This window comes from Thiovibrio sp. JS02 (genome assembly GCF_053485635.1).
On record NZ_CM130715.1, the window covers coordinates 1 to 908,505 of the forward strand.

Annotated in this window: 838 protein-coding genes, 15 tRNA genes, 2 other RNA genes, 7 pseudogenes and 4 riboswitches (1 of these 866 only partly in view); of the genes and pseudogenes, 524 read left to right on the forward strand and 338 right to left on the reverse strand. The window is 58.6% G+C overall.

Annotated features, from left to right (window positions below; all coding sequences use genetic code 11):
• The first annotated feature begins 100 nt into the window (after positions 1-100).
• A complete protein-coding gene (gene dnaA / locus ACUUL3_RS00005; protein WP_448553380.1) occupies positions 101-1,441 on the forward strand; it encodes a chromosomal replication initiator protein DnaA in 1,341 nt (446 codons plus the stop codon).
• 68 nt (positions 1,442-1,509) lie between these two features.
• Complete coding sequence (locus ACUUL3_RS00010; RefSeq protein ID WP_448553382.1) at positions 1,510-1,695, forward strand: hypothetical protein; 186 nt, start codon at positions 1,510-1,512, stop codon at positions 1,693-1,695.
• Here ACUUL3_RS00010 and hemG read toward each other — a convergent pair.
• Both hemG and ACUUL3_RS00020 read right to left on the reverse strand, forming a co-directional pair.
• The gene (gene hemG / locus ACUUL3_RS00015) at positions 1,682-3,046 is read right to left on the reverse strand and encodes a protoporphyrinogen oxidase (RefSeq protein ID WP_448553384.1); all 1,365 of its coding nucleotides are present in this window, start codon (positions 3,044-3,046) and stop codon (positions 1,682-1,684) included. The genes ACUUL3_RS00010 and hemG overlap by 14 nt on opposite strands.
• Positions 3,025-3,720, reverse strand: a complete 696-nt coding sequence (locus ACUUL3_RS00020) for a metallophosphoesterase family protein (protein WP_448553385.1) — start codon at positions 3,718-3,720, stop codon at positions 3,025-3,027. The genes hemG and ACUUL3_RS00020 overlap by 22 nt, the downstream gene beginning before the upstream one ends.
• Before the next feature lie 284 nt (positions 3,721-4,004).
• Between ACUUL3_RS00020 and ACUUL3_RS00025 the strand changes: the two genes are divergently transcribed.
• Positions 4,005-4,682, forward strand: coding sequence for a hypothetical protein (locus ACUUL3_RS00025; protein WP_448553387.1), 678 nt, complete (start codon positions 4,005-4,007; stop codon positions 4,680-4,682).
• Positions 4,683-4,689: 7 nt separating this feature from the next.
• Here the strand turns inward: ACUUL3_RS00025 and cobO are convergent, their stop codons facing one another.
• The 3 genes from cobO to ACUUL3_RS00040 form a co-directional block, all read right to left on the reverse strand.
• Complete coding sequence (gene cobO / locus ACUUL3_RS00030) at positions 4,690-5,214, reverse strand: cob(I)yrinic acid a,c-diamide adenosyltransferase (protein WP_448553389.1); 525 nt, start codon at positions 5,212-5,214, stop codon at positions 4,690-4,692.
• A gap of 48 nt (positions 5,215-5,262) precedes the next feature.
• On the reverse strand, positions 5,263-7,104 hold the full coding sequence (locus ACUUL3_RS00035; protein WP_448553391.1) for a M48 family metalloprotease: 1,842 nt from the start codon (positions 7,102-7,104) through the stop codon (positions 5,263-5,265).
• Between the two features lie 81 nt (positions 7,105-7,185).
• Positions 7,186-8,067 carry a J domain-containing protein gene (locus ACUUL3_RS00040; RefSeq protein ID WP_448553393.1) on the reverse strand — a complete coding sequence of 294 codons (882 nt, stop codon included), beginning with the start codon at positions 8,065-8,067 and terminating at the stop codon, positions 7,186-7,188.
• A gap of 265 nt (positions 8,068-8,332) precedes the next feature.
• Here ACUUL3_RS00040 and ACUUL3_RS00045 point away from each other — a divergent pair, with 265 nt between their 5' ends.
• The gene (locus ACUUL3_RS00045) at positions 8,333-9,991 is read left to right on the forward strand and encodes a glucose-6-phosphate isomerase (protein WP_448553395.1); all 1,659 of its coding nucleotides are present in this window, start codon (positions 8,333-8,335) and stop codon (positions 9,989-9,991) included.
• 175 nt (positions 9,992-10,166) lie between these two features.
• Positions 10,167-13,430, forward strand: a complete 3,264-nt coding sequence (locus tag ACUUL3_RS00050; protein WP_448553397.1) for an EAL domain-containing protein — start codon at positions 10,167-10,169, stop codon at positions 13,428-13,430.
• A gap of 14 nt (positions 13,431-13,444) precedes the next feature.
• Here ACUUL3_RS00050 and aroA read toward each other — a convergent pair whose 3' ends face one another.
• Genes aroA through aroD form a run of 3 tightly spaced genes read right to left on the reverse strand, consistent with a single transcriptional unit; the run spans position 13,445 to position 16,290 of the window.
• Positions 13,445-14,722, reverse strand: coding sequence for a 3-phosphoshikimate 1-carboxyvinyltransferase (gene aroA, locus ACUUL3_RS00055; RefSeq protein ID WP_448553398.1), 1,278 nt, complete (start codon positions 14,720-14,722; stop codon positions 13,445-13,447).
• 43 nt (positions 14,723-14,765) lie between these two features.
• Positions 14,766-15,590, reverse strand: a complete 825-nt coding sequence (locus ACUUL3_RS00060) for a shikimate dehydrogenase (RefSeq protein ID WP_448553400.1) — start codon at positions 15,588-15,590, stop codon at positions 14,766-14,768.
• A complete protein-coding gene (aroD, locus tag ACUUL3_RS00065) occupies positions 15,580-16,290 on the reverse strand; it encodes a type I 3-dehydroquinate dehydratase (protein ID WP_448553402.1) in 711 nt (236 codons plus the stop codon). The genes ACUUL3_RS00060 and aroD overlap by 11 nt, the downstream gene beginning before the upstream one ends.
• A 245-nt stretch (positions 16,291-16,535) precedes the next feature.
• Here aroD and thpR point away from each other — a divergent pair, with 245 nt between their 5' ends.
• Positions 16,536-17,075 carry an RNA 2',3'-cyclic phosphodiesterase gene (gene thpR / locus ACUUL3_RS00070; protein WP_448553404.1) on the forward strand — a complete coding sequence of 180 codons (540 nt, stop codon included), beginning with the start codon at positions 16,536-16,538 and terminating at the stop codon, positions 17,073-17,075.
• Here the strand turns inward: thpR and ispD are convergent.
• From ispD to ACUUL3_RS00100, 6 genes are all read right to left on the reverse strand, one after another.
• Positions 17,057-18,256, reverse strand: coding sequence for a 2-C-methyl-D-erythritol 4-phosphate cytidylyltransferase (gene ispD / locus ACUUL3_RS00075; RefSeq protein WP_448553406.1), 1,200 nt, complete (start codon positions 18,254-18,256; stop codon positions 17,057-17,059). The genes thpR and ispD overlap by 19 nt on opposite strands.
• A gap of 72 nt (positions 18,257-18,328) precedes the next feature.
• An RNA gene (gene rnpB, locus ACUUL3_RS00080) (RNase P RNA component class A) lies at positions 18,329-18,686 on the reverse strand.
• A 49-nt stretch (positions 18,687-18,735) separates the two neighbouring features.
• Positions 18,736-19,455, reverse strand: coding sequence for a zinc ribbon domain-containing protein (locus ACUUL3_RS00085; RefSeq protein WP_448553407.1), 720 nt, complete (start codon positions 19,453-19,455; stop codon positions 18,736-18,738).
• Between the two features lie 4 nt (positions 19,456-19,459).
• On the reverse strand, positions 19,460-20,332 hold the full coding sequence (locus ACUUL3_RS00090) for a Nif3-like dinuclear metal center hexameric protein (protein ID WP_448553409.1): 873 nt from the start codon (positions 20,330-20,332) through the stop codon (positions 19,460-19,462).
• A gap of 164 nt (positions 20,333-20,496) precedes the next feature.
• Positions 20,497-20,573 (reverse strand) — tRNA-Ile (locus tag ACUUL3_RS00095).
• Positions 20,574-20,748: 175 nt separating this feature from the next.
• Entirely contained in the window at positions 20,749-21,411 is a 663-nt protein-coding gene (locus ACUUL3_RS00100) for an NAD(P)/FAD-dependent oxidoreductase (RefSeq protein WP_448553411.1), read from the reverse strand.
• 286 nt (positions 21,412-21,697) lie between these two features.
• Here ACUUL3_RS00100 and rmuC point away from each other — a divergent pair, with 286 nt between their 5' ends.
• The 13 genes from rmuC to ACUUL3_RS00165 all read left to right on the forward strand — a co-directional run bounded on the left by rmuC (position 21,698) and on the right by ACUUL3_RS00165 (position 33,759).
• A complete protein-coding gene (gene rmuC, locus ACUUL3_RS00105) occupies positions 21,698-23,098 on the forward strand; it encodes a DNA recombination protein RmuC (protein ID WP_448553413.1) in 1,401 nt (466 codons plus the stop codon).
• Positions 23,099-23,245: 147 nt separating this feature from the next.
• Positions 23,246-24,454, forward strand: a complete 1,209-nt coding sequence (locus ACUUL3_RS00110) for a type I glyceraldehyde-3-phosphate dehydrogenase (RefSeq protein WP_448553415.1) — start codon at positions 23,246-23,248, stop codon at positions 24,452-24,454.
• The gene (rimI, locus tag ACUUL3_RS00115) at positions 24,454-24,921 is read left to right on the forward strand and encodes a ribosomal protein S18-alanine N-acetyltransferase (protein ID WP_448553417.1); all 468 of its coding nucleotides are present in this window, start codon (positions 24,454-24,456) and stop codon (positions 24,919-24,921) included. The genes ACUUL3_RS00110 and rimI overlap by 1 nt, the downstream gene beginning before the upstream one ends.
• A complete protein-coding gene (locus tag ACUUL3_RS00120) occupies positions 24,918-26,102 on the forward strand; it encodes a phosphoglycerate kinase (RefSeq protein WP_448553419.1) in 1,185 nt (394 codons plus the stop codon). Before rimI ends, ACUUL3_RS00120 begins: the two co-directional genes overlap by 4 nt.
• A gap of 16 nt (positions 26,103-26,118) precedes the next feature.
• Complete coding sequence (gene tpiA / locus ACUUL3_RS00125) at positions 26,119-26,877, forward strand: triose-phosphate isomerase (protein ID WP_448553421.1); 759 nt, start codon at positions 26,119-26,121, stop codon at positions 26,875-26,877.
• Positions 26,878-26,889: 12 nt separating this feature from the next.
• Entirely contained in the window at positions 26,890-27,258 is a 369-nt protein-coding gene (gene secG / locus ACUUL3_RS00130; RefSeq protein ID WP_448553423.1) for a preprotein translocase subunit SecG, read from the forward strand.
• Positions 27,259-27,296: 38 nt separating this feature from the next.
• Positions 27,297-27,382, forward strand: a tRNA-Leu gene (locus ACUUL3_RS00135).
• A 486-nt stretch (positions 27,383-27,868) separates the two neighbouring features.
• A complete protein-coding gene (locus tag ACUUL3_RS00140) occupies positions 27,869-28,264 on the forward strand; it encodes a hypothetical protein (protein WP_448553425.1) in 396 nt (131 codons plus the stop codon).
• Positions 28,265-28,469: 205 nt separating this feature from the next.
• A complete protein-coding gene (locus tag ACUUL3_RS00145) occupies positions 28,470-28,922 on the forward strand; it encodes a DMT family transporter (protein WP_423123987.1) in 453 nt (150 codons plus the stop codon).
• 144 nt (positions 28,923-29,066) lie between these two features.
• On the forward strand, positions 29,067-31,628 hold the full coding sequence (locus tag ACUUL3_RS00150) for an AAA family ATPase (protein WP_448553428.1): 2,562 nt from the start codon (positions 29,067-29,069) through the stop codon (positions 31,626-31,628).
• A gap of 127 nt (positions 31,629-31,755) precedes the next feature.
• Complete coding sequence (locus tag ACUUL3_RS00155) at positions 31,756-32,535, forward strand: class I SAM-dependent DNA methyltransferase (protein WP_448553430.1); 780 nt, start codon at positions 31,756-31,758, stop codon at positions 32,533-32,535.
• A gap of 119 nt (positions 32,536-32,654) precedes the next feature.
• Positions 32,655-33,164, forward strand: coding sequence for a hypothetical protein (locus tag ACUUL3_RS00160; protein WP_448553432.1), 510 nt, complete (start codon positions 32,655-32,657; stop codon positions 33,162-33,164).
• Positions 33,165-33,234: 70 nt separating this feature from the next.
• A complete protein-coding gene (locus tag ACUUL3_RS00165) occupies positions 33,235-33,759 on the forward strand; it encodes a MerR family transcriptional regulator (RefSeq protein WP_448553434.1) in 525 nt (174 codons plus the stop codon).
• A gap of 309 nt (positions 33,760-34,068) precedes the next feature.
• Here ACUUL3_RS00165 and ACUUL3_RS00170 read toward each other — a convergent pair whose 3' ends face one another.
• From ACUUL3_RS00170 to ACUUL3_RS00185, 4 genes are all read right to left on the reverse strand, one after another.
• Complete coding sequence (locus ACUUL3_RS00170; RefSeq protein WP_448553436.1) at positions 34,069-35,130, reverse strand: transposase; 1,062 nt, start codon at positions 35,128-35,130, stop codon at positions 34,069-34,071.
• A 110-nt stretch (positions 35,131-35,240) separates the two neighbouring features.
• Entirely contained in the window at positions 35,241-36,023 is a 783-nt protein-coding gene (gene istB / locus ACUUL3_RS00175; protein WP_448551597.1) for an IS21-like element helper ATPase IstB, read from the reverse strand.
• A complete protein-coding gene (istA, locus tag ACUUL3_RS00180) occupies positions 36,011-37,258 on the reverse strand; it encodes an IS21 family transposase (protein ID WP_448556398.1) in 1,248 nt (415 codons plus the stop codon). The genes istB (ACUUL3_RS00175) and istA (ACUUL3_RS00180) overlap by 13 nt, the downstream gene beginning before the upstream one ends.
• Positions 37,259-37,318: 60 nt before the next feature.
• Positions 37,319-37,648, reverse strand: a complete 330-nt coding sequence (locus tag ACUUL3_RS00185; RefSeq protein ID WP_448553438.1) for a hypothetical protein — start codon at positions 37,646-37,648, stop codon at positions 37,319-37,321.
• A 185-nt stretch (positions 37,649-37,833) separates the two neighbouring features.
• Between ACUUL3_RS00185 and ACUUL3_RS00190 the strand changes: the two genes are divergently transcribed.
• The 10 genes from ACUUL3_RS00190 to ACUUL3_RS00235 all read left to right on the forward strand — a co-directional run bounded on the left by ACUUL3_RS00190 (position 37,834) and on the right by ACUUL3_RS00235 (position 44,594).
• Entirely contained in the window at positions 37,834-38,532 is a 699-nt protein-coding gene (locus ACUUL3_RS00190; RefSeq protein WP_448553440.1) for a dual OB domain-containing protein, read from the forward strand.
• A 66-nt stretch (positions 38,533-38,598) separates the two neighbouring features.
• Positions 38,599-39,153: a DUF488 domain-containing protein gene (locus ACUUL3_RS00195; protein WP_448553442.1), complete on the forward strand. Its 555-nt coding sequence runs from the start codon at positions 38,599-38,601 to the stop codon at positions 39,151-39,153.
• Entirely contained in the window at positions 39,150-39,596 is a 447-nt protein-coding gene (locus ACUUL3_RS00200) for a DUF488 domain-containing protein (protein WP_448556400.1), read from the forward strand. Before ACUUL3_RS00195 ends, ACUUL3_RS00200 begins: the two co-directional genes overlap by 4 nt.
• Before the next feature lie 121 nt (positions 39,597-39,717).
• Positions 39,718-40,623: a hypothetical protein gene (locus ACUUL3_RS00205; protein ID WP_448553444.1), complete on the forward strand. Its 906-nt coding sequence runs from the start codon at positions 39,718-39,720 to the stop codon at positions 40,621-40,623.
• Between the two features lie 450 nt (positions 40,624-41,073).
• Positions 41,074-41,349 carry a hypothetical protein gene (locus ACUUL3_RS00210; RefSeq protein WP_448553446.1) on the forward strand — a complete coding sequence of 92 codons (276 nt, stop codon included), beginning with the start codon at positions 41,074-41,076 and terminating at the stop codon, positions 41,347-41,349.
• 122 nt (positions 41,350-41,471) lie between these two features.
• Positions 41,472-41,720: a superinfection immunity protein gene (locus tag ACUUL3_RS00215; protein ID WP_448553448.1), complete on the forward strand. Its 249-nt coding sequence runs from the start codon at positions 41,472-41,474 to the stop codon at positions 41,718-41,720.
• A gap of 85 nt (positions 41,721-41,805) precedes the next feature.
• A complete protein-coding gene (locus ACUUL3_RS00220) occupies positions 41,806-43,071 on the forward strand; it encodes a hypothetical protein (RefSeq protein WP_448553450.1) in 1,266 nt (421 codons plus the stop codon).
• 153 nt (positions 43,072-43,224) lie between these two features.
• The gene (locus ACUUL3_RS00225; RefSeq protein ID WP_448553452.1) at positions 43,225-43,776 is read left to right on the forward strand and encodes a hypothetical protein; all 552 of its coding nucleotides are present in this window, start codon (positions 43,225-43,227) and stop codon (positions 43,774-43,776) included.
• Positions 43,777-43,966: 190 nt separating this feature from the next.
• On the forward strand, positions 43,967-44,062 hold the full coding sequence (locus ACUUL3_RS00230; protein WP_448556401.1) for a hypothetical protein: 96 nt from the start codon (positions 43,967-43,969) through the stop codon (positions 44,060-44,062).
• A 220-nt stretch (positions 44,063-44,282) separates the two neighbouring features.
• Positions 44,283-44,594 (forward strand): DUF2845 domain-containing protein, encoded by a 312-nt coding sequence (locus tag ACUUL3_RS00235; RefSeq protein ID WP_448553454.1) that lies wholly within the window; start codon positions 44,283-44,285, stop codon positions 44,592-44,594.
• Positions 44,595-44,693: 99 nt separating this feature from the next.
• On the opposite strand, the gene ltrA is transcribed toward ACUUL3_RS00235, so the two are convergent.
• The gene (ltrA, locus tag ACUUL3_RS00240) at positions 44,694-46,043 is read right to left on the reverse strand and encodes a group II intron reverse transcriptase/maturase (protein WP_448553455.1); all 1,350 of its coding nucleotides are present in this window, start codon (positions 46,041-46,043) and stop codon (positions 44,694-44,696) included.
• 641 nt (positions 46,044-46,684) lie between these two features.
• Here ltrA and ACUUL3_RS00245 point away from each other — a divergent pair.
• A pseudogene (locus ACUUL3_RS00245) lies at positions 46,685-46,801 on the forward strand (transposase); the annotation flags it as partial.
• A 74-nt stretch (positions 46,802-46,875) separates the two neighbouring features.
• Complete coding sequence (locus ACUUL3_RS00250; RefSeq protein WP_448550836.1) at positions 46,876-48,090, forward strand: IS256 family transposase; 1,215 nt, start codon at positions 46,876-46,878, stop codon at positions 48,088-48,090.
• Here ACUUL3_RS00250 and ACUUL3_RS00255 read toward each other — a convergent pair.
• Together ACUUL3_RS00255 and istA (ACUUL3_RS00260) are read right to left on the reverse strand one after the other, a co-directional pair.
• Positions 48,048-48,554 (reverse strand): ATP-binding protein, encoded by a 507-nt coding sequence (locus ACUUL3_RS00255; protein WP_448553457.1) that lies wholly within the window; start codon positions 48,552-48,554, stop codon positions 48,048-48,050. The two genes, ACUUL3_RS00250 and ACUUL3_RS00255, sit on opposite strands and share 43 nt — an antisense overlap.
• Positions 48,542-49,789 carry an IS21 family transposase gene (istA, locus tag ACUUL3_RS00260; protein ID WP_448556398.1) on the reverse strand — a complete coding sequence of 416 codons (1,248 nt, stop codon included), beginning with the start codon at positions 49,787-49,789 and terminating at the stop codon, positions 48,542-48,544. Before istA (ACUUL3_RS00260) ends, ACUUL3_RS00255 begins: the two co-directional genes overlap by 13 nt.
• A 481-nt stretch (positions 49,790-50,270) precedes the next feature.
• On the opposite strand from istA (ACUUL3_RS00260), the gene ACUUL3_RS00265 reads away from it, so the two are divergent.
• From ACUUL3_RS00265 to ACUUL3_RS00315, 11 genes are all read left to right on the forward strand, one after another.
• Complete coding sequence (locus ACUUL3_RS00265; RefSeq protein WP_448553460.1) at positions 50,271-50,525, forward strand: type II toxin-antitoxin system Phd/YefM family antitoxin; 255 nt, start codon at positions 50,271-50,273, stop codon at positions 50,523-50,525.
• Positions 50,522-50,941, forward strand: coding sequence for a PIN domain-containing protein (locus tag ACUUL3_RS00270; RefSeq protein WP_448553462.1), 420 nt, complete (start codon positions 50,522-50,524; stop codon positions 50,939-50,941). The genes ACUUL3_RS00265 and ACUUL3_RS00270 overlap by 4 nt, the downstream gene beginning before the upstream one ends.
• A gap of 475 nt (positions 50,942-51,416) precedes the next feature.
• On the forward strand, positions 51,417-51,761 hold the full coding sequence (locus tag ACUUL3_RS00275; protein ID WP_448553464.1) for a YiiD C-terminal domain-containing protein: 345 nt from the start codon (positions 51,417-51,419) through the stop codon (positions 51,759-51,761).
• A 90-nt stretch (positions 51,762-51,851) separates the two neighbouring features.
• A complete protein-coding gene (locus tag ACUUL3_RS00280; RefSeq protein WP_448553466.1) occupies positions 51,852-52,709 on the forward strand; it encodes a hypothetical protein in 858 nt (285 codons plus the stop codon).
• 29 nt (positions 52,710-52,738) lie between these two features.
• Positions 52,739-53,290, forward strand: coding sequence for a YbhB/YbcL family Raf kinase inhibitor-like protein (locus tag ACUUL3_RS00285; RefSeq protein WP_448553468.1), 552 nt, complete (start codon positions 52,739-52,741; stop codon positions 53,288-53,290).
• 79 nt (positions 53,291-53,369) lie between these two features.
• Positions 53,370-53,843: a hypothetical protein gene (locus tag ACUUL3_RS00290; protein ID WP_448553469.1), complete on the forward strand. Its 474-nt coding sequence runs from the start codon at positions 53,370-53,372 to the stop codon at positions 53,841-53,843.
• A 107-nt stretch (positions 53,844-53,950) separates the two neighbouring features.
• The gene (locus tag ACUUL3_RS00295; protein ID WP_448553471.1) at positions 53,951-56,359 is read left to right on the forward strand and encodes an outer membrane protein assembly factor BamB family protein; all 2,409 of its coding nucleotides are present in this window, start codon (positions 53,951-53,953) and stop codon (positions 56,357-56,359) included.
• 451 nt (positions 56,360-56,810) lie between these two features.
• Entirely contained in the window at positions 56,811-57,299 is a 489-nt protein-coding gene (locus tag ACUUL3_RS00300) for a GNAT family N-acetyltransferase (RefSeq protein WP_448553473.1), read from the forward strand.
• 101 nt (positions 57,300-57,400) lie between these two features.
• Positions 57,401-58,636 carry an aminotransferase-like domain-containing protein gene (locus tag ACUUL3_RS00305; RefSeq protein WP_448553475.1) on the forward strand — a complete coding sequence of 412 codons (1,236 nt, stop codon included), beginning with the start codon at positions 57,401-57,403 and terminating at the stop codon, positions 58,634-58,636.
• 133 nt (positions 58,637-58,769) lie between these two features.
• Entirely contained in the window at positions 58,770-59,573 is an 804-nt protein-coding gene (locus tag ACUUL3_RS00310; protein ID WP_448553477.1) for a class I SAM-dependent methyltransferase, read from the forward strand.
• 55 nt (positions 59,574-59,628) lie between these two features.
• On the forward strand, positions 59,629-60,192 hold the full coding sequence (locus ACUUL3_RS00315; protein WP_448553479.1) for a hypothetical protein: 564 nt from the start codon (positions 59,629-59,631) through the stop codon (positions 60,190-60,192).
• A gap of 158 nt (positions 60,193-60,350) precedes the next feature.
• Here ACUUL3_RS00315 and ACUUL3_RS00320 read toward each other — a convergent pair whose 3' ends face one another.
• Positions 60,351-61,283 carry a LysR family transcriptional regulator gene (locus ACUUL3_RS00320; RefSeq protein ID WP_448553481.1) on the reverse strand — a complete coding sequence of 311 codons (933 nt, stop codon included), beginning with the start codon at positions 61,281-61,283 and terminating at the stop codon, positions 60,351-60,353.
• A gap of 137 nt (positions 61,284-61,420) precedes the next feature.
• On the opposite strand from ACUUL3_RS00320, the gene ACUUL3_RS00325 reads away from it, so the two are divergent.
• Entirely contained in the window at positions 61,421-61,960 is a 540-nt protein-coding gene (locus ACUUL3_RS00325; RefSeq protein ID WP_448553483.1) for a carboxymuconolactone decarboxylase family protein, read from the forward strand.
• Complete coding sequence (locus ACUUL3_RS00330) at positions 61,945-62,343, forward strand: hypothetical protein (RefSeq protein WP_448553485.1); 399 nt, start codon at positions 61,945-61,947, stop codon at positions 62,341-62,343. The genes ACUUL3_RS00325 and ACUUL3_RS00330 overlap by 16 nt, the downstream gene beginning before the upstream one ends.
• Before the next feature lie 84 nt (positions 62,344-62,427).
• Here the strand turns inward: ACUUL3_RS00330 and ACUUL3_RS00335 are convergent, their stop codons facing one another.
• The 5 genes from ACUUL3_RS00335 to purF all read right to left on the reverse strand — a co-directional run bounded on the left by ACUUL3_RS00335 (position 62,428) and on the right by purF (position 66,826).
• Positions 62,428-63,096, reverse strand: coding sequence for a methylenetetrahydrofolate reductase C-terminal domain-containing protein (locus ACUUL3_RS00335; RefSeq protein WP_448553486.1), 669 nt, complete (start codon positions 63,094-63,096; stop codon positions 62,428-62,430).
• Positions 63,093-63,515, reverse strand: coding sequence for a hydrogenase iron-sulfur subunit (locus ACUUL3_RS00340; protein WP_448553488.1), 423 nt, complete (start codon positions 63,513-63,515; stop codon positions 63,093-63,095). The genes ACUUL3_RS00335 and ACUUL3_RS00340 overlap by 4 nt, the downstream gene beginning before the upstream one ends.
• 13 nt (positions 63,516-63,528) lie before the next feature.
• The gene (locus ACUUL3_RS00345) at positions 63,529-64,095 is read right to left on the reverse strand and encodes a 4Fe-4S dicluster domain-containing protein (RefSeq protein ID WP_448553490.1); all 567 of its coding nucleotides are present in this window, start codon (positions 64,093-64,095) and stop codon (positions 63,529-63,531) included.
• 281 nt (positions 64,096-64,376) lie between these two features.
• A complete protein-coding gene (locus ACUUL3_RS00350; protein WP_448553492.1) occupies positions 64,377-65,345 on the reverse strand; it encodes a KpsF/GutQ family sugar-phosphate isomerase in 969 nt (322 codons plus the stop codon).
• 44 nt (positions 65,346-65,389) lie between these two features.
• The gene (gene purF, locus ACUUL3_RS00355; RefSeq protein ID WP_448553494.1) at positions 65,390-66,826 is read right to left on the reverse strand and encodes an amidophosphoribosyltransferase; all 1,437 of its coding nucleotides are present in this window, start codon (positions 66,824-66,826) and stop codon (positions 65,390-65,392) included.
• A gap of 178 nt (positions 66,827-67,004) precedes the next feature.
• Between purF and ACUUL3_RS00360 the strand changes: the two genes are divergently transcribed.
• Positions 67,005-67,586: a hypothetical protein gene (locus ACUUL3_RS00360; protein WP_448553496.1), complete on the forward strand. Its 582-nt coding sequence runs from the start codon at positions 67,005-67,007 to the stop codon at positions 67,584-67,586.
• On the opposite strand, the gene ACUUL3_RS00365 is transcribed toward ACUUL3_RS00360, so the two are convergent.
• Complete coding sequence (locus tag ACUUL3_RS00365) at positions 67,559-69,097, reverse strand: methylenetetrahydrofolate reductase C-terminal domain-containing protein (RefSeq protein WP_448553497.1); 1,539 nt, start codon at positions 69,095-69,097, stop codon at positions 67,559-67,561. The two genes, ACUUL3_RS00360 and ACUUL3_RS00365, sit on opposite strands and share 28 nt — an antisense overlap.
• A gap of 123 nt (positions 69,098-69,220) precedes the next feature.
• Between ACUUL3_RS00365 and ACUUL3_RS00370 the strand changes: the two genes are divergently transcribed.
• A complete protein-coding gene (locus ACUUL3_RS00370; RefSeq protein WP_448553499.1) occupies positions 69,221-70,480 on the forward strand; it encodes a M48 family metallopeptidase in 1,260 nt (419 codons plus the stop codon).
• Positions 70,477-71,172 (forward strand): class I SAM-dependent methyltransferase, encoded by a 696-nt coding sequence (locus ACUUL3_RS00375; protein ID WP_448553501.1) that lies wholly within the window; start codon positions 70,477-70,479, stop codon positions 71,170-71,172. Before ACUUL3_RS00370 ends, ACUUL3_RS00375 begins: the two co-directional genes overlap by 4 nt.
• On the opposite strand, the gene ACUUL3_RS00380 is transcribed toward ACUUL3_RS00375, so the two are convergent.
• A complete protein-coding gene (locus tag ACUUL3_RS00380) occupies positions 71,165-71,380 on the reverse strand; it encodes a hypothetical protein (RefSeq protein WP_448553502.1) in 216 nt (71 codons plus the stop codon). The genes ACUUL3_RS00375 and ACUUL3_RS00380 overlap by 8 nt on opposite strands.
• Before the next feature lie 191 nt (positions 71,381-71,571).
• Here ACUUL3_RS00380 and trxA point away from each other — a divergent pair, with 191 nt between their 5' ends.
• Together trxA and ACUUL3_RS00390 are read left to right on the forward strand one after the other, a co-directional pair.
• Positions 71,572-71,901, forward strand: a complete 330-nt coding sequence (trxA, locus tag ACUUL3_RS00385) for a thioredoxin (protein WP_448553504.1) — start codon at positions 71,572-71,574, stop codon at positions 71,899-71,901.
• Between the two features lie 104 nt (positions 71,902-72,005).
• Positions 72,006-72,830, forward strand: coding sequence for an outer membrane protein assembly factor BamD (locus ACUUL3_RS00390; RefSeq protein WP_448553507.1), 825 nt, complete (start codon positions 72,006-72,008; stop codon positions 72,828-72,830).
• A 21-nt stretch (positions 72,831-72,851) separates the two neighbouring features.
• Here ACUUL3_RS00390 and ACUUL3_RS00395 read toward each other — a convergent pair whose 3' ends face one another.
• The 4 genes from ACUUL3_RS00395 to glgX form a co-directional block, all read right to left on the reverse strand.
• Complete coding sequence (locus ACUUL3_RS00395; protein WP_448553509.1) at positions 72,852-73,433, reverse strand: epoxyqueuosine reductase QueH; 582 nt, start codon at positions 73,431-73,433, stop codon at positions 72,852-72,854.
• Positions 73,434-73,442: 9 nt separating this feature from the next.
• Positions 73,443-74,987: a sigma 54-interacting transcriptional regulator gene (locus ACUUL3_RS00400; protein ID WP_448553511.1), complete on the reverse strand. Its 1,545-nt coding sequence runs from the start codon at positions 74,985-74,987 to the stop codon at positions 73,443-73,445.
• Positions 74,988-75,149: 162 nt separating this feature from the next.
• On the reverse strand, positions 75,150-75,674 hold the full coding sequence (locus ACUUL3_RS00405) for a GDSL-type esterase/lipase family protein (RefSeq protein ID WP_448553513.1): 525 nt from the start codon (positions 75,672-75,674) through the stop codon (positions 75,150-75,152).
• Positions 75,674-77,779 (reverse strand): glycogen debranching protein GlgX, encoded by a 2,106-nt coding sequence (glgX, locus tag ACUUL3_RS00410; protein WP_448553515.1) that lies wholly within the window; start codon positions 77,777-77,779, stop codon positions 75,674-75,676. Before glgX ends, ACUUL3_RS00405 begins: the two co-directional genes overlap by 1 nt.
• Before the next feature lie 129 nt (positions 77,780-77,908).
• Between glgX and ACUUL3_RS00415 the strand changes: the two genes are divergently transcribed.
• A complete protein-coding gene (locus tag ACUUL3_RS00415; protein WP_448553517.1) occupies positions 77,909-78,841 on the forward strand; it encodes an Lcl C-terminal domain-containing protein in 933 nt (310 codons plus the stop codon).
• A gap of 75 nt (positions 78,842-78,916) precedes the next feature.
• Here ACUUL3_RS00415 and nikR read toward each other — a convergent pair whose 3' ends face one another.
• On the reverse strand, positions 78,917-79,333 hold the full coding sequence (nikR, locus tag ACUUL3_RS00420) for a nickel-responsive transcriptional regulator NikR (protein WP_448553518.1): 417 nt from the start codon (positions 79,331-79,333) through the stop codon (positions 78,917-78,919).
• Between the two features lie 213 nt (positions 79,334-79,546).
• Between nikR and ACUUL3_RS00425 the strand changes: the two genes are divergently transcribed.
• The 4 genes from ACUUL3_RS00425 (at position 79,547) to ppnP (ending at position 82,682) form a co-directional block, all read left to right on the forward strand.
• Positions 79,547-80,590 carry an energy-coupling factor ABC transporter permease gene (locus ACUUL3_RS00425; protein WP_448553519.1) on the forward strand — a complete coding sequence of 348 codons (1,044 nt, stop codon included), beginning with the start codon at positions 79,547-79,549 and terminating at the stop codon, positions 80,588-80,590.
• Positions 80,591-80,666: 76 nt separating this feature from the next.
• The gene (gene cbiQ / locus ACUUL3_RS00430) at positions 80,667-81,479 is read left to right on the forward strand and encodes a cobalt ECF transporter T component CbiQ (protein ID WP_448553521.1); all 813 of its coding nucleotides are present in this window, start codon (positions 80,667-80,669) and stop codon (positions 81,477-81,479) included.
• The gene (locus tag ACUUL3_RS00435; RefSeq protein ID WP_448553523.1) at positions 81,476-82,228 is read left to right on the forward strand and encodes an energy-coupling factor ABC transporter ATP-binding protein; all 753 of its coding nucleotides are present in this window, start codon (positions 81,476-81,478) and stop codon (positions 82,226-82,228) included. The genes cbiQ and ACUUL3_RS00435 overlap by 4 nt, the downstream gene beginning before the upstream one ends.
• Before the next feature lie 139 nt (positions 82,229-82,367).
• Positions 82,368-82,682 carry a pyrimidine/purine nucleoside phosphorylase gene (gene ppnP / locus ACUUL3_RS00440; RefSeq protein ID WP_448553525.1) on the forward strand — a complete coding sequence of 105 codons (315 nt, stop codon included), beginning with the start codon at positions 82,368-82,370 and terminating at the stop codon, positions 82,680-82,682.
• Between the two features lie 90 nt (positions 82,683-82,772).
• Here the strand turns inward: ppnP and ACUUL3_RS00445 are convergent, their stop codons facing one another.
• Positions 82,773-84,383, reverse strand: coding sequence for a methyl-accepting chemotaxis protein (locus ACUUL3_RS00445; protein ID WP_448553527.1), 1,611 nt, complete (start codon positions 84,381-84,383; stop codon positions 82,773-82,775).
• Between the two features lie 117 nt (positions 84,384-84,500).
• Positions 84,501-85,355: an HAD-IIB family hydrolase gene (locus ACUUL3_RS00450; protein WP_448553529.1), complete on the reverse strand. Its 855-nt coding sequence runs from the start codon at positions 85,353-85,355 to the stop codon at positions 84,501-84,503.
• 228 nt (positions 85,356-85,583) lie between these two features.
• Here ACUUL3_RS00450 and ACUUL3_RS00455 point away from each other — a divergent pair, with 228 nt between their 5' ends.
• The 8 genes from ACUUL3_RS00455 (at position 85,584) to ACUUL3_RS00490 (ending at position 95,500) form a co-directional block, all read left to right on the forward strand.
• On the forward strand, positions 85,584-86,075 hold the full coding sequence (locus ACUUL3_RS00455) for an SH3 domain-containing protein (protein ID WP_448553531.1): 492 nt from the start codon (positions 85,584-85,586) through the stop codon (positions 86,073-86,075).
• Positions 86,072-86,989 (forward strand): M48 family metalloprotease, encoded by a 918-nt coding sequence (locus ACUUL3_RS00460; RefSeq protein WP_448553533.1) that lies wholly within the window; start codon positions 86,072-86,074, stop codon positions 86,987-86,989. Before ACUUL3_RS00455 ends, ACUUL3_RS00460 begins: the two co-directional genes overlap by 4 nt.
• Entirely contained in the window at positions 86,989-89,007 is a 2,019-nt protein-coding gene (locus ACUUL3_RS00465) for a CHASE2 domain-containing protein (protein WP_448553535.1), read from the forward strand. The genes ACUUL3_RS00460 and ACUUL3_RS00465 overlap by 1 nt, the downstream gene beginning before the upstream one ends.
• Before the next feature lie 21 nt (positions 89,008-89,028).
• Positions 89,029-90,834, forward strand: a complete 1,806-nt coding sequence (locus ACUUL3_RS00470; protein ID WP_448553537.1) for an ABC transporter ATP-binding protein — start codon at positions 89,029-89,031, stop codon at positions 90,832-90,834.
• A complete protein-coding gene (locus ACUUL3_RS00475) occupies positions 90,824-92,614 on the forward strand; it encodes an ABC transporter ATP-binding protein (protein ID WP_448553539.1) in 1,791 nt (596 codons plus the stop codon). Before ACUUL3_RS00470 ends, ACUUL3_RS00475 begins: the two co-directional genes overlap by 11 nt.
• Before the next feature lie 94 nt (positions 92,615-92,708).
• Complete coding sequence (locus tag ACUUL3_RS00480) at positions 92,709-92,990, forward strand: hypothetical protein (protein WP_448553541.1); 282 nt, start codon at positions 92,709-92,711, stop codon at positions 92,988-92,990.
• On the forward strand, positions 92,987-94,936 hold the full coding sequence (locus tag ACUUL3_RS00485; RefSeq protein ID WP_448553543.1) for a hybrid sensor histidine kinase/response regulator: 1,950 nt from the start codon (positions 92,987-92,989) through the stop codon (positions 94,934-94,936). Before ACUUL3_RS00480 ends, ACUUL3_RS00485 begins: the two co-directional genes overlap by 4 nt.
• A gap of 66 nt (positions 94,937-95,002) precedes the next feature.
• The gene (locus tag ACUUL3_RS00490; RefSeq protein ID WP_448553545.1) at positions 95,003-95,500 is read left to right on the forward strand and encodes a YchJ family protein; all 498 of its coding nucleotides are present in this window, start codon (positions 95,003-95,005) and stop codon (positions 95,498-95,500) included.
• Positions 95,501-95,536: 36 nt separating this feature from the next.
• On the opposite strand, the gene ACUUL3_RS00495 is transcribed toward ACUUL3_RS00490, so the two are convergent.
• Entirely contained in the window at positions 95,537-95,716 is a 180-nt protein-coding gene (locus tag ACUUL3_RS00495; RefSeq protein ID WP_448553547.1) for a hypothetical protein, read from the reverse strand.
• A 251-nt stretch (positions 95,717-95,967) separates the two neighbouring features.
• Between ACUUL3_RS00495 and ACUUL3_RS00500 the strand changes: the two genes are divergently transcribed.
• Positions 95,968-97,110: a metallophosphoesterase gene (locus ACUUL3_RS00500; protein WP_448553549.1), complete on the forward strand. Its 1,143-nt coding sequence runs from the start codon at positions 95,968-95,970 to the stop codon at positions 97,108-97,110.
• Positions 97,111-97,152: 42 nt separating this feature from the next.
• On the opposite strand, the gene ACUUL3_RS00505 is transcribed toward ACUUL3_RS00500, so the two are convergent.
• On the reverse strand, positions 97,153-98,646 hold the full coding sequence (locus ACUUL3_RS00505) for a sensor histidine kinase (RefSeq protein ID WP_448553551.1): 1,494 nt from the start codon (positions 98,644-98,646) through the stop codon (positions 97,153-97,155).
• 365 nt (positions 98,647-99,011) lie between these two features.
• On the opposite strand from ACUUL3_RS00505, the gene ACUUL3_RS00510 reads away from it, so the two are divergent.
• Complete coding sequence (locus ACUUL3_RS00510; protein ID WP_448553553.1) at positions 99,012-99,809, forward strand: alpha/beta hydrolase; 798 nt, start codon at positions 99,012-99,014, stop codon at positions 99,807-99,809.
• Between the two features lie 20 nt (positions 99,810-99,829).
• Positions 99,830-101,977, forward strand: a complete 2,148-nt coding sequence (locus ACUUL3_RS00515; RefSeq protein WP_448553555.1) for a diguanylate cyclase — start codon at positions 99,830-99,832, stop codon at positions 101,975-101,977.
• A gap of 24 nt (positions 101,978-102,001) precedes the next feature.
• Here the strand turns inward: ACUUL3_RS00515 and ACUUL3_RS00520 are convergent, their stop codons facing one another.
• Positions 102,002-102,412 carry an EamA family transporter gene (locus tag ACUUL3_RS00520; protein WP_448553557.1) on the reverse strand — a complete coding sequence of 137 codons (411 nt, stop codon included), beginning with the start codon at positions 102,410-102,412 and terminating at the stop codon, positions 102,002-102,004.
• A 105-nt stretch (positions 102,413-102,517) separates the two neighbouring features.
• Between ACUUL3_RS00520 and ACUUL3_RS00525 the strand changes: the two genes are divergently transcribed.
• From ACUUL3_RS00525 to ACUUL3_RS00550, 6 genes are all read left to right on the forward strand, one after another.
• Positions 102,518-103,261 carry a SagB/ThcOx family dehydrogenase gene (locus ACUUL3_RS00525; protein WP_448553559.1) on the forward strand — a complete coding sequence of 248 codons (744 nt, stop codon included), beginning with the start codon at positions 102,518-102,520 and terminating at the stop codon, positions 103,259-103,261.
• A 2-nt stretch (positions 103,262-103,263) separates the two neighbouring features.
• Positions 103,264-104,100: a ribonuclease H-like domain-containing protein gene (locus ACUUL3_RS00530; protein WP_448553561.1), complete on the forward strand. Its 837-nt coding sequence runs from the start codon at positions 103,264-103,266 to the stop codon at positions 104,098-104,100.
• A 267-nt stretch (positions 104,101-104,367) separates the two neighbouring features.
• A riboswitch (cyclic di-GMP riboswitch) is annotated at positions 104,368-104,446 on the reverse strand.
• Between the two features lie 261 nt (positions 104,447-104,707).
• Positions 104,708-106,315, forward strand: a complete 1,608-nt coding sequence (gene sbtM / locus ACUUL3_RS00535; RefSeq protein ID WP_448553563.1) for a thio(seleno)oxazole modification radical SAM maturase SbtM — start codon at positions 104,708-104,710, stop codon at positions 106,313-106,315.
• Between the two features lie 88 nt (positions 106,316-106,403).
• The gene (locus tag ACUUL3_RS00540; protein ID WP_448553565.1) at positions 106,404-107,144 is read left to right on the forward strand and encodes an endonuclease/exonuclease/phosphatase family protein; all 741 of its coding nucleotides are present in this window, start codon (positions 106,404-106,406) and stop codon (positions 107,142-107,144) included.
• Between the two features lie 139 nt (positions 107,145-107,283).
• Positions 107,284-107,547, forward strand: a complete 264-nt coding sequence (sbtA, locus tag ACUUL3_RS00545) for an SbtA family thio(seleno)oxazole RiPP natural product precursor (RefSeq protein ID WP_448553567.1) — start codon at positions 107,284-107,286, stop codon at positions 107,545-107,547.
• Between the two features lie 138 nt (positions 107,548-107,685).
• The gene (locus tag ACUUL3_RS00550; RefSeq protein WP_448553569.1) at positions 107,686-109,299 is read left to right on the forward strand and encodes an FAD-dependent oxidoreductase; all 1,614 of its coding nucleotides are present in this window, start codon (positions 107,686-107,688) and stop codon (positions 109,297-109,299) included.
• Positions 109,300-109,318: 19 nt separating this feature from the next.
• Here the strand turns inward: ACUUL3_RS00550 and ACUUL3_RS00555 are convergent, their stop codons facing one another.
• Genes ACUUL3_RS00555 through ACUUL3_RS00565 form a run of 3 tightly spaced genes read right to left on the reverse strand, consistent with a single transcriptional unit; the run spans position 109,319 to position 112,640 of the window.
• Entirely contained in the window at positions 109,319-110,503 is a 1,185-nt protein-coding gene (locus ACUUL3_RS00555; RefSeq protein ID WP_448553571.1) for a hypothetical protein, read from the reverse strand.
• A complete protein-coding gene (locus ACUUL3_RS00560) occupies positions 110,500-111,783 on the reverse strand; it encodes a radical SAM protein (protein ID WP_448553573.1) in 1,284 nt (427 codons plus the stop codon). Before ACUUL3_RS00560 ends, ACUUL3_RS00555 begins: the two co-directional genes overlap by 4 nt.
• An 11-nt stretch (positions 111,784-111,794) precedes the next feature.
• The gene (locus tag ACUUL3_RS00565; protein WP_448553575.1) at positions 111,795-112,640 is read right to left on the reverse strand and encodes a rhomboid family intramembrane serine protease; all 846 of its coding nucleotides are present in this window, start codon (positions 112,638-112,640) and stop codon (positions 111,795-111,797) included.
• Between the two features lie 276 nt (positions 112,641-112,916).
• Between ACUUL3_RS00565 and ACUUL3_RS00570 the strand changes: the two genes are divergently transcribed.
• A complete protein-coding gene (locus ACUUL3_RS00570) occupies positions 112,917-113,486 on the forward strand; it encodes a pyruvate kinase alpha/beta domain-containing protein (protein WP_448553577.1) in 570 nt (189 codons plus the stop codon).
• A gap of 135 nt (positions 113,487-113,621) precedes the next feature.
• Positions 113,622-114,149 (forward strand): hypothetical protein, encoded by a 528-nt coding sequence (locus tag ACUUL3_RS00575; protein WP_448553579.1) that lies wholly within the window; start codon positions 113,622-113,624, stop codon positions 114,147-114,149.
• A gap of 85 nt (positions 114,150-114,234) precedes the next feature.
• Here the strand turns inward: ACUUL3_RS00575 and ACUUL3_RS00580 are convergent, their stop codons facing one another.
• The 7 genes from ACUUL3_RS00580 to ACUUL3_RS00610 form a co-directional block, all read right to left on the reverse strand.
• Positions 114,235-114,663, reverse strand: a complete 429-nt coding sequence (locus tag ACUUL3_RS00580) for a cytochrome c3 family protein (protein ID WP_448553581.1) — start codon at positions 114,661-114,663, stop codon at positions 114,235-114,237.
• A gap of 274 nt (positions 114,664-114,937) precedes the next feature.
• Positions 114,938-115,390 carry a 4Fe-4S dicluster domain-containing protein gene (locus ACUUL3_RS00585; protein ID WP_448553583.1) on the reverse strand — a complete coding sequence of 151 codons (453 nt, stop codon included), beginning with the start codon at positions 115,388-115,390 and terminating at the stop codon, positions 114,938-114,940.
• A complete protein-coding gene (locus ACUUL3_RS00590) occupies positions 115,387-117,501 on the reverse strand; it encodes a molybdopterin-containing oxidoreductase family protein (RefSeq protein ID WP_448553585.1) in 2,115 nt (704 codons plus the stop codon). The genes ACUUL3_RS00585 and ACUUL3_RS00590 overlap by 4 nt, the downstream gene beginning before the upstream one ends.
• 36 nt (positions 117,502-117,537) lie before the next feature.
• On the reverse strand, positions 117,538-117,897 hold the full coding sequence (locus tag ACUUL3_RS00595) for a response regulator transcription factor (protein ID WP_448553587.1): 360 nt from the start codon (positions 117,895-117,897) through the stop codon (positions 117,538-117,540).
• A 70-nt stretch (positions 117,898-117,967) separates the two neighbouring features.
• A complete protein-coding gene (locus ACUUL3_RS00600; protein ID WP_448553589.1) occupies positions 117,968-118,357 on the reverse strand; it encodes a sulfite exporter TauE/SafE family protein in 390 nt (129 codons plus the stop codon).
• A gap of 24 nt (positions 118,358-118,381) precedes the next feature.
• Entirely contained in the window at positions 118,382-119,641 is a 1,260-nt protein-coding gene (locus ACUUL3_RS00605; RefSeq protein ID WP_448553591.1) for a sulfite exporter TauE/SafE family protein, read from the reverse strand.
• A gap of 381 nt (positions 119,642-120,022) precedes the next feature.
• Entirely contained in the window at positions 120,023-121,504 is a 1,482-nt protein-coding gene (locus ACUUL3_RS00610) for a sigma-54-dependent transcriptional regulator (protein WP_448553593.1), read from the reverse strand.
• 219 nt (positions 121,505-121,723) lie between these two features.
• On the opposite strand from ACUUL3_RS00610, the gene ACUUL3_RS00615 reads away from it, so the two are divergent.
• From ACUUL3_RS00615 to ACUUL3_RS00630, 4 genes are all read left to right on the forward strand, one after another.
• Positions 121,724-122,095 (forward strand): hypothetical protein, encoded by a 372-nt coding sequence (locus ACUUL3_RS00615; RefSeq protein ID WP_448553595.1) that lies wholly within the window; start codon positions 121,724-121,726, stop codon positions 122,093-122,095.
• A complete protein-coding gene (locus ACUUL3_RS00620; protein ID WP_448553596.1) occupies positions 122,092-123,651 on the forward strand; it encodes a two-component system sensor histidine kinase NtrB in 1,560 nt (519 codons plus the stop codon). The genes ACUUL3_RS00615 and ACUUL3_RS00620 overlap by 4 nt, the downstream gene beginning before the upstream one ends.
• Before the next feature lie 84 nt (positions 123,652-123,735).
• Positions 123,736-124,104, forward strand: a complete 369-nt coding sequence (locus ACUUL3_RS00625; RefSeq protein ID WP_448553598.1) for a YkgJ family cysteine cluster protein — start codon at positions 123,736-123,738, stop codon at positions 124,102-124,104.
• 130 nt (positions 124,105-124,234) lie between these two features.
• Positions 124,235-126,346: a U32 family peptidase gene (locus tag ACUUL3_RS00630; protein WP_448553600.1), complete on the forward strand. Its 2,112-nt coding sequence runs from the start codon at positions 124,235-124,237 to the stop codon at positions 126,344-126,346.
• Between the two features lie 13 nt (positions 126,347-126,359).
• On the opposite strand, the gene ACUUL3_RS00635 is transcribed toward ACUUL3_RS00630, so the two are convergent.
• From ACUUL3_RS00635 to ACUUL3_RS00680, 10 genes are all read right to left on the reverse strand, one after another.
• Positions 126,360-128,336, reverse strand: coding sequence for a proton-conducting transporter transmembrane domain-containing protein (locus tag ACUUL3_RS00635; protein WP_448553602.1), 1,977 nt, complete (start codon positions 128,334-128,336; stop codon positions 126,360-126,362).
• A gap of 158 nt (positions 128,337-128,494) precedes the next feature.
• Positions 128,495-129,247 carry an NADH-quinone oxidoreductase subunit B family protein gene (locus tag ACUUL3_RS00640; protein ID WP_448553604.1) on the reverse strand — a complete coding sequence of 251 codons (753 nt, stop codon included), beginning with the start codon at positions 129,245-129,247 and terminating at the stop codon, positions 128,495-128,497.
• 23 nt (positions 129,248-129,270) lie between these two features.
• Positions 129,271-130,782 (reverse strand): hydrogenase large subunit, encoded by a 1,512-nt coding sequence (locus tag ACUUL3_RS00645; protein WP_448553606.1) that lies wholly within the window; start codon positions 130,780-130,782, stop codon positions 129,271-129,273.
• On the reverse strand, positions 130,779-132,215 hold the full coding sequence (locus ACUUL3_RS00650) for a proton-conducting transporter transmembrane domain-containing protein (RefSeq protein WP_448553608.1): 1,437 nt from the start codon (positions 132,213-132,215) through the stop codon (positions 130,779-130,781). The genes ACUUL3_RS00645 and ACUUL3_RS00650 overlap by 4 nt, the downstream gene beginning before the upstream one ends.
• Positions 132,216-132,271: 56 nt before the next feature.
• Entirely contained in the window at positions 132,272-132,916 is a 645-nt protein-coding gene (locus ACUUL3_RS00655) for a hydrogenase (protein WP_448553610.1), read from the reverse strand.
• A gap of 4 nt (positions 132,917-132,920) precedes the next feature.
• On the reverse strand, positions 132,921-133,832 hold the full coding sequence (locus tag ACUUL3_RS00660; RefSeq protein WP_448553612.1) for a respiratory chain complex I subunit 1 family protein: 912 nt from the start codon (positions 133,830-133,832) through the stop codon (positions 132,921-132,923).
• 23 nt (positions 133,833-133,855) lie between these two features.
• A complete protein-coding gene (locus ACUUL3_RS00665) occupies positions 133,856-135,868 on the reverse strand; it encodes a proton-conducting transporter transmembrane domain-containing protein (protein ID WP_448553614.1) in 2,013 nt (670 codons plus the stop codon).
• Positions 135,869-135,884: 16 nt separating this feature from the next.
• The gene (locus ACUUL3_RS00670) at positions 135,885-136,622 is read right to left on the reverse strand and encodes a helix-turn-helix domain-containing protein (protein ID WP_448553616.1); all 738 of its coding nucleotides are present in this window, start codon (positions 136,620-136,622) and stop codon (positions 135,885-135,887) included.
• A gap of 189 nt (positions 136,623-136,811) precedes the next feature.
• Complete coding sequence (locus ACUUL3_RS00675) at positions 136,812-137,372, reverse strand: glycine zipper 2TM domain-containing protein (RefSeq protein ID WP_448553618.1); 561 nt, start codon at positions 137,370-137,372, stop codon at positions 136,812-136,814.
• Between the two features lie 475 nt (positions 137,373-137,847).
• On the reverse strand, positions 137,848-138,723 hold the full coding sequence (locus ACUUL3_RS00680) for a radical SAM protein (RefSeq protein WP_448553619.1): 876 nt from the start codon (positions 138,721-138,723) through the stop codon (positions 137,848-137,850).
• A gap of 245 nt (positions 138,724-138,968) precedes the next feature.
• On the opposite strand from ACUUL3_RS00680, the gene ACUUL3_RS00685 reads away from it, so the two are divergent.
• Positions 138,969-140,144, forward strand: coding sequence for an MFS transporter (locus tag ACUUL3_RS00685; RefSeq protein ID WP_448553621.1), 1,176 nt, complete (start codon positions 138,969-138,971; stop codon positions 140,142-140,144).
• Here the strand turns inward: ACUUL3_RS00685 and ACUUL3_RS00690 are convergent.
• Positions 140,141-142,543 carry a cache domain-containing protein gene (locus tag ACUUL3_RS00690; RefSeq protein ID WP_448553623.1) on the reverse strand — a complete coding sequence of 801 codons (2,403 nt, stop codon included), beginning with the start codon at positions 142,541-142,543 and terminating at the stop codon, positions 140,141-140,143. The two genes, ACUUL3_RS00685 and ACUUL3_RS00690, sit on opposite strands and share 4 nt — an antisense overlap.
• 188 nt (positions 142,544-142,731) lie before the next feature.
• Between ACUUL3_RS00690 and truA the strand changes: the two genes are divergently transcribed.
• A complete protein-coding gene (gene truA / locus ACUUL3_RS00695) occupies positions 142,732-143,529 on the forward strand; it encodes a tRNA pseudouridine(38-40) synthase TruA (protein WP_448553625.1) in 798 nt (265 codons plus the stop codon).
• A 382-nt stretch (positions 143,530-143,911) separates the two neighbouring features.
• Entirely contained in the window at positions 143,912-144,154 is a 243-nt protein-coding gene (locus tag ACUUL3_RS00700; RefSeq protein ID WP_448553627.1) for a sulfurtransferase TusA family protein, read from the forward strand.
• A gap of 94 nt (positions 144,155-144,248) precedes the next feature.
• On the opposite strand, the gene ACUUL3_RS00705 is transcribed toward ACUUL3_RS00700, so the two are convergent.
• The 3 genes from ACUUL3_RS00705 to ACUUL3_RS00715 all read right to left on the reverse strand — a co-directional run bounded on the left by ACUUL3_RS00705 (position 144,249) and on the right by ACUUL3_RS00715 (position 148,585).
• Complete coding sequence (locus tag ACUUL3_RS00705) at positions 144,249-146,084, reverse strand: ATP-binding protein (RefSeq protein WP_448553629.1); 1,836 nt, start codon at positions 146,082-146,084, stop codon at positions 144,249-144,251.
• Positions 146,085-146,088: 4 nt separating this feature from the next.
• The gene (locus ACUUL3_RS00710; protein ID WP_448553631.1) at positions 146,089-147,306 is read right to left on the reverse strand and encodes an FIST signal transduction protein; all 1,218 of its coding nucleotides are present in this window, start codon (positions 147,304-147,306) and stop codon (positions 146,089-146,091) included.
• Between the two features lie 109 nt (positions 147,307-147,415).
• Positions 147,416-148,585 carry a PAS domain S-box protein gene (locus ACUUL3_RS00715; RefSeq protein ID WP_448553633.1) on the reverse strand — a complete coding sequence of 390 codons (1,170 nt, stop codon included), beginning with the start codon at positions 148,583-148,585 and terminating at the stop codon, positions 147,416-147,418.
• Positions 148,586-148,776: 191 nt separating this feature from the next.
• On the opposite strand from ACUUL3_RS00715, the gene msrB reads away from it, so the two are divergent.
• The gene (gene msrB / locus ACUUL3_RS00720; protein WP_448553635.1) at positions 148,777-149,838 is read left to right on the forward strand and encodes a peptide-methionine (R)-S-oxide reductase MsrB; all 1,062 of its coding nucleotides are present in this window, start codon (positions 148,777-148,779) and stop codon (positions 149,836-149,838) included.
• Positions 149,839-149,892: 54 nt separating this feature from the next.
• Here the strand turns inward: msrB and ACUUL3_RS00725 are convergent, their stop codons facing one another.
• The 3 genes from ACUUL3_RS00725 to ACUUL3_RS00735 form a co-directional block, all read right to left on the reverse strand.
• The gene (locus ACUUL3_RS00725) at positions 149,893-150,102 is read right to left on the reverse strand and encodes a hypothetical protein (RefSeq protein ID WP_448553637.1); all 210 of its coding nucleotides are present in this window, start codon (positions 150,100-150,102) and stop codon (positions 149,893-149,895) included.
• Positions 150,103-150,209: 107 nt separating this feature from the next.
• Positions 150,210-150,500: a Smr/MutS family protein gene (locus ACUUL3_RS00730; protein ID WP_448553639.1), complete on the reverse strand. Its 291-nt coding sequence runs from the start codon at positions 150,498-150,500 to the stop codon at positions 150,210-150,212.
• On the reverse strand, positions 150,497-150,730 hold the full coding sequence (locus ACUUL3_RS00735) for a hypothetical protein (protein ID WP_448553641.1): 234 nt from the start codon (positions 150,728-150,730) through the stop codon (positions 150,497-150,499). The genes ACUUL3_RS00730 and ACUUL3_RS00735 overlap by 4 nt, the downstream gene beginning before the upstream one ends.
• Positions 150,731-151,131: 401 nt before the next feature.
• Here ACUUL3_RS00735 and ACUUL3_RS00740 point away from each other — a divergent pair, with 401 nt between their 5' ends.
• From ACUUL3_RS00740 to ACUUL3_RS00760, 5 genes are all read left to right on the forward strand, one after another.
• The gene (locus ACUUL3_RS00740) at positions 151,132-153,183 is read left to right on the forward strand and encodes a diguanylate cyclase (protein WP_448553643.1); all 2,052 of its coding nucleotides are present in this window, start codon (positions 151,132-151,134) and stop codon (positions 153,181-153,183) included.
• A gap of 108 nt (positions 153,184-153,291) precedes the next feature.
• Positions 153,292-153,762, forward strand: a complete 471-nt coding sequence (locus ACUUL3_RS00745; RefSeq protein WP_448553645.1) for a TspO/MBR family protein — start codon at positions 153,292-153,294, stop codon at positions 153,760-153,762.
• Positions 153,763-153,823: 61 nt separating this feature from the next.
• On the forward strand, positions 153,824-154,963 hold the full coding sequence (locus ACUUL3_RS00750; protein WP_448553647.1) for a THUMP domain-containing class I SAM-dependent RNA methyltransferase: 1,140 nt from the start codon (positions 153,824-153,826) through the stop codon (positions 154,961-154,963).
• A 416-nt stretch (positions 154,964-155,379) separates the two neighbouring features.
• Positions 155,380-158,292, forward strand: a complete 2,913-nt coding sequence (locus tag ACUUL3_RS00755; protein ID WP_448553649.1) for a PAS domain S-box protein — start codon at positions 155,380-155,382, stop codon at positions 158,290-158,292.
• 180 nt (positions 158,293-158,472) lie between these two features.
• Positions 158,473-158,868 (forward strand): DVU0772 family protein, encoded by a 396-nt coding sequence (locus ACUUL3_RS00760; RefSeq protein WP_448553651.1) that lies wholly within the window; start codon positions 158,473-158,475, stop codon positions 158,866-158,868.
• Between the two features lie 62 nt (positions 158,869-158,930).
• Here the strand turns inward: ACUUL3_RS00760 and ACUUL3_RS00765 are convergent, their stop codons facing one another.
• From ACUUL3_RS00765 to ACUUL3_RS00775, 3 genes are read right to left on the reverse strand one after another with little or no spacing between them, the layout of a single operon-like run.
• Positions 158,931-159,458, reverse strand: coding sequence for a DOMON-like domain-containing protein (locus ACUUL3_RS00765; RefSeq protein WP_448553653.1), 528 nt, complete (start codon positions 159,456-159,458; stop codon positions 158,931-158,933).
• On the reverse strand, positions 159,451-160,563 hold the full coding sequence (locus tag ACUUL3_RS00770; protein ID WP_448553654.1) for a phosphotransferase enzyme family protein: 1,113 nt from the start codon (positions 160,561-160,563) through the stop codon (positions 159,451-159,453). The genes ACUUL3_RS00765 and ACUUL3_RS00770 overlap by 8 nt, the downstream gene beginning before the upstream one ends.
• Entirely contained in the window at positions 160,560-160,826 is a 267-nt protein-coding gene (locus ACUUL3_RS00775; RefSeq protein ID WP_448553656.1) for a cupin domain-containing protein, read from the reverse strand. The genes ACUUL3_RS00770 and ACUUL3_RS00775 overlap by 4 nt, the downstream gene beginning before the upstream one ends.
• A gap of 186 nt (positions 160,827-161,012) precedes the next feature.
• Between ACUUL3_RS00775 and ACUUL3_RS00780 the strand changes: the two genes are divergently transcribed.
• Positions 161,013-161,417, forward strand: a complete 405-nt coding sequence (locus tag ACUUL3_RS00780) for a PilZ domain-containing protein (RefSeq protein WP_448553658.1) — start codon at positions 161,013-161,015, stop codon at positions 161,415-161,417.
• Between the two features lie 85 nt (positions 161,418-161,502).
• On the opposite strand, the gene ACUUL3_RS00785 is transcribed toward ACUUL3_RS00780, so the two are convergent.
• From ACUUL3_RS00785 to ACUUL3_RS00795, 3 genes are all read right to left on the reverse strand, one after another.
• Positions 161,503-161,736: a hypothetical protein gene (locus tag ACUUL3_RS00785; protein ID WP_448553660.1), complete on the reverse strand. Its 234-nt coding sequence runs from the start codon at positions 161,734-161,736 to the stop codon at positions 161,503-161,505.
• A 141-nt stretch (positions 161,737-161,877) separates the two neighbouring features.
• Complete coding sequence (locus ACUUL3_RS00790) at positions 161,878-163,131, reverse strand: HD-GYP domain-containing protein (RefSeq protein ID WP_448553662.1); 1,254 nt, start codon at positions 163,129-163,131, stop codon at positions 161,878-161,880.
• Between the two features lie 302 nt (positions 163,132-163,433).
• Positions 163,434-163,652 carry a hypothetical protein gene (locus ACUUL3_RS00795; protein ID WP_448553664.1) on the reverse strand — a complete coding sequence of 73 codons (219 nt, stop codon included), beginning with the start codon at positions 163,650-163,652 and terminating at the stop codon, positions 163,434-163,436.
• A 111-nt stretch (positions 163,653-163,763) separates the two neighbouring features.
• Here ACUUL3_RS00795 and ACUUL3_RS00800 point away from each other — a divergent pair, with 111 nt between their 5' ends.
• The 3 genes from ACUUL3_RS00800 (at position 163,764) to ACUUL3_RS00810 (ending at position 166,067) form a co-directional block, all read left to right on the forward strand.
• Complete coding sequence (locus ACUUL3_RS00800; RefSeq protein WP_448553666.1) at positions 163,764-164,762, forward strand: helix-turn-helix transcriptional regulator; 999 nt, start codon at positions 163,764-163,766, stop codon at positions 164,760-164,762.
• 15 nt (positions 164,763-164,777) lie between these two features.
• Positions 164,778-165,587 (forward strand): NlpC/P60 family protein, encoded by an 810-nt coding sequence (locus tag ACUUL3_RS00805; RefSeq protein WP_448553668.1) that lies wholly within the window; start codon positions 164,778-164,780, stop codon positions 165,585-165,587.
• Positions 165,588-165,809: 222 nt separating this feature from the next.
• Positions 165,810-166,067, forward strand: a complete 258-nt coding sequence (locus ACUUL3_RS00810; protein WP_448553670.1) for a hypothetical protein — start codon at positions 165,810-165,812, stop codon at positions 166,065-166,067.
• A gap of 75 nt (positions 166,068-166,142) precedes the next feature.
• Here the strand turns inward: ACUUL3_RS00810 and ACUUL3_RS00815 are convergent, their stop codons facing one another.
• Positions 166,143-166,658 carry a DUF488 domain-containing protein gene (locus tag ACUUL3_RS00815; RefSeq protein WP_448553672.1) on the reverse strand — a complete coding sequence of 172 codons (516 nt, stop codon included), beginning with the start codon at positions 166,656-166,658 and terminating at the stop codon, positions 166,143-166,145.
• Positions 166,659-166,744: 86 nt separating this feature from the next.
• Positions 166,745-167,656: a pentapeptide repeat-containing protein gene (locus tag ACUUL3_RS00820; protein ID WP_448553673.1), complete on the reverse strand. Its 912-nt coding sequence runs from the start codon at positions 167,654-167,656 to the stop codon at positions 166,745-166,747.
• A 344-nt stretch (positions 167,657-168,000) separates the two neighbouring features.
• On the opposite strand from ACUUL3_RS00820, the gene ACUUL3_RS00825 reads away from it, so the two are divergent.
• Positions 168,001-168,465 carry a DoxX family protein gene (locus ACUUL3_RS00825; RefSeq protein WP_448553675.1) on the forward strand — a complete coding sequence of 155 codons (465 nt, stop codon included), beginning with the start codon at positions 168,001-168,003 and terminating at the stop codon, positions 168,463-168,465.
• 24 nt (positions 168,466-168,489) lie between these two features.
• Here the strand turns inward: ACUUL3_RS00825 and ACUUL3_RS00830 are convergent, their stop codons facing one another.
• The 5 genes from ACUUL3_RS00830 to ACUUL3_RS00850 form a co-directional block, all read right to left on the reverse strand.
• Positions 168,490-168,843 (reverse strand): hypothetical protein, encoded by a 354-nt coding sequence (locus tag ACUUL3_RS00830; RefSeq protein WP_448553677.1) that lies wholly within the window; start codon positions 168,841-168,843, stop codon positions 168,490-168,492.
• Positions 168,844-168,971: 128 nt separating this feature from the next.
• Positions 168,972-169,346 (reverse strand): phage protein GemA/Gp16 family protein, encoded by a 375-nt coding sequence (locus ACUUL3_RS00835; protein WP_448553679.1) that lies wholly within the window; start codon positions 169,344-169,346, stop codon positions 168,972-168,974.
• A 143-nt stretch (positions 169,347-169,489) separates the two neighbouring features.
• Positions 169,490-170,104: an HAD family hydrolase gene (locus ACUUL3_RS00840; protein WP_448553681.1), complete on the reverse strand. Its 615-nt coding sequence runs from the start codon at positions 170,102-170,104 to the stop codon at positions 169,490-169,492.
• 153 nt (positions 170,105-170,257) lie between these two features.
• The gene (locus ACUUL3_RS00845) at positions 170,258-170,476 is read right to left on the reverse strand and encodes a hypothetical protein (protein ID WP_448553682.1); all 219 of its coding nucleotides are present in this window, start codon (positions 170,474-170,476) and stop codon (positions 170,258-170,260) included.
• 21 nt (positions 170,477-170,497) lie between these two features.
• Positions 170,498-171,037: a Smr/MutS family protein gene (locus ACUUL3_RS00850; protein ID WP_448553684.1), complete on the reverse strand. Its 540-nt coding sequence runs from the start codon at positions 171,035-171,037 to the stop codon at positions 170,498-170,500.
• A 314-nt stretch (positions 171,038-171,351) separates the two neighbouring features.
• On the opposite strand from ACUUL3_RS00850, the gene ACUUL3_RS00855 reads away from it, so the two are divergent.
• From ACUUL3_RS00855 to ACUUL3_RS00870, 4 genes are all read left to right on the forward strand, one after another.
• A complete protein-coding gene (locus ACUUL3_RS00855; protein ID WP_448553686.1) occupies positions 171,352-172,242 on the forward strand; it encodes a M23 family metallopeptidase in 891 nt (296 codons plus the stop codon).
• Positions 172,243-172,298: 56 nt separating this feature from the next.
• Positions 172,299-172,760 carry a bactofilin family protein gene (locus ACUUL3_RS00860; protein ID WP_448553688.1) on the forward strand — a complete coding sequence of 154 codons (462 nt, stop codon included), beginning with the start codon at positions 172,299-172,301 and terminating at the stop codon, positions 172,758-172,760.
• A 173-nt stretch (positions 172,761-172,933) separates the two neighbouring features.
• Positions 172,934-173,251: a cupin domain-containing protein gene (locus tag ACUUL3_RS00865; protein WP_448556403.1), complete on the forward strand. Its 318-nt coding sequence runs from the start codon at positions 172,934-172,936 to the stop codon at positions 173,249-173,251.
• Between the two features lie 30 nt (positions 173,252-173,281).
• Positions 173,282-173,506, forward strand: a complete 225-nt coding sequence (locus ACUUL3_RS00870) for an RNA-binding S4 domain-containing protein (protein ID WP_448553690.1) — start codon at positions 173,282-173,284, stop codon at positions 173,504-173,506.
• On the opposite strand, the gene ACUUL3_RS00875 is transcribed toward ACUUL3_RS00870, so the two are convergent.
• From ACUUL3_RS00875 to ACUUL3_RS00900, 6 genes are all read right to left on the reverse strand, one after another.
• Entirely contained in the window at positions 173,507-174,016 is a 510-nt protein-coding gene (locus ACUUL3_RS00875; RefSeq protein WP_448553692.1) for an O-acetyl-ADP-ribose deacetylase, read from the reverse strand.
• A gap of 23 nt (positions 174,017-174,039) precedes the next feature.
• Positions 174,040-174,528 (reverse strand): hypothetical protein, encoded by a 489-nt coding sequence (locus ACUUL3_RS00880; protein ID WP_448553694.1) that lies wholly within the window; start codon positions 174,526-174,528, stop codon positions 174,040-174,042.
• A gap of 133 nt (positions 174,529-174,661) precedes the next feature.
• On the reverse strand, positions 174,662-175,612 hold the full coding sequence (locus tag ACUUL3_RS00885; RefSeq protein ID WP_448553696.1) for an aldolase catalytic domain-containing protein: 951 nt from the start codon (positions 175,610-175,612) through the stop codon (positions 174,662-174,664).
• A 146-nt stretch (positions 175,613-175,758) separates the two neighbouring features.
• Positions 175,759-176,388, reverse strand: a complete 630-nt coding sequence (locus ACUUL3_RS00890) for a bifunctional 4-hydroxy-2-oxoglutarate aldolase/2-dehydro-3-deoxy-phosphogluconate aldolase (RefSeq protein ID WP_448553698.1) — start codon at positions 176,386-176,388, stop codon at positions 175,759-175,761.
• Positions 176,389-176,455: 67 nt separating this feature from the next.
• A complete protein-coding gene (hrpB, locus tag ACUUL3_RS00895; protein WP_448553700.1) occupies positions 176,456-178,990 on the reverse strand; it encodes an ATP-dependent helicase HrpB in 2,535 nt (844 codons plus the stop codon).
• A gap of 15 nt (positions 178,991-179,005) precedes the next feature.
• Positions 179,006-179,776, reverse strand: a complete 771-nt coding sequence (locus tag ACUUL3_RS00900) for a Mut7-C RNAse domain-containing protein (protein WP_448553702.1) — start codon at positions 179,774-179,776, stop codon at positions 179,006-179,008.
• 106 nt (positions 179,777-179,882) lie between these two features.
• Here ACUUL3_RS00900 and ACUUL3_RS00905 point away from each other — a divergent pair, with 106 nt between their 5' ends.
• Together ACUUL3_RS00905 and ACUUL3_RS00910 are read left to right on the forward strand one after the other, a co-directional pair.
• Positions 179,883-180,683, forward strand: a complete 801-nt coding sequence (locus ACUUL3_RS00905) for an amidohydrolase family protein (RefSeq protein ID WP_448553704.1) — start codon at positions 179,883-179,885, stop codon at positions 180,681-180,683.
• Between the two features lie 70 nt (positions 180,684-180,753).
• Complete coding sequence (locus tag ACUUL3_RS00910) at positions 180,754-181,893, forward strand: MBL fold metallo-hydrolase (protein ID WP_448553706.1); 1,140 nt, start codon at positions 180,754-180,756, stop codon at positions 181,891-181,893.
• A gap of 9 nt (positions 181,894-181,902) precedes the next feature.
• On the opposite strand, the gene ACUUL3_RS00915 is transcribed toward ACUUL3_RS00910, so the two are convergent.
• Positions 181,903-183,135: an MFS transporter gene (locus ACUUL3_RS00915; protein ID WP_448553707.1), complete on the reverse strand. Its 1,233-nt coding sequence runs from the start codon at positions 183,133-183,135 to the stop codon at positions 181,903-181,905.
• Between the two features lie 15 nt (positions 183,136-183,150).
• Positions 183,151-183,957 carry a 4Fe-4S binding protein gene (locus ACUUL3_RS00920; RefSeq protein WP_448553709.1) on the reverse strand — a complete coding sequence of 269 codons (807 nt, stop codon included), beginning with the start codon at positions 183,955-183,957 and terminating at the stop codon, positions 183,151-183,153.
• A 254-nt stretch (positions 183,958-184,211) separates the two neighbouring features.
• On the opposite strand from ACUUL3_RS00920, the gene ACUUL3_RS00925 reads away from it, so the two are divergent.
• A complete protein-coding gene (locus ACUUL3_RS00925) occupies positions 184,212-186,014 on the forward strand; it encodes an LTA synthase family protein (protein WP_448553711.1) in 1,803 nt (600 codons plus the stop codon).
• Positions 186,015-186,136: 122 nt separating this feature from the next.
• On the opposite strand, the gene ACUUL3_RS00930 is transcribed toward ACUUL3_RS00925, so the two are convergent.
• The 16 genes from ACUUL3_RS00930 to ACUUL3_RS01005 form a co-directional block, all read right to left on the reverse strand.
• Positions 186,137-186,436, reverse strand: coding sequence for a hypothetical protein (locus ACUUL3_RS00930; protein WP_448553713.1), 300 nt, complete (start codon positions 186,434-186,436; stop codon positions 186,137-186,139).
• A 180-nt stretch (positions 186,437-186,616) separates the two neighbouring features.
• Positions 186,617-187,795 (reverse strand): pyridoxal phosphate-dependent aminotransferase, encoded by a 1,179-nt coding sequence (locus tag ACUUL3_RS00935; protein WP_448553714.1) that lies wholly within the window; start codon positions 187,793-187,795, stop codon positions 186,617-186,619.
• Positions 187,796-187,994: 199 nt separating this feature from the next.
• Positions 187,995-189,293 carry a phenylacetate--CoA ligase family protein gene (locus ACUUL3_RS00940; RefSeq protein ID WP_448553716.1) on the reverse strand — a complete coding sequence of 433 codons (1,299 nt, stop codon included), beginning with the start codon at positions 189,291-189,293 and terminating at the stop codon, positions 187,995-187,997.
• 115 nt (positions 189,294-189,408) lie between these two features.
• The gene (locus ACUUL3_RS00945; RefSeq protein ID WP_448553718.1) at positions 189,409-190,128 is read right to left on the reverse strand and encodes an ABC transporter ATP-binding protein; all 720 of its coding nucleotides are present in this window, start codon (positions 190,126-190,128) and stop codon (positions 189,409-189,411) included.
• Positions 190,121-190,888 carry an ABC transporter ATP-binding protein gene (locus tag ACUUL3_RS00950; RefSeq protein WP_448556405.1) on the reverse strand — a complete coding sequence of 256 codons (768 nt, stop codon included), beginning with the start codon at positions 190,886-190,888 and terminating at the stop codon, positions 190,121-190,123. Before ACUUL3_RS00950 ends, ACUUL3_RS00945 begins: the two co-directional genes overlap by 8 nt.
• Positions 190,888-191,943 carry a branched-chain amino acid ABC transporter permease gene (locus ACUUL3_RS00955; protein WP_448553720.1) on the reverse strand — a complete coding sequence of 352 codons (1,056 nt, stop codon included), beginning with the start codon at positions 191,941-191,943 and terminating at the stop codon, positions 190,888-190,890. Before ACUUL3_RS00955 ends, ACUUL3_RS00950 begins: the two co-directional genes overlap by 1 nt.
• Before the next feature lie 3 nt (positions 191,944-191,946).
• Positions 191,947-192,837, reverse strand: coding sequence for a branched-chain amino acid ABC transporter permease (locus ACUUL3_RS00960; RefSeq protein ID WP_448553722.1), 891 nt, complete (start codon positions 192,835-192,837; stop codon positions 191,947-191,949).
• Between the two features lie 154 nt (positions 192,838-192,991).
• On the reverse strand, positions 192,992-194,140 hold the full coding sequence (locus ACUUL3_RS00965; protein WP_448553724.1) for an ABC transporter substrate-binding protein: 1,149 nt from the start codon (positions 194,138-194,140) through the stop codon (positions 192,992-192,994).
• A gap of 97 nt (positions 194,141-194,237) precedes the next feature.
• Positions 194,238-194,669 (reverse strand): ACT domain-containing protein, encoded by a 432-nt coding sequence (locus ACUUL3_RS00970; RefSeq protein ID WP_448553725.1) that lies wholly within the window; start codon positions 194,667-194,669, stop codon positions 194,238-194,240.
• A gap of 72 nt (positions 194,670-194,741) precedes the next feature.
• Positions 194,742-196,043 (reverse strand): phenylacetate--CoA ligase family protein, encoded by a 1,302-nt coding sequence (locus ACUUL3_RS00975; protein ID WP_448553727.1) that lies wholly within the window; start codon positions 196,041-196,043, stop codon positions 194,742-194,744.
• A 109-nt stretch (positions 196,044-196,152) separates the two neighbouring features.
• A complete protein-coding gene (locus tag ACUUL3_RS00980) occupies positions 196,153-196,740 on the reverse strand; it encodes an indolepyruvate oxidoreductase subunit beta (protein WP_448553729.1) in 588 nt (195 codons plus the stop codon).
• Complete coding sequence (iorA, locus tag ACUUL3_RS00985; protein ID WP_448553731.1) at positions 196,737-198,554, reverse strand: indolepyruvate ferredoxin oxidoreductase subunit alpha; 1,818 nt, start codon at positions 198,552-198,554, stop codon at positions 196,737-196,739. Before iorA ends, ACUUL3_RS00980 begins: the two co-directional genes overlap by 4 nt.
• Before the next feature lie 226 nt (positions 198,555-198,780).
• Positions 198,781-200,304: an alginate export family protein gene (locus ACUUL3_RS00990; protein WP_448553733.1), complete on the reverse strand. Its 1,524-nt coding sequence runs from the start codon at positions 200,302-200,304 to the stop codon at positions 198,781-198,783.
• 189 nt (positions 200,305-200,493) lie between these two features.
• The gene (locus ACUUL3_RS00995) at positions 200,494-201,840 is read right to left on the reverse strand and encodes a DEAD/DEAH box helicase (RefSeq protein ID WP_448553735.1); all 1,347 of its coding nucleotides are present in this window, start codon (positions 201,838-201,840) and stop codon (positions 200,494-200,496) included.
• A gap of 23 nt (positions 201,841-201,863) precedes the next feature.
• Positions 201,864-202,040, reverse strand: a complete 177-nt coding sequence (locus tag ACUUL3_RS01000) for a SlyX family protein (protein WP_448553737.1) — start codon at positions 202,038-202,040, stop codon at positions 201,864-201,866.
• Between the two features lie 179 nt (positions 202,041-202,219).
• On the reverse strand, positions 202,220-203,122 hold the full coding sequence (locus tag ACUUL3_RS01005; RefSeq protein WP_448553739.1) for a nitroreductase family protein: 903 nt from the start codon (positions 203,120-203,122) through the stop codon (positions 202,220-202,222).
• Between the two features lie 139 nt (positions 203,123-203,261).
• Here ACUUL3_RS01005 and ACUUL3_RS01010 point away from each other — a divergent pair, with 139 nt between their 5' ends.
• The 7 genes from ACUUL3_RS01010 to ACUUL3_RS01040 all read left to right on the forward strand — a co-directional run bounded on the left by ACUUL3_RS01010 (position 203,262) and on the right by ACUUL3_RS01040 (position 217,399).
• Entirely contained in the window at positions 203,262-204,485 is a 1,224-nt protein-coding gene (locus ACUUL3_RS01010; RefSeq protein WP_448553741.1) for a diguanylate cyclase, read from the forward strand.
• 138 nt (positions 204,486-204,623) lie between these two features.
• Positions 204,624-206,204, forward strand: a complete 1,581-nt coding sequence (locus ACUUL3_RS01015; protein ID WP_448553743.1) for a c-type heme family protein — start codon at positions 204,624-204,626, stop codon at positions 206,202-206,204.
• The gene (locus tag ACUUL3_RS01020; protein ID WP_448553745.1) at positions 206,161-206,610 is read left to right on the forward strand and encodes a response regulator; all 450 of its coding nucleotides are present in this window, start codon (positions 206,161-206,163) and stop codon (positions 206,608-206,610) included. The genes ACUUL3_RS01015 and ACUUL3_RS01020 overlap by 44 nt, the downstream gene beginning before the upstream one ends.
• The gene (locus ACUUL3_RS01025; protein ID WP_448553747.1) at positions 206,607-208,658 is read left to right on the forward strand and encodes a response regulator; all 2,052 of its coding nucleotides are present in this window, start codon (positions 206,607-206,609) and stop codon (positions 208,656-208,658) included. Before ACUUL3_RS01020 ends, ACUUL3_RS01025 begins: the two co-directional genes overlap by 4 nt.
• Positions 208,659-208,782: 124 nt before the next feature.
• Positions 208,783-211,974: a DUF748 domain-containing protein gene (locus ACUUL3_RS01030; RefSeq protein ID WP_448553749.1), complete on the forward strand. Its 3,192-nt coding sequence runs from the start codon at positions 208,783-208,785 to the stop codon at positions 211,972-211,974.
• A 241-nt stretch (positions 211,975-212,215) separates the two neighbouring features.
• The gene (gene ettA / locus ACUUL3_RS01035) at positions 212,216-213,904 is read left to right on the forward strand and encodes an energy-dependent translational throttle protein EttA (RefSeq protein ID WP_448553751.1); all 1,689 of its coding nucleotides are present in this window, start codon (positions 212,216-212,218) and stop codon (positions 213,902-213,904) included.
• 117 nt (positions 213,905-214,021) lie between these two features.
• Complete coding sequence (locus ACUUL3_RS01040; protein WP_448553753.1) at positions 214,022-217,399, forward strand: hybrid sensor histidine kinase/response regulator; 3,378 nt, start codon at positions 214,022-214,024, stop codon at positions 217,397-217,399.
• Positions 217,400-217,490: 91 nt separating this feature from the next.
• Here ACUUL3_RS01040 and ACUUL3_RS01045 read toward each other — a convergent pair whose 3' ends face one another.
• From ACUUL3_RS01045 to ACUUL3_RS01060, 4 genes are all read right to left on the reverse strand, one after another.
• Positions 217,491-217,982, reverse strand: a complete 492-nt coding sequence (locus ACUUL3_RS01045; RefSeq protein ID WP_448553755.1) for a dihydrofolate reductase — start codon at positions 217,980-217,982, stop codon at positions 217,491-217,493.
• Positions 217,983-218,011: 29 nt separating this feature from the next.
• Entirely contained in the window at positions 218,012-219,916 is a 1,905-nt protein-coding gene (locus tag ACUUL3_RS01050; RefSeq protein WP_448553757.1) for an ATP-binding cassette domain-containing protein, read from the reverse strand.
• A gap of 9 nt (positions 219,917-219,925) precedes the next feature.
• Positions 219,926-221,485: an ATP-dependent RNA helicase RhlB gene (gene rhlB, locus ACUUL3_RS01055; protein WP_448553758.1), complete on the reverse strand. Its 1,560-nt coding sequence runs from the start codon at positions 221,483-221,485 to the stop codon at positions 219,926-219,928.
• Between the two features lie 476 nt (positions 221,486-221,961).
• Positions 221,962-222,037 (reverse strand) — tRNA-Lys (locus tag ACUUL3_RS01060).
• 251 nt (positions 222,038-222,288) lie between these two features.
• Here ACUUL3_RS01060 and ACUUL3_RS01065 point away from each other — a divergent pair.
• Both ACUUL3_RS01065 and nspC read left to right on the forward strand, forming a co-directional pair.
• Positions 222,289-223,479, forward strand: a complete 1,191-nt coding sequence (locus ACUUL3_RS01065) for a saccharopine dehydrogenase family protein (protein WP_448553760.1) — start codon at positions 222,289-222,291, stop codon at positions 223,477-223,479.
• A gap of 59 nt (positions 223,480-223,538) precedes the next feature.
• Positions 223,539-224,699, forward strand: coding sequence for a carboxynorspermidine decarboxylase (gene nspC / locus ACUUL3_RS01070; RefSeq protein WP_448553762.1), 1,161 nt, complete (start codon positions 223,539-223,541; stop codon positions 224,697-224,699).
• A 21-nt stretch (positions 224,700-224,720) separates the two neighbouring features.
• Here nspC and ACUUL3_RS01075 read toward each other — a convergent pair whose 3' ends face one another.
• The 3 genes from ACUUL3_RS01075 to ACUUL3_RS01085 form a co-directional block, all read right to left on the reverse strand.
• A complete protein-coding gene (locus ACUUL3_RS01075) occupies positions 224,721-225,908 on the reverse strand; it encodes a trypsin-like peptidase domain-containing protein (RefSeq protein WP_448553764.1) in 1,188 nt (395 codons plus the stop codon).
• Between the two features lie 135 nt (positions 225,909-226,043).
• Positions 226,044-226,490 (reverse strand): Lcl C-terminal domain-containing protein, encoded by a 447-nt coding sequence (locus ACUUL3_RS01080; RefSeq protein ID WP_448553766.1) that lies wholly within the window; start codon positions 226,488-226,490, stop codon positions 226,044-226,046.
• A 169-nt stretch (positions 226,491-226,659) separates the two neighbouring features.
• Complete coding sequence (locus ACUUL3_RS01085) at positions 226,660-227,991, reverse strand: ammonium transporter (RefSeq protein ID WP_448553768.1); 1,332 nt, start codon at positions 227,989-227,991, stop codon at positions 226,660-226,662.
• Positions 227,992-228,465: 474 nt separating this feature from the next.
• On the opposite strand from ACUUL3_RS01085, the gene ACUUL3_RS01090 reads away from it, so the two are divergent.
• Together ACUUL3_RS01090 and ACUUL3_RS01095 are read left to right on the forward strand one after the other, a co-directional pair.
• Complete coding sequence (locus tag ACUUL3_RS01090) at positions 228,466-228,627, forward strand: hypothetical protein (protein ID WP_448553770.1); 162 nt, start codon at positions 228,466-228,468, stop codon at positions 228,625-228,627.
• Between the two features lie 635 nt (positions 228,628-229,262).
• Positions 229,263-231,017, forward strand: a complete 1,755-nt coding sequence (locus tag ACUUL3_RS01095) for a cytochrome c3 family protein (RefSeq protein ID WP_448553772.1) — start codon at positions 229,263-229,265, stop codon at positions 231,015-231,017.
• Positions 231,018-231,132: 115 nt separating this feature from the next.
• Here the strand turns inward: ACUUL3_RS01095 and ACUUL3_RS01100 are convergent, their stop codons facing one another.
• From ACUUL3_RS01100 to ACUUL3_RS01120, 5 genes are all read right to left on the reverse strand, one after another.
• Positions 231,133-231,546, reverse strand: coding sequence for a COG4315 family predicted lipoprotein (locus tag ACUUL3_RS01100; protein ID WP_448553774.1), 414 nt, complete (start codon positions 231,544-231,546; stop codon positions 231,133-231,135).
• Positions 231,531-232,085 carry a YkgJ family cysteine cluster protein gene (locus ACUUL3_RS01105; RefSeq protein WP_448553776.1) on the reverse strand — a complete coding sequence of 185 codons (555 nt, stop codon included), beginning with the start codon at positions 232,083-232,085 and terminating at the stop codon, positions 231,531-231,533. Before ACUUL3_RS01105 ends, ACUUL3_RS01100 begins: the two co-directional genes overlap by 16 nt.
• Positions 232,086-232,447: 362 nt before the next feature.
• A complete protein-coding gene (locus ACUUL3_RS01110) occupies positions 232,448-234,781 on the reverse strand; it encodes an FAD-dependent oxidoreductase (RefSeq protein ID WP_448553777.1) in 2,334 nt (777 codons plus the stop codon).
• Positions 234,782-234,798: 17 nt separating this feature from the next.
• The gene (locus ACUUL3_RS01115; RefSeq protein ID WP_448553779.1) at positions 234,799-236,439 is read right to left on the reverse strand and encodes a glutamate synthase-related protein; all 1,641 of its coding nucleotides are present in this window, start codon (positions 236,437-236,439) and stop codon (positions 234,799-234,801) included.
• Complete coding sequence (locus tag ACUUL3_RS01120; protein ID WP_448553781.1) at positions 236,397-237,539, reverse strand: glutamate synthase; 1,143 nt, start codon at positions 237,537-237,539, stop codon at positions 236,397-236,399. Before ACUUL3_RS01120 ends, ACUUL3_RS01115 begins: the two co-directional genes overlap by 43 nt.
• A gap of 482 nt (positions 237,540-238,021) precedes the next feature.
• On the opposite strand from ACUUL3_RS01120, the gene rsxC reads away from it, so the two are divergent.
• The 9 genes from rsxC (at position 238,022) to ACUUL3_RS01165 (ending at position 247,761) form a co-directional block, all read left to right on the forward strand.
• A complete protein-coding gene (gene rsxC / locus ACUUL3_RS01125; RefSeq protein ID WP_448553782.1) occupies positions 238,022-239,341 on the forward strand; it encodes an electron transport complex subunit RsxC in 1,320 nt (439 codons plus the stop codon).
• 152 nt (positions 239,342-239,493) lie between these two features.
• Positions 239,494-240,501 (forward strand): RnfABCDGE type electron transport complex subunit D, encoded by a 1,008-nt coding sequence (locus ACUUL3_RS01130; protein WP_448553783.1) that lies wholly within the window; start codon positions 239,494-239,496, stop codon positions 240,499-240,501.
• A complete protein-coding gene (locus ACUUL3_RS01135) occupies positions 240,498-241,406 on the forward strand; it encodes an FMN-binding protein (protein WP_448553784.1) in 909 nt (302 codons plus the stop codon). Before ACUUL3_RS01130 ends, ACUUL3_RS01135 begins: the two co-directional genes overlap by 4 nt.
• Positions 241,407-241,447: 41 nt before the next feature.
• Entirely contained in the window at positions 241,448-242,062 is a 615-nt protein-coding gene (rsxE, locus tag ACUUL3_RS01140; RefSeq protein WP_448553785.1) for an electron transport complex subunit RsxE, read from the forward strand.
• Between the two features lie 18 nt (positions 242,063-242,080).
• A complete protein-coding gene (locus ACUUL3_RS01145; protein ID WP_448553787.1) occupies positions 242,081-243,016 on the forward strand; it encodes an electron transport complex protein RnfA in 936 nt (311 codons plus the stop codon).
• Between the two features lie 154 nt (positions 243,017-243,170).
• Complete coding sequence (rnfB, locus tag ACUUL3_RS01150) at positions 243,171-244,043, forward strand: RnfABCDGE type electron transport complex subunit B (RefSeq protein ID WP_448553789.1); 873 nt, start codon at positions 243,171-243,173, stop codon at positions 244,041-244,043.
• A 36-nt stretch (positions 244,044-244,079) separates the two neighbouring features.
• Complete coding sequence (locus ACUUL3_RS01155) at positions 244,080-245,129, forward strand: FAD:protein FMN transferase (protein ID WP_448553791.1); 1,050 nt, start codon at positions 244,080-244,082, stop codon at positions 245,127-245,129.
• 419 nt (positions 245,130-245,548) lie between these two features.
• Positions 245,549-246,646, forward strand: a complete 1,098-nt coding sequence (locus tag ACUUL3_RS01160) for a hypothetical protein (RefSeq protein ID WP_448553793.1) — start codon at positions 245,549-245,551, stop codon at positions 246,644-246,646.
• Positions 246,647-246,825: 179 nt separating this feature from the next.
• Positions 246,826-247,761 (forward strand): glutamate--tRNA ligase family protein, encoded by a 936-nt coding sequence (locus ACUUL3_RS01165; protein WP_448553795.1) that lies wholly within the window; start codon positions 246,826-246,828, stop codon positions 247,759-247,761.
• Here the strand turns inward: ACUUL3_RS01165 and ACUUL3_RS01170 are convergent.
• From ACUUL3_RS01170 to ACUUL3_RS01185, 4 genes are all read right to left on the reverse strand, one after another.
• Positions 247,703-250,351: a hybrid sensor histidine kinase/response regulator gene (locus tag ACUUL3_RS01170; RefSeq protein WP_448553797.1), complete on the reverse strand. Its 2,649-nt coding sequence runs from the start codon at positions 250,349-250,351 to the stop codon at positions 247,703-247,705. The genes ACUUL3_RS01165 and ACUUL3_RS01170 overlap by 59 nt on opposite strands.
• 103 nt (positions 250,352-250,454) lie before the next feature.
• Positions 250,455-251,162 carry a leucyl/phenylalanyl-tRNA--protein transferase gene (aat, locus tag ACUUL3_RS01175; RefSeq protein WP_448553799.1) on the reverse strand — a complete coding sequence of 236 codons (708 nt, stop codon included), beginning with the start codon at positions 251,160-251,162 and terminating at the stop codon, positions 250,455-250,457.
• A gap of 68 nt (positions 251,163-251,230) precedes the next feature.
• Positions 251,231-252,163 (reverse strand): ribose-phosphate diphosphokinase, encoded by a 933-nt coding sequence (locus tag ACUUL3_RS01180; protein WP_448553801.1) that lies wholly within the window; start codon positions 252,161-252,163, stop codon positions 251,231-251,233.
• Between the two features lie 22 nt (positions 252,164-252,185).
• Positions 252,186-253,643, reverse strand: coding sequence for a dihydrolipoyl dehydrogenase family protein (locus ACUUL3_RS01185; protein WP_448553802.1), 1,458 nt, complete (start codon positions 253,641-253,643; stop codon positions 252,186-252,188).
• Between the two features lie 279 nt (positions 253,644-253,922).
• Between ACUUL3_RS01185 and ACUUL3_RS01190 the strand changes: the two genes are divergently transcribed.
• From ACUUL3_RS01190 to ACUUL3_RS01200, 3 genes are all read left to right on the forward strand, one after another.
• Complete coding sequence (locus ACUUL3_RS01190) at positions 253,923-254,261, forward strand: P-II family nitrogen regulator (protein WP_448553804.1); 339 nt, start codon at positions 253,923-253,925, stop codon at positions 254,259-254,261.
• 52 nt (positions 254,262-254,313) lie between these two features.
• Positions 254,314-255,645, forward strand: a complete 1,332-nt coding sequence (locus ACUUL3_RS01195) for an ammonium transporter (RefSeq protein WP_448553807.1) — start codon at positions 254,314-254,316, stop codon at positions 255,643-255,645.
• A 122-nt stretch (positions 255,646-255,767) separates the two neighbouring features.
• Positions 255,768-256,487: a type 1 glutamine amidotransferase gene (locus ACUUL3_RS01200; RefSeq protein ID WP_448553809.1), complete on the forward strand. Its 720-nt coding sequence runs from the start codon at positions 255,768-255,770 to the stop codon at positions 256,485-256,487.
• A gap of 177 nt (positions 256,488-256,664) precedes the next feature.
• Here ACUUL3_RS01200 and nifA read toward each other — a convergent pair whose 3' ends face one another.
• Complete coding sequence (gene nifA, locus ACUUL3_RS01205) at positions 256,665-258,272, reverse strand: nif-specific transcriptional activator NifA (RefSeq protein ID WP_448553811.1); 1,608 nt, start codon at positions 258,270-258,272, stop codon at positions 256,665-256,667.
• Positions 258,273-258,741: 469 nt separating this feature from the next.
• On the opposite strand from nifA, the gene nifH reads away from it, so the two are divergent.
• The 13 genes from nifH to ACUUL3_RS01270 all read left to right on the forward strand — a co-directional run bounded on the left by nifH (position 258,742) and on the right by ACUUL3_RS01270 (position 267,659).
• Entirely contained in the window at positions 258,742-259,566 is an 825-nt protein-coding gene (nifH, locus tag ACUUL3_RS01210) for a nitrogenase iron protein (protein ID WP_448553813.1), read from the forward strand.
• A gap of 83 nt (positions 259,567-259,649) precedes the next feature.
• A complete protein-coding gene (locus ACUUL3_RS01215) occupies positions 259,650-260,006 on the forward strand; it encodes a P-II family nitrogen regulator (RefSeq protein ID WP_448553815.1) in 357 nt (118 codons plus the stop codon).
• Positions 260,003-260,377: a P-II family nitrogen regulator gene (locus ACUUL3_RS01220; RefSeq protein WP_448553817.1), complete on the forward strand. Its 375-nt coding sequence runs from the start codon at positions 260,003-260,005 to the stop codon at positions 260,375-260,377. Before ACUUL3_RS01215 ends, ACUUL3_RS01220 begins: the two co-directional genes overlap by 4 nt.
• 196 nt (positions 260,378-260,573) lie before the next feature.
• Positions 260,574-262,214: a nitrogenase molybdenum-iron protein alpha chain gene (nifD, locus tag ACUUL3_RS01225; RefSeq protein ID WP_448553819.1), complete on the forward strand. Its 1,641-nt coding sequence runs from the start codon at positions 260,574-260,576 to the stop codon at positions 262,212-262,214.
• A gap of 120 nt (positions 262,215-262,334) precedes the next feature.
• A complete protein-coding gene (gene nifK, locus ACUUL3_RS01230) occupies positions 262,335-263,708 on the forward strand; it encodes a nitrogenase molybdenum-iron protein subunit beta (RefSeq protein WP_448553821.1) in 1,374 nt (457 codons plus the stop codon).
• Between the two features lie 119 nt (positions 263,709-263,827).
• Positions 263,828-264,973, forward strand: coding sequence for a NifB/NifX family molybdenum-iron cluster-binding protein (locus ACUUL3_RS01235; protein ID WP_448553823.1), 1,146 nt, complete (start codon positions 263,828-263,830; stop codon positions 264,971-264,973).
• 28 nt (positions 264,974-265,001) lie between these two features.
• The gene (locus ACUUL3_RS01240; protein WP_448553825.1) at positions 265,002-265,307 is read left to right on the forward strand and encodes a (2Fe-2S) ferredoxin domain-containing protein; all 306 of its coding nucleotides are present in this window, start codon (positions 265,002-265,004) and stop codon (positions 265,305-265,307) included.
• A gap of 13 nt (positions 265,308-265,320) precedes the next feature.
• Entirely contained in the window at positions 265,321-265,620 is a 300-nt protein-coding gene (locus ACUUL3_RS01245) for a hypothetical protein (RefSeq protein WP_448553827.1), read from the forward strand.
• A 14-nt stretch (positions 265,621-265,634) separates the two neighbouring features.
• Positions 265,635-266,084, forward strand: coding sequence for an N-acetyltransferase family protein (locus ACUUL3_RS01250; protein WP_448553829.1), 450 nt, complete (start codon positions 265,635-265,637; stop codon positions 266,082-266,084).
• Between the two features lie 16 nt (positions 266,085-266,100).
• Positions 266,101-266,559: a hypothetical protein gene (locus tag ACUUL3_RS01255; RefSeq protein ID WP_448553831.1), complete on the forward strand. Its 459-nt coding sequence runs from the start codon at positions 266,101-266,103 to the stop codon at positions 266,557-266,559.
• Positions 266,560-266,647: 88 nt separating this feature from the next.
• A complete protein-coding gene (locus tag ACUUL3_RS01260; protein ID WP_423125049.1) occupies positions 266,648-266,869 on the forward strand; it encodes a Nif11-like leader peptide family natural product precursor in 222 nt (73 codons plus the stop codon).
• 213 nt (positions 266,870-267,082) lie between these two features.
• On the forward strand, positions 267,083-267,334 hold the full coding sequence (locus tag ACUUL3_RS01265) for a type II toxin-antitoxin system prevent-host-death family antitoxin (RefSeq protein ID WP_423125048.1): 252 nt from the start codon (positions 267,083-267,085) through the stop codon (positions 267,332-267,334).
• Positions 267,321-267,659, forward strand: a complete 339-nt coding sequence (locus tag ACUUL3_RS01270; protein WP_448553833.1) for a type II toxin-antitoxin system RelE family toxin — start codon at positions 267,321-267,323, stop codon at positions 267,657-267,659. Before ACUUL3_RS01265 ends, ACUUL3_RS01270 begins: the two co-directional genes overlap by 14 nt.
• 154 nt (positions 267,660-267,813) lie before the next feature.
• Here ACUUL3_RS01270 and ACUUL3_RS01275 read toward each other — a convergent pair whose 3' ends face one another.
• The 5 genes from ACUUL3_RS01275 to ACUUL3_RS01295 are packed head-to-tail and all read right to left on the reverse strand — an operon-like array spanning position 267,814 to position 270,788.
• Positions 267,814-268,185 (reverse strand): nucleotidyltransferase domain-containing protein, encoded by a 372-nt coding sequence (locus ACUUL3_RS01275; RefSeq protein WP_448553836.1) that lies wholly within the window; start codon positions 268,183-268,185, stop codon positions 267,814-267,816.
• Positions 268,182-268,607 (reverse strand): nucleotidyltransferase substrate binding protein, encoded by a 426-nt coding sequence (locus tag ACUUL3_RS01280; RefSeq protein WP_448553837.1) that lies wholly within the window; start codon positions 268,605-268,607, stop codon positions 268,182-268,184. The genes ACUUL3_RS01275 and ACUUL3_RS01280 overlap by 4 nt, the downstream gene beginning before the upstream one ends.
• A 36-nt stretch (positions 268,608-268,643) precedes the next feature.
• The gene (locus ACUUL3_RS01285; protein ID WP_448553839.1) at positions 268,644-270,152 is read right to left on the reverse strand and encodes a hypothetical protein; all 1,509 of its coding nucleotides are present in this window, start codon (positions 270,150-270,152) and stop codon (positions 268,644-268,646) included.
• A 55-nt stretch (positions 270,153-270,207) separates the two neighbouring features.
• Positions 270,208-270,516, reverse strand: coding sequence for a type II toxin-antitoxin system RelE/ParE family toxin (locus ACUUL3_RS01290; protein WP_448553841.1), 309 nt, complete (start codon positions 270,514-270,516; stop codon positions 270,208-270,210).
• Positions 270,517-270,518: 2 nt separating this feature from the next.
• The gene (locus ACUUL3_RS01295) at positions 270,519-270,788 is read right to left on the reverse strand and encodes a type II toxin-antitoxin system Phd/YefM family antitoxin (RefSeq protein ID WP_448553843.1); all 270 of its coding nucleotides are present in this window, start codon (positions 270,786-270,788) and stop codon (positions 270,519-270,521) included.
• A 427-nt stretch (positions 270,789-271,215) separates the two neighbouring features.
• Between ACUUL3_RS01295 and ACUUL3_RS01300 the strand changes: the two genes are divergently transcribed.
• Together ACUUL3_RS01300 and ACUUL3_RS01305 are read left to right on the forward strand one after the other, a co-directional pair.
• On the forward strand, positions 271,216-271,470 hold the full coding sequence (locus ACUUL3_RS01300) for a DUF504 domain-containing protein (protein ID WP_448553845.1): 255 nt from the start codon (positions 271,216-271,218) through the stop codon (positions 271,468-271,470).
• 91 nt (positions 271,471-271,561) lie between these two features.
• Positions 271,562-272,362 carry a DUF3786 domain-containing protein gene (locus ACUUL3_RS01305; RefSeq protein ID WP_448553847.1) on the forward strand — a complete coding sequence of 267 codons (801 nt, stop codon included), beginning with the start codon at positions 271,562-271,564 and terminating at the stop codon, positions 272,360-272,362.
• An 84-nt stretch (positions 272,363-272,446) separates the two neighbouring features.
• Here the strand turns inward: ACUUL3_RS01305 and ACUUL3_RS01310 are convergent, their stop codons facing one another.
• Complete coding sequence (locus tag ACUUL3_RS01310) at positions 272,447-274,291, reverse strand: LTA synthase family protein (protein ID WP_448553849.1); 1,845 nt, start codon at positions 274,289-274,291, stop codon at positions 272,447-272,449.
• 17 nt (positions 274,292-274,308) lie between these two features.
• The gene (gene can, locus ACUUL3_RS01315) at positions 274,309-274,938 is read right to left on the reverse strand and encodes a carbonate dehydratase (protein WP_448553851.1); all 630 of its coding nucleotides are present in this window, start codon (positions 274,936-274,938) and stop codon (positions 274,309-274,311) included.
• A 274-nt stretch (positions 274,939-275,212) separates the two neighbouring features.
• Between can and ACUUL3_RS01320 the strand changes: the two genes are divergently transcribed.
• Entirely contained in the window at positions 275,213-277,030 is a 1,818-nt protein-coding gene (locus ACUUL3_RS01320) for a cation:proton antiporter (protein WP_448553853.1), read from the forward strand.
• Positions 277,031-277,044: 14 nt separating this feature from the next.
• Here the strand turns inward: ACUUL3_RS01320 and ACUUL3_RS01325 are convergent, their stop codons facing one another.
• The 3 genes from ACUUL3_RS01325 to ACUUL3_RS01335 all read right to left on the reverse strand — a co-directional run bounded on the left by ACUUL3_RS01325 (position 277,045) and on the right by ACUUL3_RS01335 (position 280,486).
• The gene (locus ACUUL3_RS01325) at positions 277,045-277,293 is read right to left on the reverse strand and encodes a hypothetical protein (protein ID WP_448553855.1); all 249 of its coding nucleotides are present in this window, start codon (positions 277,291-277,293) and stop codon (positions 277,045-277,047) included.
• Positions 277,294-277,591: 298 nt separating this feature from the next.
• Positions 277,592-279,802 (reverse strand): catalase/peroxidase HPI, encoded by a 2,211-nt coding sequence (gene katG / locus ACUUL3_RS01330; RefSeq protein WP_448553857.1) that lies wholly within the window; start codon positions 279,800-279,802, stop codon positions 277,592-277,594.
• Positions 279,803-280,042: 240 nt separating this feature from the next.
• Positions 280,043-280,486: a Fur family transcriptional regulator gene (locus ACUUL3_RS01335; RefSeq protein WP_448553859.1), complete on the reverse strand. Its 444-nt coding sequence runs from the start codon at positions 280,484-280,486 to the stop codon at positions 280,043-280,045.
• Between the two features lie 320 nt (positions 280,487-280,806).
• Here ACUUL3_RS01335 and ACUUL3_RS01340 point away from each other — a divergent pair, with 320 nt between their 5' ends.
• From ACUUL3_RS01340 to ACUUL3_RS01390, 11 genes are all read left to right on the forward strand, one after another.
• Positions 280,807-281,613, forward strand: a complete 807-nt coding sequence (locus tag ACUUL3_RS01340) for a TPR end-of-group domain-containing protein (RefSeq protein ID WP_448553861.1) — start codon at positions 280,807-280,809, stop codon at positions 281,611-281,613.
• Between the two features lie 257 nt (positions 281,614-281,870).
• Complete coding sequence (gene nifE / locus ACUUL3_RS01345) at positions 281,871-283,232, forward strand: nitrogenase iron-molybdenum cofactor biosynthesis protein NifE (RefSeq protein ID WP_448553863.1); 1,362 nt, start codon at positions 281,871-281,873, stop codon at positions 283,230-283,232.
• A complete protein-coding gene (locus ACUUL3_RS01350; protein WP_448553865.1) occupies positions 283,229-284,587 on the forward strand; it encodes a nitrogenase component 1 in 1,359 nt (452 codons plus the stop codon). Before nifE ends, ACUUL3_RS01350 begins: the two co-directional genes overlap by 4 nt.
• Before the next feature lie 92 nt (positions 284,588-284,679).
• Complete coding sequence (gene nifB / locus ACUUL3_RS01355) at positions 284,680-285,957, forward strand: nitrogenase cofactor biosynthesis protein NifB (RefSeq protein ID WP_448553867.1); 1,278 nt, start codon at positions 284,680-284,682, stop codon at positions 285,955-285,957.
• A 355-nt stretch (positions 285,958-286,312) separates the two neighbouring features.
• Positions 286,313-287,128: a hypothetical protein gene (locus ACUUL3_RS01360; RefSeq protein WP_448553869.1), complete on the forward strand. Its 816-nt coding sequence runs from the start codon at positions 286,313-286,315 to the stop codon at positions 287,126-287,128.
• Between the two features lie 190 nt (positions 287,129-287,318).
• A complete protein-coding gene (locus tag ACUUL3_RS01365; protein WP_448553871.1) occupies positions 287,319-287,738 on the forward strand; it encodes a winged helix-turn-helix domain-containing protein in 420 nt (139 codons plus the stop codon).
• A complete protein-coding gene (gene modA / locus ACUUL3_RS01370; protein WP_448553872.1) occupies positions 287,735-288,550 on the forward strand; it encodes a molybdate ABC transporter substrate-binding protein in 816 nt (271 codons plus the stop codon). The genes ACUUL3_RS01365 and modA overlap by 4 nt, the downstream gene beginning before the upstream one ends.
• Positions 288,551-288,581: 31 nt before the next feature.
• Positions 288,582-289,271: a molybdate ABC transporter permease subunit gene (modB, locus tag ACUUL3_RS01375; RefSeq protein WP_448553874.1), complete on the forward strand. Its 690-nt coding sequence runs from the start codon at positions 288,582-288,584 to the stop codon at positions 289,269-289,271.
• The gene (modC, locus tag ACUUL3_RS01380) at positions 289,268-290,323 is read left to right on the forward strand and encodes a molybdenum ABC transporter ATP-binding protein (RefSeq protein WP_448553876.1); all 1,056 of its coding nucleotides are present in this window, start codon (positions 289,268-289,270) and stop codon (positions 290,321-290,323) included. The genes modB and modC overlap by 4 nt, the downstream gene beginning before the upstream one ends.
• Before the next feature lie 248 nt (positions 290,324-290,571).
• Positions 290,572-291,723, forward strand: a complete 1,152-nt coding sequence (locus ACUUL3_RS01385) for a LeuA family protein (RefSeq protein ID WP_448553878.1) — start codon at positions 290,572-290,574, stop codon at positions 291,721-291,723.
• A gap of 49 nt (positions 291,724-291,772) precedes the next feature.
• On the forward strand, positions 291,773-293,071 hold the full coding sequence (locus ACUUL3_RS01390) for a hypothetical protein (protein WP_448553880.1): 1,299 nt from the start codon (positions 291,773-291,775) through the stop codon (positions 293,069-293,071).
• A 74-nt stretch (positions 293,072-293,145) separates the two neighbouring features.
• On the opposite strand, the gene ACUUL3_RS01395 is transcribed toward ACUUL3_RS01390, so the two are convergent.
• The 4 genes from ACUUL3_RS01395 to ACUUL3_RS01410 form a co-directional block, all read right to left on the reverse strand.
• Positions 293,146-293,652: a peroxiredoxin family protein gene (locus tag ACUUL3_RS01395; protein ID WP_448553882.1), complete on the reverse strand. Its 507-nt coding sequence runs from the start codon at positions 293,650-293,652 to the stop codon at positions 293,146-293,148.
• A gap of 112 nt (positions 293,653-293,764) precedes the next feature.
• A complete protein-coding gene (locus tag ACUUL3_RS01400) occupies positions 293,765-294,421 on the reverse strand; it encodes a DsbA family protein (RefSeq protein WP_448553883.1) in 657 nt (218 codons plus the stop codon).
• A complete protein-coding gene (locus ACUUL3_RS01405) occupies positions 294,418-294,858 on the reverse strand; it encodes a disulfide bond formation protein B (protein WP_448553885.1) in 441 nt (146 codons plus the stop codon). Before ACUUL3_RS01405 ends, ACUUL3_RS01400 begins: the two co-directional genes overlap by 4 nt.
• A 150-nt stretch (positions 294,859-295,008) precedes the next feature.
• On the reverse strand, positions 295,009-295,332 hold the full coding sequence (locus tag ACUUL3_RS01410; RefSeq protein WP_448553887.1) for a hypothetical protein: 324 nt from the start codon (positions 295,330-295,332) through the stop codon (positions 295,009-295,011).
• 240 nt (positions 295,333-295,572) lie between these two features.
• Here ACUUL3_RS01410 and selA point away from each other — a divergent pair, with 240 nt between their 5' ends.
• From selA to ACUUL3_RS01430, 4 genes are all read left to right on the forward strand, one after another.
• A complete protein-coding gene (selA, locus tag ACUUL3_RS01415) occupies positions 295,573-297,015 on the forward strand; it encodes an L-seryl-tRNA(Sec) selenium transferase (protein ID WP_448553889.1) in 1,443 nt (480 codons plus the stop codon).
• Positions 297,012-299,177 (forward strand): tetratricopeptide repeat protein, encoded by a 2,166-nt coding sequence (locus tag ACUUL3_RS01420; protein WP_448553891.1) that lies wholly within the window; start codon positions 297,012-297,014, stop codon positions 299,175-299,177. The genes selA and ACUUL3_RS01420 overlap by 4 nt, the downstream gene beginning before the upstream one ends.
• Entirely contained in the window at positions 299,168-299,851 is a 684-nt protein-coding gene (locus ACUUL3_RS01425; RefSeq protein ID WP_448553893.1) for an LOG family protein, read from the forward strand. The genes ACUUL3_RS01420 and ACUUL3_RS01425 overlap by 10 nt, the downstream gene beginning before the upstream one ends.
• Before the next feature lie 191 nt (positions 299,852-300,042).
• Positions 300,043-302,577, forward strand: coding sequence for a PAS domain S-box protein (locus tag ACUUL3_RS01430; RefSeq protein WP_448553895.1), 2,535 nt, complete (start codon positions 300,043-300,045; stop codon positions 302,575-302,577).
• A 136-nt stretch (positions 302,578-302,713) separates the two neighbouring features.
• On the opposite strand, the gene typA is transcribed toward ACUUL3_RS01430, so the two are convergent.
• Positions 302,714-304,492 carry a translational GTPase TypA gene (typA, locus tag ACUUL3_RS01435; RefSeq protein ID WP_448553897.1) on the reverse strand — a complete coding sequence of 593 codons (1,779 nt, stop codon included), beginning with the start codon at positions 304,490-304,492 and terminating at the stop codon, positions 302,714-302,716.
• A 118-nt stretch (positions 304,493-304,610) separates the two neighbouring features.
• Between typA and ACUUL3_RS01440 the strand changes: the two genes are divergently transcribed.
• From ACUUL3_RS01440 to ACUUL3_RS01525, 18 genes are all read left to right on the forward strand, one after another.
• Positions 304,611-304,889, forward strand: coding sequence for a hypothetical protein (locus tag ACUUL3_RS01440; protein WP_448553899.1), 279 nt, complete (start codon positions 304,611-304,613; stop codon positions 304,887-304,889).
• Positions 304,890-304,941: 52 nt separating this feature from the next.
• Positions 304,942-305,427 (forward strand): division/cell wall cluster transcriptional repressor MraZ, encoded by a 486-nt coding sequence (gene mraZ / locus ACUUL3_RS01445; RefSeq protein ID WP_448553900.1) that lies wholly within the window; start codon positions 304,942-304,944, stop codon positions 305,425-305,427.
• 6 nt (positions 305,428-305,433) lie between these two features.
• Entirely contained in the window at positions 305,434-306,330 is an 897-nt protein-coding gene (gene rsmH, locus ACUUL3_RS01450) for a 16S rRNA (cytosine(1402)-N(4))-methyltransferase RsmH (protein ID WP_448553902.1), read from the forward strand.
• Positions 306,323-306,667, forward strand: a complete 345-nt coding sequence (locus tag ACUUL3_RS01455; protein WP_448553904.1) for a hypothetical protein — start codon at positions 306,323-306,325, stop codon at positions 306,665-306,667. Before rsmH ends, ACUUL3_RS01455 begins: the two co-directional genes overlap by 8 nt.
• 1 nt (position 306,668) lies before the next feature.
• Entirely contained in the window at positions 306,669-308,699 is a 2,031-nt protein-coding gene (locus ACUUL3_RS01460) for a PASTA domain-containing protein (protein WP_448553905.1), read from the forward strand.
• A gap of 15 nt (positions 308,700-308,714) precedes the next feature.
• Positions 308,715-310,295 carry a UDP-N-acetylmuramoyl-L-alanyl-D-glutamate--2,6-diaminopimelate ligase gene (locus tag ACUUL3_RS01465; protein WP_448553907.1) on the forward strand — a complete coding sequence of 527 codons (1,581 nt, stop codon included), beginning with the start codon at positions 308,715-308,717 and terminating at the stop codon, positions 310,293-310,295.
• A gap of 88 nt (positions 310,296-310,383) precedes the next feature.
• Positions 310,384-311,841: a UDP-N-acetylmuramoyl-tripeptide--D-alanyl-D-alanine ligase gene (locus ACUUL3_RS01470; RefSeq protein WP_448553909.1), complete on the forward strand. Its 1,458-nt coding sequence runs from the start codon at positions 310,384-310,386 to the stop codon at positions 311,839-311,841.
• A gap of 12 nt (positions 311,842-311,853) precedes the next feature.
• Positions 311,854-312,933: a phospho-N-acetylmuramoyl-pentapeptide-transferase gene (gene mraY, locus ACUUL3_RS01475; protein WP_448553911.1), complete on the forward strand. Its 1,080-nt coding sequence runs from the start codon at positions 311,854-311,856 to the stop codon at positions 312,931-312,933.
• 21 nt (positions 312,934-312,954) lie between these two features.
• Entirely contained in the window at positions 312,955-314,376 is a 1,422-nt protein-coding gene (gene murD / locus ACUUL3_RS01480) for a UDP-N-acetylmuramoyl-L-alanine--D-glutamate ligase (RefSeq protein ID WP_448553913.1), read from the forward strand.
• Positions 314,377-314,407: 31 nt separating this feature from the next.
• A complete protein-coding gene (locus tag ACUUL3_RS01485) occupies positions 314,408-314,578 on the forward strand; it encodes a hypothetical protein (RefSeq protein ID WP_448553914.1) in 171 nt (56 codons plus the stop codon).
• 19 nt (positions 314,579-314,597) lie between these two features.
• Positions 314,598-315,674, forward strand: coding sequence for an undecaprenyldiphospho-muramoylpentapeptide beta-N-acetylglucosaminyltransferase (gene murG, locus ACUUL3_RS01490; RefSeq protein ID WP_448553916.1), 1,077 nt, complete (start codon positions 314,598-314,600; stop codon positions 315,672-315,674).
• 26 nt (positions 315,675-315,700) lie between these two features.
• Entirely contained in the window at positions 315,701-317,092 is a 1,392-nt protein-coding gene (murC, locus tag ACUUL3_RS01495) for a UDP-N-acetylmuramate--L-alanine ligase (protein ID WP_448553918.1), read from the forward strand.
• On the forward strand, positions 317,079-318,131 hold the full coding sequence (murB, locus tag ACUUL3_RS01500; RefSeq protein WP_448553920.1) for a UDP-N-acetylmuramate dehydrogenase: 1,053 nt from the start codon (positions 317,079-317,081) through the stop codon (positions 318,129-318,131). Before murC ends, murB begins: the two co-directional genes overlap by 14 nt.
• Before the next feature lie 9 nt (positions 318,132-318,140).
• Positions 318,141-318,965 (forward strand): cell division protein FtsQ/DivIB, encoded by an 825-nt coding sequence (locus ACUUL3_RS01505; RefSeq protein ID WP_448553922.1) that lies wholly within the window; start codon positions 318,141-318,143, stop codon positions 318,963-318,965.
• Between the two features lie 38 nt (positions 318,966-319,003).
• The gene (ftsA, locus tag ACUUL3_RS01510) at positions 319,004-320,236 is read left to right on the forward strand and encodes a cell division protein FtsA (RefSeq protein ID WP_448553924.1); all 1,233 of its coding nucleotides are present in this window, start codon (positions 319,004-319,006) and stop codon (positions 320,234-320,236) included.
• Between the two features lie 66 nt (positions 320,237-320,302).
• Positions 320,303-321,478: a cell division protein FtsZ gene (ftsZ, locus tag ACUUL3_RS01515; RefSeq protein WP_448553926.1), complete on the forward strand. Its 1,176-nt coding sequence runs from the start codon at positions 320,303-320,305 to the stop codon at positions 321,476-321,478.
• Positions 321,479-321,857: 379 nt separating this feature from the next.
• Entirely contained in the window at positions 321,858-323,585 is a 1,728-nt protein-coding gene (locus tag ACUUL3_RS01520) for a radical SAM protein (protein ID WP_448553928.1), read from the forward strand.
• Positions 323,578-325,026, forward strand: a complete 1,449-nt coding sequence (locus ACUUL3_RS01525; protein WP_448553930.1) for a two-component system sensor histidine kinase NtrB — start codon at positions 323,578-323,580, stop codon at positions 325,024-325,026. Before ACUUL3_RS01520 ends, ACUUL3_RS01525 begins: the two co-directional genes overlap by 8 nt.
• On the opposite strand, the gene ACUUL3_RS01530 is transcribed toward ACUUL3_RS01525, so the two are convergent.
• Both ACUUL3_RS01530 and ACUUL3_RS01535 read right to left on the reverse strand, forming a co-directional pair.
• Complete coding sequence (locus ACUUL3_RS01530; protein WP_448553932.1) at positions 325,027-325,995, reverse strand: YkgJ family cysteine cluster protein; 969 nt, start codon at positions 325,993-325,995, stop codon at positions 325,027-325,029.
• A 62-nt stretch (positions 325,996-326,057) separates the two neighbouring features.
• The gene (locus tag ACUUL3_RS01535) at positions 326,058-326,267 is read right to left on the reverse strand and encodes a hypothetical protein (RefSeq protein ID WP_448553934.1); all 210 of its coding nucleotides are present in this window, start codon (positions 326,265-326,267) and stop codon (positions 326,058-326,060) included.
• 322 nt (positions 326,268-326,589) lie between these two features.
• Here ACUUL3_RS01535 and aprB point away from each other — a divergent pair, with 322 nt between their 5' ends.
• From aprB to rplQ, 54 genes are all read left to right on the forward strand, one after another.
• Positions 326,590-327,018 carry an adenylyl-sulfate reductase subunit beta gene (gene aprB / locus ACUUL3_RS01540; RefSeq protein ID WP_448553936.1) on the forward strand — a complete coding sequence of 143 codons (429 nt, stop codon included), beginning with the start codon at positions 326,590-326,592 and terminating at the stop codon, positions 327,016-327,018.
• Positions 327,019-327,066: 48 nt separating this feature from the next.
• Positions 327,067-329,082, forward strand: coding sequence for an adenylyl-sulfate reductase subunit alpha (gene aprA / locus ACUUL3_RS01545; RefSeq protein WP_448553938.1), 2,016 nt, complete (start codon positions 327,067-327,069; stop codon positions 329,080-329,082).
• 191 nt (positions 329,083-329,273) lie between these two features.
• Positions 329,274-330,536, forward strand: coding sequence for a CoB--CoM heterodisulfide reductase iron-sulfur subunit A family protein (locus ACUUL3_RS01550; protein ID WP_448553940.1), 1,263 nt, complete (start codon positions 329,274-329,276; stop codon positions 330,534-330,536).
• A 5-nt stretch (positions 330,537-330,541) separates the two neighbouring features.
• A complete protein-coding gene (locus ACUUL3_RS01555; protein WP_448553942.1) occupies positions 330,542-332,788 on the forward strand; it encodes an FAD-dependent oxidoreductase in 2,247 nt (748 codons plus the stop codon).
• 152 nt (positions 332,789-332,940) lie between these two features.
• Positions 332,941-334,125 carry a quinone-interacting membrane-bound oxidoreductase complex subunit QmoC gene (gene qmoC / locus ACUUL3_RS01560; protein ID WP_448556407.1) on the forward strand — a complete coding sequence of 395 codons (1,185 nt, stop codon included), beginning with the start codon at positions 332,941-332,943 and terminating at the stop codon, positions 334,123-334,125.
• A gap of 140 nt (positions 334,126-334,265) precedes the next feature.
• Positions 334,266-334,341: transfer RNA gene (locus tag ACUUL3_RS01565), tRNA-Thr, on the forward strand.
• A gap of 82 nt (positions 334,342-334,423) precedes the next feature.
• Positions 334,424-334,508, forward strand: a tRNA-Tyr gene (locus tag ACUUL3_RS01570).
• Between the two features lie 81 nt (positions 334,509-334,589).
• Positions 334,590-334,665: transfer RNA gene (locus tag ACUUL3_RS01575), tRNA-Gly, on the forward strand.
• A 73-nt stretch (positions 334,666-334,738) separates the two neighbouring features.
• A tRNA-Thr gene (locus tag ACUUL3_RS01580) sits at positions 334,739-334,814 on the forward strand.
• Between the two features lie 81 nt (positions 334,815-334,895).
• Positions 334,896-336,086: an elongation factor Tu gene (gene tuf, locus ACUUL3_RS01585; protein WP_448553944.1), complete on the forward strand. Its 1,191-nt coding sequence runs from the start codon at positions 334,896-334,898 to the stop codon at positions 336,084-336,086.
• A 39-nt stretch (positions 336,087-336,125) separates the two neighbouring features.
• Positions 336,126-336,275 carry a 50S ribosomal protein L33 gene (gene rpmG, locus ACUUL3_RS01590; protein WP_448553946.1) on the forward strand — a complete coding sequence of 50 codons (150 nt, stop codon included), beginning with the start codon at positions 336,126-336,128 and terminating at the stop codon, positions 336,273-336,275.
• Between the two features lie 5 nt (positions 336,276-336,280).
• Positions 336,281-336,357 (forward strand) — tRNA-Trp (locus ACUUL3_RS01595).
• A gap of 125 nt (positions 336,358-336,482) precedes the next feature.
• The gene (gene secE / locus ACUUL3_RS01600; RefSeq protein ID WP_448553948.1) at positions 336,483-336,743 is read left to right on the forward strand and encodes a preprotein translocase subunit SecE; all 261 of its coding nucleotides are present in this window, start codon (positions 336,483-336,485) and stop codon (positions 336,741-336,743) included.
• 32 nt (positions 336,744-336,775) lie between these two features.
• Positions 336,776-337,306: a transcription termination/antitermination protein NusG gene (gene nusG / locus ACUUL3_RS01605; RefSeq protein ID WP_448553950.1), complete on the forward strand. Its 531-nt coding sequence runs from the start codon at positions 336,776-336,778 to the stop codon at positions 337,304-337,306.
• 149 nt (positions 337,307-337,455) lie between these two features.
• Complete coding sequence (gene rplK / locus ACUUL3_RS01610; RefSeq protein WP_448553951.1) at positions 337,456-337,881, forward strand: 50S ribosomal protein L11; 426 nt, start codon at positions 337,456-337,458, stop codon at positions 337,879-337,881.
• Between the two features lie 89 nt (positions 337,882-337,970).
• The gene (rplA, locus tag ACUUL3_RS01615; protein WP_448553953.1) at positions 337,971-338,681 is read left to right on the forward strand and encodes a 50S ribosomal protein L1; all 711 of its coding nucleotides are present in this window, start codon (positions 337,971-337,973) and stop codon (positions 338,679-338,681) included.
• Between the two features lie 281 nt (positions 338,682-338,962).
• Positions 338,963-339,484, forward strand: coding sequence for a 50S ribosomal protein L10 (gene rplJ / locus ACUUL3_RS01620; RefSeq protein WP_448553955.1), 522 nt, complete (start codon positions 338,963-338,965; stop codon positions 339,482-339,484).
• A 36-nt stretch (positions 339,485-339,520) separates the two neighbouring features.
• Positions 339,521-339,904: a 50S ribosomal protein L7/L12 gene (gene rplL / locus ACUUL3_RS01625; protein WP_448553957.1), complete on the forward strand. Its 384-nt coding sequence runs from the start codon at positions 339,521-339,523 to the stop codon at positions 339,902-339,904.
• A 261-nt stretch (positions 339,905-340,165) separates the two neighbouring features.
• Positions 340,166-344,266, forward strand: coding sequence for a DNA-directed RNA polymerase subunit beta (gene rpoB, locus ACUUL3_RS01630; RefSeq protein WP_448553959.1), 4,101 nt, complete (start codon positions 340,166-340,168; stop codon positions 344,264-344,266).
• Between the two features lie 60 nt (positions 344,267-344,326).
• On the forward strand, positions 344,327-348,388 hold the full coding sequence (gene rpoC, locus ACUUL3_RS01635) for a DNA-directed RNA polymerase subunit beta' (protein WP_448553961.1): 4,062 nt from the start codon (positions 344,327-344,329) through the stop codon (positions 348,386-348,388).
• Positions 348,389-348,512: 124 nt separating this feature from the next.
• On the forward strand, positions 348,513-348,884 hold the full coding sequence (gene rpsL, locus ACUUL3_RS01640) for a 30S ribosomal protein S12 (protein WP_448553963.1): 372 nt from the start codon (positions 348,513-348,515) through the stop codon (positions 348,882-348,884).
• 35 nt (positions 348,885-348,919) lie between these two features.
• Positions 348,920-349,393 carry a 30S ribosomal protein S7 gene (rpsG, locus tag ACUUL3_RS01645; RefSeq protein WP_448553965.1) on the forward strand — a complete coding sequence of 158 codons (474 nt, stop codon included), beginning with the start codon at positions 348,920-348,922 and terminating at the stop codon, positions 349,391-349,393.
• A 118-nt stretch (positions 349,394-349,511) separates the two neighbouring features.
• Positions 349,512-351,596, forward strand: a complete 2,085-nt coding sequence (gene fusA, locus ACUUL3_RS01650) for an elongation factor G (protein WP_448553967.1) — start codon at positions 349,512-349,514, stop codon at positions 351,594-351,596.
• Between the two features lie 36 nt (positions 351,597-351,632).
• Positions 351,633-352,823 carry an elongation factor Tu gene (gene tuf, locus ACUUL3_RS01655; RefSeq protein ID WP_448553944.1) on the forward strand — a complete coding sequence of 397 codons (1,191 nt, stop codon included), beginning with the start codon at positions 351,633-351,635 and terminating at the stop codon, positions 352,821-352,823.
• A 15-nt stretch (positions 352,824-352,838) separates the two neighbouring features.
• Positions 352,839-353,147 carry a 30S ribosomal protein S10 gene (gene rpsJ, locus ACUUL3_RS01660; protein WP_448556409.1) on the forward strand — a complete coding sequence of 103 codons (309 nt, stop codon included), beginning with the start codon at positions 352,839-352,841 and terminating at the stop codon, positions 353,145-353,147.
• Positions 353,148-353,217: 70 nt separating this feature from the next.
• Entirely contained in the window at positions 353,218-353,847 is a 630-nt protein-coding gene (rplC, locus tag ACUUL3_RS01665; protein WP_448553969.1) for a 50S ribosomal protein L3, read from the forward strand.
• 42 nt (positions 353,848-353,889) lie between these two features.
• The gene (gene rplD / locus ACUUL3_RS01670) at positions 353,890-354,513 is read left to right on the forward strand and encodes a 50S ribosomal protein L4 (protein ID WP_448553970.1); all 624 of its coding nucleotides are present in this window, start codon (positions 353,890-353,892) and stop codon (positions 354,511-354,513) included.
• Entirely contained in the window at positions 354,510-354,800 is a 291-nt protein-coding gene (locus tag ACUUL3_RS01675; protein ID WP_448553972.1) for a 50S ribosomal protein L23, read from the forward strand. Before rplD ends, ACUUL3_RS01675 begins: the two co-directional genes overlap by 4 nt.
• Positions 354,801-354,869: 69 nt before the next feature.
• Complete coding sequence (gene rplB / locus ACUUL3_RS01680; protein ID WP_448553974.1) at positions 354,870-355,691, forward strand: 50S ribosomal protein L2; 822 nt, start codon at positions 354,870-354,872, stop codon at positions 355,689-355,691.
• Positions 355,692-355,706: 15 nt separating this feature from the next.
• On the forward strand, positions 355,707-355,982 hold the full coding sequence (rpsS, locus tag ACUUL3_RS01685) for a 30S ribosomal protein S19 (protein ID WP_448553976.1): 276 nt from the start codon (positions 355,707-355,709) through the stop codon (positions 355,980-355,982).
• Positions 355,983-356,033: 51 nt separating this feature from the next.
• Entirely contained in the window at positions 356,034-356,366 is a 333-nt protein-coding gene (rplV, locus tag ACUUL3_RS01690; RefSeq protein ID WP_448553978.1) for a 50S ribosomal protein L22, read from the forward strand.
• A 68-nt stretch (positions 356,367-356,434) separates the two neighbouring features.
• Entirely contained in the window at positions 356,435-357,082 is a 648-nt protein-coding gene (gene rpsC / locus ACUUL3_RS01695; protein WP_448553980.1) for a 30S ribosomal protein S3, read from the forward strand.
• A 50-nt stretch (positions 357,083-357,132) separates the two neighbouring features.
• Positions 357,133-357,549, forward strand: coding sequence for a 50S ribosomal protein L16 (rplP, locus tag ACUUL3_RS01700; RefSeq protein ID WP_448553982.1), 417 nt, complete (start codon positions 357,133-357,135; stop codon positions 357,547-357,549).
• Positions 357,546-357,737: a 50S ribosomal protein L29 gene (rpmC, locus tag ACUUL3_RS01705; protein WP_448553983.1), complete on the forward strand. Its 192-nt coding sequence runs from the start codon at positions 357,546-357,548 to the stop codon at positions 357,735-357,737. The genes rplP and rpmC overlap by 4 nt, the downstream gene beginning before the upstream one ends.
• A 74-nt stretch (positions 357,738-357,811) precedes the next feature.
• The gene (rpsQ, locus tag ACUUL3_RS01710; RefSeq protein ID WP_448553985.1) at positions 357,812-358,075 is read left to right on the forward strand and encodes a 30S ribosomal protein S17; all 264 of its coding nucleotides are present in this window, start codon (positions 357,812-357,814) and stop codon (positions 358,073-358,075) included.
• 80 nt (positions 358,076-358,155) lie between these two features.
• Positions 358,156-358,524: a 50S ribosomal protein L14 gene (gene rplN, locus ACUUL3_RS01715; RefSeq protein WP_448556410.1), complete on the forward strand. Its 369-nt coding sequence runs from the start codon at positions 358,156-358,158 to the stop codon at positions 358,522-358,524.
• An 81-nt stretch (positions 358,525-358,605) separates the two neighbouring features.
• Entirely contained in the window at positions 358,606-358,938 is a 333-nt protein-coding gene (rplX, locus tag ACUUL3_RS01720; protein ID WP_448556412.1) for a 50S ribosomal protein L24, read from the forward strand.
• A 30-nt stretch (positions 358,939-358,968) separates the two neighbouring features.
• Entirely contained in the window at positions 358,969-359,508 is a 540-nt protein-coding gene (gene rplE, locus ACUUL3_RS01725; protein ID WP_448553987.1) for a 50S ribosomal protein L5, read from the forward strand.
• A gap of 20 nt (positions 359,509-359,528) precedes the next feature.
• Positions 359,529-359,714, forward strand: coding sequence for a type Z 30S ribosomal protein S14 (locus ACUUL3_RS01730; RefSeq protein WP_448553988.1), 186 nt, complete (start codon positions 359,529-359,531; stop codon positions 359,712-359,714).
• A gap of 68 nt (positions 359,715-359,782) precedes the next feature.
• Entirely contained in the window at positions 359,783-360,181 is a 399-nt protein-coding gene (gene rpsH, locus ACUUL3_RS01735) for a 30S ribosomal protein S8 (RefSeq protein ID WP_448553990.1), read from the forward strand.
• A 48-nt stretch (positions 360,182-360,229) separates the two neighbouring features.
• Positions 360,230-360,772: a 50S ribosomal protein L6 gene (rplF, locus tag ACUUL3_RS01740; protein WP_448553992.1), complete on the forward strand. Its 543-nt coding sequence runs from the start codon at positions 360,230-360,232 to the stop codon at positions 360,770-360,772.
• Positions 360,773-360,837: 65 nt separating this feature from the next.
• Positions 360,838-361,203 (forward strand): 50S ribosomal protein L18, encoded by a 366-nt coding sequence (gene rplR / locus ACUUL3_RS01745; RefSeq protein WP_448553994.1) that lies wholly within the window; start codon positions 360,838-360,840, stop codon positions 361,201-361,203.
• Between the two features lie 62 nt (positions 361,204-361,265).
• On the forward strand, positions 361,266-361,775 hold the full coding sequence (rpsE, locus tag ACUUL3_RS01750; RefSeq protein WP_448553996.1) for a 30S ribosomal protein S5: 510 nt from the start codon (positions 361,266-361,268) through the stop codon (positions 361,773-361,775).
• Between the two features lie 101 nt (positions 361,776-361,876).
• Complete coding sequence (gene rpmD, locus ACUUL3_RS01755; protein ID WP_448556414.1) at positions 361,877-362,056, forward strand: 50S ribosomal protein L30; 180 nt, start codon at positions 361,877-361,879, stop codon at positions 362,054-362,056.
• A 6-nt stretch (positions 362,057-362,062) separates the two neighbouring features.
• On the forward strand, positions 362,063-362,500 hold the full coding sequence (rplO, locus tag ACUUL3_RS01760; RefSeq protein ID WP_448556415.1) for a 50S ribosomal protein L15: 438 nt from the start codon (positions 362,063-362,065) through the stop codon (positions 362,498-362,500).
• A gap of 4 nt (positions 362,501-362,504) precedes the next feature.
• Positions 362,505-363,818 (forward strand): preprotein translocase subunit SecY, encoded by a 1,314-nt coding sequence (gene secY, locus ACUUL3_RS01765; RefSeq protein ID WP_448553998.1) that lies wholly within the window; start codon positions 362,505-362,507, stop codon positions 363,816-363,818.
• 12 nt (positions 363,819-363,830) lie between these two features.
• On the forward strand, positions 363,831-364,589 hold the full coding sequence (gene map / locus ACUUL3_RS01770; RefSeq protein ID WP_448554000.1) for a type I methionyl aminopeptidase: 759 nt from the start codon (positions 363,831-363,833) through the stop codon (positions 364,587-364,589).
• Positions 364,590-364,731: 142 nt separating this feature from the next.
• Positions 364,732-364,956 carry a translation initiation factor IF-1 gene (gene infA / locus ACUUL3_RS01775; protein WP_448556417.1) on the forward strand — a complete coding sequence of 75 codons (225 nt, stop codon included), beginning with the start codon at positions 364,732-364,734 and terminating at the stop codon, positions 364,954-364,956.
• A gap of 33 nt (positions 364,957-364,989) precedes the next feature.
• A complete protein-coding gene (rpmJ, locus tag ACUUL3_RS01780) occupies positions 364,990-365,103 on the forward strand; it encodes a 50S ribosomal protein L36 (protein ID WP_448554002.1) in 114 nt (37 codons plus the stop codon).
• Positions 365,104-365,138: 35 nt separating this feature from the next.
• Complete coding sequence (rpsM, locus tag ACUUL3_RS01785; protein WP_448554004.1) at positions 365,139-365,507, forward strand: 30S ribosomal protein S13; 369 nt, start codon at positions 365,139-365,141, stop codon at positions 365,505-365,507.
• 28 nt (positions 365,508-365,535) lie between these two features.
• Positions 365,536-365,928, forward strand: coding sequence for a 30S ribosomal protein S11 (rpsK, locus tag ACUUL3_RS01790; RefSeq protein ID WP_448554006.1), 393 nt, complete (start codon positions 365,536-365,538; stop codon positions 365,926-365,928).
• A 59-nt stretch (positions 365,929-365,987) separates the two neighbouring features.
• Positions 365,988-366,617 carry a 30S ribosomal protein S4 gene (gene rpsD, locus ACUUL3_RS01795; RefSeq protein WP_448554009.1) on the forward strand — a complete coding sequence of 210 codons (630 nt, stop codon included), beginning with the start codon at positions 365,988-365,990 and terminating at the stop codon, positions 366,615-366,617.
• Between the two features lie 28 nt (positions 366,618-366,645).
• Complete coding sequence (locus tag ACUUL3_RS01800; RefSeq protein ID WP_448554011.1) at positions 366,646-367,680, forward strand: DNA-directed RNA polymerase subunit alpha; 1,035 nt, start codon at positions 366,646-366,648, stop codon at positions 367,678-367,680.
• A 24-nt stretch (positions 367,681-367,704) separates the two neighbouring features.
• Positions 367,705-368,091 (forward strand): 50S ribosomal protein L17, encoded by a 387-nt coding sequence (gene rplQ, locus ACUUL3_RS01805; RefSeq protein ID WP_448554013.1) that lies wholly within the window; start codon positions 367,705-367,707, stop codon positions 368,089-368,091.
• Positions 368,092-368,191: 100 nt separating this feature from the next.
• Here the strand turns inward: rplQ and ACUUL3_RS01810 are convergent, their stop codons facing one another.
• Positions 368,192-368,623 carry an amino acid-binding protein gene (locus tag ACUUL3_RS01810; protein ID WP_448554014.1) on the reverse strand — a complete coding sequence of 144 codons (432 nt, stop codon included), beginning with the start codon at positions 368,621-368,623 and terminating at the stop codon, positions 368,192-368,194.
• 330 nt (positions 368,624-368,953) lie between these two features.
• On the opposite strand from ACUUL3_RS01810, the gene thiF reads away from it, so the two are divergent.
• The 9 genes from thiF (at position 368,954) to ACUUL3_RS01855 (ending at position 376,758) form a co-directional block, all read left to right on the forward strand.
• Entirely contained in the window at positions 368,954-369,766 is an 813-nt protein-coding gene (gene thiF / locus ACUUL3_RS01815; protein ID WP_448554016.1) for a sulfur carrier protein ThiS adenylyltransferase ThiF, read from the forward strand.
• A 1-nt stretch (position 369,767) separates the two neighbouring features.
• On the forward strand, positions 369,768-369,968 hold the full coding sequence (thiS, locus tag ACUUL3_RS01820; protein ID WP_448554018.1) for a sulfur carrier protein ThiS: 201 nt from the start codon (positions 369,768-369,770) through the stop codon (positions 369,966-369,968).
• 1 nt (position 369,969) lies between these two features.
• Positions 369,970-370,737 (forward strand): thiazole synthase, encoded by a 768-nt coding sequence (locus ACUUL3_RS01825; protein ID WP_448554020.1) that lies wholly within the window; start codon positions 369,970-369,972, stop codon positions 370,735-370,737.
• 8 nt (positions 370,738-370,745) lie between these two features.
• Positions 370,746-371,867: a 2-iminoacetate synthase ThiH gene (gene thiH, locus ACUUL3_RS01830; protein WP_448554021.1), complete on the forward strand. Its 1,122-nt coding sequence runs from the start codon at positions 370,746-370,748 to the stop codon at positions 371,865-371,867.
• Positions 371,868-371,906: 39 nt separating this feature from the next.
• Complete coding sequence (locus ACUUL3_RS01835; RefSeq protein ID WP_448554023.1) at positions 371,907-373,196, forward strand: IMP cyclohydrolase; 1,290 nt, start codon at positions 371,907-371,909, stop codon at positions 373,194-373,196.
• 242 nt (positions 373,197-373,438) lie between these two features.
• Positions 373,439-374,464, forward strand: coding sequence for a mercury methylation corrinoid protein HgcA (hgcA, locus tag ACUUL3_RS01840; protein ID WP_448554025.1), 1,026 nt, complete (start codon positions 373,439-373,441; stop codon positions 374,462-374,464).
• A gap of 10 nt (positions 374,465-374,474) precedes the next feature.
• Entirely contained in the window at positions 374,475-374,747 is a 273-nt protein-coding gene (gene hgcB / locus ACUUL3_RS01845; RefSeq protein WP_448554027.1) for a mercury methylation ferredoxin HgcB, read from the forward strand.
• A gap of 454 nt (positions 374,748-375,201) precedes the next feature.
• The gene (locus ACUUL3_RS01850) at positions 375,202-376,356 is read left to right on the forward strand and encodes a Shedu immune nuclease family protein (RefSeq protein ID WP_448554029.1); all 1,155 of its coding nucleotides are present in this window, start codon (positions 375,202-375,204) and stop codon (positions 376,354-376,356) included.
• 201 nt (positions 376,357-376,557) lie between these two features.
• Positions 376,558-376,758 (forward strand): hypothetical protein, encoded by a 201-nt coding sequence (locus tag ACUUL3_RS01855; protein ID WP_448554031.1) that lies wholly within the window; start codon positions 376,558-376,560, stop codon positions 376,756-376,758.
• A gap of 271 nt (positions 376,759-377,029) precedes the next feature.
• Here the strand turns inward: ACUUL3_RS01855 and ACUUL3_RS01860 are convergent, their stop codons facing one another.
• From ACUUL3_RS01860 to ACUUL3_RS01890, 7 genes are all read right to left on the reverse strand, one after another.
• A complete protein-coding gene (locus ACUUL3_RS01860) occupies positions 377,030-378,304 on the reverse strand; it encodes a Ni/Fe hydrogenase subunit alpha (protein WP_448554033.1) in 1,275 nt (424 codons plus the stop codon).
• Positions 378,301-379,113, reverse strand: coding sequence for an NADH-quinone oxidoreductase subunit B family protein (locus ACUUL3_RS01865; RefSeq protein WP_448554035.1), 813 nt, complete (start codon positions 379,111-379,113; stop codon positions 378,301-378,303). The genes ACUUL3_RS01860 and ACUUL3_RS01865 overlap by 4 nt, the downstream gene beginning before the upstream one ends.
• A gap of 1 nt (position 379,114) precedes the next feature.
• Positions 379,115-380,017: an FAD/NAD(P)-binding protein gene (locus tag ACUUL3_RS01870; protein ID WP_448554037.1), complete on the reverse strand. Its 903-nt coding sequence runs from the start codon at positions 380,015-380,017 to the stop codon at positions 379,115-379,117.
• Between the two features lie 3 nt (positions 380,018-380,020).
• Positions 380,021-381,058, reverse strand: coding sequence for a 4Fe-4S dicluster domain-containing protein (locus ACUUL3_RS01875; protein ID WP_448554038.1), 1,038 nt, complete (start codon positions 381,056-381,058; stop codon positions 380,021-380,023).
• A 245-nt stretch (positions 381,059-381,303) separates the two neighbouring features.
• The gene (locus tag ACUUL3_RS01880; RefSeq protein WP_448554040.1) at positions 381,304-381,645 is read right to left on the reverse strand and encodes a zinc ribbon domain-containing protein YjdM; all 342 of its coding nucleotides are present in this window, start codon (positions 381,643-381,645) and stop codon (positions 381,304-381,306) included.
• Between the two features lie 263 nt (positions 381,646-381,908).
• Positions 381,909-382,724, reverse strand: coding sequence for a septal ring lytic transglycosylase RlpA family protein (locus ACUUL3_RS01885; RefSeq protein WP_448554041.1), 816 nt, complete (start codon positions 382,722-382,724; stop codon positions 381,909-381,911).
• The gene (locus ACUUL3_RS01890) at positions 382,721-384,235 is read right to left on the reverse strand and encodes a hypothetical protein (RefSeq protein ID WP_448554043.1); all 1,515 of its coding nucleotides are present in this window, start codon (positions 384,233-384,235) and stop codon (positions 382,721-382,723) included. Before ACUUL3_RS01890 ends, ACUUL3_RS01885 begins: the two co-directional genes overlap by 4 nt.
• Before the next feature lie 193 nt (positions 384,236-384,428).
• On the opposite strand from ACUUL3_RS01890, the gene ACUUL3_RS01895 reads away from it, so the two are divergent.
• The 6 genes from ACUUL3_RS01895 to rtcA all read left to right on the forward strand — a co-directional run bounded on the left by ACUUL3_RS01895 (position 384,429) and on the right by rtcA (position 390,128).
• Positions 384,429-386,084, forward strand: a complete 1,656-nt coding sequence (locus tag ACUUL3_RS01895; protein WP_448554045.1) for a CTP synthase — start codon at positions 384,429-384,431, stop codon at positions 386,082-386,084.
• A 44-nt stretch (positions 386,085-386,128) separates the two neighbouring features.
• A complete protein-coding gene (gene kdsA / locus ACUUL3_RS01900; RefSeq protein ID WP_448554047.1) occupies positions 386,129-386,968 on the forward strand; it encodes a 3-deoxy-8-phosphooctulonate synthase in 840 nt (279 codons plus the stop codon).
• Complete coding sequence (locus tag ACUUL3_RS01905) at positions 386,968-387,609, forward strand: KdsC family phosphatase (protein WP_448554049.1); 642 nt, start codon at positions 386,968-386,970, stop codon at positions 387,607-387,609. Before kdsA ends, ACUUL3_RS01905 begins: the two co-directional genes overlap by 1 nt.
• Positions 387,606-388,181 carry an LPS export ABC transporter periplasmic protein LptC gene (lptC, locus tag ACUUL3_RS01910; protein WP_448554051.1) on the forward strand — a complete coding sequence of 192 codons (576 nt, stop codon included), beginning with the start codon at positions 387,606-387,608 and terminating at the stop codon, positions 388,179-388,181. The genes ACUUL3_RS01905 and lptC overlap by 4 nt, the downstream gene beginning before the upstream one ends.
• Before the next feature lie 158 nt (positions 388,182-388,339).
• Entirely contained in the window at positions 388,340-389,059 is a 720-nt protein-coding gene (pyrF, locus tag ACUUL3_RS01915; protein ID WP_448554053.1) for an orotidine-5'-phosphate decarboxylase, read from the forward strand.
• Between the two features lie 22 nt (positions 389,060-389,081).
• Positions 389,082-390,128: an RNA 3'-terminal phosphate cyclase gene (gene rtcA, locus ACUUL3_RS01920; RefSeq protein WP_448554055.1), complete on the forward strand. Its 1,047-nt coding sequence runs from the start codon at positions 389,082-389,084 to the stop codon at positions 390,126-390,128.
• Between the two features lie 102 nt (positions 390,129-390,230).
• Here the strand turns inward: rtcA and ACUUL3_RS01925 are convergent, their stop codons facing one another.
• From ACUUL3_RS01925 to galU, 8 genes are all read right to left on the reverse strand, one after another.
• The gene (locus ACUUL3_RS01925; protein ID WP_448554057.1) at positions 390,231-390,878 is read right to left on the reverse strand and encodes a PEP-CTERM sorting domain-containing protein; all 648 of its coding nucleotides are present in this window, start codon (positions 390,876-390,878) and stop codon (positions 390,231-390,233) included.
• A 272-nt stretch (positions 390,879-391,150) separates the two neighbouring features.
• Positions 391,151-391,612: a phosphatidylglycerophosphatase A family protein gene (locus tag ACUUL3_RS01930; RefSeq protein WP_448554058.1), complete on the reverse strand. Its 462-nt coding sequence runs from the start codon at positions 391,610-391,612 to the stop codon at positions 391,151-391,153.
• Position 391,613: 1 nt separating this feature from the next.
• Positions 391,614-392,807, reverse strand: coding sequence for a nickel pincer cofactor biosynthesis protein LarC (gene larC / locus ACUUL3_RS01935; protein WP_448554060.1), 1,194 nt, complete (start codon positions 392,805-392,807; stop codon positions 391,614-391,616).
• On the reverse strand, positions 392,800-393,555 hold the full coding sequence (locus ACUUL3_RS01940; protein ID WP_448554062.1) for a TVP38/TMEM64 family protein: 756 nt from the start codon (positions 393,553-393,555) through the stop codon (positions 392,800-392,802). The genes larC and ACUUL3_RS01940 overlap by 8 nt, the downstream gene beginning before the upstream one ends.
• Positions 393,552-394,502, reverse strand: a complete 951-nt coding sequence (gene fmt / locus ACUUL3_RS01945; RefSeq protein WP_448554064.1) for a methionyl-tRNA formyltransferase — start codon at positions 394,500-394,502, stop codon at positions 393,552-393,554. Before fmt ends, ACUUL3_RS01940 begins: the two co-directional genes overlap by 4 nt.
• A complete protein-coding gene (def, locus tag ACUUL3_RS01950) occupies positions 394,503-395,024 on the reverse strand; it encodes a peptide deformylase (protein WP_448554066.1) in 522 nt (173 codons plus the stop codon). It lies immediately after the preceding gene.
• A 77-nt stretch (positions 395,025-395,101) separates the two neighbouring features.
• Positions 395,102-397,549 carry a replication restart helicase PriA gene (gene priA / locus ACUUL3_RS01955; RefSeq protein WP_448554068.1) on the reverse strand — a complete coding sequence of 816 codons (2,448 nt, stop codon included), beginning with the start codon at positions 397,547-397,549 and terminating at the stop codon, positions 395,102-395,104.
• Between the two features lie 93 nt (positions 397,550-397,642).
• Positions 397,643-398,512 (reverse strand): UTP--glucose-1-phosphate uridylyltransferase GalU, encoded by an 870-nt coding sequence (gene galU / locus ACUUL3_RS01960; protein WP_448554069.1) that lies wholly within the window; start codon positions 398,510-398,512, stop codon positions 397,643-397,645.
• Between the two features lie 279 nt (positions 398,513-398,791).
• On the opposite strand from galU, the gene tilS reads away from it, so the two are divergent.
• From tilS to ACUUL3_RS01985, 5 genes are all read left to right on the forward strand, one after another.
• Positions 398,792-400,216, forward strand: a complete 1,425-nt coding sequence (tilS, locus tag ACUUL3_RS01965) for a tRNA lysidine(34) synthetase TilS (RefSeq protein ID WP_448554071.1) — start codon at positions 398,792-398,794, stop codon at positions 400,214-400,216.
• Positions 400,217-400,286: 70 nt separating this feature from the next.
• Positions 400,287-400,363 (forward strand) — tRNA-Arg (locus tag ACUUL3_RS01970).
• Between the two features lie 211 nt (positions 400,364-400,574).
• The gene (galE, locus tag ACUUL3_RS01975; protein ID WP_448554073.1) at positions 400,575-401,597 is read left to right on the forward strand and encodes a UDP-glucose 4-epimerase GalE; all 1,023 of its coding nucleotides are present in this window, start codon (positions 400,575-400,577) and stop codon (positions 401,595-401,597) included.
• Positions 401,598-401,806: 209 nt separating this feature from the next.
• On the forward strand, positions 401,807-402,019 hold the full coding sequence (locus ACUUL3_RS01980) for a cold-shock protein (RefSeq protein ID WP_448554075.1): 213 nt from the start codon (positions 401,807-401,809) through the stop codon (positions 402,017-402,019).
• Positions 402,020-402,334: 315 nt separating this feature from the next.
• Positions 402,335-402,739 carry a response regulator gene (locus ACUUL3_RS01985; protein WP_448554077.1) on the forward strand — a complete coding sequence of 135 codons (405 nt, stop codon included), beginning with the start codon at positions 402,335-402,337 and terminating at the stop codon, positions 402,737-402,739.
• 46 nt (positions 402,740-402,785) lie between these two features.
• On the opposite strand, the gene ACUUL3_RS01990 is transcribed toward ACUUL3_RS01985, so the two are convergent.
• The 10 genes from ACUUL3_RS01990 to ACUUL3_RS02035 all read right to left on the reverse strand — a co-directional run bounded on the left by ACUUL3_RS01990 (position 402,786) and on the right by ACUUL3_RS02035 (position 410,671).
• On the reverse strand, positions 402,786-403,148 hold the full coding sequence (locus tag ACUUL3_RS01990; protein ID WP_448554079.1) for a hypothetical protein: 363 nt from the start codon (positions 403,146-403,148) through the stop codon (positions 402,786-402,788).
• Between the two features lie 66 nt (positions 403,149-403,214).
• The gene (locus ACUUL3_RS01995; RefSeq protein WP_448554081.1) at positions 403,215-403,511 is read right to left on the reverse strand and encodes a DUF6763 family protein; all 297 of its coding nucleotides are present in this window, start codon (positions 403,509-403,511) and stop codon (positions 403,215-403,217) included.
• Between the two features lie 148 nt (positions 403,512-403,659).
• Positions 403,660-403,839: a Rho termination factor N-terminal domain-containing protein gene (locus ACUUL3_RS02000; RefSeq protein WP_448554083.1), complete on the reverse strand. Its 180-nt coding sequence runs from the start codon at positions 403,837-403,839 to the stop codon at positions 403,660-403,662.
• Positions 403,840-403,875: 36 nt separating this feature from the next.
• Positions 403,876-404,322: a universal stress protein gene (locus ACUUL3_RS02005; RefSeq protein ID WP_448554085.1), complete on the reverse strand. Its 447-nt coding sequence runs from the start codon at positions 404,320-404,322 to the stop codon at positions 403,876-403,878.
• A 174-nt stretch (positions 404,323-404,496) separates the two neighbouring features.
• Positions 404,497-404,835, reverse strand: a complete 339-nt coding sequence (locus tag ACUUL3_RS02010) for an inorganic pyrophosphatase Ppa (RefSeq protein WP_448554087.1) — start codon at positions 404,833-404,835, stop codon at positions 404,497-404,499.
• A gap of 227 nt (positions 404,836-405,062) precedes the next feature.
• Entirely contained in the window at positions 405,063-406,103 is a 1,041-nt protein-coding gene (locus ACUUL3_RS02015; protein WP_448554089.1) for a lipid A deacylase LpxR family protein, read from the reverse strand.
• A gap of 2 nt (positions 406,104-406,105) precedes the next feature.
• Complete coding sequence (locus tag ACUUL3_RS02020; RefSeq protein ID WP_448554091.1) at positions 406,106-406,492, reverse strand: acyl-CoA thioesterase; 387 nt, start codon at positions 406,490-406,492, stop codon at positions 406,106-406,108.
• Positions 406,493-406,664: 172 nt separating this feature from the next.
• Complete coding sequence (locus ACUUL3_RS02025) at positions 406,665-406,790, reverse strand: hypothetical protein (RefSeq protein WP_448554093.1); 126 nt, start codon at positions 406,788-406,790, stop codon at positions 406,665-406,667.
• Between the two features lie 99 nt (positions 406,791-406,889).
• Positions 406,890-407,402, reverse strand: coding sequence for a thioredoxin family protein (locus ACUUL3_RS02030; protein ID WP_448554095.1), 513 nt, complete (start codon positions 407,400-407,402; stop codon positions 406,890-406,892).
• A gap of 8 nt (positions 407,403-407,410) precedes the next feature.
• Entirely contained in the window at positions 407,411-410,671 is a 3,261-nt protein-coding gene (locus tag ACUUL3_RS02035) for a UvrD-helicase domain-containing protein (protein WP_448554097.1), read from the reverse strand.
• Between the two features lie 177 nt (positions 410,672-410,848).
• Between ACUUL3_RS02035 and ACUUL3_RS02040 the strand changes: the two genes are divergently transcribed.
• The 18 genes from ACUUL3_RS02040 to ACUUL3_RS02125 all read left to right on the forward strand — a co-directional run bounded on the left by ACUUL3_RS02040 (position 410,849) and on the right by ACUUL3_RS02125 (position 423,728).
• On the forward strand, positions 410,849-411,775 hold the full coding sequence (locus ACUUL3_RS02040; RefSeq protein ID WP_448554099.1) for an NAD(P)/FAD-dependent oxidoreductase: 927 nt from the start codon (positions 410,849-410,851) through the stop codon (positions 411,773-411,775).
• A gap of 130 nt (positions 411,776-411,905) precedes the next feature.
• The gene (gene tadA / locus ACUUL3_RS02045; RefSeq protein WP_448554101.1) at positions 411,906-412,364 is read left to right on the forward strand and encodes a tRNA adenosine(34) deaminase TadA; all 459 of its coding nucleotides are present in this window, start codon (positions 411,906-411,908) and stop codon (positions 412,362-412,364) included.
• A gap of 45 nt (positions 412,365-412,409) precedes the next feature.
• Positions 412,410-412,501, forward strand: a tRNA-Ser gene (locus tag ACUUL3_RS02050).
• A gap of 75 nt (positions 412,502-412,576) precedes the next feature.
• Positions 412,577-412,662: transfer RNA gene (locus ACUUL3_RS02055), tRNA-Ser, on the forward strand.
• 18 nt (positions 412,663-412,680) lie between these two features.
• Positions 412,681-412,779: signal recognition particle sRNA small type (gene ffs, locus ACUUL3_RS02060), an RNA gene on the forward strand.
• A gap of 98 nt (positions 412,780-412,877) precedes the next feature.
• Positions 412,878-414,611: a DNA polymerase III subunit gamma/tau gene (gene dnaX, locus ACUUL3_RS02065; protein WP_448554103.1), complete on the forward strand. Its 1,734-nt coding sequence runs from the start codon at positions 412,878-412,880 to the stop codon at positions 414,609-414,611.
• A 93-nt stretch (positions 414,612-414,704) separates the two neighbouring features.
• On the forward strand, positions 414,705-415,013 hold the full coding sequence (locus ACUUL3_RS02070) for a YbaB/EbfC family nucleoid-associated protein (protein ID WP_448554105.1): 309 nt from the start codon (positions 414,705-414,707) through the stop codon (positions 415,011-415,013).
• 9 nt (positions 415,014-415,022) lie between these two features.
• A complete protein-coding gene (gene recR, locus ACUUL3_RS02075; RefSeq protein ID WP_448554107.1) occupies positions 415,023-415,631 on the forward strand; it encodes a recombination mediator RecR in 609 nt (202 codons plus the stop codon).
• A 159-nt stretch (positions 415,632-415,790) separates the two neighbouring features.
• A tRNA-Val gene (locus ACUUL3_RS02080) sits at positions 415,791-415,867 on the forward strand.
• Between the two features lie 137 nt (positions 415,868-416,004).
• Positions 416,005-417,945, forward strand: coding sequence for a threonine--tRNA ligase (thrS, locus tag ACUUL3_RS02085; RefSeq protein WP_448554108.1), 1,941 nt, complete (start codon positions 416,005-416,007; stop codon positions 417,943-417,945).
• A gap of 126 nt (positions 417,946-418,071) precedes the next feature.
• Positions 418,072-418,575 (forward strand): translation initiation factor IF-3, encoded by a 504-nt coding sequence (gene infC / locus ACUUL3_RS02090; protein ID WP_448554110.1) that lies wholly within the window; start codon positions 418,072-418,074, stop codon positions 418,573-418,575.
• Between the two features lie 135 nt (positions 418,576-418,710).
• Complete coding sequence (gene rpmI / locus ACUUL3_RS02095; RefSeq protein WP_448554112.1) at positions 418,711-418,908, forward strand: 50S ribosomal protein L35; 198 nt, start codon at positions 418,711-418,713, stop codon at positions 418,906-418,908.
• Between the two features lie 86 nt (positions 418,909-418,994).
• On the forward strand, positions 418,995-419,348 hold the full coding sequence (rplT, locus tag ACUUL3_RS02100; RefSeq protein WP_448554117.1) for a 50S ribosomal protein L20: 354 nt from the start codon (positions 418,995-418,997) through the stop codon (positions 419,346-419,348).
• 19 nt (positions 419,349-419,367) lie between these two features.
• On the forward strand, positions 419,368-420,378 hold the full coding sequence (gene pheS / locus ACUUL3_RS02105) for a phenylalanine--tRNA ligase subunit alpha (RefSeq protein WP_448554119.1): 1,011 nt from the start codon (positions 419,368-419,370) through the stop codon (positions 420,376-420,378).
• 35 nt (positions 420,379-420,413) lie between these two features.
• Complete coding sequence (gene pheT, locus ACUUL3_RS02110) at positions 420,414-422,834, forward strand: phenylalanine--tRNA ligase subunit beta (protein WP_448554121.1); 2,421 nt, start codon at positions 420,414-420,416, stop codon at positions 422,832-422,834.
• Positions 422,835-422,838: 4 nt separating this feature from the next.
• Complete coding sequence (locus ACUUL3_RS02115) at positions 422,839-423,132, forward strand: integration host factor subunit alpha (RefSeq protein WP_448554123.1); 294 nt, start codon at positions 422,839-422,841, stop codon at positions 423,130-423,132.
• 9 nt (positions 423,133-423,141) lie between these two features.
• Positions 423,142-423,567, forward strand: a complete 426-nt coding sequence (locus ACUUL3_RS02120; RefSeq protein WP_448554125.1) for a MerR family transcriptional regulator — start codon at positions 423,142-423,144, stop codon at positions 423,565-423,567.
• A gap of 84 nt (positions 423,568-423,651) precedes the next feature.
• A tRNA-Pro gene (locus ACUUL3_RS02125) sits at positions 423,652-423,728 on the forward strand.
• A 139-nt stretch (positions 423,729-423,867) separates the two neighbouring features.
• Here ACUUL3_RS02125 and ACUUL3_RS02130 read toward each other — a convergent pair.
• Both ACUUL3_RS02130 and ACUUL3_RS02135 read right to left on the reverse strand, forming a co-directional pair.
• Positions 423,868-424,389 carry a GNAT family N-acetyltransferase gene (locus tag ACUUL3_RS02130; protein WP_448554127.1) on the reverse strand — a complete coding sequence of 174 codons (522 nt, stop codon included), beginning with the start codon at positions 424,387-424,389 and terminating at the stop codon, positions 423,868-423,870.
• A complete protein-coding gene (locus tag ACUUL3_RS02135) occupies positions 424,377-424,655 on the reverse strand; it encodes a type II toxin-antitoxin system TacA family antitoxin (RefSeq protein ID WP_448554129.1) in 279 nt (92 codons plus the stop codon). The genes ACUUL3_RS02130 and ACUUL3_RS02135 overlap by 13 nt, the downstream gene beginning before the upstream one ends.
• Before the next feature lie 299 nt (positions 424,656-424,954).
• Here ACUUL3_RS02135 and ACUUL3_RS02140 point away from each other — a divergent pair.
• Positions 424,955-425,480, forward strand: a pseudogene (locus ACUUL3_RS02140) (DDE-type integrase/transposase/recombinase); the annotation flags it as partial.
• 126 nt (positions 425,481-425,606) lie between these two features.
• Here the strand turns inward: ACUUL3_RS02140 and ACUUL3_RS02145 are convergent.
• On the reverse strand, positions 425,607-425,975 hold the full coding sequence (locus ACUUL3_RS02145) for a response regulator (protein WP_448554131.1): 369 nt from the start codon (positions 425,973-425,975) through the stop codon (positions 425,607-425,609).
• 251 nt (positions 425,976-426,226) lie between these two features.
• Between ACUUL3_RS02145 and ACUUL3_RS02150 the strand changes: the two genes are divergently transcribed.
• Entirely contained in the window at positions 426,227-427,759 is a 1,533-nt protein-coding gene (locus tag ACUUL3_RS02150) for an AAA family ATPase (RefSeq protein WP_448554133.1), read from the forward strand.
• Positions 427,760-427,956: 197 nt separating this feature from the next.
• Here the strand turns inward: ACUUL3_RS02150 and ACUUL3_RS02155 are convergent, their stop codons facing one another.
• The 4 genes from ACUUL3_RS02155 to ACUUL3_RS02170 form a co-directional block, all read right to left on the reverse strand.
• On the reverse strand, positions 427,957-428,544 hold the full coding sequence (locus ACUUL3_RS02155; RefSeq protein WP_448554135.1) for a hypothetical protein: 588 nt from the start codon (positions 428,542-428,544) through the stop codon (positions 427,957-427,959).
• 148 nt (positions 428,545-428,692) lie between these two features.
• A complete protein-coding gene (locus ACUUL3_RS02160) occupies positions 428,693-429,535 on the reverse strand; it encodes a metallophosphoesterase (protein WP_448554137.1) in 843 nt (280 codons plus the stop codon).
• A 78-nt stretch (positions 429,536-429,613) separates the two neighbouring features.
• Positions 429,614-430,309 carry a metallophosphoesterase family protein gene (locus tag ACUUL3_RS02165; protein ID WP_448554139.1) on the reverse strand — a complete coding sequence of 232 codons (696 nt, stop codon included), beginning with the start codon at positions 430,307-430,309 and terminating at the stop codon, positions 429,614-429,616.
• 90 nt (positions 430,310-430,399) lie between these two features.
• A complete protein-coding gene (locus tag ACUUL3_RS02170) occupies positions 430,400-432,568 on the reverse strand; it encodes a tetratricopeptide repeat protein (RefSeq protein WP_448554141.1) in 2,169 nt (722 codons plus the stop codon).
• Positions 432,569-432,881: 313 nt separating this feature from the next.
• Here ACUUL3_RS02170 and ACUUL3_RS02175 point away from each other — a divergent pair, with 313 nt between their 5' ends.
• The 28 genes from ACUUL3_RS02175 (at position 432,882) to ACUUL3_RS02310 (ending at position 466,292) form a co-directional block, all read left to right on the forward strand.
• Positions 432,882-433,544 (forward strand): polysaccharide biosynthesis/export family protein, encoded by a 663-nt coding sequence (locus tag ACUUL3_RS02175; protein WP_448554143.1) that lies wholly within the window; start codon positions 432,882-432,884, stop codon positions 433,542-433,544.
• 65 nt (positions 433,545-433,609) lie between these two features.
• Positions 433,610-434,893, forward strand: coding sequence for a hypothetical protein (locus tag ACUUL3_RS02180; RefSeq protein ID WP_448554145.1), 1,284 nt, complete (start codon positions 433,610-433,612; stop codon positions 434,891-434,893).
• Positions 434,894-434,956: 63 nt separating this feature from the next.
• Entirely contained in the window at positions 434,957-436,501 is a 1,545-nt protein-coding gene (locus ACUUL3_RS02185; protein WP_448554147.1) for a GumC family protein, read from the forward strand.
• A gap of 83 nt (positions 436,502-436,584) precedes the next feature.
• The gene (locus ACUUL3_RS02190) at positions 436,585-437,460 is read left to right on the forward strand and encodes a polysaccharide biosynthesis tyrosine autokinase (protein ID WP_448554149.1); all 876 of its coding nucleotides are present in this window, start codon (positions 436,585-436,587) and stop codon (positions 437,458-437,460) included.
• Between the two features lie 113 nt (positions 437,461-437,573).
• A complete protein-coding gene (locus ACUUL3_RS02195; RefSeq protein WP_448554151.1) occupies positions 437,574-438,956 on the forward strand; it encodes a TIGR03013 family XrtA/PEP-CTERM system glycosyltransferase in 1,383 nt (460 codons plus the stop codon).
• A 339-nt stretch (positions 438,957-439,295) separates the two neighbouring features.
• The gene (locus tag ACUUL3_RS02200; protein WP_448554153.1) at positions 439,296-440,618 is read left to right on the forward strand and encodes a nucleotide sugar dehydrogenase; all 1,323 of its coding nucleotides are present in this window, start codon (positions 439,296-439,298) and stop codon (positions 440,616-440,618) included.
• A 103-nt stretch (positions 440,619-440,721) separates the two neighbouring features.
• Entirely contained in the window at positions 440,722-442,236 is a 1,515-nt protein-coding gene (locus ACUUL3_RS02205; protein WP_448554155.1) for a sigma-54 interaction domain-containing protein, read from the forward strand.
• 78 nt (positions 442,237-442,314) lie between these two features.
• Positions 442,315-442,845 carry a hypothetical protein gene (locus ACUUL3_RS02210; protein WP_448554157.1) on the forward strand — a complete coding sequence of 177 codons (531 nt, stop codon included), beginning with the start codon at positions 442,315-442,317 and terminating at the stop codon, positions 442,843-442,845.
• A 250-nt stretch (positions 442,846-443,095) separates the two neighbouring features.
• Entirely contained in the window at positions 443,096-443,452 is a 357-nt protein-coding gene (locus ACUUL3_RS02215; RefSeq protein WP_448554159.1) for a hypothetical protein, read from the forward strand.
• The gene (locus ACUUL3_RS02220; protein ID WP_448554161.1) at positions 443,449-444,147 is read left to right on the forward strand and encodes a PEP-CTERM sorting domain-containing protein; all 699 of its coding nucleotides are present in this window, start codon (positions 443,449-443,451) and stop codon (positions 444,145-444,147) included. The genes ACUUL3_RS02215 and ACUUL3_RS02220 overlap by 4 nt, the downstream gene beginning before the upstream one ends.
• A 327-nt stretch (positions 444,148-444,474) precedes the next feature.
• A complete protein-coding gene (locus tag ACUUL3_RS02225; RefSeq protein WP_448554163.1) occupies positions 444,475-445,503 on the forward strand; it encodes an SDR family oxidoreductase in 1,029 nt (342 codons plus the stop codon).
• Between the two features lie 263 nt (positions 445,504-445,766).
• A complete protein-coding gene (locus tag ACUUL3_RS02230) occupies positions 445,767-446,456 on the forward strand; it encodes an exosortase C-terminal domain/associated protein EpsI (RefSeq protein WP_448554165.1) in 690 nt (229 codons plus the stop codon).
• A gap of 5 nt (positions 446,457-446,461) precedes the next feature.
• Positions 446,462-447,310, forward strand: a complete 849-nt coding sequence (locus ACUUL3_RS02235; RefSeq protein ID WP_448554167.1) for an exosortase/archaeosortase family protein — start codon at positions 446,462-446,464, stop codon at positions 447,308-447,310.
• 51 nt (positions 447,311-447,361) lie between these two features.
• Positions 447,362-448,165, forward strand: coding sequence for an XrtA system polysaccharide deacetylase (locus tag ACUUL3_RS02240; RefSeq protein WP_448554168.1), 804 nt, complete (start codon positions 447,362-447,364; stop codon positions 448,163-448,165).
• A 179-nt stretch (positions 448,166-448,344) separates the two neighbouring features.
• Complete coding sequence (locus tag ACUUL3_RS02245) at positions 448,345-449,388, forward strand: FemAB family XrtA/PEP-CTERM system-associated protein (protein WP_448554170.1); 1,044 nt, start codon at positions 448,345-448,347, stop codon at positions 449,386-449,388.
• Positions 449,385-450,572, forward strand: a complete 1,188-nt coding sequence (locus tag ACUUL3_RS02250; RefSeq protein WP_448554172.1) for an aminotransferase class V-fold PLP-dependent enzyme — start codon at positions 449,385-449,387, stop codon at positions 450,570-450,572. The genes ACUUL3_RS02245 and ACUUL3_RS02250 overlap by 4 nt, the downstream gene beginning before the upstream one ends.
• A 4-nt stretch (positions 450,573-450,576) precedes the next feature.
• Positions 450,577-451,785, forward strand: coding sequence for a carboxylate--amine ligase (locus ACUUL3_RS02255; RefSeq protein WP_448554174.1), 1,209 nt, complete (start codon positions 450,577-450,579; stop codon positions 451,783-451,785).
• 71 nt (positions 451,786-451,856) lie between these two features.
• Positions 451,857-452,984 carry a glycosyltransferase gene (locus ACUUL3_RS02260; protein ID WP_448554176.1) on the forward strand — a complete coding sequence of 376 codons (1,128 nt, stop codon included), beginning with the start codon at positions 451,857-451,859 and terminating at the stop codon, positions 452,982-452,984.
• Positions 452,984-454,129, forward strand: a complete 1,146-nt coding sequence (locus tag ACUUL3_RS02265; protein ID WP_448554178.1) for a glycosyltransferase family 2 protein — start codon at positions 452,984-452,986, stop codon at positions 454,127-454,129. The genes ACUUL3_RS02260 and ACUUL3_RS02265 overlap by 1 nt, the downstream gene beginning before the upstream one ends.
• Before the next feature lie 49 nt (positions 454,130-454,178).
• Entirely contained in the window at positions 454,179-455,174 is a 996-nt protein-coding gene (locus ACUUL3_RS02270; RefSeq protein WP_448554180.1) for a sulfotransferase, read from the forward strand.
• A 62-nt stretch (positions 455,175-455,236) separates the two neighbouring features.
• On the forward strand, positions 455,237-456,568 hold the full coding sequence (locus ACUUL3_RS02275) for an O-antigen ligase family protein (protein ID WP_448554182.1): 1,332 nt from the start codon (positions 455,237-455,239) through the stop codon (positions 456,566-456,568).
• 5 nt (positions 456,569-456,573) lie between these two features.
• A complete protein-coding gene (locus tag ACUUL3_RS02280; protein ID WP_448554184.1) occupies positions 456,574-457,785 on the forward strand; it encodes a glycosyltransferase family 2 protein in 1,212 nt (403 codons plus the stop codon).
• Between the two features lie 67 nt (positions 457,786-457,852).
• The gene (locus ACUUL3_RS02285; RefSeq protein ID WP_448554185.1) at positions 457,853-459,937 is read left to right on the forward strand and encodes an NAD-dependent epimerase/dehydratase family protein; all 2,085 of its coding nucleotides are present in this window, start codon (positions 457,853-457,855) and stop codon (positions 459,935-459,937) included.
• A gap of 50 nt (positions 459,938-459,987) precedes the next feature.
• Positions 459,988-461,463 (forward strand): lipopolysaccharide biosynthesis protein, encoded by a 1,476-nt coding sequence (locus tag ACUUL3_RS02290; protein ID WP_448554187.1) that lies wholly within the window; start codon positions 459,988-459,990, stop codon positions 461,461-461,463.
• Between the two features lie 113 nt (positions 461,464-461,576).
• Positions 461,577-462,701 carry a glycosyltransferase family 4 protein gene (locus ACUUL3_RS02295; RefSeq protein WP_448554189.1) on the forward strand — a complete coding sequence of 375 codons (1,125 nt, stop codon included), beginning with the start codon at positions 461,577-461,579 and terminating at the stop codon, positions 462,699-462,701.
• Positions 462,702-462,770: 69 nt separating this feature from the next.
• Positions 462,771-464,117 carry a phenylacetate--CoA ligase family protein gene (locus ACUUL3_RS02300; protein WP_448554191.1) on the forward strand — a complete coding sequence of 449 codons (1,347 nt, stop codon included), beginning with the start codon at positions 462,771-462,773 and terminating at the stop codon, positions 464,115-464,117.
• On the forward strand, positions 464,104-465,333 hold the full coding sequence (locus tag ACUUL3_RS02305; RefSeq protein WP_448554193.1) for a polysaccharide deacetylase family protein: 1,230 nt from the start codon (positions 464,104-464,106) through the stop codon (positions 465,331-465,333). The genes ACUUL3_RS02300 and ACUUL3_RS02305 overlap by 14 nt, the downstream gene beginning before the upstream one ends.
• Entirely contained in the window at positions 465,321-466,292 is a 972-nt protein-coding gene (locus ACUUL3_RS02310) for a sulfotransferase (RefSeq protein ID WP_448554195.1), read from the forward strand. Before ACUUL3_RS02305 ends, ACUUL3_RS02310 begins: the two co-directional genes overlap by 13 nt.
• 147 nt (positions 466,293-466,439) lie before the next feature.
• Here ACUUL3_RS02310 and ACUUL3_RS02315 read toward each other — a convergent pair whose 3' ends face one another.
• From ACUUL3_RS02315 to ACUUL3_RS02325, 3 genes are all read right to left on the reverse strand, one after another.
• Complete coding sequence (locus ACUUL3_RS02315; RefSeq protein ID WP_448554197.1) at positions 466,440-468,104, reverse strand: hypothetical protein; 1,665 nt, start codon at positions 468,102-468,104, stop codon at positions 466,440-466,442.
• Positions 468,105-468,132: 28 nt separating this feature from the next.
• On the reverse strand, positions 468,133-470,376 hold the full coding sequence (locus ACUUL3_RS02320; RefSeq protein ID WP_448554199.1) for a PKD domain-containing protein: 2,244 nt from the start codon (positions 470,374-470,376) through the stop codon (positions 468,133-468,135).
• A gap of 90 nt (positions 470,377-470,466) precedes the next feature.
• Positions 470,467-470,567, reverse strand: a riboswitch (cyclic di-GMP riboswitch).
• Between the two features lie 70 nt (positions 470,568-470,637).
• Complete coding sequence (locus tag ACUUL3_RS02325; protein ID WP_448554201.1) at positions 470,638-471,450, reverse strand: GspE/PulE/PilB domain-containing protein; 813 nt, start codon at positions 471,448-471,450, stop codon at positions 470,638-470,640.
• Between the two features lie 484 nt (positions 471,451-471,934).
• Here ACUUL3_RS02325 and cysC point away from each other — a divergent pair, with 484 nt between their 5' ends.
• Together cysC and ACUUL3_RS02335 are read left to right on the forward strand one after the other, a co-directional pair.
• Positions 471,935-472,546, forward strand: a complete 612-nt coding sequence (cysC, locus tag ACUUL3_RS02330; protein ID WP_448554203.1) for an adenylyl-sulfate kinase — start codon at positions 471,935-471,937, stop codon at positions 472,544-472,546.
• A 96-nt stretch (positions 472,547-472,642) separates the two neighbouring features.
• A complete protein-coding gene (locus ACUUL3_RS02335; protein WP_448554205.1) occupies positions 472,643-473,986 on the forward strand; it encodes a dynamin family protein in 1,344 nt (447 codons plus the stop codon).
• A gap of 172 nt (positions 473,987-474,158) precedes the next feature.
• Here the strand turns inward: ACUUL3_RS02335 and phoU (ACUUL3_RS02340) are convergent, their stop codons facing one another.
• The 6 genes from phoU (ACUUL3_RS02340) to ACUUL3_RS02365 all read right to left on the reverse strand — a co-directional run bounded on the left by phoU (ACUUL3_RS02340) (position 474,159) and on the right by ACUUL3_RS02365 (position 479,781).
• On the reverse strand, positions 474,159-474,827 hold the full coding sequence (gene phoU, locus ACUUL3_RS02340; protein WP_448554207.1) for a phosphate signaling complex protein PhoU: 669 nt from the start codon (positions 474,825-474,827) through the stop codon (positions 474,159-474,161).
• Between the two features lie 15 nt (positions 474,828-474,842).
• Positions 474,843-475,628 (reverse strand): phosphate ABC transporter ATP-binding protein PstB, encoded by a 786-nt coding sequence (gene pstB, locus ACUUL3_RS02345; protein ID WP_448554208.1) that lies wholly within the window; start codon positions 475,626-475,628, stop codon positions 474,843-474,845.
• Positions 475,622-476,470, reverse strand: a complete 849-nt coding sequence (gene pstA, locus ACUUL3_RS02350; protein ID WP_448554210.1) for a phosphate ABC transporter permease PstA — start codon at positions 476,468-476,470, stop codon at positions 475,622-475,624. The genes pstB (ACUUL3_RS02345) and pstA (ACUUL3_RS02350) overlap by 7 nt, the downstream gene beginning before the upstream one ends.
• A complete protein-coding gene (pstC, locus tag ACUUL3_RS02355) occupies positions 476,467-477,354 on the reverse strand; it encodes a phosphate ABC transporter permease subunit PstC (protein WP_448554212.1) in 888 nt (295 codons plus the stop codon). The genes pstA (ACUUL3_RS02350) and pstC overlap by 4 nt, the downstream gene beginning before the upstream one ends.
• On the reverse strand, positions 477,338-478,210 hold the full coding sequence (locus ACUUL3_RS02360) for a PstS family phosphate ABC transporter substrate-binding protein (RefSeq protein ID WP_448554213.1): 873 nt from the start codon (positions 478,208-478,210) through the stop codon (positions 477,338-477,340). The genes pstC and ACUUL3_RS02360 overlap by 17 nt, the downstream gene beginning before the upstream one ends.
• A gap of 386 nt (positions 478,211-478,596) precedes the next feature.
• On the reverse strand, positions 478,597-479,781 hold the full coding sequence (locus ACUUL3_RS02365; protein ID WP_448554215.1) for a mechanosensitive ion channel: 1,185 nt from the start codon (positions 479,779-479,781) through the stop codon (positions 478,597-478,599).
• A 367-nt stretch (positions 479,782-480,148) separates the two neighbouring features.
• On the opposite strand from ACUUL3_RS02365, the gene ACUUL3_RS02370 reads away from it, so the two are divergent.
• From ACUUL3_RS02370 to ACUUL3_RS02385, 4 genes are all read left to right on the forward strand, one after another.
• Entirely contained in the window at positions 480,149-480,751 is a 603-nt protein-coding gene (locus ACUUL3_RS02370; RefSeq protein WP_448554217.1) for a mechanosensitive ion channel family protein, read from the forward strand.
• 197 nt (positions 480,752-480,948) lie between these two features.
• On the forward strand, positions 480,949-481,935 hold the full coding sequence (locus ACUUL3_RS02375; RefSeq protein WP_448554219.1) for a calcium/sodium antiporter: 987 nt from the start codon (positions 480,949-480,951) through the stop codon (positions 481,933-481,935).
• Between the two features lie 193 nt (positions 481,936-482,128).
• Positions 482,129-482,758 carry a DUF502 domain-containing protein gene (locus ACUUL3_RS02380; protein WP_448554221.1) on the forward strand — a complete coding sequence of 210 codons (630 nt, stop codon included), beginning with the start codon at positions 482,129-482,131 and terminating at the stop codon, positions 482,756-482,758.
• 310 nt (positions 482,759-483,068) lie between these two features.
• Positions 483,069-483,737, forward strand: coding sequence for a response regulator (locus tag ACUUL3_RS02385; RefSeq protein WP_448554223.1), 669 nt, complete (start codon positions 483,069-483,071; stop codon positions 483,735-483,737).
• A gap of 48 nt (positions 483,738-483,785) precedes the next feature.
• Here the strand turns inward: ACUUL3_RS02385 and ACUUL3_RS02390 are convergent, their stop codons facing one another.
• The 7 genes from ACUUL3_RS02390 to corA form a co-directional block, all read right to left on the reverse strand.
• On the reverse strand, positions 483,786-484,556 hold the full coding sequence (locus ACUUL3_RS02390) for an SDR family oxidoreductase (protein ID WP_448554225.1): 771 nt from the start codon (positions 484,554-484,556) through the stop codon (positions 483,786-483,788).
• A 32-nt stretch (positions 484,557-484,588) separates the two neighbouring features.
• Positions 484,589-485,068 carry a GDP-mannose mannosyl hydrolase gene (locus ACUUL3_RS02395; protein ID WP_448554227.1) on the reverse strand — a complete coding sequence of 160 codons (480 nt, stop codon included), beginning with the start codon at positions 485,066-485,068 and terminating at the stop codon, positions 484,589-484,591.
• A 114-nt stretch (positions 485,069-485,182) separates the two neighbouring features.
• Positions 485,183-485,455 (reverse strand): HU family DNA-binding protein, encoded by a 273-nt coding sequence (locus tag ACUUL3_RS02400; RefSeq protein ID WP_448554229.1) that lies wholly within the window; start codon positions 485,453-485,455, stop codon positions 485,183-485,185.
• Positions 485,456-485,578: 123 nt separating this feature from the next.
• Entirely contained in the window at positions 485,579-485,980 is a 402-nt protein-coding gene (locus tag ACUUL3_RS02405) for an SET domain-containing protein (RefSeq protein WP_448554231.1), read from the reverse strand.
• Entirely contained in the window at positions 485,967-486,422 is a 456-nt protein-coding gene (locus ACUUL3_RS02410; RefSeq protein WP_448554233.1) for an SET domain-containing protein-lysine N-methyltransferase, read from the reverse strand. The genes ACUUL3_RS02405 and ACUUL3_RS02410 overlap by 14 nt, the downstream gene beginning before the upstream one ends.
• A gap of 372 nt (positions 486,423-486,794) precedes the next feature.
• On the reverse strand, positions 486,795-487,037 hold the full coding sequence (locus ACUUL3_RS02415; RefSeq protein ID WP_448554235.1) for a lipopolysaccharide assembly protein LapA domain-containing protein: 243 nt from the start codon (positions 487,035-487,037) through the stop codon (positions 486,795-486,797).
• Positions 487,038-487,045: 8 nt separating this feature from the next.
• Positions 487,046-488,128 carry a magnesium/cobalt transporter CorA gene (gene corA, locus ACUUL3_RS02420; RefSeq protein WP_448554237.1) on the reverse strand — a complete coding sequence of 361 codons (1,083 nt, stop codon included), beginning with the start codon at positions 488,126-488,128 and terminating at the stop codon, positions 487,046-487,048.
• Positions 488,129-488,384: 256 nt separating this feature from the next.
• On the opposite strand from corA, the gene ACUUL3_RS02425 reads away from it, so the two are divergent.
• Positions 488,385-488,789: a flagellar export chaperone FliS gene (locus ACUUL3_RS02425; RefSeq protein ID WP_448554239.1), complete on the forward strand. Its 405-nt coding sequence runs from the start codon at positions 488,385-488,387 to the stop codon at positions 488,787-488,789.
• Here the strand turns inward: ACUUL3_RS02425 and ACUUL3_RS02430 are convergent.
• The gene (locus ACUUL3_RS02430; protein WP_448554241.1) at positions 488,773-488,958 is read right to left on the reverse strand and encodes a hypothetical protein; all 186 of its coding nucleotides are present in this window, start codon (positions 488,956-488,958) and stop codon (positions 488,773-488,775) included. The genes ACUUL3_RS02425 and ACUUL3_RS02430 overlap by 17 nt on opposite strands.
• A 592-nt stretch (positions 488,959-489,550) precedes the next feature.
• On the opposite strand from ACUUL3_RS02430, the gene ACUUL3_RS02435 reads away from it, so the two are divergent.
• Complete coding sequence (locus ACUUL3_RS02435; protein WP_448554243.1) at positions 489,551-490,162, forward strand: DUF116 domain-containing protein; 612 nt, start codon at positions 489,551-489,553, stop codon at positions 490,160-490,162.
• A 177-nt stretch (positions 490,163-490,339) separates the two neighbouring features.
• On the opposite strand, the gene ACUUL3_RS02440 is transcribed toward ACUUL3_RS02435, so the two are convergent.
• From ACUUL3_RS02440 to ACUUL3_RS02450, 3 genes are read right to left on the reverse strand one after another with little or no spacing between them, the layout of a single operon-like run.
• Positions 490,340-490,510 carry a YqaE/Pmp3 family membrane protein gene (locus tag ACUUL3_RS02440; RefSeq protein ID WP_448554245.1) on the reverse strand — a complete coding sequence of 57 codons (171 nt, stop codon included), beginning with the start codon at positions 490,508-490,510 and terminating at the stop codon, positions 490,340-490,342.
• A gap of 32 nt (positions 490,511-490,542) precedes the next feature.
• Complete coding sequence (locus ACUUL3_RS02445; protein WP_448554247.1) at positions 490,543-491,178, reverse strand: DUF4126 domain-containing protein; 636 nt, start codon at positions 491,176-491,178, stop codon at positions 490,543-490,545.
• Between the two features lie 18 nt (positions 491,179-491,196).
• A complete protein-coding gene (locus ACUUL3_RS02450; protein WP_448554249.1) occupies positions 491,197-491,724 on the reverse strand; it encodes a mechanosensitive ion channel family protein in 528 nt (175 codons plus the stop codon).
• Between the two features lie 221 nt (positions 491,725-491,945).
• On the opposite strand from ACUUL3_RS02450, the gene ACUUL3_RS02455 reads away from it, so the two are divergent.
• The 16 genes from ACUUL3_RS02455 to ACUUL3_RS02530 all read left to right on the forward strand — a co-directional run bounded on the left by ACUUL3_RS02455 (position 491,946) and on the right by ACUUL3_RS02530 (position 510,541).
• The gene (locus tag ACUUL3_RS02455) at positions 491,946-493,838 is read left to right on the forward strand and encodes a PAS domain S-box protein (RefSeq protein ID WP_448554251.1); all 1,893 of its coding nucleotides are present in this window, start codon (positions 491,946-491,948) and stop codon (positions 493,836-493,838) included.
• Positions 493,839-493,975: 137 nt separating this feature from the next.
• Positions 493,976-494,326: a cytoplasmic protein gene (locus tag ACUUL3_RS02460; RefSeq protein WP_448554253.1), complete on the forward strand. Its 351-nt coding sequence runs from the start codon at positions 493,976-493,978 to the stop codon at positions 494,324-494,326.
• Between the two features lie 25 nt (positions 494,327-494,351).
• Positions 494,352-495,137 (forward strand): sterol desaturase family protein, encoded by a 786-nt coding sequence (locus ACUUL3_RS02465; RefSeq protein WP_448554255.1) that lies wholly within the window; start codon positions 494,352-494,354, stop codon positions 495,135-495,137.
• Positions 495,138-495,250: 113 nt separating this feature from the next.
• Positions 495,251-496,072: a rhodanese-like domain-containing protein gene (locus ACUUL3_RS02470; RefSeq protein WP_448554256.1), complete on the forward strand. Its 822-nt coding sequence runs from the start codon at positions 495,251-495,253 to the stop codon at positions 496,070-496,072.
• Positions 496,073-496,119: 47 nt separating this feature from the next.
• Entirely contained in the window at positions 496,120-498,150 is a 2,031-nt protein-coding gene (locus tag ACUUL3_RS02475) for a PAS domain-containing sensor histidine kinase (RefSeq protein ID WP_448554257.1), read from the forward strand.
• A gap of 38 nt (positions 498,151-498,188) precedes the next feature.
• Entirely contained in the window at positions 498,189-499,979 is a 1,791-nt protein-coding gene (locus ACUUL3_RS02480; RefSeq protein WP_448554259.1) for a sigma-54 dependent transcriptional regulator, read from the forward strand.
• Positions 499,980-500,359: 380 nt separating this feature from the next.
• Entirely contained in the window at positions 500,360-500,575 is a 216-nt protein-coding gene (locus ACUUL3_RS02485; protein WP_448554260.1) for a hypothetical protein, read from the forward strand.
• Between the two features lie 68 nt (positions 500,576-500,643).
• Entirely contained in the window at positions 500,644-500,952 is a 309-nt protein-coding gene (locus tag ACUUL3_RS02490) for a hypothetical protein (protein ID WP_448554262.1), read from the forward strand.
• 809 nt (positions 500,953-501,761) lie between these two features.
• Positions 501,762-501,977 (forward strand): hypothetical protein, encoded by a 216-nt coding sequence (locus ACUUL3_RS02495; RefSeq protein ID WP_448554260.1) that lies wholly within the window; start codon positions 501,762-501,764, stop codon positions 501,975-501,977.
• Between the two features lie 68 nt (positions 501,978-502,045).
• Positions 502,046-502,354 carry a hypothetical protein gene (locus ACUUL3_RS02500; RefSeq protein WP_448554262.1) on the forward strand — a complete coding sequence of 103 codons (309 nt, stop codon included), beginning with the start codon at positions 502,046-502,048 and terminating at the stop codon, positions 502,352-502,354.
• Between the two features lie 196 nt (positions 502,355-502,550).
• Entirely contained in the window at positions 502,551-504,356 is a 1,806-nt protein-coding gene (gene ftsH, locus ACUUL3_RS02505; RefSeq protein ID WP_448554264.1) for an ATP-dependent zinc metalloprotease FtsH, read from the forward strand.
• 599 nt (positions 504,357-504,955) lie between these two features.
• Positions 504,956-505,486, forward strand: a complete 531-nt coding sequence (locus ACUUL3_RS02510) for a cytochrome c3 family protein (protein ID WP_448554266.1) — start codon at positions 504,956-504,958, stop codon at positions 505,484-505,486.
• Between the two features lie 52 nt (positions 505,487-505,538).
• Complete coding sequence (locus ACUUL3_RS02515; RefSeq protein WP_448554267.1) at positions 505,539-506,459, forward strand: 4Fe-4S dicluster domain-containing protein; 921 nt, start codon at positions 505,539-505,541, stop codon at positions 506,457-506,459.
• 90 nt (positions 506,460-506,549) lie between these two features.
• Positions 506,550-507,728 (forward strand): polysulfide reductase, encoded by a 1,179-nt coding sequence (locus tag ACUUL3_RS02520; RefSeq protein WP_448554269.1) that lies wholly within the window; start codon positions 506,550-506,552, stop codon positions 507,726-507,728.
• Positions 507,729-507,830: 102 nt separating this feature from the next.
• Positions 507,831-510,179 carry a GAF domain-containing protein gene (locus ACUUL3_RS02525; protein WP_448554271.1) on the forward strand — a complete coding sequence of 783 codons (2,349 nt, stop codon included), beginning with the start codon at positions 507,831-507,833 and terminating at the stop codon, positions 510,177-510,179.
• A 32-nt stretch (positions 510,180-510,211) separates the two neighbouring features.
• Positions 510,212-510,541, forward strand: coding sequence for a MerR family transcriptional regulator (locus tag ACUUL3_RS02530; protein WP_448554273.1), 330 nt, complete (start codon positions 510,212-510,214; stop codon positions 510,539-510,541).
• 65 nt (positions 510,542-510,606) lie between these two features.
• Here the strand turns inward: ACUUL3_RS02530 and ACUUL3_RS02535 are convergent, their stop codons facing one another.
• From ACUUL3_RS02535 to ACUUL3_RS02545, 3 genes are read right to left on the reverse strand one after another with little or no spacing between them, the layout of a single operon-like run.
• The gene (locus ACUUL3_RS02535) at positions 510,607-511,425 is read right to left on the reverse strand and encodes a 50S ribosomal protein L11 methyltransferase (RefSeq protein WP_448554275.1); all 819 of its coding nucleotides are present in this window, start codon (positions 511,423-511,425) and stop codon (positions 510,607-510,609) included.
• A 10-nt stretch (positions 511,426-511,435) separates the two neighbouring features.
• Positions 511,436-511,990, reverse strand: a complete 555-nt coding sequence (locus tag ACUUL3_RS02540; RefSeq protein ID WP_448554277.1) for a nitroreductase family protein — start codon at positions 511,988-511,990, stop codon at positions 511,436-511,438.
• Positions 511,991-512,020: 30 nt separating this feature from the next.
• Positions 512,021-515,521: a DUF748 domain-containing protein gene (locus ACUUL3_RS02545; protein ID WP_448554279.1), complete on the reverse strand. Its 3,501-nt coding sequence runs from the start codon at positions 515,519-515,521 to the stop codon at positions 512,021-512,023.
• A gap of 223 nt (positions 515,522-515,744) precedes the next feature.
• Between ACUUL3_RS02545 and ACUUL3_RS02550 the strand changes: the two genes are divergently transcribed.
• Both ACUUL3_RS02550 and ACUUL3_RS02555 read left to right on the forward strand, forming a co-directional pair.
• A complete protein-coding gene (locus tag ACUUL3_RS02550) occupies positions 515,745-516,461 on the forward strand; it encodes a lysophospholipid acyltransferase family protein (protein WP_448554280.1) in 717 nt (238 codons plus the stop codon).
• 62 nt (positions 516,462-516,523) lie between these two features.
• Positions 516,524-516,928, forward strand: a complete 405-nt coding sequence (locus ACUUL3_RS02555) for a hypothetical protein (RefSeq protein ID WP_448554282.1) — start codon at positions 516,524-516,526, stop codon at positions 516,926-516,928.
• A gap of 29 nt (positions 516,929-516,957) precedes the next feature.
• On the opposite strand, the gene ACUUL3_RS02560 is transcribed toward ACUUL3_RS02555, so the two are convergent.
• Positions 516,958-517,356 carry a hypothetical protein gene (locus tag ACUUL3_RS02560; RefSeq protein WP_448554283.1) on the reverse strand — a complete coding sequence of 133 codons (399 nt, stop codon included), beginning with the start codon at positions 517,354-517,356 and terminating at the stop codon, positions 516,958-516,960.
• 247 nt (positions 517,357-517,603) lie between these two features.
• Between ACUUL3_RS02560 and ACUUL3_RS02565 the strand changes: the two genes are divergently transcribed.
• Positions 517,604-520,072 (forward strand): sigma 54-interacting transcriptional regulator, encoded by a 2,469-nt coding sequence (locus ACUUL3_RS02565; protein ID WP_448554285.1) that lies wholly within the window; start codon positions 517,604-517,606, stop codon positions 520,070-520,072.
• Between the two features lie 56 nt (positions 520,073-520,128).
• Here the strand turns inward: ACUUL3_RS02565 and ACUUL3_RS02570 are convergent, their stop codons facing one another.
• From ACUUL3_RS02570 to ACUUL3_RS02595, 6 genes are all read right to left on the reverse strand, one after another.
• On the reverse strand, positions 520,129-520,755 hold the full coding sequence (locus ACUUL3_RS02570) for a cytochrome b/b6 domain-containing protein (RefSeq protein ID WP_448554287.1): 627 nt from the start codon (positions 520,753-520,755) through the stop codon (positions 520,129-520,131).
• On the reverse strand, positions 520,752-521,918 hold the full coding sequence (locus tag ACUUL3_RS02575) for a hypothetical protein (RefSeq protein ID WP_448554289.1): 1,167 nt from the start codon (positions 521,916-521,918) through the stop codon (positions 520,752-520,754). Before ACUUL3_RS02575 ends, ACUUL3_RS02570 begins: the two co-directional genes overlap by 4 nt.
• Positions 521,919-522,090: 172 nt before the next feature.
• Positions 522,091-522,324: a hypothetical protein gene (locus ACUUL3_RS02580; RefSeq protein ID WP_448554291.1), complete on the reverse strand. Its 234-nt coding sequence runs from the start codon at positions 522,322-522,324 to the stop codon at positions 522,091-522,093.
• A 44-nt stretch (positions 522,325-522,368) separates the two neighbouring features.
• Positions 522,369-522,797, reverse strand: coding sequence for a hypothetical protein (locus tag ACUUL3_RS02585; protein ID WP_448554293.1), 429 nt, complete (start codon positions 522,795-522,797; stop codon positions 522,369-522,371).
• Positions 522,798-523,143: 346 nt separating this feature from the next.
• A complete protein-coding gene (locus ACUUL3_RS02590) occupies positions 523,144-524,061 on the reverse strand; it encodes a S66 peptidase family protein (RefSeq protein WP_448554295.1) in 918 nt (305 codons plus the stop codon).
• Positions 524,045-524,815, reverse strand: coding sequence for a type III pantothenate kinase (locus tag ACUUL3_RS02595; RefSeq protein ID WP_448554297.1), 771 nt, complete (start codon positions 524,813-524,815; stop codon positions 524,045-524,047). The genes ACUUL3_RS02590 and ACUUL3_RS02595 overlap by 17 nt, the downstream gene beginning before the upstream one ends.
• 188 nt (positions 524,816-525,003) lie before the next feature.
• Between ACUUL3_RS02595 and cutA the strand changes: the two genes are divergently transcribed.
• The 3 genes from cutA (at position 525,004) to ACUUL3_RS02610 (ending at position 525,968) form a co-directional block, all read left to right on the forward strand.
• Positions 525,004-525,330: a divalent-cation tolerance protein CutA gene (gene cutA / locus ACUUL3_RS02600; protein WP_448554299.1), complete on the forward strand. Its 327-nt coding sequence runs from the start codon at positions 525,004-525,006 to the stop codon at positions 525,328-525,330.
• Between the two features lie 2 nt (positions 525,331-525,332).
• Positions 525,333-525,539, forward strand: coding sequence for a hypothetical protein (locus ACUUL3_RS02605; RefSeq protein ID WP_448554300.1), 207 nt, complete (start codon positions 525,333-525,335; stop codon positions 525,537-525,539).
• Between the two features lie 72 nt (positions 525,540-525,611).
• Positions 525,612-525,968, forward strand: a complete 357-nt coding sequence (locus ACUUL3_RS02610; protein ID WP_448554302.1) for a hypothetical protein — start codon at positions 525,612-525,614, stop codon at positions 525,966-525,968.
• Positions 525,969-526,071: 103 nt separating this feature from the next.
• Here ACUUL3_RS02610 and thiD read toward each other — a convergent pair whose 3' ends face one another.
• The 4 genes from thiD to ACUUL3_RS02630 all read right to left on the reverse strand — a co-directional run bounded on the left by thiD (position 526,072) and on the right by ACUUL3_RS02630 (position 529,427).
• On the reverse strand, positions 526,072-526,902 hold the full coding sequence (gene thiD / locus ACUUL3_RS02615; protein ID WP_448554304.1) for a bifunctional hydroxymethylpyrimidine kinase/phosphomethylpyrimidine kinase: 831 nt from the start codon (positions 526,900-526,902) through the stop codon (positions 526,072-526,074).
• A 17-nt stretch (positions 526,903-526,919) separates the two neighbouring features.
• Positions 526,920-527,438 carry an FKBP-type peptidyl-prolyl cis-trans isomerase gene (locus ACUUL3_RS02620; RefSeq protein WP_448554306.1) on the reverse strand — a complete coding sequence of 173 codons (519 nt, stop codon included), beginning with the start codon at positions 527,436-527,438 and terminating at the stop codon, positions 526,920-526,922.
• Between the two features lie 134 nt (positions 527,439-527,572).
• Complete coding sequence (locus tag ACUUL3_RS02625) at positions 527,573-527,794, reverse strand: hypothetical protein (protein ID WP_448554308.1); 222 nt, start codon at positions 527,792-527,794, stop codon at positions 527,573-527,575.
• Between the two features lie 127 nt (positions 527,795-527,921).
• Positions 527,922-529,427, reverse strand: coding sequence for a hypothetical protein (locus ACUUL3_RS02630; RefSeq protein WP_448554310.1), 1,506 nt, complete (start codon positions 529,425-529,427; stop codon positions 527,922-527,924).
• Positions 529,428-529,744: 317 nt separating this feature from the next.
• Between ACUUL3_RS02630 and hisI the strand changes: the two genes are divergently transcribed.
• From hisI to ACUUL3_RS02650, 4 genes are all read left to right on the forward strand, one after another.
• Positions 529,745-530,320 (forward strand): phosphoribosyl-AMP cyclohydrolase, encoded by a 576-nt coding sequence (hisI, locus tag ACUUL3_RS02635; RefSeq protein ID WP_448554311.1) that lies wholly within the window; start codon positions 529,745-529,747, stop codon positions 530,318-530,320.
• The gene (gene hisG, locus ACUUL3_RS02640) at positions 530,317-531,189 is read left to right on the forward strand and encodes an ATP phosphoribosyltransferase (protein ID WP_448554313.1); all 873 of its coding nucleotides are present in this window, start codon (positions 530,317-530,319) and stop codon (positions 531,187-531,189) included. The genes hisI and hisG overlap by 4 nt, the downstream gene beginning before the upstream one ends.
• A gap of 60 nt (positions 531,190-531,249) precedes the next feature.
• Positions 531,250-531,846 carry a ribosome biogenesis GTP-binding protein YihA/YsxC gene (gene yihA / locus ACUUL3_RS02645; protein ID WP_448554315.1) on the forward strand — a complete coding sequence of 199 codons (597 nt, stop codon included), beginning with the start codon at positions 531,250-531,252 and terminating at the stop codon, positions 531,844-531,846.
• 121 nt (positions 531,847-531,967) lie between these two features.
• A complete protein-coding gene (locus ACUUL3_RS02650; RefSeq protein ID WP_448554317.1) occupies positions 531,968-532,240 on the forward strand; it encodes a hypothetical protein in 273 nt (90 codons plus the stop codon).
• Positions 532,241-532,283: 43 nt separating this feature from the next.
• Here ACUUL3_RS02650 and lepA read toward each other — a convergent pair whose 3' ends face one another.
• Complete coding sequence (gene lepA / locus ACUUL3_RS02655; RefSeq protein ID WP_448554318.1) at positions 532,284-534,077, reverse strand: translation elongation factor 4; 1,794 nt, start codon at positions 534,075-534,077, stop codon at positions 532,284-532,286.
• A 301-nt stretch (positions 534,078-534,378) separates the two neighbouring features.
• Here lepA and ACUUL3_RS02660 point away from each other — a divergent pair, with 301 nt between their 5' ends.
• The 4 genes from ACUUL3_RS02660 (at position 534,379) to greA (ending at position 541,747) form a co-directional block, all read left to right on the forward strand.
• Positions 534,379-535,368 carry a sigma-70 family RNA polymerase sigma factor gene (locus ACUUL3_RS02660; RefSeq protein WP_448556419.1) on the forward strand — a complete coding sequence of 330 codons (990 nt, stop codon included), beginning with the start codon at positions 534,379-534,381 and terminating at the stop codon, positions 535,366-535,368.
• A gap of 51 nt (positions 535,369-535,419) precedes the next feature.
• Positions 535,420-536,613 carry a DegT/DnrJ/EryC1/StrS family aminotransferase gene (locus ACUUL3_RS02665; protein WP_448554320.1) on the forward strand — a complete coding sequence of 398 codons (1,194 nt, stop codon included), beginning with the start codon at positions 535,420-535,422 and terminating at the stop codon, positions 536,611-536,613.
• A gap of 74 nt (positions 536,614-536,687) precedes the next feature.
• Complete coding sequence (locus tag ACUUL3_RS02670; RefSeq protein WP_448554322.1) at positions 536,688-540,845, forward strand: tetratricopeptide repeat protein; 4,158 nt, start codon at positions 536,688-536,690, stop codon at positions 540,843-540,845.
• 419 nt (positions 540,846-541,264) lie between these two features.
• On the forward strand, positions 541,265-541,747 hold the full coding sequence (gene greA / locus ACUUL3_RS02675) for a transcription elongation factor GreA (RefSeq protein ID WP_448554324.1): 483 nt from the start codon (positions 541,265-541,267) through the stop codon (positions 541,745-541,747).
• 23 nt (positions 541,748-541,770) lie between these two features.
• On the opposite strand, the gene ACUUL3_RS02680 is transcribed toward greA, so the two are convergent.
• Entirely contained in the window at positions 541,771-542,361 is a 591-nt protein-coding gene (locus tag ACUUL3_RS02680; protein ID WP_448554326.1) for a TetR/AcrR family transcriptional regulator, read from the reverse strand.
• 319 nt (positions 542,362-542,680) lie between these two features.
• Here ACUUL3_RS02680 and purD point away from each other — a divergent pair, with 319 nt between their 5' ends.
• The 6 genes from purD to ACUUL3_RS02710 all read left to right on the forward strand — a co-directional run bounded on the left by purD (position 542,681) and on the right by ACUUL3_RS02710 (position 548,420).
• Positions 542,681-543,961, forward strand: a complete 1,281-nt coding sequence (gene purD, locus ACUUL3_RS02685; RefSeq protein WP_448554328.1) for a phosphoribosylamine--glycine ligase — start codon at positions 542,681-542,683, stop codon at positions 543,959-543,961.
• A 3-nt stretch (positions 543,962-543,964) separates the two neighbouring features.
• Positions 543,965-544,450, forward strand: a complete 486-nt coding sequence (gene purE / locus ACUUL3_RS02690; RefSeq protein WP_448554330.1) for a 5-(carboxyamino)imidazole ribonucleotide mutase — start codon at positions 543,965-543,967, stop codon at positions 544,448-544,450.
• A gap of 45 nt (positions 544,451-544,495) precedes the next feature.
• Positions 544,496-545,134, forward strand: coding sequence for an L-threonylcarbamoyladenylate synthase (locus tag ACUUL3_RS02695; protein WP_448554331.1), 639 nt, complete (start codon positions 544,496-544,498; stop codon positions 545,132-545,134).
• Between the two features lie 199 nt (positions 545,135-545,333).
• Positions 545,334-545,660, forward strand: coding sequence for an Hpt domain-containing protein (locus tag ACUUL3_RS02700; RefSeq protein ID WP_448554333.1), 327 nt, complete (start codon positions 545,334-545,336; stop codon positions 545,658-545,660).
• A gap of 153 nt (positions 545,661-545,813) precedes the next feature.
• Positions 545,814-546,659 (forward strand): HDOD domain-containing protein, encoded by an 846-nt coding sequence (locus ACUUL3_RS02705; protein ID WP_448554335.1) that lies wholly within the window; start codon positions 545,814-545,816, stop codon positions 546,657-546,659.
• Between the two features lie 3 nt (positions 546,660-546,662).
• Complete coding sequence (locus tag ACUUL3_RS02710; RefSeq protein WP_448554337.1) at positions 546,663-548,420, forward strand: ATP-binding protein; 1,758 nt, start codon at positions 546,663-546,665, stop codon at positions 548,418-548,420.
• A gap of 132 nt (positions 548,421-548,552) precedes the next feature.
• Here ACUUL3_RS02710 and tsaE read toward each other — a convergent pair whose 3' ends face one another.
• From tsaE to ACUUL3_RS02725, 3 genes are read right to left on the reverse strand one after another with little or no spacing between them, the layout of a single operon-like run.
• A complete protein-coding gene (tsaE, locus tag ACUUL3_RS02715) occupies positions 548,553-549,029 on the reverse strand; it encodes a tRNA (adenosine(37)-N6)-threonylcarbamoyltransferase complex ATPase subunit type 1 TsaE (protein WP_448554339.1) in 477 nt (158 codons plus the stop codon).
• A gap of 21 nt (positions 549,030-549,050) precedes the next feature.
• Positions 549,051-549,323 carry a hypothetical protein gene (locus ACUUL3_RS02720; RefSeq protein WP_448554341.1) on the reverse strand — a complete coding sequence of 91 codons (273 nt, stop codon included), beginning with the start codon at positions 549,321-549,323 and terminating at the stop codon, positions 549,051-549,053.
• Positions 549,320-550,363, reverse strand: a complete 1,044-nt coding sequence (locus ACUUL3_RS02725; protein ID WP_448554343.1) for an NAD(P)/FAD-dependent oxidoreductase — start codon at positions 550,361-550,363, stop codon at positions 549,320-549,322. The genes ACUUL3_RS02720 and ACUUL3_RS02725 overlap by 4 nt, the downstream gene beginning before the upstream one ends.
• 246 nt (positions 550,364-550,609) lie before the next feature.
• Here ACUUL3_RS02725 and ACUUL3_RS02730 point away from each other — a divergent pair, with 246 nt between their 5' ends.
• The 12 genes from ACUUL3_RS02730 (at position 550,610) to ACUUL3_RS02785 (ending at position 567,178) form a co-directional block, all read left to right on the forward strand.
• Positions 550,610-551,983 (forward strand): M23 family metallopeptidase, encoded by a 1,374-nt coding sequence (locus ACUUL3_RS02730; protein ID WP_448554345.1) that lies wholly within the window; start codon positions 550,610-550,612, stop codon positions 551,981-551,983.
• A 3-nt stretch (positions 551,984-551,986) separates the two neighbouring features.
• On the forward strand, positions 551,987-553,918 hold the full coding sequence (gene mutL / locus ACUUL3_RS02735) for a DNA mismatch repair endonuclease MutL (RefSeq protein ID WP_448554346.1): 1,932 nt from the start codon (positions 551,987-551,989) through the stop codon (positions 553,916-553,918).
• A gap of 118 nt (positions 553,919-554,036) precedes the next feature.
• Positions 554,037-556,214, forward strand: coding sequence for an HAD-IIB family hydrolase (locus ACUUL3_RS02740; RefSeq protein WP_448554348.1), 2,178 nt, complete (start codon positions 554,037-554,039; stop codon positions 556,212-556,214).
• A gap of 10 nt (positions 556,215-556,224) precedes the next feature.
• A complete protein-coding gene (locus ACUUL3_RS02745) occupies positions 556,225-558,618 on the forward strand; it encodes a sucrose synthase (protein ID WP_448554350.1) in 2,394 nt (797 codons plus the stop codon).
• Between the two features lie 41 nt (positions 558,619-558,659).
• The gene (locus tag ACUUL3_RS02750) at positions 558,660-559,511 is read left to right on the forward strand and encodes a carbohydrate kinase family protein (RefSeq protein ID WP_448554352.1); all 852 of its coding nucleotides are present in this window, start codon (positions 558,660-558,662) and stop codon (positions 559,509-559,511) included.
• Positions 559,512-559,569: 58 nt separating this feature from the next.
• Entirely contained in the window at positions 559,570-560,460 is an 891-nt protein-coding gene (locus ACUUL3_RS02755; RefSeq protein ID WP_448554354.1) for a phosphoribosylaminoimidazolesuccinocarboxamide synthase, read from the forward strand.
• A 43-nt stretch (positions 560,461-560,503) separates the two neighbouring features.
• The gene (locus ACUUL3_RS02760) at positions 560,504-561,217 is read left to right on the forward strand and encodes a hypothetical protein (RefSeq protein WP_448554355.1); all 714 of its coding nucleotides are present in this window, start codon (positions 560,504-560,506) and stop codon (positions 561,215-561,217) included.
• Positions 561,218-561,427: 210 nt separating this feature from the next.
• On the forward strand, positions 561,428-562,642 hold the full coding sequence (locus ACUUL3_RS02765) for a PDZ domain-containing protein (protein ID WP_448554357.1): 1,215 nt from the start codon (positions 561,428-561,430) through the stop codon (positions 562,640-562,642).
• A 70-nt stretch (positions 562,643-562,712) separates the two neighbouring features.
• Positions 562,713-563,684, forward strand: coding sequence for a tetratricopeptide repeat protein (locus ACUUL3_RS02770; RefSeq protein WP_448554359.1), 972 nt, complete (start codon positions 562,713-562,715; stop codon positions 563,682-563,684).
• A gap of 57 nt (positions 563,685-563,741) precedes the next feature.
• Complete coding sequence (locus ACUUL3_RS02775; protein WP_448554361.1) at positions 563,742-564,725, forward strand: hypothetical protein; 984 nt, start codon at positions 563,742-563,744, stop codon at positions 564,723-564,725.
• A 57-nt stretch (positions 564,726-564,782) separates the two neighbouring features.
• Positions 564,783-565,706: a tetratricopeptide repeat protein gene (locus ACUUL3_RS02780; RefSeq protein WP_448554363.1), complete on the forward strand. Its 924-nt coding sequence runs from the start codon at positions 564,783-564,785 to the stop codon at positions 565,704-565,706.
• Positions 565,703-567,178, forward strand: a complete 1,476-nt coding sequence (locus ACUUL3_RS02785) for a hypothetical protein (protein ID WP_448554365.1) — start codon at positions 565,703-565,705, stop codon at positions 567,176-567,178. Before ACUUL3_RS02780 ends, ACUUL3_RS02785 begins: the two co-directional genes overlap by 4 nt.
• Before the next feature lie 37 nt (positions 567,179-567,215).
• Here ACUUL3_RS02785 and ACUUL3_RS02790 read toward each other — a convergent pair whose 3' ends face one another.
• The 3 genes from ACUUL3_RS02790 to ACUUL3_RS02800 form a co-directional block, all read right to left on the reverse strand.
• The gene (locus tag ACUUL3_RS02790; RefSeq protein WP_448554367.1) at positions 567,216-568,160 is read right to left on the reverse strand and encodes a DnaJ C-terminal domain-containing protein; all 945 of its coding nucleotides are present in this window, start codon (positions 568,158-568,160) and stop codon (positions 567,216-567,218) included.
• Positions 568,161-568,256: 96 nt separating this feature from the next.
• Positions 568,257-568,664: a single-stranded DNA-binding protein gene (locus ACUUL3_RS02795; RefSeq protein ID WP_448554368.1), complete on the reverse strand. Its 408-nt coding sequence runs from the start codon at positions 568,662-568,664 to the stop codon at positions 568,257-568,259.
• A gap of 292 nt (positions 568,665-568,956) precedes the next feature.
• Entirely contained in the window at positions 568,957-570,096 is a 1,140-nt protein-coding gene (locus tag ACUUL3_RS02800; protein WP_448554370.1) for a spore photoproduct lyase family protein, read from the reverse strand.
• Between the two features lie 253 nt (positions 570,097-570,349).
• Between ACUUL3_RS02800 and ACUUL3_RS02805 the strand changes: the two genes are divergently transcribed.
• The 16 genes from ACUUL3_RS02805 (at position 570,350) to ACUUL3_RS02880 (ending at position 589,022) form a co-directional block, all read left to right on the forward strand.
• Positions 570,350-571,474 (forward strand): hydrogenase small subunit, encoded by a 1,125-nt coding sequence (locus ACUUL3_RS02805; RefSeq protein ID WP_448554372.1) that lies wholly within the window; start codon positions 570,350-570,352, stop codon positions 571,472-571,474.
• Positions 571,475-571,477: 3 nt separating this feature from the next.
• Positions 571,478-572,425 (forward strand): hydrogenase 2 operon protein HybA, encoded by a 948-nt coding sequence (gene hybA / locus ACUUL3_RS02810; RefSeq protein ID WP_448554374.1) that lies wholly within the window; start codon positions 571,478-571,480, stop codon positions 572,423-572,425.
• Positions 572,426-572,463: 38 nt separating this feature from the next.
• Positions 572,464-573,609 (forward strand): Ni/Fe-hydrogenase cytochrome b subunit, encoded by a 1,146-nt coding sequence (hybB, locus tag ACUUL3_RS02815; RefSeq protein ID WP_448554376.1) that lies wholly within the window; start codon positions 572,464-572,466, stop codon positions 573,607-573,609.
• 25 nt (positions 573,610-573,634) lie between these two features.
• Complete coding sequence (locus ACUUL3_RS02820) at positions 573,635-575,338, forward strand: nickel-dependent hydrogenase large subunit (protein WP_448554378.1); 1,704 nt, start codon at positions 573,635-573,637, stop codon at positions 575,336-575,338.
• A gap of 101 nt (positions 575,339-575,439) precedes the next feature.
• On the forward strand, positions 575,440-575,925 hold the full coding sequence (locus tag ACUUL3_RS02825) for a HyaD/HybD family hydrogenase maturation endopeptidase (protein WP_448554380.1): 486 nt from the start codon (positions 575,440-575,442) through the stop codon (positions 575,923-575,925).
• Between the two features lie 458 nt (positions 575,926-576,383).
• A complete protein-coding gene (locus tag ACUUL3_RS02830; protein WP_448554382.1) occupies positions 576,384-577,058 on the forward strand; it encodes a response regulator in 675 nt (224 codons plus the stop codon).
• A gap of 297 nt (positions 577,059-577,355) precedes the next feature.
• On the forward strand, positions 577,356-579,431 hold the full coding sequence (locus ACUUL3_RS02835) for an ATP-binding protein (RefSeq protein ID WP_448554384.1): 2,076 nt from the start codon (positions 577,356-577,358) through the stop codon (positions 579,429-579,431).
• A 99-nt stretch (positions 579,432-579,530) separates the two neighbouring features.
• Positions 579,531-579,866, forward strand: coding sequence for a hydrogenase maturation nickel metallochaperone HypA/HybF (locus ACUUL3_RS02840; protein WP_448554385.1), 336 nt, complete (start codon positions 579,531-579,533; stop codon positions 579,864-579,866).
• A 78-nt stretch (positions 579,867-579,944) separates the two neighbouring features.
• Positions 579,945-580,673: a hydrogenase nickel incorporation protein HypB gene (gene hypB, locus ACUUL3_RS02845; protein ID WP_448554386.1), complete on the forward strand. Its 729-nt coding sequence runs from the start codon at positions 579,945-579,947 to the stop codon at positions 580,671-580,673.
• A 31-nt stretch (positions 580,674-580,704) separates the two neighbouring features.
• A complete protein-coding gene (hypF, locus tag ACUUL3_RS02850; RefSeq protein ID WP_448554388.1) occupies positions 580,705-582,981 on the forward strand; it encodes a carbamoyltransferase HypF in 2,277 nt (758 codons plus the stop codon).
• 4 nt (positions 582,982-582,985) lie between these two features.
• On the forward strand, positions 582,986-583,264 hold the full coding sequence (locus ACUUL3_RS02855) for a HypC/HybG/HupF family hydrogenase formation chaperone (protein WP_448554390.1): 279 nt from the start codon (positions 582,986-582,988) through the stop codon (positions 583,262-583,264).
• A gap of 70 nt (positions 583,265-583,334) precedes the next feature.
• Positions 583,335-584,429, forward strand: a complete 1,095-nt coding sequence (hypD, locus tag ACUUL3_RS02860; protein ID WP_448554392.1) for a hydrogenase formation protein HypD — start codon at positions 583,335-583,337, stop codon at positions 584,427-584,429.
• Entirely contained in the window at positions 584,422-585,477 is a 1,056-nt protein-coding gene (gene hypE, locus ACUUL3_RS02865) for a hydrogenase expression/formation protein HypE (RefSeq protein ID WP_448554394.1), read from the forward strand. The genes hypD and hypE overlap by 8 nt, the downstream gene beginning before the upstream one ends.
• 181 nt (positions 585,478-585,658) lie before the next feature.
• Positions 585,659-585,961 carry a c-type cytochrome gene (locus ACUUL3_RS02870; protein ID WP_448554396.1) on the forward strand — a complete coding sequence of 101 codons (303 nt, stop codon included), beginning with the start codon at positions 585,659-585,661 and terminating at the stop codon, positions 585,959-585,961.
• A 124-nt stretch (positions 585,962-586,085) separates the two neighbouring features.
• On the forward strand, positions 586,086-587,513 hold the full coding sequence (locus tag ACUUL3_RS02875) for a DUF3373 family protein (protein WP_448554398.1): 1,428 nt from the start codon (positions 586,086-586,088) through the stop codon (positions 587,511-587,513).
• Between the two features lie 174 nt (positions 587,514-587,687).
• Positions 587,688-589,022, forward strand: coding sequence for a M48 family metalloprotease (locus ACUUL3_RS02880; protein ID WP_448554400.1), 1,335 nt, complete (start codon positions 587,688-587,690; stop codon positions 589,020-589,022).
• Here the strand turns inward: ACUUL3_RS02880 and ACUUL3_RS02885 are convergent.
• The gene (locus tag ACUUL3_RS02885) at positions 589,019-589,747 is read right to left on the reverse strand and encodes a DUF6901 family protein (protein ID WP_448554401.1); all 729 of its coding nucleotides are present in this window, start codon (positions 589,745-589,747) and stop codon (positions 589,019-589,021) included. The genes ACUUL3_RS02880 and ACUUL3_RS02885 overlap by 4 nt on opposite strands.
• 135 nt (positions 589,748-589,882) lie before the next feature.
• Positions 589,883-590,344 (reverse strand): flavodoxin family protein, encoded by a 462-nt coding sequence (locus ACUUL3_RS02890; RefSeq protein WP_448554403.1) that lies wholly within the window; start codon positions 590,342-590,344, stop codon positions 589,883-589,885.
• A 267-nt stretch (positions 590,345-590,611) separates the two neighbouring features.
• On the opposite strand from ACUUL3_RS02890, the gene ACUUL3_RS02895 reads away from it, so the two are divergent.
• From ACUUL3_RS02895 to tpx, 4 genes are all read left to right on the forward strand, one after another.
• The gene (locus ACUUL3_RS02895; RefSeq protein ID WP_448554405.1) at positions 590,612-592,093 is read left to right on the forward strand and encodes an HD domain-containing phosphohydrolase; all 1,482 of its coding nucleotides are present in this window, start codon (positions 590,612-590,614) and stop codon (positions 592,091-592,093) included.
• Between the two features lie 177 nt (positions 592,094-592,270).
• A complete protein-coding gene (locus tag ACUUL3_RS02900) occupies positions 592,271-593,665 on the forward strand; it encodes a phospholipase D-like domain-containing protein (protein ID WP_448556421.1) in 1,395 nt (464 codons plus the stop codon).
• A 253-nt stretch (positions 593,666-593,918) separates the two neighbouring features.
• A complete protein-coding gene (locus ACUUL3_RS02905; RefSeq protein ID WP_448554407.1) occupies positions 593,919-594,365 on the forward strand; it encodes an Hsp20/alpha crystallin family protein in 447 nt (148 codons plus the stop codon).
• Positions 594,366-594,424: 59 nt separating this feature from the next.
• Positions 594,425-594,925: a thiol peroxidase gene (tpx, locus tag ACUUL3_RS02910; protein WP_448554409.1), complete on the forward strand. Its 501-nt coding sequence runs from the start codon at positions 594,425-594,427 to the stop codon at positions 594,923-594,925.
• Between the two features lie 47 nt (positions 594,926-594,972).
• On the opposite strand, the gene ACUUL3_RS02915 is transcribed toward tpx, so the two are convergent.
• Entirely contained in the window at positions 594,973-596,907 is a 1,935-nt protein-coding gene (locus ACUUL3_RS02915; protein WP_448554411.1) for a pentapeptide repeat-containing protein, read from the reverse strand.
• A gap of 305 nt (positions 596,908-597,212) precedes the next feature.
• Here ACUUL3_RS02915 and metF point away from each other — a divergent pair, with 305 nt between their 5' ends.
• The gene (gene metF, locus ACUUL3_RS02920; RefSeq protein WP_448554413.1) at positions 597,213-598,103 is read left to right on the forward strand and encodes a methylenetetrahydrofolate reductase [NAD(P)H]; all 891 of its coding nucleotides are present in this window, start codon (positions 597,213-597,215) and stop codon (positions 598,101-598,103) included.
• 87 nt (positions 598,104-598,190) lie between these two features.
• On the opposite strand, the gene ACUUL3_RS02925 is transcribed toward metF, so the two are convergent.
• Positions 598,191-599,156, reverse strand: a complete 966-nt coding sequence (locus ACUUL3_RS02925; RefSeq protein WP_448554415.1) for a P-loop NTPase — start codon at positions 599,154-599,156, stop codon at positions 598,191-598,193.
• Between the two features lie 6 nt (positions 599,157-599,162).
• Complete coding sequence (locus ACUUL3_RS02930) at positions 599,163-599,390, reverse strand: nicotinamide mononucleotide transporter (RefSeq protein ID WP_448554417.1); 228 nt, start codon at positions 599,388-599,390, stop codon at positions 599,163-599,165.
• Between the two features lie 238 nt (positions 599,391-599,628).
• Here ACUUL3_RS02930 and ACUUL3_RS02935 point away from each other — a divergent pair, with 238 nt between their 5' ends.
• The 5 genes from ACUUL3_RS02935 to ACUUL3_RS02955 all read left to right on the forward strand — a co-directional run bounded on the left by ACUUL3_RS02935 (position 599,629) and on the right by ACUUL3_RS02955 (position 603,966).
• Positions 599,629-600,057 (forward strand): FKBP-type peptidyl-prolyl cis-trans isomerase, encoded by a 429-nt coding sequence (locus tag ACUUL3_RS02935; protein WP_448554419.1) that lies wholly within the window; start codon positions 599,629-599,631, stop codon positions 600,055-600,057.
• Between the two features lie 149 nt (positions 600,058-600,206).
• The gene (locus ACUUL3_RS02940; protein WP_448554421.1) at positions 600,207-601,118 is read left to right on the forward strand and encodes a TRAP transporter TatT component family protein; all 912 of its coding nucleotides are present in this window, start codon (positions 600,207-600,209) and stop codon (positions 601,116-601,118) included.
• An 8-nt stretch (positions 601,119-601,126) separates the two neighbouring features.
• Positions 601,127-602,161: a TRAP transporter substrate-binding protein gene (locus tag ACUUL3_RS02945; protein ID WP_448554423.1), complete on the forward strand. Its 1,035-nt coding sequence runs from the start codon at positions 601,127-601,129 to the stop codon at positions 602,159-602,161.
• Positions 602,158-602,679: a TRAP transporter small permease gene (locus tag ACUUL3_RS02950; RefSeq protein ID WP_448554425.1), complete on the forward strand. Its 522-nt coding sequence runs from the start codon at positions 602,158-602,160 to the stop codon at positions 602,677-602,679. Before ACUUL3_RS02945 ends, ACUUL3_RS02950 begins: the two co-directional genes overlap by 4 nt.
• An 18-nt stretch (positions 602,680-602,697) precedes the next feature.
• Positions 602,698-603,966, forward strand: a complete 1,269-nt coding sequence (locus ACUUL3_RS02955; RefSeq protein ID WP_448554427.1) for a TRAP transporter large permease — start codon at positions 602,698-602,700, stop codon at positions 603,964-603,966.
• A 2-nt stretch (positions 603,967-603,968) separates the two neighbouring features.
• Here ACUUL3_RS02955 and ACUUL3_RS02960 read toward each other — a convergent pair whose 3' ends face one another.
• Positions 603,969-604,361 (reverse strand): hypothetical protein, encoded by a 393-nt coding sequence (locus tag ACUUL3_RS02960; RefSeq protein ID WP_448554429.1) that lies wholly within the window; start codon positions 604,359-604,361, stop codon positions 603,969-603,971.
• A 173-nt stretch (positions 604,362-604,534) separates the two neighbouring features.
• On the opposite strand from ACUUL3_RS02960, the gene ACUUL3_RS02965 reads away from it, so the two are divergent.
• Positions 604,535-605,152 (forward strand): phosphoribosyltransferase, encoded by a 618-nt coding sequence (locus ACUUL3_RS02965; protein WP_448554431.1) that lies wholly within the window; start codon positions 604,535-604,537, stop codon positions 605,150-605,152.
• Between the two features lie 25 nt (positions 605,153-605,177).
• Positions 605,178-605,711 carry a chemotaxis protein CheD gene (locus tag ACUUL3_RS02970; RefSeq protein WP_448554433.1) on the forward strand — a complete coding sequence of 178 codons (534 nt, stop codon included), beginning with the start codon at positions 605,178-605,180 and terminating at the stop codon, positions 605,709-605,711.
• A gap of 18 nt (positions 605,712-605,729) precedes the next feature.
• Here the strand turns inward: ACUUL3_RS02970 and ACUUL3_RS02975 are convergent, their stop codons facing one another.
• Both ACUUL3_RS02975 and ACUUL3_RS02980 read right to left on the reverse strand, forming a co-directional pair.
• Positions 605,730-605,978 carry a hypothetical protein gene (locus ACUUL3_RS02975; RefSeq protein ID WP_448554434.1) on the reverse strand — a complete coding sequence of 83 codons (249 nt, stop codon included), beginning with the start codon at positions 605,976-605,978 and terminating at the stop codon, positions 605,730-605,732.
• A 13-nt stretch (positions 605,979-605,991) separates the two neighbouring features.
• Positions 605,992-606,675 carry a protein-L-isoaspartate(D-aspartate) O-methyltransferase gene (locus tag ACUUL3_RS02980; protein WP_448554436.1) on the reverse strand — a complete coding sequence of 228 codons (684 nt, stop codon included), beginning with the start codon at positions 606,673-606,675 and terminating at the stop codon, positions 605,992-605,994.
• A gap of 203 nt (positions 606,676-606,878) precedes the next feature.
• Here ACUUL3_RS02980 and ACUUL3_RS02985 point away from each other — a divergent pair, with 203 nt between their 5' ends.
• From ACUUL3_RS02985 to ACUUL3_RS03000, 4 genes are all read left to right on the forward strand, one after another.
• On the forward strand, positions 606,879-607,322 hold the full coding sequence (locus tag ACUUL3_RS02985) for an archease (RefSeq protein WP_448554438.1): 444 nt from the start codon (positions 606,879-606,881) through the stop codon (positions 607,320-607,322).
• Between the two features lie 54 nt (positions 607,323-607,376).
• Positions 607,377-608,807: an RtcB family protein gene (locus ACUUL3_RS02990; protein ID WP_448554440.1), complete on the forward strand. Its 1,431-nt coding sequence runs from the start codon at positions 607,377-607,379 to the stop codon at positions 608,805-608,807.
• A 102-nt stretch (positions 608,808-608,909) separates the two neighbouring features.
• A complete protein-coding gene (locus ACUUL3_RS02995) occupies positions 608,910-609,776 on the forward strand; it encodes a hypothetical protein (protein ID WP_448554442.1) in 867 nt (288 codons plus the stop codon).
• Positions 609,777-609,913: 137 nt separating this feature from the next.
• The gene (locus ACUUL3_RS03000; RefSeq protein ID WP_448554444.1) at positions 609,914-610,573 is read left to right on the forward strand and encodes a response regulator; all 660 of its coding nucleotides are present in this window, start codon (positions 609,914-609,916) and stop codon (positions 610,571-610,573) included.
• Positions 610,574-610,583: 10 nt separating this feature from the next.
• Here the strand turns inward: ACUUL3_RS03000 and nhaR are convergent, their stop codons facing one another.
• On the reverse strand, positions 610,584-611,525 hold the full coding sequence (nhaR, locus tag ACUUL3_RS03005; RefSeq protein ID WP_448554445.1) for a transcriptional activator NhaR: 942 nt from the start codon (positions 611,523-611,525) through the stop codon (positions 610,584-610,586).
• Positions 611,526-611,684: 159 nt separating this feature from the next.
• Here nhaR and ACUUL3_RS03010 point away from each other — a divergent pair, with 159 nt between their 5' ends.
• The 4 genes from ACUUL3_RS03010 (at position 611,685) to ACUUL3_RS03025 (ending at position 616,394) form a co-directional block, all read left to right on the forward strand.
• On the forward strand, positions 611,685-611,930 hold the full coding sequence (locus ACUUL3_RS03010; RefSeq protein ID WP_448554447.1) for a TFIIB-type zinc ribbon-containing protein: 246 nt from the start codon (positions 611,685-611,687) through the stop codon (positions 611,928-611,930).
• Positions 611,931-611,981: 51 nt separating this feature from the next.
• The gene (htpX, locus tag ACUUL3_RS03015) at positions 611,982-612,830 is read left to right on the forward strand and encodes a zinc metalloprotease HtpX (protein ID WP_448556423.1); all 849 of its coding nucleotides are present in this window, start codon (positions 611,982-611,984) and stop codon (positions 612,828-612,830) included.
• A gap of 34 nt (positions 612,831-612,864) precedes the next feature.
• Complete coding sequence (locus ACUUL3_RS03020; protein WP_448554449.1) at positions 612,865-613,614, forward strand: M48 family metalloprotease; 750 nt, start codon at positions 612,865-612,867, stop codon at positions 613,612-613,614.
• A gap of 65 nt (positions 613,615-613,679) precedes the next feature.
• Positions 613,680-616,394 carry a cation-transporting P-type ATPase gene (locus ACUUL3_RS03025; protein ID WP_448554451.1) on the forward strand — a complete coding sequence of 905 codons (2,715 nt, stop codon included), beginning with the start codon at positions 613,680-613,682 and terminating at the stop codon, positions 616,392-616,394.
• A gap of 105 nt (positions 616,395-616,499) precedes the next feature.
• On the opposite strand, the gene ACUUL3_RS03030 is transcribed toward ACUUL3_RS03025, so the two are convergent.
• The 3 genes from ACUUL3_RS03030 to ACUUL3_RS03040 all read right to left on the reverse strand — a co-directional run bounded on the left by ACUUL3_RS03030 (position 616,500) and on the right by ACUUL3_RS03040 (position 618,894).
• The gene (locus ACUUL3_RS03030; RefSeq protein ID WP_448554453.1) at positions 616,500-616,700 is read right to left on the reverse strand and encodes a cold-shock protein; all 201 of its coding nucleotides are present in this window, start codon (positions 616,698-616,700) and stop codon (positions 616,500-616,502) included.
• A 152-nt stretch (positions 616,701-616,852) separates the two neighbouring features.
• A complete protein-coding gene (locus ACUUL3_RS03035; RefSeq protein ID WP_448554455.1) occupies positions 616,853-617,341 on the reverse strand; it encodes a hypothetical protein in 489 nt (162 codons plus the stop codon).
• 341 nt (positions 617,342-617,682) lie between these two features.
• Positions 617,683-618,894: an alkaline phosphatase gene (locus tag ACUUL3_RS03040; RefSeq protein ID WP_448554457.1), complete on the reverse strand. Its 1,212-nt coding sequence runs from the start codon at positions 618,892-618,894 to the stop codon at positions 617,683-617,685.
• A gap of 326 nt (positions 618,895-619,220) precedes the next feature.
• Here ACUUL3_RS03040 and ACUUL3_RS03045 point away from each other — a divergent pair, with 326 nt between their 5' ends.
• The 3 genes from ACUUL3_RS03045 to ACUUL3_RS03055 all read left to right on the forward strand — a co-directional run bounded on the left by ACUUL3_RS03045 (position 619,221) and on the right by ACUUL3_RS03055 (position 623,833).
• A complete protein-coding gene (locus ACUUL3_RS03045) occupies positions 619,221-621,617 on the forward strand; it encodes a hypothetical protein (RefSeq protein ID WP_448554459.1) in 2,397 nt (798 codons plus the stop codon).
• Positions 621,618-621,728: 111 nt separating this feature from the next.
• Entirely contained in the window at positions 621,729-622,724 is a 996-nt protein-coding gene (locus ACUUL3_RS03050; RefSeq protein ID WP_448554461.1) for a phosphatidylserine decarboxylase, read from the forward strand.
• 59 nt (positions 622,725-622,783) lie between these two features.
• Entirely contained in the window at positions 622,784-623,833 is a 1,050-nt protein-coding gene (locus ACUUL3_RS03055) for a prolipoprotein diacylglyceryl transferase family protein (RefSeq protein WP_448554463.1), read from the forward strand.
• An 896-nt stretch (positions 623,834-624,729) separates the two neighbouring features.
• Here ACUUL3_RS03055 and ACUUL3_RS03060 read toward each other — a convergent pair.
• The 7 genes from ACUUL3_RS03060 to ACUUL3_RS03090 all read right to left on the reverse strand — a co-directional run bounded on the left by ACUUL3_RS03060 (position 624,730) and on the right by ACUUL3_RS03090 (position 633,038).
• Complete coding sequence (locus tag ACUUL3_RS03060; protein WP_448554465.1) at positions 624,730-625,359, reverse strand: PEP-CTERM sorting domain-containing protein; 630 nt, start codon at positions 625,357-625,359, stop codon at positions 624,730-624,732.
• A 406-nt stretch (positions 625,360-625,765) separates the two neighbouring features.
• Positions 625,766-626,467, reverse strand: a complete 702-nt coding sequence (locus tag ACUUL3_RS03065; protein WP_448554467.1) for a response regulator — start codon at positions 626,465-626,467, stop codon at positions 625,766-625,768.
• A 20-nt stretch (positions 626,468-626,487) separates the two neighbouring features.
• Positions 626,488-627,171 carry a phosphate signaling complex protein PhoU gene (phoU, locus tag ACUUL3_RS03070; protein WP_448554469.1) on the reverse strand — a complete coding sequence of 228 codons (684 nt, stop codon included), beginning with the start codon at positions 627,169-627,171 and terminating at the stop codon, positions 626,488-626,490.
• Between the two features lie 16 nt (positions 627,172-627,187).
• Complete coding sequence (gene pstB, locus ACUUL3_RS03075) at positions 627,188-627,979, reverse strand: phosphate ABC transporter ATP-binding protein PstB (protein WP_448554471.1); 792 nt, start codon at positions 627,977-627,979, stop codon at positions 627,188-627,190.
• Positions 627,980-628,092: 113 nt separating this feature from the next.
• A complete protein-coding gene (gene pstA / locus ACUUL3_RS03080) occupies positions 628,093-629,688 on the reverse strand; it encodes a phosphate ABC transporter permease PstA (protein WP_448554473.1) in 1,596 nt (531 codons plus the stop codon).
• A 9-nt stretch (positions 629,689-629,697) separates the two neighbouring features.
• On the reverse strand, positions 629,698-631,926 hold the full coding sequence (locus ACUUL3_RS03085) for an ABC transporter permease subunit (RefSeq protein WP_448554475.1): 2,229 nt from the start codon (positions 631,924-631,926) through the stop codon (positions 629,698-629,700).
• A gap of 113 nt (positions 631,927-632,039) precedes the next feature.
• Positions 632,040-633,038 carry a PstS family phosphate ABC transporter substrate-binding protein gene (locus ACUUL3_RS03090; RefSeq protein ID WP_448554477.1) on the reverse strand — a complete coding sequence of 333 codons (999 nt, stop codon included), beginning with the start codon at positions 633,036-633,038 and terminating at the stop codon, positions 632,040-632,042.
• Between the two features lie 438 nt (positions 633,039-633,476).
• Between ACUUL3_RS03090 and ACUUL3_RS03095 the strand changes: the two genes are divergently transcribed.
• From ACUUL3_RS03095 to ACUUL3_RS03115, 5 genes are all read left to right on the forward strand, one after another.
• The gene (locus tag ACUUL3_RS03095; protein WP_448554479.1) at positions 633,477-634,772 is read left to right on the forward strand and encodes a putative porin; all 1,296 of its coding nucleotides are present in this window, start codon (positions 633,477-633,479) and stop codon (positions 634,770-634,772) included.
• A gap of 258 nt (positions 634,773-635,030) precedes the next feature.
• Positions 635,031-635,243 carry a hypothetical protein gene (locus tag ACUUL3_RS03100; RefSeq protein ID WP_448554481.1) on the forward strand — a complete coding sequence of 71 codons (213 nt, stop codon included), beginning with the start codon at positions 635,031-635,033 and terminating at the stop codon, positions 635,241-635,243.
• A gap of 47 nt (positions 635,244-635,290) precedes the next feature.
• The gene (locus ACUUL3_RS03105; RefSeq protein ID WP_448554483.1) at positions 635,291-636,928 is read left to right on the forward strand and encodes a methyl-accepting chemotaxis protein; all 1,638 of its coding nucleotides are present in this window, start codon (positions 635,291-635,293) and stop codon (positions 636,926-636,928) included.
• A 25-nt stretch (positions 636,929-636,953) separates the two neighbouring features.
• A complete protein-coding gene (locus ACUUL3_RS03110; protein WP_448554485.1) occupies positions 636,954-638,789 on the forward strand; it encodes an EAL domain-containing protein in 1,836 nt (611 codons plus the stop codon).
• Positions 638,790-638,934: 145 nt separating this feature from the next.
• Positions 638,935-639,429 (forward strand): response regulator transcription factor, encoded by a 495-nt coding sequence (locus tag ACUUL3_RS03115; RefSeq protein ID WP_448554487.1) that lies wholly within the window; start codon positions 638,935-638,937, stop codon positions 639,427-639,429.
• A 21-nt stretch (positions 639,430-639,450) separates the two neighbouring features.
• Here the strand turns inward: ACUUL3_RS03115 and pnpS are convergent, their stop codons facing one another.
• From pnpS to ACUUL3_RS03265, 30 genes are all read right to left on the reverse strand, one after another.
• Positions 639,451-641,226, reverse strand: coding sequence for a two-component system histidine kinase PnpS (gene pnpS, locus ACUUL3_RS03120; RefSeq protein WP_448554489.1), 1,776 nt, complete (start codon positions 641,224-641,226; stop codon positions 639,451-639,453).
• Positions 641,227-641,339: 113 nt separating this feature from the next.
• Positions 641,340-641,789: a YqaA family protein gene (locus ACUUL3_RS03125; RefSeq protein ID WP_448554491.1), complete on the reverse strand. Its 450-nt coding sequence runs from the start codon at positions 641,787-641,789 to the stop codon at positions 641,340-641,342.
• 103 nt (positions 641,790-641,892) lie between these two features.
• A complete protein-coding gene (locus tag ACUUL3_RS03130) occupies positions 641,893-643,653 on the reverse strand; it encodes a DEAD/DEAH box helicase (RefSeq protein ID WP_448554493.1) in 1,761 nt (586 codons plus the stop codon).
• A 199-nt stretch (positions 643,654-643,852) separates the two neighbouring features.
• Positions 643,853-644,053, reverse strand: a complete 201-nt coding sequence (locus ACUUL3_RS03135; protein ID WP_448554495.1) for a cold-shock protein — start codon at positions 644,051-644,053, stop codon at positions 643,853-643,855.
• Between the two features lie 302 nt (positions 644,054-644,355).
• Positions 644,356-645,285 carry a 4Fe-4S binding protein gene (locus ACUUL3_RS03140; protein ID WP_448554497.1) on the reverse strand — a complete coding sequence of 310 codons (930 nt, stop codon included), beginning with the start codon at positions 645,283-645,285 and terminating at the stop codon, positions 644,356-644,358.
• Positions 645,285-645,935, reverse strand: coding sequence for a TorD/DmsD family molecular chaperone (locus tag ACUUL3_RS03145; protein WP_448554499.1), 651 nt, complete (start codon positions 645,933-645,935; stop codon positions 645,285-645,287). Before ACUUL3_RS03145 ends, ACUUL3_RS03140 begins: the two co-directional genes overlap by 1 nt.
• Positions 645,936-646,024: 89 nt before the next feature.
• On the reverse strand, positions 646,025-646,777 hold the full coding sequence (locus ACUUL3_RS03150; protein WP_448554500.1) for a 4Fe-4S dicluster domain-containing protein: 753 nt from the start codon (positions 646,775-646,777) through the stop codon (positions 646,025-646,027).
• 20 nt (positions 646,778-646,797) lie between these two features.
• Positions 646,798-649,374: a molybdopterin-dependent oxidoreductase gene (locus ACUUL3_RS03155; RefSeq protein WP_448554502.1), complete on the reverse strand. Its 2,577-nt coding sequence runs from the start codon at positions 649,372-649,374 to the stop codon at positions 646,798-646,800.
• Positions 649,375-649,580: 206 nt separating this feature from the next.
• Complete coding sequence (locus tag ACUUL3_RS03160; protein WP_448554504.1) at positions 649,581-650,249, reverse strand: response regulator; 669 nt, start codon at positions 650,247-650,249, stop codon at positions 649,581-649,583.
• A complete protein-coding gene (locus tag ACUUL3_RS03165) occupies positions 650,221-651,759 on the reverse strand; it encodes an ATP-binding protein (RefSeq protein ID WP_448554506.1) in 1,539 nt (512 codons plus the stop codon). The genes ACUUL3_RS03160 and ACUUL3_RS03165 overlap by 29 nt, the downstream gene beginning before the upstream one ends.
• On the reverse strand, positions 651,707-652,504 hold the full coding sequence (locus ACUUL3_RS03170) for a substrate-binding domain-containing protein (RefSeq protein WP_448554508.1): 798 nt from the start codon (positions 652,502-652,504) through the stop codon (positions 651,707-651,709). The genes ACUUL3_RS03165 and ACUUL3_RS03170 overlap by 53 nt, the downstream gene beginning before the upstream one ends.
• A gap of 442 nt (positions 652,505-652,946) precedes the next feature.
• Complete coding sequence (locus ACUUL3_RS03175) at positions 652,947-653,375, reverse strand: arsenate reductase ArsC (protein WP_448554510.1); 429 nt, start codon at positions 653,373-653,375, stop codon at positions 652,947-652,949.
• 31 nt (positions 653,376-653,406) lie between these two features.
• Positions 653,407-653,790 (reverse strand): DUF2703 domain-containing protein, encoded by a 384-nt coding sequence (locus ACUUL3_RS03180; RefSeq protein WP_448554512.1) that lies wholly within the window; start codon positions 653,788-653,790, stop codon positions 653,407-653,409.
• 42 nt (positions 653,791-653,832) lie between these two features.
• A complete protein-coding gene (gene arsB, locus ACUUL3_RS03185; RefSeq protein WP_448554514.1) occupies positions 653,833-654,921 on the reverse strand; it encodes an ACR3 family arsenite efflux transporter in 1,089 nt (362 codons plus the stop codon).
• Positions 654,922-654,983: 62 nt separating this feature from the next.
• A complete protein-coding gene (locus ACUUL3_RS03190) occupies positions 654,984-655,247 on the reverse strand; it encodes a thioredoxin family protein (protein WP_448554516.1) in 264 nt (87 codons plus the stop codon).
• 14 nt (positions 655,248-655,261) lie between these two features.
• The gene (locus ACUUL3_RS03195) at positions 655,262-655,504 is read right to left on the reverse strand and encodes a thioredoxin family protein (RefSeq protein ID WP_448554518.1); all 243 of its coding nucleotides are present in this window, start codon (positions 655,502-655,504) and stop codon (positions 655,262-655,264) included.
• A 19-nt stretch (positions 655,505-655,523) separates the two neighbouring features.
• On the reverse strand, positions 655,524-656,576 hold the full coding sequence (locus ACUUL3_RS03200; protein WP_448554520.1) for a permease: 1,053 nt from the start codon (positions 656,574-656,576) through the stop codon (positions 655,524-655,526).
• Between the two features lie 22 nt (positions 656,577-656,598).
• Positions 656,599-657,297: a cytochrome c biogenesis CcdA family protein gene (locus tag ACUUL3_RS03205; protein WP_448554522.1), complete on the reverse strand. Its 699-nt coding sequence runs from the start codon at positions 657,295-657,297 to the stop codon at positions 656,599-656,601.
• Positions 657,297-657,692 carry a thioredoxin family protein gene (locus ACUUL3_RS03210; protein ID WP_448554524.1) on the reverse strand — a complete coding sequence of 132 codons (396 nt, stop codon included), beginning with the start codon at positions 657,690-657,692 and terminating at the stop codon, positions 657,297-657,299. Before ACUUL3_RS03210 ends, ACUUL3_RS03205 begins: the two co-directional genes overlap by 1 nt.
• Positions 657,693-657,744: 52 nt before the next feature.
• Positions 657,745-658,200: a rhodanese-like domain-containing protein gene (locus ACUUL3_RS03215; protein ID WP_448554526.1), complete on the reverse strand. Its 456-nt coding sequence runs from the start codon at positions 658,198-658,200 to the stop codon at positions 657,745-657,747.
• A 24-nt stretch (positions 658,201-658,224) separates the two neighbouring features.
• A complete protein-coding gene (locus ACUUL3_RS03220; RefSeq protein WP_448554528.1) occupies positions 658,225-658,458 on the reverse strand; it encodes a thioredoxin family protein in 234 nt (77 codons plus the stop codon).
• Positions 658,459-658,472: 14 nt separating this feature from the next.
• Positions 658,473-659,525 carry a permease gene (locus ACUUL3_RS03225; protein ID WP_448554530.1) on the reverse strand — a complete coding sequence of 351 codons (1,053 nt, stop codon included), beginning with the start codon at positions 659,523-659,525 and terminating at the stop codon, positions 658,473-658,475.
• Positions 659,526-659,538: 13 nt separating this feature from the next.
• Positions 659,539-659,886 (reverse strand): ArsR/SmtB family transcription factor, encoded by a 348-nt coding sequence (locus ACUUL3_RS03230; RefSeq protein ID WP_448554532.1) that lies wholly within the window; start codon positions 659,884-659,886, stop codon positions 659,539-659,541.
• Between the two features lie 99 nt (positions 659,887-659,985).
• Positions 659,986-661,215, reverse strand: a complete 1,230-nt coding sequence (locus ACUUL3_RS03235) for an aminotransferase class I/II-fold pyridoxal phosphate-dependent enzyme (protein ID WP_448554534.1) — start codon at positions 661,213-661,215, stop codon at positions 659,986-659,988.
• Complete coding sequence (locus tag ACUUL3_RS03240) at positions 661,205-662,167, reverse strand: L-threonine 3-dehydrogenase (protein ID WP_448554536.1); 963 nt, start codon at positions 662,165-662,167, stop codon at positions 661,205-661,207. The genes ACUUL3_RS03235 and ACUUL3_RS03240 overlap by 11 nt, the downstream gene beginning before the upstream one ends.
• A gap of 3 nt (positions 662,168-662,170) precedes the next feature.
• Positions 662,171-664,663: an AAA family ATPase gene (locus ACUUL3_RS03245; RefSeq protein WP_448554537.1), complete on the reverse strand. Its 2,493-nt coding sequence runs from the start codon at positions 664,661-664,663 to the stop codon at positions 662,171-662,173.
• Positions 664,664-664,899: 236 nt separating this feature from the next.
• Positions 664,900-665,529, reverse strand: coding sequence for a TPM domain-containing protein (locus ACUUL3_RS03250; RefSeq protein ID WP_448554539.1), 630 nt, complete (start codon positions 665,527-665,529; stop codon positions 664,900-664,902).
• A gap of 4 nt (positions 665,530-665,533) precedes the next feature.
• Positions 665,534-666,457, reverse strand: coding sequence for a TPM domain-containing protein (locus tag ACUUL3_RS03255; protein WP_448554541.1), 924 nt, complete (start codon positions 666,455-666,457; stop codon positions 665,534-665,536).
• Positions 666,458-666,459: 2 nt separating this feature from the next.
• Positions 666,460-667,044: a LemA family protein gene (locus ACUUL3_RS03260; RefSeq protein ID WP_448554543.1), complete on the reverse strand. Its 585-nt coding sequence runs from the start codon at positions 667,042-667,044 to the stop codon at positions 666,460-666,462.
• 208 nt (positions 667,045-667,252) lie between these two features.
• Positions 667,253-667,328 (reverse strand) — tRNA-Arg (locus tag ACUUL3_RS03265).
• Positions 667,329-667,812: 484 nt separating this feature from the next.
• Between ACUUL3_RS03265 and ACUUL3_RS03270 the strand changes: the two genes are divergently transcribed.
• The 3 genes from ACUUL3_RS03270 to ACUUL3_RS03280 all read left to right on the forward strand — a co-directional run bounded on the left by ACUUL3_RS03270 (position 667,813) and on the right by ACUUL3_RS03280 (position 673,257).
• Complete coding sequence (locus ACUUL3_RS03270; protein WP_448554545.1) at positions 667,813-671,067, forward strand: ATP-binding protein; 3,255 nt, start codon at positions 667,813-667,815, stop codon at positions 671,065-671,067.
• 43 nt (positions 671,068-671,110) lie between these two features.
• Entirely contained in the window at positions 671,111-672,664 is a 1,554-nt protein-coding gene (locus ACUUL3_RS03275; RefSeq protein ID WP_448554547.1) for an NAD(P)H-hydrate dehydratase, read from the forward strand.
• 140 nt (positions 672,665-672,804) lie between these two features.
• The gene (locus ACUUL3_RS03280) at positions 672,805-673,257 is read left to right on the forward strand and encodes a CBS domain-containing protein (protein WP_448554549.1); all 453 of its coding nucleotides are present in this window, start codon (positions 672,805-672,807) and stop codon (positions 673,255-673,257) included.
• A gap of 21 nt (positions 673,258-673,278) precedes the next feature.
• On the opposite strand, the gene pabB is transcribed toward ACUUL3_RS03280, so the two are convergent.
• Positions 673,279-675,171: an aminodeoxychorismate synthase component I gene (gene pabB, locus ACUUL3_RS03285; RefSeq protein WP_448554551.1), complete on the reverse strand. Its 1,893-nt coding sequence runs from the start codon at positions 675,169-675,171 to the stop codon at positions 673,279-673,281.
• A 265-nt stretch (positions 675,172-675,436) separates the two neighbouring features.
• On the opposite strand from pabB, the gene ACUUL3_RS03290 reads away from it, so the two are divergent.
• Entirely contained in the window at positions 675,437-676,123 is a 687-nt protein-coding gene (locus ACUUL3_RS03290; protein WP_448554553.1) for a CBS and ACT domain-containing protein, read from the forward strand.
• 63 nt (positions 676,124-676,186) lie between these two features.
• On the opposite strand, the gene ACUUL3_RS03295 is transcribed toward ACUUL3_RS03290, so the two are convergent.
• A complete protein-coding gene (locus tag ACUUL3_RS03295) occupies positions 676,187-678,184 on the reverse strand; it encodes a penicillin-binding protein 1A (protein WP_448554555.1) in 1,998 nt (665 codons plus the stop codon).
• 1,281 nt (positions 678,185-679,465) lie between these two features.
• On the opposite strand from ACUUL3_RS03295, the gene nrfD (ACUUL3_RS03300) reads away from it, so the two are divergent.
• Positions 679,466-680,659, forward strand: a complete 1,194-nt coding sequence (gene nrfD, locus ACUUL3_RS03300; protein ID WP_448554557.1) for an NrfD/PsrC family molybdoenzyme membrane anchor subunit — start codon at positions 679,466-679,468, stop codon at positions 680,657-680,659.
• A 25-nt stretch (positions 680,660-680,684) separates the two neighbouring features.
• Positions 680,685-681,131, forward strand: coding sequence for a MerR family transcriptional regulator (locus ACUUL3_RS03305; protein ID WP_448554559.1), 447 nt, complete (start codon positions 680,685-680,687; stop codon positions 681,129-681,131).
• 88 nt (positions 681,132-681,219) lie between these two features.
• Here ACUUL3_RS03305 and ACUUL3_RS03310 read toward each other — a convergent pair whose 3' ends face one another.
• Together ACUUL3_RS03310 and ACUUL3_RS03315 are read right to left on the reverse strand one after the other, a co-directional pair.
• Complete coding sequence (locus ACUUL3_RS03310; RefSeq protein WP_448556425.1) at positions 681,220-682,911, reverse strand: sigma 54-interacting transcriptional regulator; 1,692 nt, start codon at positions 682,909-682,911, stop codon at positions 681,220-681,222.
• Positions 682,912-682,920: 9 nt separating this feature from the next.
• Positions 682,921-683,622, reverse strand: a pseudogene (locus ACUUL3_RS03315) (PAS domain-containing protein); the annotation flags it as partial.
• 368 nt (positions 683,623-683,990) lie between these two features.
• On the opposite strand from ACUUL3_RS03315, the gene ACUUL3_RS03320 reads away from it, so the two are divergent.
• The 5 genes from ACUUL3_RS03320 to ACUUL3_RS03340 all read left to right on the forward strand — a co-directional run bounded on the left by ACUUL3_RS03320 (position 683,991) and on the right by ACUUL3_RS03340 (position 688,148).
• The gene (locus tag ACUUL3_RS03320; protein WP_448554561.1) at positions 683,991-684,746 is read left to right on the forward strand and encodes a 4Fe-4S dicluster domain-containing protein; all 756 of its coding nucleotides are present in this window, start codon (positions 683,991-683,993) and stop codon (positions 684,744-684,746) included.
• A 25-nt stretch (positions 684,747-684,771) separates the two neighbouring features.
• Positions 684,772-685,203 (forward strand): cytochrome c3 family protein, encoded by a 432-nt coding sequence (locus ACUUL3_RS03325; RefSeq protein WP_448554563.1) that lies wholly within the window; start codon positions 684,772-684,774, stop codon positions 685,201-685,203.
• A 1,045-nt stretch (positions 685,204-686,248) separates the two neighbouring features.
• Positions 686,249-687,433 carry an NrfD/PsrC family molybdoenzyme membrane anchor subunit gene (nrfD, locus tag ACUUL3_RS03330; protein WP_448554564.1) on the forward strand — a complete coding sequence of 395 codons (1,185 nt, stop codon included), beginning with the start codon at positions 686,249-686,251 and terminating at the stop codon, positions 687,431-687,433.
• A gap of 79 nt (positions 687,434-687,512) precedes the next feature.
• Positions 687,513-687,866 carry a MerR family transcriptional regulator gene (locus ACUUL3_RS03335; protein ID WP_448554566.1) on the forward strand — a complete coding sequence of 118 codons (354 nt, stop codon included), beginning with the start codon at positions 687,513-687,515 and terminating at the stop codon, positions 687,864-687,866.
• A 42-nt stretch (positions 687,867-687,908) separates the two neighbouring features.
• Entirely contained in the window at positions 687,909-688,148 is a 240-nt protein-coding gene (locus ACUUL3_RS03340) for a hypothetical protein (RefSeq protein ID WP_448554568.1), read from the forward strand.
• 227 nt (positions 688,149-688,375) lie between these two features.
• Here ACUUL3_RS03340 and ACUUL3_RS03345 read toward each other — a convergent pair whose 3' ends face one another.
• From ACUUL3_RS03345 to resB, 3 genes are all read right to left on the reverse strand, one after another.
• A complete protein-coding gene (locus ACUUL3_RS03345; protein ID WP_448554570.1) occupies positions 688,376-688,684 on the reverse strand; it encodes a cytochrome c3 family protein in 309 nt (102 codons plus the stop codon).
• 132 nt (positions 688,685-688,816) lie between these two features.
• Positions 688,817-689,656 (reverse strand): c-type cytochrome biogenesis protein CcsB, encoded by an 840-nt coding sequence (gene ccsB / locus ACUUL3_RS03350; protein ID WP_448554572.1) that lies wholly within the window; start codon positions 689,654-689,656, stop codon positions 688,817-688,819.
• A gap of 9 nt (positions 689,657-689,665) precedes the next feature.
• On the reverse strand, positions 689,666-691,015 hold the full coding sequence (gene resB / locus ACUUL3_RS03355) for a cytochrome c biogenesis protein ResB (RefSeq protein WP_448554574.1): 1,350 nt from the start codon (positions 691,013-691,015) through the stop codon (positions 689,666-689,668).
• A 438-nt stretch (positions 691,016-691,453) separates the two neighbouring features.
• On the opposite strand from resB, the gene rpmB reads away from it, so the two are divergent.
• Positions 691,454-691,648, forward strand: a complete 195-nt coding sequence (gene rpmB / locus ACUUL3_RS03360) for a 50S ribosomal protein L28 (RefSeq protein WP_448554576.1) — start codon at positions 691,454-691,456, stop codon at positions 691,646-691,648.
• A gap of 82 nt (positions 691,649-691,730) precedes the next feature.
• Here the strand turns inward: rpmB and ACUUL3_RS03365 are convergent, their stop codons facing one another.
• Complete coding sequence (locus ACUUL3_RS03365; protein ID WP_448554578.1) at positions 691,731-693,887, reverse strand: RelA/SpoT family protein; 2,157 nt, start codon at positions 693,885-693,887, stop codon at positions 691,731-691,733.
• 43 nt (positions 693,888-693,930) lie between these two features.
• Positions 693,931-695,655 (reverse strand): proline--tRNA ligase, encoded by a 1,725-nt coding sequence (locus ACUUL3_RS03370; protein ID WP_448554580.1) that lies wholly within the window; start codon positions 695,653-695,655, stop codon positions 693,931-693,933.
• Positions 695,656-695,888: 233 nt separating this feature from the next.
• Here ACUUL3_RS03370 and ACUUL3_RS03375 point away from each other — a divergent pair, with 233 nt between their 5' ends.
• The 3 genes from ACUUL3_RS03375 to ACUUL3_RS03385 all read left to right on the forward strand — a co-directional run bounded on the left by ACUUL3_RS03375 (position 695,889) and on the right by ACUUL3_RS03385 (position 698,292).
• Positions 695,889-696,338, forward strand: a complete 450-nt coding sequence (locus ACUUL3_RS03375) for a hypothetical protein (protein WP_448554582.1) — start codon at positions 695,889-695,891, stop codon at positions 696,336-696,338.
• 88 nt (positions 696,339-696,426) lie between these two features.
• A complete protein-coding gene (locus ACUUL3_RS03380; protein WP_448554584.1) occupies positions 696,427-697,548 on the forward strand; it encodes a Fic family protein in 1,122 nt (373 codons plus the stop codon).
• 483 nt (positions 697,549-698,031) lie between these two features.
• The gene (locus ACUUL3_RS03385; protein ID WP_448554586.1) at positions 698,032-698,292 is read left to right on the forward strand and encodes a tyrosine-type recombinase/integrase; all 261 of its coding nucleotides are present in this window, start codon (positions 698,032-698,034) and stop codon (positions 698,290-698,292) included.
• A 45-nt stretch (positions 698,293-698,337) separates the two neighbouring features.
• On the opposite strand, the pseudogene ispG reads toward ACUUL3_RS03385, so the two are convergent.
• Positions 698,338-699,420 (reverse strand): annotated as a pseudogene (ispG, locus tag ACUUL3_RS03390) (flavodoxin-dependent (E)-4-hydroxy-3-methylbut-2-enyl-diphosphate synthase); the annotation flags it as partial.
• A 101-nt stretch (positions 699,421-699,521) separates the two neighbouring features.
• Here ispG and ACUUL3_RS03395 point away from each other — a divergent pair.
• Together ACUUL3_RS03395 and queA are read left to right on the forward strand one after the other, a co-directional pair.
• Positions 699,522-699,722, forward strand: a complete 201-nt coding sequence (locus ACUUL3_RS03395; RefSeq protein WP_448554587.1) for a DUF2065 domain-containing protein — start codon at positions 699,522-699,524, stop codon at positions 699,720-699,722.
• 47 nt (positions 699,723-699,769) lie between these two features.
• A complete protein-coding gene (gene queA, locus ACUUL3_RS03400; protein ID WP_448554589.1) occupies positions 699,770-700,903 on the forward strand; it encodes a tRNA preQ1(34) S-adenosylmethionine ribosyltransferase-isomerase QueA in 1,134 nt (377 codons plus the stop codon).
• Between the two features lie 150 nt (positions 700,904-701,053).
• On the opposite strand, the gene ACUUL3_RS03405 is transcribed toward queA, so the two are convergent.
• Positions 701,054-701,323 (reverse strand): FmdB family zinc ribbon protein, encoded by a 270-nt coding sequence (locus ACUUL3_RS03405; protein ID WP_448554591.1) that lies wholly within the window; start codon positions 701,321-701,323, stop codon positions 701,054-701,056.
• Positions 701,324-701,568: 245 nt separating this feature from the next.
• Here ACUUL3_RS03405 and ACUUL3_RS03410 point away from each other — a divergent pair, with 245 nt between their 5' ends.
• The 12 genes from ACUUL3_RS03410 to ACUUL3_RS03465 all read left to right on the forward strand — a co-directional run bounded on the left by ACUUL3_RS03410 (position 701,569) and on the right by ACUUL3_RS03465 (position 712,722).
• On the forward strand, positions 701,569-701,877 hold the full coding sequence (locus ACUUL3_RS03410) for a hypothetical protein (protein WP_448554593.1): 309 nt from the start codon (positions 701,569-701,571) through the stop codon (positions 701,875-701,877).
• A complete protein-coding gene (locus ACUUL3_RS03415) occupies positions 701,877-702,764 on the forward strand; it encodes an HDOD domain-containing protein (RefSeq protein ID WP_448554595.1) in 888 nt (295 codons plus the stop codon). The genes ACUUL3_RS03410 and ACUUL3_RS03415 overlap by 1 nt, the downstream gene beginning before the upstream one ends.
• Before the next feature lie 21 nt (positions 702,765-702,785).
• Positions 702,786-703,718, forward strand: a complete 933-nt coding sequence (locus tag ACUUL3_RS03420) for a diguanylate cyclase (RefSeq protein ID WP_448554597.1) — start codon at positions 702,786-702,788, stop codon at positions 703,716-703,718.
• 421 nt (positions 703,719-704,139) lie between these two features.
• Positions 704,140-704,634 carry a MucR family transcriptional regulator gene (locus tag ACUUL3_RS03425; protein WP_448554599.1) on the forward strand — a complete coding sequence of 165 codons (495 nt, stop codon included), beginning with the start codon at positions 704,140-704,142 and terminating at the stop codon, positions 704,632-704,634.
• Between the two features lie 553 nt (positions 704,635-705,187).
• Positions 705,188-705,979 (forward strand): glutamate racemase, encoded by a 792-nt coding sequence (murI, locus tag ACUUL3_RS03430; protein ID WP_448554600.1) that lies wholly within the window; start codon positions 705,188-705,190, stop codon positions 705,977-705,979.
• Positions 705,980-706,076: 97 nt separating this feature from the next.
• Positions 706,077-706,754 carry a LolA family protein gene (locus ACUUL3_RS03435; RefSeq protein ID WP_448554602.1) on the forward strand — a complete coding sequence of 226 codons (678 nt, stop codon included), beginning with the start codon at positions 706,077-706,079 and terminating at the stop codon, positions 706,752-706,754.
• Positions 706,755-706,756: 2 nt separating this feature from the next.
• Positions 706,757-708,592: a RiPP maturation radical SAM C-methyltransferase gene (locus ACUUL3_RS03440; RefSeq protein WP_448554604.1), complete on the forward strand. Its 1,836-nt coding sequence runs from the start codon at positions 706,757-706,759 to the stop codon at positions 708,590-708,592.
• Positions 708,589-709,179, forward strand: coding sequence for a bifunctional adenosylcobinamide kinase/adenosylcobinamide-phosphate guanylyltransferase (cobU, locus tag ACUUL3_RS03445; protein ID WP_448554605.1), 591 nt, complete (start codon positions 708,589-708,591; stop codon positions 709,177-709,179). Before ACUUL3_RS03440 ends, cobU begins: the two co-directional genes overlap by 4 nt.
• A 5-nt stretch (positions 709,180-709,184) precedes the next feature.
• Positions 709,185-710,273 carry a pyridoxal phosphate-dependent aminotransferase gene (locus ACUUL3_RS03450; RefSeq protein ID WP_448554607.1) on the forward strand — a complete coding sequence of 363 codons (1,089 nt, stop codon included), beginning with the start codon at positions 709,185-709,187 and terminating at the stop codon, positions 710,271-710,273.
• Positions 710,274-710,369: 96 nt separating this feature from the next.
• Positions 710,370-710,882 carry a YfcE family phosphodiesterase gene (locus tag ACUUL3_RS03455; protein WP_448554609.1) on the forward strand — a complete coding sequence of 171 codons (513 nt, stop codon included), beginning with the start codon at positions 710,370-710,372 and terminating at the stop codon, positions 710,880-710,882.
• 152 nt (positions 710,883-711,034) lie between these two features.
• Positions 711,035-712,267 carry a 30S ribosomal protein S1 gene (gene rpsA, locus ACUUL3_RS03460; RefSeq protein WP_448554611.1) on the forward strand — a complete coding sequence of 411 codons (1,233 nt, stop codon included), beginning with the start codon at positions 711,035-711,037 and terminating at the stop codon, positions 712,265-712,267.
• Positions 712,268-712,284: 17 nt separating this feature from the next.
• Positions 712,285-712,722: a hypothetical protein gene (locus tag ACUUL3_RS03465; protein ID WP_448554613.1), complete on the forward strand. Its 438-nt coding sequence runs from the start codon at positions 712,285-712,287 to the stop codon at positions 712,720-712,722.
• Between the two features lie 153 nt (positions 712,723-712,875).
• On the opposite strand, the gene ACUUL3_RS03470 is transcribed toward ACUUL3_RS03465, so the two are convergent.
• From ACUUL3_RS03470 to ACUUL3_RS03500, 7 genes are all read right to left on the reverse strand, one after another.
• Positions 712,876-715,470, reverse strand: coding sequence for a hybrid sensor histidine kinase/response regulator (locus tag ACUUL3_RS03470; protein WP_448554614.1), 2,595 nt, complete (start codon positions 715,468-715,470; stop codon positions 712,876-712,878).
• Positions 715,471-715,507: 37 nt separating this feature from the next.
• Entirely contained in the window at positions 715,508-715,948 is a 441-nt protein-coding gene (locus tag ACUUL3_RS03475) for a response regulator transcription factor (protein ID WP_448554616.1), read from the reverse strand.
• A gap of 172 nt (positions 715,949-716,120) precedes the next feature.
• Positions 716,121-716,672 (reverse strand): chemotaxis protein CheW, encoded by a 552-nt coding sequence (locus ACUUL3_RS03480; RefSeq protein WP_448554618.1) that lies wholly within the window; start codon positions 716,670-716,672, stop codon positions 716,121-716,123.
• 76 nt (positions 716,673-716,748) lie between these two features.
• A complete protein-coding gene (locus tag ACUUL3_RS03485; RefSeq protein ID WP_448554619.1) occupies positions 716,749-719,205 on the reverse strand; it encodes a HAMP domain-containing methyl-accepting chemotaxis protein in 2,457 nt (818 codons plus the stop codon).
• A gap of 92 nt (positions 719,206-719,297) precedes the next feature.
• Complete coding sequence (locus tag ACUUL3_RS03490; protein ID WP_448554621.1) at positions 719,298-719,942, reverse strand: MBL fold metallo-hydrolase; 645 nt, start codon at positions 719,940-719,942, stop codon at positions 719,298-719,300.
• Positions 719,943-719,946: 4 nt separating this feature from the next.
• Positions 719,947-720,555: a CheR family methyltransferase gene (locus ACUUL3_RS03495; RefSeq protein ID WP_448554623.1), complete on the reverse strand. Its 609-nt coding sequence runs from the start codon at positions 720,553-720,555 to the stop codon at positions 719,947-719,949.
• Between the two features lie 69 nt (positions 720,556-720,624).
• A complete protein-coding gene (locus tag ACUUL3_RS03500) occupies positions 720,625-720,930 on the reverse strand; it encodes a hypothetical protein (protein WP_448554625.1) in 306 nt (101 codons plus the stop codon).
• A 293-nt stretch (positions 720,931-721,223) separates the two neighbouring features.
• Here ACUUL3_RS03500 and ACUUL3_RS03505 point away from each other — a divergent pair, with 293 nt between their 5' ends.
• On the forward strand, positions 721,224-724,103 hold the full coding sequence (locus ACUUL3_RS03505) for a PAS domain-containing protein (protein ID WP_448554627.1): 2,880 nt from the start codon (positions 721,224-721,226) through the stop codon (positions 724,101-724,103).
• A 112-nt stretch (positions 724,104-724,215) separates the two neighbouring features.
• Positions 724,216-724,896, forward strand: coding sequence for a response regulator (locus tag ACUUL3_RS03510; RefSeq protein WP_448554629.1), 681 nt, complete (start codon positions 724,216-724,218; stop codon positions 724,894-724,896).
• Positions 724,897-724,915: 19 nt separating this feature from the next.
• On the opposite strand, the gene ACUUL3_RS03515 is transcribed toward ACUUL3_RS03510, so the two are convergent.
• The 14 genes from ACUUL3_RS03515 to ACUUL3_RS03580 all read right to left on the reverse strand — a co-directional run bounded on the left by ACUUL3_RS03515 (position 724,916) and on the right by ACUUL3_RS03580 (position 739,100).
• The gene (locus ACUUL3_RS03515; RefSeq protein ID WP_448554631.1) at positions 724,916-726,058 is read right to left on the reverse strand and encodes an MFS transporter; all 1,143 of its coding nucleotides are present in this window, start codon (positions 726,056-726,058) and stop codon (positions 724,916-724,918) included.
• A 51-nt stretch (positions 726,059-726,109) separates the two neighbouring features.
• Positions 726,110-726,862: a 23S rRNA (guanosine(2251)-2'-O)-methyltransferase RlmB gene (gene rlmB, locus ACUUL3_RS03520; RefSeq protein ID WP_448554633.1), complete on the reverse strand. Its 753-nt coding sequence runs from the start codon at positions 726,860-726,862 to the stop codon at positions 726,110-726,112.
• Between the two features lie 7 nt (positions 726,863-726,869).
• Positions 726,870-727,493, reverse strand: coding sequence for a guanylate kinase (gmk, locus tag ACUUL3_RS03525; protein ID WP_448554635.1), 624 nt, complete (start codon positions 727,491-727,493; stop codon positions 726,870-726,872).
• On the reverse strand, positions 727,490-727,774 hold the full coding sequence (locus tag ACUUL3_RS03530) for a DUF370 domain-containing protein (RefSeq protein WP_448554637.1): 285 nt from the start codon (positions 727,772-727,774) through the stop codon (positions 727,490-727,492). Before ACUUL3_RS03530 ends, gmk begins: the two co-directional genes overlap by 4 nt.
• A gap of 93 nt (positions 727,775-727,867) precedes the next feature.
• Positions 727,868-728,752: a YicC/YloC family endoribonuclease gene (locus ACUUL3_RS03535; RefSeq protein WP_448554639.1), complete on the reverse strand. Its 885-nt coding sequence runs from the start codon at positions 728,750-728,752 to the stop codon at positions 727,868-727,870.
• A complete protein-coding gene (rfaE1, locus tag ACUUL3_RS03540) occupies positions 728,749-729,738 on the reverse strand; it encodes a D-glycero-beta-D-manno-heptose-7-phosphate kinase (RefSeq protein ID WP_448554641.1) in 990 nt (329 codons plus the stop codon). The genes ACUUL3_RS03535 and rfaE1 overlap by 4 nt, the downstream gene beginning before the upstream one ends.
• A gap of 155 nt (positions 729,739-729,893) precedes the next feature.
• The gene (locus tag ACUUL3_RS03545) at positions 729,894-730,382 is read right to left on the reverse strand and encodes a MauE/DoxX family redox-associated membrane protein (protein ID WP_448554643.1); all 489 of its coding nucleotides are present in this window, start codon (positions 730,380-730,382) and stop codon (positions 729,894-729,896) included.
• A gap of 2 nt (positions 730,383-730,384) precedes the next feature.
• On the reverse strand, positions 730,385-731,860 hold the full coding sequence (locus ACUUL3_RS03550) for a methyl-accepting chemotaxis protein (protein WP_448554645.1): 1,476 nt from the start codon (positions 731,858-731,860) through the stop codon (positions 730,385-730,387).
• Between the two features lie 73 nt (positions 731,861-731,933).
• Positions 731,934-732,662 carry a rhodanese-like domain-containing protein gene (locus tag ACUUL3_RS03555; RefSeq protein WP_448554647.1) on the reverse strand — a complete coding sequence of 243 codons (729 nt, stop codon included), beginning with the start codon at positions 732,660-732,662 and terminating at the stop codon, positions 731,934-731,936.
• 277 nt (positions 732,663-732,939) lie between these two features.
• Positions 732,940-733,674, reverse strand: coding sequence for a rhodanese-like domain-containing protein (locus ACUUL3_RS03560; RefSeq protein ID WP_448554649.1), 735 nt, complete (start codon positions 733,672-733,674; stop codon positions 732,940-732,942).
• A 3-nt stretch (positions 733,675-733,677) separates the two neighbouring features.
• Positions 733,678-734,253, reverse strand: a complete 576-nt coding sequence (locus ACUUL3_RS03565; protein WP_448554651.1) for a rhodanese-like domain-containing protein — start codon at positions 734,251-734,253, stop codon at positions 733,678-733,680.
• Positions 734,254-734,393: 140 nt separating this feature from the next.
• Positions 734,394-734,783, reverse strand: a complete 390-nt coding sequence (locus ACUUL3_RS03570; RefSeq protein WP_448554653.1) for a response regulator — start codon at positions 734,781-734,783, stop codon at positions 734,394-734,396.
• A gap of 298 nt (positions 734,784-735,081) precedes the next feature.
• On the reverse strand, positions 735,082-736,503 hold the full coding sequence (locus tag ACUUL3_RS03575; RefSeq protein ID WP_448554654.1) for a sigma-54-dependent transcriptional regulator: 1,422 nt from the start codon (positions 736,501-736,503) through the stop codon (positions 735,082-735,084).
• Positions 736,504-736,709: 206 nt separating this feature from the next.
• On the reverse strand, positions 736,710-739,100 hold the full coding sequence (locus ACUUL3_RS03580; protein ID WP_448554656.1) for a two-component system sensor histidine kinase NtrB: 2,391 nt from the start codon (positions 739,098-739,100) through the stop codon (positions 736,710-736,712).
• Positions 739,101-739,187: 87 nt separating this feature from the next.
• Here ACUUL3_RS03580 and ACUUL3_RS03585 point away from each other — a divergent pair, with 87 nt between their 5' ends.
• The 4 genes from ACUUL3_RS03585 to ACUUL3_RS03600 all read left to right on the forward strand — a co-directional run bounded on the left by ACUUL3_RS03585 (position 739,188) and on the right by ACUUL3_RS03600 (position 740,423).
• Positions 739,188-739,448 (forward strand): AF1514 family protein, encoded by a 261-nt coding sequence (locus tag ACUUL3_RS03585; RefSeq protein ID WP_448554657.1) that lies wholly within the window; start codon positions 739,188-739,190, stop codon positions 739,446-739,448.
• An 89-nt stretch (positions 739,449-739,537) separates the two neighbouring features.
• Positions 739,538-739,804 (forward strand): hypothetical protein, encoded by a 267-nt coding sequence (locus ACUUL3_RS03590; RefSeq protein ID WP_448554659.1) that lies wholly within the window; start codon positions 739,538-739,540, stop codon positions 739,802-739,804.
• Positions 739,805-739,942: 138 nt separating this feature from the next.
• Entirely contained in the window at positions 739,943-740,170 is a 228-nt protein-coding gene (gene relB, locus ACUUL3_RS03595) for a type II toxin-antitoxin system RelB family antitoxin (RefSeq protein WP_448554661.1), read from the forward strand.
• Positions 740,154-740,423, forward strand: coding sequence for a type II toxin-antitoxin system RelE family toxin (locus ACUUL3_RS03600; RefSeq protein ID WP_448554663.1), 270 nt, complete (start codon positions 740,154-740,156; stop codon positions 740,421-740,423). Before relB ends, ACUUL3_RS03600 begins: the two co-directional genes overlap by 17 nt.
• 37 nt (positions 740,424-740,460) lie before the next feature.
• Here the strand turns inward: ACUUL3_RS03600 and ACUUL3_RS03605 are convergent, their stop codons facing one another.
• The gene (locus ACUUL3_RS03605) at positions 740,461-742,296 is read right to left on the reverse strand and encodes a family 10 glycosylhydrolase (RefSeq protein WP_448554665.1); all 1,836 of its coding nucleotides are present in this window, start codon (positions 742,294-742,296) and stop codon (positions 740,461-740,463) included.
• Between the two features lie 98 nt (positions 742,297-742,394).
• Between ACUUL3_RS03605 and ACUUL3_RS03610 the strand changes: the two genes are divergently transcribed.
• Complete coding sequence (locus ACUUL3_RS03610) at positions 742,395-743,174, forward strand: YkgJ family cysteine cluster protein (RefSeq protein ID WP_448554667.1); 780 nt, start codon at positions 742,395-742,397, stop codon at positions 743,172-743,174.
• Positions 743,175-743,314: 140 nt separating this feature from the next.
• Here the strand turns inward: ACUUL3_RS03610 and ACUUL3_RS03615 are convergent, their stop codons facing one another.
• Positions 743,315-744,502: a sensor domain-containing diguanylate cyclase gene (locus ACUUL3_RS03615; RefSeq protein ID WP_448554669.1), complete on the reverse strand. Its 1,188-nt coding sequence runs from the start codon at positions 744,500-744,502 to the stop codon at positions 743,315-743,317.
• A gap of 307 nt (positions 744,503-744,809) precedes the next feature.
• Between ACUUL3_RS03615 and ACUUL3_RS03620 the strand changes: the two genes are divergently transcribed.
• Positions 744,810-746,129, forward strand: a complete 1,320-nt coding sequence (locus tag ACUUL3_RS03620) for a rhodanese-like domain-containing protein (protein WP_448554671.1) — start codon at positions 744,810-744,812, stop codon at positions 746,127-746,129.
• Positions 746,130-746,497: 368 nt separating this feature from the next.
• On the opposite strand, the gene dnaE is transcribed toward ACUUL3_RS03620, so the two are convergent.
• The 3 genes from dnaE to ACUUL3_RS03635 form a co-directional block, all read right to left on the reverse strand.
• Entirely contained in the window at positions 746,498-750,037 is a 3,540-nt protein-coding gene (dnaE, locus tag ACUUL3_RS03625; protein ID WP_448554673.1) for a DNA polymerase III subunit alpha, read from the reverse strand.
• Between the two features lie 109 nt (positions 750,038-750,146).
• Positions 750,147-750,953, reverse strand: a complete 807-nt coding sequence (locus ACUUL3_RS03630) for a sugar phosphate isomerase/epimerase family protein (protein ID WP_448554675.1) — start codon at positions 750,951-750,953, stop codon at positions 750,147-750,149.
• 12 nt (positions 750,954-750,965) lie between these two features.
• Entirely contained in the window at positions 750,966-751,136 is a 171-nt protein-coding gene (locus ACUUL3_RS03635) for a Trm112 family protein (RefSeq protein ID WP_448554677.1), read from the reverse strand.
• Between the two features lie 248 nt (positions 751,137-751,384).
• Here ACUUL3_RS03635 and rfbA point away from each other — a divergent pair, with 248 nt between their 5' ends.
• The 14 genes and pseudogenes from rfbA (at position 751,385) to ACUUL3_RS03705 (ending at position 765,446) form a co-directional block, all read left to right on the forward strand.
• Complete coding sequence (gene rfbA, locus ACUUL3_RS03640) at positions 751,385-752,260, forward strand: glucose-1-phosphate thymidylyltransferase RfbA (protein WP_448554679.1); 876 nt, start codon at positions 751,385-751,387, stop codon at positions 752,258-752,260.
• Positions 752,261-752,270: 10 nt separating this feature from the next.
• Positions 752,271-753,098, forward strand: a complete 828-nt coding sequence (locus ACUUL3_RS03645; RefSeq protein WP_448554681.1) for an NAD-dependent epimerase/dehydratase family protein — start codon at positions 752,271-752,273, stop codon at positions 753,096-753,098.
• On the forward strand, positions 753,089-754,408 hold the full coding sequence (locus tag ACUUL3_RS03650) for an aminotransferase class V-fold PLP-dependent enzyme (RefSeq protein WP_448554683.1): 1,320 nt from the start codon (positions 753,089-753,091) through the stop codon (positions 754,406-754,408). Before ACUUL3_RS03645 ends, ACUUL3_RS03650 begins: the two co-directional genes overlap by 10 nt.
• Before the next feature lie 11 nt (positions 754,409-754,419).
• A complete protein-coding gene (gene rfbB, locus ACUUL3_RS03655; RefSeq protein ID WP_448554685.1) occupies positions 754,420-755,553 on the forward strand; it encodes a dTDP-glucose 4,6-dehydratase in 1,134 nt (377 codons plus the stop codon).
• On the forward strand, positions 755,546-756,331 hold the full coding sequence (locus tag ACUUL3_RS03660) for a glycosyltransferase family 2 protein (RefSeq protein WP_448554686.1): 786 nt from the start codon (positions 755,546-755,548) through the stop codon (positions 756,329-756,331). The genes rfbB and ACUUL3_RS03660 overlap by 8 nt, the downstream gene beginning before the upstream one ends.
• Positions 756,332-756,347: 16 nt before the next feature.
• Positions 756,348-757,403, forward strand: coding sequence for a lipopolysaccharide heptosyltransferase I (gene waaC, locus ACUUL3_RS03665; RefSeq protein ID WP_448554688.1), 1,056 nt, complete (start codon positions 756,348-756,350; stop codon positions 757,401-757,403).
• Positions 757,400-758,314, forward strand: coding sequence for a glycosyltransferase family 2 protein (locus ACUUL3_RS03670; protein WP_448554690.1), 915 nt, complete (start codon positions 757,400-757,402; stop codon positions 758,312-758,314). Before waaC ends, ACUUL3_RS03670 begins: the two co-directional genes overlap by 4 nt.
• A 1-nt stretch (position 758,315) precedes the next feature.
• The gene (gene rfaQ / locus ACUUL3_RS03675) at positions 758,316-759,413 is read left to right on the forward strand and encodes a putative lipopolysaccharide heptosyltransferase III (RefSeq protein ID WP_448554691.1); all 1,098 of its coding nucleotides are present in this window, start codon (positions 758,316-758,318) and stop codon (positions 759,411-759,413) included.
• Positions 759,414-759,495: 82 nt separating this feature from the next.
• A complete protein-coding gene (locus ACUUL3_RS03680; protein ID WP_448556427.1) occupies positions 759,496-759,864 on the forward strand; it encodes an SxtJ family membrane protein in 369 nt (122 codons plus the stop codon).
• A 15-nt stretch (positions 759,865-759,879) separates the two neighbouring features.
• Positions 759,880-760,029: a DUF5989 family protein gene (locus ACUUL3_RS03685; RefSeq protein ID WP_448554693.1), complete on the forward strand. Its 150-nt coding sequence runs from the start codon at positions 759,880-759,882 to the stop codon at positions 760,027-760,029.
• A gap of 3 nt (positions 760,030-760,032) precedes the next feature.
• A pseudogene (locus tag ACUUL3_RS03690) lies at positions 760,033-761,915 on the forward strand (carbamoyltransferase family protein).
• 158 nt (positions 761,916-762,073) lie between these two features.
• Positions 762,074-763,306 (forward strand): O-antigen ligase family protein, encoded by a 1,233-nt coding sequence (locus ACUUL3_RS03695; protein ID WP_448554695.1) that lies wholly within the window; start codon positions 762,074-762,076, stop codon positions 763,304-763,306.
• 2 nt (positions 763,307-763,308) lie between these two features.
• Positions 763,309-764,226, forward strand: coding sequence for a glycosyltransferase family 2 protein (locus ACUUL3_RS03700; RefSeq protein ID WP_448554697.1), 918 nt, complete (start codon positions 763,309-763,311; stop codon positions 764,224-764,226).
• Between the two features lie 41 nt (positions 764,227-764,267).
• Positions 764,268-765,446, forward strand: coding sequence for a glycosyltransferase family 4 protein (locus tag ACUUL3_RS03705; RefSeq protein ID WP_448554699.1), 1,179 nt, complete (start codon positions 764,268-764,270; stop codon positions 765,444-765,446).
• Between the two features lie 23 nt (positions 765,447-765,469).
• On the opposite strand, the gene ACUUL3_RS03710 is transcribed toward ACUUL3_RS03705, so the two are convergent.
• The 10 genes from ACUUL3_RS03710 to ACUUL3_RS03755 form a co-directional block, all read right to left on the reverse strand.
• Positions 765,470-766,114, reverse strand: coding sequence for a hypothetical protein (locus tag ACUUL3_RS03710; RefSeq protein ID WP_448554700.1), 645 nt, complete (start codon positions 766,112-766,114; stop codon positions 765,470-765,472).
• A 30-nt stretch (positions 766,115-766,144) separates the two neighbouring features.
• Positions 766,145-766,867 (reverse strand): class I SAM-dependent methyltransferase, encoded by a 723-nt coding sequence (locus ACUUL3_RS03715; protein WP_448554702.1) that lies wholly within the window; start codon positions 766,865-766,867, stop codon positions 766,145-766,147.
• Positions 766,868-766,920: 53 nt separating this feature from the next.
• Positions 766,921-767,862 (reverse strand): glycosyltransferase, encoded by a 942-nt coding sequence (locus ACUUL3_RS03720; protein ID WP_448554703.1) that lies wholly within the window; start codon positions 767,860-767,862, stop codon positions 766,921-766,923.
• 6 nt (positions 767,863-767,868) lie between these two features.
• Entirely contained in the window at positions 767,869-768,873 is a 1,005-nt protein-coding gene (locus ACUUL3_RS03725) for a hypothetical protein (protein WP_448554705.1), read from the reverse strand.
• A gap of 5 nt (positions 768,874-768,878) precedes the next feature.
• Positions 768,879-769,748, reverse strand: coding sequence for a glycosyltransferase family 2 protein (locus ACUUL3_RS03730; protein ID WP_448554707.1), 870 nt, complete (start codon positions 769,746-769,748; stop codon positions 768,879-768,881).
• 54 nt (positions 769,749-769,802) lie between these two features.
• Positions 769,803-771,539, reverse strand: coding sequence for a lipid A export permease/ATP-binding protein MsbA (msbA, locus tag ACUUL3_RS03735; protein ID WP_448554709.1), 1,737 nt, complete (start codon positions 771,537-771,539; stop codon positions 769,803-769,805).
• A gap of 294 nt (positions 771,540-771,833) precedes the next feature.
• The gene (gene cysK, locus ACUUL3_RS03740) at positions 771,834-772,763 is read right to left on the reverse strand and encodes a cysteine synthase A (RefSeq protein WP_448554711.1); all 930 of its coding nucleotides are present in this window, start codon (positions 772,761-772,763) and stop codon (positions 771,834-771,836) included.
• 63 nt (positions 772,764-772,826) lie between these two features.
• Positions 772,827-773,204, reverse strand: a complete 378-nt coding sequence (locus ACUUL3_RS03745; RefSeq protein WP_448554712.1) for a helix-turn-helix domain-containing protein — start codon at positions 773,202-773,204, stop codon at positions 772,827-772,829.
• 187 nt (positions 773,205-773,391) lie between these two features.
• Positions 773,392-774,351, reverse strand: a complete 960-nt coding sequence (locus tag ACUUL3_RS03750; RefSeq protein ID WP_448554714.1) for an HDOD domain-containing protein — start codon at positions 774,349-774,351, stop codon at positions 773,392-773,394.
• 149 nt (positions 774,352-774,500) lie between these two features.
• Positions 774,501-775,199: an ATP-binding protein gene (locus ACUUL3_RS03755; RefSeq protein WP_448554716.1), complete on the reverse strand. Its 699-nt coding sequence runs from the start codon at positions 775,197-775,199 to the stop codon at positions 774,501-774,503.
• 232 nt (positions 775,200-775,431) lie between these two features.
• On the opposite strand from ACUUL3_RS03755, the gene ACUUL3_RS03760 reads away from it, so the two are divergent.
• From ACUUL3_RS03760 to ACUUL3_RS03780, 5 genes and pseudogenes are all read left to right on the forward strand, one after another.
• On the forward strand, positions 775,432-776,031 hold the full coding sequence (locus ACUUL3_RS03760) for a TnsA endonuclease N-terminal domain-containing protein (RefSeq protein WP_448554718.1): 600 nt from the start codon (positions 775,432-775,434) through the stop codon (positions 776,029-776,031).
• Complete coding sequence (locus ACUUL3_RS03765; protein WP_448554719.1) at positions 776,018-777,943, forward strand: Mu transposase C-terminal domain-containing protein; 1,926 nt, start codon at positions 776,018-776,020, stop codon at positions 777,941-777,943. Before ACUUL3_RS03760 ends, ACUUL3_RS03765 begins: the two co-directional genes overlap by 14 nt.
• The gene (locus ACUUL3_RS03770) at positions 777,930-778,838 is read left to right on the forward strand and encodes a TniB family NTP-binding protein (RefSeq protein ID WP_448554721.1); all 909 of its coding nucleotides are present in this window, start codon (positions 777,930-777,932) and stop codon (positions 778,836-778,838) included. The genes ACUUL3_RS03765 and ACUUL3_RS03770 overlap by 14 nt, the downstream gene beginning before the upstream one ends.
• Positions 778,839-778,878: 40 nt before the next feature.
• Positions 778,879-779,307: pseudogene (locus ACUUL3_RS03775) on the forward strand (TniQ family protein); the annotation flags it as partial.
• Between the two features lie 153 nt (positions 779,308-779,460).
• Positions 779,461-779,844 carry a hypothetical protein gene (locus ACUUL3_RS03780; protein ID WP_448556517.1) on the forward strand — a complete coding sequence of 128 codons (384 nt, stop codon included), beginning with the start codon at positions 779,461-779,463 and terminating at the stop codon, positions 779,842-779,844.
• On the opposite strand, the gene ACUUL3_RS03785 is transcribed toward ACUUL3_RS03780, so the two are convergent.
• Positions 779,841-780,782 carry a WYL domain-containing protein gene (locus tag ACUUL3_RS03785; RefSeq protein ID WP_448554723.1) on the reverse strand — a complete coding sequence of 314 codons (942 nt, stop codon included), beginning with the start codon at positions 780,780-780,782 and terminating at the stop codon, positions 779,841-779,843. The two genes, ACUUL3_RS03780 and ACUUL3_RS03785, sit on opposite strands and share 4 nt — an antisense overlap.
• 123 nt (positions 780,783-780,905) lie before the next feature.
• Here ACUUL3_RS03785 and ACUUL3_RS03790 point away from each other — a divergent pair, with 123 nt between their 5' ends.
• Both ACUUL3_RS03790 and ACUUL3_RS03795 read left to right on the forward strand, forming a co-directional pair.
• The gene (locus ACUUL3_RS03790) at positions 780,906-783,980 is read left to right on the forward strand and encodes an HsdM family class I SAM-dependent methyltransferase (protein WP_448554725.1); all 3,075 of its coding nucleotides are present in this window, start codon (positions 780,906-780,908) and stop codon (positions 783,978-783,980) included.
• Positions 783,977-784,645 carry a hypothetical protein gene (locus ACUUL3_RS03795; protein WP_448554727.1) on the forward strand — a complete coding sequence of 223 codons (669 nt, stop codon included), beginning with the start codon at positions 783,977-783,979 and terminating at the stop codon, positions 784,643-784,645. Before ACUUL3_RS03790 ends, ACUUL3_RS03795 begins: the two co-directional genes overlap by 4 nt.
• A gap of 2 nt (positions 784,646-784,647) precedes the next feature.
• Here the strand turns inward: ACUUL3_RS03795 and ACUUL3_RS03800 are convergent, their stop codons facing one another.
• The 4 genes from ACUUL3_RS03800 to ACUUL3_RS03815 all read right to left on the reverse strand — a co-directional run bounded on the left by ACUUL3_RS03800 (position 784,648) and on the right by ACUUL3_RS03815 (position 788,784).
• On the reverse strand, positions 784,648-787,170 hold the full coding sequence (locus tag ACUUL3_RS03800; RefSeq protein WP_448554729.1) for a DEAD/DEAH box helicase: 2,523 nt from the start codon (positions 787,168-787,170) through the stop codon (positions 784,648-784,650).
• 147 nt (positions 787,171-787,317) lie between these two features.
• A complete protein-coding gene (locus ACUUL3_RS03805) occupies positions 787,318-787,602 on the reverse strand; it encodes a hypothetical protein (RefSeq protein ID WP_448554731.1) in 285 nt (94 codons plus the stop codon).
• 443 nt (positions 787,603-788,045) lie between these two features.
• A complete protein-coding gene (locus ACUUL3_RS03810; RefSeq protein ID WP_448554733.1) occupies positions 788,046-788,522 on the reverse strand; it encodes a thermonuclease family protein in 477 nt (158 codons plus the stop codon).
• Positions 788,512-788,784, reverse strand: coding sequence for a YHYH domain-containing protein (locus ACUUL3_RS03815; RefSeq protein ID WP_448554735.1), 273 nt, complete (start codon positions 788,782-788,784; stop codon positions 788,512-788,514). The genes ACUUL3_RS03810 and ACUUL3_RS03815 overlap by 11 nt, the downstream gene beginning before the upstream one ends.
• A gap of 101 nt (positions 788,785-788,885) precedes the next feature.
• Here ACUUL3_RS03815 and ACUUL3_RS03820 point away from each other — a divergent pair, with 101 nt between their 5' ends.
• The 13 genes and pseudogenes from ACUUL3_RS03820 to ACUUL3_RS03880 all read left to right on the forward strand — a co-directional run bounded on the left by ACUUL3_RS03820 (position 788,886) and on the right by ACUUL3_RS03880 (position 806,761).
• Positions 788,886-789,113, forward strand: coding sequence for a DUF2188 domain-containing protein (locus ACUUL3_RS03820; RefSeq protein WP_448554736.1), 228 nt, complete (start codon positions 788,886-788,888; stop codon positions 789,111-789,113).
• 314 nt (positions 789,114-789,427) lie between these two features.
• A complete protein-coding gene (locus ACUUL3_RS03825; RefSeq protein WP_448554738.1) occupies positions 789,428-790,147 on the forward strand; it encodes a CerR family C-terminal domain-containing protein in 720 nt (239 codons plus the stop codon).
• A 48-nt stretch (positions 790,148-790,195) separates the two neighbouring features.
• Complete coding sequence (locus ACUUL3_RS03830) at positions 790,196-790,771, forward strand: TetR/AcrR family transcriptional regulator (protein WP_448554740.1); 576 nt, start codon at positions 790,196-790,198, stop codon at positions 790,769-790,771.
• 160 nt (positions 790,772-790,931) lie between these two features.
• Positions 790,932-792,131, forward strand: a complete 1,200-nt coding sequence (locus tag ACUUL3_RS03835; RefSeq protein ID WP_448554742.1) for an efflux RND transporter periplasmic adaptor subunit — start codon at positions 790,932-790,934, stop codon at positions 792,129-792,131.
• A gap of 12 nt (positions 792,132-792,143) precedes the next feature.
• Positions 792,144-795,305: an efflux RND transporter permease subunit gene (locus ACUUL3_RS03840; protein ID WP_448554744.1), complete on the forward strand. Its 3,162-nt coding sequence runs from the start codon at positions 792,144-792,146 to the stop codon at positions 795,303-795,305.
• Position 795,306: 1 nt separating this feature from the next.
• Entirely contained in the window at positions 795,307-796,752 is a 1,446-nt protein-coding gene (gene adeC / locus ACUUL3_RS03845) for an AdeC/AdeK/OprM family multidrug efflux complex outer membrane factor (RefSeq protein WP_448554746.1), read from the forward strand.
• Between the two features lie 418 nt (positions 796,753-797,170).
• Complete coding sequence (locus ACUUL3_RS03850) at positions 797,171-797,761, forward strand: class I SAM-dependent methyltransferase (protein ID WP_448554748.1); 591 nt, start codon at positions 797,171-797,173, stop codon at positions 797,759-797,761.
• Positions 797,762-798,029: 268 nt separating this feature from the next.
• Positions 798,030-798,658 (forward strand): annotated as a pseudogene (gene wrbA / locus ACUUL3_RS03855) (NAD(P)H:quinone oxidoreductase).
• Positions 798,659-798,861: 203 nt separating this feature from the next.
• Positions 798,862-800,028 carry a phospholipase A gene (locus ACUUL3_RS03860; RefSeq protein WP_448554750.1) on the forward strand — a complete coding sequence of 389 codons (1,167 nt, stop codon included), beginning with the start codon at positions 798,862-798,864 and terminating at the stop codon, positions 800,026-800,028.
• Positions 800,029-800,080: 52 nt separating this feature from the next.
• Positions 800,081-801,133 carry an HD-GYP domain-containing protein gene (locus ACUUL3_RS03865; RefSeq protein ID WP_448554752.1) on the forward strand — a complete coding sequence of 351 codons (1,053 nt, stop codon included), beginning with the start codon at positions 800,081-800,083 and terminating at the stop codon, positions 801,131-801,133.
• Between the two features lie 647 nt (positions 801,134-801,780).
• Complete coding sequence (locus ACUUL3_RS03870) at positions 801,781-802,854, forward strand: HlyD family secretion protein (RefSeq protein ID WP_448554753.1); 1,074 nt, start codon at positions 801,781-801,783, stop codon at positions 802,852-802,854.
• On the forward strand, positions 802,851-805,637 hold the full coding sequence (gene rbbA / locus ACUUL3_RS03875) for a ribosome-associated ATPase/putative transporter RbbA (RefSeq protein WP_448554755.1): 2,787 nt from the start codon (positions 802,851-802,853) through the stop codon (positions 805,635-805,637). The genes ACUUL3_RS03870 and rbbA overlap by 4 nt, the downstream gene beginning before the upstream one ends.
• Before the next feature lie 2 nt (positions 805,638-805,639).
• The gene (locus ACUUL3_RS03880; RefSeq protein ID WP_448554757.1) at positions 805,640-806,761 is read left to right on the forward strand and encodes an ABC transporter permease; all 1,122 of its coding nucleotides are present in this window, start codon (positions 805,640-805,642) and stop codon (positions 806,759-806,761) included.
• Positions 806,762-806,807: 46 nt separating this feature from the next.
• Here ACUUL3_RS03880 and ACUUL3_RS03885 read toward each other — a convergent pair whose 3' ends face one another.
• From ACUUL3_RS03885 to ACUUL3_RS03915, 7 genes are all read right to left on the reverse strand, one after another.
• Positions 806,808-808,451 (reverse strand): hypothetical protein, encoded by a 1,644-nt coding sequence (locus ACUUL3_RS03885; RefSeq protein WP_448554759.1) that lies wholly within the window; start codon positions 808,449-808,451, stop codon positions 806,808-806,810.
• A complete protein-coding gene (locus ACUUL3_RS03890; RefSeq protein ID WP_448554761.1) occupies positions 808,448-809,458 on the reverse strand; it encodes a YifB family Mg chelatase-like AAA ATPase in 1,011 nt (336 codons plus the stop codon). The genes ACUUL3_RS03885 and ACUUL3_RS03890 overlap by 4 nt, the downstream gene beginning before the upstream one ends.
• 107 nt (positions 809,459-809,565) lie before the next feature.
• Entirely contained in the window at positions 809,566-811,230 is a 1,665-nt protein-coding gene (locus ACUUL3_RS03895; protein ID WP_448554763.1) for a putative ABC transporter permease subunit, read from the reverse strand.
• Between the two features lie 47 nt (positions 811,231-811,277).
• Positions 811,278-812,054 (reverse strand): ABC transporter ATP-binding protein, encoded by a 777-nt coding sequence (locus ACUUL3_RS03900; protein WP_448554765.1) that lies wholly within the window; start codon positions 812,052-812,054, stop codon positions 811,278-811,280.
• The gene (locus ACUUL3_RS03905) at positions 812,047-813,522 is read right to left on the reverse strand and encodes a transglutaminase-like domain-containing protein (RefSeq protein WP_448554767.1); all 1,476 of its coding nucleotides are present in this window, start codon (positions 813,520-813,522) and stop codon (positions 812,047-812,049) included. The genes ACUUL3_RS03900 and ACUUL3_RS03905 overlap by 8 nt, the downstream gene beginning before the upstream one ends.
• Positions 813,523-813,543: 21 nt before the next feature.
• On the reverse strand, positions 813,544-814,479 hold the full coding sequence (locus ACUUL3_RS03910; RefSeq protein ID WP_448554768.1) for a universal stress protein: 936 nt from the start codon (positions 814,477-814,479) through the stop codon (positions 813,544-813,546).
• Positions 814,480-814,763: 284 nt separating this feature from the next.
• Positions 814,764-815,804, reverse strand: a complete 1,041-nt coding sequence (locus tag ACUUL3_RS03915) for a KamA family radical SAM protein (protein WP_448554770.1) — start codon at positions 815,802-815,804, stop codon at positions 814,764-814,766.
• 341 nt (positions 815,805-816,145) lie between these two features.
• On the opposite strand from ACUUL3_RS03915, the gene ACUUL3_RS03920 reads away from it, so the two are divergent.
• From ACUUL3_RS03920 to ACUUL3_RS03930, 3 genes are read left to right on the forward strand one after another with little or no spacing between them, the layout of a single operon-like run.
• Complete coding sequence (locus ACUUL3_RS03920) at positions 816,146-817,390, forward strand: ABC transporter substrate-binding protein (protein ID WP_448554772.1); 1,245 nt, start codon at positions 816,146-816,148, stop codon at positions 817,388-817,390.
• A 43-nt stretch (positions 817,391-817,433) separates the two neighbouring features.
• The gene (locus ACUUL3_RS03925) at positions 817,434-820,751 is read left to right on the forward strand and encodes a PAS domain S-box protein (RefSeq protein ID WP_448554774.1); all 3,318 of its coding nucleotides are present in this window, start codon (positions 817,434-817,436) and stop codon (positions 820,749-820,751) included.
• Positions 820,752-820,792: 41 nt separating this feature from the next.
• Positions 820,793-822,529 carry an NAD-dependent malic enzyme gene (locus tag ACUUL3_RS03930; RefSeq protein WP_448554776.1) on the forward strand — a complete coding sequence of 579 codons (1,737 nt, stop codon included), beginning with the start codon at positions 820,793-820,795 and terminating at the stop codon, positions 822,527-822,529.
• An 87-nt stretch (positions 822,530-822,616) separates the two neighbouring features.
• On the opposite strand, the gene ACUUL3_RS03935 is transcribed toward ACUUL3_RS03930, so the two are convergent.
• The 4 genes from ACUUL3_RS03935 to recQ all read right to left on the reverse strand — a co-directional run bounded on the left by ACUUL3_RS03935 (position 822,617) and on the right by recQ (position 830,301).
• Complete coding sequence (locus ACUUL3_RS03935; RefSeq protein WP_448554778.1) at positions 822,617-823,591, reverse strand: TAXI family TRAP transporter solute-binding subunit; 975 nt, start codon at positions 823,589-823,591, stop codon at positions 822,617-822,619.
• Between the two features lie 166 nt (positions 823,592-823,757).
• Positions 823,758-827,327, reverse strand: coding sequence for a PAS domain S-box protein (locus ACUUL3_RS03940; protein ID WP_448554780.1), 3,570 nt, complete (start codon positions 827,325-827,327; stop codon positions 823,758-823,760).
• Between the two features lie 13 nt (positions 827,328-827,340).
• Positions 827,341-828,285 (reverse strand): phosphate/phosphite/phosphonate ABC transporter substrate-binding protein, encoded by a 945-nt coding sequence (locus ACUUL3_RS03945; protein WP_448554782.1) that lies wholly within the window; start codon positions 828,283-828,285, stop codon positions 827,341-827,343.
• Positions 828,286-828,483: 198 nt separating this feature from the next.
• Positions 828,484-830,301 carry a DNA helicase RecQ gene (recQ, locus tag ACUUL3_RS03950; protein WP_448554783.1) on the reverse strand — a complete coding sequence of 606 codons (1,818 nt, stop codon included), beginning with the start codon at positions 830,299-830,301 and terminating at the stop codon, positions 828,484-828,486.
• A gap of 442 nt (positions 830,302-830,743) precedes the next feature.
• Between recQ and ACUUL3_RS03955 the strand changes: the two genes are divergently transcribed.
• The 23 genes from ACUUL3_RS03955 (at position 830,744) to ACUUL3_RS04065 (ending at position 851,865) form a co-directional block, all read left to right on the forward strand.
• Positions 830,744-831,028, forward strand: a complete 285-nt coding sequence (locus ACUUL3_RS03955) for a hypothetical protein (protein ID WP_448554785.1) — start codon at positions 830,744-830,746, stop codon at positions 831,026-831,028.
• A gap of 2 nt (positions 831,029-831,030) precedes the next feature.
• Positions 831,031-831,978 carry a radical SAM protein gene (locus tag ACUUL3_RS03960; protein WP_448554787.1) on the forward strand — a complete coding sequence of 316 codons (948 nt, stop codon included), beginning with the start codon at positions 831,031-831,033 and terminating at the stop codon, positions 831,976-831,978.
• A gap of 40 nt (positions 831,979-832,018) precedes the next feature.
• Positions 832,019-832,201, forward strand: a riboswitch (cobalamin riboswitch).
• Positions 832,202-832,294: 93 nt separating this feature from the next.
• A complete protein-coding gene (locus ACUUL3_RS03965; protein ID WP_448554789.1) occupies positions 832,295-833,269 on the forward strand; it encodes a hypothetical protein in 975 nt (324 codons plus the stop codon).
• Positions 833,270-833,305: 36 nt separating this feature from the next.
• Positions 833,306-833,519, forward strand: a riboswitch (cobalamin riboswitch).
• Between the two features lie 121 nt (positions 833,520-833,640).
• Entirely contained in the window at positions 833,641-834,648 is a 1,008-nt protein-coding gene (locus ACUUL3_RS03970) for a sirohydrochlorin cobaltochelatase (protein WP_448554791.1), read from the forward strand.
• Between the two features lie 65 nt (positions 834,649-834,713).
• Positions 834,714-835,253 (forward strand): PepSY-associated TM helix domain-containing protein, encoded by a 540-nt coding sequence (locus tag ACUUL3_RS03975; protein WP_448554793.1) that lies wholly within the window; start codon positions 834,714-834,716, stop codon positions 835,251-835,253.
• 31 nt (positions 835,254-835,284) lie between these two features.
• On the forward strand, positions 835,285-836,325 hold the full coding sequence (locus tag ACUUL3_RS03980; protein WP_448554795.1) for a FecCD family ABC transporter permease: 1,041 nt from the start codon (positions 835,285-835,287) through the stop codon (positions 836,323-836,325).
• Positions 836,318-837,121 (forward strand): ABC transporter ATP-binding protein, encoded by an 804-nt coding sequence (locus ACUUL3_RS03985; protein WP_448554797.1) that lies wholly within the window; start codon positions 836,318-836,320, stop codon positions 837,119-837,121. Before ACUUL3_RS03980 ends, ACUUL3_RS03985 begins: the two co-directional genes overlap by 8 nt.
• Positions 837,118-838,050 carry an ABC transporter substrate-binding protein gene (locus ACUUL3_RS03990; protein ID WP_448554799.1) on the forward strand — a complete coding sequence of 311 codons (933 nt, stop codon included), beginning with the start codon at positions 837,118-837,120 and terminating at the stop codon, positions 838,048-838,050. Before ACUUL3_RS03985 ends, ACUUL3_RS03990 begins: the two co-directional genes overlap by 4 nt.
• 4 nt (positions 838,051-838,054) lie before the next feature.
• Positions 838,055-839,407, forward strand: coding sequence for a cobyrinate a,c-diamide synthase (locus ACUUL3_RS03995; RefSeq protein WP_448554801.1), 1,353 nt, complete (start codon positions 838,055-838,057; stop codon positions 839,405-839,407).
• A gap of 3 nt (positions 839,408-839,410) precedes the next feature.
• The gene (locus tag ACUUL3_RS04000) at positions 839,411-840,043 is read left to right on the forward strand and encodes a precorrin-8X methylmutase (protein ID WP_448554802.1); all 633 of its coding nucleotides are present in this window, start codon (positions 839,411-839,413) and stop codon (positions 840,041-840,043) included.
• 3 nt (positions 840,044-840,046) lie between these two features.
• A complete protein-coding gene (gene cbiD, locus ACUUL3_RS04005) occupies positions 840,047-841,156 on the forward strand; it encodes a cobalt-precorrin-5B (C(1))-methyltransferase CbiD (RefSeq protein WP_448554804.1) in 1,110 nt (369 codons plus the stop codon).
• Positions 841,149-842,363 (forward strand): precorrin-6y C5,15-methyltransferase (decarboxylating) subunit CbiE, encoded by a 1,215-nt coding sequence (gene cbiE, locus ACUUL3_RS04010; RefSeq protein WP_448554805.1) that lies wholly within the window; start codon positions 841,149-841,151, stop codon positions 842,361-842,363. The genes cbiD and cbiE overlap by 8 nt, the downstream gene beginning before the upstream one ends.
• Positions 842,360-843,085: a precorrin-2 C(20)-methyltransferase gene (cobI, locus tag ACUUL3_RS04015; protein ID WP_448554807.1), complete on the forward strand. Its 726-nt coding sequence runs from the start codon at positions 842,360-842,362 to the stop codon at positions 843,083-843,085. The genes cbiE and cobI overlap by 4 nt, the downstream gene beginning before the upstream one ends.
• A complete protein-coding gene (gene cobM / locus ACUUL3_RS04020) occupies positions 843,082-843,861 on the forward strand; it encodes a precorrin-4 C(11)-methyltransferase (RefSeq protein ID WP_448554809.1) in 780 nt (259 codons plus the stop codon). Before cobI ends, cobM begins: the two co-directional genes overlap by 4 nt.
• Positions 843,862-843,873: 12 nt before the next feature.
• The gene (locus ACUUL3_RS04025; RefSeq protein ID WP_448554811.1) at positions 843,874-844,869 is read left to right on the forward strand and encodes a cobalt-precorrin 5A hydrolase; all 996 of its coding nucleotides are present in this window, start codon (positions 843,874-843,876) and stop codon (positions 844,867-844,869) included.
• On the forward strand, positions 844,800-845,573 hold the full coding sequence (cobJ, locus tag ACUUL3_RS04030; protein WP_448554812.1) for a precorrin-3B C(17)-methyltransferase: 774 nt from the start codon (positions 844,800-844,802) through the stop codon (positions 845,571-845,573). The genes ACUUL3_RS04025 and cobJ overlap by 70 nt, the downstream gene beginning before the upstream one ends.
• Before the next feature lie 117 nt (positions 845,574-845,690).
• Positions 845,691-846,473: an ankyrin repeat domain-containing protein gene (locus ACUUL3_RS04035; protein ID WP_448554814.1), complete on the forward strand. Its 783-nt coding sequence runs from the start codon at positions 845,691-845,693 to the stop codon at positions 846,471-846,473.
• Between the two features lie 105 nt (positions 846,474-846,578).
• Positions 846,579-846,851 carry a hypothetical protein gene (locus ACUUL3_RS04040; protein ID WP_448554815.1) on the forward strand — a complete coding sequence of 91 codons (273 nt, stop codon included), beginning with the start codon at positions 846,579-846,581 and terminating at the stop codon, positions 846,849-846,851.
• 328 nt (positions 846,852-847,179) lie between these two features.
• Positions 847,180-847,830: a 4Fe-4S binding protein gene (locus ACUUL3_RS04045; RefSeq protein WP_448554817.1), complete on the forward strand. Its 651-nt coding sequence runs from the start codon at positions 847,180-847,182 to the stop codon at positions 847,828-847,830.
• A 138-nt stretch (positions 847,831-847,968) separates the two neighbouring features.
• Entirely contained in the window at positions 847,969-848,400 is a 432-nt protein-coding gene (locus tag ACUUL3_RS04050; RefSeq protein WP_448554819.1) for a hypothetical protein, read from the forward strand.
• 313 nt (positions 848,401-848,713) lie between these two features.
• The gene (gene istA, locus ACUUL3_RS04055) at positions 848,714-849,961 is read left to right on the forward strand and encodes an IS21 family transposase (protein WP_448556428.1); all 1,248 of its coding nucleotides are present in this window, start codon (positions 848,714-848,716) and stop codon (positions 849,959-849,961) included.
• Entirely contained in the window at positions 849,949-850,731 is a 783-nt protein-coding gene (istB, locus tag ACUUL3_RS04060; protein WP_448551597.1) for an IS21-like element helper ATPase IstB, read from the forward strand. Before istA (ACUUL3_RS04055) ends, istB (ACUUL3_RS04060) begins: the two co-directional genes overlap by 13 nt.
• 324 nt (positions 850,732-851,055) lie before the next feature.
• Positions 851,056-851,865: an IS110 family transposase gene (locus ACUUL3_RS04065; protein ID WP_448554821.1), complete on the forward strand. Its 810-nt coding sequence runs from the start codon at positions 851,056-851,058 to the stop codon at positions 851,863-851,865.
• 365 nt (positions 851,866-852,230) lie between these two features.
• Here the strand turns inward: ACUUL3_RS04065 and vapC are convergent, their stop codons facing one another.
• The 3 genes from vapC to ACUUL3_RS04080 all read right to left on the reverse strand — a co-directional run bounded on the left by vapC (position 852,231) and on the right by ACUUL3_RS04080 (position 853,570).
• Positions 852,231-852,650: a type II toxin-antitoxin system VapC family toxin gene (vapC, locus tag ACUUL3_RS04070; RefSeq protein WP_448554823.1), complete on the reverse strand. Its 420-nt coding sequence runs from the start codon at positions 852,648-852,650 to the stop codon at positions 852,231-852,233.
• Positions 852,647-852,847, reverse strand: a complete 201-nt coding sequence (locus ACUUL3_RS04075; protein WP_448554825.1) for a type II toxin-antitoxin system VapB family antitoxin — start codon at positions 852,845-852,847, stop codon at positions 852,647-852,649. Before ACUUL3_RS04075 ends, vapC begins: the two co-directional genes overlap by 4 nt.
• A 213-nt stretch (positions 852,848-853,060) precedes the next feature.
• Positions 853,061-853,570 carry a hypothetical protein gene (locus ACUUL3_RS04080; protein WP_448554827.1) on the reverse strand — a complete coding sequence of 170 codons (510 nt, stop codon included), beginning with the start codon at positions 853,568-853,570 and terminating at the stop codon, positions 853,061-853,063.
• Positions 853,571-853,909: 339 nt separating this feature from the next.
• On the opposite strand from ACUUL3_RS04080, the gene ACUUL3_RS04085 reads away from it, so the two are divergent.
• The 13 genes from ACUUL3_RS04085 (at position 853,910) to ACUUL3_RS04145 (ending at position 867,265) form a co-directional block, all read left to right on the forward strand.
• The gene (locus ACUUL3_RS04085) at positions 853,910-854,839 is read left to right on the forward strand and encodes a nuclease-related domain-containing protein (protein ID WP_448554829.1); all 930 of its coding nucleotides are present in this window, start codon (positions 853,910-853,912) and stop codon (positions 854,837-854,839) included.
• 109 nt (positions 854,840-854,948) lie between these two features.
• Positions 854,949-856,430, forward strand: coding sequence for a type I restriction-modification system subunit M (locus ACUUL3_RS04090; protein ID WP_448556430.1), 1,482 nt, complete (start codon positions 854,949-854,951; stop codon positions 856,428-856,430).
• Positions 856,427-857,617 (forward strand): restriction endonuclease subunit S, encoded by a 1,191-nt coding sequence (locus tag ACUUL3_RS04095; RefSeq protein ID WP_448554831.1) that lies wholly within the window; start codon positions 856,427-856,429, stop codon positions 857,615-857,617. Before ACUUL3_RS04090 ends, ACUUL3_RS04095 begins: the two co-directional genes overlap by 4 nt.
• Before the next feature lie 94 nt (positions 857,618-857,711).
• Entirely contained in the window at positions 857,712-858,410 is a 699-nt protein-coding gene (locus tag ACUUL3_RS04100) for a DUF3800 domain-containing protein (protein ID WP_448554833.1), read from the forward strand.
• Positions 858,410-858,892 carry a hypothetical protein gene (locus ACUUL3_RS04105; protein ID WP_448554835.1) on the forward strand — a complete coding sequence of 161 codons (483 nt, stop codon included), beginning with the start codon at positions 858,410-858,412 and terminating at the stop codon, positions 858,890-858,892. The genes ACUUL3_RS04100 and ACUUL3_RS04105 overlap by 1 nt, the downstream gene beginning before the upstream one ends.
• Before the next feature lie 163 nt (positions 858,893-859,055).
• Entirely contained in the window at positions 859,056-862,448 is a 3,393-nt protein-coding gene (locus ACUUL3_RS04110; protein ID WP_448554837.1) for a DEAD/DEAH box helicase family protein, read from the forward strand.
• Between the two features lie 58 nt (positions 862,449-862,506).
• Positions 862,507-863,421, forward strand: coding sequence for a DUF5655 domain-containing protein (locus tag ACUUL3_RS04115; RefSeq protein WP_448554838.1), 915 nt, complete (start codon positions 862,507-862,509; stop codon positions 863,419-863,421).
• Positions 863,422-863,492: 71 nt separating this feature from the next.
• Complete coding sequence (locus ACUUL3_RS04120) at positions 863,493-864,194, forward strand: DUF3800 domain-containing protein (protein ID WP_448554840.1); 702 nt, start codon at positions 863,493-863,495, stop codon at positions 864,192-864,194.
• A gap of 2 nt (positions 864,195-864,196) precedes the next feature.
• A complete protein-coding gene (locus tag ACUUL3_RS04125; RefSeq protein WP_448554842.1) occupies positions 864,197-864,622 on the forward strand; it encodes a hypothetical protein in 426 nt (141 codons plus the stop codon).
• Between the two features lie 325 nt (positions 864,623-864,947).
• Positions 864,948-865,229 (forward strand): DUF503 domain-containing protein, encoded by a 282-nt coding sequence (locus tag ACUUL3_RS04130; protein ID WP_448554844.1) that lies wholly within the window; start codon positions 864,948-864,950, stop codon positions 865,227-865,229.
• A gap of 182 nt (positions 865,230-865,411) precedes the next feature.
• Positions 865,412-865,486, forward strand: a tRNA-Val gene (locus ACUUL3_RS04135).
• 354 nt (positions 865,487-865,840) lie between these two features.
• Entirely contained in the window at positions 865,841-866,740 is a 900-nt protein-coding gene (locus ACUUL3_RS04140) for a putative RNA methyltransferase (protein ID WP_448554846.1), read from the forward strand.
• Between the two features lie 99 nt (positions 866,741-866,839).
• Positions 866,840-867,265: a hypothetical protein gene (locus ACUUL3_RS04145; protein WP_448554848.1), complete on the forward strand. Its 426-nt coding sequence runs from the start codon at positions 866,840-866,842 to the stop codon at positions 867,263-867,265.
• Between the two features lie 18 nt (positions 867,266-867,283).
• Here ACUUL3_RS04145 and ACUUL3_RS04150 read toward each other — a convergent pair whose 3' ends face one another.
• Entirely contained in the window at positions 867,284-867,955 is a 672-nt protein-coding gene (locus ACUUL3_RS04150) for a DUF2293 domain-containing protein (protein ID WP_448554850.1), read from the reverse strand.
• 202 nt (positions 867,956-868,157) lie between these two features.
• Here ACUUL3_RS04150 and ACUUL3_RS04155 point away from each other — a divergent pair, with 202 nt between their 5' ends.
• Together ACUUL3_RS04155 and ACUUL3_RS04160 are read left to right on the forward strand one after the other, a co-directional pair.
• Complete coding sequence (locus ACUUL3_RS04155; protein WP_448554852.1) at positions 868,158-868,532, forward strand: cupin domain-containing protein; 375 nt, start codon at positions 868,158-868,160, stop codon at positions 868,530-868,532.
• Positions 868,533-869,137: 605 nt separating this feature from the next.
• On the forward strand, positions 869,138-870,220 hold the full coding sequence (locus tag ACUUL3_RS04160) for a cytochrome-c peroxidase (protein ID WP_448554854.1): 1,083 nt from the start codon (positions 869,138-869,140) through the stop codon (positions 870,218-870,220).
• Positions 870,221-870,576: 356 nt separating this feature from the next.
• Here the strand turns inward: ACUUL3_RS04160 and ACUUL3_RS04165 are convergent, their stop codons facing one another.
• Positions 870,577-872,682: a DNA topoisomerase 3 gene (locus ACUUL3_RS04165; RefSeq protein ID WP_448554856.1), complete on the reverse strand. Its 2,106-nt coding sequence runs from the start codon at positions 872,680-872,682 to the stop codon at positions 870,577-870,579.
• A gap of 193 nt (positions 872,683-872,875) precedes the next feature.
• On the opposite strand from ACUUL3_RS04165, the gene ACUUL3_RS04170 reads away from it, so the two are divergent.
• Positions 872,876-873,538, forward strand: coding sequence for an ion transporter (locus ACUUL3_RS04170; RefSeq protein WP_448554858.1), 663 nt, complete (start codon positions 872,876-872,878; stop codon positions 873,536-873,538).
• Here the strand turns inward: ACUUL3_RS04170 and ACUUL3_RS04175 are convergent.
• The gene (locus tag ACUUL3_RS04175; RefSeq protein WP_448554860.1) at positions 873,535-873,789 is read right to left on the reverse strand and encodes a hypothetical protein; all 255 of its coding nucleotides are present in this window, start codon (positions 873,787-873,789) and stop codon (positions 873,535-873,537) included. The two genes, ACUUL3_RS04170 and ACUUL3_RS04175, sit on opposite strands and share 4 nt — an antisense overlap.
• Before the next feature lie 258 nt (positions 873,790-874,047).
• Between ACUUL3_RS04175 and ACUUL3_RS04180 the strand changes: the two genes are divergently transcribed.
• From ACUUL3_RS04180 to ACUUL3_RS04195, 4 genes are all read left to right on the forward strand, one after another.
• Positions 874,048-874,557, forward strand: a complete 510-nt coding sequence (locus ACUUL3_RS04180; RefSeq protein ID WP_448554862.1) for a hypothetical protein — start codon at positions 874,048-874,050, stop codon at positions 874,555-874,557.
• A gap of 50 nt (positions 874,558-874,607) precedes the next feature.
• Positions 874,608-875,294 carry a triose-phosphate isomerase gene (locus ACUUL3_RS04185; RefSeq protein ID WP_448554864.1) on the forward strand — a complete coding sequence of 229 codons (687 nt, stop codon included), beginning with the start codon at positions 874,608-874,610 and terminating at the stop codon, positions 875,292-875,294.
• 115 nt (positions 875,295-875,409) lie between these two features.
• Complete coding sequence (locus tag ACUUL3_RS04190) at positions 875,410-876,321, forward strand: DUF362 domain-containing protein (protein ID WP_448554866.1); 912 nt, start codon at positions 875,410-875,412, stop codon at positions 876,319-876,321.
• A 15-nt stretch (positions 876,322-876,336) separates the two neighbouring features.
• Entirely contained in the window at positions 876,337-877,920 is a 1,584-nt protein-coding gene (locus ACUUL3_RS04195) for a 4Fe-4S binding protein (RefSeq protein ID WP_448554868.1), read from the forward strand.
• A 19-nt stretch (positions 877,921-877,939) separates the two neighbouring features.
• Here the strand turns inward: ACUUL3_RS04195 and ACUUL3_RS04200 are convergent, their stop codons facing one another.
• Positions 877,940-880,120: an ATP-binding protein gene (locus ACUUL3_RS04200; RefSeq protein ID WP_448554870.1), complete on the reverse strand. Its 2,181-nt coding sequence runs from the start codon at positions 880,118-880,120 to the stop codon at positions 877,940-877,942.
• A 3-nt stretch (positions 880,121-880,123) separates the two neighbouring features.
• Entirely contained in the window at positions 880,124-880,978 is an 855-nt protein-coding gene (gene phnD / locus ACUUL3_RS04205; RefSeq protein ID WP_448554872.1) for a phosphate/phosphite/phosphonate ABC transporter substrate-binding protein, read from the reverse strand.
• Positions 880,979-881,276: 298 nt separating this feature from the next.
• Here phnD and ACUUL3_RS04210 point away from each other — a divergent pair, with 298 nt between their 5' ends.
• Positions 881,277-881,651: a hypothetical protein gene (locus ACUUL3_RS04210; protein ID WP_448554874.1), complete on the forward strand. Its 375-nt coding sequence runs from the start codon at positions 881,277-881,279 to the stop codon at positions 881,649-881,651.
• A gap of 110 nt (positions 881,652-881,761) precedes the next feature.
• Here the strand turns inward: ACUUL3_RS04210 and ACUUL3_RS04215 are convergent, their stop codons facing one another.
• Entirely contained in the window at positions 881,762-882,319 is a 558-nt protein-coding gene (locus tag ACUUL3_RS04215; RefSeq protein WP_448554876.1) for a tetratricopeptide repeat protein, read from the reverse strand.
• A 265-nt stretch (positions 882,320-882,584) separates the two neighbouring features.
• On the opposite strand from ACUUL3_RS04215, the gene ACUUL3_RS04220 reads away from it, so the two are divergent.
• From ACUUL3_RS04220 to ACUUL3_RS04235, 4 genes are all read left to right on the forward strand, one after another.
• Complete coding sequence (locus tag ACUUL3_RS04220; RefSeq protein ID WP_448554878.1) at positions 882,585-883,088, forward strand: hypothetical protein; 504 nt, start codon at positions 882,585-882,587, stop codon at positions 883,086-883,088.
• Between the two features lie 47 nt (positions 883,089-883,135).
• The gene (locus ACUUL3_RS04225; protein WP_448554880.1) at positions 883,136-883,396 is read left to right on the forward strand and encodes a hypothetical protein; all 261 of its coding nucleotides are present in this window, start codon (positions 883,136-883,138) and stop codon (positions 883,394-883,396) included.
• Positions 883,397-883,537: 141 nt separating this feature from the next.
• A complete protein-coding gene (locus tag ACUUL3_RS04230) occupies positions 883,538-884,224 on the forward strand; it encodes an ABC transporter ATP-binding protein (RefSeq protein WP_448554882.1) in 687 nt (228 codons plus the stop codon).
• Positions 884,221-885,465 carry a hypothetical protein gene (locus tag ACUUL3_RS04235; RefSeq protein WP_448554884.1) on the forward strand — a complete coding sequence of 415 codons (1,245 nt, stop codon included), beginning with the start codon at positions 884,221-884,223 and terminating at the stop codon, positions 885,463-885,465. The genes ACUUL3_RS04230 and ACUUL3_RS04235 overlap by 4 nt, the downstream gene beginning before the upstream one ends.
• Before the next feature lie 52 nt (positions 885,466-885,517).
• On the opposite strand, the gene ACUUL3_RS04240 is transcribed toward ACUUL3_RS04235, so the two are convergent.
• The 3 genes from ACUUL3_RS04240 to ACUUL3_RS04250 form a co-directional block, all read right to left on the reverse strand.
• The gene (locus ACUUL3_RS04240; protein WP_448554886.1) at positions 885,518-885,733 is read right to left on the reverse strand and encodes an FmdB family zinc ribbon protein; all 216 of its coding nucleotides are present in this window, start codon (positions 885,731-885,733) and stop codon (positions 885,518-885,520) included.
• 174 nt (positions 885,734-885,907) lie between these two features.
• A complete protein-coding gene (locus ACUUL3_RS04245) occupies positions 885,908-886,420 on the reverse strand; it encodes a YecA family protein (protein WP_448554888.1) in 513 nt (170 codons plus the stop codon).
• Between the two features lie 104 nt (positions 886,421-886,524).
• Entirely contained in the window at positions 886,525-889,368 is a 2,844-nt protein-coding gene (locus ACUUL3_RS04250; protein ID WP_448554890.1) for a transglycosylase domain-containing protein, read from the reverse strand.
• Between the two features lie 261 nt (positions 889,369-889,629).
• On the opposite strand from ACUUL3_RS04250, the gene ACUUL3_RS04255 reads away from it, so the two are divergent.
• Positions 889,630-892,167, forward strand: coding sequence for a pentapeptide repeat-containing protein (locus tag ACUUL3_RS04255; protein ID WP_448554892.1), 2,538 nt, complete (start codon positions 889,630-889,632; stop codon positions 892,165-892,167).
• On the opposite strand, the gene ACUUL3_RS04260 is transcribed toward ACUUL3_RS04255, so the two are convergent.
• Positions 892,164-894,566 carry a PAS domain-containing hybrid sensor histidine kinase/response regulator gene (locus ACUUL3_RS04260; RefSeq protein ID WP_448554894.1) on the reverse strand — a complete coding sequence of 801 codons (2,403 nt, stop codon included), beginning with the start codon at positions 894,564-894,566 and terminating at the stop codon, positions 892,164-892,166. The genes ACUUL3_RS04255 and ACUUL3_RS04260 overlap by 4 nt on opposite strands.
• A gap of 704 nt (positions 894,567-895,270) precedes the next feature.
• On the opposite strand from ACUUL3_RS04260, the gene ACUUL3_RS04265 reads away from it, so the two are divergent.
• The 6 genes from ACUUL3_RS04265 to ACUUL3_RS04290 all read left to right on the forward strand — a co-directional run bounded on the left by ACUUL3_RS04265 (position 895,271) and on the right by ACUUL3_RS04290 (position 901,481).
• Entirely contained in the window at positions 895,271-895,552 is a 282-nt protein-coding gene (locus tag ACUUL3_RS04265) for a ferritin family protein (RefSeq protein ID WP_448554896.1), read from the forward strand.
• Positions 895,553-895,809: 257 nt separating this feature from the next.
• Entirely contained in the window at positions 895,810-896,262 is a 453-nt protein-coding gene (locus tag ACUUL3_RS04270) for a hypothetical protein (protein ID WP_448554898.1), read from the forward strand.
• Between the two features lie 109 nt (positions 896,263-896,371).
• Complete coding sequence (locus tag ACUUL3_RS04275) at positions 896,372-897,265, forward strand: NAD(P)/FAD-dependent oxidoreductase (protein ID WP_448554900.1); 894 nt, start codon at positions 896,372-896,374, stop codon at positions 897,263-897,265.
• Positions 897,266-897,398: 133 nt separating this feature from the next.
• A complete protein-coding gene (locus tag ACUUL3_RS04280; RefSeq protein WP_448554902.1) occupies positions 897,399-898,715 on the forward strand; it encodes an NAD(P)/FAD-dependent oxidoreductase in 1,317 nt (438 codons plus the stop codon).
• Between the two features lie 211 nt (positions 898,716-898,926).
• Positions 898,927-900,633 carry a 2-oxoacid:acceptor oxidoreductase subunit alpha gene (locus tag ACUUL3_RS04285; RefSeq protein WP_448554904.1) on the forward strand — a complete coding sequence of 569 codons (1,707 nt, stop codon included), beginning with the start codon at positions 898,927-898,929 and terminating at the stop codon, positions 900,631-900,633.
• Complete coding sequence (locus tag ACUUL3_RS04290) at positions 900,630-901,481, forward strand: 2-oxoacid:ferredoxin oxidoreductase subunit beta (RefSeq protein ID WP_448554906.1); 852 nt, start codon at positions 900,630-900,632, stop codon at positions 901,479-901,481. The genes ACUUL3_RS04285 and ACUUL3_RS04290 overlap by 4 nt, the downstream gene beginning before the upstream one ends.
• 146 nt (positions 901,482-901,627) lie before the next feature.
• On the opposite strand, the gene ACUUL3_RS04295 is transcribed toward ACUUL3_RS04290, so the two are convergent.
• A complete protein-coding gene (locus ACUUL3_RS04295; RefSeq protein WP_448554908.1) occupies positions 901,628-902,713 on the reverse strand; it encodes a hypothetical protein in 1,086 nt (361 codons plus the stop codon).
• Between the two features lie 40 nt (positions 902,714-902,753).
• Between ACUUL3_RS04295 and ACUUL3_RS04300 the strand changes: the two genes are divergently transcribed.
• The 3 genes from ACUUL3_RS04300 to ACUUL3_RS04310 all read left to right on the forward strand — a co-directional run.
• Entirely contained in the window at positions 902,754-903,107 is a 354-nt protein-coding gene (locus ACUUL3_RS04300) for a hypothetical protein (RefSeq protein WP_448554910.1), read from the forward strand.
• A gap of 19 nt (positions 903,108-903,126) precedes the next feature.
• A complete protein-coding gene (gene hrpA / locus ACUUL3_RS04305) occupies positions 903,127-906,891 on the forward strand; it encodes an ATP-dependent RNA helicase HrpA (RefSeq protein ID WP_448554912.1) in 3,765 nt (1,254 codons plus the stop codon).
• Between the two features lie 186 nt (positions 906,892-907,077).
• A protein-coding gene (locus ACUUL3_RS04310) for a diguanylate cyclase (protein ID WP_448554914.1) crosses the window boundary here: on the forward strand, positions 907,078-908,505 show its 5' portion. 252 nt of this gene lie beyond the right edge of the window; the window shows 1,428 of its 1,680 coding nt (coding positions 1-1,428); the start codon lies at positions 907,078-907,080; its stop codon lies off the right edge, out of view.

The following is a 908,505-nucleotide window of genomic DNA, read 5'->3' on the forward strand; positions in this document are numbered from 1 at the left end:
CCCGCATGGTTTTCATTTAAAAACCCTGCCATACGTTATCTCAGCGTTCTCAGTGAGCTTAAATAGGTAGTTTTTCTTGTCCGCGGTGAGGGGAAAAAAGATGCTTTGGCAGAGAGTTAAGGATGTTTTGTCGCGCAAACTATCAAGCAGCGACATGAGCCTGTGGATCGAGCCGTTGCAGTGCATGCCTGCGGATGATCAGACCGTTGCCCTTGCCGGGCCTGATCGCTATTTCTGTTCCTGGGTGCAAAACAACTATCTTGCGCATATCGAGGAAGCCCTGCTTGCCCTCGGCCTCCAGGGGGTTGCCGTGCGGATCACGGTCGCCGAAAACAAGGCGCTGTTTTCCGGCCAGCCGGAACCGGAGAAAAAGCAGGAGCAGCTCAGGCTCCCCAGCATGCCGGTGGCGAAATCCACGGTGCGCACCCTGCATCCCCGCTACACCTTCGCCGAGTTCATGGTCGGCGACAGCAACGCCCTGGCTCATTCCGCCTGCGAAGCCATTGCCAACGGCGACAATTCCTTGAGCCCCTGTCTCTTCATTGAAGCGGGAACAGGCCTGGGGAAGAGCCATCTCACCCATGCGGTCGCCCACCATATCACCGGTCACTCTCCGGGCACCAGGCTGCATTATGTCACCTCCCAGCAGCTCACCGCCGAGATGGTGCGCAATATCAAGAATAACACCATGGAGCAGTTCAAGGACAAGTACCATCATCAATGTGACGTCCTGCTCATGGAGGACGTGCAGTCCCTGGCCGGCAAGACCAAGACTCAGACCGAACTGGCGGAAGCCCTGGACGTCCTGATGGAGTGCGGCAAACGGGTGATCTTTACCGGAGCGGTATCGCCCCGTAATATTCCGGATATCGACGCCGGCATCCGCTCCCGCCTCTCTTCCGGCCTGATCACCACCATCAACCCGCCTGATCACCGGACCCGCTGTCTGATCATCGAGCGCAAGGCCCGGAACAACAAGCTGCCCCTTTCCGACGAGATCGTCGAGTTTCTGGCCGACAGGATCCAGGGGGATATCCGGCGGGTGGAGAGCGCCATTGTCGGCCTGAAGGCCAAGGCCTCCCTGCTGAAAACCGTTCCCAGCCTTGAGATGGTCAAGGAGATCATCGCCGGCATCGTCGGGTATCGCAACGAACTTTCCGCCGTCATGGTCCGCGATTTCATCGCCGAACAGTACAATATCTCAGTGGATGACCTGCAGTCCAAGTCCCGGAAAAAGACCATTGCCTTTCCCAGGCAGGTTTCCATGTATCTGGCCCGCAAGCTCACCGAGGATGCCCTGTCTGAAATCGGCAAGGCCTTTAACCGCGATCACTCCACGGTGGTGCATTCCATTCGGGTCGTCACCGAGGCCATTGCCAGAAACGGCAGCATTCGGGGCCAGGTGGAACATCTGGCCACCCGGTTGAAAAATCAGGGTTAGGAGGCGGGAAGCGGATTTGTCTTTGCGCCGGCACGGCGCACACACGGCGTTGCACCAAGGGGGGGAGTATGCGCACGATCTGTTGTATGTGTCAGAAGGTGAAACACAAGGGCGACTGGCTCGAAGAGGCGGTCGAGGATCAGGTGAGACTGTCGCACGGATTCTGTCCGGAGTGTTACGAGAAGACCATGGCCAGGGTCTGTCTGGAGTTTGCCAAGCCCAGGGCGAAAAAAATGGCGGCTAGAAATAAATAGGCTTCACCTGCGGGGCCTCCTTCGCACCCACGCCGGTGCTCCGGATCCTCTCCGCGACCTCTCTGGCCGTTTTCATCATGTCGTTCATGCCGATGCCTTCCCAGCCGAATCCGCAGATGTGGAGGCCCTTCGCGCTTGCCTGCAGCCGTTCCTTCCAGGCCAGGAGCTCCAGATAGCCTGTTTCCAGTTGGGGGATGCCGTTTCCGCTCCGCAGGATCCTGAAAAATGAGGGGGGCACCGGCAGGCGGATCAGCTGGCGGACATCGTCGTAAATCCTTCCCACCAGTTCTTCGTCCCCGAGGTTGAGTTTTTCCGGGTGGCGGCGGCCGCCGACCAGGGCCTCGATCAGGACGCGGTCCTTCGGAGCCCGGCCGGGAAACATGTGGGTGGAAAAAAGGGCGCCCAGGGCAAAGCGCTTTTCCCGCTCCGGCGCCAGATAGCCGAAGCCGAACGGCACCTGCGCCTCCCTGTCGAACCCCATGGCCACGGTGGCGATGGTTGCCGTGGGCACGGCGGTGAAGGGCGGACCGTAGGCGGCAAGGAGCCTGAGGCTGGCGTTGACGGGCAGGGCCAGAACCAGGACCTTGCAGCGGAAGGTTTTGCCCGCGCTTTCTATTTCCCAGCCCTCCTCATCCCGGGTGATTCCGGCAACCGGCATCCGGTAGAGGACCTTGGCCCTGGCTGCCAGGGTGGTGATGAGCTGCTCCATGCCCTGCGGAAAGCTGGTCATGGCCGGCAGGATTCCGCCGCCCGCCTTTTTCTTTTTGGCGATCAGACCCCTCAGGACCGAACCCTTCTCTTTTTCCAGACGGCGGACCCCCGGCATCACCGCGTCCATGCTGAGCCGCTCGTAATCGCCGGCAAAGGTGCCGGTGGCCGCGGCATCCACCAGGGGCAGCACCTGGCGGCCGAAGCGGTGGGCGGCCCATTCGGCCACGCTCTGCTCGCCTGATTCGGGTCTTATGAACAGATCCCCCAGCAGGCGCAGCTTGCCCAGGGGGGTAAGCAGCGGGGTGCTGAGCAGGGCCTGTGGTTTCTGGGGAAGTTGCACCAGGCGGCCGGCATGGCAGACATAGCGGACAAAACTGCCCAAGGGCGCTTTTTGCGCGATTTCCGTCAGGCCGGTGTCGCGGAGCAGGTCGCGGCTGGCCGGGTTGTTGTCCAGAAAGCCGTGCGGCCCCCATTCGGCCAGATATCCTTCGGCCTGGAAGGATTTGACCGCGCCGCCGGGCCGGCTTTCCTGCTCAAGGATCAGGATATCCCGTTCCGGCTCCTGGCCGGCGAGAAAATGGGCGACGCTCAAGCCGGAAAGCCCGGCCCCGACAATGATTATTTCATGTGTTTCAGGCATTGGTGTTGAAGTCTCTCCTGAGCCGCGATGTGCAGCTCGGCCGCGAGGTTTTCCCCGGTTACGGTAATCTCGATCCAGCCCCCCTCCTGCAGCATGCCCGGGTTGATGATTCGGGTCCTGCCGATGGTGTCCTTTCCCCGCGCCTCGTGGATGTGGCCGCAGAGGCAGAGGTCCGGCTGTTCCTTTTCGATGAAGGCGCGCACCGCCGTGCTGCCCGCATGGCCGCCGGAGGAGAGGAGATCCGTGCCGTTCTGGTGGGGCGGCGGATGGGAAACCAGGATCCGGAAGCGGCAGTGCCGCACCGCCGCATGTCCTGCCGCCAGCAACCGTTCAAGCTCTTTTTCTGAAAATTCGTTGGGGGTATGAAAGGGGGTGGGGTTCGAGCCGCCAACCCCGAAAAAACCCACCTGTCCCAGGGCCACCCCTCTGCCGTGCAGGCTGTAGCCCTGTTCACGCAGAAGCTCCTCCACCTCCGGGCGGTCCAGATTGCCGGCAACCCCCAGCAGGCGCGGGTTGATTTCCGCGAGCGCGGCGAGAACCCCTCCGGCCTCGGCCCTGCCGCCGAAATTGCTCAGGTCGCCGATGAGGATGAGCCGGTCCGCTTCCGCCAGGCCGGCAATGAGCCTGGAATTTGCGTGTTGCATGTGGATGTCGCCAAAGGCAATGATCCGCATCGCACCCCCATGAAAAGTGTTGCCGCCGCCCCGGCCTTTCCCGGCGGAATGGTTCCAGGGAGGGCCGCCCTTCCGGGCGCGGGCCGCTGGCGGGGATTGACCTGGACAGGCGGCTTGGAAACACGCTGTCCATCCGGCTCGGCGGAGCCGTATCCCTCTGCCTCTGCTACTCTACCCTATCTTTTGGGCGGGCGGATAGAAAAAAAATCTTGAACGGCCGGGCCAATCTGGCAAAATAGGGCATTATGTCGACGGCGGGAGCCGGAACAGGGGTAAGGACGAGTATGGGCCAGCACGCCGCCAAGGTGCTTATCATCTATTATTCATTCAGCGCCCAGACCGCCGGGCTGGTGCACCGCCTGAGCGCCGGCCTTGCCGGGCAGGGGGTGGAAGTGAGCGAGGAGCGCCTGCAGCCCCTTAAACAGCTCAAATTTCCCATCGGCACCGTGCCCGCCACCCTGGCCATGATGCTCACCACCTTCCTGCGGATCCGGATCCCCATCCAACCCCTCGGCAGTGTCTGCCAACAGCCCCATGATCTGATCATTCTCGCCGGGCCGACCTGGTCCTATAACCCGAGCGGGCCTGTCCTTTCCCTTCTCGACCGGGACGGGAAGAGGCTTTTCGCCGGTCGGCAGGTGCTGCCCCTGATCTCCTGCCGGGGGTACTGGCGCATGCACTGGTTGAGCCTTCGCTGGCAGCTTGCCCGTTGCGGGGCGACGGTGGTCAACCGGATGATCTTTGCCCATCCCAGCAAGGAGCCGTGGCGGACCATCGGGGTTTTCCTGAAGCTCGCCGGCAGGGTACCGGAAAAAGGGCGTATTGTCGGCAGGTATTACCCCCGCTACGGGCATTGCAAGGAGCAGCAGGAAGAGGCCTTCCGCTTCGGCGGACAAATCGGCCGGACCCTGCGGGAGGGCGGCTCGATCGCCGAGCTTGCCCTGGTTTCCGATTCCGCCTGATCATTCTTTAAAACTCGATGCCCTTCTGGCCGAGAATCCCCTGCCGGTATGGATGTTTCACCTCGCGCATTTCCGTGACCAGATCCGCGCATTCCACGAGGGCTGGGCTTGCGTTGCGGCCGGTGATCACCACATGCTGCCGCCCGGGCCGCTCCTTGAGGCAGGCGATGATCTCCGCTTCCTCCACCAGGCCGAAGTGGATCAGGTAGGTCAGCTCTTCGAGGATGACCATCTCAAAGGCGTCGCTGCTGATCTTTTCCCTGGCCAGCCGCCAGCCGGCCAAGGCCGCCGCTTTCACCTTCTCTTTCTCCTGCTGCCAGGTAAAGCCGCAACCGGTGATGTGCAGTTCGATCCGGCCGGCAAAGGCCTGCTCCAGGGCGATGGCCTCGCCGGTCTGGGTCCGCCCCTTGATGAACTGGATAATGCAAACCCGCATGCCGTGCCCGGCGGCCCGGATCGCCTGGCCGATGGCCGCGGTGGTTTTGCCTTTGCCGTTGCCGGTATTGACGATGATAAGACCCTGGGGCGCCATTTTCTCTCTCCTGAAGTCTCCCGCGCGGGGCAGGGGGATACCGATTGGTCAGTGTCCTGCCGCCGGCAGCGGAAAGGGGGCCTGCAGCGAATAGGTGGTGGTGCGGAACCGTTCCAGTTGGTCGCGGTAAAATTCCTGATTGTCGGCCGCCCGGGCCAGAGCCTCCTTTTCCACGGCGATGGCCAGCTCGGGCAGGCCGTTGGCCCAGTAGGCGGTGGCCAGGGTGTCGAGGACGTGGGGGCTTTTCAGCAGGATGCTTGCCTGTTTGGCAAGGACAAGGGCCCGGGCCGGGTTGCGCAGTTCGGTTTTTTCCACGGTGAGCAGGAGCCAGGCCATGTTGTTCAGGGCCTCGACGTTGTCGGGGGCGAGCACCAGGGCCCGGTTGTATGCGTCGATGGCCTCTGCGTAGCGCAGCAGACTGTACCGCAGGTCGCCCAGCAGCTGGTGCCAGACGGCATTGTCCGGTTCCTCCCGCATCTTCTGCTCGATCAGCGCCTCGACAAACTTGCTTTTCGGCGTGTCGCCCAGGAAGTCGTCGGGCATTCTCGCAAGGGCGAAGGCGCCGCCGGCCAGGCTGCAAAGATAGAGAAAAAGGGCCAGGTACACCTTGCGGTGATGACGGTCGGCGCAGGGCGGCTCCAGTTCGCACCGCCGCAGGAAGTCGATGCGTTCGCCGATCCCGAAGTGGTGCCAGCTGGGCAGATCCCGGATCTTGCCGCTCAGCCAGGCGATTTTTTCGAAAACCCGGATGAGGGGCGAGGCTTCCCCCATGGCCCGCAGGGCGAAAAGGTCCGCCTGCCTTTCGAAGTTGCGCATGAAAAAGCCGAAGAGGTAGCGGAAGTAGATGAGCATGAGGCCAAGCAGGACAACGGTGCTTGCAAGGGTGAGGATCTTGTCCGGCCCCTTGCCGGTGATGGTGACCAGCCGGTAGAAGAAATCGGAACTCAGGAGGAGCAGGACGAGAGGGGCGCTGCTGAGCTGGGCCAGAATGCCGAAGCCGAGAAAGAGCAGCAGGTAGAGCTGGAGATGAAAGCGTTTGACATGGCCGATTTCGTGGGCCATGACCGCTTCGATTTCCTCGGGGGTCATGGCTTCGAGCAGCGCCGGCGTTACGAGAAGATAGCGGAAGTGGCGGCTGAGGCCCATGACGCCCGCGGTGAGCATCCGTCCTTCAAAAAGGGGCCAGAGCATGATGTCGGCATAGCGCAGGCGCTGGCCGCGGCAGAATTCCTCTATCCGTTCCCTGGTCGGGCCGGGGGGAAGCGGCGTGCAGTTCCAGAGCCGGACCACGGCGGTGGGCAGGAAAAAGGCAAGGGTGAGGAAAAAGAGCAGGAGTAGGAGCGGTTCACCCCAGGGCGAGGCGAGGAATCTTTTCGCCGTCGGCAGGGGGGAAAGCTTGATCAGGTCAAAGAGCAGGGAGATGAGCAGCCAGGGCAGGACAATGGCGAAGTTGATTTTCAGGTTCGCGGAAAGAAAGGAGGAGGTCGAGACCTTCCTGGTGAAGATTTCCTGGTAACTGTGCCGCGCGGCCAGCCAGAGGATGCCCAGGTAGCCCAGGAAAAGCAGGAGACCGGCCAGGTGCGCCAGCACCGGCAGCGCCTGCGCAAAAGGGAGTTTGCTTAGATAGTACTGGCCTTCGAGGAGATAGATGTCGACGCTGAAGAAAACGATGGCGACAATGGAGAGGCGCTGCTCCACGGCAAAATAGTCTGCCGAGCGCGCGATTTTATCGGACCGGAAAAAAAACCTGGCGAGCTGCGCGAAGAAAACCCCCTTGGCCAGAAAGAGGGAGAGGGCCATGGGCCAGGGCAGCTGCGGCTTTTCCGGGATGCTGCCTGTGGTGATGACCAGGATGACGACGAGGAGATAGATAAGGTTGTTATAGATCATGGTTCGAGGAAATCCCGGGTAGAGACGAAAAGGAGGGGGCGGTCCGGCGCCAGCGGCCGGGCCGGCGGGCAGGCAAAGGCATCAGAAGCTGAAGCGCCCCCCCTGCGTCCGGCGGGCGATGTTGGCGTTGTGCTCCTGGTATCTTGTCAGCAGCTCGCGCAGTTCCTCGGGGGCAAGGATCTCCTTTTTCAGGAAAAACTCGCCGAATTTTTTCTGCAGCCGTTTCTGATGGAAGATCAGCATCTGCAACTGCGGCTCGGAGAGCAGGCCCAGGTCCAGGGCGGTTTTGCCGAAAGGCTGCGCGGTGGGCCGGTTGCGCAGGATGTGGAGAACCTCCTCTTCATTGAGCATGCCGAAACGCTGGCCGAGTTCCCCCAGGCGCGGGCGCTCGGTGCGCTGCCAGATCAGGGCCTGGATGATGGTCCGCCAGTTGATCAGGCCGGAGTAGTAGAGGAAATGTCCCAGCAGCAGGCGCCGGTTTGGCAGGGGGCCTTGATAGAGGCTGTCGATGTCCCAGAAAACATTCTGCTGCCGGCTGCCGCTGCTGAAGGTGGTCTTGGTCTTGCAGTCGCTGTCGGCCGGTTCAGGTCTGGGGCTGCGCTGTTTTGCCCGGGCCTGGGGCCGGGCCGGCCGTGGGGACGCTGTCGGCCGGGCCGCGAAAGGCCGCGGTTCGGGCGGCAGCCGGTAGCCCTTCTCCCGGGCGTCCAGAAAGGTGAGCAGATTTTCGTATGCTTCCTGGACGGAGAGGAAAAGGTCGTGTGACTTTTGCTGGTGCTGCGCGGTCTGGCTGGCCACCCGGTCGGGATGCGTTTCCATGGCCCGCTGGCGATAGGCGCTTTTGATGCCCGAGAGTTGGAGGTACTCGAGGAATTCCCGGGAAATCTGGAGGTCGGGCCCGAAGATAATCTCGCAGGCGCGAAAGAGTTCTTTTTCAGCAGCAACCGCTTCCATGGCGCAAGTCATTATCCTGTCCGTTAAAGAAAAAAGGAGAATGAATCATTCATCCCCGCAGGGGAAAAAAGATGTTCCCGCGTATAACTCCGTTGCAACCCCGATGCTCCTGTGTGATATGATACGGTAGTCAACGGCGCCGCCACTGCCGCCGGAGACGGCCGATTGCCCATAGTATATAGCATGTCGTCTCAATTTTTTAACAATTTTATCGGTAATTGCTCATAAATTTTGCTTCCGGTGGGGTTTTTTCATGTCTCAGTCAGGTGTTCAGGAAATGTCGCGGAAAGCGCTTTTGTATTTTTCTCGTGATTTCGACAAATTGCCATCCTTCGCCCGTCTGGTTCAGCTTGCGGCCTCCCCCCATGACCTCACCGGGGCGGCAGGCCTGACCCCGGCGCGGATGCGCAAGTATCGGTGCTCGGCCGCGGGCCTTGACCTCCTCTACGCCACCCAGCGGGTCGACGACACGGTGCTTGCCGCCCTGCAGCAGCTTGCCGATGAGAGCGGAGCCGTGGCGCAGTTTCTCCTCATGAAAGGGGGGGCGGTGCTGAACCGCATCGAGGGACAGGCCAGCGAGGAGCGCCAGGTGCTGCATACGGCCTGTCGCGATATCTTTGCCGAGCCGGCCGCGGCTGCCGAAGCCTCGGCCCAGGCAAAGGGCGAACTGGCGAAGCTGGCCGGTTTTCTTGACGAACTCGCCTCGGGCGCCATGGTCAATGCGGAGGGCGAATCCTTCACCGATCTGGTGCATGTGGGGATCGGCGGCTCCGACCTGGGACCGCGCGCCCTGTATCTGGCCCTGGCCGCCTACCGGCTGCCCGGCCGCCGGGTGCATTTTATCAGCAACGTGGACCCCGACGACGCGGCGGCGGTCCTGGCCGGGCTTGATCTGAAAAGAACCCTGGTCAATGTCGTCTCCAAAAGCGGCACCACCCTGGAGACCCTCACCAACGAGGAGCTGGCGCGCAAGGCCTTCGCCCGGGCCGGGCTTGAGCCGGAACGCCACTTCCTGGCCGTCACCGGCAAGGGTTCGCCCATGGACAATCCCCGGCGCTACCTGCGCTCCTTCCATATGTTCGACTCTATCGGCGGCCGCTACAGCGCCACCTCCATGGTGGGCGCGGTCATGCTCGGCTTTGCCCTGGGCCGCGACAATCTGCTGGAGATCCTTGCCGGCGCCCATGCCATGGACCTGGCCGCCGAAGAGCCGGAGATCCGGAAGAACCCGGCCCTGCTGCTCGCCCTCCTCGGCATCTGGAATCATAATTTCCTGGGCCACGAAACCCTGGCCATCCTGCCTTACAGCCAGGCGCTCATCCGTTTTGCCGCCCATCTCCAGCAGTGCGACATGGAGAGCAACGGCAAATCCGTGACCAGGCAGGGCAGAAAACTTGCCTGGCGGAGCGGCCCCATTGTCTGGGGTGAACCGGGGACCAACGGTCAGCATGCCTTTTACCAGCTCATTCACCAGGGGACCGCCGTCGTCCCTGTCGAGTTCATCGGCTTCCGTGCCAGTCAGTACGGCGAGGATCTCCTCGTCGAAAACACCTCCTCCCAGGAAAAGCTGGTGGCCAATCTCATCGCCCAGGCCATCGCCCTGGCCACCGGACAGGCGGACGCAAACCCCAACCGGAGCTTTGCCGGCAATCGGCCAAGCTCCCTGCTCATCGCGGATCGCCTGACCCCGTACAGCATGGGCGCCCTTCTCGCCCTCTATGAGGCCAAGGTGGTTTTCCAGGGCTTTGTCTGGAACATCAACTCGTTCGACCAGGAAGGCGTGCAGCTGGGCAAGAAGCTGGCCAACCGCCTGCTTGCCCATTTCGCCGGCTTGCGCGGGGATTCCGGCTATTCGGGCCGGGAAGGCGACCCGCTGGGCTGGGCCTTTCTTGAGGCGGCAGGCATGGTCGCGGACGAGAAACGCCGGGAAAAATGACCGGCTCGCGGAAATCGGAAGGCAGACGGGAAGGTGACGCCGTTCCAGGCCTTGCAAGGCGGAAACCGGAGCCATCGCCGCTTGTGCGACGCCGCTGAAAATAGTATATGGATATTTTTTCTTTTTGTTGAAGAATTCTGACCGGTTCCGCCTCTCTTTCAGCGTACAGCAGACGATGCCCACTTTTTCAAAATGGAAGGCGACCTTAACGGTGCTGGCGACAATCCTCTGCCTGGCCGGCGGTTTTTTGTTCTGGGGGATCACCTCCCGTCAGGGGGATCTCCGGCAGCAACTCCGGACCGAGGAGGCGCACACCCGGGAACTTCTTTCCCTGATAACCGATCAGGCCTTCGGTCACTACCGGTTTCGGCTGAAAAATCTTCTCAGCACCAGGCCGGAGCTGGTGGACGCCTTTGCGCGGCGAGACCGGGATGGGCTCCTCGCCCTCGCCCGCCCGCTTTTTGAAAAGGTTTTTTCCGAAGAAAATCCCGCCCTGGTTCAGTTCCAGTTTTACACCCCGGATGACCGGTTGTTTATGCAGGCGCAACAGCCCCGGGCCCCGCTTGCCGAGGTCGGCGCCGCCCGGCCCATGGTGACGGAAGCAAACCGGCGTCGGGTGCCCATGGCCGGTTATGACCTCTGCCGGGACGGCCTTTTTTATCGGATCATCCAGCCGGTCTTTCATGGCGGAGAATATCTGGGCGCCGTGGAGTTCGGTTTGCAGATCGAACGGCTTGTCGAGAAGGTTGGCAAAGGGCATGATCACGCGGTGGAGATGTCCCTGCTTTTTGCGAAAGAGGCATGGAAGGATCGGGTCTTGTCGGTCAACCATCCCATCCGGGAGCTGGATGACCGGGTCCTGTTCCTCTGCTGCCGGAACATTTTTGAACGGTTGCCGGCGGATTTCCATTTCGGCGCGGATATCCTGCCAAAGAAGATAGACGGCAGGTGGTATGTCTTTGACACCACGCTGGTCCTGCGGGATTTTCGGGATGAAGGCGTGGCCCGGGTGGCCCTGGCCCTGGAGGTGAGCAGATTTGTCGAGGAGTTCCGGGAGTTTGTTCTGCTGACGGTTTTTCTGGCCGTGGCCGCGGCCGTGGTCGCCTTTTTGATTCTGCATTTCAGTTTTGCCGCCATGCACAGGGAACTGTATGCCGCCAACCGATCCCTGGAGGCGAACGCGGTCGAATTGAACAAGAATTATGCGGAGCTTTCGCGGTACCGACATCACCTGGAGGAGATCATTGTCGAGCGGACCGTGGATCTGGCCAAGATCAACGAGGATCTGAATCAGGAGATCCTGGAGCGGGTCCGGGTGGAAAACGATCTGCGCCGCAAGGAACACAGCCTGGCCAAGGCGCAGGCCCTTGCCCGCCTGGGCCATTTTGAATGGGATGTGCTCCGCGGCAATCTGGCCTGTTCCGAGGAGGCCTGTCGCATCTTCGGGGTCGGAACCGAGGATCTCGCCTGTGGTTATGACGGCTTCCTGCGGCATGTGCATCCGGAGGATCTGGCCATGGTGCGGGAATGGCTCAAAGCGGCGCTGGCCGGCGAGGCCATGGCGAGCATGGAGTGCCGCATCGCCCGCCCGGACGGGCAGGTGCGGTATGTGCATACCGAGGTGGAGCAGAAACGGGACCAGGGCGGCAGGGTGGTGCAGCTCACCGGTGTTGTTCAGGACGTCAGCGAGGCGAGGTTCGCCAATCAGCAGCTGATTCTTTCCGACAATGTCTTTGAGAACAGCATCGAAGGCATCGTGATCACCGATGCCCAGGGCGCCATCCAGCGGGTGAATCCGGCCTTCACCGCCATTACCGGTTACCAGGCCCGGGAGGCGCTGGGGGAAAATCCGCGCATTCTCAAGTCCGACCGGCATGCGGATGACTTTTTTGCCGGAATGTGGAAAGCCCTCGTCGAGAAGGGGCAATGGCAGGGCGAGATCTGGAACCGGCGCAAGGACGGGGAGGTCTACCCGCAATGGCTGACCATCACCTCCATCCGGGACGGACAGGGGAATGTCGTCAATTATGTCGGAGTGTTCCACGATATGACGGAGGTGAAGCTGCATGAGGAGCAACTCCGTCATCAGGCCCACCACGATGCCCTGACCGGTCTGCCCAACCGGCTGCTCTTCCACGATCGCCTGGGGGTGGCCATGGCCCACGCCCGGCGGGAGGCAAGCAAGGTGGCGGTTCTCTTTCTCGATCTGGACAACTTCAAGCGGATCAACGACAGCCTGGGGCATACGGTGGGCGATCTCCTGCTCAAGGAGGTGGCGGCGCGCCTTGCCCGCTGCGTGCGGGAAGGCGACAGCGTGGCCCGCTACGGCGGCGACGAGTTCATCGTTCTCCTTGAAGGGGTGCCGCAGCATGGGGACGCCATCCTGGCCGCGCAGAGGATCATTGAGGGGCTGGCCCCGGTCATCCGCCTCCAGGACCAGGAGTTCCATCTCACCGTCAGCCTGGGGATCGCCTTTTATCCGGAGGATGGCCAGGATCAGGAGGCGTTGATCAAGAATGCCGACACCGCCATGTACCGCGCCAAGGAGAAGGGGAAAAACACCTATCAGGTCTTCACCCCGGCCATGACCAAGCGGCTCACCGAGTGGCTGGCGGTGGAGAACAGTCTGCGCAAGGCCCTGGCGCGCGGGGAGTTCGTTCTCCATTACCAGCCCAAAGTGGATCTTCTCTCCGGCCAGGTGGTGGGGGTGGAGGCCCTGGTGCGCTGGGCACATCGGAACGGCGATCTGGTCGGGCCCGCCGACTTCATTCCCATGGCCGAAGACACCGGGCTTATCATCGAAATCGGCGACTGGGTCCTCCGGCAGGCCTGTGAGGATCTGCAGAAGATCCGGGCGGCAGGTTACGGGCTCAAGATGTCGGTGAACCTCTCGCCCCGGCAGTTCCGGCAGGAGGATGTCTGCGTCAAGGTCAGGCGGATCATTGCCGGCGTCGGCATAGAGCCCGGGGCCCTCATCTTCGAGATCACCGAAGGCACGGTCATGGAGAACGAGCGGAAGGCCGTGGCCCTGCTCAACGAGCTGAAGGAGATGGGGTGCGGGATTTCCATCGACGACTTCGGCACCGGCTACTCATCCCTTTACTATCTGAAGCAGCTGCCCATCGGCGAGTTGAAGATAGACCGGAAGTTCGTCAAGGATATCATGCAGCACGGTGACGACATGGCCATTGTCACGGCCATCATCTCCATGGCGAAAAGCCTGAAGCTGCTCGTGGTGGCGGAAGGAGTGGAAACCATGGACCAGCTTGTTTTCCTGCGCAGGCTCGGCTGCGACCAGATGCAGGGTTTTCTGGTGAGCAGGCCGTTGCCCAGGGAGGAACTGCTGGCCTTGCTGGCCTCTGACCAGCGGCTGGCCGTTTTCCAGCGGGCAAGTCAGCATCCGTTGCCCTTTGGGGCAAAAGAGGCGACCGCCGGCTGAGGCCGGGCCGCCTCTTACCGGTAGAGAAGCTGGAATCGTTCCCAGAAGTCGGGGAAGGATTTGGCCACGCACTCCTCTCCTTTCACTCTGATCCCGGGCACCACCAGGCCGGCCACGGCAAAACACATGGCGATGCGGTGGTCGTCGTAGGTGTCGATCTCGGCGCCGGTGAGCGGCGCCTCGTTGGCGTCGATCCCCTCGATGATCATGGTGTCGGGCGTTTCCCGCACCTTGGCGCCGAGTTTGGAAAGCTCCCTGACCATGACGGCCAGGCGGTCGCATTCCTTGATGCGCAGGTGGGCGATATTCCTGATCACGGTGCGGCCCCTGGCCTGACTGGCCACCACCGCCAGGGTGGGCACCACGTCCGGGCAGTCGCCCATGTCCACCGTAACCCCGCGCAGCTCCCTGTTGCCGATGACGGTGATGCCTTTTGGCGAGCGTTCCACCGTGCAACCCATCCGGGCCAGGATATCCACCAGGGCGGCATCCCCCTGCAGCGAGGGGGAGGGGACATTGGCCACCGTCACCCTGCCGCCGGTCACCGCGGCCGCGGCCCAGAAATAGGAGGCGCTGGAGGCATCCCCCTCAACCAGATAGTCCTGGGCCCGGTAACAGCCCCGGGGAATGCGGAAATGGTTGAGCTCGGCGTTGGCGGCAACCTCGATGCCGAAGGCCTTCATCACCGCCAGGGTCATGGTCACATAGGGCTTGGAGAGCACCTCGCCGGCCACCCGCAGTTCGGCCGGTTCCGCGGCATAGGGCGCCACCAGGAGGAGCGAGGAGAGGTACTGGCTGCTTTTCCCTTCCGGCAGCAGGGTTTTACCGCCTTTGACGCCCCGGGCCTTGATGGCCACGGGCGGGCAGCCGGTGTCGCGGATGCTCCTGATGTCGACCCCCCAGCCGGCCAGCGCTTCAAGCAGGGGTCTGATCGGCCGTTCCGTCATCCGCCGGTCGCCGTTGATGGTGAAGTCGCCGTGGCCTAACGCCGCCACCGAAGTGAGAAAACGGGTGGCGGTGCCGTTGTTGCCGAGAAAGATCTCCTGGCCGGGCGTGGCGATCTTGCCGGCCTTGCCCAGCACCCGCCATTCCTCAGGGTCTTGCCTTACGGAGATGCCCATGGCGGCCAGGGCCTGCGAGGTGTATTCGGTGTCTTCGCTTTTGAGGGGCCACTTGAGGGTGGACTCGCCGTCGGCCAGGGCCGCCGCGATCAGGGCCCGCTGGGTCAGGCTTTTTGAGCCGGGCACGGTGAGGGTGGCGTCGATGCTGGCCAGGGGTTTGATTTCTTTCATGGAAGAGTCCTTGATCTGAAAAAATGTCGTGATTGGTCGGCCCTTATTCCCGCCGGAAGCCAAGCCCTGCCAGCAGGCTTTGCCGCATCAGCTCCAGGGGCGCGGGGCGGCCGGTCCAGATTTCAAATTGGGCCGCGCCCTGATAGAGCAGCATGGCCAGGCCGTCGATGCACTGGCAGCCGGCCAGCCTGGCGCTCTTGAGCAGTCTGGTTTCAAGGGGGGCGTAGACGATGTCCATGACCACCCGGAAGTTTTCCAGGGCTTCCTCGGCAAGGGGGATGGCCTCCTGCTGCGGAGCCATGCCCACCGAGGTGGCGTTCACCAGGGCATCGGCCCGGTGCCGACCGGCTTCGCCGAGGGGCAGCCAGGGGCAATCGAGGGCCTTGGCCAGGGCCTGCCCCTTTTCCGGGTTGCGACTGGCGATGGTTACGGCGGCGCCCGCTTCGAGGAGGCCGAAGCCGATGGCGCGGGCCGAGCCGCCCGCGCCCAGGAGGAGCAGCGAGCTGCCGGCCAGGGGTATTTTTTCCGCCAGGGCCCGGTTTGCCCCGAGCCAGTCGGTGTTTAGGCCGTGGATATTGCCGGCCTCGATGACCAGGGTGTTCACCGCCCCGATCTTCCCGGCCACCGGATCGATGGAGTCGAGATACGCGAGCACCGCCTGCTTGTGCGGGATGGTGACGCTCGCCCCCCTGACTCCCAGGGCGCGCAGGCCATTCATGGCCTCGGGCACCTGTTCGACGGCAAAGGGGACATAGACCTTGTTGAGGCCCAGGGCGCCGAAGGCGGCATTGTGCATGGCCGGGCTCAGGCTGTGCCGGACCGGATTGCCCATGATGCCGTATAGTTCCGTGCCGCCGTCAATCGGCATGGCCAAGATCCGTGAAGATGCGGCGGATTAGCGAGGCCGGCAGCTGACCCGGCGCCGTCGGGGCGCCCTGGTCCGGAGCGGCATAGGTCATATAGCCGCCGAGATCGGTGGTGGCCACCCGGCTGATCATGCCGGCTTTGCCCATACAGAAGGCGATGAGGGGAAAGCCTGTTTCCGCGGCCACCTCCTGCAGGGCGAGAACCCGGAAAACATCCTGGAAGCAGCGGGCGGTGGTGACGATCTTGCCGATGGCCGCCCCGCTTCGGCACTGGCGCTGGAGGATGCTCTGCAGGGCCTGGGCGGAGGCGGTGCCTGTGAAATCGTGCCAGGAGACGATGGACTGGCAGTTGTTCTCCCTGGCCGCGGCGATGAGTTGCGCCTGCAGGTCCGGCGGGCTGTTCAGTTCGATGTCCACATAGGCGGCGCCGCCGGCGGCTGCCTCCATGAGCAGGGCAATGCGCTTTTCCTCCTCATCCTGGCAGGCGCCGCCTTCCCAGGCGGGCCGGTGCGTGAAGAGCAGCGGCTTGGCAAGTTCGGCAAGAAAGGGGGCGATGGCGGGCTGCCGCATGCTGTCCAGGCGGATTTCCAGCACATCGGCAACCGCTTCGTTTTTTTTGGCCAGGGCAAGGGCTTCCGCCACGTCTGCGCCGGCAATGGAGACGCAGAGGCGGCGGCTGGCGGCGGCTGGAGCGTTCGACATCGGGTTCTCCCTGGAAAAGGCTGACGAAAAACGGGACACTGTCCCAACGTATCAGGTAACATGAATTAATTGGCGGCAAAGGATTATCCCGGAAAAAAGGCAGTGCCGCCGAGGGCCGGCCGCGACGATTCATCCGGTCGCGGGCAACCCGTTGGCATGGTCGTTTCGACGCCAACAAAACTATTCCATCGCGGAACGCTTGTCAATACAGATGCGCAGGGCGCCTGCGCCCGGGGAGGGGGAGCATGTACCGATTGTTCACTGCCATTGATCTGCCGGAAGATGTCGTCGCCCGGCTGTGCTCCATCTGTTACGGCCTGCCCGGGGCAAAATGGGTGCAGGCGGCACAGATGCATCTGACCCTGCGCTTCATCGGCGAGGTGGATGGCGGGGTGTTTCAGGACATCAGGGAAGGGCTGGCCGAAATCCAGGCGCCGGCCTTTTCCCTGCGGGTGCGGGGGCTGGGCTGTTTTCCGGCCCAGAAAGCGCCCCGCGTTCTCTGGGCCGGGCTCACGCCGACCGAGGAGGTGAGCGCCCTGCGCAACAGGATCGAAAATGCCCTGGTCCGCATGGGGCTTGCCCCGGAGGGTCGCAAATATTCGCCGCACATCACCCTGGCCCGGCTGCGCGACGCCCCCCTTGCCCGGGTAAGCCGTTTTCTGGCCGGCAACGGCCTCTTTGGCACGGAGTCGTTTCCGGTCTCCGAATTTCACCTCTACTCAAGCGAGCTGACACCCAGGGGCGCCTTCCACGCCATTGAGGCGTCCTATCCCCTGCGATCGTAAGAGCGGGGCAGGCCTGCCATCAGCACCACGGCATGGGCGCAGATCCCTTCCTCCCGGCCGGTGTAGCCCATTTCTTCCGTGGTGCTGGCCTTGAGGTTGATGGCCGCCGGTTCCACCCGACAGGCCTCGGCGAGGATCTTCCGCATGGCCGGAAAATGGGGGGCAAGCTTGGGCCGCTGGGCCACCACGGTGATGTCGGCATTGTTTACGCCGAATTGCCGTTCCGCGGCCAGGGCGATGACGTGCGCCAGCAGCCTGATGCTGGAAATTCCCTTGTATTGCGGGTCGCTGTCCGGAAAATGGCGGCCGATGTCGCCCGCGCCGATGGCGCCGAGGATGGCGTCGCAAAGGGCATGGGTGAGGACATCGGCGTCAGAGTGGCCCAGAAGGCCCAGTTCGTGGGGGATGGTGAGACCGCCGAGAACCAGGGCGCGGTCCGGGACCAGGCGGTGGGCGTCAAATCCGTGGCCGATGCGGAGCCGGGCCGGAGTTACGGGATTGTTCATGAGCAGGGCCTCGGCAATGCGCAGGTCGTCGGGGCGGGTGACCTTGAGATTGGTCTCCGAGCCCTCCACCACCTGCACGGGGATGTTCGCGTGTTCCAAAAGGGCGGCTTCGTCGGTGCCGATAAACCCTTCCCGGTCGGCCAGGCCGAAGGCCTCCTTCAGGATCCCGGTCCGGGCGGCCTGGGGGGTCTGGGCCTGCCAGAGGCCTTCCCGTTCCACGGTGCGGCGGATCAGGCCCTCTGTCGCCACCTCCTTGAGGGTATCCTTGACCGGCACCGCCATGATGGCGGCGCCGAATTCCGCGGCCGCGGCCAGGCAGCGTTCGATATCCGCCGGCCGGATAAGGGGCCGGGCGCCGTCATGCACCGCCACCAGGGTCGAGGCGGGCGCAACCTGGCTCAGGCCGATGCGCACCGAGTCCTGGCGGAGCCTGCCCCCGGCCACCACCCGGCAGCGGGCGCGCAGGCCGAAGTCGTCAAGGAGCGCCGTGGTCCGCTCCTGATGTTCCAGCGGGGCCACCACGATGATCTCGGCAATGGCGGCAACCTGCGCGAAAGCGCGGATGGTATGGACAAGAATGGGGATGCCGGCAAGGAGGCCGAACTGTTTGGGAAGAGGGGTTCCCATCCGCAGGCCGGCGCCGCCGGCGGCAATGATCGCTGTTGCTGTGAGCATGGTGTCGGCAATCTCAAGCGGTGCGGGCTGTTTTGTAGTGAAATTTTTCCCTTGCCCGGAACGGGCAAGGGAAAAACGGAGTGGGCTGTAAGCCGGATTCTGTACCCCGGAAAGGGGCCATGATCATTTCTCTGGGATGCCGGTCGCCCGACACCTCTTGCAACCTACCCGGAAGCCTCGGACGGGCCGTCCTCAAGCGCTTCCCTATTTGGTTTTGCTCCGGGAGGGGTTTGCCGTGCCCTTCGTGTCGCCACGAAGGCGGTGGGCTCTTACCCCACCTTTTCACCCTTACCGGCCAAAGGCCGGCGGTATGTTTTCTGTGGCACTTTCCTTCGGGTCGCCCCCAGTTCGCGTTACGAACCTCCCTGCCCTGCGGAGTCCGGACTTTCCTCTGACCGCGCAGGCGGCCAGCGATCATGCGCCCACTCCTAAAAACAACTCGGGATCCGACGGCCGGGCGTTCCGCCGTCGGATCCGTCTCAGGCCTCCTGCGTCTCCGGCTGATGAAACATGATGCGGTGGCAGGTGGGGCAGGAGATGAGTTTATCCTCTTTCATCAGGTCGTTGAAGAGCTGCGGCGGAATATTCATGAAGCAGCCGCGGCAGACGCCGTTGGTCACTTCCACCACGGCCAGGCCGTTGCGTTTTTCGCGCAGGATGTTGTACTTCTTGAGAAGAGCGGCGGTCACGGAGCCCGCCTTGCTTTCCCTGGTCTTCATGATCTTGTTCTTTTCGGCGTTCAGCTGTTCGGCCTGCTTTTCCACCTTGGCCAGCTCTTCGGCCAGCAGGGATTCTTCGCCGCTGCAGAGGTTGCTCTCTTCGCTGATTTTTCCGTTCAGGGCCTCGGTCTGCTCCATGAGCTGGACGATGGCGTCTTCCCGCTGCTTGTTCGCCTTCTTGATATCCTCGGTTTCCTTGAGCAGGCTCTGGTATTCCCTGTTGGTCTGGACATTCATCAGCTTGGTCTGCCGGTCCTTGATGCGGGCGGTCTCGTCGGCAAGCTCCGCTTCGAGTTCGCGGCGGCGCTGCTCGTTGGCGGCAATTTTTTCGCTGAGCTGGCTGATGGTGGCCTGGCGCGCTTCGATGCCGGCCTTGCGTTTGCTGATGCTGCCCGTGCCGGCGGCGATTTCTTTGTCCAGTTGGCTGATTTTAAGGTCAATGGACTGGAGTTCCCGGAGTTGTGAGATGTCTTCTTTCAATGTGTTATCCTCGATGTGTCTGTTGGTTGACAAATAGGGGGTTATTCTCATGGCAGACAACCCATTGCATGGGGTTGTTCTGATTTTCCGCGGTTCTGATCGGGGGGAAGAATCCTTGCTGGCCGCAGGCCTTGGTCAGGAGCTCGGCCAGCACCGGCACCACCAGCTGTTCGGTGGCGTAGTGGCCGGCGTCGATCAGGCAGCGGCCTGCCGCCTCGGCCCAGCGGGCGGTGCTGTGTTTCACTTCGCCGGTGAGAAAAACGTCCGCTCCCAGGGCGAAAGCGCTTTCGGCCAGTTCCGAGCCGCTGCCCCCGCAGAGGGCCACCCTGCGGATCGTTTCCGGAAGCGGGCCCGCGATCTGCACCCCCGGCAGGCGACAGCTGGAGAAGAGCTTCTCGATGAACTGCCGCGCCGGCAGCGGGGTGGCCAGGGTGCCGATCTTGCCGAACCCGAAGGTCTGCGCGCCGGTTCCGCAGGATTTTTCGGTGAGCGGCCGCGTTTCCGTAAGCCCCAGGCGCACGGCCAGGGCATTGCTGACGCCGTCGGCGATGAGGTCCAGATTGGTGTGGCAGGCGACAATGGCGAGGTCTTGACTGAGGGCGGCGGCGAGCATGCGGCCGATGGGGGTGCTGCGATCGATTTTTTTTACGGGGTGGAAGAGCAGGGGGTGGTGGGTGATGATGGTGTTGAGCTTGTGGGAGAGCGCCTCGGCGATGACCGCCTCGGTAGGGTCCAGGGCGACCAGGATGCCGGTGACCTGCTGTTCCGGATCCCCCGCCATGAGGCCGACGTTGTCCCAGGGTTCAGCCAGGGAGAAGGGGCTTATGGTATCGAGGATCGCTAATAGTTTTTTTAAGGGGAAGAGTTCTTCTGGCATCCCTTGCTGTTATCCGTGACAGCCTAAAATAAAAAAGGCGCTAACCTCAAGCGGTTGCACCTTATCTCCGGAGAGTGATTCTGGGTTCTCCCAAAACATTAACCGGATGATCTGTTTTTTGCCGCGCGTTCAATGGTTTCCTGCTTTGCCTGCTCTGGCGTTAGTGGTGGGCCTACCTGGATTCGAACCAGGGACCGACCGGTTATGAGCCGGTGGCTCTAGCCAGTTGAGCTATAGGCCCATATCCTTACCGAATCTGCTAAGATAGCCGATCCGCCGGATTTGTCAACAGGATTTCGCGTTTTCCCCGGCGCGGGCGGGCATGACCGGCGCGGCTGCCGGGCAATTCCGGGAGCCGCGCCGGGAAAGTGGCTTTGCGGGATGGTCATGGCGGGCAGCCGCCGGGAGCGCCGCGATCATCGGGCAAGGACGGCGGCCTTGAAGGTGTCGAAACCGACCCGGTCCATGAAGCGGCCCATCCGCTCGCCCTTTTTGCCGTTCTCCTTGAAATAGCTGACGATGCGGTCGCAGGTGGCCAGGGCCTCCTCGCCGGTGAGGTTTTCCACCAGCACTTCGCCAATGCGCGCCCTGGAAGCGGCGTTGCCGCCGACCTGGATGGTCCAGCCTTTGGCCTTGCCCACCAGGCCCAGATCCTTGACCGAGGTTTCGGCGCACTGGTTGGGGCAGCCGGAAACGCCCATTTTCAGCTTGCCGGGCAGTTCCATGCCGTGGTAGCGCTTGTCCATCTCGGTGCCCATGGCCAGGGCGTCCTGCTGACCGAGCCGGCAGAGGGTATTGCCCGGGCAGGCCTTGATGCTGCGGACGCAGAGGCCGACTGCGGCGCCGGGATTCATGCCCAGCTCTTTCCAGACCTGATCGATGTCCTCTTCCTTGAGGCCGACAATGGCGATGCGGGCGGCGCTGGTCACCTTGAGGGCCGCGGTTTGGTATTTTTCGGCCACCTCGGCAATCCTGCGCAGCTGTTCCGGTGTGACAAGTCCCAGCGGCAGATGCGGGACAATGGCGTAGGTTTCCTTGTCGCGTTGGAGTACGGCTCCTTTTTCGCCGTCTTTCAGCATGGCTTCCTCCTTGGAAGATCTTGAAGATATAAAAAAATAAAGGGCTCTCTTGGGAATGAGCCCCGTGGGTTCCCTGCGGTGCGGCTGCGTCTTTATCGGGTTGCGGATAAGAGCGGATTGATCATTTAATAAATAATTGTTTCCCGGGAAAAGTCAATATTGATAATGTCTACTATCCCGGGACGGGACGGGGGGGCTGTCATGATCCTGTTGGACAGGCGCCCTCTTTGCTGTTAGTCTCCGGCTTCCATGAATCCGTTTCCCGATCACTGTTCAGGGGGTGTCGATGGAAAGTGTCACGAATGTATTTCCCATGGGGCTCGCCTTGCTTGCCTTTGCCGCCGGGGCGCTGCTGGCCTGGATTGTTTCGGGCCGCCGCCGGGCGGCCGGGCTGGCCGCATGGCAGGCCGTGGCGGAAGAGCGTCTTGCCGGCCGCGCGGCGCAGCTTGCCGAGGCGCAACAGCGGCTGGCGGCCGGCAATGCCGAGCTTGTCGAGTTGCGCAGGGAGAACAGCGCGCTGGCCAGCAAAAATTCCGAGCTCGCCGCCACCCTGGCCGCGGAAAAGCGCCAGTTGCAGGAAAAACAGGCCCTGCTGCAGGAGGCGCGCCAGGAGCTGGCCAACGCCTTCAAGGCGCTTTCCGCGGATATCTTCCAGAGCAACAGCCAGCGCTTCCTGGAGCTGGCCCAGCAGACCCTCGCCAAGTTCCAGGAGCGGGGGCTTGCCGATCTGGAGGTCAAGAAACGTTCCATCCAGGAGCTGCTCAACCCCATGCGGGAGTCATTGCAGAAGGTGGACGCCCAGCTCAGGCTGGTGGAAAAGGAGCGGGGTGAAGCCTATGCCGGCCTCACGGAGCAGGTCAGATCCCTGGCCACCACCCAGGCCCGGCTCCACGGCGAGACCGCCAATCTGGTCAAGGCCCTGCGGCAGCCCACGGTGCGCGGGCGCTGGGGCGAGATCCAGCTGCGGCGGGTGGTGGAGATGGCCGGGATGGTTGAGCACTGTGATTTCGTCGAGCAGGAGTCCGCGGCCGGGGAAGAAGGGGGCCGCCTGCGGCCGGATCTGGTGGTGCGGCTGCCGGGAGGCAAGAATATCGTCGTGGATTCCAAGGCCGCGCTTTCCGCCTATCTGGAGGCCATGCAGGCGGAAAGCGACGAGGCGCGCCTCGCCCGTCTCCAGGAACATGCCCGGCAGGTACGCACCCATCTGGGCCGGCTCGCCGGCAAGTCCTACTGGGAGCAGTTTCAGCCTTCGCCCGAGTTCGTGGTGCTTTTCCTGCCCGGCGAGAATTTTTTCAGCGCCGCCCTGGAGCAGGATCCGGAGCTGATCGAGGCCGGCGTGGCCCAGCGGGTCATCCTGGCCACCCCCACCACCCTCATCGCCCTTCTCCGCGCTGTCTCCTATGGCTGGCGGCAGGAGAGAATCGCCGAGCACGCCCAGGTGATCGGCGAACTGGGCCGTACCCTCCACGACCGCCTGGGGGTTCTCGCCGGCCATTTCGGCGATATGCGCAAGGGGCTTGAAAGGGCGGTGGAGTCCTATAACCGGGCGATGGGCTCCTTCGAGGGCCGCGTCCTCGTCACGGCCCGCAAGTTCCAGGAGCTAGACCCCGGGCTCGGCAAGGAGATTCCGGCGGCATCGCCCCTGGAAAAAGTTCCGCGGCCCCTGGCGGAGGAAGGGACGCCATAGGCCGTTCCACCTCTGCCGGAGGCGAAGCGGCCGCGCGGGGCGGTAAAGTTTTCCTTGCTTGGAGATGCCCCCTTTCGTATAATCAGCGGAATTATGTCCGCAATGATTTTGCCTGTTTACTAAAAGCGCAAAGGGAGATTTTTACAAATGAAATTAGGCATTAACGGGCTGGGGAGAATCGGAAAGCTTTCGCTCTGGCATCATGTTTCCCGTAAACATTTTTCTGAAATCGTCGTCAACGTTGGCCGTCAGATCGGCACCGGGCTGCAGGACATCGCCGCCTGCATCGACCGGGACAGCACCTATGGCCGACTCGGCATGTACCTGCACGGCTGCAAGGCCGGCCGGGTGATCGAGGATCTCGATGAAGCCGCCGGCACCATGACCATCAACGGCGTGCCGGTGAAGATCCTGCGCGAATCGAGAAATCCCGGCGGCATCAAGTGGAAGGAAAACGAGGTGCGTCTGGTCGTGGATACCACCGGCGTCTTCACCGACCCCACCGCCGATGCCGACAATCCCAAGGGTGCGCTGCGCGGCCATATCCAGGCCGGCGCCGAAAAGGTGCTTCTTTCCGCGCCCTTCAAGATCAAGACCAAGGGGCTCGAAATGCCGGCGGACGCCGTCACCACCGTGATGGGGATCAACGACGGCGATTTCAATCCCGGCCAGCACGCCCTGGTTTCCGCTGCCTCCTGCACCACCACCTGCCTCTCCTTCATGATCAAGCCCCTGCTTGACCATTTCGGGGCGGACCGCTTCCTGAGCGCCTCCATGGTGACCGTGCATGCCGCCACCGGCAGTCAGCAGGTTCTGGACCGCCTGCCCAATGCCGGGGCCACCGACCTCAGGAAAAACCGCAGCATCTTCAACAATATCATTCTGACCTCCACCGGCGCGGCCCGGGCCCTGCCCCTGGTCATCCCGGAGATGAAGAAGATCGGCTTCATCGCCGAGTCGGTGCGGATTCCCACCAACACCGGCTCGCTGATCATCCTGGTGCTGAACCTGCAGGACGAGGATATCGAAAAGCCGATCAAGCGCGATCTCATCAATTCCATTTACCGGGATTATGCCCAGAACAGCCGGTACCTGGAGTACACCGACCAGCAGCACGTTTCCAGCGACATCATCGGCATGCCCTTTGCCGCAGCGGTGATCGAGGGAACCGAAACCCATACCCGCACGGCCAATCTCAGCGTCAGTCTGGCCCACCTGGGCTGCAGCGGTGGGCCGGCCAAGCTGGAAGTGCCGGTGACCCAGGCCGTTGTTTACGGCTGGTACGACAATGAGCTGGGCAGCTATACCAATGTTCTCGGTGACCGGACCGTTTCCATTGCCGAGCAGATGATTTAGTGGCGGCCGCCTGTTCGCCCAGGCCGATGTCGGCCGCGGACCTTGCCCAGGTTGCGGCCATCGAGGAGGAAAATCCTTCCCCCTGGAGCCTGGCCCAGCTGGCCGACGAGCTGGCGCGGGACGGCGGCTGGCAGTTCGTGGCCGTTGCCGCCGGCCGGCCCGGCCCGGTGTGCGGCTTTGTCTGCGGCAGGCTGGTGGCCGGGGAGGCGGAGCTTTTCCGGATCGCCGTCCGCCAAAAAGACCGGCGCCGGGGGATCGCTTCGCTGCTTCTTGCCCACAGTATCGATTATTTGGCGGCCCGGGGTGGGCAGCGGCTCTTTCTCGAGCTGCGCTCGGCCAACCGGGCGGCAAAGGCCTTGTATGAAAAAGCCGGATTCCGGCAGGTGGGCATGCGGAGGAATTACTACGCCTCCCCGCCGGACCACGCGCTCATTATGGAAAAAGTGATAGGGGAGAGTGTCGCTTGAAAAATATCAGAGACCTTGACATCAAAGGAAAGAAACTGCTCATCCGCGTGGACTTCAACGTGCCCCTGGACGAGCAGCAGAACATCACCGACGACACCAGGATCCGTGGCGTTCTGCCCACGCTCAACTACGCCCTGGACGAAAACGCCAAGATCATCATCTGCTCGCACCTCGGCCGGCCCAAGGGCAGCCGCAAGCCGGAATTCAGCCTGGCCCCCGCGGCCAAGCGCCTCTCGCGGCTGCTGAACAAGGAGGTCAGGCTGGCTCCGGACTGCATCGGCGAGGAGACCCGGGCCATGGTCGAGGCCATGGAGCCGGGCAGCGTGGTGCTCCTGGAAAACCTGCGCTTCCACGCGGAAGAGCAGCAGAACGACGAGGGCTTTGCCAGCCAGCTCGCCAGCCTCTGCGATATCTACATCAACGATGCCTTTGCCGTGGCGCACCGGGCCCATGCCTCGGTGGTGGGAGTGACCCAGTTCGTCGAGCAGTGCGCCGCCGGCTTTCTCCTGCAGAAAGAGATGGATTACTTCCACCGTTCGGTCAGCAATCCCATGCGGCCTTTGGCCGCCATTGTCGGCGGCGCCAAGGTCTCCAGCAAACTCGGCGCCCTGCACAACCTGATGGACCGGGTGGACAAGATGATCATCGGCGGCGCCATGGCCAATACCTTTTTGAAGAGCATCGGCTATGACATGGGGCAGTCCAAGGTGGAAGACGAGCTGCTCGATACCGCCAGGGAGCTGATCAACAAGGCAAAACGCCTGGGGGTCAAGCTCTATCTGCCGGTGGACTGCATCGTGGCCGACAGGTTCGAGGCCCGGGCCGAAACCAAGCGGGTGCCGGTGCAGGAGGTGCCCCGGGACTGGATGGTGCTCGATATCGGTCCCGCCACCACCGTGCTTTTTTCCGAGGCCCTGGAGGATGCGAAAACCATCATCTGGAACGGTCCCATGGGCGCCTTCGAGATGGACGCCTTTTCCCGGGGGACCATGGCCATGGTCCAGCGCCTGGCCCATTCCCACGCCCTGACCATCGTCGGCGGCGGCGATACCGATGTGGCCGTGCACAAGGCGGGAGAATCCAACAACATCTCCTACATTTCCACCGGCGGCGGCGCGTTTCTCATGTTGATGGAGGGCAAGAAACTTCCCGGGGTCGAGGCCCTGGAAGCAAAAGAATAGCAAAGGAGCCTCGCTCATGCAGCGCAAACCCCTGATTGCCGGCAACTGGAAAATGCACACCACCCTGGCCGAGGCGCGCGGTCTGGCCGCGGCCGTGGTCGCGGCCAGCAGCGACCTGAGCGACCGGGAGGTGATGGTGGCTCCCCCCTTCACGGCCCTGGCCGCGGTGGGCGAGGTGCTGCGCGGGTCGGCGGTGAAGCTCGCGGCCCAGAACCTCTGCTGGGAGGAGCAGGGCGCCTTTACCGGCGAGATCTCGGCGCGGATGCTCCTCGATGCCGGCGGCAGCATGGCGATCATCGGTCATTCCGAGCGGCGCCACCTCTTCGCCGAAACCGACGCCCTTATCAATAAAAGGGTGGCCGGCTGCCTGCGCTTCGGGGTCACCCCGGTGCTCTGCATCGGCGAAACCCTGGCCGAGCGGGAAGCCGGCCAGACCATGGCGGTGCTCGAACGCCAGGTGCGGGCGGGACTGGCCGGGATCACCATCGCCGATCTCGCCAATCTGGTGCTCGCCTACGAGCCGGTCTGGGCCATCGGCACCGGCAGGACGGCCACGGAGGAACAGGCCCAGGAAGCCCATGAATTCGTGAGAAATCTGCTGAGTGATATGTATGAGAAAAGTATTGCCTGCCAAATGAGAATATTGTATGGTGGCAGCGTCAATTCTGGGAATGTGGACAATCTCCTGCGCCAGAAGGATATCGACGGCGCCCTGGTGGGCGGCGCAGCCCTCAAGGCCGATACCTTTTCGCGCATCATTCATTTCCAGAGCTAATGGAATAAGAAGATGGAAACCCTGCTGACCGTAATCCATATCATTGTTTGCCTCTTCCTGATCGTGATCGTGCTTCTCCAGCACGGGAAGGGCGCGAACATGGGCGCCGCCTTCGGTGGCGCGAGCCAGACGGTTTTCGGGACCGACGGCCCGGTGCCGCTCCTGAACAAGATCACCACCGGGGCGGCGATCATCTTCATGCTGACCTCGATTCTGCTCGCCTATTATTCAACCAATATGGGCGACGGCTCGGTGATGAAGGAGGTCACTCCGGCGGCCGGCGAGCAGAAAAGCGCACCGGCACCGGCCATCCCGCTGCCGCCGGCCGCGAACGATGTACCCCTTGGCGAGCAACAGCAGGCGCCGGCCAAGAGCGAGTAAGACCCTGCCAGGGGTTTGTGGGAAGAATATACGATTGTGCCGAAGTGGTGGAATTGGTAGACACGCTATCTTGAGGGGGTAGTAGGCTACGCCTGTGCGGGTTCGAGTCCCGCCTTCGGCACCAGCACATAATCCGATGCAACCCATCGGAGGAAAAAGGCCCTGAGAAATCAGGGCCTTTTTTTTGTGGCGCATCCGGCCCGACTCCCAAAAAAAATAGCTCCCGAATTCCCCTGTCTCGTCCCCAGTCAACCGCCTTTCGATATTTTTTCCGTAATGAATAAACCTGCCGGGACGAATTGGGGGCGGGGCCTGGCAAGCAAGTTTGTTTGCCGCTATCGTCTCCTCATTATACGACTGTTACGATTGGAATTCCCCGGGGCTGAAACCGTTCAACAGCAAAGCCGATTCCGGTGTCAATGATCACCCGACAGGAGCAGGGCTGGTCTGGATAAACTGAACAGGGGGGGCCGTGGAAGAACCGCGCCAATCTGTTAACATTGACGAAACAGGCAGGAGCAGGACATGGTAAAAAAGAACCCGTAGAAATCACTGGGCGGCCTTCACGGCGAAAGTGGCGAGAGAGGAGGTCAGGGACGCCGAGCAGACCATGACGGAATTAGCGCAACGTTTTGATGTGCATCCGAACCAGATCACGGACAGGAAGAAGCAGTTGCCGGAGAATGCCACGGAGCTTTTCGAGAAGGAAACGAAGGTGAAAAAGGGGGCGGGCGAGGAGATTTTGCACGCCAAAATCTGCCAACCCGCCATGGAAAACGATTTTTTGTACCAAGCGACGGAGTATTCAATTCGCAATGGTCTGGACATGGCTTTCACTGTCCGGACTCAGCCCGGATTTTTCACAAAAGGCAAGGGAGTTGGAGGCCCAGCGGATGAAATAGGGAAGCTGTTTTTTCTGGACAGCCGCCTATCCGTAAGATACCCTTCGAAATCATGCAGCGAGGTCATGGATAATTTTCCGGCGAGATTATCTAGCGCTAGATAATGATAAATATGTATCGTTATCTAGCGTCGGTGCGAGATAATAATAAAATTGGCTGCATTTTGTTGCAAGAAAAGTTGTTAGGCAGGCGAGAACGTCACAAAATCTCGCGCTAGATAATAATATAGTTATGCCGAACTTAAAAGATAAGATACAAATGTGTTCACAAGGTCATTTAGCAACAAACAATTAATGTGGAGGCAGACGTTTGTTAACCTTACAGAATATCTCACTTATGTTAATTGCACTATTTGCAGGAGCAAGCTTTGTAATCCAGCAGGCAGTCAATTCAAATCTTCGTTTTGAAATTGGATCACCTTGGTGGGCTGGATTCTTTAGCTATCTTGGCGGCACAATCGTTATGCTCATTATGATTTTTTTGATGCGAGATCCAATTGTGACTGCCAACCTGACTTTACGTAGCTCATTATGGTCATGGACAGGAGGTCTGTTTGGAGCCATTTACATAGCTATTTCGATCCTGCTATTACCCCGACTGGGTATCTTCACCGTTGTCGCATTAATAGTAGTTGGCCAGTTAATAACATCAGTCGCATTTGACCATTTCGGCGTTATGAATGTGCCAATTCAACCCATAACTATTACACGAGGAATTGGCGCAGGATTTCTTTTAATCGGAGCAATATTGATTCGGTGGTAAATTTTATCCAGGCGATTATGTATAAAGAAATTAGGCATAACAAACGGCTGCACACGGAAAATCTGGCCTACGGCCAGTTTTCCGGTGAGCCTTCTCGTTCGATGAACAAAAATAAGGAACTCATACAAAGGAATAGCCTGGCTTATGTCCAATAAAATGGAATATTTGTCCAATTGGTTTTCTGAGCGCCCTCAGTGGCTCCAGATCGCAGCAACGCGGCTACTTCAACAGTCTGAGTTAACTGAAGAAGACATCTCTGAGCTTACAACCTTGTGCCAACAGGAAGCTGACGGCAAGTTGTCGAAATCGACTTGCTCCATTCCAGCGTCCGCATTCTCCGCCGGTGCTGCCGGCAACTTGCGTTTATGTTCAATCAGTGATGTTGAAGGAGTGAACGCCCTTTCTCCGAAAAAGCCACTTGAGTTTGGTAAAGGCAATATAACGATTGTTTATGGTAACAACGGGTCAGGTAAATCCGGCTACGTCAGACTTCTCAAGCATGTATGCGGTGCCCGCGAGATGGGTACCCTGCACAATAATGTTTATGAGCCCGGTTCCGCTGTACAGAAGGCCTGTATTTCGTTTGAGCAGAACGGCATCTTGAAGAGTCATACTTGGTCAGGGCAAGGTGTCTGCGATGACCTTAATAGTGTTGATATTTACGACACCTCGTTTGGCAAGGTCTTTGTCAGTAGCGAGGACGAGGTGAGCTACGAGCCACCTGTATTATCGTTTTTCAGTTCGCTTATCCTCACATGTGAAAAGTTGGCCTCGGCGTTAGACGCCGAGGCCAACCGGCATCAGTCCAAAAAGCCGAATATACCGGATGACAAGAAAGTTACTCCGGAAGGCATTTGGTATGAATCTATCAATGCCAAGACCTCTGCCAAGGACATCGACAAACATTGCATATTTAGCAGCAGTGATGACACTGAGATCCAAACGCTACTGCAGCGCCTAGCCGAACAGGCACCGTCCGAAAAAGCTAAGCAACTCAGGAAGCAGAAGCAACATATCGACACTCTGGTCCAGGATACCAAAAAGTTTATGGAGCAATTGTCGGACGAGAATTTTCGGAGGATCATTGCTGCCAGAAAGAAGTCGATTCTCAAGAAAGCAGCGGCAGATGCCGCAGCGCACAAGGTGTTCTCCGACAGCGAGCTTGAAGGCATCGGGTCTGACATATGGAAAGCCCTTTGGGAGGCAGCCCGGAACTACTCTGTATCGGCTGCCTACAAAGAAGTTGAGTACCCGAATGTTTCTGACGGTTCCCGTTGTGTCCTGTGCCATCAAACCTTGACCGAGGAGGCCAAGGAGCGATTGATTTCCTTCGAAAATTTCGTGAAGGGTGAAATGCAAAAAGCCGCATCAGATGCAGCCAAAGCATATGAAACCGCCAGTCAAACTATCGAGGCGTTACCAACTTCGGAAACATTGAAGGCTCGTATCGATGCGACAAGCATTTCACATGATGAATTTGCCAGCCAAGTAAATGATTTCTTTGCTCAATTGCAGAGCAGGAAAGACCAACTCCCTAAGATCGATTCCGAAGAATCCATTCCCGATTCTTTGCTCTCACCGAAATGGATCGAAAAAGCAAATGCTCATTCAAAGAGCCTTGATGAACTCGCGGCCAAATATGAAGAAGATGCCAAAAGCGACAACCGAGAGGAGATCAAAAAAAAGCTGAACAGCCTACAGGCCAGAAAATGGTTGTCTGAACACCGCGTCGCCATTAATGAAGAAGTCAGCCGTTTGAAGTTGCTGAACCAAATCCAGAAAGCCAAGAAGTCGACCAACACAAAAGCCCTGTCCCAGAAAAAAGGAGAACTGGCAGAAGTGTTGATTACTGATGAGTTTGTGCAGAGATTTAACTCAGAAATCAAGGCGTTCGGTGCGTCTCAAGTGAAGGTTGAGCTAGTTAAATCAAAAGTCTCCAAAGGCCGGGTCCTCCATAAGCTCCAGCTTCGAGGTGCCTCTCAGAAAGGCCTCGCCGATGTCCTGAGTGAGGGGGAAAATCGAATTGTTTCCATTGCGGCATTTTTGGCCGACGTAACGGGCAAGGGAAATCAGGCTCCTTTTATCTTCGACGATCCAATATCATCGCTTGACCAGAGCTATGAAGAGGCCGTGGTTCAAAGACTGATAGAATTGTCTCAGGAAAAACAAATTATTGTCTTTACTCACCGCCTGTCTTTGCTGGGAACTGTCAGGCATTTTGCTGAAAAGAAGTCAATAAAGCCTGATGTGATTAGCGTTCGCTCTGCTGACTGGGGTACCGGAGAGCCAGCTCCCATTCCACTTTCACAGAGTGACATCAAAACTGCCCTTAACACGCTCATGAATCAAAGATACCAGGACGCAAAGAAGGCGAGTGAAAACGGCGAATTCGAACTTGCCGAAATCTTGCTGAAGTCTATATGCAGCGATTTCAGAACATTGGTGGAGCGGTCTATCGAAAATGACCTGCTTTGCGGGGTGGTTCAACGATTTCAGCGCCCAGTACAAACGTTGAAGCTCAAGAATTTAGCTAAGTTACGGGGGGAGGATTGCAACCTCCTTGATTCACTCATGACAAAATATTCTGGTTTTGAACACTCACAGCCAGCGGAAGCACCTGTTGAACTGCCGAAGCCAGACGATATTCTGACAGATATGACTTCTCTGAAAAATTGGCGTGAAGAATACGCGAAGCGAGAAGTGTGAATTGAAAATACATCGAACAATTTCATTGAGTTGACCGGGTAAACGTCTGCGGCGCTAGTCGCGAAAAACATCATTGGCCCGGCAACTCATGAATAGCGTTAGATTTCAAAAGTACACGGAGAAGTTGGTGAACCTTTTTCAAGAATATGAAAAACAACAGAAATGGAGAGAATGGGAACGCTATCTTCAGTTCATACCGATGAGTCAAGATGATTCAGTTATTGATCTTGGTTGCTCTGTTGGCGGCATGTCACGTCTTTTTTCGCGCCGTGTTAAAAATGTCTTGGGAATTGATATGAACCAGGAATTCATTGATTTCTGTGAGTCGAGTAAAAATAGCAATGAAGCTTTTATATGTGCTGATTTTCTAAGTTTTGATACCCTGCCAGTCGAATCGGTAAACGGAATTTGGAGTAGCTTTTCCCTTTCATACCTTCGCAATCCACTCGACTTTTTAACTTCAATATATTCGTCGATGAATCAAGGAGGTTGGATAGCACTGCTTGATGTCTCATGCTTCGTTTCCGGAAATCTCGAAAAAAATAGTAAGTACTATGAAAGAGTGAGGCACTTTGAACTGGAATCATACAAATCCGGCATTTATGACTTCAATTTTGGTGCGAAGATGCAAGGCTTGTTGCAAAGTGCCGGATTCGAAATAGTTCATGTTGACAATGATGTTACTGACCCTGAGTTAAATTTCACTGGCGCAGCACCCAAGGAAATTATCGAAGGTTGGTCGGCAAGGCTCAATAGAATGCAAAGATTAAAAGAAGAGTTGGGAGCAGAATACGCTGAATTTTGCAAAGAGCTCCTTTCTGGTCTTGGCTCTGAGCAACACGAAAAACGAGAGAATGTGAAATTCATCGTAGCTAAAAAACTAACGCTTCAATCAGACGTCCACTAACGCCTCGGCTGATTGAAGGCGTTAGTTTTTATGCGGTTGACCTGTCTATAGCTTCATAGTTTATGGTTGTTTTTTCACGGCATACAGTCGTGAACAACCAAAACCAGGAGCTTAAGCGTATGAAGATCGTTAAACCAGTACGAAAAACGCATACTTGCACACAAATGTGGGAGGGAACAAGAGATCAAGTGTTTCCGTTGCTGTGTCCAGTTAAGGAAAAAGACTGGGCCCCGGATTGGGATCCGAAACTGGTAGTTTCAAACTCTGGCGTTATGGAGCAAGAGTGTCTTTTTGTCGAAGAAGATACCCCAAATGACGCGATATGGGTTGTGTCTAAGCACGATCCGGTTAACTTCGAAGTAGCAATGTACCGAATTGTCCCTGGGGTCATCGTTGGTCGGTTTGCAATAACCCTCGATAGCGAGGAAGGAAAGATGACAAGCGCCAGTGTTTCATACGAGCAAACCGCCATTGGTAGAGATGGAGAGAAAATCGTTAATGAATTTACAGCTGATAGTTTTGCTAAATTCATGGATGAATTTACACTTGCCATTAACCACTATCTTACTACTGGTAAAATGATTGAAGGCAATGAGCTAATTAAGCAGGAAGCAAAAATTCATCACTAGCGTTGCCAATCTTAGAAGGCTCGGTTAGCTATGATGGCTAACCGAGCTCCGCAATGACAGGTGTGCACCAATGTATACAATAGGACAAGTTGCCAAAAAGTATTCCATTTCGCGAAGCACGTTACTTTATTACGACTCAATAGGATTGCTCTCGCCGAGTGGCCGGAGCAGCTCTAACTATAGGCTCTATTCTGAAAGTGACTTGGTAAGAATGGGCAAAATATCACAGTTTCGTGAAACCGGAATGTCTTTGGAGTCCATTGCTCATATCCTTGAGAAGGATGACAACAAAATATGTGCCGCTCTCGAAACTCGTTTATTTAAGATTAACGAAGATATCCAAAAGTTGAGACAACAACAGAAAATCATTGTTCAAGCGCTGAACAGTAAAAGTCTTACAAAACATACTAGAATAATGACCAAGGAAAGGTGGGTGTCTTTGTTAAGGGCGACAGGACTAAATGATACCGACATGGAGAAATGGCACGTCGAATTCGAAAAAATCTCACCCGAAGCCCATCAGGATTTTCTTGAGTCACTTGGAATTAATGAAGAAGAAATCATCTCAATACGTAAGCAGGCAAGTAATGGATGAGCTGAAATCTAACAATCACATACCTTTAGGCGTTAAAAGTCAAGGCTCTCCTGTAAAGATGAAAAAAATGCAATAGGCGATCCTTTAAGTCCAATGAAATCCGTTCGCGACTGGCAATCCTACCAAGCTTCGGTCCTGGCCCAATCAGGGGGCGGGACGGCCATACTTTATCGGCCATGTCGGGAACTCCCGGCCCGAGTGACGGATTGTGCACCTGATGATTCCCTAAAGGATCACCAGCGAATTGCGGTCATCTCCGGGCCGGGGTTCACCGGACTTTGTCTTTCTTTCTTGTCTTGTTCTGCGCGCTCAGGCGGCCTCGGCCATTTGCAGGCATCTGCTCTTGCAGTTGAAAAAACGCTGTTCGTCAAACTTTTCTCCGGATCGGTACCAGCCGTAGAGTTTCTTGAGCATCTGGCGGGCAATTACCGTCATCGCCTTGTTGCCCGGCATTTTGGTCACATCCTTCTTCTTGTGGTACACCTCGCCGTAAAGTTGCCCTTTTCTGACCAGCGGCAAGGCGATTGCCTGCAGCACCTTCCTGAGCAAGCGCCTGCCCTTTTTGCTGATCTTGTTCTGCCCCTGGAAGGTGCCGCTCTGTCTGGTCTTGAGGTTCAGCCCTGCATAGCGCATCAATTTCCGCCAGTTCTCGAAGTCGGAGAGTGGGCCGGTTTCTCCGAGAAAGCGGGCCAGATTCTTCTCCGAAATCACCTGCGGAGTCGGCGGCGGGATGTTGGGGTCCTTTTCCCGCAGTCGCGCCAGGATATCCAGCATTTGCCCGGTGATTTCCTCCTTCCGGTCCACCTGCTGGAAGTAGTTTGCCAAAAGATCGTAGAGATGGTCTTCCAGAACAGCAACGTATCCGCTCGGCATCTCGTTCAGGGTCGAACTGGCCGCATCGTCCCAAAGGCGCTTGAGGGTTTCCTCTCTGATGCGCGGTGCCTTTTTCTTCATCTTCCCGGCAAAAACCGCAAATCCGTCTTCCACGATCCGGTATGGGTTGCAGCCATACTGCTCAACCAAGGCCAGGCCGGAGTTGCTGTAGAGAAAGTCCTTTTGAAACGAATAATCGCAGAACAGCTCGACCAGCAGCTTGGCGATCCGGCAGCGCAGGCTGGTAATGGTCACGTCGCATTCATCGTATATTTTATGGAGTTTTCTGAGCATCAGATACTCCTCGCCGATCAGCCGGTATTTGATCACCTTATTGAGCTTGGCCAGGGTGCCGATAACGCGCGGGTCTTTTTTGTCGGTCTTGTTGCTGTCATTGCTTTCAACCACCCGGAATTTGGCGACCGACTCGGCATTGACGAAACAGGTGAAGAATCCCAAGCTGTCAATACAGAAGTAAAAGTGTACCAGTTTCGGCAAAGTAAAAGTGTACCACCTGTGAGGGAAAGAGGTCTGCGAAGACGCCAGCGGAGTTTGTCGCCCAAAGCGTTCATCGAAGCGGTCTCTCCCAGCCGCTGCAAATGGTTCGGTTACATGGGTTGATTTTCTGCCAGTGTTTCACCTTGTTCTTTGATAGTTGATTTTGTGATCGAGTGGCCCCGCAGCCGGTAGCTGTGGCCCTTGATGTTGACCACTCGGCAGTGGTGAAGGAGCCGGTCGAGGATTGCGGTGGCTATCACCGGATCTCCGAAAAATTCCTGCCAGTCCCCGAAGCTCTTGTTGGAGGTTATTATGGTGGAGCTTCTCTCGTAGCGGTGCGAGATGAATTGGAAGAAGAGGTAGGCTTCCTGGGGATTGACCGAGAGGTAGCCGACCTCATCCACCACAACCAGGCTGGAGCTGAGATACGCTTTATGCTTGGACTGTCCGCTTTCCTTGAGTTTTCTGATCAGGGTTTCCATGGTTGTGAAGTAGACCTTGAAACCATGATGGCAGGCCTTGATGGCAAGGGCCGTTGCCAGGTGGGTCTTGCCGACCCCGGGCGGGCCGAGAAAGACGACGTTTTCGTGCTTGGTAATGAAATCAAGCTCGAAAAGCTCCATGACCGCCTTCTTGTCCAGGTTGGGATGGAAGGAGAAGTCGTACTCATCGATGGTCTTGGCGCTGGGGAGGCCGGCGGTTTTCATGGCGGTCTGCACTCGCCGGGTGTCCTTGGCCGCCACCTCCTCTTCCAGCAGGTGATCAAGAAAGGCCAGATACGAGCTCTTGTTCCCCTCGGCATCTTGGACGATGGCGTCAAGCACCTCTGCGGCCCGGCTCAGCTTGAGGCGTTGCAGGTTGTCCTGGAGACGTTCACTGGTCAGTTGTTCCATGCGACACCCCCCTGTGCAAACAGGTCATACTCGGCCAGGGGGCGCTGCTCGACTTGCGGATAGAGGCTGCCGGAGGTGAGTCCCCTGGTGGCCTTGCCCTTGCCTTTGCCATATTTGCGGGTGAGCTGTTGCTGATCGCGGCGGAGTTGGTCGTAGAACAGGCGGTTGCCGACAAACTCGTGCTTTCCGCCTGCCTCCTGGTAGCTGACCAGGAAGTCGTGATCGTGGAAGATGGCGATGACGCCGTGCTTGATCTTGAGCAGCACTCTTTTGCCCACCACCCGGTGAGGGACAAGATAGCGGTTGGTGTTGTAGGAGATCTGACAGTCCTTGTAGACCTTGCGATACACCTTGATGGAGGTGTCGTAGTCGGTGGGCGGCAGTTTCCCGAGCAAGGAGCTTTCCTGCTGCCAGCGATCGCAAACCGGCCGATGATGGGTGCCATGGACTCGACGGTTGGCGGTTTCGTCAAGCCAACGGCGCATGTCCCGATTGAGGGCCTGGAGGGTGGTGAAGGTGTAGCCCCGCCAGAAACGCTCCCGGATATAGTCCATGGGGCGTTCCACCTTGCCCTTTACCCATGGGCTATAGGGAGGGCAGGCCTTGGCTGCGAAGCCGTAGTGATGGGCGAAATGGAGGAATTCCTTGTTGAAATTCGCCTTCCCCTCACTGCGGTCGACCACCACGTTCTTCATGTTGTCGTACAGGATCTCCGCCGGCACCCCGCCAAGGTAACGGAAGGCGTTGATGTGGCAGTCCATGAAGGCTTCCATGGTGCAGCGCTCGACGTACTCCACATACATGGCGCGGGAAAAGCCGAGGAGCATGGAAAAGGCATGGACCGTGGTGGTGGTGCCGTCTGGTTCGACAATCTGATAGTCGCCGAAATCAACCTGGGCCTGCAGGCCAGGCTCGGTCTCGAATCTGATATAGGCCAGACGGGTTTGTTGCTCCTTGAGAGGGCGAACGAAATCCCGCACGGTTTCGTAGCTGCCGACATAGCCCATTTTCCTGAGTCGGTCAAAGATCCAGGTTGCTTGGTAGTCGTCCTGCTCGACATAGTCCTTGATGATCTGGCGGAAGGGGTCAAGAACAGAAGGCCGGCGCTTTTTCGTGTGGTATTGGGGCAATGTGGTTGCCGCGAGATGATTTTTGACAGTCTGCCGGTGAATGCCGAGCTTCTTAGCAATGGCCCGGATACTCAGGCCGTCACGTCGCAATGAGTGAATGTCCATAAAAACCTCCAACGTAATCATGGGAATCACCTCCTTGCGAAGAAGGTAATCTCCCTTGGGTTAGGTTGCAGGTGGTACACTTTTCATTGCCATTTTTGGTACATTTTTACATTGCCAGTGACACAAGCGCCTGGCGGTGCGAAAGAGGCTGTTCTGATACTGCCCCGTGGGTTCGCAGATAACGCGCAGGGTCTGTCTGCCGTTTTCCTTGGCGATATCGTGATAGCGGCGCAAGCGCTTTTCAATAACGGCGGTGCGATTGCGGCATTCGTCGGAAAATTCCCGGCCATCGATTTCAAAGAAAAAACAAAGGGTGTCCTTGTGGACGTCCACGGCAACATCGACAACGTTATTGAGGTTGATTTTCTGGGCAGTAAGGGTAACTTTCATAATGGCTTCTCCTTTTGTGGCTTGGATAGTACCGGTTGTGAGCGACAACCCTCATATTGTACATCCGACTCTCAAGGAGAAGCCTTTCTCTTTGCTGCCTAATAGTATGTCCAACCGACCGCAAAAGCGCCGCTTCGCTCTGCTTTTGCGGTCGGTTGATGTGAAGCGTTCGGCAGGAGATAATTATGGAAATAATCATTACAGATCTTACAAGGTTTAAGCGGTCTGATATTGTTTGTATCGCTGGGATAAATCCAGAAACAAATGAATGCGTTAGACCTTTGCCATACATAGCTACAAATGATTGCCGGAGGTTGAATATCCTTCCTGGGGCCAAATTGGAAGGCAATTTCGTTAATAGACCTTGCTCTGCTCCTCACACCGAGGATAAAAGCTATGAAGGACAACTTACTTTTAATGGTCCATGTACTACCGAGGAATTTAAGGCAATATTAAAAGCAACCGAAAGCCCAAGTGTGCAGGCAGGTTTTTCCGTTCCAATTCCATTTGGGCAAAAATACATACCTATCAACACTCCTCCCCAGAAGTCTATTGTTACTATTTCGGTCAATCCGCAACAACTCAGCGTAGTGCCCGATTCTTTTAATCCAGGGAAAATCAAAATAATATTTACTGATAATGCAGGTGATGAATTCCGCTATCTATCAATTACAGACTTAGGATTTTACAATTACGCAGAGAAAAACACAGGAGACAATTTCGCAAATCTTAACACTTTCATTCATTCTCAATCTGAAGTGTTTATTAGGGTTGGGCTGAGTCGAGAATTTGAAGCTCCTGATGGAAGAAATGGGTTTTGGTTACAAGCAAATGGGATCTATTTATTCCCTGAATATCTTGAAGCAATAAGGTGTTATTCGTAATATTGTTTAACCATGAGCTCCGAATTATTCACAATAGGCTATTCTCCCCACATACTAGAGTCGTTCTTGCGTGTATTAAAAAAACACAAAATTTCGGCTGTAGCTGATGTCCGGTCTTCGCCGTATAGTCAATTCAAGCCAGAATTCAATAAAGATCAACTATCAGAATTTCTCAATAAACATGGAATTGCTTATGTTTTTTTGGGAGACCTTTGTGGGGCACGAGTCGAAGACCCATCTTGTTATGTTAATGGGAAAGTAGACTATACGCTTGTGGCAGCAAATCTGAAATTCAAGGAAGGCTTGAAAAGAATAATTAATGGCATAGAGAAGTATCGTATAGCTCTTATGTGCGCAGAAAAAGACCCAATTACATGCCATAGAACTATTTTGATTTGTCGGAATCTGGCAGATAAAGGGATCAATATTAAACATATTATGAGTAACGGGAGAACCGAAGACCACAAAGATAGTGAACAGAGGTTACTTAAACTTTTTGGTCTAAACCATCCAGACATGTTTCGTAGCGAGCAGCAAAGGCTGAATGATGCATACATACGACAAGGTGAAAAAATTGCGTACGAAACTGCTGAACCGTCATCCGAATACAAGGACGCATAATGTCAAAAATAACCCTGTATACAATTGGATTCACAAAAAAAAGCGCGAAGGTATTCTTCTCAAAATTACGCAACGCTGGTGTTACTAAGCTCATCGACATCCGGCTAAACAATGTTTCGCAACTAGCCGGTTTTGCCAAAAGAGATGACCTAATCTATTTCTTAAAAGAGCTTTGCGATTGTGGCTATAAGCATATGCCAGATTTTGCACCAACAAAGGAAATCCTTGATGCATACAAGAAGAAGCAAATTGATTGGGAGGAGTATGTCCGACGGTTTAGCAAACTAATTAATGAGCGTAAAATCGAGAATAAAATAACAGCTGAAGAACTTAATAATGCATGTTTTTTGTGCAGCGAACCTACCCCTGAAAACTGTCATCGCCGTTTGGTGAGCGAATATTTAAAAGATCAATTTGGTGGCATTGAAATTAAGCATCTATAGGAATTGCCGAACAATTTCATTGAGTTGACCGGGTTAACGTCTGCGGCGCTAAGCGCGCTAAACTTCAGTGGCCCGGCAACTCATGAATGGCGTTAGAAGTCAAAAAAATAAGGAGTAATCAATGAAAATTACCTACTACAAGTACTACTTTAAGCATAAAAAACTTCACATACAAAATGACATACGCCCTTTTCTTAACGCCTTTGCCGAAATAAAATCTATAAAATTCAAAAACTCATTTACGGCAACAGGAGGAGACAGTCTTTTTCTTTTCCATGTTGGCGGGAATATATATCTTTTTGTAATTATAAAAGATAACGAAATAGTTAAGGCGATCAACTCAAACAAGCTATCCCACAAAGACATTCACGAGAAATTAGAAAAAGATGAAAGATTAGGTTTTGCTTCATATGTTTATGTAGAAAAAAATTATTACGGAATTGCTAGTACTTTTTTTGGTCCAAAAAATACTTACTGGACTGACTTTATTAATGATATAATACAACGACTTAATATAAATAATTGCTATTTAGAGTCTTCTCCATTCCCAACGTCCGCTACCAGAAACGAAATAATGGATTTAAGCTTCAAGGGATCAACTTATATTCAAATAAACAAAAAGAGTAAAATTTGGAGCCAAATGGCAAAATTGCTGTGTATTGGTGATGACGTAAATAGAATATCTATACAATTTAAACCTGAACCAAGAAGAGAAATGTCTTTGTCAAATGACAACATTGCAAAAAATTTACAAGACGACGGACTTGAAAAATATATAGTAAAAGGAAAGCAAACTCTACAGGATGCAATAACAGATTTTTACATTGTCGGCTCTGGTCATATTTCTGACTCAATTATTGCGTCTGGTGAAGTTGATATTTGCAATGCAATTAACGAAAAAGTAAGAAGAAATCAGGGCCTCAAGAGCGCTGTCAAGGATTATACAGATGACGACTCATACAGCAAACGTAATATTGAAATTATTGCTAACTATCATAACCTTGATAATTGGCTATCTCATTTTTAAAATACTTCCATTTCTATCTGGAGGGCAGAAATTATTCTCTCACGTAGAAACAGTATCTAATATTGTATCGACATTTAGCGTTTTACTTATGGGCTTTCTGTCTACAATCATTGTTATAATCTCAGGAGTTAAAGATAGCTTCTTTTTTAGAAGGTACAAAGAGTCGGGAAGTTTAGGGACTTTTCTTTATTATTATTTCTTCACAATTCTGTCGTTGCTAATTACCCACATTTTAGCTGTTGCCTCAATGTCTGGATATTTTTTGTTTAAGGTGATGCTATCTTCAATGGCAATGAATGTATTGCAAATTGTTTTTCTTAGCTTATTGACATACAGAATATCCACAAAGGAATAGACTTCTAACAAGTCAATCAAGTGGAAAACTAGGCCTGCGGCCTATTTTCCACTTATTTCGGTCGTTCGGCATCAAAACAAATAAGGAGATAACCAATGCCAAAATCCACAATGAAAGATTATTACAAAGCAGATTATGACCTTTGCGTTACCACCGGAAAGCTGAAATACTCTCTGAATCGCTTCGGCGACCACATTGCAAAAAGAGAAAAATACAAAGAACTTAAAGGCATTGATGCCGTTCATTTTTATCTTATCCAAAAATATCATTGGCTCCCGTCTCAGGTTAGAAGCATGAGCGATGATGATTTGCGATTTGTTCTGACCGAAGAAATGCAAGGCTGGACTTTGCCAAAAGATACGATCTTCTGACTTCGACGGCGGTTTCAGCTTGTATCTTTAAAAGCTCAGATTCTAATTTTAGTATTTTTGCTCGTAGTTCTCTAGGATCGTTTGTTTTCATTTTTTTCACCAATCAAGCCAGGGGATAATCCATGTTTTTACTTGAGAATTTCCTAAACATGATCAACTCATTATGGAGTTTAGGTTTTCAGTTGTTGTTTATTGCAGCCATATATCTAATTCCTGTTTTCATAGCTTTTTCCAGAAAACTTGTAAAAAGAACAACACTTACTTTTGTAACCATCTTTCTTGGGTGGACATTTATCGCATGGGTTGCCTGCATTGCATGGGCAATATTGGGCAAAAAATCAAATAGCCAAATTGCCGAACAAACGGTTTGAGAGGGACGCGGTGAACGTCGGCGGCGCTGAAGCGGCAAGCTCTTTGGCCGCGCCCCTCAACCGAAGCGTTATGAAGTGAGAAAATATGAGAAACCGAGACAGAGATTATCTTTTCGCTGATTTTGATTTGTCAGACTCACTCAGGTCAAATCAATCAAAAATCCAAGAGCAAGTTGATAGCGTCAATAAGGATCAATTTCTTGCAACACCTTATGAGGAGATTATTGAATACCTCGTAAGTCAAAACACTATTGAACCTATTACTCTATACGAAGACAGAATAACTGCGTCAGAACCTTCAGAATGCCAGGTAGACGTTTCTGGTGACCCACGTAGATTTATCAGAGACACTAGCCGTCCCTGCTATATAGCAGGCCATGAAATATCCATAGAGATTCCCTTCACAGGCGACCACAACTTGCTAAGGGCCAAAACAAGTACTTGGAGTTCTGTCTTCCCAACAGGCCAAATCAGGCAAGGTCGAGATGGGGTCGGGAAGATCGTCATGGTGTTTCGGCAACCTCACGATGCCGATCCAAATCAAATAAAATCATCTTTTGAGAGCAACCTTAAGACTATCAAAGATTTTCTCGGTTGGTCTAAAACACAAGTTGACGCATATAACCAGTCTCTTCCACAATTGGTTAAGCAAGCAGTTGATTTCAGGAGGGAAAAATTAAAAAAGCAAAATTCTCTTACCGATGTTCTTGGAATCCCTTTGAAGCCTAAAACTGGTTCACCAAGCTTTGAACCAATAAAGGTAACGAAAAAAATAACAAAACCCCTTCCACCTCCACCAAAAGGAGGTTTCAAGGCTGAGCCGGGAATAACGGACACTGATTATGAAAATATCATCAAGTTAATAAGACATGGCGGAATTAGTTTTGAGAAAACCCCAAAAACCTTTGCCGTGCATGACGAGGAAGAACTCAGGGACATTATCTTGTCGCAACTGAATGCGGTATATGAAGGTGAAGCCAAGGGGGAAACTTTCAACAAGTCTGGAAAGACCGATATTTTAATTTCAGAAGAAGGTCGTTCTGCTTTCATTGCAGAATGTAAAATATGGCGTGGGCAAAAAAGTTTTTCAGAAGCCATAGATCAATTGTTGAGCTACTTGACATGGCGAGACTGCAAAACAGCATTAATTGTATTTAACAAAAACAATAAGAGTTTCAGTCAAATATTGGAGTTAGTTGACAGCACCGTGGCCGCTCATCCAAACTACATATCAAAAGTCGGGCAAAAAGATGCCAATGAGTGGCTTTATAAAATGCGGGCAAAAGATGACGAAACTAGAACAGTCAAAATGAATGTGATATTTTTCAATCTATACTGTCCAACATCTTGAAAATAAAAGAAAATTCATAACAATCGGCTCAACCTGACCGCGAGAACGTCGGCGGCGCTGACGCGGTCAGGTTAGGTGGCGCGGTCAGGTTAGCCGCAGCGTTGTGCAGGAAACATTAACCAATAAAAATAAATTCAGGGAAGGAGACAAATCATGAGGAGTTTATGGGCGGTCATCGTAGTGGCACTTTTTATTTCTGGATGTTCTACCTATGCGGCTAATAGGTATTCAATTTCCGTTGACAATGTGACAGCACTCAAAACGTTGACTGGTACGCAATTAAATGTTGGCCAATTTACTGCTACAAAACCAGGCTTAACCGAGATAATGTGCCGAGGTGTTGGTCCTATTAAGACTCCAGATGGTGAAACATTTGAAAATTACATCAGGAAAGCGTTCATAGATGAATTGAAATTAGCAGAGTTATATTCTGAAAATTCATCAGTTACTCTCACTGGCAACTTGGACAATATAGATTTTTCATCTAATTCTGGAACATGGAATCTGGCAGCTACAATAAAGTCAACCAACGGAAAAGTTATTACAGTTTCTGAAAACTATTCTTATACAACAAGTTTTTATGGTGAAACAGCATGTAATCAAACTGCACAGGCGTTAATGCCTGCTGTCCAAGATTTAATTTCCAAAATTATTAGGCACCAAGAGTTCTCAACACTTGTTGAGGCTCGGCAGGCAAGCAAATAGTTAAAATTGCACGACAAAATAATTCAGCGGACGGCGAGAGCGGTGGCGGCGCTACGCGGCAAGTTCATTGGCGCCGTCCGCTGATTATAAGGGGGTTAGGGACGGACTTTGTTTGATAAGTTAATCTGCCATTAAGCTATTAAATTTACTCCGTCCCCTATCGCCGTCCCCTATCGCCGTCCGGTTTACCCTGCGAGGCCGAGACAAGGTCAACAGCCAGTGGAACCTGTTCTGTGTTGTCCATAACCTGAAAAAGATCCACCGATTCGGCGAAGGGTTTGCGTAGAAGCAGAAATTAGAAAAAGGCAGCCCTGAACAGGGCAAAAAAGAACATGAAAGCGACGTAAACGAGTCACGAACTGAATAGCCGGGAATAGAAAACCGGATTGCGGCTGCAAGGGATTTTCAAAAATGAGACCTTCCCGGCGACGCCAGGTTTCGCAAAAACGGCTTTTTCTACAGACTCGTTGGGCTGAATATCAAAATAAACTAAAAAAGGGAATTCCATGAAAACACCCGTCATCATCACCCTCATTGCCATGCTTGTCTCTCCAGTGGTAGTAGACGCTAAAATTTTGGAAGTAATGAGCTGCAAAGGAGGAAGGGTTGAAATCGGAGATACTACATACTCTGTTTTTAAAAAATGTGGTGAACCTGCATACAAAGAAACTATTAGTGCTGAAGAATGCGAGAAAATAGAAAGATGGTATTATGACTGCAAGAGAAGAGGATATATCGACTTATTGGAATTCAAATCAGGAATTTTGGTGGATAGATCGCGCGGCGAGGATTCTCACGGGGTACAAGAATGCAAATAAATATAAAAATGAATATGCCCAATCGGGTAAGGAGGAGGTTCTCCCTCCCCCTCCCCACACCACCTAGCAAGCGGGTCCGCACTAGGCGGTTCCCAAGAGTTACCGGGCCGTAGCCGGGCTATTTCCAGTCCCCCCTTGAGGGGGATAATGGATTCTCACCCACAGGTCTTTCACCGACAACAGACCTTGATCCTTCAGCCATTTGTTGGTCATCCCCGATTGGGTCGCCAGGGTTTTGGCGAGTCTGTATGGCCCCTTGCGGCTCAGGCCGATGGAGATGGCCAGCCGCAGGTTGGTGCCGAGCCTTGTCAATTCGCGGACCTTGGTTCGGCACCTCCGCCATTGCTTGATGTAGCACATGCGCAGCCGCCTTCGCAGCCAGTGATCTAGTTCCGGTATCGGCCGGTAATACTTGACGATCCCGAAATAGCCCATCCAGCCGCGAAGGTATTCCGCCAGTTTGGCGTAACGGTATGCCATGGAGACTCCCCAACTCCGACCGGTCAGCTTCCGCACCCGCCGCTTGAACTCGGCGAAGGCTTTGTCCGACCAGCGAATGGCGGCACCCTTGAAGGTAAAACCGAGGAAGGTGATCCCGTCGGTCGGGGCCACCTTGCTCTTCTCCCGGTTGATCGAGAGCTTGAGCCGTTTGTCGAGGAAGCGGCAGATGCTCGCCATTACCCGCTCTCCCGCCCGCCGACTTTTCACCAACACGACAAAGTCGTCGGCGTAACGGGCAAAGCGGTGCCCCCGCTTTTCCAGCTCTTTGTCCAGATCATCCAGAAGGATGTTGGCCAGCAGCGGCGACAACGGACCGCCTTGGGGCACCCCTTTGCGAGTGCTCTGAAGGCGGCCGTCGATCACCACCCCGGCCCGCAGATACTTGCCGATCAAGTGCAGAACCCGCTTGTCGCGGATTCTCCGGCCGACCCGACACATCAGGGCGTCATGGTCCACAGTGTCGAAAAACTTCGACAGGTCGGCGTCCACGGCCACGCGATACCCCTTGCAGATATGGTCGCGCACCCGGTAGACGGCGTCGTGGGCCGAACGCCCCGGCCGGAAGCCGAAGCTAGCCTCCGAAAAGTGCGGGTCGAAGATCGGCAGCAGCACCTGCGCCACGGCCTGTTGGATCAGCCGGTCGAGAACGGTTGGGATACCCAGCGGACGGCTGCCGCCCGTGGGTTTTGGTATTTCCACCCGTTTGACCGGCGAGGGATGATAGGAACCCGCCAGAAGCGAAGACCGGATCGTTTCCCAATGCTCACGGGCAAAGGCCATGAAATCGGAGATGGGCATATCATCTATGCCCGGCGCTCCCTTGTTGGCCTTCACCCGTTCCCATGCCTTGAGCATGTTCTCTCGGGACAATATCCGTTCCAGCAGGTCCTGTTTGGGAGCCGGTTTCCCGCCAACGCGCCGGCCAGCCGCTTCCCCGGTCAGGTTCATTGCGGTGGACGAGCTTGACAGGCCTTCTCCCTTCTCTGGGTTCGGTCCTTCGTTCGCGGGAGGCGAACTACTATGACCTCTGCTGACTCCTGCCCGATCTTCCTCCGTGTTGCCACCAAGGACGCTGTCCAGTGTCAACTGGACCGCCTGCCGGGCAGGCCTCCCCGGATAAGTTCGTGATCTTTCGCTACACAACCGCGGCATTTACCCTATCTCCGCAAACCCTGGGCTTCGTCATGTTGTGCTGACTTACCCGGAAACTGGGCCTTATATGCCATTTCTGTTCGTCGGCTCATAGCTTTGCACTCCGGCTTCCTTCAGACGAGCCCTCGCGAGATCGCCCTTGCCTTCGGCTAGTACTTTCGCTACCATCACATGATAGCAGCAGGGTTCAGGTACAGGGGACTTGCACCCCATAAGATCACGCCCATGCCGGGCGTACACCAGTCAGTGGAGGGGACGCGGTGATCTTCTGGTTGCTAAGGTCCTTGTCCTTTGCCGCGCCCCTCACTTCCACCGTTGAGCCTGTAGAAAAACTCAACTCATTGTAATTTCGACTTTATTTGTGTGCGTGATCACTGTACAATGACTGCGATATCCCGGAACACAACCGCTTAACTTTAGCACAAGGGTATTGCATCATGGCCCGCTACAAACCTTACTCCTACGCCCAAGGAAAGTTCATCCCCGTCCACTTTGCCAAGCAGATTTTACCCGGCACCTTCGAGTACTCCCTGAACCACCTCATCGACCATGAGCGAGGGTGTAAAAAGGATTGTGTAAATGGCCATTCCGGGGGTAGAAAAGTTCGCCCCCAACCAAGGAGAGAGATATGGCCATTTCCAAAGAATTGCTTGACCAATTGATTGCGGATTACAAAAAGCCGGAAGACCTGATCGGCGAGAACGGCATACTGAAACAACTGACCAAGGCCCTGCTGGAGCGGGCCATGCAGGCCGAGATAACCGATCACCTCGGCTATCCCCGGAACGCTCCGGCTGGGAAAAACAGCGGCAACTCCAGAAACGGCAGCTACAAGAAAAAGCTCAAGGGAGATTTTGGCGAGATTGACGTCGCGGTTCCCCGTGACCGGAACGGCTCCTTCGAGCCGATCATCGTTCCCAAGGGAGAGACCCGCTTCAAGGGGTTTGATGACAAGATCATCTCCATGTATGCCCGTGGGATGACCACCCGTGATATCCAGAGCCATCTGGAGGAGATTTACGGCGTTGAGATTTCACCGACCCTGATCTCCCAAGTGACCGACGCCGTCACGGAAGAGGTCCGGCTCTGGCAGAACCGGCCATTGGAAGATGTTTACCCCATCGTCTATCTGGATGCGGTGCGGATCAGGGTCAAGCACAACGGCCAGATCATCAAGAAGGCCGTCTACCTGGCGATTGCCGTGACGATGACTGGGGTGAAGGAGGTTCTCGGCATGTGGGCCGCCGAGACCGAGGGCGCCAAGTTCTGGTTGGCCATCCTGACCGAGCTGAAAAATCGGGGCGTGAAGGATATCCTGATCGCCTGTGTCGATGGGCTCAAGGGTTTTCCGGAGGCCATCGAAGCGGCGTACCCCGCCGCCCAGGTCCAGTTATGCATCGTGCACCTGGTGCGGCACAGCCTGAATTTCGTTTCCTGGAAACAGCGCAAGGAAATGGCGGACGACCTGAAGGAGATTTACAGCGCCCCGACCGTAGAACAGGCCGAGGCAAACCTGATCAGCTTCGGGGAAAAATGGGATGCTACCCATCCTCGGATAAGTCAGTCCTGGCAGAACAACTGGCAGCGGATCATCCCGTATTTTGCCTATCCTCCGGAGATCCGCAGGGTGATCTATACGACCAACACCATCGAATCGTTGAACATGTCCCTGCGCAAGGTCACTAAGAACCGGGGCTCTTTTCCGAATGACGAGTCGATGTTCAAGCTGCTCTATCTGGCGCTGACGAATATTTCGAAACGATGGACGATGCCGATCAAAAACTGGAAATCGGCGCTGAATCAATTCAGCATCATGTTTGAAGACAGGCTGCCGGAATTTTGATCACAAAAAACATTTACACAAAATTCTTTACACGCCCTGATCAGGGTTTCCATGGTTGTGAAGTAGACCTTGAAACCATGATGGCAGGCCTTGATGGCAAGGGCCGTTGCCAGGTGGGTCTTGCCGACCCCGGGCGGGCCGAGAAAGACGACGTTTTCGTGCTTGGTAATGAAATCAAGCTCGAAAAGCTCCATGACCGCCTTCTTGTCCAGGTTGGGATGGAAGGAGAAGTCGTACTCATCGATGGTCTTGGCGCTGGGGAGGCCGGCGGTTTTCATGGCGGTCTGCACTCGCCGGGTGTCCTTGGCCGCCACCTCCTCTTCCAGCAGGTGATCAAGAAAGGCCAGATACGAGCTCTTGTTCCCCTCGGCATCTTGGACGATGGCGTCAAGCACCTCTGCGGCCCGGCTCAGCTTGAGGCGTTGCAGGTTGTCCTGGAGACGTTCACTGGTCAGTTGTTCCATGCGACACCCCCCTGTGCAAACAGGTCATACTCGGCCAGGGGGCGCTGCTCGACTTGCGGATAGAGGCTGCCGGAGGTGAGTCCCCTGGTGGCCTTGCCCTTGCCTTTGCCATATTTGCGGGTGAGCTGTTGCTGATCGCGGCGGAGTTGGTCGTAGAACAGGCGGTTGCCGACAAACTCGTGCTTTCCGCCTGCCTCCTGGTAGCTGACCAGGAAGTCGTGATCGTGGAAGATGGCGATGACGCCGTGCTTGATCTTGAGCAGCACTCTTTTGCCCACCACCCGGTGAGGGACAAGATAGCGGTTGGTGTTGTAGGAGATCTGACAGTCCTTGTAGACCTTGCGATACACCTTGATGGAGGTGTCGTAGTCGGTGGGCGGCAGTTTCCCGAGCAAGGAGCTTTCCTGCTGCCAGCGATCGCAAACCGGCCGATGATGGGTGCCATGGACTCGACGGTTGGCGGTTTCGTCAAGCCAACGGCGCATGTCCCGATTGAGGGCCTGGAGGGTGGTGAAGGTGTAGCCCCGCCAGAAACGCTCCCGGATATAGTCCATGGGGCGTTCCACCTTGCCCTTTACCCATGGGCTATAGGGAGGGCAGGCCTTGGCTGCGAAGCCGTAGTGATGGGCGAAATGGAGGAATTCCTTGTTGAAATTCGCCTTCCCCTCACTGCGGTCGACCACCACGTTCTTCATGTTGTCGTACAGGATCTCCGCCGGCACCCCGCCAAGGTAACGGAAGGCGTTGATGTGGCAGTCCATGAAGGCTTCCATGGTGCAGCGCTCGACGTACTCCACATACATGGCGCGGGAAAAGCCGAGGAGCATGGAAAAGGCATGGACCGTGGTGGTGGTGCCGTCTGGTTCGACAATCTGATAGTCGCCGAAATCAACCTGGGCCTGCAGGCCAGGCTCGGTCTCGAATCTGATATAGGCCAGACGGGTTTGTTGCTCCTTGAGAGGGCGAACGAAATCCCGCACGGTTTCGTAGCTGCCGACATAGCCCATTTTCCTGAGTCGGTCAAAGATCCAGGTTGCTTGGTAGTCGTCCTGCTCGACATAGTCCTTGATGATCTGGCGGAAGGGGTCAAGAACAGAAGGCCGGCGCTTTTTCGTGTGGTATTGGGGCAATGTGGTTGCCGCGAGATGATTTTTGACAGTCTGCCGGTGAATGCCGAGCTTCTTAGCAATGGCCCGGATACTCAGGCCGTCACGTCGCAATGAGTGAATGTCCATAAAAACCTCCAACGTAATCATGGGAATCACCTCCTTGCGAAGAAGGTAATCTCCCTTGGGTTAGGTTGCAGGTGGTACACTTTTCATTGCCATTTTTGGTACATTTTTACATTGCCAGTGACAACATCCAGTGGAACCTGTTCTGCATTGTCCACAACCTGAAAAAGGTGGCGAGATACGGGCCACTTTTTACGTGATCAGCAGGGAAAAGCTGAAACTGTTTGACAACAAAGCGGATTCTGGCAAAGTAATGGAGCCGGAGGGCAGGAGCAGGCAAGAAAGAAGCTGGAAACAGAACAGATAAACCGGGAAGCCAAATCGGAAGCGGTAAAAAAATCAATCCGCCCTCATTCGGCGAACCATTTGAAGTCGGGTTTTTCTACAGACTCGTTAGCCTTCGCAAAAAACAAATTGACACCAATCAACCCAAGGCATATATTCTAGACAGACTGGACAGAATAATCCCAACAAAGGTGTCGCTATGATAGAAAACCATTGGCAACTGCAGGATGCAAAAAACAAATTCAGCAATTTAGTTGATAAGGCACAACATAATGGTCCGCAGGTCGTAACCAAACACGGCAAAGATGCGGTCGTTGTGCTCTCAATCGACGAATATAAAAAATTAATAAAACCAAAAACCAACTTGGTTAATTTTTTTCAGACCTCTCCCCTCGCAAAAGAGGCTCTAGACCTAACTAGAAGCAAGGAAACACCGAGGGATATCGAGTTATGAATTATTTATTAGACACCTGTGTAATTTCAGAACTCATCAGAAAATCTCCCAGCCCAAAAGTCGTTAAATGGGTATCAAAAGTTGAAGAAACCAACCTATTTATCAGCGTATTAACTATCGGCGAAATCCACAAAGGAATCGAAAGATTACCCAAAAGCAAAAAGAAAGACAAGCTGCACAAATGGGTTAATTGCGACCTTCAAGAACGGTTCAAAAACCGAATAATTAATTTCGATCTTCAAACCGCTACTGTTTGGGGGAAAATCCAAGCACATTCTGAAACATTAGGTAAAGCCCTACCTGCAATTGATGGGCAAATTGCAGCTACAGGAATTTCTTACGGCCTAACAGTTGTAACCAGAAACACGACAGATATGGAAGTTAGCGGTGTTGCCCTGCTAAACCCTTGGGGATAGCATCTAATCTATTGATATTGAAAGAAAAAGGCTAACCTTGCGCTCAAGGGGCGGCGTGGGGTCAAATCTTTATCCTTGACACAAGGCAAGCAGCACATGCATGTCAAGGTTAAAGATGCCCCCACTTCTACGCGCACCCGAGAGCGATCCACGGTTGAACAAGCACAGCGTTTCGTGATGTGCCGAGAAAGTCAAAGGGAGCGCGGCAAAGATGACAAAACCGCATGCGGCGTGGCATTGCATCAAGGGCGGAGAGCATATATTTTGAATAATCTTCTCAGGGTCGAATCCAAGCGTTGCGCATCAACGAGTCAAAATTCATGACAAACATGGATGTTGGAATCATCACGTCGCAAGACACGATACAATATGGGCCAACCGCAATGGATGTAACGTAGATTCCTTTCAATAAATTTATCGAAATTTCTTACTCAAGCGCCGACGAGCAGGTGCTTGTGCTTGCGAGCAGGTGCTTGTGCTTGGCTTTAAAGACAACATGAAAAACCATTTGGACACCTTCCACGCAAGTGCCCAATTTGCCCTGGCCGAGGCCTGCAGCGGCCTGTCGTTGCAAAAGCATTTTCCTCATCTGGCAGATTCCGTCGTGCCTGTCTTAAGAAAATCGGAGATAAAATTCAAAAAACCCGCCCAATCAGACATATACGCCAAGGCAAACATCGACAGGGAGGAAAAAGATAAATTCGCCCAGGTCTTTGAAAAAAAAGGGCGCGCGACCATAGCCGTGCCTGTCGAAATCTTTGATCAAAGCGGCACTTTCACCATGGGTGGCGTTTTTGAATGGTTTGTGCAAAAATTATAAAAATATAGCTCTGGAAAATTTCCTGGGTGGCCGCCTGGCCTTTGGCCAGCCTGCCCTCTCGCTCTGCCCTTCTGCTAAAGGAGCCTTAACATGCTAAAACGCATTTCTTTGTCTGTGATTTTATCGGCATTCCTGACCTTGCTCTGTGCCTCGCAGGTTTTCGCCGGCAGGCACGAGGATTTGGTGAACAAATATATCGAACTCTCCGGGTTCAATGAAATCCTTGCAGCGTTTCCTGAGCAGATCGAGGCGGTAGCAGCACAAAACCAGCTCACCTCGAAACACCCATCGCTGGACAACAAGGTTACGGCAATAATGAAAGAGTCTTTTGACCTCAAGCATGCCGAAAAGAACCTCTCCCTCTTTTTGCTGCAAAACACCGATATCGATTATCTTGAAAAATTGCTCAAATGGATGGAAACGCCCTTGGCGAAAAAAATCAAAAATGAAGAACTCGCTTCTTCCGGGCCGGAATCACAGGCAGAGCTTCTGAGATATATCGCAGAGCTGCAAAGCGACCCTCCCAGCCAGGAGCGGGTTGCCGTCATCCATGAGGTTGAACGGACAACCGGCCTTTCGGAGCTTACGGCAAACATTGTCATCGATATGATGCGGGGGATGTTTGAGTCGTTCAATCTCGCCCTGCCGGAAGAAAACCGTCAGGCCCTGGCGATTATCGAGGAAGAAATCACAAAAAACAAAGCCGTGATTCAAGAATCGCTACGGCAACAGATGATTCTCACCTCATTTTACAGTTACAGGAACATTTCAAACGAAGAACTTGTTCAATATATTAATTTTTACAAAACAGATGTCGGGAAAAGAGAAATCGCCGTCACCGGAAGCGCCCTATCCTATGTTTTGCGGCACTGGTTTGTGGATGTCGGGGAAAAGATTGTTGGCTTGGCCAATGAACAAATAACCGTGAGGAATGGGAAAAAAGAGTAGATATTTTATTAGGCAGAAGGGGGAAAATCATGCTGAAAAAAATTGCCTCGTTTATCGCTGCACTGGGAATGCTTTATGCCACAAACGTTTTTGCCCAAGGTCTCACCTTGAAGAGTGACGATCTTTCCGGCCAGTTGACGGAAGATCAGGTATTTTCCGGCTTTGGTTGCACCGGGAAAAACATCTCCCCTTCTCTCGGTTGGAGCGGTGCTCCGCAAAACACCAGGAGCTTCGCGGTGACGGTCTATGATCCCGATGCCCCCACGGGCAGCGGCTGGTGGCACTGGGTGGTCTTCAACATCCCTGCCCAGGCCAAGGGTCTGCCGGCCGATGCCGGGAACCCCCAGAAAAATCTCGCCCCCAAGGGCAGCGTACAGAGTGTGACCGACTACGGCATGCCCGGCTTTGGCGGCGCCTGCCCGCCGGTGGGCGACAGGCCCCACCGCTATGTTTTCACCGTCTATGCCCTTGATGTGGAGAAGCTGGACCTGGACGAGAAGGCCTCCCCGGCCATGGTCGGATTCAACCTCAACCACCATGCCCTGGCAAAGGCCTCGCTCATTGCCTATTGTGGGAGATAAAAGGGCGAAAACCGGCCTATCTTGTCGGGAAACCTCCGGCGGCAAGCTTTCGGCTGTGCGCATTTAGTAAGGACTAACCATGAAGATCATCAAAAACATCCTCATCACCCTTGGCATTCTCTTTGTCTGCGGCGCTGCCCTGTTTGGTTTTCTGAACTATAAATCGGCGGGGTTCAAGAAGGAGCATGCGCCCTTTGTGACAAGGTTCATGACCGAGTTCAGTAAAAACTGGGAGATCGCCGAGGTCCGGAACATGCTGAGCAATGACTTTGTAAGGCAGCTTGAAACCCCGAATGCCAGGCAGGCCATGCTGTTTTTCAAGCAATTGGGAAAATTGACCGCTATCCGGGACGTCGAGCTGCAGAATTATCGGGCCAATGCCGGCACGGATACCTACCAGCTCGGCGAATTCGTCTTTAAGGCGGATTTTGAAAACGCCTCCGGCCTGGTCACCATGAGCGTGATCGTCAAAAAGGACGGGGAAAGGGTCAACGCCCTTTATGTCAACCCGACCACGGAAATCAACAACACTCCGGCAAAAACGCTTATCTGAAACGAGCCATGAGCATAATAACCGCTACCTTTAAGAAAAATGGCCGCGGGACATCATACATTGCGTCTGGGCTTTTTCGCCGGACGCGTTTGGCACAAGGAAGGGATATGAGGGCATATAAAATGATGGTGCGTGCGGCTCTGGCGGTGGCAGCCATGGCCGTCATGACTCAGGGCTGTGTGACCACGACGCCTGCCCCGATCGATCAACTGAGCGCCGTCTCGCAGGCCGCAACGCAGCTGGCACCCGGCCAGGTAAAGCCGCAATGGCAGACTACACTCCCCGGCGATGCGCTGGACATCCTGCGTTATCTCGATGAGGACCACGTGTTGGTCGGCAGCCTGGTATCCCCGGAGGTCAATGCCCTCCCGCGGCATGGCGCATTGAGTCTGGTCAATGCGCGCACCGGAACTGTGCTCTGGAGTGCCGAACGTCCGGAGTTATCGACAGGACATTACCAGGTGGTTGTGATCCAGCCGGTCATCGTGCTGCAAGGCATCGAGGGCAATACCAATACTTTGCTCGCGCTTGACCCTGCTTCCGGTCACGTTCTGTGGAACCAGAAATACGAAGGTGCCACCGCGGCTGTCGCTGCAAACCAGGGAGATGGCCTGTTCGTCGCTTCGTGGCAGGAGTCAGGTGGGTTACGGATTGCGCACCTCGGGCTCCACACAGGTACAGGTTGGAGCATGGCTCTGAAGCAGGGGGACGCACCGGAGAGCGGTATACCACTGCTGTTACAGGACACGCACCGTTTGTACAGCGTCGGGGCCAGCGTCGCTTCGCTTGATGTCAAACAGGGTCGCCTGTTGTGGCAGGCAACACCGGGTAACGGTCACGGTCCGGTAAGTGCGCAGTTACTCGAGTCAGGATTGCTTTGGGCCGATGCCGGGCATATGGCTTTGCTCGATCCTGCGAGCGGCAAGCCGCGCTGGCGTGTGAAGACCGCGTCGCACACCGCGTCGCTTGTGGCAGACGCCAAACACGTCTACCGCCTGGGACAGAATGCGATGGGCCAACATGCGGTGGAGGCCTATGCCCTGTCCAATGGAACCAGGCTTTGGTCGCGCGACATGGCTCTGGGTCTGGCCAGTGGTCTCGCACCGGCAGGCGACCGCTTGTGGTTCAGCGATACCGAGACACTGCGCGCTCTCGATATGGCGAGCGGCAAGGAGGTCGTCCATGCCAGGCTCTCACGCCAGTTTGCCGAAAATGGTCCCTATGAGTTTACGCGGGGCGGCCAGCTCGACATCCTCGTGGTCGGTGACGAGCGTGTCGAGTTGGTTCGCGAACTCGCCGGCGTTGCGGCCTTTTCGCGAAACACTGGACAGGTTCTCTGGGAGCAGGCGTTGCTGCCCGGTTCAAATACGTACGCCGTGAGCACCAAGAGCAATCTCATCCAGACCGTCCCGGTGCCGCGCGCTTTCGAGGGAGCGACTGCCCGGCTGAAGGCCCTGGGCGCAGCAGTCGAACGGGAGAGGGTTAAAAACCCTGGCACAATGTATAGCGGCTCGGTATCGCGCTACGACAGCGGTCTGGATCATCGTATCGCACAGATCAATATCGCCAGTTCACGAACACTGTTGCAAAGCTATGTTTCACACACCCAGAGCATGGGGGTGACGACGATGGACATCATTCGTGAACGTGCCAGGCAGGGACAGGAGATGCAGCGACTCGGGATGGAATTCGGAGGTGCGCTGGGCGAGGTCATCTTGGCCATACGTTACGCACGCGCCAAGGTCATGTCCGAGCAGGCACAAGGCGAGGCCGAGGCCAAACTCATGGCGTGGAGCGCAGGCAAGATGCAGCGTTACACGATGGAGAGCCTCGCCGCCTTCAACTATCACCAGGATGCACTGCAGGGGCAGTATATGGTGCGCCCCTATGCGTTTCCGGTCACACCCGCACTGGTCGACGGTACGGGCCTGACCCTGGTCGACATGGCTACCGGCAAACGCAGCGAGCTGGTCCATGGACTCATGCCGTTCGCCCAGGGCTTTCACGGCTTCAATATGCCCGCCTATGCCGTAAGTCCTTCGGGGCAGCAGGTTCTCGCCAGTGGCATCGGCCTGGAGCCATCACGCTACGAATCCTACACCCAGTGGTACACCTTGTTGCCCCGTCAGTCGCTGATGGCCTATTCGACGGACACGCTCGTCTTTGCCGGTGAGGCGCCGGCGGAGATACGCAAGCGGGTGCAAACACTTGCGGCGACAGGTGATGAAGACCTTGCCCACCATGCGATGGGAGGTCGCATCGGCGGGGTACGGCGCATGCTCGCCGCCGGGGCCAAGCCCGATGCAACGAAGATGGCTAATACACCCTTGGCAGCAGCAGCCTACGTTGCCGATGTTGCGATCGTGGATCTGCTTCTGGCGCATGGCGCTGACCCGAATCGTGCTGGCCAGACAGGCTGGACACCTCTGGAGGCCGCACGTCAGGGCGAGATGTTGCGTAACGGGGCGTATGATGAAGTACGGCGATTGCTTGTTGCCGCAGGCGCGAAACGGTAGTTTGTGGATTCCGCATGGATTCCGGGGATACAATACTTAATTCCTGTAAATTCTGTAAATCCTGCGGTTATCTGTCTTGGAGATGGGGGCAAATTTTTATCCTTGACAGACTCGTGCCGTATTCAAAGTGTCAAGAATAAGGATTTGATCCCTTCCCGCACCTTCACAACATCCGATGGAACCTGTTCCGCATCGTCCACAACCTGCAACAAGATGGCGCGGGGCGGGCCACCCGTTGCGGGCGCAGCGAAAAAAAAGCTGAAACCATTTGACAACAAAGCCGGTTCCGGCAAAGTAATGGAACTGGAAGGCATGCGCAGACGAAAAAGAGGCTGGCAACAGAACAGATAACCGGGAAGCCGGAGCGGGAGCGGCGAAAGAGCCATCCGCCCGCGTTGGCGAACCATTTGAGATCGAGTTTTTACAGACCCGTTGGTCGCCGAAAGCATCCATGCCCATAATTCGCGAATTTCAGTCGCGCGATTCCGCGCAAGTCAATGCGCTGGCTCTCCGTGCCTTTGAGCAGTTCAAAGATGCATATCACGACTGGCCGGGGTTTCGGGCAAAGATCGGGAACATGTCCGCGCTTGCCGATGTCGGGGAGGTGATTGTGGCGGAGGTCGAAGGCCGGATTGTCGGCGCCGTCGCGTATGTTGGCCCTGGGGCGCCTAAAGCGGAGTTCTTCCGGCCGGAGTGGCCAATCATGCGAATGCTTGTCGTTGCCCCGGAGTCACGCGGCCGTGGCATCGGTGGGGCGTTGGCTCAAGAGTGTCTCCGCCGTGCCAGGCGGGACGGGGCATCTGTGTTTGCTCTCCACACGAGTGAACTCATGCAGGTCGCCTTGCCTATGTACCAACGCATGGGATTTAAGTGGGTGTCCAGCGCGCCCGCAGTTCACGGGGTTGAATATGGCGTCTATGTCAAAGAACTCGACGGCTGATTCTGGGCGACCAGGGAGTCAGATCTGGGGGCTGGGGGGCGAATTTTCATCCTTGACATCATCTTTTGATATCCTGGCATGGCACGTATCGTGGAGAATACATGACACCCTCTGACCGCATATTTTCGGACCGCATCACAGACGTTCCCCGCTCCTTCATCCGTGAGATTCTCAAGGTTGCCCTGGACCCCGGCGTGATCTCCTTTGCCGGAGGTCTGCCCAACCGGGAACTGTTCCCCGTCGAGGCACTCAAGGAGGCCACCTGCAAGGTCTTCGAAAATCAGGGCCGGGATGTCCTGCAATATGCCGGCACGGAAGGCCTTGGCGAACTCAGGGAGTATATTTCGACCCGCTACCGGGAGAAGGCAGGTCTGGATATCCCCGTGCACAGCATATTGATGACGAATGGATCGCAGCAGGGTCTGGATCTCCTCGGGAAGACCCTGGTAAACGAAGGGGACGCGGTCGTGATCGAGGAGCCCGGCTATTTGGGAGCCATCCAGGCCTTGTCGCTGTACAGACCAGATTTTCTCCCCGTTCCTGTCTCGAGCGAGGGAATGGACACGGACAAACTCGCGGCCGTCCTGGCCGCCAACCGGCCAAAACTGATGTACACCGTCCCGAACTTCCAGAATCCGTCGGGCATCTCGTATTCCGATGACAACAGGCGGGAGGTGGCCAAAGCGCTCCAGGGAACCGGCACCTTTCTTGTCGAAGACGACCCCTACGGTGACCTCAGGTTCTCCGGAGCCAGCCCTGTCTCCTTCAAGAAACTTCTTCCGGAGAACACCGTCCTGCTGGGGTCCTTCTCAAAGAGTCTGGTGCCCGGTTTACGGTTGGGATGGATCGCCGCCCCTCCGGTGTTGATGCAGAAGTTGATCACCGCCAAGCAGGCGACGGATCTGCATACCAGCCACTTTACCCAAGCCATTGTCCATCGGTACCTTTGTGACAACGACGCGGACGAACATATCCGTAGGATTCGGAACATCTACGGCCAACAGTGCCGGGCGATGCTTGCGAGCATACGCCGGCACTTTCCCGCGGAGGTCACCTGCACGGAGCCGGAAGGGGGGATGTTCCTGTGGGCCGAATTGCCCCGGGCCATGACGGCCATGGAATTGTTCGACCTGGCGGTCGAAGACAAAGTCGTCTTCGTGCCGGGCGGTCCCTTTTATGTTCGCGGGGACAGGCATGGTACCTTTCGGCTCAACTTTTCCTGCACCGATGCGGATACGATCGATGTCGGGATTGGAAGACTTGGCAAGGCCATCCGGAAACTCATGGAAAGGGCGGCGGAACCAGGCCTGCCAGGCGACGCCCGGCAAGGCGCCTGAAAGTATCCGGAGCCGGACGGACCGGTCCTCCGGGAAGCCGGATCGGAAGCGGCGCAAGAACCAGCCGCCCGCATTGGCGAACCACCTGAAACCGGGTTTTTCTCCAGACACGCAGGGCAGGGAGTACGCAACCATGACAAAAGCATACGTGCACGGGTACGATCCGCGGGAAAACGTCCGCCTGCTGGACCAGGCCACGACCTTGGGCGACCTGTTGCATCACGACACGGCATATCCGGCCGGAAGCCGCATCCTGGAAGCTGGTTGCGGAGTCGGCGCCCAAACGGTGACGCTGGCGGCGAACAGCCCCGGCGCGTCGATCGTATCCGTTGACATCTCGGCGGATTCGGTCTCTCGGGCCGAAGAGAAGGTCCGGGCGGCGGCGCTTGCCAATGTCCGCTTCCAGCAGGGGGACATCTTCCATTTGCCCTTTCCCGCGCAATCGTTTGATCATGTCTTTGTCTGCTTTGTTCTGGAGCATCTGGAAGAGCCGCTCGCCGCCTTGCTGAAGTTGAAAACATATCTTCGGCCGGGCGGAACAATCACGGTGATTGAAGGCGACCATGGTTCCGTCTGCTTTCATCCTGACAGCGACGCAGCGCATGCCGCGATTCACTGCCAGGTCGCATTGCAGTCTCGCGCGGGTCGGAATGCCCTGATCGGCCGCTCCCTGTATCCGTTGCTGGTTGCCGCGGGCTATGGGGAAGTCCGGGTATCCCCCCGGCTGGTGTATGTCGATTCCAGCAAACCGGAACTGGTGGATGGATTCACGAAGAAGACATTCACGGCGATGATCGAGGGGGTTCGGCAATCGGCCCTCGAGGAGGGACTCATCGATCCCCTTACATTCGACAAGGGGATCAGGGATCTCCATCGAACGGCCGGGCCGGACGGCACATTTTGCTACACCTTCTTCAAGGCCATTGGCAAAGCATGAGCCCCGAACAGACCGGATACCTTGAGGGGGGAAGGTCATGGAGCCCGGGGCGGCAATGCTGAAACGCCTGTTTTTCGTCGTCGTTCTCTTGAGCCCGGCCGCGGCATGGTTTCTGTATAAACCCGTGCGGGTTTTGGCGCCGCGGTTGGTGGCGGGTGTCACCTGCGGCACGGAAAACATCTGCACCGATGACCCCGCCCGCTTGGAGGAAGCAGAGCGTTTGTACAATGACGCCCTGCAATTTGTCGTCTCGTCGGTGGCCCCGATCGAGAAAAACCCGCGGGTGGTCTTTTGCGCCAGCGAAGCCTGTTTCCACGCCTTTGGTTTCACCAGGTCATCCGCGAATACCGTGGGAGTGTTCGGCATGGTCGTCGGTCCACGGGCCTGGAATCAAACCTATCTGCGTCACGAAATGATCCACCACCTCCAGGCCGAGCGCATGGGGGTGTATGGGCAGTGGCGCAGTCCTGAATGGTTTAAGGAAGGTATGGCATATTCACTCAGTAACGATCCAAGAAAGAATCTGGCTGAGCCGTTTCAGCACTACCGCGCCAGATTCGAGGAGTGGTATCGGGGGGTTGGCAAAGAACGGCTCTGGGAAGAAGACAAAAAACGATGAAGACGCATGACAACCCATGCCGACCCGCGGAAGCGGCCCGCCGGAAGTCTCTCTCCTGATCGGGGGCCTTTCAAGGGGTGACCCCGCTCTCCGACCTGCGGCGGCGAACCATGGGGAATCGGGTTGGCGCAGATTCCGCTCTCCCATCCCGGGACCTCTCATCGACGCTCCTCTGCAAGGGCGCACCCGTCCGGGGAGCATATCTCCATCTTCCTGACCATATCGATGAATTCTCCCTGAAAGAGCGGCAGGTTGCCGTTTTTCAAAAACACCGCGTTCCAGGTCAGCGGAAGGCCCTGCTCGGAGATGGGCCGGGTGGTGAGGGAGTTTGTGGTGGCGAGCATGGACCTGACCGCCCATCTGGGAAAGATGCCGACCCCCAATCCGGCGGCCACCAGTTCCAGAATGGCCTGGGGCTGGACCACGGTCATGAAACGGCGGGGCTCGATCTCCCGCGGCCGTAACACGAAGTGGTAGAACCTGCTCTCCTCTTTTTCGGCATGGGAGATCAGGTTCAATTCCCGAAAATCCTCAAGGCGGACATGCGGTTGGCTGCTCAAGGGGTGATTGGCCGTCATGATGCAGACCAGTTCGTCGCGGAAGAGCGGAACATGGGTAAAGTTGTCTTCCCCGAAAGAGAGTCCGGTGATGACAAGGTCATATTTTTTCCGGAGCAGTTCGGCGGCCGGATCAGAGGAGGTGCCGATTTCAAACTCGACGTTGGGAAACCGCCTTTGGAAACTCTCCATGAGCCGGGGCAGCCATTTGAAACAGAAGACGCACTGGGTTCCCACCCTGAGCTGGCCTCGTTCGCCCTTGGCCTGCCGGTTTATTTCCCGCTCCGCCTCGTCGAGCAGATCAACGACATTGTCCGCGGTCCGCAGGAGCTTTTCGCCGGTGGGGGTGAGGACCATTTTTTTCCTGGTTCGGAAAAACAGGTTCACTGCCAGCTTGTTTTCAATATCCTTCAGCTGCTGACTCAAGGCGGACTGGGAAAGAGCGAGTTTTTCCGCGGCCCTGGTCATGTTGCCGGTTTCGGCAACGGCGCGAAGCATGCGCAGATGTTTGATTTCGAGAAAGCCCATTCCCATAAGCAGTCCTGATCGTGGTGATTAAAACAATTAATTTTCCTTATAGTGCATGGTGCGCTACCTTGCAAGCACGGAGTTGCCGCCGGTTGCGCAATGCCGCGCAACCGGTTCTTTTTCCCCAAACAAAGGAGACTGTCATGGCTCACATCAGCACCGTGCCCAGGGATCAGGCCGAAGGGATCATTCGCGAAGGCTACGAAATGTTTCTGCAGCGCGTCGGCGCCATTCCCAAGCCCTTGGAGATGTTAAGCGTAAGCCCGCGCCTCTTCGAGCTGCAGCTGCGGCGGATCCAGTACCTTGCCCAGCATCCGCGCCTCAGCTTTTCCCTGCTGGCCCATATCCGCTATCTGGTGGCCCACCACCTTGCCTATCCTTTCTGTACGGATTTCAATGAACAGATCCTCCGTAAACAGGGGGTTGAGGAGGCCGATTTCCGGAGGATGGAGCAGGACCCGTCGCAGTCGTTGCTGGAAGAGAATGAAAGCGCCATGCTGGTTTTTGTGGTCAAGTCCGTGACAAAACCCTCCTCGGTGACCGCGGCGGATATCGAAGGACTCAGGGCGCTGGGCTGGCAGGACCGGGATATGGTGGATGCCCTGGCCCAGGGGGTAAGCATGATCGATCATGCCATCATGATGCAGGTCTTTGGGATGGATCAGGAATGTCTGCGCGGCTGAACCCTGGGGGCCATGAGCCCCCCGCCCCGATTCCCGAGGAGTTCCGGAGCGTCCTGGAGGTTGAGGCGGAGGAGCCGCTTGGCGACTATGACAGACGGCAGGCCGAGGGCAGGGATTTTTGGGAAGGGGATGAAGAGGGGTTGAAAAAGGCGGCGCAGGTCAGGGCCTTCTTCGCCCTGGAGGCCCTTTTCGGCAGAGGCCCGCTGGCGGAGAAGGTCTTTGTCAGGCGTTTCTTCGGGCGTCGGCTGCGGCCGGAGCTGACCAACAGCCGTTATGTGTGCTTCACCCGCCTCAATAAGGAAAGGCCTGGCCAGCGGCAGCGGATCCGGGTCAGCATCGATCTGCCTCTCTTTTACGCGGAACAGGCGGCTGGGAAGCAGTAGGGAAAACCCGTTCCCGGCTGCGCCAATAAAAAAGGCGATCCGCCCGCGCGGATCGCCTTCCGGTGTTTGGCAAATCGCCGGGGCTCAGACGGTTAGATCGTTGCGCACCGTCTTGCGCGGGCCGCCGTGGCCGGCGGTGCTCCAGTCGCGGATCGGCGCGATGGCGGCAAGCCCTTCCTTGTTGTCGATGCGCACCATTTTGTCGTGGATGGATTGCCAGATGCAGGGCACGTCCTTGTGGATCTCGCAGCGTCCGCCCACCGAGCCGCCGCACGGCCCGTTCATCAGGCTTTTCGCGCAGCGGGCCACCGGGCAGAGTCCGCCGGTGAGGTGGAGGATGCAGTTGCCGCAGCCCGCGCACTGCTCGCTCCAGACGCCCTGTTCGGCAGAGCCGCCGAAGGAGGTGGTGTTGACGCCGGGGTAGACCTTGGCCATGGGCCGCAGATTGGCGATGAAGTTGACGCCCACCCCGCAGGCCATGGAAACGATGGCGTCGTACTTGCCGTCCCACTGGTCGATGGAATCCACATACTCCCGGTCGCACTGGCGGACCAGGGTCGCCTCGATGGTTTCCACGCTCTGGCCGGCCTTCTGCTTGCCCAGGCGAATCAGGGAGGCGAGGATTTCCACCTCGCGTTCGCCGCCGGCGGAACAGACCGTCACGCAGCCGCGGCAGCCCAAAACCAGGATGCGCTTGGCATCCTGCACCATGTTCATGATTTCGTTGAGAGGTTTTCTTTCGGCAATAATCATTTCGCGTCTCCCTTGAAGGGGCTGGGGCCCAATTCGAGAATCCGTTCGTGCATCCGTTGGGCTACCTTGACAAATTCGGGGTGGAAGCCGCGCTCCAGGTGGTACATCTCGATGCGCTCGGGTTCGACTCCCAGTTCGGCCAGGGCCGATTTGATGGCGGTCACCCGTTTCGCGGCCCGCTGGCTGCCCATGAGGTTGTGGCATTTGTCCACCGGGCAGCCGGCGACATAGACGCCGTCCGCCCCGTCTTCAAAGGCCTTGAGCAGGGTGCTCACCTCCAGCTTGCCGGTGCAGGCCAGGCGGTGGATGGTGACGTTGGCGGGAAAGCCGTCCGCCTTCATTCTTTCCGGCCCTTCGGCCAGGGTCTGCTGTGAGGTGTAGTGACAACAGAATGCTTGGATATCAGGGGTAAAGGACATGGGGTTCTCCATCCTACTGGGCTGTGCCGGAGGCCGCGATAAGTCGCTCGTCCTCGGACTCGTTTAAGCGGATAGCCTGGGCCGGACACTCGGAAGGGCAGATGCCGCAGCCGCGGCATTCCTGGGGGGCGATGGCCGCTTTGCCCTGGTCGTCGATCTTCGGAATCCGCCAGGGGCAGACCCGCACGCAGGTGAGGCAGGAAACGCAGAGGTCGCGCTCCACCCAGGCTGCCTTGCCCTTGTTCAGCAGATCCTGTTCGGTGATGTAGCCGGCTTTCATGGCCAGCTGACGCAGGGCCACCATGATTTCGGCAAAACGGACATCCTGGGGGCAGACGAAAACGCAGCTCCGGCAGCGGGAGCAGAACCAGAGCAGCTCCGAGTTGAGAAGTTTGTCCTTGAGTCCCATGCGGATCATGTGGATGATCTTCCGCGGGTCGAACTCGGGGATCGCCTGGCTCACCGGGCAGATGCCGCTGCAGGCGCCGCAGGAAAAGCAGCGGTTCAGGAATTCGCCGCCCGGGATGCCGGTAACTTCGGCGCTGAAGGCCGAATTGATATCTTTGCTCGAAATTGCCATAAAAAGCCTCTTTTCAGGTATGGAATCCGGCCGGAGTCGGGGCCGGGGTTTCCGTTCTCCGTCAAGCGTTCACTTCGCCGCCCGCCTGCCCGGCCGTTTCCATCTTGACTTGGGAACGGAATAACTCAAAACGGCATTTTTGCCCTGCTGTTCAGGGGATTGCGCGTATTCAGCCAGGAAAGCGTTGGCTACTTTAGCATAAAATGTATCACCGCCCAATAGGTATATCTACCGGTTGCTGCGGTTTTTCGGGGGTGCCGGCGTCCGGCGCCATCCCGCCCCTAGACCAGAAAACGGAATTCGCCCTTGCCGAGCAGATCCTGAAGATGCAGGGCGCCGGCCAGATTGCCGTCCTGGTCCGTGACGGGCAGAAAGGTAATCTCGTGCCGCTGCATGATGCTCAAGGCGTCGGCGGCGAGCAGGTCCGAGGTGATGGTCTTGGGGCCGGCCGTGGCGACCTGGGCCAGGCTCAGGCCGGTCAGGCTGCCCTGCTGGCTGATCAGGCGGCGGATATCGCCGTCGGTGAGGATGCCGGCGATCTGTTGGCCGCGCATGACGAGCACGGCGCCGAGATTCTTGGCATTCAACTCGCTGATGGCTTCCTGGAGGCTGCTTGCCGCGTCGACCTGGGGGATTTGCCTGCCGGTGAGCATGACCTCGGCCACGTTGATCTTGAGCCTTTCGCCCAGGCTGCCGCCGGGATGGTTGCGGCGGAAATCGCTTTCCTTGAATTGCTTGAGGTTCAGGAGCACCACGGCCAGGGCGTCGCCCATGGCCAGGGCGGCGGTGGTGCTGGCGGTGGGGGCGAGCCCCAGGGGGCAGGCCTCGCGGGGCACCGCCACCTTGAGGACGGCATCGGCGGTCTTGGCCAGTCTGGAGGCGGGGTTGCCGGTCATGGCGATCAGGCGGGCGCCGCGTTTTTTCAGGTTGGGAAGAAGGAGGTTCAATTCCGCGGTCTCGCCGCTGTAGGAGATGGCGAGAATCACGTCCCGGGGGTCGACCATGCCCAGATCGCCGTGCATGGCCTCCACCGGATGGAGAAAAAGGGCCGGGGTGCCGGTGCTGTTCAGGGTGGCGGCGATCTTCTGGCCGATGATCCCGGATTTGCCGATGCCGGTAATGACGACCCGGGCGGGACATTCCATGATCATGGTCACCGCCTTTTCAAAGTCGGCGTCGATCTGCTCAAGCAGGGCGTTGATTCCCTCTGCTTCGATTTTCAGTACCTCTTTGGCCTGTGCAATGCTCATTGTCTGTTCACCATGGCGAGGGGAAGCCCCCCCCCTTGCAACCATTACTTGTGGGAGACGCTCTGGCAGGCTTTGGTGCCCAGGGCCAGCTTGCTGAAATCCTTGTCCGGCGCAACCGGGTAATCGCCGTCAAAGCATGCCTTGCAATAGGACTCCGGGGCGCCGCCGCACGCCTCCACCAGTCCTTCGAGGCTCAGGTAGTAGAGGGAGTCGAGTCCCAGGTAGTCGCGGATCTCCTCCACGGTTTTCTGGTTGGCGATCAGCTCGCCGCCGCTGGGGAAGTCGATGCCGTAATAGCAGGGGTTGCGGGTGGGGGGGCAGGAGATCAGCATGTGGATCTCCTTGACCCCGGCTTCCCGCAGGGATTTCACCCTGCTGCGACCGGTGGTGCCCCGGATGATGGAGTCGTCCAGGATGATGACCCGCTTGTCCTTGAGGAAGGAGCGGATGGGGTTCAGCTTGACCCGCACGGAAAAATCGCGCATGGACTGGGTGGGTTGGATAAAGGTCCTGCCCACGTAATGGTTGCGGATGACCCCCATTTCCAGGGGGATTCCCGAGGCCTGGGAATAGCCGATGGCCGCATAGTTGCCCGAGTCGGGGAAGGGCATGACGAAGTCGGCGTCGATCTTGCATTCGCGGGCCAGGATCTCGCCCATGCGTTTGCGGCTTAAGTAGACGTTCTTGCCGAAGATGTCGCTGTCCGGCCGGGCGAAATAAACCTGCTCGAAGATGCAGAAGCTGCGGCGGGGGGCGGCGTCGAGGAAGAGGGAACGCTCGCCGTACTTGTCGATGAGCAGAATCTCGCCCGGTTCGATGTCCCGCAGGTACTGGGCTTCCACCAGATCGAGGGCGCAGGTTTCCGAGGCGACGATAAAGCCGCCGTTGTTGAGCTTGCCCAGACAGAGCGGCCTGAAGCCGGCCGGGTCGCGGACGGCGATCAGCTTGTCTTCGGTCATGAGCAGGATGGAATAGGCGCCTTTAATGCTCTCGAAGGTGTCGAGCAGCGCCTTGTCCAGCCCAAGATGGCAGCAGCGCGCCAGCAGGTGGATCACCACCTCGCTGTCCATGGTGGACTGGAAGATGGAACCCTTTTTCTCCAATTCGTTGCGCAGGCTGCGGATGTTGACCAGATTGCCGTTGTGGGCCACGGCCAGGGTGCAGCCCTGGTGGGTGGCGGTGAAGGGCTGGGCGTTGATGATGTTGGAGGCGCCGGTGGTGGAGTAACGGACATGGCCCACGGTGAGATGGCCCTTGAGCCCCTGCAGGATCGCCTCGCTGAAGACTTCCGGCACCACGCCCATCCCCTTGTGCTGAGAGATCTGGGTGCCGTCGCTGGCCACGATGCCGGCGGATTCCTGGCCGCGGTGCTGCAGGGCATAGAGGCCGAAGTAGGTGAGCTTGGCCGCGTCCTCATGGCCGAAGATTCCACAAATGCCGCATTCGTCCTTGGGTCGTGCTGCGGTGTCAAGATACCTCATGGCGTTTTGTCCTCGTTCTTCTCTGGCGATGGGTCTGGTTTGCGGAGGATCTCTGTCCGGGCCAGTATTCCGCTTGGAAAAAAGATGAAAATATACCCCCTTTTTCAGGGATGGGAAATATTTTTTTCTGGACCGTCCGGGGAGGGATTCCGAAGAGTACAGTGAGGGGAAACGCGTCATGCCGAAACCCGGAAGGGTGAAGGAGGATTCCATGAATCCGGTGATGAACGATGTGAGAAAGGGCTGCGGCAGGGGTGAGGCGGTTCGTTTTGGCCTGGGCGCCGATTTTGCCGATCTTTTTGCCGCCAGGGGCTGGAATCTCTACGCGGCGGGCGGAACGATCAGTTCCTACGAAGAGCTGCGGGAGTTGATCGGCCAGGGCAGGGCCTGGCCGGCGCGGGAGAATCAGCGCTACCTTCTCCTGCCGCGGACCAGGAATCCCGGCAATGCCGAAGAGGTCTGCGCGGCCATCAGCGCCGGCCCGGCCCGTTATCCGCTCTTCCTCGACGAATGCGTGGAGCAGGTCGCCGGCAGGCCCGCGCTGCTCCGCCGGGGGGCCTACATCATCGAAAGCGTACTCCTGACCCGGCAGGAGGTATTCATCTTCATCGACGCCGACGCCATGCTGCTCCTCGACGTGCCGATTCCCCGCGAGATAGTCGGGATGGAGAACCCCTGCCTGGCCTTTGACGTCTTCGACATGTACGACCGGATCGGGCAGGTTTCCAGGGCCTATGCCTGCTCCCGCTTGGCGGCGTGATCCCGGCCCTGGTAGAAGTTGAGCCAGGAAGAGGTGTTGTGCAGCGCCCAGTTGCGGGGGGGGACAAAGCCTTTTTTCATGGATTTCTCCATGCCCCGCGACTTGAGCCGTTCGTAGACGCGCACGTAGAGGCAGCGTTTTTTGCCGGGATATACCTCGCACCAGCCGTCGCGGCTGCCGCCGCACGGCCCGTTCAACAGGTATTTGGCGCAGCCGTTCTGCGGACAGACAAAGGCCAGCTCGCCCAGGGTGCAGTCGCCGCAGTTCTGGCAGCCGAAGAGCAGGAACTTGATGACGTGCTCCATCTGGCCCAGGGGGCCGGCCAGCCGCCCTTCTTCAAGGGCCAGGCAGATTGCCTTGCCCAGTCCGTGCAGGGGGGCCTCCGGCTCAAAAGCCAGGTTGTGGATGAGGCTGGCCAGGCGGTAATTGAGAAGAAGCCCGGCGCCTTCCCGGGAAAGCGCCGTCTCCCTGTCGCTGTTGAGGCCGGTGGCGGCGTCCTTTTCGTAAAGGTAGAAGCCGTCCGGATGCCAGTAGTCAAGCTCCGCCACCAGTTCCCGCCAGCGGTGGGCAAGCGCGTCGGCGGTGTGCAGGAGAAAATCGATATCTTCATAGGTGAGGCCGGGGCCGCCGAGGTGGGCGCCGGCATAGCCCAACCCTTTCAGGATGGCCAGCAGCTTGGCGGCGCGGAGCAGGCGGGCTTTTTTGCCCTTGTCCGGTGCGGCCGCCTCCTTGCGGATTTCCGCGTAGAGGCGGTCGGTGATGACGCAGCCCGGGATCCTGCCCTTGTGCATCAGTTCGGTGACCCCGAGATTGGGCACAAAGACGTTGCCCAGGATCGGCAGATCCAGACCGTTGTGTCGGACATGGCAGAGCACCTCGTGGAATTTCCTGGCATCCCAGCCCACCTGGGTGATGACGTAGTCCGCGCCCCGGGCCGCCTTGCGGTGCAGCTTGGCGTACTGCATCATCAGTTCCGCCTCGCTGCGCTTGAAGGGGGAGAGGGCGACCCCCATGAGAAAGGAGGTGGGGCTGATGGAGCCGCTCTTGTGGTTTCCGCCGAAATCGCCCCGGTTCATCCTGGCGATCAGGTCCAGCACATGCACCGAGCCGAGATCGAAGACCGGCTTGGGGCAACCCTGATAGCCTTCCTGGGGGTAGTCGCCGGTGATCACCAGCAGATCCCGGATTCCCAGGCGATCCCAGGCGAAAAGCAGGCTTTCCATCTGGTTGCGGTTCTTGTCCTTGCTGGAAAAATGGACAATCACCTCAAGGCCCATCTTCTTGATCTCCATCCCCAGAACCTCCGGGGAGAGCGCCGCCTGGCCGCCGGCGTTTTCGGTGATGCTCACCGCCTTGATCCGTTTGTCGCTGGCCAGCCGCGCCGCCAGCTCCAGGGTGCGGTTATGCTCCTTGCTGTTGCCGCCCCGGCTCGGCACCAGCTCGAAGGTGAGGGTGAATTCCTCCGGGTTCAGGAGGGAACGCTTGAAGGAGGAGGTGGTTGTGTGCGGCATAAGGATCAGCTGTCCGGAAGAGGTTCTCGGGGATTTCGGTTGTCGCGGGGCATCACTTTGCCCTTGCCGAAAAGGCGCGACTCAGGGTAACCATAGCAATTCTCTCCCAAAAAGGAAACAGGCATGGCGCCCCCACTCTTGCTCGTTGTCGCTTTCTATCTCTGCCTGCGGTTCTTTTCCCTGGCCCTGGCCCTCCTCAACCTGCGCCATCTGGCGCGGCACGGCGGGACCGTTCCCCCGGGTTTCGGCGGAGCCGTCGATGGGGAGCGGCTTTTGAAGATGCAGGAGTACACCCTGGCGAAAACCAGGCTGGGGCTGGCGGAATCCCTGTTCGGCACGGCGGTGACCCTGATTTTCGTCTTCGCCGGCGTGCTGGACGGCTATGGCGGCTGGATAAGCGGTCTCGGCCTCTCCGCGGTCTGGTCCGGGGTTCTCTTCTTTCTCCTCCTCGGCCAGGTCCACACCCTTCTGCATCTGCCTTTCGGCTATTACAGCATCTTCCATCTGGAAAACCGGTATGGATTCAATACCCGGAGCCTTGCGCTCTGGCTCGTTGATCTCGGCAAGGAACTCCTCCTGGCTGCCGTTCTCAACGGCCTGGCGCTCGGGGTGCTCTTCTGGCTGATCCGGGAATTTCCGCACGCCTGGTGGCTTTTGACCTGGGGCTTCTTCCTGTGCTTTTCCGTCTTTCTGATGTATCTCGCTCCCTGCGTGATCGAGCCTCTTTTTAACAGGTTCAGCCCCATGGCCGATCAGGAGCTGGAGGAGCGGATCAGGGAGATGTTTGGCCGGGCGGGTCTGGCCGTGTCCCGGGTTTTCACCATGGATGCCTCGCGGCGGAGCACCCACGGCAATGCCTATTTCAGCGGCATCGGCCACGTGAAGCGGATCGTGCTCTTCGATACCCTGTTGGCCGGGAACTCCGGCGAGGAGATTCTCGCCATCCTCGCCCACGAAGCGGGTCACTGGAAAAAAAAGCATATCCTGAAGCGACTGCTGGCCATGGAGATTCTCTCCTTCGCGGGCTGCTATCTCCTCTATCTCCTGGTGCAGGGCGATTTTCTCGCCGCCCTTTTCGGCCTCGAACAGCCGACCCTCCCCGTCAAGCTGTTCCTGGCCGGTTTTCTGGGTTCCCTTGTCGCCTTTCCCTTGCAGCCGCTGGCCAATGCCTGGTCGCGCCGGCATGAGCGCGAGGCGGACGATTTTGCCGCGGCCCTCACCGGCCAGCCGGCCGTCCTGGCCCGGGCACTCGTCAAGCTGGCCAGCGACAACCTGGCCAATCTGCATCCCCACCCGTTTTACGCGGCCATCTATTACAGCCACCCTCCCCTGGTGGCGCGGGTGCAGCGGCTTCTGGCCAGGGCGGAGGGCCTCCGGGCATGAGGGAAGCGGAACCGTTCTGGCGCAAGGCGGCGCAGGTTTTTCACGAGCAGGCCGGAGAATATGACGGCTGGTTCGAGGAAAGCCTTCTTTTCGGCATCGAGCTTGCCGCCCTGAAGGAGGTTGTCACTCCCCTGCGTGGGCCAAAGCTTGAGATCGGGGTGGGACCGGGCCGTTTCGCCGCCGCTCTGGGGGCCGATTTCGGCCTTGATCCGGCCTGGGCACCTCTCGGCCTGGCGAAGAAAAGGGGGGTGCGGGTCTGTCAGGGGCTGGGCGAGGCCCTGCCCTTTGGGGAGCGGAGCCTGGGGACGCTCTTCCTGCTCTTCACCCTCTGCTTTCTGGAGGACCCGCGTCGGGTGCTCGCCGAATGCCGGAGGGTGCTCAAGCCCGGCGGTCATCTGGTCGTCGGCATGATCGTGGCCGACAGTCCCTGGGGGAAATTGCTGGCCAGGAAAAAACAGGCGGGCCATCCCTTTTACCGGCACGCGCGTTTTCATGCCCCGCAGGCGGTGGAGGCGTGGCTGGGCGAATTTGGCATGGTCGTGGTGGAACGGCGGTCAAGCCTCAGGCAGGCCCCGGAGGCGTTGCGGATCCTGGAGCATTCCCTGACGGACTCTTCCGGCGATCCGGGCTTTGCCGTGCTGGTGGCCGAGGTGGCCGAGCCGGTGGCTGGGAGAGGATCCCCCCTCACTTGAGCCAGTTTTTCCGTTCGCGTAAGAATTCCGCGGCAACCACGGCGGCGCTGCCGACGATGACGCCGGCGGCGAGCAGGGCGGCCAGCCAATGGGAGCCTTTTTTTCCGCGGGGCGGGGCGAGCCTGGGCAGTTCCCGCTTGCAGTAACGGCAGACCCTGGCCAGGGGGTGGATTTTTTCCCGGCAGAACGGGCAGTCTTGTCTATGCATACCGGACAGCATATCGCCTCGCCGCGGGTCTTGTCAAGATTGACCGGCACCCATCCGTCGCCAGGGGCGGTTCTCCCTTGCGCCCTTACGGCCGGCAGGAAAATTTTCCTTGTCAGCAAGGGGATCCCTTTGTAAGATGGACCTGCTATCCTTTGAATATAAATATCCCCATGAAATAAAAGGAGAAAATTATGGCGAGTGATAAGGTTGTCCAGGTTTCTGACGGAGATTTCGAGGCCAAGGCCCTGCAGTCCGCGGTGCCCTTTCTCTTGGATTTCTGGGCCCCCTGGTGCGGCCCCTGCAAGGCCATTGGGCCGGTCATCGACGAGCTTGCCGCCGAGTATGACGGCAAGGTAAAGGTCGGCAAGATGAATGTCGACGACAATCCGGTAACCCCAGGCAAGTACGGGATTCGCGCCATCCCCACCCTGATCGTCTTCAAGGGCGGCGAGGTGGCGGATCAGGTCACCGGCGCCGTGGGCAAGCAGCAGCTCAAGGCCATGCTCGACAAGGTGCTGTAAAGGCGACGGTTTTTTTATTACAGGCGTTGAAGCGAAGGCCCGGCTCTGCCAGTCGGGCCTTCGCTTGTCTTTTTTCCGATGCAACCAGGCTGGATGGACGGTTCATGATTTTTTCAAAAGAAAGCGGTCGGGTTTTGCAGGTCTGTCTCTTGAGTCTTTGCCTGGGGGTGAGCTGTGTCGCCCTGAGCGGCTGTGCAACCCTCGATACGATGCTCGACTGGGTGGGCTTCGGCTCCGGTTCCGGGGATACCCAGAGTCCTGAGGCCCTGGTCATGGACGCCATGACCGATTTCAACCGGGGCAAGTACAGCGCCGCCCTGAAGACCTTTGAGGAAATCAAGGACCGCTTCCCTTTCAGCGACGTGGCCCTCCTTGCCGAACTGAAATCGGCGGACGCCAATTATTACATGGAGAAGTACGGGGAGGCCAAGACCCTCTACGAGGAGTTTGAGGCCAACCATCCCACCAATGAAGCGGTTCCCTACGTGCTTTTCCAGATCGGCATGTGCTATTACCAGCAGATCGGCACCCATGACCGCGATCCCGGTAGCGCCATGAACGCGGTGCAGGCCTTTGAACGCTTGAACCGTTCCTTTCCGCAGTCTCCTTATCTGGTCGAGGCTTCGGCCCGCATCAAGGCGGCCCGTGATTTTCTCGCCCAGCACGAGTTTTATGTCGCCACCTTCTATGTCCGCACCGATGAGGATGCCCAGGCCGAGGGGCGGCTCGAGTATCTGCTCGCCACCTACCCCGAATCCAGCGTGGTGCCCCAGGCCAATGAGCTTCTGGCCCAGCTGCGGTCGGAAGAGGGGGTTGAGAAGTCCTGGCGTCGCTATGTACCCACCATCTCCCTGCCGGACTGGCAGTCCTTCAAGTCCGCCTTCGGCATCCTGCCCGGCGGCAGCGGCCAGCCCGCGCCCAGCGAATAGCGGGGAGAGGATTTTCCGCCATCATGGCCCGGGATCCCCGCTTTTTGTCCGGGTCTTGCCTTTGTTCTTCCTGAATTTCCTGTCGTAGCGTTCCTGTTCGCTGTAAATGCAGCCGCAATAGGGCTGCCGGTAGAGATCCATCTCGATGGCCAGGTCGATGCCCCGTTGCCAGCCTTGCCGGAAATCCTGATAGAAAAAGGGGATTGCCAGCCGCGCCCCCAGTTCCTCGCCCAGCAACCGGATCTTTTCGTGGTTCTGGTAACGGCTGTAGAGGAGGGTGGAGCTGAAGGCGTCCGCCTTGAGTTCCAGCGCCTTTCTGGCGGTGGCCTCCAGACGCATTGCGTAGCAGAGGCCGCAGCGTTCCTCTTCGTGGAACACCACCCGGCGCAGGTACTCGCGCAGGCCGTACTCCCGTTCGTACTCCACCGGGAAATCCATTCTAGCCGCAAACCCTTCCAGGGTGTCGAGCCGTTGTCTGAATTCCCGGAAGGGGTGGATGTTGGGGTTGAAAAAATAGCCCCGGGCGGCATGGCCCTGTTCCCGCAGGGCGAGAAGGGGATAGGTGGCGCAGGGGCCGCAGCAGAGGTGGAGGAGGATCTTCATCGTCCTGTTTTATTTGCCTATCTTGAACTGGCGCGGATTGATGTTGAGCTTGGCGATCTTGTAGTTGATGATCCGCAGGCTGGTGTCCAGCATCTGGGCCGCCTTGGTCTGGTTGCCCTTGCTTTTTTTCAGGCTGTCAATGATCAGCTCCCGTTCAAAGTTCTCCACCGCCGCCGTAAAGGAAACCGGATTGCGTTCGCTCACCGACTCCGAGGTCTGCAGGGAGGGCGGCAGATGGTAGCTCTTGATGGAATCCTCGTCGCAGATCAGCACGGCCCGTTCGATGCAGTTCTGCAGCTCGCGGACATTGCCTGGCCAGTGGTACTGGACCAGGAGGTCGATGGCGGGCGTTGAGATACGGCGGATCTGCTTGTCGTTCTCCTCGTTGTACTTCTGGAGGAAAAAATCGGCCAGCAGCATGATGTCGGTGCGGCGTTCCCGCAGGGGCGGCAGATAGATGGGGAAAACATTGAGGCGGTAGTAGAGATCCTCCCGGAAGGAGCCGTCCTCGACGGCTTTTTCCAGATCCTTGTTGGTGGCGGTGATCAGCCGGACATTGCACTTGCTGGGCGCGGTGGCGCCCAGACGCTGGAATTCGCGGTCCTGAACCACGTTGAGCAGCTTCACCTGCACGTTCTGGCTCAGTTCGCCGATTTCGTCCAGGAAGAGGGTTCCGCCTTCGGCCTGTTCGAACCGCCCTTTCTTGGCGGTTTGCGCGCCGGTGAACGCCCCTTTTTCATGGCCGAACAGCTCGCTTTCCAGCAGGGTTTCCGGCAGGGCCGAGCAGTTCACCACCACAAAGGGCCCCTTGGCCCGTTTGCTGTTGTGGTGAATGGCCTTGGCCACCATGGTCTTGCCGGTGCCCGATTCGCCGCGCAGCAGAATGGTGGCGTTGCTGTCCGCCACCCGGTGGATCATCTCGAACACCTCCTGCATGCGGTTCGAATTGCTGACGATGTTGGCGACCCGGTATTTTTCGGAAAGCTCCCGCTTGAGCTGGGTGTTTTCCTGTTCCAGGCGTTCCCGTTCCTGGTTGACCGCCTGGATGCGCAGCACGGTCTGGGCGATGAGGCCGGAGAGCACGGTGAGAAACTGCAGATCCTTCTCGAAATCGATCCCTTCCTTGTAGTCGCGGTCCACGCTCAGGGCGCCGATGGTGTTGAGGCCATGCTTGATGGGTACGCAGAGAAAGGAGAGGGTTTCCTGATTCTTCTCGGCCCGCGCCCTGGTTCGGTTCAGGAAAAGCGGTTCCTGGCTGATCTGGGGCACGACAATGGGGGAGCCGCTGGCCACCACCCGGCCGGTGATGCCCTCGCCGAACTTGTAGATGCCGCGTTTTCGCGCTTCCGCCGTCATGCCCAGGGCCACTTCGGTTTCGATCTGGCCGGTGAGGGGGTTGGCGATGGTGACCGCGCCGTTTTTCAATTCGGTCCGCTCGGCAAGCACGGTGAGGCCCGCCTCAAGGCATTTGCGCAGATCGTCGGTGGAGGCCATGGCCTTGGTGATTTCGTAAAGGGTGGTCAGGTCGGCAAGTTCGCGGTTGTTCTGGGTCATGGCTCTTTGCGGTTTTTGTTTACAGATTAGTGATAAAGCTTGGCGGGTCGGGAGTTAAAATAACAAATTTGTCTTTTTCTGCACTGAAAAAATAGCCACGGCTGTCGCGGCCGGGAACTGCCCTGGCAAGTGGCGGGGAGTTTTGGGAAAAAAAGGAGAAGGTCAGGCCCTGTTTCCGAGCAGGGCCGCGATCTCCCGGCTCCAGAGCGCATAACCCGGGCCGCTCAGGTGCACGCCGTCTCCTTCGAAATAGGCGGCGGCCGGCTCTCCGCCCTTGGTGAAGGCGGCGTACAGGTCGAGATAAGAGGCCCCGGCCCCGGTAACAAGGCGGTGGAGGGAGGCGTTGATTCTTGCCACCGCCGTGTCGGCGAGCCAGGACAGCGGCATGGGCAGAAGGCTGGTGCAGGCGATTCCGGCGGCAGGGGCCTGCGCGGCAATGGTCGCGAGAATCCTTCCGTAGTCGGGGAGAAAGGCATAGTCCTCCATGAGCAGATTGTTGGTGCCGATCATGAGGATCACCATCTCAGGGGTGGGCCGGCGCTGGAGCAGCCCGGGCAGGCGGGCGAGGAGCCCGGCCACCGTCTCGCCCGCCTGGCCTGCATTGCGCACCGCCTGATCCGGGAAGCGGTCCTGCCAGTCGTAATACTCGATGAGGGAGTCGCCAAGAAAGAGAACCCGCATGGGCATCAGCGTTCCCTGGCAATGAAGACCGCGGCGGCCAGGGGGGCCAGGGCGATCCTGGTCGCTTTGATCGGAGCGGCTTTTTTCTCCGGAATGATATCCCGCGGCGGCCTGGCCGCGGTGTCGATGAGGCGCCGCCAGGAGCCGCCGCGAGGCGGGGGCGGAAGAATAAAGCGGCTTTCGGTGTGGCCGCCGTTGAGCATGATGAAGAAATCATCGTCCAGGCGTTTGCCCATGCTGGTGCCGTGGAGCAGGAAGGCCAGGGTTTTGCAGGTGGGCGACCAGTTGGGATGGCCAGGCGCGGTGGACTGCCATTCGATCTCCGGCGCCTGGCTTTCGGAGGGGGCTGGAAAGAAATCCCGGCGCCTGAAAACCGGATGGTTTTTGCGCAGGGCGATGAGTTCCGTGAAAAACCGCAGCAGGTCGCGGTTGTCATGGGCCAGCTCCCAGTTGAGCCAGCTGATCTCGTTGTCCTGGCAGTAGGCATTGTTGTTGCCCTGTTGGCTGCGACCGAATTCGTCGCCGGCCACCAGCATGGGAACGCCCTGGGAAAGGAGGAGAATTACGGCAAAGGTGCGGATGCGGCGCATGCGCAGGCTGTTGACGGCGGGATCGTCGCTCGCTCCTTCACAGCCGCTGTTCCAGCTGATGTTATGGTTGCAGCCGTCCCGGTTTGCCTCGCCGTTGGCCTCGTTGTATTTTTCGTTGTAGCTCACCTGATCGAAGAGGGTAAAGCCGTCGTGGCTGGTGATGAAGTTTATGCTGTTGCAGGGTCTGCGGCCGCTGGCCTGGTAGAGGTCGGCGCTGCCGGCGATCCGGGTGGCGAGGTCGGCGACGGTGTTCTGATGGCCGCAGAGGAAGCGGCGGACATCGTCGCGGAATTTCCCGTTCCATTCGGCCCAGCGCTTGTTGGTGGAGAAGCTGCCGACCTGATAGAGACCGGCGGCATCCCAGGCCTCGGCGATGATCTTGGTGTTGGCGAGGATGGGGTCTTCGGCGATCTTTTCCACCATGGGCGGGTTGCTCAGGACATTGCCCTGCTGGTCGCGGCCCAGGATGCTGGCCAGGTCGAAACGGAAGCCGTCCACATGCATCTCCATGACCCAGTAACGCAGGCAATCCATGATCAGGTGCCGGACCAGGGGATGGTTGCAGTTCACGGTGTTGCCGCAGCCGGAAAAGTTGAGATATTCGCGGCTGTTCGGGTCAAGCAGGTAATAGATGACATTGTCCAGGCCCCGGAAGCAGATCAGCGGGCCGTCACCGCCGCCTTCGGCCGTGTGGTTGAAAACCACGTCGAGGATGACCTCGATGCCGGCCCGGTGCAGGGCCTTGACCATTTCCTTGAACTCCCGGACCTGGTTGCCGTTCCGCCCGTTCACTGCATAGGCGGCCTTGGGCGCGAAAAAGGAAATCGGGCTGTAGCCCCAGAAATTTTTCAGTTTTTCGCCGGTGAGGGGATTGATGTTGATGTTCTCAAGCTCGTTGAACTCGGCGACCGGCAAAAGCTCCACCGCGGTGATGCCGAGCTTTCGCAGGTAAGGGATTTTTTCGATGATCCCCTGGTAGGTGCCGGGGTGCGTGACTCCCGAGCTTTTGTGGCGGGTGAAGCCCCGGACGTGCATTTCATAGATGATGGTTTCCTTGAGCGGGATATTGAGGGGCCGGTCACCCTCCCAGTCGAACAAGTCATCGACAATGCAGCCGCGGCGCTGAAAGCTGCTGATCGGCGAGCAGAGTCCTGAACGGCAATAGAGCGTCCCCCAGTCCGAGCCGCCGGTCAGGGCCTTGGCATAGGGGTCGATGAGGATTTTGTCCTCCTGGAAAAAATGGCCCTCCCCCTTGGGATCGTAGGGGCCTCCCATCCGATAACCGTAGCGGAGGTTCGGGTCCAGGTCGGGCAGGAGGATATGCCAGATGTCGCCGGTGCGGTTTTCCTTGGCATCCAGAGGGATTGTCGCCAGGGGCTCTTCGTGGCCGGATTTGAAAAGAAGCAGAAAAACGCGTTCGGCATGCCGGGAAAAAATGGCAAAATTCACCCCTTCCGGCCGCCTGGTGGCGCCCAGGGGCAGGGGGTGGCCGGCGCTTGTTCTGAAGCCGTGATTTTTCATGCGCAATTTCACCTTGCAGAGAAGAGTTTCCTGTACTATTATAGTAATAATTATCAATAGCAGTTTTTGGGTCACCCTTATTATAGCTGTTCCTGCGCAATGATGAAAAAAAAACTCGGGAGGTGCACCATGGGCTTAGCGGACAAACTGGGAATTTCAGGCCATCATCTCGCCATCGACTGGGATCTCACGCCGTCGGACACTTTTGCCATTTTCGAGAGCTGGGGCGGCAGGGAGCGGATCCGCAACAACAGCGAGCGCCATTACTATTTCTATATCGACAACTGGACCCCGCCGGCCAAGCTCTACCTCATGGAGCGCGGCGTCAAGCATGCCAGGATACTGGCCAAAATCGACTGCCCCCAGGAGATGATCGAAAGGGCGGTGGCCAAGCAGGGTAAGTCGATGTTCGACCAGAGCTACGCCATCGACGGCAGGATCAAGGAATGGCTGCTGGAAAAGGTCATCGAGGCCGAGGACTATTCGCGGGTTCAGCCCATCCGGGAGGCGGTGGAAACGGAATCCCTGGAAACGAATCTGCCAAAGAGGGGACAGACGGTTTCACCGCTGCAAAAGGTCGTGCTGCGCGACAAAGGCGCGGTTGTCCTGGAAAAGGAGGTGCCCGCCCTGATCAGGGTTCATGATTTTTACGATGCCCAGTACAACCCCGCCGGTTCCTTTGCGAACGTCCTGGTGGACGGCGGGGACACATTGACCGTGGTCGATGAGAGGATCGGGGTGATGTGGCAGCGGGGCGGCTGTGACCTCACCACCATCCGCAATGTGCAGAAGTATGTCGAGCAGTTGAACGCGAGCAGGTTCGCGGGCCATGACGACTGGCGCCTGCCCACCATGGAGGAGGCGCTCTCCCTGGTGGAACCGGAGGCGAACGAAAAGGGGATCCACCTGCATCCCTGTTTTTCCAAGGAGCAGCCCTTCATCTTTCTGGCCGATCAGCGCAAGCCGGGAGGGTACTGGTTCATCGATTACAAACAGGCCACGGTTTTCTGGGCCTCCGGCACCATCCCCGGCGGTTTCGGCAGGGTCTGCCGGACCGTCTGAGTCCGGACCGTCAACCGAAAAGAAAAAAGGGCTGCGGCGGGCAGCCCTTTTTTCTTTGTCCAGGGCACCCCTCGATCAGTGCAGGTCTTTGCCCGTGCTGGTCATCACCAGCTTGCCGTGCTTGACCCCCTTCACGCCGATCAGCTCGTCGGCGATCTGCCGCACCTCTTGGGCCGGTCCCCGCACCACCAGCACTTCCAGGCAGTTGTGAGCATCGAGATGCACGTGGAGCGCGGAAATCACCCGGTCGTGGTGGGCATGCTGATGTTCGGTGAGTTTGTCGGAGAGATCGCGGACGTGGTGGTTGTAAATGAGGGTGACGGTGCCGATGGCTTCTTCGGCTGTTTCGCTTTTGTGCTCCACCAGGGAGGCGCGGATCAGATCCCGGATCGCCTCGGAACGGTTGGTGTATTTTTTGTGCGCGATGAGTTCGTCAAAACTTTCCAGCAGCTTTTCGTCAAGCGAGATGCCGAAGCGAACGATTTTTCCCATGCCGGGCTCCTTTCATATCCTGATACCGATAAAAAATAGTACCTGATTTTTCCTGAAAAACAAGTAAATTCCACGCGTTTGAAGCGGGGGTGACGCAGGCGGGCCAGAAAATTTCTTGACACACGAATATGATTATCGTATTCATTGTGTGTCACTAATTATTTACTTGGTAACACAAATCGGGCGTCGAGAATTTTCAGGGGGGAACAGACCATGCACATGGCGGATGCGCTTTTGTCACCCGCGGTCGGAGCGGGCATGTGGGCCGCAACGGCAGGAACCATAACCTACTGCTCCGTAAAGTTGAAAAAGAAACTTGACGACCGCAAGGTTCCGCTGATGGGGGTGCTGGGCGCCTTCATCTTCGCGGCGCAGATGATCAACTTCACCATTCCGGCCACCGGCTCCAGCGGACATCTGGGCGGCGGCCTCCTGCTCGCGATCCTGCTCGGCCCCCAGGCCGGCTTCCTCACCATAGCCTCGGTGCTTGTGGTGCAGTCGCTCTTTTTCGCCGACGGCGGCATCCTGGCCCTGGGCTGCAATATCTTCAACCTGGGTGTCTTTCCCGCCTTTGTCGCCTACCCCCTTGTCTATAAAAAAATCGTCGGCAGCAGGGCAGGCCAGGCCAGAATGTCGGCGGCCGCCGTGCTCGCCGCCGTGCTCGGCCTGCAACTGGGCGCCCTGTGCGTGGTGCTGGAAACCGTGGCCTCCGGCATCTCTTCTCTGCCCTTTTCCTCCTTTCTGCTGCTCATGCAGCCCATCCATCTGGCCATCGGGGTTGTCGAAGGCCTGGTGACCGCGGCCGTGGTTTCCTTTGTCCACAAGGCCAGGCCGGAGATTCTGGAGGGCGCCATGGAGAATAAACCGCTTGGCCGCATGCCCGTGGCCGGCATTGCCCTCTCCTTTGCCCTGGTTGCCCTTCTCGTCGGCGGGATTCTTTCCTGGTTCGCCTCGGAAAACCCGGACGGTCTTGAATGGGCCATCGCCAGAGTCACCGGCGGCGAGGAGCTGGCCGGCCAGGAGGGCGGGCTGCATGCTACCCTGGCCGGGTTGCAGGCGAAGCTTGCCTTTCTGCCGGATTATGGCTTTCAAAGGGAGGAGGCCGGGGCAACGGCCGTCCTTTCCGGACAGCCCGCGGCCGCGGAGGCGGAGGGCAGGCTGGGCACCAGCGTTTCCGGAGGGGTGGGCGCCCTGCTCAGCCTGCTGCTTGTCTCTCTGTTCGGGATTGTCTTGAGACGGAGAACGCAACCCGCCTGAACGGGCGGGGGAATCGTGCTCCTTCGTCCCGGGTCAGGGGGCGGGCTGCCGTTTCCTGTTTTTTTCTGGAGGGTTTGTGCGGTCCATCGAGGGAGCGGTTACGGATTTCAGGCAGCTCGATCTTCTCGCCAACGGCGGGACGGCGCTGCATCGGCTTGATGCCCGGGCCAAGGTGCTTGTCACGCTGTTTTTCATCCTGGCCGTGGTCTCCTTTGATCGCTACGCCCTGGCGCCGCTGTTTCCCTTTTTTCTCTATCCGGTGGTCCTTGTCTCCGCAGGCAATCTGCCGGCTGGCTTCATCGCCAGAAAGGTCGGGATGGTCGTTCCCTTTGCCGTCGTGGTGGGGTTGTTCAACCCGATTTTTGACCGGGAGATCATCTCTCAGCTGGGGCCTTTCGCCATCAGCGGCGGGATGGTTTCCTTCGCATCCATCATCGTCCGCACCGTCCTCACCGTCGGGGCCGCCGTCTGCCTGGTCGGGCTGACCGGATTTTTGGGAATCTGCCAGGCCTTGGAGCGACTGGGCATGCCCAGGGTTTTCACCGTGCAGCTCCTCTTCCTGTACCGCTATATCTTCGTCCTGGCCGAAGAGGCGAGCCGGGCCGCCCGGGCCCGTGAGCTTCGGGCCTTCGGCCGGAAAGGGCGGGGACTTGCCGGTTTCGGCTCCCTGGTCGGCCATCTGCTTGTCCGCACCTGGCTGCGGGCGGAACGGATTCACATGGCCATGCTGGCCCGCGGTTTTCGGGGCGAATTCCACACCCGCAAGGTTTCCGGGTTCGGCGGCAGGGAATTGGGATATCTCCTGATCTGGGCGGCGATTTTTCTCCTGCTGCGCATTTCGGATCCGAGCCGGCTGCTGGGCGGCCTGGTCATGGGGCACGTGTCATGAGCCATCATATCGTTGAAGTCAAGCATCTCAGGCACGTCTACGCGGACGCTACCGTGGCGCTGGCGGATGTCTCCTTCCGTATCCACCACGGCGAATCCGTGGCAGTCATCGGCGCGAACGGCGCCGGCAAATCGACGCTCATGCTGCACTTGAACGGCTATCTGGCCGCCACGGCCGGCGAGATCCGCATCGGCGACTTTCCGCTTACCCGGCAGACCCTGCCGGAGATCAGGCGGACGGTGGGCATGATTTTCCAGGATCCCGACGATCAGCTCTTCATGCCCACCGTGTTTGACGATGTCGCCTTCGGCCCCCTGAACCTGGGGTTTTCCCCGGAACAGGCCAAGGAGCGGGTGCGGGAGGTGCTCGCGCAGGTGGGCGCGGCCCATCTTGAGGACAAGCCTCCCTATCACCTTTCCGGCGGAGAAAAAAAACGGGTCGCCATTGCCACGGTGCTTTCCATGTCCCCGGACATCCTGGTCATGGACGAGCCCACCAGCGGACTTGATCCTTACGCCCGCCGGCAGCTCATCGGCCTGCTCAAGGATTTCCGCCATACCAGGATTTTTACCAGCCACGATCTCGATATGGTCCTGGAGCTCTGTGAGCGCACCATTGTCCTGCACAAGGGGACGGTCAAAGCCGACGGCCCCACCAGGGATATCTTTCAAGACGAGGCGCTCCTTGCCGAATGCCGGCTGGAAAAGCCTCTTTCCATGCAGGGCTGCCCCCTCTGCGGCAAAAAATGACAAACCGTCCTGGTCCCTGCAACAAAATCTTGCAATTTGGCTGGCGCCGGGTAAAAGAAGCTCTTGCGGAATGCCTGGCGCCGGCTTGAAAAGGCGCCGGGGAAAATGAAGATAAGTCAACCGGCGGAGAGAACGATCCATGTCAGAATTCACCAATGTCACCATCGTGAAAAAGGCCAATGTCTATTTTGACGGCAAGGTCACCAGCCGCAGCGTGATTTTTGCCGACGGCTCCAAGAAGACCCTCGGCGTCATGCTGCCGGGCGAGTATGAATTCGGCACCGCCGACAAGGAGCTTATGGAAATCATGGCGGGCGAGCTTGAGGTGCTGCTGCCCGGGGCAAGCGGCTGGCAGACGGTCAAGGGCGGCGAGTCCTTCGAGGTGCCGGCCAATGCCAAGTTCGGCCTGAAGGTGAAAACCCTCACTGACTACTGCTGCTCCTTCCTCAAGTAAGATCTTCGCGCGGACAATACAAAAGCCCCGGGTCGACCCGGGGCTTTTGTATGGCAGGATTGGGAACCCAGGTTGCGCAGGGGTTCTTGCCTAGAAGTTCTCAAATTCCTCATCCCCGAAAGGGATCACCTCTTTGGGGCTGCCTTTTCCTGTCTGGGGCAGGGTCAGGGGCTTCTTCGCCCCGACCGGCGCCGGCCGCTTTGCCGATGCCCGCACGGGTGGTGGCTGCGGGCCGCTGCCGGCGGCATTGTTCCGCTCCCTTCCCGCGCCGCCGGTTATCATGGTCCGCAGCTCGCGGACATGGCCGAGCAGGGTGTTGCTTTCCGCAAAGAGTTCTTCCGAGGCGGAGGCGGATTCCTCGGCGGTGGCGGCATTGCTCTGCACCACGGTGTCCATCTGCTGAAGGGCGGTGTTGATCTGGCCCACCCCCTCGGTCTGTTCCCTGGCCGCCGTGGAGATCTCGGTGATCAGCACCGAAACCTTGCCGGTGCCTTCGGAAACCCTGTTGAACTCCGCATTGGTCTTCTCCACCAGAACCGTGCCTTCCTGCACCTTGCTCACCGTCTGCTCGATCAGGGAGGCGGTTTCCCGGGCCGCGTCGGCGGCGCGCATTGCCAGGCTTCGCACTTCGTTGGCCACCACGGCGAAGCCGGCGCCGGCCTCCCCGGCCCGGGCCGCCTCCACCGCCGCGTTCAAGGCGAGGAGATTGGTCTGGAAGGCGATCGCGTCGATGGTTTTGATAATTTTAGAAGTTTTCTCGCTGGCCGCGGAGATCTCGCCCATGGCGCCGGTGAGTCGCCGCATGGAAATGGCGGCCTGGCCGGCCACGCTGTTTACCTCGCTCATCACCGCATTGGCCTCTTGGGCGTTGTCGGCGCTGTGCTTGGTCATGGAGGCGATTTCCTCCATGGAGGCGGAGGTCTCCTCCAGGGAAGCCGCCTGCTCGGTGGCTCCTTCGGCCAGTTGCTGGCCGGCGCCGGCAACCTCGCCGGCCGCGGCGGAGATGTGGTTGGCGCCACCGGTCAGCCCGTTGATCGCCTTTTGCAGCGGACCGGTAATGCCGCGGGTGATGACAAAGGCCAGGGTGCAGCCACCGATGAAAATGCCCGCCGCCATGAGGACGATGATCTTCCGGAGGGTGTTGCCGCCGTGCAGCGCCGCGCCGGCAACCTCTGCTCCCTCCTCGGTATTGAGCGTGTCAAACCCGCCGATGGCTTCGCGAATCCGGTCGGCCGCCGTTTCCAGGGTTTCGGCTTTTTCCGCAACGCCGACGGGATTGTCCGCCTGGGCTGCGTCCATCATCTCCCGGGCCACCGGGGCCAGCTTGTCGTGCAGGGCGATGATGGTGTCGATCTTTGCAAGCCAGCCGGCCGTGACCAGTTCATCATCCGCGGCGATGGTCGCCCGGACGCGGCTGAAGGCCCCATCGGCCGATTTGTCCAGACTGTCGAAGCGTTCCCGATAGACGGCGTCTCCGTGGATGACGAAGTTTGCCGCGGCCAGCTGCTGGCGGCTGACCAGGAGGGCCAGTTCCCCGCCGAGATAGGCGAGGGGCAGGTGGGTGTTGTCCAGATCCCTGATCGAGGTCAGCACCCGTCCTGACTGCAAAACGGCAAAGCTTGACCCCAGGGTGGAAAGCACGATGAGGAAGCCAAAGCCTGCCGCCAGTTTTTTCCCCAGGGAAAATTGTTGAAAATTCATAGCGATTACGCTCCGGAAAAGGGTTACCCGCCTCTTTTGTCCGGGCTCGAAAAAAGAAGGCCCGGAAATTTCACGACCGCCGCAAAGGCTTTTGGTGATTGATTATAGTAACTATTGCTATAAGGACAATCTATTTTTTGCTTCCCAGGCAAGAGGGGCGAGTTCCGGGAAGAAATGGCACAGGCCCTCGGAGACGCCGGCGGCGTAATTGCCGTTCATCCCCAGGAAATCGCCCTTTGCGCAGTAAAGCCTGTCCGCTTGATTTTTTTCGGCAAGCAACTGTTCCGCCTCCCGGCGCACGGCGCTGTCCGCGTTTTTCACCAGGACGGCATTGAGGCCGCTGGTCAGGACGGCCAGGTCGTTGCCGGAATCGCCGGCAAAAACCGTATGGGGCGCGCCGATACCTTCCTGCTCCATGAGAAACCTGATCGCCGTGAGTTTGTCCGCCCTGGCCGGCAGGATATCGAGCAGCCCGAGATGCGCCGACTCGTCCACGCTCCAGATCAGGGTGGCGGCCAGGCCTTCGCGGTGCAGGCGTTCCCGCAGCAGGGAAAAAAGCGCGTCCCTGTTTATCTCCGGAGGCGTGTAGAAGCTGAGTTTGAAACGGCCCTGTTTTTCCGGCTCCTGCAGGGTCAGCTCCCGGCGATCCGCGAAAAGGCCGGCAAGATCCCTGCTGCTTTCTCCGTGCCAGTCACGGGAAAGCACGGCCTGCCATGCTTCCAGGGGCTGCCAGCCCCGGTCGCCGATGGTATAGATGGTGGTGCCCACGTCGCCGATGGCGAAATCGGGAACCGGGAGCCGGTATTCCCTGATCGCCGCAAGAAGAAGCTCCCGGTGGCGGCCGCTCACATAGGCGAGCCGGACCTCGGGTCGCCCGACCAGGGCGCGAAGAAGGGGGCGGGCCTGCGGGGATTCCGGGGCGGGGCCGTTGGGAAGAATGGTGCGGTCAAGATCGCTGCAAAGCAGGTACAATGGGATTACCTCATGGGGGGTAAGGGAAGGGGATAACGTCAGTGTATTGGAGCAGGGGAGGAAATGCAAGGGGCGGCCGCAAGGGGGGGAGTCCTTTTTCCGGCCGCGCCGAACGCAGCAAAAACGGGAAAATGGTCTGTCCCCGCATTGTTTCGGGAAATTTCCTGTGCTAGTATGGGATGATTTGGCGGTTGCGCGCGTTGTGAAATTTTTTTAAGGAAAATCCCCATGGCCAAGACGAAAAAAACGGTGTTCTTTCTTTTCTTTTTCCTGGCGTCCATCCCCGCGCTGGCCGGACAGGCGTGGATGAGCGTCGCCGTGCAGAATGGCGCGCTCAGGTTTTCCCCCATGCCCTTCGGCAGGATAGTCGCGACCCTCTCCTACGGCGAGCGGGTCGATATCCTCGCCGAGCAGGGCCTCTGGTTCAAGGTGCGGGAGCAGGCCCGGGGCAGGGAGGGCTGGCTGCACAGCGCCAGTCTGGTCACCAAAAAACTGACCCTGAGGCCCGGGGAACAGATGGGGGCCGCCGCCTCGCAGGATGAGCTGGCCCTGGGCGGCAAGGGGTTCAACGCCCAGGTGGAAGCCGAGCATAGGGCCCGGGACAGAGAGGCGGACTATACCTGGGTGGACTGGATGGAGCGGGTCATTGTCCCGGCCGAGGAGAGGCAGCGGTTTTTGGGCGAGGGCGGGCTGGTGGCCGGCGAGGCGGTGCGGCCATGAAGAACCATGCCCTGGTCATGGCCATTTTGCTTGCGGCAGGCTGTGCTTTCTTTTCGGGCGGCTGCAAAACCACCGAGGTGCTGGACAGCCTCGGCGGCATCCAGGTCGGTGGCTTTTCCATCAGCGAGTCGCAGATGGATTCCATCAAAAAAACCGCCCATGCCATGGAAAAGGCCTTTACCGACATCACGCCCGAACAGGAATACTATCTGGGCCGCGCCGTGGCCGCGAGCCTGCTCGGCAGATATCCGGTGCATGGCGACCAGGCCGCCAGTCTGTATCTCAATCGTCTCGGCCAGACTCTGGCCGAGTTTTCGGACAGGCCGGAAACTTACGGCGGCTATCATTTTCTGCTCATCGCCGACGAGGGCATCAACGCCTTTGCCGCGCCGGGCGGTCTGATCCTGGTCAGCCGGGGAATGCTGCGCTGCTGCAAGGACGAGGATCAGGTGGCCGCGGTGCTGGCCCATGAAATCGGCCATGTGCAGCAGAAGCACGGCCTGCAGGCCATCAGAAAAAGCAGATTGACCAGCGCCTTCTCCCTCATGGCCACGGAGGGGGCCAGGCAGCTGGGCAGCCCGGAACTTGCCGGCTTGACCGATATTTTTGAAAATTCCATCAATGACGTCACCGCCACCCTGGTGAACAGCGGCTATTCCCGCGCCTTTGAGCGGGAGGCGGATGCGGCCGCCCTGGCCATCTTGAGCCGGGCGGGGTACGACCCCCGGGCCCTGGTCGCCATGCTCGGCGAGATGGAGGCGCGCTTGCAGCCGAAAAGCCTTGATTTCGCCAAGACCCATCCCGACCCGACCGAGCGCATCGAGGAGCTTGCCCCCCTGCTTGCCAGCGCTAAGGAGGCAAGCGGCAAGGCTCTCCGCCGGAAACGGTTCCAGCTTGCGCTGGCGGGAATCTGATGGGGAAAAAGACCCTTGCCGGCCTGGGGCTTGCTCTGCTGGCCTTTGGCCTGGCCCTGCTTTGCGGGCGGCTTGGCCTGCTGGATGACCTGGAGAACACCGCCTGGCGCTGGCGGGTTGCCGCCTTTGCCGAGCCGCGGTCCAGCACCGGCCGGATCCGTATCATCGCCCTGGACCAGAAAAGCCTTGATTGGGGCAGCCGGGAAAACGGTCTTTCCTGGCCGTGGCCCCGCCAGGCCTATGCCACGCTCTTCGCTTTTTGTCGGCGGGCCGGCGTCAGGGTCATCGCCCTGGACATGCTTTTCAGCGAGCCGTCGCTTTACGGGCCGGCTGACGATCAGGCACTGGGCGCCGCCATGGCCGAAAACGGCCGGGTGGTTGCCAGCTGCATCCCGGCCGGCGCGGCCTGCACCCTGCCGGTGCCGGAGGTTGTCGAGGGGGCGGCCCGGCTGGCGAGCATCAGCGGCCGGCCCGATGCCGACGGCGTTTTCCGCCGGGCGCCCCTCCTTGTCACGGCAGGCGAAAAGCAGATCCCTTCCCTCGCCCTCGCCGCCTATCTCGTCGGGGCGGGAGGCGAGATCCCCCATGCCCTTTCCGGGCGCGGGCTGCGGCTTGGAAATCGGCTCGTGCCCACGGACGGGGCAGGGCGAAGCATCCTCAATTTCCGGGGTCCGGCGCAGACCATCCGCACCATCTCCATGGCCGCCGTGATCCAGGCCGAGCTGCAAATAGAGGCGGGAGAGAAGCCAGCCCTTGCCCCCGAGGAGTTGGCGGACGCCTATGTTTTCGTGGGCATGACCGCGCCGGGCCTCTTTGATCTCAGGGCGGCACCCCTGGCCGGCGTCTATCCGGGGGTGGAGATCCACGCCACCATGCTCGACAATCTCCTCGCCAATGATTTTCTCCGGGACAGCCCGGCCTGGCTGAATCTGGGCGCGCTGTTGCTCATGGCTCTTGTCGCGGCGGTCGCCAGCCTTTTTTGTCGGAACGCCTGGCACTCGCTCCTCGCTTTTTTCCTCCTGCTGCCGCTGCCCCTCGCCGGTGGCTTTGCGGCATATCGACAAGGGCTGTGGCTGCCGGTCGCCGTTCAGAGCCTCGCCGTGCTGCTTTCCCTGCTCGGCGGCGTCCTGTTCAATTTTGCCACCGAGGGCCGCAAAAAAAGGTATATCAAGAGGGCCTTCGGCCAGTATCTGCACCCGACGGTGATCGAACAGCTGGTCAACCAGCCGGAGCGGCTGCGGCTGGGGGGCGAGAAGCGGGAGCTTTCCATCTTCTTCGCCGATCTTCAGGGATTTACCACCCTTTCCGAGCAGCTGGATCCGGAGCGGCTCACCCTGCTGCTCAACGAATATCTCTCCGCCATGACCGAGATCATCATGGAAGAGGGAGGAACCATCGACAAGTATGAAGGTGACGCCATCCTCGCCTTCTGGAACGCGCCCCTTGCCCAGGCCGACCATGCCCGGCGCGCGGTGCGCGCGGCCCTGCGCTGCCAGGCGCGGCTTGCCGCCAAAAGGCCGGAGTTCAAGAGCCGTTTCGGTTTCGATCTTTTCATGCGGGTGGGGATCAACACCGGCACGGTGCTGGTGGGAAACCTGGGCTCCAGCCAGCGTTTCGATTACTCCATCCTCGGCGACGGCGTGAATATTGCCGCCCGCCTCGAAGGGGTGAACAAGGAATTCGGTACGCCGATCCTCATCTCCGCGGCAACCAGGCAACAGCTGGGTGAGGATTTTCTGGTGCGGGAAATCGGCAGGGTCAAGGTCCTGGGGCGAGAAGAGCCGATCACGATTTTCGAACCGATGGCCGAAGGGAAAACCGCCATGCCCGCCCCGCTTTGCGCTTTTGCCCGGGGGCTTGCCCGGTATTATCAGGGCGATTTCCCCGAGGCGCTGGCCTGTTTCGGCCCATTGGCCGCAGAGGATGCACCGGCCGCCCGTTACGTGGACCGGTGCCGGGTCCTGCTGGCTGCTCCGCCCCCGGGCTGGGACGGGGTCTGGAAGATGAGCGGGAAATGAGGCGGCGGGAATCTTTTGCCAATGGGTGATTCCGTGAACGAGGAGCGCGTGGCCAGGCAGGGAGGATCAGCAGGCGCCGGCCTGCGCCTGATCAAACCCTATCTGGCAAGGTATGCCTCCCGTCTGGCCGGCGGCTTCGTTGCCCTCGTCATCGTCGATCTTCTCCAGCTGGGGATTCCCCGGTTTATCAAGCAGGCGGTGGATCTTCTCGAAAGCGGCAAGGCGAGCCAGGCCGCTCTGGCCAGAAGCGCCCTGGCCATCCTTCTTCTTGCCCTGGCCATCGCGGGAACCCGCTTCCTCTGGCGCTATCTGCTTCTCGGCTTTTCCCGCCTCCTGGAGCGCGACATCCGGGCGGCCTTCTTCCGCCACCTCCTCGGCCTCGACCGCGTTTTTTTCCAGCAACGGCCGGTGGGTGAAGTGATGGCCCTGGCCAGCAACGATCTCGCCGCCGTGCAGCTTGCCGCCGGCATGGGGATGGTGGCCAGCATCGATGCCGCGGTCATGAGCCTTGCCGCTCTGGCCTGCATGGCCTATATCAGCCCCTCTCTCACCCTGACCGCGCTGTTGCCCATGCCGTTGCTGGCGCTCCTCACCAAGCTGCTTTCCCGGCGGCTGCACCGGCGGTTTCTCGCGGTGCAGGAACAGTTCTCCCGCCTCACCGAGGCCGCGAGAAGCGCCGTCAACAATATCAGGCTGCTCAAGGCCTATGGGCAGGAGAGAGCGCAGGTAAAGGGTTTCGGCCGGCTGGGGCGGGATTACGTGCGGGACAATATCCGGCTGGCCATGGTGCATGGCACCCTGTTTCCCATTTCCGGCCTGGTCGGCAACGCAAGCCTCCTGCTGGTGCTTTTCTTCGGTGGTCGGCAGGTCATTGCCGCCACCATCACCATGGGCGATTTCGTAGCCTTCATCTCCTATCTTGGCATGCTGACCTGGCCCATGATGGCGGTGGGCTGGGTGGCCAACCTCTTCCAGCGCGGCATGACCTCGCTGGGCCGCCTGGCCGAGGTGTTCGCCAGCGAGTCATCCCTGGCCGAGCCCCTGGCGCCGGAGGAATTACCCGCCGATCTCGGAATCAGGGCCGAGAATCTTTCCTTCTCCTACGGCGGGCAGAGCCCGGCCGCCCTGCGTGGCTTCAGTTTTCAGATCCGGGCCGGAGAGACGGTGGGCATTGTCGGTAGGAGCGGCAGCGGCAAGACCACCCTCTGTCATCTGCTCGCCCGCCTCTATCCGGTTGCCGACCAGTCCCTCTTCTTCGGCGGCAGGGATGTCAACCGGCTGGCCATCGCGGCGGTGCGCGGCAGGATCGCCTATGTGCCCCAGGATGTTTTGCTCTTTTCCGAGACCATTGCCGCCAACATCGCCTTGGGCAGGCCGGAGGCAACCATGGCGGAAATCGAAGAGGCGGCCCGGCTCTGCCAGATCCATGAGGAGATCATGGCTTTTCCCCAGGGCTATGAAACCAGAATCGGTGAACGGGGGGTGAAGCTCTCCGGCGGGCAGAGGCAGAGAATCTCCCTGGCCCGGGGTGTGCTCCTCGATCGGCCCGTGCTCATCATCGACGACAGCCTGTCCGCAGTTGATCTCGAAACCGAACAGGCCATCATTCGCGGTCTTGCCGGACATCTGTCCGGCCGGACCTGCCTGATCGTTTCCCACCGCATCGCTCCCCTGAAGGAGGCGGCCCGCATTCTGGTTCTCGAAGAGGGGAGGGTGCTTGCCGAGGGAGAGCATGATCAACTCCTGGCCCGCAGCGATTTCTATCGGACCATGTACCGGCAGCAGCGCCGGCCGACCGGAGAAGAGGAGAGGGGCCATGCGGGATAATTACGGCTATTTTGAGGAAGAGCAGCTGGGCAAGCTCGGGGACTTCAGCCTCTGGCGGCGGCTCATGGTGCTGGGCCTGCCCTACTGGCAGGGGGCCGTGCTCGCGGTCCTGCTCTCCCTGCTGGTGGTGGCCTGCTCCCTCTCCCTGCCCCACATCCTCAGGCTGGCGGTGGACGAGGCCATCGTCAAGGCTGGCCTTGCCCCGGAGCTGCGCCTGGAAAAACTGGCCCGGCTGGCCGCCGCATTCTTCGGCCTGATGGTTTTCGAGTTTTTCGGCAACTTCTTTCAGGTTCTGGTCCTGGAATGGACCGGCCAGCGCATCATGCACCAGCTCCGGCAGCTGCTCTTTTCTCACCTGTTGCGCCTTGAGCTGCCGTTTTTCTCGAACAACCCGGCGGGCAAGCTGGTGACGAGGCTCACCAACGATATCCAGAACATGCACGAGATGTTCACCTCGGTCATCGTCACCCTGTTCAACGATTTTCTCAAGCTGGTCGGTATTCTCGCCGTCCTCTTCTGGATGAACTGGCGGCTTGCCCTGCTTCTCTGTCTGCTGCTGCCGGTGATGCTCGTAAACACCGTCTGGTTCAGTCGTCTGGCCCGGGACGCTTTCCGGCAGATCCGCACCGGGCTTGCGCGGATCAACGCCTTTCTGCAGGAGGCGCTTTCCGGGCTGACGATCATCCAGCTCTTCCTGCGGGAGGAGCGGACAGCGGCGCAATTTGCCGCCTTGAACGATAAGTACTACGGGAAAACCCTTCTGCAGATCAGGATTTTCGGCATCTTCCTGCCCGCCATCGAGGTGATGAGCGCCCTGGCCATCGGCGCCATCCTCTGGTACGGCGGCAGCCAGATCATGGCCGGCACCATGAGCATCGGCGTTCTCGTCGCCTTTCTCTCCTACATGCGGCTTTTTTTTCAGCCCCTGCGCGAGCTTTCCCAGAAATATTCCATTGTCCAGTCGGCCCTGGCCTCGGCGGAACGGATCTTTCAGCTCCTCGACAGCCGGGAGGTTCTGCCGCTTGCCGCGGCGCCGGCGAGGCCTGACCGGCTCAGGGGGGAGATCGAGTTCAGAAAGGTCTCCTTCGCTTATGACAAGAGCCAGCCGGTGCTCAGGGATTTCTCCCTTGCGATCCGACCCGGCGAAACCCTCGCCATCGTCGGCGCCACCGGCAGCGGCAAGACCACCATCATCAATCTCCTGGAGCGTTTCTATGATCCGGATGCGGGGCAGGTGCTCCTCGACGGCATTGATCTGCGGGCGCTGGCCCCGGACTGGCTGCGGAGCCAGGTCGGCCTGGTGATGCAGGACGTCTTCCTGATTCCCGGCACGATCCGGGAAAACATCATGCTCGATCAGCCGAAAAGCGACGGAGAACTCATGGAGATCCTGGCGAAGTCCCAGCTTGGCCCCTTTCTCGCCCGGCTCCCCCAGGGCCTTGATACAAAAGTGGGCGAGGGCGGCATGGACCTTTCCGCCGGCCAGCGGCAGTTGCTGGCCTTTGCCAGGGTGCTGGCCAGGGAACCCCGGATTCTGGTGCTCGACGAGGCAACTTCCAGCGTGGATGCGGAAAGCGAAATGCTCATCGAGGAGGTGATTAAAGCGTCCTTTGCCGGCCGCACCAATATCGTCATCGCCCATCGGCTTTCCACCATCCGCCGGGCGGACCGCATCCTGGTTCTGGCCAGGGGCGAGATCGTGGAGCAGGGCACCCATGCGGAACTGGTGAAGGCGGGCGGGGTGTACAACCGGTTGCTCACCATCTTCGCAGCGGGATGATTTTTTCCTTTGGGATCGGTCCATTAAGTTTGATTAAATTTCTTTTTTTTGTGCTATGATGGGGTCTCTGCCCCATATTCATCGAGGAGAACGGATGTTCCAGGAAAGCGAACTCGTCAATCTTATCCTTGCCGTCGTCGCCCTCGCCATCCTCCTGCCGCGCATGCGCCGGCGGGAGCTCCGTGATCTTACCCCGGTTTTTGCCGGTTTCTTCCCGCTCTTCGCCGCCCTGGTTTTCACGGTCATCGAAGGCGTGGTTCTCCCTGATTTTTTCAACACCCTTGAACACGCCTGTTACGCGGCAAGCGGCCCGGTCTTTGCCATTGCCCTGCGCGGGATGTCCGGCCGTGCCGACGACAAGGACACCGCCCCATGAGCTTCATCGGCATCCTTGATCTGGTCAGCCTGCTGGCCTTCGCGCTCGCTCTGTTCTGGGCCTGCCGGTTGCCCCGGCAACGGTACGGCGCCGCCGCCAAACTGTTGCTCTGTCTCTTTCTCGCCTGCTACGTCCTGGCCCAGCTCTCCAACGTGCTCGAGTATTTTGCCGTCACCATTTATTTCGACCGCTACGAGGACTACCTGGAGGTCCTGGTCTTGCCTCTCTTTGTCTTCTTTGTTTTTTCGGTGGAAACCTGGCGGGAGCTCCGGCAGAGGGAGCGGATGGAAAAAACGCTGCAGCGGCAGGCGGACCAGCTTGTCGCCGAGAACCGGGAGCGGCGACAGGCCGAGACTGATCTCAGGCAGGAAAAGGAGCGGCTGGAGAAGATCACCGCCATGATGGGCGCGGGCCTTGCCGTCATCTCCCGGGATTATAAAATCACCTGGGCCAACCGGGTCATCGTTGACATCTTCGGAGACCCCGTCGGCAAACCCTGCCATCTCTCCTTCAATCGCGAGGAGCAGGTCTGCCCGGATTGCGGGGCTCGGCAGATCTTCGAGGACGGAAAGGAGTATGTGCAGCGCGAGATCTGCGGCGTCGACCGACAGGGGCAGAAGGTCTGGTCGGAAGTCATCGTCACCCCGATTTACGACGCTGATGGCGCTGTCGCCGCGGCGTTGGAGGTGCTTATCCCCATAACGGAGCGGAAAAAGGTCCAGGCGGAAAAAGAGCAGCTGGAGACGCAGCTGCGGTATTCCCAGAAGATGGAGGCGGTGGGTACCCTGGCCGGCGGTATTGCCCACGATTTCAACAACCTGCTCTATGTCATTCTCGGCAACGCGGAAATGACCGCCCTGAAAATTCCCAAGGAAAGCGAGTTGCAGAAAAACCTCGCCGAAATCCTCAAAGCCTGCCGGCGGGCCTCGGAGCTGGTCAACCAGATCCTCACCTTCAGCCGGAGTTCGGAAAAGGAGCGGCTTCCCTTGTGTCTCGCCCCCATTGTCAAGGAATCCCTCAAATTCCTGCGGGAAACCCTGCCCACCACCATTGAAATCAGAGAGCAGATCCACAGCCAGTGCGGGCAGGTGCTTGCCGAGGTGGGGCAAATCCACCAGCTGCTGGTGAACCTCTGTACCAACGCGGCCGAGGCCATGCGGGACAGGGGCGGCATCCTGACCGTGCGTCTGGAAGAGGTGGAGGCGCGCGCGGCGGGGGGGAAAGAGGAGCAGCCCGGCAGCCTGCTCAAGCTGACCGTGGCCGATACCGGGGTCGGCATGAGCGAAGGGGTGGTTGCCCGGATGTTCGAACCCTATTTCACCACCAAGGAGCGCGGCAAGGGCACGGGCTTGGGGCTGGCCACCGTGCACGGCATTGTCGAGGCGCACGGCGGTTCCATCGAGGTGGAAAGCAACGCCGGGCAGGGAACCAGGGTAATGGTGTCTTTGCCGTTGCTTGCCCGGGCCGGCGGCGAGGCGGAAGGGGATCTGCGCGCCGAAGGGGCCGCGGCGGCCGGGCAGGGAGAGGCTCGGCCCCTGGTGCTGGTTGTCGATGATGAAGAGGCCATTGTCCGCTTCCTCACCGAGATGCTCGACCAGGCCGGATACGAGGTGGAAGGTTTTGCCGACAGCCGGCTGGCCTGGGAGACCTTTGTCCGGAAGCCGGACCGCTACGATCTGGTCATCACCGATCAGACCATGCCCGGCCTGACCGGTCTTGATCTGGCCAAAAACATCCTGGTCCTCCGCGCCGACCTGCCGGTGATTCTCGCCACCGGCCACAGCGAAGAGGCGACCCGGGAGCTGGCGGGCAACATCGGCATCAGCCATTTTCTGAAAAAACCGGTTTCCCTCGCCAATCTGCGCGCGGTGGTGGCAAAGGTCCTGACCCCCGGGGAAGAGGCTTCCCCAGAGCAGGCCGCTGCAGAAGATTCCGCGCCGCGTTGAGGCGGTTTTCCCGGTCTCCCGCGCCGGGCGCTCGACCCCATGCCGGTATTCTGACCGAGGACCCAAATGAGCCATCCGGAAAATGATTCGCCCTGCCCCTGCGGCACCGGCCTTGCTTTTGCGTGGTGCTGCCAGCCCTATCTGCAGGGGCGCCTTATTCCTCTGAGCGCGGAGGCGCTCATGCGTTCCCGCTATGCCGCCTTTGTCGGGCAGGATGCCGACTATCTCCGGCAATCCTGGCATCCAACCACCAGGCCCGCGACCCTTGACCTGCACGATCAGGCGGAGATAGTCTGGCTCGGACTCGAGATCCTCGCCAGCCAAGGCGGGCAAGCGGAAGATTCGCGGGGGGAGGTGGAGTTTGTCGCCAGGTTTTCCGCGGCCGGCAAGGAGCATCGCCTGCATGAGCGCTCGGTGTTTTTCAAGGAGAACGGCCGCTGGTTTTACCTGGACGGCAGGATCGACCCCGGGAGAAAGCCGGTGGAGCGCGAAAAGGTTGGCCGCAATGAGCCGTGTCCCTGCGGCAGCGGCGGAAAATACAAGAAATGCTGCATGGGCCGGTAGGGGTGACGCCGAACGGGTTCTGCTTGGGCGGCGGGGCTACTCCTTATCTTCCACCAGATAATCCTTCAGCTTCTCCAGAAGGCTTTCCGGCAGCTCTTCGTCGTACATGAAGGCCTGGGCCTCCTCGCCGCTGATCCGTTGCTTCACTTCCAGAGGAAGCGAGCGGAGCAGCGCCACCTTTTCCGGATTGGGTTTTTTTTTCGTGTCGTCGGGCATGGAGAACCTCTCTGTTGTTGATTGATGACGGGCGAGGATGCCCGGGATGGATTTTCCAGATCCTCTCAGGTGCGCCAGGATATCTTGAGCGCGTCCCGGGGCGGGATTCGCTGATAGCGGAATTTGGCAAAGCCCAGCATCATGGCGCCGTATACCTTGTGGCCGGCCGCCCCCCCCCCGCAACTGTATGCATCCTGGCCGGCAACCGCAAACCGGGATGGCGATTTTTTTGTTTCTGTTTAAGGAGGCCCATGCGCTACCTGGGTTTTTTTAGCGTCTTTTTTCTGCTCTATGGAGCCATGCACGTCTATGGCCTGCGGGTGCTGGGCCGGGCCTGCCCCGGCCTGCGTCCGTGGCGTTGGGCGCTTCTCTGCCTGCCTCTGGTTCTTTCGCCCATGCTGGTGCGGTTTCTGGAGAGAATGGGTTTTGAAGCCATCGCCCTGCCCCTCGCCTGGGGCGCCTATCTCTGGATGGGATTTTTCTTTCTCTTCGTGGTCAACGCCGCGGCCCTCGATTTTCTCTGGGCCGTCTGCCGCCTGGCCGCGTCCGTCATGCCTGGCGGCAGACGACAGGACGCCTGGACGGCCGGAGGGCGTTTCTGGCTTCCGCTGGTCGCGGCAGCGGGAATTTCCCTCTATGCCTGGCAGGAGGCCCGGCAGCCGATCCTTGAGGAGGTCACGATCGTTTCCGGGAAGATCCCGGCCAAGATCGAGGAAATACGGGTTGTCCAGCTCTCCGATCTCCACCTCGGCCTGCTGACGGGCGAGAAGCGGCTCGCCGGGATTCTGGCGCTGGTGCGGGCGGCGCGGCCGGATATCCTGGTCGGCACCGGTGATCTGGTGGACGGGCAGACCGGACGGCTGAACGGCCTCACCGGCCTTTTCCGGGAAATTCCCGCCCCCCTGGGCAAGTATGCCGTGCTCGGCAACCATGAGTGGTACGCCGGAGTCGCGCAGTCCGTAACCTTTCTCGAAGCGGCCGGCTTCACGGTGCTGCGCGACGAGGCGAGAGACGTGGCCGGCCTCCTTGTCGTGGCGGGCATTGACGATGCCCGGACCTCCGGGGCCGGCGCCGGGAAGAGCGGGCGGGAAGAGAAGCTGTTGCGGCTGCTGCCGGGCAACATCTTCCGTCTTTACCTGAAGCACCGGCCGCTGCCGCCGGCACATGCCGGCGACCTCTGCGATCTTCAGCTTTCCGGTCATGTGCATAAAGGGCAGATCTTTCCCTTCGGCTTTCTGGTCCGGCGGGTTTTTCCCTTTCCCACCGGTCTGATCGAGGTCGCGGTCGGAAAATATCTCTATACCAGTCGCGGCGCGGGCACCTGGGGTCCCCCCCTGCGCTTTCTGGCCCCGCCCGAGGTCACCCTCATCCGTCTGCGACCCGCCCCGGGATGATTTTTCCCCGGCTCTCGCCCCAGGGAGCCGTCTCAGCCCGGTCTAACGGCCTTCGGCCAGGGTATTGCCATGGTCGGGGGCCTGGGGCAGGCGAGTCGGGGCGCTCACGGTCACGGTGGTCCCCTTGCCCGGCGCCGAATCGATCCTGACCGTGCCATTGATGAGTTCAACGCGTTCGGTGATGCCGGCCAGGCCAAAGCCCTGCCCCTTGAGTTCGGGGGCGAAGCCCACCCCTTCGTCGCGGACGATGAGAGTGACCCGCTCCGGCTCAAAGGTGAGGAGAAGGCCGGCGGTGTCCGTTTTGGCGTGGCGGAGGATGTTGGTGAGCGTTTCCTGGGCCACCCGGAAGAGAACGGTTTCAATGACCGGATCGAGGCGCTTCTGTTTTCCCTCCACCGTAAAGGTGATCCTGATCTTCCGGCTGAACCACTTTTCCTCGGTCAGGTGGCGGAGCGCCGGCACCAGGCCGAAATCGTCCAGTTGCGCCGGCCTGAGATCATGGACCAGCCGGTAAAGGGCCTGGGACATCTCCTGGCAGAGGCCCTGGGAGCGCGCGAGCAGGGTCAGCGCCTTTTCCTCCCCGGGGATGGCCGTTTTGAGCGCGGCCAGATTCAGGCTGGCCGCCGTGAGGATCTGGGCCGTGTCGTCGTGGAGCTCCCTGGAGATCCGGCTGCGTTCTTCCTCCTGGGCGAGAACGATGTGGCGGAGGAGCTTCTGGTGCAGCTCCTTGCGTTTCAGGAGTTCGTCCTGCACCTGCTCCAGGGCGGCGAGTTTTTCCTGCTGGGCCGTGAGCAGCTCCTGCTGCCTGCATTTTTCCGCCAGATGGGAGGCATGGATGAGGTTGCCCATGGTGAAGAGGGCGAGCAGGGTGCGGACAAGCTGGATGGGGATGCCGGTGAGTTCCTGGAAAAGCTCGCTGTTGATGAACGGTGCCGGGTAAATTTCCGCCCGGGAAGCGAAGATCTGGGTGAGGGCGTAACAGGCGAATCCCAGGGCGGCCAGCCGGTAGGAGTTGCCCAGTGCCCGGTTTTTTTCTCTGTTCTGGCGGGCGTGATTTTTGAGGGCCATGGCCGCCAGAAGAGCGCCCGGCAGGGCCAGAATGTAGCGGGCCAGGGCGTCGGCGCATTTCAGACAATTGGGGGCGGCCTTCCAGGGAAGGATGTGATTGATGAGGATGGCGATCACATAGAAGAGGAGAAAGCCCATGCTCACATAAAGACTGGCCGCGGTGGGGCGCGGGCTTGGCCGGAAGGCCTGGACCCCGAAGGCGGTAAGCGCGGCAAAGGATATGGTCAGAAAGGAAAGCTTGACCAGCATGAAGGATTTCGGAATCGTCATGTCCAGCCAGACCCCTTGCAGGATGACGATTTCCAGCCACTGGTGCACGGCATTGAGGATGCCGAACACGGCAAGGGTTTTGAGGAAACTGGCCTCGGCGGCATCGGAAGAACGGCCCGCCTCCAGGGCCATGGCCAGGCCCATGCTGAAAAAGGCCAGACCGTAAATAAAATACATGAGGATGTAGTTCAGTTTCATGAAGTCAAAGTACATGGGGCGGCCGAGGGAAAGGGTTGGGTGGGCTTTGCGGCGAAGCATCCCAGGGGGACGAGGGGAGCATGGCGGCCTTAGGCGGGGCAGTGCCCGCATTCTCGGTGTATTTGCCGGGAATAGACAGAGGTTTTTGTGGTATTTTTCACAAAACTTTGGGGCAAAAGAAAATTATCTGGTAATTTCTATACTCATACCGGAATCAGGTAAGGTTTGCAAAATAAAACAGAGAAAATTGGGGTGATGTATCCAATGCTGCCCGGTCCGGAATCCGCAGGGGGATAATGGCCGGCAGGAGGCAACGGGGAGTTGTTGATAAGGCAATGGGACAAGAAACGGCAGGGTACGAAAAAATGGATCAGCCGCGGGTGCTTTCCGCCCTTTTTTATCCGCGGGCGGACTGGACTGCGCCCCCAGGCGGGGCCGAGGATCTTGAGATCGAAGTGGAGCCGGGGGTGCGCCTCATGGCCCGTTTTTTTCCGTGCCCTGACCCGGCCGCGGTCACCATCCTTTTTTTCCACGGCAATGGGGAAGTTGTAAGTGACTATGACGAGGTGGGGCCTGGCTATGTCGGCCAAGGGCTTAATTTCTTCGCCGTCGAATACCGGGGCTACGGCAGGAGCGGCGGCACCCCCACGGTGCGGACCCTGCTCTCCGACGCGCATAAGGCCTTTGCCCGGATCAGGGAATGGCTGGCCGCCCGGGGGCGTACCGGCCATCTGGTGGTCATGGGCCGCTCGTTGGGCAGTGTGGCGGCCATCGAGCTTGCCGCCACGGAAGCGGCGGTGGAAGGGCTCATCGTCGAAAGCGGCATCGCCAGAACCCTGCCGCTTCTCAGCTCCATCGGCATCGATGTCAAGGCCCTGGCCCTCACCGAGGGGGACGGCTTCGGAAATCTCGAAAAGATGGCGCAGGTGCGCAAGCCTACCTATATTCTCCATGCCCAGCATGACCAGATAATCCCTCTTGTGCAGGCCGAGGAACTGCAAAGCGTCTGCCCGGCCCGGAGCAAGGAATTCCAGATGATTCCGGGGGCCGATCACAACAATATCCTGGCAAAGACCGGCAGGCTCTACTTTCAGGCGATCAAACAGTTTGTGCGAAGGGTGGGCAAGTCCCACGCACCGCGGCGGGCCGGGCTGCGCGCATAAGCGAAAAGAAAAGGGGGGCTATGGCAAAGGGGCGGGAACGGGCTCGGCAGGGCGGCAGTATCACCATCGAGTGGAGTGGTTTCCTGGTGGGGGTGCTTGGCGCGGCGGCCGTGGCAACAGGCCTTTTTGAGCCGGCCGGTGGGCTTTCCCTGCCGGCAATGATCGTCGCCGGAGCCGTGGTCGCTTTTTCCCTGCTGGAATACGGCCTGCGCCAAAGCCGGGCGAGGGAGACCCCCTCTTTCGCCGACAGCGGTCTGATCCTGCTCTGGCTGACGGCGGCCTGGATTCCTTTCCGCCATTTCCACGCGGTTGCCCCGCAATTCTTTCTTCTCCCCGTGGGCATGATCGCCTGGCTGGCCATCAGCTATCCCCTCTCGCTGCTGTTGTTCCCCTTTCTGCTGGTGGTGGTGATGGAGGGTGGTCTTTCTCTTCTGGGCTTCCAGGATCCCTATACCCTGGCCGGCAATCTGGTCAGCTACGGGGCTGCCGGTCTTTGTCCGCGTCTCTTCTTGAGCGGCAAGGCCTATCGCCGCCGGGTGCGCAAGGCCCTGGTCCGGGAAAAGCGGGATGCCGCCAGTCGGGAATATGCCCGCGACCTTGGTTTTTTTTCGGCAATGCCTGACATCCTCAATGTCCTGCCCGAGGGGGATTGCCTTGAGGACCCCGAGGCCGGCAGCCAGCCGGCGGTGGAGACCATCGCCGCCGCCTTCGCCCTGCAGCTGGAATTGATCCGCGAAACATTGCAGGTCGCGACGGTGGCCCTGCTCTGGCCCGACCCGGACGGCACGGAATACCGGCTGCGCAGCATCGCCACCGGTCGCGCCGATATCGATGTCGGACCATACCGGGTGGGAACGGGCATCACCGGCGCTCTTCTGGGCAGCAATGAACTGGTCGGCGTGGCGCCGGTCACCTCTTCCCAGACCGGGTTGCCCTATTATCGCAACCAGCAGGAGGTGGGCGGCATCCTCGCCGTCCGGTTGCCCGACGGCGGCAATCAGTGGCTTGGCTTTGACGGCAAGAAGGTGGCGCCCATTCTCTGCGTGGACAGGCAAAGTCAGGCTCCCTGGAGCGAACGGGAAAAAGAGGCCGTGCGGTTGGCCGCCCGCAAGCTCCTGCTCGACGTGGGCATGAGCAGGCAGTTTCGGGCCATGGCCCAGGAACGCAGCGTTATCCAACGGGTCTGCATTGCCCTCCGGGAACTGAACGGCGTACTCGGCCTGGAGCAGGTGCTGGTCGCCACGGTCAAGGCGGTGCGACTGCTGGTCCGGGTGGATTTTATTTCCATCAGCCTGGTGCAGGGCGCGCACCACCGCATCGCCATGGTGGAGGGGGGGGAAGCCGCAAAACTGCAGGGCCGGGAGTTCCTTCGGGATGAAGGGCTGGTGGGGCAGGTGCTGAAAATCAGGCGGCCATTGCCGGCGATGGCCAAAAGTCACGGCCCCACCCAGGTGTTCGGCTGTGAACATCTCGTGAGCGGTTACTCCTCATTGCTGGTGGTGCCTCTTCTCAGGGAAGAGGGAGAAGCGGTGGGGGCCCTGACCGTCGCCGCCGTCGAAGCCGAGGTTTTCAGTCAGGCCCGCCAGGAAATTCTCGAACTCATCGCCGCCCAGGTGGCGGTGAAGATCGATCTCGGCCAGGCGCATGAACAGATCAACCGGCTGGCCACCACCGACGGGCTTACCGGCCTCAGCAACCATCGCACCTTCCAGCATGGCTTCGACATGATGCTGAAAAGGGAGGAGCGCCGCTCGGGCTCCCTCTCCCTGCTGCTCTGCGACATCGATTATTTCAAAAAGATCAATGATACCTATGGCCATCCCTTTGGCGACAAGGTTTTGAAGGGGGTGGCCGAGGTGCTGCGCGGCGCTGTGCGTTCCGTGGATCTTGTCGCCCGTTACGGCGGCGAGGAGTTCGCCATTGTCCTTGAGGATTCCAGCGAAAAGGGCGGCGCGCAGATGGCCGAGCGCATCCGGCAGGAGATCGAGAAGCTGGTTTTTCGCCATGAGGGGCAGCCGGTCCGGGTTGCCATGTCCCTGGGGCTGGCCGTCTATCCCAGGCACGGGGCGGAGAAGTCGCTTCTGATCGCCCGGGCTGACCAGGCTCTGTATCGGGCCAAGCAGCAGGGCCGCAACCGGGTTGTGCTCTGGCGGGAGGAGCCGGCCTGAAGCGAAGCGGAAAAGGGCGCCCCCTCACACCGTGAAGAGGACGATGGCGACCAGGGCAAAGAACATGCCGAAAATCTGCTTGATGGTGATGGGCTCGCGGAGAAAAATGGCGGCCAGCACGATGGTGATCAGGGGGTAGAGGGCGGTCATGCTCACCACCAGCGAGATCCTGCCCCGGCTTGCCGCGGCGAAATAGAAGAGGGTGCCCAGCATGCCGGCGATGCCGGTGAGCAGGGCAAAGAGGATCCCCTTGGGGTGCGTCTCCGGCTCGAAGCCGACCAGGAAGAGGCTCCCCAGGCCGACCAGCATGGCCCCGGCGATTTCATAGATCAGGGCGCTGGTGGGGTGCATGTAGGTCACGGAGAGTTTCGGGAAAAACCCCCACAGACCGTAGATGATCAGGGCGATCAGGGCGGGAGGGAACCAGCTGTCCATGGGGGTAGTCCTCTCTGCGAGAAGAGATTTATCCGCTGCCGAAACGTATCTTTTGCCAAACTGCTTCATTATAGCGTCATTGGGCCTTTTTTATAAGGAGGTTTTATGCCTGAGTTGAGAGATTCCTTGGGTCACCGGTATTTCCAGGAGACAAAGCTTGCCCGCGACGGCATGCGCTCCCAGCTGCGGTCTTCCATCCAGGAGACGGAAACCTTCAAGACCTATCCGGAGGCGGAGAAGATCCTTCTGCCCAGAACCTGGCCCGGAGAAGGGCCGTCCCTGGTCGAGATCCTCCAGCAGCGCCGTTCCCTGCGCAAATTTGCCGACACCCCTCTTTCCCTTTCCGACCTGGCCCTGCTTCTCTGGGCCAGCCAGGGCATAACCGGCCGGTCCGGCTTCTATTTTTTCCGCACCGCTCCCTCGGCCGGCGCCCTCTATCCTCTGGAAACCTATCTGGCCATCGAGCGGGTCGAGGGACTGGCGCCCGGGCTCTACCATCTCGACGTGCAGGGTTTTCAGCTGGAGCGGCTGCGCGCGGCAAGCCCTGGGCAGGCCCTGGCCGCAGCTTGCCTTGCTCAGGGTTTCCTGGCCCGGGCCGCGGTCAACTGCATCTGGACCGCCGTCTTCCGGCGCAGCATGGCGAAGTATGGCCATCGGGGGGGCAGGTATATTGGCATGGATGCCGGGCATGTCTGCCAGAATCTGATTTTGGCCGCGGAATTCCTTGGCCACGGCGTCTGTCCGGTGGCCGCGTTTTTCGATGACGAGGTCAACGCCCTTATCGGCGTTGACGGCATCGAGGAATCCACCCTCTACCTCGCCTCCATCGGCGCAAGGCGCGAGCCATAACCATGTTGTTCAATACCTTTGTTCATATCCCCGGCATCGGCGAAACCACGGAGCGTCGTCTCTGGGAGGCGGGTATTCTCAGCTGGGATGATTTCGTCGAGCCTTTTCCCGATTTTCTGCCCGGTCAGAAGGTGCGGATTATCCGCGAGCATCTGGAGCGCGGCCGACAGGCGCTCACCCGCTCGGCGGCCGCCTTCGCCCGGCAGCTGCCGGCGGCTCAGCGCTGGCGACTGTATCCCCATTACCGGCATTCGGTGGCCTTCCTCGATATCGAAACCAACGGCCTGAGTTTTGCGCACAGTGAAATAACCGCCGTCAGCCTCTATGACGGGTTGGCGGTCCACACCTACGTGCAGGGGGAAAATCTTGAACAGTTCGCCGAGGACATCGGCCGCTACGAGCTGCTGGTCACCTATAACGGCAAGGCCTTTGATCTTCCCATGCTCGCCCGCCATTTCGGCCCATGCTTTGACCAGATGCACATAGACCTGCGCCCCCTTCTGCAGAAATTGGGATTTGTCGGCGGCCTCAAGGGTTGCGAAAGGCAGCTGGGTCTTGATCGCGGAGGCCTTGCCGGGCTTGACGGCTATTGCGCGGTGCTGCTCTGGAACGAGTACCGGCGGAGCGGAGAGAGGAGGGTGCTGGAGACGTTGCTCGCCTACAACGTGGAGGATACCGTCAATCTGGAGGCGCTGCTGGTCAACGCCTATAACCTGAAGCTTGCGGGAACCCCCTTTGCGGCAAGTCATCGGCTTCCCTTGCCGGCTGAACCCTTGCGGCCGTTTCAGGCTGATCCGGAGCTGGTCGCAAGGCTGCGGGGAGTCCGGCGCTGGGGGTGAAAAAAAATGGAGAGAGCCCGGCAAGGCGCCGGGCTCTCTCCTGGTTAACACGCGCTTTTGGGAAGGCAGAGAATCGGGTGTTGTGGGTGGGCCGCGCGTGTTTGTGGGCTACTTTCCGGGGGCAAAGCGCACCCCGGGAATGAAGTCCCCCCTCTACTGGCTGAGCGGCACCTGCCGCGTACTGGGTTCCGTCCTTGTTTCACCGGCATAAAAAAAGCCCTGTCTTCCATGCCGAAGACAGGGCTTTGGGTCACCCCGGCGGTACTCTTCGGCAACCCGGCCATCCAGGTGAGTGGATCCGTGGGCTTTGCGTCCCCAGATTACTCTGGGTTTGCTCTTGTCGGAGTTTTGCTCCAATGTTGTTTTATAGTGGCACGGCGAGCTTTCCCTTGTCAACGGATTTTTATTGTTTTCGCTTTCGGAAAGAAGCGGAGCCGCAATGGGTTCCTGTGGTAAGCTGAGAAACGACAACATTCCCGCCGGCTCTGTAAGCGCCAGGGAATTGGGGAGGTTGGCCGAAGCCTCTTTGGCCAACCGGTGGTTGCAGGAACCGGGGGCGGCTTTTGCAACGGACTGATAAAGGGATAAACCTTCGGGTCATACATCCATGGCTGATCGGCTCGATCTTGATTTTGACTCCGTCTTCCCCGTTTGCCGCAGGATTCTCGGCGAGCAGCGCTGGCAGCTTCTGGTTGCCGTGCTTGCGGCGGCCGGCAATCGCCAGGAACTCTTGCTTCTACTCAAAGCCTTCCGGCCGCCCCGGGGAGAGATGCCCGCCTACCTTGCCGATCTTTTCCGGCTGGAACTGGCCATCCATGAAGCCCGGCGGCAGGGTGCAAAGCCGGTGGCGGCAGTGGAGGAGCTCACGGTCAATCCCTCCCTGCAGCTGTGCGAGCTGGCCTGGTCCGGGCTGGTCGACCTGATTGGGGCCAAGCCCGGCGGGGAGGTGAAAGAGCCCCAGGCCGGGGCAAGCCTGGCCCTGGTCTGGCATGATCCCCTTGCCGGCACGGTGCGCTGCCTTGAGCCGAAAAACGAGGAATTGCTTGTCTTGAAGATGGCGGTGGAGGGGATCGGCGTGGCCGAGGCGGCACGCGAAGGCGGGGTGGCGGTGGCGGCCCTGGACGCGGCCCTGGATCGGGCCGCCGGTCGCGGTCTGCTTCTCAAGCCGCCTTCGAAGATCAGGCGCGATGCGGGCAGTTTCCCAGGGGCGACGGAGGTGGCGCCCCGCTTCCTGGCCGCTGAGGTTTTCACCCTCCAATGGCACATCACCCAGGCCTGCGACCTGCACTGCAAGCATTGCTATGACCGGAGCGAGCGGGCCCCCCTGCCCCTGGCAAAGGGGATCGCCATCCTCGATGAGCTCTTTGCCTTTTGCCGGAGCAGAAATGTCCAGGGGCAGGTGACTTTTTCCGGCGGCAATCCATTGCTTTATCCGCACTTTCTTGACCTGTACCGGGCCGCGGCCGAACGGGGCTTTCTCACCGCCATTCTTGGCAATGCCACCACCCGGGAGCGCCTTCTGCCCCTGCTGGCCATCCAGAAACCGGCCTTCTATCAGGTGAGCCTTGAGGGCCTGGCCGAGCACAACGACTACATCCGGGGCAAGGGCTATTTTGCCCGGGTCATGGATTTTCTGGCGATTCTTGCCGAGCTCGACATCTACTCCATGGTGATGCTGACCCTGACCCGCGGCAACATGGAGCAGGTGCTGCCCCTTGCCGAACTGCTTCGCGACCGGGTTGATCGCTTTGTCTTCAACCGACTGGCCATGGTCGGCGAGGGTTCCCTGCTGGAGTCGGTTCCTGTTGGCGGGTTCCGGGAGTTTCTGGAAGGCTACCTCGCCGCGGCCGTCGCAAATCCGTGCATGGGCGCAAAGGACAATCTTTTTAATATTATCCGGGATGCCCGCGGGCAGGAACTGTTCGGGGGCTGTGCCGGTTTCGGCTGCGGGGCGGCCTTCAATTTCCTCTCGCTGCTGCCGGACGGCGAGGTGCATGCCTGCCGGAAGTTTCCCTCGGAGATAGGCAATATCTTCAACCGTACCCTGGCCGAGATTTATGATTCGCCGGCCGCGGAACGGTATCGGGCCGGCTGCGGCGCCTGCCGGGACTGCCGGCTGCGGCAGGCTTGCGGAGGGTGCCTGGCCGTAAGCCACGGCTTCGGTCTCGACGTGTTTGCCGAGCGCGACCCCTATTGCTTCATCGAGAAAAAATGAGTGGCGCCGCAAGGGGGGCCGCTGCATAATGGGGGGAGCGGCAGCGGAGCGCGACCGCTTTCCCTGCCACCATCCTCCAAGGGGCGCCATGGAACTGCGGGTTCTCTCATACAATATCCATCGGGCCATCGGCGTCGACCGTCTTTTCCGGCCCGAACGCATTGCGGAGATCCTGGCCCACCATGATGCCGATGTCGTTCTCCTGCAGGAAGTGGATGTCGGAGTGCCCCGTTCCCGGGAGCTGAACCTCGCCGAGGTGCTGGCCGGGCGTCTCGGGTATCCCCATCATGCCCTTGGCCTCAATGTTCAGCTCCGGAAGGGAATGTACGGTAACGCCACTCTGAGCCGTTATCCCATTGTCCGCGCGCGCAATATCGATCTGACCATCGATGATCGCAAGAAACGGGGCTGCCTTTTCACCGAGCTCGCCCTGCCCGGCGAGAACGGCCGGCGATTGCTGCCGGTTTTCAACCTGCACCTCGGTCTTTCCTTTAAGGAGCGTCCGCAGCAGGTGGGTCGTCTGGTGCGCACCGAAGAGTTTGCCGGCTTGAATGTTCAGGATCCTTGCCTGGTGGCCGGGGATTTCAACGACTGGTGGACCAGGCTTGCCCCCATCTTCACCGAGGCCCTGGGGTTCGGCTGCGCCACCAATCACGCCCTCGGCTATCAGAACGCCCTGTTGACCTATCCTTCCTTCTCTCCCACCACCGGCCTGGACAAGATATTCTTCCGCGGCCCGCTGGCCCTGCAAGGCGGTAGGCGCTGCCGCCTTAATCTTTCCAAGGTTGCCAGCGATCATCTCCCTGTGGTTGCCGAGTTTTCCCTCTAATTCCCGGCCAGGGGAGAAGAGGGCAATTTCCCGTTGACATTTTGATAGGTTTTTTTGATCATATTCGAGTGGGCCTATGGCATTTGTCTATTTGCTGGAGGTCTGGCGGGGATGTCCCATGACCAAAGGGAGGCGCGTTATGGATAAAAAGGATTTGAAAAAGGCCTTGGCCGGTTTCGGCGTGGCCAGTCTGCTGGCCAGCGCCGGCCTGACCGTGCCGGCGGCCAATGCGGCCGGCGGCAGCGGCTGAGGCGGAAGCAAAGGCGGTGCCGTGAGCACTGAAGAGAAAAAGGCCGTGGACGAAAAAGCCGTGGTGGAAGGCGAACGGAAGAAGGAAGAAGGGGCTGCCAAGCCCACCGAAAAACAGGAAGAAAAAAAGAAAAAACCAGCCGGCAGCGGCTGAAGCGGTTGATAAAGCGCAGGTTGCGCTTGGCAAGTTCAAAGGCAGGGGAAATCACCCTGCCTTTTTTTATGTGAAAGCGGTATAAAAAATGATGATGGGTCCTTGAAAGGATGGAGCGGACGGCTGAAAGGGAGGAGCATGATGGCGGTGGAGAAGCAGAGGTTCGAACAGGATGTGCAGGCGGAACTGAAGCGCTTTTTTGCCGGGATGCCCCGATCTATCCCCCTCTTTCTTTTCAGCCGGAAAGGGGAAAACGAGCCCTTTGTCCAGGGGGCCAGGCAGGTCATTGAAGCAATTCGCGCGGTGACGGACAAGGTCTCCCTGGTGGAGTATGATCTTTCCCATGCGCTGGCCCAAAAGTGGCGGATAACCGCCTCGCCTACCCTGCTTTTTGCGCCGGAGACCCTGAAGATCAGATGGCTTGGCGCCCCTCTGGGTCACGAGTTGCAGACCTTCATGGAAACGCTTTCCATCATAGGCCATGGCGAGGCGGGCTTGAGCGAACCCGCCGCCAGGGTGCTGGCCAGGCTGGATTCGCCCCGGGCCGTCAAGGTGTTCGTAAGCCCCGGCTGTCCGTACTGCCCGCAGGAGGCGGTCAACGGCATCCGGGCGGCCGTGGCGATGCCTGATCTTGTTTCTCTGGAGATCATCGACATCCAGGCCAATCCCGGCCTGGCCGATCGTTATGGAGCGCACAGCGTTCCCCAGTCCTTTGCCAATGAAAAGGCCATCGGCCTTGGCGCCCAGTCGCCGGAACTCTTTGTGACCTCCCTCGTCACCCTTGAGCAGCAACGGGTTTTCATCCCGGAAAGCGATGCCGAGGAAATCGCCTGCGACCTCGTCATTGTCGGCGGCGGCCCGGCCGGCCTGACCGCTGGCATCTACGCGGCGCGCAGCGGCCTTGAGGCCGTGGTGGTGGAAAAAGGAGTGCTGGGCGGTCAGGTGGCCGCCACGCCCACGGTGGAGAATTATCCCGGCTTCACCCAGATCGGCGGCAAAAGCCTGGTTGATATCATGGTCAGCCATGCCCTTGAGTATGTGAAGATCTTTCCGGGCGAGGAGGTGGTGGAGATTGCGCCCGGGCCTCCCTTTACCCTCACCACCAACCGGCGGCGCTATAAGGCCAAGGCGGTGCTGCTGGCCACCGGCGCCTGTCACCGGCAGCTCAAGGTGCCCGGCGAGGAGCGGCTGGCCGGCCGGGGGGTCAGCTATTGTTCCACCTGCGACGGCCCTCTGTTCAAAGGAAAAAAAGTGGTGATGGTCGGTGGGGGCGACAGCGCGGTCACCGAGGCTTTACATCTCCATAATATCGGTGTGGCGGTCACCCTGGTGCACCGACGGGATACCCTGCGGGCCCAGGAGCGGTTACTGGCGGCCCTTAGGCAGGCCGGAATCCCGCTGCTCTTGAATGCCGAGGTGACGGAGATTTACGGGGTAAAGCACGTGGAGGGCGTGCGGATCAAGGACAATGCCACCGGCGAGGTCCGCAGCCTGGCTGTGGGCGGGGTGTTCATCGCCATCGGCTACGAGCCGGCGGTGGGGCTGGCAAAAAAAATCGGGGTGGAACTGGGCGAGGACGGCTACATCAAAAAAGACGAGCACCACCGCACCAGTGTGCCGGGCATCTATTCAGCCGGCGACGTGGAGGGCGGCTACAAGCAGATCGTTACCGCTGCCGGCCAGGGCTCCGCTGCCGCTCTTTCCATCTTTGAGGATCTGGTGAATCCCTATTGGGTGACGAAGAGGGATTAGCGGTGCTCAGGTTCGCGGCTCAGATCTTCTCAAAGGCGAGCTTGAGATGGCCGCCCTCCTGCCAGTTGATGTCGAGCCTGGTCATGAGGGAATCGATGAGCTGCCAATCCTTGCCGGAAACAGGCAGGTCTGAGCAGCAGAAGGTGCCGGCCATACGGCCGTAATGGCTGTGTTGCAAGAGCAGGATGGCCAGGAGCATCGCCTTGGCTGTCTGCCACTGCACCGCATTGACGCCATGCGCATCCCAGGTTTGCGAGTGGTCTGCCTGCCAGTACCTTGTTTTCCCCTGCTCCTCCTCGCCGGCGCACACCTTGACGGCCACCCGTTCCCGGCCGAAAAGCGGCACATTTTCTTCCGGAACCTTGAGAAGGGCTTCCGCCCTTTGTGGATCCCCGGCCAGGATGCGCATCGCCCTCGCTGAAAGCCCGTAAAGAAAGCGGGCCTCCTTGATGGCGGCGATCCTGCCCAGGTTCCAGATTTCTTCATGGGCAACCAGCCGTGAGGCAATGGCCTCGCCCTGCCAGAAAGCCACGACATCCTTGGCGCCTCCTGCCGTCTCTTCCCTGATTTTGCCCATTTCGAGAACCAGACTCGGGGAGAGCATCACCTCATCGATCAAGGCTTGCGGGCACCAGCTTGCCGCAACTCCTTCCTGCCAGGAGTCGGTTGTCAATTCGTCATGTTCATAAATCTCGACCTTGAGGGCGCTGCTCTCCGCATAATGGTCAGCGATTATTCTGCGGGTGATGAGTTCCACCAGGCCTGGGTTCACCCCCCAGCAGAGCCAGTGGGGATAATGACTTGCCACAGGACTGAAGGTGTGGGCCATGATCCTGCTGAAACGGTGCTCGTTTGGTTCGTCGGTCTGGCTGGCGCAGGAGTCGAGATAGGCCAGGGGCAGGGCTGCGAGTTGCTGTCTGAGCCGGACATTGTTGACATTGGCGCAGAGGTTGACCAGGATGCCGCGGGCACCAATTTTAGCGGCAAGGCTTTTGATAAAGTCTTGATCCTCAAGGGAGCCCTGCCGACAGAGGTAAGGGCCATTTTTAAATTCGGCCAGCCGGCTGCCATCCTGGTCCACTACAACGATCCGCGCAAAGGAGGCGAGCACGCTGCCGCTTAAGCGGAGGAGGCTGCTGCCGATGCAGCCGAGGCCGGCAAGGATCAGGGTGTCGAAATTGCCTTGCGCGATGGGCATCTTCATGGAGTGACGTCGGTGAATTGCGCGTAAAATCCGGCCGCATCGTAAAGGTTCTGGGCAGAAAGCCCCTGGCGTATCATTTCTTCCCGGATCTGGTCCAGATACTCCAAGGCCACACCGACATGGAGGCGCATGAGCTGGCAATACTGGCGCAGCCGGGTGGTCCCGCTGATCTGCGCCTGCACCGGGCAGCGGCCGCCGCAGTATGCATGCACCCCGCAGTCGTTGCAGCCCAGGTGTTTCTTGTATTCCACCAGGGCCATGAGGTTGTGGGGCCGGAAGCGGGGAGTGCCGTCCGGCTCGATGTGGCCGATGGCAAGGTCGGGAGGCAGGTCTGCACAGGAGTGGATCTTGCCGTCGATGAGGTCGAAATTTTCCGCCAGCTCCACCCCGCAGCCCGAAGAGTTGCGTCGGTGGCCGCAGAGGGCGAAGGCGATGAGCTCGTTGAGGTGGAGGGCCGGCAGGATCCTTCCCTGGCCAAGCCAGGAAAGGTAGTGCTGCATGACCGCATCCAGATCCCTTTCGTAGCGGTCGCAGTAAGAGGAGAAATTCTGGTAGGGCTCTGCAGTCTCCACCCAGTGCCAGAAAAAGAGATCGGCAAGTCCCTGCTCGTTGAGGGCCAGAAACTCCTCTACGCAGTCGGACAGGGATTGCGCCTCGCGCAGGGTCGACCACATCAGAATCTTGCCCTGCGCCACGGTGCGCAAGGCCTTGAGCCCTTCGTGGATCCTGGGAAGCCGGGTGCCGGGGCGCATTGTTTCATGCTGGGCCGTGGTGCCGTCGATGGAGACCGAGGTGAGCCAGAGATCGCGGAAGAATTGCGGGTATTGTGCCACCTCCCGGGCCAGGAGGTCACCGTTGGTGTAAAGCAGGTAGCGAAGCGGCACAGGCTTTGGCGCGGCGTCGAGAATGGCCTTCACCCGTCCCATCTTCTCGGTGGCCAGGAGCGGTTCGCCGCCGTAGAAGCAGATGACGGCCTCTCCACGGGTTGTTTCGGCGAGCAGATTGAGGATGCAGGCGGCGTCCCGTTCCGGGACCGTCTCCCGGATGGGCGAGGTCCGGCTGCGGTCGCCGACAATGGTGTTGGTGATGCTGGCGTTGATGCAGCCCTTGCAGCGGGCGTTGCAGCGGCCGGTGATCGAGAGATGGATGTAGGAGAGATTTTTTTCCGTAAAGCGGTGCCCAGCCTTCTCCGTGCCGGCCAGACAAACGGCATCCGGCCTGTTGAGAGGACCGAAGCGGGGATGGGTGACGGGATGGGATCCCGGCTCTTTGGCATCCATGGCCTTCGGGCTCAGAGGAGAAAGTGGTAGAGCACCGCGGTGGTCGTCGCCCAGAGCAGGATGAGGAGCGTGCCCACGGCGCAGAAACCGCCCAGGAGCTTGTGGCCCAGGCGTTCCCGGTACTGTTCCTGATAGCCGAGGAGCAGACCGCAGAGAGCGCCGGCGGCCATGCCGCCGCCGTGACCCCAGTTGTTGATGCCCGGCACGAGGAAACCGAAGATGAAAATGCCTATGGCCCAGCCGCCGATCTGCTCGGCGATCCTCTCGCCGTAGGAGCCGCCCCGGCTTTTCCCGTAGTAGAAGGCGGCGCCGATCAGGGCGCACACCGAGGCGGAGGCGCCGATGGTGAATCTGATTCCGGCAAGATAGGAAAGAAGGAAGCCGGCAATTCCCCCCAGGGTGTAGATGGAAAACATCCGGAAGACCCCGTATTCCTGGATGACCAAGGGTCCGATCTGGCGCAGGGCGAGAATGTTGAAAACAAGATGCAGCAGGCTGCCGTGCAGGTAGTTGGCGGCCACCAGGGACCACCAGCGGTGCAGGCCGGCAATGGGCACGGTGCCGGTGGCGCCGAGGAGCAGCAGGCTGCGGTTATCCGGAGAGAGAAAATCAAAGGGATTGAGATGCATCCCGGTGCTTCGCGGGTTGAGGAGGAGGGCGAGGATATAAAGGGCGATGTTTGCCCCAATGAGTCGTTTGAGGAAGAGGTCCGGATCGAGCAGGGAGTTGACGAGGGCGATGTTTTTCCACCAGGCGCCCGGGGTTTTGAGGCCGCAATAGGGGCAGGATGGTTCGTCGCGGCTGATCAGGCGGCGGCAGTTGGGACAGAAGAGGGAATTCTTTTGTGTGCTGGCCATGTGAAGATTCGCTGGGAAAAGGGTGGTTGTTGAAAGTCTTTTAACGCAAAGGCGCATGGCGAGGAGTTCGTGGCGGGCCTTTTAAAGAGGAAACCACAGTTGGGGGAAAAAGGCCAGCAAAAGGGAACGTGCCGCAAAGGCCTGGGCCTGTATTTTTCTATGTACAGGAAAAGGGATCTGTGCAAGAATCCATTCCAATATTTAACTGGGTGCTGTAATTCTTTACTTCTTGGTAATTAACTGATGTGGCAAATTGCCACATTGTGGTATGCTCGGATGATGGATCGCGTGGGTGCTCTTTTTGAGAAACCGGGCCCGGCAAACACCGAGGCCGCCCTTGCCGTCATGGCGGCAGGGCTTGTCCGCTACGGGGTGGGGCAGGTTGTGGTCGCCTCCACCCACGGCTCCACCGGCCTGGTCGCGGCCCGGCGCCTTGCGGGCAGAGGGATAAATCTGGTGGTGGTCACCCACAACGCGGGTTTCAAGGAGCCTGGCCGCTTGGAAATGAGCTTTGAGCGCCGGCAGGAGATCGAGGCCCTTGGCGGCAGGGTGCATACCGGCACCATGCCTTTCCGGAACATCGGCACCGCCATCCGCGAAAAGCAGGAATATTCGCAGCAGGATCTGGTCGCCAACACCCTGCGGCTTTTCGGGCAGGGGGTCAAGGTCTGCGTGGAGATCACGCTGATGGCGGCGGACAGCGGCCTGATCAGCACCGACGATGTGCTCGCCGTCGCCGGCACCGGCCGGGGGGCGGACACCGTCGCCCTGCTCTCCCCGCAGTCCTCAAACAAGCTCTTTTCTTTGCGGATCAAGGATATTCTGGCAAAGCCGTTATCCTGGTAGGATCGGATGCGACAACAATGCCTGATGGCCGCGCAGGGAAGGGGGCAAACCCGGAAAAGCCGCTCCGCCACGGGGGATTGTTTCCTTGCTGCCGTGTCGCGGAACATTGGAGTCTGATGAATAGACGAGACCATCATGATTGACTGGCAAACCCTGGATTGGCAGACCCGCACCGCGGTACTGGTCATCGCCTGCGGCGCGGTTATTATCGGCATCAGCATCGTGCACCTGCAGGAGATCTTCAAGGCGACGCCCCTCATTGCCGAGCGCAGCCAGCGCTATATCATGCGTTTTTTGCGGGCCCACCGCCTGCTGATGCTTTTCTTTCTCGTCGGCTATCTTGTGGTGGCGGGCAGCGTGCTTGCCGGCAAGGTGAATATCGGGGTTTTTTCCGTGAGCCTGATCTTTCTTCTGGGCGCCGTCTTCGTTCTGCTCGGCATCTCCCTGCACGCCCGGATGATCGAGGAGATCCAGCATACCATCCAGGGGCTGCTGCCCATCTGCATGGAATGCAAAAAGATCAGGATCCCGGGCCGCGATTCCACCGATCAGCAGTCCTGGAAAGAGATCGAATCCTACATCTCCCAGCGAACCGAAGCCAAATTTTCCCACGGCATCTGTCCGGAATGTCTTGACAAGGTGCGCTGCAAGCGTCGCAAGTAATTCCCTGGCCCTCAACAAAAAACCCTGCGCGGCGGACGAGGCCGGGCAGGGTTTTTTGCCGGGCTCCGGCAACCTTCCCCTGGCCTTATTGGCCGTTCTTCGCCTTTGCCTTCACATGGCAGTCGTTGCAGCCGGTGGGGCCGGTCTTGCCGTTTACTCCGGCGGTGTGGCAGCTCTTGCAGCGGGCATGGAAAAGATCCATGGGCTTGCGCAGCTTTTCGTTGGCAAAATCCGCCTTGTGGCAACCTCCGCACCGTAAGCTGTCACCATTGGCAAGGGCCCCGATATTCGCCTCGGTCAGGGGCTGATGCTTTGCGTCATGGTGGCAGGCGCCGCAGTCAAGGCCGAGGGCCGTGTGGGTGGCGTGGTTGAACCGGGCCGGCTTCCTGCCCTCGATGGTGATGGTTTCCGCCGGCGCCTTGAGCTCGGCGGCAGTGGCGGGGGGGCTTGCCGCCAGGTTCACGATGAAACCGGTGGTGCAGATCACGGCCAGGGTCAACAAGGTCTTTTTCATGGTGGTTCCTCCTTTTTTTCTCTTTGGCTGACAGCGAAGCGTACCGCAACCCTGTCTCCTTTTTTCCCCATACTAGCGGGAGAAACCCTTGCTTCCCAGAGGACATGGGGACACATCTTGCCGACATCGGGAGGGATCGATGGCCATGTCGGGCGGTAATGCGTTGATTTTTCAGATTGTTTTCAAAAGGTTGTCTTTTGCGGCAAGGCGGAAAAAAGGGGCCGTGGGTATACCCCAGGACCCCTTTTTACGTTTTTGAGAATGGCCGATTTTTTTACAACTCCTGCATGGTCACCAGCTTTAAAGCATGGGTCGTGCATTTCGTCACGCAGGCGGGCTTCAGGCCAGCGTCGATCCGGTCCATGCAGTAATCGCACTTCACCGCCTTGTTGCTTTCGGAATTATACTGCGGGATTCCCCATGGGCAGGCGCCTGCGCAGGCCATGCAGCCGATGCACTTTTCCTGCTCGACAAAGACGATACCGTCGGCCCTCTTCTGCATGGCGCCGGTGGGACACACCGGCACGCAGAAGGGGTCCTCGCAATGGTAGCAGCTGCGGAAGGTGAACTCCGTCTTGGGCACCCCTTTGACGGATTTCAACGATTCATGGCTTATCTCGCAGAGAAAGGGGCCAACGGGCAAGCCTTTGTTGGTTTTGCAATGGAGTTCACAGCCATGACAACCTATGCAGCGCCTGCTGTTGAGATAGATCGCGTATTTGTTCATAATTCCACTTTCCTTTGAGGGTTTTTGGAACTCCGGCGAACGGAAACAAAGGTTTCACAGAGATTCAGCCCGCCACCCACCGGGTCCATGTTCTGCAACTGGCCGATCATCAGCTTCTGGTCGCTCATGCCGGCATGGTATGCCCTGGTCTGCAAGGGAATCTGCCTGCCGAAGCCATGCACGGTGTAGACCGCCTCCGGGTGGATGAAATCAGTGACCCTGGCCCGGACCACGCTGGTGACATTGCCCGAGGAGACATCCACCATGTCGCCGTCGTTGACTCCGATCTTGCCGGCGGCCCGGGTGTTGATCCACAGGGTGTTCTCCGGCATCATCTCGTTGAGGAGCGGGTTGTTGATGGTATGGCCGTGGGCGTGGATGGGCGAGCGGCCGAAGACCAGGCGGAACTGGCCCTTGGGAGGCTTTTCCGGGCTCTCGTATTCCTGCCAGGAGGCAAATCCGCAATCCGTCAGCTTCTGGCTGATGATCTCGATCTTGCCGGAGGGCGTCTTGAACTTGCCGTCGAGTTTGTCCCGCTCGTACATGACCGGGGTCTTGGCAAGTTCGACAAAGCCTTTTTCGTCGAAATCCTGCACGGTGAGTCCCGTCGGCTCCAGCTGCCAGGCCCAGAGTTCCTGCAGATTGTTGAAGGGGAAGTACTGTTCGATGTCAAGGCGTTTGGCCAGCCCCTTGATGATGGTGCAAAGGCAGACCGTGTCGCTCTGCGGGGCGATGGCCTTGTTGCGCTTGATGAGGCGCGGCTTGAGCCCCTTCTGCAGGGCGATCATGCTGTCGCGTTCGAGGTAGGTCGCCTCGGGCAGGATCACGTCGCTGTACCAGCCGAACTCGCTGTAATGGGTGTCGATGGAGACAATGAGGTCGCAGTTGTCAAGGGCCTCTTTCTGGGCCACGGGATCCGGAAAGCAGGTGAAGGGATCGTGGCGGACGGCGATGATCCCTTTGATCGGATACGGGTCGCCGGTTGCCATGGCCTTGTAGAAGAGATGGAACAGGCCGGGGCCTTTTTCAAAATGCTTGTACTTGTCGCCGACCCCATCGGCCCGCGGGGTGGTGATCTTCGGGGAAAGGTCGGTGAGGCTGCGCGGGCCTTTTTTGCCGCAATCACCGGCGCCCTTGGCGAAGATGAGGCCGCCTTCGGTTTCGATGTTGCCCATGAGGACATTGAGGCAGTTCAAGGCCCTGCTGGCGTAAAAGGAATCCCGGTAGCGGGAGAGCATCCAGCCGGGATGGAAGATCACCTTGGGCCGGTCGGCGATGAGCTGGGCCACCAGTTCGTGGATGTTCTTTTCCTTGACCCCGCACTCCTTGGCCGCCCATTCCGCCGTGTGTTTTTTGACAAAATCGGTGAGTTCCGCAAAGCCGGTTGCGTAGCGGGCGATGAATTCGGCATCATGGCCGTTGGCCTTGATGATTTCGTGGATGAGGGCCAGGGCCAGGGCGTAATCCGTGCCCGGTCGGACCTGGAAGAAGTTCGTCGCCTTGAGCCCGGTGAGGGTCTGGCGCACATCCACATAGGTCATGCGGCCGCCGTTGTCCAGCATGTCCATGACCTGGTTCACCTCTGCCGGTCTGAGCGAGGCGAGGATGTTGCGGCCGAACAGCACCAGATGTCTGGCGTTTTTGATGTCGTAGATGAAGCCCTTGCGGCCAAGGCCGAAGAGCGACAGGCTGGCGTGGTGTACGTTCCGGCCGCAGGCGCTGTCGTGGTTGGAGTAGTTGGGGGAGCCCAGGGCGTGGGTGAAGGCCTTGACAATGTCCTGGAAAGGCCCGCCGCGGGAGCTTGCCATGATCGCCTGGGCGCCGTAACGCTCCTGAATGCTTTTGATCTTGTCCGCCACGTAGTCCAGGGCGAACTCCCAGCTCACCGGTTCCCAGCGTCCTGCCCCGCGGCCGCCTTTTCTGATCAGGGGCTGCTGGGGCCGTTCCTTGTCCGCGACCAGGGCCGGGCCGGCCGAGCCTTTGGCGCAGAGGGCGCCCTTGAGCAGATGTTGGTTGCCCTCGATCCACTTCACCGTGTTGTCTTCGACTTCGACCCGGATGGGGCAGCGGACAGTACACATGCCGCACATGCTCCAGACTGATTTCTTCATGATAGCCACTCCTGTTGAATGGGATTGCTCGCGTGGTCAACTGCCGAGTACCGCCGATACTTTTTCTTCCAGTTCACTCTTGTCAATGGGTTTGATGCAATATTCGTTCGCGCCCAGCTGCATCGCCCGGCGCAGCGTTTCCATGGTTGGGTGGCCGGTGAGCATCAGGATCCGGATGGCAGGATGTATTTCCTGCAATTTTGCCAGCACCTCCAGGCCGCTGATTTTTTTCAGCATGATGTCGAGAATCGCCAGATCGAGGGGATGGGCGCGGGCATAGGCCAGTGCCTCCTCTTCCTCGGTAAAGCAGACGACGGCATGCCCTTTCTTGGCCAGAATTTTTTGAACCATGACGCCTGCCTCCGCGACGTCGTCCAGAACCAGAATATGCGCCATGGGGTACCTCTTCAGCCGATGGTTTTTCCGGCCGCCTGCGCAAGGCGGCCGGAAAAACCGTTCTTGTCGACTAGTAAACACCCAGCAGGTTCAGGCCAAGGAGCACCAGGCCCGCGCAGGCGACCCGTTTGACAACCAAGGGGCTCACCCGTTTGGCGATCTGCGGACCCAGGTAGCCGCCCAGGAGCGCCGCCGGAAACATGCAGATAAAGAGGAGCAGGTCGAAATTGCCGAACTGAAAATGGCGGATCGAGGCAATGCCGGTGTTGAAGAAAATGGCCAGGAGCGAACTGCCCACCACGATGTACATGGGCATGCCCATGGCCACCGTCATCAGGGGCACCATGAACGGCCCGCCGCCGAATCCGAACATCGACGACATGATGGCGATGAGAAATCCTCCCAGGCAGCCGACAACCATGTTCGCTTCAAACTCATGACCCCAGAATTCTACTTTCATAACGGATTCCTCCAGATGGTAGTCTTATTTTTTGCCGGTTGGACATGCGGTGGTGCCTGCTTCGCCCCGTTTGGCGCATTCTTCCGCCCGTTTCTTGAACTCCTTGAGAATGGCCTGTTCCTTCTTGTTCTTTTCAAGGTAGCCGGGAGTGGTCTGCCAGAACATCAATCCGGCCAGCACCAGCAGTATCCAGCCGAAGGCGAATTTGAACTGGTCCAGGGTGATGAGTTCGGTGAGCTTGGGGCCGATGAAGCCGCCCAGCATCATGGCGCAGCCGATGCCGATGCCCAGTTTCCAGTTGATGAACTTGATCTTCGAGTAGTTGTAAATGCCGCTGCCCTGGGAGAAGAGCACGGTGGGCATGACGGTGCCGGCCACCACGGTGTGGGGCAGCGGGAAGAGGGAGACCAGGATGGGGTTCAGGATGAAGCCGCCGCCGGCACCCATGAGGACGCCGAAGATGGAGATGGCCAGGGTGAGGAGAAAGGGCCAGAGAAGATTCAGGCTGGTTCCGGCATTGGCGAGATACATGGTGGGGAAGGAGATTGTGTTTTTAAACTCCGCCGGCGCGCTTTTCAGGTTTTTGTCCACCACGGCCACGATCTTGTACACGCCGGGGGCCAGTCCGTCGCGGATTTTTATCTCCGCCGAATAAGAACCGTCCGGGGCGACATTGACCTCGGCGCCGAGCACCTTGTCAATGCTGCGGAAGCGGGCCTTGATCAACTGCATGGATCGCTTGCGGTTTTCCTTGGCATCCATGGCCGCCATTTTTTCTCCGCGGCTGCCGACGATGCCGGCCATCAGGGTTGCCTGGTAGCGATCGATGCCGGCGGCGGCAGGTACGCTGTAGGCCGCCTCGGCGCCCAGATCCTTCAGCACCTTGGAGTAGCTCCATTTTTTACCCTCTTTCCTGGCCTCGTCCAGTTTCGGCTGCAACTCCTTGGGAGCAAAGATCTTGTAATAGGCCGGCATCTCCGTGGTGAGGTAGAAGACATAGGGGATTTTTCCGGTCTCTTTGTCTTTCTTGTTGTCGAAAAAGTTGGCGCGCACGGTCTTGTCCGCAGCCCAGACTTCGAGGTAAACAGGTCTGCCGGCAGGGGCCCGGCCGGTGACCTTGATGAGCCCGCCGTTGTTCAGGCTGGTTTTGTCGATGCTGATGGTTGGCGCCCCCTGGTCGCCGCCGGCAGGGGCAGGTTCGGCAAAGGCCTTGTCGATGGGGACAAACAGGCAAAAGGTGAGAATCCAGGTAAGAAGGGGGAACAGTCCGAACTTTCTTTTCATTTATTCATCTCCTTTTATGGTGTGGGATAACGGTTGCCGTGCGTCCACTCGCTTCTCTTGTTGGCCGGTCACCTCCTTTTCTCTGCCCCTCGGGGGCGGCAGGGAAATTGTCTCCTCGCGGCAGCGGGGAGCGCGCGAAGGTTGGTTCGCGCATCGTTTTCCGTAAAAAGCAATAACAATGCCACGGAAGCGGAAGGGACTCTTTTTGGGGAAGATTTTCTTATTTCCTTTGATTCCGGGGTGTTGCTGGTGTCTGCGGAAGAGGCGGGCCAGATGGATGGTGGGCAGGCAAGACAGGAGGCGCAGCAAAAAGGATGCGGTGCAGCGAAAGTGATGCGCTGTTGGCCGGGTATTTCGGATGTCCTGCGGAGGGAAAGAAGATCAGTCGCCGTCGGCCCGGCCGTTGCGGAAGATTTCCGCCTCAAGGCCGAAGCGGCGGAGCAGCCGTTGAAAAGCCTGTCGGCCAATACCGCTGGCATCGGCGGCCGCGGTGACGTTGCCTTTTGTTTTGCGCAGGGCGTTGGCAAGATAGTCGCGGGAGAAGCTGTTGACGAGTTCCTGCTTCGCACGGTTGTAGGGCAGGTGCAAGAACTGGGCAGGCTGCCGGCCGGTTGCCTTGAGGTCGCCGTTGCCTGGCGAGATGCGGCAGAGGTCATCCCGGGTGATTTGCGGGCCGTCGGCAAGGAGCACCGCCCGTTTTACGGTGTTCTGCAGCTCGCGGACATTACCGGGCCATGGTTGCTTGAGAAGGTGCTGCTGGGCTTCCGGCGTCAGGGTGAAAGGGTTCTTGCCGTAGGCGTCGGCATAGAGCTTGAGAAAATGCTGGGCCAGGAGGGGAATATCCTCGGGAATTTCGGCGAGGGAGGGCATGTGGATCGTCATCACGTTCAACCGGTAGAAAAGGTCTTCGCGGAACAGCCCCTGGCGTATTTTTTCCTCAAGGTTCTGATTGGTGGAGGCGAGCACCCGAACATCGACCCGGATGCTCCTGGTCTGCCCCAGGGGACGGATCTCTTTTTCCTGGAGAACGCGGAGCAGCTTTGTCTGCAGGGCGCCGGAGATGTCGCCGATCTCGTCGAGCAGGATGGTGGAGCCGTCGGCCTCAAGAAAAAGCCCCTTTTTATCCTGGCTGGCGCCGGTGAAAGCGCCTTTCGCATAGCCGAAAAGCTCTGATTCCAGGATATGTTCCGGCAGGGCGGGGCAGTTGATGGTAACCATCTGCCGCTTGTTGCGGCTGCTCAAGGCGTGGAGGGCCTTGGCGGCCAATTCCTTGCCGGTGCCGGATTCGCCGCGGATCAGCACGGTGACATCCGTGTCCGCCACTTTGCGGATCAGGGTGAACGCTTCGCGCAGCAGCGGCGATTGGCCGACAAAACCCTGCTGGCAGCCGCCTCCCTTCAGCTCCTCCGCAAGTTTGCGGTTTTCGCGCAGGAGGCAGACCCGTTCCTGGGCGCGTTGGATCGCGTGGGCAAGGTGCTCGTTGTCGAATGGTTTTTCAAAAAAGTCGTAGGCCCCCTCTTTCAGCCCTTCCATCGCCAGTTCCAGGGTGGCATAACCGGTCATCAGGATCACGGAGATGGTGGGGTCGAGCTCCTTGGCGCGCCGCAACAGGGAGATGCCGTCCAGCCCCGGCATCTTGATGTCGGTGAGCACCACGTCGGGCCGCCAGCCGCGCAAGTGTTCCAGGGCGGCTTCCCCGGAATCGGCGAGCCTGACCTCGCAGCCGCATTTTCGTTCCACCACCCGTTTGAGCATGAGGGTCATGTCGGTGTCGTCATCGACGATGAGGACATGCGTTGCTCCACCCGGAGGAGGAAGGGCTGTTTTCTGCGCTGAAAAGGTTGCCGCCGTGTCTTTGCTCATGGCCGCGGTCCGAAGGGGATGGGGGAAAAGAGAAAACTTGTCATTTCAACGTCTTGATGGTAACACAAGTCCATGGGTGCAGGCAAGAATTACAGCGGCGGGCTGCGACGGGCCGGGTGCCTTGGAAGTGCGGCACTTTTTTTTCTGCTCCTTCTTTTTCCGCGGCCCGCCTTGGCCGTGCAGGTGCATGGAGGCGTTGAAGGCCTTTACGTGCACCAGATGGCCCATCTCTTATTTTCAGCCGCCCTGGTGTTTCTTCTCTACATTCTCCACTTCCGGCCCATCGGCACCGGCAAGGCCTGGAATTTTTTCAAGCTCTCCCTTCTCTTCTTCCTCGCCTGGAATCTCAACACCGTTCTCGTCCATTGGCTGTCGGGCCGGCTGCCGGACGAGTATTTCTGCGGCTCCACCGTCTGGGAAAGGCGGCTGGGGCCTCCGCTCAACAGGGAGGCCCTGGTCTACTACCTGGGCAGTTTCGATCATCTGCTCTGTCTGCCGGGGATGTATTTTCTCATGCGCAGTCTGCGTCTTTTCGGCCGGGATCTGGAAAGGAAGCAGCACTGCAAGGTCCTGGCGGGGAAAAAGCCATGAGCCAGGGCCTGCCGCTTCTGCCGATTTATATCGTCGATGTCTGCGGTTCGGGCCTGATGATCGTCATGGCGCTCTTTGCTGTTTTTTATGCCAGGAGGCTCACGAGGCTTGAGCCTGGGAGTGTGCTCTGGGCCTACCTTTTCTGGTTGTGCATGGCAATGGTCGCCTTTGCCGTTTCCCGCAGCATCGGACATATTCTTCGTTTTGGGCTCCTGGCCGGGGGCTTTCCCGATCTCTGGCACACCATCAGTCCTTACAGTGGCGGGTTTAACAGCCTCACCTTTGTCGCGGTCGCGGTTCTTACCTTCTATTTTTACAATGTTTACGGGGTGCTGGAGCTGGTTCGCGATGACGCCCGGAAGCTGGCCGCAGCCCATGCCGAGCTGGCTGAGGCGCATGCCAAGATGCAGGAACTCAACCAGACCCTGGAAGAGCGGGTGGAGGAGCGCACCCGTGATCTGGCCCTTTCGGAACTGAAGTTCCGGCGGTTGTATGAAAGCTCGAAAGATATGATTTTTTTCTGCGACGCCAATCAGCGGATCAGCGACATCAACGACAGTGGACTTGAGATGTTGGGCTACGCGGAGAGGGCGAAGGTGGTGGGGCAGCCCCTTGCCCTGTTTTTTCAAGATGAGGAGAAGTGGAGCCGCTATTTCTGCCAGCTCAACTCCACGGGCCATGTGAAGGATTTTGAGGTGGAATTCCTCAAACAGGACGGCGCTCCCCTCTACCTTCTGGTCACTGCCACGGCGATCTGCGGCGGCGGCCAGGGCCTGGAGGGGTGCGAGGTCATTGCCAAGGATATGACCCATTTCCGGGAGGTCACCGAACAGCTCATCCGTTCGGAAAACCTGGCGTCCCTGGGCCAGCTTGCCGCCGGAGTCGCCCACGAGATCAACACCCCGCTCGGCATCATCCTGGGCTACACCCAGCTCCTCAAGGAGGACTTCGAAGAGCAGGCCGAAGTGCTGGAGTCTTTGCAGATCGTGGAAAAGCAAACCAAGGTCTGCAAGCGGATCGTCACCGATCTCCTCAAGTTTTCACGCCACACCCTGGAAGGGGTGAAAGAGGCGGCGGACATCAACCAATGCCTGGCCGAGGCGGTGACCATGGTGGAGCATGCCCTGAAAATGGATCACATCCGCATCGAAAGGCATTTCAGCGATGATCTGCCCCAGGTGGTGGTCGACCGGGAGCGGCTGCGCCAGGTTCTGGTCAACATGTTCACCAATGCCCAGCACGCCATCGGCAGGGAAGGGGTGGTCGGGCTCTGGACCCGGCACAATGAACATTGCGCAACCGTCGAGATAACCATCGCCGACAGCGGCAGCGGCATTCCGCCTGCGGCGGTGGGGAGAATCTTCGATCCCTTTTTCACCACCAAGGGGGTGGGCAAGGGCACGGGACTCGGGCTTTCCGTTTCCTTCGGCATCATCAAGGATCATGGCGGCCAGATCGATGTTTTTTCTCCGCCCCGGGAGCCGGAGTTGCTGGAAGCGGGCATGCGGACGGCCTTTCGGATCACCCTGCCGCTGGAAGGCGGCTCCGCCGGTTGATTTTTGCTGTTTTTCGGCATGGTTCCGGCCGGTAAATCCAGTGATCCATGTGGTGTTTCATCCTTACTGTCGGGAGTGTCGGGAATGACGAAGAATCCCTGCCTGTCCTGCGGCGCCTGCTGCGCCTTCTACCGGGCCTCTTTTTACTGGGCCGAGGCCGACGATGCGACGTTCGGCGGCGTACCTGTCGAACTGACCAGGAGAATGGATGATTTCAGACGGGCGATGCTGGGCCATTCCGGCGAGAACCCCCGTTGCATCGCTCTTGTCGGCCAGATCGGCGAGGCCGTCCATTGCGCCATCCATGCGCGGCGCGCCTCGGTGTGCCGGGATTTTCAACCTTCCTGGCTGGCGGGGGTCGGCAACGAACGTTGCGACCGGGCCCGCCTGGCCTGGGGCCTGGCGCCGCTCACCCCGGACTGGTGGCAGGACAATTTCCCCAAGGCGGCCTGACCCGACTCTGGCGCGCCTGGGAGCGCAGGTAGCGTTTGTTCGCCCAGGCCTGCGGTGGACCGGGAGAATATCCGTTGCCTGCCTCTTTGCCGCCGTGGTACCCTGGCGTCCTCATCTTGGGAGGGAGCGGATGGCGCAGCCGAAAACAACGAAAAAAACAGAGCTTCTCGCCCCGGCCGGCAGCCTGGAGGCCTTTTTCGCCGCCCTGGAAAACGGGGCTGACGCGGTCTACTGCGGGCTCACCGAATTCTCGGCCCGGGCCAAGGCGAAGAACTTCACCCTCGTCGAGGCGGAGCGGTTGACGGCCTACGCGCACCGCGAGCAGCGCAAGCTCTACATCACCCTGAACACCCTGCTCAAGGAAGGCGAGCTGCCCCGGCTGGTGGAAATCCTTGCCGCCCTCGCCGCCATGCGGGTGGACGGCATCATCATCCAGGATCTCGGGGTCTGGCGGCTTGCGAAAAAACATTTCCCCATGCTGCCCCTGCACGCCTCCACCCAGATGACCATCCATAACGCGGCCGGCGTGCAGATGCTCGAATCCATGGGCTTTTCCCGGGCGGTGCTGGCCCGGGAGCTTTCCCTGGCCGAGATCGCCGCGATCGGGCGGGAAAGCTCCATCGAGCTTGAGCATTTCGTGCATGGCGCCTTGTGTTTTTCCATCTCCGGCCAGTGTCTTTTCTCTTCCCTTCTTTCCGGGATGAGCGGCAACCGCGGCCGTTGCGCGCAGCCCTGCCGCAGGCGCTATCACAACCGGCAGCAGCCTGGGTATCATTTTTCCACCAGTGATTTTTGCGCCATCGAGCTTCTGCCGGACCTGATCAAGGCCGGGGTGGTCAGCTTCAAAATCGAAGGCAGGATGAAGAGCGCCGAGTATGTGGCCCGGGTGGTGGGGGCCTACCGGCGGGTTCTCGATGCCGCGGAGAGCGAACGGAAGCAGGCCCTGGCCGAGGCGGCCGAGCAGCTGACCCTTTCCTTCGGCCGGCAGCCGAGCAAGGGGTTTTTGACCGGTTTTGTCTCCGCCAACATCGCGGATAGCTCGCAAAAGGGCACCCTGGGCCAGCCCCTGGGCAAGGTGGCCTCGGTGAAGGGCGGGATGCTCGGTTTTGTCACCGTCGACCGGCTGCATGTCGGGGACCGGCTCCGCATCCAGCCGCAGAACGATCAGGCCGGGACCGGTTTTACCGTCAAGGAGCTTTTTGTCGAGCAGAAAAAGAGCAAGGTGGGCAAGGCCGGGGATTTTCTCAGGGTGCCGCTTCCGGACAAGGGCGGTTTTGTCAGGGTCGGGGATGCGCTGTTCAAGGTGGGCGGCAAGCCGGTCTTTACCTTGAGCGGCGAGGCCTGCCGGAAAAAACTGGCTGCGGTAAGCCTTCCTGATGTCGATGCGGTGACCCGTGCGGCGCTGGTCGATGCAGCCCGGCAGGCTGCGGCCGCGCTGCTTCCGCAAAAGGAGGTCCCGCAGGAGGGACCGTCACGGCTCACGGTGCGGGTTGGCGACCCCCAGGATCTCGGCCTGCTGGAAGAGGCCGGCATTGATCGGCTGGAACTGACCCTCACCCCGGAGAACCTGGCCGGCTTCAAAAAGGTGGAAAGAGCGGCCGCCGGCCACAAGGAGCGCCTCATCTGGGAGATCCCCCCCATGCTCTTCGGCGGCGAATGGGAGGAGTACCGCCGGGCCGTCAGGATGCTGGCCGGCCAGGGCTATCTGTCCTTCCGCCTCAACAACCTCGGCCACCTCCCCCTTTTTGCGGGCCTCGCCGGGGTGCGCCTTTTGGGCGGCTTCCGCTGTTACACCATGAACAGCCAGGCGGCCCTGGCCTGGCAGGAGCTGGGCCTTGCCGAACTCACCCTCAATATCGAGGATGACCGCGACAATCTCAAGGCCCTTCTGGCCACCGGTCTTGAGATGCCGCTGGCCGTGACCGTCTACGCCCCGGTGCCGGTGCTGCTTTCCCGCATTCCCCTCCGCGGGGTGCGGCCCGGCACGGTGCTGCGCGCCGATGGCGGCGAGGGGTATCGCCTCCTTTCCCGGCACGGACTCACCGAGGTGGTGAGCGAAGAGGATTTTTCACTCGTCGGTCTCCTGCGGGAAATCAAGAAGATGGGATGCGGGGAGCTGATCGGCGATCTCAGCCGTTGCCCTGTTGCCTCGGCAAAGGGCAGGCAGGTGCTGGCGGCTCTCGCCGCGGATCAGGCCATTGACGGCACCGGGCTCTTCAATTTCAGGCGCGGCCTGGCTTGATTGGGCTGTCGCCTCATTGAAAAAGGGCAAACAGGAGCAGGGCGCAGAGGGTGATGGCGGAGTAGAGCAGGTAGAGGCCGAGGATGCCATGCTGGACCAGGCGGCGTAGGGTTTCGGCGGCCCGGGCCAGGATGGCGAAGAGCGGCAGCAGGATCAGGTCGAGGATGCCGTCCGGGGTGTGGGTTGCATAGGCCTCCCGGGGCGGGAAGAGCTGTCTGCCCTCGGGCTTGTCGGTGCGGGTTCGCAAGGCCCAGCCGAAAAAGGAGACGATCATCTGGGCAAAGGAGGAAGCGGTATACTGACCGCGCGGCATGGGCAGGGGGCAGCCGCAGCCCCAGGTGGCGGTCTTCGGGATGGCCGGCATCTTTTTCCGGCTCTGTTGCAAAAGCGTGAAGCCTGCGAGGAGCAGGATCAGCAGGATCGCGGCAAGGCTGACAGCCGCGGCCGGAGCCAGGTCCGGCAGGCGCGGCGTCTGCTCGCTGCCTGCGGTGGTCCCCCAGCTGGCGGTGGCCGCGGAGAGGAGCGGATAGAGGCTCCCCGGCGCCAGGCCGATCCAGAGACAGGCCGCCAGCAGGACGGCCATGGCCGCCAGCATGGCCGTTGGCGCCTCCTTGCCGGCCAGGCCTGCCCTGGGAGTGCCCAGAAAGGAAAGACCGAAAACCTTGGCAAAGCAAAGCAGGGCCAGGCCTCCGGTCATGGCCAGGCCGGGCAGGGCGAGCAGGGCCGGCGCCATGGCTTCTCCCTGGGAGGCCTTGAACAGACCGAGGTAGACGAGCCATTCGCTGACAAAGCCGTTCAAGGGCGGCAGGCCGCAGATGGCGGCGGCGCCGCCCAGGAAAAAGAGGCCGGAGAGCGGCATGGTGCGGAGAAGGCCGCCGTAGCGGCCCAGCAGCCGGGTACCGGTCGCCTGGATCATGGAGCCGGCGCTCAGGAAAAGCAGAGCCTTGAAGAGACCGTGATTGACCACGTGCAGCAGGGCGCCGGCCATGCCCAGGGCAACCATGGCCTCCGCCCCGTGGCTGCGGCCATGGAGGGCGGTGCCCAGGCCGAGCAGGATGATGCCGATGTTTTCCACGCTGTGATAGGCCAGGAGCCGTTTTAGGTCGTGCTGGGCGATGGCGAAGGCCACCCCGAACAGGGCGGAGGTGAGACCGAGGAAGAGCACCGTCCAGCCCCACCAGGCCGGAATTCCGTCGAACCAGGCGGTTGTCCGCATGATCCCGTAGATGCCCATCTTGATCAGCACCCCGCTCATCAGGGCCGAAACATGGCTGGGCGCGGCGGCGTGCGCCCTGGGCAGCCAGATGTGCAGGGGGATGAGACCCGCTTTCAGGCCGAAGCCGAAGAGGGCGAGCAGAAAGATGGCGGTTGGCCGCGGCCCGTGGCCGGGAAGACTTGCGGCCTGCGGCAGCAGCGGGCTTGCCTCGGTGAGGCCGGCAAGAAGGGCGAACATTCCGAAGAGGGCGAGGGTGCCGGTGTGGGTGGCGGCAAGATAGATAAAGCCGGCCTGCTGCGCCTCCTCATCCTGGCGTTCGGTCACCACCAGGAAATAGCCGGCCAGGGCCATGATTTCCCAGGCGGTCAGGAAGAGAACGGCATTGTCCGCGGCCAGCAGCACAACGATGGCGCCGGCGAGCAGCGGATAGAAAACCCGGAGCCAGGCGCCGCTGGCCGGGCGTTTTTGCACGGGCCAGTAGCCTGCCGCATAGAGGGCGCCGGCGGCGGTGACGAGCAGGGCCGGGAAGAGAAAGAGGGCGGAGAGGCCGTCGATTCTCAAGGCCAGCGCTCCGCCCGGCACCGGCCAGGACCGGAAGAAAACCGCCTCTGCCGGCCGGTGCAGGGCCAGGCCCGCGGCAAGCATGCCGGCGAGGCAGCCGGCCAGGATGGCGGCGAGGGAGGCCCGCTCCCAGAACAGGGAGCCTCGGCGGCAGAAGATGCCGGCGAATCCGGAAAGAAGAATGAGGGCGACTGCGGTGATAAAGAGGGTCATCCGGCGTTCTTTTTTCTCCTTCCGATTGCGCGTTTCCGGACCGGAAACGGGATGAATCCGCCACTGGCCGTCTGTCCGCGCCCTTTGCCGCGCGGGAAAAATTCAGGAACCGGGCGGCGGCTTGTTCCCCGAACCCAGCCAGGAATTAATCCCATCCGTCATCGTCTGTCAAGCAGCCGGAGCAGGCCGTCCAGAGTCGTGTAGGGATGGGGCGGACAGCCGGGGATGAAAAGATCCACGGGCAGGATGTCCGTCACTCCGTTGTGCGCTTCCGGGCTGTTCCGGAAAGGTCCTCCGGCGATGGCACAGGCCCCGGCCGCGATGACCAGTTTCGGCGCCGGCGTTGCCTCGTAGGTGGCGAGCAGGGCGCTCTTCATGTTTTCGGAAACCGGGCCGGTGACCAGAATGCCGTCCGCGTGCCGGGGCGAGGCGACGAACTGGATGCCGAAGCGGCCCAGGTCGAAAACCAGGGTGCCGAGCACGTTGATATCGGCCTCGCAGGCGTTGCAGCCGCCGGCGGAAACCTGGCGGAGCTTGAGGGAGCGGCCGAAGAGGGAGAGCATCTTTCGGTCAAGGGCCGCGGCCAGGCGCGGACCCTCCTGGGCCATGAGCAGATCCTGGCGTTGGCGGGCGGCCAGTCGGTAGTCGCTGGAGAAAGCGATGGCCCCATGGGGGCAGGCCGCGCAATCGGCGCAGAAGAGGCAGCGGCCCAGGTCGAGACGCAGGCCGTCCGCTCCTTTCCGCACGGCCTCGAAGGGGCAGGCGGTCAGGCAGTCGGCGCAGCCCTCCTGGCATTTTTCCGGCCGCAATTGCGGTACGCCCCGGAAGCGGTCCGGGAGCAGCGGTTCTTCCTTGGGAAAGCGGCCGGTCCGGTAGCCCTGTCGTAATCGTTCTCGTAAGATGCGTATCATGGTCGTTATCCCTGCCTTCCTTTCTACAGATCGAATCCGCAGTAGGAAAGATTGAAGCTCTTGTTGCAGAGCGGAAAATCTGAAATCTGTTCGTTGCGCAGGGCCATGGCCAGCCCGCTCCAGTTGAAAAAGGAAGGATCGATCACCTTGTGCCTGCGCAGCCTCCCCTCCCGGTCGGTGATGCCGATATGGGCGATCCGGCCGCGCCAGCCTTCCACCTGGCTGATTGCCAGACTTTCCGGCGCCAGGGTTGGGAGGGGCGTCAGGGTTTCGCCGGGTGGCAGCGCGGCCAGGGTTTGGCGGATAAAGGCGGTGGCGGCGGCGATTTCCCGCCGCCGCACCGCGGCCCGGGAAAAGACATCGCCGTTTTGCCCCAGGCGCCTTTCATCCCCCTCGGGAACGGCGGCCGGCTGTGGCCGGACATCGCAGGCAAGACCGCAGGCCCGGCCAGCCACGCCCACCAGGCCCAGTGCGGCCGCGTCGGCCTTGGCGACGATGCCGGTTCCCTCAAGACGGCTTAAGACCGAAGGGGTTTCAAAGAAAAGATCCACCGCCCCCATGGTATGGGGGGTGACCGTCTCCAGGCTGCCCAGCAGCCTGCCCAGCCTTTCCTCCTCAAGATCGAAGAAAACACCGCCCGGCCGGACGAAGCCCCGGCCGAAACGGCTGCCGCAGCAGAGCGCCGTCATGTTGAGGTAGTCGCCGCGCAGCCTTCCGCAATAGGAGGCAGTGGGCAGAAAGCCGACATCGCCGGCCAGGGCCCCGATGTCGCCGACATGGTTGGCCAGTCGTTCCAGCTCAAGGGCGACCGTGCGCAACTGGCGGGCCCGTTCCGAAATCCGGCAACCGGCCAGGGTTTCCAGCAGTTGGCAGTAGGCGGTGGCATGGCCGATGGTGGTGTCGCCGGCCACGGTTTCCAGCATGGCCATGGCTTGCGGCCGCGGGCCGCCGGCCAGCAGCTTTTCGATGCCCCGGTGCTGATAGCCCAGGGAGATCTCCAGATGCAGGACCTTTTCCCCGAAACACTGGAAGCGGAAATGGCCGGGCTCGATGATGCCGGCATGGACCGGGCCCACGCCCACCTCATGGATCTCGTCGCCTTCAACCTGAAAGTATCGCATGTCGCCGACCAGGGGATGCGCATGCGGATCACGGCCCCAGGCGTCGTTCTCGCCTTCCCGGACACGGTGGAAACGGACCGGCTTGAGCCAGGGATGCCCTTCCGGGATGATTCCGTACTGTTCGGCGATCTCCCGTTCGAAAAGATGCAGCTGGGGGCATTGCCCGGTGAGGGAGGGGAAACGGCCGGCAACCTCGGTGCGCAGGATGATCAGACCGCCGTCCGCCCTGGCGACCACGGTGAACAGCCCGCGGGTGGCGGCCTCGGGCGGCCGATCGTCGGCAAAGGCGGCGATGATCCGGCCCTGCGCCTGTACCGCCGCCAGGATGCGGGCGGCATACTCGTCGTAAGCGAGAACGGGAATGCGGGCAAGGGGCGCGGCCGCGGCGGGTCCGGGCAGGACAAGGTTGCTCATTTCGGCACCTCCAGGAGACCCGCGGCATTGCTGAACATCAGCTGCAGGGGGGCGGGCAGATAAATACCGAGCAGAAAGACGGCGAGGATCAGGAGGAGGGGGCTGCCGGCGGTGAGCAGGGTTTCCCGGTAACGGCTCGATTCCACCGTGCCCTCTTCGGAGGCGCCCAGGGTAACGGGGATCACCGTGCTGCCCATGCCGATGAAGATCACCACCAGGAGCAGGATGAAAAATCCGCAGAGCACGGGATGGCCGCTGTTGGCGATGCCGCGCAGGATGGTGAACTCGCTTAAAAAGGGAGCGAAGGGTGGCGAGCCGGTAATGGCCAGGAAGCCGGCAAGAAAGGTGGCGGCGGAGACGGGCAGCACGCTCAAGGTGCCGAGGATCTCGCATTGCCGTTTGCTGCCGTAGTAGCGATGGATGTTGCCGGCGCTCATGAAAAGCGCGCTCTTGGTCAGGGCGTTGTTGAGGATGTGGAACATGGCCCCGTATGTGGCCAGCCCCCCTATGGAGACACCGATGGCGAGGATGCCCATGTGTTCCACCGAGGAGTAGGCGAGCATGCGTTTGATGTCGCGTTGGCGGATGACAAAGACCGCGGCGACGAGCAGGGAGCAGATTCCCAGGGCCAGGAGACACTGGCGGGCAAGCGCCTGTTCGCCGGCCGCCGTCATGATCTGCATGGCGCGCAGGATGGCGAGAAAGGCGACGCTGGTCAGCCCGCCGGCCAGCAGGCCGCCCACCAGGCCCGGCGCCTCGCCGTAAGCGTCCGGTTTCCAGGTATGCAGGGGGGCAAGCCCCATCTTGGTGCCGAAGCCGACCAGCAGAAAGATGAAGCCGGTCCGCAGCCAGGGCCGGGAGAGAAAAGAGGCGTTGCCCAGGATATGGTCGAGCTGGATATTTGCCTCGCCGAAGCCTTTCAGGCCCGCGTAGCCGACAAAGAGGATGCCGAGCATGGCCAGGGCGATGCCCACCGAGCAGAGGAGCAGGTATTTCCAGGTCGCCTCGATGGAGAATTTGTTGCGGTTGTAGTAGATGAGCGGCGCGCTGATCAGGGTGGTGGCCTCCACCGCCACCCAGAGCAGGCCGAGGTGCCGGGCGGCGGCGGCCAGACTCATGGCGCTCAGGAACACGAGCAGGCAGCCGATGAAGATCCGGTTGTCCCAGTCCGGATGCGAGCGGAGATAGCCCAGGGCGTACAGGGAGCTCGCGGCAAAAAGCAGGCTGATCACAAAGAGGATCAGGGCTCCGAGGGGGTCGAGGCCGAGCATGGCGTCGGCGGCGCCGGGACTGGGGGTCCGCACTTCCCGCCAGACCAGGAAAAGGTGCGCGAAGGCCGTGGGCGGGATCAGCCAAGGCCGCATTTTTTCCGAGGGCAGGGCGGCCGAAATCAGGGCGGCGGCGAGAGGCAGTATGATGATGGCGTACAGCATGGCGTTCCTTGCGTTAAATCAGTGGCGGAGGCGATCCGCGAATTTTTTCGCCGGGGTTATTCCTTCAACAGACAGAGATGGTCGGTGTCGATGGAAGAGGAAAATTCCCGGTTGATATGGTTCATGACAATACCCATGACGAAAATGGCCACCAGCATATCGAGCAGCACGCCCGCCTCGACCATGAGCGGCATGGCCTCGGTGAGCAGGATGCCGAAGACGAAGATGCCGTTTTCAAAGATCAGATAGCCGAGAACCTGGGTGATGGCCTTGCGGCGGGTGATGAGCATCAGGAAACCGGCGGCCAGGGTGGCCAGGGAGGCGGGGATGATCATGGAATCGAGATGTTCGGCGAGCAGGGGCAGCCGATCCCCGAAGATGAAAGCGCCGGCCGTGGTCAGCGCCACCAGGATCAGGCCGGGGATGTAGCCGATGCGCGGTTCGATCTCCCGCCTGATGCGCAGTTGGCGGATGGCGCGCAGGAGCAGCCAGGGGATGATGATTCCCTTGAGAAGAAAGGCGCCGGTCGCAAGCCCCAGCGAGTGGCCGGAAAAGCCGCCGATCAAAGGGGGGAGCAGGGAGAGCAGGGCGCCCTGCAGGGCGACGGCATGGACGCAGGCCCCGAGGCGGCTGGTGCCGAGGACGAAAAAATTGAGCAGGATAACGGAGAGCAGGATGATATCCGGGATGGTCGTGGTCATGGCGTCACCGTAAGAGAAGGACAAGGGCGAAAAAGGAAAGCAGGGAGGTGCCGACCAGGAGCTGCGGCACCCGGATCAGGCGCAGGCGGGCCATGGTGGATTCCACCAGTCCCACGACCACGGCCAGGGCCAGCATGATGGCGATGAAATATCCGGTGGCGAACAGCGGATTTTCCGTCGCCGGCAGGATGAAGCTGGTCAGCAGGGCGGCCATGACAAAGAGTTTCATGGCCGCTCCATAGAGGATGAGGGCAAAGTCCGGGCCGCTGTGGTCGAGGACCATCACCTCGTGGATCATGGTCAGTTCCAGGTGGGTGTTGGGGTCGTCAAAGGGAATGCGGCAGTTTTCGGCAAGAAGCACGACGAACAGGCAGACCGCGGCGAGGATGAGCGGTATCCCGGTCTGGGAATGGGCGATGTCGCTTTGCAGGGCGGAGAGCATGGTGTCCAGGGAGAAGCTGCCGGAAATCCTCGCCAGTACGATGAAAACGACAAAGATGGTGGGTTCGGCCAGGCAGGAAAAGGTTGCCTCCCGGGCGGCGCCCATTCCTTCGAAGCTTGAGCCGGTGTCCAGGGCGGCCAGCACCGTGAAGAAGCGGGAAAGGGCGAAGAGGTAGACAAAGAGGATCAGGTCGCCGGCAAAGGAGAACGGGGCGTGGATGCCGCCGAAGGGGATAAGGAAGGAAGCCAGAACCGGCACGGCGATGCCGAGAACCGGGCCGGCGCGGAATACCCAGGTGGTGGTGGAGCTGAGCACCATTTCCTTGCGGAAGAGCCTGGCCAGGTCATAGTAGAGTTGCAGGACGGGCGCGCCCTTGCGGCCGGCGATCACCGCCTTGGTCCGGGTGATGATGCCGGCCAGCAGGGGCGAGAGTCCGAAGAGGAGAAGCAGGTGCAGGAATAGGCTGCCGAGCATGGTGGTTTCCTCGTAGTGGTCTTTCAGGGCTGGAACATGACCCAGCCCAGCAGCAGGGTGGTCGAGATAAAGATGTAAAAGAGGTAGACGTTCAACTGCCCTGCCTGGAGTTTGCGAAACAGATAGGCGCGTTCGGCCAGCAGCGAAAAGAGGGGGCCAAATCCCCTGCGCAGGATCGGATCCTCGGAGTGCTGGGCAAAGGAGGCCGTCGCCGGAAAAAGGCCGTTGGCCCGGCTTTCTTCCGCTTCCGGATGCAGGCAGGCGCAGAAGAAATTTTCCTGAGCCAGCTGGCTGTACCCTCCGGCCATGTATGTCATGCGTGGGGTGGGCCGGAGAAAGCCGCAGCCCCAGGTGGGAATCTTTTTCGTCCTGCGGCGGCGATGCCTGACCAGGCAGGTGAAAATCGTCAGGGCGAGCAGCAGGCCGCCGGCCATGGCCCAGTTTCCGGTAAAGGGCAGAGTGGCCCCGATGCCCTGGGCGGGGAGGCTGCCGGTGGTGTCGAGGACGGCCATGGCCTTGGCCGTTGCCTGAATCGGCAGGGAGGGGAAAAGACCGATGGAGAGGCAGAAGCCGGCAAGGGCGGTCATGGCGGCCAGCATGGGCCAGGCCGCTTCGCGGCTTTGGGCCGTTCTTTCCCGTCGCGGTTCGCCGAGAAGGGCCAGGCCGGCCAGACGGCTGAGGGCAAGCAGGACCAGGCCGCCGACCAGGCCGAGGAGGGCGGCAAGCAGCAGGAAGAAGATGGCGCTGCCGCCGGTGGCGCTCTGTCCCATGGTGAAGATTCCCATGTAGAGAAACCATTCGCTGACAAATCCGTTCAGGGGCGGCAGGGCGGCGACGGCCGCGCCGGCCAGGATAAAGAGGGCGCCGGTGACGGGCATCCGGGCAAGCAGGCCGCCGAGATGGGAAAGAGTGCGGCTGCCGGCGGCATGCAGAATCGAGCCTGCCCCGAAAAAGAGCAGCCCCTTGAAGAGCGCATGATTCCAGACATGCAGCAGGGCGCCGGTCAGGGCCAGGGCCGCCACCGTCCCGTACCCGCTGTTGGCGGCATGGAGCCAGAGGCCGATGCCGAGAAAGATGAGGCCGATGTTTTCCACCGTCGAGTAGGCAAGCGAGCGCTTGATGTCGTTCTGCAGCACAGCCATGATGATGCCGAAGAGCGCCCCGGCCAGGCCCAGGCCCATGACGAGGATGCCGCACCAGGGGGGCAGGGGCGGCAGAAAGGTGAGCAGACGCAGAAAACCGTAAACCGCGGTCTTGATCATCACCCCGCTCATTACGGCGGAAACATGGCTGGGCGCGGCGGGATGCGCGTCGGGCAGCCAGACATGCAGGGGGAAAAGGCCTGCCTTGGCGCCGAAACCGATCAGGATCAGGAAAAAGAACAGCAGGGTCGTGCGGGGCGGAAGAGCGCCGAGGGCGGAAAACGCTGAAAAATCCAGGCTGCCGCCCAGGCGGCCTGCTTCGAGGAAAAAGACGAAGAGAAAGGCGGTGCCGATGTGGGTCGCCAGCAGGTACAACCAGCCGGCGCGGCGCACCCGGTCTTCATTGTATTCGAAGATGACCAGAAAGAAGGAGCTGAGCGACATGGCCTCCCAGGCGATGAGGAACTGCAGGCCGTTGGCCGAAGTGATGACCAGGGCCATGCTGACGATGAGGATGTTGAAGAAAAACCAGTGCAGCGCGGTTCTCGGTCCGGCCGCGGCGGCGCGCAGGTAGGAGGGGGCGTAGACGGCGGCGCAGAGACAGACCACAAAAAGGGGCAGGAGGAAGAAGGCCGCCAGGCTGTCCAGATGCAGGGAGAGGGTGATACCGGCCGTGGCCCAGGGCAGGGAAAAAACCAGTTCGCCTCCCTGCCGCAGGACGAGCAGGGAAGCGGCGGCGCCGCACATGCTGCCGAGCAGGCCGCCTGCCGCCCCGGCCGCATGGACGAAGGCGCTTCGGCGCGGCAGAAGAAGGGGAAGGATGCCGCCGCCGGTCAGCAGGAACAGGGAGAGGAGAAAAAGGCTCAGGCCTGCGGGAATAGTGTCGGGAAGCATGATCGTCTTGCCTGCCTTATCGGTTCATCTTGCGGGCAGGGGCCGGGGTTTTTTCCGGGGCAGGGTTTTTGCCGCCCCTGCCCGGGTTGACAAAAATCGCTTCCTCCCGGCAACGCACGATCTCCAGGACTTCCTTGCGGGAAGGTTGCCGCTTGACCGCCTGGAGGAATTCGGCGTCCTGGGCCAGCCTGAGGAGGCGCATTTCGAGAATGGCCTGCTCGGCCCGGTTGGCGGGCAGGACCAGGAAAAAAGCCTCGGTGGCCGTGCCGTCCAGAGCCTTGAAATCGGCCGGTTTCTCAAGATAGGCGAGCAGGACCATGGATTTCGGGAAGTAGACCGGCCGTTCGTCGCTGATGCCCATGTAGGCGATGCCCTGCATGGAGGAGGAGGCCAGGGACTCCCTGGTGAAGATGGAGACCTTGATGGCCTGTTGGTCCATGGAGGCGGAGTAGGGCAGGGTGGCGAGCAGTTCGCTGATGGACTCGTCCCGGTTTTTGCCGTGAATCCGGTAGAGTACCGCGCCCTGCTGCAGGCCGGCATGGACGGAAATTGCGGTGTCCACCTTGATGTTTCCCGTTTCCGCGTTCATCCGGGTGTTGAGCCACGAATCGATGGCGTCGGCCCGGAACCGCCACTGGCCGCCGATTTTCACGGCAAAGGGGATCTGGTTCTCGTTGAGCATCCGATAGATGGTTTTCTCGGAAACACTCAATTTTACCGCCATGTTGCGGATTGTGTAGAATGCTTTGTCCATTTCTGTCCAGGTTTGTCCACTGTTGTCAAGGGTGGTTTCTTATACGGCGGGAGGGTGTGGCTGTCAAGGGAAATTCCTGCGCCGCGGCAGCCATTGGCAAGGTCGTGGGGGATGGACAGGCAGGGGGGCGGTGCGCCGGCGGAGGCGGGCAAGGGGCGTCGCCGGATCGGCAACGCCCCATCTTTGGCTCTAGCGGATGATGATGCGGGTGTTGTCGCAGCCACGGAACCTGGCAGGCTGGTAATGGCCGGGGCGACCCCAGGCCGCGGGCGAGCCGTGATGGCCGCCCCGGTAACGGGGTGGGTCATGGCGGTACCGTGCCTGATGGCGTGGATAGGCGATCTCCCGTTCGATGATCACCGTCTGCCCGCTCAGGTGCCCATTGCCCTGGACAACCCATTCCCTGCCGTTGAAACAGGCTGTCGCGTAAACATGTTCGGGTCTGCCGTCCATGGTGGCCAGCATTTCCATCTCACGGCATTCCGGTGCCGGTGGGGGTGGCGAGGCCGCCGGATAGTAGACCGCGGTGCTGGTCCGCATCTTGTCATGCTCGTTGCCGATCATGTAGCCGAGCACCCCGCCGATGGCGGTGCCAAGCAGGGTGGCCTCGGTATTGCGGCCGATGGCCTGGCCGATGATGGCCCCGCCGGCGGCGCCGCCGATTCCGGCCCGGGATGCGTTGCCGGCCAGGGCCGATTGGCTGCAGACCAGGACGCCGGCCATTGCCATGAACACGGTTCGCTTCAACATAGCTTCCTCCTTGTGGTTGGAAATTCTCTTTCGGGACACTTGCGTACAGATCCGTTCCTTTGTCTCCAACATAGGGGCAAAAGAGCGATCCGACCAGCCGACATGGATAGAGATCTGGTGCATGTCGGTCCATGTCGGCCCATGTCGGTCCCTGATTTCCGGGGATCGAAGGAGGAAGACCCTTATTTTTTCGGCGGCTCCTTGGTGCGGCGGGCCACCTCGGAAAGCGGCCTTTGCTCCTCCCTGCCGGTGTCGTCGGGGGGGGGGGGGAGCCCTTCAGCAGGTCGATCAGAACATCGAAGGGATCGAGCAGTGCTCCGCAGATGCCGCACTGTACGCTGCGGTGGGCGGTGTAGGCGATGACCTGGCGATGTTTGCAGTCGGGGGCGGCAAGCGTTGTCCGGGGACGTGGCCGTCGGCGGGAGGTGTCCAGCTTGACTATTTTCGTCATGGTGCGGTTCCGGAACAGGGCAGGCTATCGAAAAAGAGGGTTTTTTCTCCCTTCTGAAGAGCGGCGGACCGTGATGGACAAAGAGTCTGAGTCCGGCTGGATCTTGTTGCTCCAGGAATCCAGCACCAGGGTGCCGCAGCCGCCGTTCTTCCGGCGACGCCAGCGGTTGGCCCGCCGGACATTGATTCCCATTTCCTGGAAAAAATGGTGAACAGACCTGATCTGGTCCGGCCCCGGACTTGCGAAGGGGCTATTTTTCACCGCATTGAGTTCGAGGAGATGCAGGGTCGCCTCTGGAAAGGGTCTGAGGAATTCACGGAGCCCGGCAAGCTCCTCTCCGCTGTCGTTGATGCCGGCCAGGATGAGGTAGTTGAAGCCGAACCGGCGCCGTTTGTTTCTGGAGAGGGTGGGCCACAGGCCTGCCAGGGCCGTCCGCAGGGCGGCGAGACTCGGACCCCGCGGCACCAGGCGTTCTCGGGTTTCCTGTCTGCCCGCATGCAGGGAGAACATCAGGCCGTTGTGGGGCAGGCGGCAGAATTCCGCAAGTCTGGCCAGGGGTTGGCCGGTGGTGGTCAGGGAGACGGGCATGCCCTGTTGCCGCTGCGTTCGGATGAATTCCGGGACCATCGGGTTGGCGAAGGGTTCGCCGATCCCCGAGAGGGTGAGGCGGGTCGGATGCAAGCCTTCGTCCCGGGCCGCGACGATCTGCTGTTCAAGTTCCGCGCGATCAAGGTTGCGGAAAAGTCCCTTGGCCCCGGAGGCGCAGAAGGGGCAGCCCATGGCGCAGCCGACCTGGACGGAGAGGCAGAGGGTGGCGCGGCCGTAATAGACCGCTTCCACCCGGTGGCCGTCGGCAAGGGGGATGGTGAGAACCCGGTTTTCGTCAGCGGCTGGGTGCATGGTTGATCGGTAAGGGTCAGAGAGGTTGCTTCGCGAGGGAATGCGAAGGAGATCGCCGTCCGTTGCCTGATAGTAATCCGTCCATGGCGGGAAAGACAAGCTGAAAAGAGGAAGGATGCCGGGGATGGTTGCCTTCTGTTTCGGAAGGAATGACGGCTGGTTGGCCAAGGCCCGCACTCGGAAATTGTCACTTTGCGCAAAGCATGCTAGAAGAGGGGCAAACCCTTGCTCAGGATGAACAGCCCATGTCCCGCCAGATCCTTCTCTCCATCTGCATCCGTTTTCTCATCTATTTCTGCCACTGGATGGTGCTGGCCTATTTCCCGGTTCTTCTCAAGGGCTACGGCCTGGGCGACCTGCGGATCGGCATGGTCATTGGTCTTTTTTCGCTTTCTTCCATGGCCCTGATGCTGCCGTTGGGCGTTTTTTCCGATCTCTTTTCGCCCAAGCGCACCATGCTCTGCGGCGCCCTGCTCTATGGCCTGTACTTCTGGGCGCTTCTTCTGGTCCGCTCCTTCGCCTGGCTGCTGCCCGCGGTTTTCCTGGGCGGGCTGGGGAGCGCCGCCCTCATCGTGGTGAGCGAGTCCCTTTATCTCAAACATTTCGCCCAGGAGCAGCGGGGTCGCCGGGTCGCCATCTATCAGCTCAGCACCTACCTCGGCTTCGGCCTTGGCCCCCTGGTCGGCGGCCTTCTTGTCCAGCAGGGGTCGGAGCGCCTGTTCCTCGTCGCGCTTCTAACGACGCTGCTCATCGTTGTCCTCTGTCTGGCCCTGGACGACTACGAACCCATTGTTTTTTCCTTCCGGAAATACGGGGAGGACGTGGCGCAGTTCAAGCCGCTGCTCCTGATCGCCTGCCTGTTTGTGATGGGAACCCATTTCGGGGTGGAGCAGACCTCCTTTTCCCTTTTGCTCAAGGAGGGATTGCGGCTCTCAGCCGGGCAGATCGGCCTGATCTTTGCCGGGCTGGGTCTGTGGATGGCCCTGGTGGTTCCCTTCATCGGTCGCCTGCACGACAAGCGCGAATCGGTTTTTCTTTTCTTTCTGGGCGGGCTCGCGGTTTCCGCGCTCTTTCAGGTGCTGACCGCCTGGGCCCGTGATTTCTGGAGCCTGCTTTGCATCCGCCTGCTCCATACCCTGGGCGACGCCGTGGCCCTGCTGGAATTCGGGGTCCTGGTGGCGCTGCTCTTTCCCTCCCGGCGTCTGGGCGGCAATTCCGGTCTGCTCTACGGGGTGCGCGCCCTGGCCACTTTTCTCGCCGCCCTGGCTGCCGGCCATGTCAACCTGCGGTGGGGCTACGGCGCCTCCTTTGTCGCCAATGGCCTCTTGGTCCTGCTTTTTGTCGCGGCCAGCCTGTTCTTTATCGCCGCGAGCCCGGAGCGGCGCCGGGCCGTGGGCTGGTCCGGCCCGGGCCGAGATTAGGCCGGCAGCTTCCGGCTGCCTTTTTCCTCGTCGCCGGTTCTGAAAAATTCCACGACCTGCGAGAGCTTCCCGGCCTCGGCCATCATGGCCAGGGAATTGGTCTCCATGGATTCCGCGGTGGCGGAGAGTTCCTCCGAGGAGGCGGCCAGCTCTTCCGAGGCCTGGGCGTTCTGCTGGATAACCTCATCGAGCTGCTGGATGGCGGTATTGATCTGGGCCGCGCCCGATTTCAGCTCGTTGCTGGAGGCGCTGATCTCCTGGACAAGTTCGGCGGTTTTCTGGATGGAGGGCACCAGCTCCTCCAGGAGCCTGCCCGCCTGTTCGGAGACCTTGATGCTGGAGCCGGAAAGCTTGCCGATCTCTTCGGCCGCCGACCTGCTCCGTTCCGCCAGTTTGCGGACCTCCGCCGCCACCACCGCGAAGCCCTTGCCGTGTTCCCCGGCCCTGGCCGCCTCGATGGCGGCGTTCAGGGCCAGGAGATCGGTCTGGCGGGCGATTTCCTCGATGATCAGGATTTTTTCGGCGATCATCCGCATGCTGCCCACGGTCTGGCTGACGGATTCGCCGCTCTGCTTCGCCATCTCCGCCGATTCAAGGGCGATTTTTTCCGTTTGAAAGGCATTGTCGGCGCTCTGGCTGATATTGGCGGTCATCTCCTCAACCGAGGCGGAGGATTCTTCCGCGGAGGCGGCCTGTTTGGAGGCGCCCGCGGAGAGCTGCTCGGAGCCGTTGCCGACCTGGCTGCTCATGGCCGAAACCTGCTGGGCCGATTCCGTGACATCCCTCGCCCTTTCCTGAACGAGCATCGCCCCTTTGGTGACCTCGCCGATGATGTTGCGGAGGTTTTCCACCATGGCGGAGAGCGATTTGCCCAGGACATCCTTGTCGGACAGAACATTGATTCTGACGGTCAGGTCGCCGCCGGCGATTTTTTCCGCGAGTTGCGCGGTGTTGCGCAGGGTGTTGATCATGGCCGCAAAGGAGTGGCCGAGCCTGTCCTTGTCGGAGAGCAGCTTCACCTCGGCGCCGAGGTCACCGATGGCGATCTGCTCGGCGATTTGCGCCCTGTTGCGCAGGCTGGTCACCATGTTGGCCAGGGCCTTGCCCAGGGCGTCCTTTTCCGAGAGGAGGGTCACTTCGGCGTCGAGATCGCCGATGGCGATCTTTTCGCTCATCTGCGCGGTATTGCGCAGGCTTTCAACCATTCTCGCCAGGGAAATCCCCAGGGTGTCCCGGTCGGAAAGCAGCTGCACTTGGGCCTTCAGGTTGCCGAGGGCGATCTGTTCCGCCATCTTGGCGGTGTTCTGCAGGCTGGCCACCATTTTCCGCATGGCGGCCAGCATCTGCCCTATTTCATCGTTGCGGCCGCTGGTAATGGAAACATCCAGATCCCCGAGGGCAAGGCGCTCGGTCACCGCGATGGCGTCGTTGAGCGGGTTTAGGGTTTTTTTGATGGAGAAAAAGAGGGAGATCAGGAGCAGGGCGGCAATGAGGGTGGTGATGAGCACGTTGACGATGAGGTTGCCGCGCAGGGTGGCGACGATCTTCTGCATGTTGTTCATGGCCAGGATGTAGCCGATTTCCTTGCCGCTGTAATCCTTGAGCGGGATCTGGTAGGTCACGTACAGGTTGCCGTTCTGCCGGTATTCATCCCGGGGAGGGGCGTACTCCCGGGTGAGTTCTTTGGCAAGGTCCGAGGAAAAGGTGTAAAAGACGATATCGCCGTGGACAATATCGGTTTCCTTGGGTTCCGTGCGGCCGGTTGCCTGGAAAACCTCCTGACGGATGCCGATGGCGAACTCGGTTTCAAAGGTCTGGGTGAGGGTGTTGAGCAGGCCGGCCACGGAGCCGCCGAACTCGACGGAGCCCAGATGGCTGCCCTGGTGGAGCACCGGGAAAACCACGCGGGTGCCGGGGCCACCCACCCCGACCTCCAGGCCGACCACCGCCTTCTTCTTGCTGTTCGCCTCGATCACCGTGGCCCGGAAGGCGGAGAGGTCATCGCCGAATTTGCCCGGCTGGTGCAGGCGGAGAAAGCTTGTGGCCGGGGGGGTGTGAAACTGGAACTGGTCGATCTGGTAGGTTTTTTTCAGCTCGGCGAAATAGCCCTTGAGGGAGGTTGCCAGCAGCTCCCGGTCTCCCTGGGCAAAGGCGGTGAGGACTTCGTTGTTGACGAGCAGGGTTTGCACCGCCAGGGAGAGGTTTGTAAGCTCCTTGTCCAGGGAGGTGTAAAACGTTTTCTGCACCCGCTGGGCCAGGGCGGCTTTTTCGTCGGCCAGGGTGGTTTTGAAATCGAGGAGGCTCTTGGCCAGACTTGCGCCGGTGATGATCAGAATGCCGATGAGGACGATGGTGATGATCTTGGTTTTCAGGTTGAGCCGGTCGACAATGCTTGCCATGGTCGTTCCCCTTGTCAGCGAGATTTGTTGAGAGGTTTTTGGTGGCAGAATTATATTACACTTGAATCGGCGGTTGTGTGTCAAGACGATTTGCGCTCCTGGTTTTCATGAAAAAACAGACCGATAGGGAAATGGGGCAAGGGTATTGTCCAGATGCCGGCGCCGAGCCGGGAATATGGGGTGGTGTGATGGGTTTGGAAAAAAAGCGGTTCAAGCTGGTTCTGGAGTTCGACGGTGGCAGGTACAGCGGCTGGCAGAAGCAGGAGGACGCCAGGTCCGTCCAGGGCAGCATCCTGCAGGCGGCGGCAGAAATCTTTGCCGGCGAGATTGATGTGCAGGGCAATGGCCGCACCGATGCCGGCGTACATGGCCTGCGTTTCGTCGCCCATCTGGAGGCGGCGACCGGGCTTGCGCCGGTCGAGATCGGCCGGCGGTTGAACGAGATTCTGCCCCATGATATCAACCTTCTGGAGTGCAAGCAGGCCGGGCCCCGTTTTCATGCGCGCCACAACTGCATAGGCCGCAGCTATCTCTACCAGATCGCCAGGCGCAAGACCGCCTTCTGCAAGCCCTACGTCTGGTGGATCAAGGAGCCTCTCGACCTTGCGGCCATGCGGGAGGCTGCCGGCCTGTTGGAGGGGATGCACGATTTCAGCTCCTTCACCGACCGGCAGGTGCTCAAGAAAAAATCGCCGCTGGTACTGGTGAACAGGGTGATGGTTGCGGAAACCGCGGATCTTGTTCTGATCCGCGTGGTCGGCTCCCATTTTCTCTGGAAGATGGTGCGCCGGATCGTCGGGGTGCTCTGTGAGGTGGGCAAGGGGAGTCTCCCTGTTGCCGCGGTGGGGCATTTCCTCGCTGAGCCGGCGAATCTCGGCGCTTTCACCGCGCCTGCCCAGGGGCTTTTTTTTGAGCGGGCTTTTTATGATCAGGATGCGCTGGACAGTTTCCTGGCCGGGGAAGTGATCACGGCCAACTTCTTTTGACCGATCTTTCCGGAGCCAGAAGCTGGCCACTTCCGCCAGTTTCTGATCTCCTTGCCGCCCATGACCCGGGCGCGCCGAAATGTTCCCTCCCTGGTCATTTCTTCCTGCAACAGGGGGAAGACGAATGGTTAAGGAAACGGTGTAATGTTAAAAACTTCCCAAAACGTGGTACTTTACAAAAAAAAAATCCGGTGCGAGACTGATACTGTGCTTCCCTCGAAATGCCCGACCGCCGCGGAAAGAAAGAAAAGTGAAGATTTCCGATGCCGCTGGCCGTAATCTTGCTAAGAGATATCGATAAAGGTATTCGCTCTTTTTTTTATGTTATCTGGGGAACCGGGGGGCAATGCTCTCCAAAGATTACCAAAAAGGGAGGTTACACATGGATTTAGACAACATCAAGCCGGACCACACTCTCAATGCAAAAGGGTTGAGCTGCCCCATGCCTCTTCTGAAGACCAAGAAGGCCATCGACTCCATCAGCTCCGGCCAGATCCTGGAGGTTCTTGGTACGGATCCGGGTTCGAAGAATGATCTGCCCGGCTGGTGTGCGCGCACCGGTCATACCTTTCTCGGCGACAAGGAAGACGCTGGTTTTTTCCGGTTTTACATCAAGAAAGGCTAAAGAAGACAGCAGGGGCGCGTTGGAGCCCCGGAGGATATTTCAGGAAACTCCGGCCGCCGTCAGGCAGCCGGAGTTTTTTTATGGGGCACCCGCCTTAATGTGTGCCCCGGCCCAGCACCTCCTCCAGAGTGGCCTGCAACAGGGTAATGGTGAAAGGCTTCCGCAGGGCGGCCTTGAAACCGTATGCCGCGAAATCGTCAATGGCAAGGTCCGAGGAGTGGCCGCTGGCGACAATGGCCCTGACGCCGGGGTCGAGGCCGCGAAGGGCGTTCAGGGTGTCGAGGCCGCCCATCCCCCCCTTGATGGTCAAGTCCAGAATGGCCGCCAGGCAGGGTTTCTTGCCCGCCCGGCTTTTGCGGTACAGCGCCAGGGCCTCTTCGCCGTTTCCCGCCTCCACGACGGTATACCCCAGGTGCTCAAGCATCTTTCTGAGCATGTTTCTGACCAACTCCTCGTCGTCCATGATCAGGATTTTGCCGAGCCGGGTCATTCCGGCCGGCGCCGGGACGGTCGCCGGCGCCGGAGGAGCGGCTTTCGGCAGATAGAAGATGACCTCGGTACCCTTGCCGGGCGAGGAGGTGATCTCGATGTGTCCGGCATGGTTTTTCAGGATCGAATAGGCAATGGAGAGGCCAAATCCCATGCCTTTTTCCGCGCCGCGTTCCTTGGTTGAGAAGTATGGGTCAAAGATGTTGGAGAGATCTTTTTCCGGAATGCCCGGGCCGGAATCGTGAAAGACGATCTTGACATACTCGCCGTCCCGGGCCGGATCCTCGGAATTCCTGGAAACAGGGTCGATGATCGTGTTCTCCGCGCTTATCGCCACGATTCCACCGTGGGGCATGGCCTCCACCGCATTTTTAATGACGTTGAATGCCGCTTCGCGGATCTGGCTTTTATCGATTTCGATTGGCCAGAGCTGCCGGGCAAAGGCGGTGGTGAGCTGCACGTTCGTTCCGCTTAGGGCAAGGCTGGCCGCGTCCTCTATGATGGGGGGGAGTTCGCTGATTTCTCTCCTGGTGAGGCTTTTTGTTGAAAAGGAAATGAATTTGCGGATCAGCTCCTTTGCCTTGATCGAGGCGGTATGGGCATCCTCCAGCCAGCTCAGCTCCCGCTCCCTGCCCTGGAGCAATGTTCGGCCGAGTTCGATGTTGCCGAGAATGACGGAAAGCAGATTGTTGAAATCGTGGGCGATGCCGCCGGCCAGGGTGCCGATGGACTCTATTTTTTTTGCGCGGATGATCTCGAGTTCGGCCAGCTTGCGGGCGGTGATGTCGGTATGTGTCCCCAGCATCCTGGTCGGCTTGCCCAGCGCATCCCGTTCCATGATCTCCCCGAGGGAAAGAATCCACCGCCAGGCTCCGGTCGCGGTGCGCTGGCGGAATTCGACCCGGTATTCAGAAGTTTCTCCCCGGAGATAGCCCTCATAGCAGGACCGGACCCGTTCCAGATCATCGGGGTGGAGCCGCTTCAGCCATTTTTCGTTTGTTTCCTCAAAGGCGTCCGGGGCAAAGCCGAGCATCAAGGCATATTCTGGAGTGACCACCGCCTTGCCCGACCTGAGGTCGAGGTCGTAGATGCCCTGGTTTGCCCCCTTCAGAGCCAGGCGCAACCGCTCTTCATTTTCACGCAGAGCGGTTGTCGCGCTTTCGCGCTCGGTGATTTCCCTGCGCAATCTCTCGTTGCTCTCCCGCAATTCCCGGGTCCGTGCCGTTACCCGTTCCTCAAGGTTTTTTTGCGCTTCGGTGAGCGAGTGCTCCGCCTCCTTGAATTTGCTTATAACTCGATTCAGCTGGTCGATTTCCTGTAGTCTCTTCCTGCCGGCCTCCCTGGCGATGCGCCTGTAGTAATCGCGGCTTTCCCGGGCTTCCGCCAACTCTCTTGCCAGGACTTTTTCGCGGGGGTTGTCGGTGTTCTTTGCTTCGGTCATGGCGTTATTCCGTGAGGGCGAGCAGGACGCCGGTCCAGTCGAGGCCGCGGCTCACGCCATGGTATGGGGCAAGTTCCACCCCTGAGTAGAAGCCGAAAAGCGGAACATTGTCGGCATTGAACAATTTCCGCACCTCTGCCGCTTCTTCCGTGAGCGTGTTCGAAATCCGCGCGGATCTGCCGGCGCAATCGATGTATATGCCAAGGCGGATCTTCCGCCCGTCTTTCTTGATGCTCCTCAGCAGGTCGGCGGTGTTCCTGCGGGCCGAGTCGATCATCCTGGCCGTGTCTCTCAGCATGAACTGGATCTCCGTTCCTTCCGTCAGATCCGGTTCAAAGAGGCAGATACCGCTTTCATCCGGCAGGATTCCGGTAATCAGGCGGTTGATGTAGTTTTCCTCCCGGTAGACGTCAAACCGTTCTCCTGCATTGACGCCGATGGTGAGCAGGTTGACCGGCCTTTCCTTGCGCCAGGTGGTACCGCCATAGAGGTCATCGATCATCCTTACCACGGGCTGGTTGTCGATTTCATGGATGAAGGGGCCGTTTTTTTTGGTGATCCGGTGGTATTCGCCCGAAATGGGGGTGCACCCGTGCATTACCCGGTGATAGGGGGTGAAGGGGCCGGAAAGGAGGAGTCCCACCGCACTCTGACTGGCGACCCTGTCCCCGCAGAATTGACTGGTTGCCCCGAATTGGTGGTCTCCCAGCACTCCGGCGCCGAATATGGGGATGTTTTTCTTCAGGGTTTCGTTGATGCCGGCGACCAGGGGAAGGGAGGCATTCAGCAGGGGAGGCGTGTCCGGAGCTGCCGCTTTCCTGATGGAGTCGTAAAGCAGGAAAAGCAGGTACTGGTCGCTCCGGGGGGCAAGCAGTTTGCCCAAGGCGAGGCCGGCAGCTTTTTCGTCTTTGTCAAGATCGCCAGCCGTGGCGATCTGCTGGCTGATGGTATCGGATTCAAGGGCCAGGGCCCCGGAAACACAGCCGGAAGAGGCGATGATTTCGTTGGTGATGATGCCGATGGCGGAACCGCCGAGAATGGGGGCATCGCCAACCGCGGCGCGCAGGCCGGCGAAGAAATCTTCCGCGTGGAGGCCGCTGTTGCAAAAGGCGAGGATGAAGTTCGGCTCGGTTATCCGGCCGTTTTGCAGGACAGACTCTCCAACCAGCTTCCCGGCCTTGCCGCTGTCCGTCTCAATGCTGTAAGCCGTGCCGATCTTCATGTCGTGACTCCCCGGGCCGGAATGATTTTTATCATCATAGAAGCGGCATGGCTCGGATTACAATACGTAAAAAATACTGGGTGCTGGTAGAATGAGAGGCGAGGGAACGTTAACCGAGGGTGGCCAGATGGGCGCGCAGGGTTACCCGCCTCCCGGTGAGTCCCAGCTTTTTGCGGATCGTGTCACGGTGGCATTCCACGGTGCGCGGGGAGAGGGAGAGCAGCAGGGAGATTTCCTTGGTGGATTTGCCGCGCTGGATAAGGCTGGCGATCTCAAACTCCCGTGGGGTTATATCCGGAATTTCCCGGGTGATTTCCTGCGGGAAGAACGAGGTGATTTTTTCCAGATTGTGACGGATCAGGCCGAGAAGTTCTCTGCCCTCGACGGTGGCGCATTTGCCGGCCAATTGTTCCAGGTAGGGAAAAACCTGATGCTGGAGGTTGTTGTGGATGGTGCGTTCCTGCTCGATCAGGGCCTTGGAGTTTTGTTCGATCAGCAGGCGCAGGGCGTCGTTCAGGGCTGCAAGCTCGGCGGTTTGCTTCCGCTGCAGGCTGTCCGCTTTTTTCCGTTTCGTCACGTCACGGATGATTGCGCCGACATAGTTCTCTCCGCTGCCCACATCGACGAGAAATCCTTTGACCTCGACAAAAATGGTTGCGCCATCCTTACGGAGCAGCCTGATTTCCCGATCCGGTCTTTTCTGGCCGGCAAAGGTCTGCGCCATGTCCCTGGCTATGGTTTTGCGGTCGTCCGGATGAATAAAGAGAAAGGCCTCCTTGCCCAGCACTTCTTCCAGGCCATAACCCAGCAGCTGCTCCGTGGCGGGATTGGCATAGAGAATGCGGCCCTCCCGGTCGTTCAGGTGGATCATGTCGCTTGAGCTGGCAGCCAGGGCGCTGAAGCGGTTTTCCTGCTCCCGGAGCGCTTTTGGGAAGATTTTGCGGTCGCGGGTGTCGCGAAAGATGCCGATGATAACCTTTCTTCCCTCGAAAGAGGCGGCCCTGGAGCTGATTTCCACCGGGATTTCCGACCCATCGCAATGCTGGACGGCCAGGTCGTTGAAGACGGAGGATTTCTTCTTTGCCGAGGCATTGAAGAGGGCCTTGTATTCCTCGCGCCTGTCGGCTGGGTGCAGGGCGGACTGATGCAGGCCGACAAGGTTTTCGCGGGGGCGACCGAGAAGGGTGGCCGCCTTTGTGTTGGCAAAGAGTATTTCGCCGCTTTGGGCATCGGCGACAAAGATGGGGTCGTTGGCGCATTCGATCAGTTCGCGATACATGGTTTTTTCCGGTTTCGTTGCTCTCGCGCTGGGTCTGTTTTTATTGTAGCAGAATGAGCGGGCAAGTGCACGGGGCGGAACGCGTTTGGTGCGCGAACCGGCTGGCGCCGAAAAAAAAGGGGAGGCGCTGTCTCTTGGCGGTTCATGCTTATAGTTTAATCAAACAATTAAGTGAGTAAGGGGGTGCTGTCATGAAAACCATAATGCAGATAAGCCAAAATTTAGGGATTGTCCTTCTGGCGATAGCCGCGCTCGGCTTGGCGGCTTCCTCCGCGGTGGCGGCGGAAACCGGAAGGGAGAAGGCCATTTTTGCGGGCGGGTGTTTCTGGTGCATGGAAAAACCCTTTGAGCAACTGGATGGGGTTTATTCCGTCACCTCGGGGTACATCGGCGGGCGGACGGAAAACCCGACCTATGAGGATTACGGAGACGCGGGCCACATCGAGGCCATCGAGATTGTCTATGATCCGGCCAAGGTCAGCTATGGGCGGTTGCTGGAGGTCTTCTGGCGCCAGATTGATCCCACCGACGGCGGCGGTCAGTTCGTGGACAGGGGCCACGCCTACACCTCGGCCATTTTCTATCTTGACGAAAAGCAGCGGCGGTTGGCGGAACAATCCCGGGCGGAGCTCATTGCCCGCAAGGTATTCGCCAGGCCCGTTGTCACGCCCATCGTTCCGGCGACCACCTTTTATAAGGCAGAGGAGTATCATCAGGATTATTACAAGAAGAATCCCATCCGCTACAGGCTTTACCGGGCTGGTTCCGGCCGGGACGGCTTCCTGGATTCGGTCTGGGGAAAGGAGCGGACAAGGGACAGAAAATGGAGCGAGGCTGAGCTGCGCGGCCGGCTGACGCCTCTGCAGTATCAGGTTACCCAGCAGGAAGGAACCGAGCCGGCCTTCAGGAACGAATACTGGAACAACAGGCGGCCGGGGATCTACGTGGATATCGTCTCGGGCGAGCCTCTGTTCAGCTCGCTGGACAAGTTTGATTCCGGCACCGGCTGGCCGAGTTTCACCAGGCCGCTGGCGCCGGAAAAAATCGTCGAGCATGAGGACAAACGCCTCTTCATGACCCGCATCGAGGTGCGGAGCAAGGAAGGCGATTCGCATCTCGGCCACGTCTTCGACGATGGCCCGCCGCCCACCGGCCGGCGCTATTGCATCAATTCGGCGGCCCTGCGCTTCATTCCGGCGCAGGATCTGGAAAAGGAAGGGTACGGCGAATTCCGGCCGTTGTTCGGGAAGTAACGATGATCCGGTTGGCCAACGGTCAGAAACCGCTTACGACCGTTGGCCTTTTTTTCAGTGATCGTGGTGACAGCCGCAGCCGCAGCCTTCGTCATGCGCTTCTTTTTGCGCGTTGTGAAAACTGGCCAACCCTTCCTTGATTTTTTCCTTCAATTCTTCCGGGGCGTTTTCCAGGCAGTAGGCCAGGGCCGCGTCCTGTTCCTCGCTGTCGGGTTCCGCTGTCATGCAGATGTGCAGGGCCTCTTCGAATGATTCGAACGTCATGGTTTTCTCCAGCTGTGCGAAAAAGGAAGTAATTTTTTGAGATGCCAGAGTTAACCGGTCTTTTCTGAAAATGCAATGAAAGAAATGGGGAAACGGCCGCTGTTTTTTTAAGGACCGGGGTGCAGGAAAACCAGGGTGGCGCCCCAGCTGCCGGCTGTTTCGTCGGCCAGGCGAAAGGAGGCCACCAGGGGCGATCCGTCCAGGATGCTCTGCACGAGGCGGCGCAGAGTGCCGGTGCCTTTGCCGTGGATGATCCTGACCTGATAAATGCCGCGTTGCCGGCAGGCCGCGAGGTATTCCGGCACCAGATCCCTGACCTCGGCCGGCCGAAAGGCGTGCAGGTCGAGGACGCCGTCGATGGGCAGTTCGAGCGGAGGGAATTCTTCCTCTGTCGTCATTTCATCTGGCCCGGGAGATGGCCCGCTCCAGGGCGGTCAGGCAGCGGAGGGGTCATGTTGAGAAGTTCGGGAGAGGTCACCACGGCTTCGCCGGGCAGGGGGCGGCCACGGTCGGGCTCATCCTGACGGGCATCCCCGGTGCCCGGCGCGCCGGGGCCAATGCCGGCAAGCCGGGCATACAGTTCCTGCGCCGTATCATCCGGGGGAAAAGATTTCTCGTCGCTGTGCATTGTCTGGCCTTTGTCGAAGGGGTGCGGGGAAAGTGGGAAAACAGCCCCTGCCGCGCCGGCCGCGGGCAAGATGGCGCGGGGGATACCTCCTTTGTATTCGTATCGTATTGTGACTTCAATATTTTTTTGTTTCCTGGCGCAGAAAATGGCGCCCCACCATGCTGACAAAGTGCGCGGCGCAGGGCAATATGGGGCAGGAGGGGATGGGATGGCCAAACCTGAGGAAAAGCGGAAATTTTATCTTCCGGAACGAACAAGGTTCTTGCCAGAGGAGCTGGTCCCTGTATGATATGGAAAAGGACGTGAGGGGCCGCCGGCCATGGAAAGCAGCGGACCCGGCGCGCGGAACATCCGCCTGCTCTCGTCCCGCGTTCTGGAGATGGGCGTTGACGGAGGTGGAGATGGTAACAAGGAAAAAGAGGCGCATCGGCCTGGGAACGCTTGTCCTGGCCTTTCTTTTTCTCTTCACGCTCATCCCCCTGGTGGGTTTCTCCTCTTTTACCCTGACCGGCATTCTCGCTCAGTTGGGGGAAATCGAGGAGCATGAAGAACTGCACCTCATGCTCGACGAGCTGCACCATCTGGAAACAAAAATCGACACTTACAAGCAGGTGGTCGGGTTTGTCTCCGAGCTGCCCGCGGTCATGGAGCTCCTCCACCGCGGGGGCAGCGTTCCCGGCAGCATCAGCAGGGAAAAGGCGGCGAGCCGTTATGCCGGCGTGCTGACCAGGGTTTTTGCCGAGAATCAGGACATCGAAAGCGTCCATCTTCTCGACCTGAACGGGGTCGAACGATTTGCTCTCGCCAAGGGGACGGGGGAAGCGGAGTACAGGCAACTGGAGGCGGGCAGGGGGGGATTTGCCCCGGAGAGCATCCGGAAAGTCCTGGCGATGCCGGAGAAGGACTTTTTCCTCACCCTGCTCCTGGATCCGGAAAGCGACGCCCCGGGTGAGGCAGCGCATCGTTTTCAACTGCGGATATTCACCCCGGTTTTTGAAAACAGGGAAAAGATCGGGATCTATGTGGGCGACATCAGTGTCGATGTGCTGGGGCAGGAATTCCCTGATTTTGTCTGGGTTTTAAATGATGGCTGTTATCTGGCCGATGCCCACGGCCAGCCCGCCGCTTTCAATGATTTTCCCGGGCTTGCCCGGGTTTTTGCGGCGGGCCGGGCGGGAGTGCATGATTTCCCGACCGGGAAAATGGCCTGGGCCCCCTTCTTTGCCGGTGAAAATGTTGACCTCTCTCTCTGGGCCGGCAAGAAGGTCGATCTTGCCTCCGTGCGGGTGGCCCGGGAAAAAATCCGCCTCCATGTCCTCCTGGGTCTCTCCGCCCTGCTTGCCGGAGGGCTTGCCGTCTCGCTGTTTTTTTCAAAATACGTCCAGCACCTTTCCGCGCAGGTTCTCCGGCGGCTGGAGGGATTTATCTTTCACCGGCAAGGGGATGCCTGGGGGGAAGAGTCGCGCATCAAGGAATTCGCGGAATTTTCCCGGAAAATGATTTCCTTTCTGGCGCAGTATGCGGCGCTGGAGGAGTCGCGGCAGGACTCACAGGCGAGGCTCGCCCAAAGCGAGGAGCTTTTTCGCATCGTTTTCAACGCGGTGCAGAGCGCGGTGATCCTCATTGACGGCCAGGACGAGATCCGTTTCTTCAACCCCGCCGCGGAACGGATCTTTGGATACAGGGCCGAGGAGATCATGGGGCTGAAGCTCCATCAACTGGTGGTTGCCGAGGGGATGCAGGAAGAGGCCCAAAAGGGGCTGGCAAAATTCTGGCGGAGCGGCGAGGGACCCATTGTCAACAGATCCCGCGAGCTTATTGCCAGGAAAAAGGATGGCCGTATCTTTCCGGCCGAGGTTTTTGTCGCCCGGATCAAAAGGGATAACGCCTATTGGGCGGTTGGCGCGGTAATCGACATCACCGATCGCAAGGCCAAGGAAGAAAAGCTGGTGATGCTCGCCACCATCGACGGGTTGACCGGGGTCTTCAACCGAAGGCACTTCATGGCCCTTGCCGATCAGGAGTTCATCCGCAGCCGACGCTACGGGAAGAGTCTTTTTTTTCTGATGCTTGACCTGGACCACTTCAAGGAGATCAATGATACCTTCGGTCATGAGACCGGCGATCAGGTTTTGCGGCAATTTGCTTCGCTTTGCCGGGAGATTCTGCGTGCCGCTGATATTTTCGCGCGTCTGGGCGGGGAGGAGTTTGCCGCCATCCTCGTGGAGACCGACGAGCAGGGGGCTTTGGCGGTTGCCGAGCGGATTCGGGGGAGTTTTGCCCGCAAGGATATGGAATTGAACGGTAAGAGCCGATCCTTGAGCGTCAGTATCGGGGTGAGCCGGATCGATGCGGACTGCGCCAGTCTCGATGCCGCCTACCGGGAGGCGGACAACGCGCTCTATGAGGCGAAGCGCCGGGGGCGCAACCGGGTAATGGCCGCCTGGGAATGAGCCGCCCGGGAGATTTTCCGAGGCAGGGCACCTTCCTGCTTGTCTTTGGCGGCAGGATGCGATATATCGCATCCTGCCGCCACGTCTGAGTCCGTGGCCCAAATGGAGATGCGAAAAATAGAGTTGCTGCTCATCGCGTTGTTTTCCTGCCTGGTGGGGAGTATCGAATTCTGGTTTGCCGCCCGGGGGATTGCGGACTGGTATCCCGCCCTGGTTAAACCTCCGCACGCCCCCGGGCCGTGGCTCCTGGGCGTTGCCTGGCCGGTCCTCTCGCTGCTGGCCGCCTGGTCCCTGGTTCTTTTTGTCGATGCGGCCCGGGCCAGCGCCTCCCTCGGGGCGGGAGTGCGGCTCTATCTCATGAGCGGGGTGGCCGGCATTGCTTTCTGCTACCTCTTTTTCGTCCGGCATCTGTTGGATCTCGCCGTGCTTGCGGCAGTACTGCTTGCCGGCAGCATCGTCTTGATCATCATTATAGCCCGGCCCTATTCCTTCCGGGCAACGCTGCTGTTACTGCCCCACTTCCTTTGGAGCGCCGCCCTTACCTCCCTGGTTCATCAGCTTATCCGGCTGAACCGATAAAAAAAGCAGGGAGGAGACGGGAAACGGTCAGGATCGTTTCCGCGGCATCAGGAGAGAAAAAATGTTTGTTTATCAGAAAAACAACAGCTACTTTGCCCAGGTTCCGGAAAATGTCGAGGAGCTGGCTGCCGCCGAGCTGGCCGCTCTTGGCGCTGAACAGCTTAACCCCGTGTTCCGGGGTCTCCACTTTGTCGCCGACCAGGCTACCCTGTATCGGGTTGTCTACCAGACCAGGCTGTGCACCCGCATCCTGGCGCCGCTCATCCATTTCGACTGCCACAGCACGAAATATCTTTACAAGACGGCCATGAACATTTCCTGGCCCGAACTCTTCCGTCTTGACCAGACCTTTGTCATCACCGCCAATGTCAGCGACAGCAAGATCACCCATTCCCAGTATGCGTCGCTCTGCCTGAAGGATGCCATTGTCGATCAGTTCCAGCAGCAATTGGGCTCCCGTCCCAACGTGGACAAATTGAATCCGGACCTCATCTTCAATCTGCATATCCATCGCAACACCGCGGTGATCAGCCTTGACGTTTCCGGCGGCTCGCTGCACCGGCGCGGCTATCGGCGCGAGAGTGTCGAGGCGCCCATGCAGGAATCCCTGGCCGCCGCCATTGTCGCCTTTTCCGGCTGGGATGGCGACAGGCCGCTGCTTGACCCTCTCTGCGGCTCCGGAACCCTGCTCTGCGAGGCGCTGATGCGTTATTGTCAGGTGCCGGCTGGATATCTGCGCCTGGAGTTCGGCTTTATGCATCTGCCGGATTTCGCGGCCTCCGTCTGGCAGGGAGTAAAGGCCGTGGCCGATGGGCGGATTCGCCCGTTGCCCGATGGGCTTATCCAGGGAAGTGACGCGGCAAAGGCCGCGATCAAGGCGGCGCGGAGCAATCTGCGGAATCTGCCTTCCGGCGAGAGGGTTTCCCTCCGACCGGCCAGATTCCAGGAGCTTGCGCCCATCAGCGATGCGGTGCTCATTGCCAATCCGCCCTATGGCGTCAGGCTTGGGGCCCAGGCCGAGGCGGCGGCGCTGATTCAGGAGCTGGGGAGCTTTCTCAAGCACAGGTGCGCGGGCTCCACCGCCTTTATTTATTTTGGCAGCAAAGAGCTCATGAAAAATATCGGCCTGCGGCCCGCCTGGAAAAAACCCTTGAGCAACGGCGGCCTGCCCGGGGTTCTCGCCAAATACGAGATGTATTGATGGCGCGGCGCCCGGCGCGACGGCTGCCTGCCGCAAAAGATTGCCAACAACCCGGCTTTCCGGACAATACGCTCACCCCTCCGTTCCGCCCTAACCCCTTATTGCTCCCTGCTGATTCCTGGCAATTGCCGTGTGGCGGCTGCTTCGTCTCCTCTGAGATATTGGGAATGTGTATATTTCCGGTATATGTTTTTGCTGTGTTTTTTTGAGTTGAAGGAAATTCTTAACCTCCAGTATATCTGCGAAGCCGTGTCGGCTTCCCGGCGCTTTGCGGCGGGCGGGCCGTACCCGGCCGTGGCGCCGTTTTCCTTTTCAAGCAATGTCAATCTCCGCCCTCGTGTGTCCGGAAGAAAGCCGGGGGGGTGGGTTGTCCATGTCCGCCCTGTGCGGTGGCGGGCAGATCGGAATGTTATCGTATGAGCGCGAAAAAACAGGCCATTATTCTCTTAAGCGTTGTCTTGCTGATTCTTGCCGGACTCTTCCTCTACCATGTGCAGCAGCTGGAGAGCCGCATCTTCAATCTGATGATCGAAAGTGATGCGCGGGAACTGCATGCGACCGCGCAGACGCTGCAGCGCTATTCCTATGCGAAATATAGAGACAGGATCAAAAATCTGCTTCTCGCCGCCCCTGCAATTGTTGAGGCCTTTGCCGAAGGCGACCGGGCGCGGCTTTATGCCGCGACCAGGAACAAGTATGACTCCCTGCAGCGGGAAAACCCCTATTTTCATGTGATGCAGTTTCATCTTCCCAACGGCGATGTGTTCCTGCGGATGCACCGGCCCTATTTCCCAGGAAATTTCCCAGGCGGGGTTCGGCCGCTGGTTGCGGCGGTACACCAAGGGCGGGCCGCCCTGTCCGGTTTTGAGTTCTGCGAGGAAGGGCTTCTTTTCCGGGTTGTGTACCCGGTTTTCGCCCAGGAAAGGTATGTGGGGGCCGTGGAACTCGGAATCCGGGCGCAGGAGATGATCGCGGCCATCGAAGAGAATCTGGGCGAAAAGGTCAGCAGCTATTTTCTTGCGGATCAGTGGGCGCGGGCGGCCAGGCCCCTGGATCAGCAGGTCACCCGGCGGGGTCGGTTTGTCGTGGTGGCGGAGCGCACATCCTCTGTGGCGCGGTTGCCCCCGGGGTTTTATGAAGAGGAGCATGAGCTGACCCTGAAACAGGAGGGAAGGAGTTTCCGGGTTCACAATCATCAGATTTTTAAAGATTTCAAGGGGGAAAGTATCGGCGGCATACTGTTCCTGCAGGACATCAGCGCCGCAATGCACCGCAAACAGGCCTTTTTGGGGAAGGCGGTTTTGGTCACCTTCCTTCTCTTTTTGGTTGCCGCGACGGTGCTGTACACCTCCTTCGAGCGTATCTGGGGATCCCTGGTCAGGGAGATAGCGGTGCGCAAGCAGGCGGAGGTGGCGTTGCACGAGAGGGAGCGGCAAGTCCGGCTTCTTCTGGACTCCACTGCAGAGGGGATTTTCGGCTTGGACCAGGAAGGGAAATGCACCTTTGTGAACAAATCCTGCCTGAAGCTCCTGGGATATGAGAATGAAGATGAGTGGCTGGGGGCGACCCTTCACGACCTGATCCACAACCGCAGAGCGGATGGAAGTGATTTTCCCAAAGCGGAATGCCCCATGTGCTGTTCCTATCATGGCGGCCAGGAGGTGAGCGTGGACGACGAGGTGCTCTGGCGTAAGGATGGGCAGGCCATTCCGGTGGAATACCACGCCTACCCGATCAGGCAGGGGAGCCGCCTGCTCGGTTCCGTGGTCACCTTTTCGGATATCGGCAGGCGCAAGCAGGCGGAGGAGGATAAGAAACGTCTGGCCGCCGCCATTGAGCACACCGTGGATGAAATCATCATCACCGATCCCGCCGGCCTCATCGAGTATGTGAACCCCGCCTTTGAACGGGTCACCGGATATTCACGGGAAGAGGTGATCGGAAAAACCCCCAATGTTCTGACCAGCGGCAAGCACCCCAAGGAATACTATCGGAACTTATGGGCGACAATCCGGGGGGGAGAAGTCTGGTCGAGCCATATCATCAACAGGGCCAAGAGCGGAGCGTTCCTCGAAGAGGATGCCACCATCTCTCCCATCTTCGATGCTGGCGGGCGGGCCATCGGTTACGTGGCGGTAATCCGGGATGTGACGGAAAAGGTCAGGATGGAAGAGCGCCTGCGGCAGGCCAATAAAATGGAGTCGCTCGGAACCCTTGCCGGGGCAATAGCCCATGATTTCAACAATATTTTGAGCGGGATCATAGGGTTTACCACCCTCTCCCTCTCGGAAGTTCCCGCCAAGAGCGAGGTCGCCGAAAATTTAAACGGAATCATGCGCGCCTCTGAAACCGCAACGGAACTGGTTCGGCAGATTCTCGCCTTCAGCAGGAAGGGAAGTTCCGAATTCAAGCCGATCGCGGTTCAGGAGGTTGCCAAGGATGTTGTCAAGTTTCTCCGTTGCATCATGCCCGCGACAATCCGGATAGAAGCGCGGATCGATATGGCCTGCGGGCCTGTCTGGGGCAACGCCAGCCAGATCTATCAGGTCATCATGAACCTGGGCACCAATGCCTACCATGCAATGCGTGAACGAGGCGGGGTGCTCACGGTGTGCCTTGAGGAAAAAACGCAAGGGGCGCGTAAACACAAAACCGGTGACCAGCCGGCCCGAGTCGTCCTGCTGCGGATCACCGACACCGGCGCGGGAATATCCTCGGAAGCCCTGGCCCGGATTTTTGATCCCTACTTCACAACCAAAAAAGAAGGGGAGGGGACGGGGTTGGGCTTGGCCACGGTCAGGGAAATTGTCAAAAGTCATCAAGGAGATATCGAGGTTCAAAGCGAATTGGCCCGGGGCACGACCTTCAGCATCACCTTGCCGATATGCCGGAAAACCCAGGCCGTGGCGGAGGAAATACAGGGCGATTCCGATTTTCTTGAGCTTGGCATTCGCGTTCTCGTTGTCGATGATACGGCGATCAACGTCATGCTTACCCAGGAAATACTGCAATCAGCAGGCTGTGAAGTGACGGGGCTTTCAGACAGCGTACAGGCCCTGGAGATTTTTCGGCAGCGTCCGGACCAGTTCGATCTGGTGGTGACCGATCAGGTCATGCCCGAGCTTGCCGGGGACGAACTGGTCCGGCAGATGCTGCGGATCCGTCCCGACCTGCCGGTCATCATGGTGACCGGAGACGAGAATCCCGTCGGGGATGCCGACCTGGGCAAAGGCGGCATCAGAGAGTTGCTGGTGAAGCCCATAAGCGTGAAGGATCTCCTCGCGGCGGCGGCAAAGGCGGTGGCGCCGGCCGCTCCAAAAGGCAACTGAGCCCGCGCTCCTTGTCGATAATTTCTTTTGGAAATTGATTTAAGTCAACGATAACAGGACTCCCGCTGGGTATTACTTTTTCAGGTGCCCTGGAAGAGGGTATTTTTAAAAAAGTAAGAATGGTCATCGCCCGGTGTGCGTTGACGGAACATTCTTAACCGGTTTAACGGGAGGTCTTTTATGCTGAGCGTCGCTGAGTTGAAAAAGGATGAGGAACTGCTCAACAAGATCGATTGGGGCATGACCCCGGAGAAAGCGGTGGAAATGTATCTTGAGTGGGGCACGGGCTGGAGCCGGGGCAATGATTTCGTCAGCAGCGCCAATGACGAATCCGTCTACTTTGTCCTCTTCGACTGGGAGGACGAGCCGCCCCTGGCCACCCTGATCCGAAGGACCATGGAGGGGGCGGAAGAGATGGCCAAGGTCGAGGTGCCGCGTGCGCTTTTTGAGCAGGCCTGCCGGGAAGACGGCAAGCGGTTCGGCGGCACGGTGCGGCCCTTGAACCAGGCCCTCAAGGAATGGGTGCATGGGTTGATCGGCGGCCCGCCCATCGATTTCAGCCGGCAGGTCCATTGACTTCGTACTGCCTGGATTGTCCGCGAAAGATGCCGGCAGGCCCAAACCTGCCGGCATCTTTTTTAGAGGCTGAGGAGAAAGTTTCGGGGGGAGTGGAAGTCGGGCTTGTTTTCCGGATGACGGAGGGCCCAGTAGGTAAGAAGGGCTTCCGGATGGGCTAGGACCGCGCTGATTCCGATTCGCAGCGGTGAATTCCCGAGGCAAAGGCCGCCAAGGTCAAGTTCGGCGTCGAGGCGGAAGCGGTCGATGCCGTGTTCCACCCGGATTTCCGGCGGGGGTACGCCTTCGGCCTGGCGCATATCCTTGCGATAGTCGCTGAAGGCATACACGTTCCAGGCCCCGGTCGGGGAAAGATTCAACTCCCAATACCGGTTTTCCGTCGCCCGGCGCCAGAACACCTCAAAGCAGGTCGATTGCCAGAGGTTGTCCCGACGCGCGACCTTTCCGAGCTGCGGCAGGAAGAGGTCGTGGAGGGCGCCCCGCAGGAGGAAGGCGAGACGTATCCGTTCTTTCCCGCGCTCGATGGAGGCCTGCAGGGAAATGTCGCCTGGAGGCGGAACGGAAAAGGGAAGAAGGGAGACCTCAGGCATGGCGTGCCGATTCCTCGATCAGGCGGCCGATCTCCTCCTCCTGTTCCTCGATGCGTTGGCAGAGCAGAAATTGCACCTGGGCGCGGTGGAGGTTGTGGCCGGGATGCCGGGTCTTGAAGTAGACGTCTCCGGCCAGGTGGTCGGTGAAAAAACGTAGGCCCAGCTCAAAGGCGATGAGGCGGACGGCGGCATGGAGATATCGGTAGTCAAAGGCCGTGAAAAAGGAGGCCACCTGCGGCAGATAGCCCTGAAGGATGGCGGCGCAGCAGGCGAGATCAAAACGGACCTCGCGCAAGGGCGCGTCCTCTCCTGCCGGGTTGCAGCAGGAGCGCAGACAGTCGCCGATGTCGTAATGAAGTAACCCCGGTTTGGTGGTGTCCAGATCAATCAGGCTCACCGCCCGGCCCGTATCCCTGGCAAAGAGGATATTGGCCGGTTTGGGGTCGCCGTGGATGGGGCAGAGCAAAAGTTCGCCCCGGCCGCGGGCATCTTCGAGAACCGTGACCTGGGCCTGCCGGGCGGCAATGAATTCCCGGCAGAACCGTGCCGTTGCCGACTGGTCGGGCCGGGCCGGAGCCTGGTCGATCTCCGTGTAGCGTCTCAGGTACTGGGGGGTGACGTGGAAATTCGGCAGGGTGTCGTGAAGCAGTTCCGCGGGGAGATCCCGGACCAGGGAATGAAAGATCCCCAGGGCCCGACCCGCCTCTCTGGCCTGGTCGCTGTTCTGGATAACGGCAAAGCACTCGGTGTCCGGGATGAAGGAGAGTGCCCGCCAGAAGCCGCCGTCGGGGGCGCGGTGAAAGTCGAGGCCTGAGCGGCAAGGGATGATGGCGGGAAATGCCCAGGGCGGGCTTTCCGCCCTGGCGAGTTTTGCCTCCACATGGTCGTTGAGAACCCGCAGATTGCGCATGATCTCTTCCGGCGCCTTGAAGACGGCGGGGTTGAGCCGTTGCAGGATAAAGGGAAAAGCCTTTCCGTCCTCTTCGCTTGTTGCCAGATAGGTGTCGTTCACATTGCCTGCGCCATACTCGCGGCAGGAAACGAGGCGGCCGGGGAAGACAAAGTGGCGGGCGATGTCGCCGGGGGAGGTGGCGGCTGTTTTCATCTGTACATATAATGCTTGCGGACCGCGTTGTGCACTGTCCACCGGCAGTCCAGTCCTTTGGGGAAGGTGACAAAATCGCCGGGGCCGAAATGGACCTCCTGGTCCGCCGTGTTTACGGTGACCTCTCCCGCCAGGATGTAACAGGATTCCTCCTCGTCATAGTGCCAGGCAAAGGTTTTTGGCGCACATTCCCAGATCGGCCATTCGCCGATGCGCAATGCTTCCCGCTTGAGAGGAGAAAGCTGTTCGATGATGATGGACATGGGAGGCCTCGACCCTGCTGTGTTGATAAGGACGTTTTGTATGAAATAGCGGTGGGCGCCTGCTTTGTCAATTGATAACAGAGGCCTCTCCGCCCTCTCCGGTTGTTCTTGCCAAAAAAAAATGGCCCAGATATAAGAAGAGAAGCACGAAACAGGACCGGGAGCGGATCGGTTTAAGGAGGATGGATGGCGGAGGATTTTCGCGAAAAGAGAAAGCATGCCCGCGTGTATTTTTCGCCCCGGGAAGAGGTGCAGGGCGTTTTTGTCTTTCCTGATTTGGGTCAGATTTCCTTTTCCGCCCAGCTCCTCGATCTGAGTCTGGGCGGGTTGAATTTTTCTCTCGACCGGGAAGGCGCGAGCGCTCTGGAGGTGGGAAGCGTTCTCATTCTCACCGAACTGCGGCAGGGGGAGGATGTTCTTGCCGACAAGGCGGTTTCCCTGGTGGTGCGCTGGGTGCTTGATCACCCTGTGCTCCGCAATGTCAGTTTCGGCTGCGAGTTTCAGGAGCTTGCCGGTGATGGCCGGAGGATGCTGGAAGATTTCGTCGCCATAAGACTCGGCGCGGGGATAAACGGCAACCACCATGGCTGAGGGGACGGCGCGGCGATTCCGGCAACCCCACGCCCCTCGGCATCTCCCGGATATGATGAGAAAACGCAAAAAGCGGGCTCGCCGCTCAACGGGGCAGGCGACCTGGGCAGGGAGTAAAAAGACTGACCAGCTCTTTTTCGTTGGGGAAGATATCAGCAGGCACCTGCTCCCGGCCAAGATCCATCGCCGCCTCATAGCGGGCGCAGCGACTGAAGTCGGCCAGGCAGTAAAGGGTTCTGAAGAAGCTTGCCAGCTCGGAATCCTCTTCAACGAGGCTGTCCAGAAAAAAGCAGCCGGCAAGGTGTTCGCATCTTTGCATCCTGAGATCCTCCCCCTCTGTCTTTTCTCGTTTCATTCGGCGGCCATGGCCGCGGGTCTGATCCGTTATTTTACTTCAGGGGTATGGGAAGGGGTATGGGGGGGAATCGGTAAACCGCCATGGGGAGAGATCCGTATGGGGTTAGGTAAGGCCGAGGATCTTCATGGGGTTGACGCGCCAGCGCTTGGCCGATTCGTAGCCGATGATGCGGTCTCCGCCGCCCTTGCCGTTGCCTTTGGAGAGATCGATATCCCGTTGGGTCACGGCCCAATCGTGCCGCGTGTCATAGATGACCCGGACCACCGGGCGCAGAAGGTTCGCGGTGGATTCCACCACCACGCCGATCAACCCGCTTTCCAGCTGGACCAGGGTGCCGGCCGGGTAGATGCCGATGCAGCGGATAAAACGGTGCACCAACGCTTCATTGAAATGTCCTTTGCTCCAGCCATAGAGCTTGCGCAGCACCTCGACCTGATCGATGCCGCTGCGGTAGCAGCGGTCCGAAGTGAGGGCGTCAAAAACATCGGCAATGGCCGCCATCTGCCCACCCAGACTGATTTCCTGGCCGCAGAGTCCGTGGGGATAACCGGTGCCGTCAAAGCGTTCGTGGTGCTCGCTGGCAATGCGCGCGGCGGTTTCCGGGACGTTGTGGGTGGTGGCCAGAATTTCCCGACAGCAGACCACATGTTCCTTGATCTTCCTGAATTCGTCATCGTTGAGGGCTGCCGGCTTGTTTAAGATGTTCAACGGCACCGCCATCTTGCCCACATCGTGGAGAAGCCCTCCCAAGCCGATGGTCCTGGTGGTTTCCTCGTCAAAGCCCATGGCCCGGCAGAAAGCCAGCAGCAGGATGCCCACGCTCACCGAGTGTTCAAAGGTGTATTCATCTTTATTCCGCAGCCGCAGGAGCAGGAGGAGGGCATCCTTGTTGTGGGTGACGGAGGTGTCCAGTTTGCTCACCGCCGCGTAGGCCTCGTCGGTTTTGATCTTTTTGCCGGACTGGACATCGGCGAGAATTTTTTTTGCCGCCTGGGTCGCCTGCTCCCTCACCTTGCGGGCCCGGGCAATTTCATGGCGGATAGGCACGTGTTGCAGATCCTGATCCACCCGCAGCGACCCTCGGGCCGCGACCTCTTCCAGGTTGAACGGTTCCGGCGCCGGTTCCGGCAGGCGCGGGAGGGGAAAGGTCCTTGGCTGCGGTTCACGATGGACGTCCAGTCCCTGACCGGTATCAATATAGACATGGGTGATGCCCCAGGACCTGAGGCGGTCTATTTCCTGATACGACTTGATTTTCTTGCGGTTGAAGAGAAAAGGGTGCCCCATCCAGCCGCAATCAAAGCGCTCGATATAAATACCAGGGCGCAATTCCTCGATTTGTACCTTCTTGATCATGGCGGCGGAAAATGGTGAAGTTGTCCCTCTTCAGTTGGGAAAGATTCTTATAATCAACAATATAAGCGAGAAGAAGAAAAGGGGCAAGGGGGGGATTCGGAAGGAAGATGGCAGGAGGGGAAGCGGGGATAACTCCTGATGAACCGGCAACAAAATCGTGGGGATGCGGCAACTTGCCATCCGCCGGGGGCACGGGACGCCGAAAGGCCATGGGGGCGGGCGGTGCTTGCCGGCAGCCCCGGCGGAAACCGGATGGTGCCGGCAAGCTGGAAAATTTCCCTGTGCCGCTCCGCGGGCGGAGATCAGGTGCGGATTTTTTTCCCCTGCCGCCGGAAGGTCGGGATGTCGAGATATTTTTCATAGCTCAGTGTTTCCATTCTGCTGTTTCCCGCCGGCGGTACCTGATTGCGGGCAATGCCCTGCCTGGAAACGTTGTCAGGCGCGGTGGAGAACCGGTCGTCTCCATAGAGGTTGACGGCGGTGAGAAATCCCTGGATAAAGCCATGGCGCTCGCAGATCATAAGTGTCCTCCCTTTGGGAAAGCGAAAGATGGGTTGCGTATTCTTTTGAGTGAAGAGTATCATGGCTGGTAGGACATATAATGTCCCACCAGTATTTTTTTTGGAAAAAATATGGCAAAGGACAAAAATCAGCTTTTACGGCTTCTCTTCATCGACCGGAAGATCCGCGAGGGGATGCGCAGCGGCCGTCTGGCCAACTGCAGCTCCATGGCCGCGGAATACGAGGTGAGCGCAAAAAGCATCCTCCGCGACATCGATTACCTGCGCAACCAGCGGGACGCGCCCATAGGTTATGACGGAGCGCGGCGCGGGTACCTTTATACGGAGGAGAACTACTCACTGCCGGCGATCTCGCTGAACGAGAGCGATCTTTTCGCCCTTTGTATCGCGGAAAAGGCCTTGCAGATGCACGAAGGGACCCCTGTCTATCGGAAATTGCAGAATGTTTTTAAAAAAATAGAGGGTTCCCTGCCGGAAAAAGTCTCCATCCATCCCGTCTGGGTGGAGAGCAAGCTCTCGGTGCTCGCCGATGGCCAGACCAGACTGGATCCGGAAGTCTGGGAGGCGGTGGCGACCGGGCTGCATAGAAACAAGTCCCTTCTCTTCTTCTACCGCAAACCAGGGTCCGCGCACTGCACGGAGCGGACGGTCGATCCCTATCACCTGGCCCGCTATCAGGGGGAGTGGTATCTGATCGGCTATTGCCATCTGCGCCGGAAGATTTTAACCTTTGCCATGTCCCGGGTGGAAAAAATCGCCCTGTCTGGCGAATCATTCACCGTGCCGACGGGATTCGACCATACCCGTTATGTCGGCAGCCAGTTCGGGATCTTCGGAGGAGAGGGGGAGCTTTCCGTGGTCCGCCTCCGGTTTGCCCGGGAGCATGCGCCCTATGTTCTGGAGCGGGAATGGCATCCGGAGCAGACCATTGCGCGGAACAGTGACGGCAGCGTGGAGCTCGCTTTCCCGGCGCGGCATCTCTTGGAGGTGAAGCGGTGGATTTTGTCCTGGGGGCGCGGGGTCCGGGTATTGGCGCCGGAGGCGCTTGCCGACGCGGTGCGGACGGAGCTTGCCGCGGCCCTGGCCGATCACGCCGCTGTCTTGCCATGAAGAGGTGAAAGGATTGTGCGAAACGCGATTTTCATGAAACAGGGATTCGGTTTCCGTCGCTGGCTGCTCCTCGGCCCCCTGCTGCTTTCTCTTTTCGGCTGCGGGACCCTGTCCAGGGAGAAAGCGGCCCCGGCAGCCCCCCTTGCCGATGTCGGCCAGGAATTGCCCATGCTGGGCCATTCGATCCAGGTCGGGGCCTTCGCCAGTCTTGAAAATGCCGTGCGTCTCATGGGAAAGCTCGATACGATGGGGCTTGATTCCTATTACTACCGCCATGCCGACGGGCTCTACAAGGTGCGCTTCGGCGATTATCCCACGGGCAAGGCGGCCAGGATGAGCGCGTTGAAGCTTCGCAACGCCGGAATAATCGGCGACTTCTACGTCGTTACCCCGGCCGACTATGCGGCAGCCCGCCTGCGTCAGTACAGGGGCGGCGAGGCCTTGCGGAACATGCTGGTCGGCACGGCGGAGGAATTCCTGGGCATTCCCTATCAATGGGGAGGCGAGTCCGTGGGCACGGGCTTTGACTGCAGCGGTCTGGCCATGACCGTCTATAAAATGAACGGCCTCAAGCTGCCGCGCAATTCACGGTCGCAGTATGGGGCGGGAATTCCGGTGCGCCGGGAGGATCTCAGGCCCGGGGATCTGGTTTTTTTCGCCACCAACGGAGGGAGCGAGGTGTCCCACGTGGGGATTTACACCGGCGATGACCGTTTTATCCATGCCCCGCGCCGCGGCACGACCATTTGCCAGTCATCCCTCAGCGACAGCTACTTTTCCGGCTGCTACATCGGCGCCAGAACCTACCTGCGTGACAGGAGCTGAGCCTCCTTTGGCCGCATGGCGGTTCCGGGTACGGATGCGGCAAACTCCTCCCTTACAGATCCCATCGGCAGGCGGATTTTGTCTAACGGCTTTTGCGTGTCCTTTTCAAGATGACGGAGAAATTCCTTTGAAATTATTAAAGAAATCTGAGCCGATTCCGATACCATTGTCATGGCGAAGTCTTTTTGAGAGAGATGGTTCACTGAACTTGAGGAAAGAACAATGCAGAAATGGCAGATAAACGGGACGATACAATCTCTTTGCAATGAATGCGCTAAAACCAACCTGCGGGTTTTCCTGCTTTATCCCCATAAGTGGCTCGGCGAGGAGAAGGATGCGGCAGCGGCCTGCGATTGCTGCCGCTGCACGGATCAGGTTGTCGGGCGTTTTGGCAGGCTGCGCTGGTTGTTCTATCCTTTTCTGAGCTTCCTGCCAAGGCCATGGCCTGCCGCGCTGCGGACTCCACGTCGCGCCAAGTAGCCGATTTTTTCCCGGCAGAAGAGAGAAAGGCTCCCGTGCCGTCCAGGATTTTCCGGCGGCCGAGGGCCTTTTTTTTCAAAAGAGAGAAAGCTGCGAATGCTCCTGGTGAAGATGGCGCAGGGCGCGGTCAAGGGTGCCGTCGGCCCGGAGATGGTGGACGGGAATCCCTTCATGCAGTTCGAGATGCCTGGCAATGAGATGGTGGCGGTGGCAGGAGAAAGGATTTTCCTCGGCGCAGAGGAGAACGATGCGGAATCCCATGGCTAAACCGGCGTGGAGGCGACTGACGCCCTCGCGGAATTGGGAGCTCGTTTGCAGCAGCTCGTAGCGGACCTTGCCCTGGGCATCATGCCAGCAGCTTTGCCGCGGTTTGCCGCCCAGCTGCTCTCCCAGGAAGAGGTATGAAAATCCCGCGCCGCGGAGGGATTGTTCAAGGTTGGCCTTGTTGAATTGCGGGACGAATCCGGAGTAGGGTGCGGAACGAACATCCGCCACCACCTGGACATTCCGGGCGGCCAGCAGCGAGCACAGCCCGGCGACGCTCCGGTTGGAGTGGCCGACCGTCAGAATCCCGCCTGGCCAGGGGGGCATTTCCGCCGCGCCCGTCGTCAAAGCCGCGGAATTCCCTTTTGCTGGGGGAAGGTGGACGGGTGGACGGAAAAGGGGCGCATCAATGCTCAGCGGAGTGCTTTTTGCACGTCAAGACCGATGGCGGTGCCGATGTTTGCGCCGCGGAGATTTGCCTGCTCAAGGTTGGCTCCGGTCAGATCGGCCCGGTCCAGATCCGCTCCGGCCAGGTCGGCGCCTGCCAGGTTGGCCCCGGAAAGGTCGGCGCCGGAGAGATTCGCCCCTTTCAGATTGGCCCACTTGAGATTGGCCTTGCTGAAATTGGCGTTTTTGAGGTTTGCCCCGGCCAGGTTGGCCCGCATCAGACTGGCGCCGGCCATGTCGATGCCGGGCAGATTACAGCCCGGGCAATTCTGGCTCATGCCGCGATAAATCATGCGCAGATCGCGGCGGCTCGATTCGGGGTTCGCCGTTGGCGTCGTGGTTTCCTGGATGGTCGGGGAACTGGTCGCCTCAGGAGTTTTTTCCTCGACAACATCCGGAGTTTCCGGGGTGGTGGCGCGGGTCTGCGTGGCTTTGGCGGGGCGGGCTGTCTTGTGGTCGGCGGGTTGCCGTTTCACCCCTGGGCTCACCGTGAAGTAACTGGCGCGGATGCGGCTGCTGGTGTACATCTGATACTCTTCTCCCTTGCGGAACACCTCGTAGCAGATCTTGTCGCCATAGCCCCAGCGCTTGAATTTCAGGCAGAGGGTGTCCTCTTCGGTGGACCACCAGCCGTCGTTTTTCTCCGTCTTGCTCTTGACCGCGTAAAGTTTGCCATTGGCGTACATTTCAATGGTGGCGGTCTCGCCGTATTCATGCAGGGAGATGGTGTTGTCCGAAAGAAGCTCGACCAGTTCACCGCCGGTCAACTTTTTCCCGTCGCCGGCGACGGTGTTCGGATCAAGGTCTTTGCTGCCGCAGCCGGCGGCGAAAAGGAGCAGGGACAGGACAAGAAGATAATTACGCGGTTGCAGGTTCAAGGGTCTCTCCTCAGGGTCAGGTCATGGGGCCGTGGAATCCGCCTATTATTACCTGAAAAAAAATAAAACGCTATTGCCCATTGCGGAAAATTACCGGAGCGCGCAAAAAGGGAGAGCGGTGGGTGCCTGCGCTAAAAACAGGCCATTGTCCGCCCCGGATCCTCGCCGGTCACTGCCCGGCGCTGCTGGGACAATCGGCCGGGCGCCGCCCGCTTTTCCTCTGGCAACTTTGCTTTGGGGTATGGTACCGTGAAATGCGTGAATATGAAGGGATCCGGGCGGGAAAACGGATTTGAGGGCACCCGGGATCCCTCTGCCCGGAAGAGATACTGAAAGAGGAAGATATGCTGAAAGCGCTGCTGAAAACGGATAACAGCCCTGCGCAATTTTTGATCCGGCTTGCCTTGGCAGGCGTCATCTTTCCCCATGGCGCCCAGAAGGTATTCGGCGCTTTTGCCGGCCCGGGCTTCATGGCGACGGTCAACGGCTTCGCCGCCATGGGGATTCCCCCTTGGGCCACCCATGTCCTCATGTTTTCCGAGCTTGTCGGGTCGCTGCTGCTGGCCCTGGGGTTACTTACCAGGGTGTGGGCGCTCGCCATCGGTACCGGCATGGCGGTCTGCATGAAATTAAACCATCTTGAACACGGCTTCTTCATGAACTGGTTCGGCCGGCAGCAGGGGGAGGGGATAGAGTATCACATCCTGGTGCTGGGTATCGCTCTGGCCCTGGTGGTCCGGGGCGGGGGGGCGTTTTCCCTGGATCGCTTTTTCACCGGGGATCGCCGTCGGGGCGGGATCGTCTTCTAACGCACTTTCGCAGATTGCCCTTCGCTACTGTATCTTGTGAGCCTGAGAAGCGTCGTAGATGCTCTGGACGCCGAGTTCCCTCTCCAGGTCCGTTATCTTGGCCAGGGCCTCTTCTTCACTCATTCCCAGTGACTCGGCCAGCTTTTTGATGTCATACAGCGGCTCACCCGTCTCAGAGTAGCCGATGGGCGAAAGTTCGGGAAAGAATTCACTGGTTGCCATGCTTGACGCCTGACCGATCATCTCCCGGATTTCCGGGGGGCCGAAAAGCAGCAGCCATTTCACCGCATCGGACCAGAGCTTGCTGTCCACGGTTTCGCTTTGCAGCACCTGCAGGGCCATGGTCAGATCCCATTCGTCTTTCAGTGAGGGGGGCATGAGGGGTGTCTCCATTAAAAAAAGCGTGGGGAGCAGCGTCTTTTCCATAAGGAAAAGACGCTGACGGGAATTTTTTAATAGATAAGGCATTTGCCGGGAAAGTCAACCGCTTCGCCCGGGTGGTGCGGTCAGCGGTCCCGGTTGGCGAGGATGTGCTTGAGCGACTCGATGACCTTGCTTGCCTCTTTTTTGCCAAGGGCGTCAACGGCTGGTGATTTATAGTATTTCTTAAGAAAATTCGTCAGGTGGCCAGCATCCCAGTCGAGGTCGTCGGCAAGATGTTTGATGTACATCTTCTGGCGGAAAGTGATTCCTTCCCGGTGCGCGCGGTAGTGACGGCTGCGGGCAAAGTAGCGCATGAGCTTCCGGAAGGACGCCTCGTCAAGCTCCTTTGCCGAGCGCACCCCGGTGATTTTTTCAAGGCTGTCCCGATATTCCTCGTCGCTGAGATTGAGCTCTTTCTTGACGATATGGATGACGGCAAGTTTTTTTTGGTCTATCACGGCAGCGTCGTCCTGTTGTTGGCAATCTTCATGGCGCCGGGTTGATCGGCGATGACCCTGGTGCATTCCTCCACCGTGCCGACAACGCGTCGTTCCACCCCGCCCCTTGGGCGCATGGGGGCAAGGGCGGGACGCAGTCCGGCTCAGAGCAGGCCGCGACGGGTCAACTCCCGCAGGAAAGCCTCCTGGTCGCGGAACAGGTGGGTCTGGAGACCAAGGGCCGAGGCCCGGCCGATGTGGCCGGCATTGTCATCCACAAAAAGGGTGTTCTCGGCCCGTGCCTGCAGGGCGGCCAGGGTGTCGCCGAAGACGCTTGGGTCGCGCTTGGTTTTGCCCAGGTAAAAACTGTTGAAAATCCGGGTGAACGCATGGCTGAAGGGGTGACGTTCTTCAAGCCGGTCGAGCCAGTCGGTCTGATCGCTCAACACGACAGGATTGATTCCCTTTTGCCGCAGGCTGCGCACCGCCGCAAGCATTGCCGGGCGCAGGATGAAACGGCTCAGGATCTCTTCGCTCAGTTCCGTGTCGGTGCCGCCAATGCCGGTCTGCCGGCGGAGAAGGTGCCAATAGGCGTGCTCGTCGCATTTGCCGGTGACAAAGCCGCAGCCGTAGATGATTTCCGTGGCGGTTTCGAAAAAAGCCTCGGGGCGGAGCGAATTTTTTGCGGCGATGACCGCGAGCCCCTGGGTAAACCCTTCTTCCGCGACGACACCGCCGAAGTCAAAGAGGATGGTGGTGACCGGCTCCTGCTGGCCCATGGTTACTCCCTGGTAAGATTTTCGACATCGCGTGGTGTGCGTCCCTCCATACTGGGCGGCCGGCCGCGACGTCGCCGCGTCCCCGTGATGGCGCACGACAGGATTCGTGCCGAGGCAAATCAAGGGTCGATTCGGCTCCCAAAAGGAATCCTCTCATCCTTTTTGCGGCCACTCCTGGATGTTGCTTTGGAGTAGATAGCAGAACCGGTCCCATTCCACCTCCCGGCCGGAAACCGGACAACGGAGCCGCACCTTTCCTTCGCTTATGCCAATGACCTGCCAGTCACCCCGGCGGGGGCCCGCGGCAATGTGGAGCCTCTCGCCGATGGCAAATGGGTAGGGGCTGAAAACCGAGACCTGCTGCTGCGACATGCGTTTCTCCCTAAAAAAAGCTCAATTCAGATGGACGATGAGTCCGCCGCTGAGCTCCTTTTCTTTTTTTTCCCAGTGATAGGCCAGAAGCCTGTTTTCGTTTTGCAATATCTTGAGCTGCGTTTCAATAACGTCCTTGAGCACCGGGCCATCCGGCGAATGCAGCCCTTTGCCGGTTATAATCAGGACAGTCCGCAGGCCAAGCCCGCTCGCCCGGGCAAGAAAATTTTCCGTTTTTACCTGCGCCTCGACGGCGGTGCAACCGTGCAGGTCGAGCTCTTCCTGGGGGGGAGGGGCATTTTTTCTCCTCGCCTGTGGCGAAAGGGGCGGCGGGCCGGCCTCGCCTTTTTCCGAGAGGATCTCCATGAGGCGGGGGCCGGAAAAATCATGCCGGGCAAGGGCGCTGGCAAACCCCGGTCGGGTTTCCTGGTCGGAGGGGTTTGCGAATATGGTTCCCAGGTCATCGTCCAGCGTCAGCTTGCGGATACCAGGGGCCTTGGCTTTTTTCGCTGAAGATTTCACCGGGCCGGGCCGATTGGTTTTAGGACGCTTCTTTGTCATGGTTTGAAAAAACATGGATGTTTGCGCAAATAGGGATGCTCTTGCGATATGCATAGCGTTTTTTCCGAGAAGAGACAAGGGGCAAAAAAAATAACCGGGAACAAATGCAGGCGGGATAACGGTTCAGGTTGGCGCGCCCCTGTCAGGGGAAAAAAATGATGGTTCGGCCTGGCCGATCCTGTTACTATTTTTACCAGTAACGACGCACTGCATTCCGCGCATTCGCGAGAAGATAGCGCAACACCGGGAGGAGGGGCTGCCGGCGGCAGCGACAGTTCAGAGCCGAACATCATAAAAGAGGGGACTCTAGCTGCATGGATAACAAGTTGCATTTTGTCGTGACCGGCGAACGGGGGGGAACCCGCTCCTTTGTAATTTCCAAAGACTTCCTCAGACTCACTGTTCTCATCTGTTGTTTTTTTCTTTTCAGCAGCGTCGTCGGCTGGTTTTTCGTCGGCGAAAATGTCTTCTTGCGCCACCGTTCCGCTTCCCTGGCCGAGGAGCTTGGGAAAACCATTTCCTTGAACAGGAGCCTCCAGGCAAGCGCCGCCAGGCAGGAGAAGGAGCAGGAGGCCAGGTTGCATGTCGCCCTTGCCGAACTCAAGCAGCGCAGTCAGATCATTCAAGCCATCCTGAGTACCGTGGGGGTCGAGCTCGAGGTGAATGAAAGCGCCGAAGGCACCGGTGGCCCTTACACCAGGGCGGAGGAAGATTCCTATGCGGGGCTTACCCTCATGGTGGACCATTATCTTGCCGCCATCCAGTCCGTTCCCCTTGGCCCGCCGGCTCCCGGGGTCATAACCTCCCGCTTCGGCCGCCGCATTGATCCCATCAATGACAAGCCCGCGTTTCACAGCGGGGTGGATATCAGAAATCGGCGCGGCACGAAAATCATCGCCCCTGCCGACGGGGTTGTGGTGAGCGATGGATACACACCCGGCTATGGCAACTACATTGAAATAGATCACGGCAACACCTTCCTGACCCGCTACTTTCACCTCCATAAAAAACAGGTGAAGAGCGGCGACAGGATTGCGCGGGGGCAGGTCATCGGGCAGGTGGGCAACACCGGCAGAAGTACCGGCGCCCATCTCCATTATGAGATCAGATATCGGGACAGATTCATCGACCCGACAAAATTCATCCAGATCAGCAGCCATGTTGCCGCCTACCTGCGGAAGCAGGCCGCGGACGTCGAGCTGTAGAATTTTGCCATACCCTGAAGGGGGGAGGCCATCCCCTGTCGCACGAGGAGAAAGGCATGGGTCTTTTTAGGAAGCCGTCCGCGGCCGACGCGGAGAAAGAAATGATCACCAGCATCATCGGCGCGGACATGCAGTTGGTCGGCGATGTCACCTTCAGGGGCAAGCTGCGCCTGGATGGCCAGGCAGAGGGCAATATCCGCGGGGAATATCTGATCCTGGGCGAGACCGGCACCATATCCGGCGATATCGTGGTCGACACCTTTGTCTGTTCCGGCCGGGTTGAGGGGAGCGTTAATGTCAAGAAGCTCTATGTGGTGAAGAGCGGCCATATCCAGGGAAAGGTGGAAACCATGGACCTGGCCGTGGAGTCCGGGGCGGTGCTGAACGGAGAGATCAAGTCGAAAACCCAGCAGGAATTGCGCCTGGTGCCCGGCTCTTCCATTCCCGAGGAGGAGTGGGAAACCCGAATGAAGGAGATGGTCCTTAAAAAACAGGGGAAAAAGGCGCAGGTGGCCTGAATCCCTTTTGTCGAAAAGATTTTCCTGAAGAGCCTTCAGTCGTTTTTCTGTCTGACGGTTCTTTTTTTTGCCCGCGTTTTTTCCGCTGTCCCTTGACCCAGGTCAAAGCAGGGCGCTGGGCCGTCTGTTATGGTGAATTCCCGGTAAAAAAAACAGGAGGAGGATCCACCATGATGGAAAAAAAGAATTTCGCCCAGACCGGAAGTTTTGACGACAAGGCAATGAAAAGATTTTTGCTGCACGATTCCCCCTACTTCCGTATTCTGAACTTCAATCTGAGCGCCGGTCAGGTTTTTCCCGTCCACTCCCACGAGGTGGAAGGCCAGCTCTCCATCCAGATCATCGAGGGCTCAGGGGAATTTCTCGGCAAGGATAATGCGGCGATCGCCGCCGAGCAAGGGGATCTGTTGATCTGCGACATCAACGAGCCGCACGGGGTGAGGGCGCGCACCGATCTCAGGATTCTGGTGACCATTGCCCCGCCCTTCTGAGGGCCGGCCCAGGGCAAGGAGCAAGACTGCATGGAGATTCAGGAGGTGGGGATAAAAGGCGAGGTCATCCGCCTCGGCCAGTTTCTCAAGCTGGCTGGCGCCGTGGAAACGGGCGGCGAAGCAAAGCTCCGCATCCAGAACGGCGAGGCAAAGGTGAACGGCGCGGTGGAGACCAGGCGTGGCCGTCAGCTGGTGAACGGTGATCTGGTGGAATTTTCCGGTCTTGCCCTGCGGGTGGTTGGCCCTGCCTGCTGATCAAGTCTCGGTGAGCGCCTTTTCGTATGCCGCCCTGGTGGCGGGGTTGAAGCAGACAAAGAGCACCCTGGCAAGATCCGCGTTCTCCGCGAGGGCGCGCCGTGTTTCCCGGATTGCGATGCGGGCGGCTTCCTCCTTGGGATAGCCATAGACCCCCGTGCTCACCGCCGGAAAAGCCACCGATTGCAGGTGGTGTTCGCGGATGAGGGCAAAGCAGCTGCGATAGCAGCCGGCAAGGAGTGCCGCTTCCCCTTGCGCTCCGCCATGCCAGACCGGCCCCACCGTGTGGATGACGAAACAGGCGGGCAGGTTGTAGCCCTTGCTGATGCGGGCTTCGCCCGTGGGACAGCCCCCCAGTCTTCGGCATTCCTCAAGCAGACCCGGGCCGGCGGCCCGATGGATGGCGCCGTCAACCCCTCCCCCGCCCAGCAGCGAATTGTTGGCCGCGTTGACAATGGCCTCCACGGCCAGGGTGGTGATATCCTCATCCGTCAGTTGTATCACGCCCATGATTGCCTCTTCCCGTCGGCGATTCAAGGAAAGCCCCCGGCATCGCCGGTGATCTTCCGGTACAGGGTGTTTGGCGGCGTATGGATCGTGACCTCCCGATCCGCCCCCAGCCGGACCGTGCTCCATTCCTGGGGCGAGTACCAGATGCCGATTTCCTCCCCCGCCACCGTCCGGATCACCTTGCCGTGATAGCGGGTTTTCAGGCTGCGGTGCGGGTTGTCGATGATCTCCATCCAGCGTTGCAATTGTGCTTTTGTCAGGGCCACCGGCTTCCAGAATCCGATTTTCAGATGGTACTCCGGGCGGATGCCCAGGATGGCCAGGGGGAAGTCGTCGGGCCCACTGTAGTAATAGGTGTAGCCAGGCAGGGGCTGATACGACTCCAGGGCATCGTTGATGGCCATATCCTCCCGGAAGATGAAGGCCGGGCGTCCGCAGGCGGCTGTTGCCAGGAGCAGGGCGAGAAGTCCGATGAGCTGTTTGCCAAGGCGCGGTTTGGCGAAGATGGGCATGGTGTTCTCCTCTTCAGGTCTTTTCTCAATTATATGCAGATCAGGAGGAGGAGTTGGCAACAAAAAAAGGCGGATCCCGAAAAAGGGATCCGCCTTTTTTTGTTGCCCATGGGCGCGGGAGGCCGGGGAAAACTCAGATGCCGGCAGCGGCGCTGGTCATCTGGTCGTAGAAGGCGGTGACCTCGTTTTTCTTGTCCGACTCCATGCAGGCCATGGCCGCCCTGGGGTGCTGGTTGAGAACCCCGCTGACCATGTAGGGGATGAAGTACCCCCAGTCGATTTTTTCCCGCCAGGGAAGAATCTGTTCCTCGATGACCTTGATCAGAGGCCGGACCTTGAATTTCGGATTCTTCAGGAAGGAGAGCAGCAGTTCCAGGGGGCAGTTGCCGGCGCCGCGGCCGATCCCGTAAAGGGTGGCGTCCAGATAGTTGATGCCGCAGATGATGGAGGAGATGGTGTTGGCAAAGGCCAGCTGCTGATTGTTATGGGCATGGATGCCGATGGTCTTTTCCGGCATCCGTTCCATGTACATCTTGCTCAAGAGCTCGATGTCCTCCTGATAGAAGGCGCCGAAGCTGTCCACCAGATAGATGATGGGCACCCTGCATTTGGCCAGGTCGTTGAGGCCTTCCTGCAGGTCGCGGGGGCCGACGGTGGAAACGGCCATCAGGTTGATGGTGGTTTCATAGCCTTTGTCCATGCAGTGGTGAGCCAGGGCCACGGCCTTGTCGATCTGGTGCACATAACAGGCGACCCGGATCATGTCCAGGGAGCCTTCGGAGCGCAGGGGGATGTCGTCGTATTCGATGCGGCCGATATCCGCCATGGCCGAGAGCTTGATTTTCTTTTCCGAATCGCCGAGGATGCGCTGCAGATCCTTTTCCCCGCAGAAACGCCAGGGGCCGACCACATTGCGGTCAAAGGCCGACTCGGAGCTGAGATAGCCGATTTCCATATAGTCGACTCCCGCGTCGGAGAGGGCATGGTATACCTGTCTGACAAAGGCGTCGTCAAACTGCCATTTGTTCATCAGGCCACCGTCGCGGACGGTGCAGTCGATAACCTTGATTTCCGGTCTGTACATCGCAAGTCTCCTTAAAAAAGACGGACTCTAAAACAGCTTGGTGAGATGCTTTTCCACGTTTTTCTCCGGCAAGCCGCCCCCACCCTGAAGGCCGGACGGTCACGCAGGCGGAAAAAAGACGGAGATATAACGAGTAAAGGTGCGGATCATACCCGATTCCGCGCGGCCCGGCAATGGTCAATGAAATTTTTTACATTCCGGCCGACAAGGCCCAGATCCTGGTCGCGGATGGCCTTGCCGCCGAAGAGGCTGCTGGAGACGCCCACCGCGGCCGCGCCTGCCCTGAAGTACTCCTCCAGATTGTTGATGCTCACCCCGCCTACGGCGGCGAGTCTGATCCGGTCAAAGGGGCCGCGCAGATCGCGGATATACCCGGCACCGCCCATGGCTCCGCAGGGAAAGACCTTGACCATGTCGGCCCCCGCGCGCCAGGCCGCGTATACCTCGGTGGGCGTCAGGGCGCCGGCGATGATGGGGATGTTTTCGCTGTTGGCATATTCGATGACCGCGGTATCGAGGTTGGGGGTGACCAGGAACATGGCGCCGGCCGCGATGGCCCGCCGCGCCTCCTCGATGTTTCTGATGGTGCCCATGCCAAGGAGCTTGCCGGCCGGCACCGCGGGCCGGTATTCGCGGACGATCTCTTCGGCCTGTGCTGTGTTCATGGTGATCTCGATGGCGGAAAGCCCGGCCAGGAAGGAGACCTGCATGACCTCTCCGAAAAAATCGCCGGGAATGCCCCGCAAAATGCCGATGACCGGAACATCCAGTTCCATATTCTGCTCCTGCTCCGTTGATGGTGGGAATCCTCAGATGTAGCTTCTTTTTTTTCCGAAGTCCAGATTATTTCCGGGGTTTGGTCCGGGCGGTGGCTTCGGCCACAAGTGGGTCTTCAGGCCAGTAATGTTTGGGGTAGCGGCCTTTGAGCTCCTTTTTCACCTCATGGTAGGTGCTCTGCCAGAAGCCGCGCAGATCCCGGGTGATCTGGATTGGCCGCTGCGCCGGCGAGAGCAGGTGCAGGGTGATTGGCACCGTGCCGCGGCAGACCATTGGTGTGTCGGTGAGACCGAACATCTCCTGGAGACGTACCGCCAGGATCGGCGCATCGCCTGGCATATAGCGCAGTTTGATGCGCGAACCGCTGGGCACGGTGCAATGGGTGGGCGCAAGTTCCGCCAGTTCCTGTTGTTGTCGCCAGTTCAGGCGGCTTACGAGGATGGTCCCCAGGTCCAGTTTTCTGAGCTGTTCAAGCCGGGTCATGCCGGCGAGAAACGGGGCAAGCCACTCCTCAAGGGTGATGAGCAGGTGTTCTGCGGACAGATCTGGCCAATCTGCTTCCGGTTGCCAGTGGCGCAGGCTTTCCAGTCGCGCTTGCAGCTCTATTGTCTTCTCGCTCCAGGGCAGGGCGGCAAGGCCTCGGGAGCGAAGGCCGGCAAGGAGGGCGGGCAGGACCGTTTCCGGAGCCGGATTTTTCAAGGGGGCGGCCTCCAGAACCAGGGCGGCAAGGCGAGTGAGGCGCAGGGCCTTTACCGATTGCGTCTCTTCATCCCAGAAGACCTTTTCTTCCTTGACGATTTTTTCTGAAAAGACGGCCAGCAACTCCTCCCGGGCAAGGGGGGCGGCAAGAAAAATTCTGCCTTCGGCTTTGCCGGCGTCCAGTTCGGCTACGGCCAGGTATTCGCAGGCGGTAAGATGGTCGTGGGCGGCAAGGCGGGCGCCGCGGCCGGAGGTGAGTTTGTATTGGCCCTGGCTGCCCGGGCGGCGTTGGGCAATGCGGTCCGGGAAGGCCAGAGCCAGGAGGGCCCCCGGCGAATTGCCGGCTTGCTCTGGCCGGTCATTGCCGGAAAGCAGGCCGCGCAACTGCCTGCCGGTCTGGAGCACCCGCCGGCAGGCATCCGGATCCCCCTCCAGGCTGCGGACGGCGGCAGGGCCGTGACTGCGAAAGGCGGCAACCATCTGGAGCCGTTCCTCGATATCCGCGGATTTATCCCTTCCCTTGCTGAGCTCGCGCTCGGAAAGCAGGGCGGCCAAATCGCAGGCCAGGGCCATGGCTCCCGCCTCTAGCGCTTTGCTGAGCATCAGGCCCAGGCGGGGATGGACAGGGAGGTCGGCGATTCTTTTGCCCAGGCGGCTGAGACGGTTCTCGCTGTCCAGGGCGCCCAACTCCCTGAGCAACTCCTGCGCCTGGCTGAAATGACCGGCCGGGGGCGGGTCGAGCCACCGCAGGCTATCCGGGCGGGTTACGCCCCAGCGGGCCAGGGCCAGGACCAGCTGGCAGAGATCCGCGCCCTGAATCTCAGGCGGGTCAAAGGGACGCAGGCTGTGCTCCTCGCCCAGGCTCCAGAGACGGTAGCAGTGGCCGGGGCCCAAGCGACCGGCCCGGCCGGCGCGCTGGGTCGCCGCGGCTTTTGAGATGCGTTGGGTGGTAAGGCGGCTTAAGCCGCTGTTCGGATCAAATTGTGGCAGCCTTCTGAAACCGCTGTCCACCACGGTATGGATCCCCTCGATGGTGACGCTGGTTTCGGCAATGGGAGTGGCCAGGATGACCCGGCGCCTGCCTGCCGGGTCAGGCTGCACCGCCGCGGTCTGCGCGGCCAGGTTCAGGTCGCCGTACAGGGGGTGGATGGCGATCTCCTTTGCCGCCAGACGGCTCTGCAGGAGTTCCGCGGTCAGACGGATCTCGAAGGCTCCCGGCAGAAAGGCGAGAATGTCGCCTGGGTGCTCGTGCAGGGCCCTCGCGACGGCGGCCGCCACCTCGCCGGCAATTTCGCGGGGGAAGGGCTGGTGCGTGAGCCTGCCGGGCAGGTACTCCACCCCGACCGGGTGGCTCCGGCCGCTGCCGCAGACAACGGGCGTCCCGGCGAACAGCCCGGAGAGGAAGCCGGCCAGCGGGCCGGTGTCCAGGGTGGCGGACATGATGAGGAGCTTCAGATCCTCACGCAGACCGGTCATCACATCGAGGCAGAGGGCCAGGGCGAGATCCGCCTGCAGGCTGCGTTCGTGGAATTCGTCAAAGATCACCAGGCCGACGTCGGCAAGCTCGGGATCATCTTGGAGGCGGCGGGTCAACACGCCTTCGGTGAGCACCTCCAGACGGGTTGCGGCGGAAACCTTGCTCTCGAAGCGGACCCGGTACCCGACGCGTTGGCCCACCTCCTCGTGGAGCTGCCTGGCCATGAAGCTGGCGGCAAGTTTCGCCGCCAGCCTGCGCGGTTCGAGCATCAGGATTCTTTGTCCGGCCAGCCATGGTTCGGCGAGCAGAGACACCGGCACCACCGTGGTCTTGCCCGAGCCGGGTGGCGCGGAAAGGATCGCGGCCCTGGATGAGGCCAGGTGCGTGCGCAGTTCGGGAAGGATCGCATGGATGGGCAGGGTCACGGGGCGGGTCTTTTCTCAATAGGGCAGGGGTTGGTATTTGCCGAGTGCCGCTAAAAAGCGGGTCATCTCCCGGCGGTGCGAACCGGACCAGTAGATCTGCCGACAGTTTTCACAGCGCCGGAAGGCATGGTAATATTTTTTCGTCAGCGGTTCAAGCAGGTGGAGAATCTCTTCCTTTTCGACCGGGACCAGGTCGCCGTTGCAGCGGATGCAGCGGCTGTAAGGGCGTAACGCCTCTTTCCGCCCGAAAAAGTGAAGCACTTCGCCCAGTTGCCTGAGGGGGGCCTCCTCCCGCACCAGCAGACCGTAGCGGACTTTGTTCCGTTTCAAAAGCCCGCGATCCTTGCTGAGCAGAACCCGTCCTTCCTTTTCGGCTATTTCCGCCAGCTCTTCATCCTGCCAGGTCGGGTCGTAGGCGGTGTCAAAGCCGCACATCCGCAGCTTCCGCGCCAGCTTGCCCACGTTGGCGTCGGCAAGGAAGCGGAGTTCGGTCAGCGAGCCGGGCCGTAAAAGGGAGGGCCGGCCCAGATCCACCGGTGGCCGGTGCGGGAGAACCTCAAGCAACTCCCCGTTTTCAGGAAGGTGCGAGAAGGGGATTTCCAGTCCGGACGAGAGCAGGGAGCCCACCTCGGTATGGGGTATGCCCAGGGATTCGATGATATCCTTGCAGGAAGCCCGCCGGTTCAGCGCATAGTGCACCAGCCCGTCTGTTTGCGGCCGGGGGCTGAGCAGCGATTTCAGCCAGCCTGTAAAGGCAAGGGTTATTGCGGCGGTTGTACAGGTCATGGATTTTTGGTGTCCGCTCCGTCAGCAGGGTTACCAAGAAGAGCCGTGCATGGTAAAGTACGCTGCTTTCTTCCTGAATCATCATACAAAAGAACAGAGAGCGATCATGAGAGAAATTATTGATTTTCATACCCATGTCTTCCCGGATCCGGTTGCGGCCCAGGCCATCCCTGCCCTGGAAAAAATTGGCGGGGTAAAGGCCTGCCACGACGGGCGGCTTGTTTCGCTTCTCGCCAAGATGGATGAAGCAGGGATTGAAAAAAGCGTCATCTGCTCCATTGCCACCAGGCCGGCGCAGTTTGCCTCGATCCTCGACTGGTCCAAGGCCATCCGCTCCGCGCGGATCATCCCCTTTCCCTCCTTTCACCCTGCGGCGGCGGACGCCCTTGAACAGATCGCCACGATCAGGGCCGAAGGTTTTTTGGGCATCAAGATGCATCCCTATTACCAGGGGTTTGCTCTTGATGAGGAACGGATGCTGCCCCTGTATGAGAAAATTGCCGAGCTTGGCCTGATTCTGGTCATGCACACCGGCTATGACATCGGTTTTCCGCGTGAGCGAATCGCCGATCCGCGGCGGATCATGGCCGTGCTTGCCAGGATTCCCCCACTCAAGCTGGTTGCCGCCCATTTCGGGGCCTGGGATGAGTGGGAGGCGGTGGAGGCCATGATGCTCGGCCATCCGGTCCATATGGATCTTTCCTATTCCCTGCATATGTTGCCTCCGGAAAAAGCCAGGGCCATGGTGCTCGTGCACCCGGAAGACTATATCCTCTTCGGGACGGATTCGCCTTGGGCCGAACAGTCGGAGGTCATTGCGAGGCTGAAGGAGCTGAACCTTGGCCCTGCGCTGGAGGAAAAGATTCTCGCCGGCAACGCCGCCTCCCTGCTCGGCACGGCAGGGTGAGAAAGGACCGGGGGCCGGGTTTGATTTGGCGGCCATTGACTTGAAACACACACGGGACAGGAGGGAATATATGTCGGCAGTCATTTCCATGGCTGATTTCAAGGCGCGTCTCGATGCCGGGACGATTCAGTGTATCTTTGATCTGCGCAACTCCGATGAGTTTGCCGCCTGGCGGATCGAAGGGAAAAAGGTGGTGGAAACCATCAATATCCCTCAGTTGGATTTTGTCGGCGAGGAAGAGAAATACCTGGAGCGCCTGCCCAGGGACAAGGAGATCATCGTCATCTGCGCCCATGGCGATGCCTCGAAGTATTCGGCCGAGCTGTTGCGGGCGCATGGCTTTTGCGCGTTGAGCCTTGCGGGCGGCATGGATGGCTGGAGCGAGTTCTACGAAACGCATCAGGTGGCGAAGGCCCCTGCCATCCACCAGATCCACCGGGTTGCCAAAGGCTGCATCACCCATGTGCTGATCGCCGGCAACGAGGCCATCGTCATCGACGCGGTGCGCCACATTGCCCACATCGACAAGCTCCTGGCGGAAAACGGGGCAAGGCTTACGGCGGTACTGGACACCCATCTCCAGGCGGATCATATTTCCGGGGGTAGGGCCCTGGCGGAAAAGCACGGGGCCGGATATTGGCTGCATCCCCTGGATGCGGCAGGCGCCGCCTGTCCCTTCCTTCCCCTCACGGACGGTGTCCGTTTCCCGTTCGCGGGCAGCATCCTTGAGGCGATCCACTCCCCGGGGCATACCCCGGGCAGCGTCTCCCTGCTCCTTGACCAGCGCGTTCTTTTTTCCGGCGACACCATCATGAAGAACAGCCTGGGCCGTCCCGATCTGGGCGGCCAGGCCGCGGCATGGTCCCATCTGCTCTATGAAACCCTGTACGAGCGCTTCAGAAAACTGCGCGACGAGGTGCTGATCCTGCCGACCCATGCCTCCTCGATCCGGGATATGGACGAGAAAGGGGTGGTGGCGCTGACCTTTGCCGAGGCGAGAGGCAATGAAATGTATCATCTGGAGAACGAGGCCGTTTTTACGGCAAAGGTGGCCGCGGCCCTACTGGAAAATCCGGAGCGTTATCAGGAGATCCGCCGGGTGAACCTCGGACTCGTCAGCCCCGACGAGAAGCGGATGCGGGAGCTTGAAATCGGCAAGAACCTCTGCGGCATGGCCGAGGCGAGGAAGCAGCTCGCCGATCCAAGGTAGATTTCGGAATCAGGCGGATTTTTTTCTGCCCGGATCGCGGAGGTTCAGGGCAAGGATGATCCCGGCGGCGGCGAGCAGGGCCGCCATGAGGAAGCTGCTTCTGAAGCTGTTGTTTTTTTCGGCGAGGATTCCCGCCACTGCCGGACCGGCAATCTGACCCATGGCGAAAATGAAGGTGATGATGCCGAAGATGCGCGCCGCCTTGCGCGGGCCGGCATAATCCCCCACCAGCGCCGCCATGATGGAAGGGATGGACCAGGCGACAATGCCGAAGCAGCCGATGGAAAGAAAGAGAAAGGGCGTGGGGAGCGTCAGGGCCACGAGAAGATAGGCTGTGGTCTGGATGGCAAAAACCATGGCCAGGGTTCGCTTTCTGCCGATTTTATCGGAGAGCGTCCCGAAGACCGGGCCGGAGAGAAGACTGAGCAGTCCCACCATGGACCAGAAATTTCCAGCGGTCGCCTCGGAAAAGCCATGCTCGGTTATGAGCGTGGTGACGATGAAGGTCGCATAGATGACGTAAGTGCAGCCGAAGAGGAAGTACAATCCCCCCAGATGCGCAATGTCCCTCACCGTGATGGCGGTTTCCCCTGAAAGCTCGGGTTGCCGTCCGTCCTGCTGCTTTTCGCCGTATGGGCGCACTCCTTTTTCCGCGGGGTTGTTTCTGAGTACGGCCAGGCAGAGCAGGGCAATCAGAATGATGATGGCCCCCAGAACCTGCCAGCTCAACCGCCAGCCGGTCGCCCCTCCCAGCCGATTCAGGAAGGGGACGAGTTTGCCCGAGAGGAGAATGGCAAAGCCGCTGCCGATGACGACAAAGCCGGTGGCCCGTCCGCGGTGGCTTCTGCTGAACCAGTGCGAGACGAGAGCCATCATCGGCACGTTGGCCGCGCCGCTGCCCATACCGGTGATGGCGTAAAGGAGAAGGATGACGAGGAAGGAGCTGCTCCTGCCGATCAGGATAAGCGTGATGCCGATGCCTGCCAGGGCCAGGGCGATGAGGCGGCGGTAGCCCAGCCGCTCGGCCAATGTGCCGCAGAAGAGCACGGCGATGAGATAGCCCGCGAAGTTGACGGTGCCGATGAGGCCCATCTCGCTGTAGGAGAGAGAAAGGTTTTCCCCCATGGCCGGCAGGATCATGCCCAGGGCGAAGCGGCCCAGGCCGAGGCAGGCGAAAATGCAGAAGGTGCCTGCCCAGACAACGTGCCAGCCATAGTGGAGGGATTTTCCTTCGGAGGACAAGTCGGAGTTCCTTTTTCAGCGGCTGATCATTCCCAGCGCCGCTTCCGGGCAGGCGTTCCGGCAGAGGCCGCAGCCGAAGCACTGTTCGGCATGGACCTTGGCCTTGAAGGCGCCAGCCTCTTCCCGGCCGGTGATGGCCCTGAAGGGACAGGCTTCTTGGCAGGCGCCGCAGCCCAGGCATTTGCTCTCGTCCACTCCAGCCACCCGTTCGCCCCGGAACATGGTTTCCACCTGGAGGTTTAAGGTGCGCAGGCCCAGGCATTCCAGGGGCTGGCAGTTGCAGATCGCGCCGATGAAGGGGGTCATCATGGTCCAGATGGTATGGATCGCTCCTTCCCGCTCCAAGGCCTCCATCTGGCTGATCGCCTCTTCCCGGGAAACCGTTTCCAGCCCCTGATCCTGGGCCAGGCCGAAGTAGCCCATGTCCAACCCCTCATACCACGCATCCGGCGTATAGCTGACGGAAAAGCAGCAGCGATTTTCCTTTTTCAGGGCGGCCCAGCGGCAGGCGCAGGGCAGGCGGACAACCGTGGCGGCCTTGCCGATGATTTCCCGGATATCCTCGATGGTCACCACCTGGCCGAAATGCTCCTCCTTGGCCTTGTTTCGTATCTGTTCAACCAGGCGCCGGGGGAGCTGTCTCTTTTTCCGGTAGAGCACCTCCAGGCGTCCGATGGTGCTCAGCCCCTCCTCGATGGTGGAGGTGAAGAAATTCCTGATATATCCGCGCCGGCCCAGGTCGCTCATGAGGTCCCTGGCGTAGTTGGCAGCGTTCGTAAACCAGATTTTCCCCTCGCCGTGCTTGGTGCAGAACTCACACATGGTGTTTCCTTGTTTTTTCGAGATGAATGGCGGGGAAGACGGAATCGTCTTCGGCTTTGCCAGGCAAGCCGCAGCTCCCCATGCTGGAGGAAGATACCACAGAACGGCGGCCGGGGAACCTGCAAAAATTCCGCGCCGGGCGCCCTCGCTTCCCCTGCCTGCCCGAACCCTCATAAAGATTTAATGCAAAAAAAATATTTTCATGTATAGTTCTTTTTTCCTCATTTCTGCTGTGTTGTTGCACGGTGGCCCCTATGATTCTGCCCCTCCGCATACTCTTTTCCCTAAAGCCTCTGATCTGCAACCGCTACGCTCTTTTTCTGCTCTTTCTCCTCGGCTACACCGGCGTGATGGAACGGCACGGCGGCTTCCCTTCGCTGCTGCCGGCCTGGCGGCTTGAAATTCCCCTGCTTCTCTACCTCTATTTTTTCGGGAACACGATCACCCGGAAGTCGCCTCTGCAGCCGGTGATCGTTGCCGTGCCCATCGTGCTCTGCTATGCGGTGTTTGATTTCTATCACCTCCAGCTCGGCCGACTGCCGCGTCTTGTCGAGGTGACGGAGCTGCCGGAGCTGCTCGCCGTCATGCCGGCCTGGCTCAAGGCGATGCTGATCGTGTTTTACGGCATTCCTCTGCTTGTCTTCCTGAAGGCCCTGCGTCGGGGAGCTCTTATGCCCATGACCCTGGGGCTCTTGCCCTTTGCCGGTCTTTTTTTCGCGATCGAGTCCTGTCCGGATGCCTTCATGGCGGCCTTTGAGAAAACCCAGAAGGAGATCATCATCTATTCCGATGTGATGAGCGCGGCCAACAACGGCCGGCTCAGCATGACCCTTTACAACGAGGCCCGGCGTAAGAGCATGCTGGAAAAGACCGCCCACTACCGGGAAAACCCCTTTTACCTGCTGGAAGTGGACGAGGTGGTGGAAAAAATCAGGGGGCAGCGGAGCAGACGGAACGTGCATCTCATCGTGCTCGAAAGCTTCCTGGACCCGGAGTTGCTGCTTGCCGCGAAGTTTTCCCGCAAGCCGGTTCATCCCGAGTTTGAGAAACTCTTCAGGCACAAGGGCGGCTTTTCCATCTCCCCTGTTTTCGGGGGCGGCACTGCCCAGGCCGAGTTTGAGCTGCTCTGCGGGGTTCCTGCCATGCGGGAACTCTCCGGCATTGAGTTCAATGTCTTCACCGGCGCCAAGACCTCCTGTCTTCCCAATCTCCTCGGCGAAGGCGGCTACCATACCATGGCCACCAACGGCTTCCGGCCCGATTTTTTCAATTCGACCAACGCCTACGAGGGGATCGGCTTTGCAAATGCCTATTACCCCAGTGAGTACGCGCCGGCCAGGGAGACCTATTTTTCCAGGGGGGATGTCAGCGGCGAGGATTACATGTTCGACGGCGATCTCCTGGGTCAGAACCTGAAATATGTCTCCTACTGGCTCAAGGAGCACCCCCATACCCCCATGTTCAACTATGTCTTGACCATGTACGGCCATACCCCCAACGAGATCAATGCGGCGAAACGGCCGGAGGTTGTGCGCGTATCCGGGAAAGCGCCAGACGATAAGCATCTGCGGCGCTCGGTGAACCAGTACTACTACCGCACCGAGGCCATTGCCTCCTTTGTGAAGGACTTGGTGCGCATCGACCCGAAAAGCCTGATCATCCTGGTGAGCGACCACCTGCCGCCGCTGGAGAACGGACCCTACACCTACCGGGACTTCAACTATCTGGGCAAAAAGGAAGGCTATCTCAATCTGAACCGGATCTTTTTCGTGGAAAACGGCCGCAGCGTGGAATACAACACCATCCACCACTACGAGGTGCCAGGAATCATCCTCGACTATGTGACCCGCAGCCCAAAAGCCCCTGCCGGCGCTTTTGCCTCCCGGCAGCGGCCTTTTGAGCTTGCCGCCTATCGTCATGCCTACCTGACCATCATGGCCCAGGCCATGAACATCAAGAAGCTTTTGCCCGGCTTGAGCCCGGTTTCCGTCGCCCGGGAGGCATCTGCCCAGGCGGAGACGAGCAAGGGGGTCGCAGTGCCGCCGCTGCCCAGGTGAGAGCGTTCGCCAGGGAAGCCCTTCGGGCGATCGGTCCAAAAAAAAACCGAAAGCAAATGGCTGAAAAACCGCTTTCGGGGTATTCACCGCTGGCCGCCGTGGCGGCCAGCTGGTGCTGGTTGTTAGTTTTCGGCTCTTTCCATCTTTTGGTAAAGCCGGTGGAGCCTTGTCTTGAGTTCGTGGAATTTCCGGGTATCCTCAGCCGAGCCGAAACGGGGTTCGCTCATGGAATACAGTTCATTGTGCAGTTTGTCGATGTGGTGCTCAATGGTGAGGCAACCTTCGGCGCTGCAACAGTGACTGCATCTGCTCGTGCTGTTGATCTCTTTTTCCAGGGTGTCAAGGGATTCGCTCATGGCTTTGGCAAAGTAACGGAATGAGCTGACCTGATCGCTGTGAAGTAACTGATTTCTGGTTGTCATGGTCGTCACCCCCTTTCTGATTTCTTCCTTTGTTTATACTATAAAGCCGATTCCGGAAAAAGTAAGGGGTGCTTAACTTTTTTTGCGGGGCTGCGTCGCGGGTTTGCCCCGGCCGGAGAGGAGTCTGGTGTTGGTGTCTCTTCCGGCGTCAGCGGCTTGCGGCTCCGCCTCCCATTCTGGTCAAGCCAGCCTTTTCGCTTCGGCCATGGCCGCCTTGAACCCCCCGGCGGATCGGGAGATAACCGTGTCCTCCACGCAGAAGGCGAGCCGGAAGTAGCCAGGCATGCCAAAACCACGGCCCGGTACGCCCAGGATCTTCTCTTCGGCCAGGAGGCCGACGAATTGCGCATCATCGGCGAGGGGAGACTTGGGAAAGAGATAGAAGGCACCCTTGGGCGGGACAAATTCGTAGCCCGCCTCGCCCAGCACCTTGCAGAACAGCTCCCGGCGGCGGGCATAGATGGAGCAATCCACCGTCACCCCCTGCAGTTCGGCCACCACCCGCTGCATCAGGGCCGGAGCGTTGACAAAGCCCAGGATGCGGTTGGCCAACGTCAGGGCGCCGATGAGCTGGGCCTTGCCGTCGATTTCCGGGTGTACGGCAATATAGCCGATGCGCTCGCCCGGCAGGGAAAGATCCTTGGAGTAGGAGGAAACCACCAGGCTGTTGCGGTAGGCGGCAAAGACGCTGGGCACCGCCTGGCCGTCGTAGACGATCTTGCGGTAGGGTTCGTCCGCGATCAGGTAGATGGTCTGTTTCGCCCTGGCAAGGATTTCCGCCAGCCCGGCCAGCTCGGTCGCCGAATAGATCTGGCCGGTGGGGTTATTGGGGCTGTTGATGATGATCGCCTTGGTCCTGGGGGTGATCCCGGCCTCGATGGCGGCAAGATCCAGGCTGAAATCCTCACGGGTATTGACGATTTTCGTAACGCCGCCGTGGTTGTCGATATAGAAGTTGTACTCCACGAAAAAGGGCGCCAGGATGATCACCTCGTCGCCCGGATCAAGCAGGGATTTCATCACCACATTGAGGCCGCCGGCCGCCCCCACTGTCATCAGCATTTCGTCCTGGCCGACCGTCATGCCCTGTTCCCTGGAGATCTGTCCGGCCACCGCGGTCCGGACAAAGGGATAGCCGGAGTTTGCCATGTATCCGTGCACGCCAGGGCCTTCCGCGGCGACAATCTTTCTGACCGCCTCGCCGTACTGGGCAGGCGGCGGCAGATCGGGGTTGCCGAGGCTGAAGTCGAAAACATTTTCCGCTCCGAACTGGGCCTTTAATTTCGCCCCTTCCTCAAACATCTTGCGGATCCAGGACGAGCGTTCCGCGAATGCGATCATTTTTTGTGAAATTGCCATGTTGTTCTCCGGTAACCAGTTGACAAGTCCGTTGAAAAAGCCGTTCCCGACCTTTTCAGCCATTGATTGGCCCAAGACGCTTCGGCCAACCTCCCGAATTCCCTAACCCTTGCAGGGTCGGCGAAATCCTGCGACCGATCAGCAACGAGTGACGGCCGGGGGTATTTTTAACTCGTTCGCCGTCATTTGTCGCTTCCATTTATAATTTCCTTTTGTCCACGATCCGTTTGGCCTTGCCTTCCGAGCGTTCAAGGGTTTTTTCCTCAACCAGCTTGACATCCACCCCGATGCCGAGTTCCGAGGCCAGCTTGCGCTTGATGGTATCGATCATCGCCCCCTGTTTTTTCATTTCGTCAAAAAAGATCGCTTCCACCACCTCCACCAGCACGGTGATCTTGTCGAGACGTCCTTCCTTTTCCACGACAATCTGGTAATGGGGTTTGGTTCCCTCGATCTCGAAAAGCACGTTTTCGATCTGGGAGGGGTAGACATTGACCCCCTTGACGATCAACATGTCGTCGGTGCGGCCCATGACCCGCTGCATTCTGCGCAGGGTGCGGCCGCAGGCGCAGGGTTCCTCGATGAGGCGGGTCAGGTCGCGGGTGCGGTACCGGATAACCGGGAAGGCCTCCTTGGTCAGGGTGGTGATCACCAGCTCGCCGACCTCGCCGGGTGCCACCGGCTCCAGGGTATCGGGGTTGATGACCTCCACGAGGAAGTGGTCTTCGTTGATGTGCAGGCCGTTTCTCTCCAGGCATTCGCCGGCAACGCCCGGACCCATGATTTCCGAAAGGCCGTAATTGTCGGTGGCGATGATGTTGAGCTTGTTCTGAATCTCGTGGCGCATGGCCTCGGACCAGGGCTCGCCGCCGAAGAGTCCGTATTTCAGGCAGAAGGCGTTGAGGGGCAGTCCCATTTCCTCGATGGCGTCGGCAAGGAGGAGGGCGTAGCTCGGGGTGCAGATCAGGGCGGTGGTACGGAAATCCTGCATGATCTGGATCTGGCGTTTGGTGTTGCCGCTGGAGATGGGAATAACCGAGGCGCCTACCCGTTCGGCCCCGTAATGGAGGCCGAAGCCGCCGGTGAACAGCCCGTAGCCGAAGGCGATCTGCACCACGTCCTCATTGGTGACTCCTGCGGCGGTGAGCACCCTGGCCGTGAGGTTCGACCAGGTTTTGATATCGTTGCCGGTATAGCCAACCACCGTGGCCTGGCCGGTGGTGCCGGAGGAGGAGTGCACCCGCACCACGTCGCGCAAGGGGACGGCAAAGAGGCCGTAGGGGTAATTGTCGCGCAGATCCTGCTTGCTGGTGAAGGGAAGGCTGCGCAGTTCCGCAAGGGAGCGGAAGCCGTCCGGATCGACCCGGAGTTCCCTGAACTTCTGCCGGTAAAAGGGAACATGGGTGGCGACCCGGAAGAGGGTCGCCTGCAGGCGTTCAAGCTGAAGCTGCTCAAGATCCTCCCGCGAAATGCATTCTTTTTCCTGATCCCAGTACATGGCGTCCTCCTGGCGGTTGAACGGTCAAGATAAATTGTAGCGCCAAGCCGCAACGGAGCAAAACAACGTTGTCTAACTGCGCGTTCCGCTGCTTCGCGATTTGGCGCGGTGTGGGTTATTCCACGTCGCGGCCCAGATAGGCGCGCTGCACGTCGCGGTTGGCCAGCAGGTCCTCGGAGGGCCCCTGCAGGATGATCTTGCCTGTTTCCAGCACATAGCCGCGGTCGGCGATCTTCAGTGCCGCCTTGGCGTTCTGTTCGATGAGCAGCACCGTGTTGCCCGCTTCCCGCATCTTGCCGATGATGCGGAAGATGTTCTTGACGATGAGGGGGGCAAGGCCGGTGGACGGCTCGTCGAGCATGATCAGAGCCGGTCTGGCCATCAGAGCCCTGCCCATGGCCAGCATCTGCTGCTCGCCGCCGGAAAGAGTGCCGGCAAGCTGATCCTGCCGCTCTTCCAGTACCGGAAACAGCTCGTAAATGGAGGCCATTTCCTCCTGAAACCTTTTATTGCCCTGCTGGTGCTGAACATAGCCGCCCAGGATCAGGTTGTCCCGCACCGTCATGGTGGCGAAGACCTGGCGGCCTTCCGGCACCAGGGAGCAGCCGCGGGAGACGATCTGCTCGGCTTTGAGTTTCAGGATATTGTCGCCCTGCAGGAGAATCTCGCCGGCCGTGGCCCTGACCAGGCCGGTGATGGTGGAGAGCAGGGTGGTCTTGCCCGCGCCGTTGGCGCCGATCAGGGTGACGATTTCGCCGGGGTTGACATGCAGGGAGATGCGTTTCAAAACCCGCAGCTTGCCGTAGCCGGCCTCCAGGTTCTTGATTTTAAGCATCGTCTTCCTCCCCGAGGTAGATCTGGATGACCTCCTTGTTCTGCTGGATATTGGCCGGAGTATCCTCGGCGATTTTCTGTCCGAAGGAGAGGACGACGATTTCGTGGGAGATGTCCATGACCAGCGACATGTCATGTTCGACGAGAAGGACGGTGATCCCTCTCTCGTTGATCCTGCTGATCAGTTTGGCAACCTCCGCGGTTTCGTAGATGTTCAGGCCGGCGGCCGGCTCGTCGAGGAGGAGGAGGTCGGGGTCCATGGCCAGGGCGCGGGCGAATTCCACGGCCCGCTGCTGGCCGAAGGCAAGGCTGGTCGCCTCGCTGTCCGCCAGGTCGGCGATTTCAAGCAGTTCGAGCAGTTCCAGACATTTTTCCCGGATCCGTCGTTCTTCCGTCCAGGTGGAGGGCAGGCTGAACATGCCGGCCAGAAACCCTGCCCGGCTGCGGCAGTGGCGACCGATCATCACATTTTCCAGGGCGGTCATGCCGGGGTAAAGTTTGATGTTCTGGTAGGTACGGGCCATGCCGCGCCGGGCAATCCGGTAGGGGGGCAGGCCGTGGATCGGCTTTTCCTTGAAATGGATGGTGCCGGAGCTGGGGGGCAGAGCCCCGGAAATCAGGTTGAACAGGGTGGTCTTGCCGGCGCCGTTGGGGCCGATCACCGCCTTGATCATCCCCTGGCGGACCGAGAAACTGGCATTGTTCACGGCGTGCAGCCCCCCGAAATGGCGGTTCAGATTGTTGAGTTCAAGAAGCGCCATCATGCACCTCTCTTCAGAAAGCGTTTGAGGGAGGAAAGCAGGGAAAGCCGCAGCAGGCCCTGGGGGGCGAAAAGCATGATCACGATGAGGATGGTCCCGAAAACGGCATCGTCGTAAGAGCCGAACATGCCGCGCAAGGACATGAAATTGAGAAGCGTCCCCATGATCAGGGCGCCCCAGAGATTTGCCATGCCGCCGATGGCGACGATGGCGACGTAGCGTACCGATTTCATGACGCTGGCCTCGGAGGGGCCGATGCCGCCGTTGTAATGGGTGAGGAAGATGCCGGCCAGGGCGGCGAGTACGGCACTGATCACAAAGGTGTTCAGCTTGTAGCGGGCGGTGTCGATGCCCATGGCGTTGGCCGCATCCTCGGCGCCGTGGATGGCGCGCAGGCCGCGGCCCACCCGCGAGTGGATGAGGTTGCCGAGGAGCAGCATGGCCAGGACGACCATGGCCCAGGCGATGTAGTAGTTGCTGATTCTGGCCGTGAAGCTGCCGCTGACCGAAAGGCCAAACGGGAGGGGGAAGCCCGGCACCTCCGAGATGCCGTCCGCTTCGCCGAAGATGGGGGTGGCCAGGGCCAGGCGGTAGATGATGATGCCGAAGCCCAGGGTGGCCATGGCCAGATAGTGGCCCTTGAGCTTTAAAACAGGGATACCGATGACATAGGCGACGAGCACGGTGAGGCAAAGGGCGCAGAGGCAGGCGGCCCAGGGCTGGAAGGTGAGCAGGGGCTCGCCGAACATTCCTTGTCCTGCCGCAAGAAAGCCCAGGGATTCTCCCAGGCGGATCAGAACCTGCTCCTTATGGGGCAGAAAGTTGTGGGTGGTGAGCATGGCGGAAAGATAGCCGCCAATGGCGAAAAAACCCGCATGCCCGAGGGAAATCTGGCCGGCATACCCCATGAGCAGGCAGAGGCCGATGATGAGCAGCGAGTAGTAACCGGTCATGGTGAGCTGGGTCAGGTAAAAGGCCTTGTCGGTCCACTGGGTGAGCAGCTGGACCAGGATCACGGCCACGATGAGGAGCGCCAGGGGAAGATGCCGTTTCATCGCTTAAAACTCCTTGAGGCCGGCGGCATCTTTCCGGCCGAAAAGCCCGTGTGGTCTGAGGAAGAGGATCACCAGCAGGATGCTGATGGAAATGGCATCCTGAAAAGCCAGCGGCACGACGCTGACGCTGAAGGATTCGATGAGGCCGAGGAGGAGGCCCGCGGCCACGGCAGCCATGCTGTTGCCCAGGCCGCCCAGGATGGCAACGGTAAAGCCTTTGATGGCCAGCCCCGTGCCGTTGTCGTATTGGCTGTAGGTGATGGGGCTCATCACGCAGCCGGCCAGGGCGCCGATTCCGGCCGAGAGCATGAAGGAGAGGGTAACCATGTTTCTGGTGTTGATGCCGCAGAGGGTGGCCGCCATTCTGTTCGCCGCGCAGGCCTGCATCTTTTTGCCCTGCAGGGTGTGCCTGAAAAAAAGACTCAGGCAGACCACCATGACGGTGCAGACGCCGATGACCCACAGGACCTGGGGAGAGATCCTGGCCCCGAGGATGGAAACGGTGGTGATCTCGTTGCCGTTGAAATAAGGCAGGGAGCGGACGCCCTCGCCCCAGACATGCAGGGCGACCTCGCGGATCAGGATGGAAATGCCGATGGTGATGATGATCATCCGCAGCACCGAGGGACGGTCCAGCCAACGGATAAAGACCATCTCCACCAGAGCGCCGATCAGCATGACCAGGAGCACGGCCAGGGCGATGGCCATGGGCAGGGGCAGCCACTGGGCGAGGGAAATGGCGATCATGCCGCCGAGCATGACAAATTCGCCCTGGGCAAAATTGATGATGCCGGTGGTGTTGTAGATGATGTTGAAGCCGATTCCCACGATGGCGTAAATGATGCCATAGGTGATGCCGGCAAAGAGATATTGGCAGAAAAGTTCTATGGTCATTGTGCTCAATGGGCTTCAGATTGCTGGCGGCAGCCTTCGGTGGACAGTCCGCGCGTTCACTTCGGGAGTCTGATGCCGGGCCGGGTTATGCAAGAGAGAGCGCCGCCATCCCCGGGGAGGAGACAGCGGCGCTTGTTGTCCTCAGGATCTCACCTTACTTCCCGTACTCGACGAAGTTGCCGTTTTTCACGGTGAGCATGGCAAAGGCATCGATGTCCAGACCGTTGTGGTCGGCGGGGCTGAAGTTGAACACGCCGCCGGTGCCGACAAAGCCCTGCATGGTTTCAATGGCGTTGCGGACCTTTTCCCGGTCCGGGCCGGCCTGCTCGATGGCCCGGCAGAGGATCCTGAAGGCATCGTAGCCATGGCCGCCGAAGGTGGAGGCGGGTTCCTTGTATTTGGCCTGGTAGTCCGCGGCGTATTTGACCAGCACCGCCTTCTGCGGATTGCTGTCCGGCAGTTCGCCCGCGATCAGCAGGCGTCCGGCCGGGAAAATGATCCCTTCGGCGGCGGCGCCTGCCGCTTCGACATATTTGAGGTTGCCGAAACCGTGGCTCTGGAAGAGGGGCACCTGCCAGCCGGCCTGGCGCATGTTCTTCGCCACGATGGACTGGGCCGGCACGATGGACCAGTTGACCACGGCCTGGATCTCCTTGTTGGCCATCAGCTTGGCGATGAGAGCGGAAAGATCGGTGGCGCTCTTGTCGTAGACCTCGTTGGCCAGAATCCGGATGCCATTTTCCGGAGCCAGTTTTTCAAGCTGGGCCTTGCCGGCCTGGCCGAAGCCGGTGTTGCCGCTCACCACCGCGATTTTGGAAATACCCATCTCCTTCATGGTGGTGAAGATCTTCTGGGCGGCATGGCTATCCTTCTGCGGGGTCTTGAACACATACCTGGCCACCGGGTCGACAATGGCTTCCGCGGCGGCGCAGGAAAGCAGGATGGTCTTGCCTTCCTCGCAAACGCTCTTGATCTTCATGGTTTCGCCGCTGGTGGAGGGGCCGATGATGGCGAAAACCTTCTCCTCCTCGATGAGCTGTTTGGCGAAGGAAATGGCCTTTTCCGGGCTGCCGGCGGAATCCTTGATCAGCAGCTCGATCCTGTTGCCGTTGATTCCGCCCTTGGCGTTGATCTCGTCCGCCAGCATCCCGATGGTCCGTGATTCAGGTCCGCCCAGAAACGAGGCCCCGCCGGTAACGGCGAGAATGGCGCCGACCTTGATGGTTTCCGCGCAGGCCACGGAAACGGACATGGCCAGTGAAGCCGCGAGCATGGTGATGGTTGCGATAGTTGAACGTTTCACCTCTTCCTCCTTGTTTGGATATGCGTTGGGTAAATTGGGAACAGGCATCTCCCCGGATGCCTCCCTGACTGCTTACTCGTCATGTTGCCGAGAGATGTTACAGCGCATGAACCTCTTCGTCGCTCAGAAGCTTGCAGCCGGCCTTCTGAAATGCCTGAATCGCCTTGTCCTGATCATCGAAACGAAAAAGGAGCATGCCGGACTCGCCGCTCTTCTGGGTGAAGGCGTACATGTATTCCACATTGAGGCCCGCCTTGCAGACCACCTGGAGGATGGTGTCCAGGGCGCCGGGCTTGTCCGGCACCTCCACGGCCAGCACATCGGTGATGCCCACGGTGAAGCCGTTGTTCTTCAGGACCTGCTGCGCTTTTATGGTGTCGTTCACCACCAGGCGGAGAATGCCGAAATCCGCGGTGTCCGCCAGGGAAAGGGCGCGGATGTTGATGGCGTGCTCCGCCAGGGTATGGCTGATATCGGCAAGCCTGCCGGACTTGTTTTCCAGGAAAATTGCAATCTGTTTTACCTTCATGGCGAAGCTCCCGTGTTGGCGAATGTTTGGGCAAGGAGTGACGGGCGACAATCCACCACCGTCATTCGTTGCTCATATCTTCCGGTTGTCAATGACCCGTTTGGCCTTCCCCTCGCTGCGCTGAATGGTCTTCGGTTCAACCAGCTTGATCTTGCAGGAAATGCCGAGCAGATCCTTGATCTCATTCTGCAGCCGCTTGCTCAGGTTCTCCAGTGATTTCACCTCGTCGGAGAAGATTTTTTCGCTGACCTCAACCTGCACCTCGATGTTGTCCAGCGACCCTTTCCGGCTGACGACGATCTGGTAGTGCGGTTCAACGCCCTCGACAGCCATGATGACCTCTTCGATCTGGGATGGGAAGACATTGACCCCGCGGATGATCAGCATGTCGTCGGTGCGGCCGGTGATTTTCGGCATCCGGTAAAAGGTGCGGCCGCAGGTGCAGACATCGGGAATGAGGCGGGAGATGTCCTTGGTGCGGTAGCGGATCACCGGGAAGGCCTCCTTGGTGAGGGTGGTGAAGACCAGTTCGCCCTTTTCGCCCAGCGGCGCCGGCGCGAAGGTGTCCGGGTCGACGATTTCCGGGAGGAAGTGATCCTCCATGATGTGCAACCCCTTCTGCTCTTCGATGCATTCGGCCGCGACGCCGGGGCCGATGACCTCCGAGAGGCCGTAAATGTCGATGGCCTTGATCTTGAGGCGGCGCTCGATTTCCTCGCGCATCTGCTCGCTCCAGGGCTCGGCCCCGAAAACACCGACCCGCAGCTTGAGGGTCGCGGGATCAACGCCCAGGTCGGCCAGGGTGTCGGCGATATTCAAGGCATAGGAGGGAGTGGAAAGCAGGACGGTGGAGCCGAAATCCTGCATGATCTGGATCTGGCGCTTGGTGTTGCCGCCGGAGATGGGGATAACCGCGCAGCCCAGGTTCTCGGCGCCGTAATGGGCGCCCAGGCCGCCGGTGAAAAGCCCGTAGCCGTAAGCGTTGTGCACGATGTCACCCCGATGCACCCCGGCGGCGGACAGGGTCCTTGTCATCAGCTCGGCCCAGGTGGCGATGTCCCGCTTGGTATAGCCCACCACCGTGGGCTTGCCGGTGGTGCCGGAAGAGGCGTGGATGCGGACCACCCTGTCCAGGGGCACGGTGAACAGCCCGAAGGGATAGTTCTTGCGAAGATCCTCCTTGGTGGTGAAGGGCAGGAGCCTGATGTCGGAAAGCTGCCTGATGTCGCCCGGGGCCACCCCGGCCTCTTCCATCTTTTTTTTGTAGTAGGGGACGGTGGCGTAGACCCGTTCCACCTGGGCCTTGAGCCTTTTCAGTTGCAGGGCCTCCAGGGCCTCGCGCGGCAAAGTTTCGTACTCTTCGTTCCAGATCATAAGTCTGTCCTCTGCAAAAGAATGAACGCCAAGACGCAAAGTCGCAAAAAAAGATGTTGTTGTGCTTTTGTTCCCTGGCGTCTCTGCGCCTTTGCGTTGGAAAAGATTTTTATCGGGCAGCTTGCCGGCCTTCGGCAAAGGCGGCCAGGTTCACCGCGACAATCTTGGCCGGCAGCCTTTCCCCGATCACCTCGACAAAGGTCTTTTCCGGCACCGGCAGGAAGCGGGAAAGCGCCCCGACCAGGGCCACGTTGGCGGCCTTGAGGTTGCCGACCTTTTTCGCTATTGCAAAGGCATTGACCCGGATAACCCTGATGCCGAGCTTCTCGATGGACTCAAGGCAGTTTTCCGGATAGGCCATCTTGCCGGTGGCCACGGCGGGCGGCGCTATGCGCTGGGTGTTGACGATCACCGTGCTCTTTTTGCTGAGATACGGCAGGTAACGGGCCGCTTCCATGGTTTCGAAGGCTAGCATGATGTCCACGGTGCCCGGTTCGATGAGCGGGGAATACACCTTGGTCTTCCCGAACCGGAGATGCGCTTCCACCGAGCCGCCGCGCTGGGCCATGCCGTGCACCTCGCTCTTCTTGGCGTCGAACCCCGCGGCCAGCAGGGCATGGGCGGTGAGTTCGCTGGCGAGCAGGATGCCCTGGCCGCCGACCCCGCAAAAATGGATGTTTCCCTGTGATTTCATCATTCGGCCTCCCTGCTCTCGATCGCCTTGAATTTGCAGAGGCCGATACACTGACCGCAGCCGATGCACATGGCCTCGTCGATCAGGGCGTAGCCTTGCTGTTTTTCCTTCTTGCCCATGGCCTTGGCCTCCTTGGCGGTGAGCGGTACCCAGTTGATGGCCGGGCAGCCCAGGCGCAGGCACATGCCGCAGCCGGTGCAGTTTTCGAGTACGCTCTTAAAGGGCGTTTTGGGCCGCTTCTTTTCCGCGGGCGTCAGCACGCAGGGGAAGCGGGTGATGACCACCGAGGGTTCGGGGCGTTCGATTTCTTCCTTGAGAACCTTGTAGGTGGCCTCAAGGTCGTGCGGGTTGACGGTCCGCACGTGTTTCACGCCGATGGCCCGGCACAATTCGGGAAAATCTATGGCGTTTGCCGGCTCGCCCATGATGGTGCTGCCCGAAGCCGGGTTGGGCTGCTGGCCGGTCATGGCGGTGATCCGGTTGTCGAGGATGATCACCGTGGAGCAGCTCTTGTTGTAGACCGTGTTGATCAGGCTGTTGAGGCCGGAGTGGATGAAGGTCGAGTCGCCGATCACGGCCACCGCCTTGCCCAGCCCCGCATCGCCCAGAGCCTTGGCCATGCCGTGCGCCATGCCGATGCTGGCGCCCATGCAGACGCAGGCATCCATGGCGGAAAGAGGCGGCAAGGCGCCGAGGGTGTAGCAGCCGATATCGCCGGAGACAAAGACCTTGAGGCGGTTGAGGTTGTAAAACAGACCGCGGTGCGGACAGCCGGGGCACATATTGGGTGGCCGCGGCGGCAGATCAACCGGCGCGAAGGTCGCGGCCCCGGCCTTGCCGGTGACGGCCTTTTTCACCACCGAGGGGGAAAGCTCGCCGATGGCCGGAATCAGGTCCTTGCCGTGGCAGGGAATACCCATGGCCTTGATGCGCAGCTCCAGGAACGGGTCGAGGTCTTCGACAATGTAAAGGGTGTCTACTTTTGCCGCGAAGTCGCGGATCATTTTTTCAGGCAAAGGGTGCACCATGCCGAGTTTGAGGAAGGAGGCCCTGGGGAAGGATTCCTTGGCATAGAGATAGCTGGTGCCCGCCGCGATGAAGCCCATCTTCCTGTCGCCCCATTCGATGCGGTTTTCCGTGCAGGTCTCGGCGAAATCACCCAGCCTCTGCTGGCGCTCGGCAATGGCCAGTCTGCGGGCGCGGGCGTTGCCCGGCAGCATCACCATCTTGGCCGGGATCTTTTCAATTCCCGGCTTGAGGCGGGATTTGCCGACTTTGCCCTTTTTGACCACGCCCTTCACATGGGCGACCCGGGTGCAGCTTCTGAGCAGCACCGGGGTGTCGAACTCCTCGCTGATGGCATAGGCGACCTTTAAAAACTCCTTGGCTTCGGCCGGGTCGGCCGGTTCCAGCATGGGCAGTTTGGCGGCATGGGCATAGTTACGGCTGTCCTGCTCATTCTGGGAGCTGTACATGGAAGGATCGTCCGCCACCACCACGACCAGCCCGCCGCGCACTCCGGTGTAAGAGGCGGTGAAAAGCGGGTCCGCCGCCACGTTGAGGCCGACATGCTTCATGGTGGCCAGGGCCCGGACTCCGGCAAAAGAGGCGCCGATGGCCACTTCCAGGCCGACCTTCTCGTTGGGAGCCCATTCGCTGTAGACACCCTTGTAGGTGGAGAGATTCTCGAGAATTTCCGTGGAAGGGGTGCCGGGGTAGCCCGAGGCGACCTTCACCGAGGCCTCGTATGCGCCCATGGCCAGTGCCTCGTTGCCGGAAAGCCAGAGTTTTTCCTGGGCGGTTTTTTTCTGCGTCACTGTCTGCTCCTTGAGATCGATGGCTGGTGGGTATAACTACGTATCGCGAAAGGTGACTTGTACCATGTATCGGCGCGTTCTTCAACCGGCAGAAATCGTTGCCCTGGCAGGGACTTGACCGATGCCAGGATGATAGGTCTCCTCCCGCCCCTGTCAGGAGGAGGGGAGGGCAAAAAAAGGGGCAGCATCCCTGCCACCCCCTTTGAAAAAAAATGCTCCAGGCCCCTTAGAACTTGAACTGGGTTTCCCAGTATACTTCCGTGGCGTCGTCATCCATGCCAGACACGGTCGGATGGTCCGTGAACGCCTTACCCGGATCGAGCAGAGCCGCATAGAGTGAGAAGCTCAGGTTCTTGTTGTACTGGTACTTGAGCATGGCCTGGTAGTAATCGCCAAAGTCGTCGTCGATGCCCCCGGAGGTTTCGTCAAACTGGAGGTCCGAGTAGGAGAGGTTGACGGTGAATTTGTCAAAGGGGACAAAGCTCGCACCGAGGGTGGCGATCTGCAGGTTGGAGTAAACGGCTTCTCCTGTAATCTTGCTGTAATCGTCATAGCCGCTGTATACGTTGTTCAAGCTGCTATTGGCTGTTGCCAGGTTCAGATATTTCCAGGCAAGCAGATCGCCCCACTGGGGCCAGCCGCCGTAGAAGACATCCCATTGCTCGTTGTCGCCGTCATTGGCATTGCTGTCGCCGCTCATGAAGGAATAGCCTGCATAGAGGCGCGGTTTCCATGCCAGATCCTTGAAGGTGTAGCCGGCATCGAGTTTCAGGCCGTAGGCATCCTGGTCCAGGGTTTCGGTGGCGTCGCCGGTCTGGATGGCGCCTTCCAGGGAGTAGTCAAAACCGTTGGCCAGCTTGTCGGAGAAGCGGGCGCCGTACATCCAGATATCCTTGCCGACCCATTCATCGTGGCGGTTCAGGGCATAAAACTCCTGTTGGCCGATGATGGGGCAGCTTTTGGCGGTGAGATAGAGGCCGGAGAGGGTGATGTCATCGCCAGAGCCGCCTGTGGTGGAGGAACTGCCTGGATTATAATTGTTGCTGGTGTTGTTTTCCTGATCCTTCAGGTACATGCCGTCCAACATCACCTTGTCGGTGAGGTTCCAGCGCAATTTCACGCCGTCAAAGTAGATGGAGGTGGAGGCGAATTGGGACTGGCCGTCCAGAAGGACAAAGCCGGAGCCGTAGATCACGTTCTGGCGGCCGAAGGTGCCTTCCACCGGCAGGTTGAGCAGGTTCTTCACGTTGACATAGGCGTTGTCCAGGAAGACCTTGTTGTCCGTGTTATCACCTACACCGGTTCCCTCGCCCCAGGTCTGGTTGGTGACCTGAACCTTGGCGGTCACGTCGTCCGTGGCCTTGTAGGTAGCGGCGAGGCTGCCCTTGGTGCGGAAGAGGTCACGGTTGTCGGCATCGCTGTTGTCGTTGAAGTCCCAGACGTTCTGGATGTTGTATCCGCGGAAGGTGACTTCGCCGCCCAGGGAAATCTTTTGGGTCCAGTCGGGCAGCTCGAAGCCCTTTTTCACCGCGTCGCTGGTGCTGGCCACTTCCTTGCTCATCTCGGCATTCTGCGATTTGAGCGCGGCAATTTCTTCCTTCATCGCCTTCATCTGGGCGTTGAACATCTGGCTCATTTCCGCCATCTGTTTTTCGAGGTCAGCCACCCGATCGCTCCCGGCTCCGGCCGAAGCCACCGCAGGCAGACAGACAAGCGCCGCCAGTGCCACTGTTGAAATTTTTTTAATCATCTCCCCAATCTCCTTCCTAAGGATTAAAAATGAATAGCTATTCATTAGCTTGGCGTTTGGTTTTTTAACATGGTGCGACAATTTTGCAAAGGCAAAAAATGGGTAGTTATTACCAGGGAGATGTACTCATTGTGTCAGGGAGGGAGAGGGGCTGGGGCATGGCGGCGGAAGCCGGCGGCGCGCCGATTCTCAGCTCTGGAAGGTGAGCCAGCGGCTCTGGGCTGAAGAGGAGAGGACGCCCACCGGATCGACATAGTCATAGACTTTGGGCAGTTTGTCGTCCGCCGGCCGCAGGATCCGGCCCACCACCTGCAGGAGGCGGCCGGTGAACTTGATGGGCGTGGTGAGGAACAGGGTGGCCAGGTCCGGGCAGTCAAAGCCTTCGCCGATGAGCTGCACCGTGGAAATCAGCACCTTGACCCCGCCCTGGCGGATTTCCTCCACCAGGGCCGTGCGCTGCTCGGCAGGCAGCTTGCCGGTGAGCACCGCGGATTTGACTCCCTGTTTTTCCAGGAGCAGGGCCAGTTCCTCGCAGTGCTTGACCCGGTCGCTCACCACCAGGATGGTGCCCGGGGAAGTCGCCGCCTCCCTGGCGATGTCCTCGACGATGAGTCTGTTTCTGGCCGGGCTGCCGGTGAGCGCCTTCATCAGGGCCTGGTAGTTGCCGCGGTACACGTAGCGGAACTCCGTGGGCCGCTGAATGAACCGGGGTTTGAGCACCGCGCCGCTGGCGTGCAGCGCTTCCGTTTCCACCTTGAAGGCCCGGTCGCCCAGGTACATGTATATCAGCCTGGTCAGGCCGTCGCGTCTGAAGGCAGTGGCGGAAAGGCCCAGGAGATAGCGGCAGTCGAAGGCGGTCACCACTTCGGTGAAGAGGGAGGAGGGTACCCGGTGGCATTCGTCCACGCAGAGTTGGCCGAAGTGGGCCGGCAGTTCGGCAAGCCTTTTCCGGGCCGAGTTGACGATGGCGACGGTCAGGGGTCGGAGGGAAAAGTTGCCGTCCCCGATCAGGCCCGCCTCGACGCCGAGGAAGGTTTTCGCCCGCTCGGCCCACTGGTAGAGCAGCTCCTTGGTGTGCACCAGCACCAGGGTGGGCTGCTTCCTTTTGGCAATGACCGCCAGGGCGATCACCGTCTTGCCGGAGCCGGTTCCTGCCTCAAGCACGGCGAAATCGCGCTGGCTGATGGCGGCCAGGGCCTCCTCCTGGTAGGGGCGCAGGCTGCCGTTGAAGCTGAAATCGACAGGAGGGGGGGTCTGCCGGTGGTCGATGATCCGCGGGTCGCGGCGCATGAATTTCCGCGCCAGGAGTATGGCGTGATTGGCATAGCCGCGCGGAAAACGGATGGCGTCGTCCTCCTCTTCATAAAAATAGAGAAAGGGCTTGAGGCGTTTCCCCATCCAGCGGCCGTATTTTTTGGCATCGAGGTACTGGGGATTGTCGATGGTGAGTTCCTTTTTGAGGGCGTCGCGCAGGTGAGGCGAGGCCCCGGCGAGGAGGGCGTCCGCGCCCACGGTCAAGGTGAATGGTGGGTTCATCGGTGTCGGTTGTGCGTCCCTGGTTATTCCCCGGAATCGAGCAGGGGGATGATTTTTGCCAGAAGATTTTTCATCTTTTCGAATTCTTTTCTCATGTTGTCAAGCTGGGATTGCTGGGCCGTCAGCGCGTCGTTCAGCTCCTCGATGGTCATTTCCTGAAAGGCCAGGCGGGTTTCCAGCTCGATGATCCGATTTTCCATGCGATTTTCCCTTTGGTCAGAAAAAGAAAGGCAAGGCAACGGGGTAAGGGTTTTGCGCGGAATCTCCTTCATCCTTGGCGGGAGAGGGTCGGCAGTCCTCCTGTTGTCAAGGGGCTCCGAAATGTTTTCCTTTTCCTTGCCTGCCGCGCAGTTGCGCCTCCATGTCGGCGGTTGATCTATTATCCCCTGAAGAATCTCGGTGTGACAGCCTTTCTGCCGGTGAGCCGCCGGTAGGGTTCGGCGGGATATCCCAGGGCGATGACCGCGATGACCCGCTCCTGCCCGGGGATGCCGACCGCTTCCTTGATGGTTCGCTCGTTTTCCATGGCCGCCACGGCGAAACCGATCAGACAGGAGCCCAGGCCCATGGTATGGGCGGCCAACAGGATGTTCTGGCTGGCCAGCATGCCATCCTCCACCGGGCAGCTTGCCTCCGGTGCGGCGGCCACGATGATGGCGGCAGGTGCCCCGTGGAAAAGGCGGTCCCGGCCTCGGGCTTCCCATTCCGTGAGGCCATCGGCGATGGTCCGGTGGTAGCGGCGGTAATAATTGCCCAGGGCCGGTTTGCCAAAAAATCGCAGAACATTACGGACAATGGGGTTCGCCGCAAGCCTGTTCAGCCTTTTGAAGTAGTCGGCGATCCTGTCTCCCAGGGCCGCGACCGCCTCCCTGCCGGGCAGGATGGTGAAGGTCCAGCCCTGGCTGTTGGTGCCGGAAGGCGCGGTGGTGCCGATTCTGACCAGGTCTTCGAGCAGTTCCTTTTCCACTTCCTTTTCCGCATAGTTGCGGCAGGAGCGCCGGGAGAGCATCAGGCGGACAAGCTGGCCGGTGTCGCCCTGGCCGAAGGGCAGCCAATGCTGGTCCGCCCTGAAGGTCGCAAAGCCGAGATCAGCGGTGATGCCCGCCACCCGGACCGCTCCGCTCGGGCAGATGGCGGCGCAATGGCCGCAGGCCAGGCAGCGCACCCCGGTGATTGCGGCCTTGCCCGCCAGCAGGGAAAAGGCATCGTCCGGACAGACCGTGAGGCAGAGTCCGCAGCCGCTGCATTTTTCGCTGTCTATTGTCGTCGCAATCGGCGTCACGTCATGGTTCCTCTCTTTGCTGCCTGATGGATTCCCATCATGCCCTGATTTTAGAAAAAAAGGAAGCGCATGCATTGCTCTTGACGGAAAAGTCGCGGGAGAATAGGCTTCCCCAGGGAGAACTTCACAGGGAGGGAGTATGTTTTTTTTGCGGGTGTTGTGCGATTATCTGGTGCCGGGCGGCCTTTTGCTCGCCGCCGCCCTGGCCGGGCTCCAGCATGAAGGGGCGAGTCAATGGCTGCTCGAACTGACCTGGCTTTTGCCCTATCTGGTGGGGGGGCTGGCCCTTCTTTTCGCCTGGCGCTTCAACCGCAGCCGGCTGCTCTTCGGCGTGCTGCTTCTGCTGGTGGCCGACCAGTTGATTCTCCGTTACGGCGCTCTGGAGGGCGCGGACGAGAACCTGGCCCGCTATCTCTTCCTGGTGGCCGATATCGTCCTGCCCCTCGATCTTGTCCTGATTTCCCTCTGGCGCGAACGGGGAATCTTCACCGCCCACGGCCTCTGCCGCCTTGCCTTCATTGCGGTGCAGCCGCTGGTGCTGGCCGGTCTGTATGACATTTACGGTCCGGAGGTAATCGCGCCTCTTGCATCTTCAAGCGTCTTTCTCCCTTTTTCCGGCAACAGCCTCAGCTATCCGGCCTTAGGCATATATTCCCTCGCCGCTCTCCTGCTGCTGTACCGCTTTCAGCGCAACCGGGATCTGCTCGACCACGGCTTTTTCTGGGCCATGCTCTGTGGTTTTTGCGCCGTCAACTTCAGCGATCCCGGCCTGGAATCTTCCTATTATTTCGGGGTTGCCGGCCTGATTCTCGTCGTTGCCGCGCTGGAGGCCGCGCACAGCATGGCCTTCCGCGACGAGCTGACCGGCCTGCCCGCCAGGCGCGCTTTAAACGAGGCCCTGCTCAAACTGGGCGGCGTCTACAGCGTGGCCATGGTGGATATCGACTTTTTCAAGAAATTCAACGACCGCTACGGCCATGATGTGGGGGATCAGGTGCTGGCCATGGTCGCGGGCAAGCTGCGCAGGGTGAGCGGTGGCGGCCGTCCCTTCCGTTATGGCGGCGAGGAGTTCACCATCCTCTTCCCGGGAAAAAACGTGACAGAGGCAATGCCCCATCTGGAAAAGATCCGCCAGGTCGTGGCCGCGTCCGGCTTCGGCATCCGCGACCGGAATCGGCCCGGCAAGAAGACGGGCGGCAGGCAGAAGGCCGGGAGCGCCGGGAAAAAGGTCTCCGTCACCATCAGTATCGGCGTTGCCCAGCGCAAGGGAAGCGGCAAAAATGCGCCCCATGCCGTGATCAAGGCGGCGGACCAGGCCCTTTACCGCGCCAAGAACGGAGGCCGCAATCAGGTGGCGGCCTGACGGGCTTGCGGAGCATCCAGGCGGGACTGCGGCGGCGAAGCGGCAATATCCTGTTTGACTTTCAATTTATGATGCGCCTAAACTGGATGAGCAGTCGTGGAGGGTGCCATGGGATCAGGGTGGGAAGGGTCTGCCGTTGTGTCGCGCAACAAGTATTTCTGGATGGTCGGGGTGGTCCTCGCGGTGACCTGCTCCGTTGCCGCCGGCCTGTATTATCTTGCCCGCCTCTATGTTCTCAGCGAGGCCGAACAGAACATCCAGGGCGTTCTTCTCGCGCACCGGGGCATGCATCGCTATATCCAGGAAATCCTGCACCCCGCTTACTACAAAATGAAGGAGGAAGGCTTTGTGACGCCCGACTTCTACTCTCCGGAGATACTCTCTTCCTCATTCATCGTCAGAAACCAGCACAAAGCGTACAATGAGGAGCGCAAGGCGGCGGGACTCGGCGAAGTCTACTATAAGATGGCCGCTCGCAATCCGCGCAATCCGGTGAACAAGGCGGATGCCCTGGAAGAAAAACTCATCGGAATGTTCAATGAACACAGGGAAATGAAGGATTACCGGGAGATCGTCAAGATCGACGGGAAAGACTACCTCTACGTGGCCATTCCCTTTCTGGTGAATCAGGAAAGATGCCTGAAATGTCATGGCGACCGGGCGGCCTCCCCTGTCCAGCTTCAGCAGCGCTATCAGGGCCAGGGCGGTTTCGGAGAGAGGGTCGGAGAAATCCGGGCGATCGAATCGATCCGGGCGCCCCTGGAACAGCGGTACAACCTCGCTTACATCGTTTTTGTCTCCTCCTTTTTCGGGCTGCTGGTGTTAGCCGGGCTGCTCCTGCTCAACGCCCGGCTCAGGGGCATGGTGGCGTTACGCACCCGCGAGCTTGAGCTGGAGGTTGCCGAACGTCGCAGGGCGGAGGCCGAGGTCCGCAATGCCAATGAGATCCTTGAGGAACGGGTCACGGAACGCACCGCGCAGATTGCCGCCGCCAACAGGGAGCTTGATGCCTTTGCCTATTCGGTTTCCCATGACCTTCGGGCGCCCCTTCGCGGCATCGACGGCTTCAGCCTGGCTTTGCTGGAGGATTACGGGGACAGGCTCGACGATACGGCCAGGGACTACATGCAACGGGTGCGGGCCGGCTGCATCCGCATGGGGGATCTGATCGACGACATGCTGCGGCTTTCCCGTCTTTCCCGTGGGGAGATCCATGCGCAGGATGTCGATCTGAGCGCCATGGCCGAGGAAATCGTCGCGGAGTTGCGCAAGACAACGCCCGCGCGGCAGGTTGCCGTGGAGATCACTCCAGGGATCATGGTGCGTGGCGATGCGGTGCTGCTCCGCGCGGTGATGGACAACCTGCTGGGCAATGCCTGGAAGTTCACCGGCAAAATCCCGGCCGCCCGGATCGTTGTCGGCGAACTGAGGGAAGGGGATAGAAAGGTGGTTTTTGTCCGCGATAACGGGGCCGGTTTCGACATGGCCTATGCCGGCAAGCTCTTCGGCGCCTTCCAGCGGCTGCATTCGCCGCAGGAATTTGAAGGGACCGGCATCGGCCTGGCCACGGTGCAGCGCATCATCCACCGCCATGGCGGAGAGATACGCGCCGAAGGCGAGGTCGGCCACGGCGCGACGTTTTATTTCAGTCTGGAGAAGGCGGAGGAGGCAAAGGATGAAGGAGAAAATGATTCTCTTGGTGGAAGACAATCCGGATGACGAGGCGCTGACCATCCGCGCTCTCAAGAAAAATAACATCCTCAATGCGGTTGCGGTCGCCCGCGACGGGGCCGAAGCCTTGGACTTTCTCCATGGCACCGGGGCGCATGCCGGCCGCGACACCTCCATCATGCCCGAATTGATGCTGCTCGATCTGAACCTGCCCAAGCTTAATGGCCTCGAAGTATTGAAACGGGTGCGGGCGGATGCGCGGACCCGATTGCTGCCGGTGGTCATTCTCACCACCTCCAACGAGGACCGCGACAAGATCGAAAGCTATCGCCTGGGCTGCAACAGCTATATCCGCAAGCCGGTTGATTTTGTCCAGTTCAGCGAGGCAATCCGTCAACTCGGCGTCTACTGGCTGGTGCTCAATCAGCCTCCGCCGAAACAACGGGCCGGATGATGGCAAACGAACTCCGCGTTCTCCTGGTCGAGGATTCCGAAGATGATGCGGCGCTGATCATGCGCGCTCTGCGCAAGGGAGGCCATGAGCCGCTTGCCGTTCGGGTGGATACCGCCGAGGCCTTGCGGGAAGCCCTGACCGCAAGGCAATGGGATCTGGTTTTGACCGATTACGCCATGCCACGTTTCAACGGCATGGAAGCCCTGAGGTTGATCCGCATGCAGGGAGGCGATCTGCCGGTCATCCTCGTTTCCGGCGCGGTCGGGGAGGAGACCGCCGCGGAGATCATGCGGGCCGGGGCTCGTGACTATGTGATGAAGGATAATCTGAGCAGGCTGGCGCCGGTCGTGGCCCGGGAACTGGAAGAGGCCAGGAATCGTGCGGCCCAGCGCCAGACGGACAAGGCCATAACCGCGCTGGTGCATGCCATTGTCGGCACCACCGGCGAGGAGTGTTTTGACCGGATTATCCAAGGACTTTGCGGTCTGTTGGGAGCCGATTCCGGGCTCATCGGCGTCCTGAAGGAAGAAAATCTGCGGAGCCTTTCCTTCTATCAGCAAGGAAAGAAAAGGAAAAATTCCACCTTCAGCCTGGTCGGGTCTTCTCCCTGCGGCAGGGTGATTGCCGAAGGATACCAGCTTTATCCCCAAGGGCTCACGGGGCTCTTTCCGGAGCAGCAGTCCCTGCGCGATCTCGGTGCGGAAAGTTATGTCGGCATCCCCCTGCGTAATTCCGGGCAGCAGGTGCTGGGGACATTGTGCATCTGGTCCGCCACGGCAATGCAGCCGCCGGCAAATCTTCAGGAAATCATGGAGGTCATGGCGGTAAAGGCTGCGTCCGAGATCGAAAGATACTGGGCCGAACAGGAACGGGAAAAACTCGAATCGCAACTCAAGCAGGCCCAGAAGATGGAGGCGATCGGCACCCTGGCCGGCGGCATTGCCCATGATTTTAACAATATCCTTGCCGCCATCATGGGATACACCGAGATCGCCGTGGAGCAACTGCCCAAGGGTGGGGATACCGCCTCCTGCCTGCAGGAGGTTTTGAAGGCGACCCTGCGGGCCAAGACGCTGGTGCAGCAGATCCTTGCCTTCAGCCGCAAAAGCGAACTGGAAAGGATGCCCGTGAGCCTTGCTCCGGTGGTGCGGGATGCCCTCAAGCTTCTGCGGGCGACGCTTCCCACCACCATTGACATCCAACAGCTCGTGGAGCCGGATTGCTGGCCGGTTGTCGCCGACCAGAGCCAGATGCATCAGGTCATGCTCAACCTCTGCACCAACGCCGCCCATGCCATGGAAGAAAAGGGCGGTACCCTCACCGTCCTGCTGCGGAACAGCACGTTGGCCGAGGGTGAGGCTGGGACGCTGGCCCTGCCTGCCGGTGACTATCTGCTTCTGGTGGTGAGCGATACGGGACGGGGCATGGAGCAATCCGTGCGCGAACGGATTTTCGAGCCCTATTTCACCACGAAGGAACAGGGGAAAGGAGCGGGCATGGGGCTTTCCGTGGTGCATGGCATTGTGAAAAGCCACGGCGGGGCGATTGTCGTGGAGAGCGAGGCGGGCCAGGGCGCGACATTCAGGATTTTTTTCCCACGGGCGGCAACGGCCGGGAAAAGGGAGACGGGCAGGGAGTGCGAGGAAACGGCAACCCCGTCAATGGTCGGGACCGAGCGCATTCTTGTCGTGGATGACGAAGAGGCCATTGTCGCCCTGGTAAAGATGACCCTTGAGCGCCAGGGATATCAGGTGACACCGTTCACGGACAGCGAAGAGGCGCTCCGGGTCTTTTCCGCCGATCCTCAGGCATTTGATCTGGTCATCACCGACCAGACCATGCCGCATCTGCCCGGGACGGAATTGGCGAAGGCCCTTCTGGCGATCCGGGCTGATCTGCCCATTATCCTCTGCTCGGGCTACAGTTCGCGGGTTTCGGAGGCTGATGTCGCGACATTCGGGGTCAGCCGTTACCTCATGAAGCCGGTGGAAAAGGCCATACTCGCCTGCGCGGTCAGGGAAGTCCTGGACCAGCAGGGGGCCGCATGACCGGCTTCTTCGCGTTTGCCGCAACATCTTGACTTTTCCTTTCTGATTCTCCGACAATAAGGTTTTCCTTCACTCCCGTAACGGGTTCGCAAGGGAGAGGATTTTTCGGCGGAGGAGGTGTGCCATGGGGCTGCGGGAGATTGTCTCCAAATGGCGGGCGATGCCCAGGGCAGGCAGGATTGCCGCCTGGACGGCAGTGGTTCTTTCCTTTATTCTGCTTTTTTGCCTTCTGGCGCTGCCGCCCATCCTGAGGACGGTGCTGGCCGGGCAGCTCGGCAAGCATCTGCACCGGGCCGCCACTGTCGAAAAGGTGCGCGTGAATCCCCTCAAACTGACGGTGACCATCGAGGGGATTTCCGTCAGAGACCGGCAGGGCGACGGGGAGTTTTTCTCCCTTGCCGAACTCCATGCCGATTTCCAGGCCTCCTCGCTTTTCAAGCGGGCGCTCATCGTCGAGGCCCTGCGGCTCAAGGAGCCCAGGTGCACGATCATTCGCGAGGATGCGCACCGGTATAATTTTTCCGATCTTGTCGTGGAGAAAAAGAAGGAGGAACAGGCCGCTCCCGGCGGACCGTTCCTTTTTTCCCTCAATAATATCGAAGTGACGGACGGCTCGCTTGTTTTTGAGGACCGGCCGCAGAAAACCACCCATACCGTCCGGGAACTTTCCCTGGGGCTGCCCTTTGTCTCCAATCTCGATCATCTGGTCGAGATCTATGTGGAGCCGGCCTTTCAGGCCGTGATCAACGACACCCCCCTTGTTCTGCGGGGCAAGGCCAAGCCTTTTGCCCACAGCCGGGAAACCAGCTTCGCGGTAAAATTCCTCGACTGCGATCTGGCCCGTTATTTCGCCTATCTGCCCTGGCCGCGCAATTTCGATCTGCGTTCAGGTAGGCTGGATCTCGACCTTCTGCTCACTTTTGAACAGCGCCGGGAGAAACGGCCGCTGCTGAAGCTGAGCGGGGAGGCGGCTCTCCGGAAAGTCGCGGTCCTGGATGCGGAACGGTTTGAGTTGTTCGGCTTTGAGCGCTTTGGGGTGAGCCTTGTGGCCACGGACCTGCTCGCCAATATTGTGCATGTGCGCAAGCTGGAGCTGACAAAGCCCATGCTTGAACTGCGGCGGGACAAGGAGGGCCGGATCAATCTCTGGCGCGCCCTGGAGTTGCCCGACAAGAAAAAAACCGAGAAAGCCGCCGCAACTGCCCTCTCCGGGGAGATCCGGGTTGACGGCGTCGGGATCAGCGGCCTGCGCCTCGGTTTTGTCGAGGACGCAGGCGCAGGCCCGCAGAGGCGGGATCTGCTCGATCTTCCCGAATTCGCCGTCTCCGGGGTAAGCGTTGACCTTGGCCGCCGCAGCTGCCGTATCGGCAAGGTCCAGGCAGCTTCCGGCACCATCGGTCTGGAGCGGGACAAACAGGGCGATCTGGTCCTGCGGAGGCTCCTGCCGCCGGCGTCGCCAGCCACCGACAAGCCAGAGCCGGCCGAGTCAGGGCAGCCCTGGCAGGTGGTTGTCGAAGCCCTTGCCGTGCGCGGGTTTTCCGTCCTGTTGACAGACGCGGCTCCGAGCCGTCCGGTAAGCGTAACCTTGCGGGAAATCGAGCTTTCGGGCAGAAACCTGCACACCGGTCCCGGGGAAAAGAGCGATCTCGACCTGAACCTCGCCATGGAAGGACAGGGGCGCCTGCAGGCCGGCGGTTCGTTTGGCTTGACGCCCCTGGTTGCTGATCTCGCCGTCAACGTCAAGGGGCTGCCCCTGGCTCCTCTGCAGAATTATCTGCGGGACAAGGTGGATGTCCTGGTGGCGGGCGGAAATTTGGACCTCACCGGCAGGGTGGGCATTTCCCGGCCGGAGGGGGGGGCGCTTGCCGGCAAGGTCACCGGCTCGCTGGCGGTAAACGATTTGCGCCTGCTGGACGGGCCAAGGGCCGAACCGCTTTTTTCCTGCCGACTCCTGCAGGGTAAGGGGTTGTCCTATGACCTGGGCGACGGCCCCTTCGTGGTCGGCGGAATCCGTCTTGCCGATTTTGTGGCCCGCCTGGCGGTTGACGAAAAGGGCGTCCTGAACCTGCGGCAGGTTCTAAAACGGAAGGCGGCCGAAGCCGAACAGCCGGGCCAGGAGGCCGCCGCTCCTCCTGCCGAGCCGGAGAGGCCCTTGCAGTACCGGGTCGAGGTCGTCGAGCTTGCCGGCGGCCGGATCGATTTTCTGGACCGCAAGATCTCTCCGGCGTATACCAGTTCTCTCTCCGGCCTGCGCGCCGAAGTCCGCGGCCTCTCCTCGACGGCAGGGAAAAGCGCCGATTTTTCCCTGGCCGGGAAGCAGGACGGTCACAGCCCCTGGTCGATACAGGGCTCCATCGCCCTTGCTCCGGAAGATTTTGCCGGCAATGTCGCCTTCCGGGTCGCTGATCTTGATCTGACCACCCTTTCTCCATACAGCGGCAGGTATATCGGCCGCCGTATCCAGAAGGGCAAGCTCTTTCTCGATATCGATTCCACGGTGGAGAAAAACGCCCTGACCGTGAAAAACCGCATCTTTTTCGATCAGCTTGCCCTGGGCGAAACAGTGGAAAGCCCGGACGCCCTCGATCTGCCCCTCGGCCTGGCCCTGACCCTGTTGCGGAACCGCAAGGGAGAGATCCATCTCAACGTGCCGGTTTCCGGCAACCTGGACGACCCGGAGTTCAGCCTGGCCGGCGTCATCATCAAGGTATTCGTCAATCTCATCGCCAAAGCGGCCACTTCGCCCTTTGCCCTGCTGGGAGCGATCCTGCCCGGCGGCGAGGAACTGCAGTCGGTGGAGTTTGCGCCGGGCCAGGACCTGCTTGAGGCCACGGCCCTCGGCAAGCTGGAAACCCTGGCCAAGGTGCTCGGCGACCGGCCCGGGCTCAAGGTCGAGCTGAGCGGCCGGGTGGCGGCGGAGGCGGACCGGCCGGCCCTGCATGAGCTGATGTTTGTCCGGCTCCTCAAACGGGAAAAGATCAAGGATACCATCGGCAAGGGCGGGGAGACGGACCTTGACGCGGTGGTCATCGGTCCGGAAGAATACGAACGCTACCTCTGGGCCGCCTATAAGGACGCCGATTTCAAAAAAGAGCGCAATTTCATCGGCATGGTCAAGGAACTGCCCGCCGAAGAAATGGCCGCTTTGCTCAGGCGGCACATATCCGTCAGCAACGACGATCTCAAACTGCTCGCCGACCGGCGCGCGGCCCGGGTCAGGGAGTACCTGCTCGGCGAGGGCGGGGTGGCGGCGGAGCGGGTGTTCCTCGTGGCCGCGGGCGAGGGCGCGGCCCAGGTCGCTGTTTCCCTCAAGTGAGCGAAGACTGGAGCCGCACTGGTTTTCGTGCGGGCGTCCCCTTTTTTCAAAGTGACCTTCCGCCGGCTTTGTGCTATTCTGGCCCGGTTCTTTTCCGCCAGTTTTTGTCGAAATCGCAGCAGGACGCGGGTGCAACGGTCTTTTTCCGTGTAACCACTTGATGTTATGCCGCTACCCGTGGCTTTTTAAAGATTTTGCAAGGGCATCCTGATGTTCCGTTGCCTTGCAAAGGAGTCGACCCATGAGCAATGCCGAGCCGAACAAAATCATCTATTCCATGATCCGGGTTTCCAGGTTTTATGACAAGAAGCCGATCCTCAAGGATATCAGCCTTTCCTATTTCTACGGCGCCAAGATCGGCGTTCTGGGCCTGAACGGCTCCGGCAAGTCCTCGCTCCTCCGGATCCTGGCCGGGGTGGACAAGGAGTTCAACGGCGAAACCCATATCTCGCCGGGGCTCACCGTGGGCTATCTCGAACAGGAGCCCCTGCTCGATGAGAGCCGGACCGTCATCGACGTGGTACGGGAAGGGGCGCAGGAGGCGGTGGATCTTCTGGCCGAGTTCGAGAAGATCAACGAAAAGTTCGCCGAGCCCATGAGCGACGAGGAAATGGACAAGCTCATCGCCCGGCAGGCCACTGTGCAGGAAAAGCTCGACGCCATGGACGCCTGGGATCTCGACGCCCGCCTGGATATGGCCATGGACGCTCTTCGCTGCCCGCCGGCGGACACGCAGGTGTCGGTGCTTTCCGGCGGTGAGCGGCGGCGGGTGGCGCTTTGCCGCCTGCTCCTCAAAAAGCCGGACATCCTGCTGCTCGACGAGCCCACCAACCACCTGGACGCCGAAACCGTCTCCTGGCTGGAACAGCATCTGCAGCGCTACGAAGGAACGGTCATTGCCGTGACCCACGACCGATACTTCCTCGATAACGTGGCCGGCTGGATCCTTGAGCTTGACCGCGGCCAGGGCATCCCCTGGAAGGGCAACTACTCCTCCTGGCTTGAGCAGAAGGAGAAACGGTTGTCCCAGGAGGAGAAGGAGGAGGGCAAGCGCCGCAAGACCCTGCAGCACGAGCTGGAATGGATCCGGATGAGCCCCAAGGGCAGGCATGCCAAGTCCAAGGCCCGCATCAAGGCCTATGAGGATCTGTTGAGCAAGGAGGCGGAGAAGCGGGCCCAGGATCTGGAGATCTATATCCCGCCAGGCCCCCGGCTGGGCAAGACCGTCATCGAGGCGGAAAATCTGGTCAAATCCTTCGGCGACCGGCTGCTCTTCGAGAACCTGAATTTCTCCCTGCCGCCCGGCGGCATCGTCGGGGTGATCGGCCCCAACGGCGCCGGCAAATCCACCCTGTTCAAGCTGATCACCGGCCAGGAAAAGCCGGACGCGGGCAGCATCCGGCTGGGCGAGACCGTGAAGCTCGCCTATGTGGACCAGTCCCGCGATGTCCTGAACCCCGAGCACACCATCTGGCAGGCCATCAGCGAAGGGCAGGAAACCATCACCATGGGCAACCGCGAGGTCAACTCCCGCGCCTATGTGGGCAGGTTCAACTTCTCGGGCCCCGAGCAGCAGAAAAAGGTTGGCCTCCTTTCCGGCGGCCAGCGCAACCGGGTACATCTGGCCCGCATGCTGAAAGAAGGCGCCAACGTGATACTGCTGGACGAGCCCACCAACGACCTCGATGTCAGCGCCCTGCGCGCCCTGGAGGAAGCTCTGGAGAATTTCGCCGGCTGCGCCGTGGTGATCAGCCATGACCGCTGGTTCCTGGACCGCATCGCCACCCATATCCTGGCCTTTGAGGGGGATTCCCAGGTGGTCTGGTTCGACGGCAACTACTCCGAGTACGAAGAGGACAGGAAGGCCCGTCTGGGCGAGGCCGCGGCCCAGCCCCACCGCATCAAATACCGCCATCTGACCCGCGTCTGATCCGGGTTTCCGCGAATACGAGCCGGCGGCCGCTTGTGGCGGTTCGCCGGCTTTTTTTATTTTCTCTCCCGCAAGTTGTGCTAAGATGTTGTACACGGGAGGGCAGGTGCGCACGAGATGACGAGAAAGAATCTTTCAACCTGGCACATTGTCTTTCTGTACGCCCTCTTCAGTTTTTTCTGGATTTACCTCTCCGATCGCGCCCTGGAGCAGGTGGCTGATACGCCTTCGGCCCTGTCCCTTCTGCAGACCTACAAGGGTTGGTTGTTCATTGTCCTCACCACGGTGTTTCTTTTTTTTCTTCTTCGTTTTCATCGGCAGGCGGCGGAATGCGCTTCCGGGCAGCTTGCCGAGTCTGAACAGCGCTACCAGGGGATCTTCAACTCCGCCAACGACGCCTTTCTGATCTTTTCCGAGAACGGTACCATCGTGGAGGCGAATGCCCAGGCCTGCCGGATCTATGGCTATCCCCATGAGAAACTCGTCGGGATGCGCGGCCGGGATATCGTGCATCCCGATCATTTGCAGACCTTTGCAGGTTTTCTCAGCGCCGATGCCGCCTCCCTCCGGCAGACCATCCAGTCGGTGGATCTCCGCGCGGACGGAACCCCGTTTGCCGTCGAGGTGCGGGGGGCGATTGTTCCCCATGCGGGGCGGCGGCAGCGGCTGGCGGTGGTCCGGGATGTGAGCTGGGGCAACGAGGCGAAGCGGCAGCTGGCCGAATTCAAGAGCCGCTGGGACCAGGCCATGGATTTTGTCGATGATGCCATCTATCTGGTCTCTCCGGACGACAAGATGGTGCGCGCCAACAAGACTTTTTACCGGCTGACCGGCCTTACTCCGGAGGAAGCCATCGGCATGGATATCACCACCCTTCTCCATCCCCGGGGCGAAACGGAGCCGTGTCCGGTCTGTCTCGCCCGCCGGGAGAGGCGCGACGACACGGTCGTCATGGAGGCGGACCATCCCGACAATCCCTTGGGGCGACCTATTCAGGTCATGGTCAAGATGGTGCGGGATGAGAAGGGGGAGCTGCTCAATGTCCTGATGGGGATACGGGATCTCAGCTCCCTGGCGGAACTGCGCAGGCAAAGCCAGGTGATTGACCAGACCTATGACGCAGTGATCGCCACCTCCCAGGAGGGAAGGATAACCGTATGGAACCAGGGGGCGGAACGGATTTTCGGTTTCCTGCGCGCGGAGGCGATCGGGCAGGATATCGGCAGATTCATCCCTGCTGGGGTGCTTGCCGCCGCGCAGGAAAGTGTTTTCCACGACGGCGGCTCCCTGCATTCACAGGAGGTGGAGTTGTCCTCCCGGACCGGGCGCGGCTTCTTCGCTCATCTTTCCTATGCCGCCCTGCGCGGTGAGGCCGGCAAGAAGGTGGGGATTGTCTATTCCTGCGTGGATATTACCGAGAGACAGAAGGCGCGGGTAGCCATGGGCGAGCAGCTCTGCCTGCTCAAACTCTCCGCCGATGTGGGCATCGCCCTGACCACCGGCCGAAACCTGCGGGGAATCCTGCAGCAATGCTGCGAGGCGTTGGTCAAGGAGCTTGCCGCCGCCTTTGCCCGGATCTGGACGGTGGATGAAACAGCCCGGGATGTGTTGCGCCTGGAAGCCAGTGCCGGCATGTACACCCATCTTGATGGCGCGCACGGTTGTATCTCCATCGACGATACAACGAAGATCGGTAATATCGCCTTCAGCCGCAAGGCGCAACTGACAAATCGCGTGCTCGGCGATCCCCAGGTCACGGAGCAGGAATGGGCCAGGCGGGAGGGCATGGTGGCGTTCGCCGGCCATCCTCTGCTGGTGGAGGGAAGGCTTCTGGGGGTAATGGGCATCTTTGCCCAGCATCCGCTTTCTGACATGGTCTTGCGCTCCCTGGCCGCGGTGGCCGACGAGATCGCCCTGGGCATCGAGCGCAAGAAAAATGAAGAGGCCCTGCGCCGGAGCACCGCGGAATTCGAGGCGATTTTTCACGCCATGCCCGACGGGGTGGTTTTTGTCGACCGCGAAGGGCGGATTGCCATGGTAAACCCCGCTTTTTTAAGTATTTTTGGTTATGAATTCAACGAGCTCGATGGAATGTCCGCGGCGCTGCTCTATGCGGAGCAGGCGGATTATGAAGAACAGGCCCTGCCCGGCGGCGCGGAAACGGGCGGCGGGCAGCTGAAACCCTCTGAGCTGCGTTATCGGCGGAAGAACGGCGTGGAGTTCTGGGGGGAAACCATCAGTGCGCAGGTCCGGGACGATCAGGGCAAGGTTTTTGGTATTCTCGGCATCACCCGCGACATAACGGAACGAAAGATCGCGGAAACGGAAAAGCTCCGCTTTCAGGAGCAGATCCGGCAGACCCAGAAGATGGAGGCCATGGGCACCCTGGCCGGCGGTATTGCCCATGATTTCAACAACATCCTTTCCGCCATCCTCGGCTATACCGAGCTGGCACAGTACAAACTGCCAAAGGGGAGTGAGATCGGAAGCGATCTGGAAAATGTCGCCAAGGCGGGGATGCGGGCCAAGGAGCTGGTGAAGCAGATTCTTGCCTTCAGCCGGCAGACGGAGCATGAGCCAAGACCGTTGGAGATCAGGCTCATTGTCAAGGAGGCGCTCAAGCTGCTGCGGGCTTCGATTCCCGCCAATATCGAGATCAGGCAGGAGATCGGGGAAAGATGCGGGACAGTGTTCGCCGATCCCACCCAGATCCATCAGGTGGTTATGAATCTCTGCACCAATGCCTACCACGCCATGCGGGCCACGGGCGGCATTCTCCGGGTTTCCCTTGCCCAGACGACCCTCGGCAGGGAGCACCCCTTGGTTCAGGATCTGACCCTTGCCCCGGGGGCGTACGTGGAGCTGGTGGTTGCCGACACAGGTTGCGGCATGACGCCCGCCGTGGCGCAGAGGGTGTTCGAGCCCTATTTCACCACCAAGGAGAAGGGTGACGGCACCGGTCTGGGCCTCTCGGTGGTCCATGGGATTGCCAAGAACTGCGGCGGCAATATCACCGTGGAGAGCGAGCCGGGCAAGGGAAGCACCTTCACGGTTTATTTCCCGCTGGCGGAGGGGAGGTCCGTGGCTGAGGAGTCGATCGTCGCCACGCCATTGCCCCGCGGCAGCGGCCGGGTTCTGGTGGTTGACGACGAGGAACCCCTCGCCCTGATGCTGGCCAGGATGCTTGAGGGACTGGGATATACCGTGGCCACCGCCACCAACAGCGGAGACGCGGTCCGCCGTTTTGCCGAGGCTCCCCAGGCCTTTGATCTGGTGATCACCGACATGGCGATGCCGAACATGACCGGCGCCGAGCTGGCGAGGCAGGTTCTGGCAATCCGGCCGGGTATGCCCATCGTGCTCTGCACAGGTTTCAGCGAGGTGATCAACGAGGAAAAGGCAAAGGCCATCGGCATTCGGGAATTTCTCATGAAGCCGCTGCTTTTGGGCGATGTGGCCAAGGCTGTGAGCCGGGCCCTGGCCGGTCCCCGGTAGTTGAAAAAGTCAGCCCGCTCCTCCTCGATACCCGGAGGCTTGAAACGGTGTTCGCTTTGAGGCGGTCTGCCCGGGACTGACCGGGAAACGGTCAGCGGCGCCGTTGGTCTCTGCGGCGGAAAACGGTGAAGGAGTAGGGCTCCGCTCCTTCGACCCGCTCGGTTGACACCGTTACAAAGAGGGCGGGGTCGAAGGCGGGGAAGAAGACGTCTCCTGAAATTTCCCGTGTAAGGACCGAGAGGTGGATTTCTTCGGCCAGGGGCAGGGCTTCTTCGTAAATCTGGCCGCCGCCGGCGATGAAAACCGTCCGGTCATGCGCGCAGAGCGAGAGCGCCTCGGCGAGACTCGCCGCCACCTGACAGCCCGGCGCCTCGTACCCCTGTTGTCTGGAGATGACCACGGTTTTTCGCCCCGGCAGGGGCCGGCCGATGGATTCGTAGGTCTTGCGGCCCATGATCAGCGTATGTCCCATGGTGATCGCCTTGAAGCGTTGCTGCTCTCCGGGGATCCGCCAGGGGATCTCGCCGCCCCGGCCGATGACCCGGTTTTTCGCCATGGCGGCGATGAGGATGATTTTTTGCATCGACTGCTCCGGGGGGGGCGGCTGGCCAATCAGGTCGCGGCCTTCTTGCGTGCTTCGAGCTCTTCCCAGCGGACAAAGGCCTTTTCCAGGGAGTGCTCGATTTCTTCCATGCGCGCTTTCGCCTTGGCGACCGCCGTGCTTTCCCGCTGATAGAGGCCCGGGTCGGCCATCTTCGCAAAGAGTTCCTGCTGTTCCGCTTCCAGGGACTCGATCTGCTGCGGGAGCGTCTCCAGCTCCCGCTCCTCCTTGTAGGAAAGCTTGAGGGATTTTTCCTTTTTCGTTCGTTCCCCCTTTATCGCCTTCTCGGCTTTGCCAGCGGGTGGGGAAACGGTTGCGGGTTCCTGCCGCTGCTGCAGCCAGTCGTCGTAACCGCCCGCGTATTCGACAATCCTGCCCTCCCCCTCAAAAACCAGGGTGCTGGTGACCACGTTGTTTAAGAAAACGCGATCATGGCTGACCAGGAGCAGAGTGCCTGAAAAATCGAGGAGCAGCTCCTCGAGCAGTTCCAGGGTTTCCACGTCGAGATCGTTGGTCGGCTCGTCCATGACCAGGACGTTGAAGGGATGGGTGAACAGTTTGGCCAGGAGCAAGCGGTTTTTTTCTCCGCCCGAGAGGATGGAGACCGGCGAGCGGGCCCTGGCCGGGCTGAAGAGAAAGTCCTGGAGATAGCCGATGATGTGCCGGGGCTGACCGTTGAATATCACCTTGTCGTGGCCGTCGGCCACGTTGTCGGCCACGCTTTTTTCCGGGACGAGCTGCTCCCTGTTCTGGTCGAAGTAGCAGGGCTCGACGCGGGTGCCGAGCTTGATGGCGCCGGATTGGGGGGCAAGGTGGCCGAGCAGCACCTTGAGCAGGGTGGATTTGCCCGCGCCGTTGGGGCCGATGATGCCGATGCGGTCCCCCCGCATCACGGTGGTGGTGAGGTTTTTTATGACGGGTTTGTCGCCATAGTAAAAGGAGACATCCCTGGCCGCGGCCACCAGCCTGCCGGAGCTTTGCGCCTCCTGCAGCTGCAGGGTCACCTTGCCGGTCTGCTGGCGCCTCGCGGCCCGTTCCTTGCGCAGGGCATGGAGGGCGCGGACCCTTCCTTCGTTTCTGGTCCGCCGTGCCTTGATGCCTTGGCGGATCCAGGTCTCTTCCTGGGCCAGCTTCTTGTCGAACTTGTGCTGCTGGCTCTCCTCGGCGGCGAGCAATTCCTCCTTGCGCCGCAGGTAGGTGGCATAGTCGCCGGGCCAGCTTGCCAGGCGGCCGCGGTCCAGCTCCACGATGCGGGTGGCCAGTTTTTTGAGGAGCATGCGGTCATGGGTGACAAAGAGGATGGTGCCGGCGAAATTGAGGAGGAACTCTTCCAGCCAGGTGATGGCGGCGATATCGAGATGGTTGGTCGGCTCGTCCAGCAGCAGGAGGTCGGGTTCGCTCACCAGGGCCCTGGCCAGCAGCACCCTGCGTTTGAGTCCGCCGGAAAGCTCGGCAAAGGGCTGATCCGCTGGCAGTTCCAGGCGGGAGAGGACCATTTCCACCCGCTGGTTGGCCTGCCAGCCGTCCGCCGCCTCCAGGGCATGCTGTGCCTTTTCCAGAGCGTTCAGGCTGGAGTCGGAATGATCGTGGCTGAGTCGTTGGCTGGCGTTGTGGTAGGCGGTGAGAAGTCCGACCAGGGTATCGAGACCCGAGGCAACCACGTCGTAGACGGTGCCGCTGGTGGCCTGGGGCACCTCCTGGCTGAGGCGGCTGACCTTGAGTCCCTTCTGGCGGATGATTTCGCCCCGGTCGGTTTCGATCTCCCCGGCGATGATTTTCATCAGGGAGGATTTGCCTTCTCCGTTGCGCCCCACCAGACAGACCCGTTCCCCGGCCTCTATCTGCAGGTCTATGCCGTCCAGCAGCGGCAGGCCGCCGTAGCTGAGGGCGATCTCCTTGAGGGTGAGCAGTGCCATGGAAAAGAATTACGACTGCGGTCTGGCGGTCGGGCCCCTGCCAGTCGGTCGGCGGCGGCCGCCTGAGGATCTGGGCTTGCCGTGGCTCGGCCGGCGGCCGCCTTCCTGGGAGGGCTCTCTCTTTTTAGCGGGCTTGCTGGGCGGCGGGACTTCCAGCCAGGACGGATCCGGATGGATGCAGGAAAGCTTGTTGCCGATGAACTCCTCGATATCCGGCAGCTGAAAGGAGTCGGACTCGTCGGCAAAACTCACCGAGGTGCCGCTGGCGCCGGCCCGGCCGGTTCTGCCGATGCGGTGCACGTAATCTTCGGCATCGTGGGGCAGGGTGTAGTTGATCACATGGCTTACCCCTTCGATATGGATGCCGCGACCGGCAACGTCGGTGGCGACCAGCACCCGGATCTTGCCGGCGCGGAAATTTTCCAGGGTCTTCACCCGGTTGGCCTGGGAAACGTCGCCGGAGAGGACGGCGCAGCCGATGTCGTAGCGCGCGAGTTTTTCGGCAAGGAAACGGGTTTCGTCCTTGCGGTTGCAGAAGATCATCACCCGTTCCAGGTTCTGGCGGGTGATGATATTGTAGAGCAGGGGGAATTTTTCCCGGCTGGTCACCAGATAGACGAGCTGATCCACCGTCTCGGTGACCACCTGCGCCGGTTCGATGTCCACGGTGACCGGATCCTTGGTCCACTGGGAGGCAAGGTTGATGACCTCCGGGGTGAGGGTGGCGGAAAAGAGCAGAGTCTGGCGTTTGTCCTTGCTTGGAGTCGCGTAAACAATCTGGCGCACATCCGGGATAAAGCCCATGTCCAGCATGCGGTCCGCCTCGTCGATGACCAGAATCTCCACCTGATCGAGGTGCACGTACTGCTGGCGCTTGAAGTCGAGCAGGCGGCCGGGGGTGGCCACGATGATGTCCACATTCTGTTCGGTCACCTGGCGCTGCTGCTTCTGGTAATCCATCCCGCCCAGGATGGCCACCGTGGTGACCGAACAGTACTTGGTAAGCTCGCGGGCGTCCTCGACGATCTGCAGAACCAGTTCCCGGGTCGGCGCCAGGATCAGGGCCCTGGGCGTACCGTGCCGTCGTTTGCCGGGAGGCGTGCTGCGCAGCAGACGGGTGAAGATGGTGAGGAGAAAGGCCGCGGTCTTGCCGGTGCCGGTCTGGGCCCGGCCGGTGGCGTCCTTGCCGGCAAGGGTATGGGGCAGGGTCTGGGCCTGGATCGGCGTGCAGTGGGAAAAGCCCGAGTCAAAGATGGCGTGCATGATCTCGGTGGGCAGATCCAAATCGTGGAAACGGGTTTTGCCTTCCTCCTTGGCCACGACGAACAGGGTGTCGTCCCAGGCTGGAGTCGGTTCGTCCTCCATGGCGGGAGAGGCCTGCGGCCGCAGGTTTTCCGGGATATGCGGAGCGCGCGTCTCCTTCTTCTTGCGCCGGCGGCGGGAACTTGGCGGCATTGCCTCGACGGCGGGTTGATCGACGGCTTCGGGTGTCGGCTTTTTCCGTCCCACCCGCTCCGTGACAAATTGTTTTATCTTGTCGCGGAAACGATTGATGATTTTTCTAACCAAAATAACCTCTCAATTGGGGATCTCACCGTACTGCGGGGGGACGGTTTTTGTCGCCAACCCAATTGTTGGCACTGTCAAAAAAACCGCGATGGCAGCGGGAAGCGAAGGCGACCGGTGACGGGGATCACATTGTAAATAACTGATTTTTGTTGCGGACCAGCCAGTCTTGGTGATTGTTGCGGATCCATCAACACAATTGCATATTAGAAAACAATAGAAAAGATTTTTTCCTTGCCAAATCATGAAAAATTTATTTTAGGGGCCGTTGCGAAAGAGCCGTTATATTTTCCAGCCTTCCGTCATTGCCCATGCCGCAGGTCGGTAGAGGACAAGGCATGTTCGCTGTAAAGGCTGAACGGCGTGTCCACCGTTGAGGTTCTTGCGGGCGGGAAACACTGGTTATTCGTCGAGGGGCGGGAGGAGAGGTTCGGCAAAAAAAAAGAGTTACGGCGGAACCGTGAACTCTGGATGGAAAGTGGTGGGCCGTCGGGGGCTCGAACCCCAAACCTACTGATTAAGAGTCAGTTGCTCTACCAGTTGAGCTAACGGCCCCCATCCTCAATGTTGAGGCAACTTATACACCTTCCGCCGAGGCTTGTCAACCATGTAAGCAAAACTTCTTTTTCCCCGTTTTCTCCCTGGGGAATGGCTGTTTTTCCCCCGGAGAATTCGCAGCTTGCAAGGTGTAAAAGATGCGCGCTTCGTGTATACTGCCCAAAAATGTAATGCGGCTGACTGGTTGTTGTTTTGCTGCCGCGGATGGGTTTTTCAGGATCCTGAGATGAAAGGTCGAGGAGAGTGCCATGAGCAATGTATTGATAATCGGAGCCGGCGGCGTCGGCGGTGTGGTGGCGCACAAGTGTGCGCAGGTGCCCGAGGTTTTTTCAAAAATATGCCTTGCCAGCAGGACCGTTTCCAGATGTGAGAACATCCGGAAATCCGTCAAGGAAAAAACCGGCCGCGATATCGAAATCGCCCGGGTCGATGCCGACAATGTCGCCGAGACCGTGGCCCTGATCAGGAAGGTGCAGCCCAGGCTGGTGCTCAATCTGGCCCTGCCTTATCAGGATCTGCACATCATGGACGCCTGCCTGGAAACCGGGGTCGATTATCTGGATACCGCCAATTACGAGCCGCCGGACGAGGCGAAATTCTGCTACAGGTGGCAGTGGGAGTACCAGGAGCGCTTCAAGGAGAAGGGGTTGATGGGGCTTTTGGGCAGCGGCTTTGATCCGGGCGTGACCAATGTCTACGCCGCCTATGCGGCAAAGCATTATTTCGACGAGATCCATTATATCGATATCCTGGACGCCAATGCCGGCGACCACGGCCATCCCTTCGCCACCAACTTCAACCCCGAGATCAATATCCGGGAGGTCACCGCCAAGGGCAAGTACTGGGAGAATGGGCAGTGGCTGGAAACCGCGCCCCTCAGCGTGAAACAGAGTTTTGATTTCCCCCGGATCGGCCCAAAGAATGCCTATCTCATGTACCATGAGGAGCTTGAGTCCCTGGCGAAAAACATCAAGGGTCTTAAGCGCATCCGTTTTTGGATGACCTTTTCCGACAACTACCTCAAGCATCTGGAGGTGTTGCAGAACGTGGGCATGACCAGCATAGAGCCGGTCTTGTTCGAGGGAAAAGAGATCATCCCCCTGCAGTTTCTGAAGGCCCTGCTGCCCGACCCCGCCTCCTTGGGGGCCCGGACCAAGGGCAAGACCTGCATCGGCAACGTCATGGAAGGTGTCAAGGACGGCAAGCCCCGCCAGGTGTATATCTACAACGTCTGCGACCATGAGGAGTGTTACCGCGAGGTGGGTTCCCAGGCCATCTCCTACACCACCGGGGTGCCGGCCATGATCGGCGCCATGATGATGCTCACCGGCAAGTGGCGGGGCAAGGGGGTGTTCAACATGGAGGAACTCGACCCGGATCCCTTCATGGAGAAGCTCAACCTCCACGGCCTGCCGTGGGAGGTGAAAGAGCTGAAATAAGCGGCCTGCGTGGGCCGCTGGCGGCGAGGCCGTGAACCGGTAACTCTGGACGGGAAAGAATGGGCCATAAGGTAATCAACATCGATTTTGACATCAGCGGAGTGCCGACGCCAAGCTACGTCTGCGATCGGGCCAGCCTGGCCAGGAATCTCGCCATTCTGGCCGGGGTGCAGCGGCGCACCGGCGGCAGGATTCTCCTGGCCCTCAAGGGCTTTGCCATGTTCAGCCTCTTTGACCAGATCCGGGAGGTATTGCACGGGGCCAGCGCCAGTTCCCTTTCCGAGGCGCGCCTGGCCGCGGAAGAGTTCGGCCGGGAGGTGCATGTCTATGCCCCGGCCTATGCCGACGAGGAGTTTGCCGAGATTCTCGGCTGCGCCGACCATCTGGTCTTCAACTCCTTCAATCAGTGGCGGCATTTCCGGGAACAGGTGGCGGCGGCCGGCAAGAAGATTTCCTGCGGCATCCGGGTGAACCCCCAGTATTCCGAAGTGGATGTGGATCTCTACAATCCCTGCGGCCGGTATTCGCGGCTGGGCGTGGTTCGGGAGCAGTTCCGGCCCGAATTGCTCGCCGGCATCGAGGGCTTGCATTTTCATGCCCTTTGCGAGCAGGACAGCGATGCCCTGGAACATACGGTGCAGGCCTTTGAAAAGCGGTTCGGCGAGTTCATCCCGGGCCTGAAATGGGTCAACTTCGGCGGCGGCCATCACATCACCCGGGAAGGGTATGATCTTGACCGCCTCTGCGCCACCATCAGCCGCATTCAGGACAAATACGGCGTCCAGGTCTATCTGGAGCCCGGCGAGGCCGTCGGCCTCAACATCGGCGTCCTGGTCACCAGGGTGCTCGATATCGTGCGCAACGAGGTTGATATCGCCATCCTGGACATCTCGGCCACCGCCCATATGCCCGATGTGCTGGAGATGCCCTATCGGCCGGTGCTCTTCGGCGCCGGCGAGCCCGGCGAATTTCCTCATACCTACAAGCTCGGCGGCCTATCCTGCCTGGCCGGCGACGTGATCGGAGACTTTTCCTTCCCGGAGCCCCTGAAGATCGGCCAGCGGCTGGTCTTTGGCGACATGGCCCATTACACCATGGTCAAGACCACCACCTTTAACGGGGTGCGGCTTCCCAGCATAGTGGTCTGCGATTCCCGCACCGGTAATTTCCAGGTGGTGCGGGAGTTCGGCTACCCGGATTATCGTTCCAGGCTTTCCTGAAAAAAACGGTCGCACGGCCCGTCAATTTTCCGGCGGCGCCAGAGCGAATTCCTTCTGTGCCTCGGCAAAGGGAATGGCAAAGCCGATGCCTTCGGTGTCCGTGAGGGTCATGGTGTTCACGCCCAGCACCTTTCCCGTTTCATCGACCAGTGGTCCGCCGCTGTTGCCCTTGTTGATCGGGGCGTCTATCTGGATAAGGGTTTTTCCCTGATATTCCCTGAAGCCGGAGATGATGCCGGCGGTAACGGTGTGGCGCAGCCCGGCGGGGTTGCCGATGGTATAGATTTTCTGCCCCTGGTTGATCTGGAAGAGTGTTTGCGAGGCGTTTATGTAGGGTGCGTTGTAGCAGTCGATGCCCAGCAGGGCCAGATCGTTGTTGCCGCTGACCTGAAGGGACTCCACCGGGAATTCCGTGCCATCGATCAAGGTCACCTTGACATCGGAGACCCATGAGGAGCGGGCTATCCTGTCCAACTGCTCCTGGGTTTCCTTGTGCAGACCATTATATTTCTCATATTCCCGCCGCCTCTGCTCTATCTCTTCCGCCACCTGCCCATGTACCTGCGGGTTGCTGATCCCGGGAAGCTGGTTTTCCAGATAGGTGATGTTACGGAGCGCCTTGTCCAGTTCCGATTTGAGTTTGTCCGCCTTGGTCTGCAGGTTTTTCAACTTGGCCGCATCGAATTCCACCACATGGCGGTTGGTGATTATCTGGCCGTTGCCGCTCACGAAAAAACCGGAACCGCTGCCCCACGGGGTGCTGATGAAGACCGTGGCGTTTCTGGCCCACTCCAGCCCGTTGTTGGCGGGAAATTTTTTGGCGAGCTGGCCGGCAATGCCTTCCAGGGAGAAATCCTGGTGCAGGGGCGGCCCGGCGGTCGCGGCGCGGACTGTTTCGTCCGGCCGGGGCGACGCCGGGCGCTGTTGCTCCCGGGAGACTTCGGTCTTGCCGTTCTGGGCGGAGTGGCGCGGGGTGGGGGGGGGTTGCAGGAGGTAAAACGCGCCGCCGGCAAGGAGGGCTAGGGCGGCCGCCATTTTCAGCCAGCCCGGGTTGCGGTCGGGGGAGACGGGAGTGGAGAGGATCTCCGCGGGTTCCGCCTTTTTTGCGGCGATTTTTTCCTGGTGTTGCTGATACCTGGCAAAGATGATGCCGCATTTTTTGCATTCAACCGTTTCGTTTTGGCTGTGGCCGCATTTGGGACATTCCATCTGTATTACCCTCCCCGGATCGCTGGCGTGGAATTGTAATTATATTCCCTTCTTCTGGCAGGGAGCAAGGGTCAAAATGCAGTCGGGAAAAGTGAAAGTCCGAAAGGGAAAAGCGAGCTGCCGGTGGCTCATGCTTCAGGGTCTGACCGCGCGTACCACACCTTCCCGGGCGGGGATGTATTTGAATTCAGAGCCTCCGCAGAGGGAATAGGATTCCCAGAAGCCCACCTCTCCATGCTCGGGCTGGCCGCCGGTCCAGTAGTTGTTGTCGATTTCCAGCCGGCAGTCTCCCGCCTGCTGCAAGTCGAAGAGGTTGCAGAGGGTGTAGAGCTCCTCCTTGCTGGGGAGGCGCCAGTCGTCATGGCCGGCCAATTCAAGATTTTCCGCATAGAAACTGGCTTCGTTCCAGTTGTCGAACACCGGGCTGGTTCCCGCCTGCCACATGAGACCGGATGCCTGTTGGCAGGCCCCGTTGCCGAGGTTGCGCAGGGGCAATCGTCTTTCTGCGCCCCGGTTTCCGACGCAGGCATGATGCAGCAGGGCGACGGCAATGAATGTGGCGGTAAGGATGAATTTTTGCATGATTTCCCCCTTTGCCGGCAACCGGCTGTTTTTTTCAGGGTGGATCAGGCGCTGGACCGATTGCAACCTTTTTTTACAAGTTTGTAAGGATGGAAGGGTGGCGGGCATGAAAAAAGCCGGATCCCGGCAGGTTCCGGCTTTTTCGGTTGCGTGGGCAAGGGTGGGCGTGTCAGCGATCCGGGAAGATCAGTCCGTAGCCTGTTTCTCCGTGCAGAGACTTGTCGAGGCCTTCGAGTTCGCCCTGGCTGTCGATGCGGAATCCCACGGTTTTCTCAACGACAATACAGATGATGGTGGTGGCGACCGCGGCAAGGGCGATGGTGACTCCCATGCCCAGGAGCTGGATTTTTAACTGGTCAAGGGCGGTCCAGGTCCCGCCTGTCGCTGCCGAAGCCTTTTCCATCCAGCTGTCCCGAATAAAAAAGGAAAGCAGCAATACGCCCAGGCCGCTGCCGACCCCGTGGATGCCGAAACAATCCAGGCTGTCGTCATAGCCGAGTTTCATCTTCATGATCAGTGCATAGTAGCAGAGCAGGGAGGAGGCGGCGCCGAGAATGAGGGCGCCTGTCGGCTGCACAACGCCAGCAGCCGGGGTGATGACCACCAGGCCGGCAAGGATGCCGGAGACAAAGCCCAACGAGGTGGCCTTGCGGAAGGCAACCGCCTCGATGATCAGCCAGGTGAGGGCGCCGCTGGCCGCGGAAATCTGGGTCATGGTCAGGGCCCGGGCGGTGTCGAGGCCGCTCTGGACGGTGGACCCTGCATTGAAGCCATACCATCCCACCCAGAGCAGTCCTGCGCCCATCATGGTCATGACCAGATTGTTGGGGTGCATGGCGGTTTTCGGGTAATCGCGCCGGGGGCCGAGGAAGATCGCCACCACCAGGGCGCTGACGCCTGCGGAAACATGGATGACCAATCCGCCGGCAAGGTCGATCACCCCGTTTGCGCCGGCGTTGAATAGCCAGCCGTCCGGAGCCCATATCCAATGGCAGAGGGGGGTGTAGACCAAGAGGAACCAAAGGACGATGAAGAGTGTGTAGCCCCGGAAGTAGACGCGTTCGGCCAGGGCACCGCTGATCAGGGCCGGGGTGATGATGGCGAATTTGCCCTGAAACATGGCGAGCACATATTCGGGAACGCCGTTGGTAACCATGTCGTCAATGCCACGCAGGAAAAAGTAATCCGGATTCCAGCCGATGATGCCCCCCAGGATGCTCTTGCCGAAGGTAAGGCTGTAACCGCAGACCACCCACAGGACACCGATGACCGCCATGGAAACAAAACTGTGCATCATGGTTCCGAGTACATTCTTGGTGCGGACCAGGCCGCCGTAAAACATGGCCAGACCCGGGATCATCAGCAGGACAAGGGCGGTGGAAATGAGCATCCAGGCGGTGGTGCCGCTGTCCACCGGTTGGCAATCAGCGGCCCAGGCAAGATTCGGCATGAACAGGGCGCTCATGCCGGCATGAAGAGTGAGGAACAAGCGTTTTCCCATGGAGAGCTCCTTTTGCCCGCAGGTTTTGAGGTTGTCGTTGAAAGGGAAGATTTCGTAGCGAAAATCATGCCACAAGGGGGTGCTATGTTTATCCTCTTGTGAATACGACTTTTTTGTGCTTTGTTGTCCTCCCCCTCACTTTATTTTGTATACAAATACGTAAGTAATGGCGCGATGTTTCACGTATTTGTATATTTTTTTTGCGGAAATGACTCCTGGCAGGCCAGTGATGCCGATGTTGAATTGGGAGGAATATTTTTTTCATGGTGGGGCAGATTTTTTTTAGTATGTAAAAACAAACTGTTGTCTTCTGAATCGGGGGAGATTTCGTAGTATTTAGGTATTGACCGGTCAGGAAATTAGTGCGATGCTGTTTCCCAAAGATTGGGCATGATGCACCAAGGTGAGTGGTTGGGGACGGTGCCTTCGTGCCCGGCATGGATAAAAGAGGGCGGGGCGATGCGGAGATTCGTGGTGAAGTTTAAATCTGGGGGGCCTGAGTTGTGGCGAACCGCGGTAATCGAAAAGGCCATTGTCAGGGCGCCGAATGTGCCCATGGCCATGTACGAATTTCATAAAAAATATTCCAATGCCACCTGCAAGATGACCGTTACCGAGGTGTACGAAGACAACTGAGCAGCCATTCTTGATAAATGGTGAAAAAGCAGGGATCTCCCTGCTTTTTTTTTGTCCGGCCCAATGGGATTTCCAATGGCTGGAGGTTCAGAAAGGCCGGGCAACACACGGTTCTGGTCGACGGCGTGAGGATTCACGGAGCCATTCGCGTTGTAACCGTGTCCGGATTGTGATTTCTGCCGTCAGCAAACAAGCCTTCCATTTGCTTCAAGGCCGGGAACTGGCCCCTGATCTTGATGCCGCCCTTCCTGGGAACCCCCCTTTCAACGCAGTCCATCGGCCCCGAATGCTCTTTGGGAAGCCATGGCGAATTTTCTGGCCGCGCTCCCTGCGTTTTTGGAATCAACAGCGGAAATGGTGGTGGGTATTTCTGTCCATTGATTTTGCGGCTTGGGCAGCATTGTAGCTCAAATGTCTTAGAATATCAGGAAAATTTGGTGGGTATTTTTACTTGCGGCAAATTGACACATCGGTTATGGTTGCTGATGTTGGGTATATTTATCCAAGACGATGGGTGAAAACCCCAGGCGAAAACGCAGCCCAAAAAAGGAGGTGGAATCTCAGGTGCTGGCAAGGCAGTAAGATGCAAACGATTTTTTCGTGAAAAAAAAGAGAATGAAATGAGGGGAAACACAATGAAAAAAGTTCTGCTTACAGTAACTGCCCTGGCATTGATGCTCGCATCCGCCCAGGCCGATGACAGGGACAAGCGTACCTATAAGTCAAGACGCACGTCAACCACCGCCACAACAACGGTGAGCTCCGAACCGGCGGCTGGCGGCGCGCTTACGGCCCACCAGTCCATTCAAGCCTATGACGGGCCATCCACCTGTATCGCCTGCCATCAGGCCGAGGCGCAGGAGATGCTGGACAGCCTGCACATGCAGTGGGCCGGTCCCACCCCGAAGCTGAGCAACACCAGCGGTGAGGACTTGGGCAAGGCGATCGGCGGCATCAACACCTTCTGCACCTATGCCATGTCCTCCAAGGGGGCCTGTTTCACCTGTCATGTGCGAGCCGACGGCAATGCCCCGCACCCCCCAAGCCTGACTGATGTTGACTGCCTGATGTGCCATCAGGATACTTACCAGCGCAAGTTCACCGCAGATCCCACCAACAGCGAGACGGTCACCAATGTTCTCGGCGAGACCAAGACCTATATTTTCGGACTGGTGGATGCGGCGGGGAACTACTTCACCGAGCCTGATTTTTCGGCAATGCCTGCCGGGACAACCATGGTTGATCTGGCCCGTACCGTGCATATGCCCACCAAACAATCCTGTCTGCGCTGTCATGCCAAGGCGGGCGGCGGTGATTGGACCAAGCGCGGCGACATGGGGCTCAACTCCGCCAATCCCACCGTTGATCAGGACGTGCATATGGCATCGGCCGGCGCCAATTTGAGTTGTACCTCCTGCCATGGCGGCACCGGCCATAAGATCGGCGGGCGCGGCATCGATCTGCGCCAGAGCGAAGCGGTTGATCCCAAATGCACCAACTGCCATAGCGCTGCGCCGCACGACAGCAGCACCCTGAACCGGCATGCCGCTGGTCAGGTTTCCTGCCAGGTCTGCCATATCCGTACCTTTGCCAAGGGCGGCGCCACCGAGATGTCCCGCGATTGGCGTGAACCGCACTGGAATCCCGCTTTCTGCTCAGGTCAGGGTGGATTCGTCGGCCATGAGGTCAAGGTGGCCAACGTGAAGCCGGAATACCGTTGGTTTGATGGCACCTCCTACGTCTATAATACCGGTGAGACCATCCAGGCCAACGCGGACGGCACCTATACCATGGCCAAGGCGAATGGCAATGCCTTTGACGGTAAATCGAAGATCGTGCCGATCAAGAATCACTGGACGGTTATGCCCCTGCTCGACAATGGCCAGATCGTGCCGCCCGCCATCATGTGGATGTTCATGACCGGCGATTTCGACCTGGCGGTGCAAAAAGGCATGGAGGATCAGGGATTGGTGGGCAACTACACCCTGGTTGAGGCCAATGCCGAGATGCTGATCACCCATGGGGTTGACCCCAAGAGCAAGGCGCCGCAATGCAGCGAGTGTCATACTTCCTCCGGGATCACCCCTGACGGGACAAAGATGCTCCCCTTTGCTCAGCTCGGCTACCATGTCTGGCCGGCCAAAGTCAAGAGCTGCACCCTGTGCCATTCTTCGGAGAGCGCATCCTTTGAGTCCATGCACAAGGAACATGCGGGGGGCGAGCAGGCGATGAAGTGCACCAGCTGCCACACCAGCGAGCCCATCGGTCTGGTGAAACCCCAGGGCGATCTCTGCAACGATTGCCACGGCAGCAAGTCCTGGCGGGGGGCAAGCAGTCATAAGAAGCATATTGAAAAGGGCTATGAGTGCTCAAAGTGCCATAGGTTTTAAGCAATAAGCACTGCGTTTGCTGAACAACAAAAAAAGGGATGCCGAACTCGGCGTCCCTTTTTTTGTTTGCCGGGCGGCAAAGAACATTGTCAGCCCTGCCGGCAGGGCCTGGCCGTCATTTCAGGGGGAGCAGGGTGGGGGCCGCAGCGAACCAGATTTTCATTTTCCCATGGCCCTTGCTCTCGCCGGCTGTTTTGTCTCCGGCGAAATAATAGAGAGGATGGCCCCGGAAGGTGGTCTGGTTTTTCCCGTCGTCCCGACGGATGACGCTGAAGTCGTCGGCGGACAGGCCTGCAGGAGGAACCAGCGGTTCGGCAAGAAAAACGGGCCACTTGTTCAGGCAGGCGCCGTCGCAGTGGCTTTCCTCCCGGCCGTCGTTTTTGAACCAGTAAAGGGTTCGCCCGTCCTGATCGGCAAGGTAATTGCCCACCGTCTGGTTGTTGCCGATTTTCAGCTCCATGGTAAAGCCAGGCGTTGCCACGCTGAGAACAACAACGCCTGCAAGAAGGGATTTTATCCATTTATACATTGTTCTCTCCTTGCGGTAAGCGATGCGGGTTGGTCCGGGTTCTTCTCCGGGCCGGACTTTGCCGTGCGGTTGCGTTCGGCGCGCAGCTCGTCATAAAGCTGGCATCGCCACTCTTCCCCTGCTTGGAAGTTCATGGCAAGATTGGCGAGGAGAGTTTGTCCGGGAGGAAGGTGATCCGCCGGGCACTCCCTGGAGAGGCCGGTGAGTACCTCCTCGTTGTATTCAAATGGATGCAGCCGGCAAACCAGCGGCCGCACCGCCTCGGGCAGCACACAGCCCGAATCCCGCAGGAACCAGCAGATGCCCGGGCGGGAGTGCTTCAGGACCCGTCGGCAACCATTGCCCCGCAGAGTATAGAGGTTCCAGTTGGGGTCATCTTCCTGATGCAGATATTCCGAAGAGTGCGGCGCCCTCAGTTCAAAGAAATCGCTTTGGCCGATATGGGCGGTGATGCGGTGCAGATCTCCAATGCTCAGAAGGATGTCGCGGGAAACACAACACGTCCTGCCCTGCTTGGCGCAAACAGCACATAAACGCATACTTTTTCCTCATGAATGATGTGTTTGCCATCCGGTCGCTCGGTGGGGGGCGTACGGCGATCCCAATGATTCCGAAAGGATTGGGAATCATTGGGTGGGGAGGGGCCCTGCAATGCGCCTTTGTGTAAGACACTCCGTCAGGTAAGGGGTGGTCCGTTGCCACACGATTGCTGCAACGACTGGTGAGATACAGATCTTATATCCCGAAGCCGGGATAGTTGTCAACGGCATCCCCAGGCAGGGAGGGACTCTTCCTTTGCGCTGTGCTCGGCAGGGTTGGAGTGTGAGGGGATGGGAAGCAAAAAAAAGCTCCTGCCGGAACTTCACCGGCAGGAGCTTGGAACGGCAATAACGCTTAGAGCTTAGAAGGGCTTCATGACCCATATGCCGCAGGGGCAGGTGTCTGCGCAGAAGCCACAGGCAATGCATTTCTCGTCGTCGGAGACGTAGCGGTAGGAGCCGTCGGGCAGCGTTTCCCGCGAGATCGCCTGGGTGGGGCAGATGGTCTCGCAGAGGTGGCAGTCGCGACAGGAGCCGCAGCTCATGCAGCGCTCCGCTTCCTCGGCGGCGGTGGCCGCCGGCCGGATCGGTTCGTAATGGGCAGGGGTCAGATCGCACTGGGAGACAACCGTTTTGGTGAAGGGTCTGTACTCTTCGCCCTTGAAAGAGGCGATCAGGGCATCCGCCGTGTTCTTGCCGGCGCCCAGGGCGTTGGTGGCGAGTCCCGGCCGCTCCACGTCGCCGATGGCGGAAACCTTCGGATCGCTTGTGCGTCCGGTGGCATCGCACTTGACCCAGCCCGCGCCGCCCACCGTTATCACTTCCACGGTTTCGGGCAGGAACTTGAGGGCCGGCACGTCGCCGATGGAGATGATCACGGTCTGGGCCGGAATGAGCTGGCCTGCCGCGTCGATCAGGCCTTCCTTGGTGACTTCTTTGGTCATGACCGGCCATTTGAACTTGGCGCCCAATGCTTCGGCCGCCGCCTTCTCCTTGCCAAAAGCCAGGGGCTTCTGGATATCCACCAGGGTGACCTCCTGGGCGCCGAGGCGATAGGCCTCGCAGGCCACGTCGCAGCCGACGTTGCCCGCGCCGATGATGACCACCTGCTTGCCGATTTTGGGCGGCTTGCTGCTCTTGGCCTCCTTGAGAAAGTCAAGGGCGGCCAGCACCCGTTCATGGCCTGGGAAGGGAATGATTCGCGGCTGATGGGTGCCCACCGCCACGATGACGTGGTCATATTTCTTCTTCAACTCGTTGAATTTTTCCGTGGTCATGGAAACCCCGAAGTTCACCTTGATCCCGGGCATGGAAAGAAATCGCTGGATTTCCTTGTCCCAGATCGCCCGAGGCAGGCGTTCCCATGGGATAACCTGGGCGAGTTTGCCGCCCAGCTGCTGGTCGCGTTCGAAGATGTGCGCCTCCACCCCGGCCTTGGCCAGCTGCCAGGCGGCATTCATGCCGGCCGGTCCGCCGCCGATGATGGCGACCTTCTTGCCCAGGGATTTCGCCGGTTTCGGCGGTTTGGCATCCCGGGCGGCGCGGCCGAGCATCTGGACGTCGATCTTTTCGTCCACCAGCTGGCGGGAGCAGTTCTGCATGCAGAGATTGGGGCAGATGTGGCCGCAAACCGACGCGGGCAGCGGCGTATACTCCATGAGCATTTCGTAGGCTTCCTTTTCCTTGCCTTCCCGCATCAGCCGCAGGCGGTCGATGGTGGGGATATGCACCGGGCAATAGTAGGCGCAGGGTGCCGCCTTGTCGCGGTTGGCCCAGAAGGGTTTTCGGCGCCTGAGATCGCCGGTTTCGATCATGCCGATGGGAGAACGGTCGAGACCCGGAGCAAGGTCGCGGATGGGATCGCCGCCGCCAAAGCCAGGATTCCAGATCTTGCGCTTGAACTCCGCCATGGGCATGGGGCCGGAAAACATCAGAGCCCGGTCCTGGGGAGGGATGGACTTGAGCATCATCCATTCGCTGCGCTTGGAAAGTTTCTTGAGCAGTCGGGGCCGGCCGATTTTTTTGAGGAAGGTGGGCATGCGGTCCATCAGCCATTGCCACTGTTCGTCGTCGGGGAGAACGGCCATGACGCTTTTTTGGTCATAGGAGCCGTCGGTCTTGCCGCGGTAATAGATCCAGCCGCCGACCATGCCGACGCAGGGTCGGTAGCCCAGGACGTTTTGCGGATTCTTCGGTTCGATGCCGCAGATGACGCCGATGCCGCCGCAGTTGAACTCGGCAAAGGTGTCGCCGGTGGAGCCCAGAACCCACAGCTCGGGCCGATTGTGCTCGGGGTTCCATTTGGTCATGGTGAGCCCGCGGGCGCCGATGGAGCCGCCGATGTAGACCTTGCCCTCGGCGGTGGCGTTGCAGACGCCGTTGGTGGCATCGCCCTTGACGGTGATTTCGGCGCCGATGTTGAGATAGCCGACGTCGTCGGAGGCGGGGCCGTTGCAGGTGATGGTGGTGCCGGGCATGCCCATGCAACCAAGGCGCTGGCCGCAGGGTCCGGTTATTTCGATATCCACGGGTTTGCCGCCGTTTTTAAGGCGGCCGCCGACATTGTGCTGACCGTAGGTTTCCAGTTTCAGCTTTCTTGATCTGGCAAAAGCGCCCTGGACCATCTCTTCGAAGATCTTGGAGCTGATGCGCTGGCCGTTTTCATCAAGCCCTTTTACAACAATTGCTTTGCTCACAGCTTGCTCCTTCTATGTTAACAGATATATCTGATATTCAACCGTTCAGCGACATCCTTGTCCTCGATGCCGATGGCGTCGGACATGCCGATGGGCAGGCTCTGGGAACGGCCCAGGGGCGCCATGATCTTTTTGATCTCGGTGCGGATGGACATGAAGGTGTCAACCACCCGCTGCGCGACCTGATCGGGATCGAGGCGGCGGTAGAGCTTGGGGTTCTGGCTGGTGATGCCCTTGGGGCAGAGACCGATGTTGCAGACGTTGCAACGATTGTTCTCGTTGCCCAGGCAGCCTGCGGCGGCCTGCATGATGTACTTGCCCATGTGTACGCCGCTGGCCCCAAGCATGACGAGGGCCATGCCGTTCTGGGTCACGTTGCCGTTCTTGCCGATACCGCCGGCGGCGAAGATCGGAATCTCGTTCTGCTTGCCCTGGGCGCAGAGGTCAAGATAGCATTCGCGCACGTTGGAGGCGATGGGATGCCCGGTGGCGTCCATGCTGATGTTGTAGGCGGCACCGGTGCCGCCGTCGATGCCGTCGATCAGCAGCGCGGAGGCATAGGGGTTGCGGACCAGATTGTTCAGAACCGACTTTGCCGAGGTGGAGCCGGAAATCTTCGGATACACCGGCACCCGGAAGTTCCAGGCCATGGACATGGTCTGGATCATCTTCATGACCGATTCTTCGATGGAGTAGAGGGTCTGGTGCACCGGCGGCGAGGGCAGGTCAACGCCTTCCGGTACGCCGCGCAACCGGGCAATGAGCTTGGAAACCTTGAACCACATCAGGAGCCCGCCGTCCCCGGGTTTGGCGCCCTGGCCGTACTTGATCTCGATGGCCGCCGGATCGCACTGCATCTCGGGGATGGCGCGGATGATCTCGTCCCAGCCGAAGTAACCGGAAGCGATCTGCAGGATGATGTATTTCAGGAAGGGGCTCTTCAGCACCCAGGGCGGGCAGCCGCCCTCGCCGGTGGCCATGACCACGGGAATGCCAAGAACCTCGTTGCAATAGGCAACGCCCTGGAGCAGGCCCAGCCACATGTTCGGAGAAAGGGCGCCAAAGCTCATGGAGCCGATGATAAAGGGGAAGATCTCCCGCACCGGCGGAATCCATTCTCCGGCCAGCTTCCGGCGGACATATTCTTCCGGCGGCAGGACGCGGCCGAGCAGGGTGTTGTAGTAGAACTCGTGCCGGCCGGCATCAAGGGCCGGATCGGTGAGCATGGAGATGCGGTCGAAAATGATCTGGTCGAGCAGGCTTGCGCCCGGCACGTTGCGGCGTCCGCCGCGCTTTGCCGGTTCGCCCCTCTGGGTGTCGAGAAAACGGAAGCGGTCGCGGACGGCGTTATGAACCGGATGGATCGCCTCATTGGGGCAGACCATGGCGCAGGAGCCGCAACCGATGCAGCGTTTGCTGATTTCGGTGGACTGGCGTATCCCGACAAAGGTCTTGTAGGAGCTGCCCCGCTCGCTGGAGGAAAGGATCAGCTTGGGCATGCGCTTGCGCATGTAGGTGAGCTTTAAGGTGCCAACCGGACAAACGGAGGCGCAGCGGCCGCATAAGGTGCAGCGCTCTTCGTTGTGCTCAATGATCCAGGGCAGATCGTTGGGGGTTAAGCTGCTTGGGGTATTGGAAATCGATCGAACTGAGACCATATCTGTAACTCCTGTCTGTCTGGAGGAATAATAACGGTATGCTCACGCATGGGCTGAAAATCCTTGGAACGATCCCGGTCGGGAATCATGGCATCCACCCCGCACATCTCGGAGGCAATGGCCCACTCGCCCGGCTTGCCGCCAACCGTGGCCGGCCGCATCTTTTTGGCATCCATGACCAGCATGCTGGTTTCATCGGGCAGGGTGCCGATCACCGCGTTGGGGCCATCGATGATCAGGCGGCGGCAGGCGTCCCGCAGACCGCGGAGAAACTCGCCCTGTGGGTGCTTGGCCAGTTCCTCGTTTTTGAGCGGAGTGATCACGTGCTTGTAAGCCTCCAGTGGCAGCTTGAGCTGCTTGGTCACGTAGTGGAGGATGTGGGCGAAAACCTCGGAGTCGGACTGGTAGCCGATGTAGCCTGGAAAGGAGCGGCCGGTGAGCCAGTCCTTGATGGGAATGAAGGCGGTGTTTTCGCCATTGGTCATGGTGGCGATGCCCTGGATGAAGAAAGGATGGCAGGCGTAGAGATTGATGCCGTAGTTGGTGTTCTGACGGCCCTGGGCCATGCAGATTCGGCTCTTGATCCGACCGGAGTCAAGACCCAAGGCGATACCGATGTCCAGCGGCCAGCCTACCTCCTTGATCATCGCCACCTCGGGCCAGAGGGAAAAAACGGTGAGGTCGTTGCCGTGCGCCTCACCATCCTTGCGGAGCGTGAGGCGGGTCAGCATCAGCTCATTCTCCACCTGTTCGGGGGAGAATTTCTTCCAGGTCGCCGGTTGCTTGTAGACGCGGAGAATATACTTGTGTCGATCCTTGGCCTCGATCAGGGATTTTATGACATCAAACTCATGGTCGTACTTCAGTTCGAAGCCGGCCGTATCCATGATAAGATTCAGGCGCGCCAGAGCCTCTTCCGAGTGGGCGATTCCGGAGAGAACCGGGTCGCCGGAATTGTATTTGTAATCCGCAAAGTTCAAGCCCCGCAGCAGCAGACCGAGGCCGCTGCCGTCATACCCTTCCTGCATGGCTTCCATTGACTGGAGGACCGAAAAAGGGGAGAATGGCTCACTTGCGGTTTTCATTGCTAACCGGCACATGTGATGCTCCTTCATTAATATTGATGCCGGCTGATCTCCAAGGCGCAAATCAGCCGGCATGGTACAGGGTTGAAAAACGAGCCAATGGCATTGCTATCTTCAAACGCTACAAAAGTGCAATTTAAAAATTTTGCATTTTTGTAATTTGTGTTTTTTGACCAAGTTGGGCGAACTTGGGAGCTTTTTAATACATCTGTTGGGATTGGTTGTCAAGAAAAGAGAGGGCGGCGGTGGAATAAAATGGCTGTTCCCTGTCTGGTGGGTATTTTATTGCAAATATGTAATGCGGTCTGGCCAGACAGGCTCAAAGGCATATTTTTTCATGCTTTTTTCTTGACAAAACCGAGCAATGGGTTATTACCGAACAAGTCTCCTTGGCCGCGGGCAGAGTGCTTGTGTGTCGTGCGGAGAGTGGAAAATAAGAGTGTATTTAATCCGTGGCCGGGCGGTGGGTTTTCCCCCGCTCGCTCCAGGCAAACGACATGGTATCCTTACTGACCTTCCCCAAGGGCGGTGTGCATCCGCCCGAGTCCAAGGGCATGACCGCGAACCTTCCCATCGAGGTGATGGCCGCCCCTGACGAACTTGAGATTATTCTCGGACAGCATATCGGCGCGCCCTGCACCCCAACGGTTGCACTCAAGGACGAGGTGAAGGAAGGCGATCGGATCGGCGAGGTGAAGAAAGGCCTCGGTGTGCCCATTCACGCCCCGGTTGCCGGCACCGTCAAGGCCTTCGGCACTTCCGGGCATCCCATGCGCGTCAGCGCGCCCACCATTACCATTCAGACCAACAGGGAAGTGGCCCCGGTACAGTATTCCCGGTGTGACTGGCACAATCTCGGCAGGGAAGAGCTCCTGGCCAAGGTGCACGACGCCGGCATCATCGGTATCGGCGGCGCCGGGTTCCCCTCCCATGTCAAGCTCAGTCCGCCGCCGGACAATCCGGTGGATACCCTGATCCTGAACGGCGCCGAGTGCGAGCCCTACATTACCGCGGACCATCGCCAGATGGTCGAGCACAGTCGCGAGATTGTCGAGGGCGCCAGGGTGATCCTCAAAATTCTCGGCATCAAGAAGTGCCGCATCGGCATTGAGAACAACAAGCCCGATGCCATCAAGACCATGAGCGAGGCGGCTTCAGCCGCTTCCTCCCCCCAGGGCGAGATCAAGGTTCAGCCCCTGCAGGTCAAGTATCCCCAGGGCTCGGAAAAGCAGCTCATCCAGTCCATCACCGGCCGCAAGGTGCCGGCCTTTGCCCTGCCCTCGGCGGTGGGGGTGGTGGTGCACAACGTGAGCACCACCAAGGCCATCCACGATGCGGTGGTGCTGGGCAAGCCCCTGTACGAAAAGGTGGTGACCATCGCAGGCAAGGGCATCAGGCGGCCCGCCAACCTGCTGGTCAAGGTCGGCACCAGGATAAGCGACATCGTCGAATATCTGGGCGGCGTCACCCCGGCCCTTTCCAAGATCGTCATGGGCGGGCCCATGATGGGCTTTGCCGTTTCCTCCCTGGATATTCCGGTCACCAAAACCACCTCCTCGGTCCTTTTTCTCGCCGAGGACGAGATCGACACCACTCCCCACTCCCAGTGCATCCGTTGCGGGTGGTGTCTGGAGGCATGCCCCATGGGTCTTGAGCCCAAGGAGGTCGCCATTTATGTTGAAGCCGGGCGTCCGCAGGATACGGGGCAGTTCGGAGTGTTCGAGTGCTTTGAATGCGGCTGTTGCGCCTATGTCTGCCCGGCCAAGCGGCCCCTGGTGCAGTTCATCCGTCTGGCCAAGATGAAGGCGAAACGGTAGAAGAAATACACGCAAGTGCGCAGGGACCGGGATCCACGCGGACCAGACACTCTGCGGCGCCCCCCTTTCCCGGCGTTCCATAACAGTTTTTAAGGAGAAGAGTCATCGAACAGCAAGCGCCAGATAACCGGTTGCCTGAAACAGCGCGGGGATTGTGGAAAGTTTCCGTTTCCCCCCATGTGAAAAGCAACGAGTCGGTTGAAAAAATCATGTGGACCGTGGTGGCCTGCCTGGTGCCGGCCCTGGTCGTATCGGTTTTCGTTTTCGGGATTCAGACCCTGATCATCACCGCAATCAGTGTGGCAAGCTGCGTGGCGGTTGAGGCCATGAGCCAGAAAGCGCTCGGCCGCAGGATATCCGTCAGGGACGGCAGCGCGGTGATCACCGGCATGCTGATCGCCTTTGTCATTCCCCCGGGCGTTCCCTATCTGCTCCCGGTCCTGGGCGCGGTGATGGCCATCTATGTCGGCAAGCACCTGCTGGGCGGCATCGGTTACAATATCTTCAACCCCGCTCTTCTGGCCCGCGCCTTTCTGCTGGCCACCTTCCCGGTGGCCATGACCTCTGCCTGGCTGCCGCCCCTTTCCGAGATGGCGATTTTCTCCCATCTCGGCTCCTCGGTCGATGCCGTCTCAACGGCTACGCCGCTGGCGGTGCTCAAGGAGCACGGCATGGCGGCCCTCACCCAGCAATTCGGCGCCGCTCCCAATCTCTATACCAATTTCTTTCTGGGCTGGCGGCCAGGTTCCATCGGCGAGACCTCCGGGCTCTGCATCGTACTGGGCGGGCTCTATCTCATGTATCGCGGCTATATCACCTGGCACATCCCGGTTTCCGTCCTCGCCACCATCGGCCTGCTTACCTGGCTGTTCGGCGGTGAAACCCTGCTCTCGGGCGACCCGCTCCTGGCCGTTCTTTCCGGCGGCGCTTTGCTCGGGGCCTTTTTCATGGCCAATGATTATGTGACCTGTCCCACCAACAAAACCTCGCAGCTCATCTACGGGGTCGGCATTGGCGCCCTTACCGTGCTCATCCGCCTGAAGGGCGGCTATCCGGAGGGCATCTGCTACGCCATCCTGCTCATGAATCCGGTGAGTCCGGTGCTGGACGGCTTCTTCAAGCCGAAACGATTTGCGCCGCCCATGGGAGGTGCAAAATGAAAACTATTCTCACCATCATTTTCCGCCTCACCGTTTCCTGTCTGCTGGCCGGCGCGGTCATGGGCGCTGCCTTTGTGATGACCAGCAAGGCAAAGAAGCACAACGAGCATGTCAAGGAGCAGAAGGTCATGCTCAACCTGCTCGGCTATTCGGAGAAGAATCCGGCCCCGGCTTCCCTCGGCATGCATGCGCTCTACCGCTATATCATCACCGAGGGCGAGGCCCTGAGCATGGGCTATCTGGTCCCCCTTGCCGATGAAGGGCGCGGCGGTTTCGCCTTTGTCGCCATTGATCTGGACGGCAATTTCCTCGCCCGGCATCCCGTGACCATTGCCGAGGAAGAGGCCCGGGAGGCCGACGCCCGCGAGCAGGCGATCCTGTCGGTCCTCGGCCCGGGCAGGACCATCCGCTATGCGGATCAGACCATCATCGTCACCGACGGCGAAAAACGGATGGCCTATCTGTTGCCCGGCAAGTTTCCCGGCTTCAAGACCTTTATCAAGGTCATGATGGCCGTGGACCCCGCTTATGGCATCCTGGGCCTGGAGATCATGGAACACGAGGAAGATCCCGGCCTGGGCGGCGAGATCGTCCAGGACTATTTCAAGAATCAGTTCAAGGGCAAGCCCTTTGATGCCATCAGGAAACTGGATGTGGTGAAAACTCCGCTGCCCGGCGATTACCTCCAGGCCCTTGAGGCTGGCAAGCGGGGCGGGCTGGGCGCGGAAGAAGTGGCAAAGATCCAGGAGCAGTATAAGGATAACGATATCTATGCCCTGACCGGCGCGACGATTTCCAGCCGCTCGGTCACCAGCGGCGTCAAGGGCATGGTCAGGAAATTCGCCTATCGCATCGCGATTCTTGACCGGGTTCTTGCGGAGCAGCATATTGCCGTGCCCTTTTAAAAGGGGGCCGTGGCCCGCCCACTCATTTCGGAGAAGATATTGTGGCAACCGATAAATCGAACATGCAACTGGTGGTAAACGGGATCCTGAACGAGAACCCCATTTTCCGTCTTGTCCTTTCCATGTGCCCCGCAGTGGGCATCAGCACCACGGTGATGAACGGCTTCATGCTTGGGGTGGCCGTGCTCTTTGTCCAGGTTTTCTCCAGCTGCACCATCGCCCTGTTCAAGAACAAGATCCACCCCCGCATCAGGATTCCGACCTACACCCTGACCATCGCCACCTGGGTCACGGTCATCGATCTGGTCCTTGCCGCCTACCTGCCCGAGGCCTATGCCAGAATGGGCATCTTCATCAAGCTGATCGTGGCCTTTGCCATCATCACCATGCGCCTTGAGATGTTCGCCTGCAAGGAGAGCGTGAATGCCTCTTTCTGGGACGGCATCGGCATGGGTCTGGGTTTCATGTTCGGCATGATGGCCCTGGGCCTTGTCCGGGAACTGCTGGGCCTGGGCACCATCCTCGGCTATGATGTGCTCGGCTTCAAGCCGCTCCTCTTCTTTGTCCTGCCCTTTGCCGGCTTTTTCTGTGTGGGCCTGATGATGGCCTTTTTTAACTATATCGAAATCGTTTACAAACGCGCGAAACGGGCCTGAGCCATGAAGAATCCCGCCATGTTCAGAAAATTACTGCTTTCCCTTGTCGCCCTTCTTCTTCTGCCGGTTCTGGCCCAGGCGGAAGGGCTCGTCGCCGGGAAGAGCTTCGGCAAAGCCAATGAGATCGTGGTGACTTTTGCCGCGGCCATGGATGCGGCAACGGTCACCAATCCAGCCAATTACGTGGTTTACGAGGAGCAGGATCCTGATATCCGGCTGCCGCTGACGAATGTTGCCCTGGCCGCGGACGGCAAAACCGCGATCCTGACCTTTGCCGAGCCCCTGAACAGCACACAGGCCCACGTCGTCTCCATCGCCAACCTGACGCAGGCGGGCAAGGCGGCAGAGAGCTTCCGGGTGATGAAGTCCTACCTGGGCTATCTGCTTTCCATCTTGGTCAGCGCGCTTCTGATCAACAACTTCGTTTTCACCAAATATCTCGGCCTCTGCGTGTTCTTCGGCACCTCGAAACGCAAGGATACGGCCAAGGGCATGGGGCTGACCTTCACCATTGTCATGGTGGTCTCCGCCATCATGAGCTGGTTTTTTTATCAGTTCGTCATGAAGCCTTACGGTCTCAATTTCCTGCAGATTGTCATCTTCATCGGACTGGTTTCCCTCACCGTGCAGGCGGTGGATACCATCCTGCGCAAGGTGAACCCTGCCCTGTTCAACGCCTTTGGTGTCTATCTGGTGCTGGTCATCGCCAACTGCGTGATCATCGCGGTGCCTTTGATCCTGGCGGATAACGAGTACAACTTCTTCGAATCGTTCATGCTTGCCCTGGGCGCCGGCGGCGGCTTTCTCCTGGCCCTTTATCTCATGAGTTCGGTCCGGGAACGGATGGAACTCGCCAAGATTCCGCCGACCTTTAAAGGCGTGCCCATTGCCTTTATCGTGGCCGGGCAGTTCGCTTTGGCTTTTCTAGGCTTTTCCGGGCTGAATATTTTTTAGGAGCCGTTGGAAAATTTGAACGCAATGGCGCAAAGTCGCAAAGTTTGAGCCGTGTTATTAACGGCGAGCCCTTATTGGGGAGGTTATCTTCCCGCCTCTGCGTTTTTGCGTTGGATTTTTTCAGTTATTCCCTTGTTTATGGGAGAGGTAGGAAATGGATCCACAATTGATCAAACTCGCCTTGGGCGGCATTGCCCTGCTCGGCTGCATCGGCCTGTTTTTCGGAATCGGCCTGGCCCTGGCGGCACATAAATTCGCCGTGGAGGCCAACCCCAAAATCGAGGCGGTCCTGCATGTGCTGGCCGGCGCCCAGTGCGGCGGCTGCGGGTATCCGGGCTGCGAGGGCTATGCCATCGCGGTGGTCAACGATCCGGAGGTGGCGCCAAATCTCTGCTATCCGGGCAAGGAGGCGGTGGCCGCCAAGGTGGCGGAGATCACCGGCAAGAAGATGGCGGCCGTGGAGGACATGGTCGCCCTGGTCCGTTGTTCGCGGCTTGAGGGGCGGGTCAGCCACAAGCACGAGTATATCGGTTTTGCCTCCTGTACCGCCGCCAATCTCGGCTTCGGCGGACCGTCCGCCTGTCAGTATTCCTGCATCGGTCTTGGCGAATGCGCGGAAAGCTGCCCCTTTGACGCCATCACCATGGTTGACGGCTTCCCGCTGGTCAATCCTGATAAGTGCGTCGGCTGCGGCACCTGCGTGCGTACCTGTCCCAAGCGGGTGATCGAGCTGATGACCCTGAAGGCCAGGGTGCATGTGCCCTGCAGCACCAAGGATCTCGGCAAGAACGTGCGCAAGGTTTGCGAGGTGGGCTGTATTTCCTGTCAGATGTGCGTCAAGAAATGCCCTGCCGAAGCCATTGCCCATACCGAGGGGCTGATCAGGATCGATCACCCGAAATGCATCGCCTACGGGCCGGAGTGCCAGGAGGTATGCGTGGAGAAGTGCCCCAGGAAGATCATGAGAAGATATGATGGCAGAGCGGTGGTGGCCAGGCAGGCGGCAGGCCTGAAGATGGCTTCCTAACCCCCTCGCTTCAGTTTTATCCCCGCGGAGAGGAAAATGATGAACAGAAATACGGCATACCAGTGTGATGTAAAGAGAAGATCCTTTCTGAAGCTCTCCGGCCTGCTCGGTCTTGGCGCGGCAGGCGCGGCCCTGCTGCCGGTGTCGAAGGCAGAGGCGGTTCTTTTCGGCAACAAGGAGTATAAAGTTTCGACCACCAGGCTGGCCATGGGTACCTTCGTTGCCATGACCGCCATCCACGCCTCCCGCGATGAGGCGGAAAACGCCATTGGTCTGGCCTTTGAGGAGATCGAGCGGCTGAGCAGGCTCTTGAGCCGGTATGATTCCGGTTCCGCCGTGTCGCACTTGAACGACACCGGCGCGCTTGCCCGCGGCGAGGTGGAGGTTCTCGAACTGGTTGCCCGTTCCCTTTTCTACCACCGCCAGACTCAAGGCGCCTTCGACATAACGGTCAAGCCTCTGATCGATCTCTACAAGGAACGTTTTGCCTCGGGTGGCAAGCCTTCCGAGGCGGAGATCGCGGCGCTGCTGCCCCTGATCGGTTCCGAGCATCTCCGTTTCGCCGAAGGCAACATTTCCTTTACCCGAAAAAACATGGGCATCACCCTGGACGGTATAGCCAAGGGCTATATCGTCGACCGGGCCTCCGAGATTCTGAGCAGGAACGGGGTGGTGAATCATCTGATCAATGCCGGCGGCGATATCCGCACCAGCGGGCTGGCCGCCAAGGGTAAGGCCTGGACCGTGGCCATCCAGGATCCCGCCAAGAAGAAGGTCTATCCGGATGTGGTGAAAATGAATAACGGCGCCATCGCCACCTCGGGCGACTATGAAATTTACTATGACCGGGAGAAGATGTTCCACCACATCGTGGACAGCCGCACCGGTCATTCCCCTGTTCTCTCCACCAGCGTCACGGTTAAGGCGGCAACGGTCATGGATGCCGATGCCCTTGCCACCAGCCTTTGCGTCATGGTGCCGGACGCGGGCATTGCCCTTATCAATGCGCAACCCGGCCTGGAATGCTTCCTGATCGGACACGACGGCAAGACCAGGCATTCGGCCGGCTGGCATTCGGCCGCCTGACCATTCCTTTTTTGCGCAATGAAAAATCCCGTCGGCTCTTCGGGCCCGGCGGGATTTTTTTCCCTCGGTCAGGGAAATATCATTTCAAGGCCAAAGAAGGCTTTGCCAACCCCACGTATCTCTAGGTTCTTTCAGAGCCGGGAAATCCAGCGACACATCCCTGTGCCGCCAACAGCCCTTTTGGCAACGGGCCGTTAATGCCCATGCCTTGCAGCCGGCTCGGACACTTTTTTCAATGCCGCGCGCATACCCCGGACCCTGCTGAGGGATGGGGCATATCCCGCAGGAATGCAGGTTCCGTGGCCGCTATTGACGGTGGCTCTCTTTCTGTTTATCTTTTAAGTATATGTAAAAGAGTATCCGATGCATGCGTCTGCTCCGCGAAAAGGGAAGCAATGTCCCATGCCTGGAGAAAAGACATGGCCGTTGATAATATCAACAGTATAGATAGAGAATTGGTCAAGGTTCTGCAGAATCGGGAGAAGAGTTCCGTCCCCCTTGCCGCCTCTCCGTTGCATACCGTTGAGAATCCCGTTCCGGTAGCGATTGCCGCGACCCAGAATCTGTCGTCTGCCCAGCAAGCCGCCTTGCTGGGCAGTTCGGCGCTGCAGACCTTGAACCTGGTGCCGACCTCCCCGGCCGAACCGTTGTTGGCTTCCGGGGCAAATACCGATCTGACAACGGTCACCGAGTCGGAAGGCCTGAGTCCGGCCCGGCAGGCCGCGTTGGCTGTCAATGAAGCGGTGCAAAACGCTGTCGCGGGCCAAGGGGCGGGTCCGGCCCAAGAAGCGGCGTTGACGGTGAATGAGACAGTGCAGAACCTGGCCGCGCCCTTGGCGATCTCGGAGGGGGCGATTGCCGCCGCGACAGTGGTGGGGGCAGGGCAAATCCCGGCCCCAGGGCAAGGGGAGGAGACAGGTCCGGCGGCTGCGGCGGCGACCGAGGCGAATCCCGCCTCCGCGGCCGTCACGGCAAGGCCGGCTGCCATCACCGCCAGGGAGACCGAGGTTGCCGGCGAAGAGTTGCTCACGACCCAGCCTGCAGCGGCCCAGCCCATTCAGTATGGAAGTGCGGTCGCGGTGTATGAAGTCAGGAATCCCAGCCCCCCTCCCGCCGAGCCGGTGCCGGTGCGGCACGATATCAATCCGCCGTTGCCAATCGGAAGAGCGCGGCGCGTGGATCCGCTTGTTCTCAAAAAAGAATGGGAAAAGAGAAAGCAGAACAGAAGCGGGGAGGGGGGAGGCCGGGAAGCTGCGGCGCAGCCCCTTCAGCCGGCGGCGGAAAAATCCATTCGGCAGAAGGTGAAGCAGGCCAATGACGATCTGGCCGCCAGCGGTGTGCCCCTGCGCCTGGTTCTCGCCAGGAGGGACACCGGCTATAGCATCGACATCTATAATTGCGCGGATGGTTCGGAGTGCCGGCTGGAGCAGGAGGTTCTTCTTGATCTCAATAAGCTGATGACCATCCTGGACACTCTTGAACATGAAGACGGAATCATTGTCAATATCAAGACCTGAGGTGGCAAGGCAATGGCTGTTTTCCGTGGTTGTTGTTTTGCGTTGCCCGGGGCGATGATAAACCAGCGCAAATCTCTTTTCCTGTCGCAGCCGTTATGGGTGCCATGCTCGTTTTTCCGCGCTGGATTGAGCCAATTCCTTTTTCCCTTTTCCCGTTACACTTGCCCCGGCAGGCAGCCATGTCCGTCCGTTCCCGCATAGCCCCCACCCCCAGCGGTTTTCTGCATCTCGGCAATGCCGTGAACTTTATCCTTACCTGGCTTCTGGTGCGAAGGGCCGGAGGCAGTCTCAAGTTGCGCATCGACGATGCCGACTGCGCGAGAACCCAGCCAGAATTCATCGAGGATATCTTTGTGCAGCTGCAATGGCTTGGGCTGGATTGGGACGAGGGGCCGGGTGGACCGGCGGATTTCGGCCGCAGTCATTCGCAACTGCTCCGCCTTGCGCGTTATCGCGCTCTTTTGGCGGCTCTGCGCGATTGCGCCGTGGTTTTTCCCTGTGCCTGTTCGCGGAAGGAGATCCGGGCCAGGGCGGCATCCGGGCTTTATCCCGGGACCTGCCGGCACAGGCGGCAAGCGCCGGCAGGGGAGCATGCGGTGCGGATGCTGGTGCCGGAAGGAACTTTCGTCGCGGTCGGGGACTCCGTGATCGCGCTCTGCCGGGAGATGGGGGATTTTGTCCTCTGGCGCCGGGATGATCTGCCCGCCTATCAGCTGGCCAGCCTGGCCGATGACCTTGACGACGGGATCAACCTCATTGTCCGCGGGGAGGATCTGCGCACCTCCACGGCCGCCCAGCTCTATCTGGCCGAGCGCCTTGGCGCGCAGGCATTTCAGAGCGTGGATTTTCACCATCACCCCCTGCTGATCTCCGCCGAGGGGCTGAAACTGTCGAAGTCAGACAACGCATTGTCCCTGGCCGCCATGCGCCGGCAAGGGGCCAGGCCCCGCGATGTCTATCAGGCCGCAAGCCGCCTGCTCGGTCTTGATCCGGGCCGGGTGCGCACCCTGGCGGATCTGCGGGGATTGCTGGAGGAGAGAGCCGAGGCGGAAAACGTTAATCCCCTTCCGGAGGGAGGATGGTGTTACTGCAGGGCGCGTCAAGAAGTCTCCTGACCGTGAGGGCGAATTTCTCCGTGACCAGTGGCTTGCTGATATAGGCATTGAAGTTGAAATCCAGGACCTGTCTTTCCGTCACCAATTCGTGGTTGCCGGTGCAGAGCAGAATGGGGAGATCTTCGGAAACCGCTTTGCACTTTTTGGCCAATTCATAGCCCGTCAATTTCGGCATGCTGATGTCGGTGATCAGCAGGTCAAAGCCCTGCGGCTCCCTGGTAAAGGCTTCCAGCGCCAGATGCGGGTCGGTGTGGGCGGTCACCCGGTAGCCGCAGTCTTCAAGAATTTCTCGGATCAGTTCGGCAATCGATCTTTCGTCATCCACCACCAGGATGTGTTCGTTGCCCTGGGGTGGGGGGGCTTCCGCCGTGGCGTGCAGGAGGGCCTGTTCCGGTGTTCTCTCTGCCACCGTCGGAAAATAGATTCGGAAGGTGGTGCCGGCGCCATTGCCGCTGTGAACGGTGATCGCGCCATCGCAGCTTTTGACGATCCCCTGCACCACGGCAAGCCCCAGGCCTGTACCCTGCCCTTTCCCTTTGGTGGTGAAATAGGGCTCAAAGATTTTGTCCATGATGCTCGGGTCGATCCCCGGGCCGGTATCCTCCACTTCAAGAAGAACATAGTCCCCGGCGCCGAGTTCCCCGCCAAGGCCCTGCAGGCCGGACTCCAGCCTGGTTGTCTGCAGGGAAATGGTCAGGGTGCCGCAGGTGTTCGACATGGCGTGGAAGGCGTTGGTGCAGAGGTTCATGACGATCTGGTGAATCTGGGTGGGGTCGGCCAGAACCAGGCCGCAACCGGAGCGGATATTCTGTTTGATTTCGATGGTGGCGGGAATTGTCGCCCTGATCAGTTTCACCGCTTCCTTGACCACATGGCTCAGTTCGAGGGCGTTTTTTTCATGTTCGGTCTGCCGGCAGAAGGTGAGGATCTGCTTCACCAACCCCTGTGCCCGATGGGTGGCCAGGATTACCTCTTCCTGCCATTGGTATTCCTTGTCTTTTTTGTTGAGCGAGGCACGGACAAGCTGGCTGAAGCCGAGGATTGCCGTGAGGATGTTGTTGAAATCATGGGCAATGCCGGCGGCCAGGGTGCCGATGGCCTCCATTTTCTGCGTCTGCCGGAGATGACTTTCAAATTTTTCCCGTTCGGTCACATCGCGGATTACCCAGACCGTGCCCAGGGTATCTTTTCTGGCGTTCCGCATCGGGCTGTGGGCGATGGTAACCTTTTTCTCACGGCCGGATTTTGTCCTTAAGAGGACGCTGCTGCCGGCGCCGTCAGGTTGGAATTCATTCAAGACCTCCTTGTAGGGTGACGGGATGGGGGTGTTGCCGGCGCTGGAAAAGATCGGCAGGATTTCCTGGAGGGATTTACCATGGGCTTCGTTCAGGGGGCAGCCCAGCAGTTGCTCGGCGGCGCAGTTGAAGAGCTCGATGTTTTCCTCCGGATCGGTGGTGATTACGCAGTCGGCAATGCTGCGGAGGGTGACGGCAAGCTGCTCCTTTTCTTCGCTCAGCGCCCTGTCCGACTCTTCGCGCTGTCGCAGGGCTTCCTGCTTGGCCGCCAACTCCTGCTGGAGTTTCTCGCTGTGGACAATGGCCTTGTCGGCCAGGGGGTTGAGCAGGCGGTTCATCCCGATCAGGCCAAGAATCAGAAGAACCGTGACGATGATGACCAGGGCGAAGATGAGGGTGTTGATGGGGGAATAAAGCTCCTCCTTATCGATGCGGCAGAGGATGATCCAATTGGTGTTCTTCACCCGATCCCCCACTTTCAGGGTATGCCCCTCGCGTATCAGGAGCGGCAGCTCATTCTCCGCACCCTGGGCTACCAGGGCAAAGGCCTGGGTGAGCTCTTTTCTGTGAAAGAGTTCATCCTCTTCCTGGCTGTGGTGGCTTGTCCGCAAAGGGAAAAAACTCATGGCCCCGGATTCCCCGAGGCGCCCAAGGATCATTTCTCCGGTGTTGCCGAGGCCGGAGGTGTCCTGGATGATCTCCTGGATTTTCTCGGTGGTAAAGAGCGCGATGTCGGTGCCGGCCCGTTCATTGGTCCTGGTCAGAATGGGTGCGCTGACGATGAGGCAGGGTTGGCCGTCGATCAGTTCCGGTCCCTTGATGGCGACCTCTTCATCGGTGTTCGGGAAAATCCAGTATTTGGCAGGGATGGGCTGGCCGGCGGAAACGATCAGCTTGTTGCCGGCGTCAAAGCGGCTGACCGCAATTCCGTTTTCCGAAAGGCTCAAGGCATCCTCAAGCTTTGGCCGGGTAAAAGAGACGAATTCAGTATGGGAGATTTCCCCCCGGTTGTATTTTTCGAGCATCTTGCGAATTTGGGTGCGGCTGGTCACCTGCCGGGTGGTCTCGATGGCCTTTTCAAGAAAGATCTCAACCGTGGCGCTGCGCGATCTGACGGCAAAGAAAAGGCTTTTTTCCTGCTCGTTTTTCAGTTTGCCGGCGAGGGGGAGGAGGCAGGCGAGAACAAGAAGAATGCTGACGACAAAGAGGCCAAGGGAGGATTTCAGGAGAAGGGAGCGCCGGAAGGCTGCCTTGAAATCCTGCTGTGCTGCGGATTCTGTGCTGTTTCTTGTCATGCAGTTCCTGGCGGTTCAGGCTGTTGGCGTAAGGGACGCTCTGTATGGAATTTTCTGTTTATAACACATTTTTTGAGCAGGAGAGGAAAAAGTTTGTTGCGGGTCAAGATAAAAAGGAGGGGCGTACAGAAGTCTGTCGCCAGCTCCCCTGCCGGCCAGGTTTGTTTATCGCCAGGGCCAGACGCTGGAAAAACTCCGAGCCCGGAATTTCGCTGGCCCCCATGCGCTGCAGGTGACCGGTTCCGATCTGGCAGTCGATCAGGTCAAAGCCCCAGTCGCTGAGTTGTTGCACCAGGGTCGCCAGGGCGATCTTTGAACTGTTGCTTTCCAGGCTGAACATGGATTCTCCGAAAAAGGCCGCGCCCAGGGCAACGCCGTACAGACCGCCGACCAGTGTGCCGCCCTGCCAGCATTCCACCGAGTGGGCGTAGCCGAGGGCGTGGAGGTTGGAATACGCTTCGATCATGGCCGGGTCGAGCCAGGTGCCTTCCCCGCTTTCTTCGCGGATCTTGGCGCATTGCCCGATAACCGCCGCAAAGGCGGTGTCGAAGGTCACCTGGAAAGGTTGTTGCCGCATGAGTCGGGCCAGGCGGCGCGAGCAGTGGAAGTCGGAGGGGAACAGGACCAGGCGGGGATCCGGCGCCCACCAGAGGATGGGGTCGCCGGGGGAATACCAGGGGAAGATTCCCTGCTGGTAGGCAAGGAGCAGGCGCGGGATCGAGAGATCGCCGCCCACCGCGAGCAGGCCGTCGGCCCGGGCAAGCTCTGGCGGCGGGAAGAGCAGGGCGTCGCTGAGTTGGAAAACAGGCATCGGGCTTCAGCTGGGCAATACAGAATGCATCATGACCGCTGTCGGCGATTTGCGCGGCGGCGTGTGCGTCATTGTTCGCTGATCCGGATCTGCTTGGCAAGGCAGCGGGCCACCAGTGGCGCCACAGTATAGACATCGAGCAGTTCGTCGCTTTTGACCCCGGGGAAGGTGTCGGCGCCGATGATCCTGTCGATGCCGTGGGTCTTGAATTTTTCCCGGGCGTTGCCGGCCAGGATCAGGTGCGTGGCGATGAGGATCACCCCGGTTGCGCCGGCATCCCTGCAGCGTTCCGCGGTCTGGATGATGGAGCCGCCGGTGCGGATCATGTCGTCGCAAATGACCGCGGTCTTGCCTTTGACCACGCCGGCCACCTGGCCGACCATGGTCTTGTCCATGGCATAACGGTCCTTGTCCGCCGCGGTATGCGGCACCTTGAGCAAATCGGCGAGCCGGGCCACCCATTTGCTGCGGCCGTAATCCGGGGAGACGAGGACGAAATCCCGCAGTTTGCTCTCCCGGATTTTTTTTACCAGCAGTTCGTTGGTGTGGATGTTGGTGGTGTGGATGCCGCCGCAGTGGGCGTGGAGCACGGATTCGGAGTGGAGGTCGATGAAGGCGACAAAGGCGGGATGGGCCCGGAATATCTGGCGGGTGCGGGTGATGCCCTTGGCGATCTCGTGGCTCTCCGGTTTTGCCTGCTCCATGGTGGAATAGCCCAGGTAGGGCACCACCACGTTGACGGTGTGCGCCTTGAGCAGGTGCGCCCCGTCGATGAGGTCGATGAGTTCCTGATGGGTCGCGTCGTTGGGGGTCGCGCCGATGATGATCAGATCCCGGCCGGCGATATCCTCTGGAAAGGCATGGTAGATCTCGCCGTCGCTGAAAAACTTCTTCTGCATCGGGTGAAAGGGAATGCGCAGCTCCGCGGCAACCTTTTGGGCAAATTCGCCGGAGGCCTCATTGGCGACCAGGATGATATTTTCTCGATCGGTACTCTGCATGATAAAACCTTGAAATGGGGAGTTACTCCGGTTCGCAGGCGCGCCCCCGCAGGCTGAAGAAGAAGGAAAGCGCCTTTTGCACCCTGGCGGAAAAAAGTTTTCTGGCCAGATGGGCGCCGGCAACCTTCTTGTTGATTTCGCCCAAGCTCGGATAGGGGTGCATGGCTGCCGCCAGGGTGGATAGCCGCACGCGGCCGTTCAAGGCGGCAACCCATGGCCCGAGCAGTTCGCCGGCATGCGGCCCGAGGATCTGGACGCCCAGCGGCCTTTCCTTTTCGTCAAGGAGGAGCTTGATTCTGCCGGCCGTTTCTCCCTCGGCCCTGGCCCGGTCGTTGTCCAGAAATTCTTCCGTCCAAACCGTATAGCTGATCCCCGCCTCTTTTGCACGTTTTTCATTATAGCCGATGGAAGCGAGTTCCGGTGCGGTGTAGGTGCACCAGGGCAGCCATCTGTAGTCTGTTTTGCGGGGCAGATGGAGGATGGCGTTGCCGATGACCACTCCCCCTTCGTAGCCGGCGGCGTGGGTGAACTGGTGGCTGCCGGTGACATCGCCCGCTGCATAGATATGGTTGTGGCCGGCCCGGAGCCGGTTGTCGACGGTGATGCCCTTGGTGGAGTGTGCGATGCCGATGGCCGCAAGGCCCAGGCCATCCACGTTGGCGGCGCGGCCCTGGGCGACAAAGAGGCTCTCCGCCCTGAGGGTGATCTTCCGGCCGGAGGAGGTGTCCCTGATGGTGAGTTCCCGTTCCGGGCCCAGGTCGCGACAGTGGAGCGGGGTGGCATGCAAGTGAAAGGTGATGCCTTCCGTGGCGAGCACCGCCATGAGTTCGTCGGCAAGATCCTTGTCCTCCTTGCTTAGAATCTGACCGCTGCGTTGGACAATGGTCACCCGGCTGCCGAGGCGGGAGAAGGCCTGGGCCAATTCCACGGCAATGGGGCCGGCGCCGAGGACGATCATGGAGGCGGGCAGGCGTTCGAGGGAGAAGATCTCCCGGTTGGTGAGGAAGGGGGTGCGGGCGAGGCCCTCAAGGCTGGGAATGGCCGGGGATGAGCCGGTGGCGATGACCCAGGCCCTGGCCGTGATACTTCTGCCGTTCAGCATCACGCTGTGTTCATCACGGAAATGTGCATTTCCGAATTCGACCTTTGCGCCCAGTTTACAAAATCGTTCAACAGAGTCATGGTGCTGGATCGTGGCAATGACAGAGCGGATTCGCTCCCGGACCTGTCGAAAGTCCACCGCCGGCACAATCGGTTGCGGCAGGCCGAATCCGCCGCTGTTCTTGAGCAGGTGGTAGACGGCGGCGCTTTTGATCAGGGTCTTGCTGGGCACACAGCCATAATGGAGGCAGTCTCCACCCAGATGAGGCTCTCTTTCGATGAGCAGGGTTTTTGCGCCGAGTTGCGCGGCTCCGGAGGTGACAGTCAGTCCGGCCGCGCCTCCGCCGATGACCCCGAGGTCAAAATCAAAGGTTCCCACGGGTGCGATCCTGCCGCGGCTGTTTTTTTAACAAAAATGTATATTTATTCATTTGTTTTCTAATTTTATTTTACATAAATGTTGTTTGTCGCTGGAGCGGGCGGTGGGCCTTGTGGGTGTTGTCGTTTGGTAATTCCTTCTATATCAATGGGTTGGGTGCTTTGGTTTTCTTTTTTTCGCGTTTGGCACATTCTTTGATAAGGCAGTGATCAGATTGTATCACACTCTCTGGTGAGCGTGGAACGTTTTCATATGATAAGGCCAAAAGGAGGAAGAGGAATGAAGAAGATCGAGGCGATAGTCAAGCCCTTCAAGCTTGATGACCTGAAAGCAGCCATGGCTGAGCTCGGCGTTCAGGGGATGACCATCACGGAAGTGAAAGGGTTCGGCCGGCAAAAGGGGCACACGGAGATCTACCGAGGCGCGGAATATGTGGTGGATTTCATACCCAAGGTGAAGGTGGAGATCGTGGTCGCCGCCGAGATGGTGGACAAGGTGGTGGCCGCCATCGTGGCCAGTGTCAAGACCGGCAAGATCGGAGATGGCAAGATTTTTGTCCTGCCGGTGGATTCGGTCTGTCGGATCAGGACCGGCGAAACGGGAAAGGAAGCAATCTAAAGGGATTAATCAGGGCCGGGCAGGCCTGTGAGATTTGTTTAAGGAGGAAAAGATGAAAAAGAAATTTTTGTTAGCTCTTGTTCTGCTGGCCATCCCGACCATCGGCTGGGGCGCGGAGGAAGCGGTTCCCACGGTGGCGGGCAATGCCGAGGCCATCAGCGGGGTGCAGACCCATCTTGATTATGTCTGGACCCTGGTGGCGGCCGCCCTGGTCTTCTTCATGCAGGCGGGATTTGCCATGGTGGAGGCCGGCTTTACCAGGGCGAAGAACTCCATCAACATCATGATGAAGAACCTCATGGATTTTGCCGTGGGTTCGCTGGCATTCTGGCTGGTCGGCTTCGGCCTGATGTTCGGCGTCACCACCACCGGCTGGTTCGGCACCGACGGCTTCATGCTCAGTGATTTCACCGTGGGCGGTGATCCCTGGGTTCTTGCCTTCTGGATGTTCCAGTGCGTGTTCGCCGCCACCGCCGCCACCATTGTTTCCGGGGCCATGGCTGAGCGGACCAAGTTTGTCAGTTACCTTGTATACAGCGCCGCGATTTCCGCGGTTATCTATCCTGTTTTCGGGAGCTGGGCATGGGGCAGCCTCTTTCACGGCGGCGGCTGGCTGGAAAAGCTCGGCTTCATCGATTTCGCCGGCTCCACCGTGGTCCATTCCATCGGCGGCTGGGCCGCCCTGGCCGGGGCCATCGTCCTCGGGCCGAGGATCGGCAAATATGGGAAGGATGGGAAGCCCCGGGCCATCCCCGGTCACAATATTCCCATGGCAGCGGTTGGCGTCTTTATTCTCTGGCTCGGCTGGTTCGGTTTCAACCCCGGGTCCACCACGGCCGGCAACAAGGATATCGCCATGATCTTTGTCAATACCAACCTGGCCGCCGCCGCCGGCTGTGTCGTGGCCATGCTCACCTCCTGGTTCATCTTCAAGAAGCCTGAGATCGGCATGAGCCTGAACGGTGCCCTGGCTGGTCTGGTCGGCATTACCGCCGGCTGCGCCAACGTCACCCCGGGCAGCTCCATCGTGATCGGCGCCATTGCCGGCCTGCTTGTGGTGCTTTCCGTTCTCTTCTTCGACAGGATCAAGGTGGACGACCCGGTGGGCGCGGTATCCGTTCATGGTGTTTGCGGCGCCTGGGGTACCCTGGCCGCGGGCCTTTTCAACATGGAAGGCGCCACGGCCGGCATTGTCGGCGTACAGCTGGCAGGTATTGCCGCGGCCTTTGTCTGGTCCTTCGGCACCTGTTTCATCCTCTTCAAGATCATCAAGGCGGTCATCGGCCTGCGGGTTCCCGAAGAGGAGGAGATGGAGGGACTCGACATCAGCGAGCACGGTGGTCACTCCTACTACGATTTCCAGATGGGTTCCAAGCAGGCCTGATTTTTCCCGGCCTCTGGATCTGGCGAGCCGATGGCCTCCCGCCTCGGCTCGCCGCTCTCCGCGGTACCGAAAGAATTCTGCGGTCACGGTTTTGATAAACTTGCATCAGGGGGGCTGTTTCCGTGAAGTTTTTGATCCTGCAACATACGCCCTGGGCTGAGCCGGGCCGACTGCTCTGGCGGCAGGCGGAACTACACGGCCTTGACTTCCAGATCGTCAAGGTCTGGCAGGACTGGATCCCTGATTTCAGCGACTACAGCGGAATTATTCTCCTGGGTGGCTCGCCCAATGTCGGCCAGGAGGAGAAGTATCCGTTCCTTGTCGAAGAGCAGCGTTATATCAAGAGGGCGATCGCGGCGGACAAGCCCATCCTGGGGTTCTGTCTCGGTCATCAGCTGTTGGCTTCGGCCCTGGGGGGCGCGGTGGGCCCCAACTTCAAGCCGAGCATCGGCTTCGTGCAAGGCCACCTGACCCACAACGGCCGGGAGCATCCCGCCTTTGCCAGACTTGGCAAGATTTTTCCCCTTTTTAAATGGCACAGCCAGACCGTGCTGGAGCCGTTGCCGAAACACCTCTCCCTGCTTGCCACCTCGGAGCAGTGCCAGGTGGAGGCTTTTTCCCTGGCCCAGCGCCCCCATATTCTCGGAGTGCAGTTCGACAACCATGCCGCCTTGCCGGAAGATGTCACGCGGTGGCTCGAAAAGGACTGGCAGTGGCTGGCTTCATTCCGTTCCCTGGTGGTCAAGCCCGGTGATCTGCTTCAGGAGGCGATGCGCCTCCAGAGCCAGGTCGGCGAGGATTTTGACCTGTTTTTTTCCGATTATCTGGCCCTGGTCCGCTGAGGGCCGGGCTTGCCCGTTTCTTCCAATCGCCCTCGTCACGGGGGTGTTCCCCTTTTTGTCGTCCCTTGTGCTACGACGGGTTCCGTTCCCGCTTGGTGGGCTGGTCAACTGCCCACCAGATCCATCACGGCATCATGCCGGTCCGCTCGCGTGCCCTTGCCGCTGCCCTGGTTCTGTTCATGGTGTGAGGCGGGGGAGGGCGATGGCGAATTTTTTGATGCGGTATCCCATCTGGCGCTGGGTGAGCCCCAACTCCCGGGCGGCTCTCGCCTGCACCCAGCCGTGTCTTTTCAGGGCGGTGAGCAATTCCTCCTTTTCCATATCCCGCAAGGACTTTGGTTTGTCGATGGCGGTGGGGGATTCCCGTCCCGTATCGGCTCTTCCGGCGCCGGCTGTTGGCATGCGGCAGGAGGGGGCGTTCGGCTCCGTCGTCTCGGGAGCCGCCGTTACATAACTGGGCAGTTCCTGCGAAACAATGGTGTCGCTGTCCGCCATGATCACCAGGCGTTCAAGGAGGTTCTGCAGTTCGCGGACATTGCCCGGCCAGTGGTAGGCGCATAGCAACTGGACCACCGGGCTAGAAAGGCGGACGTCGCGGGAGTTCATGCGGTTGCTTTCCCGCAGGAAATGGTCAAGGAGCAGGGGGATGTCCTCCCGGCGTTCCCTGAGGGGCGGCAGAACCACGGGCACCACGTTGAGGCGGTAAAAAAGATCCGCCCGGAAGGTCCCCTGTTCGACACACTCTTCCAGACTGCGGTTGGTGGCGGCAATGATCCTTACGTTCACCTTGATGGTCTGGGTGCCGCCCAGGCGTTCGAACATCTGCTCCTGGAGCACCCGGAGAAGTTTGGCCTGCAGCGCCAGGGGCAGCTCCCCCACCTCGTCGAGAAAAAGGGTGCCGCCGTCCGCCAGCTCGAACCGCCCTTTTTTGAGGCCGATGGCGCCGGTGAAGGCGCCCTTCTCGTGGCCGAGCAGTTCGCTTTCCAGCAGATTCTCTGGCAGGGCCGCGCAGTTGATCTTGATGAATGACTTTTCCGCCCTCGGGCTGGCCTGGTGAATGGCCCGGGCAACCAGTTCCTTGCCGGTGCCGGACTCGCCAAGGAGCAGGGCCGTGGCCCGGCTGGGGGCGACCTTGTCGATATAGTTGTACACATCCTGGATCCGCTTGCACTGGCCGATGATGTTGTGCTGGCTGAAGCGGCTGCGCAGTTCCTTTTTGAGCAGGAGGTTTTCCTCCACCAGAACCTTCTGCCGGTGGGAAACCGTCTTGTGCAGGCGTAGAAACTGGGCGATCAGCATGGCGACCACAGTGAGGAAGCGGATGTCTTCCTCGAAGGAGATTTCCGGGCCGAAAAGGCGGTCCACGGAAAGCACGCCCACCGGCGCCTCGGGCAACATTACCGGGACGCCGATGAAGGATATCTCCCCTTTGGGCAGATGGGCGCGGGCGCCGGTGCGGTTCAGGAAGAGCGGCTCGCTGTGGATGTCGGGTACGGCAAATGGGTAGGCGCTCTGGAAGATCCGCCCGATAACGCCCTCGTTGGGTCGGTAGATGCCGCGCCGTTCCTCCTCTTTGCTGAGGCCGTATGAGGCAACAATGGAGAGCTGTTCGCCGTTATCCTCCTGCAGTACCAGGGTTGCCCGCTCCATGCGCAGGGTTTCGTGCAGGATGCGCAATACCTCGGAGAGGGTTTTGTTGATGTCCAGAGCCGAGCCGATCAGCTGGCTGATCTGGTAAAGGGCCTGCAGTTCCAGGTGTTCGGTGGGGTAGTCCGGTCGGGTCATTGGTCTGTTCGGTCTCGTTAATGGTTCCTTATTTTGGGGTGGTAGCCGTATGGTAGGATTATTTGCAATAAGTATTCCTTTGCTTCAAAAATGTAACTTATATGACAAGTATGCTGTTTAACTATGCAGTTTTTTAAGTAAAATTTAATTTTCTGCACCGAGTGACATCTGTTTTTGCAATGCCAAAAATGTAATTTTTTATGTTTTGCCCATTATTTTTATACATAAGTGTAAATAACGTATGTTCCTCCATTTTTGTAGCCAAGTTTACAAAAATGGAGTTTGGGTCAAACCGTGTTTTTTGGGATCTGTTTAAAATAAAATGATTAAAATCAATTATTTGTTCTGAAATTGTCCCTCTCTTTCCTCCTCTGGCATACCCTTTGCGTTAAGAGTATGCAACGGCAGCGCAAGCCAACAACAAGGGAACTTGAAAACCTATTCAATAACAGAGCAAGGAGGAGTAGCAATGCGCAAGGTGGCAATTTACGGAAAAGGCGGCATAGGCAAATCAACAACCACCCAGAACACCGTGGCCGGTCTGGTGGAATTGGGCAGAAACGTCATGGTCGTGGGCTGCGATCCCAAGGCGGACTCGACCCGGCTCCTGCTGGGCGGCCTGGCCCAGAAGTCGGTTCTCGATACCCTGCGCGAGGAGGGCGAGGATGTCGAGCTCGACGATATCCGCAAAAAAGGCTACGGCGGCACATGGTGCGTCGAGTCCGGCGGGCCCGAGCCAGGCGTCGGTTGCGCGGGCCGCGGCATCATCACCTCCATCAATATGCTGGAATCCCTCGGCGCATACGAAGAGAGCGAAAACCTGGATTATGCCTTTTACGACGTCTTGGGCGACGTGGTGTGCGGCGGCTTCGCCATGCCCATCCGCGACGGCAAGGCGGAGGAAATCTACATCGTCGTCTCCGGCGAGATGATGGCCATGTACGCGGCCAACAACATCAGCAAGGGCATCATGAAGTTCGCCCAGAGCGGCTCCGTGCGTTTGGGCGGGCTCATCTGCAACTCGCGCGCCGTTGACAACGAAGAGGAGATGATCTCGGAATTCGCCAAAAAGCTCGGCACCCAGATGATCTACTTCGTACCCCGCGACAACGACGTGCAGCGGGCAGAGATCAACCGGAAGACCGTTCTCGAGTGGAACCCCGAGGTCAAGCAGGCGGACGCCTACCGCGGGCTGGCCAAGGCAATCGACGAAAACAAGAATTTTGTCATCCCCACCCCCCTGGAGATCGAGGAGCTTGAGAAGCTCCTGATGGACTACGGGTTGATGAACTAGAAGGTGGCTGACAGCTTCGCGCTTGCAGCTATTCGCTGAACCAAACCAGCAGTGAACAACATTACTCACAATGGAGAAACACCATGTTGACTATGATTAGAGCAATTGTCCGGCCGGAAAAAGCAGACAAGGTTCTTGCCTCCCTCATGGAGGCGGGCTTTCCGGCGGTTACCAAATATTCCGTGGCCGGGCGCGGCAAGCAGCGCGGCATCAAGATCGGCGAGGTTACCTACGACGAGCTGCCCAAGGTTATGCTGATGAGCGTCATCAACACGGCGGACAAGGATTATTTCATCGAAACCGTGATGAATACGGCCCGCTCCGCCGGCAAGGGAGCCTTCGGCGACGGCAAGATTTTCGTTTCCGAAGTGGAGGAGTCCTACACCATCAGCTCCGGGGTCAAGGAAACCGCCTATGCCTCGGAAGGGGTGGCGCCATGAAAGAGGTCATCGCCATCGTGCGCATAAACATGATGAATCAGACCAAGCAGGCCCTCACCGACTGCGGCGTCGACGCCTTCTTTGCCCACGAGGCCCAAGGCCGCGGGGTGGGATTTGTCAGCCCGGCGCTCCTTGAAGGGGCGGTGCGTGGGCATGAGGAAGCAGCCGCTCTCTTGGGTGAAAAGGGTAAGCTCTACCCGAAACGGATGATCACCGCGGTCGTGGAAGACTCCATGGTGGGCTGCGTGGTGGAGACCATTATCAATACGAATCAGACCGGCATGCCTGGCGACGGCAAGATTTTTGTCCTGCCCCTTGGCGACGCGGTTCGGGTCCGGACAGGCGAGACGGGCCTCAAGGCCATCTCATAGGGAGGTAGCTATCCAGCAGCACCCCATCTGCGTCGCAGTCTCACTGCGTTCGTTTAGCTGTCATCGGCCTGTTCGTGTGCGGGCAGCACACTTCGCAGGCCTCTTCCTAGCATCTGGGGCACTGCTGAACAGTTACAGTTCAGTGATTTACGTCCGTTTCCGGCATTATGCTGGATAGTTATAAGGAGAAAATACAATGGCAACAGCAACAAAGAAAAAGCTGGTGCAGTGGGCCCCTGCCGATGTCAAGTCGGCGCTCCTTGAGAAGTACCCGCCCAAGGTGGCCCGTAAACGCGCCAAGCAGATCATGATCAACGAGGCACAGCAGAACGAAACTCCGGAGCTCACCGCCAACGTGCGCACCATTCCCGGCATCATCACCATGCGCGGCTGCACCTATGCCGGCTGCAAGGGCGTTATCATGGGGCCGACCCGCGATATCGTCAATCTGGTGCACGGTCCCATCGGCTGTAGTTTTTATGCCTGGCTGACCCGCCGCAACCAGACCGATCCCGGTCCGGACGGGGAAAACTACATGAACTACTGCTTTTCCACGGACATGCAGGAGCAGGACATCATCTTCGGCGGCGAAAAGAAGCTGGCTGCCGCGATCCAGGAGGCCTACGACCTCTTTCATCCCAAATCCATCGCCGTGTTCGCCACCTGTCCGGTGGGGCTGATCGGCGACGATATCCACACCGTGAGCAAGAACATGAAGGAGAAATTCGGCGATTGCAACGTCTATGCCTTTTCCTGCGAAGGGTATAAAGGGGTGAGCCAGTCCGCGGGCCATCACATCGCCAACAATCAGGTGTTCCGACATCTGGTCGGGCAGAATGACGAGGTAAAACCGGGCAAGTACAAGATCAACCTTTTGGGTGAGTACAACATCGGCGGCGACGGTTTCGAGATCGACCGGATCTTCAAGAAATGCGGGATCACCTGCATCTCGACCTTTTCCGGCAACTCGACCTATGACCAGTTCGCCTCCTCCCATACCGCGGATCTCAATGCGGTCATGTGCCACCGCTCCATCAACTATGTGGCGGACATGATGGAGACCAAATACGGCATCCCCTGGGTCAAGGTGAATTTCATCGGCGCCAAGGCCACGGCCAAGAGTCTGCGCAAGATCGCCGGGTATTTCGGCGAAAAGGAGCTCATCGACAGGGTGGAAAAGGTCATCGCCGAGGAGATGCCCGGGGTGGAAGCGGCCCTGGCCGAAATTACCCCCCGGACCGAAGGCAAGACCGCGATGATGTTTGTCGGCGGCTCACGGGCCCATCATTACAAGGAACTCTTTGACGAGCTGAAGATGAAAACCATCTCCGCGGGCTATGAGTTCGGGCATCAGGACGATTATGAAGGTCGCCAGGTGCTGCCCAATATCCAGGTGGATGCGGACAGCCGCAACATCGAGGAGATCGAGGTTGAGGCGGACGCAACCCGTTTCAAGCCGCGCAAGAGCGAGAAGGAAATGAAGGCCCTCGAAAAGGCGGGCTACAGGTTCAAACATTATGACGGCCTGGCCGCGGACATGGACAAGGGTACGCTTATCATCGACGATCTGAACCAGTACGAAGCGGAGAAACTCGTCGAATTGATGAAGCCGGATATCTTTTGCGCAGGCATCAAGGAGAAATATTCCATCCAGAAACTTGGCGTGCCCATGAAGCAGCTGCACAGCTATGACTCCGGCGGTCCCTATGCCGGTTTCCATGGGGCGATCAACTTCTACAAGGAGATCGACCGGTTGGTGAACTCCAAGGTCTGGGGTTTCATGAAGGCCCCCTGGCAGAAGAACCCGGAACTCTCCGCCTCCTATGTGTGGGAGTAAAGCGGCTGCGCCGGGTTGGAAGTGAAAGGTTAACAATGAAAAGTGAAAAGTGGAGGATGGCGAAGAGAGTTTTCCCGTTCTTCACTCTTCATTCTTCACTCACTACTTGAGGATACAACAATGCTCTTACGACATACCCCGAAAGAAATAACAGAGCGCACGGCCCTGACCATCAATCCGGCCAAGACCTGCCAGCCCATCGGCGCCATGTATGCGTCCCTCGGCATCCACGGATGCCTGCCGCACAGTCATGGCTCGCAGGGTTGCTGCGCATATCACCGCTCCGCCCTGACCCGGCATTACAAGGAGCCGGTCTCCGCCTCCACCAGTTCTTTTACGGAAGGGGCCTCGGTTTTCGGCGGCCAGGCCAATATGCTGCAGGCCATCAATAATATATTCACCGTCTATAACCCCGAGGTGATAGCCATCCACACCACCTGCCTCTCCGAGACCATCGGCGACGATCTGCCCCAGATCAAGAAAAAGGCGGCGGCGGAAGGAAAGATCCCCAAGGGCAGGTATGTGATCAGCGCTTCCACCCCGAGTTACGCGGGATCGCACGTCACCGGCTTTTCCAGCATGGTCAAGGCCATGGCCGGGATGGCCGAATCAACCGGGAAGAAGAACGGCAAGGTCAACATCATCCCCGGCTGGGTGGAGCCCGCCGACATGGAGGAGATCAAGCGGATCACCGGGATGATCGGGGTAAAGACCATCCTTTTCCCGGACACCTCCGGCGTATTGAACGGCCCGCTTTCCGGCGAGTACAAGATGTTTCCGGAAGGCGGCACCACGGTGGCCGAGCTGAAAAGCACCGGGGATTCCAAAGGGACCCTGGCCCTGGGGGAATGGTGTTCCGCCGATGCGGCCCGCGAGCTCGACAAGCAGCACAAGGTTCCCTGTTCGGTATTGGACATGCCCTTTGGCCTCAAGGCCACGGATCGTTTCATCGATGCCCTGCGGACCATCGCCGGGGTGAGCATTCCCGAGGAGATTGCCCACGAGCGCGGGCAGCTGGTGGACATGATTTCGGACATGCACCAGTATCTCTACGGCAAGAAGGTGGCCCTGGTCGGCGATCCGGATCAGCTCATCGCCATGACCGAGTTTCTGGTCTCCATGGATATGAAGCCGATCCACATCGTCACCGGCACCCCGGGCAAGAAGTTTGAAAAAAGGATCAAGGAGCTCACCAAAGACATGGGCTGCAAGGTCAACGTCAAGGCCCAGGGCGACATGTTCCTGCTCCACCAGTGGATCAAGAACGAGCCGGTGGACCTGATCATCGGCAATACCTACTGCAAGTATATCGCCCGGGACGAGGACATTCCCTACGTGCGCTGGGGCTTCCCCATCCTGGATCGGCAGGGGCACCAGTACTTCCCCACCGTGGGCTACAAGGGCGGCCTCAGGCTGCTGGAGAAGATCCTCGGTGTTTTGCTCGACCGCAAAGACCGCGACGACACCGAGTCGAAGTTCGAGCTGGTCCTGTAGATCCCTGCTTTGCAGGGTTGAAAAACAGGGGCCGGATTGCAATCCGGCCCCATCATGAAATGGCGTCGGCGGGGGAAGTGTTTCCCCCGCCGCGTCTTCCCTGAACTCCGGAGGCTGGTGTGACCATTATCCATTTTCCCAAGACCAAACAAGGGTGCGGCAACAGGATTCCCGAGTGGCTTCCCCTGCCGGTGGCCCCCCAGGCCGCAGCCCGTCTCCGTTTTTGCGGTGAGGAGAAGCTGCCCCAGGCGGTGCCCCTCCGGGGCGCGCTCACCTGGATCGCGGATCTGCTCGCCCAGGGAAACGAGATCAGGGGGTTGGATATCCATGGCCCAGGCGATCCTCTGGCCACCCCGGCCATGACCAAGGATATCCTGGCCGTGTTGCGGGAGCAGTATTCCCGGTTGCCCCTGGGCATAACCACCCTGGGCCTCGGCCTGGCCGAACATGCCGGCCTGTTGGCCGAGCAGGGAGTTGCCAGGGTTACCCTGCTGGTGGATGCGGTCACTCCCCAGGCAGTCAAGAAAATCTACACCTGGATCCGGCCCGGCAAACGGAACACCCCCCTGGCGGAAGCGGCCGAGATCCTGATCGAGGCGCAAGCCAAGGGAATCGCGGCCTGCAAAGCGGCAGGCATTGCGGTTTTTGTCCAGACCACGGTGTATGTCGGGGGCAATGACCAGGAGATCGAGGAGATCGCCCGCTGGGGTTCCGGTCTCGGCGCGGAGTCCATGAGTGTGCTGCCCGGAAAGGGATGGCTGAACAAGGAAGAAAAGCTGCCCCTGCCCTCGCAGGAGACCATGGCGGCCCTGGCGAAAAAGGCGGCGCGATACATCACGGTCGTGTGTCTGCCGGAGCAGGCGGTCCGAGGCGAGCGCATCCCCTCGGTCGATGCAGGCGGCCTGGGCGTGCCCAAGCCGACCACGGCCAGGCCCAATGTGGCCGTGCTCAGCGCCAACGGCATGGATATCGATCTCCATTTCGGTCAGGCCATCAAGGCCTTGATCTACGGCCCAAGGGAAGACGGCCTGGCCTGCCTGCTCGAGACCAGGGATCTTCCCGAACCCGGCAGCGGCGACAGCCGCTGGGAGCAGGTGGCGGAAATTTTACATGATTGTTTTGTCCTTCTGGCCGCCAGCGCCGGGCAAAAGCCCCGGGATATCCTGGGCCGCCACGGCCTGACCGTGCTGTTGCTGGAGGACAATGTCGAGGGCACGGTGGATGTGCTCTACGGCGGCGGCAAGAAAGGAAAAAACAAGAAATAGTATTCAACATAGAGAGGAGAGATTCAAAATGGCCATACCAGCGCGTCAGATCATCGTTTGTCAGAGCTTCCGGGTTGCCGGCGACAAGAAGGGCATTTGCCACAAGCAGACCGAAGGGTTTCTGCAATACATCGAAGAAGAGGTACTCGACCGGGGGCTGGACTGCCTGATCAGCGCCACCACCTGCCTCAAGCAATGCGACTCCGGGCCCATCATGGTGATCCAGCCGGAGAATTGGTGGTTCAAGGGCGTGGACAGCGAAGAGGCCATCGACGCCATCCTGGACGGCCTTGAGGATGGCGAGCCGGCCGCCGACTATCTCATCTCCGCGTAGGGAGGAAAACGCCATGGGTCTAAAACCCCTGGGGGTGGTGAAAACCATTGTCGAGGCGGCGGGGATGGGTATCTCCTATGTCTATGATGATCTGGTCTTTCTGGAGCACAACTCCTTTTTGCTCCAGTTCACCGGCAACGACCGGGAGATCACGGTCCACGTGAACAGCGAGGCGGACGAGGCCACGGTGCATGGCGATATAGGGCGACTGCGGGAGGCCGCCCGCAATGTTGCAATGCAATGTACCCGAGGGGGGCATTACACCCTGGCCCCGGAGGGAGAGGGTTCCATCCGCATCGAATTCAGTGGCTGAGCCGGGAGGGGAGCATGGCACACGCAGTGATACGACCTGCCAGGCCTGACGACCTCGATGCGTTGGTGGATCTGCTCCGGATTCTTTTTTGCATCGAGGCGGACTTCGACTTTGATGCGGCCCGGCAGCGTCAAGGGCTGGCGATGCTGTTGGCCCACGAGGCGGCGGTTCTTATTGTTGCCGAGGCAGCGGGGCGGGTCATCGGCATGTGTTCCGGGCAACTGACCATCTCCACGGCAGAGGGAGGCTTCGCCCTCCTGGTGGAGGATGTGGTTGTCGCTCAAGGCTGGCAAGGCAAAGGGGTGGGGCGGGAATTGCTGGCAGCCCTGGAGCAGTGGGCCGAGGCCAGAAAGATCGGGCGCCTACAGCTCCTGGCCGACCGGAACAATGCGGCGGCCCTGGAATTTTATCGCAAGCTCGGCTGGCAGTCCACGGAGCTTATCTGCCTGCGCAGACGAATCTAGGTAAAGAGGGAGAATCATGCAGGAATCACGCAAGGATGCAATTGTCAACCTGGCTGGGTTTCCCGCTCCCAACAGCGAATCCATCAAGGGGTGGGAGGAGTTTCTGCGGGAGGGCAATCAGTTCCTGGCCACGGCCAACAATGCCCATGCCCAGCGGAAAGAGGCCTTCACCACCGCGATTCTGTATAATCTGGTGGCCATGGCCATTGAAAAATTGATCATGGCCTTGCTCATGAAAAGCGGCAAGCTGCCATACAACCACACCATGCACGATCTGGTGCAGGCCATTGACGAGTTCTTGCCCGGCGAACTGGCGGGGCTTGGCGAAGAACTCAAGAGGCTGGATAGATTTCAGGATATCTGCGACATGGAGAGCTACTCCATCAGCCCGCCGACCATGGGGCAGATAGGCGGCATGCTCGCCCTGGCCCTAGAGGTGCAGTCGCGAATCATGAACTCCGTTGCCGATTGTTGAAATCGCGGGGAAGCGCGGGCATTGCATCGCCGCGATGGCAACGGATATTAATTGTACACCATATTGATTTTTCAGAAGGAGAACGACCATGGCGAGAAAAGATGTAGAGGCATTGCTTGTTGCCGGCGGCGGAGATAAACATTTGCGGGCCAAATACGATGTCCCCGGCACCCGGGAGGAGTTTGTCGCCCTGGCCGCGGAAGACGGCTACCATTTCACCGTGGAGGAGCTTGACGCGGTGCTCAAGGAGTCCGGCGACGTCTTTGAAAAAAACGGCAACCCGGCAAAGCGGCAGATCTGGTGGGTGTAAGGGCTGTGGCTGGCAGGCCAGTTGCAAGGTCTGCCGGAAAAAAGAGTTGAGGCTGTTACGACCCGAAGGGGGCAGACGAAAATGTCTGCCCCCTACTTTTTGGATTGCGGGCATGGAATTGCGCCTCAACCCGCGCGACTGCGCGGCTTTTTCCCCTTGAAAATGATCATAAACAGAGCTATATTTGTAGCTGATAATTCAAGGAGGGAATGTATGGATACGATCTATGCCGACTACTCGATCAGCATGTCCGAGTTCAAGAAGAACCCGGCGCAGGTACTGCGCTCCGCCGGCGAAAAGCCGGTAGCGGTGCTCAATCACAACCGTCCCGCTTTCTATATGGTCACCCCCAAGCTTTTTGAAGCCTTGGTCGAGAAGTTGGTCGATCTGGATCTGGTTGAGCTTGTCCGCCACCGACTGGCGCACAAAGACACGGCCATCGAGGTGGATATTGACAAAATCTGAAGGCACTCCTGGTGTCCCGAAGTACCGGCTCAAATTTATGCCGGAAGCACTCGCGGAGTGGGACGGTCTCGACGGGAGCATCAAGGCGGTGTTGCGCAAAACGCTCAAAAAGCGTCTCGAACAACCCTGCCCGCCTGGCTCGCGCCTGCATGGCGACCTGCGTAATTGCTACAAAATTAAATTGCGCAAGCAGGGCTACCGTTTGGTCTATAGCGTTGAGGAAGATGTGCTGGTCGTGCTGGTGCTGTCCATCGACAAACGCGAAGACCTGGCTGCTTACCGGTCAGCGGTTGAGCGCCTGCTCTTGGGTAAGCAGGAAAAATGATACGGTAGAGCCTTGCAAAATCCGTCACCCCGGCGAAAGCCGGGGTCCAGCCTTGCCGCAACTGTCAGAAAACACTGGATTCCGGCTTCCGCCGGAATGACGATCCGCTTGTATTTTGATCATTTTGCAAAAGGCTCGGTAGTAAACTTACCTTTCAAGACTTGCCTTCATGTCGTGCAGCGCGTTCCGGCGTGACCTTTGCCGAACCAGCTGCGCGGCCAGCCCCCTTCTCGTAAAACACCACCCCGACGCGCTCGATATGCTCCCGCAGTTTTGCATGGGCGATCTGTTCAAAAATCGAAAGGTCGATCTGGTAGGGCAACAGCAGGTCGTCAAGTTCCTCGATGATGGCGCCAAGTTCCGCCGTGGTCAGGGCCTCGCCGTACAGGGTCAGGTCAATGTCCGAGCCGGTCTTGTAAGTGCCCTTGGCGCGGGAACCGTACAAAACCGCTTTCTCGATGGCTGGAAAGCGGCTGAATACAGTGTGGATTTTTTCCACCGTCTGCGATGGCAGGCCGTGGTTCATGGGCTGGTTTCCGGCTGATTGGCAAGCGCGCCGAAGCGTTGGGCCATTGCGACAAAGGCGGGATGAAACCGGGTCAGAATGTCTTTGGCAACATCCTCCGCGATGTGGGGATCGTAGGTGTGTAAGGCCAGGTTGCGGGCCTTGATCATGTCCATCCATGTTTCCCCGTCATCGAGCAGCCCGTTCCTGAAGGCCTCCCGGGTGGCATTTTTGGAACCGACGATGCCGACAAATCCCTGTTCTTCGAGATAATCCTTCAACACATTCCAGGCAAGTTCGTGGGTAAACTCAAACCCCTGGATTACCCCTTGCTGTTCCAGTTCCGACAAAGCGCGCTGTCTGGATAATTCCACCGCCCTGCTGAGGGTTTGCAACGCATTGGTGTAATTGTCAAAACGCTGTTTCCAGCGAATATCCTTCACTTCGGACTCCTTGCAGTGTGGGGGAAAGCGGGACGGTCATGGTTGTGGGTAACAGCATGGAATCATGGGCGTCCCCGATTCGCTCCCCTTGGTGTAAAAAGGATTAAGATCAAGGATAGCTCGTCTAATTGATCTGAAATCAGTATGAGGAACATCCACAAAGCTGGCCGTCCCCTCTATGTCAGCCTCAAAAAGTCCTTTTGGTGCCCGAGAGGTGTTAATCAGGTCGACATAGCAACCGTAATCCAGTGCGTAAACATTGAAGCGACGACCGGGCACGTCTTGGGCTGATACGCCTTGCCTAATAACGTGAAGAACACGTGCGTCATATAAAAAATCAATCAGTTCGTCTTTGACATCGGAGCCGAGAAGAAAGGCTCTCGCCTGTCGGTGTTGAATAACCTCGTCAATAATCCAGTTCAGCAGATTTTGAGCTAGTGGTTTGCTGCTAACAGCTTGTTGCTTTGCCCTAGTGTACCAAGTTCTAGCAGCAGCTCGAACATTGGGAATTGAGATGGTATTGTCAAGAGCCTTCTGTGCGGCAATGCCAATAATATTGATAGCATCGCGTGGTACGCCTTCTGCGGATCGGACAAATTCCTCAAATGCAGGCATCTGTGTGAACGTGCCATTGATAAACTCAAGCGCAGATTCGGTGACAGTCATTTCATTGGTTACTGCAATGAGTGCACGAACGTGCCGATGAAGAAGGTCGCGAAAGAATTGTTTGGCCAGGCCTGGATTGTTATCGAAGACTAGAAACTCATCCAGGTTGATACTTGTGGCGGCGTCAGCTCCAACTTCAATACCGATATGCCCCATTAATGTATCAGGAATGCGAAAGCGACAACGTTGTTCGATGGCCGCAATTTTAACCGTTACTCCCCGTATCGGAAGGACGGTGCGCCGAAGCAGATCGGCCAAATATGGCTGAAGATCAAGAGGGATTTCACTCCATTCATCCAGAATAATCCATAGTTGAGATTTCGGTAAAGCAAGGACAAGTTTCTCGAGCTCACGGCCAACTGCGCCAAAGCATACTCGCAAACGTTCCTTTCCTTCCTTTTTCGTTCGCCGTTCTTCCGCAGATTGCTCCCTGTCCTCTGCGGTCATGCTCACCGAACCCCGAATTTCAAGTGGGGATATGCCAATATCCGTTTTGATGCCATTTGTAGACATGCGGGTAGAGGACTCTGACTCCTGCGTTTCTACAGTTCCATCGACTACTACGCTGGTAGCTGCGTCGATAAATTTGTCAAGCAAAGGACCGAGCATAGACAAATCGTACTCCTCGGCTTTTTCTAGTATCTCTGTCAATATGTGATCATGAATTACAGAAAGAGAGTCAACGAGGAGCCGTGTTGCTCGTTCAGCAACGGTAAGTCTGGGGTCTGAATAGATTCCTCCTGTTGACCCCATTGTTCGCATGTCGAGTTGAATCGCAATGGCGCCCAGTCGTTGGATTTCGTTCGATAGATACCCGAGAACGTGCGTCTTTCCTGTGCCACGTCTGCCAAAAAGTATTTGGGGGAATTCCGGGGACATAATACTTAATTTCTGTCAACCGGAAGTGAATTCAAACTACAGTGCACCACGAGTCTCAATCGCCTTGTGGCAACTTGAGCAATCTTTTACTGCGCCACACCCTGACAATCCTCACCAGATCTCTGTCCACACGATAAACAATCCGGAAAGGGGGCCGGATCAGTTCCAGCAGGAAATCCTGCTCAAATTCCGGCACCATGCGGCCCATGCGTGGCTGGCTGGACAGCAACTCAATGTCGGCGATAATTTCCGCGACCAATCGGCTGCCGACCTGCACCATTTCCTGGTCGGCATAATGGGCAAGAAGGTCTTCCAGGTCCTGAACCGCAGACTCCGCGAAGGTTATGGGCATCGTCCCGGCCATTTCTAGATCAGTCCCAGCCGTTTTTTCACCTCGTCAATGGGTGTTTCGTGTCCCTGATCCAGCTCCACCATGCCCTTGACCACGGCCCGCATGAAAGAACATTCCTCTTCGGTCTTTTCATAATCCCGCAGATCCTGCACCACCGCCACCCCTCGTCCCCGGCTGGTCAACAGGACAGGCCGATGCGCCTCGGAGACATGCCGTATGACTTTGCCGGGGTTTGCTTTCAGATCGCTTAACGGGATGATATCCTCTGAAAATCTGGTGTTCATGACATGGTCCTCCTTGAGGGGCTATTAACAGCACTTATTGTAGCACCACTCAAAAGTGCTGTACAGCGAAAATCCGGATCATCCCACTGCGTTTATGTTGTTCTCCAAACCCAGCGGTGGCCAGCGGGTGGGGGGTGGGCATCTGCTCGCCGCCATGTCCAGCCGGGCGACGGCTCTGGGAATTGGCCGACTCCAGCTTCTTGCTGACCGCAACAATGCGTAGGTCCTATTGCTCTTTCTCAACACCTATCAGCGAAAATCTCCGCCCCGGGAGATGTGCCACGTTTCCTCGCCATCGGCGAAGAGGTGGCGGCTTTTGGCCGGGAGTGCGTTCCGCGCTGATTTTCTTCCGCTATTGCCCTGTTTCCTTTCCGGCCCGCTTTGCGCTACAATGCATTGTGCGGGTCAGGCAAGGAAAGGGGGCGGCATGCAACCTATCGACAAACTGCTCAGTCGTATCAAATGGGACAAAGCGTTCGGGGCCGCCGTCTTTGAGGTCGGCTATTACGACCGCCTTGCCGCCGCCGTTGTCCGGCGGCCCCTTGCCGATCTGGTTTTTATTCCGGAGGACAAGGCATCCTTTCTCCTCATGGATGAAGAAGGGATTTTCCAGCGGATTCCCCTGCACCGCGTAAGAGAGGTGTACCGGAACGGCGTTCTGATCTGGCAACGGCGCGGATAGGGCTTGCTCTACTCCCCACTGCTCGGGTATTATTGCGGGAAATGGGCGAGCCTGGCCGCCGGCATGCCCCCTTTGCGCGGGAACCGTTATTGTGCAGAAATCCCTTCGTAATCCCCTTGAAATTTACAAGATCCTGCCGCGGACAAACTGTGGCAAGTGCCTGTTGCCTTCCTGTCTGGCCTTTGCCGCGGCCGTGGCCGGGGGAGGGAAGAGGCTCGCGGACTGTCCGGATCTCCATCCGTCCCTGGTCGGGCAGGACGGGACTGGGCAGCCAGGCGGAGCGGGAGCCGGGAGCGAGCAGGCGGAATCCGTCGAAAAGCTGCGGAAAAAGATGGCCGGGGTCGATTTTGCCGCCGTGGCCCCGTTGATCGGCGCCACAGTCAGGGACAACAGGCTGGTGATCAATTCCCTGGGCAAGGATTTTTGGGTGGATGCAAGCGGCGCGGTTTCTTCCGAATGCCATATCATCCCCTGGGTGCAGATGCCGTTGCTCGCCTGCATCATCAACCCGACCCATGCCGAGATCAGCGGCAAGTGGATCTCCTTTCGGGAATTCGAGGGAGGTCTCGACTGGCAGGGGCTCTTTGCCGGCCGCTGCGAGGAGCCCCTCAGGAGGCTGGCCGATGCAAATCCCGGGTTGCTTGCGGACCTCATCGATCTGTTCATGGGGAGAACCATCGACTGGTATGAAGCGGATATCGCCCTCATCCTTCACCCCCTGCCCAAGGTTCCCATTCTCATCTGTTACCAGGCCCCGGAGGGGGATCTGGCCTCAACCCTCACCATCCTTTTTGACCAGTGCTGCGAGCGGAATCTCCCCATCAGGGCGCTCTACGCCGTCTGCGCGGGGCTGGTCCAGATGTTCACGAAAATAGCCGAACGGCATCGGTGAGATTTCGGAGCATCGCCCTCATTCGTCCCGCTTCCGCCGGTGCCGGATGGCCCGGCCCAGGTCGGCCGTCTCTGATTCTTGCGGTTACAGGGGCTGGCTGATTTCGTCCCCGCCGTCGGCGGCGAAGAAATGGGTGCGGCCAGCATAGATGTCCTCGCTGAGAATCTCCACTGCTTCCAACCAGCGGTCAACCTCCTGGCACCAGTCCGGATCGGAGTTGCCGCCCCGACAAGTGGCAACGGTATTGTCGCCATAGGTGATCAACTGCATGCCCGGCAGGGGGCGGATGTTGACTCCTGGTGGAGTGCGGGTCATGGCCATGATTGAGGGACGCTTGTCATGGAGCAGGTTCAGGATCAGGTCTGGCAGGTTGTACAAGGGCAGGTCGCCGGTTGGCAGCGGGCCCGCGCTGCCGTCTATGATGAGCAGAGGGGTGGAGGTGAGTTTTTTGAACATGATGTCCGTAAATTCACCGCGGTCCGGGGCGAGGAGGCCTGATTCAGTGTAGCCCCCGAAGTTGTTGCCCAGAAACGGGAGATGGTCACCAAAGATGACGATCAGGCCATCTGGATCGTTTTGTCGCAAAACCGAGAGAAAATCCATGAGTTCCCTGGATTTGTAATATACGGTGTTTGCGTATGCCTCCACCAGCGGATCGGCGGCCGGGGCGGTGATAACCTTCGGGCGATCAGGGCCGAGGGGATAGTCCAGGTGTCCGAAGAAGGTCAGGATGTAGTTCAGCACCGGAATGCCTTGTTCCCGCAAGGGGCGGATACGTTCGAGCACCTGGCGGTAAAGGGAGGCGTCGCTCAGAAATTCCCGGTTCATGTCATCCAGGGTGAAGTCGTGCAGGGAAAAATAGTGCTGAAACCCCATGCGCCGGTATGCATGGATTCTGTTCCAGAAGATGGGAACATTGGGGTGGGAGGCAATGGTGGTGTATCCTGATTCGGCGAAATGGCGGGGCAGGCAGGGGGCGTCCTGGCGAAGCCTGCCTTCGAAAAAAACCGCATCGTCCATAACCGGAAAGCCGCAGAGGGCCTCGAATTCAGCGTTTGCCGTGTAGCCGCCGAAAACCGGGGAAAGGGCCTGCGGCTTGTCTGCCTCCAGCCACAGAGCCCGGAACCGTGGGTCCAGAGGGTCAGCGGACAGAGCGGCGGCTTCGAGTTGCATCGGGTCCCAGAATGATTCCAGAACGATGAGGTGGACATTGCGCTGTGGCAGCGGTGCCGTTGTCTTCTGGAACCCATTGGCGGGCAGGAACGGTTTTACCTTGAGAACCGCGGCTGCCGCCGTTACTTCGGATTTTGTCGGCGGGAACCTTGCCCTGGCAAGAAAGCGGGCGCTTTCCTGGGTCAGGTGGATCAGAAGTCCGCGCCGTTCAAAGTTGCCCCGCTGATCCCAGACGACATTGCCGAAAGTATTGTCCATTGCCACGGTTATTGCCGATGGCCAGCGGGTCAGGGCGGTTGTGCCGGCGCAGAGGAGCATGGCGGCAATCCAGGCTCTTCTTTTGCGTAGATCCGGCATTCCCAGTAGACCGACAACGGCAGCGGCGCCGATGGCCGCTGCAAAGGCCTGCCGCCAGCCCGGGAGGAGCAGGAAGAGGTTCGGTAAGGCCCGCAAGTCGTCAGGCGTTACCGGTCCGCCCAGGATGGCCACCTTGGCCGCGTTGCCGCAATGCAGAATGGTCAACAGGAGGGCGAGTGGAGCGAAAAAATAGCCCGGTCCACGGGCGATGGCATACAGGAGCGCGCCGAGAAGCAGATGCGCCCCGAGGTCCGTGGCAACGGCAGCGGGAGAAATCGCAACCTCGAAGAAAAAACGGTTCGCTCCTTGCAACAGAAAATACCAGAGGGCAAGAAAGCCCAGGGCTGCGGGCCAGCCTCCGGCGGGATCCCAGATTTCGCGCCAGTATCGACGGAGCATCGCCCTTTCCTGTTTTGCTAGGCAATCCGCTGGATGGGCGGAAGTTCGTGGATGCCGGTGGTGCAAACGTTGAGATCCTTGAGGATGCCGTCGCTTACCCTGTAGATCCAGCCATGCACGGCAAGAGGTTGCCCGGCCTTCCAGGCGTTCTGCACAATGGTGGTGTGGCAGACGTTGGCGACCTGCTCCATGACGTTCAGCTCGCAGAGGCGGTCCAGCCGTTCCTTTTCCGTGGGCAGGGCCTCGATCTCCTCTTTGTGGAAGCGATAGACGTCCTTGATGTGTCTGAGCCAGTTGTCGATGAGGCCGTGTTCGCTGTTTTCGAGCGCCGCGGTGATGCCGCCGCAGTCGTAGTGGCCGCAGACGATGATGTGTCTGACCTTGAGCACCTCCACCGCGTACTGGATCACCGAGAGGCAGTTGAGGTCGGTATGCACCACCACGTTGGCGATGTTGCGGTGCACGAAGATCTCGCCCGGCAGCATGTTGACGATTTCGTTGGCCGGCACCCGGCTGTCGGCGCAGCCGATCCAGAGGTACTCCGGCCGCTGCTGCCTGGAGAGCTTGCTGAAGAATTCCGGGTCAGCCTCCTTGATCTTGGCGGCCCAGTTCTTGTTGTTGTCAAAAAGATGTTTCAAAACCTTCATGGCGTTCCCGGATGTTTTGTTGCGCTCCGTGTGCTTGGCGCGGAAGGAACCTGTTGCTTGCGTTCTGGCGATTGTACCAGGAAATCCCCGCGCTGTCAGCGGAATAACGGAAAAGCGGCCCCTGTCGTTCGTTTTGCCCGGTTGCCGGCAAGGCGGTTTTTTCTTGGCCCGGGCGCAGGAATCCTTCGACAGCGGCAGGGAAAGATGTAAAATTGAACCGGGTGGCGGCCAGTCTCTTCACCATCAACCAAAAACGAGTAAAAAGTAACGGACCGTGCTGATCGATAAGGCTTTTTTCCTTGCCGCCGTTGTTTTTGCCGGCATGCTCTGTCAGTGGATTGCCTGGCGGGTAAAGCTGCCCGCCATTCTCTTTCTTCTTTTCGCCGGGATCATCGCCGGGCCGCTCACCGGCTGGCTCGATTCCGATGCCCTTTTCGGGGACCTGCTCTTCCCCTTCATCTCCCTTGCCGTTGCGGTGATCCTTTTCGAGGGCAGCCTCACCCTGCGTTTTCATCAGATTGCCGGCCTGGAGCGGGTGGTCCGCAATATGATCTCCTTCGGGATGCTGGTCACCTGGCTGATTACCGCCGCCGCCACCCGCCTGGTTTTTGACTTTCCCTGGGGACTGGCCCTGCTCTTCGGGGCGATCACCACGGTAACCGGACCCACCGTGATCGTGCCCATGCTGCGCACGGTGAGGCCCACCGCCGCGGTGGCCAACATCCTGCGCTGGGAAGGGATTGTCATCGATCCCGTCGGCGCGACCCTGGCGGTTCTGGTCTATGAGTTCATCCTGGCCGGCAGCGGCGGCGACGCCCTCGGCCATACCCTGCTCGCCTTTGCCAGGCTCATCGGACTCGGTCTTTTCCTCGGTTCCCTGGCCGGCTATCTGTACGGCGGCATTTTAAGGCGCCATTGGTTGCCGGAGTTTCTCCGCAATGTGGCCACCCTGGGGCTGGTCATCTTCGTCTTTGCCTTTTCCAACAGCATCCAGCACGAATCAGGCCTGCTCACCGTCACGGTCATGGGCATCTGGCTCGCCAACATGCGGGAGGTCTCCCTGGAGGAGATCCTGGATTTCAAGGAGAGTTTGAGCGTTCTGCTCATTTCCGTGCTCTTCATCGTCCTGGCCGCGCGTCTTGATTTCGAACGCTTTATCCATCTGGGCTGGCAGGTGATTTTCATCTTCCTCTCCATCCAGTTTCTCTCCAGGCCTCTGGGCGTGATGCTTTCGGCCCTCGGCTCCAAGTTGAGCTGGCCGGAGCGGCATCTCCTTGCCTGGATCGCGCCGCGCGGCATCGTGGCCGCGGCCATTTCCGCCCTGTTTGCCATCAAGCTGCAGGCGGCTGGCCACGGAGAAGCGGAGCTCCTGGTGCCGCTTACCTTTTCGGTGATCATCGGCACCGTGGTTCTGCAGAGCGCCACCGCCCGTTTCATTGCCAGCCGGCTCGGCGTGGCGGAGCCGGAGCCGAGAGGATTTTTGGTCATCGGCGCCAATCTGGTGGCGCGGACCATCGGCAAGGCGCTGCTGCAGGCAGGATTCAGGGTGCTGCTCGTGGACAGTTCCTGGGAGAAAATCAGCAAGGCCAGGATGGAGGGGTTGGAAACCTATTACGGCGAGCCGGTTTCCGAGCATGCGGACCGTAATCTCGATCTGGTCGGGATCGGAAAATTACTCGCCCTCTCGCCGCGGGGGGCGCTTAATACCCTTTCCTGCATGCACTACCGGATGGAGTTGGGCGCCAGGGAGGTTTTCGCGATTCAGACCGCGGCGGATCTGGAGATGACGACGGAGCGTAAAGCGGTCTCCCGCAAGCAATGGCGCGTTCTTTTCGGGCCGGAGGTCACCTTTGCCGGCCTTGCCACCGCCCTGACCCAGGAGGGTTGGGCGGTGCGCGGCACCACCCTCGGCGAGAACTTTGATTTCGCCGCTTATCAACGGCGGTACGGGCAGGGGGTGATCCCGTTGTTTGCCGTCACCCCCAAGGGAAGGATCGAGGTCTTTACCGTGGAGGATCGGCTGATTCCCCAGCCGGGCTGGACGGTCATCAGTCTGGTGGCAGGGCCGGAGCGCCCTCCTGACCCGGACTGAATGCGGTTTTCCCGCTATTTGTCCAGGGTTTCCCCCAGGCGGTTGCGGATTTTGTCGTAGCGAACCTTATCGCCTTTTTCCAGATTGGGCCGCCTCTCCTTTTCTATCTCCACGGTTTCGCCGGCCGCGCTCTTCAGGACGATGCTCTTTTCCGTAACCTCGACAACCTCATAGGTTTTGTAGAGTTTTTTTGCCTCGACCGCCTTTGCCGGAGCCAGACAGAGGGTCAGGGCAAGCAGCATGGGAATGGCGAGTTTTTTCATGGCGCACCTCCCGGCAGGGTTTTCGGAATGTCTCATGCAGCCATCATATACCCATCCGGCCCGAATGGGAATGGCGGTTTTTTAGAAGGGGAGGCTTGCCAGGGCAATTCCCCGGGCAGAGGTTGGCGGTTCGCATGTGGGCTGTCGCAGGGTCGCTATACTTGGTAAAAGGCAAAGTACAATAGAAATTACAATGAAAGCTCAGCCCCCGGGTCGGCGGCGATGGGATGCCGCCGCTGACCCGGGAGGAGTTTGCGGTCAACTGCGCTTAGAGGCCATGCAGACCGTCATGACACGGTCAGGCAAGGTCGAAACGATCTGCGTTCATCACCTTGGTCCACGCCGCCACAAAGTCTTGCGCAAACTTCTTCTGCGAATCGGCCTGGGCATAAACTTCCGCCACAGCGCGGAGCTGCGAGTTCGAACCGAAGATAAGATCAACACGGGTGCCGGTCCACTTGACTTTGCCTGTCTTGCGGTCACGCCCCTCGAACAGGTCCGCGTCTTGCGAGGTCGGTTGCCAGGTCGTGCCCATATCAAGCAGGTTCACGAAAAAGTCATTGGTGAGGGTTTCCGGCCGTTTGGTGAAGACCCCGTGCCGGGACTGCCCGAAGTTGGCGTTCAAAACGCGCAGACCACCTACGAGCACCGTCATCTCGGGTGCGGTCAGGGTCAGCAGTTGTGCCCGATCAACCAGCATTTCCTCTGCCCTTACGGCGTATTTGGTTTTCTGGTAGTTGCGGAACCCGTCTGCTTTCGGTTCGAGGACACCGAATGACTCCACGTCGGTCTGCTTCTGCGATGCATCCGTACGTCCCGGCGCAAAGGGAACGGTGACCTTGTGGCCGGCTTTCTGGGCTGCCTGTTCGATCGCGACACAACCGCCCAACACAATCAGGTCGGCAAGCGAAACTTTCTTGCCGCCACTCTGCGCACTGTTGAACTCCTTCTGGACGCCTTCGAGGCTTTTGAGCACCTTGGCCAGTTGCTTGGGCTGGTTGACCTCCCAATCTTTTTGCGGGGCCAGGCGAATGCGCGCTCCGTTCGCCCCACCGCGCTTATCGGAACCGCGGAAGGTGGATGCCGATGCCCAGGCGGTGGAAACCAGTTGGGAAATCGACAGGCCCGTGGCCAGGATCTTGCTCTTGAGGGCGGCGATATCCTTCTTGTTGATCAACTTATGATCGACTGCGGGGACCGGGTCTTGCCAGATCAGTTCCTCGGCCGGGACCTCCGGGCCGAGATAGCGGGAACGGGGCCCCATGTCCCGATGGGTCAGTTTGAACCACGCCCGGGCGAAGGCATCCGCGAATTGATCCGGGTTTTCCAGATAGCGCCGCGCAATAGGGGCGTAGATAGGATCGAACTTCAGCGACAGATCCGCCGTGGTCATCATCGGCCGATGCTTTTTGGACGGGTCGTGGGCGTCAACAATCATGTCCTCTTCGGCCACGTTTTTGGCCAGCCACTGATTGGCGCCGGCCGGGCTCTTGACCAGTTCATAGTCATACTTGAGCAGCACCTTGAGATAGCCCATGTCCCATGTGGTCGGGTTCGGTTTCCAGGCGCCTTCAATGCCGCTGCTGATCGTATCGCCTCCCTTGCCGCTGCCGAAGGTGCTTTTCCAGCCGAGGCCCTGCTCTTCGATGGAGGCTGCTTCAGGTTCAGGGCCCACATGGGTCGCAGGGCCGGCGCCGTGACACTTGCCAAAAGTGTGGCCGCCAGCAACGAGCGCAACGGTCTCTTCATCGTTCATGGCCATGCGGCCGAAGGTCACGCGCACGTCACGTCCGGAGGCGACCGGGTCTGGATTGCCATCCGGACCTTCCGGATTCACGTAAATCAATCCCATCTGCACGGCGGCAAGCGGGTTTTCCAGATCCCGCTTGCCGGAATAGCGGCTCTTGGGCTTATCGCTCGTGGCCAGCCATTCCTCTTCTGAACCCCAGTAAACGTCCTCTTCCGGCTCCCAGATGTCCTCGCGGCCGCCGCCGAAGCCGAAGGTTTTAAAGCCCATGGATTCGAGTGCACAGTTGCCGGCTAGGATCATCAGGTCGGCCCAAGAAATTTTGTTGCCGTATTTCTGCTTGATCGGCCAAAGCAGACGCCGTGCCTTGTCAAGGTTCACATTGTCCGGCCAGCTGTTGAGGGGGGCAAAACGCTGGTTGCCGGCGCCACCACCACCACGTCCGTCCCCCATCCGATAGGTTCCGGCGCTGTGCCATGCCATCCGGATAAAGAGCCCGCCATAGTGTCCCCAGTCGGCGGGCCACCAATCCTGGGAATCGGTCATCAGCGCGTAGATATCCTTTTTCAGGGCCTTCAGGTTAAGTTTTTTGAATTCTTCAACATAGTTGAATTTTTCACCCATGGGATTGGACTTGGAAGAATGCTGGTGCAGGATATGCAGGTTCAACTGGTTTGGCCACCAGTCCCGGTTGGATGTGCCTCTGCCGGCAGTTGTTTGGCTGGAGTTACCTGTTATGGGGCATTTGCCAGTTTTGCTCATTTCCGTCCTCCTTAAATGTTTGGTGGTTACAATGCTAGCAAGGCACTAGAAAAAACCGTTTCGATGGTGGAAACCGAAGAAATGCGGCCTGTCTATATTTGTGCTCCCCCTGTGTCCCACTTATTTCGATTATAGTTTTCCCTTGCCTTTTTGCTCAATCAATTAGTTGCTGTTGGTCAATTACTTTATTGTATTTTTTACTAAAACATAAATATTCCTATTTGGTGTCCTGAAAAAAGGCTATTCCCGGGGGGATGAGCCTTTCGCGCATTTTTCACAGATCCCGTGCAGGGTTATGCTCTTCTTGTCCACGCTCCCCCACCCCTTGATCGCTTCCGGCAGTTGCGCCTCGTCAAGGGAAAGCCAGGAAAAATCGGTGATGATTCCGCATTTTCGGCAGATGGCATGGTGGTGCCGTTCCAGGTCGGCCTCAAAGCGGGCCTGGCTCTCCATCGTTTCCACCCTGGTGATGAGTTGGTGCTTTTCAAAAGTAGCCAGCGTCCGGTAAACGGTATCGAGGGAAAGGGTGGGCATCCGTTTCAGCAGACGCTTGTGCAGGGTTTCAGCAGAAGGATGATCGCCGGCCAAGGCCAGTTCCCGAAAAATTTCAAGCCGCTGGTGCGTGAGTTTGAGCCCAGCCTCTCGGCAGGCTTCCTCGAACCGGCCCAGTTGCTTTTGGATCATCGTTGCATTTCTTTTCGGTGCCATATGTCACTGCCCAAAGTAGGAATAATTCTTTTTTAATTTTTATTCCTGTTTGATTTGTGTGTCAAGGCAATATCAGTAAAAAATTGTACGACAAACAGGGTTGGTTTATGCCGGAACTTTTTCTCAACCACATCCGTTCGCTTTACTGATATGATAGCTTAACAGCGTTGTTGTTTTCGCCTTTGCCAGGAATTTTGCTTTGACTCTCCAGGCAGGGCCGTCTGATCCGTAACTGGCGAAACAGGAGAGGATACCGGCTTTACGATATTGGATGTTAGCCTTTGGGGGTGTCGCTGATGAGAGAAATTGGCAAGAGAACATTTCCGTTGGCGGTATTTTCCTTCCTGGTCCTTGGGTGTGGTTCCGCCTTTGCCAATGAAGCCATGGTCGAGGCTGAGATGGCATTTCTGCATGCCAGGGAACTGGACGCGCAAAAGCAGTTTTCCGAAGCGCTCGTTTATTATGAAAAGGCATGTGCGCTGGCCGACAACTATAAAAATTGCGATGCGGAAATAGAAGAAACGAAGTTGCTCCTGGCAAATGAGCGGAAGAGGGAAGAAAAACCCGAGGATGTCAAGGTGTTAAAGGCTTTGGCGCTCAACTACAAGATGAAAAGACATCTTCAGGAGTTTTTTGCTCTCATTCTCGAAGCATATACCATCAAGCCGACCGCGGAATCCGCGGCCAACCTCGCCGTTGCCTATTATGAGGTGGGGAATCTCGAAAAAAGCCTGGAATACGCAAAAATCGCCTCGGATCTTGGCTGGGACAACTATTATACCAAGATCGTCTACATCGCCATTTTGATCGAAACCGGCGAGCAGGAGAAGGGCAAAGCCCTGCTCAGGGCGCTCAGGGATGAAAAAATCGATGAGCAAAAGCAGTGGTATAATGTCGCCTGTGCGTATGCTGCCCTGGCTGACGATGTGAATGCCGTCAAATACCTTCGCAAGGCCATTGATGATCATGAGAAAAACAGGATTACCGCCTGCTATGACAGGAGCTATAATCCAATCAGGGAGTCCCCTCTTTTCCAGGAATTGGTCTATGCGCCAGGAGAACCACTTTCTGGCGACAACCAGGGGGAGAATCTGCGGGAATAGCAAAAGCCGCGGTTTTTCCCTTGTTTTTGCGGAGTTCGTCAGCGAGACATGCGTTCTGTCGCCCCAAAATGTCTTGCCCCCTACCTTTTTGTAGAAAACCTTACAAAAAGTTTTCCTCCTCTTTCCCTCCTGTTTGTTCTGTTCTGCTCTTTTCCCTGTAACACTTTGAATTTGTTTGATTAAAACGATTTTCTTCTGGCTGGCACAGCCCTTGCTCTTACGTGTTGGCAAACAACCAACAGGGAGCTGGAGGCGTTATGCAGGCTGTACTCAAGGAACGACAGGATCAGGTGCATCGCAAGGGGGAGGCCCCCTTTGTCATGGAATGCAACAAGGACAGCCTGGCCGGGGCGGTGAGCCAGCGGGCCTGCGTCTTCTGCGGTTCCCGGGTGGTGCTCTACCCCATTGCCGACGCCCTGCATCTGGTGCATGGCCCCATCGGCTGCGCCGTTTACACCTGGGATATCCGGGGGGCGCTCTCTTCCGGCCCGGAGCTGCACCGCTTGAGCTTTTCCACGGACATGCAGGAACGGGATGTCATTTTCGGCGGCGAGGCCAAGCTTGAAGCCGCCCTGGTCGAGCTCATCGACCGCCACAGTCCCAAGGCGGCCTTTGTCTACTCCACCTGCATTGTCGGCCTGATCGGCGACGACCTCGAAGCGGTCTGCCGCAGGGTGGCGGAGCTGAAGGGCATTCCGGTTCTGCCGGTGCAGTCGGAGGGCTTCAAGGGCAACAAGCGGGCCGGCTACCTCGCGGCCTGTAAGGCCATGCGCCGTCTGGTCGGCATGGGCGACACCGGCGGTATCTCCAAACACAGCATCAACATCCTCGGGGATTTCAACCTGGCCGGCGAGATCTGGCTGATCCGCGAATATTTCGGCCGCATGGGCGTCGAGGTGGTGGCCAACATCACCGGCGACGGCAGGGTCGGCGATCTCCAGCGCGCGCACGGCGCGGCCCTCAATGTGGTGCAATGTTCAGGCGCCACCATGGATCTGGCCAAGATGATGGAGGAGGATTATGGCATCCCTTCCCTGCGCGTCTCCTACTTCGGAGTGGAGGATATGGCCGAGTCACTCTATGCGGTGGCGCGTTTTTTTAATGACGAGGAGATGCTGGCCCGGACCAGGGAGCTGGTCCGGGAGGAGCTCTCCGCGCTCCTGCCCCAGTTGCAGCAGTACCGTGAGAAACTTGCCGGCAAGAAGGCGGCCATCTATGTGGGCGGTTCTTTTAAGGCCTTTTCCCTGGTGAAGGCCTTCCGGATGATCGGCATGCAGGTGGTCATGGTCGGCTCGCAGACCGGCACGCCCGAGGATTACCGGGAGCTTGAAGCGATCTGCGACCCGGGCACCATCATCGTCGACGACTCCAACCCCCTGGAGCTCTCCAGCTTTCTCAAGGAAAAGGAGGTTGACATCTTCGTGGGCGGCGTCAAGGAGCGGCCCATCGCCTACAAGCTCGGGGTGGCCTTTTGCGACCATAACCACGAGCGCAAGGAGATGCTCGCCGGTTTTCAGGGGATGCTCAACTTCGCCCGGGAGGTTTACGGCTCGGTGATGAGCCCGGTCTGGAGATTCGTGCCCAGAAAGGATGAGGGTGTCGTGGAGGAGACAAGATGACGAAGAAACCGCCCAAATACATATCCACCACCAATGCCTGCAAGCTCTGCAAGCCCCTGGGCGCCTCCCTGGCCTTCCGGGGCGTGGAGGGCGCCGTCCCCTTTCTGCATGGCTCCCAGGGCTGCGCCACCTACATGCGCCGCTATATCATCAGCCACTTCAACGAGCCCATTGATATCGCCTCCTCCTCCCTGGGGGAGAAGAACGCCATCTATGGCGGCGGTCCCAATCTCAAGCTGGGGCTCAAGAATGTCACGGCAAAGTACAGGCCGCGGCTCATCGGCATCGCCACCACCTGTCTGACCGAGACCATCGGCGACGACGTGGCCATGTTTCTGGCCGAATACCAGCGGGAGTTCGCCGGCGAGAATGGGCCGGTGCTGGTGCATGTCGCAACCCCGAGCTATTCCGGCACCCATATGGAGGGTTTTCATGCCGCGGTCCGGGCCCTGGTGAGCCAGCTTTGCGCTGAGGGCGAAAAGGGCGGCGTCATGAATCTGCTGCCCGGTTTCGTTTCCGCCGCCGACCTGCGTTTTCTCAAGGAGCTGGTGGCGGATTTCTCCCTGGCCTGCACGGTGCTCCCCGATTTTTCCGAGACCCTGGACGGCCCGGCCCTGCGTGATTACCCGCTGATTCCTGCCGGCGGCACCAGGGTTGCCGATATCAGGCGCATGGGGAGCGCGCCGGCCACCATCGAACTGGGCCGCACCCTGAGCGATTCCCTTTCCGCGGGCCGCTATCTTGAAGAGGCGCACGGGGTTCCCCTGCGCCGGCTCGGCACCCCCATCGGTCTGCGGGAAAGCGATGCCCTCCTGGCGCTGCTTGCCGAGTTGAGTGGCGGTTCAATGCCTTTGCGCCACGCGCAGGCGCGGGGCAGGCTGGTGGACAGCATGGTGGACGGCCACAAGTATCTTTTTGGCAAGAAAGCCATTGTCTATGGCGAGGAGGATCTGGTCGTGGGTCTCACCTCCTTTCTGGCCGAGATCGGCATTGTGCCGGTGCTTTGCGCCAGCGGCGGCCAGAGCGGCAAGCTGGGCGAGGCGATCGCCGGGGTGCTCGCGGATCTGCCGGTGCGGATGCCCGAGGTGCATGAAGGCGCGGACTTTTTTGACATTGCCGAACAGGCCCGTGCCCTCGCCCCGGACCTGATCATCGGCCACAGCAAGGGGTATCCCCTGGCCAGGGAGCTGAAGATCCCGCTCATCAGGGTCGGCTTTCCGATCCACGACCGGCTGGGCGGCCAGCGTATCCTGCACCTGGGCTACCAGGGCGCCCAGCAGCTCTTTGACGCCGTGGTCAACGCGCTGATCGCCAAACGGCAGGATGATTCGGAAGTCGGCTACAGCTATATGTAGGGAACCTGAAAATTAACATTATGAATGCGGAAGTCTGCGCGACGGACAGCGGCGACGGCTTTTGAATTCCCAGCCATAAAAGGAGAATCGGCATGGAAATTTTCGCGGGCAAAGACCTTTCAAAACACCCCTGTTTCAACCCGGCGGTAAAAGGGCAGGCAGGCCGAGTTCACCTGCCGGTGGCCCCGAACTGCAACATCAAGTGCAATTACTGCGACCGCAAGTACGACTGCGTGAATGAATCGCGGCCTGGGGTGACCAGCACGGTTTTAAGCCCCGAACAGGCCTTGGCATACATGGGCAAGGTCCTTGAAAAGGAGCCGCGCATCACGGTGGCCGGCATTGCCGGACCCGGCGATCCCTTTGCCAATGCCGAGGCGACCATGGAAACCATGCGCCTCATCAATGCAAATTTTCCGCAAATGATCCTCTGTCTGGCCAGCAACGGCCTGGCCATCGGACCCTATATCCCCGAGCTGGCCGAGCTGAATGTCTCCCACGTGACCATCACCATCAATGCCGTTGATCCGGAAGTGGGGGCGAAGATCTACAGCTGGGTGCGGGACGGCAAGGTGGCCTTCCAGGGCCGCCAGGCGGCGGAGCTGCTCCTCAGCCGGCAACTGGCGGCGGTCAAGGCCCTGAAGGAGCACGGCCTCACGGTGAAGATCAACTCCATCCTGATTCCCGGCATCAACGATCAGCACATCCTGACCGTGGCCGAGACCATGAAGGATCTGGGCGCGGATCTTTTCAACTGCATGGCCATGTTTCCCAATGTCGGCACGCCTTTTGGCGCTATCCGCGAGCCGAGCAAGGCGGAGATCGCCGCGGTGCGCAACGAGGCGGAGAAGTTTCTGCCGCAGATGCGCCACTGCACCCGCTGCCGCGCCGATGCGGTGGGGTTGCTCGATCAGGACCGGACCGAGGAGATGCGGGGCTGTCTTTCCGCCTGCGCCCAATTGCCGCCCCTGCCGCCGGAGATCCGGCCCTATGTGGCGGTGGCCAGCCTGGAGGGAATACTGGTCAACCAGCACCTCGGCGAGGCCCCCCGGTTTCATATCTACGAAAGGAAGGGCGACGCGTATCAGCTTGTCGAGGAGCGGCAGGCGCCAAAGGTGGGCGGCGGTCTGCAGCGCTGGACCTCCCTGGCTCGGGCCCTGAACGATTGCCGGGCGGTTCTGGTGAGCGGGGTTGGGGAAACCCCGCGGGATATCCTGGAAAAAGCCGGAGTGCGGCCCGTGGAAATGGGCGGCTTCATCATGGACGGCCTGAAGGCGATATACGAGGGCGGCAATCTTTCGCATTTGCAAAAACGTAAAAAATCTTGCGGGGCCGGCGCCTGTGCCGGCTCCGGCGGCGGTTGCCTCTAGCAGGGGGGAGATGAGGCGGTGGGGCGCTGCCCTGGGAAAGGCATTCATTCATGCGGCGCGGCAGAGGACGGGGCTGCGGCAAAAAATCTGGAAGAATATGGGGGATAACGATACAATATTGTTATATTTTGTGCTGAATCAGCTTGTGTGCATGACGACAATGTTGTTTTGCAGAGTGCGTTGTTTGGGGCGGCCTGGCTTGATCAGCCCTTGTTGCAAGGGGTTGTGGCCGGTTTGGTACGCAACTTGAAGAAATACGAGGGAAAGAGCGCATGGGCGTTCGTCTGCAAACCAAGGAACGCAGGCGCCCCGAATTGTCGCGATGGGTTGCAATTTTTACCCCAGGAGAGAGACGATGAAAAATGGTGCGAAAAGAATGTTGAGTGGAGTTGTTGCCGTTGGTCTGTCTGTTTCGGCCTTTGCCGGAATGGCCTTGGCGGAAGAGGAGAAGCCCAGTGCCGACCTCACGGTTGCCGCCTTAAGCCAGTACGTCTGGCGCGGATTCGCCTTCAGCAAGGACAGCATGGTCGTCCAGCCTTCCATGACCGTTGGCTACCAGGGGTTTTCCGCAAACCTCTGGGGGAATCTTGATACCGATCCTTACACCACCGACGGCGCCAACAACCCCAATAACTGGACCGAGACCGATATGACCCTGGCCTATGATTGGGCCATGGGGCCGGTGAGCTTTACCGGCGGCTACATCTATTATGCGCTCGATGGGGCCGAGGATACCCAGGAGTTCTTTCTGAGCGCCGCCCTCGACACCCTGCTCGCGCCCACCCTTTCCGTTTTCCGGGATACGGACAACCTGGCCGGCTGGTATGTCACCCTGGGGGTTTCCCATTCCGTGCCCCTGGTCAATGAACTGACCATCGACCTTGGCGCCAGGATCAGCTATCTGGCCGCCGACGAGGCCAGCTCCTACGGCGAGGTGGTCGGCGGCGTGGAGTCCGAAACCGAAGAGTACAGCGGCCTGCACGACGGCATCATTTCCGCTTCGCTTACGGTGCCGGTGAATACCTACATCTCGGTGACCCCGCAGGTTTATTATTCATTCCCTCTGGGCAGCGACGCCTCGGATCTTCTTGAGGTTCGCAACGAGGGCGCGATCGGCAAGCGCGACGATGATTTCATCTATGGCGGGGTTTCGGTGAGCCTGGCGTTTTAGACGGGGGCCTCCTCCCCATCCCCACCCCGGGGCCCGCCTGTTTCCGTCCCTCCCGCGTCGAGACGGCGGGCCTTCTCGTTGGTCCATATACGGAAAAGATCAGCGCCATTCATATGGGCGGCCCGGGGTTCAATTCCTGGCCGGGAAAAAAAGACTTTTCATTTCGTTATATTCTGTTAAATATAACGAAATGAAACAGGATGATTCTGAAAAGAAAAATGGGGCAAGGGGGGTGTTGCGCTGGCGGGGCCGTCTCTGGCTGGAAGGGCCGGAAGGAACCTTTCTCGGTTATGGCCGGGTGGTTCTGCTTGAGCGCATCGCCCAGTATGGTTCCATTGCCCGGGCCGCCAGGTCCATGGAGATGTCCTACAAGCATGCCTGGGATCTTCTCGATTCCATGAACCGCCAGGCAGGATGCAGGCTGGTGGAAACCAGCCGCGGCGGCAAGCGGGGCGGCGGGGCCCGGCTTACCCCGGACGGCGAGGCGGCCATCGCCATGTTCCGCAAATATTACGGGAGATTTGAAGAGGTTCTTGTGGAGATGGGCAACGCTTTGCAGGCGGAGCTGCCTGGGCTGGGCCACTCTTCCCATGGCGGGAGCGAGGAATGAAACCGTTGAGAAAGGAGGAGGATATGCTGGGAAAAAAGGGGAAAGATATGGGCAGGTTTCTGTTGCTTGGCATGGCGCTGTTGCTCGTGCCGGTTTTGCCCGTGCAGGCGGCGGAGGTGCATCTGTCCGCAGCGGCCAGCCTGAGCGATGCCGTCAAGAAGATGGTCGCGGAGTTTCAGCAGGGCCAGCCCGAGACCGTTGTCCTCGTCAATTTTGGCGCCTCCGGGGCACTGGCCAAGCAGGTGGCGCAGGGGGCGCCCGCTGATCTCTTTATTTCGGCCAACCCGAAGTGGATGGAGTACCTGGCCGGAGAGGGCAGGGTTTCCCGAAAGACGGTGCGGATTTTTGCCGGCAACCGGCTGGTGCTGGTGGGATTGGAGCAAGGGGCAATCGCTTCCCTCGCGGATTTGCAGGCCATGAAGCGCATCGCTCTTGGCAGCCCTAAAAGCGTACCGGCCGGCCAGTATGCCGAACAGGCCCTGCGCGCCAGCGGCCTTTATGAAAGGCTTTTTGCCGAAAACAAGCTGGTCGTGGCTCAGGATGTGCACCAGGCCCTGCTGTATGCCGAACGCGGCGAAGTGGATGCGGCCTTTGTTTACCAAACCGACGCCCTGCTGGCCAGGAGGGCGGTAATTCTTTATCCTGTGCCGGAAACGCTGCACGAGGCCATTTCCTACCCCATGGCCCTGACCGTGAGCGGCGAGAAGAATTCTGCCGCCGCCGCCTTTTATGAATTTCTCGCCGGTGCGCGGGCTGGGGAGATCTTGGCGGAATACGGTTTTGTCGTAAAAGGGGAAGGGCGGGTTCCGTAAGGATGCTTTCCAGGCAAGGAGCACTGTTGCGATGTTGAGCCTTTCCCCCCAGGACATGCAGGCAATCTGGCTTTCCGCCAAGGTCGCCTGCGCCGCCACCCTGCTGTCCGCGCCCTTCGGCTTCGCGGCGGCCTATCTCCTCGTCTTTGCGCGCCTGCCGGCCAAGCCTCTCCTTGAGGGCTTGGTGAACCTGCCCCTGGTTCTGCCGCCGGTGGTGGTCGGTTACCTGCTCCTGCTGTTTTTCGGACAGAGCGGTCCCTTCGCCCCCCTGCTCAACAGCCTGGGCCTGCGCATCATCTTCACGCTCACCGGCGCGGTGATCGCCTCGGCGGTGGTGGGGTTTCCGCTCCTGGTCCGCTCCATCCGCATCGGCATGGAGGAGATCGATGAGCGTTATCTGCAGGCCTCCCGCACCCTGGGAGCACGTTGGTGGGATACCCTCTTCACCATCATTCTGCCCCTTTCCGGCCGGGCACTGCTCGCCGGCATGACCCTGATGTTTGCCAGAAGTCTTGGCGAATTCGGGGCAACCATCATTCTGGCCGGCAATATTCCCGGGGTGACCCAGACCATCCCCCTGGCGATTTACGAATACACCAATACGCCGGGGGGCGACCGCATGGCGCTCTCCCTCTGTTTCGTCTCCATCGTTCTCTCCTTCGTGGTGTTGCTGGCAAACGAGGCAATTTCCCGGAAATTTCGGCGGAAGGCGCGGCAATGAACCTTGAGGTGAACGTCAGAAAGGCCTATGGTCGCTTCAGCCTTGAGGCCGATTTTGTCCTTGCGCAGAAACGCTGCGGCATTTTCGGTCCTTCCGGCAGCGGCAAGTCCACCCTCATGCATCTTCTTGCCGGACTGCTCACCCCTGATTCCGGCCGGATCAGCCTGGACGGCGCGACTCTTTTTGACTCGGCAGAGGGGATCAACGTGGCGCCCGAGGAGAGGCGGATCGGCGTGGTGTTCCAGCACTCCCACCTTTTCCCCCACATGAACGTGCGACGGAATCTCTTTTACGGCTGGCAGCGCACCCCGGCCGCGGAGCGGCGGATCGGGTCCGAGGCGTTGATCCGGGTCCTTAACCTTGCGCCCCTGCTGGAGCGCGGGGTGGGCTGCCTCTCGGGCGGAGAGCGGCAGCGGGTGGCTTTGGGCCGCACCGTTCTCGCCTGCCCGCGTCTCATCCTCATGGACGAGCCGCTGACCGGACTCGACCGTGAGCTGAAGCACCAGATCATTCCCTATCTCAAGCAGGTCTTTGCCGAATTCGAGATTCCCCTTCTGTTCATCAGCCATTCCCTGGAGGAGATGCGCCTGATGACCGGCGAGGTTCTGATTTTTGAGGAGGGGCGGCCCAGGCAGCGCCTATCCGCTGAGGAGCTGGCCAGGCGGAGCATGATCACCGGCAGCCGGGGATACAAAAATCTTCTGACCCTGCACTCCCCCGAAGCCCAGGGGGATCTCTGGCGCTATCGCTGGGGGGAGAACACACTGGTCCTCACCGAGCCGGGGGTGGCAGGAGAGAATCTCTTCGAGCTTGCCGCCAAGGACATCACCCTGTTCAAGCGCCATCCCGAAGCCACCAGCGCTCGCAACCTGCTCTCCTGCCGGGTTGTCGGAATTTTCGGAGTCGGAAATCGGGTGGGCGTTGAGCTGGACTGCCGGGGCGGCCGCCTCGTCTGCCAGATCGTGCCCGAGGCGGAGCGGGAGCTGGGGGTTTGCGAGGGGGCGGAGGTGATCGCCGTGGTCAAGGCCTCTTCCTTCCGCCGTCTGTATTGAACTTTCCCGGTCCGGTCAGTTGTTCCCACCTGTAAAGCGGTTTGGCGCCGACCTTGGTTTTCTCCTCTTCCGTGGTTACAAAAAAGTAAAATTTGTTCTGCCGGCCAGGGAAGGCGGTTCAGCTTTTGTCTTGTAATATTTTGTTATTAAATGAAAATTTATTTTTATCTGCCGTCGGTCAAGCTCTGGCATGTATTTTGTAATTGCAACAGAAGCGTAAGGCGTACATGCGCGAGGAGGAACGGTGAATGGAGCACATCAAGGGGTTGGTGGACAGCACATTGCGGGAAGGCGCCCAGGCCGTGGGGGTTTCCCTGGACATCGACCAGAAGGTGGCCCTGGCCGCTCTCCTGAGTCTTGTCGGCATTGAGGAACTGGAGGTGGGCATTGCCAGCACCGAGGCAAGCGGTCTTGCCGAATTGGTCCGCCGCTGCCGCGGGGAAGCCGGGGTGAAGCGGCTGGGGCTCTGGTGCCGTTGCCGCGGGGAGGATATCGAAAGCGCCATCCGCCTCAAGCCCGAGGTGCTCTCCCTCTCCATCCCGGTTTCCGCTCTGCACATTAAAAGCAAGCTGGGCTGCCGGCGGCGGCAGGTCGCGGCCCGGGTGGCCGCGGCGCTTGCCCAGGCGCGCGGCGCCGTCGCCTATCTTTCCCTTGGCCTTGAGGATGCCACCCGGGCGGAGCACCCCTTTCTCCTCGATATCATCGGAGTTGCCTGCGAGTCCGGAGTGGACCGCATCCGTCTTGCCGACACGGTCGGGGTCGCGACCCCGGCAAGCATAGGCGGATTGGTGCAGATGGTGCGCCGCAATTTTCCGGTGGAGGTCGGGGTGCATATGCACAACGATTTCGGCATGGCCACGGCCAATGCGGTTGCCGCCCTGGAGGCCGGCGCGCATTGGGCCGATGTCACGGTGCTTGGCCTTGGCGAGCGGGCCGGCAACAGCCGGCTTGAGGAGGTGGCGGGTTTTCTCGCTCTGCGGGCCGGGCGCTTCTATGGGGCGCGGCGCTTGAAAGAATTGGCCGGTCTGGCCGCCCGCTTTGCCGGGAGGGTCATTGCGCCCCAGCATCCCATTGTCGGCTCGGAGATCTTTGCCTGTGAAACAGGACTGCATCTCATCGGGCTGGCCAGGGATCCCAAGACCTATGAGCCATACGCGCCGGAGCTGGTGGGGGCCCGCCGGAAACTCATCTACGGGGAAAAGGTGGGCAGGCGGGGGGTGGCCGAGCGGCTCAGGCAGCTGGGGGTGCGCTGTCAGGAGGGGCGGCTGGCCGGGCTTGCCCGCTCCTTCAGGCTCCAGTGTCACCGCCTGGGCAGGCCGCTCTGCGACCGCGAGGTTCTGCAACTCGTGGCGGAACATAATAGTTCTTGCCTGGAAAGAACTCCTCCCCGTAGACTGTGACAGGCGCTGATTGTTTTCGGCGGCCTGTCCAGAAAATAAGGAAAAATTCATGGCCAAGGATAATATCTTTTCCCTCATGGACCGGAACGGTCCTTTTGCCACCGGAGATTCGCCGCCCAACTCCGCGGTATTTTCCGGGGAGGCCCGTCACTTTGCCAGGGGGCTGGCGGCCGCTGGCATGGAGACCCGCTACCGGATTCTCAGAAACCAGATCTTCGAGTTTCTCGATATCCGCTCCTTTGCCGAGATCGAGGAAATCATCGGGGATTCCGAGCGCAGGCGCCTGATCAACGAACGCGCCTACCGGCTGCTCGGCAACATGTTCGGCATCGAAGGCAATGCCCGGGAGGTGGTGCTCAGGGTTAACACATACTCCCGCACGGCGGACGGGGTGATCAACTACCTCAAGGGCAAGGTGCTGGCCAACTATGCCTCCTATATCGAGATGACCAACGAGATCGACTCCTGCAAAAGCCCGGTGGATCTTCTCCTCATCCTCTTTGATGACCGCTACCACAAGAAGGCGCGCTTTGAGGCCAAGCGCAAGCTCATCCTCATGAGCCTGGCCGCCTCCATTGATCAGCGCGAGCGGGAGACCGAGGTGGAGAGCAAGTTCGCCCAGTTTCTCGACTTTTTGAACGAATTCGTCTGGAGTCGGAAGAGCCGGATCGGCGAACTGGACATCGTCTATCTCCTGAGCAACCATGATCCGGAGACCTTTGCCTGCACCAGGGTTGAGGTGATCAGCCGGGATGAGGCCAAAAAGGTCAGACGCAAGGCCAACCAGAAGCTGACCCTGATCAAGCGCCGGCGCTTTGATCTCAATGGCGGCGAGGTGCCCATCTATGTGAGTATCCGCAAAAAACAGCCGGAAACCAAGGTGTTGAAGCTGTTGCGCAAGGGCGAGGAAAATCCGGCCGTGGCGGTTGACGACGAACTCGGCCTCATGGGGGTGGTGGATTCGGTGGCCGACGTCAAGGCCTTCCAGCGGCACCTGACCCGCAGCGCCACCCGGGCCGGCTCCCTGATGACCCTTGAGGAGGTGACGGACACCTTGTCTGGCGGCAGCCACAGAAGCGGCAGCATCGGCAGCTCGGCCAAGACCCAGATGTTCAAGTTTTTCGCCCGCATGGGCGGCATGCGCGTGGAGTTCATCGTGCATACCAACCGCTCCTACCTCAATTATATCTATCAGCGGGAGGTTTCCCACGATGAATACGAGGTGAAGCGGATCTTCGAGTCCGGAGTGGTCGAGCTGCTCTTTCCCGAGGATATCTACGAGATCGATATCGCCCTCAAGAAGGATGACCTGATCCGCTGGTTCAGAAAACGGATCGAGGAGTTCTGAACCGCCTTTGCGGCGCAGGCCTGACGCGAACGTTGTGTCGCCTGCGCCGCAAAGGGCTTATCGCCTTGTCCCGGTTATTGGCCGACGTACTTCATCAGCATTTGCATGCTTGCCGGCGAATCCCAGGGAACCGCGCCGATGAATTTTTCCCGCAGCACCCCCTGCTTGTCCACAATGTAGGTTTCCGGCACGCCGGTGAGGCCATAGGCCTTGGCCACCTTGTTTTCCGGATCGATGAGGATGGGGAAGGTGGCGCCGATTTTGGCGGCCAGGGCGTCGGCCAGGCCGGGCTCGTCGTTGCTCAGGATCGCCAGCATCGTGAATCTGTCCTCGGGCATGAAGTTGTGGACCCGTTGCATGGAGGGCATTTCTTCCCGGCAGGGCGGGCACCAGGTGGCCCAGAAATTGACAAAAACCACCCGGCCTTTGAGGTCGGCAAGGGTCCAGGTCTTGCCCCTGGTGTCGACAAGGGTGAAATCCGGGGCCTGCCTGCCGACCTCGGCCACCTCCGGGGGCTGGCCGCAGGCGGCAAGCAGGAGTGAGAGGTAAATCATCGGGAGAAGGAACAATTTTTTCATCATCAGAAGTCTCCGGGGAGGCGAACGCCATGGCGTCGGTTGTCAGGGGCGGGGACGGGAAAGCGCTTCCGGGCACGGGCGCCGGCAGCTGTTTTTTTCCGTCCCCGCGGCCCGGTTATTGGGGATACTGCACCGTGAGTTCTTCGGCGAGCAACTGCTGGAGCTGGAGGTGGCCAAAGGTCACCAGCGGCTTGCCGTTAACGAAAAAACCAGGTGTTTTCGTAACGTTGAGTGTTTTCGCGTCGGCGAGATCCTGCTCGATGATCCGTGCGATTGCCGGGTCCGACATATCGTTGCCGAGTTTTTCAAGATCAAGGCCGGCCGCTGGCAGAAATTGCCACACCAGTTGCGGCTGCGGGTTATGATGGCTTGCCCAGTAAGGTTGGGACTGGTACATGACCTCCAGGGTCTCCCAGTACTTCCCCTGTTTTTTCGCCGCCTCGAGAATTCTGACGAAGTAATCGGCGCCGTCATGGAACGGGGCGTACCGGAGAACCAGCTTGATTTTGCCGGGGTTGTCCGCCATCAGCTTTTTCACCAAAGGGGAAAAGGCGCTGCAGGTTTCACAGGCAGGGTCCATGAACTCGACAAGATAGACCTTTGCCTGGTCGGCGCCCAGGGTCGGCGAGTGGGGCCGCACAAAGATTTCCGCCTGTTCCCGGGCCAGGAAGCCGAGCTTCCTGGCCTGTTGATTTTTATAGAAATAGCTGCCAAGCACAAAAAGAAAAAGCAGAAAAATGGCTGAAAAGGCCATGAGGTATTTTTTATTCATCGGGATGGTCTCCTGTTGAAAATGAATAAGAGCGCCAGGATGGCGGAAAAAGAAAGGAGCGAGAGCATCGGAATCGTCAAAAAACCGAACAGATTGAGGGAGTCCTCGCTGCAGGAAACCCCTTGACTGCAAGGTTGAATGCTTTCCGGGATAATTCCCGCGAAAAGGAGGTTGTGGTACAGGGCGGTAAGCCAGCCGGCGGTCGCCAGGGGAAGGGCATACCGCGCCACGCTTTTGTCGCTGAAAAAGAGCCCGGTGCTGAAAACAAAAAACAGGGGAAACAGAAAGATCCGTTGATACCAGCACAGGATGCAGGGCGGAAGCTGCATTATTTCACTGAAAAACAGGCTTCCCAGTGTCGAGGCGCCGGTTACCAGCCAGCACAGGAAAATGATGGCCCAATGCGTATTGTTGGGCGCGTTGTCCGAGTGAGTCATCTCTGCTGTTCTCCAAAATCATTGCCAAGGGCGAACCCTGGTGACGCGGCCCGCCCGCGACCGTTGATTGCCCGCCGGGAGCAGGATTGCTCGCCGTGGCGCGGACGTTGAATCTGGTCGCGTCGGGGCCGTGCTGAAGGAACCGGGAGATCAGGAGTGCTCTGGGGGGTAGTCGATCGCGCGTCCGAAGGCGGCAAGGGGGCGCGGGCGGAGATGTGATGCCTGGCCGCGGAAGGAAAGCGGCAGGAATGCGATATCCGTAAAGCGGGTCAGGTGCAGATTCAGGCAGAGGAGGCAGAGGCAATCAGGGGTTGCGCAGGGGGAAGGTTCCTTGTCCTGGTTGAAAGGGAGGCAGCAGGATTCAAGCGTATCGAGCGCGGGCAGGGTCGCGCCGGCCAATGAAGCTCCGCTCATGGGAAACATGGTGAGAAGCAGTACGGCGACGGCAAGGAGCCTGCGGGGGAAGCTGTTCATGCAGGAAAATTTACAGAGGCGTGCCGACCCTGTCAAGAGAGAAGGAGGCATGGGGGAGGCCGGCTGTTTTAACAGCCCGCCAGTGGGTGCTTTTCGGGCCGGCAATCTTCTTCGGCGGCGAAGTATCGTGGGTCTTGACACTTTCTGTAAAAAACGGTAAGTGGTTTCAAGATGTTATGGTTTTTCAGACCTGATGCCATCCTTTTTTCTTTTGCGTTTGCCGTCCAAGTTGGGGAGAGAATGACCGCAAAGTCGAAATCCGCCGCGCCGCCGGCCGCTTCCGCCCAGAGCCTCCTCAAGGCTATTCCCAAGGTTGATGAATTCCTAGGCTGGCTCGCTGACGAGCCGAGCGAGGCGCCGAGTCGCCTGGTGAAAAGCAGCGTGCGCGAACTGCTCGAATCGCTGCGGCAGGATATTCTGCAGGGCGTGGCGGTGCCGGCCGAAGACCTTGAGCGCGCCTCCCTCCTGCCCCGCTTTCGCCGGCGTCTGGCCAGAAAGCTCGCTCCGAATTTCCGCACGGTGATCAATGCCACCGGCGTGGTGGTCCACACCAACCTGGGCCGCTCTCTCCTGCCCGAGGCGGCCATGGCAACCCTGCTCGCCGTGGGCAGCCGCTATTCCAACCTGGAGTTTGATCTGCACACCGGCAAGCGGGGCAGCCGTTACACTCTGGTGGAAAAGCTCCTCTGCGAGCTGACCGGGGCCGAAGCCGCCCTGGTGGTGAACAACAATGCCGCCGCGGTGATGCTGGTCCTTGAAACCCTGGCCAAGGGCCGGGAAGTCATCGTCTCCCGCGGGCAGCTGGTGGAAATCGGCGGTTCCTTCCGCATTCCGGAGGTCATGGCGAAGAGCGGCGCAACCCTGATCGAGGTGGGCGCCACCAACCGTACCCATCTCCGCGACTATGAAAACGCAATCAGCCCGGAGACCGCCCTGCTGCTCAAGGTGCACACCAGCAACTACCGGATGATCGGGTTTACCTCCGAGGTTCCCCTCTCGGAGCTGGTCGCCCTGGGAGCCAGGCACGATCTGCCGGTCATGGAGGACCTGGGCAGCGGCTGCCTGGTGGATCTTTCCCGCTTCGGCCTGGAGCGTGAGCCCACGGTCGGCGAAGTGGTCAAGGCGGGGGTTGACGTGGTCACCTTCAGCGGCGACAAGCTGCTGGGCGGTCCACAGGCCGGACTGATCCTCGGCAAGCGGAAGTATATCGAAGCCATCAAGAAAAATCCCATGAACCGGGCCCTGCGCATCGACAAGTTCACCCTGGCCGGGCTTGAAGTTGTTCTCCGGCTCTATTTTGACCAGGAAAAGGCCCTGGCGCAGATCCCCACCCTGGCCATGCTTACCCTGCCCGTGCCCGTCATCGAGCGCCGTGCCAGGCGCCTGCGCCGTATTCTCGCCAAGGAGCTTGGCGCCCGCTGCCGGCTGGAGCTGAAGGGGATCGACTCGCGGGTGGGCGGCGGCGCCCTGCCGGAACAGCCTCTGCCCAGCCGGGCCGTGGCGCTCTCGCCCGTCGGCCTGAGCGTCAATGAACTGGAGCGGCGGCTGCGCGAGCTGCCCCTGCCGGTGATCGGCCGTATTGAAAATGATTGCCTGCTGCTCGACATGCGCACCGTTTCCGACCGGGAGGTGGGGCAGCTTGCCAACTGTTTGCGCGATGCTTTTGAGGAAACACACCAATGACCATCCCCCTGGTTCTTGCCGCCGGCCCTCTGCTCCCCTCTGATCTGCACCGTTTTTCCACCCTTTTTACCAAGACAGTTTTTGATTTTTTCCCTGGCGAGAGTGTCCGGCTTGTGCCCCTGGGCGGGGAGGAGGAGACGGTGGCGGCCGAGCTGGCCGAGCCGGTTTCCCGCATTCGCGCAAACCGTCTGCCGGTGGTGGATGCGGCCGGGCGGGAGTTGTTCCTGCCGGTTTGGGCAGGGGAAGCCCTCTGCGGCCTCATCGTGCTGCGGGGTGGTGATGCGCAGCTCTACGCCATGCCTCCGGTCTGGTACGATGAACAGAGTCACATCATCTCCCGGGAGTTTTTTATCCTCAAACAGAGCTGCCAGGATCCGGGGACCGGCCTGCTGAACGGGTTTCATCTCCGCGGCGAACTTGAGGCCCTGCTTGCCCAGAATGAAGCGGTGCCCGCCACCCTTGCCCTGCTCGAGGTTTTTCCGCGCAGCCGCGATGCCGCCCGCAGCCTGCGTTATATTGTCCGGGCCGGCAGCTGTCTGGCTTCCCTGCTTGGCGAGGAGATGCACCTGCATCATCTCGGCGCCGGGATCTTCGGGCTCCTCTGGTTCGGGATCGGCATGGAGGAGGCCCGCCAGTTGGGCGAGGGGCTGCTGCTCCGGCTGAAAAGGGAGAATTTCGTCAGCGCGCATCTCGGCATTACCACCGTGGTGCCGCCCGATCCCGAGGAGAGCGGCACCCCGGAACAGCTGCTGGATCAGGCCTGGCAGGTTCTGGGAACCGCCCGGCAACGGGGGCCTTTCAGTCTCTGCGGCCATGTCACCAGCCAGGACATCGAGTCGCACCCCTTGCGGAAAATCCCGGAATCGGCGCTGCGCAAGCTGCGAGCCCTCTATCGGGGCAAGTCCTGTTTTGCCCTGGTCCTGATCAGCATGGATCAGGAGCCGGCCAGCAATCATTTCACCAAGCGGCTCCGCGCCGTGGTGGGGCAGGAAGAGAATCTGGTGCTCGTCAATCAGCGGGAGGCCTTTCTGCTGCTGGACGGGGCGGATCGGTCCGCGGCGGAGAAATGGCTGGCGGGTTTTCGGGAAAAGATGGATGCCATCGGGGGCAGCTCTTTTTCCATGGGGGTGGCCACTTTCCCCTTTCATGATTTCAAGAAGTCGGACCTGCCTGGCAACTGCCGGAAGGCGGTGCTGCATGCCGGCTTCTTCGGCCCTGATTCCCTGGCGGTCTTTGATGCGGTGAGCCTTAATATCAGCGGCGACGTCTATTACAACGAGGGGGATCTGGTCAGGGCCATTGCCGAGTACCGCAAGGGGCTGCAACTCGCCCCGGACAACGTCAATCTTCTGAACAGCATGGGGGTGGCCAGTGTCCAGCTCAATCGGCCCAGGGCCGCGCAATCTTTTTTTCAGCGGGCCCTGGCGGTGGATGCAGGAAATTTCATGGCCCTTTTCAATCTGGGCTTTGTTTTGCTGGACGCGAAAAACAGCGCCGGGGCGCGGGGGCTGTGGGAACGGGCCCTGGCGGTGGATGGCAGGCATCCGGGTCTTCTTCAGCATCTGGGCGTTCTCTTTTGCCGGCAGGGGGAGTTTGCCCGGGCCCGGGAACTGCTTGAGCGCTGCGAGCGTTTGGCGACGAAGGGCGGTCGGCAGACCAGCGAGGTGATGGTCATTGCCCGCTGGCTGGGGCGTGCTTACGAGGCTCTGGGGGAAAATCGCAAGGCCATCGCCGCCTATCAGCGGGCCGTGGGAGGAAACCCCCGCGACGCCGGTTCCCTGAGCAGGCTTGGCCGCCTCTACGCCCTGGGCCGGCAGGGGGATGAGATCGCCCTTTCCCTGTGCAGGCAGGCGGTGGAGCTTGACGGTGGCAAGGCCTCGCACTGGTTCCGGCTCGGCTGGCTCCAGCACCATCTGAAAGCCTATGGGGATGCGGCCGAAGCCTTGAGCGCGTGTCTGCGTCTTGAGCCCGGGCAGGTCGAGGCGGCCCTGCTTCTGGCCCGGACCTGGCTGCATCTGGCCAGGCCGGGCAAGGCCAAAAAACTCTATGAAAAGATATTGCGCCACAGTCCCGGGCACGCCGAGGCACGGGCCGGTTTGGCCGCCCTGGCGGCCCGAGACGGATTCCCCGGAAAAAAGAAGGAGAGAGAGCTATGCGTGTGACAAAGGCGGGAGTGGTTGACGAACGGCAGCAGTATTCCTTGGATAATTTCAAGGTTGGTGACTCCTGGCGGCTCTTTCGGATCATGAGCGAGTTCGTCGACGGCTTCGACACCCTGGCCAGTATCGGCCGGCCCGCGGTTTCCATCTTCGGTTCCGCCCGGACCAGCCCGGATGACCGCTATTACAAGCTGGCCGAAAAGATCGCCCTGGATCTGGCCACGGCCGGCTACGGCATCATCACCGGCGGCGGGCCCGGGATCATGGCCGCCGCCAACAAGGGCGCCGCCATCGCCGAAGGGCTTTCCATCGGGCTCAACATCAACCTGCCCTTTGAGCAGGAGCCCAACCCCTTTACCAACGTGCCCTTGAGCTTCAAGTATTTCTTCGTCCGCAAGGTGATGTTCATCAAGTACTCCATGGCCTTCATCGGCATGCCCGGCGGCTTCGGCACCATGGACGAGCTGTTCGAGTCTCTGACCCTGATCCAGACCCGGCGGGTGAAGCGCTTTCCGGTGATCCTGGTCGGTTCGGAATTCTGGAACGGACTGGTGGACTGGATCAAGGAGCGGCTTCTCGCCGAAAACTACATCGCCGAGGATGACCTGCTCTTCTTTCAGGTCATGGACGATCCCGCCGAGGTGGTGAAATATATCAAGCGGACCGTGGTCCTGTAGGGTGAGGTGTTTTGTCCCCGGTTGAGTTCCTTCAGGTTGATACCGCGATCGGGGATGATTTTGCGTTTTGCCGCTTTATTGTGATAGTATTGCCCTGTGGGTTCTGTTTTCGCGTTCTTCCGGCGTGTTTTGTTGCATAGGGGAAACGCGCGACTTCTGATTGTTCGGCAAGGCAACCGACAGGGGCATCCATGACGGACACCATTTTTCCCGCGCTTATCCAGAATGCCGCCCTGCTGCTGGCAATGGCGTATGTCTATGACCTCCTGACCAGTCGCCGTCGGTTCGGAATCAGCCTCTGCGTTCAGATTTCGGTGGGTCTGGCCCTCGGTCTTCTCGGCATCATCATCATGCTCTCCTCCTGGCGCTACGTGCCGGGGATCGTCTTTGACACCCGTTCGGTGCTTCTCAGTGTTGCCGGTCTGTTTTTCGGTATGATTCCCACCGGGATCGCCATGTTCCTCACTGCCGCCTTCCGTTTTTATCTGGGCGGCGCCGCGGTTTGGACCGGGGTGGGGGTGATCCTGGCCACGGGGGCGCTGGGCATTGTCTGGCGGCATTTTCGTCCGCGGGATCTGGCGGACATTTCCTGGCAGGAGCTTTACCTGTTCGGCATCCTCGTCCATCTGCTCATGCTGGCGCTGATGTTCACTCTTCCTTGGCAAACGGCCCTGGAGGTCCTTGCCCGCATCTCTCTGCCTGTGCTGCTGATCTATCCTCTGGCCACCGCCCTGCTGGGGGCGCTGATGGTGAACCGGCTGCGGCGCGAGCAGGTCGCGGCCAGGTTGCGGGCCGGCGAAGAGCGGATGCGGCTGTTCTTTGAGCGCCAGATCGTGGGGATGGCCATCACCTTGCCGGATAAGGGATGGTTGCAGGTGAACGACCAGCTCTGCCGGATGTTGGGCTATTCCCGTGAAGAACTGGTTGGGATGGCCTGGCCGCAGCTCACCCATCCCGACGACCTGCAGGCGGATTTGCGGCAATTCGACCGGCTGTTGTCCGGCCTGATCGATGAATATTCCCTGGAGAAACGGTATCTCCGCAAGGATGGCACCATCCTCTGGGCGGATCTGTCCGTGGGCTGTGTTCGCCTGCCCGACGGAAGGGTGGACTATGTTCTCGCCCTGCTGGCCGATATCACCGAACGCAAGCTCGCGGAAGAGGCTCTTCGGGAAAGCGAGGAGCGTTATCGGACTCTGGTCAACAATATCCCTGGCCTGGCGTATCGTTGCCTGAACGACGAGCATTGGACCATGCTTTTCTGCAGCGATGAAATCGAGCGTATGGCTGGCTACCCGGCCGCGGATTTCATCGCCAACGCCGTCCGCTCATACGCGAGCATCATTTTTCCCGAAGACCGCCTCAGCGTGGAGCGCGCCGTGCGGGAGGGGCTGGCCGCCCGGCGCGCCTTTGCGGTGGAATATCGACTGCTCCGGGCCGACGGCAAGGTCATCTGGGCACATGAGAAAGGGCGTGGCATGTACGATGAGAAGGGAACCCTGCTCTGGCGTGACGGGGTTGTCCTGGATATCAGCAAACGCCGGGAAGCGGAAGAGGAAAACAAAAAGTTGCAGTCCCAGCTGCTCCAGGCCCAGAAGATGGAGTCGGTGGGCAGGCTTGCCGGCGGCGTGGCCCATGATTTCAACAACATGCTGCAGACGATTCTGGGGTACACCGATCTTTCCCTGGTTGCGGTCGATTCGGGAAGTCCGCTGCATGAGAATCTCGTGGAGATTCGCAAGGCGGCCAAGCGTTCCGCCGATCTTACCCGGCAACTGCTGGCTTTTGCCCGGAAACAGACGGTGACGCCCAGGGTGCTTGATTTGAACGACACCGTCTCCGGCATGCTGAAGATGCTGCAGCGGCTTATCGGCGAGAACATCGAACTGGTCTGGATGCCGGGCCATGAGCTCTGGCCGGTACGGGTCGATCCCTCGCAGATCGATCAGATCCTGGCGAACCTCGCGGTGAACGCCAGAGACGCCATTGCCGCAAACGGCAGGATTACCATCGCCACGGAGAACGTGGTGATCGACGAGAGGTATTGCCGCGACAACGAAGGATTTGCGCCCGGGGAGTATGTGCTGCTGGCGGTGAGCGATGACGGCTGTGGCATGGATCAGGATATTCTGCCCTATATCTTTGAGCCGTTTTTCACCACCAAGGAACTGGGAAAAGGCACGGGCCTGGGCTTGGCCACCATCTACGGCGCCGTCAAGCAGAACAACGGCTGCATCCGGATCGACAGCAAGCCCGGGCAGGGGACTGCTGTTGCCATCTATCTGCCGCGTTTTCATTCGCGGCCCGTTGCCCGCCGCCGGGAGGAAGACAGGATGGAGGAGCCGCCCGGCGGGGTGGAAACGGTGTTGCTGGTTGAGGACGAAGAGGCGATTCTCAAGCTCGGCAAGTCGATTTTGGAAGGGCTCGGCTATACGGTCCTGGTCGCCACTTCCCCCGGGGAGGCGATCCGTCTGGCGGATGAATACGCCGGGGATATCCATCTGCTGTTGACGGACGTGGTGATGCCAGAGATGAACGGCCGGGATTTGGTGGAACTGCTCAGCGCCAGGCGAAAAAATCTGCGCGCGCTTTACATGTCCGGCTACACCGCCGATGTCATCGCCTCCCACGGTGTCCTGGCGGAGGGCCTCTGTTTTGTGGCGAAGCCCTTTTCCGTCCGGGAGCTGGCGCTGAAGGTGCGGGAGGCGCTTGCCGAGAAGGAGTGACTCCGTCGGCGTCCCCTGCTTTCCGGATTTGGGGGAGAAGTGTCTCGCGGGCGGTTTTTGGGGTAGGGGAAAAGGAAAGCCCCGTCGGGAAATCCCGGCAGGGCTTTTGTCGTTACGAAAAACCCCGGGGCCGGGTTCAGTTCAGCTTCCGTTTCCGCAGACGGATGGACTTGGGTGTGACCTCCACCAGCTCGTCATCATTAATATAGGCAATGCAGTCTTCGAGGCTCATCTGTACCGGCGGGGTGAGGACCACGTTCTCGTCGGAGCCGGAGGCCCGCATGTTGGTGAGCTTCTTGCCCTTGGCCGGATTGACGACCATGTCCTGGTTGCGGGCGTTTTCCCCGATGATCTGGCCGCCATAGACCTTGACGCCCGGGCCGAGGAAGAGGCGGCCGCGATCCTGCAGGTTGAAAAGCGCATAGGCCACGGTGGTACAGGTTTCCATCGAGGTGAGCACCCCGTTGACCCGGTTGACGATGTCTCCGGCATAGGGGCCGTATTCGGCGAAAACATAGTTCATCATGCCCAGGCCCTTGGTGGCGGTCATGAACTCCGAGCGGTAACCGAGCAGGCCCCTGGTGGGAATCTTGTAGATGAGGCGGGTCATGCCGCTGTGCTGGCTCATCTCCTGCATCAGACCGCGCAGGGCGCCGAGCCGCTCGATGACCGCGCCGGCATACTGCTCGTCCACGTCGATGGTCAGTTCCTCGTATGGTTCCAGGGTGACGCCGTTTTCCACCCGCATGATGACCTGGGGACGGGTAACCTGGAGCTCAAAGCCCTCGCGGCGCATCTTTTCGATGAGGATGGAAAGATGCAGTTCGCCGCGTCCGGAAACGACATAGCCGACGCCTTCCCGCATGGGCTCGACCTTGAGGGCCACGTCGGCAAGGGTCTCCCGGCGCAGGCGCTCTTCGAGATGGCGGGAGGTGACGAATTTCCCTTCCAACCCGGCAAAGGGGGAGTCGTTGGGAATGAAGTTCATCGAGATGGTGGGCGGGTCGATATCGATCAGGGGCAGCGGCATGGGGTTGTCCATGTCGGTGAAGGTCACTCCGACGGTGACGTCTTCCATGCCCGCAACCGCCACCAGTTCGCCGACCCCGGCCGTATCGGTGGCCACCTTTTTGTCGGATTCGAAGCGGAAGATCTTGGTGATCCGCGCCGGGGAGACGCTGCCGTCCCGCCGGACCACAGCAATGGGTTTGTTGATGTTCAGGGTGCCGTTCACCACCTTGCCGATGCCCAGGCGGCCCAGGTAGGGGGAATGATCCAGGGAGCTGACCTGCATCTGCAGGGTCGCGTTGGCGTCGCCGGAGGGCGGCGGCACATGTTCGGCGATCAGTTCGGAGATCGGCTCCATGGTGGTGGAGGCGTCGGTGAGCTGATGTTTGGCATAGCCCTGCTTGGCCGAGGCGTAGACCACCGGGAAATCCAGAAGGTGGTCCGGGGCCTCAAGCTTGACGAAGAGATCGAAGACCTGATCCACCACCCATTCGCAGCGGGCCGCGGGCTTGTCGATCTTGTTGATCACCACGATGATGCGAAGTCCCGCGGCCAGGGCCTTTTTTAAAACAAAATAGGTCTGGGGCATGGGGCCTTCCTGGGCGTCCACCAGGAGGAGGCAGCCGTCCGCCATCCGGAGAACCCGCTCCACCTGGCCGCCAAAGTCGGCATGTCCCGGGGTGTCGATGATGTTGATCCAGTAGTCCTTGTATCGGTATGAGCCGTTCTTGGCGGTGATGGTGATGCCGCGCTCCCGTTCGAGATCCATGGAATCCATGAGTCGTTCCGCCACTTCCTGATTTTCCCGGAACATGCCGCTCTGCTGGAAGAGCTGGTCGACCAGGGTGGTCTTGCCGTGGTCGACATGGGCGATGATGGCGACGTTTCTGATTTTGCTTTGTTCCATAACGTTCTGACTTTCCCTGCAAAGGTTTTGTCCCCGGGTGGGGAAAAAAAGAGTCACATTAAATGAAAGCGCGGGGAAAGGCAAGGGAAAAGCCTGACCGATTCAAGGGGAATGGTCAATGTTAAGTAAATCCGAACGGTTGCGGCTGGTGTCGGCAGATGGATTTTTTGGGGACTGGTCTGGCTGTTTTTGGGGGGGCGCATTCTTTGCCCCACATTTCACCACTGAAAATTATTTTTCATTTCCAGGTTTGCCGCGTGATGGCTCTTGGCCCCTTTTGTTGTGGTGTCTGTTTTTTTATACACAATATGTGGTAAATTTTAATGTCGGCTGCTGGTGGGGCCATGGTGTGGTAACTCCTTTTTTTCTTGACACTTTTGGCGCTGATTCACTATAACGGAACTTAAAGTGGGTCAAAGTGGGTAAGGTGGAACAGGGAGGAGTAGAGCGTGATCGAGGGGAGTGTCAAGAATCCAGTCTGCCATTTCCGGGGGCGTTCCGAGCATGCCCTGGACGAGAAGGGCAGGCTGAATATCGCCACCAGATTCCGTGAAACCCTGCGCAAGCAAGGCGAGGAACGGCTCATGGTCACCCCGGTCGCGCCAGGGCACAAATGCCTGCGCGCCTATTCGCTGCCCCAGTGGGAGGAGCTGGAGATGACCCTGCTCGCCCAGGCCCAGAAGAGGCCGGAGGCCATCACCCTGATGCGCTACATGATCGGCGGCGCCGAGGAATGCGTACTGGACAGACAGGGCAGAATCCTTCTCCCCGCCCCCTTGCGGGAAGAGCGCGGACTCAGGAAGGAGGTGGTGGTCAACGGCATCATTACCTTCTTCGAGATATGGGACAAAGAGGTCTGGGTGGCCGAGCATCGCGTCAATGAGGCAAGCGCTCTCAACTACGAACAGGTTCTTCTGGAGATGGGGCTTCACTGATCGGATATGCAGCCTCTCCATCGCCCGGTCATGTTGGAGGAAGTCGTCAGGTTTCTGGCGCCGGTGGATGGGGGTATCTATGTTGACGGCAACCTGGGGTTAGGTGGCCATGCCGAGAGGATTCTGGAGCTGTCCGGCCCCACGGGCCGGTTGATTGGTTTTGACTGGGATGCGTCTGCGCTGGGCATGGCCCGGGAGAGGTTGGCGTGTTTCGGCGAGCGTGTTTCCTTTGTTCACGAGAATTTCACCGCTGTAAAGGAGACCCTGATGGGGCTTGGCATTGAGGAAATTGATGGCCTGCTGCTCGATCTCGGACTTTCCTCCCTGCAGCTCGACGCAAGCGGTCGCGGCTTCAGCTTCAAGGGCAGCGAGCCTCTTGATATGCGCATGGATGCCAGGGTGGCCGTTACGGCCGCCGAACTTGTCAATACCGCCAGCGAGGAAGAGCTGGCGGATATTTTTTTCTACTATGGCGAGGAGCGGCAGGCGCGCAGGATAGCCAGCCGTATTGTGCGGGCCCGGCAAGGGCAGGAGATTGGCCGCACCGATCAGTTGGTGGCCATGGTCGAGCAGGCCATTCCCAGGAAATATCATCCCAAGAAGATTCATGTCGCCACCAAGGTGTTCCAGGCGCTGCGCATTGCCGTAAACCGCGAACTGGACAATCTGGTCCGGATTCTGGCCGATGGCGCCACCCTCCTGAAGCCGGGAGGCCGTTTCTGCGTGATTTCCTTTCATTCCCTGGAGGATCGGCTGACCAAGCAGGCTTTCCGTGAGAATCCGTTATTGGAGGTGGTGACCGCCAGGCCGGTTTCGCCTTCTGAAGAGGAGTGCCGGGTCAATCCCCGGGCAAGAAGCGCCAAGTTACGGGTTGCGGCTCGGGGGAGGGGGTGTGATGCGTGATTATTCAAAAAAATATTCGGCCGTGGTCGGTTCCCGGCAGCGTGTTTCTGGTCGGAACCCGCGGGGGCCCGAGCAGGGCGGAATCCTGAAACTGGTCGGCGTTGTGGCCGTGGTCGCCATGCTGGTTGGCGTGGCAAGCAGCATCTGGTTCGGAATGGCGTTGCAGGCCGGGCTTGGCAAACTGGACAAGAGCAAGCAGGAGCGCCAGGTTCTGCTGACCACCAACCGTCTCCTCTCGGATGAGCGGGAAGCCCTGTTGCGGCAGGAAAAGATCGAGATGGCGGCCAAGGTCATCGGCTTGTATCCACCCTCGGAAAAGCAGATAAGGCGGCCGTAGAATGGCGGTTGGCAAAAGACGGGCCATTGAGAAAAAAGGAAAGCGCCCGGTGTTTGTCGGAGTCTGTCTGCTGTTGGCCCTGGCTGCCTTCTGGTTGATCCGGGTCACGCTGTTGGATGGCGAAAGCGGGCAGGAGCAGGCGGCAGAACAGCCGGAGCAGCTCAGCGAGGTCATCAGCGGCGGCCGCAGGAATATCTATGATCGGAACTTTACGGAACTTGCCGTGAGTTTTCGCCGTAGCTCAATTTATGTAAGGCCTTTGGAGCTGGAAAAGCCCGAAGAGGTCGCCAGACAGGTGGCGCAGGTGCTCGATCTCGACGCCAAGGATGTGGTCACGGCCCTGAAGGGGGAAAGGAGCTTTGCCTGGTTGGGGCGTGATGTGGACCAGAAAAAGGCGGAAAAGATCGCGGATATGAACCTCAAGGGAGTTTATCGCATCGATCAGGTGCACCGCTACTACCCCGAGAATCAGCTTGGCGCCCATGTGGTCGGTTTCCTGAAGGATGCGCAGGGGCTGGGCGGGGTGGAGTTTTATTACGACAGCCTTCTGCGCGGCGGCGGGGTCTATGACCCGAGGCTTGCGGCGGTCGGGGTCAGCCAGCGGGTTGTGGAAGGGAGTGACGGGGCGAGTCTGGTCCTGACCCTGGACCTGCATGTGCAGGAAACCCTGGAGCAAAAACTCAAAAGTCTCATGGGCAGCACCCAGGCGCTTTCCGCCATGGCGGTGCTCATGGTACCAGCAACCGGGGAGATCGTTGCCTCGGTGAGCCTGCCGGCCTTTGATCCGAACCGTTACTGGGAGTATTCCACCGAGGAGCGGAAAAACCGGGTTGTCGAGGATGTGGTGGAGTTGGGCGGCATGGGCCGACTTTTTCATCTGGCCGCTGCCTTGGACAAAAAGGCGGGCGCGGTGCCGACGGGGACGGAGCCGGGGGAAGAGGAAGGGGCCATGGCCGCCGCCCCATGGCGCAGGGTGCAGGAGGGAATCTATCTCTCTCCGGAAGGCGCGGCCCTGCATCGCTTTGCCGGAGATGGCGCGGAGTATTTGAAGTTTGCTGAAAATATCGGTTTGGCCAGCAAGGGCGAGGTGGATCTGCCCGAGGCTATTTTTGCCTTGAAGGAAGGCGAGGTCGCCCCGCCGGGAAAAATCGGCGTCCAGGCGGAAAGTTCTGCCGCGGCAGCGGGGAAGGTGAGCGAGATGGAGATGGGCGAGCCTCCTGATCCCGGCAGGAGCGCCACGCCAATACAAACGGAAAAGGAAGTCGGTGCAACGGCAACGCCCATGGCGTTGCTTTCGGCGTTTTGCAGGCTGGTGAATGGCGGCAAGACGATCAAACCCCATGTCCTGAGTGCAATCTGGCATGATGCCCAGGTCTTTCCCGTCCCCCCCCGGGAAGGGACAGGCGATTTTACGGTGCGGCCGGAAGTGAGCCAGGAGATGCTGGCCTGGATGGAGAAGGAAGCCCGGCAGGGGGATGATGCCTTTGCCATCGAGAGCCTGATTGAGAAAAAAACGCTCGCAGCCCCGGAAAAATCGGATGCGGGGGAGGCCGGGGAGGGCGTAGAACCGAACGTGGTCATGAATACCCTGTTGCTGGCCGCGGCGCCGGTCCGTAATCCCGAAATGGCCGCGCTCATCGTTCTTGAGAAGGCCAGTCTGGATATCTCTGCAAATTCCCAGGCCAGAAAGATGGCCCAGGAGATGATCCCACTGGCGATTGCCGCCATGGCGAAGCGGCCGAGCATGCCATCTCTGAAAGAACTGAAGGTGCGGGAAGTGGGCTATTACCGCAAGTGGGAGAAGCTTGCCAAGGAAGCCGCCGCACGGCCGGTTCTCCAGGAAGGACAACAGCGGCAGGAGATGCCGGATGTGCGCGGGCTCAGTCTGCGCAAGGCCATGCAGCTGCTGCAGCCCCACGGGTTGAAGGTGCAGATCGCGGGTTCCGGACAGGTGGCCAGCCAGTATCCCTTGGCAGGTTCACCCCTGAAGGGCGTGGACCAGTGTCTGCTGGAATTGAAGATGGTGCAGTGAGCCATGGAAACGACAATGGCAAAGCGTGTGGCATCATTGCGGGAATTGCTGGAGGGCGTGGCGGTCTTGAACGCGGATGCGCTTGAAGACAGGCAGATAACCGGCATTGCCAGCGATTCGCGGCAGGTCGTGGCCGGAGGGTTGTTTGTGGCGGTGCCCGGTCTCACCGTGGACGGCCATGACTATCTCGACGCCGCCGTCGAGCAGGGGTGCGTTGCCGTGCTCGTCGAGAAAGGCCGGGGCAAGCGCTTCCGGAATCAGAAAATTCTCTGCCTCGAGGTTGTCGACACCAGGACGGCCCTGGGGCGGATCGCCGCCGCCTTTTACGGGTGGCCGGCGGCACGGCTGGTTATGATCGGCATCACCGGCACCAACGGCAAAACCACCACCACCTATCTGCTGGAGTCGGTGCTGCGCCAGGCAGGCGGGAACCCCGGCGTGATCGGCACGGTGAACTACCGTTATAACCAGGTGGTTCTGCCTGCGCCATTCACCACCCCGGACCCTGTGGTTCTGCAGCGGATCCTGGCTGATATGGTGACGGCGGGAGTGAGTCACGTGGTCATGGAGGTTTCCTCCCACGCCCTGGAGCAGAAACGGCTGGCGAGCATCTTTTTTGATGTGGCGCTTTTCACCAACCTGACCCGTGACCATCTCGACTTTCACGGCAGCATGGAACAGTACTACGCCAGCAAGAAATCTCTCTTCCTCAGCCATCTGAAACCGGAAGGCGCGGCCGTGATTCTTTGCGGGAGCGAACCGGCGGCGGATGACTGGGGGCGGCGATTGCTCGCCGAGGTGCGGGAGAGCGCGGAAACGAAAAAAGCGGCCAGCCGGGGGCTGCGGATAATCGACTGCGGCCTTGGCCAGGGGCGGGTTCGCGTACTCGCGGCGCAACAGGATCTGGCTGGTACGACGGCGCGGTTGCAAGTCCCGGCCGGGGAGGTCGCCCTTCGCTCCGTCATGGTGGGGCGCTTCAATCTCAAGAATCTGCTGGGTGCCTTTGGTGTCGGCATGGCCCTGGGTATTGCCGTCGAGAAGATTGCGGCCGGGCTTGAAGCGGCGCCCGCCGCGCCCGGTCGGCTGGAAAGGGCGCCGGGCCCGGGCGGGGTCGCTGTCTTTGTCGATTATGCCCATACCCCGGATGCCCTGGAAAATGTCTTGCAGACCCTGCGCGAAGTGAGTGCGGGGAGGTTGATTGTCGTTTTCGGTTGCGGTGGGGACCGCGATCGCGGCAAACGGCCTTTGATGGGCAGCGTTGCGGCCCGGTATGCCGACATCGTGGTTTTGACCTCTGACAATCCCAGGAGCGAGGAGCCTGCCCTCATCCTAGCCGAGATCGAAAGAGGGCTCGCGGAAACAGGGCTGCCCCGAATGCGGGCGGAAGCCCTCCTCGGGGAGAAGGGGTTGAAGGGGTATGACGTCATCGTCTCCCGTCGGGAGGCAATCCGGACAACCCTGTCCCATGCCCGTCCAGGCGATGTGGTGGCGGTCTGCGGCAAGGGACACGAGACGTACCAGATCACGCGGAAGGGGAAGATCTTTTTTGATGACAGAGTCGAGGCCGCAATCCAGTCTGCGGTCGTCAACTGGTGATACGCAAAAAAGATCAGGCGAGTAATGGCTGGCGCGGAGGGAGGTGGTGATGGAATTGGCAAAGGGGCGAGGGAGTGAAAGGTTCAGGATGAAACAGGCAATCGCAACCACAAATTTCGGCCATGGCTTTGCCACCCTGCAGGACCCGGTCTGGACCCTCTCCCAGGTTCTGCTGGCCACCGGCGGCCGTTTTGTCTCGGGGCGGACCGAGGCAGGCTTCCGTAGGATAAGCACGGACACAAGAAGCGTTGAGGCCGGGGATCTTTTCCTTGCCCTCTGCGGGGAAAAATTCGACGGTCATGATTTTCTCGACGAGGCCCTCAGGAAAGGGGCGGCAGGGCTGGTCGTGTCCCGGCTTCCGGAGAAGAAGCTGCCGGTGCCGGTGGTGCAGGTGGAAGACACCCTCGTCGCCCTCGGCGATCTTGCCGCCTACCGTCGCGCCCGGATGCAGGATCTCCAGGTGGTCGCCATAACCGGAAGCTGCGGCAAGACCACGGTCAAGGAGATGACCGCAGCCATATTGAGCAGGGAGCATAACGTGCTCAAAACCCAGGGCAACTTCAACAATCTGATCGGTCTGCCCCTTTCCCTGCTGCCCGTTGAATACCATCACGATTTCGCCGTGCTGGAAATGGGCATGAACCACCTTGGCGAAATCGCCAGGCTCACGGAGATTGCCGACCCGGATATCGCCTGCATCACCAATATCCAGGATGCGCATCTCGCGGGCTTGAGCGACATCAGCGGCGTGGCCCGCGCCAAAGGCGAGCTCTTCGCGGGTCTGAAGGCCTGGGGCAAGCTGGTGGTCAATATCGACGACAAGAGGGTGCGGGCCCTGGCCAGGCGCTGCGCCCAGGAAAAGATCACCTTCGGCCGCAACGCGAAGGCCTTGGTGCGCGGTCTGCGAATCCGCAGTCTGGGCGAACGGGGAATGTCCTTCACCCTGCGGATCGGCAAACTTGCCGGACGGGTCAAGATCAGGGGGCTGGGCGCCCATAACGTGCAGAATGCCCTGGCGGCCGCGGCAATGGCCCATGCCGCCGGCATTGCCTTTGAGGACATTGCCGCGGGTCTGGAAAGCTTCCGCCCGGCGGACAAACGGTTGCAGGTGCAGCAGCTCAGGGGCGGCATCAAGCTGGTGAACGATGCCTACAACGCCAACCCCTCCTCCATGCTGGCCGCTCTTGAAACCATGCGGCACATGGATCATCACCACAAAAAAGTGGTGATTCTGGGCGATATGCTCGAACTGGGCGATCACAGCGAAGACGCCCATGCATCCATCGGCGAAGCCGCCGCCAGGCTCAAGTTCGACTACCTGCTGGCGGTCGGCTCTTTTGCCGAAATCTTGGTGACCGCGGCCCGCAAGGCAGGCATGCCCAAGAACCGGGCCCTGCTCTTTCCAAACAAAGAGGCGATTTGTACGTGGCTTGAAAACGGCATCGGCAAGGGACTCCTGGCGCCGGGGGACTGGGTGCTGGTGAAGGGATCCCGGGGGATGCGCATGGAAACAATCACGCAGCCATTGCTTGCGCCGCAGGAGTAAGGGAAAAACAGCATGCTCTACCATCTTCTCTATCCGCTGCATACCCTGTTCGGCGCCTTCAACGTCTTCAGGTACATCACCTTCCGCTCCATCGGCGCGACCCTGACCGCATTTCTGCTTCTGCTGCTCTGCGGCAACGCCTTTATCAAGGGGCTCAAGCGCAATCAGATCGGGCAGGTGGTGCGCGATGACGGGCCTGCCAGCCATTTGAGCAAGAAAGGGGTGCCCACCATGGGCGGGATGCTGATCCTCTTTTCGGTCACCCTGACCACCCTGCTCTGGGTCGATCTCTCGAACCACTTTGTCTGGATCATCCTCGGGGTGATGCTCTGGTTCGGCTGCGTGGGCGCCTATGACGACTACCGCAAGATCAAAAAACAGAACAGCAAGGGCCTGAGCCCCAGAGGGAAGTTCCTCTTTCAGATGCTCGGCGCGGCCATTGCCGGTTTGATCCTCTATGCGCACCCCGATTTTGACGGCCACCTGAGCTTTCCTTTCGTGAAGAACATCCAGCCGGATCTGGGCTGGTTCTACGTGGTCTTCGCCGTCTTCGTGGTGGTGGGCGCCTCAAACGCCGTCAATCTCACCGACGGTCTTGATGGCCTGGCCATCGGGCCTACGGTGGTGACCAGCAGCGTCTACCTGCTTTTTTCCTATCTGGCCGGGCATGCGGGTCTTGCCGCCTATCTGCAGATTCCTTACGTGCAGGGGGCGGGTGAGGTCGCGGTTTTCTGCGGCGCCCTGGTCGGGGCGAGCCTGGGCTTTCTCTGGTTCAACGCCTATCCGGCCCAGGTTTTCATGGGCGATGTCGGGTCCCTGGCCCTGGGCGCGGCGCTCGGCCAGATCGCCATCATCATCAAGCAGGAGTTTCTCCTCGCCATTGTCGGCGGGGTCTTTGTCATGGAAGCGCTGTCGGTGATACTGCAGGTCGGGTACTTCAAGATTTCCGGCGGTAAGCGGATTTTCCTGATGGCGCCCTTTCACCATCATTTTGAGAAGAAAGGCTGGCTTGAGCCAAAGGTCGTGGTGCGGTTCTGGATCATCTCCATCGTGCTGGGCTTGAGCGCCCTGGCGACCCTGAAGCTCCGCTAACAGGGCAGGGAAGGATTGGGAATGGGCAAAAACGTGAAGGAAATGCTGCGCAAGGGAGCCCACGTGGTTGTGGTCGGGCTTGGCGCCTCCGGTGTTTCCGCGGTCAGGTTCTTGCTCGGTCTTGGCGTAAAAATATCGGTTTCAGAGGGTGGCCGTCAGGAGAACCTTGAAGGAGACTTGGTTCGGTGGCTGAAGGAGAATGGAGTTTATGTGGAAACTGGCGGCCATACCTCTGAACTTTTTACTTCCGCGGATTGTATACTGGTGAGCCCCGGGGTGCCGTTGGACATTCCGGCCCTGGCCTCGGCCCGGGGCGAGGGAATTCCGGTCATCGGCGAACTGGCGCTGGCCAAGGACTTTCTCCGAACCCCGCTGGTCGCCATCACCGGCACCAACGGCAAGAGCACGGTGACCACTCTGATCGGCGATCTGATTGCCGCCGACCGGAAAAAGGTCTTCGTGGGAGGCAATATCGGGGTGCCCCTCACCGATTACCTGGCCGGCGGGCAGGATTGCGAGGCGGCAGTGCTTGAAGTGAGCAGCTATCAACTCGACGGCGCTGGAGAATTCCGGCCGTGGGTCGGCGTGCTGCTCAATATCACCCCGGATCACCTGGATCGCTATGCCTCCTACGACGACTATGCCGCCGCAAAGCTTTCCCTGTTCCGGCATCAGCAGGAAGGCGATGTGGCGGTGGTCAACGGCGATGATGCGCTGGTCGGGGCATGGCTCGGAAAGGTGAAAGAAGGAAAGGCGCCCTGGCCGGTACGCGCCAGGCTGCATGTTTACGGACGCAATAAGAAGGACGGTCTGCGGGCCTGGCTGCAAGGCAAGATCGCGGTGATCGCCCCGGACGGCAGGGAGAAAAGCGATTGCGAGGAATACGACCTTGCCGGCACCCCGCTGGCCCATGCGCCCAATGATGAAAATGCCCTGGCCGCCATTCTCGCCGCCAGGGCCATGGGGGTGAGCCGCGAGGCAATCGCCGGGGCCCTGGCATGTTTTCAGCCCTTGGCCCATCGCCTCGCCTTTGTCGCGGAGCTGGCCGGAGTCCGTTATTACGACGATTCCAAGGCTACCAATGTGGGGGCTGTCCATTCCGCGCTTGCCGGCATCCAGGCGCCGGTGGTGCTCATCGCCGGCGGCAGGGACAAGGGCGGGTCCTACGAAATGCTTGTCCCGCAGGTGAAGGAAAAGGTGCGGGCCCTGGTGCTGATCGGGGAAGCAAAAGAGAAGATTGCCGAGGCCTTTGCCGGCCTGAGCAGGATCGTTTTTGCGGCCGACATGGAAGAAGCGGTCCACCTGGCAAGCAGCATGGCGCGGCAGGGAGACGTGGTTCTGCTTTCCCCGGCCTGCGCCAGTTTCGATATGTTCAAAAGCTACAGGCATCGTGGCGAGGTGTTTTGCCAGGCGGTCCAAAAACTCGCCGGAACCGGCAGATAGGGGGGGAATGGCTATGCAAACGGTTTGCTGTGTGTGTAAGCGGATAAAGGGGGAGCGTGGCTGGAACAAGAGCACGGCCGGAAAAAACGTGCGAGCTTCCCATGGGTATTGCCCGGAATGTTTCCAGCAGACCATGGAGCGGGTGCAGAATTTTTTCGTGGTTGGCCCGGGGCAGGGCGGCGGCCTGCTCACGGTCCGTTGAAAAAGGGTTTGGCGGAATTATGCGGATGATCGTAACCGGCGGCGGCACAGGCGGCCATCTTTTTCCGGGCATAGCCGTGGCCGAAGCAATGCGGGAGCGGTTCCCGGCCGGAGAGTTGCTTTTTGTCAGCACCGACCGCGCCGTTGACAACAAGGCGCTTGCCAACCGAGACTTCCGGAAAACGTCCATCCGCTGCGAACCGCTCAAGGGCAGATCGCCCCTGGCCGCCTTGAAAAGCCTGGGGCGGCTGCCGGTGAGCCTCTGGCAGGCCCTGAAAATCGTCAGAGCCTTCAAGCCGGATCTGGTCCTGGGGGTGGGCGGCTACGTGACCGGGCCGGTGGTGCTGGCCGCCAAGCTCATGGGCGTCAAGGCATGCATCCATGAACAGAATTCTATTCCCGGCATGGCCAACAGGATACTTGGAAAAATCGTAGACAGAATATATATTTCCATCCCCGGTTCCGAGAGGTTTTTCCCGGCGGAAAAAGTTGCCCTGACCGGTAACCCGATCAGGGCGGAATTGCTTGCTTTTTCAGGAAAGAAAACAGCCGGGCAGCGGAAATGCCTTCTGGTCCTGGGAGGCAGTCAGGGCGCCCACCGGGTCAATGAACTGGTGGTGGCCGCCCTCTGCGGGGGGATGGCCGGCAAAGACCTGCGGGTGGTGCACCAGACCGGCGGGCAGGATGAGGAGTGGGTGCGCAATGCCTATGCCGCCGCCGGCGTCAAGGCAACCGTCACGGGTTTTATTTCGGAGATGGGGGCGGCATACGCGGAGGCGGATCTGGTCCTCTCGCGGGCCGGAGCCACCACCCTGGCGGAACTGGCGGTGCTGGGCAAGCCGGCAATTCTGATCCCCTATCCCTTTGCCGCGGATGACCATCAGACCACCAATGCCAGGTTTCTGGTGGAGGGCGGCGCGGCCGTGATGTTTCAGGAGCAGGATCTGGACGGCGGCAAGCTGGCGGGGCAGATCAGCGGCCTGCTGACGGACCCGCTGCGTCTGCTGACGATGGCGGAGAAGATGAAAACCCATGCCAAGCCGGCAGCGACCACGGCCATAGTGGAAGAGAGCTTGCGGCTTCTCAGGGCCGCCTAAGGCGCTGCCGCTGGAGAACGAAACGAATGTATAAGAAAACACAGCATATTCACTTTGTAGGCATCGGCGGCATCGGCATGAGCGGCATCGCGGAACTGCTCCTGACCCTCGGCTACCGGGTGAGCGGTTCCGATCTCAGGGAGACCGAGATTACCCGCCGGCTGGTCGGGCTGGGAGGCAAGGTCTTCGTCGGCCATCAGGGCAAATGGATAGCCGGCGCCGACGTGGTGGTGATCTCCTCGGCGGTCAAGGAAAACAACCCCGAAGTGCAGGCGGCCCGGGCCGCCCATATCCCGGTGATTCCGCGGGCGGAGATGCTTGCCGAGCTGATGCGTCTGAAAAAATACGGGATCGGGGTGGCTGGCAGCCATGGCAAAACCTCGACCACTTCCATGGTGGGCTGGATTCTGGCCGAGGCCGGCCTTGACCCCACCGTGGTCATCGGCGGCAAGGTAAACAGCATCGGCAGCAACGCCAAGCTGGGCGAGGGGGAATTCCTGGTGGCGGAGGCGGACGAGTCCGACGGTTCCTTCCTCAAGCTCTCGCCGGCGGTGGAGATCGTCACCAATATCGATCTGGAGCATCTGGACCATTACCGCGATATCGAAGAGATCAAAAAGGCCTTCCTGGACTTCATCGACAAGATTCCCTTTTACGGGGCAGCGGTGCTTTGCCTCGATGATCCGAACGTGGCGGCCATCCTGCCCCAGATCCGCAAACGGACCATCACCTACGGCCTGACCAGTCAGGCCGATATCCATGCCCGGGCCATCGAGGCCAAGGGATTGACCTCGACCTTTGAGGTGTGCCGGGAGCGGGAGGTGCTGGGCGAAATCACCCTGAACGTGCCGGGTCAGCATAATGTCTACAATTCCCTGGCCGCCATCGCCGTGGGGCTTGAGCTGGACATCCCCTTTTCCGCCATTCGGGAGGCATTGAGAACCTTCAGCGGGGTGCAGCGGCGCATCCAGATCAAGGGGGAGTGCGACGGCATCACCGTGGTTGACGATTACGGGCATCATCCCACGGAAATACGGGCGACCCTGGCGGCCATGCGCTCCGCCTGGCCAAAGCGGCGCCTCATCGTCATGTTCCAGCCCCACCGCTATACGAGAACCGCCGGCCTGTTCAAGGAGTTTTCCACCGCCTTTCACGAGGCGGATGTCCTGCTGCTCACCGAAATTTACGCGGCCAGCGAGCAACCCATCGAAGGGGTGAACGGCGCGGCCCTCCTGGAGGAGATCAAGCTGCACGGGCAAAAGAATTGCCAGTATGTCGCCGAAGTGGATGCCCTGGCGCGCACGGTGCGCCATCTGCTGCAGCCAGGGGATGTCGTGCTGACCCTGGGGGCGGGGAACATCTACCAGGCAGGCGAAGAACTTCTTCAGAAACTGGAGCAGAGACATGTTGCAGCCTGACCGGCTGCCGGGAAAATCGTTTTTCGACGGCCCGCTGGCGAACCATGGTCGGGTCGTTCGCGGGCTGAACGCGGGAGAGAGGTCGACGGTCGCTGACAAGGAAAGCAAGGTGATGGCGGATTGGCTCAAGGAATTGCAACAACTCTGGCCGGGGGAGCTGCTTGTGAATCCCCCCATGTCCCGCTACTGTACCCTGCGGGTGGGCGGGCCGGCCAGGGCGGTCGCCAGCCCGGCCGACACCGCGGAGCTGGCCGGCCTGCTCGCGATTTTAGAGAAGATGCGGCTGAGCTGGCATGTCATCGGCCGGGGCAGCAATCTCCTGGTGCCGGATGCCGGCTATGACGGGGTGATCATCCTGCTGGGCAGGAAATTTGCCGCCCTGCATGCCGAGGCCGCCGACCGGGCGGGCCTGGTGAGGGTGCGGGTCGAAGCGGGCTGCGGTCTGATGAAGCTGGTGAACTGGTGTCTTGGCGAGGGATTGAGCGGCCTCGAGTTTGCCATCGGCATTCCCGGGTCGGTGGGCGGGGCCGTGGCCATGAACGCGGGAGCCTGGGGAAGCGAGATGGCGGGAAAAATCGCCGCGGTCACTTTTATCGACCGGAATGGGCAGGTTGTGAGAAAGGCAAGGACGGAGCTGCATTTCTCCTACCGGAAACTGGCGACGGACGGCATGGTGGTGACCGCGGCGGAATTTGGGCTATGCGCGGGAAATCGGCGGGAAATGCGGGAGAAATGCAGGGAATTGCTGGAAAGGCGCAAGGCGAAACAGCCGCAGGGAATGCCCAGCGCCGGCTCTTTTTTTAAAAACCCGGCCCAGGGGCCGGCCGCCGGCAAGCTCATTGAGGATGCCGGCTTAAAGGGAAGGCGGATCGGGGGGGCCCAGGTTTCTCCGCAGCATGCCAATTTCCTGGTCAACACCGGCGGGGCGACGGCCCGCGATTTTCTGGAACTCATGGGGCTGGTGCAGGAGAAGGTGCGGGCCCGGTTCGGCATCTGGCTGGAGCCGGAAGTGAAGATCCTCCCGGCGCGCTCTTTATAAGGGATCGAAATGGCCTTGCAGAAGAAAAAGACCATCCAGCAGCGCTACGGTCTAAAGAAGAAACAGCCGAGCCTGGGCCTGAGGAAGAAGCTGGCCATTCTCGCCGCTGGTTTTCTTCTGGTCTGCGCCGCAATGGGCGCCGGCGTCTTCGTTGTCTATAAGGGCCTGGGGCGCTCGGATTTTTTTCAGATAACAGCCACCAACATCCAGGGCTGTCGGCGGACCACGAAAAATCTGATCCTCGAGTTGAGCGGGGTGGATGTGCACAGCAACCTCCTGGCCCTGGATGTGCGGAAGGTGAAGTCAAATATCGAGACCCACGAATGGGTGGAGTCGGTGGAGATTGAGAGGGATTGGCCAAACACCCTGAACATAACGGTGAAGGAGCGGGTGCCGGTGGCCATCGTCAGTCTTGGCAAGGAGCTTTTTTATCTGGACCAGTACGGCGTGGATTTTGCCCAGGTCCTGCCGCCGGAGGACATGGATTTTCCGGTGATTACCGGGATGAAGAAGGAGCAGTGGCCGGCCGCGGTCAAGGACTCGCTCCTGGGGGAGGCCCTGCAGTTCATCAAGTACGCGGGGCAGGGCAGCTCGATTCTTCCCAAGCAGAACATCTCGGAGCTGCACCTGGTTGGCGACAGGGAACTGGTTCTTTTTCTGGTGGACAGACCCTTTCCGATCCATCTCGGCAGGGGGGGCATGAACACCAAGTATTACTGGCTGGCCAAGGTGCTCTATCGTCTGTACAAGAGTAAGGAATTCGCGCAAACCGCCTATATCAAGATGGATTATGCGCGTAATAAAGTGTTGGTGGGATTTGTCGGCCCCGTGTGAGCAATGAGGAACACACGCTCCGGCTTAAGGGTGAGGAAATGGCACAAGAGGAAAGAGGCGAACTGATTGTCGGGCTGGATATCGGCACCACCAAAATCTGCGTGGTGGTGGGTGAAGTGCACGACAACCGGGTCGATATCATCGGCATAGGCAGACATCCTTCCGTTGGCCTGCGGCGCGGGGTGGTTGTCAATATTGAAAGCACGGTGCATTCCATCCGTCAGGCGGTGGATGAGGCGGAGCGCATGGCCGGCTGCGAGATCAACGCGGTTTACGTGGGGATAGCCGGCAGCCACATCAAGAGCTTCAACAGCCACGGCCTGATCGCCATCAAGCATAACGAGATCCGTCAGGACGATATCGACCGGGTGGTGGATGCCGCCCGGGCCGTGCCCATCCCGCCGGACCAGGAAGTGATCCATGTCCTCCCGCAGGAATTCATGGTGGACGGGCAGGCCGATATCCAGGATCCCATCGGCATGACCGGTGTCCGTCTCGAAGCGGACGTGCATATCGTCACCGGTTCGGTGACCGCGGTGCATAATATCGTCAAATGCTGCAACCGGGCAGGGCTCGAAGTGACCGACGTGGTGCTCGAACCCCTGGCCTCGGCAGGAGCGGTGCTCACCAAGGAAGAGATGGAGCTGGGGGTGGGTCTTCTCGATATCGGCGGCGGCACCGCGGATCTGGCGGTTTTTGCCGACGGCACCATCAAGCATACCTTTGTTCTGGGGCTGGGCGGCCACAATCTGACCAACGATCTCTCCATCGGTCTGCGCACCCCCCTGAAGGAGGCGGAACGCCTCAAGGAGGAGTTTGGCTGCGCTCTGGCCTCCATGATCGACAAGGATCAGGTCATCGAGGTGCCCAGCGTGGGCGGGCGGAAAAACCGCAAGCTGTCCCGTAAGGTGATGGGCGAGATTCTCGAACCCCGGGTCGAGGAGATGCTGACTCTCATCAACCAGGAACTGGTCGAGTCCAACTACAAGGAGATGGTCAACGCGGGCATGGTGCTCACCGGCGGCACCTCGCTTCTCGAGAATATGGAAGAACTGGCGGAACAGATCTTTGACCTGCCGGTGCGCATCGGTCACCCGGAAAATATCGGCGGGGTGGTGGACGTGGTGAACACCCCGCAATGGGCCACCGGTGTCGGTCTTGTTATCTACGGGATGAAGCACGGTCCCGGCGAGAGTTTCAAGCGGCCCAACGGCGGCGTATTGACAAGAGTGGCCGGTCGGATGAAAGACTGGTTTAAAAATATCATTTAAGGGCAGCTCAACATGCGTCCGGCTTTTGGGGAGATGGACGGAGACCTTAATCAGGGAGAGCAGGTTATGTCATTCAAATTGGCGGAAACGGAATCGAGGGCAAGGATCAAGGTGTTCGGGGTCGGCGGCGGCGGCGGCAACGCGGTCAACACCATGGTCGACAGCAAAATTCTCGGCGTGGAATTCATCGCCGGCAACACCGATGTGCAGGCCCTGGACCAGTCCAAGGCGGACATCCGCCTGCAACTCGGAAAATCCGTAGCCAAGGGCCTGGGCGCCGGCGCCAACCCGGAACGGGGCCGGGAGGCGGCGGAGGAGAGCATCGAGGAAATCAGAAAACTGCTCAAGGACAGCGACATGGTCTTTGTCACCGCCGGCCTGGGCGGCGGCACCGGCACCGGCGGCGCTCCGGTGGTGGCCCGGGTCGCCAAGGAGATGGGCGCCCTGACCGTCGGCGTGGTGACCAAGCCCTTTGCCTTCGAGGGACGGGCCCGGATGAAGAATGCTGAGAACGGCTGGAAACAGCTCAAGGAGCATGTGGACACCATCATCACCATCCCCAACGACCGGCTCATCTCCCTGAGCCAGAAAGGCACCCGTTTCATCGACGGCATGAAGATGGCCGACGATGTCTTGGTGCAGGCGGTAAAAGGCATAACCGACCTCATCAATCTCCCCGGCTATATCAACCCCGACTTCGCCGATGTCCGCGCGATCATGAACGAAATGGGTCCCGCCCTCATGGGCGCCGGCTACGGCGTGGGCGACAACCGGGCGGTGGAAGCGGTCAATATGGCCATCAACAGCCCGCTTCTGCAGGACATCAGCATCGACGGCGCCCGCGGCGTGCTGGTCAACATCTCCGCCCGCCAGGATTCCCTGACCATGGCGGAAGTGACCGAAGCGACCACCAAGATTTACGAAGAGGTTCATGACGAGGCCAATATCATCCTGGGCGTCATCTTCGATGAAACCCTGGGGGAAGAGCTGCAGGTGACGGTTATCGCCACCGGCATCCGCGATGCTCTTGAAGAGGTCGAGGAGCTGCCGGAAAAGGTGCAGCTCGTCCAGAAGAAACGGGAAACCACCGCGCAGCCCCTTCCCTTTCGCAACAGATGCGGAAGAAGCAGCATGGAGCAAAGCGCCAAGGTGGTCAACGGCATCCATGATGCCTATGCCAGAAACATCCTGGGCGATCAGGATTATGAACGGCCCACCTTCCTGCGCCGGAATGAAAGCTGATGGCTCCGCGTCTCCCCCAAACACACGGAGCCATTCCCCGATGTCGGGGAACGGCAGGGCAACGCCCGTTCCAGTCGCGGGCGTCGTGATTGCCGCAACATTGGCAGCCCCTTGCCGGACCCAATACAGGCAAGGGGTTGTGCGAGAACGGCGGCAGAAAACAAAGCCATGGGCGCCATTGGCCGTCCCTTGTTGCCGGCGGCGTGTTTCGCGCGGCGCGGACAAGGTTGCGGCGGGGAATGATCGTTTCTTCGTCTCAGGATTGTGAACAGTGAACCTTGCCGCCCATACTGCCCCCAGCGAGGCTGGGAGCACTCCCTCGCTCCCCCGTTGCTGCCGGTAGCCATTTCACATTGCTGGCAGGTTTGATCCGGACACCATGCGCCAACGCCAACCTGCATCTCCCGATTATCTGGCCCAAGAAAAAGGCACCCACCGGAAAAAATGGAAAGGCCTGCTGCCGGTTGCCCTGCTTTTTCCGAACCGGTATGTACTGGGAAATGCCAATCTCGGTTTTCAGCTGGTCTATTCCCTGCTCAACACCCTGCCGGGTGTGGTCTGCGAACGGTTCTTCCATGAGGGGGGGCAGCCGCCGCTTTCCCTGGAGTCCAACCGTCCCCTGCGGGATTTTCCGATCCTCCTGTGCTCGCTGAGCTTTGAGCAGGATTTTCCCAACCTGCTGGCCCTGCTCGCCGCGGGCGGGATCGAACCGTTGGCGGCGCACCGCTCCGCCGGGATGGCCACGTTTTGTCCCGGAGCACCGCTTGTCATCGGTGGCGGCGTCGCCTCCTTCATCAATCCGGAGCCGCTGGCCCCCTTTATCGATCTTTTTGTGGTGGGCGAGGCGGAACCGGTTCTGGCCGGACTCATGACTTTTTTGCTCGGGGAGATCAGGAGTGCCGAGCCGGAGGCCCTGCTGCGCGAAGTGGTGGAAAATTTTCCCGGCTGCTATGCACCCCGCTTTTATACCATGGTCCATGGTGAGGATGGGGTGCTGGAAAGGATTGAGGCGGCTCCGGGCGCGCCTGCCCGGGTGCGGCGCCTTTTTCTCGATGGCGGGAGCAGGGCGGCCCATTCCCAGCTGTTCTCTCCGGACATGGAATTCAGCAATATGTTCCTGGCCGAACTCGGTCGGGGCTGCAGCCGCGGCTGCAGATTCTGCGCGGCAGGCTTTGTCTACCGCCCCCCCCGCCTCTGGCAGGCGGATGCCATTCTTGCCGCCCTGCGGGAACGGCCGGAAGAGATCAAGCGCATCGGCCTGTTGGGAATGGAGATGGCGAAGAGTGAGGATCTGGGCCGCATTGCCGATTATCTGCTCAGCGAGGGTTGCGCCCTTTCCTTTTCCTCGCTGCGGGCCGACGCGATCAGCCCCGCGCTTTGCCTGCTCCTGCAGCGCAGCAATCTGAAGAGCGCCGCCATCGCTCCGGACGGCGGCTCGGAACGGTTGCGAAAGGTGATCAACAAGGGGATCAGCGAAGCGGATGTGCTTCTGGCCGCCGAGGCGTTGGTGCGGGCAGGGATCACCAATCTGAAGCTCTATTTCATGATCGGCTTGCCCGGCGAAACCGAGGAGGATATGCTGGAGTTGCTGGCTCTCACCGAAAAGGTGCGGCAAACCCTGTTGGCGGTGGGCAGGGCCAGGGGGAGGGTGAGCAATCTCACCCTGAGCGTCAACAGCTTTGTGCCAAAGGCCTGGACCCCCTTTCAGTTTCATCCTTTTGCACCGCCGGCGGAGTTGAAAAGCAAAATCAAAATCCTCAAAAAAGGGGTTGCCGCCATGGCCAATGCCCGCTTGTTCGTCGATCAACCCGGCATCGCCTATACGCAGGCGGTTTTAGCCCGCGGTGACCGGCGGGTGGGGCTGGCCCTCTATGCCATGCTTTTCGGGATGCGTAACTGGCGGCAGGCTCTGCGGGAACAGGGGCTGAGCGCGGAGGAGGTGGCCGGGCGGCAGCGTGGCCGTGAAGAGCTTTTCTGCTGGGAGGTGATCGACCACGGCATCGACCGGCGCTATCTTTGGGCGGAGTACGAAAAGGCGCTGGCGGAGCAATTGACCGTCGCCTGCGATCCCGCCAAATGCAGGCGTTGTGGAGTGTGCCATGGTTGAGGAGAGAAACGATACCCTTGATACGGCGACCATCGCCGGCATGAAGCCCTTTCGGCTGGTGAAGTTTTTTTCCTTCAGCGGCCTTACCGTATTTCTGGTCTTCACCCTGGTGCTTTCCTGGGTGATCTCAAACCACGCGAAAAAGGTTCTGCTCCAGCGGAGCGAGGCCTACGCCCTGGTGGTTGCCGAGAACATCAGCCATCAGGTGTTTCAGCAGTTTGTCCTGCCCACGATTTTGCGCTACGGCAAGATCGCCCTCAGAAATCCCCAGCAGTTCAACCGGTTGGATACCATTGTCCGCAACACCACCCACGGCATGCGCATTCAGTCGGTAACCATCTTCGACTCAAAGGAAAATATCATTTCCTACAGCACTGTCCCGGCGCGCATCGGCCGGACCGGAGAGGGTGGCAAGGAGTACAAGCAGGCCTTGAACGGGGAAAGCAACTCCGTGGTGCGTTCAACCGGTTCGCTCATCAACCTCCTGCCCGGGGCAAAGCCGATTTCCTCGCAGTTGAGCACCTTCATTCCTTTTCGCCAGTCCCAGCCCTTCAGCCAGAATCCCGACATGATCATGGGGGTGATCGAGGTGGTGCAGGATCTTTCCGAGGATTTCGAGGTGATTGTCCGGTTGCAGGGCTCCATCATTCTCACCTCGGTCCTGATCATGTCCGCCCTCTTCACGGTCTTAGGTTTCATCGTGGCCAGAGCGGAGCGGATCATTGAGGCACGGGCACGGGAGCGGCGCCGCCTTGAGCAGCAGCTCCACCAGAGCCAGCGCCTCGCCACCCTGGGGAAGATGGTGGCTTCCGTCTCCCATGAGATCAAAAATCCCCTGGGTATCGTGCGCAGCACCGCGGAGATTCTGGGCAAACGCCTGAAAAGCGTGGCGCCGGGCAACGAGCACCTGGCCAACATCATTGTCGAGGAAACCAGCAGGCTTGACGGCATCGTCCGGGAGTTTCTCGACTTTGCCCGCCCCCAGGAGCCGAAGCCCACGCCCGGCTCGCTCAACGAGTTGCTGGGCAAGATACTCAAGTTCATGGAACCTGAGCTGGAGCATGATAAAATCGTTCTGGAAACCGCGCTTGCCGAGGATCTGCCGAAGATCCCCTTTGACCACGACCTATTTTATCGGGCCTGCCTGAATATCTTGGTCAACAGCGTGCAGGCCATGCCGCAAGGGGGGAGGCTGAAGGTGACGACAAGCTATGACAGGCCAGCATCCGCGGTAAGAATCACCGTCAGCGACACCGGCGTGGGCATTGCCCCGGACAAGCTGGAGCATATTTTCACGCCCTTTTATACGGATAAGAACAGGGGCACCGGCCTTGGCCTGGCCATAGTCAAGAATATTATCGACAGCCACCGGGGAACCCTCGCGGTGGAGAGCAGGGAAGGGGAGGGCGCGACCTTTGCGATCACCCTCCCCGCGAAATAATCACTTCTTTTTTTCAGCCTTTTTCTTCATCTCGATGCTTTTTTGGAGCTGATCCCGTTCACGGCGCAGATCCTCGTAGGTCTCCATGGCGCGTTTCTCCATATCGCCCTGCTCCTGCTTGATCTGCTCGGCGCGTTCCTTGATCTTTTCCGCCTTGATTTTCAACTCGTTGGTCCCGAACATGGAGGAGGAAAGGTACTTGCAGGAGAATTTCATCAGGGCGATGTCGTCCTCCTTGATTTCCTTGAGAGTTTCCTCGTCCACCTCGTAAATGTTGAGAAATGAGCTGTTGAAGACGAAGTCGCGGAACTTGTCGAGATCCGTGCTGGCCATGAAGAACATCTTCTTGGCCGGTTCGCTCAAGGTGGCCTGCAGCCCGAAGGACTTGCGGCGCATGACGATTTCCATCCATTCCCGGTTCATCTCGTCGGATTCGTCTATGCCCTGGTCTTTGCGCCACTCACGGATGGTCTGGACATTTTCCTCCTCATGGCCCTTGCAGTGGGGTTCCTTGACCAGGAAGTAAAATTCTTCGGCGCCGGAGCCCTCGTTGCCGGCGGCATGAAAATAGGACATCCCCACCGGGTAGTAGCGACAGGTGGTGGGCCGATAGGGATAAATCGTGCATCCTTCTTCGGTGACAAAGGGACAGCGGCCATTTTCATCCAGGTGGATTTTAACGCCGGGAAGATCGGTTTTTTCAAGGTAGACGGGCGTGGTGAAGCGCAGGAGGAATTCATCGGCCGGCAGGTTGATGCCCCGGCGCATCCGGAGGATATCGTAAGGCGTCAGAATGATGTTGATATTGCCGCAGCAGGCGGTAAAACACGAAACTCCGGGATGGCAGCGGAATTTCAGCTTGCTGTCCGCGGCGAGCTTGGTCGGCAGGATATGGGTCGGGTTCTTGTCCGCGCCGAACATGGATTTGTCTATGGAAACGGATTGGGCTTTCTTTTTTGGATCACTCATCAGTAACTCCCGTGGGGAATAGCGTTTATCTAAGGGATTATGCGAAAAAAAATAAAAAATTATTACGCGTACTGAAAAATCAGGACCACAGTAATCACCGAAAAGCCATGTGTCAAATTCATTTGTGTGCCGGGGACAATAATGAAAAAGGAAGGGCTTGGAACAGGAGGGGTCTTCTGGCCGCCAAAAGCTGAAATCGTCCGCCAAAAAAATAAAAAACACCATCCCGCAAGGGCAGTCCGCCAGAAGATTTGTAGGACATTGCCCGCCATGTTTTTTTCTTGACATTTATCAGGTGAGAAATTATACAGACCAATGTTCTGAAAACTGAGTGGCTCTTCAGTTTTGTGTGGAGGACCCTTCGGAACTCCGCGTCGCTGCATGATTATGTGGTCAAGAAAGACAGGCAAATCAATCGTTTGTCGCTCTTTAAAAATATTTATATACCGATGGTCTCTGGAATCTTTACATGCAGCCGGAAGATGTGATGCCGGTGTGGGTGTGAAAGTCGGGCGGCTATCAAAGTAATAAGGTAAATGCGGACTTCGGGGAATCGAAGTCCGGAAAATTCAATCCAATTGAGGAGGTTAGTGAATGCCAAGTTACGTAGATCCTTCCAAATGTGACGGCTGCAAGGGCGGTGACAAGACTGCCTGCATGTACATCTGCCCCAACGACCTGATGGTCTTGAACAAAGAGGAGATGAGGGCCTACAACCAGGAGCCCGATGCATGCTGGGAATGTTACTCTTGCGTAAAGATCTGTCCGCAGGGCGCAATCGCTGTTCGCGGTTACAACGACTTCGTTCCCATGGGCGGCATGGTTCATCCGATGCGGAGCTCCGATTCCATCATGTGGACCGTCAAGTTCCGTAACGGCAACATGAAGCGTTTCAAGTTCCCCATCCGGACCACCGCTGAGGGTGCTGCCAATGCCTATGTTGGTCAGAAAGGCGCCAATCTCGACGACGAGTGCCTGCTGCTTGAGACCGAGCTGAAGAAGCCGACCATGCTTGCCAAGTAAGTTTTTGGATAACTGAATTCAACAAATTTCTTTATAGGAGATTAAGTTATGGCATTACCTAATAAGCCGCTGGGCGAACTGCCCGCCGTTGCTAATCCCGAGGTTGTTGAGCACGATGTCGATGTTCTGATCATCGGTGGTGGTATGGCTGCATGTGGTACCGCTTTCGAAATCAAGAAATGGGCTCCCGCCGACCTGAAGATCAAGCTGGTTGACAAGGCTTCCATGGAGCGTTCCGGTGCTGTTGCTCAGGGTCTTTCCGCCATCAACACCTACATCGGCGAGAACCCCATCGAGAACTACGTGAAAATGGTTCGTAACGACCTGATGGGCGTTGTCCGTGAAGACCTCATCTACGATCTCGGCCGTCACGTTGACGAGTCTGTTAAGCTTTTCGAAGAGTGGGGCCTGCCCATCTGGAAGAAAGACGCAGATGGCGAGAACCTTGACGGTTCCAAGCCCGCCCCGACCCTGCGTCAGGGTGGCGTTCCGGTTCGTACCGGTAAGTGGCAGATCATGATCAACGGTGAGTCCTACAAGTGCATCGTTGCCGAGCCTGCCAAAACCGCGCTCGGCGAGGAGAACATCCTTGAGCGCGTTTTCATTGTAAAGCTGATCCTCGACAAGAACAAGGCCAACCAGATCGCTGGTGCCGTTGGTTTCTCCACCCGTGAGAACAAGGTTCACGTTTTCCGTTGCAAGACCGCACTCTGCGCTTGCGGTGGTGCTGTAAACATCTTCCGTCCCCGGTCCACCGGTGAGGGTAAGGGCCGTGCCTGGTACCCGGTATGGAACGCTGGTTCCACCTACACCATGTGTGCACAGGTTGGCGCCACCCTGACCATGATGGAAAACCGCTTCACCCCGGCTCGTTTCAAAGACGGTTACGGCCCGGTTGGCGCTTGGTTCCTTCTCTTCAAGGCCAAAGTACAGAACGGCCTTGGTGAGTTCTACGCCAACAGCGATGCAGTGAAGGACGAACTCTCCAAGTTCATGCCTTACGGTCAGTCTGCGGTTACCCCGACCTGTCTGCGTAACCACCTGATGCTGAACGAGCTCAAGGCTGGTCGCGGCCCGATCTACATGGCCACCGACGTAGCCCTGAACGCCTTCCTGGATGATCGTCGTGCCAAGGGCATGGACGAGAAGTCCGTACAGAAGTTCTGGAAGCATCTCGAGTCCGAGGCATGGGAAGACTTCCTCGATATGTCCGTTGGTCAGGCCGGTCTCTGGGCAGGCATGAACATCGAGCCCGAGAAGGTTGGTTCCGAGATCATGCCGACCGAACCGTACATGCTGGGCAGCCACTCCGGTTGCTGTGGTATCTGGACCTCCGGCCCGAACGAGGACTGGGTTCCGACCGTAGACGGTCCCCGTAGCCATCAGTACAAGTGGGGCTACAACCGCATGACCACCGTTGACGGTCTGTTCACCGCAGGTGACGGCGTTGGCGCTTCCGGTCATAAGTTCTCCTCCGGTTCTCATGCCGAGGGTCGTATTGTTGCCAAGCAGATGGTTAAATTCTGCCGTGACAACGCTTCCTTCAAGCCCGAGCTGCCGAAGTCCGCTCAGGAGTATGCTGACGAAGTATACGCTCCGGTTAAGCGCTACCTCGAGCACGTTGGCAAGACCACCGCTGCCGACGTTAACCCCAACTACTGCAAGCCCGCTGGTCTGATGATGCGCCTGATGAAGGCCACCGACGAGTACGGCGGCGGTGTTGCCACCTACTACATGACCTCTGGCAAGCTGCTCAACATCTGCCTGGATCTTCTCCGCATGCTGCGCGAAGACGCCGAGCTGATGGCTGCCGGCGACCTGCACGAGCTGATGCGCGCCTGGGAGAACTACCATCGTATCTGGTGTGTAGAGACCCATATCCGTCACATCGAGTTCCGTAAAGAATCCCGTTACCCGGGCTTCTACTACCGCTCTGACTTCCCGACCTGTGACGATGCCAACTGGAAGGCCTTTGTTAACTCCACCTTTAATCCTGCAACCCAGGAGTGGAAGTGCGAAAAGGTCAACTGCATCAACATCGTTGAGACCGAGCCGTGGATCTAAGCTGTTCCCGGTAACAGTCATAATGGTTAAACAAATCTCCAGGCACCTTACCGGTGCCTGGAGATTTTTCTATGCGCTGCAGACCGGTTTTTTTGGTTGAGTTGACCAAGCGTTCATGGTATTGGCTGGCCCATTGACCCAAAAGAATTACTTTGCACCATAAATAAATTTTACACAAATGGAGGAGAGGCATGACAGACGAACGCAGCGCACCCGCAGGTGCTGTACTTGTCGTTGGCGGTGGCATAAGCGGGCTTACGGCCGCCTTGGAAGCCGCTGAGGTCGGAAAAGACGTTTTTCTGGTTGAAAAGAATCCCTACTTGGGTGGCCGGGTCGCGCAACTGAACCAGTACTTCCCGAAGCTTTGTCCCCCGAGCTGTGGCCTGGAGATCAACTTCCAGCGCATCAAAAACAATCGCCGTGTCCGCGTCTACACCATGACCGAGGTGAAGAGCGTTTCCGGCGCTGCTGGCAACTATCAGGTTACCCTGAGCAGCAGGCCGCGATATATCAACAACAACTGTACTGCCTGTGGCGCCTGTGCCGATGCCTGCGCCGACGAGCGTGCCAATGACTTCAACTTCGGCATGAACAAGAGCAAGGCCGTCTACAAGCCGCACGATATGGCTTTCCCCATGAAGTATGTGCTGGACAAGGACTCCTGCAGCGCAGCCGGACTTGCCGCCATCAAGGATGCCTGCAAATACGACGCTGTTGATCTTGACATGCAGGGCAAGGAATTCACCCTGGATGTCAGCGCCATTGTCTGGGCGACCGGCTGGAATCCCTATGACCCGGCCAAGATGACCAATCTCAAGTACGGGTCAAGCCCTGCCATCATCACCAATATGATGATGGAGCGCCTCGCCGCCCCCAACGGTCCCACCGGCGGCAAGATCCTGCGCCCCGGCGACGACAAGGAACCCGCAAGTTTTGCCTTTGTGCAGTGCGCTGGTTCACGTGACGAGAATCATCTTGAATATTGTTCCTATATCTGCTGCATGGCCTCCATGAAGCAGATCAACTATATCCGCGCCCAGTATCCCGAGGCAAAGATCACCGTATTCTACATCGATCTGCGCACCCCGGGCAAATATGAGAAGTTTCGTGAGAAGCTCATGGCCGATGCCAACATCAAATGGGTCAAGGGCAAGGTTGCCGACATCATCGCAGATGCGGATGGCGGCGTGACCGTGGTGGCGGAAAATGCAGTGACCGGAGAAAAGGTACAGGAAAAGGTCGATATGGCCATCCTGGCCACCGGCATGGAGCCTGCGGCCAAGGCCCAGGCTGCGGCGCTTGGACTGTCGGTTGATAACAATGGATTCATTATGGCCTCTGCCGATGGTGGCATGGTTTCCGCCGGCTGTGCCAAGAAGGCGGCCGATGTAGTCACTTGCGGCCAGAGTGCGACAGCAGCAGCCATGAAAGCTCTTCAAGCGTCCAGGAGGTAAGGTTAATGAGCAAGAAATTAGGTGCATACATCTGCACAGGTTGTGGTATAGGAGACGCTCTCGACATCGAGAGCCTGATCGGCGCGGCCAAAGAGCAGGGTCTAGCAGCGAAGACCCATGAGGCTTTCTGCGCAGCGGCCGGCCGCGAAATAATCGAGAACGACATCAACAACGATGGCGTGAACACCATTGTTGTTTGCGCCTGTTCTCCCCGTGTCATGAAGGATGAGTTCAATTTTGGCGACGACAAGTATGTGACCCGCGCCAATATCCGTGAAGGCGTAGCCTGGTCCGCCGGGGACACCTCCGATGCGAAGGTGAAGGAATTCGCCAGCGAGAAGGCGCAGGACTATGTGCGCATGGCCTGTGTGCAGGCAAAAAAAGGCGATGTGCCCGATCCTTACAAGCTTGAAACCATCAACCGCAAGATCCTGGTCATGGGTGGTGGTATCGCCGGTATGACCGCGGCCATGGAAGCTTCCAAGGCCGGGTATTCGGTGACCATCATTGAAGCCCAGGACAAGTTGGGCGGCAAGGCCAACGGCTGGCGCAAGCAGTTCCCGACCAAGGCGCCTTGGGCCGACCTTGAGGAACCCACTGTTGGCGAGATGGTAAACGCGGTGCAGGCTGATGCCAACATTACCGTCAAGACCTCCATCGAGGTTGCCCGTATTGCCGGCGCGCCTGGCGACTACAAGGTAACTCTGAAGGCTGCCGGCACCAAAACCGAATGGGACGCCCCGAAAAAAGTTGGCGTTGACGAGCAGGACAAAATTGCCAAAGGCCAGATGGAAGATCCCAATGCAGGCCTCAAGCCCTATATGGCCGCCGATCCGGACGCCGAGGCCTTCGGCGCGGTTGTTCTTGCCACTGGTTGGAATCCCGCCGATGTTTCAGAATTCGAGCATCTCGGCTACGGGAAGTTGAAAAACGTTGTCACCAACGCCGAGTTTGAAAAGCTTGCCAAGACCGGCAAGGTGCCCGCCAAGGTAGCCTTCATTCAGAGCCCGGGCGCGGCCGAGCATGACAGGGATTTCCCTTACTGTAACTCCGTAACCAGCATGGTTGCTCTGAAGCAGGCACGCTATGTACGTGAGGACAACGCCGAGGGTAAAGCCTATATCCTGTATCAGCACATGCGTACCCCCGGCAACATGGAGATGTTCTACAAAGGTGCCCAGAACGACGACGGTATCTTCCTGACCAAGGCGACGGTAACCCAGGTTGCGGAAGCCGGTTCCGGTCTTGCCGTTGAGCTGAAAGACACCCTGCTCAACGAGGATATGACCATCAACGTCGACATGGTTGTCCTTGCCGCCGGCATGGTCCCCACCACCTCCGACAAGCCGACCATCAATCTGGCCTATCGTCAGGGACCGGCCTTCCTTGATCTCGAACTGTTCGACGGTTACGCGGATTCCCACTTCATCTGCTTCCCGTACGAAACCCGCCGTACCGGCGTTTACGCCTGCGGTGGCGTACGCAAGGCCATGAACATGGAAGAGACCATTGATGACGCTTGCGGCGCGGCACTGAAGGCGATTCAGTCCATCGAGTCCGCGGATCGCGGCGTTGCCGTGCATCCCCGTTCCGGTGACGGCACCTATCCGGAGTTCTTCTTCCAGCGTTGCACCCAGTGCAAGCGCTGCACGGAAGAGTGCCCCTTCGGCGCCCTGGATGATGATGAGAAGGGGACACCGAAACCGAACCCGACCCGTTGCCGCCGTTGCGGTACCTGCATGGGTGCCTGTCCTGAGCGTATCATCGGTTTTAAGAACTACAACATCGATCAGGTCGGTTCCATGGTGAAGAGCATCGAGGTTCCGGATGACGATGAGGACAAGCTCCGTATCGTTGTCTTTGCCTGCGAGAATGATGCCTATCCGGCCATGGACATGGCGGCCATGCGCAAGCTGGCCCAGAACGCTCTTATCCGTGTCGTTTCTGTGCGCTGTCTTGGCTCGGTGAACATGGCCTGGATCAAGGACGCCCTCTCCTCCGGTATGGACGGCGCGCTTCTCCTTGGCTGCAAGTTCGGTGACGACTACCAGTGTCATTTTGTCAAGGGCAGCGAACTTGCCGACCGTCGTATGGCGAACATCGGCGAAACCCTCGGCAGTCTCGGCCTTGAGCCCGAGCGTTGCGGGGTGCGCCAGGTAGCAATCAACGAGTACCACAAGGTCGACGAGATCATCAACGAGTTCGTCGAGTCCATCGTGGCGCTCGGCCCGAACCCCTTCAAGGGATTCTGATCGTTTTTTCTGAAGGATGAATCGCTCAGCAGACCGGAGTATGGTCTGCTGAGCGATTATTTGATAGAAGGAAGTCCGGGCGGCATTGAGTCCCCGGTCCATGAAGGCTGACTTTTGAGGGAGAATACTGGAGGCATATTATGGCTGAAGGAATGAGGGTTGAACCTGATTTGGAGTTTATAAAGTACTTGAAGGGCGCGGGCGGCGATACGCTGAAGAAGTGTTATCAGTGTGCCACCTGCTCTGTTGTTTGTCCCCTGTCCGGTGATAAGAAGCCCTTCCCGCGGAAGGAGATGATCTGGGCCCAGTGGGGAATGAAGGACCGCTTGGTTGCCGACCCTGATGTCATGCTTTGCCATCAGTGTGGTGACTGCACCGCTTACTGTCCGCGCGGCGCTAAACCCGGCGATGTGCTCGGCGCCATCCGCGCCTATGCCTATACCCATTACGGTTTCCCCTCCGGACTTGCCAAACTGGTGAGCCAGGGCAAGAATCTGCCGTTGTTGATCGCAATGCCGGCCCTGCTTATTCTTGCCGTCTGGTGGCTTTCCGGTGGTATGCATCTTCCCGCCGCCGATGCCATCGATTTCGGCAACTTCTTTGGCCATGGGTACTTCATGGGACTGACCCAGAATGTGTTGATCATCGACGCAATCTTCGTTCCCGCTTTTGCCTTTGCCGTGTTTGCCGCCTACAAGGGCGTTTCCAATATGTGGAACGACATGGCGGCCAAGCTGGATGTGAAGAGCGAGTTCCGGCCTTCCGTGCCGCAGTTCGTCGCGGAATTCCTCGTTCCGTCCGTAAAGGAGATTCTGGCCCACAAGCGGTTTAAGGAGTGCGGTGCCAACCTGAACAGGGTGAACGGTCATCTGCCCCTGCTTCTTTCCTTTATCGGTCTGTTCATCGTCACCGGCTATGCCATGGTGAAAAAGGATATCATCGGCATGTTTGTGCCGGGCATGCATGGTCCGCTGCCGCTTTATGATCCCTTCAAGCTTCTGGCGAACATCAGCGCCATCGCCCTGATCGTCGGCGTCGGTATCCTGTGGATGAACCGGGCCCGGATGGAAGAGGAGAACAATGCCACCCCGACCTTTTATGACTGGTTCCTGATCGTGAAGATCATGACCGTGGGCGTGACCGGTCTTTCCGCCGAGCTGACCCGTCTGATCGGGATCCCCGTTCTGGCCTACTTGTTCTACTACATGCATCTGGTTGCTGTTCTGATGCTCTTCCTCTATATGCCGTACTCCAAGTTTGCCCACATGGTATACCGCACCTTTGCCATGGCGTTTGAGAAGTACCGCGAGAGTGGATTTGCAAAAAAAGCCGAATAATCAGGCGATTGTTTTCTTCATCAGGCACCCTGTCTTTCCGGCGGGGTGCCTGATGTTTTTTTAGTGCTGGTGTTGACAAGTCGGTCAAAAAAAAAGTTGATCTTTCGTGACGAAACGATTAGTATTGCCCGTCTCATCAAGCTGGCGTAGCTCAACTGGTAGAGCAGCTGATTTGTAATCAGCAGGTTGCGGGTTCGAGTCCCATCGCCAGCTCCACCGATGCGGGTTGATCGGTACTGGATGTTGCACGATGGAGAGCGGCGTTGCGCGGCTCTTTATATTATATAGTGATATGAGTGGAGGGGTTCCCGAGCGGCCAAAGGGAACAGACTGTAAATCTGTCGGCAATGCCTTCGGAGGTTCGAATCCTCCCCCCTCCACCACCTTTTTCAGGTGGGAAAACGGTAGACGGTCACGCTGTTGCCGGCTTGTTCCTGCTTTATGGATCTGCTTAAAGAGTAGAGGCGGGAATAGCTCAATTGGTAGAGCATCAGCCTTCCAAGCTGAGGGTTGCGGGTTCGAGACCCGTTTCCCGCTCCAACTGGTATTTTATGATGCCGATCTCAGCCGCGGGCTGGGGGGCTGGTTTCTTTTTTGTTTGGACTGTTGGTTTGCCCACGTAACTCAGTAGGTAGAGTACTTCCTTGGTAAGGAAGAAGTCACCGGTTCGAATCCGGTCGTGGGCTCCAGTTTTTTTGATACCTTCAAACATGATTTGGTTGGCTTAGGACGTTGCAACCATCGAGAAATCCGGGCTGAGGAGAAAGGACATGGCAAAAGAGAAATTTGAGCGCAAGAAACCGCACGTTAATATTGGAACGATTGGTCACATCGACCATGGCAAGACCACGTTGACATCTGCCATTACCCGTGTACTGGCGACCAAGGGTTTCGCGAATGCGACCGCATTTGACGAGATCGACAAGGCTCCGGAAGAGAAAGAGCGCGGTATCACCATTGCCACCGCCCATGTTGAGTACGAATCCAACAAGCGTCACTATGCGCACGTTGACTGCCCGGGCCACGCCGACTACATCAAGAACATGATCACCGGCGCGGCGCAGATGGACGGCGCCATTCTGGTGGTTGCGGCCACCGACGGGCCGATGCCCCAGACCCGTGAGCACATCCTGCTTGCCCGTCAGGTGGGCGTGCCGGCCATCGTGGTTTTCATGAACAAGTGCGACATGGTTGACGATCCCGAGCTGATCGAGCTTGTTGACATGGAGCTTCGCGAGCTTCTGAGCAAGTACAATTTCCCGGGGGACGATACCCCGATCATCCAGGGCAGCGCCCTGAAGGCCCTTGAGAATCCCGAGGATGAGGCTGCGGCCAAGTGCATCTGGGACCTGATGGAGGCCTGTGACAACTTCATTCCCGAGCCTGAGCGCGATATCGACAAGCCGTTTTTGATGCCTGTCGAGGACGTGTTCTCCATCTCCGGTCGCGGCACGGTTGCCACCGGCCGAATCGAGCGCGGCAAGATCAAGGTTGGCGAGGAAATCGAAATCGTCGGCATCCGGGAGACCGCCAAGACCACGGTCACCGGTGTGGAGATGTTCCGCAAGCTTCTGGATGAAGGCCTTGCCGGCGACAACGTAGGCGTGCTGCTGCGTGGCACCAAGCGTGAGGAGATCGAGCGCGGGCAGGTTCTTGCCAAGCCGGGTTCCATCACGCCGCATGTGAAGTTCATGGCGGAAGCGTACATCCTTTCCAAGGAGGAGGGTGGTCGTCACACCCCGTTCTTCAACGGCTACCGGCCGCAGTTTTACTTCCGGACCACTGACGTGACCGGAGTGGTGAATCTGCAGGAAGGTGTGGAGATGGTAATGCCCGGCGACAACGTGACCATCGAGGCGCAGCTGATCACCCCGATCGCCATGGCGGAGGGGCTTCGTTTCGCGATCCGCGAAGGCGGCCGTACGGTGGGCGCCGGCGTTATCAACAAGATCATTGAATAAAGAGAAGTTAATACTCAGATCGAGTGAAGGGTAAGTTAGATGCGAGATATTATTACTCTGGGATGCCAGACCTGTAAAAGGCGTAATTACACAACGACCAAGAACAAGCGCTCCACGCCAAACAAGCTTGAGTTCAAGAAATACTGCCCCTTTTGCAAGTCGCATACTCCGCATAAGGAAACAAAATAAGTTTTAGGCCAGTAGCTCTAATTGGTAGAGCATCGGACTCCAAATCCGAGGGCTGGGGGTTCGAGTCCCTCCTGGCCTGCCAAATATATGGAACCTGATTACTTCGCCCCCTTTATTCTTGTGGATGGGGCGAAGTAATTGTTTTTGAAATTGGATAGATCGCGTCGCCTTATTGGGTGCGCCTGGGACAGGGAAGAGACGATCATCATGGCAGAGAACGAGGACCGGTCAAGCAAGGGAAAGAAGGCTGCTGGCAAGGATGTTGAGCAAGCCTCTGGTTTCCAGGTGAGCCGGATAAATGAATTTGCCACCGAAGTAAAAACAGAATTCGGCAAGATCGTTTGGCCGGCCAAAAAACAGACTATTGGTTCCACGGCTGTCGTCGTGGTGCTGGTAATGATAATCTCCTTCTATCTCGGCGCCGTTGACCTGGTCCTGGGGAAGATTATCGGATTGGTTTTGCGGTAAAGCACCAGCTTGGGTCTGGAGATAACAGCAATATGGCACGTCACTGGTATATATTACACACATACTCCGGCTTTGAAGAGCAGGTGAAGAACGCCATGCTCGAGCGTATCAAGACTGCCGGGCAGGATGACCTTTTTGGTGAGATCCTCGTTCCCACCGAACAGGTTGTGGAGATGGTGAAGGGGGCGAAAAAGACCTCTTCGCGCAAGTTTTTTCCCGGCTATATCCTGGTCAATGTGGATCTCAATGACGAGACCTGGCACACGGTGCGCGGGACTCCCAAGGTTACCGGATTTGTCGGCAACGACATGAGTCCGGATCCTCTCTCCGATGAAGACGCCATGAAGATCATCGGCAGAATCAAGGATGGCGCCTTAAAGCCCAAGCCCAAGGTTTCCTTTGAGCAGGGGGATGTGGTTCGGGTCATTGACGGGCCTTTTTCCAATTTTCAGGGCGTTGTTGACGAGGTTTTTCCCGACAAGGGTCGGGTGCGGGTGCTGGTTTCCATTTTCGGCAGGGAAACCCCTGTTGAGTTGGAATATATACAGGTAAGCAAGGGGTAATTTTTTCCGCTTTGCGCGCTGTGTTGCCATGAGGCGGAGCGGATTTCATAATGAGTGATTCAGCTACAATTAAGTTATCGGACAGCATGATCCTCTGATATGCAGAGAACGAGAATGCGACAGCATGCCGAGATGCAGGAGTTATAACAATGGCAAAAAAAATTGAAGGGTACATAAAATTACAGATTCCGGCGGGCAAAGCAAATCCGTCACCCCCGGTCGGTCCGGCCCTTGGTCAGCGCGGCGTCAATATCATGGAGTTTTGCAAGGCGTTCAACGCAAAGACCCAAGGTGAGGGAGATACCATCATCCCCGTTGTTATCACGGTGTATGCGGATCGTTCCTTTTCCTTTGTGACCAAGACCCCGCCCGCTTCCACCTTGCTTTTTAAGGCATGCAACCTGGGCAAGGGGTCAAGCAATCCCAAGAAGGATCGCGTCGCCAAAATTACTCGCGATAAGATCAAGGAGATTGCCGAGCGTAAGCTGCCTGACCTCAATGCATATGATGTGGATGCTGCCATCCGCATCATTGAGGGCACAGCCCGGAGTTGCGGTATTACTGTTGTGGATTGATGCCAAGGTTATTTATATCCTGCGTTGATGAAGGGTTAATTTAACGAAGCACTGCAGATGTGATAAGGCTTTAAAGTTTGGAGAGTGCCATGTCAAAAATAGGCAAACAATATAAAAACAGTGTGGCGCAGCGTGATCCTTTGAAGGTGTACACCTTGGAGGAAGCTGTAGATCTGGCCCTGAAAGCCAAGTTCGCAAAGTTCGACGAGTCGGTTGATCTGGCCTTGAATCTTGGTGTTGATCCGAGGCATGCCGATCAGATGGTGCGGAGCAGCGTTGTGCTGCCCAACGGCACCGGAAAAACCGAGCGCGTCCTGGTTTTCGCCAAAGGCGAAAAAGTCCAGGAGGCACTAGACGCGGGTGCTGATTATGCCGGCGGCGACGAGTATCTGGCAAAAATTCAGGGAGGCTGGTTGGAGTTCGACCGCACCATCGCCACTCCCGACATGATGGGTACCGTCGGCAAGATCGGTAAGATACTCGGCCCCAGAAACCTGATGCCCAACGCCAAACTTGGCACCGTCACCTTTGATGTCGGCCGGGTTGTCAAGGAGATCAAATCCGGTAAGGTCGATTTCAAGGTGGATAAGGCGGGCGTACTGCATTGCATGATCGGCAAGTCATCCTTTGGCTCGGAAAAACTGAAAGAGAATATCCTTGCCTTCGTGGACAAGGTGATTCAGCTTAAGCCCTCTTCCAGCAAGGGTATTTACCTGCAGGCCGTGCATCTTTCCACCACCATGGGTCCGGGCATCAAACTTGATCCCATGGAGCTCAGGGTGTTGTGTAAGCACGCCTAAGAGATTCGCGTTGATCACTGCCGCTGGGCGGTGTTTTATATATACAATTTGTTGCAGCAGTTAAGTCGTCAAAGACAGTGGGCACCATTGGTTTAATCGGGATTTTTCAGGATCTGCTCTGAATGCCCCGGCCTGCCGAGGCGAAATGTCATTGCTCATTGCAGTGTCGTAATAATGAGAAGTCGCCCATCGTGATGGAGATTCCTCGTTCGTCTTTTTCCCTTCGACCTCGACTGCTTCTAGTTAACCCAAAATCTGTTTGTTGAAAGGAGGTAGAGGATTTGAATCGAGACGAAAAGGTTGCGATAGTGGAGGAGCTTTCAAGCAGGCTGGCCACGGCCAAGCTTGCTGTTGTCTCTGATTATCGTGGTCTGACCGTACCTGTCATCTCTCAGCTCCGCCGTGAACTCAAGCAGAGTAACGCCGACATCCGGGTCGCCAAGAACACATTGTTGCGCTTGGCCATCAAGGGAACGCCCTTCGAGCCCATGGCTCCGTATCTTGAAGGGACAACGGCTGTAACTTTTGCGGATGTGGATCCGGTGGCACCGGCTAAAGTTTTGGTTGATTTCGTAAAGAGCAATCCGAAACTTGAAATCAAGTCGGCCGTGTTGGATGGCAAGCTGCTTACGGCAGACGATCTGACGGCATTGTCCAAGCTGCCTGGCAAAGATCAGCTGCGCGCACAACTGCTTGCGGTTATGCTGGCAGTACCGACCAGCTTTGTCCGGGTACTCAGTGCTGTGCCGCAGAAGGCTCTGTACGCCCTGCAGGCAATCAAAGACAAAAAAAGCGACAATTAACCCCTGATCAAGTTAAGTTTTTAGGAGGATATAGCAATGGCTGTGACCAAACAAGATGTTATTGATTTTATTTCCAACATGACCGTTCTTGAGCTTTCCGAGCTCATCAAGGAGCTTGAAGATAAATTCGGCGTATCCGCTGCCGCTCCCGTTGCCATGGCCGTAGCTCCGGCCGGCGGTGGCGAGGCTGCTGCCGCTGCTGAAGAGAAGACCGAATTCAACGTTATCCTTGTTACCGCAGGCGACAAGAAGATCGGCGTGATCAAAGAGGTTCGCGCAATCACCGGTCTTGGCCTCAAGGAAGCCAAGGATCTGGTCGAGGGCGCTCCCAACCCGATCAAGGAAGGCGTTTCCAAAGATGAAGCCGCCGACATCAAGGCCAAGGTTGAAGCCGCTGGCGGTACCGTCGAGATCAAGTAGTCTGTTTGTAACTATTGCTGGTCTTGCTTGATTACGCTGTTTTTCAATTCTACACATAGTGTATCCCGCGGCTGATCAAGCCCGGGAAGCAATAAGCGATGCAGTGACGCTACGGGGGGAGACCTCCGTAGCGTTCTTGCGTTCTTACAAAGGGAGATGCCGCGTGGCCTGTAAAGTCGACGTCAAGATTCGCTCCCTTATGCTCCACACCAGGGATATTCTTCCCTTCCGCTACCGCTAAACAGATGAGGGTATTGCTGCATGCAGACTATCAAACGAGTTCGGAAAAGTTTCGCTAAAAACAAAAGTATTGTTGATATCCCACATCTCATCGAGATGCAGCGGCTGTCCTACGAAAAGTTTCTGCAAATGGACGCTGACCCCGATCAGCGTGAGGACATCGGTCTGCAAGGTATTTTCAAAAGTATTTTCCCCATCCAGGACTTTAACGGAACCTGTTCCCTTGAGTTTGTCCGCTATAACTTCGGAGAGCCCAAGTACTCCGTTGATGAATGCATCCAGCGTGGCATGACCTACGAGGTTCCTCTCAAGATAACGGTACGGCTTGTCTCCTTTGACACGGACGAGGAAACTGGTGTGCAAAATATCCGGGATATCAAGGAACAGGCCGTTTATCTGGGCTCCATTCCTCTGATGACCAAAACCGGGGTCTTCGTCGTCAACGGCACCGAGCGGGTAATTGTCAGCCAGCTGCAGCGTTCCCCCGGTCTTTTTTACAGCCATGACGGCGGGAAAACCCATTCCGGCGGCAAGCTGCTTTATTCGGCGAGGATCATCCCGGTGCGCGGCTCCTGGATCGATCTTGAATTTGACGCCAAGGATATTCTTTATGTCCGCATCGACCGGCGGCGGAAATTCCCCGTCACCACCCTGCTGAAGGCCTTGGGCTACAGCGGGGACGAGTTGCTGCGCTACTATTACGACACCGAGAAGATCTCGGTGAGCCGCAAAAAATTTAAAAAGGAATTTTCGCCCGAGGTCATGGCTGGGCAGCGCGCCCCCCAGGATGTCATAGACCCCAAGAGCGGCGAGATCCTGGCCAAGGCCGGCAGAAAGATCGGCAAGGTTCTTGCCAAGAAGATTTTCGAGGCGGGCATCACCCATTTCGACGTCGAGGCGGAAAGCCTGGTGGGCAAGTTTCTTGCCAATGATATCGTTGACAGCAAAACCGGCGAGGTCCTCTTCCCCTGCAACACCGAATTGAGCGAATCCATGCTGGATGAGATCATTGCCGCCAAGATTGCCAGTTTCGAGCTGCTGTTCATCGACGGCATCAAGGTATCCGACTCCTTCCGCAAGACCCTTGCCCTCGACAAGGTCAGTACGCCGGAAGAGGCGTTGCTGGAAATCTACCGCCGCCTGCGCCCCAGCAGTCCCCCCACCATGGAGATTGCCACGGCCTTTTTCGAAAATCTGTTCTTCAGCCCGGACACCTATGATCTTTCCGAGGTCGGGCGCTTCAAGATCAATGCCAGACTGGGGATCAACACCGATATCGAGAAACGGACCCTGACCAAGGAAGACATCATGCTCTCGGTCCGCTACCTGGTGCGCCTGAAGGACAGCCAGGGGCCCATCGATGATATCGATCATCTCGGCAACCGCCGGGTGCGGACTGTCGGCGAACTGGTGGAGAATCAGTACCGCATGGGATTGGTGCGCATGGAGCGGGCCATCCGCGAGCGCATGAGCCTGCAGGAAGTGGAAACCCTCATGCCCCATGACCTGATCAATCCCAAGCCCATCACCGCGGCGATCAAGGAGTTTTTCGGGACCAGCCAGCTTTCCCAGTTCATGGATCAGACCAACCCCCTTTCCGAGGTCACCCACAAACGGAGGCTTTCCGCCCTCGGTCCCGGCGGTCTTTCCCGCGAGCGCGCAGGCTTCGAGGTGCGTGACGTGCATCCGACCCACTACGGTCGGATCTGTCCCGTTGAGACCCCTGAAGGTCCGAACATCGGCCTGATCGTCTCCCTGGCCACCTATGCCAGGGTCAACGAGTTCGGCTTTATCGAGACGCCCTATCGCGTGGTCAAGAACCGGAAGCCGAGCAAGGAGATCTCCTTCATGACCGCTCTCGATGAAGAGCAGCATGTCATCGCCCCGGCAAAGACCGAGGTGGACGGCAAAGGCAAGATCGCCAGCGATACCCTCATTGCCCGGCAGGACGGCGAAGTCATGCTGACCTCCACCGATGCGGTTACGCACATGGACGTCTCCCCCAACCAGCTGGTGAGTGTGGCGGCCTCCCTGATTCCCTTCCTGGAGAACGACGACGCCAACCGCGCCCTGATGGGCTCCAACATGCAACGGCAGGGCGTGCCTCTGCTCCGGCCCGAGGCGCCCCTGGTCGGCACCGGTCTTGAGCTGACCGTGGCCAAGGATTCCGGCGTCTGTTTGCTTGCCGGCGGCGAGGGGGTGGTGGAAGAGGTTGACGCCAACCGGGTGGTGGTTCGTTACGACAAACCCGGTACCGATGGTTTTACGACCGGCATCGGCATCTATCGTTTGGACAAGTATAAGAAGTCCAACCAGTCCACCTGTTTCACCCAGCGGCCGCTGGTCAATCCCGGCCTGCGGGTGAGGAAGGGCGATATCCTTGCCGATGGCCCGGCCTGCGATCTCGGCGAGCTGGCCCTGGGCAAGAACGTGACCATCGCCTTCATGCCCTGGCGTGGGTACAACTTCGAGGACTCCATCCTGGTCAGTGAAAAGCTGCTCAAGAAGGATACCTATACCTCTCTGCACATCGAGGTCTTTGAAACCGTTGCCCGCGACACCAAGCTGGGCAAGGAAGAAATCACCCGCGATATTCCCAACGTCAGCGAGGATGCCCTGCGCAACCTGGACGAATCCGGGGTCATCCGTATCGGCGCCGAGATCAAATCCGGTGACATCCTGGTCGGCAAGGTCACCCCCAAGGGGGAAACCCAGCTCTCTCCGGAAGAGAAACTGCTGCGGGCCATCTTCGGCGAGAAAGCGGGGGACGTGAAGGATACCTCCCTGCGGGTGCCGCCGGGCGCAGAGGGAGTGGTCATCGACGCCAAGGTTTTCTCCCGCAAGGGCGTTGAAAAGGACGAGCGGACCCTGTCCATCGACGAGTTCGAGATCAAGAGCCTTGAGCGGGACATGGATGACGAACTCAGCTGCCTCAAAAAAGGGGTGCGCAACAGCCTTGCCGACCTGCTTGACGGCAAGGTGAGCAAGGCCGCCATCAAGGACAAGAAGGGTGAAGCGCTTCTGGCCAAAGGCAAGAAGATTACCCGTGAGGTCATAGAACAGATGCCTCTTTCCGCCATCAAACAGATCGATTACGCGGAAAAGAACAAGTTCGAGGGCGAGGTTGATCTTCTTTTCGAGCGCTATGAGAGCCAGGTGAAGCTGGTGAAGGATCGCTATGAGGCGAGAATTTCCCGGCTCAAGAAGGGTGATGATCTGCCCCCCGGCGTTATCCGCATGGTCAAGGTCTATGTCGCCACCAAGCGCAAGCTGGCGGTGGGTGACAAGATGGCCGGCCGGCACGGAAACAAGGGTGTTGTCTCCCGGATCCTGCCGGAAGAGGACATGCCCTATTTTGCCGATGGCACCGCGGTGGACATCGTGCTGAATCCGCTGGGCGTCCCTTCGCGTATGAACGTGGGACAGGTTCTCGAGGTGCATCTGGGGCTGGCTGCTAAACGGCTGGGCGCCGAGCTGCAGAAATTGGCCGAGCAGCATCAGATCAAGGCTGTGCACGAGAAACTGAAAACGATCTATTCCGCCGAAGAGTATGAACAGCTGAGCGAAGGACTGAGCGATGATGATCTCCTTAAGATGGCCAAGCGCATGGGCACGGGCCTGCATATGGCTACCCCGGTATTTGACGGCGCCCACGAGCATGAGATCCGTCAGCTCCTGGTTGAGGCCGGCATGGACGAGGTCGGACAGGTCACCCTCTATGACGGCCTGACCGGCGAGAAGTTCGACAATCCGGTCACGGTGGGAACCATGTACATCATGAAGCTGCACCATTTGGTCGATGACAAGATCCATGCCCGTTCCACCGGCCCTTACTCCCTGGTCACCCAGCAGCCGCTGGGCGGCAAGGCGCAATTCGGCGGTCAGCGGCTCGGCGAGATGGAGGTCTGGGCCATGGAGGCATACGGAGCTGCATATACGCTGCAGGAATTTTTAACAGTCAAATCGGACGATGTCGGCGGTCGAACCAGGACCTATGAGCGCATCGTCAAAGGCAATAACTTCCTCGAAGCGGGTCTGCCTGAATCTTTCCACGTACTGGTGAAAGAGCTGCAGGGCCTCTGTCTCGACATGGAGTTGCTGGAAGAGAGACCGGAGAAGTAAGGTCCGCAACATATTGCCACTGAACTGATTTGACTATTCAACAAGGATAAAGGTGCTGCCGTGGAAGAACTTTTCAGCTTTTTTTCCAAACCGAAGGGACCGGTAAAATTCAATGCCGTACGGATTTCTCTCGCTTCCCCCGAGAAGATCCGCGACTGGTCGCATGGTGAGGTGAAAAAACCGGAGACTATCAATTATCGAACCTTCAAGCCGGAACGGGACGGTCTGTTCTGCGCCAAGATTTTCGGCCCGGTCAAGGATTACGAATGTAATTGCGGCAAATACAAGAGAATGAAACACCGCGGCGTTGTCTGTGAAAAATGCGGGGTCGAGGTAATCCAGTCCAAGGTGCGGCGCGAGCGCCTCGGTCACATCGAACTCGCCGCTCCCGTGGCCCATATCTGGTTCCTGAAGAGCCTGCCCAGCAAGATCGGCAACATCCTGGATATGACCCTGAAGGAGCTTGAGAAGGTTCTCTACTTCGACTCCTACGTGATCACCAGTTCCGATGAGCCCTCTCTGGCCGCCGGCTCTCTTCTCACCGAAGAGAACTATCGGCAGGCCAAGGAGGATTTTCCCGGCAAGTTTACGGTGGGCATCGGCGCCGCCGCCATCAAGGAAATGATGCAGAAGCTTGATCTTGAGAGCCTTTCCAAGGAACTGCGTCAGGAGATGCGTAAGACAGGTTCCGAGGCCAAGCGGAAAAAGCTTGCCAAGCGGCTCAATGTGGTGGAGGCCTTCCGTGACTCCGGCAACAAGCCGGAGTGGATGATCCTTGAGGTCATTCCGGTTCTCCCGCCCGACCTGCGCCCGCTGGTGCCTTTGGAGGGCGGGCGTTTCGCCACCTCCGATCTCAACGATCTCTACCGCCGGGTAATCAACCGGAACAATCGCCTGAAGCGTCTGCTTGAGCTTGATGCGCCCGAGATCATCATCCGCAACGAGAAGCGCATGCTCCAGGAAGCGGTGGACGTCCTCTTCGACAACGGTCGGCGCGGCAAGGTCATCACCGGGCCCAACAAGCGGCCGCTCAAGTCGCTCTCCGACATGCTCAAGGGCAAGCAGGGCCGTTTCCGTCAGAATCTGCTCGGTAAGCGTGTCGACTATTCCGGCCGTACCGTTATCGTGGTTGGTCCGCACCTCAGGTTGCACCAGTGCGGTCTGCCCAAGAAGATGGCTCTCGAGCTCTTCAAGCCCTTTATCTATAATAAGCTTGAGATGCTCGGCTATGTGACGACCATCAAGAGCGCCCGCAAGATGGTTGAGAAGGGCACCAAGGAGGTGTGGGACGTCCTCGACGACGTGGTCAAGGAATACCCGATCATCCTCAACCGTGCTCCAACCCTGCACCGCCTCGGCATGCAGGCCTTCGAACCGGTCCTCATCGAAGGCAAGGCCATCCAGCTGCACCCGCTGGTCTGTTCCGCCTTCAACGCCGACTTTGACGGCGACCAGATGGCGGTGCATGTGCCCCTCACCGTCGAGGCGCAGATGGAAGCCCGGGTTCTGATGATGTCCACCAACAACATCCTTTCCCCTGCGCACGGCGAGCCGGTCATCATCCCTTCCCAGGATATTGTCCTGGGGCTTTACTATATGACCAGAGAGCGCCATTTCGCCAAGGGCGAGGGCAAGAGCTTCAGCTCGCCCGCCGAGGTGCGCATGGCCTATGACCACGGCGCCGTGCACCTGCAGGCCAAGATCAAGGTGCGGCGGCGGGGCGAGTTTGTCGAGACCACCGTCGGCCGGACCCTGCTTGGCGAACTGCTGCCGGAGAGCGTGCCCTTCAGCCATGTGAATCAGGTGATGGGCAAGAAGCAGCTGGCCAAGCTGATCGACTTCACCTACCGGTATGCCGGGACCAAGGCCACCGTTATCCTGGCCGACCGGCTCAAGGATACCGGCTATGAATTTTCCACCAGGGCTTCCATTTCCATCTGCATCAATGACATGATGATTCCCGTTACCAAGGATGACCGTCTCGCCAAGGCGGAAAGCGCGGTGATGGAGGTTGAGCAGCAGTATAAGGACGGTTTGATCACCGACGGCGAGAAGTACAACAAGGTGGTCGATATCTGGTCCCGGGCCACCGACGACGTGGCCAACGAAATGATGCAGGAGATGAGCGTGCAGTATCTGCGCGATCAGAACAAAAAACTGGTCGAATCCCCCAGCTTCAACTCCATTTACATCATGGCCGACTCCGGCGCCCGCGGCAGCCGTGATCAGATCCGCCAGCTGGCCGGTATGCGCGGCCTGATGGCCAAGCCTTCCGGCGCCATCATCGAGACCCCGATCAAGGCGAACTTCCGCGAGGGCTTGAACGTTCTTGAATATTTCATTTCAACCCATGGCGCCCGGAAGGGCCTTGCCGATACCGCCCTGAAGACGGCGAACTCCGGTTATCTGACCAGGCGTCTGGTTGACGTGGCCCAGGATTCCACCATCATCGAGAAGGATTGCGGTACCCTGGACGGAATCATGATGGAGCCGTTGATGGAAGGCGGCGAGGTCATCCAGCGGGTCGGTGACCGTATCCTCGGCCGGGTGGCTCTGGAAGACATCATTGATCCCTTCACCGGCGAGATCCTGGTCGAAGGCAACGAGGAGATCACCGAGGACAAGGTGAAACTCATCGAAGATGCCGGCGTTGACCGGGTGATGATCCGCTCGGTGTTGACCTGTCAGGCGCGGCGCGGCGTCTGCAGTCTCTGTTACGGCCGTGACCTTGGCCGCGGCCATATGGTCAACATGGGCGAGGCCATCGGCATCATTGCCGCCCAGTCCATCGGCGAGCCCGGCACCCAGCTTACCATGCGGACCTTCCATATCGGTGGTACGGCAAGCCGGAGCGTCGAACAGGCCGAGGTGCGCTGCCAGCACGGCGGTACCGTCCGCCTGCAGAACGTGCATTATGTTGAAAATGCCGCCGGCAACATGGTCGTCATGAACCGGAACGCCGAAGTCTCCATCATCGGGCCCCAGGGGCGTGAACGTGAGCGGTATCAGATCAACTACGGCGCCCAGATCTTTGTCAAGGAGGGGGCGGAAATCGAGCCCGACACCCTGATCGCGAACTGGGATCCCTATACCATCCCCATTGTCAGCGAAATCGGCGGTGTGGTCAAATTCGGCGACATCCTGGAGGGTCTGACCATGCAGGAGCGCGTCGATCCGGTTACCGGCAAATCGAGCCACGTCATCATCCAGTCCCGGGCCGGCCAGCATAACCCGCGCATCTCTTTGAAGGATGAGAGCGGCAAAACCGCCAAACTGCCGAAAACCGGCTCCCCCGCCCGTTACTCCCTGCCGGTTGGCGCCATCATTTCCGTATCGGAAGGGACCGTGATCGAACCCGGCACCGTTCTGGGCAAGATTCCGCGGGAAACCACCAAGACCAAGGACATCACCGGTGGTCTGCCCAGAATCGCCGAACTCTTTGAGGTCAGAAAGCCCAAGGAGTATGCGGTGATCACCGAGATCGACGGCCAGGTAAGTTTCGGCAAGGATCTCAAGGGCAAGAAACGGGTCATCATCACCCCGGAACTGGGCGAGGCAAAGGAATACCTCATCCCCAAGGGCAAGCATGTCAGCGTGCATGAGGGCGACTACGTAAAGGCCGGCGAGGCGCTGATGGACGGCTCTCCTGATCCCAACGACATCCTCAGGGTCATGGGCCTCAAGGAGCTTGCCAAGTTCCTGGTCAACGAAATTCAGGAGGTGTATCGTCTCCAGGGCGTCAAGATCAACGACAAGCACATCGAAGTCATTGTGCGCCAGATGCTGCGTCGGGTGCAGATCACCGGCGTTGGCGACTCCACCTTCATGCTCGGCGAGCATGTCGAGTGGTGGCGCTTTAATGAAGAGAACGAGAAGATCCTTCAGGAGGGCGGGCGTCCGGCCACGGCCGAACCGTTGCTTCTTGGCGTCACCAAGGCCTCGCTTTCCACCGACAGCTTTATTTCCGCCGCCTCCTTCCAGGAAACCACCAAGGTGCTCACCAACGCCGCCATGGCCGGCAAGGTGGACAATCTGAGCGGGCTGAAGGAGAATGTCATCATGGGCCGCCTGGTCCCTGCCGGTACCGGCTATGAGCAGTACGCCATGGGCGAAGAGAATTAATGTGATATTTTGCCTTGACAAGCAAACTGGCTTAGAGTAAATATGCCGTTTTCCTGTGCCAAGCGCTGGGCGCTGGGATCGGGGAAAGGAAAAGAAAAATTTAGGAATACGGGAGTCTATTTCAATGCCAACCATTAACCAATTGGTACGGCACGGACGGAAAGTAAAGGCAAGCAAGACCAACACTCCTGCGTTGAAAGGTTCTCCGCAGAAGCGTGGCGTTTGTGTTCGTGTGTATACCACTACCCCCAAGAAGCCGAACTCGGCGTTAAGGAAGGTTGCCAGGGTGAGATTGACCAACGGGATCGAGGTTACCTCTTACATCCCCGGTATCGGTCATAATCTGCAGGAGCACTCCGTTGTATTGATTCGCGGCGGTAGGGTGAAGGACCTCCCTGGTGTTCGTTACCATATCATCCGTGGTACCCTGGATACACTGGGCGTCGCCAACCGTAAACAGGGTCGTTCCAAGTATGGAGCCAAGCGGCCCAAATAAGCGGTTTGTCAATAGTTCGAGAAGGAGTGTAGTCGATGCCTAGGAAAAGACTTGTAGCAAGACGCGAGGTCGAGCCGGATCCGCGTTTCAATAGCGTACTGGTGGCCAAATTTGTCAATGGCCTGATGGAGCGGGGTAAGAAGAGCATAGCCCGCAGCATCTTCTATGATGCCATGGATATGATCCAGAGCCGCATCTCCGATGCCGATCCCATAGTTGTTTTTGAGAAAGCCATGGAGAAGGTTCGTCCCCGCGTTGAGGTGAAATCCCGTCGGGTGGGTGGTGCGACCTATCAGGTTCCGGTGGAAGTGCGGCCTGAGCGCCGCAATGCCTTGGCGATTCGCTGGCTGGTGAGCTTCGCCCAGAAGCGGCCCGGAAAGAGTATGGCTGATAAGCTGGCTGGCGAGTTGGCCGATGCCTACAATAACCGTGGTTCAGCTGTAAAAAAACGTGAGGATACGCACCGCATGGCAGATGCCAATAAGGCCTTTGCCCATTACCGCTGGTAAGTGCGCCCTGCGGCTTTTCCCTGGTTGACAAAAGGGCCGAGAGGGTGTAAAAACACCAATCTTTGTCTGATGGACAGGTGAGGCAAACCTGTAACACGAGCGGCCAGGGGAAAAGATTGTGGCTTCAAAAGATGTACTGACCTGTCTGCGCAATATAGGCATCATGGCCCATATTGATGCCGGCAAGACAACGACGACGGAACGCATCCTTTACTATACAGGGCGTTCCCATAAGATGGGCGAGGTTCATGACGGCAATGCGGTCATGGACTGGATGGAGCAGGAGCAGGAGCGCGGCATAACCATTACCTCCGCCGCAACGACCTGTCACTGGAAAGACCACACCATCAATATAATAGATACCCCGGGGCATGTGGACTTCACCGTTGAGGTGGAGCGTTGTCTCCGGGTTTTGGATGGCGTTGTCGCCATTTTTTGTGCGGTTGGCGGGGTTGAGCCCCAGTCGGAAACCGTATGGCGTCAGGCGGATCACTATAAGATTCCCCGGATCGCCTACATAAATAAGATGGACCGGGTCGGGGCGAATTTTCAGCGCTGCCTCGATATGATGGTTGAGAGGTTGGGGGCGACTCCGCTTCCTCTGCAACTGCCGGTCGGCAAGGAAGAGACGTTCAAGGGCATCATCGACCTCGTTGGCGAAAAGATGCTGACCTTTGACGAAGAATCGCGGGGCGCACTGGTTAAGGAGAGCGCGATCCCTGCCGAATATCAGGAAGAGTCTGCGGCCGCACGAATGGCCCTTATCGAGAAGTTGGCCGACTTCGATGATGGGGTCATGGAGAAATTTCTAGATGAGCAACCTGTTCCGGTTGAGGAAATCACCCGGGCCATCAGGAGTGCAACTCTTAAACTCAAAGTCGTGCCAGTGCTATGTGGCAGCTCCTTTAAGAATAAAGGAGTTCAACCACTTTTGGATTCGGTTGTTTCCTTTCTTCCCTCCCCGTTGGATGTGCCTGCCGTGCAGGGGGTCAACGAGGAAGGCGGGACGGAAACGAGAGAAGCGAACGATAAGGAGAAGTTTTCCGCGTTGGTCTTCAAACTCACCTCCGATCCTTTTGTTGATATTCTCGCCTATGTTCGCGTCTATTCGGGCGTGGTGAAGGTGGGAGACAGAGTATACAATCCGGTCAAGCGCAAGAAAGAGAAGATCGGGCGGATTGTAAAAATGCACGCCAACAAGAGGGAGGAGGTCGGTGAGCTGAAGGCCGGCGACATCGGCGCCGTGGTTGGCATTCGTTTTTCCACCACCGGGGACACCCTGTGCGAGTCGGGTGACAACTTTGTGCTCGACACCATGGAATTTCCCGAGCCGGTAATCAGCGTCGCCATCGAGCCCAAGGGAAAGGCGGACGAAGAGAAGCTTCAGGACAGCCTGGCAAAGATTGCCTTGGAGGATCCGTCCTTCAACGTGGCCACTGACCCGGATTCGGGCCAGACAATAATATCCGGGATGGGCGAGCTTCATCTCGAAATCATTGTTGACCGGCTGATCCGCGAGTTCAAGGTGGGCGCCAATGTGGGCAAGCCTCAGGTTGCCTACAAGGAAACCGTAACCGCAGCGGCAAGGGCGGAAGGGATCTTCGATCATCCCACCACCGCCGGCAAGAGCCAGTACGGGCATGTCTGGCTGCAGGTTGACCCCTTGGAGCGCGGCGAGGGGTTCAGGTTTGAGAGCAAGATCGCCGAGGAGGTGATCCCTCAGACCATCATTCCGGCAATCGAGCGGGCGGTGCACGACAGTCTGGACGCGGGTGTGCTGATCGGATTTCCGATCGTGGATGTGAAGGTCAGCCTTGTTGACGGCTCTTACCGCGATGATGATTCGACCGAGCAGGCTTTCGGAGTGGCCGCCAACATGGCATTCCGCAAGGCGGTCAGTGAGGCGGGTCCCGCCCTGCTTGAGCCGGTGATGGATGTGGAAATTAATCTGCCTGAATCATACCTTGGCGACGTTATTTCGGATCTCAGCGCCAAGCGGGCAAAGATTATTGGCATGGACAGCCGGGAAGGAGGCATCCAGATTGTGGAAGCCCAGGTTCCCCTGGCTGAGATGTTTGGATATTCAACGGACTTACGGTCGGCCACCCAGGGGCGGGCGAATTTCACCATGCAATTTGCCGCCTATGACCGGGTGCCAGACCATATAAGTGAAAAAATTATTAAGCGAATTCGTGGCCTATAAGTCGAGCAAGTCGCAAGCAAAGAAAGAGGAAAGGACATGGCAAAAGAGAAATTTGAGCGCAAGAAACCGCACGTTAATATTGGAACGATTGGTCACATCGACCATGGCAAGACCACGTTGACATCTGCCATTACCCGTGTACTGGCGACCAAGGGTTTCGCGAATGCGACCGCATTTGACGAGATCGACAAGGCTCCGGAAGAGAAAGAGCGCGGTATCACCATTGCCACCGCCCATGTTGAGTACGAATCCAACAAGCGTCACTATGCGCACGTTGACTGCCCGGGCCACGCCGACTACATCAAGAACATGATCACCGGCGCGGCGCAGATGGACGGCGCCATTCTGGTGGTTGCGGCCACCGACGGGCCGATGCCCCAGACCCGTGAGCACATCCTGCTTGCCCGTCAGGTGGGCGTGCCGGCCATCGTGGTTTTCATGAACAAGTGCGACATGGTTGACGATCCCGAGCTGATCGAGCTTGTTGACATGGAGCTTCGCGAGCTTCTGAGCAAGTACAATTTCCCGGGGGACGATACCCCGATCATCCAGGGCAGCGCCCTGAAGGCCCTTGAGAATCCCGAGGATGAGGCCGCGGCCAAGTGCATCTGGGACCTGATGGAGGCCTGTGACAACTTCATTCCCGAGCCTGAGCGCGATATCGACAAGCCGTTTTTGATGCCTGTCGAGGACGTGTTCTCCATCTCCGGTCGCGGCACGGTTGCCACCGGCCGAATCGAGCGCGGCAAGATCAAGGTTGGCGAGGAAATCGAAATCGTCGGCATCCGGGAGACCGCCAAGACCACGGTCACCGGTGTGGAGATGTTCCGCAAGCTTCTGGATGAAGGCCTTGCCGGCGACAACGTAGGCGTGCTGCTGCGTGGCACCAAGCGTGAGGAGATCGAGCGCGGGCAGGTTCTTGCTAAGCCGGGTTCCATCACGCCGCATGTGAAGTTCATGGCGGAAGCGTACATCCTTTCCAAGGAGGAGGGTGGTCGTCACACCCCGTTCTTCAACGGCTACCGGCCGCAGTTTTACTTCCGGACCACCGACGTGACCGGAGTGGTGAATCTGCAGGAAGGTGTGGAGATGGTAATGCCCGGCGACAACGTGACCATCGAGGCGCAGCTGATCACCCCGATCGCCATGGCGGAGGGGCTTCGTTTCGCGATCCGCGAAGGCGGCCGTACGGTGGGCGCCGGCGTTATCAACAAGATCATTGAATAAGGGTGTAAGAGCATGATTCAGACACAGAAAATTCGCATCAGACTGAAGGGGTATGATCACAAGCTCATCGATCAGTCCACTTCCGAGATCGTGGATACGGCAAAACGTACTGGTGCAACTGTAGCTGGCCCGATTCCTCTGCCGACTTCCATTAATAAGTTTTGTGTGTTGCGCTCGCCGCATGTGGACAAAAAATCACGTGAACAGTTCGAGATGCGCACCCACAGAAGGCTTCTGGATATTCTTGAGCCGACCCAGCAGACCATTGATGCGTTGATGAAGCTTGAGCTTTCCGCTGGTGTTGATGTAGAGATCAAGCTCTAAGGTTAAAGAGACAACGGTTGTACCGCCCCGGTACAGTTGGATGCAAGAGAAGAAATAGCAGGTAGGAACAATGCCTAAAAAAATAGGATTACTGGGAAAGAAGATCGGCATGACCCGAATCTATTCCGAAGAGGGCGCAGCCATCGCGGTAACGGTGATTGAAAGTGGGCCATGCGTGGTTCTGCAGAAGAAAACCGTTGCCAAGGAAGGCTATAATGCGATTCAGGTCGGCTTTGACTCCAAGAAAGAGTCCCGTTTGAACAAGCCCTCCAAAGGACATGCCAAGGCCTCCGGCAAGGGAGGGTTTTACCATGTTAAGGAGTTCCGGGTCAGCGACCCTGAGCAGTATCAAGTCGGCCAGGAAATACTTATCTCCGACATCTTCAAGGTCGGTGACATTATCGATATTACCGGCACCACGAAGGGGCGCGGCTTTCAGGGCGTTGTCAAGCGCTATGGCTTCAAGGGCGGGCGCATGACCCATGGCTCCATGTTCCATCGTGCCCCTGGTTCCATCGGTTGCAGTGCCTGGCCGAGCCGGGTAATCAAGGGGAAGAGGCTTCCCGGCCATATGGGGGCGGCCCAGGTTACGAAGAAGAGCGTGACCATCATGGATATCCGTCCAGAGCAGAATGTGCTTGTCGTCAAAGGTGGCGTTCCTGGCGCTAAGCAGGGTTTGCTGCAAATTTACACAAAATAAAGAGTCTTAGTTACCTTAAGATTTATTTTGGGGGTGCCGGAAATGGCAGTTGCTGAAATATACAATGTTGAAAATGTGAAAGTGGGTGATATCGAGCTGAAGGACGAGCTCTTTGCCGTTGCGGTAAATCCCCATATCATACACGAGATAGTGAGAATGCAGCGTGCCGCACGTCGTGCCGGTACCGCCTGTACCAAGACGAGAACCGAAGTGCGCGGTGGCGGCAAAAAACCGTGGCGCCAGAAGGGTACCGGTCGCGCCCGTTCCGGCAGCAACACTTCTCCTCTTTGGCGTGGAGGCGGCGTTGTTTTTGGTCCCAAGCCCCGCGATTATTCCTTCAAGTTGCCCAAGAAGGTCCGCAAGCTTGGTCTTCGCATGGCGCTCAGCTCCCGCTACAGCGATAAGTTGATGCTGGTTCTTGACAATTTCAATCTCGATGAGATCAAGACCAAAAAATTCCTTGGTGTGATGAGCAACTTGAAGATTGACAATGCGTTGATCGTCATTCCTGAGCGCGATGACCGCCTGGAACGATCTTCTCGTAACGTGAAAGGTTTCAAGGTCGTTCCAACCGCAGGCCTTAATGTCTATGACATCCTGTATCACAAGCATATAGTCTTACTGCAGCCCTGTATCGGCCAGCTGGAAGAGAGGTTGTTGTCATGAAAGATGTGTACACTGTCATTAAAAAACCTTGCCTGACAGAAAAGGGTCTTGGTCTGCAGGAAGTCAACAATCAGGTTGTCATGAAAGTTGACTCCCGTGCCAATAAGATCGAGATAAAGGAAGCAGTTGAGAAGTTGTTCAACGTTAAGGTTGTCAAGGTGCGCACGGCGAACATGCACGGCAAGATCAAACGGGTTGGCCGTCATTTTGGACAACAGTCTGACTGGAAGAAGGCAATCGTTACCCTGGAAGAAGGGAACAAGATTGATTTTCTCGAGCAGATTTAACGCGTACTCGACGTCAAGTAACTGTAGTTAGCAAGGTATACGTAATTTTAAATACTATCGGGGTTTGAAATGGCATTAAAGACCTATAAACCTACATCACCGGGAAGAAGAGAACTAGTAACAGTAGTTAATCCCGAGTTGTCTAAGGATAAGCCGCAGAAGTCGTTGGTTCAGCCGCTCAAAAAGACTGGTGGCCGCAACAACTATGGTCGCGTTACCTCCAGACACATTGGCGGTGGCCATAAGCGCAAATACCGTATTGTCGATTTCAAGCGTGAAAAGGTAGACATCCCAGCCAAAGTCGCTGCCATTGAATATGATCCGAATCGATCCGCCAACATCGCTCTCTTGAATTATGTTGATGGCGAGAAGCGTTACATTCTTTCGCCTCTCGGGATCAGTGTCGGTGATGTGATTGTTGCCGGTGAAGCCGTCGACATCAAGCCGGGGAACTGTCTGCCCATGGGTAACATGCCCCTTGGCAGCATCATCCACAATGTTGAGATGAAGATCGGCAAGGGCGCGCAGCTTGTCCGCAGCGCCGGGGTATCTGCCCAGCTGATGGCCAAGGAAGGCGATTATGTTCTGGTGAAACTTCCCTCCGGCGAGGTTCGAAAGTTTCATCGCAAATGTCGCGCCTGTATCGGTCAGGTGGGCAACAATGAGCATGAGAGCCAGAAGCTTGGCAAGGCTGGCCGCAATCGCTGGAAGGGCAATCGTCCTCAGGTTCGCGGCGTTGCGATGAACCCGCATGACCATCCCATGGGCGGTGGTGAGGGCAAAAGCTCGGGTGGCCGCCATCCTTGCTCGCCCTGGGGTACGCCCAGCAAGGGTTTCAAGACTCGTGGCAAGAAGTCGTCCGATAAATATATCGTTAAGAAAAGATCATAATTAGGGGGTATACAAGTGGCGCGTTCAGTAAAAAAAGGTCCATTTGTAGATGACCATTTGTTGCAGAAGGTCATGAAGGCCAAGGAAGAGGGTTCGAGAAAGGTTATCCAGACCTGGTCACGTCGTTCAGATATTATCCCGGAAATGGTGGGCCTTACCTTCGCGGTGCATAACGGTAAGAAGTTTATTCCGGTTTTCGTGACTGAAAATATGGTAGGACATAAGTTCGGAGAGTTCTCTCCGACCAGGACCTACTATGGTCACGCAGCTGACAAGAAGAAAAAGAAATAAAAAAAGCTGCCTACCTTATACGGTCATTAGGTAAAGAAAGGAGTTAGTCCGATGGAAGCAAGAGCGCTTGCACGATATATAAGGATTTCGCCACAGAAGGCGAGGCTGGTCGCAGATCTGGTGCGTGGGAAGAGTGTGGGGTATGCCATCAATACCTTGCGGTTTTTGCCGAAGAAGGGTGCGCGCCTTCTCAAGAAGGTCATCGAATCAGCGGTTGCCAACGCCAGCCAGAATGACGCCATCGACGTTGATACCCTCTATGTGAAGAGTATTTTCATCAACGGCGGCCCGATGTTGAAGAGGATCAGCCCACGCGCCCAGGGCCGGGCAACTAGAATCCTGAAAAGAACAAGCCATATCACCGTTGTTTTGGACGAACAATAATTAGGCTACAACTTTAAGAGCCACCTAATTACGCGGGCTCGGTATATTTTTGATCATGGAGGAAGGTTTTGGGCCAGAAAGTTAATCCGATAGGTTTACGACTCAATATTATCCGTACCTGGGACTCTATCTGGTACGCTGATAGGGACTATGCCAAAAATTTGCTTGAGGATCAGACCCTTAAGAAGTTTCTCAAAAAGCGTCTCTATCATGCCGGCGTCGCCAAAATTCAGATTGCAAGAACCGGTGATAAGATCCGGGTAAAGCTGCATACCGCCCGCCCTGGCATCGTGATCGGCAAAAAGGGATCCGAGATCGAGTCCTTAAAGGCTGAAATCGATAAACTGACCGGAAAGGAATGCATCCTGGACATCCAGGAAGTGCGGCGCCCTGAGGCCGATGCGCAACTGGTTGCCGAAAATATAGCTCTGCAATTGGAAAGGCGCGTAGCCTTCCGGCGTGCCATCAAAAAGTCGGTGAATATGGCCTTGAAGTTCGGAGCCAAAGGTGTTAAGATCGCCTGTTCCGGTCGCCTGGGCGGCGCTGAGATCGCACGCCAGGAATGGCATCGCGAGGGACGCGTGCCTCTGCACACATTGCGGGCCGATGTCGATTACGGCACTGCCGAGGCGAAAACAACCTATGGCATTATCGGTGTTAAGGTTTGGATATTCAAGGGTGAAGTGCTGAGTGAAGCCGATCAGGTAGCTGAGTAACTTTCCACCGTAGAATGCTTTTCTAAGCGATTCATATATAGGGTAAACCGATGTTAAGTCCAAAGAAGGTAAAACACAGGAAGGTATTCAAGGGCCGCTTGACCGGCGTAGCTGATCGTGGTTCTTCGTTCGCCTTCGGCGAATATGCTCTCAAGGCCGTTGGTTGCGGAAAGATGACGGCGCAGCAGATCGAAGCCGCCCGTATCGCGATCAACAGAAAGATCAAGCGTACCGGGCAGCTGTGGATTCGTGTCTTCCCTGACAAGCCCATTACCAAGAAGCCCGCTGAGACTCGTATGGGTAAAGGTAAGGGCAATCCTGAGTTCTGGGTGGCTCAGATTCGTCCTGGCCGCATCCTTTATGAGCTTTCCGGTGTTGACGAGGCATTGGCCATGGAGGCCCTTGCGTTGGCAGCCAACAAGCTTCCCTTCCCGACTAAAGTGATTTACGTGGGGACTACGTTATGAAAATGAAAGATATGCGTGATTTGGGGCAGGCTGAACTTGCCGCCAAGATTAAGGATATGTCAGAAGAGCATTTCAAGCTGAAATTCCAGCATGGCATCCGGCCCCTGGAGAACACCGCCAAGCTGCGGCAGCTTCGCAAGGAGATCGCTCGGATGAAGACAGCTCTTGCTGAGCGAGAGGCTCAGTGAATAGCTGCTTAAGCATCGTAACGAGATCGATATTGTCGGCAACAACTGAACAAGCCACTTGGTAGGATAATTTCATGGTTGAAGAAAAGAAAGGCAACAAGAAGACAAGGGTTGGATACGTGGTCAGCACCAAAATGGATAAAAGTGCCATAGTCCAGACCGAGCGCCTTGTCCCCCATAAGCTCTATGGAAAGTATATGCGTGAGCATGTGAAGTATATGGCTCATGATCCTGAGAACAGCTGCAGCGTTGGCGACAGGGTTCTCATTGAAGAGTGCCGCCCTCTGAGCAAGAACAAAAGATGGCGGATAATGGAAATTATAGAGAAGGCCGTATAAGCGATTTACGGTTTACGATAATTTCGCAATGTACGGCCTATGCCTGGTTGCGATTAAAGTTTTCGGCGGTTGGTGAAGAGATGATACAAACAGAAACCGTACTGAATGTGGCTGACAATTCAGGTGCCAAAAAGGTCCTTTGTATACGTGTGTTGGGTGGCACCCGTCGGCGTTATGCAGGCGTTGGCGACGTCATTGTTGTCACTGTGAAAGAGGCGATTCCGAACGCGAAGGTGAAAAAAGGCGATGTTCTCAGGGCTGTGGTTGTCCGCACGGTCAAAGAGGTCAGGCGCATGGACAACACCAGCGTTCGGTTCGACGACAATTCGGCCGTGTTGTTGAGCAATTCGGGCGAGCCTATCGGAACACGTATTTTTGGTCCTGTCGCCAGAGAATTACGGCCGAAAGGATATATGAAAATTATTTCTCTTGCGCCGGAGGTTCTCTAGTCAACATTGGTGTTGATTGGATGATGCGTGCAAGGGGTGGCCGGTTCTGATAAACCGGGTTCGGTTGAGAGGCGGATAAGGATGCGAGCGAAAACACATTTGAAAATAAATGATCAGGTTGAGGTGATTACCGGCAAGGACAAAGGTCGTGTCGGGAAGGTCATCAAGGTAAACGCGAATGATGGCACCGCCATTGTCGAAAAGATCAACATGATCAAACGGCACATGAAGCCCAACCAGATGAACCAGCAGGGTGGCATCATAGAAAAGGAAGCGCCGATCCATGTTTCCAACTTGATGCTCATCTGCCCCAAGTGTTCCAAAACTGCGCGGGTAGGCAAAAAAATACACGAAGACGGTTCCAAGATTCGCACCTGCAAGAAGTGCAACGAATCTGTTGAAGCGAAATCCTAAACGGAACCGATTTTTTTTTTGGAGGCAAGAATGGCTGGGGTAAAAGAAACTTATCTGAATGACTGTGTCCCGCAGCTTATGAAGGAATTCGGCTACCAGAATATCATGCAGGTGCCGAAGATCACCAAGATCGTTCTGAACATGGGCTTGGGCGAGGCTGTACAGAATCCCAAGATTATTGACAGCGCGGTGCAGGAGATGACCCTGATTGCTGGGCAAAAGGCCGTCGTTACCAAGGCGAAAAAATCCATTGCCGGCTTCAAGCTGCGTGAAGGGGTGCCCATCGGATGCTGCGTCACTCTCCGCGGGGATCGGATGTATGATTTTCTTGCGAAGCTCATCCACATTGCTCTCCCGCGCGTCCGTGATTTTCGCGGTGTGTCGCTGAAGGCCTTTGACGGTCGTGGGAACTATGCCATGGGTATCAAGGAGCATATTATTTTCCCCGAGATCGACTACGATAAGATTGATAAAATCAAAGGTCTCAATATTGCGATTACAACGACCGCCAGGACTGATGAGGAAGGTCGGTTTCTTTTAAAAGCAATGGGTATGCCCTTTAGGAAATAGTAAAGGGATAGGAGGAAGAGTTGGCTAAAAAGTCTTTGATTGCAAAGAGCAAGCGGAAACCCAAATTCGAAGTGCGCGGGTATAATCGCTGCGGGTTGTGCGGTAGGCCTCATGCCTATTTGCGGAAATTTGGTGTATGCCGTATCTGCTTCCGATCCTTGGCGAATCGTGGCGAAATTACCGGTGTTACCAAGTCCAGCTGGTAGCAGTGGAAATAGTTTTCACGGTATGAACGATACCGGATTGTTTAGAAATCATTAATGGGAGTAGGACTATGTCCATGACTGACCCCCTGGCTGATATGTTGACCAGGATAAGAAATGCTGCCATGGTCAAGTTCGAAAGTGTCGAAATGCCACTTTCGAAAGTGAAGACTGGTGTTGCGGAGATCCTTAAAAAGGAAGGCTACATTGCTGACTATGAGGTTGTCAATGATGGCACGCAGGGTGTTTTGCGTATTGAGATGAAATACGACCAGAACAATGCGACCATCATCACGGACCTGAAACGTGTCAGCAAGCCTGGCCGTCGGATTTATGTGAAGCATGATCAGATTCCGAAGGTTATGAGTGGTCTTGGGATCTCCATCATATCGACATCCAAGGGCATAGTTTCGGACCGTGACGCTCGTGCCATGAAAATCGGCGGCGAGCTTCTGTGCGAAGTCTGGTAAATCAGTTTCGCTAATTATTGAGTATCTTGTAACGAGTGGAGAATAGCCATGTCCAGGATTGGCAATCAATCTATCCCTGTCCCTAAAGGGATCAAGCTTGATATAAAGGGGACCTTTGTCAAGGTGACCGGACCCAAGGGTTCACTGGAGCGGAACATCCGCCCCGAAGTTGCTTTGGAAGAAAAGGACGGCAGTTACGTTGTCGTCCGCAAGGACAACAGCACCCGGACCAGAGCCTTTTCCGGCTTGACGAGAACCCTGGTGAACAACATGATCATTGGCGTTGACAAAGGTTTCCAAAAGAAACTTGCCATTGAGGGTGTGGGCTATCGTGCAGAGGTGAAGGGGGCGGTACTCAACCTGAGTGTCGGTTACTCGAATCCTGTTGAGTTCAATCTCCCGACCGGTGTTTCCGCTGAGGTTGACAAGGCAAACAATATAACCCTGACGAGTATTGATAAAGAGTTGTTGGGTGAAACCGCAGCCAAGATTCGTTCCGTTCGTCCTCCTGAGCCATATAAAGGCAAGGGAATTCGCTATGCGGACGAATATATTGCCCGTAAGGCCGGCAAGGCGGCAGGCAAGAAGTAAAAGCATGGCGCCGGGGAGTGGTTTCTCCTCAACGATTTGAATGATAATTACTATAAGGCAAAACAATGGGTAAGACGAATTCAAAAGAAAACTCTCGTGAGAAACGCGTTAAACGGATCAGGAAAAAGATCGTTGGCACACCCGAGAGGCCTCGCATGCGTGTTTTCAAGAGCGCAAAGCACATCTATTGTCAGATTATCGACGATGTTGCCGGCACCACCCTGGCGGCGCTTTCCACCCTTGATAAGGTCATGCGCGATGTAGATGTGCAGGGCAAGACGGAGAAGGCCCGTCAGATCGGCCTGAAGATAGCCGAACTTGCCAAAAACAAGGGCATCGAAAAGGTTGTATTCGATAGGGGCGGTTATATTTATCATGGCCGTGTGAAAGCTTTGTCCGAAGGCGCCCGCGAAGGCGGACTTGATTTCTAATAGATTGAACGGGAAACGTTCTGATCCCTGTGAAAAATTCCAAAGAGATTTGGGGGTGAACCTTGTCTGAGTTTAGCAAAAATACAAGTGGCGACGACCAGTTTATTGAAAAGATCGTCCATATCAATAGGACTGCCAAGGTTGTAAAGGGCGGTCGCCGGTTCAGTTTCAGCGCCATTGTTGTTGTCGGTGACGGAAAGGGGAAGGTCGGCTGCGGACTTGGTAAAGCCAATCAGGTTCCCGAAGCAATCCGCAAGGGGATCGAACAGGCCCGTAAGGACATGAAGCGTGTTTCCATCACCACCATGAGTATCCCCCATGAGGTTTTCGGCAAGTTCGGCGCAGGACTGGTGATGCTGAAGCCCGCAGTCGAGGGTACCGGTGTCATTGCCGGCGGCGCCGTCCGTGCCGTACTCGAGGCTGCCGGGGTTCACAATATTCTCACCAAGTGTATCGGCTCCCATAATCCGCATAATCTGGTGAAAGCAACGATGGATGGCCTGAGAAGGCTGCGCAGCCCGCAACAGATCGCTGCTGTTCGCGGGAAAACCGTCGAAGAGATTTCTGCCTGATTCATTGTCTTCTGCATGGCGTTTTGATCTGCGGAGACCAACAGGTTTGTAAACTGTGCTGGCAACAGCATGCAATCAATAAAGAGTGAATGGGTAAAGATATGGCAAATCAGCTCAAAGTGACCCTGAAGAAAAGCATGATCGGGAGCACGCAGAAGGTCCGTGCAACCTTGATCGGCTTGGGGCTGACAAAGACCAATAAAACGGTAGTACGGCAGGATACCCCGCAGATTCGTGGGATGATCAATAAAGTGCAACACTTGGTCGTGGTGGAGGAATAAGCTATGTTGACTTTAAGCAATTTGTCGCCTCAACCAGGTTCCAGGAAGGCAAGGAAAAGAGTAGGCCGTGGCCCCGGTTCCGGGCATGGAAAGACAGCAACGCGCGGTCACAAAGGCCATAAAGCCCGTTCCGGCGGAGGAATCAAGATCGGCTTTGAGGGTGGTCAGATGCCCTTGCAGCGTCGTCTTCCCAAGCGCGGTTTCAACAACATCTTCAAAAAGCAGTATGCCATTGTCAACATCCAGGACCTCGAGCGTTTCGAGTCCGGTGCAAAGATTGACAAACAGGCGTTGGTGGCAGCGGGTCTTGTTTCAAAGCACGATGCCCTTGTGAAAATACTTGGCGATGGTGAACTGAAGAATGCCCTTACCGTTGCCGTGGACAAGGTGAGCGGCGCTGCCCGCCAGAAGATCGAAGCCGCCGGCGGCAAGATCGAGGAATAATTAGATGCGTGCCGGGGTACAGAATGCTGCAAACATACCGGAGTTAAGGCGGCGTATATTTTTTACCCTAACCATGCTTGCCGTTTACCGTGCCGGTGTTCAGATTCCCACCCCCGGCATCAACGGTGAGGCGCTGAGCCAGTTCTTCCAGAAGGGCGCCGGAACCCTGTTTGACATGTTCAACATGTTTTCCGGTGGCGCCCTGGAGAATTTCTCCATCTTTGCCCTGGGAATCATGCCCTACATCAGTGCCTCGATCATCTTCCAGTTGTTGACGGTTGTCATTCCCCAACTCGAAGCGCTTTCCAAAGAGGGCGAGGCCGGTCGGCGCAAGATTACGCAATACACCCGCTATGCCACGGTCGTTCTGAGCCTGATTCAAGGGCTGTTCATCAGCATCGGCCTTGAGGGGATGACCGCCCCCGGATCCGGTGAAACCGTCGTCATCGCCGCAGGCTGGAATTTTCGCCTGATGACCATCATCACTTTGACCTCGGGCACCGCGTTTATCATGTGGCTCGGGGAGCAGATGACAGAGCGCGGCATCGGCAATGGGATATCACTGATCATCTTTGCGGGCATCGTCGCAAGAATGCCCGCCGCCATTATCAATACCTTTAAAATGGCCAGCGCCGGCGAGATCGCTTATATCATGCTGCCGATTCTGCTCTTGATGATGGGGGCGGTGATCGCCCTGGTTATCTTCTTTGAGACCGCCCAGCGGCGGATTCCCATCCAGTATGCCAAGCGCATGGTGGGCCGGAAAATGTATGGAGGCCAGCAGTCGCACCTGCCCCTGAAGATAAATATGTCCGGTGTTATTCCGCCGATCTTCGCTTCGTCCATCATGATGTTTCCCGCGACGATCGGGCAATTTATTCAGATTGACTGGGTGCAGCGGGTGAGCGGCGCGCTCAGCTGGGGCAGTCTGCCCCACACCCTGCTTTTTATCGGGTTCATCGTGTTCTTCTGCTTTTTTTATACGGCGGTTACCTTTAACCCTGTCGATATTGCCGAAAACCTGAAAAAACATGGCGGGTTTGTTCCCGGAATCCGACCTGGCAAAAAGACCGCGGAATTTATCGACAAGATCATGGTGCGACTGACGGTTATCGGTGCCGTCTATGTGAGCACAATTTGCGTTCTGCCCACGGTCTTGATCAATAAGCTGCATGTTCCTTTCTATTTCGGGGGAACCGCGCTCCTTATTGTTGTTGGAGTTGCCATCGATACCATCGCCCAGATCGAGTCCCATACGGTCATGCGCAATTATGACGGGTTCATGAAGTCTGCTGGTGGCTTCAAGGGGCGTCGTTAGCTTTTTTTGACGATGAGCATGGCGATTATCCTCAAGTCTCCTGAAGAGATAGAAATCTTGCGGGAGGCCAATCAGATTGTTGCCAGGACGTTGCGGTTGCTCGCCGAAAAGATTGAAGCAGGTTGCACCACCCTGTATTTGGACAATCTGGCGGAGAAGTATTGCCGCCAATGTGGTGCTGAGCCGGCCTTTAAAGGGTATCGCGGCTTTCCCGGAAGTCTCTGTGTTTCCATCAACGAACAGGTTGTGCACGGGATTCCATCCAAAAAAGTTGTTGTGCGGGACGGGGATATCGTCAGCATCGACTTTGGCGTGAAGTACAAAGGCTATTACGGCGATTCCGCCGTGAGCATTCCTGTTGGCCAGGTTGAGCCCAAAAGGAAAGAGTTGCTCGAAGTTACCCGGGAATCCCTTTACAAGGGCATAGCGCAGGCGCTTGCCGGGAACAGAATTAACGATATTTCCGCCGCCGTGCAGGAGCATGTGGAAAAACACGGATTTTCCGTGGTTCGTCAGTTTGTCGGGCATGGGATTGGCAGTCAACTGCACGAGGCGCCCGAGATACCTAACTACAGCAGGCCGGAAAGGACTCCCAAGCTGATGCCTGGGATGGTTCTTGCCATTGAGCCCATGGTGAACATGGGAACACATGCTGTGGACGTGTTACGAGACGGCTGGACCGTGGTGACCCGGGATCGGCACCCTTCAGCCCATTTTGAACATTCGATTGCGGTAACCGATGGGGAGCCGATCATATTGAGTGAGTTATAAATATATTTTTTTGGGCTCTGTGAAAAAAAAATAGGGCAAAAAAAATTTTTTGGGGTAAAATCTTCTGCTTTCTGGTAGCCCAGGATTTGTAGTGTTCCCGGGGAACAGTAATGCCTTGAAAATAGCTAAAAAAGACGAGGTTATGTCGAAAGAAGAAGCGATACAGGTCGAAGGAACAATAATTGAACCGCTCCCAAACGCGATGTTTCGCGTCGAGCTTGACAATGGCCATAAGATTTTAGCCCATATTTCCGGGAAGATGCGGATGCATTTCATCAAGATACTTCCCGGGGATCGTGTGACGGTGGAACTTTCTCCCTATGATTTGACGCGGGGGAGGGTGACATTCAGGGCAAAGAAAAAGTAAGGTGTCACCAATCACAGCAAAAAGGGTTATGTGATGAAAGTTAGAACTTCTGTGAAAAAGATTTGTAGTGACTGCCGTGTTTTCAAACGGAAAGGCGTTTTGCGGGTTGATTGCAAAATCAAAAAACACAAACAGCGGCAGGGATAATTTTTATTTCTTTTGATTAGCAAGGGAGGCAAACCTTGGCACGTTTAGCTGGTGTTGATTTACCAAGAAATAAGCACATGGTTATTGCTTTGACATATATCCATGGCATTGGCAGGGCTTCTGCACGCAAGATCCTCGATCAGGTTGGCCTGGCGCATACAACAAACAGCGATGATTTGACTGAGAATGATGTAACCAATATCAGAAAGATCATGGACGAGCAGTTTGTTGTTGAGGGCGATCGTAGGCGTGAAGTGGCCATGGATGTCAAGCGCCTGATGGATTTGGGCTGTTATCGTGGCGTGCGTCACAGAAAGGGACTTCCCTGTCGCGGACAGCGCACCAAGACCAATGCCAGGACCAGAAAAGGTCCCAGGCGGGCAGCAATCAAGTCAAAGAAATAATTAACTCATTAATCTGGTAGGAGTAACAATGGCCAGCCCGAAAGCAAGTCGTCCGAAACGTAAGGAAAAGAAAAACGTACCCGAGGGTATCTGTTTTATTCATTCAACTTTCAATAACACCATCGTCACCTTTGCCGACCGGCAGGGAAATGTGATCTCCTGGTCAAGCGCAGGATGTCTGGGGTTCAAGGGCTCTCGCAAGAGCACCCCCTTTGCCGCCCAGAATACCGTTGATGCAGCGGCCAAAAAAGCTCAGGAGCACGGGATGAGGAAGGTTGAAGTACGTGTGAATGGCCCTGGCCCCGGACGTGAATCCGCTATCCGTGCTTTGCAGGTGGCTGGCTTTGACGTGAGTCTGATTCGTGATGTGACCCCTGTTCCGCACAATGGTTGCAAGCCTCCCAAGAGAAGAAGAGTGTAATTGGGAATACGGGCCACAGCAGTTTGATAACAAAGAAAGTGATTTAGTGGAGGTCCAAATTGGCCAGATATAGAGGCGCAGAATGTAGGCAATGCCGGCGCGAAAAACTGAAGCTTTTTTTGAAAGGCGACAGATGCTATTCCGATAAATGTGCGTTTGAAAGACGTTCTTTTGCCCCGGGGCAACATGGTCAGGCACGCATGCGGAAGGTTTCCGACTATGCGATTCAGTTGCGTGAAAAACAAAAAGTACGTCGTATCTATGGCATGCTTGAGGGGCAATTCCGCAAATTTTTCGGGATTGCCGAGCGCACCAAGGGCGTTACCGGTGAGAATCTGTTGCAGCTTCTTGAATGCAGGCTGGACAATGTGATTTTTCGTCTTGGCTTTGCCAATTCTCGCAATCAGGCAAGGCAGTTGGTTCGTCACAACCATATTCAGGTCAATGGCAGGAAGGTCAATATCCCCTCATTCCTTGTCTCTGTTAACGATGTGATCACCCTGAAGGAAAAGAGCCGCAAGGTGGAAGTCATCAACGATAGCCTTGATGCCGTTGTGCGCCGGGGTGTGCCAAGCTGGTTGGAGCTTGATAAAGACAACTACAAAGGAACTGTGAAAGCATTGCCCGACCGGCAGGAGATCACCATGCCGATTCAGGAACAGTTGATTGTAGAGCTTTACTCCAAATAATCAGCCAACCAGGGAGCATAAGGAAACCATGACAATCGAGTCTGATCCGTTTTACAGAAATTGGCACGAACTTATTGTTCCTGAAAAATTGGAAGTAGACCAGGATAGCCATACCCAGAATTTTGGCAAATTTGTCTGTCAGCCTTTGGAACGTGGATTTGCAACCACCATTGGCAATTCCCTGCGGCGGATACTTCTCTCTTCAATTCAGGGCGCGGCTATTACCTCCGTAAAGATTGATGGCGCTCTCCACGAGTTGTCCACCATTCCCGGGGTCAAAGAGGATGTCACCCAGATCATTCTCAATCTCAAAGAGGTGCGCCTGAAACTGAACACCCCTGGCACCCAGATCGTCAGAATTGAAAAAAATGAACTGGGTACCATCACCGCCGGCGATATTATTTCCGGTGGCAAGGTTGAGGTGATGAATCCTGAAAAAGAGATTTGCACCATGACCGGTGAAGGCGTCTTCAAGGCTGAGTTGGAAGTGAAATGGGGAAAGGGCTATGTCCCGGCCGAGAAAAACAAGGCTGAGGAACAGATCATTGGTGTTATTCCCATTGATGCCATCTTCACCCCCATCGTCAACGTCAAATGCATAGTCAGTCAGGCCCGTGTCGGCCAACAGACCGACTATGACAAGCTGACCCTGGAAATCACCACGGACGGCAGTGTCAGACCCGAGGATGCTCTGGCCTATTCCGCAAAGATTTTGAAGGAGCAGCTGCAGGTCTTTATTAATTTTGATGAAGAAACCGTTGAGCCGGAGGTGTTGGATGAACGCGATGAACAGCGGACTCCGGTCAACGAAAACCTTTACCGCAGCGTAGAGGATCTTGAGCTTTCTGTTCGTTCCGCCAACTGTCTCCGCAATGCAGATATCCGCTATATCGGGGAACTGGTGCAGAAGACCGAGGCGGAAATGCTCAAGACCAAGAATTTCGGCCGCAAGTCTCTTAACGAGATCAAGCAGTTGTTGTCCGAAATGGGTCTTTCGCTTGGTATGAAGTTAGATGGTTGGGAGCTTCCTGCTCAAACAGACAAGGTGTCTGAAGAGCAGTGATACATCCGGGAAGAGGATTTTACTATGAGACATAAAAAGGCAGGAAAAAGGCTTGGCAGGACAACTTCCAATCGTCAGGCAATGATGCGGAATATGGTTACCTCTCTCATCGCGCATGAGAGGATTATCACCACCGTCCCCAAGGCAAAGGAAGTGCGCAAGGTAGCGGATCACATGATCACTCTTGCCAAGCGTGGCGACTTGCATGCCCGCCGGCAGGCCTTGTCCTACATGCAGGACAAGAAAGTCGTGGCCAAGCTTTTCGATGTTTTGAAAGATGAGTATACCGAGCGGGCAGGCGGCTATACCCGGATCATCAGGACTGGAAACCGGATTGGCGATGCCGCTGATATGGCCATTCTTGAGCTTGTCAATTATAGTGAAGACAAGGGCGAGAAAGAAGCGAATTAATACCCCTATTCTTGATGCGCATAAGCTGGTTTGAACTCACGTTCAAACCAGCTTTTTTTTTGTTTCGCGGAGAGGGACACAAGCCCGGGGAGAGGGCGGCTCAGCTGGCGTAGAGCTGCTCGCCGGAGAGACATTTAATGCCTGCGCCGGCAAGCGCCCGGGCCGCTGCATCGAGATCCTGGAAGCGGAGAATGATCAGGCCGCTTTGTCCGCTTCTTCTGGTGAAGGCATCGAGGAACTCGAGTTTGAGTCTGATCGATTTTACCGCCTGAAGAACGCTGGCCAAGCCTCCTGGCTTGTCGGGAACCTCGATCACCAGGACTTCCTGCTCCATGACGGGAAAGCCGCGCTGTTCGAAAAGCTGCCTGGCCTTGCCGGCATCGTTGACGATGAGGCGCAGGACGCACCGCCCGTCGCATTCCGTGAGGGAAAGAGCCCGGATATTGATGCAATGCTGGGCCAGCAGGTCGGCAATTTCCGCCATGGCCTCGGCATCAGAGGGGAGAGAGGCGATCAGCTGTTGTACATGCATGGATATTCCTTTGAGGGGTTGGCAGGGTCATTCCTGGGTTTACCCCTTCGTTTGTAAGGCCGGCTATTTACCACGTATTTCTGCCGGGTTCAAGTGCAAAAAAGGGTGGCGCTGCCTGGCGTTTGAACGAAAAAAATATACCACCCTTTCCCGGGGTCGGGTAGAATGATTGCTTTTGCGGTAAAAAAACCTCCGGACAGTCCACCTCTGCTTTGCCGGCATCGTCGCCATGCCAGGTGTCGGCGCTGAGCACAGGTCGCGGTCGGTGCGGCTAGGTGCAGGGGTTCTCCCCGAAGGCACCTTGATTTCGGATGTTTTTACGAGGCCATCATGATTTGGCTCAATGAAAGGCCCCATCCCTATCAGGAAGGCATGACCCTGGCGGCTCTTGCCGCCGCCGCTGATCCTCGGGCCGACATCTTCATCGTGAATGGGTACCCGGTGTCGCCGGAGACAAGAGTGGCGGACGGTGATCACTGCTGGATCTGGAGCCGCGGGCGGGTTCCTTCCGCGGCCGAGATGCGGCAATTGCTCCATGCCCGGCATACTCCCGGGGTTCAGGTTCGCTTGCAGGAGAGTATTGTCGGCATCCTGGGCCTGGGCGGACTCGGTTCCCAGGTGGCCGTGGCCCTCACCCGGATGGGGGTTGGGACCCTGCTGATCGCCGATTATGATGTGGTTGAACCGACCAATCTCAACCGGCAGCACTATTTTCTTGAGCAGATCGGGCAAAAGAAGGTCGCGGCTTTGCGGGAGACCCTGGCGAGGGTGAACCCCTACGTGGCGGTCGTCGGCATCGACAGACGGCTGGATGAGGAAGACATAGCCAAAGAGTTTTCCGGGGTGCATGCCTTGGTGGAGTGCTTCGATGACCCCGCCATGAAGGCCGCCTCCCTGCGGGCCGCGTTGCGGCATCTGCCCGGGGTTTTTTATGTTTGCTCCTCCGGGGTTGCCGGCTATGCCGAAAACAATTTGCTCAAGACCCGCCGTCTTTATCCCGGCATTTATATGGTCGGCGATGGGGAGTCGGCCGCCGCCCCCGGGCAGGGGCTCATGGCGGCACGGGTGGGGATAGCCGCGCATCAGCAGGCCAATCAGGTGGTACGGCTTCTTCTGGGCGTGGAGGAGGCAGAGGAAAAATAGGATGAAGATTTTCTGCAATGGTAGTGCCCGGGAAATTGCCGCCGGCACACGGCTGGCCGATTTTATCAGGCAGCTCGGCCTTGAGGTTGAAACGGTGGTGGCCGAATGCGACGGCAGGATTCTCAGGCGGGATGAATATGATGCCCATGAACTGCGGGATGGTTCGGTGGTTGAGTTGATAAGGTTTGTGGGAGGAGGTTGAGATGTTGACCATTGCTGGCAGAAAATTTCGTTCCAGGCTCTTTGGCGGCACCGGAAAATTCGCTTCTCCCGAGGTCATGAGGGAGGCTCTTGCCGCCTCCGGCTGCGAGATGGTGACCGTGGCCCTGCGTCGGGTGGATCTCGGCAATCCGGCCGACGATATCATGCGGGTCCTGGACCGCGAGCGGTACCTCTTCCTGCCGAACACCTCCGGGGCGCGCGATGCCCAGGAGGCCATCCGGCTTGCCCATCTGGCCCAGGCCTCGGGCGGCGGCGAATGGCTGAAGCTCGAAGTGACCCCCGACCCCAGGACCCTGCTGCCCGATCCGGTGGAAACCCTCAAAGCCACCGAGATTCTGGTCCGGGAAGGCTTCAAGGTGCTGCCCTATATCAATGCCGATCCGATCCTGGCGCTGCGCCTGCAGGATGCCGGGGCGGCCGCGGTGATGCCGCTCGGCTCTCCCATCGGCACCAACCAGGGGATATTGACCAGGTTTCAGATCGCCATCATCATCGAGCAGGCCCGGGTGCCGGTGGTGGTTGACGCGGGGCTGGGCGCGCCCTCCCATGCGGCGGAAGCCATGGAGATGGGGGCGGATGCCGTCCTGGTCAATACGGCCATTGCCGTGGCCGGCGACCCGATCCGCATGGCCAGGGCCTTTGCCATGGCCGTCGAGGCGGGGCGTACTGCCTATGAGGCAGGACTTGGCACGGTGCGCAGGGATGCGGCCGCCTCTTCCCCGGAAGAGGGGCTTGGCTTCCTGCGTTGAGGATGACGATGTTTACCGTGCCTGAATTCACAGCGTTGCGGACTGCGATTGCCAGGGTCAGGGAAGAGGATGTCCTTTCCGCTCTGCGGGGGGACCGGATCGGCATCCAGGGCCTTGCCGCCCTTCTTTCGCCCCTGGCGGAACCCCATCTCCCCGCCATGGCCGCCCGGGCCGCCTTCCTCACCGAGCAGCGTTTCGGCCGGACCATCCAGATGTACGCGCCCGTCTATCTCTCCAGCTACTGCGCCAACCGTTGCGCCTACTGCGGTTTCTCGGCGGACAACACCATTGACAGACGGGTCCTGACCTTCGCCGAGGCCGAGGCCGAGGCCATGATTCTCCACCAGCGGGGCTTTCAACATCTGCTTCTTGTTTCCGGAGAGGCGCCGGCCAAGGTCGGCGTCGATTATCTGGAGGAGATCGCGCGGCGTTTGCGGGATCGCTTTGCCGCCTTGTCCATCGAGGTGCAGCCCCTGGCGACCGGGGAGTACGCGCGGCTTTTCCGGGCCGGGATCACCTCCGTGGCCGTCTATCAGGAAACCTATGACCGGGAGGTATACAAACAGGTGCATCTGGCGGGGCGCAAGGCTGATTTCGACCATCGCCTGGATACTCCCGCCCGGGCCGCGGCCGCCGGCATGCGGGAGGTCGGGATCGGCGCCCTGCTGGGCCTCGCGGACTGGCGGGCGGAGGGGCTGGCCCTGGGCCTCCATCTTGCCTGGTTGAGGAAGCATTTCTGGCGGACCGGCCTTACGGTTTCCTTCCCGCGCATGCGGCCGGCGGAAGGGGAGTTCAAACCGCTCAAGCCGGTGGCTGAAAGAAATCTCAGCCAGATGATCTTTGCCCTGCGGATCTTCGACCCGGATGTCGGGCTCTATCTCTCGACCAGGGAGGAAGCCCGGTACCGGGATGGCATGATCGGTCTTGGGCCGACCCGGTATTCGGCGGGCTCGTGCACTGCGCCGGGCGGATACGGCCTGGCGGATGCGGGCGGCGAGCAGTTCGAGGTCGGGGACAGCCGGAGCCTCGCCGAGGTGAGCGCCGCCATCCAGGCAAAGGGCTTCGATCCGGTCCGCAAGGATTGGGATGCGGTTTTTCAAGCAAAGGGAGTCAGGCAGGAGGCTGCCTGAAAAGATACGGACAACCATAAGGACGGAGGGGTGAACCCAATGGCAGACCTGAAAAAAATGTACACCACCATTCTTGGTGACCACTTTCCCATGGAGATGAAAATCACCTTTGGCGACCAGACCCTGGTCTATAAGAAAAAGACCTGGAAGATCGTCCAGGAGGACGGCACCGTTGACGAGCGGGGGGTGCGTTACGGCGAAAATCCCGACCAGGAAGCGGCGCTCTATGAGCTTGTCAACGGCAATCTGGTCCTGGGCGGCTGCGAGTTCATCGGTCCGGGCAAGGGGCTGGTGAGCGGAATCAATGTCGAAGACATGCTGCAGGTGGGCAAGCACCCCGGCAAGATCAACCTGACCGACATCGACAACGGTCTCAACATCATCAAGTATCTCATGGCGAAACCGGCCGCGGTCATCCTCAAGCACAACAATCCTTGCGGCGCCGCCCATGGCGACAGCCTGGCCCAGGCCTACGACCGGGCCAACCGGGCGGACCGTATTGCCGCCTTTGGCGGGGCCGTTATCCTGAATCGTGCCTGCGACAAGGCGACCGCCGAGCTGTTGAGCAAGAACTATCTGGAAGTGGTCTGCGCCCCGGAATTCGAGGACGGCACTCTCGCGATCCTGGCCCAGCGCAAGAACCTGCGGGTGGTGCGGATCAACCGCATCGACCGTCTGGCCGAGTTCGAGAAGTACCGTTTTGTCGATTTCAAGAGCCTCATCGACGGCGGCATCATTGTCCAGCAGTCGGCGGTCAATTCCATCCGCTCCGCCGCTGATCTCAAGCCCGCGGTCTGCACCTCCAAAGGCCAGGAATACAAGGTGGAGCGCGAGCCGACCCAGCGGGAACTCGACGATATGATCTTCGGCTGGGCCGTGGAGCACGGAGTGACTTCCAACTCGGTCATCTATGTGAAGGACGGCTGCACGGTGGGCATCGGCACCGGCGAGCAGGACCGGGTCGGCGTGGCCGACATCGCCGTGTACAAGGCCTACACCAAGTACGCCGACATTCTCTGCTTCGATACCTTCGGGATCCCCTATGCCGATATGGTGCTTGAGATCGAGCAGGGCAAGCGGAACCAGGCGGACAAAGAGAAGATCGACGCCCAGACCAAGGCCGACAAGGCGGGGTTGCCAGGCTCGGTCATGATCTCCGACGCCTTTTTCCCATACCGCGACGGCGCCGATGTCGGCATCAGGCAGGGGGTTTCCGCCATCCTGCAGGCCGGCGGCTCCATGCGTGACTTCGAGACCATCGAGGCCTGCAACGAGGCCAGGCCGCAGGTGGCGATGAAATTCACCGGCCAGCGCTCCTTCAAGCATTAAAAAGCGGCGGGCGGTTTTGGCGGTTTTCAGCAAGCCCGGCGGCCGCCGGGCTTTTTTTATGCAGGGCATTCTTCCTGCCCGGGGTGTGGAATGGCGGCAGATTTTTACCGCAAGGACGAGTGGTTGTTATGAGTGCGAATCAGATTGGCCCGACCGGGCCCGTTTCCGCCTGCGGCCAGCAGAGCTGCTGAGGCCCGAAGATTCCCCCCCGGGTCCCGGGGGAGAGGAGCACGCAGGCCTTTGTGACCGGAGTTCTCGACACCGCCGTCGGCCCGGTGCCGAAGGTGGCCACCCGTCTTGCCTCCGGCGATCATTGGGGCGCGGTGCGGGTCCGCTGCGGCATCGGGCGCATGCGTTACACCATTGAGCCCGGTCTGTATGCGGTGGGGAGTCCGGACTGCGGTTCGCCTGTTTTCGTTACCGCCAATTACAAGCTGAGCTTCGATCATCTCCGCAGCGCCCTGGTGAAAAGGCAGGCCTGGATTCTCGTCCTTGACACCAACGGCATCAATGTCTGGTGCGCGGCCGGCAAGGGCACCTTTGCCACGGCCCCCCTGGTGCAAAGCGTTCTGGCGGAAAGGCTTGCCGAACTGGTGAGCCATCGGACCCTGATCCTGCCGCAGCTGGCCGCGCCCGGGGTGGCCGCCCATCTGGTCAGGAAAGAGTGCGGGTTTCAGGTGCAGTACGGGCCGGTCTGCGCCAGCCATCTTCCGGCCTACTGGCGCAACGGCTTTAAAGCCACGCGGAGAATGAGGCGCAAGGATTTCCCCCTGGCGGCAAGGGCGGCGCTGATCCCGGTGGAGCTGGTCAACGCCGGCAAGTGGGCCATTCCGCTCATGCTCGTCATTCTCTTCCTGCACAGCCTCATGGGCCGGGAGAGCTTCGTGGTGGAGGAGCAGGCGGCGCAGACCCCTCTGCCCATCCTCCTGCTGACCTCGGGCATAGCGGCAGGTTCCATTCTCACCCCGCTCCTGCTCTTTATCCTGCCGGGCCGCGCTTTTGCCGTCAAGGGGTTGCTGGCCGGTATTCTTCTCAATCTTGTCGTTTTCCTGGGGAATTACAGGGCCTTTGCCGGAGCGCCGCTCAAGTCTTCGGCAGGCTGGCTGCTGATCTCCCTGGGGGTTGCCTCGCTGCTGGGCATGAACTTTACCGGCTGTTCAACCTTCACCTCCCTCTCCGGAGTGCAAAAAGAGATGCGCTGGGCCCTGCCTCCGCAACTGCTTGCCATCACCGCCGGCAGCGTGCTCTGGTTGAGCACCCTGTTTTAAGGGGAAAAGAATGAGTACCGCCTGTTATCTGGAAAATGTGGTTACCCTGATCCTTAACGAGGATGCCTGCGTGGGTTGCGGCATGTGCCATGAGGTGTGCCCGCACGGGGTGTTCGTCCTCCGGCAGGGCAAGGCGCGGATCGCGGTGCGGGATGCCTGCATGGAGTGCGGGGCCTGCGCCGTGAATTGCCCGGTCGACGCCATTGCCGTGCAGGCCGGGGTGGGCTGCCTCACCGCCATTGTCAACTCACTGCTGCGCGGCAGAAAGGCGCCCTCCCTTTAGTGGCCTTAAGTGTAGTTGCTCAAGTTTGCCCTGATATGATTGCCAGGGAGTTCTGACTCGACCTGACATTATCAGGAAAAATCTTAAACACCTTTGTGTGTAATACTGTTAAGATTGCCACTGGAACGGTTTGATTTTAAAGAGTTCTGCCATTTCCTCCTCCTTGACTGTTAACGAATAACGTTTTACCGGCTTGTCTTTCGGGGCAAGCTGTCACATTTTGGTTCCATTACCAAACCCCGTATTTTCCCAGTGTTGCATCTATTGTTCAGGCAGTATACTATGCCTAGTGATTTCGAGGGGTAATGCTGCCCTGATCAGAATAATATTACGCAGTACGGGCCAATATTGTGATATGCGGCGCGGGCTATATTGTGATATAAAGCCAGCAGTCTATAACCATGCTAGCCTGCGCCGCATATCACAATGTTAGCTTTCAGTAGAGGTAGCACTTATGGATGATTATCAAAATCCTAAAACAGGGAAGACATATATAAGTCCATCGCTACAGTCTTTTGGGAATAAAGACAAAAGAGTCCGCATTGCCTCCAAAGTCCTCCCATCTACTGATGGATTAGAATATGCGAAAGAAAGAGATGAGGTTGTACTTAAGAAAAAACCAGATGCCGCTACATATATAAAAGCAAAATTTCTTGAAGATTCTCGGCAGGTCTTTGTTCTCACTGTGCAAAAATTTATGTCGGATAGCGGTCAACCTTACGGACAAGGTTTCTCTTTCGTAGGGGAAGAAATCGGAAGGTTTTGTGAATTTTTAGCAAATATTCAATCAGTTAATTTTAAAAGCAGGTCCAAAGTCAATATTTCTGATGAAGAACTAAGAAAAATAGCTCTGACAACACATCAGGCTAAACATTTGGTTGCCGAGAACCAGAAATTATTTGCAGAAATTTTAAAATCTGAAGTGACCACCGAAGATTTAGTGGCAGTCGGTTACAGAAGAAAGCAACTTGAGGTATTTGAAAATCTACTCAACGATAAGGACTATTTCGAATCAATAAAAAGACAAAAAGACTGCACTGACGAAAGCCTGTGGCAAATGTTTTTTGAGAGAAACCCTTGGATATTTGGATATGGTCTTGGGTGCATATTTTTGTCAGGACTAAATGACAAAAAACTAGAGCAAGTGGTTTCTGGCCACAGTATTTCTAGCCATGGTAAGAGAGTTGATGCCCTTATGAAAACTAAGGGTGTGATTTCAAACTTGTGTTTTATTGAAATCAAAACACATGCAACAGAATTACTTTCCCCCAAATCTTATCGGGCAGGCTGTTGGGCTCCATCGAAAGAGCTTTCTGGTGCTGTCGCCCAAGTCCAAGGGACTGTCGCCTCTGCGGTTGAGAATCTGACAACCAAACTTCAGTTGGAAGATAAAGACGGTAATCCGACAGGAGAAGAAATATACAATTACCAGCCTACGTCCTATCTAGTGGTTGGTAGTATGTCCGAGTTCACAAATGAGCATGGTGTAAATAAAGACAAACTGAGATCTTTTGAATTATTCAGAAAAAACACGATAAACCCTGAAATAATTACTTTTGATGAACTTTATGAGCGTGCAAGATTCATCGTGCAAAACAATGCAAGCTAACAAAAGTATTAACCAGACCGCGAGAACGCTGGCGGCGCTACGCGGCATGTTCATTGGCGCGGTCTGGTTATACTAGGCGTTGAGCCTGTAGAAAAACTCAACTTGCTGTAATTTCGACTGTATTTTGACTTGTCGTCCCGGTATAATGCCTGCAATATCCAAGAAGGAACTCGGTTAACCACAGCATCAGGGTATTGCGGCATGCCTCGTTACAAACCTTACTCCTACGCCCAGGGAAAGTTCATTCCCGTCCACTTCGCCAGCCAGATCCTGCCCGGCACCTTTGAGTTCACCCTCAACCATCTCATCGACCATGAGCTTGACCTGTCACTGTTTGATGAACGGTTTAAAAACGATGGATGTCAATACAGAAGTAAAAGTGTACCAGTTTCGGCAAAGTAAAAGTGTACCACCTGTGAGGGAAAGAGGTCTGCGAAGACGCCAGCGGAGTTTGTCGCCCAAAGCGTTCATCGAAGCGGTCTCTCCCAGCCGCTGCAAAAAAACGCGCCGGTTATTGGCGGCGTTAAAATTGCCATGTCGAAGATTTGATTTTTCCTGGTGCTTGTGAAGTAAAGACTACTACTGTGAATGTCAGACTTGCTAATGCCTTATCTCTAAAACCGTCAGATGAGGTCTGAACAACTACACCCTAAGCGCTCGTGCCCGTTGCCGGTCAGTGCACCGAGCAGGAGATGCAGGGGTCGTAGGCGCGCACCAGCATTTCCGCCAGCAGTTCGATGTCCTGATCCGTTTTGCCCTTTCTGGCGTAATCCCGCGCCAGGGCCGCGATGTCCCGCTGGATATTGCCGTGGTTCTGGCTGGTGGGGATCACGCAATCCGCCTTCTTCACCCTGCCCTGCGCATCGAATTCATAATAGTGATAGAGGATGCCGCGTGGCACCTCCACCGCGCCGACCCCTTTGCCTTTTCTGGGCGTGACCGGTTGCCGCGGTTCCTGCCAGGGAGTGTCGAGCATGGCCTCGATAATGCGCAGGGAGTCGAAGACCACATGTACGCATTCGACCAGCTGCGCCACGTTGTTCAGGTACGGGTTGTGGTTCACCGGGCTGAGCCCCAGGGCTGCCGAGATCTCCCGGGCCGTGGGATGAAGGAGGGCGAAGTTGTTGTTCAGGCGGGCCAGGGCGCCGACGGCAAAGGCGTCGCGGGAAAGCCGGCTCAGCTTGGAGGTGAAGCCCTCCTGGCAGTACTCGTTGGTCATGGCCCGGTATTGGTGCTCCTCTTTCAGGACGCCGTCCGTGGAGACAAGCCCGCCGCCGATAAAGGGGTAGCTCTCCCCGCCCTTGAGGGAGACGAACTCCGTCTCCCGGGTGAAACCCGGGATGGCGAAGGTCTTGAAGAGTTCCGCCGCCGCGAGAAGATCAGGCACACATTCCTGCAGGCGTTTTCCGATCTCGGCGAGCTGCCGTTTCTCCGGCAGCATGGTGAAGCCGCCCACCACGGTGCGGGTTGGGTGCAGCCGGCGGCCGCCGATGAGGTCGCAGGCGTCGTTGGCCAGAAGCTTGAGGCGCAGGGCGCGCGCCACCTCTTCCGGATGGGTTTTCACCAGGGGCAGGACGCTGCCGGCTCCGAGAAAATCCGGGGCGGCGAGAAAATAGAGATGGAGGATATGGCTCTGCAACGTCTCCATGTGCTTTAAAAGCAGGCGCAGCGCCGCGGTCTGTGGCGAGGGGCTGATGGCGAAGGCGTTCTCCACGGCGCGGATGCTGGCCAGGGTGTGGCCGATGGAGCAGATGCCGCAGATGCGCCCGCAGAGGTAGGGCGCGTTTTCCCAGTGCTTCCCCACCAGCATGGCCTCGAAAAAACGCGGGGTCTCCACCACCTCCCAGCTCGCCTCCCTGACCTTGCCATCCTTGATGCTGATTTTGATATTGCCGTGGCCTTCAACCCTGGTCAGGTGGTGAACGTTGACGTCGCAGGAAATCTTCATGCCTTGTTCCTCCCGGCTTTTTTCTTTTTCCCGGTCAGGGTATCGAGGCAGGAGGCAAAGCCGCCAAAGCATTCCAGGCGGTCGATGAGGGCCTCCCGGCTGAAGCCGTGTCTGGTCATGATTTTTTCAAGTTCCTTGATGTTGGCCACTTCGGCCGGTCCCCGGCATCCCCAGCAGCCCCGCCGGTTGCCGGTGCACCAGGCATCGCAACCGGCGCGGGTGACGGGACCGAGACAGGGTTCGCCAAGCTCGAAAAGGCAGATATTCTCGTTGGCCTTGCACTCCATGCAGACCGGGTATTCCGGCGGCCGCACCGCCTTGCCCACCACCAGATTGGTGACGATTCGTTCCACCTCCTCCTTTTTGACGGGGCAGCCGTAGATCTTGAGATCCACGGTGACAAAGTCTTCCAGGGGCTGCACATCCCTGGTCTCGATGGCAAAGTCGCCGTAGACCTCTTTTTTGACCCAGGCAAGATCGCCAAAGCGATTTTTGAGCCTGTTCACCCCGCCGAAGCAGGCGCAGGAGCCCAGGGCCACCAGAACCCTGGCCTTTTCGCGGATCTCCCGCAGGCGGACGATTTCGTCCTCCCGGCTGACGCTGCCCTCGACAAAGGCGATTTCGTAGCTGTCGGCACTCTCGCTCATCCCCTCCCGGAAATTGACGATGGTGAGCAGGTTTAAAAAGTCGAGCAGGCTTGCCTCGTTGTTCAAGATCTGCAACTGGCAGCCCTCGCAGGAAGTAAGCTCGAAAAAGCCGACCCTGGGGCGGCTCAGGGGAACGCCCAGGTAGGAAAGCGCATCGCTCATCTCAGATAGCCTCTTTCAGGTTCAGCACCGACCAGTAATCAAAGACCGGGCCGTCCAGGCAGGTGTAGGTGGAGCCGATGTTGCAGCGGCAGCATTTGCCCCGGCCGCAGTGCATGCGCCGCTCCAGGGAAACGAACATCTTCTCCATGGGCAGGCCCGCCTCGGTGAGCATGGCGCAGACGGAGCGGAACATCACCGGCGGCCCGCAGACAATGGCATGGGTGTTGTTTTTCAGGTCGGTGCCTTCGCTGATTCTTTCTTTCAGGATCTCGGTGATCAGGCCGGTGCGGCCCCGCCACTTCCGGTCCGCCTTGTCCACGGTGATGGCCAGATTGATGTCGAAGCGGCGCCACTCCTCGTACTGGTAGGTGAAGAGCAGCTCGGCCGCGGCCCTGGCCCCGTACATGATATCGACCCGGCCGAAGCGGCTCCGGTTTTCGAGGACCGTCAGCAGGGGCGAGCGGAGGGGCACCAGCCCCAGGCCCCCGGCAATGAGGAGGATGTCCTGGCCGTACATCCTGTCGATGGGGAAGTGGGTGCCAAAAGGGCCGGCAAGCCCCACCCTGGTTCCGCGTTCCACCCGGCTCAAGAAATTGGTGAGGTTGCCCGCCGCCCGGATGCAAAGCTCGATATCGCCGTGCCGGACCGGGGAGGAGGAGATGGAGAAGGGCGCCTCGCCGATGCCTGGCAGCTCCAGCATGACGAACTGGCCGGGCAGGAAGGAGAAGCGGTTGCGTTGGTCCTGGTCGCAGAGTTGGATCTGGTAGAGTTTTTCGCTTGCGGTCAGCTGGTAGATGCTGGTGATCTCCGCCTGAAAGGCGTACTCGAAGCCGTCGGCATCCTCCTTGCGGCGATGCGCTTTGCCTGGGTTCAGTGGCTGTTGCAAGGGCAGCGGGTTTTCCATGGGTTATTCCTCTCCTCGCACGCTTTTGATCACTTCCGGCGGGGTGATGTCGGCAAGGCAGGCAATGCCGCAGCGGCCGCAGCCCACGCAGAGGGATTCCTCGAAGGCCTCCACGAAACCGCGGTGTTTGTGGTAGTAGCGGTACTTGAGGCGGGTGGCGCTCTCGGGCCTGAAATTGTGGCCGCCCGCCACCTTGGCGAAATCAACGAGGTTGCAGGAGTGCAGGGACCGCGTCTTGTCGGCCTTGTTGAGGCTAAGGTCGATATGCTCCTCCACCCCGTAGCAGTAGCAGGTCGGGCAGACATTGGCGCAGGTGCCGCAGGAAAGGCATCTGTCGCCCCAACGCGCCCAGGCCGGGGAATCGAATTCCAGGTCCAGGATCTTGGTGAGATCCGTGGTGTCGACGCTGGTGGTGAAACGCTTGCGCTTCTCCGTGGTGATCTGCTTGTAGAGCCGGTGGTCCTTGCCGCTCGGCTCCCGGCCGGCTATCTGGTCGAGCAAGCCGTAGGCGGCGGCGGAGAGCACCTCGACGAAATAACGGTTGCCCAGGTCGGTGAGAAAGAGGTCGAAGCCGTGCAGGGCGATATCCGCTCCCATGGAGCGGCAGAAGCATTGCGGAGCCGGGGCGCAGTCCAGGCCGAGGATGAAGAGCTTCTTTCTTTTTTCAACGTAAACGGGATTGGGGTAGACGCTCCTGGCCAGGACCAGGTCGAGCTTGTTCAGGGCGTTGATGTCGCAGGGATGCAGACCGAAAAGGACCAGGGGCGTGTCGCCGCCCGGCGGCACCTCCTTTTGCCAGCCGGCTCCCTCCACCTTGAAGCTGGCAAGGGTTTCCCTGTAGGGCAGGACAAAACGCTTGGCCGAATGCACGGTGAGCCGGTAATCCAGGGCAAGCTCCGCAAAGTCGTACACCCGGTCGAAATCATGCAGGGGCCGGCCTTCGCGGTCGTATCCCTTCAGGACCGGGCCGACGACGATATTCACGGCCAGCAGCTCGTGGAGGCGGGCCAGATCCTGTTTTTTGATTATCCGGAAAATCATGACGGCTCTCCTCTGTGGCGTGGGCGGAGGCGAGTATTTCGGTCAGCGGCGGCTTTCATCCCTATGGGATATAACGGCTCGCCGTTGGCTGTCAAGCAAATGGCGCTATCCGGCCGAAACTGTTTGAGAAAAAGAGCGGAACCCCAGTCGAGAGCGCCCCAAAAAGCGCCCGCCTTCGGCTTCCCCCTGCCATGCCGGGTCGCCGCGGTCCCGCCAGCCAAGCCGGGGCATATGGGCGGACCCTGCTATGCCTTTTTTACAAATTCCGATTTCAACTGCATTGCGCCAATGCCATCGATCCTGCAGTCAATCTCATGGTCGCCATCGACGAGACGGATATTTTTCACCTTGGTTCCGACTTTAACCGTCCCTGAAGACCCTTTTACCTTGAGATCCTTGAGCACGGTAACGGCGTCGCCGTCTTGAAGGACATTTCCGTAGGCATCACGGACAACAGGTTTGGGCGCAGTGCTTTCAGCCGGCGAATTTTTTGTCCATTCATGCCCGCATTCCGGACAAACGTACAAACTTCCGTCATCATAGGTGTATTCCGAACCGCATTGAGGACACTTTGGCAAACTGCTCATGCTGCACTCCTGGTTTTGATTTGCAAACGGGTTTGAAGGGAAAAACGGCTTGGGAGGATCAGCGGTCCGGGGACGCCAGCCCAAATTGGCAGCCGCGGCCGTGGGGGCGGATTGACGCGCTTCTGCCCGCGCCGGACATGGCGGTATTGTCCTTTCGGCGGAAACCGTGGTTCCGGACGTTTCACCTCACGCATTGCGCTGGCCGCCCAAGGCCTGGCTCCTCAATTCGTGACCGGCCAGAGGTCTCTTTCTTGCCGTCACCCTTACCGGGCCACGACAAAGGAGTCGGCAAAGCCCGTGTCCGTGAGCACCCGCGCCATGTGGTTCGCCGCGGCAAGGGTGGTGCCGGCCCGTACCTGGACCCGGTAGAAGAGCTGGTCGCCCCGGTCATAGGTGACGGTGACCGTGTCCCTGCCCCAGGCGATCAGCTTCTCCTTCAGGCGGTCGGCGTTTTCCTGGCTGGTGAAGGAGCCGATCTGCACATAGAAATCGCCTTTCTGGAAATCCTCGTGCGGCAGGAAGCGGGTATCGGTGCGGTTGTCGGCAAGCCGCACGGTCACCGCCTCGCCCAGGGCCGTGATCCGTACCCTGGCCGTGCCGTTTTTGATGACCCCCAGTTCCCTGGCCACATTGTAGGAGAGATCGATGATCCGGTCCTTGACAAAGGGGCCGCGGTCGTTGACCCGCACCGTGGTCTGCCGGCCGTTCTCCAGGTTTTCCACGAGCAGGCGGGTGTGCATGGGCAGGGTTTTGTGGGCCACGGTCCAGTCGTACATGTTGTAGGTCTCGCCGTTGGAGGTCTTGCGGCCATGGAAGGGGTTGCCGTACCAGGAGGCGAGCCCCTCCTCGCTGTACCCCTCGGCCGAAGGCAGGGGATAGTAGGTCTTGCCGTTGATGTTGTAAGGCCGCTGGGTGGGCGGAATTTTGCCGGTAGGCCCGGCCGGGACGGAAACCTGCCGTTTCGCGGGAACGCTCTTGATGACCTGCGGGCCGCAGCCGGCGACGCTCAGGCAAAGCAGCAGGATGAGGCCGGCGAGCGGCGCCGGCAGGCGCGGGGGGACGGGGGAAAGGATCTTCATTTTCGTGCCTCCGGCGGCAGGGTCACTTGCAGGCGTTCCCGATAGAAAGCGCCGGCTTTGCCGATTGTATGCGGGGTGTAGGGAAGATAGCGACGCCCGCTTTCCCGGGGGGCCACCGCGTCAAAGAGCACCTCGCCCTCCTTGTTGACCAGGGAAAGGTGCAGGTCGAGGATGGGACGGAAGACCCGGAGCCTGCCCCCGGCGTCATGGCCGATCAGGGGCAGTTCCCAGCGCCGCAGCTCGAAGCCCTTGAACCAGATGCCCGGAGAGGGGATATCGGTGAGCTTGTCCCGCAGGAAGGGAGCCTCGTAGGAGCTGAGGTCGAGCTGATCCTCCACCTCGAAGCTGCCCTGCACCGACAGGCCGGCCCAGGGATCGTAATCCTGAAGATCGTAGCGGATCAGATGGGTGCCCTGGTCGTTGAAGGTCCACTGGCTGTGGCAGACCGCGCAATCCGCCTGGCCGCCGTAGGTCTGGTGCGCCGCATTTGCCGGAACCGGCACGACAAGTTTCCTGCCGGTGAGCCGGGTCCTGAGGACGAGGCGCCCCTCCTCGACCTCCAGATTGTCCTGGGCCGGGGAGAGGCCCGGGCGCCAGCCGTGGCAGCGCAGGCAGGTCAGCGGTTCTTCCGGCCCGCCGTTTTTGGCGTGGGGCCGGCCCATGAGCTCGGCGCCGCTGTGGCAATCGATGCAGGCCATGCCCGCCTGCTGATGGATATCCGGCGCCAGTTGGTGAAACTCCACGCCATAGGGCCTGGGATTGCTGCCGTCACTGTGGTAGGGGGTGCGGTACTCCACGCCGAAATCATGCTCAAAGCGACCCCAGTAGTCCGCGCCCACCTGATTGCCGTAATGGCAGTGCAGGCATTGGCTGTCCGGCGGGGATTTGACAAAGGCATGGCTCTTCTGCCCGCCCCCTTCCTGGAGCAGATGGCAGGCGGCGCAGCCGGTGCCGCGCACCGTTTCCGGATAGCTGTCGCCCGGGCTGTAGACGTGGCAGCGCAGGCAGCGGCGGCGGAGCAGGTCGTCGGCCAGCGCCAGGGGAGTGGTGATCGTCTCGTGGACAGGGATTTGGCTGAGGTCGGCAAGCTCCTCCCCTGCGCCGAAGGCGGCGCGCACCAGATTTACCTCGTTTTTCAGGGTGAAATGGCTTGAGGCGGCGACCTCCCGGACCTCCTCGGCGTGGCAGGCGCCGCAGTTTTGGCGCATCCGTTCCGGGTGCGCCGGACGGGCCACGAGGCCGGCATGGGCCTGCTCCTGGTCCGAGGCCCGGTCGTCGCCGCCATGGCAGCGGCCGCAGCCGAGGTCGTGGGCTGGGTCGGGCCGGACCGCGGCATGGCAGCCCTGGCAGCCCGGCTGGCGCGCGGGCTGGGTTGCGGGCGCCGGCGAACCTTCTGTTTTCCGTGGCGCTTCCTGTCCCTTGCAGCCGGAAAGGTACAGGGCCAGGGCGCAGAGAACGAACAGGGCAAACGGTTTATAAGGGGCGCGGCTGGTTGGAATGGCGGACGACAAGGGTTATTCTCTCCAGAACAAAATTTTAACGCTATCTTACCCTATTCTGCCCGCAAGACAACCCCCGATTCCGCGGATGCCCGGTAGCCAATCTCTCCGACGGAGTTCCGCCGCCCGCCGGAGGCTTCTCCTTTTTGCAAAAAGCGCTGTTTTCCCTTGGCCAAAATTTGGCATGGTGCTATAGTTGCCTTCCATGAAGAATACAAATCATCCTCCACGGACCAAGTTCATTTTCATCACCGGCGGCGTTCTTTCTTCATTGGGTAAAGGGCTTGCCGCCGCTTCCATCGGCGCCCTTCTCGAAAGTCGCGGCCTCTCCATCACTTTCCAGAAGCTGGATCCCTACATCAATGTGGATCCCGGCACCATGAACCCCTTTCAGCACGGCGAGGTGTACGTCACCGATGACGGCGCCGAAACCGATCTCGATCTCGGTCACTACGAACGGTATACCTCGGCGGTGCTCGGCCAGCGCAACAACTACACCTCGGGACGCATCTACCATTCGGTGATCAGCAAGGAGCGCCGCGGCGAATACCTGGGCGGCACCGTGCAGGTGATCCCCCATATCACCGACGAGATCAAGACGGCCATCAAGCAGTTTGAAGGGGAGGTGGACGTCGCCATCATCGAGATCGGCGGCACCATCGGCGATATCGAGAGCCTGCCCTTTCTGGAGGCGATCCGCCAGTTCCGTTCCGACGTGGGGCGGGAAAACTCCCTCTATATCCATGTGACCTGGGTGCCGTACATCAAGACGGCCGGCGAGGTGAAGACCAAGCCCACCCAGCACAGCGTCAAGGAGCTGCGCGCCATCGGCATCCAGCCCGATATCCTTCTCTGCCGGACGGAAAGCCTGCTCTCCAGTGAACTGAAGGCCAAGATCGCCCTCTTCTGCAATGTGGAAAAAGAGGCGGTGATCACCGCCCGTGACGTGGACAACATCTACGAGGTGCCCCTCTGCTTCCACGCCGAGGGCCTGGACGACATCATCCTCAGCAAGCTCAACATCTGGACCGGCGCTCCCCGCCTCGATGCCTGGCAGGAGCTGATCCGCAAGGTCAAGAATCCCGGACGCGGCGTCGAGATCGGCATCATCGGCAAGTATGTCGACCTGACCGAATCCTACAAAAGCCTGCACGAGGCCCTGGTCCACGCCGGGGTGGCCAACAACGCCAAGGTGAAGCTCCGCTACGTCAGCGCCGAGGAGATCGAGGAAAAAGGCGCGGACGGGCTGCTTGCCGGCTGCCACGGCGTTCTGGTTCCGGGCGGTTTCGGCAGTCGCGGGGTGGCGGGCAAGATTGCCGCGATCACCTTTGCCCGCGAGAAGAAGATTCCCTATTTCGGCATCTGTCTCGGCATGCAGCTGGCGGTGATCGAATTCGCCAGAAACATCGCCGGCATGAAGGATGCCGACAGCACCGAATTCAATCAGCTCACCAAGCACCCGGTCATCTACTTCATCAAGGAGTGGTACGACTACCGCACCGACAAGATCCAGATCCGCGACGAGTCCACCGACCTGGGCGGCACCCTGCGCTTGGGCGCCTACCCCTGCAAGATGAAGCCGGGCACCTTTGCCCACAAGGCCTACGGCCAGGACGAGATTCTGGAGCGGCATCGGCACCGCTATGAGTTCAACAACGCCTTCAAGGAAAAACTTGTCAAGAACGGCCTGACCATCAGCGGCACCTCGCCGGACGAAAAGCTGGTGGAGATCGTCGAGCTTGCCGATCATCCCTGGTTTCTTGGCTGTCAGTTCCACCCGGAGTTCAAGTCCGGCCCCATGAAGCCGCATCCCTTGTTCAAAGATTTCATCAAAGCCGCCCTGGATAACGCCGGGGCCTGATCTGCCCCGGCTTTTCCACTTTCGCGGACCAACAGGAGAAGAGCGTGGAGTCCGTAGCCATCCCTGGATTTTTTGAGGTCGGTGCCAACCGGCCTTTTTTATTGATCGGAGGCCCCTGCGTCATCGAATCGGCCGAACTCTGCCGCGAGGTCGCCGCCGGCCTCAAGGAGATCTGCGCCAGACTGGGCGTTTCCTATGTGTTCAAGGCCTCCTACGACAAGGCGAACCGCACCTCGCTGGACGCCTTCCGGGGCCCTGGCCAGCGCGAGGGGCTGCGGATTTTGGCCGATATCCGTCAGGATTATGGGGTGCCGGTGGTTTCCGACGTGCATGAGGTGGCCCAGGTCGCCCCTGCCGCCGAAGTGCTCGATCTTCTCCAGATTCCCGCCTTTCTCTGCCGGCAGACCGATCTTCTGGTGGCCGCCGCCCAGACCGGCAAGGTGGTGAGCCTGAAAAAAGGCCAGTTCGTTTCTCCCTGGGACATGCGGCATGCCGTGGCCAAGATCCATGCGGTGAGCAAAAACAGACTCCTGCTCATGGAACGGGGCGCCTCCTTCGGATACAACAATCTGGTGGTGGACATGCGTTCCCTGCCGGTGATGCGGTCCTTCGGCTGCCCGGTCATCTACGACGCCACCCACAGTGTGCAGCTGCCCGGCGGGGCAGGGGGCAGTTCCGGCGGCCAGCGCGAGTTCATCCCGCCCCTGGCCAGGGCCGCGGTGGCCGCGGGGATCGACGGCATTTTCATGGAGGTCCATCCCGAGCCTGGCAAGGCGCTGTGCGACGGACCCAATTCCATGCCCCTGGCCGGAGTGGAAGCACTCCTTGCCCAGCTTGTCGCCATCCACGCGCTGGTGCGGCCCGGTATCGAGGCGGGTGTCTGATGGCGGAGAACGGCTGCGGCAAGGCGGGCGGGCAGTATCCCACGGATTGCGAGGTGACCGAGGGGCTGCGGCAGCGGGCCCTGCGAAGAAATGAGCAGGACGAACGCGGTTATGTCTGGCAGAGCTGTCTGCCCAGGGCCAGGGCGGTCAGGCTGCTGCTTCTCGATGTGGATGGCGTGCTCACCGACGGCTCCATCGTCTACACCCATTCCGGCACCGAGATGAAATCCTTCAACACCAAGGACGGCTTCGGGATCAGGATCCTGCAGGAGGCCGGGGTTGAGGTGGGCATCATCACCGCGCGCAGTTCCGAGGCGGTACACCGCCGCGCCCAGGATCTGAAGCTTGCCCATGTCTATCAAGGGGTGCGCAACAAAATCGAGGCCTTTGCGAAAATCATCGCCGAGCAGAAACTTGCTCCCGGCGAGATCGCCTACATGGGAGATGACTGGCTCGACCTGCCTCTCCTTGCCCGGGTCGGCTTTGCCGTGACCGTGGCCGACGCGGTGGCGGAAGTCAAGGCGGTCGCCCACTACGTGACCAGGCGGGAAGGCGGCCGGGGCGCGGTGCGGGAGCTCTGCGATCTGATCATCGAAGCCAAGGGACTGCGCGAAGAGCTGCTGGCGAGGTACCTGCGATGATGTCGGGCCTGCGCAATATCCTCTGGCTTCTCCCCCTGAGCCTGCTGCTGCTCTGGCCCCTGTGGCGGGGGCCGGTGGGCCGCTTCCTCGCCCCGGCCGACATGCTTGCGAAGGCGGGGGGAGATAACGGGAAAAAAGAGGCCCAGGCCGGGCAGAGCTTCAGCATGGAGGGCGTTTCCTTCCTGCAGCAGAAGAATGGCGTGCGGGACTGGCAGATAGAGGCGGCCCGTCTCCATACCGGCGAGGATCCTGACAAGATGCGGCTGGAGCGGGTGGAGGCGGAGGTTTTTCAGGGAGAGCGCCGGAAGTTCCGCATCGTCGGGAAGGAAGGCGAATACAACAGCAAGCAGAAGCTGCTTACCCTCAAAAAGGATGTCCAGGTGCACTCGGAGGATGGCTTCCTTGTGCTGGCCGAGGTTCTGAACTACGATGACACCACCCGCAACATCTGGACCAGGAGTCCTATCCGGATCACCGGCAGGAATATGGATGTGCGCGGCCGCGGTCTTGTCTACGACATGGACGAAGAATCCTATGAGGTTTCCGGCCGGGTGAGGGTGGACTCCTGGTGATCGGGCAAGGGCTGAGGGTTGGCCGGCTTTTTTTCGGCAACGGCGCAAGGTGTTCTTCCGCGTAACTGGGGCAATTGTCGTGTCTCCGCGCCGTGGCGTTGCTTTTTTCCCAGTCAATCGCGATGAGCCGACAGGCTTTTTTTTATACGGAGAAGCAGATGACCCATAAGAATATCCCGCTCAAGGAGCGCATCATTCTGGCCCTTGATGTGGAAACAGCGGCGCAGGCCAGGGAGCTGGTGAAAAAAACCGAATCCCATCTTTCCTTTTACAAGGTGGGGCTGCAGCTTTTCATGGCCGACTGGTTCAATACCGTGGACTGGCTGGTGGACCGTGGCCACAAGGTGATGCTCGATCTCAAGTTCTTCGACATTCCGGAAACCGTGAAGCTGGCCGTGGCCCAGCTCCGGGAACATGGGGTGACCTTCGCCACCATCCACGGCAACGACCCCATCATCCGGGCCGCCCTGACCGAAAAGGGCGAGGTCAAGCTGCTTGCCGTCACCGTGCTCACCAGCTTCGGAGAAGAAGACCTCCGCGCCATGGGCATGACCCAGTCCATCGAGGATCTCGTCTATTACCGGGCCAAGCGGGCCCTGGAGCTGGGCTGCGACGGGGTGGTTTCCTCCGGCCTTGAGGCGGGTCGACTGCGCGCCGGTCTTGGCGACAGGCTGATGCTGGTCACCCCCGGCATCCGGCCCGGCGCCAACGTGCTGGACAGCGCCGATGACCAGACCCGGATCATGACCGCAGGCCGCGCCGTCGGCAGCGGCGCCGATCATGTGGTGGTCGGCCGGCCCATTGCCAAGGCCGCGGATCCCCTTGCGGTGATCGAGGCCATGCAGCAGGATATCTCCCTGGGGCTGGCCGGCTCGTGACCGGCGCGGATTCAGGCCGGGCATGATCGAGATCGACGGCAGCATGGGCGAGGGCGGCGGCCAGGTGCTGCGGACCTCCCTTGCCCTTGCCGCTCTCCTTGCCAAGCCCCTCCACATCCATGGAATCAGAAAACACCGCGGCGTCCCCGGGCTTAAACCCCAGCATCTTGCCGGGGTCAAGGCGCTGGCCGCGATCTGTGATGCCCGGCTTACGGGAGCCGAGTTGGGGAGTTGCGAGCTGACCTTCGCGCCCCAGGCCGCCAAGGCGGGCAACTATTCCTTTGCCATCGGCAGCGCCGGTTCCGTCACCCTGCTTCTCCAGGCCATCCTCCCGGCCCTGGCCTTTGCCGATGGTCCATCCGTGGTCAGGGTGAGTGGCGGCACCCATGTGCCCTGGAGCCCGAGCCTTCATTATTTTGCGGAGATCTTTCTGCCCATGCTTGGCCGGCTGGGGGTTCATGCCCGGGTGGCGAACAGCCATTACGGTTTTTATCCCAAAGGCGGCGGCTGGCTGGAGCTTCTCGTGGCGCCGGTACGCGTTCTTGCTCCGTTGGCCCGGTTGCAGCCCTTGCCGCCCGTCAGGATAACCGGCAGCAGCGGAGTGGCCAGGCTGCCGGTTTCCATAGCCGAACGGCAGAAGAACGCCGCCCTGGATCTGCTTGCCGGCCAGCGGCTTACCGCGGAAATAGAGGTTTCCGAAGTGGCGGCGAAAAGCGCCGGCACCTTTGTTTTCCTGAAAGCGGAGCAGGGGGCGTGCGTCGGCGGCGCCACCGCCCTGGGGGCCAAAGGCAAGCCGGCGGAGGCGGTGGCCAGGGAGGCCGGGGTCGAACTCCTGTCCTACCTTGGCGAACAGGCCTGTCTTGATCCTCATCTTGCCGATCAGCTCATCCCCTATCTCGCCTTGGCGACCGGACCGTCCCAATTCACCACCTCCCGGGTTTCCGGGCATCTGCTCACCAACCTGCGGGTGGTCGAACGGATTCTCGGCTGTTGCCATCAATGGGCGGGAAAGGAAGGTGGCCCGGGAGATGTCCGCATCCACGGAATCGGTTTTTCCCGGCAGGCCTGACGCAGCGGCGGCGTCTTCCGCTTTCTCCGCTCTGCGCGGTGAATAAAAAAGGCAGGACCGTTGGCGCGGCCCTGCCTTTTTTTACGTCTTGGCGCGGGAAAACTAGCTTTGTTTTCTTCTCAGCCTCGCGCCGGCAAGCCCGGCAATGCCGGTGCCGAAAAGGAGCATGCTCACCGGTTCCGGCACCGGCTCGCCGCCCTCGCTCACATAACTTTCGCTTTCGCCGTCGGCATACCCCTGCACATGCAGTCCGATGCGGTAGGCCTCACTGTTCAGCGCCGCCAGGATGCTGTTGAAATCCGAGCCGGTAAAGGCGATGGTCAAGGTATCCTGGGTCCCGGCACCCGTCCAGTTGTCGATGCCGTTGCCGCCCGTGCCGGTGGGGGCATCCGCATCGGTTGACCAGTCCGCGGTAAAGCCGATATTGGTGCCGCCCGAGAGATCGGGCGGAGACGCGGTGTGATTGAAGCTGACGATGCCGGTGGAAGTGTAACCGCTCCAGGCCAGGGCAGCCTCATTTCCCCAGTCGAAGTAGATATCCGTTATCGTGGTGAGGATATTTCCCTGGTTGGTGAATTTAAACAGGGTAAGGCCGCCGCCGCCGTCTGTCACATCAACCAGAAACTGGGCGCTGGGATCCAGGGGAGAGTTGTCCTCGACAACGGTGAATCCATAGGGGATGGCCTGGGCGGTTCCGGCGATTCCCAAGAGCAGGGCGGTTGCGATAATGGTTGAGAGTTTCCTTTTCATATGGTGCTCCTCCCCCTCAAAGGGTTTTCTGAAATACCACTGCATTTGTTCTGCTCATTTCTCACTGCCTTCACAGTAGCAAGAGTTGTGCCGCATTGCGGCTGCCATGGCGGAGAAGGAAAAAGCGAAATGATTCAGCCTTATTAGAGTTTTGCCGGGAAAGAAGATGGCGTATTGGGCGAGAAATGCGGCTCTGTTTTTCCGGAAAAGTGGAATTTTTTCCGGAAAGTCGTTTTCCTTGGTGGAAATCGGGAGCGGGATTTCGAGCTTTTTCAGCCGAGCTGGGGGAAGAGGGCAAGGAAGCCCTTGAGGACGACGAGGCTGAAGATGCCGGCCAGAATATCGTCCAGGACGATGCCCAGGCCGCCGTTGATGCGGCGGTCGATGAGGCGGATGGGGTAGGGCTTGACGATGTCGAAGAATCGGAAGAGCAAAAAGCCGATGATCAGGGGCACGGGCCGGGCGGAAACGCCGATCAGGGCGACCAGCATGCCGATGACCTCGTCGATGACCACCACGCCGGGATCTTTGCGGTCGAGGATCTTTTCCGCCTGGCCGGCGCTGATCACCGCCAGGAGAAAGATCGCCGCAAGGGCGAGGCCGTAATGGGTGGGCGAGAGCCGGATGAGCAGCAGGTGCAGGGGCAGGGCGAGAAACGAGCCCCAGGTGCCGGGGGCCTTGGGCAGATAGCCGGCGCCGCAGCCGGTGGCCAGGGCCATGTAAAAGCGATCCATCTCATTCTTCCTTTCTGAAATCAGTGAGCTGCGCGCGGGCAACCTCGGCATACACCTCCTTGAGGGGGATGTGGTGCGCTGTTGCCAGCCGTTTGCAATCCTCATATTCCGGGGTCAGGGTTTCGCCGCTGGGGGCGGATATTTTTTTGACCCGGATTTTCCCCCACCGGCTGGGAACCGTGCCCGATTCCCGGGGCAGGGTGAGCCGTTGTTCCCTCCGGAAGCGAAGGCCGATGGCCGTCGTCTCGGTCAGAATGCATTCCTTCAGGGCCAGGGCCGCGGCAGGGGCGCAGACCACGCGGAGGGCAAAGCCCGGCCGCCCTTTTTTCATCTGGATTGGCATGAGCGCCACGTCCAGTGCCCCCGAGGCAAAAAGCCGTTCGCAGAGATAGGGATAGGTTTCCGGCGCCCAGTCGTCAAGGTGCGTCTCCATGACCTCGACTTCCTGTGCCTCCGTTATCCCGAGCGGGGTGCCGATCAGCAGGCGGAGGAGGTTGGGCTGGCCGTTGGCCAGGGCCCGGCTGCCGGCCCCGTAACCCACCGAGTCGATGCGCATGGCCGGCATGGGGCCGAAGTCGGCGGCCAGGGCCTTGGCAAGGGCCGCCCCGGTCGGGGTGACCAGCTCCTGCGCAAGGTCAACGCCGTAGGCAGGCACCCCTTTGAGCAGCTCGCAGACTGCCGGCGCCGGCAGCGGCAGCCTGCCGTGCGCGCATTCCACCCAGCCGCTTGGCATGGGGAAAGGCGCGCAGGAAAGGCGGCCGATTTCGAGGGTGGCAAGTCCGATGGCTGCCCCGACGATATCGATCAGGGCGTCCACGGCGCCCACTTCATGGAAATGGACCCGGTCGGCGGTGGTGCCATGCACCTTGGCCTCGGCTTCGGCAAGGAGGGTAAAGACGGCGAGAGCCTGGGTCTTGCATCCCTGGGCCAGATCGCTGCCTTCGATGATTCTCCTGATATCGGCAAGGTTGCGGTGGGGGTGGCGTTCGCGGCAGGAGACGCGCAGGGCGGTGGCGGCGATGCCCCCGCAATCTTTTTTCTCAATGGAAAGCTCGTAGCCGGCGAGATCGAGCCGGTCCAGCTGCTGCTGGAGTTTTTCGGCGGAAAGTCCCGCGTCGAGCAGGGCGCCCAGAAACATGTCGCCGCTGATTCCGGAAAAACAGTCGATATGGGCGATACGGTTCTCTTTACTCATTGTCTTCCCGTTTCTTCTGGTCGGAGGTGTCGGCAAAGGTGCGTCTGCTGTAGTGGTTGAGCCAGGCCAGGATCTGCTTGCGATACACCGCGCAGGGGATGGCTACGAGCGCCGAGACGAGCAGCAGAACCGCCAGCCGCAGGAAGTTCCCCTGGTACACCTCGGCGCCCTGAAAGGAGAGCATCAGGGTTCCGGGCATGCGGCCCACCGCGGTAATGAAAAGAAAGACCGGCAGCGGCATGTGGCTCATGCCCAGCAGATAGGAAAGCGAGTCCTTGGGAAAGCCCGGAAAGAGAAAGAGAACAAAGGGGATGATGAAATCGCCTTTGGCAATCAGGTGGTTGAACTGCTGATAGATTTTGGCCTGTTCCAGCCTGCGGCGGATCAGGTCGCTGAGCAGGCGGCCCACCGCGAAGGCGAGCCAGGAACCGAGGGTCAGCCCCAGCGAGGAGTAAACGAAGCCCGGCAGGGCGCCAAAAATATAGCCGCCTAAAATACCGCTCGCCTCGCCGGGGATGGGAGCGATGATCACCTGCAGGATCTGAAGGCCGATGAAGACCAGAGGCGCGAGAATGCCTTGGTCGAGAATGGCGGCGCGCAGTTCCGCGCCTTTGTTCAGGGAATTTTTCAGGGCAGGGATGAGCTGGTGGAGCAGGGAATCGTCTTGTTGTGCGTAGAGAAGCATGGCGGCAATGCCGGCGGCGATCAAGGCAAGGGAGAGGATCCTCCCTTTGAGGAACCGGGTCATGTGGGAAACCTGAGACCGGCGGCAAGGGGCCTGCCCCGCAGGAAGGCGTCGACTCCCATGCGCTTGCCGCCCTCAAGCTGCACCTCGCCTATGCGCAGGTACTTTTCGCCGGTGGCGATGAGCAGGCCGTTTTTGTCGGCCCGGCAGAGGGTGCCCGGCGCTTCGCGCACGGTTTCCGCGATGATCTCGGGGCTGAAGAGGCGCAACCATTTGCCGTCCAGGGTGGTGTGGGCCATGGGCCAGGGGTCGAGTCCACGGATCTGGCAGCTGATTGCCGCGGCAGGTCGCTGCCAGTCGATCTCGCTCTGCTGCTTGCAGAGGGGGGGGGCCAGGGTGGCGAGGCCGTCCTCCTGCTTCCGGGGAGGGAGCTTGCCGGCCTTGAGCCGTGCCAGTGCCTCGATGAGAAGACTGCCGCCCAGCTCGGCCATCTTCACGGCCAGGCTGCCGGCGGTGTCCTGTCCGGTAATGGCCAGGGCGCCTGTCAGCAGAATATCGCCGGTGTCCATGCCTTCATCCATCTGCATGATGGTGATACCGGTTTCGCCATCACCGTTTAAGATCGACCATTGGATGGGGGCGGCGCCCCGGTACTTGGGGAGCAGGGAGCCATGGACGTTGATGGTGCCCAGAGGCGGCAGGCTCAACAGGCTGCCGGGCAGGATCCGGCCATAGGCGGCGACCACGAAGAGATCCGGCTGAAAGGAGCGCATCTCTTCGTGGAATTCTTCGGTGCGGATCTTGGTGGGTTGCAACACCGGGATGCCGGCGGCCAGGGCCACTTCCTTCACCGGCGGCGGGCTGAGTTTCCGGCCGCGGCCCTTGGGTTTGTCGGGTTGGCAGACCACGGCCACCACCTGTTCTCCCTGCGAGAGAAGCGCTTGCAGTGAAGGCACCGCGAAGGCGGGAGTGCCCATGAAGATGATCCGGTAGGGCGCTTGGCTCGGCATTCAGTCCCCCTTTTCCGCTTCGGCCTTGAGGATCTTTTTCAGCTTCTTCTTGTAAAGGCCGCGTTTGAGCGAGCTGATCCGGTCGATGAAGAGGGTGCCGTTGAGATGGTCGAGTTCGTGCTGGATCACCCGGGCGTAGAAATCCTCGGCCACGAAGTGCAACGGCTCGCCCTTGATGTCCTGGGCCTCGACCCAGATTCTGGTGAAGCGGGGCACATTGGTGGAATATTCCCGCACCGAGAGACAGCCCTCCTCATCGCTTTCCTGGCCTTCTCCCTTGACGATTTTCGGGTTGGCCAGCACGATCAGGTTCCTGGGTTCGTCCTTTCTGGAGATGTCGATGACGCAAAGCTGCAGCGGCACGTTGATCTGCGGGGCGGCGAGGCCGACGCCCGGCGCCGCGTACATGGTTTCCGCCATGTCGGCCACCAGCTTTTCCAGCTCTTCGTCGAACCGTGTCACCGGTTTGGCGATCTCCTTGAGAACGGGGAATGGATATTTGACAATTTCTCGCAGCGCCATGGGAGGGTATCCTTATTCTGCTTTCCGCGCGGCCGGCGGTACTTTCGAGGGCGTAACGGCTGTGTGAAAAGACAATTTTATAACATATTTTCCGGATCAACGTCCACCGACAATTTCACCGCCCCGCCCAGGCCAGCGTGCTCCTGCTCAAGGCTTGCGCAGAGGCCGTGCAGCTGTTCAAGCTCCACGCCTTTCAGGAGAAGCTGCCAGCGGAACAGGCCGCGCAGTCTGGCAAGGGGCGAGGGGGCGGGGCCGAGGATGGCGGTGCGGCTCAGATGGCGGCCGAGACTTTTGCCCTTGGCGGCCAGGGCAAAGGCCCGGTTTTTAACGGCTTCCTCCTGCTCGCCCTCAAGGAGCAGGTTGATGATCCGGGAAAAGGGCGGGTAGCCCAGGGCCTGGCGCAGGGAAAGCTCCTTGCTGAAAAGCCCGGCATAGTCGTGGTCGCGGGCGGTGGTGACGGAATAGTGGCTGGGCTGGTGGGTCTGGACGATGACCTTGCCCGGCTGCTCGCCGCGGCCGGCCCGGCCCGTGACCTGGCTCAAGAGTTGAAAGGTACGCTCCCCGGCCTTGTAATCAGGGATGCCCAGGCCCGCGTCGGCCCAGACGATGCCCACCAGGGTGACATGCGGGAAATGGTGGCCCTTGGTGATCATCTGGGTGCCCACCAGGATGTCCACCTCCCGTTGATGCACGGCCCTGAGGATCCGCAGGAAATCCCGGCGGTTTGCCGTGGTGTCCCGGTCGAGGCGGGCGATGCGCGCGGCCGGAAAGAGACCGGTCAGCTCCTCCTCGATGCGTTCGGTGCCGAAGCCCACCGCCACCAGATTGGAGGAGCGGCAGTTGCCGCAGACCGTTTTGCGGGTGATGCTGTGACCGCAGTAGTGGCAGATGAGTTCGCCGCGGCCCTTGTGCATGGTGAGGCTGACCTGGCAGTGGGGGCACTGCACGGCCTGGCCGCAGTCGCCGCAAAGCATGCAGCTGGCAAAGCCGCGGCGGTTTAAAAAGACGAGGCTCTGCTCCCCCTTGGCCAGGGTCTCGCGCAGGGCCTGCCTGAGTTGCGGGGAAAAAAGAGGCGGCCGACCGGAAACGGTGTTCACCGCCTGCAGGTCGACGATCTCCACCTGGGGCAGGGGCCGGTTTTCGATGCGGTTTTTCAGGGTGAGCAGGGTGTATTTGCCGCTGATGGCGTGCTGGTAGCTGGTGATCGCCGGAGTCGCGGAGCCGAGCAGGACCACGGCGTCGGTCTGGTTGCCGCGCAGCAGGGCGAGATCCCGGCCCTGGTAGCGCAGGCCGTCTTCCTGTTTATAGGCGCCGTCGTGTTCCTCGTCGACAATGATCAGTCCCGGCGCGGCCAGGGGCGCGAACACAGCGGAGCGGGCGCCGATCACGATCTGCGCTTCGCCGGAAAGCGTGCGTTGCCACTGGTCGAAGCGTTCGCCCTTGGAAAGGCCGCTGTGCAGCAGGGCGACCCTGGCGCCGAAGCGGGAGAGGAAATGGCCTTCGAGCTGGGTGGCCAGGGCGATTTCCGGCACCAGGACCAGGACGCCGCGGCCCTGGGCCAGGGTGAATTCGGCGGCGCGCAGGTACACCTCGGTCTTGCCGCTGCCGGTGACGCCATGGAGAAGAAAGGGCGCATATTTTTTTTCAGCGATGGCCGGGACGAGCCGGGCAAGGGCTTCTTCCTGCTCCGGGGAGAGTTGCGCCGGTTTCGGAAAAAAGGGCGGGGTCTCGCCAAAGGGATCGCGGTAAACCGGCTGTTCCCGCAAAAAAAGAACGCCTTTCTCCGCAAGGCCGGGGAGAGCCTTTCTCGCCCCGCTGTAAAGGCGGGCCAGTTCCCGGCGGGGGATGCCCTGACCTGGCGGCCCCTGTCTTGCGACGACCAGTTCGAGGGTCTTCCGCTCCGAGGGCTTGAGGTCGGCTTGGACGCCATCCCGCCCAGGGGAGAGAAAGACGCAGGTTTCCGTTTTCCGGCCGATGCTTTCGCCGGCGATCATCTCTTCGATGCCGAGCAACCCCTGGGCGGCCCATTGTTCGATGAGGCGTCGTTCCTTGCTCCGCCAGAGTTTGCGCATGGCCGCCGGACCAAGTTGTTTTTTGCGCAGCAGCTCGGCCAGCCAGGGCTGCTCCTCTCCGGCCCGCGGGTTCTGTTCGGTGAAATGCCGCCAGCCTTTTTCGGTGAGGAGGAGTTGCCTGCCGCTCTGGGAGGTGAGGCCGCCCGGCAGAGCGCCCTTGATCACCTCGCCGATGGGGTGGTGGTAATAGCGGGCCACCCAGCGGAAGAAGGGGATCATGTTTTCCGGGAAAACCGGCTGCTCGTCGAGAATCTCGGCAACGGGCCTGAGGCGGGCCTCGGGCTTTTCTTCGCTCAGGGCGAGCAGATACCCCGTTACCAGGCGGTTGGCCAGCGGCACCAGCAGCCGTTGCCCTGGCCGCAGCACCGTTTGCTCTCCGGGGGCGGCGTAGGTGAGGGTGTGCGGCAGGGGGGCGGCAACGGCAACTTCGAGATAGGGGGGGGCGGCTGGCATGGGCGGGATTATTTTTAAGACCAAGGAGCTGGTGGTTATTGCGGGATGAGGGGTCTCTCCGCCTGCTGTTGCTTCGCGCCCCTGCCGGGGTGGCTACAGGTCGGCGCTGACCTCCTTGATGTGTTTCTTGAAATCCTTGGCTAGCACCGGATGGCGCAGGGCAAAGGCGACAATGGCCTTGAGATAGCCGAGTTTGTCGCCGGCGTCGAAGCGTTTGCCCTTGAATTCATAGGCATACATGGGCTGCTGTTTGGAAAGGGCCAGCAGGGCGTCGGTGAGCTGGATCTCGCCGCCGTGTCCGGGCGCGGTTTTCTCCAGCATCCCGAAGATTTCCGGCATCAGGAGGTAGCGGCCGATGATGGCAAGGTTGGAGGTGGTGGTGCCGCGGGCCGGTTTTTCCACCATGCCGTTCACCCGGAAGACCCGGTCCCGCACCGCGGTCCCCTCGACAATGCCGTACTGGTTGGTTTCCTCCAGGGGAACCTTCTGGATGGCGACGATGGGGCCCTGCAACTCGTTGTACAGATCAAGCATCTGCTGACAGCAGGGGGTGTCGCTCAGGACCAGATCGTCGCCCAGCAGCACGAGAAAGGGCTCGTTGCCCACCACGTTTCTGGTGGTCCAGATGGCATGGCCCAGGCCCAGGGGTTTTTTCTGCCGCACGGCGACAATGTCGATGAGGCTCGAGATATGGCAGACCTCTTCGCAGAGCTCGTCCTTGTGTTTCTGTCTGAGCAGGGTGTCGAGTTCGAAGTCGTAGTCAAAATGGTTTTCAATGGCGGATTTGCCCTGGCTGGTGACGAAAACGATCTCCTCGATGCCGGAGGCGACGACCTCTTCGACAATGTACTGGATGGTGGGGCGGTCGACGATGGTCAGCATTTCCTTGGGGATGGCCTTGCTGGCCGGCAGAAAGCGGGTGCCTTTGCCGGCAACGGGAATAACGGCTCTGCGTACTTTCATGACAATCTCATAGTTAATTGATTTTTATTGGGAAATTTCTGAAATGGCGCTGAAAACGCCGTCCCGGCTTTTTCGGCCGCGAAATCGCGGGAGTGGACTTGACGACTTCTTGCAATTTCAGTGAGTTACGCCTGTAGAAATTGGCGGTCCAGCCCTGGTTCGCATCCAGGCCGTCGAAAAAGGAGTTTTTCAACAGCCTGCTCGTGTATAGTATGAACGATCGCGAAAACAAAGGCAACCTGTTCTTTGTAGGAAATACGGGGCTCAGAGCGGAATCGGATGCATCCTCTTGCACGAAGGGTCAAAAAAATCATCAGGTCGCAAAACCTGCTTGTTGCCGGGGAGCGGTGTCTTGTCGGCGTCTCCGGCGGACCGGATTCCATGGCCCTGCTCCACCTCCTCGCCGGGCTTGCCGAAGAATTGAGCGTTTCCCTGATCGTGGCCCATGCGGACCATGGCCTGCGTCCCGGGGAGGCTTCGGCCGAGGCGGCGCTTGTCCGGGCGGCCGCCGAGGGGCTTGTCTGCCCTTATGTCTCGCGCGCCCTGGCGGTGAAGGCCTTTGCCGAGAAGGAGGGGCTTTCCGTCGAGCATGCGGCCCGCACCCTCCGCTACGCCTTTTTTTCGGAAATGGCGGTGAAGGAGGGCGCGAGCAAAATTGCCGTGGCCCATACCGCGGACGACCAGGCGGAGGAGATTCTCCTCAGGCTTCTCCGCGGCGCCGGCCGGGCGGGGCTGGCCGGAATGGTGCCGATGCGGGCGGGCCTGGTGATCCGGCCGCTCCTGGGCGTTGCCAAAGAGGAGCTGCTTGGCTACCTGGCCGCCTGCCGAATCCCTTACTGTCTGGACAGCTCCAACCGGGAACGCGTCTATCTCCGCAACCGGGTCAGGCTTGATCTTCTGCCCCATCTGAAAGAGCATTTCAATCCCGGCATTGAGGCATCCCTGCGGCGGACAGCGGCCGTTCTTGCCGCGGAGGAAGAGTTGCTTGTCAGGCTCACCGACCAGGCATACGCGGCAACGGTTGCGGAAACAGGAGGGGAGCCGCCTGTCGCGACCCTCGCCCTGCCTCCCTTTGCCGGCGAACCCTTGGCTTTGCAGCGGCGTATCCTTGAGAAAATCTGCTGGCAGATGGAATGCCGGCCATCGTTTGCCAAGATCGGCCAGCTGCTGCACCTGGCCCTGGCCGGCGGCGAGGGCGCTCTTTTGCATCTGGCCAGGGGGCTGCGGGCGCAGCGGGAAAGCGGGAGGCTTGTTTTTTTCTATCCGCAGGGAAAGATCGCCGCCCGCGGCAACCTGCTTGTCCGGGAATCCCCCTCTTTTTTCCTGCACGTTCCAGGGCCGGGCGAATATCCCGTCGAGGCCATCGGCAAGAAGATCGTGGTGGAAGAAGTGGCAGGCCTGCCGACGGACCGTTCGGCTTCGGGCCGGAAAGCTCAATGGCTGGACGCAGACAGCCTGGTCCTGCCGCTGAGCGTCCGCTCTTTTTTGCCCGGCGACAGGTTCAGGCCCCAGGGCGCGCCTGGACATAAGAAGGTTGGCGATTTTTTCACCGATCACAAAATTCCCGCCGCGCTGCGGAGGCAGACCCCGGTTCTTGTCGATCGGGAAGGGATCGTTGCCCTGCTCGGCCTGCGGTCGGATCAGCGTTGCGCGGCAACCGAGGCGAGCAAGCGGGTGCTCGTCGTGCGCATCCAGGCGCTGTAAGCCATTAAAATGGCTTTACTGAAAAGAGGATACATGGTAATTAGGGTTTCGTTTGCACCGAGAAAAATGTGGGCGGGTAGCTCAGCTGGATAGAGCGTTAGCCTCCGGAGCTAAAGGTCGTGGGTTCGAATCCCGCTCCGCTCACCACTATAGAGACTAGAGGGTCATGCAGATCGCATGACCCTCTTTTTTTTTTGCGCAGATCCATTCGGATTTCGTTTGGTTCCCTGGCAGGGTGAAAATCCCTCGACTCTCTTGTCTGAAAACGGGTATGCTGGCCGAAAATATGAGTTCAGCAAAGAATGATTTTTATCGAGGCGGGCGGGTTTCCGGCTGCACGACAACAAGGAGAAAGGGAATGGCATACATACTCGTCACCGGAGGGGCAGGTTATATCGGTTCGCATACCATTGTGGAACTGCAGCAGGCCGGCTACGAGATCGTGGTGGTGGATAACTTTGTCAATGCAAACCCCGAAGCGTTGGCGCGGGTTCGGGAGCTGACCGGCAAGCCCTTGGTGGTGCGGGCCGTTGATCTGCTCGACCGGCCGGCCCTGGCGGAGGTGTTCGCCGAGTTTCCCATCTCGGCGGTGATCCATTTTGCCGGCCTTAAGGCGGTGGGAGAGAGTGTCGCCGAGCCGCTGCGCTATTACCACAACAATCTCACCGGCACCCTCGTGCTCCTGGAGTGCATGGCGGCCCACGGGGTGAAGCAGATCGTCTTCTCCTCCTCAGCCTGCGTCTACGGCGACCCTGACAGCGTACCCATCCGGGAGGATTTTCCGGTGCGACCCACCAACCCTTACGGGCGCACCAAGCTGATGATCGAGCAGATCCTGCAGGACGCCCGGGTCGCCGACCCGGCCCTGCAGGTCGTCATCCTCCGCTATTTCAACCCGGTGGGCGCCCATCCCTCCGGCAGGATCGGCGAGGATCCCAGCGGAATTCCCAACAATCTCATGCCCTATATTGCCCAGGTTGCCGTGGGCCGCCTTGCGCAGCTTTCCGTTTTCGGCGGAGATTATCCCACTCCGGACGGCACCGGGGTCCGTGATTATATCCATGTGGTGGATCTCGCCAGGGGGCATCTGCATGCCCTGCGGAAAATCGTCGAAAATCCGGGTCTGCTGCTCTGTAACCTCGGTACCGGCCGCGGCTACTCGGTGCTTGAGATGGTTGCCGCCTTCGCGCGGGCGAGCGGCCGCGCCGTCCCCCATGTCGTCACCGCCCGGCGGCCGGGAGACATCGCCACCTGTTATGCAGACCCGACCCTGGCCCGCGATGCGCTGGGCTGGCAGGCCGAGCTGGGGCTTGAGGAGATGTGCCGGGACCATTGGCGCTGGCAGGAGAATAACCCGGAAGGATACGGCCGCAAGGGGTGAGCGAAGCCAGGGAGGGAACTTTTTGAGTTCGTGCATTGAAAAAACTTGTTCCCGTCGCATTTTCTCTCCATAATATCATTTAGTGTGCTGAACGGCGTGATATCGGCGCGGAGTTGGCGCATCTCCTTTCGCTGTTTTCGTAAGCGGCTGGAGGAGACTCTTTTGCCTGGCGATGGATTTTCCGCAAAACTTTTCAAGGAGTTGTGGGTATGGCGGACCGTGCGACTGGAACCGTAAAATGGTTTGATGGTGCCAAGGGCTATGGCTTTATCGAAAGACAAGGTGAGGCCGATGTTTTTGTCCATTTTCGCAGCATAGTCGGCGAAGGCTACCGGACTTTGAAAGAGGGGCAAAAGGTGGAGTTTGACCTGGTGAAGGGGCAGAAAGGAATGCAGGCGGAAAACGTGGTGGTGATGCCCTGAACCGCCGGCCAGGCAACGGATGATTTCCAGACGGCCTGGGGCATGACTGCTCCGGGCATTTTTTTGTATTTTCTGGTCCCGCCGGCACAGGTTTTCCCCCTGGCTTGCAACTATCTTTCGTTTTGAATGCATGCCATTATCCCCCCCGGAGTGTCGGGAAAGGGATGCTCCGGTTTTTTTAACCGCAAATACTGGCAAATAGATTTTGAATCCTTCCCGCAACTGGCATCCCCTGGCAGTCCGCATCTGGTGTCCGGGAAAAGAGGGGCGGTGCGGCCGGCAAGGGGATGACGTCAGGCCGCCGAGGGAACGTGAATGCAAATGGACCTTGCTCCCGATCTGAAGGTGCTGGTTGTTGACGATTCGCTGGTCATGCGGCGGATCATCAAAAATCATCTTCTGACCATGGGCATTGCCAATATCCTCGAGGCTGACAATGGGGAAAAAGCCCTGCGCATCCTTGCCGAGGAGAAGGTGGACCTTGTCCTTTCCGACTGGTGTATGCGGGTGATGCACGGGATTGAGGTCCTGCGCAGGCTCAGGCAGAATGAAGCCACGAAAAATATCCCCTTTATCATGGTTACCGCCGAGGCGCAGCCGCACCTCATCCTGGAGGCCATTCAGGCCAAGGTGAGTGATTATGTGGTCAAGCCGTTTACCAAGGATGATCTGCGGGAAAGCATCGAAAAGGTCTTCAGGCTGGAAAAACCTGCCGCTTGAGCAGGGGAGGGGGCGAAGGAAAGCTCCCTCGCCCTGATTACGGATGCTACATGCGGATTTTGGAGTTTGTTTTTTCCGGATGCTTGAGGAGATGTTTGTAGCGGTTCATCGCGGTCTTGGCCAACCGTCCGGTGACGTGGGGCAGGTCGGAAGTGCGCCAGATCTCCGTGAATTCTTCAGAAGATAAAAGCCGTTCGCTCACCGCGTAATAGGGTTCCGCCGCATCATCGAGAACAATGTCGGTATGGTCAAAGGTCATCTTTCCGGCAAAGATATTGTCGAGCAGCGTCCTCGTCGTATAGCCGAAAAATTTTTTGATGTCCTCCGGGGATTTGGCCAGGTTGGTCTTGTCTCTGAAGCCGGGAAGGGTTTGATTTTCGTACTTGCTGAATGAAAGTTGTCTGGTCATCAAAAATCCTCCTGTCTAAAGCTTGCACTACAATCCATATGGGGCATTCCCCCATAGCCAAAAGCATTACTCTTCCGGTTCCGGCATGGCCTCTCCCCAATCCTCTCCCGAGTCTTCCCGCTGGAATGACTCCTCGTCCAGCTCCTCGAGTTCGTCAAGATCGCCCAGGTAATCTTCCGGCGCCTCGATGGATTCCAGATCCATTTCGTCCCAGGCATCCAGGTCCAGCTCCTCGGTTACGCCATCCTCGTACTGAATTTCAAGAACGCCTTCCTCTTCATCGACGGTGACAACGAAGAAGCATTCGCCTGTTTCGATGATTTCGTACCAGTTGCCTTCAATGGGCCCAGAATTTGCCGGCATCGTTTTCCCTCAAGAGGTCTGGTGATGGAAAAAAGGAAAACTGCACCTTTCCTGCTCCGATCGCAGGCAAAGCGCCAAGATGCAGAACTTCTCCCCATGATGTAATGAAAAGGGAAGGCGGGGAAATGTTCCGCCCCGGAGAAAAAAATTATGGCAGACAATCGTCGCGCCAGCTGCAACTCTCCTGATTACAGAGGGCCTGGTCTGTCTGGTAGCAGGGAGAGTTCCCTTCCTGGGTTTGGATGGCACGGATAAGGTCGGCCTTTTTCATTTTGCCGACTTTGATGCCCAATTCCTTGGCTTTTGCTTTTATTTCGTTCATGTTCATATGGAAATCCTCCGAAGTTTGGTGGCGGATGCTGCTTTATACGCAGGGGTTTATGCTGAGCACCGGGCAGGTCGCGGTCTTGATGACGCGATCCGTCACGCTGCCGAACAGGGTTTTGTCGACGCCCCGGCAGCTCTGGGTGCCGATCATGATCAGGTCGCAGCCTTCCTGTCTGGCATAGGCGACTATCTTTTCCGAGGGAGGGCCGGTCAACACCCTGGCGATGTGCTGGATGTTTTTTTCCATGTACTCATCAATAAATTCATCCATCTTTTTTTCCGCCCGGGTGAAGAGGTCTTTTTCGAGGTCGGCCAGGGGCAGATGTGGCACGGCGAAACCTGCGTATGCATCAAGGCTTTCCACCACAAAAATCACATGGATGGCTGCGCCGAACTTCCTGGCGATCATGCAGGCGGACTGGAGCACCTTGCTGGTCTGTCGTGAGAAATCGGTCGGGACCAGGATTTTTTTGATATCATTCATGGGTACACCCTCTTGCTGAAAAGATGATGGTTGTCATGCGTCCTCGCCGGAATCAGCGGCGAAGCCCCCTCCCTGGCAACGCCTGGGGCGGGGTGGTGTTTGCAAATCCTGTGAAGACAGGGAAAGGGTATTGATGCCCTTTCCGGCGCCGGTGGCTAAAAAAACCGGCGGTTGTCACAATATGGTGTTTTCCACGACAAAGGGGGTGCTGCGCACGGCGACACTTTTCCGTTTCACCCAGACGCGGGCCATGGGTATCACCTCGCCATCCATATTGACAATGTTGGCGAGTTCCTCCACGTAGGAGATATCTTCGGTCCTGAACTCGTAGTAAAAGGTGTTGGTGCTGTACGGATCCACCACCAGGATGATCTTTTCGGAACTGTAAGGATGTTTCTGGGGGGATCCGGAAAATGATACGTGCGTGTCCCGCAGCCGCTGCTCATCCTTGGGACGCTGGTAGGTCTGGATTTCGAACTGGATTGTTGCCTGGGGAAAATTGGAGAGGGGCATAGCTGCCTCGTTTACCTTGAAGGATTGCGGGTCGGGTAATAAGGAAATCAAACCACTCTGTTTTTATATTATACAGATTCTTGGCGCTGTGAATCAAAAAAAAAACCGGCTGGTTGAAAAGTTGTAACTAATTGATTTTGTACTTTAATTTTCTTTTTGTCCGACCGCTGGCGTCGGGGCGGGAAACGCTTTTGCGCTTTGAAAAAAGGTGGCTCCGGCGGGCAGGGCTAAAAAAAGAAGGAGAGGGTGATTGAGCCGAAGCTGTGGTTGTCCGGCTGGCCCTCGAATTCCCTGGTCCGGAGCACCTGGGTCCAGGTCAGCTTGAATTGCTTGAAGTAGAGGGCAGCCCCGCCCGCCAGGTCGGCGACAAAGGGTTTCTTGCTGACGCTGTGGCTGTGGGCAAAGGTGTTGCCGTCCAGGAAGATGTCCTGGAGGACGGCCCGGCTGTTCAGGGCGGCAAAGAGATAGCCGCCCTGCTGTTGCCTTGCGGAAAAACGGGTGTTGCCGGCCGGCCGGATCAGGCTCACCCCGAAATCATCGGGCAGATGCCAGCCGAGGCGGGTTTCGAAACCGGTGTTCGCATAGGTGGCGACGTTGCCCACGGCGCAGCCAAGGTGGGTGATGGCGTCCATGGCAAAGGAGCCCCTGCCGAAGAAGGGCGAGAGCTGCCATTTCCGTTCGTAGATCGCCACCAGGCCGGGTTCGTTTTTCAGCTGATATTCCCAACCGTTGGGCCGCTGCAGATCGCGCAGGTCGTGCACGGCTTTTTGCGTCTCATCGGCAAAGGAGCAGGGGCCGATCATGCCCAGTTGCAGCTCGATGGTATCCATGCGCGCCCGGCTTCTGGTGTGAAAGGCGGCGCCGAAGTAGGTCCAGCCGGCATAGGGGCGGTCGTCGACGATCAGATCGCTCCGGGCAATGTCGGCCGGGGTGTATATGTTCTGGCCAAGGGAGAATTCGACCTTGCGCTTCAGGGCGGGATCCGGGTCGTTGATAAAGGGCAGCCTGTGGATGTAGGCAAGGCTCCACTCCGGCAGCTTGCCGCTCTCGACAAAGCTGCAAAGGTCCGGAGAAATGAGGGAGATCTTGACGCCGTTGGTGTAGTCGCGATCCGTGCCGGTGAAGAGGTCGTTTTCAAAGTAAACGTTCACGGTCCAGGGCAGCTCCGTCTCTTCCTGGGCCATTGCCGGAGTGGTTGGGGAAAGACAGCACAGGCTGAAGGCTAGTCCCGACAGGGTCGCGAGGGCGCGGGCGCGGAGGAGGGGCATGGCTATTTCCGCACCGGGACAGGCTGCATGTCGTCGTTGATGGCGACAAAGGTGAAGAGCCCTTCAATCGCCTTTTCCCGGTACTCGTCATACATCCGCTCAAGATAGACGCTTACCCGGACCTGCAGGCTTGTGTTGCCCACCTTCACCACCCGGCCCACCAGTTCCACGAAGGTGCCCGCTGGAATCGGGGTTTTGAAGTCGATGCGGTCCGAGCAGACCGTGACCATCTTCTGCCGGCAGAAGCGGGTTGCCGTGATAAATGCGGCCTCGTCCATCCATTGCAGGGCGGTGCCGCCGAAGAGGGTGGCGTAATGGTTGGTGGTGTTGGGGAAGACCGCCTTGGTGATCCTGGTTTCAGAAGCCGTTATTTTTTCTTCGCTGGTCATGGCTGCCTCGTGGATATCCGCTGGATAGGCGCGAACACGACTTGTCCGCCCCGGGGAAGAAAAACAGGAAGGGTGCCGCAAAGCGCAAGAGCAAGCGCGAGGCTGGTCCTGGTGAGTGGCCTTGGCGGGCTTGCGGCGGGAAAGCCCGCCGCAAGCCCGCCGGCCTTCTATTTTACAGGGAAATCAAATAAAGCGCGGCAACAACGCAAAGAAAAATAATGCCTACCTTGGCGGCGACTTCCGGTTCGTCGTGTCCGTAGCCGTGCGGGTCGTCGTGATGATGGTCATGTCCACTCATGGGATAATCCTCTCTGATGAATTGTTGGCAGTGGCGGCCGGGTTCGCCCCTCGACGCATTTTCAGCTTATAAATTTTACATTCTTTTTCAAGCGGTAAATTATTTTTTCTCTTCCCCTGCCTCTTGTCTCACCCACTCCTCCACTTCGGAAAGGGTGGGCATGCGGCCCGCGCATTTGACCCGGTTGTTGATGATCAGCGCAGGCGTCTTCGTCACCCCGAAGCGCCAGATTTCATCAAGATCGTGGACCGACTCCATGTCGGCCGCGAGATTGGATTTCTGCAAAGCCTCAAAGAGCATGGCACTCAGCTTGTTGCAGGTGACGCAACCGGAACCCAGCACCCGGATGGTGAGGGTTCCAGGGCCGGCGGTTTTCCTGCCGAGCCGGCGCTGGTATTCGGAAAGCAACGCCTCGCGGTAGCTTTCTTCAGCCGAGGCCGGGATATAGTTTTGCCGGCGCACTTCCTGGAGGAGAAAATCGACGGCAGCCTCCTCGGGCAGTTGGTCGGATATGGCCCTGTTCAGGGCAGGGTCAAGGCCGATCAGGCCGACGCTGGCCGCGCCTACCTTTATGGTGCGTGGGGGGGGGATGTCATTGTCGCCGGGCTGCATGGCTCTGTCTAAAAAAGTTTCAGCTGCCCGTTGCCGGACGGCTTTTTTTTGCCTGCGGCGGGCGGGGCGATTTTCTTGAGCAGGGAGACGGGAATCTCCTGGATGAAGCGGGAGGCCCGCTGGCCGGCAATCCGGTTGAAGATGATGCGGCTTGCCGCATTGGTCAGAATCAGGTTCTCCTTGGCCCGGGTCATGGCCACGTAGAAAAGGCGCCGTTCCTCCTCGATATCGCATTTCAGGTTGGCAATGGTGCAGGGGATGATCTCCTCCTCAAGCCCGGCCAGGAAGACCACCGGAAATTCCAATCCCTTGGCGGCATGCATGGTCATGAGGGAGACCGCCTCGGCGCGGGCGTCGTAGACGGTGGCCTGGGCGCTCTGCCTGAGATGCTCGCGCAGGCTGGCAAGGTTGCCGCCGAAGGCGCCGGCCAGGGCGAGGAGGCGTTTGGCTTCCGGCGTTTCCGGGTCGATGTTGATTTCGCGCATGGCGTGGCTCAGGGAAAGGGCCGGGGCCTTGCCGGCGTTTTCCCTGAATTCGCGGATCATCCGGCCGATTTTCTCGATGGCGGCCGCGGCTCCGGAAGCAAGCGGGATCCGGGCGGCAGCACTGGAAAAGTCAGGGGAGCGCAGGGGCAGGCTCTTTTCGAGAAGCGCGAGGGTCGCTTCGCCCAGGCCGGGCAACCCTTTGAGCAGCGCCAGATATTCCGGCAGGGTCGCCTCTTCGCTGCTCGCCTGCAGAAAGTTATAGGCGGGTTTGAGCCCCGCCTGCATGTAATAGGGGGTGGCGCCGACCAGCTGGAAGGGGATGCCCCTCTTGTGCAGGGCATCGCCGATGGCGTCGGCCACCTGGCTCAAGCGGAAGAGAACTGCGAAATCGGCGAAGCTCCTCGCATTGGTGTGGTCGCCGCCGCGGCCCGAGTTGAGGGAAAAACTGCTGATGCCGCCCATGCTCTCCTCGATGCGGCGCACAATGAATTCCGCTTCGGCGGCCGCGCTCGATGCCGTGTGCCATTCGATCCTGGTTTCGAGTCGGCTTTGGGCGAGGAGTTGCGTGTCGCCGCTTGAACGGTTGTGGCGGATGAGAGAGGCGGCTCCGTCGATGATGGCCGGAGCGGATCGGTAATTGCGGATCAGGGCCAGGGTGGTGACTCCCGGAATTTCCTTGAACTTCTGAAAAAAGAGGAGGTTGCTGCCCCTGAATCCGTAAATGGCCTGATTGGGGTCGCCGATGGCAAAGACGCCGGCCTTTTTCCCGAGCAGGAGAACCAGTTCGTACTGGGGCAGGTTGAGATCCTGAAATTCATCCACGAAAAGGTAACGGACGGTTTCGCTCACCCGTGCGAAGAAATCAGCATCCTTTTTCAGGCGCGCAACCAAGGCGGGGACCACCTGATCCAGCTCGATGAGGCTGTTTTCGTTAAGGGAGGCGAGATAGCGGCGCAGCGGGGGCGACAGGGAGGCGGAATCGGACGCCGGCTCGCGGTTCAGCCGGTCGAGGTGGCCTGCAATCTCCTTGGCCAGAAGGTGTTGTTCCGCCCTGGCAAGCTCCGGAAAGGTCTTGCGGATGTAAAGGTCCCGCGCCGCATCCTCCAGCACGGCAAGATCGGAATCTTCCCCGCGAAGCCACTCCAGGCAGAAGCGATGGAAGGTGCCGACAAAGATGGCCTCGGCCGCCGGGCCCACATCCCGTCCCAGGCGTTCGCGCAGTTCCCTGGCCGCCCGATTGGTAAAGGTGATGGCCACCATCTCTTCGGCCCTGGCCTCTGCCGTGTTGAGCAGGTGTTCAATCCTGGCCACCAGGGTGAAGGTCTTGCCCGTGCCAGGGCCGGCGGCCACCAGGATCTTTTCCGTCGTGCTGGCGAGGGCGGCCTTCTGTTCCGCATTGATTTCCCTTGCTTCCTGTGCAGGGGAAGCGGGCAAGGGCCTGCGCTCCGCCAGTAGACGCGGGTTTTCTTTGTCGGAATCCTTCCGCCGTCCCCTTTGCCTGCCGGCGAAAAGGCTGATCTGGCCCGCCAGTTGCGCGCGTTCTCCGTCGGTGAACACCTTGATGATGCCGAATTCGCCGTCATAGCCGGGCTGACGGATCACCTGCCCGCCGCGGATCCGCGCCACTGCCTCGCCTAACACCGGAGAGTGTTGTCGGATTTCCTCAAGGGGGGCATTGAGGAGCAGGTTGAACTCCGAGCCGAAGCGGGCGATGGCATTGGCGTATTGCGCCATGACCCCCTTGGTGTTCGGGCCGGCGTCCAGGATCTCCCCCAGCACCTCGGCCAGCGGGATCAGGCTGTGCACCTTGGGGGCGCCGGCCGGAAAGCAGGGCTCGTCGCGGTCCGCCAGCTCCATGACCCGGTGCAGAACCCCGACCGTCAGCGGCCGGCCGCAGACCGGGCAAAGCTCCTTGAGTTTCCTGGTTTCCGCCGGTTCCAGGCAGACCTGGCATTTGCGGTGGCCGTCGCAGTGGTACTTGCCCTCCTCCGGGTAAAACTCGACGGTTGCGGAAAACCCGCCGGAATTAGGGGCCTTCAGGGCTTCCCGCAGGCCGAAGTAGCTGAACTCGGTATTGAGGATATTGGCTTCCCGGCCCAGCTTGCCCGGGGAGTGGCAGTCGGAGTTGGAGATCAGGGCAAAGCGGTCCAGGGCCGAGATGCGCCGGTTCATTTCGGGATCAGAGGAAAGGCCGGTTTCCATGGCGAAGATGTGCGCGGAAAGATCGCCGTAGCACTCTTCCACGCTGTTGAATCCTGATTTTGAGCCGAACAGGGAAAACCACGGCGTCCAGATGTGGGCCGGAACCAGAAAGCCTTCCGGCGCCTCGGAAAGCAGGATTTCGAGGAGATCCCGCGAGTCAAGGCCCAGGATGGGTCTGCCGTCTGATTCGATATTGCCGATGCCGGCGAACTTGCGGTTGAGCCGCTCCACCGAGGCGAAATCAGGGACATAAAGGATATTGTGCACCTTGCGCACATGGCCGTGCCGCTTGTAGATGCTGCTGATCTCGGCGGTGAGGATAAAGCGGGTATCGACGGCTTCCGGCATGGTGCCGGGCAGGGCAGGCGGGATATTCTCGTTTTTCAGCCGATGGAAACCCGGCTCCGCCGGAACCAGGAGTTCCTTGAGTTGCTGGAGCCAGCCGGGATGGGTGAAGTCGCCGGTGCCAACCACCTGGATGCCCTTGACCCTGGACCAGGCGAACAGGCCGTGTAAGTCGCTTGTTTTGCTGGTCGCCCGCGAAAAGGGAGAATGGATATGGAGGTCAGCGATATATTTCATTATTCCAGAATGGTATCAATGCGTAATGGCAGCGGTTTCGCCAGGGGTGATCTTAAAACCTTTCCCGCACTCTGTCCACGGCTTATTTGCTCTAGGAAAAGGGATGGTGCTTGGCTGGAAAATTCGCTATACTTTCCCTTTGTCGTCATGGACCCTGCAGCAGGAGGAAGATAAAAAATGGTTGAGCAGATAAGAGATGTGGTGATTGTCGGGGCCGGTCCTGCCGGATTGCAGGCCGCCGTCCACGCGGTGCGGAAAAAGGCGTCGGTGCTCGTCCTGGGGAAACTCGAGAACAGCAGCATCTATCGGGCCCATGTCGAGAATTATCTTTGCGTGGACGGGGTGAGCGAGGGGGCGGAGATGATGCAGGTCGCCCTTGCCCAGGCCACCCGCTTCGGCGCCGAGGCGTGGGCGGAAGATGTCCTGCATATCGAGCAGGAAGGAGAGCTTTTCCTGGTAAAGGCGGAGAGTGGCCGAGTGGTGACGGCGCGGACCCTGATCCTCGCCACCGGCACCTCCCGGAAAAAACTCAAGGTCAAGGGGGAAAAGGAGCTTTCCGGCCGCGGGGTGAGCTACTGCGTGGATTGCGACGCCAATTTTTACCGCAATGCCAAGGTGGCGGTGGTGGGCAACGAATCCGCCGCCGTGGATGGGGCGCTGACCCTGACCAAATATGCCTCGGAGGTGCATCTGATCTGCCGGGAACTTTCCGTGACCTCCGGGCTTTCCGACAAGCTGGCCGCCAGTCCCGTTCTGGTCCACAGTGGGGACTGGGTCAAGGAGATCCTTGGCGACAATGCGGTGAGCGGGATTTTGCTTGAAAACGGAGAAATCCTGCCCGTGGAGGGGGTCTTTGTCGAGCTGGGCGCCAAGGGCGCCATGGAGCTGGCCACCAATCTCGGGGTCATGCTCGACATGGAAACCTTTTCCTACATCGATACCAACAAGCGGCAGGAGACGAACATTGTCGGCATCTACGCGGCCGGTGACATTGCCGGACCGCCCTGGCAGATGGCCAAGGCGGTGGGCGAGGGTTGCGTGGCCGGCTGGGAGGCCGCAAACCACGCCAACAAGCAGAAGCGAACGGAAGGCGGCGCCGGGTGAACGGTGGCGGCTGGCGAGCAACGGCTGAACGATCGGCGGCCGCGCGGCGCTCCGGGACTTTTAAGCCGTTACTTGTCATTGAGCTGTTGCATCTTTTTTAACTCTTTGCTATATAGGCTACTCCCTGTCCATGGACGCTGAGGAACATTTCATGACCATCGCCCTTGCCGAGGCGCGCCAGGCAGCGGCGCGAGGCGAGGTCCCCATCGGCGCCGCGCTTGTCGACGGGGAGGGGCATATTCTGGCCCGGGACGGCAACCGCAGCATCGAGCTCTGTGATCCGAGCGCGCATGCCGAGATGCTGGTCCTGCGGAAGGCGGGCATCCTGCGCGGCAATTACCGCCTGCCTGGCACCACACTCTATGTGAGCCTGGAGCCCTGCGTGATGTGCGCCGGCGCCCTGGTGCACGCCAGGGTGCAGCGCCTGGTCTACGGAGCTCTTGATCCGAAAGCCGGCGGGGTGATCTCCCTCTTTCAGGTGGGCCAGGACAGCCGGCTGAACCATCAGCTGCAGGTGTCGGGCGGGCTGCTGGCCGAAGAGAGCGCCAGGCTGCTGCGCGATTTCTTTAAGGAAAGAAGAGGGGCATAGTCTCGCCTCGGATTTTTCGATTTTCCCTTCCGGTGCAAACCGGTCGGAGAGGTGCCGGAGTGGTCGAACGGGAGCGACTCGAAATCGTTTGACCTGAGAAATCAGGTCCGTGGGTTCGAATCCCACCCTCTCCGCCATTTTGTTCTTTGCAAGAAAGAGCAGGCATTGTACATTGTGCCGGTCGGCCGATGTGCCGTCGAGTTGAGAAAGCCGGAGAGGTGACCGAGTGGTTTAAGGTGCACGCCTGGAACGCGTGTGTACGAGAGTACCGTGGGTTCGAATCCCACCTTCTCCGCCAGATATTTTTCGGTTTGATAGCCGGGTCCTGCGCAACAGAGTCTCGCGAACCCCGCCAGGTCCGGGAGGAAGCAACGGTAGTGAGTAACTCTGTGTGCCGCAGGGGTGCCTGGCTATCATTTTTTTTAGGTTCCAGGCGCTGCCGGGCGGATTCCGCTCCCGCGGGCCTGTGGCCGGGAAATCCGGAACTCGGTTTCTGCCGCCTGAGCACGAAAAATGTCCTACCTCGTTTTAGCCAGAAAATGGCGTCCCCAGAACTTTGATGATGTTGTCGGCCAGCAGGCCGTGGTGCGCACCTTGCGGAATGCCCTGCGGCGCAACCGCGTCGCCCATGCCATGCTTTTTTCCGGGGTGCGCGGAGTCGGAAAAACCACCCTGGCCAGGTTGATGGCCAAGGCCTTGAACTGCCGGCAGGGTGAGCCGGATGTGCCTTGCAATCAGTGCGAATCATGCCTTGAGGTCATGGCCGGCAGCGCCATTGATCTGCACGAGATTGATGGCGCCTCCAACCGCGGCATCCAGGAGATCCGGGAGCTTAAGGAAAACATCCGCTTCTTTCCCAGCAAGGGCCGCTACAAGATCATCATCATCGACGAAGTGCACATGCTGACCACCGAGGCATTCAACGCCCTGTTGAAGACCCTGGAGGAGCCGCCGGCCCATGTTTATTTCATGTTCGCCACCACCGAACTGCACAAGATCCCCATCACCATCCTTTCCCGCTGCCAGCGCTATGAACTCAAGCGTGTGCCCTTTGCCGAACTGGTCGCTTTTTTCGGCAGGATCGCGGAGCAGGAAGGGGTGGCCATCTCCGGGCTGGCTTTGGAGATGATCGGCCGCGAGGCGGAAGGCAGCGTGCGCGACGGCTTGAGCCTGCTCGATCAGATTTTTTCCTTTGGCGGCGATCAGGTGCGCGACGAGGATGTGGTGCAGGTGCTGGGCCTGGTTGACCGGGCGGTCTTTGAAAATCTGGCCCGGGCCCTGCTGGCCGGAGATCTGGCCGGATGTCTGGATATTTTTGAAAAAGGTCATGCCGCCGGCATGGACCTCAAGCGTTTCGCCAATGATCTCCTGGGATTTTTCCGGGCGCTGCTGGTTTGCAAGGTGGCCGGAAGGCCCGAGGATCTCCTGGATGTTTCCGACAGGGAGCTGGCATCCTTAAAGGAGATTGCCGCCGCGAGCAGTCAGGAAACCCTGTACAATTATTTCAATCTGCTGCTCAAGGGGGTCGAGGAGATGCAGTATTCCTCCCGGCCGCGCATGGCCATGGAAATGGCCTTTATCCGGGCCAGTCAGGCAGGCCAGATCGTGCCGGTGACCGCCCTGCTGGGCCGCCTCGATGCGCTCTTGGCCGGCGCGGCGCCGCTGCCGCCGGCTCCCGTTGCGGTGCCCGGGCAGGGAGTGGTTGCCGCCGAACCTGCGCCGTGTTTTACTCCCGGGTTCTCCCCGGCCCCTGCCCCTGAACCGCCCGCCGCGCAAAAAAAAACTGAATCGTCAGGCGCGCCTGTAACCGCCGGGGCGGAAGCGCCGGCAGACCCGCAGGCCGCCCATGTCCCGTCTGGTCGGCAGGTGCGCAGGCATTGGGAAGAATTCATCGAGTATGTCAAGGAGCGCAAGCGCTGGATGGCGCATGTGCTCCGTCTTTGCGCCTCGGCGAAGGATGAGGGGGGCGAACTGCTCCTCAAGTTCGATGATCCCTCGGATTGCAAGGTTCTGCAGGAGCACGACAACCTCAAGCTGTTGACCGAGTTTGCCCAGGACTTTTTTCAGCATGCCTTTAAGGTCGTTTTCAGCGTGCGGGGGAGCAAGACCGATGGCGAGGCCGGCGAAGACGGGGAGAGCCCCGTTGAGGAGCGGCGGGCCCTGGCCAATGATCCCCTGGTGCGGATGGCCACGGAGATTTTCGGCGGCCAGGTCGGCAGTATCCGCACCGGACCGAGAAGCCGGTAAGGGAAAATCAAGAATTGGGAATGCGGAATTGAGGATGGGACTCCAGGGGTATTTTCATTCTGCAGCATGCATTAGCAAGCGGAGTGCGCTTTTATGGATATGAACCAGATCATGAGGCAGGCGCAGCAGTTCCAGCAGCGCATGGCGGCGATGCAGGAAGAGCTGGCCAAAAAACAGGTGAGTTCCACGGTGGGCGGCGGCATGGTGCGCGCCACGGTCAACGGCCGGCACGAACTCCTCAGTCTGACCATCGAGAAGGAGGCGTTGGACCCGAACGATCCCCAGATGCTGCAGGATCTGGTGGTGGCGGCGGTGAATGACGCCATGCGCAAGGCGCAGGAGATGATTCAGGCCGAGACCGTGAAGCTCACCGGCGGCATCAAAATTCCGGGGCTTTTCTAAGGGAATGCCATGAGCGTGGTGCCCCCGGCCCTGGCCCGACTGATCACCGACCTGAACCGGCTTCCGGGTATCGGCAAGAAAACCGCGACCCGACTTGCCCTTCACATCATGCGCCGGCCGGCGAGCGAGGCGCAGAGTCTTGCCAAGGATCTGGCCGAGCTGCATGGTGCCATCAGGCTGTGCGCCAACTGTTTCGCCTTTTCCGAAACAGACCCCTGCGCCATCTGCCGGGATAGCGAGCGGGACGGGCGCTTGGTCTGCGTGGTGGAAGAGCCCGCCGACCTCATGGCCATCGAGAAAACCGGGGCATTCAAGGGCAAGTATCATATTCTGCACGGGGTGCTTTCGCCCATGGACGGCATCGGGCCGGAGGAGATCAAGGTGGAGGCCCTGGTGGAACGGGTTCGCAGGCAGAGGGTCGAAGAGGTGCTCATTGCCACCAGTTCCACGGTGCCGGGCGAGGCGACCGCCGCCTATCTCGTCAAGCGGTTGCAGGAGGAGGGCGCCGTCAGGGTGACCAGGCTTGCCTGCGGGATCCCCATGGGCATGGACATCAAGTATGCCGATGAGCTCACCCTGAGCCGGGCCATCGAATCCCGCAAGGATACCTGCCGGTAGGGCGTCGTCCAGGGGGAGGATTGCCCGCCCGCGGGAATCGGGGCGTCACTATTTCTCCTTGACACCCATCGAAATTACTGGTATTTGGTTGCCGTTTAGTGCTTTTGTGATTGCGACTTTCGGGGTGGCCAACCCGGTTGTTTTTTTATAGGTATTTGAAGGCGCGTAGCTCAGTTGGTTAGAGCGCTTGCCCGACACGCAAGAGGTCGGCGGTTCGAATCCGCCCGCGCCTACCAGTAGAAAACAGATTGTCTTGGCGTTGAGAGGCTTCGCAATGGCTTAACCTTGCGGAGCTTCGTTGTTCAGGCAGATTGACAAGGGTCAATGTGCTTGTTTTTGTTTGATGCACAGCAAAAGGCGGATAGAGCAGGCTATGGCGGAAATTTCCCTCACACTTCCCGGCGGCGAGAAGAAAACGGTTGCGCAGGGGATCACGGTTGCCGAGGCTCTCAAGGAACTGGTTTCCAACAAGGAGCGCAAGCAGACCGTTGCCGTCAGGCTGAATGACCGGTTGGTGGACCTTTCCGCCACTGTCGAGGCGGGCGCCATTTTTTCCCCGGTCAGCGTCGAGAGCCCTGAGGGGCTTGAGATCCTCCGGCACAGCGCGGCCCATGTCATGGCCGAGGCGGTTCTGGCCCTGTTCGGCAAGGAGGTCAAGGTTGCCATCGGGCCGGCCACGGCGGACGGGTTTTACTATGATTTCGACCGGAGCGAGCCCTTCACCCCGGATGATTTTGAGCGCATCGAGGCGAAGATGCAGGAGATTGTCGCCGCCGCCGCCTCCTTCCGCCGCGAAACCATGCCGAAGGCCGAGGCGATCGCCCTTTTTGAGAAGGCCGGTCAGCCGTACAAGGTCGAGCTTCTGCGGGAGATTGGCGACGACACCGTTTCCCTCTATCGGCAGGGCGATTTCGTCGACCTCTGCCGCGGCCCCCATCTGCCCGATACCGGCTGGCTCAAGGCGTTCAAGATTATCAAGCTGGCCGGCGCTTACTGGCGCGGGGACGAAAAGCGGCAGATGCTGCAACGCCTCTACGGCACGGCTTTTTCCGATGCCAAGGCTCTGAAGGCCTATCTCCTGCAGCTGGAAGAAGCGAAAAAACGTGATCATCGCAAGCTCGGCAAGGAGCTTGAGCTTTTCTCCATCCAGGAGCAGGTCGGGCCAGGGCTTATCCTCTGGCAGCCCAAGGGCGCCCTGCTCAGGAAGATCATCGAGGATCACTGGCGGGAGGAACATTATAAAAACGATTATGAGCTGCTCTTTACTCCGCATATCGCCAAGCGCGACATGTGGAAGACCAGCGGCCATCTTGATTTCTACGGGGAGAACATGTTCTCCGCCATGGATATCGAGGAGGTCAGCTACCAGCTCAAACCGATGAACTGCCCCTTCCACATCGCCATTTACAAGACGAGGAAACGCAGTTACCGGGAATTCCCCCTGCGCTGGTGCGAGCTGGGCACCGTGTACCGTTTCGAGAAAACCGGCGCCCTGCACGGACTGATGCGGGTGCGCGGCTTTACCCAGGACGATGCCCATATCTTCTGCCGGCCGGATCATCTGGAAGAAGAGATTTTTAATATCCTCGACCTGAACCTGCATATTTTAAAGACCTTCGGCTTCAGCCGGTACGATGTCTACCTTTCCACCCGGCCGGAAAAGTATGTGGGCAGTGACGAACACTGGGAGCAGGCCACCAACGCCCTGAAGCTGGCGCTGGAGAAAAAGGGGCTCGCCTTCGAGATCGATCCCGGTGAAGGTGTTTTTTACGGGCCAAAGATCGATATCAAGATCAGGGACGTGCTTGGCCGCGCCTGGCAGTGTTCCACCATTCAGGTGGACTTCAATCTGCCGGAGCGGTTTGAGCTGACCTACACCGGAGAAGACAGCAAGGAACACCAGCCGATCATGATCCACCGGGCCCTGATGGGTTCCCTGGAACGCTTCTTCGGCGTGCTGATCGAGCATTACGCCGGCGCCTTCCCTGTCTGGCTGGCGCCGATTCAGGCCAGGATCATGAATATCACCGACGCGCAGCTTGCCTATGCCGATGAGGTATATCGGGAATTGCGTCGGGCCGGAGTCCGGATCGAGAAGGACATCCGTAACGAAAAGCTCAACTACAAGATCCGTGAAGCGCAGATGCAGAAGATCCCCTACATGCTCATTGTCGGCGACAAGGAGGTCGAATCCCGTCAGGTGACCGTGCGGCTGCGGGATGGTCAGAATCTTCCCGCCATGTCCATCGCCGAATTCGCTGCGCTGATTGGCCGGGAAAATGAAGCAGGCCGTGCCGGCACTTGCAATAGTTAGGCTGTTTGCGGTAGGGTAGTACTCTTAGTGCAAAAAAGCAGGCGGGCAGTACGGTGATCCAAGACCAAAGCGAGCGGAGGTAAGAGTATTAAAGGAAAAAAAGAGAGTGGCCGGCCGGAACGGGAAGTGCGGGCCAGGATTAACGAAGAGATCGATTGCAAGGAAGTTCGTCTCATCGATGAAGAGGGAGCGCAGGTGGGTGTCGTGCCTGTCGCCGTAGCCTTGAGCAAGGCTCAGGCCGTTGGCCTTGATCTTGTCGAGCTGTCCGCCACTGCAGATCCTCCGGTCTGCCGGATCATGGATTTTGGCAAGTACCGTTACGAGCAGAGCAAGAAACAGCAGGAAGCCAAGAAGAAACAGACGGTCATCGAGGTCAAGGAAATCAAGCTGCGTCCCAAGACGGAAAAGCACGACCTTGATTTTAAAATCAAGAATATAAAGAAGTTCTTGAAACAGAAAAACAAGGTGAAGATCACCCTGCGCTTCCGGGGTCGCGAGATTGTCTACGCCGATACTCTTGGCATGGAGGTTTTGAACAAGGTTGCCGAGGAATTGGCGGAAGATGCGGTCATCCTGCAGCCACCCAAGATGGAAGGGCGGCAGATGGCCATGTTTGTCGGCCCGAAATAAGTAAAGCGAAAATGCCGTAGCGGTCCGTGCGACCGGCGGCTTGCCATGCTAAAACCCCACGCGGCTGGTGGGGGGAAAGGAAAGACAGGTCGGCGGCAGAGACTGCCGGCGAAGATATGACAAAGGGAGAACACCATGCCTAAGATGAAAACAAACAGAGGGGCGGCCAAGCGTTTCAAGTGTACCGGTTCCGGCAAGGTTGCGCGCCGGAAGGCCTTCAGCAGCCATATCCTCACCAAGAAGAGCACCAAGAGAAAAAGAAATCTGCGCCAGGGCGGACTTGTTGATGATACCAATCTGAAGGGCATCAAGCGGTTGCTGCCTTACCTGTAAGAAGGTGTGCGGTTTTTTGTGGAAATTTATTGATTAACCCGGGCGGCCTTGTGCCGCCGATGAATTGCCAATGAAGGAGAATTACGATGCCTCGAGTAACTCGTGGATTCAAAGCGCGTCGGAGAAGAAAGAAGATTTTGAAGCTGGCCAGCGGCTATATTGGTGGCCGCAACCGTCTTTACCGGACCGCCACTGAGACCGTTGACCGTGCTCTGTGCTATGCCTACCGTGATCGTCGTCAGAAGAAGCGTGATTTCCGTCAGCTCTGGATTGTCCGGATCGGCGCGGCTGCCAAAGAGAACGGCACCACCTACAGCCGGCTGGTGGGCGGCCTGAAGAAGGCCAATGTCGAACTGGACCGGAAGGCGCTTGCCAACCTGGCTGTTCTTGATCCGAGCGCCTTTGCAAAGGTTGCCAATCTGACCGCTTCCAGCAATTGATTCCGGCCTGCCATCTCCCATGGAAGAAGAACTTCTTCGCCTGAAAGCGGAGGCCGTGGCTCAGCTTGCTGCTCTCAACGAGGCCAGTGGGCTTGAAGCGTTCCGGGTCCAGTATCTGGGGCGTAAGGGCCAGTTTACAACGGTGATGAGGCAGCTGGGTCAGGTTTCCCCTGAAGAGCGGCCGCGTCTTGGTAAACTGGCCAACGACATCAAGCTGGAACTCGAAAGCGCTTTTGCCGAAAAAGAAGCAGAGCTTGCCGACGGCGCCAAGGATGGGAGGGATTCTGTTCTTGATCTGACCCTGCCGGGCCGGGCCTTCCCCTTTGGCAATCTGCATCCCGTGACCCAGGTCATGGATGAGGTCTGCGCCATTTTCGAAGGCCTGGGTTTTGCCGTTGCCGAAGGGCCTGATGTCGAGGTCGACTTTTACAACTTCGAGGCCCTGAATATCCCGCCGCATCATCCTGCCCGGGCTATGCATGACACCTTCTACATCAGCGACAGCCTTCTGCTGCGGACCCATACCTCGCCCATGCAGGCGCGGATCATGGAAGTGCAGCAGCCGCCCTTGCGGATGATTGCCCCGGGCAAGGTTTACCGTTGCGATTCGGACATAACCCATACGCCGATGTTCCATCAGGTGGAAGGGTTTTTGGTGGACAGGGAGGTCTCCTTTGCCGATCTCAAGGGGGTGCTTTCCGTTTTCATCGCCAAGATGTTCGCCCCGGAAACCGCCATCCGTTTTCGGCCCAGTTTTTTCCCCTTCACTGAGCCAAGCGCCGAGGTGGACATCGGGTGTGTCATCTGCGGCGGTGCCGGTTGCCGGGTTTGCAAGCACACCGGCTGGCTGGAAATTCTGGGGGCCGGCATGATCGACCCCGAGGTTTTCAAAAAGGTCGGCTACGATCCGGAAGAGTTCACGGGCTTTGCCTTTGGGCTCGGCATTGAGCGGATTGCCATGTTGAAATACGGCATCACTGACATCCGGCTTTTTTATGAAAACGACCTTCGTTTTCTTTCCCAGTTTTAATTTCCCTTGCGGACGAAGACAGTAAGCAACGACCTATGAAGTTTACGTTCAACTGGCTGCGCGAATACATCGACACCGATCTTGCGCCTGCGCAAATTGCCGACCGCCTCACCATGCTGGGGCTTGAGGTCGATGCATGCGCGCCATGCTATCCGGACCTGACCGGTGTCCATGTCGCCCGCATCGAATCGGTGCAACCCCACCCCAACGCCGACAAGCTGGTGCTTTGCGAGGTCAATGTCGGGGTGGAAAATAAACGGGTGGTTTGCGGTGCCCCAAATGCCCGCGCCGGGCTGGTGACCGCCATTGCCCTGCCCGGAACGGTGATGCCGGGTGGCTTTACCATCAAGCCGGCAAAGATTCGCGGCCAGGAATCTTCCGGCATGCTCTGTTCGGCCAAGGAATTGGGCATTTCCGAAGAGCAGGGCGGCATCATGGAGCTTGCGCCTGATCTTCTCCCCGGGCAATCCCTTGCCGAGGCGCTGCGTCTCGACGACACCATGATCGAGGTGGATCTCACCCCCAACAGGCCTGACTGCGCCAGTGTCCTGGGTATTGCCAGAGAGATCGGCGGCGTGGTCGGCAGGCGCATCAAGCCGCCGGTTACGGAAATTGCCGACCTTGCCGGGAGCGACCTCCCATTCAGGGTTGAGGTCGAGTCGGCCGCGGATTGTCCGCGTTATGCCGCGCGTCTGATCAGAAACGTCACAATCGCCCCTTCGCCATGGTGGTTGCAACAGCGCCTGCTTGCCGTGGGCATGCGGCCCATCAACAATATCGTCGACATCACCAACTATGTGATGCTTGAATATGGCCAGCCCCTGCACGCTTTTGATTTTCACAAGCTTGGCGGACAAAAAATCGTGGTCCGCAAGGCCCGGCCCGGCGAGAAGCTGACCACCCTGGATAATGTCGAGCGGCTCCTTGATGCCGAGATGCTGCTCATCTGCGACGCGGAGAGGCCCGTTGCCGTCGCCGGAGTCATGGGCGGGGCAAATTCCGAGGTGGAAGCCAAAACCACCGATATCCTCCTTGAGAGCGCCTGCTTTGCCGCCATCGGCATTCGCCGCACCGCCGGCAAGCTCAATATGAGCACGGAAGCATCCTATCGTTTCGAGCGGGGCGTTGATCCGGACGGGGTGCCAAGGGCGCTCCAGCGCGCGGTGCAGCTTATCGCCGAGCTTGGCAAGGGCGAGATTGTCGCCGGCGGTGTCGATTTTCGTGAGGGGGTTGTTGCGCCGGCGCCCATTACCCTCAGGGTGGGCCGGACCTGCCGTCTTTTGGGCATGCCCCTCTCTGCCGAAGAGATTGCCGCCGCGCTCTCGGGAATTGAAATCGGCGTGAACAAAATCGACGCCGATACCCTGCGGGTAACCCCTCCCAGTTTTCGGGTGGATATCGAACGCGAGGTGGATCTGATTGAAGAGGTCGCTCGCATCGTCGGCTACAACAATCTGCCGACTTCACTGCCCAGGGTGCCCATGAGTTTTCCCGAACGCGACACCCTGCGGGAAATGCGCAAGAAAGCAGCGGCCGCCCTCACCGCCCTCGGTTTTTCCGAGGCGGTCAACTATAGCTTTGTTGCTCCCCAGCATTGCGACCTGCTTGGCCTTGCCGGCGATGATCCGCGCCGGCAAACGGTACATCTGCTGAACCCCCTGGCGGAAGATCAGAGCGTGCTGCGCACCTCCCTCCTGCCCGGGCTTCTTGAGAATGTGCGCAGGAACCTCAGCTACCAGACTCATGATGTCCGTCTTTTTGAGCTGGGCAAGGTTTTTCATCCCCGGGGAGATGCACAGCCCCTTGAGCCGTTCCGTCTGGCGGCCGTTCTTACCGGCCGACATAATCCCGGCGCCCCGATGCTTTACTCCGGGGAGGACGCGGTGGATATTTTCGACGTCAAGGGAGTAATGGCGCAGCTTTTTGCCCAACTGCGCCTTGACCGCTCCATCTCCCATGACCCTTATGCCGGCGAGGCCCTTCCCTATGCCGAGCCGGGCACGGTGCTGCGAATCGCGGCGGGCGCAAAGGAAATCGGTTGGTGTGGCGCCTGTGAGGCCAAGGTCTTGAAAGGTTTTGGCATCAAGCAAAAGGTTTATTTCTGCGATCTTGACCTTGAATCCTTGAGTCGGGTTGTGGCCGCTGTGCCCAAATTTGCGCCTTTGCCGAAATTTCCTTATGTGAAATGGGATATGGCCCTGATTGTCCCCGAGGGGGTTGCTGTCGGGGAGATGCTTGCCGCCATCACCGGCAGCGGGGAAGAGCTTGTCGAGAAGACGGAAGTTTTCGATATTTTTAAAGGAAAAAATATTGCGCCGGGGAAAAAGAGCGTGGCAATCTCCATCACCTATCGAGCCTTTGACCGTACACTTGATGATGAGACTGTTGGCAAGGTACACCGGAAAATTATTGATTTGCTGATTGGCCGTTTTAACGGTCAGTTACGTGAGGCTTAACTTGATGAAACGATCCAATCTAACCAGGAAGGAACTCGCTCAGATAATCAATGAGAAGATAGGTTTTTCTCAGCGGAGTGCCGGAGAGATGGTTGATGCTGTTTTTGAGGTGCTGAAGAAAACCCTGCTCAAGGGGGAGTCGATCAAGCTGGTGCAGTTCGGCACCTTCACCGTGCGCAGAAAATCCTCACGGGTGGGCCGCAACCCGCGAACCGGGGAAACCATGGAAATTTCCAAACGGAACATGGTATCATTCAGGCCAAGCAAAGTAGTGCGGGAGAAGCTGAACAGCGAGTAAAGGAACGGTGTGATCGATTCATCTTGCGACAGTCTGAAGGATGGTCCGGAAGGAGCAGGGGCGCAATCGCCCGTTCAGATCCCGGATAAACGCTACTTCAAGATTGGCGAGGTGTGCGAGATTACTGGCATCAAACAACATGTCCTGCGGTACTGGGAGTCCGAGTTCAAGATGTTGAGCCCGGCCCGGGCCCGCTCCAAGCAGCGGCTCTACCGCCGGGAAGATGTTGAAAACGTTCTGAGGATAAAAAGGCTGCTCAAGGATGAAGGCTTTACCATCCAGGGGGCCAAAAAGGCTTTGTCCCGTGAGGGTGGGGAGCTTGATGGGGCCGCTGCTGCGATGGCGTCCGGGGGCGAAGGATCGGCAAGTGCAACCGGGATATTCGCCGAGGTCAAGGCGGAGCTTGTGGCCTTAAAAAAAATCCTCGAAGGATGAGCGCCCTGGCGAGTCCAGCTTGACAGCCGTCAGTGGGCATGCTAAATAGGGTCTTCTGTTTTACCGTTTTGTCTATGAATTTGTCGGGATGTAGCGCAGTCTGGTAGCGCACTTGAATGGGGTTCAAGGGGCCGGAGGTTCGAATCCTCTCATCCCGACCAGCAATAGCAAGGGGTTACGATTTTCGAATCGTAACCCCTTTTTTATTTGTCCAGCTTTTGAGGGTAGCGCATCCATTGGCTGAAGTCCGTGGGCGGGTGTGTAAAGTATCCTTATCCCGCCGAGGGACAAGGTCGTTTTTCAAGACGGATATCGCCCCACAGATTCTCGATAATGTTTCTGAGCGTCTTGAAGGGACAGCATAAGCGCAAAAGGATCAATTGGAGACTCTAAAAATCCGTGATGCAGATAAAAGGCTTTTGCCTCATCGGATAAAGCATGGACCAGGAGAGCACGAACCCCAACCTGATGAGACACAGCCAAGGTTCGCAAAAGAGCATCTTTCAGAAGCCCTCGCCCTATCCCTGAGGACTGCCACAGCTTGTCTACGGCGAGGCGACCAAGAATCATAACAGGGATAGGATCCGGCATTTGCCGTTTGATTTTGCCAGGAGCCTGCTGGTGGGTAATGCTTCCAGTGGCCAAGGCATAATACCCCACAACCTCATTGCCTTGGCACACGACAAAAGTCCGAGACGCACCCGATGCTTCATTTCTTACTGCGTATTTCCGGATCCACTCGTTAAGGGACTCCACGCCACAATCAAAATTTGCAAAGGTGTGCTCGGCGGCGATCGGAGCGGGCGGCGTTATTTTTCCCATGGGGCTTTGCTTGCCAAAAGTTTTCTCAAAGCCGGATTGTCAGCCACTGGGGCATTCAGTGTTGCCTGGAAGGCGGCGAAGGCCTCGCTGTCCAGATGAAAAAACCGCTGATCCAGCAAAACATTTTCTGCTTCCCGGCAAGCCGCCTCAAGCATAAAATCGCTTCTGTTTTTTTGCAAAGTTGCCGCGGCTTTGTCTATAAGATCCCGCTGGGCTTGCTTTGCACGAATATTGATGGGAGCTATGCGCGCTTCAGTTTGTGGCATGATATCGTCTCCTTTGTGTATACAATATATATACGCATGTGTATATCCGTTGTCAACACATAATGTCGGCGAGATTTCCGGCTGGTTAAGTGGATGAAACGGGAAGGATGCGCCGGAGAGATCCGGCGCTCAGTCGGAGGTTATGAGGCCTGATGATGGACCGAGTTTGATGTAGGTTGGAAAAAGTGGACACCAAAGCGCCGTTTCTTGAAACAGAAAACAGAGGTGTCAAAATGGAGAGGATTCCCAAAGGGAGATACACAAAAGAGTTCCGAGAAGAGGCGGGGAAGCTGGTAACGTCACAGCGGGCTCAGGAAGATGCCCGGCTTAAGGTGGTGACCCGGGCTGCCCATAAGAGAACCAGGGAAACCTGCGGCCCGGAACGATTACAGCAGGACATTGCAGCGCATGACGGGGTTGTGGTTGGCGTTCACCGGGTCAAGCGGATTCGCAAGCAGCTCGGGCTTCGTTGTAAGCAGAAACAGAAATTCAAGGTCACGACCAACTCAAAGCATTCCCTTCCTGTGACAGAAAATCTGCTTGGACAGAAATTTGAGGCAACGGCTCCAAACCAGATCCGGCTAACGGATATCTTCAACGGGGAAATCGTGGGGTATGCCCTGGGTGCGAGAATGACCAAAGGGCTTGTCATGCAGTCCCTGTTCAGGGCCGTGGCAAAAAAGCGTCCGTCCGCGGGGCTGATTCACCATTCGGTCCGGGGCAGCCGGTAACTGTTCTCACAACTACCGGAAGTTGCTGGCCCAATTCAAGATGAAATCCTCAATGAGCCGAAAGGGCAACTGCTACGACAACGCCCCGATGGAATGACCGGCAGCCGCGCCGGGAACCGATTCTTTCCGATGGGGCGGCATGACGTTGGAGCAGGAAGGTAAGGGGCGCGGGGCAAAGGAAGGAGGAGAAAAACTGTCGGATCGGTGGCTGTAAAGAATCTCACTCCCCCAGCAGATCGTGAATCTCGCTGAGAATCTGGTCGGGCTCAAAAGGTTTGGCCAGGGTGCGTTCCACATTGAGAGCGCTGGCCAGCATCAGATACTTTTCCGCGGCGATGTGCCCCCCCCCGGAGATCGCGATTATTTTGACGGCCGGATTGATTTTCTTCAGATCCATGATGGCCTCAATCCCGTTTTTTTCCGGCATCACCATGTCAGTAATAATGAGGTCGGGGTGAAAGGTTTTAAACTGCGCAACCCCCTCGTTTCCGTTTGCCGCCACCAGCACTTCATAGCCGCTTATTTCGAGCATTTCCTTGAGGAGATTCCGGATGCCGGGTTCGTCATCAATGACAAGTATGCGCTTCACAGTCTATCCTCCAGAGGCAAAGGGGGGATTTTTCTGGTGATCTCCCCCGTGAAAAGTCGACATGGACCAGCGCCGGCACCGGGCCGCTTCATGTCTCATGTTTGCATATTAATCGGCGATGTCCAGAAAATAATTAAAAAACATAACAATTAATTCATGTATACTTTGCTAGAACGCAAGTGTTTAAAAAATGTTCCCTGTAAAAGTGTCCGGGAAGTGGTTTTTTCTCTTTTTGTCAGAGGCGGAGGCGCATGTATCATTCTTTTTACCATTTAAATCAAGATCCTTTTCAGATCAGCACCGACCCGAAATTCCTCTGGCTGGGAGAAAAGCACAAGGAAGCCCTCGCCACGTTGAACTATGGGATTTTCAACAACAAAAGCTTCCTGCTGTTAACGGGGGATGTGGGCACCGGGAAGACTACCCTGATCAATGCCCTGTTGCGGGTGCTCGACAAGGATACCCTGGTGGCGATCATTCAGGATCCGGGGCTCGAGCAGCTCGAATTTTTTAATTATATTGCCAATGCCTTTGGTTTGACTGAAAAATTCACCACCAAAGGAGACTTCCTTCTCGCCTTCAGGAACTTTCTCCGGGAGAATTTTTACAAGGGAAAAAAGGTGATTCTCCTCATTGACGAGGCCCAGCGCATAAAGCAGGAGATGCTCGAGGAAGTAAGACTTCTTTCCAATATCGAGATTGAGGGCAGCAAACTGATAAACATTTTCTTCGTCGGCCAGAACGAGTTTAACAGTCTCCTGCTGAGGCCGGAGAACAAGGCGATGCGACAGCGGATTACGACGAGCTTCAACATCCCGCCCTTAACGGTTGAAGAGGTCGGCAAGTATATCGAGTATCGTCTTGCCGTGGCCGGCGCCCGCGAAAGAATTTTTGATAAAAACGCCATCAAGGAGGTTTTTTTACATTCAAAAGGCTACCCGCGCCTGATCAACATTCTTTGCGACCGGGCATTGCTCACTGGTTTCGTGAAGGGGGTAAAAAAGATAACCGGGGAGCTTGTACGGGAAAGCGCGGAGGAGCTTGATATCTCCGGCTGCACCACGTCCGGTTATATTGCGGCGAAGAAGGAGCTTTTTGAGAAGAAGGACGAGGAGGGCAAGAGGGGCGCATTTAAAAAATATTCAGTCGTTGCCGCGTTTCTTCTTCTCTTTATGTACGGTTCTCTTCTGTGGTACTGGGCTTTTTCGGTAAAAGGCGGAGCCAAACCGCTTGTGGCGGTTCCTTCGGCCGCCAGGACGGATTCCGGAGAAAAAAAGGTCAGTGTCCCGGCCGCGGAGGTTGCGGCACCGCAACCTTCTCCTCCGCAATCCCCTCAGGTGAGCAAGCCCCTTGAGCAAACGCCACCCGGGGTGGAACGGCAGCAACCTCCGAGGGAGGCTGCCGCTCCGGAGAAGATGGCGGCAGAACGCCATCCGGCGCCGCGGAAGGTGACCATCACCTTTGCCACGAACTCCATTACCCCGGATAAGGAGGAAAGTTTTGAGAAACTGAAGATGCTTGCCGATGGGGTTTTGGCCAATCCCGAGACGCAGGTGGTCATTCGGGGCTATACCGATGCCACGGGGCCGGAGGAGTATAATCGGCGACTTTCGGAGTTCCGCGCAAACGCCATCAGGAATTTTCTGATCGGTCGCGGGATTGACCCCGGCAAGATTCAAAGCAGCGGCCAAGGGGGAGTGTCTTCGGTGGCCGCCGTCGGCGAAGGGGGGGAGAAGGTCTTTTCGCGGCGGGTGGAGGTGGAGGTTCTTGGCAACAGAGACTGATGACGGCCGGCGCATATTGGCCATGGCCATACCCTGAAGGAGATGGTTGCGTAGCCTGGCTTACAGTCAATTCGCCACTGATCTTCGCAAGGGAAATCCTGAACCACCTCAACGGCCACGAACTTGACCGTCCCTGGTTGATGCCCGCGTCGGCAACAACGGCACCGGCGTCACAGCCCACGACAATCTCCCAAGGTTCATTTAGCTGCGGGTGCGTTTTCCCGGGAGGCCGTGAGGCGGACGTTATCAAGGTAAAGCAGATATCTCCCCCGGGGGCGGACGGCAAAAAGGCTCACGTGTTGAATTTTGCCTCTGTCCAGTTTCCTGCCACTTCCTGAAGTCAAAAGCGTTTCCAGTGGGATCTCCACCCGGGTTGGGCCTGGGGCAAGGAGCAGGGCCTTATTGAAGCGGTCTTCGTAAGGGGCCTCTATTTTGTCGTCAATGCGCAGGGTAAGCTCGATGGGGTCCGGTTGGGGGTTGTACATCTCGAATTGCAGCAGTTTTGCGTCGCGCCAATCTGCGTTGAAGTTGCTGAAAATAACTCCCCGGTAGATTCTGCCGTCCCCAGCCGGCGGGGGATAGAGGGTTATCGCCAGGCTTTTTTCCCCTTGGCTGGCATGCTGCGTGGAGATGTTGTACACCACCCCGCACTTCCATTCCAGATTGTCCAGATCGTTTGCCCGCTCGAAATCGTAACGGAACGCAGGCCTGGTATCGCAGGCGGAAAGAAGAAGGAGCAGGCCGAAAAGCATGGGGCCGAATCGGCATGAGGGGCGCGTTGCCATCCTGACTGTTCTCCGTTTTTGTTTCATGGCCCATTCGCCTCCGTCCATCCCGGGACGGCAACGTCATGCGGCCAAGCGGGTCCGGCTTTCCCGTTCATGGGCATTGCGATGCGAATTGGTGGACCCGCGCCCCTGTCGTTTCCCAACCTCATGGTTTGAAGGAAAATACCACAATCTCGGGCGGCCTGCCCAACCGGAGGGGAAGATGGCTGGAGCCGAGGCCGCTGCTTACGTAAAGATGCTTTCGATTATCCGAAAAAAGGCCATAAAGATGGGTCGGATCCGGCAGCATTCGCAGCAATGGCCAAACAAACCGAGGAAGGTAAAGCTGCCCTCCGTGCGTGTCCCCTGCCAGGACAAGAATGTCGTCCGTGTCCGGCAGCCGGGAGTAGATTTCCGATGTGTGACTGAGGATGATCGCGGGGAGCTTCCTGTTGCGTGAGGCAACAATCCTTTCCCAGTCTCCTTTCGCGTCCCGCTCCTGGCTCAAGCCGCAGACGACTATCTTGCCGGCTCCCGTTTCCAGGATCTCCCAGGCATTTTTCAGGAACTTCACCCGGTGGCCTGGTTTTTGGTGAGGGTCGGTTTCAGACCCGTGACAAAAGGAGCAGGAGCGTCGTGAGTTGCCGTAATCCGCATCGCCCATAACCGCATAGACCCCCAGGGGGGCCTCGATCCGGTCAAGAAAGGCGAGGGCCCTCTCGTAGGTTTTGTCGTCCCCGAACCACTGCACGTAATCCCCGGTAAGCAATATAAGATCCGGCCGTATCGCTCTGATGGCGGCGAGCAGTTTTTTGCTCCGGGCATCCCCGGCCGTGCCCAGATGGAGATCGCTTATCTGGACAATCCTCTTCTCGGCGGTTGCTGCAAAAAAATTGTTGTTTCTGATGGTGATCCGGGTGACGCGGAAGGAGGGCGCCTCGATGAAGACCCCATGGGCAGAGGCGAGCAGCAGAAGGAGGGAAGCGAGAAAGAAGATTTTATTACGCATGGGCAAAGGCGGTGGGCTGAGGCCGAGAGAGAGACGAAAACAGAGAGCCCGGCCGCGATGCGGGAAAAGAAGGGGCCGTCATGGAGAGAAGAGCCTTTCCGGTTGCGTGTGGGGCCAAAACCGCGGTGAATCCTCACTGATAAATTCCATGTCCGGCAGGATAAGACAGGTGAGTTGCCCCCCATAGACGGCGCCGCAGTCGATGCCGATTTTGTCCTGCATAATCAAGGGGGAGCGGTTGGCGAAATGAGCAAAGACGATCCGTTCGGGCGGGGGGAAATTCGTGTTGATGAACCTCTCCCGCTCCGCCCAGAACAACCAGTGGGGATCCTGTTGGCTGAGGTGGACCCCGGGTTGAAGCCCTGCATGCACAAAGATGAAATCATCTTCCGCCCAGTAAGGCAGGAGGTTTTCGAGGAACAAGCGATGGCTTTCCGGGAAATGGAAGCTGTGAAAGGGCGGGCCTTCTCCGCCTGCGCCATAACTCTTCAACGTCGCCAAGCCCCCAACGGAAAGAAAAAGGTCATGCCCTCGGCCGTTTAAATAGTCGAGCAGCATGACCTCATGGTTGCCCTTCAGGAAAATCGTGTCAGGGAAATTTCCCTGAAGCTGAATCAGTTCGTCTATGACTTCTTTGCTGTTTGGCCCCCGGTTCACATAGTCTCCCAGGAAGATGAACCTGTCCCGCGCCGGAACTGCCTCGGTCCGGGCCAGCAGGCGTCGCAGGGGGGAATGGCAGCCATGTATATCGCCAATGACAAAGGTTTTTTTCATCTTATCCGGGCCTTATGCGTGCCTTTCCGCCGATACGGCCCTGTCTGTGTATATTGCGGCAACCCCCCGGCGGAAAACCGAGCGGGTTGTCTAACTGAGCTCTTTGAGCAGCTTTTCCGCGTCCGCGCGTTCCTGAAAATCAGCCTTGCCGGCCAGGCAGCGCTCAATCTCCTTTTTGGCCTGTTCGGTCTGGCCGTCCTCTTTAAGGGCCAGGGCCAGATGGTAGCGGATGGTGGGATGGTCGGAGACTTTCTCGGCGGCCATGGCAAACTGGGTCAGGGCAAGCTTGTAGGAGCCTCTCTTGTAATGAACCCAGCCCAGGGTGTCCGCAATATAGGGATCATTGGGAAATTTTTCCTTGGCCAGAAGAGCAAGCCGCAATGCTTCGCCCAGGTCGGGATTTTCTCCCTGGCTGAGAAGCCAGGCCAGGTTGTTTGCCGCGGCCGCAAAATCGGGCTTCAGCTTCAGTGCTTCCTGGTAGGACGCCAGAGCTCCGGCAACATCTCCCTTTTGTTCGAGCAAGGAGCCCAGTGCCATATGGCCCTGGGGGAAGGCGTGGTTTTTTGCCAGCAAGGCGCGATATTCGTCGATGGCCGCGTCGATCTTGCCCATCCCTGAGAGCAGTTGGGCTGTCATGACATAGATCTGCTGTATATCCGGGTTTATTTTTTCCGCCTTCCGCAGGAGTTCCAGTGCTTCTTCCCTGGAATCCTTTTTCTGTCCTAAAAGTCTGGCAAGGAGAATGTGGGTATGGGGATTGTCCGGGGTTTTGCCCAGCTGTTCCTTTACCCTGCGGACCGCCTTGCCCCAGTCATTCTGCTGGGTATACATGGCGGTAAGGATGGCAAGCGAGGGGCTGTGGTTCGGCTGCAGGGTGAGGATGCCCTCCAGGGCAGTCTCTGCCTTTTTAACATCCTTTGCGGCAAGGTAGGCCATTGCCATATTGTAGAGAATTTCCGTGTTCTCGGGCGCCTGTTTGTTCATTGCCTCAAACAGTTTGGCAGCCTTGTCGGTCTCGCCTATGCCGAGAAAGGTTTGTCCGAGAATAATGGCGGCCCGATAATTGTTCGGTTTCAGACGCAAGGCCTTGCTTGCCTCCTGCCCGGCCCCCTCGAACTCTCTCTTCAGGAGAAGGTGGTACGCCAGGAGCGTGTGCGGGTCGGGATTGTTGGGCATGTATTTGACCGCGCTTTCCACGGCACTCTGCGAAAGAAGGGCTTCCCCCTTGTTGAAGTGGGCGACGCCTTTCAGGTAATATGCCTCGCCCCAGCTCGGCTGCTCTTTGATGAGGTTGTCAAGAATGGCGAGGGCGTCGGTATTTTTATTCTCCTTGAGCAGCAGTTTCGCCTTCACCAGATTGGCCAGGGGATGCTTCGCATTTTTTCCCGTTATCTCGGCAACCTCTTTTCCGGCAATGTCATGCTTGCCTGTTTCGAAATGGAAGTCGGCAAGCAACGCCTTGATATCCTCGGGCTTCTCGGAAAGGCCAAGCGCTTTTTGGTATGCGGCGTCCACCTTGTCGAGCTGCCCGGTCCGTTGATAAAAGGAGGCCAGGATGACGTGAAGATCCGCGGAGTCTTTTTTTCTCTCGATGGCGGCCAGGATATTTTTTTCCGCCCCGGGCACATCACCCTGGTTCATGCTGAAATTCGCCATATCCAGGTAGGGGCCGGGGTCATCCGGAAAGGTGGTTGTCATGCTTTTCAGGGTCTGCTCCGCCTCGGCGACTTTTCCCTGATTCATGTAGAGTGCAACCAGGGATTTGTAATTGACGAGTTTGGGGGCAAGCTCGATGGCCTTTTGCGCTGAGGCCTCGGCCTCGGCGAATTTTTTCGCCGAGGCAAGAATCTGGGTCTGCACGAGATAAAATCGGTTTTCCCTGGGATTCAACCGGATGGCGCTCTGGATGGCCTCTTCGGACTTATCGACATTGCCCTCCGTCAATTCCAGTTGCGCGAGCAGGGCGAGCGCTTCGGGAAAATCTTTTTTATCGCTTAAAAGCGCTTCCACCTTTTCCCGGCTTTCTTTATATTTCTTCGCCAGAAAGAGAAGCTCGGCCGTTTTCAGAAGGGCGTCGTGATTTTTCGGGTCAAGGCTGGCCGCTCTTTCAAGCTGTTTGAATGCTTCGGCAATCTCGCCTTTTTTGAGGTAGGCGAGGCCGAGCCGATATCGCCCTTCCGCAAATTTCGGATCGATCTGGATGGCGTTTCGCAACTCGATGATTCCGGCGTTGAGGTCATTGGCGGTCACCAACTCCATTCCCTTCCTGAAATGTTCCGCTTTTTTTTCTTCGGGTTTTGTGCAGGATACTGATAAGCTGGAACTGATTAGAGCTACAAGTAAAAATGAAGCCATTTTTTTTAAAGCGTCCATGCAGTGCCCCTTTACGAGATCTGTAGAATTGACCTAATATTTGTTGTATGCTGTCAACCATGATGAAACGGCGTTTCCGAAATCACACATCTCAATTATCAAACCACAACAATTTATATTTTACAACCGGCATATCAGTTGTGTTAGGGTGCGGAGGCCCGGTTTCAGGGCATTGCTGCCGGTGAGGAGGAATTGTAACATGCTTCGGTTCAGGACGGTGGTGCGGTCTTCTGGCGGCGGGAAAGAGGGTGGGGGCAAGCGGGGCAGGCTGTTTGCCGATGTTTGGCTGCCGCTGATTTTCGGTCTGCTGTTTTTGGGAAATCCGTTTCCGGCGTCGGCCATCTCCGCGGAACAGCCCCCCCCCGCTTCCGGTGGGGCGAAGGAGTATCTGGTTGGGGTGGGGGATGTCCTTGAGGTGTCGGTGTGGGGGGAGGAACGGTTGTCGAAAACCGTCTTTGTCCGTCTTGACGGACGCATTTCCCTTCCGCTGGTCGGAGATGTCGCCGCCGCGGATACCACCCTGGTCTCCCTTGCCGAACAGATTAAAAAAAGGCTTGTGGCGTTTGTCGCGGATCCGAGCGTAACCGTCACCTTACAGGAAAGCCGGAGCAAGGCATATTATGTGCTCGGGCAAATCGCCAGACCCGGCGAGTATATGCTGAATTACCCCGTGACCGTTTTGCAGGCCATTGCCAGGGCCGGCGGGTTGCTGGAGTGGGCGAAAAAGGAAAAAATCATGATCGTCCGGCGCTCTCCGTCAGGGGAACGGATTATCCCCTTTAATTATGAGGATGTTCTGGCAGGGGAAAATCTGCCGCAGAACGTCCAGGTTGTTCCCGGGGATACCATTGTTATCCCTTGATTCTGGTATGATTTGCGGGCAGGTCCGGAGATGTGGCATATTGCGATGGTATTGGGGGAAGGGTGATGACTGACAGATGGAAGATGAAGATTTTCGGTTCCGGGGCGGCTGTTCTTTGGGTTGTTTTCGCTGTCGGCTCTCCCGGTTTTGCCAACGAGAACACCTTGCGGGGCGGGATCAGTCTCGGGCAGAATTATGATTCAAATATCAACAGGGTGAATCAGGGCAGGGAGACTGAATGGACCACGAGCGTCTCTCCGAGCCTAACCCTTCTTTCCGCCGATAAGCGGCAGGAGTATTTTTTTCGCTACGCCCCTGATCTCGTACACAGCTACCGCACCGACAACGAGCGGGTTGATCATTCGCTGCTGGCCAGATTCGATAAGAAGTGGACGGAACATGTGAAAACCTTTCTCCAGGATTCCTTCCGCCGCGCGGAAGAACCCTATGAGGATGAGGAGGTTCTGCTCGGTTTATCCGACAAGCGCGGGCGGAATCGCTATTCCCATAACAGTTTTCTGTCCCGACTTGAGTATCAGTATGCCCAGGAGAGCTTCGCGAAGGTGTCCTACGAGAATCAGGTGCTCGACAACAGCGAGGCCGGGCAGGATGATTTCGTGAAACATACCCCGGGGGTGGGCATCACCCACCGCTTCAACCATCAGTGGTCCAGTGTCGCGGATTACACCTATACCAACGGCCAGTTCGACGAGTCGGACGATCTGGACCGGCATGCGGCAGACCTGTATCTGTATCACCATCTGACGCCTTCTTCGAAGGTGTTTGGCCGTTATGGCTACACGGACGTCGATTATGACAGTTTGCAGGTGGATTATCATATTCAGACCGCCACGCTCGGGCTTGAGCGCTCCCTTTCGCCGACCATGACCCTGAGTCTTGAGGGCGGTGGGTCTTTCCTCAGCCGGGATACCGGCAGTGACAGAGATTCCTTTTACTTCCGCATGGGGATACAGGAGGAACTGGAAAAAGGGCTGTTGTCCTTCTCCGCGGAGAGCGGTCTGGACGAACAGCAGTTCAGCGGCGTCTCTGATCAGGGCGTGAGCCGCTTCTGGAAGATCAAAGGGGATTTGAGCCATGACTTTTTAAAGTATCTTCAAGGGGTGCTTTCCTGTTCTTACCGGGAGGATACCTATCTTGAGCGCGTTCCCGAAGAGGATGAGCAGGAATTCAGGACCGATGCCGCCCTGATCTATTCTTTTTGGCAGCACTACAAGGCAACGGTCAAATACAGCTACGTGAACGTGGACGCGGATGTTGCCGCCAATCGGTACGACGACAACCGCGTGTTCCTCATCCTTTCAACGGAACGGGATCTGTTGAAGTGGTAGGTCCGGGGCGTGATGGGATGGGATGGATCGCGGATACGACGAGTCAAAACGGGATGAATGCGCATGAGCAGTGAACAGCACAAGATAATCGACAAGTATGCGGAGTTGCTTCTGAGATGGGATAAGGTGATCCTTGGTTGTCTCCTTTTCTCCTTGTCCACGGGGCTCGCCGTATACCTCATGACCCCGAAGGTGTATCAGTCCACCTCCCTGATCATTTACCAGCAGTCAAGGGTCAATCCCTCCAAATTCTCTCCCGATGAGGAAAAAAAGATTGAAGAGATGGTGAGCACGGTAAGCCAGCAGGTGACGAGCCGGACCAGCCTGGAGGGCATCATCAACCAGTTTAACCTGTACCGCGACCAGAGAGAGAAGCTTCCCATCGAAGATGTCGTCGCCATGATGCGCGAAAAGCAGATTCAGATCCGTTCCCAGCAGAGCAAGGGAAATGTTTTCAGTGTTACCTTCAATGGGAACAACCCGCGGGCAACCATGCAGGTTACCAATGTTCTGGCTTCGAAATTCATTGAGGAGAACTTGCGGGTGCGGGAAGAACGCGCCACCGAAACCACCGCCTACATCAAAGACGAGCTCCGCATGGCCAAGGAGGCTTTGGATAAGAAGGAAGCCATCATGCGGGATTATAAGCTGCAATATTATAATGAAATGCCCGATCAAAGGGCGGCCAACATGCAGAGGCTCAATGCCTTGCAGGAGCAGTACCAGGCCATTCTGGCGAATATTCATAATCTGGAGCAGACCCGGCTGCTCGTGGCCGAGCAGTCCGCGGTACGCAAGGACATGCTGAGTCTTTCCGTGGGTGGCGCGGGCAAGGCGGCGGAGCAACCCGATGATCTGGCTTCCGCCCGTCAGCAGCTTGAGAAAATGCTGGCGCGCTATACCGAGGAGCACCCGGATGTGAAGCAGCTTAAAAAGCGCATTCAGCAACTGGAGCTGGAGAACAGCGCCGCCCCGGCAAAGGCGCAGGGCGGATCCGCCGGGGAGGGTGAAGCCGGCGCCGCCAGGGACAAACTCAGCCTGCCGGCGCGGGCCGTGGATATCAATTTGAAAAATCTGCGGTTCGAGGGCGACAAGGTGCTGCAGCAGATCAGGGTATATCAGGAATGGATCGACAGGTCGCCGGTTCGCGAGGCCGAATGGGCGGCGATAACCCGCGACCATGAAGAACTGAAAAAACATTACGAATATCTCGTTGCCCAGGGGTTGAACGCCGAGGCTTCGGAAAGCCTAGAACGCCGCCAGAAGGGCAGCCAGTTTAAGATCATCGATCCGGCGTATCTGCCGGAAAAGCCGATCAAGCCCGATTTTCTCAAAATCATGCTGGCCGCTCTCGGCTTGGGCTTGGGGTCCGGGGTGGGCATGGTTTTCCTGTTTGATTTTTTTGATACCTCCTTCCGTGATGCCGCCGAGTTGGAAAATTATTTGCATGTGCCTGTGCTGTGCGCCGTTCCTTTCATCATTACCGAAGGTGAAAGGCGCAAGGAAAAAATCCTTGCCAGGGTGGTTTACTGCGGCCTGGCCGGGTGGTTTGTTCTTTTGGGAGGGGCGCTGGCATATCTGTTTCATCGGGGAGCCTTGGTGATCTAGCTGGAAGGGGGGCTGCCACGACCTTTTCCTTTTCCTTGGGACCGAATATGCAGGGATATTGTTTATAAACTGGGGGAGCTGATTTGGGAAAATTATCAAAAGCTTTTGAAAAAGCTTTTAACACTGATACCGCCGACTGGGCAGCCGCCAGGCCGACAACGGCGGAGAACGGCGGCGCGGAAGAGCGGGCGGCAGGCGAGGAACCCCTGGTCCGGAGCGTGGCGAAAGAGGCTTCTGCCGCCTTGTTTTGCGGCGACAAGTGGAATGAGCGTCTGCGCATGTCCACAGACCCTTACTCTCAATATGTCGAGCAATTCAAACGTCTCCGCGCCACCATTTTGCATCCTCCGTCCGGCGTTCCGGTGAAAACGATTCTGGTGACCAGCGTGGCTCCCCACGAGGGGAAAGGATTTGTCTGCGCGAATCTCGGCGTTGCCCTGTCGCAAGGGGTCGAAAGCCATGCGTTGCTGGTGGATTGCGACCTGAGAAGGCCGTCCCTTGCCCAGCTTTTCGGCTTGTCCAACGAAACCGGGCTGGTCGACCATTTGCGCAACGATGTCGACCTCTCTCTGCTGGTCAGAAAAACAGGACAAGCCAAGCTTTCCCTTATTCCCAGCGGCAAGCCGCCGCGCAATCCGGCTGAACTTCTGGATTCGCAAAAAATGAAAGTCCTGATCGACGAGGTCGCCGGCCGCTATCCGGATCGCGTTGTGATTTTCGACAGTCCGCCCAACATCGTCGCCTCGGAAACCTCCATTCTGGCGCAGCAGGTGGACGGAGTCATCATTGTGGTGCGCTCCGGAGGAGCAAAACGGGAGCATGTCAAGAGGTTGATCGACTCCATTGGCCCGGAAAAGGTGATTGGCATAGTTTTCAATGCCTATAAGGAAAACAAGGTCAAGGCGTTTCTGAGCGAAAAGACGGGCTATCACTACAACTACAAAGATTATTACTCCTGAAAGGCGGCGGCGCCCGCCGCTGCTCCACAACCCAATCCGGCCCCGGGTGCTGGGGCTGTCCGGCCTTCCACTTCCGGAGAACAAGCAACGCGAAAGTCCTGTGGTGAGTTGAAATGCCCTATATCCTGAAAAAATATTACCCGCTCCGAAACGTGATTTTTGTTTTGGGAGAGGGGGCGATAATTTTTCTGACCATTGCCTCGGTGAACTATTTGGGGGCCGGAGCGGCGCAGGTGGAAAGCGAACTGGCGCTCTATTGTTTTCGCGCCATGGTTGTTACCCTCGCCTTCCAGGTTTGTCTTTATTACTTTGATCTCTACGACCTCAGCATCATCCCGAGTCTGTCCGACAGTCTGACGAGAATTTTGCAGGCCTTTGGTTTTGGCTGCATTGCTCTTTCCTTTCTCTATTTTCTCTTCCCGTTGTTGATTATCTCCACCAAGGTCTTTTGGGCCGGCTTTCTTGCCGTGTGTCTGGCAATCTGTGTCTGGCGTTTTTTTTATTTCGGAATGCTGGAAAGAAAGATGTTCACCCAGCCCATCGCCATATTGGGGACCGGGGAGCTCGCCGCGAAGATAGTGGCGGCCATCGAGGGGAAAAAGGACTCCGGCTTCAAGATTGTTGCCTTTGTCGGCAAGGCTCCGCCGGAAAAGATGTCCAATGGCGCGCCGGTGTTTGCCGATGCCAAGAGCCTTCTTCCTCTCTGTGTCGCCAGAACCGTGGAGAAGATTGTGCTGGCCCCGGATGAACGCAGGGGGCAATTGCCCATGAATGAGCTTATCCGTTACAAATTCATGGGAATTGATATTGTTGATGGCGTAGGGTTTTATGAAGAGATCGCCGCCAGGATGCCGGTGGAAAAAGTCAACCCTTCCTGGCTTCTCTTTTCCGACGGGTTTCATGTCGGTCGCCTGACCAGATTCGTGAAGAGGGCACTGGATATCTGCGCCTCTTCTGTGGGGTTGCTTTTTTCCCTGCCCATTTTTCTGGTCAGTGCCCTGATTATCAAGCTGGAGTCGCCCGGACCCGTTTTTTACTGTCAGGAAAGGGTTGGGGAAAGGGGCGTCTTGTTCAAGGTGATAAAATTCCGCTCCATGCGCAATGATGCGGAAAAAGACGGCCCCGTCTGGGCGCAGCAAAACGATAGCCGGGTGACGCGGTATGGCGAAATCATGCGCAAACTCCGCATCGATGAGATTCCGCAGATGCTCAACGTCCTGATGGGAGACATGAGTTTTGTCGGGCCGAGGCCGGAAAGACTTTTTTTCGTGAAGGATCTCGAAGAGAAAATCCCCTATTACTCGATCAGGCATGTGGTCAAACCGGGAATCACTGGCTGGGCGCAGGTTTATTACCCCTATGGGGCGTCGGAAGAAGATGCGTTGCGCAAACTGGAATATGATCTCTACTACATCAAGAATCTTTCCATTGGCATGGATCTCTGGACTATCTTCCAGACGGTGAAGGTGGTTCTGTTTCGCAAGGGTTCCCGCTAACGGCCGGGATGAGAAATCCCCGTGGTTTTCGGCGGCCGGCCTGGGATCCGGGCCGGTTTCTTTGCGAATGGCGTTTTTTGCATGAGGTCTTTCCGCCTGTCTCCCAACCCGGGCGCCAGCCCGCACCGACTTCTTTCGGCCTTTTTTGGTGTTGCGTTCTGCAGGGCCGGTTCTGTTCCCCCTTGGGACGGGTAAGGCGACGCGGAGACGATGTCGGAAAGTATACCGGAGGAGGGGTGCCTCCGGGTGGCAAAATACATTCCGCTCCCTATATCGGCGGTTATTTTTTTTGTGATATAATTATTAATTTGGGCCAACAAATCAACTCGTGGTGAGACAATGGGTTCTATTGCACAGGAATTGGGGAAGAAAATCGAAGAAAATCGCTTTGTCCTTGGCGTGGTCGGCCTTGGCTATGTCGGCCTGCCTTTGTGTCTTACCTTTTTGCGAAAGGGCGTTTCCGTAATCGGTTTTGATCTGGATGAAAAAAAAATCGAACAGCTCCATGCCGGAAAAAGTTACATCAAACATATTCCCGCCGACGAGACCCATGCCTTTATCGCCAAGAAGCAATTTGAAGTTACCACTGATTTTGCCCGGCTGCATGAGCCGGACGCGATTCTGATCTGCGTACCCACCCCTCTCACCAAAAACAGGGAGCCGGACCTGCAGTATATCGAATCGACGGCAAAGGCCATTGCAAAAACATTGCGTCCGGGGCAGCTGATCGTTTTGGAGAGCACGACCTATCCGGGAACAACCGTGGAGGTATTGCAACCTGCCTTTGAGGCGAAGGGGTTGCAGGTGGGGAAGGACTTTTTCCTTGCTTACTCTCCTGAGCGCGAAGATCCGGGCAACCCGAAATTTTCCACCGCCAACATACCCAAGGTGGTGGGCGGGGTGGAAGAGCACTCCACCTCCCTTGCGAAGCAGCTTTACGAAAAAGCCCTGGCCCGGGTCATCGCCGTTTCGTCGACCCAGGTCGCCGAACTGACCAAGCTGCTGGAGAATATTTTCAGAAGCGTCAATATTGCCCTGGTCAACGAATTGAAGGTGCTGTGCCACCGGATGGGGATCAATGTCTGGGAGGTTATTCAGGCGGCCAGTTCCAAGCCGTTCGGGTACATGCCTTTTTATCCGGGCCCCGGCCTGGGTGGGCACTGTATACCCATTGATCCGTTTTACCTCACCTCAAAAGCCAGGGAATACGATTTTCAGACCAAATTCATCGAGCTTGCCGGGGAAGTGAACACCTCCATGCCTTACTATGTCGTGGAAAGAACCATGGAAGGCCTGAATGATCGCGGAAAAACTCTCAAGGGGGCCGGGATTCTGCTGTTGGGGGCCGCATACAAGAAGGACGTCGATGACCCCCGGGAGTCTCCGTTTTTTAAACTTGTTGAAATTTTAACAAAAAGAGGGGCCGCTGTGAAGTATAATGACCCCCATATCCCCTCACTCAAGCCCGGACGCCAGCATGCCTACGGCCTGCAAAGCGTTCCCCTGACCGAGGAAAACCTGCGGCAGGAGGATTGTGTTATAGTCGTCACGGACCATTCGGCCTATGACTATGACTTTATTCTGCGGCACGCCCGGATGGTCGTCGATACGAGGAATGTCTACTCCGCGGGCGGCAACAATGAAAAAATCGTCTTTGCCTGACCTGCCGCCCCGGGAGGCGTCCGGTCGAATAAACGGATAGAAATTTGCTGATGAACTGCTATACAATGGGGAAGAGATTGCAAATTCAATGTGCGGAGGAGACATGACGGACAATGCATTGTTGAGGCAATCACAGAAAGAGGTGGAAAGGCTTTCCCGAAACAACCAGGCCTTTTTTGACCTTCTTCCCGAGATGTTTCTGGTGGTGGACGAAAATTGCATCATCCAGAAGATGAATGCCGCGGCCTTGCGCCAATTCGGCAATATCTGTGGCAGAAATTGTCGTGAAGTCGTCCTGGGCGCGGAAACATGCGCCTGTGCCTGCCAGGGCGGTCGTCCCGTCGCCGGGCGGAAATGCGGCGAGCCGAGCATTTTGAAAATCAACGACAATTTTTATGTTGAATGTACGCACATTCCCCTTGAGGGCTACAAGCAGGAGCAACTGCTCCTGGTCAAAATGCGTGACGTGTCGGATATGCAGCGGCACCAAATGGAACTGGAAAAGTACCAGAAAAATTTGGAACAGGTCCTCTACGACAAGATAACCACCCTGAAGGAAAGCGAAAAAGTTTGCCAGCAATTGAACGCGGAGGTGGGGACTCTCAAGAAAGAGGTCGAACGGTTAACCACTCCCGATGCCATGATCGGCGAAAGCAAGCCGGTGCGCGAGTTGCGGGAAATGATCTATCAGGTGGCGGGAACAGGCGCGACAATCCTCATCACCGGGGAATCCGGCACCGGCAAGGAGCTTGTCGCCGATCTGGTTCATAAGCACAGCGAGCGGGCGACAAGGCCATTTTTGAAATTCAACTGCGCCGCGATTTCGGAAAGTCTGCTCGAAAGCGACCTTTTCGGCTACGAAAAGGGCGCCTTCACCGGCGCTGCCGCCAGCAGGAAAGGCAAATTCGAGATAGCCAACGGCGGGACGATTTTCCTCGACGAGATTGGCGACATAAGCCCGAAGATGCAGGCGTCCCTGCTGCGGGTTCTGCAGAATGGCGAGATTATCCGGGTGGGCGGGGTGGCGCCGATCGCCATTGATGTAAGGGTTGTGGCCGCCACCAATTCCGATCTGGTGGAGGCGGTCAGCCAGGGCAGATTCCGGGAGGATCTGTTCTACCGCCTGAATGTGATCAATCTCAAGCTGGTACCGCTGCGTGCGCGGCGGGAGGATATTGTCCTGCTCGTAACCCATTTTTTGAAGAAATATCGGAGTGCATTCAAAAAAGAGGTGAATTTCCTTCCCGACAAGTCCATTGACAAGCTGCTGACCTATGATTGGCCCGGAAACATTCGGGAGCTGGAAAACACCATCCAGCGCGCCGTCCTTCTGTGCAGAAACAAGACGGTCCTGCCGACGGATATCGATATCCCCACCGGAGAAGTGAAAAAAGCCGTCCAGAATGATAACGGCACCTTTGATATCAACAACCACATGTTGTCCCGACCGCTCAAGGACAGCCTGGAAGAGATCGAGGTCAAAATCCTGCATGCGGCCCTGGAGCGATATGGCGGCAAGGCCGCGGATGTGTCCGAAAAGCTCGGCATGCGGAAAACAGTGCTGTATGAGCGGTTCCGGAAATATCGGATTGATCCGAAATGTTTTCGAAAGGCATAGGCGTGGCTCGCTTTTTGCACAATCAATGCGGCAGTGCATCCCAACGAAGCATGGCAACTACCGCCTTGAGGAGAAACCATGGCCTGCCCCTATTTTCGCCGCGAAAATCATGAATGTAACCTGACCGCCAATGGGATTTTTGTCCCTTCGGCAAACCATATCGTAGTGTTCTGTTCTTCTCGTTTTTTCCCTGAATGCAAGCATTTCCTCAAGGGATCCCCCCTGTATGAACGGGCGCAGGCCGGCTCGCAGAACAGTGTTTCCGGGCATGCCGGCCGCAGGAGATTCGCCCGTTTTGACGGGAAATACGCCCTTGCCATCAGAAAGGCCAATGGCGCCGCCGTTGCTTCGCTGAATGACGGCTTTGACGCAAGCGTCGTCGCCGTCAACTACGGGCAGGGCGGGATTCGGGTGCAAAGCAACAAAAAACTGCCGGAAGACAGCCCTCTCTTCATCCATTTTGCCAAGGATTTTATCGTTCCTGAGTTGCGCGGGATGGCGCATGTCTGCTGGCAGACCCAGGAGCGGAAAAACGAGCAATGGGTTGCGGGTCTCGCTTTTGAGGATGCCTGCGTCGGAGCCCTGATCGCCTTGCAGGTTGATCTGTAGAGCACGGGCGCGGTTCCCGGCGCCTTTGCCCTGATTGTTCGTGCTTCTTTCGTGTATATCCCTGTTGTTCCATCTTTTTTGTTTATTCCTGTTCCCGGCGTCTCCGGTTCCTTGTCTGCGGTTACATCCCATTTGAGTCCAGGAAATTCCAGTCTGTAATTCCGGAAAAACGTATTTCTGGTTCCGTATTTATGTAATTCTTTGATTTTGTTATTTATTTTTATTTATTAAGGGCTGGCGAGAAGAAGTAATGACGCCAGCCATGCAGCGCCGTGTATGGTTGCTGCTTGTTTTTTTCTTTGAAAATAGGGTGTTACATGTTCCGCCCATGGTGGTCCCGAGTCTGCCGGCAAATCCGGAAATGCGGATTCCCCCCTGGTGCCGAGAAGGAGGAGTTGACGACTTTCCTGGCGAAGCGAGTGTTTTTTTATTTGGAAAACAGATTGTTAGGTTGATTCTGTGGGATTTGCGGCTGAAGTCTTCGCTTGTGGCACGAAAAATGTATATGGACTTATTATTCATCGACTTCGAGCCACCGATGTTGATTGAAGTGAGTCTCACATGTCTCTTCTTCAAACACTCTTTCCATGAGGGAGGAAAACAATGAAAAAAAAGATCGCGAAAATTTTTGCCCTGTCTCTGCTGGGCTGCGCCATGACGGCGGTGAGCGCCTCCGCACTGACAATCCACAAGACGGATGATGTCGCAGTATTCCCCGACTATGTGCTTCCGGTCGGCGCACCCGCCTCATTTGCCACTGCTGATGTGATTGGTACTGGGCCGCACATTGAGTGGATGGACATCGTGGTGGACAATGGCTTCCTGCAGTCCGTATCCATCCAGGTGGCTGACAGGCTTGTCTATGACACGCTTTTCATCAACACCGATGTCGATACGGGCTTCCATGACTGGGAATACGTGGTCCGGGCTGATGACGGCGTTGCCGGCACCGGCTTCACAAGCCCCATCCCTGTCGGGCTTTATAGCGTGGCCGATGCCTATGACTACACCTATGTCGGTCCCGGCGAGGGAAGAAACGGTCATGTGAACGGCATCGTCTCCGACGACCTGGCCATGGTTGATGGCTCCTTTGCTCCGACCTATGCCGGCGGGATTCTGTTCTATGACTTCTCCAATCTGGGGATTGCCGTGGAAGGGTTGCCGATTATCGCCTATACCCCGTATTGCGGCAATGACGTGATTTACAATGAGGTTCCCGAGCCGGCCACGATGCTGCTCTTGGGTTCCGGACTCGCCGGGCTTGCCGGCGCGGCACGGCGGAGAAGGGCGGCCAAGAAGTAGTTAGCTGTTTCCGCTGCGGTAATTTGAGTCAGGTTTGTTACTAAAAAAAGGCTGTTCCGCGACAAATCGCGGAATGGTCTTTTTTTTATGCTAAGCGCATCCCGTGTGCATCATGATTTTGCAACAAGCAACTGGACAATAAAACAGGGATCATGATACCTTGAGAAAGTGCCTTGCCGGCCGGAAGTAAAGCGGGCAGCGAGGCGTGGCGCGTTTCGGACCGGCGTTCTTTTTGGAATATTCTTCCGGCGGTGCGGGGATGGAGGCACCGGGAAATACACTTTTGCGGCACAGGTTCGGATGGTCGTGCCTGGCTCCGAGGGGTTGATGAAAGCGATAGACAGTGCGTTGGACAGGGTGAAAGCCGACCCGAAAACATGGCTTGTCACAGGTGTTGCCGGCTTCATCGGCTCAAATCTTCTCGAAAATCTGCTCCTTCTGGGGCAACGGGTAATCGGCCTGGATAATTTTTCCACCGGCAGGCAGGAGAATCTCGATAATGTCCGGATGGAGGTGGGCGAAGAACGCTGGAAACTTTTTTCCTTTCTGCGGGGCGACATCCGCAATATCGAAGAATGCCGCGCCGCATGCGGCGGGGTTGACTACGTTCTCCATCAGGCGGCCCTGGGGAGTGTGCCGAGATCGATAGAGGATCCGATCACCACCAACCAGTCCAACATCGACGGCTTTGTGCATATGCTCGTCGCCGCCAGGGAAAGCAAAGTCAAAAGATTTGTCTATGCGGCGTCGTCATCGACCTATGGCGATCATCCGGCCTTGCCCAAGGTCGAAGAGCAGATCGGCCGCCCGTTGTCTCCCTATGCTGTGACTAAATACGTGAATGAGCTTTATGCCGACGTGTTTGCGAAAACCTACGGCATGGAAACCATCGGCCTCAGATACTTTAATGTTTTCGGGAAACGGCAGGATCCCCAGGGGGCGTATGCGGCGGTGATTCCCAGATGGATTGACGAATTGCGCCGGAGCAGAAGCCCCATTGTCAACGGGGACGGCGAAACCAGCCGGGATTTCTGTTACATCGACAATGTCGTGCAGGCGAATTTTCTCGCCGCAACCAGCCGGAATGGGGAGGCGGTCAACAAGGTGTACAATGTCGCCTTTGGTCAGCGCACGACCCTGAACGAGCTTTTCGCCAGGATCCGGGAGATGATCAGCCGTTATGCGCCGGAAGTCAATGCGGTAGAGCCGACCTACGGTCCTGCCCGCCAGGGTGACGTACGGCATTCCCTGGCCGATATTTCCCTGGCCGGCAGATTGCTCGGCTATGAGCCGGAGATCGACGTTTCGCGCGGCCTGCGGGAAACCGTGGACTGGTATGTCAAATACAAGGGTTGATGCCGTCCCGCTGCCTGCCGGGAGAGCGTCCGCTTGTCGCTGATTGGGCAGGTTCCTGTCTCGGCGGCTGTTCCGGGGATCTTCCGCAACAGCCAGTCCTGGCGGCGGTCAATGGAGTTTGTCCAGGGCCGGCCCTGGAGAATGTCCCTTGTTGAGGGTGTCGGTCCCATGGTGAGAGGCGCGGCGAGGAGTATTTGCCTGGCACCCGTTGCCGGCAGGCAAGGCGTATTCGTTCCCCCGGACCAACGGAGAGAGGTAATGCTTTGGAGATATTGACAAAGAAGCAGTCTGCCGGTTTCCCCGCCATTTCCCCCCTTCGGCTTGCCCTTGTTCTCGGGGCCTTTGCCCTGGTTTTTCTTTTGTTGCGAGGGGTTTCCGGGATCGGCGCCACTCCGGCCCTGCAGCCGTTGAGCAACTTCCCCGCCGTCCTTGGCCCCTATCGTCTGCAGGGCACCCAGCAATCATCGGCCGCTGTCGTGGAGATGCTCGGGGTGACGGACTATATCAGCTATACCTATGCGGACGGCAAAGGAAAGCCGGTTCGTCTCTATGTCGCCTATTACGATTTCGTGAACGATACCAAGGGCTACCATTCGCCCAAGAACTGTCTTCCCGGATCAGGATGGGGTATCGCCGAGGTCAAGCCCCAAACGGTTTCCCTGGCCAAAGGGGCCGGTTCGGCCGAGGTTACGGAAATGGTCATCCGCAACCGTAACGAGCAGCAGATAGTCTTGTACTGGTATCAGAATCGTGGACGAATCATCCCCTCGGAATATAAGGAAAGATTATACCGCGTGCTTGATTCATTGTTGATGAGGCGCAGCGACGGCTCTTTTGTCCGCATCATGCTCGATGTGCCGGAGGGGGGCGATTTTGCCAAATCCGAGGCGGCCATCCGGGATTTTGCCGCGCTCACTCTTGCCGAGCTGCAGCGGTTCGTTCCCGGGAGATGAAGCCGATGAGTCAGAAAGTTCTTGGGGAAACAGTGCTCAGCCAGGGGATGATCCGCCTGGCCCTTCTGCTTGCCGGGCTGATTGGCCTCTATTTTCCGGTGTTGCGGGAACTGGCGGCCGTCTGGTCGGTGAACGACAATTTTTCCCATGGCTACTTCATTCCCCTGATCAGCGGCTACATGATCTTTTCGCTGCGGCGGGAACTTCGGGAAGAGCCCCTGCGGCCGGCCAATTGGGGGGGGCTGCTCATCCTGCTCGGCCTCGGTCTCCTGCTTGCCGCAAGCATCGCCTCGACCTTTTTCATGCAACGGTTTTCCTTGCTGCTGGTTCTCTGGGGACTTTCCCTTTTTCTTTTCGGGCCCGGATATGGCAAGAAAATGCTTGTCCCCATCGCCTATCTCATTTTCATGATCCCCATCCCCGCCATCATCTGGAACAAAATCGCCTTCCCCATGCAGCTTTTTTCTTCGGGGCTGACCGAGGACATCATCCGCCTGTTCGGCGTCTCGGTTTACCGGGAAGGCAATGTCCTGGTTCTGCCACAGACCTCCCTCGAAGTGGTTGACGCATGTTCCGGACTGCGGTCGCTCACCACCATGTTCGCCTTGAGCGCCGCTCTCGCCTGGTTCGCCCAATGTTCCGCGTGGCGGAAATGGCTCCTTTTTCTTTCCGCGGTGCCGATCGCGGTTTTCGTCAACATTGTAAGGCTGACGGCAACCGCCCTGCTTGCCAGCCGCTACGGCGAAAAAGTGGCACAGGGTTTTCTCCATGAATTTTCTGGCATGCTGGTTTTCGTGGTGGGCCTCGTCCTGCTGTGGGGAACATATGTGTTGCTGGGAAGCGAGAAAAAATAGGGCCTCGGCGCGGGAAAGGAGTTTCACGACAGGCTGGTGATGGAGAATTATTTGACCATTGACGTGGAGGACTATTTCCAGGTTGCGGCCTTTGGCGACATTGTTGCCACGGCGGACTGGCCGGGCATGGACCAGCGCGTGCAAAGAAATATGGAGCCGATTCTCCGGCTGTTGCAAACGCATGGGGTGCGCGCGACCTTTTTCGTCGTCGGCTGGATCGCGGAAAAACATCCGGAGGTTGTCCGGCGGATTGTGGCGGATGGGCACCAGATCGGTTGCCACAGCTACTGGCACCGGAACATATATGATTTGAGCCCGGAGGAGTTTCGCGAGGACACGCTGCGGGCGAAAAACATTCTGGAAAGCATTTCCGGGCGCAAGGTGACGGCGTACCGGGCTCCGAGTTATTCCATCACCAAAAAATCCATATGGGCTTTGGATATCCTCGCCGAGGCGGGCTTTACGGTCGATTCCAGCATCTTCCCCATTTACCATGACAGGTACGGCATCCCCGACGCGCCACGGTTTCGTTATCGGCTGCCCGAGCGGGGGATTACCGAGTTTCCCATCTCCACCGCGATCTTTTTCGGGAAAAAGGTTCCGGTCGCCGGCGGCGGTTACTTTCGGCTCTTTCCCTATTGGTTTACGAAAATGGCCTTGAAAAAGATCAATGACAAGGAATGCCAGCCCTTTGTCTTTTACCTGCATCCGTGGGAAATCGACCCGGAGCAACCTCGGTTTGAAAGGGCGAGTCTGCTTTCGAAGTTCCGGCATTACAACAATCTCGATAAAACCCTGGGGCGATTCCGGCAACTTTTAGGCGATTTCAAGTTTGTCCCGTTGCCCGATTCCTGAGCGGAAACCGTGTCCTCCTGCGGGGGGTGATGCCGCGGGCCGCCGGGCTCGATGCCCGGATCGCTCCCGCCGGAGGCTCCCTGTACCGCCGACGGCAGCAGGGCTGCGCGGGATGGTTCCTGGAAAGAACAGGGCCATGCGCAACCCCAACTCTTCTGATCCTCTAATCGTGTTTTTTCATGGTGGAAATAAAAACCATAAGCGCCGGCCATTCTCCTGCCTGGGAGCAATATGTGCAGGAAAATCCCCATGCCGGGCCCTATCTGTCCCTGGCCTGGAAGGAGGCGGTGGAAAACGGCTACGGGCACACGGCCTATTATCTGGCCGCCTTCCAGCATGGCAGGATCAAAGGGGTGCTGCCCCTTTTCCTGATAAAGCCTCCCCTGCCGGGATGCGGGGGGAGTCTGGTTTCTCTTCCTTTCTGTGACTATGGAGGGCTTTTTGCCGACGATGGGGAAGGCGCCGCCGCGCTGGTGGAACGTGCGCTTTCTCTTGCCGGGGAATTGGGCGCCGGGCTTGAAATACGATCTTCTTCTCCCGTACCCGTCGTCGCGGAAGATGATCGCTTCGGCCAGGCAACGGACAAATGCCGCATGCTCATGGAGCTGCCTTCCTCTTCCGCGCTTCTCTGGGACGGATTCAAATCAAAATTGCGCAGCCAGGTGAAAAGAGCGGGCAAGGACGGCCTGCTCTGCCGTACCGGCCATGCTGAGTTGCTGCCGGACTTCTATTCGGTTTTTTCACAAAACATGCGGGATCTCGGCTCGCCCGTGCACTCGAAAAAGTGGCTGCACTCCCTGCTCGGCGCCTATGGCGGAAGAGCAAGAGCGGCCGTGGTTTACAAGGACGATATCGCCGTGGCCGGCGGAATTGTGCTGGCGCACGGCAAACTGCTGACAATCCCCTGGGCATCGGCCCTGCGGGAGTACAACAGGCTGAGTCCGAATATGCTGTTGTACTGGACTTTCCTGGAGTATGCCTGCGATAATGGCTTTGAATTTTTTGATTTTGGCCGTTCGACCCCCAATGAGGGGACCTATGCGTTCAAAAAGCAATGGGGAGCGCGACCGGCGCCGCTCCACTGGTACAGGCAGGGGTTTCCGAGGGGCGGGGTGGAGAAAGCCGGCACGGCCAGGCGCCTGCTGGAGCAGGTCTGGCGGCGTTTGCCTCTTGCGGCCGCGAATTTCATGGGTCCATCCGTAAGGAAATATATAGACAGATGATGTGGCATGCCCTGCCGCCCGCTGAGGCGAAACTGCCGTTTTTTTCCATGGCGCGAGGAGTCGTTGCGGGAAACGACGATTTTGCCGACGCGCTGGCCGAGTTTCTCAAGGTGAAGAGGTGTCTTGTGGCGGAAAGCGCCAGGGCGCTGCTCTACCTGCTGTTTTGCTTCCTTCGCAAGCGGGCCGTTGCCGGTGGGGATGAAATTCTGATCCCGGGCTATACCTGTTATTCGGTGGCCGCGGCGGTGGTGAAGGCCGGGCTCAGGGTCGCCCTGTATGATCTGGATCCCGGCACTCTGCAGGCAGACCTGGAGGATGTGCGGCGGAAGATCGGCCCCCGGACCCTGGCCGTCGTCGGCCAGCATCTTCTCGGGATTCCTTCCCATATCGAAGGGCTGGCCGCCATTGCCCGGGAGCACGGGATTCCGGTTGTTCTCGATTCCGCCCAGGCCTTGGGGGAGCCGACGGAGAATCCGGGGGCGGGCGCCGACTTCACCGTGTTCAGCTTTGGCCGCGGCAAGCCCCTGCCCCTCGGCAGCGGAGGGGCGATGATCGCAAAGGACCCCGGCGAGCTGGACAACATGCGGCCGGAATCCTTCCTGGACCGGCAGCGCATGGGGAATTTTTTGTTGCCCTTTCTGGTCCAGATTTTTATCAAGCCCAGGTTATACTGGATTCTGGAAAAACTGCCCCTGGGGCTGGGCCGCACGGTTTACGACCCCGGTTTTGCCGTGGAAGCGATGCCCCGGGCGTATCAGCGCATCGGAGTGGCGGTTCTGCCGGAACTCGCCCGCCTGAACAGGCACCGGATTATGATCGGCAAGCTGTATCAGGATCGTTTCCAGGCGCAGGCGGCAGGAGGGGCGGAACGTACTCCCGCCTACACAAGGTATCCCCTTCTGGTGCGGAATCAAAGCGATACCGGCCTGCTGGCCGCCCATGGAGTGAGACGGCTCTACCCCCTTGCCCTGTGCGATCTGGCCGCCTTGGGGAAGGCGCTTGCGGGCGCGGCAGGCGGAACGCCCGGGGCGCGGGAAATAGCCGAACGGCTCATCACCCTGCCGACCCATCTGGCCGTGGAGCGGAAAACAGCGGAGATGATCATCCGTGCGGTTGAGGGAAACTTTCAGCAGGTGACCGCGATCGCTCTTCCAAAGAATCAAAAAACAGACAAGGCCGGTTGAGCATATGGCCCCTAAAAAGCCTTCCGTGATCGTGACCTCGGGAAAGAGCCGGGTGGCGTACAACATTGTCCGCAGCCTCGGGAAGCATGGCTGTATTGTCCATGTGGCCGAGGGGGATTCCGGGGCAATGTCCTTTGCCTCCCGGTATGCCCGCGGCAGTTTTGTCTATCCGTCTCCCTTTGTCGATCCGGAGGGGTTCAAGGGGTGTCTGCTGCGCAAGATAGAGGAACTGCACGTCGATCTTTTGATCCCCGTGCTCGAAGAAACTTTTCTGGTGGCCAAACACAAGGAGGAGTTCTCCCGGCACGTCAAGCTGGTCGTGCCGGATTACGAGCAGATCCTGTCCGCCCACAATAAAGACCGATGGGAGTCCCTGGCCGAGAAACTCGGTATTCCCCATCCGCGTACCGCCGCTGCCTCGGCCCTTGTGGCGGACCCGTCCCTTGCCCGGGAACTGCGTTATCCTGTTCTGCTCAAACCCAAGCAGGGCGGCGGCGGCTGGGCCATCCAGGAAGCCGCTTCGGCAGACGCCCTTGCCGGGCTCCTTGCCGCTGACTCCTATTGCGGTTGTGCCTGGGAGCGGTTTTTCGTGCAGGAAAAAATTGTCGGCGAAACCCATTGCGTGGCCATGCTTTTTTGCAAGGGCTCCTTGCGGGGCAAGGTTGCCTACAGGCAGTTACGGGAATACCCGGTCCGCTTCGGGCAGGCGGTGCTGCGGCAGAGCCTGCGCAGCGAGGCGGCGGAACACAATCTCCAAACGCTTCTGGAAGCCTTGGCCTGGCATGGGGTGTGCCAGGCCGATTTTGTCGTGGATCGGGCAACCGGCATCCCCTATCTGGTCGACATCAATCCCCGGTTCTGGGGTTCCGTGGCCCAGGCCATCGCCTCGGGGGTCGATTTCCCCTGGTTGCTTGCCCGGATAGCCATGGACGGCGATGTGGAGCCGGTCACCGATTTTGCCGTGGGCGTGAAATCCCGCTGGCTGGGCGGAGATTTGCGGGCCTTTCTGCCCCTGCTCGGGAATTGCCCGGATAAATGGCTATTTTTGCGGGATTTTTTCGCAATTTCCAACTGGAACCTCTACCGGGATGACATGGATCTGCATGATCCCCTGCCTTTTTTTGCCTGGGCCGCCTACACGATGCGCAAGGCCCTGCAGAGGAGATTTTCCCGGCAACGGGTCGGCGATTCACTGGAAGGCGTCTGGGAATAGCCGGGGCACAAGGGCCGGCACGGCGATACGGCCCCTGTGCGACGGAGAATTTTTTACGTTGAGTGGAATATATGTCAGTCAGGGTTATGCTGCTCATTGCGGCCAATAATGTTTCCGGCCCGGTGAAAGGGGTGTTCCAGTTGATCGAAAACATGGATCCGGACCGATTTGCGATCCGGCTCTATGATTTTCAATGCAACGGCTCCAAGGAGAATCTTCTGCTCGATGCCGTGCGGGAGCGGGGCATCCCTTACGGAATTCTGGTCCAGAAAAACAGATCCTATCTTTCCCTGGTCCGACAGGTCGTGCGGGAAATCCGGGACAAGAAGTATGATGTGCTGCAGACCCACGGCTTCAAGCCGACCTTTCTGGGTTTTTGCGCCCGGCTGCTCTGCCCGGTGAAATGGGTCTGCTTCATGCACGGAACCACCAGCGAGAATTTCAAGGTCCGCCTCTACAATCTGGTGGACAGCATTCTCCAGCGCCGGGCGCACCGCACCGTCCTCGTCTCCGAGGCCCAGCGGCGGAAAGTGCTGGGCGGAAGCGACACCAGAAGGGTGCGGGTGCTGCACAACGCGGTGGATATTGATAATCCCATGCCCAGGTCTGAAAAGCCACGGCCGGTGCGGGAGCTGTTCGGCATGCCCGCGGCAGGCAGGATCGTTGTCTCGGTGGGCCGGTTCAGCCCGGAAAAGGGGATGGACATCCTGCTTGAGGCCTTCGTGCTTCTTGTCCGCGAGGTGAAGGATGTCCACCTGCTCCTGGTGGGAGACGGCCAGGAGCGCCCGGCCCTGGAGGCGCAGGTCGCCCGGCTCGGGCTGGGCGGCAGGGTCCATTTTGCCGGTTACTCGGAAACACCCGGAGACTACGTGGCCGAGGCGGATGTGCTGGTGCTTCCTTCCCGCTCCGAGGGCATTCCCAACGCGGTCCTGGAAGCCATGGCCATGGGCAAGCCCGTGGTCGCCACGGCGGTGGGCGGCGTGCCGGAGGTCATCGAAGACGGGGTAAGCGGCCGCCTGGTCGAAGCGGAGCAACCCGCTCCGCTGGCGCAAGCCCTCGCCGAGGTGCTCACCGACCGTGAATTGTCCCAACGGTTTGTGCTGGGGGGCAGACGCCGGGTGCGGGAGGCGTTCAGCGTCGAGGCGAGAGTGGCCACGCTGCAGGCCATCTACCGCGATGTTCTTTCCGGAGGAAGGTGATGGATTTTTTTTCTTTGTTGCTCTGGCTTTCCTTGCTGCTTCTGGCCTGGACCTTTGCCGGCTATCCCCTCGCCGTCATCGTCCTGTCCCGCTTCCTCGCCAGGCCGTGGCGGACAGGGCCGTTCTCGGGTTCGGTGAGCATGATCATCGCGGCCCACAACGAGGAAGAGGTGATCCGGGACAAGGCGGAGAACTGCCTGAGCCTGGACTTCGGCGGGGCCGATGCGGAAATTCTCATGGTTTCGGACGGCTCCCTTGACGGAACCAATGCCATCCTCGAAGAGTTCGCCGGCAGATCGGAACGGTTGCGGATCATCACCTACCAGCCAAGGGCCGGCAAGGCGAATGCCCTGAATGTCGCCGTTGCCCAGGCCAAGGGCGAGATCCTTATCTTCGGGGACGCCAACGTCATGGTCGGTGAGACAAGCTGCCAACCCCTGCTCGCGCCTTTCAGCGATCCGGAAGTGGGCGTTGTCTGCGGCCGGGTTCTGGTCAGGGCCCGTGGCGAGCAGGAGGTGGCCGGGGAGGGGCTTTACATGAGGTATGAGGCCGCGGTCCAGTATGCGGAAGCGCGACTTTACAGCATGGTCGGCGTGGATGGCGCCTTGTTCGCCATGCGTCGCGCGCTCTTCAACCCCTTGACCCTTGATACCATTTTGGATGATTTCACCCTTTCCATGCAGGCCGCCGCCTCTGGTTTGCGCATTGTTTACGAAAAAGAGGCCGTGGCCGTGGAAGAGGTTATTCCCTCGGCGGCCAACGAGTTCAAGAGAAAGGCGAGGATCGTGGCCGGCGGCTACCAGTATCTGGCGAATTTCCTGAAATCCGGCCGGAGTTTCAAGGCGGGCATGTGGTTTGCCTTTTTCTCCCACAAGATTCTCAGGTGGCTGGCTCCATTTTTGCTCATCATGCTTTTCGCGAGCAACCTGTTTTTGCTTGATTCTTCTCTCTATGCCTTGCTGCTTGTCGGCCAGTTGTTCTTTTATCTACTGGCCGCTCTCGGTTTTTTGAAAAAGGAATTGCGGACGAACCATCTTGTCTATCTGCCTTACTACTTCTGCGTGGTCAACTTGGCAGCCTTCCGTGGTTTTTTTAGGTTTCTCTCTTTAAGGCAGCAGACGCTTTGGGAAAAGGTGGAAAGATGAAGAAATCCTTTATGAACTATATGGATTCGGTTTTCGGGGGGAAAAAGCGTTGAAAACCTTACATAGAATCCCGAAGCTTAAACTCAGGCCCCAGCTTGAGCTTCTGTCGAGGGGGATCCTTGTCCCTTTGCTCCTCAGAATGTATGAAGAGAAGAATTACGATCTGTCCAACACCCTGGTCATTACCGGCGCCCCGCGGGCGGGAACAACCTGGCTCGCCGAACTGGTAAACAGCATCCCCGGCAGCTCCATTCTCTTTGAACCATTGCATCTCGGCCGGGTGCCCGAGGCCAGAAAGGCCGGTTTCAAGTGGGAGACCATCGTACATGAGGGAACCGACTGGCCGGAAGGAGAGAGGTATCTCCGCGACGTCTTGAGCGGTAAGGTGCGTAATTCCTGGACCATGTCCCATGTTTCTTTGGCGCAGGCACGGCATACCAAGTTATGGATAGTCAAATTCGTTCGTGCCAATATGATGCTGGGGTGGCTGGCGCATACCTTTCCTATTCGGCCACCTGCCCTGATCATCCGCCACCCCTGCGCGTCCATAGCCTCCTATCTCCAGAAAGGATGGGCGAGGCCGGAGAAACCCCCGGCTGATCATGAATTTTTCCGGCTTCACCCGCACCTGCGAAGTGTGTGCGACGGGCTCGAGACCGTGGAAGAGTTTATCGCGGTCGCTTGGTGCATGGAGTATTATATGGCCTTGCTCGCGCCACCTCCGTTGCCCTTTCACCTTGTATGTTATGAACGGCTTGTCCGCAACGGATTGGAAGAACTTGCGAAGCTGTTTGACGTCTGGAATTTGCCTCTGCCTGCGGAAGTAAGGTCCAGGCTTTTTAAGCCAAGCATGACCACCGCCGCCTTTTCTCAAGTTTCCAAAGGGAAAGATCCGCTCGCCGGCTGGCAAAGATATTTCAGCCCGGAGCAAAGTCAGCGGATTCTCGCTGTGGTCAGAGCATTTGGTCTTGATTTTTATGACAAGGAACCGGAACCGGATTACGAGCGGCTTTATTCATCTTCTCCGGTGCGTTCAGTGGAATGAGCCTGACAATACGCGTAGACCAAGTATCTTTAAGAAATTTTGCATGATTGGATAGTACTGTAATGGAAAAACAGCATCAGAAGGAATATGCCGGTGTCCCAAGGGCTAATGGAAAAATGCAAGACATGGGACTTGCATCTGCCCAGGAGGTAACTCGAGGCAATATTTTTTACTTTTGCTGTGTCTGCGCCTCCCTCTTTATTTTTGTGGCTCGTCCCGGAGAGCTTTTTCCCGCACTTGCTGGTTTCAAACTTGGCCTCAGCAGCATTGTGCTCACCTGTTTTGCTTTTGTTACTTCAGGCGGTTTTAACGAGTTGAAGCAAGCAGATTTTCCGGGTCTAAAGATGATGCGATTGTTCCTTTTGCTGGGGTTCCTGGTCATTGTTTTTTCAAGCTGGCCAAGAATGGCTTTTGAGGGTTGGCGTACCATTGTCCTCGTGAATACATTGCTTTATCTCTTCTGGCTGCCTGCTGTTAAAACCCCGGATCGGCTCCGGAAGTTTGTGATTGTTCTGGTATTGGCAACAGGATGCTTGGTGTACGCGATGCTTTTTGCCGAATCTGCCGTACGTTATCGGGCTGCAGATCTGGGCAGGCTCAGTGTGGGAGGAACCTATGACCCAAACGATGTCGCCATGATCATGGCCGTTGTCTTTCCGTTTACTTTTTTTCTCTTCCTCTCGGCGAAGTTTAAAGGGAAGGTCGTTTGGGGAGGGCTGCTGGTTTGCCTGGTGCTTGGCATTCTGAGTACAGGCTCTCGCGGTGGTCTTCTTTCCTTAGGAACTGCTTCGCTTTTACTTTTTTTTACTGCGGGGAAAGGTTTGAAGACGTGGCATAGGGTCTTTGTGGTTGCCATGGTGATCGTCTTTTTCATGAGCCCGGCGGCGGACACTGTTAAGGAGCGCTGGCAGGCCGTGTTGAGCGGCGAGGATTACAATGTGGAAAGCGTGGAAGAGGGGGGAGTGGGGCGTCTGAGCCTCTGGGTTTCCGCTGCGCAGTTGATTTTGGAAAATCCCTTGACGGGGGTTGGAGTGAGCAACAGCAGTAATGCCATGGGCGTAGAGTACGGGCGTTGGCGTGCCATCCACAATTCTTATTTTCAAGCAGCACTTGAATTGGGTTTACCTGGATTCATCTTGTTTATGCTGTTATTGCGGACAATCTGGCGTAATTGCAGCCATGCCCGCGGACAATTTGGCCAGCAGCCTCACCGGCAACAACTCGTTCTTTTAGCGGGATGTTGTCGTATCTCTCTTGTTGTATACATGATTGCCGCCTTTTTTCTTTCCCAAGCGTATTCCCTCATGGTGCCGATTCTACTACTCATTTCGGACGGCTTGCATCATATTTCAGTTGCAACCCACGTTCCCTCTTCTCAAATAGAGTTAGGCTGATAAGGATGGCGGCTTTGGTGGTTTTTATCTTAAGTCTTTTTCTCGTTTTCTTACTTGGCTATCTGACGCTGGCAACTGTTTATCTGCTCGGATTGGCCGTTGCGTATTTTATTGTGCAAAAAGAGGAGATCGGAAGCGAGGCCCCCCTTAACCGTTTCGCGATTCTTGTCCCTGCCCATAATGAAGAACTCCTGGTCGGCACTCTCTGTCAAAGCCTTCTTGAAATTGATTATCCGCAGGAGAAGTTCGAGATCTATATCATCGCCGACAACTGTAATGATAAAACTGCGGATATCTGCCGACAGTTTGCGGTACATGTTTTGGAAAGAGAAGATCCCGAACATGGCGGGAAAGGACAGGCCCTGGATTGGGCGATAAAAAGGATCGATCTTGGCAAATATGACGCGGTGTTTATCGTCGATGCCGATAATTATGTCGATGCCTCCATCCTGCGGGAGTTGAGCAAACTTCTCAACCAGGGAGAGCAGGCCATCCAGTGCTACAACGCGGTGGGCAACCGGGATGATAGTTGGTTCACCCAGTTGCTCTATGTATCAAGAGTCATAGGCAATCAGCTCTACCATGAAGCAAAACAGAAACTCGGCTTATCCTCTTATCTTATGGGTAACGGCATATGTTTTAAGTCGGAGTTGTTGCGGAAGAAAGGCTGGACAGCATTTTCTGAGGGGGAGGATTGGGAGTACTACGCGCAGTTGGTCGAGGATAATCTTAAAATAGGTTTTGCAGTCAAAGCCAAGGTGTTTCATCAGGAGTCGAAATCTTTGAATCAGGCGACAAGCCAGAGGTTGCGGTGGTCAAGCGGCCGCTTCGCTATCGCGAAGACCCTTGGGGTAAGGCTTTTTGTGAAAGGCATCCGTGAAAGAAGCTGGCAGATTTTTGATGCGTCTTTTCCATTAATTTTCCCCAATTATTCATTACTGGTCAATCTGACCATTCTTTCCGTAACCCTTTCGTTCTTTCTGCCCTCTTCTTTCTCATGGCAGGGGGGCTTTGTTTTTTTGTCTGTGGCTTTGCTGGTTGGGCAGTTTCTGCTTTTTATTGCCGGGGCTTTTATTGCAGGATCGCCCGGGAGGATCTTCTGCGCGCTCCTGTATGTTCCGGTTTTTTTGGCGTGGAAGTCGACCATTGATTTGTTGACTTTTACCGGCCTGTATAAAGGAAAAAAGTGGGTGCGCACCAAGAGGCATCAATCGTAGTTTGGTTGGCAAGAAAGCTGGAAGGATAAGGTTTTTTGGGCCATATTTCGGCTCCAATGGGGGATTTATGAAAGCAGGCTTGATCGGTTGCGGGTTGAACTCAGATTATCATGTGAATTTTTCCAGGCGTTACCCGGGACTGGAAATCGTCGGTGTGGTTGACAAAGACGAGGCAAAGGCCCAGGCTTGTGCTGCCCGGCACGGGATCAGGAATACCTATACGAATATTCCCGATCTTGTCAGAGAACAGAAGCCGGATGTCCTGCACATCATTACCCCTCCCCCCACTCATTTTGCAGTTGCCAAACAGGCCATTGAATCCAAATGTCATGTTCTCATTGAAAAGCCATTGGCGTTGACAGCCGTAGAGGCCAGGGGGCTTTACGACCTGGCAGAACAAAATGGGGTCATGCTGTGCGCCATGCACAATCATTTTTTTGATCCCTGCATGCTCAAGGCTCGCGAGTTGGTGCAATCGGGCCAGGTTGGCCGGATTATTCATGTTGAAAGCCATTACGGCATGAATACCCGTACAGATGTTTTTCGCAAATATCCAGCTCCTAATGTGCTGCCATGGCTTTACTCCCTGCCGGGAGGGGTATTCCACGATTTTATGCCGCATCCCCTCTACGTAATGCTTCCCTTTCTGGGAAACGTGGAGCAACTCGAGGTCATGGAAAAGTCTTTCAACGAATTCCCGCAGAATATATCTGACGAGCTGAGAGTATTGATCAAAGGGGAGAAGGCATTCGGGCATCTAACCTTTTCCTTTGCGGCCAAGCCGCATCATCACTTTGTGCGTATCCACGGCACCAGAATGATGATCAACGTGGATTTTAATACAATGACTACCACAACATATCCGGTCAGTTCGCTTCCCAAGGCTGCCCAGAAGGCGACCTACAATCTGACCGGAAGTTGGCAGCTTTTTAGCGGCACAGTTGCCAATGTCTGGAATTTTGCCCGGAAAAAATTGCGGCCTTACCAGGGGATGCAAACTCTCATCCACGGGTTTTATGATGCTATTGCAGGTCGTGGTGAAATTCCGGTCAGCCGGAAGGATGGTTTGCAGGTTATTGAGGTCATGGATGCAATATGGCCCAAAATCACCCAAAAGACTTTATGTTTTGATCCCATTATCTCCCAAGGAGAAGGCGGTGGTCCCTTAGTGCTGGTGACAGGCGCTTCAGGGTTCCTTGGAAAACGCTTGGTCAAGATGCTGTTGCGAGACGGCTACCGGGTTCGGGCCTTGGTGCGAAAGCTTTCCAATATCGAACAGTTGCGCATGGTCGGTGCCGAGATATTCTATGGAGACGTGGCTTGTGAGAAGTCTCTGGAGCCGGCATTTTCCGGCGTCGACTATGTGGTTCACGCGGCTGCCGACACTGGCGGCAGTGAAGAGGAAGGCAAGATCAGCACCATTCAGGGCACAAAAAATATCCTGAAATTTTGCCGTAATGCCGCCGTAAAAAGAATGGTATACATCAGTTCCTGCAGCGTGTTCGGGGTTGCCGACTACAAAGCGGGAGAGAGGGTTACGGAAGATTCTTCTCTGGAACGTTTTCCCGAGCGGCGGGGGGCATATTCCCTCTATAAACTGGAGGCGGAGAAGATTGTGAGCCAAGCCATGGCGGCAGGTGACGTCCCCTGCGTGTGCCTGCGACCTGGATTGATTTATGGTCCTGGCGGTGAGGTTTTCACTCCCATGATGGGTTTTTCCTTGGCTGAGCTCTATGTGGTGATCGGTGACGGCACTTTTGTGCTGCCGCTTACCTATGTCGATAATCTCTGCTCGGTCATTCTTACAGCCATGCGCCGGGAGCAGAGTGTCGGGAAAACATACAACGTGGTTGATCCGGAACAGGTGACGAAGAGGGAGTATATGGAGCGGCTGGTCAAGAAACTTCACCCCAATGCCCATACTCTTTATTTCCCATACAGCCTGCTCAATTTCATTGTTTTCTGCCAGGAAAAGATTTTTCAGCTGCTTAAGCGCAAACCGTTTTTGACCCGCTATCGGCTTAAGTCTTCCCAGAACCCGGTAATTTTTGATCCATCAATGGTCATGAATGACCTGGGCTGGCAGCCTCCTCTTGCTGTCCAGGAGGCATTTGCGGCTCTGCTTAATAGTGAAAAAGAAAAAAGAGGATGAGCATAGAGCTTATCCTGATAACCAAAGAAACATTGTTTTGAGCAAAACCTGTGTCTGAGAAAAAAAGTTTTTTCCATCATGCCATGATCTACTGGCTGGGGAGAATGGTGGCCCGCTCCCTGCAGATTGTCCTGCTGCCAATTTTTACCGCCTATCTCTCGCCTGCTGACTATGGTGAGCTGAGCATCCTCGGAATCAGCATGGACGCGGTTGCTCTGGTTCTGAGTTTCCAGCTTCCGGTCGCCATCTACAAGTTTTGGGTCAAAGAGGAAACTGAGGAAGGGCGCCAGCGTGTGCTTGGCAGCGCCATGCTGGTGACGATGGCGGTCCCTACTCTTCTTCTCCTGCCTGTCTATGTCTGGGCCGATTCTTTTTCTTCACTGCTCGGGATGCAGAGCCATGCAAACCTGCTGCGTCTTGCTTTAATCGAAGGTCAGCTCGGCATGGTTATTACCGTAATCATGACGGAAATGCGTGTTCGTGATGAGTCCCGTCGTTTTTCTCTGTGGGAGTTGTCTCAGCGGGTTGGAATCGGTTTGATGAGCGTCCTCTTGGTTGCCGGCTTCGGGATGGGCATTTGGGGTATGTTCATTGCCCATGTAATTGTTTTTGGCTGCATTACCTTGTGGCTGTTGCCACCATTTCTCAGGCAGGTCGGACTTCATTTCGATCTGGAAATCATGAGGAAGATGTTTCGCTACGCCCTTCCTCTGGTGCCTTCTGCAGTGGCCATGGCGGCGGTGCACAGCGCAGACCGTTTTTTTCTTCAGAGGATGGTTGGCCTGGAGGCCACCGGTCTCTATGCTATCGGCTACAAGTTTGGCATGCTGGTCAATATTCTTGTTTTAGGGCCTTTTTTATTGATATGGCAGCCGAAAAGAATCACTCTCGCCGATGACCACAATGCCGCTGAAAAATATGGCCAGATCTTTACTTATCTTTTTGCTCTAACATCTTTTGTTGCTGTGGCACTCACCGGGCTCGCCAAGGAAACGGTGCAGATAATGACTGCCCCAGCATATTGGCAATCCTATAGTCTTGTTTCCATGGTGGCCTGGTCCTATGTTTTTTTCGCTCTCAGCTCTGTAGTGAGCGTCGGGCTCTTTGTGCATCACAAGACCGCAACCTCTGCTTGGATTGTTTTTCTTGCCTTTGCCGCCAACATGCTTGGCAATTTCTTGCTCATTCCACATTACGGCGCCTATGGTGCAGCGTTGTCAACGCTGGTCTCATTTGTGCTGCTTTTTTTGGGAAATCTTCTTCTCTCGCACCGGTATATTGCCATTGCCTACGAGGTAAAAAAGATTGTTATTCTTTCGGCTCATGCCTTGCTCTGCATGGCGTTAATGATCGGCGTCTCCACCGGGAATCTGTTGCTGGATATTGTTATTAAGTCCTCGCTGTTGCTTTGTTTCCCTTTAAGCCTATACTTGTTGGGTTTTTTCGATGCGCTACGGATTCCTCAGCGGATTGTGAGGGCTTGGTGTTCCATGCGCGAAAGGATGAAGGTGGGAGGTATCGAGTAAGGCTTTGGGAAATGGTTGTGAGATAGCCGTCTCCAAGATGGCTGCAACAGGCGAAAATAGGGTGTTCTGAGACCAGTTATAGGGGGCAGTCTCAGTATAAAAATGGGGGGTCTATGGCTAGGTGTCGCGTTGCCCATCTTATTTATTCCAAGAAAATAGGTGGATCGGAGATGGTCGCCGCGAATGTGTGCAGCAATCTGGACCGGAACCGCTTCGAACCCATGGTGCTCTTCATGTACAAATCCACCGGCGCCATGCCCGAGGTTTTATCAAGTTTGGGTGTTGCATCCTCCAGCTTTGAGCTGACTCGGTTTTCTTCGCTGTTCAGATCCTTGATCGTTTCTTCAGTTTTGAACAGGCTCAAAATAGATATTCTCCATGTGCATCACATCCCCCTCTACATGAAGGTTGCCTTGGGGGTTCGACTTTCCCGCGTGAAAGGGGTGGTGTTTACAGAACATGCCAAGTTTTCCATCTCCAGATCCGTCAGTTTGCAAGATGGTTGCCGTAGGGCCGCGAAGGATGCGGATTATTTCACCACCGTTTCGGATAACCTTAAACAGTACTTTGTAAGCGAACTCGGGTTGTCGGAAAAAGCCATCGAGGTTGTCCTGAACGGCGTTGACACAAAACGATTTAGTCCGGACAATATCAGAGGACGGTTGGTGGAACTGCTTCCCGCTTCTGCCACGGGTAAGCTCCTGATCAGCGTTGGCCGGCTTACCGAGGCAAAGGATCAGGAGTGTCTGCTGTATGCCATGAAAAAGTTGATTGCCGAGGGGGGGGCTGATGTTTCGTTGGCCCTGGTCGGCGAAGGGGAGTTGCGTGGCCGCCTTGAGGCGCGCATTTCGGAGCTGGGGCTTGGGCAACATGTTTTTCTGCTCGGCAACCGTACGGATGTGCATGAATTGTTACCAGATGCGGCCATGTTTGTTTTGTCCTCCCGCAGGGAAGGGTTACCCATGGTGCTGCTTGAGGCAATGGCTTCCGGGCTTCCTGTGGTGGCAACAAACGTGGGCGGCATTCCAGAGGTCGTTAAAGAGGGGGATAACGGTTTTCTTGCCCCACCGGAAAACCCTGAATCCCTTGCTGAAAAGATAGGCCTCATGTTGAGTGAGCCGGAACGTTCCGCAGCCATGGGCTTGTCCGGAAGAGAGATGGTTGAGAAGTTCTATTCCATGCAAAAAACGGCACAGCGCTACGCGCAATTATATGAAAATATCATGGCGAAGTATTGAATGTGCTTTGGGGCCAGGGAGCAATTCACAGGAGTATTGAGGAGCGTCCCTTTGTCAGGAGAAAATTAAATGATCTCGTCTTTGGTTTACAAATTCCGCAATCGTGCGCAGATGCGGATGCTTGCCGATTTTTCTCAGCGGCAGTGGCGGTCTTGCGATCTGCTGCTCGTCGACGGCGACAATCTGGCAAGAAAACTGGCTGTGCATGCAAAAGCATCGGTTCCCTATTACGAACGGACTTTTCGCAATATGCAGCTTGACCCTGCGAGCATGAATTTTCCTTATGATTGGGAGCGTATCCCATTCCTCAGCAAAGAAATTCTTCGCCAGGAAAACAAGGGCCTGTTGAGCACTGCTACCGCAAAACGTCGGCGTTTTGTCAACCACAGTGGGGGCTCCACCGGCACTCCTGTTACGTTTTTGACGGATTGGCAACAGTACCAGAGAATGGGGGCATGGATGGCAATGGTTTTTTCCTGGGCAGGTTGGCGGCCGGGGGAGCTGTGTTTTGAACTCTGGGGGAATAAGGAGAAACGGCTCCCTCCCACTTTATGGGACAGGCTGCGTGCTTCTTTGTCAGGCCATTTTGCCGTTCCTGTTTATGATTATACGGAAAAGGAGCTTATGCTCTGGAGGCAGGTGCTTGTAACTCTTAAGCCGACAATCATTTATGGATATCCCTCTGTAGTGGCGGATTTTGCCCGCTGGCTCGATGCGGAAGGGCATATCCCGGAGGGGGTTAAGGGGGTGTTCTGTTCTGCCGAGGTTTTGTATCCGGAGCAACGACATATCATAGAAAATGTTTTCCGTTGTAAGGTGTATAATCAGTACGGAAGCAGGGAAACCCCTTGTCTTGCCTGTGAATGCCCGGAAGGGGGCATGCATATCTTCGTTGATTTTAATCGGGTGGAATTTATCGATTTGGAAGGGGACCCGGCTGGGAGTCGTGATATTGTCGTGACCCCTCTTTACAATTACGTTCAGCCCCTGATGCGATACCGGCTCGGCGATCTGGGTTTGCCTCGGGATGGTCAATGCGCCTGCGGGCGAGGGTATCCGTTGATGGAGCTCAATATTGGCCGTTCCGGAGACATGCTTTATGGGCAGCACGGAAACAAGATTTTTCCCTCCTTTTTCATTCATGTCCTTGATGGCAACGATTGGATCAGATCCTTCCAGTTTATCCAGAAAGCATTGAACCGCCTGGAGTTGAACATTGAGCCGGAAGGTCAGGATCTTGAGAAGCGGCGCGAAGCATTGATCAGGGCTATCCTGCCGAAAATAGAAGAAAAGATGGGTCCAGTGGAGCTTGTTGTAAATTTGGTTGAGAAGATTGATAGGACCAAGGCCGGGAAACATCGTTTCGTGGTAAACGAAACGGCGAGCAAAGGGGGGGATCTTCATGCAAGCGGATAACCTTCCTATTCCGGTCATTATGTACCATACCGTTGGTCGGGTTATGGAGGATTGGAAATGGTCCTTTCTCACCGTGCCGAAGGATACCTTTGCCGATCATCTGAAGTGGCTGAAAAAGTATGGTTACAGGACCATAGACATCGACGAGTTGCAGGCGCATGTCCGCGGAGAACGGCCTTTGCCCCGGCGTTCTGTTTTTCTGACCTTTGACGACGGCTATGTGGACAACTGGACCTATGTTGCCCCACTATTAGAACGGTACGGCTTCAAAGGTACGGTCTTCATGAATCCTGATTTCGTCGACCCGCGTGACATCGTACGGCCAAATTTACATGATGTCTGGGACGGAAAGATTGAAGAGGATGCCTTGGAGACGCGCGGATTCATGTCCTGGCCGGAACTGAAACTCCTGGCGGGAAACGGACCGTTGTCCGTGCATTCCCATGCTATGACCCATACCTGGTACCCAATAAGCGCTAAGATTGTTGATTTTCATCATCCCGGTGACGGCTACTACTGGCTCGATTGGAATAGGTATCCAGAAAAAAAGCCGTTCTATCTGCTTGATCCGTCGAAAACAGAGGTGCCGTACGGCGTACCTGTCTACGAGCATGAAAAGGCACTCGGTGCAACCCGATATTTCCCAACCCCTGAAGAGGAAGCGATCCTTGTTGATTTTGTGAAACAAAGGGGAGGGGCAGCATTCTTCAACTCCCCAGACTGGCGACAGCAACTCATGCAAAAAGTGGAGGATTTCAGAAAGAGATCCGCTGACCCAGGACGTAGCGAGTCACCGGAAGAAAGAAATGCGCGCTACCGTTTTGAGTTAGTGAGGGCTAGAGAGATCCTTGAAGATCGTCTTGGGAAAAAAGTCCATTTTCTTTGCTGGCCTGGAGGCGGTTATGATGAGGCATCCCAAGAGGTTGCTTTGAATGTTTATGCCGCGATAACATTAAGCTCGCGTGATGTTTCAGCAATTCGGAACAGGGTGGGAGATGATCCGAAGTTGATCAAACGGTTCGGGGTTCCCGGCATAGTGCGCAATGGGAAAATATTTTATCCCGGTGGCCGTTATCTTGTCCGTTACCTTGAAGAATATCAAGGAAGCCTGTTTTCCCGGCGGCGGCGACAAGTTTTGAAGGCGCTTGCGCTGGTCAGATATTTTTACATGGACGGCCTATTTGCCAAAGAGGGGAGGATTCAATGCCTGAAATGATGAATAAAAAAGAGCCACGACTGGCTTTCGTAAGCTATCTGAGCAGATCGGGCTCAACCCTTCTTTGCAAGCTCCTCGATCAATTTGCTGATATCGCCGTCGGGATCGAGGCGGGTTTCCCCGGGGCGATTACGAAATTGGTCCCGAAAGAATATGAAATCATTCAAGATGGGAATCAGTTGAATAGTTATCTTGATGAATTATTTGAAGATATACGTTTTAAGGAATGGAAGGTGGACCGAAAGGCATTAGTCAGAAAATTAACGGAACACGGTTATCCCCTTACCTTCAGGGACATCTTGCTGAGTTGTCTGAAGGAATATTTTGGAAATACAGGGGCCCAGGTTTTTGTGCATAAGGCAGGATATTATGTCGATGTCCTCAATACTGCTGAGAAAACATTTCCGGGCGCTAAACATATTTTTGTGGTTCGCGATCCGCGGGCCATTTTTAATTCTCAAAAAAACGCACGCTGTATATATACCGGAAAATCAATGGGGCATTCTTTGCCATATTTTGTCTGGCAATACAAAAAAAGAATTAAGATTCTTTCTGATAACGCGACCAACAACAGCCTCCTTTGCGTGCCTTATGAAAGCCTCATCGGAGATCCTGCGCTGTGGATTAGAAATGTTTTGAGATACTTGGATGTGAGCGAAGAGAAAAAGGAAACAGGAGCTTCCTATTCAGATAAAATTCCTGAAAATCAGCAAGCCCTTCATGTGAATGTCCGCTCTGATCCCAATGCGAAAAGTTTAGAAAAATGGAGGAGCGGGTTGCTGCCGTTTGAGTTGAAGTTTATTCAGGCAAGGCTCGCGTCGGAGATGGCAGCATATGGCTATGAGCCCATCGATGTGCCTCCTCTTTCAGTAAAAGACAGGATGGCGATTTTGCGGAGTGGATATTACTATATGAAATTGTTAGCGAAAGATCTGCTACAGTTTGGGGACGGCAGATAGGAGCGAGAAAAGAGGAAGAGCCGAAGGTTAAGGCTGTTTGTTCTCACAACCAAAAGAGGGTTGCTTTTGTTAAGGCAACCCTCTTTTGGTTATAATACGCTTTTTTTCGTTCCTTTCCTTTGTGGTGAGGCAAGGAGATGGGGATGGTCACTGCGTCAGTAAAGGCAGAGTCGTTTTGTTTTGATCGATAACGGGGCCCTGCCAAGGGGTTTTGGCATATTCCTTTTTGATCAGGATCGCCCCCTCGCTCAAGCCAATGGTTATTTCCGTAACAACCGGCCCAAAGGTGTTGTCTTCGAGCAAACGGCGGTATTCCCCCCCTAATTGATATGTGCGTGGTTCTGTGCCGAGCTCGGAAAGCGTCGTGTTGTTTGAATATTCATACCGAACAATCACAAGTCCCTTGGTGTATTCTCGGGCCAGGACATAGCGTCCTCGCGGATCAGTTCTGTTGAGGGTAGCGTTCCATGAGCCAGGGGCCTCTGTTTCGACGAGAAAAGCCCTGTCAGTATTGGGAACTCCCCAGAAATCGTTTTCGCCTCGGACAACCGGGGTGCCGATGTCAAATTCCATCATTTTGTCCCAATGCGAATCCGCATACGTCGGGTCGGGCCCATATTTAGAGGCAGTTCCGTAATGAATAGCCGAAAAGGTGGTCGGCGAGTTGAAGAGATAGAGTGAGCCGATCATAAACTGCTTCCCGCCAATAGGAGGCGTTTTGCCATAGTGGTACCAGGCGGTGTCCAGATGGTTGAAGAAGAAGAAATCATTTTGGGCGCCTGCATCGTAATGTTTTTGGAAGTAGTCTCTGATGACGTAGTAGTTTTTACTCGGAGAGGCAACATACTCGATGGTGCCGGCGTTGAGTTTGTTTGCCGCAAACTGATCTTCGCAACCAAATTTATAGGTATTGTATGTATAGCTCAGCTCCCCAAAATTCGGGATGATATAAATCATTGATTTTCCAGTTTTTGACTTCAGATATTCTCTTAGGTCGCCAACATAGAGGGCTACTTGTTCCGCGTACCACGCTTTGGCTGTTTTGTCGTCCGTGGTGTACCCTGCGTTGCGCACCTCGATCATGTGGTGCATGTTCGGCAAGTAGCCAACAACGTCAAAGGCCCCCTGGTAGGTGTCGAGCATTACGCCATCGGCATATTTATTTGTTGTTCCCTCTGCGGTTATTACGTCCAGAATATAGGCCTTGTAAGCACCTTTCCAAGCGGCGGAGAGATGATTCATGCGCGGTTCGAATCCGGCATTCCAATATTGGAATATCCTCGCTTCTTCAATGGTCTTTGCCTTACCTCCTCCATAGCCCAAGGCGATGTAATAGTTGCTGGACAGGCCATCAGCAAGGAGAACGCCGTTAACGTCACAAACCCTGTCAGAAGGGGTCCCTGTGCCCGAGGTTTTAACCACCTTGACCCTGGTTTTGACCACGGTGTCGTAATAGTAATGAAGGTAGAGGTCTTCTGGGTTGTAACTGTTTTGTTTTGCCCAAGAGACCATGAAGTCTTGCATTGGAAGAAAAGTGAAGGCCTGGAATACCACATAGGGAATGAGAATGACGTTGGGGTTAGCAGCCTTCAACGTGTCATACTGTGCTTCGGAGATTTTTTTTGTTTGCCATTCTCCGATGCCGACGAGGACATCGTGATGGGTCGCCAGCCATTGCAGCTGTTCAGTGTCGCGTGGATATCCATAATCAAAACCAAATGTTTTGAAGTGGGGCCATAGTTGTGCAAAGCACAGTGAAGGGAGAAAGAACAGCAGTGTAAATATAATCTTTCCAAGGGAACGGGATTTCATTGTATTTTCCTCTCTGGTCAAAGAGTTGCTATTTCAGTATGCCGGCAGTCAGATTGTCCGCAAACATGTCCGCATCGGCTGGGCCCTGGTTGAATCTGAGGCCTGCGTGTTTGCCTGTGGCGTATTTGGCGTCCGATTTTTCCAGGGCCAGTTTGCCGTTGACAAAGATCCGTACCGTGGTGCCCTCCGCCTCCATGCGTAATTTGTATGTCCCTTCGGCGTAGGCCCCGCCGGAACGGGCAAGCCAGAGTTTCGTGCTGCCGGAGGCGGCGGCGAGATTGATATATCCACTTTCAAAATAGGCAAGGTAGCCTGTGCCGGTTGCAATGTCTCCCCGCAGGAGCAGGCCGGCGCCCTGGCTCTTTCCTGAGTAGCGGGCGTCGGCCTCGACAAACTGGTCGTCGCTTTCGATGGGAGTTTTGGAAAGTACCCTGGTGTCGCTGTATGCCTTACCGTGCGCAGCGCCGTTGACCACCGACATGACACCAATGATCGGGGTATAGCTTGCCGAAGTGTCTGCGGAGAAGTCGTCCACCATGTCGGTGGAGAAGATGCCCGCGGCCAGATTGTCCGCGTACATATCGGCATCTACCGCGCCCTGGTTGAAGCGAAGGCCCACGTATTTGCCGGTGGCGTATTTGGTGTCCTGCCGCTCAACCATAAGTTGGCCGTTGACAAAGATGCGGATGGTGCTGCCTTCCGCCTCCATGCGCAGTTTGTACGTCCCGTCGGCGTATGTTCCACCGGCGCGTCCTAGCCAGGTTTTCGAGGCGCCTGATATGGCTGCGAGGTTGATGTACCCGCTTTCAAGATAGGCGAGGTAGCCGGTTTTCAGTGTGGAATCAACCCGGACGAGTATCCCTGCTCCCTGTGATTTCCCGGAGTAGCGGACATCCGCCTCCACGTATTGATCATCCCTGTCCAGCGGGGTTTTGTGGAATACCCTCGTGTCGGTATATGCCTTGCCGTGGGCCGTGCCGCCGGAAACGGTGAGTGCGCCGTTGATCACGGTGTAGTTGGCCGAGGTGTCCACGGAAAAGTCGTCGGAGAACCGGCTCACCGGCGTGGTTGCCGCGACCTTGGTCGCCGTGATTGTTACATTGGTTTGCGCCTTGGCTCCTGAATTGTCCCATACCGTCAGGGTGGCGACATAGGTGCCGGCTATCCCATACTGATGGGAAACGGTCAGGCCGCTGCCCGTGGTGCCGTCGCCGAAGTCCCATTCGTAGGCGGTAATGGTTCCGTCCGCGTCAATGGAACCGGCGCCGGAGAAGGATGTATTCAACGGCGCCACCCCGGTCAACGGGCTGGCCGTTATGACGGCGGTGGGCGGTTGATTGAGGGGCACCGGCGCCGTGACCGTGATGACGGTCTGGGCCGAGGCGGTTTTCCCTTCGTTGTCGGTGACGGTCAGGATTGCCGTGAAGGTACCGGTGGAGCTGTAAGTGTGGTTTACAAAAGCGCCTGTTCCGGAATAACCGTCACCGAAATCCCAGGAGTATTGGCTTATGGTGCCGTCGCTGTCGGTGGAGGATGATCCGTCCAGGAGAACCGCGAGGGGCGCTTCGCCGGAACTGGTTGTCACATAAATCGATGCCACCGGCGGGGTGTTCAGCACCTCCTCGCCCGTGACATTGACGCTGGCCTGGGCGGAGGCGGTGCCGCCGTCGTTGTCCGTGACCGTGAGGCGGACCGTGTAGGTGCCGGGAACCTTATAGATGTGGTTGGTGGTCGCATAGGGAGAGGTCGCGCCGTCACCGAAATCCCAGCTGTACGAGGCGATGGTGCCGTCGAAGTCATAGGAGCCGGCGGCGTCGCAGTCCAGGATCAGGGGGGCGTCCCCTGAGGTGGAAGAGAGTTTCAGGCTCGGAATGGGCGGCACATTGCCGTTGTCGTCCTCGGCCGGGACATCGACGATATAGGGAGCTGAGGGGGTGCTTTCCCCTCCGTACGCATCCACGCCGGTGACGGTGAAACTGTTCTGTTGCCCGGTCTCAAGGTAGACATTGAGGTCGGCGAAAAAGAGCGCGGGATCCTGAAAGGTGCCGATGAGCTGCCCGTTCTGGTAAATGTTGTAGCCCGCCAACCCAGGAGGGAGGGTTTGGTAGGACCACTCCATGTGGAGCGGCTGCAGAATCGCGGCCCGGGAGGGGATGGGCGCCCAGAGGCCCAGCAGCAAAGCAAGCAGGCAGCAAAGCCTTGCCTTGAAGGCCGTGGGTCGCTGCTGCGACCAGAGAAACTTCGGAGATGGTTTTCGCGTGAAAGTGATCATTTTTCGGCACCTTTGACAAGTTTTGTCACCTGCTCGTTGTTGAGCAGGCTCAGATGCCGTGGAGGATTTTTTCGACTCTGGTACATCCTCCCCGGCAACCCCGCTACCGTATCTCCGGGTTTTGATAATTCCGGAAACTTAGGCCGGTGGCTTTGCGTCCCATCCTTTCAGAAGGTTTGCCTTTATCGTTCGCGTGGTTTTTATGCGAAATGCGTGCCAGTGGGAACGAAAAGTCAGACCTTCGGATGGGCTGGCGAAAAATCATCCCTGCCCGGGTTTTGTTTTTTCGATCCTGTGGCTGATGGTCCAGTTGATCCAATCATACTGTTTTTCGGAAAAGTCGGTTTTCTTCATCTCCAGAAAGGCCTTGAGCTGGTCGATATTCTCAAAGGTCACCGAATAGAATCCCGTTGCCCTGGCGCCCCGGCCCAGGAGGGAAAATTTCCCTGCCTTGTCGACCCCGATCATGATGTCATGGTTTTTGTAGATCACCGACGAGTCGGCCATGGTTATGGTGCCGTATTTTTCATGGTACACGTACCTGGCGGCGAAAAAGCTCATCACCACGAAGATGATGAAAAGAAGGGCGGTTGCCGATTTGGCCACCAGACCGAAGGATTGCGGGTTGAAGATGTCCTTGAGGGAAAGGGGGATGTACTGCTTGATGGCGCGGTCGATCTCGTTGTGTTTGGCCAGGCTTGCTTCGACCACCAGATTCGTGTAATTTTCGATGTCCTCTATGGCCTGCCGGTCCATGGGATCCGCCATGGCCACGGAAAGGATGTTGTGGTTTTTCCTGCCGAGGGGGATGAGGCTGTATTTCTGACAGAGGTAGCGGGGAACCGCCGAGCGTACTTCGTTGGAGAATTTTTCATCGATATTGATGATGGGCACCTCAAGCTGCTCGGCCAGGGCCTTGAGCAACTGCTCGTCGTTGAGGTAGCCCATCTTGATGAGAAGGTAGCCGAGCCGCCGTCCTCCGCTCACCTGCAGGCGAAGTGCTTCATTGATCTGATCCTGGGTAACAAGTTTTTTTTCAAGAAGTAATTGTCCAAGCTGTACTTTTGCTTTCATTGCCTGTTATCTCCAGATTAGAGGTTATGAAGGATTTTTTTCATGATTCGTTGCTTGTGCGAATCGTTCTTGATCAGCCCCCCTGCCATGATGTCCAGCCGATGAGGAATAGGGAATTCCTCTCCAATCTATAAAGCAAAAAATATGCCCGGGCCGGGTGCGGGGTGGAAATCATGAGATTACAAGGTGTTAGGGGGTTGTGGGGAAGAAGAGTGGCTGCTGAACCGGGAAAAACAGTGTATTTTTCCGTTTTTTGGAAAAAAGTTTGCCTGTTCGCTGGAATTGTAATTGTATTAAATGGTTATCAGCGAAAACCCTGTTTGTGATTCCGGTTTTCCGGAGAAGCGTGTTTGTCTTGCGCCGGTTTTTTCCTTTTTGGCCGGGCGGGTGGTTGTGGTAGCATGTTCTGGGCCGATCGGGATGGCTTTCGGGAAGAGAAACGCATGAGGCATGCGTTGTTCGGGTGATAAGGAGAAGAAGACCCATGAATATTGAAAAGGATGAAAATGTTGTCTGGCATGATACCTCTGTCTGTCGGCGCGACCGGGAAAAAATGCTTGGCCATCGCAGTGTGAATCTCTGGTTTACCGGGCTGTCCGGCTCGGGCAAGTCCACCCTGGCCCACGCCGCCGCCAGGAGGCTGCACGATTTGCGCTGCCAGGCCTATGTTTTTGACGGGGACAACATCCGGCACGGCCTCTGCGCCGATCTCGGCTTCAGCATCGAGGACCGGCATGAGAACATCCGCCGCATCGCCCAGGTGGTGAAGCTCTTTCTCGACGCGGGGGTGATTTCTCTTTCCGCCTTTATCTCTCCCATGCGCACCGACCGGAAGATGGTGCGGGATTTTCTCGGCGCGGGGGATTTTCTGGAGATATATTGCAAGTGCTCCCTTGAGGTCTGCGAACAGCGGGATGTGAAGGGGCTCTACAAAAAGGCCAGAGAGGGGAAAATCAAGAATTACACGGGGATCTCCTCACCCTATGAGGAGCCGGTCGGTCCCGATCTGGTGATCGACACGGTGAATACCTCCATAGAAAGCGGCGTGGACGAGATCATCAATCTGCTGATCGCCAGAAAGGTCATCAGCGTCTGAGGTGCGGCCGCAGGGAGCAACGGGGCGGCGAGGGGGCAGGGGCTCATGGACATGGCGGGAACAAGGTCAGCTTCGGGTACGGGGCATGAAGCCGTGGTGGCTGAACTCGAGGTGCTTCTGCGGCGCAGGCTCCGGCCGCTTTTTGAACTCTACGGGCTCGATTTTGAAAACCTTCTCATGCCCCTGAAGTGGAAGCCCATCGTGCTGGTGATCGGCAATTACTCCTCCGGTAAATCCACCTTCATCAACGAGCTGCTCGGACAGACAATACAGAGGACCGGCCAGTCCCCCACCGACGACAGCTTCACCATCCTGGCCGGCGTTGAGCCGGGTGAGGTGCTGCCGGAGATTCCGGGCAGCACGGTGATCAGGGACCCGGCTCTGCCCTTTGCCGGCCTCGGAAAGTTCGGCGAACGGCTTGAGGCCCACCTCCGCCTCAAGCATGTCGATTCCCCCTTTCTCGACAGGATGGTGATCATCGATACCCCCGGCATGCTCGATTCGGTCACCGAGCGGGACCGCGGCTACGATTATCTTGGGGTGGTGGGCGAACTGGCGCGGCTTGCCGATATCATCATCCTGATGTTCGACCCCTTCAAGGCCGGGACCATCAAGGAAACCTACCAGGCCATCAGGGGCACCCTGCCGGGCAGCACCAGCGAAGACAGAATACTCTATGTGCTGAACCGCATCGATGAATGCGACAGCTCCGCCGATCTGGTCCGCTCCTACGGCACCCTCTGCTGGAACCTTTCCCAGATGACCGGCCGCAAGGACATCCCCAGGATCTTTCTGACCTATTCCCCCGGACTGGCCGAGAACGCCGCGGCCTTCGCCGTCTGGGACGGCGAGCGGCGGGATCTGATCGAGGCGATCCGCGAGGCGCCGGCCAAGAGGGTCAACCATATCCTCCAGGACGTGGAGCGCGAGGTGAGGGGCCTGCGCCTTGAGGTCGAGGCCCTGGCCCGATTCAAAAGCGGCTTTGGCGCGCGCCTGAAAAACATCCTCAACTACGGGATGCTGGCGGTGCTCGCTCTTTTTTTCTTCGGGGATCTGCTGTTGAAGGCCCTGACCGGGGTGCCGGAAACGCCGCTGCTGGTCGGGCTGCTTTCCGGCCGGGTGAGTCCCGAGTCCTTCCTGCTGCCCTTCTCCGTTGCCGGCCTGTTGTTTTTTCTGCTCTATCTCGTGGTGAAGCGGTTCGTGCTGCCCCGCTTCGTCAGGGAGGCATGCGGGCAGGTTGACGGCCTGGTTCTCCTGGACAACGCATACAAGAAGGATATCTGGAGCCGGGTGCGGGAAAGGGTTCTCCGCCGGCTGGGCGCCGAGCCGCGGAGGCTCCTGTGGCGGGCGCACCGTCGCCATCTGCGCAGGATCGAGCGCTTCCTGGACAAGGATCTGCGCCGCTATTATCAGCACGGGGAAAAATCAGGCCGGCCATAATGGCGGCCCGTTGCAAAACGGGCTCCTGGCGGCGGATGCGGCGCCGAATGGTGCCGGCTCTGAGAGAGCCGGGAAATTCGTGGGGTTGGCCGCAATCTTCCGTGGCCGACCGGCGGTCGGAAAAACCGGGGGAGGTTTTTTTCAATCGACCGGATGGCCCCCGGCCGGTCTGCTAATCGTTGTACAGTTCCGGCTTGTGCCGGATGATCTGCGCATCCACCAGATAGATGACATCCTCGGCAATGTTGGTGGCATGGTCGGCAATACGTTCCAGGTGCCGGCCCACCGAGAGCGCATGCAGCAGGTTGTTGACATGCTCGGTGTCGGTGGTGAGCATGCCCCTGAGCTTTATGTACATCTCCCGGTTCATGGCGTCCATCTTGTCGTCCGAGGCCCGGATCTGGTGGGCCAGGCGGACGTCGAGGTTGACCAGCGAGTCGATGCTTTCGGTCACCATCTTTTCCGCCAGCGAGACCATGGGCGAGAGATCAAAGGGGATTTCGAAGCGTTCCTGGCCGCAGAGATACAGGCCCCTTTCCGCGATGTTCACCGCGAGGTCGCCGATGCGTTCGAGGTCGCTGTTGATCTTCAGCACCGCCACGATGAAGCGCAGATCAATGGCCACCGGCTGATAGAGCGCGAGAATCTTCAGGCAGTCCTCTTCGATTTCCACCTCCATGTCGTCGATCTCCCGGTCGCCTTTGATCACGGCATTGGCCTTGTTGACATCGCGGTTGATCACGGCGAGGGTGGCCTGGTATACCCGGTCCTCGACCGCCTCGCCCATACTGATGATCTTCGCTTTCAGCTTTTCGATATCGTGCTGCATGTGTTTAGGCATAATTGTTCTCCATGCTCATCCGAAGCGGCCGGTGATGTAGTCTTCCGTCTGTTTTTCCTTGGGATTGGTAAAGATTCTCGGGGTGGCGTCAAATTCTATGAGCCTGCCTTCATAGAAAAAGGCGGTAAAGTCGGAAACCCGGGCCGCCTGTTGCATATTGTGGGTGACGATGACGATGGTGTAGTTGTTGCGCAGCTCGCCGATCAGATCCTCGATGCGGGTGGTGGATTTGGGGTCGAGCGCCGAGGCCGGTTCGTCCATGAGCAGGATCTTCGGCCCCACCGCCAGGGCGCGGGCGATGCAGAGGCGCTGCTGCTGGCCGCCGGAAAGCCCCATGGCGTTGTCGTGCAGCCGGTCCTTGACCTCTTCCCAGATGGCGGCCTGTTGCAGGCTCTGTTCGACGATCTCGGTCAGTCGGTTCTTGTCTTTCATGCCGTGGATGCGCGGGCCGTAGGCGACATTGTCGAAGATCGATTTGGGGAAGGGGTTTGATTTCTGAAAGACCATGCCCACCTCCTTGCGCAGCTCCACGACATTGGTGCCGTTGGCGTAGATGTCGGAGCCGTTGATCCGGATTTCTCCCTCGACCCGGCTGGCGGTGATGGTGTCGTTCATCCGGTTCAGGCAGCGCAGGAAGGTCGACTTGCCGCAGCCGGAAGGACCGATCAGGGCCGTGACCTGCTTGGCCGGGATGTCCAGGGTGATATCAAAAAGAGCCTGTTTTGCCCCATAGAAGAAATTGACATGCCGGGTGGTGATGACGATGTCGAGGTCTTGCGGGAAAATGGATTTTTCTACCATCGGAATTTTTTCCTGAAATGTGTTCGAATGATGATTGCGCCAAGGCTCAAGCCCAGAACCAGGAGGAGGAGAATCAGGGCTGTTCCGTACTGCATGTTTTTAAGCCGGTCCGCTTCCGGATGCTGGGTGGCCAGGATATAAAGGTGATAGGGCAGCGCCATGACCTGGTCGAAAACCGACTTGGGCAGCTTGGGGAGGAAAAACGCCGCCACCGTGAGGAGGATGGGGGCGGTTTCCCCGGCGGCCCGGCCGATTCCCAGGATGGAGCCGGTGATCATGCCGGAGAGGGAGTAGGGCAGGACATTGGTGCGGATGGTCTCCCATTTGGTGGCGCCCAGGGCCAGGCTGGCGTCCCGGAAGCCTTTGGGCACCGCGCGCAGGGCCTCTTCGCTGGCCACGATGATGGTGGGCAGCACCATGCAGGCCAGGGTGAGGCTGCCGGCCAGAATGGAAGGCCCGAAGCCGCAGAAAAGCACGAAGAGGCCCAGGCCGAACAGGCCGAAGACGATGGAGGGCACGCCGGCAAGGGTGATGATGGCCAGGCGCACCAGATTGGCGAAACGGCCGTGCCCTGCATATTCGGAGAGATAAATGGCGCCGCCCACTCCCAGGGGCAGGGAGACGGCGATGGTGCCGATCACCAGATAGAAGGTGCCGACAATGGCCGGCAGAATGCCGCCCGCCGCTCCGCTGCGTCGGGGAAAGGTGCTGACGAAGCCCCAGTTGAGGGCCGGCATGCCGTTTTTGATGATGTCGAAAAGGATATAGCCGATGATCAGCACCACGCAGTAGGTGATAAGGCGCAAGCTCAGCAGGACAAATTTTTCCCTGGTGTTGTTCATTTCATCATCCCGTATTTTTTCAGGACGCGCTGGGCGATGATATTGAGGGCGAAGGTGATGAAGAGCAGGATGATGCCGATCCAGAAAAGCGCCTGGTAATGGACGGAGCCGAAGGGCACCTCCCCCATCTCCGCCGCGATGGTGGCGGTCATCGTCCGTACCGATTCCAGGGGGGAAAAGGTGACGATGGCCGAGTTGCCGGTCACCATCAGGACCGCCATGGTCTCGCCGATTACCCGGCCGATGCCGAGCATCACCGCGGCGACGATGCCGGGCAGGGCCGCCGGCAGGGTGACCCGGAAGATGGTCTGCAGATGGCTGGCGCCCAGGGCGAGGGAGGCGTTTTTCAGGGCATAGGGCACGCTGGCCAGGGCGTCCTCGGAGATGGAAATCACGGTGGGGATGGCCATGAGGGAGAGGAGCAGGGCGCCGGTGAGGCCGGTAAGCCCGGTGCTCAAGCCGAAAATCTCTTTCACCAGGGGAGCGACCACGATGAGGCCGAAGAAGCCGAGAACCACCGAGGGGATGCTGGCGAGGATCTCGATGAAGGGCTTCAGGCATTCCCGTTCCACGGGCCGGGCGATTTCGGCGATGTAGATGGCGATCAGGACCGAGGTGGGCACGGTGATGAGCATGGCCAGCACCGTCACCAGGGCGGAGCCGGAAAGCAGCGGCCCCACCCCGTAGCGTTCCTTCAGGAAGGAGACCGGGATCCACTGGTTGTCGAAGAGTTTCGCCAATCCCGGTTTCAGGACAAAGGGGCCCGCCTCCTTGAAGAGAAAGAGGAAGATCAGGCCGACGATGAGGACGCTGGTCGACGCCGCGCCGACCAGCAGTATCCGCATCATCCTGTCCGTGAAGATGGCTCTATTGGACCGGGACATATCCCGCTTTCCTCACAATGTCCTGCCCGGCCGGGCTCAGGCAGAAATCGACAAACTTTTTGGCAACGCCCTGGGCATCGCCGTTGGTGTAGAAAAACAGGGGCCGGGAGATGGCATATTCGCCGGAGCTGATGGTCGCCTCGCTGGGAGCGACCGGAGCGGCCTGACCCTCGGCCTGCACGGCCAGGGCCTTGACGGTACCCTGGGACTCTGCGGCGAAACCGAGGCCGACGTAGGCGATGGCCCATTTGTCCGAGGCCACGGCCTGGATGAGCGCCGAGGTGCCGGGAAGAAGACGGGCGGAGGCGGTGTAATCCTCTTTGTTGAGAACATGCTCCTGGAAGAAGATGAAGGTGCCGGAGCTGGACTCCCTGGAGAGCACGATGATCGGCGCGTCAGGGCCGCCGACCTCCTGCCAGTTCGTCGCCTTGCCGGTGTAAATCAGGCGAAGCTGGTCGGTGGTCAGGCTGTTGACGGGGTTTTCCGGGTTGACCACCAGAACGATGCCATCCCGGGCGACCGCGATCTCCTTGGGAGAAATATTGCTCGCCTGGGCCTGCTTCAACTCCTTTTCCTTCATGGCCCTGGAGGCGGCGCAGATATCGGTGGTGCCGTTGAGCAGGGCGGCGATGCCGGTGCCGGAACCGCCGCCGGTTACGGAAATGTCGACATTCGCGTCGGTTTTCATGAACTCTTCGGTCCAGGTGCTCACCAGATGGACCATGGTGTCCGAGCCCTTGATGGAAAGGTACTGGGTTTGCGTCTTTTTCTGGCCGTTTTCTTCCGGGGCGGAACCGCAGCCGGCAAGGAGGGGGATGAGCAGAAGGCTTAGGGCAAGGGCGATGAGTCGTTGCATGACAGACACCTTTTCATGTGGGGGCCAAACAGCGCCGAATATGGTTTTGGGAAGGGGGGCTTCCCGCTTTTCTCATATTTTTCGCGAGTCCGTTACGTGTGGCAGGTGGGGCGGCTTTTGCCCCTGGGAACATCCATTTCCCCATGGCCGGTCCGGCAGGATTTTTTTGTGCAAGTCATTGGCCAAAGCCTTCTCCGGCCAACCTGCCGTTGAAAAACCAGGGCTGATTTTTTCGACGGAGTGTCAAGTTGCACGGATTCGATACCAGAATTTCATCCTGTTTGCCAGAGTAAAAAATCACTTTGTGATTGTCGCACATCCGGGCAGGGAAAAACAATCCTTTCCTCCCGCTTTTCCTCGCCGGAAAGCGGGGATGGCCCAAGGAATCATTCCGGCCTGCGCAGCTTGCTCAGCCAGTATTCCATCTGTTTGCCAGCCGCCTCCCTGCCGCCCAGGCCAAAGGCCAGCGCGATGGTGACTGAAACCGCGCCCAGGGTGAGGCCGAAGGCCAGGTTGACGATGTCGTCGGCAATCCCCATGGCGCGCAGGCCCATGGCCAGTACCAGGCCGAGGATGGCGATCCTGGCGATATTGGCGAGGCCTTTGTTGTCGGCGGTTTTGGTGAGGGCGTTGTAGGCGAGGGTCGCCACGAAGTTGCCCACCGCCAGGATGACGAGGCCCAGGATGATCTGCCCGGAAAATTGAAGAAAATCGCTGAGGATTTCCGAAAGCTGGGGCATGGAAAGCTGTTCCACCGCGGAAACCGAGGCGGCCAGCATGATGAAGAAGAAGGCGATGCCGCCGCACAGCCTGGAGAACGAGGTTTTGTCGCCGACAATGCCGGTGATGCCTACTTGGGCGGGCAGGGTGTCCGCGCCGATGTTTTGCAGCAGTTCCGTGATGATGGAAGTGACAAAACGGCCCACCACATAAGCGACGGCCAGGATCAGCATGGCGGCCAGGATTTTCGGAATGGCAATGAGGATTTCCGCCAGCATCTGGGTGGAGGGCACGGAGATGGCCTCGATCTTCAGGGCCTCCAGGGCGGAGATCAGCACCGGCACGAAGATGACGATGAAGATCATCTGCGAGAGAAGCTTGGAGATGCAGAACTCCTGCCCCAGGCCGATCCTGAGGGAAAGCCTGTCCAGGCTCTTGGCGACGACTTCGACGGCGCTCGAAACGATTCTGGCGATGACGTAGCCGACAAAGCCGATGAGCAGGGCCGCGACCAGATTGGGGATGACCCCGAGGAAATTGTTGAACATGTTCTTCACCGGGTCCAGTACGCCCTGAACCCCGAGGATATCCAAGGTCAGGAGGAGAACCCAGAGCAGGAGAAAGTAGTAGCAGAGATTGGTGATGAACTGCTCAACGCCGATGACATTACCGGTTCTCGCGCTTAAGCGGGCATCGATATTGACGGCGGCAAGAAGCCTGGCAAGGCCCTTTCTGAGGATGCCGGACAGGGAAAGCCCCAGCAGAAAGATCAGAAGAGCGCCGAAAACGCTGGGCAGATAGGCGCCCAGTGTTTCCAGAAACGGATTGATGAACAGCTTGACATCCTCCATACCCTTACCCTCCCCGAAGTGTTGTTTGCCGAGCGTGAAATTGCCTGCGTATCGTCTAATATATGGAAAAACCGAGGTTGTCATCAGAGTTTTTCCGGGTGGAAGATTTTTTTTTCAGGTTTTCACGGGGCCACGCCCCAGGCGGCCCCTCTTTTTCCCCGCTGCCTGGCCGGCAGGGCTTTGGCTCCCGGCAAAAATCGGTTATGCTTGACAGACATGGGTTTGCCGGCTTCCGCACGGAGCCGGCAAAAGGCGGCGACACATCCCTGTGCAGCAGGCACGTTTTTCGGCGGGCTGTTAAAGACTACCATCCGGAGCGAAACGCAATGGGTTGTCCTTGCGGCAAACGGCAAGAGGAGGAGAGCGGATGAATTTTCATTATGAGCGGCTGCTCGAACTGGGGGGACCGGGAGTCGCGGTGGTCATCATCGTGGCGCTGGGTATTCTTGTGTATTTTATCCTGAAAAAAGCGCTCGTCACCCTTTTGGGCCAGCAGGCAATCACCCATCCGCTGTATGTCGTCATCAGGAATATCCTCAAATGGCTCATCTTCACCGTGGTGGCCGTCATTGTCCTGCAGCAGATCGGAATCGGCATCACCTCGGTGTTTACCGCGCTTCTCACCGTGGCCGGCATGGTGGCCATCGGTTTTATCGCCGTGTGGAGCATTCTCAGCAATATGTTCTGCGCGCTGTTTCTCATCCTCTTCAAGGTGTTTCAGGTCGGCGACGAGATAGAGGTGGTGGAGCCCGTGGGCGGGGAGGGGTTGCGCGGCACGGTGCTCGGCTTCAACCTGATGTTCACCACCCTGGGCGCGGGGGAGGCCGACCCCCGGGGCGGTTTTACCACCCAGATCCCCAACAACATCTTTTTCCAGAAGGCGATCCGCCGCCGGCCGGGAGCCAGAACGGAAAGCCTCGGCAAGCATCTGCTCGGCAAGCCGCTGCCTTTCAAACTCAATGAGGAGTGAAGGGCAAGGGGGACGCGGCGCAGGAAAAAGCGAAACAGTGGTTGGGCAGGGAAAGAAAAGCCTCGACAAGCGGCGGGGAAAATCTGATAATCGGGCTCGGTTTTGCCGCCACGGCCCTTCGCTGTCCGAGGGGCGGAAAAAGAATGCCGGGGATGAACCCGGTGCCCGGTTCGGGGAGGAGCGCGAGGTGCGTAGGTATGCTTGATGCGGTGCTGCTTGTTGTCGGGTTCGTGCTGCTGCTCGGCGGCGGAGATCTCCTGGTGCGCGGGGCTTCCGCCCTTGCCAAGACCGTCGGCATTTCCCCCCTGATCATCGGCCTGACCATTGTCGCCTTCGGGACCAGCGCCCCGGAGCTTGCCGTGAACATGCTCGCCGCCCTGCAGGGCAACGGCGCCATTTCCTTCGGCAACATCGTCGGCTCCAACATCGCCAACATCGCCCTCATCCTCGGCTGTGCCGCTCTGCTAAGGCCCATCGCCATCGAGGGAAGCGTCATCACCCGGGAGATTCCCATGATGCTTCTTGCCTCCGCCGCCGCCCTGGTCCTCGGGTTCGACGGTTTCCTGCGCGGGGCGACGGACCATTATGACCGGGCCGACGGCCTGGTGTTTCTTCTCTTCTTTGCCGTCTTTCTTTATTACACCATCAGCGAGGTGCTGCAGAAAAGGGAGGAGGATCCCTTTGTCGAGCATGCCCTGTCCGCGAGTCCGGCCAGCCGGTCAAAATCCCTGGTCCTGAATGCGTTCATGGTGCTGGGCGGATTCGTCGCCCTGCTGCTGGGCGGGAAGCTCACCGTGGATGCGGCCGTGGCCCTGGCCACCCTGCTCGGGGTTCCCAAGGTCGTGATCGGGCTTACCCTGGTCGCGGTCGGCACCAGCCTGCCGGAGCTGGTCACCTCGGTCATCGCCACCTGGCGCGGCCAGTCCGATATCGCCGTGGGCAACGTGGTCGGCTCCAACATCTTCAACCTGCTTTTCATCATGGGCTTGAGCGCCTTTGTTTCTCCGGTGCCGGTGCCGGCGGGGGGCGGCGTCGATCTTTGGGTCATGCTGGCGCTTTCCGTGCTCCTTCTGCCGCTGGCGTTGAGGAACAGGAGGCAGATCGGTCGGGGAGGCGGAGTATTCCTGCTGTTTGCCTATGGCCTCTATATTGTATGGCGGTCCGGCGCCATTGCCTTCTTTTGAACATGGCGGCCGGCCATCGGCCCGCTGAAAAGCCATCCCCGGCCTTCTCAACGGCCGCTTGGCTCAAAAAAGGTTCTGGCCGGCCCCACGAATCTTTTGCCCCCTTGCCAGCCGGCAAAATCCGACGGCACATCCCCTGTGCCGCCAACAGCCAGTTTTTCAAGGGGGTGTTCACTCCCTGAGAGGTGAGACCATGCAGTTGAAACGGATAAACAAGATATTGCTCACCGGCCTGGTTGCCGTCTTGCCGGTGACCGGCACCATCTATTTTTTCTTCTGGCTCATGCGTTCCACCGAGAATTTTTTCGGAGTCTTTCTGCAGTTTTTTCTGCCGCAAGGGTGGTACGCGCCGGGGATGGGGGTGATGATCGGCCTTGCCCTCATCTTTTCCATCGGTCTTTTGATGGAACTTTTTTTCGTGCGGGTCATTGTTGACAAGTTCGAGGGAGTCATCTACCGGGTGCCCCTGGTGAAAAGCATCTATGGCTCCATGCGGGAGTTCCTGGCCTTTCTGCTGGAAGGAGGGAAAAGCAAGGGTCCGCGCCAGACCGTGCTGGTCGCGGTCGGCGATACCGGCATGAAGGTGATGGGCTTTGTCACCAAGACCGACCTTTCCTTTCTCGGCCAGGGGTTGGACAGCACCCTGGTGGCCGTCTATTTTCCCCTGAGTTATCAGATCGGCGGCTACACCCTGCTGGTGCCGCGTTCCCTCCTTGAGCCCGTGGATATCCCCATCGATCGGGCGATGAAGTTCGCCATGACCGCGGGCATCATCGAACGGGATGCCCTGCGGGGAAAACAGAACAGCCCGCCCGCGGCGTAACGCCTCTTTCCTGGCCGGCATCCTGCCCGGCGCCGCGGTTTTGCCTTCCGGGGCTCCGGACTCCTCGTCCTTTGTATTCCGATAGGTATAACTACGTATTTTTTGGTTGCTCTTTTTTGCGGCAACGGGTATTTGAACTGCGGGAATGTCGGGCGGGAAAATATTCGTTAACCGGTAAAAAAAGGCGCATGCAAATGGTTGGTTCGGTTTCGCCGGCGGCAAGGGCGTGGGAAAAAAGGAGAGGAGCCGGGCGGCGAAAACAGGCCTGTTGTTTTGCGGAGCAGGGCCGCGGCCCGGGGAGGGCGGCAGGGTGATACTGGCATCATACCGCCTGCTCCTGGCCGACGATCATACCCTGTTGCGGCTCGGGATCAGGAAAATGCTCGAAGCGGAGCCCGCCCTGCGGGTTGTCGGCGAGGCGGCCGACGGGCTTGAACTCCTCGATCTGCTCAAACGCAACCGGGATATCGACCTGATTCTCCTGGATGTGTCCATGCCGAACCTGCAGGGCATAGAGGCGATTCCGTTGCTTCGCAAGCTCTGCCCCAGGGTGAAGATCCTCATCCTCAGCATGCACAAGAACGAACAATACCTCTGTGCCGCCCTTTCGGCCGGAGCCAACGGGTACATCCTCAAGGAGGATTCGGACACGGAACTGCTGCCGGCCATTGCCTCGGTATTGCGGGGACGGTTTGTCATCTCCTCCCGTTTCGCGGAAAAATACCAGGAAGATCCCCTCGGCATCTGCCGGGAGGAGCATCCGGCCAAAGGGGCCGTGCTTTCGTTCCGTGAACTCCAGATCCTGCATCTGGTGGCCGAGGGAATCACCAGCAAGGGAATCGGCGAAAAGCTCAATATCAGCAAGCGTACCGCCGAACACCATCGGGCCAGCCTGATGCGCAAACTGGGGGCCAGCAAGACCGCCGATCTGGTTCGCTACGCCATTCAGCGGGGGCTGATCCCACCGCCCCCGCCCTGAGGTCCGGGGGGGCCGATTCCTCGGAGGCGGGACAAGCCGCCGGAATGCTCATGGGGCATAGAGCATCTTTCGGGTCATGCCGCCGTCGATGATGAAATTCTGGCCGGTGATGAATTGCGCCTCCGCGGAAAGCAGGAAGGCGACCATGCCGGCGACATCCTCCGGGGTTCCCACCCTTCCGGCCGGGTGCTGGGTATGGTCGATGGGCCGTAACGGTTCGTATTCGCGGAGTTCTTTCTTCCGCCAGGCCCGCGTGTCGATCCAGCCGGGGCTGATGCAGTTCACCCGGACCTCCGGTCCCAGGCTGATCGCCAGGGCGTGGGTCAGGGAAAGAAGGCCGCCCTTTGCCGCGGAGTAGGCTTCGGTATTCGCCTCGGATTGCAGGGCCCTGGTTGAGGCGATATTGACAATGGCGCCCCTGCTCTTGCGCAGATGGGGCACCGCATGCTTCGCCATGAGAAAGCAGCCGGTCAGGTTGGTGGCAAGCAGTCGCTGCCAGTCAGTCAGAGGGGTTTTTTCGATGGGGGTGGCGCCGGGATTCGCGATGCCGGCATTGTTGACCACCCCGTCGAGGCGGAGGAAGCGGCGGACGATTTCGTCAATGCAGCCGGCCACCGATTTTTCCTCGGCAACGTCGGTGCGCAGAAGGAGCGCATTCCGGGGATACCCCCATTCCGCCAGGCATTCCTGCCCGGCCTCTTCGTCGATGTCGGCGATCACCACCACGGCGCCCCGGGTCAGGAGCCTGCCCGCGATTGCCTTGCCGATCCCCTGGGCCCCGCCGGTGACGGCGATGACCCGGCCGCTGAAATTCTCCATTTCCTGTTCCTGTTTTTCCTTACAATGGTGTCTCAGCAGTCTTCCCCCGCCTCTGCCGCGAAGTACGCCTTGGTATAGTGATGAACCAGCGGACTCTGTCGCAGCGCGGCAACGGACCACCACTGCAACGTCAGGTGCTGGGGGTCCGGCGCGGCCGTCAGGTTGTCGGCAAGGGTTATCAGAAAGGCGAGGACAACGTAGTGGGTGGTTATGCCCGGGGCGTTGAAATAGTTGTCTTCGTACAGGTGCTCAAAGGCGCCGAGCAGTTTCGGGTTGCGCCCCGAAAGGTCCGAACCGACCTCGGCCAGGGAGATCCTTTGGATGGCCGCGGCGATCCTTTCGTTTTTTTTGATCCTGCCCCCGGGCACGAACCAGGAGTCCCGGGCCGGCCTGTTCCGCCTGAGTCCGAGCAGAACCTCTCCCTGCGGGTTTTTGATGACAAGATCCACGGAGACCAGCGGGGTCTGGTCGATGATCGTGAGAAAGCTGTTTGGAGACGGGCTGTTCGACATGGGGTTGCGTCTGCTGGTTGATGGCGGGTTCTCATCTTCGGAGGGATTTTCTTTTGCCTGGCCGGCAACCCGGGAGAAAGGGAGGCGGCCGGCCGCCTCCCCCCTTGACGGCGCTCAGTTGACGCTGTCGGTAAGCTTTTTGCCGGGCTTGAATTTCACCACCTTCCTGGCGGGGATCTTCATGGTCTGGCCGGTTTTGGGGTTTCTGCCGTTGCGGGCGGCGCGGCTGGACACGGCAAAGGTGCCGAAGCCGACCAGGGTCACGCTGTCGCCTTTTTTCAAGGTGTCGGCGATGATGGTGAGAAGATTGTTCAGGGAAATTTCGGCCTGGACTTTGGTCATGCCGGATTTCTCGGCGATGGAGGCGATCAGGTCTGCTTTGTTCATACTGTTCTCCGTTTTTCCGTTGTTGGATGTTTTCTGTTTTCAGGCCATCCGGATTCTCGGCTGGCCCGGGATAACGCAGGGGCGGTCTCTCAATCATCATGGGCGTGCTGGCCCGGCGGCAGTTCACCTTCCTCTTATGCCTTCGAGATGAAAATCATCGTCGTCACTGTATTCAAAATAGTTACAGAGCAGTTCCTCCCCCTTTTTCAGGGGAATTTTCGCGAACATGGTGTTGGTGTCCCGGTCGTTGGCCACATTTGCGTTTGCGTCGCAGTGGTTCATGAACTGGGCGTTGTCGAGGCAGAGGTGGAAGCTGCCGTTTTCCTTATAGGCGTACCGTTGGAGCATGGCAAAGCTCTGCGGGGCAATGTGTTGTTCCACCTCCCGCCATTTCTCCGGGCTGAAAACCAGATCGACCAGGGGGTTGAATTGCCAGATGACCTGGCCTGCCGCAAGATCCTGGCCGGTGAAAACCCCGATGCCGTGCACGGTGGAGCGGTCGAGGTAGGTGTCAATTGTGAACATGCGACCTGCCGCCGGTTGCAATGGAAAGCAGATAGGTGTGCGGGTCGGGGTTCCGCATTTCCTGGAAGAAAAAATCGCTGCTGTCGTAGGAAAGCAGGTAGTTTTCCAGCAGCTCCTCGTGGGCATAGATGGGCTGGGTTGCCACCTCGGTAAAATCGTCGACAAAGGCGATGTTGTAACGTGCTTCGGAATGGTTGATGAAACGGGCATTGTCGGTTAGGTAAAAATATTTATCGTTCCGTCGGTAGGTGGAGTTGAGCAGGTGCTGGAGTGAGCAGCGGTCCACCTGCCGGCACATGCGGAGAAAGGTTTTTTCGCTGATGATCTTGTCGATGAAACGGTTGAATTTCCAGACCGGGGTCTGGGCCGGGATGTCTTCGGCGGCGTAAAGGCCGATCCCGTGCACCTTGGACGGGGCAAGATAGGTTTTCACGACAAGCATGACGGGGCACCTTGAAAAAAGAAAAGCCGGATCTTTCCTTCAACATAAAAGGGTCCCGGCAGGGAGCAGGGAGAAGGCTTCCTCCGGGTTGGCATTTTATGTTGTGCAGGCGGTATTTTTTTTTGCTGTCAAAAACTTTCGCCGTTTTTCCTTTACGGTATCTGCGTTTGGATATTCTTGGCTATTAAGAAATAAACAGGGCCTTGTCAATGAGATTTCATGGGGTGGGTATTTTTTGGCTATCGTATTGAAATAGCGTGGATGTGATGGTTTTTTGGCGTGGGATCCGCAGGCGGCTCCCCCCCTCTGTCCGCGGGCTGCCGGAGGCCGGGCGGAGGGAGAATTTGCGTGGTAGCTTGTTGATTTTTTGTTTTAATTTTCTTGTCCGCCCGGGGGCTGGCCATCACCAGGCCCGGAGACGGGTCTGGACTTGCGCAAGGTGCCGAGAACAAAACCGCAGAGGCAGCCCACCGCCAGCACGACAAAGAGAAGCAGGGCCCGGGAAAGGGTGAGTTGCCAGAAAAAGAAGCGGATGTCGACGGGTTCGGCGTTCTGCAGAGTGAAGACCAGCATGACCATGAAGAGGGCGATGAGCAGGTTTTTTTTCAATCGCATCGCGATCCTCAGAACCATTTTTTCTTTTTGAAGTACACGAGCATGGCCGCGGCCGTGCCTGCCATCAGGAAGAGGGCGAAGGGGTAGCCGAAGAACCAGTTGAGTTCGGGCATGTTGAAGGGACTTGCCGCGGTGTTGAAGTTCATGCCGTATACCCCGGCGATGAAGGTGAGGGGGATGAAGATGACCGCGAAGATTGTCAGCACCTTCATCACCTCGTTCATGCGGTTGCTCACCGAGGAAAGATAGATGTCGATCATGCCGGAGATGATGTCCCGGAAGGTTTCCACCGTATCGAGAACCTGGATGGTGTGGTCGTAGAGATCCTTCAGGTACATGCGCATGGCATCGCCCAGGAGCTGGGTTTCGTCGCGCTGCAGGCCGCCGATCACCTCCCTGAGGGGCCAGACCGATTTCCGGAGCAGGATCATTTCTCTTTTCAGGTAGTGGACATACTGCAGGGTTTCCGGGGAAGGGGCCGCGATGAGTTCATCCTCGAGTTCCTCGATCTCCTCGCCGATCTTTTCCAGGACCAGGAAGAAATTGTCCACCACCGTGTCGAGGAGAGAGTAGGCGAGGTAATCAACCCCCATTTTCCGGATGCGGCCCTTGTTGCTCCTTATGCGGTCGAGCACCGGGTTGAAGATGTCGCCGTTTCTCTCGTGGAAGGTGAGCAGATAGTTGGGGCCGAGCACGAAGCTGATCTGCTCCATGCGCATTTCCTGGATTTTTTCGTCGTAGCTGATCAGGTTGATGACCAGGAACAGGTATTCGTCGTAATGATCGATTTTGGGGCGCTGGCTGGTGTGGAGGATATCTTCGATGGTCAGGGCATGGATGCCGAATTTGAGGCAGAAGCGGTTCACGGCCTCGGCGTCGTGCAGGCCATGCACCCTGATCCAGGTCATGGTCGGGGTTTCCTTGAGGACGCAGAAGTCTTCGATCCGGGCAGGGGTGCTCTCGGAAAAGGATTCGGTATCGTAATCGATAACCTGGATACCGAACTCCTCGGTAACCCGTTCGCCGACGAAAATCGGGCTTCCCGGCGGAAGGCCGGCTTTCTTCGAGGAGGTTCTGACAAGTTTCAGCATAAGCGTTCCGTTTGCCGCGGAGATTGTCTTGCCATGGAATTTCGACCGCGCGACTTCTTTTTGGACTTCTTTTTGAAAGGTAGCACATTTTCGGGGCGGAGTTAATACCATATTCCGGTTTGCGGGGTGGCGGCCCGGCCGCGGGGAGCAAAAAAACCGGCTATGGATTTTCGGGGGGATGTGCGAGGATGAAAGGGGCGGAAGCAGAAGAATTTCCCGCGGCGGCGGGACTGGGCAGCGGAGCAAAGAGTGCGTCATGAAACACCCGGGCGAACAGTATCTGAAAACCATGGTCGAGACCGGCACCCCTGTCCGGAGCGTCGTGCTCCTCTTTGAGAAATGCCTTTTTCATCTGGCCGGCGTGCGGGACTGCCTCGGCCGGGGCGATATCGCCGGCAAGGCGGCGGGGTTGCGCAAGGCCATGGATATTGTCGGCTATCTCGACAACAGTCTCGACTTCGGCACCCCCGAGGCTGCCGGGCCGCTGCGGGAAAGCTATCGGTTGATTCTCTCCCGGTTGAGCCGGGCCAATCTGCAAAATTCCCTTGCAGACGTGCAGGTGGCCGAGAAGTGGCTGGGCGAGTTGCACGACGCCTGGGAGGCCATCGATCAGCACGGCCCGGTTGGGGGGGGCGGTGGAAAAATCAAAAATAGCGGATAAGCCAGCGCGCCACCTGACGCATGGCGCCCTTGGTCTCCTCGCTGAATGGGCAGGAGAGCCCATGGGGGCGTGGCCCGTCCTGATGGAGGGTGGGGGGATGCCCATGGGGAAGAGCCAGTTTTTCTTTTCTGAAACCGATCAGCATGCCCTGCATTTGAAGTCGCGTCATCGTCTCACCTCGCAAATCATGTCGGATGCGGCCGGAACAACCTCGCTTCCCGAAATGCCGATTCTGGCAGGCCGCAAAGCAATGGCGGCAACAGAGCACGGGTCTTGACGGTCCCGTTCGCAACAAAGCCATCCCCGGCGTTTGCAACGGACCGTCAATAAAATCCTATCGCGGTTGCGCCGGCAAAGTAAAGGGATAACTACGCTATATGTTGTGTCCTTGCGTCTGTCTCGCTCTTTATCTTGTGTTTGCAGGGGGTTGCGTATTGCGGTTTCCGGGTTGTCGGCCGGGCCGGTTTATGCCAAAAGAATGGGCCAGCGGTCTTGGGGGGAAAACTTCCTGACACACGGCTGTTGAGTATGGTAAGATTCGGCAGGCCGTCGGAAAACCCGTTTTTTGGCAGCCTGTAAGCGGCCCGGGGATGGATCGCCGATATTCCCGCGAGAATGACTCGTTATAAACGTGGATGCTCGAAGAATGCACTTCCGCGGGCGCGTGACCGCCAAAAGCCGGGAAGGTTTTTGGCGACATCCTGTCAGGAAAGATTTTTTCTCAACGACGTATGCCATTGGCAAAGAATAGAATAGGCTGCATGATCTCCTCCCTCCCGCCCTGGCTCTCCCTCCCCCTGCTGGTTTTTTTCTATAAGCCCCTGAGCAGGCTGCGCCCGCAAATGGACAAGGACGCCTACGTCCGCAAGGTGGTCGCGGCCGGCAACCGTTTTTTTTATGGGAAATTCGTCCGGATTCCCTATGCGGAAAGGATCCTCTTTCTTCCCTACTGTTTGCGGGCGGAAGGCTGCCCCACGGATATTGATCCGGCCAGGGGCTTGATCTGCGCCGAAGACTGCGCCATTCCCTGCCGCGTTCAGGAGATGCGGCAGATGGCCCGAGGGTTGGGCTATCTGGAGGTGCTGGTGGTGGTGAGCGGCAAAATCCACAAAAAGGAAGGCGTCCTGCGGAGCCGGGATTTTCTCATGGGCCAGATCGAGCGGCTCAGGCCGCGCGGGGTGGTCGGCTGTCTGTGCAGCCGTGATTTGCGCGAGAAGTACCTGCGGCCGGAAAATTTTTCACCCAGGGGCACCCTGGGCGGACATGGAGGAGGGGAGGTGATTCCCCAGGTCTGTCTGTTGAAAAATTGCAACTGCCGGCAGAGCGATGTCGATTGGGAGGAGCTTGCCGCCCTGATCCGGGCGCCGGCCTGAACGCCGTCAAAGTTGTTTCCTCCATTCTTTCCTCAATTCCGTTACCGAGGCGGGCGCGGCCCTGCGGGCGACCATTGCCGGAACAGGTACTGGCTGGACAAAGAGCTGAATTGATCTGCGGGTCATTGAGCATGGCGCGGAAAAAGGGCGAACCCCGGCGGGGCGCCCTTTTTTATTTCAATGCCCTTTCTTTTTCTTCAGCAGAAGCCAGAGGGCATGCACCGAACCGGGCAACAGGCCGCAGATGGTGAGAATGATGTTGATCCAGAAATGAAGCCCCAGGCCGATGCTGAGAAAAACGGCCACGGGCGGCAGGAAAATCGCGAGCAGAATCTTGATCAGGTCCATCTGTTTCTCCTTCCCTTGGAAATTGGCGATGATCATGGAGTTGGGGGCAGGGTCGGCCTGCCCCTGTTGTTCACAAGCCGGCCCAGGAAAGCGAAGATTTTTTTCAGCCCCTGCCATGCCTTGGGCAGCAGCCAGACCATGAAAATCAGGAAGGCGACGAGCAGGAGCAGAAAGAGAAAGGGGTGGTGCAATGCCGCCCAGAGGCCCGCCACCACCAGAACGTCCTCGGAGAGCGAAGCAAGCCAGTTGCTGACCGGCTCGGGCGAGGCGTTGATCAGCAGGCGGGAGCCCGCCTTGGTGGCGTGGCTGCCGGCGGCCATGCCACCGCCCAGGATGGCGGCGGCCAGGGAAAGGGCCGGGTTGACTTCGCCGACGGCGCCCGCGGCCAGCAGGGCGCCGGCGGGAATGCGGATGAAGGTGTGGAGCGCATCCCAGCCGCTGTCGACGCCGGGGATCTTGTCGGCGACAAACTCGATGAGATACATCACGGCCGCGGCCATGATCACCAGCGGGTTGCTCAGGATCTGGAGGTCGGGCGGCAGGATGATGTTGCCGGTTGTCCCCAGCAGGCCCAGCATGAGGATGGCCGCGTAAAGATTGATGCCGCTGGCCCAGGCGATCCCCATGGTCAGGGAGATGATGCCGGCGATCTGGGTGAGCTGCTCCATGGATTCCCCTTCCGCCGGTTATCCGGCGAGCTGTTTTTCCACAAAAAGATGCACATCCTGCTGGGGAAAGGGGATGGCGATTCCCTCCCTGTCAAACTCGGCCTTGATCTTTTCCGTCAGGTCAAAGCGGACATCCCAGTAATCCCCGGTGTTCACCCAGGGCCGCACCACCAGGTTGACGCTGTTCGCGCCCAGTTCGGCCACGGCAACGACGGCGGCGGGGGAGGCCAGGACGCGACTTTCCTCCTTGAGGATGCGGGCGAGGACATCCTTGGCTTTCCGCATATTTTCGCCATAGCTGATGCTGGCGGTCAGGTCGATGCGGCGGGTGGGGTTGGCCGTGACATTGGTGATCACGTTGCCCATGATGGCACTGTTCGGCACCAGTACCTGCTGATTGTCCGGGGTGGAGAGTTCGGTGTTGAATATGGAAATCTGCCTGATCGTGCCACTCACCCCGCCGGTCAGGAGGATCAGGATCGCGGCGACGGTCTTGAGGGAGAAGTTGGAAATCCAGAACCAGAGTGTTTGCGCGGAAAAATCCATGGCATGCCTTTAGGTAACGATGATCTGTTTTGGCCGGCGCTTTTGTTTTTTCTTTTTTGTAGTATGGAACAAAAGGAAAAGTCAAAAGCAAAAAAAAGAAGGAAAATGGCGCGGTTCCGTTTGCCGTGCTCGCTCTTGGGACGAGAGGTGTGTATAATGGGGATCGTCCGGCATCGCCAATGGGACCGATGCCCCTTTGGGGCCCAACCGGGAGAGCGTGTGTGGAAAAGGAACTGTACAGGTTGTTCAAGCGGGTGGTCGACACGGCCAGCGTCGAGTTTTATCTCATCAATACCGAAGGCAGATTCGGCTATGTCAATGAGGCCGCGGTAAAGAGTCTGGGCTATTCGGAAGCGGAGCTGCTTTCCCTCCACATTGCCGATGTCGATCTCACCCTCGGTCCCGGCTTTGCCGATTTCTTCCCCGAGATCAGGCGGCAGGGCAGTCTGCAGCTCGAAACCAGCCATCGGACCAGGGATGGCCGTCTTGTCGACAAGGATGTCAGCGCCGTCCACATCTCTCTTGATTCCCATGGCTATATCTCGGTTTTCGCCCGGGATATCACCGAACGCAAGCAGATGGAACGGGCGCTCCGGGAAAGCGAGGAGCAGTATCGGGAACTCTTCGAGAGCGCCAGCGATATCATCCAGATCGTCCGGCCCGACGGCCACTTTCTCTTTGTCAATCCCGCCTGGCGGGCCACCTTCGGTTACAGCGAGGAAGAGGTGGCCAAGCTGACCATTTTCGACCTCATCGATCCGGACTGTTCCGATCATTGCCTGGATACCTTCCGGAACGTCATCGCCAAGGGGCGGCTGGAGAAGATCGAAACCGTCTTTGTCACGAAGGGCGGCGAAAAGGTCATCCTCCAGGGGTCGGCGAACTGTCGCTACCTGAGCGGCGAGCCGCAGTTTGCCCGCTGCATCTTCCGCAACGTCACCGAAGAAAAAAAACTGCAGGCCCAGTTGCTGCAATCCCAGAAGATGGAGGCGGTGGGCCGCCTCACCAGTGGCGTGGCCCACGATTTCAACAACCTGCTCACCACGATTTTAAGTTACAGCGAGCTTTCTCTCATGCGCCTGGCCAAGGAGGATCCCCTGGCCGAGGCCCTGCGCGCCATCCGCGACGCCGGGATCAGGGGGGCGGCTCTGACCAGGCAGCTGCTCACCTTCAGCAGGCATCAGGTGGTGGATGTCCGGGTCATTGACCTCAACGCCATGGTCACCAATCTGAGCAAGATGATCCGGCGCCTGATTCATCCGGATATCAACTTTATCGTCGCGGTGGCCGCTTCGCCGGCCAGGATCCTGGCCGACCTGCATCAGATCGAGCAGGTATTGCTCAACCTTGCCATCAACGCCCGCGACGCCATGCCCAACGGTGGGGAACTGACCGTGGCCTGCGGCGAGGAAATCATCGATAAAGAGGAATTTTCAAGTTTTGCGAGCATTGAGCCCGGCCATTATGTCGTTCTCACCGTGCAGGACACCGGCGAGGGCATGAGCAAGGCGGTGCAGGAGCAGATTTTTGAGCCGTTTTTCACCACCAAGGCCCAGGGCAAGGGAACCGGCCTCGGCTTGGCCACCGCCTACGGCATTGTCAAGCAGCACAGCGGTTACATCGTGGTGGAGAGCGAGCCCGGAGCCGGAACAACCTTCCGGCTTTATTTTCCCATGGCCAGGGCGCCGGTGGATTCGGTGGTTTCCGAGGCGGTGCGCGAGGTGCTCCGGGGCAGCGAAACCATTCTCGTGGTGGATGACGAGCCGGAAATCCTCGGCGTGGTTCGTCATTCCCTCGAACCCATGGGCTACAAGGTTCTGGAGGCCGCCTCCACCAGGGAGGCTCTGCGGATCGTCGGCCAGGAGGGCGTGAAGATCGATCTGCTGCTTGTCGATGTGATCATGCCGGGCATGAACGGGCGTGAGCTTGCCGAAAAGGTGCAGTCCATGCAGCCTGCTGCCCAGGTGCTGTTCATGTCCGGCTACACCGATTCCATGCTCGATGCGTACGGAGTTTCCCAGGCCCGCTGCAATTTCATCAGCAAACCCCTGGCTCCGGGGGAGCTTGCCGCCAAGTTGCGCAAGATTCTTGATCAGTCCTTTCGCGCCGGGTGAGCGGCGCGGATTGCGGACCGTCATGCCCGCGAAGGTGGGATTCCGGGAAGATGGATCCCTCCGTCAGGTGCTGATTGGTAAGAATTGGGTCGAAAAATGGTTTTCCCGATAACATCCCATCCCGGAGGCGAACGATCATGAGTGCCAGAATTGCCATTTTTGCTTTTGCCGGCGAGCCGGCCTGCTTCGCCCATGCCCTCCTGAACGCCCTTGACATGCGGGAAAAGGGGTTTGAGGTGAAGCTGATCATTGAAGGGAAAGCGACCGCGCTTCTCCCGGAGCTGGTCGAGGCGGACAAGCCCTTTGCGCCGCTTTTTGCCAGGGTCAGGGCCGCCGGGCTCATCGACTGCGTCTGCCGGGCCTGCGCCGGCAAGATGGGGACGCTGGCCGCGGTCGAGGCTTCAGGGCTGCCGCTTTGCGACGAGATGAGCGGGCATCCCGGCATGGCGCGGTACCTGGCCGCCGGCTACACCATCGTCACCATCTGAAGGGAAGGAGAGTTCAAGGACTGCCATGGATCTTTACGCAATAAAGCCTTACCTCTACTGGGCCGGGATGGGAATCTTCCTCCTGGCGGAACTGGGCTTTTCCTATCGGAAGCCGACGATTTCCAAACCCAGGCGCTGGCTCAGCAACCTGCCGCTTTCGATACTCAACGGCACCCTCTACCATCTGCTTTATACGGCCGGCATCCTGGCCATGGCCCATGACGTCGAGCGTAGGCAGCTGGGCCTGCTGAACGCCTATGAGCTCCCGGCCTGGCTGAAGATCGGCCTGGGGATTCTGATCCTTGACTTCTTCATCTACCTCTGGCATCAGCTCACCCATACCCTTCCGCTTCTCTGGCGTTTCCACCGGGTGCACCACAGCGACCTCAATATGGATGTTTCAACGGCCAGCCGCTTTCATCTCGGCGAGTTCCTCGTTACCGGACTGATCCGGTTGGCGGTGATCCACACCTTCGGCATCGGCTTGACCGCCTACGCGCTTTTCGAGCTGCTGGTGAATCTGTCCGTGCAGTTCCACCACAGCAGCATCCGGGTGAATGGTGAGTTCGAGCGCTGGTGGGCCCTGCTCTTTGTGCCGCCGTTTCTGCACCGTATCCATCATTCCGTGAAGATCAGGGAGCGGGATTCCAACTACGGCGTGATTTTTTCCATCTGGGATCGGATGCTGGGCACCCTGACCACCGAGGTTGCCCAGGAATCGATTGTCATCGGCATCGGGTCGCACCGGAAGATCGAAAAGCTCGATTTCCGGCATCTGCTTGTCATGCCCTTTACCAGGAAAAGTCTTTAGCGGCCTGTTGGTTTTTCAGCGGTCCGCTGGGGTGTGATTTCAAAAAAAAAAAAAGCGGTCCGGGGCGGGTCCGGGCCGGAGTTGATCCCGTTGAAACGTGTCTGGAGCGAACCATGAACTGGAAAAATCTTTTTGTGCCGGTGAGCAACCTTACCGTCGGCGAGGCCAGGAAGTACATGGAGGGAAAAAACGCCGGGCAGTACCAACTGCTCGATGTGCGGCAGCCCAAGGAGTACGAGGAGGGCCACCTGGCCGGCGCCGTTCTTATTCCCCTGAAGGAGCTGCCGGATCGCCTGGACGAACTCGACAAGGCCAAACCCACCATCGTCTATTGCGCCGTCGGGGGCAGGAGCAAGGTCGCGGCGCAGCTGCTGGCTGGCAAGGATTTTGCAAGCGTTTTCAACCTGAGCGGCGGCATCAAGGCCTGGGAGGGACTTCAGGCAAGGGGGCCGGAAGAGGCCGGGCTCGAGTTCTTCAGCGGAGACGAGGAGTTCGACGACGGCGTCAGCCTTGCGTATGCCATGGAGGAGGGCCTGCAGGAATTCTACCGCATTCTGGCCGACCGGGACCAGGATGAGGCGCGGAAAAAACTCTATCTCCGACTGGCCGGATTCGAGGACAGGCATAAGGCCGGGCTGCTCGCCGAGTATCAGCGGGTCCATGGCCAGGAACAGATGCCGGCCAGGGGCATGACCGGAATCATGGAAGGGGGGCGCCGGGTCCAGGACTTTGTGAAACGGGTCGAGGCCCTTGTCGAGAGCAGGAGGGATATTCTTGAGCTGGCCATGATGCTTGAGACCCAGGCCCTGGATCTTTATGGCCGCATGGCGCGAAAAAGCGGGAAACAGGAGACCGGCGCGCTCTTTTTGCGCCTGGCCGATGATGAGAAAATGCATCTTGCCTATCTGGCCGAGGAGATGGACAGGGTGCTGTAACGGAGCGGGGGGCCGGAGATTCCGGCTGAAAGCTTACGGGAGAGGCGATGAGTTTTCGAAGCAATGACCGCAGGGTCGCGAAGGAGGACAGGCGGGCCATTGGCCGCATGCTGTTGAACCATCTCCGCTTTCTGCAATCGGTCATCAACAGTGTGGGCGATCCGGTTCTGGTGATCGGCACCGACATGCGGGTAAAGCTCATCAACCAGGCGGCCCGCGAGTTTCCCGTGGCCAGGACCCTGCAGAATAAATTCGCGGAAAACTCCCATTGTTACAGTGTGCTCTTCGGGATGGATCGAACCTGCAGCCAGGCCGGCCGGAGCTGTCCGCTCATGGATGTGCTGGAAACCGGGAAAACCGTGACGGTTTCACAGGATATCACTTTGAAAACCGGGGAGCTGCGCCATTACGAGGTGGTGGCCTCTCCCCTGTGGGGCGAAGGCGAAGAGCTGCTCGGGATCATCGAGACCCTGCGGGATGTCACCGAGCGGCGGCTTGCCTCCGAAGCCTTGAAAAAGAGCCATGCCGAGCTGGAAATCCGGGTCGAGGAGCGGACCCGGGAACTGCAGAAGGCCAATACCTCCTTGCGTCTGGAGGTTCAGGAGCGGCGCTGGGCCGAGGATCAGCTCATCCAATCCCTGGAGCATGCGGACCTTGTCTACAGGGTTATCCCCAGCGCCATCTTCACCGTGGACCTGAACCGGCAGATCACCAGCTGGAACAACAAGGCCGAGAGCGTAACCGGGTTTACGGCGGAGGAGGTGCTGGGCAAGCCGTGCAGCATCTTCGCCCTTGATCCCTGCACCAAGGGCTGCGGGGTGCTTTCTCCCAAGGTGGCGAAACCCATCCTCGGCAAGATCTGCAAGATCAAAACCAAGGACGGCCTGGTGCGGACCATCAGCAAAAACGCCGATGTGCTTCGGGATGCGGACGGCCAGGTCATCGGCGGGGTGGAAAGCTTCGAAGACATCACGGTGCGGCAGGAAGTGGACCGGCAGCTCCGCACCGAACGCGACAAGTTTCGCGGCATCCTCGCCGCCCTTGACCAGGGCATGCATATCCTCAACCATGATTTCATCATCGAATACCAGAACGATGTCCTGCGCAGGATCTTCGGCGACAAGATCGGCGAAAAATGCTACGAGGTCTACAAGCAGCGCGACGAGCCCTGCGAGGTGTGCCGTATGCATGCCGCCATCGAACACGGCGAAATCCAGCGCACCGAAGAGATCATGTCCGATGCCCGCCATTATGAGCAGAGTTATGTGCCTTTCACCGACATTGACGGCGAAACCAAGTGTCTGATCCTTCTCCGTGATGTCACCGAGGAGAAGAAATATCGGGCCGAAACCATGCGGGCCGGGCAGCTCGCCTCCATCGGCGAACTTGCCGCCGGCGTGGCCCATGAGATCAACAATCCCATCAACGGCATCATTAATTACGCCCAGATTCTTCAGGACGATCTTTCCCCCCAGGCCCCGGAAGTCGAGGTTCTCGGCCGGATCATCAAGGAGGGGGAAAGGATTGCCTATATCGTCAGAAATCTGCTCTTTTTCGCACGGCAACGTGACGAGGAGGCGCAGGTCGTCGACATCGAATCGGTGGTCAACGACTCCCTGGCCCTGATCAAACACCAGTTCCAGAAGGATGGTGTGCATATCGCCGTGAACATCCCGCCGGATCTGCCGGAGATCAAGGTGAACCCCCAGCAGCTGCAGCAGGTGTTTCTCAATCTGCTCAGCAATGCCCGCCACGCCCTGAACCTGAGATATTCGGGCCGCGATCCCGACAAAAAGCTGGAAATAGAATGCAGCACCCTGGTTCTTGCCGAAAAAAGCTACGTGCGCACCGCGATTACAGACCACGGCATCGGCATTCCGCCCGAGATCCTCAGCCACATCTTCGAGCCCTTTTTCTCCTCGAAAAAACCCGGAGAGGGGACTGGGCTCGGGCTTTCGATCAGTCAGGGGCTTGTCAAAGATTTCCAGGGCTTTCTCAGCGTCAGCAGCGAACCCGGCAGCCATACCACCATGATCGTGGATTTGCCGGCCCATGGGTTGAACCGCAATGAATCGTAATGGATTATCCCTATAAATAGATGGTAAAAGGAGCAGCTATGATCGATCTGGACAAAGCGGAAACGGCCATACTGGTGGTCGATGACGAAGAGAGCCTGCGCCTGACCTTTCAGATGTTCTTGGGCCGGGAAGGGTATGGGCCGGTGGTGACCGCTTCGACCTTTGAGGAGGCCATCGCCTACATAGAAAAGCAGGAATTCGATTTGATCATCAGCGATATCGTCATGGAGGGCGCCTCGGGCATAGACCTGCTCAGGCGGGTGCGTGAGCTTGACCTGCAATGCCCGGTGGTCATGGTCACCGGGTATCCCAATATCAACACCGCCTCGGAGGCGGTGCGGCTCGGGGCCTTCGACTACCTGGCCAAGCCGGTGAAAAAGGCCGATCTGCTCCGCACCGCCCGCATGGCCCTGCAGCAATACGGGTTATGGAAGGAGAAGGAGCGGCTCACCGAGGAAAAGGAGCGTTATCAGCAGTACCTTGAAACGATTTTCCGCAGCGTCCGGGACATGATCATTGCCGTGGATCGCGATCTGCGCGTGGAGCAGATGAATGACCAGGCCAAGAAATGGGCCGCGGTCCACATGCCGGGGCTGACCGTGGGATTTTCCCTGGCGGCGCTGTCCGGTCCTTTTGCCATCTTCGCTGGGGATGTCCGCAAGGTTCTTGACCGTCGCGAAGAGGTGAGCGAGCACCGGGTCGAGGTGAATCTTGAGGATGGCAGCCATGTGGTATTCCGGCTCAGCGCCGCCCCGCTCGAAAGCCATCATGATGACAATTTCCTGGGAGTGGTTCTGGTCTTTCGGGACGTGAGCCGCCTGGAGGCCCTTGAAAAAAGGGGGAAGCGCACCTATTTTCATCGCCTGGCCGGGGCAAGCCGCGCCATGCAGACGGTATACACCCTCATTGAAAATGTCGGCCAGGTGGACACCTCCGTGCTCATCACCGGCGAGTCAGGAACCGGCAAGGAGCTGGTGGCGGAGGCCCTGCACGCGGAAAGCCCGCGCCGCGACATGCCGCTGGTCAAATTCGACTGCACCGCCATCCCGGAAAATTTGATGGAGTCAGAGCTTTTCGGGCACAAGAAGGGAGCTTTCACCGGCGCGGACCGCAATCGGGAAGGGCGTATTCTCCAGGCGGACGGGGGCACCCTTTTTCTTGATGAAATCGGAGATATTTCTTCCCTCATGCAGTTGCGTCTCCTGCGGTTTCTTCAGGAACGCACCTTTTATCCGGTTGGCGAAGACCGGCCCATAACCGTGGATGTCCGGGTCATTGCCGCAACCAATGCCAATTTGAAGCAGAAGGTGGAGCGGGGAGAGTTTCGGGAAGATCTCTACTACCGGTTGCGGGTGGTGGATATAACCCTGCCGCCCCTGCGCGACCGCAACGGCGATCTTCCCATTCTGGTGGCGATGTTCATCGAGCGTTTCAGTAAACGGCTGGGCAAGTCCATTTCCGGCATTTCCGATCAGGCCCTGCAACTGCTTGGTCTTTATCCCTGGCCCGGCAACGTCCGGGAGCTTGAGCATGTGATGGAGCGGGCCTGCGTGATGTGCGCCGACGATACCATCACCACCATCAATCTTCCCGACGAGGTGCGGAGCTGGGCACGTGTTGCATCTGCAACAGGTGCTTCCCCCCAGAACGGAGAAGACCGTGAGGCGGCCGACGACGGGCTGGCGCCAATCATCCCCCACGAGAGCGAGGCTGAGCGCATCGGCCGCATCCTGGCGCAAACCGACGGCAACAAGGCCAAGGCCGCCCGGCTTCTTGGCATAGACCGCAGCACCCTCTACCGGAAAATGAAATCCCACGGGCTGGAATAAGCAAAAGAGAAGTGTTGCACCTGCAACACTTTTGCAACACATGCAACAGCTGAAGTGTTGCACCTAGGGTCGGGTGCAACACTTTTTGTATTTCCAGGCCCGCCATCGTGCAATCCCCGCCGTTCCCTGGTCCTTCCGTGTTGAATCGCTGTAACTTGCTGAAATAAAACATTTTTCCCATTGGCTGACCCGCCGGGCCACTGCGGTGGCTGAAAAATGCATAATTTTTTATTTTCTTTGAAATCAATTATTTATCAATGATTGCTGGAAAGTTGCCGCAGGAAAAAGCGCAGGGCTGGCACGGGCCATGCAATTCTAACTGGTCAAAGGGAAGCAATCAGCGAATACGGACACGAATCCAATAAGATAGGAGGCACACCATGAAGAGAACAATAGAGCGGGAAAGAATCGGCCTCGGCGAAATTGATCAGAGTGCAATCGGTGCGGGCGCCTCCCAGGCGACAATGGGTGTGATCCTGACCCTGGCGGTATTGATCGGCACCTGGGGCCTGGCGTGTCTGGTCAGCGGGATGAGCCGGATGGGCGGCATTGTTGAACTTGCCCGGGCATGGTTCGCGGCGGTAACCGGAGTTTGAAGGGAAACACACAGTTGAAGACTGGTGACCGATATAAGAATCAGCAAATGAAACAAGGAGTGACGACAATGGCAAAAGCAATGGTTGAAGGCAAGGGCGCAGGAGTTTTCATGGGAATAATCGGCGGGATCGGTGCGGTGATCGGCTTGTGGGCCTTGAGCGCGCTGACCTACAGCCTCTCGCAGAGCGGGGCGAGCGAAGTATTGCGTCAGTACATGGTTGCCATCGGGCTGATCGGCGAACAGGCGACCCTGGTGGATTTTTACACCCACATCAAAGGGGTTGAGTACCTGATCTGCGTGGCCTTCTTCTTCGCCTTCCCGGTATTTTTCAAGTATGTGAACACCCCGAAGGTTACGGTTCCCGGCCAACACTGATAACCTTCCCGTAGTCCCCTCCCTCAAGCCCGGCGAAAGCCGGGCTTTTTTTGTGCCTGTCCAGGCAAGGGCCGGAAAAAGTCCGGTGAATGTCGCTTCGACGGATGGCAACCTCCCTGCCCTTCCGGCGAGCCAGCGGTGTTACGGACAGGCCCCCTCTCCTGAATTTTGCGCTGTTTCCCCGATCCCGCCTCTCCTTGTCTGGCGGAATGGTCATGCCTTTTCCGAGCCTGGGCACTTGACTCCCCGAACGGACAAAACAGTGACTGCCTGCGTGCCGATCCCATCGCAAGCGTAAACTTCATGGATGGCAGCCCGTTGAAAAACGGGCTGCGCGGCACAGGAGGTGTCGCCGGATTTCGTCGTCCCCAGGAGCCAGGGCACTCGGGAGGTTGGCCGAAGCGTCTTTGGCAACGGACTGGGAAGAGAGGCGTGGGTAAGTGTTGCACCTGCAACACTTTTGCAACACATGCAACAGCTGAAGTGTTGCACCTGGGGTCGGGTGCAACACTTTTTGTATTTCCAGGCCCGCCATCGTGCAATCCCCGCCGTTCCCTGGCCCTTCCGTGTCGAATCGCTGTAACTTGCTGAAATAAAACATTTTTCCCATTGGCTGACCCGCCGGGCCACTGCGGTGGCTGAAAAATGCATAATTTTTTATTTTCTTTGAAATCAATTATTTATCAATGATTGCTGGAAAGTTGCCGCAGGAAAAAGCGCAGGGCTGGCACGGGCCATGCAATTCTAACTGGTCAAAGGGAAGCAATCAGCGAATACGGACACGAATCCAATAAGATAGGAGGCACACCATGAAGAGAACAATAGAGCGGGAAAGAATCGGCCTCGGCGAAATTGATCAGAGTGCAATCGGTGCGGGCGCCTCCCAGGCGACAATGGGTGTGATCCTGACCCTGGCGGTATTGATCGGCACCTGGGGCCTGGCGTGTCTGGTCAGCGGGATGAGCCGGATGGGCGGCATTGTTGAACTTGCCCGGGCATGGTTCGCGGCGGTAACCGGAGTTTGAAGGGAAACACACAGTTGAAGACTGGTGACCGATATAAGAATCAGCAAATGAAACAAGGAGTGACGACAATGGCAAAAGCAATGGTTGAAGGCAAGGGCGCAGGAGTTTTCATGGGAATAATCGGCGGGATCGGTGCGGTGATCGGCTTGTGGGCCTTGAGCGCGCTGACCTACAGCCTCTCGCAGAGCGGGGCGAGCGAAGTATTGCGTCAGTACATGGTTGCCATCGGGCTGATCGGCGAACAGGCGACCCTGGTGGATTTTTACACCCACATCAAAGGGGTTGAGTACCTGATCTGCGTGGCCTTCTTCTTCGCCTTCCCGGTATTTTTCAAGTATGTGAACACCCCGAAGGTTACGGTTCCCGGCCAACACTGATAACCTTCCCGTAGTCCCCTCCCTCAAGCCCGGCGAAAGCCGGGCTTTTTTTGTGCGCGGAAAAGGATGGCGCCGGCCAGTGCCACGGCCGGGCCCCTGATTGTGGCTCAGATGTTGCAATATGCATAACCAGTTGTGAAAATGTCTTTCTCATACTAACGTAAATAGAGCTTGTCGGCGCATGCCTGGGAGGAAGATGGTGGCAAAATACGTGCGGAATTATCTGTTGTTCCTGTTTGTCGCGACCGTGGCCGTGATCGCATACAACATCTGGGATATGGAAAACACGCCGCCGCGCATTGAGTATTCGAACTTCATAAGCAAGATCGATGCTGATCAGATCAAGGAAGTGAAGATTCGCGGCAGTGAGATTCATGGCGTCGATACCCTGGGGCAACCCTTTCAGACCTATGTTCCCGACGTGCAACTGGTACTCCCCAGGCTCGAAGGGAAAAATATTCACATTTCCGCCGGAAAATCCAGAGAGGTCTCGCCGTTCTGGACTTCATCCTTCCCAGTGCTCCTGCTCATGGGGGGCTGGATGTTTTTCATGTTCCGCAACCAGAAGGGCGGCAGCAGCGGGTTTGCCAAAAAAAAGGAGGCCATGTCGCCTGATCAGGCTCACAAGATAACCTTTGCCGATGTGGCCGGCATTCCCGAGGCCAAGGAAGAGCTTGTCGAGATTGTCGATTTCCTGAAAGATTCCAAGAAGATAACCAGGCTTGGCGGCAAGATCCCCAAGGGAGTGTTGCTGCAGGGACCGCCGGGCACCGGCAAAACCCTGCTGGCCAAAGCCATTGCCGGTGAGGCGGGCGTTCCTTTTTACAGCATAAGCGGCTCGGACTTTGTCGAGATGTTTGTGGGGGTGGGCGCCTCCCGGGTACGGGATCTCTTTGCCCAGGCCAAGAAAAATGCGCCCTGCATCATTTTCATCGACGAGATTGACGCGGTGGGCCGCAGCCGTGGCGCCGCTGGCTCCATGGGCGGTCAGGACGAGCGGGAACAGACGCTCAACGCTCTGCTCGTTGAGATGGACGGCTTTCAGAGCGACGAGACCGTGATCATCGTCGCTGCCACCAACCGTCCGGATGTTCTCGATCCCGCCCTGATGCGGCCTGGCCGTTTCGACCGGCAGGTGACGATCCTGCCCCCGGATGTGAAGGGCCGGGAGCAGATCATCGGGGTGCATGCCAAGCGGGTGGCCATGGCGGCTGATGTGAACCTGCATGAGGTCGCGAAGAGCACTCCCGGTTTCACCGGCGCCGAGCTTGCCAATCTGATCAATGAATCCGCGCTCACGGCCGCGCGGAAGGGCAAGGAAGCCATTGAACTCGGCGATATCGAAGACGCCAAGGACAAGATCCTCATGGGCGCGGAGCGTAAAGGCATGGTGATCAGCGAGCAGGAACGGAAGGTGACCGCGTACCATGAAGCTGGCCACGCCATTATCGCCAAACTGCTTCCCAACACCGACCCGGTGCACAAGATTACCATAATTCCCAGGGGGCAGGCCATGGGCGTTACCCAGCAGGTTCCCCTTGACGATCGGCATGCCTATTCGAAAGAGTACCTGACCAACCGCATCAAGATCCTGTTGGGAGGGCGCACCGCCGAAGAGATTGTCTTTAACGAGTTTTCCACCGGCGCAAGCAACGATCTGCAGTCCGCCACGGATATCGCCACCCGGATGGTGTGCGAGTGGGGCATGAGCGAACGGTTGGGGCCCAGGGCCTTTGTCACCCCCGACAGGGGGTTTCTCGGCAGCGGTTCCCGGCAGCGTCCTTACAGTGAAGAGGTGGCGCGCCTTATTGACGAAGAGGTGAGTAAGCTCATCGAGGAGAGCTACCAGGAGGCGATCATCATTCTTGAGGGCCGGATGGCCTTTCTGCACAAACTTGCCGAGGTGCTGTTGCAGAACGAGACAATCGATGCCGAAGAGGTTGATATTATTGTGACTTGTCCGAAGCTGAGTGAGGAAAACAAGGCCCTGGTCGGAGGGTGATCATGGTGTGCATCGGCAGCTGTTTTGCCAAACTGTTGCATGCAACACATCTGTTGCAACAGATGTGTTGCATGCAACAGTTTGAAGCGCGGGGCTCCTCCTCGCTGAGCCAAGACCGGAAACAGACAAACAAAATAGAGGCGTTTGCCGTCCCATGGCGCCGGACAGGCGCTTCCCTTCGCTGGTTTCCGTATTCCCATGCGGTTACTTCCTTTGGCAGCTCATTTCTGGAAAACCCAATATGTATGGTACCCCGCCAACTGAACGGTATAAATTAAGGAACGGATTACGCATTCAATCCCATGGCGCGGCGCTACACTGATGCTGCAACAGTGCGCTTTTGCGAATAAAAAAGAATTCGCGGCCTTTCTTTTCTTTCCGGGGTGATTTTTTTCATAAAAAAATCACCCCTTCTTTTTTGTATTCTGAAAAAATGTTGGCACCGGATGTGCAAAGGGAGGTGGCAACGATCGCGGGCCGGCCACTGGCAGGCGCCGGGAAGAGGATCCCGGCTGAATCCTGTCGGGCGATTCCGCATATCCCGGTTTATAAGCAAGCATGCATATGTGTTCAGAATCAATATGAAAAGGAGACGAACGATGGGAGGAAAAAAGAAGCTCTTGGGAGTGGCGGCCGTTCTCGTGTTGACAGCACCACTTGCCAGCAGGAGCTGGGCCGAAACGGGACCGGATACGGTCGTGCTGGACAGCCTGGCAAACCACTACGAGGCAGTGACCTTTGATCACGCCATGCATGTTGATGTGGCCGGGAACTGTGCGACCTGCCATCATCATACCACCGGCGAGGCTCCGGTTGACCAGAATTGCGGGCGCTGTCATTCGGCGGCCCAGGGCGCCAGCGGCATTGCCTGCCGTGACTGCCATTCGGTGGAGCCGTTTTCCGCCGCGAATCTGAAGGCAATCGACAGTAATCCGCAGATGTACCACACCGGCAAGCCTGGGCTGAAGGGCGCCCTGCACCAGAAATGCCTTGGCTGTCATCAGGAAATGGGGGCGCCCACCGGCTGTCAGGATTGTCATGCCAGAAATGATCAGGGCGACGCCTTTTTCCGTGCCGGCAAGTATGCGCCGAAGCCAACGGCTTCGGAGAGCCACGGCGGCGGTCATTAAAATGATAAAACGGCTGAATCTCTAGCCTGTAACGATATCAGAGGAATACATCATGAAGAAGATCAACCGCAGAAGTTTTTTAAAGGGCGGCTTGGCCGGTGGGGCGGCCCTGGCTGCGACCGGTGCGAAAACCGCCTCGGCTGCCCAGGATTTTGGCGGCTATCCGGACAGCATGGGAGTCCTGGTGGATTTTACCAAGTGCGTCGGTTGCCGTACCTGTGAGGCGGCCTGCAACAAGGAACAGGGGTTGCCCGAGCCGGAAAAGCCCTTTGACGATCAGTCGGTTTTTGACGAACAGCGGCACGGCGGCTTGCCCAGGCGACCCACGGAAAAGGCTTACACCGTGGTCAACCGCTACAATATCGTCGGTCGCGAGCATCCCCTCTTCCGGAAAGTGCAGTGCAATCACTGTAACGAACCGGCCTGTCTCACCTCCTGTTTTGTCAATGCGTACAAGAAAACCCCGGAAGGCGCGGTCATTTATGACCCGACCGTCTGCGTCGGCTGTCGGACCTGCATGATCGCCTGTCCGTTTTACGTTCCTGCCTACAGCTACTCCAGCGCCATCAATCCGGTGGTGAAGAAATGCATCATGTGCTACGACACCCGCCTCAAATTCGGTCGGCCGCCTGCCTGTGTCGAAGCCTGTCCGCAGCAGGTCATGACCTTTGGCAAACGCTCGGAGCTGTTGAAGCTTGCCCACCAGAAGATCAGGCAGAACCCGGACAAGTATGTTGACCATGTCTATGGGGAAAAGGAAGTGGGCGGCACGGCCTGGCTCTATCTCTCCGACGTGCCCTTTGACCGGATCGGCTTTGACACCCACCTGGGCAATCAGCCGATCATCAACTATGTCAAGGAGTTCCTTACCGTGGTGCCGATGGTGCTCACCATCTGGCCGGCACTGTTCACCGGCTTCCATCTGTTGAGCAACAGAAAGGATGCCAAGAAAAACGAAGAAACCAAGAGCTGATCGGAGGGCTTAAATAGCATGAAAACATTACAATCACAAGGCGTGAAGCCGGTTGATTCGCATTTGAAGGCGAATGGCAAACCCTGGAGCGTGAAGGAGAAGCTGCTGCTGGGACTTACTCCCAAGGAGTACATTGCGATGCAGGTCCGCAACCCGTTCAACTGGTTGCTCTGGATAATCTACGCCGTCGGCATCCCGGTTCTGGTCGGCCGCTTTATCTTCGGCCTCGGCTGGGTGACCCATTCATCCTATGAATATCCCTGGGGTCTTTTCCTGGGTTGGGGTCTTTTTACCATGGTTCCCCTTTCCGCCTCGGGCTTCATGATGGGCACCACGGTGGAGCTTTTCGGAAGAAAGGATTTCAAGCCCATCGAACGGCTTGGCCTCTTGAACGGCCTGCTGGGCTACCTCTTTGCCGTCATGTTTCTGCAGGTTGACCTGGGCCAGCCCTGGCGTTTGATTTACCCCATGTTTGTCTCCCTCGGTCCGGCCGCGGTTCTTTTTCTGGTTGCCTGGCATGTCGCCACCTATCTGTCCTGCCAGGTGGCCGAGCTGGTGCCGGCCTTTTCAGAATGGATGGGGTTTCCCAAGGCGAAAAAATTCATCAAAAGCATCGTCCTGGGGCTCACCGTGGCGGGCATCATCCTTTCCACCCTGCATCAGGGTGCTCTGGGCGCGCTTTTCACCTATGCGCCGGGCAAGGTGCATCCGCTCTGGTACTCATCGCCCTTCCAGTGGTTCCATTTCTTCATCTCCGCGGTATTTGCCGGGCTTTCCATGCTCATCGTGGTCAGCACCCTCTGCAAGTGGTTCCTGCGCTGGCGTTGTGACGACAACTTCCTGAAAAATCTCAACACCCTTACCCTGGGGCTTGCCAAGGGCGCTTCCCTTGCCCTGATCACCTACTTTGTCACCAAGATCATCGGCATTGCCCATGACGGCGACTGGGAGTACCTGGCCTCGGGCTGGGGGCAGTGGTTCATGTTCGAGATGGTGGTGGGCGTGCTCCTGCCGCTGGTCTTCTACACCATGGCCATCAAGAATCAGAATGCCTCCCTGGCCCGTTTCAGCGCCTTCCTGGCCGTGTTCGGGATTGCCTTGAACCGTCTGAACACCGCGCTCGTCACCTTCAACTGGAATCTCTATCAGGAGATTCCCCACTGGCGCGAAGTGATGATCGTCATCACCGTCTATGCCACCTATATCGTGGTTTACCGGGCCATTCTCGCGAGAATGCCCATCCTCTATACCTGGAAGGAGCAGCAGTAGGAAGGTGAAGGGAATTTTCATTCCATTGCGCACTCTGCAATGGGGCAACCCAGGCAACGGGTGGGCCGAGAAATCGGCCCACCCAAACCGGTGACGGCATCCATGGCCATTCCTCTCAACAGAACCATACAGGTCACGGCCCTTGCCGTGGCCATCATTCTTGCCGCCCTCCTCGGCCTCGGGGTGAGGCAGTACCAGCTTTATCGCGATCATGATCAGGTGACCGCCCAGACCGAAAAATTGATTTTTCAATTCGCCATCATCCGTGAGCATGTGAGCGAATCCCTTCTTGATGGCCCGTATGCCGAGTTCTCCATGGTCGCCAACGAGATCGAGGAGCTGAATCTCAATCTTGCCGCGATCATGCGCAGCAAGCAGGTCGACGACCAGTACAAGTTGAGTTTTCACAACACCATTGATCTGCCCGGCCTCGTTCTCCTGGTGCGGAAAATCGAAGCCGCTCCGGAAAAAACGGAAAATCTCCGGCAGCTGAACCGCGAGATCAGAAGCCTGGGCGAACGACTCATGCTCTTTGATCGGGTTTTGGTCGAGCATGCCAAGCGGCAGTTGGTCGGTTTTCAGAATATCATTATCGGCGCCCTCGCCATGGCCGTCTGTCTGGTCATCGTCCTCCTCCTGTTTTTTCAGAGGAGACTGATCGTCCCCCTCCTTGAGCTGGTGGGGCAGGTGAAGGAGGTGGCAAGCGGCAGGCGCGCCGGTCTTTCCATCGCCGGCAGGAGCGGCGAGATCTCGGAACTTGCCTACTCCTTCCATGATCTGCTCTCCGCCCGGGAGATCACCGCCCAGGGGCTGGCGAAATTCCAGCGGGTGGCCGCCGCGGTGAAAAGAGCCCAACTGGCCATGAGCAAAGCAAAAGATGAGGAATCCCTGTTCAAGGAGATCTGTCGGGCCCTGCTGGTGAATGAAGATTACTGCCTGGTCTGGATAGGCAGGCCGAACGCGGCCGGAGAGGATGTGCTTCCGGTTTCCGCGGACGGCTCGACAACCATGACCAGCAAGGAGTGCAATACCTGCGTCTCCCTCCTCCTCACCGAGGCGGAGGAAAAGGGGCTCGAATACAATCCGGCGGCAATGGCCCTTCGGGCCAGGAAGCCGGTGGTGAAAAGCGATATTCTGGCCGAGGTGCCCAAGGGGTTGCTCAAGGGGACGCCGCTCGCCGCCGGCTACGCTGCCTGCGCCGCCCTGCCCATTGTCTGGCAGGGCGAGATTTATGGCGTGCTTTCCGTTTACGGCGTTGCCGAGAGCGGTTTCGAGGAAAAGGAGGTGGAACTCCTTGAAGGGCTGGCCGCGGATATGGGGCTTGCCCTCTATACGGTGCATGAGCATCGGCTCCTTGCCCGGGAGGAAAAACTGCAGGAAAGACTGCTTGCCGCCCTGGACGTGATCAGGATCACCGTTTCACCGGGCGGCGAGATCCTGGCCGCCAACGAGGTTTTTGTGCGTTTGGCAGGCCGTGCTCCCGAGAGGATCGCAGGCCTCGGTCTGCACGAGTTTTTCCGACCCGGCCCGGCAGCGGTCGCCGATGCCGCCTCCCTCCTTGCCATGCTTGCCGCCGAAAAAAAATGTGAATTGCTCCTCTTTGCCGCTCCGACCGCGCAATGGCTGCAGTGTGTTCTCCTGGTGGGCAGAGAGGAGGACGGCGTTCCCCTGGAAATGATTCTCCTCGGCTATCCCGTGCTCAAGCAGGAGGAGACCCGGTGTAGCCCGGATACCCTCCGTCTTGAGACCATCGCCGAGCTTGCCGACGGGGTTTCCCACGAGATCGGCGATTTGACGAACGGCCTGATCAACTATGCCCAGGTCCTGGCGGACGAGGAGAGCGGCCGTGTCCCGGGCAGCCCGCAGAGCGAGCTGCTCGACAAGATCATCGATGGCGGGGAGCGCATCGCCGAGATGGTCCGCAAGCTCATTTTTTACGGGCAGAAGCAGGAAATTGCCGGCGAATTTCTTTCCGCGGACGTGGTGCTCGAAGACGCTCTTCTGCTGAGCGGCTATCATCTGAAGGGCGACGGCATTCAGCTTGAGGTGCGGCTGGCGCCGCTGCCGCCGGTGGTGCCCGTTCATGCCCAGGATATACAGCAGGCGCTGCTGGGCGTCTTGAATGTCATGCGCGCCGCCTTGAACAACAGATTTGCCGGCCGGGATCCCCGCAAAAAAATCGGTATCGAAAGCAAGGTCGTGACCGATAACAGCCATGGCCGCATCTATCAGATAGGCCTGACGGACTACGCCGCCGCCCTGCCGTTGGTCGTTCTGGCGACGGAGCAGGAGAGGGCGCCGCAATATTCGGGAAAGGCGCAGCAGGCCCTTGCCGCCAAACTGGCATTTTGCCGGCGGGTCGTGGAGGAAAACGGCGGCTCGCTTTCCATCGACGGCGAAGAGGGGAATTTTACCAGATTGATGATTCACCTGCCCGTGAAGGGCGAATGATCGGCTTTTGTCTGACGGGGAAATAAACGGAAATGGGAAAGTCCATGGAACATCCGGTGGCCGCGGCCATTTATAAGATCTCCGCGGTGGCGGAAATGCTGAACCTGCATCCGCGCACCCTGCGGAACTATGAACACGCCGGGCTCATCAAACCGGCCCGCAGGGGGGCCTGGCGCTATTATTCGGCAACCGACATCGCCTGGCTCCGCTGCCTTCATGCCATGATTCACGAGCGCGGCATCACCATTGCCTCCATTGCCAAGCTCCTCAAGTATGCCCCCTGCTGGGAGGTCACCGACTGCCCGGAGAGCAAGCGCGGGCAATGCCCGGTGTTTCTTGCCCGCCAGAAAAAAAAGTTCTGAGAAGCCCGGTCGCTCGCTTTTCTGCCCTAAGCGCGCGCTTACGGGATGTCGGTTGGCGAGGCCATTCAGAAACGGCTGTTGAGCAGGGCCCAGAAGCACCAGCGGTCATTGCGCCCCCGTTCCAGAAACTTCAGGCCCTGTTGCGGCAGGGCGGCAAGCAGTTCCTCCTCCATGCCGGAGATGAAGCCGGAGAGCAGATAGAGCCTGGCCCGCCAGAAGTCGGGGTTCCTGAAGAGGTCAAGCATCAGCCCCTTGTAGAGGTTGGCCATGACCAGATCCACCCTGGTGTCGGGGCACTGGCTGCGCAGGTCCGCCTGCAGGACGGTGACCTCCCCCTCCACCTTGTTGCGGCGGACATTGGCCCTGGCCACCTCGCAGGCAAGCGGGTTGTTGTCACAGGCGGTGATGCGGGTGATGCCCTGCCTGGCGGCGGCGATGGCAAGCAAGCCGGTGCCGCAGCCGAGATCAAGGGCGGTATTGAGGGTGATCTCCGGGGCGCGGCTGTATTTGAGGAGTCCGCCGAGGCAGAGGCGGGTGGAGGGATGAAAGCCGCTGCCGAAGATGACGCTGGGATCGAGGAGGACATCGGCCGGGGTTTTTTCCCAGACAGGGGCCACGGTGAAGTCGCCCACGGAAAAGGGGCCGATTTCCCGGCCCGCCTCCCAGTCCTGGTAATCGAGATCCGCCTCGTAGATCACCCTGGCCCCGCTTTCCGCGCAAAGGGCGGCGACCAGGCGCTCCTTGGGCCGGTGAAAAAAGAGAATGGCGTTCTCATCCTCCATCCAGACGCCGATCAGGTCCGGGTCTGAAAAGGCCGGCAGCTCCCTGCGGTCCAGATGATAGGTGTAGAGGCGGCTGTAGCTGGTGTATGGCGGCCGAAGCATGAAAAACCTGTCAGAGGGGGATGATGAGTTCCGCCAAAGACCGTTTCGGAACATGGTGGATCTGGTCTTTGTCGCGCCAGTAGCGGATATTGCCCTCGGTCCCAACCTCTTCGAGCACCACCTTTTCCCTGGCCTTGCCCAGGGCAAGGACCAGGAGAATCTTCAGGTGCGACGGCAGGTCAAGTTCCTTGTGCAGCTTGCCGGAAACCGAGGCGATCCGGCAGCCGGCAAGACCAAGAGCGGTGGCGCCCAGGAGGATGTTCTGACTGGCGATGCCCAGGTCGCAATCCGCATTCCGGCTCACCCTGGTATCCAACAGGCAGACGATATAGGCGGCCGGCCGCTCGCCGGGTTCCGGACCCTGCCAGTCGCCCAGGTAGGCGGCCCAGGCCAGGTGCGGGAAGATGCGCGCGTTCAGGGCGGGATCCGCGGCGAGAAGATATCTGAGCGGTTGCGCATTGCGGGCCGAACCACCAAGCCGGGCCAGTTCGATCAGTTCGCGCAGGGTTGCCGGGGCGATGGCCTGCTCCTCGTAAAACCTGCGGCAGGTTCTTGTCGCCGCCATCAGTTCCTTCAACGCGGGCACCATGCTCTCCTATTGGCCGGCGCGATCCAGGGTGAAGTCCACCCTGGATTTTGCGGCAAGCGGGTTGTCGGCCCCAAGAATCCTTGCCGCGGCAAGGCCCAGGCGTTTTGCCGGGATCTTGAATCTATCCATCAGGTACTGTCGGGTGTTGGCGGCGCGTTCTTCGGCGAGCCGGAGGAGATCCTCCTTCCTGACGCTGCTTTCCTCGATGGCCTTCTCCTCGACAATCCCCTGGGGCTGCCCCGGACTTCCGGGTTTGGCGATCTCCTCCTTGCCATAGGCCGCGGCCATCTTCTGGCTGAGCTGCGCTTCCGCCTTTTTGCGGCGCTCTTCCTCCTGTCTGCGCAGCTTTTCAAAGAGGATTCTGCGGTCCGCCTGATCATCGGCGCTGCCGCTGACGACCAGCTTGAGGCCGGGTCGGCGTTGGAGGACTTCGCCGATGGTGTTCAGTTCCTGCTGCCCGGCTTCATCCGGGGCCGTCTGTCCGGCCTTGAAGGGCAGGAAGGTGGGCACCGTGATGTTGGGCAGGGATTCGTTGAGCACCGTGAAGGGGGAGGCGCCTGTTTTGGCGAGCAGGCTGCGCAGGTGTTTGGCCAGGGCCTTGGCGTATGAGAAATCCTTGTCGTTCAGATCGCCGCTGCTGCTGACGTTCATGGTGAACTCTTCCTGTTCGTCGGCAAGCAGGGCGACGGTCAGGGGCAGCAGCCGGCTGCCGTCGGTGACCTGGCCCAGGCGCAGGCCGGTAATGGTTATCTGGCTGTTGGCGTTGAGGGTGTTTTCCTCCTTTTTGAGGATGCTCACCAGCTTGAGGCTGCCTGCCGTCGGTTGATAGCCGAGCACCGGCTCCACATAGGGGGAAAGCTCGGTCAGGGCGGCGCCGGACAGGCCGATCTTGCAGTCGGCGCCGATGTTTGGCGCAAAGAGGCGGAAGTCGCCGGAGAGGATCAGCGGCGCCCGGTTGTTGACGATGCCGTTCAGGTCGAGGCGGCAGATGCTTTCCGCCTTGTTGGCAAGATCGGTGATGGTGCCGTTGACCTCGCCGATACCGCCCTCGAAGGCCGGGCTAACCTTCTGGTCGCTGACGAAAACCGTGCCCTTGCCGAGGGAAACCTCCTTGATGCTGAGGGAAACCGGGGCTGCGCCGTTTTCGCTCTTTCTCGGCTGGAAGAGGATGGCGCGCATGGAGGCGTTCGCCTCCCGTCGCCAGCGGAGAACCGGGCTTTCCACGAAGAGCTGCCCGATATCGATGCTGGCCGTTTTCAGGTCGGCGGTGATGTTTTCAGTATAGGCATTCTGCCAGGAGAGAATCGGGTTTTTGCCGCTGCCGGCGACAAGGCCGCCAATGGAGACGCCGCCGGTGAAGGTTGCCTCCGGCAGACGGATGGTGCCGTTGGCCTGCAGTTCGCCACCGCTGATGGCAGGTTTCAGCCAGCCCTTGAACAGGGCGGCGGCGGAGGCCAGGGGCAGTTTCTCCAGGCGACAGGTGAAGGCGGCCTCGAAAGGCGAGAGCTGGAGCGGCCCTTCCAGGGAAAGGGTGCCGCTGCCGTTGGCGGTGGCGGTCAGAGTCAGAACCCCCTTCCTGCTTGCCGGGTCGGAGAGTTCCAGGAGGGCTTCCACGCCGTCCAGCCGTTGTTCCAGGGCAGGCAGCTTCGCCGCGGCACTGCGCAGGTTGATGGCGCTTTTGCCGGCGGAAAGAGTCGCCAGGGTCACATGCCAACGGGAGCCTTTGCCGGCCGAAGTTCCGACCGCGGCCCAGTTGCAGCGGCCGTCCTTATCCCAGGCCAGGAGGAGGGAGGCTTTTTCGGCTTTGATCTTGCCCAGGTGCAGGCTCTGTTTTTTTCTGTCCAGGGCCGCCTCGCTGATGTGCAGCACGGGCAGGCGCAGCCATTCCTCCTTCTGGGTGGCCAGGGTCAGCTTTTCGATGTCGGTTTTGAGTCCGGCCAGGACGAAGCCGTCGGCCTCCGCCGGAGAAGCCAGGGCAGGAGTCCAGGTGAAGCGGCTTTCCACGCTTTTGGCGAAGCCGCTGACGATTTTCAGATCCTTGTACCTGCCGAGATAGGGGCTGAAGCGGCCGAGATCCATCTGATTGATGACCAGAAGCCCTTCCGCCTGGAGAGGATTTGCCGTCAGCGAACCCTGGGCGGAGAGGCGGGCGGAGGCGCCGCTTTTGCCGCTCAGGGCAAAGGCGGCAGGGGTATCGCCCTGGTCGTCATAGCCCTTGATGGTGAGCTGCAGATCCGACCAGGTGTGCCGGAAGCCGCCCTTCACCTGACGGTCGGTGAGATGGAGGGTGCCGTTGTGCATGACGAGCTGGCCGATGCGGAGGTGTATTTTCTGAGCCTCTCCCGGGGGGGAACCCGCCTGGCTAAGAAAGGACCAGGCCCCCTTCTTGTCCTTGTCGAGGAAGAGCGTCGGTCCCTGCAGTTCGATTTCCTGGAACAGATAACGACGTTCCAGCGGGGTCAGGCTGCCGCTGAAACTGATTTTTTCGGCGTTGTGGATGTTTCCCTCCCGGTCCTGAATGGCGAGATCGCTGAAAGAGCCGGCCCCTTCGATATTCAGGCGGGCGTCGGCTTTCGGGGCAAAGGAAAAAACCAGCTTGCCGGTGAACTCCGCCGTGCCCTTGTTGATTCTCAACCGCCAGTTTTCCGGCAGATAATCCAGATAGCGGGGCAGGTCGATATTATTGAAATTCAGATCCAGGGAGGCCTGCATGGTCTCCCCGGTCATGGAGGTCTCCCCGGTGAGATTCAAGGGGCTGCCGTTGATTTTGGCGGCAAAGCGGGGCTTGATATACTGGCCTGCCTGATAGGAGATATTGGAAAAGGAGGGGACGGCCAGATTGATTTCCTCAACCGTATGGGTCTTGCCGGTGGGCTCATCGTCGAAAACGAGGCGACTGGCGGAAATGGCGACGTTGTTCAGCGAATAGCGCAGCGGTTCTTTCCGGTCCGGAAAGAGTTCCTGCATGAGTTGGGCCACGTTGTAGCCGCCGTCCTTGTGACGGACCAGATGGAGAAAGAATTGTTCGATGGTAACCTGCCTGGCCACTGTCTGGCCGGCGAAGATTCCGGAGATTTCGAAATCGATTTTGGCCTTGCCCACGGAAAGAAGAGGATCCACCTGATCATCGGCGTCCGTGAGCCGGGGGCCGACGATCAGGTTCTGCAGGGTGAGGGTCAGGCTGAAGGGGTCGAATTTCGCCTTGGCGATGGTTACGGGCCGGTTCAACCGTTTGCCCAGTCTGTCGGCGAAGACCGTTTGGGTCAGATGCGGCACCAGCAGGTAGCCGCAGGCGAGAAAGAGGATGGCGAAAACCAGGAGCGCGCCGCCGGCTTTCAGGAGCCGGGAGCGTTTGCCGGCCGGGGGGGCGGGAGGACCGGCGGCCTCCCGGCAAGGGTCTTGCCCGGTGATGTCCGGTTCCTCTTCGCGCTTTGCCGGAGAGACGGTGGGCTCTTCGGCAATGGGGATGGTGCCAAAATCATCCTGCGTGCTATCGTTGGTATGCATGGGGTGTGGTCCCTGGAAAACGAATCTAAGGTTTTTCTCCGACATTGCTTGGCAGGGTCAAGAGGGAATGCTAAGATAACGCCCACCCGGAAACGGGATTTCCGCCCGAACGGAACGTCCCGTTTCCGGGTGGACACTAAAATAACAGGCTTCAGGGAAAACGGAAGCAAAAACGCGAACCGTATTGCTGTAAAAATAACATGAAAGTGGCAAGGAGTTCAAAGTGTTTACTGTTCCGCGCGGCGTAATTGTGCTGGCCCTCACCCCGATCCTGACGGGACTTGTGAGCATCACCGCCCTCGTGATGGTGGGACTCCTGCGGCGGTCGGCCGCGGAGGTGCAGTTCCTTCCCCGCTACTGGGGGCGGGTCGTTGCCTGGCTCAGCGGGGTTTCCGTCACCGTGACCGGCATTGAGCGGCTGGAAAAGGGCAGGCCTTACATTTTTGCCGCCAACCACCAGAGTCAGTTCGATATCTTCGTGCTGCAGGGGTATCTGGGCTTTGATTTTCGCTGGCTGGCCAAGCTCGAGCTTTTCAAGATCCCGGTTTTCGGGCCGGCCATGCGCATGGCCGGCTACATCCCGGTGGACAGGGCACATGGCCGCAAGGCGATCCAGAGCCTGGATGAGGCCGCGAAAAGGATCGCCGACGGCACCTCGGTCATCATTTTTCCGGAAGGGACAAGAAGTCCGGATGGCCGGCTGCAGCAGTTCAAGGCCGGCGCCATGGTGCTCGCCATCAAGGCAGGGGTGCCGGTGGTGCCGGTGGGTATAACCGGCACCCATCAGGTTCTTGCCAAGGGCAGATTGCTGGTCAGGCCTGGCCGGGTGGAGATCCGGGTGGGGGAACCCATCGAAACCAGGGCATATGCGCCGAAACAGAAACAGGAACTGGCCGAACTTCTCCAGGCAAAGGTCGCGGCGCTGCTGGCCCGCTCCTGAGCCGGGAAACGGCTTTTCGTTGTCGGACAAGACGCGCGGGGAAGAACAGGAGGAGCGGCAGGATGGAAATCAAGCTCGCTGAACCGCTTGCCGATGTCGCCCGGCTTCGCGGGAACCATCTCGGCAGGATAAAGGTGCTGGTCGTGGTTCTGCTGGGCGCCATCGGGACAGGGGTGCTCGGGATGGTGTTCGACCCGGCGCGGGAAAGCCTGTACAGCAATACGGCGTTCACGCTCTTTGTTTCCGCCGGCTTCGCCTTTGTTTATTCCATGGAAAAGCTGCAGGATTACAAGGAAGTGGCCGCCGGCGAAGAGAAGAAGATGGCCGAGTTTGCCCGGGATTTTCCCGAGGTGGACGCGTACCTGCGGCGGGTGGAAGCCTCCGGCCGAAAGCCGGTGGCGGTCGAATATGAGACGGTGGTGGCCTTCGTGGATGCCAAAAAAGCCGCCGGTGAACAGGGCCGCTGAGGCCGACCTCCCCCCTCCCTGCCGCCCGGTCAGCCCTTTTCCGCCCGGATCGCTTCTATCTCCCGCCGTGCCTCCGCCATGGTATGCACGACCCGCACGTCATCTTCGGGGTTGAAAACCTCGTGCATGGACTCCATCATTCTGCCGATGCCGAAGGTCAGCGGCGTGGCGCCGAGAAAGACGGTGGCCCTGATCCCCTTGTTTGCCTTCAGTTTTTTGTAGGCGGCAGGAATGTTTTTTGCCTCTGTCGAGTTGAAGAGGATTTCGACATCCTCGCTGAAGGTGACCAGTTCGATGTAGTCCGCCTGCACCAACGGATCCCTTTCGACCATGCTGAAGTGGTTCATGATGTCGGAAAGGGTGATTCTTCCCGAGGAGATGGAGGTCAGGACGTTTTCCGCGGCGTTGTAGGTATAGGTTTGGGGCATGGCGTATTCCCTTTGCTTTTGTCTGTTTTTCCATGATCGGGAAAAACAGTGCATTCTGTCAAGCGGGAAGACGGAGGCGGGCATCCGGCCGCATTGGCTGAAAACCCTCTTGTTATTTGGACCTGCCTCTGTCTAAATAAAGGGAAGACCGGGAGCTTTCCGGTTCGGTTTCCTGCTTTGTTGCCTCGGGTTTTCCGCTGGGTGGTGGTGCCCGGTGTTTTCCGTCAAGGAGCGATTTCCGGCAGCCATGCCCGACAAAGACCCCCAAAAATCCTTGGCCTTTTTCAGCGGGGAGGTTTTAAACGCTCTCAGCGAAGGGGTTTTCACCGTTGACCGGCAGTGGCGGATCACCTCTTTCAACCGCTCCGCCGAGGATATTACCGGAATCGAGGCGGGCGAGGCCATCGGCAGGCTTTGCTACGAGGTGTTCCGCGCCGATATCTGCATGTCCACCTGCGCCCTGAAAAGGGCCATCGAGACCGGCCGGGATGTCGCCCACCATAATGTCAAAATCCGCAGGAACGACGGCCGGCTCATTCCCATCAGCGTCAACGCCTCGGTGCTGCATGACGGCAGCGGGGAAATCATCGGCGGCGTCGAAACCTTCAAGGACACCTCGGTTCTGGCCGGCCTGTGCAGGGAAATCTCCTTTTGCGGCGTCACCCTCGATGCCATTGCCGACGGCGCCTTCACCGTGGACACGGAATGGCGGATTACCTCCTTCAACCGCGCCGCCGAAAAGATCACCGGCATGAGCCGCAACGCCGCCATCGGCAAAAAATGCCATGAAGTGATGCGCGCCACCCTCTGCGGGACGAGCTGCGCCCTGAAAAAATCCATCGAAACCGGCCGGGATGTGGTCAGCCACGATGTCTTTATCCGGAATGTCCGCAACGCCGTGGTTCCCATCAGCGTCAGCACCTCGGTTCTGCGCAACGAGCAGGGCGAGATCGTCGGCGGCGTCGAAACCTTCCGGGATATTTCCGACATGGCGGATCTGCGCGCGGAAATTTCCATGGGCGACCACATCCTCGACTCCATTGCCGACGGCGCTTTCACCGTGGACAAGGAATACCGGATCACCTTTTTCAACCGGGCGGCCGAGGACATCACCGGCGTGCATCGCCGGGACGCCATCGGCAGAAAATGTCACGAGGTTTTCCGGGCCAATATCTGCCAGGCCGCCTGCGCCCTGAAAAAATCCCTGGAAACCGGGCGTGACGTGATCAGCCACAAGGCCTACCTCCGGGATATCGACGAGGATACCGTGCCGGTCAGCATCAGCACCTCGGCCCTGCGCAACGAAAAGGGGGAAATCGTCGGCGGGGTGGAGACCTTTCGGGATATTTCCACCCTGGAAGCCCTGCGCAAGGAGGTCTCCCTGGGTGATGTGATTCTCGATTCCATCGCCGACGGCGCCTTCACCGTGGACAGGGAGTTCCGGATCACCTCCTTCAACCGGGCGGCCGAGGACATCACCGGCGTACACCGCCGGGACGCCATCGGCAAGAAATGCCACGAGGTCTTCCGGGCCGACATCTGCCAGGGGGACGGATGCGCCCTCAAGCAATCCCTGGAGAGCGGCCGGGATGTCGCGAATTTCAGGGTCTATATCCTGGATGCGGAAGACGATCTGGTTCCCATCAGCGTCAACACTTCGGCTCTGCGCAACGAGGAGGGGGAAATCATCGGCGGGGTGGAGACCTTTCGGGATATTTCCACCCTGGAGGCCCTGCGCAAGGAAATTTCCGAGGCATACAACTTCCACGACATCATCAGCAAAAACCATAAAATCAAGAGCATCTTCGCGATACTCCCCGATGTCGCGAGGAGCGGGAGCACGGTTCTCATCGAGGGGCCGAGCGGTTCGGGCAAGGAGCTTTTCGCCAAGGCCATCCATTCCCTCAGCAAGCGGGAAGGGCGCTACGTCACCCTCAACTGCGCGGCCCTCCCCGATACCCTCCTGGAGTCCGAACTTTTCGGCTACGAGAAGGGCGCGTTCACCGACGCCAAGGCGGACAAGCCCGGCCGCTTCGCCCTGGCGGAGAAAGGGACCATCTTTCTTGACGAAATCGGAGACATCTCGCCTTCCCTGCAGCTGAAGCTCCTGCGCGTCCTGCAGGAAAAGGAGTATGAGCCGCTGGGAAGCACCGTCACCCGCAAGGCCGATGTCCGGGTGATCGCCGCCACCAACAAGGATCTGAAGAGCAGGGTGGCGGAAGGAAGATTCCGTGACGACCTGTTCTACCGGCTCAACGTCATACGGGTTTCCCTGCCGCCCCTCACCGAACGCCGGGAGGACATCCCGTTGCTCGTCGGTCATTTCATAAAGAAATTCAACACGCTCAAGCACAAGGAGATCAAGTCCGTATCCCAGGAGGTGTTGAGCATTCTCATGCGCCACGATTATCCGGGCAACATCCGAGAGCTTGAAAACATCATCGAATACTGCTTCGTGCTCTGCCACGACGAGGTGGTCGGCGTGGAATGCCTGCCGGACGGGCTTGCCCGGCTCAATCCGAAAAAAAACGGGCAGGAGGAGGCGCAGGCCGGGGGGCGGCCGCTTTCCCACGCGGAGGCGAACACCATCCTGGAGGCCCTGCGCAAGTTCCAGGGCAACCGCGGCAAGTGCGCGGCCTATCTGGGCATTGAAAAGACGACCCTCTGGCGGAAGATGAAGAAATACAACATCACCTTTCCGGCCGAAGGCAGGTAGGTATCCGGTGATCTGAAGCCGGCCTGGCCGCACTCTGCGGCGGTTTCAGCCCGCGATCAGGCTTTATGATGTTCCTCGTAACCGGTGATCATCGCCTTGAAATGGGCGAGGGGCGTATGCCCCAGGGTGGCGAGATAGCAGTGCACCACGAGAAAGGCGGCGAAGAAGAAAAAGAACAGGACATGGATCGTGTCGATGATCCGTATGCCGCCCAGCAGGTAGATGTAGTCCGAATAGCCCTTCACCTTCCAGAGAAAAATTCCGGACACCATCTGGGCGGGCAGGAGGAGGAACATGATTCCGAGGTAGGCTTTCTGCTGGAGCACGTTGAACTTGTTTTCCGGCGTCATGGTGTGGGGGTTGGGCTCGCCGCGGAAGATGCCGTAACCGTAGAATTTCGCCTGTTGCAGGGCCTTTTCGGCGAAAGTGCTTAACTTCGGGAAGTAAATGGTGATCTTGCCGCTGCTCAAATAATAATAGAGCCAGATGAAATAGGCGGCGATCACGGCGAAGCCGACATAGTTGTGCAGGGTGATCGCATCCTTCAACGTCATGAGCTTGAGGCTTTCCGCGTAGCGGATCTGGAAGCCGGTGGCGACCAGCATGACGATGCCCGCCGCATTGAGCCAGTGCCAGAGACGGACCGGAGCCGGGTGAACATAGACCAGATTCTTGTTGCTCATCGGGAAACCTCCTTTTGCATGCCGAGCTCTTGGTTTACGCATGGTTTTTCAAGGTCTTCGTTTTTCCGGCGCAGGGGGATGGTTGCTATTCTTACCGCAAGGTGGAGGAGCACCACGAAAACTCCTCCGGCAATGAGCAGGAAACCGATCTTGTCCAGCATCTTCATCCTGGTGCCGCCCAATGCGTAAAAGTGCCTGAGGACGAAGCTTTCCAGCACGGCCCTGTCCACCTGAAAATTGTCGGAGCTTCCGTCATCCCTGGGCAGGACAAGGGCGACCGACTTGAAGTAGGGTGAGTCCGCGGCATGGCAGTTCTCGCAATCCCGTTCCGCCGCCCCCCTGTTCACCCGATGGACCACCGGATGCATGCCGGCGACCAGCTCGGCATGAAATACCGCATGCACGTTTCTCTGTCTGAGCATCAGCTCCAGGTTTTCCAGCTCGTTGACGTTGATGATCCCGTCCTTGTTCTCGTCCAGGCTGGGCATGAATTCGCTTTCCTCCAAACGGAGCACCTTGAGGATTTCCTGGCCGCTGTACAGCTTGTTTGAGACCAGATCGAAAAAGGTGAGGTGGATCATGCGCGGCGCCTCGGGCACATGGCAGACCACGCACTCGACAAAGGCGAAGTGTTCGCTTTTCTGCGGCAGCCAGTCGTGGGACTGGTAGGGGTTGTGGCATTTGGCGCAGGCGTTGTTCACCCGTTCCCCGACGGACATGGATTCCTGACGGCTTACGTAATGGTAGCCGTGGCAGGCGTAGCAGGTCATGGTTATGCCCTTGCCGCGGATTTTCATGTGGACGCTGTCCTTGAAGGCCCCGGCCTCCTCGTCATGACACTGGTTGCAGGCCACCGGCTCCAGGTGTTTCTTGTGGGGAACCTCGGCGTCGTAGTCGAGTTTTTCTATGTCCGCGTGGCAGTCGACGCAGCCGATTTCATTCACGTGGTGCACCGAATGATTGAACTTCCCTTCATCGATGAAGAGCTGTTCGCTCATCCGGCTGTGGTTGAGTCCTTCGTTTTCGCTGCGGGATAGATTTGCATCGCCGTGGCAGCCGAAGCATTCGGCATTGTCCACCGCCCAGGCCGGGGGCGAAGTTGCAAGCCAGAGGAAGAAAACGGTCAAGCCGATGCCCTGGGAAAAGCGTATTATTTTTTTCATGGCCTCATTGGTCTCCCTGTGCTTTCTCATTGTAATGATGGAAATCAGTCTGGTCTGAACACGGAACCGTCACCAGGCCATATCCGGACAGGCAATGTTTTTTTACTCCTTTGCCGGTGTGTGTCTGCCGCTGGTGACGGGGCGTCATTCTTTCGCCTTGGGGCATGAAATATCAGGATCCGATTATGGCCGAAAGCCAGCCGCCGCAAAGTTCAAGCAACCCGCTGTTCAGGATGCCGGCCCCCAGGCAGGCAACTCCCCAGAACGCCACGATGCCGGTGAGAGAGACGAGGATGCTGTATGCGGTCATGTCTATTTCCTCGTCCATGTCAGCCACTGTCCGCCTGCCATGGGAAAGGTAATGATGGTGCGCCCCCGCGGTTCTTGTCTTTCTGAATGTCATCATGTCGGCACCTCCGTTCGTATCTGCGTGGGGATTGCGTTATTTTTTCATATTGCGCGGGACTGCTGGCGGACAGGCTCCATGCCGGCGGTGCTTTCCGGAACCTCTCCGGCGATCTTCTGACCGATCTTGTAGCCGATCATGCCGTAGTAGGATGACCAGATCAGGGCGTTCACCATGTGGATCATGAGCAGCTGGGACCATTTCAGGGTGAGGCCGTCGGCAAGAAGCCCGATGCTCTGGAGAAAGAAGTAGCCCAGGGAGCCGTGGATCAGATTCGCCATCAGGCCGATGAGGCCCAGGAGTTTGCCGAGCACCGGCAGACTGGTGAATCCGATGAGTCCGTAGCTGACCGGAGACACCACCGTGCCGAAGGCGGCCCCGAAGAGAAGCCATCTGTCCTTCGGGTGCAGGTTTTTGCTGAGCATCAGACAGGAAATGGGGATGAGCGCCAGTAATACCAATAGTTGTGTCATGATGGACCTCCTGATATCCGGTTACCTGTTCAAATTCGGCCTCTATGGGAAAGCGTGCAAAGCTGCATTTTTTTCTGGTGTTGCATCATTGCAAAAGCATATCCCGTGCCATTGGCCAGGGAAATATTGCCGCTATTCTTTTTCCTTTTATATCAGCTTGTTACGATAACAAGTTTACAGAAGAACCCACGGGGGTATTGTTGCATTTATGCAATTGCTTGCAGGGCTTGCATTGCGAAATTGCAATACTTGTTTGCGGGTCCGGGAGGAGAGGAATGTCCTGGCGGTGAAGTGGAGTCCTCCGCCCAAGGGGGAGAGGGACGGATCGGATGTTGAAGGGGATCGTTTAGCTTGTCAGCTGTTCGAGAAGGGTGAGGCGGCCGCCGGCGGAATCGAGTCCGGCCAGCGCCCCGAAGGGAAGGATCAGGTTTCCGCCTCCGTGGCCGACCGGGAAATTGGCCCAGATGGGGATGGGGCGCTGGGCCAGAAGATCAATGGCGCGCTGCCAGATCACCTCAACATCGCCGCACTGGTCAAAGCCGCCGAGGACGAGGCCGGCGATGCGGTCAAGGCGGCCGGCCGCGGCAAGATGGGTGAGGAGGCGGTCGATCCGGTAGGATGCCTCGCCGATCTCCTCGACAATCAGGATGCGGCCCTCATAGTCCGGCTCAAAGGGGGTGCCGATCAGATGGACAAGATTGGTGAGGTTGCCCACCAGAAGGGGGCCCCTTGCCGCGCCGGCTTTCAGGATTTCCAGACCCTTGGCCTTGATCTCCCTGTTTTCCCGCCCCAGGAGAAGATTGCGGAATGCCTCCTGAAAGGTCCGTTCGCTCCTGGCCAGGGTGGTGAGCATGGGACCGTGGAAGGTGATGAGCCCGGTCCGCCCGGTAACGGCGGCCAGCAGCACGGTGAGGTCGGAAAAACCGACCAGTATCTTGGGATGACGCCGGATCAGCTCAAAATCAAGAAGGGGAAGAAGGCGCAGGCAGCCGTACCCGCCACGCGCCGCGACGATGGCTTTCACCTCGGGGTCGCGCCAGAGGGTGTGCAGCTCCTCCGCTCTTTCCCGGTCGCTGCCGGCCAGATACTCCTGCCGGCGGAGGATGCTGTTGAGATGTCTGGTCTGAAAGCCCATCTCGCCGAGGATCTTCAGGCCGGCGGCAAATTCTCCTTCGTTGAGCAGGGGGCCGGCCGGGGCCACGATGCCGATGGTGTCCCCGCGCTTGAGAGCGGCGGGGCGAATCGGTTCAGCAATTGCGTTCATAGAGCAGGCGCAGTCCCTTCAGGGTAAGCATGGGATCAACATGGTCGATGGTCGTGGTATAGGGGGCGATCAGGGCGGCCATGCCGCCGGTGGCCACCGATTTGGCCGCTGCCGGCGCCAGCGCTTCCCGGATGCGGCGGATGAGGCCGTCCACCATGCCGCCATAGCCGAAGAGGATGCCGGATTTAATGGCCGCCACCGTGTTGGTGCCGATCGCGGCGGCGGGCGGGGTCGAGATGTCCACCTGGGGCAGCTTGGCGGTTCGGCTGGCCAGGGCTTCCATGGAGATGGAAAGGCCGGGGGCGATGACTCCGCCCAGGTATGCGCCTTTTTCGGAAACGCAGTCCCAGGTGATGGCGGTGCCGAAATCGACGACAATGAGGGCGCAGCGAAATTCCTCATAGGCGGCCACCGCGTTGACAATGCGGTCCGCGCCCACCTCCTTGGGGTTGTCGATGAGCACCTCCATGCCGGTGACCACGTTGTCGCCCACCACCATGGGGGTGCTTTTCAGGTACTTGGTTGTAAAGGCGGCCCAGGCGGCCTGCATCACCGGCACCACGCTGGAGATGATCACCTTGGAGATATCGGAAAAGCGCAGGCCCTCCATGGTGAAGAGGCCATGAAAGATGGCGGCCAGTTCATCGACGGTGCTGGCCTTGTCGGTTTTCACGCGCCAGTGGCAGCGCAGGGCCGTGCCACTGAAAACGCCGATGACCATGTGGGTGTTGCCGACGTCAACCGCTAAAAGCATAAGGCATACTCCTGAAAGCGTTCCGGGTATCATGGGATTGCACTGACTGTAACAGAAAAAAGCGGCTGCTGTCCACGGGAAGGAGCGTTTGAAAAAAACTTTGCCGCGCATCCATATGGGGCTTGACGGATCGTGCCGGGGAAAGAACAATAGCGGCGGGACAATATCGATATCCAGGGAGGTCTGCCGTGGAAGAGTATGTACAGATCGCCACCACCGTGGCCACCGCGGAAGAAGCGGGGCGGATCGCGAAACTGCTGGTGGAAAAAAGACTGGCTGCCTGCGTGCAGGTGCTTCCGGCCATGACCAGCTATTACCGGTGGCAGGGCAAAATTGAAAATGCCGGCGAACACCTCTGTCTGATCAAGAGCAGAAAGGATCTTTTCCCAGAGGTCGAGGCGGCGATTAAAAGCGTGCACCCCTATGAGGTGCCGGAAATCATCGCTCTGCCCATCTGCGCCGGGAGTCAGGATTATCTGACCTGGCTGGGCGCCGCGCTTGCGGAGTCTTCCTGAGCATGGCGGGCGAAACCGAAAAAAAGGCGGGCCGGCGGCGCAATCCCAAGGAATTTCACTGCCACTGCTGCCGGAAGACGCTCCCCTTTTGCTGGAGCTGTCCCTGCGGCTTTCAGATCTGCGACGACTGCTTCAAGGAGAATCTCTGGGGCATCAGCAACGGGCCGACCTGGGTCTGTCCGGATTGCGGCCGGATCCGGATGATGTAGGTTCTTGCCCGCAGGTTGGCCGGAGGCGGTACCGCGCCAGGGCGCGAGCGATTTTGGAGGAATGGGGGAGATATGGGGAAACACCGGCGAGACAGCAGGCTGTGCAAACGCTTTCAGGTGAAAAGCGGGGTGATCGCCCTGGATTCCGTCTATGGGGAAATCATCGATGTGAGTTTCGGCGGCCTTTCTTTCCGCTACACCGCCTATGGCGAGATGGTCAGCCAGCCCGTGGAGTTCGGCATCATCTTCGGCGGTGAAGAGCTTTTCTTTGAAAGCATCGCCTTGCGGAATATTTCCGACATCGTCGAAGATGCCGGCGCAGAGGGAGACAAGGCGGTGCGTCGCCGCTGCATGGCCTTTGCTGACCTCGATACCGGCGACCTCATCAAACTTGCCCATTTAATCAAGCGGTACTCCCTGGACAAGTGATGCGCTCCTGAATTTCCGCAGGGAGAGCCCTTCCTCCGGCGCGGCCGAAGCGTTGTCCGCGCCCCTTTTGGATCCAAGGGGAAAATCACCCCCGCAAGACAATTTATTCCCCGTCCGGTTCCCGGAAAAGATGGTGCGCCAGTGGGCCTTTGCCTTTGCCCAGGGCGAGAGGGGCGCTTTGTCGGACGAGAACGTCCATGAAGGTGATTGCCTTGAAAAAGGCGTCCCGGTCGTTGCCGCAGCGCAGATGGTAGGCGGCAAAGGCCGAGGCAAAGGTGCAGCCGGTGCCGTGGGTGTTGCGGCTGCGGATGCGCTCATGCCGGGCCGGGATAACCTCAACTCCTTGTTCGCGGCGGCGGATGAGAAAATCCTCAACCGTCGCCGCCTGCTCCTGGAGGTGGCCGCCGGTGAGGATCACGGCCCGCAGGCCGGGGAAGCGCGCCAGGAGCGAAGCCGCCGCGTCCAGGGCTTCGCGGGAGGAGGCGCCGGCAAGGCCGGTGAGCGTTTGCAGTTCCGGGAGATTTGGGGTGAGGACGGTGGCCTTTTTCAGGAGCGCGTCAAGCCCTGCCGCGCCTTTTCCCGCCGCGAAGAGGGGGTGGCCGTCGCTGGCCTTGAGTACGGGGTCGCAGACCACCTCGCCGTTGAAATCGGCGAGGGCTTCGGCAATGGCGGAGGCTATGGCGTCGGTGCCGAGCATCCCGGTTTTGATGTGGCTGACCGGCAGGTCAGTCAGGACCAGATCGATCTGTTTTTTGACGAAATCCGGGGCCACCGGCTGGGTGGCGACAACACCCTGGCTGTTCTGCGCGGTGAGGCAGGTGATTGCCGCGGCGCCGTAAACTCCGATGGCGCAGCAGGTTTTCAGGTCTGCCTGGATGCCGGCTCCGCCCGAAGGGTCTGAGCCGGCTATGCTGAGAACGGCCTGGGGGTGCATGGTGTTTTGCCGGAGGGTTACGCGCGGCCGCCGGAGCCATCAGTCTTGCCGTGCTCGCCTTTCTTGTCCTGGCAGTCGCAGTCGGTCGCCGCCTGTTCGGGGGTATCGATGGAGAGCAGGGTGATCTGGTAGGTGATCTCCTGGCCAGCCAGGGGGTGGTTGAAATCCACGGTGACATTTTTTTTGTCCAAGGCGACAACGGTGGCCGGCACCGTATGCCGCTGGCCCTCTTTTTCCATGCTCATACCCAGAATCATGCCTGCCTTGATGGTCTGTTCGGCGAAATTTTCGCGGGGCACCGTCATGATCAGGTTCTCATCCTTCTTGCCGTAAGCGGCTTCGGCCGGCACCGTCACGCTCCTGCTTTCGCGCACGGCCATGCCCAGCACCGCCTCTTCAAAGGCGGGCAGAACGCTGCCGGTGCCCAGTTGAAACTGCAGAGGGCCGGTCTCCTGGGATGATTCGAATTTTTCGCCGCTGGCGAGAAGGCCTTCATACACTATGGTGACGGAATCGTTTTCTTTGACGCGCTGCATTGGCAATGGTGCTCCTTTGGTTCTGGGTTCCGGTTATGGCAAGGCAGACGGGCGGCGACGGCGCGGGACTGCCTTCGGCAATTTTTTTCAGGGTGGCGGAATGGTGCTCACAATAAGACCATATCCCGGCGAGGTCAAGAGCGGCCGCCCGTCAGCCACCACTTGAGGCCGAGCAGCACCAGGGGCGTCAGGTGGAAGCAGAGGTCGAAGATATCGAGAGGCCGTTTGAGCTCGCCGTTCTTCAGCATGATGATCTTCTCAACCACATGCGGCATGGGGTGAAAGGGGGCCAGCAGCATGAAGACTGCCAGAATCAGCAAGAGGGAAAAAGGGATCTGTTCAAGAAATTGCAGCATGGTCGGTTTTGGTCGCCATCGCAGGGAAGCGCCCGCCGGGGGCCTGGGATCCTTACGGTGCCGATCTCCTCGCGGTGTGTGTTGTTGATTGTCGGTGCCTCTGCCCTTGATACTGAAGGAGAGGCCATCAGCCTTTGGCGCTCTCCAGGTTTGCCGAGCGGACCTCCAATTTGGCGATCAGGCGCCCCAGTGTGCTTTTTTCCGTATGGGCGGCGCTTTCCTCCGCGTCTTCATTGGTGTAATCGGTTACCTCGAAGCTGAATAAAAGTTTCTCCAGCCGGGTACCGTAGGCGGCGATGGACTCCTTGACGATCTGATATATCCCCTCATAGGGGAAGGGCCGGTCGAAATCGCTGAGCTTGGCATCGATGAAATTCTGCAGCCTGCCGAGTTCCTCCCGCTCGCTGCCGTAATACACCTCGCAACTGGTGAGGATATCGACGATCTTTTTGTGCAGATCGTCCACCTTGACGACCTTCTGGCCGCCAAGGGAACTGAAAAGCAGCTTCACCGCCCGGACGAATCCTTTCAGGCCCATGAAGAACTCCGCGGTTTTTTCCGCGGCCAGGCTGTTCGGGTTCACGCTGGAGCCTGTTTCCTTGATGCGGCGTTGCAGTTCCGGGAGAATGGTGGTTTTGAGCGAGAGCTGGAGATTTTTTATCTCATCGAGAATCAGGGGCAGCAGGCGGATCTGCTTCAGGGTCTTTGCCTTGTGGCGCAGGTCGATGAGGTTGCGGGCCAGGGTGGGAATCAGTGCATCAAGCTTTTCCAGAATGGCCGGGGCCGGGGCCTGTTTCAGGCCGGTCAGCTCCTGCTGGATCCTGTCCACGGAAAGAATTTCTCCCGGCAGGTTTTGCAGAAAATACTCAATAAAGGACTTCACCTGATCGGTTGTCCGCAGCACCACCTGCAGCTGGTGGTCGACGATGGTTCTGGCCAGGCCGGAAAGTCCGCCAAGGTCCACGGTCCTGATTCTCTTTTCAAGGTCAATCGCCTGGGCCTTGAGTTCGTGCAGGGTTTTGTGCCCATTGGCCTGTTCGTCGTCTTTGACCATGCTGTAGAAAATGAAACCGTCCTCGACGAGCTCGGCGTTCTTCTTGCTCAACTCCCTGGCAATGGGCAGCAGGGCGGCGAGGAACAGATTTTCCCTGATGGTTTTGTCGGCAATGAGCAGCCTGTTGAGGTGGCCGCGCCAGGAATCGAGCGTGTCCTTGTACTCGGCGCACCCCTCGATAATCCGTTGCGCCTTGGCAAGCGCGCTTCCGGGCCGCACTGTCCTGCGGTGGATGTCGATCTCCAGGGCGCCCAGCTCATTTTCACATTTTTCGATATATCTCAGGACGTTTTGTGTCGCGGCGGGGTGCTGATCCCTGGCTTCGGCCAGCATGGAAGACAGTTTAAAGAAGCTGAGGAGGTATTCGTAGCGGGTGAAATTGAACTTTTTCCATTGTGTCACCCGCGGATCTGTCGGCAGGGTGAATGCCTCGTTTCTCTGGGCGGCAAGCCTGGCCTTTGCCTTGTCGATCATCTCCTCGACCGGGGCAAAGCCCTCGGCCGGCATGCTCCGGGCCTGGCCCTGGGGAGGCTGGTCAAAGCGCGGCTGTATGCGGACAAACTCGACGGTTCCGGACATTTCTTGTCTGTGGGTATCTCTTGGGGGAAATGTATAAAATCAATATGTTGAAGCCGCTGTTTCCCGCTTGCTGTCGCGTGGCGGGAAACCTGTTATCATAGTCAATTTCGCGGGGATGTGCCACTGTTAATCCGATCTCGCTCCTGCGCCGGGCCTGGACGCCCGGGTGGCGAGGAACTCCGGGAGCCTTCCCTCCTCGTGGCGGGGCGTTTTTTGCTCCTTTTTGATTTTTCTTGCAAGGATCCGGCGTTCCGATGCGGCAATTTCTTGACAAGACAGGCAGATAGGCATATTCTGCGAGTTTTTCAGGGGTTGCAATGGAGCTGGTCTGTGAAAAATACAAGGACAAAGTTGATTCCGAAACGGCCGTCTGCCGGAGGCCCACGGAATACTGCAAGTTCAGAAGCGCCTGTCTGATCCATTTTCTTGCCAAGGAGCGCGCGGCAAAGGAGACCCAAAACCCCGCGCCCTCGGTGGAGAGGAAGAACAACCAAACTGTCGGGTCTGCGAACACTATGAGCGTACTGCGATTTGATAAGGGGAACGGTCTCCTGCCGGCCATTGCCCAGGATCATCTGACCAACGAGGTGCTCATGCTTGCCTATATCAACGAGGAGGCATGGCAAAAAACCCTGGCCACGGGCAAAGCCCATTATTGGAGCCGTTCCCGCAACCAGATCTGGCTGAAAGGGGAGTCTTCGGGCCATGTGCAGCTGGTGAAGGAGATCCTGGTGGACTGCGACGCGGATACCGTGATTTACAAGGTCGAGCAGCTTGGCGGCGCCGCCTGTCATAAGGGCTATCGCAGCTGTTTTTTCAGGAAGGCGCAAGGGGAAGAGTTAACGATCAACGATACACCGGTGTTTGATCCCGGGGAGGTATATAAAAAATGAACATTCTGAAACTGGGTGTGCCCAAGGGAAGCCTCGAAAAGGCGACCATCGAACTTTTTGAAAAATCCGGCTGGCGGATAAAGCTCTCTTCCCGTAACTATTTTCCCGAAATCGATGACCCGGAGCTCTCCTGCTCCATCTGTCGGCCGCAGGAGATGTCCAGCTACGTGGAAAAGGGCGTACTCGACGCGGGTATTACCGGCAAGGACTGGACCCTGGAAAATGAATCCGACGTGGTGGTGGTGGCCGACCTTGTCTACTCCAAGGTCAGCAAGCGGCCCACCCGCTGGGTGCTGGCCGTGCCCGGCGACTCAAAAATTACCAGCCTCAAGGATCTTGAGGGCAAAAAGATCGCCACCGAGTTGGTCAATTACACCAGGAAGTTTTTCGCCGGCCAGGGCATCAACGTGGATATTTCCTTCTCCTGGGGCGCCACCGAGGCCAAGGTGGTTTCCGGTCTTGCCGACGCCATTGTCGAGGTGACCGAGACCGAGAGCACCATCCGGGCGCACGGGTTGAGAATCATCCATGAACTGATGGCCTCCAACACCCAGTTCATCGCCAACAGGGCGGCCTGGGCCGATCCCTGGAAGCGGGAAAAGATCGAAAACATCGCCCTGCTTCTCCAGGGCGCCTTGCGGGCCGACAAGATCGTCGGGCTCAAGATGAATGTTCCCCATACCCGGCTGGACGAGGTGATCAAGATCCTGCCCAGCATGAATGCGCCGACCATTGCCCATCTCTACCAGAAGGAATGGTATTCGGTGGAAACGGTGATCTCCGAGCACGAGGTCCGCGATTTGGTTCCGAAGCTTTTGAAAAGCGGGGCCGAAGGGATCATCGAGTACTCGCTGAACAAGGTTATCTAGTCCCGGCCGGCCTGGCGGCCGCAGGGGCAATAAGGCGCGTGGCCGCCGGGAGAAAAGGGTTTGACCGATTCCACCGTCAATTACTCGAAGATCGAGTTCATAAAAAGCGCATACAAGGTCGGGCATCTGCCCGAGGACGGTTTCCCTGAAATCGCCTTTGCCGGCCGCTCCAACGTGGGCAAGTCCAGCCTGATCAACCGCCTGGTCAACCGCAGGAATCTGGTCAAGGTCAGCGCCAGGCCCGGCAAGACCCAGAGCCTCAATTATTTTTTGGTGGACAGGCGGCTCTATCTCGTCGACCTGCCCGGCTACGGCTTTGCCAGGGTTTCGAAAAAACTGCAGGATGAATGGCAGGGGCTTGTCAGCGATTATCTTCTGGGTCGCGATACCCTGCGTTGCGTGGTGGTGCTGATCGATATCCGCCATGCCCTGAAGGCGCAGGACCGTGAGCTTGTTGAGTGGCTGCGCGCCAACAACCGTCCCTTCCTCATCGTCTATACCAAACGCGATAAACTTTCCGGAAACCAGCAGTTCCGGCAGGCTGCGATTCTTGATGCCGCCCTGGGGCTCGCCAAAAACGAACGGGTGCTTTTTTCGGCAAAAACAGGGGCCGGCAAGGAAGAGCTGCTTTCAGCACTTGCGACTTTTTTGGCTTAGTGGTTTTATGCTGCTTTAGGGTTTGCTGAAATCCAAAGTCGTGCAAAAAAATATTCTCGATGCAACTGCCGCCCGGCATGAGGGTGGTTTATATTTTTTTGAAGTGTGAGGATGGATGACAATGGCTAAGCAGAATGAATGGCACTGTTGGGAGATCACCCGGTGCGGCAATCAGGAGAGCTGCCTCGCCCGGCGGGAGGCAGGCGCCAGAGCGTGCTGGGAAGTGGCCTTGGATCTGGATGATTTCCGCAGCGGCCTTAATGTGTGCAAGGATTGTATCGTCTATATCTCGAAGCAGAGGAGTTCCGTTCTGACTTCCGCGGAGGTGCAGGAGATTCTCTCGCGCAAGGTCGAGTGCGTACTTGCCGGCAACTGCCCGCAGATGGGGGAGTGACGGTCGGCGTTTTCGGCTGGCGGAGACGGGAAGGGGCCGGGAATCACTGGTCGGACTTGAGCACGGCCAGGAAGGCGCTCTGAGGTATCTCCACGTTGCCCACGGTTTTCATTCTCTTTTTGCCGGCCTTCTGCTTTTCGAGCAGTTTTCTCTTCCGGCTGATGTCGCCACCGTAACATTTTGCCAAAACGTCCTTGCGCAGCGCGGAAATGGTCGTCCTGCCGATGACGGTGCCGCCGATGGCCGCCTGGATTGCGATCTTGAACATCTGGCGCGGGATTTCCTCCTTCAGCTTTTCGCAGGCGTGCAGGCCGCGGGCCCGGGCGTTGTTGCGATGCACCAGCTGCGAGAGCGCATCGACCCGTTCCCCGTTCACCAGAATATCCAATTTGACCAGATCGCTCTTCCGGTAGTCCAGCAGTTCGTAATCAAAGGATCCGTAGCCCTGGGTGACGGATTTCAACTTGTCGTAGAAATCGTAGATCACTTCGGCCAAGGGCAGTTCGCAGGTGAACTCGACCCGCCCGGGCATGGGGTAGTGGTAATTGGTGTTTTCGCCCCGCCGCTCCATGCAAAGGGTCATGACCACGCCCATGTAGCGTTCCGGCATGTGGATGGTGGCCTTGATGAAGGGCTCCTCGATGGTGTCGATGGTGGTCGGGTCCGGATAGTAGGCCGGGTTGTCCACCTCGATCATGCTGCCGTCCTTCAGGAAGATGTGGTAGTTCACCGAAGGCACGGTGAGGATCAGGGAGAGATCGAACTCCCGTTCCAGGCGTTCCTGGATAACCTCCAGGTGGAGAAGGCCGAGGAAGCCGCAGCGGAAGCCGAAGCCCAGGGCGGTGGAGGAGTCCTTCTGGTAAGAGAGGGCGGCATCGTTCAAGGTCAGTTTTTCAATGGCGGTGGCCAGGGTTTCGTAGTCGTCGGTGCTCACCGGATAGATCGAGGAGAAAACGACCTGTTTGACTTCCTGGAAGCCCGGCAGGGGCTTTGCGCAGGGGCGCTCCTTGAGGGTGATGGTGTCGCCGGCCCGGGTGTCGCTGATATTCTTGATCCCGGCGATGATGTAACCGACCTGCCCGGCGCACAACTGCTTCTGTGGTTCGCGGGTCAGCCGGAAAAGGCCGACTTCCTCCACCCGGTAGGCCGCCTCGTTGGACATGAAGATGATGGTGTCTCCGGGTTTGACCCGTCCTTCGAAAACGCGGCAGGAGATGACGGTCCCCCGGAAGGGATCGTAAAAGGCATCAAAAATCAGTGCTTCCAGCGGTTTTTCCGGGTCGCCCTTCGGGGGGGGGAGCAGATTGACGACGGCCTCAAGAATCGTGTCGACTCCCTGGCCGGTCTTTGCCGAGCAGCGCTGGATGCTGGCGGGATCCATGCCGAGATCCTCTTCTATCTGCAGGGCAACCCCGTCCGGGTCGGCGGAGGGCAGGTCTATCTTATTGATAACCGGGATCACCTCCAGCTCATGCTCCATGGCCAGGTAGAGGTTGGCCAGGGTCTGGGCCTCGATGCCCTGGGCGGCGTCGATGAGCAGGAGGGCGCCCTCGCAGGAGGCGAGGGCCCGGGAAACCTCGTAGCTGAAGTCCACATGTCCCGGGGTGTCTACCAGATTCAAGAGGTACTCCTTGCCGTTCTTCGCCTTGTAGGGGAGGCAGATGGTCTGGCTTTTGATGGTGATGCCGCGTTCCCGCTCGATGTCCATGTTGTCGAGGAGCTGGTCCTTGAACTGGCGGTCGCTGACCATGCCGCACATCTGGATGAAGCGGTCGGCCAGGGTGGACTTGCCATGGTCAATATGGGCAATGATGCTGAAGTTGCGAATGTTTTCCATGTGGATATGCGGTTGGCTTGTTCTTGAATCGTGTGCGTCGCGTCTTTGCCGCCGGTTTGGCAAAAGCGGGCGGACGGACAAAAGGATTGTAGAAATAGTAACAGAGAATCTGGCTATCTATCATAAAAAGATGGGGTTGCAAATACAATTTTGTATCATGGGCGGTCCGGGGGCCGGTGGCGGGAGTCGGCAACGATTTTCCGGGAAAATCGCCCGGGTATGATTCCGTAACAGCCGCCGGGCCGCGTGATTGTGCTGAAAGAGATTGACCTTTACCCAGGTTGTATTAATAATGACAGCCATGAAAGAAGACCCTGAAGTCATTGAGATAATAACCGACGACGAGGACGGACCGGAGAACGAGCAGGAGGAGCTGCATCCGCTCGTCACCCTTTCGGACGACGAGTATTTGCCGGCCGTCGGCAATGCCGGCCTCCACCGCTATCTGCAGGAGATCAGCCAGTACAAGCTGCTTTCCCGGGAGGAAACCGACGAGCTTGCCCGCTATTTTCAGGAAACCGGCGATCCCGAGGCGGCCTACAAGCTGGTGACCTCCAACCTGCGTCTGGTGGTCAAGGTGGCCATGGATTTCCAGAAGTACTGGATGCAGAACTTTCTCGATCTCATCCAGGAGGGCAATGTCGGCCTGGTGCAGGCGGTAAAGAAGTTCGATCCCTACAGGCAGGTGAAGTTTTCCTATTATGCCGCGTACTGGATCAGGGCCTATATCCTCAAGTTTATTATGGATAACTGGCGGTTGGTGAAGATCGGCACCACCCAGGCCCAGCGCAAACTTTTTTTCAGCTTGAATAAAGAAAAAAAACTGCTAGAATCGCAGGGCTTCAAACCGGAGCCGAAATTGCTGGCCGAACGCCTCAACGTCAAGGAAAGTGAGGTGATCGAGATGAGCCAGCGCATGGACAACTGGGATGTTTCCCTGGAAAGTCCGGTGCGCGAGGGCTCGGACGAGGAGCAGAAGAATTTTCTGCCCCTGGTCGGTCCCACCGTGGAAGAACGGGTGGCGGAAAAAGAGGTCCGGGAATGGCTGGCCGAGGTGCTGGAGAAGCTGCAGACCACCCTGAACGAGAAAGAAAAGGTCATCCTGGCCACGCGCCTGCTCAACGATGAACCCCTGACACTCCAGGACATTGCCGATCGGTTTGAGATTTCCCGGGAGCGGGTCCGGCAGATCGAGGCCAATCTCCTGAAAAAAATGCGGGTCTTCTTTGAAAAGGAAGTGCCTGATATCAAAGATTTTCTTGATGAATTTCTGAATCCCTGGCGTTCTTGATCCCCATAACAACTCTGCCCCTCGGTCTCCGCGGGGGCCTGCGGAAAAGCGATGCGTGTTCCCCTTCTTGATTTGAAATGCCAGTTAGGGCCGTTACGCGGCGAGATTCTCGCCGCGGTGACCGAGGTCATTGATTCGACCCAGTATATTCTCGGCCCCAGGGTTGAAGAGTTCGAGAACAATGTCGCCGCCTATTGCGGAGCGCGGCACGGCATCGGGGTGGCCAGCGGCACCGATGCCCTGCTGGCGGCCCTCATGGCCCTGGGAATCGGGCCGGGCGACGCGGTGCTGACCACCCCCTACTCCTTTTTCGCCACCATGGGTTGCATCCTGCGCCTTGGCGCCCGCCCGGTTTTCGCCGATATCGACCCGCTCACCTACAACATCGACCCCGATCTGATGGCCGAGGTTCTGGCTGCGGACGCCCGGGGGGAGAGACGGATCAAGGCGATCATCCCCGTGCATCTCTACGGCCAGTGCGCCGACATGGGACGCATTCTTGCCCTGGCCGGCGAGTATGGCCTGCCGGTGGTGGAAGACGCCGCCCAGGCAATCGGCGCCGCCTATCCCATGACCGGAAAAGGCGGAACGAAATGGCTGCGGGCGGGCGCCATGGGCGACGCCGGCTGTTTTTCCTTTTTCCCCAGCAAAAATCTGGGCGGCATCGGCGATGGCGGGCTCATCACCTGCAACGACGACACGCTGGCCGAGCATATCCGGGTGATCCGGGTGCATGGCGGCGCGCCCAAGTACCATCACGGCGTGGTCGGCGGCAATTTCCGTATCGATCCGATCCAGGCCGTGGTATTAAACATCAAGCTGCCGCATCTGCCTGAATGGCATAAGGCCAGGCGTCGCAATGCCGAAATCTATTGTCGCCTCTTTGCGCAAACCGGGCTCGGCGAGGCCGGGGCGGTCCGGCTGCCCCGGGCTGTTTATGAGGAGCAGGGCAGGGCCGCCGGGCCGGATTGTGACTACCATATCTACAATCAGTTTGTCATTCGGGCCAAGGATAGAGACGGGCTCATCCGGCATCTGCACCAGAACGATGTCGGCGCCGAGATTTATTATCCCATTCCCTTGCACAGGCAAGGATGCGTTGCCGGCATGGGTTACGAGCAACTCTCCTATCCGGAAGCGGAAATGGCGGCGCTGGAAACCCTGGCCCTGCCCATTTATCCGGAGCTTAGCGAGGAGATGCTTTGCTATGTCGTCGAGAAGATCGGCGAATTCTATAAAGCATAGCAGCCGCCGCATCCTTGCCCGGCCGCGATGAAAAACCGTCCTTTGTCCCTTTTTCGAAAGGACATCCCCTGCTGATGCCGAAAAGCGCGCACTCCTCCTTGAGAAAGTTCATTCTTTGCCCGGTTGCCTCGCGGGTGATGCCGATCTGCGTACTGGCACTTTTTTTTCTCCCCGCCTTCCCGCCGGTGCCCGCTTCCGCCGGCGAAGACGTTTCATCCGCCCTGAATCAGAAAGTTGAGGTGCCGGCGCGCACCATTCAGCTCAAGTCAGACAACGACATTGCCTGGAAATCCCTTTGGGACGAGGCCAGGCGTCTGGTTCGCGAAGGGAGGTTGCTTGAGGCCGTGCCGGTGTATGAAAAACTCCTGGATGCGCGTCAGGGGCTTGAGGCCGCCCAGTGGGAACTGGTTACCCTGCTTTTGCAGGTGAAAAAAGCGGATGCGGCTGTCCCCCACCTTGAAATGCTGGTGGAGACGGCGCCCGGCAACCTGCAGTATCTTCTGGCCCTGGCGGAAACCCTCGGCGGCCAGGGCGCGATCAGCCGCTCGGTGGAGTTGTACAGGAGGGCGCGGCAGCACGATCCGGAAAACCTGCAAGCCCTTTCCGGGCTTGCATCCGGCCTTGTCGCGCTCCAGAAAAGAGAGGAAGCCCTGCCCGTCCTGGAAATTCTCTCCCAGCGGGCCCCTGACCGACTTTGGGTCCGCAGGGAACTGGGGCGCCTCTATTATGAACTCGGCTACTACGACAAGGCCCGACCCCATCTTCTCGCCCTGGCCAATACGGAAACGGCGGACAGCGAGTCGCTGCTCAACGCGGCGCGGGTGCTCGACCGGTTGGGGCTTGAGAACCTGGGGGTGGAATACTGGGAGCGTCTGGTTTTGCGGGATCCGTTGCACCCGGAAGGCAGAGCGCGCCTGGCTGCCTACTATCTCAAGGAAGGCAAGGGGGAAGCCGCCTTGCCCTATCTTCTTCCCCTGCTCAAGGAAACCCCTTCCTCGCCGCAGCTCCTGAAGCGGCTCGGGCAGATTTACCTCGGCATGAACCGTTATCCCGAGGCCCTGGACTATTTTGAGCGCTATATCGTGGTCCAGCCCAACGATAAGGATGTCCTGCGGATGGTGGTGGATATCCATGCCGCTCTGGGCAATAAAACCCAGTCCCTGTTGGCGCTGGACAGATTCTTGAGCCTCGAATCGGAGCCCAACCTGGAAAATCTGGCCAAGGCCGCGGCCCTGTACGAAGAAAGCGGCGGCTATCCCGAGGCGGTCGCCCTCTATGATCGCATTCTCCTCAGCACCCCGGACGATCCGGAGATCCTGGCGAAAAGGGCAAGGGCCTTGCTCGCGGCAGGGGATGACGAGAAGGCCAATGCCATGTGGGCGCACCTGGCGCGCCGGCAAAAGCTGCTTGAGGTGCTGGAGATTTTATATGCCCAGGATCCCAGGAACGGCAAGGTGCTCGAAAAACTGGCCCGCATGTATCTTGACCGGGGGGATCTGGCAAAGAGCCTCGCCATTTTTTCCCGGTTGTCGGCCCTGGGGGTGAGGAGTCCCGAGGTGCGGGCGGGGGAGGCCTCCGTCTATGAGCGGTTGAACCGGTCGGAAAAGGCCCTTGCCCTTTATGAAGGGTTGCTGGCGGAGGAGGGGGAGGTGGCGGGAATCAGGTTGCGCTGCATCGAACTGGCCGGCCGTCTCGGGTTGCAGGATAAGGTGCTTGAGCACAGTCGGCTGCTGGCGGAGAAGAGCGAGGAGTTCCATGCCGCGCCCCAGACCCGGCTGCGCATTGCCGAAGCCCTGACCGATGCGTCCGCCTTTTCCGAGGCTGGACGGCAGTATGCAAGCCTCCTCGATGAGCACGGTGACGATGCCGGGCTGAAAACCGCCTCCCTGCTCGGGGTGGCCCGTCTTCAGCAGAAACGGGCATTGCCCTTTGAGGCGGAACAGGCCCTGCGGCAGGCCTATCTGGTCGGGCCGCGAAGGGGGGAAGTTCTTGCCCGGCTTTTTTCCCTGGCGCTCGCGGAAAAGCGCTTGTCGGAAGCAGCGGTGTGGCTTGACGCGCTGGAACGGAACCAGGCTCTTTCCGCCGCCGAGGGAAAATTTGTCGCCTTGCCCGCTCGGGAGGGCGACGGCAGGCTCTTTCGCGTCAGGCTTCTGGCCGCGGAAGGGCAAACCCGGGCCGCCTTGCGGTTGTTGGGGCAGCCTGCCGACGAAACCGCCGTCGCGGCCCCGAGCGGGGAAAATCGCGGCATTGATTCCTCCATCCGGCGGGAGGCCGGACTTCTCCGCGCGGAGCTGCTGCTTGCCGAGGAGCGTTATGGGGAGGCGGAGGTTCTGGCGGTTTCTTTTCTGGAGCCGGACAGGGATTTTGCCACGCAGGCGCTCCTGATCCGTATCTATCAACAACAGGGCCGGTCCGCCGAAGCCGAGGTGCTTCTGGCCCGGACCGTGGCCACGGTCCGGGAGGATCTGCGCTTTCTTCTTGAGTTTCTCGGCCAGTTGCAGCGGCAGCGGCTGTTCCCGGAACTCTGCCGGGTTGCCGATGAGGCCGCGGGAAGATATCCCCATTCGGTTGCGCTTTCCATGCTTGTTGCCGGAGCGCATCTCGAAAACGGTGATTCCCGCCAGGCAATCCGGATTTTGCAGGGCGTGGTCCGCGAGTTTCCCGAACATGATCACGCCACGGCGCTGCTTGCCCAACAGCTTTTCAACAACGGACGTTTCAGCGAGGCTCTGGCTCTAAGCGAGGCGGGAGCGAGCACGCAACGTCCGGACCTGGCGCTGCTGAGAGCCAGAATTTTCTGGGCCCGACATGATTGGGACAATGCCGCCAGAGCGTATGCCGATTTTCTTGCCCCATCGGTGCAGGAGCAGATCAAGGCGCAGGGAGAGCGGGCCGGAGTGGCTCTTCCCCTGCACGACGAATCAAGCCTCTGGCGCAAACTGACCGTGCCGGAGTTCGACAGACAGGCTTCCCTTGATGCCTTGATGCGGCCGGAGCGCCTGCTTTCTTCGGAGGCCGCCGCAAGCAACGGAGTGGTTGTTCCCTGGTATGCCAGATATTGCTGGCAGAAGCGGTTCGCCCTGGAAGGGAGCGCCCGCGAGGCTTTGGGCGATCGCGAATACCTGACTGCGGCGACCTACCTGCGCCGGTTGCTGCGGGAGTATCCGCAGGATGCGTCCCTGCGTTTTGACCTGGCGGGGATTTACAGCCGGTTCGGACAGTTGGGGCCGGAGGCGTCCCTGTATGAAGACATTGCCACTTCCGGGGCGGCGTTTCCCGGCGTGGCAGAGGCCAGGCAGCGCAATGCCCTGAAACGTCGGCCCTGGCTTTCCGTGGGTTACGGGGCACTGCGGGAGGAAGGGCGGGAGGGCTATAAGGCCATCCGGAAAAGTTGGGAAGAGGGGCAATTCCACTATTCGCCCTATCTGCAGGAGGAGTGGACGGTGTATCTGGCCCGTCTCGAATATCGCGATCCGGATCGGACGGCAAGGATCCGCGGAAATCGCGCCCTTGTGAGTTATGGAGCGGCGGTGAACGAACATCTCGCCCTGAGGGCGGGCGGCGGCGCGGAAATCCTTGAAAACGGCCAGCCCGACACCACGGTGCTTGATCTGGCCCTTGAGGGGCGGTTGAGCGATCGTCTGACCGGGACGCTCTCCTACGGCCGGGACGTGAATCATGATACCCTGGCGAGCCTGGGCAGGAATATCGTCCAGCAGGACTACAAGGCAGACATGGTGGTGGATCTTCTTGCAAGCGTGCAGGTCGGCGGCGGCTACCTCTATAAAGAGTTTTCGGACAACAACGACCTGCAGGGCTATGATTTCTGGGCCGCCTATCTCCTTTTTTTCGACCCCGCCTTTCTGCGATTCAGTTATACCTATGATTACCAGGACGCGAACAGCGCCGGCGGAGGGGGTCCCATGCAGGCCGACGGTTTTGCCCTGACCGATCATCCCTATTGGACGCCGATGAATTACTGGCAGAACCGTTTCAGCGTGTATTTCAGGCACCAGCTTTCCGATGATCAGTTCAGGCGGGGCGTACCGCGCTATTACGACCTGGAGTATACCCTGTCCTACGATGAAAAGGGCTACCCCATCCAGAGCTGGCGAGGTGGTTTTTTCGTGGAGTGCACTCCGCATGTCATGCTCGAAGCAACGGCAGAGCTTGCCACCAGTCAGGAGTATCGGCGCAGGCAATTCTATCTCGGGGCGTCCTATCGCTGGTGAGCCGTGCCCATGGCCTGCGCATGGGGATTCCGGCATGCTTTCCCTTGCAATCTTTTTTTCCGTGTGCTAATTGTTGACGGTCTTGTGAAAACCTCCGAGGCATACGGGGCCGCGGCCACGAATCAAGGAGTTGCCGACGGACACCATAGGTGGCTCGGCTTTTTGCCATGGAGGCTTGTCCGCGGCGCCGGCGATTGTTGGCGGCGAAAAAAATCACCAAGCCGCCCATGGCTGGCAGGCCCGTGGTTCTTTTGTTTGTGGTTGAAGGTTTCTCTGACAGCGTACCCTGCCTTCCGGCAGGGCGCTCCCATTGCGTTACTTGGAAAGGCCGCCGTTTTGGCCGGGGTGAGTGGTGTGTGTCCGCTCCCCGGGAAAGCGGCCATTTTTTTTTAGTGCTGTACCTCAGCGAGGAGGATGAGATGGTTGAGCGTATTCCCATGACTCAACAGGGATATACCAGGTTGCGGCTGGAGTTGGATCGCCTGCAGAGGCAGGAGAGGCCCGAAGTGATCAAGGCCATTGAGGTGGCGCGCGGCCATGGCGATCTCAAGGAAAACGCAGAATATCATGCCGCCAAGGAGCGTCAGGGCCATATCGAAGGGCGGATCATGGAACTCAAGGATAAATTGGGCCGGGCCGAGGTGATCGATTGTTCGGCGGTTGATTGTTCCCGGGTTGTCTTCGGGACGGTGGTGACCCTGGTGGATCTCAACACCGAGGAAGAGATCCGCTACCAGCTCCTGGGGCCGGAGGAGGCTGACGTGAGCAAGGGCAGCATTTCCGTCCTTTCCCCCATCGGCAAGGCGATGATCGGCAAGAGCATCGGCGACGAGATTACGGTGAAAACCCCTGGCGGGATGCGGCAGTTTGAGGTGATGGACATCACGGCGCCCAAGGAGTAACTGTCGGGCGCCGGCCGGTGCGTTTATGAGTCTTTCTTCAGAATGCCATGGGTGAAGATGGCGCTGATCTGATGGGCGGCCTCTTCGATGGTGTAGTTGTGGTCCGGGGAGAGAACCCACAGCCTGGATGTTTCGTCAAGGGCGCCGAAAAATGCCCGCTTGAAAACGCCGGGCAGGACATCGGCGCGGAACAGTCCCGTTTCCTGGCCCTTGTGGACGATGGCCGAAACCACATCCACGTATTCAATAAATTTGGTATTCCTGTATTCCTTCATGAATTTGTTGCTCTGGCGCAGCTCCATCTGCAGGACCTCGGCAAGTTCCTTCTTCTCTTCCATGAGCTTCAGATGATGCAGGGCAAAAATGTCCAACATCTTTATGGGGTCGGATTCCTTTTCGGTGAGGAGCTTCACCTCCAGGATGATCTTGCCGATCTCCTCCTCAAAGAGCGAGATCAGGATGTCGTATTTGTTGTTGAAGTAGAGGTAGATGGTGCCGTCGGCAACCTGCGCCTCGGTGGCGATATCGGAAATGCGGGCGTTGAAAAAGCCTTTTCTGGCGAAGACCTTGATGGCCGCCTCAAGAATTTTTGAGTGCTTGTCGGATGTTCTCATGGACTGATCTGCGGGCTGAGAGGAAATGGGGGCGCCAGAGGAAGTTCTCCGCGCGATTTGTGAATGTGTATTCATTCAGTTTGGAGACCCTATCTTAGAAAAGGAATGTGGCTGTGTCAAGGTGAAAAAGCGGGGGCGTGACGATCACCCGGGCCGGGAAGTTGTGCTCCGCGAATTCCGCGCGGTTCTGCCCGATGCGGCGTGATTTTGCACTTTCTTGGCAGGGATTTTTGAGGTACATTGTTTCACTTTGCAAAGAGGCGTTTTTTTCGGTAAAAACGATTTGTATCCCTTTGATGGCGGGGAAGGAGATCCATTGATGAACGTTCTGGTTGTTGGCTCAGGCGGGCGGGAACATGCCCTGGTCTGGAAATTGAAGCAAAGTCCCCGGGTGGAGGCGATCTTCTGCGCGCCGGGCAATGCAGGGATCAGTTCCCATGCGACCTGTGTCGAGATCAGTTCCACCGCCATCGACGACCTGATCGCCTTTGCCAAGAAAGAAAGGGTGGGGCTTACCGTCATCGGCCCTGAAGTGCCTCTCTCCCTGGGGATAGTGGACCGCTTCGAGCAGGAGGGCCTGCGGGTCTTCGGCCCGCGGCGGAAGGCCGCCCAGCTTGAGGGCAGCAAGGTTTTCATGAAGGATCTCCTGAAAAAATATGCCATCCCCTCCGCCTTTTACGAATCGTTCACCGACCGGGAGGCGGCCCTGCGCTATATAGAAAAGCAGGGAGCGCCCCTGGTGGTCAAGACCGACGGTCTGGCCGCCGGCAAGGGGGTCATTGTCGCGACAACGGTTGAAGAGGCCAAGGCCGCCGTTGATCTCTTCATGAAGGAGAAGGCCTTCGGCGAAGCGGGCAGCCGGGTGGTGGTCGAGGAGTTTCTCCGCGGCGAGGAGGCCTCCTTCCTGGCCTTTACCGACGGGAAAACAATTTTGCCCCTGCCCAGCTCCCAGGATCACAAGGCCATCTTCGACGGCGACCAGGGGCCCAATACCGGCGGCATGGGCGCTTATTCACCCGCGCCGGTGGTCACCGAGGCCGTGCACCGGCAGGTCATGGAAAAGGTGATGTATCCCACCGTGCAGGCCCTGGCCGCGGAGGGGTGCCCCTACAAGGGTGTGCTGTATGCGGGGCTGATGATCGATAACGGCATCGCCAGGGTGCTTGAGTTCAACTGCCGCTTCGGGGATCCTGAGGCGCAGCCGCTCCTCATGCGCCTTGAGGGGGATCTTGTCGAGGTGATGGAGGCGGTCATCGACGGCCGGCTCGCCGAGGTATCCCTGGCAATCGATCCGCGGCCCACGGTCTGTGTGGTCATGGCGGCGGGGGGATATCCGGGCTCCTATGAAAAGGGCAAGGTGATCCGGGGGCTTGCCCAGGCGGGGCAGCGGCGGGACGTGGTGGTTTTTCACGCCGGCACGAGCCGGCGGGATGGCGAGGTGGTGACCAACGGCGGCCGGGTGCTCGGCGTCACCGCTCTCGGGGCGACGGTGCAGGATGCCATTGCCAAGGCCTATGCGGCGGTTGGCGATATATCCTGGGATGGCTGTTATTACCGGAAAGACATCGGCGGCAAGGCTCTTGGCCGCACAGGAGGATGAGGGATGATCGGCATTGTGATGGGCAGTGATTCCGACCTGCCGGTTATGCAGGGCTGCATGGATTTTCTGAAGAAGATGAATATTCCCTATGAGGTGACGGTCGCCTCCGCACACCGGACCCCGCATCGGGCCGCCGATTATGCAAGCACGGCCCGCGAACGCGGTTTGAAGATGATCATTGCCGCGGCCGGCATGGCCGCCCACCTGGCCGGGGTGCTTGCCGCCCACACCACCCTGCCCGTGATCGGCGTGCCCGTGGATTCCTCTTCCTTGAACGGGCTCGATTCGCTGCTTTCCACCGTGCAGATGCCGCCGGGCGTTCCCGTGGCCACCATGGGTATCGGCAAGGCCGGCGCCAGGAATGCCGCGATCCTGGCTGCCCAGATTCTCGGGATTACCGATGGCGTCATTGCCGGCAAGTTGGCAGAATTCAAAGAGGATATGGCCGCGGAGGTCGAGGCAAAGAACCGTAATCTTTCCCGCGGGTAAGGGCGGGCAGGACCGGGAAGGAGCGGGAAGGAGCGGGCTGCGCCAGTGTCAGGACGGGAAGAAGAAGCAGAGCATATCGTTACGGATCAGGATCTGGCAAGGGCGAGGGAGGTGCTGCTGGCCGGCGGCGTTGTCGCCTATCCCACGGAAACCTATTACGGCCTGGCGGTCGATCCCCTGAACCAGGCCGCCCTCTCGCGTCTTTTCGCCCTGAAGAGGCGGCCGCCGGACAAGCCCGTGCTGGTTCTGGTCGAAAACCGGATCCAGCTTTCCCGGCTTGTCGCCGAAGTCCCGCCGCCTTTTGAAATTCTGATGGGTACGCTGTGGCCTGGCGCCCTGACCCTCGTTTTTCCGGGAGTGGCGACGCTGCCGGCCATGCTCACCGGTTACAGCGGCACCGTTGGCGTCCGTCTCTCCTCCCACCCCGTTGCCCGACGTCTGGTGCAGGTCTTTGGGGCGCCGATAACCGCGACCTCCGCCAATTTTTCCGGCCAGCCTGCCGCCGTGGATGCCGCCGGCGTCATCGACCAGATCGGGCCGGATGTCGATTTTGTCCTGGATGGCGGCGTCACCCCGGGCGGCAAGGGCTCCACCATCATCGGCTGCGAAGAAGGCGAGGTGCGGTTGCTCCGCGAGGGGGTGATTCCCTTTGCCGACATTCTGGCCCTTGTGGCCGGACATTGATCGGCCCTCCGCTTTTTTCGCTTTTCTCTCCCGTTCACCGTGAAATGGAAAAAAACCCGGCCGGGCAGGATTTTTCCATTTATCTGTTTGCTGATCCATAACGATTTCGGTATGATAATTGAATTAGACCGAGTGGTTCGTGTTTCCCGGTCTTCGCTGCCGGGAATATCCGACGGCAACTCCACGATAAGGAAAAATAATGGCAGATCTTGAATGGGATAGAAATTTCGCTCTGGAGCAGGCAGGGGATGATGAGGAGATGCTGGCGGAACTTCTGGTCCTTTTCCGGGATTCTTCCGCTGCCGATATGGAGCGGATCCGTGATGGCCTGAGCAGGGAAGACGCCGTTGCGGTGGCGGATGCCGCCCACAGCATTAAAGGGGCCGCCGCCAGCCTCGGAGTGGCTGGCGTGCGCAGGGTTGCCGCGGAAATGGAAAAAACGGGGCGTGGCGGTGATCTGGCGGCCCTGGCCCGGCAGGTGCCCGAGCTTGCCGATCTTCTTGCCGCCCTTGATGATCTGCGGTGAACCGAAGCCTGGTCCCGGCCGACCAGGAAGGGTGTGGCTGATGGCCTTGCGGCGCAGGGGCGAAGCGATAATTTCATGGGCTGCGAGGCATAACCGCCGCCGGTTTCGGGTGCGCGGCCGAGAACAGATAATGGAGACAACCCGCCTTCCGTCATGCCCAGCGCGAATGACATAATCAAAAAGTTCAGCGAGCTGAAAACCCTGCCGCATGTGGCAATCAAGGTTACCCAGCTTGCCAACGACGACAACAGCACCATGCAGGATTTCGAGGAGATCATCAAGCTCGATCCTGTTCTGGTCACCCGATTGCTGCGTTTGGTGAACAGCCCCTATTTCGGCCTTGTCCAGAAGGTCGAATCCATCGCCAAAGCGGTCGTCTTTACCGGCATGAAGCAGTTGCGCAACCTTGTCGCCGTCGAAGCCCTGCGCAACATGTTCAAAGGCGATGGGGAAGACTTCTCCGCCCAGAAGTTATGGCTGCATTCCGCCACGGTGGCCATTTTGGCGGAAATGGTGGCAAAACGGATTTTCGCTCAGGAGGGAGAGGATGTCTTTCTGGCCGGCATTATCCACGATATCGGCCTCATTGTCGAAAATCAGGTGGCGGGCGAACAGCTCCGCGAGGCCTGCAGGGCCTTCCGGGATGGGAAAGGTCCGCTGATCGAATGTGAGCGGGAGGCCATTGGCACCGACCATGCCGAGGTGGGCTACCTTCTTGCCAAGGACTGGAATCTGCCCCAAGAGGTTCTTGCCTCCATCAAATCGCATCATCTTTCCAACCAGAAAAAGGCGATTTCCAGCATCGGCAGCATTCTCCAGCTTTCCGAGTTCATGGCGGCCAAGATGCGATACTGGCCCATCCCGGGTCCCATCGAGCCACTGCCCCCTGATCTGGCCAGGCACGTGAAGAACATGATGGCCAACTACAAGATCATCATCAGGGATCTTCCCGCCGAGATGGCAAAGGCCAAAGAGTTGTATGAGTCGGATTCTGAATAGCATATGACCGAGCCCACCTTTGAAACCATATTCGAGGATCTGGTCGATGTCGGCGAGGAGCTGCAGGGCTTTCTCTCCATGGTCGAAAAGGTCTTGCCCGAGGCGGCCCTGTTGATGCAGGGCGCGGCCGGCGTCGTTCTTGCCGGCAAAAAAAACCTGGATCTTTCTCTGCCGGTTCGGGAGAAGCTCGTGGAAAGGGCCAGGCATGCGCCCGCCATCGTCAGCGGCAAAACGGATGACGGTTTCTGTTGCTATGCCCGGCAGATTCCCAGTCTGGACGCTGTGCTGATATTTTCCTTTCCCGAGGGAGCCCAGGACCTTACCGCCGTTCCCGGCGGCTCCGCTTTGCTCAGGAACTCTCTGGAGCTTGCTCTGGTGCGCCAGGAGCAGGAGATCCTGGTTGCCGACAAGGAGCAGGCCCTGACCCAGATCACCATCCTCAAGCAGCAGCACGGCAAGCTCATTGAAGACAATTACCGGCAATACCGTCTCAACCAGGAGAGGGAAAAGGAATACGCCAAAAAGCTGGAGAGCGAGATTGCCAAGCAGACCGCGGAATTGCGGGAAGCCAACGCGAGGCTTGAGGAGATCAGCAGGCTGAAGAGCGATTTTCTTGCCAACATGAGCCATGAATTGCGCACGCCCATGAACGCCATCATCGGTTTCACCGAACTGCTCTCTGAGACGAACCTCGACTGCGAGCAGGCGGATTACACGAAAACCATTGCCCAGTCCGCGTCCAGCCTGCTTTCGCTGATCAACGACATCCTGGATTTGGCCAAGATCGAATCGGGCAAGCTTGAGCTTGAGCACATTTCCTTTGACCTGGGTGAGGTGGTGGGCAACGTCTGCTCCCTGTTCAAGCTTCCTGCCAAGGAAAAAGGGGTTGCGATCCTCTGTTCCATCGATGAGCGGATTCCTCGCCGGGTTCTGGGGGACAGTATCCGTCTGCGTCAGGTTCTGGTGAATCTGGTGGGGAATGCCATGAAGTTCACCGAACAGGGGCAGATCGACATTCGGGTTGCCCATGAGCGCCAGGTCGCGGGTCGGATACTCTGCCGTTTCTCGGTGCGTGACACCGGCATCGGGATCCCCGCCGACCGGCGTGAGGCTATCTTTGACAAGTTCACCCAGGCGGACGGCTCCACCACCCGAAAATACGGCGGCACCGGCCTGGGGCTGGCCATCTGTCTGCAGCTGGTGGGGCTGATGGGGGGGCAGCTTGCCGTGGAGAGCGAGGTCGGCAAGGGCAGCACTTTCTTTTTCATGCTCCCCCTGGAAGAGGCGCCCGCCGAAGTGATCCCGCTCAAGGCGCCGCGGGAGGGGGCTGCTGCCACGCATGGCAAGGGCGGAAGGATTCTGCTGGTTGAAGACAATGCCGTGAACCAGCGCCTTGCCACCATTCTGATCCAGCGGGAGGGCTACGAGGTGGATGTGGCTTCCGACGGGGTGGAGGCCATGGAGCGCCTTAAGCATCAGCGCTTTGATCTGGTGTTGATGGATGTGCAGATGCCCAATATGGACGGGATAACGGCGACGAGGAAGATCCGGGAGATCGAGGCGGATGCCGCGCTTAAGGCGCAGTATGTCTGCCTGCGGGATCTGCTCCAGCCCCTGGTCGTCATCGGCCTGACCGCCCATGCCCGCAAGGAGGATGAAAACGCCTGTTACGCGGCGGGGATGAACGGGTTTCTCACCAAGCCGATCATCAAGGCCAAGCTGGCCAAGGTCGTCAGCGAGATGATGCCGGAGCATCCTTAAACACGGTTGCCACTCCGGCGTCCTGTCGGAGAAAAGCAGTTCCCTTCCCCCGGTCGTTAACGCAACAACGCCAAGGCGCAAAGAAAATCGTTTTGAAATTCTCCGGTGTTCTTGCCTTGCCGCGCTGTTGCCTTACCCTTTTTCCTTGAGCATCCCGATCCGTTCCCGCCAGCCTGGGCCGAAAACCGTAAGGCGGCACTGCCGCGACGCGGGGGGCTGAAAATCCATGGTGATCTCCAGGCGGTCCCCGGGCATGAGGCTTCCCAGCCGATCCGGCCATTCGATGACCGTGAGCCCGGCGCCATGGAAATACTCTTCAAAGCCGAGTTCCTCGATTTCCGTCTCGTCGGTCAGGCGGTAGAGGTCCATGTGGTAGAGGGGGAGCCGGCCCGGATATTCGTGCATAAGGCTGAAGGTCGGGCTTGTTATGTAACAGGATTCCGGTACCTGCAGCCCCTGGCCGATGGCCTGGGTGAGGGTGGTCTTGCCGGCCCCCAGCGACCCGGAGAGGGTTATGACGTCGCCGGGCCGGGCAATTTCGCCCAGGTAACGACCAAGCCTGGCCGTGGCCGCAAGGTCGGGAAGCGGGAGAATCAAGTCGTCTGGCATGGAAGAGCCGATCCCGGGTGGCTAAAGCTGTTTCTTGTGGCAGAAGAGGCAGCGGTATTTGGGAGGGTGGTCGGCGGGCAGCGGTGCGGTTCCTTTCGGAACGTGGCAGGATTCGCAATATTTTTCCGCTTCTTTTTTCCCCATTTCGTAAAACTTGAGGTGATTGTCATCGCGGGGAATTTTTTTGGTGGACTCCGGCGGCGCCTTCAGCAGGAAAATCAGGATGCCGACACAGCTCAGGACGAAGAGGATGTTCAAGATGCGATTTTTTTTCTTGCTCTGTTCCAGGCTCATGGCGCGGTCCTTGTCTGCGGCGGGTGCAGGCCCATTTCCAGTTCATGGTAGTCGATAAGTCCGGCGCGAAGCGCCAGGATCAAAGATTCGAGGATCAACCTGCCGCCAAAACGGCTGCCGGAGGCAAGTTCGAGGATGCGGCTGTGCCGGCGCTGCTTGGCGATGAGTTCGGCAAGCGGAGCACATTCGTAGTCTTTGTCCAGGATGCTGCGGGCCGCCTCTTCCCCGGAGAGAATGGCGGAATAAATGCCCTCGCCGGTGAGTCCCGAGGCAAGTCCGGCCGCATCGCCCACCAGAAACCGGTTGTCGAAGCGAAAGCCCTGGTAGTCGAAGTTGACCAGGGCGGCCCGGGGTTGGTGGGAAGGGAGGGAAATGTCGAAGCGGGCCGCCCACCGGCGCAGGCTGTTCAGGAGCGCGCCGGGTTTGCTTTTTCCGCCTCCGTCGTAAACGCCGATGGAAGCGGTGTCCCGATGGGGAAAGATCCAGGCATAACCGTTGCCGAACAGTTTCGTGTCCAGATGCCACTCCATTGCCTGGTAGTTGCCCGGGATCTGAAAATGAATGCCCACTCCGCAGCGCCTGGTGGCGATCCCCAGTCGGCGTCGGACCATGGAGCCGCTGCCGTCAGCGCCGACAAGGAAATCGTAGCCGAATTCTCCGGCCCTGGTATACACTTTTTTTTCATCCATGCCGGTGGTGGGGGTGTCTGTTTTGATGGTGACCCCTGTGGCTGCTGCCTTCTGTGCCATCCAGCGCCCGAGGCGGCCACGGTCCACCGTGCAGACCATCGGTTTGTCGTCACGGATGGTGGTTTTTTGCCAGTTGCTCAAAATCCGCTGCGAGGTGAAGGCGCGTTCCAGTATTTCAGCGGGGACACCCAGGGTAAGGGTGGCGGAAGGGATACCGCCGGCGCAGACCTTCGGGCCTATCCGCGCGTTGCGCTCCAGGACCAGAACCTCCTTGCCGTGCCGGGCCAGGCTGGTGGCGCAGGCGAGTCCGGCTGGACCCGCGCCCACTATGACGGTGTGATAGTTTTTCATGGCAGTCTGACGGTGAAAGTGCCGAAGCGGAAATAAGATGCAGACTATAGAGGAACGCTTTTCCTGTCAAGATTTTAAGAGGCCTGGAATCATTGCGACAATCATGGTATAGTGCCGGCGTTTGCGGAAACGCCCGGGAGGCTTCGCTCCTGCCTCCATTGCGCTGCCCGCTTGGTGTCGGCTGGTCCCTGTTGAACTGAAATCATGACGAAGGCCCCCCGCGGGGCTGGTGCGAGGATAGGTGTTATGGAACTTGAGCCCCTTGAGAAAAAAAGAGAAATACCCCAAAGCAAAGCCGCCTTTTTTGTTCTTGCGGGCTTTGTCGTTCTGCTGGCGGCGCTGGGAGGCCTCTGCTGGGTCGGTTTCGAACGGGAGCTGCCCCAGGTGCATCTTGCCGGCGATGTTTCCCGCCTTGGTCTTGCAAAGCAGGTTTCCCTCGCGGTGAGCGACGCGAAAAGCGGTCTGCGTTCCGTCAGGGTTTCGCTGATGCAGGGGGAGAAGAATGTCACGGTTTTTGAAAAATCCTTTCCGCGGCAGGGATATCTTTCCGGAGCCGGGCCGCTGAAGCTTGAGGAGGCCTTTGAGGTTGCCGGCAAGAACCTCGGTTTTAAGGACGGGGAGGCGACCCTGCTTGTTACGGTCAGGGATTATTCCTTCTCTGGCTGGTTCAATGGCAACGAAACCGCTCTTGCCCAGCCGGTGGTTTTTGACACCAGGCCGCCGGCGGTGGGTGTCGCCGATTCCCCCCAGTATATCGATGCCGGCAGCGCCGGCGTGGTGGTGTACCGGGTGAACGAGCCGGTGGACAAGCACGGCGTCGTGGTGAATGACCTGTTTTTCCCTGGTTTCCCGCTGCCCAAAAAAGGCGAGGGCGTCTATGCCGCCTGTATCGGCCTGCCTTTCGACACCGTGCAGCTGACAAAAGTCATGGTGACGGTGACCGATCTTGCCGGCAACGAGAATAAAGCCCCCTTTTCCATGCGCCTCAGGCAAAGAAAAATCACCACCGACCAGATTGCCGTGAGCGACGGTTTTCTTTCCGCCAAGCTCCCCGAGTTCATTGTGCATTACCCTGATCTTGCCGGCACCCCCATCGAACAGTACCTCAGAATCAACAATGAGATCCGCCGGCAGAACAACGCCAAAATCAGCGAGATCTGCGCAAAGTCCCAGCCGGAGAGGCTCTGGGAAGGTCGCTTTGATCGCTGGCCCGGCAGCACCCGGGCCAGGTATGCCGATCGCCGCACCTATCTTTACGAAGGCAGGGCGGTGGACGAGCAGGTGCATCTGGGCATGGACCTCGCCTCGCTGCAGCACGCGCCGGTTCAGGCCGCCAACCGCGGGGTGGTTGTTTTTGCCGATTATCTCGGTATCTATGGCAACATGGTGATCCTGGACCATGGCCAGGGGATCTTCAGCCTCTACTCGCACCTCAGCCAGATAGACGCCACCGTGGGCAGCATGATGGAGCGGGGCGGTCAACTGGGCCTTTCCGGAATGAGCGGCATGGCCGGCGGCGACCATCTCCACTTCAGCATCCTGGTGAACGGCGTCTTTGTCGACCCCATCGCCTGGTGGGATGAGAACTGGGTGCAATTGCACATGCAGAGTTATCTGTAACCCGTGTCCAGGATCAGAATACTTCCCGAGAACCTGGCCAACCAGATAGCGGCCGGTGAAGTCATCGAGCGGCCCGCCTCGGTGGTGAAGGAACTGCTGGAAAACGCCATCGACGCGGGGGCGCGTCAGGTGGACATCCAGGTGGAGGGCAACGGCACCCGCCTGATCCGGGTGGTTGACGATGGCCAGGGCATGGATCAGGACGATGTGCTGCTTTCCCTGGAGCGGCACGCCACCAGCAAGATCGCCAGCGTGGACGAGCTTTCGGCGATCCGTTCCCTGGGCTTTCGCGGGGAGGCGATGCCCAGCATCGCTTCGGTTTCCCGCTTGCGCATCACCTCGCGGCCGGCGGCGGAGCCCCTGGGGACCCAGGTGGATGTCCGGTACGGCCGTCTCCTCAAGGTGCATGAGATGGGCGGCAGCCCGGGGACCGTCGTCGAGGTGAGCGATCTTTTCGGCAATGTTCCGGCCCGGAAAAAATTCCTCAAAACTGCTAAAACCGAATTGGCCCATATCGAGGAGGTGGTGCGGAATTATGCCCTGTGCCGCCACGACCTCGGGTTTGCCTACACCGTTGACGGCCGCGAGGTGCTTCGGCTGCCCGCGGGGTTGGATACGCCTCGGCGCCGGATCGAGCGTCTGCTGCGGAAAGGAGCGGGAGATCTGGTCACGGTGGGGGAGATGCTCCAAGCGGGCGAGGTATCCGGCCGGGAGCCGGCGATTTCTGGTTTCCTGTTGCCGCCCGAGACAGAGGCGGCCGCCAGTCTCAGGATTTTTGTCAACGGCAGAGCGATCCACGACCGGATGATCACCCATGCCGTGGGCGAGGGCATGCAGCACTATCTGATGAAGGGGAGGCGGCCGGCCGGCGTCCTGTTTCTCCAGGTCTCTCCCGGGAGCGTGGACGTCAATGTCCATCCCACCAAGCAGGAAGTTCGCTTCCATAAACCCAACGAGCTCCACCAGGCCATCGTCGCCGCGGTGCGGGAGGGGATGGCCGCCTATCAGCAGGCGCTGCGGCAGGATCTCTTCCGCGGGCCGGCCCCGCGGGTTTCTCCGCAAGCGCGGCGGGAAGAGTCCGGTGCCAAAGAACCTTATGCGGAAAAGTCGACCGGGCCTGCTCCGGTCCTGGGCGAGCCGGCGCAGCTCTTTGCCGCCTGCCCGCCAGCCCCCCCCCCGGCGGTCATCACCACTCCGGCCCCGGAGGAGCCGGTCTCGCCATCGACCATGCCCGTAATGTCGCCTGAGGATACGGCCGGGCCGGCAGCCGCTTCCGAAAGCCGTCCGCCCGGGAATGTGGCCGGCGGCCCGCAGCCAGGCGCGGAAATCCCGGCGGCGGAATCGGTTTCCCCTTCGCGGGCCGCAGGACTGCGCTATCTCGGGCAGGTGCTCAACACCTATCTGCTTTGCGAAAGTGAGGATGGCCTGCTTGCCATTGATCAGCACGCGGCGCACGAGCGTCTGCTCTTCGAGGGGTTGAAGAGGCAGTTCGCCGCCCGCAAGGTTGCCCGCCAGACCCTTCTTTTTCCCAAGGTGATCGAATGCACCCTGGAAGAGGCGCAGATTCTCCGGAATCATGCCGAAGCAATCGCCGCTCTCGGCCTTGACCTGGAGGAGTTCGGGGGCGACAGCTACGTGGTCAAGGCGGTGCCTGCCGTGCTTGGCCGCGTCCCGGTCGATGAGATCATTGCCGGGGTTTTTGCCCGTTTTGCCGAGGCCGGCCGCGGCCAGGGCGGGGTGCGGGCCGAAGAGGTGCTCGCCGACATGGCCTGCAAGGCGGCGATCAAGGCGGGGCAGTCCTTGAACGATACGGAAGTTGCCGCTCTGCTCGCCGAGATGCGGCGGGCAGAGATCTTTTCCCATTGCCCGCACGGCCGGCCCGTGGCCAGGAGTTTTTCCGCCGCAGATCTCAAAAAATGGTTTTATCGCGGCTGAGGGGTCCCCAAGCGTCGCCGTTTCTGTTACAATACAAATTCCTGTCACCCAAGAAAACCGGACCAAAAAGGGCAGAGGCGTCTGCGCGTCCTGTCTCCAGCGTAATCGAGGGGGGTATATGACAGCTTCTCCTTTGTACATCCAGCTTTTCAGTGTCCACGGTCTGATCAGAGGCACGGCCCCGGAACTCGGCCGCGATGCCGATACCGGCGGCCAGGTGAAGTACGTGCTTGAGCTCGCCCGGGCCCTGGCCGCCCATCCCGAGGTGGCCCAGGTCGACCTGATAACCCGGCTCATCGTGGACAAGGCGGTTTCCGCCGATTACGGCCGGGCCGTCGAACCCATTTCCGAAAAGGCCCGCATCGTCCGTATCCAGTGCGGCGGCCGCAGATACATCCGCAAGGAACTGCTCTGGCCCCATCTCGCCGAGATGGTGGACAAAACCCTCAAACTCATCAAAAACACGGGCCGCCTCCCCGATATCTTCCACGGCCATTACGCCGACGGCGGCTATGTGGCCAGTGAGCTGGCCAGCATCTTCGGCGCGCCCTTCATCTTCACCGGTCATTCCATGGGGGCCCACAAGAAAAACAAGCTCCTGGGCGAGGGCATGAGCCGGGAGGAGGTTGTCCGCCGCTACCGCATCGACCATCGTATCGATGTGGAAGAGCGGCTCATCAAGGAAGCGGAGCGGATTTTCACCAGCACCCGCCACGAAATCGACAAGCAGTACGGCCTTTACAAGAACGGCAAGGCCGGCCGCTATACCGTGAACCCGCCGGGCATCGAGGTGGAAACCTTTTATCCCTACTACGCCCCGCAGCTTGATGTGGATTTCGGCGATGAGATCACCCGGCAGGCCAGGGTGGTTCTTCTCCACGAGCTGCACCGTTTCTGGGTTTCGCCGGAAAAACCCTTTATCCTGGCCCTCTGCCGCCCGGATCAGCGAAAAAATATCGCCGGCCTTATCCGAGCCTACGGCGAGGACAAGGAGCTGCGGGCCATCGCCAACCTGGCCATTTTCGCCGGCATCCGCAAGGACATCGCCGAGATGGAGGAAAACGAGCGCAATGTGCTCACCGAGATGCTGTTGCTCATGGACCGCTATGATCTTTACGGCAAGCTGGCCATTCCCAAGAAACATGATTTTTCCGTGGAGGTGCCGGAGCTGTACCGTCTCTGTGCCGACAGCCACGGCGTTTTTGTCAATCCGGCCCTGGTGGAGCCCTTCGGCCTGACCCTGATCGAGGCGGCGGCCTGCGGGCTGCCCATTGTCGCCACCAGGGACGGCGGCCCGGCCGATATCATCGGCAACTGCGCGAACGGCATCCTCGTCGATCCGACCAGCACGGCGGAGATCGCCACGGCCATCAAGAAAATCCTGGTGGACAAGGAGCTCTGGCAGCATTATTCCCGCAACGGCATCAACGGCGTACGGGCCCACTACTCCTGGCCCTCCCACTGCGACAGAACCGTCAAGGAACTGCGCAAGGTTCTGGCCCTGATGCCCAAGCCCTCCCCGGCCGAGCCCCTGCCGGAAATATCTTTCGGGAAAAGACTCACCGCGGCCAAGCGGCTGTTGATCACCGACATCGACAATACCCTGCTGGGGGATGACGGGGCCCTGGCCGAACTCATGGAGATGCTCGCCGCGTCCCGGGCGAACATCTGCTGGGGCGTGGCCACCGGCCGCAGCCTGGAGAAGGCGGTGAAGACCCTGACCGCGCACGGGGTGCCGCTGCCGGACATCATCATCAGTTCGGTGGGCACCGAGATCCATTACGGGGCCAATTTTTCTCCGGACAAGGGCTGGCAGCAGCATATCGCCTATAAGTGGCGTCCCGATGAGCTCAAGGCGAAGCTCGATTCGCTGGCCTTTCTCAACCGCCAGGATGAAGAGGAGCAGCGGCGTTACAAGCTGAGCTATTATATCGACCTTGCCGAGGAGCCGGAGACGTTGAGCCTGGTGCATCAGGCCCTGCGCGCCGGCAAACTGCGTTACAAGCTGGTCTCTTCCCTGGGGCAGTATCTGGACATCCTTCCCTACCGGGCTTCCAAGGGCAAGGCGATCCGGTATCTCAGCTACAAGTGGGAGATTCCCCTGCCCGATATCATGGTCTGCGGAGATTCGGAAAAGGACGCGGAGATGCTGCGCGGCGACACCAGCGGGCTGGTGGTCGGCAACTATACGGGCGGGCTGGAGGAACTGCGGCATGCCAGAAGCGTCTATTTCAGCGACTTGCCCCATGCCGCCGGAATCATCGACGGGATCCGCCATTACCGCTTTCTTGAATAGGGTGTAACCGATGTCTAAAAACCATCTTGCCGGTTTTATCGACGAGGAGGAGCTTCCCTTTCTGTTGGAATTCCTCTTTGCCCTGCCGCGCCCGGAAACCTCGATGCTGTTGCGCAACGACATCCTTTTGGCCTTTGCCGGCCATGCGGAGAAATATGGGCCGGAGAGGACGCCGCGCGGTTCCTGGCGGTTTTTGCGCAAGGTTCAGGAGATTCTCTGGCTCCCCGGGGCCCTTGCCCTTGTCTATCGTCACCGGAAGGCCAGCTGTCGGATTTACCGGATGGAAAACGGGAGCGAAAAGTTGACCCAGATGAGCATTCCCGACTTTCTCGCCGAAAAGGAGCGGCTGATCCGGCCGGATCTGCCGAAAAGTCAGCGGACCATGGAGTTGAATCTGGCACCTTTTTACGATTACGGACCCAGTCTGAAAGACCCCCATACCATCGGGCACGGGATCAGGCACCTCAATCGCTACATGTCCTCGAACCTGGCCAACCAGCCGGCAAAGTGGAACAAGGCCCTCTATGAATTCCTGAAGCTGCACCATCTGCACGGGGTCCAGCTCCTGCTGGATGGCAACGCGATCCGCAACACCGAGGAGTTGGAGGCGGCCCTGGAGGAGGCGGTGGATTTTCTGGAGCGTGACGAATGCCCCGGCGACATGGAACTGGTCAGGAAAAGATTGCGGGAATCAGGCTTTCTCGACGGCTGGGGCGACAACCCGAAGCGGATTCTGCAGACCATCAATCTGTTACAGGACATCCTGGAACAGCCCGACGAGGAGACCCTGGAGGAGTTTCTTGCCAGAATCCCCATGGTTTCCAAGGTCGCCCTCATCTCCCCGCATGGCTGGTTCGGGCAGGAAAATGTTCTCGGCCGCCCCGATACCGGCGGTCAGGTGGTCTATGTGCTGGATCAGGCCAAGGCCCTGGAAGAGCATCTCATCGAAGACCTCAAAAACGCCGGTTTGGACCTGAGTCCGAAGATCCTCATTGTCAGCCGGCTGATTTCGGAAAGCGAGGGGACCACCTCCGGCCGGCGGCTGGAAAAGGTCAGGCAGACCAGGAATGTCTGGATTCTCCGGGTGCCGTTTCGGGAGGAGAGCGGGGAGGTGGTGAGGCACTGGCTTTCGCGTTTTCGGATCTGGCCCTATCTCGACGGTTTTGCCGCGGAGGTGGAACAGGAATTGCGGCAGGAGTTCGGCGGCCGGCCGGATCTCATTGTCGGCAACTATTCCGACGGCAACCTGGTTGCCACCCGCCTTTCCACCAGCATGGGCGTCATCCAGTGCAATATCGCCCATGCCCTGGAAAAATCCAAGTATCTGTTCAGCGATCTCTACTGGGAAAAATTTGAGGACGAATACCACTTTTCCGTGCAGTTCATGGCTGATCTTCTTTCCATGAACCTGGCCAATTTCATTATCTCCAGCACCAGCCAGGAGATCACCGGCACCGATCAGACCATCGGCCAGTACGAGTCTTATCAGTTCTTCACCATGCCTGGTCTGATGAATGTCACCAACGGCATCAACCTCTTCCATCCCCGTTTCAATGTCATCCCGCCCGGGGTGAACAATGGGGTGTTTTTCCCCCATACGCGGAAAAAGCAGCGTGATGCCGGAAAGCGCAGGGAACTCGCGGAGCTGCTCTTCGTCAGGGAGGATGAGGAGTGTCTCGGGCGGCTCCACAACCCGGATTTGCCGCCGATCTTTTCCATCGCCCGCCTGGACAGGATAAAGAATCTCACCGGCCTGGTGGAGGCATACGGCAATGATCCGCGGCTCAGGGAGCAGGCCAATCTGATCCTCATCGCCAGCGTCATTGATCCGGCGCGATCCAAGGATGCGGAGGAGGCGGAGGAGATCCGGAAAATGCATGAACTGCTCGTTCGCCATGAGCTTGGCGGCAGCGTACGCTGGATCGGCAAGTTTCTGGGCAAGGAGGAAACCGGCGAAGCCTACCGGGTCATCGCCGACCGGCAGGGGGTTTTCGTGCAGCCCGCCCTGTTTGAGGCTTTCGGTCTCACCATCCTCGAAGCCATGCACACGGGCCTGCCCGTCTTTGCCACCCAATTCGGCGGGCCGCTTGAGATCATCGAGCATGAAAAAACGGGATTTCTCATCAATCCGACCAACCAGGCGGCAATGACCGCCAAACTGAGCGAATTTTTCGATGATTGCGCCGCCAATCCCAAGCATTGGCATGGTATCGCCAAGGCCGGCCTGAAGAGGGCCCAAACCTGTTTCACCTGGGAGCGCCACTGCCGGCAGCTGACCCGTCTCACCAAGGTTTACGGCTTCTGGCGCTATTCCATTTCCGAGCAGGCGAAGTCGCGCCTGGTCCAGTACTGTAATCTGCTGTACCATCTGTACTTTAAGGAGCGGGCCCGGCGGATCCGTTGAGCCGTCGCCCGTCCGCGCTGAATATTCCCGTGGGGTTCACCATGATCGTTTCCGTGGGCGAGGTTGTCTGGGATCTCTTTTCCGATCGGCGGGTGCTCGGGGGAGCGCCCATGAACGTCGCCTATCATCTGCAGGCGTTGGGGGCGGAGGTTGAGATCGTCACCCGGGTGGGCAGGGATCCCTTGGGGCGACAAACCCGGGAAGCCCTGGCCGGGCTAAATCTCCCCCTGGCCGGAGTCCAGGAGGATGCGGATCTTGCCACCGGCCAGGTGCTGGTGACGGTGGACGCGGACAATGAACCGCAATTCGAGATCGTCGCCCCAGCTGCCTGGGACAATCTTTCCCTGGCCCCGGCCCTGCGGCTTGTGGCCGGCCAGGATTTTTCCCTGGTGTTCGGTACCCTGGCACAGCGGGCGGCGCCGAGCAGGGGGGTGATCAGGGCCCTGGCCGCGAAGGCGGCTTTTCGCTTTTACGACGTGAACCTGCGGCCGCCGTTCACGACGCCGGAGTTGGTCCTTGCCTCGCTTGCGGAGGCGGATCTGGTCAAGATGAACGAGAGAGAACTTTTCATTGTGGGAGGCTGGCTGCAAATCAAAAAGCAGGACAAAAAAAGCATCGCGCAAGAAATTTGGACAAGGTATGATCTGACAGCGCTTGCGGTCACCGCCGGCAGCGGCGGCGCCTGGGTGGTTGCCGAGGATGGCTGTTTTCAAGCGGAGGCCGCCCCGGTAAAGGTCATCGACACGGTGGGGGCCGGCGATGCCTTTTTTGCCGCCCTGATCCATGGCTACCTCAGACAGCGGCCCTGGCCGGAGATTCTGGACCTCGCCAACAGGCGGGGGGGCTATGTGGCCAGCCGGCCCGGGGCCACGCCGGCCATGCCGGAAAAGTAAAAAAAACAAACGGCGAACGCCTTGATTTTGATAATTTTTTTAAAAGGAAAGAGAAGTCATGTCTACTCCTGTGCAGCAGACCAATTTTGAAAATCTAAAGCTCATCCATCGCGGCAAGGTGCGGGATCTCTACGAGGTGGGGGATAAGCTCCTCATGGTGGCCACGGACCGCATCTCCGCCTTTGATGTGGTCATGGATGATCCCATTCCCCAGAAGGGCGAGATTCTCACCAGACTTTCCCTCTTCTGGTTTGATTACCTCAAGGATGTCGTGGCCAATCATCTGATCACCGCCGATGTGGCCGAGTATCCAGCCGCCTGCGCGCCTTACCGCGATCAGCTTGCGGGCCGCAGTCTGCTGGTGAAGAAGGCAAAGCCGCTGCCAGTGGAGTGCATTGTCCGTGGGTATCTCTCCGGCTCCTTCTGGTCGGCATATAAAAAAGACACCACCGTTTGCGGGTTTAAGCTGCCCGCCGGCATGCAGGAGTCGGACAAGTTTCCCGAGCCGCTCTTCACTCCCTCCACCAAGGCGGAGCTGGGCCTGCATGACGAGAACATCTCCTTTGCCCGGATGGAGGAGATCGTGGGCAAGGAGCTGGCTGCGAAAATCAAGGACGTCTGTGTACGTCTCTATGTCAAGGCTTCGGATTATGCCCGCGGCAAGGGGATCATCATCGCGGATACCAAATTCGAGCTTGGCCTGTACGAGGGCGAGCTGATCCTGATCGACGAGGTGCTCACCCCCGATTCCTCCCGTTTCTGGCCGGTGGATCAGTACAAACCCGGTGCGGGGCAGCCGAGTTTTGACAAGCAGTTTCTCCGCGACTACCTTTCTTCCCTCAGCTGGGGGAAAACCCCGCCTCCGCCGAAGTTGCCCCGGGAAATCATTGACAAGACCGCTTCCCGCTACCGTGAGGCCCTGGAGAAAATAAGCGGAGTAAAGATCTGAGGGTGGCGACCGCGGCAGCAAGATTCCCGGGGGAGGTGTCGGAATGGTGAGAGCGGTTCCGCTGGTCCTGCTCAAAACCGTTACATATCTTGCCGCGGCCGGCCTGCTGTTCGGACTCGCCGGTTGCGGTTTTTCCCTGGACAGGGCCAGGGAAGGTCTCCGGGATTTCGTTACCCCCACCGACGCGAGCATCATCCGCCATCATGTCCGGCAGTATCACGATTCCCTCTACGATTTCACCTCCCGCCTCTACGCGAAAAATCCAAGGTACGAAAAAGATCCGCTGCAACGGAGCCGCAAACTTGCGGCCATATTCAACGGCGGGCCGGCTGTCGAATACGCCTATGCCGCCAGGCTTTCCCATGAAATCCTGGCGGCGGCTTTCAGCGTGGACGCGGAAGAGACCGATCGGGTCTATCTCCTGGCCCTTGGTCTCTGGAAGAGCATCAAGGAGGCCTACAACGTCCGGGACGAGGAGGTTTTGTTAAGCGGATTGCAGGTCTCGCTTGAGCGGCTGCAGCGGCTGCACCACAACATCAGCCAGGTGAACTGGCGGCTCAAAACCTGCAAGGACAAGAAGGGGGAGCTCCTCTTTCTTACCAATGCCATGGGCGAAGACGGCTACATCAATATGGGCTATGAGGTGATCATGACCCGGATCCTCACCCGTATCGAAGACGACATCGCCATGCGGGGAGGGCTTCCGCAGAAATACTTCTTTCGCATGTCCACCATCTTTGTCAGCATTGCGATTTAGGCAATCCCGTAGGGTCAACACGGATTCGAGTCGATAAAATGGGTGGATCGGGAATTTACCCAGGTGTATATTTCCGGCGTACGCCGGTTTGCGGCAGAGAATGCAAGGGCGGGACGATCCTGAAAAATTCGGATCGCAGGGGGAGTCTGCTTTCCGCAAGCAGATACCCTGTCGCCTCACCGCTGGGATTTTGAAACGGAGGGAACCTGTATGCATGGCCTTTTCATCTTTTGCTGTCTGGCAACGCTTGCCTTGGCGGGCTGCGCCGTACCGCCGCCCGCGCCGATGTCCGTTGCGGCAAAGGCCGAGACCGCGGGGGCGACGTTGGAAACGGTTGCCGGGCAACCTGTGCCGCCGCCAAGGCAGCGCGCCACCGGTACGCCGGAAGATGCCCGGCGCCATATGCTGCGCGGCATGGCCGCCATTGAAATAGCCAAATCCAATGAGGACCTGGTCCTGGCCGAAGACGAGTTCCGCATGGCCACCGAGATCGCCCCGCAAATGGCCATTGCCTGGTTCAACCTGGGCCGGGCCCAGACCCAGTTGGGCCGGTACGGCGAGGCCATGGAGAGCTACCGTCACTACCTGGCCCTTGCGCCCCAGGCCAAGGATGCGCAGAGCGTGCGCGACGAGATCGTCAAGCTCGAATTCCGGCAGGAGTTGGCAGCAAAGGCCCAGGCACGGCTCGGGGGCTGGGTGGGTCAGGATGGCGCCTCTTATCGCCTCACGGCCAACGGCAACCGCCTGACCCTCAAGACCGAGCAGCGGCCGGTGCCCCAGGAGGAAGTGCGCTCCACCTACTCTTTTGCCGGCAATGTACCGGTCACGGCAACCACCCCGGCGGAATACCAACTTGTTCTGCAGGGCAACCGGCTCTCCGGTACCTGGAGCCGGGGCGCGGTCCGCGCCGACAAATGCACGGTTCCCCCCGACACCGCCGAGGCGACCGGCGAGCTGAATGACCGTGAGGGCAAGATCGTGCTGCGCCACGAGAGCACGAGCTATACCGCGGCCACGCAGATCTCCCTGCTGGGCGACGACAGCTGCGGCGGCGTCACTGCCGGGGCAAAAAGGTCGGTGGAGGAGACCTTCTACGGCCCCCTGCCGAAGGGCGGGCTGGGGGTGGTGCTTTACGGTCTCACCTTCTGGTGGGACGGCGGCTTTTCCGCGGTGCAGTACGGTTGGCAGGGGCGGTTGGGTATCAAGGTGCGGCCGGGAACACCGGCCTTCGAGGCGGGGTTGCGGGACGAAGACGAGATCCTTGCCATCGACGGCGTGGCGGTCCGCTCCCTCTCGGCCGGCGAGACGGTATTCCGCCTGCGGGGAGAACCCGGCAGCCGTGTTACCCTGCAACTGAGGCGCAAGGGCAACCAGGAGCCCCTCACTGTCAGCCTGCACCGCGTCGAGCTGCCTTCCGGGAAATAGGATTCTGGCCCCGGCCGTGGTGGGTCAACCGTCGGGGGGTGCTGGCAAACAAGGGTAAGGAGGAAAAACGATGGTGCGGATGCGCTCTCTCTTGGGAATGGCCCTCTCGCTCTTTCTGGTGGCATTGTTGGGAGGATGTGTCACGGAGTACGGTGAAGCCAAGCCCAAGGATGTTGTTCCGATCGGCTACACCTACCAACCAAAATCCCGACCCGGGATCGAGACCCCTGAGGCGGCCAAGAAGGATCTGGCCGCGCTGCTCGCCGGCAGCACCAATCCCGGCATCAAATTCTACGGCCAACCCGGCATCAACAACGCCGCGAATGAGCAAGCCCTGAAGGCGTTGGTGCAGGGCAAGAATGGCCCCATCACCTTCTGGTACGATGGCCAGAACGAACTCCTGTTCATGGCCTTTTCCGGCAGTAGCGCCCTGGAGGATCGGATCGAGGTAAGTCCGCGTATCCTCTTTTTCTATGCCGATCTGTTGGACCAACCCATTGTGGTGGAAAAGACCGCGGAATGGCCGGCCGTGGGGCGCCATATCGTGGGGCAGAGCATTGAGGGGACCGTGCGCCGCTACAAGATCCACTTCCCTGGGCTGATCTCCTTTGTCTTCGAAGACCTGCCCGATGCGCAGCGATTCGCCGACGACCTCTTTGTGATCCAGCAGGCGTTGCAGAAGACGCATGACCAGCGACTCGCCCTCTTTCAGGCCAAGGCGGCGCAATATCGCGGGCTGAAGGTGAAGCCGCCGGTCTCCGAGGAGCAGCGGAAATACATCGTCCAGGCCAATACGGCGAACGCGCAGAAGGAGTATGCCGGGGCCATCGACCTCTACAACAAGGTCATCGACGTCGATCCGGTTTCCTACCCGGAGGCGTACTTCAACCTGGCCCTGCTTGCGGCCCAGATGCAGCGGTTCCAGCCGGCCATCGGCTACATGAAGCAGTATCTGCAGCTTGTGCCGGACGCCAAGGACGCCCGCAGCGCCCAGGACAAGATCTACGAGTGGGAATTCCTGCTGCAGAAAAAGGGACGTTGACAAAACTAAGGATTCGCTTCACGCCAGGAATGCCTCGTCACGCAAAGGAGGAGACGCATGATGTTCGCCACGAAGAAAAAAACGGGGTTTTGCCTCGGTATCCTTCTGTTGGCCATGGTGGCGGGATGCGTTGCCGCTAATCCCGAAATCGACCAGGCACAAGACGGCATTCCCGTCGGGTACAAGTATTCCCCCAAGCTTCCGGCCGGTATTGCGAGCCCCGACGCCGCCAGGAAGGATCTGGCGGAGCTGCTGCAAGGCGGAAAACAACCCGGTGTGAAGTACCTTGGTCAACCGGGGATCAATACCCATGCCGAGCGAAACGCCCTGAAGCCCCTTCTGCACGGCAGAAAGGGCGGCGCCGTGGCGTTTTACGATGCCAGCAATACCTTGCTGTTCATGGCGGTGGATGGTTTTGCGGTGCGGGCCGAAAGCATCGAGGTGAGCCCGCGCCTCGCCTTTTTCTATACCGATCTGTTGGGCGCTTCCATTGGTGTAACGAAAACCGTTGCCCAGCAGCCCGCCCTTGGCTTTCAAATCCTTGAGGGGAGCCTGGGAGGGATGACGAATTGGGTTACCCCCTATCGGATCGAGTTCCCGGGGGTGATGTCGTTTCACTTTGCCGAACTGCCCGATGCGCAGCGGTTTGCCGACGACCTCTTTGTGATCCAGCAGGCGTTGCAGAAGCAGCGTGACGAGCGACTCGCCCTCTTTGAAGCCAAGGCGGCGCAATATCGCGGGCTGAAGGTGAAGCCGCCGCTCTCCGAGGAGCAGCGGAAATACATCGTCCAGGCCAATGCGTTGAACGAACAGAAGGATTATGCTGGGGCCATCGACCTCTACGGCAAGGTTATCGACGTCGATCCGGTTTCCTACCCGGAGGCGTACTTCAACCTGGCCCTGCTCGCGGCCCAGATGCAGCGGTTCCAGCCGGCCATTGCTTATATGAAACAGTATCTGCAGCTTGTGCCGGACGCCAAGGACGCCCGCAGCGCCCAGGACAAGATCTACGAGTGGGAATTGATGGCCCCCAAAAAATGATGGCGACATATACGGATTGCTTGATAGGAACCCATCTTATTAAGGAGATATAACGTAATGGACACAATCAGGCGGTTTTTGGTTTCTGTGCTTCTTGCCCTTCTTATCGCCATATCGGGAGGATGCGTTGCCGCGCCTGCCGCAAAACCTGAACCTGAACCTGAAGTTTATTATCCCAAATCGCCAGCCGGCATAACGACCATCGAAGAGGCAAGACAAGACCTGGCAATCCTTATGAAAGAAGTGGACGTGATTTTCTATTATAGGTCCAATTTTAAATTGCCCGGGGAAGGCGTTCTGCGCGAACTATATGGAAAATATCCTCGCATGAGGATAAACAACATTCTTTACACGGATGATTGTTACAACATATACAAAGATGAAGGCGGCACCATTGATGTTTTTGATGATCGAATAGATTTCCCTTTATTTTCGTTATACTATAAAGAGCTTTCCGGGGATGTCGCAATACTGGTCAGACAAGGATATATTGTTGAATTATCTCACCATGTCCATTTAAGAGCGCCTAAAGGCACTGCGCAAAAAATAGCTGACGACCTGTATTTCATACAGAAAGATATTGAGAGGTATAATTCCGGGGAATTGGAGGTTTTTAAAGAAAAAGCCGCTCAATACCGCGCTTCCAAAATAAAGCCGCAGGTATCCGAGGCGCAGAGAAAATTTATCGTGCAGGCCAATGCCTTTACCCAGAAGAAAGATTATGCCGGAGCCATTGGCCGATACAATAAAGCCATTGAGCTTGACCCCGTCTCGTATCCGGAGGCTTACTTCAATCTGGCCCTGCTCTCTGCCCAGGAAAATCGCTTCAAGTCCGCCATCGGATACATGGAAAAATATCTGTTGCTGGCCCCTGACGCCAAGGACGCCCGCAGCGCCCAGGATAAGATCTATGAGTGGGAAGCCATGGTGGACGACACAGGTAGGACGGGGCAGGATTCGGAGCAAGGACATAACAAGTGAAACGTTTTTTTGAGCATCTCCTGATTTTCTGCTTCGTGCTCTTGCCCCTGCCGGCTTTGGCTGGGCCGGCCCTTGATTGCGAAGGATCGGCCAAGGCGTATGCGTTGCAGGGCATCCCCTGCAACTGCGTGAACGGGCAGATCGTTTGCGACGAACCTTCGGGGGGACACAAAACCAAGAAGCATGGCGTTACCTCCGGGGACATCAACGCCATGGTCGTGGGCACCATCTTCCAGGGATTGCTGACCTCCATGTTCGCCCCGCCCACCAGCTCGAACAATGCGCAGGAAGCCCTGGCCGCCCAGCAAAAGGCCGCCGCCCTGGCCGCCCAGCAGGCAGCCGCGTTCCAGCGCGCCCAGGAGGCCGCCTTCCAGGCCGAACACAACAAGATGATGCAGTCGTTCAAACAACTGGATGGCTCCCAGGGCGTGGCCTTCAAAAGTTTATCGGATGCTTCCCTTGCCTTTAAAACCCTGGACGATGACGCGGAATCCCTTGCCGCCAATGCCCGGAAACCCTTTGACACCGCAGCCGAGCCGAAACCGCCCACCCCCTTCTTCGGCGACACCATGCCGCTCAAGGACATTCAGTTGCTGGTCAACCCGGAGAACGACCCCAGGGTTGTCGATTTGCGAAACGCCACCGCCTATGTGGCCAAGAATTTAAAAGATGATGGCGAGCCCCCTGCGCCAACCGCGAAGCCGCGGGATGGGAAGGCTGACGGCAAGCCCATAACCAAAGCTCCGGATTGCGCCAAGCTGACTCGGAAATTGCAGGGGTTCCTCACCCAGAGGGAAAAGTTCCACAACACCATCAATCTGGCGCAGGAGCAGCTCACCACCTGGGAAGACGCCAACCGCAACGCCTTGCTCAATGCGGCCAAGGACGGCATTGAATATTTCACCGGACAATTGCTGGAAGGTGTTGCCAATCGAGGGAAAGCGGCGGATCGGTTGCAACGGATTTACGACAAGAATGCCGCGCGGATGGCGCAAGATGGGGTGGATATCGCCGCAGTGGAGGCCAAGATACAACGGTTAAAAATGCTCTCTTCCGCAGGCAAAATCTCCGAACTCACCAGCAACATCCTCGACTGGCAAACCTTCATCAAGGATGGAATGTCCGGCCTGATGGCGCAGTTGACCTCTTCAAACCAGGAAATCCACGCCCTGCTCGACGATCCGGAACTGCAAAAATATTTCGAAACAGAATCCCCGGAGCTGAAAGCCCTGCTCGATATTTCAAAAATAGCCGCCTCAAATGCCGTTTTCGGCAAGTGGGTGGCAAAAAAGGTGCCCATCATCGCAGGGGTCGAGCTTGCGATCAACCAATCCTACAACGGGCTGGATTGGTTCCTGAGCTTCAAGCGCATGACCGAGGCCAATGAGATAAACGGCAGGGTGCTGGGGGCGGCGAGGGCCATTCAGGAAAACATCGACGACACGTCCCTTGCCTTACGGGAATGCCCTTAGATCTTGCGGGCAGGTCTGCTTACTCCTCCACTTACACTTACAAGCCGTTTTTCTTCAGTTCCCGGATCAGATCTTCCTGTTCGCCGGAAAGATGTTTCGGCACCGCGACCAGCACCCTCACAAAGAGATCGCCCCTGGGGCCGCCGGGTCTGCTTGGCAAGCCCTGGCCGCGGAGGCGCAGCTTCGCCTGGGGCTGGCAGCCGGCCGGAACCTTGACCTTCAGGTATTTGCCATCCAGGGTGGGTACCTCGATCTCAGCGCCCAAGGCAGCGGCGCTGTAGGGAACGGGCAGTTCCAGAAGCAGGTTGGCTTCTTCCCTGGTAAAGGCGGGATGCGGCTCGACCCTGATCAGCAGGTAGAGGTCGCCGGGCATTCCTCCCATGGGTGAGGGCGAGCCTTTGCCTGCCACCCGCAGCTTCTTGCCGGCCTCGATGCCGGCCGGAACCCTGACCGAAACCTTTTCCGCCGTGGAGCCACGCCCGAGGGAGATGGTCTTCTCGGTGCCGTGCAGGACCTCTTCCAGGGTGATGGGCAGTTCCAGAGTCAGATCATTGCCCTTCATCTGCTGCGGCTGCTGGCGGAAGTCCTGAAAACCCTGAAAGTGCTGGCTGCCGCCGCCGGGTTGGCGGAACATTTCCTCAAAAACGTTGCCGCCCATGCCCGAGGTCCGGAAGGTGGTGCGGCCGCCGCCGAAGTTGATCCCGAACTCCCGCAGGATATCGCCCAGGTCGACGTTTCTGAAGATGTCCTCCTGGGAGTAGCGCTGCTGGAAGCCGGTGGAGCCGAACGTGTCGTACTGCTGCCGTTTTTCCTTGTCGGAAAGCACGGCATATGCCTCGCTGATCTTTTTGAACATCTCCTCCGCGTTTTTGTCACCCTTGTTTTTGTCCGGGTGGTACTTGATGGCGAGTTTGCGGTAGGCTTTTTTGATTTCCTCCGGCGGGGCGTTTTTTTCTACTCCGAGCAGTTTGTAATAGTCCATACCTGATCTACCTGTGTTGGCGGCGGTCGGTTATCAAAAGGCCTGCGATCCGGCAAAGTCCGTTACTGTTGCTGATTTTCAACATGGCCGCGTTGCTCAGAACGGAACGTCATCTCCCATGACCGGCTCCGGGAAAGGCGGTTCGTCATACTGCTGGCTGCCGCCGCCTTCGCCGCTCCCCCTTGGACTCAGCATCTTCATCTCTCTTGCGACGATTTCCGTGGTGTAGCGGGTGTTGCCGTCCTTGTCGTCCCACTTGCGGGTCTGCAGCCTGCCTTCGATAAAGACCTTGGAGCCCTTGGAAAGGTATTCACCGCAGATCTCGCCAAGACGGCCGAAAGCGACGATCCTGTGCCATTCGGTCAACTCCTCCTTGGAGCCATCCTGTTTTTTCCAGGTTTCCGTGGTGGCCACACTGAAGCTTGCGATGGCAGTGCCTGTCTGGGAGTAACGTACTTCCGGATCTTTTCCCAGGTTGCCAATGAGGATAACTTTGTTGACCATTTTTTCTCCTTAATAGTCCTTGCCAGATTTGTAAAAGGAAGCAGTGACCGAACTTGCCGGAAGGGGACTGTTTTTCAAGCCCGGTGCGCAAACATTTCCGGTGGCGGGATCGCCCGTTCGGGCAGTGAATCCGTAAACCTTGATCTAACCGCGATAACCGCGGGTACGCCGGTTATCGCGGGTCCATAAACTTTCGATACACCATAGTAAGAACGGCCCCGGTAAAAATCAATACACAAAAGGGGTGAATGTATATTGCGAGACAGGCGTGTTGCCTTTGCCTTGAAAAATGTCAGCCAAGGTCGCATTTGGCCTTGGCCGCGCGCTCCAGCATCTTCGCCAGACCGCCCCGATCTTCCGGTGTGAACCCGAAAATCTCCCGCCAGATTTCATCGCTTTCCATGCAGAAATAGAGGCAGGTGTCAGGGTCCAGCCTGGGCCTGAGCAGCCCGGCGAGGTGCTGGTACATCTCGGTGCGCAGGGTGCGGAAGTAGCGGAACTTGTTGTCGAGCCCCAGGACGAATTCCTCATGAAAGAAGCGCGACTTGGGAAAACGGGCCGTGGCGATGGTTTTAAGGGGCGGCAGAAATCTCAGCGCGCCCATGCTGATCCAGACAATTTTTTCCGCCGGCACGGCGGAAAAAAGCTTGTCGATGGTTTCCCGGTAGCCTTCCCGCCAGCCCGGATGATAGATGATCGGGTCAAAGTGAAAGGCGAGCCGGTAACCCAATGCGGCGCATCGGGCCGCCGCTTCGAGACGATCCGAAAGCGTGGCGGTGCGTTTCTCTTCGCGGGCCATGATGGGGGGGCTGTTCAGCGACCAGGCCATGATGGTACGGCCGCGGTGCTCGCTTTCTGTCAGATGATCGAGGACAACCGCCTTGGATTTGAGTTCGAGGACCGCATTCTTCTTATCCTTGAAGAACTCGATGAGGATTTTACTCAGGCCGGTGACGCGGTCAAGGGCCATGCTGTCCGTGAATTCGCCGGTCCCGATGCGCCAGAATTTTTGAGGGTCTTCGGCAAGTACGGCAGAGAGCTCCGCGAGAAGATCGTCCGTATTGACAAAGAAGGAGAGCCAGGGGTTGTTGAGGTATGCCTGCAGGATGCAGTAGACACAATCCATGGGGCAGTTCATGCCCACATTGAGCACATGGTAACCGCAGCAGCGGTATTCCCTGGTTGCCGGGCAGGGCTTGAGGAAACGGCCTCGGTTCTTGCAGAGCAGCAGGTATTTTTTCCCCGTGTGCAGACCAAGGGGTCCGGCCTGGGAGCCGGCAAAGGTCGGCGCGGCGCGTTCCGGGAGGATTTCCACGCTTCGGCCGGGAAGTTTCGTCAGGATGTCTTGCGTGAGCGGCAGATCCTGGCAGCCGTCTTCGATAAGGATGTGTTGAATGATCGCTGCCGGATCAGGCCGGGGAGGTTGAAGCATGGTATGTTCGGGAGTAGACTCTTTATGTTGAACAGGGAGAGAGTGCACCATACTGTAAAGAATCGGGGCCGCCAATGGAAAAGTTCTTGACCTGGGGAATGGGGTTTTACTATCATCGAAATAGGTATTAGTACCTAGCAGCATTTCGCTTGACTTTCACCCGTTTTCAATGGGGTAATAATGCATAACTGGTATTGGTTGCGATTTTTTTAAGGGGCAGGGCGCGCAGCCGGAAAAGCAAGAGAGGCGAACAATGAAAGAGCATGATTTTGCCAGGATCAAGGGGCGGCTGAACAACATCTCGCGACGCGATTTCATGAAGTTCTGTTCGGTCATGGCGGCGGCAATGGGACTCCCCCTGGAAATGGCGCCGAAAATCGCCGCGGCGGTCACCGCTCCGCAACGGCCGCCAGTGATCTGGCTTTCCGGTCAGGCCTGCACGGGCTGTACGGAATCCCTTCTCCGCCCCTCCCACCCGTCCCTTGAACATCTCATCCTCGATCTGATCTCCCTTGACTACAACGAAACCCTGAACGCCGGCGCCGGGCATCAGGCGGAATCGGCCCTGCGGGCCTCCATGGAGAAGAACACCGGCAAGTTTATTCTCGTCGTCGAGGGGGCTATCCCGGTCAAGGACGGCGGCGTATACTGCATGATCGGCGGCAAGCCGTTTTCGGAAATCGTGCATGAGGCCGCGGCAAAGGCGGCCGCGGTGGTGGCCATCGGTTCCTGCGCTTCCTGGGGCGGGGTGGCGGCGGCGGCACCCAATCCCACCGGCGCCGTGGGCGCTCCGGAGTTCCTGAAGGGCACCACGGTGGTGACCATCCCGGGCTGCCCGCCCAATGCCTACAACTTTCTTTCCACGGTCATTCATTTTCTCACCTTCGGCAAGCTGCCGGCCCTGGACGAAAAAGGCAGGCCGAAGTTCGCCTACGGCCGGCTCATTCATGAAAATTGCGAGCGCAGGCCCCATTTCGATGCCGGCCGCTTTGCCGTCAGCTTTGGCGACGAGGGGCACCGGAAGGGGTATTGTCTCTATAAACTGGGCTGCAAGGGGCCAATGACCTTTGCCAACTGCCCCGCCATCCTCTTCAACGAGGTGGGTTCCGGCGCCTGGCCGGTGGGGACCGGTCATCCCTGCTTCGGCTGCACCGAGGAGGGGGTGGGTTTCCACATGCCCCTGCATGCGCAGGCCGATCTCAAGTACATCACTCCCGGCGCCGGTTACCCGCCGATTGTCTGCGACCGCGGGGAAGGAGCTTCAACCGGGGCCGTGGCCCTGGTGGCCGCAGCCACCGGCGCGGCAATAGGGGCGGCCGCGGTGGTGGCCAAAAATCTTGGCAAGGATGGTTCCGGGACTTCCTCGGAGGGGGAATAGGCCATGAAGCTCAAACGCAGGGATTTTTTGAAAGGAGCCGTGGCCGGCGGCCTTCTCTGTGCCGCGAATCCGGGCGCAGCGGCGGCGAAAAGCGTCCGCAAGGAACTGCCGCCGGGCGCCTTGGGGATTCTTTACGATTCCACCCTCTGCATCGGCTGCAAGGTCTGCGTGCATGCCTGCAAGCAGGCGAACAACATGCCGGTGGAAGCCGAAGGGCCTGAAGCGCTCTGGGACAACCCCCTTGATCTTTCCGCGCAAACCCTCAATGTCATCAAGCGGTACGGCTTCGAAGGGGGCAAGGACTCGGCAGACGGCTTTGCCTTTATCAAAAGACACTGCATGCACTGCATTGATCCGGCCTGTGTTTCCGCCTGCCCCGCTTCCGCCCTGGTCAAGGATCCGGGTAACGGGGTGGTGACCTATAACAAGGACGCCTGCATCGGCTGCCGTTACTGCCAAATCGCCTGTCCCTACAATATCCCCAAATTTGAGTGGGACTCTCCCTTCCCGCAGATCGTCAAGTGTCAGCTCTGCTCTCATCTCCTGGCCAAGGGGGGGATTTCCGCCTGTTGCGCATCCTGTCCCACCGGCGCTTCCCTCTTCGGTCCGGTCCAGAAACTCAGGGAAGAGGCTGCGCGGCGCCTGTTGATGAAGCCGGGCGAATACTATGATTTTCCGGTCGCCTCTCTTGATTCCGGCGAGATGCAGGAACATCGGGCCGGCGGCTATGTGCGGCACGTCTATGGCGAACGGGAACTGGGCGGCACCCAGGTTCTCTACCTTGCCGGCGTTTCCTTCGACAGACTCGGTCTGCCGGATCTGCCGGAGGATTCCTATGTGGCCCTGGCCGACGGCATTCAGTATGCCATTTATAAGGGAATGGTTTACCCCATCGTGGTGCTGGGCGGATTGATCTATATCATCAAGAACCGGCAGGAGAAGAAGGGATAGCCGTCAGGCCGCCCGTTTTCTCCGCAAGGAGTGCACTTATGCAGGAAAAAGAAGCGTTGGGGACAAAAGTACTGACCAAGCCGTTTCTGTTCTGGTCTCTCATCGCCCTGATCGGTCTTTTCTTTGTCGGCAAGCGATTCATTTACGGAATCGGCGCGGTTTCCAACATGAACGACGGCTATCCCTGGGGGATCTGGATCGCCTACGACGTGGTGGTGGGCACGGCCCTCGCCTGCGCAGGCTATTCCATTGCCCTCATCGTCTATATTTTCAACCGCGGGGAATATTCGCCCCTGGTGAGGCCGGCCCTGATGACCAGCATGTTCGGCTATACCCTGGCCGGTGTTTCGGTCATCTTCGACATCGGCAGGTACTGGCAGGCGTACAACATCTTTCTCCCCTGGTTCAGCAATCTGCATTCGGTCATGTTCGAGGTCGCTCTCTGCATCGGGACCTATATCCTGGTTCTCTGGCTGGAATTCGCTCCCGCCTTCCTCGAAAAATTCAAGGCCGAGAAGCTCAAGGCCAGGCTGAACCGGATCATCTTCATCTTCATCGCTTTGGGCGTGTTGCTGCCCACCATGCACCAGTCCTCCCTGGGGACCATGATGCTCATGGCCGGGCATAAGCTCTCCCCTCTGTGGTGGACGCCCTTCCTGCCGCTGCTTTTTTTGATCACCGCGGTGGTGATCGGTTATGCCGCGGTCATCTTCGAATCGCTCCTTTCCGCGGTGGTGTTCAACCGACCGCTGGAAATGCACCTGCTCAGCAAGATTTCCGCCATCGTTCCCTGGCTGCTGGGACTTTATTTCCTGGTCCGCATCGAGGATGTGAACCTGCGCGGCTTTCTGCCCATGGCCTTTAAGGGCGGTCTCAAGGCAAACATGTTTCTCCTGGAAAACGCGCTTCTTTTGGCCGCCCTCCTGATCCTGGCCTATCCCAACAACCGGAAAAGTCCGCGCCTGCTTTTTTTTGCCTCTTTGGCCCTTCTGCTCGGGGGCAGTCTCTACCGTTTCAATACGTATATCATCGGCTTTGATCCCGGAACCGGTTGGCGGTACTTTCCCTCGGTTCCCGAGCTGTTCATCACCTTCGGCATTGTCGCGGCTGAGGTCGTGGCCTATCTGTGGTTTGTTAAAAAATTGCCGGTGCTGCCCAAGCTTAATCAGCTTAAGGAAGCGTAATTTTTTTATCTGAAGGAGATTTCCCATGGCCAAGCGAATCGTTGTTGACCCCATCACCAGAATTGAGGGTCATCTCCGCATTGATTGTGAGGTTGATAACGGCAAGGTGACCAATGCCTGGTCTTCCGGCCAGATGTGGCGCGGGATCGAATTGATTCTCCAGGGCAGGGATCCCCGGGATGCCTGGCTTTACACCCAGCGGATCTGCGGGGTATGCACCACCGTGCATGCCATCACTTCGGTGCGGGCCGTGGAGAACGCCCTGGGGCTTGAGGTACCCTTGAACGCTCAATACATCCGCAATATGATCATCGCCGCCCATGGGATTTTTGACCATATCGTCCATTTCTATCATCTTTCCGCTCTGGACTGGGTGGACATCGTCTCGGCGCTGAAGGGAAATCCCAAGGCGGCCGCGACACTGGGGCAGAGTCTCTCTCCCTGGCCGCGGAACAGCGAGCAGGAACTCAAGGCGGTGCAGGAAAAACTGCGGGGATTTGTCGGCAGCGGCCAGCTTGGGGTGTTTGCCAGCGGCTACTGGGGGCATCCGGCCATGAAGCTTTCCCCGGAGGTGAACCTCCTGGCCGTGAACCATTATTTCCAGGCCCTGGATTATCAGCGGCGGATCAACAAGGTGGTCGCCATTCTGGGCAGCAAAACGCCGCACATCCAGAATCTGGCCGTGGGCGGGGTTGCCAACCCCATCAATCCCGACAGCCAGTCCACTCTCACCCTGGAGCGGCTTCTTTACATCAAAACCCTGATCGACGAGATCGGAGATTTTGTGAAGAACGTCTACATGGTCGACGTTGCCGCGGTCGGCGCCTTTTACGCCGACTGGACCGCTTACGGCGCCGGGGTGAAAAATTATCTCTCCGTTCCCGACCTGCCCCTCGACACAAAGGGCACCGTCTTCGCCTTGCCCGGAGGCTATCTCGCCGACGGGGATGTGGGATCCTTCAAGCCCATCAAGAGCTTTGCCGACGAAGGTTTCCGGCAGGGCGTGAAGGAGGGAATCAAGCATTCCTGGTATAAAGGGGATTGGGATCGGCATCCCTGGGAGGAAGAAACCGTGCCCCATCATACCGAATTCCAGGATGACGGCAAATATTCCTGGGTTAAATCGCCGACCTATAACGGCAAGCCGGCCCAGGTCGGCCCCTTGGCCAATGTGTTGGCCATGTATGCGGCAGGCCATGGACCGACCAAGGCATACACCGACAAGCTGCTGGCCACCGTAAGCAGCCTGGCCGGCAGCAAGGTAGGCATCCCGGCCCTGCACTCCACCATTGGTCGGCATGCGGCGCGGGCGGTGCGCTGCGCCGTGCTCCATGACGCCCTGGTCGGCCAGTGGCAGGCTCTGGTCGACAATATCGCCAAGGGCGACTACGCCACTTTCAACCAGCCGATCTTTCCCAAGGGGGAGCAGCGAGGGGTAGGGTTCCACGAGGCGCCGCGCGGGGTTCTTTCCCACTGGATCGTCATCAGCGACGGCAAGATCAGGAATTACCAGTGCGTGGTTCCTTCCACCTGGAACGCCGGGCCGCGGAACAGTGACGACGCCCTTGGCCCCTATGAGGCGTCGCTGGTCGGCAACCCGGTCGCTGACCCGGAAAAACCCCTGGAGGTTTTGCGCACCGTGCATTCTTTTGACCCCTGTCTGGCTTGCGCCATCCATCTCCTGGATCCGGAAAGCAGGGAGATCGTCAAGGTGAGGACGCAAGTTTGACGGTTTCGCAAAAAAGGTTGCGGGGCACGTTTTTGAGCGGGAAGGGTTGCGATGGCAATGGTTACGGCAAGCTGCTGATGCCATTGCCGGATGGGAGGGGCATGGCTTTCGACATACTGGTGCTGGGGGTGGGAAACATTCTGCTCTCCGACGAGGGGGTTGGGGTGTGGATCGTGGAGCAGCTGCGGGCGCGTCATGTTTTTTCCGACCGGGTCACGGTCATCGATGGCGGCACCATGGGTCTTGAGCTGCTCCCCTACCTTGAGGGCAAGAGCCATCTCTTTCTGGTTGATGCGGTATGCGCCGAGGGTCCTCCCGGCACCTTCACGGTCAAGGAACTTCCCGATCCCCCCGCCTATTTCCGGCAAAAAATCTCCCCGCATCAGATCGGACTTTCCGAGGTTATGGCCGTTGCCGCCATGCAGGAATGCCTGCCTGCCAAGGTAAAACTTTTCGGCATTGTTCCAAAGGACCTTTCCACCGGCCTTTCTCTCTCCGTCCCGGTAGCGGCCGCGGCCGAACAGGCAATTTCTTCGCTTGTCGCGGAGCTTGACGCCATGGGGCTTTCCGTTTCTCTTCGCGCCTGACTTTTCGCGTCACTCTGTTGAAAAGAATTGCCACGCTTTTCTCCTCCCGTCCGAAGGCGATCAGGCAACGGGAGGATTCCGCCATCCTCCAGATCGGCGCCGCGTTCTTAATTCCCAGGCTGTCCGGGTTGATCTGGACTTTTACCTCGTTTATCTGTCGAACCATTCGGAAGGGCCCGGCAATATCGCCAAACACGCCTGCAGGGGCAACGTGCAGATTTTGTTGACCTTTAGCCGTCCGCGTGTCATTTTGACCATGGTCATGATCGTGATTGATGCAGGGAGGCGTATTGATCTGCAAGAGGGGGCAGTGGGGCTTGTGCCGGCATGGCATGGGGATTGACCCCATTGGCTTGGGGGAAAGGATTGAATCGGCGAGCGGACCGCTCACCGACCGGTCACACTCAGGCAGGGGGGGGTGGGGCGACGTGCTGCCTGTGGCCTAAAGGAGTTTTAAGATGGGGAAGGTAAGGGTTTTTGTTGCCGATGATCATTCCATTGTGCGGGAGGGGTTGAGGCAGCTGTTCGCAAAGCGCGACGATCTGGAGCTGGCGGGGGAGGCCGCGGATGGAGAAAGCGCGCTGAAAGAAATCAGGGGGCTTAAGCCCGATGTCGCGGTTCTCGATATCGCCATGCCCAATATCAGCGGGCTTGAGTGCATCCCCCTGGTAAAAAATATTTCTCCGAAAACCGCCATCGTGATTCTTTCCATGTTCGCGCGCGAGGCCTATGTTCATCAGGCTCTGGCTGCCGGCGCTTTCGGGTATGTTCTCAAAACGGCTCCCTGGTCCGAGGTGATCGAAGCCATCCAGATGGCTGCGGAAGGAAAATATTTTTTAAGCAGGGACATCAACTCCGACGTGATCCGCAGCTATCTCAACAATGAGGAAAGAATGGCCTCGGAATCGAGTCGCTACGATCAGCTCTCCGACCGCGAGCAACAGGTGTTCCGGATGGTGATCGAGGGCAATTCCACCAAACGGATCGCCGACCTGCTTTGCCTTAGTCCGAAAACCGTGGAAAAACACCGCTCCAATATCAGTAAAAAACTGGGAATCAGCGATCCATTGGCCATGATGAAGTTTGCCATCAAGATCGGCGTGGCTGACCCCAATCTCTGGCCTGATCCCTGACAAGGCATTTTCCGCGTCCGTGCCGCACAATTTATCGGTGGGGAGGATTTTCCTTTAATCGCAAAAGGAAAAACGTTTTTTGACACTCTTGTCTGGCCAAGGGACGCGAAAACATGTATAAAGCCTTGGGCGGCAATGGCTCGGCCTGGACGCAGGTGGAGTCCGCGCGCATGACGGCCTGCCTCCTTTCTTTCCCCGGATGCCGGGGGTGCCCTGCCGCTGCCGCCGGCTTGATCATAACGTTTCTTTGCTTTTTTCTGTCCATTGTCACTGTTCCAACTACTGTCTGGTGAGTGTGTGGAGGATTCAATAGAGCAGGAGATTGCCGACGCCAAGCCGGTGCCGGTTCAGCGATTTACCTGGATTCTGCTTGTTGTCTGGACCCTGCTCATGGCCGGACTTTCCTTTGACGAGATCCAGGGAATCCGCCAGATTACCCACGAGATGGCTGTCAGCGAGATCCGGGCCTATTTCAACAAAGACCGGGCCCTGCGTGTCTGGAGCGCCTCTCATGGGGGCGTCTATGTGCCCATCGATTCCCGAACTCCTCCCAGCCCCTATCTGGGACATGTGCCTGAGCGCGACCTGATTACTCCCTCCGGGAAACGGCTCACCCTCATGAATCCGGCCTATATGATACGGCAACTCAGTGAGGATTTCTCAAGCCTCTACGGAATCGTCGCGAGAATCACCAGCTTGCAGCCCCTGCGGCCTGAAAATGCGCCGGATGCCTGGGAGCGCGGGGCTCTGGAGGATTTTGAAAAGCATGGCCTGGGCGAGAAGCTGGAATTGGCGGAAATAGGCGGAGTTTTGCATCTGCGCCTCATGCAGCCCGTGTTTGTCTCGCCCGATTGTCTGGCCTGCCATGCGCACCAAGGGTACAAGATCGGTGATATCCGCGGGGGGATAAGTATCGGTCTGCCCATGGCCGAACCGCTGCGGCTGCAGCAAAGGCAGATTGTCAACCATCTTGTCAGGGCCGGGCTGATCTGGGTTACGGGGCTCACGGGGCTTCTGGTCGGCGGCAGGATTCTGCGCAATCGGATTGCGGAGCGCAACGCGGCCGAAGATGCCCTGCGGCGTTCCCGAGATCGTCTGGCCGAGAAAACCTCGGAACTGGCCGAAGCAAACAGCGCCCTGACCAGGGAAGTTGCCGAGCGCAAAAAAGCGGAGGCGGAAATTCTCATCAGCGAGGAAAAATTCCGCACAGTTGCGGATTTTACCTACGACTGGGAATACTGGCTGGATCCGGCGGGCAATTATCTCTATATTTCTCCTTCCGTGGAGCGGATCACCGGGTACACCCCGGCGGATTTCAAGGAGAATCCCGATCTCGGCATGGAGATAATGCATCCAGACCATATCCCGCAGATGAAAAACCATCTTGTCCGGGCCATGAACGATCGCAAAGTCTGCATGATGGAGTTCCGGATCATCTCGCGGGAAGGCAAGGAGCGCTGGATTGGGCATACCTGCCAGCCTGTTTTCAACGCCGCCGGCGAATTCCTGGGCAGACGGGCCAGTAATCGGGACATCACCGGAAGCAAATGGACGGAAAAGGTCCTTAACAAGTATGCGATTGATCTGGCCCACAGCAACAAGGATCTGCAGGATTTCGCCTACATGGCCTCCCATGACCTGCGTGAACCCCTGGTTCTCATCCAGGCCTTCAGTGAACGGTTGAGCGGTCGTTACGGCGAGATGATTCCGGAACGGGGGCTTGAATATCTGAAGCGCATAGATACCGCGACCACGAGGATGCAGGAGCTGATCTCCGGCATGCTGACCTATTCGCGGGTCACCACCAAGGTACGCCCCTTTGAGGAGGTTGACCTGAAGCGGGTGGTCCTTGAAGTGATCACCGATCTGGAGTTGCGGGTCAAGGAGAGCGGGGCGCGTATCGAAGTCGGCGAGCTTTGCCGGATCAAGGCGGACCCCCTGCAGATCCGGCAGCTTTTTCAGAACCTTATCGCCAATGCTCTCAAGTACCGCAGGCCGGATATTGCCCCCCTGGTGACGATTTCCTGTGAACATCTCTCGTTCTCGGATGAAGATGGCCTGACGGAGTTCTGCCGGTTTATCGTGGCGGACAACGGGATCGGCTTTGAAGGTGAGGATGCGGAGCAGATCTTCGGACTCTTCCAGAGATTGCATGGGCGGAGCCAGTACGAGGGCACCGGCATCGGGCTTGCGGTCTGCAAGCGCATTGTCGAGCGCCACGGCGGCGTCATCGGCGCCGAAAGTTCTCCTGGCCTCGGCTCGCGGTTCATCATTACCCTGCCGATAAACGGCCCTGTTGTTGATGAGTCGCAGACCCAGTGCTGCGGAGCCGCCAAGGAAAATTCCTGTCCCCCGAGGTCAGGGTCGGTCTGAATTTCCCCCCCCCTGTTCCAGGCTGAAAATAACGAGCAGCGCTGCCGCTCTTGTCTGGAAGAAACGTTTTCCCTCGTGTATCATGCCAATATGCATGAGATGTCCCTTGCCCTTAATATCATGGAACTCGTTTCGGCAAAGGCCAGAGCGGCGGGGGCTGAAAAGGTCTCCGAAGTGGAAATCGAGATCGGCACCCTTGCCGGAGTCATGGCCGAGGCGCTCACCTTCTGTTTTGCCGCGGCGGCCCGGAACACCCCGGCTGAAGGAGCGCGGCTTGCGGTGCGCGAAATTGCCGGCCAGGCGAAATGTCTTGCCTGTTCCCATTGTTTTCCGGTCGATTCCCTGCTTGCCCAATGCCCCCATTGCTGGGCCTATGCCACGGAGATCACCCAGGGCAGGGAACTGCGGGTCGTTTCCCTGATCGTTGATGAATAGGGATGTGCGGAGAAGAATAAACCCGGGGCTGCGACGCTGAGGCGGTTGCGGGTCAATAACCGATGAACAGGTGGGGCTATGTGTGATTCCTGCGGATGCAGCCATTCCGAGAGCGAAGTGACCATCAGGAGGCCCGGTGAGGAGCATGCCGGCCACAGCCACGGCAGGAGGCTCATGGTGGAGGAGGCGGTGCTCGATAAGAACAGCGCCATCGCCGAGCACAACAGGGAGTTTTTCAAGAAAAAGCAAATCCTCGCCCTCAATCTGGTCAGCTCCCCGGGATCCGGCAAGACCACGGTTCTGGAGCGGACCATCCTGGCATTGCAGGGCCAGTTTCCCATCGCCGTGATCGAAGGCGATCAGCAGACCCTGCTCGATGCCGAACGCATCGATGCCACCGGCGTGCCGGTGATTCAGGTCAACACCGGTTCCGGCTGCCATCTGGATGCCGAGATGGTGCATCGGGCCCTGCACCGGCTCGAGCTGAAGGGAAATTCCCTGCTCTTTATCGAAAATGTGGGCAATCTCGTCTGTCCGGCCATGTTTGACCTGGGCGAGGCGGCAAAGGTCGTGATCATCAGCGTCACCGAAGGGGAGGACAAGCCGCTCAAGTATCCCGCCATGTTCGATGCCGCCGTTCTTTGCCTGATCAACAAGGTCGATCTTCTCCCCCATGTGGATTTCAGCCTGGAGCGGTGTAAGGAGTATGCCCGGCAGGTCAATCACCGTCTGGAGTTTGTCGAGCTTTCCGCGAAAACCGGGGCCGGCCTGGACGGCTGGCTCAATTGGCTGCGCAGGCATCGGTAGGCGGATGCGGATCTTGGGAGCGGGCTGAAAAATGGCCATACCTCCGGAGCGCTGGCGGATTACCATCAACGGCATCGTCCAGGGCGTGGGCTTTCGTCCGTTTGTCTGCCGGTTGGCCCGGGAACGAGGCCTGGCCGGTTTTGTGGGAAATACGCCGGAGGGGGTGACCGTGGAAGCGGAGGGAGGGGTCGACCGACTTGCGGATCTGGTGCAGGCCATCCGGAAGGAGCCGCCGCCTCTGGCCCAAATCGCCACCCTTGCCATAAGGTCTGTTCCCCTGGCTCTGGAGACAACCTTCCGGGTTCACGATTCCAGCGGACTCGGCGCGGCCGCTACCCTCATTTCCCCGGATGTCGCGGTCTGTCCGGAGTGTCTGGCCGAGTTTTTTTCCCCTGCCGACCGGCGTTTTCGCTACCCCTTCCTCAACTGCACCAACTGCGGACCCCGTTATACCATCGTCACCAGGATTCCCTATGACCGGCCCCATACCACCATGCGCGACTTCGTCATGTGCGCGGCCTGCAAGCGGGAGTATGACGATCCGGAAAACCGCCGTTTCCATGCCCAGCCGACCTGCTGCCCTGATTGCGGGCCGCAGCTTCGCCTGCTTGCCGCTGACGGCCGATTGCTGGCGGAGCGTGATGAAGCCGTCGTCGACACCCTGCGTTTTCTGCAGGCCGGCGCCATTGTCGCGATCAAAGGGTTGGGGGGCTTCCATCTGGCGGTGGATGCGGAAAATGCCGAGGCGGTCGGCCGCCTGCGGCAAAGGAAGGGAAGGGAGGCAAAGCCTTTTGCGGTGATGGTGGCGAATCTTGGCATTGCCGGTGGGATTTGCCTGTTGGCGGACGAGGAACGGCAGGCGCTGACAAGCCGGCAGCGTCCCATTGTCCTTGCCAGGAAAAGGGCAGACCATTTCCTGGCGGAAGAGGTGGCCCCGGGGCAGGAATTGTTCGGTCTGATGCTGCCCTATACCCCTTTGCACCATCTTTTGTTCGAGGGGGCGGTGCGCGCCCTGGTCATGACCAGCGCCAACATCAGTGAAGAGCCGATCTGCGTCGGGAACGAGGAGGCAGGGCAGCGGCTTGCCGGCACCGTTGATTACATTCTTTGCCATGATCGGGATATCCATCTGCACTGCGACGATTCCCTGGTGGCCATGCAGGCCGGCGCCATGCGGCTCATGCGCCGTGGCCGTGGCTATGCCCCGCGGCCCATTCCTCTCGCCGCGGATGGGCCCATGCTGCTCGGAGTCGGGGCGGAGTTGAAAAATACCGTCTGTCTGCTCAAGGGGAACAGCGCGTTTTTAAGCCAGCATATCGGCGATCTGAAAAATCTGGAGGCATACCGGATTTTTCAGAAAAGCATTGCCCATCTGGCGGCAATTTTCGAGATCCGGCCGGAGCTGGTTGTGCACGATCTCCATCCCGGGTATCTTTCCAGCCGTTGGGCGCGGGAGCAGGCCGGGCTCGCATCTCTGGCGGTGCAGCACCACCATGCCCACCTTGCCGCCTGTCTGGCGGAAAACCGGGAGGAGGGGCCTGCCATCGGCATCATCCTCGACGGCACCGGTTACGGAACGGACCAGACCATCTGGGGAGGCGAGGTGCTCATTGGCAACGCGAAGGGATTCAGCCGCTTCGCCGCCCTCGAGTCCCTGCCCCTGCCGGGCGGGGACGCCGCCGTGCAGGCTCCCTGGCGGACGGCGCTGAGCTATCTTTTCGCCGCCCGCGGAGAGTGCCTGCCCCCGCTTCCTTTTTTGGCCGGGCACGATCCTGCCCCGATCCTCGGCATGATTCGGGGGAAAATCAACTCGCCGCTCACCAGCAGCTGCGGCCGGCTCTTTGACGCGGTGGCCGCCATGGGCGGCGGCAGGCAGGTGATTCAGTACGAAGCGCAGGCCGCCATCGAATTGATGCAGGCCGCCGGAAACACCCTTGGCGAGGCTGCTTTCCCCTGCGAATTTTTTCAGGAAGATGGTATGGTGAAGTTTTCGGTGCGGGCGCTTGTCGCGGCCATAGCCGAGGCGGTTACCGACGGCATGGGAATTTCCGAAGTCAGCCGCCGTTTTCATCAGAGCCTGGTGGCCGGCTTTACTTATCTGGCCTGCCAGGCGCGGCGGCGGGAAAAAATCAGGACCCTGGTATTGAGCGGCGGGGTGTTCCAGAACCGGCTGCTCCTGGAGGGTCTTGTCGCCTCCCTTTCCGGAAAAGGGTTTCGGGTCCTCACCCACACCACAGTGCCCTGCAACGACGCCTGCATCTCCCTGGGGCAGGCGGTCATCGGCAGGCAGATGATACAGGAACGGTGAAGCGATGTGTCTGGCAATCCCCGGCAGGGTGGTGGAAATTTTTGCGGAAAACGGGCTTGCGATGGGCCATGTGGATTACGGCGGCACGGTCAGCAAGGTGTGCCTGGAGTATGTGCCGGAAATAGTGCCCGGTCAGTATACGGTGGTGCATGCCGGTTTTGCCCTGTCTATCCTTGATGAGGAGGAGGCGCAAAAAAGTTTCGCCGCCTGGCGGGAGCTGAACCGGGCCCTTGCCGAGCAGGGGGTCGATCTCTTCGGCAACCCCCTGCAAGAGGCGGATTGATCGCAAAGCCCATGGGGATTACGCCACGTGACGATTCCGCGTTTTTTCAAGCCGTTGCGAGCCTGCTTTTATGAAATATGTCGATGAATACCGTAATCCGGAGATTGCCAAGCGCCTTCTGGCGGAAATCCGGCAGACCGTCACCCGGCCCTGGGTGATCATGGAGGTCTGCGGCGGTCACACCCACGCCATCATGAAAAACGGCATCGAGCAGCTGCTGCCGCCGGAGGTGGAGCTGGTGCACGGCCCTGGCTGCCCGGTCTGCGTGACGCCGGTGGAGATCATTGACCGGGCCGTGGCCATCGCCGGGCGGCCGGAGGTGATTTTTGCCAGCTTCGGGGACATGCTGCGAGTACCCGGCAGCACCAGCGATCTTTTTAAGGCCAAATCCGCTGGCGCCGACGTGCGCATGGTCTATTCGCCGCTTGAGGCGCTGGCTTTGGCGCGGAGTCACCCCGAACGGGAGGTGGTCTTCTTTGCGGTCGGTTTTGAAACAACAGCGCCGGGCAATGCCATGGCACTTCTGCAGGCCAGGCGTGAGGGCCTGCGGAATTTCAGCATGCTGGCCAGTCATGTCCTGGTGGCGCCCGCCGTGCGGGCCCTGCTTTCCTCCCCGACAAACAGGGTGCGGGGGTATCTGGCCGCCGGCCACGTCTGCACGGTGATGGGCTGGCAGGAGTATGCCGCCATTGCCGAGGAGTTCCGGGTGCCCATTGTGCCCACCGGCTTTGAACCCCTTGACATCATAAGCGGCATCCTCATGGTGGTCCGCCAGCTCGAAACCGGTCGCCACGAGGTGGAGAATGAATACAGCCGGGCGGTGAGCCGGGAAGGGAATAAAGAGGCCCAGGCGCGGATGCGGGAAGTCTTTGTGATTGCCGATCGCAAGTGGCGGGGGATCGGGATCTTGGCGCGGAGCGGCCTTGCGATCCGGGAGGAGTTCGCCGCCTTTGACGCGGAAAGGAAGTTCGCCGTTTCCGGGCTCACCGCCTCCGAATCCGCTCTCTGCGAAAGCGGCGCCATTTTGCAGGGGCTCAAGAAGCCAAACGCCTGCGCGGCCTTTGGCCGGGAATGCACCCCGGAGCACCCCCTGGGCGCCACCATGGTTTCCGGCGAAGGGGCTTGCGCCGCCTATTACAGATACCAGCGAGGGAATAATGACTGAGTTGAAACCGGAGGGTTTTTCCTGTCCCCTTCCCATTTTGGATCATGACACCATCCAACTGGCGCACGGCAGTGGCGGCAGGCTTTCCGCCGAACTCATCGGCAAGATGTTTTTGCCGCGTTTTGCCAATGAGACCCTGAACCGCCTCGAGGACCAGGCCGTGGTGGATCTGGGCCCGGGCAGGCTCGCCCTTACCACCGATTCCTTTGTGGTGGATCCGCTTTTTTTCCCGGGCGGCGACATCGGTGATCTTGCCGTGAACGGCACGGTGAACGATGTCGCCATGAGCGGCGCGACCCCCCTCTATCTCTCCGCCGCCTTTATTATCGAGGAAGGGCTGCCCATGGCCAGCCTGCACCGGGTTCTCGTCTCCATGGAACGGGCGGCGCGCACCGCCGGCGTCCAGATCGTCACCGGCGACACCAAGGTGGTACACCGGGGCAGCTGTGACAAGCTCTTCATCACCACCAGCGGCGTCGGCCTTGTCCCGGCCCGGGCGAACCTCTCCGCCGCAAATCTGGTGCCCGGCGACAGGATCATCGTTTCCGGCACCATCGGCGATCACGGCATGGCCATCCTCACCAGCCGCGAAGGACTTTCCTTTCAGTCCCGGGTCGAGAGCGACACCGCTGCCCTCAATGGCCTGGTCGCCACGATGCTCTCGGCAAGCAGCCGGATTCATGCCCTGCGTGATCCGACCCGGGGCGGATTGGCCACCACCCTCAACGAGTTCGCCGCCTCTTCGCAGGTGGGCATCCGACTTGTCGAGGAGGCCATCCCGGTGCGGCCCGCGGTGCGGAGCGCCTGCGAGATCTTGGGCATTGATCCCCTTTATGTCGCCAACGAGGGAAAGCTGGTGGCCGTGATTGCCCGTGATGCGGCGGAAACGGTGCTTGCCGCCATGCGCAATCACCCGCTGGGCCGTGATGCGGTCATGATCGGCGAGGTGGTGGCGGAGAACAAAGGGCTGGTCGCCATGCGTACCGCCTTGGGCGCGCAGCGTATTGTCGATATGCCCATTGGCGAGCAACTGCCGAGAATCTGCTGAGGGAGTGCCTTTCATGGCGGAAAGGGGGAAGTGGCAAGCCGAGGAGTAATTAAGCAGTTTCATTAATGAAAAAATAAAATGATTTTTTTACCTGATTGACTTTTTCGGCAGTAACCAGTTATGATTGCTGCAAAATATTTTTGGCTATTTGCTATCACTTATGGAGAAGGGAGGTGAGTTGGTGCAGAAGCGAATCGTAGCAATGGTGACGGCGTTGTCGCTTGTGCTTCCTTCTGTCGCGCTCGCGGCGGGAGGGGACGCGCTCTTTTTACAGAGCTGTGGCGCATGTCACAAGAAGGGGGGGCAGGCGGCGGTTATCAACCCTGCCGATAAGGCCGGCAGTGTGTGGGAGAAATACTTTGCGCGGGGCCGCCATCCTGTTGACATCAGCCTGAGCGATGCGGACCTCCAGTCCGTGGTAGCCTATCTGACCGCCCATGCGGCGGACAGCGACCAACCGGCGGCAGCTGTAATTCCGAAGTAATACACTAGCGAACACAATTTATTCACTAGGAGGAGGAGAAGTGAAAAAAATTTTATTGACCGCAGGTGCATTACTGGCCTGGAGCGGCTGCGCCTTTGCAGGAGCCGGCGGGCAGGTTGTCTCGATGCCAGTAGAAGATTATAAAGCCATTCTCGAACGCCTTGATGCCTTGCAGAAGCGCGTTGATCAGCTGGAAAGGACTGAAAGCCCTTCTGACAAGGCAAGCTCCGCCGTCATCCCGAGCAAGCTCGCCAAAGACGTGGAAGCCATTTACGACACCCTGGATGAGGTGGAGACCAAGACCCTGAAGGACCGCATCAACCTCGGCGCCGAGCTGCGCACCAGGGCGGATTTCTTCAAGTTGAAGAACAGCGCCAATTTCGGTGGCACCGGATCCACAGAACATAATGATAATCACTGGACCAACCGCTTCCGGTTGAACATGGATGCGGAGATCCAGAAAAACCTGCTCTTCACCGGCCGTATCACCGGATACAAGAATTTCGCCAACGATGATGCCAACGCGTTTGTCAACGATTCCAATGCTGCCCACCTGCCTGGCGACAGCGGCCTGAAGCTGGACCGCGCCTATGTGGACTGGGTTCCCGAGGGCATGCCGGTGCCCCTGGCCCTGACCTTTGGCCGCCATCCCTCCTCCGAGGGTCCGCCCTCGGAATTGAAGGAAAACCGCCTGCGTCAATCCACCTATCCCTCCCTGCTCTTTGACGGCGAGGCGGACGGTGTGGTGGCCACCGTCGGTCTCGAGCGGTATCTTGGCTGGAAGAACTCCGGCATCCGCTTTGCCTGGGGCAAGGCCTACCAGGATACGAATACTGCGGTAAGCTACATGGACAACTATGGTGCCATGTATGACGACACCAATGTCTACGCCACATTCTTTGAAACCGAGATCCCGGGCGTACGGAACAGCCTTCTGGTGTTGAGCGCCCTGCAGGTGACCGATCTGATTGGTGATCCTTCGTATCTCTTTGATGCGGCTACAGGCGGGACTGCGAATCCCAAGGTCGATATCGGTGACATGACCCTGTACGGAGTGCATGCCCAGGCCAACAATCTGATGGATTCCGGTATTGATGTCTTTCTTTCCGGCGGCGTCAATGTGACCGACCCGAACGGCAATATCATTACCGTTGCTAATTCCCCAGGCGGGGCCTATAACGGCACCTACGGCCTGATGAACACCGGGGCCAACGACGACGATCATTCCGGTTGGGCCATCCACACCGGTCTGCGCTACACCATCCCCTACAAGCCCTGGAACAACCCCAAGGTGGGCTTTGAGTACAACCACGGCAGCGACTACTGGTTCAGCTTCACCTGGGGCAGCGCCGAGCTGTACAACAAGCTGGCCACCCGCGGCGACGCCTATGATTTTTACTACATCCAGCCCTTTAACGACAACCTCTTCGGTCGGTTGGGCTACACCCATATCGACTACAACTACACCAACAGCGGTATGCATATCGGGGACTTCGGGGATTCCATCGAAGATCTGGATAACTTTTACTTCCTGCTCGACTGCCGTTTCTAAGCGCAACTTGCTATTGCGGCAGGCAAAAAGGGTGGCCTTCGCGGCCGCCCTTTTTTTGTTTCGGGCGCCCGGCCCGGCGCGGCTCCTTTCCCCTCGCCGCTTGCGCTCCTCCTGCCAACTGAATATAGTGGAATAAATTCTTCCTTTTCCTGCTTTCTTTCGCCGGAGTTGCCCATGATCGCCGCGTTGCGTATGTCCTGTCGTTTCCTTGCCCTTGGGATGCTGCTCATTCTCTTTCCCCTTTTGCCGGGTTGCGCCGTCAACCCCGTCACCGGCAAAGCCGAGCTGGCCTTCTACTCCATGTCCGAACAGGAGGAGATCTCCCTTGGCCGCAAGGCCTTTCCCCAGGCGGTCCAGCAGATGGAAGGGGAATATGACGATCCCCGGCTCAAAGAGTATATCAATTCCGTGGGGCAGCGCCTGGCCAGGGTCAGCCATCGGCCCGGCTTGCCTTACACCTTCAAGGTGGTCAATGATTCGCAGCCCAATGCCTTTGCCGTGCCCGGCGGCAACATCGCCATTACCCGCGGCCTGCTCGTCGATCTGGAAAACGAGGCCCAGCTTGCCGCGGTCCTGGGCCATGAGATAGGGCACGTCACGGCCCGGCATTCCCTGCAGAATCTGCAGCGCGGCATCCTCTTGAACCTCGGTCTGCAGGTGCTTGCCCTTGAAACCGGCGGGACTACATACAGCGCTCTTTCAAGGCAGGCCGGCCAGATTGCCGGCGCCGTGATTTCCAGCTCCTACAGCCGCGATGAAGAGCGGGAGGCGGACCGGCTCGGCATCGATTATATGGTCCGGGCCTCTTACAATCCCCAAGGGGCGGTGCAGTTGCAGGAATATTTCATGAAAAAAAGCGGGGAGCAGGATCCCCTCTGGATTTCCGGGCTCTTCCGTACCCATCCTTTTTCCGGGGAGCGGATGCGCGATAACCAGAACTATATCGAAAGCGTTTACGCCGGCATCTTGCGGAATGACGCCTACACCCTGGCCGCGGAAGGTTTTCTCCAGGCAATCAGGCCCCTGCGGGAAAGCAGGGAGGCGTTCAAGGAGTATGACAGAGGCAAGGAACGGGAGCGGGCCAATGATCTTGCCGGCGCCATTTCCCTTTATGAGCAGGCAGCGCGGAAGGCGCCCGGGCAGTCGCTTCTGCACAACGGTTTGGGGCTCGCGTATCTGAAGGCCAACAGACTTGGCGAGGCGAAAAAATCGTTGCACAAGGCGGCGGATCTCAATGGCGAGTATTTTGAAACCCATTTCGGCCTTGGTTATGCGTACCTGAAGGAGGGCGATCTCGGGCGGGCCAAAATGCATCTTGAGAAGAGCATGAAGTTGATGCCCACCCTGGGAAGTGCTTTTTTTCTGGCGGAAACCTATGAGAAAAGCGCTTCCGTCAAGGAAGCCTTTCAGCTCTACAAGCAGGTTGCCGAGGCGGATTCCGCGGGCAAGCTGGGCAAAGCCGCGGCGGGGCGGGCCCAGGCCCTTGCCCGGCAGTATGGCGGTCGTTAGCAGGAGGGGGGGATGGTGCCGGAGGAGCGCTTCAGGAAGGGTTCGAAGAGGTAGCGGAGCTCTTCCAGGGATTGCTTGATCACATAAGGGAGCGCCTTGGCGTACATGTCGAGGAGGACGATGGCGTTGATGGAGGAATCGGTTTTCGCGGCGTGCCGCAGCCTCTTCGCCATGCCCATGTTGACTTCCTGGATTTTGAGATAGATCTTCTGCAGGCCGGACAAGTTGAAATCCGCCGTTTCCCCGCTATTGTTGACAAAATATTGTGAGAGCATATAGGTGGCGGTGGCCCGGAAAATGGTCTCCTCCTCGCTGGCCAGGGGCAGATGGAAGCGGGCCATGGGCTTGAAGAACGCGGTGCAGGGGCAGGCGCTCGTGGCAATGACCAGGCCCAGCAATGAACAGATGGCCTTCTGCGCCGTGGTTGCCTGTCTGCACAGCCGTTCCTCGGTTGTTACTTCAAGCAGGACCTTGTCAAAGGAGAGAAGCCTGTCGAAGCGCTTCACAATGGGAGCAAGGTTCGCCGCGGCAGGACAGTCGGGGGTTGCCGCAGGCAAAGGGCAACCGGCGCATTGGCAGAAGGAAAGAGCTGTCCAGCCTGGGAGCTTGTCCGAGGTTTCCGGCAACATTTCGAGGGTCAGGGGATCAAGGCGGACCGTAAACCGCTCGACGCTCTTGTCCTGCAGCTCGAAAAGATATTCGATTGTCAGCGGTGGTTGTTCCATGCTTCTCAGCGTCCTTTTATGGACATCCCGAACCTGCGGCCGGTCTCATATGCCGTCTCCAGATAATCGGGGTGGGCGAGCGCCTCGCCTCGGGCGTCGAGCCCGCGGAAATAGAGTTCCTCGCACAATTCGGTGTCAATGGCATCGAAAAAATACCTGACCGAGAGGCTTGCCCCCTCGAAAAGCCGTTTGCCCCGGCTGGCGGCGACCGAGAGGAAAAGTCCTTTTTTGCTGTAGTTGCTTGCGCCGGGGGGAGTGTTGTCCAGCCAATGTTTTTTTTACCCAAAAGGATTGGCAGCGGTCCATGAAAATTTTTGTCTGGCCGCTCACCGTATAGAAAAATATGGGTGAGGCAAGCATGATTGCCTGGGCGGCGGGAATAAGATCGTAGAACTGCTGGAAATCGTCTTTGATCACGCAGCGGCCATTGTTCTTGCAGCCATAAAGCTCAAGGCAGGGCGATATGTGCAGGGAGCGGAGTTCCAGGCCGGTAACCTGGCAACCGGCCGAGCGGGCGCCCTCCACGGCCCGGGCAAGCAGTAAATCGGTGTTCCCTGCGAGACGGGGGCTGCCGTTGATTGCCAGAATGGTCGGCATGATCCCTCCCTGGGTTCCTTCCGGCTTCGCGGGAAAAGTGCCGCCGATCTCGCCGGGAGTGATGATCGGTTCGGGTGGCGATGCCAAGAGGTATCTTATTTATAGCCCAGGAGGGGCGGAAGGGGAATGTATTTATCGGTTGCCTGGGAAATCGCCCGATTTTTGACGGTTCCCGCTTTGACTTTCACTTTGGCGCTCTGTACACTGTTGATAATCGCGGTTCCTGGCGGGATTGTCCCCGTCCCTTATAATTTTTTCAGGTAGCCCATGACGGCCAGTCAGTTATTTTCCACGGTTCTGGTATTTCCCGGTATTCTTTTTCTCTGCGCGGCGGCCCTGCTCTGCATGCAGACCTATCGGCAGGTTCCCCATTCCCTGCAACGGCGTTGGCTGGCATTGACCGGCTTGATCGCTTTTTTCATTTTCGGATATCTCTTTTTCGTCATCATCCAGATCAGGCGGATTCTTTTTCCTGTCGAGATCGTCACCGGCCTTATCTTTCTCGGCGGTGCCTTTTTTGTTTTCCTGGTGATCAGCCTGTCCCGGAAAACGATCTATAAGGTGCAGGAAACGGATCGGGAAATCAGCAGGGTCAACGCCTCGCTGGTCCAGAAGAACAAGGAGCTTGAAGAGGAGGTCGTCGCCCGCATGGAGGCGGAGAGCCGGGCCAGGGTGCGGCTGCAGCACCTGACCACCCTGCATGCCATCGATATGGTGATCACCGCCAGCCTGGACCTGCGCCTCACCATGAAGCTCTTTCTCGAACAGACCGTGCCGCAACTGGGCATGGACGCCGGGGCGATTCTGTTGTTGAACCCGCATACGCAGTTCCTTGATTACGGGGCCGATTGGGGGTTTGACGGTGTCGGCATCCGGAAATCCCGGGAACGCCTGGGCGAGGGCAGCGCGGGGCTCGCGGCCTACGAGCGGCGGGTTGTCCAGATCGACGACCTGAGCCGAGAGGCCAATTCCTTCATCCGACGGGAGATCCTGGCGGATGAGCGGTTCAGAACCTATCTGGCCGTCCCTCTCATTGCCAAGGGGCAGGTGAAGGGGGTTTTTGAAATTTTCAGCCGGTCCCGGTTCAACCCGGAGCCGGAATGGTTCGATTTCCTTGAGGCCCTGGCCATTCAGGCGGCGATCGCCATTGAAAACGCCACCCTTTTTCGGAAGCTGCAGGAGTCGAATATCGAGCTGACCCTGGCCTATGATACAACCATCGAGGGGTGGTCCAAGGCGCTCGAATTGCGGGATTCGGAGACGGAGGGCCATACCCAGCGGGTTACCGAGCTTACCCTGAAGGCCGCCTGCGCCGTCGGCATGCGCGAGGATGAACTGGATCATGTCCGGCGCGGGGCCTTGCTCCATGATATCGGCAAGATGGCGGTGCCGGATTCCATCCTGATGAAGCCGGGGCCCCTCAGTGCGGAGGAACAGCAGACCATGCGGCAGCACCCTCTCTTCGCCTTTCAACTGCTTTCCCCCATCCATTACCTGCGGCCGGCCCTGGATATCCCCTATTGTCACCACGAGTGGTGGGACGGCAGCGGCTACCCCCGCGGGCTCAAAGGCGAGCAGATCCCCCTGGCCGCGAGGATTTTCGCCATTGCCGACAACTGGGATGCCCTGATCTCGACCCGCCGTTACCGGGAGGCATGGTCGCGGGAAAAAGTCGTCGAGCATATCCGCTCCCTGGCCGGCAACCAGTTTGATCCCAGCCTTGTCGATATCTTCCTGACCATTGTCTGAGCAGGGTTGCCGTCAGGGGCAAAACCCGGCTCTGTTTTTTCGCAAAAGCATCGATTTCTTTTGCCGGAAGCCGGGAAAATCGGGAAAGCGGCCTGTGTCGATGTCCTGCCCGCAGGGCATTGTTTCTCTGAACAAATAGCGGCTGGGAGGCCGATCTTGCGGGAGGGATGCTTGAAAGTGCTGCTGATTGTGCTGGGAATGCTTTGGGGTGTTGTCATGATTTACGGGCAGATCAAACCCCTGCCCCAGGGGATTTCCGTTGCCGGCCGGCGTCTTGCCGCCTCCGAGGTTGAGTTCCTCCATGATCTCACCTATAGGCGCGATGGCGGCCTGGTGTCCGAACAGCGGATATTCGCGAGGATGTGCAGAATCATTGCCGAGGCGGAACGGTTTGTTCTGCTCGACGTTTTCCTTTTTAACGATCTCCACGACCCTGGGCACTCCTTGCCGACCCTGACCGCCACCCTCACCGAGACGCTCCTTGCCAAAAAAAAGGAATGCCCGGGGATTGATATCGTGGTGATCACCGACGAAATCAACAGCAATTACGGGGTGTCGCAGCCTGAACATTTCCGCAGGCTTGAAAAGGCCGGGATCCGGATCGTTTCCACCGACACAGCCCGGTTGCGTGATTCCAACTTTGTTTATTCCGCGGCCTGGCGCATGGTTGCGCAATGGTTCGGCGGCGAGGGGCCGGGCTGGCTGCCCAATCCTTTCGCGGCAACGGGTCCGAGAATGACCCTGACCAGCTATCTGCGGCTCATGAACTTCAGGGCCAACCACCGCAAGGTGGTTGCCAGTGAAAAAGAGGCCATGGTCACCTCCGCCAATCCGCACGACGCGAGCGCCTGTCATTCCAACATCGCCCTGGTTGCCAGGGGGGAGGTGGTGCAGGATATCGTGGAGGCGGAGCAGGCGGTGGCGGCGTTCTCCGGCCTTTCCCTGCCGCCGTGGCAGGCGGAGCAAGGGCAGGCGTCCGGTCCCCTCGAACTGCAATTTCTGACCGAAGGCAAAATCAAGGCGAGGCTGCTGGAAGGCCTTGGGAATTGCGGGTCCGGGTGCACGGTGCGCCTGGCCATGTTCTATCTCGCGGAGAGGGAGATCATCCGCGAACTTCTCGCCGCCGCCGAGCGGGGGGCCCTGGTGCGGATAATTCTCGATGCAAACAGCGAGGCCTTCGGCCGCGCCAAGAACGGCCTGCCCAACCGGCCAGTCGCCCATGAACTCGTGGAAAAATCCCGGGGCAGGATAGCGCTGCGCTGGTACGCAACCAGCGGCGAGCAGTTCCACAGCAAGCTGACCATGATCACCTTTCCGGAGCAAAGCCTGATTATCGGCGGTTCCGCCAATCTTACCCGCAGAAATATTGACGATTTGAACCTGGAAGCCTGTCTTGCCGTGCTTGCGCCCAACGGGACAGCGATTGTCCGCGAGGTTGCCGCATATTTTGACCGGATCTGGCAAAATGAGGATGGCGACTATTCCCGCGCAGCAAGCGAGTTTTCCGACCCTTCCCCCTGGCGGTATGCCAGGTATCGGTTCCAGGAATGGAGCGGAATGAGCACCTTTTAGGCAGATGCTTGCCCTACCTCTCCGGGCGGAAATAGTCTTGTTCCGCGCTTCGCGAATCTGCTACGATGGAAAATATTGGGGATGTCGTCCACGCTGCCGGCTGTATGCCGCCCGCGAGGGTATGGGCATGGGGCTTGCTTGCTGTACGGCCCGTCAGGAATGTATGCCAGCTCCTGCCGTGGGGAGTGAACGGACACGGGTGTCGCTGCCAATCAACCATGAAGCCCGGGAGGGGGAAACCAAGGAGGTTGCGATGAAAGAGTTAACGCCATGGAAACCATTAGGGGAACTCGGCACATTGCGAAAAGAGATGGACAGGTTGTGGAACCGTTTTTTTGAGGATTCGCCGCTTTCCTCCATGATGACGGTCAGTTGGGCCCCGAACGCCGATATCTCCGAAACAAAGGACAAACTGATCGTCAAAGCGGAGCTGCCCGGTCTTGCCGCGGCGGACATCAACATCAGCCTCTCCGGAGACCTGCTGACCATCAAGGGCGAAAAGAAAAAGGAGAGCGAGGAAAAAGACGAGCATCATTACTGTCTGGAGCGTTATTACGGCGGGTTCCAGCGCACCTTCCGTCTGCCGGTTGAAGTGCTGGCGGACAAGATAGACGCGAAATTCGACAAAGGGGTGCTGACCATCACCATGCCGAAGAGCGCCAAGGCGCATAAGAAAGAGATCAAAATCAAGGTGAAATGACGGCGCCATTGCGCCGGCAAAGACTCCCCCGGGCTTTTTTTTCAAGTGAAGGAGATGGAATGGCGAAAATAACGCTGCAGGGCAACCCTGCGAAAACCATTGGCGCCCTGCCGAAGGTCGGGGCAAAGGCCCCGGATTTTATTCTGACCAAAACGGACCTCGGCGATGTCAGTCTCAAGGACTACGCGGGCAAGCGGCTGATTCTCAATATCTTCCCGAGCATCGACACCCCGGTTTGTGCCACCTCCGTGCGCCGTTTCAACGCCGAGATCAACAAGATCGCCAATGCCGTCTGTCTGTGCGCCTCCCTGGATCTTCCCTTTGCCCATGCGCGTTTCTGCGGGGCCGAGGGGCTTGAGAACGTGATTTCCGTTTCCGAGTTGCGCGACAGGACCTTCGGGGACGCGTATGGGGTACGCATCATGGACGGACCCTTGAAAGGTCTGCTTGCGCGGGCCGTTGTCATCATTGACGAGAAGGGGAAGGTGCTGCACAGCCAGCTGGTGCCGGAGATCAGCCAGGAGCCGGATTACGAGGCGGCACTGGCGGTGGTGAAATAAAAAGCGGGCGGCGGGGGGGGCGTTGATTTCCGGAGTTCCCCTCGTCCCTACCTGCTTACCCCTTCCATCTTCGCGCCGTCAAACTGGGCGCCGGTCAGGTTTGCCCTGTCCAGGGCGGCGTTTTTCAGGTTGGCGTTCCTGAAGTTGGCATTGCTCAAGTCTGCCTTGTAGAAATCAGCATCCTCAAAATCAGCTTCTTCGCAATTGGCTCCGCTTAAGTTGGCCCCTTTGAGGTTGGCCCCTTCCAGCTTTGCATCACGCAGGTTGGCGCCGGCGAGGTTGCTGCGCTCAAGATAGGCGCCGGCAAGTTTCCTGCCGGAAAGGTCAGCGCCGGCGAGATCGCACTCCACGCAGCGGTTGAGCTGCAGCAGTTTTTCAAGATCGGTGAGCTGCGGGACTTCCGTCTCCTTGCCCACGGCAAGCTTTTTCTGCAAGAAAGGTTTGGCCGGTGCTGAGGGCACAGCGGTTTCCGGAGGGGAGGGCACCGCGACCCGGGCGGGGTCCGGCGCTTCCTGAGCCGCCAGCGCCAGCAGATCTTCTTCTGTAATGGCCGGGGACTCTTCTGTCTGGGCCGGCTCGGGTACGGCAGCCGCGGCGGTCAAGGCGGCGGGACGCTCCTCTGCCTGTTCCGGCCGCAGGGTTGCGGTGAACTCCGGGGTGCCGCCCGGTTGGAGGGGCAAATCGTCGCCGGCTGCCGGGGTATCTTCCGGAGCGTCCCCGACCTGCCGGGCATCCTGATCCGGCACCACTCTCTTGTCGCGGTATTGAGCAAGGAAGGCGTCGATGTCCTCTTTGCTGCCGATCTGCCGTTGGTTTTCGATAAGGGTGCCCACCAGATAGGCGCCGTCGAGCTGGGCGTCGGCAAGGGCTGCGCCGGTGAGGTCGGCGTTATAGAGATCGGCGCCGGAAAGGATGGCGTTTTTCAGGTTTGCATTGGCAAGGCTTGCCTCGGCAAGATCAGCCATCTTGAGGATGGCGCCTTCCAGATTGGCGCCGGCCAGGTTGGCGCGGGCCAGATTGGCGCGGCTCAGGTTAAGGCCCACCAGATTGGCGCCGCTGAGATTACAGCCTGCGCAGGCGTTCTGTATCAGCAGGCGGTCCAGATCCGTCTGCGGCTCCCGGGGGCCGGCCTCCGCATCCTGGGTCTTGGTGGTGACGCGTACCGTGCGGACTTGCGGGGCAGTGGCCGTGGCCGGCACCGATTCCGGTTGCGTCGCCTCCGGTTCGGATTGGTCGGTTGCAGCCGGAGTTGCGGCGGCAGTCCCGCTTGCCGCCACGGGCGATGCCGGGAGAGCGGCCTCCGGTCGCTGCGCCGGCACTGTCGCCTCTTTTTCAGCGGTTTCGACCGGATATCGGTCAGAGGCGACGGTGTCGGCAACCGGGCCGGCCGGCTGGGGTTTGTCGGAGGCGATGGCCGCGGAAGCGGGAGCGGCCGTCGTGGTATGGGCGGGCGGTTCTTGGCCGAGAGGCTCTTCGACAATCGTTTTGTGCGGGATCGTTGTTTCCGGAACGGGTTCCGCCAGGGGTTGTGTTTCCACCGGGGGCGCCGCCGGGATGGTCAGGGCATTTTCCGGGGCCTGATAGCCGTCATTCTCAAGGAGGGCCTTTTCGTAATTGCTCCGCTCCAGGGCGGCGCCTTTCAGCTCTGCGCCCTTCAGAAAGGCGCCGCTGAGGTCGGCTCTGTACAGATCGGCCTCTTCCAGATCGGCATCGACGAGGTTGGCGCCGGTCAGGTTGGCCGCCTTCAGGTTGGCCCCTTCCAGGTCCGCCCCCATGAGATTGGCTCGTGAGAGATTGGCTCGTTCCAGATAGGCGCCCGCAAGCTTTGCCTTTTTGAGATCGGCGCCAAAGAGATCACATTCGACACAGCGTTTGGTGGCAAGGAGGGTATCCAGATCCTTCTGGGTATAGGCTGAGGCAGCGGAAGGGCAGACGGCGACGCAGAAAGAGCAGAAAGTGAGTACCGTCGCGGATGTTTTCATTATCGAGTTTGCCAAAGTCATGTAACCCTTAGGTGGTGTCGCCGGCCGCAAGGAGAATCCGGGGCTGAGCCGGAGAAAAATCACGCGTTCATCCGTTTGCAAATCTGATTAAAACCATGGGCCGGACTTTGTCAAGCTAAGATGCGAGCTTGGCAAAGCGGATGGCATGAGGGCAGGGGCAGAGGTGGCGGATTATTTTTTTCTTTCCGCAAGGATTTGTCGAGCAATGGGGAGGCAAATTTGGTAGATAGGGATTCTTCGTAATTGCGCAATTTTTCAGCAAAACAGCACGTTTGGGAGGACACATGCTGGTTAAAGACATCCTTGCCGAGAACAGAATTTCCTTCAGTTTCGAGTTTTTCCCCCCCAAGGAGGAGGCCGGCTTTGAGAATCTCTTTGCCAATATCTCGGATCTCATGCCCCTCAAGCCGGCCTATGTCAGCGTGACTTACGGGGCAGGCGGCTCCACCCGGGACCGCACCCACAAGCTGATCGTCAGGATCCAAAAGGAGACCAACCTCACCGTGGTTTCCCACCTCACCTGCGTCGGTTCCAGCCGTGACGAGATCGGGGCGATACTTGCCAATTACGCGGAAAGCGGCATCAGAAACATCCTGGCCCTGCGCGGAGATCCGCCCAAGGGCCAGAAGGATTTCGTCCAGCCCAGGGACGGCTTTGCCTTTGCGGCGGATCTGGTCGCCTACATCAAGAGGAATTTCCCGCGGATGGGCGTCGGCGTGGCCGGTTTTCCGGAGGGGCATCCCGCCATGCCCAACCGGCTTCTCGAAATGGATTATCTCAAGGCCAAGGTCGATGCCGGCGCAGACTATATCGTGACCCAGCTTTTTTTCGACAACCGTGATTTTTATGATTTCCGCGACCGTTGCGAGCTAGCCGGCATCGGGGTGCCGATCATCGCCGGCCTCATGCCCATTACCAGCCGAAGCGGCATGGTCCGCATGGCCGAGCTTGCCGCCGGTGCCCGGGTGCCAGCCCCGCTGCTTCGCGCCATCGATCGGGCCAAGAGCGACGAAGCCGTGGAAAAGGTGGGGGTGCATTGGGCCACCGAACAGGTCCGCGACCTGATTGACAACAATGTGAAGGGCATTCACTTTTATACCCTCAATAATTCCCGGCAGACCTTGGAGATCTACCAGAGCCTGGGCGTGGAGGATTCCATCCAGCTCGGTGCCTGATTTCCTCTTGTTGTTCTCCGAACCATGCGGGGCGGTTGCCTTTCTGGCGGCCGCCCTGTTTGTTCAGCCATGATGGCGAAAGGGGGGTCAGGCGTTGCGGCGGGCTTCCGCCACCAGGGCATCTGGAGAGGCTTTTGCCGCGGAAGCAGGCTGCAGCAGGCGGGAGGCGATGGTGTCCAGGCAGCGGGCATAGGCGCTGGCCGGATGGGCGGGAAGAAAAACCTCGCCTTTGCGCACGGCCTTGCGGACCAACTCGTCGTAATAGATGAGGCCCAGGGTGGATGACCGCATGGCAAGGCTCTTTTGCAGCGTCGCCTCCATCCTCGTCGCCACCGTGACATCCTCGGCCTGATCTCCCATGTTGTAGACGAAGCGTGGTTGAAAAAAGCCGCAGCGCCTTTTGATCCTTTCCGCCAGAGGCCCATCGTGCAGGGCAATGCAGGCAAGGATGGACTGCACGGTGAGGTTTTCCCTGTTGGCCGGCTGGCGGTAGGCATCGAGAAGCATTTTCCGCAAGACCGTGTTTTCCCTGGCAAGGGCGAGGATGTTGGCGAACATGAAATTGCGCAGGAAGACCAGGGCGTTCATCAGGGCCGGTGAGTCCAGGGTGGTGATAATGATGCCGTTGTTGGAGAGCCCGAAGAAGTTCATGGTGTTGATGGAGGAGCCGGCACCAAGATCGACGAGCACATAGCGGGCCGGGATTTTCTGCAGCTCTTCAAGGAGCTGAAAACGCTGTCCGGTCGGGATGTCCGCCATGAAGGGCGTTTTGCCGTCGCCGGGCAGGAAGCGCAGGTTTTTGATGGTGGTGGGGACGATCAGGCTTTGCAGGTTGCCAAGCCGCTGCTTGAGATAATCTCCCACCCCGGGGTTGGTGTTGGCAAGCCCCAGGTAGGTGTGGAGGTTCGAGCCTCCCAGGTCGAGATCCACGGCCACCGTATCGTGGCCCCTGTTCGCCAGGGCGATGGCCAGGCTGGCGGAAAAGATGCTTTTGCCGACTCCGCCCTTGCCGCTGGCCACGGGAATGATGGTTGCTCTGCCGGTTGCCTGCATCGCGGGCTAGGATGCGTTCTCTTTCTGGTGGCGGGGCCACCACTTGAAAATTCCGTAGACCGAGAGGAACAGATACACGGAAAAGAGAAAGGCTTCAGCCATCAGGCCTTTCATGGAAAAGCTGATGATCCAGCCCAGGTTGGAGATGGTCCAGATCACCCAGCCGGCGGCGCGTTTTTGCAGATTGTAGATGGTGCCCAGGATGCTGAGGCCGGTGAGAAGCCATTCGTACATAAAATTTCCTTGGTCGTTGCCTGGGGCAGGAGGCTTGGCTGATTGTTGAAAGATCCTGTTTCGGGGCAGCCTGCGGAGAGGAGGTTACGGAATGCGTTTTTGTAGCTTAAAGCCAAAGAGGGGAGACGGCAAGTACCATTGTGCATAATTTTATGGTATAGTGCGGGACTTTCGGATAAAACTCGATATTTCGTGGAGATAAAATCCCGTGTCGGGGTAATTAAAAAAGGAGAACAGTATGTCCAAGGCGAAAAAGGGAGACAGCGTCAGTATCCATTATACCGGGAAACTGGAGGACGGCAGTATATTCGATTCCTCCGTGGGACGCGAACCCTTGGAGTTTACCATTGGTGACGGCCGGGTGATCCCCGGGTTTGAGGAGGCGGTGCTCGGCATGGCCATCGGCGACACCAAGAACGTCACCATCCCCTGCGTAAAAGCGTATGGCGAAAAAAATGATCAGCTGGTCATCGAGGTGCCCCGCAGTCAGGTGCCGCCGGATCTCAACCCGGAGCTTGACCAGAAGCTGCAGATGGGCGGGCCCAACGGCGAGGTTATTCTGGTCACGGTTGTCGGCCTCAACGACGAGGTGATCACCCTGGATGCGAACCCGCCCCTGGCCGGCAAGGATCTGATTTTTGACCTGGAGCTGGTCGCCATTTCCTGAGACAGGGAAGCCTGAATCCGAGGCAGACCCTGGTGCGCGCAGGCCGGGTTTTTTTGAGGTTTTTCCCGGGGCCGAGGGTTTTTTGGGAAAAATTCTCCTGCCCGGTTGTGTTCAGCGCCTTCTTCTGGGAAGATATCCAAAAAGACGGGGTGTTGAAGAATTTTCAGGCATGGGGTGCGGTCGTGGGCAAGGCCAGCGGCAATTTTTCTTCTGTTGCAAAAAACGGCTTTCTGGCCGTTGCGCTGCTTTTCTTGAGCGGCTGCGCCTCTCTCTTTATCACGCCGGTGGTCGAGCCGGTGGTCAGGAATCTCAACCGCCAGTCCGACCTGGAGCTGGTTTGCGATGGGGCGCCCGCCTATCTGCTCATGCTCGACAGCCTGATCGCCGGGAACCCCGATAATGAGAAGCTTCTTCTCAGCGGGGTGCAGGCCTACTCCGCCTATGCCACCATCATGCCGGAATGCCCGGGCCGTGCGCAGCGCGCCGCGGTCCTGAGCGAAAGGGCCAGGGAATATGGGTTGCGGCTGTTGCGCCTGTCGGGCCTGGCAGCCAGCACGCCGGGGCAGGCGGTCGCCGATTTTTCCACGTCCCTCGCGGCGGTGGACAGAGCCGGGGTGGAAAAGCTTTTCTGGGCCGGCTACGGCTGGGCAACCTGGATCGGCCTGCAGCAGGGCGCCCCGGCGGCAATGGCCGAGTTGCCCAAGGTGGAACAGCTCATGCTGCGGGTGCTCGCCCTGGACGAGGGGTACTACAACGGCGGCAGCCACCTTTTTCTCGCCATCTATTACGGGTCAAGGCCGGCTCTGCTGGGGGGCAACCCCGAGGCAAGCCGCGGCCATTTCGACAGGGCGCTCGTCTTGAGCCAGCGGCGGTTTCTGCCCGCCCTGGTCGCCTATGCCGAGCATTATGCGCGCCAGACCTTTGATCGTGAACTCTATGAGAGTCTCCTTGCCGAGGTCTTGGCCTTTGACCTGGCCAGCGCCCCGGAGCTCACCCTGCCCAACGTGGTGGCAAAACGTAGGGCATTGCGCCTGCTGGCCAAGACCGACGAGTATTTCTAGGGGGAATTATGGAGCGATTTTCTGTCAGGATATGCGTTCTGCTGCTTGCCGCCTTGTTCTGCTCCCCGGCCACGGGACAAGCGGCTCCGCGCTATCTCTTCAAGGTCGCCTCCCTGGCGCCGGACGGCAGTGTCTGGACCAAGCGCTTCCAGGATTTTTACGACGAGGTGGCTGCGAAAAGCAACAATGAGATCGGCTTCAAGGTATACATGGGCGGCGTGATGGGCGACGATCGCGCCATGTACCGCAAGATGCGGATCGGCCAGTTGCACGGCGGCGGCTTTACCATGACCGGGATCAGCGAGGTGGTGCCGGATTTCAGGGTCATGGGCGTCCCGTTCTTCTTCAACTCCTATGCCGAGGTGGACCGGGTCTGGGAAGGGCTCTTTCCCCTGTTCCAGAAGGCCTTTGCGGAAAAAGACCTTGTTCTGCTGGCCATGACCGAGGTGGGGTTCATCTACACCATGTCCAGCGAGCCGCTGACCACGGTGGCGCAATTGCGTGCCACCAAGTGCTGGGCCCCGGAAAGCGATCCCGTGAGCCGCTCCTTCCTGGAGGACATGGGAGTCACTCCCATCCCGCTCTCCATCCCCGACGTGCTGCCTTCCCTGCAGACCGGCATGATCAATACGGTGTTCAACAGCTTCTACGGCTCCATCGTCCTGCAATGGTTCACCCGGACAAAATACATTACCAATGCGCCCTTCGGCTACGCCTATGGCGGGTTGATCTTTTCCAAGAGCGCCTTTGACAAACTGCCCGCCAAGTATGTCACTCTGATGGAAACAGCGGCCCGTAAGCATTTTGCCGGTCTTCTGACCGACACCCGGAAGAGCAACGAGGAAGCCCTGCAGACGCTGAAGAACAACGGCATCCAGTTGCTCGGCGCCGAGGAGGCTTCCCTGCGGGAGCTGCATGCCACCCGCGACCGGACGGTGCAGCGCTTGGTCGGCACCGCATTTTCCAAGGAGATCTACGAGGCCGCCACCCGGCTCCGGGCGGACTTCCGGGCTGGCTTCGGGAGAGTCGCCGAGGCGAAATGAGTCAGCTCAGAGTGCTCACCGGAGTCTTTCCGCGGCTTGTCGGCCTCCTCAACCGGCTTGAGGAGGCTTTGCTTTGCCTGCTCCTGGTGGGCATGGCTGTTCTGGCCTGCGTCCAGATCGGACTCAGGCTTTTCGCCGCCGGTCTTCCCTGGGCTGATCCGTTCCTGCGTTATCTGGTTCTCTGGGCAGGGCTTTTGGGGGCCGGGGTGGCGACCAGGCTGAACAGGCATATCGCCATCGATCTCGCCTCCCGCCTGCTCCCGGCCCCACTGATGATCTGGCTGTCGGTGCTGATTCAGCTTTTTTCCGCCCTTGTCTGTCTGGTGCTGACTTACGCGGCAGTGGTCTTCGTGCGGGGAGAAGCGGCATACGATGCCGGTCAACGCCTGATCGGTCTTGCTCCCTGGCAGCTCAATCTCGTTTTTCCCATCGCCTTTGCCCTGATCGCCCTTCGTTTTTTCGCCGGCAGCATCGGCGATTTCCTGGCTGCCCTCGGCAAGATCAATCCTGTGCGCTGAGGGGGGAGGCGGGAAGGCATGCTGCAGATCCTGAAGGTTCTCACCCTTGGCCTTGCCGTGCTGGGCAGTCCGCTCTTCGTGGTCATTGCCGCCCTGGCTCTTCTTTCCTTTTACGGCATCGGCGTTGACCTTTCCGTGGTGATCGTCGAGATGTCGCGCCTGGCGGACACTCCTCTGCTTTTATCCCTGCCGCTCTTCATTTTTGCCGGCACCCTGCTTTCGGAAAGCAGGGCTCCCGTCCGGATGCTCGCTCTTTCCCATGTCTTCTTCAGCTGGCTGCCCGGAGGGCTTGCCGTCCTGGCTCTGGTGGTGTGCGCGCTTTTCACCGCCTTTACCGGCGCCTCCGGGGTCACCATCTTCGCCCTGGGCGGGCTGTTGTACCCGGCCATGCTCAAGGATCGCTATTCGGAGCAGTTCTCCCTGGGGCTGATCACCACCTCAGGCAGCCTCGGCCTGCTCTTTCCGCCAAGCCTGCCCCTCATCCTCTATGGGGTGATTGCCGAAGTCAGGGTGGATCACCTCTTCCTGGCCGGGATTCTGCCCGGCCTCTTCATGCTTTTTCTGCTGGCCGCCTTCAGTATCCACAAGGGGAGAACGGCGCTCAGGCCCGTCAAGCCGCCCAAGGATGGAGACACTGTCCAGGCCTTGCGAGCGGCGGCCTGGGAGCTGCCCCTGCCGGTCATCGTGCTCGGCGGGATATATGGCGGTTTTTTTGTCGCCGGCGAGGCGGCGGCCATCACCGCCCTGTACGTGCTGGTCGTGGAGGTTTTTATCTATCGGGATATTTCCCTCGGCCGGCTGCCGGGGATCATCGTGCAGAGCATGGCGCTCTTCGGTGGGATCTTCGTGGTGCTGGCCGCCTCCATGGCTTCCACCAATTTTCTGGTGGATCAGGAGGTGCCGACCAGACTCTTTGAGTTTATTCAGGCGCACATCACCAGCAAATACACCTTTCTTCTGCTCCTGAACATCTTCCTGCTCATCGTCGGCGCCATGCTCGATATCTTTTCGGCCCTGGTGCTGGTGGTGCCGCTCATCGTGCCCATTGCCAGGGGGTACGACGTGGATATCGTCCACCTGGGAATCATTTTTCTCACCAACCTGCAGATCGGCTACTGCACACCGCCGGTGGGGCTCAACCTTTTTCTGGCCAGTTATCGCTTTGAAAAACCGGTGGTGCAGCTTTACCGGGCAACCCTGCCTTTTCTCGGTCTGTTGCTCATCACCCTGGTATTCATCACCTATTTTCCCAAGTTGAGCCTCTTTCTCGTACAGTGGCTCGGCTGAGCCTATTTCTGCCGCAGCAGAGCCCCGTTGGCAAACTCTCCGGCAATCTGCCGGCCGTCGGCCAGGTGGATGATCCCGTGGCCGTGGGGGACGTTTTTGGCAAAATCGCCGCAATATCGGCCGCCATCCGGGAAATAGAGGGTTCCCTGGCCGCTGGGCCCGCCGCCGCTGAAGTTTCCTTCGTAGCGGCCTCCGTTCGCCATCACCAGGATTCCCTGCCCCTCGGGGACGCCTTTTTGGAAGGTGCCGAGGTATTCCCCGCCGTTGGGCAGGTCAAGACGGCCCTGGCCGTGCGGGACGCCATTCTTGAGTTCGCCGTTGTATTGGCCGCCGTCGGCAAGGGTGACCGTTCCCTTTTCCAGCTTGTCGGCGTTGCTGTCTTGAGAGTTTTCCATGACGGGAGCCTCCGGATTGTTCTGTTGCAGTGGCGCGGGGCCGCGGTTCTTTTTCCGTTGCCCTTTCCTTTACTGGCATACCCCGCTTTGAAAAATGATACAATATCTTTGTCGGAAGCGTGACGACGGAACGGGCGCCTGTCCGGGGGCCATTTTTGTCAAGGAGCATAGGGATGCAGGAGCATTTCCAGTGTGAACTCGTCAGCTGGAAAATCATGTATGGCCTCTGTCGCAGATTGGCGCAGATGGTGCGCAAGTCAGGATTCAAGCCGGAGGTGGTGGTGGCCATCGCCCGGGGCGGTTTCGTCCCAGCCCGGCTCATCTGCGATTTTTTGGAGATCAATGAATTGGCCAGCATGCGGGTCTTTCATTATCGGGCCGGCGCTGACAAGGAGCGCACGGCGCGGCTGGTCGCGCCTCTTTCCCTGGATGTGCGGGGCAGGAAGATCCTGGTCGTTGATGATCTGGTGGACACCGGCGATACCATGGTGGTCGCCATGGCGCATCTGGCCGGGAAGGGCGCGGTCCAGATCAGGACGGCGGTGATGCAGTCCAAGAAGGGGGCGGAGTTTCACCCTGATTTTGTCGCGCGCAAAATCGTGCGCTGGCGCTGGGTGATTTATCCGTGGGCGGTCCTGGAGGATCTTGCCGGCTTTCTCCGTCGCAAAGGGGTCGTTCCGCAAAGTACGGAGGAGCTGGGCGACTATTTTTTCAGGGAGTATGGGGTGAAAATTTCCGGCGCCGTGCGCGCGGATGTCCTCGCCATGCTTGCCCGCTCAGAGAAGGAATAAGTTCCGCCCTGGGGGTGATTTTCCCATGATTCCAGACGAGAGCTATCGGAAAATTTTTTTGAAGCCCGGGGAGATCTGCATCGCCGATGCGCCCTGTTTTGTCTGGACCACCCTCGGCTCCTGCCTTTCCGTGGTTTTTTTCAGCCCGCGCCTGAAATTGGGCGCCATCTGCCATGCGCAGTTGCCCTTCCGCGGCCGGAACGGCTCGCGGTGTTGGGACGCCTGTCCGGTGAAATGCATGCAGGATGCGCCATCCTCCTGCGATTTCAAATATGTGAACTGTGCCGTAAACCATATGCTGGATGAATTTTTGCGGCGGGGGGTCGCCCGCCAGGAGCTTGTGGTCAAGATCTTTGGCGGGGCCAATGTGCTGAGGATTTTTGACGGCAACCAGAGCGTGGGCGAGAGAAACGCGGCCGAAGCGCTGAACCTGCTGGCCAGTAAGAACATTCCCGTAACCGCCAAGGATGTGGGTGGTGAAAATGGGCGCACCCTGGGTTTTTATTCCGATACCGGGCAGGTGATTCTGAAAATAACCCCGAAAAGCGCGGACTTTTAGCCTGAGGCCGGTTTCCCTTCAGCAGATCCCGCCCGCCGGTCTGGTGGCGTCGTAAAGGGTCAGTTCCCAGACATCCTTGCCTGTGTCATGCCGGATGATGTAAAGGGCGCCGTCCGCGCCGATGAACTTGAAGTAGCGATGGTCCGGGGCAAGCCAGCAATCAAGGAGTTCCAGCACCTCCACGCTCCTGCGGGCAAAGGTAATCCGGCGCGGGGTCTGTTCGCCGCGGTACCCTGCATAGCATTCAACCTGGATGGTCACCGACACCTGACACCTCCTGCTAGTCGTCATCCTCGCGATGGGTGCCCTGGATTCTGCCGGTAAAGGGAACAAAGGCCACGGTGAGTATGGCCTGGCTGATGAGCTTCCTGTCGGTTTTTTCTACCAGCATCAACTCCTGGGGCATGTGGGGCGCGCCGACGGGAATAACCAGCCGGCCAAAGGGCTTGAGCTGGGCGATGAGGCAGGCGGGAACTTTCGGAGCAGCGGCAGTGACGATGATGCCGTCATAAGGGGCATGTTCCGGCAAGCCGTCGCTGCCGTCGCCGTTGATGACCTCCACATTGTCGATTCCCTGTTTGTCCAGATTCAGGGCGGCCTGCTGCGCCAGGGCCGGAATGATCTCCACGCTGTAGACCTGTTTGGTCAGCTTGGCGAGAATGGCGGCCTGGTAACCGCAACCGGCCCCTATCTCAAGAATGATGTCCTCCGGACTCGGCTCCAGGAGGTCGGTCATCAGGCCGACGATGAATGGTTGGGAGATGGTCTGGCCGTTGCCGATGGGCAGAGGATTGTTGTCGTAGGCATAATCCTTGAGCTCCCGAGGGACAAATTCCTCCCGCGGCACCGCGGCCATGGCGTCGAATATCCGCTGCTGGAGGGTGTAACGGCCGGTAATGCCGCCGGTATAGCGGCACTCGCTTTCGATGGTGCGGAGCATTTCCTGCATTTTGTTCTTGTCCATAGCCCCGCCGTAAGCCAAGCTCCCGTTTTCCCGTCAACAACTTCCTGATCTCATGATGGCTTAACCCCTGCTGGCGAGTCAAAGAATTTATTACGGCGCCGGGAATTTCCGGCAGGCCGGAATTCGCCGGTTGAGCTGGAAAAAAAAGATCAGCCAATGATACAATGTATTTTTCATTTCATTTGCCTGCGGAGAAGATGGGCATGACGGCGAAGCAGAGACGGGCCGCTAAAGCCCGCTGGGAACACTTTCAGCATGTCGCGGACATAGGGGTGCGCGGTCTGGGACTCACCGTGGAGTCGGCTTTTGTCCAGGCCGCCCTGGCCATGACCGCCGTGCTTACGGAACCGGCCACGGTGAGGGCGCTGGCGAAGGTTGAAGTTGCCTGCGAGGCCCCGGATCTGGAACTGCTTTTTGCCGACTGGCTCAATGCCCTGCTCTACGAGATGGCCACCCGCAGGATGCTTTTTGCCCGGTTTGCGGTGAAGATTGTCGGCACCTCCCTCAACGGCGAGGCTTGGGGGGAGGCTGTTGATACAGACCGTCATGCGCCGGCCGTGGAAATAAAGGGGGCGACCTACACCGCCCTGAAAGTGGCGCAAACGCAGGAGGGGCTCTGGTTGGCCCAGTGCGTGGTGGATGTCTGATCTGTTCCGCCGCGGCACTGGGAGATGGGGGATTTTGCCTGGGGAGGGGATGCTATGGAACTGGGATTGTTTCAGCGGCGGGATGAATACTGTTGGGAGATAGAGCCGTTCGGCAGGATGCGGGTTCCGGCCGTGATCTACGCCAGCGAGAAGCTCATCCGGGAGATGGATGAAAAGGTCCATGAGCAGGTCACCAATGTCGCAACCCTGCCCGGGATTCTCAAAGCCTCCTACGCCATGCCGGACGCCCATTGGGGATATGGCTTTCCCATCGGCGGGGTGGCGGCCTTTGCCGCGGAAGAAGGAGGGGTGATTTCCGCCGGCGGGGTCGGGTTTGACATCTCCTGTGGGGTGCGGACCCTGACCACCGGTCTTTCGGCGGCTGAGATCCTGGCCCGGCAGGAAGAGCTTGCCCGGGTGCTTTTTCGGCTCATTCCAGCCGGAGTGGGCAGCACCGGCAACGTGCACCTGGACGCCAGGGGCATGGAGGCCATGCTGCGGGGCGGAGCCCGGTGGGCGCTGGAAAAAGGCTTTGGCCGGCAGGAGGATCTCGAACGGATTGAGGAGCAGGGCTGCATGGAGGGCGCTGACCCCGACGAGGTTTCCGAGTATGCCAAGAAGAGACAGCGTAACGAAATGGGCACCCTGGGCTCCGGAAACCATTATCTGGAGGTGCAGCGGATCGTGGAAATTTTTGACCCGCAAACCGCGGCCGTTTTCGGCCTCAAGGCCGGGGAAGCCCTGATCAGCATCCATTGCGGTTCCCGCGGTCTGGGACATCAGATCGGTACCGAATTTCTGAAGCGCATGGCCGTCTCGGCCGGCAAGCATCATCTCGTTCTGCCGGACCGCGAACTGGCTTGCGCGCCCATCGATTCCCCGGAAGGCCGTGCCTACCTCGGCGCCATGCGCGCCGCCATCAACTGCGCCCTGGCCAACCGCCAGATTCTCACCCATTTGACCAGAGCCGCCTTTGCCGAGGTTTTTCCTTACGCCGATCTCAAGCTCCTCTATGACGTATCCCACAACACCTGCAAGGTTGAGGAACATGAGGTCGCCGGAGTCAGACGGCGGGTATTCGTGCACCGCAAGGGGGCGACCAGATCGCTGGGGCCTGGTCACCCGGCCATTCCCCCTTCCCTGCGCCAGGTGGGCCAGCCGGTGCTGATTGGCGGCACCATGGGCACGTCCTCCTACATTCTGGTGGGGAGCAAGGAAAGCGAGGGCCGCGCCTTTTCCTCGGCCTGCCATGGCGCAGGCCGGGCCATGAGCCGGAACAGGGCCTTGAAAAAGTGGCGTGGCCGCGAGGTGGTGGACGAACTGGCCAGGCAGGGAATCCTCATCATGAGTCCCTCCCTGCGCGGGGTTGCCGAGGAGGCGCCCGGCGCTTACAAGGATGTGAGCGAGGTCGTCGAAGCAGCGCATGCAGCAGGACTTGCCGGCAAAGTGGCCCGGGTGGAACCCATGATTTGCGTGAAGGGTTAGTCGTTGGTAAAAATTATCAAATTTATGGCATTGTCTTAAAATCTTTATTATTTTAGAAATTGTCAGGCGGCTGGTTTCTTTTTCAACGCAGGCGGGAAAGACATGGAATTTTTTTTGATACGGGCCGGTTTTATCTTCGACTGGATCGAGCTGCAGGTGGAAAGCAAGGATGGGCAGAAATTCTTCGCCACGCTCCTGGTCAGTTTTTTTATCGCGGCCATCCTGGTCATCGAGTGCAACCGCAGGCAGCTGCTGCCGGCCTCCATTGCTCCCCATTTCTCCCGCACCCATCTTGCCGCCATCGAGCAGGCCTTCAACCTGCTTCTGGCCCTGGAGGTAATAAGCCTCATCTTCAGCCTGGTCCACTCGGTGACCAAATCGGTGGGCAAGCAGTTCGAGATCCTTTCCCTCATCCTCCTCCGCGACACTTTCAAGGAGTTTTCCCATTTTCACGAGCCGTTGCAGTGGCTGGAGATTCAGGAATCCCTCAGCGCCATTGTGGCCTCGGCCCTCGGCGCTTTGCTCATTTTCGTGGTGCTCGGTTTTTTTTATAAGGCGCAGCGGTCCCATCCCATCACAGCCGATGAGAATATCAGAAGCCATTTCATTCTCACCAAGAAGTTGCTTGCCCTCCTGCTGCTTTTTTCCTTCATCGGCATCTGCGCCGTCGATCTCTGGGGGTACTTCAGCGCAGGGCATCCGGAAAACGCCTTTGCTTCCTTTTATACCCTGCTGATCTTCAGCGACGTGCTTGTCGTCCTCATTTCGCTCAGGTACAGTTCGCATTATCTGGTTTCCTTCCGTAACTCGGGCTATGCCGTGGCCACGGTCCTCATTCGCCTGGCCCTGATCGCGCCCATCACCATCAGCGCCATCATCGGGGTGGGGACCACCCTTTTTGCCTTGGGTATCAGCCTGGCCTACAACGCCTTTGCTCCGAACGTGAAGACGCTCGCCGTAGAAACCTGAGGGGTTTCCTCCCGCGCCGGGCGGCGGGCTTTTTCAGCCGCCAACAATTTTGCTGCAGGAAGCGCGCAATTCCTGTATACAACCAGAGGATATATTGAGATTTTTTCTGGTTGCAGAGACTGCGGGAGCGGAACGTCATGCCCTATTGCCGTATAGTGTTGGCCGATGACCATGCCCTGATCCGGCACGGCATCAAAAAGATGATAGAGGAGAACCCCCTGCTCAAGGTGGTGGGGGAAGCTGCCGACGGCCTGGAGCTCATCGGACTGCTGAGAAGTACGCCGGCCGATCTGGTGATTCTGGATATTTCGATGCCCAATCTGCGCGGCATCGAGGCGATTCGGGAAGTACGCAAGATCTGTCCGCAGGCCAAGGTCCTCATGCTCACCATGCACAAGAGCGAGCAGTACCTCTGCGCCTCCATCGGTTCCGGCGCCGACGGCTATCTGCTCAAGGAGGATTCCGACACCGAGCTTCTGCCGGCAATTGCCAAGATCCGCCAGGGCGAGTTCTATATCTCTCCAAATCTCTCCAAGGAATTTTCCGAAGATGTTATCGCCTCTTGCCGGGGGCGGGCGGAGGAGGGGGGCGAGGTGCTCACCCCCCGCGAGAAGCAGATCCTGCAGATGGTTGCCGAGGGAGTCACCAGCAAGGATATTGCCGATAAGCTCAACATCAGCAAGCGTACCGTCGAGCACCACCGGGCCAATATGATGAAGAAGCTCAGCATCAAGCGGGCCGCCGATCTGATCAAATATGCCATCGCCAAGGGGCTGGTCGATACCCCGCCAGAATGAGGGGGCTGTCTCAATCTCTTTTGGCCGGCCTCTTCTCCCCGCGCTCCTCTTTTCTGCAGAACAGCTTCTGGCGGGCGGCCTCTGAAATCGCGGTCACGGCGGGGTGCCTGATGATTCTCTCCACCGAAATGGCATAATATCGTTCGCGTACCTCGTTGCTCCTGCCCACCACCGCGACCTGGAACTGTTTCAAGACCTCTTCCTCAATGACCGAAGGCGCGGCGAAAATTCCTTCCCCTTCCTGGCCGAAGACCATCAGCAGGGCGCTGTCGTCGAATTCCCCCACCACCGTCGGCTGAATTCCCAAAGCGTTGAACCATTGGTCGAGCCCTCCGCGCATCGAAGTTCTTTGCATGGGAAGCAGCATGGGCGCCTTATCCAGCGACTGGGGAAAATCCTTCTCCAGCGAGGTCGCCAGCCTGTCAACCCCGAAGAACGACACCCCGCATTCGCCAAGCAGGTGGCTGTATGCCTTGATACTGAGGCCTGAACGGATCGGGGTGTCGCTCAGGACCACATCGAGGTTGTGCAGGGCCAGGGCGGCAAGCAGGTTTTCCTCCTTTCCCTCATGACAAACCAGCCGGACCTGTTCCGGCAGCTGGGTGGCCGGCTCAAGAAGCCTGCGGGCAACCAGTTTGGGAAGCACGTCGAGAATGCCGACCTTGAGGGCCAGAGGGCCGGCGACCGGCCGCCCCCGGACGGTGTCCATCAGTTCTCTGCCCAAGGAAAAAATCTCATCGGCATAGCGGTAGACCAAATGGCCGAGATCGGTGGGCTCCAGGCTGCGGCCCATCCGGTGGAAGAGTTTGCCGCCCAGGATTTCCTCCAGTTTGGCGAGCTGGCTGCTCACCGTGGACGGGGCAAGGCGCAGCTTGGTGCTTGCGGCGGTCAGGCTTTTTTCCCGCATGATGATCCAGAAATAGTAAAGATGATGATAGTTCAGCCAGTCCATGGCATCTCCTTTTCGATTATTTGAAATGATAATATCATTATTTTCTAATTGATCAAAGTGTTTGCCTGTCTTATTTTGTTCGGAACGGGGGAGGCGGACTTGCCTCACCCTGGTATCGGAGGTATCGTCAATACGCAAACAAGCAAAGGAGGATCGCATATGAAATGTCCTGTATGTCCCACGGTTGATTTGCTCATTTCGGAACGGCAGGGGGTGGAAATTGATTATTGCCCGCAATGCCGCGGTGTCTGGCTTGATCGGGGAGAGCTCGATAAAATAATCGAGCGTTCCGGGTCCGGAAAGGAACATGATGATGGCGGCCGTCACGGCGGCAAGTCGCACCGGGAGGAAAAAGTGCATACTTACAAAAAGAAATCGCTCCTGCACGACCTCTTTGATTTTTAACCTTTTCTTGAGGCTGAAGCGTTACGATTCGGATGCCGAGGAAACGAGATGATGAATACGGCAAAAATCTTTCTGTTGATGGCGGCGCTCACCGGGCTGTTTGTGGTGGCCGGCGGCGCCCTGGGAGGGCAGGGCGGCATGATCATCGCTCTGCTCATGGCTTTCGGGATGAATTTTTTCGCTTACTGGTTCAGTGACAAGCTGGCCCTGAAGATGGGCGGCGCGAGAGAGGTGAGCGCCGGGGATCTGCCCCAGTTGCACGCCGTGATCGAAAGGCTGGCGACCAGGGCGGGGTTGCCCAAGCCGCGGGTGTACATCATGCCCGGCGACACCCCCAATGCCTTTGCCACCGGCCGCAACCCCGAGCATGCGGCGGTCGCGGTGACCGAAGGCCTGCTCAGGCTTCTGAATCAGGATGAACTGGAAGGCGTCATTGCCCATGAACTGGCCCACATCAAAAACCGGGATATCCTCATCAGCTCCATCGCCGCAGTGATGGCGGGCGCCATCAGCTCCCTTGCCACCATGGCGCAGTGGGCAATGATTTTTGGCGCCGGCCGGGGTGAGGATGAGGAGGGGAACGCCGGCGGCCTTGTCGGCACCATCGTCATGATGATCGTCGCGCCCATTGCCGCCGCCCTGATCCAGATGGCCATTTCCCGCAGCCGGGAATATCTGGCGGACGCCACCGGCGCCTCCATCTGCGGCAAGCCGCAGGGGCTGGCCAGCGCCCTGAACCGCCTTGAGGAATATAACCATCGCCGGCCCATGGACGTCAATCCGGCCACGGCCCAGATGTACATCGTCAATCCCCTGAGCGGCTCTGCCATCGCCAACCTCTTCAGCACCCATCCGCCGATTCGGGAGCGGATCCAGCGATTGTTGAGCGGCAACCGGTAATGGCGCGGCGTCGGCATGGGATAAGGATGGCAGGATGTTGCCGGCAATGGTGATTCGCCGCTGCGCCCTGGCGATGCTTCTTGGTCTGTCGCTCCTGCTCGCAGGGTGCGAGGATGTTGATGTGCTGCTCGCCGCCGACGCCGGAGCGGATGCGGTCAAGGCCATAACCCTCTCCGGCGAGGCGGTGCGGGAATCGGCATCCCAGGCCGCGGATTTTTCCGACCGCAAGCACCGGATTGCCCCCTCAGAGAGCGGCTATGCGCGGCGTTTGGCCAGAATCACCTCCGGTCATCTGGAGCAGGACGGCTATCTCTTCGACTGCCGGGTGTATCTGGACCCCGAGGTGAACGCCTTTGCCATGGCGGATGGGACAATCCGTATTTACAGCGGTCTCATGGACATGATGAGCGACGGGGAGTTGCTCTTTGTTCTGGGCCATGAAATGGGGCACGTGACAAAGGACCATGTCCGCAAGAAGATGCGCGTCGCCTATGCCGGCCGGGCGGTACGCAAGGGGGTCGCCTCCCTGAACCACGAGGCTGGCGCCCTCGCCGGTTCCGCCCTGGGTGGTTTTGCGGAACGGCTGCTCAATGCGCAGTTTTCGCAGCAGGAGGAGCGAGAGGCGGATGATTACGGCCTCGTTTTTCTCAGGAAAACAGGGGCGGAGCCGCGGGCGGCGGTCACGGCCCTGCAAAAACTTGCCGGTCTGGGCAGTTCCCATTCCTTTCTCTCCAGCCATCCTGCCCCGGACAAGAGGGCGGAACGCCTGAGCCGGCAGTTGTGAGATCGCCAGCCGGCAACCTTACCTAAATTCGAAATCAAGGGAACGTATACCGAGGAGGAGTGTGCATGGATGATTTGCTCGGCAAGCACTGGCACCATCTGCCCGAGGCGGAGGTCGTGGACCTCTTGGGGAGCGGGAAGGAAAAGGGCCTTGACCTGTTTGAAATCAAGCGACGCCTGGAGCATTTCGGCCCCAATACCCTCAGTGCCAAGAAAGGCAAGGGACCGCTGCTGCGTTTTCTCCTGCAGTTCCATCAGCCCCTGATCTACATCCTCGTCGTTGCCGGTCTTATCACCACCGCCCTGGGGGAATGGGTGGATTCCGGGGTCATCTTCGGGGTGGTCATCGTCAACGCCATAGTCGGCTTCATCCAGGAGGCCAAGGCCGTGAATGCACTCGCCGCCCTGGCCAAGACCATGACCACCGAGGCGACTGTCCTGCGGCAGGGCGAGAAAAAACGCATTGCCGCCACCGAGCTGGTGATAGGCGATATCGTCTTTCTGCAGGGCGGGGACAAGGTGCCGGCCGATCTGCGCCTTCTCCAGGTGCGCGAACTGCAGGTCGATGAGTCGGCCCTGACCGGCGAATCCCTGCCAATCGGCAAGACAATCGGTAAACTCGCCCATGATACGGTGCTGGCCGATCGCAAGAACATGGCCTACGCCTCCAGTCTGGTCACTTTTGGTCAGGGCAGCGGCATTGTCGTTGCCACCGGCGATCACACCGAGGTGGGCCGGATCTCCCAGCTGATCTCCGAGGCCGAGGCGCTCGCCACCCCCCTGACCAGGAAGATCGCCCACTTCAGTCACATCCTTCTCTATGCCATCCTGGGCCTTGCCGCCCTCACGGTTGTGGTGGGCATCTACCGTGGTCAGCCGCTTTTCGACATGTTCATGGCCGCGGTCGCCCTTGCGGTCGGCGCCATCCCCGAGGGTTTGCCCGCGGCGGTGACCATCACCCTGGCCATCGGCGTTTCGCGCATGGCCAAGCGCAATGCCATTATCCGCAAGCTGCCGGCGGTGGAAACCCTGGGCAGCACCACGGTGATCTGTTCCGACAAGACCGGCACCCTCACTGAAAACCAGATGACCGTGCAGGGGATAATCGCGGGCGGGAAGCGGTTTGAGGTCACCGGGACGGGCTACAATCCCGATGGCGGCACGATTGAAACCGGTGGCGCTCCGGTGGCAAGCGACTCTTTTCCCGCCCTGGCGGAATGTCTGCGCGCTGGCGTCCTTTGCAATGACAGCCGACTGGTTGTCGAGGAGGGAACCTGGCAGGTGCATGGCGACCCCACGGAAGGAGCGCTTCTGGTCGCGGGCCTGAAGGCGGGGCAGGCGCCGAAACCGCTGTTGCGGGAAACCCCCCGCCTTGATTCCATCCCCTTTGAATCCGAGCATCAGTATATGGCCACCCTGCATAGGGCAGGGGGCGGCAGACCATGCACCATTTACCTGAAGGGGGCGGTGGAAACCATTGTCGCCAGGTGCGTGGACCAGCTCGATGCGGCGGGCGCCGTAAGCGAGCTGCGACCCGAACAGATCCATCGCGAGGTCGAGGCGCTGACCGGCGGCGGCGCCCGGGTGCTTGCCCTGGCCAGGAAGGAAATGGCTGAAGAACCCGGTGGGGTCAACCACGATGATGTGGCCTCCGGTCTGACCTTTCTCGGCTTGCAGGGTATGATCGATCCGCCCAGGGAGGCGGCGATGGCGGCGGTGAAAATCTGCCAGGCCGCCGGGGTGCGGGTGAAGATGATCACCGGCGATCATCCCTTGACCGCGGCGGCCATTGCCCGGCAGGTTGGCCTTGCCGGCACCGGCGGGGATGGCAAGGTTCCGGTCCTGACCGGCGGCGAGCTTGCTGGGCTTTCCGATCTCGAATTCATCGAGGCGGCCGAACGCACTCCCGTCTTTGCCCGGGCGACGCCGGAGCAGAAGCTGCGCCTGGTGGAAGCCCTCCAGGCCCGGGGGCACGTGGTGGCCATGACCGGCGACGGAGTCAATGACGCGCCGGCGTTGAAAAGGGCGGATATCGGGGTGGCCATGGGGATCACCGGCACCGAAGTGGCCAAAGAGGCCGCGGACATGGTGCTCACCGACGATAATTTCAGTTCCATCGAGGCGGCGGTTGAGGAGGGGCGCGGCGTTTTTGACAACCTGACCAAATTCATCGTCTGGACCCTGCCCACCAACCTGGGCGAGGGACTGGTCATTCTCCTCGCCATCTTTCTGGGAGTAACCCTTCCCATCCTTCCCGTGCAGATCCTCTGGATCAACATGACCACCGCCGGTTTTCTCGGCCTGATGCTGGCCTTTGAGCCCAAGGAGCCGGGGATCATGCAGCGGCAGCCCAGGGATCCGAAAACCCCCATTCTCACCCGCACCCTGAATGCGCGCATTCTTCTGGTCGGCGCCCTTCTCCTTCTTGCCGCCTTCGGCCTTTTCGCGTGGGAGCTGGCCTCCGGCGCCACCCTGGCCCAGGCGCGCACTGTGGCGGTCAACGCCTTTGTCGTTGTCGAGCTTTTTTATCTCTTCAACTGCCGATCGCTGAGCAAAACGATTTTTGAGCTCGGCTTTTTTTCCAACCTCTGGGTGTTCGGCGGGGCTGTCGTCATGCTGCTGCTCCAGGTCGCCTACACCTATCTGCCGATCATGAACCGCCTTTTTCAGGCGGAGCCCATCGGTCCCTTGGCCTGGCTCAAGATTGCGGCGGCGGGCATTGTTACCTACCTTGTTGTGGAGCTGGAAAAACGGCTCTGGCAAAGGGCCGGGCAACCTTGAGCCCGGCTTGCGTACCGCGGCTGGGGAGGGGAAGGGGGGAGGTTGCCCTCCTCCGCCAGGGGGAAGGGCTCCGGGCTTGCGGGCGGGCTGCCCAGGAATTGAAGGCTAGAGCCTGACAACATTGGCCGCGGCCGGTCCTTTGGGCCCTTCGACAATGTCGAAGCGGACCCGGGACCCTTCCGGCAGGGATTTGAACCCTTCGCCCTGGATCGCCGAGTAATGGACAAAAACGTCTTTTCCGTCGTCCTGCTGGATAAAGCCGAACCCCTTTGCGTCATTAAACCATTTCACTGTTCCTTCAGGCATCGTTCGCCTCTCTTTTCATCGATGGTTCATCCGGAAGTCGGCCGGTCTCCCGGCTGACTTATTGGCTGGATATTTGCCGGGCGATATGGGGTGTGTTTTGCCGATCGCCCATCTTGCCCTCTTTTCAGACCCTGCGGCAAAAGAGGAAACCCTCAGTCGAACTGCGCCAATGCTTTTTTGAACGATTTGCGCACCTCATCCCAGGCTTTGTCGATGCCTTTTCTGGTGATTTCCCAGGCATCTTCGCCGGCTGCCGCGAGCTTGCGGGCCTTTTTCCTGAGCTCCTCGCTTTTCTTCTCGATTTTCCGGAGCTCTTCAAGGGCCTCCTTCTTGCCTTCTCCCATGTTTTTTTGTGATTTTGCCTTGAGGTCGGCAAGCTTGTCCGTCAACTCCTCCATCTCCGTGGTGATTTTTTTGAGATAGAGTTCTTTTTTCTGGTCATAGTCTTTTTTTAGTTTTTTTGTCGGCAGGCAGGCATTGCGCCAGGCACAGGCCAATTGGTCGCAATAGTCCTTTGCCGTCGCGAAGCAGGGAAAGTTTCCCTCCTTGCGTTGGATGGCGCGAATCACATCCGTTTTGTTCATCTTTCCGATCTTGATGCCCAGTTTTTCGGCTCGTTCCTTGATGTCGGTCATGGTCATTGCGGTATCCCCCGGCGTGAAAGGTTTGTTATCATCCTTTGATGATGGATCAGGCGGGAAGCGAATGTCAAGATGATCTTTCCTCGGCAGAGGAAGAGCGGCGGCAGAGTATGTGTCGCGGAATTTCGCCGGTTCTGCAAGATTCCGGAAATTTGTGATGGTTGCGCAAGCCTTCTTTGCCCGACCGGCAGGTGAAAAAGTCGGGGCTGTCTTTTTCAGCGGGCTGATAAGGGGAAACCGGTTGCGTCATTCTGGAGACCGAGGACCGGGAGAGAGAGAAACGGAGGGGGAAGAAGCGAACGTTCTTCCCCGCTCCAGGGTGAGGAAAGGCGGAGAGTACGTTATCTCAGGACGCTCTCCATGACGTGGTAGAGATCGGTGTTGTCCACCGCTCTCCCCAACAGATGGCTGCCAGGGCCCTGGCTCCAGATGATGGTATCGCCGGCGGTATGTTCGTCGGTGCTCCAGCCCGCCTGGATAGAGTCCCCGGCATTGCTCAGGGTTCCGTAAGGTCCGTTCACGGCAAAACCGCCGGTATCATGGTCCGCGACAACAATCAGCAGGGTGTTTTCCCCGCGTCCCGGCCTGGCGGCGATCCATTCCCGCACCATCCGCACCGATTCGTCAAAGGCGCGCATTTCTCCGAGCTGGTAGGGGTAGTCATTGGCATGGTTTGCCCAGTCGATCTGTGAACCTTCCACCATCAGGAAAAAGCCGTCCTTATCCTCTTCCAGGATGTCGAGGGCGGTGGCGGTCATTTCGGGCAGGCGCGGCTCGCTGACTTGTGGGGTGCGCAGATACTCGGGCGTCAGGCCTTCGGCGTTGAAAAGGCCAAGGATCTTCCCCTTGTCGTCACCGGAGACCGCCGCCTGCAGTTCGTCGGCCGTGGTCACATACCGGTAGTTTGCAGCCTGGGCCGCGGCAATGATCGCATCCTTGTCCTGGCCAGGGTACTGGGCGCAGTTGGCGGAGCTGCTCGTGCTGTTGGGGCCGATCCCGCCGCCCAGGAGAACGTCGACCTGGGTGTCCTCGATGTACTGGCGGCCGATTTCGGTTTCGCATTTGCGGGAGTTGACATGGGCGCCGAAGGAGGCCGGGGTTGCATGGGTGATGGTGGAGGTGGCCACCAGGCCGGTGGCCTTGCCCATGGCCTTGGCGATTTCCAGAATGGTTGCCGGACTTTCCAGGCAGACGGCCTCAATGGCGTGGCAGGAGATCTCGCCGTTGTTGAATTTTTCGCCGGCGGCCCAGGCGCTGGCCGCGGCTGCCGAGTCAGTTACCGTGCTGTCCGCGGAATGGGTGCGCTGGTAGCCGATCACCGGCAGGCTTTCGAAATGCAGGCCGTGGCCGTTGGGTCCATTGATGGCGATGCGTGCCGCGGTGACGTCGGCCAGCCCCATGCCGTCCGGCACCATGAAGATGATGTTTTTCGCCTTGCGTTTCCGGTGCTGCTCGATCTGGTCGTTGTCGTGCTTTCGCGCCAGTGCTTCTCCGGAAACGGACATGGTGCAGGCCAGCGTCAGACAGGTTGCGAAAAGATACGCCTTTTTCATGGGAAATCCCCCTTGTGCATTGAAATTATTCAGGATGGCCGAGGCGGCCGTGTTTGTTCCCTTTGCAAAGTACTTTGCCTGAGGATTGTTAAGGCGCGGTTCCGGGAAAGTTAATTTTTCCTTACCGGAATTTCCCTGTTATTTTAAGAAGATACGTTGAATTGAGCCGATCTGCGGGTTTGGCTGCTGAAAAAGGGGCGTAATTGCAACGGGGTTTGCCGAGGCCCGCTGCTAACGGAATTTTTTTTCGATTCTAACCAAATCATCATTTTTTCCCCCTAGGATGAGCGGCAAAGCAACTTATGCAGAAGGAGAGGAAAATCACCTTGAACGCCGCAAATTATCCCCTCTTTGCCCGTAATTTTCGCGCCCCCGTCACCCTGGCCGAATGTCTTGACCGTCTTGCCCTCCGCTCCCATGATCCAGCCACCCTGCCCTTTGTCCGGGGCGACATCACCTCGGGAACCGAAAACGAGTTGCAGGTTGCCGTGGCCGGCTCCAGGGCGGATGTGGATCTGCCGGCCGCCATCGAGCGGTCAAGCTACTTCGCCAACCTGATCCGCCGGGCAAGGAGCGGGGACACTTCCTATCAGGCCTGCCGGAATCTCGAAAAATACCTTGCCGAAAACAAGGAAGGACTCTGGGAAAACAGCTGGGTCAAATTTCCGTTTCACCGATTGAACAGCTTTGCCAGGGAGATCCTCAACCAGGATTTGCGCGCCGACAAAAATGATCCCGACAGCCTGCCGCGCAATGACGTCGAACGCTTTTTTCTGAGACAAAACGGGGCCTGCTGGCTGCGGGTGCCCATCAGCTATCTGCTCAAACTGGCCCTGGCCGATCTCGTTGGCGGCCGCGGAAACGGAAACGAGACGCTCAGGCTGGTGGGCGGGCGGCTGCTCAACCATTTTCTGAGCGACAACACCTCGCCGGAAACCTTTTCCTTCCATGTGCTGGGCAGCCGGAAGGGGGAGAGTCCCGGCCGCGCCATTGCGGCCGAGGTTGCCAGGCGGTATCTCTTTTCGCATCTGCTTTTGCTTTACGCCAACAAAAAATTCGCCCTGGAAGAGAGCGGCCAGAAGGCGGTGATTTTCTTCTCGCCACACCCGCCGGTGCGGCAGCGCTTTCTCAATGAGAACATTTCGGATGCCTTTTACCGGGAACTCTTCATGAGCCCATGCCTTTCCGGCTGGAACGACGGCGAGAAAAAGCATCGCTACATGGAACTCTGTCATCAGGTACTGAGCCGCAGCCATCTCAACTCGGTCATGAAGATGCGGGAGGCCGGCATCATCACCAATAATCTGGTGGTCCTGCCCCAGACCTCGAACATCAGTCTGGCCAACAACGGCACCCACCTCAGCATGGGGAGCAAAAAACTCACGGCGCTGTTGAGCGACCCGGCGAGCGGTTTCGACCGGCATCATGAAAAGTATCTGGGTGACCTGGTTGCCAAGATCATGGAGCATTTTCTCCCGCTCTTCGTCGGGACTTACAGTGCCGCGCCCTACCGCTTTGACTATGAGGATTTCCACCCGGAAAAGGTCCTCGGTTTTCTGCCCCATCAACTTGATTACACCCATCTGCGCATGCTCTGGCGGCGTTGGAAAAAGAAGGCGAAAAACAGGGTCTGCGGCCATGCGTTGACACCTTTCGGCCCCCAGGCCTTTGATCGCCTGGTCGGCAGGCTGTTTCGCCTGCGGGGTGATTTTGTCCCTGATTTCCGGCTGGTGGATTACCCGGTTTCCCTTTTATCCACTGAGAGCAACTGCTGTCAGGACGGGACCCTGGACAACGACCTCAGGCTGAAGGATGACCTGCACGCCCTGGGCGTGTTTGATCGGAGTATGTCCATCTATCTGCCCTACCGGTTGCGGCAGTTCGCCGTCATGGGCTACTCCGGATTCGAGGCCCGCCATTTTTCGCTCTTTTCCGGGCTCGGCACGGATCTGGCCCGGGCGGCCGACCTGCAGATGCTCCTCTATGCCATGGCCTACAACTATATTGCCAAAGGGCTGGCCAGCCATGAGGACATTCCCGGCGAACCGTCCGTCGAAAGCGAACGCCGCCAGATCTTCTTCGGAGCGGCTGGCAACATCCCCACCTTTTTCGTGCGCAAGGGGAGCCGGAACCGTTTTCTCGCTCGCATTGTCGGGCGGACAAGGGGTGTCCGTCCCAGCCGCCGCTATCCTGGCTATCTCCGGGTCCACAACCGGGAATATTGCCAGGCCTTGCTCGCGCTCATCCGCGAGGATGGCGCCGATCTCATCGAAATGCTCGATCTCCATGAAACCATTGATGATCTTGATCTGCGCCTCGCCAGACCCGAGGCGTATTCCGCCTGCGGTCGCCTGGTGCGGGGAATCCTTGGCAACCATCGGTCCGGTCGTACGCCCATGGATCTTTCCGCCGCCGAATTCAACAACGAGGCCGAGCGCTATTACCGCCAGGATCTGCGCCTCGCCCATCTGAGCGAGGCGTGGCAGGAGGCGGCAAAGGACATTGGCGCCATGGCCGGCGGCAGCTATCCACTCTCCCTGGAGAACCGGGAACAGATCCGGCTGCTGACGGGAGCCGGAAGCGGTACCCAATGGCTGTCCCGTTGCTGGACAGGCATTGCCGCCGATGACCTTGACCGGGAAGACGCCGAGCGCCTTCTCTGTCTGCTGCTCTTTGCCGAAGATACCGACGCCAAGCGGGAGAAACACCTGCTGGCGTCCTGAAAAAACGTGCCGCCATCTCGCTCCTTCGCTGGGGTGAAGCTTCGGGTTTCCGTGCCGAGCAATGCGTCTCAGGTGGGGAATAGGTTATCATCTTTCAGTTGAGGAGAAGCCATGCACCAGTATGTCGAACGCGCAAGCCAGGCGGTGATGACCGAACAGCTTTTCGGTGACCGTATTGTCAATTTTCTCTATTCCCGCACCAGGGAACAGGCGCCCAGCCTCTTTCGGCTCGCGACCAGCGGCTTTGTCTCAAGTCTGTTGGGATTTTGTAATTTCGATCTGCCCCTGGCCGCCAGGCTTCTGGGCAATCAGCGTTTTCTGGCGCGCTGCGGCGTCGATCTTGGCGAATGCCTGGAGCCGGCCGAATACTTCAGCACCGCCCGCCGTATCTTTGAAAGGAAGATCCGCTACTGGGAATCGCGGCCCATGCCTGTTGAACAGGAGGCCATCGTTTCTCCGGCCGATGCGCGCATGGTCGCCGGTACTCTTGCCGGGCCGTCGCCATTTTTCCTGAAGGGGAAGTTTTTTGAGCTCGACGAACTCCTGGGATGGGAGAGGGAGCACTGGCAGAGGCTTTTTGCCGACGGTGATTTTGCCATCTTCCGCCTGACCCCGGACAAATACCATTACAACCACCTGCCGGTGTCCGGAAGGGTGGTCGATATCTACGAGGTGGAGGGTTCCTACCATTCATGCAACCCCGGCGCCGTGGTGGAGGTGGTGACCCCCTATTCCAAGAACAAGCGGGTGGTGACCATTCTCCAGACCGACGTGCCTGGCGGCTCCCGGCTCGGTTTTGTGGCGATGATCGAGGTGGTTGCCCTGATGATCGGGGACGTGGTGCAGTGCTACAGCGAGTACCGTTACGAGCGTCCGCTCGTGGTCAGGCCCGGGATGTTTGTCCGCAAGGGTCAGCCGAAAAGCATCTACCGGCCCGGCAGCAGCACCGATATCCTGCTCTTTGAACGGGGCAAAATCCGCTTTGCCGAGGATATTCTCGCCCAGATGCGGCGGCCGGATGTGTTGAGCCGCTTCAGCCGCGGCTTTGGTGTTCCCTTGGCCGAGGTGGATGTTCAGGTCAGGTCGTTGATCGCCCGCAAGGGGTGACGGCCGCGCGATGGGCAGGCTGTTTTGCCCTGCCTGTGAAATATTTTGGGAGATAACACATGAACAACGCTGTATTTGTCTTGTCGGTGGCATCGGTCAGCGTCCCGCTGCTTTTTCTTGCCTTCAGACATCTGCCCCGGGAGAACTGGCAGTTTCTCGCGGCGATCCCGGCGGGACGGGAGGAGGGGGGAGGCTGGCGGGGGAAGAACCTTACCTTTTACGGAGTGCTTCTTGCCGGCGGCAGCGTTCTGGGGGTGATGGTCTTTTTCTTTCTCCTTGCCTCGGTGGGCCTGCCCATTTCCGTAATCACAGGGCTCGCCGGCTGCACCATGTTCGTCTCCCTTGTCGCCGCGAAGGTGGTGGCCAGGCTGGTTGAGGGAAAGAAAAACACCTTCACCGTGGCCGGCGGCGCCACGGCCGGGTTCTATTTGCTGCCGCTGTTGATCTGGGGTCATGGCCTCTTTCCTTTTGCCGCCAGGCAAAGCATTCCGGCCCTGGCGGCCATGGCCGCCCTGGCCACCGCCTATATCATCGGCGAAGGGGTGGGGCGTCTCGCCTGTCTGAGCTTTGGCTGCTGTTACGGCAAGCCCCTGCACCAACTCAGCCCCTTTTGGCGAAAGGTCTTTGCCAGGGCGCACTGCACCTTCCAGGGGGAAACCAAGAAGATCGCCTATGCCTCCGATCTTGCCGGGGTAAAGGTGCTGCCGGTCCAGGCCATCACCTCGCTGCTTTACGTGCTTGCCGGGCTCATGGGGGTCTTCCTTTTTCTGGAGGGGCGGTTTGCGGCAAGCTTTGCGTTCACTGCGATATTTTCCATGGCCTGGCGGGTTGTTTCGGAGCGTTTCCGCGCCGACTACCGGGGCGATGGCAGGTGGAGCGCCTATCAGAAGATGGGGCTCGTCAACATCGCTTACGCCTTCACCCTCTTTTTCCTCCTCCCCGCGCCGGTTCTGCCTGCGGCCATGCTGGGACAGGGGTTCGCCGCCCTCTGGCGGCCCGAGGTCATCCTCTTTCTGCAGCTTCTCTGGCTGGCCCTTTTTCTCTACACCGGCGTGAGCCGCGTCACCGGCGCGCGCCTTCATCTTTATGTGCGAAACGAACAGATCTGAGGGTTCATCCGCGTCTTCCCAAAAGGAAAGGCCGAGCCGTTGCCAGCGGACGGCCTTTCCTTTTCAGCCGGTTCCGCGTACTCATGCCGCCGAAGGGGAACAGGATGCTTGCCGGCGCGGGCAACGGGCTTCGGAAATAGTTGCGAAACTCCAAGGTTCCAGGGATGGAGCAGAGTGAGCGGAAGCAGGGAAGGAAAAAAGGGGAAGGGAGGATGGAGGCGGTTTTTTTTGTTCCAGCCCTCCTTGAGGATTCCTTACGGAAAGCGTTGCGGCAGGGCAGCATTGTCTCTCAGGAGAGGGCGGTTTCCGCAACTGGCTGCCCAACATGACGGCGGTGATGCCGCAGGATCGCACGACGCCTCTTAGTGGTTAAGCTCCTGGCAGAATTCATCCAAAAGGCTTTTCCGTTCAACCAAGGGGAGGCGGAAGTAAATCGGACTCATCATCAGGATATGGAGTGCTTGTTGGCGTGTCATCGTGCAACCCCCCTGCGTTTTGGTTTGGTTTCACGTCTTCTTGTACAGATGGAATTGCAATATCTGTTCCCCGTAAAAAAGTATTTTTGGGGTTATTTGGTTATCCTGATGATTTTACGTTTGAATTGACGCGCCACAGGCGCTGCTGATCGCCGGTGTGCCTGGAAACGGGAATACAAGAAAAGGGGTATTTTCCGGAAATGCGTTCTCGTTTGGCCGGTGCCTGAAGTGATCAATACGATTCGTACGAAAACCCTGTCGGTGAGAGATTTCCAGGAAGTACGAAAAAGCGGAAAACATGCCTGGGACGGAGAATGTACCTTCTCACCATTGTACGGAAAATGGGATTTTTGTCGGTTGCGGTGTGTTGCAAAAGCATGGGCAGCTTCGGACCAGGAGCCGCCCATGCCTGTTTTGCGTTTAGTTTTTTGCCCCTGATTTTCTCAGGCGCCTGCCGGCGAGAACGGCTATGCCGGTGCCGAAGAGGAGCATGGTGGCAGGCTCCGGGACCGCTGTCACGTCGGCGGACAGTTGCAGGTCAAAGAAGGTGGCGCCGCCGTGATCTTCAGCCAGGACCTGGATGAGGTTCTCGCCCGGAGAAATAAAGGCAAGAGTTGTGAGGGGCAGGGTGTATTCCCAATAGCCGGTGTACCCTTCCGCCATTTCCTTTGCCACCATCTGGCCATTGATGAAAACCATAAAGCCGTTGTCCGAGGCGACGTTCAGGGTAATGGGTTCAGCCAGTACGCCATCGATGTTGAACGTTTGCTTGAGGGCAAGATCGGTGTAGGCCGCCCAGTAAGTGTTGTAGGGGAGGGAATATGGGTTGCCAAAGGCCGCGTCGCCGGTCTGCCAGGCTATGCCGGGATTATCCCAGCCGAATGAGTCGTAGTCGGCACTGCTCCAGCTTGGATACAGGTCATAGGTGAGAACGGAATACTGCCAGGTGGACCCCTGGGCGATCAGGGTGGTGGGCAAGGCATTTGCCGATCCGTTGATGCCGATCATCAGTATGCCGGTGGCCAGTGCTGCGAAGAGTATCTTTTTCATGGTTTCCCTCGGTTTTTCGTGGTTGCAGGTGTTGGGTGCAAATGGCTTTCCTGTTAAGCATAAACCATGCCGAGGTTGCATTTTTTATTTTTTCTAGTTGTTTCAGTGGGTTATTTTTTTTAGGTCGTGGGCGTTCCGATGAAGAGTCCATGTTCCCGAACGCAGAGGGAAGAGATTTTCCGTAATTACGGAAGGTTTTGTCCGTAAAAGGGAGGCTCGATCCGCTGCCGGCATGGTTGCTCCCTGTCGAGAGGGCAAGGGAGAACCGTCTGCGGGGGGGCAAGACGGGAGGCCTCTCGGGGGGAGAGGGAAGGTTGGGCAACGGCGGGCAGCGGATTCACGTCTTCCCCGAGCGCCGGCTGCTTGCGGACAGACAGTGTCCGGAAAACGAATTTTTCCGGGCGGTTCAGCCCCGCATGCGGTAACCGATGCCGCGCACGGTCTCGATGCAGTCGCCTGCCTGCCCGAGTTTTTTCCTGAGCCCGAAGACCTGGACATCCACGGCCCGGGGGGTGATGACATAGTCGTAGCCACGGACCCCGTCGATGATCTGCTGGCGGCTGAAAACCCAGCCCGGCCGCCGGGCCAGCAGCTCCAGAATGCTGAATTCCGTCACGGTGAGGGTGATCGGCTCGCCGTTGACCAGCACCTCGTAGCGCTTCGGGTCGATGACGATCCCGTGGACCTTGAGCGGGCCTTCTTTTTTGCCGCCGCTCTCTTCCTCGCTGATCCCCTCCTTGCGGCGCAGCGCCGCCTTGATCCGGGAGATGAGAATTTTCGGGCTGAAGGGCTTGGTGATGTAGTCGTCCGCACCCAGGTCAAGACCCGCGGCAATGTCGTTTTCCTCGCTTTTGGCGGTGAGCATGATGATGGGCGTCGCCTTGCTCTGGGGATCCTTGCGCACGGCCTTGCACACCTCCAGACCGCTTACGCTGGGCAGCATGATGTCCAGCACCACCAGATCCGGTTTTTCGCGTTTCACCATGGCCAGGGCCTGTTCGCCGTTTTCGGCATGGAGCACGTGGAATCCAGCCTTGGCCAGGTTATACCCCACCAGCTGCTGGATGTTTTCGTCGTCTTCGACAATGAGGATGGTTTCCTTGGCCATGAAGAGCCTCTCCCTTTTTTCTATCTGCTGATATGGTGACGGACGATCTTTCCCTGCGCCATGTAGATGATATCCTCGCAGATATTGGTGCAGTGGTCGGCGATCCGTTCCAGGCTTCTGGCCACGCTGATCAGCTTGGCCAAGTATACATGCTGGGTGGGATCTTTCATGATAATTTCTTCCAGTTCTTTGCGGATGGCGCGTTTCGCCCCGTCCACTTCGTCGTCGGCCAGGCAGACCTTGTAGGCGAGGTCGGTATCCTCGTCGACAAAGGAATCCATGGTTTTTCGAAACATCCAGAGGGTTTTTTCGAACATGGCCTGAAACATCATCGGCATCTGCATGCTCTCGGAGGAGAATTTGACCGGGTCCGTCTCCTGCATCAGGACAACCTTGTCGGCGATTTTTGCCGCCAGATCGCCGATCCGCTCAAGATCGTTGTTGATCTTGAGCACGGTGACGAGAAAGCGCAGGTCGCAGGCCACCGGCTGATGCAGGGCCATGATCCGCAGGCACTCCTCTTCCACGTCGATTTCGATATGATCGATTTCCTCCCGGTCCGTCTGCATCGCCAATCTTGCCAGCTCCGCGTTCCGCTCCAGAAGCGATTTTATCGAGCGCTGCATGTTTTCTTCCACCACAGTGCCCAGATAGACAATATGATTTTTGAGCTTGTCGATTTCCGTTTGAATATTTCGTGCCATGGGAATGCTCCTTTTCTCACCCGAAACGGCCGGTGATGTAATCTTCGGTTTCTTTTTTCGCCGGCACCGTGAAAAGCCTCTGGGTCGGGCCGTATTCCACCAGCTCGCCCAGATACATGTAGGCGGTGTAATCGGAAATCCGCGCCGCCTGCTGCATGTTGTGGGTGACGATGATGATCGTGTAGTCGCCGCGCAGTTCCCGGATCAGATCCTCGATGCGCGAGGTGGATCTGGGGTCCAGGGCCGAGCAGGGTTCGTCCATCAGAATGATCTCGGGGTTGACGGCAATGGCCCTGGCGATGCAGAGTCGCTGCATCTGACCGCCGGAGAGTCCCATGGCGGACTGGTGCAGCCGCTCCTTGACCTCATCCCAGAGGGCGGCCCGCTTCAGGCTTTTTTCCACCGCCTCGTCCAGTATCCCTTTTTCCTTGATGCCGGCAATGCGCAGGCCATAGATGACATTTTCGTAGATGGACTTCGGAAAGGGGTTCCACTTCTGGAAGACCATGCCCACCTTGCGTCTGAGCTCGATCACGTCCAGGGAGGGATCATTGATGTCCTCTCCGTCGATCTTGATCAGGCCTTCGACGCGCAGGCCCTCCACCAGGTCGTTCATCCGGTTGACGCAGCGGATGAAGGTGGATTTGCCGCAGCCCGAGGGGCCGATCAGGGAGGTGACCTGCCGGGCCGGGATCCCGAAGGTCATGTTCTTGAGGGCGTGGCTGGCGCCGTAGAAAAGATTCAAACCTTCCACCGCGACCTGCGGGTTTTCAATACTGATAATGGCGTTGTCTGTCCGGGGGGGCATTGGGTCTCCTTAATTATTGCCGTCGTTCGCGTTGGCCTGGGCAATTCTCCGTGGCGCAAGGCACCGGGACGGAAGTTTGCAAACGGGGCAGGGCATTTTTTTCTGAACGGCTCCTACACATCGGCCACGGCGTAGCGTTCACGCATTTTGTTGCGCAGGTAGATGGCGGTGCTCGTCATGACCAGTACGATCAGAATCAGCAGCAGGGTGGTGACGTAGACCATGGGCTTGGCTGCCTCCACATTGGGCGACTGGAAACCGATGTCATAGATGTGAAAGCCCAGGTGCATGAACTTGCGGTCCAGATGCAGATAGGGAAAGGTTCCATCCAGAGGCAGGGCCGGGGCCAGCTTGACCACGCCGGTGATCATCAGCGGCGCCACCTCGCCGGCCGCCCTGGCCATGGCCAGGATGAAACCGGTGAGAATCCCGGGCGAGGCCATGGGCAGGAGGATCTTGCTCAAGGTCTGGAACTTGGTGGCGGCCAGGGCCTGGGAACCCTCCCGGATTCCGGGCGGGATGGCGCCCAGGGCCTCCTCGGTGGCGACGATCACCACCGGCACGGTGAGCAGGCCCAGGGTGAGGCTGGCCCAGAGGATGCCGCCGGTGCCGAAGGTGGGGGTGGGCAGCTTTTCCGGAAAGAAGAGCTGGTCGATCTGGCCGCCGATCCCGTATACGAAGAAGCCCAGGCCGAAGATGCCGTATACGATGGAGGGGATGCCGGCCAGGTTGTTCACGGCGATGCGGACCATCTTCACCAGATAGCCTTCCCTGGCATATTCACGCAGATAGATGCCGGCGATGACTCCCAGGGGGAAGGAGAGGATGCTCATCAGGAAGATGAGCATCACTGTGCCGAAGATGGCCGGAAAGAGGCCGCCCTCGGTGTTGGATTCCCTGGGCTCGGCAAAGAACAGCTCATGGAGGCGGACGAGATAATAGCGGCATTTGGCGGGCAGGCCCATGGCATTGGGCCGGTAGGCGCGGACGATGTTGGCGAGCGCGACGCTTTTGTCGAGGCCGTCCGCGGTGACGAAGGTCGCTTCGTGTCGGAGCAGTGCGATCCGCTGGCTGCCGAGCAGGTCGACCTGCCGGGAAAATTCGTTTTTCAGCCTCTCCTCTTCCGCCTTGAGGCGGGCCGCGGCAGGCGTTGCTTCCTGCCGCCGGTAGCGGAGATCGGCGAGCTTGAGATGAACGGCTTCCATTTCACGGTTCAAGGCGCTGATACCCCTGTCCAGCCTTTCCACTTCGGCCGTGACCGGTTCAATGGCCGCCAGGGCGGCGTCCAGGCTGTTCTCTGCCGGCGCCGGCAGGGAAAGGCCCGGGGTGGAGAGTTGGGCAAGATAACCGTAAAAATTGCCGAACTCCCGGCGTTCCAGCACGTATGCGTTTCCCGGCGTGGTCAGGGAGGCGATCTCCGCCCTGTCCACCCATCGGAAATCAAGGCCGTAGAGGTCGCGGTTGCCGATCTTGAACTGCAGTCGCTTGCCGTCACTGCCGGGAATCTGTTCCTCGCGGACGATCTCCCCCATGATCCGGCTTCCGTCCTTGAGGGTGGCCAGACGCACCTCCCGGGGCCAGAAAACGGCGATGCCGTTTGCCACCACCACATACATGAGAACCAGGGTCAGAAAAAGAATGAGGGATAGGGCGAGACCGGTGGCCCAGACAAAGGGCTCCCCCTGCCGCCAGAATTTCTGCTTCAGCATAGCTTCTCCTTAATAACGGCCATATTTTTTCCGCAGCCGCTCGCGGATGACCTCTGCCCCGGTATTGAGGATAAAGGTCAGGGCGAAGAGCAGGGTGGCGCAGAGAAAGAGTATCCGGTAGAGGGTGCCGCCAAAGGGCGCTTCCGGGATCTCCACCGCGATGTTGGCGGACAGGGTGCGCATGCCGTTGAATATGGACCAGTCCATGATGGGAGTGTTGCCGGTGGCCATGAGCACGATCATGGTTTCCCCGATGCAGCGGCCGAAACCGATCATGATCGCCGCGAATATTCCCGGGCTTGCCGAAGGAAGTACCACCCGCCAGATGGTCTGCCAGCGGCTGGCTCCCAGGGCCAGGGAGGCCGCAGTAAGGCTGCCGGGGATGTTGGAGATGGCATCCTCGGTGATGGAAAAGATAATGGGAATCACGGCTATCCCCAGACCGAAGGCGATGATGATGCTGTTGCGCTGATCGTAGCGCACGCCGACGTCGTCAAAGAGCCATTGTTTGAAGCTGCCGGCAAAGAAGAGGTTTTCCAGGCCGGGAGCGATGGCGCCCGCCAATGCCGCGGCAAGGAGAATCACCGGAATGAGCAGGAAAAATTCATAGCCGCTGAAGCGGTTCTGCAGAAAAGGCGTTTTGTAAAATGGTCGCAGGCTGTTCATCAGGGCGAAAAAGAGCAGGGGCAGCAGGAGGCAGGAGAGGATCAAGACCAGAATGGCCTGTTCGATGATGGGCGCCAGCCAGAGGGCGATGAGAAAACCGATGACCACGGAAGGAACCGAGGCCATGATCTCGACCACGGGTTTTATCGCTTTCCTGAAGGTATGGTTGGTGAACTGGCTGGTGTAGACGGCGCCGAAGATGGCCAGGGGAACGGCGAAGACCATGGCGTAGAGCGTGCCCTTGATGGTGCCGAAGAGCAGGGGGACGATGCTGAATTTTGGCTCGAAGTCGTCGTTGCCGGCGGAGGATTGCCAGACATGGGCGGGCTGGTCGTAGCTTTCATACCAGACCTTGCCGAAAAGAGTTTTTACATTCACTTCCGGGTGCGGATTGTCGATGTTCCAGGCGACCAGTTGGCCATTGGCGTCCAGGCCGATCAGGCTGTTGTCGCGGCCTGAGATGCCGAAGCGGGAAAAGCCGCTTTCAAGGTCCAGCAGATGGTTTTCACTGGTCATGTGGTCGTAATGGATCATGCCGTCCGCTGCAAGGCTGACCAGGGATTTGGCGCGGCGGGAGGGAACGATCGCGGTCACCGGAGCCTTATGGGCGGCGAGCTGGTGCATTCTGCGGAGTTTTTTGGGGTTTGCGCCGGTCCCGCCGGTGAGGACGGTACTCCAGGTGGCGAGATTGCCTCCGGCGTCGCCAACCGCCACGGAAATGTCGCCGAAGACCATGGCGAGGGCGGTAACCGGCAGATTGTTCGGCGTGGCGATCACGTTGTCGGTGCGCCGAAAGCCTTCCGGGCCGCTCAGGTCCCAACGCAGCAGGCTGCCGCTCTCGGTGCCGGCATAGAGGGTTTCTCCCTTCTCGTCCACGACAAAGGCGGTCACCCGGCCGGGAAGCTCCTCGGCAAGATGAAAGGCCGAGGCTTCTCTGGTGACGTTTTCAAAGATGTCGGTGCGGGTCGTTTCGGTGCTGATCTGAAAGCTGCCATCGGCCAAAAGGGCCACCATGGTCAGCTTCTCCGCCCTGGCGCCGCGCACGGCCGCGGAAACGGGCTCAGACGGGGAGACGCTTGCCGGCAAGGAGGCGATGGGGGTAAGGACGGGCGTCACGGTGCGGGCGCCGTCCTCGGCAAAGACGAGGTGGAAATCCACGGCGGTGGCGGTGACGCTGTTATCCGTCCAGAGCAGGGTGTAGACGTTGTTCTTGTGCAGTTCCACGGCCTTGACCGCGAGACCGTTTTTTTCGGCAGCCGGGATTTCCCGCAGTCTGGCGCCGGTTTTGAGGCTGTAAAAGGTGAAGACCCCCCTGCCGTCCAGGGCATAGGCCACCTCCTGATAGTCGTCAACGCCAACGGCCAGCGGCTCCTGGGTCCGGGCGGCAGGAGGGAGACTGCCCAGCATTGTCGCCTGGGCCGGCGTGAAGAGGGGCAGCGTCACCCTGACGATGAGCAGGAGGATGGCGATGACGCTGGCGATGACCAGCAGGCCGCCCACGGTGATGATCCGGGTGGCGATGCGGTCCTTGCGGCGGACTTTTTTGATGAATTGTCTGTCTAGTTTCTGCATGGTGCCATGGTCCTTGCCGGTTGCCGCCGAAAACGGAGTCACCTGAAAAAAAAGCCCGGTTGCCGCTGCCGGACCGGGCTTTTTCCGGATTTGCAAAAAAGTTGCCGTGTAACCTAGTTGAGTTTTGCCAACTCCTTTTCGATAACAGCGGCCGGCAGGGGCAGGTAGCCATCCTTCACCACGATCTCCTGACCTTCCTTGGAGAGAACGAACTTCAGGAATTCCTGAGTAACGGCGGGCAACGGTTTGTTCGGCTCCTTGGCCAGATAGATGTAAAGGGTCCGGGAAAGAGGGTACTTGCCGGAGAGCACGTTCTCGTAATTGGCCTCGGCCGCCGGTTCACCGGTTTTTTCGCTGAGGGCAACGGCCTTGACGCCCGAGGTCTTGTAGCCGATGCCGGAGTATCCGATGCCGGCACGGTCTCCGGTAACGCCCATGACCACGGAGGCCGAACCGGGCTGTTCCTTGACGGTATCCTTGAAATCTCCCTTGGAAAGGGCATGTTCCTTGAAGTAGCCATAGGTGCCGGAGGCGGAATTCCGCCCGAAGAGGCTGATGGGCAGGCTGGCCCACTCGCCGGTAAGGCCGAGCTGGCCCCAGGTCACGTAATCCTCGGCAATGCCGCCCTTGTGGGTCTTGGAGAAGACGGCGTCAACCTGCTGCAGGCTCATCGCCTTGATCGGGTTGTCCTTGTTCACGAAGACCGCCAGGGAATCGAGCGCCACGCCGATGCGGGTCGGTTTGTAGCCGTACTTCTTGACAAAGGCATCCTCCTCCTTGTCCTTCATGGGTCTGGACATGGGGCCGAGCTGGGCGGTGCCGGAGATCAGGGCCGGAGGCGCGGTGCTGGAGCCCTTGCCTTCGATCTGGATGCGGACATTGGGGTATTCCTTGCGGAAGGATTCCGCCCAGAAGGTCATCAGGTTGTTCAAGGTGTCGGAGCCGATGCTGTCCAGGTTGCCGGAAACGCCGCTGGTCTTCTTGTAGCTCGGAACCTTGGCATCCACCTCCACGCCGGCGGCAAAGGCGCTGGTCGCGGCCACGGCGACCAGGCAGCCTGCCAGTACTGTTTTTTTGACCGTCTTGCCGATAAAGCCGTTTGTCATCCTCATGGTGATTCTCCTTATCTGTAATGTTGAAGGCTTCTGCCCGAAACAGGAATCGGCCGGTGAGTGGTGCCCCTATATATGCCCCCGGATTGTTAGCGTTTGATTAGGATTCAATTAAGAGATGAACAGAAGATTGACGCGCTCCTAACAGAGACGGAATGTTTAATTTTATGCCGGTAATTCGAGCAGTTGTTTCGAACATTCCTCCCTGGTTCCCCTTTTAACGGTTTTTTAACCGGATGATAACCACGCTTTAAAATTCCTCCGTTACCCTCTCCGCAACATTCGAGGTGAGGAGGGCCGGCCTTTGGCTTTCCGCCCTCTCCGCCTTGAAAAAATGAATCCGCCCATCGGGGGCGGCTGGTGAGTGGACCAGTTTCAGGCAGACAATTTTGAGGGAAGCACCTTTTTAGACAATCTTTACGGAGAAAGGAGAAACAGATGAAAAAGGTTTTATCAGCGGCAGCAGCACTGGCTCTTTGTCTCGGCCTGCCCGCGGCCGCTTTTGCCGGCGCGGGTCTGAGCGACGAGCAGCTCCTCAAGGAACTCGAGTATCTGCGCACCAGGATGCAGGCGCAGCAGGAGCACATCGATGCCCTCGAGGCCATGGTGGACAAAAAGGTGACGGCCAAGGTCGAGGAAGAGGTCAAGAAAAACAGCGGCGGCAAGGTGGCGCTGGCCAACGAGTTCATTGACCAGCTCAAGCTCAAGGGCGATCTGCGGGTGCGCTATGAGATCCGCGACAGGGATTATAAGGAGGGGCAGGGCAGTGACATCTCCAGGGACCGCTGGCGCACCCGTTTCCGCCTGGGCGGCGTCTGGGAGAACAAGGAGGAAAACTGGCAGGTCGGCGCCGGCCTTGCCTCGGGGGGAGACGATCCCACCAGCACCAACGACACCTGGAGCGAAACCAAGGTTTTCGAGACCGGCGATATCCGCCTGGATTATGCCTATGCCAAGCACAAATGGGACGACTTTACCTTCACCATGGGCCAGCATCAGAATCCCTTTGAGAGTTCCTGGGTTTTCTGGGATGGCGACGTGCGTCTGGCCGGTTTGACCGGCCAATATGGCGGCAAGGAGGGGCTCTTCGCCACCCTGGGCGGCTATGGCGCCAAACTGGTGAACGATGACAACACCGCGACCCTGGTTGCCGGTCAGCTCGGTTACCGGGGCAAGGCGGGCGAGGCGAAGTATACCCTGGCCGCCGGCTATCATACCTACAGCAAGTCGCTGCTCAACGAACAAAACGCCGATTTCAAGCTGGACAGCGTTGATCCCGAGCAGTATGAGCTCAATATCGGAGACCTCTACGGCGATGTGACCATGCCGTTGGGCGAGGTCAAATTCACCCTCTACGGCCAGGTCTGGCAGAACTTCGGCGCCGACGGCGCCATCGGTGAAAGCCAGGCGGGCAGCAGCTTCACCAAGAAGCCCGAGGACGCCGATCTGGGCTGGGTCTTCGGGCTTGACGCCAAGTACGGCGCGGTCAAGCTTGGCTATGCCTATTCCGTGGTCGAGGCGGACTCCCTTTTCGGCTATCTCTCGGATTCCGACTTTGGCGACGGTCTCTCCAAGACCAACAAGAAAGGACACCGAGTGCAGCTCGGTTACAGCCTGAGCAAGAACTGGTCCACCAGCGCGACCTGGCTCAGCTTCGAGCGGGACGAGGATTACGCCAGCGCCAAGGAAGATCAGGTCGATATCTATCAGTTTGACGTGAGTTACAAATTCTAGGAAAGGGCATCTCCTTCCCGAAGAAGCGGCTTTTAACCAAAAAATGACCGCATTGTAACGGAACGCCAACAACCGGGCAGTACGGTGATCCACGCATCTCTCTTCCCTTACTCCCCTGCCAGGGCATCGGCAGGGGAGTTTTTTTTTGCGGAGAAGACCGAAAGCAAAAATAACCGCCTCATAATCATGCCTTAACATTGGGGCGTTAAGTTCGCGGGCAGGCAACAAAATCAACCACAACCAGCGGAGGTTATCATCATGAGCTGCAAACACCTTTATCTCTACTCGCCGGCAGGCAAGCAATGGTCCGTGGCAAGCTGTTCCTGCAAGAGCACCCCCTATGTGCCCAGCATGCAGGAGCTTGACAGCTATTGCCGGACCGCCAGATACGCTCTCTGTCCGTTCTTCCTGCTCTCCCTGGCCGGGGTTCCCCAGCCCCTCCGGCCTTCGGTGCTTGCCGAGGCGATGTGATGCCGATGCGGCTGTTTATTCCCTTTACCAGTATGTGAGGAGAGATTGTGTTGAAATTCGATCTGAAGGGACGCCTGGCCATTTTTTTTGTCGTCATCCTGTTTGCCGCCGGAGCCGGCATGACCTTTCTGTACGGCATCTCCATCAAAACCCAGAATGAACTTGTCGTTGCGGCCCGGCAGGCCAGTGAGGAGGTCCTTGGCGCTGGCACTGCTTCCCTGCGGCAACTGAGTCTCAGCAGCGATGACGGCATGGATGCCGTGCTGCTGGTCCGGGAGCTGCAGGCCGCCTTGCTGGATCAGATGCTGCAATGGAAAAATTTTCTGATCCGCGGGCAGTACAAGGATATGCGGGAAAAATACATCCAGGCCCTGCAGAAAGGCGACACGCGCATCACCGCAATGCTGGCCGCCGCCCAGAAGGCCCTGGGGCAGGACAGGGAGGCGGAAAAGATCCTGGCCCAGACCGCGGAGGAGTATGCAGGCTTCAAGACACAGATGGAAGTCGCCACCGGCATGATGGAGTTCCATGATACCTATTCCGAGGGAATCAGGGCGGCGGACCAGTACACCGGGGACAAAGGCCTCCACGCCATTACCCTGACCAGGACCCTGGCGAAGCATGTCGCGGACAGCACCAGCGCCGGTTTTGCGCGGATCGAAGAGGACACCCTCGAACAGAGCGCGCAAAGCGTCAGGGTGGCGCAAGGCGATATGGAAAAAATGCTCAGCCAGGCCCGGACAAAATCGCTCCTGATCACCATCGGTTCCGGGCTCGGTGTTTTCGCGGTTTTTTGTCTTGTTCTGCTCTTTCTCGGCCAGAAGGTGATCCGACCTCTTCTGGACCTCAACCACCGGCTGCAGGGCGTCGTAGCCCAGGTTTCCGTGGAATCGGAACAACTCTCCGCCGCAAGTCTCGATCTGGCGGAAAGCGCCGGCAATCAGGCGGCCAGCGTGGAGGAAACCAGCGCTTCCATCGAACAGCTTTCCGGCCAGGCCGCGGCCAACAGCGCCAGCGCTCTGCAGGCCGGGGCGTTCACGGCGGAAGCGCAAAAAGTCGTGGCGGAGGGCGGCATGCATATGGTCAACATGCTGTCCGCCATGGAGGAGATGGAAAAGGCCTCGGCCGAGGTCATTAAGATTACCAAGAACATCGACGACATCGCCTTCCAGACCAACCTGCTGGCCTTGAACGCCGCGGTGGAAGCGGCCCGGGCCGGCGAGGCCGGGGCGGGGTTCGCCGTGGTGGCCGATGAGATCCGGCGTTTGGCCAGAAACGTGGCCAGTTCCGCCCGGGAAACGGCCATGATCGTCCAGAACACCATCAGCAAAACCAAACAGGGCAGCGAGTTGTGCGTGAGGCTTGAGAAGATCTTTGTCGCGATCAATGAAGGAATGGCCAGGGTGGACAGCGAGGTGCAAAATATTGCCCGCTCAAGCAATGAGCAGGCGATCGGCATCAGACAGGTGAGCGATGCCGTGGCTGAAATCGACAAGGAGAGCATGGCCGCCACGACCCAGGCCGAAGAAGCCGCCAGAACCGCCGGTCAGCTTGAAGCCCAGGCCCAGGAACTGAGGATAATTTCCGGCAGCCTGGTCCGTTTGGTCAGGGGGGAAAAGGGCGACGGTCAGGAGGAGGCGGCAGGAACCCTCATGGAACAGCTGCCGGAATTCGCAACCACTTGAGCCACCTTTTATAAAGGACGGACCGATGAACAGCATGCAGGGCGGTTTCGAGATCTCTCGCGAGATGATTGTCTGTCTTCTGGACAACAACGGCCTCACCTCCTGGTTTCAGCCTATTTTTTCGAGGCGGAGCGGAGAGATATACGGCTACGAGGCATTGGCCCGCCTGCAGGGACGGACTCCTGACAATTTTCACATTGCCAGACTCTTTGCCCAGGCTCAGGCCCTGGGCATCATCTCCAGCCTCGACATGCTCTGTCGGGAAAATGCCCTCTGCCGGGCAGCGGATCTTGGTCTTGCCGGGAAGAATTCCTTTCTCTATCTTAACATCTGCCCGGCCACCCTCATGCATCCGGACCACAAATGCGGGATGACCGACACCCTGGCCGAAAACTGCGGCATCGCCAAGGAGAAAATCATCCTTGAGATCACGGAGCAGGAGGCTATCCGTAATTACAATCTGTTCAAACGCTCGGTGGACCATTATCGGGCCCGTGGCTACAAGATCGCCATCGATGATTTCGGCGCCGGTTACGGCGGCCTCAAGATGCTTTCCATCATCGAGCCTGATTTCGTCAAGGTTGACCGGCACTTTATCACCAATGTCGACAGGGATCCGGTCAAATATAATCTGATCGATGCCCTTTCCACGGTATGTCACAAACTCGGGATCACCGTCATTGCCGAGGGCATTGAAAGACCGGAGGAACTCGCCGTCATTTCCGGCTTCGGCATCGATCTGCTCCAGGGCTATCTCCTGGCCCGCCCCGCCCCTGAGCTGTCTGACCACCGTATTGAGCCGCCGGTTGAAAAATGGGGGGAGCAGACTTGCCAGGCATCCATCTTTACCTCCTGCACCATCGGCAATATCGCCAAACCACTGGAGCCCCTCTCGCCAGCGGAATCCCTGATGACCGCGTACCGGAGGTTTACGGAAAGCTCCTCCCTGCAGGGACTGCCCATTGTTGAAGACAAACGGGTGGTGGGGATGCTGAGCAGAATGCGTTTTCTCGAAAAGCAGTTGATCGGCCCGTATGGCTACGGTTTTGCCCTTTCCACCCACCGGGCCATCGCCGAGGTGCTGGAGCCGGATTTTCTCGTGGTGGAATCCGCGACTCCGGTGGAGGAAGTCGTGCGGGTGCTTCAGGAGCGGCGGGGAGTTCATCTCTACGACGACATCTGTGTGACCCGTAACGGCAAATATGTGGGAACCGTGGCCATCAACGTGCTGCTCAAGGCGATCACCGAGAGGAGCATCCAGCTGGCAAAGGGGGCGAACCCGCTTTCCGGCCTGCCCGGCAACGAGTTCATTCAGCGCACCGTCAGCCAGCTCATCGGCCAGAATGTCCATTTCGATGTCTGTTATATCGACATCGACGATTTCAAGCCCTATAACGATTTTTACGGGTTTGAAAAGGGGGATACGGTGATAAAGAGTCTTGCCGACCTCCTGGTGGCGACGGTGCAGGCGGGCGGCAACGACCGCTTCCGCTTTGTCGGCCACATCGGCGGGGATGATTTCATCGTCATCACCCGGCCCCACGCCTCGGTGCAACTCTGTCAGGAGATTGTCGAAGGTTTTACGCGGCTGCGGGCCGAGTTTCACGGCAGTCTGGAACTGACGCAGGGATTTTATCTGGCCATGGACCGTCAGGGAGAAGAACGCCGATTTTCGCCCCTTTCCCTCTCCATCGGGATTGTCAGCACCGAGCAGTGCAAGGTCAACTCCTACGGGGAGCTGGCCTTTCTGGCCTCGGGTGTCAAAAAGGCGGCCAAGAAGCAGAAAGGCTTTTCCATTGTCCGCAACAAGCGATGTTCCGCGCAGGCGGCGGTGATGCCCCTGGAGAACAAGGCTGCCTGACGGATTATCTTTCATTCCGGCGGCATCGGCCGGGCAGGTTGAGATCCGGCGTCCATGGACCACGGGCAGGGCATGGCCGACTCCGCGAGTGTCGCGGGGCGAATCCGGTTTCCGTTTACGAAAAAACAACGCGGCAAGGGGACGTATGCAGACAGAAATATCGGCAAACCACGAGGCGGCGCAAGGGGATCTTCCCGAACAGGACAGGCAGCGGCTTGAGCAGGGCAAGGACCGTCCGGTGCTGGTGGTGGAGGACGATGAGGACATTGCCGAGCTTCTCCGCTATTCCTTGACGAGACGGGGAGTGGAGGTGGTGGTCGCCCATGACGGCATGGCGGGATTCGATCTTGCCGAGGAGAAGCGGCCGGGGGTGATCCTCCTCGATATCATGCTGCCAAACCTCAACGGCCACGAGGTGTGTCGCCTGATCCGCGCCCATCCGGACCGCGGCCTGGCCCGAACTCCCATCATCATGCTCTCCGCCCTCGCCGGCCATGGGGATATTGCCAAGGGCATGGCTCTGGGCGCCAACGGCTATTTCACCAAGCCTTACGAAATCAAGGAGGTGGTGCGGGCGGTCAGGGATTGTCTGGCCCTGGGCCCAGAGTTTTTTGCGCATGAGGGCGGGGGATTCTGGTGAGCGGGAACTTTCGCGGGCTTCTTACTCCGGCAGGTGGATGGTGAAGGTGCTGCCCCGGCCCGGGGCGCTTTCCACGCGAACATGGCCATGGTGGGCCTGGACGATATGTTTGACGATGGAAAGCCCCAGACCGGTGCCGCCGAGCTTGGCGCTGCGCGCCTTGTCCACCCGGTAGAAACGTTCAAAGATGCGGGCGAGATCCTGCTGGGCAATGCCCACCCCGTTATCCCGAACCATGATGAGCACCTCGTTGCCGGCTTTTTCGCCTTCCACCGTAATGGCGCCGCCCTCCTTGCCGTACTTGATCGCATTGTCCACCAGATTGACCAGCGCCTGTTCCAGCAGGGCGGGGTTGATCCGGGCGTTCAGATCTTCCGGGCAGTGCAGGTTGACGGCCATCTTTTTTTCTTCCGCCCGCCTGTGGCAGGCCTGGATGGCCGCCCGCAGCGTTTCCGCCAGGGGCAGTTCGCCAAGGGCGATCTCCTCGCGTTTCGATTCCTGTTCAATGCGGGACAGGGTAAGGAGGTCTTCGACGATGGCATGCAGCCGTCTGGCCTGTTTGGCGATGATTTCCACGAAACGTCTCGCATCCTCCGGTTCGGACAAGGCTCCGTCCAGCAGGGTCTCCGAAAAGCCTTCGATGGAGGTGATGGGGGTTTTCAGTTCATGGGAGACGTTGGCGACAAAGTCGCGGCGGATGTTTTCCAGTCTGCGCAGCCTGGTGACCTCGTTGATCACGAGGAGTGCGCCGGTGCTTTTTCCGTTGGCATCCGGAAGACGGGTGCCGTGCGCGGAAAAGAATCGCTCCGCGCCGTCTTCGCCGCTGACGGTGATTTCCCCCTCGATGGGTTCCGCGCAGGCAAGGGCCTTTTGCACAAAGCTCTGCAACTGGGTATTGCGCACGGCAACCCGGATGCTTCTGCCCCTGACTTTTTCCAGGTCGACATTGAGGAATTGGGCCCCGGCCTGGTTGATATCAAGGAGGCGTTCCTCGGCGTCCACGGTGACGACGCCCTCCACCATGCTGGAAAATACCGCCTGCAGCTGGTTGTGCTGGCGGACAATGGTTTCGATTCTTCTGTCGAGCTGGGCTGCCATGTCGTTCATGGCCCGGGCCAGGCCCGCCACCTCTTCCGACCCCTCCTCCTTCATCTTGAGGGTAAAGTCGCCGTCGGCGAAACGTTCCGCGCCCAGCTTCATCTCCTCCAGAGGTTTGCTGATCCGTCGGGAGATGAACCAGGCGATGAGGGCGACCACCAGGGCGACCATCAGGCAGCCCCAGGCGATCTGTCTGTGGATATCCCGCAGGGTGTCATCGATGGAGGTCACCGGCACTGCGGTGCGCAGGACGGCGACGTTCTGCTGGCGGTCGACGACGGGAATGGCGACATACATGAGGTTGGCTTGCAGGGTCTGGCTGAAGCGCAGTGAGGGTGCGATCCTGCCGGCAAAGGCGGCAAGGATTTCCGGCCGGTCGCGGTGGTTTTCCATGCGGAACGGCTCTTCATCGGAGTCGGCGAGCACGGTGCCGTCGGGGGCGATTACCGTAAGTCGGGTGCCGGCCCTGTTCCCCGCCTCCTGACAAAAAGAACGCAGGCCCGCGGTGTCGCCCGCGCGCAGAAGCTGCAGCACATTGCTCTCCACCAGCAAGGCGCGCGCTTTCAGGCCCGCCGCGGTCTGGTCGAGCTGAAAGGAGCGGAGGGTGTAGGTGCCGAACCAGGTAAAGGCGAGCAGGGCGGCGATGGTGATGAGAAGCTGGCTCGGGAAAAGCTGCCAGAGCAGGCGGTTAGGATGCATGGGGGTCCCCGGTTGGTTTAAGGAGGTCAAAAAAAACGACTGCAACAGGATAGCACGCGATTGTTAGAAAATGATTAGGATAATGACGATCTTTCGGGGCGGAGAAATTTTTTTCAGAGTGAGACCGCTTTGAGGGTGATGAGGCTGACAAGAAGATAGCGGGCGAATTTGCCGCTTAAGGCCAGGAGAAAAAATTTAGAAAAGCGCATTTGCAGGGCGCCCCCGACCAGACAGAGCGGATCACCTATCAACGGTAGCCAGGAAAAAAGGATGGACCACGAGCCATGGCGGTCATAGAGCCGTTCGGCCCGCTGCCGCGTTGCCGCGTCGATGCGCAGAACCCTGGTGATGAGGAAAGGGCCGCCATGCATGCCGATTGCGTAGGTGGTGCAGGCGCCAAGGGTGTTGCCGATGGTGGCCAGGAAGACCGAGAGGGTGGGATCGCCGCCGTTGGCAAGCAGGGCGACGAGAAGCCATTCCGACCCCAGAGGGATGACGGTGGAGGCGAGAAAGCTCAAGAGAAAAAGGGCTGTATAGCTGTGTTCGCTTATGAAGCTGTCCATCGTAAAAGCTGGCCGCAAGCGTCATCTGCCGTCCCGCCCGCGGAGAAGGGGGCCGACGCTAAAAAAAAACGGCCGTCGACCCTTGGGCTGACGGCCGCGAAACTCAGCGTTCAAAGCTCTTCTTTCTGATCTTTTTGTAGGGGGAAGGTTTGGCGAACTTGCCAGTTCCCGCGCCCTTGCGCCCGGGAAATGCGCCGCTCGGCCTGGGCGCCTTGCTGCCTTCCACCACCTTGACATTCACCTGCCTGCCATTGATGGTAAGCCCTTCGAAGACATCGAGGATCTGCTGACTGAAGCGGCTGTCCGCCTCAAGCATCGCCGTGTTGTCGAGAATTTCGATCTTGCCGATCTTGATGCCGGCAGCGCCGGTGCCGTCATTGATCTGGCCGATGAGACGCTTGGGGTACAGGCCGTCCTTCTGGCCGACATTGAGGTAGAATCTGCTGAAACGGACCCGCTCCCCGGTTTTGCCGGCGAATCTGCTCTCCTGCTCGCGAAACGGACTCTCCCGACGGGCTTCCCGCCCCTTGGGTGCCTCGGCGACATTGAGATCCGGAGCGTTCTTGTAATAGTCGAGGAAGCGGTTGAATTCCGAGGAAACAAAGCGCATGATCAGCTCCTCCCGGTCGAGATCCGCCAGGGAGGCCTTGATCGCGGCAAGAAAGGGGGCGATCTGCGCATGGTTGACCTCCACCTTTTTCAAGGTCTCGATCTGGTGCAGGAGCTGTCGCTCGCACACCTCGCGGCCGGAGGGGATCTGGCCGTGCTCGAACCTGCGCTTGAGCTTGTTTTCTATATCCCGGATCCGGAACCGTTCGCGCATGTGGATGATGGCGACGGAGACGCCGGTTTTGCCGGCCCGGCCGGTGCGGCCGCTGCGGTGCGTGTAGTTGGCGATGTCGTCAGGCAGATTATAGTTGATCACGTGGGTCAGGTTGTTGACATCGAGGCCGCGGGCGGCGACGTCGGTGGCCACCAGGAGCTGAAGGGATCTGCTCCGGAAACGTTGCATCACGTAGTCGCGCTGGCTCTGGGATAGGTCGCCGTGCAGGGCGTCGGCGTTGTAGCCGTCCTGCATGAGCTTGTCCGCCACCTCATTTACTTCCTGGCGGGTGCGGCAGAAGATGATGGAGTACATGTCAGGGGTGATGTCCACCAGTCTGCGCAGGGCCAGGTAGCGATCCTTGGCATGGACCATGTAGTAGACGTGGCGGATGTTTTCCGAGCCGGCATTGCGGGTGCCCACCGTCACCTCCAGGGGGTCGTGCATGTATTTGCCGGCAATGGCCGCGACCGCCTTGGGCATGGTGGCGGAAAAAAGCAGGGTGTGCTTGCTCTCCGGGGTGTCGGCGAGGATGGCGTTCAGCTCGTCCTGGAAGCCCATCTGCAGCATCTCGTCGGCTTCGTCGAGGACAACGGAGCGGACGGCGGAAAGGTCAATGGCGTTGCGCCGCATGAAATCGTGCAACCGGCCCGGGGTGGCCACAATGATATGGGCGCCCTGGTTGAGGGAGCGGAGCTGGGTTTCGATGCTGGCGCCGCCGTACACGGCGCGAACCCTGAGGCCGGGCACATGCTTGGCAAAGGCGGTGATATCCCGGGCCACCTGCATGCAGAGTTCCCGGGTGGGACAGAGTACCAGGCCCTGGGTCTGGCGCAGGGCGGGATTGCTCAGTTGCACCAGGGGAATGCCAAAGGCGGCGGTCTTGCCGGTGCCGGTCTGGGCCAGGCCGACGATGTCCACCGGTCGTTCAAGAAGGATGGGGATGATCTGCTCCTGGACAGGGGTGGGGGCGGTAAAGCCCAGGGCGTCAAGGCCGGTGATAATTTCAGGGCTTATGCCGAGTTCAGCAAAGGTCGTCATGGAAGGTATGTTCCTGCGTAAAAGGCCGGAAGGGGCGCCGGCGGCATGGGGAAAAACGGATCCGTAAAACAGGGGCGCGGCACTGGGCGCTCATGCAACAGCAAGGGGGGCGGCGGAAATTCCGTGGTCTGTTCGCGGCCGCCCGCGAAAAAAAAAAGCCCCGCAAAAATTGCGGGGCTATAACGGTCAGGTCAGCGAATTACATCTGAACTACGTCTGCAGCTGCGGGACCCTTGGGGCCGGCGACAACTTCAAATTGTACACGGGCGCCCTCGTCAAGGCTCTTGTAGCCCTGGCTTTTGATCGCAGAGTAATGCACAAATACATCGCTGCCATTGTCCTGCTCGATAAAACCAAATCCCTTTGCCGCGTTAAACCATTTTACAGTTCCTTGAAACACTTCTACTACTCCTTTGTAATCGGTTTCCTGCCTCGGAAACCATTCTCTAATACTTGCCCGGGGTCATCCGACGGCCCGAACATTGTATCCGTCGCAGCGCCTTCAAACAAAAAAACCGCACTCCTTCGATCTGAGGATTGTGCGGTGCGCTTTTGTACTTCGGGTCGACTACAAACAGATACTACACAATGATCACTATATATACTTGATGTCTGGTGGGAATGCAAGGGAAATATTTCAAACGGTAAAAAACATGACGATTTTGATTTTGTTCGGAAAGGGAGGGCGGAACAGGCATGGTCCTACCCCTCAGGAAACAAAGTGACCGCCTTGAGAGGACAGATGTCAACGCAAAGTCCGCATCCACAGCACAGATCACGGTTTTGGCTGATAACCGGTGCGTTGTCTCGCTGGATCGTGATCGCCCCGCTGGGGCAACTGCCCAGGCAGCGGCCGCAATGGTTGCAGGATGCATTGAAACGCAGCCTCTGAAACAACAGCGTGTACCAGCCCTGATCGGTTTCGGGCCGGGGCCGTAACCGCGCGGCCCGCTGCAGATAGCGGAGTCGTGCGGGAAAATGTTTTCCCGCCTGGCTGGGGGAGTGAATGTCGATTTCGGCCCGCAGAAACTGCCTGGCCGAGTGGAGCGTGGTCCGGCCGAGCAGGCTGAAGAAGGACCGGCGTTCCTCCCGGAAGGTTCGGGCGGGCGTTTCCCTTATGATCCGTAACCGTTTTGCAATATCTGGGATCCGGTTGGTCAGGTGGCATACACGTCTTGCCCAGGCATCCATGGCTTTTCCCCTGGAGCAGTCGTTGCAGGGGGAGAGATGGACATCCACCTCTCCGTCGGTCAGAAGAAAGATGGCGATAAGATCGTGGTCCGACAATCCTTTGAGGCAGGCCAGGGAAAGGTCGGGACTGACGAGGGAATTTCGCAGGCAGGCGATCGTTAGAGTGGATTTGCCTTCAAAAATCAGCCTGTTGCGGAAAGAGTATGCGGAACCCGGCGGTTCGAGGGCCTCGGTGGGGCAGGCGGCAACGCAAGCCAGACAACCGTTGCACGTTTCAAGGTCGAGCCGTACTGTCGTGTCAAGACGAATTGCCCCCTCGGTGCAGGCTGTGGCGCACCGGTTGCATGTGTTTCCCCGATTGCGGTGCCGAAGGCAGCGCATGGGGATAAATTCGGCGACTGTTTCTTCCTGGCTGGATTTGTCGAGCAGTTTCGAGAGCATCAGGCTGTCTCTGTTTGGGCGTACCGATTCAGCAATCCCTGGTCGCTGGTGAGAAAATGCGCCAGGCAATCGGCAAGGGCCGGATAGAAGAAACATGTGGCATTTTCCCGGATCGCCACAGCCAGGGAAGGGACCCACGGCGCCAAAAGGCGATGTACGAAGTCCGTCTGCAAGGCCAGTGAGTTGTAAGCCCCCATCCTGTCTCCGTTTTGGAGAGCATGGGCGGTCAGAGAGGCGAGGTGGCCGACAAACTCCAGTTCAATGGCGATGTGATCCGGCGCGTCCGGCATATCAAGAGCCAGCCCTGCTTTTTCGTAAAAGCGGAGCGCCTGGACGGTGGATTCTCCCATGAGAAGGCCGCTCTTTTCCAGGTAGACGGAGCCATAGGGTGGGGCCTGCAGGGCAAAGGGACCGACGAACAGCGCGGTGTGCGCCGTCAGTAGGGATTCGTTGTCGATGGTTTGCAGGGCCGTGGCCATCCCCTCCGCGGCGGCTGCCGCCGAGGGACATATTGCCGCCAGCAGCGTTGTGAGATTGCCGCAGAGATTTTCCGCCAGGAACAGGGTGCGCTGCGGAGGACAAAAGCAGGCGCTCAGCAGGCGATAGGTGTCGGCGCGGCGCTGGTGTAGAGAAAGATCATTCACTTCCATTTCCGATGTTGCCCGCTGTTCCGGGTTGGTGAAGGATTCGGCCAGGGGGCTGAAGCCCCCTGGCCGGAAACAACGGGATTGCACAAAGATCAGATTTTGTAGTTTCTGATGTAGTACACATTGGGCTTGGTGCCTTTCTCAGGTTGAAGGGTCAGCGGTTTGTGTTTTTTTAGCAGTTGGGAAACCTCGCTGCCCGGATCGGCCATATCCCCAAAAACGCGGGCGCCGGCCGGACAACTCACCACGCAGTAAGGAAGTTCCCCCTTTTTCACCCTGTGTTCGCAGAAGATGCACTTCTCGACGATTCCGGCCCGGCGGACATCCTCGTAATCCGGGTGGTCATACCTTGTCCGGTGCGGCGGGGTGTCGCCGGCCAGCTTGGCAATCTCGGCTCCTGACGTGGTGCAGTTCTTGATCAGCTCGTCCTTGCCGGCAAAGAATGGTTCATAGGGCTGGTCAAATTCATTGAAGCTGATCACGCTGTACTCGCCATCTTTTTTGACCTCCATGCGGCTGTAGGGGCAGGCCTCCTGACAGGCGCGGCAACCGATGCAGCGTTCGTCGTTGTGCATGGTGATGCCCTCCGGGGTTTTGTACATGGCTTTCGGCTCCACCGGGCAGGCCTTGACGCAGGGGGCATTGGCGCAATGGTTGCACAATACCGGCATGGTTTTGTATGTGGTTTTGGGAAACTTGCCCGTGGTTTCATGGAGAAAATCGGCCCAGTTGTGGGTCTGGCCGTTTCCCCGCAGGGCTGTGTTGTTTTCGGTTTTGCAGGCCAGGGCGCAGGCGCCGCAGCCCACGCATTTCTGCAGATCTATGATCATCGCGTATTGCGTCATGATTTAATCCTCCTTTTGTCTTATACACGTTCGATTTTGACGCCGGTGAAGCCGCCATTCCGCACATTGCCGCCGCTCAGCCGTTCCGTGTCAAAAGGCATGAGGGTATTGTTGTTGCCGCCGCGCGGCTGCGCCTTGGCGTAATCTCCGGTCGCGGTTCTGCCATAGGCCCAGTGGCCCTGGCCGTATGCCTTGGCCACCGTGCCGGGCCGCACCCCTTCCCAGAGATGGGCGGTGCATTCGATGCTGCCCGCGACCGAGGTCACCCGGATGGCGTCACCGTCTTTGATGCCGAGCTTCCCGGCATCTTCGGGATTGATCTTCAGTACGTCCTGATGTCCGACATCGCCGGGGTCACAATGCTTGAATTCGTAATACCAGGGGGCGTTCTGGCTGCGGCCCTCGCGGTTGAGACGCGATTTGTAGTCGATGAAGGTGAAGGGGTATTCCTTCTCGCTGCCATGGCGGAAAGGCGGTTCGTAGTGGGGCACGAAGGCCAGTTCGCCCTGGGCGGTGTAGTTGCAGGCCACGAGGATGTCGTCCACCGTGGTCTTGTGCTTATCGGCGTGTTTCGCCAGTGCGTGCTTAAGGGTTTCGGAGTAGAATTCGAACTTGTGGGTCACCGTGCCCTTGGTGGTTTTCTTGCCGTCCTTTTCCTCGTCCTTGCCGAAGTTGCCGCCCCAGCGCTTCTTGTAAGGCTGCGGATCGGAGTTCCACATGCCGCGTTTTCTGAACTCCTCCCAGCCGTTGATCTTGTCGCCGCCCACGTCCTTGCCGTTCCAGATGTCCTGGGTGTAGTACTTCACCGCGTATTCGGTGAACTCCTTGGCGTTGGTCGCTTCCTTGCCGGTTTCCGGGTCCTTGAATTCCTTTTTCAGGAAATCGATCAGGTTCGGAAAGCCCCGTTCCGCGAACTTTTCGCCGAGCAGCCAGGGGAACTCGGTTTCGTCGTTGATCACCTCCCACATGGGTTTGACCACCGGTTGCAGCAGGGTGCACTGGGCGTAGCGGTTCTGCTTCTGTTTCACCCAGCAGAGCTTTTCGTACTTGGAAATGGCGCCGGGCAGGACGATGTCGGCGTACTGGGTCATCTCGGCGGCGTTGGTGGTGATGTGAACGAAGAAGGGGATTTTCGCCATCGCTTTTTCCCAACGTTCGGCGCCGGTGCAGGAGAAAGCGAAATTGTTCATGTAGCCGATCGCCACCTTGATCTCGTAAGGGTCGGCGTTCAGGATGCCGGTGGCCGTGTTGTTGGTGACCACGCCACCGCCCGGTTTGCCCTCCTTGAGGGCCGGCATGGCCTTGGTGCCTCGCTGGTCGATCTTGGGCAGCTTGCTTTGTTTTTTGGCCAGCTCGTCCAGATAGGCGTCCAGTTTCGGCATCTTCCTGGTGGGAACCTTGTTGGAGGGCAGGGTGCCGCCGACATTGTCGATGCCGCCGACCAGGCCGTTTAGGGCATTGACCGCCATGGCTGCATACGCGCCGCGCACCTGCATGGCCGCTCCCGGACCCATCCAGACCGCTACGTTGGGAGCGGCCTTGGCCATGCCGCGCGCCACCCGGATGATCTGTTCGGCCGGTACCTTGGTGATCTCGGCGGCCTTCCTAGGGGTCATGTCCTTGACCGCTAGGTTCCACCACTTGACCACGCCATGGGATTCCTTTTCCGCGAAGGTCTCCTCGTCAACGGTGGAGCCGGCTTTGAACAGGTTTTTGCCGTCCTTGAAATCGCCGACAAACTCCTTGAACCAGAGTCCTTCGGCGAGCAGGACATGGGCGATGGCCAGGGCCAAAGCGCCATCGGTGCCGGGCAGCAGCGGCAGCCATTCGTGGGCCTTGGCCCCGGTGTTGTTCAGTTTCGGGTCCACCACCGCCACCGTGGCATTGTCCAGCATATCGCCCAGCCGTTTGATGGTGGCCGGAATCATGCGGTTGGAACTCACCGGGTCGCAGCCCCAGACCAGGACATACCTGGAGTTGCTGAGGTCATAGTCGCGGTAACCCCACATGCCCTCGGTGTAGTAAGCGCCGAAGTTTTCCGCTTCGGCGCAGATCGAGCTGTGGGAAATGTTGTTGGGTGAGCCGAAGATCTTGGTCACCCCGTCGTAAATGATGTCCCGCATGTAGGTGTAGCGGCCGCGCATGAGCAGGTATTTCTCGGGCTCGCCGGACTTGCGCAGCTCCATCATTCTGTCGGCGATGGTGTTCAGCGCCTCGTCCCAGGAAATGGGCACGAATTTGGGATCAACGCCGCGGCCTTTTTGCGGGTTGGTGCGCTTCATGGGCACTTTAACCCGGTCCGGGTCGTAGAGCTGCTGGAGGGAGAGATGCCCGCGCGGGCAGACATAGCCGTCATTCTGCTTGGAATGCCGGTTGCCGCGCACCTTGACGGCCCGGCCGTCCTGCACGAAGATTTCCACCGGGCACCAGGTGGTGCAGCCTTGGCAGGTGGAGGCTTTCCATTCACCAGGCTTTTCGCCGCCGATGCTTCCCTTGGGAACTTCGGCGAATGCATTCAATGCGCGTCCGCCCAGGGCGGCGGCGGTAATGCCCGTTGCCGCGCTCAATTTCAAGAAGTCACGTCGTTTGATTTTCATTCCCATTCTCCTCCTTTTTCCCACGGATTACGAATTTTGTTGCTTTGCCACAACATGCGGCCATATTCCTGGTGGGTCTGTGTTTGCATTGTGGAAAGGGTGCATGTAACGATCATGATAGAGAAGTTCCCGGGAAGAGACAAGCGGGATTTCCCTGATTTTGTGTAGGAATTTTCCCTACGGCGGCAGTGGCGGAAAGAGGGGGGTTACTGGGAGGAAAGCCTCTGACGGGAAACAAAGTCAACCAGTTCGGCCCTGGTCGCAAGACCGAGTTTGGCCATGGCGCGGGAACGGTAGGTGGCCACGGTTTTTTCGCTCAGAAAATGCTGTTCGGCTATCTCCCGGCCCGTGTAGCCCTTGGCCACGCCGAGAACAATCTGCTGTTCGCGCTGACTCAGAAGCCGCCAGAGCTGTTCGGCCGCCGAGGCGATTGCCCGGCCTTCCTTGTCCGCCGTTTCCGCGGTCTTTATGAAATCGGCCAGCATGGAGGGCTGGATATAGGTGTCGCCCTTCATGACCGCCCGGATGGCATACAGCAGATCCCCGCCGCCCCCTTTTTTGAGGACAAAGCCCCTGGCGCCGCCTTCGAGGGCTCTTTGAAGATATTGCTGTTCCTCGTGCATGGTCATGATAATGATCCGGGATCGCGGGGAAAGCGCCAGCAGTTCCGGGATGAGGTCGAGTCCGCTTCTGCCCGGCAGGGAAATGTCGAGGAGGACGATATCCGGTTGCTGTTCCCCGGCAAGTCCGAGGGCGGCCGCCGGTCCGTCCGCCTGGCCGGTCACCTCCAGGTCTTTTTCCGCTCCGAGCAGCATGGCGAGGCCGGAGGAAAGAAGCTGATGGTCGTCAATGATCAGGATTCGTGTTCTGTTCATGGCATTTTTCCTGCCGGAGGGGGATTTCAAAGGAGATCAAGGCGCCGACTCCTTCGTCGCTGTCGATGTGAAAGGTGCCGCCCAGGAGCTGAACCCGTTCCCGCATGCCATAGATGCCCATGTGTTTTCCCTGGTCGATGGCGGCCGGCGCAAAGCCGCGGCCGTTGTCTTCAACTCCTCCGCGCAGGGTCTTGGCTCTGCCTTCCAGGAAGATGGTGACTTTGCTGGCCCGGGCGTGTTTCGCGATGTTGGTCATCGCTTCCTGGATAATACGGTACACGCAGGTTTCCAGGCAAGGGTCCGCCCGTCTTTCAAGGGCTCCGAGGATATTCAGTTGCACCTGAATTCGGTGCCGCTTTTCGAAATTGCGGGCATACATCTCCAGGGCCGGAATGAGGCCAAGGTCGTCAAGCACGGAAGGGCGGAGATCCATGGCAAGGCCGTGCAGGGCGTCAAGCTCCTGGGTGATGGCTTTCCTGAGCCGCCTAATTCCCTCCCGCTGTTCATGTGTCGTCCCGGCCTGCTCCATGATTTTTAGCTCCACCATGCAGGAGGCGAGGGCCTGGCCGCTCTGGTCATGCAGTTCGCGGGCTATGCGTTTGCGCTCGGCCTCCTGGCCGGCAATCAGTTTCTGGAGAAAATCCTTTTGCAGCGCCTCTTTTTCCCTTCTGATTTTTTCTCCCGTCTCCAAGGATCTTGCCATGGCGTTGAATCCATCGACAAGACTGCCGATTTCGTCGTTGGCCTCCACCGGAAGCATTATGTCATAGGAACCCCGCCTGATCTTCTGGGTGGCGGCGAGAAGCCTGCTGACGGGTTTTGCGATGAGCCAGGAGAGGAACAGGGAAAGGAGGCCGCCCAGAACGGCAATGATAAGGGTGTCGCGCATGAGGGCCCTTATGAGAGAGGAGAGCCCGGCCCGCAGATTGTCCCCCTTTACACCGACCCTGACGTAATTGTTGGTCCCGGCCTGGATCACCTGCTGCGTGTCCCAGATCACTCCCTCGTTGGTGGCCAGCCTGTCCGTCGACTCATCGGGAATTGGCGAAGTCTGCCGGTGGGACAGCAGCAGGTCAAGCGGAAACTGCGTACCAAAGGTGTGGGCCAGCACCTGGCCGTCGTTGTCGACAATGAAGGCATAGCGGAGGTCGGGGCGGTTCTTCACCATGTTGGCAAGGATACGGTTCAGGCCGAAGATGTCGTTGAGGAGAAGATAATCCCGGGCCTGGTAAGAAAGTTCGCGGGCGACAAATCTGCTTTCCTCGCGGAGAACGGCATCGAGATTGGCGTTCAGTTCCTGTCTGACCTGGGAAATGGTGACAATGCTGAAAGAGCCGATAAGCCCGAAGGCCAGGCCCAGTATTTTGAGCCGGAGGGGAACCCCGAGCAGCGCCGGGCGTATTTTTTTAACAAAGGAGTTCATGCTGCGCGTCACCATCGGCGGCCAGGCGTTTTTTTCAGCATGGGTCATGGTCGCCGCATCGGTAACGTTCTGGATCGGGCTCGACAAAACGGTCCACCCCCATGACGGAGAGGGCTTTTCGCCCCTGCTCTTCGGTGTGCGTTGTCAGAAAAATCGCCTTGAGTTGCTCTTTTTTCTCGCGGGCAAGCCGGAGAGGAACCACCACCGGCGGCATGCCGAACTCTCCGGATCGCAGGATCACTCTGCTCTTGGCGGCAACCTCCGGATCACGCTGTTTGAAATAGTCATAAATGACGCTGTCCACGGCCGCGCCGTCCGCAACCCCTTCCATGACGGCGGCAATGGAGCGATCATGGCTGTAGGTGAAAATGATGCGTCCGAAGAAATTCTCCGGGCTTTGTCCCTGTTTTTTGAGCAGGGAAAGGGGATAGAGATAGCCGCTGTTCGAGAGAGGATCGGTAAAGGCGAAAATCCTGCCGCGCAGGGCCTCCAGGTTCTCCGTCTTTGCGGACGCCGGTACGATCAGCAGGGAGCGGTAGGTTGTTTTTCCTTCTATCTGGGGGACGACCAGCAGTTCCATGTCTGTTTTGCCCAGGCTGAAGGCGCCGGTGCAGACAAAGGCCGCATCGACCACGTTCCTGGCCAGCAGGTCGTTGACCTCCTTGTATGTTCTTCGCTGGATGAGCAGGACGCTTTTTCCGGTTTTTTCTTCAAGATAGCGCAGAAATGGTTGGTAGGAGTGGATTGTCCCCTCCGGCGACAAGATGGACGCCACCGCGATCCGCAGACTCGCCTCCTGGGGTTGCGGCGCGACTTCGGGCAGTTGCGACATCCGGTCAAGCCTTATGACCGATTGGGGTTCAGGCGCCCTTCTCTCGCAGCCCGTGACGAGGGTGAGAAGAGCGCAAAAAAAGGGAAGAATCGGAAAAAGGAGAAAGCGGTCGCCAGCCAGTATTGCGGAGATGGGGTTACGGGGGACTACGCGCGCGGGTCGCATGTTTTTTCCGTCGGCCTGCTCTGTTACGGAGACGAGGTCGTGTTGTCGCGGCTTTTCATGATTCTTTCCGCCACCTGGCGGACGTCGGCGAGGCATCATCTCCCCTTCGGGTTCTTTTCGGCGCAGTTGCAGCGGCCGTCTCTTTTTTCGCCTGTTATGCGCTCCAGAATTGTCGACCGGCCGTTTGCCAGAACATCATTTTCAATGTCCGAGACCCGGTGGCCGAAACAGAAACAGATCTGCTCATCCATGGTTTGATAATTCCTCGTGGCCGGGGTTATCCCAGGCTCTCCGGCAGGGTGCGGATGAAGTCGCGGATCTCGTCCCGTACCCGCCGGTAGTGGACCAGCGCTTCCTCCTCGTTTTTCGTGTCTGCCGCCAGCCTGGGCGGGTCGTCGAAGCCGTGGTGAATCACCCTGGTTCCGGCTGGGAAAAACGGGCAGTTCTCGTCGGCGTGTCCGCAGACCGTGATCACGTAGTCGAAATTCCGCTCCGGCAGCTCCGCGGTGGTTTTGGAACGCTGGCCGGAAATATCCACCCCCGCTTCGGCCATGACCTTGATGGCAGAGGGATTCATGCCGTGCTTTTCGATGCCGGCGGAATACACCTGATAGCGGTGGCCGTGCAGGTGGCGCGCCCAGCCTTCCGCCATCTGGCTGCGGCAGGAGTTGCCGGTGCAGAGAAAGAGGATCTTCGGCCTGCTCATGGGGTGCGCTCCTTTGCTCTTCCGGCCTGGTTCAACAGCACTGGGCGACCCGGCATATCGCCTCCCGGATGAATTCTTCCGGTATCGCCTCGAAAACCTGTGTGTTTCTCACTATGGTCCGGCACGACTCTTCCTTGCCGGTGAGCTCTCCGCAGGAGCAGCAGCTGCTTTGTCCGGCTGACGCCATGGGCAGGAGAGCCTCCAGCGGCCTCCCGTTGATGAGGATGAGGTTGGACTGCTCGATTTCCGTCTCGTTCAGATGTGTTTCCGTAAAGAGAATCTCAACGCCCTTGGGGTGGCACTCCTCCTGCAGGCTGCGGATGAGGAGGGCGATTGTCTCCCCAGTCTCTGTGCAACGCTCGCAGGTTCTGCCGTTCTTGTCAAGATGACGCCATTCCACGGTTACTGTTTTCATTGGTATTTCTCCAGAAGAAATTGTTTTTATGCCTCCGACGATTCATGATTTGCAGGCGACATGGCAGATGCCGGTGGGTGTCGGTTTGCTCAGGGGAAAATATTTTTTTCTGAACCAGAGGGCGACATGGACCAGGGTGATCAGCACCGGCACCTCCACCAGCGGGCCGATCACCGCCGCGAAGGCCTGGCCCGAGTCGATGCCGAACACGGCAATGGCCACGGCGATGGCCAGCTCGAAGTTGTTGGAGGCAGCGGTAAAAGACAGCGTGGTGGCCTGCTCGTAGGTGGCCCCCACCTTTTTTGACATGAAAAAGGAGATGGTGAACATGACCAGGAAGTAGATGGCCAGCGGCACGGCGATGCGCACCACGTCCAGGGGCAGCTGCACAATGTAGTCGCCCTTGAGGGAGAACATGACAAGAATGGTGAAGAGCAGAAAGATCAGGGTGAAGGGGCTGATCCGCGGGATCAGCTTTTCCTGGTACCACTCTTCTCCCTTGGCCTTGATCCCGATGAAGCGGGTGAGCATGCCGGCGATGAAGGGGATGCCCAGATAGATGAAGACGCTTTCCGCGATCTGGCCCATGGAAATATTGACCACCGCGCCTTCGACGCCGAACCATTTCGGCAGGATGGTGATGAAGAACCAGGCGTAAACCGGGAAGAAAAGAACCTGAAAAATCGAATTGAAGGCGACCAGGCCGGCGCAATACTCGGTGTCGCCTTCGGCCAGGTCGTTCCAGACGATGACCATGGCGATGCAGCGGGCCAGGCCGATGAGGATCAGCCCCACCATGTACTCGTGGTGGCCGGCAAGAAAGGTGATCGCCAGGCCGAACATGAGGATGGGGCCGACAAGCCAGTTCTGGATGAGCGACAGGGCAAGCACCTTGAAGTCGCGGAACACCTCGTGCAGTTTTTCGTACTTCACCTTGGCTAAAGGCGGGTACATCATCAGGATGAGGCCGATGGCGATGGGGATGTTGGTGGTGCCCACCTGGAAGGAGTTGATGATCTCCTGCACGCCGGGAAAGAGGTAACCCCCCATAACGCCGCTGAACATGGCCAGGAAGATCCAGAGGGTGAGGAACCGGTCGAGAAAGGAGAGTTTTTTTACCTGCTGGGACATGTGCTTGATCCTTACTTGGCTTTACACTGTAGTTTTTTTGTTTACGGGCAAGAGATTGGTCGCTATTCGGGAATGCCCTGGTATTTTTTCAGCCAGGCGAGAAGTTCCTGTGCTTCCGGAATCCGCCCCGCGCACTTGACATCTCCGCCGATAACCACGGCCGGGGTGGACACGACCCCGTATTCGGCAATTTTGTCCATGCTTGCGATTTTTTCAACCTGGGCGGGTATTCCGTACTGTTCCGCCACCTGCCGGACAAGATCCTCCACCTGGCCACATTTTTTGCAGCCAGGACCGAGGATTTTTATTTCGATATCCATTGCCATGTGGTCACCTTTTTTCAATCCTCATTTTCCGAAATTGCCTTGGTAAGTTCCTCCGCCGTGGGCACCCGGCCGGCAAAGACGATTTTTCCGTCCACGACCACCGCCGGAGTCAGGCGGACGCCGAGTTTGGCGTATTCCCGAACATCGTAGGCATGCTCGATTTGGGCCGGCAGTTCCAAAGCGTCACAAACCTCGCGAACCACCTTGTCCGTTGCCTGGCACCTTCCGCATCCCGGTCCTGCGATCTGGATTTTCATGGTTGCCTCCTGTTAGCTGTTAAAGGATGAAGTTGCCGAAAAACCAACCCATCAAGGTCCCGGAAAGAACGATGAGGGGGATGTAGACAAATGCCTTTTTCCAGCCGAAAACCCGGCCCACGGCCAGCCAATTGGGCAGGCTGATGCCCGGGCCGGTGAGGAGGAGGGCCAGGGCCGGGCCCTTGCCCATGCCGAGCCCCAACAGGGTATCCACGAATGGCGCCTCGGTCATGGTGGCGAAATAGGTGACCGAACCCAAAATGGTGGCGAGAAAGGAGGCGAGCAAGCCGTTGCCGCCCAACCATTGCCGGACCAGTTCTGCCGGCAGCAGCCGGCCGATGATTCCCACCAGAAATACGCCGCCGATGAGAAGCGGGAAAATGGTCTTCACGAACCACCAGCTTTCGCGCAGCCAGGGTCGTAATTTTTCCCCGGCAACATTTTTCCAGGCATACAGGGCCATGACCATGGTGCAGAAGGCCCATACCCCGATTTTGTAGAGATAGGGCTGGCTGGTAACAAGATAGTTGGGAAGCAGCAGCGAGAGCAGAATCAGGAGCAGCAGGATCAGTTCCCGCCGGGAGATGAGTTGTTTGTCCTTTGGGGCTGAACCGGAAGCAGCCGCTTCCGGTTCAGGCTGTTCGCCCCCGAACACGGCGCTCATGACCGCGCCCACCGCAAAGGCCATGAGCAGGGCCGCCGCGATTCTGGCCAGGACCATCTCCGGCCCCAGGATGTTTCCGGTGTAGACCAGGGAGAGAATATTGGAGGCGGGCGCCACCCAGAGGAGGATAAAGGCGGCCCCCACGCCGGCTCCCGCGAAATAGAGGCCGCTGGCCACCGGGATCACCGTGCAGGAGCAGGCCGCGATCAGGAAGCTGCCGCCGGCCGCCAGGGAAAATGATTTCAGCTTGCCTGCCTTTTCCCCGAGATGGTCCAGGATCAGGTCCCGGTCGACAAAGGTGACCATGGCCCCGGCCAGCAGAAAGGCGGGAATCAGGCAGGTGAGCACGTGGGTGGCCACGTAATCCTGAACAGCCAGCAGTCCGGCAATAAAAAGTTCCCCGATCATTGTTGTGCCTCCTCTTCCGGGATCAGATAAAGGGCTGGGAAACGAAGTAGAGGCCCAGGCCGCCGATCAGCACTCCGGCCCCTTTGCGGAACCAGTCGCTGGCCCGGCTGAAGGATGAATTGGCCAGCAGCCGTTTCACCATGGCCGTGGAGCTGCCGGCCACGGCAATGGGCAGGCAATGGCCGATGGCGAACAGGAGAATGAACAGGAACCCGGTCAGCACCTGTTGCTGAACCGTGATGATGGCCAGGATGGGAGCGATGAAGCCGAAGGTGCAGGAACCGGAGAGTACGCCGTAGGCAAGGCCCAGGACAAGGGCGCCCAGTGCCCCCTTTATCTTGAGCCGGCCCATGAGCGCGCCGGGGATGGAGCATTTTGCCAGGCCCAGCATGTCGACGGCCACCCAGAGGAGGATCAGCCCCACGGCCATGGTCCAGTAAGGCCCCACATCGCCAAGCATCCGGCCGAGCAGGGCGCAGATCGCCCCCACCACGACGATGGTCAGAAAAAAGCCCGTGCTGAACAGTACCGCGTACTGCATGGCCTGCCGGCCCTTGAGCAGTTGTTCCTGCCCGCCCACATAGGCCACCACCAGAGGGATGGAAGCCAGGTGGCAGGGGCTGAGCAGGACGCTGATCATGCCCCAGAGAAAACAGCCCAGGGCGGCCAGGGCGAGGCCAGCGCCCATCCAGGCATTGACCTGGAGGAAGAGGGCGTCCATTATTTTTCGCCCCCGCCGCCGGGCCGGGCAACGCCCATCCGGGAAAGCTGCGCCCCGATGGCCTGCTTGTCCATGAAGCCGACATGGCGGTACACCTCCGTGCCGTTTTGGTCAAAAAACACCTGGGTGGGGATGACGCTGACTTTGTATTTTTTTGCCTGCTCCGGCAGTTTCCAGACGTCGATGAAGACAATGGCGGCCTTGTCTTTGTACTCCGTTTTGACTTCTTCCAGGATGGGCGCCATCATCTTGCAGGGGATGCAGGAGTTGGCGCCCAAATCGACCATGGTGACCATGCCGGGGACAGGTATCGAGGTGGTTGCCGCCCCGGCGCTGGAGACATGCAGAACCAGAAAGGCAGCCAGCAGCAGCGAGAATCGGATAATTGGTTTCATGTGTTCTCCTTGTTCAGGGAATTCCTTTGTGACTGAATGTGCCTGGTTTCACTCACCGCGTCATGGTCTTGATGAAATCCCGCGCCTTGTCGCCGCGCAGCAGCTCGGTCAGGCCGAGCAGGCCGTCGTTGAGGTATCTGGCCCGGTATCCCCTGGTGATGAGATAGTGCCTGGCCAGGCTGGCGCGGTCATAGTGGGGGCAGGCGGTGACGATGAGTTTGTTTTTGTCCAGTTCATTAAGCCGGAAGGGCAGTTCGTTGAGCGGGATATTCTTGCCGAAACCCATGCGCCACGCCGCGTATTCCTCCGGGAAACGGATGTCGACGAACTGGACTTCGCCCTTTTTGAGCAGCTCCAGCAGTTCCTTGCTGTCGATCTTCATCTCCTTGCGTTCCTGATAGTCAAAGCCGGCGAGATAGTCGTCCAGCTTTTCCGCACGGACCAGGGCGGGCAGAAGAAGCAGGGCGAGGGCGAACAGGGTCAGCGGCAGGGAAAATAATGGGCGCATGGTTTTTCTTCGCTCAGAATATGGTTAATTCCGTAACCAGGCCAGGGCCTCGGCCTTGCCGGGCACCTTGCCCACGCATTTGACCGCGCCGTCGATCACCACCGCGGGCGTGGAAAAGACCCCGAATTTGGCGATCTGCTGAAAATCGCTGATTTTTTCGATGCTGGCGTCGATGCCTGCCTCGGCCACCGCCGCCCGCATGATCTGCTCCGCCTCGCCGCACTTGGCGCAGCCCGGTCCCAGTACCTTGATATCCATGGTTGTACTTCCTTTCAGATGATGAGGTTGAAGAGATAGCCCACCAGCAGGATGCCGGTGCCGACCACGCCGACAAAGGCCGCGATGAGCCGTGGTTTGAGCACCTTGCGCAGGATGACCACTTCCGGCAGCGAGAGGGCGATGACGCTCATCATGAAGGCAAGCACGGTGCCCAGGGCCGCGCCCTTGCCGAGCAGGGCCTCGACCACCGGCACGATGCCGGCGGCGTTGGAATACATGGGGATGCCGATGGTCACCGCCACCGGCACCGACCACCAGGCTCCCTTGCCCATGATGGCGGCCATGAAGCCCTCGGGCACATAGCCGTGGATGCCGGCGCCCACTCCGATGCCGGCGACCACATAGATCCAGACCCGGCCCAGGATATCCCGCACCGCGGTCTTGCCGTGCTCGATGCGCTCGGCCCAGCTCAGTTGGATGTCCGGGACATCGCCGGCATTGACGTGCATTTCCCGCACCCAATCCTCGATGTGGTGCTCCAGCTTGAGGCGGCCGATGACAAAGCCGGCGACAATGGCGACCCCAAGTCCGGTGGCGAGATAGAGGGCGGCGACCTTCCAGCCCAGCAGGCCGTAGAGCAGCACCAGGGCGATCTCGTTGACCATGGGGGCTGCGATCAGAAAGGAGAAGGTGACGCCCAGAGGGACGCCGGCGGTGACGAAGCCGATGAAGAGCGGCACCGCCGAGCAGGAGCAGAAGGGGGTGACGATGCCGAGCCCGGCGGCGAGCACGTTGCCGGCGGACTCGCGCCTGCCGGCGAGGATCTTCCGGGTCCGTTCCGGGGTGAAGAAGGAGCGGACGATGCCCACCGCAAAGACGATGAGGGCCAGGAGCATCAGCACCTTGGGGGTATCGTAGACAAAGAACTGCACCGCCTCGCCCAGGTGGCTGCCCTGGGCAAGGCCCAGGAGGCGGTAGGCGAGCAGGTGGGAAAAGGGCAGAAGCTGACCGTAGAGCAGGAACCAGAGGGCAAGGCCTGCCAGACCGGCCAGGCCGTAGCGGCCGAGCAGTGCCGGCGTACTTTGCGGGGGAGGGGCTAACGGCATGGGACTGATTCTCCTAAAGCTGGCAGAGATTCTTGCGGTCGATGCTGGGCAGGATGTTGGTAATCTCCGTGATCCGCGGGTCGTGGTTCAGCCATTTGCCAAGCTCTTTGAGCATGGTGGCGCCGTAGGGGGAAGGAGGCGCGGGATTGAGCCGGTAGTTGACCCAGAGTTTTTCCTTGCTGCCGACAATGAGGCCGGCATCCTCCAGCACCTTGAGATGCTTGGACACGGTGGGCTGGGCCAGATCGAGCACCGCCCGGATCTCGCAGACGCACATCTTTTTTTTCTTCTCGAGCATCTTGACGATCTTGACCCGGTTCGGGTCGGAAAGGGCCTTCATGACCCTGATGAAATCCTGCATGGTGCTGGCTCCCGCGAAATTGTCCAAAAAGGTACATAGTCATATTACTATCCGGCTATGTATCTTTCAAGGCGAAATCGCGGCTGCCTGCAAAAAAGGCTATTTGCGTGGGCGGAAGGCTTGCAGAACGCCGAGAAGGAGTTCGAGATCCTTCTCGGTGTGGGTGGTGTTGATCTGGAATCTGATTGCTTCGTCGCCCCTGGGAACCACCGGATGGTTGAGGCCGGTGGCAAGGATGCCGTTTTCGAAAAGGTGCGCGGTGAGCGCGGCGGTTTTCAAGGTGTCGCGGACCATGAGCGGCACGATGGGGTGCTCCCCGGCAATGGATTCAAAACCGAGCTGTGCCAGGCCTCGCGCAAAAAAATCTCCCAACGAGCGCAAGGGTTGGCGCAGGCGGGCGCCTTCGCCGCCGGCGACGATCTCCAGGGCCTTGCCCGCGGCCGCGGCCTCGGCCGGGCCGATGGGGTTTGAATAGATATAGAAAGGGGAGGTTTCCCTGAGATACTCGATGAGGAGAGCATCCGCCACCAGATAGCCGCCGTTGACGCCAAAGGCCTTGCCCAGGGTACCGATCAGGATGTCCGCCCGCCCGCCGGTATATTCCTCGGTGCCGCGGCCGGTGGGACCAAAGGCCCCGACCCCGTGCGAGTCGTCGACCACGGTGATGATGCCCTCGGGAAAGTTATCCTCCAGGCTGGAGCAGAGGGCGGCAAGCTCGGCCAGCGGGGCGTGGTCGCCGCGCATGCTGAAAACACCGTCGGTGACCACCACCACCCGTTTGATACGGCCCCTTGCTTCCGAGAGCTTTACCGTAAGATCCGCCATGTCCAGATGGCGGTAGACCTCCTTGGCCGCAGGTTTGGCCAGGCGAATGGCGTTGATGATGCAGTTGTGGTTGAGGGCGTCGCTTACAACCAGGGTTTCTTCCGTGAGCAGCTGGGGCAGCACCCCCATGACCGTGGCGTAGGCGGAGCTCATGACAAGCCCTGCCTCCCGGTTGTGGAAACGGGCGAGACTTTCTTCCAGTATGCGATGCGGGGCAAAGGTGCCGCTGATGAAACGGACCGCGCCCGGGCCGGTACCGAAGCAACGGGCCGCCTTCTCTTCCGCAGCGAGCACCGCCGGGTGCAGGGATAGCCCGAGGTAGGAGTTGGAGTTCATCCGCAGGAACTCCTTTTCGCCATGTCCCGCCAGGAGAAGCCGGGGTCCGAAACCCTCATTTCCGGGCCGGATGGCGGTGATCACCCGTTCCCGCCCCTTGCGGATTTGCCGCTGGTCCAGGGCGGCAAGTTTTTCGGCGAAACCGGCCCTGATTTTCTCAATGCTCATGACTGGTTCCTTGTGCGGACATGGCGGCAAGCATCTCCCGCGTCATCTCGGTGAGACCATATTCCGGCCGCCAGCCCCAGTCTTCCCGAGCCGCGCTGTCGTCCAGACTGTTGGGCCAGGAATCGGCAATGGCCTGGCGGATGGGATCGGGCTGAAAGGAGATGACAAACCCCGGAATCCGGCGCCTGATTTCCGCGGCCAGCTCCTCTGGAGCGAAGCTCATGGCCGTGAGGTTATAGGCGTTGCGGTGGCGCAACTTGCCGGGATCCGCCTCCATCAGCTCGATGGCGGCCCGGATGGCGTCCGGCATGTACATCATGTCCAGACAGGTACCCTGGGCAAGAAAACAGGGGTAGGGTTTCCCGGAAACGGCGGCGGCGAAGATCTCCACGGCGTAATCGGTGGTGCCGCCGCCGGGCGGGGTCTTGTGGGAAATGAGGCCCGGAAAGCGGATGCCCCTGGTGTCGAGGCCGAAACGGCTGTGGTAATAGTCGCAGAGCAGTTCGCCGCTCACCTTGGTCACCCCGTACATGGTGTTTGGCCGCTGGATGGTCAGCTGTGGGGTATGGTCCGGGGGGGTGGAGGGGCCGAAAGCGCCGATGGAGCTTGGGTGGAAGACTCCGCAGCCGTGAGAACGCGCCACTTCCAGAACATTGAGCAGACCGCCCATGTTGATTTCCCAGGCAAGCAGAGGATCTGTCTCGGCCGTGGCGGAAAGCAGGGCCGCCAGATGGAAGATGGTGTCGATCCGTTCCCGTTCGACCAGGGCGGCAAGGGCGCGGCGCTCCCGGATGTCCAGGGCCGCATAGGGGCCAGCCCTGCGCAGGGAGGCCGGCGGCTCTTTTCGGTGGCCCACGGCGATCACCTTGGCCGCGCCGTAACGTGCGCGCAGGGCTGGAATCAGTTCCGAGCCGATCTGTCCGGTCGCGCCGGTGACGAGGATCCGTTGCATTTTTTACCCTTGCCGGCCCACGGGAGGTTGTTGCGTCTTCTTGCCGCGATTGCGCCGTTTTTCCCCCATGATCCGCTCAAATTCCGCACCGTCGACAATTTCCTGCCGGATCAGAATGGCGGCCAGGGTTTCGATTTGCTCCCAGTTGGCTTCCACCAGCTCTCCGGCCCTGCGGGTGGCCTTGTCGATCCAGAGGCGGATCTGGCGCTCCACCACTTCCCGGAAGAACTGTCTGTTGATGTTGCGGCTCAAGGTGTCGGCATGGACAAAGCCCAATTCCTCGTCCATGCCTAAGTTCGCGATGGCGGTGTAAGCCTGGTGGCTTGCCTCCTCAAGATCGCCGGCCGCCCCGGTGTCCATGCCCTTGGCGCCGAACTTCTTCATGCTGGCCATCCTGCCGGCCATGAGCACACAGATATTGTTGAACACCTCATCCTTGGAGAGATTGCCGGGAAAATCCTCGAAACTGTAAGAGATGAAGCCCAGGATCCGCATGCGCGGGGCAATGGTGACCTGCTCGATTTTAACGTCGGGGAGGAGCAGGTGGGAGAGCACCGCATGGCCGGCCTCGTGGAAGGCGGTCATGCGCAGATCCTCCTCCAAGTTGCGGATATGCTTTTTTTCGAGCTTTGAGCCGTACTTGATGATGTTGATCTGCTCGATGAGGATCTCTTCACTGATGCAGGGCAGCCCGTGGCGGATTGCGTAAAGGGAGGCCTCCTTGCCGATGCGCTGCAGCTCGTAGCCGTTCATGCCGGAGATGTAGCGGACCACTTTATCCACATCGATCTTGCCGTCGTTGGGTTTTTTCAGGATCTGTTCGATGAAGAAACGCCGCGCCTCCTTGTCCAGTTCCGGCGCCTCGACAAAGGTGTCGATCCGTTCGGGCTCGATGAGCAGAGGCGGCACCTCGTCACGGCTGATGGCGGTCGCCACGGTGAACACCGACTCTGCCGGATCGTCGGGAAGGGCGTCGATCTCAAGGGCGATCTGATCGGAAGGAACGCTGGTCAGCACTCCTTCCACCAGCCCCTTGACGTCGAGGCCGTCGAGGAAAACGATGCTGGGCGCGTATTCCCGCGCCTTGAGATAGACGAGTCGGATGTACTCGGAGTCGAAAAGCTCGGTGCGGGAAACATAGATATAGGGGCGGCCCGCCTCCCTGGCAAAGGCCTTGCCCAGCAGGGTTTTGCCGACGCCGGGCGGGCCGTGGAGCAGCATGCCCCTGGGCATGCTGATGGCGAATTTTTTCGTAAGTTCAGGGCTTTTCAGGGTGTTGATGATCTGTTTCAGGGCGGTTTTCGTCTGCCGGTTGCCGGCGATGCTCTCAAAGCCGACCTCGGAAAATTCGATGGCCGGCCGTTCGCTGCGCAGCATTTCCTTGCTCATGGGCAGGGCGCGGGTTTCCGCCTTGGCCAGGCTGAAGAAGAGGTTCTCTCCCCGCCGGTATTCCTTGAAGGTCAGCTCCACGGTCTGGTTGTTTTTGTAGAGCTGGGACAGGATTTGGTCCCCGGCGGCGGAGAGCCTGCGCAGGGAGGCTTCCGCCTTCTTGGTCAGCCTGAAAATGATCCGGGCCGGGGGGGCGGGAAGCTGGCGCAGGCTGCGGGTGATCAGGAAGAGCACTTCGTCGGGCAGCTTCAGCTTTACTTTTTTCGCGGAAATCGCCGGCCCCAGGGAGAGGACCAGGAGGATCACCAGTTTTTCCATTTCCGAAAACTGCAGGATGATCCCCTTTTTTCGGAAATGGCCGGCCAGCTCCAGGAGGGAGTCCGCGCCGATGCGGACCATGGCGTTGATGCCCAGGCGGTTGAAGAGGATGATATAGTTCTGGGCTAAAGTGGCGAGCAGCTTCGGGGTGATCGCCTCCTGGATGACCTCGCCGGCCACCTTCTTTTCCTTGGCGATGGCCTCCATGATCATGCCCTGGGCCCGGGTTTTGCTGCGCCGGAAGGTGGCGAGAAACTCCTTGCCCTGGTACAGGGCGCTGCCCAGGGTGGAGGTGAAGATGAAGATCACCTCCCGGCAGTTGATGCCGTTTTCCGGTTCCTCCTTGGTGATGAGGTCGAGCAGCGTCATCTGCAGCTGGTTGCTCGCCTTTTCAATGGACTCAAAGAGGATGATGGCCCGGGGATTGCTCCGGAGAAAGCGGATCAGCTCGCCCTCCTGGATTTCCTCGCCGACCACCTGCGGCACAAGGAGCTGGGCGGCGCTTTCCGCCTCGCTGTAGCGTTCCAGGTCAAAATGCCTGAACTCTTCATACTCCTTGAGCATGTTGCAGAGAACCCGGGCCAGGTAAATCTTGCCCACGGCCGGTGGGCCCAGAAAGGTGAAGATCGCCTTGGGCGGCGCTTCCTTGGGCGGGCGAAAGGCCAGATGGATAAGGGCGTCCATCACCTCGTCAATGGCGTCATCCTGGTCAAGGACGATTTTTTTCAGTTCCCGGCGGATGGTTTCGAACTGCTTGAGCTGATTTTTTTTCGGCTTTGCGCGGGGCAAGGGTCTTCTCCTCTCGGGATTGCCGCTTTCTCGCCGGATCTCCTGCCAGGGCGGTTTGATGCCGCATGGTTTACGGCAGCAGACGGGCCGGACGAAAAAAAGTTTCTTGCTTTAAGTCTATGGAAAAAGGAGGGTGGGCGTCAACAGGTTCCGCAAGGGTCCGCCGGCCGGCTGGTCGCGGATAGGCGGGGAGGGTTTCAGCGAGGTCATGCCGCCAGGGAAAAAGGGAGAAGCGGTCAGCCGGTGATGATTTCGTTGGCGAGTTCGTTGGTATCGCCGGGTTTGACCGGGAAGTGCCGGGCCAGGATGTCGCCCGACCGGCGGATCGCCTCGCACAAGGCCGGGCAGGCTTGTTTACGCCTGATGCCCGCGCCGATGCCGGCCGCGAAGGAGAGCAGGGTCTCCGGGCTGATTTTTTCGTAGATCCCTTTGTCCGCCAGAACCCAGACCTTGTGCTCGGTGAGGGAGAGGAAAAAAAGAACCCCGGTGTTGTCCCTGGTTCTGTAAAGCCCCTTTTCGTAAAAGGCGAGCAGGGCGCGCTGGCCGACCCGGCTTTCCATCCGGCCGGCCGGAATGAAGAGCCGCAGGAGGGCCGGGCAGGCTTTGGCAAGCAAGGCGAAAAGAATGGTCCCGGCGGCAAGCAGGGGGAGAAAGGCGATGAGGCTGTCGGCGAAAAAAAGATCGGTGACAAGGAGGGCGGTGATGCCGCCAAGGCTTAAGCCGGCGAGCAGGGAGGCCTCCGGATAGGTATCGCTTTGGTCCACCACCATGACCGCCACCTCACCCGCGGTTTTTCGCTCCACCTCGGCGATGGTCGCGGCAATGGTTTCTTTTTCCTTCTCGTTGAAAAAAGTCTCTGCCTTCATAATGTTACCAGCTCCCCGAGGCGCCGCCGCCTCCGAATCCGCCGCCGCCAAATCCGCCGAAACCGCCACCGCTGCTGAAACCGCCGCCGCCGAAGCCGCCGCTCCCCAGGTAAGGGCCGCCGGCGCGTCCAGAGCCTGCGAAAAAGAGGGGCAGGAGAAGGCCGAGCAGGGCGCCGCCCGGAATGAGCAGGAAGAGGAGCAGCCAGCCGAAGGGGGAGGCGAGGCCCATGAATACGAAAAGAGGGAGAAGCACGGCGCCGGCAAGCATGCCCACCGTCTTGCCGATCCTGCCTAAGAAACCGACCAGCAGGGCGAAGAAGATCAGGTAGTTGAAAAGGGGTGGTGTATCATTTTTTGAGGTTCCCCGTCGCGTCCCGCTTGCCTTGAATTCACCACGGGAGGCGGCGATGAGGGCGGAAACCCCGGCCTCGAATCCTTCGTCGAAACGGCCGGCCTTGAAACGTGGGGTGATGATATTGTCGGCGATGCGGCCGGTGAGGACATCGGTCAACACCCCTTCAAGACCCCGACCGACCTCGATGCGGATTTTGCGCTCAGCCTTGCTTACCAGAAGCAGTACCCCGTTGTCCCTGCCTTTCTGGCCGATTTTCCAGGCATCCACCGTGCGGATGCTGAACTCCTCCAGGGAGTCCCCCTCCAGGGAAGGAATGGTCAGCACCGCCACCTGGGTGGAATCCGTTTCCTCAAAGGCCAGCAGCATCTGTTCCAGGCGCTGTCTGGCCGCGGGGGTGAGCATCCCGGCCAGGTCGGTGACATAGCCCTGGTGCTGCGGAACCTCCAGGGCAAAGACCGGCAGGGCGTAAGCCGCCAGCAGGAGACAGACGGCAAAGACCAGACCGAGACGGACGAGGAGCGGACGCCTCGGTCTGGTCTGCCGAAGATGGGGGCTTTCCGTGGGCAGCGGCATGATCAGAACTTCACCTTGGGCGCCTGGGCCGCCTCGGCCTCCGCCTTGAAGGGCTCGCGCCTCGGCAGGTGCAGGAGCAGGCTGTTGGTCAGGCTGTTCGGAAAGGTGCGGATGGAGGTATTGAAGACCCGCACCGCCTCGTTGTAACGCACCCGGGCCACGTTGATCCGGTTCTCGGTGCCTTCAAGCTGGTGCTGGAAATCAAGGAAGGTCTGATTGGCTTTGAGATCCGGATAGCGCTCCACCACCACCATCAGCCGGGAAAGCGCGGAGGAAAGCCCGCCCTGGGCCGCCTGGAAATCGGCAAAGGCCTGCGGGTTGTTGAGCACCTCGGCTCCCACCTGCATGGAGCCCACCTTGGCCCGCGCCTCGGTGACGGCGGTGAGGGTTTCCTTTTCATGGGCCGCATAGGCCTTTACCGTTTCCACCAGATTGGGGATCAGATCGGCCCGGCGCTGGTAAGACGCTTCAACGTCGCCCCAGGCGGCGATGACGCTTTCGTCGTTCTGCTGGATGGTGTTGTAGCCGCAGCCGCTTAAAGCGAAGGCGAGTGAAAGCATGGTGATGAGCAAGAGGATGCGCCGCATGGTATGTCTCCTTTCAAAAAAATCGTGTTTGTCGCAGTGTTGGGGGCAGCGGGCAGGTTGAGTGCCTTGCCGTTGACAAGCATAGCATATTGGCGTGTACTGTCATGGAAAAAGTAATGGCGGCCAGGAAGTGCGTGGGTCGCACGGTTGCACGGTTTTGCGCCCCGACACGGGATCATGGCGGGGCAGGCTGGTAAACGGGGGTGGCTGGTGCCCTCGGTACGACTTGAACGTACGACCTACCGCTTAGGAGGCGGTTGCTCTATCCCCTGAGCTACGAGGGCTATTCTGCTTGTCGCGACCATGCTGTCCCACGGGTCGATTCTTCCAATAGCCAGCGAAAGAAGGGTCGTAATATACCATCGGCAGGGCAATGCGCAAGCCCTTTCTGATCGGGAAGAGGGGGGGATTCCGCTCTTTTTCCGCCTTTTCACGCTGTTGAGGAAATCCAGACCTTTGGGCGGCAGGGGAGGTGCCGCTCAATGTCGCCGGCTCTGAAAGAGCCAGGAATGGCTTTTGCAACGGACTGTTGCGCACGTCAGGCGTTTCGTTTTCCGGACGAAGGGTTTTGACAAATTGGAACTCCTCGTTATATAAGGAAAAAAGAGCGGGGTGCAAATCTCTTCCGCATGGCTGTCTCGTCTGGCAGGCGTCCTTGGTCCGGAGGTTTGCATTCCGTGAAAGAACCTGTTTCCCCTGCGGTGTTGCGCGAACAGGGAAGCGTCTCTCTTCCGGTGGCTCGATATTCTGATACGGTGATCGCCTGGCATGAAACATAAGACCTTAATATTCCTTGCTTTCTTCATTGTGGGTCTTTTCCCTCTCGCCACCGCCATCGGTCTTAATCTGCCGCGAATCGTCGCCATCCTTGAACAGGCCGTGGAAGAGCAGCGGCTCGGTCAGATGCAGGAACGGTTTTTATTGCTGAGCGCCGCCACGGAAAAGAACCGGGAAACCCTGCGCATCTTCAGTCTCCTGCCCGGCCCCAATGACCTTGCGGCAGAAGGGAAAGTGCCCGGGGTTCTTTCCCCCGAGCTGCTCCGGGCAAGGGTGTTTTCCCTCACCGAAAATTGGTTTCGTGATCGGCCGGAGGTTCTCGATCTCGTCGTGATCGACGCCGATGGCCAGGAGCAATTCCGGATGGCGAGGGAAACCGGGAAGGAGGCCTTTTCCCGGAGGCCCTCGATCGCGCTGCGCAGCGTCATCAATGAGGAATTTTTCCGAAAAGGCCTGGCCGTGGCGCCCGGGGAAATCTTTGTCGGAGAAATCAGGATTCTGCCCGCAACCTCTCCGGAAAACACCCGCAGTGCCCTGATCCGCTTCGGTATCCCGATCATGGGCTCCGGCGGTTGGGGCGGCCTTGTCACCCTGACCCTGAATCTTTCCGCCCTGATCCCTGATCTTGATCATTATGATCTGGTGAGCGAGGATGGCGTTTATCACTTTTCCCGCCAGTGGGCGGCCCAGGCGCAGACGCTGACAGCCGGCCAGGCCTTTGTGGATTTTCCCGGCCTGTATCAGGTTTTTGGTTCCGGGAAGCCGCGGATCCTCAGGAAGGTCACCGGCGAGTCCTCTGTCTGGTTGCCCCTGATCCACGAGGGCGGGGAAGGGCGGCAGCTTTGGCTGGTGCAGCCCATCGACATGGGCGCCATCGAGGTCTGGTTGCAGAATTTCAGGGTGAGCCTCGTCATCATTGTTTCTTTGCTGGGCCTGGGGGTTGTCGGGATCGCCTACTTCGTGGCGCGGTATGCCGACAGGATCAAGGAGCAGCTTGTCCGGGCCCTGGACGGAATTCTGAAACGGGAGGAGATTCCTTCCCTGAACTGGCGCTGGCCCAGGGAGATTGCCCATCTTGGCCGCGAGTTGGCCGCTCTGGCCGAGAGCCACGCCGCCAACGCGGAGGCGCGCCGAATGGCCGAGCAGAAATTGCGCCAGGAAAAGGAGCACGTCCGCGTCACCTTGCGCTCCATCGGCGACGCGGTCATCGCCACCGACATCCGCGGCCTGGTCACCAGTATGAACGCGGTGGCCGAGGAGTTGACCGGCTGGCCCGAAGCGGAGGCGGTCGGCCGGGAACTGCGGGAGGTTTTCGACATCCGCGGCGTTCTGAGCGGGGAGGCGTGTGAAAATCCCGTGGTCCGCGTTCTGGGCGAGGGACGGGTCATGGGCCTGTTGGAGCATACCCTCATCGTGGCGAGAGACGGTCGTAAATACCATATTGCCGACAGCGCCGCCCCGATAAGGGGAGAAGACGGTAATCTTGTCGGGGTGGTCCTGGTCTTCCGTGATGTGACGGAGGAGTATCTGCTCGAACAGCAGTTGGCGCAGGAGATCAAGATCAAGGAGGCGCTGGCGGAACTCTCCGGCGAGGTGATCGCCAGCGCCTACGATATTGCCGCCGTCGCCGGCAAGATTCTGGAAAAGGCCAAGCTTTTCACCACCAGCGCCCACGGTTACGTGGGCTCCGTGGAGCCGAGGAGCGGAAATCTGTTTTGTCATACCTTTACCCCCATGCTGGAATCCTCCTGTCTGGTGCAGGGGGAGGATCGGAAAGTCGAGTTCCCGCCGGGCGAAGACGGCAGATATCCGGCCCTGTGGGGGTATGGGCTCAACGAAAAGAAGGCGTTTTACAGCAATGCCCCGGCTGAACATCCCGCGACCCGCGGGTGTCCGCCCGGCCATGTTCCGGTGGAGCGTTTTCTCTCCGTGCCGGTGATGCTGGGCGGCGAACTGGTGGGGCAGATTGCCCTGGCCAATCCGCAACGGCCGTATACGGACCAGGATCTTGGGGGAGTGGAGCGCCTTGCCGGCTATTTCGCCCAGGTGGTGAATATTTCCCGGGCCACCGCCGAACGGGACAAGCTCATGGCCGACCTGCGGCAGGCCCAGAAGATGGAGGCGGTGGGAACCCTGGCCGGAGGCGTGGCCCACGACTTCAACAACATGCTGACCCCGATACTCGGCTATACCGAACTGGCCATGTTCCAGCTGCCCGAGGGCGACAAGCTGCGGGAAAATCTTGCCGAGGTGCAGAAGGCCGCGCATCGGGCCAAAGGCCTCGTGCAGCAGATCCTGACCTTCAGCCGGCAAAAGGGGCAGGAGCTCGTCTGCATTCAGCTCCATCCGGCCCTGAAGGAGTGTCTGAAGATGCTGCGTTCCTCCCTGCCCACGACCATCGAGATCAGGGAAAATATCCGCACCGATTGCGGGAAAGTTCTGGCCGATCTCACCCAGGTGCAGCAGGTGCTCATCAACCTCTGCACGAACGCGGCCCATGCCATGGAGGAAAAAGGCGGGATTCTCGAAGTGGTTCTCGAAGAGGTGGAACTTACCCAGGCGGACGCTGTAGCCCATGGCAATCTGCGACCTGGGAAATATCTGCGCCTCATCGTCAACGACAGCGGCTGCGGCATGGACAGAGCAACCCAGGAGCGGATTTTCGAGCCGTACTTCACCACCAAGGAGCAGGGTAAAGGCACCGGTCTTGGTCTTGCCCTGGTGCACGGGATCGTCAAGGGCCACGGCGGGATCATTTCTCTCTATAGCGAGCCGGGCAGAGGATCCTCTTTTAAAATTTATCTCCCTGTCTGCTGCGACGCCGAGGGAGAGAAGCAGACAGGGACGACGAATTGTTCGATTCCCAGGGGGGCTGAGCGGGTGCTCCTGGTTGATGACGAGGAACAGGTTTTAAAGATGTTGCAGGAGATGGTGGAGTTCCTCGGCTATCGCGTGACGTCCTTTTCCGACAGCGGGCAGGCCTGGGAAGCCTTTGAAAAACACCCTGAGAATTTTGACCTGGTCGTCACCGATCAGACCATGCCCGGCCTTACCGGCGGTGTGCTTGCCGGAAAAATGTTGCGGCTCAAGCCGCAAATTCCGATTATTCTCTGTACCGGCTTCAGCGAGGCGGTGAGCGAGGAAAAGGCCCGGGAGATCGGGGTGCGCGCATATCTGATGAAGCCGGTGGTGGTCTCTGATCTGGCCCGTGCCCTGCGCAGGGCCTTGGACGGCAAGGAGGGGTGATGGGGACGGCAAAGGGCGTTCTTGTTGTTTTGGGGAGGAGAAAATGAAGGTCGCCACCGCTGAACAGATGCGACGTTGTGAGGCACTGGCGATCGCGGAATACGGGATTTCTGGCCTTGCCCTGATGGAAAACGCGGGCCGGGGAACGGTGGAGGCCATGGCGCGCCGATTTTCCCCCCTTGCCGGCAAGAAGGTGCTGCTCTTCACCGGCCCGGGAAACAATGGCGGCGACGGGTTCGTGATCGCCCGGCATCTTCTTGAGCAGGGGGCGCAGCCGCAGGTGGTGAGCCTGGTCGGGCTGGAAACGCTGCGCGGGGATGCCGCCGCGAACCGGGATCGGTTGCAACTGCTTCCCATTCCCTTGCAGATCTGTCAGTCCACGGAGGATCTGCCCTGGGTGGAGCGGCTGGTGGCTGACAGCGATCTGGTGGTGGACGCCCTTCTGGGCACCGGTCTCGCCAGGGAAGTGACAGGGATCTTTGCGGCGGTGATCCGCGTCATCAACGGGGGCCGTGCCCCGGTGGTGGGGGTCGACATCCCTTCCGGGCTGGACAGCGATACCGGTCTCCCGCAGGGCCGCTGTGTGCGGGCGCAGCTGACCTGTACCTACGGATTGGTGAAGTTGGGGCAGCTGCAGCCGCCGGGCAAGGATTACGTGGGGGAGCTGGCTGTTGTCGACATCGGCATCCCGCCGGAGGTGGTGGCCAGGGTGGGAATCGCTCCCGATCTCCTCGACGCCGTTACAGTGCGGCCCTGGGTGCCCATGCGGCGGGGCGCCGCGCATAAAGGGACTTTCGGGCATCTGCTGGCTATTGCCGGCTCGGAGGGAAAGGCTGGCGCCGCCATCCTCTGCGCCCTGGGGGCTCTTCGTTCCGGGGTCGGTCTTGCCACCCTGGCTGTGCCCCAGGCGCTCAACGCCATCCTGCAGGACGGGGTGCCGGAGGCCATGACCCTGCCCCTGCCTTTTTCCCGGCGCTGTTTTTCCGATGCGGACTACGACGAGGTACTGGCCGCCTGCAAGGGCAAGAGGGCCGTGGCGGTGGGGCCCGGACTCGGTCAGGCCGAGGAAACCGGCCGGCTCATGCTGAAGATGTATGCCGAACTGCCGCTTCCCATGGTGGTGGACGCCGACGGCTTAAACCTCCTGGCCGGCACTCCTGCTTTGTTGGCGGGTGTCTCCGCTCCCCGCATTCTCACCCCGCATCCCGGGGAAATGGCGCGTTTGGCCGGTCGTGCCACCGGCGAGATTCAAGAAGACCGTCCGGCGGTTGCCGCGGAGTTTGCCCGGCGGCATGGGGTTTTTATCGTTCTCAAGGGGGCGGCCACGGTGGTTGCCGCGCCGGACGGGAGGCTGGCCGTGAACTCCACCGGCAATCCCGGCATGGCCGCCGGCGGCATGGGGGATGTCCTCACCGGTCTTGTCGCCGGTCTGCTCGCCCAGGGGGTGGCGCCCTGGGAGGCCTGTTGTCTCGCGGTTTATGTGCATGGCCGGGCGGCGGATCGGCTGAGGCAGGCGGGTATGCCTTTTGGGTTTCTCGCCAGCGAAGTGGCTGCGGAAATTCCCGCGGCCTTTCAGGATGTGCTTGCCTCCTGCTGACGGGCATGGGAAAATAAGTCAGTCGCGGTTTCCGACGGTGGCTGCGGGAAGAAATCTTCCTGTCGCCCTGTCGGTTGAGCCGGATCACATTAAAAAAAAACGCCGTTTTTACCCGCGGCGTCCTGAAAGGGGAGATAACAATGTTGCTTGCCAAGGAAATCATGGCGAAAAAGGTTGTCACCGTGCCTCCTGATCTGCCGGTGGAAAAGCTGGCCGCAATTCTCTGGGAGCATCGGATCAACGGCGCCCCTGTGGTCGATGGGGGTGGAAAGCTTGTCGGGGTGGTGACGGAAAGCGATCTGGTTGACCAGAGCAAACGGTTTCATATTCCCACGGTCATTTCCATTCTCGATTCGGTGATCTTCCTTGACCGGGCCAAAACGGTGGAAAAGGAGATCGGTAAAATGACCGGCTCAACGGTGCAGGATATCTGCTCGCAAAATCCCATCACCATCGAGGAAGAAACCCCGCTGGATGAAATCGCCACCATCATGGCGGAAAAGAATGTCCACACCCTGCCGGTGTTGAGAGATGGCGCGCTGGTGGGGGTGGTCGGCAAGGCGGATATCATCCGCACCTTGGCCAGGGCTTAGACCGGGAGCGCGTAGCCGGCCTTAATCCTGTAATCTCACCTGCAGCAGGCCGCGCACCGAGTTGCCCAGATAGATGGCCTCCGCCTGCTCAAGGTCCTGCCTGGTCAACACCGCCTCCCGCACCGGCAGGGGGGAGTGTTCGATGAGATGCCTGCGCAAGACGCCGTTCAGCAAACCGCATTCGACGGGCGGTGTCTGGAAGGCGTCTTTTGTTTGGATAAAGATGTTGCTGATGCTCCCCTCGGTGACCTCCCCCCTGGTGTTGGTGAAGAGCACCTCGTAACAGCCCTCGGCCGTCGCGGCATGTCGTTCCGCGTCGTAGAGGTCGCGCAGGGTGGTCTTATGATAGAGGTGGGAGGAGGCCGGGTCGGTCCGGCTTTTGGAAAAACGGACCCTGGGGAGTTCGTTGGCCGGCAGCCGGGCGGGTGGCAGGTGCAGTGGCGCCGGACTCGCGCATTCGCCGGCCACGAGGGAAAGTTCGCCGTCCTTGGCCAGGGTCAGCCGGACCCGCATGGGGGATTGGCTGAACCGGGCGGCAAGTTCGCTCAGGCGGGCAACGATCTTTTCCCGGTCGCAGGGGTAAAGAAAGTGCCTTGCCGATTCCTCCAGGCGATCGAGGTGCTCCCCCAGCAGCCAGAAGCCGCTTTCCGGCCGCCAGAGCATGGTTTCGATGAGCAGGAAAGGAAGGGCCGGCTCACTGAGGAACCTGCCCTTGAGCAGGCATTCCTGCCATTCCTGATGGGGATCGGAGTCGTAGACCACCCCGGAGCCGATGCCCATTTCGCCCTTTTTTCCGGCAAGCCGCAGGGTGCGGATGGGGACGTTGAAGGTGGCCTGCCCGGAAGGGGCGATGAAGCCGATGGCTCCTGTGTAGACGCCGCGCGACTCCTTCTCAAGCTCCCGGATGATTTCCATGGTGCGGATCTTGGGCGCGCCGGTGACGGATCCACAGGGGAAAAGTGCCCTGAACAGGGCTGAGAGCGGCGTTTCGGCGGGCAGCATCCCCTCGATGCTCGAAGTCATCTGATGCAGGGTTTCATACGTTTCAACGTCGAAAAGCGAGGTCGTTCTGACGGAGCCGGATCTGCAGATGCGGCCAAGGTCGTTGCGCAACAGATCGACGATCATCACGTTTTCGCTGCGGTTTTTGCTGTCGTGCTTCAGAAAGCGGGCGAGTTCGTGATCTTCCTTGGGATAGCGTCCCCGTTTCACGGTTCCCTTCATGGGCCGCACGGTGCAGCGTCCATCCTTCTTCTTGAAGAAAAGCTCCGGGGAAAACGACATCATGCGTTGCTCGCCCCGGCGGAGATAGGCGCCAAAGGAAACGCTCTGGTTCCGGCGCAGGGCCGTGTAGAGTGCTTCCGGTGAGCCGGCAAGATCGAAAAGAAGCTTGAAGGTGTAGTTGACCTGATAGGTGTCGCCGGATTCTATATACCGTTTGAGGTGGGCAAGGGCGGCAATGTAATCGGCCTGCGTCAGGTTCGGGCGCAACCGTTCGACGGAACAGGTGCGCGGCGGCGCGGCTGTTGTCGAGAGGGGCCAGGGGCCGGCGCCCTTGAATGTGCCGGTTCCATGTTCGTAGATATGCGGCGCCGGGAAAACCCCGAAGCAGGCCAGGGGCTGGCTGCCCCGGGGTTTCAGTTTCGCAAGGGCGGGTTCGAGAAGGTATCCGAATTCATAGGCCAGCCAGCCGGCCAGGTAATAGCCTTGTTTCAGAAAGGCGTTCGCCCGCTGGAAAAAATTGTCCGGGTCGTCGTCGGCATGGCAGAGGAGATATGTGGTCGGCTTCAGAAAGAGGTAGGAGTGGTCTTCGTCCTCCGTTATCCTGGTTGTTTCCAGGAAAATAAACTCCTCCTCCTCGGTCAGCGTGTTGAGGAGCCGGGCCAGGGCGGTGTCGGTCAGGGGGAGAGGCATAGGGGCTCTGGGATTTTTTGAAAAGGGTGCCTTTCTTTGTGGCAAGAGGTCACGGAGTTCTTATCCTTTACCGGCTTGCCCGCGGTTAAGCAAGGCAAAAAAACAAGGTCCGGCCACGCGCCGTTCGCCCCGTGATTTTTCACCGCAAAGGCGCACTTCACCTTGCGGGAACCCCAGGAATATTTTATAAAAAAGTTTCGGAAGTTGATGAAAATTGCTCTGTCCTGAGCTTGGCTGCATAATTTTTTAAGGAGGATATCCCTGTATGTTGATTAAAGATTGGATGGCAAAAGATGTCCTGACCGTGGACGAGAATACCTCTTTGATGCGTGCCACCCGGATCATGAAGGAAAACGGCATCCGCCGCCTGCCGGTGGTTTCCCATGGGAAGTTGATCGGGATTGTCACGGACCGCGATGTGAAAGATGCCTCTCCTTCCAAGACAACCTCGCTTGATATCCACGAATTGTACTACCTGCTTTCTGAAATGAAGGTGAAGGATGTCATGACCGCGAATCCGTTGACCCTGAGCTTGGATGAGACCCTGGAAAAAGCCGCGCTGGTTATGCTTGAGGGCAAGATTTCCGGCCTGCCGGTGGTGGATGCAGTCGGCAATCTTGTCGGTCTGCTCAGTGAGACCGATGTCCTGCGCGGGTTCATCCACAGCACCGGCATCAAGGATGGGGCCATCCAGTTTGTCCTCGATCTGCCTGATGCCCCGGGTTCGGTGACCAAGGTTATCGAAAGCCTCCGTCAGTACAATACCCGGGTGATCAGCATCCTCACCTCCTTTGAGGATGCGCCGGAAGGCAAGAAGCGGGTGGCGATCCGGGTTATCTCCGATGATGAGGCCAAGGCCGAGCAGGTGACCAAGAATCTGAAAGAGTCCTTTACCGTTGTTTATTGCGGCAAGGACGAGTTGAAAAATCTGCCCCGGAAACGGGCTGTCTGACTTTTACCTTGCAAGGCGCATTTTAAGCCCTGCCTCCGGAGTCCACGGATGGCGGGGCTTTTTTTATGGTGCGAGGGGTTCGGTCGCTTCTTTGCCGTCGGAAAATTCCCCGCCAAGCTCCTCATTATCAAAGATGTCCTCTGCCTGGGGGGGAGTTTGCCAGGGGAGTTGCTCCTCCTTGAACGCCTCCAGGGAGATGTCGGCCCCCTCCATGCTGAGGCCGCGAAGTCCGGTGCTGTTGTCCAGCGGCAGAATGACGATGCCGGGGGGGACTTTGAACCCTCCGGTAACGGGGTAGCGTTGCGTCGCCTGCTTCATGAAGTCGAGCCAGATCGGGGCGGCTGCCTTGCCGCCGGTTTCCGTGGCGCCCAGGGGGATTTTCTGGTCGTGTCCCACCCAGACGCAGGTTGCGATTTCAGGCGTGTAGCCGACAAACCAGGCATCCATGTTCTGGTCGGTGGTCCCGGTTTTTCCGGCTGCGGGAACTCCCAGCTCCCGAACTCCTTTCCCGGTTCCCTCCTCGATAACTCCCTCCAGAAGTCTCGTGACCTGATAAGCGGTGCGGGCATCCATGGCCTCGCTGAACTGGGGCCGTTGCTGCTCCAGGACCCTGCCGCTGCCGTCGACAATTTTTTCAATGAAGATGGGGGTGGGCAGTTTGCCGCCGTTGGCAAAGGCGGTGTAGGCGCGGGTCAATTCCAGGGGGGACACCCCTGAGGAGCCGAGGGCCAGGGAAAGATTTTTCAGCAGCGGCGAGGTGATCCCCAGTCTGCGGGCCAGATCAATGGCGTTGGCAATACCGATTTTTTGAAGAATCTTGATGGTCACGATGTTGCGGGAGTGCACCAGGGCGTTGCGGAAGGAGGTGGGGCCCGAAAAGGTGTTGTCGAAATTTTTGGGTTCCCAGTGTTCGCCGGCGCTTGCCCCGCGCAGCTGGAGGGGTTCGTCCACGATCATGGTGGCGGGAGTCATCCCCTGTTCAAGGGCTGCCGCGTAAATAACGGGCTTGAAGGCGGAGCCCGGCTGGCGGCGGGCCTGGGTGGCCCGATTGAACTGACTTCTGCCGAAATCCGTACCGCCGACCAGGGCCTTGACCAACCCGGTCTTTACTTCCATTGCCACCAGGGCCGCCTGCGGCAGGGTTGCGGTCCGGGTGGCGGAGTTCTGCCGGATCACCCATTTTGCCGTGCCCCGTTTGATCGCCATCACCGCTGCTTTTTGCAGCTCCGTGTCGAGCGTTGTGTAGATGCGCAGGCCGCCGGAGAGCAGCATTTCGCTACCGTAGGTGTTTTCCACATAGCTGCGCACATGCTGCAGGTAATAGCTGTTTTCTTCCGGGAATTCCTGATCCGAGCCCCAGAACAGCGTCTGGGCAAATGATTTTCTCGCCTGGGTCGGGGTGATGTAACCCTCTTCGGCCATACGGTTCAGGACGTAAGCCTGTCTGCGTTTGGCCAGTTTGAAATGGCGGAATGGAGAGTAGCGGCTGGGGGCCTGCGGCAGGCCGGCAAGCAGTGCCATTTCGGCAAGGTTCAGTTCCTGCACATGTTTGCCGAAGTAAACCTGGGCCGCGGCTTCCACCCCGTGGGCGCCGCTGCCAAGATAGATCTGGTTGAGGTAGATGTGCAGGATTTCTTCCTTGCTCAAGGCCTTGTCTATCCGATAGGCGAGAATTGCTTCCTTGATTTTGCGGGAATAGGTTTTTTCAGGGGATAGCAGCAGGGCTCTCGCAACCTGCTGGGTGATGGTGCTGCCCCCCTGTCCGCGCTCGCCAAAACGGATGTTGTGGATAAGTGCCCGGATCACGGACCATGCGTCAACGCCACTGTGTTGATAAAAACGGGAGTCTTCCGCCGCCACGAAGGCCTGGGGAAGCAGAGGCGGCATCCGGGAAAGGGGGACAACGGTCCGGTTCTGTCTGAACAGACGTGCCACGGGCCGGCGGGCCGCATCATATATATAGGAAGAGGTTGCCGGCCTGTAGTTGGAAAGCGAGCTGATTGCCGGAATATTGAGGGAGATGAAGAGGTAGAAGGTGCCTGCAATGCACAGGGTAAGCACAAAGCTTACCGCAAGCAGGAGTATGGTGAGTTGGATATGGTTCCAAATCCTGATCTTTGTGGGAGGGCGCGGAGCACTCTGTTGCGGCTGCTTGCGGATAGGTTTGGCTGGGGGCACTGTAACCCTTTGTCCCTTGGCTCGTTGAGTACATGATGGTCGAAAATTTCTGTAATAATACAGGGCTGCTTGTGGCAGGTCACGATGTTTTTTTGGGAAGTGGCGCCGGAGGGCCTGCTTGAGGGGTCTGTAAATGACAAAGGATCACGGGCCGCCACCCGGGATCCTTTGTTGAGGGGAAGGGAAGATGGAATGAGAAGAACCGTTCGGGAACGGAAAGACAGAAGGTCGTTTGTCTGGTTCTCACTTGGCCCCAGGGGGCCTGTTCTCCCTTATGGATTCTGTAAAAGCAATTGGTGTGCCAGAATTATTTGTTTGTGGAGAATTATGGCGGTTTTTTTGAGATGTCATTTTGTTCCAATTGGTTAGATCATGGCTTTTCCTTGTTTCGCTCTTGTGCCCCATGTTGTCGGAAGGAGGAAGTTGTACGCTGATGGCGCATTATGATCCATACGGCTTGGTTTTGTATGCTCATTTTGCGTCATGAAGGGTATTTTTGGGAATGCCCGTGGTGTCTGGGGAAGGGATTTTTGCCGCTGGTGAGTGGAACTTTCTGAAATCAAAGAAGATTTTTTTATTTCATTATCTGTTTGTTTTTTAAGATTTTTTTGGTTAAATCTCTGCCTGAATGGGTTGTCAAGAAAAGTCGATATTCGCTTTCCCTGTTTTTGCGCAATGCCTCAGTGGGCTTAAATCGAATCATGAAAGTATCAAAAACTGGAATATCGAAAGAATAAAAACTTGACAATGGTGTTTTCCATTTTTTAAATTGAGGTAGGTTTTGAACTTGGTGGGGGCAAAAATTCCCCCGAATTTTTTAGAATGGAAAATCTCAACAAAAGGAGGGCCCGGGGAGAGAGAAATACAAGGTAAATCGATGCAGGGATTCGTCCGGGACCGCCATTCCGTTCGAGTCTACGATGAACCAATAGCCTGGAAGATCAGGTTGTTTGATTGAGGAGAAAAAAGATGGAAGGTCTACTGTTTTTAGCTTTTTGGATCGGGTGTTCAGCGCTCCATACCTTATTTGATCTCAAAATCAAACCGTTGATCCAGGCCAATGAGGAAACGTTGCCCTGAAAACCTCTTAGGAGGGTAACGAGTAAGGTTTTCATCATTCTGGATTACATGAAGATCAAATAATTTCAAAAGGAGTGTTGTCCCATGAATAACTTCTTAACAAATGTTCTGCCGCAGGAGGGAGGGCTTGAGGCCGCCCCTTCCCGCCCCTACAACGCCACCATTGCCATTGGTGGTTTTCTTGCCGCTCTTGGTCTGGCTGCCGGGCTTCATGCCATGTACATCGGCCACGAGCATGCCTACGGCGTTACCCGCGAGGTCCCCTGGGGCCTTCTGATTGCCGCCTATGTTTTCTTTGTTGTAACCTCCACCGGTTTGTGTCTGGTGTCTTCCATTGGCCACGTGTTTGGCGTTGAGGCCTTCAAGCCCATTGCCAAGCGTTCCGTGTTCATGGCCATCATGACCATCATCGCGGGCTTTTTCGTGATCGGCTTCGAGATCGAGAATCCCTGGCGCATGCCCATCTATAACATGCTTTCCCCCAACCTCACCTCGAACATCTGGTGGATGGGGACTCTGTATGGCGCCTATCTTTTCTTCATGCTGGTCGAGTTCGCCTTGCTCCAGTTGGAGAACCATAAGGTTGCCGGCATGTTCGGCCTGATGGGTGTTGTCGCCGGTATCGCCGCGCACAGCAACCTCGGCGCCGTGTTCGGACTTCTTGGTGGCCGTGAGTTCTGGCATGGTCCGTACATGCCCATCTACTTCATTACCTCCGCGATGATGTCCGGTTGCGCGGCGGTTATTTTTTTCCACTGGCTCGGTTACCGCGCAAACGGCTGGAAGATGAGCCAGCAGCTCGAGAACTCCCTGCAGGCCACCGCCAAGCTTGGTGCCACCCTGATTGCCGTCATCATGTTTTTCACCACCTGGAAAATGATCTCCGGCATCAGCGGTCAGCCGCCAGGAAAGTATGAGGCCATGATGTCCCTGGTCAGCGGCCCCTATGCCGTGAACTTCTGGCTCGGCGAGATCATGCTGGGCATGGTTATCCCCTTTGTGATGATTCTGGCAGCCAGGGCAAAGAACCTGCCGGTTCTTTTCTGGGCTTCTGTTTCCAGTGTCGTAGGTATTTTCTTCATGCGCTACGATCTGGTGGTTGTCGGTCAGATTGTCCCGCATTTCCATGGGCTGGGCGTCGTCGATCTTCCGGAGCTGTTCTCATACACCCCCTCTCTGCATGAAATCGCCATCACCGCAGGCGCAATGGGCCTCTGTGTGATGGGTTTCTTCATGGGTGAGCGGCTGTTCAAGGGGCATCTTTCCGAGGATCACTAAGTACAGCCCAAAGGAGAAAAGGACTATGGTGGCCAAGAAAAAAACGGCCATCCAGCCTTTGCGGCCTGATTTGCCAATATACCCCATAGGGGTGGCAGCAAAGCTGTTGGATGTTCATCCGAGGACACTTCGTATCTACGAAGCAGAAGGACTGATTCATCCCCAACAAAAGGGATCCCGAAGGCTGTACTCCCTGAATGACATCAAGTGGATATCATGTTTGCGTTCCATGATCCACGATCAGGGGATCAGTATCCCGGGGCTGAAAAGGTTGTTGGCGCTCGCTCCCTGCTGGGAGATAGCCGAATGTCCGGCCGAGGTGCACGAGATCTGCGAATCCCGCATCGATAATGCGGTGCCGCGCTCGTTGCGGGTGGCTGGAGATGAGGTGGCCGAAAAAAAAGCGAAAGCGGCCGACCGGGCGAAAAAAGGTACCGGTTCTGGCCGCAAAAAACAGGTCGGGCGCAGTTGATACAGTTGGTCAGTAACGAGTAACAGGCAAAAAAAGGCCGGAGGGGTTTCCTCTCCGGCCTTTTTTGCTGTGTGCGATGGGAGCAGCCTCAGTCAAGTTCCTCGTCAAATGGGCTTTTGAGTCCATAGCGTTGGATCTTGCGTCGCAGGGTGTCCTTGGAGATCTTCAGTTCGCGGCAGGTCGCCATTCGCCGCCACTGGTTGCGCTCCAGGGATTGGAAAATCGCCTGTTTTTCGATATCTTCCAGGGGTTGCGGCTTGTGCATGGGGATGACTCCCGGCTGGAGGCACTCGTTTTCCTTGGGGGCAAAGGGCTCGGGCAGATGCTCGGGCTGGATGAATCCGCCGTGGCAGAGAATGAAGGAGTACTCGATGATGTTTTCGAGTTCGCGGATGTTGCCCGGGAAGTTGTAGCGCATGAGGATGCCTAAGGCGGTGTCGGAGATGCCGACAATGTCCTTGCCCTGTTGGGCGCTGAACTGTTTGGTGAAGTGTTCGGCGAGCATGGGGATGTCTTCCATGCGCTCCCGCAGGGGAGGGAGATTGATTTTCACGACGTTCAGGCGGTAGAAGAGATCCTCCCGGAAGTTCCCCTCCTGGACAAGGGTCTGCAGGTCGCGGTTGGTGGCGGCAATGATCCGGACATCCGCCTTTACCGGTTTGTTTGAGCCCAGGGGTTCATAGACTTTTTCCTGGAGCACCCGGAGGAGCTTCACCTGGAGAGCGGCCGGGATGTCGCCGATTTCGTCCAGGAAAAGAGTACCTTTTTCCGCTGTGGCGAAGCGGCCCGGGCGGTCGTGCTTCGCGTCGGTGAAGGCGCCTGCCTTGTAGCCGAAGAGTTCCGATTCGAGCAGGGTTTCCGGCAAGGCGCCGCAGTTGACCGCGACAAAGGGGCCCTTGCTGCGTTGGCTGGAATTGTGGATGGCCCGGGCTACCAGTTCCTTGCCTGTTCCCGATTCGCCGAGCACCAGGACGTTGCTCTCGCTGTGGGCGATTTCCGGCAGGATGTTGAAGATGCGCTGCATGGAGGCGCTTTTGCTGATGATTTCCCCGAAGGTGTAGCGGCGGGAAAGCTGCTTGCGCAGTTCCGCCACCACGCTGAGGTCGCGAAAGGTTTCCACGCCGCCGATGACGTTGCCTTCGTGGTCGAGCAGGGGGGCCGCGCTGATGCTGATGGGGATCTGTCTGTCCTCGATGTCGCGGATAAAGATGGAGCGGTTGGCCACGGGCCTGCCGCTGTACAGGCTTTGCGCAATGGCGCAGTTTTCGCCGCAGATGCTGGAGTGAAAAACATCGCTGCAGGACTTGCCGATGGCATCCTCCCGCTTCCAACCGGTGATCGCTTCGGCCCCCCTGTTGAAGGAGGTGATCTTCCAGTTGCGATCCACCGTGAAAACACCGTCGGCGATGCTTTCCAGAACCAGATCCTTGGTCATGACCGAGGTGAGATCCCGGAAGGTTTCCACGCCGCCGATCACATCTCCCTCCGGATCCGTGAGGGGGGAGGCGCTGATGCTGATGGGAATGGTGTTGCCGTCCTTGCCCTTGATGAAGATGGAGCGGTTGCCGATGGGGGTGCCGCTTTCCACGCTTTGCGCAAGGATGCAGGTGTCGCCGCAGATGCTGGAGTGGAAGATGGCGCTGCAGGACTCGCCGATAACCTCTTCCCTTTTCCAGCCGGTGATCTGTTCGGCTGCCCTGTTGAAGGAGGTCAGTTTCCAGTCGCGATCAACGGTGAAAACGCCGTCGGCGATACTCTCCAGGATAAGGTCCTGCTGCATGCTGGCGGTGACATCGCGGAAGGTCTCCACCCCGCCGATGACTTCCCCTTCCGGACCAACAAGAGGAGCGGCGCTTATGCTGACCGGAATGGTGCGGCCGTTTTTGCCCCGAATGTAAATGGAACGGTTGACGATTGATTTGCCCTCGCGCACGCTCAGGGCCAGAATGCAGTCCGCGCCGCAGATGCTGGAGTGAAAGATTTCATGGCAGGAAGCTCCCACAACATCCTGGGCGTTCCAGCCGGTGATCTGCTCGGCGGCTTTGTTGAAAGAGGTGATGCGAAAGTGCTTGTCCACGGTAAAAACGCCATCGGCGATGCTGTCGAGCACCAGAGAGTTGTTCTGGCTCGGGTCCGCAGCGTTTCGCATGGCGATGATTGCGCCGGAAAGTTTCCCTGTACCGTCGGGGATGGGAATCGCCGTTACCAGGGCTATGGTGGATTCTTCGCTGTTCGGCTTTTTCATCACCACGCTGAAGTTGTGCATGGCGCGGCCGGAGGCAAGCGGGCCATAAAGACTGCAGAGGGCATCCAGTCCGCCGGCGCCGCTGAATGCATCACGGCAACTTTTCCCGATGAGATCGCCGGTGGCCAGGCCCAAAAGTTTCTCGGCCTCCTTGTTGAAAGAGGTGATCTGCCAATTTTCATCCACCGTAAAAACAGCTTCTTGGACAACAGGGGCGGTGGCTGCGGGGGGGGCTTGTGTTTTCATTGCCTGTCGGAGGGTAGAGGGTCTTGACTGTATCAGTCCTGGAGTTCGAATTCCATTTTTTGGGAGTGTAAATATAGCAAATAAAATAAGACTATGCTTGCAGAAAGGGAGAATTACCGAGTTTTCTCCCTGGGGCAGAGCGTGTTTTCGTTTGGGGCAGCCTGTTCGGGAAGCTGGGAATCGTGAGGGTATCCGGGTTGGTAAAAAATTGTCTTGACATGCGGGTTTGTCAAATTAGAATACCCAGAATTTACAACCTGGCAATTAAGGAAGTGGTTAATTGCTTAACTTCCTTCTGGGGCATCAAAATTCTGGGAGGGTGGAAGAGGTCGAGCACCCTTCTGAAATACAGTTGAGGAGACGAGAGGATGAAGATTAGTGATCTTGAAAAACTCAAAAACGAAGGTGTTGAAACCCTTCCTTCTGAGGAGAGGCGCCGTTTTTTGCGGTTTGGTCTGGCTGTAACCGGTGTCTTTGTCGGGGGCTCTGTTTTGTCGTTGACCTCTGCGCGTGATGCCCAGAGTGCCATGGGGCCGGTGCCTGCCGCCGGAAAATTTCCCTACAAGCCCCATTATACCATGGTCATGCGGCAGAATCGCTGCATCGACTGCGAACGTTGCATGGAAGCCTGTGTTGCCACCAACAATGTTCCCTCCTATGGCTACCGGACCAAGATCATGGAGCAGGAGCGGGATATCGCGCGGGGTGAAAAAGAGCGTGTTTTCATGCCGGTGCTCTGCAACCACTGCAACCGTCCTCCCTGCGTGCGGGTCTGCCCTACCACCGCCACTTACAAAGACAAGACCAACGGCATCGTCATGATGGACTATAAGCGCTGCATCGGTTGCAAGACCTGCATGGCGGCCTGTCCGTACAATGCCCGTTATTTCAAGGAAGAAAATCGTGCTGTCGACAAATGCAACTTCTGCGTTGATACCCGCCTTGCCAAAGGGGAAAAGAAGACAGCCTGCGCTGCCGCCTGTCCGGCTGGTGTGCGTGTTTTCGGGGATCTTACCGACTTCGACAGCGAGGCGTACCAGCTGATCCACAGGCCCGAGAAGGTGGTGTGGGTTCTGCGGCCCGAAACCGGCGCCATGCCGAACGTGTTCTACGTGAACGACTAAATTTTCATCAGTAGAGAGGAAGACAATGAAGCGCAATAACAAGAGCGTATTGAATATGTTGACCATGCTGGCCGCCGCGGGTCTCCTTGTTTTTTCAAGCCTTTCCTTTGCCGAGGAAGCATACGATGAGGATACCTATGGTCCCAAGGCTCCCATCGTCTGGGCGAAGCCGGTGAAGGGAGTTGTGTTCCTGCATAAGACCCACACCATGGATGCAGGTCTTGACTGTGACAGCTGTCACAACGGTGAGATGTTTGAAATGGCCGCCGGTACTGCGGAACAGAATGAGGATTTCACCATGGAGTCGCTTTACAAGGGGAAATACTGCGGTGCCTGCCATGACGGCCAGACCGCCTTTGCTTCCAATACCCGTTGCACCACCTGTCATGTGGGCGTAAAGGGGTATAACCGTTTGACCGGCGCAGCCCCGCAGGGGGAGGCCGGCGGCAAGCATTAAGTTTTAGCAACTGAAACCGGTGCCCGCGGCCCTTAAGCTTTTCCGCGGCCACTGGAAATGTGTATCTGAGCGGAAGTCCTTGCTGGGCTTCCGCTTTTTTTGTGCCATCCGCAGTCTGGCCAACCGGCTGGTCAGTATTGTCAAATTAAAGGATAACTTGGTTTTTAGTTCTCTTCTGATTCATGAAAACCACCTTCTTTCTTCTTCTGTCTTTGTGCGGTTCGGCCAGGATGGTGTCAATCGAAGCTGATTCATTGAAAACTTCAGAATTTCCCCCTTGATGTCACGGTGATTTGGCATGGTTGGGCAAAATATTCTGGAAAAGGTTTTGTCGGGGGTTTTCTGCCCTGTGTGGCTCAATCTTCGCCATTGGTGGAATTCTCAGTGGTTATCTTGTTGAATTTTTTAATTTTTTGATTGTGTCGGCCAGGCGATTTCCCAACTCCGCTGGCGCGCACCCCCCTTGGTGTCCGCTCCTTCCTGTTTAGTCTATCTTGTTGTTTTTTCATATTTTTTATCCAATTTTCTTTTTGAGCGATCCTCGCTGGCACTGGGCTTTTTTTGCGTCTTTGCGCTGCGGCTTGTGTGCGCAAAATGAGCCAATCGCGGTAAATTATCTGAAACCCGTTTTGTTCCGAATGTATTGCAAATGAACAGAGACAGATTTCTAACTTGTTGCAACTAGAAGCAAAACGCGTTTTTCGAAATTTTCATGGGGGCAGTTTGGTCGCTTGGCACGGCCATTGCTATATTGACTTTTCGACATGGGACACAACGCGGAAAAAGCCTGTTGAATTCAGTGAAACAATACGCAAGAAAGGAGGTGACCGGGGAGAGGGAGCAAAAGAGATTCTGGGAGGAATTACTCCTCAATCAAACGGGTGGCGGCCCGAAAAAGTAGACCTTCCACGGAATTTTTTTAGCAGCACCGACAGACAGTGAGCTGAATTTGATTTTTACAGAATAGAAAAATAACTCCCGGGCCGGGAGTGGGTTATCAAATAAAGTATCAATAAATACGTATCAATCTTAGGGAGGAAAAATCATGTTGAACACATTTTCTATCGCTGAGGTGGCTGAGGAGAAGGTTGCGACCCCGACCGTCACCAAGGCTACCATTCTTTGCGCGGTTCTCGCCGCCGTTGGTATTGGCGCAGGCCTCTATGCCCAGGTGGTGGGGCATGAGCATGCATTCAACAATACCCGTGAAATGCCCTGGGGCATTCTTATTGCCAACTATGCTTATTTTGCCATCATCTCCACCGGTCTTTGTTTGCTCGCTGTTTTGAGCCATGTTTTCGGCAGCAATCGGCTTACCCCGCTTGCCAATCGGATGGTTTATCTTTCGATCGCCGTCATCTTCGGTGGGTTTGCCATCATCGGCCTTGAGCTCGAGAATCCGCATCGTATGCTTCTCTATAATATGCTTTCACCCAATCTGACCTCCAATATCTGGTGGATGGGAACCCTGTACAGCATGGCGGTCGGTTTCATGTTTGTGGAATTTTACCTGATCCTTACCAAAAAATATTCCCTGGCCGTAACCCTCGGTGTTTGTGGCGCTCTGGCCGAGCTTGCGGCAAATACCAACCTCGGTGCGGTTTTTGCGACCCTTTCCGCGCGTCCCTTCTGGTACGGATCCCAGCTGCCGGTTTACTTTCTTGCCTCTGCGGTAATGACCGGTTCCGCTGCAATCATCATGTTCACCAACTGGGCATATAAGATGCGTGGTGAAGAGATGAGCCAGACCACCAAAGATGGCCTGCAGGGCGCTGGCAAGGTCATGTTCACCACCCTGATTCTCCTTATGGTTGCCACCGCCTGGAAGTTCATCTCTGCCTTTGTCGGCGGCACTGAGGAAGCCCGTCTGGCCGCCCTGAGCCTTCTTCAGGGTCCCCTGGCCACCAACTTCTGGGTATTTGAAACCGTGGTCGGCATGCTGGCTCCCATCGCAATTATGACCCTTTCCCGCATGAAGAGCATGCAGGCGCTTTCGGCAGCGGCTCTCATGGTACTGGTTGGCGCATACTTCCAGCGTTACGATATCGTTGTCTCCGGTCAGATCGTGCCGGTTTACAGCGGCTGGGACAATCTGCCCACCTACTTCTCCTATATCCCCTCTGCCGCGGAATTCCTGGTCGCACTCGGTGGCTTCGGGCTGGTGGGTGCGCTCTTTCTGCTCGGCGAGCGCTTTTTCGGCAAAGCCTTCCGCCACAGCGCTCATCATTAATCAAGGCGCTGAAATTTGCCAATACCGGTCCTGCGGGCAGATGCCCTCTGCCCGCAGGGATCCATCACGGAGAGAGAAAATGATACCAGATAACAAAGCAATCTTTACCATCGGGACCGCGGCGAAAATGCTGGAGGTGCATCCGAGGACCCTGAGGATCTACGAACGGGAAAATCTGATCAGACCCTTGAGAAAAGGACAGTGGCGCTACTACACCATGGACGACATCAAGTGGATTCAGTGCCTGCGCGACATGATCCATGAGCATGGCATCAGCATCGCAGCCATCAAGAAGCTCCTCCAGTACACCCCCTGCTGGAATATCGCGGATTGTCCCTTTGAGAAAAGAAAGCAATGCACGGCCTTCATGGCCAGTGGCCTGGTTCCCAGGAAGATCAACGTGGAAGAGCGGTCGGGAGATGTCGCCGCTTGAAGCGGCGATCTGGCGTAACCTTAAACCGTAAGGAGAATCGACATGAGCACCCGTACACATCTGCTGGACAAAATTACGGTGAGTGGCCTTCCTCTTGGTGAAGCAACCATATATGAAAAGAGTGGGGCGAGAGTCTCGGCGAAGCAGGTTGCCGAGTTTTGCTGGGGTGTTTCAACCTTTGCGCTTTTTTTGCTCCTGGGGCCTTTTTCCGCCATCGCTACGCTTTTCGGCATCGCATCTCTTGCAAAGCAAGCCAAGGGAGCAGAGCCGGAAGCACTGTAATGATGAATGTGCGTGTCCCGTAATGTCCCATGTCCCCATGTCAAAGAGATGAGGTGAATTACGATGATGTGTTGCACGGTTGAGTGGGTTCCTGCAGTCAAGAGTGAGCGGCTGGGAAAGAATTGATTCCGGCCATTGATTCTTGGTTGCAGGGGATGGAACTGCAATAAAAAAAGGCTGCTCGTTTGAGCAGCCTTTTTTTATTGCGAAATATTTCCCTCTGGAAATTATTTCTTCACATGGCAACCGTCACATTTGGTCGGGCCCTGGTTTTTGGCCTTGTGGCAGCCCTGGCACAGCGCATGCCCTTTCTTCATGTCCCACTTCTTGTCGGCCGGGAAGTCAGCGCTCTTGTGGCAGACATCACATTCCATGTTGCCCTGATGCTTGGCGTGCGGGAAAACGGAGGGTTTCTTGGCTGCTTCGGTCTGCAGGGTGATCTCGGCAGGACCCTTGTCCTCGGCAAAGGAGCTGCCAACTACAGCAAGTCCAAACACAAGAGCGAAAGCGGTGGAGCAGATAATGGTCTTTTTCATCGTCCTTCTCCTAAATATTGGTTTTTAATGTGGATCATTATGAATCCATATTCAGTTGCAAATGTCGTTTTATATACCCACGGATATCGCGTTGTCAAGCAGGAAGAATTCCTTTTGCCGGAAGTTTTCCCATCAGCTGCCGCCGTAGCTGTGCAACCCGGCGAGGAGGTAGTTGACGCCGTAGTAGGTAAACATCACCGAGATGAATCCGAAAATGGCGAACCAGGCAATGCGTTTGCCGCCCCAGCCCCTGGTGAAGCGGGCATGAAGGGCGGCGGCATAGACAAACCAGGTGATGAGCGACCAGGTTTCCTTGGGATCCCAGCTCCAGTAGGTTCCCCAGGCGGAGTTGGCCCAGACCGCGCCGGTTATGATGCCGGCGGAAAGCCAGAGGAATCCGAAGACCAGGGTCTTGTGAATGATGTCGTCAATCATCTTCAGGTCCGGAAGGCTTGCGATCAGCGTTCCGCCTGAACCGGACTGCTCTCGCCAGTCTTTCAGCAGGTACATGACCGCAAATCCGGAGGCCACTGCAAAGGCGGCGTAGCCGATGAAGCAGGTGATGACATGAGCGATGAGCCAGTTGCTCTGCAGGGCCGGGATAAGGGGCTTGATGTCCGGGTTTTTTAGTCCGGCAAGCCCCATGGCCATGGCGGCAAACGGCATCGCGAAAACGCCCAGCACTTTGTTTTTGTACTTCAATTCGATGCCGAGGTAGAGAATGCCGATGGACCAGGCGAAAAAGACCAGCGATTCGTACATGTTGGAGAGTGGCGCATAGCCGATCCCCATCTGGTGGGATTCATACCAGCGCATGCCGATGCCGGCGGTGTTCACGAGGAAGGCGCCCGCCGTGACCAGGGTGGCGAAGATCCCCATCTTCTTTGTCCGGAAAACGAAGGTGGCGATATAGAGGACCGCGGAGAAAAGGTAGGCAAGTGTAGTGATTCCCAAAAGTTGTGAGCTGTTCATGGCTGATCCTCAAGCGTTTTGAAAGTCTTCGATTTTTTCAAAGCGCTCGGTAAGCGCTGCAAAATCCTTGTCAAAGCCGAGTTTGTTCTTGCTGCTTGCCCCGCAGAGCAGAACTCTCGTTTTGTCGGCTTCCTGTCCAATATATACCCAAACCCGTCTGTGGGAAAGGAAGAACGCAACGTAGAGGCCGACGAGCATGAGGGTGCAGCCAAAGTAAACAACCCAGACCCCGGGATCCTTGGCGACCTGGAGCCCGGTGGCATAGAGTTGGCGCACGGAGATTTCGTACTCGTCATCCTGCCGGGAGATGCTTTGGGTTGCCTTGTCGGCCATCCAGAAGACGCTTGGTTCGCCCTGGCCGTCGGAAAACCAGAATTTCACCTGACTCACATCGCCCATGCGGCTTCGCGGTTGCTGGTTGATGAGGCCGAACTCGATGGCGGTTCCTGGCCAGGAGATCTTTTGCGCGAAGGGAATCTGGAAGGATTGGCTGGCCTTGCTGGTCTTGTTCGTGATGGTCACGCCGAAACCCTGCATGGGCTGGTAGCTTGATTGATAAAAAGTGATCCCCTTGTAGTCGAGAGGATCATTGACGATGATGGGGCGGGTTATGGTCTTGTTCGCGGCCGCGTCTTTCACCGTAAGCACCGAACGGTATTCCTTGGGGGTCTGGCCATCATCGTAATAGGAAACGCTGAACTGATCGCAGGTTACGGTAAAGCCCAAGGGGATCGGTTTCTCGCTGCCAAAGGCATAGACGGTATCGATGGCTGCCCCTTCGGGGATCATGACACTTCCCTTGAAGCCGCCCGCCGAGCCGATGATGGCGCCGGCGAAGATGAAAAGTATGCTGAGATGCACGGCGTAGACCCCCAACCTGCTCCAGGCCCCCTTCTGGGAAAAGAGGAGAATTCCGGACTCTTTTTCCTCCATCTGGCAAGCCCAGCCGCCCTCCTTGAGTTGGGCGGTTATTGTTCTCACCACGCCATCCTGGGGGTTGTTGGCCAGAAAAACACGCCGGTTCGGCATTTTTTCCAGGCGGTCGATGGGGGTGTTCAGGTTGTCCATCACCACCATCTGCCAGACATTGGGAAGGCGGTCGATGGTGCAGACGATGAGGTTGATGCTGAACAGGAGGAGAAGGGCGATGAACCACCAGGAGTTATACATGTCCGGCACATCGAGCAGTTGAAAAAACTGTGCCGTCTTGGCGCCGAAATTCTGGATATAAAATTCCGGCGGGTTTTTCTGCGGGATGAGGGTGCCGATGATGGAGGTTGAGGCAAGGATCAGCAGGGTGACGAGCGCAAGCTTGACTGACGCGAAAAAACGCCAGACCATATTTTCTGTTTTCTTCATATGCCCCTTTTTTGATGGAAGATATAAGTCGGTGAATATTCGCCCGGTGTTGGGTAGATCTCTGTATTGTCTACTCTTGTTTCCAAGGTGCTGTCAACAGAAAACACCGCAATATTCTTGTGCTTTTTTCCTGTGTTATGGGTTTTTCCCATGGCGGCTTACCGGTTCGCCGGCAAAGGGTTCCTTCTGTCGACGCTCTGGGTCGCGTTCGTATTGCTATTGAGACACTGGGCTGGGGAAAATGTTCTTTTTTTTCTTCGCGGTTGGTGGATTCCCTTTGCAGCGGATAAAAATAGAGAACAAAATGCTTGCCAAGCCCAGGGAGACGATGTATAAATTCCCCTTCCCTGGTAGGGGATAAAAGCGCTGGTGATTGAGTTTCTAGGGTGCGATTTGTTGATGGTCGCTGATTGCGACGTTCCATAAAGGAGTCTAGTCATGTCAAAGAAATGTGATATCTGCGGTAAAGGTCCGGTCACCGGCAACAACGTGAGCCACGCCAATAACAAGAATAAAAGGCGCTGGCTCCCCAATCTGCAGCGGGTGAGAATGGCCACCTCCGGCGGCAATGCCCGCTACATTCGCGCCTGTACCCGCTGCATTCGTTCCGGCGCCGTGGTGAAAACCGCGTAAGAGCGTTTTCGCATCGCGATAAAAAAACGGCTCCATTTGGAGCCGTTTTTTTTTTGCTCTTTTGCCTGGGGCGCGGTGATGCTCAGAGCCGTTTTGCCTCCATGACGCCCTCAAGCTGCTGCACATGCTGCAGCAGCTTGAGGAGGTGCTCCCGGCTGTTGATTTCAATGATGATGCTGATCCTGGCCAGGCCGCCGCATGAAGTGGTTGCCTCCAGGTTGAGAATGTTGGCGTCGTCGGTGCTGATGGTGTTGCTGAGGCTTGCGAGCAGGCCCTTTTGGTCATGGGCGATAATCTGGATCTGGGCCCGGTGGGTTGCCCTGACGCCCTCGGCCCAGTTGACGGCGATGAGGCGTTGCTGGTCGGCGTTTTGCAGATTCGGGCAGCTGGCCTTGTGCACCGAGATGCCGTGACCGGCCGTGATGAAGCCGACGATTTCGTCGCCGGGGACCGGCATGCAGCAGTGGCTGATCTTGGTGAGCACGTCGTCGGCGCCGTCCACCACGATGATATTGCCCTTGTCCGTTCTCCGTCGCGCCTTGGGTGCAGCCACCTCGGGTACCGTCTCCTCCGGCAGCCCTTCCCTGATCTCTTCGGGCTGCAGGGCCTTTATAATGGTATGGGCCGGGAGCTTGCCGGTGCCGACCTTGCGCATCAGCTCATCCAGGGAGTTGCATGCGAAGGATTTGAGCAGTTCCTTGAGGTGGCCGGTTTTGATCATCTTTTTCAGGCTGAGGTCATGCCGGCGCAGCTCCCGCTCGCAGAGTTCCCGACCGATCTGCAGCGCCTTTTCCCGCTCCTCCTGATTGAGCCACTGCCGGATCCGGCTCTTGGCCCGCGCTGTTTTCGCAATGCCGAGCCAGGAACGGTTCGGCTTTTGCTTGGGTGAAGTGATGATCTCCACCAGATCGCCGTTTTTTAAAACCGTCTTCAGCTGGGCGATGTGGCCGTTGATCTTGGCTCCGGTGCAATGGTTGCCGACTTCGGTGTGGATGCTGTAGGCGAAATCGATGGGAGTGCTGCCCCGCGGGAATTCCTTGACCTCGCCGTTCGGGGTCAGGACAAAGATCTCCGCCTCATAAAGCTCGCCTTTCACCGCATCGAGAAATTCCTTGGGATCCTCAAGCTCCTGCAGGGCGTGGACCAGCTGTTTGAGCCATTTGAAGAGGCGCGCATCCTTGCTGGTGATGGCCTTGCCTTCCTTGTATGCCCAATGGGCGGCAATGCCTTCCTGGGCAATGCGGTCCATTTCTTCGGTGCGGATCTGCACCTCCATGAATTCGCCGCGCGGGCCGACCACCGAGGTGTGCAGGGATTGATACATGTTTCCCTTGGGGGTGCTGATGAAATCCTTGAAGCGGCCATCCACCGGCGGCCAGAGGGAGTGGATGATGCCAAGCGCCTCGTAGCATTCCTTTACCGTATGGACGATGATCCGGAAGGCGACCTTGTCGTATACCTTTTCCAGGGGGATATTCTGGATGATCAATTTCTTGTAGATGCTGTAAAGATGCTTGGGGCGGCCCAACACCCGGAAACTCCGCAGGCCGTGCTCGGCGAGCTTCTGGCTGAGCAGGGCCTTGACCTCTTCCACGTAAGTCTCCCTGTCGGCAAGGGAGGTGCGGATCTTGTTGGCAAGATCTTCGTACTCCTCAGGATGCAGGTGGGCGAAGGAGAGATCTTCCAGCTCGCGCTTGAGCCAGTCGATGCCGAGGCGGCTGGCCAGGGGCGCGTAGAGGTCCATGGTTTCCCGGGCAAACTCGAGTTGCTTGCCCCGGGAAACGTAACGCAGCGACTGCATGTCGTGCAATCTGTCCGCCAGTCTGACCAGAAGAACCCGGATGTCGGCGGACATGGCCAGGAGCATCTTTCTGATGTTTTCCGCCTGGTAGGCCAGCTTGCTGTTGAACTGCACATCGGTGATCTTGGTCGCGCCCTTGACGATATTGGTGATGTCGTCCCCGAATCTGTCGCGAACCAGTTTTTCGGCATCCTTGACATTGTCCGCCTTTTTGAGCACACCGTGCAGAAGGCCCGCGCAAAGGGTGGAAACATCAAGGCGCATGGTGGCCAGGATGTCGGTGACCATGAGGGCATGGTAAAGGTAGGGGCGGCCCGAGAGGCGGTGTTTGCCCGAGTAAAACTGTTCCGCGAAGGCGTATGCCTCCTTGAGCGGGGCCAGGTCTTCCTCGGGCATATAGCCCTTGGCATTGCTGAGGATCGATTCTATGGAAACCATGGTTGCTGGTCAGGCGAGAAGGTTCATCGGCGCGGGCTGGGGGTTATGCCGAGATGGCAAGGGCCGAGGAGATCCTGGCAACCAGTTGCGGGCCGGCTTCGGCAAGGGGGAGGCTCATGGTCTCGCCCGTGGCCCGGTTCCTGATCTCCACCAACCCCTTTTCGCTGAAGCTCTTGCCCACCATGACCCGGTAGGGAATGCCGATGAGGTCGGCGTCCTTGAACTTGCTGCCCGGCCGTTCGTCCCGATCGTCCAGCAATACCTCGATGCCGGCCTTCTGCAGATCCGCATACAGCTCGTTGCTGGCCGTGCTGATTGTTTCGTCCTTGGGGGAAAGGTTGAGGAGGATCACCTGGAAGGGGGCGATGGGCACCGGGAAGATGATGCCGTCCTTGTCGTGGTTTTGTTCAATGGCCGCGGCAACGCTGCGGCTGACGCCGATGCCGTAGCAGCCCATGATGAAAACCTGCTCCGTACCCTGGTTGTCCAGGAAGGTTGCCTTGAGTGCCTCGCTGTATTTGGTACCCAGTTTGAAGATGTGTCCCACCTCGATGCCGCGGGTCAGTTCCAGGTTGCCGCCGCAGGCGGGGCAGCGGTCCGTGCTTGTGACCATGCGCAGATCGGTGATGGTTTTCACCTCAAAATCGCGGCCGAGGTTGGCATTGAGGTAGTGGAAGTTTTTTTCGTTGGCGCCGACGGCGAAGTTATGCATCCGGGACACCTCGCTGTCCGCCAGCACCGGGATGGTGAGGCCCATGGGGCCGAGATAGCCGCTGGGTACGCCGGTGGCGTCGAAAACCTCCTTGTCGTCGGCAAGGCGGAGGTTGTCGGTGTTCACCCCCAGGGCGTTGGCGAGCTTGACGTTCTGCACCTCGTGGTCACCGCGGAGCAGCACGGCCACCGGCTTGTCGTCCGCCATATAGATCAGGGTCTTTACCAGATTTTTCGCGGCGATCTTCAGGAACTCCGTCACCGCCTCCACCTTGCGTTTGCCAGGGGTTTCCACCCTGGCGAGGGGAAGAAGTTCGGGCGGCGTCACGGGCGGCGGTTCCTGGCAGCGGGCCTTTTCCATGTTGGCCGCATAGGAGCACTCCTTGCAGATGACAATGGTGTCTTCGCCGGTGGCGGCCAACACCATGAACTCATGGGAGAAGCTGCCGCCGATGGTGCCGGTGTCCGCTTCCACGGCGCGGAAGGCCAGACCGCAGCGGGCAAAGATCCGGTGATAGGCTTCGTGCATCTTCCGGTAGGTTTCGTCGGCGCCTTCTTCCGTGGCGTCGAAGCTGTAGCCGTCCTTCATGATGAACTCGCGGCCGCGCATCAGGCCGAAGCGCGGTCTGATCTCGTCGCGGAATTTGGTCTGGATCTGGTAGAGGTTCAAAGGCAGATCCCGGTAGGAGTGGACGTTGAGGCGGACAAGATCCGTGATCACCTCCTCATGGGTGGGGCCGAGGCAGGATTCGCGGGCATGTCGGTCGGTGAAGCGCAGCAGCTCCGGGCCATACTTATCCCAGCGGCCCGATTCCTTCCAGAGGTCGCCGGGCTGAACCATGGGTAGAAGAAGTTCCTGGGCGCCGGCCCGCTGCATCTCCTCCCGCACTATCTTTTCCACCTTGCGGATGGCAGCCAGGCCCAGGGGCAGGTAGGAGTAAACCCCCGAGGTGAGCTTGCGGATAAAGCCGGCGCGGAGCAGGAGTTGGTGACTGACGACCTCCGCCTCGGAAGGGGTTTCCTTGAGAGTGGGAATGAGAAGCTGGGAAAAACGCATGGGGCACCTGGGTATGAAATTTACGGGTCAGCGGCGGATATGATCGGCCACATATTTTCCATGGGAATACGAAGAGTAAATATACACGTTCGGACTGCTTCCCGCATCCACCTTTTTCCAGGAGGATTCTGCGGGGAGGGGCGACGCCGGCAAGCAGAGGGCCAGCCAGAGTCGATGGTAAGCCCACGGTTGAGCGCCAAGGGAGGGGTGGACGAAATGCACAGCCTCCATTCATGTCTGGTCTGGAAGAAGCAAAAAAAAAAATTCCGGAAAGAGTCCTTGCTGAGCCGAGCCAGAAACAGGCCGCTGTCATGAAGGCGTTCGACTCCCAGGTGGTCCAAGGGGGGGGCGGAAAATCAACACCTGACGCACTGTTGTTTCGAAATTTTGCCGCAGCGAATATCCCCAGCGGCCTAAGCTACTGGAAGACATGCTTGCCTGCGCTCACCCGCAGTGCGATGGCCCGACCAATCGATCCTGGTGCCGATAACGATAACAACATCAACCATTGCAAACTCCTTTGTGGGTGGTTCTCGTGGTGCGTACTCAATGACGCTCAATGCCACGGTGAACCTGACCGCGCCGAGATCGTGGCAGGAAACAACGCGGCGCTTCTCGCGGTCAGGTTAAGCCGGTTGGGATTTTTCATCTTTTGTTTTGTGTTTATTTTGTGTAAATTATGAGTGACATTTTTTCTTGACTATCACTGGTAACTTTCTGTTTTTAAATACTTTTAAAGTTACATTTTTGATTACATTTAAGGTGAATCCCATGAGAGATTTTTTAACATTCAAGTCAGGGAAATTTTATTTTAGCGAAAATTATGATGCTTCGCAAATCGATAGACTCTTGGTGCGGGCCACGGTGCTCAATGAAACTATTGTAGATCTGCCCATTCTTCCAGAGCTGGCATCACAAATTCAGCCAGACATAATGTATAGTTCGATCGCTGGCACAGCCGCCATTGAGGGCAACCCAATAACAGGTGATGATGTGAAAAAAATTGCCAGAGGGGAACCTGTTGAAATTTATACAAAAAAAGACCAGCAAGAAATCAAAAATCTTATAAAAGCTTACAATCTCCTTTCCGGTATTGAGCCGATGGCCGAACCTTTTCTATTAACTGAAGAATTGATCTGTGAGCTTCATAAAATTATTACCAGCGACGTGCCAGATGAAAACAATGTGCCTGGTAAATATAGAAATGGTCTTGTGCATGTTGGTGATAAGGCCCACGGAGGAGTGTACACTCCTCCAAAGATTGTTGAAGATATACAAAACTTGATGAGGGAGTTCGTAGGGTGGATGAACAGTGAAGAAATTTTGCAGCTTAACCCTTTTATCCGTGCTGCACTTTCTCATTACTATTTTTGTGTTATTCATCCTTTCTGGGATGGAAATGGGAGAACGGCGAGATTGATTGAGGCTATTCTTCTTCAGTCTTCAAATATAAAATATGTGCCTCGTGAGCTCTCTAATTATTATTACAGGAATGTGGACGAATATTATAATTCATTTTCAAAAGGGATCAAATTGCAACGTGATACCACGCCCTTTTTAAAGTTTTGCCTAGAGGCAGCTGTTGATAGCTTGGCAAGGATAAAGGCGACTATTGTTTATTTCATAAGAAAGTTTTCTCTTAGAGATTTTTATAGATTTCAGAAACAAAAGAAGATCCTTACGGATAGGCAATTTGAGCTGTTGTCTTTACTCTTGGACAATCCAGTAAATTTTAGCATAAAGGAACTAATTGAGAACAGACCGTTTTCAATTTTGTATAGTAAAATAACAACACAGACGGCAAGGCGTGATTTGAAGAAGTTGGTTTCTGAAAAACTTTTGCTTGTTGATGAAAACAACAAATATTCTCTTAACTTCAGAGTGCTAGGTTAATTCAGTCCAATACCACGGGTAAACTGACCGCGCCACCTTCACTTGCCGCGTCAGCGCCGCCAACATTCACACGGTCAGATTGACCCGATTGTGTACGCCTGGCATGGGCCGTGATCTTATGGGGAGAAAGTCCTTTGTCCGTGAACCGTGATGCTGATATTAACAGTTGTCAAAAGTACTTGCCGAAGGCAAGGGCATCCTCGCGAGGGGGTGTCTGAAGGGGGTGACATGGGGACGTACTTGACACGTTGACTTGTCTGGGTTCGAGCTCCGGACCTTCATGTGGTCATGACGGTGCGAGTTAGTCAATGATTTAAGTGCGTCCCCGTATGCCGGGTGGTGTGAGGGGCGGGCGGGGGTAAACCCGCCCTTGCCCGATTATACGTTCTTTAGCCGTATGGTTTTTGCACTGGTCGCCGAAGCACCCCAACGTAGCCAAAGAGTTTGTCCGGTAATGGCTGTTTTTGGCAAAGAATCAGACCCGTGTGCCCGAAGTCAGGGAAGAGTTTAGGCGGTATCATCTCCACGAATCGTTCAGGCGGGGGTCGGCAGGACGGCCTCTGCAAGCGGGCCTCGGCCCATACCTTCCGGCACAGTTTTGCCAGTCATCTGCTTCTGGCGAATTTTGATATCGGGACGATTCAGGAACTGCTGGGGCTCAGTGACCTGCGCACCACCATGATCTGCACCCACACCGTCAAAAGCGTCACCATCAGGGAGGCCCGGAGCCCGCTTGGCCTGTGAGGATGGGCAAGGGTGGGGTGGCATGGTTTGCGGGCTGGCGCAGGATCAGCGGCGGTTGCCCGCCTCCTTGGCCATCTGGTCGATTTCGTCGAGGAAGACCGAGAGCAGCTTGTCTTCCTCGACCTTTTTGTAAAGTTTGCCCTTCTTGAAGATGATGCCGACCCCGTGGCCGCCGGCCACCCCAAGGTCCGCCTCCTTGGCCTCGCCCGGGCCGTTGACCACGCAGCCCATGACCGCGATCTTGAGCGGGGTTTCGATCTTCTGGATATGCTGCTCCACCTGCTCGGCCAGGCTGAAGAGGTTCACCTGGCAGCGGCCGCAGGTGGGACAGGAGATCAGCTCGGGCCCGCGTTCGCGGATGTGCAGGCTGCGCAGGAGTTCGTAACCCACCCGGATCTCCTCAACCGGATCACGGGTCAGCGAGATGCGGAAGGTGTCGCCGATGCCTTTCGAGAGCAGAAGCCCCAGGGCGACGCTTGATTTCACCGTGCCGGCGATGAGGCCGCCCGCCTCGGTGACGCCGAGATGCAGCGGGTAGTCGCAACGGGCGGAAAGCCTGCGGTAGGATTCCACCGTGGTCATGGCGTCCGAGGACTTGAGAGAAATCTTGATCTCGTGAAAATCAAGCGCCTCCAGGAGCCGGACGTTGCGGAGGGCGCTTTCCACCAGGGCGTCCGGGGTCGGATGCCCATGTTTTTTCAGGATATCCTTTTCCACCGACCCGGAGTTCACCCCGACCCGGATGGGCACCCGGTGCTGTTTGGCCGCCGCCACCACCCGGGCCAGCTTTTCCGTGCCGCCGATGTTGCCGGGGTTGATGCGGATGCCCTGGGCGCCGTTTTCCATGCTGGCGATGGCCAGGCGGGCGTCGAAGTGGATGTCGGCGATGAGGGGGATTCTGATCTGTTCCCGAATCCGGCTGATGGCGTGAGCCGCCTCCAGATCCAGTACCGCCACCCGGATGATCTCGCAGCCTGCATCTTCCAGACGGTGGATTTGGGCCACGGTGGCGGCTTCGTCCCGGGTGTCGGTATTGGTCATGGATTGGACGGCGATGGGCGCGTTGCCGCCCACCGGCACGGAGCCTACCTTGATTTGGCGTGTTTTTTTACGGTGTATCATGGCCTGGGAGTATACACTTTTGCGGTTCTTCTTGCATCCTTCTTTTTCCCAGGAAGCGTATGCGTTCCGCTGTTGAAAACAGGGGGGCCAGCTGGTAGGATGCGGCCATGAAACTCTTTCTCACCGTCCTGGGACTGGTCTTTATCCTGGAAGCGATTCCCTATGTCCTTTTTCCCGAGGCCATGCAGAGGTGGCTCGCCCAGCTCAGCCGTATGGAGCCAGGCGTCTTGCGGGGCGCCGGATTGCTGGCCCTGGGCATCGGCCTTCTGCTCTGTTACCTGACCCAGCGGACCGGATTTATCCCTTGAGGGGCGGGGGTTTCGTTTTCCTCTTTTTGGCAATCCACAGATAATTTATGACCATTGACGCCGATTTTTTGCTCGCTTCCTATGATTATGAACTTCCGGAGGCGAATATCGCCCAGGAGCCGGCAAGCCGTCGTGACCGTTCCCGGCTGCTGGTGATCGACTGTCCCGCCGACCTTTGTCTGGACCGGCAGTTCGGCGACCTCTGCGAATATCTTGCCCCGGGCGACCTCCTGGTGGTGAACAACACCAGGGTTTTTCCGGCCCGGCTCCTCGGCAGGAAGGAGAGCGGTGGCAGGGTCGAGCTTTTGATCCTCGAATATCCTGCACCCGAGAGTGTTGCCGGTCTGCCGGCGGATGATTGGCGGGAGGTCGTGGTGGTGGGGCTGGTGAAAAGCTCCAAGCGTCCCCGGCCCGGCAGCATGCTTTTTTTCTCCGAGAACCTCAAGGTCAGGATCCTTACCCTTCTGCCGGACGGCAAGGTCCGGGCGGCGCTTTGCCATCGCGGAGATCTTGCCCGGCTCCTGGAGGAACAGGGGCAGTTGCCTCTACCGCCCTATATTCGCAGGGAGGAGGGGCAGACCGCCGAGGATCGCAGCCGTTATCAGACTGTCTACGCGCAAACCCCGGGGGCCGTGGCCGCGCCCACGGCCGGGCTCCATTTCACCCCCGAGCTGCTGGCCAGAATTGAGAGCCTGGGCGTCAGGATCGCCAGCGTCACCCTGCACGTGGGATACGGCACCTTTTCCCCGGTGCGGGTTGAGGATATCCGGGAACACGCAATCCATGCCGAATACCTGTTGGTCTCGGAGCAGACGGCGGAACTGGTCAATGAGACAAAACAGGCGGGAGGGAGAATCTGGGCTGTGGGCACCACTTCGGTGCGAGCCCTTGAGTTTGCTGCGGAGGCAACAGGCCGGATCGCGCCCAAAAGCGGCTTCTGCGATTTTTACATCTATCCGGGCTATCGCTTTCGGGTGGTGGACAATCTGATCACCAACTTCCATCTGCCCCAGTCGTCGCTGCTCTTTTTGGTCAGTGCCCTGGCCGGCAGGGAGCGGATTCTGTCGGTATACGGGGAGGCGGTGCGGAAGGGGTATCGTTTTTACAGCTATGGCGATGCCATGGCGATCATCACCAGGCATCAAGGGGATGTTGAGAAGGCCATTCCCGGAGCTTCCTGATTTACGGGAGCGGGACGGCGCGTTTCCCGCTTACTGGTAATTTCAATCCCGGTCCAGTGCTCGAAATTGACGACACACTTCTGTGTCAAACACAGTGGCGCGGGAACATGGATTTCCCGCGCCACTTTCCGCCATAATGGCCATGAATCCTTAGCAGCAGCCACCGCAGGCGGCGCCGTCTTTGGCGCCGCAGGAGGGGGCGGAATCCGAGCCGGCGGCGGCGCAGCCCTTTGCACCGCCGCCGCTGCTGTAGCCGTCCGCGTACCAGCCGCCGCCCTTGAGCTGGAAAGAGCTCATGGAGATGAGTTTTTTCAGGGTGCCGGTGCAGGCGGGACAGGTGGTGAGGGGTTTGTCGGCAAGGCCCTGCATGGCCTCGATCACTTCCTTGCAGGATTCGCACTGGTATTCATAAATAGGCATTTAAGGTTCCTCCGTCGTAAGCCCGGTGCTTGGGTGAGAATAAAGGGAAAACAAACCGTCGCGTTTTTCGGTTGCCGTGCCGGCCTCCTGACGCAACTTTCTGTAATTTTTATGGCGGATCTCTGAAATGCTGTTTAATTTAATAATGTATCATTGATCTGTCAATGTATCGTATGGTTCTTTGTTGATGTGTCTGTCGGGTGGCTTTTTTCATCGCCGCCCGGCCGTTGTCATGGGGGGGCGTTGTGCAACAGATATTGACCGCCCAGGCCGGACCTGGGATGACTCTTGCCAAGGATGTTCTGACCCCGGAAGGCCGTGTTCTCTGCGGCAAGGGGACCGAGCTGACCGAAGCTCTGGTCGAACGTTTGATCCGGATGGAGATCATGAACGTGACGGTGGAGGGCAATCCGGTGAAGGTGGAGGGCGAAAAACCACTGCCGGAGCAGCTCAGGGATATCGATCTGCGTTTTTCCCGGGTGGAGAAGATAGCGCCGTTGATGTATCTGAAAAAAAGGCTCAAAGAACGGCTTGTCGCCTCGCGGAGTTCGTGATGAATGAAGATAAACGCGCCGAATTCAGGAAGGCGCTGCGTGAGATCAAAAACCTGCCGACCCTGCCCGGGATCGTTCTCAAGCTGACCAAGATGGCCGAGGATCCCGACACCACCACCGAACAGATGGGCAAGGTGATCAGTAAGGATCACATCCTTGCCGCCAAGCTCCTCAAACTGGTGAATTCCGCCTTTTGCGGGTTTCCGCAGCGGATCAGCTCGCTGAACAGCGCCATCATTCTCCTTGGCTTCAATGTTATCAAGAGCTTGATCATCAGCGCCTCCATCTTCGAGGTGATGGAATCGCAGGACATCGAGCTGTGGGAGCATTCCCTCGGGTCCGCGGTGGTGTGTAGCGTCCTGGCTAAACGGCTGGGGGTCAAGGATCCGGAAGAGGTGAGCACCGCGGGTCTTATTCATGATATCGGCAAGGTTGCCATCAAGATGGAGCTGCCCAGGGAGTATGAGCTGATCACCGAGATGGTGCAGAGCAAAAAGATCTCCCGGCTTGAAGCGGAGCGTGAAGTACTGGGGCTCGATCATGCCGAGGTGGGCGGCTGGCTGGCCAGGAGCTGGAATCTGCCCAATAAGCTGGTGGAGCCCATCGCGACCCATCATGATCCGCGCCTGGCCAAGGACGAACAGCTGGCTTCCGCCATTGTCCATTTCGGCAATGTCATGATCCGGGGCATGGGCTACGGCCACGCCGGCGATATCTGGGTGCCGCCCCTCAGCAACCGGGCCTGGCGTATGCTGGAACTCACCCCCACCGACCTTGATCTGGTGCTCGAAGAGGTCGAGGAGAAACTCTGGGATGTCAAGGGCTTCAGTCTCGAAATCCAAGCAGGCCTGGAGGGGAACGTTTCCGTGGCCCCTTCTCCTGCGTAACCTCCCGGTCGGCTGTATTCCATGTCCCGTCTCCTTGTGGCCGGCAGCGATTCCCTCCTTTCGCCGGAATGCCGGGTTCTTCTCGACGCCAGAGGGTACAAGCTCAAGAGCTGCGGAACGCTGCAGGCTGCGCTGGCACAGGTTCTGGAGGATCCTCCGGATCTGCTCCTTGCCGAAAAGGGCTTTTCCGGAAAAAACGGCGACATCGAGTTGATCCGGGCGGTCAAGTCCTGTCTGCAGAAGGCCAATATCCCGATTTTCCTGGCGATTTCCAATGAGGATCTCAGCGCGGAACTCGACTGGGATCTTTACGCGGTGGATGACATCGTGGTGGGGCCGGTTTCGCCGGAGATGCTGCTTACCCGGATCCGTCTGGCCGAGTCCCGCATGGTCCGCGCCTTTGACAACAATCCCCTCAGCAGGCTGCCGGGCAACACCTCGATCATCCGCGCCATTCAGCGGGTTCTCGCGGAAGAGGACGGCTATGCCGTCTGCTATGTGGATATTGACAATTTCAAGCCTTACAATGATCGCTATGGTTTTTCCCGGGGGGACGAGGTTATCCTGATGGTTGCCAGGGTCATCGTCAATGTGGTGGACGAACTGGCGAGAAAGGGAAGTTTTGTCGGCCACATCGGCGGCGATGACTTTGTTTTTATCGTCCGGCAGGAAGTCGTGGAGCCGGTATGCCAGAAGATCCTGGCCAACTTCGACCTCGTTCGGAACATGTTTTTGAGCGCCGAGGATATCGCCGCGGGCGCCTTTGTCGGTCGTGACCGCCAGGAGCGGGAAACGCGGTTTCCATTGCTCAGCCTTTCCGTTGCCGTGGTGATCACCGGGCGGGGCAGGTACCGCCATTACGGTGAGGTCTCCACCGTTGCCTCGCAGCTCAAGCATTGCGTGAAGAAGCGCGAGGGCAGCAATTATCTGATCGATCGGCGCGACAGGGAATAACCCGCATTGCCGTAAACGATACCGAGCCTGCCGACAGGCAGGCAAGCGGTTTTCAGCATCTGTTTCCCCATTGGAGTCAGATGCTTTTTTTTTGCCGTCTGCGCAAAATGAGCAGATCCCCCTGCGTTGTTTGCATCGTGTGCTAACTTACGGTGTGCGTTTCATTTCATCGCTGTAGCGTTGGGGAATTGGCGGAAAATGTGCAATATTTCAGTATCGGGAGCAGGGTGATTTTTGTTCTGGATTTAAACGTGGCCATGTGCTCCTGATGGTTATATTGGAAAAAAAGTAACAAGATGATTGAGCGATGTCATGGAATATGATCAATATTTTTATTTGTATTTTTGTTAAATTTCTTGATTTGTTGTTCTTTTTGCGATAGGAAATGAGTTGATACGTATTCATTTACAATTTTCACTGTGTGGAGGACGTGAAGATGAGTAAATCTCTTGTGGAAATGGCGGCTGATCTGGTTCAGTCGCAATGTGCGTCCAAGGGCATGAGCACCGAGGAAATAACCCAGGCATTGCAGTCCACCTTCAACGCGTTGCAGGCGTTGCAGGCGGATGAAACAAAACTGCAGGCGAGTGCGGGTGAGGGTGGTGTAAGCGCGGTGCCTACCGCCGGCATGACTCCTGATAAATCGATCCAGAAAAATAAAATAGTTTGTCTGGAATGCGGTCAGGAATTCAAGATGCTCTCGCCAAAACACCTGCGGTCCCACGGGTTGAACGGGCGCGAATATCGGGCGAAATGGGGATTTTCCCTGCGGCAGCCCCTTTGCGCAAAATCTCTGTCCGACCGGCGCAAAAAGGCGGGCAAGGATCGTGGCCTGCCCGAGAATCTGCGTAAGGCCATTGCCAAACGCAAGAAGACCGCACCGGCCAAAAAGACCGCGGCCCCCGAAAAGAAATAGGGTCAGGTCGGCCTGTTTCCGTCCGGGCAGGGCGGGACCAGCCGGGGCCACTCCCTTCCCCTCCGGGTTTTGTCCTGGAAAAAGAGCATTCCGGCAATCGCGCGGGATGCTCTTTTTTGTTCGTGGCGGCCGCGGCGCCAATTTCCGTTGCCTCATGCATGTTGACTTTTTCGAGAATAAGCAGCATATTGGCGGAACTTTGTGGTCGGCGTCATGGCAGACCACGCTGCCGACAATTTTTTACTTCTCCCACCCGCACCGTGTATAATCACAGGATGTAATCCAGCGGACAAGAACTTCCCGAAATTGCCTTCAGTTGTGAAAGCAGATGTTTGATGGCGACGCGGATGGGGGTAAATTCCGAGCAAACGCGCCGCCCGCGAGTTCCGCCGGGAACCGGTGTTGTTCCCTCAGGCCTTTGCCGGCCGCCCTCGTGTCCTGCTGGCGTTATCAGCCCGTTGAAAAAACGGGCGGTGGACGGCCCAGGGCGGGCGGTTGAAAATGCCAGGGATGGCTTTGCCACGGACTGTTATGAGGAGTTTGCGAAACCGTCATGATTGGTATTTTTGATTCAGGTGTGGGCGGCATGACCGTGGCAAAGGCCGTCGAGGAACGTTTGCCCCAATACCGGATCGCTTATTTCGGGGATCTGGCCCGGACTCCCTACGGCTCGAAAAGCCCGGAAACCATCATCTCCTATTCCCGGCAGAACACCGAGTTTCTCCTTGCCCGTGGGGCGAAGATCATCATTGTCGCCTGCAATACCGCGGCCAGCGTCGCCTCCGATATTCTCCAGCAGGAGTTTTCCGTCCCCATCTTCGAGGTGATCAGCCCGGCGGTGAGCAGGGCGGTGGCTGCCAGCCGTTCCGGCCGCATCGGGGTGATCGGCACCCGCGCCACCATCAAGAGCGGGGTGTATGAAAAAAAAATCACCGACCGCGAGCCCGATTATCAGGTGTTTTCCCAGGCCTGTCCGCTGCTGGTGCCGTTGGTGGAAGAGGGCTGGCTCAACAAGCGGGAGACGAAGATGATCCTGCGCAGGTACCTCCACCCGCTTCAGCTCAAGCAGGTGGACACCTTTGTCCTGGGCTGCACCCATTATCCGCTCCTCAAAAATCTCATCCAGCCCCGGATCGGCAAACGGGTCACCATCATTGATTCCTCCGAGGAGGTGGCGGAAAGCCTCGCCCAGTTTCTGGCAAGCCATCCCGCCGTCGAAGGGCAGCTCAGCCGGGCAGGGGAAAATTCCTATTATGTCTCGGACATCACCGATGCCGCGGCCGAGATTGCCCGCAAGGTTTTCGGCCGGCCCATTGCCTTGCAGAAGGTCACTTCGGAGCGGTGATGATTTTTAGGGAACGCAACGAGAAATCCCTTGCCTTCCGGTTGGTTTGCCGCCAGATAATTCCCCGTTTTTCAACGGACTGATGAGGAGTGGTGCCATGACCGCTGCAGCTCTTGCCAAGATTCTTGTTCTCTCCGCCTTGCTGGCCCTGGCTTTCCCGTTCTCCGGGCCGACGCCGGCCTGGTCTTCGCCGTTGCTTACCCCTCTCGAACTTGCGGAGAATCTGCAGGCGCAATATGAGGCGACCAAGAGCATGTCCGCCGATTTTCAGCAGGTCGCTTCGGTGCCGATGAGCAACCGCAAACGCCTTGGCGCCGGCCGGGTCGTCATCCTCAAGCCGGGCCGGATCCGCTGGGATTATACGACTCCGGACCGCCAGGTGCTGATCAGCAACGGCAAAAAGGTTTTCATGTATTTTGCCGCCTCCCGGCAGATGATTGTCCAGCCGGTCAATGAATATATCAATTCCGACGTCACCTACTCCTTTTTTGTCGGCACCGGCAACCTTGTTCGCGATTTTGAGATCCTGCCGCCGCAGCGACCGGCCGAGGGGGAACTGCAGGCTATCAAGCTGGTACCCAGGACGGCACATCCCCAGGTGGACTACCTGCATGTCTGGATCGACGGGAACTATCTCCTCCGTCGCCTCGAGATCGTCGATCACTTCGGCAGCGTCACCGAACTGACCTTTGCCAACATCAGCAGGAACGAATCCGTGGCCCAGGATCTCTTCACCTTCACCCCGCCGGCCGGCACCGAAATCATCGAGCAGTGAGGATGGCGAAGGCGGCTTGTCAGCACAGTCCGTTTCGTTTCGGGCTTGTTTCCCTGCCCTGGGCGCTCTTTAACCGGCCATCGGCCCAGCTCGGCGTTCTGAAGAGCTATCTGGAAACCACGGCCGAAAATCTGGCGGTCGTCACCCTGCACCCGTATCTTGGCCTGGCCAGGGCGCTCGGTCCCGGCCTCTACCATGAAATCTCCCGGCAGGTCTGGCTTTGCGAAGGACTTTATGCCGGCCTCCTCTTTCCCGATCAGCGTCCGGCCCTCGCCCCGTTTCTGGCCAGGAAGCTCAAGGCCATTCCTCAGGGAAAAGGGGAATCCGTCGAAGGGCTCTGGGGGAAGGTGGAGGCCCATTTTGCCGGCTGGCTTGCCGCCACGGACGTGCGGGCCTTTGATCTCCTCGGTTTTTCCGTCTGCTTCAATCAATTGCTTTCTTCCCTCTACGCGGCGCGCGAGATCAAGAAGATCCGGCCCGAGCTGCCCATCGTCTTCGGCGGCTCCTCCTGCGTGGCCGAGATGGGCAGGTCGCTTCTCGCCACTTTTCCCTGGCTCGACTATGTGGTGCATGGGGAAGGGGAGCAGCCGCTTTTGCATCTCTGCCGGGTGCTTGCCGGAGAGAGCGAGACACTGCCGGCCCAGGTGTTTGGTCGGCAAAAAAAAGCAGGCCCGGCGCTGCCTTCCGGTTGGCAGCTCGCCGATCTCGCCGACCTGCCCATTCCGGATTATGCCGAGTATTTCCGGGAGCTGCGGCATGCGTTTCGCGGTGAGCCCTTTGTTCCGGAACTCCCGGTGGAGTTTTCCCGGGGCTGCTGGTGGGGGAAATGCACCTTCTGCAATCTGAACCTGCAATGGCACGGCTACCGGAGCAAGAGCGCCGTTCGCATGCAAAAGGAGATCGAGGTTCTTGCCGAACGGCATGGCTGCCTCAATTTCTGCTTCACCGACAATGTGCTGCCGCTCCGGGAGGCGGTGCCTTTTTTCGACAGCCTGGCTGCGGCGGGAAATGATTTTCGTTTTTTCGCCGAGATCCGCATCAACCAGCGGGGCGGGACTCTGGCTGCTTTCCGTCGGGGGGGGCTTGCCACGGTGCAGGCCGGCATCGAGGCCTTGAGTCAGAAGTTGCTTGAGAGGATGCGCAAGGGCGCCACGGTCATGGAAAACCTGGCACTGATGAAAGAGGCCGTGGGCCTGGGGATCCGGCTGGACGGCAACCTCATCACCGAGTTCCCGTTGTCCGGCGAGGATGAGGTGGCGCAAACCCTGGAGTGTCTCGACTATGTTCTGCCCTTCACCCCCCTCGTCACGGCGGCTTTTTTCCTCGGCCATGGCTGCGAGGTGGCGGCAAAGCCGGAAGAATACGGGATCCGGGCCATCGTTCAGCATCGGGATAACCGCAAGCTCTTTCCGGCCCCGGTTTTGCGGAACCTCACCTTGCTCATCAACGAATATCGCGGGGATCGGGCCAGGCAGCGGAAACTCTGGCAGCCGGTGGTGAAAAAGGTCGCGGCCTGGCAGCGTTTTCATGCCCGGCGCCAGACTCCGGCCCACCTTTCCCCGCCGCTCTCCTACCGGGATGGCGGCACATTTCTTTTGCTCCGCCAGGAACTGCCCGGCCGGTCCACCCTGCACCATCGGTTGCGCGGGATTTCGCGAGCCATCTACCTGGCCTGTACGGAGATCCGCGAGCTTACGGAGCTGGAGAAGCGCTTTCCCCGGGTCGGGCGCGAGCAGCTGCTGAAGTTTCTTGGCGAGCTTGCGGCAAAACGATTGCTGTTTGCCCAGGGAACGAGGTATCTTGCCCTGGCTGTGCGGGAGAGGAAGAACGTGGAATGACCGAGAGTGCGCTGACGGGTAAGGAGGACGCCATGCGGCCCATGGCGCGGAACAGGAAAGACAGCCCCATGAAACTGCTTGTCCTGGGCGGCTGCCGGAGCGGCAAGAGCCGCTATGCCGAAGAGCGGGTCGCGGCGAACTTCACGGACAGGGTTTACGTGGCCACCCTGGAGGATCTGGGGGATGGCGAGATGGCCCGCCGCATTGCCCTGCACCGCGAAAGCCGGGAACGAGGCTGGCGTACCCTGGAGGAACCCCTGGCCATCGGCCGGCTCCTTGCCGGGCATGACGGAAGCGCCGAGGTCTTTCTGGTGGATTGTCTGACCATGTGGATAACCAATATGCTGATGCGTGACTTTACGGACGGGAAGATCGAGGCCGAGGTGTTCGGGCTCGTGCGGACCGTGGAACGGCTTGCCAGTTCCGTGGTGCTGGTGGCCAACGAGGTCGGCCTGGGACTCGTGCCGGACACCGCCCTGGGCCGGCGCTTCCGTGATCTCGCCGGCTGGACGAACCAGCAGCTGGCGCAGGTCTGTCCGGAGGTGGTTTTCGTGGCCGCGGGTCTTCCCCTGCGGCTGAAGGGATGACGAAGATGGCAAGGAAAATACCCGGCGGCCAGGGCGCCCATGGCGGCGATATCATCGCCATGGCCAGGCAACTCAATTGCAAGGTCGCCGACCTCATCGACATGAGCAGCAACCTCACCCCCCTGGGCATGGTGCCCGGGCTGCGCGAGGCTTTGGTTGCGCGGCTTGAGGAGATCGCTTATCTGCCCGAGAGCGGCAGCGAAACCCTGGCCGCCCTCTTTGCCGAAAAGCACGGTCTGGCGCCGAGCCAGGTTCTGGTGGGCAACGGCACCACCGAATTCATCTACGCGGTTCCCGCCGGGCTTGCCTGCAAAAGGGCCCTGATCGTCACCCCCACCTACGGCGATTATCGGCTGGCCAGCGAATGGGCAGGGCTGGGAGTGGAGTTTTTCCCTCTTGCCGCCGGCGAGGATTTTGCCCTTGATTTTTCCCGCCTCGCGGCGGCCCTCTCGGGCAACGAACTGGTCTTTATCTGCAACCCCAACAACCCCACGGGCAGGGTGATTCCCACTCGGGCTCTGCATGACTTCATCATGGCGCATCCCGCCAGCGAGTTCCTCGTGGATGAATCCTACCTGCCCTTTGTCGCCGAACCTTCCCTGGCTGCCTTGCCCATGCCCGCCAACCTTTTTCTTCTCTGTTCCTCCTCGAAGATCTACGGCATCCCCGGTCTGCGCCTCGGTTTTCTCGTGGCCGCCGAGGAGAAGATGCGGCACCTTGCCGCGCGCCGCAAGCCCTGGGGGGTGAATCGCATGGCCCAGGTGGCCGGCGAGTATTTGCTGACCGGGGCGGATGACTATGTGCGGGCGGTGCGGGAGTACCTGCTTGCCGTGCGCCCCGGTTTCGTTTCCCGCCTTGCCGCTCTGCCAAAGGTAACAGTGGTGCCGGGAGAGGCGAACTTCATCCTCTGCCGTCTGGGAGCAGGGCGGACGGCGGCCTGGCTGCGGCAGGCCATGCTCACGAGGAGGATCATGCTGCGCGACTGCGGCAATTTCATCGGCCTTGATGAACAGTACTTTCGCCTCTCCTTGAAGAGCAACGAACAGAACGCCAGGTGTCTTGCGGCGCTTGCCGAAGTTTTAACGGCCCCTTAAAAAACGGGCGAAAGGCTGGCTGAAGCGTCTTTTTGGCCAGCGGGTGGTTGAAAAAGCCGGGTCTGGCTTTTTCAGCAAAATATCAGGAGCAACCCCATGCGAATCGCGATCCTCTCCGATACCCATGACCACATCGGCAACCTGCGTGCCGCGGTGAAATACATCAATGCCTACAGCGTGAGCATGCTGATTCATTGCGGGGATCTCATCTCGCCCTTCATGCTGGACGAACTCGCAAAGTTCGCCGGCGCCGTGCATCTGATCTACGGCAACAACGCCGGCGACCAGCACCTCATTTCCCAGTCCTGCGGCTCCCGCTATCCCGGCATCACCCAGCACGGCATCTTCGGCGCCGTTGAGGCGGGCGGCCGGAAAATCGCCTTCACCCACTATCCGCAGCTGGCCAGGGGGATCGCCTGCCAAGGCCTGTTCGACGTGGTCTGCTGCGGCCACAACCACCGCTACCATGTGGAAAAGGTCGGCGCTTGCCTGCTGATCAACCCCGGGGAACTGCTGGGCAAGGATGACCAGCCGGGGTTCGCCATTCTCCAGTGCGAAACCATGCAAGTGGAGCGGGTGGAGGTGGGTACTCCTTTTGGTGATAACTAAAAAAACAACGCGAAGGCGCAGGGGAAAGCATTATGGCACCGGGTGATAACGGGAGTTTTCAACTTTCCCTTTGCGTCTCTGCGTCCTTGCGTTAGCTTTGTGAATACTCAGGTTTCTTCTTTATTTCAGAAACCATCAACCCTCAGGTGAACATGATGAACACGACAAACGATGGCCCAAGCTTTGCCGAACTGTTTCAGGAATCAACCCTTGGCAAGAAGGAGAGCCTCAGGCCCGGCCAGAAGATCGACGCCACCGTGGTCCGCATTGCCAAGGACTGGATCTTTCTCGATCTGGGCGCCAAGAGCGAAGGCGCGGTGTCCAGGCATGAATTCGTCGATGGAGAGGGCAACGTGACCGTCAAGGAGGGGGACCGGGTGCAGGTCTACTTTCTCTCCGCAAAAAACAACGAGCGGCTCTTCACCGCCAAGGTGAGCGGCGGCGCGGTGCACAGTCACCTTGACGAGGCCTTTCACAATCAGATCCCGGTGGAAGGTACGGTGCAGGGCGAGACCAAGGGCGGCTTCGAGGTGCGTTTTTCCGGCAACATCCGCGCCTTCTGCCCCTACTCGCAGATGGAGATGCGCCGCATCGAAAATGCCGAGGAGTATATCGGCAAGAAGTTTTCCTTCCGCATCACCCAGTTTGGCGAGCACGGCAAGAATATCGTGCTTTCCCGCCGCGCCCTGCTGGAAGAGGAACGGGCCCGGCAGAAGGAGGCACTGCAGGAGCGCCTTGCCGTGGGGCAGAGTGTTGCCGGCACCATCACCTCCATCCGCGATTTCGGCGCCTTTGTCGATATCGGCGGCATTGAGGGGCTGATCCCGGTTTCCGAGATCGCCTGGGGTCAGGTCGAGGATATCCGCGAACGTATTGCCGTGGGCCAGGAGGTGACCGTCACCGTGCTCAAGCTCGATTGGGAGAACGAGCGCTACTCCTTCAGCCTCAAGGATTCGTTGCCCGATCCCTGGGAAGGCATCGAAGGCAGGTTTCCCGAAGGCAGCAGCCATACCGGCAAGGTGGTGCGCCTCATGGAGTTCGGCGCCTTTGTGTCCCTGGCCCCCGGCATCGACGGGTTGGTGCATATCTCCAAACTCGGCGCCGGCCGCCGCATCCAGCATCCCCGCGAGGTGGTCAAGGTGGGCGACGCCCTGGAGGTGAAGATCGACGGCATCGATCCGGAGAAGAAGCGGATTTCCCTTTCCCTGCCCATGCCGGCCAAGGACGAAACCGCACAGGCTGCCGGCAAAAAGGGCAGGGTGACCGAGCAGGGCGAGGACCGGGAAGATTTCCGCAGCTATCTTGCGGAAAAGAAAAAGGATGAAAAACAGACCCTGGGCACCTTTGCCGATCTGTTCAAGGACAAGGTCAAGACCAGGAAATAAGCAGGGGAGGGGAGGCGATGAAAGCGGTGTCCGGATTTGTGCTGTTATGGGCGGGCCTTGCCCTGGCTGCCGGCAGTCCTGCCTTTGCCAAGGAAATTCGCCTCAAAAGGGGGGAAGTTTACCGCGAGCATGATCTCGCCGTGATCTGCGAGGGAGGGCCGGCCGCGGCCTCCGGCCGCGCCCTGGCGGTGCGGGAATGCCAGTACTGGGATGATTTTGCCAAAAAATGCCTCTTTGAAAAGACCAGCCACACATACAACGGCCTGGAGTGCACGGAAGAGTGCCAGCACTGGGATTCCTTCGCCAACCGCTGCGACTATCAGAGCCGCTGCGTCTTTTATCCGCGCGAGGAGGCCTTTGTCCGGAGCACCTGCGCCGAGTTCGACGACTACAGCCGCAAATGCCTCAAAGTCCGGGAGGAGAAGATCGAGGCGGGCAGCCCTGGCTCGCGGTGAGGGAGGCTTTTCCGGAAGTGGGGGCAGCGCGGATAAAGACCGGAAAGGCAATGGCCCGCCACTTCCCGCTCCGAGGGGATGAACACCCCGCCCGCGTTCAGACCGCACTCGTTTCTGCCGCCGAGGAAATAAGGACAGGAGGTCTTCCCCTCCTCAATGCGGATGGTGGGCATGTTGCTCCTGTGGACTTGCCGGGAACTCCCGGGTCGGGCACGGCTGCGCAGGGCCGAGAAGCTCCTCGATGGCCCTGGAAATGGTGGCGAGATCCATGGGTTTCATGAGAAATTTCCGTATGCCGATGGCCTTTGCCATTTCTTCGTTCACGATTTCACTGTGGCCGGTCACAAGAATGATCGGGAGATCCGGGCGGATGGCGAGCATCTTTCCCGCGAGTGCAAAGCCGGTGAAACAGGGCATGGTCTGGTCGGTGACCAGCAGGTCGAACTCGTCCGGCGCGGCGAGGAACCGGCTCATGGCCTCCCTGCTGTCCGTGCATGCCACCACTTCGCAGCCGGCCCGTTCCAGCATATGTCTGCCCAGAACCACGTTGAATTCCTCATCGTCGACCAGGAGCACCCGCCCGTGCAGCCTCGGGACACCCGGTTCGTTCTTTTTCTCATCCTGCTGGGCGTTCTGCTCGATTACCGGGAAAAACAAGGTGAAGGTGCTGCCTTCTCCCGGCCGGCTCTGCACGGAAACCGCCCCGCCGTAACCGGTCATGATGCCATGCACTATGGCAAGCCCCAGGCCGGTCCCTTCCCCTGCTTTCTTGGTGGTGAAATAGGGCTCGAAAATCCGCTGCCTGGTTGCGTCGTCCATGCCGCAGCCGTCATCGGAAACCGTGAGCCGCACATACTTGCCCGGCGTCAGGTGCGGCAGTTCCGCGACGAGTTCCCGCGCCATCTCCAGCTCGTCCAATTTCACGGCGATCCTCCCGCCCCGTTCCCGCAGGGCGTGGTAGGCATTGGTGCCCAGGTTCATGATGATCTGATGAACGTGGCTGGAATCGGCCAGCACTGGAGGGCAGCCGAGATCGATATGCTCTCTGATCTCGATGGTGCTGGGCAGGGTTCTCCGCAGCAGTTTCAGCGCTTCCTTGATCATAAACTGCACTTTCAGGGGTTTTCTTTCCAGTTCCGACTGCCTGCTGAAGGTCAGGATCTGCTTCACCAGTTCCGCGGCTGATTTTCCCGCCTGGCTGATCGAAAGGGCGAAACCGCGGGCCTCGCTCTCTGCGGGCAGGGTCCGGACAAGCAGACCGGCATACCCCAGAATGGCATGGAGCATGTTGTTGAAGTCGTGGGCAATGCCGCCGGCCAGAGTGCCGATGGCTTCCATTTTCTGCGCCTGGCGAAGCTGACACTCCAAAACGAGGCGCTCCTTTTCGTCCTGCACCCGTTTGGAGATGTCAAGAAAACTCTCCAGCAGGCACTTGCGGCCGTTGAGTTCGAGCCGCACCACGGATTTGAGGATGGGGAGCTCTTCGCCGGTTTCCTTCAGAAGAATTCTTTCGGAATTGTCGATTTCCTGCCCCAGGTCCAGGACCGGGCACTGCCCCTGTCCCGCCGGGCAGATGAAGCCATGGCAGGTGCGGCCGATGATTTTTTTGGAAGAGATGCCGATGATGCCGATGGCCGCGCTGTTGGCGTCCAGGATCTGCCGTGTCTCCTGGTCGATGAGAAGAATGCCGGTCTGCACCGTATCGAAAATGCACTTCAAGCGGGTTTCGCTGGCGGCAAGGGCTTGCACCGACTTGTCATGTTTTTTTCTGGTGCGCAGGGCCAGAATCCCATAGGCAAGGTCCGCGGAAAGTTCGCTGAGGAGCTGCACTTCGTCGACGTCGAAGGCCTCGGTTTCTTCCGCATAGATGTTGAGGGTTCCGAAGAGTTTTTCTTCCGCAAAAAAGGGAAGCGTGATGGAGGAGAGATAGCCGTGGCGTGTGGCGATTTCCTTCCATTTCTCGCCGTATGGCGCGGCAAGGGTGTTGTTGTTGATCAGTATTTGTCCGTCGCGGACGGCGGCCCATTCCGGTGTCTGGTCGAAGCCTTCCGTTGCCGGCCGGCTGATTTTCAGCCCGCGCAGATATCTGAGGCCGTTGCCTTCCCTGGCCGCGACACGCACGGGCCTTTCCCCGTCTTTTCTGGCATAGCCGACCCAGGCCAGGGCGTAGCCGCCGTGCCCGGCAAGGATGCGGCAGATGGTTTCCAGGAGCCCCTGTTCCGTTCTGGAGCGGACCAGGGCCTGATTGCAGAGGCTCAGGGTTTTGTAAGCCCTGCTCAGTTTGGCGCTTTTTTCCTCGGCGTTCCGTTGCCCGGTGATGTCCGTCACCAGGGCCTCATAGGCAAGAAGGGAGCCGTCTTCGGCAAAGCAGGGCACGGTGGTGTTCCTGATCCAGCGCACCGAGCCATCCTTATGGATGATCCGGTGTTCAAAGGGGGGGATCGGCGAGCCGGTCAGGAGGTTGCCGAGATATGCCATGACCATCCCCCGGTCCTTTTCGTGGATCATCTCATACCAGAGAAACGGCGATTTTTTGTATTCTTCCGGAGAATAGCCGGTCACCGCGAAGCTCCTGGGCGAATGGAACGTTTCAGCCGGTCTGCCGTCTTTGTAGCGGACCGTGTAGGTATAGTCGGTCGCCGCTTCCAGAAGTTTCCGGTAGCGCAGTCGCCTTTGCCGCTGAACGGTGAACGGGTTGCGAGAATCATGAATACAGGCAAATTCCCTGTCGGTTTCCCTGTCTGCCATCGGGACGCTCTCCTGTCCTGTTTTTGCACGCGGGGGGTCAGTTGCGGCAATTTGCCTGGCAATGGGCCTGCGCGACGGATGCCGGTGAGGCTGGTATTTTCATTTTCTTTTGCCGCTTCCGGTCGAGGCAGAGGGAAATCTGGTGCTGCAGCTCGCTCACCAGAAAGGGCTTGGCCAGGAAGTCGTCGGCGCCGCATTGAAACGCCATGCTGATTGTCTCGTAGACAACGTCACCGGAAGAGAGGATCACCTTTGTTTCCGGCTGAAGCGCCTTGCTGGCCGCGAGAATCGCGAATCCGTCCCTGCCGTCCATGTGAATGTCGCAAAGAACCAGATCAAAGGTGTACGCCGCCAGAAGAGAGAGCGCCTCTTTTCCGTTCCTTGCCGTGGTCACCAGATGACCGTCCATCTTCAGAAAATAGCTGATCATTTCCACCAGCAGCGCGTCGTCATCAACCACCAGAATCTGTTTTTTCATCGGGCCTCCTTTTTGAAATCCCCTGACAAATGGTGTTAACGCAAAGACGCGAAGGTTCACTTTTCTTGGCTTATGATGTTCCTTTCGCGTCTCCGCGCCTTTGCGTTCGGCTTTTCAGCCAACCGGCATGAAGAGATGGAGTTCCGGGGCGGCCCGGTCCCTCCGTGGCGGGTCAGGCGGCCGCCGAAACGTCCGTCTCCATTGCCGCCGGGATTTCCGATGGCATGGCCGTCTCCAGGTCCAGGCAGAGGCGGAGATCTTCCTCGCCATGGGTAAGGACCTTGTCGATGTTCAGGATGATGAGAAATTTCTCTCCCTGCCTGCCCATGCCGATGATGAAGTCGGTGTTGATATTTGTTCCCATCCGCGGCACCTCTTCGATTTCCGAGGTCTGCAGATCCAGGACCATCTGCACCGAATCCGCCACCGTGCCCATGGCGACCGTTGTTCCGTCGATGGTTGTTTCCACGATCATCACGCAGGTGTTCTTGGTCTGGTCAACAGGCTCCATGCCCAGCCGGTATCCCAGATCCATCACCGGCACCACGTTGCCCCGCAGGTTGATGACCCCGCTGATGAATGGGGGCATCTTGGGAATCCTGGTCAGGGTGGTGACGTCCAGAACCTCCCGCACCTTGGCGATGTCGATGGCAAAGTCTTCGCTGCGCAGGGTGAAGGTCAGGTACTGCTTGCTCTTGATTTCATCATGGTTTGTTTCCGCCATGGCTTGCTCCTCTTCAGATTGGTTTGTCCGGGTTTTGCGTCGGCAATGGTTCACAACCTCGCGACCGGAATTCGGGTCACGCCGCATCGTATCTGGCAAATTCCCCGTCGGTCTGGTCGGTTTTCAGGGAAACCCGGAAGCCTTCCTTCACATGTTTCACCGGGCGTGAATTTTTTTCCGCCTTGATCTCCTCCTGGCTCAGAAGCACGGCCCCGGTTTCTTTCAGGACCGGCAGCCCTTTTCCCCGTGTATTTGCACGGACGGCGAGATTTTTCCCGATCTGCGGGCGCGAAGAGAGCTGGGCGCCCATGGCCTGCCCTGTCTTGAAAAAGCTCGCGGTCTCCATGAGTTGAGCGCCCTGGCTGGCCAGTTCCTCGCTGGTGGCGGCCATTTCTTCGCTGGCCGTGGCATTCTGCTGGATTACCTGATCGAGTTGCTCGATGGCTTTGGCGTTTTGCGCGATGCCCTGGGCCTGTTCGTTGGCCGAGGCATTGATTTCCGAAACCAGATCCGCTGTTTTCTGGATTTCCGGGACCATTTTCGAGATGAGATCTCCGGCTTTTTCCGCGATCTCGACGCTGGAACCCGCCATGCTGCCGATATCCTTGGCCGCGTTCTGGCTTCTTTCCGCGAGTTTCCGCACTTCGGCGGCGACCACGGCAAAGCCCTTGCCGTGTTCTCCGGCCCGGGCCGCCTCGATGGCGGCGTTCAAGGCCAGCATGTTGGTCTGCCGGGAAATTTCTTCGATGATCAGAATGTTTTCCGCGATGTTCCGCATGGCTGTTACCGTTTCCACCATGGCCTCGCCTCCTTCCTTGGCGTCGACCGCGACCTTGGTGGCTATTGCCGCGGTTTCCCTGGCGTTGTCAGCGGTGTGCGCCACGGTGCTGCTCATCTCCTCCATGGCGCTGGAAATCTGTTCCACCGAAGCCGCGGCTTCGGTGCCGCCCTGGCTCATGTTGGCCGCGGAAGAGCTGATCTGCTCGCTGCCGGCGGCGACCTGTTCCGCCGCTTCCTGGCAATGGAGGGCGAAATTGCCGAGGTTTTCCACCATGGAGTTCAGATTGTTCTTGATTTCGTTGAAGTCGCCGTTGTAGTTGTCGGTGATTTTTTCGGGGATGTCGCCCTTGCTGATCCGGTCCACATATTCGGCGGCCACGTTGAGCGGCCCGATCACCGCGTCCAGGGTCTGGTTGACCCCTTCCACGATCTTGCGGAAATCGCCCTGGTGTCTGGCCGCGTCGGCCCGGGTGGCCAGTTCGCCAGCCACCGCCGCCTGCACCAGCATGCCGGCATCGGCGATGAGGCCGTTCACCGCCTCGATGCAGGTGTTCAGATTGTTCTTGATCTCGTTGAAATCGCCGTTGTAGTTGTCGGTGATCTTGGGCGGGATATCGCCCTTGCTGATCCGATCCACGTACTCGGCGGCCACGTTGAGCGGTCCGATCACCGCGTCCAGGGTCTGGTTGACCCCTTCCACGATCTTGCGGAAATCGCCCTGGTGTCTGGACGCGTCGGCCCGGGTGGCCAGTTCGCCCGCCACCGCCGCCCGCACCAGCATGCCGGCGTCGGCGATGAGGATGTTCACCGCCTCGATACAGCCGTTGAGGTTGTTCTTGATCTCATTGAAGTCGCCGTTGTAGTTGTCGGTGATCCTGGGCGGGATATCGCCCTTGCTGATCCGGTCCACGTACTCGGCGGCCACGTTGAGCGGTCCGATCACCGCGTCCAGGGTCGCGTTGACCCCCTCCACGATGCCGCGGAACTCGAAATTGATCTTTTCCACGTTGCCGCGGGTGGCCAGTTGCCCGTTCACCGCCGCCTCGGTGAGGAGTTTTGCTTCGTCAAGCAGCGACTTGAGGATGGTGCCGATGTTGCCCTTGAGGTAGAAGCCGATGGTCAGGGCCAGAACGATCACGGCTATTACCACGGCCACCATGCTTTTTTTGATCAGACCCGCCTGGGCATCCGCGGCCAGGCTGCTTTCCTCCGCGACCTTGATGTTGATGTCGGCGAGTTTCAGTAACAAGGCTTCTGCATCCTTAAAGGATTTCGCTTCGGTCTCCAGGGCGAATTCAAGCATGCGTTCATGCTCCGCCTTGCCATTGCCGCTCCGGTACGCCTTGAAATTGTTTTCCGTTTGTCGCACGTCCTTCAGCCAGGCTTCCCAGGCCGGGACGAATTCCTTCCAGGTCGCGGCTTCTTCTGCGGTCTGGGGAAGAGGTTCGTAGATTTTCCATGCCTGATCGGCCCGGGCAAGGGCTTCCTTGATGTAGCCGAACTGATTTTCAACCCGTTCGTCCGAAAGGCCGGGAACGAGGAGACTTCTGGTCGCCGCCTTGACCGCGGTCTGCGCCTCGCTCATGATCAGCAGGTTCTGGACGCTCGGCAGGCGGACCACGGCAATTTCATTCTGAAATCCCATGATCCGGGTGATGCCGTAATAGCCGAAGATCCCCATGGCCGCGGAAATAATGGTTACCAGGCAGAAGCCGGCGATGATTTTTTGACCCAGTTTCATGGTCTTGAACATGGCGCTTTTCCTCCTTGTGGGTTGAATTTGCTGATTTTGTTGAAGATGAATTGCGTGACAGCGGGCTTTGCGGCTCCTCCTTCCGGCCTGTTTCAGATGAACGGATTTTCGCGGGAGAAAGCCCGCGATGTTTCCAGGGGGGGCAGATCCATGCTTGCCCGGACCTGCTTCAGGCTTTGCCGGACAACCCTTGCCGCGTCGGCGACGAGCGGTTCGTCATGGCCGGAATAAATCGCCTTGATTTCAAGACTCGTCAGCCCGGTCAGGAACTCCATGAACGCCGGAGAGTAAGATCCCCAGGGCTGCATGATTCTGAGCGGCGTGTCGCCGGAAAAGAGCGTCGCCTCCCGGGCGCAATAGAGGCAGATGGAGTCGTTGGAGTGGAAGGGGGCGTGGATCACCTCGACGACCCCATCGCCCGCCGGCAGCATCCGGCCGTTGCGCAGCACTTCGTCGATGCCGTTTCCGCCCTTGAAGGCCAGGACGGGACAGTTGTAGATCTTCCTGATCTCGGCGGCTCCGCCGGCATGGTCGAAATGGTCGTGGGTCAGAATCACCTGTTCCACCGCCTTCTTGCCGCAGCCGGTGGAAAGACGCTGGAGTTCCTCCAGAATGGAGCCGTCGGTACCCGGATCAATAAGGGTATTGACGTCCTCGAGCCGGTTCCACTCTCCCAGCAGCAGATAGGAGTTGCAGGTGTAGAGGCTTTGATTTTTTCGCAGTTGCAGGACTTTCATCCGTTCAGCTTCCTGTTTTTTTGTATAATTTGGCGTCCGGCGCCACCCGCGAGAAGAGGCCCGTCACCTCGCCGGGCAGGTTTTGGGTATTTTCCGTGACCAGATAGCCGCCGGGCGCGAGCGCGGCGTGAAACATCCTGAAGACCTCCACCCGTTCGGCGGGTTGGAAGTGGAGAAGGACATTTTTGCACACCACCAGGCAGTAATCGTTTCCCGTCGGTGAGAGCGAGAGCAGGTCGTGGTACTGGAAGCGCACCCTGCTGCGCAGCTCTTCCTTTACCCGGTAATGGCCCGGCCTGGCGGCAGGCTCGAAATATTTGCCGAGCAGGTCGGCAGGGGTGCGTTTCAGCTCATCGCCATGGTACACCGCCTCGCTGACCACGTCGCCGAAGCGGTTGGCGCTGTCATGGTCCGTGGCGTCGATCCGCACGTTCTTGAAACCGAAACGGTTCATCCGTTCGGCCAGGATCATGGCCAGGGTGTATGTCTCCTGCCCCTTGGCGCAGCCCGCGTCCCAGACCTTGATTCTGCTCCGGCCGCTGGCGAAAGGGATGAGGTGGTTGGCAGCCTGCTCAAGGGTTGGCTGGTCGCGCATGAAAAAGGTGAAGGCCATTTGTTTCTCCCCGCTGGTGGTTGCTCGGCGCTCCGTCGCAAGGGGCGCCCTTGCTTTTGCAGAGGTCGGTCAGTGTCCGCTGGTGCCGGCCGCAGGTCCGCTCCGCGGGCGGGCGGCCGATGGGGCCTTGGGCGGGATATGGGCCATTCGTTCCGCAAGGCGGGAATGGTAGCAGTCATTGTGCGTCTCCCAGATGCCGGCCAGGACCTCCCAGTCATCGGCGAGCTGTTCCGCAAGCCGGAACCGCATCTCCAGGGACCGCAGCCGCCGGATCGCCGCAAACGGGCAGTGGGCCGTTGCGTCCGAAAATGGGCATCTGATGAAGAGCGCGAAAAGATATGAGGGGAAAAAGGACTGCCGCTTTTGGGAATGCATCGTATCCTCCCTGTCGAAAGGTGGCTGCCGGACGGTGCGGATTTTTCAGGAAAACCGTGAACAATGTTTTGATTGTAGAGAAGGACTCGCCGGAAAATCCATACGAGGCGGTACGTATTTCCCTTGGGGGATTTGTGTCAAGAGGGCGGGAGACACCTACTGTCGGTTATGGTTTTTCCTTACGGCGGTAAGCGTTTGCCGTTGACGGCGATTTTTTTTTCATCCATAATTTTTTTTGTTAGGTGCCTGATAACGATAATTTCTACGCTTTTCATGGCGGAGATGCGACGCGTATGGGCAAAAATCCGACCCCTGCCGAATTGGGCGAACAGGTGCGTGAGCTTGAAGAGCGCTGCGAGCTGCTTTCCGCCAACCTGAATTCGTTTTTCGTGGAGGCGCCGGCCGGAATTGCGCTGTTCGACCGGCAAGGCCGGTATCTCACCGTCAACCGGACCCTTGCCGCCCTTGCCGGCCGCGGCCCGGCGGATCATCTCGGCAGAACGATCTCCGAAATGATCCCCTCCGCGGTTGGGCAGGCCGCCGAGGCCGGACTCCGGCGGGTGCTGGCCACCGGCGAGGCGAACCTCAACGTGGAGATCAACGGCGAAATGCCCGGCCAGCCGGGAGTTGTCCGTCACTGGCTGCATTCGCAGTTTCCGGTCTATGACGGCAAGGGGAATGTCGCCGGCGCCGGGGCGATCGTGGTCGAGACCAGCGAACTCAAACGGGCGTTTGCCGAAATCAGCCGCAGGGAACAGTTCCAGAAAATCCTGCTCGAAAGCCTTCCCCAGAGAATCTATGTGAAGGATACCGGGTTGCGCTATGTCTACTGTAATCAGCACTTTGCCAGGGATCTGGGGATCCGCGCGGACGAGATAGCCGGCAGGTCGGATTATGATTTTTTCCCCCGGGAGCTTGCCGACGGATATCGGGCCGCAGACCGGTTGGTCATGGCGTCCGGCAAGAGCGAGGAGTTTGACGAGCGTTATTCCGCAAGCGGGGAAGAGTTGGTGGTGCATACCGTCAAGGCCCCTGTTTTTTCTGAACAGGGCGAGGTCCTCGGCCTGCTGGGCATTTCGCAGGATATCACCGTGCGCCTGGCCCAATACCGGTCCGATCTGGAAAAACTGATCGCGGAGCGGACCGTCGATCTGCGAAAAACCGGAGAGATGCTGCTCGGCCAGCTTGCCCGCGGTCGGGAGCTTGAAGAAAAATTATCCCGGAGTGAAGAAAAATACCGCGAGTTTGTCGAGGCAAGCGAAGATTTGATCACCCAGGTGGACGCGCAGGGGCGTCTGCTTTTCATCAACCAGGCCGCGCAGAAGATCTTCGGAATCAGGCCCGAGGAGTGCCTGGGCCGTTCGGCCTTTGACTTCGTGCATCCGGAAGACCGCGCCGAAACCCGGAAAACCTTGCTGGCGCAAACGCGGGAGCGCCGAAAATCATTCATTCTGGGAAACCGCCAGATGGCCATGGACGGCAGGGTGCACTTTCTGCACTGGACCTGCAACTGCCACTACGATGCGGAAGGGCATCTTCTTTATGTGAACGGTATCGGCCGGGATGTGACCGACCTGCAGGCGGTTCAGGAGGCCCTGCGCCAGGCCTGCGACGAGCAGGAACGGAAGATCGCCGAACAGACGCGGGAGCTTGAGGAGAATGTCAGCGAACTGACCGAGGCCATTGAAAGGCAAAGGGAAACCGAGGCGGAACTCAGGGAGAGCGAGGAGCGGTTCCGGCAGATCGCGGAGAGCGTCAACAGCGTTTTCTGGAGCCGCGACCTTTCCAGCGGGCGGATGCTCTACGTCAGCCCGGCCTACGAGGCGATCTGGGGGCGTTCCCGGGAAAGTCTCTACCTGAACCCGTGCTCCTGGCTGGAGGCGGTGCATCCGGACGACGGCGAGCGGGTACGGGCAATCCATGACACGCCTCGCGCCGGGGAAGAGGGCATTGACTACAGGATAGTCCGGAGCGACGGCGCCCTTCGCTGGGTCCGCTCCAAGGTGTTCTCGGTTTGCGACCGGAACGGCAGGAAATTTCGGGAAATCAGCGTCTCCGAGGATATCACGGCCTATATGGATATTTTCGAGCGGCTGCGCGGCTCGGAAATCCGCTATCGTATGCTCTTTGAAACCAGCACCGACGGAATCAGCATCTATGCCTTGGCCGGCAAGGATGGAAAGCAGAGGCTCATAGACTGCAACGCGAGCTATCAGAAAATGGCGGGCCGCGACAAGAGCGCGCTTCTTGACCTTGCCGACGTCAGGGCCGCCAAGAAGTTCCTCGAAAAAACCCGGGGCCGGGAAGGGCGCAGCCCTTCCCTCGGCCTCCTCGGTTCAGGCCGGTGTTCAGGGCTTTATTCCTGGTTGCGCCAGGACGGCGGTACCAACTTCATCGAATGCCGGGGAAGCCTGCTCTTTCTCAACGGCTCGGAATTCATGCACTGTGTGCATCGCGACGTGACCGAGGCGATGCTTGCCGAGGAAAGGATCCGGCATCTTTCCCGCCGGGTGGTGGAGGTTGTGGAAGAGGAACAGAAGCGGATCGCCCGGGACCTGCATGACGAGTTGGGCCAGCAACTGCTTGCCATGCGGCACAAAGCCGATGCCGCGCAGAAGAGAATCATTGCCGGCGAATTTCCCGGTTTTCCGGAGCTGGCCGACATCGCATCGCTGATCGACACAATCGGCTGCGCGGTGCGCAACGCCACCAACAGGCTCAGGCCGGACCTGCTTGACACCCTGGGGTTTGTGCCGTCATTGGAGTGGGGGCTGCGGGATTTCGCCGCCCGCTATCCCGCGATCCGGACCTCCATTGAGGTCGTGGGGGCACAGGGGAAAGCGGCGCCCGAGATCGAAATCGCCCTGTTCCGGGTTTTTCAGGAGGGGTTGACCAATATCGGCAAACATGCCGGGGCTGGCAAGGTCGCGGTTCGGTTGATCTTCAGCTATCCCTCCCTCATTCTTACCCTTGCCGACGATGGCCGGGGCTTCGAGACGGACCCTCTCTCCGGGCTTGCCCTGCCGGAAGCTCATGACGGCATCGGCCTGCGCGGCATGCAGGAAAGAATGCTGGCCATCGGCGGCACCCTCACGGTCCGTTCGCGCCGTGGCGAAGGCACGATGATCCGGGCCGAGGTGCGCAGGGCCGGGGCCGGAAAAGGGATCGCCTGATTGCGGTGAACGTGCCGAGGGAACACATACCATTACGGGCCCGCCCCCTTTCGAGGTTTTTCACGGGTCCATCTGTTTTTTGATAAACGGGAATGCCATGCGGAGCTGCGCCATGAACAACAAACGGAAGCTGAAGGTGCTGGTGGCTGACGATCATGCCGTGGTCAGGGACGGAATCTCCCGGCTTCTTTTCGATCATCCGGAAATGGAGCTGGCCGGTGAGGCCGTGGACGGCATGGATGTCGTCCTGAAGGCCAGACAGATGAAACCGGATATCGTTCTTCTGGACATCTCCATGCCCAGTCTGAACGGATTGGAGGCGCTCCCTCTAGTAAAGGAGGCGGCGCCGGCGACCCGGGTTGTGGTGCTCTCCATGTATGACAAGGAAGCCTATGTCTTCAAGGCCCTTGCCGCCGGCGCCACGGGCTACGTGCTGAAAACCGATTCCGGCGGCGAGGTGACCGAGGCCATCCTGAGGGTTGCCTCCGGTCAGTACTATCTGAGCCCGAAAATCAATGCCGAAGTGATCCGAAAGTATCTGAATCCCGTCCAGGAGGAGAAACGGGAGAGTTCGGGATACGACAGCCTGTCCGAGCGGGAGCAGCAGGTTTTCCGTCTCGTGGTCGAAGGGTATTCCTCCAAGGATATCGCCCACATGCTGTATCTGAGCCCGCGAACCGTGGAAAAACACCGGTCAAACATCGTCCGGAAACTTGATATCCATGAGCCCATGGCTCTGGTGCGCTATGCCGTGAAAATCGGCGTCATCGATCCCGAACTCTGGAGGAGTTGAAGACAAAAAAGGGGAGGCTTCAGTCTTCCCTGGCAAAGACGGGGATGTTCCGGACGGCGATCAGGGAGATCAGGCTCATGCCGGCGCCGACGACGAAGGGGATCCGGTGGTCCACCATCCAGGCCATGCCGCCCAGGACCGGAATGACCACGGCGGCGATGTGGTTGATGGTGAATCCCACCGCCATGCCCGGCGCGATGTCCCGCGGGTCGCACACCTTCTGGAAGTAGGTGCGGATGGCGATGGCGAAGTTGAAGAGCAGATGGTCGAGGATGTACATGGCAACCACCACCACCTTGGACTCGGTGAAGGCGTAGGTGAGAAAGACGCCGATCAGGCCGGCGTATTCCACGCTCAGCACCCTGCGCTCGCCGAAGCGCACTATGGCCTTGCCGATCAGCGGGCTGGCAAAGTAGTTGACGATATTGTTGGCGATAAAGAGCAGGGTCACCTCCTGTACGGAAAAGTGAAAGACCTTGACCAGGAGAAAGACCGAGAAGGCGATGAAGATCTGCCGTCTGGCCCCGGACATGAAGGTGAGGAAGTAGTAGAGCCCGTAGCGGCGGCGGAGGATCATCCGGCGGTGCTGGGGAACAATGTTTGTATGGGTCGGATCCTGGAGAAGGGCCCAGAGACCGGCGAAAGTAACGATGCAGCCCATCCCCAGATAGAGCGCCTTGTAGCCGGCCAGCCTGCCCAGGAACAGAATGAGTACGGCCACCGCGATGTTGGCGGCGGCGGAAAGGCTCCGCAACCTGCCGAAGACCACGGGCGCCGTCAGTTTGTCAAAGTACTGCAAAGTGAGGGACTGGTTGGTGGTTTCAAAGTAGTGGAAGCCGAAGCTCATGACGAGGGTGGTGGCAATGAGCCCCAGGTAGCTGGGGAAAAATCCCGCCGCGGCCGTGCCCAGCCCGAGGAGCACCACGGAAAAGGCCGAGAGCCGGTGCTCGCGCAGGAAGAGCAGCGCGTAGACGGCCAAAAGCGCCAGAAAGCCGGGAATCTCCCGCACCGACTGGATCGCGCCCACCTGCTTTCCGTCGAGCCCCGCCACCTCCACGGCAAAGTTGTTGAAGAGGATCATCCAGGTCTGCAGCCCCACCACCGAGGCCGTGGTGAGGACAAAGAGAAAGCGGAGCATGGGCTTCTGTTCCTGACTGATCATTCCTGTAAGCCCATTTCCGGGAAGGGGGAAGTCGGGATGTTTTCCTGGCCGCTAGAGGGAGTTTCGACGCTGGCGGACCATCTCGAAGAGGATGATGCCCGCTGCCACCGAGGCGTTTAAGGAATTGAGAGTGCCGGCCATGGGGATGGAGACGATGACGTCGCAATGCTCGCGGATCAGGGGGCGGATGCCCTTGCCCTCGCCGCCCACCACCAGACAGACCGGGCCGCTGAATCTGGTGCGGTAGAGGGATTGTTTGGCCTCGCCGGCGGCGCCGTAGACCCAGAATCCTTTTTCCTTCAGGGTTTCCAGGGTCGCGGCCAGGTTGGTCACCAGGCAGAGCTTGACATGGGCCATGGCCCCGGCCGCGGCCTTGGCCGCCGTGGCGTTGAGCGGGGCCGAGCGGTCCTTGGGCATGATGACGCCGCAGGCGCCGGCTGCGGCGGCTGAGCGGATGATGGCCCCGAGGTTGTGCGGATCCTGAATCAAATCAAGGGCCACGACAATGGGGTGTTCCTCCTTATGGAGGCCGGCGAGCAGATCGTCGAGGCTGGTGGTGGCAACCGGCGCCACCCGGGCCATGACACCCTGGTGATTCTGCTGGGCCGTGCCGGGAAAGCGCTGGGCCGGCAGGAAGCGGATCCTGATTCCCTGCTGTTGGGCAAGATCGATGATCTCCTGCAGCTTCCTGCCGCCCTTGTGCTGCTGGACGATGATCTCCCTGACCTTGCGCGGCTGAAGGCGCAGCTGTTCGAGGACCGGATGGATGCCCCAGAGAAGCTCTTCGTTGTTTGCCTCAGTCATGGCTTTCTCAAAAGGTGGCTTTAAGAGCGGCCAGGTCGATGGGCAGGCCGGCGGCGTTGCGGCGGGCCCGGCAGCGCTCGGCCAGGATGACGGCCGCCAGCATCTCCACCGCTTCCTCCAGTCGGTCATTGACCACCAGATAGTCGTAGAGCGCGGCGTCTTCCATCTCCTGCCGGGCGTTACGCAGACGCAGGCGGACGGTTTCCTCGCCATCGGTGCCCCGGCCGCGCAGCCTTTTTTCCAGCTCCTGCCAGGAAGGCGGGGCGATGAAGAGAAAGATGGCGACGTTCCCCTCCATGCTCCGGAGCTGACGCGCGCCCTGGACGTCAATGTCAAGGAAGATGTCGAGCCCCTTTTCCAGCTGTTCGTTCACCGCCTTCCGGCTGGTGCCGTAGAGATTGCCATGCACCTCGGCCCATTCAAGAAATGCCCCTTCCGCCCGCATGGCTTCGAACTCGCCGCGCTCCACGAAGTGGTAATCCCGGCCGTTTTGCTCGCCGGCCCGTGGGGGGCGGGTGGTGTGCGAGACCGAGAAGGAAAGGTTTTCCATCCTGGCGAAGATCTCCTTTAAGATGGTGGTCTTGCCTGCCCCGGAGGGCGCGGAGATGACGAAAAGATTTCCCTTTTTCACTTGCCCGCCTTTTCCGTTGCTTCTTCCTCGCGCCTTTCCGAGGAGCTCATGAAGCGCATGGTGATGGTTTCCGGCTGCACCGAGGAGAGCACGATATGGTTGCTGTCCAGGATGATGATGGAGCGGGTCCGCCGGCCTTCGGTGACGTCGATCAACCGTTTCTGCTCCTTGGCCTCTTCGCGCATTTTCTTCATGGGCGAGGATTTGGGGTTCACCACCGCAAGCACCCGGCTGGCGAGCACCGCGTTGCCGAAACCCACATTGATCATTCGTTGGTCCATGGCCGATTCCGCATTAAGAATGAAGAATTAAGAATGCAGAATGTAAATGGCGAAACGGCATCCTGCATCAAAAAATTGAATTCTGCCTTGCAGCTACTCGATGTTCTGCACCTGCTCCCGCAGTTTTTCCACCTCGGTTTTCAGCTCCACGGTGAGATGGGCCGTGGTTGCGTCGGAGATCTTTGCGGCCAGGGTGTTGATCTCCCGCAGGAACTCCTGGAGGAGGAAGTCGAGGCGCCGGCCGACAGGCTCGTCCGCGGCGAGAAAGCCGGCAAACTGGCTGATATGGCTGCGCAGCCGCACCACCTCTTCGGTGACGTCGGATTTATCCGCCATGACCGCCACTTCCTGGGCCAGGCGGAGCGGATCGAGGTCCACGCCCTGCAGGAGATTGGCCAGCCGTTCTTTGAGTTTTTCGCCGCGTCGTTGGACAATGACCGGGATATCCCGGCTGATGTTCTCCACGGTTTCGGCAAAGATCGCGAGCCGGCCGTTCAGTTCGCTTCTGAGCGCTTCCCCTTCCTGCTCCCGCATGACCAGGGCGTTGGCCAGGGCCTGCCGCAGGGCCTCTTCCATGCCGGGCCAGACCGCGTCGAGATCCTCCTCCTCCTCATGGGCGGTGATGATCTCCCGGAAGTCCTTGATCATGGCCAGGGTGGGCGCATCGGCCAGGTTCAGTTCCCGACGGATCGTCTCCAGGCACTGCTGGTAGTTGCGGGCCAGGGGCAGGTTGACCTGCAGGCGGATCTGATCGCCTGCTTCCGCGCCCGGAGTGACGAAGACATCCACATGGCCGCGGCTGTAATGGGCGAAGATCTCCTTTTTGATGCGGTCTTCCAGGCCCAGGTACTTGCGGGGCAGCTTGATGGCGGGATCAAAAAACTTGTGGTTCACCGAGCGGATTTCCACGGTCCAGCTCCGGGTCCCCCGGGTCGAGTCGCCGCGCCCGTAAGCGGTCATGCTCAATGGTCTTTTCATGCGATTGCCTCCAGCAGTTCGGCGGTGGAAGCCGTGGCCGTGCCCACCTTGCCGACGACGATGCCGGCGGCGAAATTGGCGATGGTGGCGGCGTCCGCCGGAGAAAGGCCCACGGCCATGCCGAGGGCGAGGGTGGCGATCACCGTGTCGCCGGCGCCGGTGACATCGTACACCTCCTTGGCCATGGTGGGGATGGTGAAGATGGGTCTGCCTTTTTCATGGAGAGCCATGCCCGCCTCGCCGCGGGTGATGAGGACGGAATCGCAGTTCAGTTGTTTTTGCAGGAGATGGGCGGCGGTCTGCAGGTCTGCTTCGCTTCTGATGCTCATGCCCGACATGCGCTCCGCTTCGTGGTGGTTGGGGGTGATGATGGTGGCGCCCCTGAATCGCTCGGGGTGCTGCGGTTTCGGGTCGACGATCATCGGAATCTTCCGCTTTTTGAGTCTCCCGCGCAACTGGTCCATGAGGGGCATGTTGATCATGCCCTTGTTGTAGTCGGAAACGATCACTGCATTGAATTCCGTCAGGTTGTCATCCAGAAAGCGGAAGATCTCCGTCAGCCGCTCCGCAGCCGGCTCCCCGGTTTTTTCCCGGTCGAAACGGACGACCTGCTGGCTCTGGGCGACGATTCTCGTTTTCAGGGTGGTGGGACGGTTGCCGGTGCGGACGATGCCGGCGGTTCCCGAACCGAGCTCGGCAAGCAGGCCGAGCAGGTGGTCGCCCATGGCATCCTTGCCGATCAGGCCGCAGAGGGAGGCCCTGCCTTCCTGGGCATAGATATTGTGCAGAACATTGGCGGCGCCGCCCAAAAGCAGGCTTTCATGGGTGACGTCCACCACCGGCACCGGCGCCTCGGGCGAGATGCGGGAAACCGAGCCCCAGATGAAATGATCGACGATGATGTCGCCGATCACCAGGATATTGGCATCCTTGAATTTGCGGACCGCGGCCCGCAGTTTTTTTCTGTTTGTCTCCGAGAGGGTCAAGGGTGTTCTCCTTCGTAAGCGCGGGGGGAAGATAAAAAAACGCCCCCCGGAATTGCCGCGACCGTAAAAGTTGCAATTATAGACGTCCAAGTAGGGGAGGGCAAGCAAAGAAGTAAAATATCCTCTCTTGGCGCGGCGCCTTTGCCGGACCGTCTTCAGGAGGGTGTTTGCCGGGATTGCCGAGGCAGGCGCGGCCAGAGGGCGGCGTTTTCGTGGCAGGCGTTCACCAGGAGGAGGAGCATGGCCATGCCGGCGTTGCGGGCAAGGAGCAGGTAGGCGGGCGTGCCTTCTCCCTGGCCGAAACAGCCGCAGTCAATGGGAAGAAAAAGATATCCCCGGGCGGCGACGAGGATCAGGGCGAAAAAAAGCAGGTAGAGCGCGGCCATGAGCCGGGCCGACCAGATCATCACCACGCCGCTTAAGGCGACGGCGCCAAGGCTGATCTCCAGCCAAGGCTGCCAGCGCGAGATGGTGATGATCGCCGGGAAGGAGAGGAAACCGCTCTCGTAAAGGGCCTGCAGAAGATCGCTCACTCCGGGGGCGACGGCTTTCATGATTCCGGCCACGAGCAGCATCAGCGCCGCCAGGTAGTAATTGCCGAGCACCAGGAGTCGCCGGCAGGTTGCGGGCAGGGAGGCAGGCATGATCAGACCGGAGCCGGCAGCCGCTCCTGCCGGGCATTCGCCCGTCCGCCACGCTGGCCTTCCCAGAAGATCATGAGATCGTCCGCCAGGCCGTTGAGGATTTCGACCTGGGCCTTCACCTCCTGCACGGTGGCGGACCCCTCTTCCGACATGGCGGCCAGGGATTGCACCGAGGAGTCGATGGTGGTGAGGGCGCTTTTCACCTGTTCCTGATTTTCCGCCTGGTTTGTCGAATTGGTGATGATCTTCACGGTCTGCTCCGCGACCACCCGCGAGGCCTTGCTCACTTGCGGAAAGGTCGTTTCGAGCCTGGTGACGACCTTCTCTCCCAGTTTGATCTTTTCGTCGAGCTGCTCGATGACCGCCGCCACCTGATGCGAGGCGTCGCCGGCGCGCATGGCCAGGTTCCGGACCTCGTCCGCCACCACGGCGAAACCCGCGCCTGCTTCCCCGGCCCGGGCCGCTTCCACCGCGGCATTGAGAGCCAGCAGGTTTGTCTGGAAAGCGATATCCTCAATGACCTTGACCAGGGTGGAGATCTTTTTGTCCGCATCCGCCATGGCCTGCATTGCCACGACCACGTCCTTGATCACCAGCCCGGCCTCGGAGGCGGTGTGCAGTACCTCCTGGGTGGAGCTGTCCGCTTCCCGGGCCAGCCCGACGTTGTCCTTGGCCTGCCCGGCCATGAGTTCCACCGTGGTGGCGATCTCTTCCAGGGAGGCGGCGGAGGAGGAAGTCTCGTTGCTGATCTGGCCGGACATCTCGGAGATGTATCCCATGGAGCGGAGCAGCGAGGCCGTTGTCGTCGCCGATTCCGCCGACATGTCGGCCAGCTTCCTGGACATGTTGGACACCAGATAAATCGTGGTGAGGCCGATCACGGAAAGGATCAGAAAGGAAATGAGCATGATGCGGAAGACCCGGTCGCTCACCTCCTGGATGTTCCGCATGCTGGCGCTGTGGGTGGCGGAGCTTTCCGAAACCGCTGTTTCCAGGGTCTGGAGCATGAATTTGTTCTCTTTTTCAAAGATCTTTCCGAATTCCGCTTCCGTGGCGAATTCCATGTCGATGGAGGCGCGAACCATCTTCATGCCGGCTTCGTAGGAGGCCTGGTAGGCTTTTCCCAGCCTCAGGGCCAGGGGATCCTCCCCATCTGTCCGTGGCGCGAGTTCCGCCATTTTGGCGAGGAGGGCCTGCGCCTTTTCGTTCAGGGGGAGGATTTTTTCAAGTGCCTGCACACTGCCGGCCGCCTTGGCCGTGTTGAACCGCTCCACCACCTGGGTGATGGTCCCCTGCATCTCGATGGCGAGTTTTGTTTCCGGGAAAACCTGATCCCGGACCATTGCCACGTCAACGGAGAGCTTTTTCATGGAGAGCATCGCGAAAACGATGATGGCGGAAGAAAGCAGGCCGAGGAGAAGAAAGGCGAAGTAAAGCCGCCATTTGTTGCCGACGGCACGCATGGTAGGAAAATTCATGGAAAAAACCTTTCTGTGGAAAGAGGTGCGACAAGACGTGGCCGCCCCGGGGACGGCCACGTACCGCGGGAAACTATTTGGAGACAGGCAGTCCGGCTTGAATCCAGGAAGTGACGCCGCCGTCCATGATGGCCACGTTGGTGTAGCCCTTCATGTGCAGAAATTTCGCGGCAACGGCCAGCTGCTTGCCCGCGTGGTCGAGGAGCAGAAGCTTTTTGTCTTTCGGCAGCTTGGTATACTGCTCTTCCATGTCGTCAAGCAGGATGTTGACCGTGCCGTCAATCTTGCCGAGGTCCATGTGCTTTTCTCCCCGGATATCCACGAGAACAAGGGAGGCCTTCTGGTCAAAAACCTCCTTCGGGCTCATGCGGGCGATTTCGACCTTGGGGTACTGGGTCTTGCTGACAACCTCGAAGCCTCTTTTCGCCCATTCGGGCAGACCTTCGTTATAAACCATTACCTTGCTGTAACCCAGTTTCACCGCCTCTTCGGCGGCGATCCGGCTTTTGCCGCATTTCGGACCCTTGCAGTAGAAGATCAGCAGCATCCCCTTGTCGGCGGGCAGATTGGGGTTTCCAGCCACCCTGCTGGCGGGAATGTTCACCGATCCCTTGATGGCCAATTCGTTGTGTTCGATGGAACTTAATGCATCGGCGAGCACCAGGGGTTCTCCCGCGTCCATCTTCTTCTTCAGGTCATCGGTGACAATGAAGGGAATGTCGGCGGCAAGGGCCGTGGCCTGACCTGCCAGTAAGGACAAAATAAAGATTGCGAGTAAGGCGCCTAATTTTTTGAACATCATGCTCTGCATTCCTCCTGCTGTTTTCAGTGGTAATTAAAAAACATCCCAACGGCGGTTATACTAGAAGTAATCATATGCAATTTGATCCGGGGAACGCAAGACGCAATGTGCGCAAGGGGTGGCGCAATTTGCTGTTTTTTGCGTAAATGAAAGGCCCTGCCGGCGTGAGCCGGCAGGGCCTGGGGTGGTGAAACAGCGGGGAGCTGCTTCTTCGTGACAGCCCATTGCTTGCCAGAGCCGGAGACGGCTTTGGCAACGGACCGTCAAGGAGCAATGGTTATTCCGTGGCCGTGCACTTGCCGCCTTCGCACTCAACGTCCGCGATCAGGAAGCGGCTCTTGATGCCGCCCTTTTTCAAGGCCTGGGCGGCCATCTCCGCCCTGGCGCCGGTGGTGCAGTGGACCAGCATCTCCTTATCCTTGGGCAGTTCCGCCAGGCGGGCTTCGATCTGGTCAAGAGGGATGTGGACGGCGTTGGCGAACATGCCGTCCTTGACTTCGTCATTGGTCCGGACGTCAAGGACAAGCTGCTGCGCATTGCCATGCACCGCCTTCATGAAGTCGGCCAGGCTGACCTCGCCCTTGCCCATCTCGCGCTTCCAGGTGATTTCAGCAGGAGTGGGGCCTTTGGCCAGGGTGCCCGGCCAGGAGTTGACGCCGCCCGCCCAGATGGAGCCTTTCTTGCAGCCCCATTTTTTCACGATTCTGAAGGCCTTTTCCGCTTCGGCCAGGCTGTCGCCGTAAACAACGATGGGCGCCTTCTGCACACTGGGCAGATCATCTTCCCGGTCCGCCAGGGTGGCCAGGGGGATGTTGTGGGCGCGGGGGATGTGGCCGGCCTCGTACGTCTCTTTCGCGCGCAGGTCGATGAGGACTATATTGCCGGATTTGACGAACTTTTCAGAGGCGAAGATGTTGTAGCCGGATTTCTTCCAGCCGGGAACACCCTGCAGCATGACGCGGACGTTTTTGTAACCCATTTTTACCGCCAGACCGGCGGCATCGGTGCTCATGCCTCAGGTGGGGCCTCCGCAGTAGAAGACCAGCATGGTGTTCTTGAGTTTGACGTCGCCGGGCAGCCGGGCCGCGCCGGTGGTTTTCATGTCCTCAATGGGAATGGAGATCGCGGTGGGCACATGGCCTTCGTGGTAGCGGGGGGCCGGCCGGGAGTCGACAAGGACATAGTTGGATTCGGCCTGGCCCTGGTTGATGAGTTTTGCCATTTCATCGGGCATGATCTCGGTCACGCCGGCGGGAAGTTCGGCAAGCTTGGGTTTGATGACGGTGGCAACCTTGTCTTTGCCCTGCACCACGAACTCGATGATGGCCGCCTCGCCTTCCGCGGCGTGCTCAAGACCCTTGGTGGTGTCGTCGAATTTTACCATCTCGGTGTTGCCTTTGACCTCGATGGTGATGGTCTTTGCCTTGTTGGATTTACCGGTAACCTTGCCCTTGAATACGTTTTGGGCCTGGGTTGCCGCCGGGGCCGGATCAGCCGCCTGGGCGGAGTTGAGGTTGCCGACCGGTCCGCTCACCAGAAAGGCGGCAAAGACCAGCAGGGGGACAAACTTGAGTAGCCGATTTTTTTTCATGCACTTTTCTCCTTTGTCTTTGAGAATTGTCAGCGGGGTCAAAAAAGGGCCGCCGACCGTTTACGCAATAAAATCATGGATTCCTTGCCGTGGGCCGTGCGCTTGTTCCTCCTTTTCCTGTCTCGGCATTTTCTCTTTCATCATGCTGTATGCCGAAGCGCGGTTTTTATGCTTCGCAGCAAAAGTTCCGGGGCGAAGGGCTTGGTGATATGGGCGCGGCAGCCATGGATCATCAGAGATTCAACCATGGATGCCGCCGTTTCCTCGGCAATGATCAGGAAGGGAACAGCCACATCTCCCTGGGAGAGTGTCCGCAGGAAGCAGTGGTATTTCTCGCTGGGAGCAAAATCCATGTCGGCGATGAGAAGATCCACCGCCGTGGAAGTATTTCTGTACTTCCGCATGGTTGCCATGGCCTCGCCGGTGTTGCTGGCCACGCTGACACGGTAGCATGCCTGTTTGAGCATCAGCGCGATGCTGTGTTGCAGGTGGATTTCTTCTTCCTTGAGGAGGATATGGGCAACCGCCATTGTCTGTCGCCTTGCCTGGGTGGGTGCGTAAATGTTCCTGCCGAATCCTCGCCTGGGGCGAGTTTTCACGGTAGCAAAGCAAGATGGGTGCCATGACCCGGCTTGTTTCTGTTAATGTCTTGAATTTGCTTGGGAAAAAATAGCGCGGAAGGGGACCGGGGCAGGGCGGAGGAGGTGCAAAGAAGTTTGACGGCCGCGCGGAGTTGGCGCGTTGCCCCCTTTTGTCCGCCGACCTTGCCGGAAATGGAGGGGGGAGGGGGCTGCAAAGAATCTTGCAGCGGGTCGGGGGCGGCCGGGGTTATTCCTCGCTGTCCGCCTGTTTCAACCGCCAGTTGAGGGCCTGCCTGGTGATGCCGAGCATTTCCGCGGCAATGGCCTGATTGCCGTTTGCCCGGTTCAAGGCCTCAAGCACCAGCAGGTAGCCGGCTTCCTTGAGGGAGGGCAGATGGGGCAGGTCGCTGAACGGGGTGCTTGTTTCCTGGTGTTTTTTGCCGTCTTCCTCGAGGTTGGGCCGTTTTTCGCGGATGTAGTCCTTGAAGGAGTCCATGGAGAGGGTGCGGGATTTGTGCTTGCTCACCGCGTCGAAGATCATGTTCTTGAGTTCGCGCAGGTTGCCGGGGAAATTGTAGGTGCCAAGCAGGCTGATCAGTTCCTTGGGAAAGGCGGGTTTCCTTTTGTTGAGCTTTTCGGCTGCCTCGGCGAGAAAATATTCCACCAGAAGCGGCAGGTCGTCCAGCCTCTCCCGCAGAGGGGGGATATGGATGCGGTGGGCGTGCAGGCGGTAGTAAAGATCCTTGCGGAAGGCGGCGTTTTCCTGCATTTGTTGCAGGTTCTGGTGGGTGGCGAAGATCATCCGGCAATCGGTGCGTTTGGGGATGTCCGCTCCCAGGGGAAAGTATTCCCGTTCCTGGATGAGGCGGAGCAGTTTGATCTGGGCCGCCTGACTTAGGTCGCCGATTTCGTCAAGGAAAAGAGTGCCGCCGGCGGCATGGTCGATAAGACCGCGTCTGGGCTGCTCCGCGCCGGTGAAGGCCCCTTTCTTGTGGCCGAAAAGGGTGTCGGCGAACATGGTGTCGTCCAGGCCCGCCACGTTGACCGGCACGAATTCTCCTTTGCGTCTGCTCAAAAAATGGAGGGAGTGGGCGATGAGTTCCTTGCCCACCCCGGTTTCCCCGGAGATGAGGACCGGCTCGTTGGTGGCGGCAATGGATTCCATATACTGAAAGATGGTGCGCATTGCCTTGTTGTGGGTGATGATCTGGGCAAAGGCCTCGGGATGGTCCAGCTTGTCCTGGAGAAAATGTTCCTTGAGCAGATCGTTTTCATGGCGGAGGCGGCTGATGTCGATGGCCCGCTGGACGCCGGCGATCAGCCTGGCTTCTTCGGTCACCTTGGTGTAGTAGTCGAAGGCGCCGAGTTTCATGCATTTGACCGCGGTGTCCACCAGATCGAGCCCGGTGATGATGATCACCGGCACCTGGGGATGCTCGGCCACGATGCTCGGCAGCAACTCTTCCCCGGAAAGATGGGGCATGGTCAGATCGAGGACGATGACGCCGACCTCCTGCCTGTTCAACAGTTCGAGGGCCTTTCTGCTGTCGTTGAGGCAGATGATGTTGTTCAGGCCGTTGGAACGCAGGGTCAGACTGAAGCTGTGCAGCCACGCCTCTTCATCGTCCACCAGCATGATGGGGCGAAATGGGACAAGCTCTTTTTCCATGAAAAAAGGGTTCTCCTGCAAGGGTTTGTTTCCGGCGCGGTCTGAAAAAAGAGGATCCGCGCGAACCTCTCAGGATCACGGCCAGGCCGCTGGTTGCCAGGCGCCGCTCTCCTGATCTTCCGATCCTTAAACAACTATGCCATATTGGAATAAAAATATCACGATCCCGTGCGCGGTCCCGGGGGATACCGTCCTTTTTTTCCGCCTCAGACGGAGGGGTTGTCCTGCTCCGGGGGCGCCGCGTCCGGGTCGTCATCCGCCGCCGGGAGAGGAAAGGTCACGGTCGCCATGGTTCCTTCTTCCGGGCTGGAGGTAAAGCTGAGCCTGCCGTTGTGCTCCTTGACGATGCCGGCGGAAACGGAAAGGCCAAGGCCGGTGCCGCCGTAAGAACGCTTGGTGGTGAAGAACGGATCCATGATCTGGTGCAGGATTTCCGGAGGGATGCCCGCGCCCTGGTCATGCACCGAAATGCGCACCTCTTTTTTATCCGGGTCATGGCGGCTGGCGATGGTGATGGCCTGCTCCGGGCCGGTGAGCGCTTCGCAGCTGTTCTGGATCAGGTTGATCAGCACCTGTTCCAGGCGTTGCCTGTTGCCGCGGATGGGGGGCAGGGTGGCGGCGAGATCGGTGTGGAAATGTTTGGTGGATTTGCTGATTTTGTTGTGGTTGAGGCGCACCGCCGCTTGGGCGACCTCGTTGAGATCCACCTGTTCCATGAGGCGGGAGGTGTCCTGCCGCGCATAGTCCTTGAGATCCTGGACAATGTTTTTGATGCGCCTGGCGCTGTCTTCGAGCTCCAGAAAGAGCCTGGGGATCTGCTCGCACATCTCGCTGTACTCCAGGCCGGCGATGAGGAAATCCCCGTTCTCCCGGTAGTATTCGTCGAGGATTGGTCTGGCGCTCTCCCAGGCCTTGTTGAGCATGGCCGTGTTCAGCATGGCGATGCTGTTGGGGTTGTTGATTTCATGGGCCACGCCGGAGATGAGCACGCCCAGGGAGATCATCTTGTCCGCCTGGATCAGCTGCTGCTGCTGCAGCCTGGTTTCGTCCTCGGCCCGTTTGCGGTCGGTGATGTCGCGGATGATCCAGATGGAATTCCACTGGTCCTTGATCCGCGCCTCGGAGAGGGAGAGCTCGATGGGCACCTCGCTGCCGTCCTTGCGCCGGGTGACAAGCTCGATGGTTTCGCGGATGGGGCCGTCGCTCATGGGCCTTTCCTCGGCCGAATCCCTCTGGCTTGACTCGGAGAGCCTGGGGGAAATCAGGGAATGGATGGGTTTGCCCATGGCCTCCTCTGCGGTGTAGCCGAAGATCTCGGCGGCCGCCTCGTTCCAGTAGGAGATGTTGCCGCGGTGATCCATCAGAGCGATGGCATCCTGGGCCGAGGCGGTGAGGTTTCTGAACTTGTCTTCGCTCTCCCGCAGGGCGGCTTCGGCCTCTCCCTGTTTCTGTCTGGTCAGGGAGTAGCGGCGGGCCAGGGTGGTGAGCTCCTCGGCCAGGTTGACCACCTCGGACGGCCCGGTCCAGGCGAAGTGAACATCCTCTTCCCCTCTGTTCAGGATGCGGTCCAGGCCGGTGAGAATCGATTCCTTGATCTGGTCGATCTTCTGGGCGATGGCGTTGGCGATCAGGGAGATGATTATGCTCATGATCAGCACGATCCAGACGATGTTGTAAATCAGGGAGAGTTTCCACTCCTCGGCCGCGCTGCGGTCGACCGGGGTGCCGATCCAGAGGGCCGGACTCTGGTTGGTGTTGAAGATGAGCGGCAGCCAGGTAACGCTGCGGCCGTGTCCGCTTTCCCAGACAAAGGGCCGCCTGTTCCGGGTCTGTCCCTTCAGGGCGGGGAAGCTCGCGAAGATGTTGCCGCCGACGGAAGTGTCACGGAAGTAAGCCATTGTCTCCGCATCCTGGAGACTGAGGGTCGCCGGCATGTGGACGATGTCGCCCTCCGTGGTGGCCCAGCAGGCGTTCAGGTGCGGGGAGAGAAAGGCCCTGAGGTCCACCGCGAGGAGAACCACGCCGATGGGCGTGCCTTTGCTGCCGATGATGGGGCTGATCAGGTTGAGGAAGTTGACGGCGGGGTCCGGAATGGCGCCTTTCCCCTGAAAAAGGGAATCGATCTCGAACTGTTGCAGCTGCAGGCCCTTCCAGAAGAGAGGAGAGTCCTGGAAGTTCTGCAACGCGCTGTCCGGGGCCGCCTGCAGCAGTTTCCGGCCGTTGCGGAAAAGCCGTACCTTTTCCTTGCCGTTGAGATCGATCACATGGACCTCGGCCACCACTTTTTCCGGGTTGAGCAGGTGGATGAGCAGTTCGCCCAGGCGGACATGGTTTTCCTGGCTCATGAGGGACATGGAGTGGCCCGAGGCCTGGCTCACGGTGAGGGGAGTGGAGGAAACCTGGAGAAGACTTTTTTTTAGGTTTTCCACATGCGCATTCAAGGTGACGAAACTGCTTTCGACCGAGGCGGTGATCCGCGCCTCTTCCACGGTCTCATGCTTGTTGATGTGGTCCCGCAGGTTGACGCCGACCAGGGTGAGGATGGGCAGCACACCAAGGGCCAGGAGGATGACGAAGATGAGGGTCCGCAGTTTCATGGTTTGCCTTGGTTGCTGTTATGGTATGCTGGCACGGTAAATTCGCGGGGCAAGGGTTACGGGAAATATCTCAGCAGGGATAGTAGCATGAAAGACATTTCAATTGCAATCACCGGGGAGAGCCTTGATTTCGATCAGGCGCGGGCCGTGGCGAAGGCCCTGGCGGAAAGGGGGAATGCCGAGGCGAGCCTGGTTGCCTGGCTGGACGGCAAGGCGGGCAGGCATTCGCCCTGCTGCGTAAGGTGCGAGATCGGGAACCGTCCCGGCTGGGAGGTCTACGGCGAGAATCACCAGGGCAGGGTGAGGATCGTCATCAACGACCGGGAGTATGTGTTCATTTATACGTAGTTGTTGCAAGTGGGGACGGAATTCTGGTGAAAGGGACTGATCTTGTGCCTAACGCATAAAATCTTAAAGAAATAGGGCCGCCGCTCGATATGTCTTTTGTCACCTTCCGGCAAAAGGCATACCGTGAACTGGCCAGATCAAGCGGCTCTATACAGGCCGAGGCGTCCAAAGGCCTCGCCTTATATCAACTCCTGGAAGATGATTATGAGCGGTTTGAACAGGAGTATGAGGAGCGGTTTGTCCGCAACTACGGCTTTTATCGTTCCGTTGTTGGCCATGTTGTTCGGGGATACCTGAAATGTGGCGACTTGAAAGATGGCTTCGCCAGAGTTGCAATCACCGCATGGCGTTGCTAGGCTGGGTTCATCCTCGGGCGGGAAGCCCTAATTTTTAGGCGTCCCGAAAAAAGCGATTACTTATCATCTATCATCTCATCTCCTTGCGATCCTTCGTAGAAGTGATTAGAATACATGTATTCACAGAAGGAGAATCACATGCCCACATCAATTCGACTCAGCCAAGAAACAGAAAAGAGACTGGATTTTCTTGCGGCCCATACCGGCCGCACCAAGGCATATTACCTCCGGGAGATCATCGAGCATGGCATCGAGGACATGGAGGATTATTACCTCGCGGCAGAAGTGCTTGAGCGAGTCCGAAAAGGACAAGAAACAGTGCATTCTGCGGCTGACGTGAGGAAAGACCTTGGCTTGGACGATTAATTACGCGACCTCGGCCAAGGGGCAATTGCGGAAACTCGACAAGCAGATCGCACGGCAGATTATCGAGTATATGGAGGGGGTTGCCATTCTTGAAGATCCTTGCAGCAAAGGGAAAGCGCTGAAGGGGCCGCTCGGCGGCCTTTGGCGTTTTCGTGTGGACGACTGGCGGATTATTTGTGATATCCAGGACGACAAGCTGCTTGTCTTGGTGCTTCGCATCGGCCACCGCAGCAAGATATACGGTGGACACTGATCATTGCGCTATCCGAACAAAAAAACTATATCGCTTATCACCTCAGGGCCTGCCTGAAGAGAATCCGTTTCGCCTCCCAGGGAGCTTCTGAGAAGTCCGCCTCCCTGCCAGCCTCCACTCCATTATGCCGGAAGCACCAGCAGCCGTTTTCCACGGCAATGACCGGGCTGACTTCGTCAGGCCCAAGCCGGGCAATCTCCTGGTCGGCTGCGGCAAGCGGGTCGAGAAAGCGGTTGCCCAGATTGCCGCCAAGATCCTTGCTGCCGTCCTGGGAGAGCTCCTTGGCAAGCGAGCCGAAATCCTCGCCGGCAAGAAGTCTGGCCCGGGCCTCCTCGCACAGTGTCTGCTGCTCCTCTTTGCGGGCCGGACTGTCCAGGGGATGGATATAGCGGAAGATGCCGTGCAGGCTGGCGCGTTCCGGCAGGATAACCGGCTGGGCCGCAAGCTGCGCCAGGGCCCTGGGGATCAGTTCCTCTCTGGCCTTGCGGTATTCCTTGAGGCGGGCCGCCACCAGGTCTGAAAGCTCTTTTTCTTCAGGCAGTCCCTCGCCAATGGCCTTGCGGGCAATTGCCAAAAGAAGCGCTGCATCCCCTTCCTCGACTCTCTTTATCTCTCTTTTCTGCTTCCTCACTTCTTGTCGTAAAGAAGTAAGACGAGGCAGCCTGTTGAGCGACTGGAGATACTCTTTGCTGCCTCGATTTTTTCTTGCCAAATGGCCGAGACTGAAAAGGCTTGCGCCGGTGTATCCTTCCTTGCCGGCAAGTTCTGCTTCCGCGCCGATCTGGGCGGGAGGCTTGATGTAGGCGCCCAGCCCGGCCCAGAGTTCCACCTGGCCGAGCCGGTTCTTGGCGGCGGCAATGGCTGCGAGCTGGTTGCCCACCCGAAAGGTTTCTCCAAAATAGGCCATGGGGTAGAGGGCATCCACCAAACCTTCCTCAGCCCAGCCTTGCCAATCCTGGCCCTTTTCCAGATAGGCGTCCGCTGCATCCGGAAATACTGCGGCGCTTACGATCATATCTGGCCGGGTTTCCGACAGGACGGCGCGGAGGTCGCGTAATAGCCGGCTGACTTCCTGAGCCCGCATCTCGCTCCAGAAAAGGGCTGCAGTGGTCAGGATCCGCTCCGCCTCGTCCTGTTCTCCCATGAGCCAGGCTTTCAGCTCTCTCCGCTCGATGGCTTGCGGCAGGTAGCGCGGGTCATAGCCCTGTTCTATGTAAAACCGCTCTCCCAACTCCCCGCTCTTGCCGAAATTCGGGCCGGGATAGCGGATGAAATCAAGATGGATGCCGCTCACCGCATAATTTTCCGCCAATTCCCGGACAACCCTTGTGAAAAGTTGCCGATACTGGGCAGAGGCGGGGTCGGCAAAGATGCCGTCCACCCAGGCCAGTCTTTTTTCCGCCTCGCCGTATTCGGAAAGGGATCTGCCGTTGTTGTCCGAAAGAATCCAGGCATGCCCCGGGAAGCCGGGATGGGTCGGATCAGCGGGGGGAGCGCTGTCGCCCCAGAGATAATAGACATTGAGCCAGGCGTGCACGGGCAGAGGGACGCATTTTTCGAGCACCCTGGCAAGCGGATCAAAGTCCGCCGGCTGCGCGGCCAGGCTTTCCGGCCGCGGCGCGAGGCTGCTTTTATAAAAGGCGTCGGCCCGCCCCCTTACCTGGACGAGCAGCTGGTCAAAGCCGGCCTCTCTTGCCTCCGCGCACAAGGCGTCGATTTCCGCCGGGCTGTCCGCGTCGTAACGGACAAGCCAGGCGGAACTTTTCAGCCCGGGGGCGCAGGAGGAGGCGAGAAGGGGCAGGAGGGCCAGGAGCAGGAGGCAGGGCGCAAGGACCGGGAAGCGTGCTTTGGGGGAGGCGGACCGACAGGCCATCTGTTGACCTTTTAGGGGGGTAATGGTAAGAATACACCCGCTTGGAATCAGGTTGCAAACACTGGACGTTTCATGACCCCATGGTAGGCGGATCCGCTATGAAAAACAATATGACCGAGACGAAAAAATTTCCGGAAGGCATGGTGCCGCTGGGCAATTCCCCCTTCAGGTTCGCCTGTCATCCCGGGGTCTCCTGCTTCACCCGCTGCTGCCGCAAGCTTGAGCTTTTTCTCTATCCCTACGACATCATCCGCCTGAAAAAGCGGCTTAACATCTCCTCGGAGGAGTTTTTGAACACCTACACCGGCGTGGTCCAGGGTGCAAACCCGTTTTTTCCAGCGGTGATCATGCGCATGCAGGACAACGAGGAGCATACCTGCCCCTTTCTCGACCCTGAAAAAGGGTGTCTGGTCTATGAGGATCGGCCTTCGGCCTGCCGCACCTATCCCCTTGAGCGGGCGGTGGACCGCAACCCCGAGCGGGGAGCGGTCCAGGAGTATTATTTCATGACCAGCCATGAGTACTGCAAGGGCCATGCGGAGGACAGGGAGTGGACCGTCCGGGAGTGGCTGCGGGATCAGCAGCTCGTCTATTACAACGCCATGGACGACCTCTGGGCCGAGATGGACACCATTTTCGCGAGAAATCCCTGGAAAGGCGAGGGCGCGGCCGGGCCGAAGCAGCTTCTGGCCTTCATGATCTCCTACAACCTGGATCGTTTCCGTCAGTATGTGAACGATCACGATCTTCTCGGCCAGTTCCGGCTGGACAAGGCAAAAAGGCGGGCCATCGAGAGCGATGACGAGTCCCTGCTCAAGTTCGGCTTCGACTGGCTCAAGCTGATCCTGACCGGTCAGCCGACCCTGCAACGGAAGTAGGGGAACACGGCTCCTGTATCCTCTGCGGCGAGGAGATCGCCGGAGGAGGCCTGCGCTTCGACCCCAGCGTACCTCCTGTCTTTCCTGCGCGAAAGCTGCGGACGCAACATGATCGCGTCCACCGGGCCGGCCGGAGGGCGTTACAGGGCCCGCACCTGATTGCGTCCCTGGGTTTTTGCCAGGTACAGAGCCTGGTCGGCCTTGCTGACAAGCCCCTCGAAGGTGATGGAGTCCTGGCCGAAGGTGGCGACCCCGAAGCTCGCCGTGATGAAATCACCATCAATGTCGGCCATTGCCGTGGCGCCCAGCTTCCTGCGCAGCTGTTCCGCGAGAGCGCAGGCGTGATCCTTGCTGGAATTGAGCAGCAACAGGGCAAACTCCTCGCCGCCATAACGGCAGACCATGTCGCTGCTGCGGGTACTGTTCTGGAGCACCGAGGCAACCTGCGCCAGAATCTTGTCGCCAATGGGATGCCCATAGGTGTCGTTGACCCGTTTGAAATGGTCAATGTCGCAGATAAGGATACTGAAGTTGCCGCCATACCGCCGTGTCCGTTCCACTTCGTCCAGCAGGCGCTCATTGAAGAACCGTCTGTTGTAAAGGCCGGTGAGTTCGTCATGGATGGACTCCCTCAAGGTTCTGCTGTAGATTTTCGCATTGTTGATCGCCCCGCCCACCGCATGGGAAACGATGGAGAGCAGGGTCACCTGCTCGGCCGGGATGGGGCGATCTGAAAGCGAGTTGTCGACAATCATCACCCCTTCGACGGCGCCTGCCTCCTGTTTGGCATAGATCTCGCACTCCCGGCAGAGCTGTTCTTTTTGCCCGCAATCGCTCATGGGGATATCGCCGCATTTGGTGCCGGGCACCAGCCAGCAGCGCAACCATCTCCTGCCGAAGGCCGGGCAATCCTCCTTGCTGCAATTTTTGATCTGCCAGCAGGAGAGACGTTTTTTGTTCACGATGGGAATCAGCGCGAAATTCTTAAGGCCCAGTTGCTTGATGGAGGGGTCGTCTGTTTTTGCCTCCGTATTGAAAACCGGAAATCCGGTTACCAGGGGTCTGGTCAGCAGGTTGTCGGTCGTCACCGGAATCTCCAGGGAGCTTATGAGCCCCGCTTCAAATCCACGGCACAGCTTTCCCTGCAGGACCCCTTTCCGGTGTTTCATGAAAAAGAGACCCACCCGGTCAAAGTCGAAGATTTCGGCGGTCAGGTTGACGAAACGCTCCTCGATGGCGTCGATATCCATCTCCTCGTAAACCAGTGAAAGCATCTCCAGGAGGGCAACCTCTTTCAGTGGGGATGTCGTGCTTTCGAATTGAGACATTCTCCTCTCCTTGCCGTTGGGCCCGACCATGGACGGGACTGAAAGACACCGGCCTTTTGTTTTGTCGCGGACAAGGTATGCCCGGGACATGGGCTGCCCTGCCATCTTACGATTATTGTACAGCGTATCGGGCGTCCGCGTACCCGGAAAAAGCGTGTCGCGGTATTTTTTTCAATGGAAAAAAATACCGCAAAGGACCACATTGTGGTACAAGAAAATCGATATGGTTTTCCCTGCGCAAAGGGAGCGGGCCGCCGGCCTGGCCGGCGCAACATCTTGCCAAAGAAAAAACAGTATGGAGGGAGAAATGCGGAAGAAAATCATTGTGACGGTCGTACTGGCGGCAGGTTTTGTTCTCGGCAACACGGTCGGGGCCGCGGAGCGACCCCCGATGGCCCAGCTCTGCGGCGGTTGCCATAAGCCGGAACCTGGTGTGATGATGGGATTTCTCGACAATATCTCCCTGAAGTCCAGAATGATCCAGATGGATTTCATGTCGCACAAGGACACCGTAAAGTTCACGGACAGCACAAAGGTCAGGAATGTCAGCTCCTTTGAGGATATCCGGAACTACAGGGGCAAGGGCTTTCAGATCAATTACCTGGAAGAGAACGGCGAGCGCAAGGCCACGGAGATCATCCGTTTCGACATCATGAAGGCCATCGGCGACGACGAGAAGATTGCCAGGGAGGAGTTCAAAAAGCTGCGGGCCCAGCCAGGCGTTGTCGTCTATGATGTCCGCCCGCCCGTGCCCTACCAGATGGCCCATGTTCCCGGGGCGCAAACACTGCCCGCCCCGGCCTTTGAAAAATTCTCCTCCCGGCTGCCCCAGGAGAAAAACACCCCCATCATTCTCTATGGCGTGGGCGGATGCCTGAGTCCCACCGTGGCGATGAAGGTCAAGAGCCTCGGTTACACCGATGTCAAGATCTATACGGGCGGTTATCCGGACTGGGCCCAGGGCGAATACGGGAGCACCGCGCCGGACTGGCTGCGAATGGCCATTGAAAAGGAGATCCCCCATGTGCTCATCGATGTGCGCTCCAATGCCGACATGAGCGCCGGACACATCAAGGGAGCGGTCAACCTGCCCCTGCCGGCGCTGGCTGAGAGCCGGCACAGGTTCCCGGACAACAGGATGGCGCCGATCATTTTTTACGGCCCGGGGAGCGAGAAGGCCGCGGAAACGGCAGTGGCCTGGGGGTACAAAAAGGTGCAGGTTTTGCCCGTAAGCTTCGAGAAGTGGCAGGCGGACGGCTTCCCGGTGCAGACCGGACAGGGGCCGGCTGCCATCAGCTATGTTCCCAAGCCCAAACCAGGGACCGTCGGCGTTGCCGAATTTGAAAAAATGGCCGCGGGCCAGCAGGCCGGCGTTGCCCTGGTCGACGTGCGAAACCCCGAAGAGTTTGCCCAGGGCAGTGTGCCCGGGGCCGTGAACCTGCCGGTGGAGCAGATGGAGCAGCGGCTTGCGGAACTGCCTTCGGACAAGGAGCTTATTCTTTTCTGCAACACCGGGGTGCAGGCCGAGATGGCCCAGAGCATTCTGAACAAGAAAGGGCGGGCCAACCGCTACCTGGACGGCAAGGTCACCGTGCAGGAGGGGCAGCTCAAGGTGGAAGAGCAATAACAGGCCGCGGTCTGCTGTCCTGGCCTGCCGACTTGACCGGCAGGCCAGGACCCCTGCTCACTGCCATGGCCGATATGCACGAGGAGGTGGTGGGGCCTCGTTGAAAATCACGTCGATGTCAATCTGGCCGACGAGATGGGTAAAGCCCCTGGTTCCGGCCAAGGCCGTGGCTGCGCCGGAAGCCATTGTGCAGCTGTTGCGACAGGCCGGGGCTCAGTGACCGGAACCGTTTTGCCTTCCTGGCCGCTGCTCCCATCGTCCGGGCCATGATCCGCGCCCTTTGCCGCGGGACAGCGGGGCCATGTCATGGGCCAGCCAGCGGTTGTCCTCCCGTCGGAAAGTGTCCTGCGGAAATTTCCGGTGGGCAATCAGTCGTTCTTGCGCCAGTTGCCGCCTCTGCCGCCATTGCGGGCCTGCACCTCGGCCTTGGTCTTCAGGTAGTTCACCGCCGGGTACCCGAGGGTCTGCGCAACGGCCTCGGAGAATTCCCGGCAGGGGCGGACGGTGAAGTCGCGGGGCGTGTCGATGTCCACCTCGCCGCGGCCGTCGAAGTGCAGGGTCAGGGAGACCGGGCAGGGACCGTGGTGTTCGCGCACCCTGGTCTTCAGGAGTTCCAGCTTCTGGCGGCTGACCTTGTCGGCCTGCAGCAGGATGCGCGCCCCGCAGGTGTATTTGAGCCGGGCCTCGGCAAGATCGTCCACCGAGTCGGCGATGATCTTGGCGCCCCGTTCCTCCTGCTTGACCGTGCCCAGGACGACGAGGGGCTCGTCGCGGGTGAGGAGATGACCGCTCCTGGCAAAGGCCTCGGGGAAAATCACCACCTCCACGGCGGCGGCGGTATCCTCCAGGGTGATGAAGGCCATGCGATCGCCCTTCTTGCTCTTGTGTTCCTTGTACTCCCGCACCAGGCCGCCCACCCGCACCGGCTGGTTGTCTCCCCATTCGGCCAGTCCCGCGATATCGGTGTCGGCAACGGCCCGGATATCCTGACGAAAGTTGTCCAGGGGGTGGCCGGTGATATAGAAGCCCACGGTTTCCTTTTCGTAAGCCAGCTTTTCCTTGTCCGTCCACTCGTCGATATCGGGCAGCTCGATGCTGCCTGATTTCGCCACCTGTTCTTCCGGCATCACCGCAAAGAGCGAGATCTGGCCGGAGAGCTTGTCCCGCTGCGAAGCCTGGGCCTGTTCCAGGGCCTGGTCGAGCACGGCGAAGAACTGGGAGCGCTTGGCGCCCAGGGAGTCAAAGGCGCCGGCCTTGATGAGGCTTTCGATGACCCTGCGGTTCACCTTGCGGGAATCCACCCGATTGCAGAAATCCTCCAGCGACTTGTAGGGGCCGTCAAGGTCGCGCTCCTCCATGATGGAATCAAGCGCCGAGCCGCCCACGTTTTTCACCGCGGCAAGGCCGAAGCGGATCCGGTCGTTGATGACGGTGAAATCCTTGTTGGACTCGTTGATGTCGGGCGGCAGCACGTCGATCTCGTGATCCTGGCACTCGGTGATGTAGCGCACCACCTTATCGGTGTTGTTCACGTCGCAGGAGAGCAGCGCCGCCATGAACTGGGCCGGGTAATGGGCCTTGAGGTAGGCGGTCTGGTAGGCGATCAGGGCGTAGGCGGCGCTGTGGCTCTTGTTGAAGCCGTAGCCCGCGAACTTGGCCATCAGGTCGAAGATGTACTCGGCCTTGTCCGCCGGCAGGTTGTTTTTGGCGGCGCCGGCCAGGAACTTTTCCTTTTCCGCCTCCATGACCTCGGCCTTTTTCTTGCCCATGGCCCGGCGCAGGTTGTCGGCATCGCCCAGGGAGTAGCTGGCCAGGACGTTGGCGATCTTCATGACCTGTTCCTGGTAGACGATGACCCCGTAGGTCTCCTTGAGGATGGGTTCGAGCTGGGGCAGGGGATACTGGGCGATCATCCGGCCGTGCTTGGTCTCCACGAACTGGTCCACCATGCCGGATTCGAGCGGCCCGGGCCGGTAGAGGGCCACCAGGGCGATGAGGTCGGAAAATACCTCGGGCTTCATCTTCATGAGCAGGGAGCGCATCCCGGAGCTTTCCAGCTGGAAGACGCCCAGGGCGTCGCCCTTGCAGAGGAGGTCGTAGGTCTTCTGGTCGTCCAGGGGGATGCGGCTGATGTCGAAGCCGGCGCCGATATCGGCCTCGATCAGCTTGACGGCCCGGTCGATGACGGTGAGGGTCTTGAGGCCCAGAAAGTCGAACTTGATGAGTCCGGTCATCTCGGTGTGGACCATGTCGTACTGGGTGAGCACCTCGCCCTTGGGTCCCTTGCAGACCGGCAGAAATTCCACCATGGCCCTGGGCGAGATCACCACGCCGGCGGCATGGATGGAGGTGTGGCGGTTGAGCCCCTCCAGGGTCTGAGCCACCTTGAGCAGCTCCTCCACCTGGGGATCGCGCTTCATCAGCTCCTGGAGGCGCGGCTCGGCCTCGATGGCCTTCTTGATGGTGATCTTCAGTTCCTCCGGGATCAGCTTGGCAATTCGGTCCACGTCGCCGAAGGTGAGCCCCAGGGCCCGGCCCACGTCGCGGATAACGGCGCGGGCCTTCATGGAGCCGTAGGTGACGATCTGGGCCACGTTGGTGTCGCCGCCGTACTTGCTCTGCACGTATTCGATCACCTCACCACGCCGGTCCTGGCAGAAATCCACGTCAAAGTCGGGCATGGACTTGCGCTCGATATTCAGAAAGCGCTCGAAGATCAGCCCGTAGGGGATGGGGTCGATGTCGGTGATGCGCATGGAATAGGCGACCAGGCTGCCCGCGCCCGAGCCGCGGCCCGGCCCCACCGGGATCTGGTGGTCCTTGGCCCAGTTGATGAAGTCGGCGACGATGAGAAAATAGCCGGGAAAGCCCATCTTCTTGATGACGTCGATCTCCATGTCCAGGCGGTCCCGGTAGGTCTTTTCAAGCTCCGGGGTGAAGTCGCCGGTTTCTTTCAGGGCAAGGAGCCGTTCCTCAAGGCCTTCCCGCGCCTCCCGCTCGAAGAGGCTGTCCAGGGTTTCCCCTTCCGGCACCGGGAAGATGGGGAAGTGGTGTTCGCCAAAGGTCAGCTCCACATTGCAGCGCTCCGCCACCTTCACTGTTTCGGCGATGGCCTCGGGGCTGTGGGCAAAGGCTCTTTTCATCTCCTCCGGCGATTTGAAATAGAGCTCGTCGGTGGAAAAACGGAAGCGGCCGGCGTCGTGGATGGTCTTGCCGGTCTGGATGCAGAGGAGCACCTCGTGGGCCTGGGCCTCCTCGCGATTCAGGTAATGGCAGTCGTTGGTGGCGATGAGCGGGATGCCCATCTCCCGGGAAAGCTCCTTGAGGCCCCTGTTGACGATGGTTTGTTCCGGGATGTTGTTCTCCTGCATCTCAAGGTAGAGGCGGTCGCCGAAGAGCTCGACGAGCCGTTTCGCCTCCTTCCGCGCCCCTTCCATGTCGCCCTGGGCGATGCGGTAGGGGATGGCGCCGTGCAGGCAGGCGGTGAGCGCGATCAAGCCCGCGCTGTGGGCGGCCAGCACCTCCATGTCGATGCGCGGCTTGTAGTGGAAACCCTCGATCTGGGCGATGGAGGCGAGCTTCATGAGGTTCTGGTATCCCTCGCAATCCATGGCGAGCAGGACCAGATGGAAGGCGGCCTTGCCGGCGCTCTTCGCCGACTTGTCGAAGCGGTCGTTGGGAGAGATGTAGAACTCGCAGCCGATGATGGGCTTGATGCCGGCCTTTTTCGCCTTGACGTAGAACTCCAGTGCCCCGAACATGGAGCCGTGGTCGGTGATGGCCACGGCCTCCATGCCGTATTCCTTGCATTTGCCAAGCAGATCGCCGACCCGGATGGCCCCGTCGAGCAGGCTGTACTGGGTGTGGACATGGAGGTGGACGAAATTGGCGGGTGCTGTATCGGACATGATTTATCTTCTCGAAGAATGGTTGACGCAAAGGCGCGGAGGCGCAACAAAGAAAACGATTAAACTTAAGGATAAGTTAGCGTCTTTGCGTCGTTGCGTTGCGCTTTTGCTATATCACTGTGGATTGAAAAAAATTCATCTCCTCAAGGGCGGCCAGGCTCTCCCAAACACCTTCTTCGGTATGCGGTTCCAAGGTGACGATGGGTGAGAGCTTTTCTTGCTTCAGATAGGCGAAAAACCCTCTGAAATCAAAGCTGCCCAGGCCCGGCGCCAGGTGCTGGTCGGCCTGGCCGTTGTTGTCGTGCAGGTGCACCTGGCCAAGCCAGGGAGAAAGGCGCGGCAGCCAGTCGCGCCAGGAATTTTTGGCAAAGGCGTTCACATGGCCCACGTCCAGGCAGAAGCGGGCGTATGGCGAAGCCAGGGCGGAGAGCATCCTTTCGTGCCGGCTCCCCTCTCTCTCGTAGGTGTTTTCCAGCATCATGGGCACACCGTTTCCCGCGGCCACGGCGAGAAGCTCCCGCCAGGTGGCCAGGGAGTTGGCGAACCAGGCCTCCTCCTTGTAGCCGTGCTTGTTTTCCTCGAAGTTGAGGTGGCAGACCACGGAGAGGGGCCTGAAGGTGTCGATCAGGGCAAAGGCGCGGCCCAGCTTGGTGCGGCTGGCTTTCAGAATCTCTTCATCCAGGGCGCCCGGGGCCAGATCGAAAAAGGGCGCGTGCAGGGTGCAGGCGAGGCCGGCGGCCTTGAGGGCGGCGGCGATTTCCGCGAATTCAGCCGGCGAGTACCGGTACAGACAGTCGCCTTCCAATCCTATTTCCGGCTGGAGCCGATTGTCAAGGATGTATTGTAACTCATGGCAAAGTCGTGCAAACGGCACGTTTACAAAGCAGCGCGCCTTGGTTTTTTCGGAGCAGGTCATGGCAGCGTGGCTTCAGTCCTCAATCTTCTTCGCCTCGTCGATGAGCATGATGGGGATGTCGTCCCTGATTTCATAAAGGAGCTTGCAGGTATCGCAGACGAGGCCGTCTTTCTTTGCGTTCAGATGCACAGGGCCTTTGCACTTGGGGCAGGCGAGGATGTCGAGGAGTTCTTTGCTGATCATGGTGCTTGCCTCTTGTCGGGGAAAAGACGATTTTCCGCCGATAAAATCTTTCTATTTTCAGTGAAGTACGTTAGATTAACTAGCCTTTTGCGCCAGGCCGGAAAGGCGTTGCCGCCGAGGCGATTTGAAACATAAAGTGGCCGGAGTCGAAAAGCAAGAAATTCCGATTTCGCGGGTCAGGGGGGGTGGGCGGTTTTTGCGGGACACCCGCGTTGGGCATCTTGAGATAATTGAGGATCGGACGTTTCATGAAAGGAATAATTCTGGCGGGTGGATCAGGGACAAGGCTGTATCCGTTGACCCTTTCGTTGAGCAAACAGCTTCTGCCCGTCTATGACAAACCCATGATCTACTACCCCCTCTCCACCCTCATGCTTGCCGGGATCCGGGATATTCTCATCGTCACCACCCCCCAGGATCAGGGCCAGTTCATGGAATTGCTCGGGGACGGCGGCCAGTGGGGGATCAATCTGGAGTATGCGGTGCAGCCGAAGCCGGATGGCATTGCCCAGGTTTTTCTCATTGCCGAGGAATTTATCAGGGGTGAGCCGGTCTGTCTGGTGCTGGGCGATAACATTTTTTACGGTCAGGGCCTTGCCCTTTCCCTGCAACGGATCGCCCGGCGCGGCCAGGGCGGGACCGTGTTCGGCTATTATGTGCGCGATCCCAGGCGTTATGGGGTCGTGGTCTTTGATGAGGACAAAAAGGTCATTGATATTGAAGAAAAGCCGGAGCATCCGAAATCGCACTACGCGGTGACCGGCCTCTATTTCTATGACGGCCGGGTGGTTGAAATCGCCAAGGGCCTCAAGCCGTCTCCCCGGGGCGAGCTGGAAATCACCGATGTCAACCGGGCCTATCTCGCCACCGGAGACCTGCATGTGGAGGTGCTGGGCCGCGGCACGGCCTGGCTCGATACCGGCACCCACAATTCCCTGCTCGATGCCGCCAACTTCATCCGGGTCCTGGAGGAGCGGCAAGGGCTCAAGGTGGCCTGTGTCGAGGAGATCGCCTTCAGGATGGGATACATCGATGCCGGCAAGGTGCGGAACCTTGCCGATCTTTACGGCAAGAACGATTACGGCGCCTATCTTCGCCAGCTTCTGGCGGACGAGAGGCGATAGGTTGGTGGATATGGAAAAAAAAGAGCTTTCCGTCTTCGGCGGCACCGGATTTGTCGGTTCCCGCTTCTGTGAGCGCACGGAGTTTCAGCCGTTCCTGATAGCGCGGGAGTCCAGACAGCCCTTGACCGACGAGGTCGTGTATTTCATCAGCACGACCCATAACTATCACGTCTTTGAAGACATCCACAGGGATATCGACACCAATCTCTCCATCCTGGTGGACGTGCTCAGGAACCTGACGCCGGGCAAGAGCGTTTTCAACTTTATCTCCTCCTGGTTCGTGTATGGCGATACCGAGCTGCCGGCCACCGAGGAGTCGATCTGCAACCCCAAGGGGTTTTACTCCATCACCAAGCGGGCTGCCGAGGAGTTGCTTGTTTCCTACTGCCAGACCTTTGGCATCAACTACCGCATCCTGCGGCTGGGCAATGTCTATGGCAAAGGGGACAAAGGGGTTTCCAAGCAGAAGAACGCCCTGCAGTTTCTCATTGATCGTCTGAAAAAAGGCGAACCCATCGACCTGTATCACGGCGGCCTTCTCTACCGTGATTACATGCATGTCTCCGATGTGGCCGACGCCATCGATCTTATTCTCAGAAAGGGCGAGCTGGATCAAATTTACAACGTGGGTTCCGGGGAAAGGATCCTTTTTAAGGACGTGATCGATCTGGCCAGGGAATATACCCATTCGACCTCGGAGTTGAAGGAGGTTGTCCCGCCCGCTTTCCACCGGGTGGTGCAGGTGAAGGATTTTTACATGAATGTCGACAGGCTGAAATCCCTTGGCTTTGCCCAGAAGATTTCGCTCAAACAGGGAGTTGCCGAATTATGTCAGTAAGTACGCTGGTGGCCGAGCTGGTCGAAAAGCTGGTGCGGGAGGAGGCATTTCCTCCCTATCTGTATCTTGCCAACAAGAAGACCTTTGATCCGGGCAAGGACTGGGTTTTTTACTCGGGCCCGACCTGGGACGGGGAGGAACTGGCCGCCGGTCTGGAATCCTTTCTCACCGGGAACTGGCTGGTCTCCGGCGACAGCGTCGCCGAGTTTGAAAAGGAGTTTTCCAGGAAATACGGGCTTGCCGCCTCGGTGATGGTCAACTCCGGCAGCTCCGCCAATCTGGTCATGGTGGCGGCCCTGAAAAAACATTTTTCCTGGACCGACGGGGACGAGGTGATTGTCTCGCCGGTCGGGTTTCCCACCACCATCGCCCCCCTGGTGCAGAACAACCTGAAGCCGGTTTTTGTCGACATCACCTTCGACGACCTCAATTTCGATCTGGATTTGGTTGAAAAGGCCGTAACGGAAAGGACCAAGGCAATTTTTATCTCCCCGGTTCTTGGCAATCCTCCCGATATGGACCGGCTCCGGGAGATCGCGGAAAGGAAAAAGGTTCTTCTGGTCCTGGATGGCTGCGACTCCCTGGGCAGCCGCTGGCAGGGCAAGGATCTTTCCCATTATGCCTATGTCACCTCCTGTTCCTTCTACCCCGCCCACCACATCACCACCGGCGAGGGCGGCATGGTCTCCTCCGATGACCAGAAGCTGATCCGTCTGGCCCGCGGTTTTGCCTGGTGGGGACGGGATTGCTTCTGCGTGGGGCCGGCCAACCTGTCGAGCGATGGCGCCTGCAAGCACCGTTTCGGCCGTTGGCTTGAGGGATACGACGGCACGATCGACCACAAGTATTTTTTCACCACCCGCGGCTACAACCTCAAGCCCCTGGACATGCAGGGCGCCATCGGGCTCAGGCAGCTCGCCAAGGTCGACCGCATCCATGCCTTGCGGCGGCAAAACAAGAACCGGATCGAGGCGATCTTCAAAAACCACCTGGGCGACCTGGTGGAGATCCCGCAGGAACACCGGAAAAGCGAGACCTCCTGGTTCGGAGTGCCGGTGATCTGCCGGGAGAGGGCGCTCAAGGAAAGGCTGGTGGAGTTCCTGGAGAAAAACCGGATCCAGACCCGGAACTACTTCGCCGGCAACATCCTGCTCCATCCCGCTTACCGGGATTTGGGGGATGCGGCTGAGTTTCCCCAGGCCAACAAGGTGCTGGAACAGGTGTTTTTCGTGGGCTGCCATTCCGGCTACCTGGAAGAGATGTTCACCTACATTGATCAGGTCCTGGCTTCTTTTGCGGCCGCATCCTGAACGAGGCGCAAATGTCGCAAGCCCAGAACGCTCCAACGCCGGCACCGGCCGGCCGCGCCCTCCTGGTGACCGGAGGCGCCGGTTTTATCGGCGCCAATTTCGTCCAGTACTGGCTGGCCAATTATCCCCAGGACCGGGTGGTGGTGTACGACGCCCTGACCTATGCCGGCAACCTGGCCAGCCTGGCGCCGGTGCGGGAGTCAGCGGCCTTCCGTTTCGTGCAGGGCGATATCCGGGATCAGAAGCTGGCGGAAGAGGTTCTCGCCCGGGAGGAAATCGGGATCATCGTCAATTTTGCCGCCGAGTCCCACGTGGACCGTTCCATTTCCGGGCCGGATCCCTTTGTCGAAACGAACATTGTCGGCACCCACAGCCTGCTCAAGGCGGCGCGTTCCGTCTGGCTTGCCGGCTCAGGCCGGGAACACAGATTTCATCATGTCTCCACCGACGAGATCTACGGCTCCCTCGGCCCCCACGATCCGCCCTTCAGTGAAAAAACGCCCTATGCCCCCAATTCACCGTATTCGGCCAGCAAGGCCTCGGCCGACCATCTGGTGCGGGCCTATCACAAGACCTACGGCCTGCAGGTGACCACCAGCAGCTGCTCCAACAACTACGGGCCATACCAGTTTCCGGAAAAGCTTATCCCCTTGCTCATCACCAATATCCTGGCAGGCAAGGCCCTGCCGGTATACGGGGATGGCGCCAATATCCGGGACTGGCTCTACGTGGAGGACCACTGCCGCGGCATTGACCTGATCCTGCGCAAGGGGCGGGTGGGGCAGGTGTATAACATCGGCGGCAATAACGAGTGGAAGAATATCGATATCGTGCGCCTGGTCTGCCGCCTGGTGGACGAGGCCGTTTCCGGAGACGCCGCCCTGCGGCGGCGCTTCCCTGCCGCCCCTGTCGTGGCCGGCGGCAAGGCGGAGGATCTGATCTCCTTTGTGAAGGACAGGCCCGGCCATGACCGGCGCTATGCCATCGACGCGGGCAAGAGCGGAAAAGATCTGGGGTATGCACCGCTGGAATCCTTTGAAACCGGCATCCGGAAAACCATCGCCTGGTACCTTGCCAACGAAGAATGGTGGCGCGCCGTCATGAACGGCAGCTACCGGGAGTGGATCGCACAACAGTATGCCTGATCGCAAGCTGCCCGTTTCCGTGGCCATCATCGTCTTGAACGAGGAAGAACGCCTTCCCGGCTGCCTGGCCAGCGTCGATTTTGTCCGGGAGATCGTGGTGGTCGACTCGGGCAGCGTTGACCGGACGGTGGCCATCGCCCGCGAGTTCGGGGCCATGGTCCATGATGAGCCGTGGCAGGGGTTCGGCCGCCAGAAGCAACTGGCCATCGACCGCTGCGGTCAGCCATGGGTTCTGGTCCTTGATGCCGATGAAAGGGTTTCCCCCGAGCTTGCCCTGGAACTGAAAGCCCTTGTTGCCGGGGGGGCGCGTCATGCGGCCTACTCCATGCCGCGCAAGAATTTCTTCTGCGGCCGCTGGATCCGGCATGCCGGCTGGTGGCCTGATCGTATTGTCCGCTTTTTTCAGAATGGCAAGGCCAGGATGTCCGACCGGCTCGTGCACGAAGGGCTTCTGGTGGACGGACCGGTGGGCGAGCTGCGGAACCCCTTGATCCACCACGCCAACCGGGATCTGGCCCAGACCCTGGCCAAGATCAATAAATATTCCACGGCCGGGGCTGAGGAATTATTCAAAAAAGGGGTGAAGTCCTCCCTCCTGAAGGCTGTTCTGCGGGCACAATGGGGGTTTGCCCATAATTACCTGTTGCGGGGCGGTTTTCTGGACGGCGCCGAGGGGTTTATCCTGGCGGTCACCGATGCGGTGAACATCTTTTTTAAATACCTCAAACTGCGGGAGATGCGGAAAAGGGCTTCTCGGCGTAACTCCGCGATCTCCTGACCGCAATGAAAGAGCAGTGAATATCCTCATCGTAAAAACCAGCGCCATCGGCGACGTCATCCACACCCTGCCGGCCCTGAACGCCCTGCGCCGCAAATTTCCCGAGGCCCGCATCGACTGGCTGGTGGAGGAGGCGGCCAGCGATGTGGTCATCGGCCATCGGGCGGTCAACAAGGTGCTGGTTTCCAAAAGGAAAAGTTGGCTCAAGGCGCTGAAGCAGGGGCGGTTTTTTGCCGCTTATGCAGGATTCCGGGATTTTCTCCGGGAACTTCAGGCCACCGAGTATGATCTGCTCATTGATTTCCAGGGCCTGCTCAAAAGCGGGATCTTTGTCGGGCTGGCAAGGGCGAAACGCAAGGTCGGCTTTGGGCGGGGCATGGAACACGCCGAATGCAGCTATCTTTTCCTGAACGAACGCATCCCGTCCGTGCCCATGGACCAGCATGCGGCCATGCGCGAATTGCAGCTGCTTGCCGCCATCGGCGTGGAAAGCGCGGAAATGGTTTTTGACTTTCCGGTCGGTGACCTGCAGAGGCGCGAGATCGCCCGGCTGCTCGAAGAGGCCGGGGTTGACCTTGCCAAGCCCCTGGTGGCCATCAATCCCATGACCACCTGGAAAACCAAGCACTGGTTTGACGAACGCTTCGCCGCTGTCGCCGACCATCTCAGCGCCCGGGGCCTTGCCGTGGTTTTCAGCGGTGGGCCCGGCGATGTCGCGGCCATCGAGGGGATTCGCGCCGCCATGCGGGAGAAGGCGGTGAATTTCGCCGGCAAGACCACCCTGAAGGGGCTGGCCGCCCTCTACGAGCGGGCTGCGCTTCTGATCACCACCGACACGGGCCCCATGCATCTGGCCGCGGCGGTGGACACGCCGGTGATCGCGCTTTTCGGGCCGACCGCTCCCTGGCGCACCGGCCCCCTGGGTCCACAGCACACGGTGTTGCGCCGCGATCTCTCCTGCAGCCCCTGTTTGCGGAAAGACTGCCCGCGCAACCACGAGTGCATGGCCGAAATCACCGTGGACATGGTGCTTGCGGCGGCGCAGGCAACCCTGGCCGGAAGAGGGGCATGATGGACCTTTCCATCGTCATCGTCAACTGGAACACCCGGGATCTGCTCCTCGATTGCCTGGCATCTGTTTACGCTACGGTAAAGGATCTCGACTTTGAGGTCTTTCTGGTGGACAACGCCTCTGCGGACGGCAGCGTGGAGGCGGTGCAAAAGGAGTACCCCGAGGTAATCGTCATCGAAAATGAAAGAAATCTCGGTTTCGGTGCGGCCAACAACAAAGGGCTTGCCAGGATGCTGGGTAAGTATGCCTTGCTTGTGAGCACGGATATTGTCTTGACCGAGGAGGCCGTGATTAAGTTGTACCGCTTGATGGAGGAAAAGCAGGATGCCGCCTTTGCCTGCGGACAACTGCTCAATGCCGACGGCAGCAAGCAGAATTCCATTGCCAACTTTCCGTCCTTTTTATCCCTGCTCTGCAATGAAACCATTCTGCGCCTCCTTCTGCCGAAAAAATTTCCCAGCAAGCGGCAGGAGTACGAAACGCCCATCGAGGTTGATTCCTGTATCGGCGCCTGCCTCATGGTCAGGAAAGAGGCCATGGACAGGGTGGGGATGTTTGACGAGCGCTATTTTGTCTTCATGGAAGAAACCGATTGGGCTCTTTCCATGCGCAATGCGGGCTGGAAATCTTTTTTCGTGCCGGATGCCCGAATCTACCACCTGCAGGGGCAGACCGCCGGTCACAATGTGCGGGCCCGCATCATGTTCTACCGCTCCCGTTATATCTACTTCAGGAAGTGGTTTCCGCGCTCCTGGCCGTTTTTCGCTTCGCTGGTGATCGCCCGCCTGCTCATCAATATTGGCCTGAATCTGCTTGGCCTGGCGTTCACCCTGGGGTTGCAGGCGGGAATCCGGGGCAGGCTGGCCCTTTATTTCCGGCTTTTCGCCTGGCATCTGCAGGGGTGCCCCTGACATGACCGGCGAGATGGCCAAGATCACAGGCCCGCGGAGTATCCAGGGTGAGCCCCGCGGCATCCTGCTGATCCAGCTCGGCGACATCGGCGATGTGGTCCTGACCATGCCGGTTATCCGGGCCTTGCGTGAGAATTACCCGCAGGCGACCCTTGTTGTGGCGGTTTGGGCCAAGGCCGCAGAGCTGCTTGATGATTGCCCCTGGATCGATCAGGTGATTGCCGTGCGCAAGGAAAAGCGGCCATTGTGGGAGGAGCTGCGGCAGCAGCGCGAATTTTTCAGGCAATTGCGGGGGTTCCGCTTTGATCTGGCCATTGACCTGCGCACCGGCACCCGTGGGGCGATCATGGCGTATCTTTCCGGGGCCCGTCAGCGTCTCGGTTTTTACGCGGAGGACGGCAAGCTCTGGCGGAACCGTATTTTTACAAGCCTTCTGCGCCAGGAGTATACGCCGGGCCGGCATGTGGTCGATTATCTGCTCTGCCTGCCGGAAGCCTTCGGGGTTGTGGCCAGGGAAAGGACGCCGGAGCTGTCCGTCTCGGATGAAAAGTCGTCGAGGGTGGACGCTCTCCTGGGGGAAGCGGTCGCGGAGCCGGGGCGGCCGCTCGTGGCGGTGCAGCCTTTTTCGCTCTGGCAATACAAGGAGTGGGGCAGGGAAAAGTATATCGCCCTTATCCGCTGGCTGCTGAAGGAATACAATGCGGTTGTGCTGGTCACCGGTTCCGCCGCCGAACAGGGCAGGGCTGAAGAAATTGCGCGCAATTGCGGCCCGGGCTGCCATAATTTTGCCGGCAGGACCAGCATCGGTCTCTATGCGGCATTGTTGAAGCGATGCCGCCTTTTCATCGGCGTGGACAGCGCCGGCCTCCATATCGCCGCGGCAGTGGGCACGCCAACGGTCAGCATATTCGGGCCTTCTGCCCCTTCCTCCTGGGCGCCACGGGGCGACCGGCATCTGGTCATCCAGAAGGATCTTGCCTGTGTTCCCTGCCGAGAGAAGGGATGCAACGGCCAGGAGAAGAGCAGGTGCCTGGACGGGTTGGGGGAGGACGAAGTAATGGCTGCAATAAAAAGGTTTTTTTCGGATATCACGGTTTGAGGAAGTGGGGGGATATTCCCATTGCCCTTGATTTTGTGGATTTTTTCTGGGGAAGCGAGGTGTTTTTATGGCGAAGGGTACAATGTCCGCTGGACAGGCAAAAGACACCGGGCTTGCCGTTATACTCATCTGCCTGCTGTTGATTCATTTTGCCGGGTATGATTTTTTGTTGCTGCCGGCCATCGGCGTCCTGCTGGTGACCATGACCTGTCCGGGAATTCTTGCGCCCCTGGCCAGGGTCTGGTTTGCGTTCTCCCATCTGTTGGGAAGCGTCATGTCCAGAGTTTTCCTGGCAGCGATTTTTTATGGGGTTGCCACGCCGATCGGCCTTCTGCGGCGGTTTGCCGGTGCGGATGCCATGCGTTTGCGCTCCTGGAAAAAGGGAGAGGCGTCGGTTTTTAAAGAACGAAATCACACCTTTGTTAAAGAAGATATTGAAAAACCTTATTGATTCTGGAGAGATGGGATGGATTTACTGAAAGATCTGTGGGGATTTTTGAAAGAGCGGAAAAAGTTCTGGCTGCTGCCGATCATCCTCACCCTGCTTTTGTTCGGGGCACTGATCGTTTTTACCAGCGGCTCTGCCGTTGCTCCCTTTATCTACACCCTTTTCTGATGAATGAAAATGGATGCGATTCTAGGAATCTCCGCTTTTTATCATGACAGCGCGGCCGCCCTGCTGGTTGACGGGGAAATTGTCGCGGCGGCCCAGGAAGAGCGTTTCAGCAGAAGAAAGCACGATGCGGCGTTTCCGGCCGCTGCTGTCCGCTATGTTCTTGCGGAGGCGGGCCTTGAACTTTCCGACCTGAAGGCCGTTGCCTTCTATGACAAGCCCTACCTCAAGTTCGAAAGGCTTCTTGAGACGTACCATGCCTTTGCGCCTTCCGGGTTGCGGAGTTTCCTTTCCGCCATGCCGGTCTGGATCAAGGAAAAACTCTTCATGAAGAGTATGCTCTGGGATGAGATGGAAAAGATTGTGGGTGGAAAACTCAAAAAAAGACCGCCGCTTCTTTTTCCAGAACACCATCTTTCCCACGCGGCTAGCGCATTTTATCCATCACCTTTTCAAGAGGCGGCAATTCTGACCATCGATGGAGTCGGTGAATGGGCGACCACCACCATCGGCAAGGGGAGCGGCAAAGAGATTACAATGCTCCGGGAGCTTGATTTCCCCCACTCCATCGGGCTGCTTTACTCCGCCTTCACTTATTACTGCGGGTTCAAGGTCAACAGCGGCGAGTACAAGCTCATGGGGCTGGCTCCGTACGGGAATGCCGGCGGACAGAGGGTTGGTGAATTCAGAGCTCTCATTCTCCAGGAGCTTATGGATTTACGCTCGGATGGGTCACTGCTGTTAAATATGGATTATTTCGACTACGCCACCGGCCTGAAGATGTGCAGGGACGATCGGTGGCAATCTCTGTTTGGGGTTTCCAGAAGAAAACCTGAAAGCGAGTTGACCCAAGAGTACATGGATATGGCCTTGGCCGTGCAGCAGGTTACCGAGGAGGTAGTTCTCCGGCTTGCACGAACAGCTCGGGAGCTTACCGGCTGCGGGAAGTTGGTGATGGCAGGCGGCGTTTCCCTGAACTGTGTTGCCAACGGGAAATTGATGCGCGCAGGAATCTTTGACGATATCTGGATACAGCCCGCTGCCGGTGATGCGGGTGGAGCCTTGGGCGCCGCCTATGCCGCGCCCATTGTATCTGGGGCGGACAGGAGCGTCGGCTTCTTCAGGGCGATATGCTTGATGCCATGCGAGGCTCCTATCTTGGACCTGACTTTGACGACAGGGAAGTAATCAGAATGTGCCGAAAATACAGAGCGGTTTACAGCCGCTGTGAAGATGACCGGCGGCTTTATGCCCAGGTGGCTGAGCTGCTGGCCCACGGCAAAATCGTGGGCTGGTTCCAGGGGCGCATGGAGTATGGGCCTCGTGCCTTGGGCAATCGCAGCATTCTGGGAGATCCCCGCCATCCGGAAATGCAAAAAAAACTGAATCTGAAAATCAAATACCGGGAAGGGTTTCGGCCTTTTGCCCCTTCAGTTCTGGCCGAGGACGTGGGGGAGTATTTTGACCTTGAGGGGGCATCTCCCTACATGCTGCTCATCGATACGGTCAGGTCGGAGAGACACAGACCCTTGCCGGACGGCTATGAAGATCTTGGGATGTACGAGCGTCTCTACCATCTCAGATCCGACATCCCGGCGGTAACCCATGTCGACCGTACCGCAAGGATCCAGACTGTACACCGGGAAACCAACCCTCGCTACTGGGGGCTGATTAATGCCTTCAAAGAGAAGACCGGATACGGATTGGTGGTGAACACCAGCTTCAATGTCCGTGGCGAGCCCATTGTCTGCACCCCGGAAGACGCGTACCGCTGCTTCATGCGGACTGAAATGGACTGGCTGGTGATCGGCAACTGTTTGTTTAAAAAAGAAGAGCAGCCGGAGTGGGCGGAGAAGGGATCCTGGCAGGAAGAGTACGAATTGGATTGACTGAGGATGAATGGAGCTGTCTTGAGAAGGTTTACTTTGGGTCACACCGGCCCGTATACCGGCGTAACAACAGGTAAATCCATTGCGGAAAGAATAGAGAAATATTTGTAGTATCGGTTTTTGGATGTCAACCCTTATCTGATCAAATGACGGAAGTTTTGATATACTCTGCGCAGACAAATAAAACCATTCGCTGGGGCAGGTGGGCGATCGTCTCTCTTCTCTCGCTCTCCGTTGTCGTTAACCCGTTTTCGCATACGACAACCATCAAGGAGATCTGTTTTTACGGTTCGCTCCTCGCGGCCATTGTTTTGTTTGCGGCCGGGAAGCGGGATTTTTTCGCCAGGCCGACGCCCTTGCTGATTCCGGTGCTGCTCTTTGCCGCCTGGATCCTGCTGGGATTGGTGTGGGCACTTGACAGGCAAAACACCTGGCATGACATCTATTCACACCTGTTCAGGTATATCATTCTCTCTCTCCTGTTGGTCAAGTTCTTCTCTTCACGAAAGAGCATGGTCATCCTGTCCTGGCTTTTTTCCCTGTCCATTGCCGGTTTTGTCATATATGCACTGTGGAATTTTTATTTCGTTTCGGAACAAGGAATGCTTGTCCGGTTTTTGGGGAATTCCCAGGGGATGACCTATAATCTCATCAATATCCCGATAATTATTTCCATCTTCTTTGTTTCCTGCAACGCATTCACGGCTGATGATAAATACAGGCGTTTTCTGCCGTTGTTCCTGCTTATTCCCCTGGTCGCGGCCCTGGTTTTGACCCAGGCGCGCAGCGCGTTTCTGGCGGTGAGCCTGGCGGGCCTGTTTTTTTTGCTTTCCCTGCAAAAGAAACTGGTCCCGATTTTCATCATCGTGCTTGTCGCTGTCTTTTTTGTATTCACTCCGATCAAGAAGCGTTTTAACGCCATAACATTGAAAAATTCACGGGTAGCCCATGCCCTTCTTGTTTTGGAGGTGGCCAAGGATCACCCGCTCACCGGCATCGGCTTCGGGATGGAAACCTTTGGGAAGGCGTTGGATCTTGCGGCATATAAAGAGCGGATAAAACAGGAGTATGGGGTGAAGTATCCGCGCAAGGCCGTGCTCGTTGATCCACACAACATGTATACCGATATTCTGGTTCGCACCGGCGTTCCGGGATTCATCCTCTTCATGATTTTTGTGTTTCAGCTTTTCAAAATGCTCTGGTCGCTGGGGCGGTCCGGTGATCCTTTTCTCAGGATCTGGTCGGTGGGTCTCGGTTGTTCCCTGGTCTCCTATTTCACCATCGGCTTTTTCGAGCCGGTCTTCAGTCATATGCATGAGTTTAATTTCACGATACTGGTCGCGTTCGCGGCCATGCTGTGGCGACAGCATTTATCCGTTGGGAAAGGATGAGAATGATACCCGATATCACCTATCTGCTCTTAAATTACAATCCGGCCGGGGAGGCTGTTGCCCAGGATGTTCTGGGCGCGACAATCGACTCTCTTTTCGCAAGAAAAAGCCGGCACTTATCCTGTGAAGTCTTTCTGCTGGATCAAGGAACAACCCCGCTGCATCGGCAATGGCTGGTCGAGCAACAGTGCAGGTATAATTTTTCCACCATCTTGTTCACTGAAAATATCGGCATAAGCGGCGCCATCAACAGGATTGTCCGGTTGAGCAAATCCCCGGTTGTTGCACTGGTGACCTCCGACGTGGTTACCACCACCGGCATGGACGAGGATCTTTTTGCGAAGGTGCAGATTCCCGAGGTGTTTCAGGCCACTCCTTTTACCGACAAGAGCGATCTGGATTACCAGATTTGGCAGCCCAAGGAAGAGTTCGGTTCAGACCATCTTGACCTGCGCCCTTTACAGGAAAAAGGAAGATCCCTACTGAACAATATCTTTGCCAGCGACCAACCGACTTACCTGCGGTGCATCGGCAGTGAACTGAACGTCATGTTCTGGCGGCGTTCCGTTTTTGATGAGATCGGTTTTTTTGACGAGAGATGGAAGGCGTGCTACGAGAATATCGACTTTGCCTTGCGCTGTTTCCTGGCCGGAGGGTGCACAGCCGTCAGCAGAGATTCGTTCGTCTGGCACCATCACAGGATGACGGACAAGAACAAGGCTCGGGAGCAGGTTTACGTCCAGGCTGATTGGCAACAGAGGATAAGAAAAGCCTGGGATGATAAATGGCCAGGGGTAAGCAAGCTCATAGATATCTATAAGCCCTTACGCAAAAAAAGCATTCGTGATTATCCAAAATTGTCGGAAAAATTCAAGGACAACATTTTTCTCCCTTTTGAGCAAAGTCACGTTGTCCTCTAGGGAGATTCCCGACTGAAAACCTTCACTCCGGTTGAAGATAAATGGCATACTCCATTGCGCTCGCATTAGAAAAATTCAAGAAATTTTCCGGTGGGGCCGAATCCTATGCGCTTTCCCTGGCCGAAACCTTGATAAGCCGGGGCTGGAAAGTGCATCTCTATGGGCAATCCTGGGACGGTGTGCCGGAGAAGGCCATCTTCCATCAAATCAAGGTGCCGGAATGTCTGCCCTCCTGGGCGCAGATGCTTTTCTTCGCCTTCAGGCATCGACAAATGGCCCGGAAGGAAAAGCATGATGTGGTGGTGGGCTTCGGCAATACCATTTACATGAACGTCTACCAGAGTCATGGCGGGGTGCACCGCCATTCGACCAGGCGCAAGTGTTATTCGATCCGCAATCCGTTTCTCAGGTTCCTGAAGCGGCTGCTTATTTTTTTCTCCCTCAAGGACAAGGTGCGGAACTGGATCGAGTCCGCTCCGTTCCGGCAGTCTCCTCCTCCAAAAATAATCGCCATCTCGCAGATGGTCGTCGATGATATCGCCGCATATTTCAAATTTCCCAAAGATCAAATTTCACTCATCTATAACGGAATCGATCTTGACAGATTCAATGTGGGGTTGCGAAATCGGTTGCGGGGAGAGTTGCGGAAGAGGATCGATGCAGCTGACGATCAGGTCGTCTTTCTCTTTCTTTCATACACGCTACGCAAAAAGGGCATATTCCCTCTCATTGACGCCGCCGCGATCCTGAACGAAAGGTATAAAGGGAAATTCAAGATCCTGGTGGTCGGGAAAGAACCCCAGCGGAGTATCCGGGAGGCGGTCCGCAAGGGGGCACTCGCCGAGACCATCCTGTTCCATGGGCCCACGAAGACGCCGGAGGTGTACTTTGCCAATGCCGATGTCTTTGTCCTGCCCACCTATTACGACACCTGTTCCCTGGTGACCATCGAGGCCATGGCCTGCGGGCTGCCGGTGATCACCACGGAGTACAACGGCGCCGCCGGAATCATTGACTCAGGGCGAGACGGCCATGTTGTAAAGCATCCTCCCTCTCCGGAGGAGCTTGTAAAGGTGATGGCCGTCTATCTTTCGTCTGATAACCTATCTGGAATGTCTGCCCTGGCGGCTCGGAAGGCGCAAAAGTTTTCCCTGGCGGCGAACCATGAGGCGGTTATCAAGGTCTGCGAAGAGGTCGCTTCGGCGAAGCCCACTGGGTGATGGTTTCGGCGGCAGGTAAGACCTTACCCCTTGGGTGTTATCCTGATGCCATCATCCTTGACGGTGATATCGACATCGCTTCTTTGGGCATGGATAAAATTGAACAATTCCTCGCGCGTCGGGTAGCCGGGGTCTGTTCCAAAAAGGCGGGCATCATCGATGATTATGGCGTGATGCAAATTCTCCATGGCGAGGATGGTTCTCAGCTCTTCAAAAATCGGGGTCTCTTTCTCGCCCAACGCTGTTTCTCCTCCCGAGTAGTGACCATCAAGCCAAAAAAGCGCGGGCTTGTTCAGCAGCGGCAATAGTTTGGCCAATTCCTTGCCGCTATCGCCGTGAATGATCTCAACGTGTTTCTGCGATCTGAACCGCTCTTTGGCCTTCTTGAAGAGAGGCTCGCTCAGTTCAATGGAATAGACTCTGTCAAAAGCACCTTTCATCGCCTCAACCATGTCGCCGTAAAATGTGCCGCTCTCGACCAATATTTTCAGCCCGTGGCGCTGGGCGCATTCAATGAGGTTGTTTTGTTTGACGAGATGGGGGGGCGGCGCTGGTTTGCCTTTTTGTTCCCATTCGAGAAGTTCTTTTTTTAAGCGTTTTTCTTTAACTGCAATGCGCAGTCTGCGGAGAGGGGGAAATTTTGAGAGAAAGTTTATGATAACTTGCATGCAATTTTTTCCTTATCGGGCAGGGGATCCTTATCTTTTCCTGGCCCAAAGATGGTAGCCGTAGCACAACAGTTCCGCTGAGCCGGAGTCCAGGGCGCTGAATCGCTGGAGCATGAATCTGACGATGAGCATCGCTAATTTTTCATACAGGCGGGCTTTTTTCCCTGCATAGCGTTTTGCGATGGAATCCGTTCTGCCCAGTTCCTGGGCGACAAACTCGAAAAAATTACCATTCGCCGTGAGTTCGATTACTTCCAGCCCATTGCCGGGGAGGTGCTTTCGATACCAGTAGGCGTTGAGGCCGGAACTGAAATGGTAGGGAGAAAAGTGGGTCAGGGAGCAAAACGGGGCGGTAATGATAAGGGCTCCATTCGGCTTCAGGAGCCGGGAGAATTCTTTTACCGCCGCAATGGGGTCCGGGACATGCTCTAAAACCTCGATGCACATGATCGCATCAAAGGAAGAATCCGGTTCCGGTATCGCAGCGATATCGGAAACGATGTCCAGTTTTCCATAATCGAAATCATTAACCTGCAGCCCCGCAGAGTCTCCGGCGCCGTCATACTGGGCAAAATCCTGAGAAACGTACTGCAGGTGCCGGCAAAATTTTCGATATTGCTGGGTTCCGGCCCCGGCATCAAGGATTCGGCTTCCCGGCGGCAGGGCCCGCAGGGTTTTTTCCAGCCAGGCTTCGCGGTTCTGTTCATTATGCTTGCCGACGTCAGGGCGCAGAAACCGGATAAGGTTTTTCATGTGCATGTGTTTGCTCGCTTTCCGTTATCTTCAAGAATTGCCCAGGCAACACGTTAAGGCAAAAGCGTGTTGAAGTACTTTTTCGACTTTCTGAACTTCTTTTTCCAGTTTTTCTCCCTCAGTTTGTCCCATTGTCTGCCGTCGAAATCCTTGCCCTGATGCGTGCTGCACCAGTTGTGGTGCACAACGCTTCTGCCGCAATAGCCGCTTTTCCACTTCTGGCCGTCCGGGTAGCGTGCGTCGGTAAGCCAGGCCGGGCGGATGATTTTTTCCATTCGCAGGTAATACTCAAGATCTTCGGCAACGCCAACGGGCCAATCGTCTTCGTCGAAAAGGCCGATCTGTTCAATCATTTCCCGGCGCACCATGAAACAGACGGCGGAGCGGTCGGTTTTTACGAAGGGCAGAAAGAGTGGGAGTGATTTTTGGGCGATCATCCGGCAGAATGCGTCATGGCCTCCCCATTTGCCGTATATGGAGTCGATGCTCTCCTCGATGGCCTCGGTGCTGAAGGGGCGGCTTGGGTCCACCCGGTAGCTCTTTGAGAGCGCATGTGCTTCCTTAAGCTCCTCCAACACCAGAGAGCCGTTCTCCATGGTAGCCACCCAGCCTATTCGTTCTTCGCTCTCCATGGCTTCCACCATGGGTTGCAGCCAGTCCGGGCCGACAAAGGCATCGTTGCTCTGGATCACATAATAGTCATAGACGAGTTTTTCCGGCGGAATATTGTCCGGCGCGAACTTAAGAATCTGGTTCCAGGCAATGGCCACGCCGAGATTGCGCGGGTTTTTCCGGTAATGGATGGGGAGAGGGAAGTTCGCGAAATCGGCGCGCAGCATCCCGGCGATGTCCTCGCTTGAGCCGTTGTCGATGATGAGCAACGCAACATCAAGGTTGAGTCGGTCAATTTGCGTATTTCTTTTGAGATGGTTCAGGCAGGCGCGGGTCATTTCCAGATTGTTCAAAACAGGTATGCCGATGAGAAGAGATTTCATTTTCCCCTATCCCTTGAGCCCCGGCAGTAGAGCGGGGGCGCGCTTGATAAATTGCACGTCCAGTTCCTGATGGGCGCTTGTATTGTTAAAACCGGCGAATTTTTCCAGATCAATGACGTAACCGGCATTCCATTTCTCCAGGAGGTGATCCTGGTGGATGTTCCCGGCCAGATTTCGGTTCTCGGTCTGCACCCTGTTGCAGGGAAGATTCATGATCTTTGATTTTCGATACGCCACCCCATGCCGTTCCGCGAAAAGAGGCCTGAAGCACTGCAGGCGGTCTTCCAGCGAGTTCGGCGCCGAGAAAGGGATCAGGGTAAGCATGGCCACCATTTCCTGGCGTGAAAAAAGATGCCCGTCAACGGACAAGGGATATCCCCAATCCAGCAGGCCATCCTGCCACTGCCAGGTTATTTTGTCGGTGTCGGCGATCACCCTCTCCCGGAGCGGCGGCAAAGGCTGCGGCCGGCCGGTGGTATAATTTCCCGTGAGGTTCAGCCCCAGGCGCAGACTGGGGACGAAGCGGTCCGTGTCGAACCCGAGCAGGTCGTGCAGATCGATTTTTTCAGTGACAATGATGTCGTCGACAAAGAAAACGACTTTGCCTTCCGGGCAATCCGTCAGCAGGGAGATGAGATCTTCCCTAAAGGAGCCGCCGCTTTGTTGCCGATGAAAGCGGATGGGAAACCCGTTGCACAACCGCGCAAGCTCTTCGTAGGATTGCTGGTGCGCGGCGTTCGAGGTATGAAAGAGAACGTGCGTCGTTATGGTCGGGGTGATTTTCCCGTACAGGGAGGCCAGAAAAGCGTGGAGTTGCATGGCCCGGTCCTTTGAAAAAACCAGGCAGGCGGCATTGGGATCGTTTTTTTTCTCCCAGGCGCAGCGGGCATTATAGAGGGAGATGAGATTGTCCCGCAGGCGGAGCGTTTCCGAAAATTTTTTTTCGGTGACAGCCTTGATTTTAAAAGGACTGAGCAACCGGTCGGCAAAGCCGCAAAGGTGTTGGCGCATCCTGATTATCCCCTCGCGAGCAGACCCAGTTTCTTCTTGAGGAGATACCCGGTGGCCCCGAAGAGATGGGGGCCTGTCCGGAAAAACTCGATTTTATCCTGAAAAAGCCTTCTCAGTGGTTCGTTTTCCGGCAGATTCAGGGGGCTTGGTATGTTGCTGCCCTCCAGGGCCGCCTGCAGGAGGCCTATCCGCCACAGGTTGAGGTTCTCTCCCTCCAGGATGTCATAGTATTTGGGCGGCAGATCCCGGTAGAGAACAAGCGGCTCCCCCATGAACCAGAGTTCCCCGCCCGCGGCAAGCCGATACCACATCTCGATGTCCTCGCCAATGGGAGGGCTGAGTGCTTCATTGAAAAGGCCGCATTTTTCAAGCGCGGCCCTCCTGATCATCACAGAGGAGGCAATGAAGCAGTTTTCCCGCAGCAGGAGATTGATGTCGATCCTGCCGTAGGGGATTTTCCGGTGATACAGCGGGAGATGATCCGCAATATCCGTCGGAGAGATCGGCTCTCCCTGCCAGCGGTAGCCATTGCTCCCGACCATGGCGCAAGCTGGATGGCTTTTCAGGAACGCCAGCTGTCGTTCCAGCTTTTCCGGCAGCCACAGGTCGTCGTCGTCAAGGATGGCCACATATTCGGCATTCCCTTGGGCAATGGCCCGGTTACGCGGCCTGGCGGGAAAGCCGGCATGCTCGCCGCAGAGGTAGGTGAAGCGGCGATCAGCCAGAAGGGGCTCGATGCACGCCTTTGTTTTCGGGTCGCAGCCGTCTTCCGAGATCCAGCACCGCCAGTTCTTGCATGTCTGCTCCTGAACGCTTTTGAGGGTAAGGGGCAACAGCTCGTAACGGCGATAGGTGGGGACGATAATGTCAATCAAGGTATCTTCGCGCAACGTGGTCGATTTTTTCGATTGTTGTTTTCGGGAGGCTGGTCAGTCCGGTTGTTCGTGCTGCATCAGGTGCAATTTTTTATAGGCGCCTTCCGCGACAAGAAGCTCCTCGTGTTTGCCCTGCTCAACGATCACCCCGTTCTGGATGACAATGATCCTGTCCGCATTGCGGATCGTGGAAAGGCGGTGGGCGATCACCAGGGTGGTCCTGCCCCGCATCAGATTCTCCAGGGCCTTCTGCACCTCGCGCTCCGATTCGGTGTCCAGGGCTGAAGTCGCTTCGTCGAGAATCAGGATCGGGGCGTTTTTGCACAGGGCCCTGGCGATGGAGATCCGTTGCCGCTGTCCGCCGGAGAGCCTGGAGCCGGATTCGCCGATGATTGTATCAAAACCATCCGGTAATTGCTCGATAAAACCCAGGGCATTGGCCGCTTTTGCCGCGGCCCTGATCTCGGCGTCGGTCCGGGTCGGGTCGCCATAGGCGATGTTATTTCTGACCGTATCGTTGAAGAGGATGGTGTGCTGGGTGACAACCGCTATCTGTTCCCGGAGGGAACGCAGGGTTACGTCGCGGATATCCTGACCGTCTATCCTGATTGCGCCGCCGGTCACGTCGTAGAAGCGGGGGATAAGGTCGGTGAGGGTCGTCTTGCCGCCGCCGCTGGTGCCGACCAGAGCCACCACCTCGCCGGCTTTCACGGTCAGATCGATTCCCTTGATCACATCCTTTTCCGCGGCATAATGGAAGCGGACGTCCTCTAATCTGATCTCCTTCCGGAAGGGGGGGAGCTCGCCGGCCTGGGGGGTGTCGATGATGTCCGACTTGGTGTCGAGAAGCGTAAAAACGCGCTGGGACGCGGCCATGCCGTGCTGCACCGGGTTATTGACCCTGCTTAACCCCTTGATGGGCTCGTAGATCATGATCAGCGCCGTGAGAAAGGAGAAAAAGGTGCCGGGGGTTGAACTGCCCTGCAGCACCTGGCGCCCCCCATACCAGATGATCCCGCCCATGCAGATGCCGCCGATGATTTCCATGATGGGGTGGGAAAGGCTTTTGACCTGGGCGTCCCGAAGCCATGAATCATACAGCCGTTTGACCGTGGCGGCGAAGCGGCCCACCTCATACTCCTCCCGGCAGAAGGCCTTGACGATGCGGGTGCCGGTCAGGGTTTCCTGCAGGAAGCTGATGACCACGGCGCCGATTTGCTGCGTTTTGAAGCTGATTTCCCGGAATTTCTTGCCGAACTTGTAGATGGGCAGGGCGGCCAGCGGAAGAATGATGAGAGACATCAGCGCCAGCTTCCAGTCCTGATAGAGGATCACCCCCAGCAGCCCGGCAACGGTGAAGAAATCCTTCATGATCCCGATCAGCACCGAGGAAACGCCGGCCTGCATCAGTCCGACATCTCCGGCAATCCTGGATATCAGCTCGCCGGTGGGGGTTTTGTTGAAGAAGGAAAGGGGCAGTGACTGGATATGGGCATAGACCCTGGTCCGCACCTCCATGACGATCCGGTGCCCTGTCTGCTCCATGAGGTAGGAATAACAGTAGTAGAACACTCCCTTGACAAGAAAGATCATGACCAGGGCCAGCGGCAGGAGATTGAGCATGGCCTGGTTTTTCTTGAAGAAAATCTCGTCGAGAAGCGGTTTTACCATGTAGGCTTGCGCCGAAGAGAGCACCGAGACGGCGACCATGCTCAACACCGCCAAGCCGAGCCGGCCGCGATGGGGCTTTATCAGCTGGTAGACTCGGGAGAGGATTTCTTTGTTTTTCATGGAGGCATTGTCTTGCAAAGATGGCCCGGGGCACTGCATGGGGCGATACGGGAATCTTCCGGATGCGCGCGAAGCCGTATCCGCATGTTGCAACGCAGGCGAATGAGGCAAATTTTCCGGATTGTATGTCCACCGATTACTATATGATCAGGGGGGCTTTGTCAAACAATAATTCCTGCCCCTTTTGCCGGACGGGCGAGGTCCATGCCGCGGGAAACGCGGCCGGCGTGCGAAACTTCCGACAATTCCGGGGAACGGTCCGGGAGAAAGCGAAGGAGGGGTTGCGTTTCCTGCTCAAAAGCCCCTGAGCAGTTCGGTGGAGAGATACCTCTCTCCGGTGTCGCAGAGCGGGAAAACGATCTGTTTTCCGGTGAACTCCGGACGGCTGGCAAGCTGCAGGGCGGCCCAGGCATTGGCCCCGGAGGAGATGCCGCAGAGAATGCCTTCCTCCCTGGCGATCTTCCGGGCCGTCTCCATGGCCTCCTCATTGCCCACGGTGATGATCTCGTCGATGATTCCCCGGTTCAAAACCTTGGGGACAAAGCCGGCGCCGATGCCCTGAATTTTGTGGGGGCCGGGCGCGCCGCCGGAAAGAACCGGCGATGCCGCGGGCTCGACAGCCACGACATGGAGAGAAGGCTTTCTGTGCTTGAGGACTTCGCCCACCCCGGTGATGGTGCCGCCCGTGCCGACGCCGGCCACGAAAACATCGATGCCGCCATCGGTGTCGTTCCAGATCTCCTCGGCCGTGGTGCGGCGGTGGATCTCCGGGTTGGCCGGGTTGGCGAACTGGTTGGGCATGAAGCTGTTTCTGGTGCCGGCCAGAAGTGCTTCCGCCCTGGCGATGGCCCCGCGCATTCCCTCGCCGCCCGGGGTCAGGACCAGTTCGGCGCCCAGATGCTTGAGCAGGGCGCGGCGCTCCATACTCATGGTTTCCGGCATGGTCAGGATGAGGCGGTATTTTTTGGCGGCGCAGGTAAAGGCCAGCGCGATGCCGGTGTTTCCGCTGGTCGGCTCGATGATGGTGGTGCCGGAGGTGACCAGACCCTGGGCTTCGGCCGCGCTGATCATGGCCACGCCGATCCGGTCTTTGACGCTGCCCAGCGGGTTCTGTGATTCCAGCTTGGCAACAAGCCGGACATCAAGACCCGCGCCCAGGCGGGAAAGGGCGACCAGGGGGGTTTTGCCGATAATGGCGGTGATGTCGTGATGAATTCCGTTCATGACAGAGGCTCCGGAAGATGGGGGTATGCCCTTTTTCTGGACACGGGGCTGTATCCTGAATGGCTAGAGCAGATGGGAGAGCACTTCGCAGCCCCGGCAGATTTTCATTTTTTCCCGCCAGCTTTTCTGGGCCTTGCATTCGCAGATGGTGCCGTTGATGAACCAGCAGAGCTTGCCGGCCTGAAACTCCCAGGCAGGGCATTGATTCCGGCGCTCATCCGGGCACATCTTGATTTCCCAGCAGGGCCTCGGCCCTCCTTCTTCCTTGTTGCGCTGACGGGAAAGAAGGAAGTAGATCTGTCTCTCCACATGGGGCGGCACCGCCCGCCAGCCCTGCTCGTAGCCCTGAATGGCTTTCACTGAAGCGCCCAGCAGTTCGGCAATCTGTTTTTGGGTTTTTCCCAGTTTTTTTCTGGCTTCCAAGAAGTCCTGTTTTTCCACCTGGCTCACCCGGCAAAGAGAGGATCGATCGGTTTCAGAATATCCTAATAACTACCACGACGTGGTAGCGTGTTGTCAAGCAAAGAATCGTATTGGCAGGCGTTCCCTGGCAAAGCGCCCTCCGCCCGCCTTGGCGGCCTTGCGACCTGTGGCGCCGGGGAGGCACGGACGTGCAGGGAAGAACGGCTCAGGTCAGTCTGACCCAGCGGCCGGAGTTGTCTTTGCTGACGGTGATTTCTTCGGAATGGCCTTTTGGGATCTTGCTCAGACCATTGCGCATGGCGCCGGAAAAATTTTCGCAGATGCCTATGCTCCTGTCAACCAGTTCCAGGGCCTCCTCCCTGCCCAAGCCAAGGATGCCGCCATATGTGAAGATGAGGTCGGCCAGCTCCACATCGGTTCCCTTGAAAAAGGCGGAGGTGAGGGCATTACTGAAGACGACGAGGTTTTGCAGGTAGAGAAAGGCGTCCTGACTTTTTCCCGGTTTCGGGGGTTCCGTTTCCATGCAGGAAACGATTCTTTTGGAAAAATTCCAGAAGGTTGCGATCTCCTGGCCGATCTGGCTGTAGGCAAGACCCTGCAGCACCTTGCGGCTCGAATGCTCTTCGGAGTAACCCTTGCGGACCTGCTGTTCGATGGCGTGATACAGTTCCGGCAGATAGACCAGCACCACGATCTTGCCCAGGTTGTGCAGCAGGGTGCAGATGTAGGCCTCTTCCGAGGAGAGTTTCAGCTTTTTCAGCTCGCAGTAGATTTTGCTCTGGGTGGCGCTGATGAGCGAGAGGGTGAAGACCCCGGCAATCTCGTCCTTCTCGGAGCCGGCGTTCACAAACTCCTCGAAAAGAGCCATGGTGGTGGCCAGTTGCCGCAGGGTATCGAAGCCGACCACGGTGACGGCCCGCGAGATGGTGCTGACCGGCGTTCCCCGGGAGTAATAGGCGGAGTTGACAACCTGGAGTATTTTGGTGCTGAGGGAGTAATCCTTGAGGATCGCGTCGGCCAGTTCATGGGCGGTGACGCGGCTGTTGCCCAGGAGGGAGACCAGCTCCATGACGTGATCGGACATGGCCGGCAGGGAGTCCATGTTGACCAGGGAAAAGATTTCCAGCAACCGCTGCCGGGTATGGTTGTCTTTTTTTTCCGCCATCTGCCGAAGGTATCCGCTTCCGTTGCCGGGTCTTGAAAGGGGGACGACTATACGATGCGGTTCAGGGTAAAATGTTTTTCCTGCTTTCGCAAGGTTATTGCATCGTCGTGACGGGGTCGGAGGAAAATGGTCTGCCGGCGGGCGGCTGCTCAGCGACAGGGAAGACGCCGGTACTGGATGGCTTCGGCGAGATGGCCGGGATCAATGGCCGGGCTTGCCGCGAGGTCGGCAATGGTGCGGGCGATCTTCAGGATCCGGTGGTAGGCCCGGGCGGAAAGGCCGAGGCGGGCGGTGGCCTGGCCGAGCAGATCCAGGCCCGCTGCGTCGAGCCCGCAGTGGCGCTTGAGATCGGCAGGTCCCATCTGGCTGTTGAAGTAGATCCCGTTTCTGTTTTTAAACCGCTGCTGCTGGATCCGTTGTGCCCGGCCGACCCGTTCCTTGATGGCGGCTGAATTTTCTCCGCTTGGCCCGGCGCGCAGTTCCTCGATCTTCACGGCGGGTACCTCCAGATGGATGTCGATCCGGTCCAGGAGCGGCCCGGATAACCTGCTGCGATAGCGCTGGATCTGCACGGCGCTGCAGGTGCATTCCTTTTCGGAGCCCAGGAAAGAGCAGGGGCATGGATTCATGGCCGCCACCAGCATGAAGTCGGCCGGAAAACGCAAGGACTGGGCGGCGCGGGCGATGGTCACATGGCCGTCCTCCAGGGGTTGACGCAGCACCTCGAGCACGTTTCTTTTAAATTCAGGCAATTCGTCGAGAAAAAGCACGCCGTTGTGAGCGAGTGAGACCTCGCCCGGCCTGGGGTTCTGGCCGCTGTCAATTCCATAAGTTGCCGAGACTGTCATAATGGATGATTTATCCCTTGGAAATCCAGCAGTGATCGCAATTCAACTTACCTGACTATTTTTAGCATTCTTTGAGCGTATGCACAAAGAAATATGGGATTGTGATAAAAGATAGTGGGACAGGCTTGCATTTAATACGAAATAGTGAGACAAATTTACTATTGAGGAAAAGTGTATGCCTGTCCGAAAGATACCAAAAAACTTCAGGTCCGTTACCGGTTTTTTCCCGAGCGTGAAGAACGGCCGGAGCGTTGCCTTTGAATCTCGGCTGGAAAGGGATTTCTTCCTCCTGCTCGAATTCGACCCTGCCGTTGCCACATATGAAGAACAGCCCCTCGTCCTGGAAGGGAAACTGGCCGGGAAAAAGCTTAAATACACTCCGGACTGTTTGATCACCTATCGCCATCGTAGTCCTCTCCAAACCATCGTTGAAGTCAAATACCGAAAGGACCTGGAAGAAAACAAGGAAGACTTGCTCCCCAGGTTCGACCTGGCCAAGTCGTATGCGGAAGAAAACGGCTTGGCGTTCAAAGTCATGACCGATGAGGATATCCGCGGCAATTTTCTTGATAACTGCAAATTCATCTACGGCTTCAACCGCCAGCCCACGGACTTCGGCCTCCACGCGGAGAAGATTATTCGGGCGGTTCAGGGCGTCGGCGGGATCAGCCTGGTCGATCTGCTGCAGCACTGCGCGAAGGACAGAGCCGAACAGCCAGTCCTTGTGCCTGTAGTCTGGCATCTCTGTTTCAAGGGCCGCCTCGCGTTGTCGGATGTCGAGCGGCCCATAGACAACTCTACAATTCTGAAGGTGGTGGATGGGCGTCCATGATTTGAAAAAAGGCGGCAGACTTATGGTCGGCGGTGAGCCCTATGAAATTATGGGGCCGTATGATTTGCAGAGCGTGACGATCAAGAATGTCGGCACGGGCGAAGTCAAGATTGTCGCAGTGGCGGACTTGGGGGAGATACTGAAAAACGGTGACGGGACGTCGCTGCCTCCGCCCGATGAAATGTCGGATGAGAATCTGGCTGTGGCCAGGAAGCGCTTCGAGATAATCGCCCCGGTACTCGGAGAAGGGCGTACCAGGAAGCAGGTGGAGCAAAGAGCCTCGGTATATAGGGTGGGCGCCTCGACCATCTATCGCTGGATCAAACGCTACCTTGCGACCCAGCAATTGAGTGCCCTATCTCCCTCCTTCGACCTGCGAGGCGGGAAGGGGAAGTCACGGCTCGATCCTGCGGCGGAAGCCATCGTGCAGAAGGTTATCGAGGACTGTTACCTGACGAGACAACGCAAAGATGGCACTGAGATATGTCGCGAAGTTGCCATGCGCTGCAAGTCGGCAGGCGTTCGGGTTCCCCACGCAAATACTATCAGGAACAGGATCACTGCGCTGCCCGATAAAGAAGTCGTCAAGCGGCGTGAGGGCAGCAGGAAAAGCTCAAGGATTTTCAGTAGCGTGGAGGGGACGTTCCCCGACGGGAAATACCCCCTTGACGCCATCCAGATCGACCACACCATTCTAGATATCATGCTGGTCGATGAAGTTCACAGGAAGCCGATAGGGCGTCCATATATTACTCTTGCCATGGATGTGTCTTCTCGATTCGTTTACGGGTTCTACCTCTCCTTGGACCGTCCGGGGTTCTTTGCCGTCGGCCAGGCCCTGGCGATGGGTATACTTCCAAAAGACCCACTCCTGAAAAGGCTGGGTGTCGATGGAGCCTGGGAGATATTCGGGCTCCCGAAGGCGATTTTCGCCGACAACGCTGGTGAATTCCGGGGGGAGGATATCAAAGCCTTCTGCGAGGAGTACGGGATCGAGATTGCCTGGAGGCCTGTGGCTCGTCCTCAATTCGGCGGCCACATAGAGCGACTGGTCGGGAACCTCAACAATGCGATCCACAATCTGCCCGGCACAACTTTTTCCAATGTTACGGCCCGGGGCGATTACAACTCCGACAAGGAGGCAGTGTTCACGTTCGCCGAACTGGAGAAATGGATTGTGCATTATCTGGTCGACGTCTATCACAACAAGGATCATTCCACCTTGGGGATGTCCCCCCGCAAGAAATATGAAGAAATGATCCTGGGAACCGAGTCCGTACCCGGGATCGGACTCCCTTCAGTCGTTGACGACGAGGAACGCCTCCGGGTCTCCTTGCTTCCCTCCTTTCGCAGAAGGATCAACAGAGAGGGCGTGGTCAGTGATGGCATACACTATTTCCACGACGTGCTCAGGAGGTATATAAGCCAGTCTGGCCAAAAAACGAGCAAGGACAAATTCACCTTCCGGCAGGACCCACGGGATATCAGCAGAGTTTATTTTTATGATCCCGGGTTGCGTCAGTATTACACGATTCCTTACAGGAACCTCGGCTATCCGCCCATGTCGATTTGGGAGCTGCGTGAAGTGCGCCGCAATCTCCGTGATAAAGGGTTGGGGAAGCCAAACGAGCATCAGATATTTCAGGCCCATGAGAACTTGAAAAAACTTGAATTGGAGGCGGCGGCCAAGACCAAACTGGCCAGGCGCGGCGGTGAGGCCAAGAAGCAGCGAAAGGCAAGCCTGACAGATGAAAGAGACCATGCCGAAACCCTCAAAAAAGAGGGGAAGGTCTCGCGCGGGGCCGTGGCCGAGTCTATGGATGCCAAATTGGACGAGCTGTTTGCCAACGTCAAACCGTTCCAGGGAATCGAGGTCTTGCGGGACCAAAAGAGGAAATATGAAGACTACTGATAAAACTCATCTCGACAACCTTCTCCCTGAGGCGCGGGGGATCGTCGGAAAAAGCGATAGGGAGAGGATTGAGTATATCGAAAGCGACAAGTGGATTCCCTATCCGCGAGCCAATCAGATCCTCGAAAAGATGGATGCGCTCATGAGGGCGCCCAATAGGTCGAGAATGCCCAATTTGCTTGTCGTCGGGGACAGCAATAATGGGAAAACGAGCGTCGTCAAGACGTTCTGCCGCAACCATCCTCCCACCGATGGCCTTCTAGGGGACGCATATCCGGTGGTCTATGTCCAGGCGCCCCCTGTTCCGGATGAGCGAAGATTCTATGATGAAATATTCTCCGTCCTGATGGTGCCGTTCCGCCACAGGGATGCGCCGTCTCAGAAACTGGACGACATCAAATACTACTTTGAGAAGATCGGAACCCGGATACTCATCGTCGATGAGATCCACAACGTACTTAGCGGGTCTATGATCAAGCAGCGCGCTTTCATGAACGCCCTGAAGAATCTTGGGAACAAGATGATGATCCCGATCGTGCTTGTCGGGACCAAGGATGCTCTCGTGGCCACCAGCACCGACATGCAGATCAGCAGCAGGTTCAAGCCGATCCGCCTGCCCCTGTGGAAGCTGGATATGGAGTATGCCCAAATGTTGGCCAGCATCGAGCAGACGTTGCCGCTCAAAAGGCCGTCCAACCTTGCATCCAAGGAGCTTGCGCCTGAGATCCATCGGCTTTCCGAGGGACAGATAGGGGAAATCGTCAGTGTTGTCTCCGAAGCCGCGGTAATGGCCATCAAGAACGGTTCGGAACGAATAACCATGAAGGAGATCAAGGCCTGCGAGTTCATCCTTCCTTCCCAGCGGAGGACGCTGGCCGAATTGGAAGTTGTCTAGGATCGTCTACAAAATCCGGCAGAGGAAATACGCCGAGGCCGTGTTTCCGATCAAAGTCCGGCCTCAAGACGATGAATTGCTCAGTTCCTGGCTCATTCGGGTTGCTCTTGCGCACCGGACGATGCCTACCACCTTTACCAATCTTTATCTCCCCGAAACCAGAAACAAGCTTTGGGCCTCAGACCTGGATCTTCATGCGGACAGGCCTCTTCTGGAGAACTTGTCCCGTAAGAGTGCCCTTTCGGTGGAAGAACTCCATGGTATGACCCTGCGGAGCTATGAAAGCATGCTGTTTGAGCGTTTGTACGCGAAAAGCGGGGGAACACCCTTTGTCCTGCCTTTGCGGATGCGAGGGCGATATCCAAAGAGCCATGGTCTGCGGTTTTGCCCGTACTGCTTGCGGGAAGATAGGGGACCGTATTTCAGGAAGAAATGGCGGCTGTCATTCTCAACTGTCTGCCTGACGCATGAATGTTTTCTGCTCGATGAATGTGGTCGTTGCGGTGCGCCGGTAAGTCTTTACAAGGGATGTAGGCAGGGACATTCTTCGAGATGTAGCAGATGCGGGTACGACTTGAGGCGGTGCAATTCCTTCAAAAGGTTGCCAGCTCGAGGAGAGGGAATGGAGGCTATCCGGTGGCTTTATGGGATCGTTGACTCTGGTTACGTCATGCTGGATGGGGTGCCAGTATACTCGTTTCTTTTTTTTAGGGTGTTGCGCCACTTTTGGAAGGTGGTTTGCGTTTGGGGAAGGGATATCGGGTTTTTTGGGGCCGAGGGGAACCCTTTTATTGGTGATGTGATGAAATGTTGGGACAAGGCGCCGATAGAAGCACAGTATTTTGCTTATGCCGGGTTAGGGCGACTATTTCAAGCATATCCGTCAGAGGTTATAGCTTTTTGTGTGGAGAACGGGATTGGAAAAACTGAGCTGGCAAGAGATATGAGGGATGTGCCGTTTTGGTATGCGGAAGTTTATTCGCTGGCTTTGACGAAGAGTAACTAGTCGGCAGGGAATATATACTTCGCGATAATTGATTGATCTCTAACGACGATTCGCTGAGTGGAAAAAGCGCGTCGAGTAGTTTGTTCTCTCCTATCCTCATCAAGTCTGTAGCGATAGAGGAAATAAGGAATTAGGCAACGCCGCAAGGTCACGGGCCACACATATCCATTTGGTCTTTTTTTCATACCATATTCTTTGGCAATAACCCCTTGTTGGGATATCGAGAGATCGGGATTCGGGACGATTTCGATCATTTCAGTTTCCAGCCAATCTGCATCTTCGCCAGCATCATCGGGTAGTGGAATATCGCCAGAGGAAGCAGAACTAATCCGCACAAGAACAAGATCAACGTATGCCTTCCGTTTAGCGTCGTAGGCGCGCACGTGCCAGCGGTAGCCTGCCCACGCCAAGGCGTGCGGCCAGACAGTGCGTGTTGTGACACTTGGAGCAGAAAACGATTGATATTTGATTTGGCACCCACACTGCCCGTGAATGGCTGCAAGTATTTCCTGTAATACCTCGCGGCCCACTTGGCCTTGCGGTTCTCCCAGCACCTCGCACGCCACAGGCGAGCCCATCTCGGTCATAATAATCGGCGAAGGGTTGTGCGTATAGAGTTTGAGAAGTGCGAGATATTCCTCTGGGCGTCCGGTGGAGAATCTCGCTTGGAATTTTTTGCGGGGTCGGTATGTGCGCCTAGAAATATCGTACCAGATATTGTCGGGGAAATAATGCTGGTAGTCCCGCACTTCGCGGGTGAAGTGGTTCGGGGTTACTCTGAATTGGGCGCACACATCCTGCCGATTGACTTGTCCCTCCCATAACAGCCGAGCTTCAAAAAAACGTAGTCGTTGTTGTTGGGCGTAACTCAGCGATGCCGGCCAGTCAGATTTGGCTGGCTGATCGACTCGCCGGCTTTTAGTTATGTTGGTGGTCATATTGGGTGTCCGTGCTAATCATGACGAGTATATTGCTCGTCATGATTACAATAAATATATTGATTTTGTCAATTATTATGATAATGTTTAACAAAAGTCAACAGAAGAGAAAGGTGTGTTCCTGTGACCCACTCAACAACAACAGACTGGCTCAACGCTCTGGGGTACTCTGGCTCCCCGGAAGGCCTTTATCATCGTGGCACTCCTGTGCCAGCTACTCATGCTTATCGCGGTGAGATCGAAGAGCTCTTTGGTTCTACAGGGATCATTCATGCAGCCGCAGTTTTCGATGTGGATGGGGTTCCTACGATCTGTTTCATTGAGGATGATGGTCGTTTCGCGCAGGATCCGGATGCACTTGATCGCATCCGGGAGAAAATCTGGAATCAAAATTTAATTTCCATCGTCCTGGTGGTGCGCGAAGGCGATGCCTTGGCTGTGCCAGTCAATCGGCGCGACTTTGTTGGCGAAGAACTTTTACGGGGGCAGGCTCATGAGGCAGGTCCTTATTCCCTCCGCGATGTTCAATCAGGTGGTGCATTTCGTCGTCACCCCGACTGGTTTACGGCTGAATCCCGCGTGGATTGTGTCTTGTTGCGCAATCTCTCTCTTATTGTTCTGGATCTTGAGAGATATGGCCTCAAAAAGGTGGATGCCCAATACCTTGTGGCGCAGGTTTTGTTCGTCTCCTACCTTGAGCACCGGGAAATCATCGGAGAAACATATCGCACCAAACATGTGCTTGGTTGTCTCAAAGATCTGGTGGCTGCGAGAGATCGTCCCGGTATCGCACGGTTGTTCTCGCAGCTTAAACGAGATTTTAACGGTGACTTTCTCGAGCCGGGGACTAAAGGTTCGGTGTTGTGGAAGACGCTTCCCGACGAGGCACTCGTTCGGCTGAATGAATTTCTAAGTCGTATGGATTTAGAGTCGGGTCAGCGGAGTCTATGGCATTACGATTTTCGCTATATTCCAGTTGAGCTCATCTCCGGTATTTATGAGACTTTTTTGTCGGAAGAAAAGCGGGATGTCGGTGCTTATTACACCCCCCGCCATCTTGCAAATCTGGTCGTCGACCAAGCGTTTGCTGGCTCTCCAGATATTCTCGGGGAACGTATCTATGATGGCGCATGCGGGTCTGGAATTCTTCTGACAACGGCATATCGTAGGATGCTTGCCTACGCCGAGGCTCAAAATAAGCATCCCCTTCCGTTTCGGGACCGTCGCAAACTCTTGGAAGAGCATATCTTTGGCTCTGATATTAATGTTTCGGCCTGTCGCGTCACCGCTTTCAGTCTTTATTTGTCGATCCTGGAAGGGTTGCAACCGGCGGATATTGCAGAACTACAAGATAATGAAAATGTCAAACTGCCGTCCTTGCGCGAGAAGAATATTTCGGGAGGACCAGATGTCGGTGATTTCTTTTCTGAAAAGAATCCCCATGCTTGCGCAGGAAGATTCACGATTTTCCTGTCAAATCCACCATGGGTTGAGCCTAAAAAAGGCGAATTTCTCAGCAGCGACCAATGGGCCAAGGATAAAGGCATCCAGATTCCTCGCCGACAAATGGCAAGTGCGTTTATGCTGCGGGCGCGTGATAGTCTCGCACAAGGCGGCCGCGTATGTTTGATTTTGCCTGCCAGTGTTGTGGCAGCTCCGACCAGCGCTGCTTTTTTCAAGACTTGGCTGGATAACTACCAGCTTGAAACACTCATTAATTTCGGAGATCTGCGGAAACTGCTGTTTAGTACAGCAAAACAACCTTGTGTCGTAGCGATCGCTACGCCTCGGCCCGAACCTTTGCTTGGGAAAATTCCAAGGACGGAAACTTTTGAGTATTGGGTGCCGAAGGCTGATATCAGCTTCGCGTTCGGTCGTCTTACCCTCCACGGCTCTGATCGACATTTTTTATCAACCTGGACCGTCCGCCAGAACAACGAACTGCTGACAACGCTTTTCTGGGGAACGGGGCGCGATGTTTCTACCATTGCCAGCCTCCGTTTACAGGGCACACTTGGCAATTTTATTGACAGTAACGAATCGTGGCTCACGCGCAAGGGTTTCCATAAGCACGACAAATCCATTCTTGATCCTGTCTCATCCCATCCGCTACAAGAACTGCCATACCTCGATGCCAAGCGTTTTGTCGTCGATGGACCTGTGTTCGATCAACGGTTACTGTCGGCTTTTCCTGACAATATCGAGACAGTCGCTCGCTTACCCGAGGACCTTTTGGAGATTTTTGAAGGGCCGAAGATCGTTTTTACAGACGGGATTACAAGCCACCGGAGCATTCGGGCGGCGTTTTCTAGGAGGGCTTTTTCTTTCAGTAGCAGTATCGGTGTTATTGCTGGCCCGAAAAAGGATGAGGCCCTTTTGCAGTTCGTGGCAGCTTACTTGCATTCGAGTCTCGCACAGTATGTGCTACTCCTTACAGCCTATCAGATCAATTTTGAGCGGGAGCGCGTCACTCTCGGTGATATTAGGCAACTACCGTTCATTCATCCTGATCGGCATGCCAATCCTACTCGTGCCTGGAGCATCGTCGGTGAAGTTGCAGAACACATGCGCACGCTTGATGAATGCAATAATTTTTTTCTTCGGCAATATGATTCCCGTATATTAGAGCCATTAATTTTTGAATACTTCAATCTGAATTCCACGCAACAGGCGCGAGTGCGCGAGGCCGCAGGCAAGATTGCCCCGAATCTTCAACCCAGTTCGATAGTGGGCTTGGAGACCCCATTGCAAAAAAGGCCGAATCGATCCCATCTCAATGAATACGCCCAAGCGCTCCACGCCGAAATCCATGCATGGCGGAAAGCCAGAGGCGGTCTTGGCGACGTCACAGTGGCGATCAGCGTTAATTCAAGTAAGATTTGTGGGCCTTTAGGTGTGGTGCGGGTGGACCCTGCGATGAAAAAACAAAAAGGTGATTCTGGAATTATTCACGCGACTGCAAATGATCAAGCAGTCAATCATCTATTGCAGCACTTAACGGAACAACAGTTGCTACCGCTAGAAATTCAGAACAATCTGTATCTGGCCACGGATGTGGTGATTCGCACGGGGAATACGATATATTTGGTAAAGCCGCTTATCACTCGTTTTTGGTTGAGCTCCGAGGCATATCGCGATGCGGAGCGTATAGTCCGCCACGTACTTTTGACCAAGCCAGAAGTGGAGGCGAACCGGTGAGCCAGCGGTATTCTTGGGAAGAGTTGTTTCCGGCCGAAGAAACAAAAAGCGCCGCACTGTTTCTAGTAACAACGTGGAATCGGATCGCGCAAGCACAGCCCATCAAGGTTCGATATGCAGAGGATGAGCCAAAACTTACGGAAAAGCTGTGTTATTACCTCGTGCTGTTTAGTGCGGATTCTGGGTTAACCGGGGCTTGGGTTAATGAAGCACAGAATGTTCTTTTATCGGAAGAAGGTGAGTTGCTTGATCGGATCAAAAAAGATATCACATATTTCTCCAACGCATCAGAAAAACGGTTGGAACTGATTTTTGAATTTAAAAAGTTTTCGCGTTCATCACTTGCCGAATATCGTGGGAAAAACGGCATGTGTCGTTTCGTTGATGGCAATTATGCCATTAATAGGCCTCTTGCGGTTATGGTGGGGATTCTCAATGGTAAGGATAATGCTGCAATAGACGCATTGTGTAATTCTCTGTCGAAAGAAAAGATGCGTATCAAGCTCATGATGGTAGAAGACAGCAATGATCGGTGTATTCGTCGACCTTCCGAGGCAATTCCAACGATTGCTGAGTTTGATACGGAGCACCTGCGCCCCTTAGAAAAAGCGGCGCAGAACGGCACTACAACGCTTGCTCACATATTTTTGACGTGTGGAAACTGAACTTATCGTTTCAGGCTCTTGGGCTTCTTTGTGTAATCACTCAATATATCTGTAACTGAAAGCTTGTGTGAATTTATTAGTTTTTGGATATGTGCCGCAGATATATCTCTGAAGTTGAGAGACTCAAATGACTTGAAAAAATCCTTTATCGATTTAACGAACCGCTTGAGTTCACTTGCTTTCATCACTTCTACGTCATGGGTGAATGCCGCTGCACTTGACACAGCATGCGCGGGATGAATAATTATCCGTTTTGCTTTTAAACCTGGATAGTGTTTCTCAAACCAAGCACTCGAACGATTCATCTGCTCGGCTTCCCGTTTGTTGATTTCTGCGCGGGAGACTGTTACTTCGTTTTTACATTCCCATACGATGTAGTGCGTATCGTCTAGCGCCCAGAGGTTGTCCGGGCCTTCCTTCCATTCCTTGTCCGGCCGCTCTCCAGCAAACCCTAGTGCGCGGCTGACTTCGTCTAGGGCCTGCTCGAACCGGTCTGCCTTAGTGCCGAAGACAAGCCTTCCGAGAATATCGGAGAGATTCACATCGAGCTGGCTGTAGTTCTCAAACTCGCCGACCCATGCAGCGATTCTATCGACCCGTCCTTGACTCACTACGGTTAGTTTTGCAACGGTAATACCCGAGGCTGGTCTCAAAAGCAAACGGTTACCCTTATGTGCAGCAATCTGCAAACGCTCAGACTCGGTTCGGTTAGATTGGTAGTGGTAACGAGCCATTTCCTGTAGATACCATGCTCTATCTTCCGGATGGACTGCACCGCTGTCGAGAAGGCTTTGGAGTTTCTCGCTGGCACTGGGATAGTCACCAGTGCTGTATGCCTGCTCCGCTTCGAGTTCAGCAGCATATGCTCGCAAAATGCGCTCGTTAGCACCGGCAGGTTTGACTTTCGCCATTTGTTCAATGTAGAAAGCTTTCCAGTCCTCGTCGCGAGTTAGGCACTGGCGGATCAAGCCGTTAAACGCTGCGGATGGCTCCTGCCCTTCTTCTATTTCCTGTTGTGCCATTTCCGCAAGCTCCAGTCCGATTTCAATCTGGGCTGACATTTGTGGTGATAGATATTTCCGGGATTCCTTGTCCCGAAGCAGTCGAGTGATATCCGTGCCGATGATCACCACAACGGAGTAATCTTTTTCTCCACGAACACTTCGCCCCATTCCTTGTTCGACTGTGCGGATAGTACGTACAAGAGTCGCTTCGCTGTTTGGTCGACAAGATTCTTGGTAAAGATCGATAAGACTTTCAGAAAAAGGCTTCCTGTCAAAAATCAGGATGCGGCAAGTGTCGTCTGGAAGATCAATGCCATCGTACCGATTCGCAAGAACTACGGTTTTTTCGTAGTTACCTTTGCGAAGATCCTCTATGACTTCAGATACGGTTTCTTTACCGGCAACCACCGCCCCGTACGCTTCCCAATCTTTCGTTTTTGAGAAGCTAGGCGCTAGCGCCACAAGGCCGTATTGCCTCTTGGAATTTGAAGGGCCGAAGCCCTTGACAATTCTATCCCGGTCAAGTTCCTCATGGATTAGTGAGGGCAGCAAAACCATTTTTTCGCCGGACCAGCTTTCTTTAGCGTAGGTGATTGGCTTGGTTATTGTTTCAGGTGCGAGTTGTAATCCTTTCACGAGGAAGGCATCATCGGTGACGGTAGCAGACATGAATATTCTGTTAGGCGCCTTCCAGTAACTCCCAAATGCAGAAAGGGGAGGGATATAAGGTTCGATCTCGATAGCCACACCTGAAATTACGCATTGGCAGAGTCCAAGCATGTCCTTCAATAAGGGCCAAGCGTACTTGATTGAAGCTCGATCTGTATTGGCGGAAAGAACGCTGGCAATATCAGTTTCGCGTTGAACCCAGGCCCAATAGGGTACTGGTAGCAGGGTGTCACGCTTGCCGTTGCAGATATCTGCATAAGTCCCAACGCCTTGTTGTTCAAGGTCTTCGGCAAAGAGGGTTTTCAAGCTGTCGTAAGCTGGTTCAGTGCTGGGAATACGAATGCGACATGCTTCACGAATCGTATCGGCACACGCGTGAGCGTCGTCCATCAGTAGCGTGCCCACGTTGAATGATTGCCGATGAAGTTTAAAGCGTGTAAGTCCGTTGAATAGCTTTTGTACCGATGTGACAAGAATTTTTTCACCATTCAAAAAGTCTTCAGGGAGGTCCGGGTCGGCCATGCATGTCGAAATGCCGAACTGTTTTGCCTGTTCGCATGTTTGGGCGATGAGGAAATTGTCGGGACACAGGTAGAGTGCAGGACCTTTTGAATTGTTCAGCTTCGATTGGAGCATGAGCAGGCCGATCAACGTTTTTCCTTGGCCCGTGTGCAATTTCACAATAGTGTCGCGGGATGCTTGATGATGAGAAAACCATTCTGTGAGGACGGACAGTTGAGCAGGCCGTAACGGACCTTTGTCATGAGCGCGATCAAGAGTGTCGTAAAGCTTTACAGGATCGGTTGGTTTTTCAGCCTTTTTTCCTGCCAATCGTTTTTTGAAATTGACCACGTTGCGTTCTCCGTGCGTTACTTGTACAAAAGAGCCAAAATTCGAGGGTGTCTCCGAAGGTTAGGCAATTTGTGCAATGCCAGTTCAGTTAGCTACAAGGATGAAGGTGCCCGATCGTATTAGTCCGGTAAAATGATGGGTTAATTTTTAGTCGTATTTCTTCCAGTTATCAACTAACCATTTTTTTACATTGGCATGGCTTCGGATGTTGCCAGGCAGATTTTTGTGTATCAACCGTTCTATTTTTAATCCCGATGCTTTTTGCTTTAAATTATTTGTGGCGGCAAAACTGTTTATGAACGCAAGAACCTCATAGCCTTCCCCTCGATTTAACAATGTGCTATCTGGTTTTCCTGTGACTTTGGGATCATCAGGAGTAATTGCCGTCCAAGAGTATTCAAATTTCAAGTCTGATCTTTGTAACAATGGCATATATCCTCCTTGGTTGGGATGAGCCTGATAAACTTTTTTGCATTTTTGGGTGGTCCCGTTTATGCAATTTCAAGGTTAGGCCTTTTTGCATCAAAAAATCAATACGTGAAAAATACTAATAGTGGGGAGGTAGGGTACGGATTTTTAAATTTCCAGGAAAAAATCAGGAGGATTCGAAAAAAAAGGCGGCTCATTTTTATTATGCTTCGGAGCATAATAAATTTACGATTGGCAGCGTTACGCTTCGAAGTATAACGCTACACAAGCATGTTTTGTTTTCTGTGCTGCTGAAATGACATTGATTTTGGCCGACAGGCTGAGTTAGCCTCCAATGTCTTTCGACAGACATCGGTCTCGGTTCATGGTCAAAATCGAAATATTATCTGTTTATGTATAAAAATTATCTGTGGATGTATAATCTATCCATAGATAATGATAGCCAGTCATTTTTTTATGCGTCTCCACTCCCACGGCGGCACAGGAGCCGGATCAACCCATAGGCCGATTTGCGCTGCTCTGGCTTGCGATTCTTCCTTTATCCAGGCGGTACACTCCCCGCGATGGCAATATTGGCGGTACACCCACGCAAAGCCGTTTTTTACCAATTCTTCATTTAAACTTCGCCCGGCCACGGTCACAAGCCCAACTGTCCGACCATAACGATCCTGGTCAACCGGCTCTACATCCACCATTTTTCCGGCAACCATGGAAGCGGTGAAGTCTCTGGCCTTCTGGCCGAAAGCCTGTTTTTTCTCAGGGGTGTCCACCCCGTATAGGCGGATCTTCGTCTCGCGGCCATCCTGCCGAACCTTGATTGTGTCGCCATCGGTGACGGCGACGACCTGGCCAGTCCAGGCATGAGCTGAAGCTGATGCGAGAACCAAGAAGGTCAAAAGCAATACGAAGAAGCTATTTTTCATTTTTCAGGCCTTCTTTCGCCTTTCTGGGGCGAGGCACTGGCGCCACGTTTGCTTTATTGTCGCTGCCCGAGGAGAGCGCATTCAACGCCTCACTTTTGGAGGTATAATGGTTGCCTGCGAGCGGCCCTCTGTGGAAGTGGTATCCTCCCTGTTTTCGATTGTTGTGGCCGCCGTAACCATCGAGTCCTCCGCCATGGGCAAGGGCCAGGGAAGGGAGCATGAGGAGCATGAGCACAATCCTGATCGCGATGGCCGGTTTCATTAGAGTCCTCCTTGAATTGGTTTTGACAAACAGATGGATCATGCTTACCCATTTTCCTGGGCATTTGTTTATTATAAACAACTTATAGAGGAGTCAAGAGAATGGCAAGAGATGAGCACCATGTGGTTCCAAATTCAGAGGGCGGTTGGGATGTGAAGCGGAGTGGTTGCGAAAGGGCGTCACGTCACCTCGAAACGAAACAAGACGCGATAGATTTTGCAAGGCAGGTCAGCAAAAATCAAGAAACAGAGCTAGTCATCCATAATAAGGATGGCAAAATTTCTGGATCGGACAGCCATGGGAACGACCCTTATCCACCTAAGGGATAGTATGCAGGATAGAAGAGAGACGACGGGGAAGCTTACGCTACTATTTTCACTAAAAGTCCGTCAACGGCGAGATGGCCTTCCTCCGGTTTAGTGGACATCGGGGGAAGGCCAGAAAAAAATATGACGATTGGCAGCGTTATCCCTCGGAGTGTAACGCTGCCAATTGGATTTTTATTATGCTCGGAAGCATAATAAATTAGCTTTCCTTCGAATGTCCCAAGTCTTCTTTCTGAAATTCAGGCCCAAGACTCCATTGACGCGACTTTGTAAATAAGTAAAATGTAAATTTAACTTATTCGGAATGGGGGTGAATCATGAGAAGGCAACGAAGCGACGGGCAGCAAACACGTCGAAACCTGTTGGGGTCCGCATGCAAGGTTTTTGCAAGCAAAGGTTTTCGCCAGGCGACAATCGCCGAGATTTGCAAAAAGGCCAAGGTCAATAACGCCGCGGTCAGTTATCATTTCGGCAGCAAGGAGGACTTGTATGTGGAGTGCTGGCGTTACGCTTTCGCTCAGTCATCGAATGTCTGTCCCCTTAATGGCGGAATTCCGGCAGAAGCTCCGGCGGAAGTGCGGATGCGCGGTTTGATATTTTCAATTATGCAGAGGATCACCAATCCGAAAAGTCATGCTTTTGACATCTTTTATAAGGAAGCGGCAAACCCTTCCGGCTTGCTGACCAAAGTCATGTGGGAATCGGTGGAACCAATCGTTCGCGGTTTTGACCTTCTGGTCAGTGAACTACTGGACAAAGAGCCAAACGAGCAAGAGGTGCAACTCTGCTCTATGAGTATCCGATTCCAGTGTTTAGGCCCATTGCTTTATGCCCGTCGCCGCAAGAGTGTACAGGATCCCTCTCAAAACGGTCTTAAGCCGCTGGTCGAAGATGTGGAGCAGTTGGTTGACCATATTACTCGTTTTAGCCTTTCCGGTATCCAGTGTTTCGCCTCCGAGATACGCAATAATCAACAGACTAGGTTAGCTCATGAATTACATAGGTCTGTAAAAAACAATTTGACAAGAAATGGATAACCACCTATCTTGGGAGTGAACGTTCACTCCCAAGATAGGTGGTCCGGTATGGCGACTTCTGAAAAACGACAAGAGATACTGCAAGCGGCATTGGAACTGATCGCCGAGCATGGATTTCATGGTGCGCCAATCGCCAGCATCGCTGATCAAGCTGGCGTGGGGGCGGGGACCATCTATCGTTATTTCGAAAACAAAGATGTGCTTATTACTGTTTTGTTCCAGGAACTCCACGACAAATTCCATAGAGGGCTTATGGATGGGTATAAGTCGCACATGTCACTCAGTGAGAGGTTTATCCGGGTCAGTACGGAGTTACTCAGATATTTTATTACTAACCCTCTGGAGTTTCGCTTCTTGGAACAGTATTTTAACTCGCCCTATGGCGTGGCGTTTCGTCGGGACCGGATCCTGGGAAAAGGGGGGGATGGCGATTTGTTCCGCATGCTTCTTGAGGAGGGAGTCGCCCAGCAGATTGTGAAGAATCTCCCTGTGGTCGTGCTTTTCGCCCTGGCGTTTGGTCCTCTTTTGATGGTGGCTCGCGACCATATACTTGGGTTTGTCGAACTTGATGATGCTTTGCTTGTGCAGACCGTTCAGGCCTGCTGGGATGGTGTCAAAAGGTGAAACGAAGTGCTGCTGGGGATACAGGGTTTTTTAATTGCTTGTTGCGGAGTGAATGTTCATTCCAGGTTTTGGGTGTAAATTTCTTCCCGGTGCTGGGGCATAAGCTTGATGCCCCAGCGATCAAGCTAGGAAGTCGCTTAACTTCTTTGAGGTAAATTTGATGGATACCACTGACAAAGTCAAACTGATCGCTTTGACGGGACTCTTAATCGGCACGTTCGCGATAACCGGTTGCAAGCAAAATACCTCAGGAGGACCGCCAACCAGCGGTCCTCCTGAGGTAGGGATCGTGGCCATAACTAGTTCGCCAATCACCTTGACCATGGAACTATCAGGCCGGACATCGCCCTATATGATTGCCGAGGTGCGCCCCCAGGTGGGGGGTATTATCCAGAAAAGGCTGTTTACCGAGGGAGCAGACGTGAAGGCCGGGCAGGTGCTTTATCAGATTGATCCCGCAACCTATCTGGCCGCCCACGCCAATGCCAAAGCAGCCCTGGCCCGAGCCGAGGCCAACCTTATCCCGATCCGACTCAAGGCGGAACGTTTTCGGGAGTTGGTAGCTATAAATGCCGTGAGCCGACAGGATTACGATGATGCAAGTTCAATGCTCAAACAGGCCGAAGCAGATGTTGCAGCCAATCAGGCGGTCGTCGAGTCCGCTCGCATCAATCTGGATTACACCAGTGTGAAGGCACCGATATCGGGTCGGATCGGCCGCTCGACCGTGACCGATGGTGCATTGGTAACAGCGAGTCAAGCGGCTCCGATGGCCACGATTCAGCAACTTGATCCAGTCTACGTGGATGTGACACAGTCCAGCGCTGAGTTGCTCCGTCTGAAGCGGAATCTCGCTAATGGTGAAATTACAGGGAAAGATGCCGGCAAGGCAAAAGTCAAGCTGCTGCTGGAAGACGGTAGCTCTTATCCGCAAGAGGGAACCCTGAAATTCAGCGAAGTGACTGTCGACCAGAGTACCGGTTCCGTTACTCTGCGGGCGCTTTTCCCCAACCCGGAGCAACTGTTGCTGCCCGGCATGTTTGTCCGTGGCATCGTGCAAGAGGGGGTCAGTGAACAGGCGATCCTTGTGCCGCAGCGCGGGGTGAGCCGTAATCCCAAAGGCGAGGCCATGGTCATGGTGGTCGGCGACGAGGAGAAGGTGGAGCCGCGTGTCATCAAGGTTTCCAGAACGGTTGGCGAAAACTGGCTGGTGACTGAAGGGGTGAAGGATGGAGACCGCGTAATCTTGGAAGGAATACAAAAGGCGCGTCCTGGAACTCCAGTCAAAGCCGTACCGTTCAGCAGCAAGACGGATGCACCCCCAGATGGCATTCCAACGTCAGCAGCAGCTAAAAAGTAAAGGAGACGCTCCATGTCTAGGTTTTTCATCAATCGCCCTATCTTTGCCTGGGTGATCGCCATCATGGTCATGCTGGCCGGATTGCTAGCGATCAAGACTTTGCCGGTCTCCCAGTATCCGCCCATCGCGCCGCCCCAGATAACCATCAATGCCGTGTATCCGGGCGCTTCCGCTCAGACCGTGCAGGATACCGTCACCCAGGTCATCGAACAGAAGCTGAATGGCATCGATAATCTGATTTATATGTCTTCCACCAGCGATTCAGCCGGAGCGGTGGCCATCAATCTGACCTTCAAAGCCGGTACCGATCCGAACATCGCCCAGGTGCAGGTGCAGAACAAGCTGCAACTGGCCACTCCGCTTCTGCCCCAAATCGTGCAGCGACAAGGGGTTTCGGTGGTTAAATCCACCAAGAACTTCCTGCTGATCTTCGGGTTGGTTTCGGAAGATGGTTCCATGGACCGTAATACCTTGACTGACTACATGGTCTCCAATCTTCAGGACATCATCAGTAGGGTGGAGGGAGTAGGAGAATTGCAGGTGTTCGGCACCCAGAATGCCATGCGAATATGGCTGAACCCGGTTAAGCTGAACAACTTCCACTTGACCACCAACGATGTAATTGTGGCGCTACAGGCCCAGAACGCTCAGGTCTCAGCCGGTCAGTTCGGCGGAACCCCTGCTGCGCAGGGACAACAACTCAACGCCACTATCACGGCCCGGACCTTACTCCAGACTCCGGCGCAGTTCGATGCAATCATCCTGCGGACCAACAGCGATGGCTCTACTGTCAGGTTGAAGGATGTAGCCGAAAGCAAGATAGGCACCGAAAACTACGATATTCAGTCGTTCTACAACGGGAAGCCGGTGGGTGGTATGGCAATCCGTCTGGCAGCCGGCGCCAATGCCCTGGATACGGGCAATCGCGTCAAGGCCAAGTTGGAGGAATTGTCGAAATACTTCCCTGCCGGCATGAAGGTGGTCTATCCCTACGACACCACTCCTTTTGTCAAAATATCTATAGAAGAGGTGGTTCAGACCCTGTTTGAGGCGGTTCTTCTTGTTTTTATCATCATGTTTCTTTTCCTGCAGAACTTCAGGGCCACATTGATACCCACCATTGCGGTACCGGTCGTTTTGCTTGGCACCTTCGGAGTGCTATCGGTCAGCGGTTTTTCTATAAACACGCTGACCATGTTCGCCTTGGTTATCGCCATCGGTTTACTCGTAGATGACGCAATTGTGGTTGTAGAGAACGTGGAGCGAATCATGTCTGAGGAGGGGTTGTCGCCACGGGAGGCGACCATCAAATCCATGGGCCAGATCACCGGCGCACTCTGGGGTATCGCCACAGTGCTGGCAGCGGTTTTTGTGCCTATGGCCTTCTTTGGTGGATCTACAGGTGTCATCTACCGCCAGTTTTCTATCACCATCGTTTCCTCTATGATTCTGTCGGTGCTGGTAGCTATGATTCTTACACCAGCCCTGTGTGCCACCCTGCTCAAACCGGTTGAAAAAGGACACAAGCCTGGGGAATCGGGTTGGTTCAGGAGGTTTTTCCATTGGTTCAATACGTTGTTCGACCGCGGCAGGGAGCAGTATGAAGGGATCGTCGGTCGCTCCTTTGGTAAACCGGTACGTTACCTGGTTGTCTATGGCTCTATTGTGGCGGCTATGGTTTTCTTTTTCATGCGGCTTCCTACCGCCTTCCTGCCGGACGAGGACCAGGGATTCATTATTTGCCAGGTGCAACTGCCTGCTGGCGCCACCGAGGAACGGACGATTCAGGTGATACGACAGATGGAGCAGCATTTTTTGGAGCGGGAGTCCAAAGCAGTTGAATCCATAATTACCGTGGCCGGATTCAGTTTTGCCGGTCGAGGGCAGAACATGGGACTGGCTTTTGTCAAGCTCAAGGACTGGAATCTGCGTAAGTCCACTGAGTTGAAGGCCCCGGCCATTGCCGGCCGGGCTATGCAGGCCTTCTCAAAGGTTCGTGACGGTATGGTTTTTGCCTTCTCACCACCGGCGGTGGTGGAGTTGGGACAAGCCAATGGTTTTGACTTTCAGTTGCAGGATCGTGGCGGCTTGGGACACGATAAGCTGATGGAGGCACGCAACCAGTTGTTGGGTCTGGCCATGAAAAATCCCAAGCTGATTGCGGTGCGCCCGAACGGTCAGGATGACTCACCCCAGTTCAAGCTCGATATTGATGATGTCCGGGCAGGAGTCCTGGGGATCCCCCCGGCCGACATCAATAATATTCTGACAACAGCCTGGGGCAGTTCCTACGTTAACGACTTCATTCAGAACGGTCGGGTCAAGAAGGTCTATCTCCAGGCCGACGCCAAGTATCGAATGCTACCGGAGGATATTAAAAGCTGGTATGTCCGAAACGAACGGGGCGAGATGGTGCCATTCTCAGCCTTTGCGACCGCCCACTGGCAGTATGGATCGCCCCGCCTGGAACGATATAACGGGATTCCATCCGTGGAGATTATGGGGCAGGCAGCCCCTGGCGTGAGTACCGGGGAGGCAATGGACGAAATGGAGAAAATGGCTGCTGGGCTGCCGTCGGGGATCGGTTACGAGTGGACCGGTCTCTCCTATGAGGAAAAACAATCGGGCAAACAGGCTCCCGCCCTGTATGCCATTTCACTCCTGGTGGTATTTCTTAGTGTGGCGGCACTGTATGAGAGCTGGACCGTCCCCTTTGTTAATTTGTTGATGCTTCCGTTAGGATTGGTGGGTGCAGTTGTGGCAGTTACAATGCGGGGGTTGCCCAACGATGTCTATCTTCAGATAGGTCTGCTCACCACTGTGGGGCTTTCCACCAAAAACGCCATCCTGATCATTCAATTCATCAAGGAGCAGATGCATCAGGGCCATGAGCTGGTTGAGGCCACTCTGGCAGCGGTTAAGATCAGATTGCGTCCGGTCATCATGACCTCCCTGGCTTTCTTCTTCGGCACCCTGCCGCTGGCTTTGACCCGCGGGGCAGGCGCCGGGGCTCAGAACGCCATCGGCACCGCTGTCACCGGCGGGCTGCTTTCGGCTACTTTCATCGACTTGATTTTTATCCCGTTTTTCTTTGTCCTGATTTCTCGACGCTTTGCAGGAAAAAAACCGACACCACAGTCCTCGGCTGATCCCAACGTTCAAGAGGTGCATTGATATGAAATCGAAGACCGTAGTCCTGTATTTGCCTTTGGCAGCATTGCTTTGCCTGGAGGGCTGTACCATGGCCCCCAGGTATGTCCGCCCCGAGGCACCGACGGCGGCCGTCTGGCCAAGCGGCTCGGCATATCAAGAGCGAGGAGAAAACCAATCCGTCAAAGAAGTGGCCGATATCCCCTGGCAGGAATTCTTTTTTGATCAGCAATTGCAGAAATTGATTATTCTCGCACTGGAAAATAACCGCGACCTGCGCATCGCCGCTCTCAATATAGAGAGGTCACGGGCTCAGTACCGAATCCAACGTGCCGAGCTGTTTCCGCAGATCGACGCCACCGCTGCCGGCAGCAAACAACGGATCCCTGAGACCCTCTCGACCACAGGTCAGGCCGAAACCGTTCATCAATATAACGTAGGTGTTGGGGTCAGCGCTTACGAACTTGATTTGTTCGGTCGCGTGCAAAGCCTGAAGGATCAGGCGTTAGAACAGTATCTTGCTACCGAGCAGGCGCGGCGTACTGTCCAGATCAGCTTGGTCGCAGAGGTAGCTACGCAATACTTGACCCTGGCTGCCGACCGCGAACTGCTTGCGCTGGCCAAAAATACTCTGGAGGCCCAGCAGAGCACCTACCAACTAATTCAGCGTCGCTTTGAATTGGGCGCCTCTTCAGAGTTGGATCTGCGACAGGCGCAAACCAGGGTGGATGCGGCGCGGGTGGATATCGCCCGCTACGTTACTTTGGTGGCTCAAGACGAAAACGGTCTCAACTTGGTAGTCGGCTCGACGGTCCCAGCCGAATTACTTCCCCAGACATTATCCGAAACACTTACAGCTATGAAGGATATTTCCCCCGGTTTGCCGTCCGAGGTACTGCTGCGGCGTCCCGATGTCCTACAGGCTGAGAATCAGCTCAAGGGGTTCAACGCCAATATCGGCGCGGCAAGAGCGGCGTTTTTTCCACGCATTACTCTGGTCAGCTCTGTTGGAGTCGGAAGCGATGAGTTATCCGGTCTCTTCAAATCCGGATCGGGTGCCTGGGCTTTCGCACCACAAATAGTTCTTCCAATCTTCGATGCCGGCAGCAGATGGGCTAGTTTAAAGGTGGCGGAGGTGGATCGAGACATCGCTGTTGCCCGGTATGAGAAGGCGATTCAGACGGCCTTCCGAGAAGTGGCCGACGCCCTTGCCCAGCGGGGAACCATCAACGACCAGGTGGCTGCGCAGCAGTCGCTCACCGATGCCACCGCCATGAGTTACCGTCTCTCTCAAGCTCGCTATGAAAAAGGGGTGGACAGCTATCTGAATGCGTTGGATTCCCAGCGTTCGCTCTATGATGCCCAAAAGGGGTTGATTGCCACCCGGTTAACGCGGCTACAGAACTTGGTGACATTATATAAAGTGTTGGGTGGCGGCGGAGAAATCGCGTCTGCGCCACAAACTCCGTGATCCGCTGCTGAGGTGAAGCACCAAACACTTAACCGGAGGGCGTTATGAAACCATCCAGGTTGGCTTTGTATATCGCGATAGCATTACTCTCTCTTGCTGGGGCATTTTACGTTTTGGCCAAGGAACCACCGCCGGGCTGGCCGATCAATCTGATTCACCTGCTTTTCAAACACTGATTTTTCAGATGTTGGTCTTAGCCTAGCTTTACCGGTTAACTAACAATGAAGCTCTCTGCAAGGTGCTTGGGAAGGGGTTGCTCTCGCGGACTGGCGCTCAATGCATACTGTCGCCACGAGGGCATCCTTCATGCTCACCAATATGGAGCGCGTCTCCATAAGGTCATAAACATTGAGTGGAGGACAGAAGAGAGAGGATTGAATTCTGGAAACGTATGACATGGGACTGAAGAGGTGTCTGGATGAGTAAGCAAAAGAATATTCCCACTGGTAAGAGCCGTTTCGATTTAATCGACCAGGAAAAGTTTTTTCGAGAACTAGAAATCAAGGAGGACGCAATTTTTCTTGATGCTGTCTGTGGTTGCGGCGACTATGCCCTGGCTGCGGCCAGCCGTATTGGGGAGCAGGGACGGATATATGCCTTTGATTTGCAGGAGGGGATAATTGATCGGTTGATTGATAAAATTGTGGCTGAAGGTATCACCAATATCGTTCCCAGGGTCGCTGGCCCGCTTTCGCTTCCTTTGGGTAACAACACAATAGATATTTGCCTCATGGTCATAGCATTCCATGACTTGGTGCCGCAGGGCGACGATCAGAAAGCATTGGAGGAAATTAAGAGAGTCTTGAAGCCAAGCGGCGTTCTGGCTGTGATTGAATTCAAGAAAATATCCGGTCACCTCGGACTGCCGATCAATATTCGTATCAAATCGGCGGAGCTGGACGAGACGCTCCGTTTTCACGGGTTCACTTCAGTGAAACCTCGAGAGATTGAAGTTGGTGAATATAGTTACCTCTCGCTTTATCGTAAAGATAACGTGCAACCCTACTGACTAAGAACTCTATAATGTTTGCTCCTTATAAGTGCGAATAACAAAAAAATACAGTCAAGGGAAAGACGAGAAAATTAGTCAAGGAGGGGCAATCAAGCATCACGATTTTGCACACATGACGAAAGCTGCCAAGATTCAGGAATTTTTATCACCGGCCGCCTGTCGCCCACCGATCAGGAATTTCGACATATATTCGTTCCTCTGCTTAGGGCCTGATTCAGGTCACAGACTAATTTCTGCTGTAGGTTGATAAAAGGAGAAGCAAAACATGTGTAAAGTGTTAATCGTTCATTACAGTATGTATGGGCACATTTACAAGATGGCCGAAGCTGTGGCGGAAGGTGTTCGGGCGGTAGCCGGGTGCGGGGCGGTGATAAAAAAAGTTCCGGAGACCCTTCCCTCGACAGTGATGGAGAAGATGGGAGCACTTGATACCCAGAAAGGAATGCAACATATCCCGACTGCCACGATGGATGATTTGGTTAAGGCAGATGCAATTATTTTTGGCACTCCGACCCGCTTCGGCAACATGTGCGGCCAGATGCGCCAGTTTTGGATGCCAGCGGCGGTCTTTGGCAAAAGGGTGCTCTGGTTGGAAAGCCAGGCAGCGTGTTTACCAGCTCTGCCACGCAGCATGGTGGTCAGGAATCGACCATTCTCAGTTTTCACATCACATTACTGCACCATGGCATGGTGGTAGTTGGCCTGCCCTATACCTTTGTTGGTCAGATGGGGATTAGCGAAGTCTGCGGCGGGTCACCTTATGGCGCATCGACCATCGTCGGAGGCCAAGGAGAACGAATGCCAAGTGACAATGAACTGGCCGGAGCCCGGTTTCAAGGAGGACATGTGGCGCGGATCCCCCTGAAACTCAAAAATTCCACTACACAATCTTAAGGAGTTACAAGGCAAGAACTGTTGCGATCTAGACTTGTCATCATTACGTCAAGTTCTGGTCAGGCGTTGTGCCCCATACGCTTCCTGAATTTTGGACGCGCTGGGGTCGGCTATGAGAGTGTGTAGAAACAACTTTTTGCCTTACTCTGGGACATATTATGGGGCGTTGGACAGGACGGAAGCTGCAAGGGAGGACGAAATCGTTGAATCGCTTGATAGCGATTTGTTCTTTGCTACTGTTGGTTCTTTTAACCGTTGTGCCGTTAGCCTGGGCGGTAATTCCGTCCTGGTTAATTGTGACTCAGGACGAGACCGCGTTTGCAGGCGCGCCGATTGCGTTTGATGTCGTTAAGCCCTCGGCGCAGGTTGATTGGCCGACAAGGCTCAGGCTCAAGGTGGTGCATGACGGCAGGACACTGGAAGTGGAGGTTGCCGCTGCAGGGACGGCCGCTATGGGGGATACCCGACGAACGTATTACGGGGTATTGCCGAATTATCTCACAGGGATGGTGCGGGTTGAGCTGGCGGGAGTCGAATCGAACCGGTTGGCTCTGCTGGTCACCCTTCCTGATCCCATCAAGCAGACCCCGGCGCCTTTAGTGACAGCAGCATCGCCAGTTATGCAGCCTAGTGCTGTCGGTGACATATTGTTCCCTGCAAACGAACCTGCCTTGTCGGTCAATGAGCCCATATACTTTGCCGTGGGCGACAACGGCGGCATCAATGCACGCTTTCAACTGAGTTTTAAATACCGGATTTTTGATTCTGGCAGTCGTCTAGTGGCGTGGGTTCCACTGCTTTCCCGTCTGCATTTCGGCTATACGCAGACTTCGCTCTGGGATCTTGGGGAAGATTCGGCACCCTTTCATGACAGCACCTATCGTCCCAGTCTTTTCTGGCAGGGCGCTATCATCGGCAATGGTCTGATGCCCGACCTGCTTCGCACTGGCTTTGAACACGAATCGAACGGTAAGGATGACGTGAGTTCTCGCAGCATTAACACCCTCTTTGCGCAGCCTGTCTGGCGCATCAAATTTATGAATGAACGCGCGTTGATCTTCGCGCCCAAAATTTATGGATATCTGGATAAAGAAGAAAACCCAGATATCCAGCGCTATCGAGGGTATGTGGACTGGAATTTCCGCTATGGACATGAGGATGGCTGGATGATGGCTACACAATTGCGCAGCGGTACCGCCGGGTATGGCAGTGCCCAGCTGGATCTTTCCTATCCGTTACGTAAGGCTTTTTTTGCCCGTACAGGAGGTTTTCTGCATTTTCAGCTATTCACTGGATACGGAGAAAGCCTGTTAGACTACAATCTAGATCGTGGCACACAGGCGAGGGTAGGTTTCTCAATTGTTCGTTGACTAGGGTGTGGGACGATCTAGCTCCAAGCGTCATAGAACGGAGTTCCAAAAAATGAATGATGCTAATTTGCCATCGTGGTCTCATTCTTCCCCTATTTCCCCCTCCAACCCGATCAGTCCCAATGTAATGTATAGATGGTTGCGAAAACTGTTTATGGCCGATGGACTTGGGTTAAAGCTATTTCTGGCGGCGACCCTAGTGGGAACAAACTTTGCGTTTATGCTTGGTATCCTGCGGTTGTTAACCGAGGCTCATTTGCGGCAAGTCGATGTTACTGATCATTATGCGCTGGTTCGCTATGCGTATCAGCTTTCAGGGCAAGTTCATTATGACTTGCTGGGGATGATTATTGCTTTTTATCTTCTTGTTTATGCCACAACGATACTTCTCTATCCTGTTTTGCGCCTGCATCAGAAAGCGTTGAAACGACAAGCTTTGGACAATATGAGAGCCAGGGGCGAGACCTTGATCATGCTAGGGAGTTTGATAGCAAAAAGGGACAGCGACACCAGCGTGCATAATTACAGGGTCACTTTGTACGCAATTCATTTGGCCGGAACGCTTCGTATTCCTGAGGCCGAGATGCACGATCTGGTTGTCGGCGCCTTTCTTCACGACATTGGGAAAATCGCAATTCCCGATAAAATTCTGCTTAAGCCGGGTCCGCTTGATGAAGAAGAAACCAGAATTATGCGGACGCATGTTGCGCAAGGCCTTGATATCCTCCGCCACAGCATTTTTCTGCGCGGGGCTGAGGCGGTTGTAGAAGGGCATCATGAACACTATCTCGGCACGGGATATCCAAACGGCTTAGCCGGTAAGGCAATTCCGCCTATTGCTCGTCTGTTCTCTATTGCTGATGTTTTTGACGCCTTGACCTCCGGGCGTCCTTACAAACAGCCTTACTCCTTGGAAGAAAGCCTTAGGCTAATGACGGAAGAGTCAGGAAAAGCCTTTGATCCGGAGTATCTCCAATCGTTTTTGTCGTTGGCCCCAAAACTGTATCAAAGTTACGCCGCCGCACCCGAAGAATTTCTTGCCAGTGAATTGAAAAATCTTGCAGGGCCCATTCTCGTTTCTAGATGGACACGTGATCAGCTTTGAGGGATAATATAATAAAAGGGTCATGACTAGAACAGAGGATTTTTTCGGATTATTACAAGAACCTGGCTAAATTGTATAGCCCTCAACTTCTTCCGTTGCTTGACTTTTACGAGAAGCACCGAGAAACATTTTCAATGGCCGAGATTGCCCGTATTTCTAATACGGCAGAACCCCTGAAATTTATAGATAGAGAGCAAAGGAAAGTGCTATGACCGTGCCAGGGAATATGGATAGCTTTCCTCAAAAACTTTCTTTCGGGGGAAGATCTTTCGATCAAACGACTCAACTCACGTTCACAACCGAAAGCCCGAGAAGGTCACTTGCAAGCAGTATTTGGCAAAAAATGAAAAATAGAAAGGGGTGAAAGATAGTGATAGAGCAAGACGCAACGCGGTATGTGGAGAAATTGGCTGTCTTGATTGATGCAGAAAACAACCAGGAAGGGATGGATTTCTACCAAAAATTATTCTTAAGATTCAGAAAGAGCTTGGAGAGACAAAATAGCCTGTTGTCATAATAGACGTGGGTCTCTTCTTTTCATAGTGGTTTCGGGTCATGGGCAATATGCTCCATCATTTGATTCGGGGAAACTCGGTGGTGTTGAAATGAAAGGCGTCAGGCACGCTTTGGCTGGTTGAGGAAGAACAATGATCGAACAGCGGAAAAAATGGTTGATCAGAATCGTGGGGTCTATGGCAATTGGCATTTTGGCTGTAGTCGCATGGCAACGGTACGGTGGTAATGAAAAGAATGAGGGAATTGCCAGCGGCAATGGCCGTATTGAGTCGGTTGAGATCGACATCGCCGCCAAATCAGCCGGCCGGATCAAGGCCATTCTGGTGAATGAAGGCGACTTCGTCACCGTCGGGCAGATTGTCGCACACATGGATACCGAGGTGCTCGATGCCCAGCGCCGCGAGGCCGAAGCATATCTTCGTAAGGCAGAAAGCGCTGTTAAAACCGTGCAGAACCAAGTGGTGCAACGCCAGAGTGAGAAGGCCGCCGCTCTGGCGTTGCTCGCGCAACGCGAGGCCGAACTTGATGCGGCTCAAAAACGTCTATCGCGTTCGGAACCCCTGGCTGGCATGGGTGCCGTCTCCACCCAGGAACTCGACGATGATCGCGCCCAAGCCCTGAGCAGCCAAGCGGCAATCCGGGCGGCAAAAGCTCAGATAGCCGCGACCGAAGCCGCGATTGCCACGGCACAATCCCAGGAGGTTGAAGCGCGCTCGGTTGTTGAGGCGACACGGGCTACGATCGAACGACTCCAGGCAGACATTGATGACAGTGCGTTGAAGGCGACCCGCGAAGGACGCGTGCAGTATCGCCTCGCCCAGCCCGGCGAGGTGGTCGCCGGCGGAGGCAAGATCCTCAACCTGCTCGATCTGACCGATGTTTATATGACCTTCTTTCTCCCCACCGCGCTGGCCGGCCAAATCGCAATCGGCTCCGAAGCGCGCCTGGTGTTCGATGCCGCACCGGAGTATGTCATCCCGGCAACGATTTCCTTCGTCGCCGATGTTGCCCAGTTTACCCCCAAGACCGTGGAAACGGCCAGCGAACGACAGAAGCTGATGTTTCGAGTCAAGGCGCAAATCGCTCCGGAGTTGCTCAAGAAACATATCCGTCAGGTCAAGACCGGCCTGCCGGGTGTGGCCCATGTCCGGCTCGATCCGCAGATGAAGTGGCCACCCGCCCTGCAGGTAAGGCTCCCGCAATGAGCGGTGTCGAGTCGCCCTTCCCATCGGTTGCAGCAGAAACACCCCCGGTTGCATCGTTAACCGAGGTCAGCCTGCACTACGGCAAGACCCTGGCCTTGGATGGAGTCACCCTTGATCTGCCGGCCGGACAAATGGTCGGCCTGATCGGCCCGGACGGGGTAGGAAAATCTACGCTCTTCTCGCTGATCGCCGGCGCCCGCATCATCCAGAACGGCCGGATCGAGGTGCTGTCCGGGGATATAGCCAACGCGCACCACCGGAAATCTGTCTGCCCGCGCATTGCCTACATGCCCCAAGGACTGGGCAAAAATCTTTACGCAACCCTGTCGGTATACGAAAACATCGATTTTTTCGGCCGGCTCTTCTCCCAAGAGCGCGACGAACGAGAACGCCGCATCGCCGAGCTGCTCGTCAGCACCGGCCTGGCTCCTTTCCGGGACCGTCCGGCGGGCAAGCTTTCCGGCGGGATGAAGCAAAAACTCGGCCTCTGCTGCGCGCTCATCCACGATCCCGATCTGCTGATCCTCGATGAACCCACCACCGGAGTGGATCCGCTCTCGCGCCGACAGTTCTGGGAGCTGATCGGCCGCATCCGGACCCGGCAACCCGGGATAAGCGTCCTGGTGGCCACCGCTTATATGGAAGAGGCCGCCCGCTTCGACTGGCTGGTGGCCATGGATGGCGGGCGGGTGCTGACCACCGGTACCCTCCGGCAGCTGCTAGAGCGCACCGCCAGCGAGACCCTGGAGGGGGCCTTCATTGCCTTGCTGCCGGAAGAAAAGCGCGCCGGCCACCGAGCGATCCGCATCCCGCCACGCCAAACCGATGGCGAGGAGATCGCCATCGAGGCGAAGGATCTGACCATGCGTTTCGGCGACTTCACGGCGGTGGACCGGGTGAGCTTCCGCATCGCCCGCGGCGAGATCTTCGGTTTCTTAGGCTCCAACGGCTGCGGCAAGACCACGACCATGAAGATGCTCACCGGATTGCTGACGGCCAGCGAGGGGGAGGCGTGGCTCTTCGGCCAGACGATAAACCCCAAGGATCTTGAAACCCGGCGCCGGGTCGGCTATATGACCCAGTCTTTCTCGCTCTATTCCGAGCTGAGCGTGGAGCAGAACCTCACCTTGCACGCCCGACTTTTCAGCGTCCCCGCCGAGCAGATTCCGGACCGCGTAAACGAAATGGCCCGCCGCTTCGGCCTGACAGGGATCATGGCGGCGCTGCCCGACAGTCTCCCCCTGGGGCAACGCCAACGCCTCTCCCTGGCGGTAGCGATGATCCATCGGCCGGAGATGCTGATCCTCGATGAGCCCACTTCGGGGGTGGACCCGATCGCCCGGGATGGGTTCTGGCAAATGTTGATCGACCTCGCCCGCCATGACCGGGTCACCATCTTCATCTCCACCCATTTCATGAACGAAGCCGAACGGTGCGACCGCATCTCCCTGATGCACGCCGGGCAGGTGCTGGTCAGCGATACGCCCGCCGCCTTGATGCAGAAACGCGGGGCAACAACCCTGGAAGAGGCATTTATCGCCTACCTGGAAGACGCCGCGCCCGACAACAAAAGTCCTGAGGCATCAGCAGCTGCGGCACCGGTCCCTCACCCGCCGCCAGCCCATGACCCGCCCGCCGCAATGACAAAAATCCGCTTCGATCTTCGCCGTCTGCTCAGCTACAGCCGGCGCGAAGGGCTGGAGCTCCAGCGGGATCCGATTCGGGCCACCCTGGCGCTGCTCGGCAGCGTAATGCTCATGCTGATCATGGGCTACGGGATCACCCTGGATGTGGAAGGTCTTTCCTTTGCCGTGCTCGATCGCGACCAGACCGCGACCAGCCGCGATTATGCCCTCAACCTTGCCGGCTCCCATTATTACTTCATCGAACACGCGCCCATTACCGATTACGCCGATCTGGACCGACGCATGCGGGCAGGCGAGATCAGCCTGGCCCTGGAAATACCCCCGGGCTTTGCCCGCGACCTGGGGCGCGGCACCCCGGTGGCGATCGGGGCCTGGATCGACGGCGCCATGCCGCAACGGGCCGAAACCATTCAGGGATATGTGCGCGGGATGCATGCCCACTGGCTGGCCGAGATGGCGGCGCGCACGCTTGGCCAGTCCCGCTCCGCCGGTCTGATCAAGATCGAGACCCGATTTCGCTACAACCCCGAGGTCAAGAGTCTGATCGCAATGGTACCGGCGGTGATTCCCCTCTTACTCTTGATGATTCCGGCAATGCTCACGGCGCTCAGTGTGGTGCGGGAAAAAGAGCTGGGCTCCATCGTCAACCTCTATGTCACGCCGGTGACACGGTTTGAGTTTCTGCTCGGCAAACAACTGCCCTACATCGGCCTGGCAATGGTGAACTTCTTGCTCATGTCCTTGCTGGCGGTGACCGTTTTCGGGGTGCCGATGAAGGGGAGCTTTCTTGCCTTATCCGTTGCGGCCCTGCTCTATGTAATTTCGGCCACCGCCATGGGCCTGTTATTCTCCACCTTTGTCCGCAGCCAGATTGCAGCCATCTTCGGCACGGCCATTCTCACCCTCTTGCCTGCCGTGCAGTTCTGCGGCATGACCTCCCCGGTTTCCGCCCTAGAGGGGTTGGGCAGGATGATCGGTAACGTCTATCCCACCACCTATTTCCTGACCATTGCCCGGGGAACCTTCTCCAAGGCCCTCGGTTTCGCGGATCTGCAGGCCTCCTTCCTGCCGCTCATCCTGGCCGTCCCGTTGCTGACCGGACTCTGTGTGCTGTTGTTGCGCAAACAGGAGCGTTGAACATGCGGCTCGACAACATTCGCCAACTGGGGATCAAGGAACTGCACAGCCTAGCCCGTGATCCGATCATGATGGGCTTGATCCTCTTTGCCTTCACGGTGGCAATCTACTCGGGCGCCACGGCAATGCCGGAAACCCTCAACAAGGCGCCGATCGGCATCGTTGATGAAGATCAATCGCCGCTGTCGGCGCGGATCGTCGACACCTTTTATCCGCCGCATTTTCTGCCGCCGGTGCTGATTACCCGGGCCGAAATGGACAGCCGGATGGATGGCGGCCTCGACACCTTCGCCCTGAACATCCCGCCCGGGTTTCAGCGGGATCTCCTGGCGGGAAGACAACCCACCATTCAACTGAATGTGGATGCGACCCGCATGACCCAAGCCTTCAGCGGCAGCGGCTATATCCAGACCATGATCAGCAGCGAGGTAGCCGAATTCGCCCAGCGTTATCGCGGGATTGCACCGCCGCCGGTCGTGCTCGAACTGCGGGCGCGCTTCAATCCTACTTTGACCCAAACCTGGTTCGGGGCTTTGATGGAACTCATCAACAACGTCACCATGCTTTCCATCGTGCTAACCGGCGCCGCGCTGATCCGGGAGCGGGAGCATGGCACCATCGAACATCTTCTGGTCATGCCGGTTACACCCTTTGAGATCATGACGAGCAAGGTCTGGTCCATGGGGCTCGTGGTCCTTGTCGCCTGTGCTTTTTCCCTTCTCTTTGTGGTCCAGGGCCTCCTTTCGGTGCCCATTGAAGGTTCACTCGCCCTTTTTCTGCTCGGCACCGCGCTGCACCTGTTCGCCACGACCTCCATGGGGATTTTCCTGGGCACCATCGCGCGCTCGATGCCGCAATTCGGGCTGCTGCTGATGCTGGTGCTGCTGCCGCTGGAGATGCTCTCCGGCGGGGTCACGCCGCGCGAAAGTATGCCTGCCTTTGTTCAGGCCGTGATGCAGGTGGCACCGACCACCCATTTTGTCTCACTTGCCCAGGCAATTCTCTATCGGGGCGCGGGCCTGGATGTGGTGTGGTCGCAATTCATTATCCTTATCCTGATTGGTCTGGGTTTTTTCGGCATCACGCTGACCCGCTTCCGCAAAACCATCGGGATGATGGGGTGAGATGGGTTGTGCATCCACAGAAACAAATGAATTATATTGATAGGGGTCACCCGAGTATCGTGATGAGCCTCGAAATCCAACTCGCTCTGTCTGCCTCTGAGTTGCTCGACGGGTGATGTTTGACCTGGAATACAACTCCCAACCTGGCCAATCGGTCGGACATTTTTTCCTGAGTAACCGCCTCAACGTACCACTTCACAACCTTGTCCGCCTCGGCTGAGGCCTCGTGTTCTGTTGAGCAGAGAACGAAGGTGGAACATCCATTCGTGAGAGCTCTCTGGTCGATCTCGACAAGGCAGACTTGTTTCCATTGATGCTGAAACGAAACATATCCGCATCGACGCCTGTTGCCATCCGTGCCATCGTAGCTTTCTTTTTGAGAAAGCCGCTTCCTTCCCTTATATCTCGGTTTCTGCCAAACGAGTTGCTCGGAGTACGACCAGTCTGTTATTCCTTGCATCTCCTTGAGTTCTGAGGCCATTTGAACGAATTCGTCGAGGGGCATTTCATAACCGGCAACTGTCTCTTCTGGATTCCGCTCAATTTTGGCCTTGGAAATCTTTTTGGCCGAGTTTTTTTCTTGTTGGGCACTGAGATCTACTTCCCCCTCCCGCTTTACGCCGACAATCAGGTACTCTTTCTTGCCTCTCGGATCTGGCTCTATATAAGCCTTGGTTTTAACAATCGCCTTCTCGTTGGGGTTGGATATCCGAACCCGCTCTTTCAGTATTTTCTGTATCTCCCGAGCGGCGGGGCTGGAGTGGGTCATTCTGTCTGAGTCCTTGGAATCGGACACGGATATCGTCATCAAGTCCCTTCCTGAAGAGTCATATCTCCTTCTAAGGAGGCTGATGGTGTCGAATGGGAATCGGCTGTTCTCCTCCATGATCTCGAACACAACGAAGGTTCTCCCGCCTTCGGGGTTATCGGAAAGGTTTCCCCGGGCAAGGATGGAAAGATTTTGTTCCACGGGAAAATCGACCTTGAGCGGATTGAATTGTCCATTTCTACTTCTGATATGGTGCATAATCATGTTCCAACGATTACGGGCGAAGCCGTTCTTTGCAAACCGCACAATATCGGAGGCATCGTGGTCGCTGGCGCCGGGTTTCAGAAGAATCTCCGCATTCCTGGTCTCAGGATCTATCTTGATCCATTCGTACAGACCTTCTAGCTTTTGGCTAAAGACCTGCTCCCGCATGGATGTGGACTTGAAATAGTAGGTCCCGCCTATGACGAAGCTGGGAATTACGATTTTCAAACCCTCGTTCTGAAACACCAGGCAATGTTGGTGTTTGCAAAATTCTGTGATGTTAAAAAGGAAAGTCGCGTTATTTTCGGTGGTAGGGAACGTGAGTGGGTATTCGGCATCGGTTATGGCATTTTTGGCAAGAACGATACGGTTATTGGCTGTGGAGGAGATGGTGAACCTCAATATGTCTCCTGTCGGAGGCATATTCTCCAGCTTTTTCCCTTCCTTGAAGAAAGAGCCGATAGTGCAATACGACAAGAGTTCAGGAGGAATGCTGTCTGTGATGTAAAAATCACCCTCAGTGTTCTTGAACAGAAGGGAAATGCTGCAACGGCCGGGAAGATAATGAAGGTCCGTGGCCCAGATCAGTGTATAGGTGCGCCCCTTTTTCTCGGCCATCCTTGGAAGAATGGCGATGTCGCGGAGGTTCTTGATCACAAAGCACCCCAGTAATCAAGAGGTGCCGGCTTCCGAAGAGATGGTTTTGGTTGTCGAGATCGAAAAAGAGAGGTTGAAAAGCGGGGTGAGAGGGAAGGCCAGTCCCAATAATTATTGTAGAGTCTCAGTAACTTTTGGAATTGACAGCCGCCGCCAATGAGGCCCGCGTCCGAGATGGTATGGTGCGGGGCGCGGAAGGGCCGAACGGTGATCAGGCTTTTGTTCCGGGGGATGAGGCCCATGGTCGAGTAGATTTTCGTGGTTTCCAGGGCCTCGGCAAAGGAGAGGTCCGGCAGGATCGAGGGCAGACGGCGGGCCAGCATGGTTTTGCCCGCGCCCGGGCTGCCGGAGAGCAGGATATTGTGTCTGCCGGCCGCGGCCACCTCCAGGGCCCGTTTCACATGGGCGTGGCCTTTCACCTCGGCGAAGTCGTTCTCCGCCTCCGCGTCCGGAGCAAAGAGTTCTCCGGCCAGCCGCGGACAGGGGGGTATTTTTTTGAGTTCGGCAAGATGTTCCACCGCTTCGTGCAGGGTGGCGACGGGAAGCACATCGATGCCGGCAACCACCGCGGCCTCCGCGGCATTGGCCGCCGGGACCAGATAGCCGGTAAGCCCGGCCTCCCCGGCCGCCAGGGCCACGGGCAGGATGCCGGTGCTCCGGCGGATGGCGCCGTCCAGGGAGAGTTCGCCGACACTGCAACTGTTGAGGAGTTGCTCCCTGCTGATCAGCCCCGCCGCGGCAAGGATGCCCAGGGCAATGGGCAGATCAAAGCCGGTGCCGGTTTTTTTCAGGTCGGCCGGGGCCAGGTTGACGGTGATGCGGCGGTTGGGGAAATCGTAGCCGCTGTTCTTGATGGCGGCCTTTACCCGGTCCTTGCTTTCCCGCACCGCTCCCTCGGCCAGGCCGACAATGGTAAAGGTGGGCAACCCCATGGCGATGTCGACTTCGACATCGACCAGTCTGCCATCCACGCCCAGGACCGTACCGCTTATCACCTTGGCCAGCATGCATATTCCTTCGGCGCCCCCCTGCCGGTCATGGGGCGCCTCTGTTGCCAGGCCGCTTGCGGCAGCCTGTATTGTAAGAAGAGGTGGCTCGTGGACAGCATACAAAATCAGTTAGGATTTTCCAATGCCCGAATCCCTTTTTTGAAGAAATAAATTGCCAGGCCGCCGGCGAGAAGAATGGAAAAAACAAGCCAGGCGCCGAGGAGGAGCAGTTCCTTCGGGCCGAGCACGGCGCCGGCGAGCCACCTGCGCACGACCCGGTAGGCGGGCATGGCGCCGACAAGGACGATGGCAAGCTCGACGCTCATCGCGGTGAGCAGGAAGAGGATCACCCCCATGCCGCCCAGGGTGCTGGCCCGGTTTTCCGCCTTGAAGTCGGCATGAATGGCGCCGAAGCCCAGCGCCATGGCCACCACGCTCGCGGTAAGCAGCAGGCTTGTCCCGACGGAAAGCCAGGCCATGGGCCCGCTGATCCGCAGAAGCCGGTTGGAGGCGAGGATGAGCAACAGGGTGAACAGGGCAAAGGGGATCAGGTAGAAGAGGTATTTGTAGAGGAGAAACCGTTGGATGGAGAGCGGCGCGCTCTTGATCAGATAAAAGGAGCCGCCTTCGCTGCTCACCGCCGGGAAAACGAAGCGGGCGGCAAGGGAGGCCACCATGAAGCCGGTGAGGCCGATATTGAGAAAGGAGATGATGTTGACGAGAAATTCCTCGGCAATGTAGGAGCGTTCCAGGGGAAGCATCTTGAAATTATAGAGATAGACGATGATCAGGGCGGCGATCATGAAGAGCTGCGACCACTCCGCCGAGTCGCGCAGGAATATCTTGGCCTCCTTGCGGAAGATCCATTGCCAGGGCCGGCCCCCTGTTTCGATTCCGCTTGAGAAGCGGCGGTATCCCCCGAAGGATTCCTGGGCCTTGCTGAAACCGTTGAAGAACCAGCGGGTCATGGCCATTTCTCCCAGGCAAAAGAGGGCAAGCGGGGTTGTGAGCAGAAGCGAAAACAGGAGCCAGTCGGTCTCGCGGTCCAGGAGGTAGCCGGAGAGGAGGTTGGCGGCCCAGGCGGCCGGCAGATAAGGGCCGGCCGGGGTGGAAAGGGCGGAGAGATACTCGACAAAGTGGGCATACTTGTCGGGATTGACCAGATCCTCCGGCCGCATCAGGCGGAAGAGGAGGTAGAGGAAAAGCCCGAAGCAGAGGGAGAGGTAGAGGATGATATCCTTGGTGCGGCGGGCCGGAAAGAGGTTCACCAGGACCACGGTGGCCAGGCAGCCGATACCGGTGGCGGCCAGGGCCGTGGCCAGGGTGGCGGCGGGCATCAGGAGCCAGTAGAGAAAGCCGGCCGCAAAGACCTTGCCGTAGGCGGCAAAAATCGGCAGGGAGAAGATCACCATCATCCAGGCCGTGTAGACGCTGGTGGTGAGGTAGCGCATCTGGTAGATCTCCGCCGGCCGTAACGGGGCGGCAAAGATGATTTCATTGTCCCGGGAGAGAAAGATGGTGGAGACGGCGGAGACCATGCAGGAAAAGATCACCATGGCAAAGAGGATGATCCAGGCCATCTGGAAGATTTTGAGGCTGAGGATGATGCCCAGTTCGTTCTGGCCGTGGAAATAGCCAAGAACCTTGACGGAGATCAGATAGAGGGCAAGGCAGACGCCGAGGGCAAAGGCAAGGGCGGTCACGGTTTTCAAGGGCAGGCGGCCGCCGGGGAAGAAGCGGTTCCGGAAGGAGCAGCGGAAGGGCTGGAGAAGATCGATGCGGATGGACATGGGGGCCTGTTTTTGTTTGCTCCGGCTGGGCCGGATTGTTCCGGAGATTATTCCTTTCTTTCCCGCAGGGCCTCGATCACCGCCTGCAGCTCATGGGTGCCGGTCAGCTCAAGGAAGATATCCTCAAGGCCGCTTGTCTCAAGGCGCGCTTCCTGGCGCAGGCCGGCAAGATCGCCCATGCTTCTGATTTTGCCTTTGAGGATGATGGCGATCCGGTCGCAGAGTTCTTCGGCGATCTCCAGGGAGTGGGTGGAAAGAAAGACGGTGCCGCCCTTGCCGGCGTGCTGTTTGAACAGTTCCTTGACGATGCGGGCGCTCTTGGGGTCGAGGCCGACCATGGGCTCATCGACGATGATCACCGGTGGCGCCTGCATGAAGGCGGCGGTGATGATCAGCTTCTGGCGCATGCCGTGGGAGTAGCTCTCGATGAGATGGTGCTGCCATTCGCCGAGATCAAAGAGTTCAAGAAGGCGCGGCACGGTTTTTTGGATCTGGGCGGCGGGAATCCGGTAGAGGCTGGCCACGAAGGAGAGAAACTCGCTGCCGGTAAGCTTTTCGTAAAGATAGGGACGGTCGGGGATATAGCCGGTCTCCTGTTTGCAGCGTTCCGGTTCCCCGGCCAGGTCATGGCCGTTGATGGCGATGGTGCCGTGTTCGGGCCGGATGAGGCCGGCCAGCATCTTGATGGTGGTGGTCTTGCCGGCGCCATTGGGGCCGAGGAAACCGAAGATTTCTCCCCGGCGGACAGAAAGGCTGATGCGGTCCACCGCCGTATAGCCGCCGAAGGATTTGGTCAATCCGTTGATTCTGATGGCTTCAGTCATCGGTTTCTCCCGGCGGCTCAGGAGGCAGCACCTCGACCGTAAGCCGGCCGAGCAGCGCTCCCATGGCGATCATTTCCCTGGTTTCCCCCTCCACGAAGCGAATGTGGCCAAGGTCGGCGGGTAGCTGGTTGCGGGTGGTGTCGAGGCTCAGCCAGTTGCCGTCGATGCAGACCTCGTTCCAGGCATGGTAATAAAAGGCGTCGTTGTAAAAGGTCACCCCCGCCACCACCTTGGTCGGAATACCCGCGCTCCTGGCCAGGGCGGCGAAGAGAGCGGCGTGTTCGTTGCAATCCCCCTTGCCGCCGCGCAGGGTGGTAAGGGCGTCCGGAATGCCGAGCACCGGTTTCTTTTCGAGATTCTCATAGACCCAGCCGGCAAGAATCCGGGTCCTGCCCAGGGCGGAGACCGTTTTTGCGGTGAGCCTGCCGGCAAGGTTGACGATTTCCCGGTGATCGGCCTGGATATAGGGGCTTGCCCTCAGAAACTCCTGAGTCTGGCAGGCAGGCGCCGTCTCCGCCGGCAACGGCTCCCTGCTGATGGTGACGATCCCGTCCGAGGCCCGCTGGCGGTCCGAGTCGAGGTCGAAGCGGCTCTCTTCGGGCAGGTGCAGGCGATAGCGCATCCGATTCCGCTTGGCCAAGGCAGGCATGGCGCCGATGAGCGGGGCGGAGACGGCGCTGAGAAGCTCCGGGCTTTCCTCGCTCAACGCCATGGCCTGGAATTTCGCTTCCGCCAGGTAGACGAAGCCGGCGGGCGATTCCTCCTTGATCACCCTGCCGGCGTCATCAAGCCAGCTGTTCACCCGGATTCCGGCAAAGGTTTCGCTGAAGTGATGGAGGAGCTGGACCCTGCCCTTGATGAGCACCTTTTCCTGGCCCCGGTATTCAAGCACCGTCTCCTGGGCGCTCAGGGAGGCGGGGTCGAAAAAGGGAATGGTGACTTTCCGGCCCGGGACAAGGCCCTGCTTGAGCAGATAACCGCGCTGGTTGGTGGCCAGCATGGCGGGTTTTTTCAGGGTGATGCTGTCGCGGATCACCTCCTTGCCCGTATCCATGCTGAAACGGATGGTGTTGCCCGTCGCCTCGCCCCGGGCGGAAACCCGGTAGAGCGGCGAGGTCAGGGTGAAGGAGAAATCCCTGAGCACCGAACCGTTGCTCAGGTTTGCCTCAAGCTGCATGCGGACGGGGTGCTTTTCCTTGAGGATATTGAGGGTCAGATAGGCGCTCTGGGAAAGGCGCAGGCCGCCCCTTTCCTCATCCGGCGTCAGGCGGGAGCGCACATAGCCGATGCGGTTGCCGGCAAAATAGATGCCGACAAAGCTCTCTTCCCGACTCTGCCTGATGATGGCGGCATCGCCGGGGTCGATCTTTTCGACGAAGATGTCGCGTTTCAGCAAGGCGCCGAAGAGAAGGCCCCAGAGGATGAGGACGGCGGCCCGGACGAGCAGGGGACGGGAAAAGTGGCGCATGGGAGGTCTTGCCCGCGAAGATCAGCCGACGATCCAGATGGCGACCCGCTCCGCCATGAGCAGGACCCGGTCGGATACCCCGCGGAACAGCCCTTTCCTGCTTTCCGGGCCGCGCCTGCCTATGACGATGGTGCCGAAGTCGTCGATGATCGCCTGGCGGAGAATCTGCTGGGCCGGCTCAAGTCCCTTGAAGGTCTCAAGCCAGGAGATACGCGTCTCCGGGAAGCCGTTTTCGAGAAGAAGCTGCTTGGGGGCGTGGAAAAGGCTGTCCGGCCTTTCCAGATGGGCTTCACACCATTCCCGGCCCCAGAGCGCATGGAAATCCGCGGGATCGATCTCCGGGCGGCTGGCGAGGAGGGCCTTGGAGTAGAAAAGGGTGATTTCGGCCCGCGGGTTGCCGGCAAGGATAAAGGCAAGATGGTCGATGGCCTTCAGCGAGTGGCAGGAGCCGTCCACCGGCACCAGAAAGCGGGAGGAATTGACCTGGCCGTCGATGATCCAGAGGGGAAGGTCATGGCATTTTTCCAGGATGGTGGCGGAAACGCTGCCCATGATCAGCTCTTCGAGCTTGCCGACCCCGCGGCGGCCGATGAGCAGGGCGTCATACCGGCCCTGGCGGGCGAGATGGAGGATGTCGTCGGCAACGCCCAGGCGGGAAAGGCTGACGCTGCTCTCCACCTGTGTTTCCGGCACCCCGAGCGTCTTCAGGGTCTCGATGGCCTGGAGCATATATTTTTTCTGTGCGGCCAGGGCCTTGCGGGTGGCGGGGCTGACCACGTTGAGCATCTCCTCCTCGCTCAGCCATTCCCGGGCGGCGCTGCCGGTCCCGGCGGCGGGGACGATGGAGAGGAGATGGACCTCCATCTCCGGCACATCCTTGAAGAGCTGGCCCAGGTAGCGGAGCGAATTCGTGCTGTATGAAGAGCCGTCCACCGCGACGAGAATCTTTTTTTGCATGCTGTCCCTCCCTGCAGAGCAATCCCTGATCTAAATGGTATCACTCCCGCCGGCTTGAGACAATGCGCTGGTTGGAAAAAATACAGGTCCGGCAAAGAGACCCGCGACCGGCAGGTCCGCGATCTTGGGTTGCCGTGAAAAAGTGCCACCGTCGGTATCGTGGCCTTTCGAATTCTACACTATCCGCGATACCGACAAAAAATACAGGTCCGGCAAAGAGACCCGCGACCAGCAGGTCCGCGATCTCGGATTGCCGTGAAAAAGTGCCACCGTCGGTATCGTGGTCAGAGGTCGTTATGGTAGGAGCAGGGGAGGCCGCGGTAGTTCGTGAAGGTGACGGTTTTGCCCAGGGCGGTGAGGTAAGCCGGGGTGAGCGGAATCTTGCCGCCGCCGCCCGGGGCATCAACGGCAAAGGTGGGCACGGCCATGCCCGAGGTGTGGCCGATCAGGGCGCGCATGATCTCAAGACCGTTCTCCACCCTGGTCCGGAAGTGATTGGTGCCGCGGGTCATGTCGGTCTGGAAGAGGTAATAGGGCCTGACCCGGATCGCGAGCAGCTTTTGCATGAGTTCCGTCATGGTGGCGGCATCGTCGTTCACCCCTTTTAAGAGCACGCTCTGGTTGCCCAGGGGGATGCCGGCGTTGGCCAGCCTGGCGCAGGCCAGCGCCGATTCGGCGGTGATCTCGCGGGGATGGTTGAAATGGGTGTTGAGATAGAGGGGATGGTAGCGCCTGAGCAGGGCGGCAAGCCTGGTGGTGACCCGCATGGGCAGGGTGCAGGGCACCCGGGAGCCTATGCGGATGATCTGGATCGAGGTGATGGCGCGCAGCTTGTCCAGAAGCCAGGCCAGGGTTTCGTCGGGCAGCAGCAGGGGGTCGCCGCCGGAGATGAGGACGTCCCGGATCTCCGGGTTGCCGCGCAGATACTTGCAGCCCTCCTCCATGGTGGCCCTGCTGATCAGCATCCGTTCGGTGCCCACCTTCCGCTTCCGGGTGCAGAAGCGGCAGAACATGGCGCACTGGTTCGTGACCAGGAAGAGGGCGCGGTCCGGGTATTTATGGACCAGATTGGCTACTGGCGAGAGGTTCTCTTCATTGAGGGGGTCGGCCAGGCAGGTTTCGTCGGCAAGCTCGCGGCTGTCCGGCACCGCCTGCAGCCAGATGGGATCCCCCTCTTCCTTGATCAGAGAAAGGTAGTAGGGGTTGATCCGCATGGGGAATTGTTCGGTTACCGCGGAAAGAGCCGGGATATCGATGGGGAAGTGCCCGGCCAGCTGGCTGGGGGTGCTGATGCTGCGGGCGAGGAGGCTTTTCCAGTGGGTCATAGGGCAAAAACTCGGCGGATGGGAAAGGGAAAGATTATGAGCGAATGTAGCCAAGATCGTCGGCGAGCGCAATGGCATTGATGTAAAAGAGGCGCGTTTGCCGGAATTCCTCGTGAATCCGCGGCCAGGGAATAGCTTGACAGAGTGGCGGAAAATCCTGTGTAATATCCTAAGGGCCGGGTATTCCGGCTTCTTCTTTTCGTTGCCATCCCCCTGATTCGTCAACAGGGCGCGAAATACGGATTTTTTGTTGGCACCCCGCGGATTGTTCCGGAAGATAAACGGCCGGGGGGGCTGAGACGGGCATGGGCGTCGTGGTCGGCGTTCGCTGAGGAGGGGTTATGGATGTGCGGTTGAGGGAAACATCTGGCAACGGGCCGTTGAAAAAGCCATCCCCGGCTTTTTCAGAGCCGGCGGAATTGAGCGGCACCTTCCTGTGCCGTCGACAGCCCTTTCGGCAACGGGCCGCCAAGGTCGGCTTTACCCTGGTCGTGCTGCTGGTTGTCGCCGCCATTGCCGCCTGCGGGAGGGTGGAGGAGCCGATCAGGATCGGTCTGGCCATAAACTTGAGCGGCAGGGGCGGGACCGCCGGAGAGTATATCCGGGACGGCGCCCTGCTCGCCGTTGACGACATCAACAACGCCGGTGGCGTCAAGGGGCGGCCGCTGCAGCTCCTGGTGGAGGATGATCTCAACAGCGAGGAGGGAATCTTCGCCGCCGACGAAAAGCTGATCAAGGCGGGGGTCATCGCCATCATCGGCCACTCCTATTCGGAAAACACCCTGGTTGCCCACCCCTTTGTCACCTCGCGCAACACCCTGCTTTTCACCCCCTACACGGCCACCTCCAGGTTGACCGGCCAGGACGACCTGTTCTGCCGGACCGCGGTCGACAACAATCTCTACGGCATCGCCCTGGCCTCCCTGCTCAACGAACGGGGGATCGGGAACGTTTCCTTTCTCATGGATATGTCCAACCAGAGCTTTGTCGAGGATTATATCGAACACACGGTGGGTCGTTTCCCCGGTCGGGTGACAAAGGTCCGCTTCAACTCCAAGGAAGAGGTCGACTGGCCGCGGATCGTGGACGAGCTTCTCGCGTCCGCCCCGGAAGCCGTGATCATGCTCACCGAGGTGACCATGACCGGCATCGGCGCCCAGAAACTGCTGGGCCGCGGTTTTTCCGGGGATCTTATCGCCACGGTCTGGGCCCAGACCCCGGATCTGCTTCAGTATGGCGGCAAGGCCGTGGAGGGCATGACCCTGATCAGCTTCATCGATCCGGAGCTGGCCAGCCCTGCCTACCAGGATTTTTCCACGAAAATGCGGGGGCGCTTCAACAAGCCGCCCACCGCCCGTTCGGCCCGGTCCTATGAGGCGGTTCAGGTTTTGGCCAAGGCTCTGGAGCTCTGCCCGGTCAGGGCCACCGCCCTTGATCTGAAAAAGGCTCTGCTGGCCACCGAGTTCCGGACCCTGATGGGACCGTTGCGTTTTGATGCGTCCTGTGACGTTTCCCGCCCGATCTACGCGATACGGGTGCGCAATGGCGCCTTCCAGAACGAAGGGGAGATAAGGGTCAAAGAATAAAGTTACGGACAAGCTCCGAACCGGGGCTTCGTGGCGGGTGCGTATGCCTTTATCCTTCAGTGTCAGACTGCGGCGTCTTCTCGTTTTGTTCGGCTGTATCGGATTCGTCCTGGTCTTTTCCGTCAGCGCCTTTTTTGAATACCGCCAATACAGGAAGGATGTCGCCGCGGTCATGAAGGGGGCGGCCGCCTCCTGTGCCGCCCTCATCCGCGAGTATCTTCTCCAGAATGACCGGTTCGTCCAGGAAATCATCGAGCAAAGACCCCTCGAAGGCGGCCCCCGTGCGGTAGCCGACTATTTTGTCGACAGATTGCCCATGACCGGCCCCCTGGACCATTACTTCATCCTTGACCGGCAGAAACGGGTGATCCGGACCGGCAAGGGGGACGAGTCCTTTGTCGGGCTTGATTTTTCCCATCTGGAGTATCTGGAGCCAGCCCGGGAGATCACCAAGGTGCACCAGTCCCTGGTCGGCCTGACCCCGGTGGTGACCATGCTCTATCAACTGGGAGAAGGCTGCCTGCTCCTGGTTGAAAAAGACCTGAATTCCCTGACTCCCCTGGTCGGGCACCTGACCATCAGCGGCCCTTTGCAAAAGGCCTTTGTCTTCATCCTTTCCCAGACCGGCACCGTTGTCTACCATCCTGATGCCGCCCTGGGCCGCAGCCGCCATCCCCTGGGTTTCGAGCTGAAAATGCTGGGCGGGCCGGATGAGTACGGCCTCGTTTCCTATGCGCACCGGGGCGAGAAATTCATTGCCTACCGACAGGCGCTCAATCCCCCCCAGGGGTGGACTTTTTATGCGGCAATACCCCGCGCCGAGGTCCGCGATCTGGTCCTCTCCCACCTTGCCTCTCTGGCGCTTTCCATCGGCTTCTTTTTTCTCCTGGCCATCGTGGTGCTGAATATCCTCATCGACAGAAGGCTTTCCCGCCCCCTCGCCAGTTTCGCCAAGTTCCTTTCCCGGCAGAATCTCCTCAGCGGCGGGCCCCTGGCCGTCCCTCCCGAGGCGGTGGACAATCTGGAACTGGCCCGGATCGTCGAGGCGACCAATGCCATGGCGACCAACGCCAGAATCGCCAACGATAAGTTGCAGGAAAGCGAGGAGCTGTTCAGAACCGTCACCGAGTTTTCCACCGACTGGACCTTCTGGCTCAGCCCGACCCGGGAGATGATCTATGTCTCCCCATCCTGTCTCGCCATCACCGGCTACGCTCCGGAGGAGTTTTATGCGGACCCCGGCCTGATGAAGAAGATGATGCATCCGGAAGACAAGGCCTTGGGCATCAACCATATCGATCATGCCGTCAGCGACGAAGCCCATGATCCCATCGAGTACCGCATCCTGACCAAGGATGGCCGGGTGCGCTGGTTGAGTCATGTCTGCCGGGCCATTTACAACGGCAAGGGCGAATTTCTCGGGGTGCGGGGCAGCAACAGCGATATCACCGCCCGCAAGGAGGCGGAGGAAACCCTGCTGGAAAGCGAGGCGCGTTTCCATACCCTGATGGAGCAGGGGGCGGACGGCTTTATCGTCCATGATTTCGACGGCAGAATCCGGGATGTCAACCGGCGGATGTGCGAGCTTTCCGGCCATGCGCGGGAGGAGTTGCTGCGGATGTACATGCATGAGCTTGATCCGCGTTTCAGCCAGGAGGAGATGAAAAAGACCTATACCGGCATCGAGACCGGCAAACCCATATTCTTTGAATCAAGGCAATGCCGGAAGGACGGCGGTGAGTATCCCGTCGAGATTGCGGTCAGCGTGGTTTCCTGGGGCGGGAAGCGGATCGTTTTTTCCATGGTCCGCGACATCACCGACCGGAAAAAAGCCGAGGAGGAGCTGGCCGCGGAAAAGGAGCTGCTGGCCGTTACCCTGCGCAGCATCGGCGACGGGGTCATCACCACGGACAGCGGCGGCCGGGTGGTGATGCTCAGCAAGGCCGCGGAACACCTCACCGGCTGGTCGGAAAAAGAGGCGATCGGCAGGATGCTGGACGAGATTTTTCAGATTTTTGACGAAAAGACGCACGAACCGGTTCTCCCTCCCATTGCCGAGGTGCTCAGGACCGGGCGCATTGTCGGTCTCGCCCCCCATACCCTGCTGAAGTGCCGGGACGGCGGCGAACGGCTCATTGCCGACAGCGGCGCCCCCATCCGTGACAAAAAAAGCCGGATCATCGGCGTGGTCCTGGTCTTCCGCGATGTCACCGAGGCCAGGCAGCTGGAGCAGGAGATGCAGAAGGCCCAGAAACTGGAGTCCCTCGGGGTTCTTGCCGGCGGCATCGCCCATGACTTCAACAATCTGCTCACCGCGGTACTCGGCAACATCGCTTTTGCCCGCCTGCGCCTGCCCGAAGATGCCGAGGTGCAGACAAAGCTGGCCGCGGCGGAAAAGGCCTCCCTCCGCGCCCAGGGCCTTACCCTGCAGCTGTTGACCTTTGCCAAGGGCGGGGCGCCGGTGAAGGAGGTAGCTTCCATGGACGAGATCATCAGGGATTCCATCGCTTTTTCCTTGCGCGGCTCCAATGTGCGCTGCGACCTCGAACTTGCCGATGGCTTGCACCATGTGGAGGTCGATGCCGGGCAGATGAGTCAGGTTCTGAACAACCTGATCGTGAACGCCGATCAGGCAATGCCCCAAGGCGGGGTCATCCATGTCGTCTGCGGCAACGCCCAGCTCGATTATCCCAATGAGATGGATCTTGCCCCGGGCTCCTATGTCCGGATCAGCATCAGGGATGAGGGGGCCGGCATTGCCGCGGACGTTCTGCCCAGAATCTTCGATCCCTACTTCAGCACCAAGAAGGGGGGGCGCGGCCTTGGCCTGGCCAGCAGCTACTCCATCGTCAGGCGGCATGGCGGCCGGATCATGGTTTCATCCCAGCCCGGTCTCGGCTCCACCTTCACGGTCTATCTCCCTGCTTCCGGCAAGGCCCTGCGTGCGGTCGAGCCGCGGGCGGCGGAAAAAATCGTCGGAGGCAAGGGCAAGGTGCTGGTCATGGATGACGAGGAGATGGTCCGGGATCTGGCCGGCGAAGTCTTGAGGGCCCTGGGCTACGAAGCGGTCATGGCCGAGGACGGCGTGGCCGCCCTTGCCCGCTATCGGGAGGCGCAGGCGGCCGGCCGGCCTTTCGCGGCGGTGATCATGGATCTCACCATCCCCGGCGGCATGGGAGGACGGGAGGCTGTCCAGGAGCTGCGCAAAATCGATCCTCAGGCCAAAGTGATCGTTTCCAGCGGCTATGCCCAGGATCCCATCATGGCCAACCATGCGGAATACGGTTTTGACGAGGTGCTGGCCAAACCTTATTCCTTGCAAAAACTTGCCGCTGTGCTACAAAGCGTTATCCAGGCCTAGCGTCATCATCTTGAACGTTTTTTGAGGATACGAAGCACCCCATGCCCGCGCACAGCTATCAATTCTGTTACGATCTCTATGGCAACACCTCCCGGATGGAAGTCCTCACCCGTTGGCTCGGGGTGTATGAAAATCAGTTCACCAACAAGGGGACGGCCTTCACCCAGGCCGAGCGCGAGGAGTTGCAGCTTGAAGGCACGCTGCCGGCCAGCGTGCGCACCCTTGCCCAGCAGATCGACAACAGCCGTGAGGTTCTGGAGAAAAAGAGCACCGATCTAGAGAAGTTCGTTTATCTGCGCTCCCTTTTCGACCGCAATGTCACCCTTGCCCATGCCGTGATCGCCAGCGACATAGAGCGCTACATGCGCATCATCTATACGCCCACCGTGGCCGAGGCGTGCCGGAATTATTCCTCCCTGTTCCGTCGGGCCAATGGCCTGCATTTCTTCCCCGGCAACATCGACAGGGCCGAGGATATCCTGCGCCGTTTTACCTCCCGCCAGATCAGGGTGGCGGTGGTCACCGACAATCAGGGGATTTTGGGGATCGGCGACCAGGGGGCCGGTGGCATCGCCATCTGCCTGGGCAAACTCATGCTCTATACCCAGGGGGCCGGCATCGCGCCCTGGCACTGCCTGCCCATTTCCCTGGACGTGGGCACCGACAATGCCGATCTGCTCAACGATCCCAACTACCTGGGCTGGTGGCATCCCCGCCTGCGCGGCGAAGAGTATCTGGACTTTGTCCGGCGTTTCGCCCGGGCCTTCAAGTCGGTGTTCCCCCATGCCCTCTGCCAGTGGGAGGATTTTTCCAAACAGAACGCCTTTGCCATCCGCGATACCCATCTCCACGAGCTGATCTCCTTCAACGACGATATCCAGGGCACCGGCGCGGTCTCCCTGGCCGCCATCATCACGGCAATGAAGATCAAGCGGGAGGCTCTCGAAAAACAGGTCTTTCTGGTGCATGGAGCCGGCGCGGGCGGCGTGGGGATCGCCGAGCAGCTCGAAACGGCATTGCGGGAAGCAGGCCTCGGCGCCGAGGAGGCGCGCGATCGCATCTACACCGTGGACAGCAAGGGGCTGGTCACCAGCGAACGGGAGCTTGAACCCTACAAGAAGAAGTTTGCCAAGGATCCTGAGAGGTTGGACTGGTACAAGTCCAAGGGCGACGGCTCCCTGCTCAATGTGATCGCCAAGGGCAGGGTCACGGTGCTCATCGGCACCTCGGGGCAGGCCGGCTGCTTTTCCCGCTATATCGTGCAGGCCATGCAGGCCAACAGCAGGCGGCCGGTGATTCTGCCCCTGAGCAATCCCACCGAAAAGGCGGAGGCGACTCCGGAGGATATCTGCAAGTGGACCTCGGGCAGCGCCCTGGTCGCCACCGGCAGTCCCTTTGCCCCGGTGTCCTGGGGCGGCATCCCCACCCGCATCGGTCAGTGCAACAACGTCTTTGTCTTTCCGGGTCTGGGTCTGGGGGTTCTTGCCTCCGGCGCCAAGGAAGTGCTGCCGGAGTTTTTCACCGCCGCGGCCAAAGCGGTGGCAGCCCAGGTCTCTGCCGCTGATCTCAGGAAAGGGATACTGCTGCCGCCGGTGAATATGCTCCGCGAGGTGAGTCTGTCCGTGGCCAGGGCCGTGGGCGACGCCGCTTTGGCCGCGGGGGTGGCCGGACCATGCAGGTTCAGCGCTTACAACCACGAGTACAAGTCGGAGCGGTTGGCGCGGCTCATGGAGATGATGCGCTGGACGCCCCGCTATCTTCCTCTGCTTCCCAGGTAGTTTTTTTCCGGTTGGCAGGATGTGGAAAAAAGCCTTCCCGGCTTTTTCCGGTCAGGCGGCCGCGGCAGTGGATTCAGCGGCGGCCCGCTAAAGCAAGCCCCTTTTTTTCCAGAATTTGACCGCGCCGGGATGCATGGGGGTGACGATGCCCCTGGTGCCCGTCCGGATGGACATCTCTTTGAATGCCTTCTGCTGTTTGGCCATATAGGCCAGGCCCCGTTCCGAATAGATGGTGGCCAGCAGCCTGGCGACAACCTCCTCGTCGAGGTCGGCCCTGGCCACCAGCAGGGTGGAATCCTGAAAGGTGGGGGTGGGGTGGCTGACGCCGAAATAGGTGTATGCCGGGATGCTTATCCTGGCAAAGTAGGGGTATTTTTTGTAAAAGCCGCTGCCCTTGGCATCGGTATCCAGATTGACAAGATCAATGACGTTTCTGGTCTGTCCGGCGATGATCACGGCGCCGCTGGGGTAGGCGCTGAAGAGCCAGAAGGCGTCGAGCTCGTTGTTGACAAAGGCCGCGGCCGCATCGTTGTAGCCCACGGGAATGCGCTTGATCTTCTCCCAGATGCCCAGGTGGGAGAAGAAAATTTTGCAGTTGGCATAGGCTCCGGAGCCGCTGTTGCCGACGCCGACCCTTTTGCCGACCAGATCCTTGGCGCTTCGGATGCCGGAGTTCTTGCGGACCACGAGTTGGGCCGGCGCTCCATACAGGGAGGCGATGGCAAGGGCCTTGTCGTACTTGCCGGCATGGTCGGGAAGCCGGCCGTTGCGCCCTTGGTAGAGGTGGCCCGAATAGACCACCCCGAAATCGGCCCTGCCGGCATGCACGGCCTGCAGGTTGTCCACCGAGCCGGCGGAGGGACGGGCGGTGAACCTGAATGTCTTGTCTTCCCTGAATTTCCTGTAGGATTCAACGGCCTCGGCAAAGCGTTCGAAGGTGCCGCCCGCCGGGCCGCCGGCAATGATGATTTCCCTCTTGTCGGCAAGGGAGGGGGAGCTGTGGACGAGAAGCAGCAGGCAGCCGGCCACGATCCGGAGAAGGGAAGAGCGTTTGTTTTTCATGCGAACCTTTTTTCGGCTGGAGAATGGAACCCTTGGCATGGCGCGGAGCGCTTCCTGCCCGTCTGGAAACAGTACAGCATTTTCCCGCTGTCGCGCAATGGCCTTGATAATGATCAGGCCCGCGGTAACGGCGTTGTCCGCTGGTTCCCGCCGGGCCGGGCCGCCATTATTTTTTGCCGAGTGCTTTTTGGATCGAGCCAAGGAGGGCCTGCGCCACGAAGGGTTTGTTGAGAAAGTCGACAATGCCCATGGCCAGGGCTTTTTCCCTGGTGATCATCTCGCTCTGGCCGGTGCAGAGAATGACCGGCATTCCCGGCTTGAGGGCGAGAACCCGCCGGGCCAGCTCCGTGCCGGTCATGGCCGGCATGGTCATGTCCGTGAGAAGAAGCTGGTACTGATCCGCATGTTTTTGGAATTCCGCCAGCGCCTGTCCTCCGTCGGCGGCGCAGGTCACCCGGTAGCCATGTTTGCTTAACATGGCCGTGACAACCTCGCGGATCTGCTCTTCGTCGTCAACAACAAGAATCCATTCCCCGTTTCCATCGAGGGTTGCTTCGGCTTGCGAAGGTTTTGGCGGTTCCTGGGCCTGCTGGGCGGTGACCGGCAGGTAGACCCGGAAGCTGGCGCCTTTGCCCACCTCGCTTTCCACCGTGATATGGCCATGGTGGCTTTTGACGATGCCATGCACCACCGCCAGTCCCATCCCGGTTCCCTCGCCGCGCTTCTTGGTGGTGAAGTAGGGTTCAAAAATTTTTTCCTTTATCTTCTGATCGATGCCGCAGCCCGTGTCGCGTATCTCAAGTTTCAGGTAGTTGCCCGCTGCCAGGTCGGCATCGGCGAAGTCCCGCGGGCCAATCGTCACCTCGTCCAGGGAAACGGCAAGGGTCCCTCCTGTTTCCCGCATGGCGTGGTAGGCGTTGGTGCAAAGATTCATCATGATCTGATGGATCTGGGTGGGATCGGCCAGGACCGTGGCCTGGGAAATGATCTCCTGACGGATGTCGATGGTGGTGGGGATGGAGGCGCGCAACATCTTCAGGGCCTCCTTGACAACCAGCGAAACCTGCAGGGGCTGCTTCTGCTGGTCCGCCTGACGGCTGAAGGTCAGGATCTGCCGGACCAGCTCTTTTGCCCGTTCGGCTCCCCTGACCACTTCTTCCAGATGCCGGCGGCAGCTTTCCAGATCCTTGTCCACCATGGCCAGTTCGCTGTAGCCGAAGATGATGGCGAGAATATTGTTGAAGTCGTGGGCGATGCCGCCGGCCAGGGTGCCGATGGCTTCCATCTTCTGCGCCTGGCGCAGCTGCCTTTCCAGGAGTGTTTTTTCCTCCGTTTCCTTCCTGGCCGCGCTGAGGTCATGGCGGCTGATGAGAATGCTCATGGGCCGTTCCGCCTGATCGCGGATTATTTTCACGGTGATCTCAAGGGGGCGGCCGACGGGGTTGGCGGGGTCATCCGCCTCCATGATTACCCGCAGGTCGCGTCTTTCCTCCTGGGCACGGCAGATGGGGCAGGGGGCCGGTTCTCCCCCGGGATGGACAAGCTCGACCACATGTCGGCCGACGGCGGTTTCCGGGCTGGAGCCGGTGGCCAGATAAAAGGCCTTGTTGGCCCGGACGATGCGGCGGTCGAGGTTCAGCAGGTAGACCACATCGTCGGAAGCGTCCATGGCCGCGGACCATTCCCGGGAAGCCCTGGCCAGGGCCTGCTCCGCCAGTTTCTGTTCGCTGATGTCCTGAACCGTGCCGAGCGTGCGCAGCGGGCGTCCCTCCGGATCATAGACCGTCTCGCCCCGCTCATGCACGAATTTCACCCGGCCGTCCTTCATCAGCAGCCGGTGGGTAATCTCGTAAGGCGTTTTGTTTCTGAGCGCTTCGGTGTATGCCAGGTCGACCGCCTCCCGGTCCTCGGGATGGATGGCGGTCAGGAAGCCTTGGTAGGAGGCGTTGAATTCCGCGGGATCGATCTCGAAGATCCGGTAGATTTCATCCGACCAGACCAGCTTGTTGCCGGTCAGATCGAGGGTCCAGCTCCCGAGGCGGGCGATGCGCTGGGCCTGTCTCAGGTTCTCTTCGCTCTGGCTCAACGCTTCCTCGGCCCGTTTGCGCTCGGTGATGTCGTCATAAATGCCGAGAACGCCATGGACATTTCCCTCCCCGTCCGGCAGCGGCATCTTGGTGGTGTCGATCCAGATCCTGTTCCCATCCGCCTGCTGCAGCGGTTCGACGATATGCCTCTTGCACTCTTTGCCGTCGATGACCTCTTGGTCGTCGGCGCGATAGGCCTCGGCCTCCTCCCTTGGCCAGGGCAGGTCGAAATCGGTCTTGCCTCTGATCTGGCCGGGGTCGTCCAGGCCGGCGGCCCGGGCGAAAACCCGGTTGCAGCCCAGGTAGGTGAGGGCGGCATCCTTCCAGAAGATCGACTGGGGAACGGTGTCCAGGATCTGCTGGAGCATGGCGCGCTGTTCCCGCAGGGCCTCCTCGGCCTGCCTGCGTTCGACGATCTTCCACACCGCGTCCATCAGCAGGGAAAGCTGGGAGATATCCCCCTGGTCGTAGTCCGTCGCCTTGTTGGCCACGCCCACCACGGCAACGACCCGTTTTTCCCGGAACACCGGGATGGTCAGGAAGTTGCGAAGCTCGACATGACCCGGGGGACAACCTCTTTTCAAAGGGTTTTCGGCCTGGAAATCGTTGATGATGACGGGCCGGCCCTGCCGCACCGCCTCCCCCCACAGCCCCGATTTGTCCAGTTGAAAGCGGGTCGGCGGCCCGGCGACGGCGCATTTCCGCATCGCCTCCCTGGACCAGCTGTTGATGATAAACTCCCGGTTCTCCTCATCGTAATGGCAGATATAGCCTATTTTGCTGCCGGTGAGGCGGATCGCCTCTTGCAGGGCGAAGTCCAGGAGTTCCTGCCGATCCGCGGGCTCGAACTGGAAGATCCGGGCAAGGCTTTCCAGCCGCTGCTGGTTGAGGAGGATGAGTTTTTCCTTGGCCACGATGGCGTCGAGCATGTTGTTGAATCCCTCTCCCAGGAGAGCGATTTCATCCTGGCGGGAGATATCCATCCGCAGGTCCCGGCGGCCGTTTTTGATCTGATTGGAGACGGAGAGCAGCCTGGTGAGGCCCGAGGTCAAACGGTTGCCGAGCAGCACCGCGAGAAGCGAGCCTGCGGCAATGGCCAGCAGGGTGTAGAGGATGCCGTTGCGGGAAATGATCCCCAGGTTGTCCGCTATTTTCTCCTGACCCTGGGCTATCCTGGCCCAGCCGATGATCTCTCCGGTGCCGGTCATGATCGGCGCGGCAATGTCGATGATGTCGTGCCCGGCATGGAGAACCTGACTTTCCGGGCCGGACTTGAGGAGGGTGAGGCTTTTTTCATCAACCAGATGCTGGCCGACGTGGGATCTGTCGGTGTGGGCGAGCACCTGGCCGTCGATGTCGATGACCATGGCGTAATGGAGATCCGGATACCTGCGGAAGGCGAGGACGATTTCCTCAAGTCCCACCACGTCATTGGCCAGAACCCAGGAGCCGCTGTTGATGGCCAGGGTTTCGGCCAGGCTGGTGGTCTGTTCCAGGCTCTGCTCGCTGAGGAAATCCCGTTGCCGGGCGACAAGATCGAGGACAAAGACGGTCATCAGCAGGAGATGCACGAGGGCAACCCCGCAGATCAGCCGGGAGCGGATCGTTTTGGGCCAGAGGGCTCTTGCGGCATCGGCCGGTGTCGTCATCAGGCTCCCCATCTCAGTGGACCGCCTCGGCGTATTGTCGCAGAAAGTCGCGGACCGGCCGATAGGTGGCCTCCGTGGCGCTCTCGAAACGGGCCAGCGGGAGGGCGGCGAGAAGAAGGCGGCCCTCTTCGTGGCTGTGCAGGGCCACGAGGAGGGAGCGGACCCTGGCCACCACCTCGGGCGGGAGATCATCCCGGGCCACCAGGCCGTTGTTGAGCAGGGGCGGGGATTCCCATTTCACCTCAAGCTCGGCGGCAATGCCGGGGTTGCGTTCGCAAAAAGCCTGCCAGGGGGGTGGCCAGGTGGCGCCGGCCGCGCTTTTGCCCAAGTACACATTCATGATCGATGATTCCTGGGAGCCGGAGAAAAGGCGCTCGATTTCCTTGTTTACGTCGAGGCCGTGGGTATGGAGGAAATAGAGGGGCATCATGGTGGCGGCCAGGGCGGTGGGCGCGGGGAAGCTGACGACCTTTCCCTTCAGGTCGGCAACCCTGTTGATGCCGCTGTCTTTTCTGACGATGATGATGCCGCGGAACTTGTCGTCCTCGCCCATTTTCGCGAAGATCCGATAGCCGTGCCGCAGGGAATTGAGGGTCTGGTAAGGATTGGGCAGGGCAAGATGGAAGTGGCGGTCGTAGAGTTTTTTGTCAAACTCGTCGTAGGAGCGCGAAGCCTCAAGGCGGATCGTGCATTCGGGAATGTTCCGGTTCAGATATTCGATCAGGGGGCCGTAGGTTTCATGGAGGCGCTGGGGGTTGTGCAGCGGATGGACGCCGAAGATCAGGACAACCTTGCCGGCGGCGGGGGTGTCCGAGTAAGCAGGGGCATAGCCCTCTTGTTTCGGGGAATCACAGGCGATGAGCAAGAACGCCGATAGCAGTGCGGCAAGCCGGACTGGCAGGGAGGAAAGCCGTGCCTTGAGGCGGGTGATGGTGGTGCCTGGGTGCCTGTGGCTCATGTTTTTTCCTTGAGGAGAACTGCCGCGCGGTGATTTCCTGATTGTTGTCCTGTCTTTCAGAATGCAACAGATGCGGGGGAAATGTCAAGGCAGGGAGGAGGCCGAAAACGCCGACCGTTTAAGGAGGGCGGGAAGCACCCCATCAATGGGGATAAACCGGGATAAACGCCGGGGAGCCTGGCGGGGACGGGACGGTCGTCATCGCCCTCCGGCGGCCGTTGTCCGGCAAAATTCCCGTATCTCGGCAAGAAAGGCTTCGCCGTAACGTTGGCGCTTGTGGGCTCCCACCCCGTGGATGGCCAGAAACGCCTCCTCATCGGTGGGCAGTTGGGCGGCCATTTCGGCCAGGGCTCTGTCGCTGAAGATGACAAAGGGCGGCACCCCGGCCGCGTCGGCCATTTTTTTCCGCAAGGCCCGCAGGCTGTCAAAGAGGGCCTGGTCATACTCTGGATCCCCTTCTCGGCGGCGGGCCGTTTTCGCGGCCGCCACCGGCTTGCGCCCCGGCCGGGCCATGCTCAGAGTCTGCTCTCCGCGCAGCAGGGGCTGGGCCGCCGCCTTCAGGGTGAGCACCGAATAATTGCCCACATCCTGTTCCAGATAGCCCTGCTGCACCAGATGGCGCAGCAGGCTGCCCCAGTATTCCTGGCTTTTCTCCGCGCCGATGCCGTACGTGGAAAGCCGGTCGTGGCCAAGCTGCAGGAGCCGTTCCTTCCTTGCCCCGCGCAAAACATCGATCACGTGGCCCATGCCGAAACGCTGCCCGACCCGGTAAACGCAGGAGAGGGCCTTGCGGGCGTCTTCGGTCACGTCGACGACCTCGGGCGGGTCGAGGCAGATATCGCAATTGCCGCAGGGCTCGGCCAACCGTTCGCCGAAATAGCCGAGCAGCACCTGGCGCCGGCAGCTCAAAGCCTCGGCAAAGCCCACCATGCTGCTGAGCTTGTGCAGTTCGATGCGTTTCTGCTCGGGATTGCCGCTGTTTTCGATCAGGCCGCGGGCCAGGGCGATGTCGCCCTGGCCGAAGAGGAGCAGGGCTTCGGCCGCCAGGCCGTCCCGGCCGGCGCGGCCGGTTTCCTGATAATAGCTTTCGATGTTCTTGGGCAGGTCGTAATGGACCACGTAGCGGATATTGGATTTGTCGATGCCCATGCCGAAGGCCACCGTGGCCACGATGATCCTGACATCGTCACGGAGGAATTCCTCCTGCACCCGCTGCCGTTCTCCGGCCGGCAGGCCGGCGTGGTAGGCGGCCGCGGGAAAACCCGCCGCGCGGAGCCGGGCGGCCACCGATTCCACCCGCTTCCTGCTCAGGCAGTAAACGATCCCGGCCTCTTGTTCGCGGCCCTTGAGAAAGGCGGCGAGCTGGTTGAAAGGCTTTTGTTTGCCGAGCACGGAGTAGCGGATATTGGGCCGGTCGAAGCCGGCAATGTGGCACTGGGAGGGGGCAAGGCCGAGCCGGGCGAGTATGTCCTGGCGGGTGTGGGGCTCGGCCGTGGCGGTGAGCGCGATCAGCGGAACATCGGGGAAAAGTCGGCGCAGCTGGCCGAGCTTGCTGTATTCCGGCCGGAAGTCATGGCCCCACTGGGAAATGCAGTGCGCTTCGTCGATGGCGAAGAGCGCAATGGGGATCTCGCGGAGCCGTTCGGCAAACTCGTTGCCCAGCAGCCGCTCCGGGGCGATATAGAGAAGGTCCAGTTCGCCGTTGCGCAGCTGGGCGAGAACCCGGCGGGCCTCGACGCTGTTCAGGGAGGAGTTGTAAAAAGCGGCCTTTACCCCGCAGGCCTTGAGGGCGTCCACCTGATCCTTCATCAGGGAAATCAGCGGCGAGACCACGATGCCGACCCCGGGCCGGTGCAGGGCCGGGATCTGGTAGCAGAGGGATTTGCCGCCGCCGGTGGGCATGAGGACAAAGGCGTCCTCGCCGCGGATCAGACCTTCGATGATCTCCTGCTGCGGGGACCGGAAGGAAGCATAGCCGAATATTTTTTTGAGTGTTTCCAAAGGATTGTTATACATTGCGGTGGCGAGGGCTCACGTGGTGTTTTGGATACGGGGCATGCGTGTCAGGTGTCTAACCTTACCGCAAGAGGTTGAAGAGTGCCTGGAAAAAATATCCGAAGGTGCTGTGAAGGCGTGTATTGTTTTATCCCCCATTGCGCCATGGCCGAGAAGTATCCGCAAGGGGGTTGAACTCCGGGAAGTCCGCAGGACCAGGACGAACCGGGAGCCGTTTTTTTGCTTATTCTCTTCACCCTTGGGGGGGATGTAGGGCAAGCAAAAAAAGAAGGGGATCTTTTTTCTCCATGTGCTTCGCTACCCGGCAGGACAAAATGGCGACGGTGGAATCCGTTGGAGAACAGGCTTTATTTTTCATTGCATTTCGATTCCGGTGGGGGATAATTGCTCATGCTGTCCACTTTCTTCCTTTTTTGAAATTTGGCTTTCGGGTTTTCGGATCATGAGTATTTTCGAGATCATCATGCTGGTCTGCTTCGGCGCGGCCTGGCCCTTTTCCCTTTACCGATCCTGGCGGAGCCGCACCAATGCCGGGAAAAGCCTCTTTTTCCTCTGCGTGGTCCTTGCCGGCTATGTCGCCGGCGTCCTGCACAAGGTCTTCCACAGTTTCGATCCGGTCATTTATCTCTACATGCTGAACGGGTTCATGGTGGCAGGGGATATTCTCCTCTATTTCAGAAACAAAAAAATCGCCGGCGGCCTGGCGCCGACAGCGGCCCTCCGGTAAGCATGGCCGCCGGCCCCCGCTATCTCACCCTTGCCGCCGGCGGCGAGCTGAAACGGCGGACAGAGAGCGCCCTCGCTCTCCTCGCCTCCTGCCGCCTCTGCCCGCGGCAGTGCGGAGTCGATCGTCTGGCGAACGAAAAGGGGATCTGCCGGACCGGGCGCAAGGCCGTGGTGGCCAGCTACACCCCCCATTTCGGGGAAGAGCGGCCCCTGGTGGGGGTTGGCGGCTCCGGCACCATCTTTTTCAGCAACTGCAACCTCGGCTGCGTCTTCTGCCAGAATTACGGGATCAGCCACCTCGGCGAAGGGGTGGAGGTGAGCCCGGGCCAGCTGGCCGCCATGATGCTGAGCCTGCAGAAGCAGGGCTGCCACAACATCAATCTGGTCACCCCCAGCCATGTGGCGGCCCAGATCCTGGAAGCCCTGCTTCCGGCCATCGAGGGCGGTCTGCGCCTGCCCCTGGTCTACAACTCAAGCGGCTATGACTCTGTCGAGACCCTGGCCCTGCTCGACGGTGTCGTCGACATCTACATGCCGGATTTCAAGTTCTGGGACAAGGCCAGCGCCAAACGGTTCGCCAGGGCCCCCGATTATCCGGAGCGGGCCAGGGCGGCGATTATTGAGATGCACCGGCAGGTGGGCGAGCTTGTCATCAACCAAGAGGGCCTTGCCGAGCGCGGCCTTTTGCTCCGCCATCTGGTCATGCCTGGGGGACTGACGGAAACAGGCGCGATTCTCGGGTTCATCGCCGAGGAGATCTCGGCAACCACCTATGTGAACATCATGGACCAGTACCGCCCCTGCGGCCAGGCCCTGGACTTTCCGCCCATCGACCGGAGCCTGCGGGTCGAGGAGTATCAGGAGGCGCTCCGCCTTGCCCACGCGGCGGGGCTGACCCGCCTGGATGAACGCGATTTCGAGAAGATGCTGCGATCCCTGGGCATCGTCTGACGCAGAAAGCGCCTTGACAAGCAGGGCGCTTTCAATTAAATGTTGGTCTCATATCTCAGGCGCTCGTGCATGAGCTGAAAAGGGAACCCGGTGCAAATCCGGGACGGGCCCGCCGCTGTGATCGGGGACAAGTTCCGCTGTATGCCACTGTTTCATGAACGGGAAGGCGTGGAACAAGGATGAGCCGAGAGTCAGAAGACCTGCCTTGGGAGACTGGTTGCATAATCACCGTGGACAAGTGATTATCCGTATGATCTCGCGTGGATAAGCAAGGGCATCCCCGGATCGATTTTATCGGTCCGGGGATTTTTTTTTCATGCTGCTGGACGCACACCTCATAGCCGCCCTCTGGCCCGAGCTGGTATGGCCGTTGCTGAAGCTCCTCTTCTGGATCTCGCTGGGGTTGCTCGTGGCGAATTTCATCGAGGCCCTCAACTGGACACACCGGCTCGCCGCCCTGACCAGGCCCCTGGTCAGGCTGGGCAGGCTGTCCGCCGTTTCGGGCGCCAGTTTTTCCATGGCTTTTTTTTCCGGGGTCACCGCCAACACCATGCTCGCCGAGGCCTTTGCCAAGGGGCGGATGAGCAAGAAGGAGCTGGTGCTCGCCAACCTTTTCAACAGCCTGCCGCGTTTTTTCCTGCACCTGCCCACGGTCTTTTTTCTCACCGCGCCCTTTATCAAGAGGGCGGCCTTTCTCTACGTGGCCCTGACCTTCAGCGCCGCCATCCTGCAAACCCTGCTGGTGGTGATCTGGGGCAGGCTGCTGCTGCCGCCCCTGGCGGATGGGCGGGCTGAGGGCGCCGCGCCCCACCGGGAAAGGATCGGCTGGCAACAGGCCGTGCGGAAGAGTGCGAGGCGTTTCCAGAAAAGGATCAGGGGGCTTCTGTATTTCACGGTGCCTGTCTACACCCTCTTCTTTTTCCTGGGCAAGAAGGGATTCTTCAGCTGGCTTGAGCACTCCCTGGCCGGCAAGGCCGGGTTTCTCGCCTGGCTCAATCCGCAGAGCCTGGCCATCGTCATGGCCCATGTCACCGTGGAGTTTTCCGCGGGCCTGGCCGCCGCCGGGGCCCTGCTCGCCGGGGGCAGTCTCGGTTCCCGGGAGGTGGTGCTGGCCCTCCTGGTCGGCAACATCCTTTCCACGCCGATCCGGGCCGTGCGCCATCAGATTCCTTACTATGTGGGCATCTTTTCCCCCAGGCTCGCCATCGAGCTGGTCGGAGCGAGCCAGGCCCTGCGCCTTGCCACGGTGCTGGCGGTTGGCGCCGCATTTTACGCCATAACCCTGTCATAGGCCGCGCGGTCCATGGACCACAGGCCGATGGCGGTTACGTTTCATTGTCAAGCAGGCGCCCTTCGGGGCTGAAAAGGGAATCCCGTGCAAATCGGGAACGGTCCCGCCACTGTAATTTCCTCCCTGCCTCTCCAACGGGAAGCAGGCGAAAAGGTCCGGTTCATCGGCCACTGTGCAGCATGCATGCTGGATGGGAAGGCGAACCGTGATCGGAATGAGTCAGGAGACCTGCCTGTTTGACGCAATCGGGCTTTTCGCCCGGGTTATCCTTCGAGGAGAGGATGCTGAAGGCCGGTTTTAGGCTATCCGACCGGCCCCAGCCTTTTGCTTCGGAGAAATTTATTCATTTCTTCAAGAAAAGGAGATTGAGCATGCAGCGCGGAAAAAATGGCAAAAAAATCGGCAGGGCTTCCCTTTGGCAGGCAGGAGTGCGGCGATACTGTCAGGCCCTGATCGGCCTTGGGATCCTGCTTACCCTCTTGGGCTCCACCGGCCTGGCCTCGGCCATGACCAGGACCCTCAAGAGCGAGCCGGCCATCGTCCTGGTCGCCTTCGGCACCACCACCAGTGCCCAGGTCACCTATGATTTTTTCGAGGAGCAGCTGAAAAAGAGTCTGCCGGCGGAGTACAGAGGCTTCCGCATCGAATGGGCTTTCACCTCGGAGATCGTCCGGGAGCGGGCCAACCGGAAGTTCAAGGAGCAGGGGCAGGCCGTCAGGTACCGCAGTCTGCCCCAGGTTCTGGCCGATCTTGAGGATGAAGGCTTTCGCAAGGTCGCCATCCAGTCGCTGCATATCTTTCCCGGTCAGGAGTACGAGGATCTGGAAAAGGAGATCGCCGCCTTCCGCACCTTGGGCATGCGCATCGAGTACGGCGGCACCCTGCTCCACGAGTGGCCCTGGGTCTTTGCGGCGGTTTCCGCCGTGGAAAAGGAGTTCCTTTCCGCCAAGGAGGGGTGCAACGTCCTGGTGGTGCACGGCACCCCGGAGACCTTTCCCGGCTCAAACTCCACCTATCTCGGCCTTGAACGCTACTTGAGCCGCAGGTACAAAAATGTCTTTGTCGGCGGGGTGGACGGCATCCTCACCCGGGAGCAGGCCCTGGCCCAGGCCAAGGCCTACAAGGTGAAAAAGGTGCGGATGATTCCCTTCATGTATGTGGCCGGCGATCACATCATGAACGACATCATGGGCAGCAAGGTTGATGAGGAGGGCGTCCCCTCCTGGGCCATGGAGCTGCGGGCGGCAGGCATGAGCGTGGATACCCCGAAAACCGTTTATCGCGAAAAAGAGTTCTTCAAGGGGTTGGGCTTTTCCGAGCAGGTGAACGCAATGTTCATCCGCCAGTTGCTTGACTCCATCGAGCGGATCCTCAAGTAAAGGCCAAAGGCGCCGCTCCTGAGTCGGAAAACAGCCCCTCGGGGGCGGCGGGAAAGGATATGGAGATGAACAGCAAACTCTTGCGCGACCTGCACCGGTGGTTCGGCCTCTTTTTTGCCGTGCTGCTCGGCTTTTACTGTCTTACCGGCATCCTGCTCAACCACCGCAAGGATTTCGGCTACTTCCAGGAAGAAACCGTGACGAGCAGCAGGGTCCCGGTCACCGATCCCGCCCGGCTGCGGGCCCTGCTCGATGGTTACAAGGCCCAGATCGACCGGGAAGACGACCCGGCGGTGATCAGGATCAAGGACGATACGATCGAGTTTCTTTACGGCTCGCACGGCGCCACCACCTATGTGATCGATCCGGGCAAAGGCGTGATGGAAAAGGTGGAAAAGAGACAGTTGCAGCCCATCAGCCGCCTCAACGACCTGCACAAGGCGGTCAAGACCAGCGCTCTCTGGCTGGCCGTGGCGGATATGGCTGGTCTGGGCATCGTTTTTCTGGCCGTAAGCGGCCTGCTGCTCTACCGTTACCGGCCCCTTGACCGGTGGCTGCTCTCCGGCGGCCTGGCGTTTGCGGTTGCGGCGATGTTTCTGGCCTGAAACAGGCGGCATTGAGGAAAGAAGGAAAAGAATGTCTTTGCAAAGATCGGGAAAATACTGGCTGCTGCTGACAGGGCTTGCGCTGCTGGCCATCTTTGCCGTGCTGATTTCGGCGGGCATGGGCTATGTCGCGCTGCCGGCCGCGGATGTTGCCAGGGTGGTGCTGGCCAGGCTGAGCGACAATCCGGAGCTGCTTGCCGGCCTGGACCGGGTCGCCCCCTTCGTGGTCATGGACGTGCGTCTGCCGAGGATCCTCACCGCGGCCCTGGTCGGGGCGGGCCTGGCCATGAGCGGCGTCATCTACCAGGGCATTCTCCTGAATCCCCTGGCCGACCCTTATACTCTAGGCATTTCCTCGGGCGCCGCCTTCGGGGCTTCCCTGGCGCTGCTGGCCAACCTTACCTTCCTCGGCCAGGTCTCGGTGCCGTTCTTTGCCTTTGCCGGCGCCATGTCGGCCCTGCTGGTGGTTCTTTATCTCTCCACCTTCAACGGTCAGATGTCCGCCAATACCCTGATCCTCTCCGGGGTCATCGTCGGCGCCATCCTTGCCGCCGGCATCAGCTTTTTGAAGTATCTGGCCGACGAACAGGTGGCGGTGATCATCTTCTGGCTCATGGGCAGCTTTGCCTCGCGCACCTGGGCCGATGTCGGCCTGGTGGCCACGACGCTGCTGCTTGGGCTGCTTGTTGCCCATTTTTACGCCCGGGATCTCAATATCCTCAGCCTGGGCAACCGTTCCGCCGATTCCCTGGGGGTGGAGAGCGGCCGGGTCAGGAAGATTCTTCTCCTTTCCGCCTCCCTGGTCACCGCCATCTGTGTCTCCGTTTCCGGGATCATCGGTTTCATCGGTCTGATCGTTCCGCATCTGATGCGTTTTCTCGTCGGTCCGGACAATCGGAAGCTGCTGCCGGTTTCGGTGCTGGCCGGCGCTTCTCTGCTCCTGGTCGCCGACACCGTCAGTCGCGCGGTTCTGCCGGTGGAGGTGCCCATCGGCGTTCTGACCGCCCTGATCGGCGGCCCCTTTTTCTGCGTGATTTTCAGGCGCAGGCAGCGGGGGCTCCGTTATGACTGAGCAGGGCGGCTTCGCGGTCCGGCAGGCGAGTTTTGCCTATGGGGAAAAGAAGGTGCTGGACACCCTTGACCTCAGCTTGCCCGCGGGCAGGTTTTATGGCATTGTGGGACCCAACGGCTGCGGCAAGAGCACCCTGCTCGATCTCCTGGCCGGCAACCGCCGGGTCCAGGCGGGCGGGGTGCGGCTGGGCGGCAAAGAGGTGCATGGCCTGCCCCGGCGGGAGCTGGCCAGGCAGATCGCCCTGGTGCCCCAGGATTTTGCCATCGGTTTTGCCTTTACCGTGCAGGAGGTGGTGCTCATGGGCAGGCATCCCTATATCCCGCGTTTCGGCTCCCCTTCTGCCCATGACCTGCGGGCGGTTTCCGCGGCCATGGCCGAGATCGGCATCAGCCATCTGGCCGACCGTTACGTGAACGAGCTTTCCGGCGGCGAAAAGCAGCGGGTGGTGGTGGCCAGGGCCCTGGCCCAGGAGGCGCCCATCCTCCTGCTCGACGAGGCCACCTCCAACCTGGATATCCGCTACACGCTCGGCATCTTCCAGGCCCTGGCGGAACGGGTGCGCAGTCTCGGCCATACCGTGGTCGCGGTGATCCATGATCTGGACCTGGCCGCCGCCTATTGCGACGAGATCGTTTTCATGAAGGAGGGCAGGATCGCCGAGCACGGCCCCACGGCCCAAGCGTTGACTCCGGAGACCATTGCCCGGGTTTTCGGGGTGGAAGCGGCGGTGAGCTTTGACGCCTTTTCCAACGCCCATCGGGTTTCGTTTCGCTACGGAGCGAGAGGGGAGTCATGATGCGTTGCAGGAAAAATTTTCTGGCAGCTCTGGCCCTTGGCGCTGTTCTGTTGTTCCCTTTCTCCCAGGTCCGGGCCGCGAGCATTCTCGACCAGGAGGGCAGGACGGTTGCCTTCAGCGCGCCCTTTGCCCGGATCATCTCCCTCTATCCGGCGCACACGGAAAACCTCGCCGGCCTGGGCCTTGATAAGGAGATCATCGGCATTGCCGATTCGGACGATTATCCGCCCGAGCTCATGGACCGGCCCCGCTTCAGCTACAAGGAGGATCCGGAAAAATTCATCGCCGCCCGGCCCGATCTGGTCCTGGTGCGGCCGATGATCGAGCGTTCCTACCCCCAGCTGCTCGGCAAGCTGCGCCAGGCCGGAATCGTGGTGGTTTCCCTGCAGCCCACCGGCATGGCGGAGATTTTCGCCTACTGGCGAAAGCTCGGCATCCTCACCGGCAGGGAGAAGGAGGCCGAGGCGATGGTGCGGCTCTTCAGCGAGGAGCTTGCGCGGGGAGAGAAGATCATCGAGGCGGTGCCGGCGGCCGGGCGGCAGCGCGTTTACTTCGAGGCCATCCACAACAAGATGAAGACCTTTGCCCCGGAGAGCATCGCCGTTTTTGTCCTCAGCCGGGCTGGGGGCATCAACGTCGCGGCCGATGCCGAGCAGGTTCGGGAGACCAATATCGCCTTTTACGGCAAGGAACGCATCCTCGCCAGGGGCGAGGAGATCGATGTCTATCTTGCCCAGCAGGGGCGGATGAATCCCGTGGACAGGGAAGTGATCGCCAACGAGCCGGGCTTTGCCGCCATCCGGGCGGTGCGGGAGGGGAAGGTGTATCTCATCGACGAGCGCCTCGTCTCCCGGCCCACCATGCGTATCCTGGCCGGGGTCCGGCAGATCCGTGAACTTCTCTATCCCTCCCTGGCCGGAGGCAGGTAGAGCCATGGCGACAACGACAGGGGGCAAGGCCTTTCTCCTGGCCGGAACCCAGAGCGGTTCGGGGAAAACCACCCTCACCCTGGGCCTGCTCGCCGCCCTTAGGAATAAGGGGCTTAAGGTGCAGCCCTTCAAGTGCGGGCCGGACTTCATCGATCCCACCCTGCACCGGCTGGCGACCGGCGTCCTCTCCCGGAACCTCGACCTCTGGATGATGGGCGAGGAGTTCAGTCGTCAGACCTTTGCCCGCCACTCTTCCGGAGTGGAGATCTCCCTGATCGAAGGGGTCATGGGCATGTTCGACGGCGGCGACTCGTCGAGCGCCAGGCTGGCCAAGGCGCTCCAGGTTCCGGTGGTCCTGGTCCTGGACGTGCGCTCCATGGCCGAGAGCGCGGCCGCGGTGGTGAAGGGTTTCGAGAGCCTGGACCCGGCTGTTGCCGTTGGGGGGGTGATCCTGAACCGGGTGGCAAGCGAGCGGCATTTTTCCCTGCTGCGTCAGGCCATTGCCGACCATTGCCGGGCGGAGCTTCTGGGCTTTCTGCCCCGTTCCCTTGATTTTGAGATTCCCTCCCGGCATCTCGGCCTGCGGATGGGGGCGGAGGCGCCGCTCGGCGCCGAGGCGCTGGCGCGGCTGGCCCAAACGGTTGCCGAAAACATCGATCTCGACCGCCTTGTTGCCCTTGCCGGCCCGGCGGGCGGGGGCGCGGTTAAGGAAGAGGCGCGGCGGCAGGTTCGGGCGCGGATCGGCGTGGCCCGGGACGCGGCCTTTTGCTTTTACTACGAGGAGAATCTGGAGCTTCTGGAGTCCGCCGGGGCCGAATTGGTTTTTTTCAGCCCCGGCGCCGACCGCGCCCTGCCCGAGGGGCTTGACGGCCTCTATCTTGGCGGCGGCTATCCCGAGCTTTTTTGTGAGGAGCTTTCGGACAACAGATCCATGCGGGAGTCGATCCGTGCTTTTGCCGCCTCCGGCAGGCCGATCCATGCCGAGTGCGGCGGCTTCATGTATCTCTGTGAGGAGATAGTCGATCTTAACGGGAAGAGTTTTCCCATGGCCGGGGTTTTTCCGGCGAAGGCGGCCATGCAGGCGCGGCGGGCAAGCCTGGGGTATCGGGAGGTGCGCCTCCGCAAGGACGGCCATTTCGGCCCGGCCGGCACCGTGCTGCGCGGCCATGAGTTCCATTACTCGGCCATTGGGGCCATGCCGAAAGGGATTGAACGTCTCTACGCGGCCACCGGTTCAGGCGTCGAGTTTACGGAAGGATATCGGCTGGGCAACACCCTGGGCAGCTATATCCATCTTCATTTCGGCTCCGCGCCCGAGGCGGCCCGGGCCTTTGTCAATCTTTGCGCAAAAGGATGAGCCATGACGGGCAGCATTAAGGAGATACATCCCCTGGAGATCGAGGCGGAGAGCTTCAGGATCATCAAGGAGGAACTCGGCCCCACGAAAATGGACCCCTGGACCTTCGCCGTGGTCCAGCGGGTGATCCACGCCAGCGGCGATTTCGCCTTTGCCGAGAACCTGCGCTTTCATCCCCGGGCCATCGAGGCGGGTCTTGCCGCGATCCGGGCTGGCCGCAATGTGCTGGTGGATGTGAACATGGGCGCGGTTGGGGTGAGCGGCGCGCTCCTTGCCAAATGGGGCGGGCGCGTGCTCTGCGGAGTTTCGGACCCCGAGGTGGCGAGGCTTGCCAGGGAGAGGGGGCAGACCCGCTCCGAGGTGGCCATGGAGCAGGCTCTGGGCGAAAATGTCGGCATCGTCGCCATCGGCAACGCGCCCACCGCCCTCTTGAAGGTCATGGCCCTGGCGGCTGAAAATCCCTCGCTGCGGCCCGATCTGATCGTCGGCGTGCCGGTGGGCTTTGTCAATGCCGCCGAGTCCAAGGAGCTGCTGGCCGGCCAGGATTATCCCTTCATCACCAGTCTGGGCCGCAAGGGCGGCAGTCCGGTGGCCGCGGCCATCGTCAACGCCCTGCTGCGGCTGGCCGGGGCATAACGGATGGCCAGGCGGCTGCGAAGCGGATACACCACCGGCGCCTGCGCGGCGGCGGCGGCTAAAGCCGCGGTGCTCTGTCTGCTGGGCGGGAAACCGGAAACGGTGGAGATTCCCTTTCCGGACGGGAGCCGGCATGGCTTTTCGCTCCACGCCGCGCGGGAGGCGGTGGATGAACAGGGGCAAAGGCTCTGGGCCGCCTCGATAATCAAGGATGCCGGCGATGACCCGGACGTGACCAATGGCGCCGAGATCGTCGCCAGTGCGCGTTTCCTCGGCGACGATGAGCCATTTCCCGCTTTTTGCGTAGGGACGGAGGATGGGCGTCTCGCCATCTGCGGCGGCGACGGGGTGGGGCGGGTAAGCAAGCCCGGACTCGCGGTGGCGGTCGGCGAACCGGCCATCAATCCGGTGCCCAGGCGGATGATCGCTTCCGCGGTGGGAGAGGCGCTTGCTGCCGCCGAAAGCGGCAGGGTGCAGGTGACCATTTCCGTGCCCAGGGGCAGGGAGCTGGCCGAAAAGACCCTGAACCGCCGCCTCGGCATTGTCGGCGGCCTTTCGATCCTGGGCACCACCGGCATTGTCCGGCCGGTTTCCGCCGAGGCCTGGACCGCCACCATCGAGGCCTCCCTTGAGGTGGCGCGGGCGGCGGGCTTAAGCGAGGTGGTGCTTGCCACGGGCCGCACCTCGGAAAAGGGCGCGCAGGAACTGCTGCATTTGCCCGAGGAGGCCTTCGTCATGATGGGCGACTATCTGGAATTCTCGCTACTGGCCGCGGCCCGGCGCGGGTTTCGCCGCATCCACCTGGCCGGGATGTGGGCCAAGATCATGAAGGCGGCCCTGAAAATTCCCCAGACCCATGTCCGGCACGGGGCCCTGGAGGTGGATGAGGCCCTGGCCCTGTTGCGTTCTCTCGGCGTCGAGCAGCAGATTCTCGCCTCTCTCGGGGGCGCCAATACGGCCCGGGAGATCCACTGTCGCCTTCTGGATCTTGGCCTGCGCGAGGTGATCCGCAAGGTCTGCCTGGCTGCCAGGGCCTATGCCCAGGAGAGGGCCGGAGTGCCGGTTTCGGTCTATCTGGTGAACAGCAAGGCCAGGGTGGAGGAAGATGTCTAAGCTCATCGTGGTCGGCGTGGGGCCGGGAGGATTCACCAGCAAACAGCGCCAGGCCCTGACCGAATGCCGTTGCATCGTTGCCTCGGAACGGTTTCGCGTCCTGGCGGCCGAGCTGGTTATGGAGGTGGTGCCCATTTCCCCCCTGCCGGCAGCCCTGGCCGAGATCGAACAAAGGATTCAGGAGGGGCCGGTGGGAGTATTGGCCAGCGGCGATCCGTTTTTCTTCGGGATCGGCCGCAGGCTCAGCCAGGAGTTCGGTCCGGAGTGCCTTATGGTCTATCCGGCCCTGACCGCCATGCAGCTGGCCTGCGCCCGGTTTCGCATCCCCTGGGACGACGCGGATTTTGTCAGCCTGCACGGCCGGGATTGCCCGGGGTCGGCGGCAAGGCTGCTCATTCACCCCAAGGTGGGGGTGTTCACCGATCGGCAAAATTCGCCGGATCGCATCGCCGCTGCTCTTTACGAGTATCTCAACGAGGTCGGCGCCGCGCAGGTGCTGGCGGAAACCAGGATCCATGTGGCGGAAAACCTGGGCCAGGCCGATGAGCGGCTCACTTCCGGCAGCCTGGCCGAGATAGCGGCCAGGCGCTTTGCGCCGCTCAATGTTCTGCTCATCGTGCGGCCGGCAAGGGCGGAGACGGAAAAAAGCCCCCTGGGCCTCACCGAGGCGGAGATCGCCCACAGCCGGGGGTTGATCACCAAGGATGAGGTGCGGGCCGTCACCCTGCACCGGCTGCGGCTCCCTGCCGAAGGGGTATTCTGGGATCTGGGCGCCGGCAGTGGCTCGCTCTCCATCGAGGCGGCGCGGCTCTGTCCCGCTCTTGCCATCTACGCGGTGGAGCGCGAGGCCGGGGAACTCGCCAATGTGAAGAAGAATATCGTCGATTGCCAGGCCTTTTCCATTCTCCCGGTTGCGGGTGAGGCGCCGGACGTGGTAAAGGGACTGCCTGATCCGGATCGGGTTTTTGTCGGCGGCAGCGGCGGCAGGCTCAGCGAAATCGTGGCCGAGGCCGTGCCCAGGCTGAGACCGCATGGTAGGATCGTCATCAACGGGGTAACTGAAAAAACCAGGGAATTGGCTCCCAGGCTTTTAGCGGAGAACGGTTTGACTGTCACGATCAGCGAGGTGCGGGTTTCGCGCTTTGCTTATCCGCAAGCTGAGGCTCAGGAGTTCAATCCCATTGCCATTGTCGTGGGGAAGAAATGAGCGGTACATTTTATGTGGTGGGCGTGGGTCCCGGCGACCCTGAACTGATTACCTTAAAGGCCATGCGCATCCTGGCGCGTTGCCCGGTCTGGCTTGCGCCCATGGCCAGGGAGGAGGGGGCGAGCACCGCCTTATCCATCGTGGAAGGGGAGGTGTCCCGCAACGGCAAGGAGATCCTGACCCATCACTTTCCCATGAAGAAGATCCGCATGGGCGAGGAGCCCCTGCCCGAGGTGAAAAAGGCCTGGCTTTCTGCTGCGGCCATCGTGGTCGCGCGGTTGCGCCAGGGCCGGGACGTGGCCTTCCCCACCCTGGGCGATCCGGCCATCTACAGCACCGGTTTTTATGTCTGCGAGACGCTCCTTGAGATGGCACCCGAGCTTAAAGTGGAGATCATCCCCGGCGTCTCCTCCCTGGGCGCCTCGGCGGCGGCGGCCCGGCAGCCCTTGTGTCTGGGGGACGACCGCCTGGTGGTCATCCCGGCCACCTTTGAAAACGGCAGGCTCAGGGAGGTGCTGGCCCAGTTCGACACCGTGGTGCTCATGAAGGTGCATCGGGTCATGGACCGTCTGGTGCCGCTGCTCGACGAGCTGAACCTCCTCGATAAGGCGGTGCTGGTGGAGCGTTCCAGCCAGAGCAGCCAGAGGGTCAGCCGGGATCTGCGCGGGGCGCTTCTTGAGAAACAGCATTATTTCTCCACGATCATCGTCAGGAAGTCATGAAGGCACAGAGAGCGGAAAATAGCATCCATTTCATCGGCGCGGGCCCGGGAGATCCGGAATTGATCACGGTCAAGGGCCAACGTCTGCTCAAGGAAGCCGAGCTGATCGTCTATACCGGCAGCCTGGTGCCGGCGGCCCTTCTTGCCGGGCTTGGCGCGGAACTCCACGATTCGGCCGGCCTTTCCCTGGACGAGGTCCTGGCCCTCATGATCCCGGCCTGGCGGGCGGGCCGGAAGGTGGTGCGCCTGCATACCGGCGACCCGGCCATTTACGGGGCGATCCGCGAGCAGATGGTCCGTCTTGAGGAAGAGGGCATCCCCTACCGGGTGGTGCCGGGGGTGAGTTCGACCATGGCCGCCGCCGCCGCCCTTGCCGCCGAGTTGACCCTGCCGGAGATATCCCAGACCGTGATCATCACCAGAAGGGCAGGCCGCACCCCGGTGCCGGCCAGGGAAAATCTTGCTTCCCTGGCCGGTCACCAGGCCACCATGCTCATCCTCCTCAGTGTCGGCATGATCCGGGAGGTGGTCGGCGATCTGCTTGCCGGCGGCTATTCCGAGGATACGCCGGTGGCGGTGGTGGAAAAGGCGAGCTGGCCCGATGAGCGGATCATCCGCGCGACCCTTGCCACCATTGCCGAAAAGGTGGAGGCGGCCGGCATCCGGAAAACCGCGATCATCGCCGTGGGCAAGGTGCTGGCCGAGCAGGGAGCGCCGCCGCTTTCAAGGCTCTACGACGCAAGCTTCAGCCATGGCTGCCGTCAGGCCAAGGTGTAAGGAAGTTATCCCATGCGCATCGCTCTTCTGGCCATCACCTCAGGCGGCAAAGGGCTGGCAGCCAAGTTGGCGGAAAAGCTGGCTGATGCCAAGGTGCTGGATACATGCTCTGGGATTTCCGCAACCCTTGCCCGCCACTGGCAGGCGTTTGACGGTTTTGTCTGCGTCATGGCCGCAGGCATCGTGGTGCGCGGGATCGCCCCGCTTTTGAAAGACAAGTACCGCGACCCCTGCGTCCTGGTGCTTGACGACGAGGGCAGGCATGTGGTGAGCCTTGTTTCCGGCCATCTGGGCGGCGGCAACGCTTTGGCCCAAGAGGTTGCCGGCTTGACCGGCGGCACGGCCGTGATCACCACCGCCTCGGACACCTTGGGCCTGCCGGCCCTTGATCTCTGGGCCAAAGCTCAGAACCTGGCCTGCGGGGACCGAAAGGCCTTGACCCGGGCCAGCGCCAGGCTGGTCAACAGCGGCGAGGTGCGGATCTTTTCCGAGGTGGCGGTGGATTCGTTGCCCCAGGGGTTCAGTCAGGTTTTAGATCCTGGCGAGGCCGATATCATTGTCTCGGGCAAAAATAGCTGGCCCACGGACGCCCTGCTCCTGCACCCCCGCGATCTGGTGCTGGGGGTGGGCTGCAACCGGGGCACCGAGGCAAAAGAGTTTGCCGAGGCGCTGGCCGAGTTGCTGGCCGAGGAGGATTTCTCTCCCCTCTGCATCCGCAACCTGGCCTCCATCGACCTCAAGGCCGACGAGGCGGGGCTGCTGGCCTTTGCCGTGGAGAACGACTGGCGGATCGAATTTTTCAGCAAGGAGCAGTTGAACGGCGTCGGCAGTGTAACCCGTTCGGAGGCGGTTTATTCCGCCGTCGGCGCCATCGGCGTCGCCGAGCCGGCGGCATTGTTGAGCGCAGAGAATAATGATTTACTGGTAGGGAAAAGAAAATGGCAGAATGTAACACTGGCGCTGGCCAGGGCAAACTTTTCGTTGTCGGCACGGGACCGGGCGGGCTGAAACACCTCACCCCGGCGGCCCGCGATGCCATAGCCGGGGCCGACACCGTTGTCGGCTATCGGACCTATCTTGACCTGATCCCGGAGCTGCTCACGGGCAAGGAGGTGCTTTCCTCCGAGATGATGAAGGAGGTGGACCGCTGCCGGAAGTCCCTGGCGCTGGCGGCAGGAGGCAAAAAAGTGGCCCTGGTTTCCGGCGGCGATCCCGGCATCTACGCCATGGCGGGTCTGGCCTTTGAAATGGCCAGGGAGCAGGGGACAGCCATACCCATCGAGGTCATTCCCGGCATTGCCGCCTTAAACGCCTGCGCGGCCCGGCTGGGCGCGCCGCTCATGCACGATTTCGCGGCCATCAGCCTCTCCGACCTGCTCACCCCCTGGGAGGTCATTGAAAAGCGCCTTGCCGCCGCTGCGGCCGCCGACTTCGTCATCGTCATCTACAACCCGAAGTCAAAGCGCCGCACCGATCAGATCGCCCGGGCCCGGGAGATCATCGCCAGCCACCGGAGCCTCGACACCCCGGTGGGTATCGTCACCGCCGCCACCCGGGAGACCGAACGGGTCGCCATCTCCACCCTGGGCAGGTTTCTCGATGAAGAGATCTCCATGCAATCCTCGGTGATCATCGGCAATTCCAACACCTTCCAGTGGGGCGACTATCTGGTGACCCCCCGGGGCTATTCCAGCAAATACCGGCTGAAGTGATGGTTTTCCCGGACATTTCCGCTCTGGTCCCGGCGAAATTTGCCATGGCCACTTGAATTTTTGGCGCTTACCTGTCAGTCTATTGATGTTGCGGCATTCAAAAGGATGGAATCGGAAATGCAAGACGGTTATTCATCACTCATCCTCCTTGTGGCCCTCATCGGCATCATCACCTTTATCTTCGCCAGGGTGCGCAGGACCGTGGAGCACCTGGAGGATGAACAGGTCGGGGAAAAGCTCGGGATCCTGCAGCGTTTCCGGCACCGCGACGATTTTCTCATCGTCGATGAAACCGGCAAGACCCTGCTCATGCAGGCGGTGACCCAGGGTTTTGAGGAAGGGGTGGAGCATATTCTGGCCAGGGCGAGCAGGGAGGCCGTCAATTTCGCCACCTTCGACGGCACCACCGCCCTGCACTGCGCCATGATGACCCAGGGCAATCCGGCCATTGTCTCCCGTTTGCTCAGCGCGGGCGCCGATGCCAACGCCAGGGACGCCGCGGGCCGGACCCCGCTCTGGCTGGCGGCCCACAAGGAAGATGCCAGGATCGTCTCCCTGCTCCTCGACTATAAGGCCGATCCCGATTTGCGGGCCGGCCGGCAGGGGATGACCCCCCTGATGGTGGCTGCCAGAGACGGCCGGAGCGCGGTGGTTTCGGCCCTGCTCGACCGGGGCGCGGACCCGTCCCTGGTCGAGAAAACCGGGAAGAGCGCGGCGGATTATGCCCGGGAAAATCTTGCCGTCAACATGGGGCCGCGGGTTTCCCAGAACCGGAAGCTCACCGAGATGGTCTTGCGCCTTGAGGAAGCGGCGCAGGGCAGGTTGCCGGACAAGGCCGGCTTTATTTTGCCTGATAACGACGAGGTGATCTTTTTTTCGGAAAAGAAAAACGGCGCCTAAAAAAGATATCCTTTTCCTGCAAGAGTGCGTTATAGATGCAAAAACGGTTTCCGGTGTTCTTGCGGAAAAAGGATTGGCCAAGGCGGCAGCGGGAGGTCGTTTCCAATGGTTATTTACGTATATGACGAAAAGAAGGGGTTGCTGAACCTGACCCAGGCCACCACCGTTGAGTACTACGGGAAATCCCCCCGCAGATCCGGCCTGGCCACCGGCGGCACCATGCTCATCCTTTCCTACCCCGACGGCAGCCGCTATCTGGTCTACGGCATCACCTTAAACGACCTCCAGCTCATGATTTCCCAAGGCAAGGACCGCACCATTCTCCGCAAATGGGAAAAGATCGGCTCCCTCCCCGACGTAAGTCTTGATTTCATGTAGGGACCGCTGCCTCCGGCCCTCCCTTCCATTGCCCTGAAATGTCAAAAAAATTTGCTCCTCTTCTTTTCGCGGAAACCTGTTATGGTTTCCGTTGATCGTCGTTTTCCGCGCCTTGCTTGCCGGGAAGCGGCGGCCAGGGGATCCACCATCCCGTATCCTTCCGATATGGCAGGTTTCTATCGTTACCCCAAGGCGGCTTTGGCCGCGGAAGACCCTGCCCGCCACGTGCCAGCGGTCAGGGAATATGGTGGATGGATCGCCTTTTTAGGATATTCCGAGATTCCTTGCTTTCCGCGCTTGCCGGCACAACAAGGAAATGGAGCGTCAAATGAAGGAAAAGCCCAACCGCAGATATTTTCAACTGGCAATGGTTCCGCTGGTGCCGCTGGTGGTCATCGGCGGCTTTTTTTGGCCGTTTTTTGGCTATATTGCCATTGTCATGATGCTCTTCATGCTGACCCTGGCCCTGTTTCGCGGCCGCTACTACTGCGGCTGGTTCTGCGCCATGGGCGCCTTCCATGAGCGCGTCCTCTCCCTGGTGAGCCGCAATCGGGAGATGCTGCCCCTTTTCAAGCAGGCCTGGTTCCGCTGGCTGGTTTTCGTTCTCATGATGGGCCTGCTCCTCTCCCGCCTGGTTCTGAGCGGCGGCGATCCGGCCAGGATCGGCGCCACCTTTGTCATGATGTGGACCATTGCCTGCTCCATCGCCATCTTCGTCGGCCTGCTCTGGAAGCCCAGATCCTGGTGCGCCTTTTGTCCCATGGCCACCTTCCAGGGGATTCTTTCCCCGCGCACCTACCGGTTGCGGGTTGATGCCGGATGCAGGGAATGCGGGATCTGCCGGCAGGTCTGTCCCGTCGAAACCTATCCCGGCGCCTGTAAAAAGAGCGGATATGTCAAAAGCGCTGATTGCATGCGTTGCGGCAACTGCGTGGAGAACTGCCCGGAACAGGCGCTTTCCCTGCCAGACCGGAAATAGTCGCCGGCCTCTGCCGGCCGGGTGTCCGCCTCGGCCTCCGGGCGAGCGGGGTGGGGGATCGGTGTGCGCCAAGGGAGGATGTTAAAACGGGTTCGATGCTGCTATAATCATTGAAACCCTAACAACAGGAGGCTCGACATGAAAGGTTTTCTGCTTGCAGTGGCGCTGGCCGCGGCCATTGTCACAACACCTGTACAGGCTGCCGACGTTGGCGTTTCGATCAGCATTGGCCAACCCGGCTTCTATGGTCGCCTCGACATCGGCGGCTACCCCCAGCCGCGAGTGATCTATCGTGAGCCGATAATCGTTGAGCGGGTCCGGGTGGAACGCGCCCCGATTTATCTGCGTGTGCCGCCTGGGCACGCCAAAAATTGGAAAAAGCACTGTCGCGAATACGACGCCTGCGGGGAGCGGGTCTTCTTTGTCCATGACGACTGGTACGAACGCGAGTATGTGCCCCGTTATCAGGAAAGGCACCGTGACCGCCGGGATGGCCATCGTGGCGAGGGCAGGGATGATGATCGCGGAAACCGGAAGAAGGACGGCAAAGACCATGGCCGTGACCGCTGAGGAGGCGGCCGGGAAGCACACCCTGTAAACGTTACGGGGGAAGATGTTCCAGCGGGAGGTGCGGAGAGGTTTCCGCGCCTCTTTTTTTGTGGGATGGTCATCATTGGTGGGGTCTGGAAAATCAGAATCAGCTTTTCCTGCTCTGTCTGGGCAAAGCCTTTCCTGTCATGCTGCAATGCAAGCCAGTAATTGTCACTGGCAATGTAAAAATGTACCAAAAATGGCAATGAAAAGTGTACCACCTGCAACCTAACCCAAGGGAGATTACCTTCTTCGCAAGGAGGTGATTCCCATGATTACGTTGGAGGTTTTTATGGACATTCACTCATTGCGACGTGACGGCCTGAGTATCCGGGCCATTGCCAAGAAGCTCGGCATTCACCGGCAGACTGTCAAAAATCATATCGCGGCAACCACATTGCCCCAATACCACACGAAAAAGCGCCGGCCTTCTGTTCTTGACCCCTTCCGCCAGATCATCAAGGACTATGTCGAGCAGGACGACTACCAAGCAACCTGGATCTTTGACCGACTCAGGAAAATGGGCTATGTCGGCAGCTACGAAACCGTGCGGGATTTCGTTCGCCCTCTCAAGGAGCAACAAACCCGTCTGGCCTATATCAGATTCGAGACCGAGCCTGGCCTGCAGGCCCAGGTTGATTTCGGCGACTATCAGATTGTCGAACCAGACGGCACCACCACCACGGTCCATGCCTTTTCCATGCTCCTCGGCTTTTCCCGCGCCATGTATGTGGAGTACGTCGAGCGCTGCACCATGGAAGCCTTCATGGACTGCCACATCAACGCCTTCCGTTACCTTGGCGGGGTGCCGGCGGAGATCCTGTACGACAACATGAAGAACGTGGTGGTCGACCGCAGTGAGGGGAAGGCGAATTTCAACAAGGAATTCCTCCATTTCGCCCATCACTACGGCTTCGCAGCCAAGGCCTGCCCTCCCTATAGCCCATGGGTAAAGGGCAAGGTGGAACGCCCCATGGACTATATCCGGGAGCGTTTCTGGCGGGGCTACACCTTCACCACCCTCCAGGCCCTCAATCGGGACATGCGCCGTTGGCTTGACGAAACCGCCAACCGTCGAGTCCATGGCACCCATCATCGGCCGGTTTGCGATCGCTGGCAGCAGGAAAGCTCCTTGCTCGGGAAACTGCCGCCCACCGACTACGACACCTCCATCAAGGTGTATCGCAAGGTCTACAAGGACTGTCAGATCTCCTACAACACCAACCGCTATCTTGTCCCTCACCGGGTGGTGGGCAAAAGAGTGCTGCTCAAGATCAAGCACGGCGTCATCGCCATCTTCCACGATCACGACTTCCTGGTCAGCTACCAGGAGGCAGGCGGAAAGCACGAGTTTGTCGGCAACCGCCTGTTCTACGACCAACTCCGCCGCGATCAGCAACAGCTCACCCGCAAATATGGCAAAGGCAAGGGCAAGGCCACCAGGGGACTCACCTCCGGCAGCCTCTATCCGCAAGTCGAGCAGCGCCCCCTGGCCGAGTATGACCTGTTTGCACAGGGGGGTGTCGCATGGAACAACTGACCAGTGAACGTCTCCAGGACAACCTGCAACGCCTCAAGCTGAGCCGGGCCGCAGAGGTGCTTGACGCCATCGTCCAAGATGCCGAGGGGAACAAGAGCTCGTATCTGGCCTTTCTTGATCACCTGCTGGAAGAGGAGGTGGCGGCCAAGGACACCCGGCGAGTGCAGACCGCCATGAAAACCGCCGGCCTCCCCAGCGCCAAGACCATCGATGAGTACGACTTCTCCTTCCATCCCAACCTGGACAAGAAGGCGGTCATGGAGCTTTTCGAGCTTGATTTCATTACCAAGCACGAAAACGTCGTCTTTCTCGGCCCGCCCGGGGTCGGCAAGACCCACCTGGCAACGGCCCTTGCCATCAAGGCCTGCCATCATGGTTTCAAGGTCTACTTCACAACCATGGAAACCCTGATCAGAAAACTCAAGGAAAGCGGACAGTCCAAGCATAAAGCGTATCTCAGCTCCAGCCTGGTTGTGGTGGATGAGGTCGGCTACCTCTCGGTCAATCCCCAGGAAGCCTACCTCTTCTTCCAATTCATCTCGCACCGCTACGAGAGAAGCTCCACCATAATAACCTCCAACAAGAGCTTCGGCGACTGGCAGGAATTTTTCGGAGATCCGGTGATAGCCACCGCAATCCTCGACCGGCTCCTTCACCACTGCCGAGTGGTCAACATCAAGGGCCACAGCTACCGGCTGCGGGGCCACTCGATCACAAAATCAACTATCAAAGAACAAGGTGAAACACTGGCAGAAAATCAACCCATGTAACCGAACCATTTGCAGCGGCTGGGAGAGACCGCTTCGATGAACGCTTTGGGCGACAAACTCCGCTGGCGTCTTCGCAGACCTCTTTCCCTCACAGGTGGTACACTTTTACTTTGCCGAAACTGGTACACTTTTACTTCTGTATTGACAGTAATCGAGTTCCGATGAGTTCCGGGGACAAGAGTTCCAGTGAAAGCATGTCAATTAAATATCCTGTTTGAATGCATAAGTAATTGAAAAGGGAGCCTCCAGGTGGCGGACAGCTCATATAATGAGCGAGCGGGGTCGAATAAATCGCCCCGAGTCAGACCCACAAGGAGGCTCCCTATGGAAAGTATTTACTACATCGGCCTGGACGTCCACAAGAAAACCATCGCTTACTGCATCAAGACAGCCAACGGCACGAAGGTGCGGCAAGGAGTTGTCGCCGCTGAACGCAATGCTCTTGGGCAATGGCTCACTGAATTACCTGGTCCATGGTTGGGCGCCCTTGAGGCGACGATTTTCACCGGCTGGATTTACGATTTTCTCAAACCCCACGCGGTGGAGCTGAAGGTTGCCCACGCGGAGATGCTCAAAGCGATTACCGCCGCCAAAAAGAAAAACGACCAGGCCGACGCGGAGAAACTGGCCGACCTGCTGCGGGTGAATCTGCTGCCGGAATGCACCATGATGTCCACGGAGTTGCGGGAATTACGCCGTATCCTGCGTTATCGAAACCTGGTGGTTCGCACCGCCACGCAGATGAAGAACAAGATGTCCGGTCTGCTGATGGAGGTAGGGGGCACTTACAACAAGCGGAGTTTGCACGGGCGGAGATATTTCAACAACCTCCTGGAACGAGTCGAGGATGTCCCGGATTCGGTAAAAGAGTTGTTGCTCTTGAGTCGAGGCTACCTGGAGTTATTCACGGCAATCCAGAAAAAATTGATCAACACCCTGCGGGAACAGCCTTTGATCAGTGAGCGGGTCAAACGGCTGATGAGCATTGCCGGAGTCGGCGAGATCACGGCCCTGACCTGGGTCTTGGAGATCGGTGACCCGGCCCGCTTCAGCAGCTCACGGGATGCGGTCAGCTATTGCGGGTTATGCAGCGCCCAGCGGGAATCGGCAGGACCGACGCGGCAGGCCCTTTGAGGAAAAACTGGCCAAAGTCGTTTAGCGGCAAAGCCAAAACATCCAACCCTTAATCAAGACGATCTTCCCGCCAGGCCTTGCTATTCCGGGGACTGCGTGAGCTGCGAAGCTGCACGCCCTTATACTGTTTCGAGGCTGACGGGTTGGCCCAAACTCAATCTTCCGTGATGGGGAATCTCCCCAAAGACGGCAAATGGATGTCTGGTCGCCTGACCGGCGGACCACAAGAACAGAGAAAAAAGGTCGGAAAGATTGAAGGGTTTGTGAGGTAGATAAAGCCGCCGGAGTACTCCGCGAGGGTTGCGGGAAATCTCCGTTTTCCCCTTGACTTTACTTGTCATGGATGTCCCCGTAACTGTACATTTTTATTTTTCGGCTTTTAATCTGGGCTCATATAATTTGATTGGCAATACAGTTGCATATGACTCAAAATCTTTGTCGGATGTGAAAATTGACATTTTATGGCTGTATGCCAAAGAACAAATTATAAAATCAGTGTTTGAACCTTGAATACCTTTGCTTCTTGCCAAGTTGAAAAAATCAGCGGCAAGCTCGAAATCGTTGGATAGCAGGGGAAGATCAGGAAATGCTGAAAGATGCTTTTTAAGTTTATTGAATTGAGTTTTTGATTTGATGCCGGAAAGCAATTCTTGGCGTATTGGCCCAATAAGTTGAACCCTTACTTCTGATATTAATTCAGATAATTCATCAACAAGATTGCTTGATTTTGATTCATTTCGGCGGAGAGCAAACGACCAGATACAAGTATCGACTATTATTTTCATTTTTCTTTCCGCTGCTTTTTATAATCATAATCTTTTTCGTACTCGATCTTGTTAAAGAGGTCGAGGATGTTTTTTTGTTTTCTACGTTGGATGTACTCCTCCAGTGCTTCAGTTACCACTGCCTTTTTAGTTTTGTGTTTTCCCACTAGCTGGGCTTGTTCGATAAGACTGTCGTCAATCGCTAAATTGGTAGCCATGTTACACCTCACTTTACACAATTATTTATAAATTATAATGTGTGAAAATTTGAAGTTTGGCAAGTATTTTTTGTTACCCATAACGAGCCTGTAGATAAACCCGATTTCAAATGGTTCGCCCTCCAAGCAAAGAGGGGTCAAGTTTTTGCTTGACTCTTGTGCGTAGGGTGGGGGGTAAATCATAGGGTTGGGGTCAAAATTGTAGGGTTGGGGTCAAATCTTTATTCTTGACGGCAGCGCTTCGGCTTTTGCGTATATGGCTTGCAGCTGCTTGTCCTTTGACCTTCTCTTTTTTTCATGATGGTAGAGAAGGGGGGATGTTGTGTCAAGGATAAAGATTTGACCCCCATATTCCCCATATTCCTCGGTCATGATCTCCTGCCGTTTGCTGTAGATGGACCAGGCCAAGGAGGCGCCGATGAGCACGGTCCAGAGCACCACTAGGATCCAGGGGTAGGCGCCGAGCCGGGCCGCGGCGGCGGAAAAGGGGTCCCGCTTGCGGATGTTGCTCTCCAGCATGATGCAGAGGATGGCGGCCAGCAGTGCGAGGATGCCGCCGACAATGCCGTTGCAGCCGTCCAGATAGGGGATTTCCGGGTGGAGGAAGAGGTTGATCAGGGCGCTCAGGTTGGCGAGCAGTCCGATGATAAGGGCGTAGGCGAGGTAGCGCCATGGGGCGCCGTGCCCGTGGAGAAACCGTGATTTTTGGATGGGGGACTTCATCCTGAACTCCCTTGTGCTCTATTGCCGATACCTTGGCCAGGGGGGCAAGGGTCACGCTCAAGCCCCCCGGCCATGAGCCTGTTCCCTGCGTAGATGAATAACCGCTAGGGATATAATTACCGTAACGGCCCGGCTTCTCTTTTGCAACAAGGAAGAGCAGGGATTTAAAGGATTATTTTTTCGGCGAAATCTGCGTCCAAAGCGAGGAGAAAGTCCTGCCCTAAAACCCGCAACATCCGTAAAGTTTCCGTAGTTTTTATCAGTTGACTTTTTCTTGTGAAATTATTTAGTTAGGCAATCTCAGTGTTGCTTTGCTGTGTAAGATTTTGCGGGGGAATTATGATCATCAAAGAAAAGGACTCGAAAGGGTCGGATATACAACTGCTAGAGGCCATACTCCAACAAGGGGTACCCAAAGACAAACAGGCCATGGTGGAAAAAGAGCTCGCTTCTATGCGCAAAGGCCTCAAGGGGGAGCAAGATGCTGCCTACTTCATTAATTTTGACTTTGGAAGCTCACAAAACTGGGCGGTTCTCCATGATCTCCGTTTGGAGAGTGAAGGCCGTGTTGCCCAGATCGATCATCTTCTTATCAACCGTTTCTTCGAGTTTTATGTCTTGGAATCAAAGAATTTCTCCCACGGCGTGAAGATCGGTGATGATGGGGAATTCCTGGTCTATTACAACAAGGCCTATCACGGCATTCCGTCGCCCATTGAGCAGAACAGAAGGCATATCAAGGTGCTGGAGGATTGTCTCAAGGCTAATGAAATCATGCCTACCAGGCTGGGAATTGCCATCCGTCCGAGTTTTATCAATTACGTCGTCATGTCTGCAAGCTCACGGATTATCAAACCCAAGAAGAATATCTTTGATTCTGGTCTGGTGCTCAAGGTGGACACATTGCGGACCACCATCGATAAAGAAATTGATACCAAGCAACCTCTCGGTGTGTTGAGCGCTGCCGCAAAGCTATCCAGCAGTGAGACCATTAAAGAAACAGCACAAAAACTCGCCTCGCTTCACCGCCCCATCCAGGTGGATTATGCAAAGAAGTTCGGCATTACACTTCCGCAAAGTAAGGTCGCAGCAAAAAAACAGCAAGAAGCTCTCGCAAAAAAGTCCCATTATTACTGTTGGGCCTGCAAGGAAGGGGTTACGGACGTAGTTGCCGAATACTGCTGGAATTACAAGCAGGTTTACGATAACAAGGTATATTGCAAAAAATGCCAGAAGATAGTTTTAGAAAATAGAAAAAAACATGAATAACCAAAAGCCGTGACAGATCTGTTTTTGTCTTGAAGGAAACTCCATCTGTTCCAGGTTTTGAATTCCCATAACAATCCAGTCTCTTTGTTGAGATTATTTGCGAGATTATATGATCACCGGCGAAATACGATCCAAAATCGATAAAATTTGGGACACCATGTGGTCCGGCGGCATCTCGAACCCGCTGTCGGTCATCGAGCAGCTCACCTACCTGCTCTTCATCAAGCGGCTCGACGAGCTGCAGACCCTGAAGGAGAGTAAGGCCGCCCGCACCGGCAGGCCCATCGAGGAGCCGGTGTTCGTGAAAGGCCAGAATCACCTGCGCTGGTCGCGCTTCAAGGAGACGGCGCCGGAGAAGATGTTTGTCACGGTGCGCGACGAGGTCTTCCCCTTCATCAAGAAACTCGGCACCAACGGCGACCACGACCCGGAGGATTCCACCTACACCCACCACATGAAGGACGCCTTGTTCATGATGCCGACCCCTCGGGTGCTGGCCAACGTGGTCGACCAGCTCGACAGCATTTCCATGGACGACGCCGACACCAAGGGTGACCTCTACGAGTACATGCTCGGCAAGATCGCCACTGCCGGTCAGAACGGCCAGTTTCGTACGCCGCGCCACATCATCAAGCTGATGGTGGAGATGACCGCGCCGACCCCCAAGGATAAAATTTGTGACCCGGCCTGTGGCACTGCCGGTTTTTTGATTGCCGCCTCGGAGTACCTGCTCAAACACCACAGCGACGCCATTTACCGCGATGAGGCCTCCCGTCGCCGTTTCAACGAGGGCACCTTCCACGGCTACGACTTTGACTCCACCATGCTGCGAATTGGCAGCATGAACATGTTGCTGCACGGGGTGGAGAACCCGGATATCCGCTACCGCGACTCCCTGGCCCAGGCCGATGATAATGAGGCGGAAAAATACTCGCTGCTCCTCGCCAATCCGCCCTTTGCCGGCAGCCTCGACTACGAGTCCACCGCCAAGGACCTGCTGCAGATCGTCAAGACCAAGAAGACTGAGCTGCTCTTTCTGGCCCTCTTCCTGCGCTTGCTGCAGAGCGGCGGCCGGGCCGCGGTTATCGTGCCGGACGGGGTGCTCTTTGGCTCGTCCAAGGCGCACAAGACTCTGCGCAAAATCCTCGTTGAGGAGCAGAAGCTCGACGGGATCGTCTCCATGCCCTCGGGGGTGTTCAAGCCCTACGCCGGGGTCTCCACCGCCATCCTCTTCTTCACCAAGACCAACTCCGGCGGCACCGACCAGGTCTGGTTCTACGACATGCGGTCGGACGGCTTTTCCCTGGACGACAAGCGCACCCCGCAGCCGGACAGGAGCGACCTGCCGGACATTCTCACCCGCTGGCAGAACCGTGAGGCCGAGGCCAAGCGCAGGCGCACCGAGCAGAGCTTCATGGTGGACAAGGCGGAGATCGCCGGGAACGACTACGACCTCTCCATCAACCGCTACAAGGAGGTGGAGTATAAGGCGGTGGAGCACGAGGCTCCGCAGGTGATTCTGGCGCGGTTGGCCAGGCTGGAGGAGGTGATTGCCAAGGGTCGGAAGGAGCTGGAGGGGCTGTTGGGATGATACAATCAGCCCCGCTTGGTAAAATTTGTAATGTCACCACTGGACAAAGTGCCCCTCAAGACCCAAAGGCCTTTACAGATGAAGGAATTCCATTTATCCGTGCTGGAAGCCTTGAGGGTTTATTAGCCGGAAAACGAGAAAATCAGTTTGAGCTAATCAACGAAAGTAACGCCAAAAAATTCAGGCTTAAGTTGTTTCCGAAAGACACTGTTATTTTCGCAAAAAGTGGAATGTCTGCGAAAATTGGGCGTGTTTACCGCCTTGATGTGCCTTGTTATTTGGTCAGCCATTTGGCTGCGGTTTCTCCTTCTGCTAATGTTAATCCAGGATATTTGCATCGATGGTTTGAGGGGAATCCCCCCTCTCGCCTTATTGAGAATGATGCATATCCTTCAATCAAAACCAGCGTTATTCAAAGAATAGAAATCCCCCTCCCACCCTTCGCCGAGCAGAAGCGGATTGCGGCCATCCTGGACGCGGCGGACGGGCTGCGGGCCAAGCGGCGCGAGTCCCTCGCCCAGCTCGACACCCTGCTCCAATCGACCTTTCTCGACATGTTCGGCGATCCCGTAGGAAATGGTTGGGCCATGGTGACGGTTGAGGATGTTGCCAGAACCGAAAAAGGGGCAATTAGAACCGGGCCCTTCGGCAGTCAATTACTTCATAGCGAATTTGTTGATGAGGGTGTCACGGTTCTAGGGATAGATAATGTCGTTGCGAACGAGTTTCGAGATGGAGAACCGCGGTTCATTACCTCTGAAAAATATGCACAACTAAAGCGTTATACAGTCAAGCCGGGCGACGTTCTGATCACCATAATGGGTACCTGTGGGCGGTGCGCTGTCGTGCCGGAAGGCGTCGGTACTGCAATCAACACGAAACATCTGTGCTGTATTACTCTCGACCATAGCAAGTGTCTACCAAGCTTTATGCACAGATATTTCCTGATGCATCCATCCGCCCGGAAATACCTTGAAAGAAGCGCTAAGGGGGCCATCATGTCGGGGCTGAATATGGGCATTGTCAAGGCACTCCCCATTCCAATTCCACCCATCGACCTACAACAACGCTTCGCCACCATCGTCGAATCGGTCGAACAGCAGAAAGCCCGGCTGCGCCAACACCTGGCCGAACTCGACACCCTGTTCGCTTCCCTGCAACAGCGCGCCTTTAGCGGAGAGCTGTAGCCATGAGCAACTTCGCCTTCCTGCCCCAAGAGTTCCGCGACATCGCCGCAGCGGCTAGCCGGGCGGAAGGCCGTACGATTGTCGGAGTCATGCCATGAAATTTGAAGTCTACTGTGACGAAGCCCACCCCGAGATGTTCACCAGTTCCAACCCGAGAGGGCAATACCTGATGATCGGCAGCCTGTGGCTCCTGGCGGACCTGAGGGACGAAATCAAGCAGAAGATTCTGGAACTGAGGCAGCGTCATCAGGCCTGGGGGGAGATCAAGTGGAGCAAGGTATCACCCAACCGGCAGGCTTTCTACCTTGATCTTGTCGATCTCTTTTTCAGCTATGGGAACAACCTCCGCTTCCGCTGCATCGCCGTGGATCGGCAGCAGGTCGATCTGGACCTGCATGAGAATGACGGCGAATTGGGTTTTTATAAGTTCTATTACCAACTCCTCCATCACTGGATTTTTGACTTTAACGAGTACCGGATTTTCTGCGACGCTAAAAGTAACCGTGACCCCAAGCGTCTGCCGGTTCTGCAGCGTTGCCTGACTCGCGCCAACCTCTCTTCGGAAATTCAGTCGATCCAATCGCTCCCGTCGAGGGAGGTAGTATTGATCCAACTGTGCGATTTGTTGCTTGGTGCGGCCAGCAGCCGCCTGAATGGAACTCTCCGGCAGGGAGCGGCCAAGACCGCTGTTATTGCCCGGCTGGAATCTGAATTGGGAAGGATGTTGGCGCCGACATACAAGGGGGAGGAAAAGTTCAATATCTTCCGGATTCGCTTGCAGGGGGGCTGGTAATGGCGCTGCCGCCTCTGGTGCATTATGAAACGGTGGCCGAATACCGCGAGCACTATGAAAATATTTATTGCCGTGGGATTATTTATACGTCCGACGGCATACGAGTCTATTTTTCTGCCGCGAAGTTCGGCCATGTATTCTATGAAAGCAGCGCCCGCGACGGCGGTAAAGACGTTTTCTCTCCGGTCCGCGCCCAGCGCATCGACTGGATCAGGGCGACCTTGGAACATCCTGAAGCGTATCTTTTTCAGGGGTGGAACAAAAAGACCCGCCTTTATGATGAAACCCGACGGGTAGCGGTGGTCTACGAAGATTTCGTGGTGGTCATCGCCTTGAGTCTGAAGAGGGATAATTCGCTGAAAGCGAATTTCATCACCTGTTATCAGGCAGAAAACAGCATCGGTGTGATCCGACGATCTCCGTTCTGGTCGCGGGAAGGTTGTTTGCTGAAGCTAGCGGTCGAGCCGGGCGGTGTAAGGTAGGCATGAAAAAAGCCGCTGATTCGCTACGCGGGTTCAGCGGCTGAGACCTCGATAGATTCAAAGCCGATAGGCAGTGAATTCATTTATTACTGTAGCCTTATTTCCTTTTTTGTCAAGGCCGTATCTGTCTACTGGCCCTGACTGATTTGTAAGGGGATTTATTATGAGCAACTTCGCCTTCCTGCCCAAGGAGTTTCGCGACATCGCGGATTCGGCCGCCAGGGCGGAAGGCCACATCATGGGCGACCCGCGCGGGGCCTGCTTCCACGCCCGCTTCACCCTGGAGGCGGCGGTGCACTGGCTCTACCGCCACGATTCCTCACTGCGCCTGCCTTACGACAACAGCCTCGGGACGCTGCTGCACGAACCCTCCTTCCAGAATCTGCTGCCGCAACCGGTCTTTCAGAAGGCGCGCGTCATCCAGAAGCTCGGCAACCAGGCTGTCCACAGCCAGCGACCGGTGCGCCAGTACGATGCCTTGCAGGTGGTGAAAGAGCTGCACCATATCTGCTACTGGCTGGTGCGCACCTATGCCCCCGCCACCCCGCTTGCCGGGGTGATCTGGCAGGACGACCGGGTGCCGAAACAGGCGAAAGACGAGGAGGTCGTCTCCCGCAAGGAGCTGGAGAAGCTGGAAGCGACCCTGGCCGAGCAGAACCGGAAAGACCTCAAGCAGCAGCAGGAGCGTGACGCTCTCGATGCCGAGCTCCAGAAGCTGCGCGAGGAACTGGCCAAGGTCCGCGCCGCAGCGGAACAGACCACCGACACCCACGACTACTCCGAGACAGAGACCCGTCGCTACCTGATCGACGTTGACCTCCATCGTGCCGGTTGGCCCCTGGATAAAAAACGCGACCGGGAATATGAAGTCCCCGGCATGCCGAACAACAAGGGGATAGGCTACGTTGACTACGTGCTCTGGGGGGACGACGGCAAGCCGCTGGCCGTGGTGGAGGCGAAGAAGACCACCGTCGACTCGCGAGTTGGCCAACAGCAGGCCAAGCTCTATGCCGACTGCCTGGAACAGATGCACGGACAGAGGCCGCTGATCTTCTATACCAACGGCTACGAGACCCGGCTGTGGGACGATCTGAGCTATCCGCCGCGGAGGGTGGCCGGGTTCTACAAGAAGGACGAGCTGCAGCGCTTGATCTTGCGCCGCAGTCAGAAAAACAGCCTCGACGTGGCCCGGATCAAGGACGGTATTGTCGAGCGTTATTACCAGAAGCGCGCCATCGGCTCCATTTTCAACCAGTTCACCCAGGCCAGGCGCAAGGCGCTGCTGGTGATGGCCACCGGCACCGGCAAGACCCGGACCGCCATTGCCCTGGTGGACGTGCTGCAACGGGCGGGCTGGGTCAAGCGGGCGCTCTTCCTGGCCGACCGGGTGTCGCTGGTCAACCAGGCGGTCGGGGCCTTCAAGGCGCACCTGCCGGAATCGAGCCCGGTCAACCTGGTCACCGAAAGGGACACCGAGGGCAGGGTCTACGTCTGCACCTATCCGACCATGCTGAACCTGATCGATCAGACCGACGGCGGCGAGGCCCGCTTCGGGGTCGGTCACTTCGATCTGGTGGTCATCGACGAGGCGCACCGCTCGGTCTACCAGAAGTACGGGGCGATCTTCCGCTATTTCGATTCCATGCTGGTGGGGCTCACCGCCACGCCACGGGAAGAGGTGGACCGCAACACCTACGATTTGTTCGAGCTGGAGCCGGGGGTGCCCACCGATGCCTACGAGCTGCAGACCGCCGTTACCGATGGCTTCCTGGTGCCGCCCAGGGCGCAGCAGGTTGACCTCAAGTTTCCCCGCGAGGGGATTGACTACGAGTCGCTCAGCGAGGAAGAGAAGGAGCAGTGGGAGAGCCTCGACTGGGGGGATGATGGTGACGAGCGCGGCATGCCGACCCAGGTCAATGCAACGGCGATCAATAACTGGCTGTTCAACCGGGACACGGTGGACAAGGTCCTCCAGCACCTGATGGAGCACGGCCACAAGGTCGACGGCGGCGACCGATTGGCCAAGACCATCATCTTCGCCCGCAACCATAAGCATGCCGAGTTCATCGAGGAGCGCTTCAATCACCATTACCCGCATTACAAAGGGCACTTCGCGCGGATCATCGACAACTACGCCACGTACCCCCAGAGCCTGATCGATGACTTTTCACAGAAGGGCAAGGCGCCGCACATCGCTATTTCGGTCGATATGCTCGACACCGGTATCGACGTGCCCGAGGTGGCCAATCTGGCCTTCTTCAAACCGGTTTACTCCAAGATCAAATTCTGGCAGATGATCGGGCGCGGCACCCGTCTGTGCCCCGAGTTGTTCGGACCGGATGAAGACAAAGAGGATTTTCGCGTTTTCGACTTCTGCTTCAATTTCGACTTCTTTAACGAGAATCCGCAGGGCATCGAAGGGGGCGGTGGGGTGCCTCTGGCCATCCGTTTATTTCGAGCCCGCGTGCAGTTGCTGGGGCAGATGCAGCAGTTGCCGGAACTGGACCCCGAAGCCAAACTGCGTGAAGGGATCACCTCGGGGCTCCACGAGGAAGTCACGGCCATGAACCGGGAGAACTTCATCGTTCGCATGCACCTGGAGGCGGTGGAGAAGTATCAGGATCGCGGGGCCTGGGACAAGCTCGGGGAAGAGGACCGCGAGGTGTTGCAGCGCGAGGTGGCCTGTCTGCCGAGCGAGCTGGCCACCGATGACATCGAATCGCGTATGTTCGACCTCGTCGTGTTGCGCATGCAGCTCGCCCTGGCCGAAAACGACACCAACACCCTGGAGAAGCATCGCCTGAAGGTGGTTGAGATCGCCATGCTGCTGGAGGATAAGGCGACCATTCCGATGGTTAAGGCGCAGTTGAGTTACCTGGCTGCACTTCAGGAGACCGGTTTCTGGGAAGGACTTAATTTAGAGATGCTGGAGGAGATGCGCCTGCGCCTTCGGGATCTGGTGCCTCACATCGACAAGAAGAAGCGCAAGATCGTCTACACCGACTTCAAGGACGAGGTTCTGGGGGTGCGGGAGCCCGAGGCCGTTTATATGCCCAGGATGACCGGCGCCCAGTATGAAAAGAAGGTCAGGGACTACCTGCGCAATCATCTGAACCACATCGTGATCCATCGCCTGAGAACCAACCAGCCGCTGACCGAGACGGACCTGAAGGGATTGGAGCAGACCCTGTGCGAGATCGGCGAAGAAGACGGCCGGACCTTGCTCAGTAGTTTGCTGGCCCGCAGCGGCGCCCCTTCACTGGCTTGGTTCGTGCGCAGTCTGGTCGGTATGGACCGGGCGGCGGCACAGGCCGCATTCTCGCAATTTTTAAACGACCGCAGCCTCACCGAACCGCAGATGCGCTTCGTGGAGACGATCATCGACCAGCTCACCGCCCGCGGCGTGATGGAAGCCTCGGCGCTCTACGAACCTCCGTTCAGCAACCTGCACGCCGGGGGGCCGGATGCGCTGTTCGCGGGCAAGAATAAGATCATCGACGGAATCTTCGGAGCGTTGAAAGACGTTCAGGTCGGATTGAAGGGGCAGTTGGGATAAAGGTATCGTGGATTGAGGTTCGCCGATCGCAGAAGGGTAGAGAGCCATAGGATGGGAAATGAGTGATATCAAGTTGTTCCAGATTTTGAAAGGCGGGGTGCAGGAACTTGAAGGGCGCGCTGCTTCGGTTGAGAAGTCGTTGCAGGCCCAGATGGAAGCTCATCTTGAGGCCTTCCTTGGGGTTCGCTTTCTCGCCACCGAATACTCCACCGGAAAGACCCATGGCGGTCGGATCGACACCCTGGGGATCGATGAAAACGGTTGTCCGGTCATCATAGAATACAAGCGGGCCATGAACGAAAACGTCATCAACCAAGGCCTCTTTTACCTTGATTGGCTGATGGACCATAAAGCGGAATTCACCCTTTTGGTCATGGAGAAAGTGGGCAAAGAGAGCTCCGACGCCATTGAATGGTCAAGCCCGAGACTCCTTTGCATTGCCGGGGATTTTACCAAGTACGACGAGCATGCCGTGCAGCAGATCAACCGAAACATAGAACTGATTCGCTATCGGCGGTACGGGGACGACCTGCTGCTTTTGGAACTGGTCAATGCGACAACGGCAGTTGTTGCGGTATCCGACGTGCAAAAGCCTGATAAGCAGGGGAAGAACCAATATAAGACTGTGACGGAATATCTGGCCCAGGCCAAACAGGAACAGAAAGACCTGTATGAGGAAATAAAGGCGTATTTGCTGGCCATGGGGGATGACGTACAGTTTAAGGCGCTGAAATTTTACTTCGCTTTTAAGCGGATCAAAAATTTTGCCTGTGTTGAGGTGCACCCAGGCACAGGGAAGATATTGATTTTTGTTAAGGTAGACCCAGAGTCCATTGAGCTGGAGAAAGGTTTTACCCGTGATGTTTCAAATGTCGGCCACTTTGGTACCGGTGATTTGGAGATATCAATCGGCTCAATGAACGATTTTGAAAAGGCCAAGCCTCTTTTGCTGAAAAGCTACGAAGCGAGTTGAGAAGAGGCGGTGTAGGCGGTGTACGGGGTAATTTTTATTTGATGCAGTGAGACAACCAGAGAGAAGACGCCATGAACATAGAAGTATACTGCGACGAGGCATATCCTGACCTGCTATCGTCTCAATCCAAGCAGGCAAAGTATATGTTTATAGGCAGCCTCTGGCTGAAAGGTGAAGATCGTGAAAGATTTAAGGCAGCCATCCACGAACTACGTGATCAATACAAGGTGGGAGGAGAGTTCAAGTGGAACAAGGTTTCCCCTTCGCGAATCGATTTTTATAAAGATCTTCTACACTGGTTCGTCGCGCAGGGTGAAGAGCTACGATTTCGCTGTATTGCCATTGATAGCAACCAAGTTGACCTGCTGCACTTTCACGGTAATGACCAGGAATTGGGGTTTTACAAATTCTATTACCAGTTGATTCACCACTGGATTCACGAATGTAACGACTACCGAATTTTCTGCGATTTTAAAAGCAACCGAAGGCGAGATCGTCTCCATGTTTTACAGCGATGTCTTCAGAATTCTCATTTATCCGCAACTATCTCTTCTGTGCAGGCTATCCGTTCCAATGAGTCTGTACTCGTTCAGTTGGCTGATGTCTTGGTTGGGGTTGCCTCGGCTAAATTGAATAAAAAAATTACGTCCGGGACAGCCAAAGCCGAACTTGTTGAGCATTTTGAAAATGTTATTGGCAGGCCAATCGCCCCAACAACTCTTTGTGAGAAAAAATACAATTTATTTCGTATTAACTTTGGGGGTGTTTGGTAGTAATGGCATATCCTCCTTTAGTTAATTATCAGACAGAAATAGAGTATCAATCCCATTTTGAGCAATCTTATTGCCAAGGGCCAATCATGACTTTTGATGGTATCCCTGTTCGGTTCAAAAGGGATGATTTCTCTCATGCATTTTTCGAATCCGTGCATGCAAAGGATGATACTTTCTCGCGGCAAAGGGCAGAGCGGATCGAATGGATCAAAGCAGCATTACAAGATCCACAGAGTGAAAGATATATTGGTTGGGATAACAGGAGAAAAAAATACGACGGGCAAAGAAGAGTGACTGTCGTGATGGGAAATTACGTCGTAATTATTGCCCTTAACAGGCAGAGAGATAACGCAAGGTTTATTACGGCATATGTTGCAGACAGCGGACGCACAATAGGAATGATCAGAAAGGGCCCGAAATGGGCATAAAAAAACCGCTGATTCGCCAGGCTGGCTCAGCGGAGGCCTTTTTAGATTCTACTACCACTGGTAGAGAACAAAAATACTGTTACACAGTTTCTGGGCGTTGTCAATAGGGAAGGAAATAGGAAAAAGTCAGCAATGTTGGATAATCCCTTGATATTTCTGATAAGCCCGTCCGGATTTGAACCCCTGACGCTGCGAAGGAAGCGTGGTGGTAGTGTGGAGTAAGGGGCAATTTTTATCCTGGACGCAAACTTGTGTTGCCGGCGGAGGGCGCTCTTTTAACTTTAGATAGTCCGTTCTTCACCTCTTCTGAGACCTGGAGTTGCTGATGGAGACCGTGTTGATGGTTGTCGATTTCCACCTGGCCGGTTGCCGGTCGCTGAAGGAAAAACGCCATCGCCTGTCCGGCATCCGGGACAGGTTCGGGAAGGTGAGCAATGTGGCGGTCTGCGAAAGCGATTTTCACGACTCCCTCCAGCAGGCCCAGTGGTCCTTTGTCGTCATCGGCCTCAGCCGGGCAAAGATCGATCAAACCCTGGCCGGAATCGAGCAATTCCTGCAGACCGGGGTCGATGCCGCGATAATCGGGGTTGAGGTGCAGGGCAAATAGATCAGGGGGGGCGCGGGAGCCGTCCGGCAGGCAGGCCGGGTTGGTTGTGAATTTTTTCTCCCCGGCCCGGCCGCGGGTTCCTTGCCCGGGGCTGGGAGGAGATACCGGCAAATACCTCGGCGCGGAGACAAAGATCCCTTGTTGCCGGCGGTGGAATGTACTATAGTCACCTGAAATCATCAGGGCGATTAGCTCAGCGGGAGAGCACTGCCTTCACACGGCAGGGGTCACTGGTTCAATCCCAGTATCGCCCACCATTGTGTCCGGAGCACGGGTGTGAATCTTGATCCTCCCCAAGGCTCCGGAGCCTTCCCGGCGAACCTTTTTCACCCCTCTGCCTACGGGGCAGGCTCAAGCCCCCATCCTCCGCCCCTTCTTGACATTCCCCTCATCCACTTTCTTCCGTACCCTGCCCGCAGTGAGGTTTGAAAACCTGCCGCAGCTTTATTTCCCGAAATCGGGTAAGCTGTACCCTCAAATCCGGGAGCGTGGAAACACCCCCTGGGCGTTGTTCGCCTGACTCGCCGGGCAAAACAAATGAATCTGCCCATCCTGCATGCGCGCCCCATGGTCTGGTCATGGCGCTGATGGGTTCAGATAAGGATCCGCGCATGACCTCCATTCTAAAGTGCCCGGTTTGCCGGAAACCGCTGCTGCCCTTCGCGGCCGGTTACCGGTGCGCAGCCGGCCACAGCTTCGATGCCGCCCGCCAGGGCTACGTGAACCTCCTTCTGGCCCACAGGAAGAATTCCAAGGTGCCGGGGGACGATCCGGAGATGATCGCCAGCCGGAGGCGTTTCCTGGACCAGGGTCATTACTGCCGGATTTCCGACCTGCTCAATCAGGCCATCGGTGAACTCCTCGCGGGCCTGCCGCAAGCCGGCAGGCGCAGCGTGCTGGACGCCGGCTGCGGGGAAGGCTTTTATCTTGAGCGTCTCAAATCCGCCCTGACCTTGGCGGGCGCGGTCCACCCGGCCATTGATTATTACGGGGTGGATGTTTCCAAGTTTGCGGTGCGCCAGGCCACCCAGCGCGACCGGGGCATGGCCTGGTTCGTGGCGAGCATCAATGATCTGCCTTTTCTCGATGGAGGACTTGACATCGTGCTCAACGTCTTTTCCCCGGCCAATATCCCGGAGTTTGCCCGGATCCTGAAGGCAGGCGGCAGCCTCGTTTTTGTGAGCCCCGGCCCCAGGCACCTGAACGGCCTGCGGGAGATCATCTATCCCATCACCAGGGAGCATGAGGCGCCCTCCATCACCGAAAAGGCAAAGGAGTTTTTCTCTCCGCCGGTGGTGTCGCGGATCACCTACCCCCTCGAACTCATCGGCAGCCGGACGATCATGGACCTTTTGGCCATGACGCCCTATTTCTGGAACATCGACCGGCAGACCCACGCCAGGGTGGCGGCGCTGGACCGCCTGGCCCTCGATGTCGACGTGGAGATCCGGATCTTCCGAAAAAGGTGCGGGGCAGGGGGGGGATTGACGGGAAACTTGACTTTTTCTTGACCGTTCCGGTGGATTCGCGGAATAAATTATGGTTTCTCCGCGCTGGGCGGAGTTTTGCCCCGATGGGGTGGAGTGTGCAAGGATTTTAAAGAGGAGAACATGGAGTTTTTCGAGTTTGCCGAGGTTCTGACAAGCGAGGAGGGGATCAGGAGCAGGGTCACCATCGAGACGCTTCCCCTGTATTGCGAGGATATCGAAGAGGTGGACGAGGCCGAGGAGCTGGGCCGGGTGATCTACTTTCGCCACTGGGGCCGTTTTCACATCGCAAGCGCCAATGTCCTTGGCGGGGTGCGCTTCTGGGTGCCGGACTGCCCCAACGCCCTGGCCTGGACCGTGACCACCGGCCATCCGCCATGCCCGGAGAAGATCGTCCTCCACGCCACCATCAACCGCCTGGAGCACAGCCCGGACTTCCTGGCGGCGACCAAATCGTTGCTCGCCACCCTCAAGGCCGGTCTGGAAGGAAATTTCGCAAGCGAATCCAGCCAGGTCCCTGCCAAGCCCTTCCGCATCCCCTGTCTGTAAAGCTGCTTTTTCGGCAATTCAGGCCAGGGCCTTTTTGAGCGGGCACTCTGCCGCCACCTCGCGTCCTTGGCGATAGGCCGCAAGCAGCGCCACGGATTGGGCGGCGAGCTCTCTGCGCACCTCTCTTCTCCTGCCCTTTACCCTGGCGATCCGCATGGAATCATAGGCCGTGGTCGCATGCCGCAGCCAGGCGATGACCGCAGCCTCGGCGCGCCTGGCCACCGGGATGCGTTCGGTCCTGGCCACGGTGCCGCTGCCCACCGGGGTGGCGTGGCTGGTGACTTTTTCGGCCAGCAGCTCCGCCTCCTGCCGGTAGCGCGGATGAAAGGCGAGGAAGGCTTTCACCGCGTTAAAGAACTCCCCTGCATATGCTTGGTTTTTGGCCGCCCGCCGGGCCAGATCGCTTTCCCGCCGTTGGGCGTAGGCAGGGGTGGCCCGCTTGGCCGCAACCTCCTCTTGGGCCGCGAGAATATCGTCCTTGTCGGCCCAGATCCCCGTGGCGATCAGCCGCCGGCCTTTTCTGACCCGCACGACCCAGGTCGGCCCCTTGGCCTTGATGCTTCTGGTGATCGCCGCGTCGCCGGCCGGGAGAAAGGCCCAGTTGTCGGGCGGGTTGAGCGGGTCGCCCGCCTCGGAGAGAACTGTTCCTTCCCCGCGGCCGGGCCGCACCATCCGATGTATATGCGTCATAATCTCTGGGTTGCTTCCTTCATTGCTGCATTTTTTTGAAGGCCTGGGCTTGTTGTCTTGAGACCCAGCCCGGTAAACTTGCCATTTGACTTAGGTCAAGGCCGGGCAGCAGCCGAGGCGGTAGAAAGAGGGCTGAGAATCTTGGCTTGCAATTGTATCCGCATCCTTAAAAATCACGGAGGGAAAAATGAGGCGTTTTTTTATGTGCTGTCTTGCCTGCTTACTGTTGGCTGGGCCGACTTTGGCGCTGGCCGGAAAAGAAAACCCCGTTGCCGCTCAACAGGAGGTTGTCAACCTGAGGCAAGCGATTCAATATTCCGACCAGGCATTTGTGAAAAAGCCGATCTTTACCGGCGAAAACTACCTCATCATTTTGTTTGCCTTTGCGAAAGGCCAGCGGCTGGAGGCCCATACAGTCCCGGTCGACGCCTTTGTGCAGGTCCTGGAAGGGACCGCCACGGTAGTGATAGACGGGAAAGAGTATGAAGTGGCGGCAGGCGAAAAGATCTCCTTGCCGAAGAATCTTCCCCACGCTCTTGCCGCAAAGGAAAATTTCAAGATGCTGCTGGTGAAGTGATTAGGCGCTCATGGCTGCCTGCTCTGCGCTGGCCTTTGGCGCAGAGCAGGTTTCTGTCCTAATGCGGCCTTGTTTTCGGCATCTCCTCTCTGGCTGTGCCCCCCTTGCCCCCTCCTTGACGAAATATCCTTCCTCCCGCCAGCCCGAGCTGTCGTTGACCATTTTCCCCTTCCCATCACCAGCGTAGCGCGTATTCCCTTTTTTACACCCCCCTGAATTGTGCAAAAAACGCGTCTTGTCGCCCATGCCTTTCAGTCTGCTTCATCTGTTAGGAGATGGTTAGGCGAAGATTAAAAATCAGCAATATCGATCAAAATGCTTGACAGGAAATCCTGACAATTATAAAAGGGTGAAAAGTAATCATTATCAAATAGTGTGAATTCTATTTTTCATACTCCATTGATTTTAAAGAATAAAAAAATAAATGGGAAATTTATGCTCCCGAATCGTCTAGTGGCTGAGGCGAAATGGAGTGCCTGTTCATAACGAATATTGCCTGGCAAAAAATGTGCAAAGGGGGTGATGGCGGAGGGGGGAAGGGCAATTATTGGACAGGGCATGATTTTTAAAAAACTAACTTTTTAATACCTTTAAGGAGAACACCAATGATGAAGAAAATTATTTACGCAAGCGCCTTGCTCGGCGCCACGGTTTTGGCCGGTTCCGCACTTGCCGCCCAGCAGGGCGGGGGAGCACAGCAGAGTGACATCGTGCGCCTGGGTCATATGATGTACATGGACGTGGATTTTTCCTACAACTCCACCCAGTCCTGCCAGACCTGCCACCATCCCCGCTCCGGCTTTGCCGACCCCACCAACAGCCAGGATCCCTTTCACACCGTGGTTTCCACCGGTGCGGACGGGGTGAGCAAGGGCGGCCGCAACGCGCCGACCTCTTCCTATGCCGGCTACAGCCCGGCCCTGCATAAGGATCCCGCAACCGGCGCCTGGGTGGGCGGCATGTTCTGGGACGGCCGCGCCACCGGCCTTACCGAGAACCTGGCCGATCCTCTGGCCGAGCAGGCCCAGGGGCCGCCATTGAACCCGGTGGAGATGAACATGCCCAGCGCCGCCGCCGTGGTGGAGGCGGTGCGCAACTCCCGGTACGCCGACCTCTTTATCCAGGTCTTCGGCGCCAATGCCTTTGCCAATGTCAGCGAGGCCTACGACAACATCGCCCGCGCCATTGCCGCCTTTGAGCGGTCAAACTCCGTGCAGCGGTTTGCCTCCAGCTATGACGCCCGCACCCTCACTGCCCAGGAGTCCAACGGCCTTGCCCTTTTTGAGGCAAACTGCAGCAAGTGCCACGCAACCACCCCGGCCAACGGCGCGCCTGTCGCCTTGTTCACCAACTACAGCTACGAGAACATCGGCGTGCCGGCCAATCCGCTTTTGGCAGGCAACCCCACCGACCTTGGCCTGGGCGGTTTCCTGGGCGATGCGGCCGAGAACGGCAAGTTCAAGGTGCCCACCCTGCGCAACGTGGCCCTGACCGCCCCTTATGGCCACAACGGCTACTTCCCCACCCTGAAGGACGTGGTCAGCTTCCACAACTCCCGCGACACCGGCAACTGGCCGGCGCCCGAGGTGGTTGAGAACCTGAACACCACCGATGTGGGCAACATGGGTCTGAGCGACGCTGAAGTCGATGACATCGTCGCCTTCCTGGCCGCACTCAGCGACAGATAAACGGCAACAAGAAAACTCCTTTCTCCTTCTTGCCGCGAGGGGGATATCCCGGCTTTAGCCGGGATATCCCCCTTTTTTTTATTTACGATGCAAGATGGGCCTTTCCCATTGGCACACAGCCGAGCAGCACAGCATTGGCCGAAAAGGGGCTTGCACTGTTTGAGGCGAAGCCGAGTTTGCAAGACCCCGGGCAATGCGAGCAGCGCAGGGAAGGGCGAAGCCCCAAGTGACACCGGGGGCCTTTTCTTTTGGTTCGTTTTCTTTGGGCAAGCAAAGAAAATGAACATAAAGCTTACAAGTTCTTTTTCTGATTGTCTCGGGAGTATTTTTTCCATCCTCCAGAGGATCAATCACTCTTATTCTTTGCTCTCCTCTTCTCCCTCGGGCTGCTCCGCCTTCTGTCCCTTTTGCTGCCGGTCGGCAGAAGGCAGAGCAAGAGCCATGACCACGCCCTGGCTGGAGAGGACCAGCATCCGCGGTTCGCTCTCAATCCGTACGGGCTGGGGCAGGATTCGCTGCTGGAGGAGCAACTGCACCTGACGGGGGGTGAGATTCACCCCTTTATATTCCGGCGCAAGGACAAAGGGGCAGCCCTCTTTCCAGCCCGAGCAGCCGTAGGCGCGGTTGCCCTTGACCACCTCCCGGCCGCAGAGCGGGCAATTGCCCCAGCGGCTGGAGTCCACTTCTTCCGCAAGGCCCCTGGCAATGAGGGTGCGGATGTAATTGGAAATCCCGCCCATGAACTCCTCTGGCCCAAGCTGGCCGCGCTCGATCTTCTTCAGCTTCTCCTCCCACTCGCCGGTCATCTCCGGCGATTTGAGGAGCGGGTCCCGGATCAGGGCGATGAGGCAGCGGCCCATGTCTGTGGCAAGCAGCTGCTTTTTTTCGCGGCGGATATAGTTGCGGCCAAGCAGGGTTTCGATGATGGCGGCCCGGGTGGCCGGGGTGCCGATGCCGCGTTCCTTCAAGGCCTCGCGCAGGGTATCGTCCTCCACCAGTTTGCCCGCCGCCTCCATGGCCCCGAGCAGGGAGTTTTCGGTGAAGTGCTTGGGCGGGGCGGTCTTGCCCTCGCGCAGGGTCGGCTCATGGGGCCCTGATTCGCCCGGCGTGAAGGCCGGCAGGCTCTGCTCCTCGCCCGGGTCCGGCTCTGCCTTTTTCGCGGCAAAAAGCGCGCTCCAGCCCGGCTCGATCACCTGGGTGCCCTTGGCCTGGAAGCTAACCTCGTTGCTGAGCCCGTCCACGGTGGTGATCTTCTTGAGGCAGACCGGATAGAAGGCGGCGATGAACTGGGTGGTGATGGCCTCGTAGACGAGCTGGTCGTTGGCCGGGAGATTGCGAGGAATGACGCCGGTGGGGATGATGGCGTGGTGGTCGCTCACCTTGCCATCGTCGATGATCCGCTTGCTGAATGGCAGCTTGCCCAGATTGAGGGGCGCGATTGCCTCGGCGCGGATGGCCTTGAGCTGCTCGAAGATCTTGGGGATGCGCGGCTGCAGATCCTTGCTCAGGTAACGGGAATCGGTACGCGGGTAGGTGATGAACTTCTTTTCGTAAAGGTTCTGGGCGGCGCTCAAGGTGTCGGCGGCGGAAAGGCCGTGCGCCTTGTTGATCTCCCGCTGCAGGGTGGTGAGGTCGAAGAGCTGGGGCGGCTGCTCTTTCTTCTCCTTGCCGGCCACCGCGGTGATGGCAAAGGGCTGGCCCATGATCCTGTCGAGCAGGGCCTGGGCCTGCTCCGGCTTTTCAAAGCGTTTGCCCGTGTACCTGAACACCACCTCCCGGTACTTGCTGGTGAGCTCCCAGAAGGGCTGGGGCCGGAAGTGGAGAATGGCGTCGTCCCGCTCCACGATCATGGCGAGAACCGGGGTCTGCACCCGGCCGATGCTCCAGAGCACCCGGTCCTGGCCGCCGCCGATCCGGCCGTGGCGCACGGTATAGTAGCGGGTGGCGTTGAGACCCACGATCCAGTCCGACTCGCTGCGGCAGCGGGCCGCGGCATAGAGGGGGTCGTAGTCGTGGCCGTCCTTGAGCTCCTTGAAGGCCTCGGAGATGGCGTCCGGGGTGAGCGAGTTGAGCCAGAGGCGGCGGATGGGCTTATCCTCGCAGTTGCACATGGCCAGGATGTAGCGGAAGATCAGCTCGCCCTCCCGGCCGGCGTCCGTGGCGCAGACGATCTCTTCGGCCTCTTTGCAGAGGGATTCGATCACGGCAAACTGCTCCGCCACCCCCCGGTTCTTGATCAGGGTCAGCTTGAACTCTTCCGGGACAAAGGGCAGGGTGGCAAGGGACCACTGTTTGAGGGCCGGCTCGTAGTCGCCGGGCTCCTGGAGGGTGACCAGATGGCCGAAGGCCCAGGTGACCGCGCAGCCGCGGCCCTCGATATAGCCCTTCTTCTTGCCCCTGATCGTAAGGACCTCCGCAATGTCCCGCGCCACGGATGGCTTTTCTGCGATGATGACTTTCATGGTACGATTTTCTCGCGCTCGTTCCTTTCCGCATGTTGCAAAGGAGACAGGATTCTGCTCCTGCCGACCTTTCTGGTACCCCAAGGGCCGCACCATAAACCGAATTTCCGGCAGACGCAAGCAGGGGCGAGGGGCAAGGAAAGAGCAGTCCGCCTGTCGCGGGGCGCGCAAAGAACAAAACTATCTCGCGACCATGAAAAAGAGTCAGGACCAAAGCTGGAAAAACCGCTTACGCCAGATCATTTTCGAGGCGGACACCCCGGCCGCCAGCTTTTACGGCATCGTCGATCTTCTGGCCGTTATCCCCACCCATGTAAGCATCCTCATCCCGGGCAGCCAGTCGCTCATCGTGGTCAGGATTCTGCGTCTGCTGGGTGTCTTCCGTGTATTTACGCTGGGCGCCTATCTCAGCGAGGCCACCATCACCATGACGGCCCTGTGGGCGAGCTTGAAAAAGATCAGCGTCTTTCTCTCCGCCGTACTGACCACCGTCGTCATCATCGGTTCCCTGATGTATGTGATCGAAGGGAAGGCGCACGGCTTTACCTGCATCCCTCCCGCGATCTACCGGGCCATCCTCACCCTGACCACCGTGGGCTATGGCGATATCCTGCCGCAAACCCCGCTGGGTAAGGCCTTGGCCTCGGTGGTGATGGGGCCATCGGCTACGGAATCATCGCGGAGCCCACCGGCATTGTCTCCGTGGAGATGGGCAGGGCCGCCGGGAAGGGTGTTTCCGCCCAGGCCTGCCCGCAATGCCCGGCAGAAGGCCATGCGCAGGATGCCAAATTCCGTAAGTACTGCGGGGCGGTGCTCTAAGAGAGGCCAGGCGGGGGCTTTGCCCTTATGCCATTAAAACCTGTTCATCTTGTCCGTAATCCGGGTGGCTTTTTCGCATTGGGTGCCCTGTTTGGGGTTGCAGTCGATGAGAATACCCATCACCTTGTCTGCGGTCTTGTAGCAGTGGGCATCCTCCAGCCGGCCCAGGATTTCGCCCATCAGCTTGTTGAATTCCTGACATTTTTCAAAATCGGAAGAGGCGCGTTGGTGCAGGTCTGCTGCCTTTTTGAGGTCTTCCTGGATATCTTTGGGAATGGTTTCCGCCATGGCTTGGTCCTTTGCTGGCCGGGAAAATTGTGGATAAGCGCCTAATGTAACCGGTTGCCGCTGATCTGCCTCATCTTTTTCGCTGAGAAGGAAGAGGAGAATGCAGGCTGCACTGCTTTTTCTCCTGCGCCGGACCGTCGGTCTTTTGTATAATGCAACAACCGGGATTTATTTCCTCTTCCCATTGCCCGGCACGGAGACAATCACCCGCGTACGCGGCTTGTTGAAGGCTAAGGCCCTCTGCCGCAACGGAGCACCATGCAGATCTACAACATAATCGCAGGCAGTATCCTGCTTCTCTTCGGCAGAAAGTTGTTCTGGCTTTTTCTCGGCCTTGCCGGCTTTCTGTTCGGGATGGAGATGACGCCATTGTTTTTTGCGCATCAAGCGCAGTGGCTGCAACTGGCCATTGCCCTGGGCATGGGCTGCCTCGGCGCAGGGGTGGCAATCCTTGCCCAGCGCCTTGCCTTTGCCGTTGCCGGTTTCTTTGCCGGCATGTACCTGGCCTTGGCTGTGGTCCATTTCATTGGCCTGCCAGACAGCAATATTGTGTTTCTCATCACCTTTGCTGCAGGGCTGGTCGGTGCTATTCTCGCGACCGTGATCATGGATGAGGCGATTACCATTCTTGCCTGTCTGCTGGGAGCTGGCGCGATTGTCGGCGAACTGCATGTCGGGCTGTTCATGAAGATGCTGGCCTTTGTCATCCTGGCCTGGGCCGGCTTTTTGTTTCAAAAAAAAATCCTGACCATAAAAAGAGAGGGATAGGCCGCCGGCGGGTTTGCCGGACAACTTCTTCCCCCAAACACGGTGATCGTATGGGCAGATACCTCCTTGCCAACTGGAAATCCCACAAAACCTTGGCAGAGGCTGAGGCGTGGCTTGAAAAATTCCGGCATAGCTATCGGCCTGCGCCAGGGCTTAAGGCGATCATCGCCCCGCCTGCGCCATTTCTTATCCCCCTGTGGGAGAAGCTGCAAAAAATGGAGATCGCCGGTCTGGCCCTGGCGGTGCAGGATCTCTCCCCCTTTCCCTTGGGTTCCTATACCGGCGGGGTTGCGGCCGCCATGGTCAGGGATTTTGCCGATTACGCCATTGTGGGCCATTCGGAGCGGCGGCGCTACTTCCATGAGACCCACCAGGAGATCGCCAACAAGGTGAGCGAAGCTCTGACTGCCGGCATGACGCCGATACTCTGCGTGGACCTGCCCTATGCCAGGCAGCAGCTTGCCGCCATCGACGAAAAGGAGGCGGCAGGGCTTATCATCGGCTATGGGCCGGTTGAGGCCATCGGCATTGATGCTGCGCAATCCCTTGCCAAGGCAAGCGAGGCCATTGCCGCCATCCGGGCCATGGCGCCGGGCAGGCCGATCCTCTATGGCGGCTCCATCAACCGGGAAAATGCCGGCGCCTATGCCACCCTGGCCGGGCTCAACGGCTTGATGGTCGGGACTGCCAGTCTGGAGCCGGAGGAGTTTGCCGCCATCGGCAGCGCCTTCGCCTAGCCGGCGCTTGCCTGGCAAGCCGGGGAGGTGGTTTGCTTTGACAAGCTTCTTTTGCTCAACCATAATTATCAGAAACGTATCGTCTTACGACCAACCTTTGTTGCGAGGTGAAGGTATGGACAGGAGAGAATTTCTCAAGCAGGTGGCCCTGTGGTCTGCCGGCCTCAGCGTCAGTATCCCCCATTTTACGATCGGCGAGACCTTTGCCGCCGAGGGCGCGCCGCCGCTTCTGAGCCATGCCACCGGCAAGGAGTATGCGGCCCTGGTGGAGAGGGTGCTTGCCCCCTTGGGCGGCATGGCCAGGTTCGTCCGCCCCGGCGACCGGGTGGTGGTCAAGCCCAATATCGGCTGGGACCGCAGCCCGGCCCAGGCGGCCAACACCCATCCCCTGGTGGTCAAGGCCCTGGTGGAGCAGGCGTTGGCTGCCGGCGCCGGCGGGGTCCTGGTTTTCGACCGCACCTGCAACGAGGAACGGCGCTGCTATGTGAACAGCGGCATCCAGGAGACCCTGGCCGGGATCAGGGACAAGCGGATCAAGGTTTTCCACCCGGACGGCCGCAAATATGTGCCGGTGGACATCAGCCGGGGCAGGGCGGTGAAGCGCCTGGAGATCTACCGGGATGCCCTGGAGGCGGACAGCTACATCAACGTGCCGGTGGCCAAGCACCATGGCCTGAGCCGCCTGACCCTGGGACTCAAGAACAGCATGGGGGTTCTCGGCGGCAACCGGGGCGCCATGCACCACAACCTGGGCCAGAAGCTGGCGGACCTGGCCACGGTTATCCGGCCCAAGCTCACCGTGATCGACGCCACCCGCATCCTCCTGGCCAACGGCCCCCAGGGCGGCGATCTCAATGATGTGCGGGTGCTGGACACCCTGGTCGCCTCGGTAGACCCGGTGGCGGCCGACGCCTATGCCACCACCCTCTTCGGCCTTGAGCCTAAGGAGATCGCCTCCACCGTGGCCGCCCATGCCCTGGGCTTAGGCCAGATGGATCTCAAGAAGATCAAGATCGTTGCGGCCTGAGCAAGAGATAAGCAGATGGCACAGAAAGGCAAAAAGGGGATTCCCCTCTACTACTGGCGGCGGCTAAGCCAGCTCATCTGCCTGGCCCTCTTTTTCTTCCTCTTTATCAAGACCGACTACTCGGGCAGCGATACCATCGCCTATGCGGTGAACATCCTCTTCCGGCTCGACCCCTTCCTGGCCCTGGCCGCCTCGGTGGCGGCGGGCTTTTTCATCGCCCTCATGCTGCCGGCCGCCGTTACCCTGCTGCTGACCCTGATCTTCGGTCGTTTCTTCTGCGGCTGGCTTTGCCCCATGGGCACCCTGCTCGACGGCTGCCACCGGCTGATTCAGCCGCAAAGTGAGGGGAGGGAGGGGCGCTACCGGGGGCTCAAGTTCTCTCTCCTGGGCTTTCTCCTGATGGCCGCCTGGTTCGGCCTGCCCATGGCCGGCTACCTCGACCCCTTTTCCGTCCTGGTCCGGGCCCTGGCCCTGGCCGTGGATCCGGCTGCGAACGCCCTGGCCACCACCTTTTTCACCCATACCTACCAGCAGGCGCCTGCCTGGCTGAACAATTTCACCGAGCCGCTCTATGCCTTTTTAAAGGCCACCATCCTGCCATTCAACCAGAAGTATCATGAGCTGGCCCTGTTCAGTTTAGCCATCCTCCTGGCGGTTTTTCTCCTGGAGCGGCTTGAGAGGAGATTTTTCTGCCGCAACCTCTGCCCCCTGGGCGCCCTTTTTGCCCTGACCGGTCGCTTTGCCTTCCTGCGCGGCAGGGCTGGGAGCAAGTGTGGCAACTGCCGCAACTGTCAAGAGGTTTGCCGGATGGGGGCCATCGATGGGGAGCGCAATATTTCGCCTGCGGACTGCAACCTCTGCCTCGACTGCCTCCACCACTGCCCGGGCAACAAGATCAGCTTCACCTTCAAAAGGCCGCAGCCGGCTCGGCCCGCCTTGGCCATTTCCCGCCGCGGCTTTCTGGGCTCCCTGGCCGTGGGCGCCATGCTGCCCTTTGTCCTCAAGGGCAGGACCTTGGCCAGACAACCCGACCCCTTCCTGATCCGGCCGCCCGGCGCGCTGCCTGAGGAGGAATTTGTCGGCCGCTGCGTGCGCTGCGGGGAGTGCATGAAGGTCTGCATCGGCAACGGCCTGCAGCCCGCCTTTCTCCAGGGCGGGCTTGAGGGGATGTTTTCTCCGGTCCTGAAAGCCCGCACCGGTTACTGCGAGTACAACTGCACCCTCTGCGGCCAGGTCTGCCCCAGCGGCGCGATCCGGCTTCTGCCCCGGGAGGAGAAGAAGAAGGTGAAGATCGGCAATGCCTGGTTTGACCGGGACCGCTGCCTGCCCTATGCCAAGGGGATTCCCTGCATCGTCTGCGAGGAGCACTGCCCCACGCCGGACAAGGCCATCAAATTTCGGGAGGTGACGGTGGCGGACAGCCGGGGCGGGCAGGTGACGGTCAAGCAGCCATATCTCGTCGATGCGCTCTGCGTGGGCTGCGGCATCTGCGAGGCTAAATGCCCGCTGCCCGGGGCCTCGGCGGTGCGGGTCACCAGTGCCGGCGAGAGCCGCGACCCGGCCAAGGCCTTGCCTGAGACCGGAGCGGGTGGCTATTGACCCGGGGAGGAGGTGGAAATCAGCCGGCCAGCACCCTGTCGATCTCCATGGACAGATCCCCCACATTGAAGGGTTTGCTGAGCATGGCCGCAAAACCGTACTCTCGATAATTGGACATCACCGGGTCGTTGGAATAGCCGCTGGCCACGATGACCTTGGCGTGGGGGGCGAAGGCGAGCAGTTCCCTGATCGCTTCCTTGCCGCCCATGCCGCCGGGAATGGTAAGGTCCATGATGACCAGATCGATGGGCGTACCCGCTTCCAGGTGCGCACGGTAGAGCCGCAGGGTTTCCCGGCCGTCCGCGGCGAGGATCACCGTGTAGCCGAGGTGTTCGAGGACGTCCCTGGTGATGGCCCTGATCATCTCGTCATCGTCCATCACCAGGATTCTTGCCTGGCCCGCCGCCTTCTTGATTCTGACCATGGGTTCTTCGCTTATCTTTTCCCAGGGAGAGGCGGGGAGATCGATGATGAAGGAGGTGCCGATTCCCTCCTCGGATTCCACGGTAATCCGGCCGCCGTGTTTGGTAACGATGGAATGGGTGACGGCGAGCCCCAGGCCGTGCCCCTCTTCCTTGGTGGTGAAATAGGGATCGAAGATGCTGTCCAGCAGATGGGCGGGAATGCCGCACCCGTTGTCGCGGATGACGATGCGCACATAGCTGCCGGCATCTCCGTCATGCGTCTCCTGTCGGACATTCCGGCAGGAGATGTCCACCACCCCGCCGCCGGGCATGGCCTGGGCCGCGTTGAGGATGATGTTCTGGATAACCTGGCTGATCTGGCCCGAATCCACGGAAACCGGCCAGAGGTCTTCGGCCAGATGAAAATCGCCGCGCACATTGCTGCCCCGCAGGACGAATTCGGCCGAATCCCTTATTACCTCGCCGATGGCGGCCAGCTGCTTGACGGGTTCGCCGCCCTTGGCAAAGGTGAGGAGCTGGCCGGTCAGTTTCCTGGCCCTGAGGGAGGCTTTTTTCGCCGCTTCCAGCAGGGCGCGGGCCCCGGCCTCGTCGCCGGTCCGGCGCATGGCGAGATCGATGTTGCCCAGGATGGCGGCCAGGATGTTGTTGAAATCGTGGGCGATGCCGCCGGCCAGCACCCCCACCGATTCCAGTTTCTTGACCTTGAGCATGTCCGCCGCCATCCGGTTTTTTTCCGTTTCATCCCGGAAAACCAGGACCGCGCCCACCAACTCGCTCTGCTCGTTGCGGATGGGCGCGGCGCTGTCGGCGACATCCCGTTCCGTCCCGTTTCTGGCAATCAGCAGCGCCTGGTCGGTCAGCATGGCGACTTGTTCGGTCCGCAGCACCATTGCCACCGGGGTTTCCAGCGGGGTGCGGGTTTCGGCGTCAACCAGCCGGAAAACCTCCGCCAGAGGGCGTCCGGCCGCCTCGCGTTGCGTCCAGCCGGTGAGCCGTTCCGCCGCCTTGTTGAGCAGGATCACCCGGCCTTCGATATCGGTGCTGATCACCCCGTCGCCGATACTGCGCAGGGTGACCATCAGCCGTTCCTTTTCGGCGGCAAGCTCATGCTCGGCTCGATTGCGTTCCACCATCTCCCGATGGAGCTCTTCCACCGCCCCGCTCAGCTCCCTGGTCCGTTCCTCCACCCGGGCTTCCAGCAGGTCATGGCTCTGCTGCAGTTCCTCCTCAACCCGCTGGCGTCTGACGATTTCCCGCTCCAGAGGGCGGATGGCCATGAACCTCAGCAGGTACCACAGCACCATGCCGATGAAGGCCGTGACGGTCAGGGAGAAAAGGAGCAGATCCTGTTTGAACCGCTGGAGAGGCGCTTCGGACACATCCCGGTCCTTGGCGATCTCCAGGGTCAGGAGATGCCTCCCCTCGAAATGGATCGGGGTGGAGGCAAGGAGGACGTTGTCGGCGGGCAGCTCGCGCTTGAATTCGGCCAGGGTTTGGCCCTGGGGAAAAAAGGCGTGGATGGAGGTCACCTCCGGGGTATTCCGCCCCCACTGGAGAAGAAACTGCTCCACCTTGCCGAACTCCTGTCGCAGCATGGGTTCGACCACAAAGGCGCCGATCAGCTCCAGATCGTGCCGGGCCTTTTCATCCTGTTCCAGGGTGTGGTTGTGTTTTTCCCGCAGAAAGAAAAAACTGTCCAGCCCGACCAGGAAGAGGGCCAGGGCCAGCATGAAGGCCAGAAGGGTCTGTCTGTATTTCCCTGCGGAAAGCGGCATGGATCAATCTCCCGGCATGGGAGCGAGATTGCGGGCGATGTGGCGGAGTCCGTCGTAATCCCTGTCAGTGGCCGGAGTCATGCCGGTGGCGGTCTTCTGGATCGCGGTGAGCACCGCCGTATCCTTGAGTTGCAGCAGGGCGCTGCGCAGGCTCTCCACCAGGGGCGCGGGCAGTTTTTTCCCCGCCAGGAAGAGATGCTCGGGAATGGGCGGGCTTCTGGCCAGAATCCTTAACCCCCGGGACGCGTATTCATGGAAGACCTCTTCCTTCAGCCCGCCCGCGTCGTAAAAACCGCCCACCACCGCGAGGGCCACATCGTTGTGGGAATGAAGAAAACTGTAGCGGCTGAGCCGGTCGACGCCCAGTCCCGCCTCCCGCAGCATGTACCGGGGCACCAGGGTGCCCATGGTGGAGTCCTTGTCGCCGAAGGCAAAGCTTTTTCCGGCCAGATCCTGAATGCTTTTGAGGGGCCCGTCACGCCGTACCGCGATGACCCCGTGGAACCGGGCCTTGCCGTTGCCTTCCACCGTGGCGAGAATGGTTTTGCCGCCGTGGCGCTCGGTCAGCTGGACATAGGCAAACGGGCCGACAAAGGCAAGATCCGCCCGGTCCTCGCCCAGCCGCTCCTTGTGATCTTCGTAAGACGGAGAGATGCGGATCTCGATCTTTTGCCCGCTTTTCAGTTCCAGATAACGGGTGAGGGGGGTGAAGCGCCGCACCAGTTCCGGGGCGTGGAGATAGGGGTGAATCCAGAACTCAAGGGGAGGCTCCGCGGCCCGGGCCGGAGCAGGGGGCTGGATACAGAGAAAGAACAGCAACGGCAGCAGTCGCGCGGCGTACGTGGATAAAAAACTCATATGCATTCCCCACGGGGTTTACGTTCAGATCGTTAGCCTACAATGTAGCATGAACCGTTGCGAAATTAAATTTTTTCTTTCCGTTACAGCCAGTTGAATGCCATCTGTCGGCCGGATCCCGGCCAGGGCCGGCTTCTCCCGTTCCGGCCGGAACGGCGACCCGACTGAATCGTGAAAAATCCATGCCCTCCTTCCCGCCCGCCGACAAAATCTTTGACTTGTGCCGCCCGGATGCGCAATCATGGAGGCAGAGGAGAGGATCTCCTTTCCCATTCCTTGCAAGGAACAACAGGAAGTCATGAAAATCGACATTACCCGCGAGCCGCCCGCCGATATCTACCGGGATCTGGGCAAGTATTTCCGGATCTCCATCGCCCTGCTCTCCCTGGTGGCCTTCGGGCTGCTGCTCATGGTCTATGGGATGGTCCGGGGCGGTCCCCGGACCGAGCTTCTGGAGACCGTGTCCCTGATCCTTTTCGTCGGGCCGGGATTGCTCTTTTTTTACTTTGGCGGGAAGCTCAAGGCATACAAGGGGCTGGTGCCGGAACAGCAAAGAGAACTGGCCGCTCTGGGCCGCAAGCACCCCCAGGTCGCCGTTTATTGTTCGTTGGTGGCCAAACAGGGCCGGGCACCGATTTTCGCCGAGTACGAGGCCTGCAAGAAGTGGAAGTGATTCAGTGATTCAGAAAGGTCGGCAGGGAGCTGTTTCGTCCCTGCGGGCGGGGCGGGATAAAGAAGGGGGCCGCCCCATTGGCAGCCCCGTGTTTCAGGTATTGTCGACGATTAATGCTCCAGCCATTTTTCGAGCTTCCGCACCTCCTCATTGGTAAGGACAATCGAGAGCGGGCCGCGCTCGCCCTCGAGCAGCGCCATGGAGCGGTCAAAGAGGGTGCGGGTGTTGCCGAAACTGTGGGCAAAGCCCGCGGTCTCCAGGTCGGAATAGGCGACAGCCGCCTTGAAGTCGCGCAGGGCGTCTTCCTCGCAGCCGACCTCGCTCTCGATGATGCCCCGGGCGAAATAGGTCACTCCCCGTTCCTCGTTGAGGGCGATGGCGTGGGTCAGATCCTCCAGGGCGTCCTCGTACTCGCGCTTGCCGAGATGGGCAATGCCGCGGTAGTAGTAGCCGCGGTCGTTGCCCGGATCAAGAGCGACCACCGCGGAAAAATCATCGATGGCCTTGTCCGGTTCATTGGTTTTCAGAAAGGCCACCCCGCGGCTCAGGTAGGTCCTGACCGGGTCATAACCGGCTTCGTGGGCCTGGGTGAACGCCTTGATGCTTTCCGGAATGCGCCCTTCGATGAAAAAGTTCTGTGCTTCGTGGAAGAGTTCTTGGGTTGTCATGGCGAACCTCCTTCCCTCGCTGGGAGGGAGAAAGTATATTTTGTGCTGCCGATTGGGGAAAATCCCCCTTTATGTTATAAAGATAAGCATGATAATTTAATATTCAAATATCCAATTCAATGGATATTTGAATATTCCATCTCTGTCTGGCCGGGAAGACCACCGGCCCTGCGGACAAGGACTGGTCCTGGGGGCTGGCAGCGGGTATGATCAGGGCGATCCTGCTTGCCGGCCAACCTCTTCCAGCCTGCGGAGGTCAAGGACGATGAAGAACGGAAAGCGTCTCCTCGCGGTCATTGTTGTTGTCGCGGGGACAGCAGGCTGGCTTTTTCATTACTTCAGCGACAAGGAGGTGGTCAAGCGAAGGCTTGCCGCCATTGCCGTGGAGCTGACCAAGGAGGGGGAAGAGACTCCGGTGCAGATCGCCCTCAAGATGAAGCCGGTGAAGGATTTTTTCGCCCCCGCCTGCGAGGTGCTGGTGCCGGAGCGCAATTACCATGAGAGGCTGGAGCCGGGCATGGCGGTCCGTTATCTCATCATGTACCGCGCCCGCCATGCCACCCTGCGGCTAACCCTGGAGGAGATCCTGGTTACGATCCCGGCCAAGGGCCGGGCCGAGGTGAGCGTACTCGTCCATGTGGTCGCCAACCAGGGCCTGCCGGACCTTCTCGATGAAACCCATCGGCTGGAGCTTGCCCTTGAAAAGCGGGAAAAAACCTGGCTGCTTGACAAGGCCATCCTGCCCGAGGATCTGGTGCGGTACCGTTAGTCTGCCGAAACGGCCTTGGCAGCGGTTTTTTATTCCGGGGAAATCATATGATCGAAAAGTATGACAAAAAAGAATGGCATTGCCGCATGCTGGGCATGCCTGTTCCCTTCGGGTACTGCCGTATCATGCGGGAGGGGCGGCCCTGTCCGCGGATATTGGACTGCTGGTTCGAACTCATCCCCATCCGGCGCTTCATCGAGGAAAATTATTCGCCGGAAGAGATCCATGCCATCCTTGCCCCGCCCCAATCACGCCTGGACGCCATCGCCGAGGTGCTCAACCGGCGGCGGAAGGATGAGGATGGATAGGCGGCGGACAGCGGGAGAGGGGCGCGTAAATCTCCCCCGCCCTTATTCCGGCCCTGTCCTGCCGTCGGCAGCAGGTGACATCCTCGGTCCCCGTCGATTCCATGGCCAGGGCGGGGCCTTTTCCTGAAGAGAAAAAAGCAGATGGCGCTCGTGCAACTGGAAAATGTGAGCAGGGTCTACCAGCAGGGCAAGGTGCGGGTCCGGGCGGTGAGCGATTTTTCCCTCAGCATCCAGGCCGGGGAATTCAGCGTGCTCTGCGGGCCATCCGGCTCCGGGAAGACCACGATCCTCAATCTGATCGGCGCCCTGGACGAGCCCTCAAGCGGGAGAGTGTTCCTGGAAGGCCGGGATCTTGCCGAACTGGGCAGGAGCGAGCTGGCCAGGCTGCGTTGCCGGCGGCTCGGCTTTGTCTTTCAATCCTACAACCTGATCCCTGTCCTCACCGCCTATGAAAATGCCGAGTTTGTCCTGGCCCTGCAGAATGTGCCGGTTGCCGAGCGCAGGCGCCGGGTCATGGCGGTTCTGGCCGAGGTGGGCATGGCCGAACTGGCGGAGCGCAGGCCCGACGAGCTTTCCGGCGGCCAGCAGCAGCGGATCGCCATTGCCCGAGCCATGGTGCCCCGGCCGGCCATCGTGCTGGCGGACGAGCCCACCGCCAATGTGGATTCCGCCACGGCCGACGCCATTCTCGACCTGATGGAGCACCTCAACCGGAGCCAGGGCGTGACCTTTCTTTTTTCCACCCATGATCAGCGTGTCATGGCCCGGGCGCGCAGACTCATCCATCTGCGGGACGGAAGGTTGGCCGAAGACGAGGTGCGCGGGTGAATGGGAAGGGCTGGCGGTTTCTGCTCCTGGCCCTGTTCCTGCTGCCGGTTCGGCAGGTCGAGGGGTTCGGCCGCTGGCAGGGCGAAGAGACTTCCCTTGAACTGCGCGGCTTTTCAGGGCTTGGCGCCGCCTGGGCCAGGAACCCGGAAGACACCCCCTATTACGACAGCCGCGAGGATCTGCTTGCAAACCTTGAGCAGCGCTTTCTGCTGACGGCCGGGTACGGCGAGAACAGCCGGCTTGAGGCCAATGTCCTGCAGTATGTCCGCCATACTCAGACCCCGGCCTTTGCCGGCAGCCGCTTGACCGCAAGCGGCGTGGAACGCAGCGGCCTTCTTGCCTGGCAACAGCACGGGAGTGGCAACTCCCAGGCAAACCTGAGCGTCGACACCTTAAGCCTCCACCATGCGGCAGGGCCGGCCGAGTTCAGCATCGGCCGGCAGCCGGTGAACCTGGCCACCACCTTTTATTTTTCCCCCAATGATTTTTTCGCCCCCTTTGCGGCGCAGAGCTTTTTCCGGGCCTACAAGTCGGGAGTGGATGCGGCCAGGGCCGAGGTGCGTTTGGGACCCTTGAGCCAGCTGAGTCTGCTTGGCGTGTTCGGCTATGCGCCGGACAGCGGCACCGGCAACGGCTGGGCCAATCGGCCGGACTGGGACCGCAATTCCCTGCTGGGCAGGGTGGCGGTTGGCAGCGGTGGTTTCGAGTGGGCGTTTCTAGCCGGTTCGGTGCGGGAGCATCGCATTGTCGGCGGCTCGTTTGCGGGCGAGTTTCTTGATTGGCTGGGGATCAGGGCCGAGGGCCATTACGCGGCGCCGGAAAGGGATGGGCTTGCCAGCGGGTCGGAGCTGGCCCTCGGCCTTGAGCACCGCTTTGCCAACAGCCTGGATCTGCGGCTGGAACACTTCTTTCACGGGCAGGGCTTACGCAGCGGCGAGGACATGGCTTTCGCGATTCCGGCCGGCGATCTGCCGGAAGGGTATACGGGACGGCAGTACAGCGCCCTGGGGGCGGGCTACGAATTTTCCCCGCTGTTCAGCGGTCAGGCCATTTTTCTGAAGAACTGGAGCGACCATTCGCAACTGGTCAGCATCAACGGGGTCTATTCGCTCTCAGACGAGGCGGAACTGGCCTGCACCCTCTCCCTGCCCATGGGGAGAACCCCGGAGCAGGAGAGAGTGCGATCGGAATTCGGCCTGCTCGCCAGGATGGTGGCGTTGGAGTTCCGGATCTATTACTGAAGGATGATGCGCAGTCTATCGTGCAGCCGGACCGGCTGCATGCACCTCACGCTCAGGAGAAGCCGGATTTGGAAGAACAGCCGGACAGAGCCCCTGAGGGAATGGCGCTTGAGCCGTTGTTGATCCTGAAACTTCCTGCGGAGATGGTCTTCTTGACATTGGTGCTGTCGCACTGTTTGCAGCGGACCTCTTGGGCTCCCTCGGCGGAGGAGGCGATGATCTCGAACAGGGCCTTGCACTCCTGGCAGCGGTATTCATAAATAGGCATAGCGTTCTCCTCGTGAAAATGGTGAAAATGAAAACCCTATGGGGATTGCCGATGGGAAGTCGACAAATTCATTTATGAAAAGAATTTAAGCCTTTTCTTAAACTTTGTCCAGGGGAATTTTGCAAATGCCTGTCGGGAAGGAGGAGGCGGCGGCCTGGCGCCGCCTCCGGTTGCTCAGGCCTGGGCCGCCTCTTCGCTGTCGAGGTGGATGTTGCCCATCAGCTCGGGCGGGATCCGGCTGCGGATCTTCTTCACCGTGGAAAGGATGGTGTGGGCCGGGTAGTCCGCCCGGATCTCCTCGCTCTGGTCCTTGTAGGAGGTGAGGACGAATTTTTTGTCCTTCACGGCAAACTTGTGGCTCCAGTTGATCTCGATGGTCTCGGGATTCTCCTCGATCTGCACCTCGATCCTTTCGCCGGCCCGGGCCACCTGGATCGCGTCCATGTCCGTGACTTCAAGGAGCCAGGCATCTCCCGCCGAGGTCGAGAAGAGCACGAAGACGCCCAGGGCCATGACCGCGGCCTTCCTGGCCACGGCGCTTTCCTGGATCTTGGCGACCTCGCCCCGCACCGAGGGGATCGCCGGTTTGGCCGCGGGCGCAGCCGCGGTCTTGCCGAGGCAGCATCTCTTGTATTTCCTGCCGCTGCCGCAGAAACATGGATCATTTCTTCCTATCTTGATACCCATAGTGGCTTCTCTCTCTTCTGGCTTGTCGGTAAGTTCAGGCCCCTGTTCAGGGCCTCACTATGCCATGGCGGCAACGGTTTGTAAAGTCGGGCTTTGCCCTGCCCCTACAGGGCCGGTTCGTTCTCTTCGAGCACGGTCGGCGCCGGCGTCGTCCCCATCTTGACCACCTTTTCCTGGTCGCAGTAGTACTGGACCAGTTGGGAAAAGACCTGATCGCGGCCGCTGTATATCCGGTTGTTGCCGTTCAGGATCTGCTCCAGGGCCTCCTCGTAGCCGTCGATGCCCAGGATGTTCTCGTGGATGAAATTCGCCCCGCACTTGTCGTTGAGCAGAGTGTCCATGTAGCGGTTCACGTTGGCCCAGTAGACATGGTTGTTGCGGAAGTGCGCATTGTCGCGTCTGGCCTTGTCGATGTTGCGGTCCAGCATCTCCTGCAGTTCGCTCTGGAAAAGGTGGTTGTAGATGCGGCCGGCAATCTGCACCGGCGCATGTCCCGAGGTGCCGACGCTCTTGTAGCCGCCGCTGTTGGTGGTGACGGCGATCAGCATGGTCATGTTGCGGTCGGCGTGGGTCTGTCGGTTCCGATAGGGATTGAAATGGCTGATGAAGAGAGCCGACTTGTTCATGGGCGCCGTGCCGGTTTTGCCGGAAACCAGATTTTTGTGGTACTTGAACTCGGTTTTCATGCTGGAAGCGGTGCCGCGATTGCAGATTTCGTAGAGGACGCTCATCTCCTCCTCCCGTTCCTTTTTGGAGTCAAAGAGGGGAACGGGGGCGAATCTTTCATCCTGGTTCCGGTCGTAGATCGGCTTGCCGTTGATCAGCACCCGCTTCACGAAGGAGGGCTGGCGGTACTGGCCGTCGAGAAAGGCATTGTAGATCCCGAGCCATTGCTGCACCGAAACGTCCGAGGCGCCGATACCGAAGGGCCAGTACTTGGCATCCTCCTTGCTGTAGTCGAGCCCCACCTCGTCGAAGTCGAGGAGCATGGCGGTGCGCAGCTGGCTGTTGGTGTAAAGGCGGGCGAAGATGGTGTTGATGGAGATCACCTGCGCCTCCATCAGATCGTATTCCCTGCCCAGGGGGCGGGCGCCGCTGTAGTCATACCAGTTGCGCGGCAGCCACACCTGCCGGCCTTCGCTCTCCACGTACCGGTATTCGAGGGGCTTGTCGGCAAAGCGGCTGTGCAGCTTGCTGTTGTTCACCGTCATGGCATAGTAGGCGATGACGGGCTTGATCGTGGAAGAGGGGGTGATTTTCGCCTTCTTGTTCATCAGGTCGATGATGACCGCATCGTGGTTTTTCTCAGGCGGAGCCTCGTCCTCCAGGGCCTCGCTTTCCTCCCGGCTTTGCAGGAATTCCTTGCCGCCCACATAGGCAATGACTTCACCCTTCTGATCAACGGCGATGATGCCGACGTTGATGTGGCGCTGCAGGTAGTCCATGAAGCTCGCAAAATCGGTGTACGGCGGGGTCAGATTCCTGGAAAGATAGCGCTCCCGGTCGAGCTGCCAGGTCTGGGCGTTGTTTGCCTCCAGGATGCTTCGGTAATAGCTGCTTTGCAAAAATTCGTTGATGGTTTCCTTCATCTTTTCAATGAGGGCCAGGTCGACCCCGGTCTCGATGACCACGTCGCCCTTTTCGTCCAGGAGCAACTGGGTGCCGGAAACCTCCCGGCCGTTGACCTTGTAAGTCTGCGAGGTGACCTCCTTGATGACGTTCCAGGAGGTCCACTCCTCCTCGCCGTAGAGGGGCGAGCGGAAGTCCCGGAAGCCGATGCGGCGGATGGATTCCTCGTCGTCAAGCAGCCAGTTGCGGTATTGCTCTTCGGTGATCTCCTCCTGCTCCCTGAGATGGGTGAGGGCCAGGTTGATCTTGTTGATGGCGCTTTTGGCGTGGCCGAGGAGGGAAGGGGAAAGCTCGGCAAAGCTTCTGCCCTTGACGATCTCGTAGAAGGCGACCTGCCGGTTGTGGTTGGGGATGAAGGAGCCGATGGCGACCAGCTGCTGCATGTTCAGTTCTTCAAGATCCTTTTTGAAGTAGCTGCCGGCCGCGGCGGGAAAGCCGTAGATGTTGGCGCCCACCGGCACGGTGTTGATGTAGAAGTTCAGATTCTTTTCCTTGCCGAACTTGGAAACCATCATGTAGGCGATGATGATCTCCTCAAGCTTGTGGGCGATGGTCCGTTCCTGATTGCCGAGGATCTTCTTGGCGTTCTGCATGACGATGGTGCTGGCGCCGCGTGGAGTGCCCATGAGGGTATCCTTCACCGCTCCCACCAGATTCAGCCAGCTCACGCCCGGATGGATGAGGAAGGTATTCACATACCACGGGTTGTTGGGATGGGGCAGGAAGTAGTGGTCCTCGCAGGCGAGCAGGGCTTTTTGCGCCGATTCGGGGAGCTGCTGGGTTACCCGGCGCTTTCCGTAGGATTTGATGATGGTGCCGTTGCTGTCCCGGATATTGGCGGAATGGGCGTAGCTCTCCAGGCTGTCCGGCAACCGTTCGATGGGGGCGGTGTCGTACACCGAGCGGATCACCAGCAGCTCGATGATGTGCTGGGTGGGACCGGGGATATAGTTGATGAAAAGGAGGGTGAAGGCAATGAGGGCGCCCCACTTGAAAAAGCGCGGGATCCAGTAGGCGGTCCAGAAGAGGATCTTGTTGAAAGGGTTCTGCCAGGGGTAGACCTTGCCGCCCCGGCTTTCATCCTCAAGCATCTCCACGTACTGCTGATAACGGCCGGCCAGGCTCTTGCTCTTCTTGATCTTGCGGATGATCGTTTTTTCGTCCAGGCCCTTTTCGATATCCTTGTCGGAAAAGATATGGCGGTAGGCCTTGTATTTGATGGCCTGCTCCTTGGGGTCGAAATTTCCCTTTGGCGGGCCATGGGGTGCGGCTTTGGGCGGGGCTTTACGCGGAGATTTCGGTTTGTTGGCGTCGTTCACGGAAAATATTCTAAAACCTCTGGTTAGGCAAGCAGGCGCTGCCGGCAGTATTATGGCTGTGTGAAGCTGAGAAACAAAATGGTATAATACCTCACTTGAATAATTATTTCAGCACTCCTCTTTTGCAGTTTGGAAAGATATGAAGTATTTTCGGGCTGGGACCGATAGGAAGTGTAATCTTCTTCCCAAGGTCTTTCTGGACAGGTATCGGCTCCGGACGGAAAAATCTTGAGCCTCCTGTTCCCTTTCTGAGGATTCCGGATGATTTTTCAGTGTGACAGATGCCGCTACTCCGCGGAGGTGGAAGATCGCCATGCCGGCAAGGCGGTTCCTTGCCCGAAATGCAGGAATATCGTGGTGGTGGGCGGTGGTGCCGGCAAGGCCGGCGACCAGGGGCCGGCCGCCTTTGCCTGCTCTCAGTGCGGTTTTTCCAAGCTGGTTCCGGCGGTGTTCGCCGGCAAGAAGGTTCCCTGCCCGCGCTGCCACTCGGAAAAAACCGCGATCCGTCCGGTCGGGCCGCGGCGGGGCGCAAGCAAACTTCCCGGTTCCTTTTTCTGGCTGGCGGCTTTGCTCCTGGTGCTCGCCGGCCTTGCCGGCGGCGGCTATTTCCTTTTCGGCAAGGGCCGTGGCGCCCTGCCGAGCAATCTGCCTTTTTCCACCGCCGTCATTCCGGCTCCGGCCGCGCCGGCCGGCATCGTTGTCGATTCCCGGCAGACAGGGCAGGCGGGAACCCTGGCCGGCAAGGCGTTACGGAAAGCCAATCTCGCCGGCCAGGATCTGCGCGGCCGCAATTTCCAGAACGCCGATTTTGAGGGGGCGACGCTCAGCGAGGCCGATCTGCGCGGGGCAAATCTCCGGCAGACGAATCTGATGAATGCCGACCTGCGCGGCGCCGACCTGCGCGGCGCCTTTCTTTCCGGCAGCAGAATGAGCAGGGCGGATCTGTCCGGGGCCAGGCTTGCCGGCGCCGACCTGACGGAGGCGGATCTTTCCCGGGCCAACCTGCGGAAGGCGGATCTCGGTCAGGCGGTTTTTGCCCGGGCCATCCTTCTTGAAACCGATTGTTCGGAGGTTACGGCCGCCGAGGCGGATTTCAGCCAGGCAAGCCTGGCGAAAACCAATTTTTCCGGGGCGAACCTCAGGCTGGCCAAACTGGCGGCCACTGATCTCACCGCCACCATCCTGCGGAATGCCGACCTGGCCGGAGCCATGCTCAGCCAGGCGAACCTGAACAGAATGGACCTGCGTTCCCTCAAGCTGCCCAAGGCGGACCTCGGCAAGGCCATCCTCTATGGCGCCGATCTGAGCGGCGTCGATCTGGCCGGGGCCAGCCTGGCCGGCGCGGATCTGAGCACCGCGACCCTGACCGGCGCGGAACTTCCGGGTGCCATTGCCATCCAGGCCAACCTGCACGGGGCCATCCTCGATGGCATTCAGGCGGAGGAGGCTGATTTTCGCGGGGCGAATTTCACCAAGGCCAGCCTGGCCGGGGCGGCGCTTTCCGGGGCGAAGCTGCAGCAGGCCAATTTCACCAGTGCCAATTGCCTGAAGGCGAAACTGGGGAGGGCGGATCTCAGCGAGGCCAATCTCACCGGCGCCAACCTTGAGGAGGCGGATCTCGGGGGGCGGGCGCAGTTGAGCAACGCCAATCTCACCCGCGCCAATCTGCGCAAGGCGAATCTCGCGGGCGGCGATTTCGGCGGGGCAAACCTGAACAATACCAACCTCCAGGAGGCAAATCTCTCCCGGGCGAAACTGAGTCACGCCTATCTGAACAGGGCGGATCTGAGCAACGCCGATCTGACCAATGCCGATCTGGCCAATGCCGATCTCAAGGGGGCGAATCTTTCCGGCATCAACCTGGCCGCGGCCAAGGGCTTCGACCTGAAAAACCTGCAGACCACCGTGTTCAGCGACGCCAGGCTGACAAGCTTTGACCTGCGCAACGCCAACCTTGTCGATGCCAATCTTGCCAACGCCGATCTTGCCAACGTCGATCTTTCCAATGCGGATCTCACCAATGCCGTGTTGAAGGGCGCCGTTCTCCGGGAAGCGGATCTGCGCTGGGCCAACCTCACCGATGCCGACCTGAGCCAGGCCTCGCTGGTCGGCGCCAATCTCAATGACGCGGATCTGAACAGGACCAACCTGGACGAGGCGGATCTGAGCCAGGCCTCGCTGCAGAACGTCAAAAACCTGGACAAGGCGAAGAAGATCAACACTGCCAAGGGGTTTAGCGGTCCCGGTCCTGCCAGCAGTCTTGATTCCTCCGACCCGCCGCCGGCGGAGAGCAGGGTCGCCGCGAAGGAGCCGGCCGCGGCAGGCGCCGAGCGGAGCGTGAAGATCTGGGGGCTGCAGGTCGAGAGCGCCGGTCTGGTCCAATCCTCTTTCCGGCAGGTCTCCGAGCTGTCGGCCGCCTATGCCAACTTGAGCGACATCGAGGTCAATCTCATGAAGCATCAGATGTTCGCCGGAGGGCCGGACAATATCGCCGGTCAGCCCGGTGCGACCTTTGGCCTGCTCTACACGGTCAACTTCATGCCCGCGGATCAGGCCATCCCGGTGGCCGTCAAGTGGCTGGCGCCGGACGGCAAGCTGGCCAGGGTTTCGAGCCGGCAGATCAGATGCCTGCGGCGGCAGGTCGAGGCGTACACCATCCCGGAGAATGCGCGAAATATTTACGGGGCCTGGACCATCCAGTTTTTTTACAACGAGCGGAAGATCGGCGAACAGCGGCTGCTGGTGAAAAAGACCAAACAGCTGGAGGCGCGTTTTTCCGGCAAGGGGTCCCTGCTCTAGGGGGCTGTGCGTTCTTTCTCTTTCGTCGGCAGGGCGTTCATGATGCTCTCCGCCATGGTCTTGATGGAAATCGGCTTGAGAAGAACGGTTCCTATGCCATGGGCGAGGGCGCTTTCCTTGTCGCTGACTTCGCTGTAGCCGGTGGCGAGGATCACGGGCAGATCCGGGCGCAGGATTCGGCATTGGCGGGCCAGGTCGATGCCGGTGAGGCCCGGCATCACCTGATCGGTGAGCAGCAGGTCAAAGGCCAGGGGATCGGCGCGGAAGGTTTCCAGGGCCTGCCGGCTGCTGCTTACGGCGGTGACCGTAAAACCCAGTTTCCGTAAGATCCTCTCCCCCAGTCTTATCAGCATCTCTTCGTCGTCCACGAAGAGGATTCTTGCCTCCACTCCCAGGGAGTGGATTTCCTCCTGATCCGGAAAAACCACGGCCGGTTTGTCGACGGTGGGGAAGTAGATGGTGAAGGAGGTTCCTTCTCCCTCCTTGCTGTCCACCGTGATCACTCCCCCGTGGTTTTCCACGATGCCATGCACGGTGGCAAGGCCCAAGCCGGTGCCTTCCCCTTTTTTCTTGGTGGTGAAATAGGGTTCGAAAATCCGTTCCAGGGTGGCTTCGTCCATGCCGTGCCCGGTATCCGAGACGCTGAGCTTCACGTAATTTTCCGGAGCGAGCCCCATGAGAAGGCTGCCGCTGTCCTTGCGCAGATCCGCCTGTTCCAGTCCGATGGTCAGGGTTCCCCCTTTTTCCTGCATGGCATGATAGGCATTGGTGCAGAGATTCATAATGACCTGATGGATCTGGGTCACATCGGCGAGGATCGTGCCGCACTCTTCGCAGATTCGCTGTCGGATCTCGATGGTCGAGGGGATGGTGCCGCGGAGCAGTTTGACGGCTTCCTTGACCACGGCCTGGATGGCGAGCGGCTGTTTTTTGAATTCGCTGCGCCGGCTGAAGGTGAGGATCTGGCGGATGAGATCGCCGGCCCGCCGGCTGGCGGCAATGATTTCGGAAAGATTATTGTTGAGATCACTGCCCGGATTCGTTTCGAGTTTCGACAACTCGGCATAGCCGAGAATGGCGGTGAGAATGTTGTTGAAATCGTGGGCAATGCCGCCGGCCAGGGTGCCGATGGCCTCCATCTTCTGGGCCTGCAGGAGCTGATCCGCCATTTTTTTCTGGTCGCTGATGTCGCGGACCACCTCCACCGCGGCGATGATCGCGCCCTTGCCGTCGCGGACCGGGCTCACGCTCAGCTCGTAAAACATGTTTTCCTTGCCCCGGACCTCCACCATCTCAAACCAGTGGACCGCGCCGTCCTCGAAGCATTCCGGCAGGCCGCAGCCGGGACAGGGCTCGGCCCGGTCATGATAGGCCGCATGGCAGGTGCGGCCGGTGCAGTCGCCGTACTTGTCGGTGAGCACACTGTTCTGAAAAAGGATGCGGAAGTTCTGGTCATGCACGGAGAGACCATCGCCGATGGCGGCGAAGAGCGCCTCCAGCTTGTTTTTTTCCTGGGAAAGCCTCTCCTCGGCAAGTTCCTGCTCGACGACGGTCTGCCGCAGTTTGCGGTTGGCCACGGTCAGCTCGGAGGTCCGCTCGGCCACGAGCTTTTCCAGGCGTTCCCGGTAGTGTTCTATCTCCTGCTCAGCCATCTTGCGGGTGGTGATGTCACGCATGATGGCCCCGAAATAGGCCTCGCCCTCCTCCTGTTCGATGGCGAAACAGCTTATCTCGGCATCAAGGGGGGTGCCGTCCTGTTTCAGCAGGACAATCTCCTGGGGCGGGACGGTGGTGCCGGCCAGGATCTTTTTCCAGGTCTTGGCGAGATGGCCGTGAAAGCGCGGCTGGATGAGGTCGGAGATGGGGCGCCTGCTCAATTCGCTGTCCGTGAAGCCCAGGAGCGCGAGCAGCGCCGAGTTGACGAAGACGATCCGGCCCAGGCCTTCACTGAGCAGGATCATGTCCTTGGTGTTTTCCGCGATCATCTGAAAGCGGATTTCGCTTTCGTAAAGGGCCTTCTCGGTCTGGCGCAGGGCGCTGAGGTCCTGCAGGAAAGCGAGGATGGCGGGTTTTCCCTCCCAGGTCACGGCGCTGGCATTGCTTTGTATCCAGCGGGCCTCGCCGTGCGCATCGATGATCCGGAACTGATAGGTGCTTGGCACCTTGAGGCCCCGCAGCCGGTCGCGATAGCGTTTGTTCACCAGTTCCCTGTCCAGGGGATGGACGAATTCCCGGAAGGGAAGGTTCTGGAGCTGTTCCGGCCGATGGCCGGACATTTCCAGGGATTTCGGATTGAAGTATGCGATCAGGCCGTCCTGCACAACCACGATTGCTTCGTTGGCCGCCTCGACAAGGAGCTGAAAACGGTGGCAGCATTGATCCGGGGCCGGGTTTTCCATTGCCTTTCTCCAAGCAACGCCTTTCTGTTCCTGCAGATCCGTACCATGGGTACGCTGCGTCATGAACACAGTGTATAGCAGATGATTTTTTTTGTGGGGAATTAAAAAGAAGAAGAGGTATTGCTCCCCTGCGCGACGGCAAGGAACGAGAACATTTCGGATCCCATCGTCCTTTTGTCGGGCGGACGGGCCTGGGCCTGCCGCGCTACGGTGTGCAATTGGGGGATTGACTTATTCGCGACCCTATACGAGAATGATTGCATTGCAGCGGGCCATGCGGGCAATGTTCGTTGTTATCCGCTCGAAATTACCAGAAATCCCAATAGGCATCCGACTACAGGGTGCATTGCCGGGAAAACCGTTCTCTTTTTTGTGTCCCGCATCATCGCGGGGTCCTGAAGCCGGACGAGACTGGTGTGGGCAAGACCACGGCCCTTGCCGGCTCTTGCCGCCGCCGATGGTCCGGGAGTCCCGCGTTGATGGGTGTCCGCATTCCGGGGCGTTTCTCCATTTGGATCCAGTCGGGATTTGCTAGTCTTGACGCTGACCGGTCCCGCCTGTTTCCCCACGCTTGAATTCGCCCCTGGCAACGGAGCATTTAAAGGCGTTCCTCCCCTTTGATCGCGTGCATGAAAATGGTTCTGCGACGGAGAACGGTCCCGGGTGAGACGCCATAACGCAATTGTTGCTTGGAGGGGAAAAAGATGCTGGCGACCATTCCTTTTAATCTGGACAGGATTTCGAAAGCCGATGTGGATAAAGAGCTCCTGAGGGCGGCAATCATCGCCGAATTGGATGCGATCAATCTCTATGAGCAGATGGCGAATCTTGCAACGAACAAGGATCTGAAAACCATCTTTCTCGATGTTGCCAGGGAGGAAAAAACCCACGTGGGCGAGTTTCAGGCCTTGCTCCTGCGGAAAGACAAGGAACAGGGGCATGAACTTGAGAAGGGCAGGGAGGAAGTGGCCGAGTTGCTCAAATGATCGGGAATGCCCGGCTGGTGACGGGGAAAATCTTTTCCGCCGCCGCCAGGTTCATCCTGGCGGCAATCGGCCTTTTCTGTCGTTTGATTGTAAAAAAATGGCGTTGCGTTGAACGATTATCCAGATGAGGAGGGACAACCATGACGGCAAAAATTCAATGGCGGACGGATATGGACGATGCCCTGCGTTCGGGGCGGCAGGCGGGCAAACCGATCCTGCTCGATTTTTTTAACCCCAACTGAATCGGCTGCCAACAGATGGATGCGGTTACGTATCCCGAAAGCAAGGTGGTCCGTTTCATCGAAGAGAATTTTATCCCGTTGCGCCTCAGCTTTGACAGCAAGCCCCATGCCGGGAAGTTCAACGTCACCTGGACGCCTGCCCTGATAATCCTGAGCCCCGAAGCCCGGGAACATCATCGGACCGTGGGGTTTCTCGGCCCGGAGGAGTTGATTCCCTCGCTCCTGCTGGGGCTTGGTAAATATCATCTTGATAATGATCAGTTTGATGAGGCGTTGGCCCGTCTTGAGCGGTTGATCGAAGGATATGGTCAAAGCGACAGTACCCCGGAGGCCGTTTTTCTGGCCGGTGTCTCTCGCTACAAGCGGTCGCACGACCCCAAACCGTTGAAGGCCGCCCATGAGAAGTTGAGCAGGGATTTCCCCGACAGCGAATGGACAAGGCGTGCCTATCCCTATCGGCTTCTTTGAGCCGGAGCGCAATGGTTCGGCCGGAGCCCGACGCGGCGGCCCGGCTGAACCGCGCAGGTCCTGCACCGCAAACGGGTTCCTGGCATCGGGGGGAGGAGCGGGAAAATCCATGGCAAAGAACAGCTACGACTGCATCATCATCGGCGCAGGGCCTGGCGGTCTGCAGGCGGCCATCCATCTTGCCCGTTATAACCGCAAGGTCATCCTCGTCGATCAGGGCGGCGGGCGGACCCGGCACGCCCTGCACCTTGAAAATTATCTCGGTCTTGAAATCATCTCCGGGAAAGAGCTTGTTGACACCGGTATCAGACAGATCCAATCCTTTGGCGCTGAATTCCGACGTGAGCATGTTGTCTCGGTGCAGGCCGGCAACGGTTTCAGCGTGGTCACGGAAAAGGGCCAATACCAGGCACCCCATGTCATCCTCTCCATGGGGGCGACAGAGAACACGCCAAAAATCAAGGGGATGAGCAAATTTTTCAGCCGGACGGTCTTTACCTGCGTTGACTGCGACGGCTACCGCACCACCGGCAGGAAGCTCGTCATCCTCGGCGACTCACTCGATGCCATGCGCCTCGCCTTTGCCATGAAGCAAATGTTCACTCCGGATATCACGCTCATCCTGCCGGCCGACCTCCTCCTGCCGGAGGACCATGCCGAACTGTTGGCCGAGGACGGCATTTCCTTCCTTGTCGGCACAGCCCATGAATTTCTCGGCGACAGGGTGTTGACCGGCGTGAAGCTGGCGGACGGGCAGGAGATAGCCTGCGAGGTGGTCATGCTCAGTTACGGCTATGCCTTGAACGACTCCTGTCTTGCCGGGCTTACCCTTGCGCGTGCTGGCCAGGGGGGCGAGCTTTCAACCGATTCTTTCTGTGAAACGTCCGTGAAAAACCTGTTTGCCCTGGGTGCTCTCAAGGCGGGCAAGGCCCAAGCCATTATTGCAGCCGGTCAGGGGGCCATGCTGGGCATCGAGATCAACCATCGTCTGCTGAATCTGTGAACCCGAAGTGCCGTGGGGCAGGACATCAACGGCCGATGCAGGGTACTGCCATGAAGAAGCCCTGGGGGAGTTTTTCGACCACGACGGCGAAAACGATTCTTCGCCGAAATGTCATCACAAACAGAGGCCGGGCGTGACAAAACATGTGGTTATCGTGGGCGGAGGCTTTGCCGGCTTGAACGCCGCCAAAGGTCTCGGCAACAGACCGGGCATCCGTGTCACTCTGATCGACCGGAGCAACCATCACCTGTTTCAGCCCCTGCTGTACCAGGTGGCCATGGCCGCCTTGAGTCCGGCGGAAATCGCCGTGCCCATCCGCCATATCCTGGCCAGGTACCGCAATATTACGGTGCTGCAGGACGAGGTGCGCGATCTGGATCTCACCGGGCAAAGGGTCATTACCCAGAACGGCTTTCTGACTTACGACTACCTGATTCTGGCCTGCGGTGCGCGCCATTCCTACTTTGGGCACGAGGAATGGGAAGAGAGCGCGCCGGGGCTGAAGACCATCGAGCAGGCCACGGAAATAAGGCGGCGGGTGCTCACCGCCTTTGAGGCGGCCGAACGGAGCCGGGACCCGGAGCGACTCCGGAAATTTCTTACCTTTGTCGTCGTCGGCGGTGGGCCCACCGGCGTGGAACTTGCCGGCGCCATCGGCGAGATGAGCCGTTTCACCCTGGCCAGGGATTTTCGCAACATCAACCCCAAGCTGGCCCGCATCATTCTCGTCGAGGCAGGGCCGCGCATCCTGCCCTCATTTTCCGAGGAGCTGGCAGCGGTGGCGGCCCGCAACCTGGAAAATCTCGGCGTCACGGTATGGACCTCGGCCACTGTTACCGGGGTGGACAGCAACGCCGTCACCATCGGCCAGGAACGGGTGGAGACCGCCACCATCCTCTGGGCCGCCGGAGTACAGGCCTCGGAACTGGGCCGAAAGCTGGCCGTTGTTCCCGACCGGCTGGGCAGGATTCCGGTGGAATCCTGCCTCAACATCAAGGGGCATCCCGAGGTTTTTGTCGCCGGCGATCTGGCCCATTTTGCCCATGGCGACGGCAAGCCCCTGCCAGGCCTGGCGCCCGTGGCCCTCCAGCAGGGGCGCTGGATCGCCAGGAATATCCTGCGCGACACGGTGGGCAAAAAACCACTTCCTTTCCGTTACCTGGACAAGGGCCAACTCGCCGCCATCGGCCGCAACAGGGCGATCATCCAGCTGGGCCGGTTCCGGTGCGGCGGCTTTTGGGCCTGGGTCATCTGGCTTGTCACCCATATCTACTATCTGATCGGTTTTAAAAACCGGCTGTTCGTGGCCATGCAATGGGCCTGGGCGTTCTTCAGCTTCAATCGGGGGGCCCGGCTGATCATCAACAAAGAGTGGCGCTTTTACCGCCCGGCTCCTTCCGTTGACCCGGACGCGGAAAGCATGCCCATAAACAACGGGAGGGCAACCTGATCGAACGGCGGGAGGAGGGGGCATGCACTCGGAGAGGAGGCGGGCCGGCGATGGAGTGTATGATGGGCCTGCGAAAGGCATCGGCGTCATCGGCGTACCGCCGTGGCTCTTTAGGAAAAATTCAACAAAAAAACAGCGCGCAGCGTTTTCGCGGCCACGATCCGTCGCCGGCCGCAGGTCAGACGAAAAATAACGAGGGGAGGCCAAGACCATGTCGTTGGATATTCATCTTCTTATTGGCGGCGAAGCCGGCCAGGGACTGGCGACCATAGGCCAGTTGCTCAGCAAGGCCCTGGTCCGGGCCGGATATGAAATTTTTGTCGGCCAGAGTTATCATTCCAGGATCCGCGGCGGCCACAACACCTTTTCCATCCGCCTGGGAACCGGTCCTTTCGCGGGTCCTCGCGAGAGTATTGATATCCTGGTGGCGCTCAATGCCGAGACCGTGGAGCTGCATCGCGGCCGGCGGAGCGAGCGGGCACTGCTCATCGCCGATTCCGCCTTTGCCCCCGAGCTGCCGGGGACGGTTTCGGTGCCCTTTGCCGAGCTTGGCCCGGAACGGCTCTGGAATACCGCCTCCCTTGCCCTGCTCGGCCAGATTCTCGCTCTTCCCGCCGAGCCTCTCCAGCAGGCCGTGGAGGCCATGCTGGGGAAAAAACACCCGGAAAGTCTGGGCGAAAACCTGGAGATCATGGAGAAAAGCCGGGCATGGGCCGTGGCCCATGTGCCTGAACATGGCTTCGCTCTGACCGGCGGGGTGCCCGGCGCCGGTCGTCTGCTCCTGAACGGCAACGAGGCCATCGCTCTGGGGGTTCTGGCGGGGGGGCTCAAGTTCTGCGCTTTTTATCCCATGACCCCGGCCACCTCCATTGTCGTTGAGCTGATCCGCCATGCCGAGGTCATGGGCTGCGTGTTCGAGCAGGCAGAGGATGAAATCGCCGCGATCAACATGGCCATTGGCGCTGCTTTTGCCGGGGCAGCCAGCATGGTGGCCACTTCGGGCGGCGGTTTTGCCCTGATGGCCGAGGGGGTAAGCCTGGCGGCCATGACTGAAACACCGGTGCTGATTGTGGTGGCCCAGCGGCCCGGACCCGCCACCGGCATGCCAACCCGTACCGAACAGGCGGATCTGGAGTTCGTCCTCCATGCCGGTCATGGCGAATTTCCCCGGGCGATTTTCGCTCCGGGCGGCATCGAGGCCTGCTATCATCTCAGCCGGAGAGCCCTGGGGCTGGCCGAGCGTTCCCAGTCGCCGATCTTTCTCCTCACCGACCAGTTTTTGGCCGATTCAGCCCGGCCGGTCGCGCCCTTTGACCCCGCGGCCATCACCCCGGTCAGGGCCGGGGCGGAGGCGGAAGCGGTGCCGCTGCCCTACCAACGCTACCGTCTTACCGAAAACGGTCTTACGCCCCGCCTGCTGCCTGGTCTGTCGACCCAGCTGGTGGTGGCGGACAGCGACGAGCATGACGAAGACGGCCATATCAGCGAGGAGCACGGGGTGCGCATCGCCATGGTGGAAAAACGGCTCCGCAAGTTCGCGCTGCTCAGGCAGGAAGTTGTTGCCCCCGAGTTCAGCGGGGAAAGGGGCGCGGAACTCCTCCTCGTCTGCTGGGGTTCCAGCCAGGGGCCCGTGCTGGAGGCTGTGGACGTTCTACGCCGGCAGGGCCGGAGTGTCGCCTGCCTGCATTTTTCCCAGGTGTGGCCGCTGGTCCCGGACCAGTTTCTCGATATTCTCCAGAGCGCCGGTAGGGTCGTCAGCGTGGAGGGCAATGCCACCGGCCAGTTTGCCCGCCTCATCCAACGGGAGACCGGCTTTGCCATGCCCGCGCGGATAGCGCGCTATGACGGACTGCCCTTCACCGCCCGCCATATCCTGAACCGCTTGGAAAACCAGTCAACCAGGGAGGGAAAAGCATGACGTCCATCGAAGAGTACGGCGAATACGAGACAGCCTGGTGTCCGGGCTGCGGCAATTTCGGAATTCTCAACTCCCTGAAGCAGGCCTTGACCGCCTGCGGGCTTGCGCCCCATCAGGTTCTGCTGGTTTCCGGCATCGGCCAGGCGGCCAAAACCCCGCATTATCTGAAGGCCAATGTTTTTAACGGCCTGCATGGCCGCAGCCTGCCGGTGGCGATCGGGGCAAAGCTCGCCAACCCCGAACTTACGGTGATTGCCGAAAGCGGGGACGGCTGCATGTACGGAGAGGGGGGCAACCATTTCCTTGCGGCCCTGCGCCGCAATCTCAACCTCACCATTCTTGCGCACGACAACCGGGTGTACGGTCTTACCAAAGGGCAGGCCAGTCCCACCTCGGAGCAGGGGTTTGTGACCAAGGCCCAGCCCCGTGGCGCTTTCGCCGCCCCCTTCAACCCGGTGGCCGTGGCGGTGACCATGGGCGCTTCTTTTGTGGCCCGCGGCTACGCAGGGCAGCCGGAGCACCTCGCCGGGCTCATCGCCCAAGCCATCAAACATCGGGGCACGGCCCTGGTCGATATCCTGCAACCCTGCGTCTCTTTCAACAGGGTCAATACGTATAAGTGGTACAAGGAGCGTTGTTACGAGCTTGCCGAAACCCATGACGCGACCGACCATGCCCTGGCCCTCCGCACCGCGCTGGAATTCGGGGAGCGCATCCCCCTCGGCGTCATCTATAAAAAAGAAGGGCCGATCTTCGAAGAACAGTTCGCGGTTTTAAGGAACGGCCCGCTTGCCCGCCAGGAGGTTTCCCGGGAGGGAATGGGACAGATAATGCAGCGCTATGTGTAGCGGCCCTGGCATGCGGGCCACCGGTTGTGATCGGTTTTTTTTTTGCGATGGCGGGCTTTTGTGAGGAATTCCCTCCGCCCGAGGGAAAGAAAAAGGCGCACCCCGCAAGGATGCGCCTTTGAGGCGGGTCGGGCTGTGCGAGGCGATCAGATCTCTTCGGAAAGCGCCATGACCATTGCGCCCTTGGCCGTGGTGTTGAGGGGGTCTTCGGCAATCCGCACCTCGGAAATGTCGATGGGCAGGTTGAAGTCCCTGAGGGCCTTTTCGAAATGCTCCTTGAAGCCGTGCGGCAGCACGGTACCGCCGGCCAGGACGATGGGAATGGGCTTGGCGATCTTGGGAATCTTGTCCGAGGAGTGCAGCACATCCTGCAGGCTGTGGAGCAGGGTGTGGATGAGATCGTCGTAGTAGATGTGCAACGCGGTTTCGATCCGGCTCTTGGGAGCCTTGGAGAGCTTGAAGGTGCTCTCCTTGGTGGTTTTGATCTTGGTGGCCGGCTCGCCCACCGAGGCGCCGACCATCTGGTCGATGTAGTCGCCGCCCTTCTGGATGCTGTAGGTAATGACCGGCACGGAGAGATAGGCAAGGCAGATATTGCACATGCCGCCGCCCATGCTGATGCCTATGCCGGTGAAGTTGTCTTCGGCCAGCTCGGCCATGACCGTTGCCAACCCTTCGTTGATGGAAATGGGGTTGTAGCCGACGCTGGCCAGGTACATCTTGATGATCGATTCGTGGTAGACCACCGAATTGCCGCTGTCCACCGGGCTGCCCGGCATGCTGAAGCAGATGACCTCGCCGGGGTTCTTCGGCTTTTTGATCAGGGTGCTGATGATGGCCTGCAGGACGTTGATCCCCTCGTCCTCGCGGGAGGAGAGGAGGCCTTTTTCCATGGTGCGCCGGGTGTTGGTGTTGAACATGTTGGCGAAATTCTCGGCAGAGTAGCCGAGGATGTAGAACATGTCGTTCTTCTCGAAAAAGGTGACTTCGTTGTCGACCAGGATCTTTTTGGTGAACTTCGAGTAGGGGATCGTAAAAAAGGCATTGAGCTGTTTTACGGTATGGATGTTTTTCCCCTTGTTCTGGGCCATGACGATATGGCTGGTGCCGATATCGAGGCCCACCGGCCCTTGGGGGCGTTCGGCATCTTCGCCGATCTCCTTTTCACGGGAGACAATGGTTTTCTGGGTTGCCTCCATGGCGTTCTTCATGTTTCCCATCTCTTCCGTCATCCTTTTCCTCCTCATCCTCATCACCTCGTAGCGAGGCTGTTTGCTCGGCAAGCTGTCGGTGGTGGGCCGACGGTCCGTTCTTTTTTTTACAGCGTCTGCTGTTGTTTCCCGCGCTTTGCTCGGGAATATGGCTGGCACCGCAAAAGCCGCGAAGTCGACAGGGGCAGGTTGCGCCCTCGATGAATTCGAGGAACGGACCTGTGGCTTTGGCGGGATTTTACGGGTCCTGTTAAAATTGTTATCATTTTACTTTCGGAATTTTAAAAATTCTACTTTATTTTCGACCGGTTCAGCATTCTACTTGAAGAAATTACTAAAAAAAATCGTTGCCCGGGTCGCGAACGGAAGCGAACCTCTTGTCTGTGCGCGCCTTTTTGCCCCTGGCAACCGATAATCGAGCCCTGAGAGAATAGATGAAGCCCGCACCCGAAGTCACCATGGATTATCCTGCCGAGCTGCCCATCACCGCGCACAGGCAGGAAATCATCGCCGCTCTTGCCGCGCATCAGGTGGTGATCGTGGCCGGCGATACTGGCTCCGGCAAGACCACCCAGCTGCCCAAAATGTGCCTTGAGGCGGGGCGCGGCGCAAAAGGCCGGAAGATCGGCTGCACCCAGCCACGGCGTATCGCCGCCGTTTCCGTGGCCGAGCGGGTCGCGGAGGAGCTGGGCGACCGCGCGGGTCTGGTCGGCTACAAGATCCGCTTCCGCGACCAGACCGGGCGCGCCACCCGGGTTAAGTTCATGACCGACGGCATCCTCCTCGCCGAGGCGCAGAACGACCGGCTGCTCGCCGCCTACGACACCATCATCATCGACGAGGCCCATGAGCGCAGCCTCAACATCGATTTTCTTCTCGGTCTTCTTAAACAGCTCCTGGAGCGCCGTCCCGACCTGAAAGTAATTATCACCTCCGCCACCATCGATACGGAAAAGTTCGCGAAAAGTTTCGGCAACGCGCCGGTGATCCGGATTTCCGGCCGAACCTATCCGGTGGAGGTCCGCTACCAGCCCCTTGATCCGGCAAAGGAGGAGGAAGGAGAGCTGAGCTACGTGGACCAGGCCGTCGCCGCGGTGGTTTCCCTGCGCCAGGAAGGGCAACTGGGCGATATCCTGGTGTTCATGCCCACGGAACGCGATATTCTCGAAACCGTGGAAAGCCTCGCCGTCCAGCTCGCCAAAGTGAAGCGGGGCGGAGGGGCGCCGGTGATCCTGCCGCTTTTCGGCAGGCTTTCGCCCGGCGACCAGAAAAAGATCTTTCTGCCGGCCAGGGGGCAGAAGATCGTGGTCGCCACCAACGTGGCCGAAACCTCCATCACCGTGCCCGGCATCCGCTACGTAGTGGATACGGGACTTGCCCGCCTGGCGAGCTACAATGTGCGGGCCAGAACCAGCAAGCTGCCCATCGTGCCGGTTTCCCGGGCGAGCTGCGACCAGCGCAAGGGACGCTGCGGCCGGGTGGGGCCCGGCGTCTGCATCCGCCTCTACGGGGAGGAGGATTACCTGAACCGCCCCGAGTACACCCTGCCGGAGATCCTGCGTTCCAACCTGGCCGAGGTGATCCTGCGCATGACCGCCCTGCGACTTGGTGAGCCGGCGAAATTCCCCTTTGTCGATCCGCCCTCGGGCCGCGCCATCCAGGACGGCTATGCGCTCCTTGCCGAGCTGGGCGCCCTGGACAGACAACGCCGCCTCACCCAGGAAGGTCGGCTCATGGCCAGACTGCCCCTTGATCCGCGCATCTCCAGAATGATCATCGAGGCCCGGGACAACAACGCGCTGCGCGAGGTGGCGGTGATCGCCAGCGCCTTGAGCAGCCAGGATCCGAGGGTGCGGCCGGCGGACAAGGAGGCGGAGGCCGACGCGGCGCATGCCCGTTTTGCCAAGGTGCCGTCTGATTTCTTCTTCTTCCTGGAACTTTGGGACGCCTATCATCTCACCTTTGACAAGCTGAAAAGCCTCAGCCGGATGCGCAAGTTCTGCAAAAGCCACTATCTTTCCTTTCTGCGCATGCGCGAATGGCGTGACATCCATGAGCAGATCAGCCTGATCCTCGCCGAGGAGTCGGGGTTTGTCGTCAACCGGACGCCAGCAGCGCCGGAGGCGGTACACCGCTCCATCCTTGCCGGCAACCTGCGGAACATCGCCATGCGCAAGGAGAAGAATCTTTACCTTGGGGCAGGGGGGCGGGAGGTCATGATCTTTCCCGGCTCAAGCCTCTTCGGCAAGACCGGCGCCTGGATCATGGCGGCGGAATTCGTCGAGACCAGCAGGCTCTATGCCCGCACCGTGGCCCCCATCGAACCGGAATGGATCGAGCCCCTGGCCCGGGAGAGTTGCCGCTCCTCCTACTCCGAGCCGCACTGGGAAAAGGGGCGCGGTCAGGTGGTCGCCCACGAGAAGGTCACCCTCTTCGGCCTGGTCATCGTGCCGAGGCGGCCGGTGAATTACGGTCTCATCAAGCCGGAGGAGGCGCGGCAGATCTTCATCCAGACCGCCCTGGTCGAGGGGGAGCTGAAGGGAGAATACGGGTTTCTCAAAAAGAATCAGCAACTGGTGGCAGGACTCGCCGCCCTGGAGGACCGGCTGCGGCAGCGGGATATCCTGGTTGACGACCACACCCTGGCCAGCTTTTATGAGCAGAGGCTGCCATCCGAAGTGCACGACCAGCGCAGCCTCAATAAATGGCTGAAAGAACCCGGCGCCGAGGCGCTGCTGGTCATGGCCGAGGCGGATATCCGGCAATCCGCGCCAAAGGCAACGGAGCTGGCCCGCTTTCCCATCGTGCTCAGGGTCGGGGATTTCGATCTCAGTCTCTCCTACCGGTTTGCCCCGGGCGAAGAGGATGACGGGGTAAGCGTGCAGATTCCCCTGACGGTGCTGCCGCATCTGCGGCCGGAAGTTTTCGAGTGGCTGGTGCCGGGGCTGCTCAACGACAAGGTGGTCTTTCTTCTCAAGGGGCTTCCCAAGGCAAGCCGCCGGCTTCTGGTGCCGATTCCCCAGACCGCGGCCCAACTGGTCGCGGATCTGCCTTTATACCACGGGTCCCTCTACCGGGCACTGGAACAGGTGATCGCCGATTCCTTCCGCTTCCGGATTCCGCCGCGGGAGTGGCCGGTGGCCGATCTGCCGGCCCATCTGAAATTCCGCTACTGCCTGCGTGATGCCCAGGGCGGGCTCATCAGGGCGACCAGGGAATTTGCCGAACTTGTCGCGGAGATGCCCAGGGCCGGCAAGCTGGGGTCGCCGCAGCTTGCCACCCTCAAGCGGCGTTGGGAGGAAGAGAAGGTTACAGCGGAGGGATTCGGCGAGATCCCCGCTTCTCTGCCCATTACCGGAGCGGATGGCAGCCTGCAGGGCTATGTCTATCCCGGTCTTGCCTCCGCCGGGCCGCAGGGAGGAGTGAGTCAACGTCTTTTCGCCAGCGAGGAGGAGGCCCGGGCCAGCACCCGGCAAAGCCTCATCACCCTTTACTGCGCGGAATTTGCAAAGCAGCTCAAAACCATGCGCAGGGATCTGGAGATCCCCCGCGGTCACTGGGCCTTGTATGAGGGGCTCGGCAGCCATGAGCAGATCAACGCGGATCTGTGGAACTTTGTGTTCTCCGATCTTTTTTCTCTCCGGCAGGGCCTGATCCCTTCGGCCGCGCAGTTTGCCGCCAAGGTGGCCGAGGTGCGGGAAAGGGGGATTTCCGTCGGCGCCAGGGAGATTTTTTCGGCAGTCATCGCGGTGCTCCAGGAGCGCCGGGCCGCCTTGGACACCATCGCCAAGTTTGCCGCAAGCCTCGGCAACAATCGCGGTCAGGAAGAGCGTTTTGCCGGTTACCGGCGGGAGGCGGACCGGATCGTGCCGCCGGATTTCCTGCAATGGATGGCGCGTCGGCGTTTTCCCGCCATTTGCCGCTATCTCAAGGCCCTGCGCATCCGCATCGAACGGGCCCAGGTCGCGCCGGGAAAGGAGGCGGCCAAGACCGCCCGGGTGGCGGTGCACGAGGAGCGTTACGCCCGGGCCGCGGCGAAGAAGGAGGCCTCGGCCGAGCTGCGGGAGAAACTTGCCGAATACCGGGAAATGATCGAAGAGTTCAAGGTCTCCCTCTTTGCCCAGGAACTGGGCACTGCCTATCCTGTTTCGGAAAAGCGGCTGGAAAAGAAATGGCAGGAACTGGAACTGCTCTGCTGATCAGGGAAAAATACAGAGTACTCTGTATTTTTTTTGGCAAAATCCGATTGGGTGTAATTCAGCATGAAATTTTGGTATCGTTGTTGGATTCAGCAAAGGGCGCCATTGCCCGGCAATTCGATCCGCGAATCCATGAAAGATACAGCGTTTCCGTCAGATATCCTGGCGCCGCGGTTCCTTAACGCGGTGCAGACAGGCCTTTTGCTCTGCGACAGGGAGTGCCGGGCTGTTTTTGCCAATCAGGTGGCCATGGCCCTTTTCCGCCAGGCAGGCATCGAGGTGGCTGGCCAACCCTGCCACAAGCTTCTCCTGGGCAACGACGGTGCTTGCGCCGGCTGCCCGGCGCGCGAGGGCGAGGAGGCGGGGAAGAAGCATTCCCTTGTTTTGAAGGGCCGGGACGGAGATATCTATCTCAAGGTTATCTGTCAGTTCCTCCAGGGGCAGTTTCTGCTCACCATCCACGACGTTACCCAGGAAATCACCCTTCTGCGCCGGACGGATCTCGACCGCAAGGAGCTGCAGGCGAAGAATATTCTTCTTGAGCACCGTCGCAGGCTCAATATGGAGGAGCAGGAGTTTCTCGCCCAGCTGATGAACAATCTGCCCGACGCCCTGCTCACCGTGGATGAAAACTTTCTGGTCCAGCGGAAAAACAGCGCCGTGCGCGGGATGTTCGCCGACGAAACCGACACGCATTGTTACACCCTGCTCGGCTTTGTCGAGCCCTGTCCGGCCTGCCCGGCCAGGCAGGGGTTTGCAGCCGCCGACGGCCTGAAGAGGAGCCACGAGGCCGCGGGCAGGTTTTTTACCGAAATTTTTTCCGTGGCCCCCAATGGCCGCGGCGGTCTTCTCATCTTCCGGGATATCACCAGACAGGTGGGGCTGATCGAACAGATCCGCTCCAATCAGGAAGAGATCGCAAGAAAAAACAAGATCCTTTCCCTGCTGGTTGATTTCGGCACCTATCTGCAAAAGGAAAACGATGTCAAGGAGGTTGTCGATTACTTCCTCGATACGGTGCTGCCCACCCTGCACGACGGGGCCGTGGCCCTGGTTGTCAACGATGTGCGGGCCGGCAATCTGTGGCTCACCCAGCAGCGGGGCCTGCAGGGCGAGGAGTTCAAGGCCTTGAGCAAGGCCTGTCTTGCCCGGGATCTGCAGACCGGCAAGAGTGAAGGGCTGATCTCCGCCTCGCTGCTGCCCTGGCCGAAGAGCCAGCAGATCCCCCTGATCGGCGCCAAGGGGCAACGCGTTGGTCTGGTGGTGCTGGAAGGCAAGCCCGGCGTTGAGGAGCTTGCCTTTTTACGGTTGGTCACCGAGCCGTTGGGTGCCTATTTCCAGAATCAGCTGCTGCTTCGCCAGCTTGAGGAAAGGGCGAACAAGGATGCCCTTACCGGCCTTTTCAATCGTGGCTATCTGACCCAGGCCATTGACGAGGAGATGGTGAAGTTCGAGAGGTACGGCATCCATTACGCGGTGGTGCTGGCCGATATCAACGGTTTGAAAAAACTCAACGATCTTCATGGCCATGACTGCGGGGACCAGTTGATCGTCGTGGCCGCCATGGCTCTGCAAAAGACCCTGCGCAGCTCCGATATCGCGGCCCGCACCGGC

Coding starts and splice junctions, on each gene's coding strand:
- dnaA (WP_448553380.1), top strand. CDS start 101: ATGCTTTGGCAGAGAGTTAAGGATGTTTTGTCGCGCAAACTATCAAGC.
- ACUUL3_RS00010 (WP_448553382.1), top strand. CDS start 1,510: ATGCGCACGATCTGTTGTATGTGTCAGAAGGTGAAACACAAGGGCGAC.
- hemG (WP_448553384.1), bottom strand. CDS start 3,046: ATGCCTGAAACACATGAAATAATCATTGTCGGGGCCGGGCTTTCCGGC.
- ACUUL3_RS00020 (WP_448553385.1), bottom strand. CDS start 3,720: ATGCGGATCATTGCCTTTGGCGACATCCACATGCAACACGCAAATTCC.
- ACUUL3_RS00025 (WP_448553387.1), top strand. CDS start 4,005: ATGGGCCAGCACGCCGCCAAGGTGCTTATCATCTATTATTCATTCAGC.
- cobO (WP_448553389.1), bottom strand. CDS start 5,214: ATGGCGCCCCAGGGTCTTATCATCGTCAATACCGGCAACGGCAAAGGC.
- ACUUL3_RS00035 (WP_448553391.1), bottom strand. CDS start 7,104: ATGATCTATAACAACCTTATCTATCTCCTCGTCGTCATCCTGGTCATC.
- ACUUL3_RS00040 (WP_448553393.1), bottom strand. CDS start 8,067: ATGACTTGCGCCATGGAAGCGGTTGCTGCTGAAAAAGAACTCTTTCGC.
- ACUUL3_RS00045 (WP_448553395.1), top strand. CDS start 8,333: ATGTCGCGGAAAGCGCTTTTGTATTTTTCTCGTGATTTCGACAAATTG.
- ACUUL3_RS00050 (WP_448553397.1), top strand. CDS start 10,167: ATGCCCACTTTTTCAAAATGGAAGGCGACCTTAACGGTGCTGGCGACA.
- aroA (WP_448553398.1), bottom strand. CDS start 14,722: ATGAAAGAAATCAAACCCCTGGCCAGCATCGACGCCACCCTCACCGTG.
- ACUUL3_RS00060 (WP_448553400.1), bottom strand. CDS start 15,590: ATGCCGATTGACGGCGGCACGGAACTATACGGCATCATGGGCAATCCG.
- aroD (WP_448553402.1), bottom strand. CDS start 16,290: ATGTCGAACGCTCCAGCCGCCGCCAGCCGCCGCCTCTGCGTCTCCATT.
- thpR (WP_448553404.1), top strand. CDS start 16,536: ATGTACCGATTGTTCACTGCCATTGATCTGCCGGAAGATGTCGTCGCC.
- ispD (WP_448553406.1), bottom strand. CDS start 18,256: ATGCTCACAGCAACAGCGATCATTGCCGCCGGCGGCGCCGGCCTGCGG.
- ACUUL3_RS00090 (WP_448553409.1), bottom strand. CDS start 20,332: ATGCCAGAAGAACTCTTCCCCTTAAAAAAACTATTAGCGATCCTCGAT.
- ACUUL3_RS00100 (WP_448553411.1), bottom strand. CDS start 21,411: ATGCTGAAAGACGGCGAAAAAGGAGCCGTACTCCAACGCGACAAGGAA.
- rmuC (WP_448553413.1), top strand. CDS start 21,698: ATGGAAAGTGTCACGAATGTATTTCCCATGGGGCTCGCCTTGCTTGCC.
- ACUUL3_RS00110 (WP_448553415.1), top strand. CDS start 23,246: ATGAAATTAGGCATTAACGGGCTGGGGAGAATCGGAAAGCTTTCGCTC.
- tpiA (WP_448553421.1), top strand. CDS start 26,119: ATGCAGCGCAAACCCCTGATTGCCGGCAACTGGAAAATGCACACCACC.
- secG (WP_448553423.1), top strand. CDS start 26,890: ATGGAAACCCTGCTGACCGTAATCCATATCATTGTTTGCCTCTTCCTG.
- ACUUL3_RS00140 (WP_448553425.1), top strand. CDS start 27,869: ATGACGGAATTAGCGCAACGTTTTGATGTGCATCCGAACCAGATCACG.
- ACUUL3_RS00150 (WP_448553428.1), top strand. CDS start 29,067: ATGTCCAATAAAATGGAATATTTGTCCAATTGGTTTTCTGAGCGCCCT.
- ACUUL3_RS00160 (WP_448553432.1), top strand. CDS start 32,655: ATGAAGATCGTTAAACCAGTACGAAAAACGCATACTTGCACACAAATG.
- ACUUL3_RS00165 (WP_448553434.1), top strand. CDS start 33,235: ATGTATACAATAGGACAAGTTGCCAAAAAGTATTCCATTTCGCGAAGC.
- istB (WP_448551597.1), bottom strand. CDS start 36,023: ATGGAACAACTGACCAGTGAACGTCTCCAGGACAACCTGCAACGCCTC.
- istA (WP_448556398.1), bottom strand. CDS start 37,258: ATGGACATTCACTCATTGCGACGTGACGGCCTGAGTATCCGGGCCATT.
- ACUUL3_RS00185 (WP_448553438.1), bottom strand. CDS start 37,648: ATGAAAGTTACCCTTACTGCCCAGAAAATCAACCTCAATAACGTTGTC.
- ACUUL3_RS00190 (WP_448553440.1), top strand. CDS start 37,834: ATGGAAATAATCATTACAGATCTTACAAGGTTTAAGCGGTCTGATATT.
- ACUUL3_RS00205 (WP_448553444.1), top strand. CDS start 39,718: ATGAAAATTACCTACTACAAGTACTACTTTAAGCATAAAAAACTTCAC.
- ACUUL3_RS00210 (WP_448553446.1), top strand. CDS start 41,074: ATGCCAAAATCCACAATGAAAGATTATTACAAAGCAGATTATGACCTT.
- ACUUL3_RS00215 (WP_448553448.1), top strand. CDS start 41,472: ATGTTTTTACTTGAGAATTTCCTAAACATGATCAACTCATTATGGAGT.
- ACUUL3_RS00220 (WP_448553450.1), top strand. CDS start 41,806: ATGAGAAACCGAGACAGAGATTATCTTTTCGCTGATTTTGATTTGTCA.
- ACUUL3_RS00225 (WP_448553452.1), top strand. CDS start 43,225: ATGAGGAGTTTATGGGCGGTCATCGTAGTGGCACTTTTTATTTCTGGA.
- ACUUL3_RS00235 (WP_448553454.1), top strand. CDS start 44,283: ATGAAAACACCCGTCATCATCACCCTCATTGCCATGCTTGTCTCTCCA.
- ltrA (WP_448553455.1), bottom strand. CDS start 46,043: ATGAACCTGACCGGGGAAGCGGCTGGCCGGCGCGTTGGCGGGAAACCG.
- ACUUL3_RS00250 (WP_448550836.1), top strand. CDS start 46,876: ATGGCCATTTCCAAAGAATTGCTTGACCAATTGATTGCGGATTACAAA.
- ACUUL3_RS00255 (WP_448553457.1), bottom strand. CDS start 48,554: ATGGAACAACTGACCAGTGAACGTCTCCAGGACAACCTGCAACGCCTC.
- istA (WP_448556398.1), bottom strand. CDS start 49,789: ATGGACATTCACTCATTGCGACGTGACGGCCTGAGTATCCGGGCCATT.
- ACUUL3_RS00265 (WP_448553460.1), top strand. CDS start 50,271: ATGATAGAAAACCATTGGCAACTGCAGGATGCAAAAAACAAATTCAGC.
- ACUUL3_RS00270 (WP_448553462.1), top strand. CDS start 50,522: ATGAATTATTTATTAGACACCTGTGTAATTTCAGAACTCATCAGAAAA.
- ACUUL3_RS00280 (WP_448553466.1), top strand. CDS start 51,852: ATGCTAAAACGCATTTCTTTGTCTGTGATTTTATCGGCATTCCTGACC.
- ACUUL3_RS00285 (WP_448553468.1), top strand. CDS start 52,739: ATGCTGAAAAAAATTGCCTCGTTTATCGCTGCACTGGGAATGCTTTAT.
- ACUUL3_RS00290 (WP_448553469.1), top strand. CDS start 53,370: ATGAAGATCATCAAAAACATCCTCATCACCCTTGGCATTCTCTTTGTC.
- ACUUL3_RS00295 (WP_448553471.1), top strand. CDS start 53,951: ATGAGGGCATATAAAATGATGGTGCGTGCGGCTCTGGCGGTGGCAGCC.
- ACUUL3_RS00300 (WP_448553473.1), top strand. CDS start 56,811: ATGCCCATAATTCGCGAATTTCAGTCGCGCGATTCCGCGCAAGTCAAT.
- ACUUL3_RS00305 (WP_448553475.1), top strand. CDS start 57,401: ATGACACCCTCTGACCGCATATTTTCGGACCGCATCACAGACGTTCCC.
- ACUUL3_RS00310 (WP_448553477.1), top strand. CDS start 58,770: ATGACAAAAGCATACGTGCACGGGTACGATCCGCGGGAAAACGTCCGC.
- ACUUL3_RS00315 (WP_448553479.1), top strand. CDS start 59,629: ATGCTGAAACGCCTGTTTTTCGTCGTCGTTCTCTTGAGCCCGGCCGCG.
- ACUUL3_RS00320 (WP_448553481.1), bottom strand. CDS start 61,283: ATGGGAATGGGCTTTCTCGAAATCAAACATCTGCGCATGCTTCGCGCC.
- ACUUL3_RS00325 (WP_448553483.1), top strand. CDS start 61,421: ATGGCTCACATCAGCACCGTGCCCAGGGATCAGGCCGAAGGGATCATT.
- ACUUL3_RS00330 (WP_448553485.1), top strand. CDS start 61,945: ATGTCTGCGCGGCTGAACCCTGGGGGCCATGAGCCCCCCGCCCCGATT.
- ACUUL3_RS00335 (WP_448553486.1), bottom strand. CDS start 63,096: ATGATTATTGCCGAAAGAAAACCTCTCAACGAAATCATGAACATGGTG.
- ACUUL3_RS00340 (WP_448553488.1), bottom strand. CDS start 63,515: ATGTCCTTTACCCCTGATATCCAAGCATTCTGTTGTCACTACACCTCA.
- ACUUL3_RS00345 (WP_448553490.1), bottom strand. CDS start 64,095: ATGGCAATTTCGAGCAAAGATATCAATTCGGCCTTCAGCGCCGAAGTT.
- ACUUL3_RS00350 (WP_448553492.1), bottom strand. CDS start 65,345: ATGAGCATTGCACAGGCCAAAGAGGTACTGAAAATCGAAGCAGAGGGA.
- purF (WP_448553494.1), bottom strand. CDS start 66,826: ATGAGGTATCTTGACACCGCAGCACGACCCAAGGACGAATGCGGCATT.
- ACUUL3_RS00360 (WP_448553496.1), top strand. CDS start 67,005: ATGCCGAAACCCGGAAGGGTGAAGGAGGATTCCATGAATCCGGTGATG.
- ACUUL3_RS00365 (WP_448553497.1), bottom strand. CDS start 69,097: ATGCCGCACACAACCACCTCCTCCTTCAAGCGTTCCCTCCTGAACCCG.
- ACUUL3_RS00370 (WP_448553499.1), top strand. CDS start 69,221: ATGGCGCCCCCACTCTTGCTCGTTGTCGCTTTCTATCTCTGCCTGCGG.
- ACUUL3_RS00375 (WP_448553501.1), top strand. CDS start 70,477: ATGAGGGAAGCGGAACCGTTCTGGCGCAAGGCGGCGCAGGTTTTTCAC.
- ACUUL3_RS00380 (WP_448553502.1), bottom strand. CDS start 71,380: ATGCATAGACAAGACTGCCCGTTCTGCCGGGAAAAAATCCACCCCCTG.
- trxA (WP_448553504.1), top strand. CDS start 71,572: ATGGCGAGTGATAAGGTTGTCCAGGTTTCTGACGGAGATTTCGAGGCC.
- ACUUL3_RS00390 (WP_448553507.1), top strand. CDS start 72,006: ATGATTTTTTCAAAAGAAAGCGGTCGGGTTTTGCAGGTCTGTCTCTTG.
- ACUUL3_RS00395 (WP_448553509.1), bottom strand. CDS start 73,433: ATGAAGATCCTCCTCCACCTCTGCTGCGGCCCCTGCGCCACCTATCCC.
- ACUUL3_RS00400 (WP_448553511.1), bottom strand. CDS start 74,987: ATGACCCAGAACAACCGCGAACTTGCCGACCTGACCACCCTTTACGAA.
- ACUUL3_RS00405 (WP_448553513.1), bottom strand. CDS start 75,674: ATGCCCATGCGGGTTCTCTTTCTTGGCGACTCCCTCATCGAGTATTAC.
- glgX (WP_448553515.1), bottom strand. CDS start 77,779: ATGAAAAATCACGGCTTCAGAACAAGCGCCGGCCACCCCCTGCCCCTG.
- ACUUL3_RS00415 (WP_448553517.1), top strand. CDS start 77,909: ATGGGCTTAGCGGACAAACTGGGAATTTCAGGCCATCATCTCGCCATC.
- nikR (WP_448553518.1), bottom strand. CDS start 79,333: ATGGGAAAAATCGTTCGCTTCGGCATCTCGCTTGACGAAAAGCTGCTG.
- ACUUL3_RS00425 (WP_448553519.1), top strand. CDS start 79,547: ATGCACATGGCGGATGCGCTTTTGTCACCCGCGGTCGGAGCGGGCATG.
- ACUUL3_RS00435 (WP_448553523.1), top strand. CDS start 81,476: ATGAGCCATCATATCGTTGAAGTCAAGCATCTCAGGCACGTCTACGCG.
- ppnP (WP_448553525.1), top strand. CDS start 82,368: ATGTCAGAATTCACCAATGTCACCATCGTGAAAAAGGCCAATGTCTAT.
- ACUUL3_RS00445 (WP_448553527.1), bottom strand. CDS start 84,383: ATGAATTTTCAACAATTTTCCCTGGGGAAAAAACTGGCGGCAGGCTTT.
- ACUUL3_RS00455 (WP_448553531.1), top strand. CDS start 85,584: ATGGCCAAGACGAAAAAAACGGTGTTCTTTCTTTTCTTTTTCCTGGCG.
- ACUUL3_RS00460 (WP_448553533.1), top strand. CDS start 86,072: ATGAAGAACCATGCCCTGGTCATGGCCATTTTGCTTGCGGCAGGCTGT.
- ACUUL3_RS00465 (WP_448553535.1), top strand. CDS start 86,989: ATGGGGAAAAAGACCCTTGCCGGCCTGGGGCTTGCTCTGCTGGCCTTT.
- ACUUL3_RS00470 (WP_448553537.1), top strand. CDS start 89,029: ATGGGTGATTCCGTGAACGAGGAGCGCGTGGCCAGGCAGGGAGGATCA.
- ACUUL3_RS00475 (WP_448553539.1), top strand. CDS start 90,824: ATGCGGGATAATTACGGCTATTTTGAGGAAGAGCAGCTGGGCAAGCTC.
- ACUUL3_RS00480 (WP_448553541.1), top strand. CDS start 92,709: ATGTTCCAGGAAAGCGAACTCGTCAATCTTATCCTTGCCGTCGTCGCC.
- ACUUL3_RS00485 (WP_448553543.1), top strand. CDS start 92,987: ATGAGCTTCATCGGCATCCTTGATCTGGTCAGCCTGCTGGCCTTCGCG.
- ACUUL3_RS00490 (WP_448553545.1), top strand. CDS start 95,003: ATGAGCCATCCGGAAAATGATTCGCCCTGCCCCTGCGGCACCGGCCTT.
- ACUUL3_RS00495 (WP_448553547.1), bottom strand. CDS start 95,716: ATGCCCGACGACACGAAAAAAAAACCCAATCCGGAAAAGGTGGCGCTG.
- ACUUL3_RS00500 (WP_448553549.1), top strand. CDS start 95,968: ATGCGCTACCTGGGTTTTTTTAGCGTCTTTTTTCTGCTCTATGGAGCC.
- ACUUL3_RS00505 (WP_448553551.1), bottom strand. CDS start 98,646: ATGAAACTGAACTACATCCTCATGTATTTTATTTACGGTCTGGCCTTT.
- ACUUL3_RS00510 (WP_448553553.1), top strand. CDS start 99,012: ATGGATCAGCCGCGGGTGCTTTCCGCCCTTTTTTATCCGCGGGCGGAC.
- ACUUL3_RS00515 (WP_448553555.1), top strand. CDS start 99,830: ATGGCAAAGGGGCGGGAACGGGCTCGGCAGGGCGGCAGTATCACCATC.
- ACUUL3_RS00520 (WP_448553557.1), bottom strand. CDS start 102,412: ATGGACAGCTGGTTCCCTCCCGCCCTGATCGCCCTGATCATCTACGGT.
- ACUUL3_RS00525 (WP_448553559.1), top strand. CDS start 102,518: ATGCCTGAGTTGAGAGATTCCTTGGGTCACCGGTATTTCCAGGAGACA.
- ACUUL3_RS00530 (WP_448553561.1), top strand. CDS start 103,264: ATGTTGTTCAATACCTTTGTTCATATCCCCGGCATCGGCGAAACCACG.
- sbtM (WP_448553563.1), top strand. CDS start 104,708: ATGGCTGATCGGCTCGATCTTGATTTTGACTCCGTCTTCCCCGTTTGC.
- ACUUL3_RS00540 (WP_448553565.1), top strand. CDS start 106,404: ATGGAACTGCGGGTTCTCTCATACAATATCCATCGGGCCATCGGCGTC.
- ACUUL3_RS00550 (WP_448553569.1), top strand. CDS start 107,686: ATGATGGCGGTGGAGAAGCAGAGGTTCGAACAGGATGTGCAGGCGGAA.
- ACUUL3_RS00555 (WP_448553571.1), bottom strand. CDS start 110,503: ATGAAGATGCCCATCGCGCAAGGCAATTTCGACACCCTGATCCTTGCC.
- ACUUL3_RS00560 (WP_448553573.1), bottom strand. CDS start 111,783: ATGGATGCCAAAGAGCCGGGATCCCATCCCGTCACCCATCCCCGCTTC.
- ACUUL3_RS00565 (WP_448553575.1), bottom strand. CDS start 112,640: ATGGCCAGCACACAAAAGAATTCCCTCTTCTGTCCCAACTGCCGCCGC.
- ACUUL3_RS00570 (WP_448553577.1), top strand. CDS start 112,917: ATGATGGATCGCGTGGGTGCTCTTTTTGAGAAACCGGGCCCGGCAAAC.
- ACUUL3_RS00575 (WP_448553579.1), top strand. CDS start 113,622: ATGATTGACTGGCAAACCCTGGATTGGCAGACCCGCACCGCGGTACTG.
- ACUUL3_RS00580 (WP_448553581.1), bottom strand. CDS start 114,663: ATGAAAAAGACCTTGTTGACCCTGGCCGTGATCTGCACCACCGGTTTC.
- ACUUL3_RS00585 (WP_448553583.1), bottom strand. CDS start 115,390: ATGAACAAATACGCGATCTATCTCAACAGCAGGCGCTGCATAGGTTGT.
- ACUUL3_RS00590 (WP_448553585.1), bottom strand. CDS start 117,501: ATGAAGAAATCAGTCTGGAGCATGTGCGGCATGTGTACTGTCCGCTGC.
- ACUUL3_RS00595 (WP_448553587.1), bottom strand. CDS start 117,897: ATGGCGCATATTCTGGTTCTGGACGACGTCGCGGAGGCAGGCGTCATG.
- ACUUL3_RS00600 (WP_448553589.1), bottom strand. CDS start 118,357: ATGAAAGTAGAATTCTGGGGTCATGAGTTTGAAGCGAACATGGTTGTC.
- ACUUL3_RS00605 (WP_448553591.1), bottom strand. CDS start 119,641: ATGAAAAGAAAGTTCGGACTGTTCCCCCTTCTTACCTGGATTCTCACC.
- ACUUL3_RS00610 (WP_448553593.1), bottom strand. CDS start 121,504: ATGAGCAAAGACACGGCGGCAACCTTTTCAGCGCAGAAAACAGCCCTT.
- ACUUL3_RS00615 (WP_448553595.1), top strand. CDS start 121,724: ATGGCCCATCTCTTATTTTCAGCCGCCCTGGTGTTTCTTCTCTACATT.
- ACUUL3_RS00620 (WP_448553596.1), top strand. CDS start 122,092: ATGAGCCAGGGCCTGCCGCTTCTGCCGATTTATATCGTCGATGTCTGC.
- ACUUL3_RS00625 (WP_448553598.1), top strand. CDS start 123,736: ATGACGAAGAATCCCTGCCTGTCCTGCGGCGCCTGCTGCGCCTTCTAC.
- ACUUL3_RS00630 (WP_448553600.1), top strand. CDS start 124,235: ATGGCGCAGCCGAAAACAACGAAAAAAACAGAGCTTCTCGCCCCGGCC.
- ACUUL3_RS00635 (WP_448553602.1), bottom strand. CDS start 128,336: ATGACCCTCTTTATCACCGCAGTCGCCCTCATTCTTCTTTCCGGATTC.
- ACUUL3_RS00640 (WP_448553604.1), bottom strand. CDS start 129,247: ATGATACGCATCTTACGAGAACGATTACGACAGGGCTACCGGACCGGC.
- ACUUL3_RS00645 (WP_448553606.1), bottom strand. CDS start 130,782: ATGAGCAACCTTGTCCTGCCCGGACCCGCCGCGGCCGCGCCCCTTGCC.
- ACUUL3_RS00650 (WP_448553608.1), bottom strand. CDS start 132,215: ATGCTGTACGCCATCATCATACTGCCTCTCGCCGCCGCCCTGATTTCG.
- ACUUL3_RS00655 (WP_448553610.1), bottom strand. CDS start 132,916: ATGACCACGACCATCCCGGATATCATCCTGCTCTCCGTTATCCTGCTC.
- ACUUL3_RS00660 (WP_448553612.1), bottom strand. CDS start 133,832: ATGCTCGGCAGCCTATTCCTGCACCTGCTTCTCCTCTTCGGACTCTCG.
- ACUUL3_RS00665 (WP_448553614.1), bottom strand. CDS start 135,868: ATGCTTCCCGACACTATTCCCGCAGGCCTGAGCCTTTTTCTCCTCTCC.
- ACUUL3_RS00670 (WP_448553616.1), bottom strand. CDS start 136,622: ATGGACAAAGCATTCTACACAATCCGCAACATGGCGGTAAAATTGAGT.
- ACUUL3_RS00675 (WP_448553618.1), bottom strand. CDS start 137,372: ATGTTGAAGCGAACCGTGTTCATGGCAATGGCCGGCGTCCTGGTCTGC.
- ACUUL3_RS00680 (WP_448553619.1), bottom strand. CDS start 138,723: ATGCACCCAGCCGCTGACGAAAACCGGGTTCTCACCATCCCCCTTGCC.
- ACUUL3_RS00685 (WP_448553621.1), top strand. CDS start 138,969: ATGTCCCGCCAGATCCTTCTCTCCATCTGCATCCGTTTTCTCATCTAT.
- ACUUL3_RS00690 (WP_448553623.1), bottom strand. CDS start 142,543: ATGGCAAGCATTGTCGACCGGCTCAACCTGAAAACCAAGATCATCACC.
- truA (WP_448553625.1), top strand. CDS start 142,732: ATGGGTTTGGAAAAAAAGCGGTTCAAGCTGGTTCTGGAGTTCGACGGT.
- ACUUL3_RS00700 (WP_448553627.1), top strand. CDS start 143,912: ATGGATTTAGACAACATCAAGCCGGACCACACTCTCAATGCAAAAGGG.
- ACUUL3_RS00705 (WP_448553629.1), bottom strand. CDS start 146,084: ATGACCGAAGCAAAGAACACCGACAACCCCCGCGAAAAAGTCCTGGCA.
- ACUUL3_RS00710 (WP_448553631.1), bottom strand. CDS start 147,306: ATGAAGATCGGCACGGCTTACAGCATTGAGACGGACAGCGGCAAGGCC.
- ACUUL3_RS00715 (WP_448553633.1), bottom strand. CDS start 148,585: ATGTATCGCGAACTGATCGAATGCGCCAACGACCCCATCTTTGTCGCC.
- msrB (WP_448553635.1), top strand. CDS start 148,777: ATGAAAACCATAATGCAGATAAGCCAAAATTTAGGGATTGTCCTTCTG.
- ACUUL3_RS00725 (WP_448553637.1), bottom strand. CDS start 150,102: ATGACGTTCGAATCATTCGAAGAGGCCCTGCACATCTGCATGACAGCG.
- ACUUL3_RS00730 (WP_448553639.1), bottom strand. CDS start 150,500: ATGACGACAGAGGAAGAATTCCCTCCGCTCGAACTGCCCATCGACGGC.
- ACUUL3_RS00735 (WP_448553641.1), bottom strand. CDS start 150,730: ATGCACAGCGACGAGAAATCTTTTCCCCCGGATGATACGGCGCAGGAA.
- ACUUL3_RS00740 (WP_448553643.1), top strand. CDS start 151,132: ATGGTAACAAGGAAAAAGAGGCGCATCGGCCTGGGAACGCTTGTCCTG.
- ACUUL3_RS00745 (WP_448553645.1), top strand. CDS start 153,292: ATGCGAAAAATAGAGTTGCTGCTCATCGCGTTGTTTTCCTGCCTGGTG.
- ACUUL3_RS00750 (WP_448553647.1), top strand. CDS start 153,824: ATGTTTGTTTATCAGAAAAACAACAGCTACTTTGCCCAGGTTCCGGAA.
- ACUUL3_RS00755 (WP_448553649.1), top strand. CDS start 155,380: ATGAGCGCGAAAAAACAGGCCATTATTCTCTTAAGCGTTGTCTTGCTG.
- ACUUL3_RS00760 (WP_448553651.1), top strand. CDS start 158,473: ATGCTGAGCGTCGCTGAGTTGAAAAAGGATGAGGAACTGCTCAACAAG.
- ACUUL3_RS00765 (WP_448553653.1), bottom strand. CDS start 159,458: ATGCCTGAGGTCTCCCTTCTTCCCTTTTCCGTTCCGCCTCCAGGCGAC.
- ACUUL3_RS00770 (WP_448553654.1), bottom strand. CDS start 160,563: ATGAAAACAGCCGCCACCTCCCCCGGCGACATCGCCCGCCACTTTGTC.
- ACUUL3_RS00775 (WP_448553656.1), bottom strand. CDS start 160,826: ATGTCCATCATCATCGAACAGCTTTCTCCTCTCAAGCGGGAAGCATTG.
- ACUUL3_RS00780 (WP_448553658.1), top strand. CDS start 161,013: ATGGCGGAGGATTTTCGCGAAAAGAGAAAGCATGCCCGCGTGTATTTT.
- ACUUL3_RS00785 (WP_448553660.1), bottom strand. CDS start 161,736: ATGCAAAGATGCGAACACCTTGCCGGCTGCTTTTTTCTGGACAGCCTC.
- ACUUL3_RS00790 (WP_448553662.1), bottom strand. CDS start 163,131: ATGATCAAGAAGGTACAAATCGAGGAATTGCGCCCTGGTATTTATATC.
- ACUUL3_RS00795 (WP_448553664.1), bottom strand. CDS start 163,652: ATGATCTGCGAGCGCCATGGCTTTATCCAGGGATTTCTCACCGCCGTC.
- ACUUL3_RS00800 (WP_448553666.1), top strand. CDS start 163,764: ATGGCAAAGGACAAAAATCAGCTTTTACGGCTTCTCTTCATCGACCGG.
- ACUUL3_RS00810 (WP_448553670.1), top strand. CDS start 165,810: ATGCAGAAATGGCAGATAAACGGGACGATACAATCTCTTTGCAATGAA.
- ACUUL3_RS00815 (WP_448553672.1), bottom strand. CDS start 166,658: ATGCCCCCCTGGCCAGGCGGGATTCTGACGGTCGGCCACTCCAACCGG.
- ACUUL3_RS00825 (WP_448553675.1), top strand. CDS start 168,001: ATGCTGAAAGCGCTGCTGAAAACGGATAACAGCCCTGCGCAATTTTTG.
- ACUUL3_RS00830 (WP_448553677.1), bottom strand. CDS start 168,843: ATGCCCCCCTCACTGAAAGACGAATGGGATCTGACCATGGCCCTGCAG.
- ACUUL3_RS00840 (WP_448553681.1), bottom strand. CDS start 170,104: ATGGGCCAGCAGGAGCCGGTCACCACCATCCTCTTTGACTTCGGCGGT.
- ACUUL3_RS00845 (WP_448553682.1), bottom strand. CDS start 170,476: ATGTCGCAGCAGCAGGTCTCGGTTTTCAGCCCCTACCCATTTGCCATC.
- ACUUL3_RS00850 (WP_448553684.1), bottom strand. CDS start 171,037: ATGACAAAGAAGCGTCCTAAAACCAATCGGCCCGGCCCGGTGAAATCT.
- ACUUL3_RS00855 (WP_448553686.1), top strand. CDS start 171,352: ATGGATAACAAGTTGCATTTTGTCGTGACCGGCGAACGGGGGGGAACC.
- ACUUL3_RS00860 (WP_448553688.1), top strand. CDS start 172,299: ATGGGTCTTTTTAGGAAGCCGTCCGCGGCCGACGCGGAGAAAGAAATG.
- ACUUL3_RS00865 (WP_448556403.1), top strand. CDS start 172,934: ATGGAAAAAAAGAATTTCGCCCAGACCGGAAGTTTTGACGACAAGGCA.
- ACUUL3_RS00870 (WP_448553690.1), top strand. CDS start 173,282: ATGGAGATTCAGGAGGTGGGGATAAAAGGCGAGGTCATCCGCCTCGGC.
- ACUUL3_RS00875 (WP_448553692.1), bottom strand. CDS start 174,016: ATGGGCGTGATACAACTGACGGATGAGGATATCACCACCCTGGCCGTG.
- ACUUL3_RS00880 (WP_448553694.1), bottom strand. CDS start 174,528: ATGCCCATCTTCGCCAAACCGCGCCTTGGCAAACAGCTCATCGGACTT.
- ACUUL3_RS00885 (WP_448553696.1), bottom strand. CDS start 175,612: ATGTACAGACCGGAAATCAAGGTTATCGACTGCACCGTCCGCGACGGT.
- ACUUL3_RS00890 (WP_448553698.1), bottom strand. CDS start 176,388: ATGGAACTGGATGTTCCGGTCATCGGCATTTTGCGGGGCATTCCCGGC.
- ACUUL3_RS00900 (WP_448553702.1), bottom strand. CDS start 179,776: ATGACCTGTACAACCGCCGCAATAACCCTTGCCTTTACAGGCTGGCTG.
- ACUUL3_RS00905 (WP_448553704.1), top strand. CDS start 179,883: ATGAGAGAAATTATTGATTTTCATACCCATGTCTTCCCGGATCCGGTT.
- ACUUL3_RS00910 (WP_448553706.1), top strand. CDS start 180,754: ATGTCGGCAGTCATTTCCATGGCTGATTTCAAGGCGCGTCTCGATGCC.
- ACUUL3_RS00920 (WP_448553709.1), bottom strand. CDS start 183,957: ATGTGTGAGTTCTGCACCAAGCACGGCGAGGGGAAAATCTGGTTTACG.
- ACUUL3_RS00925 (WP_448553711.1), top strand. CDS start 184,212: ATGATTCTGCCCCTCCGCATACTCTTTTCCCTAAAGCCTCTGATCTGC.
- ACUUL3_RS00930 (WP_448553713.1), bottom strand. CDS start 186,436: ATGACAACCAGAAATCAGTTACTTCACAGCGATCAGGTCAGCTCATTC.
- ACUUL3_RS00935 (WP_448553714.1), bottom strand. CDS start 187,795: ATGGCAATTTCACAAAAAATGATCGCATTCGCGGAACGCTCGTCCTGG.
- ACUUL3_RS00940 (WP_448553716.1), bottom strand. CDS start 189,293: ATGTACTGGGATCAGGAAAAAGAATGCATTTCGCGGGAGGATCTTGAG.
- ACUUL3_RS00945 (WP_448553718.1), bottom strand. CDS start 190,128: ATGCTTAAAATCAAGAACCTGGAGGCCGGCTACGGCAAGCTGCGGGTT.
- ACUUL3_RS00950 (WP_448556405.1), bottom strand. CDS start 190,888: ATGGCGCTTCTTGAACTCAACAATCTGAACCGCCATTTCGGGGGGCTG.
- ACUUL3_RS00955 (WP_448553720.1), bottom strand. CDS start 191,943: ATGAAACGGCATCTTCCCCTGGCGCTCCTCATCGTGGCCGTGATCCTG.
- ACUUL3_RS00960 (WP_448553722.1), bottom strand. CDS start 192,837: ATGACCATAGAACTTTTCTGCCAATATCTCTTTGCCGGCATCACCTAT.
- ACUUL3_RS00970 (WP_448553725.1), bottom strand. CDS start 194,669: ATGAAGGTAAAACAGATTGCAATTTTCCTGGAAAACAAGTCCGGCAGG.
- ACUUL3_RS00975 (WP_448553727.1), bottom strand. CDS start 196,043: ATGATCTGGAACGAAGAGTACGAAACTTTGCCGCGCGAGGCCCTGGAG.
- ACUUL3_RS00980 (WP_448553729.1), bottom strand. CDS start 196,740: ATGATGAAATCACAGGGAAACATCCATTTTTGCGGGGTCGGCGGCCAG.
- ACUUL3_RS00990 (WP_448553733.1), bottom strand. CDS start 200,304: ATGATTAAAAAAATTTCAACAGTGGCACTGGCGGCGCTTGTCTGTCTG.
- ACUUL3_RS00995 (WP_448553735.1), bottom strand. CDS start 201,840: ATGAACCCACCATTCACCTTGACCGTGGGCGCGGACGCCCTCCTCGCC.
- ACUUL3_RS01000 (WP_448553737.1), bottom strand. CDS start 202,040: ATGGAAAATCGGATCATCGAGCTGGAAACCCGCCTGGCCTTTCAGGAA.
- ACUUL3_RS01010 (WP_448553741.1), top strand. CDS start 203,262: ATGTTTTTTTTGCGGGTGTTGTGCGATTATCTGGTGCCGGGCGGCCTT.
- ACUUL3_RS01020 (WP_448553745.1), top strand. CDS start 206,161: ATGAAGGAGAAAATGATTCTCTTGGTGGAAGACAATCCGGATGACGAG.
- ACUUL3_RS01025 (WP_448553747.1), top strand. CDS start 206,607: ATGATGGCAAACGAACTCCGCGTTCTCCTGGTCGAGGATTCCGAAGAT.
- ACUUL3_RS01030 (WP_448553749.1), top strand. CDS start 208,783: ATGGGGCTGCGGGAGATTGTCTCCAAATGGCGGGCGATGCCCAGGGCA.
- ettA (WP_448553751.1), top strand. CDS start 212,216: ATGAGCAATGCCGAGCCGAACAAAATCATCTATTCCATGATCCGGGTT.
- ACUUL3_RS01040 (WP_448553753.1), top strand. CDS start 214,022: ATGACGAGAAAGAATCTTTCAACCTGGCACATTGTCTTTCTGTACGCC.
- ACUUL3_RS01045 (WP_448553755.1), bottom strand. CDS start 217,982: ATGCAAAAAATCATCCTCATCGCCGCCATGGCGAAAAACCGGGTCATC.
- ACUUL3_RS01050 (WP_448553757.1), bottom strand. CDS start 219,916: ATGGCACTGCTCACCCTCAAGGAGATCGCCCTCAGCTACGGCGGCCTG.
- ACUUL3_RS01065 (WP_448553760.1), top strand. CDS start 222,289: ATGAGCAATGTATTGATAATCGGAGCCGGCGGCGTCGGCGGTGTGGTG.
- nspC (WP_448553762.1), top strand. CDS start 223,539: ATGGGCCATAAGGTAATCAACATCGATTTTGACATCAGCGGAGTGCCG.
- ACUUL3_RS01075 (WP_448553764.1), bottom strand. CDS start 225,908: ATGGAATGTCCCAAATGCGGCCACAGCCAAAACGAAACGGTTGAATGC.
- ACUUL3_RS01080 (WP_448553766.1), bottom strand. CDS start 226,490: ATGCAAAAATTCATCCTTACCGCCACATTCATTGCCGTCGCCCTGCTG.
- ACUUL3_RS01085 (WP_448553768.1), bottom strand. CDS start 227,991: ATGGGAAAACGCTTGTTCCTCACTCTTCATGCCGGCATGAGCGCCCTG.
- ACUUL3_RS01095 (WP_448553772.1), top strand. CDS start 229,263: ATGAAAAAAGTTCTGCTTACAGTAACTGCCCTGGCATTGATGCTCGCA.
- ACUUL3_RS01100 (WP_448553774.1), bottom strand. CDS start 231,546: ATGTATAAATGGATAAAATCCCTTCTTGCAGGCGTTGTTGTTCTCAGC.
- ACUUL3_RS01105 (WP_448553776.1), bottom strand. CDS start 232,085: ATGCGTTTATGTGCTGTTTGCGCCAAGCAGGGCAGGACGTGTTGTGTT.
- ACUUL3_RS01115 (WP_448553779.1), bottom strand. CDS start 236,439: ATGGTCTCAGTTCGATCGATTTCCAATACCCCAAGCAGCTTAACCCCC.
- ACUUL3_RS01120 (WP_448553781.1), bottom strand. CDS start 237,539: ATGTGCCGGTTAGCAATGAAAACCGCAAGTGAGCCATTCTCCCCTTTT.
- rsxC (WP_448553782.1), top strand. CDS start 238,022: ATGGTATCCTTACTGACCTTCCCCAAGGGCGGTGTGCATCCGCCCGAG.
- ACUUL3_RS01135 (WP_448553784.1), top strand. CDS start 240,498: ATGAAAACTATTCTCACCATCATTTTCCGCCTCACCGTTTCCTGTCTG.
- ACUUL3_RS01145 (WP_448553787.1), top strand. CDS start 242,081: ATGTTCAGAAAATTACTGCTTTCCCTTGTCGCCCTTCTTCTTCTGCCG.
- rnfB (WP_448553789.1), top strand. CDS start 243,171: ATGGATCCACAATTGATCAAACTCGCCTTGGGCGGCATTGCCCTGCTC.
- ACUUL3_RS01155 (WP_448553791.1), top strand. CDS start 244,080: ATGATGAACAGAAATACGGCATACCAGTGTGATGTAAAGAGAAGATCC.
- ACUUL3_RS01160 (WP_448553793.1), top strand. CDS start 245,549: ATGGCCGTTGATAATATCAACAGTATAGATAGAGAATTGGTCAAGGTT.
- ACUUL3_RS01165 (WP_448553795.1), top strand. CDS start 246,826: ATGTCCGTCCGTTCCCGCATAGCCCCCACCCCCAGCGGTTTTCTGCAT.
- ACUUL3_RS01170 (WP_448553797.1), bottom strand. CDS start 250,351: ATGACAAGAAACAGCACAGAATCCGCAGCACAGCAGGATTTCAAGGCA.
- aat (WP_448553799.1), bottom strand. CDS start 251,162: ATGCCTGTTTTCCAACTCAGCGACGCCCTGCTCTTCCCGCCGCCAGAG.
- ACUUL3_RS01180 (WP_448553801.1), bottom strand. CDS start 252,163: ATGCAGAGTACCGATCGAGAAAATATCATCCTGGTCGCCAATGAGGCC.
- ACUUL3_RS01190 (WP_448553804.1), top strand. CDS start 253,923: ATGAAGAAGATCGAGGCGATAGTCAAGCCCTTCAAGCTTGATGACCTG.
- ACUUL3_RS01195 (WP_448553807.1), top strand. CDS start 254,314: ATGAAAAAGAAATTTTTGTTAGCTCTTGTTCTGCTGGCCATCCCGACC.
- nifA (WP_448553811.1), bottom strand. CDS start 258,272: ATGACCCGACCGGACTACCCCACCGAACACCTGGAACTGCAGGCCCTT.
- nifH (WP_448553813.1), top strand. CDS start 258,742: ATGCGCAAGGTGGCAATTTACGGAAAAGGCGGCATAGGCAAATCAACA.
- ACUUL3_RS01215 (WP_448553815.1), top strand. CDS start 259,650: ATGTTGACTATGATTAGAGCAATTGTCCGGCCGGAAAAAGCAGACAAG.
- ACUUL3_RS01220 (WP_448553817.1), top strand. CDS start 260,003: ATGAAAGAGGTCATCGCCATCGTGCGCATAAACATGATGAATCAGACC.
- nifD (WP_448553819.1), top strand. CDS start 260,574: ATGGCAACAGCAACAAAGAAAAAGCTGGTGCAGTGGGCCCCTGCCGAT.
- nifK (WP_448553821.1), top strand. CDS start 262,335: ATGCTCTTACGACATACCCCGAAAGAAATAACAGAGCGCACGGCCCTG.
- ACUUL3_RS01240 (WP_448553825.1), top strand. CDS start 265,002: ATGGCCATACCAGCGCGTCAGATCATCGTTTGTCAGAGCTTCCGGGTT.
- ACUUL3_RS01245 (WP_448553827.1), top strand. CDS start 265,321: ATGGGTCTAAAACCCCTGGGGGTGGTGAAAACCATTGTCGAGGCGGCG.
- ACUUL3_RS01250 (WP_448553829.1), top strand. CDS start 265,635: ATGGCACACGCAGTGATACGACCTGCCAGGCCTGACGACCTCGATGCG.
- ACUUL3_RS01255 (WP_448553831.1), top strand. CDS start 266,101: ATGCAGGAATCACGCAAGGATGCAATTGTCAACCTGGCTGGGTTTCCC.
- ACUUL3_RS01260 (WP_423125049.1), top strand. CDS start 266,648: ATGGCGAGAAAAGATGTAGAGGCATTGCTTGTTGCCGGCGGCGGAGAT.
- ACUUL3_RS01265 (WP_423125048.1), top strand. CDS start 267,083: ATGGATACGATCTATGCCGACTACTCGATCAGCATGTCCGAGTTCAAG.
- ACUUL3_RS01275 (WP_448553836.1), bottom strand. CDS start 268,185: ATGAACCACGGCCTGCCATCGCAGACGGTGGAAAAAATCCACACTGTA.
- ACUUL3_RS01285 (WP_448553839.1), bottom strand. CDS start 270,152: ATGTCCCCGGAATTCCCCCAAATACTTTTTGGCAGACGTGGCACAGGA.
- ACUUL3_RS01290 (WP_448553841.1), bottom strand. CDS start 270,516: ATGGCCGGGACGATGCCCATAACCTTCGCGGAGTCTGCGGTTCAGGAC.
- ACUUL3_RS01295 (WP_448553843.1), bottom strand. CDS start 270,788: ATGAACACCAGATTTTCAGAGGATATCATCCCGTTAAGCGATCTGAAA.
- ACUUL3_RS01300 (WP_448553845.1), top strand. CDS start 271,216: ATGCAACCTATCGACAAACTGCTCAGTCGTATCAAATGGGACAAAGCG.
- ACUUL3_RS01310 (WP_448553849.1), bottom strand. CDS start 274,291: ATGCTCCGTCGATACTGGCGCGAAATCTGGGATCCCGCCGGAGGCTGG.
- can (WP_448553851.1), bottom strand. CDS start 274,938: ATGAAGGTTTTGAAACATCTTTTTGACAACAACAAGAACTGGGCCGCC.
- ACUUL3_RS01325 (WP_448553855.1), bottom strand. CDS start 277,293: ATGAAAAAACTCGCCATTCCCATGCTGCTTGCCCTGACCCTCTGTCTG.
- katG (WP_448553857.1), bottom strand. CDS start 279,802: ATGAGCAAAACTGGCAAATGCCCCATAACAGGTAACTCCAGCCAAACA.
- ACUUL3_RS01335 (WP_448553859.1), bottom strand. CDS start 280,486: ATGATCCAAAAGCAACTGGGCCGGTTCGAGGAAGCCTGCCGAGAGGCT.
- ACUUL3_RS01340 (WP_448553861.1), top strand. CDS start 280,807: ATGAGAGAAATTGGCAAGAGAACATTTCCGTTGGCGGTATTTTCCTTC.
- nifE (WP_448553863.1), top strand. CDS start 281,871: ATGCAGGCTGTACTCAAGGAACGACAGGATCAGGTGCATCGCAAGGGG.
- ACUUL3_RS01350 (WP_448553865.1), top strand. CDS start 283,229: ATGACGAAGAAACCGCCCAAATACATATCCACCACCAATGCCTGCAAG.
- nifB (WP_448553867.1), top strand. CDS start 284,680: ATGGAAATTTTCGCGGGCAAAGACCTTTCAAAACACCCCTGTTTCAAC.
- ACUUL3_RS01360 (WP_448553869.1), top strand. CDS start 286,313: ATGAAAAATGGTGCGAAAAGAATGTTGAGTGGAGTTGTTGCCGTTGGT.
- ACUUL3_RS01365 (WP_448553871.1), top strand. CDS start 287,319: ATGAAACAGGATGATTCTGAAAAGAAAAATGGGGCAAGGGGGGTGTTG.
- modA (WP_448553872.1), top strand. CDS start 287,735: ATGAAACCGTTGAGAAAGGAGGAGGATATGCTGGGAAAAAAGGGGAAA.
- modB (WP_448553874.1), top strand. CDS start 288,582: ATGTTGAGCCTTTCCCCCCAGGACATGCAGGCAATCTGGCTTTCCGCC.
- modC (WP_448553876.1), top strand. CDS start 289,268: ATGAACCTTGAGGTGAACGTCAGAAAGGCCTATGGTCGCTTCAGCCTT.
- ACUUL3_RS01385 (WP_448553878.1), top strand. CDS start 290,572: ATGGAGCACATCAAGGGGTTGGTGGACAGCACATTGCGGGAAGGCGCC.
- ACUUL3_RS01390 (WP_448553880.1), top strand. CDS start 291,773: ATGGCCAAGGATAATATCTTTTCCCTCATGGACCGGAACGGTCCTTTT.
- ACUUL3_RS01395 (WP_448553882.1), bottom strand. CDS start 293,652: ATGATGAAAAAATTGTTCCTTCTCCCGATGATTTACCTCTCACTCCTG.
- ACUUL3_RS01400 (WP_448553883.1), bottom strand. CDS start 294,421: ATGAATAAAAAATACCTCATGGCCTTTTCAGCCATTTTTCTGCTTTTT.
- ACUUL3_RS01405 (WP_448553885.1), bottom strand. CDS start 294,858: ATGACTCACTCGGACAACGCGCCCAACAATACGCATTGGGCCATCATT.
- ACUUL3_RS01410 (WP_448553887.1), bottom strand. CDS start 295,332: ATGAACAGCTTCCCCCGCAGGCTCCTTGCCGTCGCCGTACTGCTTCTC.
- selA (WP_448553889.1), top strand. CDS start 295,573: ATGACCGCAAAGTCGAAATCCGCCGCGCCGCCGGCCGCTTCCGCCCAG.
- ACUUL3_RS01420 (WP_448553891.1), top strand. CDS start 297,012: ATGACCATCCCCCTGGTTCTTGCCGCCGGCCCTCTGCTCCCCTCTGAT.
- ACUUL3_RS01425 (WP_448553893.1), top strand. CDS start 299,168: ATGCGTGTGACAAAGGCGGGAGTGGTTGACGAACGGCAGCAGTATTCC.
- ACUUL3_RS01430 (WP_448553895.1), top strand. CDS start 300,043: ATGACGGACACCATTTTTCCCGCGCTTATCCAGAATGCCGCCCTGCTG.
- typA (WP_448553897.1), bottom strand. CDS start 304,492: ATGGAACAAAGCAAAATCAGAAACGTCGCCATCATCGCCCATGTCGAC.
- ACUUL3_RS01440 (WP_448553899.1), top strand. CDS start 304,611: ATGTTAAGTAAATCCGAACGGTTGCGGCTGGTGTCGGCAGATGGATTT.
- rsmH (WP_448553902.1), top strand. CDS start 305,434: ATGCAGCCTCTCCATCGCCCGGTCATGTTGGAGGAAGTCGTCAGGTTT.
- ACUUL3_RS01455 (WP_448553904.1), top strand. CDS start 306,323: ATGCGTGATTATTCAAAAAAATATTCGGCCGTGGTCGGTTCCCGGCAG.
- ACUUL3_RS01460 (WP_448553905.1), top strand. CDS start 306,669: ATGGCGGTTGGCAAAAGACGGGCCATTGAGAAAAAAGGAAAGCGCCCG.
- ACUUL3_RS01465 (WP_448553907.1), top strand. CDS start 308,715: ATGGCAAAGCGTGTGGCATCATTGCGGGAATTGCTGGAGGGCGTGGCG.
- ACUUL3_RS01470 (WP_448553909.1), top strand. CDS start 310,384: ATGAAACAGGCAATCGCAACCACAAATTTCGGCCATGGCTTTGCCACC.
- mraY (WP_448553911.1), top strand. CDS start 311,854: ATGCTCTACCATCTTCTCTATCCGCTGCATACCCTGTTCGGCGCCTTC.
- murD (WP_448553913.1), top strand. CDS start 312,955: ATGGGCAAAAACGTGAAGGAAATGCTGCGCAAGGGAGCCCACGTGGTT.
- murG (WP_448553916.1), top strand. CDS start 314,598: ATGCGGATGATCGTAACCGGCGGCGGCACAGGCGGCCATCTTTTTCCG.
- murC (WP_448553918.1), top strand. CDS start 315,701: ATGTATAAGAAAACACAGCATATTCACTTTGTAGGCATCGGCGGCATC.
- murB (WP_448553920.1), top strand. CDS start 317,079: ATGTTGCAGCCTGACCGGCTGCCGGGAAAATCGTTTTTCGACGGCCCG.
- ACUUL3_RS01505 (WP_448553922.1), top strand. CDS start 318,141: ATGGCCTTGCAGAAGAAAAAGACCATCCAGCAGCGCTACGGTCTAAAG.
- ftsA (WP_448553924.1), top strand. CDS start 319,004: ATGGCACAAGAGGAAAGAGGCGAACTGATTGTCGGGCTGGATATCGGC.
- ftsZ (WP_448553926.1), top strand. CDS start 320,303: ATGTCATTCAAATTGGCGGAAACGGAATCGAGGGCAAGGATCAAGGTG.
- ACUUL3_RS01520 (WP_448553928.1), top strand. CDS start 321,858: ATGCGCCAACGCCAACCTGCATCTCCCGATTATCTGGCCCAAGAAAAA.
- ACUUL3_RS01525 (WP_448553930.1), top strand. CDS start 323,578: ATGGTTGAGGAGAGAAACGATACCCTTGATACGGCGACCATCGCCGGC.
- ACUUL3_RS01530 (WP_448553932.1), bottom strand. CDS start 325,995: ATGAGTGATCCAAAAAAGAAAGCCCAATCCGTTTCCATAGACAAATCC.
- ACUUL3_RS01535 (WP_448553934.1), bottom strand. CDS start 326,267: ATGGCGGGCAATGTCCTACAAATCTTCTGGCGGACTGCCCTTGCGGGA.
- aprB (WP_448553936.1), top strand. CDS start 326,590: ATGCCAAGTTACGTAGATCCTTCCAAATGTGACGGCTGCAAGGGCGGT.
- aprA (WP_448553938.1), top strand. CDS start 327,067: ATGGCATTACCTAATAAGCCGCTGGGCGAACTGCCCGCCGTTGCTAAT.
- ACUUL3_RS01550 (WP_448553940.1), top strand. CDS start 329,274: ATGACAGACGAACGCAGCGCACCCGCAGGTGCTGTACTTGTCGTTGGC.
- ACUUL3_RS01555 (WP_448553942.1), top strand. CDS start 330,542: ATGAGCAAGAAATTAGGTGCATACATCTGCACAGGTTGTGGTATAGGA.
- qmoC (WP_448556407.1), top strand. CDS start 332,941: ATGAGGGTTGAACCTGATTTGGAGTTTATAAAGTACTTGAAGGGCGCG.
- tuf (WP_448553944.1), top strand. CDS start 334,896: ATGGCAAAAGAGAAATTTGAGCGCAAGAAACCGCACGTTAATATTGGA.
- rpmG (WP_448553946.1), top strand. CDS start 336,126: ATGCGAGATATTATTACTCTGGGATGCCAGACCTGTAAAAGGCGTAAT.
- secE (WP_448553948.1), top strand. CDS start 336,483: ATGGCAGAGAACGAGGACCGGTCAAGCAAGGGAAAGAAGGCTGCTGGC.
- nusG (WP_448553950.1), top strand. CDS start 336,776: ATGGCACGTCACTGGTATATATTACACACATACTCCGGCTTTGAAGAG.
- rplK (WP_448553951.1), top strand. CDS start 337,456: ATGGCAAAAAAAATTGAAGGGTACATAAAATTACAGATTCCGGCGGGC.
- rplA (WP_448553953.1), top strand. CDS start 337,971: ATGTCAAAAATAGGCAAACAATATAAAAACAGTGTGGCGCAGCGTGAT.
- rplL (WP_448553957.1), top strand. CDS start 339,521: ATGGCTGTGACCAAACAAGATGTTATTGATTTTATTTCCAACATGACC.
- rpoB (WP_448553959.1), top strand. CDS start 340,166: ATGCAGACTATCAAACGAGTTCGGAAAAGTTTCGCTAAAAACAAAAGT.
- rpsL (WP_448553963.1), top strand. CDS start 348,513: ATGCCAACCATTAACCAATTGGTACGGCACGGACGGAAAGTAAAGGCA.
- rpsG (WP_448553965.1), top strand. CDS start 348,920: ATGCCTAGGAAAAGACTTGTAGCAAGACGCGAGGTCGAGCCGGATCCG.
- tuf (WP_448553944.1), top strand. CDS start 351,633: ATGGCAAAAGAGAAATTTGAGCGCAAGAAACCGCACGTTAATATTGGA.
- rplC (WP_448553969.1), top strand. CDS start 353,218: ATGCCTAAAAAAATAGGATTACTGGGAAAGAAGATCGGCATGACCCGA.
- rplD (WP_448553970.1), top strand. CDS start 353,890: ATGGCAGTTGCTGAAATATACAATGTTGAAAATGTGAAAGTGGGTGAT.
- ACUUL3_RS01675 (WP_448553972.1), top strand. CDS start 354,510: ATGAAAGATGTGTACACTGTCATTAAAAAACCTTGCCTGACAGAAAAG.
- rplB (WP_448553974.1), top strand. CDS start 354,870: ATGGCATTAAAGACCTATAAACCTACATCACCGGGAAGAAGAGAACTA.
- rplV (WP_448553978.1), top strand. CDS start 356,034: ATGGAAGCAAGAGCGCTTGCACGATATATAAGGATTTCGCCACAGAAG.
- rplP (WP_448553982.1), top strand. CDS start 357,133: ATGTTAAGTCCAAAGAAGGTAAAACACAGGAAGGTATTCAAGGGCCGC.
- rpmC (WP_448553983.1), top strand. CDS start 357,546: ATGAAAATGAAAGATATGCGTGATTTGGGGCAGGCTGAACTTGCCGCC.
- rpsQ (WP_448553985.1), top strand. CDS start 357,812: ATGGTTGAAGAAAAGAAAGGCAACAAGAAGACAAGGGTTGGATACGTG.
- rplN (WP_448556410.1), top strand. CDS start 358,156: ATGATACAAACAGAAACCGTACTGAATGTGGCTGACAATTCAGGTGCC.
- rplX (WP_448556412.1), top strand. CDS start 358,606: ATGCGAGCGAAAACACATTTGAAAATAAATGATCAGGTTGAGGTGATT.
- rplE (WP_448553987.1), top strand. CDS start 358,969: ATGGCTGGGGTAAAAGAAACTTATCTGAATGACTGTGTCCCGCAGCTT.
- rpsH (WP_448553990.1), top strand. CDS start 359,783: ATGTCCATGACTGACCCCCTGGCTGATATGTTGACCAGGATAAGAAAT.
- rplF (WP_448553992.1), top strand. CDS start 360,230: ATGTCCAGGATTGGCAATCAATCTATCCCTGTCCCTAAAGGGATCAAG.
- rplR (WP_448553994.1), top strand. CDS start 360,838: ATGGGTAAGACGAATTCAAAAGAAAACTCTCGTGAGAAACGCGTTAAA.
- rpmD (WP_448556414.1), top strand. CDS start 361,877: ATGGCAAATCAGCTCAAAGTGACCCTGAAGAAAAGCATGATCGGGAGC.
- secY (WP_448553998.1), top strand. CDS start 362,505: ATGCGTGCCGGGGTACAGAATGCTGCAAACATACCGGAGTTAAGGCGG.
- map (WP_448554000.1), top strand. CDS start 363,831: ATGAGCATGGCGATTATCCTCAAGTCTCCTGAAGAGATAGAAATCTTG.
- infA (WP_448556417.1), top strand. CDS start 364,732: ATGTCGAAAGAAGAAGCGATACAGGTCGAAGGAACAATAATTGAACCG.
- rpmJ (WP_448554002.1), top strand. CDS start 364,990: ATGAAAGTTAGAACTTCTGTGAAAAAGATTTGTAGTGACTGCCGTGTT.
- rpsK (WP_448554006.1), top strand. CDS start 365,536: ATGGCCAGCCCGAAAGCAAGTCGTCCGAAACGTAAGGAAAAGAAAAAC.
- ACUUL3_RS01800 (WP_448554011.1), top strand. CDS start 366,646: ATGACAATCGAGTCTGATCCGTTTTACAGAAATTGGCACGAACTTATT.
- rplQ (WP_448554013.1), top strand. CDS start 367,705: ATGAGACATAAAAAGGCAGGAAAAAGGCTTGGCAGGACAACTTCCAAT.
- ACUUL3_RS01810 (WP_448554014.1), bottom strand. CDS start 368,623: ATGCATGTACAACAGCTGATCGCCTCTCTCCCCTCTGATGCCGAGGCC.
- thiF (WP_448554016.1), top strand. CDS start 368,954: ATGATTTGGCTCAATGAAAGGCCCCATCCCTATCAGGAAGGCATGACC.
- thiS (WP_448554018.1), top strand. CDS start 369,768: ATGAAGATTTTCTGCAATGGTAGTGCCCGGGAAATTGCCGCCGGCACA.
- ACUUL3_RS01825 (WP_448554020.1), top strand. CDS start 369,970: ATGTTGACCATTGCTGGCAGAAAATTTCGTTCCAGGCTCTTTGGCGGC.
- thiH (WP_448554021.1), top strand. CDS start 370,746: ATGTTTACCGTGCCTGAATTCACAGCGTTGCGGACTGCGATTGCCAGG.
- ACUUL3_RS01835 (WP_448554023.1), top strand. CDS start 371,907: ATGGCAGACCTGAAAAAAATGTACACCACCATTCTTGGTGACCACTTT.
- hgcB (WP_448554027.1), top strand. CDS start 374,475: ATGAGTACCGCCTGTTATCTGGAAAATGTGGTTACCCTGATCCTTAAC.
- ACUUL3_RS01850 (WP_448554029.1), top strand. CDS start 375,202: ATGGATGATTATCAAAATCCTAAAACAGGGAAGACATATATAAGTCCA.
- ACUUL3_RS01855 (WP_448554031.1), top strand. CDS start 376,558: ATGCCTCGTTACAAACCTTACTCCTACGCCCAGGGAAAGTTCATTCCC.
- ACUUL3_RS01860 (WP_448554033.1), bottom strand. CDS start 378,304: ATGAAGATTTCCTGCGACGTCAACGTTCACCACCTGACCAGGGTTGAA.
- ACUUL3_RS01865 (WP_448554035.1), bottom strand. CDS start 379,113: ATGAGCGATGCGCTTTCCTACCTGGGCGTTCCCCTGAGCCGCCCCAGG.
- ACUUL3_RS01870 (WP_448554037.1), bottom strand. CDS start 380,017: ATGGAAAACCCGCTGCCCTTGCAACAGCCACTGAACCCAGGCAAAGCG.
- ACUUL3_RS01875 (WP_448554038.1), bottom strand. CDS start 381,058: ATGATTTTCCGGATAATCAAAAAACAGGATCTGGCCCGCCTCCACGAG.
- ACUUL3_RS01880 (WP_448554040.1), bottom strand. CDS start 381,645: ATGAGCAGTTTGCCAAAGTGTCCTCAATGCGGTTCGGAATACACCTAT.
- ACUUL3_RS01885 (WP_448554041.1), bottom strand. CDS start 382,724: ATGAAGATCCTTTCCCCCGTCCCCCCGCGCCTGCCGGCGCCGCTCGCC.
- ACUUL3_RS01895 (WP_448554045.1), top strand. CDS start 384,429: ATGAAGAATACAAATCATCCTCCACGGACCAAGTTCATTTTCATCACC.
- ACUUL3_RS01905 (WP_448554049.1), top strand. CDS start 386,968: ATGGCGGAGAACGGCTGCGGCAAGGCGGGCGGGCAGTATCCCACGGAT.
- lptC (WP_448554051.1), top strand. CDS start 387,606: ATGATGTCGGGCCTGCGCAATATCCTCTGGCTTCTCCCCCTGAGCCTG.
- pyrF (WP_448554053.1), top strand. CDS start 388,340: ATGACCCATAAGAATATCCCGCTCAAGGAGCGCATCATTCTGGCCCTT.
- rtcA (WP_448554055.1), top strand. CDS start 389,082: ATGATCGAGATCGACGGCAGCATGGGCGAGGGCGGCGGCCAGGTGCTG.
- ACUUL3_RS01925 (WP_448554057.1), bottom strand. CDS start 390,878: ATGAAAAGGAAACTCTCAACCATTATCGCAACCGCCCTGCTCTTGGGA.
- ACUUL3_RS01930 (WP_448554058.1), bottom strand. CDS start 391,612: ATGGATCGCTTTTACATGGCCCTGGCCACCGGCTGCGGCGCCGGCTAT.
- larC (WP_448554060.1), bottom strand. CDS start 392,807: ATGAGTAAAGAGAACCGTATCGCCCATATCGACTGTTTTTCCGGAATC.
- ACUUL3_RS01940 (WP_448554062.1), bottom strand. CDS start 393,555: ATGACCCGGTTCCTCAAAGGGAGGATCCTCTCCCTTGCCTTGATCGCC.
- fmt (WP_448554064.1), bottom strand. CDS start 394,502: ATGCCGAGCCAAGCGCCCTACCGGATCATCTTCATGGGCACTCCCGCC.
- def (WP_448554066.1), bottom strand. CDS start 395,024: ATGGCGCTGCGAGAAATTGTCAAATATCCATTCCCCGTTCTCAAGGAG.
- priA (WP_448554068.1), bottom strand. CDS start 397,549: ATGCCAGCCGCCCCCCCCTATCTCGAAGTTGCCGTTGCCGCCCCCCTG.
- galU (WP_448554069.1), bottom strand. CDS start 398,512: ATGAAAGTACGCAGAGCCGTTATTCCCGTTGCCGGCAAAGGCACCCGC.
- tilS (WP_448554071.1), top strand. CDS start 398,792: ATGCATCCTCTTGCACGAAGGGTCAAAAAAATCATCAGGTCGCAAAAC.
- galE (WP_448554073.1), top strand. CDS start 400,575: ATGGCATACATACTCGTCACCGGAGGGGCAGGTTATATCGGTTCGCAT.
- ACUUL3_RS01980 (WP_448554075.1), top strand. CDS start 401,807: ATGGCGGACCGTGCGACTGGAACCGTAAAATGGTTTGATGGTGCCAAG.
- ACUUL3_RS01985 (WP_448554077.1), top strand. CDS start 402,335: ATGCAAATGGACCTTGCTCCCGATCTGAAGGTGCTGGTTGTTGACGAT.
- ACUUL3_RS01990 (WP_448554079.1), bottom strand. CDS start 403,148: ATGACCAGACAACTTTCATTCAGCAAGTACGAAAATCAAACCCTTCCC.
- ACUUL3_RS01995 (WP_448554081.1), bottom strand. CDS start 403,511: ATGCCGGCAAATTCTGGGCCCATTGAAGGCAACTGGTACGAAATCATC.
- ACUUL3_RS02000 (WP_448554083.1), bottom strand. CDS start 403,839: ATGAACATGAACGAAATAAAAGCAAAAGCCAAGGAATTGGGCATCAAA.
- ACUUL3_RS02005 (WP_448554085.1), bottom strand. CDS start 404,322: ATGAATGATATCAAAAAAATCCTGGTCCCGACCGATTTCTCACGACAG.
- ACUUL3_RS02010 (WP_448554087.1), bottom strand. CDS start 404,835: ATGCCCCTCTCCAATTTTCCCCAGGCAACAATCCAGTTCGAAATCCAG.
- ACUUL3_RS02015 (WP_448554089.1), bottom strand. CDS start 406,103: ATGCCCCTCCTCCGCGCCCGCGCCCTCGCGACCCTGTCGGGACTAGCC.
- ACUUL3_RS02020 (WP_448554091.1), bottom strand. CDS start 406,492: ATGACCAGCGAAGAAAAAATAACGGCTTCTGAAACCAGGATCACCAAG.
- ACUUL3_RS02025 (WP_448554093.1), bottom strand. CDS start 406,790: ATGAGTGGACATGACCATCATCACGACGACCCGCACGGCTACGGACAC.
- ACUUL3_RS02030 (WP_448554095.1), bottom strand. CDS start 407,402: ATGCAGCCCGGCGACAATGACATCCCCCCCCCACGCACCATAAAGGTA.
- ACUUL3_RS02035 (WP_448554097.1), bottom strand. CDS start 410,671: ATGAAATATATCGCTGACCTCCATATCCATTCTCCCTTTTCGCGGGCG.
- ACUUL3_RS02040 (WP_448554099.1), top strand. CDS start 410,849: ATGGTTGAGCAGATAAGAGATGTGGTGATTGTCGGGGCCGGTCCTGCC.
- tadA (WP_448554101.1), top strand. CDS start 411,906: ATGGACGCTGAGGAACATTTCATGACCATCGCCCTTGCCGAGGCGCGC.
- dnaX (WP_448554103.1), top strand. CDS start 412,878: ATGTCCTACCTCGTTTTAGCCAGAAAATGGCGTCCCCAGAACTTTGAT.
- ACUUL3_RS02070 (WP_448554105.1), top strand. CDS start 414,705: ATGGATATGAACCAGATCATGAGGCAGGCGCAGCAGTTCCAGCAGCGC.
- recR (WP_448554107.1), top strand. CDS start 415,023: ATGAGCGTGGTGCCCCCGGCCCTGGCCCGACTGATCACCGACCTGAAC.
- thrS (WP_448554108.1), top strand. CDS start 416,005: ATGGCGGAAATTTCCCTCACACTTCCCGGCGGCGAGAAGAAAACGGTT.
- rpmI (WP_448554112.1), top strand. CDS start 418,711: ATGCCTAAGATGAAAACAAACAGAGGGGCGGCCAAGCGTTTCAAGTGT.
- rplT (WP_448554117.1), top strand. CDS start 418,995: ATGCCTCGAGTAACTCGTGGATTCAAAGCGCGTCGGAGAAGAAAGAAG.
- pheS (WP_448554119.1), top strand. CDS start 419,368: ATGGAAGAAGAACTTCTTCGCCTGAAAGCGGAGGCCGTGGCTCAGCTT.
- pheT (WP_448554121.1), top strand. CDS start 420,414: ATGAAGTTTACGTTCAACTGGCTGCGCGAATACATCGACACCGATCTT.
- ACUUL3_RS02115 (WP_448554123.1), top strand. CDS start 422,839: ATGAAACGATCCAATCTAACCAGGAAGGAACTCGCTCAGATAATCAAT.
- ACUUL3_RS02130 (WP_448554127.1), bottom strand. CDS start 424,389: ATGGGAAAAATAACGCCGCCCGCTCCGATCGCCGCCGAGCACACCTTT.
- ACUUL3_RS02135 (WP_448554129.1), bottom strand. CDS start 424,655: ATGCCACAAACTGAAGCGCGCATAGCTCCCATCAATATTCGTGCAAAG.
- ACUUL3_RS02150 (WP_448554133.1), top strand. CDS start 426,227: ATGTATCATTCTTTTTACCATTTAAATCAAGATCCTTTTCAGATCAGC.
- ACUUL3_RS02155 (WP_448554135.1), bottom strand. CDS start 428,544: ATGGCAACGCGCCCCTCATGCCGATTCGGCCCCATGCTTTTCGGCCTG.
- ACUUL3_RS02160 (WP_448554137.1), bottom strand. CDS start 429,535: ATGCGTAATAAAATCTTCTTTCTCGCTTCCCTCCTTCTGCTGCTCGCC.
- ACUUL3_RS02165 (WP_448554139.1), bottom strand. CDS start 430,309: ATGAAAAAAACCTTTGTCATTGGCGATATACATGGCTGCCATTCCCCC.
- ACUUL3_RS02170 (WP_448554141.1), bottom strand. CDS start 432,568: ATGGAGTTGGTGACCGCCAATGACCTCAACGCCGGAATCATCGAGTTG.
- ACUUL3_RS02175 (WP_448554143.1), top strand. CDS start 432,882: ATGCTTCGGTTCAGGACGGTGGTGCGGTCTTCTGGCGGCGGGAAAGAG.
- ACUUL3_RS02180 (WP_448554145.1), top strand. CDS start 433,610: ATGACTGACAGATGGAAGATGAAGATTTTCGGTTCCGGGGCGGCTGTT.
- ACUUL3_RS02185 (WP_448554147.1), top strand. CDS start 434,957: ATGAGCAGTGAACAGCACAAGATAATCGACAAGTATGCGGAGTTGCTT.
- ACUUL3_RS02195 (WP_448554151.1), top strand. CDS start 437,574: ATGCCCTATATCCTGAAAAAATATTACCCGCTCCGAAACGTGATTTTT.
- ACUUL3_RS02200 (WP_448554153.1), top strand. CDS start 439,296: ATGGGTTCTATTGCACAGGAATTGGGGAAGAAAATCGAAGAAAATCGC.
- ACUUL3_RS02205 (WP_448554155.1), top strand. CDS start 440,722: ATGACGGACAATGCATTGTTGAGGCAATCACAGAAAGAGGTGGAAAGG.
- ACUUL3_RS02210 (WP_448554157.1), top strand. CDS start 442,315: ATGGCCTGCCCCTATTTTCGCCGCGAAAATCATGAATGTAACCTGACC.
- ACUUL3_RS02215 (WP_448554159.1), top strand. CDS start 443,096: ATGACGCCAGCCATGCAGCGCCGTGTATGGTTGCTGCTTGTTTTTTTC.
- ACUUL3_RS02220 (WP_448554161.1), top strand. CDS start 443,449: ATGAAAAAAAAGATCGCGAAAATTTTTGCCCTGTCTCTGCTGGGCTGC.
- ACUUL3_RS02225 (WP_448554163.1), top strand. CDS start 444,475: ATGAAAGCGATAGACAGTGCGTTGGACAGGGTGAAAGCCGACCCGAAA.
- ACUUL3_RS02235 (WP_448554167.1), top strand. CDS start 446,462: ATGAGTCAGAAAGTTCTTGGGGAAACAGTGCTCAGCCAGGGGATGATC.
- ACUUL3_RS02245 (WP_448554170.1), top strand. CDS start 448,345: ATGGTGGAAATAAAAACCATAAGCGCCGGCCATTCTCCTGCCTGGGAG.
- ACUUL3_RS02250 (WP_448554172.1), top strand. CDS start 449,385: ATGATGTGGCATGCCCTGCCGCCCGCTGAGGCGAAACTGCCGTTTTTT.
- ACUUL3_RS02255 (WP_448554174.1), top strand. CDS start 450,577: ATGGCCCCTAAAAAGCCTTCCGTGATCGTGACCTCGGGAAAGAGCCGG.
- ACUUL3_RS02260 (WP_448554176.1), top strand. CDS start 451,857: ATGTCAGTCAGGGTTATGCTGCTCATTGCGGCCAATAATGTTTCCGGC.
- ACUUL3_RS02265 (WP_448554178.1), top strand. CDS start 452,984: ATGGATTTTTTTTCTTTGTTGCTCTGGCTTTCCTTGCTGCTTCTGGCC.
- ACUUL3_RS02275 (WP_448554182.1), top strand. CDS start 455,237: ATGGAAAAACAGCATCAGAAGGAATATGCCGGTGTCCCAAGGGCTAAT.
- ACUUL3_RS02280 (WP_448554184.1), top strand. CDS start 456,574: ATGGCGGCTTTGGTGGTTTTTATCTTAAGTCTTTTTCTCGTTTTCTTA.
- ACUUL3_RS02285 (WP_448554185.1), top strand. CDS start 457,853: ATGAAAGCAGGCTTGATCGGTTGCGGGTTGAACTCAGATTATCATGTG.
- ACUUL3_RS02295 (WP_448554189.1), top strand. CDS start 461,577: ATGGCTAGGTGTCGCGTTGCCCATCTTATTTATTCCAAGAAAATAGGT.
- ACUUL3_RS02300 (WP_448554191.1), top strand. CDS start 462,771: ATGATCTCGTCTTTGGTTTACAAATTCCGCAATCGTGCGCAGATGCGG.
- ACUUL3_RS02305 (WP_448554193.1), top strand. CDS start 464,104: ATGCAAGCGGATAACCTTCCTATTCCGGTCATTATGTACCATACCGTT.
- ACUUL3_RS02310 (WP_448554195.1), top strand. CDS start 465,321: ATGCCTGAAATGATGAATAAAAAAGAGCCACGACTGGCTTTCGTAAGC.
- ACUUL3_RS02315 (WP_448554197.1), bottom strand. CDS start 468,104: ATGAAATCCCGTTCCCTTGGAAAGATTATATTTACACTGCTGTTCTTT.
- ACUUL3_RS02320 (WP_448554199.1), bottom strand. CDS start 470,376: ATGATCACTTTCACGCGAAAACCATCTCCGAAGTTTCTCTGGTCGCAG.
- ACUUL3_RS02325 (WP_448554201.1), bottom strand. CDS start 471,450: ATGAAAGCAAAAGTACAGCTTGGACAATTACTTCTTGAAAAAAAACTT.
- cysC (WP_448554203.1), top strand. CDS start 471,935: ATGAATATTGAAAAGGATGAAAATGTTGTCTGGCATGATACCTCTGTC.
- phoU (WP_448554207.1), bottom strand. CDS start 474,827: ATGCCTAAACACATGCAGCACGATATCGAAAAGCTGAAAGCGAAGATC.
- pstB (WP_448554208.1), bottom strand. CDS start 475,628: ATGGTAGAAAAATCCATTTTCCCGCAAGACCTCGACATCGTCATCACC.
- pstA (WP_448554210.1), bottom strand. CDS start 476,470: ATGAACAACACCAGGGAAAAATTTGTCCTGCTGAGCTTGCGCCTTATC.
- pstC (WP_448554212.1), bottom strand. CDS start 477,354: ATGTCCCGGTCCAATAGAGCCATCTTCACGGACAGGATGATGCGGATA.
- ACUUL3_RS02360 (WP_448554213.1), bottom strand. CDS start 478,210: ATGCAACGACTCATCGCCCTTGCCCTAAGCCTTCTGCTCATCCCCCTC.
- ACUUL3_RS02365 (WP_448554215.1), bottom strand. CDS start 479,781: ATGGAGGATGTCAAGCTGTTCATCAATCCGTTTCTGGAAACACTGGGC.
- ACUUL3_RS02370 (WP_448554217.1), top strand. CDS start 480,149: ATGAATTTTCATTATGAGCGGCTGCTCGAACTGGGGGGACCGGGAGTC.
- ACUUL3_RS02375 (WP_448554219.1), top strand. CDS start 480,949: ATGCTTGATGCGGTGCTGCTTGTTGTCGGGTTCGTGCTGCTGCTCGGC.
- ACUUL3_RS02380 (WP_448554221.1), top strand. CDS start 482,129: ATGCAGTTGAAACGGATAAACAAGATATTGCTCACCGGCCTGGTTGCC.
- ACUUL3_RS02390 (WP_448554225.1), bottom strand. CDS start 484,556: ATGGAGAATTTCAGCGGCCGGGTCATCGCCGTCACCGGCGGGGCCCAG.
- ACUUL3_RS02395 (WP_448554227.1), bottom strand. CDS start 485,068: ATGTCGAACAGCCCGTCTCCAAACAGCTTTCTCACGATCATCGACCAG.
- ACUUL3_RS02400 (WP_448554229.1), bottom strand. CDS start 485,455: ATGAACAAAGCAGACCTGATCGCCTCCATCGCCGAGAAATCCGGCATG.
- ACUUL3_RS02405 (WP_448554231.1), bottom strand. CDS start 485,980: ATGTTCACAATTGACACCTACCTCGACCGCTCCACCGTGCACGGCATC.
- ACUUL3_RS02410 (WP_448554233.1), bottom strand. CDS start 486,422: ATGCTTGTCGTGAAAACCTATCTTGCCCCGTCCAAGGTGCACGGGATC.
- ACUUL3_RS02415 (WP_448554235.1), bottom strand. CDS start 487,037: ATGCGATTGAAAAAAAACCTGCTCATCGCCCTCTTCATGGTCATGCTG.
- corA (WP_448554237.1), bottom strand. CDS start 488,128: ATGCTGAAACTTGTCAGAACCTCCTCGAAGAAAGCCGGCCTTCCGCCG.
- ACUUL3_RS02425 (WP_448554239.1), top strand. CDS start 488,385: ATGAAACACCCGGGCGAACAGTATCTGAAAACCATGGTCGAGACCGGC.
- ACUUL3_RS02430 (WP_448554241.1), bottom strand. CDS start 488,958: ATGACGCGACTTCAAATGCAGGGCATGCTGATCGGTTTCAGAAAAGAA.
- ACUUL3_RS02435 (WP_448554243.1), top strand. CDS start 489,551: ATGATCTCCTCCCTCCCGCCCTGGCTCTCCCTCCCCCTGCTGGTTTTT.
- ACUUL3_RS02440 (WP_448554245.1), bottom strand. CDS start 490,510: ATGGACCTGATCAAGATTCTGCTCGCGATTTTCCTGCCGCCCGTGGCC.
- ACUUL3_RS02445 (WP_448554247.1), bottom strand. CDS start 491,178: ATGGAGCAGCTCACCCAGATCGCCGGCATCATCTCCCTGACCATGGGG.
- ACUUL3_RS02450 (WP_448554249.1), bottom strand. CDS start 491,724: ATGGATTTTTCCGCGCAAACACTCTGGTTCTGGATTTCCAACTTCTCC.
- ACUUL3_RS02460 (WP_448554253.1), top strand. CDS start 493,976: ATGAGTGCCAGAATTGCCATTTTTGCTTTTGCCGGCGAGCCGGCCTGC.
- ACUUL3_RS02465 (WP_448554255.1), top strand. CDS start 494,352: ATGGATCTTTACGCAATAAAGCCTTACCTCTACTGGGCCGGGATGGGA.
- ACUUL3_RS02470 (WP_448554256.1), top strand. CDS start 495,251: ATGAACTGGAAAAATCTTTTTGTGCCGGTGAGCAACCTTACCGTCGGC.
- ACUUL3_RS02475 (WP_448554257.1), top strand. CDS start 496,120: ATGAGTTTTCGAAGCAATGACCGCAGGGTCGCGAAGGAGGACAGGCGG.
- ACUUL3_RS02480 (WP_448554259.1), top strand. CDS start 498,189: ATGATCGATCTGGACAAAGCGGAAACGGCCATACTGGTGGTCGATGAC.
- ACUUL3_RS02485 (WP_448554260.1), top strand. CDS start 500,360: ATGAAGAGAACAATAGAGCGGGAAAGAATCGGCCTCGGCGAAATTGAT.
- ACUUL3_RS02490 (WP_448554262.1), top strand. CDS start 500,644: ATGGCAAAAGCAATGGTTGAAGGCAAGGGCGCAGGAGTTTTCATGGGA.
- ACUUL3_RS02495 (WP_448554260.1), top strand. CDS start 501,762: ATGAAGAGAACAATAGAGCGGGAAAGAATCGGCCTCGGCGAAATTGAT.
- ACUUL3_RS02500 (WP_448554262.1), top strand. CDS start 502,046: ATGGCAAAAGCAATGGTTGAAGGCAAGGGCGCAGGAGTTTTCATGGGA.
- ftsH (WP_448554264.1), top strand. CDS start 502,551: ATGGTGGCAAAATACGTGCGGAATTATCTGTTGTTCCTGTTTGTCGCG.
- ACUUL3_RS02510 (WP_448554266.1), top strand. CDS start 504,956: ATGGGAGGAAAAAAGAAGCTCTTGGGAGTGGCGGCCGTTCTCGTGTTG.
- ACUUL3_RS02515 (WP_448554267.1), top strand. CDS start 505,539: ATGAAGAAGATCAACCGCAGAAGTTTTTTAAAGGGCGGCTTGGCCGGT.
- ACUUL3_RS02525 (WP_448554271.1), top strand. CDS start 507,831: ATGGCCATTCCTCTCAACAGAACCATACAGGTCACGGCCCTTGCCGTG.
- ACUUL3_RS02530 (WP_448554273.1), top strand. CDS start 510,212: ATGGGAAAGTCCATGGAACATCCGGTGGCCGCGGCCATTTATAAGATC.
- ACUUL3_RS02535 (WP_448554275.1), bottom strand. CDS start 511,425: ATGCTTCGGCCGCCATACACCAGCTACAGCCGCCTCTACACCTATCAT.
- ACUUL3_RS02540 (WP_448554277.1), bottom strand. CDS start 511,990: ATGGCGGCGACAAGAACCTGCCGCAGGTTTTACGAGGAGCAGGCCATC.
- ACUUL3_RS02545 (WP_448554279.1), bottom strand. CDS start 515,521: ATGCATACCAACGATAGCACGCAGGATGATTTTGGCACCATCCCCATT.
- ACUUL3_RS02555 (WP_448554282.1), top strand. CDS start 516,524: ATGGAAATCAAGCTCGCTGAACCGCTTGCCGATGTCGCCCGGCTTCGC.
- ACUUL3_RS02560 (WP_448554283.1), bottom strand. CDS start 517,356: ATGCCCCAAACCTATACCTACAACGCCGCGGAAAACGTCCTGACCTCC.
- ACUUL3_RS02565 (WP_448554285.1), top strand. CDS start 517,604: ATGCCCGACAAAGACCCCCAAAAATCCTTGGCCTTTTTCAGCGGGGAG.
- ACUUL3_RS02570 (WP_448554287.1), bottom strand. CDS start 520,755: ATGAGCAACAAGAATCTGGTCTATGTTCACCCGGCTCCGGTCCGTCTC.
- ACUUL3_RS02575 (WP_448554289.1), bottom strand. CDS start 521,918: ATGAAAAAAATAATACGCTTTTCCCAGGGCATCGGCTTGACCGTTTTC.
- ACUUL3_RS02580 (WP_448554291.1), bottom strand. CDS start 522,324: ATGATGACATTCAGAAAGACAAGAACCGCGGGGGCGCACCATCATTAC.
- ACUUL3_RS02585 (WP_448554293.1), bottom strand. CDS start 522,797: ATGACACAACTATTGGTATTACTGGCGCTCATCCCCATTTCCTGTCTG.
- ACUUL3_RS02590 (WP_448554295.1), bottom strand. CDS start 524,061: ATGAACGCAATTGCTGAACCGATTCGCCCCGCCGCTCTCAAGCGCGGG.
- ACUUL3_RS02595 (WP_448554297.1), bottom strand. CDS start 524,815: ATGCTTTTAGCGGTTGACGTCGGCAACACCCACATGGTCATCGGCGTT.
- ACUUL3_RS02605 (WP_448554300.1), top strand. CDS start 525,333: ATGGCGGGCGAAACCGAAAAAAAGGCGGGCCGGCGGCGCAATCCCAAG.
- ACUUL3_RS02610 (WP_448554302.1), top strand. CDS start 525,612: ATGGGGAAACACCGGCGAGACAGCAGGCTGTGCAAACGCTTTCAGGTG.
- thiD (WP_448554304.1), bottom strand. CDS start 526,902: ATGCACCCCCAGGCCGTTCTCAGCATAGCCGGCTCAGACCCTTCGGGC.
- ACUUL3_RS02620 (WP_448554306.1), bottom strand. CDS start 527,438: ATGCAGCGCGTCAAAGAAAACGATTCCGTCACCATAGTGTATGAAGGC.
- ACUUL3_RS02625 (WP_448554308.1), bottom strand. CDS start 527,794: ATGCTGCAATTTCTTGAACAGATCCCTTTTTCCCTCTTGCTGATTCTG.
- ACUUL3_RS02630 (WP_448554310.1), bottom strand. CDS start 529,427: ATGTCCGGAACCGTCGAGTTTGTCCGCATACAGCCGCGCTTTGACCAG.
- hisI (WP_448554311.1), top strand. CDS start 529,745: ATGGAGCTGGTCTGTGAAAAATACAAGGACAAAGTTGATTCCGAAACG.
- hisG (WP_448554313.1), top strand. CDS start 530,317: ATGAACATTCTGAAACTGGGTGTGCCCAAGGGAAGCCTCGAAAAGGCG.
- ACUUL3_RS02650 (WP_448554317.1), top strand. CDS start 531,968: ATGGCTAAGCAGAATGAATGGCACTGTTGGGAGATCACCCGGTGCGGC.
- lepA (WP_448554318.1), bottom strand. CDS start 534,077: ATGGAAAACATTCGCAACTTCAGCATCATTGCCCATATTGACCATGGC.
- ACUUL3_RS02660 (WP_448556419.1), top strand. CDS start 534,379: ATGAAAGAAGACCCTGAAGTCATTGAGATAATAACCGACGACGAGGAC.
- ACUUL3_RS02665 (WP_448554320.1), top strand. CDS start 535,420: ATGCGTGTTCCCCTTCTTGATTTGAAATGCCAGTTAGGGCCGTTACGC.
- ACUUL3_RS02670 (WP_448554322.1), top strand. CDS start 536,688: ATGCCGAAAAGCGCGCACTCCTCCTTGAGAAAGTTCATTCTTTGCCCG.
- greA (WP_448554324.1), top strand. CDS start 541,265: ATGGTTGAGCGTATTCCCATGACTCAACAGGGATATACCAGGTTGCGG.
- ACUUL3_RS02680 (WP_448554326.1), bottom strand. CDS start 542,361: ATGAGAACATCCGACAAGCACTCAAAAATTCTTGAGGCGGCCATCAAG.
- purD (WP_448554328.1), top strand. CDS start 542,681: ATGAACGTTCTGGTTGTTGGCTCAGGCGGGCGGGAACATGCCCTGGTC.
- purE (WP_448554330.1), top strand. CDS start 543,965: ATGATCGGCATTGTGATGGGCAGTGATTCCGACCTGCCGGTTATGCAG.
- ACUUL3_RS02700 (WP_448554333.1), top strand. CDS start 545,334: ATGGCAGATCTTGAATGGGATAGAAATTTCGCTCTGGAGCAGGCAGGG.
- ACUUL3_RS02705 (WP_448554335.1), top strand. CDS start 545,814: ATGCCCAGCGCGAATGACATAATCAAAAAGTTCAGCGAGCTGAAAACC.
- ACUUL3_RS02710 (WP_448554337.1), top strand. CDS start 546,663: ATGACCGAGCCCACCTTTGAAACCATATTCGAGGATCTGGTCGATGTC.
- tsaE (WP_448554339.1), bottom strand. CDS start 549,029: ATGCCAGACGACTTGATTCTCCCGCTTCCCGACCTTGCGGCCACGGCC.
- ACUUL3_RS02720 (WP_448554341.1), bottom strand. CDS start 549,323: ATGAGCCTGGAACAGAGCAAGAAAAAAAATCGCATCTTGAACATCCTC.
- ACUUL3_RS02725 (WP_448554343.1), bottom strand. CDS start 550,363: ATGAAAAACTATCACACCGTCATAGTGGGCGCGGGTCCAGCCGGACTC.
- ACUUL3_RS02730 (WP_448554345.1), top strand. CDS start 550,610: ATGGAACTTGAGCCCCTTGAGAAAAAAAGAGAAATACCCCAAAGCAAA.
- ACUUL3_RS02740 (WP_448554348.1), top strand. CDS start 554,037: ATGACAGCTTCTCCTTTGTACATCCAGCTTTTCAGTGTCCACGGTCTG.
- ACUUL3_RS02745 (WP_448554350.1), top strand. CDS start 556,225: ATGTCTAAAAACCATCTTGCCGGTTTTATCGACGAGGAGGAGCTTCCC.
- ACUUL3_RS02750 (WP_448554352.1), top strand. CDS start 558,660: ATGATCGTTTCCGTGGGCGAGGTTGTCTGGGATCTCTTTTCCGATCGG.
- ACUUL3_RS02755 (WP_448554354.1), top strand. CDS start 559,570: ATGTCTACTCCTGTGCAGCAGACCAATTTTGAAAATCTAAAGCTCATC.
- ACUUL3_RS02760 (WP_448554355.1), top strand. CDS start 560,504: ATGGTGAGAGCGGTTCCGCTGGTCCTGCTCAAAACCGTTACATATCTT.
- ACUUL3_RS02765 (WP_448554357.1), top strand. CDS start 561,428: ATGCATGGCCTTTTCATCTTTTGCTGTCTGGCAACGCTTGCCTTGGCG.
- ACUUL3_RS02770 (WP_448554359.1), top strand. CDS start 562,713: ATGGTGCGGATGCGCTCTCTCTTGGGAATGGCCCTCTCGCTCTTTCTG.
- ACUUL3_RS02775 (WP_448554361.1), top strand. CDS start 563,742: ATGATGTTCGCCACGAAGAAAAAAACGGGGTTTTGCCTCGGTATCCTT.
- ACUUL3_RS02780 (WP_448554363.1), top strand. CDS start 564,783: ATGGACACAATCAGGCGGTTTTTGGTTTCTGTGCTTCTTGCCCTTCTT.
- ACUUL3_RS02790 (WP_448554367.1), bottom strand. CDS start 568,160: ATGGACTATTACAAACTGCTCGGAGTAGAAAAAAACGCCCCGCCGGAG.
- ACUUL3_RS02795 (WP_448554368.1), bottom strand. CDS start 568,664: ATGGTCAACAAAGTTATCCTCATTGGCAACCTGGGAAAAGATCCGGAA.
- ACUUL3_RS02800 (WP_448554370.1), bottom strand. CDS start 570,096: ATGCTTCAACCTCCCCGGCCTGATCCGGCAGCGATCATTCAACACATC.
- ACUUL3_RS02805 (WP_448554372.1), top strand. CDS start 570,350: ATGAAAGAGCATGATTTTGCCAGGATCAAGGGGCGGCTGAACAACATC.
- hybA (WP_448554374.1), top strand. CDS start 571,478: ATGAAGCTCAAACGCAGGGATTTTTTGAAAGGAGCCGTGGCCGGCGGC.
- hybB (WP_448554376.1), top strand. CDS start 572,464: ATGCAGGAAAAAGAAGCGTTGGGGACAAAAGTACTGACCAAGCCGTTT.
- ACUUL3_RS02820 (WP_448554378.1), top strand. CDS start 573,635: ATGGCCAAGCGAATCGTTGTTGACCCCATCACCAGAATTGAGGGTCAT.
- ACUUL3_RS02825 (WP_448554380.1), top strand. CDS start 575,440: ATGGCTTTCGACATACTGGTGCTGGGGGTGGGAAACATTCTGCTCTCC.
- ACUUL3_RS02830 (WP_448554382.1), top strand. CDS start 576,384: ATGGGGAAGGTAAGGGTTTTTGTTGCCGATGATCATTCCATTGTGCGG.
- ACUUL3_RS02840 (WP_448554385.1), top strand. CDS start 579,531: ATGTCCCTTGCCCTTAATATCATGGAACTCGTTTCGGCAAAGGCCAGA.
- hypB (WP_448554386.1), top strand. CDS start 579,945: ATGTGTGATTCCTGCGGATGCAGCCATTCCGAGAGCGAAGTGACCATC.
- hypF (WP_448554388.1), top strand. CDS start 580,705: ATGGCCATACCTCCGGAGCGCTGGCGGATTACCATCAACGGCATCGTC.
- ACUUL3_RS02855 (WP_448554390.1), top strand. CDS start 582,986: ATGTGTCTGGCAATCCCCGGCAGGGTGGTGGAAATTTTTGCGGAAAAC.
- hypD (WP_448554392.1), top strand. CDS start 583,335: ATGAAATATGTCGATGAATACCGTAATCCGGAGATTGCCAAGCGCCTT.
- hypE (WP_448554394.1), top strand. CDS start 584,422: ATGACTGAGTTGAAACCGGAGGGTTTTTCCTGTCCCCTTCCCATTTTG.
- ACUUL3_RS02875 (WP_448554398.1), top strand. CDS start 586,086: ATGCCAGTAGAAGATTATAAAGCCATTCTCGAACGCCTTGATGCCTTG.
- ACUUL3_RS02880 (WP_448554400.1), top strand. CDS start 587,688: ATGATCGCCGCGTTGCGTATGTCCTGTCGTTTCCTTGCCCTTGGGATG.
- ACUUL3_RS02885 (WP_448554401.1), bottom strand. CDS start 589,747: ATGGAACAACCACCGCTGACAATCGAATATCTTTTCGAGCTGCAGGAC.
- ACUUL3_RS02890 (WP_448554403.1), bottom strand. CDS start 590,344: ATGCCGACCATTCTGGCAATCAACGGCAGCCCCCGTCTCGCAGGGAAC.
- ACUUL3_RS02895 (WP_448554405.1), top strand. CDS start 590,612: ATGACGGCCAGTCAGTTATTTTCCACGGTTCTGGTATTTCCCGGTATT.
- ACUUL3_RS02905 (WP_448554407.1), top strand. CDS start 593,919: ATGAAAGAGTTAACGCCATGGAAACCATTAGGGGAACTCGGCACATTG.
- tpx (WP_448554409.1), top strand. CDS start 594,425: ATGGCGAAAATAACGCTGCAGGGCAACCCTGCGAAAACCATTGGCGCC.
- ACUUL3_RS02915 (WP_448554411.1), bottom strand. CDS start 596,907: ATGAAAACATCCGCGACGGTACTCACTTTCTGCTCTTTCTGCGTCGCC.
- metF (WP_448554413.1), top strand. CDS start 597,213: ATGCTGGTTAAAGACATCCTTGCCGAGAACAGAATTTCCTTCAGTTTC.
- ACUUL3_RS02925 (WP_448554415.1), bottom strand. CDS start 599,156: ATGCAGGCAACCGGCAGAGCAACCATCATTCCCGTGGCCAGCGGCAAG.
- ACUUL3_RS02930 (WP_448554417.1), bottom strand. CDS start 599,390: ATGTACGAATGGCTTCTCACCGGCCTCAGCATCCTGGGCACCATCTAC.
- ACUUL3_RS02935 (WP_448554419.1), top strand. CDS start 599,629: ATGTCCAAGGCGAAAAAGGGAGACAGCGTCAGTATCCATTATACCGGG.
- ACUUL3_RS02945 (WP_448554423.1), top strand. CDS start 601,127: ATGGAGCGATTTTCTGTCAGGATATGCGTTCTGCTGCTTGCCGCCTTG.
- ACUUL3_RS02950 (WP_448554425.1), top strand. CDS start 602,158: ATGAGTCAGCTCAGAGTGCTCACCGGAGTCTTTCCGCGGCTTGTCGGC.
- ACUUL3_RS02955 (WP_448554427.1), top strand. CDS start 602,698: ATGCTGCAGATCCTGAAGGTTCTCACCCTTGGCCTTGCCGTGCTGGGC.
- ACUUL3_RS02960 (WP_448554429.1), bottom strand. CDS start 604,361: ATGGAAAACTCTCAAGACAGCAACGCCGACAAGCTGGAAAAGGGAACG.
- ACUUL3_RS02965 (WP_448554431.1), top strand. CDS start 604,535: ATGCAGGAGCATTTCCAGTGTGAACTCGTCAGCTGGAAAATCATGTAT.
- ACUUL3_RS02970 (WP_448554433.1), top strand. CDS start 605,178: ATGATTCCAGACGAGAGCTATCGGAAAATTTTTTTGAAGCCCGGGGAG.
- ACUUL3_RS02980 (WP_448554436.1), bottom strand. CDS start 606,675: ATGGACAAGAACAAAATGCAGGAAATGCTCCGCACCATCGAAAGCGAG.
- ACUUL3_RS02985 (WP_448554438.1), top strand. CDS start 606,879: ATGACGGCGAAGCAGAGACGGGCCGCTAAAGCCCGCTGGGAACACTTT.
- ACUUL3_RS02990 (WP_448554440.1), top strand. CDS start 607,377: ATGGAACTGGGATTGTTTCAGCGGCGGGATGAATACTGTTGGGAGATA.
- ACUUL3_RS02995 (WP_448554442.1), top strand. CDS start 608,910: ATGGAATTTTTTTTGATACGGGCCGGTTTTATCTTCGACTGGATCGAG.
- ACUUL3_RS03000 (WP_448554444.1), top strand. CDS start 609,914: ATGCCCTATTGCCGTATAGTGTTGGCCGATGACCATGCCCTGATCCGG.
- nhaR (WP_448554445.1), bottom strand. CDS start 611,525: ATGGACTGGCTGAACTATCATCATCTTTACTATTTCTGGATCATCATG.
- ACUUL3_RS03010 (WP_448554447.1), top strand. CDS start 611,685: ATGAAATGTCCTGTATGTCCCACGGTTGATTTGCTCATTTCGGAACGG.
- htpX (WP_448556423.1), top strand. CDS start 611,982: ATGAATACGGCAAAAATCTTTCTGTTGATGGCGGCGCTCACCGGGCTG.
- ACUUL3_RS03020 (WP_448554449.1), top strand. CDS start 612,865: ATGTTGCCGGCAATGGTGATTCGCCGCTGCGCCCTGGCGATGCTTCTT.
- ACUUL3_RS03025 (WP_448554451.1), top strand. CDS start 613,680: ATGGATGATTTGCTCGGCAAGCACTGGCACCATCTGCCCGAGGCGGAG.
- ACUUL3_RS03030 (WP_448554453.1), bottom strand. CDS start 616,700: ATGCCTGAAGGAACAGTGAAATGGTTTAATGACGCAAAGGGGTTCGGC.
- ACUUL3_RS03035 (WP_448554455.1), bottom strand. CDS start 617,341: ATGACCATGACCGACATCAAGGAACGAGCCGAAAAACTGGGCATCAAG.
- ACUUL3_RS03040 (WP_448554457.1), bottom strand. CDS start 618,894: ATGAAAAAGGCGTATCTTTTCGCAACCTGTCTGACGCTGGCCTGCACC.
- ACUUL3_RS03050 (WP_448554461.1), top strand. CDS start 621,729: ATGCACCAGTATGTCGAACGCGCAAGCCAGGCGGTGATGACCGAACAG.
- ACUUL3_RS03055 (WP_448554463.1), top strand. CDS start 622,784: ATGAACAACGCTGTATTTGTCTTGTCGGTGGCATCGGTCAGCGTCCCG.
- ACUUL3_RS03060 (WP_448554465.1), bottom strand. CDS start 625,359: ATGAAAAAGATACTCTTCGCAGCACTGGCCACCGGCATACTGATGATC.
- ACUUL3_RS03065 (WP_448554467.1), bottom strand. CDS start 626,467: ATGGCCAAGGAAACCATCCTCATTGTCGAAGACGACGAAAACATCCAG.
- phoU (WP_448554469.1), bottom strand. CDS start 627,171: ATGGCACGAAATATTCAAACGGAAATCGACAAGCTCAAAAATCATATT.
- pstB (WP_448554471.1), bottom strand. CDS start 627,979: ATGCCCCCCCGGACAGACAACGCCATTATCAGTATTGAAAACCCGCAG.
- pstA (WP_448554473.1), bottom strand. CDS start 629,688: ATGCTGAAGCAGAAATTCTGGCGGCAGGGGGAGCCCTTTGTCTGGGCC.
- ACUUL3_RS03085 (WP_448554475.1), bottom strand. CDS start 631,926: ATGCAGAAACTAGACAGACAATTCATCAAAAAAGTCCGCCGCAAGGAC.
- ACUUL3_RS03090 (WP_448554477.1), bottom strand. CDS start 633,038: ATGAGGATGACAAACGGCTTTATCGGCAAGACGGTCAAAAAAACAGTA.
- ACUUL3_RS03095 (WP_448554479.1), top strand. CDS start 633,477: ATGAAAAAGGTTTTATCAGCGGCAGCAGCACTGGCTCTTTGTCTCGGC.
- ACUUL3_RS03100 (WP_448554481.1), top strand. CDS start 635,031: ATGAGCTGCAAACACCTTTATCTCTACTCGCCGGCAGGCAAGCAATGG.
- ACUUL3_RS03110 (WP_448554485.1), top strand. CDS start 636,954: ATGAACAGCATGCAGGGCGGTTTCGAGATCTCTCGCGAGATGATTGTC.
- ACUUL3_RS03115 (WP_448554487.1), top strand. CDS start 638,935: ATGCAGACAGAAATATCGGCAAACCACGAGGCGGCGCAAGGGGATCTT.
- pnpS (WP_448554489.1), bottom strand. CDS start 641,226: ATGCATCCTAACCGCCTGCTCTGGCAGCTTTTCCCGAGCCAGCTTCTC.
- ACUUL3_RS03125 (WP_448554491.1), bottom strand. CDS start 641,789: ATGGACAGCTTCATAAGCGAACACAGCTATACAGCCCTTTTTCTCTTG.
- ACUUL3_RS03130 (WP_448554493.1), bottom strand. CDS start 643,653: ATGACGACCTTTGCTGAACTCGGCATAAGCCCTGAAATTATCACCGGC.
- ACUUL3_RS03140 (WP_448554497.1), bottom strand. CDS start 645,285: ATGCTCTCGAAACTGCTCGACAAATCCAGCCAGGAAGAAACAGTCGCC.
- ACUUL3_RS03145 (WP_448554499.1), bottom strand. CDS start 645,935: ATGGAAGTGAATGATCTTTCTCTACACCAGCGCCGCGCCGACACCTAT.
- ACUUL3_RS03150 (WP_448554500.1), bottom strand. CDS start 646,777: ATGACGCAATACGCGATGATCATAGATCTGCAGAAATGCGTGGGCTGC.
- ACUUL3_RS03155 (WP_448554502.1), bottom strand. CDS start 649,374: ATGAAAATCAAACGACGTGACTTCTTGAAATTGAGCGCGGCAACGGGC.
- ACUUL3_RS03160 (WP_448554504.1), bottom strand. CDS start 650,249: ATGAACAGAACACGAATCCTGATCATTGACGACCATCAGCTTCTTTCC.
- ACUUL3_RS03170 (WP_448554508.1), bottom strand. CDS start 652,504: ATGTCGCAACTGCCCGAAGTCGCGCCGCAACCCCAGGAGGCGAGTCTG.
- ACUUL3_RS03175 (WP_448554510.1), bottom strand. CDS start 653,375: ATGAGCAGGCCGAAGATCCTCTTTCTCTGCACCGGCAACTCCTGCCGC.
- ACUUL3_RS03180 (WP_448554512.1), bottom strand. CDS start 653,790: ATGAAAACAGTAACCGTGGAATGGCGTCATCTTGACAAGAACGGCAGA.
- arsB (WP_448554514.1), bottom strand. CDS start 654,921: ATGTCCCAGCAGGTAAAAAAACTCTCCTTTCTCGACCGGTTCCTCACC.
- ACUUL3_RS03190 (WP_448554516.1), bottom strand. CDS start 655,247: ATGGCAATGGATATCGAAATAAAAATCCTCGGTCCTGGCTGCAAAAAA.
- ACUUL3_RS03195 (WP_448554518.1), bottom strand. CDS start 655,504: ATGAAAATCCAGATCGCAGGACCGGGATGCGGAAGGTGCCAGGCAACG.
- ACUUL3_RS03200 (WP_448554520.1), bottom strand. CDS start 656,576: ATGATCGGGGAACTTTTTATTGCCGGACTGCTGGCTGTTCAGGATTAC.
- ACUUL3_RS03205 (WP_448554522.1), bottom strand. CDS start 657,297: ATGGACGCCCTCTTCCTCCAGGTCAATGCCTGGATGGGCGCTGGCCTC.
- ACUUL3_RS03210 (WP_448554524.1), bottom strand. CDS start 657,692: ATGAAACCAATTATCCGATTCTCGCTGCTGCTGGCTGCCTTTCTGGTT.
- ACUUL3_RS03215 (WP_448554526.1), bottom strand. CDS start 658,200: ATGCGCCCATTATTTTCCCTGCCGCTGACCCTGTTCGCCCTCGCCCTG.
- ACUUL3_RS03220 (WP_448554528.1), bottom strand. CDS start 658,458: ATGGATATCAAGGTACTGGGACCGGGCTGCGCCAAGTGCGGCGAGGCG.
- ACUUL3_RS03225 (WP_448554530.1), bottom strand. CDS start 659,525: ATGCCGTTAGCCCCTCCCCCGCAAAGTACGCCGGCACTGCTCGGCCGC.
- ACUUL3_RS03230 (WP_448554532.1), bottom strand. CDS start 659,886: ATGCAGGATTTCATCAGGGTCATGAAGGCCCTTTCCGACCCGAACCGG.
- ACUUL3_RS03235 (WP_448554534.1), bottom strand. CDS start 661,215: ATGAGCATTGAGAAAATCAGGGCCGGTTTCGCCGAAAAACTTGCCGCC.
- ACUUL3_RS03240 (WP_448554536.1), bottom strand. CDS start 662,167: ATGCAACGGATCCTCGTCACCGGCGCGACCGGACAGATCGGCTCGGAA.
- ACUUL3_RS03250 (WP_448554539.1), bottom strand. CDS start 665,529: ATGAAGGCAGAGACTTTTTTCAACGAGAAGGAAAAAGAAACCATTGCC.
- ACUUL3_RS03255 (WP_448554541.1), bottom strand. CDS start 666,457: ATGCCGCTGCCCACGGAAAGCCCCCATCTTCGGCAGACCAGACCGAGG.
- ACUUL3_RS03260 (WP_448554543.1), bottom strand. CDS start 667,044: ATGCGGCGCATCCTCTTGCTCATCACCATGCTTTCACTCGCCTTCGCT.
- ACUUL3_RS03270 (WP_448554545.1), top strand. CDS start 667,813: ATGAAACATAAGACCTTAATATTCCTTGCTTTCTTCATTGTGGGTCTT.
- ACUUL3_RS03275 (WP_448554547.1), top strand. CDS start 671,111: ATGAAGGTCGCCACCGCTGAACAGATGCGACGTTGTGAGGCACTGGCG.
- ACUUL3_RS03280 (WP_448554549.1), top strand. CDS start 672,805: ATGTTGCTTGCCAAGGAAATCATGGCGAAAAAGGTTGTCACCGTGCCT.
- pabB (WP_448554551.1), bottom strand. CDS start 675,171: ATGCCTCTCCCCCTGACCGACACCGCCCTGGCCCGGCTCCTCAACACG.
- ACUUL3_RS03290 (WP_448554553.1), top strand. CDS start 675,437: ATGTTGATTAAAGATTGGATGGCAAAAGATGTCCTGACCGTGGACGAG.
- nrfD (WP_448554557.1), top strand. CDS start 679,466: ATGAATAACTTCTTAACAAATGTTCTGCCGCAGGAGGGAGGGCTTGAG.
- ACUUL3_RS03305 (WP_448554559.1), top strand. CDS start 680,685: ATGGTGGCCAAGAAAAAAACGGCCATCCAGCCTTTGCGGCCTGATTTG.
- ACUUL3_RS03310 (WP_448556425.1), bottom strand. CDS start 682,911: ATGCAGCAGGACCTTATCCTGGAGAGTATCGCCGACGGCGTTTTCACC.
- ACUUL3_RS03320 (WP_448554561.1), top strand. CDS start 683,991: ATGAAGATTAGTGATCTTGAAAAACTCAAAAACGAAGGTGTTGAAACC.
- ACUUL3_RS03325 (WP_448554563.1), top strand. CDS start 684,772: ATGAAGCGCAATAACAAGAGCGTATTGAATATGTTGACCATGCTGGCC.
- nrfD (WP_448554564.1), top strand. CDS start 686,249: ATGTTGAACACATTTTCTATCGCTGAGGTGGCTGAGGAGAAGGTTGCG.
- ACUUL3_RS03335 (WP_448554566.1), top strand. CDS start 687,513: ATGATACCAGATAACAAAGCAATCTTTACCATCGGGACCGCGGCGAAA.
- ACUUL3_RS03340 (WP_448554568.1), top strand. CDS start 687,909: ATGAGCACCCGTACACATCTGCTGGACAAAATTACGGTGAGTGGCCTT.
- ACUUL3_RS03345 (WP_448554570.1), bottom strand. CDS start 688,684: ATGAAAAAGACCATTATCTGCTCCACCGCTTTCGCTCTTGTGTTTGGA.
- ccsB (WP_448554572.1), bottom strand. CDS start 689,656: ATGAACAGCTCACAACTTTTGGGAATCACTACACTTGCCTACCTTTTC.
- resB (WP_448554574.1), bottom strand. CDS start 691,015: ATGAAGAAAACAGAAAATATGGTCTGGCGTTTTTTCGCGTCAGTCAAG.
- rpmB (WP_448554576.1), top strand. CDS start 691,454: ATGTCAAAGAAATGTGATATCTGCGGTAAAGGTCCGGTCACCGGCAAC.
- ACUUL3_RS03365 (WP_448554578.1), bottom strand. CDS start 693,887: ATGGTTTCCATAGAATCGATCCTCAGCAATGCCAAGGGCTATATGCCC.
- ACUUL3_RS03370 (WP_448554580.1), bottom strand. CDS start 695,655: ATGCGTTTTTCCCAGCTTCTCATTCCCACTCTCAAGGAAACCCCTTCC.
- ACUUL3_RS03375 (WP_448554582.1), top strand. CDS start 695,889: ATGTCTGGTCTGGAAGAAGCAAAAAAAAAAATTCCGGAAAGAGTCCTT.
- ACUUL3_RS03380 (WP_448554584.1), top strand. CDS start 696,427: ATGAGAGATTTTTTAACATTCAAGTCAGGGAAATTTTATTTTAGCGAA.
- ACUUL3_RS03395 (WP_448554587.1), top strand. CDS start 699,522: ATGAAACTCTTTCTCACCGTCCTGGGACTGGTCTTTATCCTGGAAGCG.
- queA (WP_448554589.1), top strand. CDS start 699,770: ATGACCATTGACGCCGATTTTTTGCTCGCTTCCTATGATTATGAACTT.
- ACUUL3_RS03405 (WP_448554591.1), bottom strand. CDS start 701,323: ATGCCTATTTATGAATACCAGTGCGAATCCTGCAAGGAAGTGATCGAG.
- ACUUL3_RS03415 (WP_448554595.1), top strand. CDS start 701,877: ATGAATGAAGATAAACGCGCCGAATTCAGGAAGGCGCTGCGTGAGATC.
- ACUUL3_RS03420 (WP_448554597.1), top strand. CDS start 702,786: ATGTCCCGTCTCCTTGTGGCCGGCAGCGATTCCCTCCTTTCGCCGGAA.
- murI (WP_448554600.1), top strand. CDS start 705,188: ATGATTGGTATTTTTGATTCAGGTGTGGGCGGCATGACCGTGGCAAAG.
- ACUUL3_RS03435 (WP_448554602.1), top strand. CDS start 706,077: ATGACCGCTGCAGCTCTTGCCAAGATTCTTGTTCTCTCCGCCTTGCTG.
- ACUUL3_RS03440 (WP_448554604.1), top strand. CDS start 706,757: ATGGCGAAGGCGGCTTGTCAGCACAGTCCGTTTCGTTTCGGGCTTGTT.
- cobU (WP_448554605.1), top strand. CDS start 708,589: ATGACCGAGAGTGCGCTGACGGGTAAGGAGGACGCCATGCGGCCCATG.
- ACUUL3_RS03450 (WP_448554607.1), top strand. CDS start 709,185: ATGGCAAGGAAAATACCCGGCGGCCAGGGCGCCCATGGCGGCGATATC.
- ACUUL3_RS03455 (WP_448554609.1), top strand. CDS start 710,370: ATGCGAATCGCGATCCTCTCCGATACCCATGACCACATCGGCAACCTG.
- rpsA (WP_448554611.1), top strand. CDS start 711,035: ATGATGAACACGACAAACGATGGCCCAAGCTTTGCCGAACTGTTTCAG.
- ACUUL3_RS03465 (WP_448554613.1), top strand. CDS start 712,285: ATGAAAGCGGTGTCCGGATTTGTGCTGTTATGGGCGGGCCTTGCCCTG.
- ACUUL3_RS03470 (WP_448554614.1), bottom strand. CDS start 715,470: ATGGCAGACAGGGAAACCGACAGGGAATTTGCCTGTATTCATGATTCT.
- ACUUL3_RS03475 (WP_448554616.1), bottom strand. CDS start 715,948: ATGAAAAAACAGATTCTGGTGGTTGATGACGACGCGCTGCTGGTGGAA.
- ACUUL3_RS03480 (WP_448554618.1), bottom strand. CDS start 716,672: ATGGCGGAAACAAACCATGATGAAATCAAGAGCAAGCAGTACCTGACC.
- ACUUL3_RS03485 (WP_448554619.1), bottom strand. CDS start 719,205: ATGTTCAAGACCATGAAACTGGGTCAAAAAATCATCGCCGGCTTCTGC.
- ACUUL3_RS03490 (WP_448554621.1), bottom strand. CDS start 719,942: ATGAAAGTCCTGCAACTGCGAAAAAATCAAAGCCTCTACACCTGCAAC.
- ACUUL3_RS03495 (WP_448554623.1), bottom strand. CDS start 720,555: ATGGCCTTCACCTTTTTCATGCGCGACCAGCCAACCCTTGAGCAGGCT.
- ACUUL3_RS03500 (WP_448554625.1), bottom strand. CDS start 720,930: ATGCATTCCCAAAAGCGGCAGTCCTTTTTCCCCTCATATCTTTTCGCG.
- ACUUL3_RS03505 (WP_448554627.1), top strand. CDS start 721,224: ATGGGCAAAAATCCGACCCCTGCCGAATTGGGCGAACAGGTGCGTGAG.
- ACUUL3_RS03510 (WP_448554629.1), top strand. CDS start 724,216: ATGAACAACAAACGGAAGCTGAAGGTGCTGGTGGCTGACGATCATGCC.
- ACUUL3_RS03515 (WP_448554631.1), bottom strand. CDS start 726,058: ATGATCAGTCAGGAACAGAAGCCCATGCTCCGCTTTCTCTTTGTCCTC.
- rlmB (WP_448554633.1), bottom strand. CDS start 726,862: ATGACTGAGGCAAACAACGAAGAGCTTCTCTGGGGCATCCATCCGGTC.
- ACUUL3_RS03530 (WP_448554637.1), bottom strand. CDS start 727,774: ATGGACCAACGAATGATCAATGTGGGTTTCGGCAACGCGGTGCTCGCC.
- ACUUL3_RS03535 (WP_448554639.1), bottom strand. CDS start 728,752: ATGAAAAGACCATTGAGCATGACCGCTTACGGGCGCGGCGACTCGACC.
- ACUUL3_RS03545 (WP_448554643.1), bottom strand. CDS start 730,382: ATGCCTGCCTCCCTGCCCGCAACCTGCCGGCGACTCCTGGTGCTCGGC.
- ACUUL3_RS03550 (WP_448554645.1), bottom strand. CDS start 731,860: ATGAATTTTCCTACCATGCGTGCCGTCGGCAACAAATGGCGGCTTTAC.
- ACUUL3_RS03555 (WP_448554647.1), bottom strand. CDS start 732,662: ATGATGTTCAAAAAATTAGGCGCCTTACTCGCAATCTTTATTTTGTCC.
- ACUUL3_RS03560 (WP_448554649.1), bottom strand. CDS start 733,674: ATGAGCACCGATGCCGCCGGTCTGGCGGTAAAAATGGGTTACAAAAAC.
- ACUUL3_RS03565 (WP_448554651.1), bottom strand. CDS start 734,253: ATGAAAAAAAATCGGCTACTCAAGTTTGTCCCCCTGCTGGTCTTTGCC.
- ACUUL3_RS03570 (WP_448554653.1), bottom strand. CDS start 734,783: ATGGCGGTTGCCCATATCCTCCTCAAGGAAGAAGAAATCCACCTGCAA.
- ACUUL3_RS03575 (WP_448554654.1), bottom strand. CDS start 736,503: ATGGAAAAAGAGCTTGTCCCATTTCGCCCCATCATGCTGGTGGACGAT.
- ACUUL3_RS03580 (WP_448554656.1), bottom strand. CDS start 739,100: ATGAAACTGCGGACCCTCATCTTCGTCATCCTCCTGGCCCTTGGTGTG.
- ACUUL3_RS03585 (WP_448554657.1), top strand. CDS start 739,188: ATGAAAGACATTTCAATTGCAATCACCGGGGAGAGCCTTGATTTCGAT.
- ACUUL3_RS03590 (WP_448554659.1), top strand. CDS start 739,538: ATGTCTTTTGTCACCTTCCGGCAAAAGGCATACCGTGAACTGGCCAGA.
- relB (WP_448554661.1), top strand. CDS start 739,943: ATGCCCACATCAATTCGACTCAGCCAAGAAACAGAAAAGAGACTGGAT.
- ACUUL3_RS03605 (WP_448554665.1), bottom strand. CDS start 742,296: ATGGCCTGTCGGTCCGCCTCCCCCAAAGCACGCTTCCCGGTCCTTGCG.
- ACUUL3_RS03610 (WP_448554667.1), top strand. CDS start 742,395: ATGAAAAACAATATGACCGAGACGAAAAAATTTCCGGAAGGCATGGTG.
- ACUUL3_RS03615 (WP_448554669.1), bottom strand. CDS start 744,502: ATGTCTCAATTCGAAAGCACGACATCCCCACTGAAAGAGGTTGCCCTC.
- ACUUL3_RS03620 (WP_448554671.1), top strand. CDS start 744,810: ATGCGGAAGAAAATCATTGTGACGGTCGTACTGGCGGCAGGTTTTGTT.
- dnaE (WP_448554673.1), bottom strand. CDS start 750,037: ATGTCCGATACAGCACCCGCCAATTTCGTCCACCTCCATGTCCACACC.
- ACUUL3_RS03630 (WP_448554675.1), bottom strand. CDS start 750,953: ATGACCTGCTCCGAAAAAACCAAGGCGCGCTGCTTTGTAAACGTGCCG.
- ACUUL3_RS03635 (WP_448554677.1), bottom strand. CDS start 751,136: ATGATCAGCAAAGAACTCCTCGACATCCTCGCCTGCCCCAAGTGCAAA.
- rfbA (WP_448554679.1), top strand. CDS start 751,385: ATGAAAGGAATAATTCTGGCGGGTGGATCAGGGACAAGGCTGTATCCG.
- ACUUL3_RS03645 (WP_448554681.1), top strand. CDS start 752,271: ATGGAAAAAAAAGAGCTTTCCGTCTTCGGCGGCACCGGATTTGTCGGT.
- ACUUL3_RS03650 (WP_448554683.1), top strand. CDS start 753,089: ATGTCAGTAAGTACGCTGGTGGCCGAGCTGGTCGAAAAGCTGGTGCGG.
- rfbB (WP_448554685.1), top strand. CDS start 754,420: ATGTCGCAAGCCCAGAACGCTCCAACGCCGGCACCGGCCGGCCGCGCC.
- ACUUL3_RS03660 (WP_448554686.1), top strand. CDS start 755,546: ATGCCTGATCGCAAGCTGCCCGTTTCCGTGGCCATCATCGTCTTGAAC.
- ACUUL3_RS03670 (WP_448554690.1), top strand. CDS start 757,400: ATGATGGACCTTTCCATCGTCATCGTCAACTGGAACACCCGGGATCTG.
- rfaQ (WP_448554691.1), top strand. CDS start 758,316: ATGACCGGCGAGATGGCCAAGATCACAGGCCCGCGGAGTATCCAGGGT.
- ACUUL3_RS03680 (WP_448556427.1), top strand. CDS start 759,496: ATGTCCGCTGGACAGGCAAAAGACACCGGGCTTGCCGTTATACTCATC.
- ACUUL3_RS03685 (WP_448554693.1), top strand. CDS start 759,880: ATGGATTTACTGAAAGATCTGTGGGGATTTTTGAAAGAGCGGAAAAAG.
- ACUUL3_RS03700 (WP_448554697.1), top strand. CDS start 763,309: ATGATACCCGATATCACCTATCTGCTCTTAAATTACAATCCGGCCGGG.
- ACUUL3_RS03705 (WP_448554699.1), top strand. CDS start 764,268: ATGGCATACTCCATTGCGCTCGCATTAGAAAAATTCAAGAAATTTTCC.
- ACUUL3_RS03710 (WP_448554700.1), bottom strand. CDS start 766,114: ATGCAAGTTATCATAAACTTTCTCTCAAAATTTCCCCCTCTCCGCAGA.
- ACUUL3_RS03715 (WP_448554702.1), bottom strand. CDS start 766,867: ATGAAAAACCTTATCCGGTTTCTGCGCCCTGACGTCGGCAAGCATAAT.
- ACUUL3_RS03720 (WP_448554703.1), bottom strand. CDS start 767,862: ATGAAATCTCTTCTCATCGGCATACCTGTTTTGAACAATCTGGAAATG.
- ACUUL3_RS03725 (WP_448554705.1), bottom strand. CDS start 768,873: ATGCGCCAACACCTTTGCGGCTTTGCCGACCGGTTGCTCAGTCCTTTT.
- msbA (WP_448554709.1), bottom strand. CDS start 771,539: ATGAAAAACAAAGAAATCCTCTCCCGAGTCTACCAGCTGATAAAGCCC.
- cysK (WP_448554711.1), bottom strand. CDS start 772,763: ATGAACGGAATTCATCACGACATCACCGCCATTATCGGCAAAACCCCC.
- ACUUL3_RS03750 (WP_448554714.1), bottom strand. CDS start 774,351: ATGGCGGAAAAAAAAGACAACCATACCCGGCAGCGGTTGCTGGAAATC.
- ACUUL3_RS03755 (WP_448554716.1), bottom strand. CDS start 775,199: ATGACAGTCTCGGCAACTTATGGAATTGACAGCGGCCAGAACCCCAGG.
- ACUUL3_RS03765 (WP_448554719.1), top strand. CDS start 776,018: ATGGGCGTCCATGATTTGAAAAAAGGCGGCAGACTTATGGTCGGCGGT.
- ACUUL3_RS03770 (WP_448554721.1), top strand. CDS start 777,930: ATGAAGACTACTGATAAAACTCATCTCGACAACCTTCTCCCTGAGGCG.
- ACUUL3_RS03780 (WP_448556517.1), top strand. CDS start 779,461: ATGGAGGCTATCCGGTGGCTTTATGGGATCGTTGACTCTGGTTACGTC.
- ACUUL3_RS03785 (WP_448554723.1), bottom strand. CDS start 780,782: ATGACCACCAACATAACTAAAAGCCGGCGAGTCGATCAGCCAGCCAAA.
- ACUUL3_RS03805 (WP_448554731.1), bottom strand. CDS start 787,602: ATGCCATTGTTACAAAGATCAGACTTGAAATTTGAATACTCTTGGACG.
- ACUUL3_RS03810 (WP_448554733.1), bottom strand. CDS start 788,522: ATGAAAAATAGCTTCTTCGTATTGCTTTTGACCTTCTTGGTTCTCGCA.
- ACUUL3_RS03815 (WP_448554735.1), bottom strand. CDS start 788,784: ATGAAACCGGCCATCGCGATCAGGATTGTGCTCATGCTCCTCATGCTC.
- ACUUL3_RS03820 (WP_448554736.1), top strand. CDS start 788,886: ATGGCAAGAGATGAGCACCATGTGGTTCCAAATTCAGAGGGCGGTTGG.
- ACUUL3_RS03825 (WP_448554738.1), top strand. CDS start 789,428: ATGAGAAGGCAACGAAGCGACGGGCAGCAAACACGTCGAAACCTGTTG.
- ACUUL3_RS03830 (WP_448554740.1), top strand. CDS start 790,196: ATGGCGACTTCTGAAAAACGACAAGAGATACTGCAAGCGGCATTGGAA.
- ACUUL3_RS03835 (WP_448554742.1), top strand. CDS start 790,932: ATGGATACCACTGACAAAGTCAAACTGATCGCTTTGACGGGACTCTTA.
- ACUUL3_RS03840 (WP_448554744.1), top strand. CDS start 792,144: ATGTCTAGGTTTTTCATCAATCGCCCTATCTTTGCCTGGGTGATCGCC.
- adeC (WP_448554746.1), top strand. CDS start 795,307: ATGAAATCGAAGACCGTAGTCCTGTATTTGCCTTTGGCAGCATTGCTT.
- ACUUL3_RS03850 (WP_448554748.1), top strand. CDS start 797,171: ATGAGTAAGCAAAAGAATATTCCCACTGGTAAGAGCCGTTTCGATTTA.
- ACUUL3_RS03865 (WP_448554752.1), top strand. CDS start 800,081: ATGAATGATGCTAATTTGCCATCGTGGTCTCATTCTTCCCCTATTTCC.
- ACUUL3_RS03870 (WP_448554753.1), top strand. CDS start 801,781: ATGATCGAACAGCGGAAAAAATGGTTGATCAGAATCGTGGGGTCTATG.
- rbbA (WP_448554755.1), top strand. CDS start 802,851: ATGAGCGGTGTCGAGTCGCCCTTCCCATCGGTTGCAGCAGAAACACCC.
- ACUUL3_RS03880 (WP_448554757.1), top strand. CDS start 805,640: ATGCGGCTCGACAACATTCGCCAACTGGGGATCAAGGAACTGCACAGC.
- ACUUL3_RS03890 (WP_448554761.1), bottom strand. CDS start 809,458: ATGCTGGCCAAGGTGATAAGCGGTACGGTCCTGGGCGTGGATGGCAGA.
- ACUUL3_RS03895 (WP_448554763.1), bottom strand. CDS start 811,230: ATGTCCATCCGCATCGATCTTCTCCAGCCCTTCCGCTGCTCCTTCCGG.
- ACUUL3_RS03900 (WP_448554765.1), bottom strand. CDS start 812,054: ATGACTGAAGCCATCAGAATCAACGGATTGACCAAATCCTTCGGCGGC.
- ACUUL3_RS03905 (WP_448554767.1), bottom strand. CDS start 813,522: ATGCGCCACTTTTCCCGTCCCCTGCTCGTCCGGGCCGCCGTCCTCATC.
- ACUUL3_RS03910 (WP_448554768.1), bottom strand. CDS start 814,479: ATGCAAAAAAAGATTCTCGTCGCGGTGGACGGCTCTTCATACAGCACG.
- ACUUL3_RS03915 (WP_448554770.1), bottom strand. CDS start 815,804: ATGACCCACTGGAAAAGCCTCCTCGCCCGCAGCATCAGCACCCCCAGC.
- ACUUL3_RS03920 (WP_448554772.1), top strand. CDS start 816,146: ATGGATGTGCGGTTGAGGGAAACATCTGGCAACGGGCCGTTGAAAAAG.
- ACUUL3_RS03925 (WP_448554774.1), top strand. CDS start 817,434: ATGCCTTTATCCTTCAGTGTCAGACTGCGGCGTCTTCTCGTTTTGTTC.
- ACUUL3_RS03930 (WP_448554776.1), top strand. CDS start 820,793: ATGCCCGCGCACAGCTATCAATTCTGTTACGATCTCTATGGCAACACC.
- ACUUL3_RS03935 (WP_448554778.1), bottom strand. CDS start 823,591: ATGAAAAACAAACGCTCTTCCCTTCTCCGGATCGTGGCCGGCTGCCTG.
- ACUUL3_RS03940 (WP_448554780.1), bottom strand. CDS start 827,327: ATGACGACACCGGCCGATGCCGCAAGAGCCCTCTGGCCCAAAACGATC.
- ACUUL3_RS03945 (WP_448554782.1), bottom strand. CDS start 828,285: ATGAGCCACAGGCACCCAGGCACCACCATCACCCGCCTCAAGGCACGG.
- recQ (WP_448554783.1), bottom strand. CDS start 830,301: ATGTATAACAATCCTTTGGAAACACTCAAAAAAATATTCGGCTATGCT.
- ACUUL3_RS03955 (WP_448554785.1), top strand. CDS start 830,744: ATGAGTATTTTCGAGATCATCATGCTGGTCTGCTTCGGCGCGGCCTGG.
- ACUUL3_RS03960 (WP_448554787.1), top strand. CDS start 831,031: ATGGCCGCCGGCCCCCGCTATCTCACCCTTGCCGCCGGCGGCGAGCTG.
- ACUUL3_RS03965 (WP_448554789.1), top strand. CDS start 832,295: ATGCTGCTGGACGCACACCTCATAGCCGCCCTCTGGCCCGAGCTGGTA.
- ACUUL3_RS03970 (WP_448554791.1), top strand. CDS start 833,641: ATGCAGCGCGGAAAAAATGGCAAAAAAATCGGCAGGGCTTCCCTTTGG.
- ACUUL3_RS03975 (WP_448554793.1), top strand. CDS start 834,714: ATGAACAGCAAACTCTTGCGCGACCTGCACCGGTGGTTCGGCCTCTTT.
- ACUUL3_RS03980 (WP_448554795.1), top strand. CDS start 835,285: ATGTCTTTGCAAAGATCGGGAAAATACTGGCTGCTGCTGACAGGGCTT.
- ACUUL3_RS03985 (WP_448554797.1), top strand. CDS start 836,318: ATGACTGAGCAGGGCGGCTTCGCGGTCCGGCAGGCGAGTTTTGCCTAT.
- ACUUL3_RS03990 (WP_448554799.1), top strand. CDS start 837,118: ATGATGCGTTGCAGGAAAAATTTTCTGGCAGCTCTGGCCCTTGGCGCT.
- ACUUL3_RS03995 (WP_448554801.1), top strand. CDS start 838,055: ATGGCGACAACGACAGGGGGCAAGGCCTTTCTCCTGGCCGGAACCCAG.
- ACUUL3_RS04000 (WP_448554802.1), top strand. CDS start 839,411: ATGACGGGCAGCATTAAGGAGATACATCCCCTGGAGATCGAGGCGGAG.
- cbiD (WP_448554804.1), top strand. CDS start 840,047: ATGGCCAGGCGGCTGCGAAGCGGATACACCACCGGCGCCTGCGCGGCG.
- cbiE (WP_448554805.1), top strand. CDS start 841,149: ATGTCTAAGCTCATCGTGGTCGGCGTGGGGCCGGGAGGATTCACCAGC.
- cobI (WP_448554807.1), top strand. CDS start 842,360: ATGAGCGGTACATTTTATGTGGTGGGCGTGGGTCCCGGCGACCCTGAA.
- cobM (WP_448554809.1), top strand. CDS start 843,082: ATGAAGGCACAGAGAGCGGAAAATAGCATCCATTTCATCGGCGCGGGC.
- ACUUL3_RS04025 (WP_448554811.1), top strand. CDS start 843,874: ATGCGCATCGCTCTTCTGGCCATCACCTCAGGCGGCAAAGGGCTGGCA.
- cobJ (WP_448554812.1), top strand. CDS start 844,800: ATGGCAGAATGTAACACTGGCGCTGGCCAGGGCAAACTTTTCGTTGTC.
- ACUUL3_RS04035 (WP_448554814.1), top strand. CDS start 845,691: ATGCAAGACGGTTATTCATCACTCATCCTCCTTGTGGCCCTCATCGGC.
- ACUUL3_RS04040 (WP_448554815.1), top strand. CDS start 846,579: ATGGTTATTTACGTATATGACGAAAAGAAGGGGTTGCTGAACCTGACC.
- ACUUL3_RS04045 (WP_448554817.1), top strand. CDS start 847,180: ATGAAGGAAAAGCCCAACCGCAGATATTTTCAACTGGCAATGGTTCCG.
- ACUUL3_RS04050 (WP_448554819.1), top strand. CDS start 847,969: ATGAAAGGTTTTCTGCTTGCAGTGGCGCTGGCCGCGGCCATTGTCACA.
- istA (WP_448556428.1), top strand. CDS start 848,714: ATGGACATTCACTCATTGCGACGTGACGGCCTGAGTATCCGGGCCATT.
- istB (WP_448551597.1), top strand. CDS start 849,949: ATGGAACAACTGACCAGTGAACGTCTCCAGGACAACCTGCAACGCCTC.
- ACUUL3_RS04065 (WP_448554821.1), top strand. CDS start 851,056: ATGGAAAGTATTTACTACATCGGCCTGGACGTCCACAAGAAAACCATC.
- vapC (WP_448554823.1), bottom strand. CDS start 852,650: ATGAAAATAATAGTCGATACTTGTATCTGGTCGTTTGCTCTCCGCCGA.
- ACUUL3_RS04075 (WP_448554825.1), bottom strand. CDS start 852,847: ATGGCTACCAATTTAGCGATTGACGACAGTCTTATCGAACAAGCCCAG.
- ACUUL3_RS04080 (WP_448554827.1), bottom strand. CDS start 853,570: ATGAAGTCCCCCATCCAAAAATCACGGTTTCTCCACGGGCACGGCGCC.
- ACUUL3_RS04085 (WP_448554829.1), top strand. CDS start 853,910: ATGATCATCAAAGAAAAGGACTCGAAAGGGTCGGATATACAACTGCTA.
- ACUUL3_RS04090 (WP_448556430.1), top strand. CDS start 854,949: ATGATCACCGGCGAAATACGATCCAAAATCGATAAAATTTGGGACACC.
- ACUUL3_RS04095 (WP_448554831.1), top strand. CDS start 856,427: ATGATACAATCAGCCCCGCTTGGTAAAATTTGTAATGTCACCACTGGA.
- ACUUL3_RS04100 (WP_448554833.1), top strand. CDS start 857,712: ATGAAATTTGAAGTCTACTGTGACGAAGCCCACCCCGAGATGTTCACC.
- ACUUL3_RS04105 (WP_448554835.1), top strand. CDS start 858,410: ATGGCGCTGCCGCCTCTGGTGCATTATGAAACGGTGGCCGAATACCGC.
- ACUUL3_RS04110 (WP_448554837.1), top strand. CDS start 859,056: ATGAGCAACTTCGCCTTCCTGCCCAAGGAGTTTCGCGACATCGCGGAT.
- ACUUL3_RS04115 (WP_448554838.1), top strand. CDS start 862,507: ATGAGTGATATCAAGTTGTTCCAGATTTTGAAAGGCGGGGTGCAGGAA.
- ACUUL3_RS04120 (WP_448554840.1), top strand. CDS start 863,493: ATGAACATAGAAGTATACTGCGACGAGGCATATCCTGACCTGCTATCG.
- ACUUL3_RS04125 (WP_448554842.1), top strand. CDS start 864,197: ATGGCATATCCTCCTTTAGTTAATTATCAGACAGAAATAGAGTATCAA.
- ACUUL3_RS04130 (WP_448554844.1), top strand. CDS start 864,948: ATGGAGACCGTGTTGATGGTTGTCGATTTCCACCTGGCCGGTTGCCGG.
- ACUUL3_RS04140 (WP_448554846.1), top strand. CDS start 865,841: ATGACCTCCATTCTAAAGTGCCCGGTTTGCCGGAAACCGCTGCTGCCC.
- ACUUL3_RS04145 (WP_448554848.1), top strand. CDS start 866,840: ATGGAGTTTTTCGAGTTTGCCGAGGTTCTGACAAGCGAGGAGGGGATC.
- ACUUL3_RS04150 (WP_448554850.1), bottom strand. CDS start 867,955: ATGACGCATATACATCGGATGGTGCGGCCCGGCCGCGGGGAAGGAACA.
- ACUUL3_RS04155 (WP_448554852.1), top strand. CDS start 868,158: ATGTGCTGTCTTGCCTGCTTACTGTTGGCTGGGCCGACTTTGGCGCTG.
- ACUUL3_RS04160 (WP_448554854.1), top strand. CDS start 869,138: ATGATGAAGAAAATTATTTACGCAAGCGCCTTGCTCGGCGCCACGGTT.
- ACUUL3_RS04165 (WP_448554856.1), bottom strand. CDS start 872,682: ATGAAAGTCATCATCGCAGAAAAGCCATCCGTGGCGCGGGACATTGCG.
- ACUUL3_RS04170 (WP_448554858.1), top strand. CDS start 872,876: ATGAAAAAGAGTCAGGACCAAAGCTGGAAAAACCGCTTACGCCAGATC.
- ACUUL3_RS04175 (WP_448554860.1), bottom strand. CDS start 873,789: ATGGCGGAAACCATTCCCAAAGATATCCAGGAAGACCTCAAAAAGGCA.
- ACUUL3_RS04180 (WP_448554862.1), top strand. CDS start 874,048: ATGCAGATCTACAACATAATCGCAGGCAGTATCCTGCTTCTCTTCGGC.
- ACUUL3_RS04185 (WP_448554864.1), top strand. CDS start 874,608: ATGGGCAGATACCTCCTTGCCAACTGGAAATCCCACAAAACCTTGGCA.
- ACUUL3_RS04190 (WP_448554866.1), top strand. CDS start 875,410: ATGGACAGGAGAGAATTTCTCAAGCAGGTGGCCCTGTGGTCTGCCGGC.
- ACUUL3_RS04195 (WP_448554868.1), top strand. CDS start 876,337: ATGGCACAGAAAGGCAAAAAGGGGATTCCCCTCTACTACTGGCGGCGG.
- ACUUL3_RS04200 (WP_448554870.1), bottom strand. CDS start 880,120: ATGCCGCTTTCCGCAGGGAAATACAGACAGACCCTTCTGGCCTTCATG.
- phnD (WP_448554872.1), bottom strand. CDS start 880,978: ATGAGTTTTTTATCCACGTACGCCGCGCGACTGCTGCCGTTGCTGTTC.
- ACUUL3_RS04210 (WP_448554874.1), top strand. CDS start 881,277: ATGAAAATCGACATTACCCGCGAGCCGCCCGCCGATATCTACCGGGAT.
- ACUUL3_RS04215 (WP_448554876.1), bottom strand. CDS start 882,319: ATGACAACCCAAGAACTCTTCCACGAAGCACAGAACTTTTTCATCGAA.
- ACUUL3_RS04220 (WP_448554878.1), top strand. CDS start 882,585: ATGAAGAACGGAAAGCGTCTCCTCGCGGTCATTGTTGTTGTCGCGGGG.
- ACUUL3_RS04225 (WP_448554880.1), top strand. CDS start 883,136: ATGATCGAAAAGTATGACAAAAAAGAATGGCATTGCCGCATGCTGGGC.
- ACUUL3_RS04230 (WP_448554882.1), top strand. CDS start 883,538: ATGGCGCTCGTGCAACTGGAAAATGTGAGCAGGGTCTACCAGCAGGGC.
- ACUUL3_RS04240 (WP_448554886.1), bottom strand. CDS start 885,733: ATGCCTATTTATGAATACCGCTGCCAGGAGTGCAAGGCCCTGTTCGAG.
- ACUUL3_RS04245 (WP_448554888.1), bottom strand. CDS start 886,420: ATGGGTATCAAGATAGGAAGAAATGATCCATGTTTCTGCGGCAGCGGC.
- ACUUL3_RS04255 (WP_448554892.1), top strand. CDS start 889,630: ATGATTTTTCAGTGTGACAGATGCCGCTACTCCGCGGAGGTGGAAGAT.
- ACUUL3_RS04260 (WP_448554894.1), bottom strand. CDS start 894,566: ATGGAAAACCCGGCCCCGGATCAATGCTGCCACCGTTTTCAGCTCCTT.
- ACUUL3_RS04265 (WP_448554896.1), top strand. CDS start 895,271: ATGCTGGCGACCATTCCTTTTAATCTGGACAGGATTTCGAAAGCCGAT.
- ACUUL3_RS04270 (WP_448554898.1), top strand. CDS start 895,810: ATGGATGCGGTTACGTATCCCGAAAGCAAGGTGGTCCGTTTCATCGAA.
- ACUUL3_RS04275 (WP_448554900.1), top strand. CDS start 896,372: ATGGCAAAGAACAGCTACGACTGCATCATCATCGGCGCAGGGCCTGGC.
- ACUUL3_RS04285 (WP_448554904.1), top strand. CDS start 898,927: ATGTCGTTGGATATTCATCTTCTTATTGGCGGCGAAGCCGGCCAGGGA.
- ACUUL3_RS04290 (WP_448554906.1), top strand. CDS start 900,630: ATGACGTCCATCGAAGAGTACGGCGAATACGAGACAGCCTGGTGTCCG.
- ACUUL3_RS04295 (WP_448554908.1), bottom strand. CDS start 902,713: ATGACGGAAGAGATGGGAAACATGAAGAACGCCATGGAGGCAACCCAG.
- hrpA (WP_448554912.1), top strand. CDS start 903,127: ATGAAGCCCGCACCCGAAGTCACCATGGATTATCCTGCCGAGCTGCCC.